This is a genomic window from Corynebacterium lujinxingii (assembly GCF_014490555.1).
Lineage (GTDB): Bacteria > Actinomycetota > Actinomycetes > Mycobacteriales > Mycobacteriaceae > Corynebacterium > Corynebacterium lujinxingii.
Genome location: NZ_CP061032.1, coordinates 450,646 through 1,359,165, shown reverse-complemented (window position 1 = coordinate 1,359,165; position 908,520 = coordinate 450,646). Strand labels below are relative to the sequence as shown.

Here is a 908,520-nt window from a genome sequence, read left to right as displayed (position 1 = left end):
TCGCTACCAAGGACGTCGCCGATGGCGTCGGAGATGTTGCCCTCAACAAGATGCGCCTGGTCGGGCACCGCGTAGCGGTTGCCGGTGCTGAAATCGTCGACGACGGTGACCTCGTGGCCCGCTTCAATGAGCGTTTCCGCGCATACGCTTCCGACGTATCCGGCGCCGCCGGTGACTACGAGCTTCATTGGCAAAGACAACCTTTCCGTGTCTACTTTTCGGGCTCCACACGCAGTGCGTGGGCGACTTCGGCGGGCAAGACGGCCGTTTCCCGGTTCGCAGTACTGATCTCTAACGCGCCGTCCTCGAGCGGGGTAAGGGTTACGGTCTCGCCCACTAGGTGACCGATACCCGCGAATGTCTTGCCGCTGTCGAGCGGCACCTGCAGGATTTCGGAGATCTGCACCACCCGGGCTTGAGCGGGTTCAGTCAGCCGCAAGTCTGTTGCCCGCGTGCCAGACTCCTCGGCTTCTTCTTCGGTGGCGCCCAACGCGTCGAGCGCCGGGATCGGGTTACCGAAGGGGGAGCGGGTGGGGTTATCCAGCACTGCCACCAAGCGCCGCTCCACCTCCTCGCTCATCACGTGCTCCCAGCGGCATGCCTCGTCGTGGACTTGCTCGAGGTCGAGCTTGAGCACGTCGGTAAGCAGCCGCTCGGCGAGACGGTGCTTGCGCATGACGGCAGTGGCGCGCTCGCGTCCGGCCTCGGTCAGCGACAGGGAGCGGTCGTGCTCGACCACAATGAGCCCGTCGCGTTCCATGCGGGCGACAGTCTGCGAGACAGTGGGGCCGGACTGCTCCAGGCGCTCGGCGATGCGAGCGCGCAGCGGGGTAATGCCTTCTTCTTCGAGCTCGTAGACCGTCCGCAGGTACATCTCGGTGGTGTCGACGAGGTCGCGCACAGTCTTTGTTCCTTCCACTCGACACTGCAGCAGCTCGTCTGCTGCTGCTCAAACGCAGGTTTTGGCAATACTTTAGCCCAGCGGCTGCGACCTTGGCCGCACCACTGGGCTGCGATGGGTTTCTATCCGGCGTAATCGCGGAGGCGGTCGGCGCGCTCGCCGACACGCAACTTCGCCATGACCTCCCGCTCGATTTGGCGGACACGCTCGCGCGAGAGACCGAACTGGCGACCGATCTGGTCGAGCGTGCGCGGCACACCGTCGGTCAGGCCGTAGCGCATCCGGATGACGTCCTGTTCGCGCTGCTCGAGGCCGCTGATGATGTCTTCGATGTCGTCGTGGCGCAGCGTGGTGACCACGGCGTCTTCAGCGTCGGTTGCCTCGGCGTCCTCGATGAAATCGCCCAGAGGAGCTTCCTCGTCCGCGCCGACCGGCATATCCAGGCTCACCGGGTCGCGGGACTGGCGCAGCAGCATTTCGATCTTGGATTCTTCGATGCCGGATTCGTCCGAGAGCTCCTCGTTCGTGGGCTCGCGGCCGAGGGACTGATACATCTCGCGGCGGATGCGGGAGAGCTTGTTGACTTGCTCGACCAAATGCACTGGGAGGCGGATGGTGCGGGACTGATCTGCCATGCCGCGGGTGATCGCCTGGCGGATCCACCAGGTGGCGTAAGTGGAGAACTTAAAGCCCTTGGCGTAGTCGAATTTCTCCATCGCGCGGATGAGGCCCAGGTTGCCTTCCTGGATAAGATCCAGAAGCGGCATTCCGCGTCCCGTGTAGCGCTTTGCCAGCGACACCACCAAGCGCAGGTTCGCCTCGAGCAGGTGGGCGCGGGCCTTGCGGCCTTGTTTCGCCAGGATTTTCAGGTCGCGCTTCTTTGCGCGGGTGAGCTTCACATCCGGATCGTCGAGGAGGTGCTGCGCGTACAGTCCAACCTCGATCTGCTGCGCCAGCTCAACTTCCTCCTCGGCATTGAGCAGGGCGGTCTTACCGATGCCGTTGAGGTACACGCGCACGAGGTCGGCGGACGGGTTGTCGTTCGTTTGATTCCGGCGACTGCCGCGGTCGACTTTTTCCTCAGTTTGCTGTGGTTGATCCGGCTGGGTCATGTGGGGGCCTCCTCAGACTGGATAGAACAGCTCTGCAATCTGATTAAGCAACGGCTTATCCGTCCCCGGTGTTCCCGTGGTAGAGATTTATATTCAGCTCTCGCTCAGCAAACGTTGTGGAGCGCCGGTTAACACTCCACAAACACGGTAAACGGTCCCTCGTTGACGCTATGCACGCGCATCTTCGCCCCGAACTGACCCTCTTCGACGTGAATGCCACGCTCGCGCAGCGCAGCCGCAATCTTGTCCATCACCGGCTTCGCGGCATCGCCCGGTGCCGCATCGGCCCACGAGGGGCGGCGGCCTTTGGCAGTGCGGCCCATCAAGGTGAACTGACTGACCAGGAGTACCGGCGCGCCGGTGTCTTCGACCGAGCGCTCGCCGTCGAGGATGCGCAGTTCGGCGATCTTGCGCGCCATCGTCTCCCACGCATCGTCGGCGTCGTCGCGGCCAACTCCGACGAGCGCGAGGATGCCGCCAGTGTCGGCGCATTCGATCGCGCCGACTACCTCTCCGTCCACGGTGACGGAGGCTTCGGAAACTCGGGTCAACACGGCTTTCATCTGTCGGAGGATCCTTTCTCGTTGACGGTGGTGGAAATCTCAGCGGGCAGCACAAGCCCGTGCCGGATCAGGTCGACGACAACACCCGCCGCCGAGGCCTCCACCTGTTGTGTCTCGTCGAGGTCGTACAGGCCGTTCGCCGCCGCGTAGAGCCCGGCCACATCGCGCAGCGGCAACCCGTCCGGGTTCAGCCCCGACAGGATGGCCAGCACCCCGGCGTCGACGTCGTGGGTAAACCGTGGCCCGTCGGTGCGGGTGATGCGGGTGACCTCGGGGGCAAAACCCATGCCGGCATCGGTGTCGGCCAGGCTGACTTCCTCGAGTGCAAGCCCGGGACGCAGCAGGTAGCGCGCGTTGAGGATGTCGTCGGACGTTTTGCCGCGCAGCCAGGCGGTGCGGGCGAAGTACTCCTCGGCCTCAGGCCCAAGCGGGTCGCTAAACGGTTGCGAGAGTGCTTCCGCGGTGACCTCGGTGGGGGCGTCGCCGATGTCGTCGAGAAGTATCCAGCCGAACCCGATCCCGGTGACGTTGTTCTCCGCGAAATGAGCGAGCCACCGTTCGGTGCGCTCGATCCCTTCCGCCGAACGCGGGTCGATGGTTTCGTCGCGCAGCCACGTGGAGACGTACATGCCCGGGTCGACGACGTCGCGCTGTAACACCCAGGCGTTCACACCGGTTTTGGGAAGCCACGACGCGACGCGCGACTGCCACGATTCGCCCTCCACATGCACCCAGGAGGCGAGGATGAACGCACGGCCGCCCTCGGCTAGGTGCTCGGGCGCGTGCTTGACGACGAACTCCGATGCGCCGTCGAGATCCATCCCCGAATCGCGGTAGACGTGGCCGACTTCCGGCAGGCCAACCACAAACGGCGGGTTGGCGACGATGCGGTCGAAGTGTTCGCCGGCGACCGCTTCGAACCAGCTCCCGTGGCGCAATTCCACGTTGTCCACGCCGTTGGCTGCGAGCGTGGCCTGCGCAAGGTCGAGGGCACGGCCGTGGACGTCTGTGGCGACGACACGCTCGGCAACCGGGGCTTGCCCCAAGGCTTGCACACCGGAGCCGGTGCCCAGATCCAACACGGAATCGACAGGGGAGAGCGGGGCAGCGGACAACAGCGACAGCGACGCCGCGCCGACTCCCAAAACGTGGTCGCGGCCGGGCACGATATCGGTCATCGATGCATCAAGATCGGAAAAGACCAGCCGTTCGTGGCCGGTGATGAGGTGCGGCCGGATATCGAGCGCTATGCGTAGTTCTCCGGTGTCGGAGTCGAGGGCGGCGACGGAGTCGTCGATAAGCGAGCGCACCAGGTCATCTCCCAACGCAGCTGCGAGCGGCGACTGGGCGACCGGCTCTCGCAGGATGAAAAAGCGCACCAGCAGCGACAGATCAGACCCATCGCTGCACGCGTGGCGCACCACGCCAGGCTCGCCGCGGTACATCGCCTGCGTGGCCGCCGGGCCGAGATGCTCTGCAATACCCGCGTTGGTAAACCCGGCCTCACGCAACGCCTCGGCGAGTCGCATCGCTGTGTCGGGCAAACCCGCACCAAGCGGGGTCGGATCAGTCATGGTCGCCTCCTGCGGCTCGGCCGTCGGTTGGGGTTTGGTCGATGGTATCGGGCAGGTGTCGCGGCGATTCGGCAGGATTGAGCTCTGCGCGCCGGGCGGCGGCAAGGCGTTGCTCCTCGCGCGCAACAGCGGGTTTGTACACGTTTTTCGAGCGCGGATCCCGCTTTTCGCCCTGGGCGTTGCCCAACACCACGGCGATCCACGGCAGTGGCACAGAGACCACGAACAGCACAGCCGCCACGATCCACCAGTTCTGCCACGCCGCCGCAATAGCAGCGAGGATGAACGGCAAGCGCAGCCCCTGCAGCACCGCGTACTGTTTCTCGCGGGAGCGCCGGTTTTGTTCCGGGGTGGTGGCCGCGTCGGTAATCAGCGCACGCGTTCCGCGGCGCTTGCGGGCCCGGTGTACCTCTTCCACATCAGCGTCTACGGCGTCGACCGTGTTTCCGGGGGCGTCGTCGTTCTCGAGCGCCTCCTCCGCACGCCCGCCCGACTGGGGGGCGTGGGGATCAGGGTTCTTGTTCGCGCTCATGTCCCACGAGGTTAGCCCTCCGGCTTAACCTCTCGCCCGATTTGGGGCATGATGGAGCGCGTGAATACGACGACGAAGACACTCGAGCGCCCAGATCTGCGGGAAGACACCTCGTCGACCACAGACGACGGAACCCCGAAGTTTTTCCACTACGTGAAAAAGGACCAGATCGTCGACTCCGCAATCTCCGGCAAGATGGTCGTCGCCCTGTGCGGCGAGACATTCCCGGTGAAAAAGCAGGCGAAGCCAGGCTCTCCGGTGTGCCCGGACTGCGAGCGGATTTATAAGGGGCTGCGCCGCAAGTGACCACCGCGTCTGCTGGGCCTTCGCTGCGCAAATGGCAGCAGGAGGCCCTCGATTCGTTTCTGCGCACCAAGCCGCGCGACTTTATGGCCGTGGCGACCCCGGGTGCAGGTAAGACCACCTTCGCGCTGACACTTGCATCGCGGCTACTCGACGACAAAACCGTCAACCGGATCATCGTCGTCGTGCCCACCGAACACCTCAAACATCAGTGGTCCGACGCCGCGAAGCGGTTCGGCATGTCGCTGGATCCAAATTTCACGAACTCCTCTGCAGTCAACGCCGCCTATGACGGCATCGTGGTCACCTACGCGCAGGTGGGCATGCACCCGTTCAAGCACCACGCCGTTGCGTCCGCCAGACGCACCCTTGTCATTCTCGACGAGATCCACCACGCCGGCGACTCAAAGAGCTGGGGCGACGGCGTCTACGAGGCGTACAACGATGTCGAGCACCGCCTCGCACTGACCGGCACGCCGTTTCGCTCGGACGACTCGCAGATCCCGTTCGTGCGCTACGTCGAGGACGGCGAAGGCCACCTCGTATCCGAATCCGACTACACCTACGGCTACTCGCACGCGCTTGCCGACGGCGTGGTGCGCCCCGTGGTCTTCCTCGCCTACTCGGGCGAAGCACAGTGGAAAGATTCGGCGGGGGAGGAGTACTCCGCACGTCTCGGCGAACCGCTCAATGCGGAGCAAACCACCCGCGCCTGGAAAACCGCTCTCGACCCGAAGGGCGACTGGATCGCAGCAGTACTCAACGCCGCACATACGCGGCTGATGAAAATCCGCGCAAACATGCCGGATGCCGGCGGGCTCGTCATCGCCACCAACAAAACAACGGCGCGCGCCTACGCAAAGATGCTAGAGAAGATCTCCAACACCCCGGTCACCGTCGTGCTTTCCGACGAGCCCGGCGCATCCGACCGTATCGACGAATTCTCCGCATCCACCGACGAGTGGATGGTCGCCGTGCGCATGGTCTCAGAGGGCGTCGACGTCCCACGACTGTCCGTCGGCGTCTACGCCACATCCGCGTCCACGCCGCTCTTTTTCGCCCAGGCGATCGGCCGCTTCGTGCGCTCGCGCATGCCAGGCGAGTCCGCCTCCGTCTTCCTCCCATCCGTGCCGGTGTTGCTCCGCCTCGCCGAGGAAATGGAGGTCTCGCGCGATCACGTGCTCGGCAAACCCCACCGAGAATCGGGCTGGTCGGACGAACTACTCGAACAAGCCAACCGGACCCAGACAGAGCCGGACGAAATGCCCTCCTACGAATCCATTGGCGCCTCCGCCGAACTAGATTCGCTCATTTTCGACGGATCCACCTACGGCACACCTACCGTCGCCGGATCCGAAGAGGAACAAGACTTCCTCGGACTGCCTGGGCTGCTTGATGCCGACCAAGTACGCACGTTGCTCGCAAAACGCCAAAGCGACCAACTCGACGCCCGCGACGCCGAAGAGAAGGCGCGCCGGGCTGCCGAGCGCAAAGAACGCGAGCGTGCAGAGATCCTCGGCGAGCCGCAGAAGCAGAAACGGCCGGAGCCCGCGGCGAAGCAGAACGCTACTGCTGCCGACGAGCTGCCGCAGCTGCGCAGCGAGCTCAATGCGCGTGTGTCGATCGTGGCCGGCAAGACGGGCCGGCCTCACGGTGCGATCCACACCGAGGTGCGCAAGGCATGCGGAGGGCCGCCGACTGCGCTCTGCAGCGCCGAGCAGTTGCGCGAGCGGATCGCCTACTTGCGCGACTGGTGACGCAAAATCCCGGTAAAGTGGTCGGGCACACAACGAAATCGAACAAGGAGCCTGCGATGTCCAACCGTTACAACCCGAACGAAAACCCCCAAGAACCGAACCGCGACCCGAACCAATACCCGGATAATCCGTATGTCCGCGAAACGGGCAACCCGGGCTACGGTCAAGAACCGCAGGGCTACGACCAGGGCTACACTCCGCAGGCGAATCCAGCGGAGGGGCAGCATGACTATCTGCAGCCGGATTACGCCAGCCGTGAGGCGGGGTACCCCGGCTACGGGATGGGGGCCGGCTACGACAACGGGGAAACCACCTACGGTTACGCGCCGCCGCAGGGCGTGCAGGAAAACAACGGTCTCGCGCTAGCGGCGTTGATCCTCGGCATCTTGTCCATCCCCGCCATCTTCACGGTGTTCGGTGGCATCATTTTGGGAATCATCGCCGTCATTCTCGGCATCGTGGGCGTGCGGAAGGCAAATTCCATCGTCGGGCCCGGGGCGCGCAAGGGCATGGCGGTCACCGGTCTGGTGCTCGGCTTGATCGCCGCGGTCGTCTCTGCGATAATGCTTGTTTTCGGCTTTTTCTTTGCGAAGGACATGGTCGAAGAGTGCAGCCAGTTCCAAAACGACCAAGAGCAGTTTGAGCAGTGTGTCGATGACGCTGTCGACCGTAAGATCGAAGAATCGGTGAAGTAACCAACAGCGAAAAGGCCCCGGACCGGTGCGTGTAACCGGTTCGGGGCCTTCGTCGTTGCTAAGCGTTAGTCTAAGTAGTCGCGCAGCACCTGGGAGCGCGACGGGTGGCGCAGCTTCGACATCGTCTTCGACTCGATCTGGCGGATGCGCTCGCGCGTCACACCGTAGACCTGGCCGATTTCATCGAGGGTGCGCGGCATGCCGTCGGAAAGACCGAAGCGCAGGCGAACAACTCCCGCTTCACGCTCTGAGAGCGTGTGCAGCACGTCCTGGAGCTGGTCCTGCAGCAGGGTGAAGGACACGGCATCGACGGCCACGACCGCTTCGGAGTCCTCGATGAAGTCGCCGAGCTGGCTGTCGCCCTCGTCGCCAATCGTCTGATCCAGCGAAATCGGCTCGCGCGCGTACTGCTGGATCTCGAGAACTTTCTCCTCGGTGATGTCCATTTCCTTGGCCAGCTCGAGCGGCGTCGGCTCGCGGCCAAGGTCCTGCAGCAGCTCGCGCTGGATGCGGCCAAGCTTGTTGATGACTTCCACCATGTGCACCGGGATACGGATGGTTCGGGCCTGGTCCGCCATCGCGCGGGTGATGGCCTGTCGGATCCACCACGTGGCGTAGGTGGAGAACTTGTAGCCCTTGGAGTAGTCGAACTTCTCCACCGCGCGGATCAGGCCGAGGTTGCCCTCCTGAATGAGGTCCAAAAACGCCATGCCGCGACCGGTGTAGCGCTTCGCCAACGACACCACGAGACGCAGGTTCGCCTCGAGCAGGTGGTTCTTCGCCTTCCTGCCGTCGCGAGCCACCGCACGCAGGTCACGTTTGACCGCAGGGGTGAGCTTTGCATCTTTGTCGCCCTCCGCGGCGGCGCGGGCCATCTCGTCGAGACGGTGCTGCGCGTAGAGGCCGGCCTCGATGCGCTTTGCCAGCGAGACCTCCTGCTCAGCGTCGAGCAGCGCAACCTTGCCGATCTGCTTCAGGTACGCGCGCACCGAGTCCGCAGAAGCCGTGAGCTGCGCGTCCTTGCGAGCCTGGCGTAGTGCTGCAGATTCCTCGATGTCCCACACCGACGAGCTGTCGGATTCTTCGTCCTCATCCTCGTCGTCGCCGTCCTCGTCGGACTCGTCGTCCTCGTCCATCTCGTCGATGGCCCCGTCGAGGTCTTCGTCGAAGGCGTCTTCTTCGTCGGCCGTCTCTGGGTCGTAGTCGTCTGTGTCGATGGACTGGTCCACATCCGCGTCGTCGATGCCGGTGTTTTCTTCCAGATCCTCGGCATCGTTGTCGGTGGCAGCAGCGGCGCGCGCAGCCTTGGTCGTGCGCTTGGCGGCGGACTTGCGGACGGTTTTCTTCGCCGTCTTCTTTGCGGTCTTTTTGGCCGTCTTCTTCGCAGTCTTCTTGGCTGTTTTCTTAGCGGTCTTCTTTGCCGTCTTCTTCACCGCTTTTTTAGCGGTCTTCTTTGCCGGCTTGGAGTCGGTACCGGAACCTGTGCTCTCGCCACCGTTCGACGGATCCGCAGGATCGCCATGAACGGTGTTGTTGCTTGAAGCTTCGCTGGCTACCACGTACGCCCTTTCGACTCATCGGACATTCATTGGAACGGACCTCGGATTTTCCGGGGCCTTTCCTCGACCACCGCGCTATTCGCGCCGTGGTTACTACCACTGGAAAACCAGGGTACGTATGCAAATAAAAAATTTCAGAACGCCCATCCTAACAGCTGTCAGCGCGCTCTATTCCCATCTGCCCCTGCGTAGCTGGGGTGCTTACCCCAGCTACGCAGAATGCGCAACACCCTACAGCACAATGTGCACGTAGTTACGGAGCGACATCACGGTGCACCGCCAGCGCCGCGCCGACGATTCCCGCGCTGTTACGCAAGCGCGCCGGCACAACGGGGGCGTTGACAGTCAGCAGCGGGACCCACTTGTCCGCGTCCTGGGAAATACCGCCACCGACAACAAACGTGGTGGGACTAAACAGCCGCTCGTACTCGTGTAACACCGTATCAACGCGCCGCGCCCACGCTTCATACGACAAGCCCTCACGCGTGCGCACGGCAGAGGAGGCGACGTGCTCGGCCTCGGTGTCGTCGATAAGCAAATGCCCTAACTCGGTGTTGGCGAACAGGACGCCATCGGCCAGAAACGCGGAGCCGATGCCGGTGCCGAAGGTGAGAAAGAGTACGGAGCCCTCCCGCGCGGCTCCGTCGCCGAAAGACGCCTCCGCAAGGCCTGCGGCATCCGCGTCGTTGAGCACTGCCACCTGCTGACCGTCGAGAGCGCCAGAAAACAGCTCGGCGACATCAGTGCCCACCCAGGACGGGTCGATGTTGGCAGCGGTGCGTGCCACCTGGTGGGTGATCACGGACGGCAAGGCGATCCCGACCGGGCCACGCCAATCCGCCTTGGACGCGATTTCAGTGGCGGCAGCGGCCACGGCAGGCGGGGTCGAGGGGCTGGGCGTTGCAATCTCGATACGTTGGCCGACGATTCGGCCGGTGTCGACATCCACCACAGCCCCCTTGAGTGCGGAGCCTCCGATGTCTATGCCCAAACAGTGCCGGCCGCCGGTCTGCGGTGCTTGCCCTTCAGTCATGCCCGCAGTGTACAAAGCGGCCGAGATACGTGGGGGGTAACCGAAAAAACCTGCCTTGACCAGTAAAGATGACAGGCGCATGGACGTGCTTTAGTATTCCGCTCAAATGTCGCGCGTAAGGCGCGATCGAACACCACGTTGAGCTGGAGGGACATCAAGCATGGCCACCGATTACGATGCGCCGCGCCGCCGCATGGACGACGACATCGAGACCGATTCGCTCGAGGGCCTGAAGGCCGCGGAGGTTGCGGGCAGCAGCATGGACGACGACGGAGAGATCGTCGAGCCTGTCGAGCCTCCCACACAGGACCTTTCCGGCGAGGAACTCAATGTCGAGGTCAAGCCGCGCCAGGAGGACGAGTTCACCTGCGCTTCCTGCTTCCTTGTGCAGAAGAACAACCGCCTCGCCTACACCGAGGATGACGGCTCCAAGATCTGCCTCGACTGCGAGTAGTCGAGGCCCCGGCCGCCGACGCGGCTCGGGCTAGTCGTTCAAACCCGGAACGAATGCGTCAAGCACGGCTTCCGGGTTTTTTGCTGAGATAAGCCAGTAGGGGGTCGGGTCTTCCGGATCGTCGAGGACGAGCAGGACGTGCTCCGGCACCCACGACCGGGTGACCAGAAACGCCGCCGGATCGAGCTGGCGGCCCAGCGCGTTTTGGCGGGCCGAGGCGGGGACGACCATTGCGCGGTCGACCACCGTATTTGGCAAGTTAGCGTCGCTAGTGAGCAGCCAGCGCGTACCGTCCGGGTCTTGTTCGACGGTCACGGTGTTGCGCGACAGCCAGACCAAAAACCACGCCGCGAGTGCGCCGACGACGATGAGCGCGCCGAAGAACCACCACATGTTGCGGTTGAGTGCCATTTCGCCCGCGAGCAGCACCGTCAGCCCGGCCACTGCCGCCCACCAGTACCACGGCACCCACTGCCGTTCGGTGTAGAGCACGTTTGTCGCAGCAGCGGTGGCGTTGGCGGAAGCATTCACGGCGTTGTTACTCACGCCAAACACTTTAGGCATTTGTCCACGGGCCACCTAGCTGCGGTGCCGTATGGTGGTCGACGTGGTAGACCAAGAAGTGCAAAAGCGTATCGACGACCCCCAGGCCGCTGCGTTATCGACGTTTCCGCCCATTGCGGTGAAGCGGCTGGACCCCGACTTGCCGTTGCCCCATCGAGCGCACCCGGAAGATGCAGGCGCCGACCTTTTCGCCGCGGAAGACGTCACGTTGGCACCCGGGCAGCGTGCGCTCGTCGGCACGGGCATCGCCATCGCGCTGCCGGTCGGGACAGTGGGGCTCATCCACCCGCGCTCCGGATTGGCAGCGAAGCAGGGGCTGAGCATTGTCAATACTCCGGGCACGGTCGACGCCGGCTACCGCGGTGAGCTCAAGGTCTGTTTGATCAATACCGACCGGGAGCGGTCGATCGAAATCACCCGCGGCATGCGGATTGCGCAACTGGTTGTCCAGCGCGTGGAGCTAGTCGGCTTCGAAGAGGTCGACGAACTCGACGAGACGGTCCGCGGTGCTGGCGGATACGGATCCACAGGCACGAACTGACCGGCTCGCCGGGCGGGGGTTAAAGTCTTAAGCGACGAAATTTACTGATGTAGGAGGTATCCGGGATGGCGATCTGGCCTTTCGGGAAGAAAAAGAAGAAGAAGCAGGCCGAGGCGGAGGCTTCGACGCAGGCACCGGTCGAGCCTGCTGTCACTGAGGAACAGCCGGCTCCGGCTGAGTCAGCCGCGGCGGAAGAAGCTCCCGTAAGCGTCGAGGCACCGGAGGAGCAGCACGCCCCGACGATGCAGGCATCCGCGGCTGAAGGCCTGCAGGCGCTGACCGATTACGATCCAGTCGGTGGCTCCACCGGTCCGTTCGACGGTGACAACGTTGAGATCGAAGACTTCGACTTTTCCGACTTCTCCCAGGCGACTCTCAACCTCGGCTCGATGCGCATCCCGCTGCCGAAGGAATCCCAGGTTCAGGTGGAGATGGGCGAGCAGGGCCCGAAGATGGTCCACATCGTCACCCGATTCGGCCGTCTCACGCCGGTCGCATTCGCCGCGCCGCGCACCGGCGGGCTGTGGGAGGAATCCTCCGAGGAGATTATCGAGGGCATGCGCTCCGAGGGGATGCCAGTCGAGCTCCAGCAGGGCCCGTGGGGCCAGGAGATCGTGGGCACCGGCACCAACGGTGTCATCCGCATCATCGGAGTCGAGGGGCCGCGCTGGCTTTACCGCGTCACCCTCGCTGCGCCGACCGGTTCCGAGGACCAGCTCGCAGAGCTCGGCCGCGAGACGGTGGCCCGTTCCTTCGTCTACCGCGGCGAGGACCCGATCCTGGCTGGCAACTCCCTACCGGTCGTGCTTCCGGCGCAGCTTGCGCAGCAGGTGCAGCAGGCCGCCGAGGAGCGCGCTCGCCAGGCGCAAAACGCACAGCAGGCGCCGGCGGAAGGTAACCCCAACGCGCTTAGCGACGCACTGCAGCAGATCATCGCCCAAAACGCTGAGGGCCAGCAGCAGCTCCGTGAGTTCCGCGAGGCTCAGCGTGCGCAGCGCGAGGCCAACCGCGGCAACAACGCGAAGTAGCCCGTGAGCGACGAACTTTCGGTTGGCGCTGTCCTTCAACTCGACGTGCGCGCTATGGCCCACGGCGGCGAGGCTATCGCCGACGCCCCGGACGGCCGCGTCGTTTTCGTCGGTGGGGCGGTCCCCGGTGACACCGTCGAGGCCCGCTTGATCAAGGTGAAGAAGCGGTGGGCGCGCGCGGAACTGCTTCGCGTGCACCACCCCTCGGCAGACCGCGTCGATCCGACCTGCCCGGCGGCCTCAGCCGGTGCGGGGTGCTGCGACTTTTCGCACATTGCCCCGGATGCGCAGTTGCGCCTCAAGCGCGAGGTCCTCGTCGGTCAACTCGGTGCGTTGTCGCGTCGTGGCGGGGTGGTGCCTGACGGGTTCGTCGATACGCGGCTGCAGGTCGTCCAGCTCAATCCGCTGCTTGGATGGCGTACGCGCGTGCGCATGGGCGTCGACGCTGCCGGCAACGCGGGGATGCGCAAAGCCAGGTCGACGCAGGTCGTCGGGGGAGTGCGGTGCACCCAAGTCGTGCCAGAGCTTCTCGACGGCATCGTCGGCGCAGGGGCCGCAACGTTTACACCGGGCAGTGAACTGATTGCTGTGTTGGACGCTGAAGGGAACCGTCATGTGGTGGAGTCGCAGGCCTCGCAACGCGGCCGGCGCGTCGAGCGTGTGGAGCGTGTCGTGGAAGGCACCGGCACCGTCGTTGAGCGTGTCGACGGCCACGAGTTCGGGTTTCCTCCGACAGCCTTCTGGCAGGCGCACACCACTGCGCCGGAGGCGTACAGCGCGTTGATCCGCGAGTGGGCCACCGACGACTACCGCGGTCGCGGAGGGTGGGACCTCTACGGCGGCGTCGGCGCGTTCGTACCCGCTATCGTGCAGGCCACCGGTGGAGCGCGTGTAGACAGCGTCGACTACTCCGCCTCCGCGACCGCCCGGCGCCAGCGAATGGAAGACGAACTCGACCTGCACACGCACAACGCAACCGTGGACGAGGGCATAGGCGGGTTGCCGGCACCGGGGCTCGTCGTGCTGGATCCGCCGCGGGCAGGGGCGGGGGCTGGGGTCGTCGCAAAGATTGCGCAGGCGGCACCGCAGCGTGTCGTGCACATCGGCTGCGATCCGGCCACGTTCGCGCGGGATCTGGCCGCCTTCGGCGAGAACGGATACGTTGTCGAGCACATGGCGCTTATCGACGCCTTTCCGAACACGCACCACTTCGAAGTCCTCGCTTCTCTCGTTCCCCGCGGTTGATGGGGAGCCGGGGAATAGGAACGGCGATTTGTGGCGTGTAAGCTGGCGGAAACCGATGCCGCAGTGCGGCGTTACACCTGAAGGAGAACGACAGGATAGTGGGACTGCTCGAGCATATTGAGACACCGGCCGACCTGCGGGATCTTCCGCAGAGCCAGCTCAACGCGCTCGCGGACGAGATCCGGCAACTTCTGATTCAAAAGGTCTCCGCCACCGGCGGCCATCTGGGGCCGAACCTCGGCGTGGTGGAGCTGACGATCGCGCTGCACTACATCTTCAATTCACCGGATGACCCGATCATCTTCGACACGTCTCACCAGTCATACGTGCACAAGATCCTCACCGGACGCGGCGACCAGTTCGACACCCTGCGCAAAAAGGGCGGGCTTTCCGGCTACACATCGCGGGCCGAATCCGAACACGACTGGACCGAATCCTCGCACGCGAGTGCAGCCTTGTCGTACGCGGACGGGTTGGCCAAAGCGAAGGAACTGACTGGCCGAGCCGACGAGCACGTTGTTGCGGTGGTGGGCGACGGTGCACTGACGGGCGGCATGTGCTGGGAAGCGCTGAACAACATTGCCGCCGGAAACCGCAACGTTGTCATTGTGGTTAACGACAACGGCCGGTCTTATTCGCCGACGATCGGCGGGCTGGCGAACAACCTGACCAAGCTCCGCGACCAGCTCGCCGCGATCCGGATCCAACCGGGCTACGACGAGGTCATGGAGTCGGGCAAGAAGACGTTGAAATCCATGGGTTGGGTCGGTGAGCGCACCTTCGACGCCTTGCACGCGCTCAAGGAGGGCGTGAAGTACCAGGTGGTGCCCACGCAGATGTTCTCCGATCTGGGCATGAAGTACATCGGCCCGGTCGAGGGGCATGATGTGAAGGCGCTGCTCAACGCGCTTAAGTACGCGAAGCGTTACGACGGTCCGCTGATCGTCCATGTGGTGACCGAAAAGGGCCACGGGTTTGCCCCTGCGGTGAACAACATCGCTGACCAGATGCACTCCACGGGTGTCATCGACCCCGTCACAGGGGAGTCGCTGGCGCACTCGGAACCCGGCTGGACCGCAGCCTTTACCGAGGAGTTGCTCCGCGCAGGCCACGACCGCGACGACATTGTCGCGATCACCGCCGCCATGGCCGGGCCGACCGGCTTACAGCCGTTTGCGGAACAGTTCCCAGAGCGCTTCTTTGACGTCGGCATTGCCGAGCAGCACGCTGTGACCTCCGCGGCGGGCATGGCGCTCGGCGGATTGCACCCGGTGGTAGCGGTGTACTCGACGTTTCTCAACCGCGCCTTCGACCAGTTGCTCATGGATGCTGGTCTGTTGCGACAGCCGGTGACAATCGTGCTCGACCGCGCAGGTGTCACGGGGTCGGACGGGGCGAGCCACAACGGCGTGTGGGATATGGCGATTTCTTCCATCGTCCCCGGGGTGCGCATCGCCGCCCCGCGCGATACCGAGCGGCTGCGCGAGGAGTTCCGTGAGGCCATCGCGGTTGACGACGGGCCGACTATCGTGCGGTTCCCTAAGGGCTCCGCAGGCGCCGACCTGCCCGCGGTGCGTACGGTCGGCGGTGTGGATGTTCTTGCGGAACCGTCCGGCGAAGCGGGCGAGTCCGAGGTGGATGTGCTGCTCGTCGCGGTTGGTGCGTTCGCTGCCTCTGCCCTCGAGATTGCAGAGGCGGTGCGTGGCGACGGCATCCGCGTGACTGTCGTCGACCCCCGTTGGGTGGTGCCGGTCAACCCTGCGCTGTGCGACCTTGCCGTCGGCGCCGACATGGTCGTCGTTTACGAGGACGGTGTCATCCGCGGTGGCGTGGGCTCCGCGGCCGCGGAGGCGTTCGCCGCGGCAGAGGTGGACACTCCGGTGCGGCACCTGGCGTTTCCCGATCTATTCCCGTTGCACGGCTCGCGCTCCGAGATCCTGCAGGAATACGGTCTGGATCCGCAGTCCGCAGCGCAGCAGGTCCGCGAATGGGCCGCGCGGCTAGCTGACTAGTCGAGGTTAGCCCCGCGCTTTGCGACGACGCCTCGCCGCCGCCCGCCCGGACGCCTCCGGACGGCGCACCGGCACCCCTTCTAATGCGGCCTGTTCCTGGGCGCGCGCGAGAAGCGATGCGGTGGCGTCAATCTGCCACGGCCGCGCACCTGCGTCGTTGAGCCGATCCGCCGCCGCGTTGGCGCTCCACCGGGCACCGTCGTCCGGAGCAAACCACATCGCTTCGCGCAGTGCCCGGGGTTGCAGGAGCACTTCGGGAAGCATGTCCAAGTCGGCGGCGGCGCCGGCGACCGCTTCGCGGGCAAGTTGCAGCGCGCGGTAGGAGCGCGGGTATTCGCGTTCCCAGGAGGACTTCGACGGCTGGCCGCTTTCCACCTTTTGGGTTGGAGACGGCCAGGTGCTGCTGTCCTCGGCGAGCGATGCTTCGACGTGGCTGAGCCATTCACGAGCGTCTTGCCGGCTCATCGATCGGGAGCGGGCGACGCGGCGCAGTTCCGCGACCGTTCGCGGCTGCTCCTTCGCGATGGCGACCAATGCGTCGTTGGTGAGCACCTTGCCGGGGGCGAGGTCGTCGCTGCGGCCGATGCGGTCGCGCACCTCCCACAGTCCGCGGGCGATCTGCAAACTGGAAGGATTGCGCAGCGCGGATACACCTTTGACGTCCCGCCACGTCTTGCGCGGCGAGTGCGTTGCGGCTCCGGCCTCGGCGACGACGTGGGCGAACTCTTGCTCTGCAAAGGAGAGTTTGCCGTGCTCGTCGAGGAATTCGGCCAGCGCCTCCGCGAGGGCGTGCAGGTGCACCACATCGAGTGCCGCGTACTCCTGCCAGGACGCCGGTAGTGGCGTGGTGGACCAGTCTTCGTGGCCGTGGCCTTTCTCCAGCTCCACACCGACAAAGTGCTGCACCATCGCGCCGAGGTTGGGACGATCGAACCCGGCCAGGCGTGAGGCAAGTTCGGTGTCGAACAGCGTGCCGGGATACAGTCCCAAGTGCGCCAAACTCTTCAGGTCATCGCTCGCAGCGTGGAGGATCCAATCGGTGCCGTTGACCACCGGGGCGAGGGCGTCGGTAAGCGCGCTCCTGTGTCCTTCGGGAGCGAAGAGGAATGTTCCCGCGTCCCGGCGGTAGATCTGAACGAGGAAGGCGCGGTCGTCGTAACGGAAGGCGGACGCGCGCTCCGTGTCAACGGCGAAAGCGCCGCGGCCCGCAGCGAGTGTTTCAGCGGCGCGCGCAAACTCCTCAGGGGTTGTGGCGAGCCGGTACGTTACCGGGAGCGACATGCGTTCAGCGGTTAGCGCACCCCGAGTTGCGCCACACCTTCAGGCGGCAAGCCGGCGACGAGGGCGAGCACCTTCGAAAAGGCTTCGACGTGGCTCTTCAGGTCGATGCCTTCAGCGGTCCAAGACGCTCGCATCTCGAGTTGGTAGGCGCGCGGTGGCCCGCCGATTTCGCCGAAGCGCACCGACGCCGTGGAGGTCACGGTGCCCCCGAGGTTGGTGTAACCGGCACCAGTCTCGGCGAGGGATTCGTTGAGCCATTGCCACGCCACATCCGGAAGCAGTGGATCCGACGCGACGGCGTCGTCCATGTCCGCCTGGATGTAGGCGACGAGACGCATCGTGCCTTCCCACGCCTCTTCGGCGGCGGGGGAGTGCAGCAAAATGAGGCGGCCGAATGCGTCGCCCTCGGAATCGACGGGGACGTTGTCGCTGTCCTCGTTCGAATGTGCGACCTCGAGGCCGACGGCGTGGCTGAACGGGGCCGGGCGCTGCGGCGGGCGAATGGTGCCCAAGGAGATCTCGTCGCGCAGCTCGGCTGCGTGCATCGACTCGACGGCCTTCGAGAAATCCTCAGGCCAGCTTTCGTTTGCGCCGTTGGCATCCCCAACGGCACCCGCGGAGCCGGGCGAGTGGGGGGTGGTGTCCGGATTCATCACACGCATAAACGTATCGATGCGCCGCGGACGGTGGGGGAGGCGCGCCGACACATGGCCGATGTCGCATCGCTAGCGCGTAGACTTGGTACGACTTTAGTTTGATCTGCCGTGCCGGCAGGGAAGGAGCGTCATCATGGCCAAGCTTGATTTCGACAAACTGAACGCGACGCAGCGTTTTCTGCAGTTCGCTGTCTTCCGCGCTATTCCGGGTGCGCTGGGAACTGAGCGGACCCAGATCATCGAAGAGGCGCAGGAGTACTTCCGCGGTCTCGAAGAGCAGGGCGTGGTAACCGTGCGTGGCATTTACGACAACACCGGCATCCGCGCAGACGCAGACTTCATGATCTGGTGGCACGCCGAAGAATTCGAACATCTGCAAAAGGCGCTGGCGGACTTCCGCCGCGAGACCGCGTTCGGCCAGCTGGTTGAGCTGAGCTGGATCGGCAACGGCCTGCACCGGCCGGCGGAGTTCAACAAATCCCACTTGCCGAGCTTCATCATGGGTGAGGAATCGGGCGACTGGATCACCGTCTACCCGTTCGTGCGCTCCTACGACTGGTACGTCATGGACCCGAAGGAGCGCCGCCGCATCCTGTCCGAGCACGGCCAAGCCGCGCGCGATTTCGCGGACGTGCGTGCGAACACCGTTGAGGCGTTCACACTCGGCGATTACGAGTGGATGCTCGCTTTCGAGGCCCCGACGCTCGAGCGCATTGAGTCCCTGATGAAGACGATGCGCTACACCGAGGCGCGCCTGCATGTGCGCGAGGAAATCCCGTTCCAGACCGGCCGTCGTGTCAGCGACATCGCCGAGATCATCAACGTGCTCCCGTAACTACGGGAGCACGTCAGGGGGGGCTTAGGCCTCGTCGAGTGTGAGCGAAATCGAGTTGATGCAGTAGCGCAGGTCGGTGGGGGTGTTAAAGCCCTCGCCGGCGAAGACGTGGCCGAGGTGGGAGCCGCAATTGGCACACAGCACCTCGGTGCGGATCATCCCGAGGGAGGTGTCCTCGCGCTCGATGATCTTGTCGCCGGCCAACGGGGAGAAAAAGGACGGCCAGCCGCAGTGCGCGTCGAATTTCTCGGTGGAGCGGAACAGCTCCTCGCCGCAGGCGCGGCAGCGGTACACACCTTCTGTGGTGGTGTTGGTGTATTCGCCGACGCCAGGGGCCTCGGTGCCGGCTTCGCGCAGCACACGGAACTCTTCAGGAGAGAGTTTTTCGCGCCACTGAGCCTCGGTGAAGTCCTTGTAGTTGGGGCTGGATTCACTCATGATCTCGTCTCCTCCTTGATTGGTGCCGAGTTCGTCTGCACTGACAATACCCACGCAGCGACGGCGACAATAAACACGGCCCAGCCGAGTGTGGGCAAAAAGGTGGTGAGCCAGCGTCCGAGCAGTGGTTCGTCGTCAAGCACGAAGTGCAGCGGCGACAAGCAGAACACAGCGCCGAGCCAGGCGGGCCAGGTGTGCATGGGGCTTGCGCGGTGCAGCACTGTAAACAGGGCGGGAAACAGCATCATCGAGTAGTAGGCCTGGCCCAGCGACGACAGTAGACACACCCCGGCAATGAGCACGCCGCTGCTGACTGTGAGCCACAGCCATTCGTCGCTGATCCGCCAGCGCGCTAGCCCCAACAGTGCGACAGCGACGGCAGCCGCGGCGAGGACAAACAACAGCGCGTGCGCCCACCCGGGCATGCCGAAGTAGACGGCGAAACCAGCCAGCGAGGAGTTGGCGTAATCGCGCGTGATTCCGAGGTACGGCACCACCACGTCGATGTAATCGCGCGCGCCCGGCGTCAGCGGCCACGCGACGAGGTTGAGCAGTACCGGCACCGCAATTCCGGCGGCCACGCTCGCCCACCGCAAACGCATCAACGGCAGGACGAGAAGCGGAGCAAACATTGGCTTGACGACGACCGCCAGCCCCAGCACCACGCCCGCCGCCACGTTCTTCTCCGACATAGAAAGCGCAATGAACGCGACGAGAGCGAGCAGCAACACACCGTTGATGTTGGAAAAGACCAGCGTGTTGGTCACCGCCTCCGTGAGAAAGGCCAGCGCCAGCACCGCGGGAAACACCGGGTGCGACAGGCTGTGGCCTGAAAGCCGCGTCAGCCATGCCAGCGCTGCGATGATGCACAGCGCATTGAACAGCACAAAAAACGGTCGCGCTGCATCGACGCTCGGTAGCAGGCCAAGCGGTGAGAGCAGCAAGGTGGCGCCGGGGTTGTAGAGGTAGTGAGGGTCGACGTGCTCGTAGATCTCGCTGTAAACGGGCACGCGTTCCACGAAGCGGCGGGCCGCGGACCAGACCGTGGTGAAGTCGTCTGTCGCGTGACCGGCGCGGGCAAGCACGAACACCCGGTGAAACACGAGTAGCACCGCCAGCGGCCACGCAACGGCGCGCAGTCCGCGCAGTGCGGCCTCATGGCGGTCGCCGACCGGTGCGGGTGCGGTCCAGACGGAATCCAAGCGAGAAATCACGCGTTTTACCGTACCGGGCCTAGTGCTCGCTGCGATCTCCCGCTCGCCGGTACCGTAAAAACAGTGTGCCGTCGTCCGTGGCGTGGGTGCCTTCGAGCGCGTATCGACGAGCGAACTCGGCCTGTTGTGCAATTGCCGGCAGCCCCCACGTGCTGTCGTCGCTGCTCACTGTCGGGTCGAGGGTGAGGTGGATGACGTCGAGGAGGTCGGCGCCGATCATGGCTGCGTACACGCTCGGGCCGCCTTCGCACGCGATGCGGTGGAAGCCCTCCGAGCGCAAGGCATTGACCGCTTCGCCGAGTGAGCCTGTGCCGGTGCTGACGAACCGGGCTCCGGCCTGCTCGAGGGCGCGGCGGCGGTCGGCGAGGGAGTCGTCGATAAGCGATGGCTCGGGGCAGGCGACGATCACTTCGCGTCCGCCGAACACACCCAGGGACGTCGACAGGTCAAGGGAGCGCGACAAGATGGCAAGTGGCGTGTCTGCGGGACCGTAGTCTTCCGCTGTGACGGTGCTGGCGGAGACCAGCACGACATCCGCCCACGCGCGCAGCGATTGCAGAAGTTCCGAGTCGAGGTCGTTGCCGAGAGCACCGGACGAGCCGCCCCGGCCGAGTGCGCCGAACAGCGTCATCACCATTGCGGCGCGGGTCTCCGGGGTAGATGGGTCGAGAGTGGTGCCGAGGAGATCGTGAGCGTCCATGGAAACGAGAATAACCCCGGCAAGACGACCGGGGTTTGTGTAGAGCGGATGACGAGACTCGAACTCGCGACCCTCACCTTGGCAAGGTGATGCGCTACCAACTGCGCTACATCCGCAGGAATCCGATGACGGATCCTGGTGCGCGATACTGGGATCGAACCAGTGACCCCTACCGTGTCGAGGTAGTGCTCTACCGCTGAGCTAATCGCGCAAGGCTGGTGACAGCTTGGAGGTGGATACGGGAATCGAACCCGTGTACACGGTTTTGCAGACCGTTGCCTAACCACTCGACCAATCCACCGTGGAGTTACCTCCAAAAGTATTCGGCATACTCCGAAGTACTTGGAGCGGATGACGAGACTCGAACTCGCGACCCTCACCTTGGCAAGGTGATGCGCTACCAACTGCGCTACATCCGCATTTTCGATATTCAGTTGAAGAGGGTATGGACCCTCTGTGCGCGATACTGGGATCGAACCAGTGACCCCTACCGTGTCGAGGTAGTGCTCTACCGCTGAGCTAATCGCGCCCACGTTCCTTGTGGAACTGGAGCGGATGACGAGACTCGAACTCGCGACCCTCACCTTGGCAAGGTGATGCGCTACCAACTGCGCTACATCCGCACGCTCTCCTGCGCTATCTGCGCCGAGTGCGAGAACAAACTTTATCCTTAGACCGCGCAGGGTTCCAAATCGGCTGTTCACAGGGTTTGCGGGCCAGCCGGTGGCGGATTGCGCGCGTGTGATTCTTCATGTTCGAAGTGGCCGTTCCAACGGGACCCGCTTTCTCGAGTAGAAATTGCAGCGTGCGATGTGGTTTACCTGGCGATTCGTTCCTGGCGCTGGGCGCGTGTAATCTAGCAATCCGTTCGGTCCTATGGCTCAGTGGAAGAGCGTTCCGTTCACACCGGAAAGGTCGCTGGTTCGATCCCAGCTAGGACCACAAATGAGAACCGCCAGGCAACTGGCGGTTTTTCTTTTCGCGCCATTTCCGGCATCGCGCCTGAGGGAACTAACGTTGCTCCCGATACGACTACTGCATCTAGGTGCCCCAAGGCACAGAATGTTTCACGTAAGGAGGGCGTCATGTTCAACTCGGGTAAGGGGCAGCGAGGGGCTGCGGTGGCCGCTGTGGCAGCCACAGCGGCGATGGTTACCGCTGCTCCCGCGTTCGCGCACGATTCGGTCATTGGGGCGACTCCGGAGGATGGTTCCGTGGTCCAGGAGTTCCCGGACACGATCGAGCTCGAATTTTCCGGTGAGATCCAGGACGGTTTCAACACTGTTGCGATCACGCGCGACCGGGTAGGCGACCCCGACTTGGTGTACAGCGGTGAGCCGCGGATCGACGGGCGCGACGTGATCCTGGAGATCCCCGCCGATGTGGAGGCTGAACCCGGCGACTACAAGGTGGGTTTCCAGATCATCTCCTCCGACGGCCACGCCACGAAGGGGATGACGGCGTTCACTTACGATCCGGATGGATCCGCGCAAAACGCGGCGAGCGACGATTCGCAACCTGCTAACGAGGAAGCAGCTGATGCGGAAGAATCCAAGTTCTGGAGTTATTTCGCGCTGGCTGCCGTCGTCGTTGTTGTGTCGTTGCTGGCGCTGTTGTTCGCCCGCAGCCGTCAAAGGCGAGAAGCGAATTCCGCCGGAACCGGCGAAAACTAGAGGAAAACCATGAAATACAGCGTAATTGTCGCAACGTGTATCTCGTCGCTGCTGCTTGTCGCCTGCGGTTCCGAAGCCGAACAAACCTCGCCGAGCTCATCTACGACCGAGCACACAGCCGAGGTGTCTTCCGATTCCGATCAGGCGGTGGTGCTTGACCGAGGCGCAGTGCGTGCCAAAGCTGGCGAAGGCGAGCCGGACGGGAACGACATGACGTCTATTTTTGGCACGCTGCGCAACACCACGGATCAGGATCTACACGTCGTCGGGTTCACCACGTCGCTCGGTGACGCGAGCTACGAGATCCACGAGGTTGTCGACGGTGTGATGCGCCAAAAGCAGGGTGGTTTCGACATCCCCGCAGGCGGCACCCACGAGCTCGCTCCGGGTGGCGACCACTTCATGATCATGGAGTACGCGGACAAGATCCCCGCAGGCTCGGCAATCGATGTCACACTGCTTCTCGACGATGGCACGACCTCGGTCGTCCCCGACGTCGCAGTGCGCACGATGCTGCCGGGCGATGAGGGCTACGGCGACGACGGCCAGGTGCAGGATCACAGCCAGCACTAGAAGGAGCGATTGCAATGGGTGAGCCGCGTCGCGGCGGGATGTCCCGGAGGGTGTTTTTGGCCGGGGCGGGGGTGGCGTCGTCAAGCGTGGCGCTCGCCGCCTGCAGCCGTGAGGGGGAGGGATTTTCCGAGGTCGCATCGCTGACCACAGCGACGCTGGCGTTCGACGGCGAGCGCCAAGCCGGGATCGCGACTCCGACGCAGGCGAACCTGAACCTCGTCGGGTTCAACCTCAAAGACGGCGTTACCGCAGATGGGATCCGCAACCTGATGCAGCTGTGGACCGAGGATGCCCGTGAACTCGCCGCCGGCCGTAACCCGCTGTCCAGCCTGGAACCAGAGATGGTGGAACGCCCCGCCAACCTCACGATCACATGCGGGTTCGGCGAGCGCGTCTTCGACATCGCAGCATCGGGCGCGAAACCTCAGTGGCTGCACGACATTCCTGACATGCCGCGCGAGCAACTTTCCGACGATTGGGCGCAAACCGACCTCGTGCTGCAGATCTGCTCCGACGACGCCGTCGTGTGCGCATGGGCGATGCGGCATATGACCCGCGCCGGCATGGACTACGTCCGTACGGCGTGGGTACAGCAAGGTTTCATGAACGCCTACGGCTCGATTCCAGAGGGACACACCCCGCGCAACCTGTTCGGCCAAGTCGACGGAACGGTCAACCCGCGCTCGGACGACGAGTTTGCCGATCAGGTCTTCACCGACGACGGTTCATCCTCGCTTGTGGTGCGACGCATCGCGATGGACTTGGACGATTGGGAGCGCCTGGACCGCACCTCCCGGGAGGAGGCAGTCGGGCGCAGGCTGTCCGACGGTGCGCCGCTGACCGGGGACAACGAATTCGACGCGCCGGATTTAGACGCGCGCGACGAGTACGGGTTGCCCGTGATCGACATGAACTCCCACATGGCGCGCGCGATGCCGCCTGCCGACCACCCGGGGCAGAAGTTTTTGCGCCGCCCGTACAACTACAACTTGCCCCCGGAGCCGGGATCGGAGCAGCTCTCGAACGCGGGCTTGGTGTTCCTCGCGTACCAGAAGGATCCGGACGTTCAGTTCACGCCAGTGCTACGCCGCCTGCTCGAGGCGGACCGGCTCAACGAGTGGACAACGCACATCGGCTCGGCGGTGTACTGGATCCCGCCGGGCACGGCCGACCCCGGCAGCGGGGAAGCACGCGACGCCTTTTGGGGCGAGACCGTGCTTTCGCGCGGGCGGGGGTAGAATCCCTGGCGTCCGGCGCGCGCCAGCGCCGTCGGGACAGTGAACAGCACGATGGGATGCGTCCAGGTATGCCGCAGCCCAATGAAGCGCAAAGGAGCGCATGACAGATATGTCAATCGAAGCAGCAGTCGAGTTCGCACCGTTCGAGGTTCCCGCCGGTACCGCCGTGGGCGCCGCCATGCGGGAGCTGAACCTGCCGAACAAGGGCGACAACGCCATTGTCTGTGTCCAAAATGCAAGCGGAGAACTGAAGGATCTTTCGCACGTGCCGGAGGAAGCCGCCACGTTCACTCCTGTCCCGGCAAACACGGAGCTCGGTCGCTCGGTCATCCGCCACTCGTGCGCGCACGTGCTCGCCCAGGCCGTCCAGGCTGAATTTCCGGGCACCAAGCTGGGCATCGGCCCGGCGATCGAGGACGGTTTCTACTACGACTTCGACGTCGCAGAGCCGTTTACTCCCGAGGATCTGAAGACGCTGGAAAAGCGGATGAAGAAAATCATCAAGCAGGGCCAGAAGTTCGTCCGCGGCGTCTACGCTTCGCAGGAAGAAGCTGCCGAGGATCTTAAGGACGAGCCGTACAAGCTCGAGCTGATCAACGACAAGGGCAACGTCGACCCGAACTCGGATGAGGCAACCGAAGTCGGCGCAGGCGAGCTAACCCATTACGACAACGTCAACCCGCGCACGGGTGAGGTGGAGTGGCACGATCTGTGCCGTGGCCCGCACGTGCCGACGACGAAGTACCTCCCGGCGTTCTCTCTGACCCGCTCGTCGGCCGCGTACTGGCGCGGCGACCAGAACAACGCGGGCCTGCAGCGTGTGTACGGCACCGCGTGGGAGTCGAAGGAAAAGCTCGACCAGTACCTCACCATGCTCGAGGAAGCCGAAAAGCGTGACCACCGTCGCCTGGGCAACGAGCTGGATCTGTTCTCCTTCCCGGACGAGGTCGGTTCGGGCCTGCCGGTGTTCCACCCGGACGGCGGCATCGTTCGCATGACCATGGAGCAGCACTCGCGAGAGCGCCACGTCGCGGCCGGCTACTCCTTTGTCAATACTCCGCACTTGACCAAGGGTGACTTGTTTAAGAAGTCGGGCCACTTGGACTGGTACGCCGACGGCATGTTCCCGCCGATGAAGCTCGACGGTGAGGTTGACGACGAGGGCAACGTGACCAAGCAGCCGGTGGATTACTACGCCAAGCCGATGAACTGCCCGATGCACAACCTCATTTTCGATTCTCGCGGGCGTTCCTACCGTGAGCTGCCGCTTCGCCTGTTCGAGTTCGGCACCGTCTACCGCTACGAGAAGTCCGGCGTGGTCCACGGACTGACCCGCGCCCGCGGCTTCACACAGGACGACGCCCACATCTACTGCACCGAAGAGCAGTTGGAAGAAGAGCTGACCAGCGTCCTCGAGTTCATCATCTCGCTGCTGCAGGATTACGGTCTCGACGACTTCTACCTGGAGCTATCCACCAAGGACCCGAACAAGTACATCGGCGACGACGAGATCTGGGAGCGCTCCACCAGCATCCTCGAGTCCGTGGCGAAGAAGTCCGGCCTCGAGCTGGTGCCGGACCCGGCCGGTGCCGCGTTCTACGGACCGAAGATTTCCGTGCAGGCACGCGACGCGATCGGCCGCACCTGGCAGATGTCCACCGTGCAGCTGGACTTCAACCTGCCGGAGCGTTTCGATCTGACCTACACCGCTTCCGACGGCCAGAAGAAGCGCCCGGTGATGATCCACCGCGCACTGTTCGGCTCGATCGAGCGCTTCTTTGGTGTGCTGCTCGAGCATTATGCGGGCGCGTTCCCGGCATGGCTGGCACCGCACCAGGTCGTCGGCATTCCGGTGGCGGACGCGTTCGCCGATCACTTGGACGGTGTCGTCGCAAAGCTGCGCGAGCATGGCGTGCGTGCAGAGGTGGACCACTCCGACGACCGCATGCAGAAGAAGATCCGCACCCACACCACCGGTAAGGTGCCGTTCATGCTGCTCGCTGGCGAGCGCGACGTCGAGGCCGGCGCAGTATCGTTCCGCTTCCTCGACGGCACCCAGATCAACGGTGTCCCGGTCGACGAGGCAGTGAGCATCATCACCGAGTGGGTGAACGCGAAGCGCAACGAGCAGCCGAGCGAGGACAACGTTGCAGCCCAGCGACAGTAGCCGCGGTAACGCCTACACCGACACTGGTGTGGGCGATCCGGACCGGCTTGCCCGGCTGTGGGCGCCGTACCGTTCGAGTTATATCGCGTCGGCGCCGCGGTCGTCGCAAAGCAATGATCCCTTCCTCGAGATCCCCAAGATGAGCGACGAGGACGGCCTCATCATCGCGCGCGGCGAGCGCGTGTACGCGGTGCTGAACTTGTACCCGTACAACGCGGGCCACCTCATGGTGGTGCCGTACCGCAAAGTCGCGGAGCTCGAGGCGCTTGACGACGACGAAACTGCCGAGCTGATGGCGTTTGCGAAGCACGCGGTGAAGACGCTGAAGACCGTTTCCAAGCCGGAGGCGATCAACGTCGGGTTGAACCTGGGCAAGGCGTCCGGCGGCTCGGTGGGCGATCACCTGCATCTGCACGTGGTTCCGCGTTGGGCGGGCGATTCGAACTTCATGACAGTACTGTCGGGTACGAAAGTACTTCCGCAGCTGCTGCGCGAGACAAGGCAGTTGCTGGCGGAAGGCTGGCGTGAAGTGGAGCAACGCGAAAGGGGTCAAGCGGATGCTTAGCGTACACGGGCGCAAACCCGCCGCGGTCGTCGTGGAGCCTGTGGCAAAGGGCCTACTCGGGATCGGTCTGACTCCTAACCTGACCACGCTGATCGGCACGTTCGCCACCATGACCGCGATGGTGGTGCTGATCCCGACTGGCCACCTCGTCGCCGCGGCGGTGCTGAGTACCGTCTTCGCCGCGTTCGACATGGTCGACGGCACCATGGCCAGGTTGCGCGGCGGCGGCACAGCATTCGGCGCGACGCTGGACGCCAGCTGCGACAGGCTTACCGACGGCGCACTGTTCGGAGCCATCGCGATGTGGCTGGTGTACGTGGAAAACGCCCCGGCCGTTCACGTGGCGGCGTGCCTGGCAGTGCTCGTTCTGTCCCAGACAATCAGCTACATCAAGGCGCGGGCTGAAGCCGGCGGGCTGAAGGTCATCGGCGGGCTCATCGAACGCCCGGAACGACTTATTCTGGCGCTCGGCGGCCTCGCACTCGAGGGCTTCGGCGTGCATAACGCCGTGGTGGTCTCCATCTGGATTCTGCTTGTGGGATCACTGTTCACCGTCGTGCAACGCCTCGTGTTCGCCGCGCGCGACGGTGGTGCCGACAGCAAAATCGCGCCGCCAGCGGGAGCGTAAATGCCGGGGGCGGCAGAGCGGCTCGCCGCGGCGGGCTACATCGCGGGTTGGAAGGTCGTCGGCGCGCTGCCTGCCCGTCTGACACGCCGCGCCGCGGACATCGGCGCCGATCTGGTGTCCGACGACGGTGCGGGAATGGACATGCTGCGCCGCAACCTCGCCCGCGTGGTCGGGCAAGAGAATGTGACCCGGCAGCTGGTGCGCGACAGTATGCGCTCCTATGCCCGGTACTGGCTCGAGGCCTTCCAGCTGCCACGGTTGGCGGGGCGTGCGGATTTGGACGAAAAGCTTACGGCCGGGCTCAAGGGGCGCGAGCACCTAGAGGCATCGGTTAATTCAGGTCGGGGCGTGGTGCTCACCCTGCCGCATTCCGGCAACTGGGACATGGCGGGCATGTGGCTGGTGAACCACTACGGGGGGTTTACCACAGTCGCTGAGCGGCTCAAGCCGGAGGCGCTTTACAACGCGTTTGTGGACTACCGGGAATCTCTGGGCTTTGAAGTACTCGCGCTTACAGGGGAGCGCACCGCGCCATACCAGCGGCTGAAGACGGTGCTCGAGGCAGGCGGCATCGTCTGCTTAATGGGGGAGCGCGACCTGGGCAGGCGCGGTGTCCCCGTGCAGTTTTTCGGTGAGGGCACCACCTTCCCGGCGGGTCCGGCGAAACTCGCGCTGGAGACCGGCGCGCAACTGCACACCGTGCACACGTGGTTCACCGGGACCCGCAGCAACCCGGGCTGGGGGATGAGTGTGTCGCCCGCGATGGAGGTGACCACGCTGGAGGCGACCGTGCAGCGCATCGCCGACGGCTTCGCTGACGCCATCCAGGCGCACCCGGCAGACTGGCACATGTTGCAGCCGCTGTGGCCGGCGGACGTTCCTGCGCGGGGGCGTCGCTGGGCGCTGGACAACCGGAAGCGCGGCGCAATGGGGGAGCGGTAGCGGTGCGCGTCGGGTTGGTGTGCTCGTACTCGTTCGACGAGCCCGGTGGCGTGCAGGCGCACGTGCTGGATTTAGCCGCGCAGCTGCGGAAGATGGGGCACCACAGCGAGGTGCTCGGTCCGGCGTCCGAGGCGACACCGCTGCCGGCGTGGGTGACCCGGGGCGGACCGGCGGTGCCGATTCCCTACAACGGGTCGGTGGCCCGCTTATCGTTCGGGCCGCGGGTGTGGCGGACGACGAAACAGTTTCTAGAGCAGGGCGAGTTCGACGTCTTGCACGTCCACGAACCAAATTCGCCGGGCTACGCCATGGGGGCGACTCGGATGGCCACCGGCCCGATTGTGGCGACGTATCACACCTCCGCCGAGTCCTCTTACGCGCTGAAGGTGGCGCTGCCTGCGCTGCGCGCGAACTTGGAGAAGATCCGCGCCGGTATCGCGGTCAGTGAGATGGCGTGGAAGTGGCAGGCGGAACAAGTCGGCACCGACCCGGTCATCATCCCCAACGGGGTAGATACGCACCGCTTCGCCCAGGCCCGAGTCCAGCGAAATACGACGAGCGATGTGGAGATTGTCTTCCTCGGACGCCTCGATGAGCCCCGCAAGGGACTCGATGTCTTCCTCGATGCGATTGGCCGCCTGCCCCAACGTCCGCGGGTGACCGTCATCGGGGCCGGCAAGCAGAAGCACGTCGAGGGCGTGCGATTCGTCGGCAAGGCCACCGAAGCGGAAAAGGCCGCGATCCTAGGCCGCTCAGATATTTTCGTCGCGCCGAATCTGGGCGGTGAATCCTTCGGCATCGTGCTCGTCGAGGCAATGGCCGCAGGGTGTGCGGTCGTCGCCAGCGACATCCCCGCGTTCCGTGCAGTCGGTGCCGAGGCGGCGGCGCTGTTTCCGGCGGGCGACGCCTCCGCATTGGCCTTGCAGTTGCAGTTGCTTATCGACGACCCCACGTCCCGCAACAACCTCATCGACCGTGGCACCGATCGCGCCCGGGACTTCGACTGGGAGGTTGTGGCGAAGCGCATCTGCACGGTCTACGAGGCCGTGTCCTACAACGAAAAGGTGGAGGTGCAGCGGTGACAGCGCTGTCGGTCGTGTTGCTGTCGGTTGCACTGGTGAGCGTTGCCATCTCAGGCGGATGGGCCTGGAACACAGCGCAGCGTCTGCACCGGCTGCATATCCGGCTGGACCGTTCCCGCGACGCGCTGCAGGCCGCGCTCGACCGCCGCTGCGCGGTGATCGCCGCGCTGTATCCGGACGTTGTGGCGCAGGCACGCAGCACGGAGACCATCCGGCTGCGACCTTCGGACTTGCGCACCCGGCTGGATGCGGAGGAGGAGCTGGCAAAAGCGGTGAGGGGATCGTCGCAAAGCGACAGCTCCGTGCCGGCGGAGCTGCAGGACGCGACCACGCGGGTCGAACTCGCGCTGCGTTTTTACAACGATGCCGTGACGGACACACTCGCACTGCAATCGCGTCCTGCGGTGCGCGCGCTGCGTCTCGGCGGTACGGCTGCAGTGCCGCGGTACGCCGACGACCACCGGTAGCGGCGAGGTTGAACTGCGCGCGTATACTTGCCGTCTGTTAACCGTCAACCGAGAATTAAAAGGGGTGCTCGATGTCAGGCCACTCAAAGTGGGCAACGACCAAGCACAAGAAGGCTGCGAACGACGCGAAGCGTTCCAAGCTGTGGGCGAAGATGATTAAGGACATCGAGGTCGCGGCCCGTACCGGTGGTGGCGATCCCGCGGCTAACCCGACCCTCGACGACATGATCCGCAAGGCCAAGAAGGCCTCGGTGCCGGGCGACAACATCGAGCGTGCCCGCAAGCGGGGCTCCGGTGAGGAAGCCGGCGGCGCGAACTGGGAGACCGTGATGTACGAGGGCTACGGCAACAACGGTGTGGCCGTGCTCATCGAGTGCTTGACCGACAACCGCAACCGTGCCGCTACCGAGGTGCGTACCGCGATGACGAAGAATGGCGGCAACCTGGGCGAGTCTGGTTCTGTCGGCTACATGTTCGAGCGCACCGGCGTGGTCACGATCAAAAAGGGTGACCTCGGCGAGGACGACGTGCTTATGGCGGTGCTCGACGCTGGCGCTGAAGAGGTCAACGACCTCGGCGAAGAGTTCGAGATCACCTGCAAGCCGACCGATCTGTCGGCTGTGCGCGAGGCGCTTGTCGGCGAAGGCATAGAGATCGAAGACGCCGGTCAGGAGTTCCGCGCTGACGTGCAGGTCGACCTCGATGTGGAGGGCGCGAAGAAGATGATGCGCCTCATCGACGCGCTCGAAGACTCCGACGACGTGCAAAACGTCTACACCAACATGAATCTCTCGGACGAGGTCGCAGCCCAGCTCGACGACTAGGCGTTTGCTTGACCACGACGCGCTTCCTGCGTGGAAGCGCGTCTTTTTCGTGACCTGTGGTAGAACATATGTGTCAAGAACGAAGGAGTGGTCGTGTGAATCTCGAAGGGCTGCGGGTGATGGGCATCGACCCGGGATTGACTCGGTGCGGCCTGTCCGTTGTGCAAGCCGGTCGGGGCAGGCAGATCATCCCGGTGGCCGTTGGTGTGGTGCGTACCCCGTCGACTGCGGAACTTTCCGAGCGTCTCTTGCGCATCTCTCGCGCGGTGGGCGAGTGGATGGACGACTACAAGCCGGACGTGGTGGCCATGGAGCGCATCTTCGAACGTGGCAATGTCTCCACGGTGATGCACACAGCCCACGCGGTAGGCGTGATGGTGCTCGCGGCGGCGGAGCGCGACATCCCGGTGCACATGTACACCCCGTCCGAGGTAAAGAAAGCGATTTCCGGCAACGGCCGTGCCGATAAGAAGCAAATGACAGCGATGATCACGCGCATCCTCGGGTTGAGTGAGGCGCCGAAGCCGGCCGACGCCGCGGATGCGCTCGCGATTGCGGTGTGCCACTGCTGGCGTGCGCCGCTGATCGCACGGACGAACCAACTGACAGCAAAGGCGGCAGCGCAATGATCGACTCCTTACACGGAGAAGTCCTCTCCATCGGCCTCGACCACGCGGTTATCGAGTGCGCTGGGGTGGGCTACCGGTTTCTCGCCACGCCGCAAACCCTCGCCACGCTCACCCGAGGGGAGAACCGTCGGGTGATGACCGCCATGGTGGTCAAGGACGACGGCGTGACCTTATACGGCTTCGGTGGGGCGGAAGACCGCGAGATGTTCCACAAGTTGCAGACTGTCACTGGTCTCGGGCCGAAGCTGGCGGTCGCGGCCCTTTCGGTCTTCGACGCCGCCGAGTTGTCCACCCACATCGCTGCCGGCGATGCGAAGAAGATCCAGACGATTCCGGGTGTGGGCAAGAAGATGGCTGAACGTATGGTTCTCGAGCTCAAGGACAAGGTCGAGGCGCCGCTGCCGGACGGCGGAACCGGCGGGGCGGAAGCCGCGTCGCGCGCAGGCGGTGCCTCCTCGTACGCCTCCGAACAGGTTGTTGAAGCACTGGTGGGCCTTGGCTTCCCGGAGCGCAACGCCCGTCCGGTGGTCGAGCAGCTCATCGCGGACGAGCCGGAGCGCGACGCATCGGCGCTGCTGCGCCAGGCGCTGACGCAGCTGGGCAAGAAGTAGACTTGGCGCGATGTCTGACGTGGAAAAGACCGAGTTCGAGCTCCCACAAGGGTTCGCCGCGAATGTGCCGTCGCCAGTGGATGCGCACGCGCAGGCCGACGAGCACGACATCGAACGTTCGCTACGGCCGAAATCTATCGACGAGTTCATCGGCCAGCCGAAGGTGCGCGAACAGTTGAGTCTCGTGCTCACGGGCGCGAAAAACCGTGGCGTGACCCCCGACCACATCTTGTTGTCGGGACCGCCGGGCCTGGGCAAAACGACGATGGCGATGATTGTCGCCCAGGAGTTGGGCACCTCACTGCGCATGACGTCGGGGCCGGCGCTCGAGCGCGCGGGCGATCTTGCGGCGATGCTGTCGAACCTCATGGAGGGCGACGTGCTGTTTATCGACGAGATCCACCGCATCGCGCGGCCCGCCGAAGAGATGCTGTACATGGCGATGGAGGATTTCCGCATCGACGTGATCGTGGGCAAAGGCCCGGGGGCAACCTCCATTCCCCTGGAGATCCCGCCGTTTACGCTCGTTGGTGCAACGACCCGCGCAGGAATGCTCACCGGCCCGCTGCGCGACCGTTTCGGGTTTACGGCCCAGATGGAGTTTTACGGCACCGACGATTTGACCCAGGTGGTCAGCCGCGCGGCCAACATCCTCGGGGTGGGCATTGACGACGACGCCTCGGTGGAGATCGCTTCTCGCTCTCGAGGCACTCCCCGTATCGCGAACCGCCTGCTGCGTCGCGTGCGTGACTGGGCGGATGTGCACGGGGACGGCCGAGTGGACCTGAAGGCGGCGCAGGCCGCCCTCGAGGTATTCGACGTGGACGAGTTGGGCTTGGACCGGTTGGACCGTGCGGTGCTGGATTCCCTTATCCGCGGCCACGGGGGCGGTCCTGTGGGCGTGGGCACGCTCGCCATTGCAGTTGGCGAGGAGCCCGGCACGATCGAAGAAGTCTGCGAGCCGTACTTGGTGCGGGCCGGGCTGATGTCCCGAACCGGGCGCGGTCGCGTGGCCACGGCCGCGGCGTGGGAGCACCTCGGGCTTCAGGCGCCGCCGGATGCGCCGGGGCAGCTCCCGCTGTATTAGACACGCGCACAAACCCGGGCGGGGCAGGGAAGTGGCGCTATGTAAAGATAGGGCCTCATGGAACCGATTTTGCTTATTGTCCTTCTGGCCCTGTTTTTGCTGCCGTCGATCCTGATGATGCGCGGCCAAAAGAAGCGTCAGGCCCAGGTGCAAGAGATGCGCCAATCGATTCAACCTGGCGACAAGATTGTCAACGTCGCCGGCTTTCACGCAACGGTGCTTGAGCACGAGGGCGAGACGATGCTCGTCGAGCTTGCGCCGGGGGTGGCCGTGACTATGGACGCGGCAGGTGTCATGCGCAAGATTGAGCCGGAGCAGCCCCAGGGCCCGGCAGAGACTAATGAGGTACCGAACTAAGGTTTTTCGGGACCAATGGCGTAGCATGTTTGCGTTGTGCCTTCACTGGGGCACTCGTTTCGACGTGTCCGCCGCACCGTTTGCACGGGTGGTCTGGTCATTGCGCCCAGTGCGAGGCGGGAAACCCGAGTCCTAAAAATAAAGAGGAGTCTGCTCAGTGTCTACACGCACTCGGCGATCCGGCGAGGCGAAGTCGAAGCGGCAGTGGCCCGCGAAGGCGCTTGCCCTATTCGCTCTCATCGTCATCGGCGTCTACGCCCTCGTATTTTTCACCGGCACCAAGAACGCCGAGCCGAAGCTGGGCATCGACCTACAGGGCGGCACCCGTGTGACGCTCGTGCCTCAGGGTGAGGAGCCGACTTCGGAACAGCTCGAAGACGCGCGCCGGATCCTGGAAAACCGTGTCAACGGTATGGGCGTTACCGGCGCGTCCGTGGTGGTCGACGGCAACACGATTGTCATCGAGGCCGCCGGCGACGACACGTCCGAGATCCGCAACATCGGCCAGACCTCGCAGCTGTTCTTCCGCCCGGTCCTCGAGCCGCAGGGTGCGGACCCGGCGGCGGCCGACAAGGCAATTTTGGACATGACCAACGAGTGGGTGAAGTACGGCATCTTCACAGAGGCTGAAGGCCAGACGCTGCTCACCCAGTTCGCCACCCGAAAGGCGCAGGCCGAAAAGGACGCGGAAAAGCAGGCGGACGCTGCTCAGGAGGGCGACAACCCCGAGGTGGGCAAGGACGTCGCACCGTCCGAGGAGAACGAGGAGCCCGTCGAGCCGAAGGATGTCCCGCAGTTGAGCGCGAAGCCGCTGCCGGAGCCTAACGGCCCCGTTGAAGCGTCCGAGCGCCGCCAGGAGACGACGGATATGCTGCGCCGCACCCGCCAGTCGACCGACCCGACCCAGCAGTACGCCGCGATGACTCTGATGTCCGCGCGTTGCCTGGGCCAGGTCACCGATCCGCTGGCCGGTTCCGACAAGCAGGACCTCCCGCTGGTTGCGTGTGACCCGTCGACGGGGCAGCCGCTGCTTCTCGACGAAGTGCCACTGCTCGAGGGTGTCACCGATCCGGAAGGCCCGCGCCTGACCGGTGAGCAGATCGACACCGGCCGTGCCATCACCGGCGGTTACAACCCGCAGTCCGGCCAGATGGAGATCAGCTTCGCGTTCAGTCAGTCCGGCGACGTCAACGGCTCCGCTACGTGGGCGAAGATCACCAGCGAGATGCTGCAGAAGCAGATCGCGATCACCCTGGACTCCCAGGTGATCTCCGCTCCGGTTATTCAGGGTCCGACCCCGGTGGGTTCGGCCACCTCGATTACGGGCCAGTTCTCCCAGGAGGAAGCCGAGGGACTTGCGAATAACCTTCGCTACGGCGCACTTCCGCTGTCGTTCGCCGGCGAGAACGGCGAGCCGGGCGGCACCGCGTTGACGGTTCCGCCGTCACTCGGCCAGGCCTCGCTGAAGGCCGGCCTCTACGCGGGGCTGGTCGGCTTCGCGCTCGTCGCCCTGTTTGTCTTCGCGTACTACCGCCTGTTCGGCCTGATCTCGCTGGTGACGCTGGTTGCCGCCGGAGCGCTCGTCTACGGCTCCCTGGTGCTGCTCGGCCGCTGGATCGGCTACTCGCTGGACCTGTCTGGCATCGCCGGTCTGGTCATCGGTATCGGTACGACCGCTGACTCGTTCATCGTCATCTACGAGCGCATCAAGGACGAGGTGCGCAAGGGCAAGACTTTCCGCTCCGCCACCGCGTCCGGCTGGGATCGCGCGAAGGAAACGATCATCACCGGCAACATGGTCACGCTCATCGCCGCGGTGATCATCTACTTCCTGGCTGTTGGCGACGTGAAGGGCTTCGCCTTCACCATGGGCCTGACCACCGTGTTCGACTTGCTGGTGACGTTCCTTGTCACCGCGCCGCTGCTCATTCTTGCGTCCCGCAGCGGTTTTTGGTCCAAGCCGTCTGTCAACGGCATGGGCGCCGCGTTCCGCACCGCGAAGCAGCGGCGCGAGGCGGGCTCGAGCGAAGGCGGCGAGGAAGTCGTCGTCAAGCACACTGCGGACGCGAAGCCCGCGACCACCGCGATTGAGGAGGACTAACCATGTCGAGCACCGTAGCTACGACCGACACCGCTGCTCCGAAGCGCGGCAACGCGCGACGCGACCGCGAGTCGCTATACGACGGCACCGGCGGAATCGACTTCGTCGGACGCCGCAAGATTTGGTACTGCATCACCCTTGCCCTGCTTGTGATCTCGTTGTTGGCCATGCTGCTGCGCGGGTTCAACATGGGCATCGACTTCGAAGGTGGCACGAAGCTCACCATGCCGGCCGGCGAACTCGTCGCCGAGGAAGTCGAGGAAACCTTCGTCGACGCCACCGGCGTCACCCCCGAGCTGACCCAGATCGTCGGTTCTGGCGACTCGCGCATGCTCGAGATCAACTCCGGGCACCTGTCCCAGGAGCAAATCGACGCCGCACGCCAGGCGATTTTCGACGAGTACCAGCCGGAGGATTACAACGGCGAGCCGAGCGCTGACGCGATTGGCGACTCGACGGTTTCCGAGTCGTGGGGCTCCACGATCACCAACCGCATGCTGCTGGCAATGGCCGTGTTCCTGCTCGCCGCGTCGCTGTACGTCGCGGTGCGCCTGCAGCGCGCTATGGCGCTGGCGGCGATGGGAGCGCTCCTGGTCGACGGCGTGATCATCATGGGCATCTACGCCCTGTTCGGCCTCGAAGTCACCCCGGCGATGATCATCGGTCTGCTGACCGTGCTGACCTTCTCGCTCTACGACACCGTCATCGTGTTCGACAAGGTCAAGGAGAACACCTCCGGCGTGCTCGATTCGCGCCGATCCACCTACGGCGAGGAAGCCAACCTCGCTATCAATCAGACGGTGATGCGCTCGATTTCCACCTCGGTCATTTCGGCGCTGCCGATTGTCGCGCTCATGGTTGTCGCGGTGTGGATGCTCGGCGTGGGCACGCTGAAGGACCTTGCGCTCATCCAGCTCATCGGCGTGATCCAGGGTGTGATCTCCTCGCTGTTCTTGGCCACCCCGTTGCTGGTGAGCATTGTCAACCGCAGCACGAAGTACCGCGACCACAACGCAGAGGTTGAGGCGTACCGCAGCCGCGGCGAGACCGACGAGGTCGACGAGGTCGACGAAGCCCCCGTCGTCGAGCAGAAGCGCCAGGTTGCCACCCCGCTGCGCGCTGCCGAGGACTCCACTGCGACGTCGAGCAGCACGTGGCGCCCGGACACCCGCTAGAGTCTCGGTACTGCAACGGCATGAAACGAATCAGGGGATTAGTTGCGGCGCTGACAGCCGCGGCGTTGGCGCTCGCTGGCTGCTCGACGGCGGGTGACGACACAGATGACTCCGAGCGCCTGTTCGGCTACCAGGTGCCGAGCGGCCTGCGCACCACGAACGCAGGCACGCTGAAGGGCTCGACTGATCTGGCGCAGACACTCTCCGGCAGGCTCTATCCCGGCGTGTACGTGCCGGGGCCGAGCGGGCAGATGATCCCAAACACAGACTTGGTTAGTACCCAGGTGCTGCCGGGGGACCAGCGCAAGGTGATTTACACCTTGTCAGACGCCGCGGTGTTTTCTGACGGCACCCCGGTCACCTGCGCGGACTATCTGCTCACGTTTACAGCTGGGCAGTATCCGTCAATGTTCGGCGCGAACATGCCGTTGTTCGGCGATACCGAGGCGCTGTCGTGCACGCCCGGGTCGAAGGAATTTACGCTCACGTTTAAAGAAGACCGCGGCGCGCGCTGGCGTGGTTTGTTCGAGCCGGGCACCGTCCTTCCCGCTCACGCGGTGGCGAAAAAGTTGGGCAAAAGCGTCGACGAGCTTGTCGACGATATGTTGTCCGACGATTTCACCCGCCTGAAACCAGTCGGGGAAGTGTGGCGCAACGGCTTCGACTTGGGCGCGTTCGATCCCGAGCTGCAGGTCTCGTTCGGCCCGTTCAAAATCGAAAGCGTCGGCGATCAAGGCCAAGTCAGACTCGTAGCCAATGAGCATTACTACGGCGATGCGCCCCAAACGCCGGAGATGGTGGTGTGGCCGGGGTCGGCAAACGCCGCTGAGCTGGCCGCCTCGGGCGCGCTGCGCATCGGTGACTTGCGCGACCTGCAGCCCGACTGGCACGACCGCGATGCCGAAGGCAACCGCTTGCAGGTGGAACCTGTCGTCGGCGAGCTCACGGAAATGCTCTCGCTGCCGCAGGTCGGCTTCTGGGCGGATGCCGAGCACCGCAAGGCGTTGTCGCGCTGCGTGAATCCCCGTGCTGTGGCGCAGGCCTCCAGCGAGATTGCGGGCATCGATGTGCCGGTCGCGCCGTTGCACACCGTCCAGCACGCGGACCCCCTGGCGCGCCACATGGAGGATGTGGCGGCACCGCATCTCGATGTCAATATCGAGCAGGCGTCGTCGATACGCGGTGCGACACTGCGAGTCGGCTACTCCTATCCGGACGAACGGTGGGCGGCCATGGTGGGATCGATGAAGCGTTCCTGCGAGCCGGCAGGCATCGACATCATCGACGTCACCGGTGACGGCAAGACGCTCGCCGACCTGCCTCGCGCGGAATACGACGAGTGGCGTAACGAAATACGGACCGAAGGCGAAGCCGACGCCATTTTGCGCGTCGTCGACCCGAAGCGTGAGTTCCCTGCGGCCAATAACCGCGCTCAGGAGCTTTCGGCATTGCGGGCTCAGGAGGAGTTCCTCTGGAAAGAGCTACCCTCGATTCCGCTTGCCGCGCAACCGCGCACATTCGCTATCGACGAATCGGTGCGCAACGTGGTGCCGTACACCGGCCTATCCAGCATCGGCTGGAACATGGACCGCTGGTCGCTCGCCACCGGCAACTAGTTCACTTCTTACACAGCAACTTATCGACCAGGAGACGATCTCAGATCATGTCGCCCACACAGCCGACTACGCCGCTTGGCGGCCAGCCATACGCCACTGCGCTCGAGGCGCTCAAAGACAAGATCCGCCGCGTGCCTGACTTCCCCGAGAAGGGTGTCTTGTTCGAGGACTTGACGCCGGTGCTCGCCGACCCCGCCGCCCTAAACATCGTGATTGCGGAGATGGTGGAGGCGAGCCGCGAATTTGGTGCAGATCTTATCGGTGGTCTCGATGCCCGCGGATTCCTGCTCGGCTCCGCCGTCGCCTATGACATGGGCACCGGCATCCTCGCCATCCGCAAGAAGGGCAAGCTGCCCCCGCCGGTGATCACGCAGGAGTACACCACCGAGTACAGCTCGGCGGCACTCGAAATCCCGGCTAACGGCATCGACATCTCGGGCAAAAGCATCGTGCTTGTCGACGACGTCCTGGCCACGGGTGGCACCCTCGTCGCGGCCCGCGATCTCATCGAGCGCGGCGGCGGCCGGGTAGCCGGGTACGTCGTCGTGCTGGAAGTGCCGGGTCTTGGCGGCCGCGAGAAGTTAGACGGCGCTCCGCTGGTGGTCCTCGGGGAGGAAGCGAACTAGCCGGGTAGGATCACTGTCTTAGTACCCTTCGTCAGCCCAGGAGGCCTGCCATGACAGAGAAGCCCGTCAAAAGGTCCGGCCCGACTATGCGCAGTGTTTCCGCACGTCTCGCTCGTTCTCTGACCGGCGGCGGCCGGCCGCGAACAAACCCGGTGCTCGATCCGCTTCTGTCGATCCACCACAAGTACCACCCCAAAGCCGATGTCGCGCAGCTGGGCCTGGCGTACGAGACGGCAGAGCGCCTGCACGAGGGTGTCTTCCGCAAGTCCGGAGACCCCTACATCACCCACCCGCTGGCAGTGGCGACGATTTGCGCCGAGATCGGCATGGACACCACGACGCTGGTTGCGGCACTGCTGCACGACACGGTGGAAGACACCGACTACTCCCTGGACGAACTCACGCGCGACTTCGGCCCGGAGGTGGCCAAACTGGTCAACGGCGTGACCAAGCTAGATAAGGTCGCGCTCGGCGCCGCCGCAGAGGCGGAGACGATCCGCAAGATGATCGTCGCCATGTCCGAAGACCCCCGCGTGTTGGTGATCAAGGTCGCGGACCGGCTGCACAACATGCGCACCATGCGCTTTCTGCCTCCTGAGAAGCAGGCGAAGAAGGCGCAAGAAACCCTCGACGTGATCGCTCCGCTCGCGCACCGCCTTGGCATGGCGACGGTGAAGTGGGAGCTCGAAGACCTTGCCTTTGCCATCTTGCAGCCGAAGAAGTACGAGGAGATCGTGCGCCTCGTCGCGGACCACGCCCCGTCGCGAGACAGGGCGCTGCGCGAGATTACCTCTGACCTCAAGCGTGAGTTGGGCACCAACGGTATCCAGGCCGAGGTGATGGGCCGCCCGAAGCACTACTGGTCGATTTACCAGAAGATGTCCGTGCGCGGCCACGACTTCGCGGAGATCTTTGATCTCGTCGGCATCCGCGTGCTCGTCGACACCGTGTACGACTGCTACGCCGCCATTGGTGTCGTGCACTCGCTGTATTCGCCGATGCCGGGCAGGTTCAAGGACTACATCTCCAACCCGCGCTTTGGGGTGTACCAGTCGCTGCACACCACGGTGATGACGTCCACGGGCCGCCCCTTGGAAGTGCAGGTGCGCACGCACGAGATGCACTACAACGCCGAATACGGCGTCGCGGCGCACTGGCGCTACAAAGAGACGAAAGGCTCGCACAAGGGCGACCAGGCCGAGGTCGACCAGATGGCGTGGATGCGTCAGCTTCTCGACTGGCAAAAGGAAGCCGCGGACCCGAACGAGTTCCTCGATTCACTCCGCTACGACCTGACGAGCCAGCAAATCTTCGCGTTCACCCCGAAGGGGGACGTGGTTGATTTGCCTGCTGGTTCCACACCTGTCGACTTTGCCTACGCGGTGCATACTGAGGTGGGCCACCGCTGCATTGGCGCGAAGGTCAATGGGAAATTGGTCACGTTGGAAACTGAACTCAAATCCGGCGACCGCGTGGAGATCTTTACCTCCAAAGACCAGAACGCGGGTCCCACGCGTGACTGGCAGGACTTCGTCGTCTCGCCACGCGCGAAGGCGAAGATCCGCCAGTGGTTTGCCAAGGAGCGCCGCGAAGAACAGTTGGAGGCGGGCCGCGACGCCCTCGCTGCGGAGGTGCAGCGTGGCGGGCTGCCCATGCACCGGCTGTTTACCAACGAGTCGATGCGTCAGGTGGCTACACGGCTGCACTACCAGGATGTGGATGCGCTGTACACCGCGATCGGTGCCGGCAACGTCTCTGCACAGCACGTCGCACACATGTTGACGGACATGTTCGGCGGTGACGACGATGCCGTCGAGGCGCTCACGGCGCGCACACCAGTTTCGGCACTCGTGCGCCCGCAGGCATCCGGCGACGGACCAGGCATCCTCGTCGAGGGCAGCCCTGACGTGATGGCGAAGCTCGCCAAGTGCTGCCAGCCAGTGCCGGGTGATGCGATCTTCGGCTTCGTCACCCGCGGCGGGGGAGTCTCGGTGCACCGCACGGACTGCACGAACGCGACGAAGCTTAACGACGAGCCCGAGCGCCTCGTCGATGTCGCCTGGTCGTCTCCGGGATCGACGCGCAGCGCGTCGCGGGCCACCATCCAGTTGGAAGCACTGGACCGCAACGGCCTGTTGACGGAAACGACCGGCGTGCTGTCGGAGGCGAAGCTGCCGATCCTGGCGATGTCGTCGCAAGCCGGCGATGACCGCATTGCGACGATCCGGCTGACGCTGGAGGTCTCCGACATCAAGCAACTGGGCGCGATCATGAACCAGATTCGCAACATCGAGGGCGTTTTCGACGTTTATCGCGTCACCGCATAGCCACACGACGCGCACCCGAATCGGCGCACGAGCGGGTGCCCCTGAGGTTTCCGACAGGTGAATTGTTGGTTGCCCCGGGGTTATGCCCGCAGGTCGGTAGTAAACACCCGCTGAGTTCACGCTGCAGAGTGGCTTACGGCGGGTTACAAGGAGGGGACATCATCCCCCGAGTCCCCGAGGAGCCTCTCGTGTTCGATATCCGTCGCGCTGGTGCGCTGATCGCCGCCACTACTACGACCGCGGTTGTTCTCACCGCAGCCCCGATCGTCTCCGCCGCTGAAGCGGACCAGGTGACGATCAACGTCGCCAACATCACCGACTTCCACGGCCGACTCGAGGCCAATGAGCGCAACAAGGAAATGGGTGCCGCCAACGTCGCCGGCATCATCAACCACATCCGCTCCAACAACCCGAACACCATTGTCACCAACTCCGGCGACAACCAGGGCGGCTCCGCGTTCATCTCGGCGATTTCCGACGACAAGTACACGATGGATTTCGTCAACGCCATCGGCACCGACGGTTCCGCTGTGGGCAACCACGAGTTTGATAAGGGCTACAAGGACCTGATCGACCGCATCGTTCCGGGCACCAACGACAAGCAGCTCGGTGCGAACATCTTCAAGGAGGACGGCACCCGCGAGGTGAAGCCGTACACGGTCGTGGAAAAGGACGGCGTGAAGGTCGCGCTGGTCGGCACCACCTCCAACCTCACGGTGTCGAAGTCGAACCCGGCCAACGTCAAGGGCCTGGACATCAAGGACTCCTCTGCACAGGTCAACGAAGAGGCCAAGAAGATCAAGGACTCGGGCGAGGCCGATGTTGTCATCGCGTTGATCCACGACCCAGCCAAGGAGGCTTCCGCCAAGCTCGATGCCGAGTACGTCGACTTCGTTTTCGGCGGCGACTCCCACATCAAGGACCTGAACCTCGACGCGGCAGTTCCGTACTTCCAGTCGTACGAGTACGGCAAGGTAGTCACCGACCTGTCCTTCACTTTCGACAAGGAGACCAAGGAGCTCTCCGGCGTCAATGCCGAGCAGTACGAGTACGCCGACCTCGAAACGCTCGGCATCACGCCGGACGAGAACGTGACCCAGATCGTCGCGGACGCGAAGAAGCAGTCCGACAAGCTCGGCCAGGAGGTCGTCGCTACCGTGGGTGCAGACTTCAAGCGTGGTTCCAACCCGGAGGCGAAGCCGGGCACGAACCGTGGTACCGAGTCCACTGCGAACAACATGATCGCCGAGTCTGCGTTGGCAGCGCTCGAGGCATTCCTCGGTGAGGACATCGACCTCGGCATCATGAACGCTGGCGGTGTGCGCGAAGACTTGGCCAAGGGAGACGTGACCTACAAGCAGGCATTCGACGTTCAGCCGTTCGGCAACAGCATCGACGTCGCTACGCTGTCCGGCGCGGCCATCAAGGAAGCTCTAGAAAACCAGTGGCAGACCGACGAGCAGGCAGAAAAGTCTGGTCGCCCGCGCTTGGACATGGGTCTGTCGGACAACGTCTCCTACACCTACAACCCGTCCGCGCCGCGCGGCGAAAAGATCACGCAGATCACCATTGACGGTGCGCCGGTGGAGATGGATAAGGACTACCGCGTTGCCGGCTCCTCGTTCCTCTTCGACGGCGGCGACGACTTCATCGACCCGGCCAAGGTCAAGGACCGCAACGATGTCGGCTACAACGACCTGCAGGCGTTCGTCGACTACCTGAAGTCCGGCGACGCCGCTGTCCGTGGTGGCCAGAAGGACGTCGGCATTGTGCTGCCGGAGGGCGGCCTGAAGGCGGGAGAGGAAAACACCATCGAACTGTCTTCCCTGAGCTACTCCTCCGAAGGCGAGCCCCAGGCGAAGACCGTCACCGTGGCAATCGGCGACGCGACCGTCACGGCCGACGTGGACAACGCGGTCACCGACGCTGATGCCGGCTACGGCGAGCAGGGTCGCGCGACGGTGAAGCTCGACATTCCGGCAGAGATTTCCGGTGAGCAGACCCTGAAGATTACCACCGACGCGAAGACCAACGTCTCGCTGCCGGTGAACGTCGCAGCGGCTCCGGAGGCACCGGTCGAGACGCCGGAAGCACCGGTTGAGACGCCGGAAGCACCGGTCGAGACGCCGGAGGCGCCGGCTGAGACCCCGGAAGCACCGGTTGCGGGTCAGGACGGCTCCAGTGGCTCGAGCAATGCGCCCATTGGCGCCATCATCGCGGGTGTGGTTGCAGTCCTCAGCGTCCTGTCGCTGTTGCTCGCGTTCCCGATCGACCGCTTCCTCGGCCCGATCGCAAGCTTCGGCAAGAAGTAGCGCGCCGAAAAACCGCGCGTAGCGCCGTCTGGCTCCGAACGGAGCGGGGCGGCGCTTCGTCGTTAAGCAACAATGCAAAACGCCCTCCGCGACGAAGGCGGAGGGCGAAGGGAAGAGGTTCAGGATTAGCGCATGAACTTCATCGCGACAGATGCGACCTGGCTGATAATGCCCAGGATGGCGGTGACTACCGCGAGCCAGTCCTGAATCTCGGAGGGGTCCATGTCGCGAATCGAGGAGCCCTCGTCGGCGGTGGTGGTGTTCGTGGTGCCGCTGTCGACGACAGTCGGAGCGGCCTCGGCAACGTTAGCGCCGGAGATGGCGACGGCGGTCGCGGTGGCTGCGGCGACAAGGTTGGTGCGGGTCTTCATGGGAGTCCTCACTTAAGAAGTAGCGATCAAAGGGGTATGTGCTGGGATGTTATCGCCTGGCGGGATGCCCTGCAATAAGTCGCGCTACTGCACCTTGGCGGTTTTGATGCGGACTTCCTCGGCCGGGGCGCCGTCGGTTTCGCCGCCCTCGACGCCCTTTTCAGCGATCTTGTCCAGGGTCTCCAAGCCCGCGTCGTCGATCTGGCCGAAGTAGGTGTACAGCGGCGGCAGTACTGAATCGCCGTAGTTGAGGAAGAACTGCGAGCCGTTCGTGTCCGCGCCGGCGTTAGCCATGGCGATCGTGCCGCGGTCGTAGCGCTCCGGCTGGTTCTGCAGCATCATCTGCAGCGTCTGCTGCTTGCTCTCCTCGTCGATGTCCTCGGGCAGGTCCATGCCCTCGGTATCGACGTTTTCGAGAGCCTCGTCGGTGGGCAGCTCATTGGCGAACTGGAAGCCTGGGCCGCCGGCACCGGTGCCGTCCGGGTCACCGCACTGCAGCACCTTAAGACCGTCCGAGGTGGTCAGGCGGTGGCACACAGTGTCGTCGAAGTACTTCTCGGAGGCGAGGTACTCGATGGCGTTGACCGTGCACGGTGAGGCGGCGCGGTCGAGTTCCATACCGATCGGACCCTGGTTCGTATCCAGCTCGACGGTGACGGTGCCCTCGGTGGACACATTGTCAGTCGGCGGGGTGCCCGCCCGCAGCTCGGTGCCGTCCTCAGCCTTGTATTCGCACGAAACGGTCTCCGGCAGCGCCTTCTCGCGCTTCGTCGCGATCGGCTCGAAGGTAGATGCGTCGAACTCTTCGGCCTCCTCGTTCGTCTGGTCGGCCTCAGACTCTGCGGACGTGTCTTCGGCGGCGAAGTTGTCGTCTTCGCCCTGGTTTGCGGCGAAATAGATGCCGCCGCCGATCAGCGCAATTGCCGCGGCGGACAGCGCCGCCACGGACCACGGGCGGGACTTCTCCTTGCGGTCGCGGGAGCCGAGCTCGCGCTCCAGGTTGGACAGGGCTTCCTTGCCGCGCTGTTCGTTGCTTGCCACCGGCGTGTACACCTCTTCGAAATTGTGGGGATGCGCGCTGCTTGCGTCGTCGTCAAGCATGCGCGCGGTGAACGGTGCAAAAGCCTAGCAGCACCGCCGACCGCTGCACCTGAATGTCGCGGCCTTGGTTAGACTTGGGCCCCGTGAGTGAGAACAAGACCGAGCAGTTTCAAAAGCTATCCGCGCCAAAGGGCGTGCCCGATTACGTGCCGCCGGAATCGAGTGCGTTTATCCATGTGCGTGACGAGTTCGCCCGACAGGCGCGGCTCGCCGGCTACCAGCACATTGAACTGCCGGTGTTCGAGGACACCACCTTGTTTGCCCGCGGCGTGGGCGAGTCCACGGATGTGGTGAGCAAGGAGATGTACACCTTCGAGGACCGTGGCGGGCGCTCCGTGACGCTGCGTCCGGAAGGCACCGCGGGTGTGATGCGCGCGTTCATCGAGCACAACATGGATCGCGGCTACCTTCCGGTGAAGCTGAACTACTACGGGCCGTTTTTCCGCTACGAACGCCCGCAGGCCGGCCGTTACCGCCAGCTCCAGCAGGTTGGCATCGAGGCGATCGGTATCGACGACCCGCTGCTCGACGCGGAAGTCATCGCACTTGCAGACCGCAGCTACCGTGCGATCGGGCTGAGTGGTTTCCGCCTCGAGATCACCAGCCTGGGCGACAAAAACTGCCGTCCGGCGTACCGCGAGAAGCTCCAGCAATTCCTCTTCGACCTGCCGCTGGACGAGGAAACCCGCCACCGTGCGGAGATCAACCCGCTGCGGGTGCTCGACGACAAGCGCGAGTCGGTCCGTGAGATGACCGCGGATGCACCGCTGATGCTGGATCACCTTTGCGACGACTGCCGCGCCCACTTCGACACCGTCGTCGCAGCACTCGATGCGTTTGGCGTGCCGTACGAGATCAATCCACGCATGGTCCGCGGTCTGGACTATTACACGAAGACCACGTTCGAGTTCGTTCACGACGGTCTCGGCGCCCAGTCGGGTATCGGCGGCGGTGGCCGCTACGACGGTTTGATGGCGCAAATCGGTGGGCCGGATCTGTCGGGCATCGGCTACGGCCTCGGCGTCGACCGTGCCGTCCTCGCGCTGGAGGCCGAAGGTGTGGAACTCGAAGAGGCCGCGCACCGAGTCGACGTATTCGGCATCGCGATTGGCGACGAAGCCCGCGACCGCATGAGCAAGCTTATCGACGAACTACGCGCCGCTGGCATCAGCGCCGACATGGCCTACGGCAAGCGCGGCCTGAAGGGCTCGATGAAGGGCGCCGACCGGGCTGGCGCACGCTTCGCGCTGGTGCTCGGCGAGCGCGAGCTCGAGGCCGGTGAAGTTGCGGTGAAGAACCTCGATGCGCACTCTCAGGAGTCCGTCGAGCTCTCCGCCGAGGCCGTCAAGCGTGCCATCGGGCAATAGATGCTAGGCCCGCCACGGGCCTAGCACTCCGTGATGTTCACGGGAAGGCCGAGCTGTACCGCGAGGCCGCCCATGGACGTCTCCTTGTACTGCGTCATCATGTCGCGGCCGGTGGCAGCCATGGTTTCCACCACGTCGTCGAGGGTGACGATGTTCGTGCCGTCGCCCAGCTTCGCCAGGCGCGCTGCATTGATGGCCTTCACACCACCGATGGCGTTGCGTTCGATGCACGGCACCTGCACGAGGCCGCCGACCGGGTCGCACGTTAAGCCAAGGTTGTGTTCAAGCGCGATTTCCGCAGCATTTTCCACCTGGTCCGGCGTCCCGCCGAGGACCGCGCACATGCCCGCCGCAGCCATCGAGGACGCGGAACCCACCTCGCCCTGACAACCGACTTCCGCGCCAGAAATAGACGCGTTTGTTTTGATGATCGAGCCGATCGCGCCGGCGGTGAGCAGAAACTCGCGGGCCCGCACAACGTCGAAGTCGTCAGTGAAATCGCGGCAGTAGTGCATCACCGAAGGGATGATGCCTGCGGCGCCGTTCGTCGGTGCGGTGACCACCTGACCGTGCGCAGCGTTTTCCTCGTTGACCGCCAACGCGTAGAGGTTCACCCACTCCATGGCGTCCAGTCCGCGTGCCGACGACGCCTCGTACTCCGCGGTGAGCAACCGGTGCAAGCGGTTCGCGCGCCGCCGCACGTTCAACCCGCCTGGCAGTGTGCCCTCCGTCTTCAAACCGTGCGCCACGCACTCCTGCATGACGTCCCACACAGCATCGAGATGGGCATCGAGCTTCGCCTTGCCGTGGATCGACTCCTCGTTCGCGCGCATGATCTCGGCGACAGTCAGGCCGGACTCGCGGCAGCGCTGCATCAGTTCGGCTGCGGTGTCGAACGGGTAGGGCACCGACGGGATCTCGCGCGCGGCAGCCACACCGGTTTCGTCGCGGTGTTCTTCCATCTCCCAGCGGTCCTGGATAAACCCGCCGCCAACTGAGTAGTAATCCTCGCGCTCGGCAAGCACGTTGCCCTCGGCATCCCAGGCATCAAAGATGAGGCAGTTCGGGTGTGCCGCCACGGGAGCCGGATCGAAGCGCAGCTCGTATTCCACCGTCCCGTCAGGTCCGGTGATGGTGCCGGTGCTCGGGATGGGTTCTCCAGGTTTCGGCGCAACGTCGGCGGACGTGGTCGTCGGTGTGTATCCGACCAGGCCGAGCAGCGCCGCACGGTCGGTGCCGTGGCCGACGCCCGTTGCCGCGAGCGAGCCGCGCAATTCAATCCTCACCTTCGCAGGCAACGCGTCTAGCTTGTCGACGAACACAATCGACGCCCGCATTGGGCCCACCGTATGTGATGAGGACGGGCCGATGCCGATGCTGAACAGGTCTACGACGCTGACAAAGTTTGCTGACATGGCGCGAATGTTACAGCACGCGACGACACGGGATCGTCGTCAAGCGACATGCTCTATTGTGCCTGCGTAAGCGCCGGAATATCGCTCGCGGCAAGCACTGATATCGGCTTTTGGGTGGGCTTGCCGTGCTCGGTGAGGATCGCGAGACGCGGCACGGCGCCGCTGTCGAGCGGGGTGCTAAGTGCCTCGACGGCGCCGGCGGCGGTGACGGTGCGGGGCAGGAAAATCGGCTGATCGAGTTTGCCGCAGTGCTGGAGCACGTCGCCGACGGTGGTGGCAGGGATGCGGTCGTCCGCGGTGAGTTCCACTGCGACCCAACGCGCGATGGCGTTGGTGGTGAGCAGGCCGACGCATTCGCCGCCGTCGTAGACCGGAAACTGCGCGAGACCGTCCTCGGCGATCGTTTGAAGCGGCTCGTGAATGTCGGTGTCAGGGGAGAAGGAAACAACGCGCTGGTTGGACACCACTTCTAGAGCAAGAGTGGGGGAGATAATGGTGTCGCGCAGCCGCTCGATCTCATCGACGGTCTCTGGAAGCGGCTCCGCGATCGGACGCAGATCGTCGTACTCGCCGTGGCTAATCGCATTGCGCAAATCTGCGAACTCCTGCAGCGTTTCAGACTGTTCGCGGGTGATAACGCCGTGCTTCGCAGCGATTCGGGCCATCCAGGAAAACGAGTCCGAACGTTTGGCGTCGAGTTCGTCGCGAAGAAATTTCTCGATGGAGTTGAACGCAGCAAGAAACGGCACAGCGCGGTTTTGCTCGACATTACTCATGCCGGCAACTGTAGCGCTGTGCCGTGTATCAGGTGGGGTGGAAGAAGACTCTAGCTCGTGTACACGCCGCGGTTGAGCGTGTCGCAGGACGCCATTTTGCCGGACTCGTATCCGGACTTAAACGCCTCGGCGCGCTGCTCGGAGGAGCCGTGGGTCCACGCATCCGGGTCGACGTCGCCGCCGGAGCGACGCTGGATGTTGTCGTCGCCGATGGACTGTGCGGTTTGCAGAGCCTCCTGGAGCTGCTGGTCGGTAATCGGCTCAAGCACACCGTCCTCGGAGGCGTACTTCGCCCAAATGCCCGCGTAGCAATCTGCCTGCAACTCAATCGCCACAGCAGCCGAATCTGCGCCCGGGTTCTTGTAGTCGCTCAAGCCGAGGGTGCCCTCAAGGTTTTGAATGTGGTGGCCGTACTCGTGCGCGGTTGCGTACTCCTGCGCGAGCGGGCCGTTGGAGCCGCCCAGCTGGCCCAAATCCTCGAAGAAGCTCACATCCAGGTATGCGGTCGTGTCGCGCGGGCAGTAGAACGGGCCGGTGTCAGCGCTGGCGAAACCACAGCCGGAGGTGACGTTGTTTTTGAAGATGGTCATCTCCGCCGGCTGGAAGTCCACATTGGCCTGCTGCGGCAAGATGTCGCCCCAAATCTTCTGCGCTGAGGTAAACGTCGCCGCAGCGCGACAGTCGTCGTACTCGTTCGACGAGCCCTCCTCCTGGCAGTGCTCGAGCGTGTAGTTGCCCTGGGATTGCGACTGCGATTCATCTCCGCCCCCGCCGAGGATGCCGTTGAAGGCGCCGCTGAAGTACAGCAGGCCAAGCACCACCAGGATGACGGCACCGCCGCCGCCTCCGCGCAGCAGGAGCGGAAGTAGCATCATTGCGCCGTTGCCTAAACCTCCGCCGCCTCGGCCGCTGCCGGAGCTTGTGTTGACGTTGGCACCCTGGCCTTGTGCGTAGTCGCCTCTGAAAGTCATGGGCAGAATTGTGCCAAAGATCCGGCGCAAGTGTTGGATCTGGTGCACTTTTCGCATTCGGCGGGTCCAGGGTGGTAGGGGGCGGGCGCACCGTGTCGGCATGGCGGGTAAACTTTGCCAGGTTAGATTCGCCATCACGTGGAAGGACGTGGAAGTAACCGTGCTGCGCACTCACCTTGCGGGGAACTTGAACAAAGAACTCGACGGCCAAACCGTCACGCTAACTGGCTGGGTTGCCCGCCGCCGCGACCACGGCGGTGTCATCTTCATCGACCTGCGCGACCGCTCTGGTCTGGCGCAGGTAGTCTTCCGCGAGTCCGAGGTCGCCGAAGCCGCGCACGACCTGCGCAGCGAGTTCGTTGTCCAGGTCACCGGCGTGGTCGAACCGCGTCCGGAAGGCTCCGCGAACCCGAACCTGGCCTCGGGTGAGGTCGAGGTGAACGTCACCGACCTGAAGGTTTTGAACAAGGCGGCGGCGCTGCCGTTCCAGATTGAGGACGCATCGTCTTCCGAGGTCGGCGAGGAAACCCGCCTGAAGTACCGCTATCTCGACCTGCGCCGCGAGCGTCAGGCTGAGGCGATTCGTCTGCGTTCCAAGGCGAACCAGGCGGCCCGCCGAGTGCTGGATAACCACGATTTCACGGAGATCGAGACTCCGACGCTGACCCGCTCGACGCCGGAAGGCGCACGCGACTTCCTCGTGCCAGCCCGCCTGAAGCCGGGTTCCTGGTACGCACTGCCGCAGTCGCCGCAGCTGTTCAAGCAGCTCCTCATGGTCGCCGGCATGGAGCGCTACTACCAGATCGCGCGCTGCTACCGAGACGAGGATTTCCGCGCCGACCGTCAGCCGGAGTTCACCCAGCTCGACGTCGAGGCTTCGTTTGTCGACCAGGACGACATCATCTCGCTCGCCGAGGAAATCCTGGTCGAGCTGTGGAAGCTCATCGGCTACGACATCCAGACGCCGATTCCGCGCATGACCTATAAGGAGGCGATGGAAAAGTACGGCTCCGACAAGCCGGACCTGCGCTTCGATATCCCGCTGGTGGAGTGCACTGAATTCTTCAAGGACACCACGTTCCGCGTGTTCAATGCCGAGTACGTCGGTGCAGTGGTCATGGAAGGTGGCGCTTCCCAGCCGCGCCGCCAGCTCGACGCCTGGCAGGAGTGGGCGAAGCAGCGTGGCGCGAAGGGCCTCGCATACATCCTCGTGCAGGAGGATGGCGAACTCACCGGCCCGGTGGCGAAGAACATCACCGATGAGGAAAAGGCCGGCATCGCAGAGCACGTCGGCGCAAGGCCGGGCGACTGTATCTTCTTCGCGGCAGGCGAGACCAAGGCGTCGCGCGCGCTGCTCGGCTCGGCCCGAGGCGAGATCGCCCGCAAGCTCGACCTGATCAAGGACGGCGACTGGGCGTTTACGTGGGTCGTCGACGCGCCCCTGTTCGAGCCGGCGGCAGACGCCACGGCGTCGGGCGACGTGGCGCTTGGCCACTCCAAGTGGACCGCCGTGCACCACGCGTTTACCTCCCCGAAGCCGGAGTACCTGGACAACTTCGAAGAGAACCCGGGCGAGGCATTGGCCTATGCATACGACATCGTTTGCAACGGCAACGAGATCGGTGGCGGCTCCATCCGTATCCACGAGCACGACGTGCAAAAGCGCGTGTTCGAGGTCATGGGCATCACCGACGAGGAGGCCGAGGAGAAGTTCGGCTTCCTGCTCGACGCATTCCAGTACGGTGCACCGCCGCACGGCGGTATCGCCTTCGGCTGGGACCGCATCGTCTCGCTGCTTGGCGGTTTCGAGTCCATTCGCGACGTCATCGCGTTCCCGAAGTCCGGCGGCGGCGTTGACCCGCTGACGGACGCTCCGGCGCCGATTCCGGCTGAGCAGCGCAAGGAGACGGGTGTGGATTTCAAGCCGAAGAAGAACGAGGAGAACAAGGCCGCAGACGCGGCCGACGCGAACTAGTCGCCGGTGAACACGTCGTGATGTGAGTGACCGCGCGGCGCGAAGTGAAGGGGATTGCATGCAGCTCGACGTTAAAACCGACGAGGCGATTGTCGATCTGGCGGCGGACATCCTCACCCGCCGCTACGGCGGGGAGCAGGCGCTGTTCGACATCGAGCGGCTCAACGGCTCCGGCCCGTCGAGTGTGCTGCGCGCCCGCGTGCGGCCCAATCCCTTCTTCCAGCACCGTTCGGTAGTGATCAAACAGGCACCGCGTACTGGTTTCGCGCTGGACGATGCGGCGTTTCTCCGTGAGGTCGTGGCCTACCAGTTCGCCACGTCGTTAAGCGAAAAGCACCGGCCGGGACCGTCACTGTTGGGGTACGACACGCAGGAGCGGATCATCATCATGACCGACTCCGGCGACGGCGAAACGCTCGCCGAGGCGTTGGAGGCGGCGGACGCGGACGAGCATGTCGCGCTGCTGCGCGCTCTCGGCACAGCCTTGGGCCGCATGCACGCCGGCACCGCAGACGAAGAGGACGCCTACAACGTCCTGTTGCACCGGATGACGCGTTCACGCGACAACGCCGCCCCGCTGCAACGGCTGCGCGACCGGCTGCTTGCACACCGTATCCGGGTTGGGCTGCGGATCATGCGCGACGCCGGCATCGAAGTCCCCGGCGAAGTCACCCTCACTGCCGGCAACATTGAGCGGCGGCTCCTGCGGGGAGGCATGCGGGCGTTTACCCCGTTCGACTTAGCACCCGATAACGTGATCCGGTCGGGCAACACGTTCCACTTTCTCGACTACGAGTCTGCCGGCTTCCGCGACGTGTCCTTCGACGTGGCGTATGTCGTTGCGCGTTTCCCGGTGTTCCTCGCCGCGCAGTCGTTCAACGAGGAGGCCACCAAAGCGTTTATCGATTCGTGGCGCGCGCAGGTGCGTAACTTGTGGCCGGCGGTAGATAACACCGACACGTTGCAGGCCCGGATCACCAGCGCGCTCGTCGGCTGGGCGATGAGCAGTGTCGCCATGCTTGAGCCGAAGCCGCTCCACGCGATGCTTGCCGACGACCCCGCGCTGGCCGAGGAATTCGCCGCAGCTGGCTTGAGCATTGAGGACGTCCGCGACACCGAACCGCAAGAATATGCCTTCTACACCGCCGGCGAAGCCGTGGAGGGAAACGCCGGTGCGGTACTTCGCCCTCGCACCGAGGGACCGTTCACCGACGACGAGCAACTTGTGCGCCGCGATCTGAGGGAAACGTTTGAGTCGCTCGCGGCGTTTTCCGACAGCGGCGCAGACCCGGCATATCGGGTGGTCTCGCAGTTCGCCACGGACGTGGCACAACGGTTGCGGTAGCGATGGAACAAGACGGTCTCTTTGCCGCCGCCGGGTCGGAGCCCGAGCGCGGGGCTAATACGGGCAACCGGGGCACCGCATTTTTCGAAGCGGGATCCTCGGCGCCGCTTGCCGCCCGGATGCGTCCCCAAACGTTGGACGAGGTCGCGGGGCAGAAACATCTGCTCAGCGAGGGCAAGCCGTTGCGCAGGCTTATCGAGGGCTCCGGTGCCGCCTCCGTCATTTTGTACGGACCTCCAGGGACCGGAAAGACGACTATCGCGTCCCTGATCGCGAAGGCGATGGGCCAGAACTTCGTTGCCTTGTCGGCGCTGTCGTCCGGGGTGAAAGAGGTGCGCGCTGTCATCGATGAGGCACGGCGCGACCTCATCCGCGGCGAGAGAACTGTCCTCTTCATCGACGAGGTTCACCGGTTTTCCAAGACGCAACAGGACGCTCTTCTGGCCGCTGTGGAAAACCGCACCGTGCTGCTCGTCGCGGCGACGACCGAGAACCCGAGTTTCAGTGTCGTAGCTCCGCTTCTTTCTCGTTCGCTGCTGCTGAAGCTCGAGTCGCTGGACGACGATGACTTGGGCGGTGTAATCGACCGTGCTTTGGCGGATGAGCGTGGTTTCGGCGGGAGCATTTCGCTTGACGACGACGCCCGCGCCCAACTCATCCTGCTCGCTGGCGGTGACGCGCGCCGAGCCTTGACGTATCTGGAGGCGGCCGCTGAGGCGATCCCTGATCAGGGCACCATCACGCTGGATACCGTCAGAGAAAACGTGAACCGTGCGATCGTGCGCTACGACCGCGACGGCGATCAGCACTACGACGTGGTCAGCGCCTTCATCAAGTCCATCCGTGGTTCTGATGTGGACGCGGCGCTGCATTACCTGGCGCGGATGATCGAGGCGGGGGAGGACCCGCGTTTTATCGCCCGTAGGTTGGTCATCCATGCCTCGGAAGACATCGGCATGGCGGATCCGACCGCGCTGCAGGTTGCGGCCGCAGCGGCAGACGCGGTGCAATTTATCGGCATGCCGGAGGGCCGGCTGCCGCTCGCGCAGGCGACGATTCACCTTGCGACGGCACCAAAGTCGCCCGGGGTGATCAAGGCCATCGACTCAGCGCTTGCGGATGTGCGTGCCGGCCACGTCCCGCCGGTGCCCGCCCATCTGCGCGACGGCCATTACGAGGGCGCGAAAAAGATGGGCAATGCGGTCGGTTACATTTACCCGCACGACGACCCGCGCGGCGTGGTTGAACAGCGCTATATCCCCGAGGACCTCGAGGATGCGGTGTATTACGAACCGACAGACCACGGCGCGGAAAAGCGTATCAGCGACTTTCTCGGAAGGTTGAGAAGGCTGGTGCGCGGGCGGTAACGCAGCCGGTGTCGGGGCGCGGGGTAAAGTAAGCGCGGAAAATCTCCGGCGCAGTTGAAAGGACACCGAAGCGTGCAGACCCATGAGATCCGAGAGCGGTTCACCAACCACTTCGTCGAAACCGGCCACACCCCGGTGCCGAGCGCCTCGCTGATTCTCGACGACCCGACGCTGTTGTTCGTCAACGCGGGCATGGTGCCGTTCAAGCCGTACTTTTTGGGTGATCAGACCCCGGACTTTAAAAACGGCACCGCGACGTCGATTCAGAAGTGTGTGCGCACCCTCGATATCGAGGAAGTGGGTATCACCACCCGCCACAACACCTTCTTCCAGATGGCTGGCAACTTCTCGTTCGGCCAGTACTTTAAGGAAGGGGCGATCACGCACGCGTGGACGCTGCTGACCGGCGCGGTCGAAGACGGCGGCTACGGTCTCGACCCGGAGCGTCTCTGGGTGACGGTCTACCTTGACGACGACGAGGCCGCGTCGATCTGGCGCGACAAGATCGGTGTGCCAGAAGAGCGTATTCAGCGCATGGGTATGGAGGACAACTTCTGGTCGATGGGTATCCCGGGCCCGTGTGGCCCGTGCTCCGAGATCTACTACGACCGTGGCCCGGAGTACGGCAAAGAGGGCGGTCCGATTGCCGACGACAACCGCTACATGGAGATCTGGAACCTCGTGTTCATGGAGTCCGTGCGCGGGGAAGGCGACAAGAAGGGCAACTTCGAGATCGTCGGCGAGCTGCCCCAGAAGAACATCGATACCGGCCTCGGCATCGAGCGCGTCGCCTGCTTGCTGCAGGGCGTGGACAACGTGTACGAGACCGATCTGCTGCGCCCGGTTATTGACGCGGCTGTCGAGTTGACCGGTGCGAAGTACGACGACGGCAACCAGGACAACGACGTTCGGTTCCGCGTGATTGCGGACCACGCACGTACCGGCATGATGATCATCCTCGACGGTGTCACGCCGTCGAATGAGGGCCGTGGATACATTCTGCGTCGTCTGCTGCGCCGTATCATCCGTTCTGCCCGTCTGTTGGGTGCGACTGCTCCGGTGATGGAGACGTTCATGAACACGATCATGGACACCATGACGCCGTCGTTCCCGGAGATCGCCGACAACCGTGAACGCATCCTGCGCGTCGCCGTTGCCGAGGAGCGCGCATTTTCCAAGACGTTGGAATCTGGCACGACGCGTTTCGACGAAGCCGCCAACGCCATCAAGAGCTCCGGTGCCGCCGTGCTGCCGGGCGAGCAGGCATTCGAGCTGCACGACACTTACGGCTTCCCGATCGATCTGACTGTGGAGATGGCCCGCGAGGCAGGTCTGGACGTGGACATGGATGCCTTCAACGCCGCGATGCAGGAGCAGCGCGATCGTGCCAAGGCGGATAATAAAGCGAAGAAGCACCGCAATCTGGACGAGTCGCTGTACCGAGAGTGGGTCGACAACAACCCCACTGAATTCGTCGGCTACGACCAGTTAAGCCATGACGGCACCGTCATCGGTCTGGTTCGCGATGGCGAAAAGGTCGGCGAGGTCAGCCAGGGCGACGAGGTCGAGGTCATCTTGGATGTCACCCCGATGTACGCCGAGGCGGGCGGCCAGATGGCTGACCGCGGCCGCATCCTCATGGGCGACACTATTTTGAACGTTAACGACGTCCAGCGCGTGGGCAAGAAGCTCTGGCTGCACAAGGCCACGGTGCAAAACGGCGGGTTGGATTTGGGATCCACCGTGACCACCGAGGTCGACGGCGCCTGGCGCCACGGCGCCCGCCAGGCGCACTCGGCAACCCACCTCATCCACGCGGCGATTCGGCAGGTGCTGGGCCCGACCGCAGTCCAGGCGGGTTCCTTGAACAAGCCGGGTTACCTGCGTTTCGACTTCAACTACACCGACGCGCTCTCCGACGCGCAGCTCGAGGAAATCGCCACCATCACCAACCAGGCCGTCGATGCCGACTTCGCGGTCAACACCATCGAGACGTCGCTGGACAAGGCGAAGGCGATGGGCGCGATGGCCCTGTTCGGCGAGAACTACGGCGACACGGTCCGGGTGGTGGAGATCGGCGGCCCGTTCTCTATCGAGCTCTGCGGCGGTACCCACGTCGATCACGCATCCCAGATCGGGCCGGTGGCTGTGCTGGGTGAGTCCTCCGTCGGCTCCGGTGCCCGCCGCATTGAGGCGTACTCCGGCATGGACTCGTTTAAGTTCCTGTCCAAGGAGGCGGCCCTGGCGTCGGGGCTGGCGGCCGAGCTGAAGGCTCCGACCGAGGAGCTGCCGGACCGTATCGCGCAGCTGACCGAACGTCTGCGTGCGGCGGAGAAGGAGATTGAAAACCTGCACCGCCAGCAGCTGCTCGCCTCCACTGCGGATCTGGCCGGCCAGGCGGAGACTGTCGGGGAGCACCGTCTCGTCGCAAAGCAATTGCCCGAGGGCATTAACACCGGCGATCTGCGCACGATTGTCAGCGATCTGCGCGGCAAGATGCAGGCAGAGGATGCGCTGATCGTTTTGACTTCCACGGTCGGAGGCAAGGTCTCGCTCGCTGTCGCGGCGACGAAGCCGGCAGTGGAGTCCGGGATTAAGGCCGGTGACGTGGTCAAGGTTCTCGGCGAGTACGTCGAGGGCAAGGGCGGCGGCAAGCCGGATCTTGCGCAGGGTTCCGGCGCGAACCCGGAGGGCATTCCGGCCGGGTTGCACGCCGTGCGCGACTGGTTGGAGCAGCGCTAGCAACGTCGCAAAACGGGAAATGGGCGCTGACACGCCGAATGCGCGCCCTCCCCGTTACACAGCGAACAGCTAGGTTGAGACAAGGCCAGCTGAAACGGAAAGGAGTGAGGGGATGAAGGTGCAGCCCGATACCCCCGGGGTCGACGATCCCGGCGAGGGCCGCCGCATCGGTATCGATGTCGGCACGGTGCGCATCGGTGTCGCCCGCTCTGACCGGGAAGCCCGCCTGGCAACACCGGTTGAAACGATCAAACGGGTCACCGGCTTTAAGGACCGCGATGGGCAGGACATCGAACGGATGCTCCAGCTCATCGCGGAGAATGAAGCAGTTGAAGTTGTTGTGGGGCTGCCTCGTGATTTGCGGGGCAACGGCTCGAAAAGTGTCAAGCACGCGAAGGAGATAGCCTTCCGCATCCGCCGGCGCAGCGATGTGCCGGTGCGCATGGCGGATGAGCGGCTTACAACGGTGGCCGCGGCGCAGTCGCTGCGTATGTCCGGTGTGAGCGAGAAGGCTGGGCGATCCGTGATTGACCAAGCGGCTGCTGTGGAGATTTTGCAATCCTGGCTTGACGGCCGACTGAACTACCTCAAGGAGAACTAACCGTGTCCACCCGAGAAGCCGCACGCCGGCGTACCCGAGGCACCGCGGTGCTGGTTGCATCCATCCTGCTCATCATCGGCCTCGTCGCCTGGATTGCGGTCGCACGCAACCTTTCCGGATCGAAGGACTTTGCCGGCACGGGCAACGGCGAGGAACAGGTCGTGCAGATCCCGGAGGGGTCGAGTCTGTCAGTGTTGGGCCCGGAGCTTGAGGAGCGTGGCATCGTCGGCAGTGACGGAGCGTTCCAGACAGCGGCCGCAAACAACCCGGATTCGGACAATATCCAGCCCGGGTTTTACCGCCTGGAAGGCGAGATGAGCGCCAACTCTGCCGTGGAAGCGCTGCTCGACCCTGAAAAACGCATCACCCCGTTGCAGGTGTACGGCGGTGCCACGTTGATGGACATCAACGTGCTTGGCGGCCAGACCCGCCACGGTATCTTCTCCATGATCCAGGCGGTGACCTGCGGTGACCAGCCGGGCGGCGACTGCGTTAATGTGGAGAAGCTGCACAACGCCGCGGCGAACGCGGATCCGGCGGAGCTCGGTGTGCCGGAGTGGGCGCGGGAAACGGTTGCGGCCCGCGCTGGCGACGCGAAGCGGCTTGAGGGCTTGATCGCTCCGGGCGAGTACATCATTGACCCGCAGGCCAGCGCGGAAGACATCCTGCAGGACCTGGTGACCCGTTCTGCGAAGCAGTACGACTCGACGGATATCGTCAACCGCGCACAGGCGATCGGGTTGTCGCCCTACGAGTTGCTCACGGCTGCGTCCCTGGTTGAGCGTGAGGCGCCGGCGGGTGAATTCGACAAGGTCGCCCGCGTCATCCTGAACCGTTTGGACGAGCCGATGCGCCTCGAGTTCGACTCGACTGTCAACTACGGCCTGCCGAGCGTTGAGGTTGCCACCACAGATGAGGACCGAAAGCGTGTCACCCCGTGGAACACCTACGCGATGGACGGACTGCCGCAAACCCCGATCTCGTCCCCGTCGATCGAAGCCATCGATGCGATGGAGCACCCGGCCGAGGGCAACTGGTTGTTCTTCGTCACGGTGGATAAGGATGGCACGACCGTGTTCAACGACACCTTCGAGCAGCACCTGAACGACACGCAGCGTGCCGTCGACTCCGGCATCCTGGACTCGCAGCGCTAGCCATGGCGATCACGCACCGCGCTGCGGTTCTCGGCTCGCCGATCGAACATTCCCTGTCCCCGGTGCTGCATACCGCCGGCTTCGAGGCCGCCGGGCTCGAGGGCTGGGAGTACTCGCGGATGCTGTGCACCGCCGACGAGCTTCCTGGGCTCGTGCGCGGCGCAAATCCGTCGTTTCACGGCTTTTCAGTGACCATGCCGTGTAAGTTTGCGGCTCTCGAGTTCGCTGATGAGGTCACCGACCGCGCGCGCGAGATCGGCTCCGCGAATACGTTGACGCGTATCGACGACACCCGCTGGCGCGCCGACAACACCGACTGCGAGGGCGTGGTCGCAGCGCTGAACGAACTGCTGGGACAGGCCACGCCGCGCCGTGCGGTCGTAGTCGGAGCGGGCGGCACCGCACGCGCGGTGATGTGGGCGCTTCGCTCGGTGGGGTGCACCGATGTCACACTGGTCAACCGGTCGGACCGTTCTGCGGAATACGCCGACCTTTCACGCGGAATGAACCTTCGGTTCGTGGGCTTCGATGCTGGTCTTGCGGACCTCACCTCCGCGACGGACGTGGTTGTCTCGACAGTGCCGGCAGGTGTGGCGGACCAGTACGCGGCGGAGTTGGCGCACGCGCCGGTGTTCGACGTGATTTACGAGCCTTGGCCGAGCGCGATTGCGACTCACGCTGCGGCGAACGGATATCCGACCGTGGGTGGGCTGTCGATGCTTGCGGGCCAGGCGTATGCTCAGTTTGAGCAGTTCACCGGCGTTGACGCGCCCCGGGACGCGATGCGCCATGCATTGCTGGAGCACCGCAGGGCGTAACCGACGCAGCTGGGCTACGCTGCGTTGCCATGGGGATCGGGGGATTTCTCGGGGTAAGCGTTGCCGTTAGTTGGTCGCTCACGCTGTGCTGGTTTGACGTGACGCGGCGCAGGCTGCCGAATGCGTTGACGGTGCCGCCGGCGCTGGCGGGGGTCGTCGCAACGCTTGTCGCTCTAGCAGTCGGGCAGCCACAGATCGTCGGCGCGCTGTTGTGGCCGGGAATCTATCTCGCGTCCGGCCGGGGCATCGGCGGGGGAGACATCAAGTTGGCTGTGCCGCTGGGGGTGGTGTGCGCCGCGGTTGGCGGGCTTCCGGCTGTGCTGCTCGCGATAGGGTTATCTGGCCTGGTTACCGGGTGTTTCGCAGCAGTGTCGGGGAGCCGCACGATGCCCCACGGGCCGTCGATGTTGGCGGCGGCGTGGGGCGCAGGGATGTATTTCGGGGTATAAGGACATCTTTGTCCCTGTGCTGTGCGAGAATGTCGCCATGCTTCGTTGGACAACTGCCGGGGAATCGCACGGCCAGGGGCTGATGGCACTCGTGGAGGGCATGCCTTCCGGGGTGCCGGTGCTGAAGGAAGACATTGCTCATCAGTTGGCGCGCCGCCGTCTCGGGTACGGCCGCGGTGCCCGCATGAAGTTCGAGGCCGACGAGCTCACGTTGCTGACGGGTGTTGTACACGGTGTGTCGATCGGCAGTCCGATCGCAATCCAAATCGGCAACACGGAGTGGCCGAAGTGGACCACGATTATGTCCGCCGAACCGGTCGACGAAAAAGACCCTGCTGTGGCCAAAGAGCTGGCCTCGGGCCGTGGTGCCGCGTTGACCCGTCCTCGCCCGGGGCATGCGGATTTTGCCGGCATGTTGAAGTACGGCTTCGACTCGGCGCGGCCTGTGTTGGAGCGCTCGTCGGCACGCGAGACTGCGGCGCGCGTGGCCGCTGGAACGGTGGCACGCAGCTTCCTACGTGAGGTGCTCGGGGTCGAAGTGCTCTCGCACGTGGTCTCCATCGGGGAGTCTGCCCCTTACGAGGGCCCGGCACCGAGTTTCGACGATATTGATGCCATCGACACCTCTCCGGTGCGGGCGTTTGACAAGGACGCCGAAGCCGACATGGTCTCGTGCATCGAAGCCGCGAAGAAAGACGGCGACACCCTCGGCGGCATTGTCGAGGTGATCGTGGACGGGCTGCCGATCGGGCTCGGTGCGCATGTTTCTGGCGAGCGTCGTCTCGATGCGCAGTTGGCGGGTGCGCTGATGAGCATCCAGTCGGTCAAGGGCGTGGAAGTTGGCGACGGTTTCGAGGAAGCACGTCGCCGCGGCTCGCACGCGCACGACGAGATGGAACGCACCGCCGACGGCGTCCGCCGACTCACCAACCGCGCGGGCGGTCTCGAAGGCGGGATGACTAACGGCGAGCAGCTCCGCGTGCGTGCGGCGTTGAAGCCGATCTCGACGGTGCCGCGTGCGCTAAAGACTGTGGATATGTCGTCCGGCGATGCTGCGACCGGTATTCACCAGCGTTCCGACGTTTGCGCGGTGCCCGCCGGCGGTGTTGTCGCAGAGGCAATGGTCGCGCTCGTGCTCGCACAAGCGGTGGCGGAGAAATTTGGGGGAGACACGATCGAGGAAGTCAAGCGCAATGTGGCGGCGTACAAGGATTACGTTGCACAGCGGCTCGACTTCACCCGCGGAGAGGACGCAGATGACTAGCACCACCGAAACCCGAACGTTTGACCTGGTCAACGACGTCACCGCCGAAGGCGCGCTATTCGACGACAACGATGCGCCGAGTGCGACCGAGCTGGTTGAATCCGCGCCGGCGATGGTGCATCACGCTCCGCGCGTCGTCCTTGTCGGTATGCCGGGCTCCGGAAAGTCCACCATCGGTCGACGGGTGGCCAGCGCGTTGAATCTGCCGATTGTCGATTCCGATGTGCTGATCGAGCAGGCGAAAGGCAAGCCCTGCGGCGAGGTTTACGCCGAACTCGGCGAGGAGGCGTTCCGCGAGCTCGAGGTTGAGTATGTTGCGCGAGCACTCGCTACCGGCGGTGTGGTCAGCCTCGGCGGCGGTGCCGTAGTCACGGAGAAGGTCCGCCAGCTGTTGCAGCGCCACACCGTGGTGTGGATCGATGTCAGCGCTGAAGAGGGCATCCGCCGCACCGCCGAGGACGCGTCGCGCCCCGTCCTCGACGCCGACGACCGGGAGCAGCGCTACCGCGACCTGATGGCGCAGCGAGAGTCGTTCTACCGTGAGGTGTCCACGTTCCGCGTGCGTACCGACGAACGCCCGCCCCAGCGCGTGGTCGCCGAAATCCTCGGTTTCATCGACACCAACTAAGGAGCAGGCCATGGCAGTTGTGCCCGTGACAGGTCCCAGCCCGTACGACGTTCATATCGGCAGCGACAACCTCGGTGATGTCGCCGCGCACGTGTCGGCTTCGGGTGCCCGCCGGGCCTTGGTGGTGCACCAGGGGCCGCTGCGCGAACCTGCCGAGGTGCTCGACCGGTTGCTGCGGGAGCGCGGCGTCGAACCGGTGCTCGCGTGTGTGCCGGACGCCGAGGCCGGGAAAGACCTCGACGTGCTCGCAGGGTTGTGGGAACAACTCGGCGCCAACCAGTTCTCCCGCCAGGACACGGTGGTTGGCCTCGGCGGTGGGGCGGTGACCGATCTCGCCGGCTTTGCTGCGGCGACGTGGATGCGCGGCATCAAGGTCGTGCAGGTGCCCACGACGCTTCTGGCGATGGTGGACGCGGCTGTCGGCGGCAAAACCGGCATCAACACGGCTGCCGGCAAAAACCTAGTCGGCGCGTTCCACGAGCCGGATGCGGTGTTTATCGATTTGGCCCGCATCGACACGTTGCCCCAACCGGAAGTGGTGTCGGGCTCTGCCGAGCTGATTAAGACGGGGTTTATCGCGGACCCGCGAATCCTGGACCTCTACGAAGAAGGCCCGGACAACCACTGGGCAGAACTTGTCCAGCGTTCCGTGGCGGTGAAGGCGAATGTCGTCGGCCAGGACCTCAAGGAGTCCGGTCTGCGCGAGATTTTAAACTACGGCCACACCCTCGGTCACGCGATTGAGCGCCGCGAGCATTACACCTGGCGCCACGGCAATGCTGTGGCGGTAGGCATGATGTTCGTCGCGCACCTGGCAAACGGGCGCGGGCTTATCGACGGCACCCTGGTTGCCCTCCACGACACGATCCTCACTGGCGCCGGCTTGCCCACCCGCTACGAGGCAGGCGCCTTCGACGAGCTGCACGCCGCGATGCTGCTGGACAAGAAGAACCGCGACGGGCGCATCCGGTTTGTGGTTCTGGACGGCCTTGGCTCGTGCACACGCTTGGAGGACGCGACCATGGACGAGATGCGCGAGGCGTACGCGAAGATTTCGGAGTAGACGATGAAAGTTCTAGTGCTCAACGGGCCGAATTTAAACAGGCTCGGCAAACGTCAGCCGGAGGTGTACGGCTCGACCACGCTGGCGGTCGTCGAGAAGCAATTGCGTGAGCAAGCGGAACAACGCGGCGTGGAGATCGAGTGCCGGCAGTCCAATTACGAAGGTGAGCTGATCGATTGGGTGCACGAGGCCGCGGATAGCGGCTGGGCAGTGATCATCAACCCGGGGGGATTGACGCACACTTCGGTCGCGCTGCGCGACGCGCTGGTAGAACTGAATGATCACCACGGATTTATTGAGGTGCACATTTCCAACGTGCACGCGCGCGAGCCGTTCCGCCACCACTCGTATCTCTCGCCGATCGCGATTGGTGTGATTGCGGGACTGGGCACCGACGGTTACGGGCTCGCGTTGGATTACTTCGCAAGGAGGAACTGATGGCTCTGGCCGACACTCGCTTTGAGACCCGCCGCCGTAAGCTCTCGTCGAAACTCGCAGCACAGCGTATCGACGACATGCTTGTCACCCACCTGACCCACGTGCGCTACTTGTCCGGGTTCACAGGCTCGAACGGGTCGCTTCTGGTATCGAAGGACCGCACCGCAAAGATCGCCACGGACGGCCGGTACACCACGCAGATCGCGGAGGAAGTTCCGGACATCACCGCGACCATCGGCCGGAAGACCGCAGTCGAGCTGCTTTCCCAGGTTTCGGTGGGGCACCGTGTGGGCTTCGAGGCGGATTTCGTCTCAGTTTCCGAGTTGAAGCGCCTAGAGGCGGAGTGCCCGGAGGGCGTCACACTCGTCCCGGTCTCCGGCGTGATAGAGGAGATCCGCCTGAAGAAGGAGGAACTCGAGCTCACTCGCTTGACCGAAGCCGCGCAGCTGGCAACTCAGGCGCTCGAGGAGCTCGTCGAGGCAGGGGATCTGCGTGCGGGGCGCTCTGAACTCGAGGTAGCCGCTGACCTCGAATACCGCATGCGCCGTCTCGGAGCCGAGCGCCCAAGCTTCGACACCATCGTCGCCTCTGGCCCGAACGCGTCCAAACCGCACCACCAGGCGGGCGAGCGCATCATTGCCGACGGTGACCTTGTCACTATCGATTACGGTATGCACCGTCTCGGCTACAACTCGGACATGACCCGCACGTTCGCCATCGGCGAGGTGGGGAGCCTCGAGCGGGAGATCTACGAGGTCACGCTCGCGTCGCAGCTCGCTGGTGTGAAGGCGTCGACGCCGGGGACGAAGTTGGCGGACGTGGACAAGGCGTGTCGGGACGTGATCGAGGAAGCGGGATACGGCGAGTACTTCGTGCATTCCACCGGCCACGGCGTCGGGTTGGACGTGCACGAAGGCCCGTACGCGGCGAAGACCGGCACCGGCACGCTGGAGGAGGGAATGACGCTCACCATCGAACCGGGCATCTACATCCCTGGCAAAACCGGTGTGCGTATCGAAGACACGTTGGTGATCACGTCGGGCAAACCACGCATCATCACCGAGTACCCGAAGGATTTGACGGTGCTGTAGCATTGCTGTGTTTGCACACCACCCGCGAGTTTGACGAGGAAGGTACCACCCATGGCAACTACCGCCGATTTTAAGAACGGCCTTGTGCTGAAGGTCGATGGCAAACTGCAGCAGATTGTCGAGTTCCAGCACGTCAAGCCCGGCAAGGGTCCGGCGTTCGTGCGCACCAAGCTCAAGGACGTCGTCTCCGGCAAGACGGTGGAGAAGACCTGGAACGCTGGTGTGAAGGTGGAAACCGCGACGGTGGATCGCCGCGACATGACCTACCTGTACAACGACGGCACCAACTACGTCGTCATGGACGACAAGACCTTCGAGCAGTTCGAGCTCCCGGCCGAGAAGTTCGGCGATGCGGCTCGTTTCCTGCAGGAGAACATGCGTGTGCAGGTCTCCTTCCACGAAGGTGACGCGCTGTTCGCTGAGCTGCCGATTTCCGTCGACCTGGCCATCGAGCACACCGAGCCGGGCCTGCAGGGCGACCGTTCCTCGGGCGGCACCAAGCCGGCCACCCTGGAGACGGGTGCTGAGATCCAGGTTCCGCTGTTCCTTGAGACCGGCAACGTGGTCAAGGTGGACACCCGCACCGGCGAGTACCTCTCGCGTGTGAACAACTAATGCCCGACTACAAACGTCACGGCGCCCGCTACCGCGCGCGGCGTCGCGCAGTGGACATCTTGTTCGAGGCGGAGACTCGGGACATTGACCCAGTCGCGATCGTCGAGGACCGCACGGAGCTGTCGCAGAACCCGCAGAACGCAGTGGCGCCAATCGCCGACTACACCCGCACCATCGTGGCGGGCGCGGCAGAGAAGCTCGATGATTTGGACGACGCCATCGAGCGCTCGCTTTCCGACGACTGGGAGCTGTTCCGTTTGCCGGCCGTCGATAGGCAGATCTTGCGCGTGGCCTCGTGGGAAATCTTGTTTAACGACGAGGTCGACGCGCCGATTTCCATCAAGGAGGCCGTCGAGATGGCCGCGGAGTACTCGGGAGCGAAGGCCGCACCGTACATCAACGCCGTGCTGGACCGTATCGCGCAGTCGCTGGATCCGAACTCGCCGTTCGCTCCGTTTGCGGGCGAGGAGGCGGATGACGCGTACCCGGTCGAGGAGGATGAGCAGAATGCTCCCATCCTAGTCGAGACCGAAGACGCGGCTCCGGCGCCGTCCGAGCCGGGGGCGCAGGTCGAATCCGGCGCTGCCGAAGCGGATACCGCCAAGCAAGCCCGAGAGATCGCCGAGTCCACCGAGTCGTTCGATGCGGATGCAGACCGGGCGGGAAACCGCGATTAGTCGTTTAGGCCTGCTATAAGTCGTTACCTAGAGGTCGTAATGTCGCTTTCGGAAGCGCGTCAACGACCATCAGGTAACGACTTTCGCGTATGTGCGAGCACAGCTGAAAGGAAACGTATGTCGAAACTCACCGTTGAAGAGGCCAAGCAGTTCCGCGTCGGGCCGGATTTCCAGCTTGCGGATGTGGATCCGACGGCGACGCCGGACGTCTCCGACGTGGACGATGTGTTCCACGACTACGACGACGACCTGGACGACCTGCAGCGCCGCCTGTTCGCCAACAGCCGGGTGGGCAACGACAACGCAGGCTCCGTACTGCTCGTGTTGCAGGGAATGGACACCTCCGGCAAGGGCGGCATTATCCGGCACGTGATCGGCGAAACGATGGACCTGCAAGGCGTCCACGTCAAGGCTTTCGGCCGGCCGACCGAGGAGGAGGCGTCGCACGACTTCCTCTGGCGCTTCTACGAGCACTTGCCGGAGCCGGGCCAGATCAGCGTGTTCGACCGTTCGCACTACGAAGACGTGCTGGTGCAGCGCGTGAAACAGATGGCGCCGCCGGAGGAGATCGAGCGCCGCTACGGCGCGATCGTGGAGTTTGAAAACGAGATTGCTGCGCGGGGCACGAAGATCATCAAGGTCATGCCGCACATTTCCCGTGATTTCCAGGCGCAGAACTTGAAGGAGCGCATCGAGCGCGCAGACAAGCACTGGAAGTACAACGCGGGCGATATCGAGGACCGGAAGCTGTGGAGTCAGTTCATGGCCGCCTACCAGATTGCGCTGACGCGCACGTCCACGGATGTTGCCCCGTGGTACTGCATTCCTTCCGATAACAAGAAGTACTGCCGCAGCGTGATTAAGGCGCTGCTGTTCGACGCTCTCGACTCGCTTGACTTGGAGTGGCCCGAGCCGGACTTCGATCCGGAAGTCGAGCTCGAGCGGCTGGCGAACTCCTAGTCTTCTTCCGCGCCGGCTTCCTCGGCGGTGCGCTTGATCTCGCCGACGAGGACGCGCATGGCGTCCTGGGTCTCCATCACGCCGGCGACGGAGGCGTTTAAGGCGGTGGCGAGTTGGTCGTCGGCAAGCCCGGCACCGACGGGGATCTCGGCTTCGGTGCGTACGACGATGTTCTCGGTGCGATTGACCACCAGGGCGCGCGCGTCCAAATACGAGCTGTTGACCTGGTTGGCAGCAAGGTAGAGCGTCGCATCCGGGGTGTCGGCCGGGGTGTCAGTGACGGAATCGGCGCGGGCGATGAGCACCGAGTCGAGCAGCACGAACAACAGGTTGTAGCCGTTGTGGTTGGCGTGCGCCGCGCGGCCGGACGGGTCGTCGGCGGCTCCGATGCCTTGGCCCGCCAAGGTGGCGATGACACGGTCGATGGTGACGAGCGTTGCGTTACTCACTGCTGCGGTTCCTCCCAATTCACGACGGTGGGGAATGTGGTCTTCAAAAAGTCAAACGCTTGGAGCGTCGCGTCGATGGACGTGATGACGAACGAACCCAACTGGTTGAACGAGGCGCCGTCACCGATGTGCATCGAACGGATGGCGCTGACCGCGAGTTGGTCCTCGCCGCGTTCGAAGAAACGCAGCGTCGGCGCGAAGTGCGTCTGGTTGTGCTCGTTGCAGGCGTAGAGCACCTGTGATGCAGCGTCGCGCGGGAACTCGCCGCGCCACAGTGCCTCGAAAATGAGGTGGTCGTCGTCAATGGCGATGACGATCGCGGCGTTGATGAACCCGGAGCGCACCGTCTGATCCTCGATGCGATACTCGAGGTTTTCCTCCTCGAAGATCTTGGCGACGGCCTCGGGCGTCACTTTCTCGGTGACGTTGCGCTCGGGGTGCTCGCTTGGCTGGATGGCTTCAGTGTCTTCTGTAGTCACCCTTGCGAGGGTACCTGTTCCTCCATGCCCAACTCGTGTCGCAGCGCGGCCTCGAGGGTGGGGTAGCGGAATCTCCAGCCGTGTTGCTTTGCGACGACCGGCACCGCACGCTGGTCCGCCAGCGCGAGTTCGTGCGCGCCCTCGTTGCCGAGCAGGAGCTTCGGCCCGAACTGAGGGATGGACAGCAGGTTCGGCCGGTGCAAAAGCGAGGCCAAGGTGGCGGACATTTCGGCGTTGGTCACCGGCTCTGGAGCGGTGGCGTTGACGGGGCCGGTGACGGTGTCGTCGACGAGCGTGCGTGTGTAGATGTCGGTCAGGTCGTCGAGGGCGACCCAACTCATCCAGAAGTCACCGTCGCCGAAGCGCGCGGAAAGGCCTGCGTTGACACTGGCTTTGAGCACCGGTAATAGGCCGCCGGCGCCGGAGAGGGCGAGGCCGGTGCGGATGTTGACGGTGCGCATCCCGTCGACACGCGAGGCGTCCTCCCACCGTGCACAGACGTCGGCGAGGAAGCCATTGCCGGGGCCGTCGCTTTCGGTGCGGGCCACGTCGCCGGCGTCGGTGCCGTAGTAGCCGACCGCGGACGCGGACACGAAGGTTTGCACCCCGGTTTCGGCGGCTAGGCGGGCGAGTTTGCGTGTCGGTTCGATCCGCGACGCGGCGATTTTGTGCTTCTTCTTGTCGGTGAACCGGCCCATGATGGACTCGCCCGCCAGGTGGATCACCGCATCCACGCCGCGCAGCAAGTCCGGATCCGGGTTGTCCATGTCCCAGTGGCGTTGGCCGGGGCGTGCGTGCCCTCGCACCAGTTGGATCACGCTATGGCCGGCGGTGGTCAGCTGCGCGCGCAGGTGCGTGCCGACGAGGCCTGACGAGCCCGTCATCGCCACCGTGAGCTGCGGTTGCTGCGGTAGCGAGTTGATGAATGTGAGGTCTTCGAGGAGTTGGCGTTGCCGGTACGCCCACGCGGCGCGAAGGACGGCTTCGGGGATGCGGGAGCGGACGTCGTCGCTAAGCACGGTGCCTCCGGGCGCATCCTCGAAGCGGTGGACGTGACGCCACTGGGTCGTGCTGCGCAGCGGTTCGTTGGAGGCAAAGTCGGTGAACTGTGCACCGGCGACGTAGCCGTTGTCGTCGTGACGAGCGACCCATCGTTGTCCCGCGGGCAAGTCGAACACCGTGGTTCCGCTGCGGATCGACGCAGCCTCTTGGGCCACTCGCATCGGCAGAAATCCTGGGGTGAGTCGCGTGACCGCCCCCGGGCGGGTGTGCCAGCGCCACACAGTTTCGCGGTTGAAGGGGAGGAAATACGTGGCGTGAATGCCCATGGGAGAGAAGTCCTTCGCGGTAGAGGTGCGCCGGTGCTAATGTGAAGCGCAGTCTCCGAGACTACACACGGCCCCGACAAGCGGGACCGCGTCGATTGTTTCCTTTAAATGCCGCACAGAGAGGCGGGGAAGGAGGGTCGATGAGTGGAAACGAACGGACGACGGTTGAGCTGTTGAACGCTCAAGACGTCGGACGCACTGTTGCACGCATCGCGCACCAGATCATCGAAAAGACAGCGCTGGACGAAGGAGATGGACCGCAGGTCATCTTGCTGGGAATCCCGTCCGGCGGAGTGCCGCTCGCGCAGCGCATCGCTGACGCGGTCGAGGAATTTTCCGGCGTGAGCGTGCCCGTGGGCAGTCTCGACGTCACCCTCTACCGCGATGATTTGCGCGACAAGCCGCACCGCGCGCTACGCCCCACCAACATCCCGGTCGACATCGACGGGTTGATCGTGGTGCTTGTCGACGACGTCTTATACTCCGGCCGCACCATCCGCGCCGCGCTCGACTCGCTGCGCGACATCGGTCGCCCGGCGGCGATCCAGCTCGCAGTGCTGGTTGACCGCGGCCACCGCGAACTGCCGATCCGCGCCGACTACGTGGGCAAAAACATCCCCACCTCGAAAGACGAAGACGTCACCGTCGCCATTGCCCAGCTCGACGGTGAGGACCGCGTGACCCTGGAACGGGAGGCGTAAATGAAACACCTCATCGACATCGCGGATCTCAGCCGCGAGGAGATCATCGGGCTGATGGACGAGGCGGACCGGTTCCGTGAAGCGCTGGACGGCCGCGACATCAAGAAGTTGCCCACTCTGCGCGGGCGCACGGTCATGACGCTGTTTTACGAAAACTCCACCCGCACACGCTCGTCGTTCGAGACTGCCGGCAAGTGGATGAGCGCCGACGTGATTAACCTGTCGGCCTCGTCGTCGTCGGTGAAAAAGGGCGAGTCGCTCAAAGACACCGCAGCCACCCTCGAGGCGGTCGGCGCGGATGCGATCATCATGCGCCACCCGGCCTCCGGCGCGGCGCAGCTGCTGCGGAAGTGGCTGCCGGAGACCAGCATCATCAACGCTGGCGACGGCCAGCACCAGCACCCCACCCAGGCGCTGCTGGACGCGGTGACCATGCGCCAGCACATTGGCGACGTTGCCGGTACACGCGTCCTTATTGTCGGCGACATTTTGCACTCGCGCGTTGCGCGCTCCAACGTGGATCTGCTCAACACCCTCGGCGCGGAGGTTGTCCTCGTCGCGCCGCCGACGCTGCTGCCCACTGGTGTGGAGTACTGGCCGGCGCGCGTGGCCTACGACTTCGACGCCGAGATCGAGGCAGCCGACGTGGTCATGATGTTGCGCGTGCAGGCCGAGCGCATGAACGGCGGTTTCTTCCCGTCGCACCGCGAGTACGCGACCCTCTACGGGTTGAGCGTCGATCGCGCCAACCGCATGAAGCCGGATGCGCTGATCATGCACCCGGGCCCGATGCTGCGAGGCATGGAAATCAACTACGACGTGGCCGACCGCGACAACGCGGTTGTGCTCGGCCAGGTCTCCAACGGCGTGTACACCCGCATGGCCGTGCTGTTCACACTGCTCGCCGGCGCCGGCGACGAGGAAGGAGCCGTCAAGTGACCACGCTCGCTTTGAACAACGTCCGCCCGTACGGCGAGGACGTCGCGCATTTGCTTATCGACGACGGCGTGATCGTCGAGGTCGCGAACACCCCGTTCGACAATGCCGACGAGATCGTCGACGGCGAAGGCAACGTGCTCCTGCCGGGACTGGTGGACATGCACGTCCACCTGCGCGAGCCGGGCCGCGAAGACACTGAGACCATCGCCACCGGCTCCGACGCTGCAGCCAAGGGCGGGTTTACCGCCGTGTTTACTATGGCGAACACGAACCCGGTGATCGACCAGCCGTTCCTCGCCGACGCCGTCTGGGAGAAGGGTCAGGCATACGGCAAGTGCGACGTCTACCCGGTCGGCTCCATTACTCAAGGACTTGCCGGCAAGCAGCTCACCGAGATCGGTCTCATGGCGCGCAGCCACGTGCGGATGTTTTCCGACGACGGCAGGTGCGTCAACGACCCGCAGCTGATGCGCCGGGCTATCGAGTACGCCAAGGCACACGACGTGATCCTCGCGCAGCACGCCGAAGACCACCGCATGACCGAGGGGGCGGTCGCCCACGAGGGCGAGCGGGCCGCTCGCCTCGGCCTGCGCGGCTGGCCGCGGGTCGCAGAAGAGTCGATCGTCGCGCGCGATGTCATCATGACCCGCGACTACGGCGGGCGCTACCACCTGTGCCACGCCTCCACAGAGGGCACCGTGGAACTGCTGCGCTTCGCCAAGGCACAGGGTGTCGACGTCACCGCCGAGGTCACCCCGCACCACCTGATGCTGACCGACGAAAAGCTCGCCACCTACGACGGCGTGTTCCGCGTCAACCCGCCGCTGCGCGAGCTGCGCGACGCTGAAGCGCTCAAGCAAGCGTTGTTAGACGGCACCGTCGATGTCGTCGCCACTGACCACGCCCCGCACGGCTCCGAGGACAAGTGTGTCGAGTTCGAGCACGCCAAACCCGGCATGCTGGGGCTGGAGACTTCCCTTGCGATCGTCCACCGCGTGTTCGTTGAGGCTGGCCTGGCCGACTGGCGTTTCGTCGCAAAGGTGATGTCCGAGCGTCCGGCCGAGATCCTGCGTCTGGCAGATCAGGGCCGGCCGATCGCCGAGGGCGAGCCGGCAAACCTCACCCTGGTCAACCCCGACGCGGCCTGGACCGCAAACGGCAAGGACATGGCGTCCAAGGCGTCGAACACCCCATACGAAGGCACCGCATTCAACGCCCGCGTGGTCGGCACCTGGCTGCGCGGCACCCGAACCTACTCCGCAAAGAAGGCCTAACCCCATGACACAGCCATACAACCAACGCACCCGCGCGAAGCTCGTGCTCGACAGCGGCGAAGAATTCCCAGGATTCCTCTTGGGCGCGGATCCCGACGCCGAAATCGCCGGTGCCGTCGCGTTTACCACTGACATGTTCGGCTACGAGCGCGAACTGTGCACGCCTGAGCGCGACGGCCAGATCCTTGTGTTCGCCACCCCGCAGATCGGCAACGTCGGCTGGACCGGTGAGGGTGCAGGCGAGGGCCGCACCGACATCACAGTAGGCGCCGTGGTCATCCGCGACCTGTCCCGTCTCGCATCCAACCAGAAAGCGCAGCGCGGCCTCGATGCGGAACTTTCCGCACAGGGAGTAACCGGCATCTGGGGTGTGGACACGCGCAAATTGGTGCGCACCGTTGCCGCGCAACAGCGCGAGGGGAAGACCGTGCGCGGTGAAGTAGTCGTCGACAAGCAAGACGCTAAGTAGGAACCAGGAGAACACTTATGAAGCGAGAAGACCTCAACCACGTCCTGGTCATCGGCTCCGGGCCGATTGTCATCGGACAGGCCTGCGAGTTCGACTACTCGGGCACTCAGGCGTGCCGCGTGCTCAAAGACGAGGGCCTGCGCGTGACGCTGGTGAACTCGAACCCGGCGACGATTATGACCGACCCCGAGTTCGCCGACCACACCTACGTCGAGCCGATTGAGCCGGCCTACATCGACCGCATCCTGGCGCGCGAGGCAGAACAAGGCCACCCGGTGGACGCGATCCTGCCGACGCTCGGTGGTCAGACCGCACTGAACGCGGCAATTAAGCTGGACCGCCTCGGGATTCTGGACAAGCACGGCGTGGAACTGATCGGCGCCGACATCGACGCCATCGAGCGCGGCGAGGACCGTCAGAAGTTCAAGGACATCGTGGAGAAAGTCGGCGGCGAATCCGCCCGCTCGCGAGTCTGCTACACCATGGACGAGGTGGAAGAAACCGTCGCGGAGCTTGGTTTCCCGTGCGTGGTGCGCCCCTCCTTCACTATGGGCGGTCTCGGCTCCGGTCTGGCCTACAACATGGACGATCTGCACCGCATCGCCGGCGATGGCCTTGCCGCCTCGCCGGAAGCGAACGTGCTGATTGAGGAGTCGATCCTGGGCTGGAAGGAGATCGAGCTCGAGCTTATCCGCGATTCCGCCGACAACTGCATCACCGTCGCCACCATCGAAAACGTTGACGCGATGGGCGTGCACACCGGCGATTCCGTCACCGTGGCGCCGGTGCTCACGATGACCGAAGACGAGGTCAACACGATGATCGAGCAGGGCAAAGCGATCATCCGCGAAGTCGGCGTGAAAACCGGCGGTTGCAACATCCAGTTCGCGATCAACCCCAAAGACGGCCGCATGATCACCATCGAGATGAACCCGCGTGTGTCGCGCTCCTCGGCGCTGGCATCCAAGGCCACCGGGTATCCGATTGCAAAGGTGGCCACGCGTTTGGCCATCGGCTACACCCTCGACGAGATCGCCAACGACATGACCGGCGGGGCCACCACTGCGCTCGAGGAGCCGACCCTCGACTACGTCATCGTCAAGATGCCGCGCTTTACCTTTGAGAAGTTCCCGGGTTCCGACGAGACACTGGGTACCTCTATGAAGGCCGTCGGTGAGGCGATGGGCATCGGCCGCAACTACATCCAGGGCCTGAATAAGGTCATGCGTTCCATGGAGGACAAGCCCAGCGGCTTCTGGACCAAGCCGGACGAGTATTTCGCCGCAGAGCGCGCCACCGACGTCGCAGCAGTGCTGGAGGATCTCAAGGTCCCAACCGACAAGCGCCTCTACGACGTGGAACTGGCGTTGCGCCTCGGCGCGAGTGTCGACGACGTTTACGCCGCATCCGGTATCGACCCGTGGTTCCTCGAGGAAGTCGCCGCGCTCGTGGAGTTCAGGCAGACGCTTGTCGACGCCCCCGTGCTCGACGCTGATCTGCTGCGCGAGGCGAAGGCTCAAGGGCTGTCCGACGCCCAGATCGCGGCCCTTCGCCCCGAACTCGCCGGCGAGGACGGCGTGCGCCAACTGCGCTGGTCGCTCGATATCCACCCGACGTTTAAGACGGTGGACACCTGCTCCGGCCAGTACGACGCCCAGGTGCCGTACCTGTACTCCGCCTACGAGCTTGACCCGGCGGCGGAGTCCGAGGTGGGCAGCTTCGCCCCGAAGGACAACAGCAAGGGCAAGGTCATCATTTTGGGCTCCGGTCCGAACCGCATCGGACAGGGCATCGAGTTCGACTACTCCTGCGTGCACGCCGCCCTGGAGCTCTCCCGCGTCGGCTACGAAACGGTGATGGTCAACTGCAATCCGGAGACAGTCTCCACCGACTACGACACCGCGGACCGTCTTTACTTCGAGCCGTTGACGTTCGAAGACGTCATGGAGATCTACCGTGCCGAAGCCGCAACCGGCGAGGTCGCCGGCGTGATCGTCCAGCTCGGTGGCCAAACCCCGCTGGGGCTTGCGCAGCGTCTAGCTGACGCGGGTGTGCCGGTCGTCGGCACGAGCCCCGAGGCGATCGACCTGGCGGAGGACCGCGGCGAGTTTGGCAAGGTCCTCGAAGCGGCCAACCTGCCGGCGCCGGCGTTCGGTACCGCGACGTCCTTCGAGGAGGCGCGCAAGGTCGCATCCAACGTGGGCTACCCGGTGCTCGTGCGCCCGTCGTACGTGCTCGGCGGCCGTGGCATGGAGATCGTCTACGACGAAGACTCCTTGCGCGACTACATCGAACGGGCCACCGAACTTACCCCGGATCACCCGGTGCTCGTGGACCGATTCTTGGACAACGCCATCGAGATCGACGTTGATGTGCTCTCCGACGGCACCGAGGTCTACCTCGGCGGAGTGATGGAACACATCGAGGAAGCCGGCATCCACTCCGGCGATTCCGCCTGCGCCATGCCGCCGATGACCATCGGTCCGGACGACATTGCCAATGTGCGCCGTTCCGCCGAAGCACTCGCGCACGGCATTGGTGTCGAGGGACTGATGAACGTCCAGTTCGCGTTGAAGGACGACATCCTCTACGTCATCGAAGCCAACCCTCGCGCCTCGCGCACCGTGCCGTTCGTCTCCAAGGCCACCGGTGTGCACCTGGCGAAGGCCGCCGCGCGAGTGATGATGGGTGCGACGATCGCGGAGCTTCGCGAAGAAGGGCTCATCCCGGGCGACTACGACGGCGGCTCCCTGCCGCTGAATCACCCGATTGCGGTGAAGGAGGCCGTGCTGCCGTTTAGCCGCTTCCGTCGTCCGGACGGCTCCATTTTGGACACCATCCTCGGCCCGGAGATGAAGTCGACCGGTGAGGTCATGGGTCTCGCGCCGTCGTTCGGCGTGGCCTACGCCAAGGCGCAGGCCGCAGCCTACGGTGAACTGCCCACCGAGGGCTCCGTGTTCGTCTCCCTGGCTAACCACGACAAGCGCACCCTGATCTTCCCGATCCAGCGTCTGTCCACGATGGGCTTCAAGGTCATTGCGACGAGAGGTACCGCACAGATGCTGCGACGCAACGGCATTGAATGCGAGGTCGCGTTGAAGGGCTCCGAGGTGCGCGCCGGCGCCGACGGTAAATCGATTGTGGACCGCATCCTTGACGGCGAGATCGATTTGATCCTGAACACCCCGGCGGGCTCGACGACCGCGCGCCACGACGGCTACGACATCCGTGCTGCCGCTGTTATCGCGGATGTGGCGATCATGACTGACGTGCAGGGGGTTACCGCAGCGGTGCAGGGCATCGAGGCCGTGCGCAGCAACACCATTGAGGTCACCAGCCTCCAGGAGCTCGAGCACGCCGCCGCGAGTGAGGCGGACGTAGCGGTACAGGGTGAGGCGTAGATGGCGCAGTCGTTCGGAGACCGCCTCGTTGCAGCGGGGCAGAAGCACGGTCGGCTGTGCGTCGGCATCGACCCGCACGCTGCGCTGCTGGAGCAGTGGGGGTTGTCCGACACGGTCGACGGACTGCGCGAGTTCTCCCGCACGTGTGTCGAAGCGTTTGCCGGCGCGACAGCGCTGGTCAAGCCCCAGGTGGCGTTCTATGAGCGTTTCGGATCTGCAGGATTTGCGGTATTGGAGGAAACGCTCGTGGCGTTGCGTGAGGCCGGCACACTGGTCGTCGCTGATGCGAAACGCGGCGACATCGGCTCCACGATGGCCGGATACGCAGCTGCATGGTTGCAGCCCGGCTCACCGCTGGAGGCGGACGCGGTAACACTCACGCCGTATCTCGGGGTCGGTTCGCTCGACCCCGCGATCAAATTGGCCGCAGAGCACGGCAAGGGCGTGTTTGTGATGGCGGCGAACTCCAACCCGGAAGCAGAAGCGTTCCAGACCAGCGACATTGACGGCCGGATGGTCTCGCAGCGGATGGTCGACGAGTGCGCCGAGTACAACCTGGGCGCGGGCATCGGGCACGTCGGGGTCGTCGTCGGCGCGACGGTGGCGAAGCCGCCCGTGCTCGACCGCCTCAACGCGCCGGTGCTCATGCCGGGCATCGGCGCTCAAGGTGCGACGATGCAGGACGCCGAAGCGATTGCGGGAGAGGTTTCCCACCTCGTTTTCCCCAGTGTTTCGCGCTCTGTGCTCGCAGCGGGCCCGGACGTCGCTGAACTGCGTAAACGTGCTTCTGAACTGGCGAAACAGGTGTAAACAGCGGGTCCATTTATCCGCCGGGAAAAACCCTGGTAGTTTAGGTGCGTCGCACGGGCGACGTGGAGAAATGCTGCAGGAATGCGCTCCAGTTGCCCGTTGCAAAACAAACTCAGTGTTAGACTGTGCCGAACGTGGCGAACTTCCACCGATGAAATTCGTGTTTGCTCGCCCGCGCCGGCACGTGTCGGACTGGACAGAATGTTCGAACTACCTACATGGAGGAACCCGTGGCACTTCCACAGTTGACTGATGAACAGCGCAAGGCAGCCCTGGAGAAGGCGGCTGAGGCTCGCAAGCAGCGCGCAGAGCTCAAGGCTTCCCTGAAGCGCGGCGAGACCACGCTGAAGGACGTGCTGGATAAGGCCGATAGCGACGAGATCATCGGCAAGACCAAGGTCTCCGCTCTCCTCGAGGCAATGCCAAAGGTGGGCAAGGTCAAGGCCCGCGAGATCATGGAGGAGCTGGAGATCGCTCAGACCCGCCGCCTGCGTGGCCTGGGTGAGCGTCAGCGTCGCGCGCTGCTCGAGCGCTTCGGCTTCGAAGAGAACTAAGCGTGGCCGAGGTGACGCCCCGCGGGCAGCTGGTCGTTATGGCCGGCCCATCTGCCGTGGGTAAGTCGACGGTAGTCAATCGCCTGCGTGGCGAGGTGCCGAACCTCTACTTCTCTGTGTCGATGACCACCCGTGCACCGCGCCCGGGCGAGATCGACGGCACGGACTATTACTTCGTTTCCGCAGATGACTTCCAGCGGCGCATCGACTCCGGCGAGATGCTGGAGTGGGCCGACATTCACGGTGGCCTGCAGCGCTCCGGGACCCCTGCGGGGCCGGTGCGTGAGGCCCTCGAGGAAAGTCGCCCTGTGCTCGTGGAGGTCGACCTCGCCGGGGCACGTAACATCAAGCGGCTCATGCCTGAGGCGCAATCGGTGTTTCTCGCGCCCCCGTCGTGGGAGATACTCGTCGAGCGGCTGACCGGCCGTGGCACCGAGACCGCGGACGTGATCGAGCGTCGGCTCACCACTGCGCGCGAGGAACTCGATGCGCAGGGGGAGTTCGACACCGTTGTGGTCAACGACGATGTCGACCAGGCCGTGGCGGCGATTGCGCGCATACTTACAGGCACAGCATCCGACAACAATTAGCGAGTGGGTTTTAGTGACTGAGACAACCAACGAACTGTCGCAGGATTCCGCTCCTGCTGAGGACACTCAGCAGGAGCGGGTCTTCGACACTCCGGAAGGCATTACCGCGCCCCCGATCGACGAACTTTTGACCAAGGTGTCGTCGAAGTACGCGCTGGTGATTTTCGCCGCGAAGCGCGCACGCCAGATCAACAGCTTCTACCAGAACTCCGAGGACGGCGTCTTCGAGTTCATCGGCCCGCTGGTTTCTCCGGAACCTGGCGAAAAGCCGCTGTCGATCGCGCTGCGCGAGATTGAGGCAGGTCTTCTCGAGCACGAGGAAGGCCAGTAAATCCTTTGACAGGTGCGCCGCCGCATCCACCACCACGGTTGGAGCGGCGGCGTTTTGTATGCTTGGACCACATGAGCGAAGCCACACACGCCCCGAAGAACGTCGTCGTCGGTGTTGCAGGAGGGATCGCCGCCTACAAGGCGTGCCACCTCGTGCGCAACTTCAAGGAGCGCGGGGATGATGTTCGCGTCATTCCGACGGAGAGCGCGCTGCGTTTTGTTGGTGCGGCGACGTTTGAGGCGCTGAGCGGCAATCCGGTGGATACGGGCGTGTTTTCGCGTGTGGACGAAGTCCAGCACGTGCGCCTCGGCCAAGAAGCCGACCTGATCGTGGTGGCACCCGCCACCGCTGACTTGCTTGCCCGCGTGGCTGTCGGCCGTGCCGACGACCTTCTCGCCGCCACCATCCTCGTCGCCACCTGCCCGGTGGTGCTGGCCCCGGCAATGCACACCGAGATGTGGTTGAATTCGGCGACGCAGCACAACGTCGACGTGTTGCGCTCCCGCGGCGTCACGGTGCTCGAACCGGCGCACGGGCGCCTCACGGGCAAAGACACCGGTCCGGGCCGCTTGCCGGAGCCGGGGGCCATCGCGGAGCTTGCACGCACTGTCCTGGCAACCGGGCCGATTGAGCAGTCGCTCATCGGCAAGCGGGTGCTCATCAGCGCGGGTGGTACGCAGGAAAATATTGATCCGGTGCGCTATATCGGCAACCGGTCGTCGGGCAAGCAAGGGTTTGCGCTCGGCGACATCGCGGCGCAACGTGGCGCTGAGGTGACCATCGTGGCGGGCGCGACCGCGGAGCTGGACGGGCCGTCGGGCGCCGAGGTGGTGCGGGTCGGGTCAACCCGGGAGATGGAACAGGCGATGCAGGAGCGCGCCGCCGACGCGGATGTGATCGTCATGGCGGCGGCCGTAGCGGACTTCCGCCCACAGTCGGAAGCCACGAGCAAGTTGAAGAAGGGGCAAAGCGACGACGCGCTGTCCACGATCCGCTTGACGGAGAACCCGGATATTCTCCGCGGGCTCGTCGATAAGCGCGATGCGGGAGAGACGGATGCGGTGATCATCGGGTTCGCCGCCGAGACCGACAACGAGCTGGAAAACGGCCGCGCCAAGCTCAAGCGCAAGGGAGCGGACATGCTCATGCTCAATTCCGTGGAGGGAGGCGGTGTGTTCGGCCAGGCGCGCAATCGCGGCTGGCTGCTGAGCGCTGATGGCGGGGAGGTAGAAATTCCGGACGGTACGAAGCATGAGGTGGCCGTGCGAATTTGGGACGCGGTAGAAGCACTTTCGGACTAGCCTTGCGAAGTTAGACCGCTTGGTCTAGTGTGTTGTGTCAACCGCCTCAAGGCCCACGTAAAGGAAGATCCCGTTGTCACTCGACACTTACTACCGACTGTTCACCAGTGAGTCCGTCACTGAGGGGCATCCCGACAAGATTTGCGACGCCATCTCGGACGCGATTCTCGACGACATGCTCTCCCAGGATCCCCAGTCCCGCGTTGCAGTGGAAACACTTGTTACCACTGGTCAAGTGCACGTAGCGGGGGAGGTGCGCACGTCGGCGTACTCGAATATCGCCAAGATCGTGCGCGACAAGCTCGTCGAGATCGGGTTCACCTCGTCCGAGGTTGGCTTCGACGGCAACAGCTGCGGCGTCAACATCGCGATCGGCGACCAGTCGCAGGAGATCGCGGACGGCGTGACCACCTCCCAGGAGGTGCGCGAGCAGGCCTCCACGGAGGAGACCGACCAGTCCGGTGCGGGGGATCAGGGGCTGATGTTCGGTTACGCCTCGAACGAGACGCCCGAGTTCATGCCGCTGCCGATTGCGACTGCGCACCGCCTGTCGCGCCGCCTGTCCCAGGTGCGCCACGAGGGCATCGTCGAGGGCTTGCGCCCGGACGGCAAGACCCAGGTCACCTTTGCCTACGACGGGGAAACCCCGGCGTTTATCGACACGATCGTGATCTCCACCCAGCACGACCCGGATTTCACCGGCGCCGCGCTGGAGCAGGCGTTGCGCGAGCACGTCATCGACTGGGTGATCCAGGATGCGGATCTTGAGCGCTACTACCGCGACGACACCAAGGTGCTGGTGAACCCGTCCGGATCGTTCATCTCCGGCGGCCCGATGGCCGATGCCGGCCTGACCGGCCGAAAGATCATCGTGGATACCTACGGCGGCATGGCTCGCCACGGCGGCGGAGCGTTTTCCGGTAAGGATCCATCAAAGGTGGACCGCTCCGGCGCGTATGCGATGCGCTGGGTGGCAAAGAACATCGTGGCTGCTGGCCTCGCAGAGCGTGTCGAGGTGCAGGTCGCGTACGCGATCGGCCGTGCAAACCCGGTGGGCCTGTACGTGGAGACGTTCGGCACCGCCGCCGAGGGGCACACGAACGAGTCGATCCAGCAGGCAGTGGAGAAGGTTTTCGACCTCCGCCCGGACGCGATCATCCGCGATCTCGACCTGAAGCGCCCGATCTACAGCCAGACCGCGACCTACGGGCACTTCGGCCGCACCGATATCGACGTGCCGTGGGAGCACACAGATAAGGTCGACGACCTGCGCGCCGCTGTCGGCGCCTAGCGTTCCGGTTTGTCGTTCTCGCCGGATGCCGCCTCGGGTTCGCCCCAGGCGGCTTTTTGCTGCTCAGACTTCTTGTGGTTGCGCAGTGCCACGATCCCGACCGCGATGCCGGCGACAACCGGCATCCAGATCTTCGAGTACTCCAATGCGACGAGCATCCACTCCGGCAGGTCGGGGAGGTCGAAGCTGGGGAAGTCGATGTCCGGCCAGGGGATCGCTGGCAGGTCCGGCACCGGCAGATCCATATGCGGCAGCGTGATGTCGGGCAGATCCCAGTCGGGCAAGTCCCAATCCGGCAGGTAGTCCAACAGGCGCTCGATGATGCGGGTGATGACCGGGCCGAGGATGAGTACCGCGAGCGCCCAGCCGCCTTTGCCCAGCCCCTCCGCCATTGGAATGAGCGTGCGCTTCACGGAGCTGGACTCCATAGTCCGGCGCCGTTTCGCGCCCCGTGAGCCTTCAGGCGGGTCGAATTCGACGACGGTGTCGCCTTCGCGAAACTCCACGCTGAGCAGTTCGTCGAGACCGCTTGCGCGCAGCTTCAGGTGTGGTTTCGATCGGTCGACGCCGATACCAATTGGGGCTTCGAGTTCGCCGTTGTCCGCACCGTTACCGAAGAGCGGGAGGCGTACGCTCTCGACGTCGTTGTAGCGGTGCTGCACGGTGCCGTCGACACGCACTTCCATGCGCTCGCTCGGGTTGGAGCTCCACAGCTTGAGACGCTCGCGCAATGTGTTTTCGTCGGTGGCGAGAGTGCCGTCCTTCTCCGTCTCCTCGCCGGGCCAGCTCGGGTCCTCGGCGGCGAAGTCGCGGTCGAAGCCCACACGAACTTCTATCAGCCCATATTTCGGGTGGTTCAGGCTCCAAGTTTCCATCGGTTACACCTGCGCTTTGCTTGTCGACGATGCCCTGCCCGCACCGCTCGGCAGCAGCGACCCGACCCAAGCGGCCAGGGCGCAAACGGCGATGACGCCGAGCGTGTAGATGCGGCTGCCTTCGTTGAAGTAGAGCAGCTGCGCGATCCAGAACCCGGCAGCCGCGACGATCGGCAGCGACAAGGTCGGGCGGAAAAACAGCCCGTCGACAAGCCCCGCAATCACGGCGACAGCGAAGATGAAGACCACGACCGGCCACGGGCCGGACACAAGCGGGATGAGCAGTAGCGGGCCGAGCGCGTAGGCGGCCAGCACTGCGTACGGCACTGCTTTGATCCACCCGGCGCGCGGGCGGTTATCAGTTTCCGGCGTCTCACTCACGGTCCGGAGTATAGGGGCTATTCGGCGTTCGTGTACACGTGACCGGCGTCGGGGCGTTTGATCATTTCGTCGAGACCGACCGGGCGCAGCCCCTTACCGCGAAGGCCGTCGATGATGCACTCGGCGGCGTTGACGGTCGGTTCGTGGATGTCGTGCATGAGCACGATAGATCCGGCCTGCGCGTTGCTCACCGCAATCGAGCAGGTGCGCGCCGTGTCGCGGTGGCTCCAGTCCATCGTGTCCACATCCCAGATCGCCAGCGACTGTCCGCGGGCGCCGGCTTCCCGGGAGACCCGGCCGTCGTAGGAGCCGTAGGGCGGGCGCATCCAGCGTGGTTTCACGCCGGCGTGCTTCTCGATAGCGTCGTTGGTGTTGTCGAGTTGCTGCGCGATAGCCCCGTCGCCCGCGTGCGCCAGGTCGGGGTGGTCGAAGGTGTGGTTGCCGATGGTGTGGCCTTCATCGCGGATGCGGCGCAGAATGTGCGGGTACGCGTTGACGTTTTGGCCGACAACGAAGAAGGTGGCGTGCGCCTTCTTGCGCTTGAACACGTCCAGCAGACGCTCCGTGCCTGGTGCTGGGCCGTCATCGTAGGTGATCGCGACGCAGTCGTCGCAACGCTGCTGCGCGGGCGACGGGGACGGCTCGGCGGGTGGGATCACCGTCACCGGCACGGAATCGTCCTGCTTCGGGCGGAGTTGCGGCGGGACGGCGTCGCGCAGCTGCGGCGGGAGCTGGTTGTAGGCCTGGCGCCACCCGTCTTGTACCGCCTGATCCGCGCGTTTCGACGACGCCGCGATGAACGACGAGGTGTCGTCGATAGGCGAGCCCGTGCCCGGCGTGAGGATCGGGTTCATCGATGAGCCCGCGAAGAGCTGCAGCTTGGTCAGGTCTGCGGCCCCGGCGTGCGGCGCGGTCATGGCACCTGCGGCGACGGCGACGGAGACACAAAGGGACGCAACTGCGGGCAGCAGACGTTTCATGGCGGAAAGCAGATTCTTTCTTCGGCGCGAGCGAGGATGAGCTGATCTATTAGTACCGCACGCCTATGACACTTGCCGTCTCTGGGGCGGATGGGCGTGTCGTGGCTTGGTTTAGAATGCTGCATCATGTCGAACACGCGCGCTGCCCACCTGCCTGTGGCCCGCGTGCTGCCCATGTTGGGGCTGGCGCATCTAGACCGGGGATTTGACTACTTGGTCGACGAGGCCGATTCCGACGCGGCCGTGCCGGGGGTGCGGGTGCGCGTCAGGTTCGCCGGACGGCTGGTGGACGCCGTTGTACTCGAGCGGCTCTCGGAATCGGGGCACGAGGGTTCGCTGCGGTTTATCGAGCGGGTGATTTCACCGGAGGTTGTCGCGCCCGAGCGCACTCGGTTGTTGATTGACGCGTTGGCGGACCGCTACGCCGGAGTCCGGTCGGATATCTACCGTTCGGCGGTGCCGGCGCGGCACGCGAAGGCGGAGGAAACGGACACGTCGACGCCGTGGGACGACTTGGGTGATGTGGCGGAGCCGGATCTGTCGGCGTGGACGGCGTACACGCACGGTGAGTCGTTTGTGGATGCCGTTGTGGCAGGCAAACTCGCGCGCGCAGCATGGCAGTTGGTGCCCGGTGAGGACTGGCCGGCGGCACTTGCGACGCTGGCCGTGAAGGTAGCCAAAGACGGTGGCGGGGCGTTGATTGTCGTCCCCGACCAAGACGACGTGGACCGGTGCGAGGCGGCGCTGCGCGAGCTGGTGTCGGCGAAGCAGGTGACCACGCTGACTGCATCCCAGGGCCCGCAGGCGCGTTACTCGCGCTATTTGTCGGTGCTGCACGGGCAGGGGCGGATCGTCGTCGGCACGCGCTCCGCCGCGTTTGCTCCGGTGCACAACTTGCGGCTGATGGCGCTGATGTTCGACGGCGACGACAACTTGGTCGACCCGCGCGCACCCTACGTCCATGCCCGCGAAGTGCTCACAACGCGGTCGGGCCTGGAGGGGGCCTGTCTGCTCATCGGCGGTAACGCGCGCGCCGCGGAGGCGCAGTTGCTTGTGGAATCCGGATGGATGCACGAGTTGGTCGCGCCGCGGCAGACGCTTCGCACCCGCTCGCCCTACATCCATGCGGCGGGCGATTCCGATTTCGAGCTTGAGCGAGACCCGCGCGCGAAGCAAGCCCGCTTGCCGTCGTCGGCGTTCGCGGCGGCGACGAAGGCGCTCGAGCGGGGTGCGCCGGTGCTGTTTCAGGTGCCGCGTACCGGCTACATCCAGTCGCTGGCGTGCGGGCAGTGCCGGACCCCGTCGCGGTGCAGGTGGTGCAACGGTCCGCTGGGGCTGCCCTCCGGCGGGGAAGCGGCCGCACCCACGTGCCGTTGGTGCGGGCGGATGGACCCGGCGCACGTGTGCCCGGTGTGCGGCTCGCGCCGCGTGCGCGCGGTCGTGCTGGGCACCGAGCGCACAGCAGAAGAGCTGGGGCGCGCGTTTGCAAAGTACCGGGTGAAAACGTCCGGCGGTGAGCGGATCCTGCGCGAGATCGACCCGGGTGCTGCGATTGTGGTGGCCACACCTGGTGCGGAGCCGCGGGTAGCTGGCGGCTACGGCGCTGCCGTGCTGCTCGACGCGTGGGCGCTTGTCCAGCGACCGGATCTAAGAGCGGTGGAGGACACGCTCGCCAAATGGATGGGGGCGGCCACACTGGTCCAGCCGCACGCCGACGGCGGCGAGGTGGTGGTCGTCGCCGAGCCGGGGATGCCTGTGGTGCAGCACCTGATCCGCTGGGATGCGCCCGGCTTCGCCGCCACCGAGTTGGCGCTGCGGCGCGAGGCGCGTTTCCCGCCGGCGGTTCACGTCGCGGTGGTCGACGCGCCGCGCGACGCGCTGGAGCCCTTCTTTGAGCGCACCGATCTGCCCGACTACGCCGAAGTCCTCGGCCCGGTCGACTTGCCCCCGGGTGTGCGGCTGCCGGGGGAATGGGACCGGGGCAAATACGGTCCCGCCCAGCGCATGCTCGTGCGCGCTCCGCTGACCGGTCGCGCCACGCTCGGCAAGGCGCTGCGCGCGGGCGCGGTCGCGTGGACCACCGCGAAGCAGGACCTGCCGTTGCGCATCCAGGTCAATCCGGTTGACATCGGCTAAGCGGTTTTGCTGCGTTGAGGTCAGTACACTGAACAGTCATGGCCATACGCGAGATCCGTCTGTTCGGGGACCCGGTGCTCAACACCGCGGCCGATCCCGTCGAGGTGTTCGACGAGCGGTTGCACAGGCTTGTCGGCGACATGCTGGAGACCATGGACGCCGCCGGCGGCGTGGGCCTGGCCGCAAACCAGATCGGCGTGACCCGCCGTGTGTTCGTGTTCGACTGCCAGGGCATGCGCGGCCACATCGTCAACCCGGTGTGGGAGCCGCTCGGCGAAGCGCAGCAAACCGGGACCGAGGGATGTCTTTCGGTGCCCGGCGTGCGCGGGGAGGTCACCCGCCACAATACGGTGATCGCTCGAGGCGTCGACATGCACGGCCGCCCGCTGACGCTGCGCGGCACCGGCCTGCTCGCCCGGTGCATCCAGCACGAAACCGACCACTTGGACGGGGTCGTATTCACCGTCCGAATGGCGCCCGGCCAGCGCAAGGCGGCGCTTTCGGCGATCGATCAGGCGGATTGGAAGAAGGAGAACTAACCGTGAGACTTGTCTTCGCAGGAACCCCGGAACCGGCGGCCGTCGCCCTCGAGCGGCTCATCGCTTCCGGCCACGAGGTTGTCGCGGTGCTCACCCGCCCCGACGCCCGCAAGGGCCGCGGGCGCACACTGCACCCCTCGCCGGTCAAGGCCGTTGCGCTCGAGCACGATATCGAGGTGCTGACGCCCAACAAGCTTGACGACGACACCGCAGCCCGCCTGCGCGAGATCGCCCCGGACGCCATCCCGGTGGTCGCCTACGGCAACCTCATCCCGGAGCACATGCTGGACATTCCCGTCCACGGCTGGGTGAACCTGCACTTCTCGCTGCTGCCGCGCTGGCGTGGCGCCGCGCCTGTGCAGGCCGCGATCCGGGAAGGCGACGCGGAAACCGGCGCCACGACGTTCCGGATCGACAAGGGCTTAGATACCGGCGACATCCTGGCGACACTGACGGATACGGTGCGTGACGACGACACCAGCGGCGTCCTCCTCGAGCGCCTCGCATACTCGGGCGCGGATCTGCTGGCCCAGACCATGGACGGGTTGGAGGCCGGCAGCATCACACCGCAGCCGCAGCCTGCAGACGGCACCTACGCCCCGAAGATCGCCACCGCGGACGCGCGCATCGACTGGGGCACCGACGCAGAGGTGATCGACCGTGCTGTGCGCGCCCACACGCCGACGCCTGGTGCGTGGACGATGCGCGGCGAGGACCGTTTCAAGGTCGGGCCGTTGACTATCACCGACACCTCCGCGCTGGCGCCGGGCGAGGTGTCCTTCGGCAAGAACGAAGTCCGGGTGGGCACCGGTTCGGCCGATGTGGTGCTCGAGCAGGTCCAGGCCCCGGGCAAGAAGATGATGAATGCCGCCGACTGGGCGCGCGGTCTTGCAGATGATGTGCGAGCGGAAGGGATGAGGTTTCAATGAGCGGAGGATTCCGGTCCCGCGCGGCAGGACGTCGCGACAACCAACCGGAGCGCGGCACGAAGCAGGGCAGGAAACAGGGGCAACGCGTTCGTCGAGAAGCAAGGCCCGCGAACGCGTCGGTCCGCATCGGCGACGCCGCGCGTGAGGCGACGTTTGAGGTCTTAGTCCGCGTCCATCGCGACGGGGCGTTCGCCAACCTGACGCTGCCGACGGTGTTGCGCGAGCGCAAGGTCACCGGGCGCGACGCCGCGTTCGCCACCGAGCTGACCTACGGCACGCTGCGCAGCCTGGGCGTGCTCGACGCGGTGATCGGTGAGAATGCGTCGCGCGGCACCGACCGTATGGCGCTCGAGGTGCTCACGGCGCTGCGGATGGGCGCCTACCAACTGCTGTACACGCGTGTGGAGGACCACGCCGCGGTCGATACATCGGTGCGGCTGGTGGAGGCTGCCGGCCAGGAAAAAGCAAAAGGGTTTGTCAACGGGGTGCTGCGCTCGATTGCACGCACGCCGGCGGAGGAGTGGCTAGACACTCTCGAACCGGAAGATCCGCTGGCGGCGCTCGCGTTCCGCCACGCGCACCCGGTGTGGATCGCGGAATCAATGCGCACCGCGCTCGGCTCGCGTGACGACGAACTCGAAGCGGCACTCGAAGCAGACTCGGCTCGCCCGGTGGTGCACCTGGTGGCCCGCCCAGGGGAGATCAGCGCAGAGGAGCTTGCGCTGATCACCGGCGGGGAAGAGGGCCGCTATTCGCCGTACGCGGTCTACCTGCCGGAGGGCGACCCCGGGCAGCTGCAGCCGGTGCGCGACGGTCTGGCGGCTGTGCAGGACGAAGGCTCGCAGGTCATCGCGCGTGCGGTTACCGAGGTGCCGGTGGAAAATGACCAGGGGCGTTGGCTCGACCTGTGTGCGGGCCCCGGCGGCAAGGCGGCGTTGATGGGCGCGCTCGCATCGATCGACGGGGCGGTGGTCGACGCTGTGGAGGTCAGCCCGCACCGCGCCGAACTCATCCGCAAGACGGTGCGGGACCTTCCCGTGCGCGTGCACACTGCGGACGGGCGCCGCCCTGGGCTGGAACCCGGCTACGACCGTGCGCTCGTCGACGCGCCGTGCTCCGGGTTGGGGGCGCTGCGCCGGCGGCCCGAGGCACGCTGGACGAAGCACGAAGACGACATCGCGGAGCTCACCGTGCTGCAGCGCGAACTGCTTACCTCGGCGCTCGACTTGGTCAAACCGGGTGGCGTGGTGGTCTACTCCACCTGCTCGCCCGATGTGCGCGAGACTCGCGGAGTTGTCGACGCGGTGCTTGCCGACGGCGGCGTGGAGGAGCTCGACGCAGGCCAATATGCCGCTGGCATGGACGATGTCGGCGACGAGCCGAGCGTGCAGATGTGGCCGCACCGCCACGGCACCGACGCGATGTTTTTCGCCGTGCTGCGCAAGCTTGGCGGCGAACCAACGACCGAGGTTTAAGGACACCGAATGATTTACATTGCCCCTTCCATCCTGGCCGCGAACTATGCCGCGCTTGGCGACGACGTGCGCAAGGTGCCGAACGCGGACCTCATTCACGTCGACATCATGGACGGCCACTTCGTGCCCAACCTGTCGTTCGGGCCCGACGTGACCAAGGCCGTCGATGGCGTGACCGACCAGTTTTTGGACATGCACCTCATGATCGAGGAGCCGGAGCGCTGGTTCGAGACCTATGTCAAGGCCGGCGGCGACCGTTTGGTGTTCCACGTCGAGGCCACCGACGACCACGTTGCCGCGGCGAAGCAGTGCCGTGAACTCGGCGTGCAGTCCGGCTTCGCCATCAAGCCCGGTACCGCGATCGAGCCGTACCTGGACGATCTCGAGCACTTCGACCAGGTCATGGTCATGAGTGTGGAGCCGGGCTTCGGCGGGCAGAAGTTCATGCCGGAGGTGTTGGGCAAGGTGATGACGCTGCGCGACCGCATCGTCGAGGCCGGCCTGGACACGATCATCGGCATCGACGGCGGCATCGCCAACACGACGATCGCGCAGGCGGCGGAAGCCGGCGTGGACGCGTTCGTGGCAGGTTCCGCAGTCTTCGGCGCGGACGACCCGGCCCAGGCCGTGGAGCGGCTGCGCGAGTTGGCCGCGGAGGCCGCGCAGGCGTGACACCAGACGTGCTCCAGGAGGCGCTCGACGCGGCGGTGTCGGCAGGCGAGTCGGCGCGGGGGACGACCTCACCGAACCCACCTGTGGGCTGCGCGCTTGTCGACGACCACGGCACCGTCCTCGCCACCGGAGCCACCTCACCGGTCGGTGGCCCGCACGCTGAAATCAACGCCCTACGCCACGCGGGCGAGCGGGCACGGGGCGCGACGGCCGTGGTCACGCTGGAGCCGTGCAACCACACCGGGCGTACCGGCCCGTGCTCGCACGCGCTTGTCCGCGCCGGTATCACGCGCGTCATCTACCTGACTGCAGACCCGTTCAAGCCTGCAGCGGGCGGCGCCGATTACCTGCGTGATCACGGTGTCGAAGTGGACTATCGCGCCACGCGGGTCGCTGCGCTGCAGCCGTGGCTGCGCTCGGTCGCGAACGAGCGGCCGTCGGTGACGCTGAAGTTCGCTTCCACGCTCGACGGGTTCACGGCGGCGGTCGACGGCACAAGCCAGTGGGTCACCGGCGCAGACGCCCGGGCGTTCGTGCATGAGGACCGGGCCCGCCGCGACGCCATCGTGGTGGGCACCGGCACCGCGATTGCGGACAACCCGTCGCTCACAGCACGCCGTCCGGACGGAACCTTGTTTGCGTCGCAGCCGCGGCGGGTGGTCGTCGGCAAGCGAGACCTGCCCGAGGGCAACCTGACGCGCCTCGGCTTCGAGCAGTACGCCTCGCCTGAGGAGGCACTGACAGCGCTGTGGCATGCGGGTGCGCGCGACGTGCTCATCGAGGGCGGGGCGACGCTCGCTGTGGGATTTCTCGAACTCGGGGTGATCGATGCGGTGCAGGCGTATGTGGCGCCGGCGCTGCTCGGGCAAGGCCGCGGGGTGCTTGACCGCGCTATTGCATCGACCATTGCCGAGGCGAAACGTTTTCACACCACGTCCGTGCGCCAGCTCGGCGAGGACGTACTCATCGAAATGGAGAAATACTGAAATGTTTACGGGCCTTGTGGAGGAAGTTGGGGTCGTCGAAAAGCTAGAGCCGCTTGACGACGCCGTCCGCATCGCCGTGCGCGCACCAAAAGTCACCGAAGACGCCAACCCGGGCGACTCGATTGCCGTCGACGGTGTGTGCTTGACCGTCGTGAACAACGACGGGGGAGTGTTTACCGCGGATGTGATGCGCGAAACGCTGGACCGCTCGCGGCTTGGAACATACGAAACGGGATCGCCAGTGAACCTGGAGCGTGCGCTCGCGGCCGGCCAGCGCATGGGCGGGCATATCGTCCAAGGGCACGTCGACGGGGTGGCCGAGGTCGTCTCGCGCACCCCGTCGGAGCACTGGGAGGTTGTGCGCTTCACCCTGCCGGGCGATGTGCGCCGCTACGTGGTGGAGAAGGGCTCCATCGCGGTCAACGGCACGTCGTTGACGGTGTCAGCGGTTAACGACGGCTACTTCGAGGTCTCGCTCATCCCGACCACGCTGCGCGAGACCACCGCCGGCCGGCTTGCACCCGGAGACCCGGTCAACCTCGAGGTGGACATCGTGGCCAAGTACGTCGAGAACATGGTGCGGGGCTAGGGTTGACCGCTATGACTGCACGCGCGAACACCACCGGTTCCCTCAATTCTGTCCGGGAGGCGATCGCCGCGATCCGCCAGGGCAAGACCGTGGTTGTCGTCGATAGTGAAGACCGCGAAAACGAGGGCGACCTCATCTTCGCCGCCGAGGACGCCACCCCGGAACTCGTCGCGTTCATGGTGCGCCACACTTCCGGCTACATCTGCGTGTCCATGTCGGACGAGCGCGCCAACGCCCTCGACCTGCCGCCGATGGTGCGCAACAACCAGGACCTGCACGGCACCGCCTACGCGGTCACCGTCGATGCTGCCACAGGCACCACCGGCATCTCCGCGCGTTCGCGCGCCACCACCATCGCGTTGCTTGCCGACGACACCGCCACCGCCGACGCCTTCACCCGGCCCGGCCACGTCGTGCCGCTGCGCGCACGCGAGGGCGGCGTGCTCACCCGCCCCGGCCACACCGAGGCCGCGGTGGATCTGGCCCGCCTCGCCGGCAAGACCGCGGTGGGCGCGCTGTGTGAAATCGTCTCCGACGACGACCCGACCGACATGGCCCGCTTCGACGAGCTGCGCCGCTTCGCCGACACGCACGGCCTGCCGATGATTTCCATCGAGCAGTTGGCCGATTACCGCCGCCACCACGACCCGTTCGTCGAGCGCGCCACAGCCACGCGCCTGCCCACGGAGTTCGGCGAGTTTACTGCGGTCGGCTACCGGGACCGTCAGCACGGGGTGGAGCACGTCGCGCTGGTCGCCGGCGGGCTGGACGAGCTTCGCGACGCCGACGAGGTGCTCGTGCGCGTGCACTCCGAATGTTTAACCGGCGACGTGTTCGCGTCTCGGCGTTGCGACTGCGGCCCGCAGCTGCACGAGTCGATGCGGCTCATCCAAGAGGCGGGCCACGGCGCGATCGTCTACCAGCGCGGCCACGAGGGGCGCGGCATTGGCCTGCTGGCGAAACTCGAGGCCTACCGCCTCCAGGACGAGGGTCTCGACACCGTCGACGCGAACCTCGAACAGGGGCTTCCCGTGGACGCGCGCGACTTCTCCGCCGCGGGCCAAATCCTCGCCGACCTCGGTATTGAATCCGTGCAGTTGTTGACCAACAACATGGGGAAAGCCGACGCGCTGGCCGGTTTCGGGCCCGAAGTCGTGGGCCGCAGTAGGATCGAAATCGTTCCCACACACGACAACATCGCGTACCTGCGCACCAAGCGCGACCGGATGGGCCACGACTTGCCCGGTGTCGGCCGTTGGTTGGAGGCGCACCCGGGGTACGCCAACTAAGGAGGCGCAGCCGTGGCCGCAACCGGAATCCCCGAGGAATATTCCATACAGGCGGAGGGCATGACCATCGCGGTCGTGTACACGCGCTGGAACGAGAAGGTTGTGGAGCTGCTGCGCGCCGGCGCGCGCGACGAAGCCCGCGAGCTGGGTGTGAAGATCGAGGAGTACGCCGTCGCCGGCGCCCTCGAGTTGCCGGTTGTGGTGCAGGCGTGCGCGAAGCGGTACGACGCCGTCGTCGCCCTCGGCTGCGTCATCCGCGGCGAGACCGCGCACTTCCAGTACGTGTGCGACTCCGTCACCGAGGGGCTGACCCGCGTCGGGCTTGACGAGGAGACCCCGGTGGGCAACGGCGTACTCACCGTCGAGGAAGAAGACCAGGCCTACGAGCGGGCCGGCGGCGAGGACGCCAAGGAGGACAAGGGGGCGGAGGCGCTGCGAGCCGCCGCCGGCGCGGCCGCCGAGCTGCGTAAAGTTCGTGCTTTGCCGCTGAAGGGATAAGGTAGCCGGGAAGGCGCGGCGTGGAGTCATCGTAAAGCGAATGCTTGGACAAGGAGAGCGTAAGTGACTGAGCAATCAGCGGGAACGAATCTGGCAGGCGAGCAGCAGGCTGCGTACCTGACCGCGATTGACCCGCACGCCAGCACGACCACGAAGCCGTGGGAGCTCGAGATCTCGTCGAAGTTCCTGCGCAACGTCGCCATCGGCTGGGTCGTGCTCGTCATGGTGGTGCACATCTTCATGGCGTGGGCGGTCAACGCCCAGTTCTCCGGTGTGGCGATCACGGGGTTGGATCAGTTCGCCTTCATCGGGGTGGGCCTGATCATTTCCGTGTTGTCCTGGATCGCGCTGACCCGCCCGCGAGTGCGCGCCAATGAAGACGGCGTGCAGGTGGCCAACATTATCGGCACCCGCTTCTACCCGTGGACCTTAATCTATGGGCTGAGCTTCCCGAAGGGCTCGCGCATGGCGCGGCTCGAACTACCGGAATTCGAATACGTCACCTTGTGGGCCATACAGTCCGGTGACAAGGAACGCGCCATCCGCGCCGTGGAACAGTTCCGGGCGCTCGAAGCGAAGTACATGCCGCAGGATTAACTCTTGGCAGATCCGCAGTCATACCGCCCGGCGCCGGGCACCATCCCGACCGATCCGGGCGTGTACAAGTTCCGGGACCGCGACGGCCGCGTCATTTACGTGGGCAAGGCGAAAAGCCTGCGTGCACGCCTGAACAACTACTTCCAGCCGCCGGAGACGCTGCACCCGCGCACCCGCCAGATGGTCTACACCGGCGCCTCGGTGGAATGGACCGTCGTCGCCTCCGAGGTCGAGGCGCTGCAGCTGGAATACACCTGGATCAAGCGCTTCGATCCGTGGTTCAACGTCATGTACCGCGACGACAAGACGTATCCGATGCTTGCCGTCAGCGTGCGCGAGCGCTACCCGCGCGCGTTTTTCTACCGCGGCCCGAAGCGCAAGGGGGTACGTTACTTCGGCCCGTACTCGCACGCGTGGGCGGTGCGCGAAACGCTCGACCTACTGACTCGCGTGTTCCCGATCCGCACGTGCTCGAACGGCGTGTTCAACCGCCACGAGTCGCTGGGACGGCCGTGCCTGCTCGGTTACATCGACAAGTGCGCCGCCCCGTGCATCGGGCGTGTCGACGAAGCCGAGTACGACCAGATCGTCCAAGGGTTCTTGGGCTTCATGTCCGGCCGTTCCGAGCAACTCGTGCGCGGCATCACCGCGCAGATGGAGGAGGCGGCGGAAAACCTCGAGTTTGAAAAAGCCGCCCGGCTTCGTGACGACCTCGGCGCCGTGGAGAAAGTCATGGAGCGCCAAACCGTGGTGCTCGGCCAGGACACCGACGCCGACATCATCGCCTTCGACACCGACGAGCTCGAAGCCGCGGTGCAGATCTTCAACGTGCGCGACGGCCGGGTTAGGGCGCAGCGCGGCTGGGTCGTCGAAAAGACTGGCGACGAGCCCGGCGCGGCGGAGCGCCTGGAGGAGGGAGAGACCGACCCGACCCTGCCGACGCTAATGCAGAACTTCCTCGTGCAGTACTACTCCGACGCCGTCGAGCGCGTGCGGATGGAGCAGGAGGAAGACCGCAAGATCGAGGCACAGAAGGTGCGCCGCCGTGGTGTGGACCAGGAATCGCGGGCGGCGGCGGAGACGCCGATGCCGGTGCCACGCGAAATCCTCGTCGAAACACCTCCCGCCGAGCTTCCGGAGGTCACGGAATTGCTCGAAGAGTTGCGTGGCGGGCCGGTGGAGATCCGCGTGCCGCAGCGCGGCGACAAGCGGGCGCTGATGGAGACGGTGCACAAAAACGCCGCCGAGGCGCTGCACCAGCACAAGCTCAAACGTGTCGGGGATCTCACCGCGCGGTCGCAGGCGTTGCAGGATATCCAGGATGCCCTGGGATTGGACGAGGCGCCGTTGCGCATCGAGTGCACGGATATCTCGCACATCCAGGGCACCGATGTCGTCGCATCGCTGGTTGTGTTCGAAGACGGGTTGCCGAAGAAGAACGACTACCGCCGGTACCGCATCAAGGAGGCCGCCGGCGATGGGCGTTCCGACGATGTCGGCTCCATTGCGGAGGTGACCCGCCGCCGCTTCAAGCGCTATAACGAGGACAAGTTGGCCAACCCGGACGAGGTGGCCGAGGAGCAGACCTTCGCCGATGAGGCCGACGAGTCCACCGGCGTGAAACGTTTCGCGTACCCGCCGCAACTGTTCATCGTCGACGGCGGCAAACCCCAGGTCAACGCCGCGCAAGAGGTGTTCGACGAACTCGGCATCGTGGATGTCCAGTTGATCGGCCTGGCAAAGCGCTTGGAAGAGGTGTGGGTGCCGGACGACGACGAGCCGATTATTCTCCCGCGCAACTCCGAGGGAATGTACCTGCTGCAGCAGATCCGCGACGAAGCGCACCGTTTCGCTATCACCTATCACCGCCAGCAGCGCTCCAAGCGGATGCGAGCGTCTGCGCTTGACGCGGTGCCGGGGCTGGGTCCTGCCCGCCGCACGGATCTGGTGAAGCACTTCGGGTCGGTAAGGAAGATTAAGGAGGCCTCCGTGGAGCAGATCCAGGAGGTCAAGGGCGTCGGCCCGAAACTTGCGGCGACGATCTACGACCACCTGCACCAATAACTGTGGTGCGCAGTTCTGCGACACCCGGCAGGCGGCTTGGTTAGGATGAGCTGCATGCCCCAAGCCACTGCTCAAGCATTGCCCCAGAATGAACACTCCAGTCCGTTGCGGCCGGTGATCATCACCGGACTTTCTGGCGGAGGCCTGTCCACCGCCGCGAAGGTGTTCGAGGACAAGGGGTTTTTCGTTTCTCAGAACTTGCCGCCGCAGCTGATTCTCGAGTTGGTTGATCTCGCGGCCGCAGACGATTCCCCGGCGGACCGGCTCGCGGTGGTGTCCGACGTGCGCGCTGACGTGTTCAACGGCTCGCTCAAGGACACACTCAAGGTGCTGCGCGAGCGTGGTTACTCGCCGTTCGTGCTGTACCTGGAGGCGCGCGACGAGGTGCTCATCCGCCGGTTCGACTCTGTGCGTCGCACCCACCCGTTGCAGGGAGACGGCACGCTGCAGTTCGGTATCGAGCGCGAGCGTGAGGAGATGGAGGACATCCGCGCCGCAGCAGACGTCATCATCGACACGTCGAATCTGTCGGTGCACGATTTGCGTCGCGCGGTTGAGGCTTCGGTCGGCGAGCTACCGGCCGGGCGGCAGCACGTCACGGTCGAGTCATTCGGGTTCAAACACGGCTCGCCGCGCGACGCCGATGTCGTGCTTGACGTGCGTTTTCTGCCCAACCCGTACTGGGTTGAGGAGTTGCGCGAGTTCCGCGGCGTGGATGCCGCGGTGTCCGACTACGTGCTGGGCCAGAAGGGGGCGAGCGAATACGTCGACCACTTTGTCGACCTGCTCACCAGCACCTTGGAGGGCTACCGCCACGAAGGCAAGGATTTCATCACCGTCGGCGTGGGCTGCACCGGTGGGCACCACCGCTCGGTGGCGGTTGCGGAGGCGATTGGCAAGCGACTGCGACAGCAGGGCAATGTCGATGTGAACGTGATCCACCGCGATCTGGAAAGGCACTAATGAGTTTCGCACGCCCCACATTTACGTGCCTCGGGGGCGGGCACGGGCTGTATCAGACGCTCACCGCCGCGCGTGCCGCCGGCGCCGAGGACATTAGCGCTGTGGTCACCGTCGCCGACGACGGCGGTTCTTCCGGCCGATTGCGGCGCGAAATCGACCTTGTGCCGCCCGGTGATCTACGCATGGCGCTCGCCGCGCTTACCGACGACTCCGTAAACGGCACAGTCTGGCGCGACACCCTCCAGCACCGCTTCGGCGGACACGGCGCGATGGCCGGTCACGCGTTGGGCAACCTCATCATCGCTGGGCTTGCGGAACGGCTGGGTGACACCCAGGCCGCACTCGATCAAGTTGCCGAGTGGACGGGGTCCGCAGGTCGCGTGATCCCGGTGTGCCCGCAGCCGCTCGACATCGAGGCGGATGTTGCTGGCCTCGACGATGATCCTCGCGTGCTGCGCTCCGTCCGCGGCCAAGTGGCGGTCGCCACGACTCCGGGCGAGGTGCGCCGAGTGCGGCTCACCCCGGCTAGACCGGCAGCGAGCCGCGACGCGGTACAGGCCATTCTGGATGCCGACATTGTGACGATCGGCCCCGGATCCTGGTTTTCATCGGTGATCCCTCACTTGCTCGTGCCGGAGATCACCGACGCGCTCAACCAGACCGACGCGAAGGTCGTCGTTATCCTCAACCTTTCCCCTGAGGCGGGGGAGACCCACGGGTTCACTACCGAGCGACACATCCACGTGTTCGCGCAGCACGCGCCGGCGCTTCGTGTGGATACGATCCTTGTCGACAACACCGTCCCTGCCACCCAGGGCGAACGCGAAAACCTCCGACACGCGGCCGAGCAGCTGGGGGCTGAGGTGGAGTTCCGTTCTCTGCGGGAGATGGGCGAGGACGGCGTGGCTTTGAACCGGCACGACCCGCTGAAGCTCGCCGCGGCGTTCAAGGACCTCGCGCAGGGGGAGTAGCTCCGGCACGCTAGACTGCTGCAGGTTCAACGGGCGACGAAAGGACGGATAACGTGGCGCTCACCGGCAAAGTGAAAGACGAACTGCTCGCCGTCGCTGTCGGCACCGCCGACGCGCGGGCGGCCGAAGCCACCGCGTTGATCCGTTTCGCCGGCGAGTTCCAATCCACGGATACCGGGCTGGCCATCGTCGCTGAGTTCGACGAGCAGTCTGTTGCGCAGCGTCTTGCGGATTCAATCGAAGAGCTGTGCACGGTGGATGCGAAGGTGTCCAAGGTGCCGCCAGCACAGGGCGGTAAGGACACCAAGTACGAGGTGCGTATCGACGACGGCGCCACCGATGTCATCCGTCGCCTGAAGCTGGTGACGGCCTCCGGCCACCCGGTCGTCGGTATGCCGCGTCAGGTCATCTCCGGCACGGTTGCCGGGGTCGAGGCCGCGTGGCGCGGCGCGTTTCTCGCCCGCGGCAAGCTCTCGGAACCGGGCCGCACTGCCACGCTTGAGGTCGCTTGCCCCGGCCAGGAGGCCGCACTCGCGCTCGTCGGACTGGCACGACGCCTGTCAGTTACGGCGAAAACCCGCGAATCGCGCGGCGTGGAACGGGTGACCGTGCGCGACGGCGAGACGATCGGCATCCTGCTCAGCCGCATGGGCGCACCGGTCACGCGGTTGGAGTGGGACCGCAAGCGCGAGGCGAAGGCAGCCACGGCGAAGGTGAGCAACAGGCTCGCCACGTTTGACGACGCGAACACCAGGCGCTCCGCGCAAGCGGCTGCGGCGGCTGCTGCCCGAGTGGAGCGGGCGATGGACATCCTCGGCGACGACGTCCCCGAACACCTCGCCGAAGCCGGCTTTTTGCGCGTGGAGCACCGCCACGCCTCGTTGGAGGAGCTCGGCCGGCTCGCTGATCCGCAGATGACCAAGGATGCGGTTGCCGGCCGGATTAGGCGTCTGTTGTCGCTGGCTGATAAGCGGGCGGCCGAGCTCGGGGTCCCGGATACGCACGGTCCGGCACCTGAGGATGTGCCAGAAAACGGCTAGCTGCCGCGATAGTGAGCGACATCACAATTTAGTTCTGAGTACGTTCGTCGGGGGTAGTCCGCGCCTAGATTTACAGCGTTTGTGGGGGTGGGACGCTATCCTGGTGTGGGAAGCCACACGGGGAATCGTCGCGGTGGGGGATTGTCACCCCCGGTTGTAGTGGTCGTCGGAAAGCGAGGAATTGCTCTCTGCGGTGGTTGACCTGCGTGGATACACTGGCCAGCGTACGAGGTTTTCTCACCTACTCACCGAGGAGTGAACACAGTGACTACGCGTATTGGTATCAACGGCTTCGGCCGCATCGGCCGCTCGGCGTTCCGCATCATCGAGGACGAATACAAGGGTGAACTCGAGGTTGTCAAGGTCAACGACTTGACCGATAACGAGACATTGGCTCACCTGATGAAGTACGACACCGCGTACGGTCAGTTCAACCACGATATCGAGCACGACGACGAATCGATCACCGTCGACGGCCGCCGCATCGAGGTCTCCGCTGAGGAGGACCCGGCCAATCTCGCGTGGGGTGAGGCTGGTGTGGACATCGTTCTCGAGTGCACCGGTGTCTTCCGCACCGGCCCGGACGCGAAGGCCCACATCGATGCCGGCGCGAAGAAGGTCATCATCTCCGCTCCCGGCAAGGAGGTCGACGGCACCTACGTTTGGGGCGTCAACCACAACGACTACACCGGTGAGGAGACCGTCATCTCTGCGGCCTCGTGCACCACGAACTCGCTCGCCCCGGTGGCGAAAGTTCTCGACGAGGCGTTCGGCATCGAGCGCGGCCTGATGACCACCATCCACGCCTACACCGGCGACCAGCGCATCCAGGACGCACCGCACAAGGACCTGCGCCGCGCCCGCGCCGCCGCGCAGAACATCGTGCCGACGACCACCGGTGCCGCGAAGGCCGTCGCACTGGTGCTGCCGAACCTGGAAGGCAAGCTCGACGGCTTCGCTATGCGCGTGCCTACCATCACCGGCTCCGCGACTGACCTGACCGTGACCCTGGGCAAGGACGTCACCGTTGAGGAGGTCAACGAGGCCATGAAGAAGGCCGCGCAGGACGGCGACCTCGGCCAGGCCCTGAAGTACACCGAGGATCCGATCGTCTCCTCCGACATCATCGGCAACCCGCACGGCGCCATTTTCGACGCTGGCATGACTCGCGTCATCGACGGCAACCTGGTGAAGATCATCTCTTGGTACGACAACGAGTGGTCGTACACCGCGCAGTACATCCGCCTGGCAAAGACGGTCGCGGACAAGCTCTAAGGTGAACACCACCCCCGGGCCGGTCACGTTTGCAGCGTGGCGGGCCCGTTTTTCATACGATGGAATGCGTTCTACTGAGCAATAAGGAGATTGTTTTGACCAAGAACTTGCAGCAGCTTCTCGACGAGGGCGTCGACGGTCGCCACATCCTCGTCCGCTCCGACTTCAACGTCCCGCTCGACGACGAGGGCAACATCACCGACGCAGGCCGCATCGACGCGTCGCTGCCGACGCTGAAGGCGTTGCTCGACGGCGGTGCCAAGGTCATCGTTATGGCCCACCTCGGTCGCCCGAAGGGCGAGGCGAACCCGAAGTTCTCCCTCGCACCGGTGGCTGAGGCTCTCTCGGAGCGCCTCGGCCAGTTCGTCCCGCTGGCCGGCGACGTCAGCGGTGAGGACGCCCACGAGCGCGCCAACGGCCTGACCGAGGGCGAGATCCTGCTGGTGGAAAACGTCCGCTTCGACCCGCGCGAGACCTCCAAGGACGAGGCCGAGCGTGCCGAGTTCGCAGCCGAGCTCGCCGCCCTAGCAGCCGACAACGGCGCGTTCGTCTCCGACGGCTTCGGTGTGGTGCACCGCGCCCAGGCGTCGGTCTACGACGTGGCGAAGAACCTGCCCGCGTATGCAGGCTTCCTGGTGGACAAGGAGGTGGAGACGCTCTCCGCCGTCAAGGAGAATCCGGAGCACCCGTACGTTGTCGTTCTCGGCGGGTCGAAGGTCTCCGACAAGCTCGGCGTGATCGAGGCGCTGGCGGAGAAGGCCGACAAGATCATCATCGGCGGCGGCATGTGCTATACCTTCCTCGCGGCGCAGGGCCACAATGTGCAGAAGTCGCTGCTGCAAGACGACATGGTAGACACGTGCAAGGAGCTCATCGAGCGCTTCGGAGACAAGCTGCTGCTGCCGGTCGACGTGGCGGCAGGCGCTGAGTTTGACAAGGACACCGAGAAGCAGGTCGTCGGCCTCGACGAGATCCCGGAGGGCTGGATGGGCCTCGACATCGGGCCGGAGACCGCGAAGCTCTACGCCGACGCCATCAAGGATTCCAAGACGGTGTTCTGGAACGGCCCGATGGGCGTCTTCGAGTTCCCGAACTTCGCCGACGGCACCAAGGCCGTCGCCGAGGCCATGATCGCGGCGACGAAGGACAACGGCTCCTTCACCGTCGTCGGCGGCGGCGATTCCGCGGCTTCCGTTCGCACCCTCGGCCTGGACGAGGACGGCTTCTCCCACATTTCCACCGGCGGCGGCGCCTCCCTCGAACTGATCGAGGGCAAGGACCTGCCCGGCGTTTCCGTTCTGCAGTAAGGAGCAACACACCATGGCACGTACACCGCTGATCGCGGGCAACTGGAAGATGAACCACGACCACCTCGAGGCGATCCAGAGTGCCCAGAAGCTGGTCTTCGCGTTCCCGAAGGACGGCTACGACGCCGTCGATATCGCGCTGACTGTCCCATTTACCGACCTGCGCTCCATTCAGACGCTGGTCGAGGGCGACAAGCTCAAGATCACCTACGGAGCGCAGGACGTCTCCGAGCACGACAACGGCGCCTACACCGGCGACATCTCCGCCGCAATGCTGGAAAAGTTGGGCTGCACCTGGGTAGTCGTCGGTCACTCGGAGCGCCGCGAGTACCACGGCGAGACGAACGAGCAGGTCGCCGCGAAGGCCAAGAAGGCGATCGAGCACGGCATCACCCCGATCGTGTGCGTCGGCGAGCCGCTTAAGGTTCGTGAGGCAGGCGAGCACGTGGATTTCGTCGTCAAGCAAACGCGCGAGTCGCTCGCCGGCATCGACGTGTCCAAGGTGGTCATCGCCTACGAGCCGGTCTGGGCGATCGGCACCGGTAAGGTCGCATCCGCGGCGGACGCGCAAGAAGTCTGCCACGGCATCCGCGAGCTCGTGCGTGAGCTTGCCGACGACACCGTCGCCGACGAGATCCGCATCCTCTACGGCGGCTCGGTCAAGGCCGACACGGTGGCGGAGATCGTCAGCCAGCCGGACGTTGACGGCGGCCTGGTCGGCGGCGCGTCGCTTGACGGGCAGGACTTTGCCAAGTTGGCGGCCGCTGCGGCGAACGCGTCGATGTAGGTTCAGCGATTTTCGTGGTGTAGGCTAAACGGAGTTTGCACCAATGTGATTTGGAAAGGTATCGCAGATGGCTCTTGCTCTCGAGATCGTGCTGGTGATTTCGGCGATCCTCATGACCGTGTTCGTCCTGCTCCACAAGGGCAAGGGTGGCGGTCTGTCCAGCCTCTTCGGCGGCGGCGTGCAGGCGAACCTGTCCGGCTCCACCACCGTGGAGCGCAACCTGGACCGCATCACCGTGATCATGGCGATCATCTGGATCGCCTGCATCATCGGCCTGAATTTGATCCAGACATTCGCCGCCTAAGCACGAATTAATTCGACGGTCCTGCCGCATCCTCGGTGATGCGCAGGACCGTTTCTTTACGCCCGAGCGCGCCGGCGACCGGCCACTCGTCCGCGCCGTCGACACCGTCGGAAACGTGGGAGGCGGCCTCCGCCTTCTCGGCGCCGGAGACAAGCAGCCACACGTGGTCGGCGGACTGCACCGCCGGCAGCGTCAGGGTGGCTCGCTCCGCCGGCGACTTCGGCGAGTCGGTCACGGCGACGATCAGGGCATCTCGCTCGCGCACCGCGGCCGAGTGGGGAAACAGTGAGTTGATGTGACCCTCGCCGCCCATACCCAGCAGGTGCAGGTCGAAACCGTCCGGGGCGTGAGCGTCCAGTACCTCGCGGTAGCGCGCGACCGCCGCGTCCATTGAGCCGCCGTCGAGACCGTAGCCGTGGATGTTCTCCTCCGGAATGTCCACGTGGTTCAGGAGCGCTTCGCGGGCCTGGCCCTCGTTGGAGTCGGGGTGGTCGACGGGCACGTTGCGCTCGTCGCCGAAGAACACGTCCACGCCGGTCCAGTCGATCGGCTTGTCGCGCAGGCGTTCGAGGAGCTTGATGCCGGCAGTGCCGCCGGTGAGCACGATTTTTGCGCGCCTGCCGGTGCTGTGCACGTCGGCGATGAGGCAGGAAAGTTCGGTCGCGGTGTCGTCGATAAGCGTTACGAGATCGGCGTAAATCATGCGTGTCGTACCTTCTTCAGTCCTTGCAAGGCAGCGCCGTACGTGTTGTCGGGGCCTAGGTGGCGCAACTCCTCGGCGAGGCACTCGGCGTCGGTGCGCTCGCCCATAGCGACGAGCGAATCCGCTAGCCCAGGCACCGAGATGCGCACGGTGAAGTTGCCCTGGGCGACGACCTCGATGTCGCCGCCGTCGGTGTGGATGACGGTGTGCTTGATGGGGAAACCGGAGACCTCCGCGTCGCAGCGGGTGACCTCGATGTTCAGGCTTGAGGCGAGCCAGCCAGCTGCGAGTTCCACGCTCGGGTTGCCGGCCGCGCCCGCCATCTCGGCTCCAGTGATCGTGTGACCGGGGAAGCGGTCTAGCGCTGAGGCCAAAATGCCGCGCCACGGGGTGATCCGCGACCACAACACGTCCGAGTCACCGGGTTCGTAGCCCTCGGCGAGGTCCGCCAGACTCGCCGCCGGCCCTCCGCCGAGCAGGTTGGTGATGCGGCGCTGCGCGATTGTTCCCAACTGCTTGGAAGCAGGCGCGTCCGGCGCAGTCTCCGGCCAGCAGGCGACCACCGGGGTGTCCGGCAGCAGCAGCGGCGTCACGATGGCGCCGAGGTGTCTGGTTAACTCGCCGTGCAGGCGCATGAGCACAACCTCAGACGCGCCCGCATCCGAGGTGACCATCAGCTTCGCGTCGAGGCGGGTTTCCCCGTCCGGATCTCCGGTGACGAGCACGAGCACCCGCGCAGGGTGCTCGGCGGAGGCGGCGCGGAGGGTGGCCAGGGTGTCGTCGATACGCACGCTGCCCTCTTCGACGGCGACCAGGAGGGTGAGCACGCGGCCAGAGGCGAGCGAATGACTTTCGCGCACGCCCGCCAGCGATTTTTCGATGGCTTTGGTGTCGGTGTTCGGAAGATCGATGATCATGCTCGTCAAACCTCTTTCTGGCTTACGGACGGCGCCACGCCCGGCCCACACGGGCGAGCATTGCATCCGCCGAGGCCGGGCCCCACGTGCCCGCCTCGTAGTCGTCGGGGGCGCCGTGCTCGGCCCAGTACTCCAGCACCGGGTCGAGGATCTCCCAGCTGCGCTCCACCTCGGCGTTGGTGGGAAACAGGCTGGACTCGTCCAATAGTGCGTCTAAGATGAGGCGCTCGTAGGCCTCGGGCGACTGTTCCGTGAAGGCTTCGGAGTAGTGGAAATCCATGTTCACGTCGCGCAGCTCCATGCCCGGGCCCGGCACCTTGGAACCGAAGCGCATGAGCACGCCCTCGTCTGGCTGGATGCGGATGACCACAGCGTTTTGGTTCAGCAGATCTGTTTGCCCGTTCGTGAACGGCTGGTACGGCGGATTCTTGAACACGAGGGCGATTTCTGTCACACGGCGCCCAAGCCGTTTGCCCGTGCGCATGTAAAACGGGACACCGGCCCAGCGCCGCGACGCGATCTCGAGTGTGCACGCCGCGTAGGTCTCGGTGGTGGATTCGGGGTCGAAGCCCTCCTCCTCGCGCAGACCCACAACGTGCTGGGAGCCCTGCCAGCCCGCGGTGTACTGGCCGCGGGCGGTGGTGTCGCTGAATGGGCCGACCGCCGTGGTCGCCCGCAGCACCTTCAACTTTTCGGCGCGCAACTGGGCGGGGGAGAACGAGGTCGGCTCCTCCATGGCCACCAGTGCAAGCAACTGGATCAGGTGGTTCTGGATCACGTCGCGGGCGGCTCCGATGCCGTCGTAGTAGCTCGCGCGCCCGCCTAGCCCGATGTCTTCGGCCATGGTGATCTGGACGTGATCGATGTAGTGCGAGTTCCAGAACGGCTCAAACAGCTGGTTGGCGAAGCGCAGCGCCAAAATATTCTGGACGGTTTCTTTGCCCAGGTAGTGGTCGATGCGAAACACCGACTGCTCGTCGAAAACAGCGCCGACGATCTCGTTAAGTTCCCGGGCCGATTCCACGTCGTGGCCAAACGGCTTCTCGATGATCACACGACGCCATTCATTCTCGCCGGCGTGCGCCATGCCGCTGCGGTCCAACTGGTGGACCACGTCGGCGAAAAATTCGGGTGGCACGGACAGGTAGTACGCCCAGTTGCCGGCGGTGCCGCGCTCCGCGTCGCTGCGCTTCAGCGTTTCGGCAAGTGTGTCGAAGGCAGCGTCGTCGTCAAAGTTGCCCTTGACAAACTGCAGCCCTTCCGCGAGGCGCTGCCAGACGTTGTCATGGAAACTTGTGCGCGCGCCAGCGTCGATCGCCTCGCGCACGTACGCCTGAAAATCAGCCTGGGTCCAGTCGCGGCGCCCGTAACCGACGAGCGTGAACCCGCCGGGTAGCAGGCCGCGGTTGGCGAGGTCGTAGATCGCCGGCAGCAGTTTCTTACGAGCCAGGTCGCCGGTCACGCCGAAGATGACCATGCCGGACGGGCCGGCGATCTGCGGCAGGCGCTTGTCATCGGGGGAGCGCAGCGGATTGTGCCACTGCGAAGCTGCGTTGTTCACCTACGCGAGCCTAGCCGTCATCGAATCGAGCAGCTCCTGCCACGCGTCGACGAACTTGTCCACGCCTTCGCGCTCAAGCGTTGCGACGACATCATCGACGTCGATGCCCACCTCACGCAGTTTCGCGAACACCTCGTGCGAGGCAGCCTCAGTGCCGGTCAGCGTGTCGCCGTCCACGCCACCGTGTTCGAGCACGGCATCAATCGTCTTCTCCGGCATCGTGTTCACGGTGTCCGGACCGGCCAGCTCGGTGACGTACATCGTCGCCGGGTAGTCGGGGTTCTTCACACCCGTCGACGCCCACAGCGGACGCTGCTTGTTCGCGCCTTCGGGAAGCTTATCGACGACCTCAGCACCGAATTCCTTCTGGAACAGCGCGTACGCAAGGCGCGCGTTGGCGACGCCCGCCTTGCCCCGCAGCGCGAGCGCCTCGTCGGTACCGATCGTCTCCAGGCGCTTATCCACCTCGGTATCCATGCGCGAGACGAAGAACGACGCCACGGAGTGAATGGTGGACACGTCGTGGCCGTTCGCCGCGGCCTTGCGGATGCCGTCCTTGTACGCGTCAATGACCTGCTGGTAGCGCTCCACCGAGAAGATCAAGGTGACGTTGACCGAGATGCCCTCAGCAAGCGCGGCGGTGACTGCCGGCAGCGACTCGTCGGTCGCCGGGATCTTGATCATGAGGTTGTCGCGGCCGACGAGCTCCCAGAGCTCTTTGGCCTGTGCGATCGTTTTCGCCTCGTCGGCTGCGTATCGCGGGTCCACCTCAATGGAGACCCGGCCGTCCTTGCCACCGGTGGCCTCGAACGTGTCGCGGAACAGGTCACAGGCGTCCTGGACGTCCTTAACACTCATGGCGTAAACGGCGTCGTCCACGGTGACACCGGCCTCTTTGAGCTCTGTGAGCTGCTCGTCGTAGTGGGTGCCGCTACCCATCGCGGAGGCGAAAATTGCCGGGTTGGTGGTCACACCCACGATGGATTTGGCCTTTTTGACCTCGTCGAGGTTGCCGGTGGCGATGCGCTCGCGCGACAGGTCGTCAAGCCAGGTGGAGGTGCCAAGGTTGTACAGATCGTCGATAGCAGTCATGTCCTATTTCTTCCTCTTCGTGCCTCTTCGTGCAAGGTGGGCCTGCGAACCTAGCGCCCGTCGCCCCGGGTCGGTTCGGCTTCGGTGTCGCCGACGCGCTTGCTCGTCGGCACGCTGCGCTGCTCGCGCACGCACTCAAGCGTCTCGCGGGCAACGCGCACAACATTGTCGGTGGTGAAGCCGAAGCGCTCGAACAGCTCGGCGCCCGGGGCGGAAGCGCCGAAGTGCTCCAGCGACACCGCACGGCCGTACTCGCCGAGGAAACGGAACCACGGCATGGAGGTCGCGGCCTCGACGGACACGCGCGCCTTGACGTCACGGGGCAGCACCGAGTCGATGTAGTCGTCGTCCTGCTCCATGAACCAATCCATCGACGGCACGGACACGACGCGGGTCGCGGTGCCATCGGCCTCGAGCACCTTTGCGGCCTCGACCGCGTACTGCACCTCGGAGCCGGAGGCCATGAGGATCAGGTCGGGGGTTCCAGCGGACTCTTCGACGAGCACGTATGCGCCGCGGGCGACGCCGTCGAACGCCTTCTCCTTCGTGCCCTCGAGCACCGGCAGGTTCTGGCGCGACAGGGCGAGCGCCTTCGGCTGCTCCTTGGCCTCAAGCGCAGCGATCCACGCGGCCGAAGTCTCATTCGCGTCCGCCGGGCGGATCACGGCCACATCCGGGATGGCGCGCAGGGCAGCGAGGGTCTCGACCGGCTGGTGGGTCGGGCCGTCCTCGCCCAGGCCGATGGAATCGTGGGTAAACACGTAGTAGCCGTCGATCCCGGACAATGCGGCAACGCGGATGGCGGGGTAGAGGTACTCCGAGAAGATCAGGAACGTGCCGCCGTAGACGCGGGTGCCGCCGTGCAGGGCGATGCCGTTCATCACAGCGCCCATGGCGTGCTCGCGGATGCCGAAGTGCAGGTTGCGGCCGTACGGATTGGCGGTGAACATGTCGGTGGAGATGGCCTCCGGTCCGAACGATTCTGCACCCTTGATCAACGTGTTATTGGAGCCGGCCAGGTCGGCGGAGCCGCCCCAGAGCTCGGGGAGCGCGGCGGCAGCGGCCTGGATCGCGGCCTCGGAGGCCTTGCGGGTGGCGATGCCCTTCGCATCCGGCTCCCAGGTGGGGAAGTCCTGCTTCCAGTCGGCTGGCAGCTCGCGGGCGGTCAAACGGTCGAGAAGTTCCTTGCGCTCAGGATTCGCCTTCGCCCACGCGTCGAATTTCTCGTTCCACGCCTCGCGCTTTTCAGCTGCGCGGTCGCGCAGCTTGCGGGTGTGGGCGATGACGTCCTGCTCTTCGGGGAAGTCGGCCTCAGGATCAAAGCCGAGCTCGGTTTTGACCGCACGGATCTCGTCGGCGCCCAGTGCGGCGCCGTGGATCGCACCGGTGTTCATCAGGTTCGGGGAAGGGTAGCCGATGACGGTCTTGACCCGGATGATGGTGGGCTTTGCGGCCTCGGCCTTTGCTTCAGCCACCGCCGCCTCGATCGCTGCGACGTCCTCGCCGGATTCGACCGTCAGCGTCTGCCAGCCGTACGCCTCGTAGCGGCCCATCACGTCCTCGGTGAACGCGATCTGGGTGTCGTCCTCGATGGAGATGCGGTTGTCGTCCCAGAACAAGATGAGGTTGCCCAGCTGCTGGGTGCCGGCCAGCGACGACGCCTCCGCGGTCACGCCCTCCTGCAGGCAACCATCGCCGGCGACGACGTAGATGTAGTGGTCGAATGGCGACTCGCCGGCTGGGGTCTCCGGGTCGAACAGGCCACGCTCTCGTCGATACGCCATCGCCATGCCCACGGCGGAGGCGAGGCCCTGGCCGAGCGGGCCAGTGGTGATCTCGATGTGGTCGGTGTGGTTGTACTCCGGGTGGCCCGGCGTCTTCGAACCCCAGGTGCGAAGGTCCTTCAGGTCCTGCAGCTCGAGGCCGAAGCCGCCGAGGTAGAGCTGCACGTACTGCGTCAGCGACGAGTGCCCGTTCGACAGGACAAAACGGTCGCGCCCGACCCAGTCCTTGTCTGCCGGGTCGACGTTCATCACACGCTGGAACAGCGTGTAGGCGAGGGGCGCCAGCGACATTGCGGTGCCCGGGTGGCCCGAACCGCAGTTCTCCACCGCATCAGCCGCGAGCACGCGGGCGGTGTCGACTGCGCGGGTGTCGGTGTCGGTCCAGTCCTCCGGGTAGTTGCGTACGGTCATCGCTTGCAGCTCGGGGGGTAGCGTCACGTCATTCCTCGCTTACGTTTCAGTCCTAAGAGGTCCTCCAAGAGCATAGTGGGTGTGCCGAGTGGCGTGTTCGATTCGTTCCCTCGGCGGGGGAAGGGCTAGCATCGTCCAAAGGTATGAGTGCCCCGCGCCACCTGAGGACCACAAAGGAGAGAGTTGTTGGAGACCATTAAGGCATATTTCGCGTTGACGAAGCCGCGGGTCATTGAACTTCTCCTCGTCGCCGCGATCCCGGCGATGCTCCAGGCGGACCGCGGGGAGGTGCACATCTGGCTCGTGCTGGCCACGCTGCTCGGCGGCTGGATGGGCGCCGGCGCCGCCAACACCTTCAACATGGTCGCGGACTACGACATCGACCAGAAGATGGGGCGCACGCGCGCCCGCCCGTTGGTGCGCCACAAGATCACCAAGCAGAAGGCTGCGGTGTTCGCCTGGTCGCTGCTGGTCATCAGCGTGCTCTGGCTCGGCTTCCTGTGCAACTCCTGGCTGGCCGCGTTGTTCATCATCCTGACCAACGCGTTCTACATCTTCGTCTACACCAAGTGGCTCAAGCGCCGCACCTGGCAAAACGTCATCTGGGGCGGCGCGGCCGGCTGCATGCCGGTGCTCGTCGGCTGGGCTGTCATCCGCGACAACGTCAACGACGGCTCCGCCGACAACTGGTGGCAGGCCGTGGTGATGTTTCTCATCATCTTCTTCTGGACCCCGCCGCACACCTGGGCGCTGGCCATGAAGTACAAGGACGACTACGCCCGCGCCAACGTGCCGATGCTGCCCGTGGTGGCCTCCCCGCAGGAAACGAGCCGACAGATCGTGCTGTACTCCTGGCTCACCGTGGTTGTCTCCCTCGGTCTCGTGCCGGCGGCCTCGTGGATCTACCTCGTGGTGGCGATCGTCTCCGGCGTCGCCTTCCTCGTGGTGGCGACGAAGCTGCACAGCGGCATCATGCGCGGCGAGGACGTCAAGCCGCTGAAGCTGTTCATCCTGTCGAACAACTACCTCGCGGCCTTGTTCCTCGGCCTGTCCTTCGACGCCGTGATCGGATGGCAGACGATCGGGGAGCTGCTCTTCTAGACCTTCAAAACCACCGATCCGGTTGTTTTGCGCGCCTGCAGGTCCTCATGGGCCTGGCGGGCGTTTTCCAGCTTGTAGGGCGGGTGGATGCGCATTTTCACGGTGCCGTCGTCCACCGCACGCGCAACAGCCTGCGCGCGCATGAGGAACTCGTCGTTGTCTGCCACGTAGTGCGTCAGCGACGGTCGGGTGAGAAACAGCGAGCCGTGCTTGTTCAGCTCCTGGATCTTGAAAGGCTCGACGTCGCCGGAAGCGGAGCCGAACGAGCAGACCAGGCCACGGGGCCGGGTGACGTTCAAGGCGAAGTCGAAGGTGTCGTTGCCCACGCCGTCGTAGATCACGTCGACACCCGCGCCGCCGTTTTCGGCAATGATGTCGTCGGCAAGCGAATCGCCGTAGCGGAACACCTTGGTCGCGCCGGCTTCGTAGGCCAGGTGCTCTTTCTCGTCGGAAGAAACGACGGAGTAGACGGTGGCTTCGAGCGCGGCGGCCATCTGCGTGAGGATGAGCCCGACGCCGCCAGCGCCGGCGGTGACGGCCATGGTGTCGCCCGCCGTGGTCTCACGCACTCCGTGAAGTAGGTAATGCGCCGTCATGCCTTGCAACAGCATCGACGCGGCGATCTCGGGTTCGACCCCCTCCGGCACTGCGACGAGACGGTTACGGTCGACGACGACTTTCTCCGCGTACGAGCCGGGAGCGTCGTGCCATGCGACGAGTGTGCCCGGAGCAATCTCACCGCGCGGGTCGTCGACGACACGGCCGCAGCCCTCCGTGCCCGGGATGTAGGGCGGTTCGGAGGGGTAGGTCCCGGAACGGAAGTAGGTGTCGATGTAGTTCACGCCGACGCAGTCGACGTCGACAAGCAATTGCCCTTCGGCAGGGACGGGATCGGCGACCTCGGTGTACTCGAGTACGTCGGGGCCGCCGTGTTTCGTAACAAGAATTGCCTTCATGTCACACGAGCGTAGGCAACCTGCGCTTTCCATGTGCGAAAAGGAAGGCGCTAAATGCGACCACGGTCGACGACATGCCGATATGCACCGGGATTGTCCAGCGCGGAACCCCCATGCGGAACTGGATGACACCAATCGCCCACTGGACGACGATGAGGGCGATAAGCACCCAGGCGGTGCGCTTCGCATCCTCCGGGGCACCGTTGCGGTGCAGCAGCACAGTGACGATGAGCGTGCTGATGAGGTAGAGGTACATACAGATCGCGTGCACGTACGCGAGCACCCTGGTGTCCAGCTGCAGGCGACCTTCCATGCCGATGCCGGAATCGCCGGAGTGAGGGCCGGAGCCGGTCACCATCGTGCCGGTGACGAGCACGAAGCACAGCGCGACGGCGGCGATGACAGTCCACGTCTGCGCGCGTGCCGGGTAGCGGCGCGTCGGTAACTCGTCGTCGCTTTCAGCGATGCGCATGTAGAGGATGGCGGCGACCCACACCAGGATCATCGACGGCAGGAAGTGCACGGCGACGGACCACCAGCGCAGGTCCAGCCGCACCGAGATACCGCCGATGACGGCCTGCACGACGACGCCGATCAGGGAGATCCAGGCCAGCGTCTTGATGTCCTTGCGGCGCCCGGCGCGGATCACGGCGAAGAGCGCGAGCGCGGCGGCCGCGGCGACCACGAAGGCGAGCAGACGGTTGCCGAACTCAATGGCTTGATGGATCCACGGAGCGGCGCCCGCGACCGGTACGAGCGAGCCCTCGTGGCACAGCGGCCACGTGTCGCAGCCCAGGCCCGAGCCGGTGACGCGGACCAGGGAACCGGTGACGGTGATGCCGCCCTGGCAGATGAGCAGCACCATCGCGAGCATGCGCTGAAGACGCAGCGACGGGTCGCGCCACGCCTCCTTGAAACGGCTCTCGGTCGACGGATGTTCGGTCGTGGTGGTCACAGCATCTCCAACTTTCGGATGAATATCGGACTGAGTGTATCGCGCTTAGTCGTCAAAGCGGAATAGCCGCACCGCGCCAACGACAGCCACCGCGGCCCACACCGCGAGGCTGATCCACGCGAGCGCGTTGAACCGCAGCTCCACGGCCTCCGCTAGAGCTCCGGCCAGCGCAACGGTGGGCACGAGGTTCCACCATCCGGCGTTTGCGAGCTCCCCGGAGTAGACCACCCAGCCGACAATGCCCATGAATGCGATCCAGATCAGGTTCGCCAGTGCGAGCACCAGCTCGGAGCTCAAAGTCCCTCCCATGAGCAGCCCCATGGCGGTAAACGTGGCAACGCCGAACAGTAGAGCCACCAGACCGAACACGGCGCCCGCGACCGAGACGCGCCAGCCGAGGACAAGTGCCAAGGCGCCGAGGACGACGATCTGCACCGCGACGGTGGCGAGCACCCCCATGATCTTGCCGACGATGATCGTCCACGGCGGCACCCCGGAGGCGCCGGTGCGCTTCAAGGCACCGTAGCGCCGGTCGAACGCGAGCGCGATGGCTTGTCCGGTAAACCCGGCCGATGTCGCCGCGACTGCGAACACCATCGGCACAAGAGTGTTGAAATCGGTCGAGTCGCCGAAGATCGGCACAAACGCGGCGGCGACCAGCACCGCCGCCGGGATGAGCAGGTTCACCAGCAGCTGCTCGCCGTGGCGCAGCATCAGCTTCGCTTCCACGCGCCCCTGAGCGAGCGCCATCGCACCGAACGACGCCCGCCGCGGTGCCGGTGCGAACGTCCCAGGTGACAATCGGGTATCCATCCGTTAACTCCTCAACTCTCGGCCGGTGATGTCCAAAAACACGTCCTCCAAGTCGCGGTGCGCTACTGACAACTCGCGGATCAGGACGTTTTGCCGTGCAGCCTCGTGCGCTAGCGTCTCAACGACCGCGGGCGAGCCCGTGCCACGAATCCGGTAGCGGTGCGGGTTGACCGCCTCCGCGTTGAGGCCGAGGTGCGCTAGCTCGTCGTTGAGCGGGCGCACGTCGAGCGCACGGTCGGTGTGCACGGAGATAACTGGGAACTCATCGTGGCTGGTCAGCTCAGCCGGGCTGCCTTGGGTGACGACTTTGCCGTGGTCGATGATCACGACGTCGTCGGCAAGCGTTTCGGCCTCGTCCATGAGGTGGGTTGTCAGCAGCACGGTGGTGCCGTCGCGCTTCATCGCCTGGATGATTTCCCAGACAGCGAGGCGCGATTGAGCGTCCATGCCTGCGGTCGGCTCGTCGAGGAAGATGAGCTCGGGGCGTCCAATGATGGCGAGAGCGAGCGACAACCGCTGTTTTTGGCCGCCGGACAAGCGGCGGTACGTGGTTTTGCGCACGCCCTCGAGACCGAGCAACTGGATAAGCCACTCTGGGTCGTGGGGATTGGTGTTGTAGCTCGCGGCCAGGCGCAGCATCTCGGTGACGGACAGCGACGCGTACGAGCCGCCTCCTTGCAACATGATGCCGATGCGGTCGCGAACCCGCTGCGGGTGGGTAACTGGATCGATGCCGAGCACCCTGATGGTTCCGGAGGTGGGGGTGGTGAAACCCTCGCACATCTCGATGGTGGTGGTTTTGCCCGCGCCGTTCGGGCCAAGCAGTGCAAGTAGCTCCCCGCGCCGCGCGCTAAACGTCAGGCCGTCGACTGCCGTGTTGTCGCCGAATTGCTTCACCACGTTGTCGACTTTAAGCGCTAGCTCACTCATGGCCGATCAGTGTAGTACCCGGCCGCGACGCTGCCTGTACACCAGCCAAGCGGCGACGATCAGCACCGCGAAGGTAAGCGCGGCGGAGAGATAGATCGTGGCCACGGCGCCCGGCTGCAGCGCAAGCCCGCGGGGCAGCACGAGGAAACTGAATACCGCGCTGTAGGCGGCGACGCCTACCCGGAAAAACACGCGGTTCGCCCAGGCCGCCAGCGGCAGGATCGCCCAAAGCGGATACCAGGGGTGCACCACAGGAAACAGCACAACGAGCACGAGTGTGGCCACGCCAAGCCCGCCGACGGGGTGGATGGTGCCCTTAAACGTCGCCCACAGCATGCGCACCCCGAATGCGGCGGCGACCGCAAGTCCAGCCGTCCGTGTGACTACGAGCATCGCCTCGGTGTGGTCGCCGAGCCCGAGCAGCATGGCGATGAATCCGCCGATGACCCCGATATCGGTAGTCAGCGAGAGCCACGAGCGTATCGACGCCGCCCCGCCTTGGCCTGTCACCCAACCGAGTCCGATCCCGGCGCTGAGCGAGACGACCGCCGTGGTGGCGACAAGCAGCACGCTTTGCACGAGGACCGCTTGGGTGATCGCGCGCACGGTCGGGCGGCCTGCCGCGTGGAGCGCGCGTGCGAGCGCCATCCCGGTGAAGCCGAGCGCGAAAAAACCGGTGACTTTCACCAGCCCCGCGCACGTGATCAGTGCGCCGGAGGCGGCGATGAGGGCCCAGGCGCTTTTGTTTGGCAAGACGTCGACGCCCCGCAACCCCACCTCGAGGCCCGCGAGGATGAACCCCAACATTATGGCCTCGTTGTGGATGCCGCCGACCAAGTGCAGGATGGTCAGCGGATTTAACAACCCGAGCCACATCGCCGCGGCGCTGTTGACTCCGCAGCGGTGCGCCAGCGAGCGCAGCCCCCACGACGCGGCGAGCAGTCCGGCGAGTGACACCAGCCTGTGGGCGATCACGCCCCAGAAAATGGTGTCGCTGGTCAGCCATGAAATCACAGCAGCGATACCGAGGGCGACCGGCCCGTACGGACTGGGGGAGTGCGCCCATATAAACGGTACTGAGCGGGCGAGCGGGTGGTCGACACCCAGAATCTCCACCGGCCCCGCCGCGTAGGGGTCCAGGCCCATCCGCACAATCGCGCCGTTGGCCAAATACGAATAGATGTCCTGGGTAAACAGCGGTGCGGTGAACATCAGGGGTACAACCCAGGCGGTCAAGGTGCGCTGCACCGCGGGGGTGGCAACGCGCGGCCCGTTGCCGGACGCCCCCACAAACGGCGCCATAAGCAGCCAGGCGCACACCAGCATGCCGACGCCGATAAGCACGACGGCGTTGGAGGCAAGCATCATCCGGCCCATCGCCGAGCCGAGTCCGAAGGAGAACCAGGGGTTGTCCACCACCGGCAGAGCACCGCCGCCGAATCCGCCCAGCGCGATGAGCAGCGTGCCGACGGCACCGAGCCAGCGCAGCAGGAAAAACCGGTTCTGTTCGTGATACGACGCGCCGTCGCCCGCCCCCGCTTGACTGTTGGCAGGCTCGTGGAGTTCGGCGGACCGGGAGCCGGGGCGGCCGATGCGGGGGAATTCGTCGACAAGCGCGCGTCCGCGACGCCGAAGCCGCGGCGGCCGGGACGGGCGGAGGGGACGAGCGTTCACGGCGCAACAGTTTACTGTGTCGCACGGCCCCGCTGACGCAGAAATAATTTCGACACACTAGTGTTGTGTAAAGGCGAGCAGAGAGCCAAGGAAAGGGGTTGCACGGTGGCAGAGCACGACACTGCAGACCGCGCGAACGGGTCGACCCGTTCGCAGGTGATGTCGACCCTGCTCAAGCAGGGTCCCGTCGCCGCGGCCGAGATCGGCACCGAGCTTGGACTTTCGCCCGCCGGCGTACGTCGCCACCTGGACAAACTCGTGGAGGACGGACTGGCTGAAACCTGCGCGCCGCGGACGGTGGCAGGAGACCAGGCCTCCCGCGGGCGCCCAGCGAAGCACTTCCAGCTCACCGACGAAGGCCGGGAGCATTTCGGCACCAGCTACGACACGCTGGCACTCGAAGCCGTGGACGTCATCGCGTCCATCGGGGGAGAGGAAGCGGTGCGCGAGTTCGCGCGCCGGCGTGTGGAGCACATGTTCGCCGGAATTGATCCGGATTCGGAGGACGCGGAAGACGCGGTGCGCTCCGTCGCCGACGCGCTTGAGGCGCACGGTTACGAGCCCAGCATTCGGCGTACGCCAGTAGGTATCCAGCTGTGCCAACACCACTGTCCGGTGTCCGCGGTGGCGGCTGCTCACCCCGAACTTTGCGAGGCTGAGCACGAGGCGATTGCACGCATCGTCGATACGCACGTGCAACCGCTCGCCCTCATCGCGGACGGCCACGGCATCTGCACGACTAACATCCCTGTCGCACAAACGGGAACAGAAACGAAAGGAGCGGCTGACAATGACTGAAGCGAAGCCAAAGCCAGGTCTTGAAAAGCCGATGAACGACGACGAAATTATCGAGTCCATCGGTGCCTACAACTACGGCTGGCACGACTCCGACGTCGCCGGCGCCTCCGCGCGCCGCGGCCTGAACGAGGAGGTGGTGCGCGACATCTCGGGCATCAAGAACGAGCCCGAGTGGATGCTCAACCAGCGCACGAAGGCGCTCGAGATCTTCGAGAAGAAGCCGATGCCGACGTGGGGCGCCGACTTGTCCGACATCGACTTCGACAACATCAAGTATTACGTCCGCTCCACCGAGGAGCAGGCCGCGTCTTGGGACGACCTGCCGGAGGACATCAAGAGCACCTACGACAAGCTGGGCATCCCGGAGGCGGAGAAGCAGCGCCTCGTCGCAGGTGTCGCAGCGCAGTACGAGTCTGAGGTGGTCTACCACCAGATCCGCGAGGACCTGGAGGAAAAGGGCGTCATTTTCGTCGACACCGATACTGCCCTGCGTGAGCACGAGGACCTGTTCAAGGAGTACTTCGGCTCGGTCATTCCGGCCGGCGACAACAAGTTCTCGGCGCTGAACACCGCGGTGTGGTCCGGTGGCTCCTTCATCTACGTCCCGCCGGGGGTCCACGTGGACATCCCGCTGCAGGCCTACTTCCGCATCAACACGGAGAACATGGGTCAGTTCGAGCGCACGCTCATCATCGTCGACGAGGACGCGTACGTGCACTACGTCGAGGGCTGCACCGCCCCGATTTACAAGTCGGACTCGCTGCACTCTGCCGTGGTGGAGATCATCGTGAAGAAGGGCGGCCGCTGCCGCTACACCACGATCCAGAATTGGTCGAACAACGTCTACAACCTGGTGACCAAGCGCGCGAAGGCTGAAGAGGGCGCGACCATGGAGTGGGTCGACGGCAATATCGGCTCCAAGGTGACCATGAAGTACCCGGCCGTGTGGATGACCGGCGAACACGCGCGCGGCGAGGTGCTCTCCGTCGCCTTCGCCGGCGAGGGCCAGTTCCAGGACACCGGCGCGAAGATGACGCACATGGCGCCGCACACTTCTTCGTCGATCGTGTCCAAGTCCGTGGCTCGCGGTGGCGGTCGTGCGGCGTACCGCGGTCTGGTGCATGTCAACGCCAACGCGCACAACTCCGTGTCCAACGTGGAGTGCGACGCGTTGCTGGTGGACAACATCTCCCGTTCGGACACCTACCCGTACAACGACATCCGCAACGACCGCGTCACCCTCGGCCACGAGGCGAAGGTGTCCAAGGTCTCCGAGGACCAGCTGTTCTACCTGATGTCGCGAGGCATCCCGGAGGAGGAGGCGATGGCGATGATCGTGCGCGGCTTCGTCGAGCCGATCGCCAAGGAGCTGCCCATGGAGTACGCCCTGGAGCTCAACCGCCTCATCGAGCTGCAAATGGAAGGATCGGTCGGCTAAATGGTCGAGACTGTTAAAAACGCAACGACCCACAACAACAAGGGCGACCTGTTCTCCTCGTTCAACGTCGAGGACTTCGAGGTCCCCGGCGGCCGTGACGAGGTGTGGCGCTTCGTATCCCTGCGCCGCCTGCGCGGCCTGCACAACGGAAAGTTCGCTCCGCAGGCCCCGGCGCAGATCGCGGTCGATGGCCCGTCCGAGGTGACCGTGGAGCAGGTTTCGCTTGACGACGAGCGCGTGCGCGCCGCCGGCGCCCCCGTCGACCGCATCGCGGCTCAGGCGTGGACGTCGTCGGAAAACGCCACCCTGGTGTCTGTTCCGGCCGACGCGGAGTTAGCAGAGCCGATCACCATTACCGTGACCGGCGCAGGTGCGGATGTGACCACCTTCGGCACCATCGTGGTGGAAACCGGCACCCACTCGTCGGCGACAGTACTGGTGAAGTACGAGGGCTCCGGCACCCACGCGGACAACGTCAACTGGGTTGTGGGCGAGGGGTCCCGCCTGAACGCCGTTGTCGACGCTGATTGGGAGCTCGACGCTGTGCATGTGGGGCAGCAGTCGGTCGTCGTCAAGCGCGATGCGAGCCTGCGCCACCACGTGGCAACCTTCGGCGGCGAAGTTGTGCGCATCACCCCGCGTGTCGTATTTGAAGCACCGGGCGGCGACGCCGAACTGACCGGCGTGTACTTCGCGGATGACGGCCAGTACATCGAGAACCGCCTGCTCGTCGACCACGCGGTGCCGAACTGCCGCTCCAACGTGCTGTACAAGGGCGCGCTGCAGGGCGACAAGTCCTCCGACCTGCCGGAGGCGCGCACCTGCTGGGTGGGCGACGTGCTCATCCGCGCCGAGGCTGAGGGCACCGACACCTACGAGACGAACCGCAACCTCGTGCTCACCGACGGTGCGCGTGCCGACGCCATCCCGAACCTGGAGATCGAAACCGGCGAGATCGCCGGTGCCGGCCACGCCGCAACGGTCGGCCGCTTTGATGACGACCAGCTGTTCTACCTGCGCTCCCGCGGCATCCGCGAGGAGGACGCCACCCGTCTGATCATCCGTGGCTTCTTCAACGAGGTCCTCAACCAGATCCCCGTCGAGTCGGTCCGCGACGAGCTCATCGCCCGTGTCGCAGGCGAGCTCGAGCGCAACGCAAACTAAAAGGAGCAATGTATGTCCACCCTCGAAATTAAGAACCTGCACGCCAACGTCCTTCCGTCCGAGGAGGGCCAGGAGGCGAAGCCCATCCTGAAGGGCGTCAACCTCACCATTAACGGCGGCGAGACGCACGCCATCATGGGCCCGAACGGCTCCGGTAAGTCCACCCTCGCGTACACCCTCGCGGGTCACCCGAGGTACGAGGTGACCGACGGCGAGGTGCTGCTCGACGGCGAGAACGTCCTCGAGATGGATATCGACGAGCGCGCCCGCGCAGGCCTCTTCCTGGCCATGCAGTACCCGGTCGAGGTCCCGGGTGTGTCGTCGTCTAACTTCATGCGCTCCGCTATCACCGCCGTGCGTGGCGAGGCGCCGAAGCTGCGCGAGTGGGTCGGCGAGCTCAACGCCGCCCGTGAGGCGCTGCAGATGGACGAGTCCTTCTCGGAGCGCTCCGTCAACGAGGGCTTCTCCGGTGGCGAGAAGAAGCGCCACGAAGTGATGCAGCTCGCGCTGATGAAGCCGAAATTCGCCGTGATGGACGAGACCGACTCAGGCCTCGACGTTGACGCGCTGCGCATCGTCTCCGAGGGCATCAACCGCTACCAGGAGGAGACCGGCGGCGGCGTGCTCATGATTACGCACTACAAGCGCATTTTGAACTACGTCAAGCCCGACTTCATTCACGTCTTTGCCGACGGCAAGATCGTGCAGACCGGCGACGCCTCGCTCGCCGACCAGCTCGAGGCCGAGGGCTACGAGAAGTTCATCTAATGGCGCTCGACGTACAAGCCATTCGCAAGGAATTCCCGATCCTGTCGCGCACCGTGCGGGACAACAAACCGCTGGTGTACCTGGATTCGGGGGCGACATCGCAGCGCCCACAGCGCGTGTGGGACGCCGAGCGCGACTTCGTGCTCGGCTGCAACGCGCCCGTGCACCGCGGCTCTTACCAGCTGGCCGAGGAGGCCACCGACGCCTACGAGTCCGCGCGCGAGGCCATCGCCGCGTTCGTGGGCGCGCGTGACCACGAGATCGCGTTCACCAAAAACGCCACCGAAGCCCTGAACCTGGTTGCGTACGTCCTTGGTGACTCGCGCGCTGGTTCGTTCGCGGTCGGGGAGGGCGACACGATCGTCATCACCGAGCTCGAGCACCACGCCAACCTCGTGCCCTGGCAGGAGCTTGCGCGCCGCACCGGTGCGACGCTGAAGTGGTACAAGATGACCCCGGACGGGCGCATCGACCTCGACTCGCTCGAGCTCGATGACACCGTCAAAGTGGTGGCCTTCACCCACCAGTCGAACGTGACCGGCGCGCACGCCGACGTCGCCGAGATGGTGCGCCGCGCCAAGGCCGTCGGAGCGCTCACGGTGCTCGACGCCTGCCAGTCGGTGCCGCACATGCCGGTGGACTTCCACGCACTCGACGTCGACTTCGCCGCGTTCTCCGGCCACAAGATGTGTGGTCCCAACGGCGTCGGCGCGGTGTATTCGAAGCACCTGGGCGAGCTGCCGCCGTTCCTCACCGGCGGCTCCATGATCGAGGTTGTGCGCATGGAGGAGGCCACCTTCGCTGCGGCGCCGCAGCGGTTCGAGGCCGGCACCCAGATGACCTCTCAGGTCGTCGGACTCGGCGAGGCGGTGCGCTTCCTCACCGAGGTCGGGATGGAAGACATCCAGGCTCATGAGCACAAACTCACCGAGTATGCGCTGGAGCAGATGCAGGCCATCGACGGGCTGCGTATCGCTGGCCCGCTCACCGCGGATAACCGCGGCGGGGCAATCGCGTTCACGGTGGAGGGCGTGCACCCGCACGACCTGGGCCAGGTGCTCGACTCCGAGGGTGTAGCCATCCGCACCGGCCACCACTGCGCGTGGCCGCTGCACCGGGGGCTGGATATGCAGTCCACGTCCCGGGCGAGCTTCTACCTGTACAACACGCTGGATGAGGTTGATACCTTGGTGTCGTCGATTAGCAAAGCGAAGGAGTTTTTCGTGCGATGAACCTCGAATCCATGTACCAGGAAGTGATCCTGGACCACTACAAGAACCCGCAGCATGCCGGGCTGCGCGAGCCGTTCGAGGCGGAGGTGCACCACGTCAACCCGTCGTGCGGCGACGAGCTGACCTTGCGCGTGCACCTGTCAGACGACGGCTCCACGGTCGAGGACGTCTCCTACGACGCTGAGGGCTGCTCGATCTCGCAGGCCTCCACCTCGGTGATGGCCGAGGAGATCATCGGGCTGCCGGTGGCTGAAGCGATGGAGAAGCTCGGCGCGTTCGAGGAGATGGTCACCTCCCGTGGCACGGTTGAGGGAGATGCATCGAAGATTGGCGACGGCGTGGCGTTCGCCGGTGTGGCGAAGTTCCCGGCGCGCGTGAAGTGCGCGCTGATGGGTTGGAAGGCGTTCCAGGCGGCGACGTCGGACGCCCTGGGAGACAAGGAGTAGCAATGACTGAGGCAGAGAAGCAGGCCGAGCGCCCCCAGCAGACGGAGGAGCAGCTCAAGCTGGTCGGCGAGGTGGAGGAGTTCCTCCACGATGTGATTGACCCAGAGCTGGGCATCAACGTGGTTGACCTCGGCCTGGTCTACGACACCTGGATCGAGGAGCGCGACGGCAAGACGGTCGCGGTGATCAACATGACGCTGACCTCGCCGGCCTGCCCGCTCACCGACGTGATCGAGGACCAGGCGACCCAGGCCGTCGTGGCGAATACCGCGGTTGACGAGCTCGATTTGAACTGGGTCTGGATGCCGCCGTGGGGCCCGCAGTTCATCACCGAAGAGGGCCGCGAGCAGCTCCGCGCCCTCGGGTTCGCGGTCTAAAACACCTCTTGACATCCCCCCAGGTTGTTAACCTGTGGGGGATTTCCGCGTTGTGAGGGAGGATTGTTGTGAACATTGGGTTTGTTGAAATTCTGGTCATGCTCGGTACTGCCAGCCTGTTTGGGCTGATCGTCGCGCTGATCATTTGGATCGTGCGTTCAGTGTCGAAGAAGTAGATCTCGATTTGGGGGTGGTTGCTACAGTGTTCCCCCGTGATTGTCACCAATGATCTCGAGGTCCGCGTCGGCGCGCGCACGCTTCTCGACGCCCCCGGTCAGCACCTGCGCGTCCAACCCGGCGACCGCATCGGCCTGGTGGGCCGAAACGGCGCCGGCAAGACGACAACGATGCGCATCCTGGCGGGGGAGACCGAGCCCTACGGCGGCTCGGTGACCCGTTCCGGTGAGATCGGTTACCTCCCGCAGGACTCCAAGGAGGGCGACATCGAGCAGACCGCCCGCGATCGCGTCCTGTCTGCCCGCGGGCTGGATCAGATCCAGCGCTCAATGGCCAAGCAGCAGAAGCTGATGGAGGAAACGGACGGGGAGAAGCGCGACAAGGCGATCGCAAAATTTTCCCGGCTAGAGGAGCGTTACCAGGCGCTCGGCGGCTACGAGGCCAACTCGGAGGCGGCCCAGATCTGCGACAACTTGGGGCTGCCCGAACGAGTGTTGGACCAGCAGCTAAAGACCCTCTCGGGTGGCCAGCGTCGCCGCGTCGAATTGGCGCAGATTTTGTTCGCCTCGCGTCAGGGCTCGGGCAAGTCGCAGACCACTCTGCTTCTCGACGAGCCCACCAACCACCTCGACGCCGACTCCATCAACTGGCTGCGCGGTTTCTTGTCCAAGCACGAGGGCGGGCTGATCATGATCTCGCACGACGTCGAGCTTCTCGACGACGTTTGCAACAAAGTCTGGTTCCTCGACGCTGTTCGCGCCGAGGCGGACGTGTACAACATGGGCTTTTCCAAGTACAAGGACGCTCGCGCCCTCGACGAGGCTCGCCGGCGCCGCGAGCGCGCGAACGCCGAGAAGAAAGCCTCCGCGCTGCAGAAGCAGGCCGCGAAGCTTGGTGCGAAGGCGACTAAGGCAGCGGCGGCGAAGCAGATGCTGGCGCGTGCGGAGCGCATGATGGGCGAGCTCGACGACGTCCGCGTCGCCGACAAGGTTGCCTCGATTTCTTTTCCGGAGCCGGCGCCGTGCGGCAAAACCCCGCTGTTCGGCAAGGGGCTGACCAAGATGTACGGCTCGCTCGAGGTGTTCGCGGGCGTTGACCTCGCGGTGGACAAGGGTTCCCGCGTCGTCGTCTTGGGCACCAACGGCGCTGGCAAGACGACGCTGCTGAAGCTGCTTGCAGGTGTGGAGCGCACCGACGGCGAGGGCGGCGTGGTCTCGGGTCACGGCCTGAAGATCGGGTACTTCGCCCAGGAGCACGACACGATCGACGGTTCGAAGACGGTGTGGGAGAACACCATCGAGGCCTGCCCGGATGCCGGCCAGCAGGACCTGCGCGGCCTGCTCGGCGCCTTCATGTTTTCGGGCGAAAAGTTGGAGCAGCCCGCCGGCACCCTCTCGGGCGGCGAGAAGACCCGGCTTGCGCTTGCCACCCTGGTGTCGTCGCGCGCGAACGTGTTGCTTCTCGATGAGCCCACCAACAACCTCGACCCCCAGTCCCGCGAACAGGTTCTCGACGCGTTGAAGACCTACACGGGCGCTGTCGTGCTTGTGACTCACGACCCGGGCGCGGTGCGCGCGCTCGAACCGGAGCGGGTCATCATCATGCCCGAAGGTGACGAGGACATGTGGAGCGACGAATACATGGAGATTGTCGAGCTGGCATAGCAGCAGCGTCCGTAGACTTGGCACAATGCGCGACATTTTCTACAACGACTGGACCACCGTTCTTAGTACAGCCGGAAAAGGGCTTCTCATCTACGTGGCGCTCATCGTGATGCTGCAGATCTCCGGTAAGCGTTCGTTGTCCAAATTCAACATCTTCGACTTCGTCATTACCGTGGCCCTCGGGTCCGTCTTCGCCTCCACACTGACCAGCAAAGACGTCAAACTCGCCCAGTCAGTGACGGCTATTATCATTTTGCTCGGTGGGCAGTACATCATTTCCAAGCTTGCGTTCAAATCTGATCGGTTCGAACGTTTAATTAAATCGGAGCCGGCGCTGTTGTACTCCGGGGGCGCCTTTAACCGGAAGACTATGGCGAGCGAGCGCGTGACTGAGCGTGAGGTGTTACAAGCGGTGCGCAAGAGCGGTTCCGCCGGGTTGGACGCTGTCGAGGCTGTGATCCTCGAAACTGATGGAACAATGTCGGTGATCGGCGCATCCGACGCTCGCTCGCATCTTATTTACGATCCTGTTGAGCGGGCATAGCGCTTGTCGATGACGCCTTACAGCCCGCTAAGATCATCAGCATGGCAAAGAACAACGGAATTATTCGCTCCATCAAGGACGCCTGGAACGGTCTGTCCTCCGACCAAAAAACGTTTGCTGGCGTCCTTGCGACTATCGATACCGCAGGCAAGGCGTACGCACTTCGGGACTTGGCTCGCACTAACTCCAAGCGCATCCGTGGCCCGAAGTGGCTTTGGACTCCAATCATCGGCGCAGTAAACACGCTTGGTTGGGTGGGCTACCTGCTCATTGGCAAGAAGCGCTAGTTTCTAAACCCGTGCACCGGGGCAGGGATGAACCCGCCGCGGTGGATGAACTCGTCGTTGCCGACGGTGTTCACCGGAATCACCGGGGCGTAGCCGAGAAGACCGCCGAAGTTCACCTCGTCGCCAGGCGTGGTGCCGGGTACGGGGATCAGGCGCGACGCGGTGGTCTTATGGTTCATCACGCCGATTGCGGCTTCGTCGGCAATCATGCCCGCGATGAGTTCGGCGGAGGTGTCGCCAGGGATGGCGATCATGTCGAAGCCCACGGAGCAGATCGAGGTCATCGCCTCGAGCTTGTCCATCGAGATTGCGCCGGAGTTCACTGCGTCGATCATGCCCTTGTCCTCGGAGACCGGGATGAACGAGCCGGACAGGCCGCCGACGCGTGAGCAGGCCATCATGCCGCCCTTCTTCACCGCGTCGTTGAGCAGGGCAAGTGCAGCGGTCGTGCCGTGGGTGCCCACCTGATCGAGTCCCATTCGTTCGAGAACGTGCGCGACCGAATCGCCCATCTCCGCGGTCGGGGCGAGCGACAGGTCTACGATGCCGAACGGCACACCGATGCGTTCTGCTGCGAGCGTTCCGACGAGCTGCCCCGCGCGGGTGATCTTGAACGCGGCCTTTTTAATCTCTTCGGCAACCTCGTTCAAGGACGCACCCTTGAGAGGGGCAATCGCATTGTCGACGACACCGGGGCCCGACACGCCAACTGAAATGACCGTGTCTGGCTCCTCAATGCCGTGGAACGCTCCCGCCATGAACGGGTTGTCGCCCACTGCGTTGGCGAAAACAACCAGCTTGGCGCAGGCGATGGAGGAGCGATCAGCGGTCAATTCCGCAGCTTCCTTGACGATCTCACCCATCTTTGCCACGGCGTTCATGTTGATGCCGGCGCGCGAGGAGGCGACGTTGACGGAACTGCACACGTTGTCCGTCTCGGACAGCGCCTCGGGGATGGAGTAGATCAACCGCTTGTCGGCAGTGGTGCCGCCTTTTTCAACCAGCGCGGAGTATCCGCCGACGAAGTTCACGCCAAGTTCGGCCGCTGCGCGATCCAGTGCGCGGGCGATGTCGACGGGGTTGCCGTCCACACCAGCCGCGACGAGGGCGACGGGGGAGACCGAGATGCGCTTGTTCACGATCGGGATCCCCAGCTCCCGCTCGATGCCCTCGCACACTGTGACCAAATTCGCCGCGCGCTCAGTCACGCGGTCGTACACAGCCTGCGCGGTGGCCTCCATCGTGGAGCGGGTGCAGCCGATAAGCGAGATGCCCATAGTCACGGTTCGGATGTCCAGGCGGTAATCCTCGATCATCCGGATGACGTCGAGGAAACGCGCGTCAGAAAACTCGAAACTCACAAGCGCCCCTTAAATGTCGTTGATTGCGCTGAACAGCGCCTCGGATTGGATGCGTACGACCATGCCGAGCGGCTTGCCCGCAGCGTCGAACGCGTCCTGAAGTGCACCCATGTCCACGTCGCCCTCGGGAAGTTCGACGCGCATGATCATGGTGAAGAAGTCGTCCATGATGGTCTGCGAGACGTCGAGGATGTTGAGGCCCTGATCGGCCGCTTCCTTTGCGACTGCGGCGATAACGCCTGGGCGGTCCTTACCGGTGGTCGTAATAATTGCGTGCATGCGGAAATTATAGGCGTGAAGTACGCGTACAGTTGGTGTTATGAAAACACAGCATGTACTCGTCCTCGGTGCGGGCGGAAACGTCTCGCGCCACTCCGTTCCCAAGTTGGTCGAGGCGGGCCACCAGGTCACCGCACTCGTGCGAAATCCCGACCACGCCAAGCAGCTTGTCGACGACGGCGCAACCGCCCTCGTCCGCGATCTGACCACGCTCGATCAGGAGGATTGGGCACGCCTGCTCACCCCGTTCGACGTCGTCGTCTGGTCTGCGGGCGCCGGCGGAGGCTCCGCGGAGCGCACCTGGGCGGTCGACCGCGACGCTGCGATGGCAATGATCGACGCGCTTGAAGAGCTCGACGAATTTGCGCCGTTTGCCATCATGGTTTCCTACGCTGGTGCCTCCGAGGCGTCCGTGGAAAACGACGGCGGCGCCTGGTACGCCTACGTCGAGTCCAAAAAGGCCGTCGACCGCCGCCTGCTCGACTCGAGTCTGCCGTACCAGATCCTGGGCCCGACGCGGCTGACCGACGACCCGGCCAAGGGCATTGCGCTTCTCGACGAAGCACGCGACGCCGATTCCGAAACCCCGCGCGAACTCGTCGCCGATGTGATTGTGGAATCGGTGGGCCGCGGCGAACCGTTCGCCCGTAACCCGATCGACTTTGAGGGTGGCAACGACCCGGTCTCCGGGCTCTAAGCGTCGAGCGAGAAGTAATCCTCACGGCACAGCCGGGCGAAGTTTCGCAGTAGCGAATTCGCCCGGCTGACGTCGTGATTGGGCAGATCGGCGACGATGCGCGCGTATTCGTCGGCCGGGAAGTAGCCGTAATCGTGGAAGAAGTCCATGCGGGTACGCATGGCGTCGGCGTCCATTTCGGCGTGGAATTGGGTGGCCCACACGCGGTCGTCGTAACGCACCATCTGCACAGGTGTGGCTGGGCCGGTCGCGAGCACCGTCAGGTTCTTGGGAAGATCCACCGGGTTTTCGGTGTGGCCAGTCAGCGCCGTGAAGGTGCCGCCGCCTCCAAGAACGGGGTCGGAGGCCCCGGCTGCAGTCACGTCCACAGTGGTGGGCCCGGACGGCTCGGGCGAGGTGCGGCCCACGGTGCCGCCGAGGTGGTCCACCAGCCAGGAGATGCCGAAGCAGACGAAAAAGACGGGCTTGCCGGAGGTGACCACGGTGGCCAGGACATCGTCGACATGCTTGTGCCAGGCCGAGCGCTCCTCGTTGGTCACGTTGAGCGAGCAGCCGCCGACGATGATGCCGCTGACCGGCTCGAGCGGTCCGAGTTGGGCATCGGGGGAGTCGATGACGCGGAGCTCCATATCCAGCTCGTCGAGGCCGGTGGCCCGCAGGGTGTCGTGGTACTCGGCGTGCGCGACATCAGGGCCGATCTCGCCGTCGCGCAAGGAAAGAAAAAGGAGCTTTGCCATGCGAGCGAGTCTATACCGCTCTGTCTATTCGGCCCCCATCGGGTCGCGGACCGCTTGTTCTACCACGTCGAGCATCGCCTCGAGCCGCTCAACAGGTTCTCCGGCGGCTAGTTTGGTGATGAACCCTTCCAGCACTGTCTCCAGGTACGTCTGGACGACGGCCACGGGGACGTCGTCGCGCATCTGCTTATTTGACTCCAAGCGATCACGCACCGCATGGTCGAGCACCTCTTGATGCTCACGCCACCGCGCCTCGAACTTCGGGTCTGTTCGCAGCTTGCGCAGGATTTCGGCGCGGGTGGTGAACCAGTCGTTGGCAGCCGTGTCGCGAAGCATCCCACGCATGACTTCGACCAAGCCTTGCTCACTGACCACCTGGGCCTGGCGCTCCGCATCCGCCTTCGCAATCGCGAGGAACAACGATTCTTTATCCCCGAAGTGGTGGAAGATCGCACCGCGGGTCTTACCCGTTGCCTCCTCGAGCCGGGCCACAGTCGCGCCCTCGTAGCCGTAGTCGGCGAAGCAGGTGCGTGCGGCGTCGATGATCTCGCCGCGGCGGCGGGCAAGTTCCGCGTCGCTCACGATGGGCATGACCGTTGGCTCCTCATGCTCGGGGACGGGTTGGCAAATGGGGGAAGGGGCCCCGCGTCGTGCGGAGGCCCCTTCGCGGCGATGGTGTTACAGCGGTTTAGCTCTTGACCATCTGACGCAGCACGTACTGCAGGATGCCGCCGTGGCGGAAGTACTCCGCCTCACCCGGCGTGTCCACGCGGACCACGGCGTCGAACTCGACAGCCTCAGCGCCGTCCTTCTCAGCCTTGACGTGGACCGTCGCCGGGATCTCACCGTTGTTGAACTCGGTGATGCCCGTCAGGGTGAAGGTCTCCGTGCCGTCCAGGCCGAGGGACTCGTGGGACTCGCCCTCCGGGAACTGCAGCGGCAGCACGCCCATGCCGATGAGGTTCGAACGGTGAATGCGCTCGAAGGACTCGGCGATGACTGCCTTGACGCCAAGGAGGTTGGTGCCCTTTGCAGCCCAGTCACGGGAGGAACCAGTGCCGTACTCCTTGCCGGCGATGACGACGAGCGGGATGTCCTTCTCGGCGTAGTTCATCGCGGCGTCGTAGATGTACGCCTGCGGTGCGCCCTCCTGGGTGAAGTCGCGGGTGAAGCCGCCCTGCTCGTCGACAAGCTGGTTGCGCAGGCGAATGTTCGCGAACGTGCCGCGAACCATGACCTCGTGGTTGCCGCGGCGGGAACCGAAGGAGTTGTAGTCCTTGCGCTCCACACCGTTCTCGTCGAGGTAGTTCGCCGCCGGGGTGCCCGGCTTGATGGACGACGCGGGCGAGATGTGGTCGGTGGTCACCGAATCGCCCAGCTTCGCCAGCACGCGTGCGCCCTCGATGTCCTTGACGTCCTCCGGCTGCTCCGGCATGCCGTCGAAGTACGGCGCCTTGCGGATGTAGGTGGAGTCCTCGTTCCAGTCGAAGGTCTTGCCGGTCGGGATGTCGAGGCCCTGCCACTGCTCGTCGCCCTTGAAGACGTCCGCGTAGTCCTTCTCGTACATCTCGCGGGAGATGGTACCGGCGATGGTCTCTTCGATCTCCTCGGTGGACGGCCAGACGTCCTTGAGGAAGACATCGTTGCCGTCAGCGTCCTGACCGAGCGGTTGGGACTCGAAGTCGAAGTCCATCGTGCCGGCAATCGCGTAGGCGATGACCAGCAGCGGGGACGCGAGGTAGTTCATCTTCACATCCGGGGAGATGCGGCCCTCGAAGTTGCGGTTACCGGACAGCACAGCGGTTGCGGTGAGGTCGAACTCGTTGACTGCCTCGGAGACCTCAGCCGGCAGCGGGCCGGAGTTGCCGATGCAGGAAGCGCAGCCGAAGCCCGACAGGTAGAAGCCGACGGCCTCGAGGTCCTTCCACAGGTCTGCACGGTCGTAGTAGCCGTCGACGACCTGGGAGCCCGGAGCCATAATCGTCTTGACCCACGGCTTCGCCTTGAGGCCCTTCTCGGCGGCCTTACGTGCCAGCAGCGCGGCACCGACCATGACGGACGGGTTGGAGGTGTTGGTGCACGAGGTCACTGCGGCAATGGCCACGAAACCGTGATCGAGGGTGTACTCGCCGCCCTGCGGGGACTCGACGATGACCGGCTTGGAAGCACGGCCCTCAGCACCCTCGGCTGCCGATTCGCCATTGGCCGGCCAGGACTCGTTGTAGGAAACAGCGTCGACCTTCTCAGCGCGCACCGGCTCTTCAGTGCCTTCGCCGGCGGTGTTGTAGTCCGGCAGCTGCTTGCGGAAGGTGTCCTTGGACTCGGAAAGCAGAATGCGGTCCTGCGGGCGCTTCGGGCCAGCGATGGACGGCACGACGGTGGACAGGTCCAGCTCGAGGTACTCGGAGTACTCGGCCTCGGTGGCGTCCTGCTCGAGCCACATGCCCTGCGCCTTGGCGTATGCCTCGACGCGGTCGATGTCCTCCTGGGAGCGACCGGTCAGGTGCAGGTAGTTGATGGTCTCCTCGTCGATCGGGAAGATCGCACAGGTGGAGCCGAACTCCGGCGACATGTTGCCGATGGTCGCGCGGTTGGCCAGCGGGATCTCCTTGACACCGTTGCCGTAGAACTCGACGAACTTCTGCACCACGCCGTGCTCGCGGAGCATTTCGGTGATGGTGAGCACGACGTCGGTCGCCGTCACGCCAGCCGGGATTTCGCCGGTGAGCTTGAAGCCCACAACGCGCGGGATAAGCATGGACACCGGCTGGCCGAGCATCGCAGCCTCAGCCTCGATGCCGCCGACGCCCCAGCCCAGGATGCCCAGGCCGTTTTCCATGGTGGTGTGGGAGTCGGTGCCGATGCAGGTGTCAGGGTAGGCCACGCCCTCGTTGTCGAACACGACGCGGGAGAGGTACTCGATGTTGACCTGGTGGACAATGCCGGTTCCCGGCGGCACGACGCGGAAGTTGGAGAAGTTCTCCGCACCCCAGCGCAGGAACTGGTAGCGCTCCTCATTGCGCTGGTACTCGATCTCCACGTTCTTCTCGATGGCGCTGTCGGAACCGAATGCCTCGATAATTACCGAGTGGTCGATGACCATTTCGGCCGGGTTCAGCGGGTTAACCTGGTCCGGGTTTCCGCCGAGCGAAGATACGGCCTCACGCATTGTTGCAAGGTCGACAACACACGGCACACCGGTGAAGTCCTGCATCAGCACACGTGCCGGGGTGAACTGGATTTCCACGCTCGGCTCTGCCGAGGGATCCCAGTTCGCAATGGCCTTGATGTGGTCTTCGGTGACGTTCTTGCCGTCCTCGGTGCGCAGGAGATTCTCGCCCAACACCTTCAGGGAGTAGGGGAGTTTCTCCATGCCTTCAACAGCGTCGAGCGCGTAGTAGTCGTAAGACTTGTCGCCGACCTCGAGCGTCTTCTTGGCACCGAAAGAATTCTTGCTTTCTGCCACGGTGAGCTCCATTCCTCGTTGTAATTCAAAACAGGGATGATGACCCTATGGTCAAGCCCCATACTAAGCGACTCGCCATAGATCCTCTCCGATACTAACAGTACGATCGTTATGTTTTCGCATTTTGCTTAACGACGACACCCTGGACCCCGCAACTACACTCATCAGACGTACCCCGCACGCCGAATAAAAGGAGCCGTCCGTGCAGCCGGAGACCACGCTCGAAGAGCTCATCGCACAGCTCGGTGCCTCTCCCGTGGCATTCGGCACCGACAATCCGGTCAACGACGGCCTGCGCGGCGGGCTCGAGGGTGCACTCGACGCTCCGGACACCGCACTTATCGACCCGGCCGCGGTCATCGTGCTGGAGCAGACGCCGAAGCAGGTCGCTGATCTCCGCGACCTCGCCCAGGACGTAGCCGGCCAAACGGACTTCGACACCGTTCTGGTGCGCACCCCGCATGTAGCAGTTGGGGTGAGCGAGAACCTCACCCGCGCCCAAATAGAACGCGGGCAGCTGGCCATGGTTGCTGAACCAGACTATGTGGCCGGTCTCCATGCGTTTGCAGCTGAAGCAGCCGGATTTCACGTGAATTGGCTGCTTGTTGTGGGGCTGATCGTTCTGGTGCTGTTGTGCGTCGCGCTGTTTACCTTTCGCGCTAGCCGCCGGTAAGACAAGCCCCAACACTTGACTGCATCCACAACCCTCGGGTACGCCCCTGCAACTGCCCACCCCCGATTCGGTGAGTGACGAATGTCACACGCGTAAACGGTGTGCCAATCCGCGCAGGTGAGGCGGGTGTGAATCATGTGAAACGTCTTGACTCAAGCAGCTTTGTGTAACAAAAGGGATACAAGTCAGTTGCCTTGACGTATGGTTCCCGTATCGGCTCGTGGGTCGATAGTTGTCGCACCTTTCACGATGGGACCACATAAGGCGCTCTAGTCAAGCGCCTTGATTCAAGTTCGGGCATGTGGGGAAGCACGCCGAGAACTGAGACTCATCTGACTGCGTTGTCGCTGCTGTCGGTTCGCGTTGCCGCGTCAGTAGTCAACATCTAGGACCGCACGTCGAGCCCCTAGTCAGGGTTCTTTTGCGCGCTTTTGGCACGTCCGCAGGTCTTTCTTGATCGCCTGTGGGCTGTTGCTGTGGTGCGCTGCGTGCGGTGTGAGGAGCACCTTCGTGGCTAACCCACAAAGGGGCACGCGGCTGAACCGTGCGCGAAACGCGTTCGGTACTGCCGCATGTGCCGCAACAATTTCTCTCGTGATGGGCCTCGTCAGCCCGTCCGCGTCTGGTCAGAGCTCAACGTCAGCGGTCAGCGAGCTCGTTTCCGCTGTTTCCAAGGCACAGGCAGACGTCGATGCCCGCAACCTCGACCTTGGCGGACTCCAAGAGGCCGTCAACCAGTCGCTGGTGGACCTCCACGACGCCCAGGCGAAGGCGGAGCAAGCCCGTCTCGGCGAGCAGGAGGCGAAGAAGCGTCTCGACGACGCCCAAGCACGCGTGGAGAAGCTCCGCACTGAACTCGAGGAGTTGAGCCGCTCGCAGTACAGGGGGGCGTCGGCAAGCGATGCTCTCACCGCGATCAGCGGGAAAGATACGCAGCGCGACGTGCTGGACCGCTCGTTGTTCCTGCGTCAACGCTCCGAGGAAAAGCGTGCGAAGCTCGAGGAAGCGGAGCGCGCACGTGCTGAAGCCGCGAACGAGGAGGCGACGCTGCGCGAAACGCGCGAGTTAGCTGACGCATCCGCGAAGGAAGCGGAAGCCGCGGAAGCTGAAGCTCGCAGGCTTCTCGACGACAACCGCGCCGCTATGGAGGCCAGTGCCGCTGAGCGCGACGCTGCGCAGCGTGAGCTCGACGCCGCCCAGTCCGAATTGGACGAGCAGCGCGCGCCGGAGGGCAAAGCCAACGAGGACAACGCCACCGAAGACAGCGCGGTTGCCAGCCCCTACGCGGCGACGCTGACCGTCTCGCGCGGCGACGCCACCTACGAGGTGCCGGAAGAGGTTGTGGATCGGGTGCGCGACCGCATCTCAGGCACCTCGCCGGAGGCAGGCGAGCCGAGCCGCGAGGCGATCGTCGATGCGGTGCGCGTTGTTGCCCAGACATCCTCCGACAGCAACGCCACGGCGGACGCGGGCGAGATCGCGGCGTTGTCGTCGGCCGCGGGGCTGCCGCAGCTTGACGACGACGCCATCGCCAAGGCGGGCGCCATCGCCGCCGGTGTCGCGCTCGTCGGTGGCGTGGCCGCCAACCACGGGTCGTTCGCGGACGCGTTCCGCGACGGCGGATCCAGCGAGCTGGTCACCGCATTCGCTGACGGATTGACGGGCGCGATCGGCGAGGTGGAGCCCACCTCCGACACGGTCGAAGCAGTGCTGCCGGAGCTCCAGACTGCGGCGGAGATCTCGGAGGAGGCGCAGCAGGCCTCGGCGGCGGTATCCGATTCGTCCCAGGTTGAGGCAGTGATTGCCCGTGCACAGTCGATGATCGGCACCCCGTACGTGTGGGGTGGCGGCGACGCCAACGGACCGACCAACGGCCTGGAGGGCTCCGGCCAGTCCGGTTTCGACTGCTCCGGCCTCGTCCTCTACGCGTTTGCGGGCGCCGGTATCGCGCTGCCGCACTACACCGGCTACCAGTACCAGCGTGGCACGCACGTGCCGGCGAGCGAGGCCCAGCGCGGCGACCTATTGTTCTGGGGCCCGGGCGGCAGCCAGCACGTGGCGATCTACCTTGGCGACGGCACCATGATCGAAGCGCCTCAGTCCGGCCAGAACGTGAAGATCTCGCCAGTGCGCTGGTCGGGCATGACCCCGAACGCGGTCCGCCTGCTCTAGCGGATCGGGCCACGGTCTAGGCTCAAGACCATGGCTCTACACGACTACGATGCACTCCTCGTCCTCTCCTTCGGTGGCCCCGAGGGGGAGGACGAGGTTATTCCTTTTCTTGAGAACGTCACGCGCGGCCGCGGCATCCCGCGGGAGCGTCTCGCGCAGGTGGGCGAGCACTACTTCCACTTCGGGGGTGTCAGCCCGATCAACGCGCAAAACCGCGATCTCATCGCAAACATCGAGGCGGAACTCGACCGCCGCGGCATCGATCTTCCCGTCTACTTCGGCAACCGCAACTGGCACCCGTTCGCCGAAGACACCGCGAAGCAGTTGCTTGACGACGACCACCGCCGCGTCCTCGTCTTCGCCACGTCAGCCTGGGGCGGCTACTCCGCGTGCCGCCAGTACGACGAGGACATTCAGCGCATCCGCGAGGTCACCCCGGAGATCGAGTACACGAAGCTCTGGCAGTTCTACGGCCACCCGACGTTTGTGCAACTGATGGCCGACAACTTGCGCGCAGCAGTCGAACGCGCACCTGAGGCGACGAAGATCCTATTCACGGCACACAGCGTGCCCACTGTTGCAGACAACGCCGCAGGTGGTCCGACGGATGCGAATCTGTACTCGCGGCAGGTTACGGAGGCGGCCGCGCTCGTCGCGAATCAAGCCGGCGTTGAGGACTACGAGGTGGTGTGGCAATCGCGCTCCGGCAACCCGGCGACGCCGTGGCTGGAGCCCGATGTTGTTGACAGGACCGAGGAGCTGCACGCTGCCGGGGGCTTCGAGCACCTGATCTGCGTGCCGCTCGGCTTTATCACCGACCACATGGAGGTCGTTTGGGACCTCGACACCGAGCTCAAGCAGACCTGCGACGACCTGGGGGTCACGCTCGACCGTGTGCCCACGGTGGGGCTCGATGCGGAGTTCGCCGGCATGGTGGTCGACATTGCGGCAGCAGTAGGCGGCGACGTCAAGCCTAAAACCTTGTCTAGCGTCACCGTGCAGGGCTGTACCGTCAACGGCGCGCCTTGCAGGGAAGGCTGCTGTGCGCCGGTGAAGCGCCCAGCGCGCCCGGCCGCGAACGCTTAAGCACGCATGTACTCGCGGCGGTAATCAACCACCGCGTCAGACACGCCCGCCATGCGTGCGGAGCGAACGTGGCGCCACAGGGCGAACAGGTGGGGATCGAAGGTGTGGTCGTCGAGACGCTCCGTCACCGTCTCGATGGTCGCCGCCACACGGTCCGCCCTCGCGAACAGTTTGGCGGCGCGTGGTGTGACACCGGCCGGCAAGCCCGGGGTGTCGTAAAAATCCGCCAGGGTACCCACCGCCAGCCTTGGGTTGGGCAGTTCCTTGCGCGTGCCGCCGGCGGCCTCGATGAGCACAGCCGCCTCATTTGTTGCGCGTGAGAGCAGCTGGTCGGCCTCGCCTGGCGTGAGCCATTCCGGCTCAGGCAACGGCTCGTAGTCCTCGAACCACCGCCAGCGCACCCCGTCCGCCGAATAGTCGGGCACCAGAATGTGGTTGGCGCCTCCGCCCCGGACCACGAGCGCGCCCGCCTGAGTCAGCGCTTCCATCGCGGGAGAGTCTGCACGCAGCCGCGGTGCCTGGCCTGGGCCCCACAGCACCAGCCGCACGGCAGGTTCAGGTGATTCGAGGTCGGCGGCGGTGCGGACGTCGTGAAGCAATTGCACCATCGGGGCACCGTCAAAGGTGTGGGTGCCGCCGAGGTCGGTGAGCGCATCGATGGTCTCGTCCGTGGATTCGACGTTGTAGAGCCACGCCGCCAACCAGACGGCGGTGTTTTGCAGTGGCGAATAAACCTGTGCGCGCGTGTGCATCCGGGCAAGTGTAGCCGGGCCGATAGAATGCGGAAACACTATGGGAGATAGCCGGTACAGCGGAGATATTTTTAAGGGCCACGCACGCACGAAACGGCCGACCTACCCGGCGATGCCTGCGGAGCCGGGCGTCATCGTGGAGATCGTGGGCAACGATTTCGTCGGCGCGGTCGTCGGGTTCGAGCGCACCTACGACGGCGACTTTGTGCGCCTCGAGGACCGCTACGGCACGCAGCGGCTGTTCAAGATGCTGCCGGGTGCCTTCATGGTCGAAGGTCAACGGGTGACGCTCACGCGCTACGTTGCGCCGCGAAACGAGGAGCCGAAGCGGTCGAACTCGGGCTCGCGCAAGGTCGCCAACGTCCAGGCGAAGGTCGCGATGCCGTCGCGGATCTGGGTGGAGGGCATCCACGACGCGGCCATCGTGGAGCAGGTGTGGGGTCACGACCTGCGCGTGGAGGGTGTCGTCGTCGAGTATCTCGAAGGCCTGGATAACTTGCAGGCGCGTCTCGACGAGTTCCAGCCCGGGCCGGGCCGCCGCATCGGTGTGCTCGCCGACCACCTGATCAAGGGCACAAAAGAGGCCCGGCTGGTGGAAAACGTCGGACCGCACGTGCTGGTTACCGGCCACCCGTACATCGACATCTGGGCTGCTGTGAAGCCGAAGAGCGTCGGCATCCCCGCCTGGCCTGAGGTGCCGTACGGCGAGGACTGGAAAACCGGTGTGTGCCGACGCCTCGGCTGGTCGGATCCGAAGGAGGGGTGGCGCCGCGTGTCCTCGTCGGTGCACACCTTCAGGGATCTCGATTCGACGCTGATCGGAGCGGTCGAGCGACTCGTGGATTTTGTGACCAACCCTGATCTGTCCAAATCAGATCTCGAACACATGTAAGGTATATCGCGTGGGAGCTTTACTCTGGTTCATCGTCGCCGCAATTTTGGCGCTGGCCGAGCTAGCGGTGGGGGAATTGACACTGCTCATGCTGGCGTGCGGCGCGCTCGTCACCGCAGGGGTCGCGCTAGCCGGCGTACCGCTTGCCGCTGAGATTGCTGTCTTCACCGTGGCATCAGTGCTGTTCTGGGTGTTCCTGCGCCCACCGTTGCGCAAGCGCATGGAAAAACCGCTGGTGCTCGATGAGACGCCGCGTGCGCTCGTCGGCAGCCGTGCTGAAGTGGTGGAGGACATCGTTGACGGTACCGGTCAGGTGCGTTTAGACGGCTCACTGTGGTCGGCGCGCGCACTCGACCCAGCGGCGACGATCCCAGCGGGTTCTCACGTGACCGTTTACGATATCGACGGACCCGTGGCCGTCGTATGGAAGGAGTCCTAGATGGGTGGGTTAGTCACCTTCGTCGTTATACTTGTCTTACTGATCGCGCTGCTCACAGCGTCGATCAAGCTCATCCCGCAGGGGGAGGCCGCCGTGATCGAGCGGCTTGGGCGCTACACGCGCACTGCCTCGGGTGGGATCACCTTCCTCGTGCCGTACATCGACCGTGTGCGTGCCCGCGTGGATACGCGTGAGCGCGTTGTGTCGTTCCCGCCACAGGCCGTGATCACACAGGACAACCTCACCGTGGCAATTGACACGGTGGTCACGTTCCAGATCAACGAGCCCGCCAAAGCGATCTACGGTGTGGACAACTACCTCGTCGGTGTGGAGCAGATTTCGACTGCGACGCTGCGCGACGTCGTCGGTGGCATGACGCTAGAAGAAACGCTGACTTCGCGCGAGACCATCAACCGTCGCCTGCGCGGAGAACTCGACGCGGCCACCGCGAAGTGGGGCCTGCGCATCAGCCGAGTGGAGCTCAAGGCGATTGATCCGCCGCCGTCGATCCAGCAGTCCATGGAGATGCAGATGAAGGCGGACCGCGAGAAGCGCGCTATGATCCTCACCGCGGAAGGTAAGCGCGAATCCGACATCAAGACCGCCGAGGGCGAGAAGCAGGCGCGCATCCTTTCCGCCGAGGGTGAAAAGCACGCCGCGATCCTCGCCGCCGAGGCGGAACGCCAGGCGATGATGCTGCGCGCCGAAGGCGAGCGCGCCGCCAAATACCTCGCTGCGCAGGGTGAGGCCCGTGCGATCCAAAAGGTCAACGCCGCGATTAAATCCTCCGGTGTCACCCCGGAGTTGCTCGCGTACCAGTACTTGGACCAGCTGCCCAAGATCGCCAACAACGAGGCGGCCACCATGTGGATGATCCCGTCGCAGTTCGGCGATTCGTTGCAGCAGTTCGCTCGCGCGTTCGCCGACAAGGACGACGACGGCGTCTTCCGGTACGAGGCGGAAACAGTAAACGAGCGCGACCGCGAGATGGCGGAAGAAGGCGACCCGGAAGCGTGGTTCGACACCTCAACCGACCCGGAACTCGCTCGCGCGCTTGCCGAGGCCCGCGCGGTGGCGAACAAGCATGTCGACGATCCGGATCCGACCCAGCCCGCCGATAACGCGCCGAGCTCCACGTCGCACCGCGAGATCACGTCAGGTTCGGAGACCGGGTTCGATTTCAATCAGCCGGTCTCTCGCCCGGTGGATCCGGTTAATCGGCCTGATCAGCAGCCCGAGTAATCAGGTTCAACGTCAGCTGCCAGCCGGCTTGTTCGGCAGGCCAGCCAGCGGCGTGAAGTCGCTGGCTAATCGCCTGCTTCGAGATGCCTAGCTCGGCTGCAGCCTCGTTCTGATTCAAGCCGCGACGCACGAGTGAGGTCGCCTCGCGCCCTTCAAACGTTCGCTTGTGCAGCACGTGCGCCAGCAGTGCAAACGCCGCGGCAATATCGGAGGCTTCAGTGGTCGCACCTTGCTTATCGACGACCACACGTACCTGGCCCGCCTTCACACCGACCGCCTTCGAGGCAGTGGCGAGTGCGTTCGCTTCCGAGTCGGCAAAGCCCAGACCGATGGCCCAGCTGCCGTCGGAAAGCAACGCCATGATGAGGTTGAGCGACGCCTCCGGGGTGTCGGCGATGGTGCGGATGTCTTCGACACCCAGGATTTCGAACGCGCCAATGCCGGGTAGCGTGCCCAACGCTTCAGCGGAGCGCTCCACCACGGCGGCGCGCCCCTTTTCGCGTCCTCTGTACCTCGCGTGCACGGCAATCATGGCTGCTTATCCTACGCCGGTCTATCCGTGAGCCTTTACTTACGTGCCGGAAGGCGGGCGTCGATAATGAGCCCCGCGATGCCGACCACGGCGAGCACCGCCATGACCGCGATGACGACGGGGTTGGCTTGCCCGGTGAGCGTGTCGCCGAAGATGGTGACTAACACCGTGCCGGGTACTGATCCGATCAGTGTCGCTGCCGCGAACGGCACCACGGGGACCCGGGTGAGCGCTGCGGCGTAGTTGAGCACCGAAAACGGAACGGCCGCGATGAGACGCAGGCTCAATATCGCAAGCCAGCCGCGCTGTTCTAACCGCTGGTTCACCCGCTCGACCGCTGGGTGGGTGAGGCGTGGGGCGATCCAGTCGCGCAGGAGAGTGCGGACAATCAGCAGCGAGATGACGGCGCTGACGGTAGTGGCCGTGATTGCGATGAGAATTCCGCGCACCGTGCCGAACAGGATGCCTGCCGAGACCGTCATCAGGGTCCGGGGGATAGGGAATTGAGTGATCAAAATGTAGAGCAGCCAGAACACAGCAGGGAACCACGGTCCGAGTGTGTCAGCCCATTCGCGCAGGGTGGACAGCGGTGGGACGTCCAAAAGCACCCAGGCGGCGACGAACGCCGAAACTAGTACAGCGAGCGCAATAGCGTTGCGGCGGGGCACTGCGGGGCGGTTCATCCGAGTGCCTCCGATCTGGCGCGTATATGAAAAATGTCTCGCTCATAGTTTCCGGAACTATGTTGCGAGACATCTGTGGTGCCCGGAGGGGGACTTGAACCCCCACGTCCGTTAATAGGACACTAGCACCTCAAGCTAGCGCGTCTGCCATTCCGCCACCCGGGCTTTGGGTGTTTGTTCAGCCTCTCGGCTGGGCACTCGCTTAACTATAGGGGTGGTCTCCGACAGTGCCAAATCGCCAGCTTAACGGGTGATTTGCTGATGGATAATCTCACCGTTGGCATTCTGAAATCGGGTTCGTTTGCCACGCTGGTCTTGTAGCGGGAGATGTACGCAACTATATCTGCGGAGTAGTGGCGACCATCACGGGAAGTCAGGTAGGAATGAGTGCATGACTGCTTCATACGATTCCGATCGCTTCCCCGGCCCCGACCCTTACGCGCCACTCGCGGATGTCCCGTCGTTCGAGTTGACCTCGGAGGACATCGTCGAGGGCGAGCGTCTCGACGACAAACTTGCCGGCGACGACGCCACCAGTCCGCAACTCGCGTGGACCGGCGCGCCTGAGGGCACGAAGACCTACGCGGTGACCTGCTTCGACCCCGATGCCCCGACTGCCTCCGGCTTCTGGCACTGGTCCGCGTTTAACATTCCGGCCGATGTCACCGAGCTCCCAGCAGGTGCGGGCGCGAAGGAGGACTTGGGCGTCGGGGCGGTGGTGCTCGCCGGCGATTCCGGTATTCAGGGTTACTACGGTGCGAACCCTCCGGGCGGACACGGCCCGCACCGCTACCTCTACGTCGTGCACGCAGTGGACACTGAATTGCCCGCCGATGAGATCGCTAACCCCACCCAGCTCGGCTTCAACCTGAACTTCCACGCGCTTGGCCGGGCGATCACCTGGGGCTGGTACGAAAACAAGTAGAGGCCACCGGATGGTTCCCGTGCAGCTTCGTGTCGGCGGCGCATTTTTGGGCATCGCCGCCGTTTTGATTCTCTACGCTTTGGTGGCGTTCTTCCGCGGCGAGGCGACATTTGCGATCTCCCCGCAGGTGCTCACCGTGCTAGTGGCGGTTGCGCTCGTTGGCGCATTCGCCACCACGAGCACAGAGCAGCAGGGCTCGCGTACTCAAGTGGTAGTGCTCTTCGGCGCAGTGCTGCTCATTGGCCTTGGGGTGATTTTGCCGGACAGCGTGCTCTTGACCACGACTCCCGTGTGGCTCGTCGCCTGGGCAATCGCCGCCGGATTCTGCGCCGTGATTCTACGGCGCAGCGTGCAGGCGAAGCGCTAAAGCGCCTTCCACTCGAGTCCGCTGCCCACGGCCTGCTCGATCGAATCCAGGCCGTGGGCCTTGATCTGCTTGGCAATGCCACGGTGGATCTTGTAAATCCAGCCTGGGCCGCCATAGATGAACGGGGTGTAGCCCTGGAGTAGCGACGCGCCCGCAGCGATGCGTTCCCAGGCCTGCTCGGGAGTCGTGATGCCGCCGACGCTGATGAGCACCTGCTTGTCGCCCACGCGCTCGCGCAGCCGCTTGAGCACCTCAAGTGCGCGGGCGTTGAGTGGTGCGCCGGAGATGCCGCCGGCGCCCATCTCCTTCACCTCGGCGGCGTCGGTCTTCAGGCCGTCGCGGGAAATGGTGGTGTTGGTGGCCACGATGCCGTCGAGCCCCAGTTCGACGGAGAGATCTGCCACGGCGTCGATGTCGTGGTCGGAAAGATCCGGTGCGATCTTCACCAGTACTGGGGTAGTGGTCGATTCCTTGACCACTTTCAGGATCGGGCGCAATTCCTCGACCGCCTGCAGGTCGCGAAGGCCCGGGGTGTTCGGCGACGAGACGTTGACCACCAAGTAATCGGCCAACGGGCCGAGTGTGGTCGCGGTAGCGCGGTAGTCCGCAACGGCGTCCTCAGAGGTCTTGTTCTTGCCGATGTTGATGCCCACCACATCGTCCGACTTGCGCGAGCGCAGGTTGTCGGCGACGACGAGAGCGCCGTTGTTGTTAAATCCCATGCGGTTCAAGATCGCCTTGTCCGCGGGGAGACGGTACAGGCGCGGGGCCGGGTTGCCCGGCTGCGGCTTCGGCGTCACAGTGCCCAGCTCGGTGTAGCCGAACCCGACCGCACCCCAGGCGTCGATCGCCTCGGCATTTTTGTCAAAACCGGCTGCCAACCCCAATGGGGCAGGGAAGTCTACGCCGAAGACTGTCTGCCGCAGCACCGGATCGTGCACGCGCACAAACTTTTCCATTGCGCGGTTGGCCGGGCCCACCGCGTCGAGCGTGCGCAGCGCGAACATGATGATCTCGTGGATTCGCTCCGGCGGAAGCAGAAACATCAGTTTCAGCGCGCGGGGGTACAAGGCGTCGTACAGACTCATTGGTGGCTCCTAATTCTGCTGCTCGTCCGGGTGGACGATTTGGATGCCGTCTCCGGTGGCGGAGGCAAGGACGACGGTGCCGTCGTCAAGCGTGATCATGCTCTGCGCGTTGGCGATCGTCGCAAAGCGCTTGCGCTCCAGCGGTATGCCCTGGGAGATGTCCCAGCCGGTCGCGGTGTTTTCGGCAAGCGAGCTCACCCACGCCAAGCGTTGCGACGAATCCCACGCCACGTCCCACGGCCCCTCCGGCACGGGAGCGCTCTGCTGCAGTCGGATGATGTCGTCGGTGGTGTAGACGAGAATCTGGTTACCGGTGGAATCGGCGGCGAGGACGAGGCCGTGCTCGCCAGCGGCAACTTTCCCCACTCCGAGTCCGACGCGCAGCGTGCCGCCCTGGCGGGAGCCGTGCCAGTCAATGTCCTGGATGGTGGTGTCGAAGCTATTGGTGCGCACCACCGCGTCGTCCTGGCCCTCCTCGGGGACTGCCTGGAGCTGGTCGGTCTCGCGCGCGACGTCGATGGTGTCTGCAAGTTCGCCGCCGTCGAAGACCCACACCTTGCGTTCGGAGTCGCTGCCCGCGAGCACCTGGCCGCTGGAGACCACGGTGGCAGAGGTGACCGGCTCCTCGGTAGTAATCGTCTGCTCTGCCTGACCGAAGACGCGGATCTCACCGTCGCACGCCACCGCGAAGGAACCCGCGTTCGCCGAAACATCTCCGCACGAAGCGTCGAGCTGGTGCGTCTCGCCCTTGCCGTCGACGACCTCCTCCAGCGAGCCGAGGATGAGCGAGTCGTCGGTGCGCACACCGACTACACCGTCGGTGGTATCGAGGTCGCGCACGGCCTCGAACGCGACCACCTGGCCGGCCGGATCAGAAGCGGCGGGGGATTGTGCGGGCTCCGCGCTGCCCATATTGGCCGCCGCCTCGCCGCCGGCTTCGTCGATCTTCGCGTTCGGAGAGGCTCCGCACGCGGCGAGTGAAAGCGGAAGCGCCACGGCAAGCGCCGCGGAAGCGGTAAAACGGGGAGTTAAACGACGAGCAATCACGCTCGAAAGCCTAGCAATCCGGCGCGGGCGTTCCGTGATCGTCCGGCCTGCAGAGTAGGGTGTGACGCCATGATGTCGTGGCTACAGGTGATTGTCCTCTCGATTGTGCAGGGCTTAACGGAGTTTCTCCCGGTGTCCTCCTCGGGCCACCTGCGAATCGTGTCCGAACTGTTCTGGGGCGAAGACGCGGGCGCAAGCTTTACCGCAGTAATCCAGCTGGGCACGGAATTGGCGGTGCTCGTTTTCTTCGCCAAAGACATTTGGCGCATCCTCACCGCCTGGTTCGCCGGGCTATTTGACAAGGCGAAGCGCGGTTTCGACTACCGCATGGGCTGGATGGTCATCGTCGGCACGATTCCGGTCGGCATCGCGGGCGTGCTGCTGAAGGACCTCATCCGGGAAAATTTCCGCAACCTGTGGATCACCGCCACTGTGCTCATCCTGTTTTCCTTCGTATTCATCCTCGCCGAGCGCTACGGCAAGAAGCAGCGCGGTTTCGATGAGTTGACCATGAAGGACGCCATCGTCATGGGCTTGTGGCAGTGCCTGGCCCTTATCCCGGGTGTGTCGCGTTCCGGCGGCACGATCTCGGGAGGTCTGCTGCGCAACCTCGACCGCGAGGTGGCCACCCGGTTCAGCTTCCTGCTGGCGATCCCCGCGGTGCTCGCCTCCGGCCTGTTCTCGCTGCCGGACGCGTTTAACCCCCAGGCCGGCCAGGCCGCATCGGGCTTGCAACTGCTTGTGGGCTCCGGCATCGGTTTCGTGGTCGGCTACATCTCCATTGCCTGGCTGCTCAAGTTCGTCTCCAACCACTCCTTCGCCTGGTTCGCGGCGTACCGCATCCCGCTTGGCGTGATCGTGATGATTCTGCTTGCAACCGGTGTCATGCAGCCTGTGTAGGGTGGTCGCCATGCATTCTTGGCCCACACCGTCTGTTCCCGCGGTCGCCGGCAATCCGGTTCCGCTGAAGCTCTACGACACCGCTGACCAGCAGGTCAAAGCAGTCGACACCACTCCGGACAGCAACGGCGAGGTGGGTCTCTACGTCTGTGGTATCACCCCGTACGACTCGACCCACCTCGGTCACGCCGCAACCTATCTCACGTTCGACCTGGTGCAGCGCCAGCTGCTTGCCAACGGCCACAAAGTCCACTACGTGCAGAACATCACCGACGTGGACGACCCGTTGTTCGAGCGCGCCGAACGCGACGGTGTGGATTGGCGAGAGCTCGGCGCCAGCCAGATTGACCTGTTCCGCAGCGACATGGAGATCCTCTCGGTCATCCCGCCACGCGATTACATCGGTGCGATGGAATCGGTCGACGAGGTTGTGGAGATGGTGCAGAAGCTTCTCGAAGAAGGGGCCGCCTACCAACTCGACCACGGCGACATCTACGCCTCGATCCACGCGACCAAACAGTTCGGCTACGAGTCGAACCTCGACCGCGCCACGATGGAGGAGTACTTCGCGGAGCGCGGTGGCGACCCGGACCGTGAGGGCAAGCGAGACACGTTGGACGCGCTGATCTGGCGTGGCCACCGCGAGGGCGAACCCGCGTGGGACGCCCCGTTCGGAGCAGGACGCCCGGGCTGGCACGTGGAATGCTCCGCGATTGCGACGAACCGGCTCGGCGCGCAGTTCGCGATCCAGGGCGGCGGCTCCGACCTGGCGTTTCCACACCACGAGTTCTCTGCCGCGCACGCCGAAGCGGCGCATCACGTCGATCGCATGGCGGGCCATTACGTGCACGCCGGCATGATCGCGCTCGACGGCGTGAAGATGTCCAAATCCCTGGGCAACCTCGTCTTTGTGCACAAGTTGAGCGAGCAGGGCCACGAGCCGTCGGCGATCCGCCTGTCGGTGTTCTCGCAGCACTACCGACAGGACCGCGATTTCTCCGACGCCATCCTCGCTGAGGCGGAAGACCGTCTGGCCCGTTGGCGCGAGGCGCTTTCCAACCAGGTTGATAAGGCCGAGGCGGAGCGGGTCGTCGAGAAGTTGCGCGCTGCGTTGGCGGACGACCTGGACACCCCCGCGGCCCTGCGCGTCATCGATGAGGCCCGCGGCGACCACGACGGCATCATCGCCACGGCACTGGACGGGCTACTGGGCGTGCGGGTTTAGGGCGAATCCAGCACAATGGGGCACATGAGCGCAGCAGCAAACAGCATCCGGGCCCAATTCCAGCCCGAGGTTGACGAGTTCATCGACGATCTGACCACCTTCGCATCCGGCTCCTACCTCTCCGAGGATGACAAGGACCTCTGGGAGGAGCCGTTCGACCCGTCCGTCTTGCCGGAGCTGCGCGGCTTCCTCGAGCAGTTCCTCGACGGGCTCGACGCGCTTGGCGACGACCCGGAGGCCGACGCCCTCGTCGGTGCAGTCGCCCCGTTCTACCAGCGCCTGGAATCCTTTAACGAGAAGCACGCCTATGCGGTGCTCGAGCCGGAGGAGAAGGCGGACATTGAAACGCTGGTGTTCCGCGCATCCGCCGCGACCGGCGCCACCGACGAGGCTCTGCAGGCCCTTCCTGAGTTTGAGTAGTCGGAAGCCCGCGGCCGTCTTTTGGGACATGGACGGCACGCTGATCGACACCGAGCCGTTGTGAGCGCAGGCCACCTACGAACTGGGCGAGCTGCTGGGCCGCAGGCCAACTCCCGAGGTCCGCGAGGGCACGATCGGCGGGAGTTTCCCGAACACCCTGCGCATCGTCGCCGACTGGGCAGGCTACACACTCGCCGACGGCGACGTGGATCGTTACCGCGACTGGATGTTCGCCCGCATGGCGGAACTGTTCGCCGGCGGCATCGAGTGCAACCCCGGCATCCCGAGCGTGCTCGCATCCTTAAAAGCTAACGGCGTGCCGATGTACGTCACCACCAACACCGAACGGGTGCTGGCGGACCCGTGCATCGGCGCGATCGGCCGGGGTTATTTCACCGGGTCGATCACCGGCGACGAGGTTGCGCATCCGAAGCCGGCACCGGACATGTACCTCGAAGCGGCCCGGCGCGCAGACGCAGAGCCGGGGGACTGTCTCGTGGTGGAGGACTCGCTCACCGGGATGTCGGCAGGCGCGGCTGCCGGGTGCGCGGTGCTCGGGCTTGCCGACGACGTCCCCGCAGGGGTCTATCGCTTCGACCCGGCGAACTTTGTCGGCGCTGACGCCGGTGACGTTTACCGTTGGTTTTCTGCTGCTCGATAGGGGTGAGCCGGGGCGGGGAAGGCGTCGTCGTCAAGCAATGCGCTACGTATAGTGAGAGCCATGAGCACTCGAATTGAAGAAGACCTCCTCGGAAAGGCCGAGGTTCCCGCGGACGCGTACTACGGCATCCACACGCAGCGCGCGGTGGACAACTTCCAGATCTCCGCCACCACCATCAATGACTTCCCGGAGTTCATCCGTGGCATGGCGCAGGTGAAGAAGGCGACCGCAATTGCGAACCGCCGTTTGCACGTGCTGCCGCGTGAGAAAGCCGAAGCGATTGTCTGGGCGTGCGACCAGATCCTCGACGAGGGCCGCTGCATGGACCAGTTCCCGATCGACGCGTTCCAAGGCGGCGCGGGTACCTCCGCGAACATGAACACCAACGAGGTCGTGGCGAACCTCGCGCTGGAGCACGTCGGTGAGGAGAAGGGCTCCTACGACGTCATCAACCCGAACGACGACGTGAACAAGTCCCAGTCGACCAACGACGCCTACCCGACGGGCCTGCGCCTGGGTGTCTACTACGCAGTGCAGGGGCTGGTGGAGGAGCTCGACGAGCTGCAGAAGGCGCTGCGTGCCAAGGGTGATGAATTCTCCGACATCATCAAGATGGGCCGCACGCAGCTGCAGGACGCCGTGCCGATGACGCTGGGGCAGGAGTTCACCGCCTTCGGCGCGAACCTGAACGAGGAACAGCGCACCATCAGCGGCGCTGCCGAATCGCTGCTCGAGGTCAACCTGGGTGCTACTGCGATCGGCACCGGCATCAACACCCCGAACGGCTACAAGGACCAGGTGGTCTCGGCGCTGCGCGAGGTCACCGGCCTGGACGTGAAGAGCTCCCCGGACCTCATCGAGGCGACGTCCGACACCGGCGACTACGTGACGATGCACGGCGCACTCAAGCGCGCGGCGATGAAGCTGTCGAAGATCTCCAACGACCTGCGTCTGCTGTCGTCTGGCCCGCGCACCGGTCTGAACGAGATCAACCTGCCGGAGCGCCAAGCCGGCTCCTCGATCATGCCGGCGAAGGTCAACCCGGTCATCCCTGAGGTGGTCAACCAGGTTTGCTTCAAGGTCTTCGGCAACGATGCGGCCGTGTCCATGGCCTCCGAGGCCGGCCAGCTCCAGCTCAACGTCATGGAGCCGGTCATGGCGCAGTCGCTGTTCGAGTCGATTCGCCTGCTGGCCAACGCGGCGAAGACCCTGCGCGAGAAGTGCGTCACCGGCATCACCGCAAACAAGGACGTCTGCGAGGCGTATGTGACCAACTCGATCGGCATCGTGACCTACCTCAACCCAGTCATCGGCCACCACAACGGTGACCTGATCGGCCGCGAGGCTGCCGAGACCGGCAAGAGCGTCTACGACTTGGTGCTGGAAAAGGGCCTGATCGAGGAGGACGAACTCAAGCAGCTGCTGAGCAAGGAAAACCTCATGCACCCGGAGTACCGGGGCAAGCTCTACGTCGACGAAGAAAACGCCGACGACGCCGGGGAGCAGTAGTCGACCCTGACATTGTCCGGCGGAATCTGTCAGACGGGCCCGAAAACCCCAGGAGCCTGACACATTCCGCCATGGTGTGTCAGCGAGGGGAAAATAGTTCCACCGGGGGTGGAGTGGTGGTGGAACTATTTTGGCTCGCTGAAACTGCGAACTGGCCAAATGCAATACGAGCGCGGTGCAAATCGAAGAAAGTTCCCCGCCTGGGAACTTTTTCAACCCCGGCCAGCGCCGGAGCGGGTAATGAACATCACACCCGCATTATTTTCATTTGATGTGACCAATAACAGATAATGGTCGAGAAAATAATGCCGTAACGGACAAGGAGCCCTGCCATGCTGGTCGCCGTCCACACCGTCATCTTGCTCGGGGCGATCGTGCTCGGCGCGCGGATGGGCTCCATCGCCATCGGTTTCGCCGGCGGTCTTGGCGTCCTGCTGCTTGGGGCAACCGGCGTACCGGTTAGCGCCGAGGCGATCCCGTTCGATGTCATCGGCATCATCATGTGCGTCATCGCCGCGATCTCCGCGATGCAACTAGCTGGCGGCATGGAGTATCTCGTCGACCTGGCGGAGCGGTTCCTGCGACGCAACCCGAAGCGCATCACCGTCTACGCGCCGATTGTCACCTGGCTGATGACGGTCCTCGCAGGTACCGGCCACACGGCATTTTCCACCATGCCGGTCATCGTCGAAGTGGCCAAGGAGGGGAAAGTCCGCCCGTCGCGTCCGCTGTCGGCGGCGGTAATCGCGTCGCAAATGGCGATCGTTGCCTCGCCAATCTCGGCTGCGGTGGTGTTCATGGCGTCCGCGCTTGAGCCGCTCGGCGTGGGGTATCTGCAGTTGCTCGCGGTCATGCTGCCGGCGACGTTCCTGGCGATCTTCCCGATGGCGTGGGTGGCCAACAAGGTGGGCCCTGAGCTTGACGACGACCCCGTCTACCACCAGCGAGTGAAGGAGGGGCTCGTCGCCAAGCCTGGTGAGCGCGCGGACTACGTTGCACCGCGCGGCGCGAAGGCGTCGGTGGCAATCTTCCTCGCCGCGATCGTGATTGTCATGGTGTACGCGACGATCATTTCGGACCAGGTCGGCCTGATCCCGAATCCGACGGTGCCGCGCAACGAAGCGATCATGGCGATCATGCTCGCCGCCGCTGCCGCCATTGTGCTCGCCACCCGTACGACGGCGGCGGAGATTTTGAACACCCAGGTGTTCCGCTCCGGTATGTCGGCGTGTGTGTGCGTGCTCGGCGTCGCGTGGTTGGGAACGACCTACATCAACTACTACATCGATGACATCCAGGCTATTGCGGGCGACGTGCTCACCGCCAAGCCCTGGCTGCTCGCAGTCGTGCTGTTCTTCGCTGCCTCGCTGCTGTACTCGCAGGCTGCGACGGCGAAGGCGCTCATCCCGGCGGCACTGGCGATCGGGGTCAGCCCGCTGACGGCGCTCGCGGCGTTCCCGGCAGTGTCTGCCCTGTTTGTGCTGCCGACCTACCCGACGTTGCTGGCGGCGGTGGAGATGGACGACACCGGGTCGACGCGTATCGGCAAGTACGTCTTTAACCACCCGTTCCTGGTTCCGGGCGTGGTGTGCATCTTTGTCAGCGTAATTCTGGGTTATGCCATAGGCGCCGCTGTAGTGTGATGTGCATGACTGCACAACCGTTGACTGACGTCGAAATCGCTCAAGCGCACGAACTGAGGCCGATCACGGAGATCGCGGAGAAGGCCGGCGTGGCCGACGACGCGCTCATCCCGTACGGCAAGTACATGGCCAAGGTGGACATCACCAAGTCGCCGAACGGCAAGCAGGGCAAGCTCGTGCTTGTCACCGGTGTTTCGCCGACACCTGCAGGCGAGGGCAAATCGACCATGCTCATCGGCCTCACTGATGCGCTGGCGAAACTCGGCCACAACGCAATGGTGGCGCTTCGCGAACCGTCGCTCGGACCGGTCATGGGCATCAAGGGCGGTGCTGCAGGCGGCGGCTACTCGCAGGTCGTGCCCATGGAACAGATCAACCTGCACTTCACCGGCGACTTCCACGCCATTACCAGCGCCAACAATACGCTTGCTGCGTTGATCGACAACCACATCCACCAGGGCAACGAGTTGAACATCGACCCGCGTCGCGTGACGTGGCAGCGTTGCGTGGATGTCAACGACCGTGCATTGCGCAACGTGGTCACCGGCCTGGGCGGTCCGACCTCGGGTGTGCCTACGGAAACCGGCTTCACCATCACCGCAGCCTCTGAAATCATGGCGATCCTCGGATTGGCTACCGATCTGGATGATCTCAAGTCGCGCCTTGCCGCCATCACCATCGGCCTGACCTACGACGGCAAGCCGGTGACCGCAGGCGATCTCAACGCCCAGGGCGCGATGACGGCGCTGCTCAAAGACGCGATCAACCCGAACCTGGTGCAGACCTTGGGCGGCACCCCGGCATTCATTCACGGCGGCCCGTTCGCCAACATCGCCCACGGTTGCAACACGCTCATCGCGACCCGTACCGCGCTCGACTACGCCGACATCGTGCTCACCGAGGCCGGTTTTGGTTCCGACCTGGGCGCCGAGAAGTTCTTCGACATTAAGGCACGCTACGGTGACCTCGACGTCGCGGGTGCGGTGATCGTCGCCACGGTGCGCTCGATCAAGCACAATGCCGGCGTGGCCAAGGACGATCTGGCGACGGAGAACGTCGAGGCGCTGGAGCAGGGCATCGTCAACCTGGAGCGCCACGTGGAAAACGTGCGCAAGTTCGGCGTCACCCCGGTTGTGGCGCTGAACCGCTTCGTCACCGACACCGACGCCGAGCTGGAGTTCCTGCGCAACTGGGCTGACGCGAAGGGCATTGCGCTTGCCGACGCCAACGTGTGGGCCGAAGGCGGCGACGGCGCCACCGAGCTCGCGCAGACCCTGCTGGACAACCTCACCGAGGGCTCCTCGAAACCGCTTTACGACCCGGCTGATGGGGTAGAGGCGTCGATTGAGACCATCGCCAAGGAGATCTACCGCGCATCCGAGGTGCAGTACTCCGCAGCCGCGCTCAAGGACCTGAAGACGCTGAAGGAAAACGGCTTCGACACACTGCCGGTGTGCGTGTCCAAGACGCAGTACTCTTTCTCCGACGACCCGACCGAGCTCGGTGCACCGGAGGGCCACACCCTGCACGTGCGCAACCTGATCCCGCGTACCGGTGCCGGCTTCGTGCTCGCGCTGACCGGTGATGTGATGACCATGCCGGGCCTGCCGAAGAAGCCAGCCGCCAACAACATCGACGTCGACGAAAACGGCGTGGTCTCCGGCCTGTTCTAGGCCCCCTCGTCCGCCCGGGATCCCGGCCATCCGGGGTACTCGGGCGGGGTGCCGCCGAAGATCGGGCACATCGATTGGAAGGCGCACCACCCGCAGAGCTTCGACTGCTGCGGGCGGAACGAGCCGGATTTGCCGTCGGCTTCGATCTTCCACCACAGCTCGGCCAAGTCGCGCTCGAAGTATTCGAGCTCCTCCTCCGACGGGGTAAGGATCAGCGAGTCCATCACCTTGAGGTACATCAGCTTTAACTGCGTCGGCACAACCCCGAACAGCCGCCAGTACACCAGCGCGTAAAACCGCATCTGAAACTGCGCGTCCTGCGAGTAGCGCAGCAGCGGCTTCTTGCCGGTTTTGTAGTCGACCACGCGCACCTCACCGGTCGGCGCGACGTCCACCCGGTCGATGAATCCGCGCACCGGCACCCCGTTCGGCAGCGTGAAATCCACCGGCATTTCCTGCGCGTGCGCGTCGAAGCCCAGCGGGTTTTCCATGGTGAAGTACCCGCGCAGCAGCGTGCGGGAATCGACGAGCAGCTGATAGTCATCTTTGACTGGGTCGGCGCAGGCGGGGTCGTCGTCACGCATCTGCTCCCAGTTGGGCTTGAGCCGTTTCACGGCGGCAGGGTAGGTGCGTTCTTCGCGCGGCCAGGTGAACATCTCCTCGAGCACCGCATGGACGAGTGTGCCTTTGACCTGCGCTTCCGTCTTCGGTTCCGGGATGCGGTCGATCGCGCGCAGGCGGTATTGCAGCGGGCAGCGCTTGTAGTCGGAGGCTCGCGACGGCGAGATGGCGATGGGGCGTGGGGCAGTGCTGGGAGTCATGGTGCCCAACATCTTAGAGTGGGGGTATGACACAGCCGTTCATCGATTTCATCGCACAGAGCCCGTCCGCCTTCCACGCCGCCGAATCCGTGGCTACACGTTTACAGGCGGCGGGTTTTTCGCGGAGCAGCTCGCTTGACGACGACGCGCATGCCCCCGGCGGCCACTACATCGTCCGCGACGGCGCAGTGGTCGCCTGGTGGGTGCCGGACAACCCCAACCCACGCTTTCGCGTTGTCGGCTCGCACACGGATTCGCCCGGCCTGATGGCCAAGCCGGACCCGGACATCGTGCGCGAGGGGTTCCGCCAGGCGGCGGTGGAAGTCTACGGCGGGCCGATTCTGGCGAGCTGGTTCGACCGCGATCTCACCTTCGCCGGGCGCGTGGTCACCGCCGACCGCACAGAGCACTTGGTCAACACCGGACCGGTCGCGCGCGTGCCTAACTTGGCGATCCACCTTTACCGCGGCGACGTGCCGGAGATCGACCGACAGGTGCACACCCAGCCGATTCTGGGTGTGGACCGGCCGTTGCTGGAGCTGGCGGCGGAGTCGGCCGGCGTCAACGCCGACGACATCGTCGCCCACGAACTCGTCACCGCAGACACGCAGCGCGGCGAGGTGATTGGCGATCTTCTGGCAGCTGGCCGGTTGGACAACCTGACCAGTGTGTGGGCGTCGCTGGAAGCGATGCTCGCCGCCCAGGACGATGCCGAGGACATCCTCGTGCTCGCCGCGTTCAACCACGAAGAGGTCGGTTCGGCGTCGACCGCAGGTGCGGGCGGGCCGCTGTTGGAGCGCGTGTTGACCAAGGTCGCGGCTGGCTTCGGCGATCCGGCGGAGATCATCGCGAATTCCATCCAGGTCTCCGCGGATGCCGCACACGCGGTGCACCCGAACTACCCGGGCAAGCACGACCCGACCCACCACCCGCTGATCAATCGCGGTCCGGTGTTGAAGATCAACGCGAACCAGCGCTATGCATCCAACGCGGCGACAGAGGCCGAATGGATCCTCGCCTGCCGCTCTGCCGATGTGCCGCATCAGACCTTTGTGGGCAACAACGCGGTGCCGTGTGGCTCGACGATCGGGCCGATTTCGTCGACACGCTTGGGCCTGCCCACGGTCGACGTCGGCGTGCCGCTGTTGTCCATGCACTCCGCGCGTGAACTGTGCGGCGTCGACGATATGGACTACTTCGTGCGCGCGCTTTCCGCTTTTTATGCGGCCGCGCAGTAGGGCATACTTACCGCCATGTATTCGGGACCGTTCCAGCCAGGCGACAAGGTGCAGCTCACTGACGCGAAGCGCCGACACTTCACCATCGAGCTCAAGGAAGGCGGGCAGTTCCACTCGCACAAGGGCATCGTCAACCACGACGACATCATCGGCGCCGACGAGGGAACCGTGGTCAAGTCGACGCTCGGCTCGGACTACCTCTGCTTCCGCCACCTGTTGGTGGATCACGTGTTGTCCATGCCGCGCGGTGCGGCGGTGATCTACCCGAAGGACGCCGCGCAGATCCTCGTCGAGGGCGACATCTTCATGGGGGCGCGCGTGCTCGAGGCCGGCGCCGGCTCCGGCGCGCTGACCATGTCGCTGCTGCGCGCTGTCGGGCCGGAGGGGCATGTCTACTCCTATGAGATCCGCGACGACCACCTCGCATTCGCCAAAGACAACGTCGCCGATTACTTCGGCGGCGAGCCGGAATGGTGGACGCCGCGCCTCGGCGACTTCGGTGAAGTCACCGCGGACGATCTCGACGGCCAGGTCGACCGCGTCATCTTGGACATGGTGGAGCCGTGGCACTTCATCGACACGGTGAAAAACGTGCTCATCCCGGGCGGGGTGTTCATGACGTATGTGGCCACCGTGCCGCAGCTGATGAACATCATGGAGGCCATCCGCGAGGCAAAGTGCTTCACCGAGCCGCGCGCGTGGGAGACCCTGCTGCGCGAGTGGAAGGTCGACGGCCTGGCCACCCGCCCGGAGCACCGCATGAACGCCCACACCGCGTTTTTGGTGTGGACGCGCAGGCTTGCCGACGGCGTCACGCCGCCGCGGCCGCAGCGCAGGGCTCGTCGATAAGCAAACGCGCGTATGTAGGCTCGATCGTATGGCTGGAGAGATTCACGACGACGCCTTCGGACCCGAGCTGCGCTCCCTCAAGCGCGACAACCAGAACCTGGGGGAGCGCAACAAGCGGCTCGCCGAGCTGCTGAAGTCCAGCCGCGACAGACTCAACGACCTCTACGTCAAGGTCGAGGAATTGGGGGAGCCGGCCTCCACCTACGGCATCTACCTAGCGCCCGCGGCGCGCGATGGGGAGGCCGAGGTGCACACGTCAGGCCGGCGCATGCGGTTGAAGGTTTCGCCGCTGGTGGATCCGGCGACGCTCGTGCCCGGCACGCTTGTGCGCCTCGGCGAAGGCACCGTGGTGGTGGAGGCGTGCGGGTTTACGCCCACTGGGCAGATCGCCACCATGGTCGAGCGCATTGGCGACGACCGCGCCGTGGTCGCCGACCAGCAGGGTGCAGAATCGCTAGTGATGCTCGCCGAGCCGCTTCTCGACACCACCCGCGCCGGCGATACGGTCTTGGTCAACGCTTCCGCCGGCTACGCGTTCGAGCGCATCCAGAAAACCGAGGTCAACCAGCTCTCGCTCGACGAAATCCCGGATGTGACCTACGCCGACATCGGCGGGTTGTCCTCCCAGATTGAGACGATCCAGGACTCCGTCGAGCTGCCGTTTTCCCACCCCGAGCTCTACTCTGCTTACGACCTCACCCCGCCGAAGGGCCTGCTGCTGTACGGTCCGCCGGGGTGCGGTAAGACGCTCATTGCCAAGGCGGTGGCAAATTCACTGTCGCAGCGCATTGGCGACGGGGGACAGGCGCATTTCATCAACGTCAAAGGCCCTGAGCTGCTGAACAAGTTCGTCGGTGAGACCGAGCGGCGCATCCGGCTCATCTTCGAGCGAGCCCGTGAACTCGCGGCCGGCGGCAACCCGGTGATCGTCTTTTTCGACGAGATGGAATCGATCTTCCGCACCCGCGGCTCCGGCGTGTCTTCCGACATGGAGACCACCGTGGTCCCGCAGCTGCTCACCGAGATCGATGGCGTGGAGGACATCGCCAACGTCATCGTCATCGGCGCGACCAACCGCGAAGAACTCATCGACCCGGCCATCCTGCGCCCGGGCCGCCTGGACATCAAAATCCGTGTCTCACGCCCGAACAAGGAGGAAGCCAAAGACATCCTCGCGCGCTACATCACCGACGCGATTCCGCTGGCCGACTCGCGCGAGACGCTTATCGACGCCACCGCAGCCGCCATGTTCGCCCCACGCCCCTTCGTGCGCTTAGAGCTTGTCGACGGCACCGCCGAGGTCCTGCACTACTCCGACTTCGTCTCCGGCGCGATGATTGCCAACGTGGTCGATCGCGCGAAGAAGCTCGCCATCAAAGACCACATCGCGGGGGTGTCCACCGCCGGTGTGACGGCCGACCACCTGCGCCAGGCGGTGCGCGACGAGCAGGACGAGAGCGAAGACATGCCGAACACGGCGAACCCGGACGAGTGGGCGCGCATCACGGGCAGGCATGGCCGCCGCGTGGTTGCCGCGGAGGTCATCGGGTAGCGGATCGCTTTCCGTCGTCTAGTTCTGGTCGAAGAGGTGCTGGTCGATGGCGATAGCGACGGCGGCACCCGAGCCGAGCGCTTGCGAGACCTGATCCGGCGAGCTGACTACGTTGCCAACCGCCCACAGGCCCGGCTCTGAAGTTTTGCCTCGCTCAACCTGGACCCACCCATCTGCAACAGTGCAACCAGCTTTCCGGAGGAGCTCGTCGTTTGGTTTGAACTCCGGTCCGGTGAAACACGCTTCGTATTGGAGCGCCCCGGAGTCTGTAGTGATTTCAACGGCGTGGTCGTCACCAGAGACTGGTGAAACCTGCACTACGTCATCGGCGGCGAGGGTCACGCCGCACTCGTCGAGTCGTTCCCGCTGCTCTGGGCTCAACTCCATTCCGTTGGTGTGAAGCGTGACTTTCGAAGCCCATTTAGTCAGCAATGTTGCGATCCGGGTGGTAAACCCTGGGTTCTTTCCTCCGACAACACCGAGGTTCTTTCCGTTGACTTCGTACCCGTGGCAGTACGGGCAGTGGAAGACCCGGGTGCCCCACAGCTCGCTCAACCCGGGAACCTCGGGGAGCACATCCGTAATTCCGGTTGCAACGAGTACCTGAGAGGCCGTCGATACTTCGCCGGTGGTAAGCCTCACTGACCAATCACCCGTGGGCGTTTGCTCGAGTGATTCGACCTGTCCGTCGATGAGCACGCCACCGTAAGACACATACTCGGCGTGGCCGCGGGTGAGTAGTGCGGACGGGTTTGCTGCGTCGAGCCCGATCACACCGTGCATATGCTCGCTGTTGCGGTTCCTGGTCGTGCCCGCGTCCACGACACACACCTTCCGGTTTGCTCGAGCGAGGTTGATTGCGGCCGCAGTTCCTGCGAATCCGCCTCCGACAATAACGACGTCAAAGTGCTGTCCTGAAATGCTTGCTGCGTCGGACGTAAGTTCTTCACGCTCAGCTACGTGTCCTTCAAGACGAACGAGGCGATCGCGCAACGCTCGAGCATTTGCAGGAGAGCTCAGGAGATAGCTGGTCTCATCCATATCCGTTCCCACTTCAGGTAGATGTCTGTGCGTGGCCCAGGGTAGCGGCTCGCGTCACTTGGTCTACGGCTCCTGCGAAGTCTCCGTCACTCAGGTGCGCGAAACTAAGGACGAGACCCTCGCCGCCGTCCGTCCAGAGCGACGACTCGTGACCGCATTCGATGCCCGCCTCGAGCAAACGGGTCTCAAACGTGTCGCGCTCCAGGTGGGACGCAAACTGGACTGTGAAGTCGGCACCGTCGCCCGGTGCGAGGCGTGCGTCGTCGAAGAGCGGTACCAGGCGGTCTTGCAGCACCTGTCGTCGTTGAGCTAGCGCCCGGTGCACGGCGCGGGTGTTGCGGCGGACGACGCCTCCGCGCAGCAGCGAGGCGATCGCGCGTTGGGTCACGGTTGCGACGGGCATGCCGAGGACACCGCGAATCTCTTTGAGCCGGGTCACGGTCGCGGGGGATGCGACGACGTATCCGGCGGCGAGTTCGCGCGAGAGCAGCGTGGAAAACGTGCCGAGGGTGAGCACGTCCGCCGACGGCGCAAGCGTTGACAACGTTGGTTGGGGAGCGATGCGGTAGCGCAGTTCGGTGTTGAAGTCGTCCTCGATAATCGCCGTGCCTGTACGTTTCGCCCAGTTCAAAAGCTCCGCCCGGCGCGGCGCCGGCATCGCGCCGCCGAACGGGTAGAGGTGCGAGGGCGTGACCAACAGTGCGTCCAAATTTGCAGGCAGTTGCTTGACGACGACCCCCTCCGCGTCCATTTCGCACTCCACGACCCGGTGGCCTCCGAGCGGAATGACGCGCCTTAAGCCGGGGTGGCCGGGGTCCTCGACGCCGACTTTGAGGTCTGCCCCGAGCGCATAGAGGATGCACATGAGCCCCTCGCGGGAGCCGCCGGTGACCACGATGTGCTCCGGGGATACCGCCATGCCACGAGCGAGGCGGAGGTGCTCTGCGATGGCGAGGCGCAGTTCCGGCTCGCCAGATTTGTCCACGCCGCCACCGAGTTCCGCTGCGGCCTCCCGCCAGGCCTTACGCCACGCCGCTGGTTTGATTGTGCCGGCGCTGCCGGGGGAGGGCTTCAGCGAGATCCGGGGGCGGGGGATCTTGTGTGAGATGCCGGTTGTGGCGCTGCTTTCGGAGGCAGGCGCCATCGTGAGTTCGGGGTGGACCCGCGTTGGCGCACCCTGGCGGGAGAGGAGGTAGCCCTCGCCTTCGAGTTGGTCGTAGGCGGTGACCACGCTGCCGCGGGAGATACCGAGCTGTGTTGCGAGCGCGCGGGTGGATGGCACTTCGTCGCCTGGCGCGAGCGTTCCCTTGGCGACGGCGCCGCGGATCCCTGCGGCGATTTGTGCGGGTATTGGAGTGGGATGGTCGCGTGAGATGTCGAGAAGCATCAACTGGTCCAAAGAAACTAAATAGAACTGGCACTTGGAATCTACCAGTTGTCGAGGCAGACTAAGCGGTATGTCGAAAGCAGAACAGTTGAACCAGAAATTCCTTGGCGGTGTGATCATGGACGTGGTCACACCGGAGCAGGCGAAGATCGCCGCCGACGCCGGCGCGGTAGCCGTCATGGCGCTCGAGCGCGTTCCCGCCGATATCCGCGCCCAGGGCGGCGTGGCCCGCATGTCAGACCCGGACCTGATCGAGGGCATCATCGAGGCGGTCGACATCCCCGTCATGGCCAAGGCGCGAATCGGCCACTACATGGAGGCGAAGATCCTCGAGCACCTCGGCGTGGACTACATCGACGAGTCCGAGGTGCTGAGCCCGGCCGACTACGTCAACCACATCGACAAAACGGATTTCTCGGTGCCGTTCGTGTGCGGCGCCACCAACCTGGGCGAGGCGCTGCGCCGCATCAACGAGGGTGCGCAGATGATCCGCTCCAAGGGTGAGGCCGGCACCGGAGACGTTTCGGAAGCCACCAAACACATCCGCACCATCAAGGGTGAAATTGCGTCACTGCAGGCGATCTGGAACAGCAACCACGACGAGCTCTTCGTCGCGGCGAAGGAGCTGCAGGCGCCGTACCAGCTGGTGGCCTACGTGGCTGTGCACGGCAAGCTCCCGGTGCCGCTGCTGGTTGCCGGCGGCGTTTCCACCCCGGCCGACGCGGCGCTGATGATGCACCTCGGCGCTGACGGCGTGTTCGTCGGCTCCGGCATCTTCAAGTCCGGCAACCCGGAGGCCCGCGCCAAGGCCGTGGTCAAGGCGACCCAGAACTGGAACGACATCGCCGCCGTGACCGAGGCGTCCCGCGGACTGGGCGAGGCGATGGTGGGCATTAACGTCGCCGACCTTCCGGCACCGCACCGTCTGGCGGAGCGCGGCTGGTAATCCGCTAAGAGGAAGGACCCACCCGCTAGGCTTGGTCCTCATGACGCGCTACATGGGGACCGAGACCGAATACGGCATCACCAGCCCGGATAACCCGCTGATCAGCCCGCTTGTCACCTCCACGCACGCGGTGGTGGCGTACGCGGCGATGCGGACCAAGGCGCGTACCCGGTGGGACTACGCGGAGGAAGCGCCGCTGAAGGACACCCGCGGATTCGACCTGCAGCGCTACCGCAGTGTCCCGGTCGTCGATGCGAACGCGATCGGGGTGGCGAACGTGCTCGTCGCGAATGGCGCGCGCTACTACGTCGACCACGGCCACCCCGAGTACTCCAGCCCGGAATGCTCGAACGCGTTCGACGCGATGGTCTACGACGCCGCCGGCGACCACATCCTCAACGACGCCGCGGCCGATATCCGCCAACTCTGGAACGAACAGGTCTCCGTGCTGGCCAAGCACGATCCGTGCCCGCCGCTGAAGTTCTACAAAAACAACGTCGACGGCAAGGGCCGCTCATACGGTAGCCACGAAAACTACCTGTACTCGCGGAAGACCGACTTCGAACGCCTCACCCAGGCACTCATCCCGTTCTTCGTCACACGCCAGGTCATCGTCGGCGCCGGCCGCGTCGGCATCGGCCAAGCGTCGGAGAAGCCGGGCTTCCAGATCTCGCAGCGCGCCGACTACTTCGAGCAAGAAGTCTCGCTAGAGACCACGCTCAACCGTGGCATCGTCAATACCCGCGACGAGCCGCACGCGCCGGAGGAGGATTTCCGTCGCCTCCACGTCATCGTGGGCGATGCGAACATGAGCCAGTACTCCAACTTCCTCAAACTCGGCATGACGAAGCTGGTGCTCGATGCCATCGAACAGGACGTGGACTTTTCCGACCTGCGCTTGGCGGAACCCGTGCATGAGATCCATGCGGTCAGCCACGACCCCAGCCTCAAACACGAACTCGAGCTGGCAAGCGGCAAGCGCCTAAGCGCCATCGCTATCCTGCGCATCTACCGCGAGCGGTGTGCGGGGGTTGCGGGGCAGGGGGTCGTCGATAAGCAAGTGCTCGAACTGTGGGGCGAGTTTCTCGACGACTTGGAGCGCGACCCGCTGTCCACCGCCGACCGGCTCGACTGGACGGCAAAGTGGTCGCTTGTGCGCCGGTTCGAAGCCCGTGGTGCAGATCGAGCGAAGCTGCAGGCCATCGACCTGCAATACGCGGATATCGACCCGCAGCAGTCGCTGTACCACGCGCTCGTGCGCAAGGGGGCGCTGCGCACGATGGTCGATGGAGACACGATCCAACGCGCCGCCGCGGAGCCGCCTACGGATTCGCGCGCGTACTTCCGCGGCACAGCGGGGCAGAAGTTCGGCGAAAACCTCGTGGCATCGAATTGGCAATCCATGCTGTTTTCCGTCGACGACCAGCTCTACTGTGTGCCGCTGGATCTGCTCCACGAGCACACCGCGGAGCAGACCGCCGATCTGATCGCGCGCTCTCATACGGCCGCCGAGCTCCTGGCTGGCCTTGGCGTGACCCCGGCCAGGTAGGGTAACACCCATGGCTACGCAACAGACCCACGCCGCCTCCGGTGGCGGCGACGACCACAACGAGGACTTCGACGCGGCCCAGGGCGCCGGTCAGGCACAGATCAACACGTCTGGCACGGATGACTTGCTCGACGAGATCGATTCGCTGTTGGACAACAACGCCGAGGAGTTTGTGAAGTCGTTCGTGCAAAAGGGCGGCCAGTAGCAACGATGGTGGCCTGCTACCCGCGGCGCATCATGGGCGTCGAGACGGAATTCGGTGTCGCCGCCTACGACGGCGCACGCCAGGTGCTCACCCCGGAAGAGATCGCACGCTACTTATTTCGCCCCGTGGTCGCGCAGTACCGCAGCTCGAACGTCTATGTGGGAAACGCCGCGCGGCTGTATCTCGACGTCGGCTCCCACCCGGAGTACGCCACGGCGGAGTGCGATTCGCTGAGCCAACTGCTCGCCCACGACAAGGCGGGCGAGTGGATCTTCGCCGATCTAGCCAAGCAGGCGGACGAGACGCTTGCCAACGACGGCCTCGGCGGGTCGACCTACTTGTTTAAAAACAACGTGGATTCGAAGGGAAACTCCTACGGCGCCCACGAGAACTACTTGGTCAGTCGCGAGTTAGCGCTGAAGTCTTTCGGCCAGCAGCTCCTGCCGTTTTTGATCACCCGGCAACTTGTCTGCGGCGCGGGGAAGATCGCGGGCAACAAGTTCGTCATCTCCCAGCGTGCGGATCAGGTGTGGGAGGGCGTGTCGTCGGCGACGACACGCACCCGGCCGATCATCAACACCCGCGACGAACCGCACGGCGATTCCCACCGCTTCCGCCGCATGCACGTCATCATCGGCGACTCGAACATGTCTGAGCCCACTTTCGCCTTGAAGGTCGGCTCGATGTTGTTGGTCATCGAGATGCTCGAGGCCGGCTTCGACCTGCCGGACATGGAGCTTGCGGACCCGATCGCGCACATCCGCGACATCGCAGCCGATCCGACCGGCACGACCGCACTCGAGCTCGCAGCGGGTGGCACCATCACGGCGCTGGAGGTGCAACGCGCCACGCTGGACGCCGCAAAGCGCTGGCTTTCGCAACGCCCCGACGAAGGAACACCCAATGCCGAGATGCAGCGGGTCGTCGACCTGTGGCAGCGCACCCTCGACGCGATTGACACCCAGGACTTCTCCCAGGTGGACACCGAGATAGACTGGGTGATCAAACGCAAACTACTGCAGCAATTCCGCTCGAAACTCGGCTGCGGTTGGGACCACCCGAAACTTGCCCAGATCGACCTGACGTACCACGACATCGATCGCAACCGCGGCCTGTTCTACCTGCTCGAGCGCAAGGGCCTGGCGAAGCGCTGGATCACTGACGACGACATCGCCCACGCAGTCGACCACGCCCCGGAGACCACCCGCGCGGCTATCCGCGGCAAGTTCCTCGCCGCCGTGCGCGAAGCGGGGGCTGCGCATAATGTCGACTGGGTGCATTTGAAGGTCAACCGCCCAGAACCGCGCACCGTCGAGCTGCTCGACCCGTTTGCGAACAACAACGCCGAAGCCGACGAGCTCCTCGCCTATGTGGCGGCGCACGCCGGGGAAGAGGAGTAGCGCCGATGGCTGACGACAAGGACATGGTGATCCGCCAGGTCGGACTCACGTTCGCCTTGCTTGCCTCGCCAGAAAAGCGCGACATCGCCTGGGTGCAAACCCATGTCGACGGCTACGGCGGGCGCAGCCGTGACGCCGCCAGCCACCTCATCCGCCGCGACGTCGAAGAACTGCGTCGTCTGTGGGTGCCGGCCCACTTCGCCGACGGCCAGGTGTGGGTGGATAAAGACCTCTACGAACTGCCGCCGGTGGACCTCACCGCTGAGGAGGCGTCGGTCGTTGGCCTCGCGGTGGATCTGTCGCAGCCCGGCACGCTGGGAAGTTTTGCGCGCTCCGGGTGGACCAAACTCGCCGCCTCGGGCGCAACCCGCGATTTTGACGCGCCGACGCTGGTGTCAGTCTCCAACGACATCTTCCAGCTGCGCCCCGACACCCTGCGCGCAATTGTCGCCTGTGTGCGCAACAAGCAACGCATGTCCTTCGACTTCGTCCGCGCGCCGGGCAAGGAGCCAGAGCGTCGCACCGTCGACCCGTGGGGTGTGGTCTCGCTGAACAACCGCGCATACTTCGTCGGCTTCGACATCGACCGTGAACAGGAGCGCGTCTTCCGCGTGAAAAAGATGTCGCGGGTCAAGCGCGTGAACACCAGCGAGACGTTCCACGAACAGGTGGGAGAGCTCCAGCAGATCGTGGAGGCGATGCTGCAAGGCGATGTGGTCGACGCGGTGGTGACCGTAAGTGGCAATGCCGGCGACGAGTTGGCCACCCGCGGTGCGCGCGAGGGCGACACCATCACGCTGAACGGTGTGGACCGCGACTGGGTCGTACGCGCGATCGCGAGCCTCGCCGGGCACCTGGTCGCGGTGGAGCCTGCCGAGGTCCGCGCAGACGTGGTCAAGCTTCTGCGTGCGTCGAAGGAGGAAAACTAGATGAGTGCCGACCAGCAACGCCAGGAGCGGGTGGTGCGACTGCTCAACCTCGTCGCGTACGCCTCGAAGCACCCGGATCTGACCGTAATGGAAATCGCCCGCGACTTGGGCGCCGACCCGCAGCAAGTGCGCGACGACCTCGACCTGCTCTACATGTCGGGCGTGGGCACCGGCCCCGGCGAGATGATCGAGCTTGAGCACTCCTGGAAGGGCGTGCGCATTATCGACGACCAGGGCCTGACCAAGCCGCTGCGTCTGACCCCCGCCGAGGCGAGCGCGCTGCTCGTGCTGCTCGACTCGCTGGAGACCATGCCCGGTCTCGTCGACGCCCGCGCCGTGCGCTCGGCAGCCGCGAAAATCCGCGCTGTGACAAAGTCGAGCGGGATCGGCGACGCCGACCACCCGGCAGATTCCAGCGTGGCTGGCACTGTCGCGGATGCGCTGAGTCAGAAACGCCAACTCGCGATTACGTACTACTCGGCGACGTCGGATACGACGTCTCGTCGTCAAGTTGAGCCCGCAAGCCTGTTTCACGAGGACGGCAACACCTACCTGCGTGCCGCGGAAGCAGGGGAGATGAAGACGTTCCGCCTCGACCGCATTCGCGAGGCGTCGCTTCTCGACGAGACCTCCACCGCCTCGGACACCGACTTCGACAGCGCCGACCCGTTCGGGATGGCACAGCAAGCGAACGCGCAGCTGCTCATCCACCCGGACGCGACGTGGCTCGCGGACTACTGGGATATCGATATCGAAAGTGACGATATTAACTCCGAAACGGGGTGGGTCCCGGCCACGATGCGCTACGGTTCCGGCGACTGGCTCGTCCGGTTTTGCCTCGGTCAAGCCGACCGTGTGCGCATCGTCGAGCCCCGCGAACTCGCCGACGAGCTCACCGCACGCGTGGATTCAGCGCTCGAGGCGTTAGACTAAGAACCCTTAAAACGTCCGTTGTTGAAAGGAACGTCATGGCAAGCATCGGTTGGGCGGAAATTCTCATCTGCCTGTTCGTCGTGCTCCTTCTGTTCGGCGCCAACAAGTTGCCGGATCTGGCGCGCTCGATGGGCCGCTCCGCCCGCATCTTCAAATCCGAGGTCAAGGAAATGAAGAACGACGGCACACCCGAGCAGCCGGCCCAGCAGCACGAGATTGAATCCGCAGCTGCACAGGAGACTCGCAGCGCCGCGCACGACGCCGACTTCTGGGAGCGCCCGGAGAACCAGTCGCGCTCCTAGGTGCGTCTGATGGCAACCACCACCAAACGGAGGAAGAACAACCCGACCGGCGAGATGTCGCTGGTCGAACACCTCCAAGAACTGCGCCGACGCGTCGTCATCTCGCTGATCGCGATCGTCATCGGCACGATTATCGGCTTCATCTGGTACCAGAACGCGCCGTGGCGGATCATGCCCCTCGGCGAGATCATTCGCGGGCCGTACTGCAACCTGCCGGATCACCTGCGCGCGGACTTCAACGGCGATGGGGAGTGCCGCCTGTTGGCCACGAGCCCGTTCGAGATGTTCATGCTGCGCCTGAAAGTCGGCGCATTGGCGGGACTTGTCCTCGCGTCTCCGGTGTGGCTCGCGCAAATCTGGCGGTTTATCACCCCGGGCCTGCATAAAAACGAGAAGCGCTACACCATGTCCTTTGTGACCATGGCGGTCGTGCTGTTCGTGCTCGGAGCACTGCTGGCGTACTTCGTGCTCGACCAGGGCCTGTACGTGCTTATGTCCATCGGCTCGGAATTCCAGGTCGCCGCGTTGACAGGTGAGCGGTACTACAACTTCCTGCTTTCGCTGATCGTGATCTTTGGTGTCAGTTTCGAAGTGCCGCTGATCATCATCATGCTCAACCTCGTCGGGATCCTGCGCTACGAACATGTCAAGGACAAGCGTCGCTTCATCATCGTGCTGATCTTCATCTTCGCCGCGGTGATGACGCCGGGCCAGGACCCGTTTTCCATGGTCGCGCTCGCGGTCTCCATCAACCTGCTCGTCGAGATGGCGTTCCAGTTCTGTCGGATCCACGACAGAAAGAAGGGCAAGATGCGCCCGGACTGGATGGATCTTGACGACGAACAGGGCTCCGGCCCGATCGAAGCCCCAGCGCCGGTGGGGGCTGCGGGTGGCATTGGGTCGTCGAGAAGCATCAAGGCCGCCCCGATCGAGCGGCCGCAGCCGGTGCGCCGCGCGCCTGAGCCCGAGACGAAGCGGGGCTTCGAGGGCGGAGCCGATTTCGAGGACGTACTGTAGGGGGCATGCTTTCCCCCGAAAACTCCACGCCGTTTTTGCAGGAATTCGCGAATGCGAAGCCGTTCGATCTCGACGACTTCCAGGTGCAGGCCTGCCGGGCCGTGGAGGAGGACCGGGGTGTCCTCGTCTGCGCGCCAACCGGCTCGGGCAAAACCATCGTCGGCGAGTTCGCGGTTGCACTTGCGCTGCAGCGCGGCACGAAGTGCTTCTACACCACGCCGATTAAGGCGTTGAGCAACCAGAAGTACAACGACTTGGTTGCCGAGCACGGCGAAGACGCCGTCGGCCTGCTCACCGGCGACACCAGCATCAACGGTTCGGCGGAGATCGTCGTGATGACGACCGAGGTCTTACGCAACATGCTCTACGCCGAGTCGCCGCAACTGGACCGCCTGACCCATGTGGTGATGGACGAGATCCACTACCTGGCTGACCGCGACCGCGGTGCGGTGTGGGAGGAGATCATCCTCAACCTGGACGATTCGGTGAGCCTCGTCGGGCTGTCCGCCACGGTGTCCAACTCCGAAGAGTTCGGCGAGTGGCTCACGGCGGTACGCGGCGATACCGAAGTCATCGTCTCGGAGCACCGCCCGATCCCGCTGAGCCAATACATGATGGTCGGGCGCAAAATGTTCCCGCTGTTCGAGCCCGGCAAGGACGGGCGTGTCAACCACGCGCTCGAGCGGGCCATCGAGCGCATCGAGGCCGGCAGCTCCGACGAGGGCCGCCGGGACTTCGAGGAGGGCCGTGGATTCCGCTCCCGGGCCCGCAGCGGGCGCACGCGCGGCCAAGATAAGGTCCGCCCAGTCGGCCGGCCGGAGGTGGTCACCGCACTGCAGGGCCAGGACATGCTGCCCGCCATCGTGTTCATCTTCTCCCGCGCCGGCTGCGACGGCGCACTGTTTCAATGCCTTCGCTCGCGCAAGGAATTGACCACACCGGAAGAGCGCGCCGAGATCGAGCAGATTATCGACGACGGCATCGACGGCATCCCCGAAGAGGACCTCGAAGTGCTCAACTTCCGCCAGGTCCGCACCGCCTGGATGCGCGGGTTCGCCGCCCACCACGCCGGCCTTTTGCCCGCGTTCAAGCACATCGTCGAGCAGCTCTTCGTGCACAGTCTGGTCAAGGTCGTCTTCGCCACGGAAACGCTCGCACTCGGCATCAACATGCCTGCCCGCACGGTCGTGCTGGAGAAGATGGTCAAGTTCAACGGCGAGGCACACGTCGACCTCACGCCGGGCCAGTACACCCAGCTCACTGGGCGTGCCGGCCGCCGCGGCATCGACCACATCGGCAACGCCGTGGTGCAGTGGGCACCGGCATTAGACCCACACGCCGTCGCGGGGCTGGCGTCGACGCGCACCTACCCGCTGATTTCACAGTTCCAACCCGGCTACAACATGGCGATCAACATGCTTGCCATGAACGGCTTCGACGACTCAATCCGCCTCATTGAGCAGTCGTTCGCACAGTTCCAAACGGACCGCTCCGTCGTCGGTGAGGTACGCGACATCGAGCGGCTCCAAACCAAGGTGCGCGAATCGCGGGCCAAACTCGATCGTGACATCTCCGCATTCGCGCCACCGTCCGACGACGCCGCCGCGGAGCTGGTCGAGTACTCGCAACTGCGGCGCGACCTTGGCGACGCCGAGAAGCAGGCCCGACGCGACGCTATGGACAACCGCCACAAGGAGACCGTGAAGATTCTCGGCCGGTTGCAGGTGGGCGAAGTCATCGCGCTGCCAGCCAAGCGCAAGCCGGAACTCGCGGTCGTGGTGCAGGCAGCCGGCAAGCCGCACGACCCGCGCCCGTGGGTAACCACCGAGCGCGGCTGGTCCGGGCGCATCGACGCCGCCTCTTTCGGCAACCCGCCGATGGTGGTGGGCCGGATTAAGGTGCCGCGGCATATGCAGAGCCAGCCTCGTCGTCACGCGCGCAAGGTTTCGAGCATGTTGCACCGCGGGCACTTCAACGCGCCGAAGCGGTTGCGCACCGAGGCGCGCACGCGGCCGAGCAAGAAGGTCACTGCGCTGCGCGAGGCGATCCGCAACCACCCCGTGCACGCATGGCCGGCGGGGGAGCGCGAGGTGCTCGCACGCACCGCCGAGGACATTGTGCGCGACGAGCGCAAACTCGCATCCATCGAACGCCGCGTGGATTCGTCGACTGATTCGCTCGGCCGCACCTTCGAGCGCATCATCGGGCTGCTCACCGAGATGGACTACGTCGAGCTTGTCGACGGCGAGCCTGCAGTCACCGACGAGGGCGAGCGCCTGTCGCGTATCCACAACGTCTCCGATCTGCTGGTCGCGCAATGCCTCAAGCGCGGCATCTGGGACGAGCTGGACCCGGCAGAGCTCGCCGGCGTCGCGTCGATGCTGGTCTTCGAGAACCGCCGCGCGACCCACGGCGAGCCGGAGGCGGCCACCGAGGCGATGGCGGATGCGATGAACGAGACGATGCGAATCTACGGCGAGCTGGTCGCCGACGAGCAGCGCCACAACCTGCCGGCCACCCGTCTACCCGACGCGGGGTTCAGCTTGTCGATGCACCAGTGGACCGCAGGCGCCCCGCTCGGATACGCATTGGCCGCCGCTGCGGAATCCGGCGCTGAACTGACCCCCGGCGACTTCGTGCGCTGGTGCCGGCAGGTCGTCGACCTTTTGGAGCAGGTGAAAAAGACCGGCTATTCGGAACAGATCCGCGACAACGCCAACCGCGCTGTCGACGCGATCCGCCGCGGTGTGGTCGCTATCGGTAACTAGCCGGCAGCAGCGACACTGTGGCGACGCGCAGGTTGCGCCCCCGCGGGTCGAGGATGAGCGACTGCACCGCGAAGATTTCGCCGCCTGCGAACACCGGGCCGCCGGAGTCGCCCTTGACCGCCGGCGGGTTGTTGTAGATCAGCCCCGCCGGCCGGACACGTGTAGCAAAGGTACGCGACGCGGAAAACGGCAACCGACCCAAGTACCTGCCGGGGCGGCCCTCCGGGCTCGCGGCGCGGCCGCCGAAACCCACGGTCAGGGTCGGTCTGCCAGTGCGCGGAGCTGGACCCACCGGCAGTGGTTCTGCGTCGACACGTTCCGGCAATCGCACCAGCGCGACGTCGGTGCCGGGCAGGGGCGCGGCGGAGACTGGGGCGAACGTGGTGTCGCCGATACGCACGCGCACCTTGCGCACGTCAGCGCGGCGGAAGAAGTGGGCGCAGGTAAGCACGGTATCGGGCGTGATCAGCGCGCCTGAACAGTAGCCGCGGCCTGGGATGGAGATGCGCGCGATGGATCGTGCGAGGGGATTGGACACGGCTGTGATCGTAGCGATCTACCATGGCCCGCATGACCTTCGATGCAAGTGTGTATGCCGACCGGCGGCGCAAGGCCGCAGACCTCGTTAGGGAGCGGGGACTTGCCGGGCTGGTCATCGGCACCGGCGCCGAGTTCGCCTACCTGACTGGGTCGTGGGCCTCCTCGCACGAGCGGCTTACCGCGCTGGTGATTGCGCCGGACGCAACGCGGGTCGTCGCGCCGCTGACCGATGTTGCATCACTCGGGCTCGAGCGTGCCGACGACATCGATGTCGTCGGCTGGCGCGACGGCGACAACCCGTACCGGCTGGTCGCGGACGTGCTCGGGGACGGGATGGTCGGGCTCGGCTCGTCGCTGACCGCAGACCACGTCTTCCCGCTCCAGGCGCTGTTGCCGCGCACCGAATTGGCCACGGACGCGGTGGCGGAGCTGTTTATGGTGAAAGACGCAGCGGAGCTCGAGCAGATCGCGGCTGCCGGCGCCGCAATCGACCGCGTCCACGAACAGGTCCCGGCACTGCTGCAGCCCGGCCGCACCGAACGTGAAATCGCGGACGACCTGACGCGACTGGTGCTGGAGGAACACGAAAGCGTCGCGTTTGTCATCGTCGGCTCGGGGCCGAACGGGTCGAATCCGCACCATGATTTCTCCGACCGGGTGCTCGAGGTGGGCGATCCGGTGGTCGTGGATATCGGCGGTGTGCTGGCCTCCGGTTACCAGTCGGACTGCACCCGCACCTATGTCGTCGGCGGCAAGGAGTCGGCCCCGGCAGACTTCCGCGAGGCATACGCCGTGCTCGAGGACGCTTTTGCTGCCGCGTGCGAGGCGGCCCGGCCGGGGGTGACCGCGGGCCAACTGGACGCTACAGCACGCAACGCGATCGCGGATGCCGGATATGGCGAGTGGTTCACGCACCGCCTCGGCCACGGCATTGGGCTATCTGGCCACGAGCAGCCGTTCATCATCGCCGGCTCTGACGTCGTGTTGCGCGAGGGGATGGCGTTTTCCATCGAGCCGGGCATCTACAAGCCGGGCGCGTGGGGTATGCGCATCGAAGACATCGTGTGGCTGACCGACACCGGCGTCGAGACCTTTAACCGCACCCGCCGCGACCTGGGGGTAACCGGTGGGTAAACAGGGGACCGTGCTGTTGCTTGGCGCACGCAGCGACATCGGCGGCGAGGTCGCCAAGCGTGTCTGTCGCGGGCGCGAGGTGGTACTTGCGGCGCGGGGTAGTGCGGGGCTGGATGTCGTCGAGAAGCAACTTCGCGATGCGGGCGCGACCCACGTGCGCGCGGTGGACTTCGACGCGACCGACCAGGATTCGCACCGGAGGATCGTGCAGGAGGCGGGCGAGGTGACCACCGCGATCGTCGCCTTCGGGATCCTCGGCGATCAGGAACTCGCGGAGCGTGACGAGCGTGAAGCCGTGCGGATCGCCACCGTCGACTACCTTGCGCAGGCCAGCATGCTCACCGTGCTTGCCGACGAGATGCCGCGCGGCGAAATCTACGCCTTTTCCTCCATCGCCGGGTGGCGGGCCAGGCGCGCGAACTACGTCTACGGCTCGACGAAGGCAGGCCTCGACGCGTTCTGCCAGGGGCTGATGGACCGGTTGCACGGCACGGGGCTCAACCTGATCCTGGCGCGCCCCGGCTTCGTCATCGGCGCGATGACCGAGGGAATGAAGCCCGCGGTGATGTCGGTGACGCCGGACGTGGTCGCCGATACAGTCGTCGACGCAGCTGGGAAGGGCAGAAGCACTACCGTGTGGATCCCGCGGCGCCTGGCAGTGCTCGCGGCGGTGATGCGCTTAGTGCCGCGGCCGATCTGGCGTCACATGCCGAGGTAACCGCCATGGCTCGTCTGTTCTTTCCGCGTGTGCGCTCGCTTGCCGGCATCTGCCTTGATTTGGTGCGCCCGGCGCAGCGCACCGGGCCCGACTTCGGTCAGGCGAGCTGGCTGATGGGGATGACACCGGGGTCGCTGGTCAAAGCGGTGCCGATCCGGCCGGTGGGTGCGAGTGGGGTGCTGAATCCGTCGCAGAGCTGGCGCATTGAATACGCCACTAGCGACAGCCTCAACAGGGTGGTCTCCGCTACCGGGGCCGTGTTCCGGTCCCGCACGCCGTGGAAGGGAAACGGTTCTCGCCCGACGATCGCGTTCGCCCCGTCGACCCAAGGGGTGGCCCGGCGTTGCGACCCGTCGTACTCGTGCACCGTCGGCATCGGCCCCAGAGTCAAGCCTGTGGACATGATCGCCGCCTACGAGCAGCCGGTAATCAACCTATTCCTCGCCGCCGGCGCGGACGTGGTGATCACCGACTATCCGCGCGATCCCGAAGACGACGTTGAACTCTACTGCGACCACGTCTCCGCAGCCCGCGCGCTTGCCGACGCCGTCCGCGCCTCCCGCGACCTCGGCGTCGACACCACCACACTCGGCCTGTGGGGGTTTTCCCAGGGCGGGGGAGCCGCGGCCGCATGGCTGGAGGAACCCGAGTACACCCCGGAACTGCAGCTGCTGGCTGCCGTCGTCGCGGCCCCGCCGACCGATTTGGTGAGCATGCTCCACCACGTCGACGGCGCGCTCGCGTCCGTGGTCATCCTCTACGCCGTCGCCGGCCTCATGGCGCGCGACGAAGACATCGCCGCAGAAATCGCCCCGCATTTGAGCCCGAAAGGGGCCGCAGCCATCGTCAACGGCGCACGCACCTGCGCCATGGGAGCAGTACTGCACCGCCCGTGGGCGCACACCCGCACCTGGACCCGCACAGGCGTGAGCATGGCGAAGCTGCTCGACGACCTGCCCCGCACCAGCGCCCACCTCGACGCCATACGCCTCGGTGCCGTCCAGCCGCCCAACATTCCGATCCGTCTGTGGAGCGCGCTTCACGATGACCTCGTGCCGTACGAGGACGTCGCAAAGCTTGCCGACGACTGGGGCATCGAGCTGACCACCCGCCGCGAGCGCGGCATCCGCGGGCGCACGGGGACGAACCATTTCGGCCCGTACTTCCTGCACGCGGCCGAGGACGTGGGTTGGTTGCTCGACCAGTTGTCCAGGTAGCCTTGGCCCATGCCTGTGTACCTACTGCTGTACTTTCTGGTCGAAGCGATCGCGTTCTTCCTCGTCGCTAAGTGGATTGGCGTCGGCTGGGCGATCCTGGCCATTTTCGGCCTGATGCTCTTCGGCTGCTTCGCCGCCGCCGCTTCGTTGCGGGGCGAACTCGTCCGCGCCGCGAAAGGCCAGGCGAACGTGGGGCAGTTGGCCGGCGATTCGGCGCTGCTGCTTGCCGGCTGGGCTATGAACATCGTCCCCGGTTTTGTCAGCTCGGTGCTCGGCCTGCTCCTCGTGTTCGGGCCGACCCGCGGCATGGCGCGCCGCGCAATGACGAAGCGTGCCCGTCGCAGTATGGAAGACCTCGGCGCCCGAATCTATGCCGCGACGCCGATGTCGCAGTTCACCACCTCGTACGGGTCGTTTACCAACCCACAGCAGCAGGCTCACCCGGAGCAGAATCGTAGCGACGACACCGTGATCGACGCCGATGAGTTAGAGCAGTGGTACCGCATGGATGGCCGTGACCCGGGGGAGAAGTAGATGACAGCGCTGACCGGCTTTCTCCGGTTCGTTCTCGCGGCTACCTCCGGGTGGCTGGTGTATTTCTCCTACGAGCCGCACGGCCACTGGTGGTCCGGCATCGCCGGTATTGCGGTGCTGTATCTTTCGCTTGCGCCGTGGCGGCATTGGCCGGGCGGCGACCGTCCGCCAGCCGCTTTCGGCGGTTTGCTCGGCTTCACTCAGGCCGCGTTTTGCTACCTGTATCTGCTGCCGTGGATCGGCGAATTCGTCGGCGCTATGCCGTACGTTGCGCTGTCCATCTTCCTCGGCCTCTACGGCATCTTCACCGGCGTTTTCGGTGTCCTGGCGGCGCGCTGGCGCTTCGGCTTCGCTGCCTTTCCGCTGATCTACCTCGTCGTCGAGTTCGTGCGCTCGTCGGTCCCCTTCGGCGGGTTTAGCTGGGTGCGCTTGGCCTGGGGGCAGATCAACGGCCCATTGGCCGCTCTCTCGCCATGGGGTGGCCCAGCACTGATTACGTTTGCGGCTGCGCTAGCCAGCGTCGGCCTGGTGATACTCATCGCAGGCCGTGGATCCCAGCGGCTAGCTGGGGGAGCAGCGTTCGCTGTCCCGTTGGTGCTCGGCGCAGTCGCCGGTCTCGGTATCAACACCGCCGGGCCGACCGTAGGGGAGGCCAACGTCGCTGTCGTGCAAGGCAACGTGCCGCGCATGGGCCTCGACTTCAACGCCCAGCGCCGCGCGGTGCTGACCAATCACGTCAACGAGACGCTTTCTCTTAGCGACGACGCCCGCACCGCAGGAGAACCCCTCGACGCCGTCATCTGGCCGGAGAACTCCTCCGACGTCAACCCCTTCGCCGACTCCGAGGCCCGGTCGTTGATCAATATTGCGGTGCGTGGGGTAGACGCTCCGGTGCTCGTCGGCACGCTCACGCGCGACGAGGTGGGCGCGCGCAATACGATGGTCGTCTTCGATCCCGACAACGGGCCAGGGGAGTACCACCACAAGCGCTTCCTGCAGCCGTTTGGCGAATACATGCCGTGGCGCGACTTCTTCCGCAACTTTTCCGAGATGGTGGACCTGGCCGGTAACTTCAAACCCGGTAACGGCAACGGTGTTGTCCACATGGGGGACATCCCGGTCGGCGTTGCTACCTGTTACGAGGTCGCCGAGGATCCGGCGTACCGCATGGCCGTGCGTGGCGGCGCCCAGCTGCTGACCACCCCGACCAACAACGCCACGTTCGGGTTTACCGGCATGACGTATCAGCAGTTGGCCATGAGCCGGCTGCGCGCGATGGAAACCGACCGCGCCGTCGTCGTGGCAGCCACATCCGGTGTGTCGGCGATCGTCCACCCGGACGGGACGGTGTCGCAGGAAACGGAAATTTTTACGGCGGATCATCTCGTCGAAAAGCTGCCGCTTCGAGATTCGCTTACGCCAGCCGTGCGCTTCGGCGGTGCGCTCGAGTGGGCGCTCGTCGCGCTCGGTGCCCTCGTAATGGTTGCGGCAGGTGTCGGCACACGCGCAAGCAAGCGCAGGTATGCTGCTCAAAGGAATAAACAAGCCTAAAAAGCGAGGAGAAGTACCGCCGTGGCGAACGAGACCCTGGTGATCATCCCGACCTACAACGAGGTGGAAAACGTTCCGCTGATCGTTGGCCGTGTGCTTGAGGCACAACACGACGTTGACGTACTTATTGTCGACGACAACTCGCCGGACGGCACCGGCGCGAAGGCCGACGAACTTGCCGCCGCCCACGCAGAGGTCAACGTGTTGCACCGCACCGGCAAGGACGGCCTTCTCGCCGCGTACCGTGCAGGCTTCGAGTGGGCGCTCGAGCGCGACTACCAGATCGTCGTGCAGATGGACGCCGACGGCTCGCACGCGCCGGAGGAGCTACACCGCCTGCTCGACGCCGTAGCAAATGGTGCCGATCTCGCGATTGGTTCACGCTATGTCGACGGTGGGGAAGTGAAAAACTGGCCGCGTAGCCGCTACCTGCTGTCGAAGCTGGGCAACGAGTACATCGCCGTTGCGCTTGGCGATGAGACCAAGGACATGACCGCCGGCTACCGCGCTTTCCGCCGCGAGGTGCTCGAGGAACTTGACCTGGACGCGCTGTCGAACAAGGGCTACATCTTCCAGGTGGAAATCGCGCACAAAGTTGCCGACGCCGGCTTCGACGTCGTCGAGGTGCCGATCACCTTCGAGGACCGCAAGCTTGGTGAATCGAAGCTGGACGCAAGCTTCGCGGCAGCGTCCTTCGCCGAGGTGACAAAGTGGGGTGTCCAGGATAAGGCCTCCTTCGTCGGCAACCTGGCCTCCGAGACCTGGCGACAGTTCGCGTACGCCGTGTCCAACTCCAAGGCTGCCGACCTGCCGTCGCGCGCTGCGAAGGCACCGGGGCAGGTTGCGGACCTGGCAGGGGAGATCGGCTCAATGACCAAGTACGAGCTGGGCAACCTCAACCTGGGCAAGATTGCGGGCCGCGTCGCCGACAAGCTGGAGACTGCAAAAAACCTGACGACGGAAACCGTTCGTCAGGCTCTTCACGTACTCAAGTCCGGCTCGAAGTAGCACTTACTTTTCGTTCTGCGCGGCCTGCTCCTTAGCCAGGCGGGCCGCTGCACGGCGACGCTTGCGCAGTTGCTCCAAACGCTCCTCGAGGAGCACGTCGAGCTCTTCAATGGATCGGCGCTCGAGCAGCATGTCCCAGTGGGTGCGCGGCGGCTTCGCCGGCTTCGACTCCACGCCTTCGCCCTCCATAAGGGTGCCCACCTGGCCGTTTTTGCACATCCACTCTTCGGGGATCTCGGCTTCGTCAGCGAACGGGACCTCGTAGACTTCACCGTTGGGGGTCTGGTATTTCGCCATGCGGCGCGGCGCGAGATCGTGGTCGCGGTCCGTTTCGTAGCTCACGGCGCCCATACGGCTACCGCGTAGCACTCGATCAGCCATGTCGTCTCCATCCTTTAACTCGTGGTGTCCCGGTTACCCGATCCACCCGGGGGTGTGCAGCAATCGCTCAAGTATAACGATCGACATGCCGAGTTTGTTCCCCCGGTGTCTACACCGTGTGACAGCTGTAATAGACTATGTAACGTGACTATCAGACAGCGGAGAACAGGCCAGAAAACGGCAGTCTGCGCCTGGTGTGGCAAGGAAATCGAGCTCAATCAAGGCCGCGGCAGGAAGCGCAAGTACTGCGGTCCGTCGTGCAAGCAACGCGCGTACGAGCAACGGACGTTGCTGGCAGGAACATCCGTGGACCCAGATGCGGTGATCTTGAGCCAGCAGAAGGTCGACGAAATTCGCGACCGGCTGTTTGAACTGCGCTGTGCGGCGGAAGACATCCAGACGGCCGCCACCGAAGGCGCACCGGCGAGCGAATTAGGGGCGCTGTGTGACGAATTAGTAGGCTTAGCGCAGAAACTTGAAAAGCTGAGGTGAGCTACTTGGAGTCCAACTCCCGAAACAGGAAACTGCTCATTGTAGCGGTTTCCGCCTTCGCCATATTGGCGGTACTCGTCGCATTCATCCCGTTGGCGAGGACGCTGTTTTTTAGTCACGGTGTCAAAACTGAGGGGATCGACGAGTCGGCGCTAGCAGAGGCGTCGACTGATCTCGACGGCACCTGGACGGTCACCAACCGGCCGGGGCCGAACCAGACGTCCGCAGGCTACACCTTCGACGAGGTGCTGCCTGGCGAGCGTCGCACGACATCCGGGTCGACGCAGGGCGTACATGGCAGCGTCACAATCGAAGCTGGCACGCTGACGTCGGGTGAAATTACCGTCGACATGACGAACCTGAAATCCGACGCGGACGTGCGCGACGAGAGCGTGCGCCGGAAAATTTTCCACACCGACGAGTATCCGGAATCCACCTTTACTGTGACAGAGCCGGTGGACCTTAGCACGGTCCCGGACGACGGAAGTATGGGCTCGGTGGAACTGACCGGCGAGATGACGATCCACGGCACAACGCAGCCAGTCACGCAGACCTTCAATGTGGCGCGCTCGGGCGAGCAGCTGCTCGTCGCCGCAGACATTCCGATCCACCGTGAGGACTACGGCGTGGAGACTCCGGAGTTGGTTGCCGCGAAGATCTCCGAGGACGGCGAAATCAACGTGCGCCTGGACATGCGGAAGTAGCCCTATATAACGTCACCTTGACGTTATATAACGGGTATTTGTCCGATAATGTACATTATGTCAAGTAATGCTGAGGGGCTCAGGCGCGTAGTCTAAATCCATGTCTCGACTCCTCTCACCCAATCCTCAACGGATCCCCAAACCGGTTTACGACGACTCTTCGCCCGATGCTGTCGCTGCGCGCTTCGCCGGCGGCACGGACGCGGCGCTCGTCGACAAGCTCGCCGCGATCGTCGGCAAGGACAATGTCCAGTCGCGCGTGTCCGATCTCGTACGCTTCGCCTCCGACGCCTCGCCGTACCGCGACATCCCGTCGGTTGTCGTGCAGCCCCGCAACGCCCACGACCTCTCCGCATTAATGCGTTTTGCGCGCGACACCGGCCACACGTTGACGTTCCGCGCCGCGGGCACCTCGCTGAACGGCCAGGCCATGACTAACGACATCCTCGTCGACGTGAAGACGCATTTCACCGGTATGGAGGTGCTCGACGGCGGCAAACGGCTGCGCTCGCTGCCCGGCGTCATTCTCGGCGACGCACAGGCGGTGCTGCGCCGCCACGGCTTCATGCTCGGCCCGGACCCAGGTTCCACCGCATCCGCGTGCGTGGGCGGGGTGGTGGCGGATAACGCCGGCGGAATGCGCTGCAAGATCGAGCGCGATTCCTTCCACACCATCGACGAGGCGGTGTTCGTGCTGACCTCGGGTGAGATCGTCGATACGCGAAAAGGCGACGAGGCGTTCCGGAAACAGTGCCCTGAACTGCACAAACAACTCTCTGAATTCCGCGATCGACTGCGTAGCGACGACGCAACGGTGGATCGTTTGCGCACGAAGTTTTCCATCCGCAACACCAACGGCCTGCGCATTGACGCGTTTTTGGACGAGGACGAGCCGGTACGCATCCTCATGCGCCTGCTCGTCGGCTCCGAAGGCATCTTGGGCGTGTTTACCGAAGTTGAGATGCGCACCATCGAACTGCCCAAGAAAAAGGCTGTGACCTGGGTGGTCTTGCCCGACATCAACGACGCGGCGAACTACGTCGCCAAGCTTGTCGACGCCGGCGCCGAGGCCTGCGAGCTCCTCGTCTCCGATGTCATGCGTGGCTCGGTTGGCCAGTTCGACGCCGCACCGCCCGAGTGGGCCGATATCGACCAGGCGACCGCTGCCCTGCTGCTCGAAGTCGGCGGCACCACCGACGAGGAACTCACGGAAGCGATCAAGGCCGCCGAAGACGTGCTCGACGGCGCCGAGTTGCTCTCCCCGCTCAAGTTCGAATCCGACCCCAAGCTGCAAAACGGCATGTGGCAGCTGCGCAACGGCCTGTTCGGTTTGATCGGCGAGAACCGCCCACAAGGCTCGACGCTGATCACCGAAGACGTCTGCTTCCCGCCCGCGCAGGTTGGCGAAGGAGCGGCGGACCTGATGAAGCTGCTGCACAAGTTCGGCTACCCGGAGTCCGTCATGGGGCACGCCCCGTACGGCAATCTGCACTTCTTCCTCACCCCGGATTTCTCCAAACCTGAGGAGCTCGAACGCTATTCGCAGTTTTTGGAGGAGTTAACCGAGCTTGTCGTGGACCAGTACGACGGCTCCATGAAAGCCGAGCACGGCACCGGTGTGAATATGGCGCCGTTCGTGCGTCGTGAATGGGGTGACGACATTTGGAACCTGTTCTGGGAGGTCAAGGACATGCTCGACCCGCAGGGCATCCTGGCTCCCGGTGTGAAGCTCACGCGTGACGACGACATCCACCTCAAGCGGTTCAAGTCGTTCCCCAAGGTCGAGCACGAGATCAACAATTGCGTCGAGTGCGGCTTCTGCGAGCCGATCTGCCCGTCGCGCCACGTGACTGTCACCCCGCGCCAGCGCATCGTGCTACGCCGTGAGATGGCGCGCCAGCCGGAGGGCTCTAAGGTCCTCAACGAGCTGCGTGAGCAGTACCAGTACGACGCAATCGACATGTGCGCCGCCGACGGCACCTGCTCTATCCCCTGCCCTGTTGGCATCGACACCGGCAAGGTAATGAAGCAGTTGCGCTCTGCCCAGGCAACACCGGCGGAGCAGCGGGTGGCCCAGTCCATCGCGAAAAACTATGGGGCTGTGGAAGCGCTCGGCCGCACCGCAGTCTCCGGCGTGAACGTGCTCGGCCCGCAGCTGGCCAACGCGGTGACCAAGGTGGGCCGCGCCCTCATTTCCTCGGAGCGTCTGCCGTCGGTGCCTGGGCCGATGCCGCACAAGGCCGCTGAGTTGCCGGAAACTTCGCGCGCTGGCGCTGCCGCCGCTTACTTCCCTGCCTGTGTGAACCGCATCTTTGGCCAGCCGGCTGGCGGCGCGGGTGCGATCGATGTGCCGCACGCTGTTGTGGAGTTGGGCCGCCGCAGCGGTGCGCCAGTTTGGATCCCGAAGAATGTCGACGGCGCGTGCTGTGGCATGCCGTTTTCCTCGAAGGGATTCACCGACGCCTACCGCGAGAAGGCCCTCGACCTACTCGAGCGGATGTGGGAATGGTCGAACCACGGCGATCTGCCAGTGATCATCGACGCCGCGTCGTGCACCCACACCGTCGTCGACGCCATGCCGGAGATCCTCACCGGGGATGATCTCGAACGCTTCAACGCCATGCGCGTGCTCGACGTCGTGCAGTGGCTCGACGAAGAAGTCATGGAGCACCTCCCCATCACCGCTGACCAGGGGCGTATTGCCGTCCACCCGCCGTGCTCGGGCGAGCACCTGGGAACCACCGACGCGCTCATCCGCGTGGCCGAGGCCTGCGGCGACGCCGAGGTCCCGGAAGGCGCCGCCTGCTGCGGTACCGCCGGCGACCGCGTCATGCTCCACCCTGAGTTGGTGGAATCGGCCACTCGCGAGGAGCGCGCCGGCCTGGACAAGGGCAACTACGCCCACTTCGTGTCCGCGAACCGCACCTGCGAGATGGGCCTGCAGATGGTCGCGGACAAGCCGTTTGAGTCCATCGCGGTGCTCGTGGAGCGCGCGTCGCGCCCCGAGGTCACGCTCGCTTAACGACGACCCCGGCGGTGCCGCTGCACCATCGTCACCTGCGCGAGGTCGAGCATGCCCAGCCGTGCGAGCGCCTCGCGCAGGGCGAACTGCCACGTCCACATACGGCGGAACACAACGTCGTATCCGTCAGCGGCAGCGTCGCGCAAATGCGCGTCAAACGTCATGCGCTGCAGTTTCAGCGACGCCGCGAGGTGTTCAGGCGCGGTGGTCACCGCCGTCACCCGCAGGCCCGTGTGCTTATCGACGAGCCTGTCAATGTCGTCTACCGTGACCACGTTCAGCCGCGGCCACGAGTAAGGACGCAACGAAGTCAGCGCCGCGCCAGCCGCACGCGAGAACGCCCCGGTTCGGACGATGGTCTGCACCGCCACCCTGCCGCCGGGGGCAAGCATCTCTTCGGCAGCCTGCAGGTATGCGGTTTGCTCAGCAGCCGGCAGCGCCTCAAAAGCATTCATGCTCACCACGGCGTCGTACACCCCACGACGCTGGTGCGCGAGCTCGGGGATCTCCGCGGTCGAAGACAACAGATCGACACGCGCCGAGCCCTCGGCCCCGGCCATGATGAGCTGCTCTTCCACCCCGCGTGCGATGCGCTCGTCGAACGAGACTGTGTCTACCGTGATTCGCTTCGCCACCGCCTGTGTCACCACTGCGCCGCCGCTGCACGGCATCTCAAGCAAGTGCGTCCCCGCATTGGTAGACGCTGCCTCTAGCAGCATGGCAACACTGCGCAGCTGCGCATCCGTCAGATCGTCCCGGTGCGCATCAAGCGGCGCCCCGATGTCGGTGACGTCCATGAAGTGGTGGCTCGGCTCATTGCCGCGGCCCGCCCCGGGCGTGTGGGACTTCACCCGGGTGCGTTCGGTCGTCGGCACGCCTGTGCCAAAGTGCCCCTGGGCGTGGGACGCGACACTGCCGGCGAAATGTTGTGTGAGATCCGGGGGGAGCTCTCCTGCCGCCCCCACAGGTCTGCGCCCGCCAGGAACCGCAGACGGACGCGGTGACACGGGCCGGTAGCCCGCACCGACGAGCGCGACGAGGTCGTCGACAAGCACCTGCGACGAGGTCGTCGACCACTCTCCCGCCATATAGCCTTCCGCAAGGCCAGTCCAACCGCGAGCAGCGACGCGCTGAAACACTTCCGCGCGCTCCACGGTGAGATCGGGGCTCTCCCCTTCGAGCGCAAGCCCCGCCTTGGCGCACGCACGGGCAAACGCCGCCTCAGCAAGTTTCGTGCGGACACTGCCCCCGCGAGGCATCGGCACCGCCGCCACCGCGGGCCACGCCGCAGCATCGATGGAGCTCTTTTGCGTGCGCGTGAAATCGGCCATTTAACGGATGCTAGTGGCCCAGCCACCACTTCCGCGGTACGCCACGGCTTAGCTCACACGTACCGCGTAGTATGTAAGCCGTTCCACTTACGAAAATTACACCGAGGAGAGATACTGATGGCCTCTTCAGCCCTTCGCCCGGATGGAAACCGACACCACGTCGTAATTATCGGCGCTGGTTTCGGCGGCGTGAACGCTGCCCAGGAGCTTGCCGACGCAGACGTCGACATCACCCTGATTAACAGCACTAACCACCACCTCTTCCCGCCCCTGCTCTACCAGGTGGCAACCGGCTTGATGTCTGCCGGCGAGGTCACCGGCGACATCCGCCAGATGTTCGCCAAGCAGCAAAACATCCGCGTTGTACGCGGCACGGTCGAGACAATCGACATCGAGGGCAAGACCGTCACCTCCGTGGAAAGCGGAAAGGAGTCGACCTTCGCCTACGACTCCCTCATCGTCGCCGCAGGTGCCGGCCAGTCTTACTTTGGCAACGACCACTTCGCCGAATTCGCGCCAGGTCTGAAGACCCTTGACCACGCGTACGAGATCCGCGCCCGCCTCATCGCGGCGTTCGAGCGCGCCGAGCTGGCCGAAACTCCCGAAGAGCGGGAAGAGGCGCTGACCTTCGTCATCGTGGGCGCCGGCCCGACCGGCGTGGAGCTCGCTGGCCAGGTGGCTGAGATGGCGCACCGCGCGTTCACCTCCGGCCGCTACTCGTTCAGCACCGAGCAGTCCAAGATCTACCTCCTCGACGGCGCTCCGCAGGTGTTGCCGCCGTTTGGCAAGCGTTTGGGTAAGAAGGCGCAGCGCGAGCTGGAGAAGGCTGGTGTGACCGTTGTACTCAACGCGATGGTGACCAACGTCGATGCGGACTCTGTGACGTACAAGGACATGAAGACCGAGCAGGAGTCCACCATCAAGACCCCGACCAAGATCTGGTCCGCGGGCGTGGCCGCTTCCCCGCTGGGTAAGCAGGTTGCGGAGCAGATCGGTGTCGAGGCCGATCGCGCCGGCAAGGTCGAAGTTAACCCTGACTTGTCCGTCGGCGATCAGCCGAACGTCTTCATCATTGGCGACATGATGAACCGCGACCGTCTCCCGGGTGTTGCGCAGGTGGCTATCCAGTCCGGTGCCTACGTGGGCAAAACGATCAAGGATCAGATTGAGCACGATATCGCCCCGGAGGACCGCGCACCGTTTGAGTACTTCGACAAGGGTTCCATGGCCATTATCAACCGCTTCAATGCCGTGGTGAAGATGGGCAAGGTCGAGATCACCGGCTTTATCGGCTGGCTGATGTGGCTCGGCGTGCACCTGTCCTTCCTCACCGGCAGCCGCAACCGCCTGGTGGCGGCCAACGAATGGACGATTAACGCGTTCTCGCGTGCCCGCCACAACTTGGCAGTCACCGAGGGCCAGTTGCCCACCGCCAACCTGGAAGACGGTGAGAAGTAGGCGTAAATATCCCTGCAAATTCCCCGGCCAGACCTGTGCTCCAGGCGTCTGACCGGGGAATTTTCTCGTTGTAATTCAGTGTGTCGAAGGTCACCCCAAACGTATTACCAATAACCTGCGTCACTCCCCTACACTCCTTGTTAAGCGGCCAGCGCTTTTAAAGAGAATGTGTTTGGGAATGGGTAAGCGCAGCCGCCGGAAGACCTTTTGTTTCAAGAGAAGGACCGTGCAAACTGTGACTGTTTCTACAGAGCCGCAAATTCAGAACCAGGCGTGGGAAGGCTTCACGCCGGGACCGTGGATGGAATCGATCGATGTCCGCGATTTCGTCCAGCGCAACTACACCCCGTACGACGGGGACGCATCGTTCCTCGAGGGCGCAACCGATAAGACCCTGCGCCTGTGGGACTACCTGGACAAGAACTACCTCGCGGTCGAGCGTGAGCGTCGTGTCTACGATGTCGACACCGACACCCCTGCCGACATCGACGCGTTCAAGCCGGGCTACATCTCGGAAGATGACGATGTCATCGTCGGTCTGCAGACCGACACCCCGACCAAGCGCGCCATGATGCCGAACGGTGGCTGGCGCATGGTCGAGCAGGCCATCAAAGAGGCCGGCAAAGAGGTCAACCCGGACGTGAAGAAGATCTTCACCGACTACCGCAAGACCCACAACGATGCCGTCTTCGACATCTACACCCCGCGCATCCGCGCAGCCCGCTCCTCCCACATCGTGACCGGCCTGCCGGACGCATACGGCCGCGGCCGCATCATCGGCGACTACCGCCGTGTCGCGCTCTACGGTGTTGACTTCCTCATCGAGGAAAAGCAGCAGGCGAAGGACGCCGCCCTGGAGAAGGGCTTCTCCGAGCACTGGGCTCGCTACCGCGAAGAGCACTCCGAGCAGATCAAGGCACTCAAGAAGCTCAAGAAGATGGCCGAGGACTACGGCTTCGACATCTCCGGCCCGGCAACCAACGCCAAAGAAGCCGTCCAGTGGACCTACTTCGGCTACCTGGCATCGGTCAAGAGCCAGGACGGCGCCGCAATGTCCATCGGCCGCCTCTCCCCGTTCCTGGACGCGTACTTCGAGCGCGACTTGGCAAACGGCACCCTCACCGAGGTCGAGGCACAGGAGATCATCGACGCACTCGTGATCAAGCTGCGCATCGTCCGCTTCCTGCGCACCGAGGACTACGACCAGATCTTCTCCGGCGACCCGTACTGGGCAACCTGGACCGACGCCGGCTTCTCCGAGGACGGCCGCCACCAGGTCACCAAGACCGCATTCCGTCTCCTGCAGACGCTGCGCAACCTGGGCCCGGCTCCGGAGCCGAACATCACCATCTTCTGGGATCCGGCACTTCCGGAAGGCTACAAGGAGTTCTGTGCCGCTATCTCCATCGAGACCTCCTCACTGCAGTACGAGTCTGACAAGCAGATTCGTGACAAGTGGGGCGACGACGCCGCAATTGCCTGCTGTGTGTCCCCGATGCAGGTCGGCAAGCAGATGCAGTTCTTCGGTGCTCGCGTGAACGCCGCGAAGGCTCTGCTCTACGCCATCAACGGCGGCCGCGACGAGGTCAGCGGCAAGCAGATCACCGACGGCAACCACACACCGATCGAGGGCGACGGCCCGCTGGACTTCGACGAGGTCTGGCAGAAGTACGAGGAGATGCTCGACTGGGTTGTCGGCACGTACGTCGAGGCACTGAACATCATCCACTACTGCCACGACCGCTACGCCTACGAGTCCATCGAGATGGCGCTGCACGACTCCGACATCATCCGCACCATGGGCTGCGGCATCGCCGGCCTGTCCATCGTCGCCGACTCCCTGTCCGCGATTAAGTACGCGAAGGTCACCCCGGTCCGCGATGAGACCGGCCTGATCGTCGACTACATCACGGAAGGCGAGTTCCCGTTCTACGGCAACGACGACGACCGCGCGGACGACATCGCTGCCACCGTTGTTCACACGGTGATGCAGAAGATCAAGGCGATCCCGATGTACCGCGACGCCATCCCGACCCAATCCGTGCTGACGATTACCTCGAACGTCGTCTACGGCAAGGCAACCGGTTCGTTCCCGTCCGGTCACCAGGCCGGCACCCCGTTCGCCCCGGGCGCAAACCCGGAGAACGGCGCGGACAACCACGGCATGGTCGCTTCGATGCTGTCCGTGGGCAAGCTCGACTACAACGACGCGCTGGACGGCATCTCGCTGACCAACACGATCACCCCGTCGGGCCTTGGCCGCAACAAGGAAGAGCAGGTGACCAACCTGGTCGGTGTCCTCGATGCTGGCTTCATCATGGAAAACGCCGACGCGGTCATCAATCCGGCCTAACCAGACTTCCCTATCCACCCATTCACTCTGAAGGAGAGAAACACCATGTCCACCCCTACTTTCGATCAGCGCCTCGAGTCCATGAAGGCTAACCGTTCCGCGAACAACATGGACTCCGGTCTGTACCACGCGAACATCAACGTGCTCGATGAGTCCACCCTGGAGGACGCAATGGAACACCCGGAGAACTACCCGAACCTGACCGTTCGCGTCTCCGGCTACGCTGTGAACTTCGTCAAGCTGACGAAGGAGCAGCAGCGCGACGTTATCTCTCGTACCTTCCACAAGGGCGCATAGTTTATGGCCCAAGACGGAACTAGCGGCGTCGTCACGCTCGCGCCCGAACAGGGTGAGCGCGTGCGCGGCGTCGCTGCCGGTTTAGGCGGACTTTCCACCGACGACCTCGAGATCATCCGCCCCGAGCTATTCGAGGCTCGCCGCACCGGTGAGATCGGCCTCGTCCACTCCTGGGAGCTGGTGACGGCTGTCGATGGTCCGGGCACCCGGATGACCATCTTCTTGTCCGGTTGCCCTCTGCGGTGCAAGTACTGCCACAACCCGGACACGATGGAAATGAAGGAAGGCACGCTCGAGAAGATCGACGACGTCGTTCGACGCGTGCTGCGCTACAAGCCGGTGTTCAACGCCTCCGGCGGAGGGCTCACGCTCTCCGGCGGCGAGCCGTTGTTCCAGATCGCGTTCACGCGTCGCCTGCTCAAGGCGGTGCACGACGCAGGTGTGCACACCACGATCGACACATCCGGTTACCTCGGCGCTCGCCTGACCGACGAGGACCTGGACAACATCGATTTGTTCCTCCTCGATGTGAAGTCGGGAGACTCGGACACCTACGAGCACGTGACCGCACGCCAGCTGCAGCCGACGATCGATTTCGGCGATAGGCTGCACGCCAAGGGCAAGCCGGTGTGGGTCCGCTTCGTGGTGGTCCCAGGGCTGACCGACGGCGAGGAAAACGTCCAGCGCGTCGCCGACATCGTTGCGCGCTGGAAAGGCACCGTGGAGCGTGTGGAGGTTCTGCCGTTCCACAACATGGGTGCAGACAAGTGGGACAAGATCGACATGGACTATGAGTTGGAGGATGTCACGCCCCCATCTCCGGAGTCCGTCGAGCACGTACGCTCGATCTTCCGTGAACGCGGATTGACCGTGTTCTAACCCGGGGCATACCCCCGTTAGACAATGGGGCGCGCACGCGTAATATCACCTTTGATATGGCGTGCGCGCCCCATTGCGCACGTTTAGCCGCACTTGGGCTGTGCTATCCGGCCGGCCCCCACGACGTGAAAGGGGGCTTTCAGCTATGCCGCCGCGTATTCCGATTCCTGGACAGCGACCGAAAAAGGTGCAGCCCCCGTCGGCCAGCCACGTCCCCGTTCCGATTGAGCGCCAGATCGACTTCTGTCGCGTGTTCGTGGACGGCAAGCGCCAGCCTGGCAATGTGCGCATGGCGCACGCACTCGAGGTCGCAGAACGCTACGACAACGCGTTTGTGTGGCTGTCGCTCAAGGAGCCCTCAACGGAGCAGATGGAGCGCATCGCCGAGGTCTTCGACGTTGAGGACCTGGTGGTTGACGACGTCGTGGATGCCCACCAGCGTCCAAAGATCGAGCGTCACGACGAGCAACTGTTTCTCGTGGTGCGCTCAGTGTCCTACCGCGACGACGAGGAAGTCGCTGACGCCCGCGAGATCATTTCCACCGGCGAAGTGCAGATGATTATCGGAGAGCGTTTCGCGATCACCATTCGCCACAACGCCCGGCTCCCCGATCTCACCTCGAAGCTGGAGGACGAGGAAGATCTGGCGGTGCTCGGCCCGTCCGCGGTCGCCTGGGCGGTGTCCGACTACCTCGTGGACAACTACCTCAAGGTGACCGACTTTCTCGAAGACGATGTCGACGAGCTTGAAAACGAGGTGTTCACCCCGAGCCACACGATCAACATCGACAAGATCTACATGTATAAACGAGAGATCTTGGAGATGCGCCACGCCATCGATCCGCTCGCTCCGGCGTTGCGCAACGGGTTGACCCACAACAAGGACTTCATGCGCAAAGCCCTGCGCACCTACTTCCGGGACGTGCAGGACAACTCGACCATAGTCAGCGACAGGCTCTCGAGCTTCGACGAGCGACTCACGTCCCTGCTCGACGCGTCGGTTGCGAAAATCACCATGCAGCAGAACTCCGACATGCGCACGATTTCGGCCGTGGTCGGCATGGCTGCCGTGCCGACGTTGATCGCCGGTATTTACGGCATGAACTTCGAGCACATGCCAGAACTCGGGTGGCGCTTCGGCTATCCGGCGTCGCTTTTAGTCATGCTCGGAGCCATGGGGTTGATGTTTTGGTGGTTCCGCAAGAACCACTGGCTGTAAGGCCTTAGCGGTCGAGGATCATCAGCTTCAGGTTGGTCACGGCAACGAGCTTGCCGTCCGCGCTCATATTCACACGCCACAGGTGCGTTCGCTTGCCCGTGTGCACCGGCTCAGCGACCGCGTCGATGCGCTGGCCCGCCTTCACGCTGCCGAGAAGATCGGTGGAGTTGCTCATGCCGACTGCGGGCTTCGCTGTCGCTGCCACGGCGGCGATCGACGCCAGCGTCTCCCCAATCGTGCAATACACGCCACCATTGACAATGCCAGTAGGCTGCAGCAGCTTGTCGGTCACCTCGAGGTGGCCCTCCAGCCGGTCTTGGGAGCAATACGTCAGCACCAATCCGAGGCGCTGCGCGAGGTCCAAATCGGCGGCGTTGACGGCGGCGAGTTCGTCGTCGCTAAGCGGCGGCTCGATGACCTCGTTGTACAGGCGGAAGGCGTTATCAGACTGCATGTCCCCCGATGATACGGATGCTGTGTCGCGCACCGAAGTAGAATTCGCGGTATGACTGCTGCAGCATCTGAGAATCTTGCCCAAATCGGTGTCGTCGGGATGGCGGTGATGGGCTCCAACCTCGCCCGCAACTTCGCCTCCAAGGGCCATACTGTCGCCATCTACAACCGTTCGCCGGAAAAGACGCGGGCGGTTGTCGACGAATTCGGCGCGGAAGGCAACTTCATCGCCGCGGAAACGATTGAGGAGTTCGTCGCGTCGTTGGAGCGCCCGCGCAAGGCCGTTATCATGGTGCAAGCTGGCGCGGCGACGGATGCCGTAATCAATCAGTTGGCGGATGCGATGGACGATGGCGACATCATCATCGACGGTGGCAATGCTCTGTTCACCGACACCATCCGCCGCGAGCGAGAGATGGCGGCGCGCAACCGCCACTTTGTCGGCGCCGGTATTTCCGGCGGTGAGGAGGGCGCACTGCGCGGCCCGTCCATCATGCCGGGCGGTCCCGCAGAGTCCTGGGAGACGCTCGGTCCCCTGTTGGAGGACATTGCGGCGAAGGTTGACGGCACGCCGTGTGTGACGCACATCGGACCGGACGGTGCGGGCCACTTTGTGAAAATGGTGCACAACGGCATCGAGTACGCCGACATGCAGGTCATCGGCGAGGCCTACCACCTGCTGCGCTACGCGGCAGGTTTGGCACCGGCGGAGATCGCAGACATTTTCACGGAGTGGAACAAGGGCGATCTTGATTCCTACCTCATCGAGATCACCGCTGAGGTGCTGCGCCAGGTCGACGCTAGAACCGGCAAGCCGTTCATCGACATCATTGTCGATGCCGCCGGGCAGAAGGGCACGGGCCGCTGGACCGTGAAGGAAGCGCTGGACTTGGGCGTGCCGACGACTGGGATCGGCGAGGCAGTCTTCGCGCGCGCGTTGTCGTCCACGCTCGCTCAGCGTGAAGCCGCGCAGGAGACGGGCTTGCCGTCCGGTGAGTTGACTGACCTGGATGCGCTCGGGGTGGATAAGCAGGCATTTATCGAGGACATTCGGCGCGCGCTCTACGCCTCCAAGCTTGTCGCGTACGCGCAGGGTTTCGACGAGATCAACGCGGGATCGGTGGAGCACGGCTGGGATATCAAGCCGGGTGATCTCGCACGCATTTGGCGCGGCGGCTGCATCATCCGCGCGAAGTTTTTGGACCGCATCACCGAGGCGTACGAGAACGACCCGAAGCTGCCATCGCTGCTGTTGGACCCGTACTTCACCGGCGAGCTTCAAAAGGGCCTGGTGGATTCGTGGCGCCGAGTCGTGGTCACCGCGACCCAGTTGGGCCTGCCAGTCCCGGTGTTCGCATCGTCGCTGTCCTATTACGACTCGCTGCGCGCCGAACGCCTGCCGGCGGCCCTCATCCAAGGCCAGCGCGACTTCTTCGGCGCCCACACCTACCGCCGCGTGGACATGGAGGGAACGTTCCACACCACCTGGTCCGGCGAGCGCGAGGAGTTGAGCTACTAAGGGGCCTGACGCGTAGACTTGCCCGAATGACTACATTCGCCGACCTCGGCCTGCCCCGCGAGATTGTCTCCACCCTGAGCAAGGAGGGCATCACTCAGCCCTTCCCGATTCAGGAAGCGGCCATCCCGGACGCGCTCGCGGGCCGCGACGTACTCGGTCGCGGTCCGACCGGTTCGGGCAAGACGTTCACGTTCGGCCTGCCTATGCTTGCCCGTCTCGCTGGGTCCCCGTCGAAGCCGGGGTCCCCGCGCGGCCTGGTGCTCGCGCCGACGCGTGAGTTGGCCGCGCAGATCCGCGAGCGTCTCGACGATCCCGCGGGCGCGCTCGGCTTGCGCGTGCTCGACGTTGTAGGAGGCGTGAACATCAACCATCACATCCGTGCGCTGGCGTCTCCGGTCGACCTGCTCGTCGCAACGCCGGGGCGCGCCGAGGACCTGATTAATCAAAAGAAGCTCTCCTTCAACGCTGTGGAAATCACCGCGCTTGACGAGGCAGACCAGATGGCCGACATGGGCTTTTTGCCCCAGGTGCGAAAACTGCTCGACCGCACGCCGAAAGACGGGCAGCGTCTGCTGTTTTCCGCGACCCTGGACGGCGACGTGCAAAAGCTGATCGATCGTTACATGCACGACCCAGTCACCCACTCCACCGCACCGGTGGAGGCCGCGGTGGACACCATGGAGCACTACCGCCTCCTCGTCGGCGGGCGCGAGCAGCGCAACGAGATTGCGATGCAGATCGCCGCGCGTGAAGGCAAGACGATCATGTTCATGCGCACAAAGCATGGTGTGGACCGGCAGGTGAAGAAGCTGCGGCGTGTCGGCATCAATGCTGAAGGGCTGCACGGCGACAAGAGCCAGGGTGCACGTACGCGTGCGCTCGACGGGTTTAGCGGCGGAACAACGCCAGTTCTCGTCGCCACGGATATCGCGGCTCGCGGTATCGATGTCGACGACGTCTCACTGGTCGTGCACATCGATCCCCCGGCCGAGCACAAGGCCTATCTGCACCGCGCGGGCCGTACTGCCCGCGCCGGAACATCTGGCACGGTCGTCACGCTTGTGATGGATGAGCAAGAAAACGAGGTCGCGCAACTGATGCGCAAGGCCGGGGTTGACGCGCCGGAGGTCAAGGTCGCTGCGATGTCGGAGTCCTTGGTTACGATTACCGGTGCACGCGTGGCCGACGGCGCTCCTCTGCCTCCGCCGGGCCAGCCGAAGCAGGCCGGACAGGCGGGTGCGCGCAGCGGTACACGGCGCGGCGGCGCGGGTCGTGGCCGTTCCGGGCGGGGCGGCTCCAACCGGGGGTCGTCGAACCGATCCGGGGGCGGGCGCCGAGGCGCATCGCGGGGTCGCCGTGGAGAAAACCAACGAAGGAGTAATGGGCGCTAGGGCGCATTCAGACACACATGGACATATTCATATCCATCCTCTCCCTGCTAGCTTTCGTGCTGCTCACGGCGTCGACGGGTCTTTTCGTCGCCATCGAGTTCGCGATGACGGGCCTGGAGCGCTCCACGATCGAGGCCCACGTCAATCAGCGCGGTGACGCCACCGCTCGAGCTGTCGCCCGGGATCACGCCAACCTATCCTTTGTGCTCTCGGGTGCGCAGTTAGGTATTACCGTCACTACGCTCGCGGCGGGCTTCCTTGCAGAGCCGGTCCTGGGCAAGTTTTTCACGCCGGTCCTCGAGGCCGTCGGTCTGAGCGCGTCAGCATCAACGACAGTGGCGCTAGTGCTGGCGCTGATCGTCGCGACGTTTTTGTCCATGGTCTTCGGCGAGCTTGTGCCGAAAAACATCGCGATTACGAATCCGCTTGCCACGGCACGCGTGGTCGTGCCGCCGGTGCACTGGTTCAACACCGCGATGAAGTACTTCATCAACTTCCTCAACGCTTCCGCCAACTGGGTGGTGCGCAAGATGGGCATCGAGCCGGCCGACGAGCTCGCTTCCGCGCGTTCCTCGCAGGAGCTCGGCGCTATGGTGCGCTCTTCAGCCGAGGCGGGCGGACTTGATGCGGCGACTGCAGCGGTGATCGACCGGTCGCTGCGCTTCGGCGAGACCACAGCAGAAGAGGTGATGACACCGCGCTCGACGATCGACTCGCTCGACGCGGAAGACACGGTGGCAGACCTCATCGCGCTTGCACGGGAGACCGGTCACTCCCGGTTCCCGGTATGCCGCGGCGACCTGGACGACCCGCTCGGCGTCGTGCACATCAAGGATGCGTTCTCCGTTCCGCCCGAGCGCCGCGCCACTACCCCGCTGTCTACCCTCGCCCGACGGGTACCGATGGTGCCGGGCACCCTCGACGGTGACTCTGTGCTCAACCGCGTGCGCTCTGCTGGCTCGCAGGTTGTGCTGGTTGCCGACGAGTACGGCGGCACGATGGGCTTGGTGACCATTGAGGACTTGGTTGAGGAGATTCTCGGCGAGGTCTACGACGAGTATGACGACCGCGAAAGCGAGAAAGACTTCGTCCGCTTCGGCACCTCCTGGGAAATCTCGGGCCTGGTGCGTCTCGACGAACTGGAGGAACGCACCGCCTACACCGCGCCGGACGGACCGTACGAAACCCTCGGCGGTTTGATCATGGCCACCCTGGGGCGCATCCCGGAGGTTGGCGACGAAGTGGTGCTGCGCGAGCAGCTCGGCAGCATGCAGGAAGAGTTCCGTTCGGCCGGCGCCGGCGACTGGCTCGCCCAAGTCACCGCAATGGACGGGCGACGCGTGGACAAGGCGCTGCTGCGTCCCATCACCCCAGAGGAGGCTGAGCAGTGAGTATTTGGCTCGCCATCGTACTGATCATCGCCTTGTTGGCCGCGAACGCTTTCTTCGTCGGTGCGGAGTTTGCGTTGGTCTCGTCGCGAAAGGACCGCCTCGAGTCGCTACAGGCGCAGGGCCGTTCCAACGCCGACGACGTGCTGTACGCGACCGAGCACCTCTCGATCTACCTCGCGGGCGCGCAGTTTGGCATCACGGTCGCATCGCTGATTCTGGGTAAGGTCGCCGAACCAGCAATCGCGTCCTACATTGAAGCGCCCTTCGAAGCGCTCGGACTGCCAAGCGACCTGCTCCACCCGATTTCGTTCGTGATCGCCCTCGCCTTCATTTCGTTCTTGCACATTCTGTTCGGCGAGATGGTCCCGAAGAACATCGCGATTGCGGGCCCAGAGCAGACCGCCATGTGGCTCACCCCCGCAATGACGGTGTGGATGAAGTCCACACGACCCTTCCTAGAAGCGCTGAACTGGGTCGCGCGAAAGACCCTCGCGGCGTTCGGCATCCAGCAGCGCGACGAGCTCGACTCCACTGTCGACCAGGAGCAGCTGGCCACGATGATCCAGGAGTCGCGTGAGGAGGGCCTGCTCGACGCCGAGGAAACAGTGCGCCTGGCCAAGGCGTTGCGCCAGGATTCGCGCAACCTGAAGGAAGTGCTCATCCCGCTGAGCGAGGTGAAAACGATTCCATACGACCCGCGGGGCACCCGCCTGTCGTTGATCGAAGCAGCCGTACAGGACACCGGCTACTCCCGTTTCCCGGTGCGTATCAGCGCGGGCTCACTCGCCGGATACATCCATGTGAAGGACATTTTGGATCTCATGGCCTCCGACGAGGACGATCCGCGCGTGCCCAACTCACGGATTCGCCCTCTCATCACTGTCGACGGCGGCGAATCCATGGACGATGCCCTCGCGCTGCTCCACCGCCGATCAGCCCACATGGCCGAAGTGCATGAGCATGGTGCACTCGTCGGCGTGGTTGCGCTCGAGGACCTCATTGAGGAGTACGTCGGCACCGTCGCGGACTGGACCCACGAAAACGAGTAAGGAGCGATTGCTTGACGACGATCCTCCAACCCGACGACTACCTCCCCCGCATCGACGCCCACGCGCGCCGGGCCGCACCGTGGGCGGATGCCCGCGCTGATCGACGCGCGCGGGGCGACTACCACCCGGTGTGGGACTTCCTGTTCGAGTACTACCCGCTACGGCCGGCGCACCTGAAGCGCTGGCACCCAGGTGTTGGTGTGGCCTTGGCCGATGCTGCAGATACGCGCCAGGCGACGTGGCGCGACTACACCACCGCATCCGACGGCACTGTGACACTCGACGTGGCGTCGTTTCTCGCACACCGCAGGCGAGATGTGGAGATGGTGGGAAGGCTGCTGCGCGCCGTCGATAAGCGCTCGCCCCACTTTGATTGTTTCGGCATGCATGAGTGGGCGATGGTGTACAAGACGGATCACCCGCGCCACGATCTGCCGTTGCGGCTCGGCGCGGCGGGCACGAACGCCGTGGTGGAGGATCACCCGATCAAGTGCACCCACTATGACGCGTTCCGGTTTTTCACGCCGGCCGCGCGGCCGCTGAATCTGACGGTCCTCTCGCGTGAGACGCAGCCCGACAATGACCAGGCGGGGTGCGTGCACGTGAGCATGGATCTGTATAAGTGGGCGTTGAAACTCGGCCCGCTGGTACCCGGCGAATTGCTGTTGGATTGCTTCGAGCTCGCGGCGCAGGCGAGGCGGCTGGACATGGAGGCGTCCCCCTACGACTGCCGCGGGCTGGGCTTCGGCGTGGTGCCGGTGGAAACCCCGGAGGGCAAGGCCGAGTACGTCGCCCGGCAGCGAGAACTCACCGCAGCGGCCGCGCCGCTGCGCGCCAGGCTTGTCGCGACCGTCGATGCGGCGTTGGAGGGCTAAGCTCGAGGAAGGTTTTCTCACTCGTTCTACGTAAGGGGCGGCGACCAGCATGGCACGGCACGCAAGCAATCAAAATAACCTCCGGCTGGCAGGCTGGCTGATAGCCTTGCTCGTCGCGATCGCGCTCGTGCTGGCGCTCGTGCTGTTTCTCGCGCTTCGCGACGACACCGATACCACCGCCGCGGAACCAGAGTGCGTCGCCGGCGACCTTGCGCTGCCGGTTGCCGCGTCGGACGAGAAGGTGGGGCGTTCGCTTATCGACAACTACGCCGCGGCCACCCCCGTCGTCCGTGATTACTGCGTGAAACCGGAGTACGTCGACGACGTCAAGGATGCAGCCGTTTACATCGCGCCGAACACTTCGGTGGCGCACACGGTGCTGGAAGCGGCCGGCCGCACCCCGGCGGTGTCCGACCCGGATGCGGTCTACGGCGAGACCGTGGGCGTCGCCGGCGCAAACGAGGTCAAACTCGAGGACCTCAAAGCCGATGTGGTGCGCTTTCCCGTCGACGAGGAACCTGAAGCCTCCGCGCTCGTCGCATCGAAGGTCGCGGGCAACGACAACGACGCCGTGAAGGTGCTTACCGAGCAGCGCGTGAACAATGTCGCCGACTTCAACGCCGCGGACGGTTACGTCGCCACTGCAGAACACAGCGTCCCGGAGGGGCTGCAATTCACCCCGGTTGGAGCGGACATCGTCTACACCGCCATCCCGCTGAACCAAAATGATGCAATCTCCGAGGATCAGGCGCGCGCCGGCCAAGACTTTGCCCGCGCTTCAGCGGAATCCTTCGATGGTTCGATTGACGACCAGCCGGTCATCTCCGATCTGGTGTGGGCTGCCGCCCGCCCGACCGGCGGCAATGCGCTCGGAAACGAAGCGCAGGCAGCGAAGAAGGACACTGACGAGCAGCCGAAGCAGGACAACAACATCGCACCGGAAAACACGCTTTTCCTGTTGGATACCTCTGAAGCGATGGCGCCGTTCATTGAGCCGGCAGCCGACGCCATCGGTGAAACCGCGCTAGCGCTCGGCGGCGCAGGCAAGGAAGTCGGGCTGTGGAACTATTCCTCACCGTTGAACCCAGGTGTGGTCAACGGCTATCGCCAAAACCTCACGGTCTCCCCCGACGTTGAATCGGTGAACATCGCTGTGCACCGTTTCCTCGTCGGCGGTGTGCCGCAGACGCGTGAAGCGCTCCAAGCCGCGGCCGCCGATTACGGCAGCCTGGACAATCCGACCCGCATCGTCTTAGTGACCACGGGGACCGCGGATGCGGCCGATGACAAGGCGTTCGCCGACGCGTTCCGTCAGGCTGCCGGCGACAAAGTTGACGTCACCGTCGTCCATATCGGTGAAGGCGCGAACGATGCCGCCGTCGAGCAGGTGGCGAAGAAGCAGTTCTCTGCCCCGTCAGCGGACCAGATCGGGCCCGCAATCAAGCAGGCCGCGGGTCTGTAACCAGCACGGCAGCCGAATCCCAGCGCGCAAAAGGCCCGGGCTGGAGGGAGTAAACCCAGCCCGGGCCTTTGTGTTGTCCGCTTAGGAGGTCTTGCGGCGACGACGATCCGCGAGTTCGTCGAAGCCGATGACGTTCGGCGCTTCGACATCGTCGGCGACGCGCTCGGACGGGAACGCGGAGATCGTGCCGGTGAGTTCCTTCATGATCTGCGGGACAGCGATGCCGAACACACCCTGGCCGCCGCCGAGGAGGTCGATGATCTCTTCGTTCGAGCGGCACTCGTAAACGGTTACTCCGTCGGAGACGAGGGTGATCTCCGCGATGTCGGACACGCCCCGGTCACGCAGCTTGTCTACTGCGAGGCGGATGTTCTGCAGCGAAATACCAGTATCAAGCAGACCCTTGACGATCTTGAGAACGAGGATGTCCTTGAAGGAGTACAGACGCTGGGAGCCGGATCCCTTCGCACCGCGGATCGACGGGCGAACCAGGCCGGTGCGGGCCCAGTAGTCGAGCTGGCGGTAGGTGATGCCTGCGACCTGGCAAGCGATGGGCACGCGGTAACCCACTTCGTCGGACGGTCCGACGTCGAAAAGCGACTCCTGCACGGCAGTGGCGGCGGTGTCCTGCTCGTCTGCCTGGTTGACGTCGTTGATGCTCACGTAATTACTCCCATGAAAGTTAACTTGGGGCCTGCTGACTATTAAATGCCAAGCATAGGTTCCGGGTCAAGAGTTTCAGGCGCAACACGCCGAACTCTAAAGCTCAACTTTACACTGAGACATTACTCCGACGCTTGCGTACCTTCTTCCCCATCAGTATCACCAGCATCATCCGCATCAAGGTTGTCGACGCCCAGATTACGCATGAGCTCCTCAAAATCCGCGTCGGCTTGAGCATCGCCACTCGCCGACTGCGCCTCACCTTCAACATCTGCAACCACAATCTCCGCGCCAAGGAAGCGCTCCGCATCTTCGGCGGACAAATACATCGACGCTTGATTGGCGACATGCTCATCGACCGCCAACTCCTGGTCGAGTTCGTGCGCCAACGTAATCGCATCCGACGCGCGCAGGTCTAACTCTGCACCGTCGGCAAACGACACCGTCGCCATGAACATCCCGTCGACGTACGACGACAGTTCGATGGTCTCGACTGAGAGACCGGTGGTGCGGATGAGCTCCACTACGGCGTCGATGGTGCGCGGACGGTTCGGCGACCAGCCGTCGAGACGCGCCGCGAGCTCGCTTCCCTCCTGCATCGGAACCCACACTGGGATGCAACGTCCATTGGATGAGCGCTGCAGCAGGGCGCACAGGTATTGCTCGGGGCCGACCGGAAAGACCCCGACGAGTTCAACCGCCTCCATGGCGGCTAGTTGCCGGACTGCTTGCGCAGCTCGTTTTTCACCAGCGACGCGTGCAGCGAAACGACCAGCGCGGACATCTGCTGGCCAATCTCTTCGGCTTGCTGTTGGGAATTGACCTTGCCGGACTTGGCCACCGGCTCGGTGACCTGGCCGATCATGGCGGCCTGGCGGGCGGCTGCGGTGCGCAGCGTCTTCAGGTGGCGGGCGTCGAAGCCGAACTCCGCAAGCGACATGGCGGTGGTGACGGTGCGCACATCGTCCACGTTGAACAAACCGGCGGCATCTGGGGTGATCAAGCCGACCTTGATGTACTCCTCCACCGTGGACTGCGGTGCCTGGGCCTGCTCGGCCACATCGACATCCGACAAACGAGTCGGCGCCGGAGCACGGAAGTTCTCCGGGGAGATCATCGGCTCCGCGTCGTTGGCGGTGAGGATCGCGGTGACCTGGCCGGAATCCATCGCGTCCAGCTGCTCGCGGATGACCTTCAGTGGCAGGTAGTTGTCGCGCTGGGTGACCAAGATGTAGCGCAGGCGCTCCACGTCATCTTCGGTAAAACGACGGTAGCCCGACGCCGTGCGCTGCGGGGTAATCAGTCCCTCGGATTCGAGGAAGCGGATCTTGGAGACGGTCACGTCCGGAAATTCGGTGCGCAAACGCTCAAGCACAACACCAATCGACATGGTCTTCGCCGGTTTGGCGGGCTTGGATTGCTTCGCGGCGGTCGGCTGCGGGGCGGTCTTGCGGATTGCGCTCACGTGGTCGTGCTCTTCTTCTTCGTTGGGCGTGGGCTAGGGAAAATAGGCAGTCTAGTCTTAGTCTTCAGCGACAATAAAGACGAGACGGAACTTGCCAATCTGGATCTCGTCGCCGTTGGTTAGCTCCTGAGTGTTGCGCGGCTCGCGGTTGACGTAGGTGCCGTTGAGCGACCCGACATCGACAACCTCGTAGCCTTCGCCGTTACGGCGGAACTCAGCGTGACGACGAGAGACAGTCACGTCGTCGAGGAAGATGTCGGCCTCCGGGTGGCGGCCGGCGGTCGTGGAGTCCTGGTCGAGCAAGAAACGAGCCCCTGCGTTCGGGCCGCGCTTGACGACGAGCAGCGCCGCACCTTCCGGCAGGTTGTCGGTGCCAGCCGTGGAGTCCACGGATGCGGCAGCACCAGATTCCATCTCCTTGAGCAGGTCAGCTCGGAACACGGAAGTGGTTTCGACCTGGTTCTGCGGCGTGTTGTCGCTCATGACTAACTCCTTGACTGTCGAGTCGAGATTGAGAACTTCTGCAATAGTACCGCCCAACTCGCTCGCGGGTGGCGTTTAGCGGGTTAACGGAAGATATTGCCGATGCCGCTAATGACGGAGTTGCCGGAGCCCGCAAGCGGGTTGTCGGAGACCATGTAGGTCCACGTCGCACTCGGGCGCTTCCACCCCGCGTCCGCCAGATGCGCCCCGTTTTCGTCGATGTCCACGGTGTTAAACGTCTCCACCGCCTGGGCCACGGCCCGGTTTGCGAGATCCTTGAACTCGCGCACGGCGATGCGGTGGTATTCGTCAATCGGCGTCTCGCGGGCGATGGCGCGAAGGTGAATAGATTCCCGGACGTCATCCATCAACGCGAGATGCTCGGACCACTCGGCGTCGAGGTGGAACAGCATGATCTCGCGTGCGGCCTGTTCGCGGATCTCCTGAGGCAGGTGCGACAGTTCGTCGGCACGCTGCGGGGCACGCTCGGCCAACTCACGCCAGGCGGTGTCGGTGTCCAAGATCGCGGCGCGGCGCTCGTCGAGGATGTCGCGGTGGTCCGCAAGGAGCTTGTTGTACTTCCAGGTCTGGGAGTGGATCTCCAGCAACTGGCCTTCGGTGACGCGCTGGCAGTGCTCCACGAACTGCTGGGCACGGTTGCCTGTGATGCGCCCGTCCGGCTCCGGCTGCGCGGTAAAGGTCTCGTCGGCGCCGCCGGTAGTGACGATGTCGTCGTCAAGCGAGACGAAAAACAGGCTCAGGCCCGGATCGCCCTGGCGGCCCGCGCGGCCGCGCAGCTGGTTGTCCAGGCGTGCGGTGCGGTGGCGCGCGGTACCGATGACCGCAAGACCGCCGAGTGAGGCCACCTCGTCGTGGTCTCCCTCGTCGGCGCCGCCGAGCTTGATATCGGTGCCGCGGCCAGCCATTTGGGTCGACACCGTCACGCGTCCGACGTCGCCGGCCTCCGCAATGATGCGCGCCTCTTCGGCGTCGTTTTTCGCGTTGAGGACGTTGACGGCGATACCGCGCTGCGCGAGCGCCTCCGCCAGCGCCTCAGACTCGGCTACGTCGTGCGTGCCGACGAGCACCGGCTGGCCGGTGGAGTGAATGTGCGCGATCTCCTCGACGATCGCGGCGTTTTTGTCCTCCATGGTCGCGTAGATGCGGTCGGCCTCGTCGAAACGCTTGAGTTCGTTCGCCCGGTCGATGACTGCGACGTGCAGGCCGTAGAAGCTGCGCAACTGGTCGGTGGCCTCAACGGCGGTGCCCGTCATGCCGCACACCGTGGGATAGCGGCGCATCAGCGCCTGCAGCGTGATCGAATCGAGGATGCGTCCACCCTCGGACACGTCGAGGCCCTCCTTCGACTCGACTGCCGCCTGCAGGCCGTCGGGCCAGCGCTGCAGTTCTGCCACGCGGCCGCGGGAGGCGTCGACAAGCGCGACCTTGCCATCCTCGACGATGTAGTGCACGTCGCGGATCAGAAGCGCCTTGGCATGCAGCGCGAGGTTGACCCGCACCAGCGTGGAGCCGATGTGCTCGTCCGAGTACAGCGACTCAATACCCAACAGACGCTCGACCTTCGCCGCGCCGTCGTCGGTGAGAAACGCGTTACGCCCGTCCGAATCGATCGTGTAGTCCTGCTCCTCCACCAGGTGGGAGACGGCCTCGGTGATCTGGCCGGTGGCCTGCTGCGTCCCCTCGGACCCGGCGAGGACAAGCGGGACCAGGGCTTCGTCGACAAGCACGCTGTCCGCCTCGTCGACCAGTGCCACATCCGCAGGAACCTGCACCGTCTGCTCGCGCGAGGTGATCTGGTTGTCGCGCAGGTGGTCGAAGCCGATCTCGGTCACCGGCGCGTAAATCACGTCGCTGCGGTAGGCCGCGACGCGTTCTTCGCGTGACGACGACTCCGTGACCGCCGCCACCGTCAACTCGAAAAACTCCACAAGCGGGCGCATCCACTCTGCGTCGCGGGCGGCCAGATAGTTGTTCACTGTGATCAGGTGGACGCGCTTGCCCTGCAGCGCAAACCCGGTGGCCGCCATCGCGCCGACCAGCGTCTTGCCTTCACCGGTGGCCATCTGGATCACGTCGCCTTCGAGCAGGCGCAGCACAGCCTGGTTCTGCACGTTAAACGGGGTCATCCCCAGCGTACGCTGGGAGGCCACCGACAGGCCCGCAAGGAAGCGCGGCTTGTCCTTGACGGCGCCGTCGGTCACGGTGGCGCGGACGGTTTCGGCGAGCGAGTTGTCGTCGAGAAGCGAGAGCTCCTCGATCAGCCCGTGCGCGTCGGCGACGACGGCCTTGGACTTTTTGTTGTTGCGCTCGGCCGTGGAGCCCATGGCCTTCCAGAACCAGTCGAATTTGCCCATAACCGTTAAGGATAATGCGGTTTGACGCTCGGGCCGGTCGCAGGGGTGCACCAAAGTGCCAAAGACATGGTGACACGATTACGCTGTACGTCGAATTGAGGAGGGAAGCCAACCAATGCTGTCTATGAACGTGAAAGTCCCCTCGTCCAAGGGGCACATGATGGCCGGCACCATCGACAGGCCGGACGGACCCGCGCAGGCGTACGCGATTTTCGCGCACTGCTTCGCAGGATCCCGCCACACGCCGGGTGCGTCGCGCATTTCGAAGCGACTCACCGAGCACGGCATCGCCACCCTGCGTTTCGACTTCCCCGGCCTGGGCCAGTCCGAGGGCGAGTTCCAAAACACGTCGTTTTCCGAGAATGTCGACGACATCGTCGCCGCAGCCCTGTGGCTCGAAGAAAACTACAAAGCCCCGCAGCTGCTAATGGGCCACTCCCTCGGTGGCGCGGCCGCGCTTAAGGCAGCGACCCGCCCGGAGCTGAAGCAGATGATCAAGGCTGTGGCGACCGTCGGCGCGCCGTTCGACCCAGCACACTCCGTGCTGCACTACGCCCACGCGATCGGCGAGGCCGACGCCAACGGCTCCGTGCCAGTCGTCCTCGGCGGCCGCGAGCTGGTCATCTCCCGCGAGTTCCTCGAGGATCTCGCGGAGACCAACCCGGAGGAATACCTGCCGAAGCTGCGCAAGCCGTTGCTTATTGTGCACTCCCCGATCGACATCACCGTCGGCATCGACAACGCCCAGAACATCTTCTCGCTGGCGCGCTACCCGAAGTCGCTGATGTCCCTCGACAAGGCCGATCACCTGCTGACCCGCCAGGGCACCGCGCAGCGTGCCGCGGACATCATCGGCTCCTGGGCCGTACAGTACACCGAGGACCTGTTCGTGCCGGCGAAGACCACGGACTCCAACGCCGTGTCATACTCCGCCCGCGGCACGAAGTACGGCGACGTGGTGCGCACCTCGGATCACGCGATCACCACCGACCGCTCCAAGAACACCGGCGGCAAGGGCCAGGGCGTGACGTCGACTGGCCTGTACATGTCCGCGCTCGCGGTGTCCTGCTCCCAGGCCGTGCGCGAGGCAGCGAAGGGCATGCCGCTTGACGACGTCCGCGTGGAAGTCAACCACAACGGCGACGGCACCTTCACCCGCCTGATTACCCTCTACGGCGACCTCTCCGACGACCAGGTGGAAACCCTGCGCGCCGCCGGCGCTTCCTCCACCGTCGACGGATACGTGGACAAGGGTGCCATCGAGACCACCGCGGAGACCGCCTCGCTGGAGCGCCGTCGCCGCCAAAACAAGCTTCACCGCGCTGAGCGCCTGGGCAAATAATGGCTGGAGTGCGGTCTGAGGTGCGGGGCCTGTGCCCGTGCGGGCTGGGCATGCCGTATGACGCGTGCTGCAGCCGCTACATCTCAGGCGCTGCCAACGCGCCGACCGCTGAGGCGCTCATGCGTTCGCGCTACACCGCCTTCGTCATCGGTGACGGCTCCTATGTCGCCCGCACCTGGGCGCCGGAGACACTACCGGCCGGCCTGGACGTGGACCCCTCCGGCGAGCCGTTCACCCGCCTCAACGTCATTTCCACCGAGGGCGGCGGGCTTTTCGACGCCACCGGCACCGTCGTCTTCGAAGCCCTCTACCCCGGCGGCTCGCTGCAGGAACGTTCCCGCTTCGAACGACGTGACGGCCAGTGGCTATACGTGGACGGCGTAGTCAGTTGACCTGGCAGTTTTTGGGGGCAGATGACAGTGCTGTAATATTTGGCCAGTTGCTTCGGCGACAATCGGGCTGTGGCGCAGTTTGGTAGCGCACCACACTGGGGGTGTGGGGGTCGCAGGTTCAAATCCTGTCAGTCCGACAACATGAGTAAAACCCCCGGGATGACCTGGGGGTTTTCTTGTTGACCAGCATCTTTCCTAACTAGAAGCACGGCAGGTCATATGCGGTAACGTGCGACCAAGTGCGGGCAGGTGCGGGCACAATGTGGGCACGCCTACACCGGCTCAAAGATCGACTCAAGCCCCGGCCCGGGGCGGAAGTGATCCACCATCGTGTGATCCTGCGCCATGCGGAACAGCTGCCCCTCGTAGCTGGGCCGTCTGCCCACATGCGGGACTTGGTGATGATCCATTTGTGGATTGACCTAGCGATGTGGTCGACTTCGTTGGTTGGCAGTGGCTCTGTGAACATCTCGACGTCGATCGCTTGTGCCACAGTTTGGATTGAGCGCCTCAAACTGTCGGGGTCTCCCCAGTGGTTGCGGATCTCGCGGTAGGCCCACGTGCGTGCCGATTCATATAGGGCCTTCCCCGTTCCCAGCGAAGGGGCGAGGAACAATAGCTGAAAGTAGATCGGCCGCTGCACCAAACACCCAGGTCGCGCACTTCGGTTCGAGCTACTTACAGCTATTGCTCACACCGGGCCTGTTCCCGCCCCACCGGCACCAGCCCTGCACTCGCGCGCTTGCCCAAGTCGACGTAGAACGCCGCGTGCTTGAGCCGGTCCGGGTACGTGTCCTCGTCCAGCTGGCGCTTTACCTTGGCCGGCACGCCGGCCGCAAGCGAGAACGCCGGAATCTCCTGGCCTTCAAGCACCACTGCCCCGCCACCGATGATGCTTCCTTTGCCGACGCGCGAACGCGACAATACGGTCGCGCTCATACCGATGAGGCAACCGGCTTCGATGTGGCATCCGTGCACCATCGCGAGGTGTCCGATCGTCACATCCTCTTCGAGCACCGTCTCACCGTCGCCATCGACGTGAATGACGGTGCCGTCCTGGACGTTGACGCGCTCGCCGATCCGGATGGCACCGACATCGCCGCGGATCACCACACCTGGCCAGATGTTCGCGTCCTCGCCGATTTCCACGTCGCCGATGATGGTCGCCTCGTCCGACACAAACGCGGACGGGTGAATCTTTGGGGTTGTTCCTTCGAAGCTATAGATCATGGGCCCATTGTGCCGAAACGCAGCGGGCCGCAGCGACTACCGCTTGCTGCCCTTGCCTAGCCGGAAGAACTCGAGGATCTTGTCGGTGGCAAAGCCCTGGTCGACCGTCTTGGACGAGTCGTTGCCGCCGCCGGGCCAGACATGCGGCCCGTGTTCGATGCGGTAGTGGGCAAGTTCGGCGTCGCAGCCCGCCCAGTGTTCCAGGCGCACGTTGTCTTCGACGTCGATGTCTTCTTCGCGGGCATCGCAGTGGTTGCGCTCGGCGGCGTCGGTGAGCATCTCATCGACTGAGTTGTAGGCGGTTTTGTGGCGGCGACCGCCGTCGTAGGAGATGATGTCGTCGTCGGTGCCGTGGAAGTCGACGTGCTTCATCGGAATCTGCGAGCAGCCCTCGGATACGCGGTGATAGTAGGCACCGGCGACAGTGGCGATACCGGTGAACTCTTGCGGTCGCTGGCAGCCGAGGTACGCGGCGAATCCGCCGCCGTTGGAAAACCCGGCGGCGAACACGCGGGAGCGGTCGATAGAGAAATCGCGGCCCAACTCATCCAGCACCGCATCGACGAAGTCGAGGTCCTGCTCCCCCGATGTTTTTGCGTACGGCGCCGGAGCCCAGGCTTTCTTTTCGCCGTCGAGGTAGGCCACGATCGCGTCTGCCTCATCCAAGCCGGAATTCCTGCGCACCGATTCCGCGTCCTCGCCGTAGCCGTGGAACACGAGGATGACGGGCAGGCGGTCGCGCTGGTCTGCGCCGGCGGGAAGCGACAGGATGTAGTCGCGTTTCAAGCCTCCTGCGTTGATGTGCCGGGTCTCAGACGAGGGGGCGGACCAAGGGTCGACCTCGCGGATGTCGTCAATAGCTGGCAGCGCTCGCGTGGTCACCAGCGGTTCATTGAGGTCGGAGCCTGCAAGTGAGGAGCAGCCGCCGAGCAGAAGTGCGCAAACTCCCGCCGCCGCGAGGGTCGGTACTTTGCGCATCACGCCTGCTGCTCCGGATTAAACACGACAGGTAGATTAGTGCATCATGTCTACGCGCGGAACTCACCCGGGGCCCAGCAGGAAGTCCCAGCCCACCTTCCGCAGCCGCGCCCACCAGCACACGGCGGCCAGCGCGTTCGTCCGTGACGCCGACCGCTACCACGACGCGCGCCCAACGTACCCCTCTGCGGTGCTTTCGCTTGTCGACGACGCCACCACCGTCTGCGACATCGGCGCCGGCACGGGCAAACTCACGCAGTTGCTTAACGACGACACACGCACCACATACGCCTGCGACCCGTCCGCCGACATGGCGCGGGTGCTGCACACCCAACTGCCGGAAGTGCCGGTGTGGCGCGCCACTGCGGAGGCGACAGGTCTTGGCGACAACAGCGTGGACGCGATCACGTGCGCCCAGACGTGGCACTGGGTGGACGCGCATGAAGCCAGCAGCGAGGCTGACCGCGTCATCCGGCCCGGCGGGACGCTGATGCTGTGCTGGAACACGCTCGCCGTGCGCCACCCCTGGGTGCTACGACTGTCACGCATTATGCACTCCGGAGACGTGCAACGCGAGGGCTTCTACCCCACCGTGGCCGCGCCGTGGCGCCTCGAGCGCGAGGTGCGCACCGAATGGGTCGACATGATCGCCGTGGAGGACTGCTTCGAACTGATGGCCACGCGCTCGTACTGGCTCAAGGCCAACGAAAACACCCGCGCGAAGATGGAGGCGAACCTGTCGTGGTACCTCTACGACCGGCTCGGCTTCGACCGCGGCCAGACCATCCCGCTTCCGTACCGCACCGACGCGTTCGCCTACCGCCGCTAGGATTTAGACGTCGTCGCGCTCGTCGAGACCGAAAAAGGAGAAGATCTCCTTGGTCACGTCGATGCCGCGATGCGGCGCCCACGGACCAGTCGGCCACTCGTGCCCCATGCCCTCGACACGGCGGTGCTCAGTGCGAGCGGTCTCGCCGTTGCGGCGCTCGAACGCCGCCACAACTTCCGGTGCTCCCAAGATGCCGTCCTCGGCGGGGCTACCAAAGCCCGGGCGGACCTCTCCGTCGTAGGGCACCACGTCATCGTGGGTGCCGTGGATGTTGAGGTAGTCCACCGGATTTGCGGCTTCAATGTCAACCTCGGTGCAGCGCACGGCAGCAGAGACGGACGCGACGCCGGCGAACGTATCGTCCAATGTCGACAGGTACACCGAGAGGCCGCCACCGTTGGAGAAGCCTACGGCGTAGATGCGTTCAGCGTCGATGTCGAAGCGGTCACGGGACTGGGCGATGATGTCGTCGATACGCGCCTTGTCCTGCTCGATCGTGGTCGTCGCGTAGGGTGCCGGCGCCCAGGCATTGGCGGAGCCGGTCGGGGCGACTACGACAGCGTTGGCTTTTACGAGGCCCGTCCCTGCTAGGAAGTTGCGGCCGTTGTCGCCGCGGCCGTGCAACGCCACGATGAGCGGCAGCGGAGCCTGCGGGTCGGACGGAGCCGAAAAGAACGTGGAATCCATGCTGACCTACTTCCTGCCACGGCGTTCACGCACGCGCACGGCGATTCGAATCGGGGTGCCGTGGTAGCCGAACTGCTCGCGGAACTTGCGCTCGAGGTAACGGCGGTACGCGCCGTCCAAAAAGCCGGTGGTGAACAGGATGATTGTCGGCGGGCGCGTCGTCGCCATTGTGGCGAACAGCAGCTTCGGCAGGCGGTTATTCTTCATCGGCGGCGGGTTCGCAGCGATCGCCTCGCGCAGCCAGTTGTTGAGCTGGCCCGTCGAGATGCGCCTATCCCAGTTCTCCAGCGCCTGCTTCATCGCGGGCTCGAGACGGTGCAGACCACGGCCGGTGTCGGCGGAGATATTGAGCTTGGTCACCCACTTCAACTGCCCCATGGTCTGGTCGAATTCGCGGTCGAAGTCGTAGCGGCGGTCCTCGTCCATGAGGTCCCACTTGTTAAAGCAGATCACCATCGCCTTGCCGGCTTCGAGCACCATCGAGATCACGCGCTGGTCCTGTTCGGAGATCTCCTGGGAGGCATCGATCAAGACCACGCACACCTCGGCGGCCTCGATGGTGCCGCGGGTGCGAAGCGAGGCGTAGTACTCGTGGCCCTGGGCGTTTTTCACCTTCTTGCGCAGGCCCGCGGTATCGATGAACGTCCACAGGTCCTCGTCCAGCTGCACCAGTTCGTCGACCGGGTCGACAGTGGTCCCGGCGACGTTGTCCACCACGGCGCGGTTGGACTTGGTCAGCTTGTTCAGCAGGCTCGACTTGCCCACATTCGGCCTGCCGACGAGTGCGACACGGCGCGGTCCTTCTGTCACCGACGCCGCAGCGCGCGGAACCTCCGGGAACAGGCGCAGGATCTCGTCGAGCACGTCCGCACCGCCGCGGCCGTGTAGTGCGGAGACCGGCCACGGGTCGCCGAGGCCCAAGGTGTAGAACTCCGCGACCTCGCCCCACTGGTTGTCGGACTCGAACTTGTTGGCCACTAGGATCACCGGCACGTCCGCACGCTGCAGGTTTCGCGCCATGACCATGTCGGTCTCCGTGACGGTGGTCTTCGCGTCGACGACCATGACGATCACGTCAGACGCTTCCATCGCGGCTTCGGACTGGCGAGCGATCGCGCCGTGGATGCCCTTTGCGTCCGGGTCCCAGCCGCCGGTGTCTTGCACCCAGAAGCGGCGGCCGTTCCAGTCAGCCATGTAGCTCACGCGGTCGCGGGTGACACCTGGGTGGTCTTCCACCACGGCTTCACGACGACCCAAAAATCGGTTCACCAGCGTGGATTTACCCACGTTTGGGCGGCCCACGATGGAGACAGTCGGCAACGCCTCCTTGACCACGTCCGGGCGCAGAATGCCGTACTCGGCCTCGATCTCTGCCCACTCTTCGTCGGTGTAGTCGTCTGTCTCGGCGTCGTCGCCGAAGTCGGCCTCGCCGAACTCCGACTCGTCGAAGTCGTCCAGGTCCTCGTAGTACTCCGCGTCGTCGGCACTGACTTCGTAGGGCTCGACGTCGTCGTAGCCGGACGCGTCGATACCCGGCTGGATGAACTGGGTTTCCGGCTCGAGGTTGTCGTCATGCTTGTCGCTCATCGCGCGCTCCTTTCCACCACCGCGGTCAGTGCGGCGAGCACCGCGTCCGGTGCCATCTCGGAGGTGTCGACCACCTCGGCATCGTCCGCTGGACGCAGCGGGCTGGTCTTGCGCGACGAGTCGGCGTCGTCGCGGCGTTTGACGTCGGCAAGCACTGCGTCGAAGTCAGCCTCGCGGCCGGCTGCGACGTCCTGGTTGAAGCGCCGCTTCGCACGCACCTCAGCGCTGGCGGTCATGTACACCTTCGCCGGGGCGTCCGGCAGCACAACGGTGCCGATGTCGCGGCCTTCCACAATGGCGCGACCTGCCTCACGTGCGAGTTTGCGCTGCAGCTCCACCAGGTTCACGCGCACCTCCGGGATCGCCGAGACTGCGGAAACGTGCTTGGTTACCTCAGGCCCGCGAATTTCACCGGAAACATCTTCACCGGCGAACAGCACCGCAGTGGAATCCGGGTCGTCGGATACCTCGAGCGGCAGGTCGGTCGTCGCTTCGATCACGGCGTCCGTATCCGCCGGATCGACGCCCACGCGCAAGACCGCAAGCGTGGCCACGCGGTACATCGCGCCGGTGTCCACATACTTCGCGTCCAATTGCTTGGCCAATGCGCGACACATCGTCGACTTGCCGGTCCCCGACGGGCCGTCGACCGCGAGAATCAGCCCGCCGCCGGGCATGTTCGAAATCTGATTGTCTGCCATTTACATATCCACCACCTTGTACAGCGACGCCAACTCGGAGGAGTTCAGCGCACGCATCATGCCTGGTTTCATCTCGCCCAACTGGACGGTGTGGAACTTGGTTCGCACCAGCCGCTGCACCGGGAACCCGGCGGTCTTGAGCATGCGGCGCACGATGTGTTTGCGGCCTTCGTGCAGCTCCACACGCACGATCGACTGGCCGTTGTGCACGTCCACGATTTGGGCGAAGCCGGCCTTCGCGGGGCCGTCGTCAAGCTCAATGCCCTGCTTGAGTTGCTTGACCAGCTCGTTGTTCGCCTCGCCGAGCACAGTGGCCATGTAGGTCTTCGACACCTCGTATTTCGGGTGCGTCAGGCGATTTGCCAACTCGCCGTCGTTGGTGAGCAGCAGCAGGCCCTCGGTGTTGGCGTCGAGACGCCCGACGTGGAACAGGCGCTGGCCGGAGGCGGTGCGCTCCGACAGGTAGGAGCCGACAGAGGTGCGGTCGTGCTCGTCCTTCATCGTCGAGTGCACGCCGCGTGGCTTATTGAACACGAAGTACTCGTGCTCCTCGTTGACGTTGATGCGGGATCCGTCGACGCGGATGATGTCCACGTTCGGGTTCACACGCATGCCCTGGACGGTGACGATCTTGCCGTTGACCTCGATGCGGCCCTGGTCAATCATGGCCTCTGCGTGACGACGAGACGCCACACCGGCCTGCGCCAGCACCTTCTGCAGGCGGATGCCCTCAGTCTTGCGGGCCTTCTCGCCCGGGTTGTCGTCCCACCAGTTGTCGTCCAACGGGTGGGGTTCGTTCTCTACGGCGTTCTTGCGCCGCTTGTCCAGGCGAACGTGTTGCTTCTTTGCCGGCTTCGCGTACGAGATGTAGAACGTGTCGTCCTTCTCGGGCTTGTCCGGTGTGCCGTCTCGGCGAGCGGGAGGAGTCATAAAATCCTCGAATCCTTTGCAGTCGTATGCGGTTATTGCCTGTCCGCAGGTTACCAGGCATCTTCGATAGCATCGATGTCCGGAAGTAGCGGCGCGAGATCCGGCAGCCGCTCGAGCGAATCGATGCCGAGCAGCTCCAAAAATAACTCGGTGGTCACATACCGGTGCGCGCCGGATTCCTGCTCCGGGTCCACCTCCGCGATCAGGCCGCGCAGTGCAAGTGTGCGCATCACACCGTCGACGTTGACGCCGCGCACACCCGCCACTTGCGCGCGGGTCACCGGCTGCCGGTACGCGACCACAGCCAGCGTCTCCATCGCGGCGCGCGAGAGCTTCTTCTGCGTGCCGTCGAGCAAAAACGCCTCGACCGCATCCGCGTTTTCCGGCCTGGTGTAAAGCCTCCAGCCCTCAGCAGTCTCGCGCAGATCGATACCGCTGCCGCGCCCGTCGAGTTCGCGGGACCACTCGCGCAGATGGTCTGACACCTCGGCGTGCGTAGCTCCGAGCGCTCCGGCGAGATCTTCGACGGCGACAGGCGTATCGACGACCAACAGCACCGATTCGATCCTCGAGCGCAACTGCGCCACCATCGGCATGTCTTCCATAGCGCTGAATTCTAGCTACGGGCGCCTACGTCCAGTTCGACGCCGCCACGACAGCCGGGTCCACGTCGAGCCCGGTCCAGGACACATCGAGTTGCCCCAGCGCTTCCGGCTGCTCCGTCTCCACTGCGCGGGCCTTGTAGAGCTCGAGTAGTGCAAGGAATCGGCCGACGACTTCCATCGACCGGGTGCAGTCGCGGGTCAGCGCGGCAAACGTCAGCCACGTGCCGGAGCCGGCAAGTTTCAGCGTGTCCAGGATGCGCCCGGCCTGTTCCGGCACGGATACCGCCACCGCGTGCAAATGGTCGGTGCGCACCTCTTCCGGAGGTTTCGGTCGGAAAACGGAGGCTGCGAGTTCTGCGAAGCTAGCCGCGTCGTGGCCGAGTTCGACTGGCGGGAGCAGATCCACAAAGCGCGGTTCCATGGATACGGCGCGGGGGTGTCGTCGATTAGCGCTGGCTTGCCACTGAGCGAACTGGTCGGCGACCTGTTGGTAGGCGCGGTACTGCAGCAGCCGGGCGAACAGCAGGTCGCGGGCTTCGAGCAGCTCGAAGTCGTCCTCCATGTCGTGCTCGCCGCGCGGGAGCAGGCGCGCCGTTTTCATGTCGAGCAGGGTGGCGGCGACGACGAGGAACTCGGTGACCTCGTCGAGCGACTCGGTCTCGCCCAATGCGCGGGTGTAGGCGATGAACTCGTCGGTCACCTCGGCAAGCGCCACTTCCGTGACGTCTAACTTCTTCGCCTGAATCAGGCTGAGCAGTAAGTCGAACGGCCCCTCGAAGTTCTGGAGGACGAGCGTAAAGCCGGTGATCTCCGGCTGCGGGTACTGCTCGGGTGCTTGCGCCACTAGCTGGTGCGCTCCAGCACCTCAAGCGCCAGGCTGCGGTATTGATCCGCGCCCTGCGAATTCGGCGCCCAGGTGATGATCGGCTCGCCGGCGACAGACGTCTCAGGGAATCGCACGGTACGCGTGATCACGGTGTCGAAAACGCGGTCGCCGAAGACTTCCACCACCCGGTCCATCACCTCGCGGGCGTGGGTGGTGCGGCGGTCGAACATGGTGACCAGGATGCCCACAATGTCGAGGTCGAAGTTGATGCGGTCGCGGACCTTCTCCACGGTGTCGGTGAGCAGCGCAAGGCCGCGCAGTGAGAAGTATTCGCACTCCATCGGGATGATCACACCGTGCGAGCACGCGAGTGCGTTGACGGTCAGCAGGCCCAGCGACGGGCCACAGTCCAGAATGATGAAGTCGTACTCGCCGCGCACAGGACGCAGGGCGCGCGCCAGGGTATGCTCCCGACCGACCTCGTTGACCAGCTGGATCTCAGCGGCCGATAGGTCGATGTTCGCCGGCACAAGGTCGAGCCCAGACACGTTCGTCTTGTTGATCGCAGCGTGGATGCTGGCCGTGGTGTCGAACAGCAGGTCGTAAACCGTGACCTGGTCCTCCTCGTAGGACACGCCTAGCCCGGCTGACAGCGCGCCCTGCGGGTCGAGGTCTACCAAGAGCACCTTGCGACCCTGCTCAGCGAGGCAGGCCCCGAGGTTGATCGTGGACGTGGTCTTTCCCACGCCGCCCTTCTGGTTCACCATCGAAATGACGGTCGCTGGCCCATGGCGGTCCAGCTCCTTCGGCTTGGCAAACTCGCGCCACGGCCGGCCCGTCAGAAACGTCTTCTGGTCAGCCGCGTCAAACAGCGCGTCGTCCGCCATGGCCGTTCCTTCCTGCGATCACGTCTAAACCCTTGACTGCGTACATCTTACAACGATGTCATTAGACCCGCCCACGGCTTCGCTTCCGCAGGAACACGATCAGCAGCGCGAGCGCGGCGAACAGCGCGGCTCCGCCGATGAGAAGCGGGGCAATTCCGCTTGACGACGACCCCTTGTCAACCTCATAGACTTGACCGTCATAGCCGTCACCTTCCGCGCTGCCTGCGTTTTCCGGGCGCTCCACTTCAGCGTTGGCCGAAGTAATGACGGCGACAAACGTGGCCGCGCCATCTTCGACCACCTCAATAATGAACGGGTTGTCCGGCGTCTCCCCCTCCGGGTAGGTCAAGGTAAGCGTGCGCCCCTTGATGTCCACGTCGCGCTCGACGCCCTCGATGATGCGTCCGTTCACATCCACGTAACGCACGGTTGCGTTCGACGTGTCGTAGTTGGCGTACTGCATTAGATCCGCGACCTTGCGCAGCGGGACCTTGACCACAATCTGGTTGCCCCGGATCTCGCCTTCAAATTCGAGGCGCTTCGCATTGGTGGCGTCAGCCTTCTCCGCCTGCTTACGCTCCGGGCGCTGCGCGGCACCCGCACCTTCGCCGGCCCGACCCGTTGCTTCGGATCCACCATCGGTTGGCTCAGACCCGCCGTTTCGGTCCCCGTCTTCACCCCTGTTCCGCTGCGCTGCTGGTGCATCCGCTGCACCACCACCGTCGGCTGCTTCACCGGCGTCGGTGTTCGCGCCGCCGCCGACAGCGACAAGGGTCACCGTCGTCGAGTATCCGCCGGCACTCGCTGGTACCGACGCGGTGGCGCCGTCCTGGTCAGGTGCTGTCACCGACACCGAGGTGCCGTTCGAGGTGACCGTCCACCCGCCCGAGGAGTAGTTCACGTCCACGGGCACCCCGACGTCCACCGTCGTGGTTTCGCCCGCGGGCACGGTGATTTCCGACGGGATCATGCCCGCAACCTGGGCCGGATCCATGCCGCCGGGAAGCTGCGCGGTGGCAGGTGCCGCGCCGAAGGCGGTGGTCAGCAGCAACGCTGCGGGCACAGCCAAGGCTGCGCGGCGGGCTCGTGCGAATCTGTGTCCACTCATAAGTGTGAAAGCTTACGCACGCGGGTGCGAGCTGCGCCAAACTTCGCGCAGGCTGTCGGCCGTGATGTGCGTGTAAATCTGCGTGGTGGTCACTGAGGCGTGGCCGAGCAGTTCCTGAACCGAGCGCACGTCCGCTCCGCCTTCGAGCAAGTGGGTGGCAAAGGAGTGCCGCAGCGTGTGCGGCGAGACCTCTTTGTGAATGCCCGCGCGCTCCGCGGCTTGTTTGATCACGGTCCACGCGCTTTGCCTCGACAGCCCGCCACCGCGCTTGTTCAAAAACAGCGCGTGCGACTTTCCGGTCGCGAACACCGGCCGCCCGCGCACCAGGTATGCGTCGATCGCGTCCTTTGAGTGGCGCCCCAGCGGCACCAGGCGCTGCTTGTTGCCCTTGCCCGTGACGGCGAGGATGCCATCGGCGTCGATGGCTGCGGTGGCGTCGTCGACACGCAAATCCAGCACCTCGGACACGCGCGCGCCGGTGGCGTAAAGCGTTTCCAGCAGTGCTTTGTCGCGCAGGCCGACTGGGGTTTCGGTCGGGCAGGCGTCGAGAAGCGTAGCGACCTCGTCGATGCTCAACGTGTCAGGAAGCTTCTCGCCCGCGGCAGGCGGTGAAACCTCTGCCGCGGTGTCCGCGGAAAGCACGCCTTCTTCCACTCCGAAACGATGCAGCCCGCGCGTCACCGTCAGCGCGCGGGCTGCGGAGGACGCGGCCAGCGGCTTCGCCCCGTCGACGCCGCGGCGCAAATCCGCCACGTACGCCTCCACGTCCGTGGCGGTGACCTGCGACAAATCCGTTTTTCCAGCGCCATCAAGCCACGCGGTGTAGCGGCGCACGTCCCGCGTGTAGTTGCTCAGCGTGTGCTCGGACACCCCACGCTCCACAGCGAGGTGCTCGAGCCAGCGCGCCGCCAACTGCTCTGCCTGAACCATCACACCTGCTTCATATCCGGCACAATGCCGCGCTCACCACGACGCCGGGCCAGCGATTGCGGGCGCCACTCGAACGGCTCAGCCACGTCGCGCGTGTGCCCGCCGCCGGCTGCCACCCTGCTCGCCGCCAGGATGCCGCTAACCGCGATCGAGTTGACGATCTCACCTCGCAGCACCTTCTCCGCCGCCTCGTCCAACGGCACCCACGAAAAGCCCATGTCGGCTTCCTCGTTTTCGGCGTCGGGGCGCTCCACCTCGCGCAGTTGCTTAGCGACGAACACCCGCACCGCCTCTTCCGCAAACCCCGGAGACGTGACCAAATCAACCAGCACAGCCCACTCGTCGGCCTCCAGCCCGGCTTCTTCCACCAGTTCCCGCTTCGCGCACTCCAGCTCGTCTTCGCCGTACACGTCTAACAGACCGGCGGGCAATTCAAGCAGGCGGCGGCCCACGCTGTGGCGGTATTGCTCGACCAGGGCGACGTTGTTGTCGTCGTCAAGCGCGACGACCGCAACTGCGCCGAAGTGCTCGACAATCTCCCGGTCAGCGGGTGTGCCGCCCGGCATGACAACGCTGTCGCGGCGCACCGCGATGATCGGCGCATCGATGAGGATCTCGGACGATTCAACAGTGAATTCGTGGCTCATAGCATCCGAGCCTATTGCACTACTCCGCCACGGCGAGCACCGTGGAGATCCGGCCAGTCTCGCTATCGACCGCACCGACCGTTGCCACCCCGCGCAACTCCTTCGGGGCAATCTCCTGACTTGCCAGCACAGTGGTGCCAGCCTCGCCCAAGGCCTCGGCAAAATCGCGCAGCAGCTTCGCTCCAAACTCGCCGCCTGCGGCATCGGGCTTGCCGTCGACGACCACCACTGCCTCGGCCGGCACAATCGACCCCTTGTGCTCCACGAACCCGGACTGCTGCAAGGTGTCCATCACCAGGCTGCGGTCTGACGCCTGCGCCGGGGCCTCGTTCGTGGCCGGGTCGATGAGCATGATGGAGGCCAACGACTGCCCCGCGTGCATGCCCGGCGAGCGGTTGTCCACGCTCAACTGCGCGCCCGACGGCAACGTCGAGGCAATCAGCGTGGACAGTTCGTCCGCTGCATTTTGGTCCGTGAACTTCTCCGTCAAGCGCAACTCGCCGGCGTCGGACGCGCCCGCGGCGTTGAGCAGCCAACGCACCGAGGCGACGTCGTCGTCCGAGGCCGTGTTCGTGCGCACGATCGCCACCGGCACATCCGTCAGCGCGCCGGAGACGATGGAGACGGATTCGCGCGACAGGAGGTCTTCGGCGGCGTCGAAACGCTGTTGCGCCTCGCTGCTTTCCTGCGTCTGCTCCGTTGCCTCGTCCGCCGCTGCGGAGTGGTCGACGTCGCTGCGGAACGCACCGTTGAACACGTCCGGCCCACCGGGAATCGCCGGGGCGAGCACCGCCGCGCCGAGCACGACGCCGAGCGCTAGCCCCCAGCCGAGGCCGGCTGCGACCAGGCCGCCAGATCCGATCTGTTTCGCCATTGCTGTCTACTCCCCCTCTCCAGATGGGAACCAGCTCTGCACGGTTTGCGCAACTGTGTCCCACGTGCCCGTCAGGTTGTCCGCGAAGGTGCCGCTACCGCCGAGGCCGGCCACCAGGATCACCAGCGCCGCGGTAACCAGGAGGCCAAGCAGTGCCCAGGCCCAGGCCACGCCGCTGGTCGGCTCGACCGTGTACAGGTTTTCAATCACTGTGGAATCGACAACCTTGCGGCCCGCCTTCAGCCGGGCCAGCAACGCTGCCGGGTCCGCGTGCGCCGTATCGGCGAACATGCGGTCCAACTCTACCTGATTGCCAACAGTGACAATGGTTTCCGCGTCGTGGAACGCCGCCAGCAAGATCGCCAGGTCTGTCGGCGAATCGGTTGCCGCGGGAAACGTCATTGCGCCCACGCCGAGGTCCTGGATGCGCTCCAACCCGGGCGCGTAACCGTCCGGGTCCGCCGGCAGGATCACGCGGGCGTCGCCGCGCAAGTTTTCCGACGACACGTCGGCGGGGTCCGCCACGATGAAGTCCGGCGCGTATCCCATCTGCGCCAGCGTGTTCGCCGCGGAGCCGGCTGCAATGATCACCGGGGTGTACTCCTGCATGAAGTTCTGGATACCCGACATGCGCCGGCGGGTGTCCTCGCCCGGCGAGACGACGACCACCTTGCGGTCTGCGATCACATCACCCAGTTCGGGCGCGCCGACGCCGTCGATCAGCAACGGCGCCTCGGAGTGGATGAACTCGATAGTGTTGCCGAAGTAGGCCTCCATGTTCTCCACTAGGCCGCGCTGCGCCTCGGCAAATGAGGCGTCGACCTGCTCACGCGTAACCGGTTCAGCCTTGGCGCTGTTCTTGCGCCCGAAGGTCAGTTCGCCGCTGGGAGCGAGCGTCACCTTTTTGCCGTCGCGGATTTTGGAGCGCAGTTCCGAGCCGACGGACTCGTAGAGCGGCACGCCGGCGTCGAGCAGCAAGTGGGGGCCGAATGTCGGCAGCGTCCCGGTGCTGTACGGCGAGAGGTTGACTACCGCGGCCGGCCGCCGCGAAATCAGCTGCTCCGCCAAGCGCCGTTGCATGTCCGGCGCGTCGACGAACGCGATGTCGCCCTCGCCAAGACGTGCGAGCCCTTTGCCCTGCGGTGTGCAGTCGCGGAGCGTGCCGCGCAACTCTTTCGCGGCCGCTTCCCCAGTTCCAACAGTCATGCGTGCCATTGTGCAACGTTGACCTGCCTGAACCGGGGAGGCGCGCGGGTTAGGCCCGCATTTCCTCCACCTCGCGCTGCGCCCGGGTGAACAGCTCCGTGGCGTGTGCGCGACCGGTGTCCGAATCGTCGAGACCCGCCATCATGCGCGCCAACTCCTCAATGCGTTCCTCATCGGCAAGGGTGCCCACCCCTGAGGTCACCGCCTCGTCGCCGACATCCTTGGACACGTGCAGGTGCGTGTTCGCGTACGCCGCCACCTGGGGCAAGTGCGTGACGACGATCACCTGGTTGCGCCTCGCCAACCGCGCAAGCCGCCGCCCAATCTCAACTGCGGCGCGACCGCCCACACCAGCGTCCACCTCGTCGAACACCAGCGTTGCCCCGCTTGACGATTCGGACAAGATCACCTCAAGTGCCAGCATGACGCGCGAGAGTTCGCCGCCGGACGCGCTCGTCGCCAAGGGCTTCGGCTCAAGCGCAGCATTCGGCGCGAGCGTGATCTCCACCGTGTCGGCCCCGTCGCGTCCGAACTTGGCTTCAGCGACCTCCACACGTAGCTGCGCCTTGGGCATGGCCAGGCCGTGCAGTTCCTCGGTCACGGCCTCGCCTAAACGCTTGGCGGCCTTGGCGCGCGCCTTCGTCAGCGCGGCCGCCCGTGTTTTCATCTCGCTTTCTAGCTTGGCCACCTGCGTTTTGAGCTTGTCGACGGCCTCTTCCGACGTATCGATCTGTCCCAGCCGCTTTCCCGCCTTTTCGCGCCAGGCGACCACACCGGCGATGTCCGGCGCGTACTTGCGCGTCAGGCTCTTGAGTTCCTGCTGGCGCTGCAGCAGGCGCTCAAGCTCGTCCGGGTCTGAGGGCAAGTCGGCGGTGTACGCGCCCAGTTCCGCGGAGACGTCCGCGAGTACTCGCGCCACCTCGCCCAGACGCACACCGAGTTCCCGGAGAGCCTCGTCGCTCGACGATGCAAGCGCCGCCTGCGCCCTGCCGACGAGATCCGACGCCGGCTCCTCCTCATCTGCACCAAACGCGCCGACGGCCTCAGCGCCGTCGATGGCCACCAACGCGGTCTGGGCCGCCTCACGCAACGCGTCGACGTCCTGCAGGCGGTTGATCGTGGCAACGAGCTCATCGTCCTCGCCTGCCTGCGGCGACACCGCATCGATTTCCTCGATCGCGAAGCGCAGCCGGTCCATCTCCTGGGCCAGTTCAAGCCGCTTTTCCGTGCGCTCCTTGAGGCTTTTCACCGCCTGGCGCCACTCGGTGTAGACCTCCCGGTAAGCCTCAAGCTTCGGAGCGATCGCTGGGTCGAAGCGGTCGAGCGCCGCCAGTTGCTGCTCCGGCGCGAGCAGACGCAGCTGGTCGTTCTGACCGTGGATGGTCAACAGGTGCGCGGCTAAATCCCCCAACGCCGCCGCCGGCACCTTCCGGCCGCCCAGGTGCGCGCTCGATCGCCCCGACGCCTTCACCGAGCGGGAGACGAGGTACTCGCCGTTTTCGTCCGGCTGTGCACCGGCGCCTTCTGCGACGGAACGGACGTCGTCGATAGTCGGCTCCGGCAGCCCCTCGGTGGAAAACGCACCTTCAACGACTGCCTCCTTCGCGCCCGTGCGCACCCGTGAGGCATCCGCACGCCCGCCAGTGAGCAGCCGCAGCCCCGTGACCACCATCGTTTTGCCGGCACCAGTCTCACCGGTGAGCACAGTGAGCCCCGGCGACAATTCCGCCGAGGCGTGGCTGATCACGCCAAGATTCGAAATTGCGATCTCTGCGAGCACATCGCCTCCCTAAACTGCCTGGCCGCGCGGTCCGCGCCACCCCGACACCGGCAGCTGGAACTTGTCCACCAGCCGGTCTGTGAACGGTTTGTCGTCCAAGCGTACCCACCGCACCGGACGCGCCCCGCGCACCACCTCGACGCGCGCCCCAGCCGGGACTGGAATCCGGCGGATGCCGTCCATAACCGCGGTCGCGTCACTCGTCGTCGGCTCGGATTCCACCGCGACCGTCGAATTCGGAGAGACCACCAACGGCTTGGCAAACAAGGCGTGCGCGTTGTTCGGCACCACCAAGATCGCATCCAGCGCTGGCCACATCACTGGCCCGCCCGCCGAAAACGCGTACGCCGTCGAACCTGTTGGCGTAGCCACGAGCACCCCGTCGCAACCGAACGAGGACACCGGGCGGAAATCAACTTCCAGCGTCGCGTCGAGCACACGGGAGCGCTCCATGTTTTCCACGCTGCACTCGTTGAGCGCCCAGCTCCTGCCGACGACCTCCCCCGCCTGGTCGGTCACCGTCACGTCGACCGTCATCCGGTCGACCACCCGGTACGTCTTATCGACGACCTGGCGCACCGACTGCTCCAGACTCTCCGCCTCGCCCTCAGCGAGAAAGCCCACATGGCCCAGGTTGATCCCCAGCACCGGAATATCCTGCGCCCGCGCGTAGCCCGCCGCACGCAAAAAGGTTCCGTCGCCACCGAGCACCAGAACCAGCTCGCAACCGGCCGCTGCGTCAGCGTCGGCCGCCGCACGCTTGAGCCCGCTCAACACCGGGTGCGTCTCAATCGCATCCATCCGCTGCTGCTCGAGCAGGCGGACGGTGATGTCAGCCTCCTCGAGCAAGGTTGCAGCCCGCGCGGCTGATTCGATGTTCGACTCGCGAAACAGGTGCGGAACGAGCAAGATCTCGCGCGCGGTGGTCATTGCGGCCCCTCCTTGACGGCACGATGGACGGTGGCGGTCAGGGTGTCGTCGTCAAGCGAAGTCGCCCCGCCGTCCTTGACCAGCCACAGAAAGTACTCCACGTTACCGCTCGGGCCCGGCAGCGGCGAGGCTGCCACATCGCGCACGCTGAGCCCCAACCCTTGCGCGAACCTTGCCACGTCAAGCGTGACCTCTTCGCGCAACTCCGGCGAACGCACCACGCCACCGGAACCGAGACGGTCCCTGCCGACCTCAAATTGCGGTTTGACCATCGGCAGAAGATCGGCGCCGTCCTCCAGGCAGTCGACAAGCGCCGGAAGGACCAGCTTCAGCGAGATGAAGGACAAGTCGCCCACCATAAGATTTGCGGGCCCACCCATCATGTCTGGGGTGAGGTTGCGAATGTTCGTGCGGTCCAGCACTGTCACGCGGTCGTCGTTTTGCAGACGCCAGATGAGTTGCCCGTAACCGACGTCGACGGCGACAACCTCCGACGCGCCGTGCTTCAGCAAAACATCGGTGAATCCGCCCGTGGAGGCGCCAGCATCCAGCGCACGCTTACCCTCGACGCTCAACTCCTGGAACGCTTCTAACGCCCCAAGCAGTTTGTGCGCGCCACGCGACGCCCAATCTTCGAGATCCTCGATGCTAACGCGGATCGATACCTCCGGCTCCACCACCGTCGCCGGCTTCGACGCGACAAAGCCGCCGACTTCCACGCGACCTTCCTTGATCCAGCTCTGAGCCTGCTCACGTGACCGCGCAATTTTACGGCGGACAAGTTCCGCGTCCAACCGGGTGCGCTTCGGCGCCATCAGCCGTTCCTTTCCTGCAGCGCCTCGCCGAGAACGGCGTGGGCGCGGGTGAGTACATCGACTTCTTCAGACAGCGTCGCGGTCTCCTCCGAAAGAATTCCCTCGAACTTCTCGGTGACCTCGGCTGGTGTGGTGTGCGGAGCACGCGGGTCGCGTGGCAGCGGCGGAGTCATGTCACCACCACTGTGCGGTCGCGCGTTCGGCGGCCTCCGAGTTCGGCCGGACGTACTCCGGCGGGGTGTCCATGTGCCACGCCACCTCGAGCACGGTTCGCAGCGCCTCAGTCGGTGTGGCTGCGTCATTGCCGTTTCCGAGGATGATGTCGTCGCCATCAATGCGGGCGGTGAACCCGCCCTGCGTACCCGGACGCAGCGACTCGGCATCCTGCGTCAGGCCACGAAGATCGTCGGCGATAAACGTCGGCCGGTGCTCCTTCGGGGCCTCGATCAGGGCCAGCGGGCCCGAGACGCCAGTGAGCAGATGCAATGCAGGAATACCGGCGGCCACACCGCCTGCGATGTCAGTGTCCAATCGGTCGCCGACCGCCAGCGGACGCTTCGCCCCGAGGCGATCAGCGGCCTGGAGGAACATGGCCGGCCCCGGCTTTCCCGCCGCCTCAGGCACGACACCGGTTGCAGAGGTCACCGCCGCGACCATCGACCCGTTGCCGACCATAAACCCGCGCTCCATCGGCAACGTGGTGTCCAGATTGGTTGCCAGATAGATCGCGCCCTGTTGAATCGCCAGGGCGGCCTCGGAAAGCTGCGCCCAGCCCGTCTCCGGGTTGTGGCCGTGAAGGACAACCTTCGGGTTGTCGTCGGCACTAGCGACAACGCGGTAGCCGGCGTCGCTCACAAGCTGCTTGAACGACGCAGCTCCAACAACCAGAACCGAGTCGCCGTGCTCGAGGTGGGATTCCGCCATGGTCAGCGCCGCCTGGGCGGAGGTGATTACTTCCTGCTCCGCCGCGTTAAGGCCGATCGCGTTGAGCATCTGCGCAACATCGCCCGCGCTTCTCGACGCATTATTTGTCACGTACATCGCAGCCAGACCCGAACCGTTGATGGCATCGACGGCGTGCTCAATGGCCACGCCGCCATTCCACACCGTTCCGTCAAGATCCAGCAGGAGCGCGTCGTGGTTATCCTGCAGCGCCATGTTCCTACCCCAGTTCCTTCGCACGCTCAGCGGCGTCGGTAAGCCCATCAGTGTCAACCTTGGCGACGTGCTCGAACCACGATCGCGCCTCATCGCGCTTACCCGTTGCTAGCAGCGCGTCAGCGTACGCATACGACAGACGCATTTGTTCAAATCCCTGCGAATCCAGCGACGGGTTAAGCCGCTGCAGCGTCGCCAAGGCGGAGTCGTGCTGCCCCAAGTCATGACGGGCACCGGCCAGCACAATCGCCAACTCGATCTTGCCGGCCTCGTCCAGCTCCTTCGCCTCCGGACTCCGACCGAGTTCGAGCGCCTTCTCGGGCCGCCCCAGACCGCGCTCCGCGTCAGCCATCACAGCAAGCAATCCCGGGCCACCGGAGATGCGTCGTGCGGCACGCAACTCCGACAGCGCTTCCTTCCACTCGCCTGCGCGGTACGCGACTACACCTGCGGTCTCACGGACCACACCCACACGGCCCGCGCGATTCTTCGCCGCCCGAGCGTGATCGAGTGCGAGCTTCGGGTCGTCTTCAAGCAGATCAGTCGCCATCAGCATATGCTTAGCGACGCGATCCGCATTGTCCTTCGACAACACCTTCAAATCCTGCAGCACCGACGGATCCAGATCGGTGATCTCTAGGTCCTGCGGCAGATCCGGCTCGCGCTCCTTCTGCGCCATACGCTCCTCGCGGAAACCCTCACGGTACGGGTTGGAGCGGTCATGACGGACACGGTTACCCTGTCCCGGGCGCCCGCCCTTGCCGCGCCCCTTCCCCTTACTGCCGCGGTACCCGCCCTTGCGGTCTCCACGGTCGGAGCCGTTCGCTTGACGACGACCCCGGGACTGCTCACGACCCTTCGAACCGCGACGCTGCCCGCCTTCATCGTTGGAACGGCGCTCGTCTCGGTTGTTTCCGTTACCGGCTTCTGCCATGGAATCCCTCCAATTCGTATCCCGATCATTATAGGGATGTATTCCTGCTCCCCGCCGTTCCCCCTGAGCCGAGGCGAATTCCTAACCGCAGCGATACATGGATGTTGCCCGCTCGCCGCTTCGATTGCCACACAGCGCTCCGCATTGCGGACAAGTGGGGATCCACCAACGATTCTCCCGCTACCTACCGCGCTGGTGTTGACTTCCATTCCGCATTGCGGACAATTGGGTGCGGACCAACTATTCCGCCATTGCGGACAACTTGGTCAGCACCAACCAATCCGCGGTTGTGGGCTTCCTGGGTGTCCAGCAAGAGATTGTGGGCGGGTTTTACTCACCGGGCACGATCACAAAGGGGGTGGGTACGACGGAAGCGGCGGTGTTGCGGGTGGTGGTTTGTAAAACTCGTTGTGTTTCAAGGGTTCAGGGCGTGTTTGTGTTGGTCGGTTGTGTTAGGTAACGGGTTTTACAAACCAGCCCAGGGGACGGACCGCCGGTGTGATCTCCGCATTGCGGACAAGTGCGTGCGGACCAACTATTCCGCCGTTGCGGACAATTTGGTGAACACCAACGAATAGTGAGCGCTTTCCAAAAAAGTAGCCCATGAGCGCTCCCCACAGGGCCGACCTCGATCTGGTTCACGCGGCACTCCGCCCGTGCGGACAAGTGGGTGAACACCAACGATTCCCTTACGATTTATCGAGATAGCCTTGGCTCCCACACCGCATTGCGGACAAGTGGGTGTGGCGTGCGGGTGCGGGCATAGCAAAAGCACCCGTCGATGAAACCCTTGGTGGGGGTTTCGTCGACGGGCGCGTTGTGTGAAGTTGTTGGGTCGGCGGTAACCTACTCTCCCACTCCCTCCCGGGGGCAGTACCATCGGCGCGGGCGGGCTTAGCTTCCGGGTTCGGAATGGGACCGGGCGTTTCCCCGCCGCTATCAACCACCGACACATCCTTGGGGTTTTTGTGTGTCGGGTCGTCCAGCGTGTGGTGACCAGTATTCAAATTATGTGTTGTCCGTGACATGGTGGTGTGTTGTGTCAGGACTGCATAGTGGACGCGAACAGTTCGTGTTTGTTTTGTTGTGTTGTTTGCACCTTTTGTGTGCGCAAACAGGTGGTTGGTTTGTTCGGTGTATTAGTACCGGTCGCCTCCACACATTGCTGTGCTTCCAGGTCCGGCCTATCAACCCAGTCGTCTCCTGGGAACCTCAAATGAAACCTCATCTTAAAACAGGCTTCCCGCTTAGATGCTTTCAGCGGTTATCCCTCCCGTACGTAGCCAACCAGCAATGCTCCTGGCGGAACAACTGGCACACCAGAGGTACGTCCGTCCCGGTCCTCTCGTACTAGGGACAGCCTTCTTCAAGTTTCAACGCGCGCGGCGGATAGAGACCGAACTGTCTCACGACGTTCTGAACCCAGCTCGCGTGCCGCTTTAATGGGCGAACAGCCCAACCCTTGGGACCTACTCCAGCCCCAGGATGCGACGAGCCGACATCGAGGTGCCAAACCATCCCGTCGATATGGACTCTTGGGGAAGATCAGCCTGTTATCCCCGGGGTACCTTTTATCCGTTGAGCGACACCACATCCACAAGTAGGTGCCGGATCACTAGTCCCGACTTTCGTCCCTGCTCGACTTGTAGGTCTCGCAGTCAAGCTCCCTTGTGCACTTACACTCTAAACACCTGATTGCCAACCAGGCTGAGGGAACCTTTGGGCGCCTCCGTTACATTTTGGGAGGCAACCGCCCCAGTTAAACTACCCACCAGGCACTGTCCCCAACCCAGATCATGGGCCAAGGTTAGATATCCACTACGGTCAGAGTGGTATTTCAACAACGACTCCACCACCACTAGCGTGACGGCTTCAACATCTCCCACCTATCCTACACAAACCGCACCGAATGCCAATACCAAGCTATAGTGAAGGTCCCGGGGTCTTTTCGTCCTGCCGCGCGAAACGAGCATCTTTACTCGTACTGCAATTTCACCGGGTCTGTGGTTGAGACAGCAGGGGAGTCGTTACGCCATTCGTGCAGGTCGGAACTTACCCGACAAGGAATTTCGCTACCTTAGGATGGTTATAGTTACCACCGCCGTTTACTGGGGCTTAAATTCTCCGCTTCGACCAAAAAGGTCTAACAGGTCCTCTTAACCTTCCAGCACCGGGCAGGCGTCAGTCCGTATACATCAACTTAACCGTCTTCGCACGGACCTGTGTTTTTGATAAACAGTCGCTCCCCTCTATTCTCTGCGACCTGAACCAGCAACCACAGTCGTATGACCAGGCACCAGTCCAGGTCCCCCTTCTCCCGAAGTTACGGGGGTAATTTGCCGAGTTCCTTAACCACAGTTCACCCGACCGCCTGAGTATTCTCTACTTGACTACCTGTGTCGGTTTCGGGTACGGGCCGTACACACACATCGCTAGAGGCTTTTCTCGGCAGTACAGGATCACCAACATCACCCAACACTGGGCTACGCATCACGCCTCACACACATGACAGCCGCATTTCACATGCTGTCGTGCCACACGCTTGCACCACAATCCAATAAGTGGCTCGGCTACCTCACTGCGTCACCCCATCACTGATCTACCACGGATCAGGCCCCACGCATCACCACCAACCAACCAACCACAAGGGTCGGCAACAGCAGGTGGATCAGGGTGGTTAGTATCACCGCTTCAATACTGGGCGCGCGTGTACGGGTACGGGAATATCAACCCGTTAACCATCGACTACGCCTGTCGGCCTCGCCTTAGGACCCGACTCACCCTGGGAAGACGAACTTGACCCAGGAACCCTTAGTCATTCGGCGGATACGATTCTCACGTATCATTCGTTACTCATGCCTGCATTCTCACTCGCATGCAGTCCACCGCTCCTTACAGTACGGCTTCACCCCACACACGACGCTCCCCTACCCAAACAAAATGTTTGCCGCGGCTTCGGCGGTGTGCTTGAGCCCCACTGAATTGTCGGCGCAGAACCACTCGACCAGTGAGCTATTACGCACTCTTTCAAGGATGGCTGCTTCTAAGCCAACCTCCTGGCTGTCTTCGCGATCCCACATCCTTTTCCACTTAGCACACCCTTAGGGGCCTTAACCGGCGATCTGGGCTGTTTCCCTCTCGACTATGAAGCTTATCCCCCACAGTCTCACTGCAATGCTTGACTTCACCGGCATTCGGAGTTTGGCTGACGTCACTAAGATGATAGTCCCGCTCGGCCATCCAGTAGCTCTACCTCCGGTAAGCACACATCACGCTGCACCTAAATGCATTTCGGGGAGAACCAGCTATCACGGAGTTTGATTGGCCTTTCACCCCTACCCACAGCTCATCCCCTCAGTTTTCAACCTAAGTGGGTTCGCGCCTCCACAACCTCTTACAGCTGCTTCACACTGGCCATGGGTAGATCACCCCGCTTCGGGTCCAGGACATGCCACTCAAACCACCCTATTCGGATTCGCTTTCGCTACGACTACCCCTAAACACGGGTTAACCTCGCGACATGCCGCTGACTCGCAGGCTCATTCTTCAAAAGGCACGCCATCACACACAAACAGGTGCTCTGACGGATTGTAAGCGCATGGTTTCAGGAACTCTTTCACTCCCCTCCCGGGGTACTTTTCACCATTCCCTCACGGTACTATTCACTATCGGTCACACTGAGTATTCAGGCTTACCGGGTGGTCCCGGCAGATTCACAGCAGATTCCACGAGCCCGCTGCTACTCGGGGCAATGATCAGCACATGCCTGTAAACGCCTTCGCGTACGGGGCTTATCACCCGCTCCGGCGCGCCATCCCAGACGCTTCCGCTAACGCACAAACACACACCTGCGGTCAGGTAGCCCGCAACAACCACACCCCACAACACCGCACACGCAACCCCTACCCAGGTATCACACGCACACGGTTTAGCCATCATCCGCTATCGCTCGCCACTACACACGGAATCACAATTGTTTTCTTCTCCTGCGGGTACTGAGATGTTTCACTTCCCCACGTCAACCCCCACACAGGCTATGCATTCACCTGCAGGTAACACCACACAACTGATGTTGGGTTTCCCCATTCGGACATCCTCGGATCAACGCTTAGTTGGCAACTCCCCGAGGCTTAACGCAGCCTCACACGTCCTTCATCGGCCCAGCATGCCAAGGCATCCACCATACGCCCGTAACACAAAACAACACACACTGCTGCTTTATACACACGAACGACTACAAACTGTAGACACTCAACAAACAACACAAATTACAGAAAAACAAGATGCTCGCGTCCACTATACAGTTCTCACACAACACACACCCCACACCAACAACCACCAACACGCGGCCATAAGTCAGCGGGATGCCACAACAACAGGAACACACAATGTTGCCCCAGACACCCAACAGCATGCCAACACACACAAACGATTTTTTCGTTGCCGCGACACCTCAGTGTCACACCACACGAGCACACACACCCACACCAGGCCACACGCAGACACCCTGACGGCATCCACCAACACGACCCGGGGTGCATGTCCACCCGGAATTTGAAAAACAACAATGCGGCAGTCGCACACTCGGCGACATCAACCACACAACACCCGCAACTGCGGGCACAAAACATAAACTCCTTAGAAAGGAGGTGATCCAGCCGCACCTTCCGGTACGGCTACCTTGTTACGACTTCGTCCCAATCGCCGATCCCACCTTCGACAGCTCCCATTACAGGCCACTGGCTTCGGGTGTTACCAACTTTCATGACGTGACGGGCGGTGTGTACAAGGCCCGGGAACGTATTCACCGCAGCGTTGCTGATCTGCGATTACTAGCGACTCCGACTTCATGGGGTCGAGTTGCAGACCCCAATCCGAACTAAGGCCGGCTTTCAGCGATTAGCACACCCTCACAGGCTCGCAAGACGCGTTGTACCGACCATTGTAGCATGTGTGAAGCCCTGGACATAAGGGGCATGATGATTTGACGTCATCCCCACCTTCCTCCGAGTTAACCCCGGCAGTCTCTCATGAGTCCCCCAACCGAATTGCTGGCAACATAAGACAAGGGTTGCGCTCGTTGCGGGACTTAACCCAACATCTCACGACACGAGCTGACGACAACCATGCACCACCTGTACACCAACCACAAAGGGAAAGACCATCTCTGGCCCGATCTGGTGTATGTCAAGCCCAGGTAAGGTTCTTCGCGTTGCATCGAATTAATCCACATGCTCCGCCGCTTGTGCGGGCCCCCGTCAATTCCTTTGAGTTTTAGCCTTGCGGCCGTACTCCCCAGGCGGGGCGCTTAATGCGTTAGCTACGGCACGAACCCCGTGGAAGGGACTCACACCTAGCGCCCACCGTTTACGGCATGGACTACCAGGGTATCTAATCCTGTTCGCTCCCCATGCTTTCGCTCCTCAGCGTCAGTTACTGCCCAGAGACCTGCCTTCGCCATCGGTGTTCCTCCTGATATCTGCGCATTCCACCGCTACACCAGGAATTCCAGTCTCCCCTACAGCACTCAAGTTATGCCCGTATCGCCTGCAGTCCCGCAGTTAAGCTGCGGGCTTACACAAACGACGCGACAAACCACCTACGAGCTCTTTACGCCCAGTAATTCCGGACAACGCTCGCACCCTACGTATTACCGCGGCTGCTGGCACGTAGTTAGCCGGTGCTTCTTCTCCAGGTACCGTCACTTGCGCTTCGTCCCTAGCGAAAGGAGTTTACAACCCGAAGGCCGTCATCCCCCACGCGGCGTCGCTGCATCAGGCTTGCGCCCATTGTGCAATATTCCCCACTGCTGCCTCCCGTAGGAGTCTGGGCCGTATCTCAGTCCCAATGTGGCCGTACACCCTCTCAGGCCGGCTACCCGTCGACGCCTTGGTAGGCCATTACCCCACCAACAAGCTGATAGGCCGCGAGCTCATCCCACACCGAAAAAACTTTCCACCACAACATCCAAGAAGTGGTCCTATCCGGTATTAGACCCAGTTTCCCAGGCTTATCCCGAAGTGCAGGGCAGATCACCCACGTGTTACTCACCCGTTCGCCACTCGAGTACCCAAGCAAGCTTGGGCCTTTCCGTTCGACTTGCATGTGTTAAGCACGCCGCCAGCGTTCATCCTGAGCCAGGATCAAACTCTCCACAAAAAAGTTTCAACAAAAACAAAAAGTGAAACAGGCCGTGAAAAGCCCAAAACCCAACCAAAAACAAACCAACCAACACCACACGACAAAACGCCACACAGTGCTGGACTGGCAAAAATCCAAACATTACCGGAAGCCAAAAACAACTCCCAACCAGCCCTGCAACCCGACGGGGCAAAACAACAGGACCGGCAAAAAACATCATGCACTCACAAAACGTGAAGCACACCACGCAACAAGCAGTCAGGCAATCATTGGTTCACCCAACCACCACCGGCACACACCAAAAGGCATGCACACCCACGCGGCACACAACACCAAGCACACAACAACAAAAAATCAAATGCATTGGCACACTATCGAGTTCTCAAACAACACCAGCACACCCAACACACTGACCAAACCAGCCAGCCTGCCGAAGCGGCTCCAACCGAAGTTACACAACCAAGCAAACAAAAGTCAAACCCAAGTTCAACCACCGTTCACCCAACGGCAACCTCTTTTAGTTATCTCGTTCCCTCCCGCACCCTCAGGCGCTCGAAGCAACGGATGAAAATATAACCACGAACCAACAACAAAACACAAACACCCAGGCCAGCCATAAAAAACCTGGTTGGTGTCGTCGACAAGCGAGGGCTTACACGCGCTTGGCCCCCGCGAAATTCTTCTTGCCGCGGCGAAGCACGAGCCAGGCGTCGTGGAGGAAGTCCTCGTCGGACGGGGTCCAGGAGTCGTCTTCGATGCGCACGTTGTTCACGTACACGCCACCTTCCTTAATGGAACGGCGGGCTGCGCCCTTGGAGTCGAACAGGCCAGCGCCGACGAGCAGGTCAACGATGTTGGCCGGCTCGGCAGCCGGGAATTCGAACACGGTCGTCTCGGACACAGCCGAGGCCAGCGTGTTCTCGTCAAGGTCGGTGAGTTCAGCGCGCCCGAAGAGTGCCTGGGAGGCGAGTTCGACGCCCTCGCGGGCCTTCACACCGTGGACGAGATCCGTCATTTCCTGGGCAAGGCGGCGCTGCGCCTCGCGCTTGAACGGGCGCTCCGCAACCTCTACCTCGAGGCGCGCAAGTTCCTCCTGATCGAGGAAAGTGAACCAGCGCAGGTAACGGATGACATCGGCGTCCGCTGTGTTCACGAAGTACTGGTACCAGGTATACGGACTGGTCATCTCCGGATCGAGCCACAGCGAGCCGCCGCCGGTGGACTTGCCAAACTTCTTGCCTTCCGAGTCCGTCACCAACGGGACAGTCAGCGCGTGCACCTGCTCGCCGTCCATGCGGCGGTTCAGGTCTACACCCGCGACGAGGTTGCCCCACTGGTCGCCGCCGCCGATCTGCAGTACACAATCGTGGTTGCGGCGCAGCTGCACAAAGTCGTTGGCCTGCAGCAGCATGTAGGAAAACTCGGTGTAGGAAATGCCGTCGTTGTCCAGACGGCGCTTCACCGTCTCGCGGCCGAGCATGGTCGACAGGGAGAAGTGCTTGCCAATGTCGCGCAAAAACGCGATGACACCAAGGTCCTTCGTCCAGTCGTTGTTGTTGACCAACCGGGCAGCGTTGTCGCCGTCGAAGTGCACGAAGCGCTTGAGCTGGCCCGTGATGCGCTCAGCCCAGTCGCGGACAGTGTCCTCGGAGTTCATGGACCGCTCCCCGACCTCGCGCGGGTCACCGATCATGCCGGTGGCGCCGCCCGCGAGCACGATCGGGGTGTGCCCGGCTTCTTGGAAGCGGCGCAACATGAGCAGCGGCACGAGGTGGCCGGCATGCAGGGACGGCCCCGTCGGGTCGAAGCCACAGTACAGCGCGATCGGCTGCTCGGTCTCCTTGCGCAGCGCGTCCAGGTCGGTGGACTGGTTAATCAGCCCGCGCCACTGCAGTTCGTCGATAATGTTCGCTGTCATGGTGTCCTTTCGAAAGGCTAGGCGGCCGGGTACGGCTGGGCTTCGTCGATAAGCAGCACGGGGATGCCCTCGTCGATGCGGTAGGCGATGCCGAGCCTGTCGTTGACCAGCAGTTGCTCGTCGTCGAGGTAGCGCAGCGGACCCTTGTCCTTGGGACATGCGAGCACGCTGAGCAGTTTCGGATCAAGACTCATAGTCGCGATGCTACCTACCTCGTACCGGCGTCTGCGCCCACGCACGCGCCTCAGCGTTCGCGGCGCGCATACGTTCTCGCTGCTCTTCCACGCGCGGCTTCGCGGTACCGCCGCGGGTATCTCGCGACGCCACTGCCCCATCCACGGTGAGCACTTCGCGTACCTCGGGAGCGAGGCGCTTATCGACGCCCGCGAGCTCCTCGTCAGTCAGATCGATCAAATCCACGCCTCGGGCCTCCGCGATACGCACACAAGCGCCGGAGGCTTCGTGGGCCTCACGGAACGGCACACCCTGGCGCACCATCCATTCCGCGAGGTCGGTCGCAAGCGTGAAACCTGCCGGGGCCAGCTCGCGCATGCGATCTTCGTGGAACGTCAAGGTGGAGACAAGGCCGGTAAACGCCGGCAGCAGGATGGAGAGCTGCGTGATCGAGTCGACCAACGGCTCCTTGTCCTCCTGCAGATCGCGGTTGTAAGCCAGCGGCATCGCCTTGAGCGTGGCCAGCAGACCGGTGAGGTTGCCGATCAAGCGTCCAGCCTTGCCGCGGGCGAGCTCCGGCACGTCCGGGTTCTTCTTCTGCGGCATAATCGACGAGCCGGTCGACCAGGCATCATGCAGCGTGACATAGCCGAACTCGGGCGTGGACCAGGCGATGATCTCCTCAGCAAAGCGGGAGACATCGATCGCGATCTGCGCCAGCACATAGGCAGACTCCGCGGCGAAATCGCGCGATGCGGTGCCGTCCAACGAGTTATCGGTGGCTGAATCGAAACCGAGCTCTTCTGCGATGGCCTCCGGGTCGAGGTGCAGCGACGAGCCCGCCAGCGCACCCGAACCGTATGGTGAGACAGCCAAGCGCTTATCGGCGTCCTGGATGCGCTCCAGGTCGCGCAGCAGCGGTTGAGCGTGCGCGAGCAGCGAGTGCGCCAACAGGATCGGCTGGGCCGCCTGGAAGTGGGTCTTGCCCGGCATGATCGCGTCCGGGTGCGCCTCGGCCTGCTCGACGATCGCGTCGATGAGGTCGTTGACGTCTAGGGCCACACCGCGCAGGGCGTCGCGCAGCCACATGCGGAACATGGCGGCGACCTGGTCGTTGCGGGAACGTCCCGCGCGCAGACGGCCACCCACTTCGGGACCGACACGGTCGATCAAGCCGCGCTCCATCGCGCCGTGCACGTCTTCGTCGGTGGGCAGCGGGCCGAAGGAGCCGTCCTCCACATCGCGGCCTAACTGGTCGAGGCCGTCGAGCATCGTGGCGAGGTCGTCGTCGTTAAGCAAGCCCGCCTTGTTCAGCACCTTCGCGTGCGCCTTGGAGGCCAGCACGTCGTAGGGCGCGAGCACCCAGTCGAAATGGGTGGACACGGACAGGGCGAACATTGCCTCCGACGGTCCGCCGGAGAATCGGCCGCCCCACAGGGCGCCCTCGTTGGTCTTGTGCTGCTCCATCTACTTGCCGGCCTCACGGTCGCGCTTGTTCGCGATTTGCGACGACAGGCCGTGCAGGCGCACAAAGCCCTTGGCCAGGGTCTGGTCGAAGGTGTCGCCGGTGTCGTAGGTGGCCAGGTTGAAGTCGTACAGAGAGTGATTGGAGCGACGGCCGTTGACGGTGATCTTGCCGGCGTGCAGCACCATGCGAATATCGCCAGTGACGTGCTCCTGGGTGGACTCGATGAATGCGTCGAGGGAGCGCTTCAGCGGGCCGAACCAGAGGCCGTCGTAGACCTCCTCGGACCAGCGGGCGTCGATGAGACGCTTGTAGCGGGCCAACTCGCGCTCCACCGTGACGTCCTCAAGCGCCTTGTGCGCCTCGATGAGCGCAACCGCGCCCGGCGCCTCGTAGACCTCGCGGGACTTGATGCCCACCAGGCGGTCCTCCACCATGTCCAGGCGGCCGATGCCCTGGGCGCCGGCGCGGCGATTCATCTCCTCGATCGCCTCGAGCACTGTGACCTTGCGGCCGTCGATGGCCACCGGCTTGCCGGACTCGAAGGAGATGATGACCTCGTCAGGGGCGTTGCCCAGCGCCGGGTCCTCGGTGTAGGCATACAGGTCTTTTGTCGGCGGGTTCCACAGGTCCTCGAGGAAGCCGGTCTCGACGGCGCGGCCCCAGACGTTCTGGTCGATGGAGAACGGCGACGCCGCGGACTGCTCGATCGGCAGGTCCTTACCCTCGGCGTACTCGATGGCCTTGTCGCGGGTCCAGGCGTAGTCGCGGGCCGGAGCAATGATCTCCAGGTCCGGGTCCTGGTTGAGGAAGCCGACCTCGAAACGGACCTGGTCGTTGCCCTTGCCGGTGCAGCCGTGGGCGACGTGGGTGCCGCCGAACTTGTGGCCGGCCTCCACCAGGTGCTTGACAATCAGCGGGCGGGAAATAGCGGACACCAGCGGGTACTCACCCTGGTACATGCCGTTCGCCTTGATGGTCGGCAGGCAGTACTCCTCGGCGAACTCGTCCTTCGCGTCAACGACGACGGACTCGACCGCACCGCAGTCGAGCGCACGCTGACGCACCGACTCCATGTCCTCGCCGCCCTGGCCAAGGTCGAGCGAGACGGCGATGACCTCACCGTTGGTCATCTCGGCCAGGTACGGGATGGCCACGGAAGTGTCCAGGCCGCCGGAATATGCAAGCACAACGCGGTTGGTCATGATTGGAAGTCTCCTTCGAAGTTTTAAAGAACAGTGTGAGGTTACCTGCGGGCGAAAACGTCTTAGTCGCTGGCCCGGGATTGTCCGCCGAAGAGTTCGTCGGCAAGCGATGCTCCGGTGAGCGGTTCGCGCGCGAGCACGAAGATGGTGTCGTCGCCGGCGATGCAGCCGACGACCTGCTCGAGGCCCACGCGGTCGATGTAGCTGGCCAAATACTGCGCGGCGCCGGGTGGCGTGCGCAGCACCGCGATCTGACCGGAGGCGTCCACGTTGACCACCAACTCGTCGATCATGCGCCGCAGCTTCTCGCGCGGTCCGGTCTGGGTGGACTCGAGCGAATCCGAGTTGCCGTTGACGGTGTAGTACGCCCGCCCACCGCTCGCTGGGCGGACCTTTTTCGCGCCGAGCTCGTCCAGGTCGCGCGACAACGTGGCCTGCGTGATGTCGATGCCCTCCGCTAACAGCAGCTCCGACAGCTGAATTTGCGACGACACCCTGGTCTGCTCAAGCAGCTCCAAAATGCGCGCCTGACGGGCGGTGCGGGATACAGGTTGGGACATTACTGGTGCTCCAAAAGCCAGGCCAGCAACGCTTTCTGGGCGTGCAGGCGGTTCTCCGCCTCGTCGAACACGCGCGAACGCGGTCCGTCAATGACTTCCGCGGTGACCTCGTTGCCGCGGTAAGCCGGGAGGCAGTGCAGGAAAATGGCGTTGTCGGCGGCGCGCGCCATGACATCCTCGTTCACCTGGTACGGCAAGAACGGTGTGCGGCGGTCTTTGCCGTCGTCTTCCATCCCCATGGAAATCCAGGTGTCTGTGATGACGACGTGCGCGCCCTCGACTGCTGCGATGTCGTCGGTCACCGCAACCGTCGCGCCGGTTTGCGCGGCACGATCCTGGGCACGCTCGACGAACTCGGCGCGCGGCTGGAAGTCAACTGGTGCCACCACGGTGATGTCCACACCGGCGTTAGCGAAGCCGATCAGGTACGAGTTGGCCATGTTGTTGTCGCCGTCTCCGAGGTAGACGGCTTTGAGCCCCTTTAAACCGGCCGGGCCCTCGTCCGGGCAGATCTCTTCGACGATGGTCTGCAGGTCTGCGAGGATCTGGCACGGGTGGAGGTCGTCGGACAGCGCGTTGACTACGGGCACCGTTGCGGTCTCGGTCATGTCGACCAAGTTCTGGTGCTCGTAGGTGCGCCACACAATCGCCTGGACGTAGCGCGACAGCACCGCACCGGTGTCCTGGAAGGACTCGCCTTTCCCCATCTGCGCGTGCCCGGTCTCCGTCACGATCGCCTGGCCACCCAACTGGGCGATGCCTGCGTCGAACGAAAAGCGGGTGCGGGTCGATGTTTTATCGAACAGGAGCGCAACCGAAAGCGGCCCCTCGAGTGGTCGGTGCGACAGCGGAGCGCGTTTGAGCTCCGCCGCCAGCTGTAGGACTTCCGCCTGCTCAGCCGGCGTGAGGTCGTCGTCAGCGAGAAAATGCCGGGCCATTCGCCTTCTCCCTTCGGTATCGCCAGGACACAGCGGACAGCTTAACAGTTATTCGTTCGACTGCAAACTATGCAACGCGGTTGTTAGCCGCGCATTTCTGCGCCGAAGCGCTCCTTCGCAAGTTCCGCGGCCGCCACACGCGCCTCGGAGGCTTCGTCTTCCGTCAACGTGCGGTCCCCCGCACGGAAGGCCAAGCCGAATGCGAGCGACTTCTTGCCTGCGCCGAGCGCGTCGGAGCGGTAGACGTCGAAAAGCTTTACGTCCTCAACCAGCTCACCTGCGCCCTCCACGAGTGTGCGGCGCACTGTCTCCGCAGGCACGGCTTCGTCGACAACGAGCGCGATGTCCTGGTTCAACAGCGGGTACGACGACAGGCTCGGGGCGGGCAGACGCTCCTCGAGCGGCAACGCAGTCAGGTCGATTTCCATCGCGCAGGTGCGCGCCGGCAGTTCCAGTTTCTCCAGAATCTGCGGGTGCAATTCGCCAGCATGGCCGACGACGGTCTCCCCGACCTTGAGCGCGGCGCAGCGACCCGGGTGCCACGGCAGATATTCCACAGCCTCCACGTCAACCTCGACGCCGCACGCGCGGGCGACTACCTGCGCAGCTTCAATGGCATCGGACCACTCGTAGGCGCGGCCCTGACCCCACGGACCCGCAAGTTCGGTGTTGCCCACGGCAACAGACGCGGCGTGCAGGTGCTGCAGGGGCAGCGAATCGATTAGCTCCGCGACTACCTCGTCTGCCGGTCGTTCGCTCACGCTCGGCAACGGAGAGACGTCGGCGCGCTTTTCCGCCGTCTGCGCCACGGAATACAGCGCGACATCGCCGCGGCCGCGTGCCACGTTCCGGCCGATGGCCTCGAGCATGGGCGGAAGCAACGTGGTGCCCAAGATGCCGTAATCCGCATCGAGCGGGTTTTGCACCTTTACCGTGTTGCGCCGTGCGTCGTCCGCGTCGAGGCCCCACACATCGAAGGTGTCGTTGGCAATAAACGGCGTCGGGATGATCTCCGCGTAGCCCGAATACGCCAGCGCGTGGGTCACCGCACGACGACGGCGCTGCAGCGGGCTCAAACCGCGACCGCCACGCGGGGTGGGCAGGATCGACGGGATGTCGTCGAGGCCTTCCAGTCGCACGACCTCCTCGACGAGTTCCACCGGCACCGTGATGTCAGTGCGCCACGTCGGCGGGGTGACCTTCAGATTCTCACCATCGCCCGCAACCTCGCAGCCGACCTCCTTAAGGCGGCGAATCACGGTCTCGCGCGGGTAATCCACACCGATGATTTCGGACGGGCGGGACGCGCGCATCGCAATCGCATCTCGCGTAGCGACGACACCTTCCAGCGTCCGGCCTTCCTCAACCGTGCCGCCCGCAATCTGCACCAGAAGCGCACAGGCGATATCGAGGGCAACCTCCACCAGAGCAGGGTCGACGCCGCGTTCGAATCGTCGAGACGCCTCCGAGCTCAGCTTCAACCGGCGCGCGGTGCGCGCCACAGTCAGCGGGTCCCAGGTGGCGGCCTCGAAGTGGACGTTGACGGTGTCGTCGGCAATCTCGGAGGTAGTGCCGCCCATCACGCCGGCGAGCGACTGGATGCCGTTGTCGTCGCTGATCACCACATCTTCGGCTGTAAGTGTGCGCTCGACGTGGTCAAGGGTTTCGAACTTCTCGCCGTCCGCAGCGTTGTGCACCCGCAGGCCACCAGCGATCTTGTCGGCGTCGAAGGCGTGCATCGGCTGGCCGGTCAGCAGCATGACGTAGTTGGTCACGTCAGTCGCGGCATTGACTGAACGCACACCCGAAAGCATGAGCTCGCGCTGTAGCCAGAACGGCGCCTTGGCCGCCGGGTCGATGCCGCGCACGGTGCGCAGACCGAAACGCTGCGCCTTCGTCGACGGTTCCACCGACACCGGAATCGTCTCGCCGTTTGGCGCAGGGACCGCGGAAACGTCGATACCCGCCAAGGACGGGTCCTTCGCGACATCCTTGTACTCGAGGTCGAATGCCGAGGCGATCTCGCGCGTCAGACCTCGCACAGACAAAGCGTAGCCGCGGTCAGGCGTGACGTTGACATCGAAGACCGTGTCGTTCGAGCCGAGGATTTCGCGAGCGTCGTCGCCCGGAGTGGCCGCGCCCTGTTCGAGAGTGATGATGCCGTCGCTTTTCGCGGTCAGCCCAAGCTCGGCGGCTGACGCCATCATGCCGGCGGAAATGTGGTCGTAGGTCTCGCGCGCGGAGATCTCGAAACCACCCGGCAGCACCGCACCCGGCAGCGACACGACGACGAGGTCGCCCTGCTTGAAGTTACGCGCACCGCAGATGATGCCCTGCGGCTCACCGGTGCCGTTGGCCTGTCCAACATCGACCTGGCAGTAGCGGATCGGCTTTTTAAACCCGGTGAGCTCTTCAATCTCCGCGACGCGGCCGATCACCAGCGGACCAGTGACCTCCGGCAGTGGTGCGTAGCCCTCGGTCTCAAACCCGACGCGGACGAAGCCAGCATCGAGTTCCTCATCGGACGGGTTGAAGTTGTCGTTGCCCGCGTTGGTGAGCAGGCGGGTGATCCAATTTTTGGAAATAAGCATGTTCTGGTTCTCCTTTACGCCTGCACGCCGAACGGGATGGTGAAACGGACGTCGCCTTCAACCATGTCGCGCATGTCGGACAGCCCGTTGCGGAACTGGAGGGTTCGCTCAAGCCCCATGCCGAATGCGAAACCGGAGTACTCGTCCGGATCGATGCCAACTGCGCGCAGCACGTTCGGGTTGACCATGCCGCAGCCGCCCCACTCGATCCATCCGGCGCCGCCCTTCTTGTTCGGGAACCACACGTCCACCTCGGCGGACGGCTCGGTGAACGGGAAGTAGTTGGTGCGCATACGCGTTTTCGTTTCCGGGCCGAAGAGCACCTTGGCCAGGTGGTCGAGGGTGCCGCGCAGGTGTGCCATCGTCAGGCCCTTGTCCACGGCTAGGCCCTCCACCTGGTGGAAGACCGGGGTGTGGGTGGCGTCGAGCTCGTCGGTGCGGAACACACGGCCCGGGCAGGCGATATAGATGGGGACGTCGCGCTCGAGCATCGTGCGAACCTGCACCGGCGAGGTGTGGGTGCGCATGACCTGCTTCGAGCCTTCCTCGCCGATGTAGAAGGTGTCCTGCAGCGTGCGGGCGGGGTGGTCCGGGATGAAGTTCAGGGCGTCGAAATTGAAGTACTCGGCCTCAACCTCAGGGCCTTCGGCTACCTCCCAGCCCATACCGATGAAGATGTCTGCGATGTGCTCCGACAGCGTGGTGATCGGGTGCATCGCGCCCGCCTGGGTGCGGGCTGTCGGCAGCGTGACGTCGACCTTCTCCTCGCGCAGCTGACGCTCGCGGTGCTCGGCTTCGCGCACTTGCCGCAGCTGGGCGTAGGCCTTCTCAGCACGACCGCGAGCCATATTCACAAACCGGCCCGCATCTTTGCGCTGGTCCTTCGGCAGCGAACCGAGCGAGCGGCGCGCTTGCGGAATCGGTGCCTTGTCCCCCAGGTGGGCGCGGTGCGCCTCTTCGAGAGCGGCTAAATCCGGCGCCGCTTCGAACGCCGTAATGGCATCGTCGGCCGCCTGGTTTAAGGCATCCTCGGTCAATTCAATGTCAGCCACGGTGCGCCTTTCTTTGGGTCTGCTTAAAAACGTTCCCAAGCATACCGAGCGCCCCCGACACGCCCCTGCTAGTCCTCCCCTGCAGCCGTAATCCCCAGCGTCTTCGACGACTCCCACAGGCAAATACTTGCCGCCGTAGCGAGGTTCAGCGACTCCGCCCCGCCCTGGATCGGAATGGAGGCGCGGTGGTCGGCGGTCGCGAGCAGTTCGTCGCTAAGCCCGTGCGCCTCGTTGCCGAACAGCCACGCAGTCGGCTGCGTGAGCGTCTCTCCCGGCCGTGCCAGGTTCACCTCGCCGTTCATGGTGGTGGCGAAGGTGGACAGCCCGGCGTGCTCGAGTTGGCTGATCACCCGGCGCACTTCGCGGTCGCGCGCCACCGGAATGTGGAAGAGCGAACCGGCTGTCGAGCGCACCACCTTCGGCGACTCCGGATCCACGGTGTCGCCCGCGAAAATCACCGCGTCCGCGCCCATGGCATCGGCGATACGGATGATGGTGCCGGCGTTGCCGGGGTCGTTCGTCTCCACGCACACGGCCACCAACCGGGGCCGGCCCTTCAGAATCTTCGGCACCGTCCACAGCACCGGGCGGCACACGGCGAAAATCCCGGTGGAGGTCACCGCGTCCGCAAGCGTGTCCGCCGCCTTGTCCGTGATCGCGTGCGTGTACACGTCCATGTATCCGGCGGCGCGCACGATCTCCTCGAAGCGTTCGGCGGCAGCTTCTGTGACAAAGAGATCCGTCGCCGCGCCCGTAGCCACTGCGGCCTCCACAGCGTTTTCGCCTTCCGCCAAGAAAGCCTTTGCTTTACGACGAGCTTGCGCCCTCTTCAACTTCCCCGCGTTAACCACACGCGGAGTGCGCTCTGTGAACGGCTGCTGGAAATCCAATGGCATAGCTACAGACTACGTTGCAGGCACTACGCTGGTTGCCGTGCCTACTCTCAGCGAGGCCACGCGCCCCCACCTCAGCCCCGCCCTGCACCGGCGTCGGCTCAAGATCGGTGTGGCAGTCGCTTGTGTCGTCGCAGTAGCGGCGGTCATCGGACTCTGTTTCTCCGGCGTCTCCGACGAAACCGGGCGACTCACGGTAGCTGTGGCCATGTTCTTGCTCGCGGGAGCGGCGACGGCTTCGCCGTATCTGGCGACTCTGGCTGCAGCAGTGCTCACTCAATTTGCCGCATCGTACTCCGAGTTCTCCAGTCCCTTCATAGTCCTTGCCCTGTTAGCGCTCTCGGCTGTTCTGGCGTATCGGTTGCCGACATGGCAGGCGGGTATTGCTGCTGCCTTGCTTTGGTATCTCGCCCAAACTGAATTGGCAGAGGGGGTTTGGCTCCCGAACAACGCCCTAACAGCCGCGCTACTTGGCGTCCTTCTGCTTGCAGCTGGGGCAGCTGGGTGGGCGCTAAAAAGGTCCTCCTTACAGCGCAAAATGGACGCCCACCGACTGCAACAGCAAATCGAGGACGAGCGCGAGCGGGCGGTACTCGCTCTCCACGGCTCGGTGGCGTCTTCGCTCACTTCCGTGGTACTGCGCAGTGAGGCACTAGCGATGTCTGGAGATCCGCAGATTTCAGAGGCCGCCCAACTTATTGCCTCCGATGCGCGGCGCTCGATGCAGGAAGTCAGGGACCTCATCCGTTTCATGCGCGACGACTCTCCTACCGCGCCACAGGATTCCGCGCCTCACGTACGTCTCCTCGACGCGTTTACCAATCTGGCAGCGGACCTACGGGCCCACGGCTTCCCTGTGGTGGAAACGGGACTCACGGAGAACGTGCTCGGCACTGCCCAACTCGAGCCGGCGGCAAGGGTATGCCGTGAGCTTGCCACCAACATCCTCAAATACGGAGATGCTTCCCGCCCAGTCGTCATCGCGGCACTGCAAGGCGAGGATGAGCTCACCGTCGCCGTGCAAAACACCATCGCGTCTCAGCAACGAGATACCCATATGAGCACCGGTATCGGGCTAGAGGAAGCTCAGCAGCTAGCAGCTGCTCACGGTGCATCACTGACATGGCACGCCGAGTCGGGCTCATGGCGCTACGAACTTGCAGTTCCCCGTTAGCGAAAGAAGGAACTTTCGTACCAAGTTTTTTCGTTTCCTCTGTTTCTACTTGGAACCGTCGGAACAAAAGCGGATAATGGGCGAAAAGTTACGTTGATTTAATAGGAGGATCGTCGTGAAACAGATTGCCCGCACCGCAGCTTGTGCACTTACCCTGGTTGCTGTCGCCACTGGAGCGCCGCTTGCTTCAGCCGCCGACCGCACCGCTGGCGACATCGCGGTTACCCCGTACGCGGCGGGCGTTGTCGGCGACATGTTTGAGTGCGGAGGCTCCCTCGGCCGCCTGTGGTGCAAGTAATTAGCCATCCATGACCAATTCCCCGATCCGGGTGTTCCTCGTGGACGACGATCCTCTCGTCCGCGATGTGCTCACCCGGTATTTTCATAACACCGACGACATCACGGTGGTCGGCACCGCCTCAAACGGCGCGGAAGCCCTGGAACTCATCGAGCCAGACGAGGTGGACATCGTGCTTTCCGACGTCCACATGCCGCAAATGGACGGCGCGACGCTGCTGAAAAATCTCGCTCAGCGCACCAACACCCCGGCATTCCTCGCAATTACGTCGCTGGAGAACGACCGGGCGATGCTCGACGTTCTCGCCCACGGTGGGCGCGGCTACATCCTGAAAAGCCAGCCGCCGGAGGAGATCGTTCTCTCCGTACGGCAGGCCATCACAGGCGGCACCGTGGTTTCCCCCGCTGCCATGAACAACTTGGTGCAGTACATCGACCCTGAGCCGGTGCAGCCCTCGCCCCAGCGAATCAACCTTCCGGACGGCATTTCGGACAACGAGGTGGCAGTGCTGGACTTACTGTGCGAAGGGCTGAGCAACGCAGAGATCGCCAAGCGGCTCAACTACTCCGAGTCCACCGTGAAAAAGCAGGTTTCGCACCTGCTCACGCTCTTCGGGGTCTCATCCAGGCTCGACCTCGTGGTTACCGTGCTCAACGGACGCCGGTAGCCCAACCCGCGGATCAGCAAAGAAAAGCTCCCGCCTACCCTGATTCCTCGGGGTCGGCGGGAGCTTCGTCGTTAAGCGAAAGTGCTTATGCAGCCTTCGGAGCGTTGACGTCCTCCGGCAGCGCGTTCTTCGCAACCTCGCACAGAGCGGAGAAAGCAGCGAAGTCGCTGACAGCCAGCTCAGCCAGGATCTTGCGGTCGACCTCGACCTCAGCCAGCTTCAGGCCGTGGATGAGACGGTTGTAGGTGATGCCGTTCATGCGAGCAGCAGCGTTGATGCGCTGGATCCACAGCTTGCGGAACTCGCCCTTGCGCTTACGACGGTCGCGGTAAGCGTAGGTCTGGGAGTGCAGCCACTGCTCCTTGGCCTTGCGGTACAGGCGGGAGCGCTGGCCGCGGTAGCCCTTCGCGGACTTCAGGATTGCGCGGCGCTTCTTCTTAGCATTGACTGAACGCTTCACACGTGCCATGAGTCAAACTTCCTTTTCTTTATCTCGTAATCGGTTGATTGATCGGGCAGTGCTTAGGACATGCCGAGGAGGCGCTTTGCGCGCTTGACGTCAGACTGAGCAACGTCGGTGGTGCCGGACAGCTTGCGGCGGCGCTTCGACGAGAGCTTCTCGTTCAGGTGGCGCTTACCAGCCTGCTCGCGGCGCAGCTTGCCCTTGCCGTTGACCTTGATGCGCTTTGCGGTGCCCTTGTGGGTCTTCTGCTTCATGGTGAAAGCCCTTCAGAGTGTCGATTGATAGAACTACTTTTTGCCCTTGCGAGCCGGTCCGAAGACCATCGTCATGTTGCGGCCGTCCTGTTTCGGACGAGACTCGACGACGCCCACCTCAGCGATGTCGTCGGCAAGCCGCTCGAGCAGCCGGTACCCCAACTCGGGACGTGACTGCTCACGACCGCGGAACATGATGGTGACCTTGACCTTGTTGCCCTTCTCCAGGAAGCGCTCAACATTGCCCTTCTTGGTCTGGTAGTCGTGCTCATCGATCTTGGGGCGGAACTTCTGTTCCTTGACCACAGTCTGCTGCTGGTTCTTGCGGGCCTCGCGGGCCTTCTGATCTTGCTCGTACTTGAACTTGCCGTAGTCCATAATCTTGGCTACGGGCGGCTTGGCCTTCGGCGCTACCTCGACCAGGTCGAGATCCGCTTCGTACGCCAACTTGCGAGCGTCGTCCGTGCGGACAATGCCCACCTGCTCGCCGGACGGGCCGACGAGGCGAACTTCAGGGACGCGGATTCGTTCGTTGATCCGAGCTTCAGCGCTGATGAGAACTCCTAGTGACTTCGAGAAAACAATGTTGTTGCCGCTCTCGGGACACAATCGGGGTGATCTCACACGAAAAACCCGCTCACCGGAAAACGGTGGCGGGAGATCGTCCAGGCATGCCATAGTCGGCACACCGTTTGACCCGTATCCAACTCGATCACTACGACCAAGCGGCTTGGGGTGGGATTCACTCCTCTTGTGGCCCGCACGCCCGGATGACGGACGCGCTGGGCGGTGTGCAGGGAATGCTACACGCTTGTCATCGGTACACCAAATTGTGCGGCGCTAGGCCTTCGCCAGGACATCCTTGAGGAAGTGTCCCGTGTAGGACCCGTCGACCTTAGACACCGCCTCGGGCGTGCCCTTAGCGACGACCGTGCCGCCGCCCGAGCCACCTTCCGGCCCCATGTCCACAATCCAGTCGGCGGACTTGATTACGTCCAGGTTGTGCTCGATGACCAGGACGGTGTTGCCCTTCTCCACCAAACCGTTGAGCACCAGCATCAGCTTGCGGATGTCCTCGAAGTGCAGGCCTGTGGTCGGCTCGTCGAGGATGTAGATGGTGCGGCCGTTGGACCGCTTTTGCAGTTCAGCTGCGAGCTTCACGCGCTGCGCCTCACCGCCAGACAGCGTGGTCGCACTCTGGCCGAGGCGGACGTAGCCGAGCCCGACGTCGACAAGCGTCTGCAGATAGCGGTGGATCGACGTAATCGGCTCGAAGAACTCCGCAGCCTCCGAGATCGGCATCTCGAGCACCTCGGCGATGTTCTTGCCCTTGTAGCGCACCTCCAGCGTCTCGCGGTTGTAGCGCGCGCCGTGGCACACCTCGCACGGAACGTAGACGTCCGGCAGGAAGTTCATCTCGATCTTGATGGTGCCGTCGCCGTGGCACGCCTCGCAGCGCCCTCCCTTGACGTTGAAGGAGAAGCGGCCGGCCTTGTAGCCGCGGACCTTCGCCTCCTGCGTTTCAGCGAACAGGTTGCGGATCTTGTCAAAGACACCGGTGTAGGTCGCCGGGTTGGACCGCGGGGTGCGGCCGATCGGGCTTTGATCAACCTGCACCAGTTTGTCCAGGTGCTCCAGTCCCTCGACCTTCTTCACCCTCCCCGGCACCTGGCGCGCGCCGTTTAACTGGTTCTGCAGCGTCTTCGCCAGGATCTGATTCACCAGAGTCGACTTGCCGGAGCCGGACACGCCCGTGACCGCGACGAGCACACCTAATGGGATGTCCACACTGACGTTGTCCAGGTTGTTCTCGCGCGCACCGACAACCTTGAGCTGCCGGTCCTTATCCACCGGCCGGCGCTGCTCCGGCACTTCGATGACCTTCCGGCCTGCGAGATAGTCGCCGGTCAGCGACCCCTTCGCCTTCAAGATTCCTTCCGGTTTGCCCTGGTAAACCACCTCGCCGCCGTACTCGCCGGCGCGCGGGCCGATATCGATCAGCCAGTCGGCCTCGCGGATCGTGTCCTCGTCGTGCTCGACCACCACGAGAGTGTTGCCCAGATCGCGCAGCTTCTTCAGGGTGGTGATCAGACGCTGGTTGTCGCGCTGGTGCAGTCCGATGGACGGCTCGTCGAGAACGTAGAGCACACCCGCCAAGCCGGAGCCGATCTGGGTTGCCAGGCGGATGCGCTGCGCCTCGCCGCCGGATAGCGTCCCTGCGGAGCGCGCGAGCGTGAGGTAGTTCAGCCCGACGTCGAGCAGGAAGTGCAGACGAGCCTGAATCTCGCGCAAGACCGCACCCGCGATCATTTCCTCGCGGTAGCCGAGCACGAGGTTGTCCAGGTACTCCGATGCGTCCTCAATAGAGAGCTCCGTCAGCCCTGCGATCGACTTCTCCCCGTGTGTCGTGGACGCGAGGCGCACCGCGAGGATCTCCGGCTTCAACCGCGCACCCTTACAGGTCGGGCACGGCACCTCGCGGGTGTATGCCAGAAGACGTTCCTTCTGGGTGTCCGTTTCTGCCTGCGCCAGCTTGCGCTCGAGGTAGCCGATGATGCCTTCGTAGGCGGCGGTGTAGGAACGCTGTCGCCCGTAGCGGTTCTTGTATTTGACGTGGACCTGGGTGGACGAGCCGTGGATCAGGTGCTTCTGCTGCGTCTTGGTCAGCGAGCTCAACGGAGCGGACGCGTCGAACTTTTCTTCCTTCGCCAGCGACTCGATGAGTTTGGTGAAGTACTTCTTGTTCGGGCTCGAGTTCCACGGCTGGAACGCGTCCACAGTCGGCGCGTCCGGGTCCGGGATCACCAAATCGACGTCGATTTCTTTCCGCACGCCCAACCCGTCGCACGCCGGGCAGGCGCCGAACGGCGAGTTGAACGAGAACGCGCGGGGCTCGTACTCCTCCACATTGAGCTTGTGGCCGTTCGGGCAGGCCATCTTCTCGGAGAAGATCTGCACGCGCTCCGGGTCGTCAGCGTCGAGGTCGACGAAATCGAAGCCGACGAGGCCGTCGGCAAGCTTCAACGCCGTTTCCACCGAGTCGGTGAGACGCTGCTTTTGGCTCGCCTTGACCATAAGACGGTCGACCACCACGTCGATGTTGTGCTTGATCTGCTTTTCCAGCTTCGGCGGGTCCGAGAGCTGGTAGGTCTCTCCGTCAACGTTGACGCGTGCGTAGCCTTGCGACGAAAGATCTGCGAACAGGTCCTGGAACTCGCCTTTGCGCTTGCGCACGATCGGCGCCAGCACCTGGAATTTAGTGCGCTCCTCGTATTCAAGTACGCGGTCGACGATCTGCTGCGGCGTTTGGCGCTCAATCACTGCGTCGCACACCGGGCAGTGCGGAGTGCCGGCCCGCGAGTACAGCAGGCGCAGGTAGTCGTAGATTTCCGTGATGGTGCCAACCGTCGAGCGCGGGTTACGGTTGGTGGACTTCTGGTCGATGGACACGGCTGGGCTCAACCCGTCGATGTAGTCCACGTCCGGCTTGTCCATCTGGCCGAGGAACATGCGCGCGTACGACGACAGGGATTCGACGTAGCGGCGCTGCCCTTCGGCGAAGATAGTGTCGAAGGCCAGCGAGGATTTACCGGATCCCGACAGGCCGGTAAACACCGCCATCTTGTCGCGGGGCAGTTCGATGTCCACGCCCTTGAGGTTGTGTTCGCGGGCGCCACGCACGGTGAGTTTGTCGGCCACGTATTCGCCTTTCGTCGATTCGTACTCCCAAGAAACTACCAACGTCGCGCAACGGCGGAACATTCCTCACTACTGTGGCTGCCATGACTGAACCGATCGCATTGCATCAGGTGTCCGTCTCCGCGATGGACAACAACTGCTACCTTCTCGCCTCCTCGGGGCAGGGCTTGCTTATCGACGCCGCCGCCGAGCCCGAGACACTTCTCAACATGGCGCGCGAGGCCGGTGTGGAGATCACGGTCGTGTTGACCACGCACCGCCATCACGACCACACCGGCGCCCTGACAGATGTGCTCAACGCAACCGGGGCGAAGCATTACGCACCGTTTTTAGAGGTACCCGCACTTCCCGCTGAGGTGGATGTCGAGCTGCGCGACGGCGATATCATCGAGTTCGCCGGCCACGAGCTCCCGGTCGGTATCCTGCGCGGCCACACGCCCGGTGGCGCATTTGTCGTCGCCGACATCGACGGCACCCTGAACCTGTTCGTCGGCGACTCGCTGTTCCCCGGCGGCCTGGGTAAAACGCAGTCCGAAGGCGACTTCGTGCGCTTATTTAATGACGTGAAAGACAAGCTCTTCGAGGTCTACCCCGACGATTCAATTGTGCGCCCCGGACACGGGAAGCCGACGACCCTTGGCACCGAGCGGGCGCACCTCGACGAATGGTGGGAGCGTCGCTGGTAGGGCCAACCTTCCACCGGGATAGGGCAAACTCGCTACACTTGTTGGAAGCACAATCAGCTACAAAACGTAAGGATTTGGGTACAGATATGATCCGAAAAATCGCACGCCCAATGCTGGCTTCGGTCTACGTGATCGACGGCGTTGAGACTCTGTTGAACCCGGCAGCCCACAAGGACTCGGCCGACACGGTGCTGAAGAAGGTCCGCGCGTTCACTCCGCGCGAGTACCGCAGCTTCCTGCCAGAGGACCCGGAGTCCGCCGCCAAGATCGTCGGTGGTGTCAAGGCCGGTGCCGGTTCGCTGTTCGCAATCGGCAAGTTCCCCCGTCTGTCCGCTGCCCTGCTGGCTGCCACTGCAGTTCCGACCGTTGTTGGCCGCCACGCGTTCTGGGAGGCTGACAGCGAGGAGGAGAAGGCACGCCGTCGCACCGGCGCCCTGTCCGATCTCGGCCTCGCCGGTGGCGTTCTGCTCGCCACCGTGGACACGGCCGGTAAGCCGGGTGTGAAGTGGCGCGCTGAAAACGCTGCCTCGGTTGCGCAGAAGAACATCAAGCAGGCGCTGCCCACGAAGTCTGAGACCGAGAAGGCCTTCGACAAGGCGGGCGACTGGTTCTCGGACCGCACCGAGCAGGTCACCGATTACATCGACGACAACAAGGGCGACTGGAAAAAGGCCGCATCCAAGGCTGGCGACGCCGCGAACGACTGGTTCAGCGACGCCAAGAAGCAGGCCTCCAGCTTGCTGTCGGATGCCGGCGACTGGCTCGACGACGCCGCCGATAAGGCTGAAGACACCTACGGCGATCTCAAGCCGTCGAAGATCCAGCAGTTCAAGGCGAAGCGCAAGGTCAACGGCATCGTCGGCGATCTGCAGGATCAGCTCGACGACCTGCAGCCGTCCGCCTTGGACAAGTTCAAGGCGAAGCGCAAGGTGAACAAGGCCGGCACTAAGGCTCAGGACAAGGCGCAGGATGCGGTCGACTCCCTGCAGAAGGCGTGGGACAAGCTCGACAACGATCCGTCCTGGATCACGAAGCTGAAGTGGAAGCGCAAGGCCAAGAAGGCTGAAAAGCGCGCCAAGAAGCTGGTGAAGAAGGCACAGAAGAAGCTCAGCTAACAACAGCTGACCGTTCGGCCCCGAGGCGTTGGGAATATTCCCCGCCCCGGGGCCGTTTGCGTTTGGGATGCAGGATTCTCACAGCGGTGCAAACATCGACCCAGTCATCGACCCAGTCATCGACCCGGTCGCGGCCGAGCAGACGTACGCGGACAAACTTTTCGCGCACCTCGACGAGGAGGTAGCGCGTGCGCGTGCGCGTCTCGACGAAGTGCAGCGCGACGTCGACCCCGACAACCCGGACTCTGACGCGCTGGTCCGCCGAGAGACGGAGTACCACGGGCTGAACGCGAAGTTGGACACCCTCGGGGTGGCCGAAGCGGGGCTCGTGTTTGGGCGCATCGATGTTGCCGACGACGATCCGGAGAATCCGGTACCGGGCCGCGGGGATCTCGAGCGCCGCTACATCGGCCGCCTCGGCATCGACGACCGCGAAGACAACTACCGCACCCTGCTGCTCGATTGGCGCGCTCCCCTCGCCCGCCCCTTTTACTTGGCGACGACCGCCCACCCGGAAGGCGTCGAAACGCGACGCAACATCCGCATGCGAGGCCGTGACGTCACGGCGGTCGATGATGAAGTGCTCTCCGGCGACGGCGCGGAGACCTCCGCGGCCGGAGTCGGCTCAGAGGCGGCGCTGCGCCGTGCGATGAACGAGGCGCGCACCGGCCACATGCGCTCCATTGTGGAAACGATCCAGCGCGAGCAGGACGAAATCATCCGCGACGCCACCCGCGGCGTGATGGTGGTGCAGGGCGGACCCGGCACCGGCAAGACGGCTGTCGCGCTGCACCGCATCGCCTACCTGATGTACACCTGGCGCGAGCTACCTGATGTACACCTGGCGCGAGCAGCTCACTCGCACCGGTGTGCTCATCGTCGGGCCGAACCCGGCCTTTTTGGAGTACATCTCCCGCGTCCTGCCGGAGCTTGGCGAGACCGGCGTGGTGCTATCCACCGCCGAGCAGTTGGTGCCCGGTTTCACCCCGACCGGCGCAGATTCGGTCGCGGCCCGGGAGGTGAAGGGCTCGGAGGAGATGGTGACCATCCTCAAACGCGCCGTGCAGGCCTACGAGACGGTGCCCGACTCCTCTATCACGCTGACTATCGACGGCGTGCCCATCGAGGCCACCCCCGCAATGATCAAGGCCGCCCGCACCCGCGCGCGCCGTTCGCACCGCCCGCACAACCAGGCGCGCCCGCATTTTGCCGAGCACCTCACGCAGTCGCTTGCGGAAGCCCTCGCGCACCGCATCGGCACCGACCCGTTGGGCGGGAAGAATTTGCTATCAGACGCGGACATCGATCAGCTCCACGACGACCTCGCCGACGAGCCGCAGGTGCAAGCGCTTATCGACGACCACTTCCCGGAACTCGACCCCGTCGATGTGCTCGAAGAGCTGCTCACCAGTGAGGAAGCAATCGCGGACGTGGCGCGCGACTACGACGACTACACGCGCGCGGCCCTGTACCGCGCACCCGGTGAGCCGTTCAGTCCTGCCGATACGGCGCTCGTCGACGAGCTCGCGGTGCTGATCGGCACCGTCGACCCAGAAGAGCAGCGCCGCAAGGAGGAAGCGGAGTGGCACGAGCTGGTTGAGGAAGCCGAAGACGCCCTAGACATCCTGTCCTCGTCGGAGTCGACCGACAACGACGACGACCAGTTCGAGGCGGAGATCTTGTCCGCGGCTGACGTGATCGACGCAGAGACGCTCGCGGCGCGCCAGCGCGTGACCGACAACCGCTCCACGGCGCAGCGCGCCCGCGCGGATCAGACGTGGGCGTACGGCCACGTCATTGTCGACGAAGCCCAGGAGCTCTCCCCCATGGAGTGGCGCATGGTGTTTCGGCGCTGCCCCTCGCGGTGGATGACGCTTGTGGGCGATACCGCTCAGACGTCCTCGCCGGCTGGGGTCGACGACTGGACGATGGCGCTTGAGCCGTTCGTCGGCAAGCGTTTTCGGCTCCACGAACTTACGGTGAATTACCGGACTCCGAAGGAGATCGCGGACTACGCCACGGAGATCCTCGCGCAGATCGACCCAGATGCGACCGCGCCGACCGCGATACGTTCGACCGGAGTGCCGGTTGCGGTGCTGCCTTCGGGGGCGGAGGTCGTCGAGAAGTGTGACGGCCTGAGTGCCGTCATCGACGCGGAGAATGTCGCGACGATGAAGGGCCTCGAATTCGACCACGTCACTGTGGTGGATCCGGGCAAAATAGTAGAGGCCTCGCCACAGGGGTGGCAAGACCTCTACGTTGCGGTCACCCGCGCCACGCAGACGCTGACGGTGATCGGCGAATAGTTAGTTCGCTGAATTAGTTCACGGTGTGAACGATCATGACGTCGCAGTCGGACTGACGAGCGACGTCGGCCGGCACGGAGCCCAGCAGGCGGCCGGTCAGGGAGTTGATGCCGCGGTTACCAACGACGAGCAGGTCAGCCTTGTTGTCGTTGACAATCGCCATGAGCGCCTCGACCGGGGTGCCCGGGCGGGTCGCGGTCTGCACATCCGGGGCGCCAGCTGCACGAGCGTACTCAGCGGCGGCCTCGAGGTTCTGCAGCGCCTTGTCGTCGCCGAGGATGGTCACGGAATCCTGACGCAGCGTCTTCGCGGCCTCCTCCTCGTTGCGGTAGTAGGCGGTGCCGATGATGAGGGTCGAGTTGAACGCGGCTGCAATCTTCGCGGCGCGCTCAACAGCCAGCAGCGAGGACTTGGACCCGTCCGAGCCCACGACGATGTTCTTGTAGTAATCGGCCATGTGAAATCACCTTTCAAAAATGCGACGCGGTTAACGTGTCTAGTCTACCCCGCCGGGGGTTAGTCGTGTCCCTCAGACCGGGTGTCGACGAGCATCACATCCACAGGCGCCTTTTTTGCCACGCTGCCCGGGATGTTGCCAAAGATGCGGCCGGCCATGGAGCGCATGCCCTTGTTGCCGACGACAAGCAGGTCAACCTCGTACTCCCGCACCGACTCCACCAGCACGTTCGCCGGCTGGCCGCCGGATGACACCAAGTTGATGTCGGTCGCCTGCTCTTCTTCCGCGATGGCTTTCGCCTCGTCGAGAATATTTTTCGCGTTTGTCTTCGTCACAATGTCCACGCGCGAAAGTTCCGCGTTGGTGGAATTGAGCATCGAGCCCGACGCAGTGTAGTGCGCGCAGATGATGGTGAGCTTTGCGTCGTACACACGCGCAAGGCTCGCCGCCGCACGCACTGCGACCATGGAGGTCGGCGATCCGTCGGTTCCCACCGCGATCGAGTTGTAGGTGTGCATAGGATGTCCCGTCCTTTCGCTAATTGCCTGTGTCTTTAATACCACGCAGCTCGCGCTTGAGATCAGCGATTTCATCACGCAGCCGACCAGCCAGCTCGAATTTCAGTTCGCGGGCGGCGTCGCGCATCTGCACCGTGAGTTCATCGATTAGCTGTTGCACCTCGTCGGAGGCCATATTTGCCACGTCCGGCTTCTCCGCCACTGCGGCATCGGAGCTCAGCGACGCGGGCGCATCCTCGTCGCCCGATTCGTAGACCTGATCCAAAATGTCCGCAATCGCCTTGCGCAGCGGCTGTGGGTCGATGCCGTGCTCGTTGTTGTAGGCGATCTGCTTCTCGCGGCGGCGCTCGGTTTCGTCGATAGCATCCTGCATCGACTCGGTGACCTGGTCGGCATACATTATCACCTCGCCGGAAACGTTTCGCGCGGCACGGCCGATGGTCTGAATCAGCGACTTCGTCGAACGCAGGAACCCCTCCTTGTCCGCGTCCAGGATGGCCACGAGAGAGACCTCCGGCAGGTCGAGGCCCTCACGGAGCAGGTTGATGCCGACGAGCACGTCGTACTCACCCAAACGTAGCTGGCGCAGGAGCTCCACGCGCTGCAGGGTGTCGATGTCTGAGTGCAGGTAGCGCACCTTGATGCCGTTATCCAGCAGGTAGTCGGTGAGGTCTTCGGCCATGCGCTTAGTCAGGGTGGTAACCAACACACGCTCGTTCTTGTCGGTGCGGGTGCGGATCTCGTCGATTAGGTCGTCGATCTGGCCCTTCGTCGGCTTGACCGTCACCTTCGGATCGACCAGGCCGGTCGGGCGGATAACCTGCTCGACGAACTCGCCCTGGGAGGCCTCCAGCTCGTAGTCGCCCGGGGTAGCCGACATGTAGACGGTCTGGCCGACACGGGCCTCGAACTCATCGAACGTCAGCGGGCGGTTATCCACCGCCGACGGCAGGCGGAAGCCGAACTCGACCAGGTTGCGCTTGCGCGACATGTCGCCCTCGAACATGCCCCCGATCTGCGGGACGGTGACGTGCGACTCGTCGATAATGGTGAGGAAATCTTCCGGGAAGTAGTCGATCAACGTCGCCGGCGCAGACCCTGCCGGGCGGCCGTCCATGTGGCGCGAGTAGTTCTCAATGCCGGAACAGAATCCGACCTGCTGGATCATCTCCAGGTCGTACTCGGTTCGCATGCGCAGCCGCTGCGCCTCGAGCAGCTTGCCTTTATTCTCCAAGTCCTCGAGACGGTCCGCGAGCTCTTCCTTGATGGCCTCGATGGCCTTTTCCATGCGCTCGTCGGTCGCCACGTAGTGCGTCGCCGGGAAAATGCGCACCTCGTCCTCCTGACTGATCACATCGCCAGTCAGCGGGTGGATGTAGTAGACAGAGTCGACCTCGTCGCCGAAGAACTCAACGCGCACCGCAACCTCCTCATAGGCCGGGATGATGTCCACAGTGTCGCCCTTGACACGGAAGGTGCCGCGCTTGAAGTCGATGTCGTTGCGTTCGTACTGGACGTCCACCAGCAAGCGCAGGAAGCGGTCGCGCTCGACCTCCTCGCCCACGCGCAGCACGATCGAGCGGTCCAGGTAGGACTGCGGTGTACCCAAGCCGTAGATGCAGGACACCGAGGAGACCACAACGACGTCGCGGCGGCTCAGCAGCGCCGAGGTCGCGGAGTGGCGGAGTCGCTCGACGTCGTCGTTAATCGACGAGTCCTTCTCAATGTAGGTGTCCGTCTGCGCGATGTAGGCCTCCGGTTGGTAGTAGTCGTAGTACGACACGAAGTACTCCACCGCGTTATTCGGCAGCAGTTGGCGCAACTCGTTGGCCAACTGGGCAGCCAGCGTCTTGTTCGGCGCCATCACCAAGGTGGGACGCTGCTGCTGCTCGATCAGCCACGCCGCCGTCGCGGATTTGCCGGTGCCGGTTGCGCCCATGAGCACCACGTCACGCTCGCCGCGCTTGAGACGCGCGTCCAGCTCCGCGATCGCATGCGGCTGGTCACCAGAGGGCTGAAATTCCGAGACGACCTCGAAGGGCTTCTCGCGGCGTTCGATCTCGCCGACGGGGCGGAATTCAGACTGCGCGAGGACGGGGTGTTCTGCAGCAAAAGCCATGCGAGCCAGTCTATCCCTAGTGCGTTTTTCGAGGACATTGCTTCGTGACGACCCTTCGCTTTACCCCCAAAAGAAATACCAATTTTTTGCACGCTACCGAAAATGACAATACGTTTGTACTGAAGTTTTCCTGAGCGCGTTCTCGCGCGCACTGAAGAAGGCGCAGGTGAAGCAATAGTGCAGATGACCCGAAGACAGCTGTTACGGGCCACCGTGCTCGGCGGCGCAACGTTCGCGCTCGCATCGTGTTCGGCGGCCCCCGTCGATCAGATCGACACGCAAGGCCCGCCGAAGCGCGGTGGGTCTCTTCGCGTGGGACTGGTCGGCGGGTCCGCCACGGACACGGTCGACGCGCACATCCCAACCAGTTCCTCTGATGCCACCAGGCTGATCAACATGTATGACTCCCTGGTACGGCGCGACGAGAACTACGAACTTGAATACCGTCTCGCAACCGCTGTCGAGCCGAGCCCCGATGCCACCGAGTGGACCGTGACACTGCGCGACAACGTGCAGTTCTCCGACGGCCGGCCGGTGCGCCCCGAGGACGTCATCTACTCCTACGACCGCATCCGCGACCCGGACGACCCGAAGTCTGGTGCCGCGTCGATCAACCACATCGACTACATGGAGGCCATCGGCCCCCGCGAGTTGCGCATCGTGCTCAGCGAAGCGGATGCCACGCTCGTCGATAGTCTTGCGGAGTACCAGATGGGCATCGTCCCGGAGGATTACGACCCGAAGAACCCCATCGGTTCCGGACCGTTCAAACTCGAGTACTTCTCCCCCGGCCAATCGACCACCTTGGTGCGTAACGAAAACTATTGGGGCGACGCGCCGTACCTGGACAGCGTGGAGATCATCGACTTCCAGGAAGAGGACGCGATGCTCAACGCGCTCCTGTCCTCGCAGGTCGACGCTATCGGCAACCTGAACCACTCGCTCGCGCGCGTGATTGAGGCCGACCCGCGCTTGAGCACGCTCGTTTCCGAAACCGGAATGTGGCTGCCGCTGACTATGCGTGTGGACGTCGCCCCGTTCGACGACGTGCGAGTGCGTCAAGCGATGCGTCTTGTCGCCGACCGCACACAATTAGTCGATCAGGTCTACTCCGGCGAGGGCCAGGTGGGCAACGACATGTTTTCCATCTACGACCCCGCTTACCCGGATTTCCCGCAGCGCGAGCAGAACATCGAGGAGGCCAAGCGACTGCTGGCTGAAGCCGGCTACCCGGACGGGCTGGATGTCACCCTCAACGCCGCCGAAATTCAGACTGGTGCGCTGCGCAGTGCTCAGGTGTTCGCCGAGCAGGCCAGCGCCGCTGGCATCAGGGTGCACATCAACCAGGTGGATTCGTCCACCTTCTTCGCCGAAGGCAACTACCTCGAGTACCCGTTCGCGTTGACGTTCTACTACACCCGAAACTTCTTGCAGCAGGTCAACCAATGCGCCACCGCTGCATCGCCGTTCAACGAGACGCACTGGGTGGACGAGGAGTTCACAGCCAAGGCGAACAAGGCCCGCACGATTGTCGACGACGACAAGCGCGGCGAGATGATCCGCGAACTGCAACAGCAGCTCTACAACGACGGCGGCTACATTATCTGGGGCTTCGCCAACCAGATCGACGCCTACCAGAACTACGTCGTCGGGTTGCAGACGCACCCCGGCGGCATTCCGCTGGGCCAGGCCATGTTCGAGCGAGTTTGGATCGCGGAGGCATAAGCAAAATGGGCAAATTCATTCTTCGCAGACTCGGGGTGAGTATTTTCATCCTGTTCGCAGTTTCTGTCATCATTTTCTGCGCGACGTTGCTTCTGCCTGGTTCGCCCGCGACGGCGATTCTGGGACAGCAGGCGACGCCGGAGCGCATCGCAGCACTTGAAGCCGAGATGAACCTCGACGAGCCGCCAGTGAAGCGTTATCTGCTGTGGCTCGGCGGCGTGTTCACCGGCGACTTCGGCACCTCCACGTCAACCGGCGGGCCGGTATCTGAGCTTCTCGGCGAGCCACTGGTCAACTCGCTCGTGTTGATGCTGCTGGCCGCGGCGATCTCGATTCCGGTCGGCGTGCTGCTGGGTGTCTACGCCGCGTGGTGGCGCGGTTACAAGCGCGACCAGGCGATCACCTGGGTGACCCTGATCCTTGCGGCGCTGCCGGAGTTCGTCATCGGTATTGCGCTCGTCACCCTGTTCGCCACCTCGGTGTTTAAGGTGCTACCTGCGGTGACCATGTCGCCGCCGGATAGCCACGTGTGGCAATTCCCATCGCAGTTGGTGTTGCCGACGCTGACGCTCGCTTTCGTGGTTACCCCGTACATCGCCCGCATGACCCGCGCGACGATGATCGAGGCGCTGGAGTCGGGCTACGTCGAAATGGCGCGGCTCAAGGGTGTCCCGGAGCGACGCGTTGTCTTCCGCCATGCGCTGCCGCACGCCGTCGGCCCGATCGCCCAGGTTGTCGCGATCCAGCTTGCGTGGCTGGCCGGTGGCATCGTTGTCGTCGAGTACCTGTTCCGCTACCCCGGCTTGGGCGTGGCGCTCATCGATGCCGTGAACTACCGCGACGTGCAGGTCGTACAGGCGGTCTCGCTACTGATCGCTGCTGTCTACGTCGTGGTCAACCTGTTGGCGGACCTAGTCAGCATCGCAGCCAACCCGAAACTGAGGAGTAACTGATGTCCGCACCAGTACAACCCCACGACAACGGAAACACTGCTGAGCCGGTCGCGGACGATACCGAGCTGAAGACCTCCGTGTCCAAGCCGGATCCACTGCTCGCGCGCATTTGGGCACAGCCGGAGGGCAAGGTCGGCCTCATCCTCACCACCGCAGTGGTGCTGCTGACTGTCGTCGGCTACTTGTTCGCTGAGCAGATCACCGGCTACAGCACCACCGAGTTCATCGGACTGCCATTTACAGATACAGGCTTGTTCGGCACCGACAACCTCGGCCGTTCGGTCTTCTCACGTTTTGTCGCCGGCGGGCTGATCCTGCTTGTGACCGCGTTTTTGGCCACGTTGCTGGGCATGGTCGTTGGCACGATTATCGGCATGATTGCGGGCTACGCCGGCGGCAAGACCGACGCTGTGCTCATGCGCCTTAACGACGTGCTGCTGGCGTTCCCCCAGCTGATTTTCGCGATGCTCGCAATCGTGATTTTCGGCCCGTCCGCCACGGTCTTGGTGCTGGTGATCGGCCTGACACACGCGCCGCGCATCGCCCGCGTCGCACGCGCCGCCACGCTGGATGTGACCAACGAGGACTACATCCGCGCCGCCCAGATGTACTCGGTGCCGCACTGGAAGATCCTCACCCAAGAGATCGCGCCGAACATCACCGGGCCCCTCGCCGTGGAGGCGGGTCTGCGCCTGACGTACTCCATCGGCTCGATCGCTTCGTTGTCCTTCCTTGGATTGGGCATCCAGCCGCCGGCCGCGGACTGGGGCCTGATGATCAACGAAAACCGCATCGCGCTGTCCCTGCAGCCCTGGGGCGTGCTGCTTCCGGTCGCCGCCGTCGCGGTGCTCACGATCGGCACGAACATGCTTGCCGACGCCACCGCGCGCGCCACCGCAACCACCGCGACCGTAGCCAAGCGCGGCCGCGCGCACACCGCGGAGCCGCAGCTGAAACCGAAGCACGAGCCCATCCGCCACGATGGGTAAAGAGAAAGGCAACGAGATTATGACTACCTCGATATCCGCCGGTCAGCCCGGCAACCTGCCGGTGATGGACGATGCCGTGCTCACCGTGCGGGACCTGCGCCTGGGAACCGAGGAAGGCGCCGAGATCCTGCACGGCGTGGACTACGAGTTGAACCGTGGCGAGATCGTCTGCCTCGTCGGCGAGTCCGGGTCGGGTAAGACCACGGCCGGCCTCGCCGCGATGGGGCACCTCCGTCCGGGCTTGCGCCTGTTCGACGGCACCGTGCACCTGCACTCCGCCGACGGTCGCGACTACGACGTACTCAACTTGGGTGAGGACGAACTGCGCGAACTGCGCGGTAGCCGAATCGCGTACGTGCCGCAGGACCCGGCGTTGAGCCTCAACCCGACGATGCGCATCGGCGAGCAGATCCGCGAGGTGCTCGACGTTCACGCCTACGACGGCGACCGGACCGCCCGCGTGCGCGAGGTCATGCGCGGCGTCGACCTGCCGGACGCAGACGAATATCTGGCGCGGTGGCCGCACCAGCTCTCCGGCGGCCAGCAGCAGCGCGTCGGCATCGCCATGGCCTTCGCTATGCGCCCCGACGTGCTCATCCTCGACGAGCCGACCACCGGCCTCGATGTGTCTACACAGGCGCACGTGCTGGACACCATTCGCGAGATGACGCGAAATAACGACATCGCCTCGCTCTACATCACCCACGACCTGGCTGTGGTGGCGGAGTTGGCCGACCGCGTGGTGGTGATGCTGCGCGGCGACATCGTGGAGGAAGGCGCCGCCGAAGGCGTGCTGTACCACCCGAAGCACCCCTACACGCAGAAACTGCTCGCGGCGATTCCGGACCTGCCGGGCCGCAAGAATCTCACCGGCCACGGGCAAGCCAGCTCGGTGGCGACGGACGAGACCGATACCGCTACCCCGCTGCTTCAGGTCCGCGACCTGGCAATGGCGTACGGCGACAACAAGGTCCTCCACGGCATCGACCTCACGCTCGACGAGGGCGAGTCGATCCTGCTGCTCGGCGAGTCCGGCTCGGGCAAGACAACTCTGGCCCGCTCGATTGCGGGGCTGAACCCGGGCTACACCGGCGAGGTCCGCCTGCGTGGTGATCTGTTGGAGCACTCAAGCCGCAAGCGCACGCTGGATGAGCGCCAATACATTCAGTACATCTTCCAGTCGCCGTTTTCCTCGCTGAATCCGCGCCGCACCATCGGCGAGTCGCTCAGTGTGCCGCTCATCATGTCCGGCCGTCTATCGCGTCGCGAGCACCGCAAGGTCGTTGAGGATGTCCTCGAAGCAGTGCAGTTGGACAGGAGTTTCTACGACCGCCGCCCGGGCGATCTGTCTGGCGGCGAGCGCCAGCGCGCCGCGATCGGCCGTGCGCTGGTTAACGCCCCGGACGTGCTTGTCTGCGACGAAATCACCTCGGCCCTCGACGTGTCCGTCCAGGCGTCCATTTTGAGCCTGCTGGCCGACCTGCGTGCGGAGCGCGGCCTGTCGCTGCTGTTTGTTACCCACAACATCGCGCTCGCCCGCCACACCGCGACCCGTATTGCGGTGCTGAACAAGGGCGTGATTGTCGACGAAGGCCCGGTCGACGAGGTCCTGGAGCACCCGACGCACGACTACACCAAGTCGCTGCTGGCAAACATCCCGGAGCTCTAGCGCCGGTCCCCTCACCTAGACACAATCCCGTTGAACAGAAAGGCGGCCGACGTGCCGATCACCCCGCACCCCGAAACCCGCGACCTCAAGCCGCTGCCGGTCCCTGAACTCACGGGCACGCTCGAGGCGTATTCGCACGCGCTCGAAGCGGTCCTCGACGGCGAGGAGCTGCAGCGCGCCAAGGAAATCACCGCGGATTTCGTCGAGACTGCAGGCCCGCGTCTCGACGAAGCGCTGCGCGACCGAGCCTCTCAGCGCGAAGCCGACGGCACCAACTGGCTTGCCGACGAGTGGTACGCCGGCTACCTGACCAACCGCGATTCGCTTCCGCTGACTACAAATGTGGGCTTCCAGCTTAACCTGCCCACAGCAGCGACTGGGCTGGACCGCGTTGTGGAAGGCATCCAGCGCGTGCTCGCGGTGCACCTGCAGGCGGCGTCCGGGGACCTGCCGGACTACGTTGACGCACGCGGCAACCGCATCACACAGGACCAGTGGTTCGTCTTCGCCGGCGGACTGCGCCACCCGCAGCCCGGGCAAGACGGCGTCCTGCAGGCGCAAGCCGGCGCAGCGAACCGCGAAATCGGCGTCTTCGTCGACGGTCGTCTCTTTGCCCTGCAGGTCACTGACGGCGACGCCGCGCCGATTTCCGCCGCAGCGCTGCGCCACGGGTTGGAGACGGTGCTGGACGAGGGGTCGTCGGCAAGCAAGCTCGACTTCAACGCCCCGTCGTTGCTCGGCTCCGGTGACTTGGGCGAGCTCCTTCCCGCGCTGCTGGAGTACGGCGACAACGCGGCGGTGTACGAACGGCTGCGCGACTTGCTGTTCACTGTCGACCTCGTCGACGTCGACGGTGGCGCGCAGGACACGGACGCCGAGCGCATCCAGCGCTCGACGTTCCTGCCGCGCGGCGCATGGGCCTACAAGCCGTTGAGCTACCAGTTCAGCGTGTCCGACGATTGGACCGCGGTGCATGTCGAGCACACATGCCAGGACGGCGGCACGCTCGTCACCGCAGTCACCCGCATGCAGGAAGCGGAACTTGCGGCTGGCGCCGACATCGACGTCGCTCCTGAGGAGCTTCTATGGGACCTGGACGAGGACTTGTCCGCGCGTATCACTGCCGGATACGAGTCGGTGCAGCGCCGGGCAAAGGAATTCCGTGTTGAGATCCTCACTGTCCCCCACGATCTGCCCTCCGACATGCCGTTCAAGTTCAGCCGCGACGCGTCCGCGCAGTTGACCATGACGATCGCGCAACAGCTCACCTTCGGACACATCCGTGCGGTCTACGAGGCCGTGGACATGCGCGAGTTCCGCGCCGGGCGCACCGAATGCCTTCGCGCCGCCACTCCGGAGGCCGCCGCGTTTGCCCGCAAGCTTGCCGGCGGCACCGCGCAGCAGTCCGATCTTGAGGCAGCGGTGAACGCGCACCGCGCCTGGGTGAAGCGCTGCAAGTCCGGCAGCGGATTCGACCGCCACATCCAGATGATGGCGACGATCGACGATAGCCACCCATTCTTCCACGATCCGGTCGCGACCGCGGTACGGACCGATTTCCTGTCCACCACCTCCATCGGCGGCGCGGACCAGGTTGTGCGCTACTGCTTCGCCCCCGCTGTGCCGGAGGGCTTCGGCATCGCCTACACGCCGCTTGCCGACGACAGTGAGTTCTGCGTGTCGTGGAACGCGACCACCGCGGAGCGCCCGGCGGAGTTCATCACCAACCTCACCAAGGCCGGCGCACTGCTGTGGCAGTTCTGCGCTGGGCTTTCCGAGGACGCTTAGACCGCGTATTTCTTAGCTGCGGCGAGCCACTCGTCTAGCTCGCCGGCGTCCTCCCACATCGCATACAACTCGGATCCGCCGGGGCGCACCACTGACTGGGCGCGCCGGCGGATCCACTGTTTGTCCTCGATGCTAAACGTCACGTTGACGCCTTGATCCGCGTACCGGGCGGGTAAGTAGCCGTTGAGCACGGCCGCCAGGGCGATGATGGATTCGGCCTCGTCGGTGCCCAGCGGGCCAAGGCCGCATTCGTAGCGGAATTGGTCCATGCGGAAAGTGCCGTCCACAATTGCTGCTACGGCGTCCGCTGCTGGGTCATTATCAAACGGCCCAATGTCCCAAGTTCCCATGGCGGGACACATTATCGGCACGAAGTAAATGGAGCGTGCACGAAAAGTTAATTTACGCGGTACAAATTTCGGGGAATCTAACCATTGAGTAAACCAACGAGTTTTTCCACCTGCGTGGCGAGCGCCTCTTCGGGTCCGTTGTTGTCGATGACCACGTCGGCTGCGGCCAACCGCGTGGCGTCGTCGACCTGCTGGGCGATTCGCGCTCGCGCGTCAGGTTCCGCAAGCCCTCGCTTATCGACGAGCCGGCGCACCCGTTCGTCCGCGTCCACGTCCACCACCACAGTGAGGTCCATCTCCTCGTCCAGGCCGAGGTCGACCAACAGCGGCATGTCATAAATGACGGCGCGCTCCCCTGCTGCCTCGGCCGCTGCGAAGCGCCGGTTCGACTCTGCGCGGATCGCTGGGTGGGTGATCGCGTTAAGTTTGGCGGTCTGTTCGGTGAACGCAAAAGCGCGACGGGCAAGTTCGCCGCGGTTGAGCGCGCCGGTGTCGTCGATAAGATCCGCGCCGAACACGTCGGCGACTTCGGCGAGCACCGGGGAGCCCGGCTCCATAATCTCGCGGGCAATCTGGTCGGCGTCGACGACCGGGAACCCTTCGTCGGCAAGCATTCGCGCCACTGTGGATTTACCGCTGCCGATACCGCCTGTGAGCCCAACTTTCTTCATGGCCTGAAGATAGCAAAACGCCCCGCGCACCGAAATGGTGTGCGGGACGTTGAGGCTATTCGCCCCAGGCGCGAACCTGTGAGCGATTAGTTGCCAGCGAGCTTGTCGCGCAGAGCGGCGAGCTGCTCGTCGGAGGCGAGGGAACCGATGTTCTCGTCAGCCTGGTCAGCTGCCGGAGCTGCAGCTGCAGACTCGGAGGAGTAGTTCGCCTGCTCGCCCTCCTGCTCCGCGGCCTCTGCGGCAGCGGCGCGGTGACGCTCGATCTGAGCGGTGTGGGCCTGGTGGCGACGCTCTGCCTCGGCGTAGCGAGCCTCCCATGCCTGACGAGCCTCGTCGTAGCCTTCCATCCACTCGTTGGTCTCCGGGTCGAAGCCCTCCGGGAAGATGTAGTTGCCCTGCTCGTCGTAGGAGTCGGCCATGCCGTAGCGGGACGGATCGAACTCCTCGACGTAGTCCTCATCAGCCTGCTTGAGGGACAGGGAGATGCGGCGACGGTCCAGGTCGATGTCGATGACCTTGACCATGACCTCTTCGCCGACGTTGACAACCTGGTCCGGGACCTCCACGTGGCGCTGTGCCAGCTCGGAGATGTGGACGAGGCCCTCGATGCCCTCCTCGACGCGGACGAAAGCGCCGAACGGGACGAGCTTGGTGACCTTGCCCGGGACGATCTGGCCCACAGCGTGGGTGCGGGCGAAGACGCGCCACGGATCCTCCTGGGTCGCCTTCAGCGACAGGGAGACGCGCTCGCGGTCGAGATCGACGTCGAGCACCTCGACGGTGACCTCGTCGCCCACTGCGACAACCTCGGACGGGTGGTCGATGTGCTTCCAGGACAGCTCGGAGACGTGCACGAGGCCGTCAACGCCGCCGAGGTCGACGAACGCACCGAAGTTGACGATCGAGGACACGACGCCCTTGCGGACCTGGCCCTTCTGCAGCTGGTGCAGGAAGTCGGAGCGGACCGCGGACTGGGTCTCCTCCAGGTAGGCGCGGCGGGACAGGACCACGTTGTTGCGGTGCTTGTCCAGCTCGATGATCTTCGCCTCGAGCTCCTGGCCGATGTACGGATCCAGGTCGCGGACGCGACGCATCTCGACGAGCGATGCCGGCAGGAAGCCGCGCAGGCCGATGTCGAGGATGAGACCACCCTTGACGACCTCGATGACGGTACCGGTAACCGGCTGGTCGTTGGCCTGCAGCTCCTCGATGGTGCCCCAAGCGCGCTCGTACTGAGCACGCTTCTTGGACAGCATCAGGCGGCCTTCCTTGTCCTCCTTGGTCAGGACAAGCGCGTCGATCTCATCGCCGACCTCGACCACGTCTTCCGGGTCGACGTCGTGCTTGATGGAGAGCTCGCGGGTGAGGATGATGCCCTCGGTCTTGTAGCCGATGTCGAGCAGGACCTCGTCGTGGTCGACCTTGACCACGGTGCCGGTGACGATGTCGCCATCGTTGAAGTACTTGATGGTCTCGTCGACTGCGGCGAGGAATTCCTCAGGGCCACCGATGTCGTTGATGGCTACCTGCGGTGCGTTGGTAGTGCGCATAAGTTCTATGTGCTCCGAAAAAATAGGAGATCGTGATTGGACAGAAGCGTCTCTCTCGGCAGCGTAAGCAGGTAATACTCGCGCCCCCGATCTCGCACCGAGCCGGCTACCGCACCCTCCTATTACGATGGGCACCGCGCCCGCGCGTAGACACGCCCGCACGAGCTTAGACACTTTGTGCAGCTAGAGCAAATAAAACACATGCGCTTATCGACGGCGACCCGTGTCGGCCCGACCGCTAACATAACTGACGTCAAATTTTCGTCAATCAGGAAAGCACGGGCAGTTATATGTGGAAACGCAGTATCGCCGTTGCGGCGTCCTTTGTGGGCATCGTCGTCGGCGCCGGTTTCGCCTCAGGTATGGAGGCGCTGCAATATTTTGTCGCTTACGGCACTCAGGGATTTTGGGGCGTGGTGCTCGCCGGCGTGACCATGCTGATCGCAGCTACGGCTTTTGTCACCTTCGGCTCGTACTTCCGCGCTGACGAACACAACCAGGTGTTCTACAAGGTGGCCAGCAAGCCGGCCGCGTTCATCATGGACTGGTCAGCGGTGGCCTGCATGTTCTCGGTCGGCTTCGTCATGTTCGCCGGCGCAGGGTCGAACCTGCGCCAGTCGTTTGACTGGCCGATCTGGATCGGCGCGACCCTCATGCTGGCGCTCATGCTCATCATCGGTCGCTTCGACGTCAACCGCGTTTCGAATGTCATCGCGTGGGCCACACCTGTGCTGGTCATCTTCGTGCTCATCGGTGCGATCTACTCGTTTACACAGCTCAGCGTCGATTGGTCGCAGGTGGACGAGTATGCACGCAGCGAGGTAAACCGCGCCGACGGCACCCCGTACTGGTTCCTTGGTGCGCTGAACCACACCGGTTTGAACGCCCTGTGCGGCGTCTCGATGGCGATTGTGATGGCCGGCGACGAGTTTGACACCAAGAGCAGCCGCATCGGCGGCGTGATCGGTGGCGCGATTTACGTGGCACTGCTCGCCCTTTTGGTCGCCGCCCTGCTCATACAGGTCGAGTCCGTGAACGGTCACGACATGCCGCTGCTGACCGTCCTCGAAAACGTCCACCCGACGCTCGGCTTTGTGATGACCTGGGTCATTTTCCTCATGGTCTTCAACACCTGCTTGGGCATGTTCTACGCCCTAGCGAAGCGACTGACACGGAAGAATCCGGACAAGTTCTACCGCACCTACGCGATTGCCTGCATCGTCGGCTTCGGCCTGTCGTTCGCCGGCTTCCAGCCGCTGGTGTCCCGCCTCTACCCGGTGCTGGGTTACCTGGGCCTGTTCGTCATGGCAGTGATGGCCGTGGTCTATTTCCGTCACCGCTCCGACCTCAAGGAGGAAGGCGAGCGTCGCGCCCAGGCGGTGGAGGCCGCGAAGGACGACGAAGGCTCCGGCGATGTCGAAGATCTTGCCGGCGAATCCAACCTGGACGAAGAGGAGTTCAAGGACGCCGTCGAAGAGGAAGCCGATAGCGAAGCGTAAAGCACGCCCTTGGCAGCGCAACGGGGGTAGCACGCGGGGGCGAAACAGCCGGTTTCACCCCGGTAAACAGCGAGTTACGCCCCCTTCGCACTATCCCGTCCACCTGTTGACATAGCGGAACGCTCATATGTTGACATGATCACACCTGTGTCCACCCTGTGGAATTGTTGAACAAACCCTTATCTGCAATTAAGTTCCTTCTTGGTTCTCGGGGAAACGGCTTGGTGCGGGGTGAAATATAAGCCCCAGCTGGGCAGAGGTACCCCTCCGAGGACCCCGCCCGTCAGGGGCGGAAACAACTGAATAAGTCACGGGGCTTAGTTGGGGGCGAGCCCCTCCGCGGGGGACACGGCACATGGGGGATGCCGAGCATGAGGCGGGTATCGGGTGAAACGCAGCGGTTTCACCCGGTACCCGCCTCATCGCTTATGCGCCCCCGTCTAATGCGCGGCTTCTTCCCAGTTCGCCCCAGTGCCAGCCGAGACTTCGAGGGGAACCAGCAGCTCGATCGCACCATCCATTTCGCGCTCCACAATGGCCTGAACCTCCTCGAGCTCACCCGGTGCGACCTCGACGACAAGTTCGTCGTGCACCTGGAGCAGCACGCGTGAGGTGTGGTCGCGCAGGGCGTCGTCGACACGCAGCATCGCCACCTTGATGATGTCCGCGGCTGTGCCCTGGATCGGTGCGTTCAGTGCCGCACGCTCGGCGTTTTCGCGGGCAACTCGATTGTCGCTGGTCAACTCCGGCAGGTAGCGGCGGCGGCCGAACACCGTGGAGGTGTAGCCGTCGCGTCGAGCCTGCTCAACCACCTCGTCGAGGTAGCGTTTCACACCGCCGAATCGCTCGAAGTAGTTCTCCATAATCCCCTTCGCCTCACCGGCGGAGATAGAGAGCTGGTTGGACAGCCCGTAGGCGCTCAGGCCGTACACCAAACCGTAGGACATCGCCTTCACACGGCGGCGCAGCTCCGGGGTGACTTGGTCGATCGGAACATCGAACACACGCGAGCCAACGAAGTTGTGCAGGTCCTCCCCCGCCCGGTACGCCTCGATCAGCCCTTCGTCCTGGCTCAGGTGCGCCATCACGCGCATCTCAATCTGCGAGTAGTCAGCGGTCAGGAGGCACTCGTAGCCTTCCCCGACGGCAAACGCGGAGCGGATCTTGCGACCCGCTTCGGTGCGCACCGGAATGTTTTGCAGGTTCGGCTCCGCCGAGCTCAGCCGGCCGGTCGACGCCACCGTCTGGTTGAACGTCGTGTGGATTCGTCCATCCGGCTGCACTGTCTTGATCAGACCTTCCACCGTCGACTTCATCTTCTGGTGCTCACGGTGCGACAGCAAGAAATCCAAAAACGGGTGCGGGTTCTTCTCCGCGAGCGCCTCAATTTCGGCGGCGGCCGTGGAATAGCCGGTCTTCGTCTTCTTCGTCTTCGGCAAGTCGAGTTTGTCGAACAGCACGACGGAGAGCTGCTTCGGGCTTGAAAGGTTCAGCGTCGGCTCGTCGACAAGTTGTCGCGCCTGCTCCTCAACCTGCTCGACCTTCTGCGTGAGATCCTTGCGCAGCTCCTCCAGCACGTCGGCGTCCACGGCGATACCGGTGTGCTCCATCTCCGCCAACACGGTCACCAGCGGCAGCTCGAGATCCGCGTACAACTCGAAGGAGTCAATCTCGCGCAATTCCTTGGTCAGCTCCGCGGACAGTTCGAGAATCGCCGCTGCCGCGTCGACGTCGCCGGAATCGTCAAGCAGACTCAACTGATCCGAACTCGTGCTCAGCTGGCGTTGCAGGTGACGCTGGTAGACATCCTCCAGCGCGTACGTGCGCTGGCCGGGGCGCAACAGGTAGGCAGCGATCGCCGTGTCATGCGCAATCCCCCGCAGCGTGATCCCGCGGCCGCGCAGCATGTGGTACGCAGCCTTCGCCTCGTGGAGGTACTTCGGATCGTCCGATTCCAGCCAGCGCTGCAACGCGGCGTCCTCGTCCGCGCTCAAGTCCGCGGCGAGTTTCGCGATGCCGTGGCGCTGCTTATCGACGACCGCCAGCCCCGTCAGATCACCATCACCCGGAGTGTCCGTACCAGAAAGATAAAGCGCAAGGCCTTGACCTTCACGGGATTTGAGCCAGGTATCGAGGGGTTCGTCGTCAAGCGTGACGTCCTCGAGCTCGACCGTTTCAGGCTCGGGCGCGGAGCCGTCGGTGGCGACCGCCGCGAGGACACGTTCGCGGAGGTTGACGCCGAATTCGAGGTCGTCGAAATGCGACGCAACCTGGGTCACGTCAGCCGGCTTGAGCTCGAGCCCGTCCGGGGCGACCGGCAAGTCGACATCGGTGACCATCTGCGTCAGTTCGCGGTTGAGACGAACCTGCTCAATGCGCTCGCGGAAGTTATTCGCGGCCTGCCCCTTGAGTTCGTCCGCATTGTCGATCAGACCGTCGAGCGAGCCGTACTGCGTGATCCACTTTGTGGCGGTCTTCTCCCCCACCTTGGGCACGCTCGGCAGGTTGTCGGACGGGTCGCCGCGCAGCGCCGCGAAATCCGGGTACTGCGCGGGCGTGAGGCCGTACTTGTTCTCCACCTCCTCCGGCGTAAAGCGCGTGAGCGTGGACACGCCGCGCATGGGATACAGGAGGGTCGTGGTGTCGTCGACAAGCTGGATGTAGTCGCGGTCGCCACTGACCAGCACGATCTCGAAGTCGCCCTCGGCGCGCGCCTGCGTGACTAGCGTGGCGACGATATCGTCCGCCTCGAAATTCTCCTTGCTCAGCGTGACGATGCCGAGGTCTCCCAGAACCTCCTCGATAATCGGCACCTGCCCCTTGAACTCCGGTGGCGCGGATTCGCGCTGGGCCTTGTACTCCGGGAAACGCTCGGTGCGAAACGTCTTGCGGCCGACGTCGAACGCCACCGCCGCGTGCGTGGGCTTTTCCTCGGAGAGGATATTCGAGAACATGGACAAGAACCCGTAGACGGCGTTCGTGTGCTGTCCGCCCGAGGTGGAGAAGTTTTCCGCGGGCAGGGCGTAGAACGCGCGGAAGGCCATCGAATGGCCGTCGATTAGCAGCAGTCGCTTCTGATTCTGGGTTGTCTCGCTCACGATGAGCAAGTGTAGCTGGCGCGCCGACACGGCCCCGCGGGGTGATTAGCCTGGGATTTCGCAGACAAGGTGACACTGGGCTAAACTTTCGCGCAATGCCCCAGTAGCCCAATTGGCAGAGGCAACGGATTCAAAACCCGTCCAGTGTGAGTTCGAGTCTCACCTGGGGCACAATGTGTTGTGGGGGTTTCGGAAAACTTTTCGAAAGAGTTCGGAAAACTTTTTCCGGAACCCCCTTTTCGCCTATCTTGGCGTCGGAGAGTCCTTTTATGTGGCCTTTTCTCCCCTCATCAATGCCAAAACGCTCCAAAACTGACACCGATTCGTCAATTCTGGAGCGTTTTTCATTATTCGGACACGACTTCTAGGCCGCGGCCCTCCAGAACTCTTTTCTGGCGGCTTGCGGCCTGCGATTTTACGCAGCAACTGGCGGAGCGTTCGGGAACGTACCGGCAATTGACCTCTCACTCCTCTTGCGGTCGAGGTCGTCGCGACGGCCGCGCGGTGTCGGGTCATTGTCGGTGCTGCCCTCGTCAAACCAAGACGAGTCGGAGGCCAGCAACAGCACGTTTACGGCGACACAGGAAATCGCGGTCGCCAACAGCTGACCAGCCCAGCCTCGCATCAGACGCACGGTCGGGTCCCCGATGCCAATGCCTCGCGAGTTCTTCAACTTGTCGTTGCGCGACTCAATGGTGTTGCGCTGTCCGTACACGGCCTGCCACTCCGGCGTACCGTACGCCGGCCCCTGCTGCAACCAACGGGCACCGTCCTCGACGCTGTTCTTGATGGTCACCGAGGCCTGTCGGCAAATCGCGGGTGGTGCAGCAGAAAAACCGGACACGTCAGAGATAGTCAGCTCAATCCGCTGCTTAGCAGTAGGCTTCTCATCCCCTCGTGGCACTAAGGCACAAGCAAGGGCCGATCCAGGAGCCTTGACCGGGCACCGGAAACGGCGGTCACCGGCACTGTTCTTGGTGCCTTTTGTGGCGAGCGCGAATCGCTTCCTCCCCTCCAGTCGGACCATGTACGTCTCGTAGTCGATCTGCCCCGCCTCGTACTGCGAGTGCGGGTCGATCAGCCCAGGGAAAGACTGAATTCCCGGTGAATAGAGACCTCCGTCAATGACCACCACGCCGGACGGCAAAACGGTTTGCAGTCCACGCTCCTTATCCTTGTAGTCGAATACGAGGTCATAGCCTTGTTCGCGCAGCGGAATGTGCATGCCCTCCGGCTTTTGCGCTGGGTACAAACGGTCGAAGAGCATGAAACCGCGGGGTAATTCCGGCCTCTCAGTGACATTCTGAAGCGCTTCCCACAACCGCTCCGTCGGGTTGACACCCGGACGGTGGAAGCCCATGCCAATAATCAACCCCGGGTTGCCACCCCGCTCCGCAAACCCGTCGCCGGTCATCGCGGCGAGAGTCGCTTCGAAACCCCAGGCAAAGGTGCCGCCTTTGGTTTCCGGATTCTCGCCGTCATGGTCGCCGGTCTCCTTGTGGTGCCAGCCGGCCACAGGAGTCGAGGCCATGAGCGCGCTCTCTGGCACGGAGCCGTTCTTGAGCCTCTTCTTGCTCGGGTTACCTCGCTTCGAGACCTGGAGAGAGGTGCCGTCCACAGCGACCGTGCCGTCCCACTCGGCGAACGCCTCTGGGGCCATCAATTCGACGGAGGCCCAGATGAGGCGGTTCGTGAACTCCGTCCCCCGGGCGCGGCGCTTCTCGCGGAAAGCCGCAGTCTCCTCGTCGTCGTCGACATCAAGTTGTCCACTCGGGACCAGGTCGAGCCATTCGCCCACGGTGTAGCGCTCTTTCAGCCGAATCTCCGGGTACGGCTCCATGGTCTCGCGTGTCACCCAGATCGTGTACCAAACGCGGTCTGCCCACCGCTCGCGAATCTCGCGACGCTGGCGCTTGTCCTTTACGTCGAACTCCTCTTCTTCCAAGCCGAGTAAGGACCAGATTGCAGGCGTAAGACCGAAAGCGATAGTGCGGCCCATGTCCTGGAAGTGCTGCGCTTGTCGTTGGATAGCCAGCAGCATCCAAAGCGCCAAAGCGGCATGAATAGACACTATTCGCCGCCGCCCACCGCGGTTCGTAATGAGCCCGTCCTCGACGCGCCACTGCTCCACGAGGCCTACAACACCGGAGCGGTCCACGATGTCCCAGGCGAGCTTTACCGTCGAGTAGACCTCGCGACGCTGCTCGATATACAGCCAGTCGCGGTCCGTGGACTTCTCCTCGCGCGCTTTGAGCTCCTTCTCGGACGGGGCAATTAGCGCCTCGTCCCAGTCCTTCTTCCGCTTCTTCGACGGCGTCGCCGCCTCGGCCTTCGCCCAGTGCTGGCGCACTTGCTCGTACCAGTCGCTCTCGTGCTGGGACATCGTGGTTCACCTCCTCTCGCGGGTGTTTTTGGCAATAAAGGACTCGCCCCGGGTGCTCACCAGGTGTTTTGTGGACTATCGGTCAGTTGGTTCTGGGGCGCCTACGCCCCGCCTCGAATTACGGTGAGGGAAGCCCGTCCCGAGACCCGCTTCGGACCTCCGTGCAGCAGCGCTCGCGCTTCTCGCGCGGTGGTTTGCTCGTCACTGACGAGGAACCTTCGATAGTGCTGGAGGTCTTTCAGACCAGCGGCCTCAATCACTGCGGACTCTGGAACGCCCCGGCGGACTTGGGTGACGATCCACGTCGTACGAGCGCGCGACATGTCCACGGCCAGCGACGGGCGGTGCGAGCGCTTCGTGAACAGCGCCACGGTGCCAGCGCCTTCGGTCGTCCGCTCCGGGCGGAACAACCAGCTCTCCTCGCTCACCGCACGCTCCACGGCTTCCCGAATCGGCTGCGCCCAGTCGTGGTCTACGGGCACAAAACGCCGTCCCGCACCGCGGTAGCCCGACGGGTACACCACTGTCCCGGTATCGTCCGTCTCGACATCCGCAGCGGTAAGCGTCGCGACCTCTCCGGATCGAAGCCCTGCTCCGAGAGTGAGTGCCAAAAGAAGGTTGGCTTGCTGACGGCGCTGGACAGTGGCCTCACCGTCCGCCCAATGGCGTAGGCGAGTCATCTCGTCCTGTGTGTACGGGGCGCTCTTCTTGTCGGTGCCGTACTGCGGCCTTTCCCTGGGCGTGTCGTAGTGGCGGTGAACTGCCTGGCCAACAACCCGAAGCAGCGAGCGAGTGGTGCCTTGGACGTGGGTGCTGTACCCAGACTGGTCAACGAAGGCATTGACCGTGGCCTCGGTGAAAACGTTTCCGACCGAGACTTCCCGTCCGGTCATCGAAACGAAATCAGCGAGACGGGCGACAGTTCGCAACGCGGCGCGGGTCTTGTCCGCGCTCCAGTCCTCCGTCACGGCAGTCGAAACGGCGTCCGTAACGAAGTCTCGGACCGCGCCCCAGCGATTCGCCGGGATCACCGTCGGGGTGTATCCGGCAATGACTTGATGCGGTGTGGTGGACATATTGAATGTTCCTTGTCCGCCCACGCGAGTGGTGGTGGCGTGGGCTATCTCCGTGGTGGGTTGAGATTGAGATAGCACCAGCCTGCGTCGACACCGATAGGTCGTCAAGGTCCGAAACCGGCTCTTGAGCCGTTTTGACCCGCCCCACCTCGACAGCACCATTAGCGAAGATACCGCACTTGAAGTGTACGTTTGCGTCATTTTATACCCCCGTCGATAACTTCAAAACGAGCCGTTTCTGTACTTTTTCGTTCACCCGTCCGGGGGTGATCATCTAGGTGTTGTGCCGCCTTCGGCCCTCCGAAACCGGCTCTTGAGCCGTCCCCGCCCCAGTGACCCACCGCCCCGGCGCTCGACGCCAGACCAGGCCAGTTGACGTACGGGTCGGTCAGCGCCTCGACGTGGTCTTCCACCGTGTCCGGGCGCTCGGGGTTAAATCTTGCGAGACGCTCGAACTCGTACAGGTGCGTCGTTCCAATAGCGGCAACAGCAACTTCTCGCGGAACCGAGCGGATCACCTGCACCGCCCACGTCGCGCGGAGGCGGCGAAGCGAGACGCGGAATGTCCTGCGCCGGTTCAGCTCCCCCTTCGCCAAGTCGTTGACGTCCCTGTACGGCAGCAACGGCTCCTCCGGGGTCTTCGCCTCGGCCACCGCGGCGAGCCCCGGTCCGAAAACCGAAGCGACGGGCACTTCCGGGGCGTACCCGGCGCCGCGAAGGTGCTCGACATGCACCCACGTCACCCCGTCACGGACGCTCACGTCACCGGCGAGGACGGTCTCCATGCCGTCGCAAATGCCTGCTCCGAGGCCGAGGGCGAGCACGGTGTATGCCTGCCGGCGCTTCACTTCGGTCGATTGCGACTGAACCCAATGACGAAGACAGTCAAAATCCTTCTGTGTGTACGGCCTGGCATGCTCCTTCGGCTCCCGCGGTTGCAGACTCACCGTTTCGCCGGTGAGCGTCATAGTGATTTTGTTGAGATACGTGCGGACCGTGGCCGTGTTTCGGTGCGTTTGTGCGAGCTCGCTCAATGCCGCGTGGCAGATGTCCGTATCGAGCACAGTTTCGCGGGTCACCGGCCGGCCGACGCGGTGGCAGGCCGCGGCGACATGGGTGAGCGCTCTGAGATACTTCGAGACCTCGCTGTGGCGGTCCTGCCGAAGGTGGAAGTGCTCGGCGCCGCCGGCCTCGAAAGCCTCCAGAGCAATTTCTTTCACTACTGGCGCGACCGTTGCCCAAGTGGTCTCGCTGACGAACTTGGGCGTATATCCAGCGACACGGTGCTCGACATATTCGCGTTCTTGCGGGGTTAGCGACATGGGCTGACCCCCGTACGGGCCAGTGCAGTACCCCCGCAACGGCCACCGCTGCGGAGACCGCTTCGGCCACCGGTACGGTGAAGACCATGTCCACCTACCCACCGCCGCGCGAGGCCTACCCAGAGTGGCCCGACGTCAACCCCGAGGGGCTTGAGCCCGTCTACGCCAAGGCACTCGGAATGCGTCAGTTGTTGGTGCGCGAGATTGAGCGGTACATCGAGCGCGGCTGGGCAAGTTCCCAGCAGGACTTTGCCCAACGCGCCGGCATTGGAGAGACAGTCCTTCGTCGCTGGCTTTCCGGCGAGCGGTGGCCCGCCGTGCATACCGTCGCGGCGGCCGAGGCGGTGCTCGAGACGTCGCTCTGGCCGCACCAGGTCTCGCGGAAGCCGCACCTGCGTTCCAAGGGCGGCTACGACTACCCCTAGCAGCGTGTTCGATGTCCCCGTCGCTACGGTGAAGGCATGGTAAGACCGAAGCCCGGTAGCCCCGCCAGCCTCTACCCTGGCTGGCCCGACAGTCTCGATGTGACCGTGACCGAGCATCAGATGATCCAGGCCATGGTGATCAACCTTCGGCGCGAGCGGAACCGCTACCGAAGCGTCAAGGGGGTCGCGGAGAAGTCTGGCGTCGCCGCCTCGACTATCTCGGACATCCTCAACGGCAATTCGTGGCCGACGTTGGAGACCGTGGCCAGGCTCGAAGTCGGACTCGGTGTGCGTCTGTGGCCGGGGGTAAAGACCACCCGCGGAAATACGTAGTTCGTTTTGCATACCTCCACCGTGTCGTGGGAGAGAGCAAACACCAGCAGAAAATAGTGGGGTTAATTCACTGTGCCGTAATGAGACGACACGTCGTCTTGAAACGGTAAGACGGAATAATCCGGTACGCCGTAGATAAGTTTTGTGTAGCCATGAATGCAGTTGTGCTGCTCAGTCCGCCTCCCTCAGTACGGATTGTGGTGCTGGTGACATGTATTGATTCCCGAAACTCAGATTCCTATGGGTCCACCGATGTCCCAGGTAACATGGACAGAACAATCTTGAGTTTGGAGGAAGAAAATGAACCGCGAATTGGTTTTCATCGTCTACGTCAGCGACATCCAGAAATCGGTTGACTTCTACAGGGATTTGCTCGAAGTCGAAACAACTTTTGAAACACCGCGTTACGTCACTTTCGGACTAGCGGAAGGCGTTGCTCTGGCTCTGTGGACTGGAGAGTCATCAGCTCTGGCGGGCGAACCAGTACGTACTTCGGAAGTTTGTCTGAACGTCACAGCAGAGCAGGTGCAGGAGACTTACGACGCCTGGGTTGCGAAGGGTGTTCGAGTCATCGAAGAGCCGCACGAGGACGTATTCGGCACTACATTCGTCGTTGCCGACCCTGACGGCAATCGCGTTCGGGTCGCGCCAATCGACTAGTCATTCATAAGCCAGGTGAGCCTAGAGGTCCACGAAACGACCGTTACTTGTAGTCGTACCCGTACTTCTCGCACACGGCTTCGGCACTTACCACCTCGGTTTCCGATTCGGAGCGTCGTTAGGAGGACTGACGCTCCCGCCTGACTCGCGATCCAAAAACATGTTCCCCTCGGGCCGAATTTTCTTCGGTGTCTGTCGCTGCCCCGGCTACCATAAAGTGCGAATTATTTGACAGCCCCGACAGACGAAACGAGGCAGCGAAACGGTGGCCGGCGCGAAGCAACTACTTGAATTGACCTGGTTCAACAAGGACAAGGCGCTTATTCCCAGCGAAGAGGGACGCTACGCCTACGAATGGGTTGACCCAAAAGACCCGCGGTACTGCGAAACGCGCGCGCTCGCGGTCGATGAAGTGGTTACCGGCGAGCAATCGCCCAAGGAAGAAGGCACCCAATACTCGGAGCGGGCTGACTTGGAGCCGGCCGAGGACAATTTGCTGATCCTCGGCGAGTCCGGCGACGTTCTTGAAGCCCTCACTCGCGTGCCGGAGTTACGCGAGAAGTACCTCGGCAAGGTGAAGTGCGTCTACATTGATCCACCGTTTAACACCGCACAAACCTTTGCCAACTACGAGGACAACCTCGAACACTCCGTATGGCTCACCATGATGCGTGACCGCCTGATTCATCTGCGCAAACTTCTTAGCGATGACGGTTCGATTTGGGTTCACCTGGATGACGTAGAAAACCACCGCATGAGGGTGCTCATGGACGAGGTGTTTGGAAGTGGGAACTTTGTGGCGGAGATTAGCTGGGAAAAAGTCTACTCACCGCGTTCCGACGCGCGAGGGTTGACCGTGCGGTCGAGGTAGACGGTGCTCCAGAGAACGATGGCTGCGGCTCTTTATGGCCGATCGCCCAGTCCCGCAGGACCATCCTCAACCGGATGTAGGAGGCTGCTCAGGCGGTGCGCGCGAGGCGAGGGTCGAGGGCCATTCCGCGGAAAAGTAGCGCTAAGGATCGTTTTAGGAGCATGCGGCAAACGGCTTTCTTCTGAGCTGATTCGCGCATCGCAAGCCCATACCCGGTGCCGCGCGGTTGCGTGCTCAACCAGCTTCTGCCGGCGGCGTGGAAAGGTCGGAACCGAAGAGGGTGCGCAGAGCATCCATGGCCTCGGGGCGGGCCTTGTAGTAGACCCACACCCCTCGCTTGTCACGGTCAACGAGCCCGGCGTCGTGCAGGATTTTCAGGTGGTGGCTGAGTGTCGAAACTGCCAGGTCGAAGCCCTCGGTCAGGTCACACATTGCGCATGCCTCGCCGCCCTCGTGCGAGAGCACCATGGACATCAGCCGCAGCCGGACCGGATCCGCCAGGGCCTTGAACATCCGGGAGACGGCCTCGGCCTGGGCCGCCGTGATTGGCTCACCGGACAACGGCGTACAGTAACCCAGCGCACTTGGCGCAGGGGGGTCCAAGGATGGGATCGACATGCCTCCATTCTAGCATACCTAGCATACTTCGATAGTTTGACAACTATCGAAGTGTGAGTATCATGGAAGCCGGACTTCGAAGTCTGTCGAAGTACTGCACATTGTGAAGGAGACACCCGTGAACACACCCATCCAGCTGGTCCGTTCCAAGTACCGCGCGCTCGGGGGCGGATGCGTAAGCTGCTCCAGAGACCTTGCCCCCGTCGAGGCCCTGCCCGGCGTGCAGAAGGTCGACGCCCTGGCCTCCGGCGTCGTGCTGGTCACGCACGACGGCACCGTGGCCGACAGCGCCATCGTTGAAGCGGCACAGAAGGCCGGCCTGTCCCTGGCGCCGGCCGGCCCGGCACGCCCCGTCCGCGCCTGATCACCTGGTGAGGGCTGACCCTCACGAGTCATGTCCTCACGTTTCACAAAGAGAAGAAATCACCGAATGAATGCCGAATTTGACACCTCAACACAGCTCACCGCTCAGTCCCGGCGCCGGTGGTGGCAGAGCAGCGAGATGGTGGCCCTGGCGGTAGCCGCGGTGCTGCTGGCCGCGGGGCTGGCCGTGGAGTGGACCATCCACTCCGAGCCGGTGGCCCTGACCTTTTTCTGGGCCACGATCGTCATCGGCGGCGCCTACCCGCTGCGCGACGCCATCCGCGCCGTGCGCAACAGGCGGCTGACCATCACCGTGCTGCTGATCATGGCCGCCATCGGTGCGATCGCGCTGGGGGTGATCGAAGAAGCCGCGATGCTCGTGGTCATCTTTAGCCTGGGCGAGGCGATGGAAGCCTACGCCACCGACAAGGCACGCGGCTCCATCAGCGCGCTGTTGGAGCTGGCACCCCCGAACGCGAACCGGCTCACAGCCGGGGGCTTCACCGAAACCGTGGCCGTGGAGGCGCTGCACCCCGGTGATGTCGTCCTCGTCCGCCCCGGTGAGCGTCTGCCCACCGACGGCACCGTCACCGAGGGTACTTCGTGGGTCGATGCCAGCCCGGTCACCGGCGAATCCGTGCCGGTGGAGGCTTCCGCCGGGGCCGAGGTCTTCGGCGGAAGCCTGAACGGCAACGGCGTGCTGCGCGTCCAGGTGACCAAGGAGCACTACGACACCATCCTCGCCCGGGTGATCGAACAGGTAGAGGAGGCCCAGGCTAACCGCAGCCGCACCGAGCGCTTCGCCGACCGGTTCAGCGCCGTCTACACCCCCGCCATGTTCGCCCTTTCGGTCCTGGTGGCCCTGGTTCTGCCGTTGTTCGGCTTCGAATGGCGTGAGGCCATCTATCGAGCCCTTGTAATCCTTGTTGTCTCCTGCTCCTGCGCGCTGGTCATCTCCGTGCCGGTCAGCGTCGTCACCGCCATCGCCCGCGGAGCACGGGACGGCATCATGATCAAGGGCGGCATCTACCTCGAACGCCTGGCCGACATCAAGGCCGTCGCCTTCGACAAGACCGGCACACTCACCCGCGGCCGGCCTGCCCTGGACCAGGTCACCGCGTTCGGCGGCACCACCGAACAGGAAGCCCTCGCACTGGCCGCCGCCGTCGAGGCCGGCAGCGAACACCCCATCGCCGCCGCCATCACCGCCGGGGCCAGGGACCGGGGCCTCGACATCCCCACCGCCAGGGACGCCCGCGCCCTCCCCGGGGCCGGCATGGAGGCCGTCGTCGACGGCCGAGCCATGCACATCGGCCGGCCCTCGGACGCGGACCGCACCGACCCGCAAGTCGGAGCGGCCGTGGCCGGAGCCGAGGCAAACGGCTGCACCGCCGTCGTACTGCGCGAGGACACCCGGCCACTGGCCGTTCTGGCGGTCGCGGACCAGTTGCGCCCCGACGCCCACAGCACTATCGCCGAACTGCACGAACTAGGCATCGAACGGGTGCTGATGCTCACCGGAGACAACGCCACCGTCGCTAAAACCACCGCCCATGCCCTGGGTCTGGACGACTACCGCGCCGAACTGCTGCCCGAGGACAAATCAGCCGCCGTACGTGAATTGCGCGAACAGTACGGGGTTATCGCCATGGTCGGCGACGGAGTCAACGACGCCCCCGCACTGGCCAACGCGGACCTGGCCGTCGCCATGGGCGCCGCCGGAACCGACGTCGCACTCGAAACCTCTGACGTCGCACTCATGGCCGACGAACTGGACCGGCTCCCCGCAGCCATCCGCCTCTCCCGACGGGCCCGGAACAACATCAAGATCAACATCGCGCTCAGCCTTGCCGTCGTGGCCATTCTGATCATCGCGGCCCTCGCCGGCTGGATGACCCTCACCACGGGACTGCTGCTGAATGAAGGCAGCGCCGCGCTGATCATCCTCAACGGCCTGCGTATGATGCTCCCCGGCCGCGGCGAAACCCGGCAAAAACGAACTGCATAGCCCGCGACAACAAGGTCATACAGACACGGTTGCGTGAAGCGAAACTCCTTGGCTCAACCGCCGCACTCGAGCGCTTCGATGCCTATCCCGGCCGCGGTGTGACCCAAGACCGCATCGACCGGCTCGCCACCTGCGAATGGATCGACTACGGCAAAGACCTCATCATCGTGGGAGCTACCGGCACCGGTAAAAGTTTTCTCGCTCAAGCCCTGGCCGTCGCGGCGTGCCGCAAAAAGCTCACCGCCCGTTACTTCCGGCTCAACGACCTGGCCAACGATTTCGACGCCGCGGCTGAGCATCCCCAGGCCCGCAAACAGCTCCTCGCCGACCTGCAAGCCCCGGCACTTGTCGTCATCGATGACTTTCTCGCCACCGATGTATCAGCGCACGCGTTGAACCAGGTATTCAACCTGCTCGTCGGGCGTGAGCATGCCTCTACCGTGATCGCCAGCCAACACGAACCCGATTACTGGTACGACGTGTTCTCCGAGGCAGCACTGGCAGACGCAGTCATGTCCAGACTCGCCAACCACGGCTCGAAACTCACCCTGACAGGAGAAGACATGCGAACCCGCGACGACATCAAACAAGAAAGGATGGCCCCTACGACACCCACACGGCTACGTCAACCCCGAAAGCCGTAACCGGGGGTAAAAACCGGGTACCGGCAACCACCAACACCCCGGTACCCGATACCGCCCTACCGGTACCGAAAAGAAACGCCCGTCACGGCATGAGCGACACCCAGGTCATCTGCTTCGTCTCGCCGGGGGCGAGCAAGTCACCGCACTGCGGGTTACCGGGTACGCGCTCCAGGTAGGCGACGTTGCCCCACGCGGAGCCGTTGGACGCGATCTGGACCTCAAGGTCTGTACTGCATGCCAGGTCAACCCCTTCGTCGGAGTTATTCGCCACGTCTGCCGTAACGGAAACCTGCTTGCGGCCTTCGTAGTCCGGAATTTCGACTTCCGTGACGCTTGACGGATCGGCAACGTCTACGACGTTAAGCGCGAAGTCGCCGACCTCGTAACCGGATTGCGCCGTCTCCTGCGACTGGGACGAGTCTGTTTCCGTACCGGAGCACGACGCGAGGAACATTGCGGAGACCGCGGCGAGGGCGGAAATAGTCTTCTTCATGCCAGCAGACGTTACCCACTCAAAAAGCGGGTCGAAGCTCTGGGTTGAGTGGCAGGGGGTGGCGGATTGAGGGCTGCCCTTAGGCGGTGTTGCTCCGCCAGGGCAAGCGGGTCGCCAGACGATTCGCGTATTCGCTCCGGCGCGGTGTGCCGATCTGGCTTTCGCGACGGTGGGAGGGGCGGGTTTCCGAGGCGGGATGCGTTTCGGTTTCCGCTGCGTGACGGCTACCTTCGAGCGCAGGCTCAGATGAATTTGGAACTAAACAGAGAAAGGCGTGGAACTAAGTCTGGAACTAGGCCGCGTCAGTGGTGGTCAAGGAGTTTTCCGAAACCCCCGTTGTCTCGAGACATCGTTCCTACGGTGTCTCGAGATTTTTTCTTTTGATTCACCCGTGGGGCATGACCAGTGAGCCTACGACCGCTATCGTTCCAGCGCTACGGCAACTTTAAGCAACGGGTAGATTCGATCCGACGTCATAAGATTAGTGATCCTAAGTGCGCTGAAACGGGATCAATCCTTAGTCCAACACTCCCATCCCCTCCTGCCAGAACGGTTGGTTAAACTACGGCGCATGCGCCAGACACACATTGCCGGCATTGTCGCCGGAGCACTTATGTTCACCACTCTCGCCGTTCCCGCGAATGCGCAGGAGAATCCGGCGAACAACAACGCCGGGACCGAGCAGGAAACTGATGCCCAGGTCGACCCGGCTGAGGCTTTGCAGGACACTATCGAAAGCTTTGCCAAGCTTTCCGACGTCTCCAGCTCCGCCAAGGAGGGCGAAGACGGCGAGGAAACAGATGGCGGCCTGATCGACGCGCTCGACCAGGATCCGGAGAACGACCCGCTCTACATCGATCCAGAAAAGAACCCGCTGAAGAAGGTCTCCAGCTCCGAGATGTTCCTCGAGTGGACCGACGGCATGGCAGAAGGTGACGGCAAGGACGTCGTCCAAGCTTGGGCCGCCAACTCCTCCATTCCGGATACCGCGAACCCGATCGAGTTGTGGAAGGCAGAGGCCCAGGGCTCAGCACAAATGTCCTCCGGCCTGTTCACTGGCGACTTCGCGCAGAGCTCTGCCGGCTCGAGCCAGCGCACCTCCGTGTGGCTCACTGTGGTCATCGGCGTGATGGTCGTCGGCCAGCTCATCGAGTTGGTTATGCGTGGCGTGCGCATGGCCCAGCAGCAGTAAGACCTGAAACTATCAGGGGTTTCTCCCACAAATACTCTGCGAGTAATATACGATGAACAGAAACTATTCATCGATTGCGGGAGACCCATGCTTTACCCACCGAACGCACGGCGGTGCACGCTAGCCGCCTTACTCGCCGCGGCGCTGCCGTTGGCGGGATGCGTCACCAACGTCGAGGACGGCACGCCGGACGGCTGGGAACAGATCGTCCCGGACGAAGTGCCGGAAATCGCGGCGATGGTGCCGCCCGAAGTCGCCGCTGACGGTGTCCTCAACGTCGGTGCCAACCCTCCGTTCGCCCCGTTCGAGTTCAAAAACTCCTCCGGCGATGTCATCGGAGTCGAGATGGACTTGGCCCGAGCTGTCGCAGGCGTGATGGGGATGGACTTTGAGGTCTCTGACATGGACTTCTCCATGATCCTGCCTGCTGTGACCACTGGCGGCCTCGATGCCGGTGCGTCCGGTTTCACGGACAACGAAGAACGCCGCGAGAGCTTCGACTTCGTCAACTTCCTCTACGCCGGCATCCAGTGGGCCGCTTCCCCAGAAGATGACGTCGACCCGACGGACGCGTGTGGCCTGACGGTGTCTGTGCAGCGCACTACCGTCTCAGACACCGACGACGTCCGGCCGAAGTCAGACGAGTGCGAGGCCGCCGGCAAAGACCCAATCACGGTCCTCGCCTTCGATACCGCGGACAACGCCGCACTCGCCGCACTCGTCGGACGTGCCGATGCATATAGTGCAGACTCCCCCGTCACCGCTTGGGCGGTGGAGCGATCCGGCGGCGATCTTGAGCTGATCGGCGAGATGTTCGACGCCGCGCCGTACGGCTTCGCCGTGCCGAAGGGTTCCGGTCTCGGGCCGGCGATGGCCGCGGCAATGCAGCACCTCATCGATATCGGCGAATATCAGCGCATCCTCGAGCAGTGGAACATCACCACCGGCCTGCTCGACCAAGCATTACTCAACGAACAACCCGTGGGAGGACAGTGAGCATGAGCACCCCCTATTCCAAATACGCGGCCGCGAACAACGAACGGCCGAGGCCCGAGCGCATCGAGGCCAAGCCGCTTCGCCACCCGGGCCGCTGGGTGCTCGCCGCCCTCCTTGTGCTGCTCGTAGCGTGGTTCATCATCGGCGCAGCACGCAACGAGGCCTACGGGTGGGACACCTATTTCCAATACCTGCTGGATACCCGCATCGCTAAGGCCGCGCTGCACACCATCGCGATCACCGTGTTGGCGATGATCCTCGGCGTGATCGGTGGCATCCTCCTGGCAGTGATGCGCATGAGCCCTAACCCGGTGTTCAAAACCGTTGGCTGGGTGTTCCTCTGGATCTTCCGTGGTACCCCGGTCTACGTCCAGTTGATGTTCTGGGGTCTGATCGGCGCGATCTACGACACGATTAACGTAGGCTTCGCCGAGATCCCGCTCGAGCCGTTCACCTCCTCGGCGTTCGCGCTTGCGGTGGTCGGCTTGGGGCTCAACGAGGCCGCCTACATGGCCGAGATCGTCCGCTCCGGTGTCTCCGCGGTGCCGGAAGGCCAGGTTGAAGCGTCGAAGGCGCTCGGCATGAGCTGGGGCCAGACGATGCGCCGGACGGTGCTGCCGCAGGCGATGCGCATCATCATCCCGCCGACCGGCAACGAGTTCATCTCGCTGCTCAAGACGTCCTCGCTCGTCGTCGCGGTGCCGTACTCGCTCGAGCTCTACGGCCGCTCGATGGATATCGCCGCAGCGCTGTTCCAGCCGGTGCCGCTGCTGCTCGTGGCCGCAACCTGGTACCTCGTGATCACCTCGGTGCTCATGGTCGCCCAGCACTACCTGGAGCGCTACTTCGACCGTGGCGCCTCCCGCCAGCTCACCCAGCGTCAGCTGGCCAGCCTGGCTGATGCCGAGGGCACCATCCCGAACAACGTTGAAATCATCGAAGAGCCGCAGAAGAAGGGACAGCGCTAATGACCGTCAAGCAAACCCCCATGATTCAGGCCGTGGACGTGTGGAAGAACTTCGGCAACCTGGACGTGCTCAAAGGCATCGACCTCGAAGTCGCCCCCGGCGAGGTGACCTGCCTGATCGGCCCGTCCGGCTCCGGAAAGTCCACGCTGCTGCGCTGCGTGAATCACCTGGAGCAGGTCAACGCCGGGCGGCTTTTCGTCGACGGCGAACTGATCGGCTACAAGGAGCGCGACGGCGTGCTCCACGAAATGAGCGAGAAGGACGCCGCGAAGCAGCGCCGCGACATTGGCATGGTGTTCCAGAACTTCAACCTGTTCGGTCACCGCACCGTGCTGGACAACATCATCGAGGCACCGGTCCACGTCAAAGGCCAGCCCGTCGAGCAGGCGAAGGCCCGCGCGATGGAACTGCTCGCCATGGTCGGTTTGGAGTCCAAGGCGGACGTCTACCCCATCCAGCTCTCCGGCGGCCAGCAGCAGCGTGTCGCTATCGCGCGTGCGGTGGCGATGGATCCGAAGCTGATGCTTTTCGACGAACCCACCTCCGCCCTCGACCCCGAACTCGTCGGCGAGGTGCTGCGCGTGATGCGCGATTTGGCGAAGAACGGCATGACCATGCTCGTGGTCACCCACGAGCTCTCCTTCGCCCGTGAGGTGGCCGACAAGGTCGCGTTCATGGACGGCGGGCAGATCATCGAGTACGGCACCCCGGAAGATGTGCTGGACAACCCGCAGCACGAACGCACGAAGTCGTTCGTCTCTACGCTGTTCTAGGCGTTGCGGAACTTCTCCTTGATCGCGTCGCGCACCACCGGGGGCACTAGCCCGGAGATGTCGCCGCCGAATTTGGCCACTTCCTTCGTCAGCGACGAAGAGATGTAGCCGTACTTTTCGTCGGTGAGCAGGAAGTAGGTGTCCACCCCGGTCAAGCGCCGGTTCATCTGTGCCATCGGCAGCTCGTACTCGTAGTCGAGCGAAGAACGCAGCCCCTTCACCAGTGCGGTGACCCGGTGGGCCGAGGTGTAATCCACGAGCAGCCCGCCCCAGCTATCCACGCGCACCCCGTGCAGGTGGGCGGTGGCGTCGCGGATAAGTTCGACGCGCTCGTCGATAGTAAATAGCCCTGAGGTTTTCGTCGGGTTGCCGGTAACCAGGACGATCACCTCGTCGAAGTGGCGCGAGGCGCGCGTGACGATGTCTAGATGCCCGTTGGTGATCGGGTCGAACGAACCGGGGCATACTGCTGTGGTCAAGTTAGTTGTCCTCTACTTCCGGGTCCCAGTACACGGCCATATCCATACGCGCGATGCCGTAGATGCGTCGCTTGAGTTTCTGACCGGTCGGGGTGAATTCTTCAGGCCAAGCGGTCTCGGGGCTGTCGCGGTGGCGCTCGACGACGACCACCGCACCGTCGGTGAGGATCGGTTTGAGCGCCTCAACCATTTCGGCGACAGCCTCGTCGGCAAGGTCGTACGGCGGGTCAGCGAGCACCGTGTCGAAGTACCGCTTCGGCGCGTTGGCGACGTAGGTGGAGGCCTTCATCTGCTCGACGCGCACGTTCGGGTGCTTAACCACGCCCGCGTTGTACTCGATGATCTGGCAAGCCTCCGGGTCGTTTTCCACCAGCACAACCTCCGCCGCGCCGCGCGAGGCAGCTTCCAACCCGAGGGCGCCGGAGCCGGCGAACAGGTCGAGCACATGCTTATCGACGAACCCAAAGCGCACCTGCAGCGACGAGAACAGTCCCTCGCGCGCACGGTCGGATGTGGGGCGGGTACCTTCCGGCGGCACCTTAATCTTGCGGCCGCGGGCCTCGCCCGAGATGATGCGGTTCATGCCGACAACTCTAACGCGCTAGCTCTTGTCCAAATATTCGAAGTCCTCCGCCTCGAAGTCGGCGGTAGCGGCGCGGGCGAATTCCGGGTTGTTTTTTACCAGGTGTGCAGCGTCGTCGTAGGCGCGGCGCACGATGTCGTAGTCCTCCACCATGTTGATCAGTTTCAAGGTCCGCTTGATGCCGGACTGGCCGGTGCCCAGCACGTCGCCTTCACCGCGGTTGAGCAGGTCCAACTCTGCAAGCGCGAATCCGTCGGACGTCGCCGCCACCTGGGACACGCGGGTAAAGCCTGGCGTGCCCTCTTCTGCGAGCGTGTGGAACAAGCACAACGAGGCGTTGCCGCCGCGGCCCACGCGACCTCGCAACTGGTGCAGTTGGGAGACTCCGAAGTGCTCGGACTCGCGCACCATCATCACCGTCGCGTTGGGCACGTCCACGCCGACCTCGATGACTGTGGTGGAGATGAGCACATCGAGGCCGCCTTTGGCGAAGTCGGCCATCACGGCGTCTTTCTCCTCGCCCTTCATCCGGCCGTGCAACACGCCGACTTCGAGATCCTTGTACTCGGTGGCGGACAGTTCCTCGGCCACCTCGAGCACGCCTCCCTCGCCGTCGATGCGCGGGCAGACTACGTACGCCTGGTGACCGGCGGCGACCTCCTCGCGGATCTTCTCCCACGCGCGCTCCACCCAGCGCGGCTTGAATTCCGGCACGACCGCGGACTGGATCGGTTTGCGCCCGCCCGGCAGTTCGCGCAGTGTGGAGACTTCCAAGTCGCCGAAAACGGTGATTGCGATGGTGCGGGGAATCGGTGTCGCCGTCATCACAAGCAGGTGCGGGGTGGTCTCCCCCGCCTTTTCGCGCAGTGTGTCGCGTTGCTCGACGCCGAAGCGGTGCTGCTCGTCGACGACGACCAGCCCCAGGTTGAAAAAGTCCACGCCCTCTTGCAGCAGCGCGTGCGTACCGACGACAATGTCTGCCTCTCCGGAGACAATCTTCAGCAGCGCGTCCTGGCGTTGTGCAACAGGCATCGAACCGGTCAGCGCCACCACGCGGGTGGGCAGGCCAGCGTTCAAAAGCGTCATCGTCAGCGACCGGGCGTGCTGCATGACCAGCACCTCGGTCGGTGCGAGCAGCGCCGCCTGGGCCCCGTTGTCCACGGCCTGCAGCATGGCCAGCAGCGACACGATGGTTTTACCGGAGCCGACCTCGCCTTGCAGCAGGCGACTCATCGGGGTGTTGTTCGCCATGTCCCCTGTGATGTCCGCCACCACCTCTTTCTGGCCGCGCGTGAGCGGAAACGGCAGGCGTTCAAGCAGCGCGGCCTCGTCGCCGTCCTGCTTGTACGGCAATTCGGGTGCGCTGTGGGCTGCGGCGTCCATGCGTCGCACCCCCATCGCAAGTGCCACCGACAGCGCCTCGTCGTACTTCAACCGCTCCACAGCACGCCAAGGGCCCTCCGGCCCGGGCTCGTGGACCTGGCGCACCGCGGCGTTGAGCGGCAGTAATCCAATCGGGGTGAAGCCGAGGGGCTCGTCGATACGCGGAAGCGTTTTGAGCACGGTGTGGATCGCGCCCATGACCGTCCACGAGTTCAGCTTGTCTTTTTTGCGGTACAGCGGCAACCACTCCCGGCCGGCAAGCATCTGTTCGATATCGCCGAAGTGACCGAGTTGCCGCAGCGCGCCCGTCGCTTCAGTGGGCCCGTCAAGCAGCACAAAGTCCGGGTGCTGCAATTGCGGTTCGCCGCGGTAGTAGTCGAGTTTGCCGGTGAACATCACCTGTCGGCCAGGTTGGAGCACGCGTCTGGCGTAGTTGGAACCGAAAAACGAGACCTTGAACAAGGTGGCGCCGTCGTGGACGTCCACCTTGGTGATCGGCCGCTTCGGCTGCTTCTTGCTCGGATAGGTCACGGAATCCAGCACCTGGCCGACTACGGTGACCGTGTCGCCGGCTTGCACCCCGCTCAAATCGGCACCAGTGCCGTAGTGCAGGTAGCGGCGCGGGTAGTAGCGCAGCAGTTCGCCGCATGTGGTGATGCCGAGGTATTTCTCAATCGCCCTCGCTTGTTTTGCGGGAATGACCTCCCCGAGCGGGCGATTGTCCTCAAACCCCAGCATTTACTCCACCCCGATCTCCGCGCACGCTTGCAAACCGTCTGCAGGATAGACCATCACTTCGACACCGAGGCTGTCTTCCAACGGGCGGAGCTGGTCTTCGGTGAGTTCTTCCGGGTCGAACAGCACTGTGACCTGCTCGCCGCCGTGCTCAAGTAGGCGCTTGCAGGCGCGGGTGACCGCGTCCAGCGGGTCGTCGGCAATGAGCAGCGTCTCGCCGCGCGCGGAGACGACCACATCACCCTTCGCCACCGCACCGCTCAAGGTCAGCGCGCCCTTTTCCGCGCGCTGTGCGACCGCCGTGCGCATCTCACCGGCGGCCTCCGACATGGAAAACGCCGCGGTAGCCAGCGGCTGGTTCGGATCGTGCACAGACAGCGCCGCGATACCCGAGACGAGGCGCACCGTGGGCAGCAACGTAATGGTCTGCTCGAGCGCGCGCGTCGCCTTTTCCACCGCAGCCAAGTTCCGGCTGCTGAGCAAGCCGTTGGGCAGCACGATGATCTCCTGGCTGCCGGAGCGGCGAATCGCCGAGAGCATCTCCGAAATCACGTCCTCGCCAGGCGCCACCGCAACCGCGCCGGCCTGGCTGTAGAGCTGCGTGAGCGAGCCGGGCGGCGTCACGGCAATAATCAGCCGCTCCGGGTTGTGCACCGCGGGCGCGCCGGGCAGCACCTCGAGGCGCAAATTGCTCACTTCACCAAGCCTGTAGGCGGTTTCGATCACCGCGCCGGCGTCGAAGGAGTGGATGTGCACGGTGGCCTCGTCGTCGGCAAGCCGCGCGGTCACCAGGCTGTCGCCCATCGGGGTCAGTTCCTGCTTCAGCGCCGCGATATCCCCGCGGAAGGCGAAGAGCACCTCGAGAGGGGGCGCGCTTGACGACGACTCCACGTGACCGGTCTCACCCTCCCCTGCAGTCCCAACATCGTGCATCGGGGCTTCGACCCCGGCCTCCTCCAGCACGGCCTCGAGCAGGATGACCAGGCCGGTGCCGCCGGCGTCGACCACGCCAGCGTCGCGAAGCGCCGGTAACTGCGAGGGCGTGTTCGCCAAAGCCTGGCGCGCGGCGGAGGTCGCCGGGCCTGCCACCTCGATCATGGAAAGCCCGTCGTGCACCCCAGCGTCCTCGATCGCCTGCTGTGCGGCGACGGAGGCGGCGCGCAACACAGTGACCACGGTGCCTTCAACCGGATCCGCAATCGCCTGGTCGACGAACCGCACCGCATTGGCGAGCGCGTCGGCGAACATCTCCCCGTCGGAGGCGTCGTCCTTCACCGACTGCGCCACACCCCGGATGACCTGCGAGAGCACCACGCCAGAGTTGCCGCGCGCGCCGCGCACCGCACCGACGGCCAGGGCCTCGGCGACGTCGACCACGTGTGCGTCGTCGTCAAGCAACTGCGCTTCCTCGCACGCCGAGCGCATGGTGTGCGCCATGTTGGAGCCGGTGTCGGCGTCGGGGACGGGAAAGACGTTTAACTGGTTGATCTCCACCCGCCGGCGGTCGAGCTCAGCGGCGGCGCGGCGGGCCCAGGCGCGCAGCCGCGGGCCGTCGATAAGCGGGGAGGCAGACATGGTGGCAAAGCTTACAGGGACTTTTACAGGCTCCAGTCGACGGGTTTCGCGCCCTGTGCCTCAAGCGCCTCGTTCGCGCGGGAAAACGGGCGCGAGCCGAAGAAGCCGCGCGACGCCGACAGCGGCGAGGGGTGCGGCGACTCGATCCGCGGCGTGCTGCCCAGGAACTTCGCGGCCGTCTGCGCATCGCGGCCCCACAACAACGCCACCAGCGGAGTGTCGCGTGCTACAAGCGCCTCGATGGCAGCCTGGGTGACCGCCTCCCAGCCCTTGCCCCGGTGCGACGCCGGCTTGCCCGGGCGCACGGTGAGCACACGGTTAAGCAGCAAAATGCCTTGCTTCGACCAATTCGATAGGTCGCCGTCGCTGCGCGGCGGAACCCCGAGGTCGTCGTGAAGTTCGCGGTAGATATTCACCAGCGAACGCGGCGCCGCGACACCGGGCTGGGTGGAAAACGCCAGCCCCATCGGGTGCCCCGGTGTGGGGTACGGATCCTGGCCCAGGATGAGCACGCGTACATCCTCGAACGGGTCCGCAAACGCGCGCAGGATGTCGTTGCCGCGCGGCAAGTAGGCATCCTCGCCGCGCAGAAAATCGCCCATCGCGTGGATTTGGTCTTCCACCCCTGCCAGCGGTTCCTGCCAGGATTCGTGCACCGGAAGCATCTAGAAACTCTCCCATCCTGTGGTGGTTGCGGGCGCTTCGCCGTCGATACGCACACCCGATTTGCGTGTGACGGTGCCGATCGAGCGAAACCCGACCGGCGCCGAGCCATCGATGGTGCCGATGAGCGTGTGGTCCTCGCCGCCGGTGAGCACCCACTGCCACGGGTCCACCTCGAGAAGTTTCCCGGCGGCGCGCAGCGTGTCGTCCGGTGTGATCGAGACCGAGGACAGGTCGATGCCCACCCCGGAGGCGTCGGCCACCATGCCGATGTCGCGGATCAGCCCGTCGGAGTTATCCGTCATCGCCGTCGCCCCCGCCGCACGCGCGACCACGCCGCGGCCCGGCACCAACTGCGGAACCTGGTGGGCCTGAACGAGCACCTCAAGCTCTGCGGGGATGTCCACCCCTGCCTGCAATAGCGCCAGCCCGGCCGCCGAGTAGCCGATGTGCCCGTGGGCGACGACACGCTGGCCCGGCCGGGCGCTAGACATCCGCAACTCTTCGCGGTTGCCGCCGAGCGAGCCGATCGCCGTGACGGACACGACGAGCTGCCCACCGCCGGTGACATCGCCGCCGACGAGCTCGCAGCCGTACTCGCCCGCCATATCCCCGATGCCGCGGGCGAGTTCCTCCACCACGGCGGCCGGGGTGTCGCTTGAGGCCGAGACCGACATCAACACGGCGATTGCGCGAGCACCCATGGCCTCGATGTCCGCAAAGTTCTGCACCGCCGCCTTGCGCCCGAGCAGGTACGGCGTGGTGGTCTCACGGGTGAAGTGGCGCCCCTCCACCAGCATGTCCGTGCCCGCCACCACGCGCGAGTTCGGCACCGACGGGATGAGCACAGCGGCGTCGTCGCCGTTGAGGTCGGACGGAGCTGCGGCGCGGATCGCTTTGATCACCGCCTGCTCGCCTACATCTTCAAGCGTCGGCCCGGCGGTGGGAAATCCTGTGGTGATCACGGGTAGCGCTGCCCTTTCGTTAGACTGTTCCGCCATGACAACTACGGCGCACGAACCACAGATTAACCGCACAGCCATCGCGATCAGTCTTGGGCTAGCGCTGTTGTTGGTCATCGGCGCCGTGGTGGGCGCGCGCATCTACTTCAACCAGGTGGCGCTGCAGCCCGTCGCGATGACAGATTTGCCCGCGCCACAGGCCGATTCGCAAGCGTGCGCGTCGCTTATCGGCGACCTCCCGTCGGACCTGCACGGCCACCCCCGCGCCGAACTCGCCGAACCGGCACCAGCGGGCGCTGCGGCGTGGCGCTCCTCCTCCACCGAGCGCATCACCCTGCGCTGCGGGGTGGACATCCCCGCGCAGTACACCGACTACGCCATAACCGAGGACATCGACGGGGCGAGATGGCTGCGTGTCGACGACATCACGCCGCAGTCCACCCTGGCCACCTGGTACACGGTGGACCGCTCGCCTGTTGTCGCAGTCACGGCGGACACCGAACAGCTCGACGGCGGCGCTCCGGTCGACGGGCTGGACCTCGCCGCGCTCGAGCAGCACGACCAGCCACGCAACCCCGCCCCGCTGACAGAACTTGAAGCCGCCGACTCATCGAAGTGCTCCGGGTTGTTGGACGCCGCACCGGAGTCCATCGCCGAGGGCTACACCCGCACTGAGCCGGCAGGCGACAACACAGTGGCCTGGCACGCCAAGGGTCGTGACCCGATCGTGGTGCGCTGCGGCGTGGCGCCCTCGCCGAACTACGGCCCGGGCGAGCAGTTGGCCCAGGTCAACGGCATCCCGTGGTTCGAGGACGTGAAGCTTGCTAACGGCACCACCGCTTCGACCTGGTACGCCCTCGGCCGCGATAGCGGTATCGCCGCCTCCCTGCCACAGGCCGAGAGCAATGAAGCGATCACCAACCTCACCGACCTGATCGCCGAGCACACCGCCGAGGCGAAGTAGCCCGCTAACGCAGCGCGGTCTGGATGAGCGTGTCCAGTAGCTGCGGGTAGTCCACGCCGCTGGCCGCCCACACCTGCGGATACATCGAAATCGACGTGAAGCCCGGCATCGTGTTGACCTCGTTGAACACCGGCCCCTCTTCGGTAACGAAGAAGTCCACGCGGGTCAGCGACTTACAGTTCAGCGCCTTAAAGCACGTCACGGCCGTGTCCTGCAGCCGCTTGGTCAGTTCTTCGTCGTACTGCGCCGGGATCGTCGCCGTCACGCCGTCTTCGAGGTATTTCGTCTCAAAGCCGTAAAAGCCCTCCGCAGATTCCTCGGTGCCGTTGAGTTTCGCCGGCACGGATGCGGCGATGGTGCCGTCGGGGCGCTCGAGGACGCCGATTTCCACCTCGTCGCCAACCAGCTCGGCTTCCACGATGACCTTCTCGTCCGACTCGCGTGCAAGGGCGTAGGCGGCGGCGAAGTCCGCCCAGTCGCTCACCTTGGACACGCCGATGGATGAGCCGCCGTTGGCTGGTTTGACGAAGACGGGTAGGCCGAGGTGGTCACGTTCGTCGTCGTCCAGCGAGCTGCGCCCGTCCAAGATCACCTCGCGGGTAATTGCGATGCCCTCGGCTGCGACGAGTTTTTTCATGTACTCCTTGTCCATTCCGCACGCGGAGGCCAACACGCCCGGGCCGACGTACGGCACGCCGGCGAGCTCGAGGAGTCCCTGGACGGTGCCGTCCTCGCCGTACTTGCCGTGCAAGACTGGGAAAACAGCGTCGACGTGGACGAGTTCCTCACCGGTGGCGACGTCAAAAATCAGCCCCTTGCGTGTGGGGTTGATGGACAGCGCAACCTCGCGGCCCTCCGGTACCTCCGGCAGCGCCACGCCCGCAACCGGGTCGGTGGTGCCTTCGACCCACACGCCGTCTCGGGTGATCCCGATCGGGAACACCTCGTAGTCCGCAGGCATGTGCTCCATCACGGACGCGGCGGAGATGCAGGAAATCGAATGCTCGGTGGACATGCCACCGTAGAGAACAGCTACGCGAATCACGCAGACCAATTTACAGCCCGCGCGCGGCGTGTTTTACTCCGCCTTCTTGCTGCGCCCCATCAGCGCCGCAATGGTGTCGGGCACCCGGAAACCCTCGTGGCACACCGCGTACACCGCCTGGGTGATCGGCATCTCGACCCCGTTCGCCTCTGCGAGCTGGAAGATGCTTCTCGACGACACCACGCCCTCGGCCACCTGCCCCTTGGTCGCCGCCTTCGCCTCTTCCATCGTGGCGCCTTCGCCGAGGGCAGCGCCGAAGGTGCGGTTGCGCGACAACGGCGAGGCGCATGTGGCCACCAAGTCGCCTATGCCCGCGAGGCCGGCGAACGTGCGCGGGTCGGCGCCGAGTGCGTCGCCAAGCCGCGTCGTCTCAGCCAGGCCGCGGGTGATCAGGGAGGCCGTGGTGTTGTCCCCCAGCCCCTGGCCGGCCGCCATGCCGCAGGCGAGCGCGATGACGTTTTTCGTCGCGCCGCCGATCTCGCAGCCGACGACGTCGGTGTTGGTGTACGGGCGCAGGTACGTCGTGGCGCACGCCGCCTGAACGAGCTTCGCCCGGTTTCCGTCCGTGCAGGCGATCACAGTCGCGGCCGGCTGCTCCAGTGCGACCTCGCGCGACAGGTTCGGCCCGCTCAGCACGGCGATGCGATCCGGGTCTGCCCCGGTGACCTCGGCGATGACCTGGCTCATACGCTGGTGCGTGCCAGTTTCCACGCCCTTGGAAATCGACAGCATCGTCGCGTCCGACGGGATCATCGGCGCCCACTTGGACACGTTGTCGCGCATCGTCTGGCTGGGGACGCCGAAAACGACAATGGCGGCGTCGTCAAGCGCGTACTGCGCATCGGACGTCGCCTCGATGGCGGGCGACAACTCGATACCGGGCAAGTACTCCGGATTTACGCGCGTGTTTTCAATCGTTTCCGCAAGCGCGGGCCTGCGGGCCCACAACGTGACCCGGTTGCCCGCGTCTGCGAACACCTTCGCCAGAGTCGTGCCCCATGACCCCGCGCCAAGTACCGCTACGTTCACCATATTTTCCGCATCCTCCCAGCCTGACTATCCGGTTCAACGTACCATTCGTAGCGCTGCCAGCCCATGTGCGTAACAATGGAAGGCATGCCTACGAACGCCTCGAAAGCCACCGCCAAAAGCGGAGAGCTCCACGAACAAGACAAAGACGCCCAAGGCGAGAAGTTTCTCACCGGTCGTCTCCAGGAGATACCGCTCAAACCGCAGGACGAGTTTAAACGGACCACTTTGGCGGCCGGTGCGGTGCTGTGGCGCGGCAACCTACGCGAGCCCGAGACTGTCGAGGTCGCCTGCATCCACCGCCCGCATTACGACGACTGGTCGCTGGCCAAGGGCAAGGTCGACCCCGACGAGTCCCTCGTGCAGACCGCTGTGCGCGAGATCAAGGAGGAAACCGGCTACGACGTGCGCCTGGGCAAGCACTTGGGCAAGACCGTCTACCCGGTGAAGAAGACCACGAAGGTGGTCTACTACTGGACCGGTGAGGTCACCGGCGGCGAGTTCGTGCCCAACGACGAAGTCGACGAGATCCGCTGGCTGCCGATCGACGAAGCGATTGCGCTCATGACCTACGACCTCGACCGCGAGGTGCTCGCCAAGGCGCAGAAGCGCTTCCGCACCCCGGCCGACGCACGCATCCTTTACGTGCGCCATGCCCGCGCGCACGACCGCGCCAAGTGGTCCGGCGACGACAACCTGCGCCCGCTGGACAAGAAGGGCCGCCGCCAGTCCGAGATGCTCGTGCCTTTGCTCAGCGCGTTCAACCCCGAGCGCATCTACTCGGCTGTTCCCGAGCGCTGCCAGACCACGGTCGCGCCGCTGGCGGATGAAAGTGGCCTTGACGTGGTCGTCGACAAGCGCTTCGGCGACGACGCGTGGCTCGAGGACATGGTGGGCGCCCAACGCGCGATAACCGAGGTCATCGCGGAAGGCGGCACCAGCGTGGTCTGCGCCCAGGGCGAGGTCATCCCGGGCATGCTCGCGTGGCTGTCTGCCCAGGGCACCTTGCCCATCGACGGCGACATCAACGCCAAGAAAGGCTCCGTGTGGGTGCTGAGCTTCCACGACGGCCAACTCACCGGCGCCGACTACTTTCCCTCGGCCCTGCCCGTGATCTAGCACCGCGACAACTCGTTTCACGAAAAAGAAAGGACGCGCAGATGGCAACAGCATTTCCCGCCATTTCCCAAGACCGCATTGCCGCCACGCTCAAAGCGATGGATCTGAAGTACTACCAGGAGGACACCGGCGAGACCCGCACGGCATTTCCGGGCCTGGCCGTCTTTTTCGACGTGGCCAACGAAGGCTTCAAGGCCTCCGCGCGCTGGATGGCCACGGTGCGCGGCGCCGACCAGGTGGCGACGTTTCGCACGCGCTGCAACGAAATCAACCGCACGATGCCACTCGTGCGCGTGCACCCGGTGCGCCGCGACGACGACACCGCAGTTGCGCTAATCGAGGCACCGTTCTTCTCCAACGACGGTTTTTCCGACGATCAGATCCGCGAAATGCTGGAGTACTACTTCTCCGCCATCCACCACATCGCGCAACTCCTGCGCGATGCGCTACCGGATGTTGAAGAGACCTTGCCGACGAACTCCACCGGCACCGATTCGAACCAGGAGGCGTAAAACATGACCGCACAGACGAGCAACGTGAGCATCGAGCGCGTCAAGGCGCTGTTCGACAAAGAAGGCTGGAAATACGAATCAGCGGAGCAGGGACCCGCGATCCGCTCCGGATTTTCCGGCATCGGGTTGGAAATCAACGTCATCGAGCCGAACCTCAACGTGGTGACCACCCTCGCGACGGAATCGGTCAAAGCTGAGCGGTTCGACGAGGTGCTCGACTGGGTAGAGCAGTACAACTTTGACAAGGCCTACCCCACGGTCAGCGCCATCAAGGATGAAAAGCGCGACGTTACAGCACTGTCCGCGGCATATTCGTTGCCCGGGTTCTGGGACTACACCGACGACCAGTTCGCCGCGCAAGTGAGAACCGGTATCCAGGGCGTCGTCGTGGCCTCCCGCGACTTTCTGGCGCAGTTTGCGCCAGACGTAGTGCAAAAGATCAACGAGCGGGCCTAAACCCGGTCGTTGATCCTGCCGTCCGGTCGGCCGCCGCTTAGTTTCGGACGGCCGGTTTGAACGGTGGACGGCCGGCTTCGAAGCGCTCGATGGCGGCTTCGTCGCGAAGCGTCAGCCCAATATCATCGAGACCTTCTATGAGGCGCCAGCGGGTGTAATCGTCGATCTCGAACGTGAAGGTGTTGCCGCCTACAGTTACGGTGCGGTCCTCCAGTGAGACGACCGCTTCGTCGCCGGGGTGCTGTTCGAGGTGCTTCCAGATCAGGTCGATGTCGTCCTGGTTCATCGCGCCCGCAAGCAGGCCCGCCTTGCCGGCGTTGCCGCGGAAGATGTCTGCAAAGCGCGGGCTGAACACAGCCCGGAAGCCGTAGTCCATCAGCGCCCACACAGCGTGCTCGCGAGACGATCCGGTGCCGAAGTCCTCGCCGGTGAACAGCACGGAGCCGTTTTTGTATGCGTCCTGGTTGAGCACGAACGTGGGTTCAGACTCGCGCCAGTTTGAAAACAGGCCGTCCTCGAAACCGGTGCGGGTGACGCGCTTGAGGTAGCGGGCCGGGATGATCTGGTCGGTGTCGACGTTGGTGCGCGTCAGCGGGACGCCGACGCCGGTGTGGGTGGTGAATTTTTCCATGGTCGGGCTCCTTTACAGATCTGCCGGGCTGGCGAGGTGGCCAGTCACCGCAGTGGCGGCGGCGACGAGCGGGGAAACCAGGTGGGTGCGCCCGCCCGGGCCTTGACGGCCCTCGAAATTGCGGTTGCTTGTCGACGCACTGCGCTCCCCCGGTTTCAACTGGTCCGGGTTCATGCCCAGGCACATTGAGCAACCTGCGGTGCGCCACTCAGCGCCGAAGTCGGTGAAGATCTTGTCCAGGCCTTCGTCCTCGGCTTGCTGTTTGACCACGGTCGAACTGGGAACCACGAGCATGCGGGTGTTCTGCGCGATTGTGCGGCCCTGGACCACCTCGGCGGCGGCGCGCAAGTCCTCGATGCGGGCGTTCGTGCACGACCCCAAGAACACGGTGTCGATGGCGATGTCGCGAAGCGGGGTGCCCGGGGTGAGGTCCATGTAAGCGATCGCTTTTTCGGCAGCTGCCTTCGCGGTGTCGTCTGTGAAATCCTCCGGGTCAGGAACGTTCTCGCCCAGCGGCAGGCCCTGGCCCGGGTTGGTGCCCCAGGTGACAAACGGGGTCAGCGCCGCGCCGTCGATTTCCACAACGGTGTCGAACCTCGCGCCTTCGTCGGTAGGCAACGTCTTCCAGTACTCCACCGCGGCGTCCCAGTCGGCGCCCTTCGGCGCGTACTCGCGACCCTCCACGTAGTCGAAGGTGGTCTGATCCGGCGCGACCATGCCGGCGCGGGCACCGGCTTCAATGGACATGTTGCACAGCGTCATGCGCGATTCCATCGACATTTTCTCGATGGCCTCGCCGCGGTACTCGATGATGTGGCCCTGACCGCCGCCAGTGCCGATCTTGGCGATGATCGCCAGAATCAAGTCCTTGGCCGTGACACCTTCCTGCAGCTCGCCGGAGACTTCGATCGCCATCGTCTTAAAGGGCTTCAGCGGCAGCGTCTGGGTGGCCATGACGTGCTCCACCTCGGAGGTACCGATACCCATGGCGATCGATCCGAACGCGCCGTGGGTGGAGGTGTGCGAGTCGCCGCACACAATCGTCATGCCCGGCTGCGTGATACCCAACTGCGGCCCTACGGTGTGGACGATCCCCTGCTGGACATCGCCCATCGGGTGCAACTTCACGCCGAACTCTTCACAATTGTCGCGCAGCGTTGCCACCTGGGTGCGCGACGTCGGCTCAGCGATTTCAGTCAGCGCGCCGTTGGTGATGCCGACGGTGGGCACGTTGTGGTCCTCCGTGGCCAGGTGCAGCTCCGGGTGGCGCATCGTGCGCCCCGCCATGCGCAACCCGTCGAAGGCCTGCGGCGAAGTCACCTCGTGCAGCAGCTGGAAATCAATGAAGATGAGGTCGGGGCCGCCGTTTTCCCCTTTCTGCACCACGTGGTCGCGCCACACTTTTTCCGCTAATGTCAGCGGCGAATCAGCCATGAGGTCCTCCTTCACACAGTTCCCAACATCTCACAATATGGGATGTTAGGATTCGATCTGTGAGACAGTATAACGAAGGCTCCGGAATCAAAGTTCTTGACCGCGCAGTCGCTATCGCACGCTCCGTTGCTGCAGGCGACAAGACACTCGCAGAACTTAGTGACGACACCGAGCTCCCCCGCGCCACTGCCCACCGCATCGCGACAGCACTCGAGCTTCACCACGTGCTCGCCCGAAACGACCACGGCGAGTGGAGGCTCGGGCCCGCCCTCTCCGGCTACGCCGCGGGGCCTTCCCCGAAGCTGCTCGCGGCTGCGGCGCCGGTGATGCGCGAGCTCGTCGCGGCAACCGGCGAGTCTGCCCAGCTTTACCAACTCACCGGATCCACCCGCACCTGCATTGCGGCGGAGGAGCCGGAAAGCGGCTTGCACAATGTGGTGCCCGTCGGCTCCCGCCTGACGCTTGCCGCCGGATCCGCGGCCCGCGTCTTCGCTGCCCACGCACCGATCGACGCGCCGTTCGACACCGCCGACCTGGAGCGAGTGCGCGTCGACGGGTTCGCCGAGTCTGTCGCCGAGCGCGAAGTCGGCTTGGCCTCGGTCTCGGCGCCGGTATTCGGACCCGATGGCACGCTTGTCGCGGTGTTATCCATCTCCGGCCCGGCGGAGCGGCTCAGGCCCTCACCCGCAGGCAAGTGGGGCGCCGCGCTCAAGGACGCCACCGCTCGGCTGAGCGCCGAGCTCTAGCCGAGCTCCGGCCTGGCAGTGGGGGCGCCAACGGGCGTCAGCGAACGTCGATGTCGTCCAAGCGCCCCGCGGGCCACACCACGTTCTTCGCCAGCGGAATCTGGTGCGACGCGCTCTCCAGGATGCGCATGAAGTACCCAGCGGTGTTCGGGATCGCGACGAGGTCTCCCGGTGCTACCCCAGCAGGGAAGCGGATCTTGCGCCGCAGGATCAGTTCGTCCTCAATGCAGTAGGCGCCGACCAAGAACGCCTCGATCTCCTCGCTCGGCGGGGTCCGCTTGACCAGGTAGGGGTCGATGAGGAAGTCATCCGAGGTCGTGCGGCACTGGGTGCGGTTCATGGCTAGGCCCACCAGGGGCACGCCGTCGGAACAGGTCTTGGTGAAGGCGACTTTGGCAAGGGTTAGCCCGCAGCCGTCGACAAGCGAGCGCCCCGGCTCAAGATGCAGACGCAACCCGCGCTCGCGCAGCGCCTCTGCGACGCCGCCGGAGAGTACCTCGGTGAGCCACGCGCCGCGCGTCGGCTCCTGCCAGTACGGGTACGTGTTCCGCAATGGGTCGGACCTCCAGGTAAAGGGCTCGGCGTAACCGCTGCCCTGCAGCGCGATCGCGTCCTGGTACGCGTGCCATTGCGCCTCATCCGCCAGGTAGGACATGGGCACACCTCCCCCAATCTCCACGAACGCGGGCGCGTGGCCGGATGCAGCCAGCGCGTCAACAAGCCGCATGCACTCGCGCAGCGCGGACGCGCGGTCCGCCGCCGCGTAGCCGTGCAGGTGCGTGTGGATTCCCACGATCCCGAGGTTTCGGCGCAGCGTGCGAAAGTACTCCGCCCAGGCGTCGAGGCGCTCGCCGAAGCGGGTCGGCGGCATCGTGCGCGAATCCGGGGCGAGCAGGAGCGCGACCTTGGCCACCGCGCCGCGCGCGGTGGCGAGCCGAGCGATGCGCTCCGCCTCCGCGCGGCTGTCCGCGGAGATAACCACCGCGTTGTCGATGGCCAGGGCCAACAGCCGGTCGGACTTGATCGCCGCGGAGCAGATGATCCGCTCCCCGGGCATCCCCCGCTCGAGCACTTGGCGCAGCTCGTTCTCGCTGGCGACGTCGACGCCGTGGCCCATCCCGCGCGCCTCGTCGGCGAATACCAGCGCCTTGTTGGCTTTGCGAGCGAAGAACACCTTCGTCTCCACGCCCGCCGCGGCCCCTGCGCGCACGAGCTCGCCGATGTTGTCACGCATCGGTGCGGGGTTGACGACGTTGACGGGGCTGCCAAACGTTTCGACGAGCCGGGCGCACTCCTGCCCATCCGCCAGCATTTCACGCCACCAGCTCACCTTGCGCGGCCGCAGCGGCGGCAGGCCGTGGACCCGCTCCGGGTCGGCGAGCGCGGCACGTGTTACGCGACGCGCCCACGCGGGGATGACCTCGTGCTCGCCGCGGCGCAGCGTGTCATGCCCGAGGATCCACCCCTCGCTCACTCTGCCTGCGGCGGCGATGTGGCGCTGGCCCGCGAGGGTGCCGTCGCGCTCGACCATGAGCGAGCCGGTCTCTGGGTGCTCCCGGCCGATGCCGCAGCGCACCAGCTCCGCCTCGAGGGTGCCCTCGACGAGGCCGGGCGGGGCATTGACGGCGTCGATGACGGCGGAGGCGCCGACCTCGCGGGCGAGCTGCGCTAGGTCCTCGTCCCCGCGCCCGAGCAGGTCCGTGCGGATGCGCCCGGAGTCGATGAGGGCGAGCACTTCCCTGGCAGTATCGGCGGGAGGGCCGAAGGCGACGCGCTCGAGGGTGCGGGTGAGCCTGCCGAAGCGCCGAGCTGCTCGACGATCTCGCGCCTCGTCCCCTCGCTGTGGGCGCGGAAGGCCGCGCGGTTGGAGTACTGGTCGAGGTTGAGCCCCCCGAGCTCGTCGACGAGGCGCCCCACCAGCGCGCGTCGCGCGGTGAGCCAGTTCCCCGTCTCAGGGTCGGGCTCCTCGACCGGGTGGATGTGCGCGCCGAGGGCGCGCATGTGGGCGAGCGTGGCCTGGTTGGTGCGCGGGTCGACGACGCAGTGGAACTCCCACCCGCCGACGGCCGCCTCGCGGGCCAGAGCCACGCCCAGGTTTCCGGAGCTCGACTCCACAACGACGCTGCCCGGGCCGAGCACGCCGCGCTCGAGGGCGTCGGCGACGAGGGCGCGGGCTGTGCGATCCTTGGCGCTGCCGCCGGGGTTGAAGGACTCGAGTTTGGCCCAGACCCGGGCGTTCCCGCCGCCGAGCTCGGGAAGGGAAACGAGGGGCGTGCCACCAACGGCGGCGAGCAGGCCCGGGGATAATTCGGAGAGCTTGGACGCCAGCTTATGCGTTTCGGGCCGGCGGGGCCGCCGCGGGGCGTTTCGCCTCACGCTCCATTCGAGGGTACGCTCGCCACGTGAGAAAGAGCGGGCAGATTCTTGGACGGGACATTCGTCGCCTGCTGCGCGTTCCCCGGGCCTTCATCATCATCGTCGGCGTGCTCATCACCCCCGCGCTTTACGCGTGGTTCAACATCAACGCCTTCTGGGATCCCTACGCCCACACCCAGAACATCCGCATCGCGGTGGTCAACAACGACCGCGGCGCCTCCGCCGAGCGCGTCGGCGAGGTCGACGTCGGCGAGCAGATCACCGAGCAGCTCAAGGGCAACGACAAGATCGGGTGGGTGTTCCTCCCCGAGGACGAGGCCCGCGACGGGCTCATGCGCGGCGACTACTACGCCATGTTCCTCATCCCGCCCGAGTTCAGCGAGGACCTGCTGAGCCTGGTCAGCGGCACCTACACGCAGCCGGTGCTGGAGTATTACGTCAACGAGAAGAGCAACGGCGTCGCCCCCTCGATCACCGACGCCGGCGCCTCCGCCGTCGACACGGCCGTGTCCGAGGCCTTCAAGAAGAAGGTCGGCGAGGCCGCGGCGACCGAGCTGCGCAACACGGGGTTCGCGTCGCGCGATAACGCCGAGGAGGCCCGAGGCAAGGCCTCCGGGAGCTTCGGCCAGATCGCCGCCGACCTCGACGCCGCCCAGGGGCGGGTGGCCACGATGAAGCAGAGCATCAGCGGGGCGCGCCCGGTCGTCGCCGAGCTGAACACCCTCGTCGGTTCCGTCGACGACACCCTCGGGTCCGTGGACTCCTCCCTCGGCGAGGCCGAGGGGATCATCGCCGAGCTGCAGAAGTCCTCCGCCGGTTTCAGCGCCGACACGTCGACCGCGCTCGTCGAGTCCACCAACGCGCTCAGCCTCGGCGCCGCCTCCGCCAACGCCTCCATCGCGGAGGCGACGGACCAGCTCGGCACCGCCCAGGGGCGGGTGCGCTCCGCCGTCGGCGAGGTCGACGGCGTGGTTAAGCAGGGCGAATCCGCCGCCGCGCAGCTGCGCGCCATCTCGGCCGGGGCGGCCCTATCGCCCGAGGTCCGCGCTCAGCTCGACGCCGCGGTCAGCGCGCTGGAGGAGCGTACCGCCGCCTCCCGCGCCGTCCTCGACGGCCTGAACAACGTGGACCGCAGCGCGGGCGCCGCGCTGGCGTCGATAGGCGAGCTCGGCGACTCCCTCGAGGCCGCGACCGCCGACTCCAACGCCGCAGCGCGCGACGCGAGCACGCAGCTCGGCGAGTCCGTGCCCGCGATCAACGCCTCGCTCGCGCAGGCCTCCGGCAGCGTCGCCTCCGTGCGCGGCGCGCTGAGCAGCCAGCGTGCCCTGCGCGAGGAAACGACCTCCCTGCTCGCCGGGGTGGAGAACCAGCTCACGGCGAGCCTCGGCATCCTCGACGAGGTCTCGGGCAACCTCGGCACGCTTGCCGACGGCGCCCGCTCCGCCCAGTCCGACATCAACGCCCTCCTGGCCACCTCCGACTCGGAGGCCCTCAACACTGTCACGAACCTCAACTCCGCGAAGATCGGCGAGTACATCTCCTCTCCCGTCACCGTCGAGCAGCAGGCCGTCTTCCCCACGGAGAACTACGGCAGCTCCATGGCCTCCTTCTTCACTAACCTGGCCCTGTGGATCGGCGCGTTCGTGCTGACGATCATCTTCCGCGTCGAGGTCGACACCGAGGGCTTCCGCCGCCTCACCGTCGGCCAGGCTTACCTCGGCCGCTTCCTCCTCTTCGCCACGCTCTCGGTGCTCCAGGCCGTCGTGGTGACGCTCGGCAACGTGGCCTTCGGGGTGCAGATGCAGTCCGTCGCGGCCTTCCTCGCCACCGCGATCGCCATCGGGGTCGCCTACACGGGGATCATCTACACCATCGTCTCCGTGCTCGGCCACATCGGCCGCGGCATCGCCGTCTTCCTCGTCGTCATCCAGATCCCGGGCGCGTCGGGCCTCTACCCCATCGAGCTCATGCCCGCCTTCTTCCGCCACGTCTACCCCTTCCTCCCCTTCCGCTACGGCATCGACGCGATGCGCGAGACCGTCGCTGGGTTCTACGGCCACCACTACCTCCGCTTCATGGCGGCGCTTCTCGCCATGTCCGCCGCGGCCTTCGCCCTGGGCTGGCTGTTCCGGCTCACGTCCTCGCACGCCAACCTCCTGTTCAACCGCCAACTCGCGCGCACCAACCTCATCACCAGCGAGAAGGTGGAGGTCATGGGCTCGCCCTACCGCGCGTCCGACATCATGGCCGCTCTGTCGGATCGGGATGAGTTCCGCGGGGGCGTCGAGAAGCGGGCGCGGATGCTGCGGGAGAACTACCGCACCCTTATCTTCGGCGGGATCGGCGCGGGCGTTGTCGGCATCGCCATCATCACCCTGCTCACCACGCTCCTGCCCACCGACAAGACGATCATGCTCGCCATCGTTGTCGGCTGGTCGCTGCTGGTCATCCTCTACCTCGGCGCGGTGGAGTACTTCACCCAGAGCCTCGTCGATGCCGAACAGGTCTTGCGCCTCGGCGACACCGAGCTGCGCGAGGCCGTAATACACCGCCACGACTCCGCTGGCACCAGCGTCCCCATCGGGCCCGGGGACGCCGAAAGCGAGGGCGCCAAGTGAGAACCGTCTTCTCCATCGCCTACAACGACCTGCGCCGGCTCTACACCAACGTCATGGCGGGCATCGTCATGGTCGGCCTGATCGTCATCCCCTGCCTCTTCGCCTGGTTCAACGTGCTGGCCACGTGGGACCCATTCGGCAACACCGAGCGCCTCGAGGTGGCGGTGGCCAGCACCGACCGCGGCCACACGAGCGATCTCACCCCGCTGGCCGTCAACGTCGGCGACATGGTCCTCTCCCAGCTCTACCGCGACGACTCGATGGACTGGGTCATCACCGACGTCGACGACGCCATCGAGGGCGCGAAGTCCGGTGAGTACTACGCCGCCATCGTCCTGCCGCCCACGCTGAGCGACGACATGTTCACCTTCTACGCCGGCAACGCCAAACCCAGCCGGATCGACCTCTACGTCAACGAGAAGAAGAACCCCATCTCCCCGCTGCTCGTTTCCAACGGCACTCAGGGTGTCAGCGCCCAGATCAGCGCGTCGTTCACCAGGGCCCTCTCCGAGGTGTCCTTCGGGCTGATCGAGACGGCCTCGGACTTCTTCAACGAGGCGGAGACCAAGCAGGCGCTCGACTCCATCGAGACGCGCACCGCCAGCGCCCGCGACCAGCTGCTCTCCAGCGCTAGCACCGTCGACGCGCTCGCCTCGCTCACAGAGTCGAGCGTGCCGCTCGTCGACAGCGCCGAGCGGATCTCCGGGGCGCTGGGCGACTCCCTCGGGCAGGTCCGCCCCGTCGACCTCGGGGTCACCGGGGCGGGCCTCAGCGGCGACGGCGCGGCGCTTGCGGCGGCGCTGGGGGCGACGTCGGTAAGCTTCGCCGCCGTAAGCGACCGCGTCGACCAGCTGCTGGCGGACTCCTCCGCCACCTCCCAGGCCACCGCCGCGAGCCTGACGGACATCGCCGCGCGCGTGGATGTCCAGGTGAAGCAGTACACGGCCCTGCGCGACACCATCAACGGGCAGGTCGCCCCGGCGCTTCCCCCCGACGCCCAGCCGGGGGTGCGCGCGGTGGTCGGCGACCTCAACGACGCCATCGCCCGCCAGACGGCCGTGCGCGACCGACTCAACGACGCCGCCGCGCACCTCACCGGCGGGCAGGGCGGCAGGGACGGGAAGAACGCGGACCGGCAGGAGATCGAGGACTCGATCGCCCGGGCCCGCGAGGCGATGGACTCGGCCAAGAATTCCTACGACACCGGGATCCGCCCGCGCCTCGAGGCGCTGTCGGGCTCGCTGGACAACGTCCGGGCGAACGTCGACAAGGCCCGCTCGGACATGGACGGCGTCTCCTCTGCCCTGGCCAACCGGCCCGGCTCGCTGCGCGACACCCTCGCAGCCTCCGGTTCGGAACTGCGCGACACGGCGGAATCCCTGCGCGCCAACGCGGCGAGGATGCAGGAGGCGCAGCAGTCGATCGCGCAAGCGCGCTCGAGCGGGGACCTGACGAAGCTGGCCGACCTCGTCTCCAGCCACCCGGAAGTGCTCGCCGACGCCCTCGTCGACCCAATCAAGGTGGAGCGCAAGGCGGTCTTCCCCCGCGTCAGCTTCGGCGCCGGCATGGCCCCGCTCTACACCGTGCTCGCCCTGTGGGTGGGCGCCCTGTTGACGTCGGTGGCCGTGCGCATGGACGACCGCTCCATCGAACAGAACGTGGTCGATCCCGACCGCCTCACCGCGGGCCAGAAGTACTTCGGCCGCTACCTGACGTTCGTGATCACCGGCCTGGCCCAATCCACACTCCTCATGGGGGGGCTCATCATCTACGTGGGCATCGAGCCCGCGCACCCCTTCCTCCTCTTCATGGCGGGGTGGGTCTCTAGCCTGGTCTTCCACCTGATCTGCTACACGCTGGTGCTCTCCCTGAGCAACGCCGGCAAGGCCGTGGGCGTGCTCATCCTGGTGCTCCAGGTCTCGGCGGCGGGCGGCGCCTACCCGCTACAGCTGCTGCCGGGCTGGACGCAGGCGATCAGCCCCTGGCTGCCCGCGACCCACTCGATCCGCGCTATGCGCGCCGCGGTCTTCGGCACCTACGGCTGGGACTACTGGCAAGCACTCGGCATCCTCGTTCTCTTCGTGCCGCCTTTCCTCTTCCTCGGCCTCTGGCTGCGCCACCGGCTGCGCCACGCGATCGGTCGCATGGACGACGCGGTCGCCCAGACCAAGGTGATGATGACCTAGCGCGCCCAAAGGTCGATGGTGCCGCGCACGGGCGCGGTGACCTGCCCGCCCACCCAGATGTCGCGGCCGTCGTCGATAGGCAGCCTATGCCTCGACGAACCCCTCGCCGATGCGCCACTGACGCTTCGTGCCGAGGCTGACTGCGGCATCCGGGTCCTCCACGTCTGAAACGCGGTAGTACAGCATATCCACGAAGTCGTGGTGAATGCTCGCGATGCCGTAGCCGTGGGCGTCGAAGTCGATGTGGTTGACCCACGGGTTGTAGTCGCGGATCGTCTTTTCCACCAGCAGCGAGGTGGAGTTATCCTCCGGGTGATACGTGCCGAACACGTCGGTGAGAATCTCGTCCACATTCGGCGCAGAGATCGAGGTGGTCACCATCTCGCAGCCAATCTCGCCGAAACCGGACGGGGATGCGATTGAGTTCGCCCATTCCGAGTGGATGTCGCCGGTGAGAAACAGCGCGTTCGATTCCTGCTCGTCGAGCATGGTGAGCAGCCGGTCGCGCTCCGCGGCGTAGCCGTCCCACTGGTCGGAATTCACCGCGATACCGGTCGCACGCTCCTTGATGTAGCCGGACGCGATGTTGGCCTTTTCGTCGTCTTGAATGGTGACAAAACGCATCGGCGAGACCATCACCGAGTTGCCCAGCACATCCCAGCGCGCGTTGGATTCTTGCAGTTGCTTGGCCACCCAGTTGAACTGGTCGGTACCGAGCATCGTGCGGTCGTCGTTAGCAAAGTTTGCCCCGGTTGTTTCCTCGTCACGGAAGGACCGCAAATCCATCATGGTGAGCTGAGCCAGGGTGCCGAAGGTAAACGAGCGGTAGATACCCGGGTCCCCTGGCAGTGCCTCCCTGCGTACCGGCAACCACTCGTAGTAGGCCTGTGTCGCCGCGGCCTGACGCTCCTTCCACTCGCCTTCCACGCGGCCGTCGGTGTGGTTTTCCGCGCCGTCCCGCCAGCTGTTGTTGGCGGACTCGTGGTCGTCCCACACCACGATCCACGGGCACGCGGCGTGCGCGGCCTGGAGGTTCAAATCGGTGCGGTAGCGGCCATGGCGTTGGCGGTAATCCTCCAGCGTGGTGATCTCCCACTCCGGGTGGTGCATGCGCGCCACGCCGCTTTTGCCCGCGTACTCGCCGGTCGGGTACTCGTAGATGTAGTCGCCGAGAAAGACCACGTGATCGATTTCGCCCGTACGTGCGCGCTGGGCCATATCCCCGTAGGCGGCGAAGAAACCGGACTCCCAGTTGGCGCACGACGCGATTGCGAGATTGAGCTGGTCGAGCTCCGCATCCTCGGCCGGGGCCGTCAGGGTGCGGCCAGTCAGCGACTCGGCGCCGGCGTGCTCCCCGGATTTCACAATGAAACGGTAGAAGTACTCAGTTGCCGGCTCCAGCCCATCCGCATCGACGTGGACGGTGTGGTCGTTTTCCACATTGGCGGTCACGGTTCCGGTCTTCGGGTTGTCGAAGGTGTCCGAGGTGTCGATCTGCCACTCCAGCTCGGTGTCGTCGCCAAGCCCGGAGCCTGGCAGCGCCTCGCGCGACGGAGTCACACGCGTCCACAGCACCACACGGTCCGGCAGCGGATCGCCCGAGGCCACACCGTGTAGAAACGGCAGATTCCACTGGTCGGCCGGGACTGGGATATCGGGGGTGGACACGGTCCCGCGGCGGGCGGCAAAGGCCCCGCCGGTGCCGACCGCTACTGCGGCGGCGGACACGGCGATGGTTTGCAGGAATACACGACGATTGACACGGGACTTCGAGCTCATAGCGCTCACTGTCAACCAGCTCCAAGGTTCACGCAATAAGGACAGCGCAAAGTTGCCCAGAGTTCACCATCAATTCACCAAGGTGTCTTCGTACTTGTAACCGGCTGTTAAAACGGCGTGACTTAGGTGGGCAACCATGACTGTCTCGTGCTCCCGCCACTCCCATTCCGTCCGCCGCGGCGCCATTGCGACCGCGGTCGTCATTTCGCTGTTCGGCTCCGCGACCACCGCCGTCGCCGCGGATGCGCCAGAAGGCGCGATCAACACCAAGATCAGCCGCCTGGTGCTCGGCATCGGCTCGGACGCCACCGAGGCGAACCTCGCGTGGCAGTCCAAGACCAACGAAACCCAGTACCTGGAGTACTGGCCGGCCGACGACGCAGGCAACGTGACCACCGTTGAATCCCCGCGCGGGCCCTACAACGCGGCTGTCTTCTACCCGCACGAGGCGACCATGACCGGCCTCGAGCCGGCCACAGAGTACGTCTACCGCGTCGGCAGCGAGCGCCGCGGCTACACCGAGCCGCGCACGTTCACCACCGGCGAAAACTCGGACTCATGGAACTTCCTTGCGCTTGCCGACGCCCAAATCGGCGTCGGCGCGAAAATCAGCGAGCAGTCTGCCGCCTGGAACAAGGCAGTTAACACCGCAACCGGCGAGCACCCGGACTCCGCGTTCATCATGCACTTGGGCGACCAGGTCGAGGGCTGGGGCGCACCGGTCAAGCAGCTCGAGGAGTTCACCGCTCCGGAGAAGCTGCACGAGTACCGCCTCGCCGTGTTGAAGGGCAACCACGAAACGTACGCGCCGGACCGCCACTTCCAGGACACCTACTTCCTGCCCAATGAAGTCGACGACACCGCGAACTACTTCTTTAACTACAACAACGTGCTGTTCATCGGACTGGACGGCAACCGTTCGAGCCAGGCGGACATCGACACCCACGCAGAGTTTGTTAACACCACCATCGCCGAGGAAGGCGCGGAGGCGGACTGGATCATCGTCGGTATCCACCAGGCCCCGTTCTCTCAGGGCACGCACTACACCGACGACGACGTCGTCGCTCTGCGCGAATCGCTCACCCCGAAGCTGTCTGAAGCCGGCGTCGACCTGGTGTTGAGCGGCCACGACCACATCTACACCCGCACCCACCTGATGAACGGCGCAGAGGCCGTCATCCCCGAGGGCGCGTCGAAGTCCGGCGACATTTTGATCCCGGACGACAACGAGGTCCTCTACGTCACCTCCACCACCGCGACCGGCGGCAAGTACTACGACTTCCAGGACGAAAACGGCACGACCTACCCGAACATCCGCGAGGAGCGCGCCCACGATCTGGCGCACGACTCCACAGCGCGCTGGCGTCAGGACTACAACCCGGACTACTCCAACATCGACGTCTCCCCCGATGAGCTGAAGATCACCACCTACAACATCAACACCCCGTACGTGGTGGACCAGGTCACGCTGCGCAAGAAGGACGCTGCTGAGGAAGCAGAAACCACCGCCGCGCCGGCGACCTCGAAGCAGACAACGACCGCGGCGACCTCGGAGCAGGCCAGCACGTCCGCTGCTGCGCCGTCCACCGTGACGACGACCGCAACCCCCGTCCCCGACGTTGTCACCTCCACGGTGACCACGGAAAAGGCTGTCCCCACCACCACGACCTCGGTGGGTAAGGCCACGGTGACGGAGACCTCGACGGTCACCTCACCGTCCACCTTGGTTGTGGAGAAGACCAAGACGGTGCCGACCACCGTCAAGCAGGTTGTCACGCAGACCACGACGGTGACCTCCACGACCGAGATCACCAAGAACGCAACCTCTGAGCCGTCGCCCACCACGGCCGACTCTTCCGCGCCGGATGATTCTGCCCGGTCGGCGGACGGCAGCGCTGCGGGCAGCAGCACCGGCGGCATCATCCTGACCGTGCTCGGCATTCTGTTCGCAGTGGCAGCCGCGATCGCTGCCGTACTGATCACCCTGAACCCGCAGCTCGTGCAGGACATCCGGAACAAGTACAACATCTAGTCGCCGGCTCTCCCGGAACGGCTTCGCCCCGCCACCTTCACATCGAAGTGGCGGGGCGCTGCGCGTTTGTGGTTGAGATATTAGCGGCGATCGATCGCGTCCAACTCGCCGCCCGGCCACACCACGTTCTTTGCCAGCGGAATTTGGTGCGAGGCGCTTTCCAGGATGTGCATGAAGTAGCCGGCCGCGTTCGGAATCGCGACGATGTCGCCGGCCGCAACCCCCTTGGGAAAGCGGATTTTGCGGCGCAAGATTAGCTCGTCTTCGATGCAGTACGCCCCGACGAGGAATGCCTCGACCGCTTCAGAGTTGCCCGTGCGCTTCACCAGGACGGGATCGGTGAGGTAATCGTCCGACGTAGTGCGGCACTGCGTGCGGTTCATCTCCAGCCCGACCAGCGGCAGCCCATCCGAGCGAGTCTTGACGAAGGCGACGCGGGCGAGGATGAGACCGCAGCCGTCGAGAAGCGAGCGCCCCGGCTCCAAATGAAGGCGCAGTCCCCGCGCGCGCAGCCCCTCGGCGACGCCGTCGGCAAGCACCTGCTCCAGCCACGTCCCCCGGGCGGGTTCTTGCCAGTACGGGTAGGTGTTGGTCAGCGGGTCGGACTTCCACGTGAACGGGGCGGCGTAGCCTTCGCGCTGCGCTGCGATCGCGTCCAGGTAGTCGCGCCACTGTTGTTCGTGCTCGAGGTAGCGCATGGGCACGCCGCCGCCGATGTCGATGAACTCGGGGTTGTGTCCGGCCTTCACCAGCGAATCGATAAGCCTCATGCACTCACGCAGCGCTGCGGAGCGGTCAGCGGCGGCGTAGCCGTGCAGGTGCGCATGCACGCCGACGACGCGTACTGCTTCGACTGGGGTTGTAAGGTGGGTGGCCCAGTCGGCGAGGCGTTCACCGAATCGGGTCGGCGGCATCGTCTCCGGATCGGGCGCCAGGCGGGGTGCAACAAGCGCAGTCGTGCCGGCGGCGTCAGCGAGTGCGCGGATGCGGTCGTACTCGGCGCGGTTATCCGTGGAGATGACCACGCCGTTGTCGATTGCCAACTGCAGCAGCCGATCCGGCTTGATTGCGGCTGAACAAATGATGCGCTCCCCCGGCATGCCGTGGTCGAGCACCTGGCGCAGTTCGTTCTCGCTAGCGACGTCGACGCCGTGGCCGGTATCGCGCACCGTGTCGACGAACAACAGTCCCTTGTTCGCCTTACGCGCGAAGAACACCTTGGTTTCAACACCCATGCGCTCGCCGGCAGCGACGAGTTCGTCGATGTTGTTACGCATCGGCTCGGCGTTGAGCACGTTGACTGGGCTGCCGAAGCGTTCGAGGAGGCCGTCGCACGCTTCCGCGTCGGCAAGCAACTCATCGGACCAATCGAAGTGCTTCGGCTCGAGCGGTGGCAGGCCGTGCACGCGCTCCGGATCCGCCATCGCGCGGGCGCTGACCCGGTCCGCCCAGCTATCGACGACGTGGTGCTTGTCGCGGCGCAGCGTGTCGTGGCCGAGAATGAAGCCCTCGTTCATCCGACCGGCCGCAGCGATGTGCTGCTGCCCGACTAGCGTGCCGTCACGCTCGACGTACAACGCGTTGGTATCGGCGTAACGCTGTCCAATTCCCTGCTCGACGAGGTTGCCGACAAGCGTGCCTTCCACGACTCCGGCCGGCGCGTTCACCGCGTCGATCACCACAGTTGCCCCGACATCGTTTGCCACATCACGCAGGTCGTCGTTGCCGCGGTCGAAGGCATCGGTGCGGATGCGGCCCTCGTCGATAAGCGCGAGCATTTCAGATGCGGACTCCACCGGCGGACCGAACGCGACGCGCTCCATCGTGGAAGTAAACGCGTCGAAGTCTGCACGGCCGAGCGTTTCGCGGCCACCGAAGGAGACGCGCTCGATAAGCGCATCGTAGGTTTCGCGGAACACTACACCTGCAGCGATGGCCGTCGTCCAGGGCGTTTCGCCACTGGCGGCAGCGACCGAGGCGCGCAGCTCCGCTACCGGGTCGCCGGTGAAGTCCTCGCCGTCCAACACCGCGCGAATGTCGTCGACAGTGCCCTTGCCGCCGACGACGGCTAGGACCTGCGCGGCGCATTCGACCAAGATGTCCCGCAGCTCCGCGAGCGATTCGCAGTTCAGAATGGCACAGCAGGCGGCCTCGATGGCTGGTTTCGCTTCCCGGGCCTGGTCATCATCGAGGTACGCCTTGACTTCCATGAAACGCCCGGAGCGGGTGACGGGATAAAACACTTTCGCTTTGGCGTAGCGCACGACGTCGATAAACGTCAGCGCCGCCCCGCGCACCAGCGCGACATCCTCGTTGCCCACCGCGTCCAGGTTCGTCGCGGGGTACACCGGGGCGATGACTGGGAGCTCCCCGAGGTCGTCGTGCGCGAGCGAGCCCGGCCAGTCGTAGGCATGCCCGGTGGCAATTATGGCTTCCGCGAACTGCTCTGCGCCGACTCGGACCCCGCCGTCGGCAGGAGAAAGAGCATCGACGCGCTCGACTTTGAAATTCAACGCGCACGTCGGCGGGAGGTGCTTCTCGAGCGCATCCCAGGAAGCTTCGAGGTGCTCGCCCACGCGGCGGCGCGGCGGGAACATGCCATCGAGCTCGTCGTCCGGGTCAAGGGGGCCGAGCTGCGTTTCGACGATCGTCTTCGGCGCGTTCAAAATCCACTGCTCCGGCACTGATTGGCCAAACGCCCCGGGTGCCGAGAGCTCAGTGCGCGGTGCATCGCTAAACACGGTGAGATCGATCTGCGCTCCGCACTGTCGGGCGCGTTCCATGAGTGCCTCCGCTGCCCATAGCCCGCGCGGCCCTGCGCCGATGATGGCAACCTTCATCGTTTACGCCTCCTTGTGAAAGGTCTCGCTGACCCACTCGTCGTTGTACACAGTGTCCAGATACGCCCTGCCGTCGTCGTGGAACACCGCAACGATCTCTGACGCCGCCTGCTCGCGCAGGAGCGTATCCACGGCCCACGCCACCGCCCCGCCGGATGCGCCCGGTACGAACCCGGTGGCTCGTGCAAGACGGCGCGCGGAGCGGACAGCATCCTCCGCTGCGACGCGCACTACCCGGTCCGGCTCAACCTCTTGAGACAGATCGGTGACCACGCCGGCGCCGTAGCCGGGCAGTATCCGCTCGCCACGCTCTCCTGAAAACAGCACCGATCCTTCCGCGTCCACCGCCACGACCTTGGTGCCATAGCCGTTTTCGCGGATGTGCTTCAAACACCCGCCGACTGTGCCGGTGGTGCTCACCGCAACAGCAAGCATCTCGGGTGCGTGGCCTAGCTGCTGGACGATCTCGCGCATGGTGCCCTGGTCGTGCGCGTCGAAAGCTGCGCGGTTGGAGTACTGGTCGAGGTTGACCGCCCCGAGCTCCTCTTTCAACCGCGCGACCAGGTTGCGCCGGGCTGTGAGCCAATCCCCTGTTGCAGGGTCCGGTTCGGTTACCGGGTGCAGCGTGGCGCCGAGTGCTGCGATCATCGACAACGTCGCCTGGTTCGTGCGCGGATCCACCACACAGTGGAACTGCCAGCCACCGGCCACGGCCTCCCGCGCGAGCGCGATACCGAGGTTGCCGCTGCTGGACTCCACCGCGACTGCGCCCGGGTACAGCAGACCTTTTTCGGTCGCGTCGGCAACCATCGCGCGGGCGGTGCGGTCCTTCGCGCTGCCACCTGGGTTAAACGACTCGAGCTTGCCGTGCACTGTCGCCTCGCCCGCAGATGGAAACCCGACGGTGAGGTCCACAAGTGGAGTGCCGCCGATCGTGCTGAGCACACCGGCGCTGGTAGTAGGTGTTACATCCATGCGCCCCACCTTATGCCGTGCGTCGTTCCAGTCGCTCTACCTGCCGTCCAAGTTCGTCTAACAGCGCGTTATTCGGAAGCTTCTCGCGCGCCACCTCGTACACCGAGCGGTACCACCACACTTGCCGCTCCACTGGCGAGTTAAACCTGCCCCACAGCTCGTCGCCGATCACGTCGAGGTCTGCGTGGATGGACAGCAGGTTGTGCAGCTTGTCTGCCACGGAAACGAGCACACTACCCTCGTCTGCACTGCGCAGGTGCGCTAGATACGCCTCGGAGCGCTCCTGCCAATCCGTCAATGTGTCGTCTTTGGTCACCCCGCGTACGAGGTCGACGACATGGTCGCCGAAATCAGTAGCCATCTGTTCAGCGCTGTAAGCCTCCGGGACGTCCTCCAGAATGTCGTGGAACAGCGCGGCGATAAGCACGTCTTCGTCATCAGTCACCTGAGAGACAAGATGCATCACCGCGAACACGTGGGAGACGTACGGGATGTCGGTGCCCTTGCGCACGTGCCCTCGGTGCGCGAGCGCGGCGGTATTGATGGCGCGGAGCAACTGCGGAGAGGCTGCGGGAAGGTAATGGTCCATGGTTGGGTCCTTTCTGCCGGGAACGCTTCTCACCCTAAAAGCCAGCCCGACACGACCACCACAACACCCGAACGCGTGTGCTAATCGACGACAATCTGCCCCCGCACCCGAACCCCCACGGCACCGCCAACCCAGATGTCGTTGCCATCGTCGGCAATCTCCACCCGGCCATTACGGCCGAGCGCGGTGCCCTGCGACACCGTGTAGCGCTCCGGCACGTCGCCACGCGAGCGCAGCCACTGCGCCATCGCGCCGTTCGCGCTACCGGTGACCGGGTCTTCGAACGTCGGTGTAAACGCGCGCAGTTCGTACGCCGGATTCACATCACCGGTCAGCGCCGCGAACGCGACCTTGAGCCCACTTTCCGCCGCGCGCTCGAGTCCGCGCAACGTCTCGACGCTATCCAACAACGCGAGGCGCCAGCCCGGGCCGTTGTCGCCCCAGGCTGCCGCGACAAGCGATTGCTTAGCGACGCCGAACGCCTTGCACACCTCGGCAATCTCGCCGTCGTCAAGCAGTGCGTCGTTCTTTAGCGAAGGGGTGGCGAAGGCGAGCGAGGTGTCGTCGATACGCACCTGCACATTTCCCACCCCGCACTCCTGGACCACCTGGCCGGGCGTGCGAGGGGTGTTACCGAGTTCGAGCCATGCCTTGGCCGTGCCGAGGGTCGGGTGGCCGGCGAAGTCGTACTCCTCGACCGGAGTAAAGATGCGCACGCGGTAGTCGGCGTCGTCACTAGTCGGTTCCAATAAAAACGTCGTCTCGGAGAAGTTCGTCCACGCGGCAATCTGCTGCATCTGTTCGTCCGTTAGATCGTCGGCGCCACAGATGACCGCGAGCGGATTGCCGGTAAATGCGCCGGTAGCAAAGACATCAAGTTCAAAAAAGTCCAGGGAGGTCACCCGCCCCACGCTACCAACGCGAAAACCTCCGACCCGTCGAACCGGATCGGAGGTTTCCATCTGTACCCCGTACGGGATTTGAACCCGTGTTACCGCCGTGAGAGGGCGACGTCCTAGGCCGCTAGACGAACGGGGCGCGCTCGCTGTTTGCGACTTGTTAAAGATAAAGCATGGTGTTGTTTACCAACAAATCGCCACGTCAGGGCCGTAAACTGCTCGATCCTGACGAGCCGCCGACCGGTTGCGGGGTATCTTCCGCCAACGGTGTCTTCGTCACCGGATTTTCGCGCTCGAAGCTCTCCACCTCAAGTGTCGGGCCGATCGTGTCCCAACTTTTGCGCATTGACTTCTCAAATAGGCCCCAACTGTGCGTGCCTTCCACCAGCGAGTACCACTCGACATCCAGGTCTGCGCCGCGTGCCCCACACGCGCATACAAAAATCTCCACTCGGCTTCGCATAAAGCCGAGCGGAGATTTCTAACTTGTACCCCGTACGGGATTTGAACCCGTGTTACCGCCGTGAGAGGGCGACGTCCTAGGCCGCTAGACGAACGGGGCATTAGGAAACAGAACGTAAATTGTTCTGTAGCTGGCCTACCAGGACTCGAACCTAGAATGACGGTACCAGAAACCGTAGTGTTGCCAATTACACCATAGGCCATCGTTTTTCAGCGCTGACCTGCGCTTTTCCTTTCGGTTTCGCGCCTGTCTGGCTGAACAACGTGGATAACTATAACCATGAACCGCTTAAGCCACCAAATCCGCAGGCCACCACATAAAAACGCGGCGGCCATAACGGGCAGAACAACAGCGTTGTAACTACTGGGCCGCCTGGTACGGCGTGACCTCGCGGGCGGCGCGGAGGCGCTTCAGGGTGGACTCGCGGCCAAGCAGCTCCATGGACTCGAACAGCGGCGGCGACACGGCCGCGCCGGTAGTGCCCACGCGAAGGGCGCCGAAGGCGACGCGGGGCTTCAGCCCGAGATCGTCGATAAGCGCCTTGTTCAGCGCTGCCTCGATGTTCGCGGTAGTCCATTCCCCTTCGTCGATGGCCTCCAGAGCGGCGATGCCGGCATCCAGCGGTTCGACAGCGGTGTCCTTGAGGTTCTTCTTCGCGCTCTTTTCGTCCAGCACCAAGTCCTCGTCGGCGGTAACGAGGAACTTCAGCAGGTTGTAGCCTTCCGACAGCACCTTGATTCGGGTTTGCACCAGATCCGCCGCGATGGCGAACTTGTCTTCCGGGTAGTCGGCCGGGAAATCGGTGTACTCGGTGAGGTACTCGCGCAGACGGTTCTTAAAGTCCTCCGGCTCGAGTAGGCGGATGTGGTCGGCGTTGATCGCCTCGAGCTTCTTCTGGTCGAAGCGGGCCGGATTACCCAAAACGTCGGCGACGTCGAAGGCCTTGATGAACTCGTCGACGGAGAAAATGTCCTGGTCCGCGGACAGCGACCAGCCCAGCAGTGCGAGGTAGTTGATCATTCCCTCGGGGATGATGCCGTTGTCGCGGTGGTTGAACAGGTTGGATTCCGGGTCGCGCTTGGACAGCTTCTTGTTGCCCTGCCCCATCACGAACGGCAGGTGCGCGAACTCGGGGGTGAACTCGGCAACTCCGATGCGCTTGAGCGCCTCGTAGAGAGCGAGCTGGCGCGGCGTGGAGGACAGCAGGTCCTCGCCACGCAGCACGTGGGTGATGCCCATCAGCGCGTCGTCGACAGGGTTAACCAGCGTGTATAACGGCGCGCCGTTGGAACGGGCGACGACGTAGTCCGGCTGGGTCTCCGACTTGAAGGTCACCTCGCCGCGCACCAGGTCGTTCCAGGTCCAGTCCTGATCCGGCATGCGCAGGCGCCACACCGGCTTGCGGCCTTCAGCCTCGAACGCGTCGATCTGCTCCTGGGTGAGGTCGCGGTCGAAGTTGTCGTAGCCCAGCTGCGGGTCGCGACCGGCTGCCTTGTGGCGCTCCTGGACCTCCTCATTGGTGGAGTACGCCGGGTACACCTCGCCCGCCTCGATCAACTTGTTCAGCACGTCGGCGTAGATGTCGGAACGCTGCGACTGGCGGTACGGCTCATGCGGGCCACCGACGTTGACACCCTCGTCCCAGCCGAGGCCGAGCCACTCGAGCGAATCGATGATCGCCTGGTAGCTCTCCTCCGAGTCGCGTGCAGCATCAGTGTCTTCGATGCGGAACACCAACGTGCCGCCGGAATGCTTGGCTTGCGCCCAGTTGAACAGGGCCGTGCGGACCATGCCCACGTGCGGGGTGCCGGTCGGCGACGGGCAAAAACGTACGCGCATATTCGAGGTTTCAGTCATGGTCGCAATGGTAGCGCGCGACGCGACACGCTTGACGACGACCAACCGTGCCCCTTTGCACTGGGTCAACCCCGACTGCGGACTGAAGACCCGCGGCTACGCCGAGGTGGGCCCCTCGCTGCGTAACCTGGTCGCCGCCCGCGACGAGGTCGTCGAGGGGCTGTAGGTCGCCGCTGCCTGCGCTCTGCTCTGCGTCCCTCCGCGCTGCGTCCCGTTGAAGTTTCCAGCGAACTAGTCGTAGCGAATTGCCTGAAATGCGTGATTCGCTGGGATTAGTTCGCTGGTTTCTTTCGTTTCAGGGGGGCGGGGCCGCTACCCCCCCCAATACGAAAAAACGCACCCGGCGGGTTACCAGGTGCGTTCTGTGGCACAGGCGTCTACTTCGGGTTACGCATGAGGAAGGCCCACATTTCGTCGGCGGCCGACGGCGAGTACCACCAGAAGTGGTTGGAGCCGTGCACCTTGATCACCTCGACGCCCTTGCGGCAGCCGCGGGCCGACACGCGCGTCGCGTTGTGGCCGGCCGGACGGGTGTCCACACCGCCGGCACAGCCGTTGCGGCGCTCGTAGGAGCGGAACAAGTCGGTTACCGGCAGCACGCGCATACCGCGGCGGACCGTGCCGTAGTACGGGGTAAGCGTGTCGTTCGTGCCGTGCAGCGCCATGAACGCGATCGGCAGGTTCTGGCAGCCACTGTTGACTGGGGCGTAGTAGGCCCCGGAGACACCGGCAACACCCGCGAACAGGTCAGCCATGTGGCAGGCGGACACCGCTGCCATGCCGCCGCCGGTGGACATGCCGGTGGCGTAGATGCGGCGGCGGTCGATGTTGTAGTAGCGCTGCACGTCGTTGATCATCGCGCGAACGAAGGCGATGTCCTGGCCCGGGCGGGTCGCCGCGGTTGCGGAGCCTTCCCACGACGCGCCAATGGCGCGGGGGTAGACGATGATTGCGTCGCGGCCGACAGAGGACTCGCGCAGGCGCGAGTAGTTGCGGAAGTTTTCGGTGGAGTCTTGGTAGGCGGAGTAGCCCACCATCACTGGGGTCGGGCGTGCCGGGTTGTAGCCGCGCGGGACCCAGATGAGGTAGCTGCGGCCGGCGGCGCGGATTTCGCCGTTGGTGCCGTTGGCCACCGGTGCCGGTGCCTGCGGGGCCCAACCGCGCGGTGACGGGGCCGGCTTCGGAGCAGGTGCGGGTGCCGGAGCCGGCACCTTGGGTGCGGGAACCGGGTTCAACGGCAGGGACGATCCCGGCGGCAGGGATTCGTTGGCCATCTGCACGAACTTGTTCCATTCCGCGTTGGCCTGGTTGGCCGCGTCTGCCGCCGCCTTGTTCACACCTTGTACAACGCCGTTGACCTGGTCGTTGAGCTGCGAAGAGAGGTCCTGCGCGCCGGCGTTGACCGGGGTGAGCGCCGCCACTGCCGCCATAAGAGCCGCCGCGCCGCCCGCGAGAGTTTTCCGCATCCAGCTAGAACGCGTTGAACGTCCAGCCACGTTGTTCACATTTTTCACACAGGCAACAATAAACCCACAGGCACAGCTGAGCAACTGGTCCGACGACAACTGTCGGGCGCGTTGCCGTTAGAGTAGTCCCCCATGTCCTCGAACCCGCTCACCGGCACAGGTGTGAACCGCCCCGCGTCCGCGCCAGACTTCTTGCTCTCGCGCGCTGACGGATCCGTGCGCACCCAAGGCGCGGATCGCACGTTTTCCGACGCCTGGCAGGCCATCGACGCCATCGAGCGCGGTGAGGTGGAGATGGTTGTTGGCGCGCTGCCGTTCGACCAGGATTGCCCGGCGGCGCTCACCGTCCCCCAGACGATCATCCGCGAGCCAGGCCCGCTCGAGCCTCACCCCTACTACCGCGTCGGTCCGGGCTCGCAGATCAACGCGATGCTTATCGACGTCGACCCATCCCCCGAGGAACACCTGAGCCGTGTCGAGGCCGCTGTATCCACGATCCGCAGCTCCCTGCTGGACAAGGTCGTGCTCGCCCGCGCTGTCGATATCGCCTTCGATCCACCGGTGGATCCGCGCCTGGTGGCGGCCCGGCTGATCGATTTGTCCTACACCCACGACGGCTTTATCGCCGATCTCACGCCGGCAGGCCGAGTCGGTCACTTCCTCGTCGGCTCCTCCCCCGAGGTCGTGGTGCGCCGCCGCGGCAACACTGTCACCTCGTTTCCGCTGGCAGGATCCGCCGCGCGGGTGCCAAACGACCCGGTGGCGGATCGCGCGGCCGCCGCGTCGCTGGCGGGGTCGAAAAAAGACTTCGACGAGCACCGTTTCGTCGTCGAGCACATTCGCGACGTCCTCGCGCCCCTGTGCACCGAGCTCGAGATTGCGCAGCGCCCCGTGCTGGAAAAGACGAGCGAGATGTGGCACTTGGCCACCCCCATCAAGGGGACGTTGAAAAATCCGTCGCCCACCGCGCTGGATCTAGCGCTGCGCCTCTACCCCACCCCCGCAGTGTGCGGCACGCCGTCGTCGGCTGCTGAGGCGCTGATCACAACTGCGGAGTCGGACCGCGGGTTCTACGCGGGCGCGGTCGGCTACACCGACGCGGCAGGCGACGGAGAGTACATGGTGGCTATCCGCTGCGCCGAGGTAAACGCCGACGGCACCCGCGCCCGCGCGTGGGCTGGCGGCGGCCTGACGGCGGACTCGGACCCGCAGGCCGAGCTCGACGAGACCACGGCCAAGCTGCGCACCATCATGCGCGCGCTCGGCCTGTAGCCGGCTGGCGGTTGAGACGCGCTAGGCGCGCTCGACCGGGTTGCCGAGTTTGCCGATGCCCGGGATTTCCACCTCGATATAGTCGCCCGGCACCATCTCCGCGGTGCCCGCCGGCGAGCCCGTGGCCACAACGTCGCCCGGCAGCAGCGTGAAGGACGCGGAAACCCACTCGACCATCTCGCCGACAGACTTGATCATCTGGTTCGAGTTGGAGTCCTGTTTCGTCTCCGTTGTGCCCTCGTGGGTGTGGTGGGCCTTGATCGGCAGGTTGGCAAAGTCGAACTTGTCCAGATCCGTCTCAATCCACGGACCGATCGGACCGAAGGTGTCCATGCCCTTCGCGCGCGCCCACTGACCGTCGGCAAACTGCAGGTCACGCGAGGAGACGTCGTTAATGATGGTCACGCCACGCACCACAGACTTCCAGTCTTCAGCCTTGACATTTTTGCACGGCACGCCGATGACGAGCGCGAGCTCACCTTCGAACTCCACTCCGGTGGCAAACTCCGGGATCTTGATCGGCGCGCCTGGGCCGACGACGGACGTCGACGGCTTGATAAAGATCGTCGGCGGCAGATCTTCCGCGGACTTCTTGAACACCTCGGCGACATGGTCGGCGTAGTTGCGGCCGACTGCCACGATCTTCGACGGCAGCGTCGGGGCCAGCAGGCGGACCTGGTCGAGGTCGTACTCTTTGCCGGTGTATTCGGGTTCTGTAAACGGGGTGCCGGCGATGGCTTTCGCAGTCTTCCCCTCGTCGTCAATGACGGCGAACGTCATCCCTTCAGGTGTGGCAATTCGTCCAAAACGCATGTGACCGAGCATACAACCAACATTGGCCTGTGGCGCTATTCGGCGGTCAGCGCCAGGTAGAGTTCCGCGCACGCGACCGCGTCTGTCAGCGCGTTGTGGTTGCTGTACGCCGGGAGATTGTAGCGCTGGCGCACGCGTGCGAGCCGGAGGTCCTCCCCGCGCGGATACGTGCGCATGCGCTCCATGTGCCGTCGCTCCATGGCAAACGTGTCGCGTACCTCGGCATCACGCAGCCCCCAGCGCTTGCCCGTGACGTCGCGGTGCAGCTTGCCGACGAACCCGAGCTCCATCTGCGCGAAATGGGCCAGTAGCCGGCGCCCCTCGATCGCACGCAGAAACGCCTCGAGCAGGCTCCGCCCCGTCGAGGGCGATGTCGTCGTCGGTCACGCCGTGGATCGTGGCGCTGTCGCCCACCTGCGCCCCGGAAATCACGTGGTATTCGGCCCGCGCGAGATCGATCACTCGCCCGTCGACCGGCACCCACCCGATGGAGACCAACTCGTGGCGGTCGGGCTTCAACCCGGTGGTCTCGACGTCGACGGCCAGCAGGGCGTCGTCGACAAGCACTCGCGCTATCCTCCACCGCCTCCATGAGGTAGCGCGATTCACGCGCGCCGACGAGCGTGGAGTACCCGAAATTCAGCCCAGTGTCGCGCCGGTCGAGCAAAAGGTTGTCGTCCGAGACGATGTCGACTGCGCCGGAACGGATGACAAACAGCGTGTCTTGGGCTGGCCGACATCCACGACGATGTTGCCACGCCGCACATACGTGATCCCCATCTGCGCCGGTAGCGCGCGGAGTTCTTCCTCGGGCAGGCTTGAAAACGGCTCATACCGCCCGAGAAACCCTGAGATCTCGTCTAATTCCACGCTCATGCCGGAAGCGTAGCGTGGCCGGCCGGCCCGGCGGGACCGTTTTCGTGAACTACTGGTAGCTCACGAACCACGGGCGCGGGTTGACGTCCGCGTAGGTCTGCTCCGGGGTGAACGTCGGCGAGTCCTCGTCGATGAAGTTCTTCCACGCCATGAAGTAGTTCGGATCCAGCCCCTGGCGCAAGACATTCCACGTGTCGAACTTCTGCTCCGGCACACCGTGGCCGTCCGCGTGCAGGATCCACGCCAGCTCGGGTTGGCCGGTGACGATGTTCTCGCGGTCCGGGTACATCGCGACCTGGAACTGGTGCAAGATCATCGCCTTTTGCGGCAGATCGTTATCCCGCACGAGCGCTGCGAGCCAGTCGGCGACCTCGTTGATCTCCGCGGCGGTGGCGCTGCCGATGCGCGACAGCGGCTCCTCACCCGGGTTCAACTTCCACTCTGCGTCGAGCGCAAGCCCCACATTCGGGCGTTTGAGCAGATCCTCATAGATCTTCGCCTGCTCCAAGAAGTTGCCTTGCCCCGGCTGCAGGTCGATCACGGCGTACCCGCCGGCGTCCACAATCGCGTCGACGTAAGGCGCGATGTCCTCGATCGGCGTCTCGTTAGAGAAGTTGCCGTCATCGCCCGGGAATTCGGAGGCTACAGAGGCGATAACCTCGAACGCCGGGATGATCGGCTGGTCGTCGAGTGGCTCGTAGCGCGACGCGTATTCCTTGGCCAGTTCCACGGCGGCGGCCGGGTCCTGCTCGCCCATCAGGCCGAGGTCCGGGCCGTAGGGGTGGCCGTAAAGCGCGATCATGCGGCGGCCCGGGAAGACCAATCCGCCGCCGCCCGGCAGCTCGCCGTTGGAGGCGAGTGCGGCGCGCGCCTGGAAGTTCTCGTTCGAACCCCACTGGCGACCGAGCGCCAGCGCGTCCTGCTCGGTCACATCGCGCATGCTTTGCGACGACGCCCGCGGGTCCGGCGCCGCCAGCACCTGCACGTCCGCACCGGCCGCGCGGGCGGTGGCGACGGATGCGCGCGAGGATACCGCGGTGGCGAACACCGGCGGCATCACCAGGTCACGCGGGTTCTTCGGCTCGAGCGCCGCAATGGCAGCTACGTCGCCGGCCTTGTCCGCGGATTCGACTGGAGCGGTTTTTTCAATTGAAGCGTCGTCGCCCGGGACATTGATCACCTTGGATGCGCCGAGGCGCTCGATCTCGGCGTCGACGGTCTCGTCGGTGCCGTCGAGGCGCACGAGCATCGGCGCGCCCAGCTCCGCTGCAATAGCCGCAGCCTGCAGCTGCTGTTCACGGTCCTTTGCAGAGACGACCACGGTGTCGGAAGACTCGAAGAACCGCTGCGAGACCTCGGCACCGGTGCCGTCTGGGTCCTGGATGACCTCGTCGCCGTTTGTTTTCAGCGCCTCGCGGCCTTGGTCGTCGGTTTCCGACGCGCCGTTGCCGGCCTCGTCGGTGCTGCATCCGGTGAGCACGAGTGCTGAGGCGCACAGTGCGGCGAGCGTGGCACGGGTCATCTTCCGGGGTGAAACCATGCGCTAAACACTACGCGAGCGCGGCGGCGATGCGGTCACCCACCTCGGCGGTTCGCACGGGTGTGTCGCCGCGCTGGCTCACGTCGTGCTCCACTGCTGCTTCGATACGCGAGGCGTTGGTCTCGTCGCCAATAAAGCGCAGCATCATGGCCACCGAAAGGATCATCGCGGTCGGGTCCGCGATCCCTTGGCCTGCGATGTCGGGGGCGGAGCCGTGGACTGGCTCGAACATCGACGGGTGCTCGCCAGCGGCGTTGATGCAGCCCGAGCTGGCCAGGCCGACGCCGCCGGCGACTGCGCCCGCGAGGTCGGTGAGGATGTCGCCGAAGAGGTTGTCCGTGACGATGACGTCATAGCGCGACGGGTCTTGCACCATGTAGATCGTGGCGGCGTCGATGTGGTTGTAGTCCACCTGCACTTCCGGGAACTCGGCGGCGAGCTCGTCGACGACACGCTGCCACAGCCCACCGGCGTTGACCAACACGTTCGTCTTGTGCACGAGCGTGACCTTTTTGTTGCGGGTCATCGCCAGTTCAAAGGCGTAGCGCGCGACACGCTCGGCGCCGAAGTAGGTGTTTTGCGACACCTCCGATGCAACCTCGTGCGGGGTGCCTTGACGCAGCGTTCCGCCGTTGCCCGCATAGAGTCCCTCGGTGCCCTCGCGCACGACGATGAAGTCGATCTCGCCGGGGTTGGCCAACGGGCTCGTCGACGTGGGGTACAGCTTCGAGGGGCGCAGGTTGACGTAGTGGTCCAACTTGAAGCGCAGCGGCAGCAGCAGGCCGCGCTCGAGCACGCCGGCCGGAACACGCTCCGGATCGCCGATGGCGCCGAGCAGGATGGCGTCGTGCTCGCGCAGGCTGGCCAGGTCGTCGTCGGTAAGCAGCTCCCCGTTGCGCAGGTAGCGGCGGGCGCCGAGGTCGTAGTCGGTCGTCTCCACGTCGTCGCGGACGGCGCGCAGCACCTTGAGGCCTTCCTCCATGACCTCCGGGCCGATGCCGTCGCCTGCAATCACCGCAATTTTCATATTTTGGGACACCTTTCTCACTGTGTAGACGCTGGCGCCCAGAGTAGCACTCCCGCTAGACGACGACACCCGGCGCGCCCCCGCCGCGAAGCACCGCGAGCACCGCGTGCGCGATGTCGGTGCCGGCCCGGTCTTGCGCCTCCTGGGTCGCAGCGCCCAAATGCGGCGTGACGACGACCCCGTCCAGCCCCACAAGCGGCGAGCTTTCAGGCGGTTCTTGCTCGAACACGTCGATGCCCGCAGCGCGGATGCGCCCGTCTCGTAGGGCGTTGGCAAGCGCATGCTCGTCGACGACTCCCCCGCGCGCCGCGTTGACCAGAATTTGCCCGGGCTTGGCGTGCGAGAGCAGGCGCGTATCGACGAGCCCGTGCGTTTCCGGCACCTTTGGCACGTGCACCGAGACGAAGTCTGAGACGGCCATGAGCTCCTCGAGCGGCACGATGCGCACCCCGAGGCGCTGCGCGGCTTCACGATCGGGGTACGGATCCGCCGCGACCACCGTGGTACCGAAGGCGGAAATACGCTCGGCGAACAGCTGCCCCACCCGGCCGAAGCCGATCACGCCGACCGTCTTGCCGAACACTTCCACGCCCTGGAACCTGGAGCGGTCCCATCCCCCGCCGCGCACGGAGGCGTCAGCCGCCGGGATGTGCCGCGCGGCGGCAAGCAGCAGCGCGATGGCGTGCTCGCAGGCGGAGTGGATGTTCGCCGTCGGGGTGTTAACTACCGTCACCCCGCGCGTGCGGGCCGCGTCGAGGTCGATGTTGTCCACGCCCACCCCGGCGCGGCCGACGACGCGCAGGTCCGACGCGGCGTCGAACACGTCACGGTCGACGGTGGTGGCCGAGCGCACGATGAGCGCGTCGGCGTGGGTGACCGCTTCCAACAGTTCCGCCCGGCGCGTGCCAGCTACGCGCTGCACGGTGGCGTTACTGCGCAGGATGGTTTCGGCGGCCGGCGCGATGGGGTCTGCGATGACGATGCGGGGGTTCGAATGCATTAGTTAAGTCTAATACCTCGCGGTGTGGTGGCGCCTTGCTACGGCGCCCTGTAGTGCCGTTCCGCCTGGCGGATCCGGAAGCCGAGTTCTTCGCTGCTGCCGAACTGGCTGCCGAGCGCGATGAGCGGGTTGTCCCCCAGCCCCGCCATTGCGAACAGTGTCTCCTGGGCGCGGCGCGGGTCCGCCAGCGGCACCATGGTGACGGTCGCCCCGTAACCGCGGGCGTTAGCGATCGACGGGATGGACGACTCCCAGGTGGCCACCACCTGTGGCGCCATGTTGGCGTCGCGGCGCGACTGGACCGGAAACGGCTCGGCCTTAGCGCCGGGTTTGGTCACCGGGTCGGCCCATGCGGCGCGCAGCCATGTCGGGTCGTTCTGGTCGATGTCAGCCACAGCGCGGGCAGCGTCGTTGACATCGCGTACCAGCTGCTCTTTAAACCGCAGCGACGTCATCTCCCCGAGGGCGCGGATCCCGCCCGGGTCGCGGCGGATGCGCATTGCGCCTGACGACGGCGCCATCGCCACATCGCCCACCGTGAGCACGGTGACGGTGCGCATGTCCGCGATCAGGGAGACGTAGTCGGCGTGGCGTGCGGTGTCGTAGACAAGCATCGGGGCGTGCGCCGCCACGGCAATCGAGGCGGCGCGTAGTTGGGCCTCGAGGGTGTCGTCGCAAAGCACGAGCGTCTCGGAGCGCGGGAAGAACATCGATGCGGTCTCGAAGCCGAGCGGGTCATCTACCACAGTCGGCTCGGCGGGAAACTCCGCCGACACGTGGCGGGCGAGATTGGCGGTTTTCGCTTGCTCGAGGGCGTCGAGTTGGACGTCCGGTGTGCAGCCGGCCAACAGTGCCGCACCACTGACAGCGCACACTGCGGTGCGGAATCGCGAAGTGTTCAAGGTCGCTGCGCTTACCCTTCTGCCGGTTCGTCGGCCTGCGCGGGGCCGGGCTGGTGCCAATCCCGGACCGCGTCGCGGTCCATGGCGTACTCGATCATGCCGATGAAGCGTTCGCGGCGGTCGTCGAGAAAGCCCTGCCAATCGGATCGCATCAGCATATCGGCATCGATTTCGTGGCCTTCGACGACGGCGTCGAACTCGTCGTCGTCAAGCAGCGACTTCGACTGCAGGCGGGGAAGGTAGCGCTTCGGCTCGTTGTCCTCCACAACCAGTTCCGTGCGTCTGCCCATCGGGGTGCGGTTGAGCACCGAATTCGCGACGTCGCCAGTGACACCGTGGGCGGCCAGGTATTTATTCGGGAACACGCGGCAAAAACGCGGCTTCAGATCGAAAACAGTGTCTTCGTTAAACAGCTCGCCGGTGCGCCAATCGCGTGCTCCGCGAGACATCAGCAGCGAGTACAACCCGCGGTAGACGCCCGACTCCGGCCCAGCGGTCAACAGCCGCGATTCGTGGAAGCGCGCGTCCGCCACTGTGCGCGGCACCGTATCGGTCTCGCCGCGCACCCACGGGGTGACCTCGGTGACGTCCACACCGATGCGGATCGTCGGGGCGTGCGAGCCGTAGAGCTCGCCGAAGATGCCCGACCAGAACCAGCGGTTGAGCCGGTCCTGTGCCTGCGGCTCCGCAAGCGCGTCCGGCGTCTCCGCCAGCCGCGCGAGGATGACCGCCAAGGGGATCAGCTGCGCCGGATACGGCACCTGGGCCGCTGCTACGATCCGGCGCTCGCTCAAAAACTGCGCCGCTGTCTCGAAACCGCGCACCATCTCCTCGGCGTGCGCGAGGTATTCCTCGAGCGTGATGTTCAAAATATCGCCGCGGTGCCCCAGTGCCGGGCCGCGCCGGCTCGTCAACAGCAGCGACAACGCGCGCAAGAAGTCCACGCGGGTAAGGCCGTCTAACACCGGGTAATCGTGGAGCTGCTTGGTCACCCCCGCCCAGTGGCGGGCCAGCTCAAATTCCGGGTCCTGGGTGGCGAAAACCGCGGTGAGCAGCTCGAAGACATCCATTTGCACCCCGGCAGAGTTGGCGAAGGCGAAGATCTGCCCCACCCCGGCCTGCGACGTTTCCCGCTCGAGGCGGATGACCGGGATGTCGTACGCCGGAAGACCCTTCATCACCTCATCGATGAACTGCTTCACGGCAGTGCGCACATTTTCGTCGCCGCTATTCGCCGCCATGTCGACGAGTAAGTCGTTGCCTTCCTTCCACAGCAGCGTCGACACCGGAATCACCGCGTGTTCCACCATGTCGTCCACCGTCTGGATCCCGCCCGGGATCTCGGGGCCGAAGTGCGAGCGCACCACTCCGTGCTCGTCGACAGCAAAGACCGCCTCCACCGGCATCGGCGCGTGGGAGACTGCCTTGCGCACGTCCACCATGAACCGACGGGTGATCGCACGGCCGAGATAGTCCACTGTATGCACCTGCCCGTCGCCCTGAAAAGCGTGGAACAGGGAGGTGAGGCGCTGCTGACCGTCGAGAAGCACAAGCCCGGGCTGCGTGTCGCCCGCCTGCACCCCCTCTAGCGGACGCGGACGGAAACGCTGCGCCGTATTGCGCGTGTCCAGCGCAAGAAACGACCCCACCGGGTAGCCGCGCAGCACAGACGTCACCAGCGTGCGCACCCGGTCCACATCCCAGATGTAGGAGCGCTGGAAATCCGGCAGTTGCAACTCGCCGCGCTCGGCGCGGGAAAACAGGTCAGTCAGCGAATAACTCGGCGTGGTAAACCCCATGCGGCCAAGCGTAGGCCACAATCAGCACACCGTCTCGTGGTCGATATGCTCCGGCGGCTCAATTTGCACCGTCGCGTGCCCCGCGCCCAACTCCTTCAATTCCGCCTGCACACGGTCGAGCAACTTGTTCCTGTCGCGCCCCTCGCCAGCCACAATGTGCACCGTCGCAATCACCGACACCCCGTCTAGCGACCACAGGTGCAGATCGTGCAAGTCCGCCACCCCGTCCACTCCGCGCAATTGCGTCTCGACGACCCGCGCATCGAACCCATCCGGCACCCGCTCCAACATCACGCCGGCCGACTCCGTCATCAACGCCCACGCACGCGGAAACACCATCGCGGCGATGAGCAACGAGGCGATCGGGTCGGCGGCTGTAAAACCGGTCGTCGCAACGATTGCTCCCGCGACCAACACCGCCACGGAGCCGAGCATGTCTACCAGCACATGCAGGTATGCCCCGCGCACGTTGATCGAGTCGCCCTGCTGCGCACGCAGCATCCACGCCGAGAGCGCGTTGGCCACCAACCCAATCGCCGCGACAATCATCATCGGGCCGGTCTCAATCGGCTCCGGCGTGCGCAGCCGGCCGATCGCCTCCACCGCGATCCACACCGACACCGCCAGCACCGTCGCCGCGTTCACCAGCGCAGCGAGCACCTCCACCCGGCGGTAACCGTAGGTCGCGCGCGAATTCGCGGCCCGCTTGCCGACGAGCACCGCCGCCAGCGCGACGATCAACCCGGCGGCGTCGGAAAGCATGTGCATTGCATCCGCAAGCAGTGCCACCGAGCCGGAGATGATCCCGCCCGCCAACTCGGCGAAAAACACCGTCGCGGTAATCGTGAGCGCCCCCGCAATCGCCATCAGCGGCGCGTCCTGCGGGGACGAATGGGCGTGCACGTGGCCGTGGTTGTGGTGGTTCATAACGACCAACCATAGAGAACCCGCACTGTTACTGACAACTTATTGAAAATGAATCCAGCTTCAACGAGCGGCGCCCTCACGAGGGGAAACTCCGCAAAATCCCTCAAGTAGGGCTTAAGAATCACGCCGCCTACACCCGCATTTTTGCTACTCTGGGTGACCGTTCACACAAAGTGTTGCCCGTGTGGAACGCGCATGCGTTTCTCGCGGACAGGGCTGAGTTAACACGAAAGGACTTTTAGACAATGACGAACCCGAACGATCCGAAGAACATCGATCCGCGCAATATCGACCCGAAGGACCTCCCGAAGGACGTTAACGCCCGCGACATCGATGCACGCGACATCGACGCGAAGCGTGTCACCGAGCCGGCCAAGGATGTCCGCGCCGAGCGCACCACCACCGAGCGCACCACCGGCACCACCCCGGCCCGCACCACCGGCGGCTCCACCGCAGTCACCGACGAAGACAACGGTGGCGGCGGCTGGTGGAAGTGGCTGCTGGGCATCCTGGCGGCGCTGCTGCTGATCGCTCTGCTGTGGTCGCTGTTCTCTGGTGACGACGAGGGCGACAACGAGACCGTCACCTCCACCACCACCGCGGCAACCGAGGTCGTCAACGAGACCACCACCGTCGAGGGCGGCGCCGCTAACGAGTCCGCCGCAGTCGAGGAGTCCGCTCCGGCCGAGGCCGACGCTGACGCGACCGAGACCAACGTCGTCGACCAGGCAACCGACGCAGTCGTCCCGGAGGACGCACCGAACGCTGAGGACGTCACCGATGCTGTCGTTCCGGAGACCAACTAAGCTCCACTCGCCGTTTACGGCTTCTCCCCCGCAACCGGGTTTTCCCGGGGCGGGGGTTTTCCTTTTGCCCCAAATGCTTACCCCAGGATGCGTACCCTGCCTAGATGCTTACTGCAGGACGCGTATCCCCCGCCGTCGTGGTCACGGCGGCGTCTCGACCAATAGGCATCCTGGGGTAAGCATCCTGGGCGCCGAGCCGGTCTATTTGTGAGGGGCAGGATGTGAGGGGGTCGCCGTCGCCAACAAGCACCCCACCCATCGATGGCGGACCCTTCACATCCTGCCCCTCACATCTGGCCAGTTTCCGGCACCGGGGCGGTTTACAGGAGAGGAGCCAACGCCGGGAACCCCGGACACGACAATGCCCCCGGCGACCGCGCATGCGGCCCGGGGGCGGAGCACCTGCTGGTTTAGCGGGCGGTGTCGGTGAGCGGGTTCTTCACCCAGCTCATCATGTCGCGAAGTTCCGCACCAGTCTTTTCGATCGGGTGGTTGGAGACCTTCTCGCGCAGGTCTTCGAGCTCCTTGTTACCGCCTTCGACGTTTGCGACGAGGCGCTTGGTAAAGGTGCCGTCCTGGATGTCCTTCAGGATGTCGCGCATGCGGCCCTTGACGCTGTCGTCGATAAGGCGCGGGCCCGACAGGTAGCCACCGAACTCAGCGGTGTCCGAGATGGAGTAATTCATGTTGGCGATGCCGCCTTCGTAGATGAGGTCGACGATCAGCTTCATCTCGTGGAGGCACTCGAAGTAGGCCATCTCCGGCTCGTAGCCGGCTTCGACGAGGACGTCGAAACCGCCCATGATGAGATCTTCCAGGCCACCGCAGAGCACTGCCTGCTCGCCGAAGAGGTCGGTGACGGTCTCCGCCTCGAAGGTGGTCGGGATGACACCCGCACGGGCACCGCCGATGGCAGCGGCGTAGGACAGGGCAAGGTCGCGGCCGTTGCCCTTCGGGTCCTGGTCGACAGCGATGAGGCAAGGCACGCCCTTGCCGTCGGCGAAGGTGCGGCGCACCAGGTGGCCCGGGCCCTTCGGAGCGACCATGGCGACGGTGATGTTGTCAGCCGGGGTGATCAGGTCGAAATGGATGTTCAGGCCGTGGCCGAAGAACAGTGCGTCGCCGTCCTTGAGGTTCGGCTCGATGTCTTCGGTGAAGATCTTCGCCTGTGAGGTGTCCGGGGCGAGCAGCATGATCACGTCGGCCCATGCTGCGGCGTCGGCGTTAGTCTTGACCTCGAAGCCAGCCTCGCGGGCCTTCTCGGCGGACTTGGAGCCTTCGCGAAGGCCGACGACAACCTCGACGCCCGACTCGCGCAGGTTCTGCGCGTGGGCGTGACCCTGGGAGCCGTAGCCAATGATTGCGACCTTCTTGCCCTGGATCAGGGACAGGTCTGCGTCTTGGTCGTAAAGCACTTCAATAGCCATGTTTCCTCACTACTTCCTTCATCTTGTGAGACGGACGTTTCACATTATGACACAGCCGCCTCGAGCTTTGTTGTTTAGTCGGGCACTGTCATGGTTTTCGAGCCGCGGGTGAGCGCGACTGTGCCGGAGCGCGCCAGCTCGCGGATCCCGAAGGAGTCCATGACTTCCAAAAACGCCTTGAGCTTCGAGCTCTCCCCCGTCGCTTCGATGACCACGGAGTCCACGGCAACGTCGACGACGCGGGCGCGGAACAGGTTCGCCGCATCCACCACTTGCGGGCGGGTTTGGTTGTCCGCGGTGACTTTGACCAACAGGAGTTGGCGGCCGACGGTGGTGTCGCTATCCAGCTGCTGCACCTTGAGCACCTGGATGAGTTTGTAGAGCTGCTTGACAATCTGCTCGACCGAGCGCTCCGTCGCATCGACGACGACGGTAAGGCGGTTAATGCCTTCCTTCGATGTCTTCGCGGAGACGAGGGAGACCAGGTTGTAAGCGCGGCGGGTAAACAGCGCGGTGACGCGGGTGATGATGCCGTCCACGTCCTCCACCAGCACCGACAGCGTGTGGCGGGTGATTGCTTCTGGTTGCGTCATGGTGTTAGTTCCCTTCCTGCTCCGCCACGGCGGTCTCGATCGTTTCGCTGATTGCCGCGGGCGATTCCGCGGCGGACTCTTCCTCGTCGAAGAACGGACGCATACCGCGCGCGTACTCGATGTCGCTATTCGACGACCCGGCGGCGATCATCGGCCACACCTGGGCGTCCTCGCCGACGATGAACTCAATGACCACAGGCCGGTCGTTGATCTCGCGGGCGCGCTGGATGGCGGGCTCGACTTCTTCTTCTGTGGTCACTCGGATCGCCACCGCGCCGAGCGCCTCGGAGAGCTGGACGAAGTCCGGCACATAAGTCTCCCCTCCGAGCTTCGTGTGGGAATAGTGGCCGTCGTAAAACAGCGTCTGCCACTGGCGCACCATGCCCAGGTTACCGTTGTTGATCAGCGCGACCTTGAACGGGAAGCCCTCGAGTGCCGCGGTGGTGATCTCCTGGTTGGTCATTTGGAAGCAGCCGTCGCCGTCGATGGCCCACACCTCGGCCTCCGGATGCGCGGCCTTGACACCGAGCGCCGCTGGGATGGCGTAGCCCATCGTGCCGGCACCGCCGGAGTTGATCCAGTGGCGCGGGGTTTCAAAGTCGACGAACTGCGCTGACCACATCTGGTGCTGGCCCACGCCCGAGCAGTAGTACGCGTCCGGACCCGCCAGCCGAGACAGTGTCTCGATGACGTACTGCGGCGCTAGCGTGCCGTCGGCGTGCTTGTCGTAACCACGGGGGAAGCGATCTTTCAGCCCCTGCAACCGCTCGATCCAGAGCGCGATGTCCGGGGCCTTAGTCTTGCCGGATTCGCTGAAGCAATCGGTCAGCTCGGACAGGACACGTTTGGCATCGCCGACGATCGGCACGTCCACGGCGCGGATCTTGCCGATCTCCGCCGGGTCAATATCGGCGTGGATAACCTTGGCCAGCGGGGCGAAGGTGTCGGTGTCGCCGGTGACGCGGTCGTCGAAACGCGTGCCAACCGCGATGAGCAGATCGGACTCCTGAAACGCGCCGACAGCCGGCACCGAGCCGTGCATGCCCGGCATGCCCAGGTACAGCGGATGCGACTGCGGGAACGCGCCGAGCGCCATGAGAGTGGTCACCACCGGGATGCCTGTCGCCTCCACGAACTCGGCCAACTGCTTGTGGGCCTCCGCCTTGACGACGCCGCCGCCGATATAGAGCACCGGGCGCTTGGCTTCGGCGATCATCTTCGCGGCCTGCGCAATCTGGCGGTTGTGCGGCTTCGTGTTCGGCTTGTACCCGGCCAGGTCGATGGTCGGCGGCCAGTTGAAGTCGATCACCGCGTTCTGGATGTCCTTCGGGATGTCCACCAGCACCGGCCCCGGACGTCCGGTCGAGGCGATATGAAACGCCGCGGCGAGCGCGTACGGGATCTCGTCCGGGTCGGTGACCATGAAGTTGTGTTTGGTGATCGGCATCGTAATGCCGCGGATGTCGGCCTCCTGGAACGCGTCGGTGCCCAGCAGCGGCGAACCGACCTGACCGGTGATGGCAACCAGCGGCACCGAATCCAGGTGCGCGTCCGCGATTGCGGTCACCAGGTTGGTCGCGCCCGGGCCGGAGGTGGCGATGCACACGCCGACCTTGCCCGAGGCCACCGCGTAGCCTTCCGCCGCGTGTCCTGCACCCTGCTCGTGACGCACCAGCACGTGGCGGAGTTTCTCGGCGTCGAAGAGGGCGTCGTAAAGCGGAAGCACCGCGCCGCCTGGCAGGCCGAAGACAATCTCCGTGCCCAGTTCTTCCAGGCTCCGGACGACCGCTTGTGCGCCCGTCATTCGCTCCGGCCCATTGGCCTCCGTTGCGGGGGTTGGTTGTGAACCTGCCACCGTTGCACGCTCCTTGCTCGAAATCCTAAAAATAAAAGCCCCCGGTGAGCGTGTGCTCTCGAGGGCGCTTGGTGTGTTCTGCGGCGTGTAAAACAACCCGCTACGGCAAGCGCCGAGAGGGAAGAATAATTACAAGTCGCTGAGTGAACATGAGCATCACATTAGTGAGCCACCGCACTCCCCGCGTATTTTTATTCATCGCTCACGCTTGACGACGACCCCTGCCCCCGCACTCCGGTTCCATTCCCCGTGGCAGCGGTGACTAGCATGCCGATGTATGGCTGCCACGCTGGAAACATCCCCGAAAGTCTTCAGACCCACGCGCGAGCACATCCTCGCAATCCTTATCGCGACCGGTATCGCGCTCATGGGAATTCTCTGGGCCCCGAAATACCTGTTCTGGCTGCTCATCTTCCCCGCCGTCTGGTTGGCGTGGGTGCTCGCATCGTCCACCACGGTGAGCGAGAAAGGCATCGCCACGAAATACCTCGTGCGCAAGAACGCGTTTTTGCCGTGGGAGAAGCTCGCCGGCATCGCGTTCAAGGGCTCGCAGGCTCGCTTAACGACGACCGACGGCACCGAATATCCGCTGCCCGGCGTAACGTTCAACTCGTTGCCGGATTTGGCGGAGGCCTCGAACGGCCGCATCACCGATGTGATTACTGCTGCGCAGGAAGCCGCCGACGGCAAGTACGAAATCATCGATAAAGAGGGCTACCGGGTGCTGCTCACACGCAAGGAGTACGACGACTACGTGGCCGAACACCCCGACCTGCCCGGACCGCGCCCTTCCGCGAACGAACCTAAGGAGTAAGCCCAATGATCCCGCTTCGCTCACGCGTCACCACCGTCGGCCGCCAGGCTGCTGGCGCCCGCGCCCTGTGGCGCGCCACCGGCACCGGCGAGCACGAATTCGGCAAACCGATCGTGGCCATCGTGAACTCCTACACCCAGTTCGTGCCGGGGCACGTCCACCTCAAGGAAGTCGGCGACATCGTGGCCGACGCCGTGCGCGCGGCCGGCGGTGTGCCCAAGGAGTTCAACACCATCGCTGTCGACGACGGCATCGCCATGGGGCACTCCGGCATGCTCTACTCCCTACCGTCGCGCGAAATCATCACCGATTCGGTGGAGTACATGGTCAACGCCCACACCGTGGACGCCATGGTGTGCATCTCCAACTGCGACAAGATCACCCCGGGCATGCTCAACGCCGCGATGCGTCTGAACATCCCGGCTGTGTTCGTCTCCGGCGGGCCGATGGAGGCAGGCAAGGCCTTCTCCGTCGGCGGGGTAACCAAGCCGAAGTCGGATCTTGTCGATGCAATCTCGCTGTCCGCCAACGACTCCGTCTCAGACACGGAGCTCGACGATATCGCCAACAGCGCCTGCCCCACCTGCGGGTCCTGCTCAGGCATGTTCACCGCGAACTCCATGAACTGCCTGACGGAAGCACTCGGCTTGTCGTTGCCGGGCAACGGCACCACATTGGCCACCCACACCGCGCGCCGCGATCTGTTTGAACAGGCCGGCCAAACTGTGATGGATCTGTGCGAGCGCTACTACGGCCAGGGCGACGAATCCGTCCTGCCGCGCAACATCGCCACCGTCGACGCGTTCCGCAACGCTATGGCGCTGGATATGGCGATGGGCGGCTCCACAAACACGATCCTGCACATCCTCGCCGCGGCGCAGGAAGGTGGGGTCGATTTCGACCTCAACGACATCGACGACCTGTCCCACCAGATCCCATGTCTGTCCAAGGTCGCGCCAAACGGCGACGCCCACGTCGAAGACGTGCACCGCGCCGGCGGCATCCCCGCCATCTTGGGCGAACTCCACCGCGCTGGTCTGCTCAATGATGGTGTGCACTCGATCGCCTACTCGTCGCTAAGCGAATGGCTCGCCGACTGGGACATCCGCAGCGGCACCGCAACCGACGAGGCGCTCGAGCTCTACCACGCCGCGCCTGGCGGGCAGCGCACGACCGAAGCGTTCTCGCAAAGCGCACGCTGGTCAGACCTGGACACCGACGCGAAAAATGGTGTCATCCACGACGTCGAGCACCCGTTCACCTCCGACGGTGGCCTGGTTGTGCTGCGCGGCAACCTCGCACCGGACGGCGCGATTTTGAAGACCGCCGGCGTGGAGGAAGGCCTGTGGGAGTTCACCGGACCCGCGCGAGTGGTCGACTCGCAGGAGCAGGCGGTGTCCATGATCCTCAACCGCGAGGTGCTCGAGGGCGAGGTTGTGGTCATCCGCTACGAAGGTCCCGCAGGTGGCCCGGGCATGCAGGAGATGCTGCACCCGACGTCCTTCCTCAAGGGCGCCGGCCTGGGCAAGAAGTGCGCGCTGATCACCGACGGCCGCTTCTCCGGCGGCACCTCGGGCCTGTCCATCGGCCACATCTCCCCCGAGGCTGCGGCAGGTGGCCTGATCGGCCTGATCGAAAACGGCGATGCCATCTCGATCTCCGTGTCCAACCGCGAGTTGAAGTTGGATGTGCCGGAGGAGGAGCTGCGGGCTCGTCGTGAAGCTATGGACGCCTCCGACAACCCCTGGACGCCGAACCGGGGCCGTGAGGTGTCGAAGGCGTTGCGCGCGTACGCGAAGATGGCCACCAGTGCCGATAAGGGCGCTGTGCGCCAGGTGGATTAAATTAGGCGAACGGGTTGATGCCGGTGCCGAACCACCAGGCCAACCCGGCTGCCGCAAGACCAACCAGAGCGCAGATCCAGGAGGAGACCAGCGGGCGCTTCGCCCAACCGCGGGAGGCGTCGATGCCGTAGCGGCCCGGGCCGGTGAACTGGACCGCAAGCGACGCGGCGAGCAGCATCACCGGCACCCAAGTCTCCGCGTTCCAGGCGAAAACGTTGAAGGTGTCCGCAGCCTCGATGGCGTGCAGCGCGAGGAAGCCGGTGACCGCGATTGCGACACCCGCCGCGATCGGACCGAGCAGACCCAAGACGAGGAACACGCCGGCGGCCAACTCGAGGGTCGGCACCACAACGGCCAGGCCGTTGCCGTACGGGTAGTCCGCGAACGCGTTCTCGAGCCCGGAGATGCCTTCGTTGCCGCCAAGGCGGAAGAAGGTGCCCACCGAATCGATGATCAGGTAGGCGCCGAGGAATAGGCGAAGCAGGAACAGGCCGAGGTCGGTGGTGCCGCGGCGCGTCTCCTCTTCTTCAACCACGACGGGCGCGGCCGGCTCGACCGGCGCCGGCTCGACGGTCTCTTCAACGTAGGTGGTCGACGCTGCCGGGGCGATGGTCTCCGACTCGCGGGTGAACGCGGATGTCACCGGCGCAGGTTCCGTGCGGGAAGTCTGCGCGGCCTTATCGGCGCTCAGGTGCACCTCTTCGGTTGCCTTGTTCGGCTGCTGAAACACCTCGGTGGCATTGTCGCCGGTGTATTCCGGCACGTCGGCGGTGTGTTCCAGGTTGTTGATGTCATCGGGCGTGAGATCGCGTGGGTTTTTAGCCATGCCCCACAATTTAGGCGAAAACCTATGAATGCTCTGTCAACTCGCCGGGTGCGCTGCACGAATATCCTCCGCTCGAGTTCGCGCTAGGCCGACAATGGTGTTACCGTACTCCCCGCTCTAAACCCTTTACGTTGATTTATATAAGGACTTATCTCGATGGCTAAAACCTTCAAGATCGCCCTCGCGCTCGTGGGCCTGACCGTGGGCGCGGGCTTCGCGTCCGGCCAGGAGGTGATCCAGTACTTCCTGTCGTTCGGTTACTGGGGCATCCTTGGCGCCGCCGTGGCCGGTACCGCGATCGCCGTGTTCAGTGCCTGGGTCTACCAGCTGGGCTCCTACTACCTGGCAGATAACCACAGTGTTGTCTTCCGCAGCGTGTCCAGACCGTGGCTGGCCAAGTACATGGACATCACCACCATGTTCACCCTGTTTTGCATCGGGTTTGTCATGGTCGCCGGCGCCGGCGCCAACATGGAGCAGCAGTTCGGCTTCCCCACCTGGGTCGGCTCGGCCATCATGGTCGTGTTGCTCGTGCTGTCTGGCTTCCTGGACGTGGACAAACTCACCAGTGTGATTTCTTTTATCACGCCGCTGCTGATTATCTGCCTGCTCGGCGCGTTTGTCATCACCCTGATGAACATTCCGGACGATTTCGGCTACATCAACGAGATCGCCCAGACGAACCCGCACGCCTCCGGCACGTTCGACAACTGGCTGATCACCGCGCTGAACTACGCCACGCTGGTGATGATCATGGACACCTCCATGATGCTGGTCTTCGCCGGCTCTCACATGAACCCGGCGCAGACAGGTAAGGGCGGCCTGCTCGGCGGCGTCATGTTCGCCGTCCTGCTGATGATCTTGGTGTTCATCCTCTTCTGCAACATGGAAGACGTCATGGACGCGGACCTTCCACTGCTCATGGTCTTCGACAACATGCACCCGTCTGTCGGCGTGTTCGTCTCCATCGTGATCTACCTGATGATCTACAACACCGCCGTCGGCCTGTTCTACGCGCTCGGTCGCCGTCTGAGCAACGACAAGCCGGGCAAGTTCCGCCCGTACTACTTCGCCGTTGTCGCTGTCGGGTTCGCGCTGTCGTTCATCGGTTTCGCGGATCTGGTCGGCTGGGTCTATCCGGTGCTGGGCTACCTCGGCCTGGTGCTCGGCATCGTCATGGGTGTCGCCTGGTTCCGCGACCGCAAGGACATTCAGGACGAGACCGGCCGCCGCGAACGCCTCGCGGAACTTGCGAGCACCCAACTTGATCCGGAAGCCGACGACCTCACCGGCGAGGAGCGCAACGAGGTCGACGAGCTGACCTCCGGGTCCAACGTTGGCGGCAAGGACCTCTGGCAGTCCGTGCAGGAGGAGGTCGCGGCCGATATGCACGCGGACTCCTCCAGCGACTTCGACATCAAGACCGTCCCGGCGCTCGATCCCGAGTCCGACTCCTACGCCGGCGCCCCCGACACTCCTGGTGAGGACATCCACTGGCAGTCCTACGAGGAGATGTACAAAACTGGCGAGTTCCCGGCCGTGAAGCCCGAGGACAAGTAGCCCGCTTACCGACGACAACACCCCGGCCAAGGCAATCCTGGCCGGGGCCTTTCGTTGCGGGGGTTCCTTACAGTTCCCAGTCCTCCGGTAGCGAGTTCGCCCAGCCAGCAACTCCTGCATGCACCCGACCCGGCGGCTTGCGTAACTCGCTGATCACGTTGGTGTCAAGCAAGTACCTCAAAAGTCGACGCTCCGCGGCGCGAACCCTACTCGCGGTGGATCAAAATCGATGTCATCTTCCGGCATCTGAATCGATGCCACCCACCCTGAGTCTTTACCTGAGAGACGACGGTAGGCATCGATCGAGAGCAAGACATGCGAAGGCTCACCTCGGTCGGTAACCACTACAGGTTGCTCCAGCGCCGCACGCTTCGTTGCTACTCAGCCAACTTCTTCGCGATCAGCTGGTTGACCTGGCCCGGGTCTGCCTTGCCCTGGGTCGCCTTCATCACGGCACCCACGATGGCGCCGGTGACCTTCTTGTTGCCGGCGCGGTACTTCTCGACGATGTCCGGGTTCGCGGCCAGCGCTTCGTCGACAGCCTTTTCGATGGCGCCGTCGTCACGCACCACCTCGAGGCCGCGCTTGGCGACGACCTCGTCCACGTTGCCGTCCCCCTCAATCACGCCGTCGATGGCCTGACGGCCCAGCTTCGTGGTCAGCTTGCCTTCCTTGACCAGCTCAACCACGCGCGCGACGTCGTGTGCTGTCACGCCGAGTGCGTCGAGGTCCTTGCCCGCCTCGTTGGCCTTGCCGGCGATGTAGGACACCCACCAGGCGCGCGCCTCGTCCGGGGTCGCACCCGCCTCGACCGTGTCCACGATGAGGTCGAGCGCACCGGCGTTGACCAGGTCGCGGAACTCCTTTTCCGGCAGCTTCCACTCCTCCTGGATACGCGCGCGGCGCACCCACGGCAGCTCCGGCAGCGTCGCTCGGATTTCCTCAACCCATTCCGGCTTCGCAATCACCGGCGGCAGGTCCGGGTCGTTGAAGTAGCGGTAATCGGAAGCTTCTTCCTTCGGACGGCCCTTCGAGGTGGTGCCGTCCTTTTCCTGGTAGTGGCGGGTCTCCTGAACGATCTCCTCGCCGTTATCCAGCGCGGCCGCCTGGCGCTGCATCTCGAAGCGCACTGCCTGCTCGACCGACTTGAGCGAGTTGATGTTCTTCGTCTCGGTGCGGGTGCCGAACTCCTCCTGGCCCACCGGGCGCAGGGAGACGTTGGCGTCGCAACGCATGCTGCCCTGGTCCATGCGCGCGTCAGAGACGCCGAGCGCCTTGACCAGCTCGCGCAGGGCACCGACGTATGCCTTGGCCACCTCGGGGGCGCGCTCGCCGGCGCCGATGATCGGCTTAGTCACGATCTCGATAAGCGGGATACCCGCGCGGTTGCAGTCCACCAGCGACGCGGTAGCACCCGTGATGCGGCCGGAGGCGGAGCCCAGGTGAGTGAGCTTTCCGGTATCTTCCTCCATGTGGGCGCGCTCGATCTCCACGCGCCACTCGGTGCCGTCCTCGAGCACGACGTCGAGGTAGCCGTCGTAAGCAATCGGCTCGTCGTACTGCGAAATCTGGTAGTTCTTCGGCTGGTCCGGGTAGAAGTAGTTCTTGCGCGCAAAGCGGGAGGACTCGGCGATCTTGCAATTGAGTGCCAGACCGATCTTGATGGCCCACTCCACGCCCTTGGCGTTGACCACCGGCAGCGCGCCCGGCAGCCCAAGGGAGACCGGGTCGACGTTTGTGTTCGGCTCCGCGCCGAAGTGGGCGGAGGAGGTGGAAAACATCTTCGTCTCGGTCGCGAGCTCGACGTGGACCTCCAGGCCCATCACCGGGTCGTACTTTTCCAGTACCTCGTCGTAATCCATCAGATCGTAGGCAGTCATGGTCGCTAAGTGTAGTGCCCGCTACCCCACTCGCGTTTGATGGGACGGCGGTAATCCGGCGACCGAGCGCCGGACCCGTGAAGGCTGCCTACTACCGGCTGTTATCGCGGGTGCGGAACACCGCCGCCGTCATGGCACCAGAGAGGTTATGCCAGACGGAAAACACTGCTGCCGGCAGGGCCGCCAGCGGGCTCATATAGGCAGTCGCGAGCGTGGCAGCCATCCCGGAGTTTTGCATGCCCACCTCGATGGAAAGTGTCCTCGCGCTCGCTTCCGGCAGCCGCGCGAATTTTCCGGTGAGGTACCCCAACACCAGACCAAACAAGTTATGCAGAACCACAGCCAGCAGGACGACGAGACCAGCTTCCAGGAGCTTGTCGCGCGAACCAGAAACAACAATGGCAACGATCATAGAAATAGCAACCACAGAAACCCAGGGCAGGCCAGGCAACACCGCCTGCACCGCACGTGGTGCGAGCAGGCGAACTGCAAATCCGAGTGTGACTGGCAACAACACCATCTTCACGATGGACCACGCCATTGCACCGGCACTGACGGACATATGATGACCGGCCAACCAGAGGGTAAGCAGCGGTGTCAACAGTGGAGCGAGCAGGGTGGATACCGAGGTCATAGTCACCGACAAAGCGACGTCGCCTCGCGCGAGATAACTAACCACGTTGGAGGCAGTACCACCCGGCGTGCAGCCAACCAGAATGACACCGGCGGCAATCTCAGGCGGCAGACCCAGCACCCACGTCACTGCCACAGCCACCAGCGGCATGATGACAAACTGCGCGACTACGCCAACCAACACCGGCAAGGGATGCTTCGCCACATATGCAAAGTCTTTTCCAGTGAGTGTCAGTCCCATGCCGAACATCACAAGACCGAGCAACCACGTGGTCCATCCGGATATCGGCGCGACTGCCCCGGGAGCGAAATAGCCGACCACGCCACCCACAATCACCAGTAGCGGAAAGCCGAGAGTTGCGAAGAATGCCGAGCGGTCCTCGGCTGACTTGGCGTTCACATGCGCGTTGCTCATAACGTGGGATACTACTTCCACGTTATGAGACTGTCGCGCTTAGGCTCTCACGCGGTGGAATCCCACACCTCGCGGTAGCTCTCCGCCAGGGACGCCACCGATTCGTGCGCGTTGAGCCCGCTCGGGTTGCCCACCACCCACACCGGCACCCCGGCAAGGGTCTCGGGCTGGAGGCCGCGGGTTGCCTTTGGTCGTCGGTAAGCATCGCGGTATGCACCGATACCTGCGAACATCACGGCCTTGGGCTGGTGCTTAGCGACGGCGTCCCGCACCACCTGTCCTCCTTGCACCATCTCTTCGCGGGTGAGCTCGGACGCACGCGGTGTCATCCGGTTCACCAGGTTGGTAAATCCGATGCCGAGATCGGCCAGCATGGTGGCGTCGTCGTCACGCAAACCTTTGTCGGCATGGACGCGGTACGGAGTGATGCCGGCTGCCTCAAGCGCCGGCCAGAACCTATTGCCGGGGTACGCAAACGGCGCGTCCACTTCTTCGGTGAGGCGGCCGGGGTTGATGCCGACGATAAGCAGACGGCAAGGGTCGGGAATGCGATCGTGCATAACGACGAGCCTAGCCACCGCTGCGGGCGGAACGCTTCGGTTGTATCGTATGCGCCATTATGAATGATTCGAACGTTTCCCGGGCACCGGTCGTGCTCGGAGTTATTCTTTTTGTCTTTGTAACGATCGTCTTGGTCGTGCCGCGTGCCGTTGGCGATGCCACTGACCCGTCGGGCGCGTCAGAGCAGCCCGTCGAAATCGGCGGCCTCGCCATCTCGGACGGCGACGGCACGCTGAAGTGCGCGAGCTCGTCTAATTTCACGAGCCGCACCCGCGTCTGGGACTGCGCCGACACCCGGATCATGGCCCGCACCGAGGCCACCCCGGACGACCAGGAAAACGCGATCGCCCGCGTCTACCGCGCCGCAAAGCTTGCGCCCTCGGTAGACCCCGACGGTGTCGAGAACCCGCGCGACGGCGTATGGGTGAAACGCAGCGAGGAGACCGGGGAATACGCGCTTGTCGCTGTATCCGTCGCCGACGGCGCATCCACCCGCTTTTTCACAATCGGCGGACCGGATGCCCACGATCTCGCCGCGCGGCTCGTTGATGCAGCCCCGGCTGAAGACTTGAAGGAGGCACAGTAACTATGAAATCCACACCCATACTGCGCCTTATCGCGGCGGCCCTTTTCCTCGCCGCCGCAGGATGGACGGCGTTCTACCTCGCTGACATGCCGTTCAACCCCGCTACCGCAGGTATAAGCGCTCTGATCGGCGCCTGCTGGTTGCTCATCGCCTGGCTGGCATTGCGCAACCACCCCGGCAGGATTGGCAGCGCCACTCCAGCATTCATCTTCGCGGGCTTTTTCGCCGGCGCGGCACTGCTGTCCCCCACGGTTTTCGCAAACAACACCGTCAAAGTGTTGCAAAGCCGGCTCGGCTTCGACGACCTCGTTTTCGGGCTGCTCTCGCCGACCGCGGAGGAGCTACTGAAGTTCACCGCAGTCTTCGTACTGTGCACAATGGTCTTTCGCATCCGCCGCCCGATCGAGGCAGTCACCGTCGCTATCGCCGTCGGGTTCGGTTTCTCCGCTGCGGAAAACACGATCTACATCCTGCAAGGCGCGTTGGAACACCTCAACTCCGACGTCGAAGGTGCGCTCATCGCCATCGGCATGCGCACCGCGGCCGTACCGTGGGCACATGCGGTATTCACCGGGTTAAGTGCGTGGGGCCTCGGCTGCTTCCTGTGCCGGCCGGACAAGTCCCTCCTTTGGCGCGTAGGTCGGCTCGTCGGCTGGTACGTCGTCGGCTACGCCGCCCACGCCGTGTTCAACTCCGCGGCGGAGCTGCCCAACGAGGTCGCTGCCACCGTTGCCTTCTTCGCGGTTATCGCCTTTTCTTGGATTGGCGGGATTTGGCTGTACGCGCGCAGCCGCAAGATCGGGCGCCGAGATTAAGTGAACATCGCCTTCGCCGTGGCGTAGCGGCCTTCCGGGACTGTCTTCAACTGCGCGACGGCGTCCTCGAGCGCCACGAGGTCGATGTTCTCGCCGTGCAGCGCGACACACTTGCCGAAGTTGCCGTCATGCGCGGCGCGGGTGGCGTGCACGCCGTAGCGGGTGGCCAGCACGCGGTCGTACGCCGTCGGTGTGCCGCCACGCTGAGTGTGGCCGAGCACCGTAGTGCGCACGTCGTAGCCGAGGCGTTTTTTCACTTCGTCGCCAATGATCTGCCCCATGCCGTTGAAGGTTTTGTGGCCAAACTCGTCCTCTTCGCCGAGGCCGGCATCCATCGTGCCTTCCTTCGGCACGGCGCCTTCGGCAACGACGATAATGCCGTACTTCTCCCCCATCTGGAAGCGGCGCTCCATGGCCTTGCAGATATCGGCGATGTCGAAGGGCTCTTCTGGGATGACGGTGTAGTGCGCGCCACCGGCCATGCCTGCGTGCAGCGCGATCCAGCCGACGTGGCGGCCCATGACCTCGACGATGAGAATGCGGTTGTGAGACTCGGCGGTGGTGTGCAGCCGGTCGATGGCGTCGGTGGCCACGGACACTGCTGTGTCGAAGCCGAACGTGTAGTCGGTGGCGGCGACGTCGTTGTCGATGGTCTTAGGCACGCCGACGACCGGGATGCCGTTGTCGGAGAGCCACTTCGCGCCCTTTAAGGTTCCTTCACCGCCGATGGCGATGAGCGCGTCGATACCGGCGTCGTCGAGGTTCGCCTTAATCGTGTCGATGCCGGCTTTGAACTTGTCCGGGTGCAGCCGGCCGGTGCCCAGGATGGTGCCGCCGCGCAGTAGCAGCGAGTCCATATAGGCGTCGTCGTAAAGATCCACCCGGTTGTCGTCGATGAGTCCGACCCACCCGTCGAGGTAACCCACGACGGTGGAGTTGTACTCGTTGCTCGCCGTCCGCACGATGCCGCGGATCACGGCGTTAAGGCCGGGGCAATCGCCCCCGGAGGTCAAGGTGGCAAGTCGCATGTCCGCCAGCCTAGCGCGCGGTGCGGTTTCGCGGAGCGATGCTTATCGACGACACCACGCCCACCACCATCGCCACAACCGGAAGCGCCAGCGCTTTGCCGGCAGTGGCATCGATGTCGCCCGAGGCCAACACCACTCCCACAAGCGCGACGCCGAGCACGCTGCCGACCTGGCGGGCAGTGTTGTACAACCCGGAGGCCGCGCCGGTCTCGCGCTCGTCAATGCCGCGCATGGTCACCGCCGCGTTCGGCGCCCACACAAACGCCCCGCCGATGCCGAGCAACGCCGTAACCGCGGTGAACCACCACAGGTTCGCATCCGCCTGGATGAGCACGATGGCGAGCACGAGCGCCGCGGCGGAGACCGCGAACCCGGCCGCGCTGAGCTTGCCCGGGTCGCGGCGGTCCGTCAGGTATCCCGCCACCGGGGTGAGCACGAGCGCGAGGACCGACATCGGCGCGGTGATCAGCCCCGAGGCCGACGGCGAGGCACCGGCGACGGTCTGCAGCCAGTACATCAACGGGATGAACATCGAGGCGACCGTAAAGCCCATCGCCGCTACGCCGATGGTGCCGAGGGCAAACGACCGGTCGCCCATGAGATCAACCGGCAAGAACCCGCCGTCGGTGCCGTTGCGGGCGCTCATCAGCAGCAGGCCCAGCAACAGCGCGCCGAACAGAATCGACGGGAGCTGGCCGAACTGGATGCCGTAGACCAAAAGCCCCAACCCGCCGAACGACAGCAGCACCGGCAGCAGCGTGACCCGCTCCCCCGTTGCCTGCAACCTCGGCAGCGCGACGAGACCGGCGACAAGCGCAGCCGCGCCCACCGCCGCTTGCGCGTAAAACGCCGCACGCCAGCCCTGAGACTGTGCGATCGCGCCGCCGGCCACCGGGCCGATGAGGGATGCCACCGACCCGATGACGCCCCACACCGCGAACGCTCTGCCTTGCTTGTCCTCGGCGAATACGCGCGGGATCAACCCGAACGCCTGCGGCAAAAACACCGCGGCACCGAAACCCTGCAAGCCGCGGGCAACCACCAGCGAGCCGAACGACCACGACGCGCCTGCGAACGCTAGCGCTGCGACATAGATGGCTAAGCCGGTGAGGAACATGCGGCGTTGCCCGAAGGCGTCGCCAAGCTTGCCGGTGGCGGGCATGGGAGCGACGGTGCACAACAGGTACACGCTGGTCAGCCACACTGCGCTGCCGACTTCGTACGGCAGCAACGGGGTGATAACGGGCATGAAGCCCTGGTCGATGAGGACAAGAAAATACCCCGCAGCCAGGGCTGCGAGGGTATTCCAGGGGTTAACGGCCGGCTTCAAAAGCGGCACCCACGCGGTAGAGGCGTGCGTCCTCGAACGCCGGGGCGATCAACTGCAGGCCCACCGGCAGGTTGGTGTCGGAGGCCTCACCTGCCGGAACCGACATGCCGGGCAGACCGGCCAGGTTCAACGGCAGAGTGAACAGGTCGAAGTTGTACATCGCCAGCGGGTCGTCCACCTTGTCGCCCAACTTGAAGGCGGTAGTGGGTGCGGCCGGGGCGGCGATGACGTCGCAGGCCTCGAACGCCTTGGCAAAGTCCTGTGCCACGAGCGTGCGCACGCGCTGCGCCTGCAGGTAGTACGCGTCGTAGTAGCCCACGGACAGCGCGTAAGTGCCCAGGATGATGCGGCGCTTGACCTCGGCGCCGAAGCCTTCGCCGCGGGTGGCGGCCATGACTTCCTCGGCGGAGCGGGTGCCGTCGTCGCCGGCGCGCTGGCCGTAGCGCATGCCGTCGAAGCGTGCGAGGTTCGAGCTCACCTCGGAGGTTTGGATGAGGTAGTACGCACCCATGACGTCCTCGAAGCTCGGGCAGTCGACCTCGACGATCTCCGCGCCCTGGGCCTCGAGCTGCGCGTACGCCTTGTCGATGGCCTCCTTGACACCCTCCTGGGTGCCCGGGCGCTCGAACTGCTTCACACGGCCGATTTTGAGGCCTTTCAGGTCTCCGGATGCGCCTTCGCGTGCGGCGTCGGCAAGCGCCGGCACCTCGCGGTCGACGGAGGTGGCGTCGAACTCGTCGTGGCCACCGATGATCTCGTGCAACAGCGCAGTGTCCAGCACGTTGTTCGCACACGGACCGACCTGGTCAAGTGAGGACGCACACGCGATCACGCCGTAGCGCGACACGCCGCCGTAGGTCGGCTTCACGCCCACGGTGCCGGTGAGCGACGCCGGCTGGCGGATCGAGCCGCCCGTGTCCGTACCGATACCCAGCGGGGCCTCACCGGCGGCGAGCGCCGCTGCGGTGCCGCCGCCGGAACCGCCTGGGACGCGCTCCAGGTCGTGCGGGTTCTTGGTCTGCTTGTACGCGGAGTTCTCCGTCGAAGACCCCATCGCGAACTCGTCCAGGTTCGTCTTGCCCAGAATCGGGATACCGGCGTCGCGCAGTTTTTTAACCACGGTCGCGTCGTACGGGCTCATGTAACCCTCGAGCATCTTCGACGCCGCCGTCGTCGGCGCGTCGGTAGTCACCAGCAGGTCCTTCAGCGCCAGCGGCACACCCGCGAGCGCGGACGCCGGCTTGCCGCCGTTTTTGACCTGCTCGTCGACCTTGTCCGCGGCCGCGAGCGCCTCGTCGGCGCCGACGTGGAGAAAGGCGCCGAGTTCGTCGTCAATCTCCGCGATGCGGTCGAGGAACGCCTGCGTGACCTCGCGGGAGGTGACCTCGCCAGCCTGGATCATGGCCGCCAGTTCGTGGGCAGGCTTAGCGACGAGCCCGTCAGCCGGAATCGTGTACTGCGTCATCGTTTAGTCTCCCTCTCCCAGAATCTGCGGAACCACGAAACGCTCGTCCTCCACGGCCGGCGCCTGGTCGAGCGCCTCAGCCTGGGTGAGCGTCTTCTTCTCCACGTCTTCACGCATACCGGCGTCGATGGAGTGCGGGTGGCTCATCGGGGTCACGCCCTCGGTGTCCACGCCCTGGACCTTCGACACAGCTTCCACGATCGTGTCCAGCTGCTGGGCGATGTCGTCCAGCTCCTCGTCTTTCAGCGCGATTCGCGCGAGGCGTGCGATGCGCGACACTTCGTCGCGTGAAATCTCAGCCACAGTCCCATCCCTTCGTCCATCACGTGGATTGCGATTAACGCGCCTTATCTTACGTCACGGCAATTCGCTTACCCGCGGGCGGTAAGGCGCACCGGCAACGACGCCCAACCACCAACCGGGTGAACCTCACGCTCGCCCTCGCCGGCGCTGGTGACCTCCGCGGCCGCAAGCAGCTCCTCGACGAACGCCTGCAGCTCGACGATCGACAGCGCCTTGCCCGGGCACGCGTGAGGGCCTGCGCCCCACACCAGGTTGTCGCCTGCGTTTGTATCCGGCTCGAAGGCGTCCGGGTTGGAAAACACGTCCGGGTCGCGATTCGCCGCGGTCCAGTGGATGCGGACCCGCTGTCCCTCCGGCAGTTCGTGCCCGCCGAGCGTGACGGGGCACGTGGTCACGCGCCGGTTGCTCACAAACGGCGAATCGGCGCGGAGAATCTCGTCCGCAATCGCAGTGAACTCCTTCTGCGACACGCCGCCAGCGAGACGGTCTTGCAGCTCCGGGTGTCGGATAAGCGCGTCGAGCACCACTCCGATGCAGTAAGCCATTGAGCTCAGATCGCCCGCGGTCCAGTTGCGCAGCACGGACACAATTTCCTCGAACTCTAGACGGCGTCCGAGGCTGTCATCGTGGACGAGCCGCGAGGTGACCGAATCGTCCGGGTTGTCTTGGAGCGGTTCGACAACGGAGCGGATGATGTCGTCGAAGCGCTCCGCGACAGCTGCGGTGCGCTCGAGCTCACCGGACCGGGTGGCCGCGTTGTTGTCCGCCACCCATTCCACGAGGGTGTCGTTGAGCTCAGTCGGCCATCCGAGCCACGCGGTCATCGCCTGAACCGCGTACTGGGCGCCCAAGTCGCCGACGGCGTCGACTTCACCGGTCGACACCGCCTGTTCCGCCAGGTCGCGCGCGATCTTGCGGAACATCGGATCGAGCTGCCCGACCTCCTCCGCAGTGAGGTAACGGTCGATCAACGCACGCATCTCGGTGTGCTTGTCGCCGTCGAGGCCGTTGGGCAACTGCAGAAAACGCGACACACCCGACGAGAACTGCTCGGGGTGTTCCGCCACTTCGCGGGCAAGAGCGTTGCCCGTGACGACGACCTCCTTGCCGTCTCGGGCCAACTTCGCGTCGTCGCGAAGCAACGCGTCCCCTACAGCGCGGGGTTCGGCTCCAGCGAGTGTAGTCTGCGGGATTTCGGTGCGGCTCATGGTGCTCCTCCTCAGTTGGAAACTTGTTGTGTTTTCGACCGTACACCCGCTTCCGATGTACCAAATTGCTATAAATAAGGCCATGTCGTACCTCATCCGCGTATCTCTCCCCGACGTCCCGGGCAGCCTCGGCCAGCTTGCCGAGGCCTTCGGCATCGTGGATGCCGACATCAACTCCGTGGACATCGTCGAGACCTCCCACGACGGCACCGTCACCGACGACATCGTGGTCACGCTGCCGACCGGCATCATGGTGGACACGTTGATCACCGCCGTGGCCTCCGTCGACGGCGCGGAGGTGGATTCCATCCGCCCGTTCACCGGGCGTGTGGACCGTCGCGGGCAGATCCAGATGCTCGCCCAGATCGCGGCGCACTCCGGCAAGCAGGGCGAAACGCTCACTGAACTCGTGCGCGTCATGCCCAGCGCGGTGACCTCGTCGTGGGCGGTGGTGCTGCGCACCCTGGAAACCGGCCTTGAGCGCGTGGCGGCCTCCCCCGCCGCGCCCGAGGACGACGGCTCGAACCCCCAAATGCCGGACATCGACGGCGCACGCATCTTGCAGCCCGACTTCGACGAATGGGTGCCGGAGTCTTGGTACCAGTTGGGCACCGCGCTCACGGTCACTCCGCTGCACGGCACCGACCTTGTGCTGGTCATCGGCCGTGTCGGCGGGCCGGACTTTTTGGCGTCGGAGGTACGCGAGATCGGCGACCTCGGTTGCATCGTCGGCGCGATGCTGCGTTAGCAGCCCAGCAAGTTAGGCAAGCGCGTCTGGGCCGCCCTCGAGCAGCTGCACAAACTGCGCTTCGTTGAGGATCGGCCGACCCAGTTCCTCCGCCTTGGTGGCCTTGGAGCCGGCGTTTTCGCCCACCACCACGTAGTCGGTTTTCTTCGACACCGAGCCCGCCGCCTTGCCGCCGCGCGACAGGATGGCCTCCTTGATCTCGTCGCGGGTGAAGCCCTCGAGCGTGCCCGTGGCGACGATGGTCAGCCCCTCCAGCGTTTGCGGCGCGCGATCCTCCTCGCTCGATTCCATGGTCACACCGGCGGCCGCCCAGCTATCGACGATCGCCCGGTGCCAATCCACCGTGAACCAATCCTTGAAGCTCTCGGCGATGATCTGGCCGACGCCGTCGGTTTCGGCGAGATCGGCCACGGGGGCGTCGATAAGCGCCTGCACCGAGTGGAAGCGCGAGGCGAGCGCTCGCGCGGCGGTCGGGCCGACGTGGCGGATCGACAGGCCCGTGAGCACACGCCACAGGTCGGCGTCCTTCGCGGTCTCCAGGTTGGCGAGCAACTTCTTACCGGCGGCGTTGACCTGGCCGTCCTTGCGGGTGTACACGCTGGATTTCTTCAGGTCGTCTTCGGTGAGGTCAAACAGCGCGGCTTCGTCGACAAGCACACCCGAGGCGATGAGATCCTGCGCGCCCTTCTCACCGAGCGCCTCGATGTCGAACACGCCGCGTGAAGCGATGTACTCGAGCCTGGCCGACAGTTGCGCCGGGCACGAGCGGGTGTTCGGGCAGCGCCAATCCGCGTCGCCCTCCTTCGCGGGGGCGAGTTTGGTGCCGCAGACGGGGCAGTTTTCGGGGTAGACGAACTCGCGCTCGGTGCCGTCGCGAAGATCCGCGACCGGGCCCAACACCTCCGGGATGATCTCTCCGGCCTTGCGCACCACGACGGTGTCGCCGATCATCACACCCTTGCGTTCGACCTCATGCTGGTTGTGCAGCGTGGCCATGGACACCGTGGAGCCGGAGACGAACACCGGCTCGAGCACCGCGAACGGGGTCGCACGTCCCGTGCGTCCGACGGAGACCTCGATGTCGTTGAGTTTCGTCGTCACTTCCTGCGGCGGATACTTGTACGCGATGGCCCAGCGCGGCGCGCGTGAGGTGGCGCCGAGTTGGCGCTGCTCGGAGACGCTATCGACCTTGACCACAAGCCCGTCCATCTCATGGATCGCATCGTTGCGGTGCTCGCCCCAGTAGTTGACGGCCTCGATCACCTCGTCGGCGGTCTCGGCCCGGCGCGTGTACTCGGAGACCGGCAGCCCCCACTCGGCGAGCTTCTCGTAAGCCTCGTGCTGGGTTTTCGGGGTGAAGCCCTCGCGCGCGCCGATGCCATGGCAGATCATGCGCAGTTTGCGCTTTTTCACGTCCTCCGGGTTCTTCTGGCGCAAGCCGCCGGCGGCGGTGTTGCGCGGGTTGGCGAACGGTTTGCCGCCTTCTTGTTGGCGCAGCTCGTTGAGTTCCGGGAAGTCCTCGGGACGGATGAACACCTCGCCGCGGACCTCGAGGAACGCGGGCGCGTCGCCGGTGAGCCGGTGCGGGATGTCCTCGATCACGCGCGCGTTGGCGGTGATGTCCTCGCCAGTGGTGCCGTCGCCACGCGTGGCCGCGCGGGTGAGTTCGCCGTTTTCGTAGACCAGGTCGATGGATAGCCCATCGATCTTCAGTTCTGTCAGGTACGGTCCCGGCGCCTTGACGAGCCACTCGCGCATCTCGTCTTCGTTAAAAACGTTGTCCAGGCTCATCATGCGCTCGGGGTGGCGCACGTCCGCGAACGCGGTGTCGGTGGCGGGCGCGCCAACCTGCTTCGTCGGCGAGTCCGGCACGGCTAACTCCGGGTGGTCCTCCTCCAGTTGTTGGAGGCGGCGGAACAGCTCGTCGAACTCGCCGTCAGTGATGACCGGCTGGCCGTTGTAATACAGGTCGCGGTGCTTGCGTACCTCGGCGGCCAGTTCGTCCCATTCGCGGTGCAGATCAGCGGAAATTTCACTCACGGCAGCCGAGCTTAGCGTTCAGCCGTCGTGTGTCGGCGGGCTAGTTACAATGACCCGCATGGCCACATTCGACGCCTCCCGCATGCTCTCCTTCGACCTGGAGACCACCTCCGCCAACCCGCGCGAGGCCCGTGTGGTCACCTCGGCGCTTGTGCGTATCGACGACGGCGTGGTCGACGCCAACGAGACCCTCGCCGACCCGGGTGTGGAGATCCCGGAGGCCGCCGCGAAGGTCCACGGCATCACCACCGAGAAGGCGCGCGCGGAGGGCCGCGACCACGACGAGGTGGTGCGCAAGACCGTCGAGGCGATCAAGAAGGGCTGGGAGGACGGCCTGACCCTCGTCGTGTTCAACGCCCCCTACGACCTGACCGTGCTGCGCAACTTGACCGGCGATTTCACCGTCACCGGCCCGGTGTTCGACCCGCTGCTCATCGACCGGGCGAAGGACCGCTACCGCAAAGGCCCGCGCAACCTGACCGCGATGTGCGAGCACTACGGGGTGCGCATCGACAACGCGCACGAGGCCACCGCCGACGCGTTCGCGGCCGCGCGTGTGGCGTGGGTGCAGGTGCGCAAGGCGTACCCGGATCTCGCGCAGATGGACGCGGGCGATCTCATGGAGTACCAGGCCGTGGAGTACTTCCACATGCAAAACGACCGGAAGAAGTACTTCGAGGCCAACGGGCGCGACGCGTCGAACGTGCTGCCCGGCTGGCCGATGCTGGGCTAAAGCGCAGCTTGCAGCTTCTCGACGAACGCACGCAGCCCCTCGTCATCCCCACCCGATTCCAACGCGTGGGTCTCCCCAGATGAAGTGCGCACCACCATCGCGCCGCCCTCGCTGAACTCCACGGTGTCGATGCTGCCGACGTCAAGTTCGGTCTCGGATTGCTCGTCCGCCATCCGCAGCGTCTCGCCGTCAAACGACGCCTCGTATTCCTCATTCGTGGAAAAGACGATGAAGAACAACACCCCAAACGCCACGCCGAGGACGAGATCGTCCATCAACAACCCAAAGACGACGAAAAACATCGCTCCGAAGGTCGCCCCCATTGCGTAGTTGGTGGTTTCTTTCACCCACTCCAGCGTATTGGTCATACCTCTACTGTAAGTTCTTGGTGCATCTCGCGCGCGTTGCGAAGATTTTCCGCGTATCCCAGCAGCGCATCGGCGGCCTTGGCGTACACATCGATGGGGGTAGCAGCCGGGTCGATCTGGATCTCATCGAACACCCGATACAGTTCGCGCGGTTGCATCGTCGGGATCGCGATGCGGGTGTCCTGGTCGAGCAGCTTCGCCAACGCGTCGCGGTTGCAGGTGCGGGGATCGCAGGTCAGCCACGGGGTGTCGTCGATAAGCACAGGCGTGTTCAGCAGATGCTCACCGAAGCGGGTAAGCGTTTCCTGCGGCTCCGGGATGGCGGCGATGGTTTCGTAATCGGTCGCGCCCCTGAGGGTGCCGCGGGTGACGTCGCCGAGGCGCGGCTCGTCGAGTTGCAGCACCGCAGTGCCGAAGCGCGTTTCGACGTCGCGCACGTGGTCCGCACTCGCCTGCAGGAGCGCGTCGGTGATATCGCGCAACGCGCCGGGGTCGGTGATCATGCGGTGGCCGTTGGGCATCTCCACCTCGGCGGCAAGCGTGAACGGGCCGGCGAGCTGGACTTTGACGGCGTCCGTCTTGCCGTGCCAGAGGGCTTCGAGGTGGTCGAGGTCGCGGGCCATGCGGTCGGCGTCTGCACGCTTGCGGGCGGCCACGCGCCAGCCGCGCGGGCCAGGAGCGATCGGGATCTCGAGCAGCGCGGCGGTGCGGCCGACGAGATCGAAGCCGGCACCGCGGTCCGGCAGTTGCGGGATGTGCGGCAGTGGCGACTCCGAGAGCACTACGTCCGCGGCGGCTGCGAGATCTGTGCCGGGAAGCGGGCCGAGCCCGAAGGCGGTCGGCCCGATCATGCCGTCGCGCAGATGGTGCCGGAGCCGAGCACGATGTCGCCCTGGCCGTCCGGGTCCGGCAGGTAGAGCACGGCGGCCTGGCCGCGGGCCACGCCCTCGAGGGGCTGGTGGAGGGTAAGTGTCATGCGGTCGTCGTCGATACGCGCGGTGCAGGCTACTACCCCGCCGTGGGCGCGGATCTGCACGTTGGCCTCGAACTCGCCTTGCATCGCCGGGTGGAGGACTTTGAGGCGGTCCGCGGTGATCTCGTTGACCTTCAGCGCCTCGCGCGGGCCAACGGTCACGGTGCCGGTGGCGGTGTCCACGTCCGTGACGTAACGCGGCTTGCCGTCGGCGGCCGGCCTGCGGATGTTCAGACCCTTGCGCTGGCCGATCGTGTACTGGAACGCCCCGTCGTGATCGGTGAGCTCGTTGCCCTCGGTGTCCTTGATCATGCCGGGACGCATGCCGATGGAGCGGCCCAGAAACGCCTGGGTGTTGCCGTCGGGGATGAAACAGATGTCGTAGGAGTCCGGCTTGGACGCGGTGGCGAAGCCGTGGCGGGCGGCCTCCTCGCGGATCTGCGGCTTTTCCGTGTCGCCGACCGGGAAAATGCAGCGATCCAGCTCGTCGCGGGTGAGCACACCGAGGACGTACGACTGGTCCTTCTTTGGGTCGGTGGAGCGGCGGAGGTTGCCGGCGTCGTCGATGATCGCGTAGTGCCCGGTGGCGATCGCGTCGAAGCCGAGCGTGACCGCGCGGTCCAAAAGTGCCGCGAACTTGATTTTTTCGTTGCAACGCAGGCACGGATTCGGGGTCTCGCCGTGTTCGTAGGACCAGACGAAGTTGTCGATGACCTCTTCTTTGAACCGGTCCGAAAAATCCCACACGTAAAACGGGATGCCGAGTTTGTCGCACACGCGGCGCGCATCGGCGGAGTCCTCGAGCGAGCAGCACCCGCGGGCGGACTCGCGCGTCTGCTGCGCGTCCTTGCTCAACGCGAGGTGCACGCCGACGACATCGTGGCCGGCCTCCACCAGGCGCGCAGCAGCGACAGATGAATCAACTCCGCCGCTCATGGCCGCTAATACTCGCATGTCGCGGGAGTGTAGTCCCGCGAGCACGAAAGGCGAAACGTCCGGCTGCGCGCATGGAGACAGTCTCCTGGACATATACCCCTATGGGGTATTAGTCTAGGAGACGGGCGCCGTGCTAGGCCCCCAGCACGGCCGAACCGATCACAACCATGAATTGCAACGAAAGGACAGAACCATGAACGACAGGCACGCCCACTCCGACACCGGACCCGGTGGGCACGCCAGCCATCATGAGCATGACGCTCACGAGGCCCATGCAGGACACGGTGGTCACGACCACGCAGGACACGGTGGTCACGACCACGCAGGACACGGTGGTCACGACCACGCAGGACACGGTGGTCACGACCACGCAGGACACGGTGGTCACGACCACGCAGGACACGGTGGTCACGACCACGCAGGACACGGTGGTCACGACCACGCAGGACACGGTGGTCACGACCACGCAGGACACGGTGGTCACGGTGGTCACGGTGATCACGTTGCCCAGTTCCGCAGACTCTTCTGGATCATGCTGGTTCTCGCGATCCCGGTCGTCGGATTTAACGAAACCTTCGCCCATCTCATCGGCTACCAGCTGCCTGACGCGGAATGGGTCCGGTGGATCTCGCCGCTTTTGGGCACGGTCATTTACTTCTGGGGAGGTCGCCCATTCTTGACCGGGGCGGTCTCAGAGATCCGCTCCCGCAAACCCGGCATGATGCTGCTGATCGCGCTCGCGATCACGGTCGCCTTCGTCTCCTCTTGGGGTGCGAGCCTGAACTTGCTAGACAGCGGGCTGAATTTCTGGTGGGAACTGGCGCTGCTGGTGGTCATCATGCTGCTGGGGCACTGGATCGAGATGCGCTCCCTCGCCCAGACCACCTCGGCCCTGGACTCGCTCGCCGCTCTTCTGCCCGACGAGGCCGAAAAGATCGACGGCGACGAAGTTGTAAAGGTCACCCCGGCGGATCTTGAGGTCGGCGATGTCGTGATCGTGCGGCCCGGCGCGTCCGTACCTGCCGACGGCACAATCGTCGACGGCAGCGCCAGCATGGACGAGTCGATGGTCACCGGTGAGTCGAAAACGGTGCGCCGCGGTGAAGGAGAGCAGGTGGTCGCTGGCACCATCGCGACAGACTCGGGTCTGCGCATCGAGGTCACGGCCACGGGTGGCGACACCGCGCTGGCCGGCATTCAAAAGCTCGTCACCGATGCGCAGGAATCGTCGTCACGCGCGCAACGTCTCGCGGACAAGGCTGCTGCCTGGCTGTTCTGGTTCACCCTCGGCGCTGCCATTCTGACCGCCGTGGTCTGGACCGTCGTCGGCATGCCAAACGACGCCGTGGTGCGCACTATCACGGTGCTCGTCATCGCCTGCCCCCACGCCCTAGGCCTTGCGATCCCGCTGGTCGTCTCGATTGCGACCGAGCGCGCCGCCCGCGGCGGGGTGCTGATCAAGGATCGGCTCGCACTTGAATCCATGCGCACCGTCGACGCAGTACTGTTCGACAAGACCGGCACTCTCACCAAGGGCGAACCCACCGTCACCGCGATCGACACCGCCGGCGGGCGTGATAAAGAAGACGTGCTTGCCCTTGCGGCGGCCGCCGAGGCAGACAGCGAGCACCCGCTCGCACGCGCCATCACCGGGGCTGCTCAGACCCGTGGCGTAGCCGTCCCGCAGGCAATCGACTTTTCTTCGTCCCCAGCAGTGGGCGTGAAGGCAACTGTTGACGGTGAGGTAATCGAGGTCGGTGGCCCCTACCTGCTGGAGAAGCATTCCGCCGAAGAGCTCCCCATCGCAGACGAGTGGCGAAAGGAGGGCGCGATCATTCTCCACGTCCTCGCTGACGGCGAAGTGATCGGAGCACTCCGGCTTGCCGACGAGATCCGTCCCGAGTCCCGCGACGCCGTCGACGCGCTGCACTCTGCGGGCGCCCAAGTCGTCATGATCACCGGCGATGCGCAGGCCGTCGCGGACACCGTGGCCAAGGACCTGGGCATTGACCGGGTCTTCGCAGGCGTGCGTCCCGAGCACAAGGCCGCGAAGGTCAAGGAACTGCAAGCCGAGGGACACAAGGTCGCCATGGTCGGCGACGGCGTCAACGACGCCCCCGCGCTGGCCCAGGCCGATGTCGGCCTCGCGATCGGTGCTGGCACAGACGTGGCCATCGGCTCGGCGGGTGTCGTCCTGGCAAGCTCCGACCCGCGGTCGGTGCTTTCGGTCATCGAGCTCTCCCGTGCGTCCTACCGGAAGATGAAGCAGAACCTGTGGTGGGCGGCCGGCTACAACCTGGTGTCCGTTCCGCTGGCTGCCGGTATCCTCGCCCCAATCGGGTTCGTGATGCCGATGAGCGTCGGCGCCATCCTGATGTCGGCCTCAACCGTCGTCGTCGCCCTCAATGCGCAGCTGCTCCGCCGCCTCGACCTCACCCCGCAGAGCAGCACCGACCGGATCCTTGACCGGTCCAAGTAGACCGGTACCGTCCACACCAAACAAGGAGACCCATCATGAACGACCATGGCTACATCAGCGAGAAAGACCGCTACCTCGCTCGGCTCAAACGTATCGAGGGGCAGACCCGTGGCATCCACCGCATGATCGACGAAAACGCCTACTGCATCGACATCCTCACCCAGATCAGCGCCGTCAACGCAGCGCTGAAGGGCGTAGCGCTGGGCTTGCTGGACGATCACTTGGAGCACTGCGTCGCCAATGCCATCAACGACGGGCAAGAAGCCGAGGACAAGATCAAAGAGGCGTCTGCCGCTATCGCGCGGCTGGTGAAGTCCTAGGCTCTAGTACCCTCACCTGCCATGGTCGCCAAAAGTGAGTTTCACGAGATCGACACCGGTGTCGCCGAGGTGCTCCACGAGCCCGACGGCTCGATGGTGCTGCTCGTCAACGGGGTGCCCAGTTCGCACATCGTGCCGGGTGATCCCGAGCGCCTCGACTTCGAGTACATGCGCTGGATTGCGGATTTTCTGGACACCCACTACCCGGACGAGGCGAAATCGAAGTCGCGGATAACGCACCTTGGCGGCGGGGCGTGCACGTTGGCGCGCTACTTCGCCAGTAAGTGGAAGGGCTCGCGCAGTACGGTCGTGGAGATCGACAGCGATCTCGCCGTGCTCGCGCGCGAACTGTTCGACATCCCCCGGGCGCCGACGGTGAAGATCCGCGTCGGCGACGCGCGCGAGGTCACCGCCTCGTTCAAACCCGCCACACGCGACGTGATTATCCGCGACGTGTTCTCCTCGGCCACCACCCCGCGGAATCTGACGACGGTGGAGTTTTATGCGGCGGCGCGGTCGTCGCTAAGCGAGCGCGGCTTCTACATTGCCAACTGCGGCTCACACGCGAACCTGAAGGAGGCGAAGGAGGAGATCGCGGGCATGCTGGAGGTGTTTCCGCACGTCGCGGCGATCGCGGACCCGCCGATGTTCAAAGGCCGCCGGTACGGAAACATCGTGCTTATCGGCGCGAACCGCCCCATCGAGGCGGGCGACGTACTCACCCGCGAGTTGCTCAAAGGCGGGGTACCCGCGCAGTTCAAGGGCGAGACGTGGGCGCGTCGCTTTGCGACGACCCCACGCCGCGACTAAGCAGCCTTCAGCGCGTTATCCAGCAAGATGAGCAGGTCGCCGACCTGATAGTCGCCGACCATCATGTTGCGTAGATCGTCGATCGGCAGCTCGCCTTGCGCCGCGAGTTGCTTGACCAGGTTCGCGATGTTGTTCGCATCGGTGATGTCGAAGCCGGCGAGGCGGGCGGCGTCGATAAGCTGCTGCGCGCCGAACCCGCCGGCAGCGAGCGCAAGGATGGCCACGACGAGCTTGGTGCTGTCCTGCTCGAGAACCTTCAACTCGCCGGAATCCGGTGCCTGGAACGCCTCGAGTACGCCGCCGCCGGCGCGCAGGTTGCCCGCGGCGAACTGGTTCAACTGGCCGGAGGTGCCGTTGTAGATGTTCATGTCCACCGGCGTGTTGATACCCACGACCCGGCCCGAGTCGCTGCGCTGCCAAAACGACAGCTTGTCCCACCCGCCGACCGGGGCCGGCGGCTGATTCTGGTAGGCGGCGAGCCACAGCGGGTACGAGGTGAACGCGGAGGTGTTGCTCATGCGCTCGTACCAGAAGTAGCGGTACGTGTAGAGCATCGGGCGCTTGCCAGTCTGCGCCTCGACCTCGGATAAGAAGCGCTGCGTCCACGCCGCGAGCTGGACGGGGCCGAGCCCTTCGTCGACCTCGAGGTCGAGCACCGGCGGCAGCTGCGTGGCCGGGCCCTGGTTGACCACGGAGGCGAAGTAGCGCGCCTGTGTCACCGGGTCCTCGGCGGGGCGGGCGTAGTGGTAGGCGCCGACCTTCAGCCCGGCGTCGGTGGCGGCCTTGGCGTCCTCGTCGTAGAAGACGTTCTTCCAGCCCTCACCCTCGGACGCCTTCACAAACGCGAAGTCCTGCCCGCCGATCGTGCCCACGGAGCGCCAGTCGATGGCGGCGCCGCCCGGTCGCTGGTGGCCCGCGACGTCGACACCGGAGACCACGCCGGGGATCGATTGCGCATCGGCTTCACCCAGCGGGGTCACGGTCGTGGCGACGAGCAAAGCGGCCGCCGCGGCGGCTGCGGAACGGATACGGCGAGTCATCTGCATGCGGGCAACACTAGTGCACCCAATTCACACAAGTCACACGCGACACGCTAGAGCGCGCCGGCCGCACGCGCCCGCTCCACCACCTCGGGGATGGCGGCGAGGAACTGCTCCACGTCCGCTTTCGTGTTGGTGCGCCCCACCGTGACACGCAGCGCGCCCATCGCCTCGCGCTCGTCGAACCCCATCGCCTCGAGCACGTGGCTCATGCGCACCACCCCGCTCGCGCACGCCGACCCGGCGGAGACCTCGATGCCGTGCGTGTCCAGCAGCATGATCAGCGCGTCCGCGTTCGCGCCGGGGAACAAAAAGTGTGCGTGCCCCGGCAGCGCGGGCGCTTGCGTGACGACGACCACCCCATCCACCCGCTCCCGCACCCCGTCAATGAGCATGTCGCGAAGTGTTTCAATCTGCGCGGTCTCGGCCACCGCCTCCTCGAGGGCTGCGGCGGTCGCGGCGGCCGAGGCGACATCGACGGTGCCAGAGCGGATCCCGCGCTCTTGCCCGCCGCCCAAGATGACCGGCTGCGGCGCCGGCGACCGCTTCGCCAGCAAGATGCCACTGCCGCGCGGACCGCCGAACTTGTGCGCGCTGGCCGCCAATGTGGTCGCCCCGAGGGCGTGGAAGTCGACCGGGACATGGCCGACGGCCTGCACCGCGTCGACGTGGACTGGTGTACCCGCCGCGCTGGCGCGTTCCACCACCTCGGCCACCGGCTGGATCGCGCCGGTTTCGTTGTTCGCCCACATCACCGCCGCCACCGCCGCCGGGGTGTCCAGCAGCGCCAGATCGCTCACATGCCCGTCGCGGCCCACCGGCAGCCACTCAGTCTGGCCTAGCGACTTGACCACCTCGAGCACGGCCGGGTGCTCGATCGGCGTGGCGACGACCCGGTCCAGCTCCGAGGCCTCAAACAGCCCCCGCACGCCGATGTTGTTCGCCTCGGTGCCGGATCCGGTGAACACCACCTCCACGGGGTCGGCGCCTAAGACGGCGGCGATGCGCTCGCGGGCGTCGGCAAGCACTGCGTTCGCGCGGCGCCCGGCGGCATGTTGGCTGCCGGCGTTGAGCGCGCCGGCGTGTTCCACCCACGCGTCGATCGCGCTTAGGCGCATGGGGGTTGTGGCGGCGTGATCGAAATAGACCATGCCTGCCAGGTTAGGCGTGCACGCGGCTGCCGCACACATGCGCCACCGCGCTATCGCCCACGCGCGCGATGACCACCGCCATCTGCGTCGTCCCGCGCAACTTCAACTTCTTGCGCAACTGATCCGGGTCCACGTCCACGCCGCGCACGAGGATCTCCACCGCGCCAGCGCTGTGCGCTGCGAGCGCCTTCTTCAGGTTGCGCAGCGGCACCGCTTCGATGAACGGGAACCCGGAGTAGCCGGCCGGGATCGCATCGCCGGTGAGGTACGCGATGTGTTCGTCGAGCATCGACAGCCCGTGCCGCGCCGCCCAATTGCGCACCAGGCCTGCGCGCACGATCGCACCATCCGGATCAACGATAAACCCACGCGGCGCGGTGATCTCCACCTCGTCCGGATCGCGGTCGGTTACGCGCTCTTCCCCCTCGCGCAGCACCACCGCTTCTCGACGAACCCCCGCCCCCAACCCCGGCGTATACAGACAAGCCTCTTTCACCCCGCCGCCCACGGACACCACGCTGACTAACCCGTCCCACCCCGAGTAGTCGATGCCCGGCGCGCACTTAATCGCGAGTTCCGCACCCGCGTGCGCCGCGACGAGATCCGGCAGCGGCGGCAGCAACTGCGCCGGGTCCGTGATACGCCGCCCGCCCGCGCGCCGGGCCGGGTCCGCAACGACCACGCCGCCTGTCGACACCGGGGCCAGCGCGTCGGCCTGCGCAAGCCACGCGTCGGCGCCGAGGTTGTGCCGCGCCATGACCAGCCGCGCCATATCCAGATCGGAGCCCAACCACGCGATCCCGCGCTCCCGGAACGCGGGCGCCTCGGAGCCGATGGAGCACGTCACGTCGTGGACGAACTCGGCGCCGGCCCCCGCGATGCGCCCGGCGCGCACCTCGGCGACCCGGGCCGGGGTGGCCTGCTGGGCGGCGTCGGCGTCGGTGAGCCAGCCTGCCGGGAACTTACCGTCCGCCCCGCGCCGGGCGGCGATGCACACGCTCACCGCGCGGGCGTACTCGCCGAAGTGGCGCTCGAGCAGCGCCCGGTCGGCGAACACCGACTGCTTCGTCAGCGCCACCTCCGGCTCCACGGCGGCGATGTCGTCGGCGTGGGCGGCGAGGTAGCGCGCCTCGGCAACGCTAAATCCCATAGCGCTTGCCGATCCTATCCACCGGCACAAACGTGAAGAACTCCCGGTAGCGCGGGTCGTCGACCGGGTCGCCGATCACCGGGGCGAGGCTTGCTCCGGCGGCGGCGAGGACATCCTCGACGGTGTCGAACGCGAGCAGCTCCGTCAGTTGCGCCCAGGTGGACGGGGCGAGGCGGACTAGCCCGTGGCGCCAGCCGTCGAGAAGCAGCTGCGGCGGAAACCAGTTCGCGTCGTCCGCTTCGCCGGTGTGGGCGTCAGGCTCCTGGCCCTCCGGGTTCGCGGCGACGAAGGTGAACGTGTCAAACCAATTACCGCGCTCAGACCGGCCCACCCAGCGCGCCGCGGGCCGAAGCAGGTCGGCGTGCACGTTCAAGTTGGACTCGCGCAGCACGTCGGTGAGCGACAACTCGTGGGATTCGAGTTTGAGGCGGTGGTCGTGGAAGGGGCGGGCGTCGGCGAGCAACACGCCGTCGTCGTCAACCGCGAGCAGCGTGCCCGTCTCCTCGAACAACTCGCGCACCGCGGCGAACATCAGCGCGTGCGCCTTGTACTTGGTCACGCCCGTTTGGCGCGCCACCGAAATGGCGGAGCGGCCGAGCCACAATTCGCCGTCGTCCCACGCACGCGGCGGGAAATCGCGCGAGTCCACCCCGCCGCCCGGAAATACGGTCAGCCCCGGGTAGTTCGGCATGGACAACACGCGCTCTTGCATCCACACCTCGAGCCCGCTGAGCCCGTCGCGCAGCAGGATCACCGTCGCCGAGAGCCGCGCGCCGAAAAAACCGCTCTGCTCGCTCGGGTCGATCGAGTCCGCGGCGTCGTGCGAGACGTGGCGATTGTTCGTGGGCATGGAACTCCCCCGGCCTTTCTAGGCGCGGTGCGCACCCCCGCGGGCCTTGCGGGCCCGGCGAGCGAAAAACCGGCCGTCGTCACGCGTGACCTCGATGGGCTGGTGGTAGGCGCGGGAGACGTTCTCGGAGGTGAGGACGTCGTCGATAAGCCCCTGTGCCACAACCTCACCCTCGTCGAGCAGCATCGCGTGGGTAAAACCGGCGGGGATCTCCTCGAGGTGGTGGGTGATCATCACAATCGCCGGTGCATCCGGGTCCAGCGCCAGATCGCCCAGGTAGGCCAGCAGGTCCTCGCGCCCGCCCAAGTCCATGCCGGCGGCCGGCTCGTCGAGTATGAGCAGCTCCGGGTTCGTCATCACGGCCCGCGCGACCAGCACGCGTTTCTTCTCGCCGTCGGACAGCGTGCCCCAGCGGCGGTCGATCAGGTGCATCGCGCCGACCTGCTCGAGCACCTCGAGCGCCTGGTCGTAGTCCATGGTGTCGTAGTCCTCTCGCCAGCGCCCCAAAATGGCGTAGCCCGCGGAGACAACGAGATCTCCCACCGTCTCATCCTCCGGGACGCGCTGGGCGATTGACGACGACGTCACGCCGATCGCCGCCCGCAAATCGCGCATATCCGTCGCTCCGACACGCTCGCCCAGAATGAACGTCGTGCCCTCCGACGGGAACTCCTGCGCCGAGGCCATGCGGATCAGCGTGGTCTTGCCGGCGCCGTTCGGGCCGACGATGACCCAGCGCTCGTCGAGTTCAACCTGCCAGTCGACAGGCCCGACGAGCGTGCGCCCGCCGCGGACGAACGAAACGTCGCGCATGTCGATGAGCAGGTCCGGATCGGTCACCAATTCCTCTGTCTGATTCACGCCTTCCATCTTGGCCTATTTCAGCCCGCGTGTGTGGTTGCCCCGCGCTACCCTGGCAGGTAAATCGCAGGCCGGCTGGAAGGTTTGATTCATGGTTTCGCGCTTCGGCATCGACGACGTCCGCCCCCAGGTCTCGGGGCGCACCCTGCCGTCGAAGGCGGTGGTCGGCGAGGTGGTCCCGGTCTCGGCGCTGGTATGGCGCGAAGGCCACGACGCCATCGCCGCCACGTTGGTACTCGTCGCACCGTCAGGCGCGCAGTACCAGGTGTCCATGCAGCAGGAGTTCTACCGCCCGGACTACTGCCACGCGGTGTTCGTGCCCGACGAGCAGGGCCTGTGGCGCTACCGCGTCGACGCGTGGAGCGACGTCATGGCCACCTGGCGCAACGCGGTGGAAAAGAAGCTCGCCGCCGGCCAGACCGAACGCGAGTTAGCCAACGACATCGCCCACGGCATCAAGCTGTTCGACGCCGCCATCGCCAACCACCCCGCCGACGCCCTTATCGCCGCCCGCGCCTCGCTTCTCGACGACACCCTCCCCCTCGACAGGCGCATCGCTCCAGGGTGCTCGCAAAAGGTGCGCGACGTGCTTGCCGAGCATCCCCTGCGCGAACTGGTCACCCGCGGGCCGGTCGCCGACATCCTGGTCGAGCGCCGCGCTGCCCTGGTGAACTCCTGGTACGAACTGTTCCCCCGCTCCACCGGCGGCGTGGACAACAACGGCAACCCGGTCCACGGCACATGGGAAACCACCACCGCCCAGCTGGAGCGCGTGGCCGCGATGGGCTTTGACACCGTGTACTTCCCGCCCATCCACCCCATCGGCGAAGTCAACCGCAAGGGCCGCAACAACACGCTCACCCCGGAAGACGGCGACGTCGGCTCGCCGTGGGCGATCGGCTCGAAGCACGGCGGCCACGACGCCTTCGACCCGAACTTAGGCGGCGAGGACGAGTTTTTGGACATGATGGACCACGCCAACGAGTTAGGCTTGGAGATCGCCCTCGACTTCGCCCTGCAGGCCGCGCCCGACCACCCGTGGGCGAAAGAGCACCCGGAATTTTTCACCGTGCTCGCCGACGGCACCATCGCGTACGCCGAAAACCCGCCGAAGAAGTACCAGGACATCTACCCGCTCAACTTCGACAACGCACCCGAAGCGCTTTACGACGAGATCTACCGCGTACTTATGTACTGGGTGAACCTCGGCGTGACCACCTTCCGCGTGGACAACCCGCACACCAAGCCGGTCAATTTCTGGCACTGGCTGATCGCCAAAGTGCACGAGACCGACCCGGACGTGATCTTCCTCGCCGAGGCGTTTACCCGCCCGCCGCGCATGTACGGCCTGTCCAAGGCGGGCTTTTCGCAGTCCTACACCCACTTCACGTGGAAGACCACGAAGGCGGAGCTAACCGATTTCGCCCAGCTGCTCGTCGACGTCGCCGACGTGTCGCGGCCCAACCTGTTCGTCAACACCCCCGACATCCTCCACGCCACGCTTCAGGAGGGCGGTCCGGCCGCGTTCGCGCTGCGCGCCACCCTCGCCGCGACAATGAGTCCGCTGTGGGGCGTCTACTCCGGCTACGAACTCTACGAAAACCGCCCCGTTACCGCCGGCAGCGAGGAGTACCACGACAGCGAGAAATACCAGCTGCGCCACCGCGACTGGGCCGCAGCACTCGAAGAGGGCACATCGCTCGAACCGTACCTGACGCTGCTCAACCAGATCCGTCGCGACAACCCGGCGCTGCAGCAATTGCGCCAGATCCGCTTCCACGACATCGAAAACGACCAGATCATCGCCTACTCCAAGGTCGACGCGATCACCGGTAACACGGTGCTCGTCGTGGTCAACTTGGACCCCACCTCCACCCAGGAGGGCATGTTGCGTATCGACGCCGACGCCGTCGGCCTCACCCCCGGCACCTTCGACGTCCACGACCAGATCACCGGCGAGTCCTACACCTGGACCACCGCCGAAACCGGCAACTTCGTCCGCCTCGCCCCCGAGAAGAACGTCGCGCACGTGTTCCGTTTGCCGGAGGTGGCTGCGGGTCGTCGTCAAGCACTCGCGTACCGTCAGATCTCAGACCACGACTACCGCCCATAAGGAGCGCCATGACAACCGACCTGCATATTCCGGACTCGGACCGCGCGCGCCTGCTCGCCTGCACGCACCACGCCCCACACGACTTCTATGGCTGGCACGCGCAAGGCCAAGGCTCGGTGGTGCGCACGCGGTTTATTGGCGCTGAGCGCGTCGAGCTGCTCATCCACAACGGCGCGCAACCCATGCAGCCGCTTGGCGACGACATCTTCGCCGCCGCCCTCGACGACACCCACGCCCCCGACTACCGCTTCCGGGTCACCTACCCCGGTGCCGAGCCGGTCATCGTGGCCGACGCCTACCACTTCCTACCTACCCTCGGCTCGCTCGACCTGCACCTGATCAACGAAGGCCGCCACGAACGCCTCTGGGAGGTCCTCGGCGCAAACGTGCGCACCTACGACACCACCCTCGGCGTGGTCACCGGCACCTCGTTCGCCGTGTGGGCGCCGAACGCGCAGGGCGTGGCCGTCATCGGCGACTTCTGCAACTGGAACCCCAGCCAGTACCCCATGCGCACCCTCGGCGTGTCGGGTGTGTGGGAGATCTTCATCCCCGGCGTCGGCGACGGCGACGCCTACAAGTTCGCCATCCACACCGCTGACGGCACGCGCATCGACAAGGCCGACCCGCTGGCGAAACGCACGCTGACGCCACCGGAGACCGTCTCGGTCGTCGCAAGCCCAAGCGAATTCGAGTGGAGCGACGGCGACTGGATGGACGCCCGCGCAGGCTTCGACGCCACCAACTCCGCCATGAGCGTCTACGAATGCCACATCGGCTCCTGGAAGCAAGGCTCCAACTACGCCTCGCTTGCCGACGAACTCGTGCCCTACCTCGTCGAACACGGCTTCACCCACGTTGAATTCCTGCCGGTCGCCGAGCACCCCTACGGCGGATCCTGGGGCTACCAGGTCACCGGCTACTACGCGCCGACCGCGCGCTGGGGAACACCGGACGAGTTCCGCCGGCTCGTCGATACGCTGCACGCGAACGGCATCGGTGTGATCGTCGACTGGGTGCCCGCCCACTTCCCCAAAGACGATTTCGCGCTCGCGCGTTTCGACGGCACAGCCCTGTACGAACACCCCGACTGGCGCCGCGGCGAGCAAAAGGACTGGGGCACGTACGTGTTCGATTTTGGTCGTCGAGAAGTGCGCAACTTCCTCGTCGCCAATGCCCTGTACTGGTGCGAAGAGTTCCACCTCGACGGCCTGCGCGTCGACGCCGTGGCCTCCATGCTCTACCTCGACTACTCCCGCGAACCCGGCGAGTGGCTGCCCAACCAATACGGCGGGCGCGAGCACTGGGAAGCCGTGCAGTTCTTGCAGGAAATGAACGCCACCGTGCACCGCGAGCACCCCGGGGTGCTCACCATCGCCGAGGAATCCACCGCCTGGCCAGGCGTGACCGCCCAAACCGACGCCGATGGCCTCGGGTTCTCACTGAAGTGGAACATGGGCTGGATGAACGACACCCTCGAGTACTTCGCGCTCGACCCCATCCACCGCTCCTACCACCACAACGAGATCACCTTCTCTCTGGTCTACGCGTTTTCCGAGCGCTACGTGCTGCCGTTTAGCCACGACGAAGTCGTCCACGGCAAGGGCTCCATGTGGCAACGCATGCCCGGCGACGACTGGAACAAAGCCGCAGGACTCCGCACCCTGTACGGCTACATGTTCTCGCACCCCGGCAAGCAACTGCTGTTCATGGGCTGCGAATGGGGGCAGACCACCGAGTGGGACGAAGCCACATCCGCCAACTGGTCCGACCTCGACGGCGAGTACCACCAAGGGGTGCGCCGCCTCGTGCGCGACTTAAACCGCATCTACCGCGACACCCCGGCGCTGTACTCGCAGGACAACACCCCGATGGGCTTCCAGTGGATCAAAGGCGACGACGCCTCGAACAACCTGCTCGCCTACGTGCGCTGGGGTGTCGACGCCACACCGGTACTCGCCGTGGTCAACCTGTCCGGTGTCTCCCAGCCCGCCTACCGTCTCGGCTTGCCGGAGGCCGGCGAGTGGGAGCTGCTGGTCAATACCGACAACGCCTGCTACGGCGGCGCCGGCAACGACCTTCCGGGCACGCTGCGCACCGAAGCGGTCGAGTGGGACCGCTTCGACCAGTCCGTGGAACTGCACGCACCAGCGATGAGCGTGCAGTACTACATCCTCCGGCGGTAGTCGCCGAACAGTTTGTCCATCACCCCGCGGTTGGTGTTTTTCACCGGGTAGCCGCGGGGTGAGATCCATACCGGGGCGCCCCGGATCATCACGATCCGGCCGCGTCTTTTACGCCACGGGTCATCGTCGTTGATGCGGTTGTGGTAGCGGCACAGCGGCGCCAGGTTGTCCAGATTGGTCTCACCGCCGTGTTTCCACGCGGTGACGTGGTGCAACTCGCACGCATCGGCTCCGTGCCGGCAGCCGGGGAAGGCGCACAGGGGTGAAACCATCTTCGCCAAATCGCGCTGCTTCTTATTCGCCCGCCGCTCGGTGCGGTACAAGTTCACCGCACCGGCCTCCGGGTGAAACGCGGCCACCTCGAGGATGTCGCCGAACTGGGCTGCTAAAAACTCCGCACCGGTCATCGTCGTCCCATCCGACAACGCCAACACGACGTCGTCGCCCTCGCCGGCCATAATCCGCACAAAGTCCGGCAGCCCCACCGCAAGGATCGGCCGCGGCACCGGCACCTGCACCCCGCCACCTTCACCGGTGAGGATGTCGGCGAAGTTACGCATCATCTGCGGGCCCGACGTCTTTGATGTATCCAGCCCGTCACGCAGTCGGTGCTCCAACGCTGCCAACAGGTGCTCGTCGCCGGAGCCGCAAAAGCGCCGCTTGCCGTCTTTGGATTCGGAGAAGTTGATGTAGTCCTCCGGAACCGAAGGCTCCTGCGCCGGCAGGATCTCCTTCGCCCTGCGGGTAAACGAGTTGTACGGCCCGCGCAGTTCCAAAAGGCGGTGGCGCAGGCGCCAGCGCTCGGTGTCGTCGTCAAGCAAGCGCAGCGAACGCTCGATAAACGCCAACTTGTCCAAACTCGCCCCGTGGGAGCGCGCCAATGACACCGCTTTGGCCTGCTGGCGCTTAAACCTGGTCGGGCCGTAGTAGACATCGCGGATCTTCGACCACTCGCGCACGCGCGTGGGGTTGACGCCGAGGTCGACGAGCATGCCGCGGTCGAACGCGGCAAGCATGTCGATCGCGCCGGCAGCCAGCGCGTGAGCGAACGATTCGAACAGGTTCATAGCACCGGAGCCTAAACCACCGGCGCAACCCCACCGTCCGAACCTGTGGAATTTCGGTTTCGCACCCTGTGGATAACTCTAAAACAGCGAGCTAGCGAGCCTCGTGCGCGCGGAAATCACGCGCGGGTCGTCGGGCGCCAACAGAGTGAGCAACTCGAGTAAACGATCCTTCGCGCGCGGCTCCGTTTTCACCAGAGCAAGCAACGCGTCGAACGCGCCTTCCGGGTCCCCGCCGACGAACTGGGCGTCGGCGGCGAGCAGCTTTTGCTCCACCTCGTCCGCCTCGTCGCCCTGCGTGTTCAAGCGCTTGAGCACGGCGACGGTGTTCTTCGCCTGCTTCACATCGGCGTTGGTGGGATCGGAGGCGAGGATGTCGTCGTAAAGCGAGATCGCTTTGTCGAAGTCGCCGGCGTTGAGCGCCTCGGTGGCCTCGTCGAGGCGTGGGTCCTCGGCGGGCTCGGAGGAATCGTCGGCAAGCCCCTGCAATTGGCCGCCCAACTGCGACACAATTTGACCGACCCACTGCTCCAACTGGTCGGCCGGCTGGTTGCCCTCGAAGTTAGCCACGGGGCGGCCGGCCGCGAGCGCGACAACGGTCGGCAGGACGCGCACGCCGAGCATCTGCGCGACCTGCGGGGTGGCGTCCGCGTCGACGTAGGCGACCATGAACGAGCGCTGCCCCGCGGCGAGGCGCTGGAAGGTGGCCTTGAGGGCCTCGGAGTCGTCGGAACGCGAAGTGCCCACCATCAAAATCACGGGGACCTGCTGGGAACGCTCGAACGCCTTCGCCTCGACGTTAGTGGCGTCGACGGTGACAAACGGCTCGAAGTCGCCGGTTTCGGGCTCGCGGGCGAGCGCGCCCAAATCGATCGCGCCGCCGGTGAACTGCGGATTGGTCATCTAGGCCTCCAGGTGCTTTTCCAGGGACTGAACTTTCTGCTCCAGCATGTTCTCGTAGCCGGGTCGGATATCCGCCTTGACCACCAGCGACACGCGCGGCGAGACCTCCTCGACGGCTTGGGTGGCGCGCTTGATCACGTCCATGACCTCGTCCCACTCGCCCTCGATGGTGGTAAACATCGCCGTCGTCTCGTGCGGCAAGCCGGATTCGCGCACCACCTTCACGGCGCGTGCGACGATGTCGGACATCTCCGCGTTGGCATTTTCCGTCATGGTCGGTGCGACCGAGAACGCTGCAATCATGCCCGCCAGTCTACGCGTGCTTAACGACGAGACCAGCAATGCTTATGCCAGTGCCTCCGGTCATCGACACCCCTGCCGGTGTCCTTCGGCCACGCCACAATGTGCGCCACACCCGGCGGGATGTTCTGGTTGCACCCCGGGCAGACGTAGAACTTCGTCGCCGCGGCTGAGCCGATCTGGCGGACCTTGAAGATCTCCCCGTTGGTCCAGGAAGGGCCCTCCATTTCCTGGGTGCCGATAAACGTCGACCCGTCGCGCGGGAGAACGTAGCGTGGCGACTGGTGTTGACGGCGATTCCTGCGCGGCATTAGAACAGGCGCAACTCGGTCGACTCGATGCCGCGCAGCTCGTCGTAGTCGAGGGTTACGCACTCGAAGCCGCGGTCGGTGGCCAACGTGCGGGCCTGCGGCTTGATCTCCTGTGCGGCGAACACTCCGCGCACCGGCCGCAGCAGCTCGTCGCGGTTGAGCAGCTCGACGTAGCGCGTGAGCTGCTCCACGCCGTCGATACCGCCGCGGCGTTTCACCTCCACGGCGACGGTGCCGCCGCGCGGGTCGCGCGCCAAGATGTCCACCGGGCCGATCGCGGTCGGGTATTCGCGGCGCACCAGTTCGACGCCCTCGCCGAGGGTGGAGATGTGCTCGGCGAGCAGTTCCTGCAGGTGGGATTCCACACCGTCTTTAACCAGGCCGGGGTCTTCGCCGAGCTCGCGGGTTTCGTCGAGAAGCACTTCCGCGATCGAGATTCGCAGCTGTTCGCCCTTCGGATTTTCGACGATCCACAACTCCTCGCCGGTGTCCTCCCCGTCGACGTCGACGACGTTTTCCACACGGATCGTGCACGGCGGGGTCATCCAGTTCAACGGCTTGTACGCGCGGTCGTCGGCATGGACGGACACTGAACCGTCCGCCTTGACCAGGATGAGGCGCAGCGCTTCAGGCAAGTGGGCATCCAAACGGCCCACGTAGTCGACAGAGCAACGGGCGATGACAAGACGCATGCGCCCTAGCGTACCGACGACCCCTTGCCCGCTAGCGGTCAGTCTCCCGCTGTGCCCTCTGCGCCAGCGCACGGATATCGGTGCGCTCTGCACGCGCGTCCGGCGCCGATTCAATCCACGACACCAACCCCATCTCCGTACGGCGATCGGCGGCGAACTCCAATCCCCCATCCGGCGCCTTCACCTCGAGCACGTGCGCGATGTCGTCGGGGATGAACTCGCGCTCTTCGCCTGTGACGTCGCGGAACCCGGTGCACTCGAGCACGCGCCGGTCCACCACCATGTCGTGTGTAAACGACAGGGAGCGCAGCTTGTAAAACAGCAAACGCTCCCCGTCGTACCGCAACACCCCGTGGCGCCATCCGTGAATGCCGTCCGCCGGAAGGCACCGGACCATTGCGCGCGCACCGCTGCCGCGCACCCGGCTAAACCGCCACGCCGCAGACGCCCCCAACGCGACCACAACAACCGCAGCCACGACGAGAACGACGACCATCACAACCTCCAAACAGCGTGTAATAAGGGCTATCTTAACGCATAGAAAAGCGCCCCCGCCCGGATTGTCTCCGGTCGGGGGCGCTCGGTCAGGTCGGCGTTTACGCCTTCCTCGGCGCAGCTACTTCTGCTCGTTGCGGCGCACCGCCGCAAGCTCCGCCTCCGAGCGGGCCTGCAAGACCCGGTCCTCGTTGTCGAGATTCGACTTCGCAACCTCGGAGTCGATCTCGTCGGCGAAGATGGCGTAGTCCGCGAGGACCGTCACCTTGTCGCCGACAACGGAGAGGAACCCGCCCTGTACGGCCGCGACGATGCGCTCGCCGTCGACCGGGCGGATGGTGACCACGCCGTTGTCCTTGAGTTGCCCCAAGAGCGGCTCGTGCCCAGGAAGGATGCCGATCTCACCCTCCGTGGTCTGGGCGGTGACGATGCTTGCCTGGCCCTTCCAGAGCATGCGGTCAACCGCGACCAGTTGAGCGGTAAGTTCAGCCATGGTTTCCTCCTACGCCTGCAGCTTCTTGTACGCAGCCTCGACGTCGTCCAGACCGCCGAGACCGTTGAAGGCCTGCTCCGGGTAGTGGTCGAACTCGCCCTCGCAGAGACGGTCGAATGCGTCGATGGTCTCCTCGAGCGGGACGTAGGAACCCTCGTCGCCGGTGAACTTCTTTGCGACGAAGAAGTTCTGGCCCAGGAAGCGCTGAATCTTACGTGCGCGCTGCACGGTGATCTTGTCTTCCTCGGAGAGCTCGTCCATACCCAGAATGGCGATGATGTCCTGCAGCTCCTTGTTCTTCTGCAGGATGCCGATCACCTTCTGCGCAACCGCGTAGTGGCGCTCGCCGACGATGCCCGGCTCCAGGATGCGCGACGTCGAGGTCAGCGGATCCACTGCCGGGTAGATGCCCTTCGACGCGATCGAGCGGGAGAGCTCGGTGGTCGCATCGAGGTGGGCGAAGGTAGTTGCCGGAGCCGGGTCGGTGTAGTCGTCCGCCGGCACGTAGACGGCCTGCAGAGACGTAATCGAACGGCCCTTGGTCGAGGTAATGCGCTCTTGGAGCACACCCATCTCGTCGGCAAGCGTCGGCTGGTAGCCCACGGCGGACGGCATACGGCCGAGCAGCGTGGACACCTCGGAACCTGCCTGGGTGAAACGGAAGATGTTGTCGATGAACAGCAGCACGTCCTGGTTCTGCACATCGCGGAAGTACTCCGCCATGGTCAGGCCGGACAGGGCCACGCGCATACGGACCCCTGGCGGCTCATCCATCTGGCCAAAGACAAGCGCGGTATCCGGAAGCACGCCCATGTCCTCCATCTCGAGGAACAGGTCGGTGCCCTCACGGGTGCGCTCGCCGACGCCGGCGAAGACCGAGGTACCGGAGAACTCGCGTGCGATACGCGTAATCATCTCCTGGATCAGCACGGTCTTGCCCACACCAGCGCCGCCGAACAGGCCGATCTTTCCGCCCTTGACGTACGGGGTGAGCAGGTCGATGACCTTAATACCGGTCTCGAGAATCTCGGTCTTGCCCTCAAGGTCCTTGAAGGCCGGCGGCTCGCGGTGGATGCCCCAGCGCTCGCCGGTCTCGCCGACGGACGGATCGTCCAGGCACTGGCCGAGCGCGTTGAACACGTGGCCCTTGACCTGGTCGCCGACCGGGACGGAGATCGGGTTGCCGGAGTCCGCCACCTTGGCGCCGCGGACCAGACCGTCGGTCGGGGCCATGGCGATGGTGCGCACGAGGTTGTCGCCCAGGAACTGGGCAACCTCGAGCACGATGGTGCGGGACATCTCGCCGAGGTCGATGTCGACCTCGAGAGCGTTGTACAGAGCGGGCAGCTCGCCACGCGGGAACTCCACGTCGACGACTGCGCCAATGACGCGCACGACACGGCCGTTCTCGGAACCGCGCGGGTTCTGAGTGTTCTCGACCCGATCTGCGGTCTGGGTGTCGGACTCAGGAAGCGCCGCACCCGCCAGATCGTCGTTGCGCTCATCAAAAGAGTGAGCAGTAGTCATGATTTAGTCACTTTCTCCACTACCGGACAGCGCGCCAGCGCCGCCGATAATCTCGGTGATTTCCTGGGTGATCTTTGCCTGACGAGCCTGGTTTGCCTCGCGGGACAAATCGTTGGCCAGTTCGGTGGCGTTATCGGTCGCATTCTTCATTGCCGTGCGGCGCGAAGCCGACTCGGCGGCAGCCGCCTCCAGGAAGATCGAGTAGAGCAACCTGGAAACGTACACCGGAAGCAGCTCCTCCATGAGCGTGTCCGGGTCCGGCTCGAAGTTCATGTCCGGCAGCACGTCGCCAGAGGTGGCGAGCATGGAATCCTGCTCGTACTTGAACTCGTCCAGGACCGGCTCGATCGGCAGCAGCTGCTCGACGCGGGCCTCCTGGGACAGCATGGAAATGAACTCGGTGTAGACGACGTGGACGACGTCGAAGCCACGGACGGCCTCGCCCTTTTCGCCGTCTTCACGGCGCTGGAACGTGCCCTCGGAGCCCGCCATGTAGCCGTCGATGATCTGGTGGCGCACGTCGTGCGTGTCCTCCCAGGCCGGCTGTTGCGAGAATCCGGTCCACGATCCGGCGACATCCATGTCGCGGAACCTGTAGTGCGTCACGCCCTTGTTACCGGTGACGAGGCGCACCACCTCGTAGCCTGCGTCGGAAAGCATGCGCTCAAGCTGCGCGGCCTTCTTCAGCACGTTGTGGTTGTAGCCGCCGGCCATACCGCGGTCGGAGGTGACCACGAGGATTGCCGCGACCCGGCCGTTCTCACGCTGGTGGAGCATGGGGTGGGCCAGGGAGCTCGCGGCCGCGAGGCGTTCCATGACGTCTTTGAGCTCGTCGGCGTACGGCTTCGCCGCTTCGACGCGCTGCTGGGCCTTGGTGATCTGCGCGGTGGCGATCAGTTCCTGGGCCTTGGTGATTTTCTTCGTGGAGTTGACGGACCTGATGCGGTCACGCAATTCGCGAAGCGTTGCCATGGTGTTTCCTCCCTTCCTTAACTAGTAGTCCTTGAACCTGCGCGGTCTTAGGAGCGGCTGACGTTGAGCTGGTTGCGGCTGACTTCGCCGGCATCGAGCGGCTCGTGCTCCGGCTCGCGGACGATGCGCTCGCCGGAGGACGCCTCGAAGTTGCGCGCCAGCTCGCCGTTGATGCGGCGGATGGTCTCCTGCGACTCGTCGTCAAGCGGCTTGCCACCGGAGATCTGGTCGTAGACCTGCGGTGCGTTGGCGCGGATGGCCTCGTGCAGCTCGCTTTCGTAGCGACGAACATCCTCGACGGGAACGACGTCGAAGAGGCCCTCGTTCGCGGACCAGATCGAGATGATCTGGAACTCGACCGGCTGCGGCGCGTGCTCGGCCTGCTTCAGCAGCTCGACCAGGCGCTGACCGCGCTCGAGCTGCTTCTTGGAAGCTGCGTCGAGGTCGGAAGCAAAGGCCGCGAACGCCTCGAGGTCGCGGTACGCGGCCAAGTCGAGACGGAGGTTACCGGCAACCTTCTTCATGCCCTTGGTCTGTGCGGCACCACCGACACGGGACACGGAGATACCCACGTCGATAGCCGGGCGCACGCCCTGGTTGAACAGGTCGGACTGGAGGAAGACCTGGCCGTCGGTAATCGAGATGACGTTCGTCGGAATGAAGGCACCGACGTCGTTCGCCTTGGTCTCGATGATCGGCAACGCGGTCAGGGAGCCGGCACCGAGCTCGTCGTTGAGCTTCGCGGCGCGCTCCAACAGGCGGGAGTGCAGGTAGAACACGTCGCCCGGGTACGCCTCGCGCCCCGGCGGGCGGCGCAGCAGCAGCGAGATCGCGCGGTACGCCTCAGCCTGCTTGGTCAGGTCGTCGTAAATGACCAGGACGTGCTTGCCCTGGTACATCCAGTGCTGGCCCAGTGCTGCACCGGAGAACGGTGCGAGCCACTTGAAGCCTGCGGAGTCGGACGCCGGAGCAGCCACGATGGTGGTGTACTCCAAGGCACCGGCCTCCTCCAGCGTCTGGCGAACGCCAGCGATGGTGGAGCCCTTCTGGCCGACGGCGACGTAGATGCAGCGCACCTGCCTCGACGGATCGCCGGTCTCCCAGAACTCCTTCTGGTTCAAAATGGTGTCGATGCAGACCGCGGTCTTACCGGTCTTGCGGTCGCCGATGACGAGCTGGCGCTGGCCGCGGCCGATCGGGGTCATGGCGTCAATCGCCTTCATACCCGTCTGCAGCGGCTCCTCGACCGGCTGGCGGTCGAGCACGCCTGCGGCCTGGAGCTCCAGGGCACGCTCTTCGTCGGACTCAATCTGGCCCAGTCCGTCGATCGGCTGGCCAAGGGGGTTGATCACGCGGCCGAGGAAGTTCTCGCCGACCGGGATGGAGAGGACCTCGCCGGTCCGCTTGACTTCGTCGCCCTCGGAAAGGGTCTCGAAGTTACCCAGCACCACGACACCGATGGAATCGGTCTCAAGGTTCTGGGCGACGCCGATGACGCCGTTGGGGAACTCGAGCAGCTCGTTCGTCATGCAGCCCGGCAGCCCAGAGACCTGGGCAATGCCGTCCGCGGCCGAAGTCACCACGCCGACCTCCTCACGGGAGGCCTCCGCAGAGTAGCTCGAGGTGTAGTTCGCTATCGCGCTACGGATCTCATCGGAGGAGATCGTCAGCTCCGCCATGTTCTTCCTGCTCTCGGTAGTTTTATCCAGCATATTTCTGTGTTAATTAGCCGCCTGGGCCGCCACTTCGGTGCGCAGACGCGCGAGCTTGCCGCGCGTCGAGCCGTCGATGACTTCATCGCCCACACGAACCACCATTCCGCCGAGGAGGCTGGGGTCAACCTCAGAGTGGATGGCGATCTCGCGGCCGTAAATCTGCTCCAGTTTGCGGGCCAGTGCGCCGCGCTGGTCGTCGTTAAGCGACTCAGCGGTGGCCACACGTGCGACCGTCTTGCCGCGCAGCTCCGCGACGCCCTCGGACAGTGCCGCAAGGTCGTCGACGGGGTTGTGCTGCGGGCGGCCGATGACCTGCAGGGCCAGAGCCTCGGTGAACATCGTCACCTTGCCGTAAATCACGCTAGCCAGCAGTCCGCGCTTCTGTGCTGCGGTTGCGGTGCGGTCGGACAGGAGCTGGGTGAGCTCCTGCTCCTTGTCCAGGAGGATCGACAGTTGGTACAGCTCGTCTTCGACCTGCTCCAATTGGCCCTGCGCCTCGGCGCCCTTCTCCAACGCATGGCGGCCCAGGTTGACCAGACCGGCGCGGAATTCGCGCGGGCTGGACCACTCCTGCCTCGCTGCGGCGGAAAGGATGTCCAAGGTGGGCTCCGCTACCTTGCCACCGAAGACGTCCTTGATAATGCCGACTCGCTGGTCGGCTTCAAGCGACGCGTCGGCGACAGCCACGCGCAGTGCACGCTCGGCGTCGAGCTGGTCCACGGTGAGGAACAACTCTGTGCCGATCTGCGCGGCGGTGGCGACTGCGTTGTCGGCGCTGCCGATCAGCGAATCGAGCTGACCGGTGACGTGCGACTGTGCTTCGCGACTAGCTGCCTTCATCTCGCCTACTTTCTCGTCGAGACGGAATCGAGCTCGGAGATGAACTCGTCGATCGTGTTCGAGCGGCGGGTCGAATCCGACAGCTCAGTGCCAAGCAGACGCTCTGCCAGCGAAATGGAGTTCTGGCCCATCTCGTTGCGCAGTTCGGCGACAACCTGGTCGCGAGCTGCCTGCAGTTGTTTCTCGCCTGCCTCGAGGATGCGGCGGGCCTCCTCCTCGGCGCGGGCACGGGACTCAGCCTCGATTTCCTTGCCGCGGGCACGCGCAGCCTCGCGGATCTCGGCGGCCTCGTGGCGCGCCTCCGCAAGCTCGGCGTTGTTCTTCTCCAGGGCAGCCTTGGCTTCCTTCTGGGCGACCTCAGCACGCTCGATGCCGCCCTTGATTCGGTCTTCGCGCTCCGCCAGCACATCCTGGAACTTCGGAATAACGAACTTCCAGAAAAGCAGGCCGACGATGATGAATACGACAAGAGACCAAACCACGTCGTACGCGGCCGGGACGAGAATGGAAGGTTCATTCTCGAGCGGCAGCTTCTCGGAGCCTTCTGCGGCTACGAGGAATGCAGTGACGTTAGTCATTGGTTGCTCCTGATCTAAAAAATGGACGGGTTACTCGTTCTCGTTTTTAGAACAGGAAGCCGGCAACGAGGCCGATCAGGGCCAGCGCCTCAACGAAGGCGATACCCAGGAACATGGTGGTGCGGAGCTGGCCTGCCATCTCCGGCTGACGAGCCATGCCCTCGACGGTCTTGCCGACGAGGATGCCGATGCCGAGGCCCGGGCCGATGGTTGCGAGGCCGTAGCCGATGGTGCCGAGACCCTCGTAGCGGTTCACGGTCTCCGCTGCCTGAGCAAGAATGATGTCGTTCATGTGAAAGTCGTTCCCTTTCTAGGCGTTCCCCCGCGCGCCGCGGGAGAACTTGTGACAAATGTTGGGGTTATTTAGTTGGCCGTGTGGTCGCGCTTTGTTAGTGCGCATCCGCGTGCAGCGACAGCTCGATGTACACCGCGGTCAGCAGGGCGAAGATGTACGCCTGCAGGAAGATGATGATCAACTCGTACGCGGTGAACAGCAGCGCTGCGATAAGGGTCAGGCCACTCACTGCCGTCCATGCGTTGAGCTGCCAGAAGAAGAAGTTCGTGGCGGAGTACAGCAGGACGAGAATGATGTGGCCGGCCAGGAAGTTCGCCATAAGACGAAGTGCCAGGGTGACCGGACGCAGAATGAACGTCGAGAAGAACTCGATCGGCACCACCAGAAGGTGGAGCGCCGGCGGCAGGCCGGGGATGACGGTCGAGTGCTTGAAGTACGCGGCGCCGTAACGCTTGACGCCTGCGTAGATCATCGCGATGTAGGCCGCAACAGCCAGCACGACCGGCATGCCGATACGTGCGTTAGGCGAGATGTTGAGGCCCGGGATGATCGTCGCCGCATTCATGAACAAGATGGAGAAGAAGATGGTGCAAAGCAGCGGCAGGAACCGCTTGCCGTCCTTCTTGCCCAGGGTGTCCTCCGCAATGTTGACGCGGACGAAGTCGACGCCGATCTCGGCGAAATTCTGCAGGCCCTTCGGAACCAGCTTGGGGTTCCTAAAGGCGATAACAAAGAGGAGCACCAGAATCGCCGCGATGAACAGGCGGACGATCATGATGCGGTCCAGTGCGAACCACCCATTGGCGAAGTCTTCGCCAATGATCTGGCCGTACGTTTGCCCCGGGAAAAATTCTGGACCAAGCGAAGGTGCGTGGAATTCACCCTTCATGGCCAAAGTCGTAACGCTCAGCGTTCTCTCCCGTTCTCGGGCCGCTCCCCGGGTGTCCGGAGGGCGGTGCGATGGACGTCTTCAACAAGGCTGCCTCCGCGGCGGACTCCGTCGCACATCTGCTTCCGCGGGGGCAGGGGATGTCGTTCCCCGGCCGGTTTGCCCTGCGTATGAGGGGTGAGATCGACCTGGAACAAACCCAGCGGATATCCTAACAGGCCACCTTGGGAATGTGGGTTTCACCTGTGTGCTTGTCCCCCCGCTTTAAGGCCCCACCACCCCGTCAGGCACTAATCACCCAGCTCTAGCGCGTTTCTAGGGGTTTGTTAGGTCTATCACAGCATCCCCACACCCGGGTTAGCTCAGGTACGTGGTTCGGGTGGTGATGACACCCCATGTCTCGGCGGCGAGGGCGACGACGAGTGCCGCGATCGTCGTCACGCCAAACGCAAAGTGGTCGTAGAAGTCGAAGCCGCGGATGAACATGAGAAAGACGGCGAGCAAGCCCATCTTGATCAGCCAGCCGCCGAGGACGACTGCCATGGTGGTGTTTGGGCTCGAATTCGACGTAGCGAGCACTGTCGCGGCGGTGGCGAGGACGAAAGTCCCTCCGACTGCAACCCCCATCAGCGCCGCCCAGATGCCCGGCAGGTCGCGGGCGGCACCCCACGCCATCAACGAGACGACGGTGAGCACCACGAGCGCAATCGCCGCCACTTTCAGTGCGCGGATGAGGGGCTGGCGGTGGTCGCTTACCTGCGAGGTGTCGTTGACTTCGAGCGGTTCCATGCTGGGTCATCCTACCGGCCGGGAGCTTTTGCTTGACGACGACGCACCCGTCGGCCCGATCTTGCCCTTGGCTAGAGGAACGAGCGTGAGCAGGAACGCAGTCACCAACGCAACAAGGGTGAAGCCCACCGCGAAACGGAACGGGATAACTGAGAAGCTCACCGCGCCGAAGGCGACCGCCGAGACCCACATGTAGAGCACGAGCACGGTGCGCCGGTGGGTGTGTCCGAGTCGGAGGAGGCGGTGGTGGATGTGGCCGGCGTCGGCCTGGAACGGGCTTTGCCCGCGGGCGGTGCGGCGCACCACGGCCCACACTAGGTCAAGCACCGGCAGCGCGATCGCGGCGAGCACGACGATGATCGGGCTGACCAGCGCGACGAGGTCTGCCGCGCCGTAGAGCGACATGTTGATCTTGCCGGACGCGGAAATGGAGGCGGCCGACAGCAGCAGGCCGATGAGCATGGCGCCGGAGTCGCCCATGAAGATGCGCGCTGGTTCGAAGTTGTGCGGCAAAAATCCCGCGCAGATGCCGACGAGCAGCGCGCAGATGATCGCCGGCGGATAGGCCGACACTGCCCCGCCCTGGTCGTGGAGGACGGACAGCGAGTAGATCAGAATCGCCGTGCCTGCGATCATGCCGAGGCCGGCGGCAAGCCCGTCGATGCCGTCGACAAAGTTCACGGCGTTGATCAGCAGCACGGTGAAGATCGCGCTCAAGACCATGCCCTGGATTTGATCCAGGATGAGCGTGGTGCCCTCGCCGAAGGGGACGTAGAACACCGTGAACGCGATGCCGAGCACGGACATCACTGCCGCGGCGGCGAATTGGCCGAATAGTTTGGTCAGGGCCCCGAGCTCGTAGAGGTCGTCGACAATGCCTACCGCCAAAATGGCCAAGCCGCCGAAAAACACCGCGGTCATCTCGGGCGTCAGCGGCGCGAAACCGCGGGTGAGCGCCGGAAGTTGCTGCGCGAGCAGGTAGGCGCCCGCGAAGCCGGTGAACATCGCCAGCCCGCCGACCGAGGGGGTGGGCTGGGTGTGCACGTCGCGCTGTCGGATCTCCGCCACCCGCCCGGTGCGTACGAGCGCGGAGCGCACCACGCCGGTGGCGAGGTACGTGATTGCCGCAGCGACGAGCAGGACCAGGCCTAACTCGCGAAGCGGCACGCCGGCTCCGGACATCGTGTACTCCCCCGCTACTTCCTGCGCAGCGCCTCTGGGTCAAGGCTTAAGACTTCACCAATGCGCTCGAGCGGGATCGCACCCTCGCGAAGCACTACCGGGTTCGGCTTGGAGATGTCGATGATTGTGGACGGCTCCCCGACCGTCGCTGGACCGCCGTCGAGGTAGATGCCAACTGCGTCGCCGAACTGCGCCTTCGCGTCAGCGGCAGACTGCGCCGGAGGGTTGCCGGAGATGTTCGCAGACGACACCGCCATCGGTCCGGTCTCCTGCAGCAGTTCGAGCGCGAGGGGCTGGTTCGGCATCCGCAGCAGCACGGTGCCGCGGGTATCCCCCAGGTTCCACGGCAGGCTCGGCGCCTCGGGTACGACGATGGAAAGCCCACCAGGCCAGAACGCCTCGACGAGCGTTTTCGCAGTGTCGGAGAACTCGCGCACCAGACCCTGGACTGTCACCCAGCTGCCCACCAGCACCGGCACCGGCATGTCCGGCCCACGGCGCTTGGTCTCCAGGAGTGTGGCAACTGCGTCGTTGTTGAAGGCGTCGCAGCCAATGCCGTAGACCGTGTCAGTCGGCAGCACCACGCAGCGGCCGGCGCGCACGGCGTCCGCAGCAGCGCGCACGCCGTCGCCGCGCACCTGCGGGTCGAGGCAGTCATAGATGGCGGACATAGCGCTCCTTCATCATCGCGAAAGTTACCGGGCCAGCTTACTAGCTGTGACAAACCGGGCCCGGCCGGTGAGGTCGTTGACCACGGCAGGCACACCGAACACCCCGGAGGCGCGGACCACGTCTTGCACCGTGTCAGAGGTGGTGTCGTCGTGCTCGATCCCCAGCGCGCCGCCGTCGCGAAGCAGCCGCGCGGCCACCGGCACGAGCCCGCGGATCGCGTCCATGCCGTCCGCGCCGGAGAACACCGCCTCGTGCGGGTCGGCGTACACCTCCGCATCCAAGTCCCCGGTCTCGGGCACGTACGGCGGGTTGGTGACCACGAGGTCCACGCCCCCGTCGAGCTCAGCGAGCAGTTCCGGGTCGGTCATGTCACCCGCGACAATGCGTATCGGCGACGCGTACCGGGCCACATTTTCCTCCAGGTAGCGCCGCGCGTCGGCCGACCGCTCCACCGCAAAAACGGTCGCACCGGGTTTCGCTCGCGCAATTGCAATCGCCAGCGCCCCGGTGCCGGAGCCGAGGTCGACGACGGTCGGCGTGGGTTCGTCGTCAAGCGAGCGCACCGCCCACTCGGCGAGCAGCTCAGTCTCCGGCCGCGGGATGAACACGCCTGGGCCAACGGCGAGGTCGATGTCGCCGAACGGGGCGGTGCCGATGATGTGCTGCAACGGCTCGCGGGCCGCGCGGCGGGCGATCAGGGCGGCGTAGTCGTCGTCGAAATGCGCGGGCGGGTCTGTGAAGATGAGCTGCATCGGCCCGACATCGATGAGGTGTGCGGCGAGCAGGCGCGCGTCGACCTCGGGCGACGCAACGCCCGCGCCGGCAAGGGTCTGCGCGGCGCGGGCAATGGTGTCGCGGAGGTTATTCGGCTTCAAGGCGCTCCTGGCGCTCATGCGTCTGCAGCGCGCCGATGAGGTCGTCCATGTTGCCGTCGAGCACCGAATCAAGGTTGTTCGCCTTGAAGTTGATGCGGTGGTCCGAAATACGGTTTTCCGGCCAGTTGTAGGTGCGGATGCGCTCGGAGCGGTCCATCGTGCGCACCTGGGAGGCGCGGCCCTCGGCCTCCTCGGCCTCCTGCTTCTCGCGCTCGAGTTGATCGAGACGAGCTTGCAGCACCTGCATGGCACGGGCGCGGTTCTGGATCTGCGAACGCTCGTTCTGGCAGGTCACGACGATGCCGGTGGGCAGGTGCGTAATGCGCACGGCCGAGTCGGTCGTGTTCACGCCCTGGCCGCCCTTGCCCGAGGAGCGGTACACGTCGACGCGGATGTCCTTGTCGTCGATGTTCACGCTTTCAATCTCGTCCGCCTCCGGGAAGACGTACACGCCGGCAGCGGAGGTCTGGATGCGGCCCTGCGATTCGGTGACCGGCACGCGCTGCACGCGGTGCACCCCACCTTCGAACTTCAGCTTCGACCAGGCGCCGTCGCGCGACGGGTTCTTGGACTTGACCGCCACGGTCATGTCCTTGACACCGCCGAGGTCGGACTCCGCGACATCGAGCACCTCCCACGTCAGGGCGTGCTTCTCGCAGTACTTCTGGTACATGCGCGCCAGGTCGCCGGCGAACAGCGCGGCTTCCTCGCCGCCGGCGCCGGCCTTGAGCTCCATGATGATGTCGTCGCCGTCGTGCTCGTCGCGCGGGGCGAGCAGATCCGCCAGCTCCTCCTCCAGGCGCACGATTTCGCCCTCGAGACGCTTTGCTTCCTCGGCAAACTCTTTATCCTCGTTCGCCATCTCCGCGGCCGCCTCGTGGTCCTCCTGCGCCTGCGTCAGGTCGTTGTAGACGTTGATGATCGGCTGCAGCTCGGCGTAGCGCTTAGACAGTTTGCGGAACTGGTCCTGGTCGCCCGCGACTTCCGGGTCGCCCATCTGAGCCTGGATGCCCTGGTATTCGGCAACGTAGTCGTCGACAAGCGAGACCTGCGATTTTTCTGCCATTAGGAGTAGTCCTCCTCGTCGTTTTCCGTCTGCGCCATCGGTGCAGAGTTGGCCACGCCGATGAGGAATTCGCCGTTCGTCTTCGTCTTTTTCAGCTGCTTGATCAGCATGTCGATGGACTGCTGCGGATCAAGTGCGGAGAGGATGCGGCGCAGCTTGTGCATCACGCGCGCCTCCTCCGGGCTCATGAGCAGCTCGTCCTTGCGGGTGCCTGACGGGTTGACGTCCACAGCCGGGAACACGCGACGTTCCGCAATCTTGCGGTCGAGTTTCAGCTCGGCGTTGCCGGTGCCCTTGAACTCCTCGAAGATCACCGTGTCGCCGGCGGAGCCCGTCTCCACCATCGCGGTGGCGATGATCGTCAGCGAACCGCCCTCCTCGATGTTGCGGGCGGCACCCAGGAAACGCTTCGGCGGGTAGAGCGCGTTGGAGTCCACACCGCCGGACAAGATGCGGCCCGACGCCGGCGAGGAGTTGTTGTACGCGCGGCCCAAACGGGTAATCGAGTCGAGCAAAACGACGACGTCCTGGCCCATCTCTACCAGGCGCTTCGCGCGCTCGATGGCGAGCTCGGCGACCGCGGTGTGCTCTGACGGCGGGCGGTCGAACGTGGAGGCGATGACCTCGCCGTTGACGCTGCGCTGCATGTCGGTGACTTCCTCGGGGCGCTCGTCGACAAGCACGACCATGAGGTAGCACTCCGGGTTGTTGGTCGCGATCGCGTTGGCGATGTTTTGCAGAATCGTCGTCTTACCGGCCTTCGGCGGGGAGACGATCAGCGCACGCTGGCCCTTACCAATCGGCATGACCAAGTCGATCACGCGCGTGGTCAGGATCTTCGGCTCCGTCTCCAGACGCAGGCGACGGTTCGGGTACAGCGGGGTGAGCTTGTGGAACTCCTTGCGCCCGCGCGCGTCCTCGACGCTCTGGCCGTTAATCGTGTCCACACGCACGACCTGGTTGTAACTACGGCGGTTGCGGCCGTTGCCCTGCTGGTGCGACTGGCCGTTCGCGCGGACCTGGCCGGTCACCGCGTCGCCGGAGCGCACACCCGACTGGCGGACAAGCTTCTGCGGCACGTACACGTCCGAAGTGGACTGACGGTAGCCGGTCGTGCGGATGAAGGCGGAGCCGTTGTCCTGCACGTCCGCGATACCGGCGACCTCCTGCAGGTCCTCCGGATCGAAGTGCTGATCGTTATTGTTGCCGCCATTGTTCCCGTGGTTATCACGGTTGCGGTTCCGGTTGCGACGACCCCGGCGACCGCGGCGGCCACCGCCGTGGTGGTCGTCGTTGTTGCCGTGGTTGTCGCGGTGGTTGTTGTCGCGGTTGCGGCCGCCGCGGTCGTTATTGCCGTCCTGGTTGTCCCGGTCGCGGTTGTCGCGGTTGTCGCCGCCGCGGTCGTTGCTGTCCCGGTTGTCCTGGCGGTCCCGGTTGTCCTGGCCGTCGCCCTGCCCGTTGTCCTCGTGCTGGTTGCGCGCGCGGTTGCGGCGGGCACGGCGAGCGGCGGAGCGGGAAGCGCCGCGGGAATCGTCATCGCCGTGGTTTTCAGCGTGGTTGTCGCCATTGTTGTCGCCCTGCTCGGCCTTGTCGGGCGCCGCCGCCTGCTCCGGCTTGTCGGCCTTGTCTGCCTGGTCGGCCTTGGCGCTGCGCTTTTCGGGGCGGGACGAGGTGTCGTCGTCAAGCGCCTGCTTCTGCGCCTTCTTCGGGACCTGGCCGGTCGTGATCGCCTGGATCAGTTCGCCTTTGCGCAGCCCGGAGGTGCCTTTGAGACCCTGTTGTGCGGCGAGCTTGCGCAGCTCCGGGAGCTTCATGGCGGCGAGGTCTGCGCCTGCCGCGGTGCCGGTATCGGTCACGTGTGTCCTTTCGTCGCTCGACCAGCCATGCTTCACGCGTCAAGCGCGCGGCGATACAGGCTGGAAGCGGTGCGTTTTTTCGGGATTGGGCCCTGGCATAAAAACTCAAAGGCCCCTGCCGGATCTCGCGGGCGCAGGGTGAAACTGCTGTGCGGCCCGCCAGCGCACCCCCACCTGGGTCGTCCCGGCCGGGTGCGGTTCGCACGATCCTTCGCAAAGTGTAGCGCATCTGAGCGCATGTATTAATCCAGGGCGTGTCGGCTGGCTTCGCTAACATTGCCAGCATGCTTTCAACGATGCAGGAAGTGCCGTTTTCCGTCGCCCGCATCCTCGAGTATGGGAGGACAGTCCACGGCGCAATGAAGTGCACCACGTGGCGCACCGACGGCGCGGAGGAGACCACCTTCGCCGAAATCGGCGCGCGCGCCGCCGCGTTTGCGCATGCGCTTCACGACGACCTCGGCATCGACGGCGACCAGCGCGTGTCCACCATGCTGTACAACTGCGCCGAGCACCTCGAGGTGATGTTCGCGGTGGCCGCCAAGGGCGCGGTGTTCAACCCGTTGAACATCCAGCTCATGATTGACCAGATCGCGTACGTGGCCAACCACTCCGAAACAGAGCTGGTTGTGGCCGATCCCCGCCTCGCCGAGAAGCTGGCCAAGGTCGTGGAACAGACGCCGAAGGTGCGCGCCGTGGCGTTTACGGGCGCCGAACCGTTCGACGACGCCGCCGCGCTGTTGCCCGACCACATCGAGGTGTACAGCTACGAGACGCTTCTCGACGGCCGCTCCACCGTCTACGACTGGCCCGAACTGCCCGAAAACACGGCGGCCGCGCTGGTGTACTCCACCGCCACCACCGGCGCCCCGAAGGGCGTGGCCTACTCCCACCGCTCGCTGTGGTTGGAGGCGACGGGTTTGCGCGCCACCGACTCGCTGGCTGTTACCCACGGCGAGACGTTTTTGTGCTGCATCCCGATCTACCACGTGCTGAGTTGGGGCGTGCCCTTCGCCGCTTTCCTCGCCGGCACCCCACTCGTACTGCCGGATTCGGACGTTTCCGCGCCCACACTCGCAAAACTCATCGCGGGCACCCACCCGCGCGTCGCCCACGGCGTGCCCACCCTGTGGATCCAGCTGATGGTGCACTACCTGCACAACGCCCCGGAGCGCATGAGCCTGCAGGAGATTTTTGTCGGCGGCTCCCCTGCCCCGCCGGCGTTGATCAAGGTGTGGGAGGAGCGCTACGGCGTTGACATTGTGCACTGCTGGGGCATGACGGAAACCTCCACGGTGGGCACCGTTGCCCGCCCGCCCTCGGGTGTGTCCGGCGAGGCGCGTTGGGCGTACCGCATCTCACAGGGCCGCTTCACCCCGGCACTGGAGTACCGCGTAGTCAACGACGGCCAAGTCATGGCCTCCAACGACCGCACCCAGGGCGAGATCCAGGTGCGCGGCAACATGGTCGCCGCTGGCTACTACCACTCGCCCACCCAGGAACCGGGCGAAATCGCGGCCACGTTCCGCGGCGAGGATGTAGACGACGTTCGCAAGCACTTCACCGCCGACGGCTGGCTTCGCACAGGCGACGTGGGCACCGTGACCAACGCCGGGTTCATGACTCTGTACGATCGCGCCCGCGACGTCATCCGCTCCGGCGGCGAGTGGATCTACTCCGCCCAGGTGGAAAATTTGATCATGGAGTCCGAGGACGTCATCGAGTGCGCCGTGATCGGCATCCCCGACCAGAAGTGGGGCGAGCGCCCGCTCGCTGTGACGAAATTGCTCGCCGGCATCGAGCCGTCCAAGGAGACCGCGGCCCGGCTTCGCGCGTCGCTGGCGGAGAATTTGCCGAAGTGGATGGCACCGGAATATTGGACGTTTGTGGACACCATCGACAAGACGTCTGTCGGGAAATTCGATAAGAAAGACCTGCGTAAACACTTGGAGCGCAACGAATTTAACATCATCGCCCTGCCGGGACCCGGCAGCCGCCAGAATTCCGGCTCGACAAAACGCTAAGCGCGGTACGCTTGGGAGGCATGACGACCAAGCCACGCATTTTCTCTAGCCCATCCCGTTACGTTCAGGGCAAAAACGCCATCCACGAGCTCGGCACCTACCTCAAGCAGCTCGGCACCAACCCGCTACTGCTTGCCGACGACACCGTGTGGGGCCTCATCGAAGATCAGTTGACCGACGGCTTCAAGCAGGAGGACCTGCCCGTTAACCGTGTGCAGTTCGAGGGCTTTGCCACCGCAAAGCGTGTCGACGACACCATGCAGCTCATCAAGGACAACAACTACGACGTCGTGGTCGGCATCGGTGGCGGCTCCGCAATTGACTCCGCGAAGGCCGCCGGTTTCCAAGCCGGTATCAACTGGGCATCGGTGCCCACCGCCGCATCCTCCGACGCCCCGACCTCCACCCTGTCGGTGATCTACACCGAGGACGGCGCCTTCGACGAGTATCGCTTCTTCCCGCGCAACCCGGACCTGGTGCTCATTGACACCCAGCTTGTCGCCGGCGCACCGGAGAAGTTCCTCGTCGCCGGCATCGGCGATGCCCTGGCCACCTGGGTCGAGGCGCGCGCCACCGCCAAGGGCAACGGCACCACCATGAACGGCGGCAAGCCGACCCGCGCGGGCGCAGCCCTTGCGGAACTGTGCGCGAACATCCTGCGCAAGGATGCCTTCGCCGCTCTCGACGCGGTGCGCGCCGGCATTGTCACCCCCGCCCTCGACGCTGTTGTGGAGGCCAACACACTGCTGTCCGGCCTGGGCTTCGAGTCCGGCGGCCTGGCGGCAGCGCACGCCATCCACGACGGCCTGTCCGCAGCCGAGCAGACCCACGGCCTATCGCACGGCGAGAAGGTTAACATCGGCACCATCGCGCAGCTGATCATGGAGGGCGCCGACACTGAGGAGCTCGAGGACTTCATCGAGTTCTCCACCAAGGTCGGCCTGCCCACCACCCTGACCGAGGTCGGCATCGACCCGGAGGACCGCGAGACGCTCGAGGCTGTAGCCAAGGCGGCCACCGCCGAGGATGAGACGATCCACAACATGCCGTTCCCGGTCGAGCCGGAACAGGTCGTCGAGGCGCTGATCGTGCTCGAGAACACTGGCCGCCGCGTCCGCGAAGAGCGCGGACTGCCGGAGCCGAAGAAGTACGTGAACAAGCACTAAGACACTGAAGTGCCGGAAGGCCGCGCTGGGGTATCCCGCGCGGCCTTTTGTGTGTGACGGAGTATTAGTCGCGCACCAGCTCTGCGGTCGCAGGCCCTGCCACGTCGAGTTCGATGACGCGGAGGCCGGCCTCACGGGCTTCGTCGAGAAGCGATGCGTCAACGTCGGAGGTGGTGAGCACGAGCGCGGTCGGGCCGGCGCCGGAGAGGTATGCGGCGTGGCCGCGGTTGCGCAGACGGTTGACCCACTCCGCGGTCACCGGCAGCACATCGGCGCGGTACGGCTGGTGCAGGCGGTCGCGGGTGCCTTCGAACAGCAGGTCCGGGTGGTGCTGCAGCGCGGCGGTCATCACGGCCGTGCGCGACACGTTGAAACGCGCGTCGGTGTGGGTGACGTGGCTCGGCAGCACTTTGCGCACCGCGTTGGTGGACGCGTGGAAGTCCGGCACGAGCGCGACGGCCTTGATGGTTTCGTCGACAGGAATCCGCACGGCGCGGTACGACGGCTTGGAGCGGCCGTCGACGGGGATGTCGGTCCAGGACACCACTGCGCCGCCGAGTGCGGAGGCGCCGGCGTTGTCCGGGTGGCCTTCGAACTCGGAGGACAGCTGCACGATGGTGTCCTCGTCGAGCGGCGAGCCGGCGAGCGTATTCGCGGCGACGACTCCGGCCACGGCGGCGGACGCGGAGGACCCCAGCCCGCGCGACTGCGGGATCTGGTTGTGGCACACCACGCGCAATCCTGGCGCGGACACATCAGCCGCGGTCAAACCCGACTGGATCGCCTTGACCACCAGGTTGGAGGAATCGCGCGGCAGATCGTCGGCACCCTCGCCGAAGATCTCCACCTCGAGGCCGGATACGGTGACTTCCACCTCGACGGTGTCGTAGATACTCAGCGCGATGCCGAGGGTGTCGAATCCGGGGCCCAAGTTCGCCGAGGAGCCCGGCACAGTCACGCGCGCCTTCAGGCCTGCCTGTAGATCGGTTGCCATGTCAAGCGCTCCTTTACGCGTCGAGGCGGATTACGGAGTTGACGGCGAGAACGTCGTCGTGGCCGGAGAGCTGCGTGACAATGTTGTCCAGGTCCTCCTCGCGGGCACCGTGCGTGACCACGATCAGGTGCGCCTCATCGCCGGACTCCTCCTGACGCACGGCCGACAGGGAGATTCCTGCCTTGGCAAAGCGCGCGGTGAGGTCGGCGAGCACACCGACGCGGTCGTTGACCGTCATGTTGATGTGGTAGCGGGAGGTCACCTCCGCAAACGGGACCACCGGGTAGTCCGCGTACGGGTTCTCCGCCGGGGCGCGGCCGCCGTGGACCTTGTTGCGTGCGGCGCCGACCAGGTCGCCGAGCACTGCGGATGCTGTGGGGGCGCCGCCGGCGCCGTTGCCGTAAAACATGAGTCGACCTGCTGCTTCTGCCTCGACGAAAATTGCGTTGTAGCTCTTGTCCACGCTCGCCAGCGGGTGCTCGTTGGGCACCAGGGTCGGGTGGACGCGGGCGTTGATGCCGGTGGTGTTACCGGCATCGTCGACAAGCCGCTCGCAGATAGCCAGCAGCTTGATGGTCTGGTTGGACTTCTTCGCCGCCTCGATGTCGTCGGCGGTGACCTTGGTGATGCCCTCGCAGTACACGTCGTCGAAGGTCACGCGGGTGTGGAAGCCCATCGACGCCAAGATGGCGGCCTTGGACGCGGCGTCGTGGCCTTCGACGTCGGCGGTCGGGTCAGCCTCGGCGTAGCCCAGGCGCGTCGCCTCGGCGAGCGCCTCCTCGTAGCTCGCGCCGGTGGCGGCCATCGCGTCCAGGATGAAGTTCGTGGTGCCGTTGACAATGCCGGAGATGCGCTGTACCTGGTCGCCTGCGAGCGAGCGACGCAGCATGCCGACGACCGGGATCGCGGCTGCCACGGCGGCCTCGTAGTAGAGGTCGACGCCGGCGGCGTTGGCGGCGTCGGCGAGTTCCGAGCCGTGCGCGGCAACGAGCGCTTTGTTGGCGGTGACCACCGACTTGCCCGCGCTGAGCGCCTCGAGGACCAACTTGCGCGGGTAGTCGATGCCGCCGATGAGCTCGACGACGATGTCCACGTCGTCGCGGGTGACCAGTTCACTGGCATCGTCGGTCAGGTACAGGCCCTGGATCTCGGGCGCATCCTTGTGCTTGGCCAGGTCTGACACCGCCACGCCACGGACCTCGACAGGCCCGCCGATGCGGTGCTCGAGGTTGGAGGAGAACTCGCTGAGCAAACGCAGCACTTCCGTGCCCACGGTGCCCTTGCCCAGCACCGCAATGCCGACCGGCGTGCCGATGCCCTTACCGGGGTAATTTCCGTTGATGCCCTCTGCACTGGCGACAGTCATGGTCCTAGTGCTCCTTCTACGTTTGTCGAGATGGTCGTATGAACCGCTTGGTCTACTATCGCCGAAGCGGGAAGACGGGGTCAATTAATATTCGCGGGCGAGCAGATCTTCCACTGTCTCGCGCCGCACCATCGGCGTGATGTGTCCACCGCGCACTGAGACCACCGCGGGGCGGCCGAACGCGTTGTAGTTCGACGCCATGGAGTAGCAATACGCTCCCGTCGCCGCGAGCGCGATCAAATCGCCCGGTGAGACGTCCTCCGGCCACTTGGCGTCTTCGACGAGGATGTCACCGGATTCGCAGTGCGAGCCGACCAACCGGGTGTCGGTGGTCTCGCCGTCGACGAATCGGTTGACCACGCGGGCGTCGTAAAGCGCGCCGTACAGCGACGGGCGGATGTTGTCGCTCATGCCGCCGTCGACCGCGATGTAGCGGCGCGAGGTGGTGTACGAGGTGTCGACCTCCTTGATCACACCGGCGGTGTAGACCGTCACCGCGGACGGGCCGGCGATGGCGCGGCCCGGCTCCACGACGACGGTCGGCGCAGCGATACCGAGCTCGTCGGCGACATCCTGCACGGCGGCCAACAGGTCGCGCGCGACGGCGGCGACGTCGAGAGGCTCCTCCCCCGGCATGTAGGCGATGCCGTAGCCGCCGCCGAGATCCAAATAGCCGAGCGCCACACCGCAGGTCTTCCAGACCTCGGCGTACAAGCCGAGCACGCGCTCCGCGGCGAGTTTGAAGCCTTCCGCATCGAATACCTGGGAACCGACGTGGCAGTGCAGGCCGGTCAGTTCGAGCGACGGCGAGTCGATCGCCGCGACGGCAGCTGTCAGCGCATCGCCGGTGGCCAGCGAAATGCCGAACTTCTGGTCTTCGTGGCTGGTAGCGATAAATTCGTGCGTGTGCGCGTCCACGCCGGGCTTGACGCGGATGAACACGTCCTGCTTCACGCCCGCCTCGTGCGCGACGGTCTCGAGTTGCGCAAGTTCCTGGTGCGAGTCGATGACAACGTGGCCGACCTTCGAGTCGACGCACAGGCGCAAAAACGCGTCGGACTTGTTGTTGCCGTGGACGGTGATGCGCTCCGGCGGGAAGTTCGCGGCCAGGGCGATGCGCAGCTCGTTTTCGCTGGCCACGTCGAGCGCGAGTCCTTCTTCGTCGACCCAGCGCGCGATGTGGCGGGTCAAAAACGCCTTGGACGCGTAGTGCACGTTCGCCGGCGCGCCGAAGGCTTTGGCCATGTCGCGGCAGCGGGAGCGGAAATCGTCCTCGTCGACCACAACCACCGGGGTGCCGTACTCTGCAACGATCTCCGGCAGCGGCACACCTGCAATCGTGACCACGCCATCTTCTTCACGCTTGGCGTTGCGCGGCCAGACGTGCGCAGGTAGGTCGTTGAAGTCGCCTTCGTCGGTGCTGTACGGGGTGGAGATGAAAACGGTCATTTACATCCGCTCCGGTGCGCTCACGCCGATCAGGTGCAGGGCGTTGGCGATGACCTGGCGCGTCGCCATGGCCAGCGCGAGACGCGCAGTGTGCACTGGCTCAGCCTCGTCGCCGGCCTTCGGCAGGATCTGGCACGAGTCGTAGAACTTGTGGAAGGCGGAGGCCAGCTCCTCGGTATAGCGGGCAATGCGGTGCGGCTCGCGCAGCTCCGCGGCGGCGCGCACCACAGCCGGGAATTCGCCGATGGTGCGGATCAAATCGCCTTCTTTGTCGTGGGACAGCAGCGACAGATCCGGGTCCTCGTAGGAGACCCCGGCCTCGTTTGCCTTGCGCTCGATCGAGCACAGGCGGGCATGGCCGTACTGCACGTAGTAGACGGGGTTGTCGGAGGACTGCTTCGTCCACAGGTCCAGGTCGATATCCAGCGAGGAGTCCACCGAGGAGCGTACGAGCGAGTAGCGGGCGCCGTCGACACCAATCGCGTCGACAAGGTCTTCCAGCGTGATCACGGTGCCGGCGCGCTTGGACATCTTTACGGCCTTGCCGTCGCGCACCAGGTTGACCATTTGGCCGATGAGCACCTCGACTGCGTCGCCGTTGTAGCCCAGCGCCTGCGCAGCAGCCTTCAAGCGTGCAATGTAGCCGTGGTGGTCGGCGCCGAGCATGTAGATCGCCAGCGTGTGGCCGCGGTCGAACTTGTCGGCCACGTACGCGATATCGCCGGCGATGTAGGCGGCGTCACCGTCCGACTTGATCACTACGCGGTCCTTGTCGTCGCCGAAGTCCGACGAGCGCAGCCACCAGGCGTTATCCGCCTCGTACAGGTTGCCGTTGTCCTTCAGCGTGGCAATCGCCTTGTCCACCGCGCCCGATTCAAACAGCGAATTCTCGTGGAAGTACACGTCGAAATCCACGCCGAATTCGTGCAGCGACGCCTTAATCTGCTCGAACATCATCTCCACCCCCGCCGCGCGGAAGGTCTCCTGCACCTCGGCGTCCGAACCCTCGAGAGCATTCGGGTGCTTATCGACGACCGCCTGCGCGATCTCGCGGATGTAGTCGCCTCCGTAGCCGTCCTCGGGTGTCGGGTCGCCCTTGGCCGCAGCCACCAGGGAACGGGAGAAGCGGTCGATCTGCCCGCCGTGGTCGTTAAAGTAGTACTCGCGGGTCACCTCGGCGCCAGCGGCTTCAAGTACGCGGCCGAGCGAGTCGCCCACCGCGGCCCACCGGGTGCCGCCCAAGTGGATCGGGCCGGTTGGGTTGGCTGAGACGAACTCGAGGTTGACCTTTTCTCCCTTGTAGAGCTCGGAGTGACCGAAAGCCTCAGCTTCACTTAGTACCTTCGCAACCAGCTGGCCCTGCGCACCGGCAGCCAGGCGCAGATTGATAAAGCCGGGGCCTGCGACCTCGGCTGCATCGATGGCGGGGTCGGACGAGAGGTCGTCGGCAAGCCAGCCTGCAAGATCGCGCGGATTGGTGCCGGCTTTCTTCGCCACTTGCAGGGCGATGTTTGTGGCGTAGTCGCCGTGCTCCGGGTTGCGCGGCCGTTCCACAGTCACGGTGTCGGGCACGACGGAGGCATCGAGATCATGGGCTGCGAGCACGCGCGATGCGGCTTCTTTCACGGTGGTTGCGAGTTCAGCTGGCGTCATGGGGCACAAGTCTAAATCACCCGCCGACACGGCAAGCAGCTCGTCCCAATCTTCCGGTATACCGCTGCTACCACTATAAGTGGATTAGGTCACACCAAACTGCTCCCCCTCCATTCGTCACTTTCAGGGTGTAGATGGCATATTTAGTCCAGTCATTGTCCCTCCCTGACTCGAAAGAGCACTCCTATGGACCAATTCCAAGTCGTCACCGACGCTGTCGGTGGCAGCACGGGGCTGTCGGCGCTGGTTTCAACACTGCCGCTGTTAACCTTCTTCATCATGCTGCTGGGCTTCAAGGCCCGCGCCCACACTTCCGGCGCAGTTGCGTTGGTTGTGGCAATTTTGATCGCGATCCTCGGCTTCAACATGCCAACCGCAATGGCGATTTCTTCGGCATTCCGCGGCGGCCTGTTCGGCCTGTTCCCCATTGTCTTCGTCATCCTGACAGCGATCTGGTTCTACCAGATCACGGTCGCCTCCGGTCGCTTCGAGGACCTGCGCCTGGTCTTCGACAAAATGGGCAACGGCGACGTGCGCATCCAGGCGATGCTCATCGCGTTCTGCTTCGGCGGCCTCCTTGAGGCCCTCGCCGGCTTCGGTGCACCGGTTGCAATTACCGCGACGATGATCCTCGCCCTGGGTATTCCGCCGTTGAAGGCCGCGACAGTTGTCCTTATCGCGAACACCGCCCCAGTGGCGTTCGGTGCTGTAGCCATTCCGATTACCACTGCCGGCGACGTGGGCGGCCGAACCTTGGAGCAGACCGAGAACATCGCTGCGATTGTGGGCCACCAGACCCCGTTGCTGGCATTCTTCGTGCCGTTCATCATCGCCTTGCTTATCGACGGCTGGCGCGGCGTTCGCGAAACAGCACCCGCCGCCGGCGTCATCGGCCTGTCCTTCGCTATAGCGCAATGGTGGACCTCCAACCACTTCGCATATCAGCTCACCGACGTCATTGCCTGCATCGTCGCGCTCGGCGCCGCGTTCGTCCTCCTGCACTTCTGGCAGCCGCGTGGCGTCCACGAGATGCGTGAGCGCCTGGGCCTCGAGCCGTACGCGGGCGAAGCCGCCGATGCGGAATCGGGCCGGCTTACCGGAAGCCGCATCTGGATGGCGCTGATGCCCTACGCAGTCGTTGTCCTTGTCTTTGGTATCGCAAACCTGGGCACCACGATTCCGGAGTGGCTCAAGTCCTTCAAGCTGACTTTCCCGTGGCCGGGTCTGGACGGCAAGCTTTACGACGCCGCCGGCGAGGCAGTCAACAGCGACTACACCTTCGCCTGGATCAACAACCCAGGCACCCTGCTGGTCATCTCCGCGCTCATCGTCTCCATCGCGTACATGGTGTTCAACGAGAACGGCCGCTACAGCCTCACCTGGGGCCAGGTGGGCAAGGAGTTCACCGACACCGTGTGGAAGATGCGTTGGTCCGCCCTGACCATCGTGCTCGTGCTCGCACTGGCCTACGTGATGAACTACTCCGGCCAGACCGTGACCATCGGCGAGTTCTTCGCCAACCTCGGCCCGGCGTTCGCATTCTTCGCGCCGATGCTCGGCTGGGTCGGTGTAGCAGTCACCGGATCCGACACGTCCGCTAACGCGCTGTTCGCCAATCTTCAGGTCACCGCCGCGCACAACCTGGGCCTCAACCCGGATCTCATGCTCGCGGCGAACACCACTGGTGGTGTCGTCGGCAAGATGATCTCGCCACAGTCGCTCGCCATCGCCGCAACCGCGGTCAATATGGAGGGCAAGGAGTCCGAACTCTTCAAGAAGGTTGTGGGCTGGTCCTTCGGCTTCCTCCTCGCCGTGTGCGTGATAGTCTTCTTGCAGTCGAACGTCTTGAGCGCTTTGGCTCCGGTGGTTCCGTAACTGCACTGTTTTTTTACGGAGCTCCCGAAGCCCAGGCGGGCTCGGGAGTTTCGTCATTTTTCCAGAGATTTTCCACGATAGGAGCCCCGATAAATGCGAGTAGCTCTGTTCTCTACTTGTATCGGTGACGCCCTCTTCCCCGACGCACACAAGGCTTCGGCCATTGTGCTTTCCCGCCTGGGCTACGAGGTTGTCTTCCCCGAACAGCAGACCTGCTGCGGCCAGATGCACGTCAACACTGGCTACAAGGAGCAGGCCGTTCCCATCATTGAGACCTACGTCGACGCATTCGCTGATCCGTCGATCGACTACGTCGTGGCTCCCTCCGGCTCCTGCGCAGGTGCCGTGCGCGAGCAGCACGTCGAGCTGGCGGAGCGTTTCGGCTCCAAGGCTCTTGTCGACGGCGCAAAGATCGCGTCCAAGAAGACCTACGACCTCTCCGAGTTCATTGTCGATGTCGCAGGCACCTACGACGTCGGTGCGTTCTTCCCGCACCGCGTGACCTACCACTCCTCCTGCCACTCGCTGCGCTTCCTCAAGGTCGGCGACCGTCCGACCGAGCTGCTGCGCCACGTCGAGGGCCTGGAACTGGTGGATCTGCCGAACTCCGAGGAGTGCTGTGGCTTCGGCGGCACGTTCTCCGTGAAGATGCCGGAGGTCTCCTCCGCCATGGTTTCCGACAAGGTTCGCCACATCAAGGAGACCCAGGCCGAGTACGTCACCGCCGGTGACTCCTCCTGCCTGATGAACATCGGCGGTGCGCTCTCCCGCCAGCGCCAGGGCATCCGTGCCGTGCACATGGCTGAGATCCTTGCCTCCACCAAGGAGAACCCGCTGACTCCGACGTCCGCTGCGTACACGAAGGAGAAGATGCTGTGAAGGTTGCACTCGGTCAACCCACGATGCCGCCGTTTGCCAACGGCCCGTCCCACCTGCGCGGCAAAGAGAAGTTCCAGAAGGCTGCGCACCACGAGCTAAACGACGTCACCAAGCGCCGCAACTACCAGTACGCAACCACGACCATTCGTGTGAAGCGTCAGGCAGTCGTCGACGAGCTGGACGACTGGCAGCAGCTGCGCGAAGCGGGCTCCACGATCAAGCGCGACGTTGCGGCACGTATGCCGGAGCTGCTCGAGCAGTTCGAGGAGAACGTGACCAAGCGCGGCGGCCACGTCCACTGGGCACGCGACTCCAAGGAAGCCAACGAGATCATCCAGGATCTGGTGAAGGCAACTGGCGAGGACAAGGTCGTCAAGATCAAGTCCATGGCCACCCAAGAGATCGCGCTGAACGAGGAGCTGGAAAAGGCCGGCGTCTTCGCGCAGGAGACTGACTTAGCTGAGCTCATCGTGCAGCTCGGCGAGGACTTCCCCTCCCACATTCTCGTCCCGGCGATCCACCGCAACCGCGCGGAGATCCGCGATATCTTCACCGCGAAGATGCCGAACACCGACGAGACACTGACGCAGGAGCCTGCAGAGCTTGCCGAGGCCGCGCGCCAGTACCTGCGCCAGCAGTTCATGGAAGCCAAGGTCGCTATCTCCGGCGCCAACTTCGGTTGCGCCGACACCGGCACCGTCTCCATCGTCGAGTCCGAGGGCAACGGCCGTATGTGCCTGACCCTGCCGGAGACGCTCATCACCGTGATGGGCATTGAGAAGCTGCTGCCGAACTTCGAGGACCTCGGTGTCTTCCTGCAGCTGCTGCCGCGCTCCTCCACCGGTGAGCGCATGAACCCGTACACGTCCCTGTGGTCCGGTGTGACCGAGGGCGACGGCCCGCAGAACTTCCACATTGTTCTTCTGGACAACGGCCGTACCGCGGCAATGTCCAACGAGATCGGCCGCGAGGCGCTCAAGTGCATCCGCTGCTCCGCCTGCCTGAACGTGTGCCCGGTCTACGAGCGTGCCGGTGGTCACTCCTACGGTTCGACCTACCCGGGCCCGATCGGTGCCATCCTGTCGCCGCAGCTCACCGGCATCGACTCCAGCGATGACCCGAACGGCTCCCTGCCGTTCGCGTCTTCCCTGTGCGGTCGTTGCAACGAGGTCTGCCCGGTGAAGATCCCGATCACCGACATCTTGCTGGAGCTGCGCTACCAGAAGGCGAAGAATGAGCCGAGCTACATCGAGCGCGCCTCATTCGGTGCCCTGTCCAAGGTTTGGGGCAACAGTGGAGCGTGGAACCGCGTCGTCCGCCTGGCGACGCTGGGCCGCATTCTCGGCGGCTTTAACGGCACGATCGAGACCATGCCGCCGCCAATTTCCGGTTGGACGGAGTTCCGCGATGTCGCGGTCCCGCCGAAGAAGACCTTCCGCGAGTGGTGGGAGACCGACGAGGCGAAGAACCTGCTTGCCGACGCACGCAAGCAAGGTGTTCCGGAGGGCCAGAACGTCACCGGCGAGCGTTTCGAGGAGGAGAAGTAAATGACTACCCGCATTGGTAACGCTGCCGGCTCCCCCGCCCGCGACGCACGCAACGAGGACGCGAAGCGCGAGATTCTCAAGCGCATCCGCGATGCCCACAAGCTCTCGGACGTTCCCGAGCACGTCGAGGTGGTCCGCGAGTACCGCACCACTTCCGACATCAAGGGCGACGAGCTGCGCGAGATCCTCATCGACCGCCTCGTGGACTACAAGGCTGACGTCGTCGAGACGACCGAGCAGACTCTTCACGACGATCTGCTGAAGGTCCTGGCCGACCGCAAGTGCAACGACGTCGTCTACGCACCGGGCCTGGACGCGAAGCTCTTCGACGGCTTCTCCGGCACCGCACGCCCGGACGACAACGCGACCGATCCGCGCGAGCTCAGCGACGTCGACGCCGTGGTGACCGATTCCCACGTCACCTCCGCGCAGACCGGCTCCATCGTCTTGGAGTCCGGCGACGTGTGCGGCCGCCGCGCCCTGTCGCTGGTTCCGGACCGCCACATCTGCATCGTGCGTGCCGACACCGTCGTCTACGGCGTGCCGGAGATGATCGCCCGCATCGACCCGGAGCGCCCGGCCACGATGATTTCTGGCCCGTCCGCTACCTCCGACATCGAGCTCGTGCGCGTCGAGGGCGTGCACGGCCCACGTGACCTCATCGTCATGGTCGTGAAGTAGCCCGCCCCCGCTGGTGCTGCCCAGCGCCGGTAACGGCATAACGAAACGGCCGGTCCCTTTCGGGGCCGGCCGTTTCGCTGTCATTGTTTCCCGTGTCACGCCGTTCCCGCGGCGCGCACAAATCATTATGGGGCGCAGCTGTTGAAAAACCATGGCGTGAAGCTGAGAGATCCCCTAGCGTTGCGTGCCGATTCGCTACCGGCACATAACCACCATGCAATTTCATCGCACCGCGTCGTGGGTGCTAGTCTGATTAGCATTGTCTCCGTAGCTCAGTGGATTAGAGCATTGGTTTCCGGTACCAAAGGTCGCAGGTTCGAATCCTGTCGGGGACACGCTTTGTTTTGGGGGTTTCACGAAACTAATCCAATCTTTTCACGAAACCTCCTGCCGGCCGAAGGAAAACGGCCGCGAACACATAAATGACCCGCTCCGTTCGTTCGGAGGGGTCATTTTTCTTTGTCTGAACGCCGTTCCTGCTCGGGTTATAGCGCGGATTGTTTATGAGCGCGGACCGAGCCACGGAAGAGTTTCCGTACTCATCTGGTGGCGCGGTTTTTGCAGCGCTTCATAGCGGTCTTGTTGCTGTGATCACGCAGGACTGGCTGCGGGTAGTTGTTGGGGTCTGAACCGAGAGGGGTGCGCCCGGTCGGGGCCGTTTGGAACGCTGCCGCTACGTCAGAGCCCGAAGGCTCCGCCGCTGACGAGGATCACGATGCCGAGGCCGATGAGAACGATGGGAAAGAGGATGTCCTCAAAGCGTTCGAGCACTTCCGCGATCGGGGGGCGGGTTGCGACGAACTTTGCCAGGGCCACCAGGACCGCAACGAGCACGAGGAAGATAACGCAGTAGGCGACTACTGTGAGAGGTTCCACGCTGAGGAATACAGGGGTGTAGACGCCGATATTGTCGCCACCGTTGGCAAAGGTGACGCCTGCGACTGTCCCCACGCCGACTTTCTTGCCGGCAACCTTGGCCTCGTCATCGTCGTCATCGTCTCCGCGCCAGGCCTCCCATGCGGCCCAGAGGCCGATACCCAGAGGGATGAGACCAAAGTATGGAATAGCTGCCGGGGGCAGAAATGCTCCGGCGCCGACGGTCACAAGGATCGCGGCGACGAGGATGCCGGCAAATCCGAGGTACTGGCCGGCCAGAATACGGGCGGTGGTGCCGCTCTGGCCTGCCCCTCGCGCGAAGAAGAGGGCGAGCACGATGATGTCGTCGATGTTGGTAGCTGCGAACAGGCCTATCGCCTGCAAGACCGTGGTGAGCATTACGCACCCTCCCCAGCTGCGTAGCACCCGGGAAGCGTGCAGGCGGGATCCATGCACGGGGCGTCTTCGTCTACTGCCAGGGTGGCATCGACCAGTGCCGCCAGTGCCTGTGCCAGGTGCGGATCGGCGATCTCGTATCGTGTCCGACGCCCCTCGGGCTCGGAGACGACGATCCCACAATCGCGCAAGCATGCCAGGTGGTTGGACACGTTCGGGCGTGTCAGGTCCAAAGCTCGAGCCAGTTCCGCCGGGTAAGCGGGATGGTCGAGCAGGGTCAAGATGATCCGCGATCGAGTGGGGTCGGCCAGTGCACGACCCAGGCGGTTCATCACGTCGAGACGTGAAGCAATAGTAAGCATGCGCTGAACTATACAGCGAGCACTGAACTAGTCAAGTTCCGGGTAGCGGTGCAGCTGTGTGTGCTGCTCAAGAGACAGTGGAAGGAGCAGAGATGGCAGAGATTCCGGCAAAGTTGCGAAAACAGCGTCGCCAGCTCGAGATTCAAGTTGCGCACGAGCCTGGCGTAGTTCGGGAGATCGGTTTTCAGGCCCCAAGCAATGATCCGAACGGGACAAAACTCGATGGCCTCATCATCTTGAACCGCGAAGGCTCGAACAAACTTATCTACCTCATCCGCAGCCTCGACTCGATTCCCGTTTACAGCGGGGCACCTCGGGGTTCGACGACGGTTCGCGCCGCCAAGGAGAGCCTTGCCGGATGAATTGCCGAGAGGGACAACGAGGGAGACAACACTGGCGACGGTGCATACTTGGTTGAACCACGCTCGTTTCTGATGATCGGCCCATGTGCGATTTGTGCCGCGCCCAAGGCAACCGAATTGGCTCGAAGTTCCGTAGCTTTGAAAGTTTCCGCTCGAACCGCAAGTCACCGGAGGTGCTCACCTTTGACGAGCTTGTCGAGCGTTCACGGTGGAGCGTGGAGCTTGCCGAGAGGCAGGAAGAGGCGGAAGCGGAATTTCCTGACTTCCCGTTCTAAAAAGCGCTCCTGCTCACGTCATATAATTGACTTCTGTCGTGTAACCGGAGTCGGAACCCGGTGTAACCGGGGTGTAGCCACGAACCCGCTACAACTGGTCGGGGGTTTACTGAAAGCTCCGTTGTTTCGCGACATCGTTCCTACGGTGTCTCGAGATTTTTGTTTTCGGGGTCGTTCCGGGAGTGCAATTCACAGCCCTCTCTTTGTCGCACCCGTTGTCACGCGGGCGGTATTAAACTTTTTGTAGTAAGGAGGCTTTGGAATGGGCTCTCGGTTCGAAATGGGGTTTGGCGGGGCACTTGCCACAAGAGAAGAGAATGGAGCGCCATGGGTTCCGCCATGGTGGCAGAGATTCATAGTCGTCCCCTTGGCCGTCCTGGCCATGTATATCGTGTTTCCTGTTGACAGGGACAATTTCAACCTAAGCAACTTACTCAAACCGGCCGCGTGGACACTGGGGGTCTACTACATCGCCATTTTGCCAATCTTTGACTTCCGCAGGTATCGCTGGGATAAGAAACACGGCGAGTAGCGAGGAAGGTGACATCTTGAACGTCTCTACATCCCCCGCCTACCACCTCCTTGGCCGCGCGTATCGACGACCCACCGCACCGCCCAACAATGGCAAACCCACTCCGCCCCGCCCGGCGTGGTGGCGCCCGCTGATAGAACTCATCATCGCTCTGGTGCTTCTGGTCACGCTGACGAGCGCGGCGATCGGCTTGTACTACCTGTACGAGAAGATCGCCCATCCTACGATCAGTGCATTCGAGGAATACTCGTTTTTGGAGCATCCGTACCTCGCAGCCGCCACATTCATTGGGTGGGTGGCGGCGATCCCCGCTGGATTCATCGCTGCCCGAGTGACAGGCCGCGACCCGCGGGCGCTGTGGTCCACGGAACTGCGCTTTAGGTGGCGCAACTTCGGGCTCGCTCTCTTCCCTGCCCTGCTGTTCCTTGGCGCCGAAGGGATCTACGCAGTCGTTATCTCGGACCGGTCCCAGGCGACTTTCACTCCGATGAATCTCGCGGCACTGGCCGTCATCGTCGCGATGACGCCGCTCCAATCGCTGTCCGAAGAACTCTTCTTCCGCGGCTCGCTCGTGCAGATCACCGGCCAGTGGTTCTCCCCCGCCGTGATTGCGTATCTGCTGCCGCTGCTGTTTTTCCTGTCAGGCCACCACTACGGATGGCAAGGCATGGTCAGCGTCACCGTGTTCGCGCTGTGCGCCATCTTCCTCACTCACACAACCGGCGGGATTGAAGCGGCGGCTGCGGTGCACGCCGTCGGCAACACGTTCGCCTACGCGCCGGACGCATTCGGTGTGGACGGGGTGGACTTGGCGGTGTCGTCGTCAAGCGATCTTGCGATCTCGTTAGTGGCCACGGTGGCGGCGACCGCCGGAGCATACGCGCTCATTAGACGCGCTCAGTAACACGAAACTCCAAAACGGCCACGAAGATTACCTGCTGGGGTAGCATCGGGGGCAGAAGACGGAATAAACAGGCGATTTAGCCCACATTTCCTTCCGATTTTTATGCGGTTGGCCCCTCCATTGCATATGATCATACGTATGACAAGCACGCAGTACTCCCAGACCCCCGCAGTGTGGCCTGCTGTCCTGGTCACCGTTATCGCGCTCGTCGCCACGTACTTTGCCGTCGAGGCGGAACTGAGCATCCTGTCCTACGCCCTGATCGCCCTGTTCTTCGGCTGGGCCGTGTGGCTGCTGTCTCGTCGCATTGATCTTGCGCTTGACGACGACTCCTTGACCGCAACCCTCGGTCGCCGCACGCGTACGATCCCCTACTCCCAGATCAAGTCTGTCGAGGAGGGCAAGCGCCCAAAGTTCCACAACTACTCCAAGATCACCTGGCACAACCGCAAGCCGATGCGTTTCGACGACGCCGACACCTTCACCCTTGGCGGCAACACCGTCCGCATCTGCGTCGACGGTGACGAGGACTGCATCGTCGCGGTGCGCGACCGCGACCGTGCGATCACCGAGATCAACGAGCGTATCCGTCCGCTCGGCGGATCCTCCCAGGCAGTCACTGCCTAAGAAAGCGTTCAAAAATGCCCCAGCAGCTTCTCAGCTGCTGGGGTAATTTCGTCTATAGGTATTTTTCGAACTAAATGAAGGAGCCCGTTATGTTGAAGTCCACCACAAAGCGCCTCGTCCACCGGGGTGCTGCTGTGTTGGGTGCACTCGCGCTCGCGCTCACCCCGACCACCGCACCGACCGCGTCTGCTCAGCCAAAGTCCCCAGCCATCACCTGGGAAGCGTGCCCGTTCTATGTGGACGCGAACGGCGCGAAGTGCGGCCGCATCAATGTGCCGATGAACTACAAGGATCCGAAGGCGGGCTCGGTATCCCTCGGCTTTATCAAGATCCCGGCGCAGGTGCCCAGTGCCCGACGCGGCGCACTGTTCGGCAACCCGGGCGGCCCCGGCGGCGAGGCCTACAGCTACTTCGGCACGGAGGGCGGCTTCGAGTGGCCGAAAGAAATCCGCAACGAATGGGACCTGGTGGCTGTCCAGCCGCGCGGCCTGCTCGGCTCCACCCCGCTTAACTGCGCGGAGCCCAATATCAACGACCCTGCGCAGATAGCCAAGTTGCAGTTCGATTCCTACGCAAACAGCGGCGCACTCACCCGCGATCTCTGCGAGCGCCCGCGCCCGGGGTATTCCAAGTCGATCACCACCTATAACAACGCCCGCGACTGGGACATGGTGCGCTGGGCGCTCGGCTACGACCGGATTTCCATTATGGGCCTGTCCTACGGCACCTACCTGGGATCCGCCTACGCGTCGATGTTCCCGAAGCGCACCGACAAGGTCGTGCTCGATTCCGCCATGAACCCGAACGACCAGTGGGCGAAGCTGATGTCGGATCAAAAGGGCGGCTACGAGCGCGCACTGCACGAGTACTTCGCCTGGGTCGCGGCGAACGACGCGAAGTACCGGATGGGCAATACCCCGCTGAAGGCTTACCAGTACTGGTCTAGCGTGGTGGCGAAGCAGGCAGGCACGAACCCGACGGTGACTCCCCCGCCGGCGCGCGTGGGCGATCTTCCCCCGGCGCTGGCATTCGCGGGCCAAGCGGGTGCGGACGCGATGAGCGCCACCGGGAAGGCCCGCGCCGAGGGCGAGGGCATCGTCTCCCGCATGCTTAACCCGGGCGCGAACCAGGTCATGTCGCCGCTGCTGCAGACCACCCGCGGCGCGATCACGCACCCGACACAGTGGGATACCCTGGCGCGGATGACCAACGGCACGCTGCCTGATGCTTATGAGAAGCCGTCTCCGCAGGTACAAAAGTTTATGCAGGAAGAAGCCAAGGCCCGCAACGAACTGCTTGCGGTGCAGACTTGCAACGAAAACGTCGCCGCACCGGATTACCTGCAAGTTCCGAGCGCGCTTTGGGCAATGGAAACCGGCGAGATCATCACTGCCCCGGCACAGATCTTCGGCTCCGGTATGGCATGCAACGGCGCAGCTCCGGTCATCGGCAAGATGCCGCTCAACGGCTCGAAGTTGGCCACCCGCCCGCTGCAGTTCAACGCCACGCGTGACCCGCAGACGATGTACTCAGGCCGCTTCGGCATTGCTAAGCCGATGAACTCGCACCTGGTCACCGTCCACGGGCCGGGACACGGCCACGTCGGCCGCGGCAACAAGGCCGTCGACCAGCAGGTGATCAACTACCTGCGCACCGGCGATCTCGGCCCCGTCAACCAGCCGGGCCACTTCGGCTAAACCCGTCCGAGACGCCAACGCGCCCGCCGAGATTTAGAACTCGGCGGGCATAATTACCCAGGCGATGATGTAGGCAAGCACGCCCGGCATCACGCCTGCCAGCACGAGCGCGATAAAAATGATGCGGATGAGTGTGGAATCCACGCCGAAGTACCTGGCGATGCCACCGCACACGCCGGCGATGTACTTATCGCTCATCGAGCGCTCGAGGCGCTTCGGGGAGTTGTTGTAATTCTGCGGGGTGTACATGTTCGACATGCCACCCATCCAACTCCCCTGCACGGAATCCTGCAATGGAAACCGCTTCGACTTCGGCAGTTAAGGCTGCGTCTTGTCGCCTGTCGCGCCTGCGATGTCGTCGAGGAGGCCTTGCAGCGCGGCTGTACGCTCGTCCGTGAGGTGGTCGAAGATGAGGCGGCGCACCGTCTCCACGTGGTCGGGCGCGGCAGCAGCGAGTCGCGACAGCCCGTCGTCGGTGATTGTGACCAGGATGCCACGGGCGTCGCCTGGGCTGACTTGCTTTGCGACGAGCCCGCGTTTTTCCATCCGCGTCACCTGGTGCGACGTGCGGGAACGGTCCCAACCCAACTCGCCGCACAGATCACGAAGCCGCAAGGTTCGGTTGTGGGCTTCCGAGAGCACCACCAGCACCGAGAAGTCGGGCGAGGACAGCGCTGCGGTGTCCTGCAAGCGGTCGTCGATAGTTGTGGTGACGTTTCGGAACACCTCGAGGATGGTCCTCCAGAGGTGCTGCTCGTCGTCACTCAGCCATCGCGGTTGTGCAGTCATAATCTCTCATACTATCCGAGCCGGTCGGACGTGGTTTTTAGGTCGTCGATAGACAACGTTTCTGCGGCCGCGACACGGTCGAAGCGCTGCGGGAAACACGTTAGGACGAGCACCTGCGAATGCTTGCCCACCTGGCTAAACAATGAGTTCATGCGGGCAAGCCGCTCTGGGTCGGTCGCGCCGAGCGCATCGTCGACGACGACCGGGACCGGCGAACCCGCGCCGTCGCCGGACACAAGGTCCGCGATCGCGAAACGGGTAAGGATGGCGAGCTGCTCTTTCGTGCCGCCTGACAGTTCTTTCAGGGGCACTGTCACGCCGTCGACGGTGCGCTCGGTGATCGTGAGGTCGTCGCCGTAGTTGAAATCGACGCTCGGGCCGAACAGCACGCGGGCGCGCTCGCGTACTGCCGCATTGAACGGGGCGGCGTAGCGGGCACGGGCGGCGTCGCGGTGGCGCAACATCGTCTCGCGCAGGAGGCGCGCGGCCTCGGCGCGGCGGGTGGCGCGGGTGAGTTCTGTCTCCGCTGCGTCGAGTTTCGCCGCGGCGCGGTCGGCACGCTCGGCGGCGCCGGTCGCCAAATCGATGTACCCGGCAAGTTCGCGGATTCGATTTTCGGCGTCTACCTTGCGCTTCTCCAGGTTTTGCAGGCGTGTAGCGGCACCTTCCAGCAGTGACGCGGCAACGTCCGGATCCGCCTGGGCAAGCGCAGCGTCCAGTTCGGCGGCGGCGTCGGCTGCTTGGCGCTCGGTGTCGCGGGCTTGTGACGCGGTGTGCTCGAGTGTGTCGGCCGCGGCGGTCGCTTCGGCGCGGTCCAGTTCGGCGGCAGCACCTGCGGCTTCGGCCTCTTTCGCCTCGAGTTTGGTTTCGAGCACCGTCAGCGCGTGCGCCGCGGTTTTATTCGCGTACGGTTTCAGGTCTGCTTCGGCGGCATCGACGTCGCGCTCGGCGTCGCCCAGAGCCTTCTGCGCCTTTTTGAGCTCGTCGTCCGCGGCTGACTCGTCCAGATCCGCCTCCGGATTGAACTCGGGCGCGAGAGAGGCAAGCACCTCGGTGGACTCGTCGACCTGTGCGGAAAGTTTCGTGCGCTCGGCACGCAGTTCGTCGGCAGATGCGCCGGCAAGGGTGTCGTCGAGACGCTGGCGGGCAGCCTTGAGCTCCGCGGCGTGTTGCTTGGATACGTCGCGTGCTGCGCGGGCCTCGTCCACGGTGGCGCACCCGGTCGCGGCGAGCGCGTCGGCAACATCCTGCTGCGCCTTTTCCACGGCTTGCTGGGGGTCTTGGGTGCCCTGCGCGGCGCGGAACACCACGCCGAAGCCGCCGAGTTTCAGAGTACTGCCCTCGTGGACGGCAACGGTTTCGGTCCCGTCGACGCTGACCTCGTCACCATCGACGGTGATGGTTGCGTCGTCGGCGGTGATCTCCAGTTTTGCGGAAGCGGCGTCACGCAGACGGCGCTGCAGGGTCAGTTCGCTTTCGGCCTGCTCCAGCACGCGAACCTGGGTGTCGGTGACGTCGCGCTCGGGGGCGCTGTCAAGCAACTTTTTGTATTTCTGCTCCGCCGTTTGAATGCGCTCCAACTGCTCGCCGATCGTTGTGAGACGGCGCTTCGCACGGGCGAGGTCTCGGATGGCTTCGGCCTGTTTAACAGCGGTCCGGGCCTCGGCGAGCCTCTCTTTCGACTTGTCCACCACAGACACCAGACCCGCGATCTTCTCGTGTTCGTCGTCCCGCGCCTGCTGGGCCGGTTCGAGCTGCTCGCGCAACTGTTGTTCCTCCGCGCGGATGTGCGCGACGCGTTTGGTGAGCGCCGCGCGATCCGCCAGGTCCTGCTCTGCTCGCTCGCGGGCCACTTTCGCATGCGCGAGGCGCTCGGCGGCTGCCGCGGCCTTCTCGCGGACCTGGTTCGCTTCGGCGAACGTTTTCTCGCGGTCCCGGTGTTCCTCCTCCGCCTCCGGTAGTTCGCGGCCGATGGTCTCAATCTCGGCTTCGCGTCGCTCCACCTCGTCGACGTACTGGGCGAGGCGGGCAACGTCCGCTTCGTGCGACGCCGCTGCCTCGCGGGCCTCGTCGACGGCGGTGAACAGCGCGGCATAGGTCGACTTCTTCTTCGGCGGGGTCGCGTTAGTCCAATACTTCTCGTACTCCGCATCGATGGCGCGGGCGAGATCGGAATCCTCCTCGCCGGTATCGCCCTCCCCCGCCTCGGCGTCCAGGGCACGAGAGATCGACGGGATACCGGCTGCGGCCACCCCAGGATCCAACTCGCCTTGACGCAAAAACAGCGTTTGGGCGAGGGCGGTGTCCATGTGCTCGTCCAGGATGCGGATGAGTTCGTCGTCCGCCTCGCGGCCGGTGTAGTTCGCACGCACTGGGGCGTGCACGGTCAACTCTGCACGCTTTCCTTTCAGCCACCGTTTGCGCATGGTAAAGGTGGTCTCGCCCACGGTGGCGTGAAGTTCCACTTCGGGGGATGCGTCGCGCCCTGCCGGGGCGAGTGCCTTGACCTTCTTGCCGGCGCCGGTGTGGCGCTCGTTGAGCACGGCGTCCAGCGCGTCGAGGATGGTGGATTTGCCGGCCTCGTTGCGCCCGTGGACGACGATCACTCCGGTCTCCGGCAGGTCGCGCATCTCGAGGTGCTCGATGGCGCGGACATTGTCAATGGTCAGCGAGTGGATGCGCATGCTTAGTGGACCTCCTTGGACAGGCGGAACAGCAGGTTGACGGCATCGCCCGCGGTGGTGTCGGTGCCCGCCTGGTCCACTAGCTCACGCATGGCGTCCTTGGCGTAGCCGGTAAGCGGCAGGTTCTCCAGTTCCTCGGCGTCGGGTTCGAGATGCAGACTCATTAACCGGTCGCGTTCGTACAGCGCGGCGAAGACGGGCTCGAGGTCGTCCAGTTCCCGCTGCAGGGTGCGTGTCGCCTCCAGGCCAAGCGTGCCGGACAAGGCGTACTTGATCACCGTGCGGTCTTTATCCGGATACGCCTTGAGGTCCTCGATCACGGCGTCGACATCGTCGGCGTCCGCGACCTCCCAGAACATCGCCTCGAACGTCCAGGCACCGACGGGTACTTTGTCCACCTCGACCGACGAATTCAGTCGGTCCTTGTGCACCGTGACCACGAGCGCGTTGCCGGAGTCCGTCTCCCCGCCGGCGATTCCCGGGGTGCGGTCAAAGTAGTCGGTGGTCTCCGGCGAGCCAGAAAACCACACGCGCCCGGACGGCGACAGCGACTGGGTGGAGTGGGTATCACCAAGGGCGACGTAATCGATCACCCCGCGGGAGATAGCATCGTCCAAACCGGCGACGTCGATCAACGCGGCGGTGTCTTCCGTGCCGTACCCCACGGTCTGCCCGTGCCCGACGAGGATGCGCACGTTCTCCGTCGGTTCTAGGTCCCGGGTTGCTTTGGCGCACAGGTCCTCGGAAGCGCGTTTCGCCAGCAGCGGTGCGCCGACGACCTCTACACCATCACGGACCACAACTGGCTGGGAATCACCCAGCACTGTCACCCCGGCGATGTCCGCCGTGGAATTGAAAATGGAGTCCGCCACCAGCGGGTCGTGGTTGCCTGGCAGCAGATACACCGGAACCGGCAGCGCGCGCAGCACCTCGAGTGCGCGTCCGCGGGTTTCGCGCTCGAGGGAGTTGTGTTCGAACACGTCGCCTGCCACGACGATGAACTCGGCGCCGCGCTCGTCAGCAAGCGCACCGAGGCGTTTTACGGCTTGCAGCCGGGCGTCGTCGAAACGCGCCTGCGCCTCGGGCGACAAGAACTTGCGTGTCATGCCGATCTGCAGGTCGGAGGTGTGAATGAACGTTGTGCGCGTCATAGCAACAACTCCTACCATCCCGCCACGACGCGGGACACGCCGAATGCGAACATGCGTTCTATGGGCGGGTGAGTTCGTCGTAAAGATCCTCGATATCCGCCACCGCGCGCAACTGGTCGATGTTGGTAAACGACACCGTCTGCATCGCACGGTGGAGCAGATCAATGTTGGAATCCTCGATCATCGGCGCCACCTTCGGCCGCGGCAGCTCGGGCATCTCGTGACCCTGCCAAAAATAGGGCGAGCCCGGCGCCGAATTCTCCTTGGCCAGCGAGTGGGCCTCGCGGCGCTTGCGGTCCTCGAGGGCGCTGTAGGTGATGCCGCGCATGGTGAGGATGACGCTGGGGTCGGCGTCGATAAGCAATGCGGCGCGCTGGGCGACGGCGACAGAGTGTTTGCACACGACGGCCGGGTCCGGGCAGTCGCAGGTGAAGCGGACTTCGTCCGGGGTGGCGCACAACAGGATGTCCAGCACCGCGGAGCTCATTTGCCCGGCGCGTAGTTTTGCGATGGATCCGGCTTCGCGCACGAGCGCGTCCATGGCGTAGTTGATGTCGTCCGTGTCGCGGTACGGCAGGGTGATGTTGACGTTGAACGGCTCGTTCTGGCTGCCGATGACCTCGCCGGAGGCACCCCTGGGGCGCGGGCGGACATCGAGCACGTTGCCGCCGTTAGCGTAGGCGCGGCCGCGTTTTGCCCGGCCCACGTCGGTTTGGCGCAGCGCGGCGTTGAATAGGCGCATCGCGGGCGCGGACAGGGCGTTCGCGCTGTTCGGCGCCGGTTCCGCCTGGCCGGTTTCCTCCGCGGACGACACCCGGGTGCGGGCGCCGAAGTTGGCGTAGATGACGTTGTCTTCTTGCGGTCGCTTCCCCATCACTGCCCCTTGTAGCTGATCAGTTGTGCAAGGTCGTCGGTGTCGAGTTCGGTGATCCAGCCTTCGCCCTGGCCAACGACGGCGCCGGCGAGCTGGGTTTTGCCGTCGAGGATGTCCTGGATGGATTCCTCCATGGTGCCGCGGGTAATGATCTTGTACACCGTGACATTTTTGTCCTGTCCGATGCGGAAGGCGCGGTCGGTCGCCTGGTTTTCCACTGCGGGGTTCCACCAGCGGTCGAGGTGGATGACCATGGAGGCGGCGGTGAGGTTGAGTCCCGTGCCGCCGGCTTTCAGGCTTAAAATCATCGCACGCGGGCCGTCGAGCGCCTGGAAGCGCTCCACCATCTTGTCGCGGGCGGTTTTGCCCACCCCGCCGTGCAGGAACGGCACTTGCTCGCCGAGCCTGCTGGACAGATACGGCTGCAAGATGTCGCCGAACGCCTTGTACTGGGTGAAGATGAGCACGCGCTGGTCGGTCTCGATCGCCGTGTCCAGCAGCTCCATGAGTTTTGCCACCTTGCCGGAGCGGTGCTCGCCCTTGATCGCCACCGGGGAGCCGTCGCCCAGGTAGTGCGCGGGATGGTTGCAGATCTGCTTGATGCGCGTGATCGTCGACAGCACGAGCCCCTTGCGCGCGATACCTTTGCGGTTTTGCAGCTGCTCTTGCATCGTGTCCACCAGCGCCTTATACAGGGCCGCTTGCTCGGCCGTCATGTCCACGGCAATGACGTGCTCGGCCTTTTCAGGCAGGTCGCTGATGATCGCCGTATCCGTTTTCAGCCTGCGCAGGATGAACGGCGCGGTGAGTCGCTGCAGCTGCTCACTCATCTCCTCGGCCAGCGCGTCGCCGGCTCGCGACTCGATGACCTTGGCAAAGTGATTGCGGAAAAACTGCTGCGAGCCGAGCATCCCAGGGTTGACAAAATCGAGGATGCTGCGCAGTTCGGACAGTTTGTTCTCAATCGGGGTGCCGGTCAGCGCAATGCGGTGGCGCGCACGCAAGGCGCGGACGCTTTTCGACGACTGCGTGCCCGCATTCTTAATCGCCTGCGCCTCATCCAACACCACGTGGTCCCACTGCACCTTGGATAGATCCTTCACGTCCCGGGCCATGGTGCCGTAGGAGGTGATGACCACGTCGGCGCCGTCGGCGGCCTCGAACAGTTCGTCGCCTTTTAACCGCCCGGTGCCGTGGTGGACGCGCACGTTGAAGTGCGGCACGAAGCGGGCGGCCTCGCGCGCCCAGTTGCCCACCACGGACGTCGGCGCCACGACGAGCGTCGGCCCGGTCTTCACGCCGTTGGCCTCCTCCACTGCGAGCAAGGTGAGCAGTTGGAGGGTTTTGCCGAGGCCCATGTCGTCGGCAAGCACTGCCCCGAGGCTGTTGCGGGACATGAAGTAGAGCCAGTCCACGCCGCGGCGCTGGTATTCGCGCAGTTCGGCGTTGACGGTGTCGGGGATTGCCACACGCTCGGGTGCGGGGCGGTCCGTGCCGCCGACGAGCGAGGTAAACCACGGCGAGCCGGTGAACTCGATCGGGGCTTCCGCGCCTGCCTCGAGCGACAGTTGGCGCAGCTCGGCTGCGGTGACCACGCCCTCGCCGTCGGATTGCTTCGCGTGCTCGTATTCCTCGCGCGCTTTACGGGCTTTCTCGGCGAGTTCTTCCGCGTCCTCCGAACCGGCGGCCTCCGCAAGCCGTGCGCGGATCTCCGCGGCCTCGGCTTCGGCCTCGAGGTTCTTCAGCGTGCTGGCGTTGAGTTGCTCGAGGTACTTCTCCGATTTGGCAATCTGCTGCGTATCCGCCAGCACCCACTCGCCACGCAACTTGATCAGGCCCGATTTGGAGCGGGCGAGTTGCGCCATTTCCTCGTCGGTCAGTTCCACCCCGCCGACGGACATGCGCCAGTCGTACTTGACCAGGGTGTCAAAGCCCATGCGGGTCACGGTGGAGGAATCGTGGGGGTCCTCGTGCCGCGACAGTTTGAGCTTCGAGGTCGTCTCCGCAGTCGTCCACGCGCGCGGCAACATGACCGCGAACCCTTTGGCACGCAGCGCGGATGCACCCTTGGTGACAAACTGGACGATCTCGTCCGCGTTGAGCATCAGGTCCCAGTCGCCGTCGGAAAGGCCGTGCGCGCCGTGCTCGGAGGGATCCACCAGCGGGGTCGCCTCGATCGCCCCGCGCAACTGCGCACGCAAAGTCTCCGCCGTCGCGCCGTCGAAATCCGTCAGCCGCACCGGCCGCGGCGAGTCGGCCGCCGAGCGCACCTGCACACGCACCGGCCACTGCGGCTGGGCGGAACCTTCGTCCCCCTCCTCGGCATCGTCCGGCGACTCCGCGATGAACACCAACTGCAGGTTCACCGCCGTGATCGTGCCGTTCCAATCCCCCACCTGGCGCGCCAGGCTCGCCCCGCCGCGGCGCAGCGGTGAGCCGTAGAGCAGCGAGGTGACAAAGTCGTGCCGCGGGTACGGCCGCCCAGATGAATTCTCCGCCGAATCATGCAGCAACGTCGACGCGATCCAGTGGGTGAACGTGGTGGCGCAATCCTCGCTTAAATTCGGGTTGTTCGCGGTGAGCACACCGGGAGCCGCCGCGACCATCTCGGCGAGCCAGCCGCGCTCGTCCAACCCGGTACCCAACTGCCACTGCGCAAACCACTGGCCGTCGCGGTACGGCACGTGGATGGACACGCGCCCGGCGCGGATGTACTGGCGCAGGCCCGCGTACATGCGAAGCAGCCAGTACAGGTCTGGTGCGATCGAGCCACGCTGCGCAGGCGTTGCTGCCGGCGACGGCCCGTCGAGGTGGACGATGCTGTCTAAAAAACGCACGGCGTCGTCCGGCACGAACGCGGCGACCGGCGCGCGCAAGGTGACGTGCTTGCCCCGCGGGGTTTGCAGCAGGAGGTGTTCGCGGTGGCGGAAACGTGAATCGTCGAGAAGCGAATGCACGATCGGCGGGAATGTGCCGTCGGGCACTTGGCTGATGGTGACAATCCGGTGGCCTTCCACCTGCTCAGCCCAAATCACGAGGCCGGCGTCGGACAGCCAGAGCCCGTGGAGAAGGAATTTAGGCATAACCACCCTTATACCACCCATGCTAGACACAGCCCGGACACGATTTTTCGGATGCCCGGCAGCGCAAGCCACTCTTACGTTATGGTGTGGCGAACCTTACAAACAGATTGGAGGAACTATGTCAGAAGGTTTCTGGCTTGTCCTGGCGATAATCCTGTATTTCGGAGTCATGGTCGCCATCGGATTTTATTCGTGGCTGCAAACCCAAAAGTACGACGACTACGTACTCGGCGACCGCGGACTCAACCCGGTAGTCGCCGCCCTGTCTGCCGGCGCGTCCGACATGTCGGGCTGGCTGCTCATGGGCCTGCCCGGCGCGCTGTTCGTCTCCGGCTTAAGTGAGCTCTGGATTGTCTTCGGCCTGTTCATTGGCACGTGGGCGAACTGGAAGTTCGTCGCGCCCAGGCTGCGCGCCTACACCGAGGTGTCCAACAACTCGATCACGCTGCCGAGCTTCTTTGAAAACCGCACGCATGACCAGTCTCGCATCCTTCGCGTGACGTCCGCCGTGATCATCATTTTCTTCTTCACCTTCTACGTTTCCTCCGGCATGGTCTCCGGCGGCCGCTACTTCGAGTCCACCTTCGATGGTGACTACCTCACCGGCGTGCTCATCATCGGCTCCGTGACAGTGCTCTACACATTCATCGGCGGCTTCCTCGCTGTGAGCTACACCGACGTTGTCCAGGGCACGCTCATGTTCCTCGCACTTCTGATCGTCCCGATGCTGGCGCTGTTCGCGCTGAACGATCCGTCCGACATCCTCACCTGGCCCACTGAGCAGCCCTACGGCCCGTGGGAGAACGGCAACCCGGACTACTTCAACCTGGTCGCGGGCGTGTCCGCGGCGACGATTATCGGCAACCTCGCATGGGGCTTGGGTTACTTCGGCCAGCCGCACATTGTCACCCGCTTCATGGCGCTGCGCTCCCCGGCACAGGCGAAGACCGCCCGCCGCACCGGTACCATCTGGGTGTTCATCTGCTACGTCGGCGCCGTGCTCACCGCCATGGTCAGCACCGCCTACTTCGGCCAGAAATCGGCGTCCGTGACCGACCAGGAAGGCTTCGAAACCGTCTTCCTGGACCTCGCGCGCATCATGTTCCACCCGCTGATCGCCGGCATTGTGCTCACCGCGGTGCTCGCCGCGATCATGTCCACGATGTCCTCGCAGCTGCTGGTCACCTCCTCCGCGCTTATCGAGGACCTCTACCGCATCGTGAACAAGAACCCGAGCCAGACTTCCCTGCTCGTCCTGTCGCGCACCATGGTTGTGGTCATCGCCCTGATCGGCATGCTGATGGCGCTTAACCCGTCGGATACGATTCTCGGCCTGGTCGGCTTCGCGTGGGCCGGCTTCGGCTCCGCGTTCGGCCCGGTGGTCATCGCCTCGCTGTACTGGCGCAGGCTCACCTCGCAGGGCGCACTCGCCGGCATGATCGTCGGCGCAATCACCTCGTTCGTGTGGGGTTCGTTCTTCGGCGACATCATCTACGAGATGGTGCCGGGCGTCATCCTGGCAACGCTGGCGATGGTCCTCGTCTCCCTGGCGACCCGCCCGAAGGAAGGCGTCGAGGAAGAATTCGACGAGGCGATTGCCGCCACCGACTACGCCCTCGACCACCCTGAGGTCTCCTTCCCGGATGCGCTCGAAGCAGTCAAAGGGAACCGGACAGGCTCCGCTGCCGTCTAAGAAGGTATGCGCACATACCTCATTCTGCTGACCACGCTGACAATCGCGATCGTGCCGTTTCCCACGGCACGGTCGCGTTTTGTCGTTCCGACCATCCCCCAGCGCGCCACCGTGCTGGGCTACGACCGCACACTCTTCGGCCCTGGCTGGGCCACCGACGGCACCGGCTGCGACACCCGCGAACGCATCATCGCGCGCGATCTTGACGACGACCCCTGCTCCCGCCCCGAACATCCACCCACGCCACGCACCTCGCACGCGCTCGACCCCTACACCGGCGGCGCGCTTGCCCGGAACGACATCGAAGTCGACCACATCATCCCGGTCTCCGCCGCGTGGGATTTGGGCGCCCACAGATGGGACGCCGCCCAGCGCGCGAAGTTCTACAACGATCCGTTAAATCTCGTCGCGGTCTCCAGTGCGGCCAACCAGGAAAAGTCGGACAAGTTGCCGTCGGAATGGATGCCCGCGCGACGGCGCGCCCGATGCGCGTACGGGGAGCGGATGGTGGTCGTCGCTAAGCAATACGCCCTGCCGCTGCCCGAGCCGGACTTGCGCGCGATCAAACGGGCCTGTTCCGGCCTTTTGGGACTGTCTGCATATAGGCACCTGTGATGTAAAGTAGCGCCACATGACTACTTTCCTTGTTTTCCTCCACGTCACGGCCGCGATCTTGCTGCTCGGCCCGGTCGTCGTGGCGTCTTCTATGTTCCCGCGCCAGGCCGCTGAAGCCCGTCGTGGCGGCGAGGAAGCCATCGGCCGCGCAACGATCCTGCACCGCATCACCAAGACCTACGGCATGCTCTCCGCGCTCGTCCCGCTGCTCGGCGGCGTCGTCATGGCTGCCGACTGGGGCGCCTACAAGACCAACTTCTGGCTGCACACCGCCATCATCTTGTCCGTCATCGCGTGGGCGATCCTGCTCGCGATGGTCATCCCGCAGCAGCGCCGCATGCTGGGCACCATCGGTGCGCTGTCGCCAGCTGAGGCCGACCCGTCGGATGTGACCCCGGACTTTGAAAAGTCCAAGGCGAAGGCGAACGCCGGCGCCGGCATTTTCAACCTGCTCTGGGTCATCGTGCTCGTGCTGATGTTCCTGCCGAACCCGCAGGACATGTTCTAACCTCAAGAACACCAAAGACGCCCCGATCCGCGAACTGCGGGCCGGGGCGTTTTTCGTGTGTTACAGGAACTGCAGTGCGACCGGGTTACTTGGCAAAGCTCTGGTACAGGTTCCACAGCGCTGGGGGTTCAGCCTAGCCCGAGCCGTATACCCAAGCTCGAATATGTTCGAATCTTTCGAGTGGGGATGGTCACATGTAGCGCAACGCGGACGGTCCGCGGAACCCCAGGCTCCCAAACAGGCCGAACACCGCATCGAAGATCTTCCGCACCACCTCCGCAACGGGGCTGGTCAATCCGGGCAGGAACGCATTCTGGGCCCAAAGTCCGACCAACCGGACCTCCGGCACCGCTGGACCGTCATGAGGAACCACCCCGACGACAAAATTGACGTTGCGCACGCCCGGTAGCGGGTTCGACGTCCACGTACTGGAAATCACCCCCACGAACCCGCGACCCGGCACCCACAGCGGACCGCCGGAGTCGCCCGGGCGCGTCAGCGGGGCATTGACAAAGAAGGTGTTGTCCGCCGACCCGCCGAACTTCCCGCACGTCCGCCCACCGCGCGCGTGGGAGGTGCGCCCGAAGTAGCACACGGTCTCCCCCATCCGAATATCGTTCGGGTGCACCCACGCGTCGCCGGAAATTCGGTTGCCGCCGACACGTACACCCGGCGCCCACTGGATCGCCGCCCAGTCGTTACCTAAGCGGTTGTCGTAGGCCTTGGAGCGGTGCAGCGTGCCGACGACCCCACTTCGCACCCCATTCGCCCCCACCAGCTCCACGCGGGCACCGTCAGCGCCACAGTGCGCCGCGACAAAGCTGCGGTGGCGTGCCGGGTCGTTGTATCCAAGGGTGCAAATACCGGTCCCGTGCACCAGCACCGCGCCACCCTGCTCAGCAGTTCGGGTTTGCGCCGACACCGGCGCAGCGGTGATACCCGCCCCGGCAACCACAGCGATCAAAAACGCGGCGAAGAGAGACGAAAAGCGCTGGTAGTGCATAGCGTGAGAGCTTTCTTCAAACATGACGGCAAAGGCCGCCCCGGCGGAGCAATGTGAGTGCACACATTACCCGTTGCCAGGGCGGCCTTTGTCGCTTACGCGCCTGCAAATTTAGTCGCGGTATCCCCCGCGTCCGCGTCCGCCGCGGTCGTCGCGGTCACGGCCACGTCCACCGCGGTAGCCACCACGTCCGCGTCCGCCGTGGTCGTCGCGGTCACGGCCGCCGCGGTAGCCGCCTCGGCCGCCGCGTCCACCGCGATCGCGCGGCGGGGCACCGTGGTCGCGCTGAATGTTGATCAGCTGACCGGAGATGCGGGTGTCCTCCAGTCGGTCGAGCACCGCCTGGTCGAGGTTCTTCGGCAGCTCCACCAAGGTGAAGTCGCCACCGATGGTGATACGGCCGAAGTCCTTCGAGCTCAGACCACCCTCGTTCGCCAGCGCGCCGACGATCGCACCCGGGCGCACGTGCTGACGCTTGCCCACATCAAGACGGTAGGTGTCGAAGTTCTCGTTGTCGTTGTGGCGACGTCCACGACCGCGGTCGTCGCGGTCGAAGCGATCACGGCGGTCACGGCCACGGCGGTCGTCGCGGTCGAAACGGTCGCGACGGTCACGCTTGTCGCGCGGCGGCTCCTTCATCAGGAACTCGTCGCCGGCCAACGCCTGGGTGGCAAGCGCAGCAGCGATGTCGTCCATCGGCACGTTGTTCGTCGCCGAGTACTCGCGCACCATCGTCTTGAAGATCTGCAGGTCGCTGGCCTCGAGCGACTCGGTAATGGAGTCCATGAAGTTCGCCTTGCGCGACTCGTTGACCTCGTCGACAGTCGGCAGGTCCATCTCTTCGATCGTCGCGTTGGTCACGCGCTCGATGGAGCGCAGCATGCGGCGCTCGCGCGGGGTGACGAAGAGGATCGCCTCGCCGGAGCGGCCCGCGCGGCCGGTGCGGCCGATGCGGTGCACGTAGGACTCGGTGTCGTTCGGGATGTCGTAGTTGAGCACGTGCGAGATGCGCTCGACGTCCAGGCCGCGGGCGGCGACGTCGGTGGCCACGAGGATGTCCAGGCGGCCGTCGCGAAGCTGGTCGACGGTGCGCTCACGCTGTTGCTGGGCGATGTCGCCGTTGATGGCAGCGGCGGAGAAACCCCGGGCGCGCAGCTTCTCGGCGATTTCTTCCGTCTCGTTCTTCGTGCGGACGAACACGATCATCGCCTCGAACTCGGTCACCTCGAGGATACGGGTGATCGCGTCCAACTTGTTGCGGTGCGCCGTGAACAGGTAGCGCTGGCGAATGTTCGTGTTGGTGCGGGTCTCCGATTTAACGGTGACCTCTTCCGGGTTGTTCAGGTAGTCGCGCGAGATGCGGCGGATCGCGTTCGGCATCGTCGCGGAAAACAGTGCAACCTGCTTGTTCTCGGGCGTATCCTCGAGGATGCGCTCGACGTCTTCTTGGAAGCCCATGTTGAGCATCTCGTCCGCCTCGTCGAGCACGAGGAAGCGCAGGTTGGAGATGTCCAGCGAGCCCTTCTCCAGGTGGTCGATCACACGCCCCGGCGTGCCGACGATCACCTGTGCGCCACGACGCAACCCCGAGAGCTGGATGCCGTAGGCCTGGCCGCCGTAGATCGGCAGCACGTTCACACCGCCGAGGTGGTCGGCGAACGACTGGAAGGAGTCGGACACCTGCAGCGCGAGTTCGCGCGTCGGCGCGAGCACGAGCGCCTGGGGGTGGCGCTGCTTCGGGTCGATCTGGGACAGCACCGGCAGCGCGAACGCCGCTGTCTTGCCGGTACCCGTCTGCGCGAGGCCGACAACGTCGCGGCCTTCCATTAACAGCGGGATGGTCTGCGCCTGAATCGGCGAGGGCTGCTCAAAGCCGACGCGCTTGACGGCCTCGATCACCTTGTCCGGCAGGCCGAGGGTCTCGAAGCCGTTCTCTGGCTCCCCCTTAGCCTCCGGCTCCGCAGCCTCAGCAGCCTCAGCAGCTTCGGCCGGCTCGGTCACCTTTACCACGTCGTCTTCAACGTCAATGGCCGCGGCATCGTCCGCGGCGCCGGTGGTATCAGCAATCTCCGCATCCCTGGTGTCCTCTACTACGGCCTCAACGATTTCGGCCGCGACATCCTGCGGATTTTCCTGATTTTCCGACACATTCGTATCCGGCTTCTTCTCGCCGCCGGTGGCGTTTTCGGAAATGCTCATCGCCTGCCAACCCTACGGCATTAGCCCCATAATCTGCTATTTCAACGAAAACGCCAAAGACGCTCTCATCGCTGTCTTAGGATCCACACATGACTTCCCCTCTCGCGCTGACGTTGCTCGGGTTGGCCATCATCGTGGTCACGGTCGGGCTGCTGCTCAAAGGGAAGACCCATCCGATCGTCGCCATGACGCTCATCCCTATCATCGGCGCAGTGCTCACCGGCGCCGGGGTAGCGGAGATTTCGGATTTCTACCTCGACGGCCTCGACCGGGTGATGAAGGTCGTGGTGATGTTCATCTTCGCCATCATCTACTTCGGCATTCTCTCGGATGTCGGCCTATTCGAGCCGGTAATCAAGGGCCTGATCAAAACGACCCGGGGCAAGCCGCTGCTGGTCACACTCGGCACGGCGGCGATCGCAATCGTGGCGCACCTAGACGGCTCCGGCTCCACCACATTCCTGCTCACCATCCCCGCGCTGCTGCCGCTGTATGAGGCGATGCGGATGTCGCGCTACGTGCTGCTGACCCTGGTCGCACTGTCGGCATCGGTGATGAACATGCTGCCTTGGGGTGGCCCGGTCGGCCGTGCGAGTTCGGTCGTCGGTCCGTCGCCGAACGAGATCTGGGCGCACCTGCTTCCCGTCCAGGGCGTGGCGATTGTGCTGGTGTTTGCCGTTGCAGCGATCTTCGGCGTGATCGAACAGCGCCGCGCCGCACAGCACGCCGATGCACAGCTTGTCGACGTCAACGCCGTCGCCGAGGACTTCTCCCGCCACCAGCGCGAGGAGCGCGCAAAGTTGGAGTTCACCCAGCGCTCCGGTTCCTGGGTCACCTGGGTGAACACCCTGATCACGCTGGCGCTGATCGGCGTGCTGGTCGCAGGCCTCGCCTCGCCCGCGCCAGCGTTCCTCGTCGGCACGGCGCTGCTGCTCGTCGTCAACTTTGCCACCCTCGACGACCAGAGCGATGCGTTACGACGACACGCCCCCACCGCCTTGTCCATGGCCGGCGTCATCCTCGCCGCAGCGATGTTCCTCGGCGTTCTGGACGGCACGGGCATGCTCGAGCAGATCGCCCTGTCGCTCATCGCGGTGCTACCGGATTCGGTCGGCCCCTACATCCACGTCATCGTCGGCCTGCTCGGCGTGCCGCTGGATCTGGCGACCTCCACCGACGCGTACTACTTCTCTGTCCTGCCCATCGTCCAGCAGACCGCCGAGGCCTTCGGCGTCTCCGGCATGGGTGCTGCCTCCGCGATGATCGTCGGCAATGTGATCGGCACCTTCGTCAGCCCCTTCTCCCCCGCACTCTGGCTCGCACTGGGTCTCGCGCGTGCGGAGATGGGCAAGTACCTGCGCATCGCGTTCCCTATCTGCTGGGCGTTTTCCGTTGCGTTGGTGCTCGGTTCCTGGGCGGTGGGTGTCTTTGCTTAATAGAGTCGGCCCCATGAAAACCACCCGCGCAACGCTCGCCGCCACCGTCACCGCCGCACTCGCGCTCGCCGCCTGCTCTACGGAAGAGGAGTTCCTCGAAGAACCGGAGCAGGTGCTTGTCGACGACACCTCCGCACCCGTCGAACGCGACCCCGAGGACTTCACGATGAACGGCGAGCCCTCGGTCTACGCCGTGTCCTTCAACCGCGGCACAAAGTGCGCCTACTTTGACAAGGGCCCGGGCCGCGACGGCTACTTTGCCTGCGACCTCGACCTATCTGGCGAGATCCCGCCGCTGGATCACGACGCAGGAATCGACACCCCGACCGATTCCGTGCTCTGGGACGACGAGATCGGCTTCGCCACCACCCACGACACCGGCGGCGGCGAGATCGACCCGATCGGCGAAACGCTCGCGCCCGGCGAGCAGGTGACAATTTCCTCCTACACCTTCACCCACGACAAGGACGGCACCGTGCGCGGCGAGCGCGACGGCCACTGGTTCGAGGTCTCCCCGGACGGCCAATACGCCTCGGACCACTTTTCGCCGTAATACACTTGTGCGCATGCATATTTCCCGCGCACACCGCATTTTTACTCTGGCAGCCGCGAGCCTCATTGCTGCTGCAACCCTCACCGGTTGCGGCAACAGCTCCAATGACGCACTCGAGGAACCGACCTTCGATTCCTCGGCAGAGCCTTCCACGTCCGAGGAGGCACCCTCAGAAGAAGAGAAGACCTCAAAAGAAGAGAAGACCTCGGAGTCCAAGAAGGCGGCACAGGACGAGTACACAGATGTGGACCCGTCGAAGTTCGAGTACGGCATCGTCGGGCTGGACTCCGGTGTGCTTGGCTGCACGGTCCGTGCAGTCGAGGGTGAGACCCCGGTGTTCTGCCAGGTGAACTTCGCCGCCCCGCTGCCGCCGGTGGAGCACAACGGAGGCGCCCCGCAGATCGATGAGCCGAACGTCGCCTGGTACAAACCAGACCGTGGCGGCTTCATTACCGCATTCTCGCCCGGTTCCCAGGGCTACATGAACCCGCCGACGCCGCTGAACAGGGGCGAGCGAGTCACCATCGACGACGCAACGATTACCCACCTGCTCGACGGCGGCATCCGCGTCGAGTATGCGGACGACGCGTTCGAGGTCCACGACGGCGTCTACCACCGCCCGGGCAAGACGCAGAGCATCACGGAGGAAAACAGCGTGGCCAAGGGCGAGCAGTGCGGCACGTGGAACATGGCTGGAAAGGAGTTCGGCGTTTACGCGCTCGAGGACGGCACCACGTGCGACGTCGCGATGAACACGCTGGCTGGTTACTCCAACGCGGCGAAGAACGGCGAGCTGCAGGGGTCGGTCACCGCGTGGACTAACGAGAAAAGCGGATGGGGCTGCATCGGCCGCTACATCATCGACGGGATGGAAGACACCCCGTCGAACCGCAGGACTGCCTGCACGGACACTGACATGAGCGGCGATCCAGCAGTCGAAGGCTCCGGCGGCGTTGTCCTCCTCGATCCGTCCGAAGCAGGCCTGCTGCAAAACTAATTTCGCAATTTCTGCACACCCACCAAAACTTCGTGTTAGAGTCTTTCTCGTGATGAACCGCAACGCACTTTCCGCCACGGCCACCCCGGCCGTCGCTTTCGCGTTGCCGAATACTCAGCCGGCCCGCCTGCATCATCATCTGTAGCGCGGTGTCGGCCGACTTTTCGCCCCTGCGCTAACTGCCTCGCAGCACTAGCGCGGGGGCTTTTTCGTTAGCCAGGTATCTGTCGGACTTACGCCGCGCACCCGGAGACCCTCCCCCGCGGCGAGCCCTCTTTCGATGTGTGAACCGCCGGACGGTCAAACCGGGAAGACGCAGCCCAGCACGGGCACCTGTCATCACAATTTCCCTTTCGCTGCGACTCGATTCGCGCAAACCCACACGAAAGAGCACAGTTAATGTCCACCATGACTGCACCATCTGAGAAGCCAACTGGCACCACCCAACCGAAACGCCGCGGCCTGACGCACCGCCACATCCACTTCATCGCGCTGGGTTCCGCCATCGGCACCGGCCTGTTCTACGGCTCGGCCGGCGCCATTCAGGCGGCTGGCCCGTCGGTACTGCTGGTGTACCTGCTCGGCGGCGCCGTGGTCTACTTCATGCTCCGCGCGCTTGGCGAGATGTCCGTGCGCAACCCCATGCGCGGGTCCTTCGCGGTGTACTGCCGCAAGTACCTCGGCGGCTGGGGCGGCTACATCACAGGCTGGATGTTCGCCTTCGAAATGATGATCGTCTGTCTGGCCGACCTGACAGCCATAGGCATCTATATGAAGTTCTGGTTCCCCGACACAGCCGCCTGGGTCTGGATCGCCGTAACACTGTTGATCATCGGCGCGGCAAACCTGGCCACCGTGCGCTGGTTCGGCGAGCTGGAATTCGTCTTCACCATCATCAAGGTCACCGCCGTGGTCGCAATGATCTTGGGCGGCGCGGCCATCCTGGTGTTCAACCTGGGCCAGCAGCCGGAGATGACCGGCATTAGCAACCTGTGGAACGACGGCGGCTTCTTCCCCAACGGCGTTGAGGGCATGATTGCCTCGTTCATCCTGGTGCTGTTCGCGTTCGGAGGCACGGAGATCATCGGCGTCGCCGGCGCCGAGGCCGAGGATCCGGAGCGCTCCATCCCGCAGGCGGTTAACACCGTCCCGGCGCGCATCTTGCTGTTCTACGTGCTGGCGATCTCGATCATTCTGATCCTCAACCCGTGGCGCACGATCACGGGTGAAGAGTCCCCGTTCGTCCAGATCTTCAACACCCTCGGCGTGAACTGGGCCGCCGGCCTGCTGAACTTCGTGGTCATCACCGCGGCGCTGTCCGCGATTAACGCCGACCTGTTCGGCACCGGCCGTGTTCTCACCGGCCTGGCCAAGGAGGGCCTCGCGCCGAAGAAGATGGCCAAGACGTACCGCGACGTGCCAGTGATGACCATCGTCTCCCTGCTCGCTGTCCTGGTCATCGGTGTATTCATCAACGCGAAGTACCCGGACGTGTTCGAGACCATCGCAGCCCTGGCAACCTTTGCCACCGTCTTCGTCTGGCTGATGATCCTGCTCGCCCAGGTGGCCATGCGCAAGCAAATGACCCCCGAGGAGCAAAACGCGCTGAAGTTCGCGGTGCCGTTCTGGCCGTACGGTCAGTGGTTCGCCATCGCGTTCATCCTGTGCACCTTCGGCATCATGGCCTGGTTGCCGGACTTCCGCCTCGCGCTCGGTATCGGTGTGGCGTTCACCGTGATCATGACGTTGCTCTACTTCACCACCCGCCGCGACAAGGCAATCGAGGTCGCCGAGTCCGCCTAAGAGCGTTTGCTTGACGACGACCCCCTGCCCCCGCCCGGCCACCGGACGGGGGCAAAATCTTTTGAGATCACACAGCGCGATCCGCGCAAACGTGCAACAATAGGTGATATGAATTCACAGCATGTGACCCCAGGATCGAAAGTTGTTCTCATCGGCGCCGGCGCAGTCGGCATCGCGTACGCATACGCCATCTTGAACCAGGGCCTGACCGAGCACCTGGCCATCATCGACCTCAACGAGGACCTCGCATGGGCGCAGGTTGAAGACCTCAACCACTCCATCCCGTTCTCCGGCCAGCACGCCAAGGTAACGCTCGGCACCTACGAGGACTGCAAGGACGCAGCGCTCGTCGTCAACTGCGCAGGTGTCGCCCAGCGCGACGGCGAAACCCGCCTGGACCTCGTCGCACGCAACGTCAAGATCTTCGAGTCCATCAACAAGGACGTCATGGCCTCCGGCTTCAACGGCATCTACCTCGTTGCCACGAACCCGGTCGACGTGCTCACCTACGTCACCTGGAAGCAGACCGGCCTGCCGTCGAACCAGGTGCTCGGCTCCGGCACGGTGCTCGACTCCGCACGCTGGCGCCACAACCTGGCGCAGCACTTCGACATCGCCCCGTCGGATATCGAGTCCTACATCATCGGCGAGCACGGCGACACCGAACTTCCGGTGATCTCCACTGCCAACGTCAGCGGAGTCCCACTGCCGCACCTGCTCGGTGAAGAAGAAAAGTCCAACCCGGAGATCCACAAGCAGATCGACGAGATGTTCGTGCGCACCCGCGACGCCGCCTACGACATCATCAAGCGCAAGGGCAACACCTCCTTCGGCATCGGTTCCGCGCTCGCACGCATCACCCGCGCGCTGTTCCGCAACGAAAACGTCGCCCTACCGGTCTCCGCGCTTCTCGAGGGCCAGTACGGCCTCGACGACCTCTACATCGGCACCCCGGCCGTGCTGAACCGCAACGGCGTGCGCAACGTCGTTGAACTGCAGCTCGACGAAGACGAGAACTCCAAGTTCCAGCATTCCGCCAAGGTCCTGCGCGAGGTTATCGACTCGACTGAGATCTAAGCACTCGCTTAACGACGAAGGGCCGCGGTTTACCGCGGCCCTTCACCTATGCACCAAAGATCAGCTAGAAGTTTTAACGAAAATATTTTCGATCCATACGTTCCATTGTCTTCTACCTCGTCTAACTTCTTTATCGTCCACAAAAAATGAGGATGTTTCTTTAAACCACTTCTACCCCATAGACTGATGCCTAATGAACACTCCGTTTTCTTCTGTAGAGATTTGCGCCGGCGCAGGTGGCCAGGCGCTCGGGCTTGAAGAAGCAGGTTTCAACCTTCGTGCTGCGGTGGAACTTGATCCGCATGCAGCGGCAACGCTCCGAGCAAACCGGCCATCCTGGAACGTGATCGAGGGTGACGTACTCAATTTCGATATCACCCCTTATTCCAAGGATTTAGACCTACTTGCCGGAGGAGTCCCATGTCCTCCGTTTTCCATCGCCGGTAAACAGCTTGGACGAGATGATGAGCGCGACCTGTTCCCTCGTGCGCTAGAACTGACACGGACCGCGAACCCCAAAGCCGTGATGCTGGAGAATGTCCGGGGTTTGTCTCAACCAAGATTCGCCGCCTACCGCCGTGAGCTAATTAACGAATTTGAGGCGTTGGGATACCAGGTCTTCTGGGAGCTAATTACTTCCGCTGATTACGGTTTGCCGCAATTGCGCCCCCGTTTCATTTTGGTGGCCTTAAAAGAAGAATACGCAGACTTTTTCGATTGGCCAGAACCTGCCGACCACGTATCTACGGTTGGCGAGGCCCTCTACGATTTGATGGCCGCCAATGGTTGGCCCGGGGCTGAGAAGTGGGCTGCAAATGCACAAGGCATTGGACCGACCCTAGTTGGGGGTAGCAAGAAACATGGTGGCCCGGATGTAGGGCCAAGTCGCGCGCGGGAAGCATGGGCAAAACTTGGCGTTAAGGGATCCTCCATTGCCGAAGACGCACCGGGCCCTGAGTTCCCGACCGACCCTGCGATTGAGATGCCCCGATTAACAGTCAAGATGGGAGGGGTCTTGCAGGGATTCCCGGCAGATTGGAAGTGGCAAGGTGGAAAGACCGCAGCCTGGAAACAAGTGGGTAATGCTTTTCCTCCACCAGTCGCAGCTGCCGTCGGACGTTCCATTCTAGCCGCATTAAACAAGCTGCCGTTGGCGCCCTCCAATTTCGCCGCCCAACCACAGCGACCAGATTCAACCTTGTTAGAGGTCCGCCCATGACTGAGAATGCCCACTCGGATAAGTCAATTATTACGGCTAACAGGGAGCTGTTTCACCAGAAACTTGTTCTTCAAGGCATTGTGTCTATTTCGCCTGCAGGAGTTGCCTCCAATGCAGACAGCAATAGCAATGCAAGTAAGAAAATCGCTTTGCATATGGCGCGATCGTTGGGCGCCGAAACCAAGGCGAAGATGAAGGGACAGTCATCGGGCTCGCTCTTCGAGGAAGCAGTCGCATCTTTTATTAGAGGAACGTTCCCTCTTCTTCAATCGGTTCGTCCGGGTGATTGGAAAGCTGAAGCTGTCGGCAGCTCGCGGCGCGGTGGACATGTAGAAAACTACGAACCTTATTGTCATCTCGCTGACCTAGCCCAAGCAGTTGGTGAAACGCCGGAGTTAGCCGCTGCACTTGGCAACTCGTACACCATCAGCCCGGATATTCTGGTTACCCGAACCGCGATTGACGATGACGCTTTGAACCGCGAGCACGCGATGGTCGATTCCCTCTCAGGCCTCGCCTCCCCATTCAGGGCGGCAAACTCTGACAAGCCGGTCGAAATCCTTCATGCAGTAATCAGCTGCAAATTAACCATGCGTAGCGACCGGGCACAAAATACGCGCGCGGAAGCACTCAACTTGATTCGAAACCGTAAGGGACGGTCACCGCACATCATCGCGGTCACTGCTGAGCCAATGCTTTCGAGAATTTCCTCACTGGCATTGGGAACCGGCGATATCGATATGGTCTACCATGCAGCACTCCCAGAACTCAGGGCTGCAGTAGCAGCCGAAGGTTCAGAGGAAGCCAATGAACTCCTGAAAATGCTGACCAGCGGCAACCGCCTTCGCGACATCTCGGATTTACCGCTGGATCTTATCGGCTGACGGAGAGCCTAATATCGCTAGCCTTTAGACACCCCATCTGTGTTCATGCTGAGCAATGATAGATTCCGTATGGAGTCGATTCGACGCTCCCTACCGCGGCGTCGAATCAATAAACTCCTACTTAGTTGCGCGCAATGCGAGACCATCCAGAATGTGCATCTTTTTAGACAGCCGGTAGCTGATACCGCTGCTGGCGCTTACGAAAGGCTTCTTCGCCACCATCCAGGATTTCCACAACGTGATCGCGAGTACTCAATCGATCCAGCTCAAACCCTGTACTGCCGACGTTCTCGATTGACTCGAGGGGTCCGGAAGCGTAATCAAACACCCTATCATCTTCATTTGGCCGGTCGACCCCGTGTCGATTAGCTACGATGACCAATTCCGCATCCGCCCCGACGACCAAATTCGCATTGTGGGTCACCATTAAGATTTGACGCCGTTGCTTCTGCCGACGCAAGAATTGGACTACCGATTCATAGATCGATTTGCTGTCGAGATCGTCTTCCGGTTGATCGATCAAAAGGGGCCAGTCTTCACCCACGTCACTCAAAATGAGGGTGAGTGCGAACAATGCTTGCTTGCCTGGAGTCATCGTCGAGGAACCGAAGCCTCCGATAGTGTCTCCATCCATTTCAGCAGCAAATCGGATTTCCGGCCTAGCAGAAAGAATCATACGGGCCAGCGACTCAGGTTCGTATTCCTTTTTGACCTTGAGGCTTCCCGTCGAAACTTCATGCAGGAAGGTAGCAACATTGGCCTGCGCTGACCGAATATCCAGGCATCGATCTTCCGTGATGAAATCGGACTTGCTCCGCGCGTTAAATCCTGCCGAACACTTATTAACTTGATCGGGTGAGAAGGATATCTCCACCTTAAAAATCAGCCCATCTGCGAACGGTATTACTCCGGAATTAAACTCCTTCTCAAGAAGCGATTCCTTGGCACTGCGCTCGTCGATTTTCGCATCGATTTCACGCTCAAGCGAACGCATCTCTTCTGTTAAATCTGCGACTCTTCGAGCCTTATTTTCCAGATTATCAAGGTCTAGTTCAATCTTTGAGATTCGCTTCTGAAGATCCACCAACGCTGCATTCTTTTCAAACCTCTCGAAAAGATCCTTATTATCACGCTGGACCCGAGCTACTTCTTCGTTGCTGCTTGCGAGCGTGGATTCCGTGCTTTCCGCCAAAGCATCCATCTTCATCCGGAATTCGCTATTGAGTTCACGCTGTTTTTCCGCTCGCCAATCTTCGATCTCTTCGAGCTGGTCGGCCGAAAGCTCCGCGCGCATGGTTCCGATTCCAAGGCTTACTCCTACTAAGTCATCAGTTTGGGAACCCGTTCCCGTATTAGCAGTACTTGTGAGACACTCCCGAATCGACGCTGCACGCGACTTGAGATTTTCTATCGATATGCGTTTCCGGCCAAGCGTCTCTTTCACCGCCGCTACATGCTCTAGCTCTTTATCATTCAAGTTTGCGGAAACAGACATTGCAGCCATATCTGACTTGAGCTTCTCATGTTGCGCCCGCAGGGCATCACGATCTGCGAAATCTCCTAGCTCCTTTTGGCTAGTGCCGAGTTCTTGCGATTTCTGAAACCACAGTTGAACCAGTTCTTCAATCAGCCGCGATATGGAGTCTCGTTCCTCCACCCTGGAATCGAATGTTTTCATTAATTCTTCGTTCGCAGACCGCACGGCAGGACGGATTCGTTTGGTCACCTCATCAGCGTTGTCGCTTAAACTATTTAAGAAGTTTTGCGGAACGTACACGATGTTTCCCTGGCCGCTGTTGTCATCCCGCCAGTTGACCTTGCACAGCTGACTGTTATTGGTTTCCCACACGAAGCCTGCTGCCGGCCCGGGTTTATCCATTCCTGCCAGCTTCTGCTGTGCCTCCGTCTCGTCCGGGCGCACACTGTGTGCAATATGCGCAAGTAAGGATGACTTCCCCGAAGAACGACTACCGATAATTGCGTTCAGGTTGGGGTTAAGGTTGATTTTATCGGGAAACAGTTCTGGACTCGAGAACTCGATGGACTCAATGATCAGGTAGTCGTTTTTAGCATCCGGGATAGTGGGCTGAATCCGGACTCTGTCAGCAGGCTCGGCAAGTGTCTGCCGAAACCCCTCCCAAGTCGGTTCTGCTTTGACCCACGTAGTCTCCCATCTGCGATCATCATCCTCACCGTTTTTGCCCAGCATCTTTTCTAGTCCTTCGAAAGAATGCGCATCCGAGCCGTAAAATGTTGGGTGAGGTTTTATGTTCCTTCCAGTGCCTTCACCTCGTGAAGTATCCAGCCAATGCGGTGCATTGGTGGAATTACTAAAAATAACGTGACCATGCAGGTCGTAATTATCAATCAGTTGCCCCTTCCGATCGTTGAAGTCACCGGGAGACAGGCCATCCTTGTTGCCTGAAAAGGCGATCATCACTTTCGAGTCATATTCGCCAGTCTTCACGTCATCGAGAGTTTCTTGAATCGCGTGCAGACATTGCTCGAAGTTGACGGTTACGCCCTTCAACACTTTTTCCGAGGAGTTCTTATGCTCTGATAAGAGCTTGCTTCGCGTCCCTTCTCCACTTTGAGAGGAAGTCGGGATGTGAGAAAGCAGCAAATCGACAGTTTCTTGTGTTATGTCCGGAGGGAAAATTAAATGGGCATTGATGTTCGAATCGGAGTGGTGTACAGCAACATCAAGCCGCAGTTCAAGATTAGGGAAGAAGACTTTGTTTGAATCGGGATAAAGTTTTTCAAAATGCCTCTTGAACTCGAAAAACGAGTCCAAGCTGAAGTAATCAGTAATACCAAACACTTCCACATCGGATTCTTGCAGGATCTTGCAGAACCGATCCCAGTCCGTGTGGCCGTTTACCTTATCGAATTGGTTATTCATTCGAGTATTCGGAACATGTACATGCAAATCCCATTTCCGCCAAACTGCCCCTACACTTGACGCACGAGCCACTCTCACAATGCCTTTCTCCTCCGTTTAAAGATTTGGATTTAGTTTAGAACGCATCATCAAAATTCGACGAGAGTTGTGGCCTGTCACCTAAGACAACTTCGCAAAACTTCATTTCGCAGCCAACGCCGATCTCACCGCGCAAGCCTTCCGCTAATTAAGAAACCAAACTATTTGAATCGAGCAACTTGTCAGTTCCGTTATAAGTGAGTCGAACCGTTTCAACTCGGCACAGATATCTATCACTGGAATGCGTACTCAACCGCCGCATACTTCCCCACCTCCGCTGCGAAGTCGGCGTCGTGGCAGGTGAAGATCACGGCCTGGCCGCGGGCGAGGCCGTCGGCGATCAGTGCGTGGGCGCGGTTGCGAGTTGGAGTGTCGAGGCCGACGTCGGGTTCGTCGAGAAGCACAAGCGGGCGGCCTTGCGCGAAAACCTGCGTGAGTTGGGCGAGGCGGAAGTGTGCGGCCGGCAGGTCGAGTGGGTGCGTGTCCGGGTCAAGGTCGAGGGCGCGCACGGCGTCGTCGTCGCCGATAAAGGCCGCCACTGTGGATTCCGCGAGTTGGTCGGCGGCGCGCTGAAGCGCGAGCGAAACCGCTACCCTGCGGGTCTGCTCGAGTCCTGGGTTGCCGTCCAGGCCCGCCATGGCGCGCAGCAGCGTCGTCTTGCCGGCACCGTTGTCGCCGCGCAGCCACACGGCCCCGCCGAGGCGCACGGAGAGGTGGATCGGACCGGCGGTGAAGGTGGGCTGGGTGTCGTTCCGGAACTGCCACCACTTTCGTTTCGAGCCGCCGCGGGTGGCAGAGATTTCCCCGAGGTCGATCGGCGCGCCTACGGGGGTGACGCGCTGCGGCAGTTCCAGCGGGTGCGGGGTTGGGGCGCCGGGGGTGAGATGGCCGCCGGCAAGCGTGAGTACCTCGGAATCGATGTCGCGTGTGCGGGTGCCCAAGATGACCACCTTGGACGGGAGCGTGTCCAAAAGGTGCGCGATGCGGGTGCAGGAGGTGGGGTCGAGGCCGGCGAAGGGGTCGTCGAGAAGCAATACGTCCGGCTGTAACACGGCAACTGCGGCGATGGCCAGGCGCCTCGTCTGGCCGCCGGAGAGTTGTGCGGGGTTGCGCTCAGCGAGGTCGGCAAGGCCGGCGGCGGTGAGGATGGTGTTGCAGCGCTCGAGCATCTCGAGGGTGGGGGTGCTGCGCTGTTCGAGGCCGAGGGCAATTTCCTCGATGACGGTATCGCGAAGATAAGACACGTGCGCGGTGGCGTCCTGCTGAACCACGGCGGCGCCGGGCCACTCGCGGTGGATCTGGGTGGCAAGCGTGGTCAGGCCCGCGCCGGAATCGCCGACAACCTGGACTGTGCGGTGCGATCGCAGAGACTGCTCGAGCAGCGTCACATCCATACAACCACCGCTATGCAGGCCAGCGGGATGAGGATGCGGGTGGCGCGCTGTACGGCGCTGTCGTGAACTGGTCGCAGCACGGTGCGCGGACCGGTGAGGTCGTAGCCAGCGGTCTCCAGCGCCTGGCCGCGCGATCCTGCCTGGGTGAGCAGTTCGGTGAGCACCGGCATGATCACGTGCGGCACCACGGTGTTCCATGTGACCGGCCGGCCTTTGAGACGGTTGGCGTCGCGGACGATGCGTGCGCGCATAGCACCCTGGGGCCCGAGTTGCAGCGTCGTGCCGGCGATGTAGCCGAGGCGGTTGCCGCCGGGTGCGGCCTGCAGCGCTTTCGCCAGATCTGGGGTGCGGGAAAACGCCACTGCGGCGAGCAGACTCGCGATCAGTGCGGTGAAACGCGCGGCTAACTCCCCTGCTGTTGCCAGGCCGTCGCTGGTGATCAGCGGTGCAATTCGGTGCTCCCCGTACGGCGCGTGGATGAGCAGCATCGACACCGCCACCGGGGCCGCGAGCAGTGCCGTCGCCGCGGCGAGCGCCGGCGTTTTTGTGCGCCACGAGCCCAATGCGACGGCGAGGATGATGACGGTGAGCGACACCGCGGGCCGGTTCAGCCCCAGCACCAAAATCCAGCACGACGCCCCGATGGCCAGGGCGGTCAGCGGGTTCACGCGGGTGCGGGGAGCGGTCACGGACGTCTATTCGGCGGTTGTCGTCGTGGGTGCAAACGCGGCGACAGTGCGCTTCGGCAGAGCTTTCACCGTGGCATACGCGATGAGCATGACGATGACCTTGTCCACCGGGTCGGAAATGAACGCCTGGGTGGTCACCGAGGCGATAAGCGAGCCGCCCATCTCGCGGAACAGGCTCACCAGCGCACCAGTGCCCACACCGGCCGTGCCACCGTAGACGTAGGCCGCGACAGGCGCTGCGACCATGCCGCCAATAATGCCGAGCAGGATGCCGAAGCCCACCACCGTTGCGATGTTGCGCAACGCGTGGAAGCGGTGGATGAACACGCCGGCGAGCCAGCCGACGAGCGCGGCACCGGCAGCAAACGGCAGCGCAGCCGGGTTGACCAGCCCCCACACCACGTTGTTCAGCGCACCGGTGGCCATACCGGCCACCGGGCCGGCAAGGGCCGCGACGAGCACGGTGCCCACCGAGTCCAGGTAGAGGGGCAGACCTATAGACCCGACGATCTCGCCGATAACGGAGTTGATGATGATCGCAATCGGGATCAGCCCCAACGTGCGCGCCGGCAGCACCGGGATCACCGCCGCGAGCAGCAGCAAGGTGCCGATGCCGTAGCCTGCAAGCAGCGCGATGCCCGGCCCGGAGCTGGTGACCTGATCCCAGTCCGCTGGGTGGACGAGGACGAAGTAGAGCCAGGTTGCAGCGATGATGAGTGCGCCGAGCGCGACAAGGACGCGGCGCAGCGGGGTCCACTCGGCCGTGCTTGCGGCCGGGGTTGAAACGTGTGACATGTGTTCTCCATGTGGTGGAAGGGGACGAAGGTCCCGCGTCGCCTATGTCACCTCGGCGGACGCGTTCAAAACCGGCAGTGTAGCAGTTAGTCGTCCGCGCGCAGGTGCCGCAACTCCTCTAAGGCGACGTCGCCAGCTGCGATGCGTGCGTGGATGCTGCAAGCCCACGCAAACGCGTCCCATGCCGCGTCGATGTCGGCGTTCGTGACCAGGCGGCAGTTGGGCTCGCGCTCCCAGATGCCGCGCAGGTCCGCAACCGACGTGCCGCGGGTGAGGTCGGAGTTGGCCTCGACGTCGATCGTCGTTACGCGATGCTCGTGCTCGACCGCCCCCAACGCGATGAGCACGGTAAGTAGGTCGTGGATCTGCGCCTGGTAGCCCTCGCCGACGTCGTCGTGGAACTCGAAGTAAAACCGCGTGATCGCCTCCAGCTGCTCGGCGATTGGAGCACTGCCTAGCTTTGCGACGACCCCCTCGAGCCGCTCCGGAGTCAGCAGCATTTGCTCCGTCACTCCGAGCGAGCACAACGTGATGGGTGTGGGCATCATGGCGAACACGTCGGCCGCGGCGTGCGGGTCGACCCAGAAGTTCCACTCGGCGCTGGGGGTGGTGTTGCCCGGGTAATTCACCGCCCCGCCCATCACGGTGATGTGCTTCAGGCGGGCGAAATGCTCCGGGTGAGCGTGCGCGAACACCGCAAGGTTGGTCGCAGGTCCGGTGACGATGAGGTGCAGATCATCCGTTCCACGCTCGATCGCGTCGATCCACAGTGCTTCCCAGTCATGCTCGATGTGGCGCTCGGGCGCGGTGGCGTAGCCCAGGCCGGTCTCGCCGTGCGTTTCCGGCGTGGTGGTGAGATCCACCTCGAGTGGGGCCGGAGTTCCGGCGGCGAGCGGGATGATGGGCAGGCCGCACAGGGAAAGAATCCAGGCGGCGTTTTTGGCGCACTGGTCGGCGTCGACGTTGCCGGCGGTCGTCGTCACGCACTCAAGCTCGTGGGCGCCCGCATGGGCCGCGGCGGTGAGCCAGATGAGCGCAAACGTGTCGTCCACGCCCGGGTCGCAGTCCAGGATCACTCTCATCGCGACTCCTTCGCCATCGTTTCCTTGCCGACGACCAACCACACCACCGCAGCGACCGCACACAGCGCACCGCACACCCCGAAGGCTGCGGTAAAGCCTGCCGCCTGGGCGATCGCGCCAACGACAATCGGGGCGACGATCTGGCCGGCGTCTTGGGTCATCTGGAAGGTGGACAACACCTTACCGCCGGAGCGGTCGTTGCCGATGATGTCCGCCAGCGACGCCTGGATCGCAGGACTCATTGCACCGGAGCCCACCCCCGCGAGCGCGGACCAGATAAGCAGCGGCCAGAAACTCGTCGCCGTACCCAGCACCGCGGTGAACACGCCGGCCATAGTCATGCCGGCGAGGATCATCGGGCGCCGGCCGAGCCGGTCGGCCAGCCGTCCGGAGAACTGCAGCATGACCGCCATGCCGAACGCGAACGCGGTCAACGCAAGTCCCGCCGCTGCCCCGCCGCGCTCGAACACGGAGGCCGCGAACAGCGGCAGCACCGCCACGCGTGCGCCCATATTGACAAAACCGTTGGTAAACGCCGCGACGAGTAGGCCCTTGTAGGTAGGCACCTGCCAGGCGCTGCGCAGCCGCATCGCCGGCTTCGCCTTCGGCAGTGGTTTCGAACCCGGTCGGTGCTGGGTCATAAACGCAACTAGGCACGCGGCCACACCGACTGCGGCGCCATAGATGGCGAACGGGATGCGGAATCCCAAAAACGACAGGGCCGCGCCCACGATCGGCCCGAAAACGTTGCCGACGAGAAACGCCGTGGCATAGAGCGCATTGGCGCGCCCGCGTATCGAGGGATGCGTCACCCGCACAATCAGCGCCTGCGCCGACAACGTGAACATCGTCGAGCCGAAGCCCGCGATGAACCGCAGCGCCATGATCTGCCAGTAAGCCTGCGCGAACGCGACGAAGAACGTCGATGTAGCCACGATCGCGAGCCCGGTTAGGTAAATCGGGCGCGAGCCTAGCTTGTCGACGAGCACCCCCGCCCCCGGCGCCCCAAGCAACCTCGCCAGGGCGAACACGGATACGACAGCACCCGCCGCCGCCATGGACACGCCGAAGCTGCCCGCAAACTGCGGGAGCACCGGGGCGATCAGCCCGTAGCCGAGCGCGACGATGAAGGCGGCGCCCGTAAGCACCCAAATGGTGCGCGGGATCGACGGGTTCACCACCTTATTTGTACTCATACCCAGCAGCGTACAGCCCGTGGCAAATTGTTCTAGTCGCTCACATGTTCGAATGCGCGGTTTGCGTGTCTGGCGCGGGCTTTACTCTCAGCGCCATGAAGTTGAACACGAAGAACCCCCTGTCCCTGTTCCGCACGACCCCGACGTTTGCAGAGTCCTACTCCCCCGCCGCGCTGGCGAGCGACATCCGCCGCCGCTTCCCCGATACCCTCGACGCCGTCGACGCTGTAATTCACCACCCGCGCTCCCTGTCGCGACCCGTCGCAACCTGGCGGCCACCGGTCGTTTCGCTGCCCCGGATAGATAACGGGCCGTCGTTGTCGTTGGCGGTGACGCGCCGCCGCGTCGGCCCGCGAGCCAAGGCGCGCATCCAGGGCTACGGCGGGCGGCAAGTGCCGGCCTACTTAATCGAGCTGCGCCTCACCGACACCGCCGGCATCCCCGCCGACACCGCACTGACCGAAGCATGGGTGCGCGCACTTATCCCGGACGACGCCGCCGAGGCCGTGCACGAGATCCCGGGCCCCAAGGCAGCAAGTTACGTCTGGCTCACCGACGGCGCATTCCAGCCGATCGCGTCGCCTCCGTCGATGTTCGAGGGGCTCAGCGCGGCCTAGTCGTCGTCTTCCTCGTCGTCGTCTTCCTCGTCGTCTTCTTCATCGTCGAAATCGTCCTCGTCGAAGCCGCCTTCGTCATCGTCCTCGTCGTCCTCATCGTCTTGGCCGAAGATGTCGTAGACGTCCGGCTCGTCGAAGTCGTCCTCGACAGGAAGCAGTTGCGCCTCCCATTCCTCCGCTTGGTCGGCGGCGAGTGAAAGGACGTCGAAAAGGCGGTCGAAGTCGGTGAAGGTGCCAAGCTCGAGCTTCTCGGCGTCGGCGACGGCCTCGTCGTGGATGACGTCGAACAGGCGGGCGCGGTCTTCGTCGGTCAGTTCCGCATCGCCGTCGGACTCCCAGAGTTCGACTTCGGCGTCGTCGATGACGTCCTCGTAGTCCTCCGGCAGCGCGACGAACACCACGGCGGCGCTCGGCACACCCTCGACGGCCTCGACGACGACCTGGAGCTCCGCGTTGGTGCCCACCTCAGCGCGCACCTGCTGCGGGTTCAAGTGGTCCTGGAAAAACTCGAGGTCCACAATGCGCTCGTCGGTGCCCTCGAGCAGGTCGCGCAGCACCGTGACCACCTGGTCGGTGGCAATGTGCTCCGCCACCGCAGCCACGGCCGCCTCAACCGAGAACACCACCGCGACCAGCACGGCCTCGAACTCGTCGTCGTCCTCGTCCACGTCCGCTGCGGCGATGTAGACGTTCGCCGCCGGCAGCAGCGGATCGATCTCCACGAACTGCAGCTCCAGCGACGCCGACATGGGCACAAACATGGTGTCCCCGCCGACGCGCGACTCAATGCCCTCGCGGTCCAGTGCGGCCGCGATGTCCTCGAAAAAGCTCATGACAGTGGGTTCCTTCCCGCCTTCGACCTTGGGACCTGCCTTAGCCTAGCCACGTTTCCTCCCATGTGCGTGGGAAATTGGCTTCGGCCAGGCGCACCCTCGTCCAAGTTAATCCCAGAAGTCGACGCGGTTGACGCCCCACTCGCGCATGTCGAAGGACTCCCACGCGGTGCGGTGTTCCGCCTTCGGGTCGTGCTCGACGTGCATGCCGGTGTCGAACACCGCCGTGGCGCGCCCCGGCCTGTCGTCGCGGCGGAACCCGTAGACGGGCCAGTCCTCGCCCGGCGCGCCGGTGTGGAAGAACGTCCCCCAGTGGTGCTGCATCAGTTCGCTGACCTTTTCAAAGGTCTCCTTGGAGCCGAAGCGGTCGAACTTGGCGGCCTTAGTGGCGTACGGGTCGCCGTAGACCGCGACCAGGTCGGCGGCGTGCATGGCGCCAAGGCCCAGCATGCGCATCGCGGCGGAGGCGTAGGCGAAGCGGTACATATACGTCGGAGCGACCATGCGGTGCGCGGTGGCCACAATGACGGTCGGTGCCCAGAACACGGCATCGCCCATGAGTGCGGCGAAGTCGCCGCGTTGGCCGACGTCGCCGTAGGCCTCGATCACATCGCCCGCGTTGTCCGGGTCGAACACGTCGAGCGCCCGGCGCGCGGCGCGCAGGCGCTGGCCGGCGGTTTGGTAGAGCGCTTTGGCGAAGCTCGCTTCGTCGGAGTTGGTGCCCACGATCATCGGTACCGGGGCCTGCTTGCCCTGGTTGAAGGTGTCGATAGGGTGCTCGGCCAAGGTGGCGGAGTCGATCGTGGGCATGAAACTGGTGTTGAACTGCAGCAGTTCCTTGCTGTTGATCATCATGGACTGGCCGGCGCGCACGAGGTCTTCGGCGGGCATGGCGCGCAGGTCGTCCAACGTCGCCGTGGATGGCAGCCCGACACGGCTGGTCAGGGCGCGCACCCACATCGTCGCCTGGATGCGCGAGTGCACGCTCGCCGGCGGCGGGGATTGCGCGATCGCCCGGTGGAACAGCCCGCGGGCGCCTGGGGCGCACATCAAGTGCATCACGGCGGCACCGCCGGCGGATTCGCCCATGATGGTCACTTGCTCGGGGTCGCCGCCGAACGCGGCGATGTTGTCCTTAATCCAGGCAAGGGCGAGGATTTGGTCGTGGATGGCGGGGTTGGCCACGCAGTCGTCGCCAAGCGAGCGCACATCTAAATACCCCAGCACGCCGAGGCGGAAGTTCACGGAAACGTAGACAATGTCGGTGGCCTTGGTCAGGTGGTGGCCCTGCAGCACTTTGTCGTGGCTGGCGCCGGTGACAAAGGTGCCGCCGTGCAGGCACACAACCACGGGCAGCACGTCGTCGGTGTCCGGGCGCACGATGTCCAGGTTGAGGCAGTCCTCGGAGCCGAGCACGGTGCCACGCAGGCCGAAGGTGCCCTGCATGGCGGGCGCGCCGAAGCGGGTGGCGTCTAACTCGCCTTTCCAGGGGTCGACCGGTTGCGGGGCGCGGAATCGGCCGGTGATCGCGGTGGAGGCGCCGAACGGCACGCCGCGCCACGTGCGTACACCGGTGCGCGGGTCCACCTCGCCGCGCACGGCGCCGGCCGCGGTATGTGCGACAGGCTGGCTCACGGCGTTCATGCGGCCCAGCCTAGACCGTTTACCAAATGGGTTGGCTGGGTTGAATCGTTCTATGCTGAACCGACGATAAAAGCCATGTGCACGGCAGGAGGATCTACGTGTTCGGTAAGAAAACGCCCGCGAAGAAGGACGATGCGGAGCTCCGCCGCGAGATTCAAGCTGCGCTCAAAGAAGACGCGGCGCAGTTGGAACAGGACGCCGGCAAGCTCGGCAAGATCTTCATCAGTGCGGTGGATACCGCGGTCCACCTGCAGACTTCGGTGATCCGGAGCTATGTCGACTGGCTGCGGCGCGACAACCCTGACAAGTCGCCGGCTGAGATTCAGAAGATCATGAACAAGCACTTGAAGAACACGGTCACCGGCACCGGTGGAGGCGCAGGTGCCGCCGCGGCTGTGCCTGGTGTCGGTCTGTTCACCGGTGCGGCCGCTGTTGCTGGCGAGTCCGCGCTGTTTTTGGACTTGGCGGCGTTTTACGCCATGGCATCCGCGTACTTGCGTGGCGACGACATCTCCGACCCGGAACACCGCCGCGCCATCGTGCTCACCACGCTGATGGGCACGAAGGGGCTGGCGATCGTCGATACGCTGCTCGGCGAAGACGCCGGCAAGCTGCCGGGCAAGTCGACCCTCGCGCGCTTTTCCGGCCCAACCCTGGGTGAGGCGAACAACGTGCTGGAGCGCATGGCGATGCGCTCGCTGCGCCGCTCGATGCGCCGCGCGTGGCTGGGCAAGATGCTGCCGCTGGGCCTCGGCGCGATCGCCGGCACCACGGTAAACCGCAAACTCGCGGGCAACATCATCGACAACATCCAGGAGTCGCTCGGACCGGTGCCGGCGCAGTTTGCCACCCCGATCACTATCGACGACACCGCCGACGAGACCGGACGGTTTACAGGCAAGTTCAACCCGAAGGACTTCGCCGAATGGGTCCTGAGCAACTTCCGGAACAGCGACAAGAAGGGCAATGAGGACAACTAGCCCACTTCTCACCCGCTCACTCAAGGCGAATGCGGCCCCGGCCGTGGCGGCGTTTGCCACCGCGATCCTCGCCGCGTTGACCCGCGTCGCCGAGCCCGCGCTGACCGGCCGGGCCATCGACATCGCCACCGGCAACGCCGACGGATCCGTTGCCCGCGTGGCCTGGCTCATGGTCGCTGTGGCCGCGGCCACCTACGCGTTCAGTTTCATCCGCCGCACCACCGCGGGCCGGCTCGCAACCACCTCACAGCACTGGCTGCGCACTGAAATTCTGCGCACCCTGCACCGCTTGGACGGGCCGGGACAGGATTCGATAGTCACCGACCAGATCGTCTCGCGCTCCATTTCGGATTTGAACCAGTTCCACATGGTGCTGGCCAGCCTGCCGATGCTTCTCACCCGCATCGTCCAACTCGCCGTGACACTCGTGGTCATGCTGCGCATGGACATCCCGCTGACCCTGATGTCGCTGGCGCTGCTGCCGCTCATCCTGTGGGAGGCGAACCGCTCACGCAAAACGCTCTACGCCGCCACCTGGGTCAACCAGCACGCCACCGCCGAGCTTGCCGAGCACGTGGAACAAACCGTCTCGGGTGTGCGCGTGGTCAAAGCCTTCGGCCAGGAACAGCGCGAAATCGACCGGTTGGATTCGCTGGGCCGGAACCTCTACGCGGTGAAAATGCGCGCGACGAAACTCACCGCGCGCTTCCAGCCGGTGCTCTCCCAGCTGCCCAAAGTCGCGCTCGTGGTCACCATCATCGCCGGCGGCCTGCTCGCCATGAACGGGCAGATTTCCATTGGCCAGTTCGTCGCGTTCACCGCCTATCTGACCTCCATGACGTCCACGCTGTCGATGCTGACCAACCAGTACGTGCGCATGCAGATGGGCATGAGCTCGTTCGACCGCCTCGACGACGTGCTCCGCCTCGCCCCCGAACCCGCGCCCGAACACCCCGCCGGGCACGAAGGCTTGCGTTTTCACGACACCCACTTCACCACCGGCGGCCACCCCGTCCTCAACGGTTTCACCCTGCGCGTCAACCCCGGGGAGACGGTCGCGCTCGTCGGACCGCCCGGCGCAGGCAAAACCATGGCGGTGCAGCTCGCCGGCGGGTTCTACCAGCCGGATTCCGGCACCGTTTCCGGCGACAGCGTCGTGTGCGTCTTCGACGACGCCTTCTTGTTCTCCTCATCCATCCGCGACAACATCGCCATGGGCCTTGCGGACACTATGGCGCCGGATGCGCTCGATCAGGCCGTGCGCGAGGCCGCGCGCCTTGTGCTTGCCGACGAATTCATCGACAAACTCCCCGACGGCTACGACACCCAAGTCGGCGAGCGCGGCCTGACGCTTTCCGGCGGCCAGCGCCAACGCATCGCGCTGGCACGCGCACTGATGGCGCGTCCGAAGGTGCTCGTGCTTGACGACGCCACCAGCGCTATCGACGCCGTCAACGAAGCCGAAATCCTCCACAACCTGCGAGAGACGCTTAAGGATATCGCCGTGCTCACCGTCGCGCACCGCCAATCCACGGTGGACCACGCCGATCGGGTTGCGGTGGTGCGCGGTGGTGTCGTCGTCAAGCAAGGCCCCCGCGACGAGGTTATGGAAACGGCCGAGTACCGCGCCTCGATGGACCCGGACGCCGATGCCGCTCCGGAGGAAACCGGCGACCTCTGGCCCGAGGTGGACGCCGAACCGGACGCGCGTGCCACCGCCGCCACCCCGGAGTTGCTCGCGCGCGTGGAACGGCTGCCGAGGGCCCGCGAAATGCCGGATCTTGCCGACGCCACCCTCGAGCGGATCCGCACCCGATCCAGCGACTTCAGCATCCGGGAGATGTTCAAGGCGGTGCGCTGGCTCATCGCGGGCACCGTCGCACTGCTGGTTGTCGGCGTGGTGGCGGACCTGGCGTTTCCCACGCTCGTGCGCGGCGCGGTGGACCGCGGCATCACGCCTGGCGACCGCGACGCACTGATCACCACTGGCCTTATTGCGCTCGCCGTCGTCGCGGTGGCGTGCGCGTCGAGCGCGCTAATGACCGTGCTGTCGTCGCGCTCCGGCGAACGCCTGCTCTACGGGCTGCGCCTGCGCTCCTACGCCCACCTGCAGCAACTCGGTTTGAGCTACTTCGAATCGCGGCTGTCCGGCAAGATCATGACACGCATGACCACGGACATCGACACCCTGTCGAGTTTTCTGCAGACCGGGCTCGCCCAGGCCATCGTCGCCTTCGGCTCGCTTGTCGGCGTGACCGTGATGCTGGTGGCCACCGACGGCGAGCTCACCCTCATCGCGCTTGTCGCCGTGCCCGTCATCATCGCCGCCACGTGGACGTTCCGGCACTTTTCCAAGCGCTACTACCAGGCCGCCCGAGAGCAGATCTCCGCGGTCAACGGCGCATTCGCCGAACTCATCGGTGGCATCCGCATCACCCAAACCCACCGCGCGCAGCCGCACTTCGAGGCCATCTTCGACACGATGAGCAACGATTACCGTCGTCTACGCATGCGCTCCGTGCGCCTGGTCGCGCTGTATTTCCCCGGCATGCAGTTCGTCTCGCAGGTCATGACCGCGGTCATCGTCGGCGTCGGCGCGGGCCGCATCGCCGACGGCACCTTATCCGTCGGCGTACTCGTCGCCTTCACCATGTATCTCGGCCAACTCTACGGCCCGATCCAGCAGCTCGGCCAGATCTTCGACTCCTGGCAGCAAGCCACCGTCAGTTTCGACCGCATCCGCGCCCTGCTCGCCGAGCGCACCACCGTCCCCGACACCGGCACCCGCCCCGGCGCTTCTGTTGCCGCCTCCGGGCAGTTGCTTCTCGACGACACCACGTTCGCCTACTCCCCCAACACCCCGGCAGTGCTCGACCACATGGACCTCGCCATCGAGCCGGGCACCACCGTCGCGCTGGTGGGTCCGACCGGCGCCGGCAAATCCACCGTGGTGAAACTGCTCGCCCGCTTCTACGACCCGACATCCGGCACCGTGCGCGCCTCCGGCACCGACATCGCAAAGTTCCCACTCGCCGATTGGCGTCGCGCGCTCGCCCAGGTGCCGCAGGAGTCATACCTGTTCCCCGGCACCGTCGCCGACAACATCGCCTACGGCCTGCCCGGCGCCACCGAGGCTCAGATCGAAGCTGCAGTTGCGCGCATTGGCGCGCTCGGTGTCGTCGGCACGATCCCCGGCGGCTTCAACGCACGCGTCGGCGAACGCGGCCGCGGCCTGTCGTCCGGCCAGCGCCAGATCATCGCCCTCGCACGTGCGGAAATGCTCGAGCCCGCGGTGCTGCTTCTCGACGAAGCCACCGCCACCCTCGACCCCGCCACCGAACGCCTCATCCTCGACGCCTCCGACCGCGCCACGGCGGGACGGACCTCGGTCGTCGTCGCGCACCGCCTCGCCACAGCCGCTCGCGCAGACCGCATACTTGTCGTCGATGAAGGACGTATCATCGAAGACGGCTGCCACGAGGACCTCCTTTCCGCCGGCGGTAGGTATGCCCATATGTGGGCTGTCAACCGCTAACGGGGGTGAAAGGAAGGTCCCGAGTGGACAGGAACAACAGAAGTTCGCGCCCTACCAGCGCGGACGATTACAGTCAAAGAAACGTTCCGCGAAATCAAAACAGAAGGAAGGCGAGAACCTGCCGTGAGCAGTGAAAACACGTTCGGCCAGAATGATTGGCTGGTTGACGAGATGTTCCAGCAGTACAAGGACGACCCGAACTCGGTCGACGCCGAATGGCGCGACCTATTCGAGAACAAGGGTGCGCCGAATACTGCTAAGGGCACCCCCACCGTCACCCCTTCCAAGGACAGTGCGAGCCAGCCGAAGACCGACCCGAAGGTCGCCCGCACCACCGGCGCCCCGTCGCAGGACGGCCGCGAGACCAAGGTCGACGAAGCCGCGTCCAAGGTTTCCGACGCCCCAAAGCGCACCGCCCCGAAGCCGAAGGCCTCCCCGCTGGACAAGCTGGGCAAGGTCGACGTCGAGCCGGGCGAGTACCAGCTCAAGGGCGCGTTTAAGGCCATCGCGAAGAACATGAACGAGTCGCTGTCGGTGCCGACCGCGACCACCGTGCGCGACATGCCGGTCAAGCTCATGTTTGAAAACCGTGCGCTGATCAACGACCACCTCAAGCGCACCCGCGGCGGCAAGGTCTCCTTTACCCACATCCTCGGCTACGCGATTGTCCAGGCAGCCAAGCTGCACCCGGACATGAACAAAAACTACAAGGAGGACGGCAACAAGTCCTTCGCAGTGCAGCCGGAGCACATCAACCTCGGCCTGGCGATTGACCTGCCGGGCAAGGACGGCTCCCGCTCGCTCGTCGTCGCCGCCATTAAGGAGTGCGAGACGAAGTCCTTCAGCGAGTTCGTCGAGGCGTACGAGGACATCGTCAAGCGCGCCCGCGACGGCAAGCTCACCATGGACGACTTCTCGGGTGTGACCATCCAGCTCACCAACCCGGGCGGCATCGGCACCCGCCACTCCATTCCGCGCCTGACCAAGGGCCAGGGCACCATCGTCGGCGTGGGTGCGATGGATTACCCGGCCGAGTTCGCCGGCGCCTCCGAGGACCGCCTTGCCGAGCTCGGTGTGGGCAAGCTGGTCACCCTGACCTCCACCTACGACCACCGTGTCATCCAGGGCGCGGAGTCCGGCGAGTTCCTGCGCGACATCTCGCAGCTCATTATCGACGACAAGTTCTGGGACAACATCTTCCAGGCCCTGGAAATCCCCTACTCCCCGCTGCGCTGGGCCCAGGACGTGCCGAACACCGGCATCAACAAGGACACCCGCGTCATGCAGCTCATCGAGGCCTACCGCTCCCGCGGCCACCTCATCGCGGACACCAACCCGCTGCACTGGCACCAGCCGGGCCTGCCGAAGCCGGACTCGCGCGACCTGCTCATGGAAACCCACGGCCTGACCCTGTGGGATCTGGACCGCTCCTTCCACGTCGGCGGTTTCGGCGGCAAGGAGAAGATGACGCTGCGCGAGGTGCTGTCCCGCCTGCGCGCCGCCTACACTTTGAAGGTCGGCTCCGAGTACTCCCACATCATGGACCGCGACGAGCGCGAATGGCTGCGCGACCGTGTCGAGGCCGGCATGCCCAAGCCGACCAGCGCGGAGCAGAAGTACATCCTGCAGAAGTTGAACGCCGCTGAGGCCTTCGAGAACTTCCTGCAGACGAAGTACTTGGGCCAGAAGCGCTTCTCGCTCGAGGGCGCCGAGACACTCATCCCGCTGATGGACGCCATCATCGACACCGCCGCGGGCCAGGGCCTGGAAGAGGTCGTCATCGGCATGCCGCACCGCGGCCGCCTGAACGTCCTGTTCAATATCGTCGGCAAGCCGATCGAGACCATCTTCACCGAGTTCGAGGGCAACATGCGCGCAGCCCAGCAGGGCGGCTCCGGCGACGTGAAGTACCACCTCGGCTTCGAGGGCGAGCACATCCAGATGTTCGGCGACGGCGAGATCAAGGTTTCGCTTGCCGCCAACCCGTCCCACCTCGAGGCGGTCGACCCGGTGCTCGTCGGCATGGCGCGCGCCAAGGAAGACCAAGTCAAGCTCACCAAGGGCCGCGAAGACCACCCGGTCGTTCCGCTCATGCTGCACGGCGACGCATCGTTCGCTGGCCTGGGCGTGGTCCAGGAGACGCTGAACCTGTCGCGCCTGCCGGGCTACACCGTCGGCGGCACCATCCACATCGTGGTCAACAACCAGATCGGTTTCACCACCACCCCGGATTCGGGCCGCTCCTCCTACTACGCCACCGACCTGGCCAAGGGCTTCGACTGCCCGGTCTTCCACGTCAACGGCGACGACCCGGAGGCAGCCGCATGGGTCGCCCAGCTCGCCACCGAGTACCGCCGCGAGTTTGGCAAGGACGTCTTCATTGACCTGATCTGCTACCGCCTGCGCGGCCACAACGAGGCCGACGACCCGACGGTGACGCAACCGGTGATGTACGACCGCATCAACTCCCACTCGTCGGTACGCACGCGCTACACGCAGGATCTCATCGGCCGCGGCGACATCACCGAGGAAGACGCAGAGAAGGCCGCACAGGACTTCCACGACCAGCTCGACTCCGTCTTCTCCGAGGTCAAGGCCGAAAAGGGCCAGCCGAGCGACCAGACCGGCATCACCGACTCCCAGGATCTCACCCGCGGGCTGGACACGAACATCTCCGAGGAGCAGTTCAAGCGCCTCGCCGATGCATTCGCCACCCTGCCGGAGGACTTCGTCGCCAATAAGCGCCTGAAGACCGTGCTGAAGAAGCGCGGCGGCTCGTTCACCGACGGCGACATCGACTGGGGCTGGGGCGAACTCCTCGCCTTCGGCTCGCTCGCCGAGCAGGGCAAGTTCGTCCGCCTCGCCGGCGAGGACTCCCAGCGCGGCACCTTCACCCAGCGCCACGCGGTGCTGTACAACCCGGACAACGCCGAGGCCTACAACCCGCTCGACCACAACGCGCAGGAGGCCGGCAACGGCGGCCACTTCCAGGTCTTCAACTCCGCGCTGACCGAGTTCGCGGGCATGGGCTTCGAATACGGCTACACCCTGGGCAACAAGGACGCCGTCGTGGCGTGGGAGGCGCAGTTCGGCGACTTCGCTAACGGCGCCCAGACGATTATCGACGAGTACGTCTCCTCCTCCGAGACTAAGTGGGGCGAGATGTCGTCGCTGATCTCCCTGCTGCCGCACGGGTACGAGGGCCAGGGCCCGGACCACTCGTCGGCACGCATCGAGCGCTACCTGCAGCTGGTGGCCGAAGGCTCGATGACCATCGCCCAGCCTTCCACCCCGGCCAACCACTTCCACCTGCTGCGCCGCCAGGCCATGGGCGAGATGAAGCGCCCGCTGGTCGTCTTCACCCCGAAGTCGATGCTGCGCAACAAGGCGGCCGTGTCCCAGCCGGCGGACTTCATCGAGGTCGACCGCTTCCAGTCCGTCATCGACGACCCGAACTTCGTCGAGCGCGGCAACAAGGTCGTCGGCGACACCGATAAGGTGAAGACGATCCTGCTGTGCTCCGGCAAGATCTACTGGGAGCTGGACAAGAAGCGCCAGAAGGACGGCCGCGACGACGTCGCCATCGTCCGCGTGGAAATGCTCCACCCGATCCCGTTCAACCGCATCGCCGACGCGTTCAAGAACTACCCGAACGCCAAGGAGATCCGCTGGGTCCAGGACGAGCCGGCCAACCAGGGCGCGTGGCCGTTCTACAACGAGCACCTGCGCACCCTCATCCCGGACATGCCGGAGATGGTCCGCGTGTCCCGTCGCGCCCAGTCCACCACCGCAACCGGCGTGGCTAAGGTCCACCAGCAGGAGGAGAAGCAGCTTCTCGACGAAGCCTTCGCCGACTAGCCCCGCGACCTATCAAAAAGCACCGGGCCGGCCCCGCTTGGGACCGGCCCGGTGCTTTTTGTTGCCTGCCGTTAGGAGGCGGAGTCCGGGTCGACGGCGTCGTCCGGATCGCTCGGGGCGTCGAAGTGGACGTCGATGTGGGCGAACTCCATGATCCAGTCTGCAATCGCGTCCTTGACCGGGGTGCCGTCGTCGACTGCTTCCGCCATGTCCTCGAGCCTGTCGGTGGAAAGCACGCGGGTGATGAAGTTCAACCGGTTCATCTCGCCGCGGTCGAACGTGCCTTTGTAAAACACCGGGATGACGTTTTGCGGCAACTCCCCCGCCTTGCCGCAGCCTTGCGCGGGCGACGGGTCGACGCTGCGCATGTCGCCCGGCAGCGTGGCCACGGCGGCGTCGTAGACGCTGTCGGTGTAACCGCCGTCGGCAATATCGCCGCCCGCCAGCTCCTTAGCCGCCGCCGGGTCTGTCTGCTCGAGCATGCGGCCCGTGCAGGTGACTACGAAGTCAGCGCGCAGTTCGCGCAGCACCGGCACCGGAGCCGCCGCGGCAAGCCCCTCCACCGCCGTGACGCTGTTCGGCCGGCCCTGGCTGTTGAGCACCTGGGAGTAGATCTCGCCGAGCACGATCTGCTCCGTCGAGCCGCCGTCCACCACAATAGAGATGGCCTCCTTCTCCGGCCGCTGCTGCGTGTAGATGTTGTCCTCGCTCGCGCAGCCGGACACCGCAAGCGCGGCCGCGGAAAGCGCGGCGGCCGTCCGATACACCCGCATGGCCTACTCGCCGATGACGTGCTCGCTCGCCGGGGTGGTCCCGCCGGCCTCGGCGATCAGGTCGCGAGCCTCGGGTGCTGCGTCGGGCTCGCACAAGATGTCGTAACGCCCCGCCACGATCGCGGTTGCCGACGAAAAGTCGCGCTTGCCGCCGGTAAACGCGTAGGCCACCGCCGCAAACACCGCGCCGAAGATCGCACCGATCAACAGAGCCCAGATGAAGGTGGCGAAGCCGGAGCCCTCCACCGTGAGCAGAGAGAGCAGCAGGCCGAAAAACAGGCCCATCCACAGACCCGACAATGCGCCGGTGCCGAGCACCTTCGGCCACGACAGCCGGCCGGTGATCTTTTCCACCTGCATCAGGTCCACGCCGACGATGGAGAGCTTTTCCACCGGGAATTCCTTATCGGAGAGGCCATCCACGGCCTGCTGCGCCTCCGCGTAGGTCTTAAACGAGCCGACCGGCCAGCCGGTTGGCACCTGTCCCTTATTCATGGGTTGAGTCATACGGCCAAGTCTATCGGGATTCCGGATAACCACCGAACGCGCTTATAATCCGGTGGCAATGGCTACTGAAGAAAAGTTTGTGGAAAGCGACGTCCGCGAAGCACTTTCGCGGGTGGAGGACCCGGAGATCGGCAAGCCGATTACTGAGCTGGACATGGTGGAATCCATTGCCATCGACGGCGCCGATGTGGCCGTCGGCATCTACCTCACCATCGCCGGCTGCCCGATGCGCGACACCATCGAGTCCAACACCCGCGCGGTGCTCGAGGAACTAGACGGCGTGGGCAACGTCTCCGTCACCTTGCACACTATGAGCGACGAGCAGCGCCGCGCCCTCGCCCAGAAGTTGCGCGGCGAGCAGTCCGGCCCGGTCATCCCGTTCGCCGACCCGGATACCCGCACCCGCATCATCGCGGTCGCCTCCGGCAAGGGCGGCGTGGGCAAATCCTCCATGACGGTCAACCTCGCCACCGCGATGGCCGCACAGGGGCTGACCGTCGGCATCGTCGACGCCGACATTTACGGCCACTCCGTGCCCGGGCTGATGGGCTCCGACGACAAGGGGCCCACGCTTGTCGACGAAATGATCATGCCCCCAATCGCCCACGGCGTACGCCACATCTCCGTCGGCCAGTTCGTCGAGGGTAACGCCCCGGTGGTCTGGCGCGGCCCGATGCTCACCCGCGCAATCCAGCAGTTCTTGGCCGACGTCTACTGGGGCGATCTGGACGTGCTGTTCATGGACCTGCCGCCGGGCACCGGCGACGTTGCCATCACCGTCGCACAACTGGTGCCCAATGCGGAGCTGCTCATCGTGACCACCCCGCAGGCCGCGGCCGCGGAGGTCGCCGAGCGCGCCGGCACCATCGCGCAGCAGACCGATCAGAAGATCGCCGGCGTGGTGGAGAACATGTCCGGCATGACCATGCCCGACGGCACGGTGCTCAACGTCTTCGGCGAAGGCGGCGGCGAACAGGTCGCCGAGCGCCTGACGCAACTGACCGACTCGGATGTGGAACTGCTCGGCTCCGTCCCGCTCGATCCGAATCTGCGCGAGTCCGGCGACAGCGGCACCCCTGTGGTCATCTCCGATCCGGAGTCGCCGGCTGCGAAGGCGGTGCTAGCGATCGTCGATAAGCTGAAAGTGCGCCCCGAATCCCTCAAGGGCAAGAGCTTAAACCCGCAGGTTAAGTAACGTCCTCCCAGGAGAACCCCTTGCGCTCGGGTGGCTTGCGCGGGCCCGAGCGCACCTGCTCGTCTTGCTGCTGGGCGGCGGGGGTGTCGTCTTCGAACAGCACCTTCGCCATCGCGCGCTTCGGGCCCATCGCCGCGTAGCGCGACACGGTGTCGATCGGCTTTTTAAACTCGTCGAACTCCTCGAGCTCGCCGTTGAGCTCCGCCTTGGCGTTGTTAATCGCCTTCTTCGCGGCATAGATGGCGGCGCGCACATCTTCCACAACCGACGGCAGACGCTCCGGCCCGATCACGATTAACCCGATGATCAGGATGAAGAAGATCTCGCCCCAGCCGATGGATGAAAACACCTACATCACCTTACCCGCGCTGGGTCAGCGAGCGAAGCGCGGACTCCACGCGGCTGCGGACGCCTAACCGCTCCTCCTCGGCATCCTGGATGTCCTCCGCGCGCATCCGCGCCAGCCGCTCCACCAGCGACGCCGGCGCGTGCACACCTGAAGTGTCGCACACGCGCAAGCGTTCCGACGTCCCCCGCTGCGCCCGCACCTCCTCGCAGCACTCCGGGCATTGGCCCAAATGGCGCTCCGCGCGCGCGGCCGCAGCAGGCGTCAGCTCGCCGTCCACGTAGGCGGCCACGGCCTCCGGGTTGAGGTGGTCCGTGGAGTTAAACCTTGTCACAGCGTCAACTCCTTTTCTCTTACCGGGCGCGGATGAGTTCCTTCGCGGCGGCGTCGTGAAGCGCCTGCGCCTCGAGGGATTCGCGCATCTGTGCGCGACCGCGGTGGATACGCGAGCGTACCGTACCCATCTTCACGCCGAGCGTTTCCGCGATCTCCTCGTAGGTCATGCCGACGACATCGCACAGGACCACCGCGACGCGGAACTCCGGCTTCAACTCGTCCAACGCGTGCTGCAGCGCCGGATCCAGGTTCGCCACCGAGTACGCGTCCTCCGGGGTCATGTCCGTGCCCGGCACGCGCTCGTAGTCCTCCGGCAGCGCCTCCATGCGGATCTTCGCGCGGCGGCGCACCATGTCCAGAAACAGGTTCGTGGTGATGCGGTGCAGCCAGCCCTCGAACGTGCCCGGCTGGTAGCCCTTCAGGTTGCGGAACACGCGCATGAACGTCTCCTGCGTGAGATCCTCCGCGTCGTGCTGGTTGCCCGCGAGGCGAAACGCCAGACGGTAAACGCTGTCGGCATGTTCCTCCACCAGCTCCGCCCAAGTGGGCATCGCTGCCTGGCCTGCGTCGAACGCCGCGGTGCCGGTGAGGGAAACATCAATACTCATGGCGGTCAGTTTTGCAGACCAGCCTGCCTAAGACCAGCCGATGAGCTAACAGTCTCCTGTGAGCGCAACGCCGCTATGATGACCCGTGTGAGTGAGACCGCATTTACCCAGATGAACTCCTACCTCGACGCCCGCGCCGCGGACGGCGGCCACCTGCCGGAAGCGGTGCTCGAGGCGCTGCGCACAGCGCGCGAGGACGCCGCCGAGAACGGCACGCCCGCCCCGAGCCGCGTCGTCGGCGACCTGTTGACTGTGCTCGCCGCGGGTGCGACGTCGGCAAGCCAGGGCGCAGTTGCCGTCACCCCGGCCGCCGGCGTGGTCGGCCTGCACCTGCTCGCGGGGCTTCCGGAGAAGGCGACGCTGACCTGCATCGAGCCGGAGGCCGCGCTGCAGGCCGGCGCGAAAGAGGCCGTGCGCAGCGCCGGCTTCACCCCGTCGCGCGTGCGCTTCCTCACCGCGCGCCCGCTCGAAGTCATGGGCCGCCTCGCCACCGAGGCCTACCAGCTCGTCTACGCGGACGTCTCCCCCGTCGAACTGCGGCAGCTCATCGAGGCCGCCTGGCCGCTGCTCGCCCCCGGCGGCACACTGGTCCTCGCAGGTTCGCTTCTCGACGGCACGGTCGCCGACACCACACGCCGCGACCGCGAAACGGAAGCCGCACGGGAAGCTGACGTGTTCGTCGATACGCTCACGCTCGAGCGCGGCGCCGCCGTGGCCCGCCTGCCGCTCGACGGCGGGCTGACCCTGGTGACGAAGATCGGTTAAACCACTTCACTCTTGCCGACGACCACAACTCCCGCATCCGAGACCGTGAACCGCTCCGCGTCGCGCGCGGCGTCGACGCCGACGGTTGCCCCGTCCGAAACGTAGACGTTTTTGTCCAGGATGCAGTGGCGCACCACCGCGCCCTTGCCCACGCGCACGCCCGGCATGAGCACCGAGCCCTCCACGGTCGCACCTTCGGAAACACGCACGTCCGTCGACAGCACCGAGTTGCGCACCGTCGCACCCGAGATGATCGAGCCGGACGCCACGATGGACTCCTGCGCGATCCCGCCGAGCACGAACTTCGCCGGCGGCAGGTTGTCCTCGTCTGTGGCGTGGATCGGCCACGCCTTGTTGTACAGGTTGAACACCGGGTGCGAGGAGATGAGATCCATGTGCGCCTCGTAGAACGAATCCACCGTGCCCACATCGCGCCAGTAGCCGCGGTCGCGGTCGGTCGCGCCGGGCACGTCGTTGCGCGAGAAGTCGTACACGTTCGCCTCGCCCTGGGCCACGAAGTACGGGATGATGTCGCCGCCCATGTCGTGGGCTGAGTCCTCGTTCTGTTCGTCTTCAAGCAGCGCCTGGATGAGCGCTTCGGTGGAAAAGCAGTAGTTGCCCATCGACGCGAACGTTGTCTCCGGGTCGTCCGGGGTGCCCGGCGGGTTGTCAGGCTTTTCCAAAAACTCGGTGATCGTGCCGTCGTCGTCGGACTGGATGCAGCCGAACGCGCTCGCCTCCGCGCGCGGCACCCGGATGCCTGCAACGGTGGCGGCCTTGCCGGAGGCGATGTGGTCCTCCACCATCTGCGACGGGTCCATCCGGTAGACGTGATCCGCGCCGAAGACGAGGACGTAGTCGGGCATGTCGTCGTAAATAAGGTTTAGCGACTGCACAATCGCGTCCGCCGAGCCCGAGTACCAGCGCTTGCCGCGGCGCTGCTGAGCCGGCACCGACGCAATGTACTGCGACGTGGGCCCAGACACGTTCCACGCCGTGGCCACATGCCGGTCCAGCGAGTGGGACTTGTACTGCGTCAGCACCGCAATGCGCATGTAGCCGGCGTTGACCAGGTTGGACAGGACGAAATCGATCAGGCGGTAGTTGCCGCCGAACGGCACGGCAGGCTTAGCCCGGTCGGCGGTCAGGGGGTAGAGGCGCTTGCCTTCCCCGCCGGCCAGGACGATGGCGAGAACACGAGGCTGGCTTTTCATAACCGCAAGGCTAATGGGATTTTCAGGCCCGTGCAGGGATTCGGCAACGTCAGTAGGCTCGGCGGGCATGAAAGTAGGAATGCTCACGCGCGAGTACCCGCCGGAAGTCTACGGAGGCGCTGGTGTCCACGTCACGGAACTGACGCGCTTCATGCGCGAGTTTGCCGACGTCGACGTGCACTGCATGGGCGCCCCGCGCGACGCCGCCGGCGTCTACGTCCACGGCGTCGACCCGGCGCTGGACGACGGCAACGGCGCGATCAAGACCCTATCCACCGGTCTGCGCATGGCGGACGCGACCGCGGGGCTGGACGTGGTGCACTCCCACACCTGGTACGCCGGCCTCGGCGGCCACCTTTCGGGCCTCCTGCACGAGATCCCCCATGTGGTCACCGCCCACTCGCTCGAGCCGGACCGGCCGTGGAAGCGCGAGCAACTCGGCGGCGGCTACAACGTCTCTTCCTGGTCGGAGAAAAACGCGATGGAAAACGCCGACGCCGTCATCGCGGTCTCGTCCGGCATGAAAGAGTCGATCCTCAACGCGTACCCGCGTATCGACGACTCCCGCGTCCACGTCGTCCTCAGCGGCATCGACCCGGCCAACTGGTACCCCACAACCGGCACCATCGCCGACGAGCTCGGGGTGGACACCACCAAACCCGTCGTCGCCTTCGTCGGCCGCATCACCCGCCAAAAAGGCGTCGCCCACCTGCTCAAGGCAGCACAGCTTTTCGACGACGACATCCAGCTCATCTTGTGCGCCGGCGCGCCCGACACTGAGGAGATTGCTGCGGAGACCCGTGGGCTCGTCGATAAGCTCAAAGCCCAGCGCGACGGGGTGTTCTGGGTCCAGGACATGATGCCGGCGGAGAAAGTGCGTGAGGTCTACTCGCTTGCCGACGTATTCTGCTGCCCGTCCGTCTACGAGCCCCTCGGCATCGTGAACCTGGAGGCGATGGCGTGTGGCACCGCGGTGGTAGCCTCGCGCGTCGGCGGCATCCCCGAGGTCGTCGTCGACGGCGAAACGGGCGTGCTCGTCGACTACGACGCGGGCGACGCCGAAGGCTTCGAGCGCCGCCTCGCCGAAGCCGTCAACGCCGTCGCCGGCGACACCGACCGAGCCGCCACGATGGGCCGCGCCGGGCTCGAGCGCGCGAAGAACGAATTTTCCTGGCGCACAATCGCACAGCAAACAGTGGATATTTACAAGGGGTTGATCTGATGACGGTGTACCGTCCCGAACTGCACGTGACCGCCGAGCGCGGCATCCTCGAAGGCCCGGCGGGCGTGTTCCGCACCGGCGGTCGCGACGAGCGCGTGTGGCACATGTTCTACCAGTTCCGCCCCACCCCCGACGCGCCGAGCCGCTGGGGCCACCAACTCAGCGAATCGGACCCGTTTAGCTGGCTCGAGTGCAACGACGTCATCGCCCCAGTCGGCGACGAAACCAACGTGCGCGCCGGCTCCGTCATCCCCGTCGGCGACGGCATCGACCTGTTCTTCTCCTCCGAAACCCCCGCCGGCAACACCATCCAGATCGCGCACGTCCCGCTTACCGACGACCTCTGCGCCGACGAGGACGACCTCGACGTCTCCCCCGTCGCCGAACGCATCGGTGCGGTTGTCGACGACTCCGCCGGCGACACCAACTTCCGTTCCCCGTGCGTCATGCCCGGCTGGGACAGCGAATCCGACCGCGACCAAGGCCACGCCGGCTGGCTCATGCTCGCCGTCACCGGGCCTGTCACCGACCCGAAGCCGGTTGTGCTCACCTCAGACGACGGCCGCTCGTGGACACTGATCGGCCCGCTCGAGTTCGACGGCGACACCGGCATCGACCTGGATGCCTCGCTCGTCGCCCCGCGCATCCTGCGGCTTCGCGACGAAGTCAGCGGCGACATCCGCGACGTCCTCTTCGTCACCTTAGAGCGCGACGGCAAAGACACCGCCGTCTACGCCGTCGGCGAGCTCAAGGGCAACGTCTTCCGCGTCGAGACTCCGTTTACTCTGCTGGACTACGGCCACGACTTCACCCGCCCGCGCAACACCACCTACACGCTTGCCGAGACCGCAAAACTCTACGAGCGCGCCTACCTCTACGGGTTCATGACCAACACCGACCGCGCCGGCGACCCCACCCGCGAGCCGAACTGGGACGCCGAAGGCTGGGCCAACGCGCTGACCCTGCCGCGCCGTGTCACCCTGCAGGGCGGCCGCCTCTACCAGGTCCCCGCCCCGGGCCTGCCGGATGCCGTCAGCGCCACCGACCGCGCCCGCATGTGGGCCGGCGTGTGCGAGATCCCCACAGGCTCCGAGGTCACCATCGAGGTCCTCGACGCCGCCGGCGAGCCCGCGGCCGTGATCACCCACGACGGCGAAACCGTCACCCTCGACCGTTTCGACGGCACGCCCGCCACCGCGCCGCTTCACGACGACGACGAGGACAACGTCACCGTCATCGTCGACGGCACCACCCTCGAGGTCTACGCCGGCGGCGGCAGCGTCGTCATGTCCTCGCGCATCTGGCCCGAAGGCGGCTGCTTGGGCATCCGCTCCCGTGCGCGCGGTGAGGCCTCCATCAGCGGCGAGTGGCGCCGCGGCTTCGCCGCCCGCTGGTAACCGGTTGTTGCCTACGCCTTGCGCAGCCGGATCAGCTGCGCGCGGGCGGTGACCTCCATCTGCTCCGGCAGATCCTCGAGGCGCTGCTTCAACACGTCGGCGTCCAAGTGGCGCGCCGACGGGCTCATGCCCACCTGGGCGGCGATCGCGCCGCGGCCGAGCTGCATCGGGAAGGAAATCAGCTCCGGGTCGCACACCGGGGTCAGCCACTGCGACGCCTGATCCACCAGACGCTCGACCTTGCCGTCCTCCACACCGAGGATGCCCAGCGGGTCGCGCAGCTCGTCGAGGTGGCCTTGGTCGGCGACGAGGATGACGGCCTCGCCGTCGTCGACAAGCACACGAGCAAACTCGGACGGGTTCCGCGGCGCGAACACCACCGTGACCACATCGACGGAACCGGTGCGCACGGGCAACTGCTCCCACGCGTCCGCCACAACGGCCCCCAGGCGCGGGTGCGCCTTGGCCAAGTGCTTCGCCGCCGGCACCGAAATGTCCAACCCCACCCCGCGCGAGCCCTCAATCAGGTCGAGCGTATGCGCCAGGTAGTAGCCAGTGCCCGCACCCGCCTCCAGGATCACCGGGTCGCGGTCGCCGGACGTGCGTTCGACCACATCCGCCACGCGATCGGACACCGCCTCCACAAACGGGGCGAAATGCCCGTTAGAAAGGAACGTCTCGCGCGAGTTGATCATCTCCAGCGAGTCGCCCTCGTGGTTCAACCCCTTGCCCGAGGCCAGCGTGACGTAGCCCTGCTTGGCCACATCATAAGAATGCCCCGTTTCGGAGACGAGACGCGCAAAGTCGTCTTCGCCCCGAAGCGGGGTCAGGTCTACCGGATCCGCGAGTACGTCCACGATGTCGTTGAGCATGTGGCGATACTACCGCGTCGGGCCGGATTTACTCTCCTGCAGCCTCAGTGAGCAGGCGACCGAGTTCGCCGGCCTCTTCCTTCGTCAGCTCGACGACGAGGCGGCCGCCGCCGTCGGACGGGATGCGCATGACGATCTTGCGCGATTCCTCCACTGCCTCCATCGGGCCACTTCCGGTACGCGGCTTCATTGCTGCCATGCGTCAACACTCCTTATTGGTTTGTGCTCGAAACGTTTTCTTCGGGCGATTCTACCCGTGTTTCCGGCTTCAGTGCGCCGCCGGCCAGCTGCTCGATGAGCACATCGACCTGATCCATGCGGTAGCCGCGCTGCACGACCTCGAGCTGGATGTCGCCGAAGTTGCCTTCTTCCACCGCGCGACGGTTCGCCTCTTTGACCTCCGCGGTCGGCGGCATGGGCGGCAGCGCCTCGCCACGGCCGAAGACGGTGGCGAACAGTTTCACACCGATGATGCTCAGCAGGATGAGCACGAGGATGAGGATGATCCAGGAAAGCATGGCGCTTAGTTTAGCTGTCCGTCCAGGCGGGGCGCTCGGCGACCTCGTCGGCCACCGCGCCCGCGCGCGCGAGGATCGTGCGTGTGACCACGTCCGCCATGCCGGCCAGTTCGGCGAGCGGGCGGTTGCGGTGGGTGCGCGGGCTCAACTCCGCCTGCACGACGGCGTGCGGGCCGAATTGCGTAGCGACGTCAATGAGCAGCCCCGCCTCCACCCCGTAGCCGGCGACAAACGGCAGCGTGAGCGCAGTCGAGCGCCGGATCGCGTACTCGCCGGCGAGCGGCTGGTCCACCCTGATGCTCGGAAACAGCGCGCGCAGCAGCGGCTTCGCGGTCAGTTCGGTGACTCGCCCGCCAGCGCCTTCGCGGGTGTAGGAGGCTTTGACGAGGTGGACGGTGTCGTCGTCAAGCGGGGCTGCGAGCGCGTCGACCCACCAGGGCTCGAGCGAGGTGACGTCGGCGTCGATAAACACCACCACGTCGCCGCGCGCGGCTTTGACCCCGCGCCACAGCGCCTCGCCCTTGCCGGGCCACGGCTCGCGCGGGTCCACGTCGCGCCAGTTGACCACCCGCGCCCCGGCCGCGTCAGCGCGCGCGGCGGTGGCGTCGGTGGAGTCGGAATCGATCACGATCACCTCGTCCGCGCGCGACGCAACACACTTAGCGACGACCCCAGCCACCGTCGCCTCCTCATTCAACGCCGGGATGACCACGCTGACCCTCACGCGAGCCCCCGCACGGTATGCAGCGGCGCCGCGGTGCCCTGGATGGCGGCGGTCATGCGGATCACGTCGACGGTCTCCGCAACCTCGTGGACGCGAAACGCCGCCACCCCGCGCGCGGCAGCCCACGCGGTGGCGGCGAGCGTGCCGGCGACGCGCTCGCCCACCCCGCGGTTGACGGTCTCGCCGACGAAGTCCTTGTTCGACAGGGCCATGAGCACGGGCCAGCCGGTGGCGACGATCTCGTCGATACGCCTCAAGATCTCCAGCCCGTGGTAGGTGTTTTTTCCAAAGTCGTGAGTCGGGTCGATGAACACGCGCTGCGCCGGCGCGCCGAGCGCAACGGCGCGCTCAGCCAACGCGGTGGTCTCCGCGATGACGTCGGCGACCACATCGTCGTAGTGCACGCGGTGCGGGCGCGTGCGCGGGGTGATGCCGCCGGTGTGCGAGCAGACGTAGCCCACGCGGTGCGCGCCTGCGACCTCGACGAGTTCGGGGTCGAACCCGGCCCAGGTGTCGTTGATCAGGTCGGCGCCGGCGGTGATTGCGTCCTCGGCAACGGCGGCGCGCCACGTGTCCACGCTCACCGTCACGTCCGGATGCCGCTCGCGCACCGCGGCGATAACCGGCACAACGCGGTCGATCTCCTCGGCGACGGACACGTCGTCGCCCGGGCCGGCCTTCACGCCGCCAATGTCGATGATGGTTGCCCCGGCGGCGATGGCGTCGTCGGCACGCGCGACGGCTTTCTCAATCGCGAACGTCGCGCCCTTGTCGTAAAACGAGTCGGGCGTGCGGTTCACGATCGCCATGACCTCACTCATCGTGGAGACGCTGATCCGTCATCACCTCATGCTTCTCGACGATATGCGCCACCGCCTCCTCCACCGAGTCGGTGACCAAAAACAGGCGCTCGTCGCCAGGCGAAATGAGCCCGCGGCCAAGCAGCTGCTGCTCGATCCAATCCACCAGGCCGGACCAGAACTCGGTGCCGATGAGCACGATCGGGAAGTTGGTCACCTTGCCGGTTTGCACCATGCACAGCACCTCGAAGACCTCGTCCATGGTGCCGAAGCCGCCCGGCAGCGTCACAAACGCCTGCGAGTACTTCAAAAACATGGTCTTGCGGGCGAAGAAGTAGCGGAAGTTCAGGCCCAGGTCGACCCAGTCGTTCAAGCCCTGCTCGAACGGCAACTCGATGCCCAGCCCCACCGACAGGCCGCCGGCGTTGTGCGCGCCCCGGTTCGGCCCCTCCATTAGCCCGGGCCCGCCGCCGGTGATCACCGCGTAGCCGGCCTCGGCGAGCGCTTGACCGAGCTCGTAGGCCTGCTGGTACTCCGGCGTGCCCTCCCCCAGGCGCGCGGAGCCGAAGACGGTGACGGCCTTGGGCATCTCGGACAGCGCATCGAAGCCGGCGACGAACTCCGACTGGATACGCATCACGCGCCACGGGTCCTCGTGCTTCCACTGCCCGTCGGAGTGCCCCAGCGACTCCAAAAGCCGCTGGTCGTGGGTGGACGACTGGTAATCCTGGCCGCGCAGCGCGAGCGGGCCGCGCAACTTCCTGTCGCGGTCGGGGCGGGGGAAATTCAGCGGTGCCATTGTTTACTCGCTTTCTGCGCTTAAGTACTCGAGCAGCTGCGCGGAGACCTGGCGGATCTCGTCGACCGGGCACTGCTCCTCGGGTTTGTGGGCGTACCCGGGGTCGCCGGGGCCGAAGTTGACCGCCGGCACCCCGAGGCTGGAAAAGCGCGCCACGTCGGTCCACCCGAACTTGGCGCGGAAGTTCCCGCCGACAGCCTTGACCAGACCGGCCGCGACCGGGTTGCCGAGGCCGGGCAACGCACCGGCGGCGACATCGTCGTAAATGAGCTCCAGGCCATCCTCCAGCGCGAGCACCTCCTCCAGGTGCGCCTTCGCCTCCTCCACTGAACGGTCCGGCGCGAAGCGGAAGTTCACGATCAGCCGCGCGTGGTCCGGCAGCGTGTTCGTGGCCACGAAGCCTTCGAGGCCGACGACGTTTAAGCCTTCGCGGTACTCGCAGTCGTCGATAAGCACACTGCGCGGCTCGTACGCGGCGATGCGCGAAAGCACACCGGCCAGGTCGTGCGCGGCGTTGTGCCCGAGCCACGCGCGCGCGGAGTGGGCGCGGGTGCCGTGCGCGTCGACGAACACGCGGATCGTGCCCTGGCAACCGGCCTCGATCATCGCGCCGGACGGCTCGCCGAGCAGCGCGATGTCGCCTTCCAGCAGCTCCGAGTGGTCGCGCTCGAGGTGGTAGAGACCGTTGTACTTCGTCGCCACTTCCTCGCCCTCGTAGGCGATGACGGTCAGGTCGTGCGCGGCCTTGCCCGGCTGCGCGAGGCGTGCGAACGCGCCCAGGTAGCAGGCCATGCCGGATTTCATGTCCACGGAGCCGCAGCCGTGCAAAATCGTCTCACCCGTCGGCGAACTTGTGAGCCGGTGCGGGGTGTTGTCGGCAAGCGGCACCGTATCGATGTGCCCGGCCAGCACCACCCGCGAATCCAGACCGAAGTTCGTGCGCGCCACCACGGTGTTGCCGAAGCGCTTCACCTCGGCGTGCTCGAGGTCACGCAGCGCTTGCTCGATGGCGTCGGCGATCGCCTCCTCGTGGTGCGACGGCGACTCGATGTCCACGAGCGCCGCGGTGAGATCGACAGGGTCCGCAAATAGATCTAAGGAAGTCACACGGCGATCCTACGTTTACAATTGCGCGCATGTCTTGGTCAGCGCGCGGCGTCGGGATCGCCAACATCGCCATGGACGGCACCGTGCTGGACACCTGGTTCCCCGCCCCTGAGCTTTTGCTTAACGACGACACCACCTCCTCCACCACCACCCGCGTCTCCGCCCACGAACTCTCACCGCAGTTCCTGCGGCTCATCGGCGCCGACCGCGACCGCCTGGTGGAACTCGTGCCGGTGCGCACGGTCATCGCGGACCTGTCGGCCCCGCCGGTGGACGCCCACGACGTGTTTTTACGCTTGCATCTGCTGTCGCACCGGCTGGTGAAGCCGCAGACGATCAACATGAATGGCGCGATGGACCTGCTCGTACCGGTGGTGTGGACCAACAAGGGCCCGTGTCTGGCCGACAACTTCGAAACCGTGCGCACCAACCTGCGTGCCCGCGGTCTCATCCACGTCTACAGCATCGACCGGCTGCCGCGCATGGTCGATTACGTCGTGCCCACCGGGGTGACCATCGCAGAGGCCGAACGCGTCCGCCTCGGCGCCTACCTCGCCGAAGGCACCTCCGTGGTGCGCGAAGGCTACGTCTCCCACAACGCCGGCACGCTCGGCCCCGCGCGCGTGGAGGGCACGATCTCCGCGGCGGTCGTCGGCGCCGGCTGCACCCTGCACCCGTCGGCGGGCGTGATCGGCCTTAACCTCGGAGAGCGCTGCGAAATCGGCGCCGGCATCACGTTGGAACCCGACACATTGCTTCTCGACGACTCCACGCGCCTTGCCGCCCACCACCTTTCCGGCCAATCGAACCTACGCATCACCCGCGAGCCGGACGCGCCGCTGCCCGTCCTGCGGCGCATATAAAGGCCAATACAATGCAGCTGGCCGCATGGCGGCGTTTAAGGTGTTCGACATGTCGACACCAGTTTCCCCCGTCGCCGACTCAACCGCGCTCGCCCGCGGGCTGAAGACGCGCCACTTGACCATGATGGGGCTCGGCTCCGCCATTGGTGCCGGGCTGTTCCTCGGCACCGGCGTGGGCATTGCCGCCGCCGGGCCCGCCGTCATCCTCGCCTACGTCGTCGCCGGCTTCATCACCGTGTGCTTCATGCAGATGCTCGCGGAGATGGTCGCCGCGCGGCCCTCCTCCGGCACGTTTTCCACCTACGCCGAGCAGGCCTTCGGCCGCTGGGCCGGTTTCGCCATCGGCTGGCTGTACTGGTTCATGATGATCATGATCATGGCCGTGGAGATCACCGGCGCCTCCGCGATCGTCGCCGACTGGTTCGGGATCTCACCCTGGATCCCGGCACTCGCCGCCATCGCCGTGTTCACCGTGATCAACTTCGCCGCCGTGAAAAACTTCGGCGAGTTCGAGTTCTGGTTCGCGCTGATCAAGGTTGCCGTCATCGTCGCCTTTTTGGCCATCGGCGTGCTGCTGTGGCTCGGCGTGCTGCCGGCCAGCGGGTTCGTCGGCCTGTCCAACGTCAAAGACGTCGGCTTCATGCCCAACGGCTGGGCGGGCGTCGCAACGGCACTGCTCGCCGTCGCGTTCGCGTTCGGCGGCATCGAACTGGTCACCGTCGCCGCCGCCGAATCCGAAAACCCCGAAGCCGGCGTCCACTCCGCCATCCGCTCCATCATCTGGCGCATCTCCGTGTTCTACATCGGCTCCGTGCTACTCATCGTGCTGCTGCTGCCGTTCAACCAGATCGGCGGCGCCGACTCCGCGGCCGACTCCCCGTTCACCGCGGTGCTCGAGATGGCCAACATCCCGGGCGCGGTCGGCATCATGGAGGCCGTCATCGTCATCGCGCTGCTGTCCGCGTGCAACACGCAGATCTACGGCTCGTCGCGCTTCCTGCAAAACCTCGCGGTGCGTGGCGACGCCCCCATCTCCTTCGCCCAAACCGACACCCGCGGCGTGCCCGTGCGCGCCGTCGTCGTGTCCGTCATCTTCGGCTTCGTCGCCGTCGCCCTGCAGTACTGGAACCCGCCCGGGCTGCTCGCCTTCCTGCTCAACGCGGTCGGCGGCTGCCTGATCGTGCTGTGGATCGTCGTCGCGCTGTCGTTCGTGCGTCTGCACCCGAAACTAGTGGCCACCGGCGAAATCACCGACGTGCGCATGTGGGCCCCGAACGTCCTGCCCTGGGTCATGATCGCGCTCGCCGGCGGCGTGATCGCGCTCATGCTTGCCGACCCCGACGGGCGGTTCCAGATGTTCGCCGTCGCCGTCGTCGTCGGCATCGTCACCCTCGCGGGCGTCGTGTGGACGCGCGTGACCGGAAAGAAAGAAGTGCAGTAAATGGTGTCGTCGACAAGCAATAGCGAACTAGGCTCCGGCCTGAAATCGCGCCACCTCACCCTCATGGGGCTGGGCACCGCGGTGGGCGCGGGGCTGTTCCTCGGCGTCGGCGTCGGCATCCGCGCCGCCGGGCCTGCGATCCTCATCGCCTATGCCATCGCCGGAGCGATCGTCATCGCCGTGATGCGCATGCTCGGCGAAATGGCCGCCGCGCACCCCTCCTCCGGCTCGTTCGCCACATACGGGCGCATGGCGTTCGGCCACTGGGCCGGCTTCCTGCTCGGCTGGATTTACTACTTCCTACTCATCATGGCATGCGGCGCCGAACTCACCGGCGCATCCGCGATGATGGCGTCCTGGTTCGACGTGCCGCAATGGGTGCCCGGCCTCATCGTCGTCGCCATCCTCACCGCCGTGAACCTCGCGCAGGTCAAAGGCTTCGGCGAATTCGAGTACTGGTTCGCCATGATCAAAATCGCCGTCATCGTCGGCTTCCTCATCATCGGCGTGCTGCTCTGGCTCGGCGTACTGCCCGCAAGCGGCTTCATCGGCTTCGACAACATCCGCGAATCCGGCTTCGCCCCCAACGGCGTCGCCGGCATCGCCGCGGGACTCCTCGCCGTCGCGTTCGCCTTCGGCGGCATCGAAGTAGTCACCATCGCCGCCGCCGAATCCGAAGACCCCGCCGACAACATCAAACGCGCCGTCAACTCCATCATCTGGCGCATCGCCATTTTCTACATCGGCTCCGTCGCCGTGATCACGCTGCTTTTGCCCTACGCCTCCATCGACGGCGCCGACTCCGCCGCCGACTCCCCGTTCACCGCGGTGCTCGAAATGGCGAACATCCCGGGCGCCGCCGCGTTCATGGAAGTCGTCATCGTGCTCGCGCTGCTGTCCGCGTTCAACGCGCAGCTCTACGGCACCTCCCGCCTCGGCTACCAGCAGGCGCTCGAAGGCGACGCCCCCGCGTGGATGGCGAAGACCAACGCCAACAACGTGCCGACGAACTCCGTGCTCGTCTCCGTGCTGTTCGCCTTCCTCGCCGTGGGCCTGCAGTGGTGGAACCCGCCGGGGATGATCGACTTCATCATGTCCGCCACCGGCGGCTGCCTGATCGTCACGTGGATCATGATCACGCTGAGCTTCATCAAACTCCACCCACGCATCGCCGCCTCCGCGGTGCGCGTGCGCGGCGCATCGTGGGTGCCGTGGGTGACGCTCGCTGCGCTGCTCGGCCTGACCACGCTGATGCTTTTCGACGACGCCGCACGCTCCCAGGTCATCTCCGTGACCGTCCTCTCGCTCGCGCTGGTGGCACTGTCGTTGCTCACAAAAAACCGCACTAACGTAAGGTAATTGATATGACTTCTCCGACTTCTGCATACGCACGCGGCATCGCGACCATCACCCACGACGGCACCGTCCTCGACGTTTGGTACCCCGCTCCTAAGGTTGACGAGGCCACCGGCGAAACCGGCACCCGCCGCCTCGAGGAGCCCGACGCCCGCTTCGCCGACCTTGTGGGCCCGGACGAGGCACGCGGCGTCGCGCGCGTCGCAGTAGAGACGACGATCGCCGACCTGTCCGAGCCGGCCGTCGACGCCTACGACGTCTACCTCCGCCTGCACCTGCTGTCGCACCGCCTGATTCGCCCGCACGGCGCGAACATGGACGGCGTGTTCGGCCTGCTGTCGAACGTCGTGTGGACTAACTACGGCCCCTGCGCGGTGGCCGACTTCCAGATGACCCGCGCGCGCCTTTCCGCCAACGGCCCGGTCGTCGTGTACTTGGTGGACAAGTTCCCGCGCATGGTCGATTACGTCGTGCCGTCGGGCGTGCGCATCGGCGACGCCGACCGCATCCGTCTCGGCGCCCACCTCGCGGAGGGCACCACGGTGATGCACGAGGGCTTCGTGAACTTCAACGCTGGCACCCTCGGCGCCTCCATGGTCGAGGGCCGTATCTCCGCTGGCGTGGTCGTCGGCGACGGCACCGACATTGGCGGCGGCGCCTCCATCATGGGCACCCTGTCCGGCGGCGGCAAGGAAGTCATCTCGCTCGGCGAGCGCTGCCTCCTCGGCGCGAACGCTGGCGTGGGCATTTCGCTTGGCGACGACTGCATCGTCGAAGCCGGCCTCTACGTCACCGCCGGCACCAAGGTCGTGTTGTCCGAGCCGGTGGCGGAGGCCCTGGGCAAGGAAGCCGGCAGCACCGTCAAGGCGCTCGAGCTCTCCGGTGCCAACGGTCTGCAGTTCCGCCGCAACTCGGTCTCCGGCTCCGTCGAGGCGGTGCCCGCCAAGGGCATCGAGCTCAACGAAGCCCTCCATGCCAACTAGCTCTTCGTGGTGGCCGCCGGGCGACGACACTCTCGTCGACGGCGGCCTCACTCTTCTGCCTTGGTCCCAAGTCGGAACCATCGCAGGGGCACGCGAGGACCTATTCGCCGCCTCTACGGATCCACGCATGGTCGCATGGACCACTGTCCCCTCCCCTGTTACCTCTGAGATGCTCAACGAATTCTTCGACAGCGTTCCGAAGGGGGTGTTGCGGTGGGCGATCGTTGTTGAGGATCGATATGCAGGAAACATCGAACTACGTCTTAAGCCAGACGACGCCGCTCACTTCGGCTACAACACTGCCCCGTGGGCGCGCGGCCGCGGTGTGATGACCCGAGCGGTGAAACTCGTCACCGATTACGCCTTTAGCCTAGGAGCGAAGACCCTCAGGATCAGTGTGCTGCCAGGCAACATAGCCTCCCGCCACGTCGCGGAAATGAACGAATACGTGTTTGTCGGCAAGCACAATGGGCACGTGCATTATCACAGGCATGCCGAATAGCCCGCTCGGTGGCGGGGTATTCGGCTAGTTGAAGAGTTGTTCCATGGCGCCGGGGGTCTCGTTTTCTACCGGTGTGCCCCCGGGGGATACCCAAATCGGGGTGCCGTCTCTGATGTGGATGCGCCCGTATCTTCGCACCTCGGGGTCGTCGTCGTTTCTGCCGTTATGAAACCTGCATAACGGCACCAGATTCGCCAGGTTGGTCTCCCCGCCGAAGCGCCACGCGTCGATATGATGCATCTCGCACGAATCAGCCCCGTGCCGGCAGCCCGGCACCGGACACGACGGGGTCATCATCGACGCCAACACCCGCTGCTTATCGTTGGCAAACCGCGCCGTACGGTACAAATTCACCGCACCTTCCACCGGGTGGAACGCGGCGACTTCCAATGCGTCGCCGAACTCGTGGACCAAAAACTCCGCCCCGGTCATCGTGGTGCCATCCGTCAGCGTGAGCACCACTTCGTCGCCAGCGCCGGACTGAATGCGTGTCCACTCCGGAAACGGCACCATAATGATCGGCCTTGGCACCGCACGCGCCACACCACCACCCTCAACGTCGCCGTCGCCGCGCAGCAGACGCACCAGCGCATCAGCCATCTGCTCCGCGGCCGGCAGATCCGGGTTAATCGCAGAGCGCAGCGAGAATTCTAAATCGGCGATGTCACGCTGGTTGTACGTCAGCGCCACTGTGCGCATCCCGCCGCGGGTTTTGGTGAACCGGCACGCCTTTTTCGGTGCGGGTTTCTCAGCACCGATCAGGCTGTCGGCAAGCCGTGACAACGCATCATAACGGCCGGAAAACTCGAGTAGCTCCAGTCGCAGCCGCCACCGCTCAGCGGGATCGGACACCGCGGCGAGTTTGCGCTCGATCAACCCCAACTGGTCCAACGGGGTCGAAGCTCCCACACGCCGGGCAGTGGCTTGTTTGCGCGTGAACTTCGTCGCCCCGAAGTAGACATCATGCACGCGAGACCAGTCCCGGACACGCGACGGGGCCACGCCAGCATTCAGCGCGGTGTCGCGGTCGAAGTCGGCCAGATCCGCCAAACGGGGGCCGAGAAGGTCTGCAAAAGCCATGACCCAAACGCTACGAAGCGCAGCAACGCAGCACAAGGGCGAGCAAAAACTGTGGATAATTTCGGCACCGAAAACGCCGGGTTATCCACAATCCGCAGGTTAAATCCCCTTGGGTTTGCCGAAAGTCCAGAGCTTATTGATGATGAAGTTCACCGGCATCGCAATGAACGTCGAGATGGCTTGGGCCCAGTAGGACTTGGTGCGCAGGCCGGTGGAGTCATCGAAAAGCGAGTCCGGAAGGCCCAGCGGTGTGGTCGGGTTCATGAGCAGCGTCATGCAGGTCAACGACACCCCGAACGCGAGCAGGCCGGTGGCGAGGAACGGGAAGAAGCCGCGGATCCAGGAGCGCGCGTGCACGCCGCGGAAGGTCCAAGAGCGGTTGAGTTGGTAGTTCCACGTGTTGGCCAAAAGGAACGCCAGCGTGGACATGAGGTGGTACCAACGAATGTTCCAGCGGGTGGAGCCGAGTTGCATGAACACGTCGTTGGCGTGCAGGTCGAGGCCGTTTTCCAGGGCTTTGTTCGCAAGGTAGAAGACGATGAAGTTGACCAGCACGCCGGAGCCGCCGACGATGCCGAATTTCACGAATTGGCGCAACCCCGTGGCGAGGCGCACGGCGGTGCTGCCACCTTGCGGCGGCGCGGCGACGGGCGGCTCTTGAAGCACCGGTGACCTCCTCGGCAAAAGACTGCAAACTTCTAAGAGTCTAGTCCTTTGAGCCGGAAAACTAGGAAACGAGGCGCCGCGCGGCTTCGGCGATGCGCTCGTCAGGCGCGGTCAGCGAGATGCGCACGTGGTTCGAGCCGGCCGGACCGTAGAAGTGGCCGGGGGCGGCCAGGATGCCGCGCTCGGCAAGCCAGGACAGCAGGGAACGCGAGTCCATGCCGTCGCGGCGGGCCCAGAGGTAGAGGCCGGCGTCGGAGTCGTCGATAGTAAAGCCTGCGTCCTGCAGCGCCTTCATCAACGTCACGCGGCGGGCGGCGTAGGTGGAGCGCTGCATTTCCTCGTGGAGGTCGTCGCCAAGCGCTGCGACCATGGCGGCCTGGATGGGGCCGGGCACGATGAGGCCGGCGTGTTTGCGCACGAGCAGCAGTTCCTGCACCAGCGATTCGTCGCCGGAGATGGTGCCGGCGCGGTACGACGCCAGGTTGGATGTCTTGGACAGCGAATGCAGCGCGAGCAGGCCGGTGTTGTCGCCGTCGGTGACGCTCGGATGCAGAATGGATACCGGCGAAACGGACCATCCGAGGTAGAGATAGCACTCGTCGGAGGCGATGATCGCGCCGGTGTCGCGGCCGAACGCCACCCAGGCGCGCATCTGCTCCACGGACGCTACTCCCCCGGTCGGGTTCGACGGAGAGTTGACGAATACGAGGGCGGCGTCGCGCGGGGCGTCGGCGGGGTCGTCGCAACGCACGACCTCGCAGTCGGCCATCAACGCGCCGACTTCGTAGGTGGGGTAGGCGACTTCCGGGATGACCACCTTCTGGCCGCGCACCCCGAGCAGTGTCGGCAGCCACGCCACCGCTTCCTTCAGACCGATGACCGGCAGCACGGACCGTTCGGACAGCCCTTCGATGCCGAACCGGCGCGCCAGCGACGACACGATGGTCGCGCGCAGCTCCGGCATTCCGGCGGTTTGCGGGTAGCCGGGTGCGGCGGCGGCTTCGGACAGCGCGAGTTGGATAGACGGCGCGACTGGGTCGACGGGGCCGCCGACGGAGAGGTCGATGAGCCCATCCGGGTGCGATGCCGCCTTCGCCTTAACGTCGGCGATGGTGTCCCATGGGAAATCCGGCAGTTGTGATCCGAGCGGGGTTCGTGCCAAGGCCTAGTCCTGGTTCTGCGGCGGCAACGCTGCGACGAACGGGTGGTCGTAGTCCTGCGGGCCGGTCTTGGCGGCGCCGCCCGGGGAGCCGAGTTCGTCGAAGAAGCCGACGTTGACGTCGTAGTATTCGGCCCACTCGTCGGGGAGGTCGTCCTCGTAGAAGATGGCCTCGACCGGGCATGCCGGTTCGCAGGCGCCACAGTCGACGCATTCGTCGGGGTGGATGTAGAGCGTGCGTTTGCCCTCGTAGATGCAGTCAACGGGGCATTCTTCGACGCAGCTGCGGTCCATGACGTCGACGCACGGTTGAGCAATCACGTAAGTCATGGCACACAGTATGTCACTTTGCGCGCAACAGGGGCCAAACGCCTCCCGCAACGCCGGCGGTAAGCAGTGCCAGTGACCAGCTAGTCGGGGGCAAAATCACGAGTGAAACTAAAAACGCTGCCGCCCACACCCCCAGCGGGAGCAGCGCGCTTGACGACGACCACAGCCGCGCCGTTTTCGTCAACACCGCATTAAACGCCGCGGCGATGATCACCCAGATCCAGTTGAGATAGGCGACCTCCAGCACCAGCGAGCCGACTGCGCCGACGCTGAGCCAGATCAAGCCGGCGATGGCTTCCCCGCGGGAGAAGTTGTCGCGTACGACGGGGTGGCTCATCGGGGGATTCCGGAGAGGACGTTGGTGGTGTCGTCGTCAAGCGGGGTGCCTGCGCCCAACTGGAAGTGCTCGACGCGCTGGATGGGCTGGATGATGAGGTTGGACAGCGCGTAGTAGACCACGGGGCCTTGGGCGAGTGCGGCGTGGGGGTTGACGTCGGTGGTGCGGCCGTCGGCGATCCACAGTTGGGTCGCGTGCGCGCGCATGGCTTCAATTTTTGCGCTGTAGGCGTGCTCGTCGAGGGCGACGGCGATGTCGGAGGTGTCTACCCCGTCGAGTTCGCCGGGCTCGGGCAGGCGCCAGCCGTCGGGGGCGCCGGCGGGCATGAGTGCTGCTGTCTCCGCTGCGAGGCGCACCGTCCACAGGATGCGCGGAACGGGCACACGCTCCGCAGCCAGGTGGGCGATTTCGTGGGCGCGGATGTGGTCCGGGTGGCCGTAGCCGCCGTCGGGGCCGTAGGTGAGCACGAGATGCGGCCGCTCGGCCTCGAAGATGGCGGCCAGCTCAACGACGGCGGCGTCGCCGGAGTTCACAAACGCGCGCGGGTTGCGGCTCGCCGGCGAGCCCGCCATGCCGGAGTCGCGGAAGCGGCCCGCCCCGCCGAGAAACGCACCGCGCGCGCCGATGGCGCGCAAAGACGCGCGCAGCTCGCCGATGCGGAACCCTCCTAATTGGTCGGCTTCGCCGACGACGAGGTGCTGGTACGGCTCCCCGATCACCTCACCTTCCTCGCCGAGGGTGCAGGTGACCACGAGCACGTCGGCGCCGCGGCGGGTGAGATCGGCGATGACGCCCGCGGTGGTGATGGCCTCGTCGTCGGGGTGGGCGTGCACGGCCACCACTCGGTAGCCGGCAAGGTCGCGCGTGGTCATGGATTCTCCTTCGTCGTTGTGGGCTTCACTGTATCGGCCGGGCGCCAGCGTGCCGCATCCTTCACCCCGCCGGGCCAGTGTCCGGTGTTGGCGGTAAGACGGGTCTCGCGCATGATCGGCACCCACACGGCGGCGCGAGTTTCGGCGTCGGCGACCAGGCCGCGCGCCTCGCGCAGCCCGACACCGCCGGCGAGGATCCGCTCCGCGAGCGCCTGGTTGCCCACGGTGCACAGGCCGGACAGGTTGCCGGCGCGCAGCGTTGTCGGCGGGCACGCGACGCGTCCGGCAAGCGCGGTCAGCGCGGCAGCATCGTTTTGCCACACCACCGCGAGGTCCACCTCGTTTTTCGGCAGGCTGCGCCCGGCAAGCGTGGTCACATCTGTGGAAACAAGTTTCGCTTCCACACCAGCGCCGTTAAGCGTATCGACGAGCGTTCGCGCCGCCGCGGCCGCCGCCGGATCCATCGCGTCCGCCCCGACCCGCAGCGGCGTGGTGCGCGCATTCAAGCCCGGCACGGCCTTCTCCCCCGGTGCATAGTCGTTCGGTGCGACGGCCAGGTTGGTGCTGCGGCGGGCGGCGATGTGGGCAAGCAGGGGGACGTCGATAAGCGAGCGCACCTCCTCGCGCAGCGTTTGATCCAACCCGCTAGTGGCGGACACCACCACGCCGAGCATGCGTGACGACGACTCCTCGCCCACCTCGACCCCTGGCACCAGGCCGAACACCTCAGTGGTGGTCTCCTGCGGGGTCACGTCGGCGAACGCGAGTTGGCCGGAGCGCAGCTGGTCGGCCGTTTGGGTGGTGTCGCGCGCGGCGGTAAGCGTGAGGATGTCGACGCCGGCCGGGTGCTTGCCCCAGTACCGGTCGTTGCGGTTCAGCACAATCGAGCCGCGGGCGCGTCCCACGTCGTCCATAAGGAACCGGCCAGCCGACGCCGGCACCGTGTGGCGAAGTGCGTAGGCGAAATCACTCGCGTCCGGGGCGAACAGGTGCGACGGCAGCAGGTGCGCGAACAGTTCGTGGCGCTGGGCGACGGGGCGCTCGAAGTCGACGTCGACCACTCTGCCGCCGTGTCCGGACACGCGGATCGACGCGATCGCGCGGTAGCCCGCCGGGTTCAGTGTGCCCGGGGTGGAGACCATGCCGCGCCACAGGTAGACGAAGTCCGCGCCGGAAATCGGGGTGCCGTCGGACCACTGAGCTTCCGGGGCGATGACGTAGCGCACCGTCTGGGCCGCGGGCGAGGTGGGCAAGGTGGAGACGGCGACCAGGAGGTCGTCGTCACGCTTACCTGCGGTGTACGCGCTGGGCAGGGTGAGATCCGCAATCGCTTGCACCGTCGCGGAGTCGTCGGCCGCCAAATGCGGGTTGAAACCGCCGCGCACCGGGTCGACGCCCACCTGGACCTGGGTGCGGTCGGTGCGGGGTTCGGCGGGGGCGGGGGTGGTCGTCGATACGCGAGGCTCGTCAGGCTCCACCAGCGGCGGCGGGCCGGGATTCGCCGCGCAGGAGGCGAGCAGGCCACATGCGAAAAGCGCCGCCGCAGCGCTTCGGGCTGGGCGACGCGATCGACTGGGGTGCATAAAAGAACAGGCTAGCTGTTCTTCTGCTTTGCGCGGGAGCGGGCACGGCCACGCTCGGTGGCGTTCAGGATGATCTTGCGCACGCGCATCGCTTCAGGGGCGACCTCGACGCACTCGTCGTCGTCACAGAACTCGATCGCCTCGTCGAGGGACAGTGTGCGCGCCTTCTGCAGCGTGACCGTGGCGTCCGCCGAGGCGGCGCGCATGTTGGTCAGCTTCTTTTCCTTGGTGATGTTGACGTCCATGTCCTCGTCACGCGAGTTCGCGCCGACGACCATGCCCTCATAGGCGTCCGCGCCCGGCTCGACGAAGAAGTCGCCGCGGTCCGCGAGCTGCTGCAACGCGTACGCGGTGACCTGGCCGGAACGGTCGGCAACCAACGAGCCGGTCGGGCGGCCCTTGATCTCGCCGGCCCACGGGCGGTGTTCGATGGAGTACGAGTTCGCGATACCAGCGCCGCGGGTTTCGGTGAGGAAGGTGGTGCGGAAGCCGATCAGGCCACGCGACGGCACGTCGAACTCCATGCGCACCCAGTCGCCCGAGCCTGTGTTGGCCATCGAGGTCATCTGGCCCTTGCGGTTGGCCATGAGCTGGGTGACGGCACCCTGGTGCTCGGACGGAACGTCGATGATCATGTGGTCGTACGGCTCGTAGGTCTTGCCGTCGACTTCCTTGGTCACCACCTGCGGCTTGCCCACGGTGAGCTCAAAACCTTCACGACGCATCGTCTCAATGAGCACGGTCAGCGCCATCTCGCCGCGGCCCTGGACCTCCCAGGCGTCCGGGCGCTCGGTCGGCAGCACCTTGATCGAGACGTTACCGATCAGCTCCTGGTCCAGGCGCGCCTTGACCATGCGGGCGGTGAGCTTGTCGCCGCCGTTGCGGCCCGCCATCGGCGAGGTGTTCACGCCGATGGTCATGGAGATCGCCGGGTCGTCGATAGCAATACGCGGCAGCGGCTCGACGTGCTCCGGGTCGCACAGGGTGTCGCCGATCATGATGTTTTCCACACCCGAGATGGCGGCGATGTCGCCGGCGACGACGTCGCCCTCGGCCGGGACGCGGTCCAGGCCCTCGGTGACGAGCAACTCCGCGATCTTGACGTTTTTCACCTGCTGGTTGCCCTCGTCGTCGTAGTGCACCCACGCGACCGTCTGGCCCTTCTTCACTGAGCCCTTGTACACGCGGATCAGCGCGATACGACCGAGGAAGGACGAGGAGTCCAGGTTGGTCACCTGCGCCTGGAACGGCGCGTCGATCTCCGCGGACGGCTCCGGCAGCACGTCGTAGATGACATCGAATAGCGGCTGCAGGTCCTCGTTGTCCGGCAGGTTGCCGTCGCCCGGGTTCTCCAGGGACGCACGTCCTGCGCGGCCGGAGGTGTAGAGCACCGGCAGCTCGAGCAGGTTCTCCGCGGCCTCGGCGGCCTCCGGGTCTTCCAGGCCGGCGCCGAGCTCGAGGAGGAGGTCTTGTGCTTCCACCACGACGTCGTCGATACGCGCGTCCGGACGGTCGGTCTTGTTCACGCAGATGATGACCGGCTTCTTCGCCTCGAGCGCCTTACCCAGCACGAAGCGGGTCTGCGGCAACGGGCCCTCGGACGCGTCGACGAGCAGCACAACGCCGTCGACCATTGACAGGCCGCGCTCGACCTCGCCGCCGAAGTCGGCGTGGCCCGGGGTGTCGATGACGTTGATGATCAGGTCCGTGCCGTCTTTGCCCTTGCCAGCGCGGCGGATGGCGGTGTTCTTGGCCAAAATGGTGATGCCGCGCTCGGACTCGAGCTCGCCGGAGTCCATCACGCGGTCGCCGTGCTCGCCGTGGTCGCCGAACACGCCGGACTGCTCCAGCATGCCGTTAACCAGGGTGGTTTTGCCGTGGTCGACGTGGGCGACGATGGCTACATTGCGAAATTCAGGGTGCGACACTCAACAGATCCTTTTGGATTGGCGGAAATAACGCCTAAACGATACTCCCCTGTCGCCAACGCTCGCACACGCTAGGGCCGTTTCCACTTGACGCTGTTACTTATGTGACTAATGTTGCTGTAGTTGTTTCCTTGACCTCGGACAAAAGGACGGTTGTGCGCACTCCCCGATCCCTTGCACGCTCCGCAGTCGCGGCGGTTTGTGCTGCCGGCATGCTGGCAGCCGGTGTCGTCGATACGCAAACTGCCCACGCCGCGTCGTCGAACCCGCTCGACGAGCTCGGACGCCCAACCTCAGAGACCATCGCGCGCGTTAACGCGTTCGCCGACCAGCCGTACGTGCCGGTGCAGGTGGGCAACGCGCTGCGCACCGCAGTGGCCTTCTTCGCCGGCTCCGGCGAGATGGGCGGGCCTCCCCTGCCCAAGGACGCCCCGGCGTTCACGCAGTTCGCTTGGCCGACGGTGTCGGGAAACTGCATCGGCAAGGGGATGCACTCCACCGCCTCCGCCATTGCGGTGCCCGGACCTGCGAAATCCCCCGCCCCGGGCGCGAAGGCCGGGCAGACCACGTTCGTGTTCACCGCCCTCGGCACCCCAGCGGCCGCGCAGAAGCAGGGGCTCATGAAGGTGTACTGGGTCAACCTGAACACGCTTCGCACGGGTGTAACGCCGCTTGGCAACAACGGGATTAACCCGACAGGACCGTCCACCTTGTCCGCAACAGCGGACACGGGTTCGGGTCGCGTCCTCGCAGTTGTCGACGGTAGCGTGCGCACCACCGATCGGACCTGCGCCTTTGCCCCTACTGCCGCATCAATCAACGTGAGGTAACCGATGAGCGTCGACCTGCACCCCGTCAAGCAAGAGACCTTCGACACGGCTGCCAACATCAACACCGACCCGAAGGGTTTCCTGCGCGAGGTGGACACGTTCCGCGTCACCGACTTCGGCCTCTACATGGCCCGCGGCGCGAACCACCCGGAGTTCGGGTACCTGGAGAGCTGGCTGTTGCCCGAGCTGGGTCTGCGCGCGAACATCTTCCACTACCGCGAAGGCGCCGAGCGCGCGCAGGACTTCTACTTCGACATCGCGGATATCGACGTCGACGGCGACGTGTGGAGCACCCGCGACCTCTACGTCGACCTGGTGTCGTTGACTGGCAACCCAATCGACGTGCTCGACATCGACGAGCTCGCCGCCGCCACCTCCGCCGGCCTCATCACCGCCGAGGACGCCGAGAAGGCCATGGACGTCACCCTGAACGCGGTCGAGGGCATTACCCGCCACGGCGACGACGCGATGGAGTGGCTGCGCGCCCTCGGCATCGAACTAACCTGGGCCGACAAGGTCGAGCTCACTCCGGTCGGCGCATAACTTCCACGTCTACCGGCATTTTCGCCAGCGCCGCCTCCTGCCGCGCCCACATCTGCCACCACAGGACGTAGCCCGGGTCCCGCGCAAGCGCCCGGGCTTTTCTCGTGTTCTCGTCCGCGGTCACCCGGATCGTGTCCACGTCCCCGCGCATCCGGGCAGCGCGTATCGACGACTCCGTGACCGCCCCAACCCCTTCCACCACGAGATCCTCCCCCGGTTCGAGCGGCACCCACTCGGCGCGGCGGTGCCGGTACCAGTCCCACCGCCAGTATCCGGGGCGCACCGGGTGCAGCACGTCGCGCGCCACCATCGCGGCACCTTCTTGCAGGCCGTACCAGCCCGGATAGAAATCGTCGAGGTGCACCACGCGAATGCCCAGCGCGTCGCCGATCTGGCCGGCGAGGGTGGTCTTGCCGGACCCGGAGGCGCCGTCGATCAGCAGCGTGTAAGTCATCGCACCGACCACACCGGGCGTAGATCCCCGGTAATCCACGCGACGCCGAGGGCGACAAGCGCGGTACCGAGACAGACCGCCATGACGATCCAGTCGCGAGTGTGCAGTTTGGATTCGCGCGCCCAGGACCGTGTCGTCGGCCCACCGAAGGCGCGGGCTTCCATGGCGGTGGCGAGTTTTCCTGCGCGGCGCAATGACATCACGAGCAGCCCGAACGACAAGGAGAACCAATACTTGATCTTGCCCTGGTCGGCGATGCCTCTGGCGCGGCGGGAGCGGCGCATGGCGTCGAGGTCGTCGCGAAGCAGGGTGAGCATGCGAAGCGCTGCAACCGCGCCGATGACAAAGCGTTCCGGTAAGTGCAGCACCTGCGACAGGCCGTCGCCAAGGTCGGTGGGATCCACGTCGACGGACAGGAGGACAACAGGTAGCGCGATCGCGAGTACGCGCAGGATGACGGCCCACGCGAGCGACACCGACAACTCGGTGACGTGGACGAGCCCCCACTCGAAGTAAGTCTCGCCGCCCGCTTGTCCGTAGAGCGCCATCGGAATGCCTGCCAGTGGCGCGACGATGAGGATCGGCAGTGCCCTTTTGAAAAAGCGGCCGTAACTCAAACCGCACAGCGGCACCATGACCACAGTGAAGGCGAGCACGAAAGTGGCGGAGACCCAGTCGATGGTGAACATCAGCGGCGTGGTCAGCAGCGCCAAGCCGAGGATGCGCGTGACGGGGTTGATATTGGCCAACAGGTTCATGGGCTAGCTCTCCCCCGCCGTGATGTGCTCGGTGTGGTCGCCGAGTGAGGCGATGAACGCCTCGTCGTGGGTGATCGAGATGACCGTGACGCCGTTGTCCGTCAGTTCCCGGATCAGGCCGACAAGTTCCACGAAGGTGCGGTCGTCCTGGCCGAACGTCGGCTCGTCCAGGATGAGCAATTGCGGGGCGTTGACCAAAGCGGTAGCCACCGACAGGCGGCGCTTCTCCCCGCCGGAGAGGGTGAACGGGTTCGCGGTGACCAGGTGGTCGAGGCGGAGGCGGTGCAGGAGGTCGTCGATACGCTCCTGCGGCGCACCGGACAGTGCCATCTCCTCGCGCACGGTGGCGGTGACGAACTGGTGCTCCGGCTCCTGAAACACGTAGCCGATGCGGCTGGCCAGGTGCTTCGACGACCAGTCAATCGACGGCTTGGTCAACCCCTGGCGGATCGTTTCGGAGTACTCCACCACGCCGCGCTCCGGCGGTGTCAGACCCGCGAGTACCTGCACAAGCGTGGTTTTGCCGGAGCCGTTCTCGCCGGTGATCACGGTCGAGTAGCCCTCCGGTGCGCGAACCGTGCGCGGCGGGCCAAAACGCGTGAGCAGATTATTCGTGGCCACGGCGTCCTGCACATCAGATGGGACGTCCTTTGCCGGGGGCAGCGGCGGTGCGTCCGGAAGCTCCTCGGCAGTGATGCGGCGCAGTCCGTCGCGGTCCAGGCGATAGTAGGTGTCCACTACGTGCGCCCAGTGCTTCGGGCGGTGCTCGACCACGATCAGGGTCGCGCCGGTGCGTTTGCACACGCGGTCGACGGCATTGATCACCTCGTCTCGGCCGTGTGGGTCGAGGTTCGCGGTCGGCTCATCGAGCACGAGGATGTCGGAGCCCATCGCCAGCACCCCAGCAAGGGCGAGGCGCTGCTTCTGCCCGCCGGATAGGTGCGCGGTGCGGTGGTCGAGTGGCACGTCGAGGCCGACATCGTCCAGCGCTACCTCGACACGGCGCCAAATCTCGTCGCGGGGCACGCCGAGGTTCTCCGCGCCGAAAGCGACATCGTCGCCCACGCGGGACAAAATGGTCTGTGCCTCGGGATCCTGCAGCACCATCCCGACGGTCCCGTCGACGTCCAGGGTGCCGGCGCGGCTGCCGTCCTCGGAGTCGTCGATAAGCCGTGCGATCACCGCGAGCAGCGTCGATTTCCCGGAGCCGGAATCTCCGGTGATCAGGATGCGCTCGCCGCGCTCGACGTCGAGGTCGACGCCGGAAAATGCGGGCTCTGGACGCGTCGCGTGCTGGTAGGTCAGCCCCCGGGCGCGGATGACCGGCGCCATTTACGCAGCCTGGTCGAAGCGCTCGCGGCCGGCGCCGAAGCGGTCCAGCGCGCCGGTCTTCGCCAGCGCCTTGACCAGGTAGTACGAGAACACGCCGGCAAGGATCGCGCCGGAAATGATCAGGCAGGCCAGGTAGATGAGGTTGAACTGCAGGCTCATCGCCAGGTTCGGCGTGAGAAACAGCTCCAAGATGAACGCGCCGACACCGGCACCAATGCCGGAAAGTACGGCGACCGGCAGATCGAAGCGGCGGTAAGCGAAGATCAAAAACAGCAGCTCCGCGCCGAAGCCCTGCGCCAGGCCCGAGTACAAGGTCTCAATGCCCCACTGGCTCCCCAGCACGGCCGACACAGAAGCAGCAACTACCTCGACGAACACCGCGGCGCCCGGCTTGCGGATGATCAGGCCACCGAGCACACCGCCGGTAAACCAGATACCGGTGACCAGCCCACCCAGGCCCGGGGTCAGGGCGTCGAGCGCCTTAAACCCCGCGTAGCCGATGCTGTTCCACACCCAAAACAGCAGGCCGCAGGCCACACCCAACACAGCGGCGGTGACAATGTCGATCACACGCCACGAATAGTTCTTCGTCATAATCTTCCTTCCTCGCGCCGGCATTACCCGGATCAGGTTCTACGGTTCGCCGTCAACCGGCATCTCAGCTGCAACGCAGCTCCCGTGCAGTGTTCAGTTCTCCGGCGATGCTACAACATGGCCCAGACATGCTTATCGACGACGTCCGCAGGCCGGCTGCGTGGCGTCGTCGATAAGCAAATGGCTCCTAGCCGCGGCCCAACTCGATGTTGAGGCCCGGCACGGAATCGATCAGGTTGCGGGTGTACTCCTCCTGCGGGGTGTCGAAGATCGCGTCCGCGGGGCCCTGCTCCACCACCTTGCCCTGGCGCATGACCACGATGTCGTCGGCGGTCTCGCGCACCACCGCGAGGTCGTGGGTGATGAACAGATAGGACAGGTCCATCTCCGCCTGGAGCTCCTTGAGCAGGGTGAGGATCTGGTCCTGGACCAGCACGTCGAGGGCCGAGACCGCCTCGTCGAGCACAATGACCTCCGGGTCGAGCGCCATTGCACGCGCAATCGCGATGCGCTGGCGCTGACCGCCGGAGAGCTCGTTGGGGTATCGGCGCATCGCGGAGCGCGGCATCTGCACCTTGTCCAGCAGCTCCGCCACGCGGGCCTCGCGCTGCTTGCGGTTGCCCACCTTGTGCAGGCGCAACGGCTCCTCGATGCAGCGGTAGATGGAAAACATCGGGTCGAGCGAGCCGTACGGGTTCTGGAACACCACCTGCATCTTGCGGCGGATGTTGAAGAGCTCCTTGCGGCTCAACTTCGAGATGTCCTGGCCCTCGAAGTACACGGTGCCGCTGGTCGGCTCGAGCAGACTCAGCGCCATATTGGCCACGGTGGACTTACCGGAGCCGGACTCGCCGACGAGCGCGAGTGTGGTGCCGCGGCGCAGGTCGAAGGACACCTCGTCTACGGCGCGCAACACCTTCTTGTCCGCCTTCTGGCCGCGGACATCGAACTCCTTGACCAGATTGTTCACGCGGATGACCACGTCCTCCGGTGTGGTCTCCACCGCCTTCGCGCTTTCGCCGGTGGAGGCGGCCTGGGTGCGGGCGGCGGCGAGCGACGGTGCGGCGTCGACAAGCCTGCGGGTGTACGGGTGCTTCGGGTTGCGCAGTATGTCCAGGCTCGGGCCACGCTCGACCACGCGGCCGCGGTGCATGACCAGCAGGTGGTCGGCGCGCTCGGCGGCCAGGCCGAGGTCGTGCGTGATGAACAGCAGCGCAGTCTGCGACTCCTGCGTGAGCGTCTCAAGGTGGTCCAGGATGCGCTTTTGCACGGTCACGTCGAGGGCCGAGGTCGGCTCGTCAGCAATGAGCAGCTCCGGGTTGGCGGCCAGGCCCATCGCGATGAGCGCGCGCTGGCGCATACCGCCGGAGAACTCGTGCGGGAACTGCGTCGCACGGCGCTCCGCATCCGGCAGGCCGGCGTGCTCGAGGAGCTCGATGACGCGCTGGTGGCGCTCGGAGCCCTCCACGATGTTGTTCGCCTTGAGCGACTCCTCTACCTGTGTACCGATGCGCCACACCGGATTCAGGTTGGACATCGGATCCTGCGGCACCAAGCCGATCCTGTTGCCGCGGACCTTCTGCCAGCCCTTCTCGTCCAGGCCGGTGAGTTCTTCGCCACGCAGCTTGATCGAACCCTGCGTGACCTTGCCGGTGCCGGGGAGAAGACCCAGCACGGCCATAGCCGAGGTGGACTTGCCGGAGCCGGACTCGCCCACGATGGCCACCTTCTGGCCCGGGTAGATGGTCAGGTCGAAGTCGCGCACCGCCTCGACCACACCGGTGGAGGACTCGAACGTGATGCGCAGGTCCTCGACCTCGAGGAGCGGCTCTGGGACGTTGCCGTTGGCGTTGTTGTCGTTACCAATTGCGGTGGTCATCGCTTCCTCGCCTTCGGATCAAGGGCGTCGCGCACGACGTCGCCCATCATGATGAAGCTCAGCACCGTCAGTGCGAGCGCAATTGCCGGGTAGAACAGCACCATCGGCTCCGTGCGTAGCGACGCCTGCGCAGCCGAAATGTCGCCGCCCCAGGACACCACCGTCGACGGCAGACCGATACCCAGGAACGACAGGGTCGCCTCCGCGACGATGAACTGGCCGAGCGCGACCGTGGCGTACACGATCACGGGTGCTGCGGCGTTGGGCAGGATGTGGGAGGTGATGATCTTCCAGTCGCTCGCGCCCACAGCACGTGCGGCGGTGACGAACTCGTCGTTCTTAATGCCCATCACGGCACCGCGGGTGATGCGCGCGATCTGGGTCCAGCCGAACATCGACAGCGCGAAGACCACCATCCAGATGGAGCGGCGGTCCTGGAACATGGACATCACGACGATCGCGGCGAGCACGAGCGGCACTGCGAAGAAGATGTCGGTCAGACGCGACAGCAGGGTGTCCCAAATACCGCCGAAGTAGCCGGCGATCGCGCCGACCAGACCACCGAGGACGGTGACAATCAGCGTGGTCAACACACCGACGGTGACGGACGCGCGGGCGCCGTAGATCATGCGCGAGTAAATGTCGCAGCCTTGACGGTCGAAGCCGAAGATGTGGCCGTCCTCCGGCCCATTGAGCGAGCGTGAGAGCATGCACTCGCGCGGGTCCGTGCTGGTGAACAGCCCCGGGAACAGCGCGATGGCAATCGCGAGCACGATGAGGACCGCGGAGATCCAGAACAGCGGGCGGCGGCGCAGGTAGTGCCAGGCTTCCGACCACTGGCTCGTCGGAGTACCCGCCTCCGGCACGGCATCGACGGCGCCGAGGCCCGTTTCGTCGGTGTCTGCGACAAAGTATTCCTGTCCGCGCAGCACCCTGGCGTTGGTGAGCGTGCGGTCTGACGTGAGACCGGGTTGTGGAATGGAATTAGTCATAGCGGATCCTTGGGTCGAGTACTGCGTAGAGCAGGTCAACGAGCAGGTTGGCGATGATGTAAATGATCACGAGCACCGTCGTGATCGACACCACGGTGGCGGGCTCACCCTTGATGATCGACTGGTAGATCTGGCCACCGATGCCGTTGATGCCGAAGATGCCCTCGGTGACAATCGCGCCACCCATCAGTGCGCCCAGGTCGGCGCCGAGGAAGGTGACCACGGGGATCATCGAGTTGCGCAGCACGTGGCGCTGCATCACGGTGCCCTCGCTCAAGCCCTTCGCGCGGGCGGTGCGCACGTAGTCGGCTCGCAGGTTCTCACTCACGGACTGGCGCGTCAGCCTGATCACATAGGCACACGACAGCGCTCCCAGCACGATTGCCGGCATGAGCAGCGCCGTAAAGGACTCGTTGCGTCCCACGGTGGCGGGCAGCACTCCCCATTTCACGCCGAGGAGGTACTGCAGGACGAAGCCGATGACAAACGACGGGATCGCGATAACGATGAGCGAAGCGACGAGAATCGTGGAGTCGAAGATTCCGCCGCGGCGCACACCGGCGATGACGCCGAAGATGATGCCGAAGACGGCTTCGAACGCGAGCGCCATCAAACCGAGCTTGATGGTCACGGGGAACGCATTCGCCATGACCGACGACACCGGCTGGCCGGAGAAGGTCTTGCCGAAATCGCCCATGAAGATGCCCTTGATGTAGAGCAGGTACTGGACGAGAAACGGCTTATCCAGGTTGTATTCCGCTTCGATGCGGGCACGCGCAGCCTCGGACAGGCCGCGGTCGCCACCGAGCGCCTGCACAGGGTCGCCCGGCATGAGGAAGACGAGGGCGTAGAGCAACAAGGTGGCCCCGAAGAACACGGGGATCATTTGGAGCAGCCGCCGCCCTATATAACGCAGCATGGTTCCGGGCTCTCCTTTTCAACATGTTTGGGTACGAAAACCATAACGGGTGTGATGCAAGTAATGACCCGCCGCAAAACGCGAACGGGTCACCCTGCGTGGTTGTTTAAATTACCACTTAGTTTTTGGTGATCTGGTGCAGCTCCGGCAGCGAACGCCAGGAGAATTCGACATTCTCCACGTTCTCCGAGTAACCACCGGTCACGTTCGAGTACCACAGCGGGATCGCCGGCAGATCCTCAAACAGAACCGTCTGGACCTCGTTGTACTTCTCCGCTGCCGCCTCCGGGGACTCGGCAGACGCCGCTTCCGACAGCAGGGTGTCCACAGCCGGGTTGGAGTAGCGGGCGTAGTTGGACGATCCGTTGGTGCTGTACAGCGGGATCAGGAAGTTACCCAGCGACGGGTAGTCCGCGCTCCAGCCGGTACGGAACGCGCCCTTGACCGCGTCGTTGTCCATGTCGTCGAGAAGCGACTTGAAGTCCGGGTACGCATTGCCCACGGCCTCAACGCCGATGGCGTTACGGATGGAGTTCGCGACCGCGTCGACCCAGGCCTGGTGGCCGCCGTCGGCGTTGTAGGAGATCTCGAGCTCACCGTCGAACTTGTTGATCTTGTCGGCGGCCTCCCAGAGACGCTTCGCTTCTTCCGGGTCGTACTTGAGCACGTCGACGCCCTCGAGGTTGTCCGAGTGACCCGGGATGACCGGAGCGGCGAAGTCGGTCGCCGGGGTGCGGGTGCCTTCAAAAATGGTCTGGGTGATCTCGTCGCGGTCGATCGCCCTCGAGATCGCCTGGCGACGCAGCTTGCCTTCCTCGCCGCCGAAGTGCTCCTCGTTCTCGTTGAGGGTCACCGACTGGAACGCGGCAGCCGGCTGGTTAACGGCACGCTCGCCGAGCTCCTCTTCAAAGTTGGACATTGCGGAGTCCGGTACGGCGTCGAGCACGTCGAGGTTGCCGGAGAGTAGGTCCGCGTACGCGGCGTCCTGCTGGGCGTAGAAGACGAAGTTCACGCCGTCGTTCTGCGCCTTGCGGTCGCCCTGGTACTCCTCGTTCGGCACCACAATGGCGTCCTGGTTGTGGTTCCACTCCAACAGCTTGTACGGGCCGTTGGCAATCGGGTTCTCGCCGTAGGCTTCCATATCGTCGAAGGCGGACGGATGCAGCGGCGCGTAGGCGACGTAGCCGAGGCGCTGCGGGAAGTCCGCTTCCGGCTGCTCGAGCTCGATGGTGAAGGTCTTGTCGTCGACAACCTCAAGGCCCTCGAGCGGCTTGCCATCCTCGTAGCCCTTGATCGGCTCGAAGAAGGACGAGTTCATCTGCGAGTTCTCAACAGCGTAGTTCCACGCGTCGACGAAGTCGTTCGCCGTCACCGGAGTGCCGTCGGCCCACTTAGTGTCCTTCAGCGTGACGCGGTAGGACTTCTCACCTTCCGGCTCGATGGACTCGGCGAGCTCGTTGTGGCTCTCGCCGTCCTTGTCGTAGTAGGTCAGGCCGGCGTAGAGCACGTCGGTGATGCGGCCGCCGCCGGTCTCGTTGGTGTCGCCCGGCAGCAGCGGACGCTGCGGCTCGGAACCGTTGACCAGGATGTATTTGTCGCCGCCGTTGCCGCCGTCGGCTGCGTTGTCGGCTGAGTCGCTGCCGCACGCGGCGAGGCCAAGCGTCAGTGCGCTGGCGCCGAGAACGGCTACTGCTTTCTTGATGTGCACCTTGACTCCTTCTTTTTCGGGCTCCGCCGAGTGTGTGTCCTGGGACACTCAGCGGTCTATAAGGAGTTCACCACAACAATTGCACGTTCCCATAATTCGGTAACGCGAAAGAAAAGTCGGGAACGCGCGCAAAAAATAGACCGCGCCGCCACAACCCAGGGCAGATGTGGACAGTGCGGTCTGCTTTGGCGCCGTGAATCTAATTCATAGGGCCGCGGCCTAATTCTTCGTGATCTGGTAGTACAACGGGACCTGGTTCCAACCGAAGACAACGTTGTCCACGTCCTCAGAAGATCCACCGGTCAGGTTCGAGTACCACAGCGGGATTGCGGGCAGATCCTGCAGCAAGATTTCCTGGGCCGCGTTGAGGTCATCGACCGCCGCCTCTTGGTTCTCAGCGCCGTTGGCCTTCTTCAACAGGTCATCAAACTCCGGGTTGGAGTAGTCGCCGTCGTTGGATCCTGCGCCGGTGCCGTAGAGGGGACCAAGGAAGTTGCTCAGCAGCGGGTAGTCCGCCTGCCAGCCGGTACGGAACGCCCCGTCGATGGTGCGCTCGGTCACGTCGTCACGCAGCGACTTGAAGTCCGGGTACGCGTTGCCGGTCGCCTCGATGCCGAGCGTGTTGCGGATGGAGTTGGTCACCGCATCCACCCATGCCTGGTGTCCGCCGTCGGCGTTGTAAGCGATGGTGAACTCACCCTCGAACGGCGCAATCGCCTCCGCTTCAGCCCACAGTCGCTTGGCTTCCTCCGGATCGTACTCCAGCACTTCAGCACCCTCGAGGCTGTCGGAGTGGCCCGGCAGGACCGGCGAGGTGAAGTCGGTCGCTGGGGTGCGGGTGCCGTCGAAGATGGTCTCCGTGATCCCCTCGCGGTCGATCGCACGCGAGATTGCTTGACGACGAAGCGCGCCCTCCTCACCAGAGAAGTGGTCGGCATTTTCGCCGATCGTGATCGACTGGAAGATCGCGGCCGGCTGGTTCACCGCGCGCTCCCCCAGCTCATCTTCAAAGGTGGAGAACGCAGAATCCGGAATCGCGTCAAGCACGTCGAGGTTGCCGGACAACAGATCCGCGTACGCTGCATCCTGCTGTGCGTAGAAGACGTAGTCAAGGCCGTCGTTTTGCGCCTTGCGCGGTCCGTCGTACTCCCCGTTCGGAACAACCAGTGCATTCTGGTTGTGGTTCCACTCCTCCAGCTTGTACGGGCCGTTGGAGATCGGGTTCTCGCCGTATGCGTCGAAATCGTCGTACGCCGACGGGTGCAGCGGGTAGTAGGAGGCATACCCGAGCCTGCTCGGGAAGTCAGCCTCCGGCTGCGAAAGCTCGATGGTGAAGGTCTTGTCGTCGACAACCTCGAGCCCCTCGAGCGTCTTGCCTTCCTCGTACCCACTAATCGGCTCGAAGTGGTAGGCGCCGAGCAGGGAATTTTCGACAACGTAATTCCACGCGTCGACGAAGTCACTCGCCTTCACGTCGGTACCGTCGGACCACTTCGCGTCCCTCAGGGTGACTCGGTATCCGGCGTCACCTTCCGGCTCGATGGACTCGGCCAGGTCGTTGTGCACTTCGCCGTCGGCGTCATAGTAGACAAGTCCGGCGTAGATCTGATCCACGATGCGTCCACCACCGGTTTCGTTGGTGTTGCCGGGAATCAGCGGGTTCTGCGGCTCGGAGCCGTTGACCAGCACGTAGTTGTCGCCACCGGTCGCGCCACCATTGTCCGCGCTTTCGGACGAATCGCTGCAGGCGACCAGCCCAAGCGTCAACGCACCCGCGCCGAGAATCGCCGCAGTCTTTTTCAGTTGCATGTGGCCTCCTTCGACCAAATCAGGAAACTCGGCAATGTTCCGCAGTTCACATTTTGAGGTACGTGTATTCCAGCACACCGTTCAGGTCTTTGGTGGCGTTTTCACAAATAACTTTCACGCTATAGGTGTGGTCGTGGACAATCGTCGGTTTGTTTTACACTGTGCGCTTGTGGCGTTCGCGCCTGCTCGACCTGTCCCCTTCCTCCGAAAGGACCCTCATGGCCGGTGGCCTGCTAGCTCTTCTCGACGACGTCGCGCTCATCGCCCGCCAAGCGGCTGCGAGTGTCGACGACGTCGCCACACTCACCGCGAAGACGTCGTCGAAGGCCGCGGGCGTGGTTATCGACGACACGGCGGTAACCCCGCAGTACGTCTCTGGCGTCACCCCGGCCCGCGAGCTGCCGATGATCTGGAAGATCACCAAGGGCTCGCTGCGCAACAAGTTGCTCATCATTCTGCCGATCGCGCTGCTGCTCAACGCGTTCGCGCCGTGGGCGCTCGTCCCGATCCTCATGCTCGGCGGCGCGTATCTGAGCTTCGAGGGCGCGGAGAAGATCATCCACAAGCTCACCACCGACTCCAAAGAACAGGAAGAGCAAGCGGTCAATAAGTCCGAGCAGGACGAGGACTCCCTTGTCAGCAGCGCGATCCGCACCGACCTCATCCTGTCCGCGGAGATCATGATCATCGCACTCGACGAGGTCAAAGACCAGTCCATCTGGATGGAAGCCGCCGTACTGATTGCGGTGGGCATCTTCATCACCCTGGCCGTCTACGGCGCGGTGGCGCTGTTGGTGAAGATCGACGACATCGGCCGCGGCATGATCGAGCGCGGCAACGCTCCGAAGACCGGCCGAGCGCTGGTCAAGGGCATGCCGTACGTGCTCAACATCATCGGTGTCGTCGGCACCGTCGCCATGCTTTGGGTCGGCGGCCACCTCATCGTCCGCGGCCTCGACGAGGTGTTCGGCTTCACCTGGCCGCACGACCTGATCACCCGCGGCCAGGAGCTCGTCGGCGGCGAGGGCTTTGCCGCCTGGCTCGTCGACACCGGCGTCTCCCTTGTCGCTGGCCTTATCGTGGGCTTTACCATCGCTGCCATCGTCGGCGCGTTTGGCAAACTTCGCGGCAACAGCAGCGCTGAGGACAGTGAAGAGGACACTGAAAAGGCGGCCGCCTAGCGCGCCTACAATGCGCCCATGGCCCAAAAGCTCTACCCGCTGCCCCCGTCGACGTGGGGCGTAGCTGTCGAAATCCCGCTCGAGCACGTCTCCCAGGCGGCTCTGTTCACTGATTTCGCAGGCACCCGGGGCTCCACTTACGTTCCGGTTGTGCTCGAGGCGAATCCGCTCAACGCCTCCTGGCGGGTGCGCGTGCACAACCCCGTCTCCGCCGCCGGCCACCTGCCTGGCCCGGTCCTCGGCGAGATTTCACCGCAGTGGCGCGCGCTTTTCGACGAAACCGAGCGCATCCACTCCTCCTTTTTCAAACCCGTGACGTTGGCGGCGGTGAAACTCGACCGCGAGGCCGGCCGCTTCGAGGTCAATGTCCTCCTCCCCGAGCCCCAACTCGCTGTCCCCCGCAACAACGCCCCAGAGGACGCGGCGGTGCTGCCCGCCGGCGACATGCTCGTCATCAACACCGCCGAAGGCGAGTTCGACGGCGCGGAGCTAGACAAACGCTCGCCCGGCCAGTGGTTCGTGGGGCTGCAACTTGTCGACGACACCGTGGTCGCCACCCTCGACGGCCACGTCTTAGGCACCGTGGCAGAAGACGAAGTAGCCGAATGGGTGCGAGCCTTCGACCGGGGCACCCTGTGGGCGCGGGCACTCATTTTGAACGGCATGGCGGCGCTGGACGCAGGCGCGCCCGAAGAGGGCGTGGACACCGTGCCGCCGCTGAGCTCGGAACCGATCCGCCCGATCACGCCCTGGCAGATTATCGACTTCCCGGACGGCAGCTGGGCGGTCACCGTCGAGCGCGACGCCGCGACAGATCCCCAGGACACGGTCCGCCCGAAGCACACCGCGCGCTACGTCTCGCTTGAGGGCAAAGGCCGCCCCGACGAGCTCGAGGCCCCGACGGAGATGTTCGCGCGTCTCGACGAGCCGGAAACGCCGGCCGAAGAGGATGAGCCTACTCCCGCGCCGACAGCCGTTGCACAGGACCAGCCGCAGGAGCGCTACCTCACTGAGGTGGAGAAGGTGCAGCTCAGAAGGCGTAAGCGAGGTCGGCGACGCGGTGGGCGGCATCGTCGATAAGCAAACGCCCCTATGGTGGGAAGCGTAAGCGCCATTCCAACCGAAGGAGCGATTATGGCTGATCATGGACCGAACCCGTACGTCGTCGACATTGAGAAGGCGACGCTGGACAACGAGGCGTTCCGCGACACTCTGTGGACCGGCAAGAACCTGCAGCTGACCGTGATGACCATCCCAGCCGGCGGGGAGATCGGCGCCGAGATTCACGACGACCACGATCAGTTCCTCCGCCTCGAGGAAGGCGAGCTGGTGGCCAAGATCGGCGCGTCCGAGGACGACCTGGACATCGACCAGGCTGTCGGCGCCGACTGGGCAGCGTTCGTCCCGGCCGGCAAGTGGCACAATTTTGTCAACGAGTCGGACAAGCCGGCGAAGCTCTACTCCATCTACGCGCCCGCGGAGCACAAGCCGGGCACCCGCCACGAGACGAAGGCTGACGCGGACAACGACCCGCACGAGACCGACGCGGTCTAGCTCTTTCCAGTCAACGCACAGGAAAAACGTCACGGCTCCGGAACCGCACCGGGGCCGTTTTCGTTTGCTACATTCAATGGGTCTCATTCGCAATCCCCCACTTGTCTGAGAAGGCCTCTCCCCATGCGTTTTTCCCCGCGCCACCTGTCGCTTATTTGCGCCGCCACCGCCAGCAGCCTCGTCATGTCCGGCACCGTCTGTGTCACCGCGTCCGCGGAGTCGAGCTTGAGCTCGCTGTCGTCGTCACGCTCCGCCCCGAAGACGTTCACGCCGGTCAAGCCGCCGGAAAAGCGCGCATCCGAGCCGGTGACCATGCCCGACGGCACCACGGTGCAAATCATGGACGACCTGCTCGGCCGCTACTCGGCGCACACCGGGTTCCGCGAGGGCGACTTGGGCATCATGGCCCCGCTGACCAACAGCGACGAGTTCGCGCTGGTGTTCGGCGATTCGTTCCGCACCTCCATCACCAAGGGCAAGCACCAGTGGCTCAGCCCGGTCGGTGTGGTGGCGAAGCGAAACGAGGACGGCTTCATTGAAATTGTGCGTCCACTCAACGCCGGCGAGCGGGTGGAAAACCTGGTCTCTTACTACCGCGCCGACAATCTGACCTTGATCCCGTCGGACGTGATCAACATCGACGGCACGCTGTACATGCAGGGCATGTGGAACCAGGGCATCGGCAACGTGCTGCGCACCCAGATCTGGAAGTCCACCAACAACGGCAAAACCTGGCAGTCGGTCGCCGTAACGGGGGCCGACTACATCGACGGCATGGGCGACCTGCTCACCTGGGAGAAGGGCCAGGACGGCTATATCTACGTCATGTCCACGAAGTTTAAGCGGGAAGACTCGGTGTTCCTGTCCCGCTTCAAGCCGGAAGATATCGGCGATCGATACAAGTGGGAGCTCTATAACGCGTCCACCGGTGAGTGGGGCAACGTGGCTTCGCCGATTCTGGATAGCGGCGTGCAGGCCGGCGAGATGAACCTGCGCTACATCGACGGCCACTGGGTGCTCGTAATGTTCAACCGGAAGACGCTGGCTATCGAGGTCCGCATTTCCGACACACTGGTGCAGAATTGGAACGACGTGCCTGTGGCCACCGTCGCCAAGAACGGGCCGTGGTCTCGTGAGCAGACTCCGGAGAACTGGTCGCAGCCCTACGGCGGCTACATCGTGCCGGGCTCGCACATCGACGACATGGACATCGTCGTTTCGCAGTGGAACACGAAGACCCAGGAACGCTATATGTCCACCCAGTTCAACGTAAAGGGCCTGGACAAGTTCTTCGGCATTGACATCGACACCGCCTATCAGGAGCCGGAGGCGATCATGGTCGAAGAGTTCGACGCCGACGACGACACCCCGGACATGCAGGCGGAGGACTCCTTGTTGTCCAGCAGCTCGGAGGTGTTCCTCTCCTCTGAGGACCACAGCGCGCTGCGCACCGCCGGCATCGTCCTCGGTGTGCTGGCGGCCCTCGGCGCAGCCGGTGCGCTGGCGTTCCCGTTGATCAGGGATTACATCCCGGAGCCGGTGGTGAACATGCTGCCGCCGCAGGCGCGCCAGATGCTGCAGATTTAGTTCCCCACCCAAGCCCAGTATCATCTGCCCGGTGAACCAGATATCGAAAACTTCCCCGTGGCCGGCCTTGTGGTCGATGATGCTCGGGTTTTTCATGATTCTGGTGGATTCCACCATCGTCTCGGTGGCAATCCCGGCGATCTCGCAAGGCCTCGACGCCTCCTACAACGAAGTGCTGTGGGTCAACAGCGCGTATCTGCTCGCCTATGCGGTGCCGCTTCTGATCACCGGCCGCCTCGGCGACCGCTTCGGCCCGCGCACGATCTACCTCATCGGGCTATTCATCTTCACCGTGTCCTCGCTCGCCTGCGGGCTGGCGGACACGTCCGCAGCCCTCATCGCGGCGCGTGCGTTCCAGGGTTTGGGCGGTGCGATGGTCACGCCGCAGACGATGTCGGTGATGATCCGCACGTTCTCGCCGAAGGAGCGCGGCGGCGCGATGGGCGTGTGGGGCGCAACAGCCGGCCTGGCCACCGTCACCGGCCCGCTTTTGGGCGGGGTGCTTGTCGACGCCGCCGGCTGGCCCTGGATCTTCTACGTCAACGTGCCCATCGGCATCCTGGGCCTCATCTTGGCGTGGATCTTCGTGCCCAAACTCGAACAAACCAACCGCCACTTCGACTGGCTCGGCGTGGTGCTCAGCGCCATCGGCATGTTCTGCCTGGTCTTCGGCGTGCAGGAGGCGCAGCACTTCGGCTGGGATTGGCGCGTGTGGGCCCTACTCGCCTTCGGCGCCGTCGCGATGGTCGCCTTCTTCCGTTGGCAGGCGCGCCAGTCCACCAATGCGCTGGTGCCGCTCGCGCTGTTCGACGACCGCAACTTCTCGCTTGCAGCACTGACCATCTCCACCGTGGGGTTTGCGGTGTCCACCTACGTTATCCCGTGGATGATCTACGTGCAGACGGTGCAAGAGCTCTCCCCGACTCACGCGGCGCTGCTCATCTTGCCGTCTGGTTTGGTCTCGGGGTTCTTGTCGCCCTACATCGGAAGGCTGACCAACACCCACGACCCGAAACCGTTCGCCATCGCGGGCATGACCTTAGGGGCGCTCAGCGTCGGTGCGACCGCGATGATTACCGATCCGGGTGTGAGCACGAATTGGATGTATCTAATCTCGGTGGTCTACGGCGTGGCCAACTCCATGATCTGGGGGCCGCTTTCCATGATCGCCACCCGTAACCTGGATCCGCGCTTGGCCGGTGCGGGCTCGAGTGTGTATAACACCACCCGTCAGATCGGCGCGGTGATCGGCTCCGCAGCGATCGCGGCGATGATGTCGGCACAGCTGGATGCGCGCCTCGGCAGCGATGACGCCGGCCCAGCGCCAACACAGACCACCGGTGTCCTGCCGGAGTTTCTGCACGAGCCGTTCGCGCTTGCTATGGGCACCTCGATTTGGTTGCCCGGCGCGGTCATGGCTGCGGGTGCGATCGCGGCATGCTTCTTCGCAAAGACGAAGTCTTGGAGCGCGTAAGCCCTGGTACCTACCGTTGCAGGCGGATGCGGTCCCAGTGGTCGAATTCGTCGAGCGTGTAAATTACCCGATCCGAGTGGAGCCGGTCGTCCCACAGGAAGGTGAATTCGAAGTGCTCCGGCTTCACGCACCACACGTTCAGGCGCTCACCGCCAAAGTGGCGCGAGGCGGTGCCCCGCACGCGGACCGCCCTGCGCAATGGCTGCCACCAAAAACACATCGCGGCAGCCCCCACCTGTTCCAGTTGCGACACCTTTGCGGTCTTCGCGGAGGTGCCGAAGTGGAAACCTTTTTCGTCAAGCGAAATGATGTCGACCATTCGCGCGTCGGGCATGCCGTGTTCGTCGACAGTGGCCACTGTCACCGCGGAAGGGTCACCGACACCGTGCGCCACCGCCTCCTCGAACCATTGGGTGAACAGTTCGTTCGGGTCGCGAGGAAGCGAGCTCAAGTCGAATTCCGAGACCGAGGCATGCGTCTTCGGAAGCTCGCCGATATAGTCCTGCGACAGATACACCATATTGCGATCGTAACAACCAGCGTCGCAAAATTTGTCCCGTTGGTGCCACGTTGCCCAATCAACCGATAGAAATTGTCCATGCCTAACCCGCGCCGCAAGCCGCGCACCCCGAAGCGGCGCATTGCTGGCTCCTACCCGATCGCATCCGGACACGCGACCATCGTCGCCGACCCCGAGCGCGACGGCGCGTACATCTTGGAAGTCAACAACGTCCCGTCGTCTTATGTGGTGCCCGGCGCGCCGGAGGTGCTCGAGTACGACTACATGCGCTGGATCGCTTCCTTCATCGAGGGCGTCGCGTTGCCGGTGCCGTTCACCGCGGTGCATTTAGGCGCTGCCGGCTGCGCATTGCCGAGTTATGTTCAGCACCGGTGGGATAGCGAAAACATCGCAGTTGAGCTGGACGGCGCGCTGGCGAAACTGGTCCGCGACGTGTTCGACCCACCGGTTGCCATCAAGGTTGCTGAGGCCCGCGCGTTCACCCATGCGATCGCACCTGGTTCGGTGGACGTGATCGTACGCGACGTGTTTGCCGGTCCGGATACTCCGCGCCCGCTGACCACGGTGGAGTATTACCGTGCTGTTTACCGGTCGCTGCGCCCGGGCGGGGTGTTCGTGGCTAATATCGGCGATGCGCAAGGTCTCGCCCGCACCCGCGCGGAACTTGCTGGGCTGAGGCAATTGTTTGCCCACACCCGCGTGGCCGCTTCCGCGCCGGTGCTCACCGGTGGCGCCTACGGCAACGTTGTTGTCGCGGCGTCCGACACTCCACTGCGTTTCGATGGCGAGGTGCCGAGCAAGCCGGGGCAGTTGCTTATCGACGACTCCCCCGCCCGCCACGACTAGAGCTTCAATTCGGTCCCCAGCGACGGCTGGTAGAACGCGGCGTGATCGGCGGTGAGATCCTTGAAGTGCGGCGAGGTGACCTCCGCAAGGGCCGCAATGTAGTCTGGGACCACGGCTTTCGGGATGCGCAGCCCCATGGTCAGGTGCGGGATCCAGCGCGGGCCGCGTCCCTCAGGATTGGCCGCGCTGACCTGCTGGGCGGCGCGCTCGAGGTCGTCGGGGGCTTCGAGCAGCCATGCCACGGTCTGTTTTGACTTGGTGCCGAAGATGACGACGCCGGTTCGTCGTAAAGCGGAGGGCAACACGGGAGGCAATAGCGCCGCGGCCTCCCCGATTGCGCGGCGGTGCATGGTGGGAGCGAACGTCACCGAGATGTGCGGGCGCTGGCGCTGCTCAGGCAGACCGCGCTCGGCTAGGGCGGCGTAGATCTCGCGCACTGCCTGTTCTTCCTGCTCAGGAAGGCGCAACAGAATGTTCTCGGGTGACACGCCAGCGAGCGTACTATCGGGGCCACTATTCACAAACGAAAGGACAACCGACATGCAAAACGATCCCGCAAAGCCCGGCTACACCACCGCAGGCAGCGACAATAAGCCGGTCGACCACGACGAGGACCAGTTCGCGCAGGACACCGGCTCCGCGCTTGGCTACGGCGAGACCGCCGAAGAAAACGTGGACGACACCACCAACGAGGAGGACTAGACCTCCCAGCGGACCTCATTCGGGTCCTTGTCGTCGCGCCAGCCTCGCCACGAGGCCTGGCGCACTTTGTTATCCCGCGTCTTGCCCGCCAACTGCACCTCAGCGACGTACTTTGGGGTGACCCACCACGCATCTTTCGCGTCGGATTGGGGCACATCCACGGCGGGTGTTTTGCGCTCGATGCGGCGCAGTTTTTTGCCGATCTGATCCAGCTGCGCGTTCGAAAACCCCGTGCCCACGCGCCCCGCGTACCGCAACGTTCCGACTTCATCCGGCACCGCGACCAGCAGCGACGCAATCCCCCGCTTGCCGGTGCGCACGCCGACCACCACAACCTCCTGGTGCAGCGCACGCTTGACCTTCAGCCACTTCTCGCTGCGCCCCGGCTCGTACACCGAACGCACGTGCTTAGCGACGACACCCTCAAGCCCCAACTCACCCGCCGCTTTCCATGCGTTGTCAAAGGAGCCGCGGTACGCCGGCGGAATGACAACGTGATCTGTGGGGTCAAGCTGCTCGAGCAGTTCGCGCCGGGTCTCCCACGGTTCGCCGGTCAAGTCGCGGCCGCGCAGTCGCAGCAGGTCGAAGACCATGTAGCGCAGTTCGGCGGTGTCGTCGCTACCGTGGCGGTCCACCTTGTGCAGCAGCGAGAAATCCGGCGTGCTGTCGGGGCCAACGGCGATGAGTTCGCCGTCGGCGACGGTGTCGTCGTCAAGCATCTGCTCGAATTCGTCGGTGTGCGGGAAGAGGTCCGTGTAGTCCTTGCCGCCGCGGCTGCGCAGGCGGATGCCGCCAGACGATTCGGCGAGGATGCGGTAGCCGTCCCACTTCATCTCGAAGGCGAAAGTGGCGCCGTCCTGCTCGTCCAAGGTGATGTCGCCGCGAGTGGCGTTGGTGGGCAGCATCGGCGCGAGTTCAGGTTTGCTTTTAGCTTCGGTTTTCGGCTGGTCGTGCTTCAGCCGCAGCAACCAGCTGTTGTCGTTTGTGCGGATGAGGACGAAGCGGCGCGGCACGCCGCCGAGGCCGCCGTCGCTACGCCCCTGCAGCACGGCGATGATTTCGTTGTCGCGCCACTTTTCAATCTCACAGGTGCCGATGTCCCAAATCTTTACCGTGCCCGCGCCGTACTGACCCTTCGGGATGGTGCCTTCGAACTCGGCGTATTCGATCGGGTGATCCTCGGTCTGCACCGCCAACCGGTTGAGGTCCGTGGACAGCGGCGGGCCTTTCGGCACCGCCCAGGAGACGAGCACGCCGTCGTGCTCGAGGCGAAAATCCCAGTGCAGATGCGAGGCGTCATGCTCGCCGATGACGAAGATCGGCTCGCCGTTCCTGGGCGAGGGCGCCGCATCCGGCACGGGCTCGCCGGTCTTGGTCTTGTCGCGCATGGATCGGTAGGTCGCGAGCCGGTCCTCGCCCGGCGCGCCGAGGGCTGCGATCGGGTCGATGCCGTCTTCGACGCGCCGTATGACCTCGTCGAACTCCAGCTGCGCGAGGTCGTTCGAGGCGATTTCCTCCCACGTCCGCGGCGCGGCGACGGTCGGGCGGGCACGGCCGCGCAGCGAGTACGGACACACGGTGGTCTTCTTCCCGTTGTTTTGGCTCCAGTCGATGAACACTTTGCCGTCGCGCTGGGCTTTGGCCATGGTCGCGGTAATACGCTTCGGGTGCTCGCGCTGTAGGTGCTGCGCGAGCGTTTTCGCCACCTGCGACACTGCGTCTGCGTCGCTTGTGCCATCCAGACCGGCGTAGAGGTGGATGCCCTTCGACCCGGAGGTTACCGGCACGCAGGTCAGTCCCATGTCTTCGAGGATCTCGCGGCACATGAGCGCAACCTCGGCGGTGTCATGTAATTCCACGCCCGGACCCGGGTCCAGATCGAGCACCAACCGGTCGGGGTTTTGCGGTTTCCCGTCTGCGCCGAAGCGCCACTGTGGGGCGTGCAGTTCGAGGGCTGCGACTTGGGCGAGCCATGCCAGGGTGGCGGGGTCGTCGAGAAGCGGATACGCGTTGACGCTGGTGGTGTGCTGGATTTCGCCGGTGGGGATCCATTCTGGCGCGGAGTCTTCGAGGTCTTTGCGGAAGAAGCTGTCCGCGCCGACGCCTTCGGGCCAGCGTTTACGCGTGATCGGGCGAAGGCGCGCTTGCGGGATGAGCACGTCGGCCACGGCGAGGTAGTAGCGCATCACGTCCGCTTTGGTCGTGCCGGTTTCCGGGTAGAGCACCTTGTCCAGGTTGCTTACGGTCAGTTCGCGGCCGCCGACGCGGACCTTTTGGTCGCTTGCCATGGCCCCACAATAGAGGCGCGCTCGCGATGCGGGGCGCGTGTCGCGGGTGCTGCGTAGAGTGTGGCGCATGCGCGCTATTTGGTCCGGTTCTGTCACCTTCGGTCTCGTCAACGTCCCTGTCAAAGCGTTCGGGGCGACTGAGGACCACGATTTGTCGTTCCACCAGGTCCACGACAAGGACGGCGGGCGGATCCGTTACGAGCGCCGTTGCGAGGTGTGCGGCGAGAAGGTGGAGTACAAGCACATCGACAAGGCCTTCGAAGAAGACGGCGACACGGTGGTGCTCACGGACGAGGACTTCGATTCCCTGCCCGAGGCCGACAACGACGAGATCGAGGTCGTCCAGTTCGTGCCGGCCGACCAGATCGATCCGCTGATGCTGGAAAAGTCCTACTACCTCGCGCCTGAGGGCAAGACGCCGAAGTCGTACCTGCTGCTGCGGCAAACGCTCGAGGATTCGGATCTGATCGCGGTGGTGCGTTTCGCGCTGCGCCAGAAGACGCGCCTGGGCGTGCTGCGGGTGGTGAACAAGGTGATCGTGTTGCAGGGCCTGATGTGGGCCGACGAGGTGCGCCAGCTCGATTTCAACGGCGAGTTCAAGGGCACGAAGTCCCGCGCGAAGATCGGCGACAAGGAGCTGAAGCTGTCCAAGCAGCTGGTCGAGTCTTACGCGTCCGACTTCACGCCCGAGGAGTTCGAGGACGACTACCAGAAAGAACTGCGCAAGTTGATCGATGCCAAGTTCGAGGAGGGCGACACCTTGGACACCGACGCGACGTTCGGCGAAGCCGAGTCCGAGGACGACGACAGCGACGACAACGTGGTCGACCTCATGGAGGCGCTGAAGGCGTCACTGGACAAGCGTTCCTCGAAGGAGAGCGCATGAACCCGTTTGAACGCGCAATTGCCGCAGCACCCGACTATGTTCCGTCGTATCTTTCCGCCGTCTCGCCCGGAGCATTTTCGCTTGACGACGACTCCACGTGGCGCATCCAAGCCCGCAACTACCGCGGCGACGACGTGGTCTACGAACACGGCGCGCTGTAAGCGTGGCCTAGTTCCCGGTGAGCTTCTTCAGGCGGTCGATCTGCTCCGACGCTTGCGCCTTGGTCAGGTTCGCTGGGATTTGTTCGCCTGCTTGCTTGGCCAGGGAGTCGATGTATGACTTCTGCGCCTCGGTGGCCGGGTCATCGCCAGATACCCAATCGGAGGGATCTTTCTCCAACTCGTCGTCCTGTGCCTGGCTGGTAGCGCCGAGCACCTCTTCTCCGCTGTTCGCAGCCGGATCAGCGTGCGTTGCGTCTGGAGAAGGCTGGCCGGAAGCTTGCTGCTGCCCGTCGGTTGCGGGCTGGTCTTCGGTGGGCGGGACCTGCTCGTATGCCGGATCGTACTCAGGGTTATTTGGGGTGGTCATGATCGTCTCCTTTGCTCGATTGAATTGCTGTCATGTTACCCCCTGCCGCGACGGAAGCTTGACCGTAAGTAAGGCTTGCCTTAGTTTCTAGGTTCAGGCTTGCAAAGGTTAGCCTAACCATGTCGACGAAAGGACCCGTGTTGAAACTTCTTCACCGCGCCGGGGCAGTCATCGCCTCCGCAGCACTCGCCCTTGGCCTTACTGCCTGCTCAGGCGATGAACAGGCCCCCGATACTGCGGCGACGACTGCTGCGACGGCAACGCAGTCGTCGGCACGCGAATCGTCTGGCGCTGTCAGCGTCACGGACGCCGCAGGCCGCACGCTCGAATTCGACGAGCACCCCGACCGCATCGTGCTCGCAGAGGGCCGCGCGGTGTACGCCACCGCTGCCCTGCAGGACAATCCTTTCGACAACGTCGTCGCCTACGGCGAGGACCTGACCATGGCCGCGCCTGCCTTCAAGGAGAAGCTGCTCGAGCAGTACCCGGAGGCTAAGGACATGCCGACCATCGGCGCGATCCAGAAGGGTGACGTCACCGTGGAAAACCTGCTCGCGCAGGACCCGGACGTGGTGATCATGACCCTGGATCAGAAGCAGGCCGCCGAGGAAAGCGGTTTCCTTGCCGACATGGATGCAGCAGGGCTGAACTACGCGTTCATCGACTTCCGCCAGGAGCCGCTGGAAAACACCAGCGTATCCATGAGCCTCCTCGGCGGACTGCTGGACAAGGAGGAGCGCGCGGCGAAGTTCAACGACTTCTACACCGGCAAGGTCCAAACGGTCACCGACCGCGTCGCCGGCATCGAAGACCGACCGGACACACTCGTGTGGATGGCGGCCGGCTTCAACGACTGCTGCTCCATCGCGGGTGACGTCCACATTGGCAAGCTGGTCAGCGCGGCCGGCGGCAACAACATCGGCCCGGAGGTGCTCGGCACCGACTCCACCCAGATCACCGCGGAGAAACTCGTGGAGATCAACCCGGACAAGCTCATCGTCACCGGCGGCGAGTGGGCCCAGGACCCGACCAAGGGCGAGACCTACCGCCACGTCGAACTCGGTTACCAGGCCGACGAGGAGACGGCGAAGGAGTCCTGCGACGGTCCGCTGCTGACCCCGGGAACGGATCTGCTCGACGCGCCGAAGGACGGCAACTACTACGCCCTTTACCACCAGTTCTACGACAACCCGTTCAACGTGTTCGCGCTGGAGGCCATCGCAAAGTGGCTGCACCCGGAGGAGTTCGAGGACATCGATCCGGCCAAGGAGTTCGAGCAGTTCCACGCCGAGTGGCTCCCCTACGACTACAGTGGCACGTTCTTCATCGACCCGGAGACCGCGAATTCCTAAATGACACCAACTGTTGATTCACCAGCTTCCGTAGACCAGCAGGCGCAACTGGCAGCTATTGCGACGTACAAGCAACGGTCTCGTCGCAAAGTACTTGCGATTGCTGCCCTGTTCCTCGCGGCGGTCGTGAGTTTTATCATCGCGATCGTCGTGGGCCCGCTCGACATCTCACTTACTGACGTGTGGAACGCGGTGTTCAATCCGGAAGCGGTGGACGACCAAACGCGGACGGTCATCCGCACCCTGCGCCTGCCGGCAGCCGTGATGGCGGTGCTCGTGGGCATCGCGCTCTCGCTCGCCGGCGCGCAAATGCAGACGATTTTGGACAATCCGCTCGCCGAGCCGTTCACGCTCGGCATTTCCGCGGCGGCCGCGTTCGGCGCGGCGCTGTCCATCGTCCTCGGCATCATTGTGCTGCCGAATCCCCAGCTGAACCTCGCGTTCACCGCCGCGCTTTCAGCCCTGATCGCCGTGGCCATCGTCGCGGCCGCAGCAGTGTGGAAGGGCGCGAACGCCGAATCCATGATTCTGCTCGGCATCGCCCTGTCATTCCTGTTCCAGGCGCTGTTGTCGCTGCTGCAGTACGGCGCGAACACCGAGGCGCTGCAGCAGATCGTGTTCTGGACCATGGGCTCGCTGCAGCGCGCGAACTGGACCACCAACCTCATTCTGGGCGTGGTCATCCTCGTCGCGATCCCGTTCTGCGTCGCCAACGCGTGGCGCCTTACGGCACTTCGGCTTGGCGACGACCGCGCCGCCGCCCTCGGCATCAACGTCGCCCGCCTGCGCGTGACCACCCTGTTGGTCGCCTCGATCCTGGCGGCGGCTGCCGTGGCGTTCACCGGCATCATCGGGTTTATCGGCCTGGTCGGCCCGCACGTCGCCCGCATGCTCGTCGGCGAGGACCAGAAGTTCTTCCTCCCCGCCTCCGCCGCAGCCGGCGCGATGTTGCTCAGCGTCGCCTACGCGGTGTCGCTGTCCATCATCCCGGGCGTGGCCATCCCGATCGGCATCATCACCGCCCTTGTCGGTGTCCCGTTCTTCATCTTCCTCATCTTCACCCGCACGCGGCGGAAAGGATAAGGCATATGGCGCTTCAGGTAGACGATCTGACAGTCAAGTACGGCCGCAACACCATCATCGACCAGATGAGTTTCGGCCCTTTGGAAGAAGGCAAGGTTGTCGGGCTGCTCGGCCCGAACGCCGCCGGTAAATCCACGCTGGTGAAAACCCTGGCGGGCATCAAAAAACCCGCCTCCGGCACCTGCACCATCACCATGGACGGTACCGCGATCACCGACGCGCAACGCCCCGAAGTCGTCGGCTACGTCCCGCAGGACCTGCTCACCGGCGCGTCGCTGACCGCGTTCGAATCCATCGTTATCGCGGCACGCCGCACCGGCGGCACCAACCGCAACCCCGTCGAGGCCACTGCCCGCGTGATGAGCCGCCTCGGCATCACCGCACTTGCCGACCGCATGATCTCCGACATGTCCGGCGGCCAACGCCAACTCGTCGGCATCGCGCAAATGCTCGTGCGGGAACCGAGCGTATTGCTTCTCGACGAACCCACCTCCGCCCTCGACTTACGCCACCAAGTCGAAGTACTCCGACTGGTCCGCGAAGAGATCGAAGACAGCGACAAGCTGGGCATCATCGCCATCCACGACCTCAACCTCGCCGCCCGCTACTGCGACGAAGTGCTCGTGATGAAGCACGGCAAGAAGGTCGTCCACGACACCCCGCACAACGTGTTCACCACGGAGATGCTCGAGCGCGTCTACGGCATCCGCGCAAAGGTCATCGAGGACGACGGCGTGCCGGTCATCTGTCCGGTGTAGGTTCTAGTCCCACTGTGGGTTGTCGACATCCACGCCTGCGTTTTCAGCGTGTGCGGTGACCAGATCCAGTAGGTAATCTTGGGCGCCGTCGTATGCCGCGTGGAACCGGTCATCGCCGACGTACATGCGGGCCAGGATCAGCTGGCGGGCCGGGGTGACGTCGTACCACTGTGCGATGCTCGCACGGTGACGCTCCACCAGCGCCTCTGCTTCCTCCGAGCCCGGTTGAACCCCAGCGTCGCGGGCCTGGAGCAGGTCAGCGGCAAGCGCGTCCTGCTCGTCCTGGAGACGCTGAAAGTCACCCTCCCCCATCTTTGCCAGGTTCTCCTGTGACTGCGCCCACTCCGGCGTGTCACCCCAGCGCTGCTCCGCCTCCGCTTGGTAGGCCGGCATGTTTTCGCCGAGATACTTCTTCATTGCGTCCATGTCTATGGCTCCTTTGGTCGTACTGTTAATCAACTTGTTGACAGTGGCGAGTTGTTTGTCGAGGGCGTCTCGTCGTGAAGCAAGTGCACGCTTGTGGTGCTGCAGAGCGTCGGCGAGGGTGCGCGGGGAGGCGTCGAGAAGCATCGCGATCTCCGCAAGCGGCACTCCCACCCCGCGGTAGAGTGCGACTGCCGCGCCACGCTCGAGGTCCGCGTCGGTGTAGATGCGGTGATCTGCCCAAGAGCGCTCCGGTTCGATGAGGCCGAGGGTCTCCCAGTGGCGCAGCGCTTTCGTCGTTACGCCAACCGCTTCTGCTGCTTGCCCGATTGTGTACTCGTTACCATCTGCCATGATTGCAATTGAACAGGTTGCCGCAGGGGCAAGCACAAATTTGGAGGCGAACATGGACGACGTGCGTGTAGGCGATTCGGAGCGCTCAGCAGCCCTGGACAGGTTGGGCACGTTGTTCGCCGACGGCTACCTCGACGTGAACGAGTTCGAAGAACGCACAGGGCAGGCGGCAGTTGCGCGCACACGCGGCGAGATAGCCATGCTTTTCGACGACCTCCCGGCCGAACCCGCAACACCAGCACAACCGTCCGCTTCGGAGATGGAGCTGGAGAGCAAACTCTCCGCGAAGAAGAAGATGGATGCGGCCATGATGGCAACGGGGGTCCTCGGTTTCATCACGTTTTTCGTGCTCCAGATGGGGTTCGACCTCGATTACGCCTGGGTGGTGTGGCCCGTGATGAGCGCACTGATGATCGCCTGGTACGCGATATTCGACATCTCCGACGAGGAGGACGAGGTCCTCGAGGAGCTTCTGGAAAAGGACAAGAAGGAGCGTGCTGAACGGCTCAAGCTGGCCTACGAGCGCCGCAAGCAGCTTGACAAGTAGCCGGGTATTTCCTGTGTACTGCAGTTAAAGTTGACGCATGATGTTGCGTCGCGCCTTTGCGCTTGTTGCTGCCGGTTCCGTTGTGTTCGTCTCCGCCTGTGCGGGTGGGGATTCGCGGGAGACCGTGGTTGTCACCTCTGTGGAGTGGGTGGATCCGGACCCCGATGCGGGACAGGACCTGCCGGAGCCTGATGTGGAGGGCTCGGGCGGCGAAGGGTCGTCGTCAAGCGATTGGCAAAGCGAGTACGCCTGGGTGCTCAACCACCCCGGCGACTACCCCGTGAATTCGGCGGCGCAGTACACACCCGATGGCACATACGAGTACGCGCTGGTGGAAGCCAACGGCGGCGGCTCGCCAGAGCTTTTGCTTGCGGTCGGTGGAACCGACGTGGCTCCGGTAAACGTGTTCACGATTGGCGACGACGGTAAGGCCCACGCCTCCGAAGACGTGTTGTTGATGGGCGCGCCGGGTAACGGCGCGGGACGGCTGGCGGTGTGGGCGTCCGCGGATGGGGCGGGTGTGTACCAGATCGCGGGTTCGGCAGGATCGCGGGAGTCGTCATCGGAGCTGTTCAGGCTGGACGGAGCCTCGCTGCGCGGAGGAGCACAGGAGACGTTCCCGAGTGACAGTAACTTGGCGGACCACCTGCTCATCGACTGGCACCCGGTCAGCGATCCGCACCCTCTGCGCGCGGGCACCCCGACTGTGTTCGCGCCGTCGGGTGGTGCGTCTGCGCCGGAGAGTTCCAGCCAAATCGAGTTCGTGGGCAATGTTGTGCGCAAAACTGGCGAGGAACTCATGGCCCCGCGCGGGCTTGGCATGCCGAACGGACAGTCCCCAGAAAGTGAGTACTTCCTGCTCTGGCTGGATGAACCGATGACGGTGACGGGGACCGTAGGCGGCAGCACGGACACAAAAGAAATCGAGTTTGTCACCCTTGGCAGCCGGGAGTACTGGCCGCATGGCCCCAAGGAGTACAACACGCAGTGGGAGGATTTCGTGGGCAAGCGGATGAAGTTTACGAAGGACCAGGACGACATCGCTTTCCCGTCTGATACTTCCATGCCGCTCGGCTCGACCTGGATGGGCGACGAGGCTACGTATGAGGTGCTCAACTAGTCAATTTCGAACCTTTGTTCGAATGCGGTCTTTCAGTGTCGGGCGCGCTGTTACATTGAGTTCATCACTTCAGCGACCGACGGAGGGAGGGACCATGACCAGTGAAATCACCCAATGCGTCAACGAGATTTCCGTGGCGCTGCGCAAGTTGAGCTCGCTTTTCGACGACCCCTCCACCCTCTCGTTCGACGACATCCGGCGCGACATGGAACGCCTTGAAGAACAGTTCAAGAAGAAGGCGACCATCGACGCGTCGTTCGCGTTCATTGCAGATCGTGACGACGCCGGCCGCATCGTCGGCGCCAACTACCCCAACGCCTACCTCCAGCAGTACCTCGACCTATCCAAGGGTGAGGCCTACAACCGGCTCGAGCGCGGGCGCTTGTTATTCGGCCCGCCACCGGAGCCGGCCGCTCCCCTGCCGGAGGACGAGGAAGACGACGATCTCTTTGGCGCAGCTTCCTCGGATGCTGCTACTTCCGATACTTCCGAGAACGAGGAACAGCAGACTGACGCCCGCAAGAAGTCCTCACAGGTCAGCGCAGAGAAGCAGGACATCATCCGCCGCGAGTTGGACAAGCTACTCAAGGCCGCGTCCGGCGAACGTTTCCGCATCTACGCCGAAGCCATGGCCGAGGCACTTCTTCGCAGCCCGGAGGACCTGCGCCTCTTTGTTCGCCGGGCCGTCGATGCTGCGAACCGGGAACATGCCCCGCACTCGAACCCCAATGCGGGGTTTGAGAACCGGAACCTGTCATTTGGTCGTCGAAAAGCGGATGGCACCGTGGATATCCACATCACCGCCACGGCCGGGGCCGCGGCACTGATCAAGGCGCACGCTGACAAGGGGCTAGCGCCGAACTCGAACCTGCCGGCGGAGTTCCAGGACGAGAAAGACTCCCGATCCCCTGGTCAACGACGCTTTGACCAGTTCTTCGCCATCTTCCAGCAGTACGAAGAGAAGTGCCAGAAACACAATGGTGGCGCGGCGTCGGTTGTCATCTCGTTGACTCTCGACGACCTCGCCGACGGCGACGCTTCCATGCTCTTCGACACCAACGTCGGCATCGAAGTGGACTGCTTCGACCTCGTCCGCCTCGGCATGGACGGCACCACCGACTTCCTCCTGCAGGTCGACGGCGTCACTTCGGTGCCGCTCTGGATGGGCCGAACCACCCGCCTGGCATCGGTCGAGCAGCGCATCGCGATGTTCGCGATCCAGGGCGTGTGCTCTTGGCTCGGCTGCACCACCTCCATGTCGGAGTGCGAAGCCCACCACATCCTCGCGTGGATCAAGGGTGGTAACACGGACATCGAAAACCTCACCGGCCTCTGTCGCGAGCACCACAGATGCAACAATGACCACAGAGATGGCTCTTTTAACAAGGGTTACATGGATTTCGACCCGAATACGGGCAGAGCCGGGTACCGAAAACGCCCCTTCGACCCGTTGAAATTCAACCAGTCAGTGCCTGCCAGACACTCGGCGGTTAGCAGAATCTACGCCGCCCGCGGCCGATGCGACTGCGCACGGACCGGCACACCCGACCCTGCCCTCTACCCGCCCGGGCACCCGCCACCCGCTGACCCACCCATGCCGAAGGGCGCCTAACGTTTCAGGCATGCGTATCTACACCGTGGGACATTCCAACCTCGAGTTCGACGAGTTTGTCGCCCTGCTCGAGGCCGCAGGCGTGCGTGCCATCGTCGACGTGCGCAAACTCCCCGGCTCCAAGAAGTACCCGTGGTTCAACGACGACCACCTCACCGAGCACCTTCCCAAACACGGGATTTCATACTCCCGCAACGAAGGCCTCACCGGTCGTCGCAACGTTTCGAAGACCGTCCCCTTCGAAGTCAACGCCAACTGGCACAACCGCAGCTTCCATAACTACGCCGACCACGCGCTTGGCGACGAGTTTGCAGACGCCCTCGAAACCCTTCGCTCCAACGCCGAAGATGCGCCCACCGCCATCATGTGTTCGGAAGCCGTCTGGTGGCGCTGCCATCGCCGCATCATCGCCGACCACCTCCTCGCGCACGGCGACGACGTCCAGCACATCATGGGCATGACCCAGCACGGCCCAACGATCAACGCGGCGAAGCTCAACGAGGGCGCCGTGGTTGGCAATGACGGGAAGGTGCGGTACCCGGCGGGCGAGTAAACCGGCGCAAGAAGTTCACCGCAGCGCAACCCGGCCGCAATCTAGGTTTTCTAAGGTTGCTCTCACACAGCTCTCCGTCCAGAAAGGCCTTCCCGTGTCCCGATTTCGTATCCGTATCATCTCTGCCACTACAGCCACCGCCCTCGCCGCCGCGCTCGCCCCGGCATCGCTAGCTGCAGAAACTTCCGAGTTCACAATCTCGAACATCACTGACTTCCACGGCTACTGGGAGGAAACGAAACGCGAGCCGGGTGCAGCGCGCCTGAAGTGCGCGATCGACAAGGCCGCGGAGGGCCGCACCCACATTCTGACGTCCTCGGGTGACAACATCGGCGCGTCCCCGTTCGCGTCGATGCTTCTCGACGACGCCCCTACCCTCGAGATCCTGAACCTCATGAACTTGCAGGTGTCCGCCCTGGGCAATCACGAGCTCGACCAAGGTGCTCTGGATTACGAAAACCGCGTCACCGATATTGCTGACTTCGACTACCTCGCCGCAAACGCGGAGACACTAAGGAACACCAAGGACTATGTAATCAAAGAGCTCGACGGCGCGAAGGTGGCGTTCGTCGGCACGATTACCGACGACATGCCGAATCTGGTCAACCCCAAATCGATCGCCGGCATCACCTGGCACAACCCGGTGGATACCACCAACAAGCTTGCAGAGCGCCTGAAGGGTTCCGGCGAGGCCGACGTAGTGGTCGCACTGGTTCACGAAGGCGGTATCAAGGCGGGGCAATTCTCGGACGCGGTCGATGTTGCGTTTCTCGGCCACTCCCACCAGGAAATCAAACCGGCTGGTGAAAAACCGCTGCTCGTCCAAGCTGGTTCCTACGGCAAAGACCTCGCTAATGTGCAGTTGAGCTTCGACAAGGCGTCGAAGCAGGTCACGGTGAAAAACACCGAGTACCTGGATGCGGATGCGATCCGTGCCTGCGACACCCCACAACCGGAAATCGATGCCGTCATCAAGGATGCGCTAGAGAAGGCAGGCACCGCCGGCGACGAGGTCATCGGGCATGCCGATGTCCACTTCTACAGGTCAGGCGACAAGGAATCGCAGTTGAATAACTTCATTGCGGAAGCGACGCGCCAAGGCGTCTCGGCGAATTCCGCGGTGACCCCGGACCTTGCGGTGATGAATGCGGGCGGCGTGCGCGCCGAGATCGAGCCCGGCGAGGTGACGTACGCAGAAGCGTTTTCCGTCCAGCCGTTCGGTAACGAGAACACGTACGTCGAGCTGAAGGGCTCCGATGTTGTCGATGCGCTCGAGCAGCAGTGGCGCGACGATCCGGATCGCCCAATGTTCCCGCTGGGCGTCTCCGACAACGTTTCTTACGCCTACGACCCCACCGCCCCGGTCGGTTCGAAAATCACATCAGTGCTTATCGACGGCACCCCCATCGACCCGGATAAAACCTACACCGTCGCCGGATCCACGTTCTTGCTGGGTGGCGGGGATAGCTTCGAGGCGTTCACCCGCGGCACCGAGCCGGCGAACCTGGGGTACCTGGATTTGAACGCTCTTGTCGAGGCCTTGGGGAGAAAGGGCGCGGCGCCGCGCGGTGGACAGTCCAATGTAGGCGTCCACCTGGCCGCTCCATTGAAGGCCGGTGAAACCGCGACAGTAGACCTGAGCTCGCTGCTCTACGACCAGGGCGAAACTGCGACCAAGGTCACGCTGTCGCTTGGCGACGCCACCGCCTCCGCCACGATCTCCCCCGATACCAACACCGCCGGCGGCACCGCGAACGAGTACGGAACCGCGACCGTGAAGCTTGACGTCCCGGCGGGTGCGGCGGGTACCCAGGAAATGCGCATCACTACCGATGCGGGCACCGATGTCACAGTCCCGGTCGAGGTTGCTCCCGCTGACAGCGCGACCCCCGCCGAGCCGGAAGCTCCGGCAACGCCTACCGGCTCGTCGACCTCGGCGGCGTGGCTCATCCCGGTCGTGTTCGCGGGCCTCTTCGGCTTGGCGAATCTACTCGCCCTTGTGATGCCTCAGGCTACCGACCGCGTGTTCGGGCCGATCGCGAAGCTGTAGCAGCCCAGAACCCGCCGGCGACTAGGGCGAGCACTCCGAGCCCAAGCGCAACGTTGCGCCACGACGGCCCCGCCTCCTCTTCCGCTTCCATTTCTGCCGGATCAGCGCCTCCTACAACGTTGCTGATCCAGTCGGCCTGCTCCGCCACAGGGGCGACGGCCACCGCGGCGTTGGATGACATCTCCTCCTCGGTGGGGTTGTCGGGGTCCTCGAACAACCCGGCGGACATCACGCCCGCCACCTTGCCGCCGGAGAAGATGGCGCCGCCGGAATCACCCGGTTGGATGCGCGCGCCGTTGTCGAGTGCAACATCGAGTGCCACAGGGGCATCGAACAGCGCGAGCGGCGACTCACCCCGGACCGTCGCGGTGGCGGACGGCAACTTGGTGGAGCCTCCCGAGCCGTCGGAGGACCACCCGTAGATGTTCACGGAACCGGACGGCACCTCGTCGGCAATGGTGGCGTAGGTGGAAAGGCCCATGTCTTCGGTGGTGTGGAGCAACGCGATGTCGCCACGGGGCGCGACCTCGTGGCGGTCGACCTGGTATACGCGTTGATTATCGCCTTGCCCGACCCGGACCGAGCCGCCTGGCGTAGCGGCGGCCTCGACGCAGTGGCGCGCGGTGATGACCCAGTGCGGGTCGATAGCGGTGCCGGTGCAGACGCCGTCGTCGGGGTCGGAGTCGTCGACACGCACGGAGACGACTGGTTCCGCCTCAGCGGCGTCGCCGGCGAAGGTGGTGCTTTCCATCGCCCACGCGGGCTGGGCCAGGCACGCACCGACCACGATCACGCTAGCTGCGAGTTTCTTCATTCTGTTTCTCCTTTACAACCGCAGTAATGCGGTGAATAACGGTTTCTACTGGGCCGCGCGGAAAGCACGCGAGCCAGGCGTAACTGATTAGGGCGGCGCCGGTCAGGCTCGCCCAGATCCCCAACCATTGCGCGGTGAGGATGTGCAGGCAGTACACGGTCAGCGGCATCCTCCCCAGCGGCGCGAGCCACCGGAGGCGGCACTGAGCCAGGCAGCACAGCGAGCAGATGCTCACCGCGCAGCCTGCGCTGCCGATGACGTCGATGAGTCCGCCGGTGTGGCCGGTGGCGTCGAGAAGCGGAGGCAGCTGCGTGGTCCAGCGCAGCGCCAGGTCGGCTCCAAATAACACCGACCCGAACAGCACCGCCCCGACCGCACACCCGGTAACGAGCGGCATCCACCGCTGAAAGAGCAGGCCAGCGACCATGAGCGCGGCCCACATCAGTGGCGGGTACGGCTGCGCCGACGGGGCGAGCCAGGCTGAGCCGAACGCCAGGGCGGCAAACAGCCACAGCAAACACGGCGTGTTCCACCGTGGCGCCCAGGCGAGCAACGCCATGCAGACCCCGATGGTGCCGAGCACCACCTCGATCGTTCCCGCGAACGGCACGAGCACGATGTGCAGCGCGATAAGGCATACGCCGCGCACAATGAACGCAGCCGGGCGGGCGCGCATGTATCCCATCGACACCCCAGCGATGAACGCGAACAGCGCCGCGGGGAAGCCAAAGACCACCTGTGCGGCGATCCCCTCTTGGACGGTGAGGTGCGCACCCATCATGGCGATAAGCGCCACCGCGCGGGCGGCGTCGATTCCAACGTTTCGGGTCTGCATGGCTGGTGAAGGTACGCAGCCGGATGTTGCGGTGGCGTTAACGCGGGCGCAACAGGGCCGCCGTTACGATCGGCGCCATGACCATCCGCGTACTCGTCGTCGACGACGAAACTTATCTCGCCGACGCCATCGCCACCGCCCTCAACAGCGCGAACATGCAGGCAACCGCGTGCTACGACGGCCTGCAGGCGCGCTCGCTTATCGACGACACTCGTCCCGACGTCATCGTCTTAGACCGCGACCTGCCGGGGCTGCATGGCGACGAGGTGTGCCGGTGGGTCGTCGATACGCACCCTGCTTTGCGCGTGATCATGTTGACCGCCTCGGGGACGCTCGACGACCGGCTGGAAGGCTTCGACCTCGGCGCCGACGATTATCTGCCGAAACCGTTCGAGGTCCCGGAACTGATCGCGAGGGTGAATGCGGTGGCGAAGCGCAACGCCCCGGCGCGCGGCGAGGTGTACCGCTGCGGGGATGTGCGCCTGGACACGTTCCGGCACGAGGTCACGCGCGGCGGGGTCCCAGTCTCACTCAGCCCGAAGGAGTTCGCGGTGCTTCAGGTGCTCATGGAGGCCGCCGGCGGGGTGATCTCGGCCGAGGACCTGCTTGCAAAGGCGTGGGACGAGAACGCGGACCCGTTCACCAACTCCCCGCGGGTGACGGTGTCGCACCTGCGCAAGAAGCTGGGTGAGCCCCGCATCGTGCACACCGTCGCCGGGGCAGGTTACTACGTGGCGGAGAAACTGCGGTGAGGTTGAGTCTGCGCGCCCGCATCACGGTGATGTTCGTGGCCACGGTGCTCGGCGTGGGCGCGGCGCTGATCGGACTGGTCTACGCGTATTTGAAGCTCACCCCAGTCCCGGTGACGGCATCGTTTCCGGGCGCGGAGGTGGTAATCGATGGCGCCGTGCCGATCACCGACGAGATCCTGCGCCGCGTGCTTGCCACGTCGCTGACAGTGCTGGCCATCTTGACCGTGTTTGCCGGGACGATCGGCTGGTTCGTTGCCGGGCTCGTGATCAAACCGCTGCGCACTATTGCCGACGACGCCGCCACCGTCACCCGCGGCGACCTCGGCGCCCGCATCGCGCACCCCGGCTCCGACGACGAGGTGGGCGAGCTGGCGGACGCGCTCAACACCATGCTGGATGAGTTGGCGGGGGCGATAGGGCGCCAGCAACGGTTCGCGTCGAATGCATCGCATGAACTTAAGACCCCGATTGCAACGATTCAAACGATGGCCGACGTCGCCCTTTCGAGCACCAGCGACGACGCGCTTCGCCCCACCTTGCAGCGGGTGCGCGAGGTCAACGCCCGCAGCGCCGAAACCGTCGCCGCGCTGCTGCAGCTGGCCAACGTTGATGTTCACGACCGCCGACTGATCGACATGGCCGAGCTGTGCCGAAACGTGGCCGCAGAGCACCACATCCCGGCCGACGTCGAGCCGGCGACGGCAAACGCCTCCCCCACCCTCGCCCGTCAGGCGGTGGACAACCTCGCGCGCAACGCGCTCGCGCACGGTGAAAACCCAACGCTCACACTCCGGAAACGGCACAAGTTAGTCGAGGTCACCGTTGAATCCGGCGGCGCGCGCTTCACCGACGAGGAAGTGCGGACGTGGACGGAGCCCTTCACCCGCGGCGAGCGCACCGCCGGCAAAGGCCAGGGTCTGGGGCTCGCCCTCGTCGACGCGATAGCAAGCGCCCACGGCGGTTCGGTGGAGCTTGCGCCGCGGGCGGAGGGTGGGCTCGTCGTAAAGCTACTGCTTCCGGCTTAGACGGGCCTGCTCGAAGCGCTGCTTCGCTGCCTCGACATCCTCAGCGTTGTGGGAGGTCGGCACGTCGCCGCGGTCCGGGAAGACGGCCTTGCCCTGCGGGAGGTTGATGGCGGGCTGGTTCGGCTCCTCGCCGCCGTCGTCGACAAGGTGCGGCAGGGCGTAGTCGGCGGCGTGGTCGAGGAACACGCGCGGCGGGGCGAAGAAATTGCAGCCGGTCAGCGCCTCGGAGAAGTCCAGGATGCGGTCGTAGTTGCCTTCGGGTTCGCCGATGAACATGCGGCGCAGCATCACTTCGGTCACGCGCGGGTCGCGGGCGTAGCTCATGAAGAAGGTGCCCTGCTTGCCCAACGCATCGCCGAAGGAGAGATTGTTGCGCACAATCTCGAGGCCGTTGCCGTCTTCGTCCTCGACCTGATTGACGGCGACGTGGCTGTTCGGGGCCTTCTCGTCGAGCTCCATGTCGGAGTGCTTCGTGCGGCCGATGACCTGCTCCTGCTCCTCGACCGAGATGTCGTTCCAGGATTTCAGGTTGTGGACGTACTTCTGCTCGACGATGTAGCTGCCACCCTCCCAGATGCCGTCGCGGATGATGGCCACCTCGACGCCTTCACGGCCGCGGGGACTTTCGGTGCCGTCGACGAAGCCGAGCGGGTCGCGGAAGTCCTGGTACTGGAAGGCGTGGACCTCGTCGTAGTAGTCAATGTCGTCTTCCACGATGGCGTTGATGCGGCGCGCCAGCTCGAAGGCGACGTCGAATTCGTCGGCACGGATGTGGAAGAAGAGATCGCCCGGGGTGGACGGCGCGTGGTGTTTCCCGCCCTGCAGCTCGATGAATTCGTGGAGGTGTTCGGGCTTTTCCAGGTCGAAGAGCCGATCCCACATCTTGGCACCGACGCCGGCCACCGCGGTCAGGTGCGCGTCGGGGTAACGGAATCCGACGGCGTTGGTGAGGCTGGACAGGCTGGTCAGCGCCTCAAGCGCCGCCTTTTCGCCGCCCTCTTTGAAGCCGAGGGTGATAAAGAATGCGTCCCTGGACTGCGGGAGGATGACGGTTTGGGTCACTTCTGCCTGATTTCTGCTAGTCATGGCCAATAGTATTCCTTATCGCTCGGAATCTTGTGGACCCAGCTCCCGGATGTAGAGCAACATGCGCGAGCCGGCCTCGATGTTGGTGAAGCCGTGGCGCTCGTAAAACCGGCGGGCATCGGCATCGACCTCGTCGACGTTGATCTGCATCTCGCCCGCGCCGCGGGCGAGCACCTCTGTCAGCGCAGCCCGGATCAGAGCTGTGCCGATGCCCGCGTTGCGGTACCCCGGCGCGACGTAGAGTTCCTCGAGCATCGCCACCGGCCCGTCGTAGTAGGGGCTGGGCCGCAGCGTGAGATACGCAAACCCGACCTCGCCGGCCAGCAGCACGATGACGTCGTCACGCGCGAGCAACCGCGCGAACCGCTGCTCGAGATTGTCGGGCACTGGGGTGTCGAATTCGGTGTTGAAGTCGCAAAGTAGCTTGGCGACGACCCCCGCATCCCCCACTTTCGCCATCTCGATCACAGCACCACCCCGAGCGCGAAGGCGACCATGGCGATCACGCTCGGCAGCGTGAAACCGAGCCACGCCGCCAACATCCCCGCATACCCGGCGCGTTTGAGCCCGATCGCCATCCCGACCTGGCTCGACGCGGGGCCGGGTATGAACTGGCACAGGGCTATGAGGTCGGCGTATTCGTCATCGCGAAGCCACTTACGCTTATCGACGAACTCATCCCGGAAGTACCCCAAATGCGCCGTCGGCCCGCCGAACGACGTCAACCCGAGACGGGTGAATATGCGTAGCACTTCAAACACAAGCGCGATGCTAGCGGAGGCGGCTACGCTGCGGGCTGCGCAAACGCGTTTCTCCGGAAGAGCGCAATGACAACGGCAGTGGCGGCGGCCATGGCAACGAAACCTGCGGCGGTGGCGGGGGCAGACGTGGGCAATCCAAGATCCTGGACCGTGCCAAACGTGTTCCAGGCCAGGTGCACGGCCACCGCCACCCAAATCCCGTTGAACGCCCACACCAGCAGGGCAAACAGCAGCGCGTCGGCGAAGTAGTGCGCGATACCGACCGGTGAGCCGTACGCCTGCGGGTGCACGAGGACGAACGGGACCGCGGCGAGCAGCGCGCCGATCACCGGGTTCCGGGTCCACGAGGTAAACGCCTGGAGGAGCACGCCGCGAAACGCCACCTCTTCGGCGAGCGCGGCGAGCAGGAGCGCGACGAGCTCAATCGGGAAATCGGCTCCCATGTTGCCAACCACCTGCCCCCACGACGCGCCGTAGCCGTACACGCCCACCAGCGACATCATCGCGAAGATGACAACTACAGCCACCGCGAAGGCCGCGAACGGCACCCACGGTTTCGTGGCGGGCTGCCCGGTAAACACCGACGACACCGGCCGGCGCCCGATCAGCCATACAGCGACAAGTACCGCGAGAATCTCCACGATCACCGACCCGTAACCGAAGTACTTGTCGGCCGCGCCACTGGAGGTGTCTACACCTGCAGCTCCCAACGACAGGTCGAGCACTCCCGTAAACAGGACAGCGAGGACCGCCACAGCGAGGATTTCACCGAGCGGCCTCCACCACGCATAGTTCGGCTGATTACGTGCGACGAAAAAGAAGTTCCCGGTGAGGGACACTGCGGCATGCTCCTTGTCTTTGAGTTTCGGCTGTTAGGACCGCACCATAGTATGCCTGTTGGTTGATATGTGCAGGCCATCAGCCACGCTACGTTGCTGCCGATGCCGCGCTAGACTCTCCGCCGGATATTTCACGAGCGCATTCGGGAGGTTCACGGTTGCACCATTTCAGCCCGCTGTTTGAGATGGGCCCGGCCCGGCGTGACCACATCCCGGCGTTCCGAGTCGCCCTCGGCGTCGCGATCCCGATGTTTACCCTGCTGGCCCTGGGGCGGCTCGACCTCGCGATCTACGCCAACTTCGGCGCGTTCACCGGGGTCTACGGCCGCCACATGACCCGCCAAGTGCGGCTGAAGCACCACGTGCTTGCCGGGTGCGCGCTGACGCTCTCGGTCACGCTCGGCGCAACGATTGCCTGGCTCGATTTGAGCCCGTGGTTGCTCATGGTCGCGACCTGTCTCGTGTCCTCGACGTGGGCGACTGTGGCCCTGGCCAACGACATGAAGCCCACCGGTTCCGTATTTGTGGTTTTTTCTGTCGCGGCGGTCGGCTCCCTGAACAACCCCGTCCATCCGGCAATTGCCTTCGCTATCGCCGGCAGCGCCGCCCTGCTTTGCCTGGTGCTGGGCCTATTTTCCCACCTCATCGGCGAGGGTCCGGGCGGCGACGCGCAAACTCCTGAGCACCCCACCCGTGCACCGGACGCCGGACGCGTTGCTTGGCGACGACTCCGCGTCGAAGCCCGCCGCTTCTTCTTCGCCCCACTACTCGCCGGCATTCTCGGCCTAATCTCGGTGACACTGGTGGACCCGCTCTCCCACTCGTACTGGGCGATGGTCGCCGCCGTCGCCCCCTTAGTGAACTCGCGTTTCAAGGTGCAGTACTACCGCGCCATCGAGCGTGTGCTGGGCACCCTGACCGGCATCGCTGTGGCGGGCTTTTTACTGTCGCACCCGATGGAGGGCTGGCAGATCGTCGTGTGGATTGTGATCCTGCAGTACCTGACCGAGATGTACGTGACCCGCAATTACACCATCGCCGCCAGCTTCATCACCCCGACCGCACTCCTGATGGTGCAAACCGTCGACGCCGCCCCAGTCGGTCCAATGCTGCTGGCCCGCACTGCGGAGACCGTCATCGGCGCGATCGCGGCGCTCGTCGTCATCGCCGTGGGCTACGTGCGCAAGTACCCGACAGTGGTGTTGCCGGGCCGGTGACGCAGTTGCTTGACGACGAGCTCCGCCCCTACCTTCCGTCGCCAGTGGTGATGTTCCAGACCAGACCGAACTTGTCCTCCACGACACCGAAGTGCGCGCCCCACGGCGCCTTGACGAACGGCAGCTGCTCGCCCTCTTCTGCCGACTCCACCTCGGCGGTGAAGCCAAACACGCCACGATCGAGGGAGGTCGTCGCCACCGCCAAACGTGAACGGGCCGGTCAGGGTGCCGTGCGCGACCACGTCGCGAGGCGGGTCGAACGGGAATTGCGCGCCGCGGCCAAGCTGCTCACCGCAGGTGATGATGTCCAGCTCGCCGCCGAACACATCGTGGTAGAACTCAAGCGCCTCGCGGGCGTTGCCGGGGAAAGAAACGTACAGCGATGTTTTCATGCGTGCCAGTGGAGGCGGAGGCGTCGGGCGCTCGATTGACCGTTGCACACCAGTCACCCGCTGAATACACTGTATTCAGTTTGATGAAAGGGGGTACCCATGGCAACGATGACAATCCGGATGGATGACAATGACGCCGAGCTAGTGCGCAAGTACGCGCGCTTCGAGGGCGTAACTCTTTCCGACTTCGCCCGCAATGCGATCATGGAGAAGATTGAGGACGCGCACGATTTACAGGAGCTTCGCGACGCAATCGCTCACGACACCGGCAAGCGCTACAGTCTCGACGAAATCTTGGCCGACCTCGACCAGTAGCAACTTCCAATGAACGCAGCGGCAGGAGAGTACAAGGTCGAATTCACGGCCCGCGCCCGCAAGCAGTTGAAGAAGATGGACCGATTCGACGCGCGGATCATCGCCTCCTGGATCAAAGACAACTTGGAAGGTTGCACCAACCCACGAGCATTTGGGAAAGGGCTCACCGCGAATCGGCCCGGCGAGTGGCGTTACCGCGTCGGTGCGTACCGAATCCTCGCTCTCATCAACGACGGCACAATCACAATCGAGGTGCTTTCCATCGGCCATCGCCGCGAGATATATCGCGATTTTTAGCTCGGACGTAGGGTGGGCGACATGAACGACCTGACCATCGCGCCCGGCCCGGGGATCCCCGGCGGCGTGGTTATCGCGGCCGCCGACCTGAGGGAGCGGTTCGCAAGATCATCGGGGCCCGGTGGCCAGGGCGTCAACACCACCGATAGCAAGGTGCAGCTTTCCATCGATATCGCCGCGTGCGCATCGCTTTCCGACGCCCAACGCCGCCGCATCTTACGCAACCTCGAGCATCGCCTAGACGGCACCGTCCTCACCGTGGCTGCGTCGACCCAACGGTCGCAGATCCACAACCGCGCCGAAGCCCGCGAGCGCATGGCCGCCCTGCTGCGCGAGGCGCTTGCCCCGCCGCCTCCGCCGCGTCGCAAGACGAAGCCGACTCGGAGTTCGATGCGGCGCCGTCTCGAAGCGAAGAAGCGGCGCTCGGAGCTGAAGTCGACGCGCAAACGCCCCCAGATTCCCTAGCTCAGCCCCTACACGTTAAATTTGAACTCGACCGGTTTTAAGTATTCGGCCACCTTTTAGGCCACAGTAGCGACTGCAATTCCGTATTACGATATCTTGCATGAAGACGATAAACGGCAAGCCGATTAGCGAAGAGCAGATTGACGCATGGGTAGCCGAAGCCGAAGAAGGCTACGACGTGGAGAAGCTACGGAAACGCGGGCGAAAACCACGGGATGAGGAAGCCGCGCAAGTTGTTTCCATCCGCCTCTCCCCTAGCGAAGCCTTTCATCTCGACCAGTATGCCGCCTCACACGGGTTGTCGCGATCGCAGGCAATCCGCAAGGCTCTAAAAAATGCCATTTGAGATCGAGGTCCGCCGTAGCGCTGAAAAGCACGGTATCGAACCGGAATCCTCGCTCACTGCAGCCACTTCCGGATGTGTATACAAAGCGCCACTCGACGAGGATAACCCGCAGCGTGAACTTCGGCTCGGATTTGATTCCTCTATGCGGTTGCTGGAGATTGTCGTTCTCCTCTGGGATGACGGTACTGAAGCCATCATCCACTCAATGAAGGCGCGTAAGCAGTATCGTAGTTTGCTTGATTAGCCACGGAGATGAACCCCCATGCATTTCGTTGCTAATATCACCAATAGCTTGCCCACCGACTCCTCGGACCATGCATTCGATTCGGGGCAAACAGATCAATCAACTCTGCTGATGGACTACTCGGAGGTCCCGCCCAAATCGAACCAAGTAAATGGCGGGCGTCGAGTCAAAACCCACGGAAGTAGCGGGTGCCATTTCCAAAGTGGAATTTCCCAATCATCCGATCCGCAGGCATCCCGAAAACCTTCAGCTACTACGTCCCAATCATCGTCCCCAATTTCGAAATGTTCATCATCAAAAATGCCATCTCGGGACGGGATTTTAGCGAAAAGTTCAGGCATATCCTCCAGAAGACCCTGCGCGCCATCGAGAGCCGCTCCGATCAAAATCTCATCGATCAGGGGTCCTGGATGGTCAAACGGAAGCGTTCCGGACTGAATATCCTCAGAAATGACGTAACACCGTTGCCGGACTCCTTCTGCCCAAGCTCGATTCTCCCCCACGTGCATCATGACACGAAGATCGAAGTGGTCGAACGGCGAAACATCGTGGAGCGGCTCACTTGGATCCCGCAACCACTCCGCGATATCTGTGTCGGCCCAAAGATCCAGCTGTAGACTAATTGCGTACGCCTGTCTCGGCGTGAGCATGGACGAATCTTTCCATGAGCCAGCGAAAGCCTCATATGATTTGGAGAGCGTTCGCTCGAATTCCGAAGTAGCTTCGAGGACACCCTCGCATGCGACTCGAGTTTTCGCGCTTACCGAGTCTGGGTCTAACTCCCAGCGTCGCCAAGTCGCGAGAGAAACCCCAGCTTTTCGAGCCGCTTCCTCTTGCGTTAACTCAAGTTCTACACGTCGTTTGGTGCGGTCATCCACAAGGCTAGATTACTGAGCGCTCAGCGAGTAGTCAATCAGGTATACCATGTGGGGTTGAAGTCACTACACGTTGAACTTGAATTCAACCGAGTTTCAGTCGAAAGCTACCTGCCTTTTCGCACCATCCCCGGTATCGTCCAGTCAGCCGACATGAAAGCCGCACTCGATTGCGATCTCGGTCTGTGCCTTCTCACCAACACACTATCTATTCGTCGCTTGACGCTGCTTGAGACTCAGGTTCCGAAAACGCAGCTGATCATGGCTTGGATTGATATACCGTCCCTCCAGGTGATCGCATCAGACCAGTACTACAGCTCCGTCGATGCTGAAACTGTCCGATACGAAAGCGGAACACGGGGAGTCGACGTCGAGTTGAAGGTCGACGGTGACGGAGTGGTCGTACACTACCCTGATCTCGCACGGCGGGTCTGATCCGGAAACAACTCTAACTAAGCTGGGCGGTATGAACGACCTGACCATCGCGCCTGGCCCAGGGATCCCCGGCGGTCTGGTCATCGTCGCCGCCGACCTGACGGAGCGGTTCGCGAAGTCGTCGGGTCCAGGCGGCCAAGGCGTCAATACTACGGACAGCAAAGTGCAGCTTTCCGTCGATATCGCTACGCGCTCATCGCTTTCCGACGCCCCGCGTCGCCGCGTCCTCCACAACCACGAGCACCGCCTAGACGGCACCGTCCTTACCGTTACCGCATCGACCCAGTGATTGCAGGTACGCAACCGCGCCGAGGCACGCGAACGCATGGCCGCCCTCTTGCGCGAGGCGCTCGCTCCGCCTCCTCCCCCGCGACGCAGGACCAAGCCGACGCGGAGCTCGGTGCGACGCCGTCTCGAAGCGAAAAAGCGGCGCTCGGAACTCAAGTCCACGCGACGGCGGCCCCAAATTCCCTAGTTCGAACCATCCGCGTGCATATCCTCACGCTGACGACCTGGTTCGGGTAACCGCTACGCCGAGACAGCGTGAACCGGCTGAATCCGCTCGATCTCGGCGAGGATTTTGCCTTCCGCCACATCCAGGTCGTACTGGGTTTGCAACCCGAGCCAGAACTGGGGGCTCATTCCGAAGAACTTAGCCAAGCGAAGGGCCGTGTCAGCGGTTACAGCGCGCTTACCGTGAACGATTTCGTTGATCCGGCGTGGCGGTACGCCGATGGAGACGGCGAGCTTGTGCTGGGTGATCCCCATTTCCTTGAGAAAGTCCTCCATGAGGATCTCACCGGGGTGAACCGGAGGGAGCTTGTCAGTGGTAGTCAACGATCTCAACCTCCTCTGGCCCCGCGGCGGACCACCGAAAACAGATCCGCCACTGGTCGTTGATTCGAATGCTGAACTGACCCCGCCGATCACCATTCAACGCCTCGAGCCGGTTTCCCGGGGGAATCCGTAACTCATCAAGAGTCTGCGCGTACCCAAGCTGGCGAAGCTTGCGCAGCGCTACTGAGTGAATGCGGGAATCGATCGAGCGAACCCGCTCTCGATTCCACAGACGCTCAGTATCCCTGTCAGCGAACGACTGGATCATGCTTCACCCTATCCCCCATAACGCAAAGCGTCAATAACGCTACACGTTAAATTTGAACTCGACGGTACGTCGTCGCAAAGTTACCCCCTCTCGTTAACACCATCAAAAGGAGTGTTATCCAATGAAAGCGTTCGGCTTCTTAAGCTTCGGGCATTACGCCTTCGGCAGCTAGTGCGGGCCATCTGCGGAAAAGATCGCCAAGACTCGTCTGGAGATCACCCAGGCTGCGGACGAAATCGGCGTGAACAACGCGTGCTTCCGAGTCCACCACTTCGCGCTGCAGGCCTCCGCCCCGATGCCGCTGCTGTGTGCTGTCGCGGCCACCACCAAAAATATCGAGGTGGGCACCGGCGGCATCGACATGCGCTAGCGCATATCGGGGTTGTAGCGTTTGAGTCATTGACTCCCGTCGTCTACAAGTACCTACACACTTGATCGGTGCTGCACGTTTCAGGGTCCGGGTGCGCGGCGTCCTGTCTGAGGTCTGCGATAGTGTCGCGCAGCACGGAGAGCTGCGCGATCTGCTGCTCGATCTCAGCGAGGCGCACGTCAAGCAGGTCGCGCACGTGCTCGCAGGGCGCATGGCCGCCGTCGCGGATGTCGAGGATCTGGTGGATCTGGGCGAGGGTGAGGCCCGCGGCCTGGCCGCGGTGGACGAAGTCGATCCGAGCGACCGTCTCGGGCGCGTAGTCGCGGTATCCGGACGGCGTGCGCTCGGGCGGGGGCAGAAGGCCCTGTTCCTCGTAGAAGCGAAGGGTCTTCGCGGTAGTGCCCGCCCTCTCGGCGAGTTCTCCGATCCGCATTGCTGTCTCCCTCCGTGGCCGCGCTTGACCTTCCCCTGCACTGGAAGGTCCAGTATGGCTGAGACAGAGCAGAAAGCCAAGAGTTGACAGGAGCAGCGATGCCTACGAAGTACGATCTCGCCATCATCGGATCGGGAGGCGGCGCGTTCGCCGCTGCGATCCGCGCCAGCACGCTCGGGAAGTCGGTGGTGATGATCGAGCGCGGGACGCTCGGCGGCACCTGCGTGAACACGGGCTGCGTCCCGTCGAAGGCGCTCATCGCCGCGGCCGGCGCGCGGCACGTCGCCGTCGACGCCGCAACCCGGTTCCCCGGGATCGCGACGACCGCGGATCCCGTCGACATGCCCGCGCTGATCGCTGGGAAGCAAGCGTTAGTGGAGTCGCTGCGCGGCGAGAAGTACGCCGACGTCGCCGACTCCTACGGCTGGCAGGTCCTCCGCGGCGACGCCTCGTTCGTGGGCACCCCTGATGCGCCGGTTCTCGATGTTGCCGGAGCCGACGGAAGCGTCGAGACCATCGAGGCCCACCACTACCTAGTCGCGACTGGTTCTCGCCCGTGGGCACCGCCGATTGACGGCCTGAAGGAGACCGGATACCTGACCTCGACCACGGCGATGGAGCTGACGGAGGTCCCCGAGTCGCTGCTGGTGCTCGGCGGCGGCTACGTCGCCCTGGAGCAGGCGCAGCTGTTCGCCCGACTCGGCTCGCAGGTCACGCTGCTCGTGCGGTCCCGGCTCGCCTCGAAGGAGGAGCCGGAGGTGTCGAAGGCGCTCCAGGAGGTGTTCGCCGACGAGGGTATCCGCGTCGTCAGCCGCGCAGTGCCCACCCGGGTCTCCCGCGGCACGGGAGGCGAGGCCGTCGTGACCGCCGCCTTGTCCGGCGGCTCGCAGGAGTTCCGCGCCGACCAGGTCCTGGTCGCCCTCGGACGCCGTCCCGTCACCGATGGCCTGAACCTCGATGCGGTCGGGGTGAATACCGGAGACTCCGGCGAGGTGGTCGTCTCCGACCGGCTGCAGTCCTCGAACCCGCGGGTCTGGGCCGCGGGCGACGTGACCGGGCACCCCGAGTTCGTCTACGTCGCCGCCCACCACGGCACCCTCGTCGCCGAGAACGCGTTCGCCGACGCCGACCGGTCCGTCGACTACGCCCGCCTGCCGCGGGTGACGTTCACCGAGCCCGCGATCGGCGCGGTCGGGATGACCGAGAAGGACGTCCTCGCCGCGGGGATCCGCTGCGACTGCCGCGTCCTGCCCCTGCACCACGTGCCCCGCGCCTTGGTGAACCGCGACACCCGCGGGTTCATCAAGATCGTCGTGAACGCCGAGACGAAAGAGATCCTCGGCCTGACCGCCGTCGCCAAGGACGCCGGGGAGCTCGCCGCCGCAGGCGTCCACGTGCTCGGCAGGACCGTCGCCGAGGTCGCCAACGCCTGGGCCCCCTACCTGACCATGGCCGAGGGCATCCGGATCGCCGCGAAGGCCTTCACCACCGACCCGTCGCTGCTGTCGTGCTGCGCATGAACGGCAACGCAGGCAATCGGGGAGATCTCATCCTGAAGCAGACGATGAGCGCCGATCAGGACCGCGACGAACGGCGCGCCGGTCCCGTCGTCGCTGCAGGGACCGGGCTGCTCTTGCTGGCATGCTGTGCGCTTCCGTCGCTGCTCTGCTGCGGCCTGCCGTTCATCGCGGCGGGCGGAGCACTCGCAGGCGTCGGTGGGCTCCTCGGTAATCCCTGGATCATCGGTGCCGGGACCGTCGTCGTGATGGCCGTCATGGCGGGGATGCTCGTCAGGCTACGGCGGCGGCACCGACGCCGCAGATCCGGCTGCTGCGAAAATCTTTCGACCGCTGATCGGAACCGGTAGTTCGAGCGGATCAAGCGATCACTGTCACCTGCGAAGGGCGCTGAAATCGGAGCCCGACGGGAGAAGGAGGAGCAAAAAGCGTTCGGATCAACCGGTGACGAGGATAATACTGAGGCTGGATCCCGGCCGTCGCGACGCGGTCTCCGCTTCCGCCGAGACGAGAAAGGGTTGTGGGCACCTAGGCTCGGCGGCATGAACGACCTGACCATAGCCCGGGGATCCCCGACGGTGCGGTCATCGCCGCCGCCGATCTCGCGGAGCGTTTCGCGGAATCGTCGACTCCAGGCAGCCAGGGCGTCAACACGACGGGCGGCAAAACTCGGCTTTCCATCAATGTCGCCGAATGCGCATCGCTTACCGACGCCCAGCGTCACTGTGTCTCGCACAACCTCGAGCACCGCCTAGACGGCTCCGTCTTTACCGTGACTGCGTCGACTCAGCGGTCTGTGTTTCGCTCCTGGTCCTCTCGCTTGCACCTGCGACACAGCCTCGTGCCCCCGGGCCGTAGCGTTCGGGGGAGCACAATAGCCCCAGTCCTCATCACGTCCCGGGATCAAAGAGTTCCTCGCAGAGGTTAAGCACTACACGTTAAATTTGAACTCGACGGAGTGTCGTCGATAAATAACTATTCGATGCGCAAAGTACAACGAAATACCGCTAGAAACAGACAACATATGGGGGTGCACAGAAACACATATAGGTTCTGCGGAAAACCTATAGGGTGCGTCGCTAAGAACCGCTGTGCGCGAAAAACATAAAGGGTTTACGGACCCGGTCCCAGACCCCTCAATACTCTGAGCCGGAAGAATGGAAAGTGGAAGGTTGATGTATCCCCACTATTTATTTTTTCCGTTTTTCGGAGTACATCGGGAGCTACAACTGCGGACCAGCTCTGTGTGAACTAGATGAGAAGGCGCAGCAGCGAATCATCGACGCTGGACAGTTGGTGCTGCGGGCACGCGAGCGGCACCCCCAGCGGTCACTCGCGGAGCACTACAACCCGTTATCGATGGACCCAATTCTGCTCAAGGCCCACAACAACTTGGACCGGGAAGTCGATAAGGCTTTCGATGTGGCACGCAAAATCACCAACGAGCGCCAGCGCCAGGAGCTACTGTTCGCCAGCTACGGGGAGTTGGCGAGGGGCTATGTCTCCTCGCTTTCATCAAAATCGAAACCACCAGCAGGGTCGTTCCCCGTGCGGGTGATTTTGATCGGTCCCGCTGCTGGGTGTAGAACCCTGTCGCTGGCAACGCCGGGAACTATGACTGTGCCCGACGAGAACACGTCACTGCCATAACGCGGCTCACGGTAGACGAACATGGGTCGTTCACTACTACTGGTGGATTTCGGTTTTGGTGGTGGGGGGATTACCGCCGCCGGCCTCGATTTTTCCGTTGAGGAGGGCGTTGACTACTTCCCGATTGTGAAATGGGCCGATGGCGCGGTGAAGAGGAACCAGTCACCTGGAAGAGATCGATCCAGTCGCTGGTGTGCAATCTGGGAGGTAGGGTTGCGGGGTCGATTCCTCGCGAGCGCAACCATGATTGTGTCTCTGAACGTGATGAAAACAACCCTGCCCTTCGGAGAATTTCCCCTATCCCGCGTCCCCGGGCGGTGAAAACGGTGTGCACCATCGCCTGAAAGGCTTTGCGTTGCTCTATCGGGATCTTCGGGTCACCCACCCGGCGGATCACTAAGATCCCCCCGTCAACGTTTGGCTGTGGCCGGAAAGCAGACCTTGGTACTCGGGAACCAAGGTGAAACGTGAACCATGGGGACCACTGAGCTGTCATCATCGTGCTTGCACCTACCCCGGCCCGGCGGCGAGCGACTTCCCACTGCATGAGGAGTACAGCGGCAGTCCATGCCGGCGCATGCAACAACTTTCGAAGAATGGCAGTGGTGAGGTGAAAGGGAATGTTTCCCACAATGACGCAGGGAGTGGCGGGTAACGGGAAGTTGAGGAAATCATCATGGACCACTTCGACCGACGCCGAGGCGGTCTTTTTTGTGAGTTTGGCAGCTAGTTTTGCGTCTACCTCAACTGCCGTTATTGCCCTCCCCAAGTGGGATATCGGGTGAGTGAGGGCACCGCTTCCTGGCCCGATCTCAATGATGGGGCCGGAGGTTTGTTTTACAAGATCGACGATGGAGTTGATGATCTTGTGGTCTGTGAGAAAATTTTGGCCATGTTCGTGACGGCCGTATCCGTATGTAGACATCAGGTGTGCTCCGTGGAGTTGAAACGGAGCCGGGCATGGCAAATGGCCGCCCGGCTAAAGGACCGGAGCGGTTTCTAACCTGCGGGAGGGAGAAAACCGCCTTAGCGGCTGGTGAGCGGCCGCATGAAAACGGAACCTGAAATCAACATGGGCCTATCGTATCCAATTAATTTCGCAGGGTCCAATACGGTGAGAAAGAAGACAACCGCACCGCAACAGTGCAAGACCTCTCTGGATTGGAATTTAATTGAACATGGGTTTGGGGTACGACGCGCCCTACTCGGAGTGGCACGGACACTACGGCTGCGCGCCCACACACAACAGTAAAGAGCTCGGCAATGCACAGACACGTAACGAGAGCGCCACAAATGTATGTACGTTTAAGTTACAGCATCGACACTGACGCTCCACATGGAGGGACGGCCGCAGCCCTGCAGCAAGCACACGGCAGGGTGTCTGCTTCGGGCGACGTGAAATTACGCAGAAAAATACGAAACACATCACCGCAGGTCACGGTAGGTATTTGCGGGTCATTTCGTAATCTCGTAAACGAAAAGAACAAAACTACGAAACACAAAAACATACGTTGAGCAGCGTAAATGGTTTTCGTTTCGTAATTTTTCCACTTTTTGAAGAAAATCTAAATAAGAAGAGACACCTTGATTGCGATTGTGTCCCGTGTCACATAGCTGCAACCCCTGCAGCGTGCCCTCAACGAGGACGCTCTGTGTCGTAGACATGTGCCTGCAATGCGTGTCTGTGTCTCTCTCTTAAAAGGTTTGGGTCGAAATACCGCAAAATTACGAAACACCGCCGAAATGTGACGTGTCTATGCAGGTCACAGCGTTATCGCGTGTTTCGTAGTTTTGTTCTTTTCGTTTGCGGAAATCACGAAACCGCAGGTAGAGCGTTTCGTAATTTTTTCGTATTTTGATCGGCAAATTACGAAACGAGGTCAAAACTACGAAACGAACACACAACACCTGTGTTGCGTGTCACACAACGGCGCGCCACGGACGTGTTGCAGCGTGGCAGTATCCCGGCCGTGTCACATAGCTGCAACCCCTGCAGCGTGCCCTCAACGAGGACGCTCTGTGTCGTAGACATGTGCCTGCAATGCGTGTCTGTGTCTCTCTCTTAAAAGGTTTGGGTCGAAATACCGCAAAATTACGAAACATCCCCGAAATGTGACGTGTCTATGCAGGTCACAGCGTTATCGCGTGTTTCGTAGTTTTGTTCTTTTCGTTTGCGGAAATCACGAAACCGCAGGTAGAGCGTTTCGTAATTTTTTCGTATTTTGATCGGCAAATTACGAAACGAGGTCAAAACTACGAAACGAGCGCGCTACAGACGTGTCTCAGGTCATAAAAAGGCGCGCCCCTTGCGTGTCACCGTGACGCAGCATCCCGGCCGTGTCACATAGCTACAACCCCTGCAGCGTGCCCTCAATGAGGACGGTCTATGTCGTAGACATGTGCCCGTAATGTGTGTCTGTGTCTCTCCCTTAAAAGGTTTGGGTCGAAATGCCGCAAAATTACGAAACATCCCCGAAATGTGACGTGTCTGTGCAGGTCACAGCGTTATCGCGTGTTTCGTAATTTGGTTTTCCGATTTTCGTAGTTCTACGAAACCGCAGGTAGAGCGTTTCGTAATTTTTTCGTATTTTGATCGGCAAATTACGAAACGAGGTCAAAACTACGAAACGAGCACACTATAGACGTGTCACAGGTCACAAAAAGGCGCGCCCCTTGCGTGTCACCATGCCGCCACACAACAGCTGCCCCACCACAACACCCCAGCCGTGCCACGTGGCGTGTAGAAACGTGCTCGGTTCGATTCGTAAAGATTAGGTCGCAGGCTATTGTGCGCGACGCATAAGTTCCGTACGATGGCCCCCAGACCGTATGTGGCGTTTTAATTCGTTTTTGGTTTAGCCAGCCGCATACGGGGGATAACCCCGAGGATAATTCATAAAGAGACAGCCTCTCGACCGTGATAGGCGCGGTTCCTCCGACGAGATAGACCGGTCGGCAACGGCATTGCCAACCACAAAAGCGGTCAGGTAGGGAGTAAGCGCTCCCGTAAAGCGATGGGACGGCAGACCACCGTTCTAGCGAGTTGAGCACGGCACTCCAAGCCGCCTGAATAGCAAGCCGGTAAAGCACCCCGCTCCGGGACAGATCAATCTGCCCAGGAGCGTTTTTCTATGTCCGAAAAGGACACGACTACCGCCGTCGCGCCACGCTTTTACACGCTGCAGGAACTCGCCGATCTCGGCGTCGGCTCCGAGTCCACGTTGCGAAAAGCTATTAAAGAGGGCCGTCTTTCATTCCACCGTTTCGGCACCGCCTATCGGATTCGCCAAGACGATCTCGACGCCTACCTCGCGGCCGCACGCCGCCCTGCCCCGCAGCTATTCGACGGCTTCGTCGATGCCGTCGTGAATGCAGCGCCCCAACTGACAGATGAGCAGCGCCAGCAGCTCGTCACGGTGCTGGGCGGTGTGAAGCACTAATGCGGACAAACCCGCCTACGACGAGATCCCGCCGCTTAGCTCAGCTAGTCAGGCTGGGTCTTGAACTGAGTGCGAGGGCTGATGGGTGATGGCCGTGCTACTACACACGCGCGCTCCACCGTCGTGCCCCGAGTCCAAATAAACAGTTCATTCAACCAAGGAGAACAAACCATGTCTTTCAGAGACGATTACGCAGCAGCGCTGCGCGATGAGCAGCAAGCAAAAGATACCGTGAACGAGGCGCGCCGTGCACACAAAGCGACAAAGGAGCGCCTTGCGCAGTTGCGCAAGTATGCCGAAGAGTTCGAGGTGAATCTCGACGGTGACAAGTCCGCCAGCACCGAAGGGGACGGTGACAAGTCCGCCAGCACCGAAGGGGACAGCGATACACCTGAGAACGGTGACGGCGACACGCCTGAGAGCACCGAGGGCAGTAAGCCGAAGCGGCATCTAGAAGTTGTACCCGACTAACCCTTTAGCCGTACACGCAATCACCTCATGTGTGTACGGCCACGCGGCGTGACGACGTACAGCCGTCACGTTTGATGTCGCCACACACCCCGCTCGCAAGGGCGGGGTTTTCGCGTGTGTGCGGGTGGCTGCGGCACCGCTACACGTGACACTGTCACGATGCTTGCGCCGGTATCGGCGACGGGGCATATACACGTCTGCCCCGTCGCCTGGATCATCCGCCACATGGCTGGCGGTATGTCGCGCTGCTGTTATGCGCGGTTCTGGCCGGCATAGTCTTGTGTGGACTTGAAATATGCCGAAGACGGGGCCGTGGGTGCAGCAAAGACAGCAGCGTGGACAGAGCAGATTTCAGCAGCTGTGCTGCTGAAGATGCAACCGCGACGGCAGATGGTATGCGGCGCATGCCGCATCATGCCGCGTCGGTAGAAACGTTGATGTTCATCACGGCACGCTTGCCGGGGCCCGGCCCCCGGAAAGTAGACACCATGGGGTGGTGAAATTATGGGGCTTACTCTAGCGCGTTATTACGCGGCGAGCGCTTCGTACTCTGTGGGGGTGAGATACTTGCACCAGGAGTGTCTTCGGCTGGTGTTGTAGCGCGCGCACCACGCGAAGACATCTCGCCGGCAGACGAGCTGGTTGGCAAAGACTTTCTTGTCTTTGAGGACTTCTCGTTTCAGGGTGGCGTTAAACGACTCCGCCAGTGAGTTATCGGCACTGGTGCCCACTGCGCCCATCGACTGGGTGACGTTGAGCCTGCGGCAGGTGGCCTGAAACTGCGATGAGGCGTACACACTTCCGTGGTCTGAATGAAAGATCGCCCCGGTAAGACTCCCGCGGGTGTGGTGCGCATGCTCGAGCGCTTCCTCGACAAGTTCGGTGCGCATGTGGTCGGCGATAGCAAAGCCGACAAGCATCCGGGAATAGCAGTCAATCACCGAAGCTAAATACATATTCGACCCGTCCGCGATCGGCAGATAGGTGATATCGCCAACCAGCACCCTATTTGCAGCTGGGGCTGTAAAGTCCCGCTTGACCAGGTCAGCAAACACCACGCGATGTGGGCCACGCCGGGTGGTGGTGATCTTGCGTTTTTTGGTGTAGCCACGCAGACGAAGCTTCTTCATGATCCGGGCGATGCGCTTATGGTTGACCGGCCCGTTGTCGTTGTAGGCGTCGTTATGCGTCAGCTCTGCCGCGATGCGTTTAGCGCCGTAGAGCTGGTCTTTGTCATCGAAGACCGCCTTGACCTTCGCCCCTAAGATGGCGTCGTCAATCAGTCGGCGGTGCCGCTGGGCGCTGCTGGTCTTCCATTTGTAGTAAGAGCTGCGATTGAGCCCAAGGACGGTGCACATCCGCTTGACCGAGTACTCGGTGCGGTGGTCATCGACAAACCGAAAGCGGATCACCAGTTTGTCTCTTCCATGAAATATTTGGCCGCCTTGCGCAGAATATCGCGTTCTTCTTTTAACCTGGCGTTTTCCCGCTGCAGCTGGCGTACCTTTTCGGCATCCGTGAGTTGTTTGGCACGATCAGCACGTGAAACCGGTGGACTCTGGGTCTTGGTGCCGGTGCCGTACTTGTCGACCCACGTGCGAAGCGTGGTGCGGTAGATCCCTAAGTCCTCAGCTGCGGCCTTGAGCGAGAGATTTGGATCGTTCTCGTACATCGCGACCGCGTCGCGCTTGAACTGATCCGAATAAACCTTCCTAGGCATGGAGGTAGATTACCTTTCCCCGACCCAACATGGCCGGAATCAGAGGTGTCTACCAAACAGGGGTCAGGTCCCCGTGATGGAGCGTTTCGTGATGACCCAAACACGACACACAGATGCTGGCATATCCGACTGTATATCGACAAGATATATCGGATTGCCGGCAGTGTCGTGACGTAAAGCATGGGTCATCACACAAGGTGCAGCGCCAGCTGCACTATTGGGCACCTTGACCGGAGCGCAGCGGAGGGAAAGGTAGACCCAGCCAGACCGAGCGAGCGAGGTCTGAGTCTGGGGCTATGAGGGGCGGCGCGCCAGCGCCGGGCACCGGGTTATGCGAGCGCCAGCGAGTAGTAATACCCGGTGCAGTGCCTCGGCTATGCCGAGCGCCGGAGCGCAGCGGAGGCGTCGCACCCCCTTATGCCCTTTTCCCCCTTCTACCCCTATAACGACAAACATATAGGGGTTTTGACACAGAAGGGGGCTGCGACCTGCGTGTTTCGGGTCTTTATGCGGTCTTCGACCCTTACCCGAAACGGCCCGTTGATGCGCGAAGCGCACATGGTGCCTACACAAAATCTGCAGGTCGCCACGCTGTGCGCACCACATACGGCGTCAGTCGTTGTATGTCGGTCTTAAAGTAAGGGCCGATGACGGGTGGAAACGCCGCTTGCGGCGTCTTCCCGCGTCATCGCGCACGCCGTGTGCAACGTGAGCTTGCGAACGTGCCACGGCGTCGAACCGAACGGCAAGACCGACATCGTTAACGTGGTGCGCACAGCCACACCCTGCACTCTGGCACCGCCGCTAGGCGGTCATTGCAGGGTGGTGAACATCCCGCAGCGAGCCATCCGCCGCAAGGCGGTGTTGATGCTGCTGCGGGGGTCAACGACACGGGCTGAGTAACACACTCCATATCGGCCCGTGCTACAAGCACACTATCGGTGCAGACGTATCACGTTCGCGGCGGCCATATGCGCGCAAGCGCATGTAACAGACACCGCCAGCGACGTGTGTTTCGCGAGCGCCCGCTCGCAGCAGATCCAGCGGCAGCTGTTGATGCAAATGTGTAGCGCCGCGACTCGATTGGTTCATCTTTGTGGCAGCGGCTGTACGGCCCTGTGGCGGCCGTAGACGCCTCGGATGGACGGAGTGCGCGTGCAGAAGAACAGTTTCGAGACGTCGCTGTTCGTCGTGTATCTGCCGAAGTCGATGTGCAAGGAGATCCCCGACTACTACACCAGTGAGGTGGACGGGCGCGAAGTGAAACGTCCGCGCTATGCAGCCCGCGACTACGAAGAAGCAATGATGTACCCCGAAGAGTCAATGCGTTGGCTCGCCGAGAACTTCATTCCCGGCGGTATCGACGCAGTCGCTGGCGGTGATATGAACTTCGACGAATCAACGCCACACATCCAGTTCCAGGCGGATACGTTCTCACCGAAGCCCGAAGATCCCGACAAGCTCCGTTGCCGCCCCGGCATCGCGTACAACACTGACACCTCAGTGCGGTACACATCCGGCCCGAAGAAGGGCAAGCAGATCTCGGGTAACCAGAAGTTCATCGACGCGCAACGGGGCCTGCGCGAACACATGCACTCGCTGGGCTATCCGGTGGAACTGGAAGTCTCCGAGCGGCATGACGAGTCGTTGAACCTCGGACGCTACGCAGAACAACAAGACCGGGAGCGCGACCTCGCCAAGCGCGAGGATGATGTGGAAGTCAAGAAGCGATCCGTGCAGCGCGATATGGACGCAATTGATCGTGACCGCGAGCAAACAGCAAAAGAACTTGAACAGGCAAAAGCTGCCAACGAAAAAGCGCAAGGTGTGTTGCAGCACGCCGAAGAACAGGCTCGCGCTGTTGCCGAGCGTGTGCTCAACGAGGCACGTGAGAAGGCAGAGCAAGAAGCCGAGCAGATCCGCAGTGACGCGCGCGAGAAGGCCAAGCAAGAAGCCGAGCAGACCATGGGCCTTGCCGAAGCGCAAGCAGACGAGCTGCTCGAACGAGCCGAAGAGACTGCACAGGCCAAGGCGGGCGAGATTACAGCCGCAGCCCGCAGCGAAGCGGAGTCGATCACACGCCAAGCCGACGAGGCCCGTAAGCAGGCTGAGCGCGACGCTGAGACGATCCGCAGCGAAGCACGAGATGAGGCCACAAGCATCCGCGACGAGGCCACGCGCGACGCTGCAGTAACGCGCACGGATGCCCGCGATGAGGCTGATCAGATCCGCCGCAACGCGCACACGGACGCCGAAGATGAAGCAGCCATCATCATCGAAGAAGCGGTGAAGTCAGGACAGCAGTTGGAGCATCTGGACAAGAAGTTCCTGGTGCAAGAACTGCATCGCAGCCCGGAGCTGCTTGAGCGCTACACGCTGTTCAAGCAGTCGCAGACCTCAGGCAAGAAGGGCGGGGCGCAGCAACGTGCGCGCGAGCGTATCGAGAAGCGCCGCCAGCAGCAACAGCAGCGTGATCGTGACGGCGGTATGGAGCTTTAGCAGCTCACCATGCGCTCTGCACGCCCGTCTGCGGGCCGTACAGGGCGCCGTCGGCGTCGTCGGTCATCTGCGGTATGAAACCGCTGAGATTCGGCGAAAATCGAAGAAATCTCGGCTAAGCGGGGCCAAGTGTCACTACGTTGCGCAGCGAATTGGCCGGTTAAGTGGCGGAGATATTGCGCAGCGCGTCGGTGTGTACGACGGCGCATGTGCTGCACAGCAAACATGCCAGCACACAGACCTGCAGAATGTCGTTGTCATCCTGTTGCGCAGTAAAGGTGTCAATAGGATGACAAACCACTTCACTGCCCAATTCACATGTCATTAAAGTGACAGGGCATTTGATTGCGCAGTAAACGTGTCGATGAAATGGGTGCCCAATACACAGTGCAACCTACGTGTTAATGAAATGTCACAGACACTACATAGTGCAGTGAGTTGCGCAGCAGAAACGCCAGTAAAAGCACCGCACCACTGCACCGTAAAACTGCACAAGTGATTCGCAGCAAATTGGCGTGTGAAATGGTTGAAAAAATAACCCCGCAGCGTATGCGGGGTTCATCCACGATTACAATTGCAACCGGGCTCACACTGCTATCGGAGGGTTAACTCCCCCTGCAACGCGTTCACAACGTCACGGGGAAGTACAGCTAGCGTGGGAGACGGGAATGTCACCACCACCACTATTCGGAGGTAAAACCATGACCCGCATCGCCATCATCGTCGGCAGCACCCGCCCCAACCGCCTGGCACCCCAGGTCGCCGAATGGGTGCACGAGCACGCGCAGCAGCACGGCGGCGCCGAGTTCGAGCTCGTGGACATCGCCCGACCAGAACCTGCCCCTGCTGGATGAGCCCATGCCCCCGGCCATGGGCCAGTACTCGAAGGATCACACCAAGGCCTGGGCCGAGAAGATCGCCTCCTACGACGGCTTCGTCTTCGTCACCCCGGAGTACAACCACTCCGTGCCCGCCGCACTGAAGAACGCCGTGGACCTCCTGTACGCGGAGTGGAACAACAAGGCCATCGGCTTCGTCAGCTACGGCAGCGCCGGCGGCACCCGCTCCGTGGAGGCGTGGCGGCTGATCGCCGCGGAACTGCAGATGGCCGACGTCCGCGCCCAGGTGTTCCTGCCCTTCAGCTCCGACTTCGAGGACATGTCGAAGTTCACCCCGACCGAAGGCGCCACCGGCGCTCTCACCGATGTGTTCAACCAGGTCACCGCCTGGTCGGAGGCGCTCAAGACGCTGCGCGGCTGACCGGTAGTTGGTCTGAACCAGGCCGAACGCGGCGAGAAACCTGTGGTTTCCCGCCGCGTTGTCGTTCGTTGCTCGCCTCAATGCCGAGCCGTTCGAGTTCTTCCGGATTGCCCCGCATCTCCCGGACCACCTCGGGCGTGCGGCTCTCAGTCGAGGATCTCCTCCACTGCCCGTAAACCGCTTGTCCGTCAGGTCGGGGTCGTCCTCGAAGGGGACCGGGGTTCCACCCGGTGGATTCTGCCCGGCCACTCCCCGACCGCGGGTCCCGCTCCACGGATGGACGCATCCAGGGTGGCGGTCAGGTAGCTGAAGTTCGCCGATTCCCCCTCGCACAGATCAGTTCTGGTGCCGTGGGAAAAGGGGTCTCTCCCCTGGCCCGGGACGGTGCCGGTTCGGCTGTCATACGCATCTTCGCCTGAATTGGACCCACCACGGCAATCCGCTGCACGACAGGCCCGGTGAGCCCTTGTTCCCCGTACCTCGCTCAGCTCGTCAGAGTCCCCTCCACTAGGCTCGGGGCACATGACAACTCGACCGAATTCCCTCCGGCACTGGGAGTACTTCGTCGCCGTGGCCGAGGAGGGCAGCGTCACCGGTGCCGCGGAGCGGCTGAGGCTGACCCAGTCCCCCGTGTCCCAGGGGCTGAAACGTCTGGAGTCGAATCTCGGCCTCGACCTGATCCGCCGCTCCGCCACCGGTGCCACCCTCACCGAGGCCGGCCGGTCCCTGCTCCCGCAGGCCCGGATTCTGGTCCGGGACGCCACGGAACTGCAGAGCATGGCCCACGCCATCACCGACGCCGGGGCCGAGGTACGCGTGGGGCTGGCCCCCTCGGTGCCGCCGGGCATCGCCTTCGACCTCACCTCCGCGTTGCGGGACGTCGGCCGGGTCAGTGTGCACACGGCCGAGGTGTCGCAGCTGGTCACCCGGGTGGGCGAGGGCCGTCTGGACTGTGCCGTCATCGAGGACCCGGCGCCGACGGGTGAGTTGTCTCGCGGGCAGCTGCACGAGGTTCCCCGGCTGCTCGCCGGGCCCGCCGAAAAGCCCGCGACCTGGGCGGCGTTGCGGGGACACACCCTGCTGGACAACACCGCCGCCGTCAGCCCGGCGGCCGCCGGACGCCTGGCCGACGCCTTCTTCACCATCGGCTTGCACCCGGAGACCGAGCTGTGGCCGGACCGGACGGCCCTGGCCGCGCGGCTCGGTGCCGGAGGCGCGATGGTGCTGCTCACCCCCGATCAACTCGGGGGCCTGCCCGCGTTCCCGATGCCGACGGCCTTCCACCTGCGGCTGCGGTGTGTGGTGCCGCCGCAACGGGGCGGGGCCGTCGGAAAGCGGGATCTGCGCGACGTCGTGGACCGTGCCCTGCGGCGCTCCCTCGGGCGTCTGGGAGAGACCGGATGACCAGGAGCCTGCGGGCCCGGATCGGCACCGAATTGGTCGCCGCGGGCTGTGACGGTTGGTGCTGGGCGCACCCGGTCGGCGAAGAGGCGGCCGGCGTCGGGGTCGGCGCCGACAGTCAGACCAGCATCTCGTCGATGTACAAGGTCCACCTCCTGGCCGCCTTCTGCCTAGCCGTGGACCGCGGGCTGCTGAATCCGCTCGACGCGGTGACGCTCAGCACGGATGACGGCCCGGTCGGGACCCCGGGAGTGGGGCTGTTCGCCGATCCCGTGACGATGAGCCTGCGGGATCTGGTGCGTCAGATGGTGGTGCTCTCCGACAGCATCGCCGCCCGGGTGCTGCAGCGGCGTCTCCCACCGGGCCTGGTCGGGGAGGTCGTCTCCCTGGCGAATCTCGAGGACACCACGATCGTCGCCCCGGGCACCACCGAGTCCGAACTCCCGGCCCTTCCAGAGGACGGCTCCGCGGCCAGCGAGGCGATCCGGCTGCTGGTCTCCTACCCCCGGGTCCACCAGGATCCGGCCACCTACCGCTCGGTGAGCACCCCACGCCAGCTGTGCCGCCTGCTGGACTGGATCTGGACGGGCCCGGATCTCACCGGGGTCTCCCGTGCCTTCGCCCGGACCGTGCTCGGGCAGCAGGTGTGGGGCCACCGGATCCCCTCCGGCTTCCCCGCCGGGGGCGTGCGCTTCCACGGCAAGACCGGGACGATCGGCCCCGTGCGCGGCGAGGTTTCCGTGGTGGCCGTCGACGAGGAGGCACCCATCGTCGTCGCCGTGATCACCCGTTCAGCCCGCAGCGGCCCGAACCTCGCGGCCGCGGACGCCGCGATCGGCCGCATCGCCCGGTTACTCGTCGATGAACTGCGCATGTCGCGCTGAGATTTCCCACCGGAGAACACCCCGCCGAGCAGGCGATATTCGTCTCCCGACTGGCCGGAAGTCGTGCGGGAACGTGGTAGCGGTGAGCCCGTGGGCCTAATCTCATCCGGCATGACCACCCGCACCACTGTCCGTGTCTCCGCCCTGCTCGCCGCTACGGCGCTCGCGCTCTCCTCCTGCACCGTGCCCTGGTTCCGGGACGCGGTGGACGAGTTCGTCGCCGCCTTCAACGCCGGTGACGACGCCGGTGCCGCCACACTCAGCGACGATCCCGCCCGGGCCGCAGCCGACCTGGAGCAGCTGCGCGCGGGCATCGGCGGGACCAGCGTGGAACTGGACGCCGGCGGCGAGGAGGACGGCGCCACCGAGATCACCGCCACCTGGACCGTCCCGAATGGCGATGAGTCCACTACCACCGGGACGATCACCCTCTCCGAACAGGACAGCGACCTCATCACCTGGGACAAGCGGATCTTCTCCACGGAGCTGAACGGGGACAGTCGCTTCCTCTACTCCGACGACAAGACCTTCACTCTGCCGGTGACCGACCGCAACGGCACCGACATCCTGTCCTGGACACCTGTCACCGTCGTCTCCGCGGGCCCGGAGCTGATCCCGCGGGCCGGGGAGATCGCCGCCGCCGTCCGCCCGGTCGTGCCGACCTCCACCGCCGAATCCGTCACCGCCCAGATCGAGTCCGGGGACGGCTCCCCGGTGGGGCTGTTCACCCTCCGAGAGGGGGACTTCGCCGTGATAGGGGACGCCCTGCGGGCGATCAAGGGACTGGACCTGCGGGAGGAGGGCCGCATGCTCGGCCCCACCCGGGACACCGCCTCCCCGGTGGACGGCGGCCTGCGCGACTACTGGTCGGAGAAGATCACGGCCGACGCCGGCTGGACCCTCCAGGCCACCTCCCCCACCGGCACGACCATCCTGGGGCAGGTGGAACCGGCGGAGAGCGAACCCGTGCGCACCACGATGGACCTCGGGGTGCAGACGGCCGCGAAGCGGGCCCTGGAGCCGATCGAGCAGCCCGCGGCGATCGTCGCCCTCAGCGCCTCCACCGGCGGGGTTATCGCCGTCGCGCAGAACGACGCCGCCGACGCCCTCGGCCCCGTCTCGCTGAGCGGGCTGTACCCGCCCGGCTCCACCTTCAAGACGGTGACCACCGCCGCCGCCCTCGAACGCGGCACCGTGGTACCCGACTCCACCGTCGCCTGCCCCGCCACCGCGGAGATCGATGGCCGCGTCATCCCCAACGACGGCAACTTCGCCCTCGGGGACGTCTCCATGACGCAGGCCTTCGCCCAGTCCTGCAACACCACCCAGGGTTTCATCTCCCAGGATCTGGAGCCGGACGACATGAGGAACACGGCGGCGCGTCTCGGACTGGGCGTGGACTTCACCGCGCCCGGCATGAACTCGGTGACCGGCTCCGTCCCCGTCACCGAGCCCGGCGCGGCCCGGGTGGAGGCCGCCATCGGCCAGGGCGAGGTCCTCTCCTCCCCCTTCGGGCTGGCCGTCATGGAGGCCTCCCTGGGCAACAACGGCCGGATGGTGCTGCCGACCCTGATCCAGGGTGAGGAGACCACCGCCGATCAGGACCCCGAGCCGCTCGACCCGGCGACAGTGCGGGCCCTGCGCGCGATGATGGCGGAGACGGTGGACTCCGGGACCGCCGCCAGCCTGAGCGACATCCACGGTCTCGGCGGCAAGACCGGGACCGCGGAGGTCGGGGGCAACCGGCCCGCCCACGGCTGGTTCGCCGGCATCAAGGGTGACCTTGCGTTCTGCACCTTCGTCGCCGGGGCGGAGTCCTCGGGACCGGCGGTGGCGGCCACGGGCCGTTTCCTGCGCGATGACGCGATGTCGGAGTGGCGCTGAGCGGACCCCATCACCCGGGCCAACGCTCACGTCGATCCCCCAAAAGTAGTATTAGTGCAGGTCAGCCCCATTCAGGGGGCGGAAGAGGACGTTCCGGACAAAAGTCCGCAATACCTCGGGTGATCACGTCAACTTCTGCGTTAAAAAATGAGGAGTCGTTCACTGTCGGTCAACATATTCGAGAAGGTAACCCGGTGTTTTCACGGGAAGCCGACTGACATGTGGTGAAGATCCAAGGAAAGTGACCATTGACCAGGCAAATTAGTAGTTGTTGATGTCACAATTTGCCTGCTCGAAGGGATCACCTTCAGGGTGAAGACTACCAGCTTCCATGTCGGTACCCCGCTCCTGCTCAACTGTGCTCGAACGCCGGACTCATGTTATTGGCCGCCACCGCCGACGCCGTCAAAGTCGCCGATGCCATCGACGTGGAACTGGCCGAGTGACAGAACCCGAACCTGCTGCACACCATGACCGCACTAGCCCTGGCACTGGCCCTCAGCGGGGACGACGCAGGCGATGTTGATCTCCTGGGCCCGTTGGTGGCCACCGGCCTGGTCGACCAGGTGCCGTCGCACTCCACGGTGCACCGCCGCCGCAAGGAACTCGCCGACCACGACGACGAAGCTGCCGGTGCCGGCACAACCGCGGTGCTGGCCGGCATGAAAACAGCCCGTACCGCGGACTGGACCGCCTGCGGTGCCCGCAACCCCGCCGCCGCGGCCAGCACCGATGCTCCGTTGGTTCTGGACCTGGACGCCACGGAAATCCTCGCCCACTCAGACAAGGAAAAAGCGGCCCCGACCTGGAAGAAGCACTACGGGTTCCACCCGCTGTGCGCGATCATCGACCACGGCGACGGGCTGACCGGTGAACCCGCAGCCGTCCTGCTGCGTCCGGACAACGTCGGCTCGAATACCGCCGACGACCACAAGGACGTCCTCGACCAGGCCTTGGCCGCGATCCCCAACCGCGTCGATGGTCAGGAGTGGGGGAAGCGTTTGCTGATACGCACGGATTCCGCCGGCGGATCCCAGGCCTTTCTGAGACACCTCAACCAACAAGGCCTGGCGTATTCGGTGGGGTTGCCGGTGACCTGGCAGATCGGCGACATCGCCTCCACGCTCGGCGAGGGCATCAAACAAGGCATCATCCGCGCGGGCGGTACGGTCAGCGACACCACGGACGCTTATGTCGCAGACATCACTTCCCGGATGCGATCCTGGGCCGGGGAACCACTGGGCATTAACCTCGACAAATACCCCACAGATATGCGGATTATCATCCGAAGCCCTGACGATGGCCTGGAAGGTACGAGGAGACCTGAATGGGGCGATTTTCCACTCGGATCACGGCAGTGTTTATACCTCTGAGCAGTACCGGAGGTTGTGTGAGCAGTTCGGCGTCACCCAGTCGATGGGAGCGATCGGGACGAGTGCGGATAACTCGTTGGCGGAGTCGTTCAACGCGTCACTGAAGCGGGAAGTCCTTCAGGATGAGCCTGTTTTTCCAAGTCAGCTGGTGTGCCGCCGGGATGTGTTTCGGTGGTGCACCCGGTACAACACGAAACGTTTGCACTCATGGTCCGGCTACCGCTCGCCGAATGCCTTTGAAGCCGCCTGATTAGCTGCACTGACTATCATGATCACCGCCTCCGCGGAACCGCACGGCGGGGCCGTCGACCCACTGCGGGCTGTCCCATTCGTCGAACGCGAGCAGAGCCCCGACACCGCACCGCTGCGTGCGCGCCCAATTGCGACCATTGATTCCGCTGCCCCACACCGAAGCAGTTTCACGGTCGCAAGCGTCGTGCTCGTCGCCGCCCTTGCTGTCGCAGTGGGCGCTTTTCGACGGATACTCCTCCAGGGCCGACCCCGGCATCGCTCCATTCACCACGGCTAAAACTCGCCGCGAAGGTAGTGCACCGAGACCAGATTGACTGGCGTCGCAGCGCTATCAGTAGGTCGCGGTCAGCGCTGCCTCGCGTGTGAGGGCCGGGCCTTCGGGCAGGAGACTGAGGATGCTCCACGGAACGGTGTCCACGTGCAGTGCGCCGACGACGTCGAGGTTGTCCCTGGTATCCACCAGATGGCGCTGACCTGAAGCGGACACGACGTGGTAGCCGGCACCGGTGTCGACGCCGACAGCACCGGAGGCTAACCCGACGAAATGGGTCGCGGGGCTGTCACCGGACAGCTCGACCGATCCTGCGGTCAAGACATCCGAATCTGGGGCAACGAGTGCAACAGAGCCTGACTCCGTCACGCACACGGCCGATCCTTGTGGATCAACCCACTCCGGCGCTTTCTCCGGAACGGCGATATCTAGCGGGACTTGGGCATCCGGATACGCGGCAATCTGGGAGGGGGAAGAGGTTGAGGTGGGTGCGGCGGCGTCGATAAGCAACTGCTTCTGTAATTCCGAAACGGGCTGAATGCCGCCATGCTGTGTGACAGCCCATGCTTCGTCGGTGCCGTCGGCGAGCAACAGGCGCGGCAATGGGTGTGGCAGGCGGACCGGCGGAAGTTCGCGGATCGCGGACAGCACCGGCGCACTGATGTCTGCGCGGACGACCCGCGCGTCGATGCCCAGGGCGCGTCGGATCAGCCTGCCCTGTGCATCGCTGTCTGGCGGGAGTTTTGCGCGCCCCTCATTGGTGAGCATCCACTCGTTGCCGCCCTGAGTAACCGCGACAGCCTGCCCGTCGGCAAGCTGCTGCACCGGTTCCCCGGCGACAACCGTGACACGCTCCTCCCCCTCGCACGCCGACCACGCAGCATCCACCGCATCACCCGGCGCGAACATCGCCGGCGCCGTGGCGATACCCAACGGCACACCGCGCGGCATCTCGGTGAGTCGCTCCTCCCCCACGCGCTGCGGCTCCTCCGCACTGCCTGCGATCAGTCGCGCCGACGTCAGGTTCGTCACCGGGTGCACTACCTCCCCGACCCGCACGTACATCGCCCCGTCATTGGCCCGCAGAATCGCCGCCGCGCCCGGATCCGGATTCGGCCGCAACCACGCGAACAGCCCCGATCCCGCCGCGATGAGCGCCACCGCGACCATCCCGAAGATCGCCGAACGACGCCGTGCCGCCAATGGATCATGAATCATCCGGATATCCCCGTAAATGAGCCCGTGCTCCACGCGCCGGCGCATGAAACGGTGCCCCGAAACCTGCGAACGCGTCGTCGGCAACAGCCTGCGCGCCTGCTTTGTCTCCCCCGAAACGGCATGAGTGTGCTGAGCCATGTGGACGCCCCCGTCGATTAGCAATGGCTTCTTTAAACGACGCTAAGCGCATGCGGGGCGGGCTTCAACCCGAAAATGCGCACTGAAGTGCGCAACGCTATTCGACGCCCGCGGCCGCCAGCTCCTCACTCGTCGGAGTCAGCTCAGGCAGCTCGGTGGAGCCGCCGTTGGCGACGGCGTCGCGCTGGAGTTCCTTGATCTCAGCTGGGGTGAGCTGCGCGTTGACGGCGAAGATGGTCACGCGACCGCGCTGGTAGACGGGCGTGACGCCGGGGGTGGTCCACAGGGCCTTGTCCACCTGCCAGTTTTTGGGCCCGGGCCAGAAGGTGTTGCCGGAGGAGACGATGAAGCGGACGCCCAGGTCGGCGGCGGCGTCGTCGGCGGGCGATTTCTCGTTCGGTCGGCCGCGTTCACCGGCGCCGAGTTGGCCGGCGCGGTCGGCGAGCAGGTTCGAGTCGACGCCCAGGCCGCCGTTGGGCCACAGGTAGTGGCGGGCGACTGTGGGCACGCCGTCGATGGCGTAGGCCCAGGAATACCCGTCGGTGGATTCGCCCATGACTAAGCCCTCGTGAGCCTCCGGGCGGGAGGCGAGCCAGGCGTAGGCCGTGAGCTGGTCGTCGTCGACCATGCGGTCGTTGAGGCGGGAGGCGTCGAAGGACATCTTCGCGCCGTCGACGGCGACGGTGGACGCCCAGGCGCCGGTGCCCCACCCGACGAGAACCGCGAGGATAGCGGAGGCAATCGACGTGCCCCACACCCACGGGCGGGTGCCGTAGCGGGCAGCGACGGGAGCGAGCGTGAACACGCGGATGATCATCGCGGCGCCGACAGCGGCACCGGCGATGACGGTCAGCGCCACGACCGTGATGATGCGGTGCGCGGAGTTGTAGTGCGGGGACCCGAGCAGGGTCAAAAGCGGTTCCCACAGTCCGTCGAACGGGTGCAGCGCATGCGCCGCGCTGGCCGTCATGAGCCCGTAGAAGACGGGCGCCCACACCTGCCCGCGCCAGACCACCATGGCGATCGCGCCGAAGCCGGCGAGCCACAGCAGGATGGTCGGGTCGAAGTCGGGGAAGAACTCGCCCACGTGGCGGGTGCTCATCTTGAACGCCTTCTCCCAGGCCTCCCCTGAAGTGACATTCTCGCTGGCGTCCCAGGTGTTCACCTCTTCGGCCTGAGTCTGGCCGGCGATGAGCTGCGGGAGGAACGCCACCGTCGCGCCGAGCGCCGGAATGGCCAGCCACAGGACATCGCTAACACGCGAGCGGTCCGGGCGCCACACCAGGTAGGTCAGCCAGTACAGCAGCACGGCGAGCACCACGACGAGCACCGCGGACGGGTGGACCTGCATCATGCCTAAGAACGCGAACAGCGTCGGCAGGGCCAGCGCGCGGTAGCGCGGCACCTGGTGGAACAACGCGATGACGATGCCGGACAGTCCGATCGCCACGATGTAGGGGCGCATGCCCACGAAATCCGGGATCCACACCAGCACCGGCGAGGCGTACACCGCGATGGCGGCCAGTCCCGCGGCGATCTGCGCGACCATGCCGCGGCCGCGCGCCATCGCCCACGCCAGACCAGCGGCGCCGGCGGTCAGGGCGAGACTCGGCAGCACGATCGACGCGAGGTTCACGGCTTCCACGGGGGCGAGGTCGCCCGCGCTGGCAAACAGCGCCGTCGCCGCGTGGAAAGCGGAAGGATAGAAAAGATCGATGTGCGTTTCGGGGTTCTGCAGCTCGCCCATCCGCGTGGGCGAGGCAATGCCTTCCTCCATGATGAAGCGCACCGCATTGACGTGCCACTGGATGTCCCAACCCTGGACAATATTGTCCAGCTGGCCGGGCACCTTCGACTGGAGTTCGAGCTGCTTGGCGATCAGCATCCACGCGCCAGCCACGACGCCGGCGCCGGGCAGCACCCACGACGGGTCGGCGATACTGCCGCGCCGCCAGTCGCCCGGCCACAGGGCACGCACCCAATTCTTCGCCGCGCGTTTTCTCGCCCGCCGCGCGAACGCGTAGCGCCACCCGGCCGCCAGACACAGCATGAGCACTAAGAAAACGATGAACGACGGCCACCCGAAGCGGATTCCCATCGCGCCGTACATCCAGCTGCCCAACCCGACGATGCCGAAGGTCGCGGGCAGCGACGACGCGGCCGCAGCGGGCAGTTTCGCGCCCGCGACCCACGCGAAGATCAGCCCCGGCAATGTGAATACAGCGATGGCCAACCACACGGCACCGACTGCATCCATGCGCTACCTCCCGGGGGCGACTCGTTCGGACAATTCCTGCCCAAGCAGTCTATTCCGTCGCCCGGGAAGACTCGGAGTGCACCTCCGAAGCGTCGCGCCGGTCGCGCGTCACTGCAGCGCGAGCTGCGAGTTCGTTATCTGCCGGGTAGTCGACGCCGAGGAGGGTCAACCCATTTGCGGGTGCCAAACTCACCGCGGCAGAGCGTTCCTTCTCCCCCAGCAAAGCCGCGGCCCACTCACCGTCGCGCTTGCCGGAGCCGACGTCGAGACACGTGGCCACCAGCGCGCGGACCATGTGCCAGCAGAACGCGTCGGCGACGATGACCGCCTCGTAGAGCTCGGGTTCCTCACCGGTGGACACGTCGCGCCACTCGAACGAGCGGACCTCCCGGATCGTGGTGGCGTGCGGCCGCGCTTTGCAGAACGCCGCGAAGTCGTGCAGCCCGACCACGGCATTCGCGAATTCTTGCGCCGCGTCCAGGTCCACCTTCTTCGGCCACACCGCGGTGTCCCTCACGCGCAGGGGCAGCGCGCCGCCGTCCGCGGTGGTCACCCGGTAGCGGTAGGTGCGCGTCAACGCCGAGAAACGCGCGTCGAAGCCGTCGGGCGCGGCGGACACTGCCGAAACGCGCACGTCGGGATCAAGCAATTTCGCTAATCGACGCACCAACCTCCCCGGATCCCCCTCAATCGACCTCTGGTCCAGTGACGACACCGGAATATCCGCATGCGCCACCTGCCCGGCGGCGTGGACTCCCGCGTCCGTCCGGCCGGCCACCGTCAGCTCCACCGGGTAGCGCAGGATCAGGCTCAGCGCGTCCTCCAGCACGCCCTGCACCGTGCGGAGCTCTTCCCCACCGGCAGGTTTCTGGCGCGCCCAACCGTGGAAGTCCGTGCCGTCGTAAGCGACATCGAACCGCAGGCGCACCATCTCTTCCGGATCGTCCGCACGGTCACCTACAACGTCGAAATCACTTTTTCCTGCGCCCATGCCCCCAACCATAAATGGCGCCACTAGATGCGTTTGAAATCGCTTCACAAAACCCCAGGTCAGTTTCCCTGCGGGGTTTCGTAGTTAGAACGGTACTTCTTCGCCCTCAGCGCCAGCCAGGGCGGCGGTCGCCGCCTCGCCTCCGCGACGGGCAGCGCGAGCAGCGGACTCCTTCTTGGAATCGATCAGCTGCACCGTGTCGATGCGCGCCACCAGCGGGTACTGCTTCACACCGTCCTTGTCGGTGTAGACGTCGGTCTTGAGCGAGTAGCTCACCGCAACGCGATCGCCGGAGCCGATGCAGCCGAACACACCGGGGTTCGCGGCGTCCTGGACGTAGCCGGTCAGCTCCACGATCTCGCTTTCCACCTTGCCGGTGGACTTGTTCTTGAAGGTGTTGCGCGCATAGACGCTGAGCTTCACCGTCGCGCCGCCGTTTGCGTGCTCGAACAGCTTGGGTGCGCGAGCTGCGTTGCCGACGATGGTGCCGTTGTTGAAGGGGTTGGACATGTTGGTTCTCCTTACGTGAGTGGGTGTGATTTGCCGTGCAATTTGGGTACTTAAGCAGCTGCTTTGCTGCTGCGGGGCGGTTGCGCTGTCGTTACAACACTGCCCAGGGCAGCGGTGTGCCTGCCGCCTCTAGGTCGCGCAGTTCTTGTGCTGCGCCCGGATCGGCGTCCTCGCCGTCGATGCCGTCGGCGAGCTGGTAGAGCAGTTCCAGGTCGGTGTGGGTGATGTCGCGCATCACGTGCCTCCTTGTTCGGATTGATGGTCAATCCGTCTGTTGGAGACAGCTCTGCTGTCTAAAGGTCACTCCCCTGCCTCGTTGCGGTGTCTGTCGTCGCAAGCCAAGGCCCCGCGAGAAAAAGAAACCCCGTTGCATTGCTACAACGGGGTGTGTGGTGCTACTCGGCAAACAAGATCGTGCGGGTCTTCTCAGCGCCCTCGCGGACAAGCTCGACCATCCGCTCGCCTTGGCCGATGTCGGTCAGCTTCGCGACCAGCGACGGGAAATTTTCGTCTGGCCCGATCTCGGTGGCCCGCTGCGCAGCCACGCCAGCTAACCCCGGCTGGCCCGTGGCGTGCGCGAGCACGGCGACAGTGGCGGTGAGCTGCGCCCGCATCCCCGGCCAGCTGGTCGGGACAGCACGCATAACCTTCTCTATGAACGCAAGGCCAGCCTGCGGCTCATCGAGCAGCGCCGCCAGCAGCGTGTCCCGCAAGCGCGGCGTGGTGAAGCATTTCAACGCAGACCGAACAGCGCGAGTGCTCGGCTGGGTCATCCCTGCCGCCGCCTGCTCGTACTCACGCTGCAGCATGTCGGAGAACATGGGCGGGATATACGCCAGCGCGTCTTCGATGATGTCGGCGTGTTCGGCAGCGTCGATGCCGTGTTCGGTGCTGTTCAGGCGTGCCTCGATGTCGTCTTTGCTCGGCTCCGGCAGCTCGCCAGTGTGCTCTAGCATCTGCTGCAGCGCCGCCGATGCGGCGACCTCGCCGACAACGCCGTGGCGCGGCTCGTCGATGAGCGGATGCTGATACACAGACCACCACGCAGCCCCAGTGACGATCTCAGGCACCTGCACCACCCCGAGCAGCGGCGGTAGGTGCACTGCCCCGCTGGTGAGGTACGTGGCCGTCTCATCGAAGATCGGTTGCGCAATGTCATCGCTGATCATGTACGCGATAACAGCGTCGAGTTCGAGGTGGTGGACCCACGCTGCGAACCGCTCGCGGCTCTCGGTGAGCTTCTCCACGGCCTCGTCCAGGTCGAACCGTGCGACCGGGCCGAGGCGGACGGTGTCGACGCCCTCGTCGTCGACGAAGAACGCGAGGATCAGCGAGTTATTCGGGTAAAACCCGAGGATGCCGGGGAGGTTCGCGAGGATCTCACCGTGGGATGCAAGCGTGTGGGAATGAGTGGACATGGCAGTGCTCCTTTGCACGAATACGGGGTGTACGTGGTCAATCCCGTATTCGGTCCGGCTCTGCCGGTCGCGCCCTGCCACGGCACCACCGCACCTGAAGCGTGCTGAGCGTCGCTAGCGCAGCCTGATGCTCGGCTTGCCGGGTGCGGGCGCTAGCGACGCAGCCTGTGATTAAGCGTCGGCGTCAATGCGCTTGAGAGCGCGATAGATCGTCGGCCGCGAGACGTTGAAGGTGCGCGCTACTGCGCTGACGGACTTGCCACCGTCGATAAGCTCCTTGGCCATCTGCGCCTGCTCAGTCAGCTACGCTGACCCAAGCAGCATAGCTAACCCCCGACGTGTCTACTTTCCGGGGGTCAGGCCCGTGCTCGACAACCCCAGCGGACTCAACGCCCACGCCAGCGTCGCGGACCATGCGGCCGGGTACCGGAAGGTGGCCAAGGCCGCGGGCATCGCGATTTAATCCCGCGCAGAGCCGGAGACTGTGACCTGGCGATCATTGATGCGCAAGGTGCTGTCAGCGGCAGCAATAACTGCGGCATCGTGCGTGGCGGCCAGAACGAGTGCGCCCCCGTCCGCAGCTCGCCGCAGGAGCGCGATAACTTGGTCGCGGTTAGTGGGGTCGAGGGAGGCGGTCGGCTCGTCAGCGAACACATAAGCCGCGCCGCGGAGCAGGGCTCGGGCGATCGCCAGCCGCTGCTGCTCGCCTCCGCTGAGAATAGCTGCCGGCCCGTCGAAGGGGACATCAAGACCGACTTCGCCGAGGGAGTGCAGCAATTCTTCTTTGGAGTATTGCTTCCTGGATAGCCCGAGGGTGAGGTTATCTTCGCAGCTTAGTTCGGGAATGATTCCGTGGTCTTGGTGGATTATCGCTGCGCGTTCTCGCCAGAACCTCCGCCTCCGCTTCATCCTCCACGCGGAGGCATTCTCACCGTCTATCCGGAGGAGGCCGTCCGCCGGCGGCAGGAGCCCGGCCAAGGTGTTGAGCAGCAAAGTCTTTCCGGAACCGCTGGCTCCACAGATGGCGACAAAGCCTGGCCCGGGTAGGGAAAACGTTGCATTTTCCACGAGGGACTTCTTCACCATCCGCGTGCTGCGCCCCACAGAAAAAGTCGACTCCGCGGCGAGACAGAGATGAGAGGTGGAAATCTCCGGCGGCAGAGTGGGGGACTGATTGGGGCTAGCCAATGACATTGTGACTCCTAGGGGAGGCGGACATGTGCTGAGAAATACTGAGACGGACAAAACCGAGGTAGACGATTAAGACAAGGCAGCTTAGCGCGGTGAAGGTGTAGAGGAACGGGTTGGGAAGCAGTAGCGGAGCCAGGACGGACAATATGACGACAACTGTCAGGCTGACCAGTTGGCTTTTGAATAGTCGCCACATCGTTTTGTCCGGTGATTGCCCAGCGCTGTGGAGGAGTACCAGGAGGCGACGGTGAACTCGGAGCTGGATGCGCGCCTGGACTATCAAGGCCGCAAGCGTGGCGAGCAAAGCTCCGAGGGCGCTCAGGATACTCAGCCAGAACAGCGCCGTGCTGGCTACTAGTTCGGCCAGACCGCGATCGGCCGCGCGTACCGGGTACACGTAGCCTTCGAGGCCGGCAGCGGTAAGTTCTGGACCCAGTTCCGAGAAATCCGCGAAGAGCAAATTTTCACTCGAAGCTGTGGAGCTTAGGAAGTCTGCGTCGAAGCCGGATAGATCGTCCGTTTCAAGCACGTAAAAACAATCGCCGGGAACCAGTTCCCCCGACATTGTTCCACTAATGAATCCGACCGCATGATCGGCACTGACCGGACCAATTTGCGCAGATTTAAGGAGCAGGTCGCCGGATTCCTGAGCCCACAGATCCACGGAAGCTGCGAAATGCTCTTGGGCTGCGGAATAGTCGACCGAGTGGTTGTCGTCTCCGGGACGGAACTGATAATCCTGCAGATCGTGCCATTGGCGGTTAGCAAGTGCCACGGGGCAGGAGTCCGGCACACCGGTACCTTCTTTCGGCAAAGTATGGCTGAGGACAGCCCCGTGCTCCCGCTCCCAGCTGAGCGCGAAGTCGCGGAAGTTCTGCTGCAGACTGGGCGGCAAGAGCTCGCCTCCTTCCACGCGGCCAGCAGGGCCGTCGAAGTTGGCTGAAAAATGCAAGGCTCCAAACTCCGCGAGAGATTTCCAGGTCTGCTGGGCCTCGGATTCCTGCTGGTAGGAGCGGAGCGCAGCCGCTGAGCTAAGACCCGCTGCTACAAAGGTCACGCAGGTAAAGACCGAAATTACTTTCAGCGCTTTTCCCGCCGCCTTCTCTGCGGGGGCACGCTGCCCCAGCAGCGCTACTGCGCGGCGCAACAATGGGGCGGTGACGGCTACGGCCAAACCGGTGGTAGCCAGGGCCAAGCCTATCCCGGCGGCGTAGAACCTGAGGAACAGGAGGGCAAAAGAATAGCTCCCTTGGCGGGCGAGGAATGTACTCGCAAGGCCAATGAGAACTAGGTGCGGGAGGATGACAAAGGTCCATTGCCGCCAATTGCCTTTTTGACTGCGGTGCCCTCCATTTATTGTGCGCAGCGCTGCCAATCTAAGACCGGAAACCCGAAGAACAAATACCAGGGCAAAAAGGGAAACGACAAATAGAAACAGGATCGCCACCAACGCGGGCAGGCGGAATACGACCGATTGGATGAGGTGAAGGAACTGCGTCTTTTCGCTTAGCCTGAGCCCGTCATTCCTGGCCGATTCGTAGAAGTGGTTCGCATTGCCACCCGTTGCTTTGGGAACCAAGACGTAGTCACCGTGGTAATCCAGCGACCCAAGCTCACTGGCCGCTTGGCTCAAGGCATCCGGCCGGTTGAGCCGGGGAATGCGTTCCGGTGCTGGATAATTTTCCTCCAGCGGGATGAAAACCTCGTGGGAAGTCCCGCTTGCGTCATCGGTGCCAGTCAGCCGGTAGATGGAGTAGCCGTTCTGCTCGGCCAATGAAACCAGTGAGTTACGGATTACCGTCGGTGCGTAGTCTGACTCAAGTTCCTCCGCGAGTGAAGTCTTAGGCTCGACGTAGTCAAGACTAAAGGTTGATTCGACCCCTAAGGACAAGGGCTTGGTGGAGTCAACCAGGGCTGTCAGCAGCCACCCAGTAGTCGCGATGACTGCAGCAAGAAGTAGGCTCAAAAGCCCAAGTACTAGGGGTCGAATACGCATGAGTTCTAGCAGAAGTTGTAGTAGTAGCTGTCCTTAGTGCCCGGCAAATTCGTTGCCCAAAGCTCGGCGATCGACTTCTGGCCGCCGCGGGTGTCGATGCTTTGTTGCCTTCTGTCGTTGACGATCACAGTCGAAGTATGGCACCGATTCACGGTGAAATAAGAACGCGCCTTAGCGTCCCAGAATCCGTACTCCCAGGTACCGCCACCTGCAGGGTAGCGAACTTTCCGGCCGACAGATGCCCAGTAGGTTGTGATGGCTGGTGCTGCCTCGCCGAGTAGCTCGGCCATCACACCGGAAGCAAAGCCTCCCTTGGCGCCGTGGTCTTGGAATTCTTCTGCGGAAGCAACGGCTGAGTTAGATACGGAAACGCTCAGAGCAGAGGCAATCAGCAGCGCTGCAAACTGCCGAGTGCGCTTTTTTGGGGGTCATAACAGTCTCCTTTGAGAGAGGAAATGAGGCGGGATTGCCTCAAAAGGGAGACTATCCTAAGTGAATACAAATGGGAATAGAACCAGTTTTCTAATTATATTGGTACTTTTCACAGGCCTTAGGCTCGGGAGGGCGTTGGTTGTCCTTGGTCCGCTATGTCTTGGATTCACCCCGTACGGAGTGGGGTTGCCCGCAACACGCCCTTTCGTCCTTGCTCTCTTCTGACGTCATCCTCGCCAACGTCAGCTGCGCGAAACTCCTGCCTAGTTTCGCACGCCGCAAGCGCACGGTGTCGTGCGCTTGCTTAGGCCGCCCCTAAGGCGCAGCACATGCGCGCGATTGTTGACGTGTCACACACTGCAACCTAGTTCCACACGATCTGCACCGATTCAGGGTTGAAGGTCTTGGTGCCGCGCACGCCACGGCGCAGGCGCACCTGGCACAGGGTGTTGATGACTCGACGCTGCACGGCAAGCTCTGCGTTGTCGAAGGCGTCCACGGGCGAGGCGTAGCCGGTTGTGTCGAGCAGCGCCGATGCGCCAGCAAGGCGGGCACGGCGCGTTTCGAGTTTCTCGATCTGCGGCTCATAACGGTTTCGCGCGCGCTTGAGGTCACGGGCCTCGATAAGCTCCTCGTCGTAGTCAGCCTGGACGCGGGCGAGCTTTGCGCGAAGCTCAGCGAGTTCGTCGTCGATGGCGTTGACCTCGTCGTCGTCCGCAGTCGGCAGCAGGTCCGCCAGGTCGTCACGACCAAGACGGGCACGGATCACGGCGAGGACAAAATCATCGACGCTATGTGTGCGCACTAAGCCACAGGCCGCGCAGCGGTAGCGGTCGGCATGCGTGCGCACGGGGTTGCCGCACTCGTCGCAGACATACAGACCCGAGCCGAGATGGCGGCGAGTGTTCCGGCGCTCCTTGTTTGTCAGCCGGTCGGGATCATCGAGCACGTTCTGCACACGCCACCACAGATCGGGTGTGACGATCGGCTCCCACTGCCCTTTTACCGGCTCGCCGGTATCGGGGTCGCGGACAATGTGCGTTACACGGCGGTATTTGTTCTTCACGCCTTTGCGTTTGGCCTTCTTGTAGGTGGAATAGCCGGCATACACGGGGTTGCGCAGAATCGAGTGCAACGACGTATAGGCCCACGGCTGCGCGTCGGGAACTGGCTTTTCTTCCTGGCCTTCAGCGCGGCGTCGAGCGTTGCGCTCTGTGACCACGGTGTGCATATGGCGCGGAGTGGTCGGGATATCCGGCAAGCCCGGTTGATCGACCCCAGATAGGGCGCGTGCAATGTCGCGCATGGAGTTGCCCCGCTCGACAGCCCGGAACATCCCGAGCACGGCGGCGGCTTCGGGTGGGATGATCTCGCCGGTCGAGGTGTAGCCGATTGGGCGCACACCGCCGGAGTACCAGCGTCCCTGCTCGGCGCGCTGCTGTTGCGCACGGGATTGGCGCATGCTTTTACGTTCGATCTCGCCGCGCGCCACGGCTGCTTTGATGCGCGCGTACATTCTGCCGCCGTCGGTGGCAAGGTCAGCATCACCGTTCGCGGTGACGAGTTTCAGCCCCTGCTCTTCTGCTCTGTCGATCCACTCTTCGAGCTGCCAGGGCTGTCGCGTGAGGCGGTCGAGGTCCCAGCAAATGATCGCGTCGATCTCGCCGCGCTCAAAGGACGCCACCATCGCGTCGTAGTCGGGACGGTCCACGTCCTTCTTTGATGCAGAGATCGATTGATCGACGTAGGTATGCACGACGTCCCAGCCGCGTTGCTCGGCAAGGGCTTCGCAGTCCTGGCGCTGCCGGTCGATGGCGAGGCCGTCCATGGCAGCGTCTAGCGAGATACGGAGGTAAATAGCAGCACGTGTAGTCATACGCTATTCATAGCGCATTTAGGTTACATTGAAACGAAACTCCACGACATCGCCGTCGACCATGACGTAGTCCTTGCCTTCCTGGCGGACCTTGCCGGCCGCGCGAGCCTCGGCCATGGAGCCGGCGGCGTCAAGATCCTCGAAGCCGACGATTTCGGCCTTGATGAATCCCTTTTCAAAGTCGGTGTGGATCACGCCGGCGGCCTTTGGGGCGGTGTCGCCCTTGCGGATCGTCCAGGCGCGGGCCTCCTTCGGGCCTGCAGTGAGGTAGGTCTGCAGGCCGAGGGTGTCGAAGCCGGCCTTGGCCAGAGTCTGCAGACCTGGCTCGTCTTGGCCGACGGCGGCGAGGAGTTCGGAGGCGTCTTCGTCGTCAAGCTCGAGCAGCTCGGTTTCGGTCTGGGCATCGAGGAAGACGGCCTCCGCGGGGGCGACGAGGTCGCGGAGCTCCTGTTTGCGGGCTTCGTCGGTAAGCACGTCCTCGTCGGAGTTGAACACGTAGAGGAACGGCTTTGCGGTCATGAGGTGCAGGTGGTGCAGCAGCGCGAGGTCGATGTCGCCGGTCTTGGACGCGGCGAACAGGGTGCGGCCGTCCTCGAGAATGGCCTGCGCCTTCTTCGCTTCCTCCGCCTGCGCGGCGACGTCCTTGTCCTTACGGCCGTCCTTTTCCAGGCGCGGCAGGGCCTTTTCGATGGTCTGCAGGTCGGCGAGGATCAGCTCCGTGTTGATGACCTCGATGTCCGAAGACGGGTCGACCTGGCCGTCGACGTGGATGACGTTGTCGTCGCTAAACGCGCGCACAACCTGGCAGATCGCGTCGGCTTCACGGATGTTGGCCAAAAACGCGTTGCCCATACCCTCGCCTTCGGATGCGCCCTTGACGATGCCCGCGATATCCACGAAGGACACCGTCGCCGGCAGCACACGCTCCGAGTCGAAGATTTCCGCCAGGCGATCCAGGCGCGGATCCGGCAGTTCGACGAGTCCCACGTTCGGCTCGATGGTGGCGAACGGGTAGTTCGCGGCAAGCACCTCGTTGCGCGTCAGCGCGTTGAACAAGGTGGACTTTCCGACGTTGGGCAGACCGACAATTCCAAGTGTAAGGCTCACGGCGCACCATCCTATCCCACTAGACCTATCCCACGAGGTTGGGCTGATTGGCAGGGGTTCGTCGCAAAGCGATGTGCGGTGGTGCACAATGGTGCGCGTGACCGCACCGATTCAGCCCGCAGATACTCGCGACGACCGCGTGGACCGCAACGTCGTGTTCAACGCCTGGATCGCCTCCGGCGCGAAGTTCACGCTGCGCATCCTGGTGATCGCACTGTTTTTGTATGCCCTGGGCAAACTGATCGGTGCCTTTTGGGCCGGTGTGCTGCCGGCGGTGCTCGCGCTGATCGTGTGCACGGTGCTCGCCCCGGTGGCCGCATGGCTGCGCGACCACAAGATCGCGTCTGGGCTGGCAGCACTGCTCACCATGTTGTTGTTTTTCGGTGTGCTCGCGGTGTTGGGCATGCTGATCGCGCCGGATATCGTCGGCCAGTCGCGCCTGCTGTACATCCAGGCGCTCGAGGGCATTCAGCGCCTGCAGCTGTGGGCGCAGGGCCCGCCGCTGAACGTGGATCCGGAGAGCCTGAACGAGGGTGTCGACGAAATCACGCGTTGGATTCAGAACCAGGCGGGCGCGATCGCGGGCGGCGTGTTCTCCGGCATCAATACAGCCGCGGGCTTGTCCGTCACGCTCATGGTGCTGTTCGTGCTCACCTTCTTCTTCCTCAAGGACGGCCACCGGTTCCTGCCGTGGCTGCGCGGCGCCACCGGGGGCCGCACCGGCCTGTACGCCACCGAGCTGCTTACCCGCGCGTGGAACACGTTGTCCGGCTTCATCCGTGCGCAGGCGGTGTGCTCGCTTGTCGACGCCATCGTGATCGGCACCGGCATCGCCATCGTCGGCGTCCCAATGGCGTTCACGCTGGCCATCATTACGTTTGTCGCGGGGTTTATCCCGATCGTCGGCGCTGTGGTCGCCGGCGCCTTGGCCACCCTGATCGCACTGGTGACTCTCGGTTTCACGAAGGCCCTGATCGTGCTTGCCATCGTGTTGGCCACCCAACAGCTCGAAGGCAACGTGCTTTCCCCGCTGCTGCAGTCGCGGGCGATGAACCTCCACCCGGTGGTCGTGCTGATCTCAGTCACGGTCGGCGGCGGCCTGTTCGGCCTGATGGGCGGCTTCCTCGCCGTGCCAGCCGCGGCCATGATCGCGGTGGCGTACCGCTATATGGTGGACGTCCTGCGCATCAATGCCGGCGAGGTCGGCGCGGACGACCTCGACTTCGCCACAGAGGAGGGCCGCCTGATCGCGGAAATCGACGAGAAGGAGTCGGTGTACAAGCGTCAGGAGTGGCGCGGCGAGCGCGAGTGGGTCAACGCCCCGCAGACGCTTAACGACGACCCCGCCGACGAGCCGTCCTCCCCCGGCTTCAGCACGAGTCTGCAGAAACTCCGCAACGTGGGCAGCCGCACCATCCTCAAACGCAGGAATGTCGAACATAAGAGCGAACCCGACGCATAGCGTGTCGTGATCGCGTGGTTAACTCGGGCGCATGCCAACAACCACGGTCTTTCTCATCCTCGCCACGGGGCTGCTCGCCGGCTTCATCGCCGGGGTGTTCGCGGGCGTGGCCTGGTTCCGCCGCTCCGCACCGCAGCCCGCTCCCCCGCAGGACCTGCGCCCCGTGGCCCGCGCGCTAAAAGACATGCGCGAACAGCTCGACCACATGGATAAGCAGCAGGCGGTGTCGTCGTCGGCAATCGCAGGCCAGGTTCAAGCCATTGGCCGCACCTCGGCCCGGCTTGGCGACCGCACCGATCAACTCATCACCGCCCTGCGCTCCCCACAAACCCGCGGCCGCTGGGGCGAAATGCAGCTAGAGCGCGTCGTCGAGCTCGGCGGCATGCTCGAGCACGTCGACTTCGACACCCAGGCGCACATGCTTGTCGACGACTCCCGCGTCCGCCCCGACATGATCATCCGGCTCACCCAGGGTCGCAACATCGTCGTTGACGCAAAGGTGCCCTTCGGCGCCTACCTCGACGCGCTCAACACCGACGACCCCGAGGAGCACGACGCCTTCCTGCGCCGCCACGCGCACCTGTTGCGTGGGCACGTGGACACCCTGTCGGGCAAGGCATATATCAACGCGTTCCAACCCACCCCCGAGTTTGTCGTGCTGTTCGTCCCGGCCGACCCCTTCCTGGATGCGGCACTGAGCCTCGAACCGGATTTGTTGGACTACGCGTTTTCGCGCGACGTGGTCATCGCCACCCCCACCACCTTGTTCGCGCTGCTGCGCACCGTGGCGCTCGGGTGGCGGCAAGAATCCATCAACGCCTCCGCGAAAGAGGTGCAGCGCCTAGGCGCTGAGCTGCACCAGCGTCTGTCCACGATGGCGCAGCACTACAACAAGGTGGGCACCTCGCTGGAAAAAGCAGTCGAAGCATATAACTCCACGCTGGCCTCGATGGACTCTCGTGTCATGGTGACCGCCCGAAAGTTAGAGGAGGCCCACATCCCGTCGCGCCGGCAGGAGGCACCTGTCTTGAAACCGGCGTCGGCGCGTGCCCGCCACATTGTGGAAGAGGACGACAGGTAAGCTTCCTCTTCGTGTCACATGTTTCGAGCCGGAGCCGTACCTCCCCGTCCGTCACCTTCGTGGGTCTGCCCACGGGGTCCGGCATCGGCATCGTTTTCGCCGCATTGTTCACCGGCGCGCTGCTGTCGCTGTCCACTGGCGCGATCTCGTGGCCGCTGCTGGCCCTTTACGCGCTGGCCGTGATCGCGGTGACCACGCTGATCAACCCGAAGGGGCTCAGCCTGACGGTAACCTCTGCTCCCCTGCTGTTCGTGGCCACGCTTGTGGTCGTGGGCTGGATCATGTCCCGCGACAGCCTGGCCGCAGGCGGTGCCAGCGCGAAAACGGCACTGCTCGCCATCGCGTATCCGGTCGCGGAGTATTTCCCCGTCCTGTTTTTCACCACGCTCGGGTCGCTGGTGATCGCAGGGGTGCGGCTGCGACTGATCAAGCGGCAAAACGCCGGGATCCGCAGGCGCGAGACGGAAGAGCGCTCCACGATCAACCGCAACAACCGTCGTACCACTTCCCAGGGCCGTCGGGCCCGCGAGCAGGCGCAGTCCGTGCCGGTTCAGGAATTGTTAGACCGCGCCAGGACAGAGAAAACCCGCCGAAAGAAGGGAAATTCCGGCGGGTCGTCCCGGGTGGTCAACCGACTGGGCGAAGACCTGTATAAAGGCTAGGCCTCCAGCGGGGCTTCGCGGCGTGGCAGGCGTAGCTCGCGTGGCAGCGCGAACGTGATGGTCTCCACCGTGGTGGTGACCTCCTCAACCTCGCCGAAGCCGACCTCCTTAAGGTGGTCGAGCACCTCGCGCACGAGGATGTCCGGCACCGACGCGCCGGATGTCACGCCGACGGTGTTCACGCCGTCAAACCAGTCGTCGTCAATCTGCGAGGCGTAGTCGACCAGGTACGCCTTCTGGGCGCCGGCTTCGAGCGCGACCTCGACGAGACGCTTCGAGTTTGACGAGTTCTGGGAGCCGACCACGATCATCAGGTCCGCATCCGGGGCGATCTTCTTCACCGCGGCCTGACGGTTCTGGGTGGCGTAGCAGATGTCGTCGCTCGGCGGGTTCTCCAGGCTCGGGTACCGCTCGTGGAGCTTGTTGACGATCTCCATAGTCTCGTCCACCGACAGCGTCGTCTGCGACAGCCACACCAGCTTCTGATCGTCCGGGAAGTCCGGCAGGCGGTCCACGCCCTCGACGCCGTCGACCAGGTGCGTGATCTCCGGCGCCTCGCCGGCGGTGCCCTCGACCTCTTCGTGGCCCTCATGGCCGACGAGGAGGATGTGGTAGCCGTCGCGGGCGAAGCGCTTGGCCTCGTTGTGCACCTTGGTCACCAGCGGGCAGGACGCGTCGAGGGTCTTCAATTGGCGCTGCTCGGCGGATTCGCGCACCGCCGGGGACACGCCGTGGGCGGAGAAGACCAGGTGGGCACCTTCGGGCACCACGTCAGTTTCGTCGACAAAGATCACGCCGCGGTCCTGCAGCGTCTCCACCACGTATTTGTTGTGCACGATCTCTTTGCGCACGTAGACGGGGGCACCGTACTTCTCCAGCGCCTTCTCTACGGTCTCCACCGCGCGGTCCACGCCAGCGCAGTAGCCGCGCGGCGACGCGAGGAGCACTTTTTTACCCTGATCAGTCATGGAACCAACCCTAACTAATCTGCGTCAAAAACAGTAGGCGGGCTGCATCGGCCCGCCGGGTACTGTTTACCTGGCAAAGATACCGGGGAGAAAGGAGCACAGCGTGGCAGAATCACAAGGCGCGCCGCCGAAGAGCACGCCGGATACGCCGTGGTCGGTGGCGAAGCTCAACAACTCCGTGAAGAGTTGGATCGACCGGTTGGGATGGCTGTGGATCGAAGGCCAGCTCACACAGATCAACACAAAGCCGTCGTGGCGGTTGTCGTACCTGACACTGCGCGACACCCAGGAGCAAGTCTCGGTACAGTTGACGGCCGAGACAGGGCTGCTCACGGGCATGCAGGTGCCGCTCAAGGACGGCGACCGCGTCGTGGCCTACGGCAAGCCGACGTTTTATCCCGGCCGCGGCTCGTTTTCCATGAAGGTCGCGGAGATCCGCCACGTCGGCGCGGGCGAGCTGCTCGCCCGGATCGAGGCGCTACGCAAGCAACTCGCCTCCGAGGGCCTGTTCGACCCGGCCCGCAAGCGGCCGCTTCCCTACCTGCCGAAAAAAGTCGGGCTGATCACCGGCCGCGGCTCGGCGGCCGAGCGCGATGTGGTCACCGTCGCCCAGGGGCGCTGGCCGCAGGTGAACTTCGAGATCATCAACACCCCGGTCCAGGGCCCGACGACGGTGCCCGCGGTGATCGAGGCGCTGCACACCCTCGACCGCGACCCGGACGTCGAGGTGATCATCATCGCCCGCGGCGGCGGTTCCGTCGAGGACTTGCTGCCGTTTTCGGAGGAAGCGCTGCAGCGCGCCGTCGCCACCGCCGGCACCCCGGTCATCTCCGCGATCGGCCACGAGCCGGACAATCCCGTGCTGGACAACGTCGCCGACGTGCGCGCCGCCACCCCGACCGACGCCGCCAAGCGCGCTGTGCCGGACGTGGCGCAGGAGCGCGCGCTTCTCGACGACGCACGCGCCCGCATCACCGCCGCCCTGCGTGGCTGGGTACAGCGGGAACGTAACGGGTTGGCGTCGGTACGCACCCGCCCCGCACTAGCAGACCCGATGATGGCGATCACTCGCCGCCACGAGGAGATCGAGCGCGCCGGCACCCTGATGCGCCGCGACATCTCGCACCTGCTGTCGCGCGAGTCGCAGCAGATCGCCGCACTGCGCTCCCAGGTTGCCGCCCTCGGCCCCTCCGCCACGCTTGCCCGCGGCTATGCCGTGGTCCAGGTCGTCCCGCGCGACCACTCGGAGCCAGAAGTGGTCACCTCGATCGACCAGGCGGCCCCCGGCGCGCAGCTTCGCATCCGCGTCGGCGACGGCTCGATTACCGCCGCTTCCATGTCCACCACTCCCGCCGACTAGAACCCACTTACACCACGAAAAGGAATACAAAATGGCAGACAACACTTTCGGATCCGGCCAGGCCAACGACAACGCCTTCCCCGACCCGGACACGCTTTCCTACGAGCAGGCGCGCGATGAGCTCGTCGAAACAGTGAAGATCCTCGAGCTAGGCCAAATGAGCCTCGACGAGTCCCTGAAGTACTGGGAGCGCGGCGAGGCGCTGGCGAAGCGGTGCGAGGTGCTCCTCGACGGCGCCTCGAAACGCGTCGAAGAAGCTATCAGCACCCGCCAGGTCGACGGGCAGGCTAGTTCGGATCGACCGGAGTAGCCTCAAGCGCCGCGGCGATCAGCTCCTTGAACTCGTCTTCGCTGCCGGCGCCGGTGACCAGGAAGCGGACATCGCCGGCGTCAACGACCCACAAGTCGCGCACGTCGCGGTCGTCGGAGGTGTAGACGTCGACGTCGGCGTCGTCGATACGTTCGGTGCGCTCGTGGATGCGGGTGTCGCCGCCGGCGGAATCCAGCGCGGTGTCCTTGTCAGCGCCGGTCTGGGTGAGCTGGAGGTAGCCGCGGTCGGGCGTGACCCAGCCGATGACGGGTGCCGGGCCGCCTGCGATCACTGTGCGGCGCGCGGAGTTGGTGATCCACCCCTCCGGCATCTGCGGGTAGCGCACGGGGAAGTCGACTGCGCGCGCCTCAAGGTCCACAAACGACTCTGCATCCACTTCCTGCACCGGCCCCTGCTCGGGAGCACCGGGGTTGAAACTGCACAGGCCCGTCGCACCCACGGCGACAAGCATGAGCACGACGATGAGCACGGCGTTGATCGCCATGTCTCGGCCGTCTTGAAAGATGCGGGGTTTCTTGTCGTTTGCCACGCGCATTAGTATGGCACGCCCGACCTGTACCCCAGAACGGGCGGGTCGTTCCCCCGTAAAGGTGGGCGAAGCAAACACTTCCGGGGGCCGGGGTGCCAGAATAGAGGGGTCGAATTTTGCCCTGACAAAGGAAGGCCCCGCGATGACTGAACAGTCCGATCTTTTCCCCGACCGTAACCTCGCCATGGAACTGGTGCGCGTGACCGAGGCAGCTGCCCTCGCGTCCGGCCGTTGGGTGGGCCGCGGCCAGAAGAACGAGGGCGACGGCGCCGCAGTCAACGCGATGCGCAAGATGATCAATTCCGTGGAAATGGACGGCGTGATCGTCATCGGCGAGGGTGAGAAGGACGAGGCCCCGATGCTGTTCAACGGCGAGCAGGTCGGCACCGGCCGCGGCGCCGCGGTCGATATCGCTGTTGACCCGGTGGACGGCACCCGCCTGATGGCAGAGGGCCGCCCGAACGCCATCTCGGTCATCGCCGCCGCGGACCGCGGGTCCATGTTCAACCCGCAGGACGCGTTTTACATGAACAAGATCGCGGTCGGCCCGGACGCGGTCGGCGCGATCGACATCACCAAGTCGGTGGCGGAAAACATCGAGTCCGTCGCGAAGGCGAAGGGCGTGCGCCCCGCCGACATCACGGTGGTTGTGCTCGACCGTCCGCGCCACAAGCAGCTTGTCGACGATATCCGCGCCGCCGGCGCGAAAGTCCGCTTCATCATGGACGGCGACGTCGCCGGCGCGATCGCGGCGGCGCAGGACAACAACGGCATTGACATCGCGATGGGCATCGGCGGCACCCCGGAGGGTGTTGTCACCGCCTGCGCCCTGAAGTGCCTGGGCGGCGAGATCCAGGGCATGCTCGCCCCGCAGGACGACGAGGAGCGCGAGAAGGTGCTCGCCGCCGGCCACGACCTGGACCGCGTGCTGCACATCAACGACCTGGTCACCTCCGACAACTGCTACTTCGCCGCCACCGGCGTCACCAACGGCGACATGCTCGCCGGCGTGACCTACCGCAAGACCGGCGCAACCACCCGCTCGATGGTGATGCGCTCGAAGTCGGGCACGGTGCGCTACATCGAGTCCCAGCACCAGCTGGCCAAGCTGCAGGACTACTCGGTGGTGGACTACACCGAGCCGGAGAACTAAACCCCGCTCAGCAGGACAGCCTGCACGAGCAGGTTGTTACAGAAGTGAAGGATGAACCCCGCCCACAGCGATGTGTGCCACCGCGTCGCCAGGGCGAGGGCGATCCCCATAAATCCGGTGTAGATCATCGCCGCCGGCGCGATGTGGGCTACGCCGAAGATCGCTGAGCTTATGACCACGCTGACCACAGCCGGGACGACGGTATCGAGGTAGCCCATCAGCAGGCGCCGGAAGACGATCTCCTCGAGAAACGGTCCGACCAGCAGGTACGTGGCCAGGGTGAGCATGATGCCGAGGCTTGTGCCGTCGCTTAGCGACGACTCCCCCGACGGTTCGAGCCCGACGAGCGGGCCTATCCACGAAGACGTCGCCCCGGCAAATAGCACTGCAGCCGGAAATTCCCAGAGCAGGTGCCACCCCTTTGCACCAAGCCTGTTGAACCCCAGCGAGATGCCACGGCGCTTGAGGTAGCGAAGCAGAAAGATCGTCGGCACGCCGAGTGCAACGAGGGTCATAAATGGAAACGCGGTAAGCAGCGTGGACTTGTCGGCGTCTAAACGCATCATGAGGAACGCCTGCCCGATCAGTAGGGCATCCGCCACCACCACGCACGCAAGCCCAACCAGGGCGTCCCTCAAAGCGGGGGCTCTACCACGTTGAAGTTCGGGCATTTCGTCTCCTCCGTGTGTCCGGTTGATGCATAATCGTGCAGTAGAAAGGCACGCGCGCACTCTACCGTGCGCGACGTGCACACGACGGAAAGTAAAGGACAATCATGGCTGATCAGGAATACCGCATCGAACATGACACGATGGGCGAGGTCAAGGTACCCGTCGACGCCCTCTGGCGCGCTCAGACGCAGCGTGCTGTGGAGAACTTCCCCATTTCCGGTCGCGGCCTGGAAGCACAGCAGATCCGCGCACTCGGCCTGCTCAAGGCGGCGTGCGCGCAGGTGAACAAGGACCTGGGCAACCTGGACGCCGAGAAGGCCGACGCGATCATCGCCGCGGCGAAGGAGATTGCGGACGGCAAGCACGACGACCAATTCCCGATCGACGTGTTCCAGACCGGCTCCGGCACCTCGTCGAATATGAACACCAACGAGGTCATCGCGTCCATCGCGAAGCAAAACGGCGTTGAGGTTCACCCGAACGACCACGTGAACATGGGCCAGTCCTCCAACGACACCTTCCCCACCGCTACCCACGTCGCCGCCACCGAGGCCGCGGCGAGTGACCTCATCCCGGCGCTGAAGGTGTTGCAGGAGTCGCTGGAGAAGAAGGCCAAGCAGTGGCACGAGGTGGTCAAGTCCGGCCGCACCCACTTGATGGACGCTACCCCGGTCACCCTTGGACAGGAGTTTTCCGGCTACGCCCGCCAGATTGAGCTGGGTGTCCAACGCGTCGAGGCCACCCTGGAGCGCCTGGGCGAGCTCGCGATCGGCGGCACCGCTGTGGGCACCGGCATCAACACCCCGGCGGAGTTCGGCGGCAAGGTGACCGAGGAGCTGAAGAAGCTCACCGGTGTGGAGCAGCTCTCCGAGGCGAAGAACCACTTCGAGGCGCAGGCCAACCGCGATGGCCTGGTGGAGTTCTCCGGAGCGATGCGCACCGTCGCGGTCTCGCTGTACAAGATCGCCAACGACATCCGTCTGATGGGCTCCGGCCCGCTCGCCGGCTTCGGCGAGATCCACCTGCCGGACCTGCAGCCGGGTTCCTCCATCATGCCGGGCAAGGTCAACCCGGTCCTGTGCGAGACCGCCACCCAGGTCTCCGCTCAGGTCATCGGCAACGATGCCGCGGTCGCGTTCGGTGGTACCCAGGGCCAGTTCGAGCTCAACGTGTTCATCCCGATGATGGCACGCAACGTGCTCGAGTCGTCGCGCCTGCTGGCCAACACCGCCCGCCAGTTCGCGACCCGCCTTGTCGACGGCATCGAGCCGAACGAGGAGCGCATGCGCACCCTCGCCGAGTCGTCGCCGTCGATCGTGACCCCGCTGAACTCGGCGATCGGTTACGAAAACGCGGCGAAGATCGCCAAGCACGCCATCGCGGAGGGCGTGACCATCCGTCAGGCGACGATCGACCTCGGCTTCGTCGACGGTGAGAAGCTCACCGAAGAAGAGCTGGATAAGCGCCTCGACGTGCTGTCCATGGCCAACACGGACCGCAACTAGGTTCAGTCGCACCCGCAGCTAGAATCTGCCCCCAGCACAACAAACCTGATCGCTGGGGGCTTTTTCCATGCCTGATTCTTTCTCCGAGCTGCGTTCCGCAGGCGGGCCGAACAAGCCGTGGGTCGTCGGCGGAGTGCTCGCGCTGATCGTTGCGATGATCGGCGTCGCGCTCGCCGCGGTGTACTGGTACGCAAACCCGAGGCCCGAGCCCACCAACGAGGTGCCCGAGACAGTCACGGTGACCGCGCAGCCGCAGCCGCGTATCGACGACACCACCTCCCCGACCGGCACGTTCACCGGCACCCTCAACAGCCTGGAGGCGGACGCGAAGGTCAAGGCGTGGCCGGCGGTGGCGACCTTCGGCGGCGGCACAGCAATGGTGACCTACCCGCTGACCGGCTGCACCGCGCTAATCGGCGAAGGCGGCGAATCGACCCCGCTGACCAAGCCGTGCAACCAGGGTCAGGGCAGCTGGGACGTGGAGGACAAAGGTGAGGGCATCATCGCGCTGACCTACTCCGAGAACGGAAACGCGCTAGTCAAAGGCGAGCTTTCAGCCGGCTTGCCATAACGTGCACCGGGTGTAATATTGCACCCCGTGCAAAATCGGGGAATACGGGAGCAGAAGCGTCGCGAGACGCTGCAGCGGATCCGCGATGCGGCGGCCGGGCTCGTCGATAAGCACGGCTACGACAACGTCACCGTGGACGACATCTGCCACGCCGCCGGCATCTCCCGCCGCACCTTTTTCAACTACGTGGACTCCAAGGACGAGGCCATTTTGGGCTCGTTCCCGTTCACGTTCACCCCAGAAGCACTCGATCACATCCGGGACACTCCGAGCGAGAACGTCCTGGAGCTTGTGATCCGCTCGATTGTCGTCGAGCCGGGCAGATTCGACGGCCCTGCCGCGAAGTGCCGCCACGAGCTGCTGGAACACAACCCGGGGCTCATGCACGCCGAAGCCACCCGCAGGCGCGGTTTCCTCACAGAACTAGGACGGGCGATCTACGACCACTTCGAACGCTTCCCGGGGGATCGTCGTCACGCGGGCTCGCTCGAGGACGAAGCCCACTTTATCGTGGTGCTGTTCCAGGGTGCCGTAAGCCGCTACCTGTGGCACCCTCCGGACAGCGCTGACCCTATTGCTCAACTCCTTGAAAACGCTCAAACACTTTCGAATTACACAAAGGACATGACATGGTAGAAACCCACGCGGAATCACATCCGCTCCAGGCCAAGGGACCGAACGTCGGCCTGATTTTCTCCGCCCTGCTGCTCACCATGCTGATGAGCTCGCTGGGCCAGATGATTTTCGCCACCGCCCTGCCGACCATCGTCGGCGAGCTCGGCGGCGTGAACCACATGAGCTGGGTCATCTCGGCATTCCTGGTCACCATGACCATCGCGATGCCGGTCAACGGCAAACTCGGCGACATCCTCGGCCGCAAGTGGCTCTACATCGGCGGCATCGCACTGTTCATCATCGGCTCCACCATCGGCGGCTTCGCCCACACCATGGAGCTGCTCATCATCGGCCGCGCCGTGCAGGGCCTGGGCGCCGGCGGCATGATGGTGAACTCGCAGTCGATTATCGCGGAGGTCGTTCCCGCCCGCGAGCGCGGCAAGTACATGGGTGTCATGGGTGCCGTCTTCGGCGTGTCCTCGGTGCTCGGTCCTGTGCTCGGCGGCTGGTTCACTGACGGTCCGGGCTGGCGCTGGGCACTGTGGATGAACATCCCGCTGGGACTGCTCGCCATGGCGGTGTCGTCGACAGTGCTCAAGCTGCGCCGTGGTTCGGCGAAGGGCATGCACTTCGACTACCTCGGCACCACGCTCATGGTCGTCGCCACCGCATCGCTCATCCTCACCACCACCTGGGGCGGCACGCAGTACGACTGGACCTCGCCTACCATCATCGCGACCTCGCTTATCGCACTGGTGGGCGCGATCCTGTTCGTCATCGTGGAACTGCGCGCAACGAACCCGCTGATCCCGATGGATCTGTTCACCAACCGCAACATGGTGCTGACCACGCTCGCCGGCACCGTGCTGGGTTTGGCGATGACCAGTGGTTTGGCCTACCTGCCGACGTATCTGCAGATGGTTCACGAGCTCACCCCGACCGAAGCCGGCCTCATGATGCTGCCGATGGTCATCGGCATGCTCGCTACCGGCATGGCAGTCGGCTTCGTCATCTCCAAGACCGGCCGCTACAAGATCTACCCGCTGGTCGGCATGCTCATCACCACCGTCGGCCTGTTCCTATTCTCCCGGCTGACCGTGGAGACCTCCCTGACCGTACTGGGCGTGTACATGTTCATCTTCGGCTTCGGACTCGGCCTTGTCATGCAGGTGCTGGTGCTCATCGTGCAAAACTCGTTCCCGCTCGCCCACGTGGGCACCGCGACCTCAACGAACAACTTCTTCCGCCAGATCGGCTCCGCCATCGGCGCGTCGCTGTCCGGCTCGCTGTTCATCCACAACATGCGCGACCACCTCGACGAGCGCCTGCCTGAGGCCCTGGCCAAGCTCGGCCCCGAAGGTGCGGAGTTGGCACAAAAGTTCGGCGACGGCGGGGCGAACAGCCTCACCCCAGGCCTGGTGGCTACGCTTCCCCAGCCAGTGAAAGACGCCGTGCTGACGAGCTACAACGACGGCCTGACCCCGGTGTTCTTGCTCATGGTCCCCCTCGCATTCATCGCGTTCCTGCTGCTCCTTCCGGTCAAGGAGGAGACACTGAAGGAAGACCTGAGCTAGTTCGCTTAGCGACGAAAAACGGGCCCGCCCCCAAATGGGGACGGGCCCGAAGCCTTATCTCAGAAGGAAGGCTTACTTCTCGTTGATGATCGCGGTGAACGCGTCCTCAGTGCCGCCGCGGGTCCACTCGATGGTGCCGCGCTCGAACTCCTGGGTCCAGCCGGACTGGTCGGGGTTCTCGGTCTCCGGTGCGACCGGGAAGCCGACCTTCTTGTCCAGCTTCACGTCGGTGAGCCACTCGTTAGCGATCTGACCCCAGGTCGGAGCGCCACCGGTGTTCTCGTTCCAGGTGATGTAGTGATCGTTGTCGTAGGTCACGATCCAGCCCTCATCAACCTGCTCGACAGCGGTCGGCTCGCCCCAGGACGGCTCAGCGTACTGGTCCATAGCGGAAACGACACCGGCCGGAACCATTGCGGTGCCACCGTCAGCGGTGGTGATCTCCTCGGTCGCCTCGGCGTCCTCAGCCTCGGTGCCCTCAGCGTCGGACTCGGCGCCAGCGCTTTCGGTCTCGGTCTCGACGTTGGTCTCGGTGGCCGTCTCCTCGACAACCTCGGTCTCGGTGGCGTCGTCGCCCTCGTCGGAGCAAGCAACCAGGCTGGTAGCGGCAAGGGTCACAGCTGCAGCGGAAGCGACGATCTTACGGGAAAACATATTTATTGCACCTTTCATTCGAAATTGGTCCACCCACCATTATGAACACGACGTTAACGGCGAGCCTTCTTCCCACCCGATCGGGGGTGTGACTTCCCGCGGGAGGAACGCGGGGTGCGACCCTTAGTGATTCCAACAAAATCCTGGATAGCGTCGCAATCGTCCGCCTTGCGCCACACCAGCGCGATTGACGTCGACGCGGCACCGTCACCCTCGGACAGTTCCAGGGGGACAACCTGCTTTTTCGACAACGCCTTCAGCAGCGGCAGCGGACCATAGGCGATGCCGACGTTGGCGGCTACGACGGATAGGGCGGTGCGCAGGTCGTCGATTAGCGAGTGCTCGTCGTAGGTGAAGTTGACGATCTCGTCGGCAAGATCGGTGCGATTTACCTCCCCTACCTCGGCGTAGACAGAATCCTTCGGCACGGCAACGCCCGCGGCTTCCTCGTAGCAGCGCACCACGTGGAATTCGTCGGTGACGCGCTCGTCCGGCAGCCTGATCAGCGCCGCGTCCGCCTCGGAACCGATCAGCGGGAACGGGTCATCGCTCGGGATGGTCCGCGGCTCGCTTCCGGTCAGTTGCCCGTAGCGGCGGAACCACTTGCCCGGCTCCGTGCCGGTGACGAACGCGATGGTCAGCATGGCGCTCAATGCTACCGTTTTGCCCATGACTGATCAGCACCCATCTGGCACCGCGATGAAGCCGGTGACCGCCGCGAAGAAACTCGGCATCTACCTGCCCGCCACCCCGCAAGAATTCCAGGACGGCGCCGTCACCCACGCCGAACTGCGCGAACTCCAGGACAACCCGCCGGCGTGGCTGCAGGAGCTGCGCCTCAACGGCCCGCACCCACGCCCGGAGGTCGCCCGCAAGCTGGGCATCTCCGTCACCGCGCTGAAAAATGCCGGCGTGGAGCAGGCGATGACGACCGAGCAGATCCGCAAACTTCTCGACGACCAACCTGACTGGATCAAAAAAGCCCGCGCCACTCTCGCAGAGCAGCGCGGGCATGTTGTCGACGGCGACGATTCGGCCGCCGACGAGGATTAGAGCATCTTCCAGTCCTCGAGACCCGGGTAGAGCGGGTACTTCTCGGCGAGCGCTTCGACGCGGCCGCGCAGCGAGTCCACGTCGGCAGCCTCTCCCTGAATTAGCGTCTCGGCGATGATGTCCGCAATCTCGCGGAAATCTTCCTCGCCGAAACCGCGGGTGGCCAGAGCGGAGGTGCCGATGCGCAGACCGGAAGTCACCTTTGGCGGGCGCGGATCGAACGGCACCGCGTTGCGGTTCACCGTGATACCAACCGAGTGCAGCAGGTCTTCGGCCTGCTGGCCGTCCATCGGCGAATTGCGCAGGTCCACCAGCACCAGGTGCACATCGGTGCCGCCGGAGACGACGTCCACGCCGGCCGCCTTCGCGTCGTCACGCGTGAGGCGCTCCGCCAGCGCCTTCGCGCCGTCGATGGTGCGCTGCTGACGGTCCTTGAACTCGTCCATGCCCGCGATCTTGAACGCTGTCGCCTTCGCGGCCACGACGTGCATGAGCGGACCGCCCTGCTGGCCCGGGAAAACTGCCGAGTTGAGCTTCTTGTTCAGCTCCTCGTCGTTGGTCAGGATAAAGCCGGAGCGCGGGCCGCCGAGGGTCTTGTGCACCGTGGAGGACACCACATGCGCGTGCGGCACCGGGTTCGGGTGCAACCCTGCCGCAACCAGGCCGGCGAAGTGCGCCATATCCACCCAGAGGTAAGCGCCGACCTCGTCGGCGATCTTGCGGAACTCCGCGAAATCCTCGTGGCGCGGGTAGGCGGACCAGCCGCCGATAATCACCTTCGGCTTCACCTCGTGAGCTTGCTTGCGCAGCTTCTCCATGTCGATGAGGTGGGTGTCCTCCTCCACCTCGTATGCCGCGACGTTGTACAGGCGGCCGGAGAAGTTGATCTTCATGCCGTGGGTCAAGTGTCCGCCGTGCGCCAAGTTCAGGCCCAAGATGGTATCTCCCGGCTCCGCCAGCGCCATCAGCACCGCCGCGTTCGCCTGCGCGCCGGAGTGCGGCTGGACGTTGGCGAACTTCGCGCCGAAAACCTTCTTGGCGCGCTCCTGCGCGAGCGTCTCGACGACATCGACGTGCTCGCAACCGCCGTAGTAGCGACGTCCCGGGTAGCCCTCGGCGTACTTGTTCGTCAGCACCGAGCCCTGCGCCTCGAGCACGGAGCGCGGCACAAAGTTCTCGGACGCAATCATCTCGAGGGTGTTGCGCTGGCGCGCGAGCTCGTCGACGATCGCCGCGTGCACCTCGGGGTCAAAAGTAGCCAGATCCTGGTAGCGAAAGTCCTCAGTCACTTCCACAGGGTCCTTTCTTGTGTGGTCGGTGTTACCTTCATCGCAGTATAGGTAAATGTGCACTGCACCACGCCGAATTCCATGCATGGGTTGGCAGGTGGAACAATAGGGCCATGTCACGTGCCGATTCTTCGCCGTACCTCGACTTTCACCGCGAGGACTGGCGCAAACGCCGCGCCAAGATGCCGCAAGTGCTCACCGAGGACGAGGTGGCCCAACTCTCCGGCATCGGCGAAAGCCTCGACCTGCAGGAGGTCGAGGACATCTACCTGCCGCTGTCGCGTCTAATCCACCTCCAGGTGCGCGCACGGCAAAAGCTGACCAGCGCCACCGAGACGTTCATCGGCGGCGACCCGGGACACGTGCCGTTCATCATCGGCCTGGCTGGGTCAGTGGCCGTGGGCAAGTCCACCACCGCGCGCGTGCTGCAGGTGCTGCTGCAACGCTGGGACTCGCACCCGCGGGTGGACCTCATCACCACCGACGGTTTCCTCTACCCCCGAGCGGAACTGGAAAAGCGCGGCCTGATGGAACGCAAAGGATTCCCGGAATCCTACGACCGCCGCAACCTGATGCGTTTTGTCACCGAGGTCAAATCCGGCCTTCCCCTGGTCAAGGCGCCGATTTACTCCCACGAGGCGTACGACATCCTGCCGGACGAGTTCATCGAGGTCCGCCAGCCCGACATCCTCATCCTGGAGGGGCTCAACGTGCTGCAGACCGGCCCGACGCTGATGGTGTCGGACCTGTTCGACTTTTCCATCTACGTTGACGCGAAAACTTCCGACATCGAGCACTGGTACATCGAGCGCTTCCTCAAATTGCGCGATACCGCCTTCCAAAAGCCGGGCGCGCACTTCGCATCGTTTGCCGCCCTAGACGACGCGCAGGCCACCTACGCGGCGCGCGAAATCTGGCAGACGATCAACCTGCCCAACCTCGTGGAAAACATCCTGCCCACCCGGGTGCGAGCCTCGTTGGTGCTACGCAAAGACTACGACCACACGGTGCAGCGCGTGCGCATGCGCAAGATGTAGCTATTTGCCAAAGCGACGGGAGCGCTGCGAATAGTCGCGCAGCGCGCGCAGGAAGTCGATCTTCCGAAATGCCGGCCAGTACGTGTCGGTGAACCAAATCTCCGAGTACGCTGCCTGCCACAGCAGAAAGCCCGACAGGCGCTGCTCGCCCGAGGTGCGGATCACCAGGTCCGGATCCGGCTGTCCGGAGGTGTAGAGATGCTCCGAGATCGATTCGACGGTCACCTTGTCCGCCATGTCGGAGGCGGTGATGCCGGCCTTGGCGGTGTCGTCGAGAAGCGTACGCACCGCGTCGACGATCTCCTGGCGCCCACCATAGCCAACCGCAATGTTCACGGTGAGGCCGGGTTTTTCGGTGGTCGTCGCCGCGCTTTCGCGCATCCGCGACGCGACTTCGTCGGGCAGCAGATCCAGCTGGCCGACAAGCCGCACGCGGCACGAATAGTCCTCGGTAGCCAGGTCCTCGATCACGCCCGAGATGATGTCGAAGAGCAGCTCCACCTCCTCGGTGGTGCGCTGCAGGTTCTCGGTGGACAGCAGGTAGATCGTGAGCACGTCGATGTCCATTTCGGCGGACCAGCGCACCAAATCGCCGATCTTCGCCCCACCAACACGGTGGCCGTGGGAGATGTCCGTAAATCCTGATTCGCGCGCCCACCTGCGGTTACCGTCGGCCATGACCGCGATGTGCTTCGGCCGCTTCTTGCCGCGCAGCTCATGTTTCAGGCGCGCCTCGTAGAGCGGGTAGAGCGGGTAGCGCAGCTTGGAGAGGACAGACACAGCGATGATCCTAGCGGTGTTGCGGGGCCGAGTTAGATGGAGCGCTTCTTGCGCTGGTCAGCAACCCCGGCCTTTTCCATGGCCTCGTCGATCGCCTTCTCGTCGAACGGGTCGATGCCGTGCGCTTCGGCGAATGCTTGACGACGACGAAAGCGCGAGAACCGGCGGTGAAACGCATACCCAATCCCCAGCACCACCACTGCGAGCACGACCAGCAGCAACAGCCCCACCGGCGATGCCTTGCCGAAGTCCGGACCCACCGGGGTCTCGCCCGGGTTTTGCGCGAGCACGAGATCCACGGCAGCGGCTGCGTTGATGAGATGGGGCATCGTCTATTCCTCCTCGGCACCGGCGTCAATGCCGGCGAACAGGTCGTCTTCGGGCAGCGTCGTTTCAACCCGGCTGCGGGCCAGCTCAAACTCTTCGGTCGGCCACGCCTGCTGCTGGTCGGCAACCGGGCTGGCCAAAAACGCGCCGGCCGGGTCGATCTGGGTGGCGTGCGCGGTCAGCGCTTCGGCGCGCTGCGCGAAGTAGTCCGCGCATTCGACCTGGGTGGTCACACGGTCGAACACGTCGCCCTCGTTTTCCTCCCAGCGTTTGATCATCAGCTCGTAGGGGCTCTTCTGCCCGCGCTCGAGCAGCATCTCCTGCAATAGCTTCATGCGCTGCAGGATGAACCCGTGGGAGTAGTAGAGCTTCAGCGGCGTCCACGGCTCGCCGGCCTCCGGCGCGAACTCCGGGTCACCGGACTTTTCCCAGGCGATCATGGATACCGCGTGCACCATGAGATGGTCCGGGTGCGGGTAGCCGCCGTTTTCGTCGTAGGTGATGATCACGTGCGGTTTGAACTCGCGCACCTGCTCGACGATTTTCACCGCGACCGCTTCCGGGTCCTGGACCGCGAACGAGCCTTCCGGCAGCGGCGGCAGCGGGTCGCCCTCCGGCAGGCCGGAATCCTCGTAGCCGAGCCAGACGTGCTCCACTCCCAGCGCGGCGGCCGCGCGCGCCATCTCGCCGCGACGCACCTCGACCATGTTCTCCAGTACACCGGGGCGATCCATCGCGGGGTTGAGCACGTCGCCGCGGCGCCCGTCGGTGCAGGTGACCACCTTGACGCGGTTGCCTTCGGCGGCGTACTTCGCCATCGTGGCCGCACCTTTGGACGACTCGTCGTCGGGGTGTGCGTGGATGGCCATGAGGCGCAGACCGGTCACTCGAACTCTCCAACTTTTGTAGGGGGTGATGCAGAAACTCCGGTCCATCTTAGTACCATCCCACTAGAGTCCCTATCCCCCAGTTGTCCGAACGAGGTCGCAGCAGTGTCCACTCCAGTCAGCCGGTCGTCGCAACGCTATAGCTCGAATAAGGGCGGCGTGTCCGGGAAAGTGGTCGCTGTCATCGCAGTGCTGTTGGTCGCAGCGTTCCTCTTCGTCGGCGTCCGCGCGCTGTCAGACCGGTTCAACCGCCCGGTGACCGCCGATTTCATCTCGCAGGAGCATATCGACGACTCCACCGGACGCCTCTGGATCGACGTCACCCGCAAGGACCCGTCCGTGCCGTCCTACTGCATCGTCACCGCGGTGGACTATTCGCACGCGGAGGTCGGTCGCCGCGAGGTGATCTTCCCCGCCGGCGGCGAAAAGCACGAACGCGTGGCTGTGGAGATGCCGCTGCGCGCCCCGCTTGTCTCCGGCCGCGTCTACGGATGCTCGGACAAACTGCCGTTCTACATGGACGCGGACAGCGACTTTTACCAAGCCCGCTAGCGCAGGCGGAATCCGCCTGTGTGCTACCCTCGTGCGGTATATCTGCACACTTTCGCCCGCAGCTCGCGGGCTCGTTTTACGTATGAGGGAAGGGTGTTACCCCTATGGCTGATTCCCAGCAGCAGTACATTACCCCGGAAATGAAGGCCAAGCTGGAAACCGAGCTCCAGCAGCTGATCGACAACCGCCCGGTGATCGCAGCAGAGATCAACGAGCGCCGCGAAGAGGGCGACCTGAAAGAAAACGCTGGCTACGACGCAGCCCGCGAGCAGCAGGATCAGGAAGAAGCCCGCATCAAGCAGATTTCCGAGATCCTCTCCAACTCCACCACCGAGCGCTCCGGTGTGGTCGAGGGCGTCGCCCACGTCGGCTCCGTCGTCCACGTCTACTACAACGGCGACAAGGATGACCGCGAGACGTTCCTCATCGGCACCCGCGCCGCCTCCACCGACAACGCCGACCTGGAGACCTACTCTGAGCAGTCCCCGCTCGGCGCCGCCGTCGTTGGTGCAGCTGAGGGCGAGACCCGCTCCTACACTGCGCCGAACGGCCGCGAGATTAAGGTCACGGTCGTCTCGGCCGAGCCGTATGATTCAGATAAAGCTTCAACGCCCCGCGCGAAGTAGTTTTCCCCGTTCTTTTCGATAGCGAAGGATCATCCTGTGATTGCAACCTCTTCCCGCAAAGCCATGGCTGGCGTAGCCGCCCTCGCCGCCCTCGCCCTCGCCGGCTGCCACCCGCCGCACCAGAACCCGTCCGATAAGAAGGTCGACACCGCGCAGAGCCAGGACGCGGGTTCGCTCAAGGGTGCCGGCGCGTCCGCCACCGACGCCACCAACGTGGTCGAGGCCGACCAGCAGGCCACCACCACTGTTGCCGCTGAGGAAGTGCCGTCGCTGAACAACTGCGCCGCGCAGGGCCTGGTTCGCCCGACGCGCCTGACCGTGGACTGCGAGAACCAGGATGACTTCCTCGAGGACATCGTGTGGGACACCTGGGACGCCAACCTCGCCGAGGGCACCGCAACCCGCGTCGTCCTCAGCCCGGACAACCGCGAAGAGGGCGTCAAGGTCGTCCTTGGCAACCCGCAGGTTGTGGACAAGGAGCTGGTGTTCACCTCTGTTTCCGTCGACGGCACGAACGTCACCCCGGAGAACAACTACTAATCCGTTCTCGGGTATCTCACGCCAACGGCCCTGCTCCAGCGCGGAGCAGGGCCGTTTCGTAGTGCGCCTAACGATTGGGGCTAGCGGTCGTTGAAGTAGGACAGCAGACGCAGAATTTCGGTGTAGAGCCACACCAGGGTCACAGCCAGACCAAGCGCGATGCCCCAGGCTGTTTGGGACGGCGCATTGGTGCGCACCATTTTGTCCGCCAGGTCGAAATCCTGCAGGAAGGACAGGGCGGCGAGCACGACGCAGACGATGCCGAAGATGATGGACATCGTGCCGCCGCCGCGCAGCGGGTTCTCGCCGGTGAAAAGGTAAAGCAGCAAGTTGCCGATGGCCATAACAGCCACGCCGAAGATCGCTCCGGTCAGCATTCGGTTGAACCGCGGGGTGACGCGGATCGCCCCGGTGCGGTACACCACGAGCATGCCGATGAACACGCCGATGGTGCCCAGGATCGCCTGGAAGATGAGCGAGCTGGCGTTCGCACTGCCGACGTACCAGCCGGAGACAACGAAGGAGAATCCGCCGAGGAACAATCCTTCAAGCGCGGCGTAGGCAAGCGTCAGTGGCGCGGAACCGAACTTGCGCGAGAACACGTGAACCAGGGTGACCACGAATGCGCCGATCGCGCCGACGAGCGTCAACGCGCTGCCGAGGCCAGCGTTGCCGCCGATGAAAATAGCGAAGTTGACCGCGGCGAACGCGATGATCACGGCCAGCGTGATGCCGGTCTTGGTCACCACATCATCCACCGTCAGCGGGCGGTCTTGGGAAACCTCCGGCGCGTAACCCTCGGTCTGGGACGGATAGCCGTAGCCGGCCTGCTGCTCGTCGCCAGCCAAGTTCTTCAGTACAGGGTTGGTACTTCTCACGTCGTCCAACGTTCCTTTCGAGTCGTGTTGGGACCACTATTCACAGCTTGTAACGCATCGTCGGCCCAAATGGTTCCCGAGCGTAAGATTTTCCCACATGGGTGTGTTCGATCGTTTCCGACGCGGACCGCGCACAGGCGGTGCCACGGTGCTGACCGCACTGGCCACAGCCACCGGCGATGCGCAGGCCCACACGTTTTCGTATCCGGACGTGGACGTCCTGGCGTATTTCGTCGATACGCCTCTGCCCCACGTGTTGTACTGCACGTACGGGCTGTCGCAGGTGGAGTCGTCGCAACGCATCGCGGGCACGCAGACTGAGTTGACGCTGCGCGTACCCGACAACAGCGACGCGCTTCCGCCGAAATGGCCGGCGGACCAGCTGGCGCGGATGGCGCGCAACGTGCGACGTTCTGGCGTGGATATTGAGCCGGGCCACCATGTGTCGTTTGATTCGGGCGCGTTGTCCGGTTTTGTGTTCACCGGCGATCCGGTGCTCGGCCAGGTCGACGGCCCCACCGGTCGGATCCAGTTCACCTACGGGGTGGGGCTCAACGGCGACGACCTAGAGCGGATGCTGCGTTGGGATCCGCTGAAGTTTGCCACGCTCCTCGGCGACTTGTATCCGCTGGGGCTGACGGATCCCGCCCGCGCGCCGCTGTCGGCGGACGACAAGGTGCGCTTGCTTCTCGACGACACCGCCAACGCCGAAGGCTCCTCCATCGGTGCCGCCACTGCAAAATACTTGGAGGTCGACGCCGCCGGACGGGTAGATATGGACGAGCGCGCCGCTTCCGCGTTGCTGCGGGCGGCGCGCTACCGGCTGCTTTTCGGCCGGACGTTTGCCCTGGTGCGCGACGACACGTTTTTGCTGTTCGACCCAAACGCAGAGGCAGTGGAGTTAGCGGAAGACCACATCGTGGTGCCCGCCGGCGCGGATGTAGCCAATGAACTACTCGCCGTCTTCGACGCGGCGCCGGGCAGTTACAGCCTGACCACCGCACCGCTGACGTTGAAGGTCATCGACCCGGCGACGTAGCTGTTTTTTACTTGAAGACGACGCCCCACTCGTCGCGCTTGTCCAAAAACGCCTGGGCCTCGCGCTTGGCTGCCTCGAGGTCGTGGCTTGCACCCCAGCCGCACTGCTTCTCGTTCGCCGCCGGCACCTCGTCGGCGCCAACGATGTCGGTGAGCGTCTTTTCCACCAATTCAGCAACCTCGGCCTCGGACGGGTCGCCGGAGAGCATGAGGTAGAAGCCGGTCTGGCAACCCATCGGGCCGAAATCGATCACGTTGTCGGCGTGGTTACGCGAGTGTTCGGCGAACATGTGCTCCAGCGAGTGCACCGCCGGCATTTCCAGGTGCTCCACGTTCGGCTGCTTGAAGCGGATGTCCCACTTCACCAGCGTGTCGCCCTTCGGCAGTTCCTTGCGGTCCGCGAGCCGGATAAACGGTGCCGCTACCTTGGTGTGGTCGAGGTTGAAGGATTCAACATTCATACGATCGGTCATGGCTCCGACTGTACTGAAGGGAGCAACCTATGCCCACCACACTCGTCTGGTTCCGCGACGATCTGCGCGTCACCGACAACCCCGCGCTTTCATGGGCCGCTTCCCGCGGCGAGGTCGTGGGCTTGCTTATCGACGACACCACCGCCGCCCGTCCCAACGGCCGCGCCGCAAGGTGGTGGCGGGATCGCAGTGTGTCGTCGTTAAGCGAAAAGCTCCCAATGGTGCGCGAAACGGGCGATCCGCGCGAGATCGTGCCGCGGCTGGCGCACGAACTTTGCGCGGAGGCGGCGTGGAATCGTCGCTACGACGCCGTCGAGATCGACGCCGAGATCAAGCGTCTGGTGAATGCACGCACCTTCCCCGGGTTCCTGCTCGCGGAGCCGTGGGAGATCAACTCCGGCGCCGGCACCCCGTACCGGGTGTTCACGCCGTTTTACAAGGCAATGCAACAGCACCTCGCCACGCACCCGCCGCAGCCGGTGGCGGCACCGGTGCTGGCTGGCGGGGCTCGCCTCACGCCACCGGAAGCACCCTTCTGGGCCAGTGAACTCGCCGAGCACAACACCCCCGGCGAGGAAGCAGCATTGGATCGCTTCCACGGGTTTCTCACCGGACTCGCCGACGGCGTCGGCTACGACAACAACGACCTCTCCCCCGGCGCGACCTCGGGGCTCAGCGCGCACCTGCGCTTCGGTGAACTCTCGCCCGGCTACGTGTGGGCGGAAACTGCTGCCTTTGCCGACGAGCACCCGACCGCGGCCGCCGACGCCTGGGCGTTCTTGCGCCAGGTGGTGTGGCGCGAGTTCGCCTGGCACCGCTACTACCACCTGCCGGATTTGGCGGTGCATAACGTGCGCGGGCAGTTCGACAAGTTTGAGTGGGCGTGGAGTGAAAATGCCGCACCGTGGGAGCACGCTTCAGCGTTCGCGGATCCCGCAATGGAACCCGATGCTGAGGCGGCACAGCATCTGGGGCAGTTGGCCCGGTGGCAGCGCGGCGAAACCGGCGTGCCTCTCGTCGATGCCGGCATGCACGAATTGTGGCGCACCGGCCGCATGCACAACCGCGTACGCATGGTGACCGGCTCGTGGCTGACGAAGAATCTGGGGATTCACTGGCGCCACGGGGAGGAGTGGTTCTGGGACACGCTTGTCGACGCCGACGTCGCTTCCAACCCGTTCAACTGGCAGTGGGTCGCAGGCTCCGGCGACGACGCCGCGCCGTATTTCCGCATCTTCAACCCGATGACCCAGCAGGAAAAGTTCGATCCGTCCGGCGTCTATATTTCGCACTGGGCTCCGGAGGCGCTGCTCCCTGGCTACCCGGAGCCGATGGTGGATGTGAAGGAATCACGCAAGGTCGCACTCGCGGCGTACGAGGATATAAAGACAACGCAGTAAGTGGCGCGCGGGTACGTTCGGATTCCGTGATTGAATTCCGCGAGGTGTCTAAGACGTACCCAGGTTCGCCGGCCCCTGCAGTGGAGCGTTTTTCCGCATTCGTTGAGCAAGGCTCGACCACGGTGTTTGTCGGACCGTCCGGGTGCGGAAAAACGACGTTGCTGCGGATGGTGAACCGGATGGTGGATCCGACCTCGGGCGAGGTGGTCGTGCGCGGCCGCAACCTCGCCGACGAGGACCCTGTCCGGTTGCGTCGTTCCATCGGGTACGTCATGCAGCACTCCGGTCTCATGCCCCACCGCACTGTGTTGGACAATGTCGCCGACATCGCACGATTGGCAGGTGCTTCGAAATCGGAGGCAAATTCCCGGGCAGCTGAGATGCTTGAACTGGTCAACCTCGAAAGTGCGCTGCAGAAACGCTACCCCGCGGAGCTCTCTGGCGGTCAAGCGCAGCGTGTTGGTGTCGCCCGCGGTCTGGTCAATCGCCCGGACATTCTCATGATGGACGAGCCGTTCGGTGCCGTAGACCCCGTAGTGCGCCGCAAGTTGCAGCGCGAAATCATGGATCTTCGTGGCGCGCTCTCGACCACCGTGCTGATGGTCACCCACGACATCGACGAGGCGTTCGTCATGGGCGACGACGTGGTGGTCTTAGGCCCTCGCGGGCGCATCGAGCAATCCGGCACACCTGAACAGATCCTCGCGCACCCGGCCAACGACACGGTGGCTGAATTCACTGGTCTGCGGCAACGTGCGCTGTCAGTGGTAGAGCGCGGTGGGAAGCGTTTGCTTGTCGACGATACCGGCACCGTCAAAGGCGTCCTCGCATGAACTGGCAGTGGGTTATCGACAACGCCGGGCGAATCATCGACCTCGCGGTGGATCACCTCGCGATCACAGCGCCGGCTGTTGTTTTTGCGACACTTATCGCGGTGCCGTTAGGGTGGCTCGCCCACCGCTCTGGCCCGGCCCGGGAAGTCCTTGTGGCGGCAACGAGCTTGATCTACGTCGTGCCGTCGCTTGCGATGTTTATCCTCATGCCCTTGGTACTGGGAACCTCGATTCTGTCACCGGTGAACGTCGTTGCGGCGATGACGCTGTACGGCACGGCCTTGCTGGTTCGTTCGTCGGCGGACGCATTCGACGCAGTTCCCAGAGACGTCGTTCAATCCGCGGACGCCGCAGGGTATCCACCACTGAAACGGGTGTTTGCCGTTGAGTTGCCGCTCGCGGCACCGGCGTTGTTCAGCGGTCTGCGCGTGGTGTCCGCCTCCACGGTGAGCTTGGTGTCGGTTGGGGCGCTCATCGGCGTGCAGTCTTTGGGGACACTGTTTACGGAGGGGTTCCAGCGCTCCTTCCCCACCGAGATCCTCACGGGCCTCATCGCCACAGTTGTGTTGGCGGTTGCGCTTGATCTGGTAATTGTGGTGGTTAAACACACCACCCTTCCGTGGGCGAGGTTGAAGGGGTAGGGCATGAATTTCATTATGGAGGCGCTTGCCTACCTCACTGATCCAGGAAGCTGGTCCGGACCCTCCGGCCTTGGCGCCCGTGTCGCGCAGCACCTTGGGTATTCAGCTCTTGCGGTAGCGGCCACCGCCCTTATCGCCGTCCCACTCGGATTGTGGGTTGGCCACACCAAGCGCGGGTCCTCGCTCGTGGTTTCCGTGGCCGGCGCGCTACGTGCGCTACCAGCACTTGGCATGATCACGTACCTCTCCGTGACGCTGCCGAAGGGTGTCACCGTGCCCATCATCCCCGCAACCATCGCGTTGATGTTGCTCGGTACCGCCCCGCTTCTTGCCGGTATCGTCGCAGCATTCGATGCTGTGCCTCGTGATGTTGTTCTTTCCGCAAGAGCGGCCGGCTACAGCGAGCGCCAGATTCTTACCAGGGTGGAACTGCCGCTGGGTGCGCCGGTGATTATTGGTGGGTTGCGCTCCTGCGTCGCCCAGGTGTTAGCCACCACTACGGTGGTGGCCTATATCGGTCTTGGCGGGTTGGGGCGTCTGCTTATCGACGGCCTCGCCGTGCAGGACTATTCCCGCATGGTGGCAGGAGCGCTCGCGGTCACCGCGCTGGCACTTATCGTTGATCTCACCTTCGCAACAATCCAGCGCCTCGCCCAGCCGAAACTTCGTTCGCACAGGTAACATAAGCAAGCATGCACATTTCACGCGCAGCAACAGCCCTCCTCGCATCCGCAACCTTGCTGGTTGCCGGATGCAGCTCAGCAGATCCGTTGGATTCTGACGCAGCGGGTGGTGGCTCATCCGGCGAAACCGTCTCTCTCGGCACCGCGAATTTCCCTGAATCGGAGATCATCGGCCAAATCTGGGCGGAGGCGCTGCGCCAAGCGGGATATAACGTTGAAATAAAGTCCGGCATCGGCTCACGCGAGGTGTACCTCAAGGCGCTGGAAGAAGGCACCATCGACATCGTTCCGGAATACGCTGGCAACCTCACCCAGTACTACGGCGAATTGGAGCAGGGTGCTGGCGCGGACGATGTGCGCGCCACCCTCACCGAAGTGCTTCCCGATGACCTTGAGGCCGGCGAGTTCAGCCCGGCGGAGTCCAAAGACGCCTACCGCGTCACGCGAGCGACCGCAGACCAATTCGACCTGAAGACGATCGCCGATTTGGACAAGCTCGACGCAATCACCGTCGCCGCTCCTCCCGAATTCGCCGAGCGCCCTTACGGCCCGAAGGGTCTCACCGACGTCTACGGCATCGACGCGGGCAAGATCACTGTCAGCCCCATCTCTGACGGTGGCGGCCCGCTCACCGTCGCCGCATTGGTCGAAGGCGCTGCGAACACTGCAAACATCTTCACAACCTCCCCCGCTTTGCTTAGCGACGGCTCCGAGGCGGATCTTGTAACCCTAGAAGACCCGCAGCTGCTCATCCCGCCGCAAAACGTGGTGCCGGTGGTGCGCGCTGGGGCGCTTCCGGACGGCGCCCTCGATGCTGTCAACTCGATCAACGCGACGCTTACCACCCAAGACCTCGTTGCAATGAACCTGCGTAACGTGGGTGAGGAGCATGCAGAACCGGCTGTAATTGCTCAAGATTGGATGGAAAACAAATGAAATTGCTCGAAAAGTTGCTGATCCCATTGTTCGCCGGCGCCGGCGCTTTGCACTTTGTAAAGCCCGAGCCGTTCGACGGCATCGTGCCGGATTCGCTGCCCGGTTCCCCGCGCGCGTACACCTACGCCTCGGGTTTGGCCGAGCTCGCTGCTGCCACCCTGCTGGCCAACAAGAACACCCGATCCGTCGGTGGCAAATTCGCCGCAGCGCTACTGACCGCGGTGTGGCCCGCCAACTTCAACATGGCGTGGCAGTGGCGCGACGAGCCGTGGCAGAAGCAAATCGTCTCCATTGGCCGCTTGCCGCTCCAGATTCCGCTGATCAAGGCTGCCCTGTCGCTGGGAGATCGCTGAGGGCACGATTGCTAAGCGACGAACCCCCGGCGCTAAAGTAACTAACCTGTGCCCAAACCTGTTCATGGATCGACCCGCTACGTGCCCGCCCTCGACGGGCTTCGCACGATCGCGGTCTTCCTCGTTATCGCCTACCACCTCGATGTCCCCGTCTTTCAGGGCGGCTTGCTTGGCGTCGGGGTATTTTTCACCCTTTCCGGCTATCTGATCACGCTGGGGCTGATGGGCTCCAAGCTTCGCGACGACACCATGCGTTTGTCGTCCTTCTGGTTCCGTCGTTTCCGTCGTCTCGCGCCGGCAATGCTCACAACCGTCGCTGCGGTGGTGGTGCTTAGCGCCGCACTCGAACCTGACGCGTTGAAAACTCACGGCTGGGAAGCGCTGAGCTCAGTGTTCTTCGTGAACAACTGGCACAACATCGCCACCGGCGCCTCGTATTTCGACCGTTTCCAAGGCCCAGGGCCGTTAGACCACATGTGGTCGCTGTCTATCGAGGAACAGTTCTACCTCGTGTGGCCACTCCTCTTGTGGGTGTTGCTGAAAGTGCTGCGTAAACCGCGTCTCGTCGCTGCGGCGACGGCGCTTCTGGCTACTGCTTCATACCTGCTCATGGCCGTACTAGCCACCCCGGGCGTGGATCCCACCCGCATCTACGAAGGGACAGACACCCGCGCCGGGGGGCTCCTTCTTGGCGCCGCCCTAGCCATCGTGGTGGCCACCCGGAGCCACGAAGGCAAACGCGTTAGCTTCGGTCCTGTCGCATCGGTGCTCATCGGCACAGTCGGTATTGGCGGCATTGTCCTGCTGAGTGTCATGATCGAGCAAAACGACATCGTGCTCTACCGCGGGGGCATGCTGGGTGGCAGCGGAACACCGCAACGTGGTGGTGTTTGACTGGGCGCAAGAAGCCCGAGCACACCAGGACTGGTTCCTCGCCGGCGACGAGGTGCACTACAACGCAAACGGAAACGACGAGCGGGCGAAGCGTTTTGCCGACGCGCTCGCCACCGCATTCCCGCAAGGCATCGACATGGCCGACGTGCCGATGAATGCTGAAGTGTCCTCCGACGGAACACGGCGCGAAGGCTAGAACTTGTGCCCCCAGTCGGGCTCGAACCGACACTGAACGGATTTTAAGTCCGCTGCCTCTGCCAATTGGGCTATGGGGGCGCCGGAGGAATATGGTACTTCCCCGGTGCCTCCCGGCGGGAATCGCCTGGAAAAACTCGCCGAGCGGAAGCGGCTTTGCCGCCGTACACTCCCTGTGCGGAATGTAAGTTTCGCCTGAGTACTTCCCTCAGTCGCAGTCAATTCCTAAGGCAATGGCATATGAACATCCAACTTCCTCCCCCGCTCAATCACTTGGTCAAGGACCTCAACCTCGAACAGCTCATCGCAGCTGTCGCTGGCGCATTCCTCGTTGGCGGGCTGGTCGGCGGCGTCATTGTTGCAGCAACCGGTGGCAGCTCAGAGCATGCCGGTTCCAGCAACCGCGGCGATTCCCCGGCCACCTCCACACCTGCTCCCGAGGTGACTGGCCCGGTCCTCGAGGGCCGCGCTAAACTCTCCGCCCTCTACCAGGCACCGGGCCCTGACTCGGGCAAGGACGCCTTCGACGGCAACGGGCAAACCCACCCGTTTAAGGGCCAGGTCATTCCGGGGTTCTCCGGCATGATCGAAATCGGTGACGGCACCTTCTACGCACTGCCCGACAACGGCTTCGGCTCGAAGAAGAACTCCTCCGACTTCCTCCTGCGCGTCTACACAGTGAAACCGAATTGGGAGACGGCCGAGACGGCTCCAGACCCGAAGAACACTGGCGGCGTTGAGGTCCTCGACTACATCTCGCTGAAGGACCCCAACGGCAAGATCCCGTGGGGCATCGTCAACAACGACACTGAAGATCGTCTGCTCACCGGTGCAGACTTCGACCCGGAGTCGTTCGTCCAGGCCGCCGACGGTTCCTTCTGGATCGGCGAAGAGTTCGGCCCCTACATCCTGCACGTCGATGAAAACGGCACCCTACTCGAAGCGCCCTACGCGTACCCGGGGGTGAAGAGCCCATCGAACCCGACGCTTGACGACGAACAGCCGAACCTGCGCAACTCCAAAGGTTTTGAAGCCATGGCATGGGACGGCCGCTACCTGTACCCGATCTTCGAGGGCTACCTCGACAACGCGAAGGACAAGCGTGAGCGCGTCATTTCCCAGTTCGACACCGAAACCGGCGAATACACCGGCAAGACGTGGACCTACCTTGCCGAGGGCGACGACGCACTCATCGGCGATGCCTTCCTGACCAAGGACGGCCGCCTGCTCGTGCTCGAACGCGACGACTTCCGCGGCTCGGATGCGGAATTGAAGAAGGTCTTTGAGGTCGCGGACTTCAAGAATATTGAAGCTGGCACGACGGTGAACAAGAAACTCATGGCGGACCTGCTCGACATCGCCAACCCGGACAAGATCGGCATGGTTTCCGACGCCCGCGCCTACGGTGTCGGCGATCCGTTCGCGTTCGCGCTACTGAGCGTCGAGACCATCGTCCAGTTGGAGGACGGCCGCTACCTGACTGCATTAGACAATAACTTCCCCGGCGACGACGGCCGCTACCGCGGCAAACCAGACGACACAGAGATGATCATCTTCTCCGTGAAGTAGCAGCTCACTGCCCGCGGGACTCGCCCGGTAATCTGGCAACCGTATCGCCAGATCACCCGGACGGAGATCCCACTTGACCAGGCAATGGTTGTTCCTACTTCCCTGCGCACTCGGTGCGCTGGAGCTTTTTCTCGCGCGCCGGGCTGGCGACGGCTCGCCCGGGTTCTACTGGGCAACCGCGTTTACGGCCGTGGTCTACATCTCCGCCTGGTGGATGATGGGCAACCGCCGCGCGTTCGCCGGGCCAAACAAGGCACGCGACGTGCTCCGCGGCGTGCTTATCGGCGCCGCACTGGTGGTGGTGTTCATGGTCGGCGCGCTCGTGGTCAGCCGAATCCCGCTGCTCTCCGGCCCCGTGGCGGAGATCCTAGACACGCCCAATAAGGGTGGGTATCTGCTGACGCTGCTGGTGCTCGTCGTCAATGGCGTCGGCGAGGAACTTGTCTTCCGCGACGCTGTGCCGCGCCAACTGCGCGCCGGCGGGCAAAGCGTCGTCCAGGCTGGCGTGTGGTCGACCCTGATCTACTGCGTGGTCACCATCGTCATGGGTGTGCCGCTGCTCGTGTTTGCCGCGGGCGTGCTCGGCGCGGTGACCTATTTTGAGGCAGTGCGCACCGGCCGGCTGTACTCCCCCATCGCGGTCCACCTGACGTGGAGCATCGGAATGCTGTTCATCCTGCCGGCGATGTTGTAGCACCTACTCGCTAACGGAGAAGACCTTTTTCTTCGGTTCGTCGGCCACCGTGGATCCCGCAACGGAGATTTTCGGGGCGTCCAGCATGTCCGCCAGAAGGTCCGCGACCCACTGCAGCAGTTCCATGTCGCGCAAGTTTGGGCTGTTGATCGCCTTCGACTCGCGCGGCATCGGCACCTGCAGCGCCTTCGCCGCGGCGCGGAAGTTCGCGCCCGGGTAGAGCCGCTTCAGACGCACCTGCTTTGAATCCGGCAGCTCCACCGGGTGCAGCTTGATGCGGGTGCCTTGGGTGAGTATGTCGGAAACCCCCACCGCGCGGGCTTGGTTTCGCAAACGCGCCACGGCCATGAGGTGCTGGACCTCGGTCGGCAGGGCGCCGAAACGGTCGACCATGTCGTCGGCTGCGGCGGCCAGGGCGTCGTCGTCACGCGCTTCTGCGAGCTTGCGGTAGACCTCCAGACGCAGGCGCTCGGAGTTGATGTACGTCTCTGGGATGTGCGCGTCGACGGGCAGGTCGACGCGGATTTCCTTCGGGCCCTTGTCGGTGGCGTCGACAGGCTCGCCGCTCATCAGGCCCTTAAAAGTCTCCACGGCCTCGCTTACGAGGCGCACGTACATGTCGAAACCCACACCGGCGATGTGGCCGGACTGCTCCGCGCCCAGCACGTTGCCGGCGCCGCGCATCTCCAAGTCCTTCTGCGCCACCGCCATGCCGGCGCCCAGATCGTTGTTCTGGGCGATGGTGGCCAGGCGGTCGTAGGAGGTCTCGGTGAGCGTTTTGTCCTTCGGGTACAGGAAGTAGGCGTAGGCGCGCTCGCGGGAACGTCCCACGCGGCCGCGCAGCTGGTGCAGCTGCGACAGGCCCATGTTTTGCGCGTTTTCCACGATAAGCGTGTTGGCGTTGGCGATGTCCAAACCGGTTTCCACGATCGTCGTGCACACCATGACGTCGTACTCGCGGTTCCAGAAGCCCTGCACCGTCTGCTCGAGGACCTGCTCGCTCATCTGGCCGTGCGCGACGACGACGCGCGCTTCCGGCACCAGCTCGCGCAGTTGGCGGGCAGTTTTTTCAATGTCGGAGACCTTGTTGTGGATGTAGAACACCTGGCCGTCGCGAAGCAGCTCGCGGCGGATCGCGGCGGCGACCTGCTTGTCCTCCTGCGGTCCGACGTACGTCAGCACCGGGTGGCGGTCTTCGGGCGCGGTGGTGATCGAGGTCATCTCGCGGATGCCGGTCAGTGACATCTCGAGCGTGCGCGGAATCGGGGTTGCGGTCATGGTGAGCACGTCCACATGCGACTTCAGCGCCTTGATGTGCTCCTTGTGCTCGACACCGAAGCGCTGCTCCTCGTCGACAATGATCAGGCCTAAGTTCTTCCACTGCACGCCCGTCTGCAGCAGGCGGTGGGTGCCGATGACGATGTCGATGGAGCCGTCCGCCAGCCCCGCCATGATCTTCTTGGAATCGGCCGCGGAGGTAAAGCGAGACAGCTCACGGATTTCCACCCCGAAGCCGTCCATACGCTGGTCGAACGTGGAGAAGTGCTGCTGGGCGAGCAGGGTCGTCGGCACGAGCACCGCAACCTGCTTGCCGTCCTGGACAGCCTTGAACGCCGCGCGCACGGCGACCTCAGTCTTACCAAAGCCCACGTCGCCGACGATCACGCGATCCATCGGCGTGGGCTTTTCCATGTCTTCCTTGACGGCCTCGATGGCGGTGAGCTGGTCTTCCGTCTCCACAAACGGAAAGGCGTCTTCCATCTCGTGCTGCCACGGGGTATCCGGCGCGAACGCGTGGCCCGGCGCGGCCTGGCGCTTGGCGTAGAGCTCAACGAGTTCGCCAGCGATCTCGCGCACCGCGGCGCGCGCCTTACGCTTCGTCGACTTCCAGTCGGAGCCGCCCATTTTGCTTAACGACGGCTTCTCGCCCCCGGTGTACTTGCTCAGCAGGTCAAGCGACTCCATCGGCACCCACAGCTGGTCGCCGGGCTGGCCGCGCTTGGCCGGCTGGTACTCGAGCACGATGTACTCGCGACGCGAATCCTCGTCGCCGGCCTTGACGGTGCGCTCCGCCATCTTCACAAACTTGCCGATGCCGTGCGTGTCGTGCACCACGAAGTCCCCCGGCTGCAGCGCTAACGGATCGACCCGGTTGCGGCGGCGGGGTGCGCGGCGTTTCGCACCGGCGATGTCACCGACGCGGTTGCCGGTCAGATCCGTCTCCGTGACCACGACCAGGTTCGGGCCGCTAAAAACCAGCCCCGCGTGCGACAGCGCCTGGTAGAGCGTCACCGCGCCGTCGACAGGCTCAAGACCCGGAGTGGCCACACGTGCGGAAATCCCGTGCTCACGCAGGCGCTCCGCCATGCGGTCGATCGTGCCCTTCGCCGGCGCCACAAACGCGGCCTTGCCATGGTTTTGCGTGACGTGCAGTTTGAGTGTGGCGTAGAGTTGCTCGATGGCCTTCGGGTCCCCCTTCGGCGCGGGCGCGGGCTCAAACTCCAGCGGCAGTGTCTCCGCGTCATCGGCGGTGAACATGCCGGGCGGCGCGAACGTCCACCACGCGCTGCCCGCCTTCGACGCGGAGATCTCCAACGACTCGTAGGTGCGGTACGACGAGGCGGACACGTCCAGGCCCTCCACCACGACGGGGCCTTCAGCACCCATCGCAGCGGCCTCCCAGCCGGCCTCGAGGAACTCCCGGTCGGTCGCCTCCAGATCCTCGATGCGGGCACGGACCTTTTCCGGGTTGGTTACCAGCACCACCGAACCTGCCGGCATGAGCTCCGGCAGCACCGAATACTGCTTGTCCGTCAGCGCCGGGATGAGCGCTTCCATGCCGTCGGCCGGTTGCTTCTCCGAGATGCGCGCAAGCAGCGACGACAGCGTCGGGTTCGACGGGAATTTGCGGGCCAGGTCGTCGGCTTTGGCGGCAACGGAGTCGTCGATAAGCAACTGCCTCGCAGGGAAAAGATCGACCTGTTTCACGTCGTCGATGGTGCGCTGGTCGGCGACGGCGAACGAGCGGATATCGGTGACCTCATCGCCCCAGAACTCGATGCGCACCGGATTATCCGCGGTGGTCGGAAAGACGTCGATGATGCCGCCGCGCGTGGCGAACTCACCGCGGCCTGCCACCATGTCCACGTGGTTGTAGGCGAAGTGGACCAGCTGCTCGGTCAGGTCCTCAAAATCGTGCTCCTGGCCCACCGCAACCCGGATCGGCTCGTTCGCCGGCAGCACCGGCTGACACACGGCACGCGCCGCGGCGACGATCACGCGCGGCATCTCCCACAGCACCTTCGCACGCCTGCCGACGATGTCCGCAGCCGGCGACAACCGCTCATGCGGCAGGGTTTCGTAGGCGGGGAACTGCGCGACGTGGTCGTCGCCAAGCATCGCCTTGAGTTCGGCTGACAGATCCTCCGCCTCGTGCCCGGTCGCAGTGACCAACAGCACCGGCGCCTCCCGCGCAATCGCCCCGACGGCCCAGGAACGCGCCTGGTCAATGCCGGTGATGTGCAGCGAATCCTCGCCCACGTGCGTGACCAGACCCTTGAGTTTCGGATCCGTCAGCGCCTGCGTGAGCAGACCGCCGAGGACAGGAGGGGTGGTTTCAGTCATGTTTTACGCTTCCTTCTCTGCTTCACCGGCGTAGATGCGCGGCTGCGCCTCCATCCCGCGCAACCCGTTCCAACACAGGTTGGAGATGTGCGCGGCGACAGTGTGCTTGTCCGGGACGCGCTCGTCGAGCCACCACAACGCGGAATTCGACACCGTGCCGACGAGTGCCTGACCGTACAACCCGGCCATGGCCTCGTCTAGTCCACGGTGTTTAAACGCCTCCGCCAACAAATGGCTGACCTCGGCGGTGACACGGTTGAGGATCGTCGAGTACGTCCTGCCCTGCCCCGGCAGTTGCCCGTGCGCCAGGATGATGAACCCGTCGGTTTCCTCCTCTACGTACGTCAGCAGCGCCAGCACACCGCGTTCAATGCGCTCCCGCCACCGACCCTGCTGGATCGACTCAGTGATCGTCTGTTCCAGCCGGGTCATCTCTTCGCGCACCACCGCCTGGTAGAGGCCCTCTTTGCTGCCGAAGTGCTCATAGACGACCGGCTTGGACACCCCGGCGCGCGCCGCGATCTCCTCCATCGCAATCCCGTCGAAGCCGCGCTCCGCGAATGCTTGACGCCCCACGCCGATCAATTGGTCCCTGCGCTGGGGTGCTGTCATTCGCGTTCGAGCCATGTGACCTACTCTAGAGCGCGCGCCGACACACCCCGTCTTTGGACACCGGCGCGGGTGGTCTACAATCAGCGGTGCTATTCCCCATGGTGTAATCGGCAACACTACGGTTTTTGGTACCGTCATTCTAGGTTCGAGTCCTGGTGGGGAAGCTTTTTTAGGACACCCTGCTGCCTTGCTTTTTGCTGGTGGCGGGGTGTTTTCGTGTTTTTGGCGGGTTGTCGTTTTGCAGTGGTTTAGAGCGGTTTGTAGCCGTTTTTGTAGCCAAAATGTAGTCACGGAAATGTGGGCAACCTTCACCAACGGCACTAAACTTGCGTTATTACTAATACTGCGTTACTATAGTGGTGTAAGCAAGAGAGCAGCACCGCAAGGAGATCACAATGAACCTCGCCACCTACCGAGAAGAGCGAAACATCGCCCACCGCATCGAAGCCATCATCACCGCCCAGGCAGGCAACTTCACCTACACCATCGAAGACAACACGGGCACCAATCCGTATGAAGGCGCGGCTCTTGAAAAGAATTGGCGCAGCACCTTCCAGCAGGCTATCGGCGCAGCCGAGACCCACCGCATGCTCATCGACAACAGCATCGCCGATGGCATCGCCTACGGCGCATGGGACGAGATCCTGTCCGGCATTTACCAAAAGCCCACCACCCGCGCCGAACTTCGCACTGGAGAATGGATCGAAGAGCAGGAACAGGCCTTCCTCAAGGTGCTCAATGACGGCACCCTGCGTGGACTCATCGACAGCAAGGTCAAGGAGGCAGTCGCCAAATACGAGAAGCTGCGCGCTGCTGAGGAGCGCGCTATCGCCGAAGACCAGCACTAGCCACAACCCGGGGGCAGGCGCAGACCCGACCCCTTAAGGAGACGCTATGAGAGACGCACAAATACCAGACCTTGAGGTCGAGCACGTCGAGCCAGCCATCCGCGCCGCCCTCGACGGGGCTACCTCCACCACCGTCGAATGCGAGCTGCCACCGCTGAAACTCACGCTCGAATGGTGTACACACGGAGATGGCACGCCAATGTGGGATGCGCCTGTTTCAGGGCACCCGGGCAAGGTGGTCGCTATCCGCCCAGACGGAGAGACCCTTACCGTCCCACTAGACGACGGCCACGGGTGGGACGAGCTGGCAGAGCGTCTGGTGGACTTCTCTAGTGTCTGGGAGTACGAGGTTAAGCACGCACTCCAAGATGTGCGTTCTCAGACTATGCAGCTGCAGGAGGCAGAGAGGAGAGCGCGCATCCAGCGCGGCAATCTCGACGATGCTATCCGTGCCGCACACAAGCAGGGCGTGACAATGTACAAACTCGCCAAGGCGACTGGCTTTTCCCAGCCGACTATCAAGCGAATCGTGAAATAGGCATGAAAAAGACCCCCACCCTGGCCGTAGCCAAGATGGGGGTCGGGTTAACGTCCTGCGCGCCACTTGTGGAACGACGGGAAGGGCGGGTCAGTGAATTCGGGGATGGTTTCGAGGTGGGCGATGTACTCGGTACGCAGCCCGTTTTCGGCTTCGAGCGCGGCAAGGCGCTGATCACGCTCGGCGAGTTGCTCCTTGAAAAACGCCTTCATCTCGGTCGTGAGGGTTTGCCAGTTCGCGGGTTCTGCCGCCTCCGCCTGCGCTTTATTCGTGGCTTTAATGCCGGCGTAGGTGAGCGCTGCGCCAACAACGCCGACGATGAGGGTGACGAGAGCGCTAAGCATCTCGGAGTTCATGGGCGACCTCCTCACTAGTGGGCTTTGGCTCGCGCACCCCACGCCACACAGCCCACAGTGCAAGCCCCGCGATCGATAGATGATGCGTCGCGAACACAAGGTTTAGCAGATGGTTCGCGAGCAGCGCGTCCAAGAAGTACGAGCAGAACCAGATTCCGTTCAACCCGGCGAGCAGACCGATTCCCCACGGGGAGAACCGTGACTGCCAAAACGCGGCGACGAACGCGAACAGCGACGCAGCAAGCCACACCCACCCCCACGTACTCATCGGCGCGATATTCTCCACCGGGTGCAGCGGGCGCGTGATCGGCTCCATCACACCGGGAATGTAGGCGAGACCACGGACGAAGCCGGTGACACTCAGAAAGACCAGGGCGGGTCCAACAGTCAAACACCAGCCACGCAGCCGGTACGCGGGTGGCCGCATCCTCTCAGGCAGGTGATCAATCGGCATATGGCACCTCGTCTACGGTGGGGCCGGTGTAGACGGGCAGGGTTGCGGGGCGGGCCGCGTCAGCGTCGGCTTTCTCGACGCGGGCAGTCTCCGCAAGGAGGCGCTGCTCCTGGCCTTTGGTGACGGCGGGGACGGTAAAGCGCGCCAGCCCGTAGGCCACGAGCGACGCGGCCACGCCGAGCACGTCACCGGCGGCACCGGCCGTGGCGGGGATCGCGTCGATGTTGTCCACTATCAAGGTGGCGACCCACACGACCAGGGCGACAAGCGCGGACAGTGATTCTTTACGCAGCGCGAGCGGAGATTGCGTGCGGCGGACGTTTTCGACGGCGCGCTGCATGGTGTTCTGGCTCATTATTTTCCTCCCAGGTTGTCGATCTTGCGGGTGAGGTCGGCCACGTCGTGGCGCAGTGCTGCTACCGCGTCGACGAGGGTGAGGTTTTGGCCGGCCTTGTTTTTGCCGAGTTGCGGCCACCCGCCACCACTGGGCCCACGCAGTTGCGTCCACACGTCCTGCAACGCATCGATCTGCGGGCCGAAGAACCCCTTGATGAAGTCGGTGAAGTATTTGGCGGTGAGCATGACGCTTGATCCTCCTGCGGGGGTTTTCTTGGCGTGGCGACCTGTGGTGGTGCCGTTCTTTTTCGCCTTGAGTTCGTCGTAGAAACGCTGCGCTTCACCGATCAGTGCGGCGTTGTATTTCCCGCCGGGTGCGAGGTGGTAGGGGCAGGTGGTGGAGGTGAACTCGCGGTGGTAGCGCACGTTGTCACCGGACACGGGGCGACCTAAGCCGTAGTACAGGCAGACGGCTGCGATGAGACGGCCTGCTTCACGGATTGCGGTGTCGGTGATGGGCCACCCGGCGTTCGGGCCTGCACTGTTGGATACTTCGATCCCGATGGAGCGCTGGTTGGTGTACTGGTTGGCCGCGTGCCAGGCGGTGTCGCGATCCCACACGAGTTGACCGATTACGCCGTCGGATTGGACTTGGTAGTGGGCTGATGCTGCTCGCGTTTGCCACACCTGCCAGATTTGGTCGATGGATAGGACACCCGCGTTGTGGTGGACCACGACGCATTCCACCTTGTTCCCGCCGCGTCCTTTGGTGTAGTGCTTGTTCATTAGTTTCACGCGGTCTGGTTCGAGCGTGAGCCAGTTTTTCATCGTGCGCCCTCCTTTTGGGTATGAGAAAAGCCCTGCATGGTGGTGCGGGGCTTCGGGGTGGGTTTTGTGGTTAGGCGGGTAGTGGTCGCCATTCCTTCGCCTCGGTGCTGGGGCGCGTGTTTTCAGTGGCGCGGTGCAGGCGTTGGGAAACGTAGGCAACGCCGTTGTCGAGTGCGAGTTCCCCGGCGGAGTACCACTCCCCCGCTTTCCACGGCTGGGCCATGGGTGCCGGGGTGGTTTCCTCGGGTTCGGTGATGAGCCCGGGTGCGTCGGTGTCCACCTCAGGGTCGTTGCCGTCCGCGATCAGTTCCGGGCGCAGGTAGTGGGCGGTAACATCCTCCCACCCGTCGAACGGTGTGCCGGGTTCCTTGTCGGTCAGGCGGCGGGCGCGGTATGCCCGCTCGCTATGTTTGACGAGTGACATGGGCGGGTACGCGGACGCTTTGGACGTGGGCTGCACCCAGGCCGGCAGTTTCGCGAACAGATCCTCCAACGTTTCCGCCACCTCAACGTCGGTGGCGTAGTCGGGGGCTAGTTCGGGGTGCTGCTCCTGGAGTTGCGCGACGAGTTCCGCTTCCGCTTGCTCGATCTGGGGTGCTGCTTCACGTCGGGGGAACTCGGTGGTGGTGATCCAAGTGCGCAGCGTGCGCAGGTCACCGTCCGGCAAGGTTTGCGCTGCCTGTTGGACTTCTTCAAGCGTTGCCATGATGTCCTTTCAAAATGAGTGAACCCCGCGACGTGGCGGGGGTTAGTTTTCTGGTGGGAAGTTCACGATCTGCACCGACACGGAGCCGTTGTTCTGCGCATTCGTGGTGACGTTGCGGGCCTGCACGATGAGATTCATCGCATTGTCTGCCGGGGTGGAGATTTGGCCTGCCCACACGCGGATCGTCTCGTGGTCGACGAACGTCCAGGGCACTAGCTCTTTTTTGAACTGCGTATCGCCTTCAAGTTCGACTCGGAGCCCAGCGCTCGACATGCCGGTTGCGACGATGGTGACCATCGACATGCCAGCCGGTAGCGGGATACGAGTACCACCACCGACCACCCGGGTCATGTAAGCGACCTCCGCATACGGCTTGCCCTTGCGCTCCAAAACGTAGGTTTTCGGCAGCAGGAAGTCGATGTTCACATCAGGGGTGGTCATGCGGCCACCCCCTGCGCTAGGTGCCGATGATCGGCATGGGAATTACTCGGGCAACCGCCGTGCCACCAGCCGTGCCTATCGTCGTGCTGAGCGTTCCAACATGAATCCAGGTTTCTTGGCCAGGGCGTGCCACGACGGTGAAAGTTCGGCGTTCCCCAGAAGGAACCGCCGCTCCGCCACTGTCTGACGTAGCCATTGTGCGCCCGCTGGAACCGGCACCATTGTTCGTGTACAGCCAAACGTTCTGGTCTACCCAGTTTTGCAGCACGATCTGATAGGCAAAGCCCTCCGCGATCTGCGTCCACGCGGTGTTCTTGTCGGTCCTGTAAAGGACCGACGACACATCGCGTTTTTCCCATTCGATAGCGAACGGCATGAACAGATCCACATCGATGTTCGGGGTGGTCACCTACACCACCGCCCCGGCGCGGTCGGCTACTCGAAGTTGAGCGGGTAGACCTCCAAGGTGCCCTTGGTGCCCGACGAGAGTTGATGCCCGTTGAGGTACACGTAATCGTTCTCGACGGCTCCGACTGTGACCATGCCTTGGCGTCCACCCCCCCCCGTTTTTTCAGGGAGGTTCAGCACAGTCCGGTAGTTTCGCGTTCCGTTGGTTTGCACCACAATTGCTACTTTCTCCTCGCCCTCCCAGGACGCGGCGATACGGCACGGCCCGGGCGGTAGTTTCAGGCCTAAGTTCTGCAATTGCTTCGGGTGCGCAGTGGCCAGTTTCGGGTTGTTTGTCCCGTCACCCACTACCGTCACCCCATACGGCATGACAATATCCACTGGTGTGGTCATATTCGTACCTCCTAAAAAGGGTTGGTTGTCCACCTCACGGCGGCCAAAATATTAAACGGCAAGGCCCTTCCTGCGATACTGCGCAGTCAAAGCGCTCAACTGGCTGCTGTACCCGGGCTGCAATCCGGTGGGCGATAGAACGAACTGCAATCTCGCAGCGTTTGACTCACCAGACCGCAATCGCCGTACCAGGTCCGCGTTGTCAGATCGGATCATCAATTCACTGCCCCGAATCTCCACAAAACAAAAAGCACGATCCGTCACAGCCAAAGCGCCAGTAGAACCGTTGGATTTTCCAGCGCTACAGAATGCAGTGCCCGCGTACTTGGCCGTTTTCGCAAGGCTGATTGAAAACGCATCAGAGACCAGAGCGGAATTCGGATTGTTAAGGTTCGTGACCCCGGTGAATTCGACGTGCTCGGAATAGCCTTCCAGACTAATTCTTCCGTTATAGATGCGGGCTTCAAACGTCACCGACTGGGCGGACTCCGCCTGAATTCGGTTGTACTCAATCGAATACTCCGCAGCGAGGAGCGTCTTATCCCGGGATTTGTTAATCTCCCTTTCTAGTTCAACGACCTCGCGAAGTGACGCTTCGGCGTTGATTGCTTCTTCCGCCGTGCGTGTTGCCCGTTCTGCCGTGTCAGCGGCGTGCATACCCGTCTGCGCGGCGAAACCAGCAGCAGCACCCACAGCCCGGATTGCTTGATTCTGCAGACGATCCGCCGCTTGCAGGTTCTTCGTGATCTGGGTGAGCCCGTCCTGCGCGTCCTTCAGCACGTCCTGCGCGGCTTTCAGATCGGCGTTGATCTGGTCCTGGACTTTACCCGCTTCAATCAGATCGTCGGTGGCCTTCCGCAACTCGCCCTGCGCGTCTGCTAGGTCGGTCATCGCAGCGGAGTGCTCCGCCTGGACCTCCTCCAACAACGTGATCGCCTCGGTGTTCAACCTGCCGACTTCCAGCGCACTATCAGCGGCCCGTGCGGCGTCCTCCGCCGTCAACTGGGCATACATCGCCCCCATCGACGCCGACCCCGCAGCAGCACCAGCAGCACGCACACCACTGGCCACCGCACGAATCGCGGTATCGTGCGCATCAATCACCTCACCGTGCTTCTTAAGCACCTCCTGGTGAAGATCCAGCACCTCGTTCTGCTTGAGGTCGATCGCGGACAGGGCCTCGTCGGCCTCGCGCTGCAACTCCGTGAGTTTTTCGCCGGCCTTCTGCACAGCAGAATCCGCGCTATCCTTCGCAACCTTGGCATCATCAAGCGCCTGAACCGCCCGATCCGCCTCGTCCTTGGCTAACTGCGCCTGCTCCTGCGCGTCCGAATGGGCCTGACGCGCATCCTTAGCGTGGCTAAGCGCACTAGCCACATGCTGCTTACCCGCCTCGATCTCCTGGTGCGCCTGCTCCACCAGCGGCAAAATCTCAGCGCGGATCTCGTCAGCACGCGCCACATGCTCACGCGCCGACTCCTCATACTGGGCCGACAACGCCGTATGCGCCGACGCCGAGCCGAGCAGCCCCCGGAACTGGGCCTGCGCCACAAGCATCTGCCGGTGAAGTTCCTCCACCTGGCCGTGCAACGTCTCGACGCTTTCGAAGATGGCGCCGTTTTTATCCAGAATCCCGTCCGACTCATCAACCAGGCGCGTCACCTCATCAAGAGCGACCAGCGCATTCTCATACGACCCCCGAGCCAACTCGTACGACTCGTACGCTTCCTGCGCGTAGCCCCGGCCACGCTCCTCCGCAGCCACCAACCCCGCCAAAGCAGACTGAATCACCCCCTCCGCATCCTCAACGGTCTGCTTGATCTCATCGGCGGTGGCCTGCGCCGACACAGCCGTGGACTTGGCGCTCGAAGCGTCAGACCGGGCCTGCGCAATCCCCCTCCGATCCCCCTTCACCTGACGCCGCAACTCCTCATTCGAACGACGCAACTCCGCCAGGTCAGAGATCAGCATGCCGCCGACATGCACCCGCCACGCGACAACCCCCTCCGAATCAGACGAGATCATCGTGATGTCCGTGACCGGCAGCAGAAGGCGCACCAGTCCGCCCCACATCTCCACGGTGACGATGTCGCCGACGTGGAAGTCCACGCCCGGGACGAAACCGCCCAGACCAACAACGGTGATGTCGCGCTCGAAGAACACGTCACCGTCGGACTGCTTCTGCGCCGCATCAACAACCGCCTCCAGATCGGAGGTGTGCGCCTGCAGGTCCACGGTCACGTCGGCGCGGGCGAAGCCGACGTCGAACGGCCCGAAGTCGCCCTCAGGTCGGTAGACGTAGCCGTCCTTGATCCGCCCGTCCTGCTCCTCGCGCTGCTGCACGTCCTCCGGCAAAACGACGTTGAACTCGCCGAACGTCAGCGTGGACGTTTTGCGCCCCGCGGTGATGTCACCGCCGTCGGCGACGAGCACCACATCAGCCAGCACAGCCATCTACTTCACCTCCTGCATTTGCTCCACCCGCACCACGATCTTCGGCGCGCTCAACTTCAACCCGCCCACCGCGGGGTCACCTGGCAGCCACAGCCGCGCCGAGATACGCACGCCGGCACGGGCGGCTGCTGGTGCGACGGTGTCGAGGAGTTTGTCGTCAGTCATGCGCACCAGCACCTCCGGCGAGCGCAGCCCGGACCCTGCCGGGTCGACCACGATCGGCGGATCGGCCACAACCCCGGGTAGGCCGGACGCCTTCCACCCAGTCTCGAGCGAGCGGGCGATCGCATACCGAATGGTTTCTTCTGCACCTTTGCCGTCGCCGAGGGTGACACCGTCGGCTGTGGTGATCATCTTCACGTCCTGCAGATCACGCGGGCGCGAGAACATCACGCCAACGTGCTCCGGTCCCTCCCAGTCGCGGGTGAACCGGGTGAACTTGCCGGAAACGGTGGTGGGTGCGGTCCAGGCGATGTGCCGGTTAAGTTCCATGAGCATGTCGGTGCCGTGGATCTCCATCTGCCCCGGCGGCACGTTGCCGTCGCCGGAGACCACCACGTGGGTGATGCGGTAGGCGCGCAGAATGCCCGGACGCGCCACCACCACAAACCGGGTGGCCTTCAACGCGAGACGAAGACGCCCCTCACTATCCGCCTGGGCGGCGGAGACACCGTCGGCGAACAGTTCGTCGACGAGCGGGTCAATCTCGCCAGTGGGTGTGCGCACCACCACCGTCGCCCTAAACGACACCGGCACGTTCGTCGTTTCCGGCGCATCCATCGATAACAACGACGGCAGCACCATGATGTGCTCGGCGTTCTCATCGAACAGCCCAACCCACTGCCCCTCATCACGGATAACGGCGTTGCGGTGTTTCTTGTGGTCGGCCCACGTCACCTCCACGGGTCGAGCACCCCCTCACGCCATTGCGCGGTGGCCCCGGCCGGCAGGATGAACCGGCCAGTCTTGCCCGGCATCACCTGCTCCGGCAACGCGGAACGCAGACGCTTCCAGAGCGCCTTATCGACGACACCCTTATCGTCGCGCACAACCAGCGAGTGCTGACGCGACAAGAACAGGGTGCGCGGGGCGGTGACGGCCGGCAGTACGAAGCGAGCGCCGGAGGGCAGTACAACTGCCCCGCCGTCACCGTTCCACTTGATTTTCAGCCATGCGGGAACATCACCGCGATTCGTCACAGTGACGTTTCCGGTGCCCGAGCGCTCCGGCAGCCACCACAGCCCCTCATCCGCCACCAACGGAACAGTTAGATTCAGCACCATCTCGTCCCATGACGGATCTTCAACAGGGTCCGCGATCGGACCGGACAGTCGCACCCGCGCCTGCGCCTCACCCAACGGCGACGCAACCACAAGCGTGTTCTCCCGACCAATGATCGGCGAGAACGCCGCGCGCAGGTCCGCGGCCACCTGCCCCGCATCACGATCATCCGATGCGCGGCAGTGGAACGTCACCGCACCCTGAATCGGCTCGACCCGTTGCGACAGCACCACCTGCCCCACACCAGTCAACGGCGACGCTGTCACATCAGCAGTCGAGCCGACCAGGCCGTCGACACCGCCGGACTTAATGCCGGCAGCCCAGTCGCCGGTGAAGTCCCACCGGGTGTTCTTGAAGTCGCGCATGGCGACCGCGTACCGCCCCACAGGCGACACCTCCCTATTCCATGGTTTAGGTGCGGGCCAGGTAGCCCACACCACTGACCTGTGAGCGCGTCTGTTCCGGCAGCGCCCGCAGAATCTCCTGCAACAAGGCGGGGATCTGCTTCTCGACGTTCAACTGCTCGGACTGGATACGCTGCGATTCGCCACGCGAGCGCATCTGCTCCGCGTGCTGCTTCTCGGAGCGCTGCTTTTCCTCCGCAGCAGCGTCGCGGTACGCCTGCTCCAACTTCTCCGTCGGAGCCGCCACCGACTCGCGCATCATCTTCGCGTACTCAAGATCGCTTTCCGCCCGATCCCGGGCGTAGATGTAATCGATCTCCTTATCCAGCGACTGCATGTTGAGGTCGTGCTCCTGGCGGTCGAAGTCGAGGTTGAATGCGTCGACCTCGTCCGCCTGACGGCGCTGCAGTGCGGCCAGGCGCTGCTCGATGTCGTAGGACACCGTCCCGACCGTCGCGTCCACAATCTCCGTGCCCAATTCGGCACCCAACTGCGCCCCCTCAGCGCCGCCGAGGACACCGCCGGCGCCCGCAGCAACACCGCCGAGGACCGAACCACCGACCACGGCCACCTTGGATTTGGTTCCCATGCCCTTCCAGGCCTGGTCCATCTCCTTCTTGTTGGCCTTGATCTGCTTCGCGCCCTTGGCGGTGTCGCCCGCGCCCTTAACGGCCATGATCAGGCCGGGGATAGCGCCGAGCGGGCCCGCTGCTGCGAACCCTGCAGCGGCCATGCCGAGACCGCCAGCGATCTGGCCCGCACCGGAGGCGACCTTGCCGGCACCCTCGAATCCGGCGGCGGCGCCCGTCGCCTGATTCTTCGTCATGCCGTTCAGCTGCGCAGTCGCCTGCGTCAGGTGCTCGGTCTGCAACTGGAGCATCTGCGCCGCGCGGGTTTGCTGCAGCGTCGCCTCCGCCACGCGCAGGGTGGCGACCTCGCGCGCACGGGACGCCTCCAGGTCGTCGAGTGCGGCTTGTTTGCGCGCCACCTCGACACCCCACAGGGCCGCCTTGACCTCCTTCGAGTTCTCGATCTCGGCCTCGGTCAGGCCTTCGATGGAGAAGATGCCAGTCTCGTAGAAGCGGTCCATCGCACCAGACATCGCCTCAATGGACGTCAGTCCAGCGAACTTCGCGCTCTTGCGAGCCTGCTCCAACTCGTACTCAGCCTGCGCCACACCAATCGCGCCACGCAAGCGGACACGATCGACGTCCTGCGTCTTAACCTGGAAATCGGCCATCGCCTTCAACCGGTCAAGCCCCAGGGTCTTCTGCTGCATGTGCAACTTCGAGATGGACTGACGCATGTCGTCCACATAGGCGCCGAGCCTGCCGAACTGGTCGAACAGGCCGGCCACGATCTGGAACGACTTGCCCATCTCCTCACCGATACCCAGCGCAAGGTCGGACGCTGCCTGGTAGCGCGCCGCGACTGCGGTGCGTTCCGCTGCTTCCAGGTCGGCTAGGGCTTCGGAGTGTGCTTCGCGGGTGTCGCGGAGTTTGTCTTCTGCCTTGTTGAGCCGGTCCTGTGCCTTGCGGACTTCCTTGGCGTTTTTGTCCTCGGACTTCGCCAGGGCGTCGTCGGCGTCCTCGCGGGCGCGCTGCAGACGCTTCTCGGCGTCGGCGATCTTGTCCGGTTTGCCGTCCTTGCGGGCCTTGGCGAGGGCTTGCTCGGCGTCTTCGAGTTTGCGCTTCTGCGCAGTCGAGAGTGCCCCGCCCTTCTTCTCCGCCTCTGCCAGTTCTTTACGTGCCTCGGCGACTTCGTCTTCGGCCTTCGTGATGTTTTCGGCCTGGGTGACGATGTTCGCGCGGGTGTCGTAGAGACCTTGCTCGGCGTCTTGGACGATTTCGGCGGAGCCGAGGAAGTCGCCGCCGAGGCCACGCCCGGCGTTGAGCACCTGGCCCTGGGCACCGTCGACGGCTGCAGAGAACTGCTGTGCCGCGTTGGTGATCTGGCGGCCTGCCTCCGGCAGCGCCTGCGCGATCTGCGACTGGAACCGCCACTGATCATTCGTCAGAACGACCTCGTCCTTGCCGGACTGGTTCCGCCCCATCACGCCAGACGGCCATCGACCACCAACGTCGAACTTCGGGATGTTCGACATGGCCCCGGTGAGCGCACCAGCAAACTGGGCACCCATCTTCTCGTAGTCCTGCTCCCAGTACTTCCCGCTGCGCGAGTAGTTCCGGGCCTGATCGAAAAGCGACTGCGCCTTGCCCCACGACACACTCTTGCCGGATTTAAGCGTCACGCCACTGACCGAAGTGGACGCCACCTCCGGCATCGACGTGTCGTAGTCAGACTCGATCTCTTCAAAACCAATCGACAGTCCACCGTCAAGCGGCAAGTAAGCGTGGTCGGTGAAACTGGAGTGGTCAGCACCAGCGGCAGCACCACCGATCTGCCCGTTACCACGACCGCCGCCCATCTCTAGGTTGATGCGGTCACCATTGTCGAAGAACAGCGTGCCAGCGGTGTGCCCGCCGTAGGGGCCGCCGTTGAACCAGCCGAACGCCATGCGTGGACCAGTCCCCAGACCGGGCTTCGCCCCCATCGACCCAAGCACCTGTCCCTGGTTACCGGTGGCGTACTTCCGGCCGGCCAATGGCCAGCCGGCGATGAATGCAGAGATGCCAGACATCGACCCGGAGCAGTCGCCCCAGTTGCCGAGCAGGCCACCACCCCAGACGTAGCGCGCACCTTCCAGCGAGCGCGGCGCCTGCTTGCCGTCGACATTCTCGCCCTTCACGAACCGCAAGACATCGCTGGCGGTCACACCACCATCCGCGCGGAACGACTGCGACGTCGGTGCCACCGACGTTCCGTCGCGGCGCACCACATTCCCGCCCCGGTCCACAAGGCCAAGGCCGAAAATGTCGGCGGTCTCCGCAAGGATCTGCGTCGACCGCTTCCGCTTCGACATCGCGTGCGGGATGAACGACTCGCCCTGCGTCTCATCTTCCGCCCAGGTGAGCCATCGCCCGCCGGGCTGGATCTGGGCCTGCTGCTTCGAGAGCAGGCCGTCGGCGGCATAGCGCACAGCACCGTCCGCGAACGCCGACGATCCGCCGTTGTCATGGCGGCGAGTGAAGATGTTGACGACACGGTCCTTGATGGACGCAAGGAAACCTTTCGTCTCCTCGACTCCACGACGCGCGGGCTCGTTATTCACATCCGCGGTCGCGGTGCTCTTTTTCTTCCCGAGCGCGTCCAACTGGTCGTTGGACACCTTCACGCCAGTATCCAGTAGCGCTTTGTTCAGATCCGCTTGCGGTGTAGGCGACTGCGCTCCCAGGAACGCTAGGTCACCCATCGCAATCGAGTTGTTCGTCTGCAGACCGTCGATGATCAACTGCGCCTGAGGAGTCGGCTCCTCCAGGTCGAGGGCATCAAGAATCGCTTGTGCCTGCGACGCGTTGACTTCAATCTGTGTTGTGTCCAGGAATATCGTCGGCGAGATCTCGGAATCACCGAGTTCTGCCGTCATCTGGGTCACACGCTGGATGGCCTCGATGGCCTCATCGTCAGCGGCACTAATCTTGACGTTTTTCTCGCCATCGGGGCCAATGGTCTCCTCCCACTTGACCCCGATTTCGTCCATGACAGCCTTGGCATCCTCGCCCACAGCGGAGATCTCGATCGTGGACGTGCCCTCGCTTTTCATGTTTTGAAGAGCAGCCCAGACCTCGCCGACTTCCTGGGCGACCCCGTCCGCGCCCTCGAGCGCGATCGCGGTCTCCAAGACCTCCGGCACACCACCGTAAGCGGCAATGAGTTCCCGGACGCGTTCCTCGGTCAGACCGAACTCCTGCGCGGTGGCAGCGATGGCCGGCGCCATCTCATCCATCGCGGCCTGGACGTCGCCACCGTTGACAGCGACGTTCTGGAGGTCACCCACCATGCCGGTCAGCCGTTCGTGGAGGTCACGTGCAGACTCGTTAGCTGGATCGAGTTTGCCGTCCATGCCGAACAGCGCGTCGCCTAGCTGCTCGACCGGCCGGTTCGCCTGCTCCGCGGCTTGGACGATCTCGTCGACAGCCGCGGCGGCATCCATCATGGCCTGCTCCGCGTCCTTCGGGGCCAGGCCCATCGACTGCAGCAGGGTATGCAGCGCTGAGAGTTTGTCCTCGCCAGAGGCTGCAGAATCGGACAGGGTTTCGATCGCCTGCGAGGCTTCGACCATGGCGGGGTCGAGGCGACGCGCAGCGGCCACGGACTCATCGAGCACAGCACGTGCGGATTCGAGTTTGTCCGCGGCCATGTTGCCCTCGTCGCCCATCGAGCGAAGCGACGACAGCAGCTGCTGATACTCCGGCCCGCCCTTGGCGACGACGGAGTTGACGTCTTCGAGGGTCAGCCCCATCTTCGACGCCGACTCCTCCAGCGCCTCGTAGGACTCGCGCGCCTCCTTGTTCGCACGCGTCTGCTCAACGTTGGCCTTGCCTGTCTCGGTGTACAGGCCCGGAATCTTCGACAGGAATTCGTCGACGGCGACCGTCGACTGGTTAATGCTGTCGTCGATCCCCAGCGGGCGCGACCCCTCCGCGATCAGGCCCGCCAGTTCTGCCTTCGCGATACGCGCAGCCGCAGCAAGCCCCTGCTCATCCAACGCACCAGTGGTACCAGCAAGCGCCGCCTGCAGGTCCTTCTGCGCCTCAGCACCATCGCGGACGGACTGCGCCAACTGCTCCTGCGCACCCTTAGCCCCCTGCACAGCCGACTGCTGCTTCACAATCGCAGCACCAGCCACAGCCAGGCCGACAGCCCACGGCCCGCCGAACGCGTTCACAACCCCCTGCCCGGCGTCCTTAAGCCCAGTCAGCGCCGCGGCCCCGGTGCCCTTGACCGTGCCTGCGAACTTCGTGACCGTGGCGGACATGCTGTGGCCGGCCTGCGCCATAATCCGGTCAGTGGCGGTCCAACCATCACCGGCCTCAAGCGCAGCCAGACGGGCGGTCTGCGCCAGGTCGCGGTGCCCAGCGGACACTTCGCGCAACGGGGCCGACGCCTGCACGTAAGCCTGCGCCATCTTCTGCGCAGTACCCTCCCCGGTGTCCGCCAGCGCCATCATCCGCGAATCAAGCCGCGAGACCTCGACACCGTTGTCAGCCATGGCCTGGCGCATCTTGTCGGCGTAGGGCACGACCATGTTGAACTGATCACGAACCCCGCCGACGCGGTCGTTGAGCCCCTGCAGCGAGCCGGACATCTTCTCGGTGATGCCAGGCATGAACTTAAACCCGGCCCACGCGCCAACCGCGGCCGTGACCAGAGCCGGGTGCTCAGACAGGAACCCGGTCACCGCGTTAAGCGGGCCCGCGAGCGCGGACGCGGCCGACGCTGCAGCAGACAACGCACCTGCGAAAGCACCCCATGCTGCCTGTCCGAGTTGCAGTCCCGCCTGGCCGAGAGAGGTGGCGATGTTGCCGATGACCGGCAGCAGTTGCTGCCCAGCCGAGGCCAATTCGGAGAACACTGCCTTCGCGGTACCGAGCGTGTTTTGGGCGTTTGCGGACTTGAAGAAGTCAGCGGCGGCCGCGCGTGCGTTCTCCAGACCGGGAACGACGGTGCCGTCGAGGAACTGCTGCATGTTCGACGCCATGGGCTTCAGCCGTTCGTTGAACGCGTCTAGGCCTGCGGTGGCCTCCTGCATGCCGTAGCGCAGAATGCCGGTGAAGGCCCCCTCGACAGTGGCGCCGGCACGCCCTGCAGCAGCAATGGTGTTCTTGTAGGCACCCTGAATGGTGTTGCCGGCTTCAAGTGCGGCACCGCCGACGTTTTCGCGCAGCGCGCGCTCGAAGGTGGCGAAGTCGACCTCGCCCGCTGCGACCATGTCGGAGATCTCAGCGGAAGTCTTGCCGGTCTGCTCCGCGAGCATCTGCAGTACGGGGATGCCGCGCGACTGCAGCTGCATCAGGTCGTCGCCCTGTAGTTTACCGCGGGCCGCGACGGACCCGAAGATCGCGCCCATCTCGTCCATGGACGCACCGGCGATACCAGCCGTGTCGGCTGTGGTCTTGAGGACCTGCTCGAGTTCCTTACCCGGCTTGATACCGGAGGCCACGGCCATCGCAGCCGTGGTGGCGGCGGACTCCAGGCCGTAGGAGGTGCCCTTCACCGACGCGAGCGCGTTGTCCATGATCATGGACACGTCACGGCTGGAGTTGCCCAGCCCGGTGAGTTTCGCCTGTGCGTTCTCGATAGCAGTCAGGCGACCCATGCCCTTGGTCAGGCCGACACCGATCGCGCCGCCGGCTGCGACACCGACGGACGCGGCGCCGACCTTGAGGGTTTTGCCGATCCCGGACGCGAGTTTGCCACCCATCGAGTGGCCCTTCTTCTCCACATGCCCGTCGGCGGCGTCGAGCGCCTTCGCGATCTCCGGGGAGATGCGCGAGACCTCAGGCACAATGGAGATCCAGCCGGTGCCGAGTTCAGCCATGGTAAATACCGCCCTTCCAGCGCTAGTGGTGTGCCCGCTCTAACTGGGCTCGAATCTCTGCCGCGGACTTACGTCGGCGCGCAGGTTTCACCGGTTCAGCCGGTTTTGCCTCCCCCTGTGTTTGGCGCAGGTTGTCCAGCGCGCGCTGCTGCATGCGCTGCAGAATCGGCTCCGCCCCCGCGGTCGGGAACACGTGCCGCTCGACCAGGTCGTACAACTCCCCCACCACCGCCACATGCGGCGTTGCGAGTCCTTCCACCCAGGCGATGAGTTTCGCTTGTTCTGGTTCCTCCTTGCGCCAGAAATGCGACGTCATCGGCAGATGTTCAACGAAGGCACGCAGATCGGACCAGGTCATGGTGCGGCCCAGTTCACTAAGTGAGCGGCCGCGCTCCATGAGGTCGGCGCGTAGCGCGTCGGTTACTCCTCGGTCGCGGAAGAATCGTCGGTGGAGGCTTCGGATTCCCCCAGAGTCACCTCGGACTTCTCAGTCCAGATCTTGTCGATCTCGTTCAGCTGGCGCACGGTGAGAGCATCGATGGCGTCCGCTTTCTGCTTGCCCGGGTTGAAGTGCTTCAGCTGGAACCGCAGCAGAGCCGTCACCGTCTTTGCTGGATTGTTTACGTCATCGATCTCGTCGTCGTGCTCGTACTTTTTGAGATCGGCATTCATTTTCGCGATATCCGCCGGTGAGTAGCAGTCGAACGGAGGCACCGAAATAGTTACCGTTTTCGCCTTACCAGCGGGGATCTCAAACTCGATGGGTTCGAAATCTGCGGAGATTACAAAAGCCATGTGGACCAGACCTTTCGGGTTGGGGTTGTTGGACCGGGCAACGTTTAGGCCCACCCGGTGAAAGTCAGGGCAGGCCCGGTCCAAAGGGAGTGATTTTCCCTGCGTTCACCGGGTGAGAATGGGGAGCAGTGGTATTTGTTGACCCCTGCTGCTCCGCCCAGGGGTTGCTGGCGCTACTGGGTGGCGCCGGCCTCCGCGTTCGCGGTCTCGCGAGTCTCCTCGGCCGGACGGCCGTCGTCGCGGTACTCCACGACGTACACCTCGCGGTCCTCACCGTCCGCGTCCTCGAGCACGTACGGGAACGCCTTGATCGTGACGTTGTACTTCGTCGACGCGGTGTGCACATCCGCGGTCTTCTCCGCCGTGGTGATACGACCGCGCGGGATGACATAAGTCTTGTACTTGTCGCCGTCCATAGCGCGGATAACGTGCGACTTGATCGGCAGACGCTGCTTGGTGTGGTAAATCGTCTTCTGGGTGCCCTCTGCACCTGGGGTGATCACCACATTGTCCTCGCCGTATATCGTGTCGATGACACCCTCGTTGTCGTCCTCGAGGAATGTCAGGGTGACTTCCTCGGTGTAGTCGTCCTGGGTGTCGACCCAGTCACCGCCACCGAACATTTTCTCAGTGTTGGATGTGCGGGTCGGCTGGACGTTGAAGCCGTCCGGGCCAATCGCGCCGTGATCGATGAAGGCATCGTCGGGCATCTCGGTCGCGGAAGTCGGCAGCGGAGTACCGACCGGTGCGTTGAAGTACACGCCACCATCAATCGGTGGGGTACCGACGAACGCGTTGTTGATGTTCACAGCCATTGCTGCTCAGTCCTTTCAGGATCGTTGGACCGGGCCTGAAAAGGAAAACCACCTGCACCCAGCGCGTCAGCGCCGCAACTGCAGGCCACCCGTGAACTGGAAGCGATGATGCTTCAAATCCGGGTTGTCGTAGCGGGTCAGATTGTTGTCGGAATATGCACGGTGCAGCGGGGCGGGCCCGCGAAGACCCGCCCATGCATCCCACGCTCCGTCGGCGAGTTCTTCAGCCCCTAGTTCGGAGGTGTCGTAGCACTCGATGAGAAAGCGCGGGTCTTTCGTCGCCCAGTCGTCGGACCCGCCACCGATGCGCGAGAGGACAACGAAACGATCCGGCCTGTTTCTACTGTCCGGCAGTTGCGTCGACACACGGACGCCAAGGGCGTCCCGGAGCGCGGCAACTGCGATCTTTTGCGCGGAGATACCTGCCATCAGCCAAGCACCCGCACCATCACGTTCTCCCGCGCGTCACGGTGCTTCGCCGACCACGTGTCCGCGTAGACGATCGCGCGCTGGCGCGACTTGCCCATACGCTGCGACGCGACGAACCCGTCACCGCATTCGGCGGCGATGCGCTCGGCGTGGTCGGCGACCAAGGACGCGACCGGCGCAGAGGCCAGGACTTCACGTAGTCCCGCACGGTTAGGCTTGTACCTCGCTGGCATTCTCTGGCTCCTTCCACTCGAACGACAACCACCCACCCGGGCCATACGCGCGCTTTACCACGCGCCGATCGCCGTCTTCGAAGATGATTAGGGAGCCGCCGTCGAACGACATCGACCCAACGCGGACGAAATCGTCCGAGTTCGGGGTCTTCACTAGCGCCCAGCGTTGCTTCACTGCGTACCTCCCAGGTTGACCACTTCTAGGCCGGGTGCCCAGCCAAACAGGTTGTGCTCGTAGTTCTCCGGCTCGCCGATAACTTCGAGGACGTCGTCGCGCTCCGGGAGTTCGACCGCGTCCTGCGGACGAAACGTGCCAACCGGTGCAAACAGTTCGACCTCGACGGTGCGCCGGGCATGTCCGGCAAGTTTCGGCTCCGCCGCGCGCGGCACCGCCCACCCCGCAACACGGACAATGTCGCGTTCCTCGGTGACCGTGTCGTTGCCCAACTCGTCGGTCTCGATCGGGTTACCGAGGTCGTCGTACCTCGTCTCACCCGCAGGCTCGACGTAGGTGTGGGTGCGCCGCACCCGGACGACCTCGAACGGCAAACGAGTAAACACCACAGGTCCTCACCCGATCCCGATCGTGTAAATCCCGCGGCCACCGCTTCGGGCCTGCCTAAGCGACTGCTTGTCCGCAGCCGTCAACCACGGTGCTCCACCAGACGCACCGGTGGAGAACCGCTTCGTCTCCGAGAACGGCCCTGCCGCGTGCTGGACGCTCTCCGCGTAGAACGCTTCTGCGTCAGGCTGCTCCAGGACGCGGGCGACCATGCGCGACGCCACGACCGTTACCCGGCGCGGCACCGGCTGCGGAATCTTGCCGAGGTAGCCCTCGATAAGCACTTCCGCCTCCTCAAGCAGACCGTCGACGGCGTCGAGTTCGCCGTCGTCGAGGTCTCGTCCGAGGCGCTTGGCTACATCAGTCGGTGTCGCTATCGGCGGTGATGGACTTTGCACGGGTACCTCCCTTAGATGCAGTCGGCGCGTGCAGGTCGCCACGCACCTCCACACCAGAAGGCACCGTGTCACCCGCACGCAGTTTCACAAGTTCACCGTTCTTCTTGCGGGCGTAGACCACGCCGAAGAAATCATTCTTGATCTTCGCCATGCGTTACCCCCTTAGAGAACGGTTGCGGCCATCGCGAGGTTCGCGTCTGCGAGCGCCGGCATACCGATGGCGGCAGCCTTGACCCACACGCCGCGCGGATCCTCGTCCTGGTACGCACCGGCAACAATGCCCGGGCGGTCCTCGGTCTGGATGCCGTACTTCGGGTCCAGGGACTCCAGGGTGGTGCCCCAGAAGGTCTTGCCCAGACCGGCGGCGGCGTCCGGCAGGAACAGCAGGGTGTCCTCCGGGATGACGCGCTCGGCCACGCCGTTGACGCGGACGCGGCGGTCATACTTCACCAGCTGCGGCAGACCCTCGGACTCGAGCAGCGCGTTGATCTCGTCGAACGACGCGCGGCGACGGATGGAGTCCTTCGGCAGGAAGCCGTTGTACTTCGCCAGCGCTCCGATCGCCTTGGTGGAGGCGACGATGTACGCCGGGGCCTCGCCGTTGGCATCGGAGTATGCCTCAGCCCAGTCCAGAATGTCCTGCACCGGATCGGCGCTCGCCTCGCCCCACTTCGTGCCCGCGGTGACAGTCAGATCCTCGTCACGACCAAAATCGGAATCGACAATGAAACCGTTCTCGTTGATCGCGGCCTTGCCGGACACCAGCACACGACCACGCTCGAGCTCCATGCGGTCAGCAACAGCCTGGCCACGCAGCACCGCCGCCTTACCGATGGCGGTGCGGATAGCGGACTCGCCACCCTCGCCGAGGAACATCAACTGGTTGTACTCAGACACTCGACGCTTCTGACCGAGCGGCGGCAACTCGAACACGATCCGACGGCTGCCCTCACCACGGCCACCGATCGGGGTCTCTGCGTCGTAGGCGCGGTACTCAGCGGCCTCCACGAAACCGTTCTCACCGGCCTCAAGGGTGACGGTCTGGGAGAGCGTGTGCTCGTTGGGCAGGAACTGCGCCAGGTTGAACTCGTCACGCTTTTCGCGATCGCGGGCGGCTTCGCGCGCGACAACCGTCAGCTCCTGCGGGTCTGCAACATCAGTCCAAAGAGCCATGGTCTAGGCCTCCTTCACGAAGATGAAGTGCGGGTTGGCCGGCATCGCAGTGACGTCCGGCGCACCCTCGGGCAGGAACTTGACGCGGATGCGGCCGTGGTCAAGCAGCGGCGCGATCACGTCAGCGGTGGTGTCGACCGGCTGGTCGACAAGCAGGAAGCCGGCGAGCTCGTCGCTGGCGGTCGCGGGGGCGAACTTGCCGCCCTCTGCCGCGGTCAGCGGGGTGCCGGCGGGCACGAAACCGCGTTCGGTGAAAGCGTCGAGCTTGGTGCCGTCGATGGTGACGGTGCGTGCATTGTCCGTGGCGTGGGCGGAGCCGAGCCACTTCTGGACAGACACGTCGCCGCGCACCTGGTAACGGGGTGCGAACTGCATTCTTTATCCTCCTATGCAGTCAAATTTCAGGAATCTTTCCCCAGCAGTTCCTTGGCCCAGGCTTCAGCGTTTTGCTTCGCGCTGCCCTGGCTTCCGCGGCCCTGATACGGGTTTTCGGGGTAGTGCTGCTCGTGCTTCTCACCGAGGCGTTGCGCGAGTGCGCGCATGTCGTCCTCGTTACCTCGCAGCAGATCAACATCGTCTTTAGACAGTCCGTATTCGGCGCCGAGTTCGAACTTCAACCGTTCGGTTTTCACGCGCTCGTTTTCAGCGCGGGCGTCCTTGAGGTTCTGTTCGACTTCGGCCAGGCGCGCGCGGATATCGTCGTTGCCGCTATCGTTGCCGTCGTTTTTGGCCTTGGCACGGTCTTCCCATTTGCGGGAGTGCGCCTTCCACTTCTCGGCGTCCTGCTGGGCCTGTTCGAAGCGTGCCTTCCAGTCGACCTGCTCGGAGTCGTCCGACTCCTGGCCGTCGCCCTGGGGCTTATCGCCGTTGCCATCGGCGCCCTTTTCGGGCTCACCGTCAGCGCCGACAGAACCGCCAGCCTCAGATCCTTCGATAGCGCGCAGCCAAATCGGGTAGGTCTTGAACATCGTTGATCGTCTCCCTGTTTCAGGTGTGGGTCGCCCCATGCGGGGCATGATGAAACCCCCACACCTTCCGTGTAGGGGTTAGTGCCAGCCCAGGACTTGCACCTGGGTGTCTGCTCCGTCTGGCTAGTGTTTGATCCCGTCGATCTCGCGCATACCCGCCAGAATCGCCCGGAAATCAGTCGTCGACGACACCTTCTCCGACGCCTTGTAGTAAGTCTCCGTCCACTCGTTGACATAGTCCGGCACCTTGTACTCAGACGCCAGCACCGGAATACACCGGCAGTGCTTGTGGTACTGGTAACCGCTCGGCCCGCCCTTCGAGAACGCCGAGTTCGCCGACGTGTACGGCTCCCACTCCGTAGCACCACGAGTGGCGAGCATGCGGCAAAACGCACAAGCGTCAGCCCGCGCCACCCGATACCACCCCACCCCGGCACGGGCGAATGCCTCATTCGCATAGTCACGCCCCCCACCCAGCACCATCTGCTGAATCGCACCCGAAATCAGACCGACCGGTGAGGACACCCCCTTGCCGAATACTGCGTAGCGCAGCATCTGCTCAAGTTGGGCCTCGTTGATCCGACCCGCAGTCGTCGCGGCAGCCCGGCTGTAGGCCACGCCCTGGGTGGTGTTGTAGAACACCATCGCCGCGTCCGCCTGGGCGTTGCGGTACAGCTCGACGATCTCCGGCACACCGGCCTGCAGACCACGAAACAGCGTGTCCTTGTCCTCGGCCTCCAGCATCCGCCACAGTGCGACGAAGTCAGCCTGGGCCATGCGGTTAATCTGGTCGATAATCTGCCAGTAGTCAGCGAGTTCAGCTGCGCCTAGTGGCACACCAACCACCTCCCTACTCAGTGCGCTGCCGCGCCAACTCCTCCGCAAGCGGATCAGCCGGCAACTCCTTCTTCGACGCCAGCATCAAAAGCTCACGGAACGACTCCTGCGACCACTCCTGCTGAATCCGACGAATATCAGCATCCGAATAACCCATCCGCTCCAACGCCACAACGGAATTACGCGCCAGTGCGCCGACCTCGATCTGCTTCGTGACCGCATCCGTCGCAGCAGCAACCGTCGGCGTCGCCGGGTCACGCCACCGCGACGACACCGCAGCCATAAACTCCGGCGTCGGCACCGCAGCCTCCTCGGACCGCTGAGCCAAAATCGACTGCACAATAAACGCCACATCCGCGTCCATTGGGCCGGAATAGGACGTGCATCGTCGCTCCGACATCTTCACGTTACGAGCCTCGAGCGCGCGCTGCCCCTCCGCCGACGGCGGATTATCCGTATGAAACCCAAACCACGACGGCGGAATACCGGAATACGACGACAGCAGCTGCGTGATCATCTGCAACTCGTCGATGTACGGCGTCGGCGGCGCCGACTGATACTGCCCAGTCGACGGATTCTTCCCATCCTCCTCCTGAGTCGGAAGAATCACCGCCCGAGTCATCGCAACATCGAAGCCCTTCTTAATCCGCTCAAACTCCGACATCTCAGCGTCAGACTCCGGGTCGAAACCCAAATCCTCCGGCAGGATATTCGCGAACCACTTCTGCGGCGTCGTGTAAATCTCGCGGTTGTACTCCATCTCCAAAATCGTGCGCTGCGCATGATCAATCGCGTACCGCACCGGCTTCGTCAACTCAGACTGGCCGCGAGTGCGCCCGGCGCGCGACTTGTTCGGAAACGCCACCAGCCCACACCGGCCACGGTTATGCACATGACGCGTCACCCTGGACTCGCCATGCTCACGCACCACCGTCACCGTCATATCCGGCAGATACAACGTCAACAGGTCCTCCCCCTCCGGGCCCTGCTTCATCACCAGACCCGCCGACACACGGTTCGCGCGATCATCCCACAGATATGTCGCGTCAGAGGATGACACTGCGTTGATGATCACATCCGGCTCCCCCGCACCACCGGCAGTGACCTCTAGGAAACCGACGCCGGTGACGAGCGAATCGAGTTTGACCTTGTTGAACTCCGTAGACAGCCGGTTCTCTCGCGCGACAGCCTGCAGCCCGTCCGCCTGATCCTCGTCGGCAGTCCAGCCGAGCCAGTCAATGCGCTCCTCCAGGGCGTCGACAATGACCCCACCCCAGCCAATCGACGCGTCAACGTTGACCAGATTCGACGGGACCGCGATCTCCATGTTCTTCAGCTCGACATCGCCGTCGTAGTAACGCCACTTCGTGACGTTCTTCTTCCGGTACGACGCCAGATCATGCTGCAGCCGACCAATCAGGCGTGCCTCGTCCTCGGTGAGACCGCTCGACATCACCACAGGGACCGTCATAACAGCACCGCCTTTCTCCGCTTACCGCTACGTTTCTTCTTCGCCTTCTGCTTCGCCAGCACCCACACCATCCGCGCGCCGATCATGCACACACCGGCGTCGATCTTCTTCAATGACTTGCGCGACTCCTTGCGCGGCACAATGCCGAACCGCCCCTCATGCCGGCGCATGTTCAGCACGTGCTGCGTCAACCGCGAATCACCGTCATGGGTAAACAAGTGCTGGCGGATTTCCTGTTCGACAAGTTCCGACGCTTGGGTGAAGTCGTAGTCGTGCGAGCGCATATCCCACGCGATCGGCGCAGCCTTACGCCCACCTGTCGACGCCCACAGCCGGTACTCGCTCTTGTAGCGCTCCGGCCAGATGTTGTGCACGTAGGCTTCCCACTCGCGCACGTCCGCGAAAAACGCGACCACGCTCCAGCGCTTATGCGCCCGGTCGACAGCCGCGTCGACAACCTCGTAGTCGATCATCGGGCGATCATCCGGGGTGTCCTGCGTCGGCGCCCACACCCCCACAGTGAAGATGTGGCCGTCGTCCATCCGCGCGCCGATCAGCGCGGTGTGGTCGTTCGACATCGAGCCGTCGAAAAACAGCACCACGTCCTCACCGTCGGCCGGCACCACACCAGGCCGGGCCATCTGCGCCCAATCCTGCGGGTCCACCCACGAATCCGACGACGCGGTCGGCCAGTTCAAATACTTCCGCTTCGAATCATCCACCTTCGACGACGTCTTCCAGATACGCGAGATCATCGCCTCGATGTCAGCCCACGGCGCGTCCGCATAGACGAACTCGAGCCCGGCGCGCAACGACTCCTCGTCCGCCAGGTCCGTATCCGGCGGCGCGATCCGCGCGTCGTACAAAATGCGGGTCTTCGCCTTCGCCATGCCCGACTCCTGGGCAACCCAGTCGTCGAAAACAGACTCTCCCACCGAGCCGATACCGGGCTTCCACGCGTTCAACGTGCCGATGAACCGGCTACCGGACTTCGTCAAGTTATCCACCAGCGTGTTATGCAACTCCACGCCGCTGTTTGACGGTGTCCAGTGCTCCAACTCGTCGCCGATAACACAAGTAACCTCAGCGCCCTCGGCGGTCGCCGCCGAGGACGTGATGACCTCAAGCTTGCCTTCCGGCGCAACGAAAATCTGGGTCTTGCCGACGTCGAGGTCGTAGTCGCGGTGCAACTCCGGCGCCCGCTGAGGCGCCACCATCGCGCGCACGTGCCGCATAGTGTTCTCCGTCTGGTCAAGCGACACCGCGGCGATCTGCACCCACGGCATATTCACCGGCTTGCCGACACACCCGCCGGGCACGTCCGGGTCGAACCGGTCGAACCGCACCGGGGCGAGCAATTCGATCAACGCCATCACAGCGGCGAATGGCGACTTGCCGGACCCCTTCGCCAGACGACGGTCACCACGGTCGAACAACCAACGGCCGTTCTCATCAACGGCGTAGAACCACAACACGAACCGGGCCTGCTCGCGAGAGAACTCCCAATGTTTCCCAGCCCGCATGCCGTTCGTGTGCCGCAGGTACGTACCCGCCCACACCAAAGCCTCATAGCCAAGCGTTAACTCCGGTAACCCCTCCGGCAGCGTGACAAGTCGATCCTGTGGGGCAGGCACACTACTCATGCCCACCTCCTACTCCGACAACTTCTCCCGATACCGGTCCATAATCGAGACGACCTTCCCGCCGTCCTCCTGGGCCTGCGGCGCCTGCAACTCCACCCGCAGTCGGCGACGCTCCCCCTCCGTAGTCATCAGCGACGCCGCTGCGCGGTTGAACTCGCCGAGCATCGCGGCCTTCACCGGCTCACCCGAGTTCAATTCCTGCGACATGATCTCCGCCAGAAGGCGCGCAGTCTGCCAATCTGACGCCTCGTAGAACTGCGACTGGCCCGACTCCTTCAGTGAGCGGAACCAGTCCTTCATCAGCGGGTGCCAGTGCGGCGACACGCGCGGCAGTTTCGGGCGCTTCCCGCCAGCAGCCGTGACAGTGGTCAACCCGTCCGGGTTCTTGTTGCGGCGGCGGCGCTGGTCTTCACGCTTCGGTGGTGGTCCTGGCACAGGTCACCTCCTTTTCTGGCAGCGGGACAAACGGAACAAAGTAAATCCTGAAACCCGTACAGCCCGTTTTTCCCTATGCCCTCGGGGCGGCCGTGGCCCCCGGGGTGGGAGGGGGCACCCCCTGGGGTGTCCCAATGGTGGGGGTTAGCCAATTAGTCCGGGGTGGGGCTTCTGGGGCAGTCGGCGCCGGGCGTAGTAGCGCTGGTGTCCTCGTCGTGCTTCTGCCCGGGTTTTCTTCTCGTGGCAGGTGACGCACAGTGTTTGCTTGTTGGCGTCAGTGTTGTAGTGGGGTCCGCGCGTGTTGTCGATGTGGTCGACTTCGAACGGGCCATCAGAGTCGCCGCATGCGGTGCAGCGGTGCCCGTCACGGTCGAGAATGCGGCGGATGTCGGCGGCGCTGTTGTGCCCGCGGTTAGTCCAGGCCAATGGTCTCACCTCCGGGCATGAGAAAACCCTCCGTCCCAGGAGGTCCCCGGGTGGAGGGTGAAATAGTGTCGTCGCGTCGAGTATAACACCCTGCGTGACACGACGCTACGGCTTTAAAGTTTCACGCAGGGATCTAAACCGTTTGATGATCATGCCGGACATCAGGAACAGGTGAGCCGAGAGGGCGGCGACGACGGCCACGGTAACCCTGGCTGCCCAGGCAATATAGTCAGGCGCAGAGAACAGCGAAGCGCTGACGAGTACTGCTGTCGTGATGAGGCCAACTACGACCGTGTAGTTGACGTTGGCGAAGAGCTCGTCAACTAACTCAAGAGTTACCTCGTCACCTTCCCTGAAAGGATCGTTTCTGATAGCCAAACTTTTGTCGAACACGTTGAACGACAAGTTGAATATCAGACCGGTGTATACAGCCACCGCTGCAAGAAGGGCGGCCGTATCGACGACGGGATTGCCCCATATGCCAGCACAGATGCCAAACAGCATCGGGATTACATACATGACAGCAATTGCCCCGTAATCTCTCTGCTTTTTCGACTTACCGACCCGTAGAGTATCCCACTGGTCACGAACGACCCCGGTTGGGGAGGCAACAGGGGAAAGAATACTACTCATCTAGCCTCCATTCCGTGACACCTGCCAACTCATCCGCGCTTTCAAATTCACTCAGTCCAACGAGTTTATCCGACGTCATATTGATGTAGGTACTTAAGACGCCAACAACTTCTTCAACCGTGTTGAGAAACTCCTCATCTGTGGGCTCACTGTCCTGATTCTGTCGCTCGATCGCGAAAGAAACAGATGCCGCTTCCTCGTTCTGGATTGAGATAGTCCGAGTCTTGCCTGCTTGATCCTCAACGGTGGCAACAACTTCGGTACTTTCTCCCGGGTCCGGAAGGTAACCGAATTGCTGTGACAATTGCTCGACAGTCTTGCCCCTAAACCATCCGAAAGTGCCCAGTCCACCACGTTGAATGAACTTGGTATACCTCTTCATGGAGGGGCGGGCGACCTTTTCAAATGGTTGGATCGTATCCTCCCCAGCAGCGCGGTCCGCCACATCAGATCGTTCAGGATTGATGATCGTCCTGAACTCGATAGCTTTAGTCAGCATGTCGCTGAGATCTTGCCCCACGGCTTTGAGATCCTGGATTGGCTCAAATTTGATGACCGTCTCTTGCAAGTTTAAACGAGCTGCAGCCTTAAGGGTATCAGACAAAACACCGTAGGCGCTGTAGTTTGCGACGCGCTCTACGAGGAGAAGACCCTTTCGACTTCCCGGAACATTGACGAACATGGCCCGGAGGTTGAACCATTCTGGGTCAGAGTGTTTGCGAGGCGCAGATGCACCGATGGAAGACAGGTCGAGGCTGCTAGTAAAGCCGGTCACTCCGACCCTCATCTTGAAAAGGACTTGGTCTTCGTAAGCAAGAACATCCACCCCTTCAAGAAGACGGCTGTCTGCGGCGCCAAATTCCCGTGGGTTTTCCTCTCCAACAAGGGAAAGAAAGCAGTTCGTCATGAACTCGGTGGCCGTGAGATCTGGGTTCTCACTCAGGTTCACCATTTTCCGGCTGTCTTCGGGTTTATACTTCTTCGCCACGGAGAAAAGGTAAGGAGTTAGCGAGTACTCGGCCATGTCGTATTCCTTCGTTATCGGGTGGATGACAATGCGACGCTGAACACCTCCGACAGGAGGTACCCATTGCGCCCATCACGGTGCGCAACTGTCAGCTTTCCACGTTCTGCCCACTTCCGCAGGAGATCCGGTGTCACGCTCACCCCCTGTTGGGCCAGTAACGCACAGATAACGGTGGAGTTGTGTCGGGCTTCCGCCCGTGGGAGTGGCGCACCTACGCGCTTCTCAATATGGCGGGCGATATACGCGGTCTGCTCGATGATGAGTTCCAAGAGGTCGTCGGCGGCTGGGAACTGGTTCGCGATCGCACCTGAGTGCAAGGCGACGAAGTTAGCGAGGCGGTGGCCGTCTTTGTTCTGAATGGTCTTGTTGTGGATGTAGCGTTGGGCGTCTACGACCATGTTGAACAATCCGCTGGGTGCTTCGTGGTTGGAATTATCGTCGTCGCCTTCGTCAACGAGAAGTAACTCGATGTTAAGCGCCCAGTCGCCGTCAGGGATGCATGATTGGGGGCCGAAGGTGGGTTTCATCTTGCGGGCCGTCGTTGATCGCGGTGGCGTCATTTTCAGTTCGTTGAGGGCCCGGTATTGGTCGCGCAGTCGGATGGCTGCGCGCTTCAGTTCAAACGGGTCGGTCATGCTGCGGTCCTCTCTGCTTGGTCGAGTTCGGCGGCGACGGCTTCGATGAGTGCGGATTGGGTGGTGTCCTTGCGCGCCAAGGCTGCGTGCACGTCTTGGTCGATCGAATTGGCGGTGTCAATGTGGATGATGCTGACCGGTTCGGTTTGCCCTTGCCGGTTCAGGCGCGCGTTCGCCTGCTCGTAAAGTTCCAGGGACCAGGGGGTGGTGAACCACACCATGATGTGCCCACCGGCCTGCAGATTCAGGCCGTGGCCGGCGGACGCGGGGTGGATCAACCCAACAGGGACTTTACCGTCGTTCCAATCCTCGAAGTCCTGCTTGGTGTCCAGCACGCGCGCCCCGGGGATGCGCGCGAGGATGCGGTCGCGTTCGTGCTTGAACCAGTAGCAGACCAGCAGTGTGTTGCCGTCGGCCTGGTCAGCGAGTTCAGCAAGGGCGTTGAGTTTCTGGTCGTGGACTTCGATGACGTCGCCGTCCTGGGAGTAGATAGCCCCTCCTGCCAGTTGGAGGAGTTTGTTGGACAGGGTGGCTGCGTTTTCGGCGTCGATGGTGTCGTCGCCGAGGTCCAGGACGAGATCTTTCTTCAGCGTGTCGATCATCTTCTTCTCCTTCGGGGCGAGGGTGACCTCGATGTGCTGGCGGGTGGCCTCCGGCAGGGTGAGGTAGTCGGTGGTGCGCATGCTGACGGTGATGTCGGCGATGTTGTCGTAGATCGCCTGGTCCGCGCCGGGCCGGATCTTCCACGAGTAGACGACTTGCCCGTTGCGCTTATCGGGCAGGAAATACTGGTCACGGTAGTGGGTGATGAACTTTCCGAGGCGTTGGCCGTTGTCGATGAGACGGAACGGCGCCCAAATGTCCAGCAGACTGTTGGGCGCTGGGGTGCCGGTGAGTCCGACGATGCGGGTGATTTTCGGCCGTACTTTTTTCAGTGCTTTGAAGCGCTTGGCTTGAGGGTTCTTGAACGATGAGAGTTCGTCGATGATGACCATGTCGTAGGGCCACCGTCCGCCGTGGTGTTTGACGAGCCAGGGGATGTTCTCCCGGCCGATGGTGTAAATGTCGGCCTGGCGGTCGGCGGCGGCGGCGCGCTGCCCCGCGGTGCCGATGATGGGGCTGACAGTGAGGTCGGCAAGGTGGTCCCACTTCTCGATCTCGGCGGGCCATGTGTCGCGGGCGACGCGGACCGGGGCGACGACAAGCACCTTGTCGACGTCGAAGTAGTCGTGCTTGAGTGCTTCGATGGCGGTGAGGGTGGAGATTGTCTTGCCCATGCCCATTCCTAGAAAGATGGCGCACTCGGGATGGTCGATGATGAATTGGGTGGTGTGGCGTTGGTAGTCATGCGGCTTGTATTGCATCGAGTATTCCGGTGATGGTGTCGGTGTCGGGGCTATCTAGGACATAGACGGGGATGTCGAGGTCGCGCAGTTTTTTGTGCTGAACTTTTTGGAGTGGTCGTGGTTGCTGACCTGGCGCTTTTACTTCGACGAACCCCATCTTTCCGCCGGGGAGAATGATGATTCGGTCCGGCATGCCAGCAGTTCCGGGGCTGGTGAACTTTGGGCAGTACCCGCCTCGCTCCTTTGTGAGGGTCATAAGTTTTCGTTCGATTGCTTTTTCGAGCATTTTCGTGAGTCCTTTCTTCGTTTCTGGAACAAAGTTGGGGTGGTTTGTAATTAGGTAATGGATTTAGGGGGTATGTTTGCGTCGCCGTACATTAGGCCCCCTAAACTCATATATTCTCTTTTTGTAAAAACTTTGTTCCGTTTGTTCCAGTGTCAGTGATTCCCCCGCTAGCGCGCACTTTTCGGGGTGGAACAAAGTGTGGAACAAAGTTTTAGTTTGTTCCGTTTGTTCCGGGGTGGAACAAAGTGCCAGACGCTTTGTCCACCACTTTGTTCCACCGGTTAGGCAACTCGAACACGTGAGCGCTCGAATAGTCTTTGCCTGCCGTAGATCGGGAGGCGCTTTAATTTGCCCGTGTCTTCCCAACCGTCGACTTGTTGCATGATCGCGGTGATCTCGTGCGAGTCGATCTTGCGCATCGCGTCCGGGTCGCGGCCGAAGCACTCCGACCAGATCTCGATCTTCGAGACGCTTGTTCGCTTCCCGGCTTTATCCCACATGTCCGGCGCTTTATCGGCGTCGGAGATTGACTCATCGGCGAGCCAGATCCTCCGAGCCGTGAGGGATAGTCGATCCCAGTTCGGCGGCAGGATTTTGTCGAGGTATTCCTGGACGATGCCGATGCGGTCGTCCGCCTCAACGCTCTCGGCCTGGGCGTGCTCGGCGGCTTCGAGCACCTCGCCGGTGAGGTAGAGGTCTTCGCCGGCGAGGTCGCGTGCGCGTGCTTCGGCCCAGAGTTGGTCGATGGTGTGCTGGTCAAGGTCGTGGGGTTTGCCGAGCCACCCCTCCCCTGTTACGTGTACGGGCCACCAGCGGCGGTTGCCGGTGGTGTCGCGCAAGAACCCTTCGTCGGCGTTGGTGGAGCCGACGATGATGCACTGGCGCGGGTAGGTCTGCACCGTGCGCCCGTAGGCCGGCCGGAATTTGTCCTCCGTGCGTGAGATGAAGCCTTTGACTGGTTCGGCTTCCGCTTTGCGCATTCCGGCGAGCTCGGAGAGTTCGACGACGAGGTTGCCGAGGAGTTTTTCGGCGCCGGTTTTGTCCTTCATATCGGTGATGGTGAGGCTGTCGGAGAACCATTGGCCAGCCATGCGGGCGAAGATGGTGGATTTTCCGACGCCTTGGGGGCCGACCAACGTTAAGACGTGGTCGAATTTGCAGCCGGGTTGGAAGGTGCGGCGGTGTGCGGCGACGAAGGTTTTGCGGGTGACCGCGCGGACGTAGTCGGTGTCGTCGGCGCCGAGCGTGTCAACGAGCAGCGTGTCGAGGCGTTCGACGCCGTCCCAGGGCAGGAGGTTGTTGAAGTAGTCGCGCACGGGGTGGAAGGCGCGCGCGCTGGCGGTGGAGAGGAGTGCGTCGTTCATTTTGGTGGGTGCGTAGAGCCCGCCGTAGGTGCGGGCGATTTCGGTTTTGAGCCTGGCTTCGTCGTTGTCGGTCCAGCCGGGTTTGACCTGGTCCCAGGGCAGGAGGCTGGGGTCTTGGACTTCGAGTTGTGAGGCGTGGCTGTTCCAGGCGATGTGGTTGAACCGGGGGTCGTGCTGCAGGATGAGTTCGAAGTTTCCGATGGTGTCTTTGAACGTGCCGTCCTGCTTCGTTTCGAGTTTGAGTAGCCAGTCCTTGCTGGAGGCCGGCTTCTCCCCTGCTCCGGCGGTGTCGACGGGCAACTTGTTGGTTTCTTCTAACGGTTCGTCCGCTGGTCCCGGCGCTGCCACAGATTCGTCGTTGTCGGTGGTGATCGGCTGGAAGACTTCGTCGATCATCGCGGCACTCGCTTTCGCGTTCTCGGCGCGGGCGCCCGGGTCGTCGTTGACGAGGTCCATCATCGCCACATACGAAGGCTTCTTGTTCGCCGGTGTGCTGGCGGTGGTGTCCGCGTCGAGGTCGCCGAAGCGGTGGATGCGCACGAGGTCGAACGCACTGTGGGAGTGGCCGTCGGCTGCGGGGTCGGTGGCGTGCTGGGAGTAGGCGAAGTGGCCGCCGTTGTAGACGATGAGTCCGTTGGACGAGGTGCCGCCGGTGTAGGTGTAGCGGTCCTTGGTGGTGCCAGGTTTGTACACCTCGGGCAGGAACGTTTCGATCGCGCGGGTGATTGGGTAGGCGCGGTTGAAGGCGCCGAGCATGCCGGGCTTGTCCCGCGGGTCGTCCAGCCTGCCGTTGGCTTCGAAAGCCTTGGCCTGTTCTGGGGTGATGCCGGGCCAGGTGGTGACGTCTTGCCAAGTGTCGTAACGCTCAAGGAAGTCGTCCGGGTTGAGGATGTCTTTCTTGCTGGATACTTCGACGTGGTAGTCGCCGTCGGTGAGGGTGGCCGGAGCGTACATCAGCCGTTCACTTTCGAACGTCGACGGGTCGAACCAGCTCAAGCCGGGGTTGATGTCCTGGGCAATACGGCGAGAAACTGCGCCATATTCGTCTGGCGAAATATCGCGTGTCAGCCACACCCAGACACGCCATCGTGGATTCTCGGGCGAGTGACTCAATGTGGTGTGCGCGAGCCATGCGTACGGCAGCGTCTCCGCGAGCACTGCTGCGAGGTCGACCTCGGCGGGGAGATTATCCAAGTCGAGGGTGACCAGCGAACGAGAAAGAACGTGGCCTTTGCGACGCCGGCCGTTTTTAAGGTGGCCACCGACGAATCCACCGACATCCTTGTGCTTGTCTCTTTCTCCCTTCGGGAGGGAGAAGTATTCGCTCTTGGTGAGCTCCACTACGACTGGCTCGTATGCCATTGCCGTCATGTCCTGGAGCGTGGTGAGCTTGTTGGTCCACTTAAGAGCGGTCTTGCTGGAAGCCGTGCTGATTTTCAGTTCTCGGTTTTGCACTGGTGGTTGCTCCCCTCGCGGATCGTTGATTGCATGATTTTTCGGTAGTAGCCATCGGCCAGCTGTTGCATTTGGCTGCGTTGGTCTTTGTGGTGGTACAGGTAGGCGTGCGCGCGCTGACAGGCGAGGCATTTTCGATGTCCTTGCTTCGCGCGACTGGGGACTAGATTCGGCTGCTGTAGCGCGTGTCCTCTGGGGCAATGTGTTCGGTTGCGGCAGTGGTTATTTCCGTGTTTCGTCCGATCGAGTGCGTTGGCGCTTCTGGTGTCGTATCGCAGGTTTTCAAGCCGGTTGTCGCCTGGTTTTCCGTTGTTGTGGCACACTTCAAGCCCTTCGGGGCGTGGCCCAATGAATGCCTCGGTGACGAGCGCGTGGATGAGTTTGACCTGAACTTTGTGGTCTTTCCACAGACTGACGTTTTTGTAGCCCTTACCAGTGTTGTTCGGCTTGAGCATCCGTTCGCGGATGGTTTTCGTTCTTCCATCGCGATAGAAGATGGTGCGGCCGAGGCTTCTCACCCTTCCCTGGTCAGAGACCTCGTAGCACCCTTCGTAGCCGGGGATGGGTTTCCAGTTCTCGAGTTGCATGGTGCGTCTCCTTCCAGGTGCTGGGCCGGGGATGTATGAAGTTGTGGGGTGGGAAGATTGAGATGGCCCCGCGCACAGTGGTTGTGGCGGGGCCAGATGGGTGGTGATGTGGGCTAGAAGTCCTCGAGCGCCGTGCGCGCGCGTGCGCTCATCACGACGCGGATGTAGACGTCCATTTACAGCCAGTCGTCGTCGGCGGACGATGCCGTGTCGGCACCGGCGACTGCGGAGAACATGTCCTCCGCCTCCAGCGTTTCGCCACCGAGGCGGTCGCCGTCGCGGACGAACTGCGTGCCGCGCAGGGACGCTGCGATGCCCTTGTTGCCGGAGTTCTCGTAGGCGTAGAACTCCACGAACATGTTGACGTAGCAGCCGGCGTAGATCTCGGACTCGTCCATGACGGGCTGGACGTTGGCGTCGACGACGGCCGGGCGGGGCTTGTCGCCTGGTGCCTTCGCGGAGATGAACCAGTGGCCGGCGAACTCCTCGCCGCGTTCGCTGCCGTCGTCCTTGGGGGTGTCGCCGTCACGCAGCGGGGGGTACTTGGAGCGCGAGGGGTCGACGGCTCCCTTGAAGATGCGGCGTTCGATGCCGTCTTTCACGGCTGCGTCGATGGCGGCCTGGATGCGTTCGACGGTGGCGGTGTCGGTCTTGGGGATGAGCAGGGTTGCTCCGTACTTGGGTTTGGCGGTCTCGTTTGCTGCGCGGGCGGTGAACAGGTTCGGGTAGGACAGTCGGCCTTGGGCCTTGACTGCGCGGTTAGAGATGGTTGCCATGATGGGTGCCTCCTAAAGGGCTAGAGATTTCGGTCTTCGATGTGCTGGTTGATCTGGTGGAGTTCGTCCGCGATCGCAGCGAGTAACTCTTCTATGAGCGAGCCTCGTCTCGGGGCGGACTGTTGCAGGATTTCCTGACCAGGTGGCAGGTCCTCCTCGAAGATGGACATGGTTCAGGCTCCTTTCTCGATAGGTTGGAAGACGTTCTCCGGTGTGGCGAGTTCGAGCGCCGGCCGCTTATCCGACTCCGGCACCAGGGCGGGCTTGCCCTCCGGCTTATGGACGTAGTCGCCGAGCAGGTCCTCGAAGCGCTTCTTGCCGAGGTGTTTCGTCATGGCGGTGATGCCGAGGACTTCGCGCGGTTTGTACGGGTCCTCCCCCGCTGCTTCGACTGTGCGGGCGACGTCGGCCTCGTCGGTGTACTTGCGCACCGACCTGCCCTCCACCAACTTCAAACCCGGGTAGTTGTGGCCCTCGGTGGCTTGCGCCAGGGCGTACGACTCCACCTTCGTCAGCCACTTTTTCAGTTCGCCAGCATGCGTGACGATCGTGGCGATCTGGTCGTCGGTGAGAGTGTCCGGGTCTGGTGCTGCCGGCACGTGCTCCGCTGAGGTGGGCACATGGGCGAACATCTCCGCGGCGAGTGCGGGGCATTGTGCGGCATGCCGGCAAAACCGGCACCACTCGCCCGCTTTGAGGTCGCCTTCGCCTGCGATTGCTTTCTCCGCCGCGGGACGCACAACATCTTCTGCCCAGGTGGTGAGTTCGTCGGCGGTGATCTCATCGACGCTGACGTTGCCGATGCGTGGCTGGAAGATCACCATGCGCACCTTCTCGATGTCGTAGATCATGCCGTAGGTGGCCAGCGCGCCGAGTGCGTACAGGCGCATCTGTGGATTACCTACGGCGGAGACTTCGACGCCTTTGCCGTACTTCAGGTCGACGATGGTGAGTGTGTCGCCGCCGAGGATGAGGGCGTCACCGGTGCCGAACCCGTCCGGCACAATGTGGCTGAAGTCCAGGCGCTCCTCGATGGAGAGGAACGCTGCCGGGTCGGTGTCGCGGGCGCGGGTGAGTTCGGCCATGACGTGGTCGGCGTACTGGTCGGTGTAGTCGTCCATCTCCTCGACATGCCACTCCGATTCGGGCCGGGTGGTGGGCATGTCGAGGAGCTGGCGGAGTTTATGCTCCGCGAGTTCATGGGCGGCCGTGCCCTCCTCCGCTGCCTCCGAGGTGGTGTCCGGGTGCTTTGCTTCCAGGTAAGGGGCTGGCGTGCAGTTGAGCCACCGGTGCGCGCTGGACGCGGAGAGCAGTGCGTGGTCACGGTCGGCGTGCGCGACAGGTTCGGTTTTCGCGGCAGTCGCTTCGACGACTTTGCCCAGGCCGTCGGTTTCGCGCGTCGGGCAGGTGCCAAGCGATTCGATCTCCTCGTACTTGAGGCGTTGCTTGCTGCCGGGTGATGTTGTGCGCGGGTCCTCGAGCGTGATGGTTTTCTTGTTGAACCGCCACAAGCCGATCTTCCAGACGTCGCCGGAGTGCGTGCGCGCGAAGATAAGCTTGTTATCGTTCGCTGCTTTTTCCAGATCGTCTTTGTCGTCGGGTGTCCACCCGCCGTCAGGGGCGGTGATGTGGGGCTGGTAGCCGTGGGTGTCGTAGACGAGGTCTCTGCGGCTATCGGTGTCGTAGCAGGTGAGGTAGCGCCTTAGTTCGGTCACTGCGTTTCCTTCTTCCTGTTCTTGGCTGCCTCGATGAGGGCGGGGAGTTTGTCGGCGGGGACGTCGGAGAGTTTCGCGACGCCGAATTTCGGTAGCAGGGTGGTTTTGATCCAGTCGCGGCCACCGGCGGCGCTGATGCTCTGCAGGAGGTTTTTCGCTTCGGTGAGCAGGTCGGCGGTGTTGTCGACGGCCGGCGGCTCCTGGGCGTCCGGCTTGGGGGTGGGTGCTGGGTCTTGCTTCGGTGTTTCGGGCTCGTCCGGTGTCTTCTCCGCGGGCGGCCAGTTCTCCTGGTCCGGCTCTTCCTTGATTCGGTCGAAGGCGGATTGGCTGGCGTTGGTGAGGATTGCGAGCAGGTCGAGGGCGAGGCCCTTAGTCATCCATGCCATTAGAGGGTTCCTTTCCGTAGTGTGAGTGCGCCGTGGGTGGTCAGGTGGTGTTTCCCGTCGTCGGTGGCGCAAATAAAACCGCTCTCCTCCAGGTGTTGGAGTTGAGCGGTGGGGAGTTTTTTGCCGGTCGCGAACCGGCGCAGGGTTTTGATTGCGAAGTCTTCGTCCAAAGGTGGTGTCTCCTTTTAGGGTTCGTCCCAGTCGATGTCGTAGGGGTCGTCGATGGTGTAGTCCGCGTCGTTGCCGTTGTCTTCGGTGGGATCGGCGCGACGTTCGACCCAGCGGAGTCGCTCGCGGTCGGGGTCAGGTGACGTCACTGCCCCACCTCCTTGCTCTCGCCTTGGATGGCGGTTTTCTTCCAGTAGTGGAGTAGCCAGTTCATGGTGAGTTCGCCGTTTCCGGCCATGGTGTACAGCCGGTCGGGGACGCTGGCCCCGTGGGTTTTGAACGTGTCGAGGTCGGCTTGTTGGACTCGTCCCCTCGCCCAGGCGGCGTTCATGGTCTTGATGAAGTCAGCGCTCATTTGTGCTTCCCCTCCGCTGTGTCGGCGGCGACAAGCAGGGCGTGGGCGAATTCGCGTGTTTCCTCCACGGGGCGTGCGTGTATCGTGGCGCGGTTTTCGTCGCGGTCGACTAGGCAGATTCCGACGAACCTGTTGGGTAGGCCTTTGGTCAGTACGAGGATGTCCGGGTCTTCTTCGTCTTCTCGCCAGGTGCCGTCCTCGTCGAACTCGATTTCAGACAGGTCTGGTGCGAGCAGGCCCGTGTTGTCTAGCCGGTTTCGTAGTATGGTTGAGTGCGGTTCTTTGCCGTTTAGAAACTGCCGGATAACTTCGGCGGCGCGCTCTCTGTTGCTCATTGGTTGTCCTTTCTGTGTGTGACTTCGCAGGTGAGGTGGTTTCCGCCTTGTGGTGTGCAGTGCAGGTACTCCCCCGTCTCCAACTCGTAAACAGCACGGTCGGTGGTGAACTCCTGGGCGAGGGCGAATACGCCCAGCACGCCCCCCAAGACCACGATGAGGAGGGCGATGCAGTCCACCAGGCCATGTGGCCTGGTGTAGCGCAGTAGGAGGATGGCCACGGCGATAGCCAGCGCATTTAAAAGTAAGGCGATGTCGCTCATTCGGTGTCCTCTATTTGTCCGGGTTGGTGATTTCGAGGTCGATGGAGTGGCAGTAGTATCCGCTGCCCTCGTTGCCTGTGATGTTTACGTCTGCGATGTGGTTGTTCGCGGCGAGGATGTGGATTGACCACGATTCGTCGCCGTATTCGCCGGTGGTGGTGACGTGGGTGATCGCGTTGTCGGTGAGGTTCTTTTCTTCCAGTTCCGCTTCGAACCACGCGCAACAGTCGGACGCGTCGTGGAACTTGAGCACTGTCCCGTCATGCAGCGTCATGGTGTTGTTTTCGGTGTCGATTTTGACGATCTTCTTGCCGACGAGTTCCTGTTCCAGGTCACCGTCGGTCATGTCGCAGTAGTCGATTCCGCTCATTCGGTGTCTCCGTCCAGTAGGTCGGTGAGGATGATTCGGGCGTGTAGCCCCTTGCTCGGGCTACTCTGCTTAAGCACGCCTAGTGCTCGCTCCACCCCGTCACGTAGTCGCTCGTTTTCTGCGGCGAGTTCGTCGTTCTGCCGCCGTAGCCGCTGGATGCGCTCTTTACTGTCGTAGAGGTCATCTTCGAGGTCTTGCACTATCCGGGTGGCGTAGTAGTCGTAAACCGGCTCGGTCATGTGTCGATTTCCTCCACCGCGTCTTCCGCGTCCGACACATCCCAATCGACGAGTTCAAACGGCTCTTGGTGACACGGTGATGTCCAACTGTGCTCGTTCAACGCTTCCTCAACGGCTTGCTCCGGGGTGTCTGCTTCCACGGTGACCGCCATTGAAGCGCCGGTTTCTAGGAGGACTTTGTACTTGCTCATTCGGTGTCTCCTTCGAGTAGGTGATTGCAGAAGTCGTGGAAGTGCTTGCGCTCGGCGTAGAGGGTGACGTAGGCGGCTTTCAGTTCGGGGCCGATACGATCTAGTTCCCCTACTACCCGGTCACGGTTTTCCGTAAGAACCCTGCGCAGACGGAGTAGTTCGCGGGCCATGTCCGGGGCGAGGGCGATAAAGTTCAGGTCGCGCTCGACCACCTCGGCGTACTCCCCTTCGGCTTCCATCTCCACGACAACACTGTCGTCCAGCCCCACCACCTGAAATTTGGTGACCTCCGGGTGGTGCTTGCAGGGTCTAGCGTCCACCCTCCACGGGAACGGCACGTCAACCTGCATAAACGCGTCCCGTAGCCGGTCGTAATCAAAACTCATAGTGTGACTCTCCTTTGCTCTTGCTCTGTCGGGTAGTTGGCTAGTGATTCCCCCACCTTGCAGCGCCCCTCTCGCAGGTGGTTGTAGCAACTCTTGCAAATGCCACGCGCTTCGTGGCGCTTCCGGTTTTGGCACCTGATGCACACGATCAGGCGCTTTCCTCGGTGTCCCATAGTCGGTCGAAATCTTCCTGTGTCATGGCGAACGTGTCGCGGTTGTGGACGATGCTGTGTCGTGCTTCCCGCCCGGTTTCTTGCTGGTAGACGGTGCGTAGGTTCTTGTCCGCAATCCGGCACGCGTCGGCATCGAGTTCGATCTGCCGCATTCGGTGGTGGTACAGGTCGTCGAGTTCGTCCGGGGTGAGCGTGGCGAGTTGCATCATGCGGGCGAGGTAGATGCCGGTGCCGCCGAACGGGTCAGTGATGCGGACTTGCGGGTCTGCCAGCGTGCGCCCTTGCTCGGCGAGGGTGTCGATCACTGCGTGTATCTGGAAGTCCACAATCTCCACCGGTGTGACCACTACCCCGTCGCGCTGCCCGCGCTGCTTCTCCGTGAGCTGCTGGTAGTAGCGAGCGATCCTGGTCTGTTCTTCCCGTTTTTCCCGGTCACTCATTCGGCGTCTCCTTCTTGATGGGTGTGAGTTTGTAGCGGCTTGTCCCCGGATTCCATCCGTAGGTGCCGCAGTCTGGGCAGCGGACGTTTTGCCAGTGGTGGCCGAGCCTGCGTGCCGCTTCCTCCGCTGCGTCCCCGTATCCGTCTGGGAGCGGGAAGTCGTGTAGGGGGTTGGGGCACTTGTCGCGGGTGGTGCCCACGCCGGTTTCCCCTCCACACAGCCGAATGAATGTGCTCATGCCCGTTCCTCCTGTTCTGCGAGTGCGAGTAGTGCGCCCGCGAGGGGGCGCAGTTCGTCTGGGCGGACGTTGATGGAATTGATCCCTCGGTCCTCCACCCAAAACGTGGTTCCGGTGTGGTGGTGCTCCCACCCGATCTTGATGGTCGATAGGCCAGGCACCCGGTCACCGCTGTGGGCTATGCGCGGTAGCGTGACCTCCACGGTGCGTGCTTGCTGGTCGGCGTAGTCTTGCGCTTCACGCCAAGTGTGGAAGAATGCTGCACCGCCACACCCCTCACGCTCGACGCACCAGGGTGCCACCCGGTGCCCAAGCCAGCGCGATTTGATTACCCGCCACCGTCCCGGCTCACTACCGGGCATAGGTTCTGGTCTACGCCCGATCATTCGGTGCTCTCCTTTTCCACAATGTCGAGCAGTCGCTCCCAGGCGGGGTTGTCGATACGGGACAGGGCGGACTGCTCCGCGCCCTCGTTGCGTCGCAGTTCGACTTCCAGGCGCACATCACGGGCGATCACCGAACGCGTGTTGTCCGACAACTGCTCCCAGTGCGCGATCACCCACTCGCACGTCATCTCCACGATGTACGTCGCACGGCCACGGGCGTACCGCACCGCACCAATCACCAAAAACTCGTCAGCGGGGGTCAGAGGGATCGGATTCTCCCAACTCACTCCACCACCTCCACATCCGACACAAGACGGCGCACAATACGCATTGGCGCGTCCTCCTGCTTCATGTCCAGGAACTTGCGGGCCTCGACCACATTCGGGAACTCGCCACCCCGCTCACGCCAATAGCCCACAAACTCCTGCACTGCGTACTCGTACCGCAGGTTGGCGATGGTTTCGAGGGCTTCCGCTACGTCTTTCCAGTCCATGTGCGCCATCAAGACCGCCGCGTCCGTACCCTCCGCATGGGCTAGCAGCCCGCGTGCTTCCTCCGGGGTCATTCGCCCCACCCCCAACGCAGCACGGCAACGGTCGGGTCGCCTGCCATGTCCTTCGACTCGAAAGTGAACCTGTCGCGGTGCCACTTCCCGTCGCGCTTCAACAGTGCAACGGAATCCCAGCCGGGGGCAGCAACGATTGTGCCTTCGGGCGCGTCCTCGTAGTCCTCCACCGTGGACAGCACCTCCGGGTGCTCCGGCTGGTCAGCCACAACTTTTTCATTAGATGAACCAGTTGCCTCGCAAGGTTGACCGTCCTTGTCCCACACACGCGGCAAGTCGAAGCGCGGAATCAACTCGTCCGGGTCAGGCGCCCATGCATGTGGCGTAGGAGCGTCGGGGTTATAGCATGGGACACGTCCCGCTCGGTTCACCCCACCTTCGATAATCATGAAATCACGCGGCTCGCCGCCTCGCCTGTACTCGGCCCACATGCCGGTCATGCCGGCTTGCTCTTCGGGGCTGTACTCGTCCATCGTCTTGGTGGACGGCTCCACTAGGTGTTCCGGCTCGGTGATTTCGCGGAGTTCGTACCGCTTCCCATTCGGGATTAGGTCGCCCATGTACGGGAAGAACATCCTCCCGTGGGGAGCGCCAAGGTCGATGGAATAGATTTCTCCAAGTCCAGTGGCGTCGATCATCACTACCGGCGAACCGTCTTTATAGTTCGCGCCCGCCAGGTGGTGCTTCTCGTGTTCCCATTCTGCGTCCGCCATAGTCGGCGGGGTTGTAGTGGCAAGAACAATCTCGGCTGCGGCGTTCGCCTCCGGGCCGTAATTCACCTCCGGCACAGACTTGATCCGTTCCGCCCACTCGCGGGCTAGGCGTTCCTGGTTGTTACGCATAGGGTTCTCCTTCTGGTACTGCGATGATCGTGGCGTGCGTCAAAATCGCGGCGGTGATGCCGTAATCCCCCACCTTCTGCGCGAAGTGGTCGAACAAGCGGCCTACATCGTCGCGGGCGTCCCCGTACACCGCGTCATGCTCCTCCACCGCTTTACGCTCGCGCGCAGCGTGCAGATCAGACGGCTTAGGCATCGACGTCTCCTTCCATTTCTCGTGCCCACCCTGGTAGCGGGCGATTACGAACAGCGGGGTGACGACGCATCGTCGCGAGTGCCTGCAGTTTTTCCACCTGCAGTTCCAACTGCTGACGCATGACAACCTCGCGGCGCCACGCGATGAACTGCGCAAGCCAGGCGGCGAACAGCACCACCTGGGAGGCGTAAATAATCGTCATGCGGCACACGCTCCGATCTGCAGCGCTGCGAACATGGCCAGCCCGTAGATCGGGCCCGCGAACCGCTCCAAGTCTCGAGACTTCGTATCGGGCTCGAGGACGTCGACGGCCCGGGCGACCGCTTCCAAATCAGACATGAGACACACCCGCTTTCGCGACCTGTTCGGCCATGCAGTTCGTCTCCGCCACGACGTCATCGATTGACCAGCGGCGCCCGTGCGGGTTGCTGATCGCCGAATAGTCACCGAGCTGGATCGTGTCGAAGCCGACGATGTGCCCGCCCTCGGTCTTCTCCGGCCCGAAGGTGACACCACCGTGAACGTCGAGCAGCGTTTCGTTGCCGAAGTCAGGATGGTTCTCCAGCGGGTGGCCGTCGGGGATGAGCACGTAGCCGTTCCTGCAGTCGTAGGCCGGGGCGTAGTGGATAGCGCACTCGATGCCCCGGTGTTGCCAGCGGGCGACCTGTGGGGCGGCGAGTTTCTGCTTGAAGATGTCGGTCATGCTGCTACCCGCCCTTCGAGGAATGGCTTGAGTGCTTGGATTGGGATGCGCCACCGGCCCTGGTCACCGTCGCGGTATGCGGGGATGTCCTGGCCGACGCGCTTGCGGATGTTCGTTTCGTGCTGGCCGACGAGCGTGGCGAACTCGGGGACAGTGAGCACGAGTTTCCGGGTGCCGGTGGCTGCTTCGACGAGGTCGAGCAGTTCCTTGTTGGTGATGTGTTTCATCGGCCCCACCTCATCCAGAAGCGGCGGGGCTCGCGGTGCCGGCCTATTCGGCGGCAGAACATGGTGCGTAGACTCATGGGTGGTTTCCTTTCTTGAGACCAAAAACAGGCCCCCGCGTGTGGTTGCAGCACAGCGGGGGCCGATCATTGAGTGTGGTTGGATTAGGTTCATGGCAAACCCAGCAGAATTACTTCACGACGTGTTTTCGGAATGGGGCTCCGAAGCTAGAAACGGCATTTCAACCTGCTCTTCGAGGGCCGATGATGGCGTTCTTACGCTGCATCGCCGTTGCGTTGGATACCTAAATCAGATCGAGGACGTCCTCGAGGCGATGGGCCGTGCGGGAAAGCGGGTCTCCACCTACCAGAAACAATTCCCCGTCTGGGTTAAAACCGTGTTCAACTACAACGGTAATTGGGCGTCCTCCGACTCCCCCATTTCAGACTTCGCCCTCGATATCCTCGACAACCTCATTGAGGCGATGGAACCTTTTGTTCCCGTCCTCGACGTGGATCGGTTTGAGGATCTGAAGCACTACCTCAAGGTGGTCCAAGAAGAACTCCAAGAAGACGAATCGCTTGCGCCTGGAGTTAAGCGCGGCGCTCAGGTGTTAGTAGAAAACGTTCTCACGCTCATCGACTCTTACAAAGTGGTGGGCGATTTCGAACTAGAGCAGGCGCTGAAATCCCTTCTCGGTAGTCTCGCCCTCGTCACGGTGCAAAGCACAAAGAAACAGAGGTGGCGAGACATCATTTCTGATTTCTTCATCCCATACTCGGTGAATCAAGCTCCTGGGTTGGAGATACCTCCACTACCTAAGCTGCTTGAACTCGTTCAGGGAGGGTAGCCAGTTCCATTGTTTCCTCTAGGGCTTGGTCGATGGCCAAGCCGGAGGGCGTGCCGTCGAGGATGGCCTGCTTCATCTTGCGGAGTGTCTGGCTGATTACCAGGCATTCCATCCGGGTGGCGTCTGCTGGGACGAACTGGGGGTTAGACATAGGCCAGTGCCTCCAGGATGTGCGGTGGCAGGATCGGCCAGATCACGTCCAGGACCTGGTGGATCGCGACCTGTGTGGTGATTGGGTCCATAGGGGGGTTTCCCTTCCTTGATGTTGTGGTGGTTTGAGGAGGGGCGGGTGGTGCAGGCGAGTAGTGCCGCGGCGGAACGACAAGGTTTCCGCGGATGCTGCCTTTAATACGCGGTTGCAAGGGAAAGAGAAAACCCCTGCGCACACCACCCACCCCTGGTGCCGATCCGTGGACTTGAACCACGGGAGTTCCCTTATCGGCCTGTGTTTTTCGTGCCCGCTTCTGTGGTGTTTCCTCGCTTGCTACCCGCTACGGTGGTCGGCGGTTCCTTGCCTGTCGGCGCCCGGCGGTCGTCGCAATCTAAGCCACATGCTCTCGCCGGTAAGTAGTCCCACTGGGACACGCCCCATCTATGCGTCCTGATGGGTAAGGCTCTCTATACAGTTCTCAATCAACGTGACCCCCGCGGGGTCGTAGTGCGCTCCCCGGCCTCGAACACGGGGTGGCTTCCGGCAGCGCCATAGCGTCACAGTGACGCATGCGGGGAGGGGTGTTAGTCCGGCAGTTTCACCCGCCAGTACGGATCAATCCGGTTCAGAACGTCGTTGAAGATCGACTGTGCGTTGGCACCGGCCAGTTGCTCGACCTCCTCGGCGAGCAATCTCATTGCTTCGCGGTACTCCCAGACACGGCCACCGTTCGTGGCCTCCAGGGCGTCGACGTCGTCGACGAACTGCGGGGCCCGCGCTTCACCGGTCTTGCACTTGTTCAGGTAGTCGAGGCGGTCAATCGCTTGAGTGAGAGACATGTATTGCTCCTGGCGTTTCGGGGGTTAGGCCGCTGTGGTTTCCGCGGGTTCTGTGGTGAGGATTTGGTCGAAGCTCCAGCCCGTCAGCCGCTGGATCTTCGCGACGGTCTCGAGGTCTGGTGACGTCTTGCCTGCGCGCCAGTTGCGGACGGTTGTGCCGGTGCGGTCGAGGAACATCTGGCCGAGCTGCTCGTCGGAGCGGGAGCCGGTGATTTCCTTGGCTTTGTCGAGGGCTTTGGGGTTGATCTGCATGTGGTCACCTCCTTGCGACTTCGTGCTTACGTTTGCCGATTTAAGCACACGTTAGCGTAATTACGCAAGCAGGATTTGCGATTTACGGCTTTTGCCAGGTCAAGACGTGCGAAAAGTTGCACACTTTGCGATTTTTCGCTAACGTTCGCAGCATGAAACACAGCGAATGGTTGACCACCACGACCGGCGACAGCGTCCGCAACGTCGCGATCACCATCGGAGTCGCCCCACGCACGCTCGCCACTCAGCTAGAGAAGGAACACCTCTCCCCCGAGAACGTCATCAAGATCGCCGAAGCCTATGAGGCGCACCCGGTCGGGGCACTGGTCGCCACGGAGTATCTGGACACTAAGTGGGCGGAGGGGATCGACCCGGAGATGGCCGTCCGCGAGCTCACCGACGAACAGCTTGCGAACGAGATCCTCCGACGCCTCCGCGACGTTCGCGGCGACCATGACGCCTTCCACACCCCAGTTGCTGACCTTGATGCGCGTCGTTCGAACACGCCCAACAGCGATGTCGACCCCCTCCCCTACGCTGCGAACCAAAGACCGCTGGAACCCGAGGAAGGTGATGACGATTACGGACCTGGAGCTTAAATTGCTCGAGCACGCCGAGCGCCTGGGCGTACGCGTCGAAGACGACCACGCCGGAGTGCTCCGGCCCGGCGACCACGGCGGCTGGTTCCCAAGCGCGCGCCTCATCGTCGTGCGCCCCACCCTGGGCCCGCGCAACCGCGTTCACACGCTCGCCCACGAGCTCGGGCATGCCGCGCACGGCGACCCCGCGGGCCACCACCCCCGTTACGAGCACCGCGCCGACCTGTACGCAGCGGATTTACTCATCGACCCGCAGGAGTACGCGGAACTTGAAATGATGTACGACGGACAGGCCGGTGCAATCGCCGCCGACCTTGGTGTCACTGTTTCCCTTCTCGCCACCTGGCGAGCCGACCTCGAAAAGAGAATCGCATGAGCACGACCTATCCCGCTGATAATGGCGCGCCATTGCCACCCCCGCAGCAAAGCCAAGCCAAAGTGGCAAAGAAGCCAGTTTGGAAACGATGGTGGTTCTGGCTAATCGCGATCATCATCATCGCCTTTGTCACCTTCCTCGGCTCCGCCCTCTACGAAGCGAGCAAGATTAATCAGCTCGATGCGAAGGTAGAAGAGCAGTGTCGCGAGAAGGTGATCGAGCAGGCGAAGTACCCCGGAGGGGTCCAGTTCGTCGATGAACCTGTGGTGAAGGAGGAGGGCATCACCGTCAATGATCGCGGCAATGATGTGCTCTCCATGGGTGGCAAGGTTGATTTCCCCAACGCCTTTGGCACTCCAACTCGTGGCACATACGTGTGTCTTTCTGAGGTGGACGGGTATGAGATTCTGCAAACGAAGGCGATCGTTTCTGGTTTTAAGAAGTAGCGCTTATGGGTGCGCCCCACGGGAGCGGGGGATGCTCAGACCGTGGGGCGACTTTATTGGGGGTCCAACCCACCGGGGGATGGTGTTCATTGTTGAACCGTTTAGGAGATTATCAGCATGGCAAGCATCACGCCATACATGACGAAAAAAGGTAAGCGCTACCGGGTGCAGTACCGCGACCCGTCCGGCAAGGTTCGCTCGAAGCGAGGGTTTGTCCGTAAGAGTGATGCCCAAGCGTGGGAGGCGAAAAACGTTGTAGACGTTAAATCGGGCGATTGGATTAACCCGGCACTCGGGCGCACAACTATCGAGCAGTTGCACCCGGCTTGGGTGGCGCGGCAGACGCAGTTGAAGCCGTCCACGGAGACGATGAACTCTGACATTTACCGGCTGCATGTCGAACCGGTGTGGGCATCGCGGGCCGTTGGCGGGGTGAAACCGTCCGAGGTGCAAACCTGGGTGAACTCGTTGGACTATTCCGCGAGTTATGTGCGCAACTGCCACATGGTGCTTGCGCAGCATTTCGATGTGGCGGTGCAGGACGGGATGTTGAAGAAGAACCCGGCGCGTGGGGTGAGACTGCCTAGCAAACCTGTACAGCCAGTGAAGGTGTATCTCACCTACGAGCAGTTGTGCGCGTTTGCGGACACCTCGAAGTACCCGGATTTGATCATGCTGCTTGGCACCGTGGGTTTGCGGTGGGGTGAGGCTGCTGCGCTTAGGCCGTGCGACCTGGACCCGAAGCGGGGCAGGATCAGCATTACCCGGTCGGCGTCGAAAGCGGGTAACCGCGTGGAGGTTGTCACGCCGAAGACGGGGCCGAGGTCTGTGGCGGTGCCGGAGCATGTGATGCGCATGTTGGTGCGCCGTAGCGCGAATCGTCCGGTGGGTGGGTTGTTGTGGCCGAACCGTGATGGTGAGCCGATGATTAGTCCGGGCCATAATTCTTGGTTTGATGGTGCAGTGAAGCGGTGCCAGAAGGCGGACCCGTCGTTTCCGCGTGTGACGCCGTATGGGCTTCGGCATGTGGCGGCGGGGTTGATGATTCAGGCGGGGGCTAATCCGTTGTTGGTGGCGCGCCAGTTGGGTCATGCTGATCCGTCGATCACGATGCGGGTGTATGCGTCGTTGTGGGAGGACGGTCTGGATGTGTTGGCGCAGTCGATTGGTGCGGATGTAGCCAAATTGCAGCCACGGGCGCTCGAATCGTAGGGTTTGCGCTGGTTAAATAGCGGTTTTACGCTAGGTTCGAATCCTGGTGGGGAAGCTTTTTCATTTGGAGGGGTAATGAAACGACTAGCAGCAGTAGCAATGTGCGTTTTGCTCACGGGGTGCGCGGAGCAATCGCTTATCGACGACCCCACGTCCCCGCCCACCTCTGCCCCCGCCACGGATGCTGACTCGGGTTCGCAGGCGTTCGTGTTCGACAGCGGCGTCCTAGAAATCGGCGACTTCGACCTCTACACGCTTGGCGACGACCTCTTCGACCCCTGCACCGAAATCACTGCCGAAGAATTTGCCGCCGCCGGCTTCGACAACGTGGAGCCGATGCCGGAGGAGTACGCGGGGCTGGCGCGCGGGTTGAGCAGCTGCTCTTTCACTAAGCATCCACAGGTCCCGTCTGAGGTTTTCGGAAACACCAATGCTTCCAAGAAGGACGTAGAAGCAGAGGTTGATCTCTTGACCGAGTACGGGTCTCAGGCGCTCCCATCACTGTTTGTGTACGGCCCCCGTGGAGGAATCGGAACGGGATGTTACGCGCAGGTTGATACTGGACGTGGTGGTTTAGTTTCCGAAGTAGGGGGTGCGGATGGTTTTCATCGACAGGAAACAACGTGCCAGATTGCGATTGAGAATCTAGAAAACCTCCACGCCGCCCACTCCCGCTGATCCACATGTCCAATAAAGTAGACATCCTCTTTCTTTCCGGATGAGAACCAACTACGTTCCCTAACTGAACAAGTTGAAAGATTTTCGGGGGGATTCTAAATGCGCGTAAAGCTCGAAACCACAAGTGTCGAAAGCGCGGTTGATTATCTGCGCACCATCGCCAGTTCACTTTTTGAGGTCAAGGGGTCAGGTCAGCGAATTGCACTAACCTCCTTCTCCCAAGCCGGGGGTCTCGATGAGGCAGGTCGGACGCTCAGCCCGATCTCGGATGAGCGTGCGCCGGAGGCGACGCAGGCGTTAGCAACGTACCTGCTGGGTACGGCGAACATTCTCGAGACGGCGCTGAACAACACGATGCGCACGGACGATTCGTTCTCCGGAGCGCTGGCGAATATGGGGTCGCTGTTCAACAACTACTTAAACAGCGCGCAGCCGCAGATCACCAATTTCATGATGCAATCGCGTGCCGTCGAGCCGAAGACGAACGAGTTCGCTAACCCGGCAGCGGTGGCGACGAGTGAAATTTCGTTGAACTCGGCACACACCAAGGTCACGTCGACGAATTCGGCTCTCGCGATCGCTGCGTCGGACTTTTGGAATTCGAATGCGAAGCTGATCAACAACGCTGTAGAGGAACTTAACGAGGTCCACCACGCGCTGAGCTCGTCGGCGGAAACGCAGTGGATCGCAGACGCGATGCGCACGATCACGCAGGTGCAAAATGCGGGTCTCGAGTACGCGGCGAATTCGCAGTCGCTCGCGCAGCACACCGCGATGCTTGCCGACGCCGCCGACTCCGAAAAGATCATCGCTAAGGCCGCGTGGTTTTCGTATCTGGCTGCGAAGAAGCCGGAGGAGAAAGAGGCCATCGAGTGGGCCTACCTCTCCGACTATCCGGGACGCATGACCAGCAACCTGGTGCCGGCGATCCCGACGTTTAACCGTTTGCTGCCGGATCTGAAGTCGATGCCAGGCGATCCGTATAGCACCCGCGACATCCCCTCCCCTGCTGCGCCGTCATTTGAGCCCACGTCGCTTCCCCAGCCGATCCGTGAAGCGTTAACCAACCGGGGCTTGGACGACCTCGCCCACGCGAGCACCCCGTCTGAGGTGATTCAGCAGATGGGCAGACCCAACCCCGAGATGATGGAGCGCCTCGCGGCGGGCGCCACCCCGACGCAGGCGGCGTCGGCGGTGATGGCCCCGCCGAGTCCGGCATCGACGATGGGACCGCTCACCGGCGGTGCGCCCGCAAGCGGCATGCACGGTGCCGGTGGGCCAGGAGTAAATAGCGGCTTCTCCCCTGTCTCCGGCGGTGGATTCGGCCCGGGTGCCGGCTCCGGCGCTGCGGGCGGCGCATCAGGCGCGAACGGTCTCGGCGGTCTCGGCGCGGTGGGGGCACCGGGTGCGGGCGCTAGCGGCCGCCACGCCGCCGGCAGTGCGAGCGGCGCAGGAAGGAGCATCGGCTCTGCAAACGGGATCGGAAATTCCGCCAACGGCGCGGCCCGCGGCGGGCAGATGGGCGCAGGCCTCGGCGCTGGTGCCAACGGTGCCTCGCGTGGCACCGCGAACATGGGATTCGGCGCAGGTGCAGGGGCCGGCTCCGCAGCAGGTGCCGGTGCTGGCGCGGGCCGCCCAGGCTTCACCAACACCGGCTTTGGCCCTGGCGGTGCCGGCACCGCAGGGTCGATGCCGGGCACACCAGGTGCGACGGGCGGTACCGGCATCGCGGCCGGGTCGAGCAACGTCTACGCCGCGAACAACTCTGCTGCCGGTCAGCGCGGCGGCGCTGTTGCCGGCCACCCGATGATGGGCGGGCGCGGCCAGAACAAGCGCGGCGGCGACAAGGCGGCCAAGGTGAAGACGGTCACCAGCGCAGTCGAGCGCGAAGGCAATCTCAAAGCGCTGCTTGGCGACGCCCCGCTGCTGCTTCCCGACATCATCGGCCACAACGTGCGCCGTTAAACCCGCCCGAAAAACGGCAATACACCCCAGCATCAACCGGTGCTGGGGCGTGTCGTCGATAGGCGAGCTAGTGCTCGTGGCCGTTCGGCAGCGCGAGATCCGGCTCCTGGCCTGGCTCGACCACGACGAACTGGCCCATCATGCCGTGGTCCTCGTGGTTGAGCATGTGGCAGTGGTACATGTACGCCAGCGTCGGGTCCGGGTAGTAGCCGATTTCGACGAGCAGCGTCACCGTCGACTTCGGCGGCACGTCGATGGTGTCGTGCCAGCCGGAAGTGAACTCAACCTCGCCGTTTTCGACTTCCTTGACCGCAAAGCGCGCGTTGTGGATGTGGAAGTTGTGCAGCATGTCGTCGTTTTCGTTGGTGACGTGCCAGATCTCGGGCCCGTCGTGGTCGACGACGAAATCCACGCGCGCCATGTCCATCGTCTTGCCGTTGATCTCCATGCCGTTGAGCGTGAACTCGCGCTCCACGCTTGCCGACGACGGCACGTCCAAGGCCACCAATTCCTCCGACAGCGCCGGCGATGCGGGGGCGTCGTCGGCGGGGGCGGCGATCTCGAGCAGGTCGAACTCGTCGCGTGCGCCGAACATGTCGGCCGTTTCCTTGTCTGGCAGGCCGTCGAGGTTCGGCAGCCCGTCGCTGCGCAGGGTGAGGTCCTTGCCGGGCTCGAGATCGACAACGATCTCCACGCGCTCGCCCGGGCTGAGCAGCACGCCGTCGACTTCCACCGGGGACTCGAGGAATCCCTGGTCGGTGGCGACGATCTTGAACGGCACGCCGAGCGACAGGTGGTGGAAGCGCAGCACGTTGCCGTTGAGCACACGCAGGCGCAAACGGCGGGTGGTCGCCTCGAAGCGCGGCTTGGTGATGCCGTTGATGATCATGGTGTCGCCCACCCAGCCGTTTTCCTCGTCCAGCTGGCCGTCTTCGGTGAAGTTGGCGTTGGTGAGGATCACCGGGATGTCGTCCACGCCGTAGTCGTTGGGCAGGCCGGAAATGGCGGTGGTGTCGTCGTCGATGATCAGCCCGCCCGCCAGGCCGCGGTAGGCGTGGTAGGCCGACTTTTCGTGCGGGTGCGGGTGGTACCAGCAGGTCGCGGCCGGCTGGTCGACGGTCCACGAGGGCGACCAGGACTCGCCGGTGTCGAACATCAGCGCCGGGCCGCCGTCGGCGGTGGCCGGCAGGTGCACGCCGTGCCAGTGCACGACGGTCGGCTCCGGCACCTCGTTGTTGACGGTCATCTCGATCTTTTCGCCGCGGCGCATGTACAGCGTCGGGCCCAAGAACGGGCCGTTGAAGCCCCATGTTTTAGTCATGGTGCCGGGGACGATCTCGGCTTCGCCTTCCTGGGCGGTCAGTTCGAAGCGGCGCACGTCGCCGTCGAGGGTGCCCTCGTACAGCGGCGGGATCGGCAGCGGGCGCGGCTCGGCGTCGGCGCCGCGCGGGGTGGGCTGGTCCGATTCGGAACAGCTCGTCAGCGCGGTACCTGCGGCCGCGGCGGCCGCGATAAAGACTGCGCCTTTGAAAAATGTGCGTCGGGAAACTGCCATAACTCCTCCAAGTTCGCCGATTAACGCCAATGATCCTACTATCCGCTGTTATGCGTAACGAGGAAGCGAACGCCCGCCGGTTCATCTGGTCGAACGGTCTGCAAAACATCGGCGATCAAGTCGTCGCCCCGAAAACGGTGCTGCCGTGGCTGTTTAACGCCGCGGGCGTGCCGGCGGCGTTCACGTCGTTTCTCGTGCCTATCCGCGAGTCCGGCTCGATGCTGCCGCAGGCGTTTTTGAGCCCGTGGGTGACGTCGCAAAGCTCGCGCAAGCGCGTGTGGCTCATCGGTTCGTGGGGCCAGGCGCTCGCGTCGGCGGGAATCGCGGCGAGCGCATTGCTTCTCGACGGCCCCGCCCTCGGCATCGTCGTCCTTCTCCTGCTGGCAATCCACGCGGTGTTCCGCTCGCTGTGTTCGATCGCGGGCAAGGACGTCCAAGGCCGCACGATCTCGAAGGGCCACCGCGGCGACATCACCGGCCGCGCCACCGCACTCGCCGGAGGGTTCACCCTCGCGATCGGCTTGGCGCTGACGTTTATCCCCAACGAGCTGCCGCAGTGGGCGCTCGCCGCACTGCTAGCTGGCGGCGCCGCCACGTGGGCGCTCGCCTCGCTCGTGTTCACGCGTATCGACGAACCCACCCCCGACACCGACGCCACCGACGGCCAGGGCCTCGCCGAGATGTGGGCGCTGGTCAAATCGGATAGGGACCTGCAGCGCTTCCTCGTCGTGCGCTCGCTGATGCTGGTCACGGCGCTGTCCACCCCGTTTATCGTGGTGCTCGGCAGCCGCGAAGGCGCGGATCTGACCGGCCTGGGCGCCTTCGTCATCGCCTCCGGCGGCGCGTCACTGCTCGGCGGCCGGATTTCGGGCCGGTTGTCGGATAGGTCGTCGAAAAGCACGATGGCGTGGGCCGCGGGTATCGCCTCCACGGTGCTGGTCCTCCTCGTTGTAAGCGCCAGGCTTGCCGACGACACCGTCAACGCCTGGGTCATGCCACTCGGATTCTTCCTGGTCAACCTCGCCCACACCGCCGTGCGCGTGAGCCGTAAGACGTACCTGGTGGACATGGCCGACGGTGACAAGCGCACCATGATCACCGGCGCCGCGAACACGGTGATGGGTGTGGTGCTGCTGGTGGTCGGCGCGGTGTCGTCGGCAATCGCGCTGGCGGGACCGCAGGCGGCGTTGATCTTCCTCGCCGTGGTCGGCTTCTGCGGCGTGTTCGGCGCGTCCAACCTCAAGGAAGTCTCGGGCAAGGACGCCTAAGCGTTATGCTTGGGGCCGACAAAACGCCCCCACCACAAGGAGTACTCGAGTGCCTAACCACTCCGAACGCGCCGTTGTCGTGCTCGCGGCCGGCGCGGGAACCCGCATGAAGTCCGACCGCCAAAAGACGCTGCACGAGATCGGCGGTCGCAGCCTGCTGTCCCACTCGTTGCACGCCGCCGCAGGTGTAGCGCCGACGCACCTCGTCGCGGTGGTCGGCCACCAGCGCGACCAGGTCTCGCCTGCCGTCGAGCAGATCGCCGAGCAGATGCATGTGGAGATCCGCCAGGCCATCCAGGAGGAGCAAAACGGCACCGGCCACGCCGTCCAGGTCGGCCTGTCCGCGATCCCGGACTTCGACGGCACCGTCGTGGTCACCAACGGCGATGTGCCGCTGTTGACGCCGGAGACGTTGCAGGCGCTCGTCGATAAGCATGAGTCCGAGCATGCGGCGGTGACGGTGCTCTCGCTCGAGTTCGACAACCCCACCGGCTACGGCCGCATCATCCGCGGCGAGGCCGGCGACGTCCTCGAAATCGTCGAGGAAAAGGACGCCACCGACGAACAGCGCCGCGTCCGCGAGGTCAACTCCGGCGTATTCGCGTTCGACGGCGCCGTGCTTCGCGACGCCCTCGCGCGCGTCACCCCCGACAACGCCCAGGGCGAGTTCTACATCACAGACGTGCTCGGCATCGCGCGTGGCGACGGCCGCAAGGTCGCGGCATTCGTCGCCCCCGACGCGCGCGAACTCGCGGGCGTCAACGACCGCGTGCAGCTGGCCGAAGCCGGCAAGGAACTCAACCGCCGCCTCGTCGAGCGCGCCATGCGGGCCGGCGCAACCGTGATCGACCCGGCGACGACCTGGATCGGCGTCGAGGTGGAAATCGGCCGCGACGTGGTCATCCACCCCAACACCCAACTGTGGGGCTCCACCGTCATCGGCGACGGCGCCGAAATCGGCCCCGAGACCACCCTGACCGACATGGAAGTCGGCGCCCGCGCCAAAGTTGTGCGCACCCAGGGTGAACTCGGCGTGATCGGCGAGGAAGCCACCGTCGGCCCGTTCACCTACATCCGCCCCGGCACCGAACTCGGCGCCCGCGGCAAGCTCGGCGGCTTCGTCGAGGCGAAAAACGCCAAGATCGGCGAAGGCTCCAAGGTGCCGCACCTGACCTACATCGGCGACGCCACCGTGGGCAAGCACTCCAACATCGGCGCCAGCTCGGTATTCGCCAACTACGACGGCGTGCAAAAGCACCACACCACCATCGGCGACTACTGCCGCACCGGCTCCGACACTATGTTTGTCGCGCCGGTGAACATCGGTGATGGCGCGTATACCGGCGCGGGTACAGTGGTCACTGAAGATGTGCCGGCAGGCGCGCTCGCCATCAAGGAGGGCCGCCAGCGCAACATCGAAGGCTGGGTCGAAGACCGCCGCCCAGGCACCGAGGCCGCCGAAGCCGCCAAAAACGCGAAGCAAGAGGGTTAGAACATGACTGGTTACTCCACCGAAAACCACAAGGACCTGAAGGTCTTTACCGGACGCGCGCACCCGGCACTCGCCGAGGCGGTGTCCAAGGAACTCGGCATCGACCTGGTGCCCACCACCGCACGCGACTTCGCCAACGGTGAAATCTTCATCCGCTTCGAAGAATCCGTGCGTGGCGCCGACTGCTTCGTCATGCAGTCCCACGCGCAGCCGCTGAACAAGTGGCTCGTCGAGCAGCTCATCATGATCGACGCGCTCAAGCGCGGCTCCGCCAAGCGCATCACCGCGATCCTGCCGTTCTACCCGTACGCGCGCCAGGACAAGAAGCACCGCGGCCGCGAGCCGATTTCCGCCCGCCTGATCGCGGACCTGCTCACCGCCGCCGGCGCGGACCGCATCGTCTCCGTCGACCTGCACACGGACCAGATCCAGGGCTTCTTCGACGGCCCGGTCGACCACATGCACGCCCAGCCAATCCTGGTGGACTACATCAAGTCCAAGTACCCGCTGGACAACCTCGTTGTGGTCTCCCCGGACGCCGGTCGTGTGAAGACCGCCGAGAAGTGGGCCAACATGCTCGGCGACGCCCCCATGGCGTTCGTGCACAAGACCCGCGACGTCGACGCCGCGAACAAAGTCGTGTCCAACCGCGTCGTCGGCGACGTCGACGGTAAGGACTGCATCCTCATGGACGACATGATCGACACCGGCGGCACCATCGCCGGCGCCGTCGGCGTGCTGAAGGAAGCCGGCGCGAAGTCGGTCGTCATCGCCTGCACCCACGGCGTGTTCTCCGACCCGGCCCGCGAGCGTCTCAGCGACTGCGGTGCAGAGGAGGTCATCACCACCGACACCCTGCCGCAGAACACCGAGGGCTGGAACAACCTCACGGTGCTCTCCATCGCCCCGCTGCTGGCGAAAACGATCCACGAGATCTTCGAAAACGGCTCGGTGACCACCCTGTTCGAGGGCCAAGCCTAAAGCTTCGCTTGACGACGACAGCCGGGGCAGCACTTCCGCTGCCCCGGCTTCACGCATACGGAAAGGACGGCCCGCGCATGACCCAACGCTTCGCCGACGGAGTGGAGATCACCCCCGACCTCGCGCACGCGAAAGCAATGTTCGACGCCGACGCCACGCTCGACTATCTCGGTGCCACGATCACCCGGTTGGAGCCGGGTGTGTGCGAGGGTGAGTTTGTCGTCGATAAGCGACATGCGAACGGGTTCGGAGTGTGCCAGGGCGGCGTACTGTTCACGTTCGCCGACGCCCTGTTCGGCGGCGCCTGCAACTCGCGCCGCGACGCCCCCACCGTCAGCGCCCAGTCCGACATGGTCTATCTCGCACCCGCGAAGATGGGCCGAGCCATCCGCGGTGTCGCCCGCGAGCGCCACCAGTGGGGACGCAACGGGCTTTCCAACGTCACCCTCTACGACGGCGACACCGTCATCGCCGAATTCCGCGGGCTGTCCCGCACCACCAACCGTCCCCCGACAGGAAACTAAACCATGACGCTCCAAGAACAGGGCCTCAACCGCGGCGTGAAAAGCCGGCAGCTGATGATGATCGCCTTCGGCTCGTCGATCGGCACCGGCCTCTTCCTCGGCTCGGCAGGCTCCATCCAGTACGCCGGGCCCGCCGTGCTGATCTCGTTCGCGCTCGTCGGCGTGATCGTCTACTTCCTCATGCGCATGCTCGGCGAGATGGCCGTCGAGCACCCGGTCTCCGGCTCGTTCGCCGCCTACTCGCGCGAGTACATCGGCCGCGGAGCCGGCTTTATCACCGGCTGGAACTGGTGGTTTACCACGGTGGTCGTCGGCATGCTTGAGCTCACCGCGATGGGCACGTTTCTGGACTACTGGTTTCCCGGCCTGCCGCACTGGGTCACCGCGTTGGTCACGCTGCTGGCAGTCGTCGGGCTCAACGTGCTCAACGTGCGCGTGTTCGCCGCCACCGAGTACTGGCTGTCGCTGATCAAAGTGTCGGCGCTGGTGCTCATGATCGTGCTCGGCCTAGGCCTCGTCGTCGGCGTCGGCTCGGAACCCGCGATTGGGCTGCAGCACATCACCGACCACGGCGGGTTCATGCCCAACGGCCTGTCCGGCGTGCTGTTCGCGCTGGTGGCGGTGACCTTCACGTTCGGTGGCATCATGTCCATCGGCACTGCCGCCGGCGAGGCCGACGACCCCGACAAGGCGATCCCCCGCGCGGTGAACTCGGTGGTGTGGCGCATTCTGGTGTTCTACCTCGGCGGCATCGGCACGATTTTGCTGCTCGCGCCGTGGAACGAGCAGGACACCAACGAAAGCCCGTTCATCCGCGTGCTCACCGGCGTCGGCTTCTCCGGCGCCGCCACCGCGCTGAACGTGGTCATCGTCGTAGCGGTGTTCTCGGTGCTCAACACGATGACGTACTCGGGCGCGCGCATGCTCCGCGACCTGGCACGCAACGGCCAAGCACCGCGCACCTTCGCCGAGACCAACCACAAAGGCCTGCCCACCAAGGCATTGCTTTTCGACGCCACCCTCATGGGCGTCGTCGTCATCCTCAACTACTTCTTCGAAGGCAAAATCTTCGCAGTGCTGCTCGCCATTATCGTGGGTACCGAACTGATCACCTGGGCCGGCATCTGCGTGTCCCACCTGAACTTCCGGAAACGCGTGCACAACACGAAGTTCCCCGCCCCGCTCTACCCGGCCGCAAACTGGATCTGCATCGGGTTTTTCGCCCTCGTGCTGGTGATGATGGGCATGCTCGACGAATACCGCATGGGCCTTGCCACCCTCGCCGGCTGGATTGTCGCCCTCGGCCTGATCTGGCTGACCACCCAACGAAGGAGCAACGCATGATCCGCCCCGACCTCGACTCCCTGCCCGCCTACGTGCCGGGCGTGCGCGACGAGCGCGCCATCAAACTGTCCTCCAACGAATGCGCCGAAGAACCACTGCCTGCCGTAGTCGACGCGATGGCGCGCTCCCTGGGCACCGTGAACCGCTACCCCGACATGGGCGCGCTGGAGATCCGCGAAGCCCTCGCCGCGCACCTCGGCGTGGCGGTGGAGCAGGTTGCGGTGGGCACCGGCTCGTCCGCACTGTGCCAGCAGCTCGTCGAAATCGCCGCGCAGCCCGGCGACGAAGTGATCTTCCCCTGGCGCAGCTTCGAGGCCTACCCCATCTTCGCCCAGGTCGTCGGCGCCACCGGCGTGCCCGTCGCGTTGGATCGCAATCACCGCGTGGATTTGCCCGCCATGGCGGCCGCCGTCACCACGCGCACGAAGCTCATCTTCGTGTGCAACCCGAACAACCCGACCGGCACCACCATCACTAACGACGAGTTCGCCTCGTTCATGGACGCCGTCCCCGCCGATGTCATCGTCGCGCTCGACGAAGCCTACTTCGAGTACAACCGCGCCGCCGACACCCCCGTGGCCACCGACGTGATCACCCGCTACCCCAACGTCGTAGGGCTGCGCACGTTTTCCAAGGCGTACGGCCTGGCCGGGGCGCGCATCGGCTACGCGTTCGGCCCCGAGCGCATCATCGCCGCGTTGAACAAGGTCGCCATCCCGTTCTCCGTCAGCTCCATGGCCCAAGTCGCAGCCCTCGCCTCCCTCGAAGCCACCGCCGAGCTTGAGGCGCGTATCGACGACACCACCTCCCAGCGGGAACGTGTCGTCGCCAAGCTAGGGCTCGGTGAGTCGCAAGCCAACTTCGTGTGGATCCCCGACGCGCCCGCCGAACTTCCCAAACGTCTGGCCGAGGAGGGCGTGCTCGTGCGCGCGTTTCCCGAGGGCGTGCGCGTGACCGTGACCAACGCCGCCGAAACCGACGCGTTTTTGGAAGCGTGGGACCGTGCGCAGTGAAAGACGCCGCGTCATCGCGGCAACCACCATCGGCACGGCCATCGAGTGGTACGACTACTTCCTCTACGCCGCCGTCGCCGGGCTGGTGTTTAACCAGACCATGTTCGGCCCGCTCGGCCCGGCTGCGGCAACAATCGTGTCATTCCTCACCGTCGGACTGTCGTTTCTGTTCCGGCCGCTCGGCGCGGTGCTCGCCGGGCACTTCGCCGACCGCCTCGGCCGACGCGGCGTACTCATGGTCACCCTGTTCACCATGGGCACCGCCACCACCCTCATCGGGCTGTTGCCCACCTACGACACCGCCGGCTGGCTCGCCCCCGCCGCGCTGATCATCCTGCGGATCCTGCAAGGCACCTCCGCCGGTGGCGAATGGGGCTCCGCGGTGCTACTCGCCGTCGAACACGCACCCGTAGACAAGCGCGGCCTCTACGGCACCGGCCCGCAAGTCGGCGTCCCCGCGGGGCTTTTGCTCTCCTCCGGGGTGCTCGCGCTGATGACCGTCATCGCGCCCGGCGACGCGTTCGTGCAATGGGGCTGGCGCGTGCCGTTTTTGCTGTCGATCGCGCTGACGTTCCTGGGCTGGTGGATCCGCACCGGCGTCGACGAATCCCCCGTCGTCGAAGAGATGCGCGAGGTGGGCACCCGCAACCCCGTCGGCACGCTGTTCAAAAACCACACGGGGGTCGTGCTCGCCGCGGCCGTCATTTTCGCGGCGAACGGCACCGTCGGCTACATGACCACCGGCGGCTACATCCAAAACTACGTCACCGACCCCGCGGGGCTCGCGCTGTCGCGCGGCGACATCCTCTGGGCCGTCACCGCCTCCGCCGCCGTATGGCTGTGCACCACCGCGTTCGCCGGCTGGGTCTCCGACCACATCGGCCGCAAACGCACCCTCGCCATCGGGTTCGTGGTGCAGGCGGTGGGTGTTGCGGTGCTGTTCCCGCTCGTCGATACGGGCTCGATCGCAAACATCACCGCGGCACTGATCTTCCTCACCGTAGGCCTTGGCCTAACCTACGGCGAGATCGGCGCGTTCTACGCGGAGCTTTTCCCCGCCTCCGTGCGCGCGTCCGGCGCGTCGATCGCGTACGCCTTCGGTGCAATCCTCGGCGGCGCGTTCGCCCCAACCATCGCCGCGGCGCTGCGCGAAGCCACCGGCGGCACCGCGGCGATCACGGCCTACTTGATGGCGGCGACGGTGGCGGGGTTCGTCGTCACGCTGCTCATGCGCGACCGCACCGGGATCCCGCTCGGACACGACCATGAAGCCGCGCAGGCAGCGGGGCATTTTGTCTGGCAGGAACGCCCTGCTACCCTATAGCGGTCTCGGCGAGGGCCATTTCAGGGCCGTTATCGACGCGATTTGAAGATCCTTTGCGATCACTCGACGAGCACATATCCGTTCAGTGGTCGCAGGCAAGGCCTGTGGCCCTTCCACCAAGAAGGAGTACAACATGGCTATTACCCCGACTGTCATTGCCGCGGAGCGCCGCGAGGAGTTCGGTAAAGGCTCCGCACGCCGCCTGCGTCGCGAAGGCAAGATCCCGGGTGTCCTCTACGAAAAGGGCATCGACAACGTTCACTTCGCAGTTGACCTCATCGAGATGACCGCAATTGTGCGTAACGACGGCACCAACGCCATCGTTGAGCTTGAAATCGACGGCGAAAAGCTGCTCGCCATGGTCAAGCACGTCGACCAGAACGTGCTCACCCTCGACATCGACCACATCGACCTGTTCGGCATTAAGCGCGGCGAGAAGGTCACCGTCGAGGTCCCGGTCGTCACCGAGGGCGAGGCTGCTCCGGACGCGGTCGTGTTCCAGGAAGGCGACGTCGTCGAGATCGAGATCGACGCACTGTCCATCCCGGACGAGATCACCGTCTCCATCGAGGGCAAGGAAATCGGCGACCAGATCACCGCTGCCGACCTCGAGCTGCCGGCCGGTGCAGAGCTGATCACCGAGCCGGAGACCCTCATCGTCAACGTCACCTACGAGCAGGTTGACGAGGAGCTCGAGGCCGAGGCCGAGTCCGTCGAGGAAGGCGGCGCAGAGGCTGGCGCAGAGTCCGAGGAAGAGACGTCCGAGGAAGACTCCGAGTAGTCCGCCTTTTGGCACGCCGATTGCCCCGTCCCGCATCGTGCGGGGCGGGCTTTTCGCCTAGTTGAAGAGTTGTTCCATGGCGCCGGGGGTCTCGTTTTCTACCGGTGTGCCCCCAGGCGATACCCAAATCGGGGTGCCATCTCTGATCTGGACGCGCCCGTATCTTCGCGCCGCCGGGTCGTCATCATTCCTGCCGTTATGAAACCTGCACAACGGCACCAAATTCGCCAGGTTGGTCTCCCCGCCGAAGCGCCACGCGTCGATATGATGCATCTCGCACGAATCAGCTCCGTGCCGACAGCCCGGCACCGGACACGACGGGGTCATCATCGACGCCAACACCCGCTGCTTATCGTTGGCAAACCGCGCCGTGCGGTACAAATTCACCGCACCTTCCACCGGATGGAACGCTGCCACCTCCAACACCTCGCCAAACTCGTGGGCCAAAAACTCCGCCCCGGTCATCGTGGTGCCATCCGTCAGCGTGAGCACCACTTCGTCGCCAGCACCGGACTGAATGCGCGTCCACTCCGGAAACGGCACCATAATGATCGGCCGTGGTACCGCACGCGCCACACCACCACCCTCAACACCGCCGTCGCCGCGCAGCAGACGCACCAGCGCATCAGCCATCTGCTCCGCGGCCGGCAGGTCCGGGTTAATCACAGAGCGCAACGCGAACTCCAAATCGGCGATGTCGCGCTGGTTGTACGTCAACGCCACCGTGCGCATCCCGCCACGGGTCTTGGTGAACCGGCACGCTTTTTTCGGCGCGGGTTTCTCAGCACCGATCAGGCTGTCGGCGAACCGGGCGAGCGCGTCGTAGCGGCCGGAAAACCCGAGAAGCTCCAGTCGCAGCCGCCACCGCTCAGCGGGATCAGACACCACCGACAGTTTCCGTTCGATCAACCCCAACTGGTCCAACGGCATCGACCCCGCAGCCTTGCGCGCTGAAGCTTGTTTGCGCGTGAACTTCGTCGCCCCGAAGTAGACGTCGTGCACGCGAGACCACTCCCGGACACGCGACGGGGCCACGCCGGCATTGAGCGCGGTGTCGCGGTCGAAGTCGGCCAAATCCAAAAGACGCGGGCCGAGAAGGTCTGCAAAAGCCATGACCCAAACGCTAAAGCCGCCCCCAACGACCCAACAAGGCCCAACAAAAAATCTGTGGATAACCCACCGGCACACGCCGGAAAGTTATCCACAGCGCGACCTACAGCCTTGGCAGCACCGGGAACTGCGGGATAACCTTACGGATTTCGTCCTGGTTTTTACTACCCTTTGCGGGGTGACCATTCTTATCGTCGGATTGGGCAACCCCGGCCCGCAGTACGAGAACACGCGCCACAACGCCGGCGTGTTCGTGATCAATGAGCTCCTCAACCGCGCCATCCCGATGCCCGCAACCTTGTCGGCGCACAAGCGCACGAACACGGAGGTGGCGGAGTTGGCTGCCGGGCGCTTAGCCGGCGACCGCGTGATTGTGGCCCGCACGCGCAGTTTCATGAACGTCTCCGGCGGGCCGGTCAAGGCGCTCGCCGATTACTTCGGAATGAAGCCGGAGGACGTTTACGTGGTCCACGACGAGTTGGACTTACCCCTCGGCGAGGTGAAGATCCGGCTCGGCGGCGGCGACCACGGCCACAACGGCTTGAAATCGGTGACCAAGTCGCTGAACAAGCCGTACAACAAGGTCGCCGTGGGCATCGGCCGCCCGCCGGGACGCATGGCGCCTGCGGACTTCGTGCTCAAACCATTCAGCGCGAAAGAGCAGGTCGACGTGGCAATCGCGGCTGCGGACGCGGCCGACGAGATCCTGCGCGCGATAGGCTAGCCGCATGCGACTCGCCACGATCAGGACCGGAGACACCACCACCGCCGCCAGGCTTATCGACGACACCCGCGCCGTCTCACTCAACGCCCCCGACGTGGGCGCGCTCCTGCGCGACGGCGGCTTCGAGGAAGGCGAGGAGTTCACCTTCTCTCCCACTGATTTGGCGCCGGTGATCCCGCGGCCGGGCAAGATCATCTGCGTCGGGCTGAACTACGCGAAGCACATCGAGGAGATGGGCCACAAACAACCCGACGTGCCGACCCTGTTTATCAAGTTCCCCGAGGCGCTCATCGGCCCGTACGACGACGCGGAGGTGCCGGCGTTCAACGCGGAGACGTTGGATTTTGAAGGGGAGCTGGCGGTGGTCGTCGGCAAGCGAGCGCGCCACGTGAAAAACGGCGCGGACTACATCGCGGGCTACAGCGTGATCAACGACTACACGCAGCGCGAATACCAAAAGCGCACGCAGCAGTGGCACCAGGGCAAGTCGCTGGAGAAAACCGCCGGGTTCGGCCCGTGGCTGGACACCGAGTGGCAGCCCGGGCCCGCGATTACGACGACGCTCAACGGCGAGGTGATGCAGCACTCGCTAACCGACGACCTCGTGTTCACCCCGGCGAAGCTCATCGAGTTCATTTCGCACCTCTACCCGCTCGAGCCGGGCGACGTGATCGCCACCGGCACCCCGGACGGGGTCGGCCACGCGCGCAACCCGAAGCGCTACCTCGCAGACGGCGACACGGTGCGCGTCGAGATTGAGGGCCTCGGCGCGATCGAGAACACCACGCGGGTGATGTAGCGTGTTCGGATTCTTCAGGCGCCCCAAAGCCGACTGGCTGGTTGTGGGGCTGGGCAACCCGGGTACGGAGTACGCGCGCACGAAGCACAACGTGGGCTTTCTCGCGCTCGACGAGCTGCCGAAACTCGACGGCGTGGCGCGCTGCAAGCCGCAGACGTACATGAACCTCTCGGGCGAAGCGGTCGCTCCCCTGGCCCGCAAGTTCAACATCCCTCCGGAGCGGATCATCGTGCTTCACGACGAGCTCGACCTGCCCGCCGGCAAAACCCGCGTGAAATTGGGCGGGAACGAAAACGGCCACAACGGGCTGAAGTCGATCACCGAGCACCTAGGCACGCGCGACTACATCCGCGTGCGCATCGGCATCGGCCGACCGCCACAGGGAACGGCGGTGCCCGATTGGGTGCTCAGCGACATCTCCGGCGAGGAGGACCTGGCGGCGGCTGCGGAGGCCGCGCGCCTGGTCGTCGATAAGGGCTTAGCGCAAGCGCAGAACGTTATCCACGCGCGCTAACTGCGGCCTCCAAGTCTGCGAGGGTGCACTCCAGCAGGTCAGCGTTCGCAGCCTTTTCCTGCTCAAATTCGGTGCCGAAGATGTTGACGCCCACCTGGTTGCGGATGTCGAACATGGAGAAATTGGACACGATCTGGCGCCAGTGTTCGATCGCGCGGATGGCGCCGGTAGCACTGTAGCCGACGAATGCGACCGGCTTGTCCGCCCACTCGGAACCGAGCGAGTCGAAGGCGTTTTTCATCGTGCCCGGCACGGAGCGGTTGTACTCGGGCGTGACAAAGACGAACCCGTCGCAGGCGTCCACGGCCTTCGACCAGGCGGTGACAGCCTCGTCGTCATACTGCTTGCTCGCGGCGCCTGGGACAACCGCGGCGGTGAGTGCCGGGACGTTGAAGTCGGCGAGGTCGAGCAGCTTGTACTCAACGCCGTCGTGCGCCTGGCCGGTTTCGCGCACCCAGTGGGCGACGCCTTCGCCGAAGCGGCCTTCGCGGATAGATCCTAAAATCACACCAATTGTTGTCATGTGCGCGACTGTACTCTTCGGGTGGGTCGTCGATAAGCTAACCGCCCATGAGCACTGTTTCCGAGGCCTCCCGCCGCCGCACGTTCGCTGTCATCGCCCACCCGGACGCCGGTAAGTCGACGCTGACGGAGGCGCTGGCGCTGCACGCGCACGTCATCGCGGAGGCTGGCGCGGTGCATGGCAAGGGCAACCGAAAGTCCACTGTGTCGGACTGGATGGAGATGGAAAAGGAGCGCGGCATCTCGGTGGCGTCGTCGGCGCTGCAGTTCGAATACGCTCCGGAGGGCCACGAGGGCGAGCCGTACGTGGTCAACCTGGTGGACACCCCGGGCCACGCGGACTTTTCCGAAGACACCTACCGTGTGCTCTCCGCCGTCGACGCCGCCGTGATGCTTATCGACGCCGCGAAGGGCCTCGAGCCGCAGACGCTGAAACTGTTCCGCGTGTGCAAGGCGCGCGGCCTGCCGATTGTCACGTTGATCAACAAGTGGGACCGTGTGGGGCGCGAGCCGCTGGAGCTTGTCGACGAAATCGTCACCGAAATCGACCTCCAACCCACCCCGCTGTACTGGCCGGTGGGCGAAGCCGGCGACTTCCGCGGTCTCGCGCACGTCTCCCGCGACGGCGAGGTCGACGGGTACACGCACTTCACCCGCACCGCCGGCGGCTCCACCATCGCCCCGGAGGAGCACTACTCCGTCGATGAGGCCGCCGCGAAGGAAGGCGACGTGTGGGACACCGCACTCGAGGAAGCCGAGCTGCTGCTCGAGGACGGCGCCGTGCACGACCAGCAACTGTTCGAGCAGTGTGTGACCTCCCCGATCATTTTCGCCTCCGCGATGCTCAACTTCGGCGTGCACCAGATCCTAGACACGCTGTGCGCCATCGCGCCGGCGCCGGAGGGGCGCGCCTCGGACCCGAAGGCGGTAGAGGCCTCTACCTCCGCGATGGACACCGAACGCGAGGTCGGCGACGACTTCTCCGGCGTGGTGTTCAAGGTGCAGGCCGGCATGGACAAAAACCACCGCGATACGTTGGCGTTCATGCGCGTGGTCTCCGGCGAGTTTGACCGCGGCATGCAGGTCACGCACGCGCAATCGGGCCGCAGCTTTTCCACGAAGTACGCCCTGACCGTCTTCGGCCGCAACCGCGACACCGTAGAAACGGCGTTCCCAGGCGACATCATCGGCCTGGTCAACGCCGGTGCACTGGCGCCGGGCGACACCATCTATGCCGGGCGCCAGGTGCAGTTCCCGCCGATGCCGCAGTTCGCCCCGGAGCACTTCCGCACGCTGCGCGCGAAGTCCCTAGGCAAGTACAAGCAGTTCCGCAAGGCGCTCGACCAGTTGGACGCCGAGGGCGTGGTGCAGATTCTGCGTAACGACGCCCGCGGCGACGCCGCCCCCGTCATGGCCGCCGTCGGCCCGATGCAGTTCGAGGTCATGCAGGCGCGCATGGAAAACGAATACAACGTGGAAACCGTCACCGAGCCGGTCCCCTACTCTGTGGCCCGGCGCACCGACGCCGAATCCGCGCCGGAGCTAGGCCGCCAGCGCGGAGTCGAGATTTTCACCCGCACCGACGGCGAGATCATCGCCCTGTTCGGCGATAAGTGGAAACTGGCGTTCGTGGAAAAGGAGCACCCCGAGCTCACCATCGAGCCGCTCATCGCGGACTAGCGCTACCTGTCGCGGGTGAGGAACTCGTGCATCGCGGGCCAGTCGCGCTCCACCTGCGACTGGCCGGCCGCGTAGTTCGCCCGCAGCTTCTCCGCGTCGAGCTCGGTGGACTCCACCCCCATCGCGTCGGGGAAGAAGATGTAGGCGTTGCCGGCGGCAGCTTCGTCGATAAGCGACTGCTTCGCAGCGTTGTAAATGGCCGGCCGAGCAACCATGGCGTCTGCGACTTTCGGCGTGTTGCGCATGATGCGGCGCACGGCTCGCTCGCGCTTTTGCGGCCCCTTGACGTAGTCGCGCGGGCGGGTAAGCACGGCGACAAAACGGGTGTAGCCGGCGGCGCGGGCGGCGTCGATAAGCAAACCGCCCGAGGTACCCAGCGCGCCGTCGACGTAGGGCACGCCGTCGATCTCGCGCATCTTCATTAGGATCGGCAGCGTCGACGACGTCCGCGCGGCGAGGGCGACGTCCTCCAAAGTGCGCAGGTCGTCCCGGTTAAACGCCACCGTCTCCCCCGTGTCGGCGCGCACCGCCTCGACGTGGACCTCCTCGGTGGTCCGGGCAAACGAGTCAAAGTCGAACGGCAGGACGTCCTCGGATTGCTCGTACGCCCATTCGCCGTTGATCAGGCCCTTGCCTCGCACCACAGAGCGCCAGCCGCCGAACTTGGGGTTGCCCACAAACTCCGTGAACGCGTTTTCAGAGCGCCACGTGTCGCGGGAGGCGAAGTTCAGCGCGTGGACCGAGCCAGCGGAAATGCCGCCGACCCAGCCGAACTGGACCTCTTCCGCGATGAGCTTTTCCACCACGGGGGCGGTGTAGGAGTTGCGGGTGCCTCCGCCCTCAAAGATGAGGGCGGTGTCGCGGGCGTCAATCATGCCCACGAGCCTACGCACACGTTCATGGCGGCGAACGGCGTTTGGACGGTGTTCAGTGCTACGGCGTCAGCGCACCACCGGTAACCGCAAGCGTCTCACCGGAGATGTATGACGCGTCCTCGGAGGCGAGGAACACGTACGCGCCGGCAAGCTCAGCCGACTGTCCAGGTCGCCCGATGTCGGAGCCCTGGGCGAAGTTGTCGACGACCTCCTCCGGCTGTCCCTCGGCTGGCTGGATCACGGTCCAGATCGGCCCTGGTGCGACGGCGTTGACACGGATGCCTTTCGACGGGAGGAGCTCGCCGGACAACCCCTTGGCGAGGTTGTTAAACGCCGCTTTAGTGATGGCGTAGTCAAGCAGTTCCTTCGACGGGTCGTAGGCCTGGATGGAGGTGGTGAAGATGATGGACGAGCCCGGTTCCATGTGCTTGACCGCTTCCTTGGTCACACGGAATGCGGAGTAAATGTTGGTGCGCATGGTGGCGTCGAAGTCGTCGTCGGAGATGTTGAGGATGCCGTCGTTCCACACCTGGCGCGAAGCGTTGTTGACCAGAATGTCGATGCCGCCGAGTCCCTCGACGGTCTGCTGCACCGCGGCGATGCAGTTGTCGAGTTCCTTTAAGTCGCCGGGGATCGCGACGGCCTTGCGGCCTGCATCTTCAATGAGCTTCATAATGCGATCCGCATCCTCCTGCTCCTCCGGCAGGTAGGCGATGGCCACGTCGGCGCCTTCACGAGCGAACGCGATGGCGGTGGCTGCGCCGATTCCGGAGTCGCCGCCGGTGATCAACGCGCGGCGGCCTTCGAGTTTGCCGGAGCCTTGGTAGCTCTCCTCGCCGAGGTCGGGCGCGGTGGTCATGTTGACATCGAGGCCCGGGTTCTTCTGCCGGGGTTCTTTGGGGAAGTCGGACGGGTATTTCTTTCGCGGATCGATAAGTGTCATGGCCACCACCCTACTCACGGTCTGCGGCACGACTGTCCAAGATTTCGTCGGCGGCGCGGTCTGTCCAGCGCCGCATCTGCAGCCGCCACGCAGCACCCGCGTTGGACCGCGGCGGGGCTTGGATGTTGCGTCGCGAATCCAGGCCGTCTTGGAGTTCTTTGGCCCGGAGCACCTCGGCGTCGATTTTCACGCCTTCGAGCAGCACGATGTTCATCAGCCAGATCAGGGCCAGCACCGCCAGTACGGTGCCGAACGCGCCGTAGGTGCTGCGGATGCCGACGAGTTTGAGGTACCAGGAAAACCCGACCCACAGCAGGCCAATGACCAGCAGCGCAGATGCGGAGCCGAGGGTGAGCACGCGGAAGCGTCCCGGTTTCACGTTCGGTGCAAAGTAATACAGCAGCGACACCAGCGCGATGGATGTCACCGCGATGACGGGCCCGCGCAGGTAGTCCCACACCGGCAGGAACATCGACGTCATGTAGTCGAGCTCCTCCTCAAGTTGCAGCGGCCGGGCGATCGGTCCGAACACGGCGTTGACGATGGAGTCCGTTAGCAGCGCGCCCAAGATGATCACCACCGCACCGATGACCATGACCACGGTGATCAGCCACATCGTCAGCCACGTCACCGCGATCGGGCGGCCCTCCACCCGCCCGTAGATCAGATTCGCGTTCCGGGAAAACGAGCGGACATACCCCGACGCTGATAGCAGCGAGATGATCACGGAGACCACCAGAGCAATCGTGCTTTGCGACGGCGTTCCCACAATCGTCGACAACAACCGCATCGCATCGGCCTGCAACTCCGCCGGGACGTACAGGGCGACGAGGTCGGCCATGAGCGAGTCCGCCATGTCGTCGCCACGCGGCATGAGCAGGCTGAAAATCGAGTAGGCGGCGAGCAGCATCGGCGCCATCGACAGCAGCGTGTAGTAGGTCAGTGTGGCGGCGCGGTCCACCATCGCGTCGTTGGAAAAGTCGGTGACTACGCGCCGAAACACCGACTTCCACCCGGGCCGGGTGAGCCGGTTGCCGCGCTTGAGCGGGGTCTCGTAGTCATGGGGTGGCACCACAAGTTCGCCGGTGCCGTACTCCATCACCAGGTCGGCGCGGTACGAATCTGCCATACGGCCACCATATACTGGGCCGACATGGGCATCCTTGAGCGCGCGCGGCAACTGTTCGGCTTCAATCAGCCCCGGTTGACGGAGGTGCCGGACCAGGTGGTTGAGGTGGTCGTCGACACGCTTGACGTGCACACCGCGAACCTTTCGCCGGACACGGACGAGAAACTGGTTATCGTCACCACCAACGCTTTCGCACTCACGGAGCTTTCGCGTATCGACGACCCCGTCACCCTCACCCACGCCACCCGGCGCCCCGTCACCTTCGTTCCGGTCAAGCGCACCGCCGTGCCGGTGCTCGATCCGAACCACGGGTGGCTCATCCCCGTCACACCTGACACCGCTGAGGAATTGGCGGCTCTGCCGGAAGGGCCGGGCGAGCACGAATTTTCGTCACTCCACCTCGGTCTGATCTTGGTGTAGTGGAAGCGTAGCATTGCGGGCATGGATCTGAGCTCGCAGTTGACCTACAACATGCACCACGGCGCGGAGGATCTGCGGATCCTCCTCACCACCGACATCACAAACAACTTCCTGCCCGGCTCGTGGCAGGACTCGCTGCGCGACCTGAGCTACTCGGTGATCGGGCTGTGGGACTCGATCGTGCGCGGCATTTCGCTACTGACCTAGCCAGAGTCGACGCCGCCGTTCGAGGATTCGCCGGAGGTCGCGAACCCGGCGCGGATCAAACTGAGTGGCGTCCAGGATTCGCTCCACCGCGCCATCGGTCGTAGACAGGGCCAGCTCCATCACGCGCTCTGCAGCCCTTGATGGCAGCCCCATTTCCTCGCAGAACGCTTTAAACATCTTCGCGCTGATGTTGTCTTTTCTTCCTTGCACGGACAGCGCCATGGTGGTGTCACCGTATGGAATGGTCGAGGGAATGTCGTAAATCGGCGCAGGCTCCACTACCCCGTTGCGCCAGATGAGCGAGAAATTTTTCGCGTGCAGATCACCATTTCCCGTGAGCCACGCCAACGCTACTTGAAAGGCGAGAGAACGTGCGGTGAGCACTGGGGCCGTACTCACCTTCATCATCGAGGCGGCGACATCTTCCATCGCGGGGTCGCACTTCGACCCCGGATACAGCCCCATGACCTGGGCGGCATCCTCAACATGAAAGCGTTGCTTCCCCTGCCGATCAAAGCGCGTGACGAGTAGTCCGGAACGGCCGTGCACATCGTGAAGTAACCGAGTTTCCGTGAGGGGGAATCCTGCGCTCCGGGCGATTTGGAAGCAAGCGGCCTCATTTTCGACAAGCCACGGATATTCGGGCGGAGAAACCTTGAGAATGAACTCACTTCCGGCTCCCGCAACGGGTGCGGCGATAGTGCGAGCCGATGCCTTATCCTGCACCCCTGGGACTGCCACAGGGTCGACAATTCCCGCGTCGGTGAGCGCGCTTGTGAAATCGAGCTCGCTATCAAGGTTGATCATCGCGGGCGAACGGTCGGGCTCTTTGCCATGGGGCACGACTTGGACATCGCCGATTGTGTCGGAGCCGACTGCCAGAAGCAGCGAGAGGTCGTCATCGAGCGATGCTTTCACGCGACGTTTCAGAGCGGACAGCCTCCTCCCCTCCGGCAGCAGATTGGTGAAAAACGGAGGCAGCGCGCCCGCAGCGCCAACGTACGGACCACCGTGTAGTGGCAGCGTTGTTGCAACCGGACTGGTTGCCGTTTCGAGGTAAGAAAACTCGACGGTGCCTTGCTCAGTCTTATGTATGTAACCTACGAGCTCGCCCTTGAGGTAGACATCCGCTGCAATCATGTCAGGTCACTCCGGCGAAGGATCGGTTCAAGTTCGAATCCGAGAGTGGACAATACGTCCATTACTTTGCCGATCTCAGCCGACGGTTTCCCTTTTTCCAGCTCACGGAGGAACCGGTCTGAAACTCCGGATAGGTCTGCGAGGTCCTGTTGGGTGAGCCTCTTCGCTTTGCGGTTCGCCCTGATGACCTCGCCGAGTGCCGCCACGTCCATACCGAGCACCTCCTCCCCAACGGAACGATCGTTCCGTTTTGTTTGCTAATGCGTTTCACTCTAGCCCATTTCGGACCAAAACAGAACGATCGCTCCGATTTCGCAGTCGACCCCCGACCCTTCCACCGAAACACGCCAAAACAGAACGATCGTTCCGCTGCCGATCCAAACTATAAAGAGTATAAAGAATATAAACACTCCAGGAGGATCACGTGCGCAATCCGTTCATCCCCACATTCGGCGTCTCACCACTCATCCTCGGCGGCGACGGCGATTTTATCCACGCTTTTGGCGCCGGCCTAGAGTCGGGGGCCGGCGACCCGCGACGCGCGTTGCTCATCTCGGGTCCCCGTGGGATCGGCAAGACGGTGACGCTCAACGAACTCGAGGACGCTGCAGCACGGCTCGGCTGGGTCGTGCTGCGCGCTCAGCCGTACGACCTTGTCACCCCACTGGTAAACACCGCCATTCCGGAAGCGCTGCACACCGTGCGCCAGCAGGATCCGGACAAGCGCAGGATCACCAGCCTGAGCATCTCAGGCGTCGGCGGGTTCCGGACGGAGTCTGCGGGTGGCGATTCAACGCCGTCGCTCATTTCGTCGCTCAACAAGCTTTGCGACGAACTCCCCGACGGCTCAGGCACACTCATCACCCTGGACGAGGTGCAAAGCGTCAATCCGAAGCAGCTCTGGGAGTTGACCGCCGCGGTGCAGGATCTGCGCCGCGATGGACGAGATATCGCCTTTGCCGCTGCCGGGTTACCTGACGGTGTGGCCGCCCTCCTCCAGCACCCGGGGACCACGTTCCTGCGCCGAGCGCAGCATGTCACGCTCGCACCGATGTCGCCGCAGGACACCGCTTCAGTGCTCGAGAACACTGCGCGGGAAGGGTCGGTCGACTTTTCAGGCCCGGTGCTCGATCGCGCAGCTGCAACCACCCGCGGCTACCCGTTCCTGGTCCAGCTTCTCGGCTACCACCTGTTTGAACAGGCCTCCGGCGATGGCGGAACGGTCACCGCGGAGCACCTCGAAGCGGTGACGCCAGACGTGCTGGACACGCTCGGATCGTTGGTGCACGAGCCCGCGCTGGTCCATGTCCCCCAAAGCGAGCAGGACTACCTCGCCGCGATGGCGGAAGTGCAGACCGACCAAGATGCGATCCCCAGCGCGGCGGTGGCGAAGCGCTTGGGAAAGACGGCCCAGCAGGTCTCCATGGCTAGGCAGCGCCTCATCGACCGGGAGTTGATCTATTCGCCCCGCCGCGGCTACCTCAACTTCGTTATCCCCCACCTGGGCTACCACCTGAACAAACGGCAAACACGCGACACCGGCTGGGACTGATTTTGCACACACTGCGCAAGTTTGCATACAGTGTGCAACATGTCTCGATTCCTCTACCAGCTAGGCAGCTGGTCTTACCGAAAAATCTGGCCATTCTTAGCCGTGTGGCTCATCCTCCTGGGCGCCCTGGGCTTCGGCGCCGTGAACTTCGCAAAATCTCCAAGCCCGACATTTTCCATGCCAGACATGGATTCCACCGTCACGCAGGAGGAGATGAACGAACGCTTTGGCGTCGACGACGACGCGATGAGCATGCCGTCCGGCACCGTCGTCATCCAAGCTCCTGAGGGCAAAACTCTGCAGGACCCCGACGTGATGGCCCAGGTCGACGAGATGCTCGACGAGCTCAAGGCGACCGGCGACTTCCGCGAACCCGAAGCGATCGTCAACCCTGTCCTCGCTGCCGGCGGCATGGCGAAGCAGATGGGCGAAGCGAAAGCCGCCCAGGGCATGCCGCAGGAGCAGATTGACGCGGACTTGGCCGCGCTCTCCCCGCTGAGCTCCGACAAGACGACCGGCACCGTGAGCGTGACGTTCACCGATGAGACGGTCATGGATATTCCTGCTGAAACGCTCGACGAGGTAGAAAACATCCTTGAGCGTTACGACGACACCGACCTCACGGTGAAGTACAGCGGCAACGCGTTTAGCGGCGCCGGTGAAATGGACGGCACAGCAGAGCTGATCGGCATGGCTGTCGCGGCGATCGTGCTGCTGGTGACCTTCGGTTCCCTTGTCGCAGCCGGTCTGCCCCTGATTGCTGCGGTCGTCGGCGTCGGCGTGGGCATCCTCGGTGTCCAACTGGGCACCCTGCTGACCGACTCGATCTCGGATATGACCCCGATGTTGGCGTCCATGATCGGACTCGCGGTCGGCATCGACTACTCGCTGTTTATCGTCGCCCGCTTCCGCAATGAGCTCATCTCCTCCTCGGGGCTGAACGATTTGTCGCCGAAGGAGCTCGCTCAGGCACTGAAGAAGATGGACAAGGACCAGCGCGCCCACGCAATGGGCATGGCGCTCGGCACCGCGGGTGGATCGGTTGTTTTCGCCGGCACCACGGTGCTCATCGCGTTGGCCGCGCTGTCGATCATCCGTATCCCGTTCCTGACCACGATGGCGCTAGCTGCCGCAGCAACCGTCGCTATCGCAGTGCTTGTCGCTTTGACGTTCCTGCCGTCGCTGCTCGGCCTGCTGGGCACGCGCGCGTTCGCGATCCGCATCCCCGGCCCGAAGGTGCCGGATCCGGAAGACGAGAAGCCGACGATGGGCCTGTTGTGGGCCCGCCAGATTCGCAAGCGCCCGTGGCTGAACCTCCTCGCCGGCGTGGTCTTGCTCGGCATCCTCGCCATCCCCGCCGCGAACCTGCGCCTGGCCATGCCAACCGACGGCACCGCGAAACTCGGCTCCCCGCAGCGTGAGGCGTACGAGATGGTCAACGACGCGTTCGGCCCCGGCCGCAATGCCCCGATGATCGCGTACGTGGACACCGCAGATGTTGCGGAACAGGACCGCATGGGCGCGTACCAGACGCTGCTGCAGGACTTCGCGGGCACCGACGGGGTGGTCAACGCGCAGATCGTGCAGACCACCGACAACTTCGACGCTGCCCAGATCCTGATCACCCCGAACTCGGGCGCGACCGATCAGGAAACGACCGACACGATGGAGCGTCTGCGCGAGTTCAAGCAGCCGTTCGAGGACGAAACCGGCGCCACGTTCGGCATCACCGGCATCACGCCGATTTTCGACGATATCTCGCAGATGCTCTCCGACGTCCTCGTGCCCTACATCGCCATCGTCCTGGGCCTGGCGTTTATCGTGCTGATGCTCGTGTTCCGCTCCCTGTGGGTCCCGCTCATCGCGGCGCTCGGGTTCGGGCTCTCCATGGCCGCGACCTTCGGCGTGACCGTCGCGATCTTCCAGGAGGGCATGTTCGGACTCATCGACGACCCCCAGCCACTGCTGTCGTTCCTGCCGATCATGCTCATCGGCTTGACCTTCGGGTTGGCCATGGACTACCAGGTGTTCCTGGTCACCCGAATGCGCGAAGGCTACGTCTCCCGCGGCAAGACCGCCGGCAACGCCGTGGCCAACGGGTTCAAACACGGCGCGCGCGTGGTCACGGCGGCCGCGCTGATCATGATCTCGGTGTTCGCAGCCTTCATGCTTATCGACGAGCCCTTCATCAAGGCCATGGGCTTCGCGCTGGCCGCGGGTGTGCTCATTGACGCGTTCGTGGTGCGCATAACGCTGATCCCGGCCACGATGTACTTGCTCGGCGACCGCGCGTGGAAGATTCCGCGCTGGCTGGACAAGGCCCTGCCGAACCTGGACATCGAGGGCGAAAAGCTGCACCAGGAGCCGTCGCACGAGGCGGCCCCCGCTACGGTGTAGCCATGAGCCTGCGCGAGGAAAAGAAGGCGGCGACTCGCCGCGCCATCTCGGAGGCAGCCGCCGCACTCCTGCTGGAGGAAGGCGAGGACGCTGCCACCGTCGCGCGGGTGTCGGAGCGCGCTGGCGTGTCCGCGCGGACGTTCCACAACTACTTCGCGGATATCGACGAGGCACTTGTGGAGTTTCTACGCAAGGTCTTTGCCACCATCGCCGACCAGATCGATGCAATGCCTACGGAAATCTCGTCGGCGGAGGTGATGGAGGCCATCATCATCGACGCACTCAACGAGGACGGCTTTGACCTATATTCCGCGTCCACGCTGGTTCTTTTAGGAGACCGAGCTAGACAAGAGGCGAAAACGCCGCCCACCGAGGAGGCGATGAACGAGCTGGCCGCGCCGCTCGTCGCCAGTTTGCGGCGGCGCACCCCGGGCGCGACGCGTTTCGACGCCGAAGTGCTACTTAGCGCCTACGGCATGGCCGGGGCGACCGCCGTCAAGGCGTACCTGGCCCTGCCGCAGCCGCGCGACCCCGAGGACGGCCGGGCGCTGGTGCGACGTGCGTTCGAGGTCTTGCGGGATATGCGCTAGCCGCGCTTGATGTTGTCGATGTTCTTGCCGCGCGCGAGTTCGTCGACAAGCAAGTCCATCTGGCGGATTTTGCGCATGAGGTCGTCGTCGACCTCCTCCACGCGCACGCCGCACACCTTGCCGGTAATGAAATCCGAGTTCGGGTTGAGCGCGAGGCCGTCGAAGAAGTCACGCAGCGATTCGCTTGAATCGGCGGCGGCGTGCAGCTCGTCCGGGGTGTAGCCGGTAAACCAGCCCAGCACGTCGTCGAGATCCTCCCTGGTGCGGCCTTTGCGCTCCACCTTGGCCACGTAGTTCGAGTAGATGTCGCCAAACGGGTAGGCGAAGACCCGCTCAAGTTTCGCTTGCTCGTCCATGGCCGCCGAGTGTAAGTCCGGTTCCATCCGGCGTGCACATTATGTTGTGCACGGTTGCTCTGGTGCTGGTGAAAGTGACTGGCTAGGGTCGCAGGTACGCGGAAGCGAGGGGGCTTCCGTCCGATACCTTGGGGGATTTTTCATGACTTTCACTGCCTACGAGCTCTTTTATTTGGACAGCTACGACGACGAAGTACACGAGCTGGTCTGCGACTACTGCTACGACGAGGATGACCTCACCTTCGAGGACATCGCGTGGCATATTGACGACGACTACATCATCGATCACGGCATCCGCGTCGCCGTGATCGTGCATGACACGGACAACGACGAAGTCGACATCGCGCTGATGCAACCGGGCGCAGTCGGCGCGCCGGCCTGGTACACGCTGGAGGATGCGGCGAACGCGGCCGCGGAACTCCAGCGCGTCCTTGTTGCACACGAAGACGGCACCATCAGCGTGACGCAAACCCAGGATCCCGCGTACGCGCTGCGCACGGGTACACCGTTTACGGCCGAAGACCTCACCACAGCCACGGCGATGATGGTGGGGAACTCGCAGGACAACGCCTGGTACGTCACCTTCTGCATTGAGTTTCGACCCAACATGAAATCCGACTTCGCGTTCCCAGTCGCGGTGTTCGCCTTCGATCCGCGCGAGGGGCGCATCAAAGCCCACGTGCTGTTAGAGGACAACCCGTTCGCGCCGCCGACGTTTAACCGGGCGCAGAAGAAGATGGTGCTGCGCAAACTCACCGAAATCGTGGACAGGGTAACCAACGCCCCACCGATTGGATCGCCGGGCAAGCCGGTGAGCCCGTTTACCAACCTGGGCCCGCAGTTCCGCTCCGAGATGCTGCCGTCGGTGGAGGCAGTGAGCACCGACCACGCGATCGCGCAATCAATGGACTACCTCGAACGGTTCATCAAGGAGCAGGCCGGCTAGATCAACCCCTGGTTGAGCGCCCAGCCGTAGGCCGCGGCACCGATGCCACCGAGCGCCAGCAGCACGCCGAGGACCACCGCGAGCGGGGTCGCGGAGCTGCCCTGCGCCTCAACCGGCGCGGCCGCGCCGGCGGTGGTGGTCTTGCCGGTGCGCTGCTTCGGCTTGAGCTTCTTGCGGGCGAGATCCTTGACGTACTCGTCGGCATCGGAGGCGAGCACCTCGTGGAGGACCTTTTCCATTTCCTCGTCGGTGTAGTTCAGCGCCGAAACCCTGTAGGTCTCGGTGAACACTTCCTCGCCGCGGCTGTTGGTCACCACCACGCTCACCGGCACGACGGGGGTGTCGATGAACGCGGCGCGGTCGAGCTGGATGTTGACCTTGCGGGTATTACCCGCCTGGCCGGCAGGTGCCAACTGGTAGGTGTCCTGGAACACTCCGGTGCCGTAGTTCACGCTCACCTTGTAGGTCTCCGGCACGGAGCCGAGGTTGGAGATCTTGGCGCGCAGAATGTTGTCGTCGCCGAGGCGCGTGACCACGCCGTTGTCGCCGTTGAGCGTCTTCTCCACCTCGAAGCCGGCCTTGCGGTCGTTGTCCTTCGCGGCGTTTTCCACGAGGGTGTCCACATCGATTTCGCCGATGACATCGGGAGCTTTGTCGGGAGCGGTGTTGTCGTCACGCTTCTGTTCCTCGCCGACGCCGACACTGACACTGCCCTTGCCCACGTTCGCGCCGGCGAAGTTGAGGTTCGCCCAGTCGGCCGGGATGTGCTTGCCGTCCTTGTTGGACTCGCGCTCGGCGTAGTTGGGCAGGGTGAACTGGTGGGCGTAGCTCATCACGGAGTTGTACCAGTCCAGATCGTCCTCGCGCGGCGCGGTGTTGCCGGCGACGTGTGGGCCGTAGTGCATGAGGTTCAGGGTGTGGCCGAACTCGTGCAAGATGGTGTTGCGCAGCTGCTCTTGGGTGGTCATTCCGGCGTGGTTGGCCACGAAGAAGATCGAGTCGTTGACCAGCGCGATGCCGGTTGATGGATCGTCCGCCGTGATGCGGTCTCCGATCACACCGACGCGGAAGGCGGATTTGCGCTCGCCCAGCAGTTGGTCGCGCTTCGGCTCGAGCAGTTCCTGGGCGCGCAGCGAATACTGCAGATCGTCCAAGCCGTCGAGCTCCGGCAAGTACTCAGCGCGGTAGTCCTCGGTTTTGCCGCCCTTACGGTCTTGTGCCGCAAGGGAGCTCATCGACGAACTCACATACGACCGTCCCGCATCGATGTGCAGGTTGACGCCCTTTGTTTCAAAACGGTCCTCGAGGTCCTTCAAAATCTCAGGCGACGGCGTGTAATCCTTCACGTTCGCGCGGGCGCATTCGGCAAATTTGGTGAAGTCCTCCACAGTGGCGTCGAAACGTTTCGTGCGCTCGCAGCCGAGCGTCTCCCACTCGGATTTCATCCAGTTCAGCTGGAGGAAGAGGTCCGGTTTGCCCTCGTCGGCACCCCACTTGTGGATGGGCAGCGTGGTGCCGTCGGCAAGCGTCATGCCGTTGGCCTCCCACGAGTCGCGCAGGCCGTCACCGTCGGAGTCGAGGGCGGAGGGCTGGGTGTCCACGTCGATCGTGCTCTTGGCGACGAACCCCTCCCCCGGCTGCAACGTCCTGTACCACTGCCCCGCCTGGTAGCGCGGGTTGCCGCCGGCGTTGGCGAGCGCGTCGGCGGCGCTGGCGCCGGTGCCGGTTTGGGCAGCGCGGCCGAACGACACAGTGGTTACGTAGCCGCGCTGAGCCGGCTGCACGCGCCACGTGGTGTAGCCCACCCTGTCCGCGGAAAGCTCGCCGCCCGGCAGCGCGCTGACCGCGTCTACGTGCACGTTCGCGCTGGTGCTGCCGCCGTTTTGCACGTCGACACGCATCTCGACGCGATTGTCCTTCACCCGGAACTCGCGGATGACGGTCACATCCCCCACAGTTCGGGTGTAGGCGACGATGTCCTCGCCGTTCGCGGATTGGGTGACCGGTGCCGCGTTCCAATCGGTAGTCATCTTCGCGCCGTCGATGCTCACGCCGGCCGACAACGAGAACTTGTGCACCTCGACGGCGGACTCGGGGTTGTTGTAGGTGAATTCACCCTTGCCGTCCGGCCGGATGGTGGCGTTGATGGACGGGTCCCACTCGCTTGCGCGCTCGCCCGTCACGCCGACCTGGCGGCTTTGTACCTCAACTGCAGCGCGCGCCGGAGCGGCTGCCGGCACGAGCGCGGCGCAGAGTGCGACCGCCACTACTTTGTTCGAAAAACGCATGTTAACCCCTCAACGCTTCCATGATCTTGTCCTGATTCAGCCACGCGCCGTAGCCCGCGCCGGCCAGCAGCGCGAGCACGCCGAGCAGCACAGCAATCCAGCTGCTGCTCACCGACGAACCACCGATCGACGAGCCTCCGCCCGCTTCGGCCTGGGCAACCACCGGTACGTTCACCGTCTCGGTCGAGCCGTCCGGGTACGTCACCTTCACAGGCACATTCGCCTTCGCACCGACGGGCACATCGCTTGTCGACGACACACTCAACCGGCCCGTGACCTCATCGATCGTGACCTTCCAGCCGGCTTCGTCGAACCCGTCGGTGCTGAACCTGGTGCCGTCCGGCACCTTCGCCGACGGCTGCTGCGTGGCCACACCACCGACGGGCACGTTCGCACCCGTGAAGTCCAACTCGTAGCGCTGCGCGTCCGACTGGGTCAGCACCTCGGCGACGACCTCGCCGGCGCTGCCGTCCGGGTACACCGCGCGCACGGTGACCTTGTACGTCTCGTCGAGCTGCGCGTCCTTCGGAACGGTGATTTTCAGCGCGCCGGAGTTCTTGTCCACACCGACATCGAGCCCGCCGTCGTCGACCACCGTGAACGACGCGCCGGCAGGCTGGTCGCGCTTGATCTCTGCGAGCACAGTCTCGCCCGGGCGCGCCACCGTTGCGGTGTATTCGGGGGCGGCTGTGGCGGCGTGTGCGGTGGTCGTCGCTAAGCGAGCGCCCGCGTTGCGCTCCAGCGAGGAGCCGTCCGGGAAGTACGCGACGACCGGCACCGTCACCTCGGATCCGCCGGACTCAGGTGCGGTAACACGGACGTGGCCAGTGACCTCGTCGACGTTTGCCGACCAGCCGGAAAGATCCGCACCGCCCTTGATCTTGAAGGTGGTGCCCTCCGGCAGCGCGGCTTCGCTCGTGCGAAGCAGTGTCACGGTGCGGCCCGGCAGCACCTGCAGGCCCTCTTCGTAGCCGTAATCGAGCAGGTCCGCGTAGAGCGGGTCGCCGACAACGAACGTCACCGTCACCGTGTCCGTCGACCCGTCCGGGTAATTGATCACCAGCGAAACGTCGTAATTGCCACGCTTGGCGTTCTTCGGCGGGCTGAACGTCACACGGCCGTTGGCGTCGACGCTCGCCCACTCGTGCTGCACGTCAAATGTCGTGCCGGGCGGCAGGACGCGATCGTCGTAGACGAATCCTGCTTCGGTGACCTGTGCTCGCAGCGACGGCGCGGTGCGCACGGTACCAGCCGGTGCGGCGACGGTCGGGCCGGTTACGTCGTAACGCTGCGCCATCGGCGGCTGCGGTGTCACCTGGACGGTGACCTTCTCGCGGGTGCCCGACGGCGTTTCGATCTCCACCTCGTACTCGCCCGGTGTGGCCCCGGCGGGCGGCGTGGCCACGATCGTGCCGTCGTCCTCGACCTGAATCCAATCCTCGACCGGGATGGACTCTTGTTTGCCGCCGCCCTTGCTCACCTGCGTGACGCCGACGGTCTTGAATCCCGTCGACGGGGGCTTCGCGTTGGTGCCCTGCTGTTTCGGATCGGTCAACCCGACTTCGCCTTGCTTGACCACGACCGGCTCCCACCGGTAGCTCGGCTTCGGTGTGGTCGTAGTGGGCATCAGCATCGAAGTCGTCGCCGGCGTCGGCGTCGTGGTCGGCGTCGTGGTCGGCGTCGGAGTCGGCTTCGACGTAGTCGGCTTCGGGGTCGGGGTTGGCTTCTTGGTAAGGGGGATTGCGCCCAAAGAAACCGATTCACCAGGGTTGACCTTCACGCTCTGCTCGACCGGCTCGTACCCAGGCGCCTCGATACGCACCGTGTATTCGCCGGGACGCAGGCCATCGACGTTGAGCGAACCGTCCGCACCGACCTGAACAGTGCGCGGCGTCCCATCCGGGCCAGTCAGCGTCACGGTGGCGCCTGCAACAGGGTTGCCGTCATCGTCGATAACGTCGCCGGAAATACTTCCCGGCTTCGCCACCAGCCCCGGCACATTGAGCTGCTTGTTCTCACCAGGACCGATGTTGATGGTCTGCTCGACCGGCTCGTACCCAGGCGCCTCGATACGCACCGTGTACTCGCCCGGACGCAGGCCATCGACGTTGAGCGAACCGTCCGCACCCACCTGAACAGTGCGCGGCGTCCCATCCGGGCCAGTCAGCGTCACGGTGGCGCCGGAAACCGCGTGGCCGGACTCGTCGACAACCTTGCCCGAAATACTTCCCGGCTTCGCCACCAGCCCCGGCACATTTAGGTGCTTGCTCTCACCAGGACCGATGTTGATGGTCTGCTCGACCGGCTCGTACCCAGGCGCCTCGATACGCACCGTGTATTCGCCGGGACGCAAGCCATCGACGTTGAGCGAACCGTCTGAACCAGCCTGAACCGTGCGCGGCGTCCCATCCGGGCCAGTCAACGTCACGGTGGCGCCGGAAACCGCGTGGCCGGACTCGTCGACAACCTTGCCCGAAATACTTCCCGGCATCGCCACCAACCCCGGCACATTTAGGTGCTTGCTCTCACCGGGGCCGATCTTCACGCTCTGCTCGACCGGCTCGTAGCCGTCAGCCTCGATGAGCACCGTGTACTTGCCCGGGCGCAGACCATCGACTTCGATAGAACCGTCTGAACCAGCCTGAACCGTGCGCGAGGTTCCGTCCGGACCAGTCAGCGTCACGGAGGCGCCGGGGAGACGGGTGTTGAACTCGTCGACAAGCACGCCCGTAAGCGAGCCGTCGTCGGCGGTGACAGTGAATGCTACCGTGGCAGTCTGGTTGGGCTCGACGGTCAGTGGCACGGGCCTGTCGCTGGAGACGGTGTGGTTCCTCGGAGCCTTGGCAGTCACGTTGTAGTTGCCCGGGTACAGGCCGGTGAGGATGTACTTGCCGTTCGTCTTCGTCAGCATCTCGGTCACTTCGTTGGGGCCACCCACAACGACGACGGACTCCGGGTCCGCATCGCCCGAGGTCGTGATCTCAACTGCGCCGCGGTGCAGCGGCACGGTGAGATCCACCGACGGGGTGCCGGACGTGCCGGTGACGGTGAACGACTTCGAGTTCGCGCCGTAACGGTCGGTCTTTTGCACCTGCGCGGTGTACGTGCCGCCGGGCAACCTGCCGGCGTCGAACTTTCCGTCCGCGTCCGTGCGGAAAGTTTTCACCTCAATGCCATTTTGCTTGACGACAACATTTGCCTCCGCCACGGCGTCACCGAGCGAGTCGACGACCGTGCCACTGACTTGGTTGTGTGAGCCGACCTTCACCGTGGTGGCGCCGCCGGTTGCGGGTTTGACCTCGAAGGCCTGTGAGTTGCCGCTGTAGGTATCGGACTCGACAACCTTTGCGGTGTGCTTACCCGGTGTGACACCGGTAAACGTCACTTCGCCGTTCGTGTCCGTTTCCCGCCTGCTGCCGGCGACGGTGACCCACGCGCCGCTGACCGGGGCGTTATTTTCGTCGATGACCTTGACGCTCGCGTCAACCTTGTCGGCGGTGATGGTGAAGTTCGCGTGCGAGGTCGCGTTCGGAGCGACGCTCACCCGCCGCGGGCCGGTCACTGAGTAACCGGCGGGCAGCGTGTCGCCGACCACCTCGACGGTGTAGTTGCCGGTTTCAATATTGTCGAGAGCGTACGTGCCGTTTTGCACGCTGATCGTGAAGCTGACACCCGTTCCTGCGGCGCGAACGCGCACCGTCGCTCCATTGGGCACGCCGGCAACCGTTCCGGTAATCGAGCCGTACTGCTGCTTGTCTTGCACCCTGATCGGGGATCCGATGGGGTTGTCGCGCTGGTCGCGGACGGTGAAGTTCGAACGCGTGGTCTCCTGCGTCCGGTCGGTCGCGCCAACGACCAGGTTGTGCGTGCCGGTGGGCACCTTGGTCACGGTGAAGTTGCCGTTGGCGTCGGTCAGCGCGCTACGGCCGCCGACGCTCACGCGCGCACCGGCGACCGGCTGACCGGAGGCGTCGAGGACCCGGCCGGTGACCGTGATCGGGTAGACATCGAAGTCCGGCTCCGGCGCGTCCTGGGACACGTCCCACATCCTCGTTTCAGGTGTGGCGAACCCTGCCGGCGGAACCACTTTGAGGGCGTAGGTGCCCGACGCGCCGTTGATGGTCAGGTCGTAGGTGCCGTCTTCGTTCACTGGCGTTTCGGTTGACGTGCCGCCCTGCTGGACCAGCAGCTTCGGCTGCCCGACCGGCTCAGAATCGGGGTTGTGCACCCGGATCGTTCCGCCGAACCCGGAGTTGACACGCGGCATGGTGAAACGGATGTCGCCGCCGGCGAGCGGCTTCGGGTACTTCGTCCCCATACCCGGGGCGTACAGGGCGAGCCGGTCGCCTGGTTCGACGGCAACATTCGGCAGTTCGTACGCGATGCGGATGGCCCAGTGGCCGCTCGGCGTCGGAACCTGGCTCCTGCGGCCAGTCACTTCGTACGATCCCGCCTCGACCGCTCGGCGGTTGACCAACTTGTAGTGCTTCACCGTGTAGGTCGCGGTTTCTGGAATGACATTGAACACCGGGTCGTCCTTCGGCGCTTCCTTGGGGCGCTCCAAGGAGCTTTGACCCGTTTTCTGCGGCACGAAGTCGATCGCGACGGTGTTCACCTGCATCGCTCCGTTAAAGAATACCGACGCCTCCCAGTCCGGGTTCACCCCGAACGTCTGGCGCACCGCTCCGTGGCTCAGACCGACCTGCGGAATCGGGGCGACCTGCGCGTGCGCGACCGGCACGCCCGTACCCAGCGGCACCTGTACAGCGGGTCCAGCAAGGGCGAGCGCGAGCGCAGTCGCGGTAATGCGCGTATGGCGCGGTCGCACAGAGTTTCCTCGACGCGGCATGGGGGCTCCCTTGGTGTTCAGCGTGAAATCTCCGGAAAGATTACCACTTAGTTGTCTGCTCAACCGCATCTAGATTCATCGACGGAACGTGGTCTCACCCGGGTAAAACCTTCGGGGTGGCGCGCTGCACATACCCGGCGCCGACGGCGTAGGGCATGTACCGTGTCCGAGAACGTGCCAAGTGAAATGAAAGGCGTTTGTCGGTGAAAATTGCGGTATTGGGCGGCGACGGATTTTGTGGCTGGCCGGCATCCCTGCACTTGTCTGACCTCGGGCATGAGGTTGCGATCGTCGATAATTGCTCGCGCAGGCGTATCGACGACGAACTCGGCGCCGAATCACTCACCCCCATCGCCAGTGTCGACGAGCGCCTGGACGCCTGGCGTGAAGTCTCCGACAACCAGATCGCGTTCCACAACATCAACGTCGCCGAGGACTACGACGACCTCGTAGCGTTCCTCCGCGACTTCCAGCCGGACGCCGTGATCCATTTCGCCGAGCAGCGTGCCGCCCCATACTCGATGAAGAGCCCGCGCAACAAGCGCTACACCGTGGACAACAACGTCAACGCCACCCACAACCTGCTGGCCGCCATTGTGGAGACCGGACAAGACATCCACGTCGTGCACCTGGGCACCATGGGTGTCTACGGCTACGGCACCGCCGGCATGAAAATCCCGGAAGGCTACCTGGATGTGAAGGTGGACGCGGACGGCACCGAGGTCGAGCAGCAGATCCTCTACCCGTCGAACCCGGGCTCGATCTACCACATGACCAAGGTGCTCGACCAGCACCTGTTCGCCTACTACGCCAAGAACGACGAGCTGCGCATCACGGATCTGCACCAGGGCATCATCTGGGGCACGCACACCCCGCAGACGCTTCGCGACGAGCGCCTGATCAACCGCTTCGACTACGACGGCGACTACGGCACCGTGCTCAACCGCTTTCTCATGCAGGCCGCCATCGGCTACCCGCTGACCGTGCACGGCACCGGCGGGCAGACCCGCGCGTTCATCCACATCCGCGACATGGTCAAGTGCGTCCAACTGGCGATTGAGAACCCGCCGGCGCGCGGCGAGCGGGTAAAGATCTTCAACCAGATGACCGAAACCCACCGCGTGCGCGACCTCGCCGAACTCATTGGCCGCATCGCCGGCGCGGAGGTGCAGATGGTGCCCAACCCGCGCAAGGAATCCGCGGAAAACGAACTTCACGTGGTCAACGACGCTTTCCTCGATCTCGGCCTGGAGCCGACGAAGCTGGAAGAGGGGCTGCTCATGGAGGTCGAAGACGTGGCGAAGAAGTACGCCGACCGCGCTGACCGGACGAAGATCCCGGCGCGCTCATTGTGGACCGCCGAGCAGTCCGAGGGCGTGCCCCAAGGCGAGAAGTAGATGCGCATCGCGCTGTTAACTGAGGTTTTCCTGCCGAAGATTGACGGGGTGGTCACCCGCACCACCCGCCATCTCGACCAACTGGCCGAGATGGGCCACGAGGTCATCATCTTCGCCCCCGGCAACCCGCCCGCTGAATACGCCGGGTTCGAGGTCGTGCCGATCCGCTCGCGCGACCTCAAGGTCTACCCCGAGGTCAAGCACGGCATGATGGGCCCGCGCACGCTGCGCAAACTCCGCGAGTTCAACCCGGATGTCGTCCACGCGATCAACCCGATCTGGACCGCCGGCTGGTCCACGCTGCTCGTCTCGCGCCGCTACCCCGTCGTCGCCTCATTCCACACCGACGTGCCGGAATACTGTCTCAAACTCGGCATCCCGTGGGTCAACCCGATCGCGAAGTGGGGGTTGCGCACCTTCCACGGCCGCGCGAAGGTCAACCTGGTCACCTCGGGGCCGATGATGGACAAGGCTGCCGACTACGGCATCGATAACGTGCGCCTGTGGCCGAAGGCGGTGGACACGGTCCGCTTCACCCCGACTGCACGCACCGCCGAGATGCGCGCCCGCCTCGGCGGCGACGGACCGCTCGTGTTGTTCGTCGGTCGCATCTCCGCGGAAAAATCGGTCGAGCGCTGCATCCCCATCATGGAGGAAGTGCGCAAGCGAGTCCCCGGCGCTCGCATCGCGTTCGTGGGCGAGGGCCCGCTTTACGACGACCTCCGCTCCCACGCCCCAGACTGGGCCACCTTCACCGGCTACCTCTCCGGCGACGACCTCGCCGCCGCATACGCCTCCGGCGACGTGTTGTTGTTTCCCTCCACCACCGAAACCTTAGGGTTCGCCGCGCTGGAAGCATTCGCATCCGGCGTGCCGGTGGTGGCGGCGAACGCCGGCGGGCTGCCGTTTGTGGTCGACGACGGCGACACCGGCGTCCTCGTCGACCCCAACGCCCCCGATGCCGCCTGGGCCGACCCGATCGCGCAACTGCTCACCGATCCGAACACCCGCACGCGCATGTCCGCCGCCGGGCGCGCCGAGGCGCAGCGCTGGACGTGGCGCGCCTCGACCGAAACCGTGCTGGGCTACTACGGCGAGGTCATTCGAAGCGCAAGACGATGACCTCGGCGATCTCCCCGCTCGCGTACTCGCGGGGCTCGACACTCCCGTGCACCGTCGCCACCGGGTCGATCTCCTGGTACGGCTCCACCCCCGGCCCGCAAGCGTCGACCCGGCGCGGGTCGAACCACTCGATCTCCGCACGGCCGCCTGCTATTACCCCGATGCCGGAGGCCGTCTCCCAGGCCTGGAGATTGTCGTCGATGCCGGGCACGTCGCTCGGGTCGAAGCCGAGGCGCTGCGCTTCGGTTTTGTCCGTGTACGGGCAAAATACGTAGGCCCGCTCCACCCCCGACCCCGCCACATCCGCGACGATAAAGTCCCCGGAGAGCGCGGCGTCTTGCAGCCCCATCTCCGTGCCGTGCGCACCGCAACCAGCCAGCGCGAACACGCTGGCAACGACGGCGAGCTTACGGCGCATGACCCTAGTTACTGGATCTCAGAGGGATCCTTGCGCTCCGGGTACACCTTCGGGCGCACGCCCGCGATGTCCTCAACCACGCGAACCACCTGGTGGGAGTAGCCGTACTCGTTGTCGTACCAGACGTAGAGCACGAGGTGGTTGCCGGAGGCGATGGTGGCCAGGCCGTCGACAACCGACGCGTGGGTGGTGCCCAAAAGGTCGGTCGAGACCACCTCGGGCGAGTTGATGTAGTCGATCTGCTGGCGCAGGTTGGAGTGGGTGGAAACGCGGCGCAGGAAGGTGTTCACCTCGTCCTTGTCCACTTCCTTTTCCAGGTCCAGGTTGAGCACCGCCATGGACACGTCCGGCGTGGGCACGCGGATTGCGTTGCCGGTGAGCTTGCCTTCAAACTCCGGCAGCGCCTTGGAGACGGCCTTGGCGGCGCCGGTCTCGGTGAGCACCATGTTCAGGCCGGCGGCGCGGCCGCGGCGGTTGCCCTTGTGGAAGTTGTCGGCCAGGTTCTGGTCGTTGGTGTAGGCGTGGACGGTCTCGACGTGGCCGTGCTTGACGCCGTAGCGGTCGTTGATCACCTTCAGCACCGGGGTGATGCCGTTGGTGGTGCATGACGCGGCGGACAGGACGCGGTCGTCGCCGATCATGTCCTCGTTGATGCCGTAGACGATGTTCGGGATGTCGCCCTTGCCCGGCGCGGTGAGCAGCACCCGGTCCACGCCCTTGGACTCGAGGTGCTTGGACAGGCCGTCGCGGTCGCGCCACGCGCCGGTGTTGTCCACCACGATCGCGTTGTCGATGCCGTAGGCGGTGTAGTCGATCTCGGCCGGGTCGTTGGCGTAGATCATCTGGATCGGGGTGCCGTTGGCCCAGATGATCTCCTTCTCCTCGTCCACGGTGATGGTGCCGTTGAAGGCGCCGTGGACGGAGTCTCGGCGAAGCAGCGAGGCGCGCTTGATGATGTCGATGTCGCCCTTCTTGCGCACCACCACCGCACGCAGGCGCACGCCGCCGTACATCGCTTCACGTGCGACGAGGATGCGGGCGAGCAGGCGGCCGATGCGGCCGAAGCCGTAGAGCACGACGTCGCGGCCCTGCAGCTCGGAGGAGGCGCCGATGACGTCGGCCAGCTCGCGGTCCAAAAACGCGCGCAGGTCCTGCTCGTCGGAGTGCTTGAACTCCTTGGCCAGACGGCCGAGGTCGATGGAGGCGGTGCCGAGGTCCATCTCCACCAGCTCGCGCAGGATCGGCAGGGTCTCGTCGAGCGGGAGCTCCTTTTCATCGATGCGGCGCGCGTAGCGGTGCGCCTTGATGATGTCGATGTCGGTGACGCCCACCAGCAGGCGGCCGTAGACCGAGGTCACCGCAGTGTGCTCGCGGTGCAGGCGGCTGATCAGCGGCAGCATCTCCTGGGCGAGGGTGAGCTTGTGGTTCCAGTCGTCGCGGGGGTTGGTGGTTTCGGTCAACGTTGCTCCTTCAGCGTGTGGGAATCGGGGGCAATTTCAGCCCCACACCGCCACATACTTTAGCGCCTGCGCGAACCCGCCGGGCAAGGATCCCCTAGCGTGTGTTCACTTTAATTTCATCTCGGAGGTTTAGCCTCGGCAGTGGCCTTGTCCCCCCTGTAAGGAGCCCGCTTCCCATGTCCATATTTTCCCGTCGAGCTGTATGTGTAATCGCAGCTGCGTCTGTAGCTGTCAGCAACGTTGCGGCTGCCAGCGCCGACACCGCGACGTACTATTCCACAAAGCAGCCCTACTTCCCTGCCGGAACCATCGACAGTTACAGCAAAGCCCCCGAAGGTTTTCAGCAGATCTACACGAGCTCGGTGAACCGCCACGGATCGCGAGGGTTGTCTTCATTCAAGTACGACGACCTCGCCGGCCAGATGCTCACCGCCGCGAAAGAACGCGGTCAGCTCACGGAACTCGGCGAACGCCTCATCCCGCAGGTCGAGGCGATGAGCAAAGCTAACCGCGAACTGACCGGTCCGGGTGAAGGCGGCTACGGCAACCTCACTGCCTTCGGTCGCGCCGAGTTGAACGGCATCGGCGAGCGCAACGCGCGGCGCAACGCGGAACTGTTCGACGCTATCGACCGCGAAAAGCACTCCATTAGTTTTCTGTCCTCCGGTGAGGACCGCGCGATTGAATCCGGCTGGTACTTCGGCAGCGGCTTGCTTGAAACCAATCCGGAACTTACCGACAACCTCACGTACGGTACGGCCGACGGCCATGTAGAGCTCGAGCCCCGCCGAGACCTCCTCTACGCGCACAAGGACAAAACCGCGCCGAGCTACGAGGCATATAAAGCGTGGGCCGACAGCGACGTACTCGAAGAAAAGGTGGAGCAAGCCTACGCAAAACCCGCATCCCGCGAGGCGGCCACGAGCCTACTGGGAAAGATTTTCGCGCCGGAGTTCATCGACGCGATCGATAACGGCACCCTGACGTTCGTCGGCGTTGAGAAGAAAGACAAGACCGTTGAGGGCATCGTGGATGCCGCCCTGCAGTTCTACAACCTTTACATCATTGCCCCAGCCATGGAGGAAGAGCCGGCGAAGCCCGCCGAAGGTTGGATCTTCGACGAATACATGGATGAGTCCGACGGCCCGACATTCGCATACCTTCTCGATGTCGAGGACTACTACGAGAAGGGCCCAGCCATTGAGGGCCAGACCGTCTCTTACGACAACTTCGCGCCACTGCTCGACCACATGCTCGACGGTGTGCGCGAGCGCGCTGAGGGCGGTGACACCGCGGCCGAGTTCCGTTTCGGCCACGCGGAGACCATCGTTCCGCTAGCGGCGTTATTGAAACTGCCGGGCTCGGAGAAGGGCGTGCCGGCGAACCAGGTCATGGACTACTCCAACTCCTCGTGGCGTGGCGACAAGGTCGCACCGATGGGAGCGAACATTCAATGGGACGCGTTCCAAAACGACAACGACGACACCATCGTCCGGATGCTGTACAACGAGGCCGAAGTTCCGTTCCACTCCGGCTGCGTGCCGATCGAAGAAGGTTCGATGTTCTACACGCTCGATGAGCTTGAAGACTGTCTCCCGCTGGGCGCAACCTCAGACCACGCAAAGGCCCGCCTCACCGAGACCGCGACGCCCGTTCCGGCGCCAGAAACGTCGTCCAGCAAGATGGGCGCACCCGAAGTCATCGCGATTGCCGTCGCGGCCTTCTTCTCGGTCTGGGCTCTGCTCGGCCTTGGTGGGCAGGTCATTACGCAGCTGATGCCCCGCTAGCCCAATAACTAATTGCGCAGGACGTCCCGGTACTTGCCGGGTTCTGGCTGCGGGGCGAAGTTCGGGGACTGGTCCTTGTCCACCAGCACCGCGCGCACCCCTTCGGCGAAGTCGGGTTCGCGCACCATTACGGCGGCCAAGCGGCGCTCGTTGTCGATGGCTGCGGCGAGGTCGTGCGAGGCGTTCGCGTGGAACAGCTCAGTGGCTGCGACCAGCGACGACGGCGACGCCTGTTTGGTTAGCTCCGCCACCTTGTCGCCGAATTCGCCGGTCAAACGCGACGAAATTTCGGGCCAGGTGCCTTGGAAGGCGGCCTCGATGTCGTCGTAAAGCGACGCAAGCGCGGATTCGCCCGGTTCAAGCGCGATCTCGTCGAGGTACGCCGGCCCCTTCTCGACGACACCGTCAAGCACCCCCTCGAGCGAGGCCACCTTGTGGGTGGCAAGGCCGGTGGCAAGCATGTCGTCGGGGGTAAGCCGGTAGCCGGTCAGCGCGAGGAACTTCCCCAGCGCCAGCGACGGGCGCTTCGGCAGGTTTTGAAACAGCCACGACATGCCGACGTCGGTGATAAACCCGATGTTCATCTCCGGCATGGAGGCAAACGCGCCCTCGGTGGCCACCATGTGCGAACCGTGGGCTGCAACCCCCATGCCGCCGCCCATGATCACGCCGCTACACAGCGCGATATACGGCTTGGGGTAGTTCGCGATGTCCACGTTCATCGCGTACTCCTCGCTGAAGAACCGGTCGACGTCGTCCAAACGCCCCTCGAGCACCCCCTCCCGTGCCGCGCGCACGTCGCCGCCGGAGCAGAAGTGCTTCGCCGACGATTGGATGACGACTTGGGAAATGGTGTCGTCGCCACGCCAGCGCTTCAGCGTCTCGTCGATGGCACGCGCCATCTCCGGGTTGAGCGAGTTGAGCGCCTTCGGCCGATCGAGCGTGATCACACCGGTGGTGCCGCGGACATCGGTTTTCACGAACTCAGTCATGCACCCCAGTGTTGCACATCACACCGGTAGTGTGGGGCCAATGCACCGTTTGATCGCACTCGACATGGACGGCACGCTCCTCGACCCGCAGGGGCGCGTGCCCGAGAGCTTTTGGCCACTTTACGACGACGCCACCGCCCAAGGCGTCACCCTCACCCCCGCCTCCGGGCGGCAGTTGGCGACCCTGCGGCAGATGTTTCCCGCGTGCGAGACGTTCATCGCGGAAAACGGCTCGGTGGTGTGGCACGCGGGCGGGGTGGTCTCCACAACACCGCTTGACGACGACGCCGCGCGCCGCCTCATCGACGCCCTCGACGACGCGCCGTTTCCGGCCCACGTGGTGGTCTGCTCCCCCACCGTGGCCGCCACGCTCGCGCTGCCGGAGGCGGTGGACCGGGAAGTGGACAAGTACTACGCGTCGCGCACCACGGTGACGCGGCTTGCCGACGCCACCGGCCCAGTCATCAAGATCGCCATCTACGTGGACACCGACGCCGAGCGCGACGGCTACGCGTGGGTGCGCGATCACGCCCCGGAGCTTCGGGTGGTGGTCAGCGGCAAGCACTGGATTGACGTCATGGCACCCGAAGCCGACAAGGGCCACGCGCTCGAGCAACTCGCAGGTGCGCTCGGGGTGGACATGTCGGACACGGCCGCGTTCGGCGACTACCTCAACGACCTCGGCATGGTGCGCGCCGCCGGCTACGGCGTGGCGATGGGCAACGCGCACGAGGACGTCAAGAAGGCCGCGGATGAGGTGGTGGGCACGAATGCCGACAACGCGGTCGTCGAAAAGCTAAGGCAGTGGTTGCAATGATCGACTTCACGCAAACCGCCGACGTCGTCGCGCCGCAACTGCTCGGGTGTTTGATCACCCACAACGGGGTCACGGTGCGACTGACCGAGGTCGAGGCGTACCTCGGCGCGGACGACCCTGCCGCGCACACCTACAACGGCAAAACCGCCCGCAACGCGGCCATGTTCGGCCCGCCCGGGCGGCTTTACGTCTACTTCTCCTACGGCATTCACCACAACGGCAACATCGTCTGCGCGCCGGAAGGTGTCGGCCAGGGCTGTCTCATGCGCGGCGGCGAGGTCGTCGCGGGCGAGGCGCTGGCACGCGAGCGCCGGCAACGGCCCGACCGCGCGCTCATCCCGTTTGAGAACCTGGCCCGCGGGCCCGGCAACTTAGGCCAGGCGCTCGGGCTGGGGTTGGGCGACAACGGCACGCCGGTGGAGATCACCCCGCGCACCCACGAGCCGGAGTGGGTCGCAGGCCCGCGCATCGGGATTTCCAAAAACGCCGACGCGCCGTGGCGGTTTTGGATCCCGCGCGATAAGACGGTCTCCACCCCGCGCGGGTACCCTCGCTAGTCCTTCTTTTTCTTCTTCTTTTTCTTCTGCTTTCCGCGCTCCAACTTCGCGGCCACGTCCGGGACGTAGCGGAACTCGTCGCGAGGCGGGCGCTCGTAGTCGGTAATCTCCGGCCGATCCGGGATCTCCGGCAAGTCCGGGGTGATGTGCTCGTACGGAATCGTGGACAAAAGGTGCGAGATGACATTGATGCGCGAGCGCTTCTTGTCCTCGCTTTCCACCGTGTACCACGGCGCCGACGGAATGTCGGTGTGGACGAACATCTCGTCCTTGGCGCGGGAGTACTCCTCCCACTTGGTGATGGACTCTAAATCCATCGGCGAGAGCTTCCACTGGCGCAGCGGGTCGTTGCGGCGCGACTGGAACCGCTTGTACTGCTCCTCGTCTGAGACGGAGAACCAGTACTTGCGCAGCATGATGCCGTCTTCGACGAGCAGGCGCTCGAAGATCGGCGCCTGGTGCAAGAAGCGGCGGTACTCCTGGGAGGTGGCAAACCCCATCACGCGCTCCACACCGGCGCGGTTGTACCAGGAGCGGTCAAAAATGACGATCTCGCCTGCGGTGGGCAGCTTTTCCACGTAGCGCTGGAAGTACCACTGGCCGGCCTCGCGGTCCGTCGGCTTCGGCAGCGCCTCTACACGGCACTGGCGCGGGTTCAAGTACTGGGTGATGCGCTTGATCGCGGAGCCCTTGCCGGCGGCGTCGCGGCCCTCCATGACGATGACCACGCGCTCGCCATTTTCGACGACCCACTGCTGCATCGCGACCAACTCGGCCTGCAGACGCAGCAACTCCTTTTCGTAGGCCTCGCGGGACAACTTCGGCGGCTTCTTGGCTTGGCTCATGGTTGTAACCGTACCTACCCCCGGGGTACGCGCCACAATCCAGCGTGCTCACATTGTTGAACAATATATGGGTTATACTTCTTGAGCAATTACTCCAATTGGGTACTACCTGCCGATATCGTGCACAGTACCTCCGACTGAACACGGATGTCATGCTTGCTCATAACGTTTCCGCCGAAATCCGCAGAGCGATTTCGCGCGGCGAGTTTGCCCCCGGGCAAAAGCTCAACGAGGTCGCCCTCGCCGAGCGCTTCGGGGTTTCTCGCAACACGTTGCGCGAAGCCTTCGCGATGTTGACCTCAGAGGGGCTGTGCGAGCGCATCCCCAACCGCGGCGTGTTCCTGGCCACCCCCTCGGCGGAGTTCATCACCGACACCTTCCGCGCCCGCGCCGCGATCGAGCCCGCCGCGCTGTTGTGGGGCACCGACCTGGACGTCGACCGCCTCGAGGAGCTCAACGCCGAAGGCCGCGTCGCCATCGAAGAAGAGGACGACGACCTGTTCATCGCCGTCAACCAGGCATTCCACCACGTGGTGCTGTCGTCGATGGGTTCGAAAACACTCGGCGACACGATGGACCAGCTCGACGCGTTCCTCCGCCTGGCCACCCTGCCGATCCTGGAGCGCGACCCGTCGTTCAACCGCCGCTTCATCGAGGTCAACGAGCGCATTGTGGAGCTGTTGCGCAACGACGACCGCCAGGGCGCCTCGGACTTCCTCCAGCAACAGCTCCTCGAACTCAGCACCGAGATCATCGATATGCTCGAACGGATCAACAACGGAGAGGTGGGTTAAACCTCACACCCCCTTATGCCCGGGGTCACATTGCTCGGGCGGTATAACTAGGGTCATGCATATCGACCTCAACGCCGACCTCGGAGAAACGACCGCGGGCAACCCGGTCGCCGACGACCAGGCGATGCTGAGCATGGTCTCCAGCGCGAACGTGGCCACCGGATTCCACGCTGGCGACCCGCACTCCATCGCAGCCACGCTTGACGACGCCGCCGCCCACGGAGTCACCCTGGGCGCACACGTCGCCTACAACGACCCGGTCGGCTTCGGCCGCCGCTTCATGGACTACACCCCCGGCGAACTCGCCGACGAAACCCTCTACCAAATCGGCGCCCTCGACGCCCTTGCGCAGGCCCGCGGGCTTAAGGTGCGCTACGTCAAACCCCACGGGGCGCTCTACAACACGATCGTGCACCACGAAGCCCATGCACGCGCTGTCATCGACGGCATCAAGGCGTTCGACCGGAATCTCGCCGTCATGCTGCTGCCCGGCGGCGTGGCCGTAGACATCGCCGAACAGGCCGGCCTTCGGGTGATCCGCGAGGCGTTTGCCGACCGCGGCTACAACCCCGACGGCACCCTCGTGTCGCGACGCGAGCCGAACGCGGTCATGCACGACCCAGACGCCGTCGCCGAGCGTGTGCTCCAGGTCGCCTCCACCGGTGCGGTCACCGCCGTCGACGGCACCGAGGTCAACGTGCAGGCCGAATCCGTGTGCGTGCACGGCGACTCGCCGGGATCGGTGGAGTTGACGCGGCGTGTCGTCGAAAAGCTTCGCGCCGACAACATCACGATTGCGAGCGTGCTATGAGCTCAAACGTCAAACGCGTCGGCACCCGCGGGCTCATCGTCGACCTGCCGGACCTGACCACAGTGATGAACTACTACGCCGCGCTGTCCGCGAGTCCGCTCGACCACCAGACCGACGTCGTCGCCGCGGCGCGCACCGTGCTGCTCACCTTCGACTCGCCCACCGCGACGACCCGGGCGATCGAGACGCTTTCCACCTACAGCCCGGCCGCCGCCGAGCGCACCGCACCGCGCGACATTGAAATCGACGTGCGCTACGACGGCGAAGACATCGCCACGCTGGCGACATCACTCGGCATGGGCGAAAACGAACTCATCGACTGGCACACCTCCACCACCTGGGTCGCAGCCTTCGGCGGGTTTGCCCCCGGGTTCACGTACTGCGTGCCCGAAGACGCCTCTCGCGCGCTCGAAATCCCGCGCCGCGACACCCCGCGCATCGCCGTGCCCGCCGGCGCCGTCGCGCTCGCCGGCGACTTCTCCGCCGTCTACCCGCGCACCTCCCCCGGCGGCTGGCAGCTCATCGGCACCACCAACACCCCGATGTGGGACTCCACCGCCACCCCACCCGCGCTCGTCGCCCCGGGTGACCGGGTGCATTACCGCGCCGTGGCCACGCTTGACGACGACCGCGCCACCGCCCGCCACCACCTCGACACCCCACCCCGGCGCCCCGTGTTCACCCTGGACGACGCCGGCCTGCAAACCCTCTACCAGGACCTCGGCCGCCAGGGCAACGGCAACTTGGGGGTCACCACGTCGGGCTCGGCGGACCGCGCCTCCGCCCGCACCGCCAACGCCGCCGTGGGCAACAAACGCAACGCCACCCTGCTGGAAAACATCGGTGGACTTTCGATGACCGCCCTGACCGAAACCGTCATCTGCGTTACCGGCGCCGACGCCGACGTCACCGTGGGAGGCCGCCCCGTGCCACTTGCGACGCCGACGATTGTGCCGGCGGGAGCAGAGGTCGTCGTCAAGCAAGCGCGCCTCGGATTCCGCACCTACATCGCCGTGCGCGGCGGGCTCATCGCCGATACCGAACTCGACTCCGCCGCCACCGACATGCTCTCCGGGCTTGGCCCCGAGCCGCTTTCCAGCGGCGACCAGATCGCAATGTCGCTGGCCAAACCGCAATCCGCCAACTCGCTGTTGACCAACCCGCTGCGCGTCGAGCGCGACGGCGCAGACGTCGTCGGCACGGTGCGCTGCGTACTCGGCCCGCGCGACGACTGGTTCGGTGACGACGCCGTCGAGCAATTTTTCAACACCACCTTCACCGTCACCGGCGACTCCAACCGCGTCGGACTGCGCCTCGAATCCGACGCGCCGCTGCGCCGCGAACGCGACGGCGAACTGCCCAGTGAAGGCATGGTCGCAGGCTCCGTACAAATCCCACCGTCCGGACAACCCGTGCTCTTCCTGCGCGACCACGCCGTCACCGGCGGCTACCCCGTCATCGCCACCGTGATCAACGAAGACGTCGACATCGCCGCCCAACTTCCCCCAGGCGCCAAACTGCGCTTCGAACGATTCCCCCTCTAACGCTTAGGACCGATCATGACTTTGAACGCTGTACTCATCGCCAACCGCGGCGAAATCGCCGTCCGCATCGCACGCACCGCCCGCGACATGGGCATCCGCTCCATCGCCGTGTACTCCGAACCCGACACCGGCGCACTGCACACCCAAGTCGCCGACGAGGCATACCTTTTGCCCGGCAAGACATCTGCTGAAACGTACATGAACATCCCGGCGCTTATCGAGATCGCACACCGCGCCGGTGCCGACTGCCTCCACCCCGGCTACGGGTTCCTCTCCGAAAATGCCGACTTCGCCCGCACCGTCGAACAGGCCGGCTTGACGTGGATCGGCCCGTCGCCCGACGCGATCGAGCTGCTCGGCGACAAACTCTCGGCCCGCGCGCTCGCCGTCGAGGCCGACGCTCCGCTGGCGCCGGGTACCGGCGAGCCGCTCGAGACGTGGGAGGAAGCGCGCGACTTCGCCGACGAACACGGCATGCCGATCGCCATCAAGGCAGCATTCGGCGGCGGTGGCCGCGGCCTGAAGGTCGTGTTCGACGAAGCCGACATCGAGGAAGGCTTCGCCTCCGCCGGCCGCGAAGCACGCGAGGCGTTCGGGCGCGGCGAGTGCTACGTGGAGAAATTCCTCGTCCACCCCCGCCACGTCGAAGCGCAGGTGCTTGCCGACGCCCACGGCAACGTCGCCGTCCTCGGCACCCGCGACTGCTCCACCCAGCGCCGCTTCCAAAAACTCATCGAGGAAGCCCCCGCACCGTTCCTCACCGACGAGCAGCGCACCGCCATCGAGGAGGGTGCGCGCGGGATTATCCGCAAGGCCGGATACCAGTCCGCGGGCACGGTGGAATACATCGTCTCCGAAGACGGCACTGTGTCATTTTTGGAGGTCAACACCCGTGTTCAGGTCGAACACCCCGTCACGGAGGCTGTCACCGGCGTGGACATCATCGCCGAGCAGTTCCGCATCGCCGACGGGCTGCCGTTGTCCTTTGTCGGCGGAGACACGACCGACCCGGCAATTAGCGGCCACGCATTCGAGTTCCGCATCAACGCCGAGGACGTCACCAACGGCTTCGCCCCTTCGCCGGGTACCGTGACGCGTTTCGACGTCCCCACCGGACCCGGCGTGCGCATCGACACCGGCGTGCGCACCGGCGGTGAAATCCCGCCGTACTACGACTCCCTGATGGGCAAACTCGTCGTGTGGGGCCCGGACCGCGACACCGCGCTCGCTCGCGCGAAGCAGTCGCTGTCCGAGTTCACCATTGAAGGTGTGCGCACCGTCATCCCCTTCCACCGCGACATGGTCGAAGCCCCTGAGATCACCGGCGATTCCCTCGACGTCTACACCGACTGGGTGGACCACAACTACTCCCCGTCCGCCAACCACAACGGGGTCGACATCGAGCACATCTACGACGAGCGCCGCGACGTCGTCGTCGAAATCGACGGCAGACTCCACACCATCGGCTTCCCGGTCGCACTTCTCGGTGCGGGCGGCGCCTCTGCGGACACCGGCTCAGACGCGGCCCCCGCCGGAGACGCGGCAAACGCCGTAACGACGAAGTACGAGGCAACCATCGTTGAATGGCTCGTCGACGACGGCGATGTCGTCGCAACAGGCGACCCCATTGCCACCATTGAGGCGATGAAAATGGAATCGCAGATCAAGGCCCCCCGTGACGGCCAAATCTCCCTCGCGGCCAAGCAGGGCGAACGTGTGAAAGCCAACGCGACGATCGCCACTATTTCCTAGCCGAACAATCGGTCCATCACCCCGTGGTCGGTGTTTTTCATCGGGTAGCCGCGGGGTGAGATCCATACTGGGGCGCCCCGGATCATCGCGATCCGGCCGCGCTTCTTCCGCCACGGGTCATCGTCGTTGACCCGGTTGTGGTAGCGGCACAGCGGCGCCAGGTTGTCCAGATTGGTCTCACCGCCGTGTTTCCACGCGGTGACGTGATGCAACTCGCAGGCATCGGCTCCGTGCCGGCAGCCGGGGAACGCGCACACCGGCGAGACCATCTTCGCCAAATCGCGCTGCTTCTTATTCGCCCGCCGCTCGGTCCGGTACAGATTCACCGCACCGGCCTCCGGGTGAAACGCAGCCACCTCGAGGATGTCGCCGAACTGGGCGGTAAGAAACTCCGCACCGGTCATCGTCGTCCCATCCGACAACGCCAACACGACGTCGTCGCCCTCGCCGGCCATAATCCGCCCGAAATCCGGCAGCCCCACCGCGAGGATCGGACGCGGCACCGCACGCGCCACCCCGCCACCGCCGAAAAAGATCGACGCCAAATTCTTAGCGATCTGCTCCGCGGCCGGCTTCGCGGGATCGATGCCCTGGCGTCCGGCGAACTCGATATCGGTGATCTCGCGTTCGTCGAGGGTTAAATGCAGCGTCTTCTTCCCGTTGCGGGCAGGGCCGAACTTCGCAGCATCCGATGCTGGCGCGTCATTGGCCGGTACTACCTCGCGGGCGGCGCGCTCGATCGCCCGGTAGCCACCGTCGACCTGAAGCAGCGACAGCCGCAGCCCCCACCGCGCGGCCACATCCGACACCTTCGCGATGCGGCGTTCAATCAGCAGCAGTTCATCCAACGAAAACCCGCTCGCCCGCGCAAGCGCCTCACGCTGCTTGCGGGTGAACTTCGTGGGCCCGAAATACACCGCCTGCAGCCGCGATAACGCCCGCGCCCGGTCCGGGGCGAAGCCTGCGGCCAGCGCAACGTCGAGGTCGAAGCCGGCCAGCGTCTCCAACGCTGACGCCGACATCGCCTCCACGAGTGCTGCAAACGAATTCATGCCCCAAACACTAAACAGCCCACCCCAAAGCACAAGACCCCGCCGAAAAACTGTGGATAACTCGTCGAAAAGCACGTGCTAGTTATCCACAGAAAGCACGGTGATGTTGCCAGGACCGGGTTTTGTTGCTCCAGTGCTCCCGTCCGGCACGTGTGCGCCCCGGTCGGCGATCACCGACTCCAACACCGCACCGGCAGGCACACGAACGTCGCCGATGAGGATGCTGCGGCGCACTGTCGCGCCCGCCTCGACGACGACACCAGGACCGATGACGCTGTGCTCGACGTTGCCGGACACGTTTGCGCCGGGGCACAGCAGGCTGTCGTGGACCTCCGCCTGCGCATGTACGCGTGCAGGTGGCGTGGTGTGCACCTTGGTCACCAGGGGCCAGTCGGGGCGGAAGATGTCGAGGCCGTGGCCGTCGATAAGTTCCATATGCGCCTGGAAATACGCGTCGATCGTGCCTAAATCTCGCCAATACCCCTCCATGCGGAACTCGTGCACGGTGCAGTTTTCGACCATGTACGGCACGATCGTGTCGCCGTAGTCGGCCAACTCCTCGCCATCCGAATCGGAGCTGACCAGCGCGTCGCAAGCTTTGCGCAACGCCGTGACAGAGTAGACGAACACCTCCGTGGCCACCACAGACCCCGACGGCGACTCCGGCTTGTAGTCGTACGTGACCACTTCCCCGTCTCGGGAGGAGACGACACCGTAGCGCGACGGGTCCTCGGCAACCTCGGTGGTCACGACCGTCAGGTCACTGCCGAGACGGTCGTGCTGCTCCAACACGTCCCGGAAATCCAGCTGGTAGAGGTGATCCGCGCTGCACACCACAAGGGTGTCCGCGCCGAAGCGCTCGACCTCCTCGAGGTGCTGGTAGAGGGCGTGGCCGTTGCCTTCGGTAAAGCCGTCGCCCTCGCCGCCCTCGCGTGGTGGCAGCACGCGCAGCCCGTCGCGCGTGCCGTCCAGGTCCCACGGTCTGCCGCCCGCGAGGTGGCGATTGAGGTGGTTCGGCAGGTACTGCTCGGCGATCCACACATTGCGCAGACCGGAATTGGCCAGGTTGGACAAGGTGACGTCGATAAGCGAAAAGCTGCCGGCAAGCGGCACCGCGGGCTTCGGGCGGTGATCGGTCAGCGGACTGAGCCGGGAGCCGCGGCCGCCGGCGAGAACAAGAGCAACCGTCGTGCGTGTCATGGCACCTGATATACCAGGTCGCGCGCGTCCGTGATGAGCATCTTGCCCGGAGCGTGGCAGATCGCAAGATCAGGCTTGGACGACATCACGATCGACTGCGGCGTCACCCCGCACGCCCAAAACACCGGCACGGTGCCGGGCGGGATGTCGATAGCTTCGCCAAAATCGGGCGCACCCAAATCGGAAATGCCAATCGTGGCCGGGTCCCCCACATGCACCGGCGCGCCGTGCACCGCCGGGTAGCGCGACGTGATGCGTACAGCGTCAGACACCAACGACGCCGGGATCGGGCGCATAGAGACCACCATCTTGCCGCTGAACACGCCCGCTGGTTCGCACTCGATGTCGGTGCGGTACATCGCAACGTTTTTGCCCTGCTCGATGTGCGGTAGCGGCACGCCGTTGTCCAAAAGCGCCTGCTCGAAGGTAAACGAACAGCCGATCAAAAACGCGACGGTGTTCTCGGTCCAGTAGGAGGAGGCGGTGAGGGGTTCGTCGATAAGCGAACCGCGCTCGTAGACGCGGTAGGCGGGGATGTCGGTGCGGATGTCGCCGCCGGCGAGCAAGTCCGAGGAGACCTGGCCGGGCTCGAGCACGCCGAGGACCGGGCACGGCTTCGGGTTGCGTTGCGCGAATAAGAGGAAGTCGAACGCGTAACGACGATCCAGCGCAATCAGGTTCGCTTGGGCGAATCCTGCGGAAAAGCCCGCCGTTGTCGCCACATCAGTGGTGCGGAACAACGCGCGGGCCTTCGCCGGGGTCATGGATGCGGGCTGCACTTACGACCACACCGCCGGCAGGTTGGAGATCGAACCCCAGCCCATCCACACGCAGCCGATGAGCGTAATGGCGCCGAGGGCGAGCATCCACACCGGTGGCTTGTAACCGCGCAGCAGGTCGCGGCGGAAGAAGCCGGCGAAGAGCACCACTGCGAAGCCGATCGGCAGGATCAGGCCGTTGAACGCGCCGGCGAAAATCAGCAGTCGCTGCGGGGCGGAACCGAGCAGCAGGTAGATCACCGCGGAGATGACGATGAAGCCGACGGTGAGCCAGCCGCGCTTCTTCGGGTCGAACCCCTGCTTAGTCAAGAACGAAATCGAGGTGAACGATGCGCCGATGACTGACGACAGGCCCGCGGCCCACAGCACGAGGCCGAAGGCGCGGCGTCCGAAGTCGCCAGCGGCCTGGTAGAAGACGTCGGCGGCGGTATTGTCCTCGGACAGTGCGACGCCCGTTGCGACGACACCGAGCACCGCCAGGAACAGCAGCACACGCATGATGCCGGTGACGATGATGCCGGTTACCGCCGAGCGCGAGACGTAGTCCATGTTCTCGGGGCCGGTGTGGCCGGCGTCGATAAGCCTGTGCACGCCGGCGAAAACGATGTAGCCGCCGATGGAGCCGCCGATCAGGGTGGTGATCACCTTGAAATCCACCGCATCTGGCGCGACGGACTGGCGCATCGCTTCCGCCACCGGCGGGTTCGAGGAAATGGCGACGTAAAGCATGAGCAAGATCATCATCGCGCCGAGGATGCCGACGATGACATCGAGCGCGGCGCCCGCTCGCTTCCAGAGGAACACGACGATCGCGATGATCGCGGAGATAGCGCCGCCGATCTTCGGGTCGACGCTGCCGCCGGTGAGTGCCTGTACGCCGAGGCCGGTGCCGGCGATGTTGCCGATGTTGAACACCAAGCCGCCGATGCCGACGAGGATCGCCAGGAACCAGCCGAGGCCGGGCAGCAGCGCATTCGCCATTTCGCTGGCGCGCAAGCCGGATGCGCCGAGGATGCGCCAGACGTTGAGCTGGATAACGACGTCGACGATGATGGACAGCAGAATCGCAAATGCGAACGCCGCGCCCATCTTCGCGGTGAAGACGGAGGTTTGGGTGAGGAAGCCGGGTCCGATGGCTGAGGTGGCCATGAGGAAGATGGCGCCGATCATCGGCCCGATGCCCCGGGCCGCTGCCGGTGGCTTTGCGGGGACATCGGCCGCGGTGGAGCCGCCGGTTTGGGGGTCTGGAGCGGTCACGGGGCACCCCTTTCAAAAGTTCGGAAATGTGACGTACGAGATATTAGGGCATAAAAGCGCCCTGGGATACATACGTCACACCCGGGTTACCCCTTAGGAGACCTTGAACTCCGCCATTTCGTCCCACTCGGTTTTGCCCTCGATGAGGGTGTTGATGATGGTCGGGGTCTCCTTCAGGATCGTCGGGAAGAACTCCTGCGCCGCCTTGAAGTGCTCGGAGTTGACGTGTGCTTCGGCGGCGTCGTCCTGGAAGGCCTCGATGAGCAGGTACTCGTCGGGGTTGTCTTCGTTGCGGTACCAGTCGAAGAAGATGTTGCCCTCTTCGGCGCGGGAGGCGTCGGTGAAGTCTTTCACCAGTTCGCGGAAGTTTTCCACGTGTTCGGGCAGGGGCTTGAATCGCACGTTGATCAAAATCATGCGCCCCACCCTACGCGGAGTTAGCCTTCGAGCTCTTCGCCCAGTTCAAGCCATTCCATCTCGAGTTCTTCGCGGACGTCTTTCACCGCGTTGAGTTCTTTGGTTTTCGCGCTGATGGCCTCAAAGTCGCCGGCTTCCGACAGTGCGGTGATCTCCTGCTCGAGGGCGTCGGCACGCTCGTTTTCCTTCGCGATCTTGCGCTCCAGCGACTTCATCTGCTTTTGGATCTCGCGCTCTTCCTGCGAACTGAGGCCCGTTTGCTTCTCGACGACCTCCTGCCCCCGCTCCCCCAAATCCAACGGTCCGGTCGCGGTGTCTTCGGCTGCCCTGCGGTCGAGGTACTGCTGGATGCCACCGGGCAGGTTGGTGAGGTTGCCGTCGCCGAACAGCGCGTAGGTGTTATCGGCGATGCGCTCGATGAGGTAACGGTCGTGGGAGATGACCACGAGTGTGCCCGGCCAGGAGTCGAGGAGGTTCTCTAGTTCTTGGAGGGTGTCGATGTCGAGGTCGTTGGTGGGCTCGTCGAGAAGCAACACGTTCGGCTCGCTCATGAGCACGCGCGTAAGTTGCAGGCGGCGCCGCTCGCCGCCGGAGAGGTCGCGCACGGGTGTGCGCTGGCGTTTCGGGGAAAACCCGAGGCGTTCGGCGAGTTGGGAGGCGGACAGTTCGCCCTTGCCGAAGGAGATGTAGGTGGCGACGTCTTCGACGGCGTCGATCACGCGGCGCTCCGGGTCGAGGTCATCGAGCTCCTGCCGGAGCCAGCCGATACGCGTGGTTTGTCCTTCGATACGTTTGCCGGCTGCGAGCGGGTATTCACCGGCGAGGGTGCGCAAAAGCGTCGTTTTGCCTGAACCGTTGACGCCAACCAGGCCGATGCGCTCGCCCGGCGCGAGGCGCCACGTGAGGTGGTCGACGAGGGTGCGCCCGTCGGGGGAATCGATGCGCGCGTCTTCGAGCTCGATGACCACCCGACCCTGGCGCTGCTTGGAAAAGGCCATGAGTTCGACGGTGTCGCGCGGCGGCGGCACGTCCTTGATCAAGGCTTCGGCGGCTTCGATACGGTAGCGCGGCTTCGAGGTGCGCGCCGGTGCGCCGCGGCGCAGCCACGCCAGCTCCTTACGGGCGAGGTTTTGGCGGCGTTGCTCGATGGCGTCGGCTTGGCGGGCGCGCTCGGCGCGTGCGAAGGTCCAGTCGTTGTAGCCGCCCTCGTAGACGTCGACGGTGCCGTCGTGGACCTCCCACGTGAGTGTGGCCACCGTGTCGAGGAACCAGCGGTCGTGCGTGACGACGACCACCGCTAACTTGCGCGAGAGCAAGTGGTCGGCGAGCCACTGCACGCCTTCGACGTCGAGGTGGTTGGTCGGCTCGTCGAGCACCACCAGGTCCAAATCCTGCACGAGGGCTGCGGCGAGGTTGACGCGGCGGCGCTCGCCGCCGGAGAGGTTGCCCACCTTCGTGTCCAGCCCGAGATCGGCCACCCCGGTGCCCTGGAGCACCTCGCGCACCTTGGCGTTCGAGGCCCATTCAAAGGTCTGCAGGCCGAGTGGTTCCACGACGGCCTGGCCGACTGTGAGCTCTTCGTCGAGGTCGAACCGTTGGGTCACCACCGCCATACGCAGGCCCGAGTTATGGGATACGCGCCCCGCATCTGGCGGCTCGATGCCGGTGAGCACTTCAAGCAGGGTGGTTTTTCCGCCGCCGTTGACGCCGACGATACCGATGCGGTCGCCGGTCTGCACGCCGAGTGAGACGCCGTCGAGCAGCGTTTTCAGCCCCCAGGTTTTGGAGACGTTTTCCAGGTTGATCAGGTTAGCCATATCGGGTGCATAGTCTACGCACCTACCTCGTCACACCAGCATGCTGTGCAGGCCGCGTGCCCGCTGCAGGTGCGCGACGATATGCGCGCACGCCAGCGCGTCCGAATCTGCCCGGTGGTGTTCAAGCGCGAACCCCGGCGCGCAAAACTCTGCGACGGTGGGCAGGGTGTGGTCGGCAAGGTGCGGCAGCAGCCGGCGCGTGGTGCGGCAGGTGCAGTAGAACCGCTCGGGGTACGTGCCGGTGTAGTAGTAGCGGTCGAGCCCGCGCCACACGGACGCGTCGAAGGTGGCGTTGTGCGCGTAGACGGGCCGGTCGCCGACGAAGTCCACGATGTCGTCGGCGATGTCGAACCAGCTTGGCGCATCCTCGATGTCGCCGCGGTCGATGCCGTGGATGTGGCTGAACTCGAAGACGATGTACTCCTCCGGCGGGCGCAGGTACGTGCACAGGGTGTCCACGACCTCCCCGCCGGCCACCTTCACCAACGCGACCTGACAGGCGGATGCGCCGGAGATGCGGTTGGCGGTTTCGAAATCGACGGCGACGAATTCGTCGCACAGCAGCTCGTCCCTGCTCGGGATCCAGCGAGCGGGTTTGGCGGGCTTCGGGGCGCGGGCGCGGCCGGTCAATTCGGGGCGTGGGGTGCGCGGTGTGAGCTTCTCGGCAGCGACGAGGTCGCGCCAGCGGGCTGTGTGCGGTGCGGGGTCTCCCCCTGCCCGGCGTGCGAGGGATTCCTCTGCCTTAGCGAGCCGCTTTTCCAGGTTCACCCGCATGTCCGGGTGTGGTGCGGGCATGCCAAGTGCGAACCAATCGCGGATGACGGCGGCTGCCTTGTTGTGTTGGCCGAGGGCATGGTGCAGGCCGGCGACCTCGGCGACGTAGAGCTCAAGTGCGCTGGACGGGTCCGCAAGCGCGGCGTCGCGCATAGCAACAAGGCACTCTTCGGCAAGGGCGAGCGCGGCGCGCAGTTCGCGCCCGCGGCGCAACTGGGCGATGCGCGGCAGGTGCTCCCAGATCGGGCGACCCTTCACGTATGGAGGCGCCCAAGGCACAAGGCCAGCGAGCGAGGTTTCGACGGCGGAGGTCGCACCGTTGAGGTAGTTGCGGGTGGCGTCGAGAAGCGGCATGCGAATGAACCTACGCAGCGCGACGACGCCCACCACAGAAGTTAGAACACGTTTTCGACCACAGCGCCCTGATCAGGGCCTTCAGCGACGAACACCTCGTACCCGTCGAAGTGCTCGGCAAGGTGGTCGGCGACCCACTGGGCGTGCTCGAGGCTGTCGCATAAGACCGCCACCGTGGGGCCAGAGCCGGAGACCATCGCGCGAAGCCCGGCGTCGGCGGCGACGTCGAGCAGGCGGGCCAGTTGCGGGCGCATCGCAAGTGCCGGGCCCTCGAGGTCGTTGTGCATCGCCGCCGCCACCCGCGTCGCGTCGCCTGTGGTCAACGCCTGCGACAGCGCTTGGGTGTTCAGGTGCGGCACGAGGGTCGCGTTGTTGTGGCGCATGTCGTCGAGAAGCGAAAAGGCTTTGCCCGTGGGGATACCGACCTTCGGATTGACGAATACCCAGTGCAAACGCCCGCGCGAGAGCATAGCGACGAGTTCGTCGCCGCGGCCGGTGCCAAGTGCCGTGCCGCCCATGAGCGAAAACGGCACGTCGGCGCCGAGGGAGGCGGCGAGGGCGAGCAGGGTGTCGTCGTCAAGCGGGGTGCCATAGTCCGCCACCAGCGCGTTTGCAGCGACGAGCGCGGCCGCCGCGTCCGCCGAACCGCCCGCCATGCCGCCGGCGACGAAGACGTGCTTGTCCACCTCGATTCGCACCTCAGGCAGCGCTACCCCGGCGCGCGTGGCAACGGCGTCGACGGCGCGCCAGGCGAGGTTGCCGGGGCCGTCGATGTCCTCGTCGGGCGTGTCGACGAAGAACGTGGTCGACATCGAGCGCACAATCGGGCCGTCGGTCATCGTGTCGGAGGCGATGAGGGTGACGCGCTCGCGGCGGTCGACGGCGTGGAAGACGCTAACTAGCTCGTGGTAGCCGTCGGCGCGGGCCTCGCCGACGCCGAGGTGCAGGTTGACTTTGCCCGGCGCGGAGGCGACATACTTATGCACCACGGCCGAGCCTCACAAAGTCGTCGACGGTGAGCTTTTCGCCGCGCAAGCCCGGGTCGATGCCCGCGGCGCGCAGGGCGGCCTCGGCATCGGCGGCGGAGCCGAACTGGCCGGCAAGCGTGGAGCGCAGGGTTTTGCGGCGCTGGGCAAAGGCGGCGTCGACAAGCGGGAAGACCTTCCCCCGCAGTTCGCGGGGGTTGGTGTCGTCGACGTCGATGCGCACCAGACCCGACTCGATGTTCGGCGCCGGCCAGAAGACGTGTTTGCCGATCGTGCCCGCACGCGAAACCTCGCCGTAGAACGCCGCTTTCACGCTGGGCACGCCGTAGATCTTCGAGCCCGGCTCCGCGGCCAGGCGGTCGGCGACCTCTTTTTGCACCATGACCAGCACGCGCTTGATCGTGGGGAACTCCGCAAGCAGGTGCAACAGCACCGGCACGGAAACGTTGTACGGCAGGTTGGCCACCAGCGCGGTCGGCTCGGCGTCGAGGTCCGTGCGGCTGACCTTCAACGCATCGGTGTTGACCACGGTGAGTCGCTCGGCAAACTCGGGTGCGCGAGCCGCGACTGTGGCGGGCAGGCGCCCGGCCAGGCGCGGGTCGATCTCCAACGCGATGACGCGCGAAACCGTATCCACGAGTCCGAGCGTGAGCGAGCCCAAACCAGGCCCGACCTCCACGACGACATCGTCGGGCGAGAGCTCTGCCGCACCGACGATCATGCGCACGGTGTTCGGGTCGTGTAAAAAGTTCTGACCGAGCTTCTTCGTCGGCGTGACGTCGAGTTCGGCGGCCAGTTCACGGATCTCGGCTGGGCCGAGCAGGTGCGATGCCGCCATTTAGCGCAGGCCCAGACGGGCGGTGCAGGCCGGCCATGCGCCCCAGCCCTGCGCGGCTTGGGTCTTTTCCGCGATGGCGATCTGCTGTTCGCGGGTGGCCAGGTCCGCCGTCGGCGCGTAGGCGGTGCCGCCGTACGCGGCCCAGGTGCCCTGGTTGAACTGCAGGCCGCCGTGGTAGCCGTTGCCGGTGTTGATGGACCAGTCGCCTCCGGACTCGCAGGCCGCGATCGCGTCCCACACCGAGCCGTCGGCCACAGCCGGTGCGGCGGCGCCTGTGTTGCCGGCACGTTCGTCAGCCTTCTTGGTGCCGCGCGCGATGACGGCCGGCTTCGCCTTCTTCGTTTCCTTCTCTTCGGCCACGCCTTCGGACTCGACGACGCCGTTGACGCTCACGGTGCGGTGGATGACCTGCTTTTCGCCCTGCACGCCTTCCTTACGGATCTCCTCGACCCCCTCGTCGAGGTTCTCGTCGTCGACGTACTCGGCCGGCTCCTCCACCACAACGGTCTCGGGGCGGTCGGTGGTGGTCACGCGGTCGAGGACGATCTCCATGCCGGGCACGATGTCGTCGGTAAGCGCGTGGCTCACACGGTCATCGGAGTCGAAGGTCACGCCTCGCGCGGAGAGCAGGTCGCCGACGGTCTTCGCGGCGGCGGAGACGTAGGTCAGCTCGCCGCCGTCGCGCAGCGCGACGATCTTGGGAGTGGTCACGTCGACGTTGAGCCCCTCGGTCACAGTGTGGTCGCGGTCGAGGTCGACGCCGGCTGCGGTGGCGACACCGGCCTCGTCGAGCAGCTCGCCGACAGTCGAAGCGGTGGAGGTGATCTGCTGCGCGACACCGTCGACGACGACAGCTACCGGCTTCGCGGTGCGCACCGTCACGGTCTCGCCGCGGCCAATCTTCTCCCCCGGCGCCGGGTAGACAAGGTCACCGTCCGCGACCTGCACACCGGCGGACTCGAGCGCGCCAGCTACGTCGGAGGCGAAGGTGCGCACGTTGGTTTCCTCACCGTTGACGTCGACGGTGACCTGCTTCTGCGACGCCACCGCGGTCCCCGCGCCGCCGACCAGCACAGCGCCGGCGACGGTACCTACCGCGACGCGTTTCGCGGCGGAGTTTTTCGGGTTAATCCGCTTGATCTGACGGGACATGCGCGCTTCCTCCGAAGGGTGAACGTTAGATAACTTCGGTAACAATACGGTAACGCCCGCCCGGATTCAAGGACCCGCGCCGAGCAATGTCCGAGGTCACACCCCGTACACGCGAGCAAACGTCTCACTTATCTCACGTGCCACATCGGCCACTTCCATGCCGCGCGCGTCGGCAAGCACCTTGGCCGTATGACCGATCAACGACGGCTCGTTTTTCGCCCCGCGGAACGGCTCCGGCGTCATATACGGCGCGTCCGTTTCCACCAGCAACTGACCCGCCGGCGCAAGCGCGGCCGCCTGTCGCAACTCCTCGTTGCGCTTGAACGTGACGTTGCCGGCAAAACTGAGCACGTAGCCGCGCTCGATCGCTTCGCGCGCGACATCCAGCGGCGAGGAAAAGCAGTGCAAGATGACGTGCTTGGGACGCGGGGCGTCGTCCAGGATGCGCAGCATGTCGGCGTCTCCCTCGCGGTTGTGGATCATCAGCGCCTTGCCCGACTGCACCGCGAGGTCGATGTGGAAACGGAACGCCTCCTCCTGCACCTCGAGCGGCGCGGTCCCCTCGGCATCGTGCTTCAGCCAGTACGTGTCGATGCCGGTCTCCCCCACCGCCACGCAGCGCTCGTCGGCGGCCATGGCGGCAAGGCGGGCGCGGGCGTCGTCGCCAAGCTCCTGCGCCCTCGTCGGGTGGATCGCGCACGCGGCGAAGACACGGTCGTTGAAGTGCGCGGCCTGAAGCGCGAGTTCCGCCTCCTCGAGGCCGTCGCCGACAGTGCAGATGCGCTCCACCCCGGCGTCGAGGGCACGCGCGACAAACGCGTCGACGTCGCCTTTGGTGCGCGCCCCGCACGAGGCGAGGTGGGTGTGCGCGTCGATGAGGTGCTCGATGCGTTCAGCGGGCACGGGTGTGGGACGTGGCTTCTTTTTGCTCATACGATGCACCCTATGGCATTTCAAGACATCGACTCAGCCACCCAACGCCAAATCGACGCCGACCTCGCCGAAGCAGCCGGACGCGGCGTCAACGGCTCGCCTGCTGACATCGTCGGCTCGTTCGAGGCGGAACTGACCGACTACCTCGCACTTCCCCGCGACGTGCAGCGCGCCTTCCCCCGCGGCGACACCGCGCGCCTTTACGGCACCGCGCTCGGCCAAGCCCTGGTGCGGGAGGGCTTCGCGTGGCAATTGCTTGTCGACGACTACGGCACCGACCTTGTCGTCGTCAAAGATCCCGGCGGCGCGGACGAAAAGTACACCGCGCCACTGGTCGTCGTGGACCAGCGCTTCGAAGACGAGGAACCCGGCAAACTCACCGAGTTCCTCGCGCAGTTCCTCTAGCGCCTACTTCTGCACTGGGGCCCACTCCGGGCCGGTCTCGCCCAGCTCCGGATCCAGCTTCGCAATCAGCGGCTGCGGCTTATCCAGCGCGGTGCCCGGGGTGACCTCCACGCGGCCCCACATTGCCTGCTGCTGGGTGTAGTCGCCGGTGATCGTGAGGTACGTCTGCCCCTTCTCCGGCAGGCCGACGCCGACGAGGTTGTAGTCGGCGTCATCGACAATCTCCTCGATGCGCGGCTCCGCAGCCCATACGCCGTCGCGGCCGAGGGTCTCGTGGACCTTCTGCGCGGTGTGCGGGAGGAACGGGGTGAGCATGGCGTTGCAGTCGGAGACCACCTGCAGCGCAGTCCACAGCACTGTGGCGAGACGCTCGCGCTGCGATTCGTCCTTGGCCAGCTTCCACGGCTCTTGCTCCGCGATGTAGGCGTTCGCCTCGCCGACGACGTGCATGATCTTCGTGATCGCGTTCTTAAACCGCGCCTTGCGCAGCTCCTCGCCCGCGGTGGTGAAGGTCTCTTCCGCCAGATTCAGAATGCGCTCGTCGGACGCCTCGAGCGGGCCCGGCGCCGGCACCTGGCCGAAGTTCTTGTGCGCCATGGACACCGTGCGGTTGACCAGGTTGCCCCACCCGTTAGCCAGCTCGTTGTTCACGCGACGAACGAACTCGTCCCAGGTGAAGTCAGTGTCGTTGTTCTCCGGGCCAGCCACCGCAATGAAGTAACGCAGCGGGTCCGCACCAAACTCCTTCAAAAAATCCTTGACGTAGATGACCACGCCCTTCGACGACGAGAACTTCGAGCCCGACATGGTGAGGAACTCCGAGGACACAACCTCCGTCGGCAGGTTCAGCTCACCGTATTCATGCAGTTCGCCGCCCTTAGCACCCTTGCCCGCGTAGCCGAGGAGTTCCGCCGGCCAGATCTGGGAGTGGAACGTGATGTTGTCCTTGCCCATGAAGTAGTAGCCCTCGGTGTCCGGGTTCTGCCAGAACTCCTTCCACGCGTCCGGGTTGCCGGTGTTGTGGGCCCACTCGATCGACGCAGACAGGTACCCGACCACCGCGTCGAACCAGACGTAGAGCTTCTTCGACGGGTTGTCCTGCCAGTCAGCAACCGGAATCGGGATGCCCCAGTCGATGTCGCGGGTCATCGCGCGCGGGCGCATGTCCTCGAGCAGATTCAGGGAGAACTTGAGCACGTTCGGGCGCCAATCCTCGCGGGTGGACAGCCACTTCTCCAGCGCGTCGTGCAGCGCCGGCAGGTCGAGCATGTAGTGTTCGGTCTCCACAAACTCCGGCGTCTCGCCGTTGATCTTGGACACCGGGTTGATCAGATCCGCCGGGTCCAACTGGTTGCCGCAGGTGTCGCACTGGTCGCCGCGGGCGTCGGTGGCGCCGCAGATCGGGCAGGTGCCCTCAATGTAGCGGTCCGGCAGGGTGCGGCCCGTCGACGGGGAGATCGCGCCCTTGGTGGTCTCCTTGACCATGTAGCCGTTGTCGTTGAGGCCCCGGAAGAGCTCCTGGACCACCGCGTAGTGGTTGCGCGTGGTAGTGCGGGTGAACAGATCGTAGGACAGGCCGAGCCCGGCGAGGTCCTCCACAATCTGCTTGTTGTAGCGGTCCGCCAACTCCTTGACGGTCACGCCTTCCTTGTCCGCCTGCACGAGCAGCGGCGTGCCGTGCTCGTCGGTGCCGGAGACCATCAGCACGTTCTTGCCGGACATTCGCTGGTAGCGGGCAAACACGTCGGACGGCACGCCGAATCCTGCGACGTGACCGATGTGGCGCGGGCCGTTAGCGTAAGGCCAGGCCACGCAAACAAGAACGTTTTGAGTGGTGTCTGCAGCAGTCATGGCACCAAGCATAAGTTATGGCCCCGCCAAGCATTGCACTGCTTGGCGGGGCCAGTCGTCGATAAGCACTCGCGCACTCATCGAAGTTCAGGGTGTCTACTTAGAACGCGACTTGAAGATGCCCTTGACCTGCGCCTTGCGCTCTTCCAGCTGCTGCTGGTCGCGGTACATGCGGCGCTCGATGGCCAGCTGACGGTTGAAGCGCTCCTGCTCCTTCTTATCCAGGTAGATGGAGTCGTTCGACATGTCCTTGACAATCGCGAACATCAGCGCGATGAGGATGAACAGGAACGGCGTCGCCGCCACGATGGTGACGGACTGCAGCGAATTCAGCGCGTCCGAGCCACCCGAGACCAGTAGCGTCAGGCCCACAAACGCGGTAGCCAAGCCCCACATCGCGGCGAGCCACGGCTTTGCCTCGGTCTTGCCGGACTGGGTCATCGACGCCATCACAGTCGACGCGGAGTCCGCCGAGGTGATGAAGAAGGTGCCCAGCAGCAGCAGAGCAAACACACCCACGACGTAGCCGCCCGGCATGGAGTGCAGCAGGTTGAACAGTTGCTCCTCGTTGGAGCCGCCGCCGACGATGGACTCGCCGTTTTGCTCCATCTTGATGGCGGTGCCGCCGAAGATGGCGAACCAGACGGTGGACAGGCCGGCCGGAACCAGCATCACGCCGAGGCAGAATTCACGCACGGTGCGACCGCGCGAGATACGTGCCAGGAACGTGCCGACGAACGGCGACCAGGAGATCCACCATGCCCAGTAGAAGATGGTCCAGCCGGAGAGGAACTCGCCGGCCTCACCGTCCTGGCTCTCGGCGGTGCGCGCGGCCATTTCGAAGAAGTTCTGCAGGTAGTTGCCCACTGCGGTCGGCAGCATGTTCAGCTGCGCAACCGTCGGGCCGAAGACGAACACGAAGATCGCCAGCACAGCGGCGATGACCATGTTTGCGTTGGACAGCCACTGAATGCCCTTGGACACACCCGACATCGCAGACAGCAGGAATGCGAGGGTGAGCACGGAAACGATGCCGATGGTCAGCTTCGTTGACGGGTTATCCACAAAGCCGGAGGCCTCGAGACCCGAGGAAATCTGCAGCGCGCCCAGCCCCAGGGAGCAGGCGGTGCCGAAGATGGTGGCGAACACGGCAAAGGCGTCGATGATCTTGCCCGGCCACCCCTTGGCGGCCTTCTCGCCCATCAGCGGGATAAACGCGCTGGACAGCAGCTGCTTGCGGCCGAGGCGGAACGTCGAGTAAGCGATCGCCAGACCGATAATGGCGTAAACCGCCCACGGGTGCAGCGTCCAGTGGAACATCGTCTGCGCCATCGCAGCGCCAACCTCGTGTTCGCCGTGGCCCGGCACGCCGTCGTTGTACATCGCCAGCGGCTCGGAAGCGCCGTAGAACATCAAACCGATGCCCATGCCGGCGGCGAACATCATGGCGATCCACGACGTGGTCTTAAACTCCGGGCGCTCGTCTGCAGTGCCGAGACGGATGGTGCCGAAGCCGGACAGGGAGATCGCCAGAACGAACACCACAAACACGGTGCCGCCGAGGACGAAGGCCCAGCCCAAGTTGTCGATGACCCAACCGAACGCCGTGTCGGCGAAGTTGGAGAAGTTATCCGGGGCGGCCAGGCCCCAGGTCACGATGGCCGCGACGATGATCGCCAGCGGCGCCACGATGCCCCAGTTCACCGGCGCGTCTTCGGAGTCGGCCTCGCGCTCGATGGAATCTTCTGGGTCGGTGTATTCGGGTTGCGTGCCGTCGTGGTCGGCGCGCAGCAGCGCAGCCAATTGGCCGGCTGCAGACGCTTCTTCTGTCTTAATCGGATCCGTGCTCCGCGGCTCCGCATCGGGATCGTGTGGATCCCTTTGGGGGTCACGCTGAGACATACAATCTCTCCTCGCATTTTCTCAGGTTATTAATAGGGCGCAAGCAGGCTAACCTACATCACACCATTGCGCTAACCCGAGCGAGGTCAGTTGCGCGCGTCAAGCGCGGCGTCGTAGAGGTCCCCCACCTTCACGCCATGGGCCTTAGCCACCTGCTTTGCGGCGTCTTTCATGCGCTCGCCCGTATCGACGAGCGCGAGCACCCGCTCCACTAAATCTTCCGGCTCCGGCTGCTCCGGCTCCCCGCCTTCGATGACCAGGGTGATCTCCCCGCGCACGCCGTCAGCCGCCCACTCGGCGAGTTCTGCAAGCGAGCCGCGCTTGACCTCTTCATAGGTTTTGGTCAGCTCCCGGCACACGGCGGCGCGGCGGTCGGGGCCGAGCACGTCGGCGGCGTCGGCAAGCAATTGCGCGATGCGGTGCGGGGATTCAAAGCAGCACACGGCGCGGCGCTCGTCGACAAGCGATTGCAGCCACGCGCGGCGCGCGCCGGACTTGCGGGGCACGAAGCCGTCGAAGATGAAGTGGCCGACGTTCAGCCCCGATAGGGCGAGTGCGGTGGTCACCGCGGACGGGCCGGGGATGCAGGTCACGGGGATCCCGGCGTCGTGGGCGGCGGCGACAATCGAGTGGCCGGGGTCGGAGACGATCGGCATGCCGGCGTCAGTGACCACGAGCACGGTGCCGGTGCGGGCGGCGTCTAAAAGCTCGCGCGAGCGGTGCTCCTCGTTGTGGTCGAAGTTGGACACCACCTTCCCGGTGATCTCCACGCCGAGGGCTGCGGCGAGCGCGCGCGTGCGACGGGTGTCCTCGGCGGCGACGAAGTCGGCCCGCTCAAGCGCTTCAACGAGCCGCGGCGACGCGTCGGCGATGTTTCCCAACGGTGTCGCCGCGAGCACAACTCCGGTTGCGGGGATCTGCGTTTCAGAAACGTGCTCGTCGGACATAAGACTGAAGCATACGCGTCAGGCGCTAGAATCACGCTCCGTGACCACTATCGCGAGCACTTCCAGCGCCCAACCGGCGCCAGACGAACACGGCACGACACGCAGCCTCCGCCCGGGCCGCCCAGCGCCTCAAGCACCCGTGACGGTGCCGTGGAGCCAACGCGACACCATCGCGGCCAGTGTCATCGGCGTTCTCGCGCTGCTCACCCGTTTTCTCGGGCTGACGCAGCCGACGAGCTCCGACACCCCGGTCTTCGACGAGAAGCACTACGTCCCGCAGGGCTGGGACATGGTGGAGAGCTCCTTTAACCCGGTGCTCGGCGGCATCGAGTCCAACCCCGGCTACGGCCTGGTTGTGCACCCGCCGCTGGGTAAGCAGCTGCTCGCCATGGGCGAGACGATCTTCGGCTACACGCCGCTGGGTTGGCGCATCATGACAGCGCTGTTCGGCACTGCGGTCATCGTGTTCGTGTTCCTCATCGCCCGCCGCGTGAGCCAGTCGACCTCCATCGGCGTCATCGCGGGCATCATCGCGCTTTTCGACGGTGTCCTGCTCGTGGCCGCCAAGTTCGGCATGCTGGACATCTTCCAGGTGCTGTTCATCGTCATCGCCGCCTGGACACTCGCCGGCGACATGCGCCAGGTACACCACCGCTGGCACGACGCCTGGCTGGCCGGCAAACTCGACGGCACCGGCCCGTACGGCCCGAAGATGGGCTTCCGCTGGTGGCGCTTCGCCACCGGCGTGGCACTCGGCCTCGCACTGTCCGTGAAGTGGTCGGGCCTGTACTACATCATGTTCTTCGGACTGCTGTCCTCGTTCTGGGATCTCTTCCTGCGCCGCCGCTACGGCGTGGAAAAGCCGGTCGCGGGCACCTTGCTGCGCGATGTACCGGCCGCGTTAGCCTCCATCGTGCTCATCCCGGCGCTGCTCTACATCTGGTCCTGGCGCGCCTGGTTCGCCTCGGAGACCTCCGTGTACCGCCATTCGCTTGCCGACGGCACCATCGCCGGCTCCGACTGGCCCTGGCTGGAACACCTGCCGGATTCTGTCGCCGGCTGGCTGTACTACCACTTCTCTGTGCTGGACTTCCACGCGTCGCTGACGTCGTCGTCAGGCCACTCGCACCCGTGGGACTCCAAGCCGTGGGCCTGGCTCGTCTCCGCCCGCCCGATCCTATACTACTCGGCTACTGACCTGGAGTGCCAGGTGGCACCGGGCGACGGTACCTGCCGCGAGATGATCTACATGTTCGGCACCCCGGCTATTTGGTGGCTCACCGTGCCGGTGCTGCTGTGGGCGGGCTGGGTCTGGCTGACCCGCAAGGACTTCCGCGTCATCGTTCCGGTGATTGCCTTCGCCGCCGGGTTCCTGCCGTGGCTGGCCGCGTTCGACCGCCAGATGTACTTCTTCTACGCCACCGCTCTCGTGCCGTTTACGGCCGTGCTGCTCGCACTTGCCGTGGGCAATGTGGCAAAGAAGGGCGGGGCTGTGACGTGGAGTTGGGTAAACAAGCTCGCCGGCTTTGAGATGCGCTGGGGCCAACTCGCTGCCGTGGTCTACATTGCGCTGGTGGTAGCCAGCTTTTTCTACTGGTCGCCCATCTTCTACGGCCTGCGCATCCCGGATTCTTACTACGAATCCCTGATGTGGCTGCCGAGCTGGAAGTAGTCACTGCGGGTTCGCGCCGAGCACCCGCCACGCGCGACGCGCTTCCCCACCCCGGTCCGCGATCCACGTCCACACCAGCGCGATAACGCTGGCAAATGGGATGAACACCGCCACCGGCTCGAACTGGCCGGTCGCGAGCACCGCGTCGCGCACGGCGAACCCGACCGTGAACGTGAACATCGTGCCAACGATGAGCAGCACGCCAGGGATCTGACGAGGCTTCCACGCCGTAAATGCCAGCGCGAGCGCCACGCCGAGGCGCACCGATGCGCTGGAGGCCACCACCGGCTCTTCCCCGCCGGCGACGATGAGGCTAACCGCCCACAGCACCCACAGCACCACCATCACAAGCAGGAGTATGCGCCCGACGGCAAGCCCCAGGGCGCGTCGGTGCGACAGCCGGCGCCACTCGTCGTCGACGCTGGCCAAGATCACGGCGGACAGGTCCTGCGGCGGGTCCAGAGCGGGACGTTCGGTTCCACCGAATTCCTGCGACAGCGCCAACGCCTGATCCAAAAATGCGCGGCACTCGGCGCAGTTGGACACGTGGGCGTCGACGATGGCGTCGTCTAAGCCGGCAGGTTCGCCGTCGATACGCGCCGACAGCGCCGCCTGTACTTCTTCGTGGCTAACCACGCGTGAGCACCCCGTCCAGGCTGGCGCGGCCGGTACCGAAGACGATGATGATAAACAGCGCCGCCGCGAGGACAAGCACGTACTCCACGCCGCCCTGATCCACAAAGAACCCGTTGTCCAAGTGCACGAAGTAGAACGCTGCCAGCATGAGCAGCGCAAGCACAGACGCGGCGATGGTGGTCAACAGCCCCACCGCCAAAAACGCCCCGCCGATCAGTTCCGCGGTGCCGGTCAGGTACGCCGACAGCTGCGGCTGCGGCACCCCTAATGTGGCGAAGTCGCGTCCGGTCTGCGCCATGCCGGTGTCGAACCAGTGCTGGTAGCCGTGGGCCACGAACACGGCCCCGAGGACGAGGCGCAACACGAGCAGCGCAAAGTCGCGTACGGCGGGCCTATTCATGCCAATGAGCGTACCCGTGGAACCGAACGGGGTAGAAACGAGTCCAATACCTATGAGCGAAAACACGATGCCCAACACCGAGACCCCAAGCACCACCGACCACATCCCAGATACCGCCGGCTGGCCCGTCACAGGCGACGACGGCCGCGCCCGCCCGCCGTGGGCCGCCACCGACCCCCTCCTGCGCGACTACTACGACACCGAGTGGGGCAACCCCGTACGCGACGAGCGCGGCATGTTCGAGCGGGTCTGCCTCGAAGGCTTCCAGGTGGGCCTGTCCTGGCGGCTGATCCTGCAAAAGCGCGAGGCTTTCCGCGACGCGTTCGCCGGCTTCGACCCCGAGGCGGTCGCCGAGATGAACATCGAGCACTTGCTTGACGACGAAACCCTGATCCGCAACCGCCGCAAACTCCAAGCCGCGGTGACCAACGCGCAGGCCACACTCGCGTTGCGGGACGAAGGCACGCATTTAGGCGAATTCATCTGGTCGTATCAGCCGGACACCACCCCTGCCCCGCACACTATGGCAGAGGTGCCGACGCGCTCCGCGGAGTCGGAGCAGTTGGCCAAGGATTTGAAGAAGCGCGGGTTCACCTTCGTCGGGCCGGTGACGATGTACGCGCTGATGGAATCCACCGGCATCGTGGACACAAACCTTGTGGGCACATGGAAGCGCGGCAGCTCCGGGGTGTGGGCCTAGTCGTCGTCCATATCGGCGAAGGCGTCCTCGACGGAGTCGTGCTCCTCGCGGGAAGCCTCCCAGACTTCCTTCGCGGCGGACAGGTTCACAATTGCTATGATCGCGCCGACGACGATGTCGAACCACGCGGTGGACCACACGAAGGTGAGCAGACCCGCGACGATGATGAGGACGTTCGCCAGTGCGTCGTTACGCGCCGCGAGCCATGCGCCGGTGGCGAGCGACGAGCCGCCGTCGCGCAGGCGCAGCAAAATCACTGCACAGATGAGGTTGACCACCAGCGCGCCGACGGCGACACCGGTCAGCCCCTCCGGTGACGGCGGCTCCGGGTTCATGATCTTCACGACCACGGTGACAATCGCCGCGATCGCCGGGATGAGGATCAGGCCCGCGAGCACGCTTCCGGCGGCGCGGCGGCGCGCCAATGGACAGCGCGGCGATGAACTCGACGAAGAAGTACGCGAGGTTGAGCAGCGCGACGATGAGCACCGCGCGACGGATCTGTTGAGCGGACGCTTTGATTACACCCTTCTCATAGCGAAACCCCCGCGCGATCTCGTCATCGTGCGGGGTACTGAGTGGAGCTAAGGGGAATCGAACCCCTGACCTTCGCATTGCGAACGCGACGCTCTACCAACTGAGCTATAGCCCCTCGGGCGGTTTCCAACGTTACTCCTGCGAGTCCCGCTGGCTAAATCGCCTGTTCAGATGGTGTTAGCTGGCGCGCTGGTTGAAGCGGTCGCGGTAGTCGTAGCGCGGTGCGTCCGGCTCTGGCTCGGGCTCGGTGTAGCGGGTAACCGGCAGGGTTTCGAAGTCGGGGCTTTCGTCGTCAAGCTCGAGCACCACGGAGTTGGAGTGGCGGCGCGCATCGCGTGCGTGGTCGCTCTCTCCGGTCGCCACGCCCATGCGGGCGCGGCGCAGCTGGCGCAGACGGCGCTGGTGCAGCGCGCGCTCCTTGAGCACGGTGCTGCGCAGCGCGATCATGTACCAAGCGGTCAGTCCGAGCGCGACGATGTTAAGCGCCCACGTCCAGCCGCCAGCGACGAACGCGACGACGAAGGTGACTGCGCAGGCGGCAATGAGGCCGAGCAGGGTGCGCTGGCGGCGCTGGAAGCGGGTCGCGGATGCGGCCTTTTCTCGCTGCGGGTCGTACCCGCCGCGGCCACGGCGGGCCGCCGCGAAGGCGAGGTCGTCCTCGTCCGCCTCGACAACCTCTGCGGCTGCTGTCTGTTCCTCGGCGCCGTCTTCAGGCTCGGCTTCTGCTTCAGCGTCGTCGGCGACGGTCTCCTCTACCTCAGCATCGGCCTCTGCGCCGGTTTCTGCGTCGTAACCGAAATCGGCCGGGGAGGTGTAGGACTCGTCCATGTCGTAGTGGGCGTCCTCGTCGTCGTTCGACGATTCGTCGGCTGCGGACACCGAGATTGCAGTGGAGCCGCCGGCCTCCGCGGCGATCACCTTGGTGGAACCGGCCTGCGCGTCCTCGCCGGCGGCCTCGTCGGTTTCTTCGGTGTTGTCGTCAGCCTCGTGCTCGATTACTTCACCGTCAACGGTGGTGTCGTCCTCGGCGGTATCGTCGACGTCGTCGCGGCGGGCGGGTTTGAAGATGCGCAGGTCAGGTGCGTCGTCGATAAGCACCTGCTCATCGTCCGCGACGGCCTCGACCACCTCGTAATCGTCGTCCTCGTTGTGACGGTGGACGTCTGCCTTGGTCAACTTCGGACGGCGGCGCATGGCCATCGGCGCGTTGCCGCCCTGGTGCAGCACACGAGTTTCTTCGTAACCCTCGCCAGAGCGGCGGATGGGCTTGTTGTTGCCCACAGCCAGCGGTGCGAGCACGATGACCCACACGATGAGGATCGACACGATAATCAAGCTCGGGCTGCCCATCAAAGACCTTTCCGCAAACGACTTACACCCTAAGTTTCTTCACGCAACGGTATCGGCATGCGCACCGGACTCCGGGGTGGCGCGCCGTGGCCGGGGCAAATCAATTCACGCGGCCAGTAGTCCGCAGGCGGTGCACGGCGGTGGCCGGGTAGTCGTCGACGTTCAACGCGACGAGGTGGTGGTCGCGCCATGCCCCGTTGATGTGCAGGTTGCGGCGCAAGAACCCTTCACGAGTAAACCCGTTGGCCTCGAGCACCTTGCCGGACGCCGGGTTGTTCGGCAGGAACGTCGCGGTCACCCGGTGCAGGCCGACGCGCCCGAACGCGTGGTCCACGCCGAGCGCGCACGCCGCCGTCGCCACCCCGCGGCCCATGAACGGCGAGTGGACCCAGTAGCCGATCCAGCACTCCGAGACGATGCCGTGCTGGATGTTGCCCAAGGTCACCTGCCCGGCGAACGCGCCGTCGACTTCGATGACCAGCGGCACGACTGTGCCTTGTCCTGCCAGCCGCTTCAGGTTGAGCCACGTGTTGCGCCACGCGGCGTGGCTGTGGGCGTCCTCCCATGTGCCGTCCACTGTCGGCTCGACGGGCGCGAGCCATTGCTTATCGACGATCCGCGTCTCCGACCAGTCAGCCCCGTCCGACCCCTTCAGCGGGCGCAGGTGCAGCCGGCTGCCGTCGACAAGTGTGACGTACGGGGTTTCTTCAGGCCAGCCCGGCGTCGGCGGGCGGAACATGGACAACACGGCTAGCTGCGCTGGCGCATGAACTCGACCGCCACCTCGTCGCCCGGGCGCACCTGTACCGCCCCCTCGGGCAGGTGGATCATGGCGTTCGCCTCGGCGAATCCCGCGAGCAGGTGCGTCGGGCCTGCCTCGAGCACACTCAACGGCTCGACGAGGTACTCCCCCGATTCGCTGTCGCGCATGAGGCGGGCGCGGATGTAGCCGCGGCGGCCCTCGATCGATTCAATCTGGCGCAGCGACCGGGCGCGCACCGTCTGGCGTTTCGTCGTCGGCGCGCCGAAGGAGCGGCGGATCAACGGCCGCACAATCATCTCCGCAATGACCAGTGCGCTCACGGGGTTGGACGGGAGGAGGAAGACCGGGATGCGTTCGTCGCCAAGCACGCCAAAACCCTGCACCGAGCCTGGGTGCATGGCCACGCGCGTGGTGTCGATCTCGCCGGACTCACGCAAGATGTCCTGGATCGCTGCCGCACCCGAGCCGCCGACGGCACCGGTGATGATGATGCACTCGGATTTGTCCACGTAACCGGCGATGGTTTCGCGCATGCGACGCGGCTCGGCGTTGATGATGCCGGCACGCTGCACCTCCGCCCCCGCCTCCTCGGCTGCGGCGGCGACCGCGTAGGAGGCGATGTCGAAGACCTGACCCAATCCCGGGTCGCGTTCGAGGTCGACGAGTTCAAGGCCGTAGCTCATCACGGTCACGCGCGGGCGCGGGTAGACGAGCACCTTGTCGCGCCCGGCAGCCGCGGCCAGACCAATTTGCGCAGGCCCGAAAACGGTGCCCTGGCGCACAGCTACGTCGCCGGGCTGAATGTCGTCGCCGGGTTTGCGCACGAAATCGCCGGTGCGCACGGGACGCTGCGGGGTGACGCGCTTCCTGCCACGGTCGGTCCACTCGAGGGGCAAGACAGCGTCGGCAAGCGTTGGCAGCGGCGCACCCGTGGCCACGCGCACCGCCTGGCGCGGCTGGAGACGCAGAGGTTTCTGCGAGCCAGCGGGCACCTCGCCGACGACCGGCAGGGCGCGGTCCGGCGCAGGTTGCGGCGCGCGCGTTTCTTCCGCGTCGTCCTCGTCGGGTTCCGGCGCGCGCCTGCGCAGGCCAGCGGTGCCACCGACGTCTACGGCGCGCACCGCGAACCCGTCCACGGCGGCCTGAGCGAAGCCGGGCACCTGCTTGGTGGCCACGATCTCCTCGGCACAGCGCAGGCCCAACGCGTCGGTGAGCGCAACGCGGATCGGCTCCGGTGCGACTGCCGTGTCGATCACCGTCTGAAGCTGCTCCTCAACGCTGCGCATGGGTGTGGACCGCCTTTAATTCTCGTTGATCAGTTCGGGGTGTTCTGCTTCAAAGTCGGCGATGATCTTCTTCAACGCCGGGTACAACGCCGGACCGTACTTCTCATCGTGCAGACCGAAATCCACATTCGCCGGAATATAACCGCCCGGGTTACCCAAATCGTGGCGCTTGCCCTCATGCACCACCACATGCACCGGATGGCCCTCAGAAATCATCAACTCAATCGCATCCGTGAGCTGCAACTCCCCACCCTTGCCCGGCTCAATACGACGCAGCGCGTCAAAAATACCGCGGTCCAGCAAATACCGCCCCGTTGCCACCAGCGTCGACGGCGCATCCTCCACAGCAGGCTTTTCCACCATGCCGCGCACCTGCAACACATCAAAACCGTCAAACGAGGCGTCCGCATCCACCACGTCGAACACGCCGTAGTTCGACACCTCATCGCGCGAGACGTTAAACGCGCACAGCACCGACCCACCGAGACGCTCACGCACCTGCACCATCTTGTCCATCACACCCGCCGGCAACACAAGATCGTCCGGCAGCATGACCGCCACGGCATCTTCGTCGCTGCCAAGCGCCTGCTCCGCGCACCCCACCGCGTGGCCCAAACCAAGCGGCTCGTCCTGGGTCACCGCCACAGCCTCAATGAGCTCGCCTGCGCGGGCAACCTTATCGGCCTGCTCCTTTTTGCCGCGGCGGTTCATGATCTTTTGCAGCTCCTCGAACTCACCGAAGTGCCGCATGATCTCTTCCTTATTCGGCGCGACCACCACCGCAAGACGCTGCGCACCGCAAGCGGCAGCCTCCTCCGCGATCAACTCGATGCCCGGGGTATCCACCACCGGCAACAACTCCTTGGGCACCGTCTTCGTCGCAGGCAAAAAGCGCGTCCCCATACCCGCCGCCGGCACAACAACCGTCTTCACAGACGCGCTTGCCGACGTGCCCTGGGCCGCCGCAGTGTGGTCAGTAGAATTCCGCATAAGTCATGAGCATAACCCCCATCCCCGCCCGATCCCGCTAGCGACCCAAGGAGTTGCGTGCCCCAGCCCACGAAGTCCGAAATGCGCACCGCGCACCTCGCTTATCGACGATCCCTTGCCTCCCAAAGCAGGCGTAAACGCGCCCTTGACGACGCCCTCGTGCGAGCGACTTTCGACTGCATCCGGGCTCTCGGCGTGGGAGGAACCAACCTCGCCGCGTACAACCCGTTGCCATCCGAGCCCGGCCCGGCAAATTTCGCCGTCCAGCTCACCGCAGTCGCCCGCACGGTCTTCCTGCCGATCTCGCTTCAAGGAGGCATCCTCGCTTGGGCTGCCGCCGGTGCTGGCACGAGCGAAGCGGGCGCGTTGGGCGTGTCCGAGCCGTCCGGGGCGCGCTACACCTCCAACGTGCTGCGCTCCTGCGGGCTTGTCGTCGCGCCGGCGCTCGCGGTGGATCGATCCGGCATGCGACTCGGCAAGGGCAAGGGCTACTACGACCGTGCACTGGAACAACTCGATGTGCCGGTCGCGGCGGTGGTCTACGACGAAGAGGTGGTGGACGCAGTTCCCCACGACGCACACGATCGGGCTGTCGACCTCGTCATCACCCCAAGCGGTTTTTTCCGCGTGTAGGGAACCGCGCGAGCGTTGTCAGCGTCCAATACATATGGACTTTGCTGAACGTTTCGCGCACTGGCGCACCCCCGGTTACCGCCGCTCCGTGGCGATCCGGCGCGCGGTGGGTATTGCGCTAGTTGCCGTCGCCGCTGCACAACTGGTCATCGGGGCCGCGCGTGAAGATCCGGCCGTGCTCGTCTTCTCCCGTGAGGTCGCCCCTGGCGTGGCGCTCACCACCGACGACGTGGAGTTGCGCCGCCTGCCCGACACCGCCGTGCCGGAGGGTGCGTTGCGCGACGCGGCGCTTGTCGACGGCCAAGTGCTCGCCGCAGCGGCCGCCCCGGGAGAAGTGGTGACCACCACACGCCTAGTCGGGCCCGACTTAACGGCTGCGCTGGTGGCGGACGAACCCGAGGGCGAGCCCTTTTCCATGGTGCCGGTACCGGTTGCGGAGGTAGACGTGATCCCTCTGCTCACCCACGGCGCGCGAGTGGATGTCGTCGGCCAGGGCCCGCGCACAGTAGCAACCGGTGGCCGTGTGGTCACCGCAGGCGAAGAAGGGACTGTGCTGGTGCTGCTGCGGCAGTCGGATGCGGAGGAGGTGGCGGCGTCGTCGTTAAGCGAACCGCTCACGCTCGTATTGAGCGCACGTCCACGTGCGTTTACGATGCCGTAGCATGCTTCAAGGTTTTAAAGACTTTATCTTGCGCGGCAACGTCATCGAGCTTGCCGTCGGTGTGGTAATCGGTGCGGCATTCACCGCCGTGGTCACCGCGTTCTCTGACAACATCATCAACCCGCTCCTCGCAGCCATCGGCGGCGTGGACTACTCCGGCCTGGGCTTCTTCGTCCGCGAAGGCAACGATGCCACCTTCGTCGACTTCGGTGCGCTGATCACCGCCATCATCAACTTCCTGCTCATCGCCGCAGTGATCTACTTCCTGCTGGTTGCCCCGATGAACAAGCTGGACGAGGCGCAGAAGCGCCGCAAGGGTATCGACCCGGAGGAGCCGACTCCGACCGAAACCGAGCTCCTTACCGAGATCCGCGACCTGCTCGCAAACCAGAACCCAATTAACGCGAACAAGCCGTTGAACTAATCCCCGTGGTGCGGCGGCCGCTCCGCCTCGTAAAATTCGCGGCCGGTTAAGCCCGGCTCATCGTCGTCGAGTTGCACTTCGCGCTCACCGTCGAAGGCCGGGCTTTTGTGTTGCTGCGACGCCGTGTCCGGCGTGCGGTCGTAATCCACGTCCGCACGCCGAACCGCTCTCCGCCTCTTGCGCACCATTAGACCGAGTGCTTGTTCAGCTCGTCGATGAGGTGGCTGACCAGTGGCGCAATCGTCGATACACCATCGCGGATCGCCTGGCGACTCGGCGCAAGGTTGACCACCACAGTCGAGCCGGACACGCCGCAGATGCCGCGAGACGTGCACGCGTCGACTGCGCCGCACGCCTGGCCGGAGGCGCGGATTGCCTGGCTGACACCGGGCACCACCTTGTCGATGACCGCGCGGGTGGCCTCCGGCGTCTTATCGCGCGGGCCCACGCCCGTGCCGCCGAGGGTGAGTACCAGGTCCACCCCGCCGACCACACCGGTCTCAATCGCCTTGCGGATCTCCGACTTCTTCGACTTCACGCGCACCACGCCGTCGATCTGGTAGCCGAACTCGCGCAACAACTCCACGACCATCTCGTCGGTGTTGTCGCCCGGGGCGTCGTAGCGACGGTCCCCCACCAGCACCACAATCGCGCACGGCGCGGTCGGCGAATCGCATTCCAGTTCAGAGGCGCGCAGGGTGGCCTCGTCGGGTTCGTTCATGTCCAGCGCAGGCAGGTCGGTTTGCAGGTCAACCTGGTCGAACAATTCAGGCATTCTTAAACGGGCTCCCGTCCGTCAGCACAACAGTTGGCAAAGGTTAGCAAGAGTAGATCGCTAAAGAACTTACTCGGAACTCAAGGTCACCTCTACCGGAATGGGCTCGCTTTCACCCTCGCGCTCCACCTGGAGGGTCACCGTCTGCCCGAAGTCTTGCGAACGCGTTGCGGCGATCAGCGCGTCGGCCGAGTCGATGACGCGGTCGTCGAGACGCGTAATCACGTCGCCACGCTTCAGCCCCGCCTGCTCGCCGGGGCTGCCCGGCTCCACCGCCGCGACAACCGCGCCGCCCGTCATCGCTTGAGCGATGCTCACCTGCACACCCAGCATCGGCTGGGTGGCCTCGCCGTTGGCGATCAACTGTTCCGCGACGCGCTTGGCAAAGTTGGACGGGATGGCGAAGCCGAGCCCGATCGAGCCGCCAGAGCCCTCGGAGCCAAACCCGCCCGTCGACAGCGAGGCGATGACCGAATTCATACCGATCAAGTGGCCTTCCATATCCACAAGAGGGCCGCCGGAGTTGCCGGGGTTAATCGCCGCGTCGGTCTGGATGCCGTCCATCAGCGAGCTCTCGCCCCCGCCCTGGCTGGCACGCACCGGGCGGTTGAGCGCGGAGACGATACCGGTGGTCACCGTCGCAGACAGCCCAAGCGGCGAGCCAACAGCGACGACCTGCTGGCCGACGTTCAAATCGTGCGAGTCGCCGAACTGGATGACTGGCAGGTTGTCCACGCCCTCGATCTTGATTACGCCGATGTCGGTGTTGACGTCGGAAGCCACAAACTGGGCCGGGTGGCGCGACCCGTCGTTGAGCGTGACCTGGATCTCGGTGCCTGGCTCGGCGCCTGCCGCCACAACGTGGTGGTTGGTCAGTACGTAGCCGTCCGAAGAGATGATGGAACCGGAGCCTTCCGCCCCGCCGCCGCGGGTGGCCACCCCGATGGATACCACCGACGGCAGCACCGCCGCCGCGACCTTTTCCACGGAGCCCTCTGGGGCGTCCTCACTCTTTGCCACCGACGGGTTTTCCAGCGCGTTCTCGGGTGCCTGGCTCGGCTCGCCAAGTGGCGACTCGGTGCGTGCTTCACCGTCACCCGCGGACCCTGCGCCGCCCGCCAGATAACCTGCACCGCCACCCGCCGCGAGTGCGGTGACCAGCGCTACCGCGAAGGCGGTACCTGCGCCGCTGCGCCGCTTCTGCTTCGGCTGTGCCTGGGGCGGGACTGGGTACACCCCACCCGATGGGGCGTATTCGGGCTGGTGATACGACTGGTCCTCGTGGCGGGGAAACCTGGCGGTTTCGCCAAAATCGCTCTCATTACTCATGAGGTGCGAGTATGCCCTACCCCGCTGTGGTCATACTTGTCGCCCCACCGCATGAATCGTAACGGTACCTGAGTAGTTGCTGTGCGTGCTAGCCGTAGCTCTTCTTCGGGATCACGCGGGAGGACATCTCCTGCTGCTCCGCGTCATCAACCGGGGCGTCCTCGCTCGGCGGGCGCCCCGGGAACACCACCCGGAAGCGCGCGCCGCCGTCGTCTGATTCCTCCGCGACGATAGTCGCGCCGTGGCGGTCCATCACCTGCTTCACAATCGCAAGGCCCAACCCGGAGCCCGGCATCGCGCGGGACTCCGGAGCACGGTAGAACCGCTCGAACACCTTGGCCCGTTCCTCGGGCGGGATGCCGGGGCCGGAGTCGTCGACAATCAGCACCGCGTTGCGCTTCGCGGCCTTCAACGACACACGCACCGTGCCGCCTTGCGGCGACCACTTGGCGGCGTTGTCGATCAGGTTGATTGGGGCACGCCCCATCGCGAAACGGTCGCCGCGGATCATCCACGGATCAGCGTGGAACAAAAATGTCACGTCGGGGCGGCGGCGACGCACGCGGTCGAGGGCTTCCTCGAGCACTTCGTCGAGGCGGAAATCTTCCGGCTCGGTCTCGTGCGACTCGTCGCGCGCCAGGTTGACCAGATCGCCGATGAGGATGGACATCTCCTCCATCTGGGCGAGAACGTCACGCTCGAGATCCGCACGGTCTTCCTTTGAAATCTGATCCTCGCGGCCGGAGTTGTAGAGCATCATCAACAACTCGATGTTCGTGCGCATCGACGTCAACGGGGTTTTCAGCTCGTGTCCCGCATCCGCGACCAACTGGGCCTGGCGCTGTTTCGAATCCTCCAAGGAGTTGATCAGCGTGTTGATCGACGCGGTCACCGCGGCGAACTCATCGTCGCCCTCGACCGGAAGCTCACGCGGGCCGGTCGACTCGTTGGCCGTATCCAGCTCGCGGTGCAGGCGACGCACCGGGGTCAGCCCGACGGCAGAGATAAGAGCACCGGAAATCCAGGCCAGCAGGCTGCCTACACCGATGACGACGAGCAGCGCCGCCGCGCGGCTGCCGGAGACGCGCCCGTATGGGTCCTCCGACTGCGCGGCGGCGACAACCAAGCCGTTCGGGGTACGCCGCACGACGATCCGCTCCCCGCTGACCGACCGGGCGGACACGGCATCGCCCGCGGGCGTGCGTGTATATGGCCCCGCCACCGGGACAGGATCGCCGATAAACGTGTTGTCGTCCGCGGAGGACACAGCAATGCTGGTCATCGGATTCGCGCGGCGGAACGCCTCGAGCTCGGCGCGCACCGTATCGGCGTCCGCACCTTCGAGCTGCCGGGCAATACCGAGCGTTTTACTGCGCAGCTCGGTGTCGAGCATCCCCTCATGGGTGGTGTCCGACAGCCAAAACCCGACCGTCGTGGTCAGCGCAATCACCGCGGCGACAATGAACCCGGCGAGCACCGCCAGCTTCGCGCGGAGCGAACGCCCGGCCCCCGGGCGCCGCTCTCCTTCCGCCCGTGAGGTCGCGCGCACGATCACGGAGCAGTCTCCCGCAGGACGTAGCCGACACCGCGCACGGTGTGGATGAGTCGAGATTCACCGCCCGCCTCTGTCTTGCGACGCAAGTATCCGATGTAGACCTCCAGCGCGTTGCCGGACGTCGGGAAATCGTACCCCCAGACCTCCTCGAGGATCGTCTGGCGGGCCAGCACGTGGCGCGGGTTCTGCATGAGCAGGTGCAGCAGCGCGAACTCGGTGCGGGTCAGGGAAATCGGGCGGCCGGCGCGTGCAACGTCGCGGGTCGAGGTGTCCATGGTCAGGTCCTCGAACTTCAGCTTCGTCTTGTCGTCCTGCTCGGTGTTGCGCGACTCGGTGCGCGCGCGGCGCAGCAGCGAGCCAACACGGGCTAGCAGCTCCTCGAGCGCGAACGGCTTGGGCAGGTAGTCGTCGGCACCCGCGTCCAAGCCAGCGACGCGGTCGGCGACGCCGTCGCGGGCAGTCAGCATCAGAATGGGACCGTCGTAGCCCGACGAGCGCAGCGTGCGGCACACACCCAGCCCGTCAAGCTTTGGCATCATCAGGTCCAGAATGGTCAGGTCGGGCTGCTCGAGACGGATTTGATCCAACGCGTCCTCGCCATCTTCGGCGAGCACGACGTCATATCCGTTGAAGCGAAGGGACCGGCGCAGGGATTCGCGCACGGCCTGTTCGTCGTCGGCAACGAGAATTTTCATGCGGATATTATGACTTATTTTTCTTTAAGTGTGAAACGGGCACGAAAAAGCCGGGTTACCATGGGGCAACCCGGCTACCATCGCGGCTAAGAAAACCGCGAGAGCTTAGAACTGCTCGACGTCGATCAGGCCAGCCTGAGCAGCCTTGACCAGGCGGCGCGGGATCTGCACCTCGCGGCCGTCGATCTTGACGTTCACCAGATCGGGGTTGTTCGCCTTCCACTGGGAACGGCGCATGCGCGTGTTCGCGCGGGACTTCTTGAACTTAGGGGTTGCCATGCTTGTGCTCCTTTAAGACCCTTTAGTTGGCGGACTTCTTCTTGCGGCGTGCCATGGCACCGAAGCGCTGGTTGAACTTCTCAACACGGCCAGCGGTGTCCATGAGGCGCTGAGCGCCGGTCCAGAACGGGTGGGACTCGGCCGTCACGTCCACCACGATCAGCGGGTACTCGTTGCCGTCTTCCCACTTTTCGGTACGTGCGGAGGTCTGGGTGGAGCGCGTCAGGAACTTGTGGCCCGTGTTCGCGTCCTGGAAAATCACCGGGTGGTAATCCGGGTGAATGTCTTTCCTCATATGTATTCGTCTCCCTCAGGATTGAACTTCGGGTCGGTTCCGCTGCGCGCGGATCGTGCCCGAGTTGGGTGCGAAATGGTCTTTTCATCCGGCGGTCGCCGGACAACTCGGAGTATCTTACAGCTCGCCGGCGTGCATTCCTAATTGCGGAGCAGTTGCTTGCCGACGACCTCCGCCCTGCTCACCGCCTATTCTCTCCGGCTTGGACACCTATGAACCTTCGGACCCTCACGTTGCCGCTCGCCGCTACCGCCGGCCTGGCGGCCCTCGTAGCCCTCGACGCGGGCACCGCTGCGGGACTTTGCGGGCGGTTGCTGCCGGTGCTCGCCTTCGCCGCGGGCATGTCCGTCACCGTCAATCTCGCGGCCCGGGCACGGCTATTCGAGTGGGCAGTTGCCGCCCTGGATCGCTCCGTGGGGCGCCGTGAAATTGTTCTCGCGGGATTTTTGTCGCTGTGTGTCGTTGCCACAATGTTTCTGTCACTGGACACGACGGCGGTCATGCTCACCCCGCTGGCGGCAGTGTTGTGCCGGCGATTCGGCTTCAACCCGGTAGCGCTGCCCCTCGCGGTCATTTGGATCGCCAACCTCGCGTCGCTGCCGCTGCCGGTGTCCAACCTGACAAACCTGCTCGCGCTCGGCGCGGACGCCTTCACCTCCGCCCGCGACTACCGCGCCACGGCTGCTGCCCCAGCCGCCGCAGGCATTGCCGTCGCACTCGCTGCGTCATACCTCGTCCGGCTGCGCCACCGCAGCACGCCCACTGCGACGCTGACGGCAACGGAAGAAGTGCCGACGCGGCCAACCGCCGCGCTCGCCGTGGTCGCTGCAACCCTGCTCTTCCTGCTCACACCGGTGCCCTATTGGGCGACGAGCACAATCGCCGCAGTCGCAATATGGCTTACGACCGAAAAAAGTGCCCGCCCCGGTCCGGCCTCGCTCATCCCGTGGAACGCGTTGCTGCTCACCACCGCTGTCTCGGCGGCGGCGACGCTCGTGCTCACGCTGGGCGGAGAAGTCGTCGTTAAGCAAGCGCTCGGCGACGCCACCGGCCCCGCGACCGCGGCCTCGGGAGCGCTGGCGGCGAACCTGCTGAACAACATCCCGGCGTACTTCGCACTCGAACCCGCCACGGAAGGTGCGGTGGAAACCTTGGCACTGCTCATTGGGGTCAATTTCGGACCGGTAGTCACCCCATGGGCCTCGTTGGCGACGCTGCTGTGGGCCGACCAACTCAAACGCGCGGGAATCAACGCGCCGTGGAAGCAGTTCGTGGGATACGGCCTCCTGGTCGCGCCGGCGGCGATCGTGGCTGCGTTAGCAACACTCGGGTAGCAGCCGTTTTCAACGCGCTCGGCGATTAGGTTTCTCAGCCCACGACCTGTATGGTTGTCTCTCGCTGTTGTCGAAGTACACGTATACGCCTACGTCAACCGATTGCACTTGCGCCGCAAGCGGACCCTCACTCCGTTTTTACCTGGCGCTTTCCTCACATCGTGATCGTGTCGTGGGCGGCAAGAAGAGTAAGGAAGAAACCCATGTCGGCACATTGCCAGGTCACGGGACGTCAGCCGTCGTTCGGCAAGACCGTCTCGCACTCGCACCGCCGCCACTCGCGCCGTTGGAACCCCAACGTGCAGAAGCGGAAGTTTTACCTGCCCTCCGAGGGCCGTACCATCACCCTGAACGTTTCCACGAAGGGTCTGAAGATCATCGACCGCGACGGCATCGAGTCTGTTGTCGCCAAGATCCGCGCACGAGGTGAGAAGATCTAATGGCACGTAACGATATCCGCCCGATCATCAAGCTGAAGTCCACTGCGGGCACCGGCTTCACCTACGTGACCCGCAAGAACAAGCGCAACAACCCGGATCGCATCACGCTGAAGAAGTACGATCCGGTTGTGCGCAAGCACGTCGAATTCCGCGAGGAGCGATAATCCATGGCGAAGAAGTCCAAGATCGCTAAGAACGAGCAGCGTAAAGAGATCGTCGCCCGCTACGCGGAGCGTCGTAACGAGCTCAAGGCCATCATCAAGAACCCGGAGACCTCCGACGAGGATCGTCTGGACGCCCAGTTCGAGCTCAACCGTCAGCCGCGCGACGCCTCCCCGGTTCGCGTGCGCAACCGTGACTCGCGTGACGGCCGCCCGCGTGGCTACCTCCGCAAGTTCGGTGTTTCCCGTGTCCGTATGCGCGAGATGGCTCACCGCGGTGAGCTGCCTGGCGTCCGTAAGTCTTCGTGGTAAGGAGGACTCACATTTATGAAGCGCAACAATTCGCGTAAGCCGCGCATTGAGCAGTCCCGTCGCCCGAAGAAGAACCCGCTGAAGGCCAAGGGCATCGAGGCTGTCGATTACAAGGATGTTGAGACCCTGCGTCTTTTCATCTCGGATCGCCACAAGATCCGTTCCCGCCGCGTCACGGGTCTGACCCCGCAGCAGCAGCGCCAGGTCGCTACCGCTGTGAAGAACGCGCGCGAGATGGCTCTTCTGCCGTTCACGACCCGCTAATTAGCCGGTTGACGATGACAGCGTAAGAGTCTTCGACTCGAAGCACCCGCACTCCCCTCCCCGAGGGTTGAGAGCGGGTGCTTTTCTTCTAAGGTATTGCTCGACAGAAAGGATGGTGCGTATGGCGAACACGGTTGGACGCCCCCGGAAGCAGAGCCCCCGCCGCAAGGGTGCCACGGCGCGCGAGGAGATTCTCGACGCCGCTTCCGAGTTGTTCACGCGCAACGGCTTTGCGACGACATCCACGCACGACATCGCCAACGCCGTGGGCATCCGCCAAGCGTCGCTGTACTACCACTTCCCGTCGAAGCGCGACATCTTTCTCACCCTGCTCATGGGCACGCTCCAGCCGTCGCTGGATTTAGCCTCCGACCTGGCGAAGACTGACGAGACCGCCGCGGTAAAGCTGTGGGCGCTGGTGGCGGCGGAGTCGCGCATTTTGCTGTCGACGAACTGGAACATCGGCAGGCTCTACCAATTGCCCGTGCTGGTCTCCGAGGAGTTTCAGGAGTACCACGAGGCGCGCCGGAAGCTAGAGGAGATCTTCCGCGGGCTCGCCGCACAGATCGTCGGCGATGACGACCCACGCATCGACCTGCCGTTCCACATGACGCTCGCGGCGATCGAGATGCGTGACAACACCGGCACCGCGCCGTACCCGCTTGTCGACGACGCCCTGCCCGCCCCCTCCGTCACCCTCGCCGACGCGGTGCTCGACGTGTTGCACACCGACCTGCCGGAGCGCCGCACCGAGCGCATGCTCAGCCTGGTCGCCCAGGTCTCACGCGAAGAGAATTAACCACACGCCGCCCGCGGCAATAACCCCGCCTGCTCCTGCAGCGCCAGGGCGGCGGCGTTGAGCATCCCCTGCCCCGCCCCGTAGGAGCCGTCCGCCGGCAGCGCGGTGATTGCCACCGCCGCAACTGTGCCGTCGCCGCGCGGCATGAGCCCGAACTGGCGAGTGGTGTACATCCCAGCCTCGTCCGGTCCCCAGCCGCCCTTGTAGGCCGCATCGCCGGTCGTCCCGAGCCCGTAGGCCTGCGAGGCGTCGACCTGCCGCATGAGCGCCAGCACGTCCGCGGCCCCCGGCACGCACCCGAGTTGCCCCGCCATGACCGCTTCCTGCCCGGTGGTGAGCATCGTCTGCCCGAAGGTGCTAAACCCCGGACGTGTGAGCACCGTGTTCACCTGCGCGCCGGCCCCCATCTCGGCCAGGACCTGATTAACGGCATCGGGCCCGACGGCGTCGTAGAGCCTCGCTGCGGCATCGTTGTCGGACACGGTCAACGCCGCCTGCGCGTCCGCGTACAGCCCCGGGTTGGCGCGCAGCGCGGCGATCGCGATGGGCACCTTGATCGTCGACCATGCTGGACTCGGCGCGTCAAAACCCGCCATGGTGACACCGTCCGCCCCCGCCACCGCGATGCCGATGGTGCCGCCGTAGAGGGCGGTGATGTCGGCCACGATGTCGTCGAGAAGCGATTGCAACGGCGCTTCAGGCGGGGCAACGCTTGACGACGACACCCTCGCCGGAGCCGACACGGATACCGTGGACACGGTCGGCTCCGGCAGTTCGCTCGCAGTCGGCAACGCAGGCTGATCGGGGCCCGCACATGCGCAAAGCGCCGCCGCGCACACGAGTGCAACGGCGGCGCCAGTGATGCGACTTACCAAATCTTCACCCGGGCGTTGTTGCCGCCGGTGCAGTAAACGGTCTTGTCGCCGCGGCAGGTCATGCGGTACTCCACCCCGGTGACCGGGCTCCACGCGGTGATGGTTACATTCGGGTCGCCGCCCCGGTTGTAGGCGCTGACAAACGCGTCGTACACGTTGGACGCGAAGCTCGAGCTGGTCACGTCGGTGTCCGGCGACCAGTTGCCGTAGCTGCGCTTCTCCGGAGCCTTCTTCGTGGTCGACTTCTTTGACGAGGACGGCGTTGGTTCGTCGCTCTTTTCATCGCCGGTGGCGGAGTCGTCGTCACCCGCGCCGCGCGTGCTCGTCTCCACGATGGTGTTGGTCACCGGACCGCTGCTGCCGTTGAAGGCGCCGGAGACGTTCATGAACGCGTAGATGGCGACCGGGATCGCGAGCAGCAGCACGGCGAGCGCGACGATCCAGCCGACGTTGCTGCGCTTCTCCGGCTGCTGGAACCCGCCCGGATAACCGCCTGGGTACTGGTTCGGTTGCGCGTACTGCGGCTGCGCGTACTGCGGGTTGTAGTTTTGCTGCGGGAACTGCTGCGTAGGCTGCGGCTCCGACGGAGTGTTCCACTGGTTGTCGCCGGAGCCCCAGTTGTAGGAACCGTTCTGGTTCGACATGGCTACGCCTTTCTCATCGGTACTGGGGAGCAGATATTAGCAGCGTGCGGTGCGGAAATCGCCGCGCATTGCGGCAACTCCGTCCGCCAGCTCGTTGAGCATGGCAAAGCTGCCCTCGTGCCCCTTCGGGCTATGCGCGGTGATCGCCACGGCGACATCGCCGTTCGGCCCCGGGATCAGGCCGAACTGGCGTGCCAGGTGGCCGCCCTGGTAGTAGTTCCAGCCGCCCTTGAACCGCGCGCCAGGGATGCGGCCCAGGCCCCAGTGCTGGTAGTCCACAATGCGGCCCATCATGTCCAGCACCGGCTCGTGGCCCGGCACGCAGCGCAGGCCCGAGGCGAACGCGGCCTGGTCGCTCGTGGTCCACATCGTGCCCATCTGGTAGCCCGCCGGTGTGGTGGTGCGCGAGCCGGCTTGGTGGATGATGCCGTCGAGTTCCGCACCCGATACCTGCGCGAACATGCGGTGCGCCGCCGGGTTGTCGGAGCGCGTCACGGCGATCTCCGCGTCGCGGTAGTTCGCCTGGCTCTTGCGCAGCGCGGCGATGGACACCGGCACCTTCATCGTGGAAAACGCCGGTTCCGGACGGTTGTCACCCGCGGTAACGCCGCCGACGGACACGGTCGCGCGTCCCCCATGGCGCCCGACAACCTCGCGCACCAACCGGTTGAGCTCCGCTTGCGTATCGACGACACGCTTCGGCGCCGGCTTCTGCGCAGCTTTCTGCGGCGCCGTCAGCGGCAGCGGCAGGTGGATTGCGCGCTGCAGCTGCGGCGGCAACTGCTTGTAGGTCTGCACGATCGCCGGTCCCACCACCGGGATCTGGTCGATGGCGGTGTAGGTCGGCAGAGCAGGGATGGTGGGCAGAGACAGGCCGGCGGCCAGTGCGAGCGCCGCAAGTTTGGAGGACACGGGGTCAGACTTTCTAGTGAGCGAAGTGGCGGGTGCCGGTGAGGTACATGGTCACGCCGGCTTCCTTGGCCGCGGCGATGACTTCCTCGTCGCGGATGGAACCGCCGGGCTGGACGACGGCCTTCACGCCGGCGTCGGCAAGCAATTGGAACCCGTCGGCGAACGGGAAGAACGCGTCGGATGCGGCCACTGCACCGTTGGTGCGGTTGCGGCCCTCATCGAGCGTGTTCGCGCGGTCGACGGCGAGCTTCGCCGAGTCGACGCGGTTGACCTGGCCCATGCCGATGCCCACGGTGGCGCCGTCGTCGGCAATGAGAATCGCGTTGGACTTCACGCAGCGCACCGAGCGCCACGCGAACTCGAGATCCGCCAGGGTCAGCTCGTCGGCCGCCTCACCGGCAACCAGCTTCCAGTTCGCCGCGGCGTCGCCGTCGGCCTGGAACTGGTCGCGCTCCTGGATGAGCCAGCCGCCGGTGATCTGCTTGCGTTCCTCGTCGAGCTGCTTGGGGGCTACTTCAAGGATGCGCAGGTTCTGCTTCGTCTGCAGCAGCTCGAGCGCCTCCGGTGCGTAGGACGGGGCGATGACGACCTCGGTGAAGATCGGGTGGATCTGCTCCGCAAGTTCGAGGGTGACCTCGCGGTTCGCGGCAATCACGCCACCGTAGGCGGAGACCGGGTCGCAGGCGTGGGCCTTTTTGTGCGCGTCGGCGATGGACTCGTCGGACACAGCCAGGCCGCACGGGTTGGCGTGTTTGATAATCGCCACGCAGGCGCGCTCGTGGTCCCAAGCGGCGCGCCACGCGGCGTCGGCGTCCTGGTAGTTGTTGTAGCTCATCGCCTTACCGCCGTGCTGGGTCGCGGCGGCGATGCCCCAGCCGTCGCTTTCCAGGCGGGCGGCCTGGTGCGGGTTCTCGCCGTAACGCAACTCGGTCGTCGATGCGCCGGTATCGAGCTGGGAGGCCAGCCAGGAGGACACGGCGGCGTCGTAACGCGCGGTGTGGGTGAACGCCTCAAGCGCGAGCTCGCGACGCTGCTCCTCCGAGAAGCCGCCGGTCTTGACTGCTTCGGCGACGTCCGCGTAGCGCTCCGGAGAGGTCACCACAGCGACAGACGGGTGGTTCTTCGCGGCGGCACGCACCATGGACGGCCCGCCGATGTCGATCTGCTCGACGCACTCGTCAAACGATGCACCTGAGGCCACCGTCTCCTCGAACGGGTACAGGTTGACCACCACGAGCTGGAACGGCTCGATGCCGAGCTCGTCTAGCTGCGCTTTGTGGTCGTCCTTGCGCAGGTCCGCCAGGATGCCGGAGTGCACGCGCGGGTGCAGCGTCTTCACGCGGCCGTCGAGCACCTCGGGGAACCCGGTGACGTCTGCGACCTCGGTCACCGCCACGCCCGCGTCCGCGATGCGCTTTGCGGTGGAGCCGGTGGAGACGATCTCGACGCCAGCCTCGCCCAGTGCACGGGCGAGGTCCTCCAAGCCGGTCTTGTCGTAGACGCTGATCAGAGCGCGCTTGATCTCATTTTTCATGGGAACAGGACCTTTCCGTTTTCAACTGTGGCGTTGTGCAGCAATTCGACGATCTGCTCGCGCTCAACCTTTTTGATGCGCTCGTGCAGCTCTGCCTTGGTGTCGCCTGCCTCGACTGCGACGGGGCGCTGCGCGATGATCTTGCCGGTGTCCATGCCGGCGTCGACGTAATGGACGGTGCAGCCGGTGACCTTCACGCCGTAGTCGAGGGCGTCTCGAACAGCGTGGGCGCCCGGGAACGCGGGCAGCAGCGAGGGGTGCGCGTTGATGGTGCGGCCCTCGAACTGCTCGAGGAAGCCGGGGCCCAAAATGCGCATAAAGCCCGCGGAGACCACGATGTCCGGGTTGACTGCCGCCACTGCGGCCGCGAGCTTGTCGTTCCAGGCGTTGCGGTTGGTTTCCATCGGCACCACCGCGGTACGGATCCCGGCGTTTTTCGCCCGCTGGATCCCTGGACAAATTTGATCCGCCACCACGATGTCTACGCGGTAGCGGTCCTTCTGATTGTCGAGGATCGACCTCAACAAGGTGCCCGTTCCGGACACGAGTACGGCAACTGATTTCGCAGAATCACTCACGACGATCAGTTTAACGACCGCTATTGTCCGCTGCGCGTTGCCTCAGGGCTGCCACCCCCAGCACCGCCGCGCCCGTGACGGCGACCCAGACAAACAGCAGCAACGCGAGCATCCAGGGCTGGGCGCCGATCACGCCGTACGCCCCCGCGCGACCGGCGCTGAACACACCGACGCCAGCGCCGACGAGTGCCGACCACGTCGCGGTGGCGGCGATGCCCACCAGCGACAGGCGCTGCGAGATAAAGCAATGCGCGAGCACGCCGGCGGGGATGAGCAGCAGCACCGGCGCCCAGACGGGCACCTCGGCGGGCAGGGCGCCGAACAGCGGCAGTGGCGGGTACGGCACAGAGATAGCGTCAAAGAGGTTGATCTCGCCCGGGCCGTAGGTGAACGAGCCGCCGAGCAGCACCGCGAGCGTGCCCACGACAGCGTTGGGTAGGTACGCCAGGCACAGCACGATCAATCCGAGGGCACCGCCCCACCCCACGGACGGGTACTGGTCGAGCAACTCCCCCACTCGCGCGTAGCCTGCGGCGAGGAAGATGAGGTACACCACGCCGGCGGCCAGGAAGAGACGCGTTGCGATGCGGCCGGCGACCGCCCCGGCGTCGACGCTTTCTTTGGGGATGCCGGCGCGCTTTGCCAGCGCCTGCCAGACCACCTTCCGCACGCCGAGGCAGTAGCCGACCAGGTGCAGCAGCAACGGGCAGATAAAGGCTGCCGCAACGGGGGGTGCCTGCACGGCGTAGACCGACGAGGCGTCGGCGACCATGAAGTAAGCGATCGCACTGAGCACCAGGGCGAACGCGGCGACAAGCCCAAACAGCACCGTCAGGTCCAGGATGCTCACCCGGCCCGCGGTGGCGGCGCGGATCCGACGCGCGACGAGAGCGACCACGCCCATCGCAGGCAACAGTGGCACGGCGGCGAGCTCGATGTCGTCGATACGCACCGGCACCCCGTGGAAGACGAACCACACCTGCCCCACCGCGCCCGGCAGGTAGGTCAGGCTCCAGCCCGCGATAAGGATGACCGCGAAACAGGTCGCGAGGATGCCGAGCGCGATCACGGCGTTGGGCACGGCGACGTACGGCAGGTAGTGCTTGATGCGCTCCTGCGTGGTCTCCGGGACTTTCGCCGGGGCGTCTTGCCGCTTGATGCCGGTGATCTTGCGGGTGGATACGCCGTTGTTACGTTTGCGGCGCCCGCTTGTCGACGACGCCGGCCTAGGGCTGGGTGTGGTGCTCATCGCATTCAACTCTGCCACCCGGGCCGCCGGATCCGCCACATCCGTCCGGCGAGTCACACTGATTACACTGTGCCTCACGGTAACGTTGTGGTCAGTGCCCGCGATTAAGACAATATTCAGATTCGTCTTGCTCTGACGAGACCGATTCGTTACAGTTACCTCTCGTAGATAACAGGAAGATTACGATTCCCCGGCCAGCAAGCCCGCTAGCAGGGAGAATGCGGAATCAACGGAAGATCTCAAAGAGGGCACATGTTCATTTCGAAGCAGCAGGGCGGCAAGCACCGCAAGCAGACCCCCAACACGGGCCGTGTCGCAGTCGTTGCCGCCGCCACCGGCGCAGTCTCCACCGCCGGTTTCTCCGGCCTCGCCGCCGGCGCCCTGACTTCCGACAAGCAGCAGGACGACGACTACGCCATCGAGCTCGCCGCCGACACCGACGAGCTCACTGCAGACACCGCCGCTGAGGCCACCCCGCAGATCCTCGCGATCTCCGAGTACAAGCCGGTGGAAAACCTCACCGAGCAGCTGGACAAGGCCGTGCAGCACTCCGACGAGGTCGCACGCCAGGACGAGGCTGCCCGCGCACCGCTGACCGTCCTCCCGGCCGAGGGCGCGCACACCTCCGGCTTCGGCATGCGCTGGGGCACCCTGCACTCCGGCATCGACATCGCGAACGCCCCCGGCACCCCGATCCTTGCAGTTGAGGACGGCACCGTAATCGACTCCGGACCAGCCCAGGGCTACGGCCAGTGGATCCGTATCCGCCACGAGGACGGCTCCATTTCCGTCTACGGCCACATGCAGTCCCTTTACGTCGCCGTCGGCGAGCAGGTCCACGCGGGCCAGGAGATCGCCGGCATGGGCAGCCTTGGTTTTTCCACCGGCTCCCACCTCCACTTCGAGATCTGGCCGGATGGCGCCAACGCCATCGACCCGGCCCCGTGGCTGGCCGCCCGCGGCATCTCCCTCTAAGCCGCGTTCTGTTACTGCCCCGCTTCGGCGGGGCTTTTTGCGTTACGACGACACCGCCCCCACCTCGCCGGGGGTAGCGCTTTCACCCCCGCAAAGTAGTCACACGGGTAACATTTTCCACACCAGTCGCAGCGCGCTATGCTGCATCGACGGCGTCGATGTTCGAATTTTAGAACAAATGTGCAGGTCACGGCATTGCCGTCGATGTAGACAGACGTTAAGTTCTATTGCCGTGCGCGTGGCCCCAGCTGCGCCGAACCGGACCCGCGTAGAGAAGGTATTGCATCACCATGACCCGTCGAATTCTTCCCGGCGCAACCGCTGCCGCTGCAGCAGCGCTCGCGCTGACGCTCACGGCGACGTCCGCCAACGCGTTGACGCTCACCGTCGGCGGCGCCCCTGTTTCGAACCAGGGTGAAGCTCTCGGTGCGCTCGCTAAGGCTGCGGACGCCATCCGTGACAACGGCGCGACAATCACCGCCGGCGGCTACAAGGTCGTCTACGACCCGCGCGCGCTGGAAACCCCGCTCGCGACCGCGTTCGCGCCCGCACAGGGCACGGACTGGGTCGCACCGCAGCGCGGGCGCACCTCCGACGGCCGCACCGTGGTCATGCCGACAACGGGCCGCTACACCTCGGGCTACGGCCCGCGCTGGGGAACGGTCCACCGCGGCATCGACATCGCCAACGATCTGGGCACCCCGATCTACGCGGCGATGGACGGCACCGTCACCGCTGCGGGCCCTGCTCAGGGCTTCGGCAACTGGGTCGTGATCAAGCACGACGGCGGCGAGGAGACCATCTACGGCCACATGCGCTACTACGACGTCCAGGTGGGCCAGCGTGTAAAGGCGGGCCAGAAGATCGCCTCCATCGGCAGTGAGGGCCAATCCACCGGTCCGCACCTCCACTTCGAGGTGAAACCGGACGGTGTGAACCACACCGACCCAGAGGCGTGGCTCGCCCAGCAGGGCATCCGAATCTAGAGCTTTTCCATCGGCACCCCGCCGATGGTCATGAGCCGGACGGTGCCGGACGATCCGAAGTCGATCGTCACCGTCTCCCGCACGCCAGAGCCTTCCACGGTGAGCACCGTGCCAAGCCCGTACTTGGCGTGGTTCACGCGGTCTCCGGCAGACAAGTTCAAATTCTTGTGCACCGTCTGCTTCGGCGCACGGCGCGGCCCGCGCGACTGCGTGCGGGGACGCGACGGCGCGCCCCACGCGTCGGCGTTGAAGGAGCGCTCCGGTTCCAACCGGCGCCAGTCGATGAGGTCCTCCGGGACCTCGGCGAGGAAGCGGCTGGCGGGGTTGGTCACCGGGGAACCCCACGACGAGCGCAGCGTCGCTCGGGTCAGGTAGAGCCGCTCGCGTGCGCGGGTGATGCCCACGTACGCCAGGCGGCGCTCCTCGGCGAGTTCCGCCGGGTCCCCCAGCGCGCGCAGGTGCGGGAACTGCCCGTCCTCCCAGCCGGTCACGAACACGACTGGAAACTCCAGGCCCTTTGCGGTGTGCAGGGTCATCAACGTGACAACACCTTGCTCGTTGTCCGGCAACTGGTCGGCGTCGGCAACCAGCGAGACCTTCTCCAAAAACGCCTGTAACGACCCCGGCGCGGGTTCGCCTTCCTGCATGACCGCGTCGATCTCCTCATCGGTCATGTAGGCCACCTGGTTCGCCGCCTCGGAGGAGAACTCGCGGGCGACGGAGACCAACTCGTTGAGGTTGTCCAGGCGAGCGCCGTCCTGCGGGTCGTTGGAAGCCTCCAGCTCGGCCTTGTAGCCGGTGGCGTCCAGCACCCGGGCGACCAGCTGGCCCAGATCGGGCATGCCGGTGACCTCGTTGACCATGCCCGGCATTTCGTCGGCAAGCCCGCGCATCATGTCGACAAACCGGGTGATCGCGTTTTTGGCCGCCGGTTTGACCATGTCGACGTTGCCCGCGGCGGCGTCGGCAAGCGAGCGGCCGAAACTCTGGTTGTTCTGCTCGGCGTGCAGGGCGACCATGGCCTGCGCCTTGTCGCCAATGGCGCGCTTGGGCACGTTGACGATGCGGCGCAGGCTCACCGTGTCGTCTGGGTTTTCTAGCACCTTCAAGTACGCGATGATGTCGCGGATCTCGCGGCGCTCGTAGAAGCGCGTGCCGCCGACAACCTTGTACGGGATGCCGGAGCGGATGAAGATATCTTCCAGTGCGCGCGAGGCGTTGTTGGTGCGGTACATCACCGCGATATCGGAGTACGGCACTCCCCGGTCGGACAACGCGTCGACCTCGGAGGCGATGAAGCGGGCCTCGTCGTGCTCGTTATCCGCGACGTAGCCGATGATCTTTTCGCCGGCGCCCTGGTCCGTCCACAACTTCTTCGGCCGGCGGCCCTCGTTCTGCGCGATAACGGCGTTGGCTGCGCCCAAGATATTCTGGGTGGAGCGGTAGTTTTGCTCCAGCATGATCGTGGTGGCATCCGGGTAGTCGCGTTCGAACTCCTCGATGTTGCGGATCGTCGCGCCGCGAAACGCGTAAATGGACTGGTCCGAGTCGCCCACCACGGCCAGTTCCGGCGCGTCCGCGCCGTCGCCCACCAGCGTGTGGATGAGTTCGTACTGGGCGTGGTTGGTGTCCTGGTACTCGTCCACAAGCACGTGTCTGAAGCGGCGCCGGTAGTACTCGGTGACCTGCGGGTGCGTTTTGAAGATGCGCACGACCTCGCCGATCAGGTCGTCGAAATCCAGCGCGTTGGACTGGCGCAGCCGCCGCTGGTACTCGGCGAACACGTTGGCCACGGTGGTCTCGAACGGGTTGTGAGTGCGCTGCGCGTCCGCCTGCGCCTGCTCCGGGTCGACCAGCTCGTTTTTCAGGTTCGAAATTGCGTTGGCCAACACGCGCGGCGAGAACTTCTTCAAATCGAGGTTCATGTCCTTGCCGATCATGCCGAGCAGCCGGCGCGAATCGTCCGAGTCATAAATCGTGAAGTTGGTGTTCAGCCCCGGCACCAGCTGGGCCTGCTGACGCAGGATGCGCACGCACACGGAGTGGAAGGTGGCCACCCACATGCGCTCCGCCTCAGGCCCGACTAACTGGCCGACGCGCTCCTTCATCTCCGCGGCGGCCTTGTTGGTGAAGGTAATCGCCAAGATCTGCCAGGGTGCCACTCCCCTGTTTTGCAGCAGGTGCGCAATACGGCGGGTGAGCACCGCGGTCTTGCCGGAACCGGCGCCGGCGACAATGAGCAGCGGGCTGCCTTCGTGCACCACAGCTGCCTGTTGCTGCGGGTTCAGGCCAAGGGTCAGATCAGTCATGGCCGTTACTGTACTAACGCCGCCGACACGGCCCTGACCGTGTGTTCGAACTGGCATAATCTCAAAGCATGAGTGAGCTTGAAATCCGCGTCCCATCCGGCACCGACGACCCATTGTCCGATGCGGAGATCCAGGAGTACCGCAAGGAAATCGACCGCATGGACCGTGTGATTCTGGACGCGGTGAAGCGCCGCAGCGAGATCTCAAAGGCGATCGGCAAAACCCGCATGGGCTCCGGTGGCACCCGGCTCGTGCACACCCGCGAGGTGGCGATTATCAACCAGTTCCGCGACGAGCTCGGCGAAGACGGCCCGGCACTCGCACAGATCCTGTTGCGTCTCGGCCGCGGGAAGCTCGGCTAGGAATTCTGGCTCGCCCGCCGTCGCGAGCGCGTTTTCACTACGTTTGATCGAGGACAATCCGACCGCCCCCGGGAGGCAATAATGCACGACATCACGTCCGCTCAGAGCTGGTCGAAGCTCAAAAAACTTCACGCGGAAAAGACCCGCACCACCCTGCGCGACCTCTTTACTGCCGATGAGCGCCGCGCCGAGCGCTACACCTTCGACGCCGCCGGCCTGCACGTGGATTTGTCGAAGAACCTGGTGGACCAGGATGTCGTCGACACGCTGCTTGCGCTTGCCGACGACGCCAGCCTCCGCGACGCCATCAATGCGATGTTTTCTGGCGAGCGCATCAACGCCACCGAAGACCGCGCCGTGCTGCACACCGCGCTGCGCGCACCCGCGGACAAGGCGTTGAGCGTCGACGGCCAGGATGTCGCCGCCGACGTCCACGAGGTGCTCGGGCGCATGGAACGCTTCGCCGAGGCGGTGCACTCGGGTAAGTGGCGCGGCCACACTGGCAAGGCGATTACCAAGGTGGTCAACATCGGCATCGGCGGCTCGGACCTGGGCCCCGCGATGGCGGCGCAGGCGCTGCGCACGTACGCGGACGCCGGGGTGGAAGCGGAATTCGTCTCCAACGTCGACCCGGCCGACATCACCCGCGTGCTCGCGGACGCCGACCCGGAGCAGACCCTGTTTATTGTCGCGTCGAAGACGTTTACCACCCAGGAAACGCTGGCCAACGCGCACGCGGCGAAGCGCTGGGTGCTCGAGGCGCTTGACGACGACACCGCCATCGCCAAACACTTCGTCGCCGTATCCACAAACGCAGAGAAGGTCGCCGAGTTCGGCATCGATACGGACAACATGTTCGGCTTCTGGGACTGGGTCGGCGGGCGCTACTCGGTGTCGTCGGCAATCGGCTTGTCGCTGATGACAGTGATCGGGCCGGGAAACTTCCGCGACTTCCTGGCCGGGTTCCACGCGATGGACGAGCACTTCCGCACCGCCGACTTTGCCGAGAACGTGCCGGTGCTGATGGGGCTGCTGAACATCTGGTACCGCAACTTCCACGGCGCGCAGACCCACGCCGTGCTGCCGTACGCGCAGGATCTCGCACGCTTCCCAGCGTATCTGCAGCAACTCACCATGGAGTCGAACGGCAAACGCACGCGTCTCGACGGCACCCCTGTCGGCTTTGACACCGGCGAGATCTTCTTCGGCGAGCCCGGCACCAACGGCCAGCACGCCTTCTTCCAGCTGATCCACCAGGGCACCACGCTGGTGCCGGCGGACTTCATCGGTTTTGCGAAACCGCGCGCAGACCTGCCGACGGCCACCGGCGAGGGCTCGATGCACGACCTGCTCATGGGCAACTTCTTCGCCCAGACGAAGGTGCTCGCCTTCGGCAAAACACAGCAGGAAATCGAGGCCGAGGGTGTCTCCCACGACCTCGCCCCGCACAAGGTGATGCCCGGCAACCGCCCCACCACGACAATCCTCGCCGAGGAGCTGTCCCCGCATTCGCTGGGCGCGCTGATCGCGCTCTACGAGCACATCGTCTTCGTCGAAGCCGCGATCTGGGGCATCAACGCCTTCGACCAATGGGGCGTGGAACTGGGCAAGGCCCAGGCCAACGACCTCGCCGCCGCAGTCGCGGGTGAAGAAGCACCCGCCTCCGGCGACGCATCCACCGACAACCTCATCTCCTGGTACAGAAAGCACCGCTAATGGGCGACGCCATCTCCTCCGAGTCATACACTCCGCGCCAGCGCACCACCTACCGCCGTCGCCTCGACCACGAACTCGAGCGCTTCGACCGCCACCTGCAAGACGCGCAGTTTGTCAACCACGGCACCATTGGGTTGGAACTCGAGCTCAATCTTGTCAACGACACCATGCAGCCCCACCCCAACAATCAGGCGGTACTCGAGCTGCTTGATAGCGAGTACCAGTCCGAGATCGGCGCCTACAACGTCGAAATGAACCACCCGCCACTGGACATTCAGGGCCAGGGGTTGGCAGAGCTGGCCGAGGGCGTCGAGAAACGCCTCGCCCGCGTGCGTCAGGCCGCCGAGGACGCGGGCTCGCACCTCGCGATGATCGGCACGCTACCGACGATGACGTCGCAGTTTCTCGACAGCGACGAGTGGATGACCCAGGAGAACCGCTACGCCGGGCTGAACAACTCGATTTTGGAGTCACGCGGCGAACTGGTGAAAATCGACCTGCGCCGCGACGAGAAGTACACCCACTACTTCGAAACCGTCGCGCCCGAGTCCACCTGCACCTCGATGCAGCTGCACCTGCAGGTCGCGCCCGACCGCTTCGCCGATGCCTGGAACGCTTCCCAGGCCATCGCCGGCATCCAAGTCGCGCTGTCGGCCAATTCACCGTTGTTCCTGGGCCACAAGCTGTGGCACGAGTCGCGCATCCCGGTGTTCAAGCAGTCGATCGACACCCGCACCAAAGAACTGATCAACCAGGGCGTGCGCCCGCGCGTCTGGTTCGGCGAACGCTGGATCACCAGCGTGTTCGACCTGTTCGAAGAGAACGTCCGCTATTTCTCACCTCTGCTTCCGGAGGGTCGCGCCGACGCCGGCGCGCCGTTCATGAACGGCGACAACCCGGGGCTGCACTACCTCAACCTGCACAATGGCACGATCTGGCGCTGGAACCGCCCGATCTATGATCCGGCAGGCGAGCTCAGCCACATCCGCGTGGAAAACCGTCTCCTGCCCGCCGGGCCGACGGTGAAAGACATCGTCGCCGACGCCGCGCTCTACTACGGCCTGGTCAAGGTGCTCAGCGACCAAACTCGCCCTGTTTGGTCGCGCCTGTCGTTCGAGGCCGCCAACCGCAACTTCCTCGCCGGCGCGAAGGACGGTATCGACGCCGAAGTGGAGTGGCCGACGTTGAAGACGATCGGGGTGCGGGAGCTCGTCGATAAGTATTTGCTCGACCTCGCCCACGACGGTTTGCGCTCGCTCGACGTCGATGAATCCTGCGCCGAGGAGTACCTCGGGATCATCGAGGGACGCGTGCGCACCGGCCAAAACGGCGCCACATGGCAACTGGCCGCGCTGAACCGCGTCGCACCGGACACGAAAGCGCTGACCAAGGAACGTGCCGACGGCCTCGCCCGCGTTTTACGCCAGTACATGAAAAATTCCCAGGCAGGCGCGCCGGTGCATACTTGGACGCTCGAGGTTGAGTAGGGCAAGATAGGCCCAATGCAGAGCATCATCGACTGGATTGTGGGCCTCATGGAGACCCTCGGCGCCCCCGGCGTCGGCATCGCGATCCTCTTGGAGAACCTCTTCCCGCCGATCCCCTCCGAGGTCGTCCTGCCGCTGGCCGGATTCACCGTCGCGCAGGGCTCGCTGAACATGGTAAACGTGTTCATCTGGTCCGTGCTGGGCTCCGTTATCGGCGCGTATGTGCTGTACGGCGTCGGTGCGTGGCTCGGACTCGAACGGCTGCGCAAGATCGCCGACTGGATGTGGCTCGTTCGCGCCTCCGACGTGGACTCCGCGATGAACTTCTTCCACAAGTACGGCAAACCCAGCGTGTTCATCGGCCGCCTCATCCCCGGCGTACGCTCGCTGATCTCCATCCCCGCCGGCTTAGACAAGATGAACCTTGTCACCTTCGGCCTGTGGACCACCCTCGGCTCCGGCATCTGGAACGCCATCCTGATCTACCTCGGATTCGTCCTCGGCGCGAACTGGGAAAAAGCCACCGGCTACGCCGACGCCTACTCCAAGGTGATCTACGTGGTGCTGCTGCTGATCATCCTCGGGTTCCTGGTGTTCTTCATCCGCCGTGCGGTGCGGGAGCGCCAGGCTCAGGCTGGCACCGCGGACACCACCAAATAACCCGCTCCAAATCGCCCTCGCCGCCGAGGAAGCCCTTGGTGATCAAGGTGCCACACCGCCTGCAGGGCTTGTTGTTGCGACCGAACACGTAACTCGTCTCCCCCGCCCGCTTGATCCCCGTGGTCACGCGGACGGGGGCGTCTTTATTCGCCCACATCAGGCGCCTTGCCAGCCGCACATGCTTTTCGACGTCCACGTCGCGCACCAACTCTCTTGGGTGGGTCCCAGCCAGAAAATTGATCTCCGCGCGGTACTCGTTGCCGATGCCCGCGAGTTTCCGTTGGTCCAGCAATGCGCGGCCGATCTCGCAGTCCGGTTCCGCTTTGATGCGCCTGACCGCCTCATCAAGGTCGAAGTCTGGGGCAAGCAGGTCCGGGCCGAGATACCCCATCTCCTGCGCGTACTCCCGAGCCGGGAAGACTCGGACGAGGCCGAGCCAGAAGCCGACGAGTTCGATGTCGGGGCTGGGGTCGTCGTCAAGCGAAAGCACCACGCGAGCCGCATGACCAGGCTTTTTCCAGCGTGTGCCGGCGCGGTGCATCGACCAAGTGCCCTCCATTTTCAGGTGTGTGTGCAGGATCTGCGCCTGGTGGCCGTCTTTGACGAACTCCATGAATAGGTGCTTGCCGTACGGCCAGACGCGCTCGCAGATCATGCCCGTGAAGTCGACGGTGGCGTAGCGCGGCACGCGGATGCTCGTGGCTGTGACCTCACGGTTTTGCATCCACTGCAGCCGCTTCGAGAGCTGATAAACCGAATCCCCTTCAGGCATGGGCGAAAGCGTACACGCTAGGCCCTCCCCCTCCGCGCAGTTTCCAGCGAAGTAGTCGTAGCGAATCCCAGGAATTGGGCAATTCGCTACGACCATTTCGCTGGGTTTAGATCGAGCAAGCCGGAGGGGAGGGAAAGACCCCTCCTTGCTACCGCGTCGGCTCCGCCTTCGTGGTGGCTAACACGGCGGTCAGCCCCTTACCGCTGTCTTAGTCGTCGAAGCTCAGCCCGTCCGCCGGGCCGCGGGCGTCGTCGAGTTCCCCTAACGCTTCCGCCACGCTGCGACCGCGCCGCTTCGGCGGTGCCGATGCGCGCCCGCCGATCTTCACGCCCTTGTGGGTGACGGTCGCGCCGAACTCCTTGAGCGAGAACGCCGGCCCGCCGTTGAGCTTCTCCACGCCCAACGGTTGCATCCGGCCCGTCCGCACCGTTTGGGTCAGCGCATCGATGACCAGCGGCATGGGATCGCCCACCCCGTCCGGGAAGGTGTCGAAGAAGGTGGTCATGGTCTTGCCGCCGCGGGTGACGTGGGCGGCCAAAAGCCCATCCACCAACACCACCATCGCACCCGCCGAGCGGGTCGGGCCCTGCGCCGACCACGGCAGCGCCGCCCCGTACGGGTTCGCCGGATCGGTGGCGGCGAGCACGTGCACGTGCGGCTCGCGGGCGCCTGAGGGCCAGCCGACCACGTCGTCGGTGTCCTGGTGGCCACGCAGCCGGTCGATGGTCGCCGGAGTGGAAAACTGCGACGCACCGAGCCCCTCCACCAGGTAGCCGCGCATCGCCTTGCCGGACGCCTCGAACCCGGACAGCGTCTTGTAGGCCAGCGCGAACCCACCCAAGATGTCCTCGGCCACCACTGAGCCGCGGGTGACCACCCCGTAGCGGTCCAGCAGGCTCTCCCCCAAAGCCACCGAGCGACGGGTGGCGTCGTCGTCAGGCGTGGGCGTAAGCGACCAGCGGCCCACCATGTCGGGCGGCACCGCCGAGGCGAACGAGGTCCGCCCCGAGCGCACCCTGCTTCGCGACGGCCTCCGCCGCGCCCGATGCGCCACCTTCCCGCCCGCCAGCCGCGCCCGGATCGGGGCGAAGGAATCGGGGGCGAGGAAGCCCGCCTCGACGAGATCCCACATGGCCTCGCGCAGGTCCTCGGTTGTGGTGGTCGGCTCGAGCAGGTCGGTAAACAGGAACCCACCCCCGCCGCGCACCTTCTCCATCACCTGGGACTGGGTGAGCGACAGCATGGGCACGTCGACCTGCGGGGCGAGCTGGGCGGCGTAGTCGGCGGGCAGCAGCATGATCCACGGGTCGCGCGCCCCCGCCTTGCCGGCGCCCACGATGGCGATCTCGCCGGAGGTGGTCAGCTCGTCGAGCATCACCGGCGAGTAGTCGCCCACCCGGGCCGGCAGGATGTGCGACTCCCACGCGCTGGCGGGCAACCGCACCCCGGCGAGCTGCTCGAGCACCGAGTAGACCCCGTCGGCGCCCCGCAGCGCGGGCGTGACCCCCACCGGGGCGACGTTCGACCACGCCGGCAAGAACCTGCCGTAGGCGGACTGCGACACCGGCCTCGTTTGCGCGCGCGCCGCCGCCAGCGAGCGGGTGCGGATGATGCGCAGCACCTCGGCGGCGACGTACTCTTCCTCGTCGATGCCCTGCCGGTAGCGGCCCGGGATCACCTTGTCCTTGTCCACCAGCGGCTGCAGCGCGGCATGCGCCGCCCCCACCGCGAGCCCGAAGGCGTCCGCCAGATCACGCAACACAAACGGCCCGCGGGTGCGCACCCAACGGCCGACCAGCTGGGCCAGCGCGTCCGGGATGGTCTGCACCTGGGCGGCGACGCCTGGCGGGACGGGCACCCCGAGGCCGTCGCGAAGAAGCGGTGCGTCGAGCACCTGGGCGACGTGCTCGCGACCGCCGATGCGCACCCGCATCATGCGCGCCCCCAACGCCTGCTCCAATGACTCCAGGGGGACTGAGGTGTAGGTGGGGAGGTCGTCGATAGGCACGGGCCCCACGATGCGCAGGGTGTCGGCGAACTGCTCGCTCGTCTCGGCGCGGCCCACCCGGCGCAGCGACGCGTCGACCTCGGCGATGATGTCGGGATCCAACAGCTCGCGCAGCTCGACGGTGCCGAGCAACTTGGCCAACAGCGACGGGTCGAGCGAGAGCGCCGCGGCCCTCTTCTCCGCGAGCGGGGTGTCGCCCTCGTACATGAACGCGCCGGTGTAGTTGAACAGCAGCGACGACGCGAACGGGCTCGGCTGGTCCGTGGTCACCTCAGCGATGCGCACCCGGCGCGTGTTGATGTCGCGCATCACCTCCTGCAGCGCCGGCAGGTCGTAGACGTCCTGGAGGCATTCGCGCACCGTCTCCAAGATGATGGGAAACGACGGATAGTTGCGGGCCACATCCAGCAATTGCTCGGCGCGCTGCCGCTGCTGCCACAGGGGCGCGCGCTTGCCGGGATTGCGACGCGGCAGCAACAGGGCGCGGGCGGCGCACTCGCGGAACCTGGAGGCGAACAGCGCGGAGTTGCCCACCTGCTCGGTGACGATGCCGGCGATCTCGTCGGCGTCGAATTGGAAGATCGCCCCGTCCGGTTCCTTATCACCTTGCGGCAGGCGCAGCACGATGCCGTCGTCGCCCGCCACCGCCTGCGCGTCCATTCCGGTCTCCTGCGCGACCCGCCAACCGGTGGCCAGCGCCCACGCCGCGTTCACGCCTTTGCCGAAGGGGGTGTGCAGCACCACGCGCCAGTCCCCCAGCTCGTCGGTGAAGCGCTCGAGCACCAGCGTCCTCTCGTCGGGGAGGATGCCGGTGGCCTCCTCCTGCTCCTCGAGGTATTGCAGCAGGTTGCTGCGGGCGCGCTCGTCCAGGCTCTTGTCCAAGGAGCTTTTCGCTTCTCGACGAAACGCCCCCACCGCCTTGCCCAACTCATACGGCCGGCCGAGCCCGTCGCCGGTCCAGAACGGCAGCCGGCCGGTGTGGCCCGGCGCGGGCGAGACTTGGACCTGGTCGCGGGTGATGTTTTCGATGCGCCACGACGACGCGCCGAGGGTGAACACGTCGCCGACGCGGGACTCGTAGACCATCTCCTCGTCCAACTCGCCGACGCGGCGGGGTGCCTTGTCCTCGGCGCCTGCGAGCAAGAACACGCCGAACATGCCGCGGTCCGGGATGGTGCCGGCGTTGGTCACCGCGACCCGTTGCGCGCCGGGGCGGGCTTTCAACACCGAGCCCTCCAAGATGGCGCGGGGGCGCAGCTCGGCGAAGTCGGTCGACGGGTAGATGCCGATGACCAGGTCGATCACCGAGTCGAACACCTCGCGCGCCAAGTCCCGGTACGGCCAGGCGCGGCGCACCGTGTCGTACCACTCATCGACGTCCAAGTCTTCCACCGCCACCGCGGCGACCGTCTGCTGGGCGAGCACGTCCAGGGGGCTGCGCGGGGTGTGGAGCTCCTCGATGAGGCCTTCACGCATCCGCGGCACCGTCACCGCCGTCTGCACGAGGTCGGCGCGGTGCTTCGGGTAGAACGTGCCCTCCGAGATAGCGCCCACGGTGTGCCCGGCACGGCCCACGCGCTGCAGGCCGGAGGCGACCGACGGCGGCGACTCCACCTGTATCACCAGGTCCACCGCCCCCATGTCGATGCCCAACTCCAGCGAGGAGGTGGACACCACCGCGCGCAGCGAGCCCTCCTTGAGCATCGTTTCGGTCTGGGCGCGCTCATCTTTGCTCACACTGCCGTGGTGGGCGCGCGCGATCACGTTCGCGGCGTGCCCGGCGGTGTCGACGGACTTCATCAACTGCGCGGGCGGCCGCCTCGTCTGCGGCGAGAGCGCCTCCGGGTCGTGCTCCTTGGCCCACAGCTCGTTGATCTGGCTGGTGAGCCGCTCCGCGGTGCGCCGCGAGTTCACGAACACGATGGTGGAGCGGTGCGCCATCACCTCGTCGTACACCGCGCGCTCGATGTGCGGCCAGATGGAAGCGGTGGCGCCGGGCGGGGCGGGCGGGGGGTCGTCGTCAAGCGTGAGCGCGTCGTCGAAGACCGCGTCGCCGATGGTGGAGGCGTCCTCGGGCACGGGCAGGTCCGACATGTCGTCGACGGGCACGCGCACGTCGAGCTCCCAGCGTTTCTCCGCCGGCGGGTTGATGATCGTCGTCTTCGGCCCGAGGAAGTTTGCCACCGCCTCGATCGGGCGCACCGTGGCAGAGAGCCCAATGCGCTGGAAATCGCCGGCCAGCCGGCGCAGCCGCTCGAGCGAGAGCGCAAGATGCACGCCGCGCTTCGTGCCGGCCAGGGCGTGGATCTCGTCGACAATGACCGTGTCCACCGTTTTCAGAATTCCCGCCGCCTTGGAGGTGAGCATGAGATACAGCGACTCCGGCGTGGTGATCAGGATGTCCGGCGGCTTGCGCGTCTGCCGGGTGCGCTCCGCCTGCGGTGTGTCGCCCGAGCGCACCCCCACCGAAATGTCCGGCATGTCGCGGCCCAGCCGCTGCGCCACCCGCGCAATGCCGGCGAGCGGCGCGCGCAGGTTGTTCTCCACGTCCACGCCAAGCGCCTTCAGCGGCGAGATGTAGAGCACCTTCACCCCGCCGTGCGTGGAGGTGTTCCCGCCGTCGATCGGCAGGGCCTGCTGCCCGGCGCGCTCCACCAGCGAGTTCAGCGACCACAAAAACGCGGCCAACGTCTTGCCGGAGCCGGTGGGGGCGACAACCAGGGCGTTCTCGTCGTCGGAAATCGCGCGCCACGCCTGCTCCTGCACCGCGGTGGGCGCCGCGAACACGTCCTCGAACCACTGGGCCACCTGCGGGTGGAAGCGGTTCAGGATCGGCGCAGTCATCACGCCAACCTTAGCGGTAGGCTCGTGGCCATGACTGCCCAGTACTCGGATTCCCGGCTGACCAACCTCATCGCCGAGGGCACCGGCGAAATCCTCAAAGGCATCCGCGGCGTCGGGCTGCTGCGCGGCCGCGAACTCGGCGAAACCGGTGACGACCTCGCCCAAGCCTGGATCGAACGCGTCCTCGCCCAGCACCGCCCCGACGACGGAGTGCTCTCCGAGGAAGCCTCCGACGACCCGGCCCGCCTGAGCAAGGACCGAGTGTGGATCGTCGACCCGCTCGACGGCACAAAAGAATTCGCGACCGGCCGGCAAGACTGGGCGGTGCACGTCGCGCTCGTCGAAAAGGGCGTGCCCACCCACGCTGCCGTCGGCCTGCCAGATCTCGGCGTGGTGTTCAAATCCTCCGACGTGCGCCACGTATCCGGGCCGTTCGCCGGCAAGGTGGCGATGTCGCGCAACCGCCCGCCCGCCGTCGCAGGCTTCATCGCCGACGCCATCGGGTTCGAGACCGCCCAGATCGGCTCCGCCGGCGCGAAAGCCATGCACGTGCTGCTCGGCGACTACGACGCCTACATCCACGCCGGCGGCCAGTACGAGTGGGACCAGGCCGCCCCCGTCGGCGTCGCGCTCGCCGCCGGGCTGCACGCCTCGCGCCTCGACGGCAGCCCGCTTCACTACAACAACGAAGACACCTATATTCCAGACATGCTCATTTGCCGCCCCGAACTTGCCGACGACATCCTCGCCGCCGCCGCCCGCTACCACGACGAGCACGGCACCTTCGAGGGGGTGGCCAAGTAAATGGTCAACACGCCTTACGAGGACCTGCTGCGCGACGTGCTGGACAACGGCACCGCCAAAGGTGATCGCACCGGCACCGGCACCCGCAGCGTGTTCGGCCGCCAGATCCGCTACGACCTGTCCGAGTCCTTTCCGCTGTTGACCACCAAGAAGGTGTTCTTCAAGGGCATCGTCGGCGAGCTGCTGTGGTTTTTGCGCGGTGAATCCAACGTGCGCTGGCTGCAGGACAACGGCATCCGCATCTGGAACGAGTGGGCCGACGACAACGGCGAACTCGGCCCGGTCTACGGCGTGCAGTGGCGCTCCTGGCCCACCCCGGACGGGGCGCACATCGACCAGATCGCCGAGGCGCTGGAGACGCTGAAGCACAACCCGGACTCGCGCCGCAACCTTGTCTCCGCCTGGAACGTTGCCGAGCTGGACAAAATGGCGCTCATGCCGTGCCACCTGATGTTCCAGCTCTACGTCGCCGACGGTCGCCTGTCCATGCAGGTCTACCAGCGCAGCGCCGACATGTTCCTGGGCGTGCCGTTCAACATCGCCTCCTACGCGCTGCTGACACACATGTTTGCCCAGCAGGCGGGGCTTGAGGTTGGCGAGCTGATCTGGACCGGCGGCGACTGCCACATCTACAACAACCACGTCGACCAGGTGCGCGAGCAGCTCTCCCGCGACGCCCGCGCGTACCCGCAGCTCAAACTGAACAAGGCAGCTTCCCTGTTCGACTACACCTTCGACGACATCGAAGTCGAAGGCTACGACCCCCACCCCACCATCAAGGCGGAGGTGAGCGTCTAATGCAGCGTCCCACCCTGGGCGCGATCTGGGCGCAAAGCACCGACGGCATCATCGGCGACGGCGTCGGCATGCCCTGGCACCTGCCCGAAGACCTACAGCACTTCAAGCAGATCACCAGCGGCCACCCCGTCATCATGGGCCGCCGCACCTGGGAATCCCTGCCGATCAAGCCGCTGCCGGGGCGCAAAAACATCGTGATCTCCTCGCGCGAGGCGGGCTCTTGGTCGCAAGGCGCGTCCGTCGTCGCCGACATCCCCGACCTCTCCGCGGACGCGTGGATCATCGGCGGCGCCCAGGTTTACGCCGCCACCCTCGACGAGGTCGACGTCATCGAGCGCACGCTTATCGACGTCCACCCCGACGTGCCCGTCTCCAACGCCGTCTACGCACCGCGTATCGACGACGACTTCACCCTCGTGGAAGAAACCGGGTGGCTGGAGTCGTCGACAAGCCTGCGCTACAAGTTTCAACGATTCGAAAGGGCCTGACGTGTCTGTGAAAACCCCCGAAACCAACGCCGCTGTGACTATTTTCGCCGCCGACTGGTGCCCGTTCTGCCGCAAACTGCGCGAGCGCCTCGACCGCACCGAAACCCCCTACGACCTCGTCGACGTCGAAGCTGGCGGCATGGACGAGGTCAACGAGTGGATCATGTCCGTCAACGACGGCAACCGCATCGTGCCCACCGTGCTCTACTCCGACGGCACCCACGCCACCAACCCGGAGGCCTCCGCCGTACGCGCCAAGCTGCGCGAACTCACCGGCGAGGAGTAGTTAGCCGCCGAAGTCTTTCAGTGCGGCCTCGGCCGCCCACCACCCGGACATACCGTGCACCCCGGCGCCAGGGGCCGTCGACGCCGAAGCCATGTACAGCCCCTTGCGCAGCCGGTGCGGCTGGCGCATGAGCAGCTGCGACCCGTCCATGGCGCCGCCGGCGATGTCTCCGCCGACGAGGTTGGGGTTCCACGCTTCCAGCTCGTGCGGGGGTGTTTCGATCTTGGCGCGAACCACCGCGCTAAAACCCGGCGCGAACCGCTCGATCTGCTTCGCAATCCTCTCCGCCACCTCGCCGGGGTAGCGCTCCCTGTGGCCGTGCGGGACGTGGGCGTAGGTCCACAGCACCAGCCCGCGCGAGGGGTCGGCGACGTACTGCTGGGCTGCCATCACGAACGGCCGCTCGGGCATATGCCCCCTAGCTACGGCGTTCTCGGCCCGCACGATCTCGCCCGCTGTGCCGCCGACGTGCACCGTCGCCGCGCGGCCCACCCGAGGATCGGACCACGGCACCGGCGCATCGAGCAGGAAGTCCACCTTGTGCACGCCCGGGCCATAGCGCCACCGGCGCATCGATCGGGCGCGGCGGGTAGGAAGGGAAACCCCGTCGAGAGCAAGCACCTGTGCCGGAGTGAGGTTCAGAATCACCGCGTCCGCCTCCGGGAGCGCGCGGACCTCATCGCCGCAGCGCACCACCCCGCCGTGATCCTCGACGATCCGTCGCAGCGCCGCCGTGACCGCACCCGAGCCTCCCTCGGCCACCGGCCACCCTCGCGTCATGCCGAGCGCCCCAAACAGCAGGCCGAGCGCCCCGGTGAACGGTCGTGACGGCGCGGTGATCGAGTGCGTCGCACTGCCGGCGAACAGGGCGCGCGCCTCCTCGGTGCGAAACGCAGCCCGCCCCAGCGCGGTGGCCGGCCACAGCCCGCGCGCGCCGAACCGTGCCAACGCCACCGGGTGCCTGGGCACACGGGGCAGCGGCGCCAGCACGTCTCCGAGCAGGCCGTCTACATGCTCCACAACCGGACGGTGCAGCCGCTCCCATGCCCCGCCATCGGCGCCGAGCCCCGCCGCCGTGTCCTCCAGCGTGCCCGCCAGCATCGCCGCGCTGCCGTCGAGCGGGTGAGCCATCTCGTACGGCGCGCGCAGCCAGCGCACCCCGTAGTCTTCCAACCGCAGCGCCTGAAAGGCCGGGCTGGCTGCCCCGAAGGGGTGGCAGGCGGCGCCGAGGTCGGACAGGGTGTCGTCGTCAAGCGTCTGCGTCGCAGCCGCACCCCCGGCCTCGCCGGCGCGCTCGCGCACCTCAACTCGCCACCCGTGAGCCGCGAGACGAGCGGCAGCGGTGAGCCCATTGGGCCCGGCGCCGACGACAACTGCCTGAGGTTTCACGCCGTCAATGCTAGGATGCCGCAGAATTAAAACAACTGGGATGCCGGTCCGCCCAGCAAGTCGCGACTCATACGTCAAGCATGTCACGACTCATGACAATGGCGCCCCAGAGAGGAATCGAACCTCCGACACCGGCTTTAGGAGAGCCGTGCTCTATCCACTGAGCTACTAGGGCAATGGCGTAAAGAGTACCGCAGCGATTGCGCACTCCGAAAACAGGCTCGCACACCCTTCCGCAGAAACCTACGGTCCGGTAGGGTTTGAGCGAAAAGCCCCCCTACCCTGCGAGGCGTCCATGACTGCCCTGAATACCGGCCAAGTCCAGCGCACCTACGTGGTCGCGGACCGCGGCGACCGGCCAGTCGTACGCGGCTGGTTCCACCTAGTGGCCGCCGCCCTTTCTGCCATCTCCTCGGCCGTGCTGATCACGTTCGGGTGGATGACCCTGCCGTGGCCGCAAGCGCTCGGCGTAACCATCTACGGCGCCGGCGTGGTGCTGCTGTTCGGCGTCTCCGCGATGTACCACCGGTGGCCGTGGCGCTCGCCCGCGGCGGTGCAGTGGTGGCGCCGGGCCGACCACGCCACCATTTCGGTGTTCATCGCCGCCACCTACACCCCGCTGTGCCTGATCGCCTTCGAGCCACGCACCGCCGCGATCATGCTCGCAGTGTCGTGGGCGGGCGGCATCGGCGGGGCCATCCTCAACCTGGTGTGGATCAACCACCCGCGGTGGCTCGACGTCGTGGTCTACGTGGGACTCGGCTGGATAATCGTCCCGCTTTTGCCAACGCTGTGGACCTCCACCGGCCCCGCGGTGGTGTGGCTGCTGTTTGCCGGCGGGGTGGTCTACACGCTCGGCGCGCTGATGTACGGCTTCAAGTGGCCAGGGCGTTCCGCGCGCTACTACGGCTACCACGAGCACTTCCACACCGCGACCGTTGTGGCCGCCGTGTGCCACCTCGTTGCCATTTGGATGGTGGTTGTGGGCCACTGAGGCTAGAGTGACGCATGTGAATACCTTTAATCGCCGCACATTCCTCAAATCCGCCGGCGCCGTCGCTGCCGGCACCGCCGCCGCTGGCGCCGCCACCGCCGCCCTCTCCCCCGCCGCCGCGGCGCAGCAGCGCCGGGTACTTGGCACGGTGGTGGACTATTCGGCGGGGGTGCCGTCGGCAAGCGCCGTGAAGGCCGCGGGCCACATCGGCGCGGTACGCTACGTCTCCCAACGCCGCCCCGGCGCGGACTGGATGCGCGGCAAGCCGGTGACCATCGGCGAAACCCGCGACTACAAAGCCAACGGCCTCGCCGTCGCCTCCGTCTACCAGTTCGGCCGCGCCGAGACCGCCGACTGGAAGCGCGGCGCCCTGGGCGCGGCCGAGCACGCACCGCAGGCCATCGCACTGCACAAGGCCGCGGGCGGGCCGACGGGGCGCCCGATCTACGTCGCCATCGACGACAACCCGACCCTTGCCCAGTTCAACTCCCTGATCAACCCCTACCTCAAAGCCATGGGCGTGGCGCTCAACGCCGCCGGCTACCAACTGGGCGTGTACGCGAACTACTACACCATCGCATGGTGCCTGGAGGACCGCATCGGCTCGTTCTTCTGGCAGCACGACTGGGGCTCGCGCGGCAAGGTGCACCCGCGCGCGAACATCCACCAGGTCGCCGGTCGCCAGGCCTACATCGGCGGCGTGCAGGTGGACATCAACAATGTCTACGCCTCCGACTGGGGACAGTGGACCCCGGGCCAAGCTTCGACGCTGACCAACTTCACGCCGGACGACTGGTCCGCCATGCTCCAGGGCAGCAGCCAGCTTTCATCCTCCCTGTTCAGACGCTAGCTGATATTTTCTAGGAACTTACTTAAACTGTTCAAAGTAACCTCTCATCACTTTGACAGGAGTCCCGTGAAAACCACCCGCATCGTGGCGGCCGCGCTCGCAGCCAGCCTCGCCACCACCGTCATCGTCCCCGCCGCCTCCGCCGCCGATTGGATGTCGCAGGCCTTCAACCCCGGCTACTTAGACGCGGAGGTGGCTCCGGGCGCCACGGCCCGCATCCCGCTCGCCGGCAACGTCCCGGCGGGCACCACCTTCGACATCAACGCCATCAACGGCTGGGACTTCGACGTCGACGCGGACGGCACCGTCGCCGCCACCCCGCGCGGCCAGTTCCCGGGCGCGTACGCCCAGAACTACGTCACCATCACGTACCCGGACCGCACCGTGGATTACGCGCTGTTTACGGTGCGCGTCGCAAAGCCTTCTGTGCCGCTCGCTGAATCCCTCGACCTGAGCTGGGGCGATGCGACAGTCGCCCCGGGCGGCACCGTCACCCTGCGCCCGAGCGTCGCGCTTCCCGACGGCACCGAGCTCGCCGCCCCGTCAGGTTCGGGCGGCTGGCGCGTCGAGGCCGACCAGGATTCCGGCGAGGTCACCGTCGCCGCCCCGGCGGGTGCCCGCGCAGGTGCCGGCCTGCGCATCACCTTGGGGGTCGTGTTCCCGGACGGTTCCACGAAGCAGTACTCCTCGCGCATCACCGTGGGCAAGGCAGATCGCGTATCGACGAGCTCCGCCCCCTCCCCCGCCCCGACCATCACCACCACAGCGTCGGCACCGACCCCCGAGGTGACCACCACCGCTGCACCTGCCCCGGCCCCGGAGATGACCACCACTGCACCTGCCCCGGCCGTCGGCGAGTTCTCCTACGCCGACACCGCAGTGCCGGCCGGCGAGCGCGTCACCGTGTTCCTCGCCGGCGCCCTGCCTGCGGGCTCCCGCGTGATCGGCCCGAACCAGCGCTACAACGGCTGGAAGCTGGAAACCGACGAGGAAAGCGGCGCAATCACCTTCGTGGCCCCGCGCAATGCGCAGCCGGGCTACGCCTTGGTCGTCGAGGTCACCGTGGTGCTTCCGGACGGCTCCCGCCAGGACCTCACCGCCAAGGCATACGTCCCCACCTCCGCCGAGGGCGCCGCCCCGAGCACGACCACGACGTCGGCTTCTGCCCCGGCCCCGTCGACAAGCCCGGCTACCACCACCCGCACCACCCCGGCGCGGCCGGCCGCCGAGACCGCGGAGGTGGACATCGACAACGCCACTATCTCCGCCGGCGAGTCCATTGTGGTCACCCCGAAGGGCCTTCCCGCCGGTGCCCGCGTCTTCGTCACCGAGGAAACCCGCGGTGGCTGGACCATCGCCCGCGAAGGCGAGACCGGGATCCGGATCACGGCCGCAAAGGGCATGCGCCCGGGCAGCGTGCTGCGCATCAACGCGGCGATCCAGTTCGCGGACCGCTCCTCGGTCAACCGCACCTTCGACACCACGGTGGTCCGCGACACCGCGACGAGCGGCCTGACCACCGTCGCAACGACTCCGGCAAAGCCGTCCCCCGCCCCGGCGCCGGCACCGGCCAAGCCAACATCCCCGGCGGGTGTGATCACGGGCCTTGCCATTTCGCTCGGCCTGCTCGGCGCGCTGGGGTTCGTCGGCAGGTTCTTCCCCTTCTTCTAGGCGCATAGCAAAAGGGCCTGATCCCCATTTGAACTGCTCCCCATTAGTTGGACTGAGAAATCAGTTACCGACTAGTGGGGAGTAGTTTTCTGTGAGGGCACGAAGTTCGCTGAGTGAGCATCAGCGCGAGCAGTTGGTTGAACTGTTTGAGCAAGGTATGGGCTATCAAGCCGCTGCGAATGCTCTTGGTGTCTCCAAATATGCCGCCCGTAAGTTCTATCGTCGATTTAAGCTGCATGGCAGGCTATGTCTTGTGGAGAAACCGACTAAGCAGCAGTATTCGTTCGATATCAAAAAGGAAGTTGTCCAACGCCACCTTGCTGGTGAGACAGCGATGGATCTTGCGCGCGAATTTGGACTGTCATCAGAGCAGCTGGTCAGCGGGTGGTCATTGAAATGGCGCAAAGGTGGCGATGAGGCACTAAAACCGAAGCCGACAGGCAGGCCCAAAGGCTCGGTCGCGCCGAAGCCGCTCTCGGAGGAAGCGAAGCTGCGTCGCCAGATCGCACGGTTGGAAGCGGAAAACGCATATCTAAAAAAATTGCGGGACTTGAGGAATCAGGGACGCGCCTGAAAGTCCAGGCGATTGTCATCCTCAAGTCACAGCATCGTCTGCAGTATCTTTTGGATGCGGCAGGCATACCGAGATCGACGTTCTTCTACCACCAGAAACGACTCAGCGAGCTGGATAAGCACGCTGCGCTCAAAGCCGCGATCTTGGAAAGTTTCGAGCGTAACAAGCATCGCTACGGCTACCGACGAGTGCTGCTTGACCTACGCAACCAGGGCTGGGTGGTCAACCACAAACTCGTCTACAAACTCATGTGCGAGATGGGACTTCGAGCCAAGATCCGCCAGCGCAGGCCATATGTTTCCTACACCGGGACGATCAGCCACATTGCCGACAACACACTTGACCGCAAGTTCACCCCAGATAAGCCGAATACTGTCTTTGTCAGCGACGTCACCGAGTTCAGGGTCGCAGGCCGCAAGGTCTACCTGTCACCGGTGATGGATCTGTTCGACCGTTCAATCGTTGCCCACACCGTGGCCACATCGCCGTCGACAGCGCTGACCGCCGATTCTTTAACTAAAGCGATTAAAGCGTGTGCGCCTGAACCTGGGTGGATGATGCACACCGATCAAGGTTTCCAGTACCAGCATTCGTCCTGGCGCAACCTGATTCATAACAACGGTGGTGTTCAATCGATGTCTCGTAAAGCCAACTGTTACGACAACGCGGTCATGGAGAATTTCTTCGGGCACTTGAAAACCGAGATGTACCACGGAGAAGTCTTCGACACCGTCGCAGAGTTCAACCAGGCGATCGACGAGTACATCCAGTGGTACAACACCGAACGCATCCAACAACGACTCAAGGGCCTGACCCCGATGCAATATCGAAATCAGACCCTTGAAGCCCTAACCGCCTAGAATTAAACCAGTCCAACTTTCGGGGGCCAGTTCAATTCGGGAAGATCAGGCCCTTTTGTTGTGCCGCTTTAGTGGTCGACCGGAGCCTCCACACCAACGCCGGTCAGGGAGCGGACCTCCATCTCGGCTTGCAGCTCGTCGAAGTTATCCGGCTTGCCAAGATAGGTGCCGATGATGCCGGCCAGGAACCCGATCGGGATAGAGACCAGGCCCGGGCTAGACAGCGGGAAGACCGCCCAGTCGGCGTTGGGGAACATCGACGTCGGAGTGCCGGAGACCGCCGGGGACAGCACGATGAGCACCAGCGCGGAGATCAAACCGCCGTAGATCGAGGCGACGGCGCCGGTGGTGTTGAAGCGCTTCCAGTACAGCGAGTACAGGATGGTCGGCAGGTTCGCGGACGCGGCGATAGCGAAAGCGAGCGACACCAGGAAGGCGACGTTTTGCTGCATCGCTAAGATGCCGAGCACGATCGCGACGATACCCAGGATGACCACAGTGATGCGCGAGACGCGGACTTGCTCTTCCTCGGCGGCTTGGCCGTCACGAAGCACTGCGTCGTAGACGTCGTGGGCGATCGACGCGGAGGCGGTAATCGCAAGCCCCGCGACGACGGCGAGCACCGTGGCGAAGGCGACCGCCGAGATCAGCGCCATAAACACCGAGCCACCCAACTCGAACGCGAGCAGTGGCGCCGCGGAGTTCGCCCCGCCCGGCGCGGACAGGATGCGGTCCGGGCCAACGAACGCGGCCGCCGCGTAGCCCAGCACCAGCGTCAGCAGGTAGAAGGAGCCGATCAGAACGATCGCCCAGGTGACGGACTTACGCGCCTCCTTGGCGGTGGGCACGGTGTAGAAGCGCATAAGCACGTGCGGCAGGCCCGCGGTCCCCAGCACCAGCGACAGGCCGAGCGAGACGAAGTCCAGCTTGGAGGTCGTCGACCCGCCGTACTTCAGGCCGGGTTTGAGAATGTCCTCGGCCTTGTAGCCCTGCTCCGCCATGTACGCGGAGGTGGTATGGGTGTCCATCGCCTGGTTGAACAGCGCAGACAGGCCACCTTTCGCCATGATGAACGCGAGCACGGTCATGATGACCACACCGGCAATGAGCAACACGGCCTTGATCATCTGCACGTAGGTGGTGCCCTTCATGCCGCCGACGAGGACGTAGATGATCATGATCACGCCGACGATAGCCACGCAAATTGCCTGCGCGGTAAAGGAGTGCAGGTCGAGCAGCACGGACACGAGCGAGCCGGCACCGGCCATTTGGGCGATCAGGTAGAACAGCGAGACGAACAGGGTGCCAAACGCCGCGGCGACGCGCACCGGCTTCTGGCGTAGACGGAACGACAGGACGTCGGCCATGGTGAAGCGGCCGACGTTACGCAGCGGTTCCGCGACGAGCAGCAACGCCACAAGCCAGGCGACGAAGAAACCGATGGAGTACAAGAAGCCGTCGTAGCCGTTGAGTGCGATCGAGCCGACGATGCCGAGGAAGGATGCGGCGGAGAGGTAGTCGCCAGCGATGGCGAGGCCGTTTTGGGTGCCGCTAAACGACGCGCCACCGGTGTAGAAGTCGGCGGATTCACTGGTCGTCTTGCCGGCACGCGTCACGATGTACAGGGTGACCACGATGAACGCGCCGAAGATCGCGATGTTGAGCATCGGGTTGCCGGTTGCGGCGCCTTCGGTTTGCGCGGCGAGGAGTTGGGTGTGCATGGCTTAGCTTTCCATTTCTTCGCGGATGTGGGCGGCGCGCGGCTCGATGTTCTTGTTCGCCCAGGTCACGTAGATCCAGGTGATGAGGAACGTGGTGAAAAATTGCGCGAGTCCGAGCCAGAGGCCGAGGTTGAGGCCGAGAAAGTCGCGCGCCATGGTGTCGGGCGCGAAGGTGGCGAACACGACGTAGAAGACGTACCAGAGGAACGCCGCGATCATGACGGGGAATGTGAATCCACGGAAGGTGCTACGGAGGTCTTGGAATTCGGGGCTTTGCTGCATTGCCACGAATTCGTCGGGTGTGGGTTCGCGACGTTGCGGTACTGCTGTGGAACCTGGCATTGCCCCGATCCTTTCTGTGTTGTGGGAGACTCGACAACGTGCAATGTAACCTATCACACATTGGACAGGCGTTTGTATCGCAATTCGCATTTTGCTTTGCGACGACAAAAGCCCGCCCGGCCACAACGGCCGGGCGGGCTCAAAACAAAGCGGGTGGTCTACCCCGGGAAGGTCAGCGGATCGCCGGAGAGGCGCTCGCCGTGCACGCCGTCGAGAAGCGCGATGTCCTCGTCGGTGAGCTTGATGTTGACGGCGCCGATGTTTTCGGCGAGGCGCTGCGGGTTTTGCGTCTTCGGGATGACGGAGCACCCGAGGTGCATGAGGTACGCGAGCGAGACCTGCGCCGGCGTGGCCTCGTGGGCGTCGGCGACGGCGCGGATCGCCGGGTCGTCGAAGTTTTTCCCGCGCGCGATCGGCATCCACGCTTCGGTGACGATGTCGTGCTGCTCGTGGTAGGCCCGCAGCTCCGGCTGGGTGAACCCGGCATGCAGCTCGACCTGGTTGAGCACCGGGGCGATGCCGGTGGCGTCGATGATGTCGTCAAGGACCTCCGGGTAGAAGTTGGCCACGCCGACCGACTGGAGCCGGCCCATGCCCTGCAGCTGCGCGATCTCCTCGAACGCCTTGATGTAGGTACCGTGTTGCGGCCAGGGCCAGTGCACCAGGTAGCAGTCGACGAACTCCAGGTCGAGCGCGGTGAGCGACTCGTGGTACGCCTCGGCGACGCGCTCTTGGTCGTCGTTCCACAGCTTGGTGGTGACGAACAGTTCCTCGCGGGTGACGTCGCCGGCGGCGATGGCGTTGTTGATCGCCATGCCCACCTCGACTTCGTTGTCGTATAGCGACGCGGTGTCGATGTGGCGGTAGCCCAGCTCGATTGCGGTGCGCACGACGCGCTCGACGTCGCCGCCCTGGAGCTTGTAGGTGCCGAGCCCCAGCAGGGGCAGATCGTAGCCGTCGTTGAGCGTGGTGACCGGGATGCGCATGACCGAAACCTTCTAGCGCGCGTCGAGCAGGTCGATGATGAAAATCAGCGTGCGCCCGGACAGCGGGTGCCCGCCGCCCGCCGGGCCGTAGGCCTTCTCCGGCGGGATGGTCAGCTGGCGGCGGCCGCCGACTTTCATGCCCGGGATTCCTTCCTGCCAGCCCGCGATGAGGCCGGCGAGCGGGAACTCGGCTGCCTCGCCGCGGTCCCAGGAGGAGTCGAACTCCTCGCCCGTTTCGTAATCCACACCCAAGTAGTGGACTTTGACGAAGCCGCCAGCCACTGCTTCTTCGCCCTCGCCAACGGTGATGTCTTCGATCACGAGGTCGGTCGGTGCCGGGCCCTCAGGTGCTTCGATGAACGGCTTTTCCATTTCCATGAGTGCGATCTCCTTGAAGATTTTTGCGGTAAACATTAAAAAACCGCCGAGAACTTCCCCCGAGAATTATAGGGGAACGGTGTCTCGACGGTTGAACCGTTGCGCTAGCGCTGGTCGCGCGGGACGAAATCGCGCTGCTGGTAGCCGGTGTAGATCTGGCGCGGGCGGTTGATCTTCGTGTTCATCTCGAGCTGCTCGCGGTACTGGGCGATCCAGCCCGGGAGGCGGCCGATGGCGAACAGGACGGTGAAGAAGTCCGTCGGGAAGCCCATGGCGCGGTAGATCAGGCCGGTGTAGAAGTCGACGTTCGGGTAGAGCTTGCGCTCGATGAAGTAGTCGTCGTTAAGCGCGATCTGCTCGAGCTCCATGGCCAGGTCGAGCAGCTCGTCGCCGCCGAGGTGTTCGAGGACCTCGTGGGCGGTGTCCTTCACGATGGCCGCGCGCGGGTCGTAGTTCTTGTACACGCGGTGGCCGAAGCCCATGAGGCGCACGCCCTTTTCCTTGTTCTTCACGCGCGTCATGAAGTCGGTGGCGTCGCCGTCGTGGTTGTTCTTGATGTCCTCAAGCATCTCCAGGACGGCCTGGTTGGCGCCACCGTGCAGCGGGCCGGCCAGGGCGTTGATGCCGCCGGCGATGGAGACGAACATGTTGGCCTGGGCCGACGCGATCATGCGCACGGTGGAGGTGGAGCAGTTCTGCTCGTGGTCGGCATGCAGGATGAGCAGCTTGTCCAGGGCCTTGGTCAGCACCGGGTCGACGTGGTAGTCCTCGGTCGGGTAGCCGAACATCATGCGCATGAAGTTCTCGCGCGGGTTGAGCGAGTTGTCCGGGTACATGTACGGCTTGCCGCGGGATGCGCGGTAGGCGTAGGCGGCGAGCATCGGCACCTTAGCCATGAGGCGCACGGTGGCCTTGTCCAGCTGTTCCTCGTCGAGCGGGTCGAGCTGGTTTTGGTAGTAGGCGGACAGAATGTTCACCGAGGAGGCCAGCACGGCCATCGGGTGGGCGTTGCGCGGGAAGATGTTGAACGCGGCCTTGAAGTCCTCGTCCAGCAGCGTGTGGTGGCGCAGTTCGGAGTTGAAGTGCTCAAGCTCATCGGTGGTCGGCAGCTCGCCATTGATCAGCAGGTAGGACACCTCGTTGAAGGTGGCGTTTTCGGCGAGGTCCGCGATGTCGTAGCCGCGGTAGCGCAGGATGCCTTCGTCGCCGTCGATGTAGGTGATCTTGGATTCGGTGGAGCCGGTGGAGACGTAGCCGGGGTCGAAGGTGACCAGGCCGGTTTCGCCGAGGAACTTGCCCAGCACGACACCGTCGTTGCCTTCGGTGGCGTGCATGATGTCCATTTCGTACTCGCCACCCGGGTAGTGGAGTACGGCCTTGTCCTTGTTGTCAGAAGCCACTGTTTTCCCTTTCCAACGTTGTATGTGCGCCCCCGTTGCGGCGGCGCGATTTCTGTAACGCACTCTAGCAAAGATTGTGACGCGCATGACAACGTTGCGATTTAAAAGGAATGACCACAAAGCAATAGCATGGCCGACGTGAACGTTACGCTGCCTTCTGACCTCCTCCCCCGCGACGGCCGTTTCGGGTGCGGGCCGTCGAAAATTCGTCAGGCGCAGCTGGACGCGGTGGCCACGTCCGCGGCGATGGGGACCTCGCACCGCCAGGCGCCGGTGAAACACCTGGTCGCTCGCATCCAGGAGGGCTTGCAAGAGCTTTTCTCGCTTGACGACGACCACCTGGTCGCCCTCGGCACCGGCGGCGCAACAGCGTTTTGGGATGCGGCGGCGTTCGGTCTCGTCGAGAAGCGAGCTGCGCACCTGGCCTTCGGCGAGTTTTCGGGCAAGTTCGCCAAAGCCACGCACACCCCGTGGCTCACCGCGCCGCACGTGGCCGAGTCGCACGACCCGAACGTGCTCGCAGGCGTGGACGCGGACGTGGTGGCGTGGGCGCACAACGAGACCTCCACCGGAGTTATGGCGCCGGTGGTACGGCCCGACACCGATGCGCTCACGCTTGTCGACGCCACCTCCGCAGCCGGTGGCCTCCCCGTCGACATCACCAACGCGGACGCGTACTACTTCTCCCCGCAGAAGTGCTTCGCCTCCGACGGCGGGCTGTGGGTGGCGGTGCTCAGCCCGGCGGCCCTCGAGCGCATCGAACGGCTGCACGCGCAGCGCTACATCCCGGCGAGCCTGAGCCTGCGCACCGCAGCGGAAAATTCGCGCAAGCACCAGACGTACAACACCCCGGCGGTGGCCACGCTGGTGATGCTCGCCGAGCAGATCGACTGGATGCTCGAGCAAGGCGGCCTGGACGCGATGGTGGCGCGCACCCGCGAGTCGTCGCAGATCCTCTACTCCTGGGCCGAGGCCCACCCGCATGCGTCGCCGTACGTGCAGGACATCAAGGCCCGCTCGCAGGTAGTGGGCACGATCGATTTTGATGACGGGGTGGATGCTGGAGTTGTCGCAAAGGTGCTGCGCGCAAACGGGATTGTGGACACGGAGCCCTACCGCAAGCTCGGCCGCAACCAGTTGCGCGTGGGCATGTTCCCGGCGGTGGATCCGGAAGACGTGCGCACTCTCACACATGCCGTGGACTACCTGCTGCGTAGCGGGGTAGGTGTTCGATAGGGTGAGATCCATGCGCGAGCTGTATTTCCTGGAAGACGAGTCGACGGAGACGTTTTACGTTCTCCGCGACGACGAGGGCGTGCGCTACCAGCTCGCCCGGGCCGAGTTAGCACCTTCGCTTGACGACGACTCCCCCGCCGCCGAGCCGGCCCCCAAATACGACACCGAGCTCGAACCCGCCAAGCAGGCGCCCGAGCCGGAGGTTGCCCCGGAACCGGTCGAGGCCCCGCGCTCGCTGCCCGAGCCCGACCCGCTCTACGCCACCCCGCTGTCGATGCGCCCGAACGAGATCCAGGCCCGCATCCGCGCCGGCGCCACCACCGCCGAGTTGGCCGAGGAGATGGGCGTGGCCGAAAGCCGTCTCGACTCCTACGCCCACCCGGTGCTGCTCGAGCGCGCCCAGGTTGCCGAGGCCGCCAAGCAGTCGCACCCGTTGCGCGAGGACGGCACGTCGAAGCAGACGCTGCTGGAAATCCTGGCGACGTCCTTCGCCGCGCGCGGGCACTCCATTTCGGACGCAACCTGGGATGCGACCCGCGAGCAGGGCGACACCTGGGTCGTGCACGTGACCTGGCAGGCCGGCCTTACGGAGAACGAGGCGCTGTGGTCGTTCAAGCGCTCGATGGGCTCGCCCGCGCAGACCGAGGCCCGCAACGGCATGGCCGCAGACCTCACCGACCCGGATTTTGCTCAGCCGGTGCGTTCCCTGTCCGCGGTGCGTTCGCTGGATAACGACGACGCCCCCACCACACCGGTGGACATCGTGCCGAACCCGCAGGAGAGCGACGAGGTACTCGAGGGCGATTTCCTGCGTCACCCGGACGAGGAGGAGCAGCCGCAGAAGCGCCGCCGCAAGTCGGTGACCCCGCACTGGGAGGACGTGCTCCTCGGCGTGCGCACGAACACGAAACGGCCGAAGCGGTAAGCCATGGAATTCAATGTCGTGGTCACGCTGTGGTTCGTCAACACCGCCGAACCCGCTGAAGTGTTACAGCGCGAGCCGAAGGCCGACCGCGGCTTCGGACGCAAACTGCTCTCCCAGGTCAACCCGGCGTGGCCGATCACGCCGATCGGTTCGTTCCCACTGAACCGCTCGTCGGTGCCGGGCCGCGACGAGTTCTACATCGCGGGTTTTCCGGGCATCTCCGTGGTGCGCATGCTTGACAGCGTCACCGAGCTGTCCTCCCCCACCTCGTGGCACACCGCGCTGCCGGCGGCGGACGTGTTCGTCATCGCGCAGGGCACCGACAGCGATTTCGGCGGCTTCGCGCATTTTCACGGCGACAAGGTGGTGCGCAGCTTCTGCGCCACCCGCACCCAGGTCATCGAGGACATCGGCCTGCCGGAGCCGTTCGAGGCGCCCTACTGGGCCGGCGAGAAGGCGGAGCAGGCCGGCGGCATCGCGCTGCCGTTCGAGCCGAAGGACCTCGCGCTCGCCGCAGAGCAGGCGTGGGTGGGCACCGAGATCGGCGCGGACGGGCCCGACATCAACGTCGTCGGCTACGCGGTGGACGGCCGCCCGGAGCCGAAGATCGAGGAGAAAACGCCCGCCGTGAAGTCGGTGGGCGATGTGGCGGCGAAGTTCGCCGAGCGCGACAAGGCGTACGACGACTACGAGGTGGCCTCGGAGAAGGAGGAAGGCGACGAGTTCGCTGAGCTTGCCGACGCCTCCGTCGCCGCCGCCAAACGCGTCGGCCGCGGCCTGCGCCGCCGGGCCGCGGAGTGGACGGCCGCGTTCAAGGAACGCATCCGGCACTTCGACCGCTAGCGCATCCGCTCGTAAAACGCGATGGCCGCCGAGGTGGCCACGTTGAGCGAGTCGGTGCCCGGTGCCATCGGGATCTTCGCGCGCACGTCGGTGGCGCGCATCGCGTGCGGGGTCAGCCCCGGGCCTTCCCCGCCGACCAAAAACGCGACCTTTTCGTGGCCGCCGATGGCATCTTTCAGGTCGACGGCGTCGTCGGCAGGCGTGAGTGAGACGAGCCACCAGCCAGCGTCGCGCAGCTCGTCGAGGGAGCGCTGCCACGTCGTCGGCGTGCCGTCGAGGTGCGCGAACGGGGTGCGCAGCACATGCCCCATGGACACGCGCACACTGCGGCGGTAGAGCGGGTCGGCGGTGGCGGCGCCGAAGAGCACGCCGTCGACGCCCATGCCGGCAGCGTTGCGGAAGATCGACCCGATGTTCTCGTGATCGCCCACGCCCTCCAGGATCACCAGCGTGCGGGCGCTTTCGATGACGCCGGCCACCGAAAGCGGCGCCGGCTTGTCGGCGGAGACCAACAGGCCGCGGTGCATGTCGTAGCCGGCAACCTCCCCCATGATCTGGCGGGTGATCTCATAGACCGGGATGCCGCGCTGCGCCAGCTCGGCGCCGTAGTCGGCCATGAACGACTCGAGCCGGCCGCCGAAACCAAACACCGCGCGCACCGGGAAGCGCGACTCCACCAACCGTCCGGCCACGAGCGGGCCTTCGGCGAAGACGAGGCCTTTCTCCTTGTCGGAGTGCTTCAGGTCGCGGATGTCGTCGAGACGCTCATCGCTCGGGTCGTCGATACGCACCTGCATTTAGCCCAGCGCCGCCAAGATCGGGCCCTGCGCGAAGTAGACGACAAACAGGGCGGAGATGAGCCACATGAGCCAGTGGATGTCCTTCGCCTTGCCGGCGAACAGCGACAGCAAGGCAAACGAGATGAAGCCGACGCCGATGCCGTTGGCAATCGAGTACGTCAGCGGCATGGTCACGATGGTCAGGAACGCCGGAAGGGCGACCGAGAAGTCGTTCCATGCGATCTGGCCGACCTGCATCATCATCAGCGCACCCACGACGACGAGCACCGGGGCGGCAGCCTCGATGGGCACAACCTCGTAGAGCGGGGTGAAGAACATCGCGGCGAGGAACAGCACGCCAGTGACCACGTTGGCTAGGCCCGTGCGCGCGCCGTCGGCGATGCCTGCCGACGAATCCACGAACACCGTGTTCGACGACGCCGAGGCCGCGCCGCCGACGACGGCGCCGAAGCCTTCGACGACCAGGGCGCGCTTCATGTCCGGCAGCACGCCGTCGTCGCCGGACAGTCCGGCCTGGCGGCCGAGCGCGGTCATGGTGCCCATGGCGTCGAAGAAGTTCGCCAGCACCAGGGTGAACACGAGCAGCGACGCGGAGATCACGCCCAGGTTCACAAACGCGCCGAACAGGTCGACGTCGCCCACGATGGACAGATCCGGGACGCCGCCGAAGGAGTCCGGCAGCGCCGGCACAGCCATGCCCCAGCCCTCCGGGTTGTCGGCGGACGAGCCGGCGCCGGTAATCGCCTCGACGATCATGGCGATGACCGTGGTGGCGATGATGCCGATGAACAGCCCGCCGCGCACGTTGCGCACTACCATGAAGCCGCAGATGAACAGGCCGACGATGAAAACGAAGGTCGGCCAGGACGCGATCGATCCGCCGGTACCCAGCTGGACCGGCACGGTGGTCATGGCGGCGTCGGGAATGCGGCGGACAAAGCCGGCGTCGACAAGCCCGATGGTGGCGATGAACATGCCGATGCCCACACTCATGGCCACCTTCATCGAATCCGGGATGGCGTTGAACACGGCGGTGCGGAACCCGGAGATGGCAAGCAGCACGATGATGATGCCGTCGATGACCACCAGCCCCATCGCCTCCGGCCAGGTCAGGCCCTGCTGGCCCACCATGGTCACGGCGACGAGCGTGTTGATGCCCAAACCGGTCGCGATACCGAACGGGTACTTGGCAATCACGCCGAACAGGATGCTCATCACGCCGGCGGCCAACGCGGTGGCGGCGGCCACCTGCGGAATGCCCAGCACGACGCCTTCGCGGTCGGGACTGGTGCCGATGATCAGCGGGTTAAGCAGCACGATGTAGGCCATCGCGAAGAAGGTCACCACCCCGGCGCGCACCTCGGTGCCCACCGTGGATCCGCGCTCGGTGATGTGGAAGAAGGCGTCCAGCCCGCCGCGCGGCTGCGGCTGGTCCTTATGCAGTTGTGCTCCCGTGGTCGTACTCACGGGGGCTTAGTTTTTCAAAGTCTGCTGGGAAAATGCAACTATTTGCCTGGCCCAGCAACCTCGGTATCGGAGTGGGCGCCGCAGCCATACGACGAGGCGACGACGTGCCCGTCGGCGGAGTATTCGTTGGCGCACACGCCGAAGTTCTCCCCCACCGGCTCGGCCATCGGGATGTAAAACGCGCAGGTGCGGCACGACAGCGCCGCCTTTTCCGCGAACTCGCTGTTTGGCCCGTAGTCGCCGGTCCGCCAGCGGTGCTTGGCGTCCTCGAGGCCCCGTTTGGTCAAGTAGTGCTTCGTGTCGCGGCCGGTGAAGGTGACGGCGTCGCGGGCGAAGGAGTCGTCGGTGACGCGGTCGTCGTCAGGGGCTAGCTCCAACAGGTCGCCGGGGCCGAGGTCGCCGGGGCGCAGCCGCTCGGAGTACGGCACCCAGTCCGGCGCCTCGAGTGCGCCTTGGGAGGGCACGAGGGCGACCTCGTTGACGGTGATGAAGGTGGAGCCGTCGGCGCAGGCGACCACGGCGTTCCATTCCCACCCGGCGTATCCGGGCACGTCGGCCTCGAAGCGGTGGGTGGCGACGTTGCGGGTCAGCCCGGTGACTCCGATGTGTTCGCCGATTTCGCCGTCTGCAATCTCGAGCAGCGCCTCGCGGGCGGTTGCTACTGCGTCGCGGCCGAGCAGCGGGTTGCGGGAGCGGTTTTTGGATCGTGACACGCTTACCCATTATGCGCGACGTGGGGCAGGATGGTGGTCATGGGTCATCGAGAAGCACTGTCCACACTCACCATCGCCGCCGCGCTGCTTTCCTCCTGCAGCGCCGATGCGGGGCCTGAGCACCTCACCGCCGAGGTTGTCGAGCGCTTACCGTTCGACGACACCAGCTTCACCCAGGGCCTCGAGGTGTCCGAGGACGGCAACATCTACGTGGCCACCGGCATGGAGGGCGAGTCGCGCCTGTACACCCGCACCGTCGACGGCACCGAGCTCACCTCGGTCGACCTGGAGCCTGAGTTTTTCGGCGAGGGCATCACACGTGTCGACGACACACTGTGGCAGTTGACGTGGCTCGACGGGACGGCGATTCGTCGTCAAGCAAACTCGCTCGAGGAGATCGGCCGCGCCACCTACGACGGCGAAGGCTGGGGGCTGTGCGCGCGCGAGGATGAGGTGATCTTCTCCGACGGCACCTCCGAGCTGCGTCGCATGGACCCGGACACGCTGGAAGAGCGCGAGCGCTTCACCGTGACCATGGACGGCGAGCCGGTCGAGGGGCTCAACGAGTTGGAGTGCGTGGGCGACGATGTCTACGCCAACATCTTCACCTCCACCGACATCGTGCGCATCGACGCAGAATCCGGGGAGGTGCAAGCGCTTATCGACGCCTCCGGCCTGCCCAACAACGCCACCGCAGATCCCAACCACGTACTCAACGGCATCGCGCACATCCCCGACACCGACGAGTTCTACCTGACGGGCAAGCGGTGGCCGGACATGTACCGGGTGCGCTTCAGTTAGGATCTGTCGCTATGGCTCAATCCCGGCAGTGGAAAACGTTGGTCGTCGCGCTTGTGGGCGTGGTAGTGCTCGTCGGCGCCGTGTACGCGTTTTTGGAGTGGCAGAACAACCGCCCCGCAACGCCTGTCGACGAGTTGACCGTGTCCGTTACCGCCAACGGCGAGACCCAAGACATCGGCGTCTACACCGTCTGCGAGTTGGACGAGGAGTGCCCCGGCGGCGACGCGCCCACGATGCAGCTTGGCGAAGACGACGTCACCGTCGCGCTTCCCGACGAGATCGCACGAAACAGCTGGCGGCTCTTGCTTGTCTACGACGACCCGGACGCGAACGAGGAGCGTGTGTTCACCTCGGGCGAGTCGGCGTCGGAAAGCGCGCCCGCCGTCACCGCATCGGGTGCGAAACTGGTGGTCGCCGAGGTGACCACCCTGGACATTAAAGAAGGCGATGACGGGGAGGAAACCCCTGTCATCGCCACGTGGTCCGTCGGCTTTAACTAGGCCGTAATTATTAGGCGTCGAGTTCGCGTGCGACGGCGCGCAGGATCTCGGCGACCTGGCGGCCTTCCTTGCGGTCCGGGTAGCGGCCGTTGGTCAGCGCGGGCTGAACCTGGCTTTCGATGAGCGTCATCACGTCGGCGAGCATGCTGCCCAACTCTTCCGGCTTGCGGCGGTGGATCGAGCGGCGCTTCGGCTCGTCGAGTACCTTGACGCGCAACGCCTGGGGGCCGCGGCGGCCGGCGGCGAAGTCGAACTCGATGCGCTGGCCGGCGACCAGCTCCTCTACCCCGTCGGGCAGCACGGACTTACCGACGAAGACGTCTTCGTCTCCCGGGTTGGATGCGAAGCCGAAACCCTTGTCGGCGTCGTACCACTTCACCTTTCCAATAGGCATGGCGGTCTCCCTTCCGTATTTACCTCACCGGTAAGTAGAACAAAGTAGAAAGATTACTATTTCCGGCCCTCGTTCCCGACATCCGCAGACGATGTGACCCAGAACACCAAAGTTTCGCGTTCTCGGCGTGCGCTGGGGAAACGTGTTCCCAATTGTCACGACCGCCACCGTTTCGACACACGAGCGTGACACAATCGTTACACAAGGTTAGGCTGTCCCGAGAAATTGGCGGTCAACCAACGAGAGGAAACGAATCAATGGGACGCCACACCAAGAAGACCACCTCCATGGGCAAGAAGGCTCTGGCAGGTTCCGCAGCGGCTGCTGCACTCGCCGGCATCGTTGCCCCGCAGGCAACCGCCGCACCGGATTCCGACTGGGACAAGCTCGCGCAGTGCGAGTCCGGCGGTAACTGGGCCATCAACACCGGCAACGGCTACTACGGCGGCCTGCAGTTCTCCTACGGCACCTGGCTCGCATACGGTGGCGGCGAGTTCGCCCCGACCGCGAACCTGGCCACCCGCGAGCAGCAGATCATCGTCGCCGAGCGCACCCTCGCCAGCCAGGGCTGGGGCGCATGGCCCGCCTGCTCCGCACGCTACGGCCTGAACTCCGCGCCCACCAACCGCGACGCCCAGGCTGCCCAGGCTGCAAAGCCGGCACCGAAGCCGGCCCCGGCCCCGAAGGCCGCCGCTCCGAAGCAGCAGGCCCCGGCAAAGACCGCCGTTGAAACCGACGCGCTGTACCGTCAGCTGCGCGACGCGATCCAGTCCTTCGGCTTCCAGGTCCCGGCTTCCGTGCAGTCGAACTACGTTGCAAACCGCAACGACTACAACGCGTTCTACACCGCGAACAAGCAGCTGATCGATGCAGCGCTTGCCGGCGACTTCGCCTCCGTGGCACGCCAGCTCGGCGCGAACTTCAACACCCAGGTCAACAACACCATCGCCTCGGTGCAGCAGACCTACCTGGCGCGCTAAACCGTCCCAGGTATACGAAAGGCCCACGCAGTGAACTGCTCCCCACTAGTTGGACTGAGAAATCAGTTACCGACTAGTGGGGAGTAGTTTTCTGTGAGGGCACGAAGTTCGCTGAGTGAGCATCAGCGCGAGCAGTTGGTTGAACTGTTTGAGCAAGGTATGGGCTATCAAGCCGCTGCGAATGCTCTTGGTGTCTCCAAATATGCCGCCCGTAAGTTCTATCGTCGGTTTAAGCTGCATGGCAGGCTATGTCTTGTGGAGAAACCGACTAAGCAGCAGTATTCGTTCGATATCAAAAAGGAAGTTGTCCAACGCCACCTTGCTGGTGAGACAGCGATGGATCTTGCGCGCGAATTTGGACTGTCATCAGAGCAGCTGGTCAGCGGGTGGTCATTGAAATGGCGCAAAGGTGGCGATGAGGCACTAAAACCGAAGCCGAAGGGCAGGCCCAAAGGCTCGGTCACGCCGAAGCCGCTCTCGGAGGAAGCGAAGCTGCGTCGCCAGATCGCACGGTTGGAAGCGGAAAACGCATATCTAAAAAAATTGCGGGACTTGAGGAATCAGGGACGCGCCTGAAAGTCCAGGCGATTGTCATCCTCAAGTCACAGCATCGTCTGCAATATCTTTTGGATGCGGCAGGCATACCGAGATCGACGTTCTTCTACCACCAGAAACGACTCAGCGAGCCGGATAAGCACGCTGCGCTCAAAGCCGCGATCCGGGAAAGCTTCGAGCGTAACAAGCATCGCTACGGCTACCGACGAGTGCTGCTTGACCTACGCAACCAGGGCTGGGTGGTCAACCACAAACTCGTCTACAAACTCATGTGCGAGATGGGACTTCGAGCCAAGATCCGCCAGCCCAGGTCATATGTTTCCTACACCGGGACGATCAGCCACATTGCCGACAACACACTTGACCGCAAGTTCACCCCAGATAAGCCGAATACTGTCTTTGTCAGCGACGTCACCGAGTTCAGGGTCGCAGGCCGCAAGGTCTACCTGTCACCGGTGATGGATCTGTTCGACCGTTCAATCGTTGCCCACACCGTGGCCACATCGCCGTCGACAGCGTTTACCGCCGATTCTTTAGCCAAGATGATTAAAACGTGTGCGCCTGAACCTGGGTGGATGATGCACACCGATCAAGGTTTCCAGTACCAGCATTCGTCCTGGCGCAACCTGATTCATGACAACGGTGGTGTGCAGTCGATGTCGCGTAAAGGCAACTGTTACGACAACGCGGTCATGGAGAATTTCTTCGGGCATTTGAAAACCGAGATGTACCACGGAGAAGTCTTCGCCACCGTCGCAGAGTTCAACCAGGCGATCGACGAGTACATCCAGTGGTACAACACCGAACGCATCCAACAACGACTCAAGGGCCTGACCCCGATGCAATATCGGAATCAGACCCTTGAAGACCTAACCGCCTAGAGTTAAACCGGTCCAACTTTCGGGGGCCAGTTCACAGTTGCGTGGGCCTTCTCTAGCTTTGCGGCTTAGCGTGCGCCGTTTTTCACCACGGTGATCTGCCAGCCTGCGTCCTGGTTCTGGACGAAGTCCTCCACCGCGTGACCGTTGTCCGCGGCCCACTGCGGAATGGACTCGGTGGCCTGGGTGCAGTCAAAGTCGATGATCAACCGGCTGCCGTCGTCGAGTTCCGCGATCGCTTCCTTCGCTTCAATCAGCGGGAAGGGGCAAACATCGCCGAGGGTGTCCAGGATGTAGCGATCGTCGCCAAGCGGACGCGCCTTGGTTTTCTGCTTCTGCGGCAGGGTGATCACACCGCTTGCGACCTGGAAGCCGCCCGGGGTCTGCGCCGGGGTGTCGAGCACAGCGTCCTCGGCGGATCGGATGGACTCCTCAGTGTTGTAGGTGTCGGTCTTGGTTTGCTTCTGCTTGGACGGGGTGAGCCAGAGCTTCGCGCCGACGTAGACGCCCAGCGCGATGAACAGGGTGGCCACCCAGCCCTGGAAGCTAAACAGCGAGGTCTGGACCATGCCGTTGCCCACGGTGCAGCCGCCGGCGAGCGAGGCACCAACACCCATGCCGGTGCCGCCGATGATGGCGCGGATGGAGGTCTTGCCGTCCGGTACGCGCACGCGGAACTCGCCGGACGCCTTCGCCGCGATGAACGAGCCGACGAACAGGCCGAGCACCAGTACGGTGCCCCAGTTCATGTAGTCGCCCTCACCGGTGACGATCCACCCGGTCAGATCGGACGTCGGGGTGGTGATGCTCAGGCCCGAGTTGCGACCCGAAGCAGCCGAGAGCGGCCACGCGATGACACCGATGATGCCGACGAGCAGGCCAGCCAGGTACGGGTGCAGCGGACGCTTGCGCGCGGGCAGGTTCAGCGTCGCCTTCGGGTTGGCGGCGTCGCGGGCGAGGTAGCGCTGCGCAAGCCACGCGGTGAGCAGCGCGAACGGGACGACGAACCACCACACGGACACGCCGAGCGCTTGCGGGATGGTGGTCAGGCCGGTCTCCCACTGCTTCATCCACGAGTTAAAGCCGGACAGCGCGCCGTACTTCATCGCGGCTGCCGACAGGCCGTAAAACAACAGCGCGAACCAAGACCCGACCAGCCCCTCCGCGGAACGGTACCACGTGCCGGACGCGCAGCCGCCGGCCAGGATGATGGCCAGGCCGAAGATGAACCCGCCGACCACAACGGCGACCGGCTGGAACGCGCGGTAGTCCGGCGAGATGACACCGAACGAGGTCAGCGCCGCAAGCCCGATGGCGTGCACGGCGATGACAATCAAGAATGCGACGAGTCCGCGACCGGTGCGCTGCAAGAAGACGTCGCGCATCATGCCGGTGACGCAGAAGCGCCCGCGTTGCATCACAGCGCCGAGGACGGCACCGACGGCGAGAGCCGAAAGCAACATGAATCCTCCAATTCAAAGGTTGTTCTTAGGTCGGAGGAAACATTAGACCACCCCGTACAGTCTTGTCTAGCCCGAATAGACCACTCGGTTCATAACAGGCAAAGAAAACCGGCACAGCAACATCGCCGTGCCGGTTTCCGCCGCGTAAGGCTTAGCGGTTGATGCGGGTCGTCGGGTGGACGTAGCCGGTCTGCTCCGCCGGGACCGGCAGGATCAGCTCGTCGCCGAACGGGCTCGAGGCGCCGGTGAGCTTCGAGGAAATCTCGGTGACCGGGTGGCCGTTACCAGGGGTGTTCGTGGGCCACGCCGGGTTCGCGCGACCGATATTCTCTACATCTTTAGCCATGCCTGTCATTCTTTCACGCCCGGAGGAAAAACGCACGTAAACTCACCCCCGCAATGTCTACGTTCCCCGAATTCTTGCGCTCGCTTAACGACGACCCCCTGCGCGCCCTCATCAACTCCCGACCGGACGCCTTCTTCCCCACCCCGCCTTCCGTGGGCTCGTTGGCCACCCGCCTCGGGCTTCCTGGCTCGGTAGCCCGGGCGCTGCGCCAGCTCACCGCGGCGGATCTGGCGGTGCTTGAAAAGCTTACCGACGCCGGCGCCGAGCTCGATCCCGTCGACGCTCGCGAGTTCGGCGACACGGGCCACCTGCGCGAGTTGGCGCTCGTGTTCGGGCCCGACGACTCCATTCGGATCTCCCCCGGCACGCTCAGCGCCCTTCCCCCGGGCTGGCGCGTGACCGACACGCTCCTGCCCGGCGCGGCCGAGGCGCTCGAGACGCTTCCCGCCCGCGAACGCAAGGTACTGGACACCCTCGCTGCCTCTGGCGGGGTGGGCACGACGGCTGCCGCGGCGCCGGATGCGGACCCGGATGCGCCGGTGGCGAAGTTGCTCGCTCACGGCCTGCTGGTGCGGGTCAACGCGAACACGGTGCGCCTGCCCCGGCCGGTGCGCGACGCAATGCGCGGCACCACTCCGCGCGTGTTCCCGCTGGAGCCGCCTACCGCCGACACCGTCGATCAGGCAGCCGTGGACGAGACCGCCACCGCGCAGGGCCTCGACGCCGTGCGCCAGATGCGCCAGCTCATCATGTCTTTGATGGACACCCCGGTCGCATTGAACAAGGACGGCACCGTCGGCGTGCGCGCGGAGACAAATCTGGAAAAGCAGTTGGGGTTCAGCCCGCGCCTGCTCGTCGCAACGGGCGAGGCGGCGGGCCTGATCGGGCGCGGCAACGTCGACGACGAGGACGTCCTCGCCGCCACCCGCGACGCGCTGACCTGGCTTGATGCCACGCTATCGGACCAGTGGGCGATCCTTCTCGCCGGCTGGGTCGCCTCCCCGTGGCGTGTAGACACGAGCGCCAAGTTGCTTGACGACGACACCCACGCCCCCGCCCTGCGCACCGCCCGCACCACCATCCTGCGCCATGCAGGCGACATGGATCGCATCCTCTTTTACGCACCGTTGGAGTCGGTCGGCTTTTCCGACCAACTGATCGGCACCGTCATCGCCGAAGCCGAGTTCGTCGGCGCCCTCGCCAACGGCGCGCAGTCGACGCCGCTTTCGGTACTCCTCGACGGTGGCGACACCGCGGCTGCAACGACCGAGCTCGTGCCGGCGTCGGTAAGCACGCTGATCGCCCAGGCGGATATGACGGTGCTCGCTCCCGGCCCTTTGGAACCCGCGATGGCGGGGTTCATCGAGCGCATCGCCGACCTGGAATCGCCAGGTCTGGCCAGCGTGTGGCGTATTTCGGAGGCATCGGTGCGTCGCGGCCTGGACAGCGGTCTGACCGCGCCGGAAGTCCACGACTGGCTTTCCGACCACGTCATGGGCGAGGTCCCCCAGGCCATGACGTTTCTTATCGACGACACCGCCCGCCACCACGGCGCCATCCGCGCCGGCGAGGCTTTCAGTTACATCCGCTCGGAGGACCCGGCCCTGATTGCCACCGCCGCCGAGCGCCTGAAGCTGCGCGTCCTCGCCCCCACCGTGGCTGTATCCGACCTGCCTTTGGCCAAGCTCATGGCCGCACTCCGGAATGCTGGGATGCAACCGACCGCCGAGGACAGCCAAGGGATCGCCTTGAACATGGCACCCGAGCCATCCCTTGTCGCCCCGACCCCGTCGACGCTGCCGCGCCAATCCAAGGTGTCGGCGGAGCAGGTGGAGCAGATCGTCGCAAAGCTGCGCTCCGACGACAGCACCGACACCGGCAGCGGCGACGCTTTTGAGACGCTGCGCGCGGCGGCGCGGGCGCGCAGGCATGTGGTGGTGGGCTTCGTCGATAAGCAAGGGCGCGGACAGACGCTCACCGTGCTGCCGCTGAGTGTGACCGCGGGCCAGGTGGACGCGCTCGACGAGGCGAAGGACCGGGTCGTGCGCATCGCGCTGCCCCGGGTGACAAAGGTGGTGCTGGCCTAGCGGCTCACGCGCTCCAGGATTTCCAGGATGTGCTCGTAGTCCTCGCCGGTGGCGGCCGTCAGTCCTAGCTCGCAGGTGCGGTTGGAGGACGCGTGGCGCGCCGACCCCAACTGCGCTGCCTGCTCGGCCTCACGCTTGGTGGCGGCGTGGGTGAGCTCCGGGTGCAGCATGCCGCGGTCGCCGGCGTAACCGCAGCAATTCCACTCGGAAGGAACGTGCACCTCCTGAGCAGCAGCGGCAGCAACGCGCTCTAGCGTATCGACGATCCCCAGGTGCGTCGCCGAACACGTCGGGTGCAGCGTCACAGAGTCCACCTTCTTTTTCACCTCGAGGCGGTCCAGCACCTCGTCTTCGACGAACTCGATCGCATCAATGACCGTGATGCCAATGTTTTCCGCCATGTCCTGGAAGCCGTGGGTGCAGCTCGACGCGTCCACCACGACCGGCAGCCGCCCGCCGTCGGTTGCGGCGATGAGTTGATCGTTCACGCGACGCTGCATGATGTCGTGGCCGTTGCTCATCCCCTTCGACGCCCACGGAGTGCCACAGCACATCCCGTCGATGCCTTCGGGAACCACCAGTGCGAGCCCGGCGCGTTCGACCAGTTTCGCAAATGCCTCGGAGGCACCGACGCCGTCGCCCTGCGGGCCAAACATGGAGTTCACGCAGGCGGGGACGAACACGCCGGACGGCTCTGCCGTCGAGGCTCCGATCCGGGTACCGAACGCCTTGGAGCGTTTCGCGCCACCCTTCGACAGCTCAGGGCGGTACTGCGGCACGGTGTCGTCGCCCACCAGGGTCCGGGCGACGTCAGTGACCTTCTGCACCAGCTTCGTCGGCAAGTAGTAAGCACCGGTCAGCGCGGTGGAGGCCAAGGTGTTGCCCGGGCCCCACGCCTTTGCAGCGGCCGCCCAGCCGGCAGACTCCACCGCGCCGGCCTGGCTGCGGCGCAGCGATTTGATGAACTTGCCGGTGTCAATACCGACCGGACATGCGGTGACACACATGGAATCCACTGCACAGGTGTCGATGCCGTCGTACTGGTAGGCCTCGTCGATGTGCTTGACCAGCTCGGTGTCGCCTTCCTGAATCGCCTTCGCGCGGGCACGGCGAACCACGATGCGCTGACGCGGAGTCATGGTCAGGTCACGCGAGGGGCACACCGGCTCGCAGTAACCGCACTCAACGCACGAGTCGATTTCGTCTTCCACCTGCGGATTGAGCTTGAAGTTTTTCATGTGTTCGCGCTCGTCGTCTGTGATGATCACGCCTGGGTTCATCACACCCCGCGGATCGGCGGCGCGCTTGAGCTGCACCATCACGTCGTAGAGTTCGTCGCCGTACTGGCGTCGCACATACGGCGCCATGACGCGACCGGTGCCGTGCTCTGCCTTCAGATTTCCGCCTGCGCCGAGCACGAGGTCAACCATGTCTTCGTTGAACCCGTCGTAGCGGTTGAGATTCTCGTCGCCTTCAAACCGGTCGGTAATGAGGAAGTGGATGTTGCCGTCTTTGGCGTGACCGAAGATGACGGCGTCGTCGTAACGGTAGGCATCAAAGAGTTGCTGCAACCCGCCGCACGTGTCGGCGAGGTCTTCGACCGGCACCGCGATGTCTTCGAGCAACGCGGTGGTTCCGGACGGGCGTGCCTCCGCCACCTGCGCGTAGAGCCCTTTACGGAACGCCCACGCCTTGGCAGCCTCGCCAGCATCGGTGGTGAACTTCGCCGGGGTCTGAAGATCGAACTCACGCAACAGTTGGGAGCCGGTGTGCTCGTATTCACGCAGCTGGTCGGCCTCGTTGGCGTGGTATTCGATGAGAAGGGCTGCCTGGCTGCCGAGTTCGAAGCCGGTGATCTGTTCCGGCACCGAGTCAAAGGTGCGGCCGACGTTAATGGAGCGTGAGTCCATCAATTCCAGTGTCGCCGCTTGCGAGTCGAACAGGGCCGGCAACGAGCGCGTCGCGGCATCGAGTGTCGGGTAGACGGCGATGGTGGTGGTTTTCAGCTTCGGCACTTCGATCGTGCGCAGTACAGCCTCTGCAATGAACGCGAGCGTGCCCTCGGATGCAACCAAAAGGTGCATGAATATGTCCAGCGGAGAGGCGTAGTCCAAAAACGCGTTCAGGCTGTAGCCCATCGTGTTTTTCAGCGCGAAGTGCCGCTCGATGGTGTCCACGGATTCCCGGTTGTCACGCACGCGGCGTTTCAGGCGCTCCAGCGTCTCAACAAGTTCCGGCTCCTGTCGCGCAAACTGTGCTTCCGCGTCTTCGTGGGCGGTGTTGATCACCGTGCCGGACGGCAGCACGAAGGTGACCGACTCGATGGTGTTGTAGGTGTTGTACTGCGTGCCGCACGCCATGCCGGAGGAGTTGTTGGCGATCACTCCGCCCATGGTCGCAGCGCCCTCGGACGCCGGGTCCGGACCAATCTTGCGGCCGTAGACAGCCAGGTGCGCATTGACCTGACGCACCGTCGATCCGGGTTGGACCCGCACGCGTTTGCCGCCGTCGAGCACCTCAACACCACGGAAGTGCTTGCGCACATCCACCATCATTCCCTTGCCGCCACCCTGGCCGGACAGGGACGTGCCACCACCGCGCAGCACTACCGGCGCCCCAGAAGACGCTGATGCCCGGAATGCTGCCGCAACATCATTCGCGTTGCGCGCCTCCACCACAACATCGGGGGTGTAGAGGAAGTGGGATGCGTCGTGGGCGTACTTGATGCGATCGATCGGGCGGGTGGATAGTGCCTCGTCGGAGCCAAGTTCGCGAGACAGATGGGCCGCTGGGGAGGAAATGGTTGCAGTCATAGGTCCATGCTAGCCCTCCTGGACATAGGCCAAAAGCGAATAGGCAGGCTTGACACAACATTGGGTTTATACAACACTTTATTGCGTGTCACCGAAGAAACTACCGAAGGACCCGATCTACAACCGGGTCCGCGTCCTGCGCGCCGAGCACGACATGTCACGCGCCCGTCTCGCGGAACTAATCAATGTCAACCCGCAAACCGTCGGCGCACTCGAGCGCGGCGACCACTCCCCCAGCCTCGACCTAGCTTTTCGCATCTGCGAAGTCTTCGAGCTGCCCGTCGAGGCCGTGTTTTCACGCACCGAGTTCGCCCCCATGTCGAAGGAGCTCTACACCAAATGAACCACATCGACACCGTCCGCAAGCAAGACCCGCTCAATGCCAAACGCTTCCGCAATCCACGCGACACCCGCCGGTTGGTCGTCGTGTTCTTCGCCGGTATTGCCGCGGCAATCGCGGGCACTGTCGTCGGCCTCGCGTCGGACACCCCTTGGCCATCCCTGACCCCACTGACCGCGGGCATGCTCATCAGCATGTACTGCTGGTCAATGCTGCGCGGCGCGCACGACAACGTCGACACCGCCCCAGACGACCAGGTCGACGAGTACGAGCACCACGTCCTAGACGTGTGGCGCAGGCGCGCGCTCAAGGCCTACTCCGCGCTCACCGGCATCGGTGGTTTCGTCTTCATGATGCTTGGCGCACTACGAGACTCCCCAAGCTCCACCGCGCTTATGGCATCCGGCTACTTCATGATGTTCACTTTTCTCGTCGTCTACCCGCTGCCAATGGTCGGCTATGCCATTACCTTTAACCGTAAGGAGGACAACAAGTGACAACAATCGAGATACGTGATCTACACAAGCGCTTCGGCGACGTTCAAGCGCTCGACGGTATGACCCTCAACATCCGCGACGGCGAGATGTACGGCTTCGTCGGCTCGAACGGTGCCGGCAAATCGACCACCATGCGCATCGCGTTGGGCGTGCTCAGCGCCGATTCAGGTGAGGTGCTGCTCAACGGCCGCCCGCTTGACGACGACACCCGCCGCCTCATCGGCTACATGCCAGAAGAGCGCGGGCTCTACGGCAAGGAAAAGATCCTGGATCAGCTGATCTTTTTGGCCAAACTCCACGGCGTCGACGGCGCGGCCGCGAAGAAACGCGGCACCGATCTGCTCGAGGAGTTGGGTCTCGGCGAGCGCCTGGGCGACAAACTCGATGACCTCTCCCTGGGCAACCAGCAGCGCGTCCAGTTGGCCGCGAGCCTCATTCACGACCCGGAGGTGCTCATCCTCGACGAGCCGTTTTCCGGCCTCGACCCGGTTGCCGTGGACGTGATGAGCACGATGCTCACCGATCGCACCCGCGCCGGCGTTCCCGTGATCTTCTCGTCGCACCAGCTCGATTTGGTGCAGCGACTGTGCGACCGCATCGGCATCGTCACCCGAGGCCGCATGGTCGCCGAAGGCACCGTCGACGAGCTGCGCGCGGGCGGGCCGGTGCAGTTCCGCGTCGGCACGCAAGCGCGCGGGTGGATCCCCACTTGCGCCACGCTTATCGACGACACCCCCACCCACGTGACCGTAGAAACCGATTCCACCGGCAACGACCAGGCGATCCTCAAAGCCGCGATGGCCGCCGGCCCGGTCCACGAGTTCACCCGCGTCGTGCCGGATCTCGCCGAGCTGTTCAAGGAGGTTGTGAAGTAATGAAGCCCTACTCCCCCATGCACACCATCACCACCACCGCGAAACGCGAGGTGGAAATCCTCCTGCTGAAAAAGGGCGTCATTTTCACGCTAGTGATTTTGCTGCTCGGCATCGTCGGCATGATCGGCTTCGCCACCTGGATGAAAAACAAAGAGGACTCCGAGGAGTCGGGCCCCGCGATCGCCGCCGTGGGCATCGAGCAGCAGCTTCTCGACGACGCCGGCTACGACACCCGCACCGCCGCCGACCGCGACGAAGCCCTGCAGTTGGTGCGCGACGGCGAGGTGGAAGCCGCCGTCGTCGCGGGCGATAAGACGTGGGAGGTGATCGAGGACGGTGTACCGACGACAAGCCTGTTAACCAGCGTCAACACGCTTTCCGAGCAGCACGCGCGCGCCGAAACCTTAGACAACCTGGGGATCACCGCCGGCGAATACGAGGCCGCCACCCCACAGATCGAGGTTGTTCCGGTGAACCTGGACAACGCCGACAGCGGCGATCCCGACGACTCCGAGGAGCACTTCGCCCGCTTGGGCACCACGCTTATCGCGCTCATCATCGTGATCTTCACCGTGACCACGTTCGCCTCCCAGGTGGGCAGCCGCGTCACGGAGGAGAAGTCATCCCGCGTGGTCGAACTCGTGCTGGCTTCGGTGCGCCCGCTCGACTTCCTCGCGGGCAAGCTGCTGGGCACGATCGTCTACGGCTTCCTCGCCACCGCGCTGCTGCTCGCCGTCGGTCTGATCGGCGTCAACGTCTCCGGGCTTGTCGACGACCTCGAGCTCGACTGGGCCATCCTGCCCGTCCTCCTCCTGTCGTGGCTGCTCGCCATGCTGTTTTTCGGCGGTCTCTACGCCGCAGCGGGCGCGATGGTCCAGCGCACCGAGGATCTGCAGTCCACGCAGATGCCGATTTTGATCTTGCTCATGGCGAGCATCTACGTCCCCATGTTCTCCTGGTCACAAACTGACTCCACGTTCATGCAGGTCATGAGCTGGATCCCGCCGTTTTCGATCTTCACCGCGCCGCTGTCCTACGCCGCCGGCGACTTCACCGCCCTCCAGCTCGCAGGCTCGTTCTTACTCGCCGCGGTCACGACGACGCTGGTCGTGTGGGGCGCCGCCCGCATTTACAAGCGCACGATCCTGAACAACGGCAGCGTGACCAAGTGGTCGCAATTGCTGCGCAGGGGTTAGCTATTCAGGTGGTGTTGTAGATCCATGCGTTGGTGCAAGATTCGGACCACATCGATGACACCGTCGTCTTCCCGGTAGAAGATGATGTGGCTCCCGACTGCTTTCTTTCGGTAGCCAGAGCGAACTTCGCTTGCGGAGCTTCCGAGCCGCGGGTTTCCTCCAAGCATGTCGAGCATATACAGAACTTGGCCAACATAGCGCTCAGCCTGGGACATTCCCCAACGAACGGCCGTGTAGTTCCAAATCTCTACAAGGTCAGATTCTGCTTGGCGCCTAAGCCGATACTTCATGGTTGTTCTTCATACGCGCGATGAACGCATCGGGGTCGAAGTCGTGGACAACTTCGCTCAACTCGCCTTTTTCTAGAGCATCGTTGAGAGCCTTGAATTTCTGCTCCCGCTCCTCTACAAGCCGCAGGCCTTCGCGCAGCACTTCGCTAGCGGAGGCATAGCGGCCGTCTTCAAGTAATTCGGCAATGAACTTGTCGTATCGTTCCCCGAGGACAACGGATGTATTTTTCGCAGCCATGCCCGTAGACTACCAACGCCTACGAACAGGAGGAGTAGATCGCATGGCTCTCGGCGACGGCCCACTTATCGTCCAATCGGACAAGACTGTGCTGCTCGAGGTCGCGCACCCGGACGCGCCCAAGGCCCGTGCCGCGCTCGCCCCGTTCGCGGAGCTCGAGCGCGCACCCGAGCACATCCACACCTACCGCATCACTCCGCTTGCGCTGTGGAACGCTCGCGCCGCCGGCTTCGACGCGGAGCAGGCCGTGGACGTGCTCGAGCGTTACTCCCGCTTCCCCGTCCCGCAACCGCTGCTCGTGGACGTCGCGGAGACCATGGCACGATACGGCCGCCTCAAACTGGTCAAACACCCCGCGCATGGTCTCATCCTCGAAGCGGACGACCCGGCGATCCTCACCGAGGTCACCCGCTCCAAGAAGATCATCCCGCTCATTGCATCGCGTATCGACGACACCACCGTCCCCGTCCACCCTTCCGCCCGCGGCCAGATCAAACAGGAGCTGACGAAACTCGGCTGGCCGGTTGAAGACCGCGCCGGCTACGTCGACGGCGAATCCCACCCCATCGACTTAAACCACGACGGCTGGGCGCTTCGCGACTACCAGCAATACGCCGCCGACTCCTTCTGGGAGGGCGGCTCCGGTGTTGTCGTCCTGCCCTGCGGCGCCGGCAAAACCATCGTGGGCGCGGCGTCCATGGCGCAGGCGCAGACCACCACGCTCATCCTGGTGACCAACACCGTCGCCGGCCGCCAGTGGCGCGACGAGCTGCTGCGCCGCACCACGCTCGCGCCTGAGGAGATTGGCGAATACTCCGGCGAGAAGAAGGAGATCCGCCCGGTTACTATCGCCACTTACCAGGTGGTCACCCGCAAGACGAAGGGTGAATACCGCGCGCTCGAACTTTTCGACTCCCGCGACTGGGGCCTGATCATCTACGACGAGGTCCACCTCCTGCCCGCGCCCGTGTTCCGCATGGCCGCCGACCTCCAGTCGCGCCGCCGTCTCGGCCTGACCGCCACCCTCGTGCGCGAGGACGGCCGCGAGGACGACGTCTTCTCCCTCATCGGACCCAAGCGTTACGACGCCCCCTGGAAAGAACTCGAGATGGCCGGCTACATCGCCACCGCCGAGTGCGTCGAGGTGCGCACCACGCTTACCGACGACGAACGTCTCACCTACGCCACCGCCGAAACCCGCGAGCGCTACAGGCTGGCGGCGTGCTCGGATGCGAAGCTGGCGGTCGTCGATAAGCTGCTTGCGAAACATGAGGGCCAGCAGACGCTGATCATCGGCGCGTATGTGGACCAGCTCGAGGAGATCGCCGCGCGAATCGACGCCCCTCTCGTCGACGGCAAAACCACCACCAAGAAGCGCGAAGCAGCCTTCCAGGCCTTCCGCGACGGCGAGATCTCCACTCTTGTCGTGTCCAAGGTGGCGAACTTCTCCATCGACCTGCCCGAGGCCGCCGTGGCCATCCAGGTCTCCGGCACCTTCGGCTCCCGCCAGGAGGAAGCGCAGCGACTAGGACGCTTGCTGCGTCCCAAGGCCGACGGCGCCGAGGCTGTGTTCTACACCGTCGTCGCCCGCGACACCCTCGATTCCGAGTACGCCATGCACCGCCAGCGCTTCCTCGCCGAGCAGGGCTACGCGTATCGACTCGTCGATGCCGCCGACCTCTAAACTTAACCCCCATGAAGGTATTCAAGTTCGATGTCGACGAGAACTACGCCAAGCAGCACAACGAAATGGTGCGCGACACCCGCAGCCTCGTCGCTTCCGGAGTTGCCCTCTTCGTCATCTCGCTCGCCGGCGCCGTCGCCGTCTGGTTCTTCGCGCCCGCCGACTCGCCGTGGCGCACCCTTGGCACCGTCGGACTGGCGCTCTTCGGCGTCATGATGCTCATCGTGGGCCTGCTCATCCCCCGCAGCGTGGGCAAGACGCAATCGCTTTACGACGCCCACCCCCTCGCCCCCGCCATCATCACCGAACGAGTCGGCACCACCATCACCCTGACTGCCCTGGTGAACAAGAACGTCGAGCCTTCCCTGCCGCCCCGCTGGGCCATCACCTCGCGGGTGTTCCACCCTCTCCCGAACACTCCGGACAAGGTGGGCACTAAGGTGCCTGTTGCTGCCGTCGGCGCACAGCGCACCCGCGACAACCAGGGCCAGTGGGAGACGATTACCCCGATGCCGATCGCCTGGGGCACCCCCGACGTCGATGTTGTCGACCAAGCCCGCAACTTCATCCCATCCGACCAATGGTCCCGCCTCGAGAGGGCCCGCAAGAAGAAGGCTCTGCTGGAGGAGTCCAAGAACACCGTCGTGGAGTTGTAGGTCTGGCTTTTCGGGGACCGCTGTGATCAATCGGCCCCGGCGGCGCTTCGGTTTTGGGGGTGTTCTTACCTGGCGGTGGGTTGCTGTTGTAAAAGTCGTTAAGTTTTGGGTTTTCGCCCGGTAAAGCCCCTGGTCGTGGTGGATGGTTTAACGAGTTTTACAAACACAGTCCAAAACCCGTGCGCCGGTGTAGGCTCCGCATTGCGGACACTTGGGTGGGCCCCACTATTGCCCTGAGAGTCTCGGCTTCGATGGTTGGGTTTTGTAAAAGTCGTTAGGTTTCCGGTTTTCGGCCGGTCAATCCCCTGGTCGCCAAAAGTCGTATAACGAGTTCTACAAAACAGTCCAAGCAGCGATCCGCCGGTGTGGTCTCCGCATTGCGGACTAGTGGGGTCACACCAACTATCTCGCTACCGTCAACATGTAGGTCGTCCGCATTGCGGACAATTAGGTGGACACCGACTATCTCGCCGTCACAGTTGTTTCGACTCTGCATTGCGGACACGTGGGTGGGTACCCACGATTGCACTGACAGTCTCGGCTTCGATGGTTGGGGTTGTAAAAGTCGTTAGGTTTCTGGTTTTTGGACCTGTAAATCCCCTGGTCGTGGAAATCGGGTAACGAGTTTTACAAACACAGTCCAAGACCGGTGCGGCGGTATGGGCTCTGCATTGCGGACACTTGGGTACACACCAACGATGTTGCCGCCACTGTGGTGTCGGTCGTCCGCCGTTGCGGACTAGTGGGTGAGCACCCACGATCTCGCCACGCCGGTGCTATCGGTTGTCCGCATTGCGGACTAGTGGGTGGCCACCCACGATTGCACTCACACGCCTACCAACGTGGAGGGAGATTCAGACGGAGACCGGGTTCTCGCGGGCCACAGTCGCGCGTCACGTTGCAGCCCTCAAGGAAGCAGATGAGTGGCCTGTGCCTTAGGGGTCTCACACCGTAAGCAATATACGGTTCCCCTGCCTCCTGGGCAGTGTGATGTTGTTTTCTTTTTCGATGAGAGCGCAACGGATTATAGATGCGTTGTTGGGAACTTCTTTTAACCGATTGCGGGAGATAGTTGACAGGCGCCTAATTACGTAATACGTTAATTGCATGCCTGTTAATATCACCGAGAAGCAGCTGAACGCCTGGGTTGCCGAGGCGGAGGATGGTTATGACGTCGATGCGCTGAAGAAGCGCGGGCGAGGCCGCCCGGGTCGTGGTCCGGAAGCTTCCCAGGTGGTTACGGTTCGTCTCACCCCGGAGGAGCTGGAGTCGCTCGACAGGATCGCCGCCGAAAAGCATCTGTCGCGTTCAGAGATGATGCGTCAGGCGATCACCGCTATCACTGCGGCATGAGGGTGGCGGCATCTGCCACCAAGCACGGCATCAGTGAGGAAGACGGTATCCATGCCGCTTCATTTCCGACATGGGTCGCACCCCTTGATGATGATCCCGTGCAATGGCGTGAACTGCGCCTCGGGTTCGACACCCACGCCCGCCTTTTGGAAACTGTCGTGGTTGTCGCCTCCGACGGGGACGAATTACTGATTCACGCCATGAAAGCGCGGTCGAAGTATATAGAGCTCCTTTAGTAACCGCTCGATGTGCCGGTGGTTACTTAAGGAGCTCTAAGGAAAGCTGCCTCCGGTTTGTGGGGGTGGGGATTTATCGGGCTGAGGCCCGTTGGGTGATCCGGTTGGCGGTGTCTGCGGGGTTGTCCAGGGAGACGATGAGTCGGGTGAAGTGTTCGTCGGTGAGTTCGATGACGACGGTGTTTTCGTAGCCGCTGACGTTCCAGAACTGGTTTTCTCCGTCGGCGTGGAAGGTGCCACTGATCTTTTGTCCGACGCGCAGTCCCGGGCCACGCCACCCCTTGGGCTCGTTCTTCATGCCGGGGTCGCGGGTTGCCCCACGCACGTGATCCCAGGGGACCGTGATGCTGCCGGCGAAGGACCAGAGTTTGTCGAGTCCGCGCGGTTCGATGATGAGGTGGGAATCGGTCAGGGTCGCGGTGTTGTTCACAGCTTTTTCATCCCCCATTCCCATCCCCCACGATCAGCATCAGGAGAGGGGGGAGCGTAGCAATGGGAAATCTTTGAAGCGTGAAAGTAGTCCGTGAACGGCTTTTGCTCAAGATGCACACATTCCTCAGAGTCCCATTCGAACGATGCCGATTCATGCCAGACCTCAAATTGTAGCCGCAAACAATGCAGATCCTTAAGGCCAAAAAAGCTGCATAGCTCTGAAATCGTAAACTCCGCAACGACTTCATCTTTGTACAGCTTAATCCGAACAACATGATGGTCAACGTCTACCGGTTCGCCACCCTCTAGGTTCCAGAGTGGGGTTTTTAACAATTTCATTAGAGCCTCCTTAATTAGACTCCCCTGAAAAGTCTCCCTGGCATCGTTCCAAGTTAAAGGAATGGGGATGGTGGTGCCACGTTATATCCAGCGCAACTGAAGTGTCCCAGGTTTTGTTCCGTTTGAGTAGATGGGAAAATCTGGGATATGCCAAGAAAATTTGACCGGATGCCAAGGACCGCGTGGTCCGTCTCGTGGAAGATCGCATCTTGGCGGAAAATATGTCGATGCAAGCCGCGTGCCAGGCAGTAGCCCTAAAGCTGGGGGTTTTATGGCACACGGCTCGCCAATGGACCTAGCAGGCCCGCCGTTCGGGAACCCAGAACCTGTGCCTGAAGACTTGGCCGCCGAAAACGCGAGGCTACGCCGTGAAATTCAAGAGCTACGCGACACTAATGAGCTGTTGAAGGCCGCCTCGGCTTTTTCGCGTCGGAACTCGACCCGAAACGCCGGAAATGATCCGGTTCATCGATGAATACCGGAATCGCTTCTCTGTCGAGTTCATTTGTAAGGCGTTGAAGAATAACCGGGCAGGTGGGTTTATCACCTCGCGTGGTTATCGCCAGTCCAAGGCCCGTGGATTAGGTGCTCGTCGCCTTCGCGATGCTGTTCTCGTTGAACGCATTAGTGCTGGTCATCGGGATAATTACGGTGTCTACGGTGTGCGGAAAATGTGGCATGCTCTTCACCGCGACGGAACTGATATCGGGCGTGAACAAACCGCCCGGCTGATGCGCCTGGCCGGTGTTTCTGGCAAAGGCAAAGGCGGATCACCTATCACAACCCGAATAGCTAACGTGCCTGATCTTCGCCCGGACTTAGTCGAGCGTGAATTCAAAGCTCAGAGCCCGAATAGGCTGTGGGTGGCCGACATTACGTATGTGCGCACGAAGAAAGGCTTTGTGTACGCCGCGTTTGTCACCGACGTTTACTCCCGACGGATCGTCGGGTGGGCGTTATCAGATTCCATGCGCACCGAAGCACTGCTGTTGCAAGCTCTCAACCAGGCGATCGGGTGTGCTGAGGAAACAACAGGTCTCATTCACCATTCGGATCACGGATCGCAGTACGTCAGCGTAGTGTACAACGAGCGACTTACCCAACACGGCATTACAGCTTCCACCGGAACTGTCGGTGACTCCTACGACAATGCTCTTACTGAAAACGTGAACGGCTCCTACAAGAACGAGCTGATCCATACCAGCAGGTGGAATGACGTTGTCGAGGTAGAAATCGCAACGTTCGAGTGGGTGTCATGGTGGAACGAGACAAGACTCCACCAGAGCTTGGGATACCGAACCCCGATCGAGGTGGAAACCGAATTTTGGAAGCAGAACCCGCCCCAAGCAAGAATAGAAACCAAGGCAAATGCCCAGGAACAAAACTCGGGGCACTTCAGCACAGCCGGCACCACCCACTACTGAAAGGAAGGTGTGGGGTGCAAAGGAAACCACCCGGTCACAACACGCGTGGTGTTGTGACCGGGTGGTTCATATGTGTGAAGTTGTTGGGTCGGCGGTAACCTACTCTCCCACTCCCTCCCGGGGGCAGTACCATCGGCGCGGGCGGGCTTAGCTTCCGGGTTCGGAATGGGACCGGGCGTTTCCCCGCCGCTATCAACCACCGACACATCCTTGGGGTGTGTGCCGGGTCGTCCAGCGTGTGGTGACCAGTATTCAAATTATGTGTTGTCCGTGACATGGTGGTGTGTTGTGTCAGGACTGCATAGTGGACGCGAACAGTTCGTTTTTGTTTTGTTGTGTTGTTTGCACCTTTTGTGTGCGCAAACAGGTGGTTGGTTTGTTCGGTGTATTAGTACCGGTCGCCTCCACACATTGCTGTGCTTCCAGGTCCGGCCTATCAACCCAGTCGTCTCCTGGGAACCTCAAATGAAACCTCATCTTAAAACAGGCTTCCCGCTTAGATGCTTTCAGCGGTTATCCCTCCCGTACGTAGCCAACCAGCAATGCTCCTGGCGGAACAACTGGCACACCAGAGGTACGTCCGTCCCGGTCCTCTCGTACTAGGGACAGCCTTCTTCAAGTTTCAACGCGCGCGGCGGATAGAGACCGAACTGTCTCACGACGTTCTGAACCCAGCTCGCGTGCCGCTTTAATGGGCGAACAGCCCAACCCTTGGGACCTACTCCAGCCCCAGGATGCGACGAGCCGACATCGAGGTGCCAAACCATCCCGTCGATATGGACTCTTGGGGAAGATCAGCCTGTTATCCCCGGGGTACCTTTTATCCGTTGAGCGACACCACATCCACAAGTAGGTGCCGGATCACTAGTCCCGACTTTCGTCCCTGCTCGACTTGTAGGTCTCGCAGTCAAGCTCCCTTGTGCACTTACACTCTAAACACCTGATTGCCAACCAGGCTGAGGGAACCTTTGGGCGCCTCCGTTACATTTTGGGAGGCAACCGCCCCAGTTAAACTACCCACCAGGCACTGTCCCCAACCCAGATCATGGGCCAAGGTTAGATATCCACTACGGTCAGAGTGGTATTTCAACAACGACTCCACCACCACTAGCGTGACGGCTTCAACATCTCCCACCTATCCTACACAAACCGCACCGAATGCCAATACCAAGCTATAGTGAAGGTCCCGGGGTCTTTTCGTCCTGCCGCGCGAAACGAGCATCTTTACTCGTACTGCAATTTCACCGGGTCTGTGGTTGAGACAGCAGGGGAGTCGTTACGCCATTCGTGCAGGTCGGAACTTACCCGACAAGGAATTTCGCTACCTTAGGATGGTTATAGTTACCACCGCCGTTTACTGGGGCTTAAATTCTCCGCTTCGACCAAAAAGGTCTAACAGGTCCTCTTAACCTTCCAGCACCGGGCAGGCGTCAGTCCGTATACATCAACTTAACCGTCTTCGCACGGACCTGTGTTTTTGATAAACAGTCGCTCCCCTCTATTCTCTGCGACCTGAACCAGCAACCACAGTCGTATGACCAGGCACCAGTCCAGGTCCCCCTTCTCCCGAAGTTACGGGGGTAATTTGCCGAGTTCCTTAACCACAGTTCACCCGACCGCCTGAGTATTCTCTACTTGACTACCTGTGTCGGTTTCGGGTACGGGCCGTACACACACATCGCTAGAGGCTTTTCTCGGCAGTACAGGATCACCAACATCACCCAACACTGGGCTACGCATCACGCCTCACACACATGACAGCCGCATTTGACATGCTGTCGTGCCACACGCTTGCACCACAATCCAATAAGTGGCTCGGCTACCTCACTGCGTCACCCCATCACTGATCTACCACGGATCAGGCCCCACGCATCACCACCAACCAACCAACCACAAGGGTCGGCAACAGCAGGTGGATCAGGGTGGTTAGTATCACCGCTTCAATACTGGGCGCGCGTGTACGGGTACGGGAATATCAACCCGTTAACCATCGACTACGCCTGTCGGCCTCGCCTTAGGACCCGACTCACCCTGGGAAGACGAACTTGACCCAGGAACCCTTAGTCATTCGGCGGATACGATTCTCACGTATCATTCGTTACTCATGCCTGCATTCTCACTCGCATGCAGTCCACCGCTCCTTACAGTACGGCTTCACCCCACACACGACGCTCCCCTACCCATAGCAAACACTATGCCGCGGCTTCGGCGGTGTGCTTGAGCCCCACTGAATTGTCGGCGCAGAACCACTCGACCAGTGAGCTATTACGCACTCTTTCAAGGATGGCTGCTTCTAAGCCAACCTCCTGGCTGTCTTCGCGATCCCACATCCTTTTCCACTTAGCACACCCTTAGGGGCCTTAACCGGCGATCTGGGCTGTTTCCCTCTCGACTATGAAGCTTATCCCCCACAGTCTCACTGCAATGCTTGACTTCACCGGCATTCGGAGTTTGGCTGACGTCACTAAGATGATAGTCCCGCTCGGCCATCCAGTAGCTCTACCTCCGGTAAGCACACATCACGCTGCACCTAAATGCATTTCGGGGAGAACCAGCTATCACGGAGTTTGATTGGCCTTTCACCCCTACCCACAGCTCATCCCCTCAGTTTTCAACCTAAGTGGGTTCGCGCCTCCACAACCTCTTACAGCTGCTTCACACTGGCCATGGGTAGATCACCCCGCTTCGGGTCCAGGACATGCCACTCAAACCACCCTATTCGGATTCGCTTTCGCTACGACTACCCCACACACGGGTTAACCTCGCGACATGCCGCTGACTCGCAGGCTCATTCTTCAAAAGGCACGCCATCACACACAAAAAGGTGCTCTGACGGATTGTAAGCGCATGGTTTCAGGAACTCTTTCACTCCCCTCCCGGGGTACTTTTCACCATTCCCTCACGGTACTATTCACTATCGGTCACACTGAGTATTCAGGCTTACCGGGTGGTCCCGGCAGATTCACAGCAGATTCCACGAGCCCGCTGCTACTCGGGGCAATGATCAGCACGCATTTGCAACGCCTTCACGTACGGGGCTAATCACCCGCTCCGGCGCGCCATCCCAGACGCTTCCGCTAACGCACAAACACACACCTGCGGTCAGGTAGCCCGCAACAACCACACCCCACAACACCGCACACGCAACCCCTACCCAGGTATCACACGCACACGGTTTAGCCATCATCCGCTATCGCTCGCCACTACACACGGAATCACAATTGTTTTCTTCTCCTGCGGGTACTGAGATGTTTCACTTCCCCACGTCAACCCCCACACAGGCTATGCATTCACCTGCAGGTAACACCACACAACTGATGTTGGGTTTCCCCATTCGGACATCCTCGGATCAACGCTTAGTTGGCAACTCCCCGAGGCTTAACGCAGCCTCACACGTCCTTCATCGGCCCAGCATGCCAAGGCATCCACCATACGCCCGTAACACAAAACAACACACACTGCTGCTTTATACACACGAACGACTACAAACTGTAGACACTCAACAAACAACACAAATTACAGAAAAACAAGATGCTCGCGTCCACTATACAGTTCTCACACAACACACACCCCACACCAACAACCACCACAACAAGCAGTCATCAGTAGGCGGGATGCCACAACAACAGGAACACACAATGTTGCCCCAGACACCCAACAGCATGCCAACACACACAAACTGATTTTTTCGTTGCCGCGACACCTCAGTGTCACACCACACGAGCACGCACACCCACACCAGGCCACACGCAGACACCCTGATGGCATCCACCAACACGACCCGGGGTGCATGTCCACCCGGAATTTCAACCAAACAATGCGGCAGTCGCACACTCGGCGACTCAACCACACAACACCCGCAACTGCGGGCACAAAACATAAGCTCCTTAGAAAGGAGGTGATCCAGCCGCACCTTCCGGTACGGCTACCTTGTTACGACTTCGTCCCAATCGCCGATCCCACCTTCGACAGCTCCCATTACAGGCCACTGGCTTCGGGTGTTACCAACTTTCATGACGTGACGGGCGGTGTGTACAAGGCCCGGGAACGTATTCACCGCAGCGTTGCTGATCTGCGATTACTAGCGACTCCGACTTCATGGGGTCGAGTTGCAGACCCCAATCCGAACTAAGGCCGGCTTTCAGCGATTAGCACACCCTCACAGGCTCGCAAGACGCGTTGTACCGACCATTGTAGCATGTGTGAAGCCCTGGACATAAGGGGCATGATGATTTGACGTCGTCCCCACCTTCCTCCGAGTTAACCCCGGCAGTCTCTCATGAGTCCCCAACCGAATTGCTGGCAACATAAGACAAGGGTTGCGCTCGTTGCGGGACTTAACCCAACATCTCACGACACGAGCTGACGACAACCATGCACCACCTGTACACCAACCACAAAGGGAAAGACCATCTCTGGCCCGATCTGGTGTATGTCAAGCCCAGGTAAGGTTCTTCGCGTTGCATCGAATTAATCCACATGCTCCGCCGCTTGTGCGGGCCCCCGTCAATTCCTTTGAGTTTTAGCCTTGCGGCCGTACTCCCCAGGCGGGGCGCTTAATGCGTTAGCTACGGCACGAACCCCGTGGAAGGGACTCACACCTAGCGCCCACCGTTTACGGCATGGACTACCAGGGTATCTAATCCTGTTCGCTCCCCATGCTTTCGCTCCTCAGCGTCAGTTACTGCCCAGAGACCTGCCTTCGCCATCGGTGTTCCTCCTGATATCTGCGCATTCCACCGCTACACCAGGAATTCCAGTCTCCCCTACAGCACTCAAGTTATGCCCGTATCGCCTGCAGTCCCGCAGTTAAGCTGCGGGCTTACACAAACGACGCGACAAACCACCTACGAGCTCTTTACGCCCAGTAATTCCGGACAACGCTCGCACCCTACGTATTACCGCGGCTGCTGGCACGTAGTTAGCCGGTGCTTCTTCTCCAGGTACCGTCACTTGCGCTTCGTCCCTAGCGAAAGGAGTTTACAACCCGAAGGCCGTCATCCCCCACGCGGCGTCGCTGCATCAGGCTTGCGCCCATTGTGCAATATTCCCCACTGCTGCCTCCCGTAGGAGTCTGGGCCGTATCTCAGTCCCAATGTGGCCGTACACCCTCTCAGGCCGGCTACCCGTCGACGCCTTGGTAGGCCATTACCCCACCAACAAGCTGATAGGCCGCGAGCTCATCCCACACCGAAAAAACTTTCCACCACAACATCCAAGAAGTGGTCCTATCCGGTATTAGACCCAGTTTCCCAGGCTTATCCCGAAGTGCAGGGCAGATCACCCACGTGTTACTCACCCGTTCGCCACTCGAGTACCCAAGCAAGCTTGGGCCTTTCCGTTCGACTTGCATGTGTTAAGCACGCCGCCAGCGTTCATCCTGAGCCAGGATCAAACTCTCCACAAAAAGTTTCAACAAAACAACGTGAAACAGGCCGTGAAAAGCCCAAAACCCAACCAAAAACAAACCAACCAACACCACAACAACGCGATGCTGGACTGGCAAAAATCCAAACATTACCGGAAGCCAAAAACAACTCCCAACCGGCCCCAACAGCCCGACGGGGCAAAACAACAGGACCGGCAAAAACATCATGCACTCACAAAACGTGAAGCACACCACGCAAAAAGCAGTCAGGCAATCATTGGTTCACCCAACCACCACCGGCACACACCAAAAGGCATGCACACCCACGCGGCATACAACACCAAGCACACAACAACAAAAAATCAAATGCATTGGCACACTATCGAGTTCTCAAACAACACCAGCACACCCAACACACCGACCAAACCAGCCAGCCTGCCGAAGCGGCTCACACGAAGTTACACAACCAAGCAAACAAAAGTCAAACCCAAGTTCAACCACCGTTCACCCAACGGCAACCTCGTTTAGTTATCTTGTTCCCTCTCGCACCCTCAGGCGCTCGAAGCAACGGATGAAAATATAACCACGAACCAGCAACAAAACACAAACACCCAGGCCAATACACAAAAATGGCCCGGGTGAAATCGTCGACAAGCGCTACTGCATCTGATCCGAAAGGTCGTTGAGAATCTCGGTGTAGGTCACGATGGACCAGCCGGCCCCCTCCGGTGCGACGTACACGTGGTTGGCGTCCGAGTCCTGCGGATGAACCGTAAGCAGCCAATCGGGGGTGCCGTCGGCCGGGGTAAAGCCGATGACGTCGGCAAGCTGCGCCAACTCATCGCTAGAAATCTCGACTGTCTGCGCAGGGTTGTAAGTCTCGCGGGCGCGCATGACAGCCTGCGTGAACTCGCCGACGATCTGCTCCGCCTCGTCCTGTTTGCCAAAGATGTCGCCCATCTCGAGGGCCTGGCGGATGAGTTCGCGGTCGAAGGGTTCATCGTCACGTGGGGCGAAGTTCAAAACAACGTTGCCGGAAGCGATGTCCTCGTCGGCGAAGATCACGTCCGGGCCAGCGTTCGGTGCCACCGTCTCTACACCCCAGGATTCAAGCAGCTCGGCGGCGCGACCATCCGGCGCTGCGACACGCTCGGGATTGAGCGGAACCTCTTTCTCGCCCTCATTGTCGGTAACCGTGACAGTATCCACGGCCTCGAGCGTCGAGGTCGCGGACGAATCTGCATTGGACTGCGCTTCCGAGCAGCCACCGAGCACGAGCGCCGTGGCAACGAGCGGGATAAACGTGGTGCGAGTAAAGCGAATCATGCGCCCCACCCTACAGACGACGACTACTCGCCGGCCGTCTTCACAAACTCGATCATTTTGCCTTGGGCTGCGAGGGCGACGGTGTCGTCGTCAAGCAACCGCACCTGGGGGTTCGCACGCAGGATCGCCTTGAGCTCGTCGGCCTTGTTCGCGGTGGTCGGATCGCACAGGCGCATCGTTTCGGCGAGGTTGCCCACCTTGATCGTGCCGCGCTTGTCCACAGAGTAGGACGCTCCGCCGGAGTTGCACCCGTCGGAGTAGGACAGGCGGCCGTCATTGAAGTTCAGGGTGATGGAGTTGTCTTCCTTCGCGGCGAGCGGCTGGGTCAGTGCGGCCTTGGCCTGGTCTGCAGGCAGGGATTCGCCGGTGGCCGGCTTGAGCAGGAAGCCGCTGCCGTTGCTGAGCACCGTGCCGTTGTAGGTATCCCACCCCATCTGGACCCACTTGTTGACGTCCACGTTCGGGCCGACCGACGACGTCTGCGCGTGCGCAGCACCGGCGCCAAAGAATCCGCCCGCCAGTGCGGCGAGCGCGGTTGCAGCGGACAACGTCTTTGCAATCTTGGAAGCCATGTCCGCCAACGTACCTACGCTCCGATCAGGTTCAACCGTTTCAACGATCCTTTTACAGACCTCCAATCTCGCGTTAAGGCAAGTCCTCGGCAAGCGGTGCCGAGCTGGTGTCGCCACGCAGCCGTTTCAGCACGTTTTCCGCGGAAATGAGGCACATCGGCACGCCGACGCCCGGTGTGGTGGTCGCGCCGGCGTAGTACAGGTTGTCCAGCTTGCGGCTCTTGTTCGACCCGCGCAGGAACGCCGACTGCTTGAGCGTGTGCGCCGGCCCGATCGATCCGCCGGACCAGGCGTGATAGCGCTCGGCGAAGTCCGCGGGTCCGAGCGTTTGCTTGACGACGACCCGCTCGCCCAGGCCCTCTACCCCACACCACTGCTCGATCTGCGCGATGGCGTCACTTGCAATCCGCTCGACCTGCTCGGAAGCGCGCTCGCGGTACATGTTGCCATGGCCGATCGCCGCTTCGGCGGCCACCGGAACGAGCACGAAGAGGTTTTCGTGCCCCGCAGGGGCCACATCTGGGTCGGTTGCGCTTGGTTTGGACACGTAGGTCGAGCGCGACGCACCCAGTGGCCGCTGCGGGGCCGGGCCGTCGAATACCGCGGCGAAGTCGTCGTCCCACTGCGTAGAAAACAGCAGGTTGTGGTGGGCAAGTTCGGGAATCTCCCCCTCCACGCCGAGCATGACCAGCACCGTGCCCAGGCCCGGGTCGCGCGGGGCGAAGTAGCGCTCCGGGTAAGTGCGCTTGTGCTTCGGAAGCAGGCGGGTTTCGGTGTGGTGCAGGTCGGCGCAGGAGATGATGAGGTCGGCGGTGAGATGGTGGCCGTCGGCAAGCGTGACGCCCGTGGCGGTGCGGCCGGAGTGATCGATCGCGGCGACTTCCGCGTTGAACCGGAAACGCACACCCTGCTCCACCGCGAGGTTGTAGATGGCGTCCATCACGGCCGCGAATCCGCCCTGCGGGTAGCGCACGCCCTGGGTGAGGTCGGTGTGGCTCATCAGGTGGTACAGCGACGGGGTCCGAGCGGGGTGCGAGGACAGGAACACCGCCGGGTACGTGAGCATCTGGCGCAGGCGGGTGTCGGAAAAGCGGCGGGCCACAAACCGGTCCAGTGGCTCGGCAAGGTAGCGCGCAAGTTTCCCGTATTGGCCCTTCACCTGAGCAAACGGCGCCAGGGAGCGGAACGTGGTGTAGAGGAAGTGCTCCAGCGCCAGGTTGTAGGCTTCCTCAGCGCTGTCCAAGTACTCGCGCAGGGTGTCACCGGCGCCGGGCTCGATGGTCTCGAACAGTTTCGCGGCGTTGTCCCGGCCGGAGGTGACGTCGAGCGGGGCCTCCCCCTCCGCGAACAGCCGGTATGCGGGGTCCAGCGGGCGCAGGTCCAGCACGTCCTCGGTGCGTTTGCCAAACAGCGCGAAGAAGTGGTCGAACGCGTCCGGCATGAGGTACCAGGACGGCCCGGTGTCGAAGCGGAAGCCGCCGACGGTCTCATTGCCGGCGCGGCCGCCGTGTGTGGAAAGTTTCTCCACCACAGTGACGTCCATGCCCTCTTTGGCTAGCAGCGCGGCGGTGGCCATGCCCGCCACGCCGGCCCCGATGACGATTGCCGAATCCTGCCGGGTCATGCGTTTTTTACCTTCCGTATCGCCTGCGCAGTCAGCCACAGTTTCCGGTGGTTGGGCACGCTGATCCGGCGGGTGGACAATTCCTCGACCGAGGCTTGGGCGATGCGCTCGTTTAGCTCCCGGAACAGCGCCTCGGCCGCCGCCACTCCCCTGCGCGCGGAGGCGGGCAGCAGCGGGATCGCGGTGCAGGCCAGGTCCAGCTCGCGAGTGATTTGTCTGGTCAGGGTGCGCTTGAGGTCGTCGTCAAGCGGTGCGCCGAAGTAGGAACGCCCGAGCGCCTGGCGGTCTTCGGTGAGGTCGCGCAGGAAGTTGACCTTTTGAAACGCGGAGCCGAGCGCGCGGGCGCCGTCCTCCATCGCGCGGCGGTCGTGTTCGCTGGGAGTGCGGCCGCGCAGGAAGATGTCCAGGCACATCAGACCGATGACCTCGGCGGATCCGTAGATGTAGTCGCGCAAATCCCGCTCGGTGTAGTGCAACTGGGCGGTGTCCCGGCGCATCGAGGCGAAAAACGCGCGAACGTGGTCGTTGTTAATCCCGCAGCGGCGGTGCGTGTTCGCCCACGCGTGCAGCACCGGGTCGGTGTGGAAGCGGTGGTGCGGGGCGTGCAGCACAAGCTCCTCGTAAGCGTCGAGCGCGGTTTCGGGGCACTCGTTGGCCTGGGCAGCGGCGCCGTCGACAATCTCGTCCGCGATGCGCACCACCGCGTACAGGTTCCGGATGTCCCGTCTGGTCGCGCGGTCCAGCGCCCGCGTGGCCATCGAAAAACTCGTGGAGTAGCACCGGATCACCTGCGCCGCGGCCGCATCCGCCGTGCGGTCGTAGCGCGAGAGTGTCGAATCGTTCACCGCTGTAGCCTATCGCTTGCCGACGACCACCCGCCGCAGCCCATCCTGCTCCAGCTCACGTGCGATCCACGGGCTAAACGCGAACGGGGTCAGTTCCACGGCCCGCACCACGTCGGCTGGGTCGGCCCAGGTAAACGAGTCAACCTCTTCCTCGCAGGGGTTGAGCTCGCAGCCGGGACGCAGTCGCGCGGTGAACACCGGACAGATTTCGTGCTCCACCACGCCGCTCGAATCCGTGGCCCGGTAGCGAAAGTCCGGCACGACCATCGTGATCTCCTCCAGCGCGTCGGGGGCGCAGCCGAGCTCTTCGACGCTGCGGCGGATGACGGCGCCGGCAAGGTCCTCCCCCGGCGCCGGGTGGCCGCAGAAGCTGTTCGTCCACACGCCCGGCCAGGTGTGTTTGCTCAGCGCGCGGCGGGTCATCAGCAGTTGGCCGTCGCTATTGAACAGGAAGCAGGAAAACGCCAGGTGCAGCGGGGTGTCCGCAGTGTGCACGGTGGCTTTCGGTGCGGATCCGGTCGGGGCGCCGGTGTCGTCGAGAAGCACCACCAGCTCGTCGCGGCTACTCATGGTCATCCACCCTTTCTTTCCGCAAGATGGTAGCGCGCGGCGCCGTGGTGGGTTACACTGCCATGATTGTTGATACGTCACCTACCTAGTTCGGAGTGGTCACCATGAAGGCTTTCGGTTTCTTGAGCTTCGGGCACTACGCCTTCGGCGGCCAGCGCGGCCCGTCGGCGGAAAAGATCGCCAAAATCCACCTCGAACTCGCCCAGGCCGCCGACGAGATCGGCGTGAACAACGCGTCGTTCCGCGTCCACCACTTCGTGCCGCAGGCCTCCGCCCCGATGCCGCTGCTCGGCGCGGTCGCGGCGACGACGAAACATATCGAGGTGGGTACCGGCGTGATCGACATGCGCTACGAAAACCCGCTCTACCTCGCGGAAGAGGCCGCCTCGCTCTACCAGCTCTCCGGCGGGCGCGTCGCCCTGGGTGTCTCGCGCGGCGCCCCCGAAGTTGCCGAGCGCGGCTGGGAAGCCTTCGGCTACACAGGCAAGGCCGACAACGGCGCCGACGTGGCGCGCGCCCACCTCGAAGCGTTCATGGACGCCGTGGACGGCAAGGGCTTCGCCACCGCAGCAACCCTGGATAAGCAGTACCCCAACATATTCCAGCCTGGCTCCGCCCTGCCGGTCTTCCCCATGGCTCCCGAGCTGCGCAAGCACATCTTCTACGGCTCCGGTACCCACGCGTCCGCCGAGCAGACCGCCCGCGACGGACTGAACCTGATGTCGTCCACCCTGGTTTCCGAGACCACCGCGCACACGCTCGGCGAAATCCAGGTGGACCAGATCAACCGCTACCGCGCCGCCTGGAAGGAAGCCGGCCACGACTGGACCCCGCGCGTGTCCGTGTCACGCTCCATCTTCCCCATCGTCGACGGCGCCGACATGGCCCGCTTCGGCATGCAGGGCTCCGCGTCCGACCAGGTAGGCATGCTGCCCGACGTCGGCGCGTCCACCTTCGGCCGCACTTACGCCGCCGAGCCGGACAAGCTCATCGAGCAGCTCAAGGCCGACCCCGCAGTCATGGCCGCCGACACGCTGCTCATCACCGTCCCCACCGGCATGGGCGTGGACGTGAACGTGAAGATCCTGGAGAACTTCGCCACCCACGTCGCCCCCGCCCTGGGCTGGCAGCCGAATGCGGAGGGCCCGGTCACCGGCTACGAGATCGTCTAGCTAGCCCCTTCGGCGAACTAGACGATCGCGTACAGGGCAGGTTACGACTTCAACTGAGTCGGTTGACCATGTAACGACACTCAGTTACATTAAAGCCACGACGAGCCGGTTACCGGAGCGTTGTCGCCTAGAGCCGCGCAGGCTCCAGAGCTTTTTCTAAGGTAACCATTTTCGCTGATGAACCGCTGCGTTACCGAGCGATTTAACTAGCCTTCTTGTGGCTTTTCGTGCCGATTGAGACGCGCCCGTTTCTTCCCGGTGCCGCCGAAGAATGTAGACACACATGTCGGCCGATTGGACTCCTCGACTTCGACGGGAATCGACAAATTCGATACCACCGTCAATCGCGAGAAGTCTTTGCCCTCGGTAACCGGGAGTCGCAATACGCGTAAAGCCCTGGATCGCTTCGTTGAAGTCTTCCTGATGCGGCACCCATGTCGGCAATCACCTCGAACGTTTCCCATCGAAACTGAAGCACCAAACTTGCCGTGCAGATCCCTCCAGTCATCCAAACCGTTCATCAAAGCATGTCCATGGAATTCCGGCGACGCTTCCCACCTATTTCGGATCCGAAGATTCTCCGCTAACTCCTCCAACCGACTTTCGAGGACGTCACTCTGCTTTTCGTCGAGAAGCACCCCAGCCACGTAGTAATGGTCGTGCTGGTAAGATTCGTCAATGAACAGGCGAAACACAGGTGCGCCCCTCCCATCGTTGGATAGTCAACACCCTAACCTAGGACTCTCTGACTGAGCACGTCACCGGCTACGAGATCGTCTAGCTAGACCCCGAAGCGAACTAGACGATCGCGTATCGACGACCACAAACCCCCAGGTGATATTGAAACCCAAGTGCAGTACGGCGCTGATCGTCTAGCAGCACCCGCGGGGAGCTAGAGGGTTAAGTAGCAAAATGTGTGTCTGAGTTTCGGCGTTCTTGCTGATCAGTCTAGGTAAATCGGACGGATATAAGCAGCAAGACCTTATATCCGCCCGATTTGTGTTCAATCCACCGGAATGGCACTCGCATGTGCTAATCGGGGGTTGGTGTGCTTTCCGGGTGAGTAAAAACAGACCACGATGCCCAGTAGAGGGTGTCAGGAAGTTTGTGCGTGAGGCTCTGATCTAGAAGGAGTTTCACCGATAATGACTACGGTGTCACCGAAGAAAAACCATGACCCGGCGAGGGTCAACGAGATCAGCGAGAAGCTGATGGAAAATCCTGAGCTCGCCAGCCTGATCAGCGAGCTGTCGACCACTGCTGATGATGCCAGCGAGCTGGTCAAAGGCTTGTTGCAGGCATCGATCAACGCTGGTCTTAAAGCGGAGATGGATGCGCATTTGGGCTATAGCCGAGGGTGTCCGATCTACCGGGCGTTGGCCGACTAGTCCTTGTTGTCGCGCTCGCGATCTTCTTGGAGCGCCTGCTCCATAAAACCGAGCGTGATTTCTTCGAACGCATCTTTGATAGCGAGACGTTCGTAGTTGGCAGCGGCAACTTAGCCTAATCAGATGTTTCCCCTCAGGGGCCTCTAGGCGGCACTCCTGATGCCACCCCCGCATCCCTCCACCCGCTCACTGGCACCCGCTAGCTGTACGGACCGGAGACGTTGATCGATGGGACCGGCATCAGCCGACCATGTGCAGGGCGATTGATTCCTTGACCTGTTCAATGAACGCCCGAGTCGCCGACCAGTACGTGGCCGGCACTGAGCTGCGTCAGCCATCGCGGTGCGACGACCACTCCGCTGCCGTCCAGTTCAGTGGTGGTCGAGGCGGCGTCGACGCTGACCTCGCCCCGCTGCGGCCATGTGATCCCAGCGCCGCGCTGACCTTGTGGCATAGAGAAGGACCACCCTCGACAGAAGCGGCGCCGAGGGTGGCGGGCGCGACCTTACGCTGTGAACCGGTGCACAACCAGAGCCATCGAGTGACCCCCAAGGTCAGGTGGCGCCCCCTCGATGGCGGCGCGGCACCCGGAGCCTAGGAGCCAAGCTGGCCAGCGTCCGGCGAACCGCGAACGAATTCGCCCCGCGACAAGGCCGCGCCGGATGGCCGCCCTCGGACCGCGACGCTGCGGCTGGCGAGGGAGCGGACCAGGGTCAGACCGAGGAGAGCGCCCTTGCCTTGATCTGGTCGAACTCCTGCTGGGTAATCGCTCCCGAGTCGAGAAGGGCCTTCGCCGAGGCGATCTCATCGGTCGGGCTCGATCCGGCGGAGCCGCCGGCGACGGACTTGATGTACTCATCCTGCCGCTGCTGGAGCTCCTGGCGCGCCTCGACCGCGCGGTCGGTCATCCCCCGACCTCGAACAAGCAGGTACGCGAGCATTCCGATGAACGGCAGCGCGACGATGAACACCACCCACAGCGCCTTCGCGAAGCCGCCGAGGTCCTTGCTGCGGAAGAGATCTCCGAAGATCCACCACAGGGACATGAACCATGCGAAGAAGATGAAGAACTCGAACATGGCGAGTAGGAATGAGCCGTTGTCGTCGAACATCTGCTGACTGCCTCCTGACTGGATGGACGCTGGCCGAGCGGTCCACGCGGACCCCAGCGCACGACGGTTAGGAACAAGGACGTGCCCGGGCCGTCGCCGAACCACGTTAGCAGATCTTCCTCACCAAGCGTGGTAGCCGGGTTGCGACGCGCTGACCGGGTTGGGCTGGTGAAGACGGACCTGGGACTCCACGATTCGTAGCGACCAAGCAACGGATCGAGAGGAGTCCCAGGTGAGTGTTGAGGCTACCGTCCTGCCCGCTGCGATGCTCGGCATCTCGGGGTTGGTGGTGCTTGCCGCCGGTGAGTACGGCGGTGAGCTGGAGCTGTTGGTGGAGACCTCCGAGTCGGTGACCGGGTGCCCGCGGTGCGGGGTGGTCGCGGTGGCCCGCGGCCGGCGTGAGCATCTGGTGCGTGACATCCCCTCGGCGGGGCGGCCGGTGCTGCTGGTGTGGCGCAAGCGGCTGTGGCGGTGCGCCGAACCGGCGTGCCCGCAACGTACCCGGTCAGTACACCTAATAAAGCGACGTCAGTACGTTCGCTAATGCTCGAGCTGATCTTTCATCGCTCGTACCTCTCGGCTGCCAGTGTGGTCACTTATTCGCAACCGCCCACCGTGCGTTCTCTACACCCCTCACCGTTGCACTCACGTGAGACATTTAAACGCGCTGTGGCCTTATCCGTCCCCGCGGATTGCTCCTCGCCTGTCATTCCTGAAGGGTGTCAGGAAGTTTGTGTGTGAGGCTCTGATCTAGAAGGAGTTTCACCGATAATGACTACGGTGTCACCGAAGAAAAACCATGACCCGGCGAGGGTCAACGAGATCAGCGAGAAGCTGATGGAAAATCCTGAGCTCGCCAGCCTGATCAGCGAGCTGTCGACCACTGCTGATGATGCCAGCGAGCTGGTCAAAGGCTTGTTGCAGGCATCGATCAACGCTGGTCTTAAGACAGAGATGGATGCGCATTTGGGCTATAGCCATTCCGACCGCAAGGCCAAAGCCCAGGTGGAAACCGCGCAGGAGAGCAATCACCGCAACGGGTCGTACACCAAGACCGTCAATTCTGGCTACGGCGCGGTGGAAGTGACCGTGCCCAGGGATCGTGCCGGCACGTTTACTCCCCGGATGGTGCCCAAGGGCGCACGCCGGCTCACAGAACTCGACGACATGATCGTCTCGCTCTACGCCGACGGGATGACAGTGCGCGATATCCAGCATCACCTCGCGACCACCCTTGGGGTGGATATGAGCCCGGATACGATCAGCACCATTACCGATGCGGTGTGAGACGAGGTCATGATCTGACAAAACTGCCAGCTCGACGAGTTTTACCCGGTGATCTTCCTCGACGCGCTACGCGTGAAAATCCGTGACGGCCACCGCGTGGTCAACAAAGCCTGCTATATGGCGGTTGGTGTCGACATGGACGGCACCAAGCACATCCTGGGATTGTGGATCGCCGACAATGAAGGCGCTGCATTCTGGGCATCGGTGTGCGCGGATCTGGCCAACCGCGGTGTCCAGGACGTGTTCATTGTGTGCTGCGACGGGCTCAAAGGCTTGCCGGAAGCCGTGGAGGCAACCTGGCCGAATTCCATGGTACAGACCTGCATTGTGCACCTGATTCGGGCTGCGAACCGGTGGGTGTCGTATCAGGGGTTGCGTCCCTTAGTGTGGTGTAACGCTTGCTGATGGTGGGCCCTTGAAAATAGTGGGGCGGCCACCGCCAGTAACCTTTCGACTCAACTACCACATCTCACCGAAAGGCACATGACGATGACCGCTGCACCGCATTCTATCGACCCTGCAACCTACTTGGATGATCTGCTCGCCCAAGCGTCGCCGGATTTGATGCGCCAGATGCTGCAAGGGTTTATCAGCCAGATCCTCTCCGCCCAGGCAGACACCGTCTGCGGCGCCGAATACGGCGTTGCTTCCACCGAGCGGGTCAACCACCGCAACGGGTACCGCCACCGCGACCTCGACACCCGTGTCGGCACGATCGACGTGGCAGTGCCGAAACTGCGCCACGCACGCGTTCTTCCCCGACTGGCTACTAGAGCGCCGCTCACGAGCAGAACGCGCGCTGTCGACCGTGATCGCGACGTGCTACCTCAAAGGGGTCTCCACCCGCCGAATGAACGATCTGGTGGCAACCCTTGGGATTTCTAACCTGTCGAAATCGCAAGTCTCGCGGATGTCGGAAGAACTTGACGAGATGGTCGCAGACTTCAAAAACCGCCCACTCGACCCCGGCGGGTACGCCTACCTGTCGTGTGACGCACTCACGATCAAAGTGCGTGAAGGCGGACATGTGGTCAAATGCTGCGTGCTGCTAGCTACCGGGATCAACGCCGACGGCTACCGGGAAATGCTCGGCATGCACGTTGCCACTGCGGAATCCAACGCGTCGTGGAAGGGCTTCTTCCAAGACCTCAAGGCCCGCGGGCTTTGCGGGGTCTTCCTTATCACCAATGATGCTCATGAGGGCATCCAGCACGCCATTTCTGAAGTGCTGCCTGATGCGTCGTGGCAGCGCTGTCGCACCCACTTCGCCAAAAACCTCTACGAAAAGGTGCGGGTCCGGAGAACGTCAACGGAAAATGCTCGAGTGGTACCTCCACACCAAAAAGCAACTGCCTGACGACCCACTAGACATCGCCAGGCAGTGCGATTTTGGCCAAGATCAACTCGTCAAAGTCAACGATCTTGCCGAAGAAGACCACAACAAAGCCGACCAGGAAACAGGACGACCAGCCTTCTACGACAACGCTATCCCAACCGAATACGAACACTCGATAGGAATCAGAAAAGGCCCCATGAAATAACAAACGGTGTGCCCGCCCCACGACACGCCGAGCGGACACACATTTTGCTACTTAACCCGAGCTAGACGATCCGGGCAGAAGACAGAGAAAAACCCCGCTGACCAACTCGGTCAGCGGGGTTTTCCAGCAGTGGAGCCGCCGGGAATTGAACCCGGGTCCTCCATCACCGCACCAGGGCTTCTCCGTGCGCAGTTCGCACAGAATCTCTCCTCGACCCTCCGGATCAGGCGAACATGTCCGGATGACGGGCCCAGTCAGTGAAAAGTGTCCCTTCCGAGGCCCCACTGACAGAGCCGGAAGGCTAGTCCCCTAAGTCGACGCCAGGTACCGGGTCGGGGACATCCCCGGCCTGACGGACACGCAGGTCGCTGAACCTTTCTTAATTAGGCAGCGAGGGCGTAGTCACGCTGAGAGTTCTTCTCTGCGTTTATTCATTGCAGCGACGCTTTCGGTGGTCTCCTGCCTGCACCGGCACGCTTCCCCTGGCTGAGTGATGAAGTCGAAACCAAATCGACCCCGTCAACTACGAAGAAACGTAGGAGACAGAACATTACCCCGCCGGGGCGATAAACACAAGGGCCTACCCGGTGAAGGCCGGGCGCACGCGCATGAACTCGATCACGGCGTCCGGTCCGGCATCGACGGCGAGCCGGGCAGCCTTGGATACCTCGGTGGCGGCCATCTTGGGCAGGTCGTTGCTGCCTGCGAGCATGTCGGTGTCGGTGCGGCCCGGGTGCAGGGAGGTCACGCGCACCTTGCCGGCCTCCTCCTGGGCGAGCGACTCGGTAAAGCCGCGCAGTGCGAACTTGGAGGCGCAGTAGGCAGAATTGTTGGCATAGCCGTTGAAGCCGGCGCCGGAGTTGATGGCGATGATGAGGCCGTTGGATCGTCGTAAAGCGGGAAGCAGCGCGCGGGTCAGCGTGACGGGCGCGTGGAGGTTGACCTCCATCATGTGGCGCCACTTGTCGTCGCCGACCTCCTCGAGCGGGCCGCCGTCCATCACGCCGGCGGCAAGCACGAGGACGTCGAGCTCCTCGATCTTGGATGCTGCCTCCACGATGGCGTCGGTGTCGGTCAGGTCCACCTCGAACGGCTCAGCGCTGGGGAGTGCCGAGACGATGTCGGAGGCATCCTTCGATGCGCCCGCGAGAATGTGGTGGTCCTTGCCGAGTTCTTCCGCGATCGCGCGGCCGATGCCGCGGGATGCGCCAGTGATGAGTGCCTTTTTCATAGGCCCCCACCGTAGCGAAAACGCTAGGCCTTGATGCCCTTGAGTTTGCGGCCGAGATCGCGGGTGATTTCGCGGTCCTCGGTGCGGCGTTTGATGTCGCGTCGCTTGTCGTAGGCCTGCTTACCCTGGCCAAGGCCCAGCTCGACCTTGGCGCGGCCGTCTTTGAGGTAGAGCGACAGCGGGATCAGGGTGCGGTTGCCGTCGCGGACCTTGCCCTCGAGCGAGTCGATCTCGCGGCGGTGCAGCAGCAGTTTGCGGGTGCGGCGCGGTGGGTGGTTGGTCCAGTGTCCCTTGGAGTACTCGGGGATGTGCATGTTGCGCAGCCACACCTCGCCGTTGTCCACGGTGGCGAAGGCCTCGACAAGCGAAACCTTGCCTTCGCGCAGGGCTTTGATCTCGGTGCCCTGCAGCACGAGGCCGCATTCCCAGGTGTCCAAGATGTTGAAGTCGTGGCGAGCCTTCCGGTTGGTCGCCAGGACACCGGTGTTGGAAAGCTTCTGCTTCTTTTTCTTCTTGGACATAAGAGCGCCAAGTGTACTACTTGCGCACGTAAGAGCGAAGTGCCACCTGCGCGGCCAGCCCGCCGAGCACCATTGCGACCAGCCCGGTCAGCGGCATCACGGCCCACACGGCGGAATCCGGCACGCGGGCAATCAGCTGGGAGGCGTAGAGATCGCCCAAGAGCGGGTCGACGAGGAATTGTTTGCCTGCCCAGACGCCGATCGTCGCTAAGCAAGCGCCGAGCAGCACGGAGATGACGGCCTCGAGAACGAACGGGGCCTGGGTGTACCAGCGCGAGGCGCCAACCATGCGCATGATGCCGATCTGCTCGCGGCGGTTGAAGGCGGCGAGTTGCACCATGTTGGCGATGAGGAACACCGCGGCCAGCGCCTGCGCGGCGGCGACCAGGAAGGCGGCGTTGCGGAAGGTGTTTAAGGTGCCGGCGGCGGAACGCACGGTGTCGGCTTGGTCGGAAATGACGGTGACCTGCGGCATGTCGCGGATTGCGTCCAGCGGCTCGACGTTCGTCGGGTCTGCAAGCCGCACGTGCAGCGCGGCCGGCAGGGCGTCGGCGGTGGTCTCGCGCACCAGTTCCGGCTCAGCGTCCTGGAACAGTTCCACGAAGCGCTCGTAGGACTGCTCGCGGGAGCGGAACGTGACCTGTTTGACCTGGTCGTCGGCCTGCAGCGTGTCGCGGACCTCCTTGCATGCCTCGGAGGAGCAGTCGGTGTCGTTCGCGGATATGTCCTCGTCCAACTCCACCATCACTTCCACGCGGTCGAGGTAGAGCTCCTTGGTGTCGGCGGTCGCGCGCGAGATGAGCACGCCCGTGCCGACGAGCGCGAGCGACAGCGCGGTGGTAATCACCAGCGCAATGGTCATGGTCAGGTTGCGGCCGAGGCCCTTAAACCCTTCGCGGAAGATGAAATTCCAGTTCATGGTTACTTCCTCACATCCCCGTAGACGCCGTTGGTTTCGTCGCGCACGACCTCGCCGAGTTGCAGTTCGACGACGCGTTTACGCATGTCGTCCACGGCGCGCGCGTTGTGCGTGGACATGACCACGGTGGTGCCCATGCGGTTGATGCGCGCGAGCAGCGCCATGATTTCGTCGGCGGTGCCGGGGTCGAGGTTGCCCGTGGGCTCGTCGCAAAGCATGAGCTTTGGCTTATCGACGAACGCACGCGCAATCGCTACCCTTTGCTGCTCGCCGCCCGAGAGCTCCCGGGGCATGCGGTTTGCCTTGGCGCCCAATCCGACGAGCTCGAGGGCCTCGGGGACGAGTTTGGCGATGCGGTTTTTCGGTTTGCCGATGACTTCGAGTGCGAATGCGACGTTGTCGTAGACGTTCAAGTTGGGCAGGAGGCGGAAGTCCTGGAAGACGTAGCCGATGGACTGGCGCAGTTTGTTGATCTGCTTGCCAGACAGGGCGTTGACGTGGAAGTCGTCGAAAAAGATGTCGCCGGAGGAGACGTTTTCCTCGCGGATCATTAACTGCAGAAACGTCGACTTACCCGAGCCGGACGCGCCGATGAGAAAGACGAATTCGCCGTCCGGGATCTCGAGGGTGACGTCGTTGAGCGCGGGGCGCGTCGACGTCGGGTACGACTTGGTCACATGGTCGAATCGGATCACGCGACACACTGTACCTGTTACTGATGTGAATCTTGTTGCTGCTGTGCCATGCGCCAGCGGATGCCGGCCTCCAAGAACCCGTCGATGTCGCCGTCGAGCACCTTCTGCGGATCCCCCACCTCGTACTCGGTGCGCAAGTCCTTGACCATCTGGTACGGGTGCAGGACGTACGAGCGCATCTGGTTGCCCCAGCTGGCGTTGCCGCCGGCACCGAGGGCATCCATCTCCGCCTTTTCCTCCTGGCGCTTCTTCTCCAACAACTTTGACTGCAGGACGTTGAGCGCCGAGGCTTTGTTCTGGATCTGGGACTTCTCGTTCTGGCAGGTCACCACAATGCCGGTCGGGATGTGCGTGATGCGCACGGCCGAGTCAGTGGTGTTCACCGATTGCCCGCCGGGGCCGGAGGAACGGTAGACGTCGACGCGGATGTCGGAATCCGGGATGTCGATGTGGTCGGTCTGCTCCACCACCGGCAGCACCTCCACCTCCGCAAACGAGGTCTGGCGGCGGGCCTGGTTATCAAACGGCGAGATGCGCACCAGCCGGTGCGCGCCCTGCTCCACCGAGAGCTGGCCGTAGAGGTATTCGCCGTGGACGACGAAGGTGGCGGACTTAATGCCGGCCTCCTCCGCATAGGAGATGTCGTAGACGTCCACCTTGTGGCCGGCCTTTTCCGCCCAGCGCACGTACATGCGCATGAGCATCTCCGCCCAGTCCGCCGCGTCCACGCCACCCGCGCCGGAGCGGATGTGGACCACCGCCTCGCGCTCGTCGTAGTCGCCGGAGAGCATGGTCTGCACCTCGAGCGAATCGATCTGTGCGGCGACGTCGTCAAGCTCCTCGTCCGCCATGGACGCGTCGCCTTCTTCCTCGGCGAGTTCGTACATGACCGGGAGGTCGTCGATACGCGAGCGCAGCGACGAGACCTTACGAAGGCGCGCCTGCACGTTGGAGAGATCCGTGGTCACCTGCTGCGCGTGCGCCGGGTCGTCCCACAGCGACGGGTCGCCGGCCTGGGCCTCGAGCTCGCGGGCGCGCTCGCGCAGAACGTCGAGGTCCATCACCTTCTCAATGGTGGAAAGTGTGGCCTCGAGGTCCTTGATCCGCGTCTGAGTCTCCGGCTGCATAAGGGGGAAGTCTAGCGAACCGCCTGCCGGATCGACCAAGACGGGATACAGTGGCCTACGACCCAACACGGGCGCCCGAGGCATCGGGCTGAGATCGCGCTTTTGTCCGCGCGAGCACCGTTCGAACCTGTCTGGTTAGCACCAGCGAAGGAAGGAGAAGGTCGTGGCTCACGACATCTACGCCCAAGAAATCCACCCCAAGCACTCCTACGCGCCGATTGTGAAGGACGGCCTGGAGGTTCCGGAGACGGCGATCCAGTTGGACGATTCCCCCACCGGCCCGAACGAGCCGTTCAAGATCTATCGCACCCGCGGACCGTGGGCGGAGCCGGAAGATGGCCTGCCCAGCCTGCGCAGCGAGTGGATCGAAGCGCGCGGCGACGTGGAGGCCTACGAGGGCCGCGAACGCAATTTGCTTGACGACGGCCGCGCGGCCGTCAAACGCGGCGCCGCCTCCGACGAGTGGCGTGGCGCCTCGCGCGCACCGCTGCGCGCCAAAGACGGCAAGCGCGTCACCCAGATGGCCTACGCCCGCCGCGGGGAGATCACCCGCGAGATGGAGTTCGTCGCGCTTCGCGAGCACTGCTCGCCCGAGAAGGTGCGCGAGGAGGTCGCCGCCGGTCGCGCGATCATCCCGAACAACATCAACCACCCCGAAAGCGAGCCGATGATCATCGGCAACGCGTTTTTGACCAAGATCAACGCGAATATCGGCAACTCGGCGGTGACGTCGTCGATACGCGAAGAGGTGGAAAAGCTGCGCTGGGCCACCCGCTGGGGCGCGGACACCGTGATGGACCTGTCCACCGGCGACGACATCCACGCCACCCGCGAGTGGATCCTGCGCAACTCCCCCGTCCCGATCGGCACCGTGCCGATCTACCAGGCGCTGGAGAAGGTAAACGGCATCGCTGAGGACCTGACCTGGGAAATCTTCCGCGACACCGTCATCGAGCAGTGCGAGCAGGGCGTCGACTACATGACCGTCCACGCCGGCGTGCGCCTGCCGTATGTGCCGCTGACCTCCAAGCGCGTCACCGGCATCGTCTCCCGCGGCGGCTCGATCATGGCCGGCTGGTGCCTCGCGCACCACAAGGAGTCCTTCCTGTACGAGAACTTCGACGAGCTGTGCGAGATCTTTGCCAAGTACGACGTCGCATTCTCGCTTGGCGACGGCCTCCGCCCCGGCTCCGTCGCCGACGCCAACGACGCCGCCCAATTCGCCGAACTGAAAACCATCGGCGAGCTGTGCAAGCGCGCCTGGGACTACGACGTCCAGGTCATGATCGAAGGCCCCGGCCACGTGCCGCTGAACATGATCCAGGTGAACAACGAAAAGGAAGAACAGTGGTGTGGCGGCGCGCCGTTTTACACCCTCGGCCCCCTGGTCACCGACATCGCGCCGGGCTACGACCACATCACGTCCGCCATCGGCGCCGCCAACATCGCAGCGGGCGGCACGGCAATGCTGTGCTACGTCACCCCGAAGGAGCACCTGGGCCTGCCGAACCGCGACGACGTGAAAACCGGTGTGATCACCTACAAACTCGCAGCCCACTCGGCCGACGTTGCCAAGGGCCACCCGGGCGCGCGCGACTGGGACGACGCCATGAGTAAGGCGCGTTTCGAGTTCCGCTGGCACGACCAGTTCGCCCTGTCGCTGGACCCGGAGACGGCGCAGTCCTACCACGACGAGACGCTGCCTGCCGAGCCCGCAAAGACCGCGCACTTCTGCTCCATGTGCGGCCCGAAGTTCTGCTCCATGCGCATCTCGCAGGACATCCGCGACGAGTTCGGCGACCAGATCGCGGACCTGGGCATGCCGACGTTCGACTTCGACGTTGCCTCCTCCGACGCCTCCGATATTTCCGAAGCCCGCGAAGGTGAGCGCGAGATGGCCCAGGAGTTCCGCGAAATGGGCTCGAATGTTTACCTCAAGGAGACGCCCGAGGATTCCCCGTCTGCGCAATAATGGCGGGCGTGACTGACGCATTTATCTCCGACCACCGCACCTGCTCCGACGCCGACCTGGCCGCCGCTTTGGTCGAGCATGCCGGGGCGCTCGCCCTGCGCATGCGCGCCGAGGGGCTGGGCACGGAGTTCAAGACCTCCGTGTCCGACGTGGTCACGGAGGCCGACCGCGCCGCCGAGCGGTTCGTCGCCGAAGCACTCGAGGCGCTTCGTCCCGACGACGGCGTCATCGGCGAGGAGGGCGCCTCCCGCACCTCTCGCACCGGCCGGACCTGGGTGATCGACCCGGTCGACGGCACCTACAACTTCTCCCAGGGTTCCGATTACTTCTGCTCGGCGCTCGCGCTTATCGACGACTCCTCGCCCCGCACCCCCACAATCGGCGCCGTCAACCGCCCCGCCCTGGACACCACCTGGCTGGCGGTTGACGGGGTCGCAACCCGCAACGGTTCCGCCCTGGAGCCGCTGGCCTCGTCCTCGCTTGCCGACAGCGCCGTGGTGACCTACCTCCACCCCACCTTCCTCGCCGACGCCGCGGTCCGCGAGCCGTGGCTGCGCGTCGCTTCCGCCGCCGCGACCATCCGCATGCAGGGCGCTGGCTCCGTCGACCTGTCCAACCTGGCCTCCGGCCAGATGGGCGCCTGGATGCAGCACACCGTGCCGGATTGGGATTGGCTGCCGGGCAAGGCGCTCGTCGAGGCTGTCGGCGGACGCTGCGTGAAGGTGGACGCCGGTGGCGTGACCTGGTGCGTGGCGGGCAACCCGCAGATCGTCGAGGAGATCACCGCGCTCCTCGGCGCGTAGGTCGGCTGAGCGCCCCGACCGCCCTACGGCAGGCGGAACCCGCCGTGCACGAGCGGGAGCACCGTGTCCATGCGCAGCGACGCAGTCGGCGCGTGGATCGGCCCCTGCAGCGGGCTGTGGCAGGCGATATCGAACGGCGGGTGCCAGGTGCCGCCGTTGACCATGGCGATCACGCGGTCGCCGACCATGAGCGGGGCGCCGGAGTCGCCTTGCATGGCGCAGACGTGGTTGATGTTGTGCTCTCCCCAGTCCTCGATCGTGGGCGCGCAGGTGTTTCCGGTGGCCACGCCCTTCTTGCACACCATGGCGCCGCGTCGCAAAGGTGCTCCACCGACGTGGTTGGCGGTGGTGCCGTCGTAGGAGCGGGTGACCTCGGTGTTGCGGGCGAGGGTGATGACGGCGAAGTCGCGGGCCTTGTCCACCTGGGTGATTTTGCCGGTCACGCCGAGTTGCGGGGCGTCAGCGGACTTGACGTCGTCGCCGACGTTGCCACAGTGGCCTGCGGTGATGGCGACCTTTTGGCCGCGGTTGTTGTAGCCGGCGACGGTGGTGGTGCACATGAATTCGCTGCCGACGGTGTTGCCCACGTACAGCGGGGTGCCGGGGCCGTAGAGGGCGTTGCCGCGCTTGCGGGCTTGTTCGGCTTCGAGGGGGATGCGTGGGGCGTCGTGAAGCGAGCCCGGCACGCGGTGCAGCACGCGGTCGGCGGTGGGCTTGCCGGCCAGGGCCTTGCTCACGATGTCGGTGCGCCAGACGTAGTTGGGGTCGGTGGAGTCCACGGGCGCGGCGACGTCGGCGGAGGCGGGAGCGAGACCAACACTCATGCCGCCGACAGACAGCACGAGAGCGGATACGGCAGCGGCGACGACGGTGCGGGCCTGGGCGAAACGGCGCATCAACAATCCCCAATCACAAAGTTCACACAAACAACAACTGCCTCAATGGCAACAATAGGCCCATCTAACCACACGAGACGGCTTGACGACAGGGCTTAAAGTAGAGACATGTCTGACTTACCGATACTCACAGGTCACCTCGCCGGTTTCGAGGACACGATCGCGGCAACGCGCGAGAAGCGCGAGGAGCTCTACAAGTGGTTCCACCAGCACCCGGAGCTGTCCATGGAGGAGTACGCGACCTCGCAACGCATCGAGGAGGTCTTAAACGAGATCGGTTTCACCGTCACCGCCGTGGGCAAGACGGGCAAGGTTGGCGTGCTGGAAAACGGCGAGGGCCCGGTCGTCGCCTTCCGCGCGGACTTCGACGCCCTGCCAATCGCCGAGGACACCGGCCTGGAGTACTCGGCAGATCCGGCGCTGAACAAGATGCACGCCTGCGGCCACGACATGCACACCACCGCGCTGCTCGGCGCGGCAGAAGCACTGGCGAAGCACAAGGACCTGTGGTCGGGCACGTTCATCGCCCTGTTCCAGCCGGGTGAGGAAACGGGTGCGGGCGCGCAGGATATGGCGGATTCGGGGCTGGCGGACAAGATCGTAAAGCCGGATGTGGTGTTGGGCCAGCACATCGGACCGTGGATCGACAATTACGGCGTGGGCGCACTTGCCGGCCCGGTGTTTGCCACGTGCGTGCAGACGAAGATCACGCTCTACGGCCGCGGCTCGCACGGCTCGATGCCGCACTTGAGCGTGGACCCGGTGGTGCTGGCGGCGAAGATCATCATGAGCCTGCAGACGATCGTCTCGCGCGGCATCAACCCGCAGGACATGGGCGTGGTCACCGTCGGCGCGGTCCACGGCGGCGATTCGCCGAACACGGTGCCGGATTCGGTGGAGATAAAGGTCTCCACCCGCGCCTACACCCAGGAACTATCCGACAAGCTGAATAAGGACATCCGGCGCATCGTGCGCGGCGAGTGCGAGATTGCTGGCTGCGACCGCGAGCCGACCTTCGAGATCGTCGGCGGCGCCCCCGTATTCAGCAACCACCAAGCTCCGACCAACACCGTCATGGCCGCATTCAACGAACAGTTCGGCGATCAGGTCGGCGACTTCGGCCGCCTGTGTGGCTCGGAGGACTTCCCCACCATCGCGGAGGCCTGGGGCGCGCCGTACTTCTACTGGGCGGTCGGCAGCAAGCAAAACATCGCGGGCGAGCCGTACAACCACTCCCCCAAATTCGCACCGGATCTGGACCCGGTACTCGACCTGACCACCCGCACCATCCTGGTCGGCGTTTCCCCGTGGCTGATGTCGCGGTAGGGGTGTAGCTTGAGCCGCATGGATCAACATATGGCTCCACCTGCAAGAACTCGGCAGCGCCTCATCGTGCCCGATTTGGCGCGCGGCACAGCGCTTCTCGGCATCGCGCTGGCGAACGTGACGTCCGCCTGGATTGTGAACGACTTCTCCCAGGACAAGTCGTCTCCCGGCTGGACGCTTGGCGGGGTGCAAGATGGCTCGCTTATCGACGACATCAGCGCCGTCTTCGCAGCCATGTTCATCCACGTGCGCGGCCTGCCGATGTTTTCCACCCTGCTGGGTTTCGGCTTCGGCCTGGTCGCGGCCAGCATGGCGCGCAAGGGCTATTCGGCGAAGGAAGCGCGGCGGGTGCTGGTTCGTCGATACGCAATGCTCGCGGTGTTCGGCCTGGTGCACATGATGCTCATTTTCTACGGCGACATCATGCTCACCTACGGGCTGATCGGCATGCTGCTCGCGGTGGGGTTCACGTGGTCGGGTAGGACGCTGCGGATCATTTCGTACCTCGTGCTGGGGCTGCTTTCGGCGATGGGGGTCGCGGGCGCGTATATGACGCTGTATTTCGAGGGCGACTCGGGGGCGATGGATAGGCCGGGGGATTTTTCGTCGTTAAGCGCGTACTTCGCGGGGAATTTCGACGGCGGGTTGATCATGCTGGCCAGCCAGCCGTTCGCGGTGATTCAGCTCGGCGCGCTGTCCACGATCGGGTATCTGTGGGCGCGTGAGCGGGTGCTTATCGACGTCCAACGCCACCGCCGCACCCTCATCACCTGGACCGTCATCGCGGCGGTGATCGTGGTCGGCGTGGGTCTGCCGTGGGGCCTGTCCGCGATCGGCGTGCTGCCCACCGAGTGGGAGTTGCCGCTGATGATGCTCAACCAGGCCGTGGGGCTCTTCACCGGCCCGGGCATTTTGGCGGCGCTGGCGTTGGCCACGGATTCGCTCAACAACGAGGTGCCGGGCTGGGCGCGCGCGTTTGTGGCGCTGGGCAAGCGCTCCATGTCTGGGTACCTGGCGCAGTCGGTGCTGTTCATTGCGCTGGTGATGCCGTTTACGCTGGGGCTGGGCGCTGAGGCCTCGGTCAGCGGTCAGCTGGCGGCGGGGCTATTGGTCTGGCTGATCACCTTGGGTCTTGCGGTGGCGCTTGACCGCGCTGGCCACCAGGGCCCGTTCGAGTGGGCGCACCGCCGCCTGTCCTACGGCAAAACGGGAAGGATTGAGCCGAAGCATGATGTTCAGATCACTCGATGAGATGACGCCGCAGCAGGTCCACCAGTTGTACAAACTGCGGGTGGACGTGTTCGTCGCGGAGCAAAACTGCCCGTTCAACGAGATCGACGACCAGGACGCCGATCCCGAAACTAAGCACATCCTGGCATTGCTTGACGACGACACCCTCGCCGGCTGTGCCCGCGTCTTCCCCACCGAAACGGGGTCGCGCTTCGGCCGGTTTGTGGTCCACCCCGGCCACCGGGGCTCGGGGCTTGGACCGCAGATCGTGCGCGCCGGCATCGAGTACACGGAGCAGTTCGCAGGCGATCTCATCGTGGAGGCCCAGTCGGGGCTCGTCGGCTACTACGAGCAGTTCGGCCTCGTTGCCGAGGGCGAGGAGTTTTTGGACACCGGCGTCCCGCACCGCAGGATGAGGTTGCGGCGCTAAGCCGCCCTAACGCCCAGGTTTGATCAGTGCGCCGGCGGCGGACGAAGTCACGGCCGATCCGACGAGTACGCCGACGGTGTAGAGAATGCCGGTGACTCCGAGCATCTGGAGCAGCCAACCGAAAAACAGTGCGCCCACAACGGCGCCAGCGATTGCGACGACCCAACGTCCCATGGAGAGTTCCTTTCCTTGACGGGGAATTCTGTCGTGGGCAACCAGCGTACCGATTTGTTACTCTTTGCCCCGCTATGAATACGAACGCACCCGCCACTGCCAGCGTCGCAGCAGACGAACAAAAACTGCTTGAGCGCTTCATGCGGCTGTCCATCGGCGTGGCGGTGCTGACGATTCTGCTCAAGGCCTCCGCGGCGTGGGTCACCGGTTCGGTTGGCTTCCTCTCCGACGCGTTGGAGTCCATGATCAACCTGGTCGCAGCGGCCGTCGGCCTGTGGGCGCTGAAGCTTTCGGCAAAACCTGCCGACGACAACCACAACTTCGGCCACTCCCGCGCGGAGTACTTCGCCGCCCAGGTGGAAGGCTCGCTGATTCTGCTGGCGTCGGTGGCAATCATCTACACCGCCATCCGCAGGCTGATCAACCCCGTCGACGTGGAGCAGGTCGGCATCGGCCTGGCGTTTTCTATCGTGGCGACGATCCTCAACGGCGCCGTCGGCGTCGTGCTCATCCGCGCGGGCAAGAAGTACCGCTCCACCACTCTGGACGCCGACGGGCGCCATTTGCTTACCGACGTCTGGACCACCGTCGGCGTCATCGTCGGCATGGCACTCGTGTGGATCACCGGCTGGCAGCCGCTCGACCCGATCGTCGCACTCGTCGTCGGCATCAACATCCTGATCACCGGCTACAAGCTGCTGAAAAGTGCGATGCTTAGCCTGCTCGCCAATGCCCTGCCTGACGAGGAGCGCGAAGTGCTCCACGGCTACCTGGACAACTACGCGGCCGAGACCGGCGTGGAGTTCACCTCCGTGCGCACCGTCGAGGCCGGCCGCGAGCGCATGGTCAACCTGGTCATGCAGGTCCCCGGCGACTGGACGGTGGCGCGCTCGCACGACCGTGCCGACGAGGTGGAGGCCGGCATCGCCGCAGCCCTCGGCGGCGCGGAAACGTTCGTGCACATCGAGCCGCTCGGCCACCCCACACGCACTGGCCCCATGACGGGGTAGGACCCCTCCCCTTGCAGATCTGCTAGTGCCCGCCCCGACGCAACTAGCAGATCACACGTTCAACTTCACGTTTGCCCAGGTGATATCGCAAACGAGTGTCAGTAATTGCCGGATCTGCTAGCGCCTCCGCAGCGCAACTAGCAGATCCGTGAATCCCCACCGCCGAAACCGCATAGGCTGGACGCATGGCTGACTCAATCAAGGATCCAGAGCTCTACGAAGCGCTTCTCGACGACGGCGCCTCGAAGTCCAAAGCCGCCGCCATCGCCAACGCGGCGGCACGCGACGGGCGCTCCACGGTGGGCAAGCGCGGCGGTAAGTCAGACGCATACGAGGACTGGACGAAAGAGGAGCTCTACGAGCGCGCCCAGGAGCTCGAGATCGAGGGCCGCTCCGCAATGAGCAAGGGCGAACTGATCGAGGCACTGCGTGACTAGCCCGCGTATGAAGAAACCTGAACTCGATCTGCGCTGCTATTTTGTCACCGGCCAGGGCCCGGACGTCGTCGAGCGAGCCCGCGCAGCCGCGGCGGGTGGCGCCGGCGTCATCCAGGTCCGCTCGAAGCCGATTAGCGCCCGCGACCTGTACGCCCTCTCCCGCGACGTCGTCGATGCAGTCCACGAGGCAAACCCGAACACGCAGGTGCTTATCGACGACCGCGTGGACGTCGCCCTCGCCCTACGCGACCACGGCGTCGCTGGTGTGCACGTCGGCCAGGACGACCTGGACGTGCGTGTGGTGCGCGACCTGCTCGGGCCGGACGCGATCATCGGCCTGACCACCGGCACGATGGACTTGGTGCAGGCTGCGAACGAGCACGCAGGCGTGATCGATTACATCGGCTGCGGTCCATTTCGCGACACCCCAACGAAGGACTCCGGCCGCACGCCGTTAGGCCTCGACGGCTACCCCGCCCTGGTCGAAGCGTCGGAGGTGCCGCTGGTGGCCATCGGCGACGTCACCGCCGACGACGCGTACGACCTCGCGCGCCAGGGCGTGGACGGGCTGGCGATCGTGCGCGGCATCATGCACGCGGACGACCCGAAGCGCTACTGCGAGCGCGTGATCGAAGAATTCGAAAGGGGCCGACAAGCCCGCGCATAAGGGCTACCCTATTGGTGTGATTATCTCGGTCGTCGGTGCAGGCATTATCGGCCTCACCACTGCGCTCACCCTGGCGGACCGGGGGCATGCGGTCACGGTCCACGACCCTGACCCGGTCTCCGGCGCCACTTATTTCGCGGGCGGCATGCTCGCCCCGACTGCGGAGGTGGTGTATAAGCAGGATCCGCTGTTTCCGCTGATGAAGGCGTCGGCAAGCTACTACCCGGACCTGATCGCGCTGACCAGCAAGTACTCCGACAAGCCCACCGGCTACCGCACCGACGGCACGCTGGTGGTCGCGCGCGACGTCGCCGACAAGACGCACCTGGCGGAACTGCGCGAGTATCAGGAGCAGCACGGCATGGAGGTGGAAACGCTTACCACCCGCCAGGCCCGCAAATACGAGTCCGCGCTGTCGCCTGCCATCGCCGGTGCGGTGCGCATCGCGGGCGACCATCAGGTGCAGCCGCGGCTGTTCACGCAAGCGCTTATCGATGCCTGCCACAACGCCGGGGTCACCTTCACGCACGAAAAAATTGACGACATCGACCGGCTGGAAGCGGACCAGGTGGTCGTCGCTAATGGCCTGGGCGCGCGCGACCTCGTGTCGTATCTGGACCTGCGCCCGGTGTACGGCGACGTGCTGCAACTGCGCGTTCCTGAGCACCAGTACCCGCTGCTGGATCACGTGGTGCGCGGGTTTGTGGAGGACCGCCCCGTCTACCTCATCCCGCGCGAGGACCGCACGCTGACGATCGGGGCGACCACCCGCGAGGACGGGCGCGCCGAGGCGCAGGCCCAGGGCGTGTTCCAATTACTGCGCGACGCCATCGAGATCGCCCCGGCAATCGAGGAGTGCGACTTCCTCGAGGCGGCCGCGGGCGCGCGACCGGGCACGCCGGACGACCTGCCGTATCTGGGCCGCATCGACGAGCGCACGGTGGTCTCCACCGGCTACTTCCGCCACGGGATCCTGCTTGCGGGGTTGGGGGCGCGGTGCGGTGCTGAGGTCGTCGAGAAGCAAGCGCCCTCAATAGACTTATCTGCATGCGATCCGAGGAGGCATGAATGAAACTGACGCTCAACGGGGAGAAGACCACCACGCAGGCCACAACCGTCACGGAGTTGGTCGCGGAGGTCGGCGCGCCCGAGGCAGGCACCGCGGTGGCTGTCGACGGGGAGGTCGTGCCGCGCTCACAGTGGGGGCGGGCGCTTGACGACGACACACAGGTGGACATCCTCACCGCTGTCCAAGGAGGCTAGCCGTGTTAGAGATTGCCGGGCAGCAGTTTGATTCGCACCTGATCATGGGCACGGGCGGGGCGAGTTCCTTCGACATGCTGGAGCGTGCGCTCGCGGCCTCTGGCACGGAGTTGACCACGGTGGCGATGCGCAGGCACGCCGCCACCACAGGCGCGGGTGAGAGCGTGTTCGACCTGCTGAAACGCCTGAATATCCGCCCGCTGCCGAACACCGCGGGCTGCCGCACGGCGCGCGACGCGGTGATCACAGCGAAACTGGCGCGCGAGGCGCTCGGCACCGATTGGGTGAAACTCGAGGTCATTGCCGACGACCGCACCCTGCTGCCCGACGTGGTGGAAACGGTGGACGCGTGCGAGATGCTTATCGACGAAGGCTTCACGGTGCTCGCCTACACCTCCGACGACCCGGTGGCGGCGAAGCGACTCGAGGACTTAGGTGCGGCTGCGGTGATGCCGTTGGGCTCGCCGATTGGCACGGGGCTTGGAATCCTCAACCCGCACAACATCGAGCTGATCTGCTCGCGCGCGGAGGTGCCGGTGCTTATCGACGCCGGCGTGGGCACCGCATCCGATGCCGCCCTCGCCATGGAGCTCGGTTGTTCGGGCGTGCTGCTCGCAAGCGCGGTGAATCGCTGCCAGGACCCGGAGGCGATGGCCCACGCGATGCGCCACGCGGTGGAGGCCGGCCGGCTCGCACGTAGCGCGGGGCGGATTCCGAAGCGGGAGCACGCGGTAGCGTCTTCCACCTTCGACGGCCTGGCCAGCTGGGCCGACGAGGTGCTCTAGGTGCTCCCGCTCGATGAACTGAAGCGCACCGCGCGCCAAATGAACCTGCCGGGCTTCGACCCGGAGCAGCAAGAGGCCCTGCACAACGCGCGGGTGCTGGTCATCGGCGCCGGCGGCCTGGGCTGCCCCGTCATGCAGACGTTGGCCGCAACGGGTGTTGGCCACATCACGGTCTGGGACGACGACCACGTGGACATCACCAACATCCACCGCCAGATCCTCTTCGGCGCGGGGGACGTGGGCCGCCGCAAGGTCGACGTGGCCGCCGAGCGCCTGCGCGCGCTGCAACCTGGCATCGAGGTGAACGCCGTGTTCGACCGCCTCACCCCCGACAACTTCATCGGAGCGCTCGACGGCATCGACTTGCTTATCGACGGCTCCGATACCTTCGCCACCAAATTCCTCGCCGCCGATGCCGCCGAAATCACCGGCACTCCCCTGCTGTGGGGCTCGGTGCTGCGCTACCGCGGCGACATCGCCCTGTGGTGGTCCGGCCCCGGCGCGCCCGAGAATAGTGTGGGCATGCGGGACCTCTACCCCACCCAGCCGGACGCGGGTTCCGTGCCGGATTGCGCCACCGCCGGCGTGCTCGGGGTGACCACCTCCGTGGTCGGCTCGCTCATGTCCACCGAGGCCGTGAAGTTTCTCACCGGTATCGGCAGAGCGGAAATCGGCCGCCTGCACATGTATGACGCGCTGAGCACCACCATCCGCCGCTTCACCGTCACCCGCGACCCGGCGCGACCACTGGCCCACACCCTTGGCACCTACACCGACGCCTGCGCCGTGAGTACTGACGGCCAGTCGCTTTACGACGACATCCGCACCGGCGCAGCCCACGCCTTAGACATCCGCGAGCCGCACGAGCGCGCCATCGCTGACCTGCCGTTTGCATCCGCACACCTGCCGCTGAGCGAGGTGGAGCGCAACCCCGAAGCGGTGGCGAACGCCCTGGCCGAGTACGCCGAAGGCGACGAGATCGTGGTCTACTGCGCGGGCGGGGTGCGCTCCGACAAGTTCGTGGATACGTATGCGAAACAGGCCCAACAGCGTGGCGTCACCCTGAAATCTTTGCCGGGAGGCGTGCAGCGCTGGGGATAACCTGGTTTACTGCTGTCATGAACCGTACAGCCACAATGGCGCTTGCCTCCAGCGCTCTCTTCGCCGTCACCGTTGCCCCCTCCGCCGCTGCCGACCCCAATTTAGCCACATACTCCAACGCTGCCGGCAACGTCCGCTGCGAGATGTACCAGTCCTCATCCGGCATCGACACCATCTGTGTGTCCGACACGGCACGTAAAACCCAGCCGGAGTGCAACCCGCCGTCGCACCTCATCCCCGCGGTGACTATCGGCCGCGACTTCATGGGTACCAACTGCTGGAATCAGGGCTTTGTGGGCCAGCCGAAGCGGCTGGGCCCGCTGCAGGTGCAGCGGTTCGGCTCCACATTCACTGTCCCCGGGTTCAGTGGCAACCTGTACGTGTTCGACATCGCCCGCCTGGCATTGGTCCGCGCGGGCTCCGCTAACGCTGTGATTTGGAAGTTGAGGTAACCATAATGCTGAAGAAGATCGCTGCTACCGCCGCAGCCGCATTGGCCATCGTCGCCGGCACCTCTACCGCCGCCGCAAACCCGGCCGGCCCCGCCTTCAACCCCCGCAACGTGGAGTGGCCGGGCGGCTACCGCCAGCTTCCCGCACAGAAGCCCTACGCCACGTTTGCTAACCAGCAGGACACGGTGCGCTGCGGTGTGTACAACGTGAACGGCCAGGACTTCATCCACTGCATCAGTCTTGTAGACCGCATGCCGGGCCACCAGTGCAACGAACGCTACGGCCAGGCCAACGCGATGAACCTGGGCAAGTGGGATGCGTGGGACTGCGCCGACAAGAACGCCTTCGCCGGTGCACCGACAATGGGCAACCTGCAGCTGCGCCGCTACGGCTCAACGTTCGCCGCCACCGACCACAAAGGCAATGTCTTCATCGGCGACCGTGCGCTGAACCGCATCATCCGTGTGGGCGAGATCAACGACATCTACGCAGACCGCGGCACGATCCTAGCGTTCAATTCGCGCCTGCGCGGCTCATCGATCCCGGCCGGCTCCTCGCTGTAGTCGCTTACCCGTTCGAATCGGCGCCTCCTGGGATCGGCGGCAAATTTATAATGTCGCCTTGTCCCCTGCACAACCGAATAAGGAGGCGCCGTTGGGCGAGTTGCTCAAAGTCGCAGTGGGGTGCATCGAAACCCCGTCCCTACTCCCCGGAGAACTGAAAATCCTCACGCAGATCGCATTGCTTGCCGACGACACCACCGGCCCGACCCTCACCGCCCACGGCACCGTGAGACACGCAACGGCCGGCCGGGTGGACAACCTCGGCGGCGACAGGATGCACGCCTGGCTCAAGCGCGATCTGATCGAGTCCCGCCTATTCGTCTTCACCGGCACCGGCTGGCTCAAAGAGGTCGACGGCCCCGAGCATGACGGCGCCTACCAACTCAACCTGGCGCGGCTGAAGCGGCTCCTGGATCTCACTGAGGCGCACCTCGCCACCGGCGAAGAGGACCCGAAGGCAGTCGAGGAAGCCGACCGCGAGTACCCCGGCGACTTCGGCGCGGACCCGCCGGAGGACCTAGCCGAGCAGATCGACCGCATCCTGGTCAGCAACCCGGCCACCTAGTTCGCTGCGGTCCCCTCCTGGCGGCGGATGCGGCCCCGGCGCGCAAACCACGCTGCCACAAAGGAGAGCACGAGGGCGACGAGCACACCTAGGTTCGCGTCTGCCCAGTGCTCGCCCACCAGCGGCAGGAGGTAGCCCTGCCAGTTGTTCCAGGCCGCTTCTTCCGCAAACAGGTTCACCACCAGTCCCCAGCCAATGATCGAGGAAACAATCAAGATCGCGATCGAGATCCAGTCCACCGCACCGTAGCGCCCGTTCGGGTCGTAGAGCGCGGGCTCGTCGTAGTTTTTGGTGCGGGTGTAGATATCTGCGATGAGGATGCCCGCCCAACTTGCCAGCGGCACGCCGAGGGTGATCAAAAACGACTGGAATGGCCCGAGGAAGCTCTGGGCGAAGAAGACCACCCAGATGGTGCCCAGGGTGAGGATCACGCCGTCGATAGCGGCTGCTGCCGGGCGGGGGATGTTAATTCCCAAAGTCAGTAGCGTCAGGCCGGACGAGTAGATGCCCAGCACCGCGCCGGAGACCAGCGCGAGCACCGCGGTGATCAGAAACGGCACGAGCACCCAGGTAGGCAGCACGACTGCGAGCGCACCGATCGGGTCGTCCGCGATCGCCTCCGCGAGCGACGCGTCAGACGCCGCGAGCAACAGACCAAAGACCACCAAAATCGCTGGGGCGACCGCGCCGCCGAAGGTGTTCCAGAAAATGATTGATCCATCCGGGGTGTCGCGGCGCTGGTACCGCGACCAGTCGGCGGCGATGTTGATCCAGCCGAGGCCGAAGCCGGTCATCACCATCACCAGCGCGCCCACCACGTTGCCTACAGAACCCGAGGGAATCGCCTGCACCGCGGTCCAATCGATGCGCGGGATAGTCAGCCCCATGTACAGGATGGTCACCGCACCGGTAATCCAGGTCAGTACCGATTGCAGTTTCATAATCGTGTGGTAGCCCAGCACTGACGCCCCCACGACCAAGCCGGCGACAATGAGCGTCGCCAAAACCTTGGTGCCTGTGCCCGGGTTACCGCCAAGTTCCCGAATCACTGTGGTGGTTGCTAGCACCGCCATAATCGCCAGGAACGTCTCCCACCCGATGGATGTCAGCCAGGAGACGACGCCGGGAACTTTTTGCCCCTTCACTCCGAACGCGGCACGTGAGAGCACCATGGTCGGCGCGGACCCGCGCTTGCCCGCCACCGCAATGAGCCCACAGAGGAAGAACGAGAACGTCACGCCGAGCACGGTGACTACTGCCCCTTGCCAAAATGACAGCCCAAACCAAAGCACGAACGAGCCGTAGGAAATGCCGAACACTGAGATGTTCGCGGCGAACCACGGCCAAAACAGGTCCGAGGGTTTCGCGGTGCGCTCAGATTCGGGAACGATGTCGATGCCCAGGGTTTCTACAACTGGCGCACTCTTCGCCGGTGGTGTGCTATTTGCCATATACAAACTATACGGCGCATAACGAGGCCATAATGGGACGCATGAAGTTTCTTGCACTGTCCACCAGCGCCCACCGTTACGAGAACTCCGGTATTCGCACCGGCATGTGGCTCGGCGAATTCACTCACTTCTACGACGTGCTCACCGAAGCCGGCCACGAGGTCGACCTCGCCAGCGTCGCCGGCGGCGCCGTGCCCATCGACCCGGTGAGCCTGAAAACCCCGGTCATCCAGATGGGCGGGACGAACAAGCGCTACGAGGACCCCGAGTTCATGTCACTTCTCGACAACACCCCAGCCATCGCCGACGTCAACCTCGAGGATTACGACGGCATCTACCTCATCGGTGGCCACGGCACCATGTTCGACTTCTCCAACGACGAGGTGAAAAAGGCCGTCGCCTACTTCGCCGACAACGACAAGATCGTCTCCGCGGTCTGCCACGGCCCGTGCGGTCTCCTCGACGTCACCCTGGCCAACGGCAGCAAGCTTCTCGACGACCGCACCGTCACCGGCTACTCCTGGACCGAAGAAAAACTAGCCAACCGCACCGACGAGGTCCCGTTCAGCCTGGAGGACAAACTGCGCGAGCAGGCCGGCGAGTACACCACCGCCAAGATCCCGATGACCAAGCACGTGGTTATCGACGGCAACCTCATCACCGGCCAGAACCCCACCTCCGCCGCCGGAGTCGGCGAGGCGGTGCTGAAGGTGGTTGGGTAAACCACTCTGGTTCAACGCAGATATAAAACCTCTCGCCTGCAGGGCGGAGTGCGGGTGATCGTGGGGCATCGCCTGGCCGTGGGTGTCGGCATCTGCGTGGTGTTCGTGGCTGGCATGATCCGGGTGGTGGGGGTGGTTTGTTTCCGGAGCGGGGTTATCACCATCGTGATCACCGGAATGGTGGGGGTAAAACTGATCAGGATAAGACGGTGTAGCCGGCCTCTTCGATGGCCCAGCGAACCATCTCCGGAGGTACGACACCGGTGACCGTGACGGTGGAAACACCACCAGCAGCGAGATCAATCTGGACATCGTCGACCTGGGGGAGGGCCTGAAGGGCCTGGGTCACGCGTTTCACGCAGTGCCCGCAGGTCAGGCCGGTGACCTGGTAGCTAGAGGAGGATCCTCCTGCTGACGAGTCGCTGGCGGCAGGGATGGAGGCGGTGTCGGCATGTGAGTCGGGTCCGCAACAGCTGCAGCCGTGAGAGGCCATCGGCAAGAGGCGGGGCGGGGGGTTGATCATGGGAAAGCTCCTACGGGTCGGTGGGATGCGGTAACGCTCGCTAGCATATACCCCCCAGGGGTAATTTTTCAAGGGGTGGAGGGCACGGCCCTCACGCGGGGCAGGGTGCGGTCACCAAGCAGCCTCCTCACTGTCGGGAGGGGACAGCGGGAGGCTGAGGGCAAACACCGCTCCGCGACCGGGTCCGGGGGAGGTGGCGGTGAGAGTGCCGCCGTGGGCCTCGATCAATGCCTTGGAGATGGTCAGACCGATACCGGCCCCGCCGTTGTCCCGGCTGCGGGCGGCATCCCCCCGGTAGAAGCGTTCGAAGATGTGTCCGAGCTGGTCAGGCGGGATGCCCTCGCCGTCATCGGCGACGTGGATGAGCGCGGTGGACGCCCCCTGTCGGTGGACGCTGATCCGGACCTGCCCGCCGGCCGGGGTATGCCGTAGCGCGTTCGACAGGAGATTGCTCATCACCTGGCCGAAGCGTTGCCGGTCCACGAGCACCCGGGCGGTGTCCGTAATGGTCTCGACCTGTAAATCGACGCCTTTGTCAGCATAAGCTTCCTCCGCGGCAGCAGCGGCGGTATGGAGCAGATCCCCGAGCCCTTCCTCCGCCAGGTCCAAATCGATCCGGTGTTCCTGGGCCCGGGAGACATCGTCGATGTCTTCCATCAACCGGGTCAGGCGGGTGAGTTGGTCAGCCATGATCGTGTGGGTGGCATTATTCCAGTCCACGGCCCCGTCCTGGAGACCATCGAGGTAGACCGTGAGCACCGATAAGGGGGTGCCCATTTCGTGGGCCAGATCAGAGAGCATCTGGCGGCGGACCTGTTCGGTGTGTTCCAGCCGGTCGGCCATGGTGTTGAAGGCATGCGCCAGGGTGGTGACCTCGGGGCCTGCCTCTCCGGCGGGCACGCGGATACGATAGTTGCCGGCCGTCAGGCTGGTAGCGGCGCGGGTGAGATCCTGCAGGGGGGTGCGCAGGCGACGCGATAACCACAGGCTGGCCAGCAGGGCGCTGATCAAGGCGGTGGGCAGGGCGACGGCCAGGGTGATCAGGTTGGCGTCCCGGTAGGCCTGCTCGGCATGCAACAGCTCCAGCGAGGGGTACTCCCGGCCGGTCATCAACATATGATCCTGGAACAGGGTCGGGCCCACCATCGTGGCCACGGTCGCGGCCACCAGCAGGCTAATCACCACGACCAGCGCCTGGGCGGCCAGGAAGCGGAAGGTCAGGCCGGGTCCGTGATTCATGGCTGCCCCACCCGGTAGCCCACGCCACGCACGGTGTCGATAAACCCCCGGCCCCGGGTGTCGGTGCCGAGCTTGCGACGCAAGTTGCCGATGTGGACATCGACGATGCGTTCATCACCGACCCAGGTGGTGTCCCAGACCTCGGTGACCAGGTCGTGGCGGGTCAGCACCTGGCCGGGGCGCAGGGCCAGGGCAACCAGCAGCTCGAACTCCGTGCGGGTGAGCTCCACGGTCGTCTCCCCCACCCGCACCTGATGGGCGACGGGGTCAAGGATGAGGTCACCAACGATCAAGGGGGTGGTCACCTGCGGTGAGGTGGTGCTGGTGCGCGGGCGGCGCAGCACCGCATGCACCCGGGTCACCAGTTCCCGGATGCTAAAAGGTTTGGTGATGTAGTCATCCGCCCCCAGGGTCAAACCGCTGATCTTGTCGTCCTCGCTGCCACGCGCGGTGAGCATGAGGATGTAGCAGTCCGAGAAGGTGCGGATCCGTCGGCACACCTCCAGGCCGTCGAGTTCGGGCAGCCCCAGATCCAGCACCACAACATCGGGGGAATAGCGACGGGCCTCGTCCACGGCCTGGGTGCCGGTGTGCGCCTGGCGGGTATCGAAGCCGGCCCGGACGAGGTAGGAGGCCACCATCTGAGCCAGGGGTTGTTCATCATCGACGACCAGCACCCGCCCCGGGGGCGTGGCGGTGGTCGGTGTGCGGTCAGCCATAAACCCCAGTATTGCTCCGGCCAGAGGGGGAATACCACCCTCGCTCAGTGCCCGGCGGTGAAATCTTCATCAAATCTTCAAACATCACCCTTCGGCCGCCGTCACCCCTGTGCCCCACCCCGGGCCGGCGGCATCGCCTCCCCTGGTCGGTTCAGCGGGCGCCACCAGGGATTTCACTGCCTGCACCGCATACCCGGGGCGGGTAGAAAGACATCGCCCACGGCTGTGGGGTGGTGTCCCGGTGGTGACCCAGCCCACCGAATTCACCCCCTTTTCGCCCTGTTATAAGGCTGTGAACAAGGTTTTTGATTTCTAGCCCGTCAGGCACCCGTGCAACATAAAGGCATGGCATCGACCTTGAGGCGATGTCTTCTCACGGTCTTACCACGATCCAAGGAGATTGACATGAAACGAGCAGCGATCGCAGCCGCCGCCCTTGCCCTCGCCCTCACAGGGTGTTCGGCCGCCGACCCGGAACCCACCGCCGACGGGACGGAACCCACCGCCGACGGGACGGTGTCCCAGGACACATTCCTGACTACCCATGGCCTGGCCGACATGGACGCGGTGGAGATCATTGATCACCTCGACCGGCAGAAGGTCTCTGAGCGTCCCACGGATCTGATCGCCTCAGTGCGTAACGATGAACTGCTGCTCTCGAGCGATGACCAGGAAGTCGCGCTCGATCTTCCCGACGATCAGACGTATGTCTCGATCGCACCCTATCTCACCTCCACCCACGACTGCTTCTACCACAGCCTCACGACCTGCCAGGGGGAACTCGACAATGAGGATATCCAGGTCACGATCACCGATGGGGCGACCGGTGAGGTGCTGGTGGACGAGGCGACAACCACCTTCGACAACGGGTTTATTGGCTTCTGGCTTCCCGATGATGTCACCGGCCTGATTGAGGTCAGCTACCAGGGGCGTACCGGCACCACGGAGTTTTCCACCACCGACGACGGTGCCACCTGTGTCACAGACCTGCGCCTGACGTGATGGCTCAGCAGGGTCCTCACCTGCGACTGTCTCCCGTGTCACTGAAATCTTGCACCAAGGAAGGTTAAATCATGACGAACGCGTTTTCTCGACGACAGTTACTGCTCGGCGGGCTCGTCCTCGCCGGCACCGGGGCCGTGGCCGCCTGCACCAGCGACCCTGGACCCGCTGCCTCGGCACCAGGTCCCTCCCTTCGCCCCACCCCCACCCCCACTGCGCTCGGTGAGCCGACGGTGCGCCGGACACTGACCACCCGGCCCCTCTCCCTGGATATCGGCGGCATCGAAGCCAAGACGTGGGGATACGTCTCTGACACCGGGGATGCGGCCATTGAGGCCACCGTCGGCGACGTCCTCCAGGTCGATATCACCAATGAACTGCCTGAGAGCACCTCCATCCACTGGCATGGCATCGCACTCCACAACGCAGCCGACGGTGTGCCTGGCATGACCCAGGACCCCATTGAACCTGGCGAGTCTTTCTCCTATGTTTTTGAAGTCCCCCACGGTGGCACCTACTACTACCATTCCCACACCGGCCTGCAGCTTGATCGCGGCCTCTACGCCCCACTGATCATCCGTGACCCGCAAGACGCTGAGGACCAGGACGTCGAGTGGACCATCGTGCTCGACGACTGGGTCGATGGCATTCAGGGCACTCCCGACGATGAGCTCGACAAGCTCACCGGAATGGGTTCGGGCGACCATAACGGGAGGATGGGAATGGGAGGTCACGGCCAGATGATGCACGGCACCCCGGACCGGGTACTGGGCGGCGATGCTGGCGATGTGATGTATCCGCACTACCTCATCAACGGACGTATCCCCCGTGCTCACCGGACCTTCGAGGCTCGCCCGGGCGACAAGGCCCGCCTGCGGTTTATCAACGCCGGCGGTGACACCATCTTCAAGGTGGCCCTCGGTGGTCACCGCATGACCGTCACCCACACTGACGGCTTCCCTGTCCAGCCCAGGGAGACCGAATCGATCTACCTGTCGATGGGCGAGCGTGTCGACGTCGAGGTCATCCTCGGCGACGGCATCTTCCCGCTCACGGCTTTGGCGGTGGGTAAGGACGACCGCGCCTTCGCCGTCATCCGCACCGCCGGCGGCCAGGCCCCCCACCCCGATGTCGACTTCCCCGAGTTGTCGTCCACCGGACTGCTTCTGTCCTCCCTGAAGCCTGCAGACCGTGCACTCCTGCCCGAGGGCACACCAGACCGAGAAGTTAGCATCGACCTGGGCGGGCAGATGATGCCGTATGAATGGAGCATTCTCACCGACGGCCAATCGTCCTCCGCGACTGTGCAGGAGGGCCAGCGCCTGCGGATGGTCATGCGCAACAGGACCATGATGCCCCATCCCATGCACATCCACGGCCACACGTGGGCGCTGCCCGGCAGCGACGGGCTACGCAAGGACACCGTCCTTCTCCGCCACGGTGAAACCATTATCGCCGACCTGATCGCTGACAACCCCGGTGAGTGGGCATTTCACTGCCATAACGCCTATCACATGGAAACCGGGATGCTCAGCTCGCTTCGCTACGAGTAACCCCCACAGCAGGGTTGAGTGCCGAGGTGGGCAGAGTCGCTGCAGACCACCCACCGGACAGCACGATGACCTTCTCGGTGTTGTGGTCTTCCGGGACAACCAGAACACCGTCTTCTTCCCCACATCCCGGAATATGAAGATCTAATCCATGCCGAGCACACCCCCGCAGAGCGGTTGCGTCCCTTATGAATCTGTAGACGCCCGACTGTCCCACAGGAATCACTCATTTTCGGGCAACAAACGTTGGTGTTTCACCGCATGAGCGGGAAGTTTGCAGCGCAGTCCCCCCAACCCAAACACAACCCCGTATGCTCCCCCCCGTTGTACGCGTGAACTCGTTTCTCTTTACTTTCTCGCACGCCACCAAATAAGGTAAGCCTTGGCTAGTCAAGGGTAGCCTTACCTTTTATTGGGCGGCACCTTTCGACGGCCGAGTTACACACGAGAAAGTTCTGAATATGTTCATCGCCGCTTTCCTGGTCGGCCTCCGCGAGGGCCTGGAAGCATCCCTTATCGTCGGCATGTTGTTCGCCGCCATCAAGCGCCGCAGCAGCACCGCCACCGGCGACGGCACGGATCATCTGAACACCGCGGCCCGCACCGTGTGGGTGGGCGTGGTCTTGGCAGCAGTGATCTGCACGGCGCTCGGCGCACTGTTTACCTTTGGCCGCTACGGATTGTCGTTTCGTGCCCAGGAAGCGATCGGCGGCATCATGTCGCTGATCGCGGTGGTCATGATCACTGGCATGGTCCTCTCGTTGAGCAACAAGGGCGGCAAACTGCGCACCATGCTCGAGGACAAAACGGGCGTCGCGCTGACCAAAGGCAAGCAGGCCATGTTCTGGCTCGCGTTCGTCGCCGTTGCCCGCGAGGGCATCGAACTGACCCTCCTGCTGTGGGGCTGGATGACCACACCGAGTGCGATCTTTGGCGCGTTCGCCGGCATCGGCGTTGCCATCGTGATGGGTTGGCTGATCTACCGAGGCGCTCTTCGCCTGAACCTGGGCACCTTCTTCACCTGGTCGAGTGCTCTGCTCATCATTGTGGCGGCGGGCATCCTCGCCTACGCCATCCACGACCTGCAGGAGGCGCAGTTTCTCCCCGGGCCGTTCTCCGGCGCACCGATTGCTCCGACGCACCCGCGTACCGGCGAGGTCCTCACCGGGTTTGCTACGTACCCGTTCTGGATGGCGTCGTTCCCGTTCGGCTGGGCGTTCAACCTCGACGAGTTCATCGACCCCGCCGGAATCACCGCCACACTGCTCCAAGCATTCACCGGATTTATGCCGCAAATGTCCTGGCTCCAAGTCATTGGCTGGGCTGGCTACCTCGCCGTCATTGTCCCCATTTTTGTGGGGCATGCGCGGGGGCGAGGTGGTGTCGTCGATAAGCAAAGCAACGAAACTTCCTCCGCAAACAACGAAAACACACGAAAGGTCTCATAATGAAGCGCTCTCCCGCCATCGTTGCCGCACTCGCTCTTACCCTCCCGCTGACTGCGTGCGTGGAAAACAGCACCGGCGACGCCATCGACGTCCAAGCGAAGGAAGACTCCTGCGCCGTCGCTACCAACTCGGTGGAATCCGGCACCAACACCTTCTCCATCACCAACTCCGGCGAGCGCGTCACCGAGTTCTACCTGCTGGCCGAAGACGGCCTACGCGTCATCGCCGAGCGCGAGAACATCACGCCGAGCAGCACCGCAGACCTCACCGTCCAGCTCTCACCCGGCTCTTACTTCACCGCCTGCAAGCCAGGCCTGCGCGGACCAAATATCGGCCAAGCAGAGTTCACCGTCACCGGCGAGCCGATCACCTACGACGAATCCGACGAGAAGCGCTTCAACGAAGCACGCGACAACTACGTCAACTTTGTCAAGAACGAGGTAGCAGAACTGCTGCCAAAGGTCGAGGAATTCGCCGCAGCATACGCCGCGGGTGACGACGACAAGGCCAAGGACCTCTACGCCACCACCCGCGTCCACTACGAACGCATCGAACCAATCGCTGAGGCCCTCGGCGTCCTCGACGCACGCATTGACTACCGCGAAGTGGACTACATCGCCGAAGCGGACCAGCTCAAGGAAGACGACCCGACCTTTACCGAATGGCTCGGCTTCCACCGCATGGAAAAGGACCTGTGGCCGCCAGCTGCCGATGCCAAGAACGCCGACGGTGCACCCGCCCGCGAAGGCTGGGAGCCGTCCTCGCCGCAGAAGCGCCGCGAGATCGCCGACGCACTCGTCGCTGACGTAGAGACGCTGAACGACACCGTGCAGGCCGACGACTTCGCCGCAGAAAATGACATCACCGTCGACACCGTGTCCAACGGCGCAATGGGCCTGCTCGAAGAGGTAGCCACCACCAAGGTCACCGGCGAGGAAAACTGGTGGTCGCACAAGGACCTCTACGACTTCCAAGCCAACATCCAGGGCTCTCGCATCGCGTTTGACATGGTCAAGGGCATCGCCTCCGAGCGCGGTGAAGAAGGCGCGAAGCTGGTCAGTGAGATCGAGCAGCGTTTCGACGACATCCAGTCCCTCCTCGACGAATACGGCAGCCTTGACACCGGCTACGTGGACTACGACGAAGTCGACGCCGGCCAGCAGGCGAAACTCACCCGCGCCATCGATGCGCTACGCGAGCCGCTGTCCAACCTGACCGGCACCGTGCTGGGGCTCAACGTTGATACTGCTGCAGATTCGGGGGCGGAATCCTAAAATGAGCGGGTTCAACCGACGCACCTTCTTGGCGCTTGGCGGTGTCAGCGCCGCCGGCGCCGCCGCTGCCGCCTGCTCACGGGATGAATCCCGTGGGGCATCTGGCGACATCGACGGTGCTGCGAACGACGAGCTGATCATCGACTTTGCCGGCGAGCACCAAGCCGGGATCATCAGCCCGATGCAAAACAGCCTCCACTTTGCGGCGTTCGACATGGACGAGAAAGCCTCCCGCGATGACTTAATCGACCTGCTGCAGCGCTGGACCGACGCTGCCCGACGGCTCACGCTCGGCGGCGAAGTCAGCGCCAAGGGTGCGTTCGGTGGCGGCGCGGACTTCCCGCCCGACGATTCCGGCGAAGCCTTCGACCTGGGCCCGTCTGCTCTGACCATCACCATCGGGTTCGGCCGCAGCCTGTTTCGCGACCAATTCGGCCTGGCAAACAAACTGCCAACCGAGTTCACCGCGATGCCGCCGATGACCAACGACTTTCTCAACCGTGAGCAGTCCGAAGGCGACATCTGCATCCAGGCATGCGCCAACGACCCGCAGGTGGCCACCCACGCCATCCGCAACCTCACCCGTCTGGCCGTGCCGGATGCGGTGCTGCGCTGGAGCCAGATCGGCTTCGGCAAAGCCGCCGTGACCACGCGTGAAGAGAGCACCCCGCGCAACCTCTTCGGCCAAAAAGACGGCACCGCGAACCTGCGTGCTGAGGACACCGAAGCGTTGGACGAACACGTGTGGATCCCGTCCGACTCCTCGCAGCCCTGGGCCGCCGGCGGAACGTATCTGACCGCCCGGCGCATCGCCATGAACATCGAGGTGTGGGACACCCTCCAACTCAAGGAGCAGGAGCGCGTCACGGGCCGCGACAAGTTCGAGGGCGCCCCGCTGACCGGAACCAACGAGTTCGACGAGCCGGACTTTTCCGCCACCAACGAACGCGGCCGTCCCGTCATCGACCACGGCTCCCACGTATTCAACGTGCACCCTGATCAAAACGGTGGCATCCGCATGCTGCGTCGAGCATTCAACTTCGTCGATGGCTCCAACGAACAAGGCCGCCTCGACGCTGGCCTCTTCTTCATGGCGTTCACCCGCACCGTGGATAGGTTTGCCACCGTGCACCGATCCATGTCGCGAGACGAAATGCTTCTCGAATATCTCAAGACCACCAAAACCGGCACCTATCTCATCCCACCCGGTGTGGGTGAGACCGGTTTCGTCGGTGAAGGAATGTTCGCTTAGCACTCCGACTTTCCCGTGTTAGGGCAACTTACGGGCGAGAACGAGCAAACGTCCCGGCTTGAGGAAATTCTTCTGGCCGGGACGTTTAATCATGGTTGGAAGCGGTCTGTGTCCTGCCCTAGCGTTAAGGGTCAAAACGAAGAAAGCCGCCTCCAGTGTTTCCACTGGCGGCGGCCTTGTAATCACGTTGGTAGCGGGGGCTGGATTCGAACCAACGACCTCTGGGTTATGAGCCCAGCGAGCTACCGAGCTGCTCCACCCCGCGTTGGGCGTTTATGTGATTATCGCCTGTCGCCGTAACCGGCAACGTGGAATTACTATACATACACCAACTAATAGCGCCAAACCTCCTGTTCAAAGGCGGTTTGGCGCTATTGTTTTTGCACTCAGCGGAGTGCCGCTTCGGCGGGATTTACTGCGCCCGCTGGTACTCCTCCACCGCACGGTCCAGGCGGTCGAGTGCACGGCCGTAGTCCTCGAAGGAGCCGTCGCGGGCGCCCTCGAGTCCGCGCAGGGCGTCGTTGATGTTGTTCAACGCCTCGTCACGATTTATCTGCGGGCGATCCTCCTCGCCTTCCGGCTTGGCGTCGGCGTTGTCCTCGGCGGGTGCGGCGTCGTCGTCACGCTTCGGCGCATCCTCGTCCACCACGTCGATCTCCTGGGCTGCGTCAGAGTGGATGCCCACCTGATCCAGCGCCTGGGAAATCGTCGGGGCGTAGCCCACCTGGCCGCGGTAGAACACCAACACTCGGAGCAGCTTCGGGAAGGCCGAGGCCTGGTCCTTGCGCTGCGAGTAGATCGGCTCGACGTAGAGGATCTCGCCGCCGCCCACTGGCAGGGTGAGCAGGTTGCCGTTCTTCAGGTCGTTCGTGCCCTCCCACAGGGTGCGGTCACGCGCCACCTGGTCGGACGACATCAGGGCGTCCTGGGCCTGCTTCGGGCCCTGGGTCTGCGTATTCGTCGGCAGCACGCGCACGGTGATGTTGCCGTAGGTCTCCGGGTCAGACGACACCGCCATGTGCGCGGACAGGAACTCACGGTTCAGGCCACGGAACGGGGTGATCAGCTGGAACGACGGCTTGTTCGTCTCTGGGTCGGCGGCAACGACGTAGTACGGCGGCTGGTTCAGCGCGTCGCGGCCCTCCGGGGCGGTCGGGTCGTTCGGCACGGACCAGAAGGCGTCGTTGTTGAAGAACACGCCCGGGTCATCCACGTGGTAGCGGGCCAGAAGGTCACGCTGGACCTTGAACAGGTCCTCCGGGTAGCGCAGGTGATCGCGCAGCGACTCGGAGATCTCCGACTCCGGCTTCACGGTGCCCGGGAAGGACTTCATCCAGGCGTTGAGCACCGGGTCTGACTCGTCGAAGGCGTAAAGGTCCACGGTGCCGTCGTAGGCGTCCACGGTGGCCTTGACGGAGTTTCTGATGTAGCCGACGTTGTCGGTGATCAGACGCTGGGTGGTGCCGTCCGGGTTCAGCGCATCCTGCGTGGTGTCCTGCAGCGAGGTGCGCGTGGAGTACGGCAGCTGGGAAAGTGTGGTGTAGCCGTCGACGATCCACTTCACGCGGCCGTCGATAACCGCCGGGTACGTCTTGGAATCGGTGGTCAGCCACGGCGCGACCTTTTCCACGCGCTCGCGCGGGTCGCGGTCGTAGAGCACCTTGGAGTTGCCGCCGACGCGGTCGGACAGCAGGAAGCTCAGCTCCTGGTACTTCACGGCATACGCCAGGCGGTTGACGGGGTTGCCGATGTCAACGCCACCCTTGCCCTCGTAGGTGTAGCTGGAGTTGTCGGTGTCGTACTCAACCGGTCCCTGGCCGTTATCGCCCACGATGGCGTAGTCCAGCCCATCCTCGGCAGACGCGATGACCGGGCCGAAGTAGATGCGCGGCTCGTCGACCTTGATGCCCAGCTCCTCTGCCTCGCCGGAATCCTTGGCCGCTGCGTTGGACTGCAGGTCGGAGACGGTGAAGATCGGCAGGCCGCCGCGGGTGGAGCCGGCGTCCTGAGCTGCCTCATCCACGGTGTTGGCCTGCGCTGCGACAAAGCCGTTGCCGTGGGTGTACACGGTGTGGCGGTTGATCCAGTCGCGCTGGTTTTCACTCAGCGCGTTCGGGTCCATCTCGCGGGCGGCGACGACGTAGTCGCGCATCTCGCCGTCAACCTGGTAGCGGTCCATGGCGAGCTGGTCCGGGAAGCCGTAGAAGTTACGCAGCTGCTGGTTCTGGGTAAACGTCGGCGAGATGATGTCCGGGTCCAAAAGGCGCAGGTTGGAAATCGTCGCCTCATCTTTGGCCACATCGGTGTTCGAGGTGTTGCCGCCCCAGTTGTCCATGTACTCCACCTGGGTATCGGTCAGCCCGTAGGCCTCGCGGGTGGCCTCGATGTTGCGGCCGATGTACTCGTATTCCTTGGCCTGGCGGTTCGGCTTGACGGAGAACTGCTCCAAAAGCGCCGGCCAGACGTTGCCCACCACGATGGAAGACAGCAGCATCAGCACGGTGGCCAGCACCGGGATGCGGAAGTCCTTGTACACAATCGAGGCGAAGAAGGCCGCGGCGACGACTACCGCGATGATCGTCAGGATGATCTTCGCCGGCAGCATCGCGTTCACGGAGGTGTAGGACGCACCGGTGAAGATGTCGTTTTCCTCGGACAGCAGGTAGTACCGGTCCAGCCAGTAGGTAATCGCCTTGGTCAGCATCCACAGGCCCGCGGTGACGGCGAGCTGGATGCGCGCCGGCTTGGAAATCGCGCCCTTGACACCAGTGACGTTGTTGCCGATACGGATCCCGCCGAGCAGGTAGTGCCCCACCGCGCCCACAAGGAAGGCGACGACGAGCAGCATGGACAGCGTGCCCACGATCGTGGAGATCGCCGGCAGGCTAAACGCGTAGAAGCCCAGGTCGCGGCCGAACTGCGCGTCGGTGGTGCCGAAGTCCCCGCCGTTGAACCACAGCATGAACACGCGCCACATGCGCTGGCCTGCCAGGCCGGACAGAATGCCGACGATCACCGGCACCCAGGTCAACAGGCCCTTCACGCCGTCTTGGACGGCGGCGCGGTACTGATCGTTCTGACCGAAGATGTCCTTGGTGGTGTCGGGTCTGCCCCGCCACGCAAAGCGTGCCGCGGCAAACGTGACCGCCGCGCCGATGAACGCGAAGATCACAAACAAAACCACGCGGAAGAGGATGACGCGGTTGAACACACCGCGGAAGTCGAGTTCTCCGAACCAGAGGAAATCGGTGTACAAACCGATGATCACCGGCAGGAGGAAGAAGATAACGGCGAGGATGCCGAGCGTGACCCAAAGGCCCGTATTCGGTTTCTTCGCCCGGGGTTGTGGCCGGGTGAGGCGGGTAGCCAAGCCTGCTCCTTAGAATTAGTGTTGTCCAACGTCTAGTTGCATTAAAGCTTAAAAAACCCAACGGCCGACAATCCAGAAAGGTTCCCGTGCGCGAGCAACAAGCTTTGAATAAGGCCATGATGGAGGCCGTCGACTTCGTCCACGCCGAAGGCTGGGACGCCGCCCCCACCCTGTTCGGCCTCGTGCCCACGCAGTTGCTTGTCGACGAACTCGATACCCTCGACGACTCCGCACCCCTCACCCTGGTTGTACAGGACCTGCCTGAAACAATCCTGCCGGGGTCCGAGGAGCTCGGCGAGTACGTCACCCGCCTTGCCTGGCCGCGCGAGGTCGAAGGCGTCATCCTCGCCCAGGAGATCCTCTTCCGCGACGCTTCCGCCCCTGCCGACGCCGAACCACGCCCGGCGCGCCTGTTTTCGGGCGTGTTGCGTGACGACGACATCGAGCAGACCCTGCTCCAGATGAAACTCACCGACGAGGAGTTGGAGGAGCGCGGCCTGTTCGCCCAGGACGACATTGAGCTACGCGGCGGGCCGGATGTGGCCCCCGGCGTGATCGCGGCGCTGCGCTACGGATTAGAGCAGGACCCCGACGAGCTTGTTTAAGCTGGCCATTCAATACCGGTAAAAGGAGCATCCCCCGTGTCCACACCCGAAGCCCTGCTCAAATTTAAGCGTCGCACGCTCGGCCTCGTTGCTGCCGTTGCGGCCAGCTCGCTCACGCTTGCCGCCTGCGGCAACAACGCGGACGACCCTGCGGAATCCACCCCGGCGGCAGAAACGACGGTGGCGGAAGAAAACACAGCCGAGGAAACCACCTCCGCCGAGTCCTCGAGCACGACGGCCACCACGGCTACGACGTCTACGTCGTCGACTTCGTCGGGCACGGGGTCGTCGTCAAGCACGAGCTCCGCGGCGATGAGCGCCGACGAGGAGACGCTCGCCGAGGTGCGCGAGACCTTCGCGGGCCTTGCGCCGGAGGAACTGTTTGACCAGTTTGACGGGTGCTCGGCGGCCGGCATTTCCGGCTCGTTCGACTGCCAAGGCGACGAGATCGGCCAGTTCCAATTCTTCGACTCGGACGCGAAGGCGGCCTCGTCGACGCAACTGCTCACCGAACTGCGCTCCTCGCGCGTGGTGGAAGACAGCGGCGACCGCGTGGTCGGCTGGTCCACGCTCGGTACCTCCGCGATCATCACCGTGGTGGACAACCGCGCAGGCCAGGTCATGCAGCAGCTGATCTCCTCCGACCAAGAGGACCCGCGCCAGCGGATTTACGACCTCGGGCTGGCCAAGGAGCCCTAACTACTCGCAGCCGCGCACCGGCTGACCTGCGGCGAAGGCCTCCATCGCGTCGATGGCCTGGTCCAAGTTGGCCACCGAGGCGACGGTCATCTCGCCCGCGTCGGTGCGCTTCACCGTCGGGCAGTTGCCCTCAGGGGCTAAAAACAGCTCGGCGCCGTCGTCGCGCGCGCCACGGATTTTGTGCTCAATGCCGCCGATGGGGCCGACCTCGCCGTCGTCGTTAATCGTGCCGGTGCCCGCGACGTACTTGCCGCCGTTCAACTCGCCTGCGGTCAACTTGTCAATCACCGCCAGCGAGAACATCATGCCGGCGCTCGGGCCGCCGATGTCGTTGAGGTTGTAGTGCACCTGCACTCCCCCGGCGGGCTCGGAATCCATAAGGATGCCCAGCATCGGCTGCTTCTCGTCCTGCGGGTTAGCCTTCAACGTGACCTCTTTGGTCTCCTCCTCGCCGTCGCGCAGAATGGTCAGGCGCACGGTATCGCCGGGAGTGCGCGAGAAGATCTCGTCTTGGACCTCGCTGGGCTTAGCGATGTCGGTGTCTTCCACTTTGAGAATCTTGTCGCCCTTGTCCAGCACGCCTTCGGCCGCCGCGCCTTCCATCACGTCGTGCACGTTGACCACCGTGGGCTTGCCCAGGTGGTGCATCGCCGCCACCGTCGCTGCCGACTCCGAGGCCACGAACTGGGCCTGGTTGACCTCGCGGGTCTCTTCCTCGCTTCGCTCCGGGGGCATGATCTGCTCGATGGGGACCAGGGTGTCGTCGGTTACCGCCCAGCGCGCCAGCACCTGCCCGAGTGTCATGTTCGTGCGCACCGACACCGTGGTCATGTTCAACTGCCCACCGGTATCCAGTGTCTCCGCGCCCTCGACGTCGACGACCGGGGTGCCGTCGATCTCGCTGAGCGTGTCAAAGGTCGGGCCCGGGCCCTCCGCCGCGTACGGCACCGTGAGCTTGATGTCCGTGCCGGGGATGTGGTCCATAGTCATCGCGCCGGCGAGTAGCACCACCGGAACCGCGCCCCACACCACCGTGTTGCGCCGCCGGTTCGCAGGTGCTTGCGCCTGTGTCTGCGCTGTCGTCATGGTGGGACATGTTAGCGCAGCGACCAGCAGCTCCAACCCGCTCGCCTGACCGGCTGTATTGTGGCGGGGTATGAGTAACGGATTCGGATTTTCCTTTCCCAACGACGACAACGAGGGCAGGGACAACGAAGGCAACAACAACGACAACGGGCGCGGCGACGCCAACAACCCGTTTGCTGCCTTCGGCTTCGGCGGAAGCTTCGGTTCCGGCCAAGGCTTCGGCGCATCCGGCGGCCAGGGCCAGGGCGGTCTTGGCGACATTTTGAACCAGTTCGGCCAAATGCTCTCCGGCATGGGCTCGTCGATGAACAACCGCGACGAGTCGGACGCCGTGAATTTCGACCTCGCCGCCCGCATGGCACGCCAGCGCATCGCCGGAGTGACCTCCGTCAGCGCCGCCGACACCACCGCTGTCGAGGAGTCCGTGCGCCTAGCCGAGCTCTGGCTCGACGGCGCCACCGACCTACCCGCCAGCCAAGCCCAGGCCAAGGCCTGGAACGCGAAGGACTGGCTGGATGAAACGATGCCGATGTGGAAGCGCCTGGTCAACCCGGTCGCCGCTCACATGACGCGTGCGCAGATGGACACCATGCCGGAAGAGGCCCGCGAGATGATGGGCCCAATGGCCGGCATGGTCAACCAGATGAACTCCATGCAGTTCGGCATGAAGCTGGGCCACGCGCTCGGCGACCTCGCCCAGCAGGCGCTCACCGGCACCGACTTCGGCCTGCCTGTGGCACCCTCCGGCGTGGCCGCGGTGCTGCCACGCAACGTCGCGGAGATCTCCAAGGGCCTGGAACTGCCCGGCCAGGAGGTCATGGTCTACATCGCCGCACGCGAAGCCGCGCGCCAGCGTCTGTTCCGCCACGTGCCGTGGCTTGTCGAGCGCCTCGTCTCCTCCGTCGAGGAATACGCCGCCGGCCTGGAGATCGACACCTCCCATATCGAGGAAGCCGTGCGCGGGCTGAACCTGGAAGGCGGCGACCCCGCCCAGATCCAGGAGGCCATGCAGAACCTGCAAAACGAGGACCTCTCCCCGCGCGTCGGCTCCCGCAACGCCGCGGCCACCGCGCGCCTGGAAACCCTGATCGCGCTTGTCGAGGGCTGGGTCGACATCGTCGTCGGCGAGGCGCTTGGCGATCGCATCCCCTCCACCCCGCAACTCGCCGAGGCATGGGCGCGCCGCCGCGCCACCGGCGGTTCCGCCGAGCAGGCCTTTGCCAACATCGTCGGCATCGAACTGTCCGCCCCGCGCACCCGCGAGGCCGCCGAACTGTGGCGCCGCACCACGGAGGCGGTGGGCGTAGAGCGTCGCGACGCCGTCTGGTCCCACCCCGACCTATTGCCGTCGACCGAGCAGCTGGACAACCCGGCGTCGTTTATCGACACGCTTCTCGACGACACCACCGACACCGACCTCGACGACGAGTTCGCCAAACTCGAAGAAGAGATGCGCAACAACCCAGAGCTGAAGCGCGAGGACGGCGACGGCAAGGACGACGGCAGCCAGGACGGCACGGAGCTGTAGGCTCCGCCCGGCGGCGCGTCTAGCCGTGGCGCTGGTACGCCTCCAAGTACCCGCGCGCCCGCTCCGCTTTGGGCACCCGATCCGCCCAGGCGTAGAACTCCTTCGAGTGGTTCGGGATGAACGTGTGCGTCAGTTCGTGCACGAGTACCGCGTCCAGGACGTAGGCGGGCACGTCGCGGAGCCTATCGCTGATTCGGATATCCCCCGTCGCCACGGTGCACGACCCCCAGCGTGTGTTTTGGTTGGACACCCACCGCACCGAGCCGATTCTCGCCCGGCCGTCCAACACCTTGTTGTTGAGGTGGCGAGCACGGGCGGTGAGGGTGTCGTCGTCAAGCGAACGCGTTGTGGTTTTCGCCTCCAACTTGGCCAGCATCTCGGTGACCACCTCGCGCTCCTGACGCGCGGAAAAATGCGCGGGGATGCGGATTTCCGCCACCCCGCCAACCACTCTGGCCTGCACCGTTTTACTGCGGCGGGCCGATCGGATCACGCGGTATTCCATGCCAGACACAGCCCGTCATTGTAGGATGCGCGCGGGGGGTAATTCACATGGCAATCGGCGACACCACGCGCATCAAACTCGCGCCCAGCGCACGCGTTTTCGTCCGCGCGCCTGGCACCATCCAATTCGGCGCCGACGCCACCCGCACCGGGCTGATCACCGTGCCCGATGCCGAGGCCGTCGCCGCAGCACTCGGCGCGCTGTCGAAGTCCAGGTTGTTGAAGAATGCCGTCGCGTCACTCCCGCTTGACGACGACACCGCGCACAGCCTCATCCACGACCTCCTCTCCTACCGCGTGCTGGTCCCCGTGACCTCCCCGGGTGTGCTGGTGCTCGGGCGCGGGGCACTGGCGTCGCAGATCGGTGCGCTGCTGTCCGCGCGTGGCGCATCGGTGCGGGCCCAGTTGAAAGACGAGTCGGCCACGAAGTTCCTCCTCGACCACGACCCTGCAGTGCCGGTGGTGGCCGTCGACTGCGCCGGGGACGCCGAGCAGATCGCCGCCGTGACCCGCGGGCGCGCCGGTGCGGTCGTGCCGGTGCAGCACTTCGATTCCCGCGTGGTGGTCGGGCCGGTGTGCGCGGGCGGCGGTCCGTGCCCGGTGTGTGCGTGGCTGTACGTGCTGGAGCACGACCCGAACTTCGACCACGTGCTGGAGTCGCTGCCGCCGGCGGAGTCGGTGGAGCCGGTCGTCGTCGCTGCCGCCGCGGCTGCTGCGGCGACGGTGGTGGGCCGGCTCGCCGGGCTACCGGACCCGCCCGGGGTGTCGGCGCCTGCGCCCGTTGCCGGCGACGTGGTGGTGGTCGACCCCTACTCCCCCGCTCCGGTTTCGCTTACGCGGGTGATGCCGCACCCGGACTGCCCGATGTGCTTCTAGATGTTCTAGTGGCGGTGCTCGTTGAGCGTGGACAGCACGCCCGCGCCGTAGTTTTCCACCTTCATCGGGCCCACGCCAGAGATGTTGAGCATCTCGCGCTCGTCGGTCGGCATCGCCTCCGCGATCGCGATGAGGGTCGCGTCCGAGAACACCATGTACGCCGGGTGGCCTGCCGCGCGCGAGACGTCCAGGCGCCAGCGCTTCAGGGCGGCGAGCACGTTTTCGTCGTAGCTCGGCTCGCAGTCCTCGTGCCGGCCCAGTGCCTTATCCGCAGGGGTAACAAGCGGGTTGCCGCACACGTGGCAGCGACGGTTGCGCTTGAGCCGCTCCGGGGACTTCTCCACCTCGAGCTCAGGCGCGATGCCGTCCAAGAAACGCGAGCGGGAGCGGTTTTTGCGCCCGCCCTCCTGCCGCGACAGCGACCACGACAGGTGCAGGTGCTCACGCGCGCGGGTCACACCGACGTAGAACAGGCGACGCTCCTCCTCAATCTGGTCGTCGCCAGCCTTGATTGCGTGCGAGATCGGCAGCGTGTTTTCCACCAGGCCGACCAGAAACACCGCGTCCCACTCCAGGCCCTTCGCGGCGTGCAGGCTGGCAAGGGTCACGCCGTCGACGGCCGGGGGCTGCTTCGCCTCCGCGCGCTGGCGCAGCGAGCGCAACACCTGCGGCAGATCCTCGGCCTCGCGGGTGCGCACGATCTCCTCGATGAGATCAACCAGGGCGGTCAGCGACTGCCAGCGCTCGCGGGCCTGCGCGCCCTCCGGCTCGTTCTGCGTGAGTCCGATCGGGGCGAAGGCCGCGCGGGCGACGGCCACCGGGTCGTTCGGCAGATCCGAGCGGTTCGCCGCGCGCACCAGGTTCGAAATCGCCTCGCGGATCTCCGCGCGCTGGAAGAAGCCCTCGCCGCCGCGGACCTGGTAGGCGATGCCGGCGTCGGCGAGCGCGGCTTCGAACGCTGCGGACTGGGCGTTGATGCGGTACAAGATGGCGATCTCGCGGGCAGGGACGCCGTCGTCGAGAAGCTTGCGGATCGCCTGCGCCACCGCGCGAGCCTCTGCTGGCTCATCGTCGTAGCCGTTGAACTGCGGCTGCGGGCCATGTCCGCGCATGCCCTCCAGTTCCAGGCGGGTGCCGGCCACGCGCCCCTTCGCTTTGCCGATGACCGTGTTGGCCAGTTCGGTGACCTCGATAGTCGAGCGGTAGTCGCGCTGCAGTTTCACCACCGTGGCGTGCTCGTAGGTGCGCGAGAAGTTCAGCAAATAGTCCGGGGTCGCGCCGGTAAACGAGTAAATGGTCTGGTTCGCGTCACCCACCACTGTGAGATCGTCGCGCTCGCCCAGCCAGCCCTCCAGCACGCGCTGCTGCAAGGGGGTTACGTCCTGGTACTCGTCGACCACGAACGTCTGGTACTGCGCGCGGAACTCCTCCGCCACCGCCGGGGCGTTCTCAAGCGCGCCCGCGACGTGCAACAGCAGGTCGTCGAAGTCGAGCAGCATCCCCTCCGGGCTCGTCTTCGCCTCCTCGTAGTTGCGGTAGACCTGCGCCACCCGTGCCGGGTCCGCCGGCGGGGTGCGTGGGGTCTCCGCGATGCGCGCGGCGTAGTCGTCCGGGCCGATCACGCTGGCCTTCGCCCACTCGATCTCGCCGAGCAGGTCACGCACCATATCTTTGCCGGTATCCAGCCCGGCCGCGCGCGCCGCCCTGCCAACCAGCGGGAACTTGTTGTCCAACAGCCGCCACGGCAGATCGCCCGCGATCTGGGGCCAGAAGTACTGCAGCTGGCGCATCGCCGCGGCGTGGAATGTGCGCGCCTGCACCCCGCCGATGCCCATCGTGCGCAGGCGGTCGCGCATCTCGCCGGCGGCGCGTTGGGTGAACGTCACCGCGAGCACCTTGTTCGGGGCGATCGTGCCGCGGTCGATCAGGTTCGCGATCCGGTAGGTAATCGTCCTCGTCTTACCCGTGCCCGCGCCGGCGAGGATGCACACGGGGCCGCGGGGTGCTTCGGCGGCGACACGTTGGTCGTCGTCAAGCACGCTCAAATCAATCGTCATCGCGTGTCGCCTTTTCCAACTTGCTCCAGATGTCGTCGGTCTTCATGCGCACGTACAGCAGGCGATCGCCCGGCTCGACGGTCTCCGCCTCAGGCGAATCGATGCGGTAGAGCTCACCGGAGCGCACCACGCCCAGCACGATGTCGGCCAGGTGGCGTGGGTTTGCACCCACCTCGTCGTCGGCGATCTGGCGCTCGGCAACCGCGAAGCCCTCGTCCGGGCTGAGCAGGTCCTCCATCATCTCCACCACCGGCGGGGTCACCGTCGCAATGCCCAGCAAGCGGCCCGCGGTTTCCGACGACACAATCACCGAATCAGCACCCGACTGCATAAGCAGGTGCTGGTTCTCACTCTCTCGCACGCTGACCACGATCATCGTTGACGGCGCCAACTCGCGCACCGACAGCGTGATCAGCACGGCAGTATCATCAGACGACGGCGCGACAATCACCGAGCGCGCCTTGGTCACCGCAGCGATGCGCAGCACATCCGACTTCGTGCCGTTGCCGTGGACGGTGACCAGGCCGCGCTTCTCCGCAATGGCCAGCACGCCCGGGTCCGGGTCGATAACGACGATCGACGACGGCGAGGCGCCGCCTGCCACGAGCGCGTCGACAGCCGAGCGGCCCTTTGTGCCGTAGCCGATGACAATGGTGTGGTTGCGCACGGTATTCCTCCACTGTTGGATTTGGAGCGTCTTACGGGAATCCTCCGTCAGCACCGACAGGGTCGTGCCGACGAGGAGCATCAGGAACGCCACTCGCGCCGGCGTCATGATGAAAATATTGAACACGCGCGCCGACTGCGTCACCGGCGTGATATCGCCGTAACCGGTGGTGGACAAGGTCACGGCCGAGTAATACAGCGCATCGATGAACGTCAGCGGCTCGGAGTAGCCGTCGCGGTCCAAATACGTCAGCACCGCGATGACGATGATCAGCGCGAGTGCGTAGCCGAAGCGCCTGGCCATCAGCGACCACGGGGTGGCGCGCGTGGTGGTCGGGATGCTGATCACGTCGAGCAGGTTGTGCACCGGGATGCCCGAGCGGTCCGCAGCGTCCACACCCAGCGTGAAAAGCCTGCGCAGTTTCATTCCGACCCGTCCTTACACTTCACCGGCATGCGCCGCGTTATACAGCAGTTGTTCCATCTCTGCCGCACCGGGCAGCTCAGCCGGAGCATACGTCTCGCCGGTGCGCACGTAGAAAAATACCGCGTGCACCGCCCGCCCATCACCTGAGATGCGCCGCCACGCCTCGCGGTAGACCGCGAGCTGCAGCTGCGCGGACTGCATGGCGTCGCGCTTCGGCTTCTCACCGGTCTTCCAGTCCACCACGGTCCAGCCGTCTGCGTCCTCGAACACCGCGTCCATACGCCCGCGCACCACGGCGTCGCCGATGGCCAACTCGAAGGGGTGCTCGACAAACGTCGGGGTGCGCGATGCCCACTCGCTGTCTTCGAAGTTGCGCTTGAGCCGCTCGAGCGTTGCCCGGTCCACATCCGCCTCGTCGCCGCCGGGTAGTTCGTCCTCGGTCAGCAGCGGACGGGCGCCGTAGAACTCCTCCAGCCACTCGTGGAAGGCGGTACCGCGCTTGGCGTAGGTGTTCGGCTTAAACGGCACCGGCCGGCGGGCCCGGCGCGCGAACTGCTCCGGGTCGGCTTTGAGCGCCACCACGTCCGAGGCGGTCAGTTCGCCCGGGATGATCACCGGCACGTCGCCGGTTTTCGCCTGCTCGTGTTCCTCGATGAGCGCCGAGACGTCGCGCTCCCACAGGGCGAACAGTTCACCGTCGGTGAATTCGGGGAGGTTGTCTTGGGCGTGGCGGACGGCGTCGGCGGCGGTGTCGTCGGCAAGCGTGGGCGCGTAGTGCGGCCAGCGCCCGGCGCGCTCGTGGGTTGCTTGGGGCTCGTCGTCTGCCTCTTCCAGCCCGTCGTCCCAGCACACGATGCAGTCCTCGTCGGCGGCGTCGCGCATGGTGGTGAAGTGGACGTACGGCTCCGCCTCGGTGCTCGCGCCCGGGCGACGGCGAGACCCGGTGACGATCAGGTTTTTCGCCGCACGCGTCACCGCCACGTAGAACACGCGCGCCGCTTCCTCCTCCAGCTCCGCGGTGACCGTCTTTTTCCACTCGTTGGCGGCGGCCTCGAAGTTGGTGCGCGTTTCCACCTCAGCGAATACCGGGTAGATGTCCGGGTCGCCGAACGTTTCCGTGGGCAGATGCTGGACCCAGGTGAGGAAGGTCTCCGTTTTCGGCTTGTACGTGCGCGCATCGGCGTGCAGCACCGCCACGGTGTCCCACTCCAGGCCCTTGGACTTGTGGGCGGTCATGATCTGCACACGGTCGTTCTTCAGCGTCACCGCGCCCGGGGCGAGACTGTCCTCGTGCTTGCGGGCCAAGTCGAAGTAGTCGAGCAGCCCGTCCAGGCTCGAGCCCGGGTAGGCGGAGACGGCCTCGAGCAGGCGGTCCAAGTGCACCGCGCCGGCAACGGTGTCGCGCGAGAGCACCTCGGTGCGGATGCCGAAGACGTGGATGATGTCCGCGAACAGGTCGCTTAAGCGCTTGCCCAGGCTGTGTGTGCGCAGCCAGCGCAATTTCGCGGCTGCATCGCGCATGCGGGCCAGACCCTCTTCGCTGTAGCGCTCCGGCTCGCCGAGATCGGCCAGCGCGTCGGTGATCCCCTCCGGGCGGTCGGTGCGCGCGACGATGTCCTCGGCCTGCCCTACCAGTTCTTCCAGCTGCCCCACCAGGTGCGCGTACGGGTCGTCGATCTGGTCGAGCGTGTCGTCGTACTCGTCAATGCCGCGCAGGTTGTTCGCGCGCGAGGCCAGCGCCTTCAGGTCCGCCAGGCCGAGGCCTATTGCTGGGCCGGCGAGGATGCGCAGCGCCGCGGCGGTGTCGTCGGGACGCACCAGCATCGTGGCCACGGCGACGGTGTCCGCGATCTCCGGCAGTTCCAGCAAGCCGCCCACGCCGACGATCTCGTAGGGCACGCCACGCTCTTCCAGTGCTGCCGCCATCAACGGCGACTGTTTGTTTGCACGCACCAGCGCCGCCGCGGAAAGCGGCTCACCCGTCTCACCCGCACGCGCATACGCGGCGGCGAGTTCGTCGGCGACAAACGCGATTTCCTCGTCCTGGGTGGGGAAGAAACCGAGTTTCACATCGCCCTCATCCGCACCCGGGCGTGCCACCAACGGGGCCACGGCGCGGGTCTCGCCGGTGCCAAGAATCGCATCAGAGACACCGTTGGCCAGGTCCAGCACCTCCGGCGGGTTGCGCCACGAGGTGGTCAGCTGCAGTTTCGGGGCTGGGGCGCCGTCGTCGAGCGGGAAGTCGTCGACAAACGCCGCGAGGTTGGCCGCCGTCGCCCCACGCCAGCCGTAGATCGCCTGCATCGGGTCACCCACCGCGGTCACGGTCAGGCCGGGGTCCTGCCCCTCCCCGAACAGGCTGCGCAGCAGCACGCGCTGGGCGTGCGAGGTGTCCTGGTACTCGTCCAGCATGACAACCCGGTAGCGGGAGCGCTGCGACTGCCCCACCACCGCATGGTCGCGCGCCAACCCGGCCGCGATGGACATCTGCTGGTTAAACGTGGTCACGCCCCGCTTGCGCAGCTCCTCGGTCACCGCTTCCGCCAGCGGCAGGTAGTGCGTGCGCTCGGTCTGCACCGCGCGCCACTTCGCCATGTGCTTCGAAAATTCAGTGCGCGAACGCTTGGCCATCGGCAGCGATTCCGTCTCCGCGAGGTAGTCGCGCGCATGTTCGCTCACCCACTCCGGGGTGGTCAGGTCGTTGCCCATCGCGGTCATCAGCTCGAGGACGTTTTCCACCACCGAGGCCAGCGAACGGTTCGTCCCGTCCGGCAGCAGAGTGTCCGCGTAGTTGGTGACCACCTCGAGCGTGATCGCGTACAACTCCGCGTTGGTGATCAGGCGCGAATCCGGCTCCACCGGCACCAGCAGGCCGTACTCGCGGTTGAGCATGCCGGCGTACGTGTCGTAGGTACTCACCTGCGGCGCGATGACCTCGAGGCGCTTGGCCAACTCGCCCGACGGGTCGAGTCGTGCCACTAGGTCGCGGTTGTGTGCCAGTGTCGCAAGGCGGTCGCGGATGCGCTTGTTCATCTCCTGCGCCGCCTTGCGGGTAAACGTCAGCCCGAGGATCTCCTCCGGGCGCGCGTAGCCATTAGCGACGAGCCACACCACACGCGCAGCCATGGTCTCCGTCTTGCCCGCGCCCGCACCCGCGACCACGAGCAGCGGTCCCGGCTCCGCGCCGATCACGTCCGCCTGTTGTTCGGTCGGCGGGAACTTCTGGCCCAGGTAGCTCGACAGGACCTTCGGCGGCATCGGTTTCTGGTTAGGCATTGTGAATCATCTCCCCCTTGGGCTGTACCGGGCATAGCGCGCGCACGCTGCAGCGGTCGCAGTGCGGTCCTGTCGTGGCCAGAAGCGTCGGGCCGGTCATCTCGTCCGGCAAGCCGTCGATCGCCTCGGCGAACTCCTGTAACTCCTCCGGTGTTTTCGCGGCTTGCTCGCGGGTGCTAATCGACGACGTCTCCTTCGCCGGGTACACCAACATTGCACCGCCGACATCCAGGTAGGAGTCGCCGTGGGCGGTGGTCACGCGGCCGTCAGCGGCGAGCGCGCCCTTGGACAGCGCCAACTGGTAGGCAAGCAACTGCGCGTTGTTGTCGGCGTCCTTTTGCGCAATCGCGTTCTTGCCCGTCTTTAAGTCCACCACGTACAACGCGCCGGAACTGTCGCGCTCGAGGCGGTCCACGCGTCCACGGATGCGGGCGTTGTCGCTGACCTGCACGTCCACGCTGGTTTCCACCGCCACCTGCTCGAACGCGCCGCGGCTGGTTTCCAGCCAGGTGCGGGTGCGATCCAGCATTGCCTCGAACTCTTCGATGTCGCGCTCGCGCTTCCAGGCCGGCACGTCGGTGGCCTCCTTGCGGGCGGCGACGACGGCGTTATAAGCGTCGTCCGGGTCCACGCCACGGCCGAGCGCTTCGAGGTAGGCGTGCCCCATCGCGCCGTAGACCATCGGCAACGACTCGTTCAGCCCCGCCATGCGCTCGAGCACGTTGCGCATCGGGCACTCCAGCAGGCTCTCGATGCGCGACGGCGACAGCGCCGGGTGCTGCCCCAGCGGCTCGTCCGTGGACGGCTGGGTGGTCGTCCACCACTGCTGCGGGTCCGCGCCGAGCACGCCGGCGTTTGCAAGGCGGGCAAGTTGTCGGGCAGCCTGGGCGCGTTTCGCTTCGCCGGCGTCGGGGTCGGTGAGCACACGGCGGAACTCGGCGATGAGATCGTCGTGGGCAAGCACGCGCACAAGCGTCTCCGTGTCGTCGCCAAGATCCGCCTGCGGCGCGGAGTTCAGCCGCAGTTTCGCCGGGGTGATGCCGAATTCGGCGCAGAACTCGTCGATAAACCGCGAGGGCACATCCACGTTGTCGCCGGCATCACTATCCACCGCGGTGACCAGCAGGTAGTCGGTGGCGCGAGTGGCGGCCACGTTGAACAGGCGGCGCTCCTCCACCAGACGCTCCGCTGCGTGCGGCACCGGCACGTCCGGGTCCACCCCGCGGTCCACCAGATCCACCAGGTCCTCCTGGCGGAACAGTGAGCCGGTCTCACCCAAGTTCGGCCAAGTCTCGTCCTGCACGCCGGCAACGATCACGCGACGGAACTCGCGCCCCGCCGCGCCGTGGGCGGTGAGCAGCGATACGGCGTCCGGGGTGGCGGTGCGGCGGTCGCGCACGCCGGTGGGCAGTTGTTGCTCCATGATGAAGTCCACAAAGGACTCCACGCCTGCCGACGGGCGGCGCTCGGTGTAGTCGCCGGCAGCGTCGAACAGCGCCATCACGGAGTCCAAATCGCGGTCGGCCTGCGAACCGGTCGCGCCACCGCGCAGCGCCGAGGCCAGCAGGCGGTTGGACAAGCCGGTGGCGTACCACAGCGCCCAGAGGATCTCCTCCACGCTGCCGCCGTCACGGTAGGCCTCACGGCCTGCGTCGAGGACCCCGCGCACGTGGTTCAAAATGTCCAGTTCGCGGTCGGTGAGCATGGTGTCAAAGTCCGGTAGGCCCGCGGGGTCGGTGAGCAGACGGCGCAGGGTCTCCTCCGCGCGCTGCTCGGGCGCCCACCGGCGCAGGCCGCGGATCAGGCGGCGCAGCGTCACCGGATCCGCGCCGCCGACCGGGCCGAGCAACAAGTCGCGCCACTCGGACGGGGACAGTTCCTCATAGAGGGCCCGAATCCCCAGTAGCAGCGAGGCGACCAGGCGCTGCTCGGAGAGCACCAAGTCCGTCGGGTTGAGCGAGACCGGCACTCCCGCGCGCAGCAGCGCTCGGCGCGCCGGTTCGATGCCCGGGGTGGAACGCACGATCACTGCCATATCGGAGTAGGCGACGTCGTGTTCGAAATGGGCTCGTCGCAACGCATCTGCGACCGCGGCGAGCTGCGTGCCCTCGTCCGGCGCGAGTGCGACGCTGCGGCGTGGGTCGCGCTTAGTCCCGCCGAGGTCAATCACCTGGTGGTCGAGCCCACCCATCGTGCGCAGGAATTCCGGGGACGCGCCGCGGAAGTGGAACACGGACTGCTCCTCGTCCCCGCCGACTACGCCGAGGTCCGCCTGCTGCAACAGGCGTTTCACCAGCGCGGCGGAGGCGGGGGCGAGGTGTTGGGCGTCGTCCACGATCACGGTGTGCCACGCGCGCGGCAGCGGCAGCCGCGCGGCTTGGTCGATCAGCTCCGACGCCGAGAGGCGGCGTGCGCCGGTCAGCGCCATGACCTGCCGGTACTCGCGGAAGAAGTCGCCGGACGCGCTCCAGATGTCGATACCGTGCTGCTCCCCCAACGCACGCAGATCGTCCGGCCCGAGACCGCGCTCAACGGCGCGCAGAAGAAAGTCGCGCAACTGGCGGGCGAAGCCGACAAACGGCAGCGCAGCACGCAGCTCCTCAGGCCACGTGCCACGGTTGTCCTCCGCCTGGCCCTGCAGCAGCTGGCGGATCACCGCGTCCTGCTCCGCGCCGGAGATCAGGCGAATCTCCTCGTCTGAGTCCGCGCGCAACATGGCAAACGCGAGCGAGTGCACGGAGCGCACCATCGGCTCGTCGGTAACAAACCCGGACTGCGCCAGCGTGTCCGACAACTGCGTGCGCAGGCGCGCCGCCGCTTCCTTCGAGTCGGTGAGCAGCAAAATCCCGCCTGGATCGCCGTTGCCTGCGTGACGACGAACCGCCGCCGCAGCCGTATCCACCAGAAAACTACTCACACCCGATCCGGCGTCGCCGGTGACCTTCCACAGTCCCTGTTGGGGAATGTCGTTATCCCAGGTCCGCGGCGCGGTGTTGCGCTCGCGTGGGACGAGGTACGCCTTGGGCTCGAGGGCTGCCGGCGGCACTGGTGAAGGACGCGAAGATGACATAGCGAAGATTGTGCCACCTCAGTACGACGCGACAACCTCAGCAATGTCATCTATCGAACATACGTCCGAACCAAGGCCCCGTGTCGTGCGCCGCCGGTACTCCACCGCCTGCTGCGCGAGGTACTGCAGCCTGGGCACGTGCGACCAGCGCGCGAGGATGTCCGTGTCCACCGCGCCGGCCAGCAGGCCGTCCACCATCACCAGCGCCGCGGTGAAGCCGCGCGGGCGCAGGTCCGCCGACGGCGCGAAGTCCGTGAGCACGGGTGCCGCGTGCCCGTCGAAGAGCAGGTGCGCCAAGAAATCCAGGTGCGCGACCACACCTCCGCTCACGACACTGCCGCGCCACACCGCACGGTCGTCCGCGATCCACGTCAACGACGATTCACCTGCGGGAACGTCGATACCGTCCACGGCGTCGTCGTAACGCAATGCGGCGGCGACGGCCTCGTCGACACGCTCGCGCGGCTCGCCAGGGGCGAACTCGGTGGCGCGGTACCCGCCGACGATCAGGCGGCCGTCAGTCGCGCGCACCGAGCGCGAAATGCGCAGGCCCTCCGGCGGCTCGGCCTTCTCGCGCGCTTTGCCGGACCAGGCGGACGTCTCCGTCGCACGCGCGAGCACGACGCGGCCGAAGCGCAGGCCATCGTCCCAGAATTGGCCGGCGGGAGCGGGGGTTTCGTCGTCAAGCTGAAATGCAGACAACACGTGCGCTGGAACGGTCATCTACAGCACCGCCGGACGCGGATACGGCCACGGATTCGGGCGGCACGTGTCCTGGTTATCCGGGTACGGCCCCTCCGGGCTCATCTCGTGCAACTGAGCGTTGTTCAGGCTCAGCGTCTGCTGCATCATGATCGGCGCAAGCACGTTCGGCTCCGGGCACGGCACGTGCTCCGCGAAACCGAGCGCGTGGCCGACCTCGTGGTTGATCAGGTACTGGCGGTACGAGCCAATATCGCCCTGGAACGGCACGGCGCCGCGCACCCAGCGGGACTCGTTGATAACCACAGTGTCCTCGCCCGTGATGGTTGTGCGGCAGCTCGTCTCTGTGCCCAGCGCCGCACCACAGAGCTCGGCGGTGGTATCCAGCGAGGTCAGACGGATTTTCAAATCCGGTTCCTGATCCGCGGAGACGTGCTCGAAGCGGAAACGCGGGTCGTTGATCCAGCCGCGCGGGTCCGTCAGCGTGGCGTCGATCATCTTGGCAAAGGACTGATCCCCGCCGTAGCCGGAGGCGTCGATGCCCTTTTCCACCTCGACGATGTAACGCACCACCTTCTCGGTGCCCTGGCCCGCGTTCGCGCCCGGGATGCCCACCTCGTAGAACTCGCCCGTCGCGGTGGTGGTGTATGGCCCGCCCGGCGGCAGGTCGTGCGGGTCGAAAATGCCCTCGGCGATCTTCGCCGGCTCCAGCGACGGCTCCTGGGCCTCGGCCCCGGCTGCATCGGCGGGCTCAGCCTCGGCGACAGTATCGATGACCTTCTCGCCAGGGTTTTGGAACATGTTCAACAGGACAAACACAGTGATCACCGCGAGCACCGGGATCGCGTAGGCGCGCCAGCCGTAGTCCTGGGCGAACGCGACCAGCCGTCCGTCCGCCTGGGACGAACCGGCCGAACCGGCCGCGTGACTGCCGCGCTCCCGGTGAGACGCGCGGTGGCGCGGTTCATCGCGGGAGTCTAAATCCCAGCTGTCGAACCACTCGCCGAAGTCGTCCTCGGCGCCTTCGTGCCGCGGAGCGTCCTGCCGTTGTGCCATGAATGAGTAATTTAGCGCATGAAGCCGACGGAACGGGCCGCGGCGCTGCCCTGCTCGACGTAGAGCACACGCTCGGTGCGGATGAGGTAGACGTGGCCCTTGTCGTCTTCCAGCTTGAAGGTAGCGGCGCCAGAGTCGATCGCCTGCTCGACGGTGGCGATGACGTTTTCCTGCCCCTCCGGGAGCTTGATCGAAAGCTCGCGCTGGGTGTCTGCAAGACCAATCTTGATATCCATCTTCTCGCTCACTGTCCTTTTCTGGTTGCACTCGTGCCGGCAGGGGTGCCCTGCTCAGCGAACGGCCCTATTGTAACGGCCGACCGCTAAGATGAACGCGTGCCCTACGCAGCTGAGCAATCGACGTTTGCCGGGCTGGGCGTCGCCGCCGAGATTGTCGACGCTCTCGCCGCGGACGGAATCACCAACCCGTTTTCCATCCAGGAGCTGACCCTGCCGCTCGCACTCGCCGGCCGCGACATCATCGGCCAGGCCCGCACCGGCATGGGGAAAACGCTGGGCTTTGGCGTGCCGCTTATCGACCGCGTCTTTGACGACGCCGACATCGCCGAACTCGACGGCACCCCGCGCGCCCTGATCATCGTCCCCACCCGCGAGCTCGCGGTCCAGGTGGGCGACGACCTTGAGCGCACGGCCGCCCACACGCCGGTGCGCGTATCGACGATCTACGGTGGCCGCCCCTACGACGAACAGATCAAGGCGCTGGAAGACGGTGCAGATGTGGTCGTCGGCACGCCAGGGCGCCTGATCGACCTGCATGACCGCGGCGACCTCGTACTCGAACAGGTTGCCGTCCTCGTCCTCGACGAGGCCGACGAGATGCTCGACATGGGCTTTTTGCCCGACATCGAAAAACTCTGGGCCGCCGTCGGCGAGACCCAGACCATGCTGTTTTCCGCCACCATGCCCGGCGCAATCCTCGCGCTAGCCCGGCAGAAGATGAACAAGCCGGTGCACATCCGCGCCGAATCCGGCGACGACTCCGCCACCCACACCACCACCCGCCAAGTGGTGTTCAAGTCGCACCGCATGGACAAACTCGAGGTCATCGCGCGCATCCTCCAATCCCCCGGCCGCGGACGCACCATCATCTTCGCGCGCACCAAGCGCACCGCCGCCGAACTTGCCGACGACCTCGCCTCCCGCGGTTTCACCGTCGCCGCCGTCCACGGCGATTTGGGCCAAGGCGCACGCGAGCAAGCACTCGACGCTTTTCGACGAGGTGCTGTCGAAATCCTCGTCGCCACCGACGTCGCCGCCCGCGGCATCGACGTCGACGACGTCACCCACGTGATCAACTACCAGGCTCCCGACGACCCCATGACGTACGTGCACCGCATCGGCCGCACCGGGCGCGCGGGACGCACCGGCACCGCCGTGACCCTGGTCGGCTACGACGAAACCCGCAAATGGGACGCCATCAACACCGACCTCAAGCTGGGCAAACACGACATACCCGAGTGGTTTTCCACCTCCGACGAGCTGCGCGAGGAGTTCGAATTCCCGGAGTCGGCTTCCGGCCGTGTCGGGCCCGCGCGTAAAGTGCACGGGACACGACCCGCGCGTCGTCAATCACGCTCGGAGGGCCCGGGCAAACGAACACGTTCAGGAAGGAAACGGCGTTGAGTAAGCCACTGCGTCGCACCCGCCGCGACCTCATTGCCACCGGTGTCATCGCCGGTGTCTCCGCCCTGCTCGTCGGCACGGCAGTGCTCACCGCGCCGGTGCGCCACGCCGAACTGACCCCAGCCGCTGAGGAGCAGCAGGACTACGGGCAACTTGCGGTAGTGCCGTCGTCGCTGAGCGAGGGCTTCCGCCTCACCGACACCTCCGGGCGCGCGCGGCCCCTGATCGCCAACGGGCTGATCATCACGTACGACGACCACACCATCACCGCCACCAACCCCGACGGCGACACCGTGTGGACCTACTCGCGGCCCAACGACCTGTGCCTGATCGACCAGGCGTGGGACAAGGTTGTGGCCACCTACCGCGACAACGCGGGCTGCGGCGACGTGGTGTCCATCGACGCGAAGACCGGCCAATACGCCGGCACCCGCTCCGCCCCCGCGCCCGACGAGGTCACCAGCCTGGCGTCCAACGACCGCACCGGCTACGCCTCCGACGACCGCGTGGAAATCTGGCGCTCCGACATGGTCCGCACCGCCGAATACGGCTACGTGGAAGCCAAGCAAGAACCAGACATGCAGCCCAACGAGGACTGCATCATCACCTCCGCACTCACCCGCAGCGAGCTGCTCGCCGTGACCGAGACCTGTGGCGACGGCTCCTACCTGCGCCTGCAAAAGGCCACGCCGGAAGACTCCCGCAAGCCCGAAATCGAGGCAAACGTGGAGATCGACCCGCAGGCCTACCTTGTCGCCGTCTCCCAGGACGCCGCCGCGGTCTACGACCCCTCCAAAAACGAAGTGCTCACCTACAACAACCAGGGCGATGCCATTAGCTCCTCGTCCATCCCCGCCATGGGCGAGCCGCAGCGTATCGACGGCACCATCGCTGTCCTCCCCATCGCCGACCTGCCCCACCACATGACCTACTGGCAAGACGACTCGCTGCTGCTCATGGAGCCGGCGAACCTCGCCGTCACCGGCGTGTTCCAGGGCGCGCTCGGCACCGGCTTCGCCGCCGGCGACCGCCTGCTCTACGCCTCCACCGACGGCGTGGCCGTGGTCAACTGGGACAAAAACGCGGTCGACGAGATCATCCCCGTCGACCGCGGCGACTACACCGGCCCGATCCACGTCTCCTCCGCCGGGGCGAAGATCGTGGAAAAGCGTGGCGACGACATCGTCGTCCTCGACACCGGCCTGTAGCCGTTCTGCGCTGTTGCGCTGACGCTTTGCGTCGGCGCTTTCTCTGTTACCTGCGCGCTTTGCGCTCTTCGTACTGCGCCTCGTTGTACGCCGCCGAGCGCGGGTGGAACACGCCCACCAGCGCCAGCACCACCGAGATCAGCGTCGCGATACCCAACACCACCGCCCCACCACGGAACATGTAGATCGCCACACCGGCCAAAATCGCCTCGATCAGCACAATCGCACCCGTCGCGCGCGGGCGCCCCTTCAGGGTCTGCACCGCCACGTAGGCGAGGTATCCGAAGATGATCAGCAAGAACACCGCGGTGCCGATGTTGACGTAGCCCGCCGCCGCCGACTCCGACTCGAGCTTGTGGTCCGTGGCCGTGAACTGGTCAATAAACAGCTGCACGACGTAAACGAAGATCGCCAGGCACTGCACCAGCACCACCACGGCGCCAAAGCGCATGATCGGCGGCACTTCCGCATCCGCCACCGGGCCGTTCTGCTGGTTTTCGATGTCTTCTCGCTTGTTACTCACGTGCCGCAGTCTATCCCTCCTGGACGCGTGGCCCGACCGTCGCGTTCGGCGGCGCGCTAACAACCCTCCTCACACCACAGATGTAGAGAACGCAAGGGCGAAAATGACCAAATTTCGGCGCTTTCCCCGTTGCATTCTCTACATCTGTGCCAGCACGACCTGCACGGCGCCCGAGCACGCAGCCCGGGCACCCACCTCGCCTGTCCTGCACCGCCCCGCAGCCAGATGACACATCCTGCATGGCACATTTCGCCCCGAAACCGCCAAATGCGCCATCCACTTAGCGCCATCCAGCACCCACCAGCCCCCCAACCCAGCCAACCAGCCCCCGCCAGCCATCCGGCACCCCGCGCCCACCCAAAAACCGCTGTTCCCTCAGCACCCCTTAAGGAACAGCAAAAAGGCGATTTGACCCACCCAAACCCAGAGACAACCTCCCGAACATACAGGTCAAAGCAACCAAACAACCCAGCGATCAACCCACACACCCCCACGATGTGACCCCACCAGCACAGATACATTCTGTGATTTCCAGCACAATTTGGCCCACACCCCTAGCGGGAGGTAGGTGAACATGCCATGATTCTCGGGTAGCAAAAACAACGGGCTGGTTACACAGCCCTTAACCCTCAGCCACCACAGGGTTAACGCCCGGTAAACCGGAAGACGGGTTCTCGGATCCACCGAGAAACACCGCCCGGGGCCAGGAATCAAACTTTGTTTGCAACACACCCTCGATAAGTGGGTGTCAATGTGGTGTGCAGAAAACCGACCACGCAGTACCAACACGACTTTCTAAGGAGCATCATCATGGATTGGCGCCACGAAGCAATTTGCCGCGACGAGGACCCCGAACTGTTCTTCCCGGTGGGCAACTCCGGCCCGGCCCTGTCGCAGATCGCGCAGGCCAAGCTGGTCTGCCACCGCTGCCCTGTCACTTCCCAGTGCCTGAAGTGGGCACTCGAGACCGGCCAGGACGCCGGCGTCTGGGGCGGCCTGTCTGAGGAGGAGCGCCGCGCGCTGAAGCGTCGCAACAAGGCGCGCGCCCGCAACCGCGCTCGTCTGTCCGCCTAATTTTTACCTGCGTTATCGCAGGCGATACAGTGGGACATCTGTTACCGGTACAGCTAATTTAAGGAGACCCCATGAGCAAGCGTGGTCGTAAGCGCAAGGATCGCCGCAAGAACAAGGCCAACCACGGCAAGCGTCCGGGCGCATAAGCCCGAAACGTCAAAGGCCCGGTGCCCTCCATCTGGAGGACACCGGGTCTTTTGCTTTACGACGACCCCGTCACCGGCCTACATCGAGCTGACCGCGAAGCCGATCCCGATGATGGCTGCCAGTGCGACGATCGGGGCGATGATTGCCATGACGTTCACGTCTGCCGCGGCGGCCTGCTTGGCCTGCTTGGCCGGCGCCTGCTGCTGGACCTGCTGGACCGGCTGCGCCTCATCAGCCTTCGCGTCAACCTTCTCGCCAGCCTTCTCCTTAGCAGCATCCTGGGCTGCGTCCTTGACAACGTCCTTGGCGGCTTCCTTCACAACCTGGGCCTCGGCTTCCTTAGCGTTGCCCTCGACCTCCGGCTTGTTTTCAGCCTCGGCCACGGCGGCCTCCTGCTCGGCGTCCGGTTTGACTGCCTCGACCAATTCCACCTGCTTCATCTGGCGGAAGCGCTCCGGCACCTGGCCGCGCATGTTGCCAAAGTCGGCGATCTGCAGGGCTTCGTAGCCGATGCGGTGGTTACCGATCTTCAACATGTCCCAGTCGGCCGGCACGTGGATCGGGCCCTGCGGACCGTCGAGCACGTACGGGTGTTCCGAGTAGTTGAAGTGGCTGAACTGGTACTGGTAGTTCATCACCGACTGGTAGGCGGCGTCCATCGCCTGGCTGTTGCTCACGCCGCCGAGGACTTCCTTGGCACCGTAGTGGCGCAGGCCGAGGGTGTGGCCGAACTCGTGGAGGATGGTGTTGCGCAGCTTCTCATCTGTGTTCATCAGGCGGTGGTTGGCGATGAAGAACGAGTTGTCGCCCACCAGCGAGATGCCCGAGGCGTAGTTGCCGGCCTCGATCTGGTCGCCGATGACGCCGATGCGGAAGATGTTCTGGCGCTCGCCGAGGAACTCGTCGAGGTTATCCAGCATCTTGTAGGCCGGGACGTCGTTTTCGAAGTAGTACTTCGCGTAGTCGACCGTCTCGCCGCCGTGGGTCTCGTAGTTCGGGATGTTGGTGTACACGTCGCCGGCATCGATGTGGAGGTTCACGCCGTGGGCGTCGAAGAGGTCAACCATCTCATCGAGGGACTCGGCCGACGGGGCGTACTCGCGCTGGCTCGCGCTGTCGCACTCCTTCCGCGGGGCCTCGTCGCAGCCGAGGCTCTTGTACTCGGAGGCCATCCAGTTCAACTGGAGGAACAGGTCCGGGCGGTCAACGTCGACACCGTAAGCCGGCAGCGGCAGTTCGGTGCCGTCCATGAGGATGACGCCGTTGGCTTCCCATGCGTCCGGGATGCCGTCGCCGTCCTGGTCGGCCTTGAGGTCGACCTGCTCGCCGTTGCCGCGGTGCTCCGCGTTCGGGTTCGCCTTCTCAACAGCTACTGCGGAGGCGTTGTCCGAACCCTCAAGGGTGTCTTGAGCGTTGGCCGGGGCGACGCCCGCGATTGCGATGGATGCTGCGAGTGCTGCCGCGATGCTGTTGCGGATTGCGTTTCGCATTGTTCTGCTCCTTGTTAGTAACTGTCTCGGCCAGGACCTCTCTTCCTGACACCCTTGAGTTTATGCACGGAGTATGCGCAGGTAAAGCGCATCAAATGGACAGCTAGAAACACCCGGATTGTTCAACGTTTTGTTCGGATTGTTCAACGTTTACACGCTGGTTAAGGTGCAGATTGTTCATCAATCCGACCCCAAAACGCCGCCCCGAAACAAGGTTGTTCAACAGTCCGGTGGCGCGTCACCATTTATCGTTGAACAATCTTTATGAATGCATACTATGCATTCTTAGGCTAAATATATGAAACGTCATTACAACTACGCTTACCTGCAGAAACGCAACTAAAGAGACCTGAAGAAGCTAAAAATGTGAACGCCCGCCCACAAGCGGGCAGATTGTTCAACGTTCATACCTGACTGACTACCCCCGAAAAATACCCCCGTTGTGGCAACGTGGCCGCAACGGGGGTTCGTCGTCAAGCAAAAAGCGCTTATGCCCACCTGACTTCGGTGTAGGAGATGGTGGTGATGATGCGCTGGCGCAGCGGCTCGGGGGCCTTGGCCGACTGGCAGCAATCGCGCACGATCGCGCGGACGTCGCGCTCAGACTCGGCGATGCGGAGGCACTCGGGGCACTCGGCGATCTCGGAGGTGATTTCCGCGCGTCGTTGAGGCGTGGTTTCTTCGTCGAAAAGTTCGCACAGCAGGCGGTGGGTGGACTCGCACCCGTGTCCGGTAGCCATTACTTCTCCTTCGCCGCAGTGTCGTTGTCCTGCATGTCTGCGTGGTCGAGGCCGATGCCCCGTTCCCTTGCCACGTCCTTCAACATGCCGCGCAACTGTTTTCTTCCACGGTGCAGTCGGCTCATCACCGTGCCCATCGGAATGTCCAGCACTTCGGCGATTTCCTTGTAGGCCAGCCCCTCCACGTCGGCGTAGTAGACCACCATGCGGTAGTCCTCGTTCAGTGCGTTGAGCGCCTCGGAGATCTTCGAGTTCGGCATTGCCTTGAGCGCCTCCACCTCCGCGGACTCGAGCCCGGTCGAGTCGTGCGAGCTCGAGGTGTAGAGCTGGTTGTCCGTCACGTCGTCCGCCGAGGTCACCAGCGGGCGGCGCTGCTTTTTGCGGTAGGTGTTGATGTAGGTGTTGGTCATAATCCGGTACAACCACGCCTTTAAATTGGTGCCCGGCGTGAAACTGTCAAAGTTTTTGTACGCCTTGAGGTAGGTCTCCTGCACCAGGTCCTCGGCATCCTGCGGGTTGCGCGTCATGCGCAGCGCGCCGCCGTAGAGCTGGTCAAGCAGCGGCATCGCTTCGTCGGCAAAGCGCTGCTGCGCTTCCTTATCTAGCTCGGTTTCGGGCATGCCCGTTATTGTAGGCCAGCGCTACCCTAGCCCCATGGCTGCTAAGACTCGGGCGATCGCCGCCCTTTCTAACACCCCGCACGAGGTCCTCGAATACGTTTCTGGCCAGGACAATTTCGGCGCCCACGCCGCTGAGGAGCTTGGCATCGACCCACGCGTGGTCATGAAGACCCTGGTGATCCACCACGACCGCGACCTCGCCGTGTGCTGCGTTCCGGTCGCAGGCCACCTGTCGCTCAAAGCGGCGGCGAAAGCGCTGGGCTGGAAGCGCGCCGAAATGACCGAACCGTCCGAAGCCCAACGTGCCACCGGCTACGTCGTGGGCGGTATCTCGCCGCTCGGAACCACCAGGCGCATGCCCACGCTTATCGACGACTCCGTCGCCGCCGAGCCCACCATCCACGTCTCCGGCGGCCAGCGGGGTGTGTCTATAGCTATTGCACCCAAGGACCTGGCGGAGCTCATGGGCGCGAAGTTCGCACCTATAGCTACGGACTGATTAGCTCCGCGTAGTCGTTGCGCACGTTGCCCACCTCGCGCGCGGCCTCGTTCCACTGGAAGGTGTCCGCCACCCGCGACGGGTGCAGTAGCTCCATAGCCTCCTCGGGCGTGCCCGAAGCCCACTGTTCGATCTCGTCGCGGGCCAAAAACAGCGGCAACCGGTGGTGCAGCCACGCCATGTTGTCGGTGGCCTCGGTGGTCACCATGGTGGTGGACAGACGGTCCAGGCCGGTGTCCCACAGCGCCGCGGCGTAGAGCAGCCCCTCCTCGGGTCGCACGTAATACGGCTGCTTGCCGGATTCGGTCTGCTTCCACTCGTAGTAGCCGTCGAGCACCATCAGCCCGCGGCGCGATTTAAATGCGCTGCGAAACGACGGCTTTTCCGCCACTGTCTCGCCCCGGGCGTTAAACAGCGGCGGGCCGGTGTCGTCTTTCTTCCAGGATGGGAGAAGGCCCCAGCGGGCGGCGTCGATAAGCGCCTCATGCTCGGCGATCCGGATCAGCGGCACTTGGTTCGTCGGCGCGATGTTGTAGCGCGCAGGCGGGGTGCCGTCGGGGGCTTGGACGCTGTCGACGCCGGGCAGGGTTGCTACCTCGGCGACGAGATCGTCACCGGTTGTAAAAAGGACGAATCTTCCGCACATGCGCTCCATTATCATGTGATCCATGACAGAAATGTGGTCCGCGCCGTTCCACCCGTCCCCGATCACGCACTCGCAAACCGTGCCGGGATCGAAATCCATGACCAACCGCGCGTACATTCTCTCCGCGCTGGCGAGCGGCCCGTCGACGATTACGGGTGCGCTGCGCTCGCGCGACACGGATTTGATGGAAGCCGCGCTCGCCGACATGGGCACAACTTTTTCGCGTGACGACGACATCATCCACGTCACCCCGGGCGCCCTACACGGCACCACCGTGGACTGCGGGCTAGCCGGCACGGTGATGCGCTTCGTGCCGCCGGTGGCCGCGTTCGCTGACGGCCCAGTGCTGTTCGACGGCGACGCGCACGCCCGCAACCGCCCTATTGCCACCATCCTCGATGCGCTGCGCGACCTCGGTGTCTCCGTCGCGGGTGAGGGCATGCCGTTTACGGTCCACGGCACCGGCGGCGCCCAGGGCGGCCCGGTGGCGATCGACGCCTCCGGCTCCTCCCAGTTCGTCTCCGGCCTGCTGCTATCAGCGGCGCGGTTCGAGCGCGGCGTGTCCATCCGCCACACCGGCGGCCCCCTGCCGTCGATGCCGCACATCGAGATGACGCTCGCGATGCTTGCCGACGCCGGCGTGACCGTCCAGGCCACCCGCAACACCTGGGACGTGGCCGCGCAGGAGATCCGCGGCACCCACTGGATCATCGAGCCGGATCTGTCCAACGCCGCCCCGTTTTTGTCCGCGGCGGCCGTCACCGGCGGCGAGGTGCGCGTGCCCAACTGGCCGCGGCGCACCACCCAGCCGGGCGCGACCATGCAATCGATCCTGGAGCGCATGGGCTGCCAGGTGGACCTCATCGCCGACGGCGCCGGCTACGCGCTGAGTGTGCGCGGGCCGAAGCCGGGTGAGCTGAAGGGCATCCGCATCGACATGAGCGATATCGGCGAGCTCACCCCCACTGTCGCGGCACTTGCGGCGTGCGCGAACTCGCCGAGTGAACTCACCGGCATCGCGCACCTGCGCGGCCACGAGACCGACCGCCTGGCGGCGCTGACCGCCGAACTCAACGGCCTCGGCGGCGACTGCGAAGAATTGGGCGACGGCCTGCGCATCACCCCGGCACCGCTGCGCGGCGGCACATGGCACACCTACGACGACCACCGCATGGCCACCGCCGGCGCGATTATCGGCCTGGTGGTGGAGGACGTGCAGGTGGAAAACATCGCCACCACCGCGAAGACACTGCCCGGTTTCGACGAGATGTGGCAGGAGATGGTCGCACACTAATGGGCCGCCGCTTTTCCGACTACGACGAGTCCGACGTCCGCATCCGCCCCGGCAAGGGGTCGCGGCCACGTTCGAAGAACCGTCCCACGTACGACAACGCCGAGTTCGGCATGGTCGTGGCCAAAGACCGCGGCCGGTGGGGCGTGGTGCTTGATACCGGCACCAGGCTGCAGTGCACCCGCGCGCGGGATCTCAAGCGCACCTCCATCGAGGTCGGCGACCGCGTCGGCGTTGTCGGCGACACGTCTGGTGCGAAGGACACGCTCGCTCGCATTGTGAAGCGCGAGGAGCGCTCCTCCGTGCTGCGCCGCACCGCCGACGACACCGACCCGTACGAGCGCATCATCGTCGCCAACGCGGAGCTGCTGCTCATCGTGGTGGCGGCTGCCGATCCCCCGCCGCGCACCGGGTTCGTCGAGCGCGCGCTGATCGCCGCGTTCGTCGGCGGGGTTACCCCGGTGGTGTGCGTGACCAAGTCGGATCTGGCGGACCCGTCGGACTTTGAGCGAGAGCTGGCCGATATGGGTGTGGAGGTGCTGCGCACCGGCGTCGAGGACGGCGTTGACGCGCTGCGAGGAGAGATCCAGGGTCGCGTCTCCGCGCTCATCGGTCACTCCGGGGTGGGTAAGTCCACGCTGGTCAACCGCATCGTGCCGGACGCGGACCGCGAAACCGGCGAGGTCTCCGGCGTGGGCAAGGGCCGCCACACCTCCACTCAGTCTGTGGCGCTGGAACTGCCCGGCGGCGGCGGCTGGGTCATCGACACCCCGGGCATCCGCTCCTTCGGGCTGGCCCACGTCGCGCCGGAGGAGATTGTGCAGGTCTTCCCCGACCTCGCCGAGGCCGCCGAGGCCTGCCCCCGCGGCTGCACCCACCTGGGCCCGCCGAAGGACCCGGAGTGCGCGTGGGACGGGTTGGACACCGACTCCCCCGTCGGCCGGCGCGCGATGGCGGTGCGGCACCTGCTGGAGGCGCTGCACAGCAATAATGAGTGGGAGTTAAAGCAGCTCGAGGAGGAACGCTAACTCGCTCGGGTCGTAAAACGCCATGTAGTTGTCCTGGGCGTCGCCGACGGTGAGTTCCGCGTCCTCGTCGCCAAGGTCAGCCGCGTCGACCGCCTCGATCGCCTTCGCGGTGGCTTCCTCCGACTCCTGGATGTCGACGTGGATCGCGGCGACGTCCTCGAGCAGCACCGGGCCCTCGAGGCGCACCACGGACTCGCCCATGTCGGGCGCCTCGGTCGCGTCCACGTCGGCGGAAACGACCACGCGGCGGTGCGGGAAGCGTTCCTCGTCGCCAATCGCGAGCAAGCGTAACGACGCCAACGCAGCGTCGTCGAACGCCACCGCCTCAATTTCCTCCTCGTCGCCCGAGACGAAGAAGTCGTGCAACGCCTTGGTGGCGGAAAAGCCCCAGCCACTGCGCGCGTGCAGCAGCTCGTTATCCTGCAGCGCCTGCAGCATGCCGAAGGTGGCGGGGATGTAGACGCGCACTAGAACTCGCCCTCGATGTCGAACAGGGACTGGATCTCCACCGCGGTGCGGTCGATGGCGGTGTGCAGGATGCCGATCATGCCGTACTCCACGGCGGCGCGGACGTTCATGATGTCGTCGTCGATCATCACGCACTCGTTCAAGTCGATGCCAATGGCGTCGGCTGCTGCCTGGAACGCGGCACGCTCCGGCTTCTCCGCCCCGATCTCGCCAGAGAGCACGACCGCATCGACGGTGCCTTTGAACTCCCACTCGCGGATTGCGTCGGCAACCTCGCCGTCGCCTTCCTCGTTGGACAGGATGCCCACGGCGACGTCTTTCTTCTTGGCTTCGCTAATAAGGGCCTTCCAGCGACCCTCGTCCTCTGCGCCCGTATCGAGCACACCCGCGTAGTCGATGATCAAACCCTGCACAATGGCCTTCTTTCCTCGAGTTGGGTTGAAAATGTCCACTTTAGTGCGCACGCCCTTCCGCAGGGCGCGCAAATCGTGGACAATGATACCTACCCCGCACCGCGCCCGCCCCCTCCCGTGACGGAGGAATGCCGCATGTACTACAACGTTCCCGGCCACCAGCACATGCAGCTGCTAGCGCCAGGGCACCATCGCTTGACGACGACACCGCCCCGCCCAACCACCGACGCCGCACCACACACGCGCCAACGCGTCGACCCGCTCGTGCGCCAGGCCATCGGCGCGGCGTTCGGCGGCTACGACCCGGCGACCATGACCGCGGCCCGGTTCAGCCAATCGGTGCGCACCCACATCCGGGCCTACCGGCGCACCCAACTGCAGCAGCTGCAGCTGCGCGCACAGAAAACCCGCAAGCCACCGGTGGTGCCGCAGCAGCTGGTGCGGGTGGTGACCTGCCACAGCGGCGACGGCGGCGAGTTCTACGGCACCCTCGATAAAGACGGACGCCGCCTCGCATTCGCGGCGCGACTTCGAGGCGGCAAGTTGGAGTCGTTCAAAATACTGGAGACGGCCTCCTAGACGACGGTGGAGCCGCCCTCGTTCGCGGAATTGTCCGCGGCGCCTTCCGTCTCCTGGTTTTCAAACTGCTTGCGCATGGCGAACAGCTGGCGCACCGTTTCTTCCTGGATGCCCTCGTTCATGGCGTTGAACATGTCGCCGCCTTCCTTCTGGTACTCCACCAGCGGGTCGCGCTGCGCCATCGCGCGCAGACCGATGCCCTCCTTGAGGTAGTCCATCTCGTAGAGGTGCTCGCGCCACTTCGTGTCGATAATCGGCAGGATCACCATGCGCTCCAAGTTACGCATCTGCTCCTCGCCACCAATCGCGGCGACGTTCTCCTCGAGTTTGTCGTACTGGGCGTTGGCGTCGTCGAGAAGCGCCGTGCGCAACTGATCGGCGGTGAGCTCGCCTGCGCGGCCGTACTCGTCGCCGTCGATCAACTCCTGCGGGGTCACGGTCGGGCCGTACAGGGAATCGAGCGCGTTCCACAGCTCGTCGAGGTTCCAGTCCTCCACGTAACCTTCCGCGGTCGCGCCGTCGACGTACGCGCCGACGGTGGAGTCGATCATGCGACGCACCTGGTCCTGGATGTCCTGCGAGCCTAGGATCTGCTGGCGCTCGTTGTAGACCACCTTGCGCTGCTCGTTGAGCACCTCGTCGTACTTGAGCACGTTCTTGCGCATCTCGAAGTTCTGGTTCTCCACCTGCGACTGTGCGCCCTTAATGGCGTTGGAGACCATCTTCGCCTCGATCGGCACATCGTCCGGCACGTTGAGGCGGTTCATCATGTTCTCCATGGTCTGGCCCACGAAGCGCACCATCAGCTCATCGCGCATGGACAGGTAGAAGCGGGACTCGCCCGGGTCGCCCTGACGGCCGGAGCGGCCGCGGAGCTGGTTGTCGATGCGGCGCGACTCGTGGCGCTCAGTACCGATGACGTAGAGGCCACCGGCCTCGCGGACTTCGTCGCCAAGCTGCTTCGAGCGCTCCTTCGCCGCCGGAAGCTGGTCGTTCCACGCCTCCTGGTAGCGCTCCTCGTCCTCGAACGGGTCAAGGCCCTGCTCCTGCAACTTTGCGTCCAGGAGCACTTCCGGGTTGCCGCCGAGCACGATATCGGTACCGCGACCAGCCATGTTGGTGGACACCGTCACCTTGCCCGGCAGGCCGGCCTCGGCAATGATGCGGCCCTCTTCCTCGTGGTGCTTCGCGTTGAGCACGTTGTGGGCCACACCCTTGCGGGTCAGCAGCTGCGAGAGGTACTCGGAGCGCTCCACCGAAGTGGTGCCGACCAGCACCGGCTGGCCCTTTTCCACGTGCTCCGCGATGTCGTCAGCAACTGCGGCGAACTTCGCCTCCTGCGTCTTGTAGATCAAATCGTCGCGGTCCGCGCGCTGGTTCGGCTTGTTCGGCGGGATCTGGACGACGTCCATCTTGTAAATCTGGTGCAGCTCGGCCGCCTCAGTCTCGGCGGTACCGGTCATGCCGGCGAGCTTGTCGTACAGACGGAAGTAGTTCTGGAGGGTAACGGTCGCCAGCGTCTGGTTCTCGTTTTTGATCTCCACCTGCTCCTTGGCCTCGATGGCCTGGTGCATGCCCTCGTTGTAGCGGCGGCCCGCCAGCACACGACCGGTGAAGCCGTCGACGATCATGACCTCACCCTGGCGGATGATGTAGTCCTTGTCGCGCTCGAAGAGCTCCTTGGCCTTGATGGCGTTGTTGAGGTAGCTCACCAGCTGCGAGTGCTCCGGGGCGTACAGGTTGTCGATGCCCAACTGGTCCTCGACGTACTCCACGCCCTCCTCGGTGATGCCGACGGTGCGCTTGCGGTGATCCACCTCGTAGTGGATGCCCTCGCGCATACGCGGCGCCAACTGCGCGAACACGGAGTAGAACTGGCTCGATCCGTCGACCGGGCCGGAGATGATCAGCGGGGTGCGGGCTTCGTCGATAAGAATCGAGTCCACCTCATCCACAATCGCGTAGTTGTGGCCGCGCTGCACAATGTCGTTGACCGAACGCGTCATGTTGTCGCGCAGGTAGTCGAAGCCCAGCTCGTTGTTCGTGCCGTAGGTGATGTCGGCGTCGTAGGCCTTCTTGCGCTCCGCCGGACGCATGTCCGACAGGATCACACCCACCTCCAGGCCGAGGAAGTGGTGCACGCGACCCATCATCTCGGCATCGCGCTTGGCCAGGTAGTCGTTCACCGTGACAATGTGCACGCCCTTGCCGGACAGCGCGTTGAGGTACGCTGGCAGCACCGACGTCAGCGTCTTGCCTTCACCGGTTTTCATCTCGGCGACGTTGCCAAAGTGCAGCGCAGCACCACCCATGATCTGGACCTTGTAGTGCTTCTGCCCCAGCACGCGCCACGCGGCCTCGCGGGCGGTGGCGAACGCGTCGAGCAGGATGTCGTCCAGGCTCGCGCCGTCTTCGATGCGCTCCTTGAACTCGTCGGTCTTCGCCTTGAGTTCCTCGTCGGTCAGCGCAGCGTATTCGTCGTCCAGGGCCATGACCTGGTCAGCGATCTTCGCCAGGCGCTTGACGGTACGCCCCTCGCCGGCGCGGAGCAGCTTCGACAGTCCAAACACGTGTGAAAATCCTTTACTACTGGAGTAGGCAGGGCCAAGGTGTAACAGCCCACCATTGTACGCACGCTCACCTCGTGCGCGACAACACGCCTTTGCTTATCGACGACAAAAACCCGCCCGGCCCTTCCAGGCCGCGCGGGTTTTTCTTTTGGTGTTGTGGCTACTTCTCGGCTTCTGCCTGCGCTGCCGCGTCCACGTCCGCCTCGTCGGCCAATTCAATCAGGCCGTAGTCGAACGCGTGGCGACGGTAAACCACAGCCGGACGGTTCGTCTCCTCGTTGACAAACAGGTAGAAGTCGTGGCCCACCAACTCCATCTCGCTGAGCGCATCATCCACGCTGCGCGGAGCATTGGAGTGGACCTTGCTGCGCACAATCTGACCCGGGGTGAGGTCCTCGACCTGGTCTTCGTACGGGTCGACGTCGTACTTGCCTGGCGCACCTTCAGCACGCTCGGCCGCGACCTTCTGCTCCGCCTCAAACTCGGCGGCCAACTCGCCGGTGCCCTTCGGTGCGCGGTGGCCCGACATCGGGGTGGTGCGACGGGCCTTGACCTTGCGCAGCGAACGCTCCAGCTTCGCCACCGCGGCATCCAGCGCCGTGTAGAAGGTCTCCTCCTTCGCCTCCGCGCGGGCCAGGTGACCCGAACCGGTGGCGGTGATCTGGATGCGCTCCGCCTCCGACTCGCGGCGCGGGTTCGGCTCGTGCTTCAACTCGACATGGAAGGAATTCAGCGTCGGATCGAGCTTTGCAATCTTGGCGAGCTTTCCGCTCACACGTTCCTGGAAGTGGTCCGGAACCTCCACGTTGCGACCGGTGATGGTCAGCTTCACGTCGGGGCCCAGCCCCTCTGCCTGTGCGTTCTGGTCTGCAGCAGTCATGTCTGCTTCCTCCCTAGGTAGTAGGAACCGTGTCCATGACCACTATACAACTGGTTATGACCAATCCGGAGGGATTTGGGGAAATTGCTTGGCGTCTGGCTCGGGTCAGCACCCTCGGGTAAGCATTTAGGTGCGGGTGGTGCGCTGGACCCGGGCGCCGAGGTCTTCGGCAATCGCCTCGCAAGTGCCCTCGCCCTGGGTGCCGCAGCGGCCGACCCAGTTTTTGCCCACGATGACTTCATCGGCGTAGGGGAACTGCTCGTCGAGAAGATGGCGCGCCAGGTCCTCCGGGGTGCCGTCGATTTTGAACTTGACCTGGCCGTTCCCGTCCTGGACGCAGACGCCCTCCTGGCTCAGTTCCTGCCAGTTGCTGCATTTCGAGTCCGTCTTTGCCAATGCGTCGCGGATCTCGGAGACATGCTCGATTTGAGCGTCGCCGAGAGCAGCACTGTCCGCGGTCGAGCAACCGACCAGCGCGATAACCGGGGCACACACGAGGGGCAGTAGACGCATTTTCATTCCTGTGACCCTACTGGACACCTGCGAAAACACCTAGATGCCGGCGCGGCGGGTCTAGATGTGAGGGGCAAGGTGTGAACCCACCCGAGATGTGAGGGGCAGGATGTGAGGGGGTCGAGTAACTGCGCACGCGCCGGATCAGCCAGCGGCGAACCCTTCACAACTAGCCCCTCACATTTGGCCTGAGACCACACTCACGCCGCGCACAGCGTGACGCATGCGGCGACGTCCACGCCGTGGGCCAAAAGGATCGCCACGCTGGCGTGCAGGGTTGCGCCGGTGGTGACCACGTCGTCGACAACCACGACCCGGCCGCCCGGCGCAGCGGTTAACCGGACGGCGCCGGAAAGGTTGGACCGGCGGGCGGCCTCGTCAAGCCCGGACTGGTCCGCGGCGCGCGGGTCGAGCGAGAGCACCGGGGCCACCGCGCAACCACTGGCCCGGCAGATCTGTTCCACCGGGTCGCCGCCGCGAGCGCGTGCCGACGACTGCCTGGTCGGCGCCGGCACCAACACCGCGGATACGGGAATATCGCCCCGGGCTTCCAGATATTCCACCCCGGCGCGCAGCACCGCCCCGGCGTATTTGCGCACGGCGAGGTGGTTGCGCTCCTTCATCGACAGCACCACCCCGCGGTGGGCGCCGGCGTACGGCCCGAGGGCGAAGACCGGCACGAGTGGGGCGGTGTTGGGAAAGACGCGCTCGGGTGGGCGGGCGAGTTCGAGGCGGCAGTCGTCGCAAAGCAATGCACCGGGTGTGGCGCACCCGGCGCACTTTTGCGGCAACAGCAACTCCCCCAGCACGACAACCCGCTACCGTGCGATGATCGGCAGCGCGCGCATGCCCTCTAGGCCGGGGACTTCGCGCCAGATCGGGTTGTCGGCGCCGGAACTAGGCACCTGCAACACGGCGTTGGCATCGGTGACGTAGAGCGTGCTCGGTGAGGCGGCGACGGAGACCACCGGTGCGGAGATGTTGCCGGACGACAGCGCGGTCATCGACGAGCCGTCCTGCTCGACGCGCATGACCGGGGAGGTCGACGACGTGCCGACGATGAGGGATCCGTCCGGACGCCACTCTGCGGAGACGACGCTGCCGCCGAGTTCCTGGGCGTACTCCAACACGTTGACGATGGAACGCTCACCAGAGGCGCCGCGCTGGACGATGCCGGTGTAGAGCTTGCCGTCGATGACCATCACCACGCGCGAGCCGGTGCGCGACAGGCGCAGCACGGAGATGTTGCCGTCGACGCCCTCGGGCAGATTCGCCTCCACCTCGCCGGTGGACAGTTCGCCGGTGGCGGCGGATTGCACGGTGCGCAGGATCCGCTTGCCGTCGGCGACGGTCCACACCGCGTCGGCCCCCGGCTCGAAGCTCGGCCGGGTGAAGGTCCCGGCGCGCATGACCTCGTGTTCGCGTCCGCCGATCTTGCCCACGCGCAGTATGTCGTCGCGGTTGTCGTCTGGTTTGCCGAACACGGCGGCCCATTCCCCGTCGCTGGCGATGTCGGCGCTGGCCACGTCGCCGGCGGAGCCGAGCTGGCCTTCCACGGCTTTGGTGGTGCGGCCGTCGACGCGCAGCACGTTGCCGCCGATCAGCGCGTAGAGGGTGCTCTCGCCTGCCGTTTCCACCAGCGGGCTCGCGTCCACAAAGTCGTCGGTACCCAGCTCGTCGGCGCCTTCGATGAGCGGGTTTCCGTCGGCGACGAGCCGGTACGGCCCGGTGATGCCGGCGGTGGCGAGCGTCCACACCACCTGGGCGGCGAACTGGGCACGGTCCTCGGCGCTCACGGAGCCGAAGCCGGTGAAGGTGAACGCGCCGTCTTTCACACCGGTGAAGGTCACGGCCGACGGTAGGGCGTCGGGAAGCGCGGGGCGCAGCCGTTCGGCGGGGCCCTCCATGAGCAGGCCGATCAGGTCGCCCGCGAGCGTTTCACGCTGCGTGCGCACCCACCGACGGTCGGTGACCAGTTCGCGGTCCTCGGCGTCGAAGAAGTAGAGGTTGTACGGCTGGTACTGGTTGCGCAGCTCAGTGCGCTCGATGACTACGCCCGCCGGCAGCGAGGAGATGCGCCACTGTCCGTCGACCTGGTCCAACTCGATCGTCGCCTCGTAGCGGCCGCGTTCCGGGGAGAATGATCCGCCGGAGCGCACCGTGCCCACGACGTTGCCGTGCACCGAGAAGCGCCGCTTGCCCACCGCGGCCCCCGGCAGCGTGGTCACGCCGAAGCTGTCCACGACCAGTTTCGGGCCGCTGGGGTTCCACGCTTCGGCGGTGTTTTCGGTGAGGTAGGCCCGCGCCGCTTCGTAGTCTCCGTCCGGGATGGCGGAGGCGGCGTAGAACGCGCGCAGCAACAGGTCCGGTTCCTCGTCGGCGGACGGCCCGGCGTTGGGGGTGGCGGTGTCGGCGGGGGTGAACGATCGCAGCACGTGCGGCGAAGAGTTCGAGGGCAAGGACGCGCACCCGCCGAGCAGGGCGACGGCGGACAACGCGGCGATCGCGGTGGTCTTCGGCCTCATCGGTTCTCCTCCTCGGGGGCGTGCGTATCGACGACATCCGCTTCGGCGGAGACGGTGTCGTCGTCGAGCATGAGCTCGGCGCCGGGCGCCTCCAACTCGAGCGGGGCGTCCGTGAAGCCGGCCTCCAGATCGCGCGGGAGCACCAGGCGGAACTGGGAGCCGACGCCGAAGGTGCCGGCCGCGTCGAGCACGCCGCCGTGCAGCTGGGCGTCCTCGCGGGCGATCGCCAGGCCCAACCCGGTGCCACCGGAGTGGCGCTTCCGGGATTTGTCGGCGCGCCAGAAGCGGTTGAACACCAGCTCGTCCTGGCCGGGTTTGAGGCCTACGCCGCCGTCGGTGACGGTGATGGCAACCGCCTCGTCGTTGGACGCCATGGCCACGGTGACCGGGTTGCCCTCGGAGTGGTCGATGGCGTTCGCCATGAGGTTGCGCACAATGCGCTCGATGCGGCGCGGGTCACCCTCGATGGTTTGAGCCTCCTCGGGGATGTCGAAGATGACCTCCACGCCGAGTTCGTCGGCCAGGTGGTGGGTTTGCTGCCACGCGGACTCGATCGGGCCACGCGCGTCCATGTTTGTGGCGGAAAGTTCGGCCACGCCGGCGTCGTGACGTGAAATCTCGAGCAGGTCGTTGAGCAGCGCCTCGAAGCGGTCCAACTCGCGGGTCATCAGCTGACTGGCGCGCTTGGTTGCGGGCTCAAGCTCGTCTTCGTTCGAGGCAATCATGTCGGCCGCCATGCGCACCGTGGTCAGCGGGGTGCGCAGCTCGTGGGAGACGTCCGAGGTGAACTGGCGCTGCAGAGAGCTGTACTCCTCGAGGTTGTTGATCTGCTTCGACAGCGCGTCCGCCATGTCGTTAAACGACATGGCCAGCACCGCCATCTCGTCCTCCCCGTCGACCGGCATGCGCTCACGCAGGTGGCCGGAGGCGAACCGCTGCGCGGTGCGCGAGGCCGAACGCACCGGCGCGACGATCTGCTGGGAGGCCAGCCACGCGATGCCCATCAGCAGCACGACGACGATCACGGCCGCCGAGGCCAAGATGCCGCGCATCAGCGCCACGGTGGAGGTCTCGCTCTCCATGTTCATTACCAAGTAGAGCTGCAGGTTCGGGATGTCCGAGTTCGTCGGCGTGCCCACGATCAGCGCCTCATACGACGAGCCGTCGGGCCGCTCAACGGTGGCGAACTGGTAGGCCACGTTGCCGTCTTTGACGAACTGCCCGAGCCGTTCCGGGATCTGGTACGACTCCGGCGAGGACGTTACCGCCCCGCCCGAGCCCTCGGCGACGAGCACCGGCTCGAAGAAGCTCGACGTGTCGGAGTTTTCCTGCGCGCGCTGCGTCAGCCCAGCACGCGCGGAGTTCAGCCGGGCCTGCAACGACGCGGAGCTGCCGGAGTTATCCAGCTGGTACTCCACGGTGGAGCGGGCCCGGTCGATCTCCACACTGGCGGTTTCGATCTTCGCCTCGGTGATGCGGTCGGTGACCACAGACGCCAGGGCGAAGCCGAGCACCGACATCACGATCGCGGAGACGATGAGCACCGTGCCCACGAACCTGACCTGCAGCGAGGTCGACCATGCGTGCGCGACGCGTTCGCGTGCGCGTTTCACCGCGTCTATCGGCTACACCTCCGGCTTGCCGGTCTTGTAGCCCACCCCGCGCACGGTGAGGATGATCTCGGGGTTTTCCGGGTCGTGCTCGATCTTGGAGCGCAGACGCTGCACGTGCACATTCACAAGGCGCGTATCGGAAGCGTTGCGGTAGCCCCACACCGATTCCAGCAGTTCCTCGCGGGTGTGGACCTGGTTGGGCTTCTGCGCCATCTCCAGCAGCAGGTCGAACTCCAGCGGGGTGAGCTGGATCTCCTCCCCGCCACGGGTGACGGTGTGCTGCGGCACGTCGATGGTCAGGTCGCCGATCTCGTAGACCTCCGCCGGCTCGTCATCCGTGCGGCGCAGCCGGGCGCGGATGCGGGCGATCAGTTCCTTCGGCTTGAACGGTTTGGTGATGTAGTCGTCCGCGCCGGATTCCAGCCCGAGCACCACATCCACGGTGTCGGTCTTCGCGGTGAGCATCACGATCGGCACCGCGGACTGCTTGCGGATCTCACGGCAGATGTCGATGCCGTTGACCCCCGGCAGCATGAGATCGAGCAGGATCAAATCCGGATCGGAGCTCTGAAACGCACCGACGGCTTCCGCGCCGTCGGTGACGGAACTCGTCTGAAAGCCCTCGGCTTCCAAAACGATGGTGAGCATCTCGTTGATCGCTGGGTCATCGTCAACGACCAAGATCTTGGCAGCCACGTGTCCTCCTTAAACCGGGGCCCTACGCCATCAGGTCCTGTACTGCCTGAATGATAACCGCCGGATCCGAGCTGCGGACCCACGGCCCGCCCCACGAGTTCTCCGCGAGCCTGGCGTAGGCCGCCGATGTCGCCGCCTGCAGCCCGCCGTCGCGCTCGTAGCGGTCGCGGGTGCGGGCAGCGTCCTGCGCCTCGCGCTTCTCGGCACGTTCCCGAGCGAGCTCGGGGCTCGTATCGACGAGCACCTGCAGGTCCGGCTTCGGCAACCCGAGCCGCTCAAACTCGAGCTCCGCCACCCAGGTCAGCGCTGCATCGTCGCCGGTGCGCGCCGCGGTGTAAGCCGCGTTGGACGCGACGTAGCGGTCCAGGATCAGGATGCGCTTGGGGTCGTTGGCGTAGTCGTCGAGAAGCGCCTTCGCCCCGTGCCGGTCGAGCGCGAACATGGTGGCCATGGCGAAAGCGGAATCGGTCATGTCCCCCATCCGGCCGTGCAGCGCGTCTTGGGCGAGCTGGGCGTGGATGGAGTCGTCGTAACGCGGGAATGCGATTGTGTCGGCGCCCAGCTCGTCCTTCAATGCGGTGACGAGGGTATTTTTGCCGGCGCCGTCGATGCCTTCAAACGCGATGATCATGGCTACGCGAGCGCTTCGAGGAACTGCTCGAGGTCCGCCTCAGTGTCGGCATCTTCCAACACCGTTGCCGCGGCTTCGACCAACTTCTCGTCGATCTCATCCGGGCGCAGCCGGATGAACGGGTAGGTCTCCGCAGTGTCGCCGGCGGAAAACGGCGCGCCCGACCAGATCGCGGCGATGGTGGCCGCAGCCTGGCCGTTGAGCAGCTCGTCTTCGCTCGGGTTGTCCTGGTTCGCCGCGAGCAGCACCGCGTCGCGCACGGCGTCGACGATCTCCTCGGTGTCCAGGTCAGCGATCTCGTCGAGGAAATCGACGTTGGTGTCAATCGTGAAAATCTGCTCGTCCCAGGTCGCCACAGCGACGCTCCTTCCAAGTATCCGGTTCGGTTTCCTAACGCCTTTATATACGCCAGATCTCATTTTCGGGGTTATGTTCAGCCCAACGACGTGCTATAAACATTGCTACACCACGTACTGTTACCGATTTGTGACCATCCGGGTTGCGCCCACCGAGAGGAAGGAGCCGGTCATGAAGACGACTCAACGCCGCGTTGCCGTACTGCTCGGCGCGGGCGTGATCCTTGCCGCGATCGCGGGGTGGACCGTGTGGGCGGCGTCGTCGAGCTCGACGAATCACGCCGGTTACACAGCTGATGCCGCGGACCAGTCCGCCACATCAAGCAGCGTATCGACGACACACCGCACCACCTCGGAAACCTCCTCCTCTGCGGACTCGTCCCCGGCACAGTCGAGCCACAGCGGCGCCTCCGCCACCGACGACCCGGCAGCGGATCCAAAGTACAACGCGGACCAGCACAGCGCCGCATTTCAGATGGCATCCGGCTACACCGCGCAAGACGACCCGTACCTGCCGCCACACGCCGTGGTCGGCCAGGCCACGCCCGCGGAGCCGACGAAGGTTTACCGTCCGACGAACATCGTGCCGGCCCCGGCGAAGCCGGCTGCGACTACCGAGGCGAACAACCAGGTGCAGTCCACGCCGGAGGGGTCGAGCACTGCCCCGAAGGATTCCAAACAGCACGGCACCAGCGCGCCGAGGTCCACGTCGAACGAGCCGGTGAGCCCCGAGCCCGCCCCGTCGCCGGGCTCCGGGCCGTCGCCCGAGCAGCCGCAGCGCCCGCAGGGCGGCCGTCCCGCCCCGACGGAGCCCGAGGATCCGGTGCCCGCGGCCGAACAGGTCAGCGACGAGCCCGTCTCCCGAAAGGCCCCGGACAATCTGTCGCCGGGCCAGTCGGCCGCGGCCGAACCAGCGCCAAGCGCGCCGGCCGCCGACCAGGCGCCAAAGGAAGGCGCGTCCGCTCCGGGGCGTGTCGCCGGCAAGGAAGATGTGGCTGGCTACCCCAGCCCGCAGCAGGGGTTCAATCCCCGCGAGGTGATCGACCGGGTGACGCAGGGCATCAGACCGTAGCGACGAACACCTGCGCACCCTGCCCCGCATCGGCGGCGCGCAGGGTCACCGCGGCGTCGGATGCCGGGATCCAAATGGCTTCGCCGGCGGAGAATTCGGCGGTGCGCGTGGTGTCGTCGGCAAGCACTGCTCCCACGGTGCACACGACGATGGCGGGGCCATCCTCGTCCACAACGCACTCCCCTTCCGCGAGGTAGTGCACGCTCACGCGGAAGCTTTCCACCGGAAGATCGAACCGCGTCCCCCCGTCGAGCGACGTGGTGCGCGCCCGCGGGGATTCCAGCGACGAGAAGTCGAGCACGCGCACCAGCTCCGGCACATCGACGTGCTTGGTGGTCAGCCCGCCGCGCAGCACGTTGTCGGAGTTGGCCATGACCTCCACGCCCAGACCTGACAGGTAGGCGTGCAGCTGGCCGGCGCCCAAGAACGCGCCCTCACCCGGCGCAAGCGTGACGATGTTGAGCAGCAGCGCCGTCAACGCCCCAGCGTCGCCGGGATAGCGCCCGGACAGTTCCAGGAACACCTCGGCGGCCTCGCGCACCCACGCTGGCTGGTCGCCAGCGGAGGCGATCTCACCCGCCGAGGTCTCAACCGCCGCAAGCAGGTCCGTCAGCGCGGCTTTTGGCAGCGAGACGAGCGTGGTGAACAGCACCCGCAGGTCCCCCGCCCCGCCGGCCGCCGGCAGCAGCGCGGCGTACCGGTCGAGTTCCGGGGAGGAAAACGCCTCAAACAGCTGCGCCAACTGCTCGACCGGGCGGAAGCCCGCCATGGCGCGAAACGTCGTCAACGCGACGATGAGCTCCGGTTTCGGGTTCGGGTCCTTGTAGTTGCGCTTCGGGCTGTGCAGGTCGATGCCCTCGTCGTTTTCGCGGGCGAAGCCCTCTTCCGCCTGCTCGGCGGACGGGTGGGCCTGGATGCTCAGCGGCGCGTCGGCGGCCAGTAGTTTCACCAGAAACGGCAGGCCTTCGCCGTGCTCGTCGACAACGCGCCGGCCCAGAGCGGACGCAGGGTCGCCGGCGATGATCTCGTCGAGCCCCTCACCGTCGATGGTCGCAGGTGCCGCCGGGTGGGCGCCGAACCAGAGTTCAGCTTCCGGCTGCTCGCTCGGCGCGGGCTTTCCACGCAACTGCGCCAACAGCGTGCGCGACCCCCACGGGTAAGGGCGCAGTACCCCGTCCAACCGCTCCATGTGGTCTCCTTCAATCCGGCGTGATGCTGCCGTTGCCGACAGCGCGAGCGCAAACGTTCAACCTACCACCCCGGGCAGACGCGCCCCGGGTGGTTAGGAACGGATCAAGCCGAGAATTTCCTCGGTCAGCGCGTCCACCTCGGCCTTAGTGGGGGCTTCGGCGTTGAGGCGCAGCAGCGGCTCGGTGTTGGAGGCGCGCACGTTGAACCACGCCTTGGAGTCCTTCAACTGCACGGTCACGCCGTCGAGGGTGTCCACGGATTCGGCGCGGTCTTCGAAGGCGTCGACCACGCGCTTCGTCGCCGCCTGCTGGTCGTCTACCTCGGAGTTGATCTCGCCGGAGGCGACGTAGCGGTCGAACTCGGCCATCAGCTCGGATAGTGGCTTGTCCTGCTCAGCGAGTGCGGCCAGCACGTGCAGCGCTGCGATGAGACCGGAGTCGGCGTTGTAGAACTCGGAGAAGTAGTAGTGCGCGGAGTGCTCGCCGCCGAACAGGGCCCCCTGCTCGGCCATCTCGGCCTTGATGTAGGAGTGGCCGACGCGGGTGCGCACGGCCTTGCCGCCGCACTCGTCGATAATCTCCGGCACAGCCTTGGACGTGATCAGGTTGTGGATGATCGTCGCCCCCGGGTGCTCCGCGAGCGTGCGCGTAGCGATCAGCGCGGTGATCGCGGACGGCGAGACGGCCTCGCCGCGCTCGTCGACAACAAAGCAGCGGTCCGCGTCACCGTCGAACGCCAACCCGATGTCCGCGCCCTGCTCGACGGTGAACTTCTGCAGATCCACCAGGTTCTTCGGGTCCAGCGGGTTCGCCTCGTGGTTCGGGAACGTGCCGTCCAACTCGAAGTACAGCGGGCGGATGTCCATGTCCGCAAGCGCGGCCGGCACCGTCAGCCCGGCCATGCCGTTGGCCGCATCCACCGCGACAACCAACTTGCGGCGCGCCGGCACCGGGACCAGGTCGCGCACGTACGTCGCGTACGCCTCGAGCGCGTCTTGCTTCTCGACGACACCACGGTCGCCGTCAAACGCCGGCACGCCCTCGATGATCATGCGGCCGATCTCCGACAGGCCGGTGTCGGTGGACACCGGTGTGGCGCCCGCGCGGCAGAGCTTGATGCCGTTGTACTGGGCCGGGTTGTGAGAGGCGGTAAACATCGCGCCCGCGCAGTTCTCGGAGCCAGCGACGAAGTAGAGCTCGTCGGTGGAAGTCAGCCCCAGATCGATCACGTTCAACCCCTGCGATGCGGCCCCCTCGGCGAACGCCGCGGCCAGCGCAGGCGATGACGGGCGCATGTCGTGGCCGACCGCAATCCGGGTCTCGCCCTCCCCGCGCAGGATGTGCGCGAAGGCCGCTCCGGCGGTGCGGACAAAGTCCTCGTCGATGTGCTCGCCGACAACGCCGCGGATGTCGTAGGCCTTAATAACGCTGCTCAGGGAATCACGTGTGTGCTCGATAGCCATGCGGGCTATCTTACTGTGTGCCCTCGTCCGGGTCCGGCACGATGCGCAGGTGCGAACGGCGCGCTGCCTTGGCCGCCGCGATCTGCTCCTCCACCCGCTTCGTGCGGTGCACCGGGTGGTTCGAGGTCTCCGGGTCGTTGAAGTCGCGCGACGCCTCGTACTCGATCGGATCCTGAGTGGTGTCCACCAGCCCCGTGGTCAACCGACCGGCCTCGCGCACCGCCTCGGCAAGGGCAGTGATGTCGGAGTTGTCCGGATCGGTGTCGTCGTCAAGCTCGACGTGCTCCACGCGCACCATCTCCCAGCCGACGGGCGCGGTGATCTGCGCGGAGTGGCGCTCGCACAAGTCCCAGGCGTGCGGGTCGGGCGCGGGTGCAAGCGGGCCGATGACCGCCGTCGAATCCGCGTAGGCGTAGATCAAGGTGGCTACGGCAGGCCTGCCGCACCCGGGGCGGCAGCAACGGCGGAAGACATTCACGGCGGATAGTCTAAACCCCTTCTTGAGGTTTTTGTACCGCGGCGCGGCGCGCCCCCTCCGACTCCGGCGCGGCCGGCCTTAGGATTGCGCGCATGCAGACCCGATCCGGTGGCGGGCAGGGCCCGTCGAACGTCCGCGCCGCACGCGACCGCCACGGCCGCGGCGCGCGTGGCCCGCTGCTACCCGTCGGGGTTCCGCGCTACCGCACCCGCACCGCCGCGTTCGACCAGTTGGTCATGGACGCCTACGCACCGTTGCACAACGCCTACTTCGACCAACTCGCCGGGGTGGACCTCGCCGTGGACACCATCCCGCGCATGCGGCTGCACGCGGACATGACCGTGCTTCCCGACGAAATCATCGCCGATGGCCCCGTCCCCTTGGGCCGTGTGCTGCAGGCTGGCGTGGACATGCACGGCAACCCGACGCGCGCCCGGTTCGTTGTGTTCCGCATGCCCATCGAACACAGAGCGGTGAGCACCCAGGAGCGCTCCGAGCTACTCACGTGGGTACTCACCGCGTTGGTGGCGAATTACCTCAACCTGGATCCACGCACCGTGAATCCGGATTTTCCCTGGTAGGGGCTAGCCGATCTGCTTCTTCAGTCGGCGGCGCTCACGGTCGGAGAGCCCGCCCCAAATACCGAAGCGCTCGTCATGCTCGAGCGCGTACTCCAAGCACTCGTCGCGCACCGCGCACGCCTTGCAGATTCGCTTGGCCTCACGAGTCGAGCCACCCTTTTCCGGGAAGAAAGCCTCAGGGTCCGTCTGCGCGCACAGCGCTTGGTCCTGCCACTCCTGCTCGACAGCGCCAAACAACTCGTCGAGGGTCATCCCTCCCGCGGCAGCTCCGCGGAGGATGGCGTCCGCTTGATTTTCCACGCCATTACCTTCCCTGTTGCTTACGTTGATTTTTCTGGTGGTCGTTCAAAGAGTGATGCACCCCGGTTGCCCCGGATGCGTGAATAACACTGATGCGATTACACACCGAGGCCCTAAATAGCCGCAACCAAAAAGTTGGTCAGTTGCACGTTTTTCAGACGTTTCCCAAGTGGCGCGTCACATCTGTCACACCAGTCACACGCCCCGGCGATCGGGGGTGACATTCGGGGGTACTACATGTAGTAGCACGGCCTGAAAGCGCGACTATTTGCCGGTTCCGGCGTGTCGGTTACGCGTCCGGGGAGAAACGCACTCCCGAATCCGGGATTGCGACGCCCGGCCACACACGCATCCCGGCTTGCAGCTCGCAGCGCGCACCGATCTGGGCACCCTCGCCGATCACGCAGTCGGTCACGCGCGCGTTCGCGCCGATGCGCGCGCCCGCGGCGATGATCGAGTTGCGCACCATCGCGCCCGGCTCGATGGTCACGCCGTCGAAAATCACGGAGTCGTCGACACGCGCGCCGGCCCCGATCTCGCAGCCGCGGCCCACCGTCGTGCCGCCCATCAAGATCACGCCGTGGGCGACGCCAGCGGAGTCGTCGACAAGCGCCTCGCCCGTGCGGCCTTCCAGCAGCGGCGAGTACGCGATACCGCGCACCACGTCGGAGGACCCCTGGACGAAATCGTCCGGGCGGCCCATGTCGCGCCAGTACGACGAATCCACGTGGCCGACGACCTTCGCGCCCGAATCCAACAGGCCCGGGAACGTGTCGCGTTCCACCGAGACCACACGCCCCGCTGGAATCCGCTCGATCACCGAACGCTTGAACACGTAGCAGCCGGCGTTGATCTGGTCGGTGGGCGGATCCTCGGTCTTTTCCAAAAAGGCGAGCACGTTGCCGTCGTCATCGGTGGGCACCGAGCCGAAGGCGCGCGGATCCGGCACCCGAACCAGGTGCAGGGTGACATCGGCATCCTTGCTCACGTGCGTGTGCGCGATCGCAGACAGGTCCGCGCCCGAGAGCACGTCGCCGTTGAACACCATCACGTTGTCGTGGCGCAGCTTGTCGTAGACGTTGCGGATGCCGCCGCCGGTACCCAGGGCCTCCTCCTCCACGACGTACTCGATCTCGAGGCCGAACTCGGCACCGTCGCCGAAGTACTCCTCGAACACCTCCGCCTTATAGGAAGTGCCCAGCACCACATGCCGCATGCCGGCCTCGCGGATGCGCGCGAGCAGGTGCGCGAGGAACGGGAAACCGGCAGTGGGCAGCATCGGCTTCGGGGTGGAAACCGTCAACGGCCGCAGGCGCGTGCCGCGTCCACCGACCAAAATCACCGCGTCCATATCGGCGATGGCGTTGTCCATTGCTTTGTCCTTCATCAATTCGTCGGTTCCGGGCTTTTACTTCGCGCCCCGCCGGGTGCGGGGGCTCGGTCGGCCCAGTTGGAGCATCCCCCGAATCTTAAGGCCGACCCACAGCGCCCACCGGATTGGAGCCTGCCAAGTATGGGGATGTCGGTCGCGCTGGAAGCGGTAGGCCGACGCGTGATGCGCCGGCACAGTAACCGGGCGGTGCTTGTCCGCCACATGCCCCTGGTCGTGCAAAATCACGGAGCTCGGGCAGTACAGGTTGTCCCACCCGGCGCGCGACAGCCGGTCGCCGAAGTCGATGTCCTCTAAGTACATGAAGTAGCGCTCGTCGAAGCCGCCGATGGCGTCGAACGCGTCCCAACGCACGAGCAGGCACGCCCCAGAGAGCCAGCCGGCGGTGCGCTGGACTTCCATGTTCGCGCCGGCGCGGTAGGCGCGCGAGAACGGGTTGTCCGGCCAGTAGTCGTACAAAAGCGCGTGCCCAATACCGGTGGTTAGTCCCGGCACCTCGCGCGCGCTCGGGTAGGCCGAACCGTCCGCTTCCTCAATGCGCGGCCCGGCCGCACCCGCGTTCGGAGCGTCGTTGGCGCAGCGGATCAGCTCGTCCAGGCTGCCCGGGGTGAACTCCACGTCCGGGTTCACGATGAGGAAGTAATCGTCCCTGATCGCGCCCGCTTGACGACGACCCGCAAGCGCCCCCGCCGCCTTATTGATCGCCGCGCCATAGCCGATGTTGCCGCCCGTGGGCAGGAATTCCACGTGCTCGTGCTCGCGGGCCGCCTGCTGCGGCACCCCGTCTTTCGAGCCGTTGTCGGCGCAGACGAGCACCACGTCGCGCTCGGTCGCGTCCGCGATCGAGTCGATCAGGTGCGCCAGGTGCTCCCCAGGCGAATACGTCACGGTAATCACCGCAAGCGGAGCCTGTTGCGTGGCGGAGTTATGCGCTGTGTGTTTCACAATGCCGGTCAGCATACCCACCGCAGACCGCATTTCCGGTGCACGGCACATGATCCGGCGGGGGCATGTCGTATAATTTCCCGCGTGACTGAGCCCAGGCGGCAAGCCCGCGACATCAAACCCGCGCCCTCCCGGGTGCGGGATGTCTCGCAATCCGGCCACCCCGCCCTGCGCACCGGCCTGGCGATCGTGTCCGCCGCCGCAGTGGCGCTTTCCGGCATCGGTTATTTCGCGGTCGGGCGGCTCGGTGGGCAGTTGAGTGCCTCGGAGCTCAACGTGTCGTCGCAAAGCAAAAAGAATGGCAACGATTCCTTCGACGGTGCGATGGACATCCTGCTGGTGGGCTCTGACTCGCGCACCGACGCCCAGGGCAATCCCTTAAGCGAGCAGGAGCTCGCGCGCCTGAACGCCGGTGTGGCCGATGGTGAGGTCAACACCGACACCATCATGGTCATCCGCATCCCAGAAGACGGCTCGAAGGCCACCGCGGTATCCATCCCGCGCGATACCTACGTGCACACCGACGACTTCGGCAACCTGAAGATCAACGGTGTCTACGCCGCGCGCGCGGGCGATAAGCGCGAGGAGCTTCACAACGAAGGCATGGAGGACGGCCCGGCGTTGGAGCAGCAGGTCGCGCGCGCCGGCCAAGAGGGCCTCATCGATGCGGTGGCGGATCTGACCGGCGTGGAGGTCGACCACTTCGCGCAAGTGGGTCTGCTCGGATTCGTGCTGCTTACCGATGCCGTCGGCGGTGTGGACGTCTGCCTCAACGCCCCTGTCGACGAGCCGCTCTCGGGCGCGAAATTCCCCGCCGGCGAGCAGACACTTACTGGCGCGCAAGCGCTGTCGTTTGTGCGCCAGCGCCACGACCTGCCGCGCGGCGACTTAGACCGCATCGTGCGCCAGCAGGCATACATGGCCTCGCTGGTGCAATCGATGCTCTCGACCGGCACCTTGACCAACCCGGCGAAACTGCGCGAGCTCTCCAACGCGGCGGAGCGTTCCGTCACCCTGGACAAGGGCTGGGACATCGTCGGCCTCGCCCAGCAGTTGTCCGATCTGGCCGGCGGCAACGTCACCTTCACCACCATCCCGGTGACCTCCGTTAACGGCGTGGGCGACTACGGCGAATCCATCATCACCGTCGATATCCCCCAGGTCCACCAGTTCATGGAGGACGCCGTGAAACCGGAGGACGAGGAGGAAACTGAAACCTCCAGCACGGAGACCTCCTCCGCGTCCGACTCTTCCGCGTTCACCGGCACCGAGGTCACCGTGCTCAACGCCGGCAGCATCCCGGGTCAGGCCACGCGCGTGGGCGACGCCTTAGGCTCCGAAGGCGTCACCGTCTCCAGCATCTCCAACGCCATGGAGGGCGTCTACTCCGCCACCCAGGTCGTCGTCGCCGACGCTTCCGACGAGGCCGCGCAGGAGCTGGCGCGTTTGCTTGGCGACGTCCCCGTCACCGTCAATGCCAGCCTCGAGCCCGGCACTGTCATCGCGGTGATTGCCGACGACTACGACGGCCCCGGCGCGATGACCGAAGAGGAAGCTGAGCAGGCCGAGACCGTGGGCACCCCGGGCGAGGACTTCGGCGCCGCCGAGCCGGCACCGGAACTGTCCGCCGGCGACGACAGCCCCCGCTGCGTGAATTAATCCGCTAGCAGCTCTTCCACGGAGACCGCTCCCCCGGCGGCGTCGAACTCGGCGCGGGCGTCGGCAAGCAACTGCGGGTCGTTGAGCACGTCCGCGATGACTTGGCCGAGCCCCACCGCCGAGTCCACCACGCCATCGAGCGCCGCCGGGGTGATCGCGGCGTCGGCGAACGCGACCGTGTGCAGCGCGGTGCCCTCCGGCGCGATCTTTACCAACGGGTGGATACCCGGCACGAGCTGGGAGACGTTGCCGAAGTCGGTCGACGCCGCCTGCGAGTCCGGCAGGATCCCGCCCGGCAGCACGCGGCGGCCGCGGGCTTGCTGGGTGGCACCCCAGCGCGCGGCGAGGGCCTCGTTGTTGCGCACCGGCAGCGACATCGGGTGGTTGTCCCACTCCACCTCCACACCGGTGCCGGTCATCAGAGCCGCGCCGGTGAGGATGTCGTCGATACGCTTGCTCAGATCCATCAAGGTGTCGGTGTAGAGCGAACGGACGTAGATGTTCAGTGTCGCCTCCTCCGGGATGATCGAGGCGCGCGCCCCGCCGTCGGCAATGATCGCGTGAAGGCGGTCCGATGGCGGCATCTGCTGGCGCAGCAGGCCGAACGCCTGGTACGCGAGCGTCGCGGCGTCGAGCGCGTTGCGGCCCATGTACGGCTGCATCGACGCGTGCGCGGCGACCCCGGAAAATGTGGCGGTCAGGGAGCGGCGTCCCGTCCATGCGTGGGAGACCAGGTCGTAGCAGAAGGGGTGGATCATCACCGCGCAATCCACGCCGTCGAGCATGCCGCCGCGGATCATGTACTCCTTGCCGGTGTACCCCTCCTCCGCCGGCGTGCCGAGGAAAACGATGCGGCCCGAACCGGAGCCGACCGCGCCGAGAAAGCCGCCCACACCGGACGCCGCGATCACGTTGTGGCCGCAGGCGTGCCCGATGCCGGGCAGCGCGTCGTACTCCGACAGCACCGCGACGGTGGGGTGCACGGCCGGGTCGAAGTCGTCGCTTTGCCACTGCGCCCGCAGCGCCGTGTCCACCCCGTGTGCGCCGCGGACGACGTCGAAGCCGTGGGTTTCCAACACCTCGGCGATGACCTGCTGGGCGTGGAACTCCTTGAAGGCCTCCTCTGGGTTGGCGTGCAGGTCGCGCATGATGTGTTCCAGGTCCGCCCGCGCGATACCGACCCGCTGTTCCACGCCGTCCCAGACGGCCTCGCGCTGGGGGTACCCCGGCTCGACTGGGAATTCGGGGGATGCGGCGCCGATTTGCTCGTCGACAAGCGCGTCCATGCGGTTGAGAAACGCCGGGTTCGGCGGGGTTGGCTCGGTCGGGCGGGCGGGATGCACGTGGCTCACTCTCCATATCCGTTTCTATCGGGCGAATGGAATTCTCCTCAAACCGTAGTGCACATCAAGTGTGACTGGTACAACATATGTGCATGAGCACATCGAGGATCACACACAACGGCGATGGCCGGACCTCCGAACGCGACACCGGCGCGCCCACCACAACCAGCACAAAAGACCCCGACAACAGCGCAGACCGCAGCCCGCCAGAGAAGAAAACTGCCCTGGACCGCGTCCTCGGCGGCGTCGAAGCCGTAGGCAACAAACTCCCCGAGCCGTTCACGCTCTTTCTCATCCTGTTCCTGTTCACCGCTGCCGTCTCCACGGTGATGGCCTACTTCGGCGCCGAGGTCGAGGTCCCCGGCGAGGACGAAAAGGTGGTCATCAAGGGCTTCTTCACCGGCGAGGGTCTCGCCTGGTTCACCACCACCACCATGGGCGAGAACTACCTCGGCTTCCCGCCCTTGGCCACCGTGCTGCCGATCATGCTCGCCGTGGGCGTCTCCGAACGCTCCGGCATGCTCTCCGCCCTGATCCGCAAACTGTTCGGCTCGGCGAACCGCTCGATCCTGCCGTACGCCGTCGGCATCATCGGCGTGACCGCCTCGATCATGGCCGACGCCGCGTTCGTGGTCGTCCCGCCACTGGCCGCGATGGTGTTCAAGGCCGCGGGCCGCCACCCGGTCGCAGGCCTGCTCGGCGGCTTCGCGGCGGTGGGCGCCGGCTACTCCACCGCGCTCGTGCCCACCTCGCTCGACGCCTTGTTCGCCGGCATCACCAACGCCGTGATGGACACGCTGCCGAACCTGGATGCCACCCACGTCAACCCGATCTCGAACTACTACTTCAACATCGCCGCCTCCATCGTGCTCGGCCTGATCTGTGGATTGGTAATCGACAAGGTGCTCGAGCCACGTATGCACAAGCTCGACGTTCCGGAAGACATGGTCGAAGGAGACGATGGCATGAACCGCGACGCCGACGGCAACGAGATCTCCGTGGAACTGACCGACAAGGAAAGCCGCGGCCTGAAGTGGGCGGGTATCGCCACCGTGATCGTCACCGCGATCATCCTCGTCGCCGTTCTCATCCCGTCGTCTCCGTGGCGCAACGAGGAAGGCGCGTTTCTGCCGAAGTCTCCGCTGCTGCAGTCGATCGTCTTCATCGTCTTCACCTACTTTTTGGTCCTCGGCATCGCCTACGGCAAGGCCGCCGGCACCGTGAACAACATCAAGGACGTCGTGGACATGATGACCAAGGCGATGGGCGACATGCTCGGTTTCCTTGTCCTGGCGTTCATCCTCGGCCAGTTCATCTCGCTGTTTAGCTGGTCCGGCATCGGCACCTTCTCCGCCGTCAAGGGCGCCGCCCTGCTGGAGTCCGCCGGCATTACCGGCTTCGGAGCGATCCTGACATTTATCATCCTCGCGTCATGCCTAAACCTGCTGGTCATCTCCGGTTCCGCGATGTGGACGCTCATGGCGTCGGTGTTCGTGCCCATGTTCGCGCTGATCGGTTTCGAGCCGTCGTTCACCCAGGCCGCGTTCCGCGTCGGCGACTCCGCCACCCAGATCATCACCCCACTAAACCCGTACATCATCGTGATCCTCACCCTGCTGCGCCGCTACGAGCCGAAGGCCGGCCTGGGCACCTTGATGTCGCGCCTGATCGTCTTCGTCATCCCGTTCTGGATGTCGTGGGCCATCTTGCTGTTCATCTGGTACCAGTTCGACCTGCCGCTCGGCCCCGGCTCGGCAATCTTCCTGTAGTGCCTACACTGGGCGGGCATGAACATGCTCGGTCCCCTACTTTCCGCCGATCCCGCAACCCCGCGCTTCACCATTTACGACGACGCGCGGGGTATCCGCATGGATTTCTCCGCCCAAACGCTGGACAACTGGGCCAGCAAAGTGGCCAACATGCTCGACGAGGAATTCGACCTCTCCCCCGAGGCCAGCATCGTCATCGACCTGCCGGTCTCCTGGCAGGCCGCCGTCATTGCGGTGGGCACGTTCAACTCGTCGCGCGCTCCGCTTATCGACGCCCCCGTCACCGCCCCCGACATCGTCTTCACCACCCCGGAGCACGCCGACAACTGGACGTCCGCCGCAGAGTGTGTGCTCGTCTCCGACGACCCGTTCGGCCGCGGCATCGTCGAAGCCGGCGGCACTCTTCCCCCGGGGACGGTCGATTTCGGCCCGACGGTGCGTTTTTACGGCGACGCGTACTTCGGCATCAGCCCGGAGTTGTCCACGTTTGCCGAAGACGGCATCGACGCCGAACGCTACCTCGTCCAGGGCTGGCACGGCACCGACGGGTTCCGCACCGCCGTGCTCGCCCCGCTTGCCGCCGGCGGTTCGGTCGTCGCCGTCACCGGGCTCGCCTCCGCCGACCGGCTGCAGGAGATCACAGACGCCGAGAAGGTCACCCGCGTGATCGAGCAGTAATCGTTGCCCCTGCGCAAGTGGGCTAAACTGTGGCGGTCAAACCCCCGTGAAATGAAGGGAATCCCGATGTCGCGCACCCTGACCCGCCGCGCAACCGCACTGGCGCTCGCCCCCACCCTGGTGATTGCAGCCGCCGCCCCGGCCCACGCCGAGACCGCTGCCGCCGACACCACCCAGAACGCCACCGGCCCGGGCAGCACCGAGTTCTCCCAGGACCAGGTGGACAACGCGCTGCGCTTCCTCGCCGTCATCCTCGGCGCGGGCGCGATCGTGGCAACCCTCGGCGCCGCCGGTCTCTACTTCGCCGGCCCGCACCTCGGCATCGACTTGGGCATCGAACTGCCGGGCCTGCCCCGTTAGTTCCGCCGCCACGAGCGGGCCCCTCATCTCCAGAAGACGATAGTTCGATGACAATAGTTCCTGGTCAGCGCGTTTCTGCTCCCCACGGGCCGAAAATCCCCAAAACGCCTTGACCTGCATTTATTGTCATCGAGGTATCGTCATCTACGTTTTTTGGGGTCCGCGAACGACCCGGCACCGGCGGAGCAGCGGCAGCGGAACGACCCCGCTAGCGGTTGAAAAGACGGCGCATGAGTCGTCGATAAGCAACGCGCGCGATTGAGTGCGGCACCGCAAACACTTCGCGGGCGTAGTTCTTGGTGCGCGAGGTCGACGGCGTCGCCGCGGCGATCGTGCGCACCGGAATGCCGAGGTGCCAGGCCCACACGCGGGTGCGCGGGACGTGAAACCCGCTGGTCACCACGGTCAGATACGCGGCGTCCGGGAACAGCGCGCGGGAGCGCTCCAAGTTCTCGTTGGTGGAGCGGGCGTGCGGCTCCACCACCACGGAAGCGGCCGGCACGCCGCGGGCGACGAGCCAGTCGGCCATGATGCGAGCCTCGCCGGCGCCGGAGACCACCAGTGGCGCTGGCTCGAAACGCCACACCTCGAGTGCTTTGTGCAGGCGGTGCTCGAGCATGCGGGAGGGGCGCCCGTCGATAATCCGGGCGCCGAGCACGACGATTGGGTTACTCACCTATCAGGCGCTGGCGCAGCGCCTCGTCCTTGCGCTCCACCTCGGCGGCCATGCGCGCCTGGTAGTCCACCATGCGACGCTGCACGGCCGGGTCCGAAGCCCCGAGAATGCGCGCGGCGAGCAGGCCGGCGTTCTTCGCGCCGCCGATGGAGACGGTGGCCACCGGCACGCCACCCGGCATCTGCACGATGGACAGCAGCGAATCCAACCCGTCCAGCGTGTCCAGCGCGCGCGGAATGCCGATGACCGGCAGTGGCGTGGCGGCGGCGACCATGCCCGGCAGGTGGGCCGCGCCGCCCGCGCAGGCGATGATCACCTGCAGGTCACGCTTGTGAGCCTCCTTGGCGTAGGCGAGCATCTTGTCCGGGGTGCGGTGCGCGGAGACCACACCGACCTCGAACGGGATGCCGAACTCTGCGAGCACCTCGGCGGCGGGGGCGACGGTGTCCCAGTCCGAGTCGGAGCCCATGATGATGCCAACTTGAGGCTGTGCCATCTTCCTAGTCCTTCCAGGTTGCGTGGATGATGTAGTGCGCGGCGTCCTCGGCGATCGCGAGCGCCTCGTCGGTGGTTGCCGCGCAGACGTTGACGTGGCCCATCTTGCGGCCCGGGCGGTGGTCCTTGCCGTAGAGGTGCACCTTGGCCTGCGGGTACTTGCGCATGACCTCGACGACGCGCTCGGCCATCGGGGTGTCGGGGTCCGTGTCGCCACCGAGCGTGTTGACCATCACCGTTGCGGGCGCGAGCGTATCGACGGCACCGAGCGGCCAATCCAGCACCGCACGCAGGTGCTGCTCGAACTGGGAGGTCACGCAGCCATCTTGGGTCCAGTGGCCGGTGTTGTGGGGGCGCATCGCCAACTCATTGACGGACACCTCGGGGCCGTTGTCGCCCTCGTACTCGAACAGCTCGACGGCCAGCACGCCGGTCACACCGAGGCCCTCGGCGACGCGCACGGCCAGATCCTCGCACCGCGCAGCCAGTTCCGCGGACATGCCCGGCGCGGGCGCGATGGCCACGCGGCAGATGCCATCCGCCTGGCGCGATTCCACCACCGGCCAGGCGCGCACGTCGCCGGAGCGGTTGCGCGCGACCATGGCGGACAGTTCGCGGGTGAACGCAACCTTCTTCTCCGCCATTAGCGGCAGGTCGCGTCCGAGCAGGTCCTCGGCCAACTCGGCGCACTCGCTTTTCGACGACGGGAACCACACCCCGTGCCCGTCATAGCCGCCCCGGGTGGCCTTGAGACAGACCTCGCCGCCGGTTTCGTCCCAGAACGCCTCGGCGTCGGCGGCCGATTCGATGCCGGTAAACGCCGGCACCGGCAGGCCGGCCTCCGCGAGGCGGCGGCGCTGCTCCAGCTTGTCCTGGGCAAAGATGAGGGCGTCGGGGCGGGGTTCGACGGTCACGCCGTCGTCGATAAGCAATTGCGCGTACTCGTTGGGTACGTGCTCGTGGTCGAAGGTGACTGCGTCGGCGCCATCGACAATCGCGCGCAGGTCCTCGAGGTTGGTGTAATCGCCGAGGCGCACGTCGCCGAAGACCTGCGCGGCCGACTTGTCCTCGTCCGATGCGAGCACGCGCGTTTCCACGCCGAGCTCGATCGCTTCCGTTTGCATCATCCGTGCCAGCTGGCCGTCGCCGAGCACGGCGACAACGGGCATCCCATAGGCGTTACTCACGCCGAACACTGTAGTCGCAGGGACGGCTACCATTGAAGACATGTCTGAAACGATCGCCCGCCACACCATTTTCCAGAACTCTTTGATGACCGCGCTGCTCGACGGCATCTACGACGGCGAGCTGACCATCGGCGACATCCTGGGCAAGGGAAACTTCGGTCTGGGCACCTTCGACGCGCTCGACGGGGAGATGCTCATCCTCGATGGCGTGTGCCACCAACTGACCTCCGACGGCAAGGCGCGCGTGGCCGATCTTGACCAGCGCACCCCGTTTACCGTGGTGACCAACTTCGTGCCCCGCCAAACTCTCCGGGCCCCCGCCGGCATGGTGCGCTCCGAGCTGGCGAAGTTTATCGACGACGCCGAGCCGAGTCCCAACTTCTTCACCGCGGTGAAAATCACCGGTCGGTTCAAAGAGGTGCGCGTGCGCACCGTGACCAAGCAGGAAAAGCCGTACCCGCCGATGTCGGAGGCGGTGTCCGACGACGCCGAGCACGTCTTCACCGACGTCGACGGCGTCATCGGCGGTTTCCGCACACCCATGTACGCCAAGGGCATCGGCGTACCGGGCTGCCACGTGCACTTCATCGACGACGATCACACGCGCGGCGGGCACGTGCTCGACTACACCGTCGACGAGGCCGTCGTTGAACTGTGCCCCGGCACCGACATGGAACTGCACCTGCCGATCACGGCCGAATTTTTGGGCGGCCACCTCTCGCCGGAGGACTTGGACGAGCAACTGCACACCACCGAGGTGAAGAATTAGCGATCAAGGACTAGCGCAGCTGCGCCCGCAGCGTTTTCTCCACTGCGCGGGTTTTGCCCACGTCGTCGAAGCGCACCGGCTGAGCGTAGCCGTAGAGCGCGACCCATAAGCCCCCGCGCTCGCGGCGCACGGAGTGGATCTGGCGCAGGGGGATCGAATCCACCGCCCCGCGCCGCCCGCGCGCCAACACCCGTTTGTCCGTGACCACGAAGCGCCTTCTTCTCGACGACACCAGCGGCGCAACAAACCGCCACAGCGCCAGAATCGCCCAGATGAGCACCACGATGTTGCGCATCGCCGGGGCGAAGTGTGGGGTGACATCCATCCAGCCGATGGCCATCCAGGCCAGGCCCGTAACCGCAACCAACTCCAGCAGCGGGAAGGTCAGTGAGGAAAGCGGCGCGCACACGTCGGCGAGGACCGTCTCGTCCTCGCCGACTTTGAACACCGCTTTGTTCGCCACGACCGGCCAGGTTACTTGACGCTTACTGGTTCGGGCGGAGGTGGTGGACGTCGCCGACGGCGTAGGCGGTGTCGTCGATAAGCACCTCGCCCTCGTCGTTGATGCCGGTGACCAGGCCGCGCACCGTCTCCTCGCCCTCGCGCAGTTCCAGGCGGACCTCTTGGCCGATGGTCGTGCACACCTTGCGGTAGTCGACGAGCAGCTGCGGGTCGCGCTCCTGCCACTGCCGGAACCGCACGCCCATGGCGGTGAGGATGTCGGCGGTGAAATCGTCAAAGTCGACGTCGATGCCCTCGAGGTTTAACGCCGTGGCGGTCTCCACCGGGAGATCCTCGGTGCGCATGGCGACGTTGATGCCGATGCCCACGATCACCCGCGGCATATCCAGTGCGGAGAGGATGCCGGCGATCTTTTTGCCGTCGATCTGCACGTCGTTCGGCCACTTCAGCTGCGCCTGCGGCACCACATCGGTCACAGCCACGCTCGGCGCGATGGACAGCAGCCCCAACGGCGGCGGAGTATCGCCCAAATCCACCACCATGCTCATGGCCAACTGGGAGCCCTTCGGGGTGACCCACTGCCGGCCCAGGCGACCTTTGCCAGCGGTCTGCTCGTCGGCAATGAGCACCGTGCCCGGCGCGGCGTTGTCGTTGAGCAGGTCCGCATTGGTGGAACCGGTGGATTCCACCCACCGCACGTCGGGCCAGTACTCCGCTACCGCGTCTTGGATTTGCTGCACGTTTCGCACACTCATGTGGACGAGCGTAGTAGTTTTCCCACCCATGCCGCACCGCTGACCGCTACGCTCAAAGGCGGAATTACTCCCCTGCCTTTGTGAGGTTAAAACCATGAGCGACAACACCCCGTCCACCAACGCCGCATCCCCTGCGGGCGACAAGGCGCCGGGCAAACCGGGCGCCGCAACCCCGAGCGTTGCACAGCCCGACGGCAAGACCACCCCGCCGCAGGACACCGACGCGCAGCAGCCGCCGGCAAACGTCTCCGCCACCGGTTGCCCGTTCCACTTCGGTGCCGGTTCGGATTCCCCGGATCCGCGCACGCAGCAAGGCGAGTACCTCACCACCGCCCAGGGTGCGCGTCTGTCGGAGACCTCGAAGTCGCTGCGCGCTGGCGAACGTGGCCCGCTGCTGATGCAGGACCACCACTTCCGCGAGAAGATCACACACTTCGACCACGAGCGCATCCCGGAGCGCGCCGTCCACGCGCGTGGTGTGGGTGCGCACGGTGTGTTCGTCGCAAACGGCAACGCATCGAAGATCTCCAAGGCCAAGGTGTTCAAAAAGGACGCCGAAACCCCAGTCTTCGTCCGTTTTTCCACCGTGCTGGGCTCCCGCGGCTCGGCCGACTCTGTGCGCGACACCCGCGGCTGGGCCACGAAGTTCTACACTGAAGAGGGCAACTGGGACCTCGTGGGCAACAACATCCCGGTGTTTTTCATCCAGGATGCAATCAAGTTCCCGGACATCATCCACGCCGGCAAGCCGCACCCGGACCGCGAGATTCCGCAGGCACAGTCCGCGCACGACACGTTCTGGGACTTCGTCGGCCTGCACACCGAGGCCACCCACCACACCCTGTGGAACATGTCGGACCGCGGCATTCCGCGCTCGCTGCGCATGATGGAAGGCTTCGGCATCCACACATTCCGCTTCATTAACGACGACGGCGAGACCACCCTGGTCAAGTTCCACTGGAAGCCGAAGTTCGGCGTGCACTCCCAGGTGTGGGAAGAAGCGCAGATCACCGGCGGCATGGATCCGGATTTCCACCGCCGCGATCTTTACGACGCCATCGAGGCCGGCGCCTACCCCCAGTGGGACCTCGGCGTACAGGTGTTCCCGGACACCGAGGACCAGATGTTCGAGGGCATCGACCTGCTCGACCCGACGAAGCTGGTGCCCGAGGAGCTCGCGCCGGTGGAAATCATCGGCACGATGACGCTGAACAAGAACCCGCGCAACTACTTCGAAGAAGTTGAGCAGGTCGCGTTCTGCCCGTCGCACCTGCCTCCGGGCATCGATGTCACCGCCGACCCGCTGCTGCAGGGCCGCCTGTTTTCCTACCTGGACACCCAGATCTCGCGCCTGGGCGGCCCGAACTTTTCCCAGCTGCCGATCAACCGTCCGCACACCGCGGTCAACGACAACCTGCGCGACGGCATGCACCAGGTCGGCTCCCACACCGGCGTGGCACCCTACAAGCCGAACTCGCTCGACGAGAACAACCCGGCCGAGGCCACTGTGGACGAGGGCGCGTTTATCGACGTGCCTGTCGCCGTGGAAGGCAAGATCACCCGCGAGCAGCCCGCGTCCTTCGACGACCACTTCTCGCAGCCCCGCCAGTTCTACATCTCGTTGACCGACGTCGAGCAGGACCACCTCACCCAGGCGCTGTCGTTCGAGCTGGGCAAGTGCTACGAGGAGGCCGTCAAGGTGCGCTACCTCGATGTGCTCGCGCACGTGGACCAGGCTCTCGCGGAGGCTGTGGCCGACAACCTCGGCCTGCCGCACCCGGAGAAGCATGATGTCGCCGACGTGAAGCCGTCCGAGGCGCTGTCCCAGATGGGCGGCACCTGGCCTATCGACGGCCGCCAGGTCGGCGTGCTCATCTCCACCGACCTGGGTGATTCCGCCGACGCAGTGGGCAAGCTTGTCGACGACCTCTTCGCCGCCGGCACCACCCCACTGCTCGTCGCCGAAAAGGGCGGGGCCGTAAAGATCGGCGGCAAGGACGTGTCCATCTCGCGCACGTACCTGACCGCCAGCTCCATCGAGTTCGACGCGGCCGTAGTCGTCAACCCGCCGGCCAACACCGACGTGAACACGATGCTCGGCGAGTTCGAGCGTCACAAGAAGGCGATCATCGCTGTGGGTGACACTGGCGCTGAGGCGCTCGAGGGCGCACGCGTGCCGGCGGACCAGCCGGGCATCGTCGCCGTCGACACTGCCGACGCCGCTGCCGATCCGGTCAAGGAGCTGCTGGCGTCCCACCGCGTCTGGGAGCGTTAATTTCTTCCGCTCACGACATCGCGATGCCCCGCACCGGATCTTTCGGTGTGGGGCATCTTCTGAAAATCGGGTAGTAGACGTTCTGAATTTACGGTAGTAGGACGTCTGAAAATCGGGTAGTAGGCGTTCTGAATTTACGGTAGTAGGGACTGTTTATGCTGTACACTGCCCTATATGACTTACCTTCGGCGTACGCTTGACGACGAGCTTGATCTGCTCATGCTCCACCTCCCCGCCATCGCCATCGACGGCCCCAAAGGCGTAGGCAAGACCGACACTGCAAGACGACGTGCCAACGCCGCCTGGTATCTGGATGACCCGGAGATGCGAAGCGTCGCCGAAGCTGACTTTTCTCTCTCTTCAGCGCCGCAGGGCACGCTGCTTATCGACGAATGGCAGCACCTTCCCCAGATATGGGATTCTGTCCGCCGGCAAGTGGATCGCGGCGCTACCCCAGGGCGGTTCCTCCTGACTGGATCAGCTACTCCCGTTAATGCGGAAGGGTCGCACTCGGGCGCCGGCCGGATCTACTCGTTGAGGATGCGACCGATGGCCATTCACGAGCGTGGGGTGACGGAACCTACGTGCAGCTTCACCAGTATTTTGAATGGGTTTACAGATTTCTCCGGAATGACCGGCCTGGAGGTCGGTGACTACGCCAAGCTCATTGTCGGCAGCGGTTTTCCTGCTATTGCTGCCGCCGACCCCACAATCCAGATGATGATGCTGGACTCCTACTTGGAACGCATCATTGACCGCGACATTCCCGATGCCGGGTACGAAGTCCGCCGCCCCGAGTCACTTCGGAGCTGGTTGCGCGCATACGCTGCGGCGACGTCGACCACCACGGCCTACTCCAGGCTGCTCGACGCCACGACAGGTGGCCAGACGGAACAACCAAACCAAAAGACCACGCTCGCCTACCGGGAGCATCTTGCGAAAATCTGGCTGCTCGACCCTGTCCCGGGGTGGGTTCCGGAAAACAACGAATTGAAACGGCTCCAGCAAGGCCCGAAGCACCATCTCGCCGACCCCGCTCTGGCAGCACGTCTTCTCGGCATCACCCCGTCCGCCCTGTTAAGCAACCGCGCGGCCCACATGTTTGGTCCGCTCTTCGAATCCCTTTGCGCGCTCACGCTCCGGGTGCTGGCACAGGCAGACAGGGCGAAGGTGTACCACCTCAGATCCAATGCAGGAGAGCGGGAAGTCGACTTCATCATCGAGGGCCCCGAAAGAGAAGTGGTCGGAGTCGAGGTCAAGCTAAAACCAAACATTGAAGACTCCGACGTACGACACCTCTTGTGGTTGCGCGACCGCATCCCCGACCGCGTGTCCAACCTCATGGTCCTCACCACAGGAAAGCAAGCGTATGTGCGTCGTGACGGTGTCATCGTCATGCCTCTCGCCCTGCTCGGCAGGTAGCGTCGCGGGCTATGCGCGCCGGGCGGCCGAAACGCGGGGCGGGGTGTCGTCGATACGCTAAGTGGCACGATTAACCACGGAACATAGACTGGGACGTTATGAGTTCATCCAAACCCGACATGACCACCACGGCGGGCCGCATCCAGGATCTGCGAAACCGCCTGGATGAGGCGCAGGCGCCGCTCGGTCAGGACGCGATCGACGCCGTGCACGACGCCGGCGGCACCACTGCGCGCGAGCGTGTGCTTTCACTTCTCGACGACGCCACGTTCGTCGAAACAGACGCCCTGGCCAAGCACCGCGTCGAGGCGTACAAGATGGACAAGTCGAAGCCGTCCACCGACGGTGTGGTCACCGGCTACGGCCTGATCGACGGCCGTCGGGTGTGCGTGTTCTCCCAGGACCCGACAATTTTCGACGGCCAGATCGGCGAGGTCTACTGCGAGAAGATCCTGAAGATCTACGACCTTGCCACCAAGACCGGTGTGCCGCTGATCGGCATCTACGACTCGACCGGCCCGCGCTGGAAGGAAGGCATCGTCACCGCGCACATGCAGGCGCAGATCCTGCGCGCCGCCACCCGTGCTTCCGGCGTGATCCCGCAGATCGCGGTCGTGGCCGGCGACGTCGCCTCGCTCGCTGCCACCACGGTCCCGCTGGCAGACATCACCGTCATGGCCGAGGGCGCGTCCCTGCACGTGACCACCGCGGACATCGTGGGCAAGGTCTCCGGCGCCGAAACGACCACCGACGAGCTTGGTGGCACCGCCGTCCACGCTGCGGAGACGGGCCTGGCGCAACTGACCGCTGCCTCCGCGACCGAGGCTGTGGACCTGGCACGTGCGGTCGTCGGTTACTTGCCGCTGAACAACAAGGCCGCCTCCCCGCTCGGCGCGGAATCCGCCGGCACCGACACTGACCTGGACACGTTCATGCCAGACGACGACAACCAGCCCTACGACGTCCTCGACATCCTCGCCGCCGTGACCGACGGCGACTTCTTCGAGCTCTCCGCGGGCTTTGCCGGCTCCGTGATCACCGGATTTGCGCATGTGGGCGGCCGCGCGGTGGGTGTCATCGCCACGCAACCGAGCGTTCTGGCTGGTTGCCTGACCCGCGACTCCACGCGCAAGGCCGCACGGTTTATCCGCACCTGCGACGCGTTCAACCTGCCGATCGTGCAGGTCGTGGACTCCCCGGGCTTCGTCCCGTCCGTGGACGAGGAGCGCTCCGGCTCGGCTGCCGGCGCCGCCGCGCTCGCCTACGCGTTCGCCGAGGCGCAGGTGGGCACAATCACCGTGGTCACCCGCAAGGCACTCGGCCCGGCGTACGCGCTGCTCGGCTCGAAGGGTCTCGGCGCCGACCTGGTGTTCGCGTGGCCCACGGCGCAGATCGCGCTTGCCGACGCCCCCACCGCCGCCGATGCCATCGGCACCGACGAAGCGGCCTGGGCCGAGGAGAACCTCAACCCGTACGTGGCCACGGAGCGCGGCCTTGTCGACGCCGTCATCGAACCGTCCACCACCCGCACCCGCGTCCTCGAAGGCCTGCGCCTCCTCGAACGCAAGGTCGCCTACCCGGCGCAGAAGAAGCACGGCAACATCCCGCTGTAAGGAGGCCCGCGTGGACATTCAAATAGTCAAAGGAAACCCCACCGAAGCGGAACTTCAAGCGCTGACCGAAGTGCTGCTGCAGCTGCAGCGCGAGCGCAAGCAGGCCGGTGTGCAGCCCGACGCGAACATGTGGGGTGCGCCCCACCCGGCGACGGCGTTCAACCCGCACGCGTTCGACTCGGCGGCGTACTTCTAATGCGGCTGGTTCTGGCCTCACAGTCGCCGTCGCGGCGCATGCTGCTCGAGCAGGGCGGGGTGCGACCAGTGCTGCGGCCAGCGCACCTCGACGAGGACGCGGTCGTCGCCACGCTCGGCGACGTCTCCCCCGCCGAGACCGTCGCCGCGTTGGCGCGCGCGAAAGCCTCGACGGTGGTCGGCGAATTCCCCGACGACGTCGTGGTCGGCTGCGACTCGATGCTGCTGCTTGACGACGAACTGCTGGGCAAACCCCATACCGTCGACGAGACCGTCCGCCGCTGGAAAACCCAGCGCGGCAAACAAGCACAGCTGCTTACCGGCCACGCCGTGGCGTACCGCGGCGAGTGGGTCGTGGACACCGTCACCACCACCATCCGCTTCGGCGACGTGTCCGACGCCGACATCGAGGCCTACGCCCGCTCCGGCCAACCGCTGGAATGTGCCGGCGCATTCACCCTCGAGGCGCTCGGCTCCTGGTTCATCGACTCCATCGACGGCGACCCCACCAGCGTCATCGGCTTGTCCATGCCGCTGCTGCGCCGCATTTTGTACCGCTTCGGGCTGGATGCCTCCGATTTCTGGCAACCCCAGCCGTAGATGTGAGGGGCAGGATGTGAGGGGTTCGCCATCGCCGAAACTCGCCCCGCTACGTTTACTCGACCCCCTCACATCCTGCCCCTCACATCTGACAACGGCTAGCCTGGCGGGCATGGAAATCAACGACATGCTCGCCCCGAAACCCGTCGAACTGCCCGAAGACCCGGCCGCGGGCCAAGACTTGCTTGCCGACGACACCGCCCTTGCCCACCCCGACTCCCCCGCTGTGTGGGCCGCCCGCGCCGAACGCGAACTCGATACCGGCGACAAACTCGTCGCCTACGCGTACGCCCGCACCGGCTACCACCGCTCGCTGGACCGCCTGCGCGCGAACGGCTGGAAAGGCTGGGGTCCGGTTCCTTCCAGCCACGAGTCGAACCGTGGCGTGCTCAAGGCGATCGCGATGCTGGCGCTGACCTCGAAGGCAATCGGCGACCAGGACGAGTACGACCGCTGCCGCCAGATGCTTTCCGATGCAGATCCGGCCAGCGTGGAGGAGCTGCTGGGCTAGGCGGAAACCGCGAATCGTCTAGCTCCCCGGGTGGGCTTACTAGACGATCATGCATCGGCAATTGCATTTGCCCAGTTGAAGTTGAAATCCGATTTCAGTAAGACGCGGATCGTCTAGCTGCTCCGCACAGGAGCTAGACGGTTCGCATCCCCGGTCAGCGAAAACCGGGTCACAACAGGCGACAGCCCCGGCGGGTTGGGCCGGGGCTGGGGTCGTCGTTAAGCAAAACGCGCTTAGGCGTGCTTTGTCTCCACACGCTGGATGGCCTCGTCGGCCACCATCTCCTGGATGCCCATGTCGAGCTCGGAGGTGAATCCGACGCAGGAGCAGTTGATCTCGCCGAGGACGTAGGTGTCTTCGCCGATTTCGTCGTCGTCGGCAAGCATGAAGTCCGCGGTCCAGATCAGCGGGATGTTGTCGCCGCCGAGGTTTTCGGCGATGACGGGGCGGGCGTCGGCGAACATGTCGACGAGCTCCTGCCACTCCTCCGGCTTCTGGTAGGTGTACTTCGCACCCGAGAACAGGGTCGCGGAGAACGCGTCGCCGCCCTCGGCCGGCTTCTTGTGCACGACGAACACCGGGTGCGGGCCGACGAGCAGGATGCGGATTTCACCCTCGACGATGCGCGGCATGAAGCGCATGTCTACCAGCATGCCGTTGTCGCCCTCGATGTACTGGTCGCAGAAGTCCATGAACTCGCCGAGTTCGCGCTCCTCGGTGTGGTTGTCCACGGCCTCGGTGCATTTGAGTTTGGTGTCCAGCGGCAGGGCGGTGCCGGGTTCGACGGAGTCGGCCAGGGATTCGTCGGCAAGCCGTACGCGCCAGATGCCGGAGCCGGTGGAGCCGCGGTTTTGCTTGAGCACGCGCTCGCCGTAGGACAGCGACGTCGGGAAGGTGTTGTGGAAGTCCTCCACGTCGTAGTACGCGGCGGTGTCCTCCGGCACGAGGTCGGTTTTGTTCAGCTTCACCAGGGCGTCCTTGGCGCCGTAGGAGATCATCTCCGCCGGGGTGGACATGCCGACCAGGCCGGCCTCGGACAGGCGGGTGAGCAGGTCGAAGTAGCCCTTCTCGCCGCCCGGGATGTTGCCCGGGTTCACGCGCGAGATGTAACCGTCGAAGTTTTCGGAGACGTACGTGAACAGGTCGTCGGCCCACTCGGGACGGAAGTAGACGACCTCGGAGTGCCAGCCCTTGTCCTTGATCGCGTTGACAATCGGCATGGTGTCCTTGCGGTGGCCGTCGAAGGACTTGTCGGAGCCGCCCTCGACCTCGAAGACAACGATCGCCTTGTGCACGGTGAACCCTTTCATCGGTGTGTGTTTCGCGCTTTAATCTAATGGCTGGAAGTGATGGCCACAGCGCGGGGGAATTGATAGTGCGCAAGTTCACAATCAACCGCAACTAGGACTATTTTGACAGGTTCACCGGGCGAACTCTGGTACTACCTGTATCGTGGTCGACAGTCATCTACCCGCCTCCGCTGAGACGAAAGGCAACCGACGTGGGCATCGAACTCGACGACAACCCCCAGTTCAAGGAGTACGCGCACCCGGACAAGTTTGTCACCGCCGCGTGGCTTTCCGCACGCCTCGGAATGGACGGGTTGAAGGTGGTCGAAAGCGACGAGGACGCGTTCCTCTACGACATCGGCCACATCCCCGGCGCCGTGCGTATCGACTGGAAGCGCGATCTTAACGACGACCTCACGCGCGACTTCATCGACGGCGAAGCGTTTGCCGAGCTCATGCGCTCCCGCGGCATCACCCGCGACGACACTGTGGTCATCTACGGCGACCACGCCAACTGGTGGGCCGCTTACACCGCGTGGGTGTTCGAGCTGTTCGGCCACCCGGACGTGCGCCTGCTCGACGGCGGCCGCGACGCGTGGATGGGCGAAGAGCGCGACACCTCGTTCGTTGTACCCACCTACCCGGAGTCGGACTACCCGGTGGTCGAGCGCGACGATTCGAAGATCCGCACGTTCGCATCCGAGCTTCTCGACGACGCCCCCGCCCAGCTCATCGACGCCCGCCCCGCCGCCTTCTACAACGGCGAGACCACCGACCCGGACCAGCCGCCGCTGCCCACCCTGCGCCACGGCCACATCCCGGGTGCGGCAAGTGTGCCGTGGGGCCGCTCCGTGCATCCGAACGCGCGCTTCCGCCCGCTGGAGGACATCCGCGAGATTTACAAGGACTTCGACCCGAAAAAGCGCACGGTAGTCTACTGCCAGCTGGGTGAGAGTTCCTCGCACACCTGGTACGTGCTGCGCAACATCCTGGGTTTCGAGGATGTCGCGCTGTACGACGGCTCCTGGGCCGAGTGGGGCAACATGGTCCGCGTGCCCATCGCAAAGGGAGAGTAACCGCCCGGGCGCTGTAACATGGAGCGACGTTTGTCCGATTTTTTGACGGTTCATATTTCCGATTGAAGGACGGGATTGCTTCGTGGCTAACACCGCACCGACCACCGATCTGCCCCACAGCCTGAGCAAGGTGCTCGTCGCCAACCGCGGCGAGATCGCCGTGCGCGTTATTCGCGCGTGCCGGGACGAAGGCATCGCCTCCGTTGCGGTGTACGCCGAGCCCGACGTTGACGCGCCGTTCGCGTCGCTTGCCGACGAAGCATTCGCCCTCGGCGGCACCACCGCCGCCGAGTCCTACCTGGACATGGACAAAATCCTCGACGCCGCCGAGAAGTCCGGCGCCGACGCCATCCACCCCGGCTACGGGTTCCTGTCGGAAAACGCTGAGTTCGCCCAAAAGGTCATCGACGCCGGCCTGACCTGGATCGGCCCGTCACCCGAGGCGATCGCCGCACTCGGCGACAAGGTCACCGCCCGCCACATCGCGGAGGCCGCCGACGCCCCGATGGCACCCGGCACCAAAAACCCGGTGGCGGACGCCGACGAGGTTGTCGCATTCGCCGACGAGCACGGCCTGCCCGTGGCGATTAAGGCGGCCTACGGCGGCGGCGGACGCGGCATGAAGGTCGCCTACACCCGCGAGGAGATCCCGGAACTGTTCGAGTCCGCCACCCGCGAGGCCACCGCCGCGTTCGGCCGCGGCGAGTGCTTTGTCGAGCGCTACCTGGATAAAGCCCGCCACGTGGAGGCCCAGGTGCTGGCGGATCAGCACGGCAACGTGGTGGTCGTCGGCACGCGAGACTGCTCCCTGCAGCGCCGCTTCCAAAAGCTCATCGAGGAAGCGCCCGCACCCTTCCTCACCGACGAGCAGCGCGAGCGCATCCACGCCTCCGCCAAGGCGATTTGCCGCGAGGCGGGCTACTTCGGCGCCGGCACCGTGGAGTACCTGGTCGGCTCCGACGGTCTGATCTCGTTTCTGGAGGTCAACACGCGACTGCAGGTCGAGCACCCCGTCACCGAAGCAACCACCGGCATTGACCTGGTGCGCGAGCAGTTCCGCATCGCACGCGGCGAGCAGTTGCTTATCGACGAAGACCCCACCCCGCACGGCCACGCCATCGAGTTCCGCATCAACGGCGAAGACGCCGCCGCCAACTTCATGCCGGCACCGGGCACCGTGGTCGCCTACGCCGAGCCGGCCGGCCCGGGCGTGCGTGTCGATTCCGGCGTGCGCGCCGGCTCCGTCATCGGCGGCCAGTTCGACTCGATGCTGGCGAAACTGATCGTCACAGGCGCCACCCGTCAGCAGGCCATCGAGCGGGCCCGCCGCGCGCTTGGCGAGTACGTCGTCGCCGGTTTCCCCACCGTCATCCCGTTCCACCAGGCCATCCTGGACAACCCGGCGTTCGTGGGCACCGAGGACGGCTTCGACGTCTACACCCGCTGGATCGAGGAAGAGTGGGACGGTGCGCTTCCTTCCGCCGCATCTTCTGAAGCCGCCACCGAATCCGACGCCGACCAGCCGGGGCGCCGCACCTTCGCCGTGGAGGTCGACGGCCGCCGCATCGAGGTCGCGCTTCCCGAGGAGTTGGTCGCCGCCGGCCCCGCCAAGCGCAAGCCGAAGAAGCGCCGCGCGAACAAGGCGGCCGTCTCCGGCGACGCCGTGGCCGCCCCCATGCAGGGCTCGGTGATCAAGGTCAACGTTGCTGAGGGCGACGAGGTCGCCGAGGGCGATGTGTTGGTCGTCCTCGAGGCCATGAAGATGGAAAACCCGGTCAAGGCCCACAAGGCCGGCACGGTTACCGGTCTGTCCGTCGAGGCGGGCGCCCAGGTGAACAAGGCCGCCGTCCTCATGGAGCTGAAGTAGGCCCCCGTCGCCCGCCCCGCCCGCTCCGCCACGAAAAAGTTCCCCGCCGGGGAACTTTCTTCCATCTCTGGGGCACCCTAGGCCACTTTCCCCCAGGTCGCGGCCTGATGGCTCTCAAATAGTTCCCGCATTCGCCCACCTTGCGGGAACTATTTTCCTCGCCGCTGACAACATCCGCCGGAAAAAGTCAGAGCCAGCCCACCGACCGGGCGTACTGCGCGGCAAACGGCACCAGCCCGGCGATCACAGCCACCACAACCAGCACCACGGCCATGACGCCGGGCGTGCTTAACGACGACCCCTCCGCCTCCGTCGCCCCCTCCTCGACCCGCGCCGGCCCCTCCCCCGGCTGCACGGCCTCGTGGGTAACGGCACCGCCGATGGGCTTGATGGCGCTGATGAAGTTCAACTCGTCCTGCTCGGTCACCCCGGGCCCGTTGATCGGCTTCGACGCCCGGTTGAGCGTGGCGGTGTCGCCGGAGTCGTTGTAGATGGTGCTCGCGCCGGAGTAGACCGCCACGAAGCCTTTGTCGGGCGCCCACACGGGCCCGCCGGAGTCGCCGCGCACGCCGACGGGGGCCTGCCAGTAGATGTTGTTTTTCAGCCGGCCGGCAAACGGCGCACACAGGGGTTTTCCGCCGGTGAGAACGCAGAGGTCGTCCTCCGGGGTCAGCGAGGCGATGTCGGCAACGGCCTCACCGGTGACGGTGTTCGCGCCCAGTTGGACACCGTCGTCCCAGCGGATGGCGCCCCAGTCGTTGCCGGTGGCCGAAGCCCCGAATTCCGAGGACGGGTAGAAGGTGCCGGAAACGCTGGAGCCGTCGACGGTGATGGTGGCGCGGGTACCGTCGCCGCCGCAGTGGCCGGCGGTGTAACTGATCCGCTGCACCGGATCGTTGAAGCCGATGGTGCAGTACCCGCGGTCGGCGAAGTAGACCTTCGCGCCCTGCTCAACGCGCACCGGGCCTGCCGGGGTGGCAATGGCGGTGGGTGTCAGGATGAGGGCGGTTGCGGTGGTCGTCGATACGCAAATGCGGCGGAGCATAAAAGCAGATTAACCTTATGTGCATGGATTACACACCTGAATTTGTTCTGCGCGAGGCGACAGAGTCCGACCGCACGTACCTGCGCCGCCTGAACTTCCTTGCTGACGTCTTCGGCGACGAGCACGGCGAGATTGGCGACGACCAACTGGCCGGCGCCGAAACGTACGTCGGCCAGTGGGATCCGAAGAAGGATTCGGGCATCGTCGCGTTCGACCAGTACGACGTGCCGGCCGGCGGTGTATGGCTGCGCTACTGGGGTGCTGACGACGACGGGCACGCGAAGCTTGGCGACGACATCCCCGAGATCGCAATCGCCGTGGAAAACCGCTACGCGGGCAACAAACTGGCGGTGAAACTGCTCACGGCTGCAGTCGAGCTAGCCAAGCAGCAGGGTGCGCCGAAGGTGGCGCTGTGGGTGGACCCGAACAACGACCGTGCTCGCCACCGCTACGAGTCGTTCGGATTCAAAAACGTCGACGGCCACGACAATGTCATGGCCGTCGACGTCGATGACTTCACCGCCTAAGCGGCACGCCTGCTAGCTGATCACCACCACGAGGTCGCCGCCTTCCACCTTGGTCGGCTTGGTCATGGCGACGCGCTCGATCACGCCGGCCTTCGGCGCGGAGATCGCGGCCTCCATCTTCATGGCCTCGATGGACGCCACCGGGTCGCCTTCGGCAACCTCGTCGCCCTCCTTGACCGTGACGGTCACGGCACCGGCGAACGGCGCTGCGACGTGGCCCGGGTTGGACGGATCGGCCTTTTCCACCTCGGCGACGGTGGATTCGACGTTCTCGTCGCGGACGGTGACCGGGCGGACCTGGCCGTTGACGGTCAGGATGACCTGGCGCATGCCCTTTTCGTCCGGCTCGCCGACGGCGTCGAGGCTGACCACCAGCGGCGGGCGGTTCTCGTCGATCTCGCCGTACCAGACCATGGTCTCCACGCCCTCTTCCAGGCCGTAGAAGAACGCCTTGTCGCCCAGCTGGTCGGTGACGCCGTAGGTGCGCAGGTGCTCCTGGTACTCGGCGTACTGCTTCGGGAACAGCAGCTGATCCAGCGCGGCGCGGCGGGTGCAGTGGTCGGTCGACTCGAGATCCGGCTTGAGCTCGTCGGGCACCTGCACGGTGTGGTCGACCTCGGAACGGTTCTCCAGCGCCTTGTCGCGCAGCAGCGGCCAGCCGCCCGGAGGCGTACCCAGCTCACCTTGCAAGAAGCCGATGACGGATTCCGGGATGTCGTACTTGCGCGGGTTCTCGGCGAACTCCTGCGGGCTGACACCCTGGCCGACAAGCTGGAGGGCCAGGTCGCCGACGACCTTGGAGGACGGGGTGACCTTCGTCGGGCGGCCGAGGATCTCGTTCACGCCGGCGTAGTAGTCCTCGATGAGCTCGAAGCGGTCTTCCAGGCCCAGTGCCTTCGCTTGCGTACGCAGGTTGGAGAGCTGCCCGCCCGGGATTTCGTGCTTGTACACGCGGCCGGTCGGGCCCGGGATGCCGGACTCGAACGGGGCGTAGACCTGGCGCACGGCCTCCCAGTACGGCTCCATGTCGAACACGGCCTGCAGGTCGATGCCGGTGTCGCGCTCGGTGTTGGCGAACGCGGCCACGAGCGCGGACATGGACGGCTGCGAGGTGGTGCCGGCCAGCGGCGCAGATGCCACGTCGACCACGTCGGCACCTGCGTTCGCGGCGGCGAGGTAGGTTGCCAGCTGGCCGCCGGCGGTGTCGTGGGTGTGGACGTGGACCGGCAGGTCGAAGCGCTCGCGTAGCGACGACACCAGCTTCGCCGCTGCCGCCGGACGCATCAGGCCCGCCATGTCCTTGATCGCCAGCACGTGGGCGCCGGCGTTGACAATCTCCTCGGCGAGGTTGAGGTAGTAGTCCAGCGTGTACAGGTCCTCGTTCGGGTCCAGGAGGTTGCCGGAGTAGGCCATCGCCACCTCGGCGACGGTGGTGTTGGTCTCCAGCACGGCGTCGATGGCCGGGCGCATTTGGGAGACGTCGTTGAGCGCGTCGAAGATACGGAAGATGTCGATGCCGGAGGTTGCTGCTTCCTGGACGAAGGCGCGGGTCACCGAGTCCGGGTACGGGGTGTAGCCGACGGTGTTGCGGCCGCGCAGCAGCATCTGGATGTTCACGTTCGGCATCGCCTCGCGCAGTTCGTCGAGACGCATCCACGGCGACTCGTGCAGGAAGCGCATGCCCACGTCGAAGGTTGCGCCGCCCCAGGCCTCCACGGAGGTCAGCTCCGGGGTGAGGTGGCCGACGTGCTTCGCAGCGGCGACGAGCGTGTTGGTGCGCACGCGAGTGGCCAAAAGCGACTGGTGGGCGTCGCGGAACGTGGTCTCGGTGACGCCGAGCGCGGTCTGGTTGCGCAGCTTCTCGGCCCACTTCTTCGGGCCGAGCTCGAGCAGGTCGTCGCGGGAGCCGCGCGGCAGATCGCCGTAGTTGAACTCGGGCAGCTTCTTCGACGGCTGGATGTTCGTCGGACGCGCGCCGTTCGGCTGGTTGACCGTCACGGAGGCGAGGTAGTCGAGGATCTTGCCGGCGTCGTCGGGAGCAGCGGGCGCCTCGAGAAGGTGCGGGTGATCCGCGATGAAACCGGTGTTGATGCGGTCGTTGCGGAACTCCGGCTCGGAAAGCAGGGCGCGCAGGTAGCCGATGTTGGTGGACAGGCCGGTAATGGAAAACTCGTTCAGCGCGCGCAGGGCACGGTCGACCGCGACCTGGAAGTTGCGGCCGCGGCAGGTCATCTTCACCAGCAGCGAGTCGAAGTTAGGCGTAATCGTGGTGCCGACGGCCACGGAGCCGTCGAGACGCACGCCCGCGCCGCCCGGCGAGCGGTAGCTGGTGACCACGCCGGAGTCCGGGCGGAAGCCGTTGGCCGGGTCCTCGGTGGTGATGCGGCACTGCAGGGCCGCGCCGTTGACCTCGATGAGGTCCTGGGTGAGGTGGATGTCCTCCAGCTTCGCGCCGGCGGCGATGTACATCTGGTTTTTCACGATGTCGATGCCGGTGACCTCCTCGGTCACCGTGTGCTCCACCTGCACGCGCGGGTTCATCTCGATGAAGACATGGTTACCGGCTTCGTCGACAAGGAACTCGACAGTGCCCGCGCCCTCGTAGTTGATCTCCTTACAGAAGGCCACGGCGTCGGCGCAGATGCGCTGGCGCTGCTCTTCCGTGATGTGCTGGGCCGGGGCGATCTCCACGACCTTCTGGTGGCGACGCTGCACGGAGCAGTCGCGCTCGAACAGGTGCACCACGTTGCCGTAGGAGTCGGCCATGACCTGCACCTCGATGTGCTGCGGGCGGATCACAGCGCGCTCGACGTAGACGTTCGGGTCGCCGAAGGCTGCCTCAGCCTCGCGGGAGGCCTCGGCGGCGAGACGCTCGACGTCCTCCGGCTTCTCAATGAAGCGCATGCCCCGGCCGCCACCACCAGCGACAGCCTTGACGAACACCGGGAACTCGAATTCCTTGGCAAATTCCGCCAGTTCCTTCGGGTCGGACGACGGCTCGGAGTCCTTCAGCACCGGCAGGCCGGCACGCTCGGCTGCCTGGACGGCTGCGGACTTGTCGCCGGTCAGGTCCAGGGTCTCGGCGGAGGGGCCGATGAACTTGATGTCGTTATCGCGGCAGGCGCGCGCGAGATCGGCACGCTCGGAGAGGAACCCGTAGCCCGGGTAGATCGCATCGGCGCCGGTTTCCTTGGCGGCGCGAATGATCTCATCGATGTCCAGGTAGGACTTCACCGGCTGGCCTTCGACACCGATCTGCACAGCCTCGTCCGCGAACGGACGGTGGAACGAGTTACGGTCCTCGCGCGGGAAGACCGCGACGGTCTTGGCACCAGTTTCGAAGGCGGCGCGGAAAGCACGCACGGCGATCTCGCCTCGGTTGGCTACCAGGATTTTCTTGAACGACGGCAGGTCGTTCAGCGGGAGGTTATCCGGGTTCATGTGATTCCTTTCCTCAAGGAAAGATGGCGGTCATACAGCAACGGGTAGCTTAGTACAGGTCACACTTTTATAGGCCTATTTTCATACGTCGCTTCGGCCTGCCTCCCCCTTGGGCGGGGGTAGAAAAACGCGGGCACCGCTTAGCGACGACCCGCGTTTCGGGGGTAGCGGCGTTTCCGGCTAGTCCAGCGCGCTAGTCCAGATCCGAGCTGCTGATCAGGCGGCGCGCCGCCTCTGTAATCGAGCCGGACAGCGACGGGTAGACCGCCATCGAGTTGGCCAGCTGGCTGACGGTGAGGTTGTTCGTCACAGCAATGGTCAGCGACAAGATCAGCTCAGAGGCAGTCGGCGCGACGATCACGCCACCCATGACCTGGCCGGAGCCCTTACGGGCGAAGATCTTGACAAAGCCGTACTGCAGCGAACGCATTTTCGCGCGCGGGTTCGTGGCCAAGGGCAGCTTGTAGATGTCCGCGTCGACCTCGCCGCCGCGGATCTGCTGCTCGGTCACGCCGACAGCCGCGATCTCCGGGCGGGTGAATACGGCGTTGCCCACGGTTTTCAGGCGGATCGGGGTGACGCCGTCGCCAAGCGCGTGGTCCACGGCCGTGCGTCCCTGCTGCGCCGCCACCGATGCCAGCGGCACCAAGTCGGTGCAGTCGCCGGCGGCGTAGACGCCCGCGACGTTGGTGCGCGAAACGCGGTCGACGTGGATGTGTCCGGACGGAGTGGTCTCAATGCCGGCCGCGTCCAGGTTCAGGTCCGCGGTGTTCGGGACGGAACCGATGGACATCATCACGTGCGAGCCTTCGATCTCGCGGCCGTCGGTGGTGTAGACGATGACGCCGTCACCAGTGTTTTCCACACGCTCCACGCGCGCATCCTTTTCCAGCTGCACGCCGCGGTCCGCCAGCACGTCCTCGAGCACGTCGGCGGCGTCGGCGTCGTCGTGCGGCAGGATACGGTCGCGCGAGGCAACCATGGTCACCTTCACCCCGAGCTCCGCGAACGCCGAGACGAACTCCGCACCCGTGACACCTGAGCCGACAACGATGAGGTGGCTCGGCAGCTCCGTAAGGTCGTACATCTGGCGCCAGTTGAGGATGCGCTCGCCGTCCGGCTCCGCCCCCTTGAGCACACGCGGGCTCGCACCGGTGCACACAAGCACCATGTCGCAGGTGATCTGCTCCGTCTCACCGTCCACGGTGACCACTTCGATGTCGTGGGTGGTGTGCCCCACCTGCTTGTCAGCGAACCGCGCCCGACCGTTGATCAGGCGCACCCCGTTGCGCTCGAGCTGGTCGCGGATGTCGTCGGACTGCTTGCCCGCCAACTGCTTAACGCGCTCGTTGAGCGCCATGAGTGACAATTTCGCGTCGCCAAGCGCGTGGTTGAGCCCCATGTCGTCTGCACGGCGCAGGTCCGTCTTGATGTTCGCGCCCGCGATGAAGCTCTTCGACGGCACCACGTCCTTTCGAATCGCCGAACCGCCCGCACCGTGATCCTCCACCAGTGTGATGTTCGCCCCGTGCTTCGACGCGAGCAGCGCGGCCTCGTATCCGCCGGGGCCTCCACCCATGATGACGATCTTCTTGGACAAAACGGCTCTCCTCAGTGGTTGCTGTGTGACGGACCAAACTGCATCACAGTCTAACCAAATCAGCTCACTCCGCAGCCACCCGGAAGTAATGCTCCACAATCGAGCCGAACAACTTCACGCCGACGCCGATCGCGCGCTCGTCGACGTTGAGGTTGCCCTGGTGCAGGTCCTGCGGGTCACCCTGGCCGCTCCACGCGCCGAGGCGCATCATCGCGCCGGGAACATGCTCGAGGTACCACGAAAAGTCTTCGCCGCCAGACGACTGCGGCGCCGAAACCACACTGTGCGGGTCGATGGCGCGGGCGGCGCGGATGGCCAAGGCGGTGGCGGCGTCGTCGTTAAGCACAGGCGGAACACCGCGGATGTAGTCCAGGTGGTACGTGCACCCGGTGGGCGCCACGACGAGGTCGATGAGGTCGGTGAGCAGGTCCTCGATCTCGCGCCACGTGGTGATGTCCGCGGTGCGCAGCGTGCCCTCCAATAGCCCCACCTTCGGGATCGCGTTCGCGGCGTCGCCAGACTGCACGTGGCCGAAAACGAGCACAGTGCCGGTGCGCGGATCCACCCGGCGCGACAGGAGCGCCGGCAGTTGCGTGATCAGTGCGCCCATGGCGTAGACCACGTCGGCCGTCAACTGCGGGCGAGAGGTGTGCCCGCCGGGGCCTTGGATCTCGATGCGGATTACATCCGACGCCGAGGTGATCGCGCCGGCGCGCACGCCGACCTCGCCGACGCGGATGTGCGGCTCGGCGTGCACCGCGTAAATCGCCGCAACGTCCTCGAGCCCACCCCACTTGACCACGTCGAGCGCGCCGCCGCCCATGACCTCCTCGGCGGGCTGGAAGATGATGCGCACGGGGTAGTCGAGGTCGATCGTCGATAAGGCACACGCAAGCCCCAGTGCCACCGTGGTGTGGACGTCGTGCCCGCACGAGTGCGACACCCCCGGGTTGGCCGACGCGAACGGCAACCCGGTCTGCTCCGGCACACGCAGCGCGTCGATGTCCGCGCGAAACGCCAGGCGCTTGCCTTCGGCCGGGCCCAGGTCCACATACAGGCCGGTGCCGGGGAACCGCACCGGGTGCAGGCCGTGGTCTTCAAGGATGCCCACCAAGTACTCGGTGGTCTCGACCTCTTCGTTGGACAGTTCCGGGTGGGAGTGGAGGTGGCGGCGCCACTGGACGACGCTGTCCTGGTTTTGCTCAAACCAAGCCTCGACGGCCGCACCGATTCCGGCGTTATCCACGCATCCTCCCAAGTCCTCGCAGAGTCGTATTGGCAAGAGTGTACGCCGGTGGACAGTACTGTCTACTCAGCAGGTTCGAACCGCGGGTTCCCGCCCGGAGCGCCGTGCTGCAGATACGCCTGTTCGAAGCGCGCGGTGTCTTCCGGCTCGCTCGGCCAGGAAAACGCGATCGGCTCCAACGAGGCGACCGCTCCGCGCAGCCGGTAGCGCGGCACGACCGCCTCGCCCGCCCCGGGCAGCAGCGTCGCAGGCGGGACCTGCAACGCCCTGGCCAGGCGATAGAGGGTGCTTAGCGTCGGGTCGGCGGCGCGGGCGTTGTAGTCGTTGCGCTCGATGTTGGAGATCAGCGAGCGCGACACCCCGGCTAGCTCCGCCAACCTGAGCTGGCTTAAGCCCCGCATCAGCCGGATGGCGCGGACGCGCTCGCCAAGCCCGAGGGCGTAACTCGCCCAATGCGTTTCCGGTAACAGATCCCCCATGACAGCTCCCCCAGCTATGTGCGTCTGTGCGCGATTCAATCTAGCGCAGGGGCTGGGCGCGCGCCACGGATAAGCCTTTTAGAAGTCGATGTTGCGGGGGCCGTACAGGCGGTCGCCGGCGTCGCCCAAGCCCGGGACGATGTAGGCGTCTTCGTTCAGCGATGGGTCGATCGTGGCGGTGACCAGGCGCACCGGACCACCGTGGGTCTCGAGCGCGTCGACGCCCGGCTGGGCACTGACCATGCACACGCAGGTGATGTCGTCCGCGCCGCGTCCCACCAGCAGGTCGATGGCGTGGATGAGCGAACCGCCGGTGGCGAGCATCGGGTCGACGAGGAAGACGGGCTGCCCGGACAGGTCGTCAGGAAGCGCCTCGAGGTACGGCACCGGTTCGTGCGTTTCCTCGTCGCGGGCAAGCCCGATGAAGCCAACCTGAGCGTCCGGGATCATGGATAGCGCCGGGTCAATCATGCCCAGGCCCGCGCGGATGATTGGCACGATAATCGGCGGGGTGGCCAAACGGTTGCCGCGTGCGGTGGCCACGGGCGTTTCGGTGTCGAACTCTTCCACTTCCAGATCGCGGGCCGCCTCGTAGATCAGCATGGCGCCCAGATCCGCGAGCGCGGCCCGGAACGCCGAGTTGTTGCTGCGCGCGTCGCGCATGATGGTCAGCCGCGAAGCAGCCAGCGGGTGGTTTACAACCGTGATGTCCATGCCGACCATGCTAATTCACCGAACATTTCGCGGTGCGAGGGAACCGGGGTGAAGTTTTGCGCGTCTAAAAGCCATGACTGTTCTCGACATTGATTCCGCATCCGTAAATTCCATGACCGATTCATTGCGCGCCGACGCCGCAGGGCTGCATTTGCTTGACGACGTCCCCGTGCCCGACATCTGGCCACTCACCGACTTCCGCACCGCGGTCGCCTCGGCCGTGGCGAAGGCGAACACCGACGCCGACGCCCTGCGTGCCGAGGCCAGGCGCATCGCCGCTGCGATGGACTTAACCGTGGACGCCGCCTCTGCCGTCGACGCGTGCACCTGCCGTGAACTGGGGGCAACACTATGAAACTGAGCACGTTGGCCTCCAACATCGCCGGCGCGCCGGGACTTTCCGGAAACCGCCACCTTGACTACTCGCTGGACGTGCACATGACGGCCGCGAAAATCTTCGCGATGGCGGACATCGTCTTCCCCACCCTGCCGGGCTACCGGATGCCGGACTTCAAAGACTTCGGCCCCCTGGCCAAGGTGGCAAACGCCTCCGGCGAAACTCGGCTGCGCGCCGCGTCAGACCTGGCGGGCTACCGCGCAGACATCTCCGACGCCGTGCTGCGCGGATCCGTGTGTGCCGGAGCAAGCGCCACGGAGCTGATCGCCATCGCCACCGGTCTCATACGCAACGCCGCTGCCGCGCCGTTGATCGCGGCTTCGCCGGCCGGGCTGCTCGGCGCGGGAGCCTACGTCGCCGGATTGGCGTCGATGGCGCTCAACGACGCGCTCGGTGTCCTCCAGCAATTGGAGGAGGACCTGGGCACGCTCGCTGCGAGGTTGAACGAGGCCACCGCCGCAGCCACCGCCCGGGTGATGCCGGGGCCGGGTGCCCTCGGCGACGCGGCGAAGCAGGAACTGCAGCGCTTCGCCGCCACACTGCCCGCCCCGGCACAAAAGGTGGTGGCGGCAGCGCTGCCGCCAGCGCCGACTCCCGCCGCGACGGTGCCCGCGCCTGCGCCGCCGGAGGTGGCACCGGTCGCCGCTCCCCCGCCCGAGCCGACGCCGATGCCGAGGCCTGCACCGGCGTCTGAGGGGTCGTCGATAGGCGCGGCAGCGGTGGAAGCGGCGAAGAGCCAGCTCGGTACCCCGTACGTGTGGGGCGGCGCGGCCCCGGGTGGCTTCGATTGTTCCGGGCTGACGTCCTGGGCCTACCAGCAGGCGGGCTTGGACATCCCGCGCGTTGCCGCCGACCAGACGGTGGGCCGGCAGGTCTCTTACGAGGAGTTGCAGCCGGGCGATCTGGTCTTGTGGTCCGGCCATGCGGCGATGTACGCCGGCGACGGCATGATGATCGAAGCGGGCGACCCGGTGCAGATGAACCCGGTCCGCACTGAGAACATCGGCATGACCTTCCACGGGTTCTGGAGGCCGACCGGCTAATATTTGCCAACATGACTACGCGCGCAATCCTCCCCGTCAAGATTTCGCTCACCGACGGCGACTTTTACACCCTCTGGGCTCCCACCTGGAAGGAGAAGGGCGCCGAATGGCAGGCGTTCCTCGGCGACGACCAGCATGTGCTGGTGTTCAACTCGCCGGAGGAGCTGCTCGCCTACATCAACACGACCCGCTCGCACGACTTGGTCGACCACCCGAAGTGGGAGGAGTTCAACTCCCAGGGCGACGACCGTGTGCTGCCGAGCGACAAGCAGTACTACGACATCATCGGCGCCCCGGAGTTCCTCGCGGGCCGTCCGAGCCACGACAACGTCTCGCACCTGTCGCGGGTGTTCCAGATTTCGCGCTCGCTTGCCGACGTCGCCAATGCCGAGCAGGCCCAGATCTTCTTCGCCTCCCACTCCATCTTGGGCAACGTCTCGCGCGGATCCGACCACTACGCGGGCGAGAACGGCATGTCGGAGTGGTCCGGCGTGGGCCGCGTTGTGCTGAGCAACTGGGAGCAGGTGGTGCGCTCGCTCGACGAGGCGGTGCGTGTCGTCGATAGCCAAGAGCTCAACGCCGAAGAAGTCGCGGCAGCGGCCACCTCGATCGAGGCTGCCAAGGAGTCGCGCGCGGCTGCCGACGAGCAGCGCCGCGCTGAGGAGGAAGCCCGCGCCGCCGAGGAAGATCCGTACGACTCCTCCGTGTGGGGCCGCGCCGGCATCGACCCGGTGAAGGTGTCCATCCAGGGGCAGAGCGTGTACACGCTGCGCACCTACTTGAACGGCGCGCCGGTGTTTTTGGGCAAGTACGGCGAGATTTTCACCTTCCCGTCCACGAAGCACCTCGGTCGCTGGATCCTGGAAAACGACGACCACGATCTCGCGGGCGTGTCCACGTGGGAGGACGTGCTCAACGCCGCGAACGCCGGTGAGCTGACGGTGGAGGTCCACCCGGATAACTCGTACTCGTTCAACGGCATTGCAGCGGACATCGCCAAGGGCACCGACGCGGTGGACACCAAGCAGATGGGCAAAGCCTACGAGCTGCTTGCCGACGCCGCCGACTGGGCCAAGGACGATTCGCTGAACTCTCTGCTTCTTGCCAACCCGCGCATGCAGGACTACCTGGCGTACATGCTCGGCTCCACCCGCGCGGCTGGCTACGTGCCGTCAGCGCCGTTTAACGACAAGGCGGAGGCGTGGACGGAAATGGAACAGCAGCTGATCAAGCGCTTCTCCAAGTTCTAAAACCGCGACGCCGCAAGGGGCATGTCAGGGGATACACAGCCCCGACATGCCGGCCAAACATGCCACCTTTAAAATGACCGGCTATGGCAGTGGACCAAGTCGATCCCCTCATCAGCTCCATCTATCACTGGATGGATATCTCGGGCGTGTTGCTCATGGGGGTGATCGGCGGCACCATGGCGCGCCAGCTCGGCTACGACATCGTGGGGTTCTTCTTCATTGCGATGCTTTCCGCCCTCGGCGGCGGCATGCTCCGCGACGTGCTGATCAACCAGGGCACCGTCGCCGCGATGAGCCAGCCGGAGTACCTCATCCTGGCCTTTACCGGCGCGCTGATCGCCCGGTTCACCTACTTCAAGGGCCGCGCGTGGGAGTTTTTGCAGTCCCACGGCGACGCGCTGGTATCGGCGCTGTGGGCGTCCACCGGCGCGTCGAAGGCAATCCAGTACGGCCTTCCGATCTTGCCGACGATCATGATGGGCGTGTTCACCGCCACCGGCGGCGGCATGATTCGTGACGTGGTCACCGGCCGCGAGCCCAGTGTCTTCGGCGGCAACCAACCCACCGTCATTCCGGCGGTGGCGTGCGCGGTGATCACGCTGATCGGCAACGCCACCGGGTATCTGGCGCTGGCGATGATCCTCGGCCCGGTGGTCAGTTTCGTCATGTTCCTCTTCGGCTACTGGGGCAACTGGCGCATCTCTACGGACTCCGACTTTGCGCCGGTCAACACCACCGTGAACGCCACGGCGACCCAGGTGGCCAGCCTGGCCAAGAAGGCGGAGCACAAGTCGCGCGCCGTCGCCCGCGGCCTGGAGCCGACGCGGGTGCGCTCGTGGCGCCACCGCCAAATGGAAAAGGCGCTGCAGCGCCGTATCGAGGCGGAGATCCGCAAGGGCAAGCGCCCCGCCGAGGCTATGAGCGACGCCGACGATTTCCTTACCGAGTTCACCACCCAGTTCCCCGCCATCAACGCCGAGATGGTCGCGGAAGCCGCCGGCATCGACACCCCAGCAGAGGACGAGGGGTTGTTCGAAGGCATCGGCATGGACATCACCGGCGACTCCTACGAGGACCAGGCTGAGCCGGATCCGGAGGAGACCGAAGCGATGCACGCGGACATGCTGGATATCATTCTTTCCGACGAAAAACTCACCGACGAGCTCATCGAGCGCCTCGTCACCCGCTACAACGAGAAGGATGCGCAGAACTAATGAAACGCGCATGGATCGCCGTGCCAGCCGCCTGCGTGAGCTTGAGCATGTGCGTGCCGACGAACGCCCAAGAGGCCGACACCCCAACCGACACTCCGACCGAAGCCGCCACCCCCACCACCGGCTACTTCGACGACGCCGGTAACTGGGTCCCGCCGGCGCGCGACGCCGCACCGGATACCGATAATTGCCCGCAGGCGACTTGGCCGCCGGAGCCGGTGTCCACCTCGGAACGCGCAGCAAGCACTCCGGATGCGCTGCCGGTGACCTACGACGGTCCGTGCGGGGTCAGCGCAGCCGAAGGCTATGAAGTCCCGGACGATGTGCTCGCCTCCGCATGGCTGGTCGCCGACCTTGATTCCGGCGACGTAGTGGCCATGAAGGACCCGCACGGGCGTTACCGCCCCGCCTCGATTATCAAGGTGCTGCTGGCGCTGACCGTAATCGACGAGCTGCCGTTGGATCAGAAGGTGGCCGTCTCCGCCGAGTCCGCCGGCCAGGAAGGTTCCGCTGCCGGCATTGGTGAAGGCGGCGACTACACCGTCGAGGATCTGCTCTACGGCCTGCTGTTGTCGTCGGGTAACGACTGCGCCCACGCACTCGCCCAGGCGCTCGGCGGCGACGAGATGACGCTGTTGAAAATCAACGAGATGGCCAAGACCCTCGGCATGACCGACACACGCGCCACCTCTTACTCCGGCTTGGACAGCGCCGGCATGTCCACCTCCGCCTGGGACATGGGTTTGGCGTACCGGGCAGCGTTTGACAACCCGACGTTTGCGGACATGGTGGACACCGAGTCCTACGAGTTTCCCGGCTTCGGCGACCTGCCGTCGTTCGAGCTGTGGAATGACAACAAGCTCTACTTAAACGACCCCGACGGCATCGGCGGCAAGACCGGCTACACCGACGACGCGAACCACACCTTCGTCGGCGCGGTGAACCACGAAGGCCGCCGTTTGGTCGCGGTGGTGCTGGACACCACCATCAACAACGATCACCGCGCATGGGAGCAGGCGCAGATGCTGCTGCATGAGGCGTACGGGGTGAGCGGTTCCGTCGCAAAGCTTGCGCCCGCGAACACGGACGAGCCAGAAACGACAACGGCCGCCCCCTCCCCCGCAGCCGGCGACGATGCCGGACAGGAGGCTGGGACGGCCTGGAACCGCTGGTGGTCCTACGCGATTGTGGCGGGCGTGCTCGCCCTTGCCGTGCTGGTGACGGTGCTTAGTCTCGCGTCAACAAAGAAGCGACGCCAGCGCCGATAGCGCCAAGCGCTGCGCCGACGCCGAGCGTCTTCGCCGCGGTGTTGTCGGCAGTGCCACGTGTCGCTCCCGCGCGGACATTAATCACGGCAGGCTCTGGCACCTCTGCCGGGGTGATTGCCAGTGACTCGTCAGTGGTCGCAGTCCACGCCGCAACGTAGAGCACCACACGCCAGATGAGGTAGAGCACGACCATCAGGGTGATGATCGGTCCGAAGATCGCACCCGCCGGATTGCCCGTGGCCGACGAAATGACCAGACCCGCAAACTGCTGGAGGATGGCGAAGATGACCGCGCCGAGCAGCGCGCCCTTCATGCCCGACTTTACCGGCACCTTCGTGCGCGGCATGTACATGTTCACCCACAGCATGACCAGGAAGCTGGCCAGCACGCTAACCAAAAAGCCCACTGCCCAGACCACGAGGCGCGCGCCCGGGAAGTCGCCGATGCCGAGTTTGTCCATCGCGGTGCTGGTCCAGCCGGACACGCCAATTGCGGTCACGCCGGCGGCGACGATGAACAACACAATCAGCACGATCAGGCCCAAAAGGTCGGCGATCTTCTTGGTGACAAAATTGCCGCCGTCGTTAGCGTCCACCTTCCACATCGCGGATACGCCGACGCGCAGGTGGTTCATCCAGTTCAGGCCGGACCACAGCGTAGTCAGCAAACCGACACCGGCGACGGCGCCGCGCTGGTCGATCGCCTTGTTGACCAGCTCGTTGAGCATCTCGCCGAGGTCTCCGTCGACGGACGCGGTGATCTGATCCTCAATCTCCTGAATAAGGTCGGGACGCGCGTTCAGGAAGAAACCGAGTGCCGCGAAAAGCAGCATCAGCAGCGGGAAGATTGCCAGCACCGAGAAATAGGTGATACCAGCAGCCATCTGATTGCCGCCCTCAGTGCCGAAACGGTCGTTCATCCGCAGTAGGTGGCCTGCGGCGTGCGATTTCTCTTCGACCTTCGCCTCGAGGCCGTCCTTCTGCTGCTTCGAGGCGCGCTCGATGCCTTGTTCGTCGGTGTACGCCTTGCGCGGCGCTGTCGAGGTTGCCATCGACATCCCTTCAAATATGTGTCATTTACCAAACACATCGTAGAGGAGCCTGCGAGATGGCGTAGCAGGAGCGTTGCCGGGGGCGGGGGTTGTGGCAGCGCCCATTTCAAGTCAGTTCAGTCGCTGCTGTATAGTTCAGCGCATGCTGACTATTGCTTCACGCCTCGACGTCATGAACCGGCTCGGCCGGGCCATGGCGGATCCGACGCGTTCCAGAATCCTGATGACCCTACTAGACGGCCCGAGCTACCCGGCCGTGCTTTCGCGCGACCTGGACCTGACCCGCTCGAACGTCTCGAACCACCTGACCTGCCTGCGCGACTGCGGCATCGTCGTCGCCGAGCCGGAGGGCCGCAAGACCCGCTACGAAATCGCCGATCCGCATCTCGCGGCAGCGCTCAACGCGCTGGTAAACGCGACGTTGGCTGTCGACGAAAACGCCCCCTGCATCGACCCTGAGTGCTCGGTGCCCGGCTGCGACGGAAAAGGAGCGAACGCATGAGTTCAGCGTGTGGATGCGAACACGAACCCGCCACGGAGATCGAAGAGCTCGATCGGCCATGGTGGAAGGACCCCGAGCTGCTGCTACCGATCTTCTCCGGCGTAGCCCTCTTCATAGGCCTGGCGCTGGGCTGGTCCGGGCTAGAGACACCCGCGACAGTACTGTTCTGGGTCGGCCTGCTGCTAGGGGCGTATACGTTCGCGCCCGGCGCGATCCGGAACCTTGTCACAAAGCGCAAGCTCGGCATTGGCTTGCTGATGACAATCAGCGCGGTCGGTGCAGTGATCCTCGGTTACGTCGGAGAGGCCGCGGCGCTAGCGTTCCTGTACTCGATCGCCGAGGCACTGGAAGACAAGGCGATGGACCGGGCCCAGGGCGGACTGCGGGCACTGTTGAAGTTGGTACCGCAGACCGCGACGGTGCTGCGCGACGGTACGTCGGTCGAGGTCGCAGCGAAGGATCTCGTGGTTGGCGAGCTGATGCTCGTGCGCCCCGGGGAGCGGATCGCCACGGACGGCATCATTCGGTCCGGACGCTCCAGCCTTGACACCTCAGCGATCACCGGAGAATCCATTCCGGAGGAGGTTGCGCTCGGCGACGAGGTGCCCGCGGGAGCAATCAACTCCGCCGGTGTGCTGGAGGTCGAGACGACCGCAGCTGGAACGGACAACTCGCTGACCACACTCGTGGACCTGGTCGAGCAGGCGCAGGCGGAAAAGGGCGACCGCGCCCGGATCGCCGACCGGATTGCCCAACCCCTAGTGCCCGGGGTGATGATCCTGGCGGTGCTGGTCGGCGTGATTGGCTCGCTGCTGGGCGACCCCGAGACGTGGATCACCCGTGCGCTGGTCGTTTTGGTAGCAGCGTCGCCGTGCGCGCTGGCTATTTCCGTGCCGCTGACGGTCGTGGCCGCGATCGGCGCGGCCAGCCAGTTCGGCGTGGTCATCAAGTCCGGCGCGGCGTTCGAGCGGCTCGGCGGCATCCGTCACCTGGCGGTGGATAAGACCGGAACCCTCACCCGCAACCAGCCCGAGGTTACTGGCGTGGTCCCGGCGGACGGATTCGATCGGGCTCAAGTGCTTGCTTTCGCGGCGGCAGTCGAACAGCAATCGACGCACCCCCTCGCCGCGGCGATCGCGGCAGCGGGGCCCGAAGCGCCCGCCGCCCTGGACATCAGCGAGGAAGCCGGGCATGGCATCGGCGGCACCGTCGAAGGCCGACGGGTGCTGGTTGGCAGCCCCCGGTGGATCGACGCCGGGCCACTGAAGGCAGACGTTGAGCGCATGGAGTCCGAGGGCCAGACCTGCGTCCTGGTCACCGTCGATGACACCCTCGCCGGAGCGATCGGGGTCCGCGACGAGCTGCGTCCCGAGGTTCCCGAAGCCGTGCAGACCTTGCGCGCCAACGACGTGGAAGTGAGCATGCTCACCGGCGACAACACCCGCACCGCCCGGGCGCTTGCTGAAATCGCCGGAATCGACGACGTGCGCGCCGAGCTGCGCCCGGAGGACAAGGCAAGCATCGTCGCCGAACTCTCCTCCACGAGGCCGACGGCGATGATTGGCGACGGCATCAACGACGCGCCGGCACTGGCGGGCGCGACAGTGGGCATAGCGATGGGAGCGACTGGCTCTGACGCCGCGATCGAGTCCGCTGACGTCGCCTTCACCGGCCACGACCTCCGGCTGATCCCGCAGGCGCTGCAACACGCCCGCCGAGGCAGCAGGATCATCAACCAGAACATCGTGCTGTCCCTGGCCATCATCATCGTGTTGATGCCGCTTGCGATCAGCGGCGTGCTGGGCCTGGCCGCGGTCGTGTTGGTTCACGAGGTCGCTGAAGTCATCGTGATCTTGAACGGCCTGCGGGCCGCACGAGCGAAGCGCTGAGGCTACGCCGGAAGCGGACCCCGGCCCCCGCGAGCCCCTAGCGCTTCGGCGCCAAGAAGCCCACCTTCTCATACACCTCACCCAGCAGCGGGGCTGCCACCTCGCGGGCGCGCTCAGCACCGCGCGCGAGGATGGTTTCAAGTTCGGCGCG

876 protein-coding genes, 18 tRNA genes, 6 rRNA genes, 1 other RNA gene, 17 pseudogenes and 2 riboswitches (2 of these 920 cut by a window edge) are annotated in these 908,520 nt (G+C 64.4%); of the genes and pseudogenes, 434 read left to right on the top strand and 484 right to left on the bottom strand.

The genetic code is table 11. From position 1 onward, the window contains the following. The 6 genes from galE to IAU68_RS06715 all read right to left on the bottom strand — a co-directional run. Positions 1-188: the beginning of a UDP-glucose 4-epimerase GalE gene (gene galE, locus IAU68_RS06740; RefSeq protein WP_171194112.1), read on the bottom strand. 793 nt of this gene lie to the left of the window's left edge; 188 of the gene's 981 nt are visible here — the first part of the coding sequence; its start codon is at positions 186-188; its stop codon lies beyond the left edge, outside the window. A 23-nt stretch (positions 189-211) separates the two neighbouring features. Beyond that, the gene (locus IAU68_RS06735) at positions 212-901 is read right to left on the bottom strand and encodes a metal-dependent transcriptional regulator (RefSeq protein ID WP_171194111.1); all 690 of its coding nucleotides are present in this window, start codon (positions 899-901) and stop codon (positions 212-214) included. 122 nt (positions 902-1,023) lie between these two features. Further along, complete coding sequence (locus IAU68_RS06730; protein WP_171194110.1) at positions 1,024-2,013, bottom strand: sigma-70 family RNA polymerase sigma factor; 990 nt, start codon at positions 2,011-2,013, stop codon at positions 1,024-1,026. Positions 2,014-2,141: 128 nt separating this feature from the next. After that, complete coding sequence (gene dtd, locus IAU68_RS06725; RefSeq protein WP_171194109.1) at positions 2,142-2,576, bottom strand: D-aminoacyl-tRNA deacylase; 435 nt, start codon at positions 2,574-2,576, stop codon at positions 2,142-2,144. After that, a complete protein-coding gene (locus IAU68_RS06720) occupies positions 2,573-4,150 on the bottom strand; it encodes a DUF7782 domain-containing protein (RefSeq protein WP_171194108.1) in 1,578 nt (525 codons plus the stop codon). The genes dtd and IAU68_RS06720 overlap by 4 nt, the downstream gene beginning before the upstream one ends. Then, positions 4,143-4,682 (bottom strand): DUF3099 domain-containing protein, encoded by a 540-nt coding sequence (locus tag IAU68_RS06715; protein WP_171194107.1) that lies wholly within the window; start codon positions 4,680-4,682, stop codon positions 4,143-4,145. The genes IAU68_RS06720 and IAU68_RS06715 overlap by 8 nt, the downstream gene beginning before the upstream one ends. 51 nt (positions 4,683-4,733) lie before the next feature. Between IAU68_RS06715 and IAU68_RS06710 the strand changes: the two genes are divergently transcribed. The 3 genes from IAU68_RS06710 to IAU68_RS06700 are packed head-to-tail and all read left to right on the top strand — an operon-like array spanning position 4,734 to position 7,437. After that, on the top strand, positions 4,734-4,988 hold the full coding sequence (locus IAU68_RS06710) for a DUF3039 domain-containing protein (protein ID WP_092102718.1): 255 nt from the start codon (positions 4,734-4,736) through the stop codon (positions 4,986-4,988). Beyond that, positions 4,985-6,742, top strand: coding sequence for a DEAD/DEAH box helicase (locus IAU68_RS06705; RefSeq protein ID WP_171194106.1), 1,758 nt, complete (start codon positions 4,985-4,987; stop codon positions 6,740-6,742). Before IAU68_RS06710 ends, IAU68_RS06705 begins: the two co-directional genes overlap by 4 nt. Before the next feature lie 56 nt (positions 6,743-6,798). Further along, a complete protein-coding gene (locus tag IAU68_RS06700) occupies positions 6,799-7,437 on the top strand; it encodes a DUF4190 domain-containing protein (RefSeq protein WP_171194105.1) in 639 nt (212 codons plus the stop codon). 65 nt (positions 7,438-7,502) lie between these two features. Here IAU68_RS06700 and IAU68_RS06695 read toward each other — a convergent pair whose 3' ends face one another. Continuing rightward, entirely contained in the window at positions 7,503-8,996 is a 1,494-nt protein-coding gene (locus IAU68_RS06695; protein ID WP_171194104.1) for an RNA polymerase sigma factor, read from the bottom strand. A gap of 253 nt (positions 8,997-9,249) precedes the next feature. After that, the gene (gene ppgK, locus IAU68_RS06690; protein WP_171194103.1) at positions 9,250-10,029 is read right to left on the bottom strand and encodes a polyphosphate--glucose phosphotransferase; all 780 of its coding nucleotides are present in this window, start codon (positions 10,027-10,029) and stop codon (positions 9,250-9,252) included. 160 nt (positions 10,030-10,189) lie between these two features. On the opposite strand from ppgK, the gene IAU68_RS06685 reads away from it, so the two are divergent. Continuing rightward, positions 10,190-10,483, top strand: a complete 294-nt coding sequence (locus IAU68_RS06685) for a DUF4193 domain-containing protein (RefSeq protein WP_171194102.1) — start codon at positions 10,190-10,192, stop codon at positions 10,481-10,483. A 30-nt stretch (positions 10,484-10,513) separates the two neighbouring features. On the opposite strand, the gene IAU68_RS06680 is transcribed toward IAU68_RS06685, so the two are convergent. After that, positions 10,514-11,047 (bottom strand): DUF3093 domain-containing protein, encoded by a 534-nt coding sequence (locus IAU68_RS06680; RefSeq protein ID WP_171194101.1) that lies wholly within the window; start codon positions 11,045-11,047, stop codon positions 10,514-10,516. A gap of 70 nt (positions 11,048-11,117) precedes the next feature. On the opposite strand from IAU68_RS06680, the gene dut reads away from it, so the two are divergent. From dut to dxs, 4 genes are all read left to right on the top strand, one after another. Continuing rightward, positions 11,118-11,588 carry a dUTP diphosphatase gene (gene dut, locus IAU68_RS06675; RefSeq protein WP_231699135.1) on the top strand — a complete coding sequence of 157 codons (471 nt, stop codon included), beginning with the start codon at positions 11,118-11,120 and terminating at the stop codon, positions 11,586-11,588. Between the two features lie 65 nt (positions 11,589-11,653). Further along, positions 11,654-12,616 carry a DUF3710 domain-containing protein gene (locus IAU68_RS06670; protein WP_171194099.1) on the top strand — a complete coding sequence of 321 codons (963 nt, stop codon included), beginning with the start codon at positions 11,654-11,656 and terminating at the stop codon, positions 12,614-12,616. 3 nt (positions 12,617-12,619) lie between these two features. Continuing rightward, on the top strand, positions 12,620-13,861 hold the full coding sequence (locus IAU68_RS06665; protein WP_231698985.1) for a class I SAM-dependent RNA methyltransferase: 1,242 nt from the start codon (positions 12,620-12,622) through the stop codon (positions 13,859-13,861). 98 nt (positions 13,862-13,959) lie between these two features. After that, on the top strand, positions 13,960-15,873 hold the full coding sequence (dxs, locus tag IAU68_RS06660; RefSeq protein ID WP_171194098.1) for a 1-deoxy-D-xylulose-5-phosphate synthase: 1,914 nt from the start codon (positions 13,960-13,962) through the stop codon (positions 15,871-15,873). Between the two features lie 6 nt (positions 15,874-15,879). On the opposite strand, the gene IAU68_RS06655 is transcribed toward dxs, so the two are convergent. Both IAU68_RS06655 and IAU68_RS06650 read right to left on the bottom strand, forming a co-directional pair. Then, positions 15,880-17,154 carry an HRDC domain-containing protein gene (locus tag IAU68_RS06655; RefSeq protein WP_171194097.1) on the bottom strand — a complete coding sequence of 425 codons (1,275 nt, stop codon included), beginning with the start codon at positions 17,152-17,154 and terminating at the stop codon, positions 15,880-15,882. 11 nt (positions 17,155-17,165) lie between these two features. Then, positions 17,166-17,807, bottom strand: coding sequence for a DUF3000 domain-containing protein (locus tag IAU68_RS06650; protein WP_231699134.1), 642 nt, complete (start codon positions 17,805-17,807; stop codon positions 17,166-17,168). A gap of 133 nt (positions 17,808-17,940) precedes the next feature. Here IAU68_RS06650 and hemQ point away from each other — a divergent pair, with 133 nt between their 5' ends. Then, positions 17,941-18,645, top strand: coding sequence for a hydrogen peroxide-dependent heme synthase (hemQ, locus tag IAU68_RS06645; protein WP_171194157.1), 705 nt, complete (start codon positions 17,941-17,943; stop codon positions 18,643-18,645). A 24-nt stretch (positions 18,646-18,669) separates the two neighbouring features. Here the strand turns inward: hemQ and msrB are convergent, their stop codons facing one another. The 9 genes from msrB to IAU68_RS06600 form a co-directional block, all read right to left on the bottom strand. Then, positions 18,670-19,083 carry a peptide-methionine (R)-S-oxide reductase MsrB gene (msrB, locus tag IAU68_RS06640; RefSeq protein WP_171194095.1) on the bottom strand — a complete coding sequence of 138 codons (414 nt, stop codon included), beginning with the start codon at positions 19,081-19,083 and terminating at the stop codon, positions 18,670-18,672. Further along, a complete protein-coding gene (locus IAU68_RS06635; protein ID WP_171194094.1) occupies positions 19,080-20,297 on the bottom strand; it encodes a glycosyltransferase family 87 protein in 1,218 nt (405 codons plus the stop codon). The genes msrB and IAU68_RS06635 overlap by 4 nt, the downstream gene beginning before the upstream one ends. 19 nt (positions 20,298-20,316) lie before the next feature. After that, positions 20,317-20,997, bottom strand: a complete 681-nt coding sequence (locus IAU68_RS06630) for a dihydrofolate reductase family protein (protein WP_171194093.1) — start codon at positions 20,995-20,997, stop codon at positions 20,317-20,319. Between the two features lie 43 nt (positions 20,998-21,040). Further along, positions 21,041-21,113: transfer RNA gene (locus IAU68_RS06625), tRNA-Gly, on the bottom strand. 20 nt (positions 21,114-21,133) lie between these two features. Next, a tRNA-Val gene (locus tag IAU68_RS06620) sits at positions 21,134-21,208 on the bottom strand. Between the two features lie 16 nt (positions 21,209-21,224). Continuing rightward, positions 21,225-21,298, bottom strand: a tRNA-Cys gene (locus IAU68_RS06615). Between the two features lie 42 nt (positions 21,299-21,340). Then, positions 21,341-21,416, bottom strand: a tRNA-Gly gene (locus tag IAU68_RS06610). 38 nt (positions 21,417-21,454) lie between these two features. Then, a tRNA-Val gene (locus tag IAU68_RS06605) sits at positions 21,455-21,526 on the bottom strand. Between the two features lie 18 nt (positions 21,527-21,544). Next, positions 21,545-21,620: transfer RNA gene (locus IAU68_RS06600), tRNA-Gly, on the bottom strand. A gap of 247 nt (positions 21,621-21,867) precedes the next feature. On the opposite strand from IAU68_RS06600, the gene IAU68_RS06595 reads away from it, so the two are divergent. From IAU68_RS06595 to IAU68_RS06495, 21 genes are all read left to right on the top strand, one after another. Further along, positions 21,868-21,939 (top strand) — tRNA-Val (locus tag IAU68_RS06595). 143 nt (positions 21,940-22,082) lie between these two features. Next, positions 22,083-22,670: a copper resistance CopC family protein gene (locus tag IAU68_RS06590; RefSeq protein WP_171194092.1), complete on the top strand. Its 588-nt coding sequence runs from the start codon at positions 22,083-22,085 to the stop codon at positions 22,668-22,670. A 9-nt stretch (positions 22,671-22,679) separates the two neighbouring features. Beyond that, the gene (locus tag IAU68_RS06585) at positions 22,680-23,243 is read left to right on the top strand and encodes a copper chaperone PCu(A)C (RefSeq protein WP_171194091.1); all 564 of its coding nucleotides are present in this window, start codon (positions 22,680-22,682) and stop codon (positions 23,241-23,243) included. Between the two features lie 14 nt (positions 23,244-23,257). Beyond that, complete coding sequence (locus IAU68_RS06580) at positions 23,258-24,481, top strand: Dyp-type peroxidase (RefSeq protein WP_171194090.1); 1,224 nt, start codon at positions 23,258-23,260, stop codon at positions 24,479-24,481. A 100-nt stretch (positions 24,482-24,581) separates the two neighbouring features. After that, entirely contained in the window at positions 24,582-26,648 is a 2,067-nt protein-coding gene (gene thrS, locus IAU68_RS06575) for a threonine--tRNA ligase (protein WP_171194089.1), read from the top strand. Continuing rightward, positions 26,629-27,213 carry an HIT family protein gene (locus IAU68_RS06570; protein WP_171194088.1) on the top strand — a complete coding sequence of 195 codons (585 nt, stop codon included), beginning with the start codon at positions 26,629-26,631 and terminating at the stop codon, positions 27,211-27,213. Before thrS ends, IAU68_RS06570 begins: the two co-directional genes overlap by 20 nt. After that, positions 27,206-27,841, top strand: a complete 636-nt coding sequence (pgsA, locus tag IAU68_RS06565; RefSeq protein ID WP_171194087.1) for a phosphatidylinositol phosphate synthase — start codon at positions 27,206-27,208, stop codon at positions 27,839-27,841. The genes IAU68_RS06570 and pgsA overlap by 8 nt, the downstream gene beginning before the upstream one ends. Then, positions 27,842-28,783 (top strand): phosphatidylinositol mannoside acyltransferase, encoded by a 942-nt coding sequence (locus tag IAU68_RS06560; RefSeq protein ID WP_171194086.1) that lies wholly within the window; start codon positions 27,842-27,844, stop codon positions 28,781-28,783. It abuts the gene before it with no gap. A gap of 2 nt (positions 28,784-28,785) precedes the next feature. Next, a complete protein-coding gene (locus tag IAU68_RS06555; RefSeq protein ID WP_171194085.1) occupies positions 28,786-29,865 on the top strand; it encodes a glycosyltransferase family 4 protein in 1,080 nt (359 codons plus the stop codon). Positions 29,866-29,870: 5 nt separating this feature from the next. Further along, on the top strand, positions 29,871-30,332 hold the full coding sequence (locus IAU68_RS06550) for a LemA family protein (protein WP_171194156.1): 462 nt from the start codon (positions 29,871-29,873) through the stop codon (positions 30,330-30,332). A 71-nt stretch (positions 30,333-30,403) separates the two neighbouring features. Then, on the top strand, positions 30,404-31,156 hold the full coding sequence (locus IAU68_RS06545) for a YebC/PmpR family DNA-binding transcriptional regulator (protein ID WP_171194084.1): 753 nt from the start codon (positions 30,404-30,406) through the stop codon (positions 31,154-31,156). 95 nt (positions 31,157-31,251) lie between these two features. Next, entirely contained in the window at positions 31,252-31,785 is a 534-nt protein-coding gene (ruvC, locus tag IAU68_RS06540; protein ID WP_171194083.1) for a crossover junction endodeoxyribonuclease RuvC, read from the top strand. Next, on the top strand, positions 31,782-32,396 hold the full coding sequence (gene ruvA / locus IAU68_RS06535; RefSeq protein ID WP_171194082.1) for a Holliday junction branch migration protein RuvA: 615 nt from the start codon (positions 31,782-31,784) through the stop codon (positions 32,394-32,396). Before ruvC ends, ruvA begins: the two co-directional genes overlap by 4 nt. Before the next feature lie 10 nt (positions 32,397-32,406). Beyond that, on the top strand, positions 32,407-33,483 hold the full coding sequence (gene ruvB, locus IAU68_RS06530) for a Holliday junction branch migration DNA helicase RuvB (RefSeq protein ID WP_171194081.1): 1,077 nt from the start codon (positions 32,407-32,409) through the stop codon (positions 33,481-33,483). Positions 33,484-33,552: 69 nt separating this feature from the next. Continuing rightward, positions 33,553-33,840, top strand: coding sequence for a preprotein translocase subunit YajC (locus IAU68_RS06525; protein ID WP_231698983.1), 288 nt, complete (start codon positions 33,553-33,555; stop codon positions 33,838-33,840). 157 nt (positions 33,841-33,997) lie between these two features. Then, positions 33,998-35,941 (top strand): protein translocase subunit SecD, encoded by a 1,944-nt coding sequence (gene secD, locus IAU68_RS06520; protein WP_171194079.1) that lies wholly within the window; start codon positions 33,998-34,000, stop codon positions 35,939-35,941. Between the two features lie 2 nt (positions 35,942-35,943). After that, a complete protein-coding gene (gene secF / locus IAU68_RS06515; RefSeq protein WP_171194078.1) occupies positions 35,944-37,116 on the top strand; it encodes a protein translocase subunit SecF in 1,173 nt (390 codons plus the stop codon). 20 nt (positions 37,117-37,136) lie between these two features. After that, positions 37,137-38,732, top strand: a complete 1,596-nt coding sequence (locus IAU68_RS06510) for an ABC transporter substrate-binding protein (protein WP_171194077.1) — start codon at positions 37,137-37,139, stop codon at positions 38,730-38,732. A 47-nt stretch (positions 38,733-38,779) separates the two neighbouring features. Next, positions 38,780-39,358 (top strand): adenine phosphoribosyltransferase, encoded by a 579-nt coding sequence (locus tag IAU68_RS06505; protein ID WP_171194076.1) that lies wholly within the window; start codon positions 38,780-38,782, stop codon positions 39,356-39,358. A 50-nt stretch (positions 39,359-39,408) separates the two neighbouring features. Further along, a complete protein-coding gene (locus IAU68_RS06500) occupies positions 39,409-41,685 on the top strand; it encodes a RelA/SpoT family protein (RefSeq protein ID WP_231698982.1) in 2,277 nt (758 codons plus the stop codon). Between the two features lie 188 nt (positions 41,686-41,873). After that, on the top strand, positions 41,874-43,997 hold the full coding sequence (locus IAU68_RS06495) for a bifunctional metallophosphatase/5'-nucleotidase (RefSeq protein WP_171194075.1): 2,124 nt from the start codon (positions 41,874-41,876) through the stop codon (positions 43,995-43,997). A 125-nt stretch (positions 43,998-44,122) separates the two neighbouring features. Here the strand turns inward: IAU68_RS06495 and IAU68_RS06490 are convergent, their stop codons facing one another. Next, a complete protein-coding gene (locus IAU68_RS06490) occupies positions 44,123-44,368 on the bottom strand; it encodes a hypothetical protein (RefSeq protein WP_171194074.1) in 246 nt (81 codons plus the stop codon). Between the two features lie 84 nt (positions 44,369-44,452). Continuing rightward, positions 44,453-45,409, bottom strand: coding sequence for a peptidylprolyl isomerase (locus IAU68_RS06485; RefSeq protein WP_171194073.1), 957 nt, complete (start codon positions 45,407-45,409; stop codon positions 44,453-44,455). Between the two features lie 143 nt (positions 45,410-45,552). On the opposite strand from IAU68_RS06485, the gene hisS reads away from it, so the two are divergent. Next, on the top strand, positions 45,553-46,836 hold the full coding sequence (hisS, locus tag IAU68_RS06480) for a histidine--tRNA ligase (RefSeq protein ID WP_231698981.1): 1,284 nt from the start codon (positions 45,553-45,555) through the stop codon (positions 46,834-46,836). Positions 46,837-46,856: 20 nt separating this feature from the next. Here the strand turns inward: hisS and IAU68_RS06475 are convergent, their stop codons facing one another. From IAU68_RS06475 to ypfJ, 3 genes are read right to left on the bottom strand one after another with little or no spacing between them, the layout of a single operon-like run. Next, a complete protein-coding gene (locus tag IAU68_RS06475) occupies positions 46,857-48,251 on the bottom strand; it encodes an L-serine ammonia-lyase (RefSeq protein ID WP_171194071.1) in 1,395 nt (464 codons plus the stop codon). A gap of 53 nt (positions 48,252-48,304) precedes the next feature. Beyond that, positions 48,305-49,027 carry a CBS domain-containing protein gene (locus tag IAU68_RS06470; RefSeq protein WP_171194070.1) on the bottom strand — a complete coding sequence of 241 codons (723 nt, stop codon included), beginning with the start codon at positions 49,025-49,027 and terminating at the stop codon, positions 48,305-48,307. Positions 49,028-49,077: 50 nt separating this feature from the next. Then, a complete protein-coding gene (gene ypfJ / locus IAU68_RS06465; RefSeq protein WP_171194069.1) occupies positions 49,078-49,998 on the bottom strand; it encodes a KPN_02809 family neutral zinc metallopeptidase in 921 nt (306 codons plus the stop codon). A 160-nt stretch (positions 49,999-50,158) separates the two neighbouring features. On the opposite strand from ypfJ, the gene aspS reads away from it, so the two are divergent. The 16 genes and pseudogenes from aspS (at position 50,159) to IAU68_RS06385 (ending at position 67,185) form a co-directional block, all read left to right on the top strand. After that, a complete protein-coding gene (gene aspS / locus IAU68_RS06460) occupies positions 50,159-51,973 on the top strand; it encodes an aspartate--tRNA ligase (RefSeq protein ID WP_171194154.1) in 1,815 nt (604 codons plus the stop codon). 58 nt (positions 51,974-52,031) lie between these two features. Further along, positions 52,032-53,318: a phosphotransferase gene (locus IAU68_RS06455; RefSeq protein ID WP_171194068.1), complete on the top strand. Its 1,287-nt coding sequence runs from the start codon at positions 52,032-52,034 to the stop codon at positions 53,316-53,318. 2 nt (positions 53,319-53,320) lie between these two features. Next, a complete protein-coding gene (locus IAU68_RS06450; RefSeq protein ID WP_171194067.1) occupies positions 53,321-54,685 on the top strand; it encodes a replication-associated recombination protein A in 1,365 nt (454 codons plus the stop codon). A gap of 72 nt (positions 54,686-54,757) precedes the next feature. Then, the gene (gene alaS / locus IAU68_RS06445) at positions 54,758-57,427 is read left to right on the top strand and encodes an alanine--tRNA ligase (protein WP_171194066.1); all 2,670 of its coding nucleotides are present in this window, start codon (positions 54,758-54,760) and stop codon (positions 57,425-57,427) included. Positions 57,428-57,539: 112 nt separating this feature from the next. After that, positions 57,540-58,028, top strand: a complete 489-nt coding sequence (gene ruvX, locus IAU68_RS06440; RefSeq protein WP_171194065.1) for a Holliday junction resolvase RuvX — start codon at positions 57,540-57,542, stop codon at positions 58,026-58,028. Between the two features lie 2 nt (positions 58,029-58,030). Continuing rightward, positions 58,031-59,182: an endolytic transglycosylase MltG gene (locus IAU68_RS06435; RefSeq protein WP_171194064.1), complete on the top strand. Its 1,152-nt coding sequence runs from the start codon at positions 58,031-58,033 to the stop codon at positions 59,180-59,182. A gap of 2 nt (positions 59,183-59,184) precedes the next feature. Further along, positions 59,185-60,000 carry a shikimate dehydrogenase gene (locus tag IAU68_RS06430; RefSeq protein WP_171194063.1) on the top strand — a complete coding sequence of 272 codons (816 nt, stop codon included), beginning with the start codon at positions 59,185-59,187 and terminating at the stop codon, positions 59,998-60,000. Positions 60,001-60,029: 29 nt separating this feature from the next. Further along, the gene (locus tag IAU68_RS06425; protein WP_171194062.1) at positions 60,030-60,449 is read left to right on the top strand and encodes a prepilin peptidase; all 420 of its coding nucleotides are present in this window, start codon (positions 60,030-60,032) and stop codon (positions 60,447-60,449) included. 37 nt (positions 60,450-60,486) lie between these two features. Further along, on the top strand, positions 60,487-61,713 hold the full coding sequence (gene aroC / locus IAU68_RS06420) for a chorismate synthase (protein WP_171194061.1): 1,227 nt from the start codon (positions 60,487-60,489) through the stop codon (positions 61,711-61,713). A 112-nt stretch (positions 61,714-61,825) separates the two neighbouring features. After that, a complete protein-coding gene (locus IAU68_RS06415) occupies positions 61,826-62,341 on the top strand; it encodes a shikimate kinase (RefSeq protein WP_171194153.1) in 516 nt (171 codons plus the stop codon). A 10-nt stretch (positions 62,342-62,351) separates the two neighbouring features. Further along, positions 62,352-63,404, top strand: a complete 1,053-nt coding sequence (gene aroB / locus IAU68_RS06410) for a 3-dehydroquinate synthase (RefSeq protein WP_171194060.1) — start codon at positions 62,352-62,354, stop codon at positions 63,402-63,404. Between the two features lie 3 nt (positions 63,405-63,407). Then, on the top strand, positions 63,408-63,842 hold the full coding sequence (aroQ, locus tag IAU68_RS06405; RefSeq protein WP_171194059.1) for a type II 3-dehydroquinate dehydratase: 435 nt from the start codon (positions 63,408-63,410) through the stop codon (positions 63,840-63,842). After that, positions 63,842-64,933 carry a M24 family metallopeptidase gene (locus tag IAU68_RS06400; RefSeq protein ID WP_171194058.1) on the top strand — a complete coding sequence of 364 codons (1,092 nt, stop codon included), beginning with the start codon at positions 63,842-63,844 and terminating at the stop codon, positions 64,931-64,933. The genes aroQ and IAU68_RS06400 overlap by 1 nt, the downstream gene beginning before the upstream one ends. A gap of 51 nt (positions 64,934-64,984) precedes the next feature. After that, on the top strand, positions 64,985-65,548 hold the full coding sequence (gene efp, locus IAU68_RS06395; protein WP_171194057.1) for an elongation factor P: 564 nt from the start codon (positions 64,985-64,987) through the stop codon (positions 65,546-65,548). Continuing rightward, positions 65,548-66,051: pseudogene (gene nusB / locus IAU68_RS06390) on the top strand (transcription antitermination factor NusB); the annotation flags it as partial. The gene efp and the pseudogene nusB, both read left to right, overlap by 1 nt. Before the next feature lie 291 nt (positions 66,052-66,342). Beyond that, positions 66,343-67,185 carry a PPK2 family polyphosphate kinase gene (locus IAU68_RS06385; RefSeq protein ID WP_171194055.1) on the top strand — a complete coding sequence of 281 codons (843 nt, stop codon included), beginning with the start codon at positions 66,343-66,345 and terminating at the stop codon, positions 67,183-67,185. Here IAU68_RS06385 and IAU68_RS06380 read toward each other — a convergent pair. The 3 genes from IAU68_RS06380 to IAU68_RS06370 are packed head-to-tail and all read right to left on the bottom strand — an operon-like array spanning position 67,182 to position 68,997. Beyond that, entirely contained in the window at positions 67,182-67,634 is a 453-nt protein-coding gene (locus IAU68_RS06380; RefSeq protein ID WP_171194054.1) for a YbjN domain-containing protein, read from the bottom strand. The two genes, IAU68_RS06385 and IAU68_RS06380, sit on opposite strands and share 4 nt — an antisense overlap. Next, complete coding sequence (locus IAU68_RS06375; RefSeq protein ID WP_231698980.1) at positions 67,631-68,113, bottom strand: YbjN domain-containing protein; 483 nt, start codon at positions 68,111-68,113, stop codon at positions 67,631-67,633. Before IAU68_RS06375 ends, IAU68_RS06380 begins: the two co-directional genes overlap by 4 nt. Next, positions 68,110-68,997 (bottom strand): TIGR01777 family oxidoreductase, encoded by an 888-nt coding sequence (locus tag IAU68_RS06370; protein ID WP_407928706.1) that lies wholly within the window; start codon positions 68,995-68,997, stop codon positions 68,110-68,112. Before IAU68_RS06370 ends, IAU68_RS06375 begins: the two co-directional genes overlap by 4 nt. A 584-nt stretch (positions 68,998-69,581) precedes the next feature. Between IAU68_RS06370 and pyrR the strand changes: the two genes are divergently transcribed. From pyrR to metK, 11 genes are all read left to right on the top strand, one after another. After that, a complete protein-coding gene (pyrR, locus tag IAU68_RS06365; RefSeq protein ID WP_171194052.1) occupies positions 69,582-70,142 on the top strand; it encodes a bifunctional pyr operon transcriptional regulator/uracil phosphoribosyltransferase PyrR in 561 nt (186 codons plus the stop codon). Then, positions 70,143-71,081: an aspartate carbamoyltransferase catalytic subunit gene (locus tag IAU68_RS06360; protein WP_171194051.1), complete on the top strand. Its 939-nt coding sequence runs from the start codon at positions 70,143-70,145 to the stop codon at positions 71,079-71,081. Next, the gene (locus IAU68_RS06355; protein WP_171194050.1) at positions 71,078-72,355 is read left to right on the top strand and encodes a dihydroorotase; all 1,278 of its coding nucleotides are present in this window, start codon (positions 71,078-71,080) and stop codon (positions 72,353-72,355) included. The genes IAU68_RS06360 and IAU68_RS06355 overlap by 4 nt, the downstream gene beginning before the upstream one ends. A 4-nt stretch (positions 72,356-72,359) precedes the next feature. After that, a complete protein-coding gene (locus IAU68_RS06350) occupies positions 72,360-72,824 on the top strand; it encodes a carbamoyl-phosphate synthase domain-containing protein (RefSeq protein WP_171194049.1) in 465 nt (154 codons plus the stop codon). Positions 72,825-72,841: 17 nt separating this feature from the next. After that, positions 72,842-76,225, top strand: coding sequence for a carbamoyl-phosphate synthase large subunit (gene carB / locus IAU68_RS06345; RefSeq protein WP_171194048.1), 3,384 nt, complete (start codon positions 72,842-72,844; stop codon positions 76,223-76,225). Continuing rightward, a complete protein-coding gene (gene pyrF / locus IAU68_RS06340; RefSeq protein ID WP_171194047.1) occupies positions 76,226-77,035 on the top strand; it encodes an orotidine-5'-phosphate decarboxylase in 810 nt (269 codons plus the stop codon). 230 nt (positions 77,036-77,265) lie between these two features. Beyond that, entirely contained in the window at positions 77,266-77,589 is a 324-nt protein-coding gene (gene mihF, locus IAU68_RS06335) for an integration host factor, actinobacterial type (RefSeq protein ID WP_171194046.1), read from the top strand. 2 nt (positions 77,590-77,591) lie between these two features. Then, on the top strand, positions 77,592-78,179 hold the full coding sequence (gene gmk / locus IAU68_RS06330; protein WP_171194045.1) for a guanylate kinase: 588 nt from the start codon (positions 77,592-77,594) through the stop codon (positions 78,177-78,179). Positions 78,180-78,192: 13 nt separating this feature from the next. Then, entirely contained in the window at positions 78,193-78,510 is a 318-nt protein-coding gene (gene rpoZ, locus IAU68_RS06325) for a DNA-directed RNA polymerase subunit omega (RefSeq protein WP_407928705.1), read from the top strand. A 71-nt stretch (positions 78,511-78,581) separates the two neighbouring features. Then, positions 78,582-79,811 (top strand): bifunctional phosphopantothenoylcysteine decarboxylase/phosphopantothenate--cysteine ligase CoaBC, encoded by a 1,230-nt coding sequence (gene coaBC, locus IAU68_RS06320; RefSeq protein WP_407928704.1) that lies wholly within the window; start codon positions 78,582-78,584, stop codon positions 79,809-79,811. Between the two features lie 73 nt (positions 79,812-79,884). Next, positions 79,885-81,102, top strand: a complete 1,218-nt coding sequence (gene metK, locus IAU68_RS06315) for a methionine adenosyltransferase (RefSeq protein WP_171194043.1) — start codon at positions 79,885-79,887, stop codon at positions 81,100-81,102. Here metK and IAU68_RS06310 read toward each other — a convergent pair. From IAU68_RS06310 to IAU68_RS06300, 3 genes are read right to left on the bottom strand one after another with little or no spacing between them, the layout of a single operon-like run. Continuing rightward, positions 81,099-81,977 (bottom strand): hypothetical protein, encoded by an 879-nt coding sequence (locus tag IAU68_RS06310; RefSeq protein WP_171194042.1) that lies wholly within the window; start codon positions 81,975-81,977, stop codon positions 81,099-81,101. The genes metK and IAU68_RS06310 overlap by 4 nt on opposite strands. A gap of 3 nt (positions 81,978-81,980) precedes the next feature. Further along, positions 81,981-82,358 (bottom strand): hypothetical protein, encoded by a 378-nt coding sequence (locus IAU68_RS06305; protein WP_171194041.1) that lies wholly within the window; start codon positions 82,356-82,358, stop codon positions 81,981-81,983. Positions 82,359-82,375: 17 nt separating this feature from the next. Beyond that, entirely contained in the window at positions 82,376-83,338 is a 963-nt protein-coding gene (locus IAU68_RS06300) for a polysaccharide deacetylase family protein (protein WP_171194040.1), read from the bottom strand. A gap of 126 nt (positions 83,339-83,464) precedes the next feature. Between IAU68_RS06300 and IAU68_RS06295 the strand changes: the two genes are divergently transcribed. The 18 genes from IAU68_RS06295 (at position 83,465) to secG (ending at position 101,759) form a co-directional block, all read left to right on the top strand. Then, positions 83,465-85,474: a primosomal protein N' gene (locus IAU68_RS06295; RefSeq protein WP_171194039.1), complete on the top strand. Its 2,010-nt coding sequence runs from the start codon at positions 83,465-83,467 to the stop codon at positions 85,472-85,474. Between the two features lie 38 nt (positions 85,475-85,512). Then, positions 85,513-86,013, top strand: a complete 501-nt coding sequence (gene def, locus IAU68_RS06290; protein ID WP_171194038.1) for a peptide deformylase — start codon at positions 85,513-85,515, stop codon at positions 86,011-86,013. 2 nt (positions 86,014-86,015) lie between these two features. Beyond that, entirely contained in the window at positions 86,016-86,942 is a 927-nt protein-coding gene (gene fmt, locus IAU68_RS06285; RefSeq protein WP_171194037.1) for a methionyl-tRNA formyltransferase, read from the top strand. Further along, a complete protein-coding gene (locus tag IAU68_RS06280) occupies positions 86,939-88,417 on the top strand; it encodes an RsmB/NOP family class I SAM-dependent RNA methyltransferase (RefSeq protein ID WP_171194036.1) in 1,479 nt (492 codons plus the stop codon). Before fmt ends, IAU68_RS06280 begins: the two co-directional genes overlap by 4 nt. A gap of 9 nt (positions 88,418-88,426) precedes the next feature. Continuing rightward, positions 88,427-89,089 (top strand): ribulose-phosphate 3-epimerase, encoded by a 663-nt coding sequence (gene rpe, locus IAU68_RS06275; protein ID WP_171194035.1) that lies wholly within the window; start codon positions 88,427-88,429, stop codon positions 89,087-89,089. Further along, on the top strand, positions 89,086-90,075 hold the full coding sequence (gene ribD, locus IAU68_RS06270; protein WP_171194034.1) for a bifunctional diaminohydroxyphosphoribosylaminopyrimidine deaminase/5-amino-6-(5-phosphoribosylamino)uracil reductase RibD: 990 nt from the start codon (positions 89,086-89,088) through the stop codon (positions 90,073-90,075). Before rpe ends, ribD begins: the two co-directional genes overlap by 4 nt. A 1-nt stretch (position 90,076) precedes the next feature. Then, complete coding sequence (locus tag IAU68_RS06265) at positions 90,077-90,664, top strand: riboflavin synthase (protein WP_171194033.1); 588 nt, start codon at positions 90,077-90,079, stop codon at positions 90,662-90,664. Between the two features lie 11 nt (positions 90,665-90,675). Beyond that, positions 90,676-91,953: a bifunctional 3,4-dihydroxy-2-butanone-4-phosphate synthase/GTP cyclohydrolase II gene (locus tag IAU68_RS06260; protein WP_171194032.1), complete on the top strand. Its 1,278-nt coding sequence runs from the start codon at positions 90,676-90,678 to the stop codon at positions 91,951-91,953. Positions 91,954-91,965: 12 nt separating this feature from the next. Continuing rightward, complete coding sequence (gene ribH / locus IAU68_RS06255; protein ID WP_171194031.1) at positions 91,966-92,451, top strand: 6,7-dimethyl-8-ribityllumazine synthase; 486 nt, start codon at positions 91,966-91,968, stop codon at positions 92,449-92,451. Between the two features lie 63 nt (positions 92,452-92,514). Then, positions 92,515-93,048, top strand: coding sequence for a PH domain-containing protein (locus tag IAU68_RS06250; RefSeq protein ID WP_171194030.1), 534 nt, complete (start codon positions 92,515-92,517; stop codon positions 93,046-93,048). 3 nt (positions 93,049-93,051) lie between these two features. After that, entirely contained in the window at positions 93,052-95,112 is a 2,061-nt protein-coding gene (gene uvrC, locus IAU68_RS06245; RefSeq protein ID WP_171194029.1) for an excinuclease ABC subunit UvrC, read from the top strand. Between the two features lie 54 nt (positions 95,113-95,166). After that, positions 95,167-96,075 carry an RNase adapter RapZ gene (gene rapZ / locus IAU68_RS06240; protein WP_171194028.1) on the top strand — a complete coding sequence of 303 codons (909 nt, stop codon included), beginning with the start codon at positions 95,167-95,169 and terminating at the stop codon, positions 96,073-96,075. Then, the gene (locus IAU68_RS06235; protein WP_171194027.1) at positions 96,075-97,046 is read left to right on the top strand and encodes a gluconeogenesis factor YvcK family protein; all 972 of its coding nucleotides are present in this window, start codon (positions 96,075-96,077) and stop codon (positions 97,044-97,046) included. The genes rapZ and IAU68_RS06235 overlap by 1 nt, the downstream gene beginning before the upstream one ends. A gap of 53 nt (positions 97,047-97,099) precedes the next feature. Continuing rightward, complete coding sequence (whiA, locus tag IAU68_RS06230) at positions 97,100-98,086, top strand: DNA-binding protein WhiA (protein WP_171194026.1); 987 nt, start codon at positions 97,100-97,102, stop codon at positions 98,084-98,086. Positions 98,087-98,350: 264 nt separating this feature from the next. Next, complete coding sequence (gap, locus tag IAU68_RS06225; protein ID WP_171194025.1) at positions 98,351-99,361, top strand: type I glyceraldehyde-3-phosphate dehydrogenase; 1,011 nt, start codon at positions 98,351-98,353, stop codon at positions 99,359-99,361. Positions 99,362-99,456: 95 nt separating this feature from the next. Then, the gene (locus tag IAU68_RS06220) at positions 99,457-100,668 is read left to right on the top strand and encodes a phosphoglycerate kinase (protein WP_407928703.1); all 1,212 of its coding nucleotides are present in this window, start codon (positions 99,457-99,459) and stop codon (positions 100,666-100,668) included. Positions 100,669-100,681: 13 nt separating this feature from the next. Then, the gene (gene tpiA / locus IAU68_RS06215; RefSeq protein ID WP_171194023.1) at positions 100,682-101,455 is read left to right on the top strand and encodes a triose-phosphate isomerase; all 774 of its coding nucleotides are present in this window, start codon (positions 100,682-100,684) and stop codon (positions 101,453-101,455) included. A 67-nt stretch (positions 101,456-101,522) separates the two neighbouring features. Then, on the top strand, positions 101,523-101,759 hold the full coding sequence (secG, locus tag IAU68_RS06210; protein ID WP_171194022.1) for a preprotein translocase subunit SecG: 237 nt from the start codon (positions 101,523-101,525) through the stop codon (positions 101,757-101,759). Positions 101,760-101,766: 7 nt separating this feature from the next. On the opposite strand, the gene pgl is transcribed toward secG, so the two are convergent. The 5 genes from pgl to tkt are packed head-to-tail and all read right to left on the bottom strand — an operon-like array spanning position 101,767 to position 108,227. Continuing rightward, positions 101,767-102,462 carry a 6-phosphogluconolactonase gene (gene pgl / locus IAU68_RS06205; protein WP_171194021.1) on the bottom strand — a complete coding sequence of 232 codons (696 nt, stop codon included), beginning with the start codon at positions 102,460-102,462 and terminating at the stop codon, positions 101,767-101,769. Next, positions 102,459-103,379 (bottom strand): glucose-6-phosphate dehydrogenase assembly protein OpcA, encoded by a 921-nt coding sequence (locus IAU68_RS06200; protein ID WP_171194020.1) that lies wholly within the window; start codon positions 103,377-103,379, stop codon positions 102,459-102,461. Before IAU68_RS06200 ends, pgl begins: the two co-directional genes overlap by 4 nt. Before the next feature lie 22 nt (positions 103,380-103,401). Continuing rightward, a complete protein-coding gene (zwf, locus tag IAU68_RS06195; RefSeq protein ID WP_171194019.1) occupies positions 103,402-104,940 on the bottom strand; it encodes a glucose-6-phosphate dehydrogenase in 1,539 nt (512 codons plus the stop codon). Then, a complete protein-coding gene (gene tal, locus IAU68_RS06190) occupies positions 104,941-106,032 on the bottom strand; it encodes a transaldolase (RefSeq protein ID WP_171194018.1) in 1,092 nt (363 codons plus the stop codon). It lies immediately after the preceding gene. A 50-nt stretch (positions 106,033-106,082) separates the two neighbouring features. Beyond that, positions 106,083-108,227 (bottom strand): transketolase, encoded by a 2,145-nt coding sequence (gene tkt, locus IAU68_RS06185; protein WP_171194150.1) that lies wholly within the window; start codon positions 108,225-108,227, stop codon positions 106,083-106,085. 186 nt (positions 108,228-108,413) lie between these two features. On the opposite strand from tkt, the gene IAU68_RS06180 reads away from it, so the two are divergent. Beyond that, the gene (locus IAU68_RS06180; protein WP_171194017.1) at positions 108,414-109,328 is read left to right on the top strand and encodes a heme o synthase; all 915 of its coding nucleotides are present in this window, start codon (positions 108,414-108,416) and stop codon (positions 109,326-109,328) included. On the opposite strand, the gene IAU68_RS06175 is transcribed toward IAU68_RS06180, so the two are convergent. From IAU68_RS06175 to mptB, 5 genes are read right to left on the bottom strand one after another with little or no spacing between them, the layout of a single operon-like run. Further along, positions 109,325-110,284 (bottom strand): quinone oxidoreductase family protein, encoded by a 960-nt coding sequence (locus IAU68_RS06175; RefSeq protein WP_171194016.1) that lies wholly within the window; start codon positions 110,282-110,284, stop codon positions 109,325-109,327. The genes IAU68_RS06180 and IAU68_RS06175 overlap by 4 nt on opposite strands. Position 110,285: 1 nt before the next feature. Continuing rightward, positions 110,286-111,239: a COX15/CtaA family protein gene (locus IAU68_RS06170; RefSeq protein ID WP_231698979.1), complete on the bottom strand. Its 954-nt coding sequence runs from the start codon at positions 111,237-111,239 to the stop codon at positions 110,286-110,288. Positions 111,240-111,284: 45 nt separating this feature from the next. Then, entirely contained in the window at positions 111,285-112,052 is a 768-nt protein-coding gene (locus tag IAU68_RS06165; protein ID WP_171194015.1) for an ABC-2 transporter permease, read from the bottom strand. A gap of 3 nt (positions 112,053-112,055) precedes the next feature. Further along, the gene (locus tag IAU68_RS06160; protein ID WP_171194014.1) at positions 112,056-112,982 is read right to left on the bottom strand and encodes an ABC transporter ATP-binding protein; all 927 of its coding nucleotides are present in this window, start codon (positions 112,980-112,982) and stop codon (positions 112,056-112,058) included. A 6-nt stretch (positions 112,983-112,988) separates the two neighbouring features. After that, complete coding sequence (gene mptB, locus IAU68_RS06155) at positions 112,989-114,656, bottom strand: polyprenol phosphomannose-dependent alpha 1,6 mannosyltransferase MptB (RefSeq protein WP_407928702.1); 1,668 nt, start codon at positions 114,654-114,656, stop codon at positions 112,989-112,991. 105 nt (positions 114,657-114,761) lie between these two features. On the opposite strand from mptB, the gene IAU68_RS06150 reads away from it, so the two are divergent. From IAU68_RS06150 to IAU68_RS06105, 10 genes are all read left to right on the top strand, one after another. Continuing rightward, complete coding sequence (locus IAU68_RS06150; protein ID WP_231698978.1) at positions 114,762-115,454, top strand: helix-turn-helix transcriptional regulator; 693 nt, start codon at positions 114,762-114,764, stop codon at positions 115,452-115,454. Further along, on the top strand, positions 115,447-116,892 hold the full coding sequence (gene sufB, locus IAU68_RS06145) for a Fe-S cluster assembly protein SufB (protein ID WP_171194013.1): 1,446 nt from the start codon (positions 115,447-115,449) through the stop codon (positions 116,890-116,892). Before IAU68_RS06150 ends, sufB begins: the two co-directional genes overlap by 8 nt. Next, a complete protein-coding gene (gene sufD / locus IAU68_RS06140; RefSeq protein WP_171194012.1) occupies positions 116,893-118,056 on the top strand; it encodes a Fe-S cluster assembly protein SufD in 1,164 nt (387 codons plus the stop codon). A gap of 12 nt (positions 118,057-118,068) precedes the next feature. Continuing rightward, entirely contained in the window at positions 118,069-118,824 is a 756-nt protein-coding gene (sufC, locus tag IAU68_RS06135; protein ID WP_171194011.1) for a Fe-S cluster assembly ATPase SufC, read from the top strand. After that, entirely contained in the window at positions 118,824-120,056 is a 1,233-nt protein-coding gene (locus IAU68_RS06130; RefSeq protein WP_171194010.1) for a cysteine desulfurase, read from the top strand. Before sufC ends, IAU68_RS06130 begins: the two co-directional genes overlap by 1 nt. After that, positions 120,053-120,502, top strand: a complete 450-nt coding sequence (gene sufU, locus IAU68_RS06125; protein WP_171194009.1) for a Fe-S cluster assembly sulfur transfer protein SufU — start codon at positions 120,053-120,055, stop codon at positions 120,500-120,502. The genes IAU68_RS06130 and sufU overlap by 4 nt, the downstream gene beginning before the upstream one ends. A 2-nt stretch (positions 120,503-120,504) precedes the next feature. After that, on the top strand, positions 120,505-120,879 hold the full coding sequence (locus IAU68_RS06120) for a metal-sulfur cluster assembly factor (protein WP_171194008.1): 375 nt from the start codon (positions 120,505-120,507) through the stop codon (positions 120,877-120,879). Positions 120,880-121,091: 212 nt separating this feature from the next. Next, positions 121,092-122,720, top strand: coding sequence for an ABC-F family ATP-binding cassette domain-containing protein (locus IAU68_RS06115; protein WP_171194007.1), 1,629 nt, complete (start codon positions 121,092-121,094; stop codon positions 122,718-122,720). Positions 122,721-122,745: 25 nt separating this feature from the next. Beyond that, positions 122,746-123,264, top strand: a complete 519-nt coding sequence (locus IAU68_RS06110) for a DUF421 domain-containing protein (protein ID WP_171194006.1) — start codon at positions 122,746-122,748, stop codon at positions 123,262-123,264. 41 nt (positions 123,265-123,305) lie between these two features. Next, entirely contained in the window at positions 123,306-123,551 is a 246-nt protein-coding gene (locus tag IAU68_RS06105) for a PLDc N-terminal domain-containing protein (protein WP_171194005.1), read from the top strand. Here the strand turns inward: IAU68_RS06105 and IAU68_RS06100 are convergent. After that, positions 123,548-124,912 carry a PFL family protein gene (locus IAU68_RS06100; protein WP_171194004.1) on the bottom strand — a complete coding sequence of 455 codons (1,365 nt, stop codon included), beginning with the start codon at positions 124,910-124,912 and terminating at the stop codon, positions 123,548-123,550. The genes IAU68_RS06105 and IAU68_RS06100 overlap by 4 nt on opposite strands. Before the next feature lie 9 nt (positions 124,913-124,921). Continuing rightward, positions 124,922-125,191, bottom strand: a complete 270-nt coding sequence (locus IAU68_RS06095) for an ACT domain-containing protein (protein WP_171194003.1) — start codon at positions 125,189-125,191, stop codon at positions 124,922-124,924. A gap of 40 nt (positions 125,192-125,231) precedes the next feature. On the opposite strand from IAU68_RS06095, the gene IAU68_RS06090 reads away from it, so the two are divergent. Continuing rightward, the gene (locus IAU68_RS06090; RefSeq protein ID WP_171194002.1) at positions 125,232-125,888 is read left to right on the top strand and encodes an NAD(P)H-binding protein; all 657 of its coding nucleotides are present in this window, start codon (positions 125,232-125,234) and stop codon (positions 125,886-125,888) included. Here the strand turns inward: IAU68_RS06090 and IAU68_RS06085 are convergent. The 3 genes from IAU68_RS06085 to acnA all read right to left on the bottom strand — a co-directional run bounded on the left by IAU68_RS06085 (position 125,885) and on the right by acnA (position 130,091). Continuing rightward, positions 125,885-126,625: a glutamine amidotransferase-related protein gene (locus tag IAU68_RS06085; RefSeq protein WP_171194001.1), complete on the bottom strand. Its 741-nt coding sequence runs from the start codon at positions 126,623-126,625 to the stop codon at positions 125,885-125,887. The genes IAU68_RS06090 and IAU68_RS06085 overlap by 4 nt on opposite strands. Before the next feature lie 24 nt (positions 126,626-126,649). Beyond that, the gene (locus tag IAU68_RS06080) at positions 126,650-127,216 is read right to left on the bottom strand and encodes a TetR/AcrR family transcriptional regulator (protein ID WP_171194000.1); all 567 of its coding nucleotides are present in this window, start codon (positions 127,214-127,216) and stop codon (positions 126,650-126,652) included. 97 nt (positions 127,217-127,313) lie between these two features. Further along, positions 127,314-130,091, bottom strand: coding sequence for an aconitate hydratase AcnA (acnA, locus tag IAU68_RS06075; protein ID WP_223111945.1), 2,778 nt, complete (start codon positions 130,089-130,091; stop codon positions 127,314-127,316). Between the two features lie 202 nt (positions 130,092-130,293). Here acnA and IAU68_RS06070 point away from each other — a divergent pair, with 202 nt between their 5' ends. From IAU68_RS06070 to IAU68_RS06060, 3 genes are all read left to right on the top strand, one after another. After that, positions 130,294-130,764: an Rv1476 family membrane protein gene (locus tag IAU68_RS06070; RefSeq protein ID WP_171193998.1), complete on the top strand. Its 471-nt coding sequence runs from the start codon at positions 130,294-130,296 to the stop codon at positions 130,762-130,764. Between the two features lie 510 nt (positions 130,765-131,274). After that, a complete protein-coding gene (locus IAU68_RS06065) occupies positions 131,275-132,936 on the top strand; it encodes a DIP1281 family NlpC/P60 protein (protein WP_407928701.1) in 1,662 nt (553 codons plus the stop codon). 30 nt (positions 132,937-132,966) lie between these two features. Further along, positions 132,967-134,022 (top strand): ferrochelatase, encoded by a 1,056-nt coding sequence (locus IAU68_RS06060; protein ID WP_171193997.1) that lies wholly within the window; start codon positions 132,967-132,969, stop codon positions 134,020-134,022. Here the strand turns inward: IAU68_RS06060 and IAU68_RS06055 are convergent. Further along, positions 134,019-134,774 carry a hypothetical protein gene (locus IAU68_RS06055; protein WP_171193996.1) on the bottom strand — a complete coding sequence of 252 codons (756 nt, stop codon included), beginning with the start codon at positions 134,772-134,774 and terminating at the stop codon, positions 134,019-134,021. The genes IAU68_RS06060 and IAU68_RS06055 overlap by 4 nt on opposite strands. 40 nt (positions 134,775-134,814) lie before the next feature. Between IAU68_RS06055 and IAU68_RS06050 the strand changes: the two genes are divergently transcribed. Genes IAU68_RS06050 through IAU68_RS06040 form a run of 3 tightly spaced genes read left to right on the top strand, consistent with a single transcriptional unit; the run spans position 134,815 to position 137,347 of the window. Continuing rightward, positions 134,815-135,666, top strand: coding sequence for a DUF3097 domain-containing protein (locus tag IAU68_RS06050; protein ID WP_171193995.1), 852 nt, complete (start codon positions 134,815-134,817; stop codon positions 135,664-135,666). Positions 135,667-135,676: 10 nt separating this feature from the next. After that, positions 135,677-136,105, top strand: a complete 429-nt coding sequence (locus tag IAU68_RS06045; RefSeq protein WP_171193994.1) for an NfeD family protein — start codon at positions 135,677-135,679, stop codon at positions 136,103-136,105. Continuing rightward, on the top strand, positions 136,106-137,347 hold the full coding sequence (locus IAU68_RS06040) for an SPFH domain-containing protein (protein WP_171193993.1): 1,242 nt from the start codon (positions 136,106-136,108) through the stop codon (positions 137,345-137,347). It abuts the gene before it with no gap. Here the strand turns inward: IAU68_RS06040 and IAU68_RS06035 are convergent. The 3 genes from IAU68_RS06035 to IAU68_RS06025 form a co-directional block, all read right to left on the bottom strand. Continuing rightward, positions 137,319-137,879, bottom strand: a complete 561-nt coding sequence (locus IAU68_RS06035; protein WP_171193992.1) for a MarR family transcriptional regulator — start codon at positions 137,877-137,879, stop codon at positions 137,319-137,321. The two genes, IAU68_RS06040 and IAU68_RS06035, sit on opposite strands and share 29 nt — an antisense overlap. 35 nt (positions 137,880-137,914) lie before the next feature. Next, complete coding sequence (locus IAU68_RS06030; protein ID WP_171193991.1) at positions 137,915-138,562, bottom strand: TVP38/TMEM64 family protein; 648 nt, start codon at positions 138,560-138,562, stop codon at positions 137,915-137,917. 76 nt (positions 138,563-138,638) lie between these two features. Continuing rightward, positions 138,639-138,727 (bottom strand) — tRNA-Leu (locus tag IAU68_RS06025). Positions 138,728-138,953: 226 nt separating this feature from the next. Between IAU68_RS06025 and IAU68_RS06020 the strand changes: the two genes are divergently transcribed. Both IAU68_RS06020 and IAU68_RS06015 read left to right on the top strand, forming a co-directional pair. Then, a complete protein-coding gene (locus tag IAU68_RS06020; RefSeq protein ID WP_171193990.1) occupies positions 138,954-139,487 on the top strand; it encodes a YbhB/YbcL family Raf kinase inhibitor-like protein in 534 nt (177 codons plus the stop codon). 10 nt (positions 139,488-139,497) lie between these two features. Then, positions 139,498-139,854, top strand: coding sequence for a hypothetical protein (locus tag IAU68_RS06015; RefSeq protein ID WP_171193989.1), 357 nt, complete (start codon positions 139,498-139,500; stop codon positions 139,852-139,854). Here IAU68_RS06015 and IAU68_RS06010 read toward each other — a convergent pair. Together IAU68_RS06010 and IAU68_RS06005 are read right to left on the bottom strand one after the other, a co-directional pair. Next, the gene (locus IAU68_RS06010; RefSeq protein WP_171193988.1) at positions 139,851-140,942 is read right to left on the bottom strand and encodes a quinone-dependent dihydroorotate dehydrogenase; all 1,092 of its coding nucleotides are present in this window, start codon (positions 140,940-140,942) and stop codon (positions 139,851-139,853) included. The two genes, IAU68_RS06015 and IAU68_RS06010, sit on opposite strands and share 4 nt — an antisense overlap. Positions 140,943-140,951: 9 nt before the next feature. Continuing rightward, positions 140,952-141,986 (bottom strand): YncE family protein, encoded by a 1,035-nt coding sequence (locus IAU68_RS06005; protein ID WP_407928726.1) that lies wholly within the window; start codon positions 141,984-141,986, stop codon positions 140,952-140,954. A 75-nt stretch (positions 141,987-142,061) separates the two neighbouring features. Between IAU68_RS06005 and IAU68_RS06000 the strand changes: the two genes are divergently transcribed. From IAU68_RS06000 to IAU68_RS05970, 7 genes are all read left to right on the top strand, one after another. Then, the gene (locus IAU68_RS06000) at positions 142,062-142,889 is read left to right on the top strand and encodes an undecaprenyl-diphosphate phosphatase (RefSeq protein ID WP_171194145.1); all 828 of its coding nucleotides are present in this window, start codon (positions 142,062-142,064) and stop codon (positions 142,887-142,889) included. A gap of 10 nt (positions 142,890-142,899) precedes the next feature. Then, the gene (gene mshC / locus IAU68_RS05995; RefSeq protein ID WP_171193986.1) at positions 142,900-144,114 is read left to right on the top strand and encodes a cysteine--1-D-myo-inosityl 2-amino-2-deoxy-alpha-D-glucopyranoside ligase; all 1,215 of its coding nucleotides are present in this window, start codon (positions 142,900-142,902) and stop codon (positions 144,112-144,114) included. A 24-nt stretch (positions 144,115-144,138) separates the two neighbouring features. Further along, positions 144,139-144,534, top strand: a complete 396-nt coding sequence (locus IAU68_RS05990) for a hypothetical protein (RefSeq protein WP_171193985.1) — start codon at positions 144,139-144,141, stop codon at positions 144,532-144,534. A 205-nt stretch (positions 144,535-144,739) separates the two neighbouring features. Beyond that, positions 144,740-145,195, top strand: coding sequence for an HAD family hydrolase (locus tag IAU68_RS05985; protein WP_328700694.1), 456 nt, complete (start codon positions 144,740-144,742; stop codon positions 145,193-145,195). Positions 145,196-145,255: 60 nt separating this feature from the next. Further along, a complete protein-coding gene (gene aspA, locus IAU68_RS05980) occupies positions 145,256-146,704 on the top strand; it encodes an aspartate ammonia-lyase (RefSeq protein WP_171193984.1) in 1,449 nt (482 codons plus the stop codon). A 332-nt stretch (positions 146,705-147,036) separates the two neighbouring features. After that, the gene (locus tag IAU68_RS05975) at positions 147,037-148,347 is read left to right on the top strand and encodes an anaerobic C4-dicarboxylate transporter (protein WP_269434723.1); all 1,311 of its coding nucleotides are present in this window, start codon (positions 147,037-147,039) and stop codon (positions 148,345-148,347) included. Positions 148,348-148,352: 5 nt separating this feature from the next. Beyond that, positions 148,353-150,020, top strand: a complete 1,668-nt coding sequence (locus IAU68_RS05970) for a formate--tetrahydrofolate ligase (protein WP_171193983.1) — start codon at positions 148,353-148,355, stop codon at positions 150,018-150,020. Here IAU68_RS05970 and IAU68_RS05965 read toward each other — a convergent pair. Then, a complete protein-coding gene (locus IAU68_RS05965) occupies positions 150,017-150,841 on the bottom strand; it encodes a RecB family exonuclease (RefSeq protein WP_171193982.1) in 825 nt (274 codons plus the stop codon). The two genes, IAU68_RS05970 and IAU68_RS05965, sit on opposite strands and share 4 nt — an antisense overlap. A gap of 26 nt (positions 150,842-150,867) precedes the next feature. Between IAU68_RS05965 and IAU68_RS05960 the strand changes: the two genes are divergently transcribed. From IAU68_RS05960 to arc, 3 genes are read left to right on the top strand one after another with little or no spacing between them, the layout of a single operon-like run. Next, positions 150,868-152,079: a M18 family aminopeptidase gene (locus tag IAU68_RS05960; RefSeq protein WP_171193981.1), complete on the top strand. Its 1,212-nt coding sequence runs from the start codon at positions 150,868-150,870 to the stop codon at positions 152,077-152,079. 15 nt (positions 152,080-152,094) lie between these two features. Then, complete coding sequence (locus tag IAU68_RS05955; RefSeq protein WP_171193980.1) at positions 152,095-152,928, top strand: tRNA (adenine-N1)-methyltransferase; 834 nt, start codon at positions 152,095-152,097, stop codon at positions 152,926-152,928. Between the two features lie 28 nt (positions 152,929-152,956). Then, positions 152,957-154,480 carry a proteasome ATPase gene (arc, locus tag IAU68_RS05950; RefSeq protein ID WP_171193979.1) on the top strand — a complete coding sequence of 508 codons (1,524 nt, stop codon included), beginning with the start codon at positions 152,957-152,959 and terminating at the stop codon, positions 154,478-154,480. Positions 154,481-154,498: 18 nt separating this feature from the next. Here the strand turns inward: arc and IAU68_RS05945 are convergent, their stop codons facing one another. Both IAU68_RS05945 and pdxR read right to left on the bottom strand, forming a co-directional pair. Beyond that, positions 154,499-155,521, bottom strand: coding sequence for an NAD(P)/FAD-dependent oxidoreductase (locus tag IAU68_RS05945; RefSeq protein WP_171193978.1), 1,023 nt, complete (start codon positions 155,519-155,521; stop codon positions 154,499-154,501). A gap of 13 nt (positions 155,522-155,534) precedes the next feature. After that, positions 155,535-156,908, bottom strand: coding sequence for a MocR-like pyridoxine biosynthesis transcription factor PdxR (gene pdxR, locus IAU68_RS05940; protein ID WP_171193977.1), 1,374 nt, complete (start codon positions 156,906-156,908; stop codon positions 155,535-155,537). Between the two features lie 70 nt (positions 156,909-156,978). Between pdxR and pdxS the strand changes: the two genes are divergently transcribed. From pdxS to IAU68_RS05895, 9 genes are read left to right on the top strand one after another with little or no spacing between them, the layout of a single operon-like run. After that, positions 156,979-157,854, top strand: a complete 876-nt coding sequence (gene pdxS / locus IAU68_RS05935; protein ID WP_171193976.1) for a pyridoxal 5'-phosphate synthase lyase subunit PdxS — start codon at positions 156,979-156,981, stop codon at positions 157,852-157,854. Between the two features lie 40 nt (positions 157,855-157,894). Beyond that, a complete protein-coding gene (gene dop, locus IAU68_RS05930; protein ID WP_171193975.1) occupies positions 157,895-159,403 on the top strand; it encodes a depupylase/deamidase Dop in 1,509 nt (502 codons plus the stop codon). Between the two features lie 10 nt (positions 159,404-159,413). Then, positions 159,414-159,608 (top strand): ubiquitin-like protein Pup, encoded by a 195-nt coding sequence (locus IAU68_RS05925; RefSeq protein ID WP_171193974.1) that lies wholly within the window; start codon positions 159,414-159,416, stop codon positions 159,606-159,608. Between the two features lie 32 nt (positions 159,609-159,640). Next, complete coding sequence (gene pafA / locus IAU68_RS05920) at positions 159,641-161,008, top strand: Pup--protein ligase (RefSeq protein WP_407928700.1); 1,368 nt, start codon at positions 159,641-159,643, stop codon at positions 161,006-161,008. Positions 161,009-161,013: 5 nt separating this feature from the next. Further along, positions 161,014-161,937, top strand: coding sequence for a helix-turn-helix transcriptional regulator (locus IAU68_RS05915; RefSeq protein WP_171193972.1), 924 nt, complete (start codon positions 161,014-161,016; stop codon positions 161,935-161,937). Next, positions 161,938-162,870: a helix-turn-helix transcriptional regulator gene (locus tag IAU68_RS05910; protein ID WP_171193971.1), complete on the top strand. Its 933-nt coding sequence runs from the start codon at positions 161,938-161,940 to the stop codon at positions 162,868-162,870. A 35-nt stretch (positions 162,871-162,905) separates the two neighbouring features. Then, positions 162,906-163,172, top strand: a complete 267-nt coding sequence (gene tatA, locus IAU68_RS05905) for a Sec-independent protein translocase subunit TatA (protein WP_171193970.1) — start codon at positions 162,906-162,908, stop codon at positions 163,170-163,172. 54 nt (positions 163,173-163,226) lie between these two features. Next, positions 163,227-164,189 carry a twin-arginine translocase subunit TatC gene (gene tatC / locus IAU68_RS05900; RefSeq protein WP_171194143.1) on the top strand — a complete coding sequence of 321 codons (963 nt, stop codon included), beginning with the start codon at positions 163,227-163,229 and terminating at the stop codon, positions 164,187-164,189. Positions 164,190-164,194: 5 nt separating this feature from the next. Continuing rightward, complete coding sequence (locus IAU68_RS05895) at positions 164,195-166,957, top strand: DEAD/DEAH box helicase (protein WP_171193969.1); 2,763 nt, start codon at positions 164,195-164,197, stop codon at positions 166,955-166,957. On the opposite strand, the gene IAU68_RS05890 is transcribed toward IAU68_RS05895, so the two are convergent. Continuing rightward, positions 166,944-167,495: a trypsin-like serine peptidase gene (locus IAU68_RS05890; protein WP_171193968.1), complete on the bottom strand. Its 552-nt coding sequence runs from the start codon at positions 167,493-167,495 to the stop codon at positions 166,944-166,946. The genes IAU68_RS05895 and IAU68_RS05890 overlap by 14 nt on opposite strands. A gap of 32 nt (positions 167,496-167,527) precedes the next feature. Here IAU68_RS05890 and IAU68_RS05885 point away from each other — a divergent pair, with 32 nt between their 5' ends. Genes IAU68_RS05885 through IAU68_RS05860 form a run of 6 tightly spaced genes read left to right on the top strand, consistent with a single transcriptional unit; the run spans position 167,528 to position 173,659 of the window. Further along, positions 167,528-168,631, top strand: a complete 1,104-nt coding sequence (locus tag IAU68_RS05885) for a M24 family metallopeptidase (protein ID WP_171193967.1) — start codon at positions 167,528-167,530, stop codon at positions 168,629-168,631. A 10-nt stretch (positions 168,632-168,641) separates the two neighbouring features. Beyond that, the gene (locus tag IAU68_RS05880; protein WP_231698976.1) at positions 168,642-169,349 is read left to right on the top strand and encodes an SDR family oxidoreductase; all 708 of its coding nucleotides are present in this window, start codon (positions 168,642-168,644) and stop codon (positions 169,347-169,349) included. 5 nt (positions 169,350-169,354) lie between these two features. Then, complete coding sequence (locus tag IAU68_RS05875) at positions 169,355-170,566, top strand: lipase family protein (protein ID WP_171193965.1); 1,212 nt, start codon at positions 169,355-169,357, stop codon at positions 170,564-170,566. Between the two features lie 9 nt (positions 170,567-170,575). Next, positions 170,576-171,100, top strand: coding sequence for an FxsA family protein (locus IAU68_RS05870; protein ID WP_171193964.1), 525 nt, complete (start codon positions 170,576-170,578; stop codon positions 171,098-171,100). Then, positions 171,101-172,651, top strand: coding sequence for an apolipoprotein N-acyltransferase (gene lnt / locus IAU68_RS05865; protein WP_171193963.1), 1,551 nt, complete (start codon positions 171,101-171,103; stop codon positions 172,649-172,651). Positions 172,652-172,672: 21 nt separating this feature from the next. Then, positions 172,673-173,659 carry a polyprenol monophosphomannose synthase gene (locus IAU68_RS05860; RefSeq protein ID WP_171193962.1) on the top strand — a complete coding sequence of 329 codons (987 nt, stop codon included), beginning with the start codon at positions 172,673-172,675 and terminating at the stop codon, positions 173,657-173,659. A 3-nt stretch (positions 173,660-173,662) separates the two neighbouring features. Here IAU68_RS05860 and IAU68_RS05855 read toward each other — a convergent pair whose 3' ends face one another. Next, the gene (locus tag IAU68_RS05855; protein ID WP_171193961.1) at positions 173,663-174,040 is read right to left on the bottom strand and encodes an RNA polymerase-binding protein RbpA; all 378 of its coding nucleotides are present in this window, start codon (positions 174,038-174,040) and stop codon (positions 173,663-173,665) included. Positions 174,041-174,184: 144 nt separating this feature from the next. On the opposite strand from IAU68_RS05855, the gene IAU68_RS05850 reads away from it, so the two are divergent. The 3 genes from IAU68_RS05850 to IAU68_RS05840 all read left to right on the top strand — a co-directional run bounded on the left by IAU68_RS05850 (position 174,185) and on the right by IAU68_RS05840 (position 178,258). Continuing rightward, the gene (locus tag IAU68_RS05850; protein WP_171193960.1) at positions 174,185-174,532 is read left to right on the top strand and encodes a hypothetical protein; all 348 of its coding nucleotides are present in this window, start codon (positions 174,185-174,187) and stop codon (positions 174,530-174,532) included. A gap of 65 nt (positions 174,533-174,597) precedes the next feature. After that, positions 174,598-175,236 (top strand): YceI family protein, encoded by a 639-nt coding sequence (locus IAU68_RS05845; RefSeq protein ID WP_231698975.1) that lies wholly within the window; start codon positions 174,598-174,600, stop codon positions 175,234-175,236. A gap of 100 nt (positions 175,237-175,336) precedes the next feature. Beyond that, positions 175,337-178,258, top strand: coding sequence for an FAD-binding and (Fe-S)-binding domain-containing protein (locus IAU68_RS05840; protein ID WP_171193959.1), 2,922 nt, complete (start codon positions 175,337-175,339; stop codon positions 178,256-178,258). Here the strand turns inward: IAU68_RS05840 and IAU68_RS05835 are convergent. After that, positions 178,255-179,589 (bottom strand): class I SAM-dependent methyltransferase, encoded by a 1,335-nt coding sequence (locus IAU68_RS05835; RefSeq protein ID WP_171193958.1) that lies wholly within the window; start codon positions 179,587-179,589, stop codon positions 178,255-178,257. The two genes, IAU68_RS05840 and IAU68_RS05835, sit on opposite strands and share 4 nt — an antisense overlap. Before the next feature lie 117 nt (positions 179,590-179,706). On the opposite strand from IAU68_RS05835, the gene IAU68_RS05830 reads away from it, so the two are divergent. The 5 genes from IAU68_RS05830 to IAU68_RS05810 all read left to right on the top strand — a co-directional run bounded on the left by IAU68_RS05830 (position 179,707) and on the right by IAU68_RS05810 (position 185,795). Continuing rightward, positions 179,707-181,047: an NAD(P)/FAD-dependent oxidoreductase gene (locus tag IAU68_RS05830; protein ID WP_171193957.1), complete on the top strand. Its 1,341-nt coding sequence runs from the start codon at positions 179,707-179,709 to the stop codon at positions 181,045-181,047. A gap of 301 nt (positions 181,048-181,348) precedes the next feature. Then, positions 181,349-183,400: a pyruvate formate lyase family protein gene (locus tag IAU68_RS05825; protein ID WP_407928725.1), complete on the top strand. Its 2,052-nt coding sequence runs from the start codon at positions 181,349-181,351 to the stop codon at positions 183,398-183,400. A 45-nt stretch (positions 183,401-183,445) separates the two neighbouring features. Beyond that, positions 183,446-183,697: an autonomous glycyl radical cofactor GrcA2 gene (gene grcA2, locus IAU68_RS11580; protein ID WP_171193955.1), complete on the top strand. Its 252-nt coding sequence runs from the start codon at positions 183,446-183,448 to the stop codon at positions 183,695-183,697. A 3-nt stretch (positions 183,698-183,700) separates the two neighbouring features. Next, positions 183,701-184,576 carry a pyruvate formate-lyase-activating protein gene (gene pflA, locus IAU68_RS05815; protein WP_171193954.1) on the top strand — a complete coding sequence of 292 codons (876 nt, stop codon included), beginning with the start codon at positions 183,701-183,703 and terminating at the stop codon, positions 184,574-184,576. Positions 184,577-184,721: 145 nt separating this feature from the next. Beyond that, complete coding sequence (locus IAU68_RS05810) at positions 184,722-185,795, top strand: magnesium and cobalt transport protein CorA (protein WP_171193953.1); 1,074 nt, start codon at positions 184,722-184,724, stop codon at positions 185,793-185,795. A 4-nt stretch (positions 185,796-185,799) separates the two neighbouring features. Here the strand turns inward: IAU68_RS05810 and IAU68_RS05805 are convergent, their stop codons facing one another. Next, positions 185,800-186,249, bottom strand: coding sequence for a PaaI family thioesterase (locus tag IAU68_RS05805; protein WP_171193952.1), 450 nt, complete (start codon positions 186,247-186,249; stop codon positions 185,800-185,802). A 51-nt stretch (positions 186,250-186,300) separates the two neighbouring features. On the opposite strand from IAU68_RS05805, the gene gndA reads away from it, so the two are divergent. The 6 genes from gndA to IAU68_RS05775 are packed head-to-tail and all read left to right on the top strand — an operon-like array spanning position 186,301 to position 193,935. Continuing rightward, positions 186,301-187,767 (top strand): NADP-dependent phosphogluconate dehydrogenase, encoded by a 1,467-nt coding sequence (gene gndA / locus IAU68_RS05800; protein WP_171193951.1) that lies wholly within the window; start codon positions 186,301-186,303, stop codon positions 187,765-187,767. Positions 187,768-187,793: 26 nt separating this feature from the next. After that, positions 187,794-189,158 (top strand): DEAD/DEAH box helicase, encoded by a 1,365-nt coding sequence (locus tag IAU68_RS05795; protein ID WP_171193950.1) that lies wholly within the window; start codon positions 187,794-187,796, stop codon positions 189,156-189,158. A 17-nt stretch (positions 189,159-189,175) separates the two neighbouring features. After that, positions 189,176-190,549 (top strand): hemolysin family protein, encoded by a 1,374-nt coding sequence (locus IAU68_RS05790; protein WP_171193949.1) that lies wholly within the window; start codon positions 189,176-189,178, stop codon positions 190,547-190,549. Continuing rightward, positions 190,546-191,598 (top strand): hemolysin family protein, encoded by a 1,053-nt coding sequence (locus IAU68_RS05785; protein WP_171193948.1) that lies wholly within the window; start codon positions 190,546-190,548, stop codon positions 191,596-191,598. Before IAU68_RS05790 ends, IAU68_RS05785 begins: the two co-directional genes overlap by 4 nt. A gap of 11 nt (positions 191,599-191,609) precedes the next feature. Next, entirely contained in the window at positions 191,610-192,473 is an 864-nt protein-coding gene (locus IAU68_RS05780) for a 3-methyladenine DNA glycosylase (RefSeq protein ID WP_171193947.1), read from the top strand. Positions 192,474-192,522: 49 nt separating this feature from the next. After that, complete coding sequence (locus tag IAU68_RS05775; RefSeq protein ID WP_171193946.1) at positions 192,523-193,935, top strand: vWA domain-containing protein; 1,413 nt, start codon at positions 192,523-192,525, stop codon at positions 193,933-193,935. An 81-nt stretch (positions 193,936-194,016) separates the two neighbouring features. On the opposite strand, the gene IAU68_RS05770 is transcribed toward IAU68_RS05775, so the two are convergent. The 5 genes from IAU68_RS05770 to secA2 all read right to left on the bottom strand — a co-directional run bounded on the left by IAU68_RS05770 (position 194,017) and on the right by secA2 (position 198,921). Beyond that, positions 194,017-194,592: a MerR family transcriptional regulator gene (locus IAU68_RS05770; RefSeq protein ID WP_171194141.1), complete on the bottom strand. Its 576-nt coding sequence runs from the start codon at positions 194,590-194,592 to the stop codon at positions 194,017-194,019. Between the two features lie 128 nt (positions 194,593-194,720). Next, a complete protein-coding gene (locus IAU68_RS05765) occupies positions 194,721-195,305 on the bottom strand; it encodes a bifunctional nuclease domain-containing protein (RefSeq protein WP_171193945.1) in 585 nt (194 codons plus the stop codon). Positions 195,306-195,310: 5 nt separating this feature from the next. Further along, positions 195,311-196,063, bottom strand: coding sequence for a transcriptional regulator FtsR (gene ftsR / locus IAU68_RS05760; RefSeq protein WP_231699113.1), 753 nt, complete (start codon positions 196,061-196,063; stop codon positions 195,311-195,313). A gap of 57 nt (positions 196,064-196,120) precedes the next feature. Continuing rightward, on the bottom strand, positions 196,121-196,546 hold the full coding sequence (gene odhI, locus IAU68_RS05755) for an oxoglutarate dehydrogenase inhibitor Odhl (protein WP_171193944.1): 426 nt from the start codon (positions 196,544-196,546) through the stop codon (positions 196,121-196,123). Positions 196,547-196,629: 83 nt separating this feature from the next. Then, positions 196,630-198,921, bottom strand: a complete 2,292-nt coding sequence (gene secA2 / locus IAU68_RS05750) for an accessory Sec system translocase SecA2 (protein ID WP_171193943.1) — start codon at positions 198,919-198,921, stop codon at positions 196,630-196,632. Positions 198,922-199,036: 115 nt separating this feature from the next. On the opposite strand from secA2, the gene IAU68_RS05745 reads away from it, so the two are divergent. The 3 genes from IAU68_RS05745 to IAU68_RS05735 all read left to right on the top strand — a co-directional run bounded on the left by IAU68_RS05745 (position 199,037) and on the right by IAU68_RS05735 (position 200,792). Next, the gene (locus IAU68_RS05745) at positions 199,037-200,263 is read left to right on the top strand and encodes a bifunctional alpha/beta hydrolase/OsmC family protein (RefSeq protein WP_171193942.1); all 1,227 of its coding nucleotides are present in this window, start codon (positions 199,037-199,039) and stop codon (positions 200,261-200,263) included. Further along, positions 200,263-200,655 (top strand): YchJ family protein, encoded by a 393-nt coding sequence (locus tag IAU68_RS05740; RefSeq protein ID WP_171193941.1) that lies wholly within the window; start codon positions 200,263-200,265, stop codon positions 200,653-200,655. The genes IAU68_RS05745 and IAU68_RS05740 overlap by 1 nt, the downstream gene beginning before the upstream one ends. A gap of 63 nt (positions 200,656-200,718) precedes the next feature. Next, positions 200,719-200,792 (top strand) — tRNA-Pro (locus IAU68_RS05735). A 135-nt stretch (positions 200,793-200,927) separates the two neighbouring features. Here IAU68_RS05735 and IAU68_RS11495 read toward each other — a convergent pair. From IAU68_RS11495 to IAU68_RS05720, 3 genes are all read right to left on the bottom strand, one after another. Continuing rightward, positions 200,928-201,065: a hypothetical protein gene (locus IAU68_RS11495; protein WP_231699157.1), complete on the bottom strand. Its 138-nt coding sequence runs from the start codon at positions 201,063-201,065 to the stop codon at positions 200,928-200,930. Positions 201,066-201,339: 274 nt separating this feature from the next. Further along, positions 201,340-201,885, bottom strand: coding sequence for a gamma carbonic anhydrase family protein (locus tag IAU68_RS05725; protein ID WP_171193939.1), 546 nt, complete (start codon positions 201,883-201,885; stop codon positions 201,340-201,342). Between the two features lie 36 nt (positions 201,886-201,921). Further along, positions 201,922-202,863, bottom strand: a complete 942-nt coding sequence (locus tag IAU68_RS05720; protein WP_171193938.1) for a PHB depolymerase family esterase — start codon at positions 202,861-202,863, stop codon at positions 201,922-201,924. Between the two features lie 46 nt (positions 202,864-202,909). Here IAU68_RS05720 and IAU68_RS05715 point away from each other — a divergent pair, with 46 nt between their 5' ends. Further along, positions 202,910-203,692, top strand: a complete 783-nt coding sequence (locus IAU68_RS05715) for a class I SAM-dependent methyltransferase (protein WP_171193937.1) — start codon at positions 202,910-202,912, stop codon at positions 203,690-203,692. Between the two features lie 3 nt (positions 203,693-203,695). Here IAU68_RS05715 and IAU68_RS05710 read toward each other — a convergent pair whose 3' ends face one another. From IAU68_RS05710 to IAU68_RS05610, 21 genes are all read right to left on the bottom strand, one after another. Next, the gene (locus tag IAU68_RS05710) at positions 203,696-204,379 is read right to left on the bottom strand and encodes an alpha/beta hydrolase family esterase (RefSeq protein WP_171193936.1); all 684 of its coding nucleotides are present in this window, start codon (positions 204,377-204,379) and stop codon (positions 203,696-203,698) included. A gap of 6 nt (positions 204,380-204,385) precedes the next feature. Further along, the gene (der, locus tag IAU68_RS05705; protein ID WP_171193935.1) at positions 204,386-205,966 is read right to left on the bottom strand and encodes a ribosome biogenesis GTPase Der; all 1,581 of its coding nucleotides are present in this window, start codon (positions 205,964-205,966) and stop codon (positions 204,386-204,388) included. Beyond that, on the bottom strand, positions 205,963-206,667 hold the full coding sequence (cmk, locus tag IAU68_RS05700) for a (d)CMP kinase (protein ID WP_171193934.1): 705 nt from the start codon (positions 206,665-206,667) through the stop codon (positions 205,963-205,965). The genes der and cmk overlap by 4 nt, the downstream gene beginning before the upstream one ends. Then, positions 206,668-207,597: a pseudouridine synthase gene (locus IAU68_RS05695; RefSeq protein ID WP_171193933.1), complete on the bottom strand. Its 930-nt coding sequence runs from the start codon at positions 207,595-207,597 to the stop codon at positions 206,668-206,670. Between the two features lie 50 nt (positions 207,598-207,647). Continuing rightward, positions 207,648-208,202 carry an SMC-Scp complex subunit ScpB gene (scpB, locus tag IAU68_RS05690; RefSeq protein ID WP_231699112.1) on the bottom strand — a complete coding sequence of 185 codons (555 nt, stop codon included), beginning with the start codon at positions 208,200-208,202 and terminating at the stop codon, positions 207,648-207,650. A gap of 25 nt (positions 208,203-208,227) precedes the next feature. Beyond that, positions 208,228-209,046 (bottom strand): segregation and condensation protein A, encoded by an 819-nt coding sequence (locus IAU68_RS05685; RefSeq protein ID WP_171193932.1) that lies wholly within the window; start codon positions 209,044-209,046, stop codon positions 208,228-208,230. Then, positions 209,046-209,915 carry a ParA family protein gene (locus IAU68_RS05680; RefSeq protein ID WP_171193931.1) on the bottom strand — a complete coding sequence of 290 codons (870 nt, stop codon included), beginning with the start codon at positions 209,913-209,915 and terminating at the stop codon, positions 209,046-209,048. The genes IAU68_RS05685 and IAU68_RS05680 overlap by 1 nt, the downstream gene beginning before the upstream one ends. A 61-nt stretch (positions 209,916-209,976) precedes the next feature. Further along, positions 209,977-211,023: a hypothetical protein gene (locus IAU68_RS05675; protein WP_231699111.1), complete on the bottom strand. Its 1,047-nt coding sequence runs from the start codon at positions 211,021-211,023 to the stop codon at positions 209,977-209,979. Between the two features lie 12 nt (positions 211,024-211,035). Then, on the bottom strand, positions 211,036-211,953 hold the full coding sequence (xerD, locus tag IAU68_RS05670; RefSeq protein WP_171193930.1) for a site-specific tyrosine recombinase XerD: 918 nt from the start codon (positions 211,951-211,953) through the stop codon (positions 211,036-211,038). Then, the gene (locus IAU68_RS05665; RefSeq protein ID WP_171193929.1) at positions 211,953-212,600 is read right to left on the bottom strand and encodes an NUDIX domain-containing protein; all 648 of its coding nucleotides are present in this window, start codon (positions 212,598-212,600) and stop codon (positions 211,953-211,955) included. The genes xerD and IAU68_RS05665 overlap by 1 nt, the downstream gene beginning before the upstream one ends. 19 nt (positions 212,601-212,619) lie before the next feature. Further along, a complete protein-coding gene (locus tag IAU68_RS05660; RefSeq protein ID WP_171193928.1) occupies positions 212,620-213,474 on the bottom strand; it encodes a copper transporter in 855 nt (284 codons plus the stop codon). 6 nt (positions 213,475-213,480) lie between these two features. Further along, positions 213,481-214,680, bottom strand: coding sequence for a putative cytokinetic ring protein SteA (gene steA / locus IAU68_RS05655; protein ID WP_328700692.1), 1,200 nt, complete (start codon positions 214,678-214,680; stop codon positions 213,481-213,483). Positions 214,681-214,729: 49 nt separating this feature from the next. After that, positions 214,730-216,460, bottom strand: coding sequence for a DNA repair protein RecN (gene recN, locus IAU68_RS05650; RefSeq protein ID WP_171193926.1), 1,731 nt, complete (start codon positions 216,458-216,460; stop codon positions 214,730-214,732). A gap of 9 nt (positions 216,461-216,469) precedes the next feature. Continuing rightward, the gene (locus IAU68_RS05645; RefSeq protein WP_171193925.1) at positions 216,470-217,390 is read right to left on the bottom strand and encodes an NAD kinase; all 921 of its coding nucleotides are present in this window, start codon (positions 217,388-217,390) and stop codon (positions 216,470-216,472) included. Continuing rightward, positions 217,387-218,205, bottom strand: coding sequence for a TlyA family RNA methyltransferase (locus IAU68_RS05640; RefSeq protein WP_171193924.1), 819 nt, complete (start codon positions 218,203-218,205; stop codon positions 217,387-217,389). The genes IAU68_RS05645 and IAU68_RS05640 overlap by 4 nt, the downstream gene beginning before the upstream one ends. Beyond that, on the bottom strand, positions 218,205-218,378 hold the full coding sequence (locus tag IAU68_RS05635; RefSeq protein ID WP_171193923.1) for a hypothetical protein: 174 nt from the start codon (positions 218,376-218,378) through the stop codon (positions 218,205-218,207). Before IAU68_RS05635 ends, IAU68_RS05640 begins: the two co-directional genes overlap by 1 nt. Before the next feature lies 1 nt (position 218,379). Next, positions 218,380-219,363 carry an HAD-IIA family hydrolase gene (locus IAU68_RS05630; RefSeq protein ID WP_171193922.1) on the bottom strand — a complete coding sequence of 328 codons (984 nt, stop codon included), beginning with the start codon at positions 219,361-219,363 and terminating at the stop codon, positions 218,380-218,382. A gap of 4 nt (positions 219,364-219,367) precedes the next feature. Beyond that, positions 219,368-220,297, bottom strand: a complete 930-nt coding sequence (locus IAU68_RS05625) for a PgaA family protein (RefSeq protein ID WP_171193921.1) — start codon at positions 220,295-220,297, stop codon at positions 219,368-219,370. Positions 220,298-221,130: 833 nt separating this feature from the next. Then, positions 221,131-221,248 (bottom strand): 5S ribosomal RNA (gene rrf / locus IAU68_RS05620). A gap of 169 nt (positions 221,249-221,417) precedes the next feature. Then, positions 221,418-224,501 (bottom strand): 23S ribosomal RNA (locus IAU68_RS05615). 438 nt (positions 224,502-224,939) lie between these two features. Continuing rightward, positions 224,940-226,456, bottom strand: a 16S ribosomal RNA gene (locus tag IAU68_RS05610). Together the 16S, 23S and 5S rRNA genes form the textbook arrangement of a ribosomal RNA operon. 22 nt (positions 226,457-226,478) lie before the next feature. On the opposite strand from IAU68_RS05610, the gene IAU68_RS05605 reads away from it, so the two are divergent. Continuing rightward, positions 226,479-227,006 (top strand): hypothetical protein, encoded by a 528-nt coding sequence (locus tag IAU68_RS05605; protein WP_186337534.1) that lies wholly within the window; start codon positions 226,479-226,481, stop codon positions 227,004-227,006. An 84-nt stretch (positions 227,007-227,090) separates the two neighbouring features. Here the strand turns inward: IAU68_RS05605 and tyrS are convergent, their stop codons facing one another. From tyrS to IAU68_RS05560, 9 genes are all read right to left on the bottom strand, one after another. Further along, a complete protein-coding gene (gene tyrS, locus IAU68_RS05600) occupies positions 227,091-228,356 on the bottom strand; it encodes a tyrosine--tRNA ligase (protein WP_171193348.1) in 1,266 nt (421 codons plus the stop codon). 17 nt (positions 228,357-228,373) lie between these two features. Then, on the bottom strand, positions 228,374-228,550 hold the full coding sequence (locus IAU68_RS05595) for a Trm112 family protein (RefSeq protein ID WP_171193349.1): 177 nt from the start codon (positions 228,548-228,550) through the stop codon (positions 228,374-228,376). Between the two features lie 10 nt (positions 228,551-228,560). Then, positions 228,561-229,997 carry an argininosuccinate lyase gene (gene argH / locus IAU68_RS05590; protein ID WP_171193350.1) on the bottom strand — a complete coding sequence of 479 codons (1,437 nt, stop codon included), beginning with the start codon at positions 229,995-229,997 and terminating at the stop codon, positions 228,561-228,563. Continuing rightward, the gene (locus tag IAU68_RS05585) at positions 229,998-231,200 is read right to left on the bottom strand and encodes an argininosuccinate synthase (RefSeq protein WP_171193351.1); all 1,203 of its coding nucleotides are present in this window, start codon (positions 231,198-231,200) and stop codon (positions 229,998-230,000) included. A 62-nt stretch (positions 231,201-231,262) separates the two neighbouring features. Then, on the bottom strand, positions 231,263-231,760 hold the full coding sequence (locus IAU68_RS05580; RefSeq protein WP_171193352.1) for an arginine repressor: 498 nt from the start codon (positions 231,758-231,760) through the stop codon (positions 231,263-231,265). After that, positions 231,760-232,698 (bottom strand): ornithine carbamoyltransferase, encoded by a 939-nt coding sequence (gene argF, locus IAU68_RS05575; protein ID WP_171193353.1) that lies wholly within the window; start codon positions 232,696-232,698, stop codon positions 231,760-231,762. Before argF ends, IAU68_RS05580 begins: the two co-directional genes overlap by 1 nt. Before the next feature lie 83 nt (positions 232,699-232,781). Next, on the bottom strand, positions 232,782-235,289 hold the full coding sequence (gene pheT, locus IAU68_RS05570) for a phenylalanine--tRNA ligase subunit beta (protein WP_171193354.1): 2,508 nt from the start codon (positions 235,287-235,289) through the stop codon (positions 232,782-232,784). Positions 235,290-235,303: 14 nt separating this feature from the next. After that, positions 235,304-236,341, bottom strand: a complete 1,038-nt coding sequence (gene pheS, locus IAU68_RS05565; RefSeq protein WP_171193355.1) for a phenylalanine--tRNA ligase subunit alpha — start codon at positions 236,339-236,341, stop codon at positions 235,304-235,306. A 68-nt stretch (positions 236,342-236,409) separates the two neighbouring features. Continuing rightward, positions 236,410-237,237 carry a TrmH family RNA methyltransferase gene (locus tag IAU68_RS05560; RefSeq protein WP_171193356.1) on the bottom strand — a complete coding sequence of 276 codons (828 nt, stop codon included), beginning with the start codon at positions 237,235-237,237 and terminating at the stop codon, positions 236,410-236,412. 37 nt (positions 237,238-237,274) lie between these two features. Here IAU68_RS05560 and IAU68_RS05555 point away from each other — a divergent pair, with 37 nt between their 5' ends. The 3 genes from IAU68_RS05555 to IAU68_RS05545 all read left to right on the top strand — a co-directional run bounded on the left by IAU68_RS05555 (position 237,275) and on the right by IAU68_RS05545 (position 239,373). After that, positions 237,275-238,408: a sensor histidine kinase gene (locus IAU68_RS05555; protein WP_171193357.1), complete on the top strand. Its 1,134-nt coding sequence runs from the start codon at positions 237,275-237,277 to the stop codon at positions 238,406-238,408. Positions 238,409-238,523: 115 nt separating this feature from the next. Continuing rightward, entirely contained in the window at positions 238,524-238,706 is a 183-nt protein-coding gene (locus tag IAU68_RS05550; protein WP_171193358.1) for a hypothetical protein, read from the top strand. 10 nt (positions 238,707-238,716) lie between these two features. Next, on the top strand, positions 238,717-239,373 hold the full coding sequence (locus IAU68_RS05545) for a response regulator (RefSeq protein WP_171193359.1): 657 nt from the start codon (positions 238,717-238,719) through the stop codon (positions 239,371-239,373). Positions 239,374-239,458: 85 nt separating this feature from the next. Here the strand turns inward: IAU68_RS05545 and rplT are convergent, their stop codons facing one another. The 4 genes from rplT to uvrA all read right to left on the bottom strand — a co-directional run bounded on the left by rplT (position 239,459) and on the right by uvrA (position 243,789). After that, positions 239,459-239,842 (bottom strand): 50S ribosomal protein L20, encoded by a 384-nt coding sequence (rplT, locus tag IAU68_RS05540; protein ID WP_171193360.1) that lies wholly within the window; start codon positions 239,840-239,842, stop codon positions 239,459-239,461. Between the two features lie 53 nt (positions 239,843-239,895). Beyond that, on the bottom strand, positions 239,896-240,090 hold the full coding sequence (gene rpmI, locus IAU68_RS05535) for a 50S ribosomal protein L35 (protein WP_171193361.1): 195 nt from the start codon (positions 240,088-240,090) through the stop codon (positions 239,896-239,898). Between the two features lie 33 nt (positions 240,091-240,123). Continuing rightward, entirely contained in the window at positions 240,124-240,699 is a 576-nt protein-coding gene (gene infC / locus IAU68_RS05530) for a translation initiation factor IF-3 (RefSeq protein ID WP_202880173.1), read from the bottom strand. 231 nt (positions 240,700-240,930) lie between these two features. After that, positions 240,931-243,789 carry an excinuclease ABC subunit UvrA gene (gene uvrA, locus IAU68_RS05525; RefSeq protein ID WP_171193639.1) on the bottom strand — a complete coding sequence of 953 codons (2,859 nt, stop codon included), beginning with the start codon at positions 243,787-243,789 and terminating at the stop codon, positions 240,931-240,933. An 83-nt stretch (positions 243,790-243,872) separates the two neighbouring features. Between uvrA and IAU68_RS05520 the strand changes: the two genes are divergently transcribed. The 3 genes and pseudogenes from IAU68_RS05520 to IAU68_RS05510 all read left to right on the top strand — a co-directional run bounded on the left by IAU68_RS05520 (position 243,873) and on the right by IAU68_RS05510 (position 247,896). Continuing rightward, entirely contained in the window at positions 243,873-244,475 is a 603-nt protein-coding gene (locus IAU68_RS05520) for an MBL fold metallo-hydrolase (protein ID WP_171193362.1), read from the top strand. 86 nt (positions 244,476-244,561) lie between these two features. Then, positions 244,562-245,590, top strand: coding sequence for a DoxX family membrane protein (locus IAU68_RS05515; RefSeq protein WP_171193363.1), 1,029 nt, complete (start codon positions 244,562-244,564; stop codon positions 245,588-245,590). Positions 245,591-245,657: 67 nt separating this feature from the next. After that, positions 245,658-247,896: pseudogene (locus IAU68_RS05510) on the top strand (HelD family protein). Positions 247,897-247,909: 13 nt separating this feature from the next. Here IAU68_RS05510 and IAU68_RS05505 read toward each other — a convergent pair. From IAU68_RS05505 to uvrB, 3 genes are read right to left on the bottom strand one after another with little or no spacing between them, the layout of a single operon-like run. After that, on the bottom strand, positions 247,910-248,353 hold the full coding sequence (locus IAU68_RS05505; RefSeq protein WP_171193365.1) for a universal stress protein: 444 nt from the start codon (positions 248,351-248,353) through the stop codon (positions 247,910-247,912). Between the two features lie 59 nt (positions 248,354-248,412). Beyond that, positions 248,413-248,871: a universal stress protein gene (locus IAU68_RS05500; protein ID WP_171193366.1), complete on the bottom strand. Its 459-nt coding sequence runs from the start codon at positions 248,869-248,871 to the stop codon at positions 248,413-248,415. A 19-nt stretch (positions 248,872-248,890) separates the two neighbouring features. Next, on the bottom strand, positions 248,891-250,990 hold the full coding sequence (gene uvrB, locus IAU68_RS05495) for an excinuclease ABC subunit UvrB (RefSeq protein WP_171193367.1): 2,100 nt from the start codon (positions 250,988-250,990) through the stop codon (positions 248,891-248,893). 183 nt (positions 250,991-251,173) lie between these two features. Here uvrB and IAU68_RS05490 point away from each other — a divergent pair, with 183 nt between their 5' ends. Genes IAU68_RS05490 through IAU68_RS05470 form a run of 5 tightly spaced genes read left to right on the top strand, consistent with a single transcriptional unit; the run spans position 251,174 to position 258,114 of the window. Next, the gene (locus IAU68_RS05490) at positions 251,174-252,715 is read left to right on the top strand and encodes an ABC transporter substrate-binding protein (protein WP_202880175.1); all 1,542 of its coding nucleotides are present in this window, start codon (positions 251,174-251,176) and stop codon (positions 252,713-252,715) included. Positions 252,716-252,720: 5 nt separating this feature from the next. Next, positions 252,721-253,668 (top strand): ABC transporter permease, encoded by a 948-nt coding sequence (locus tag IAU68_RS05485; RefSeq protein ID WP_171193368.1) that lies wholly within the window; start codon positions 252,721-252,723, stop codon positions 253,666-253,668. Then, positions 253,668-254,657, top strand: coding sequence for an ABC transporter permease (locus IAU68_RS05480; RefSeq protein WP_171193369.1), 990 nt, complete (start codon positions 253,668-253,670; stop codon positions 254,655-254,657). The genes IAU68_RS05485 and IAU68_RS05480 overlap by 1 nt, the downstream gene beginning before the upstream one ends. A 19-nt stretch (positions 254,658-254,676) precedes the next feature. Continuing rightward, positions 254,677-256,326, top strand: coding sequence for an ABC transporter ATP-binding protein (locus IAU68_RS05475; protein WP_231699109.1), 1,650 nt, complete (start codon positions 254,677-254,679; stop codon positions 256,324-256,326). 30 nt (positions 256,327-256,356) lie between these two features. Further along, positions 256,357-258,114 (top strand): choline/carnitine O-acyltransferase, encoded by a 1,758-nt coding sequence (locus IAU68_RS05470; protein WP_171193370.1) that lies wholly within the window; start codon positions 256,357-256,359, stop codon positions 258,112-258,114. Here IAU68_RS05470 and IAU68_RS05465 read toward each other — a convergent pair. The 3 genes from IAU68_RS05465 to rpsA form a co-directional block, all read right to left on the bottom strand. Next, positions 258,111-258,464 (bottom strand): DUF4259 domain-containing protein, encoded by a 354-nt coding sequence (locus tag IAU68_RS05465; protein ID WP_171193371.1) that lies wholly within the window; start codon positions 258,462-258,464, stop codon positions 258,111-258,113. The genes IAU68_RS05470 and IAU68_RS05465 overlap by 4 nt on opposite strands. Before the next feature lie 77 nt (positions 258,465-258,541). After that, positions 258,542-259,135, bottom strand: coding sequence for a dephospho-CoA kinase (coaE, locus tag IAU68_RS05460; RefSeq protein WP_171193372.1), 594 nt, complete (start codon positions 259,133-259,135; stop codon positions 258,542-258,544). Between the two features lie 86 nt (positions 259,136-259,221). Continuing rightward, positions 259,222-260,685 (bottom strand): 30S ribosomal protein S1, encoded by a 1,464-nt coding sequence (gene rpsA / locus IAU68_RS05455; RefSeq protein WP_171193373.1) that lies wholly within the window; start codon positions 260,683-260,685, stop codon positions 259,222-259,224. 290 nt (positions 260,686-260,975) lie between these two features. On the opposite strand from rpsA, the gene IAU68_RS05450 reads away from it, so the two are divergent. Beyond that, positions 260,976-262,184 (top strand): YkvI family membrane protein, encoded by a 1,209-nt coding sequence (locus tag IAU68_RS05450; RefSeq protein WP_171193374.1) that lies wholly within the window; start codon positions 260,976-260,978, stop codon positions 262,182-262,184. Between the two features lie 440 nt (positions 262,185-262,624). Here IAU68_RS05450 and polA read toward each other — a convergent pair whose 3' ends face one another. Continuing rightward, complete coding sequence (gene polA / locus IAU68_RS05445; RefSeq protein ID WP_231699129.1) at positions 262,625-265,228, bottom strand: DNA polymerase I; 2,604 nt, start codon at positions 265,226-265,228, stop codon at positions 262,625-262,627. 151 nt (positions 265,229-265,379) lie between these two features. On the opposite strand from polA, the gene IAU68_RS05440 reads away from it, so the two are divergent. Further along, a tRNA-Leu gene (locus tag IAU68_RS05440) sits at positions 265,380-265,453 on the top strand. A 244-nt stretch (positions 265,454-265,697) separates the two neighbouring features. Here IAU68_RS05440 and IAU68_RS05435 read toward each other — a convergent pair. The 3 genes from IAU68_RS05435 to IAU68_RS05425 form a co-directional block, all read right to left on the bottom strand. Next, positions 265,698-267,665, bottom strand: coding sequence for a hypothetical protein (locus tag IAU68_RS05435; protein ID WP_171193376.1), 1,968 nt, complete (start codon positions 267,663-267,665; stop codon positions 265,698-265,700). A gap of 101 nt (positions 267,666-267,766) precedes the next feature. Continuing rightward, positions 267,767-268,741, bottom strand: coding sequence for a site-specific integrase (locus IAU68_RS05430; RefSeq protein WP_171193377.1), 975 nt, complete (start codon positions 268,739-268,741; stop codon positions 267,767-267,769). A gap of 197 nt (positions 268,742-268,938) precedes the next feature. After that, on the bottom strand, positions 268,939-269,961 hold the full coding sequence (locus IAU68_RS05425; RefSeq protein WP_171193378.1) for a hypothetical protein: 1,023 nt from the start codon (positions 269,959-269,961) through the stop codon (positions 268,939-268,941). A 188-nt stretch (positions 269,962-270,149) separates the two neighbouring features. Between IAU68_RS05425 and IAU68_RS05420 the strand changes: the two genes are divergently transcribed. The 4 genes and pseudogenes from IAU68_RS05420 to IAU68_RS05405 form a co-directional block, all read left to right on the top strand. Beyond that, on the top strand, positions 270,150-270,488 hold the full coding sequence (locus tag IAU68_RS05420; RefSeq protein WP_171193379.1) for a helix-turn-helix domain-containing protein: 339 nt from the start codon (positions 270,150-270,152) through the stop codon (positions 270,486-270,488). Positions 270,489-270,524: 36 nt separating this feature from the next. Beyond that, on the top strand, positions 270,525-270,821 hold the full coding sequence (locus tag IAU68_RS05415) for a helix-turn-helix domain-containing protein (RefSeq protein ID WP_171193380.1): 297 nt from the start codon (positions 270,525-270,527) through the stop codon (positions 270,819-270,821). 300 nt (positions 270,822-271,121) lie between these two features. After that, positions 271,122-271,481, top strand: coding sequence for a VOC family protein (locus IAU68_RS05410; protein WP_087116736.1), 360 nt, complete (start codon positions 271,122-271,124; stop codon positions 271,479-271,481). A 265-nt stretch (positions 271,482-271,746) separates the two neighbouring features. After that, positions 271,747-272,334, top strand: a pseudogene (locus tag IAU68_RS05405) (DNA methyltransferase); the annotation flags it as partial. 252 nt (positions 272,335-272,586) lie between these two features. Here the strand turns inward: IAU68_RS05405 and IAU68_RS05400 are convergent. Continuing rightward, positions 272,587-272,913 carry an ArsR/SmtB family transcription factor gene (locus IAU68_RS05400; protein WP_231699108.1) on the bottom strand — a complete coding sequence of 109 codons (327 nt, stop codon included), beginning with the start codon at positions 272,911-272,913 and terminating at the stop codon, positions 272,587-272,589. Between the two features lie 175 nt (positions 272,914-273,088). On the opposite strand from IAU68_RS05400, the gene IAU68_RS05395 reads away from it, so the two are divergent. The 3 genes from IAU68_RS05395 (at position 273,089) to IAU68_RS05385 (ending at position 275,985) form a co-directional block, all read left to right on the top strand. After that, complete coding sequence (locus IAU68_RS05395; RefSeq protein WP_038589537.1) at positions 273,089-273,334, top strand: hypothetical protein; 246 nt, start codon at positions 273,089-273,091, stop codon at positions 273,332-273,334. A 66-nt stretch (positions 273,335-273,400) separates the two neighbouring features. Beyond that, positions 273,401-275,341, top strand: a complete 1,941-nt coding sequence (locus tag IAU68_RS05390; protein ID WP_171193382.1) for a heavy metal translocating P-type ATPase — start codon at positions 273,401-273,403, stop codon at positions 275,339-275,341. A gap of 29 nt (positions 275,342-275,370) precedes the next feature. Beyond that, complete coding sequence (locus tag IAU68_RS05385; protein ID WP_171193383.1) at positions 275,371-275,985, top strand: ATP-binding protein; 615 nt, start codon at positions 275,371-275,373, stop codon at positions 275,983-275,985. An 82-nt stretch (positions 275,986-276,067) separates the two neighbouring features. On the opposite strand, the gene IAU68_RS05380 is transcribed toward IAU68_RS05385, so the two are convergent. Continuing rightward, positions 276,068-276,478, bottom strand: a complete 411-nt coding sequence (locus IAU68_RS05380) for a hypothetical protein (protein ID WP_171193384.1) — start codon at positions 276,476-276,478, stop codon at positions 276,068-276,070. Between the two features lie 571 nt (positions 276,479-277,049). Between IAU68_RS05380 and IAU68_RS05375 the strand changes: the two genes are divergently transcribed. The 4 genes from IAU68_RS05375 (at position 277,050) to IAU68_RS05360 (ending at position 280,407) form a co-directional block, all read left to right on the top strand. Next, positions 277,050-277,670 (top strand): hypothetical protein, encoded by a 621-nt coding sequence (locus IAU68_RS05375; RefSeq protein ID WP_171193385.1) that lies wholly within the window; start codon positions 277,050-277,052, stop codon positions 277,668-277,670. An 87-nt stretch (positions 277,671-277,757) separates the two neighbouring features. Beyond that, positions 277,758-278,666: an ABC transporter substrate-binding protein gene (locus IAU68_RS05370; RefSeq protein WP_171193386.1), complete on the top strand. Its 909-nt coding sequence runs from the start codon at positions 277,758-277,760 to the stop codon at positions 278,664-278,666. 2 nt (positions 278,667-278,668) lie between these two features. Continuing rightward, positions 278,669-279,634, top strand: coding sequence for an amino acid ABC transporter permease (locus IAU68_RS05365; RefSeq protein WP_171193387.1), 966 nt, complete (start codon positions 278,669-278,671; stop codon positions 279,632-279,634). Next, on the top strand, positions 279,634-280,407 hold the full coding sequence (locus tag IAU68_RS05360) for an amino acid ABC transporter ATP-binding protein (protein WP_269434720.1): 774 nt from the start codon (positions 279,634-279,636) through the stop codon (positions 280,405-280,407). Before IAU68_RS05365 ends, IAU68_RS05360 begins: the two co-directional genes overlap by 1 nt. On the opposite strand, the gene coaD is transcribed toward IAU68_RS05360, so the two are convergent. From coaD to IAU68_RS05330, 6 genes are read right to left on the bottom strand one after another with little or no spacing between them, the layout of a single operon-like run. Continuing rightward, positions 280,404-280,886 (bottom strand): pantetheine-phosphate adenylyltransferase, encoded by a 483-nt coding sequence (gene coaD / locus IAU68_RS05355; RefSeq protein WP_171193388.1) that lies wholly within the window; start codon positions 280,884-280,886, stop codon positions 280,404-280,406. The genes IAU68_RS05360 and coaD overlap by 4 nt on opposite strands. Before the next feature lies 1 nt (position 280,887). Beyond that, complete coding sequence (rsmD, locus tag IAU68_RS05350) at positions 280,888-281,469, bottom strand: 16S rRNA (guanine(966)-N(2))-methyltransferase RsmD (RefSeq protein ID WP_171193389.1); 582 nt, start codon at positions 281,467-281,469, stop codon at positions 280,888-280,890. An 18-nt stretch (positions 281,470-281,487) separates the two neighbouring features. Next, entirely contained in the window at positions 281,488-283,590 is a 2,103-nt protein-coding gene (locus IAU68_RS05345) for an ATP-dependent DNA helicase RecG (RefSeq protein WP_171193390.1), read from the bottom strand. Further along, a complete protein-coding gene (locus IAU68_RS05340; protein ID WP_171193391.1) occupies positions 283,591-285,162 on the bottom strand; it encodes a DAK2 domain-containing protein in 1,572 nt (523 codons plus the stop codon). Between the two features lie 23 nt (positions 285,163-285,185). Continuing rightward, positions 285,186-285,827 (bottom strand): uracil-DNA glycosylase, encoded by a 642-nt coding sequence (locus IAU68_RS05335; RefSeq protein WP_171193392.1) that lies wholly within the window; start codon positions 285,825-285,827, stop codon positions 285,186-285,188. Beyond that, positions 285,828-286,790 (bottom strand): thiamine-phosphate kinase, encoded by a 963-nt coding sequence (locus IAU68_RS05330; RefSeq protein WP_231699107.1) that lies wholly within the window; start codon positions 286,788-286,790, stop codon positions 285,828-285,830. A 34-nt stretch (positions 286,791-286,824) separates the two neighbouring features. Here IAU68_RS05330 and IAU68_RS05325 point away from each other — a divergent pair, with 34 nt between their 5' ends. Then, positions 286,825-287,751: a DUF3515 domain-containing protein gene (locus IAU68_RS05325; RefSeq protein ID WP_171193394.1), complete on the top strand. Its 927-nt coding sequence runs from the start codon at positions 286,825-286,827 to the stop codon at positions 287,749-287,751. 4 nt (positions 287,752-287,755) lie between these two features. Here the strand turns inward: IAU68_RS05325 and IAU68_RS05320 are convergent, their stop codons facing one another. Continuing rightward, positions 287,756-288,805: a D-alanine--D-alanine ligase family protein gene (locus IAU68_RS05320; RefSeq protein ID WP_186337533.1), complete on the bottom strand. Its 1,050-nt coding sequence runs from the start codon at positions 288,803-288,805 to the stop codon at positions 287,756-287,758. Positions 288,806-288,829: 24 nt separating this feature from the next. Continuing rightward, entirely contained in the window at positions 288,830-289,828 is a 999-nt protein-coding gene (locus IAU68_RS05315; protein WP_186337532.1) for an NAD(P)H-dependent glycerol-3-phosphate dehydrogenase, read from the bottom strand. 84 nt (positions 289,829-289,912) lie between these two features. Here IAU68_RS05315 and IAU68_RS05310 point away from each other — a divergent pair, with 84 nt between their 5' ends. The 3 genes from IAU68_RS05310 to IAU68_RS05300 are packed head-to-tail and all read left to right on the top strand — an operon-like array spanning position 289,913 to position 291,912. Then, positions 289,913-290,944, top strand: coding sequence for an NUDIX hydrolase (locus tag IAU68_RS05310; protein WP_171193395.1), 1,032 nt, complete (start codon positions 289,913-289,915; stop codon positions 290,942-290,944). Positions 290,945-290,985: 41 nt separating this feature from the next. Next, entirely contained in the window at positions 290,986-291,456 is a 471-nt protein-coding gene (locus IAU68_RS05305) for a YbjN domain-containing protein (RefSeq protein WP_171193396.1), read from the top strand. A gap of 3 nt (positions 291,457-291,459) precedes the next feature. Further along, positions 291,460-291,912, top strand: coding sequence for a hypothetical protein (locus tag IAU68_RS05300; RefSeq protein ID WP_171193397.1), 453 nt, complete (start codon positions 291,460-291,462; stop codon positions 291,910-291,912). A 37-nt stretch (positions 291,913-291,949) separates the two neighbouring features. On the opposite strand, the gene leuD is transcribed toward IAU68_RS05300, so the two are convergent. Then, positions 291,950-292,543, bottom strand: coding sequence for a 3-isopropylmalate dehydratase small subunit (leuD, locus tag IAU68_RS05295; RefSeq protein WP_171193398.1), 594 nt, complete (start codon positions 292,541-292,543; stop codon positions 291,950-291,952). A gap of 12 nt (positions 292,544-292,555) precedes the next feature. Continuing rightward, the gene (gene leuC / locus IAU68_RS05290) at positions 292,556-293,977 is read right to left on the bottom strand and encodes a 3-isopropylmalate dehydratase large subunit (RefSeq protein WP_171193399.1); all 1,422 of its coding nucleotides are present in this window, start codon (positions 293,975-293,977) and stop codon (positions 292,556-292,558) included. Positions 293,978-294,036: 59 nt separating this feature from the next. Here leuC and IAU68_RS05285 point away from each other — a divergent pair, with 59 nt between their 5' ends. Then, complete coding sequence (locus tag IAU68_RS05285) at positions 294,037-294,723, top strand: IclR family transcriptional regulator (protein ID WP_171193400.1); 687 nt, start codon at positions 294,037-294,039, stop codon at positions 294,721-294,723. Between the two features lie 37 nt (positions 294,724-294,760). Here the strand turns inward: IAU68_RS05285 and IAU68_RS05280 are convergent. Beyond that, a pseudogene (locus IAU68_RS05280) lies at positions 294,761-296,542 on the bottom strand (alanine racemase); the annotation flags it as partial. Between the two features lie 41 nt (positions 296,543-296,583). After that, positions 296,584-297,099 (bottom strand): annotated as a pseudogene (locus IAU68_RS11485) (pyridoxal-phosphate dependent enzyme); the annotation flags it as partial. A gap of 26 nt (positions 297,100-297,125) precedes the next feature. Between IAU68_RS11485 and IAU68_RS05270 the strand changes: the two are divergent. Continuing rightward, positions 297,126-299,717, top strand: a complete 2,592-nt coding sequence (locus IAU68_RS05270) for a YhgE/Pip domain-containing protein (RefSeq protein ID WP_171193401.1) — start codon at positions 297,126-297,128, stop codon at positions 299,715-299,717. Continuing rightward, positions 299,714-301,903, top strand: coding sequence for a YhgE/Pip domain-containing protein (locus tag IAU68_RS05265; protein WP_171193402.1), 2,190 nt, complete (start codon positions 299,714-299,716; stop codon positions 301,901-301,903). The genes IAU68_RS05270 and IAU68_RS05265 overlap by 4 nt, the downstream gene beginning before the upstream one ends. 84 nt (positions 301,904-301,987) lie before the next feature. Here IAU68_RS05265 and IAU68_RS05260 read toward each other — a convergent pair whose 3' ends face one another. Next, positions 301,988-303,682 carry an alkaline phosphatase D family protein gene (locus IAU68_RS05260; protein WP_171193403.1) on the bottom strand — a complete coding sequence of 565 codons (1,695 nt, stop codon included), beginning with the start codon at positions 303,680-303,682 and terminating at the stop codon, positions 301,988-301,990. A 136-nt stretch (positions 303,683-303,818) separates the two neighbouring features. Between IAU68_RS05260 and IAU68_RS05255 the strand changes: the two genes are divergently transcribed. After that, positions 303,819-305,714, top strand: a complete 1,896-nt coding sequence (locus IAU68_RS05255; RefSeq protein ID WP_171193404.1) for a purple acid phosphatase family protein — start codon at positions 303,819-303,821, stop codon at positions 305,712-305,714. 80 nt (positions 305,715-305,794) lie between these two features. Here IAU68_RS05255 and IAU68_RS05250 read toward each other — a convergent pair whose 3' ends face one another. The 8 genes from IAU68_RS05250 to gltX all read right to left on the bottom strand — a co-directional run bounded on the left by IAU68_RS05250 (position 305,795) and on the right by gltX (position 313,337). Next, positions 305,795-308,554: an FAD/NAD(P)-binding protein gene (locus IAU68_RS05250; protein WP_171193405.1), complete on the bottom strand. Its 2,760-nt coding sequence runs from the start codon at positions 308,552-308,554 to the stop codon at positions 305,795-305,797. A gap of 3 nt (positions 308,555-308,557) precedes the next feature. Beyond that, the gene (locus IAU68_RS05245; protein ID WP_171193406.1) at positions 308,558-309,529 is read right to left on the bottom strand and encodes a pyridoxal-phosphate dependent enzyme; all 972 of its coding nucleotides are present in this window, start codon (positions 309,527-309,529) and stop codon (positions 308,558-308,560) included. Positions 309,530-309,539: 10 nt separating this feature from the next. After that, a complete protein-coding gene (locus IAU68_RS05240) occupies positions 309,540-310,118 on the bottom strand; it encodes an HD domain-containing protein (protein WP_171193407.1) in 579 nt (192 codons plus the stop codon). 80 nt (positions 310,119-310,198) lie between these two features. Beyond that, on the bottom strand, positions 310,199-311,020 hold the full coding sequence (locus IAU68_RS05235; protein ID WP_231699105.1) for a PhzF family phenazine biosynthesis protein: 822 nt from the start codon (positions 311,018-311,020) through the stop codon (positions 310,199-310,201). 63 nt (positions 311,021-311,083) lie between these two features. Further along, positions 311,084-311,156, bottom strand: a tRNA-Glu gene (locus tag IAU68_RS05230). Positions 311,157-311,506: 350 nt separating this feature from the next. Then, positions 311,507-311,579 (bottom strand) — tRNA-Glu (locus IAU68_RS05225). Positions 311,580-311,610: 31 nt separating this feature from the next. Next, a tRNA-Gln gene (locus IAU68_RS05220) sits at positions 311,611-311,682 on the bottom strand. A 158-nt stretch (positions 311,683-311,840) separates the two neighbouring features. Then, on the bottom strand, positions 311,841-313,337 hold the full coding sequence (gene gltX, locus IAU68_RS05215; RefSeq protein ID WP_202880178.1) for a glutamate--tRNA ligase: 1,497 nt from the start codon (positions 313,335-313,337) through the stop codon (positions 311,841-311,843). Between gltX and IAU68_RS11480 the strand changes: the two are divergent. Then, positions 313,330-313,503 (top strand): annotated as a pseudogene (locus IAU68_RS11480) (hypothetical protein); the annotation flags it as partial. The gene gltX and the pseudogene IAU68_RS11480 sit on opposite strands and share 8 nt — an antisense overlap. Positions 313,504-313,714: 211 nt before the next feature. Here the strand turns inward: IAU68_RS11480 and IAU68_RS05205 are convergent. Further along, entirely contained in the window at positions 313,715-314,833 is a 1,119-nt protein-coding gene (locus IAU68_RS05205; protein WP_186337531.1) for an alpha/beta hydrolase family esterase, read from the bottom strand. Between the two features lie 102 nt (positions 314,834-314,935). Here IAU68_RS05205 and IAU68_RS05200 point away from each other — a divergent pair, with 102 nt between their 5' ends. Continuing rightward, positions 314,936-316,075: an isochorismate synthase gene (locus IAU68_RS05200; protein ID WP_171193410.1), complete on the top strand. Its 1,140-nt coding sequence runs from the start codon at positions 314,936-314,938 to the stop codon at positions 316,073-316,075. A 21-nt stretch (positions 316,076-316,096) separates the two neighbouring features. On the opposite strand, the gene IAU68_RS05195 is transcribed toward IAU68_RS05200, so the two are convergent. The 9 genes and pseudogenes from IAU68_RS05195 to IAU68_RS05155 all read right to left on the bottom strand — a co-directional run bounded on the left by IAU68_RS05195 (position 316,097) and on the right by IAU68_RS05155 (position 324,959). Beyond that, positions 316,097-316,888, bottom strand: coding sequence for a fumarylacetoacetate hydrolase family protein (locus IAU68_RS05195; protein ID WP_171193411.1), 792 nt, complete (start codon positions 316,886-316,888; stop codon positions 316,097-316,099). Positions 316,889-316,923: 35 nt separating this feature from the next. Further along, positions 316,924-317,464: pseudogene (locus IAU68_RS05190) on the bottom strand (3'-5' exonuclease). 63 nt (positions 317,465-317,527) lie between these two features. Beyond that, complete coding sequence (locus tag IAU68_RS05185; RefSeq protein ID WP_171193412.1) at positions 317,528-317,764, bottom strand: hypothetical protein; 237 nt, start codon at positions 317,762-317,764, stop codon at positions 317,528-317,530. Positions 317,765-317,813: 49 nt separating this feature from the next. After that, complete coding sequence (locus IAU68_RS05180; RefSeq protein WP_171193413.1) at positions 317,814-319,304, bottom strand: cell wall-binding repeat-containing protein; 1,491 nt, start codon at positions 319,302-319,304, stop codon at positions 317,814-317,816. Between the two features lie 10 nt (positions 319,305-319,314). After that, a complete protein-coding gene (locus IAU68_RS05175) occupies positions 319,315-320,331 on the bottom strand; it encodes a 3-isopropylmalate dehydrogenase (RefSeq protein WP_171193414.1) in 1,017 nt (338 codons plus the stop codon). Positions 320,332-320,386: 55 nt separating this feature from the next. Beyond that, positions 320,387-321,331 (bottom strand): hydroxyacid dehydrogenase, encoded by a 945-nt coding sequence (locus IAU68_RS05170; RefSeq protein ID WP_171193415.1) that lies wholly within the window; start codon positions 321,329-321,331, stop codon positions 320,387-320,389. Positions 321,332-321,369: 38 nt separating this feature from the next. Next, a complete protein-coding gene (locus IAU68_RS05165) occupies positions 321,370-322,233 on the bottom strand; it encodes a hypothetical protein (RefSeq protein ID WP_171193416.1) in 864 nt (287 codons plus the stop codon). Positions 322,234-322,244: 11 nt separating this feature from the next. Then, a complete protein-coding gene (locus IAU68_RS05160) occupies positions 322,245-324,032 on the bottom strand; it encodes a DUF262 domain-containing protein (protein ID WP_171193417.1) in 1,788 nt (595 codons plus the stop codon). Between the two features lie 21 nt (positions 324,033-324,053). Beyond that, the gene (locus tag IAU68_RS05155; RefSeq protein WP_171193418.1) at positions 324,054-324,959 is read right to left on the bottom strand and encodes a cation diffusion facilitator family transporter; all 906 of its coding nucleotides are present in this window, start codon (positions 324,957-324,959) and stop codon (positions 324,054-324,056) included. Positions 324,960-325,204: 245 nt separating this feature from the next. Between IAU68_RS05155 and IAU68_RS05150 the strand changes: the two genes are divergently transcribed. Beyond that, positions 325,205-325,765, top strand: a complete 561-nt coding sequence (locus IAU68_RS05150) for a hypothetical protein (protein ID WP_171193419.1) — start codon at positions 325,205-325,207, stop codon at positions 325,763-325,765. Positions 325,766-326,175: 410 nt separating this feature from the next. On the opposite strand, the gene ilvC is transcribed toward IAU68_RS05150, so the two are convergent. From ilvC to IAU68_RS05135, 3 genes are all read right to left on the bottom strand, one after another. After that, the gene (gene ilvC, locus IAU68_RS05145) at positions 326,176-327,192 is read right to left on the bottom strand and encodes a ketol-acid reductoisomerase (RefSeq protein ID WP_171193420.1); all 1,017 of its coding nucleotides are present in this window, start codon (positions 327,190-327,192) and stop codon (positions 326,176-326,178) included. 74 nt (positions 327,193-327,266) lie between these two features. Continuing rightward, on the bottom strand, positions 327,267-327,785 hold the full coding sequence (gene ilvN, locus IAU68_RS05140) for an acetolactate synthase small subunit (protein ID WP_171193421.1): 519 nt from the start codon (positions 327,783-327,785) through the stop codon (positions 327,267-327,269). Positions 327,786-327,789: 4 nt separating this feature from the next. Then, positions 327,790-329,589 (bottom strand): acetolactate synthase large subunit, encoded by a 1,800-nt coding sequence (locus tag IAU68_RS05135; RefSeq protein WP_231699103.1) that lies wholly within the window; start codon positions 329,587-329,589, stop codon positions 327,790-327,792. Between the two features lie 328 nt (positions 329,590-329,917). Here IAU68_RS05135 and IAU68_RS05130 point away from each other — a divergent pair, with 328 nt between their 5' ends. Both IAU68_RS05130 and ilvD read left to right on the top strand, forming a co-directional pair. Beyond that, a complete protein-coding gene (locus tag IAU68_RS05130; RefSeq protein WP_171193422.1) occupies positions 329,918-330,454 on the top strand; it encodes a PH domain-containing protein in 537 nt (178 codons plus the stop codon). 5 nt (positions 330,455-330,459) lie between these two features. After that, on the top strand, positions 330,460-332,298 hold the full coding sequence (ilvD, locus tag IAU68_RS05125; RefSeq protein ID WP_171193423.1) for a dihydroxy-acid dehydratase: 1,839 nt from the start codon (positions 330,460-330,462) through the stop codon (positions 332,296-332,298). 1 nt (position 332,299) lies between these two features. Here ilvD and IAU68_RS05120 read toward each other — a convergent pair whose 3' ends face one another. Then, on the bottom strand, positions 332,300-333,124 hold the full coding sequence (locus tag IAU68_RS05120; protein ID WP_171193424.1) for a DoxX family protein: 825 nt from the start codon (positions 333,122-333,124) through the stop codon (positions 332,300-332,302). Positions 333,125-333,280: 156 nt separating this feature from the next. Between IAU68_RS05120 and IAU68_RS05115 the strand changes: the two genes are divergently transcribed. Further along, positions 333,281-334,684, top strand: coding sequence for a YkvI family membrane protein (locus tag IAU68_RS05115; protein WP_171193425.1), 1,404 nt, complete (start codon positions 333,281-333,283; stop codon positions 334,682-334,684). Positions 334,685-334,861: 177 nt separating this feature from the next. Here IAU68_RS05115 and IAU68_RS05110 read toward each other — a convergent pair whose 3' ends face one another. The 4 genes from IAU68_RS05110 to IAU68_RS05095 all read right to left on the bottom strand — a co-directional run bounded on the left by IAU68_RS05110 (position 334,862) and on the right by IAU68_RS05095 (position 338,172). Beyond that, positions 334,862-335,044, bottom strand: coding sequence for a type II toxin-antitoxin system prevent-host-death family antitoxin (locus IAU68_RS05110; protein ID WP_171193646.1), 183 nt, complete (start codon positions 335,042-335,044; stop codon positions 334,862-334,864). Between the two features lie 17 nt (positions 335,045-335,061). Further along, entirely contained in the window at positions 335,062-336,564 is a 1,503-nt protein-coding gene (gene gatB, locus IAU68_RS05105) for an Asp-tRNA(Asn)/Glu-tRNA(Gln) amidotransferase subunit GatB (protein WP_171193426.1), read from the bottom strand. Positions 336,565-336,655: 91 nt separating this feature from the next. Next, positions 336,656-337,612, bottom strand: a complete 957-nt coding sequence (locus IAU68_RS05100; RefSeq protein ID WP_171193427.1) for a bile acid:sodium symporter family protein — start codon at positions 337,610-337,612, stop codon at positions 336,656-336,658. A 47-nt stretch (positions 337,613-337,659) separates the two neighbouring features. Beyond that, positions 337,660-338,172, bottom strand: a complete 513-nt coding sequence (locus tag IAU68_RS05095; RefSeq protein ID WP_171193428.1) for a mismatch-specific DNA-glycosylase — start codon at positions 338,170-338,172, stop codon at positions 337,660-337,662. Between the two features lie 59 nt (positions 338,173-338,231). Here IAU68_RS05095 and IAU68_RS05090 point away from each other — a divergent pair, with 59 nt between their 5' ends. Beyond that, entirely contained in the window at positions 338,232-338,759 is a 528-nt protein-coding gene (locus IAU68_RS05090; protein ID WP_171193429.1) for a hypothetical protein, read from the top strand. Positions 338,760-338,761: 2 nt separating this feature from the next. Next, positions 338,762-339,574: a PrsW family glutamic-type intramembrane protease gene (locus IAU68_RS05085; protein WP_171193430.1), complete on the top strand. Its 813-nt coding sequence runs from the start codon at positions 338,762-338,764 to the stop codon at positions 339,572-339,574. On the opposite strand, the gene IAU68_RS05080 is transcribed toward IAU68_RS05085, so the two are convergent. From IAU68_RS05080 to IAU68_RS05060, 5 genes are all read right to left on the bottom strand, one after another. Then, positions 339,571-340,602 carry an ATP-dependent 6-phosphofructokinase gene (locus IAU68_RS05080; protein ID WP_171193431.1) on the bottom strand — a complete coding sequence of 344 codons (1,032 nt, stop codon included), beginning with the start codon at positions 340,600-340,602 and terminating at the stop codon, positions 339,571-339,573. The genes IAU68_RS05085 and IAU68_RS05080 overlap by 4 nt on opposite strands. A 10-nt stretch (positions 340,603-340,612) precedes the next feature. Beyond that, a complete protein-coding gene (locus tag IAU68_RS05075) occupies positions 340,613-341,932 on the bottom strand; it encodes an MFS transporter (RefSeq protein WP_171193432.1) in 1,320 nt (439 codons plus the stop codon). Continuing rightward, on the bottom strand, positions 341,916-343,397 hold the full coding sequence (gene gatA, locus IAU68_RS05070) for an Asp-tRNA(Asn)/Glu-tRNA(Gln) amidotransferase subunit GatA (RefSeq protein WP_171193433.1): 1,482 nt from the start codon (positions 343,395-343,397) through the stop codon (positions 341,916-341,918). The genes IAU68_RS05075 and gatA overlap by 17 nt, the downstream gene beginning before the upstream one ends. A gap of 3 nt (positions 343,398-343,400) precedes the next feature. Then, a complete protein-coding gene (gene gatC / locus IAU68_RS05065) occupies positions 343,401-343,700 on the bottom strand; it encodes an Asp-tRNA(Asn)/Glu-tRNA(Gln) amidotransferase subunit GatC (RefSeq protein ID WP_171193434.1) in 300 nt (99 codons plus the stop codon). Positions 343,701-343,768: 68 nt separating this feature from the next. Further along, positions 343,769-344,908 carry a cytochrome P450 gene (locus IAU68_RS05060; protein WP_171193435.1) on the bottom strand — a complete coding sequence of 380 codons (1,140 nt, stop codon included), beginning with the start codon at positions 344,906-344,908 and terminating at the stop codon, positions 343,769-343,771. A gap of 82 nt (positions 344,909-344,990) precedes the next feature. Between IAU68_RS05060 and IAU68_RS05055 the strand changes: the two genes are divergently transcribed. After that, on the top strand, positions 344,991-345,656 hold the full coding sequence (locus tag IAU68_RS05055) for an ACT domain-containing protein (protein ID WP_171193436.1): 666 nt from the start codon (positions 344,991-344,993) through the stop codon (positions 345,654-345,656). 12 nt (positions 345,657-345,668) lie between these two features. On the opposite strand, the gene ligA is transcribed toward IAU68_RS05055, so the two are convergent. After that, a complete protein-coding gene (ligA, locus tag IAU68_RS05050) occupies positions 345,669-347,696 on the bottom strand; it encodes an NAD-dependent DNA ligase LigA (protein WP_171193437.1) in 2,028 nt (675 codons plus the stop codon). Between the two features lie 58 nt (positions 347,697-347,754). Here ligA and IAU68_RS05045 point away from each other — a divergent pair, with 58 nt between their 5' ends. After that, entirely contained in the window at positions 347,755-348,429 is a 675-nt protein-coding gene (locus IAU68_RS05045; RefSeq protein WP_171193438.1) for a 3'-5' exonuclease, read from the top strand. On the opposite strand, the gene IAU68_RS05040 is transcribed toward IAU68_RS05045, so the two are convergent. From IAU68_RS05040 to IAU68_RS11420, 4 genes are all read right to left on the bottom strand, one after another. Next, on the bottom strand, positions 348,426-348,797 hold the full coding sequence (locus IAU68_RS05040) for a hypothetical protein (RefSeq protein ID WP_171193347.1): 372 nt from the start codon (positions 348,795-348,797) through the stop codon (positions 348,426-348,428). The two genes, IAU68_RS05045 and IAU68_RS05040, sit on opposite strands and share 4 nt — an antisense overlap. Continuing rightward, positions 348,794-349,648: a uroporphyrinogen decarboxylase/cobalamine-independent methonine synthase family protein gene (locus IAU68_RS05035; RefSeq protein ID WP_171193439.1), complete on the bottom strand. Its 855-nt coding sequence runs from the start codon at positions 349,646-349,648 to the stop codon at positions 348,794-348,796. The genes IAU68_RS05040 and IAU68_RS05035 overlap by 4 nt, the downstream gene beginning before the upstream one ends. Next, positions 349,645-350,724, bottom strand: coding sequence for a tRNA 2-thiouridine(34) synthase MnmA (mnmA, locus tag IAU68_RS05030; protein ID WP_171193440.1), 1,080 nt, complete (start codon positions 350,722-350,724; stop codon positions 349,645-349,647). Before mnmA ends, IAU68_RS05035 begins: the two co-directional genes overlap by 4 nt. Positions 350,725-350,839: 115 nt before the next feature. Next, a complete protein-coding gene (locus tag IAU68_RS11420) occupies positions 350,840-351,199 on the bottom strand; it encodes a hypothetical protein (RefSeq protein WP_223111949.1) in 360 nt (119 codons plus the stop codon). 39 nt (positions 351,200-351,238) lie between these two features. On the opposite strand from IAU68_RS11420, the gene IAU68_RS05025 reads away from it, so the two are divergent. From IAU68_RS05025 to IAU68_RS05015, 3 genes are read left to right on the top strand one after another with little or no spacing between them, the layout of a single operon-like run. After that, on the top strand, positions 351,239-353,185 hold the full coding sequence (locus tag IAU68_RS05025) for a heavy metal translocating P-type ATPase (protein WP_202880181.1): 1,947 nt from the start codon (positions 351,239-351,241) through the stop codon (positions 353,183-353,185). 35 nt (positions 353,186-353,220) lie between these two features. Continuing rightward, positions 353,221-353,505, top strand: coding sequence for a metal-sensitive transcriptional regulator (locus IAU68_RS05020; RefSeq protein ID WP_171193442.1), 285 nt, complete (start codon positions 353,221-353,223; stop codon positions 353,503-353,505). A 21-nt stretch (positions 353,506-353,526) separates the two neighbouring features. Beyond that, a complete protein-coding gene (locus tag IAU68_RS05015) occupies positions 353,527-354,315 on the top strand; it encodes a spermidine synthase (protein WP_171193443.1) in 789 nt (262 codons plus the stop codon). Here the strand turns inward: IAU68_RS05015 and IAU68_RS05010 are convergent. From IAU68_RS05010 to IAU68_RS04990, 5 genes are read right to left on the bottom strand one after another with little or no spacing between them, the layout of a single operon-like run. After that, positions 354,312-355,361, bottom strand: a complete 1,050-nt coding sequence (locus tag IAU68_RS05010; protein WP_171193444.1) for a glycoside hydrolase family 25 protein — start codon at positions 355,359-355,361, stop codon at positions 354,312-354,314. The genes IAU68_RS05015 and IAU68_RS05010 overlap by 4 nt on opposite strands. Before the next feature lie 47 nt (positions 355,362-355,408). Continuing rightward, the gene (locus tag IAU68_RS05005) at positions 355,409-356,506 is read right to left on the bottom strand and encodes a cysteine desulfurase family protein (RefSeq protein WP_171193445.1); all 1,098 of its coding nucleotides are present in this window, start codon (positions 356,504-356,506) and stop codon (positions 355,409-355,411) included. 10 nt (positions 356,507-356,516) lie between these two features. Continuing rightward, positions 356,517-357,656 carry a THUMP-like domain-containing protein gene (locus IAU68_RS05000; protein WP_171193446.1) on the bottom strand — a complete coding sequence of 380 codons (1,140 nt, stop codon included), beginning with the start codon at positions 357,654-357,656 and terminating at the stop codon, positions 356,517-356,519. Further along, complete coding sequence (locus IAU68_RS04995) at positions 357,646-358,506, bottom strand: NUDIX hydrolase (protein WP_171193447.1); 861 nt, start codon at positions 358,504-358,506, stop codon at positions 357,646-357,648. Before IAU68_RS04995 ends, IAU68_RS05000 begins: the two co-directional genes overlap by 11 nt. Before the next feature lie 18 nt (positions 358,507-358,524). Further along, a complete protein-coding gene (locus IAU68_RS04990) occupies positions 358,525-359,319 on the bottom strand; it encodes an ABC transporter ATP-binding protein (protein ID WP_407928724.1) in 795 nt (264 codons plus the stop codon). Between the two features lie 139 nt (positions 359,320-359,458). Here IAU68_RS04990 and IAU68_RS04985 point away from each other — a divergent pair, with 139 nt between their 5' ends. Both IAU68_RS04985 and glgB read left to right on the top strand, forming a co-directional pair. Next, positions 359,459-361,480 (top strand): maltotransferase domain-containing protein, encoded by a 2,022-nt coding sequence (locus IAU68_RS04985; RefSeq protein ID WP_171193449.1) that lies wholly within the window; start codon positions 359,459-359,461, stop codon positions 361,478-361,480. Positions 361,481-361,488: 8 nt separating this feature from the next. After that, positions 361,489-363,666 carry a 1,4-alpha-glucan branching protein GlgB gene (gene glgB / locus IAU68_RS04980; RefSeq protein ID WP_171193450.1) on the top strand — a complete coding sequence of 726 codons (2,178 nt, stop codon included), beginning with the start codon at positions 361,489-361,491 and terminating at the stop codon, positions 363,664-363,666. On the opposite strand, the gene IAU68_RS04975 is transcribed toward glgB, so the two are convergent. The 20 genes from IAU68_RS04975 to rho all read right to left on the bottom strand — a co-directional run bounded on the left by IAU68_RS04975 (position 363,648) and on the right by rho (position 381,180). After that, positions 363,648-364,733, bottom strand: a complete 1,086-nt coding sequence (locus IAU68_RS04975; protein WP_171193451.1) for an HNH endonuclease signature motif containing protein — start codon at positions 364,731-364,733, stop codon at positions 363,648-363,650. The two genes, glgB and IAU68_RS04975, sit on opposite strands and share 19 nt — an antisense overlap. Before the next feature lie 78 nt (positions 364,734-364,811). Further along, a complete protein-coding gene (locus tag IAU68_RS04970) occupies positions 364,812-365,633 on the bottom strand; it encodes a tetratricopeptide repeat protein (RefSeq protein WP_171193452.1) in 822 nt (273 codons plus the stop codon). After that, positions 365,634-365,936, bottom strand: a complete 303-nt coding sequence (locus IAU68_RS04965; RefSeq protein WP_171193453.1) for an MTH1187 family thiamine-binding protein — start codon at positions 365,934-365,936, stop codon at positions 365,634-365,636. 20 nt (positions 365,937-365,956) lie between these two features. Then, entirely contained in the window at positions 365,957-366,244 is a 288-nt protein-coding gene (locus IAU68_RS04960) for a hypothetical protein (RefSeq protein ID WP_171193454.1), read from the bottom strand. Then, positions 366,244-366,936: an endonuclease NucS gene (gene nucS, locus IAU68_RS04955; protein ID WP_171193455.1), complete on the bottom strand. Its 693-nt coding sequence runs from the start codon at positions 366,934-366,936 to the stop codon at positions 366,244-366,246. Before nucS ends, IAU68_RS04960 begins: the two co-directional genes overlap by 1 nt. 31 nt (positions 366,937-366,967) lie before the next feature. After that, positions 366,968-367,432, bottom strand: a complete 465-nt coding sequence (locus tag IAU68_RS04950; protein WP_171193456.1) for a DUF2550 domain-containing protein — start codon at positions 367,430-367,432, stop codon at positions 366,968-366,970. Positions 367,433-367,552: 120 nt separating this feature from the next. Further along, positions 367,553-367,924: a F0F1 ATP synthase subunit epsilon gene (locus IAU68_RS04945; protein ID WP_171193457.1), complete on the bottom strand. Its 372-nt coding sequence runs from the start codon at positions 367,922-367,924 to the stop codon at positions 367,553-367,555. Between the two features lie 9 nt (positions 367,925-367,933). Further along, on the bottom strand, positions 367,934-369,451 hold the full coding sequence (gene atpD, locus IAU68_RS04940) for a F0F1 ATP synthase subunit beta (RefSeq protein WP_231699101.1): 1,518 nt from the start codon (positions 369,449-369,451) through the stop codon (positions 367,934-367,936). 3 nt (positions 369,452-369,454) lie between these two features. After that, entirely contained in the window at positions 369,455-370,423 is a 969-nt protein-coding gene (locus tag IAU68_RS04935; RefSeq protein WP_171193458.1) for a F0F1 ATP synthase subunit gamma, read from the bottom strand. Between the two features lie 47 nt (positions 370,424-370,470). After that, entirely contained in the window at positions 370,471-372,135 is a 1,665-nt protein-coding gene (atpA, locus tag IAU68_RS04930; RefSeq protein WP_171193459.1) for a F0F1 ATP synthase subunit alpha, read from the bottom strand. 9 nt (positions 372,136-372,144) lie between these two features. Next, entirely contained in the window at positions 372,145-372,978 is an 834-nt protein-coding gene (locus IAU68_RS04925; protein ID WP_171193460.1) for a F0F1 ATP synthase subunit delta, read from the bottom strand. Positions 372,979-372,983: 5 nt separating this feature from the next. Then, the gene (locus tag IAU68_RS04920; protein WP_171193461.1) at positions 372,984-373,556 is read right to left on the bottom strand and encodes a F0F1 ATP synthase subunit B; all 573 of its coding nucleotides are present in this window, start codon (positions 373,554-373,556) and stop codon (positions 372,984-372,986) included. 46 nt (positions 373,557-373,602) lie between these two features. Next, on the bottom strand, positions 373,603-373,848 hold the full coding sequence (locus IAU68_RS04915) for an ATP synthase F0 subunit C (protein ID WP_042406503.1): 246 nt from the start codon (positions 373,846-373,848) through the stop codon (positions 373,603-373,605). Positions 373,849-373,945: 97 nt separating this feature from the next. Then, complete coding sequence (gene atpB, locus IAU68_RS04910; RefSeq protein ID WP_171193462.1) at positions 373,946-374,740, bottom strand: F0F1 ATP synthase subunit A; 795 nt, start codon at positions 374,738-374,740, stop codon at positions 373,946-373,948. A 357-nt stretch (positions 374,741-375,097) separates the two neighbouring features. After that, complete coding sequence (locus tag IAU68_RS04905; protein WP_171193463.1) at positions 375,098-375,529, bottom strand: hypothetical protein; 432 nt, start codon at positions 375,527-375,529, stop codon at positions 375,098-375,100. Between the two features lie 6 nt (positions 375,530-375,535). Then, complete coding sequence (locus IAU68_RS04900) at positions 375,536-376,711, bottom strand: glycosyltransferase family 4 protein (protein ID WP_171193464.1); 1,176 nt, start codon at positions 376,709-376,711, stop codon at positions 375,536-375,538. A 14-nt stretch (positions 376,712-376,725) separates the two neighbouring features. Beyond that, positions 376,726-377,382 (bottom strand): L-threonylcarbamoyladenylate synthase, encoded by a 657-nt coding sequence (locus IAU68_RS04895; protein ID WP_171193465.1) that lies wholly within the window; start codon positions 377,380-377,382, stop codon positions 376,726-376,728. A 24-nt stretch (positions 377,383-377,406) separates the two neighbouring features. Further along, positions 377,407-378,276 (bottom strand): peptide chain release factor N(5)-glutamine methyltransferase, encoded by an 870-nt coding sequence (prmC, locus tag IAU68_RS04890; RefSeq protein WP_171193466.1) that lies wholly within the window; start codon positions 378,274-378,276, stop codon positions 377,407-377,409. Beyond that, positions 378,245-379,324 carry a peptide chain release factor 1 gene (gene prfA, locus IAU68_RS04885; RefSeq protein WP_171193467.1) on the bottom strand — a complete coding sequence of 360 codons (1,080 nt, stop codon included), beginning with the start codon at positions 379,322-379,324 and terminating at the stop codon, positions 378,245-378,247. The genes prmC and prfA overlap by 32 nt, the downstream gene beginning before the upstream one ends. Further along, entirely contained in the window at positions 379,324-381,180 is a 1,857-nt protein-coding gene (gene rho, locus IAU68_RS04880; RefSeq protein WP_186337529.1) for a transcription termination factor Rho, read from the bottom strand. Before rho ends, prfA begins: the two co-directional genes overlap by 1 nt. A 284-nt stretch (positions 381,181-381,464) precedes the next feature. On the opposite strand from rho, the gene IAU68_RS04875 reads away from it, so the two are divergent. Together IAU68_RS04875 and IAU68_RS04870 are read left to right on the top strand one after the other, a co-directional pair. After that, entirely contained in the window at positions 381,465-383,204 is a 1,740-nt protein-coding gene (locus IAU68_RS04875) for a long-chain fatty-acid--CoA ligase (protein WP_171193468.1), read from the top strand. Positions 383,205-383,224: 20 nt separating this feature from the next. Continuing rightward, positions 383,225-384,370: a glycerol dehydrogenase gene (locus tag IAU68_RS04870; RefSeq protein ID WP_171193469.1), complete on the top strand. Its 1,146-nt coding sequence runs from the start codon at positions 383,225-383,227 to the stop codon at positions 384,368-384,370. A gap of 64 nt (positions 384,371-384,434) precedes the next feature. On the opposite strand, the gene thrB is transcribed toward IAU68_RS04870, so the two are convergent. The 4 genes from thrB to argS all read right to left on the bottom strand — a co-directional run bounded on the left by thrB (position 384,435) and on the right by argS (position 389,832). Then, positions 384,435-385,364, bottom strand: coding sequence for a homoserine kinase (gene thrB, locus IAU68_RS04865; protein ID WP_171193470.1), 930 nt, complete (start codon positions 385,362-385,364; stop codon positions 384,435-384,437). A 13-nt stretch (positions 385,365-385,377) separates the two neighbouring features. Continuing rightward, the gene (locus IAU68_RS04860) at positions 385,378-386,730 is read right to left on the bottom strand and encodes a homoserine dehydrogenase (protein ID WP_171193471.1); all 1,353 of its coding nucleotides are present in this window, start codon (positions 386,728-386,730) and stop codon (positions 385,378-385,380) included. Between the two features lie 84 nt (positions 386,731-386,814). Continuing rightward, the gene (gene lysA / locus IAU68_RS04855; protein WP_171193472.1) at positions 386,815-388,179 is read right to left on the bottom strand and encodes a diaminopimelate decarboxylase; all 1,365 of its coding nucleotides are present in this window, start codon (positions 388,177-388,179) and stop codon (positions 386,815-386,817) included. Further along, a complete protein-coding gene (argS, locus tag IAU68_RS04850; RefSeq protein WP_171193473.1) occupies positions 388,180-389,832 on the bottom strand; it encodes an arginine--tRNA ligase in 1,653 nt (550 codons plus the stop codon). Between the two features lie 186 nt (positions 389,833-390,018). Between argS and IAU68_RS04845 the strand changes: the two genes are divergently transcribed. The 5 genes from IAU68_RS04845 (at position 390,019) to IAU68_RS04825 (ending at position 395,149) form a co-directional block, all read left to right on the top strand. After that, positions 390,019-391,707, top strand: coding sequence for an L-lactate permease (locus IAU68_RS04845; protein WP_171193474.1), 1,689 nt, complete (start codon positions 390,019-390,021; stop codon positions 391,705-391,707). A gap of 93 nt (positions 391,708-391,800) precedes the next feature. Further along, positions 391,801-392,586, top strand: a complete 786-nt coding sequence (locus tag IAU68_RS04840) for a (Fe-S)-binding protein (RefSeq protein WP_171193475.1) — start codon at positions 391,801-391,803, stop codon at positions 392,584-392,586. Next, positions 392,583-394,133 carry a LutB/LldF family L-lactate oxidation iron-sulfur protein gene (locus IAU68_RS04835; RefSeq protein ID WP_171193476.1) on the top strand — a complete coding sequence of 517 codons (1,551 nt, stop codon included), beginning with the start codon at positions 392,583-392,585 and terminating at the stop codon, positions 394,131-394,133. The genes IAU68_RS04840 and IAU68_RS04835 overlap by 4 nt, the downstream gene beginning before the upstream one ends. After that, positions 394,134-394,814 carry a LutC/YkgG family protein gene (locus IAU68_RS04830; protein WP_171193477.1) on the top strand — a complete coding sequence of 227 codons (681 nt, stop codon included), beginning with the start codon at positions 394,134-394,136 and terminating at the stop codon, positions 394,812-394,814. It begins immediately after the preceding gene. 261 nt (positions 394,815-395,075) lie between these two features. Continuing rightward, positions 395,076-395,149, top strand: a tRNA-Arg gene (locus IAU68_RS04825). 343 nt (positions 395,150-395,492) lie between these two features. On the opposite strand, the gene IAU68_RS04820 is transcribed toward IAU68_RS04825, so the two are convergent. Together IAU68_RS04820 and cmtR (IAU68_RS04815) are read right to left on the bottom strand one after the other, a co-directional pair. Then, positions 395,493-396,089 (bottom strand): cadmium resistance transporter, encoded by a 597-nt coding sequence (locus IAU68_RS04820; RefSeq protein WP_171193478.1) that lies wholly within the window; start codon positions 396,087-396,089, stop codon positions 395,493-395,495. Then, positions 396,089-396,448, bottom strand: a complete 360-nt coding sequence (gene cmtR / locus IAU68_RS04815; protein WP_171193479.1) for a Cd(II)/Pb(II)-sensing metalloregulatory transcriptional regulator CmtR — start codon at positions 396,446-396,448, stop codon at positions 396,089-396,091. Before cmtR (IAU68_RS04815) ends, IAU68_RS04820 begins: the two co-directional genes overlap by 1 nt. A gap of 92 nt (positions 396,449-396,540) precedes the next feature. On the opposite strand from cmtR (IAU68_RS04815), the gene IAU68_RS04810 reads away from it, so the two are divergent. The 5 genes from IAU68_RS04810 (at position 396,541) to IAU68_RS04790 (ending at position 400,845) form a co-directional block, all read left to right on the top strand. Then, positions 396,541-396,810 (top strand): hypothetical protein, encoded by a 270-nt coding sequence (locus IAU68_RS04810; RefSeq protein WP_171193480.1) that lies wholly within the window; start codon positions 396,541-396,543, stop codon positions 396,808-396,810. Between the two features lie 83 nt (positions 396,811-396,893). Beyond that, positions 396,894-397,085, top strand: coding sequence for a hypothetical protein (locus tag IAU68_RS04805; protein ID WP_016664492.1), 192 nt, complete (start codon positions 396,894-396,896; stop codon positions 397,083-397,085). Positions 397,086-397,633: 548 nt separating this feature from the next. After that, on the top strand, positions 397,634-398,521 hold the full coding sequence (locus IAU68_RS04800; RefSeq protein WP_171193481.1) for a CPBP family intramembrane glutamic endopeptidase: 888 nt from the start codon (positions 397,634-397,636) through the stop codon (positions 398,519-398,521). Positions 398,522-398,659: 138 nt separating this feature from the next. Beyond that, positions 398,660-399,148: a hypothetical protein gene (locus IAU68_RS04795; RefSeq protein ID WP_171193482.1), complete on the top strand. Its 489-nt coding sequence runs from the start codon at positions 398,660-398,662 to the stop codon at positions 399,146-399,148. 89 nt (positions 399,149-399,237) lie between these two features. Then, positions 399,238-400,845, top strand: a complete 1,608-nt coding sequence (locus IAU68_RS04790; protein WP_171193483.1) for an alpha/beta fold hydrolase — start codon at positions 399,238-399,240, stop codon at positions 400,843-400,845. A gap of 33 nt (positions 400,846-400,878) precedes the next feature. Here IAU68_RS04790 and IAU68_RS04785 read toward each other — a convergent pair whose 3' ends face one another. From IAU68_RS04785 to IAU68_RS04760, 6 genes are read right to left on the bottom strand one after another with little or no spacing between them, the layout of a single operon-like run. Then, entirely contained in the window at positions 400,879-401,103 is a 225-nt protein-coding gene (locus IAU68_RS04785) for a PspC domain-containing protein (RefSeq protein WP_171193484.1), read from the bottom strand. 60 nt (positions 401,104-401,163) lie between these two features. After that, positions 401,164-401,634 carry a MarR family winged helix-turn-helix transcriptional regulator gene (locus IAU68_RS04780; RefSeq protein WP_171193485.1) on the bottom strand — a complete coding sequence of 157 codons (471 nt, stop codon included), beginning with the start codon at positions 401,632-401,634 and terminating at the stop codon, positions 401,164-401,166. A gap of 11 nt (positions 401,635-401,645) precedes the next feature. Next, positions 401,646-404,318 (bottom strand): AAA family ATPase, encoded by a 2,673-nt coding sequence (locus IAU68_RS04775; protein ID WP_171193486.1) that lies wholly within the window; start codon positions 404,316-404,318, stop codon positions 401,646-401,648. Between the two features lie 2 nt (positions 404,319-404,320). Beyond that, a complete protein-coding gene (locus tag IAU68_RS04770) occupies positions 404,321-405,469 on the bottom strand; it encodes a metallophosphoesterase family protein (protein ID WP_171193487.1) in 1,149 nt (382 codons plus the stop codon). A 58-nt stretch (positions 405,470-405,527) separates the two neighbouring features. Continuing rightward, positions 405,528-406,343: an SWIM zinc finger family protein gene (locus IAU68_RS04765; protein WP_171193488.1), complete on the bottom strand. Its 816-nt coding sequence runs from the start codon at positions 406,341-406,343 to the stop codon at positions 405,528-405,530. Continuing rightward, positions 406,343-409,426, bottom strand: coding sequence for a DEAD/DEAH box helicase (locus tag IAU68_RS04760; protein WP_171193489.1), 3,084 nt, complete (start codon positions 409,424-409,426; stop codon positions 406,343-406,345). Before IAU68_RS04760 ends, IAU68_RS04765 begins: the two co-directional genes overlap by 1 nt. A 118-nt stretch (positions 409,427-409,544) precedes the next feature. On the opposite strand from IAU68_RS04760, the gene putP reads away from it, so the two are divergent. The 3 genes from putP to IAU68_RS04745 are packed head-to-tail and all read left to right on the top strand — an operon-like array spanning position 409,545 to position 412,242. Further along, positions 409,545-411,119 carry a sodium/proline symporter PutP gene (gene putP, locus IAU68_RS04755; protein WP_171193490.1) on the top strand — a complete coding sequence of 525 codons (1,575 nt, stop codon included), beginning with the start codon at positions 409,545-409,547 and terminating at the stop codon, positions 411,117-411,119. Positions 411,120-411,125: 6 nt separating this feature from the next. After that, a complete protein-coding gene (locus tag IAU68_RS04750; protein WP_171193491.1) occupies positions 411,126-411,734 on the top strand; it encodes an HNH endonuclease family protein in 609 nt (202 codons plus the stop codon). 16 nt (positions 411,735-411,750) lie between these two features. Further along, positions 411,751-412,242 (top strand): DUF2269 domain-containing protein, encoded by a 492-nt coding sequence (locus tag IAU68_RS04745; RefSeq protein WP_171193492.1) that lies wholly within the window; start codon positions 411,751-411,753, stop codon positions 412,240-412,242. 190 nt (positions 412,243-412,432) lie between these two features. On the opposite strand, the gene IAU68_RS04740 is transcribed toward IAU68_RS04745, so the two are convergent. Beyond that, entirely contained in the window at positions 412,433-413,245 is an 813-nt protein-coding gene (locus tag IAU68_RS04740) for a chymotrypsin family serine protease (protein ID WP_171193493.1), read from the bottom strand. 111 nt (positions 413,246-413,356) lie between these two features. After that, on the bottom strand, positions 413,357-415,444 hold the full coding sequence (locus IAU68_RS04735; protein ID WP_171193494.1) for a DEAD/DEAH box helicase: 2,088 nt from the start codon (positions 415,442-415,444) through the stop codon (positions 413,357-413,359). Between the two features lie 89 nt (positions 415,445-415,533). On the opposite strand from IAU68_RS04735, the gene IAU68_RS04730 reads away from it, so the two are divergent. The 7 genes from IAU68_RS04730 to IAU68_RS04700 all read left to right on the top strand — a co-directional run bounded on the left by IAU68_RS04730 (position 415,534) and on the right by IAU68_RS04700 (position 423,413). Then, a complete protein-coding gene (locus tag IAU68_RS04730) occupies positions 415,534-416,880 on the top strand; it encodes a CitMHS family transporter (RefSeq protein ID WP_171193495.1) in 1,347 nt (448 codons plus the stop codon). A 13-nt stretch (positions 416,881-416,893) separates the two neighbouring features. Then, a complete protein-coding gene (locus tag IAU68_RS04725) occupies positions 416,894-417,433 on the top strand; it encodes a hypothetical protein (protein ID WP_171193496.1) in 540 nt (179 codons plus the stop codon). 13 nt (positions 417,434-417,446) lie between these two features. Continuing rightward, positions 417,447-418,430, top strand: a complete 984-nt coding sequence (locus IAU68_RS04720; protein WP_171193497.1) for a hypothetical protein — start codon at positions 417,447-417,449, stop codon at positions 418,428-418,430. A gap of 408 nt (positions 418,431-418,838) precedes the next feature. Beyond that, the gene (locus IAU68_RS04715; protein WP_202880182.1) at positions 418,839-420,233 is read left to right on the top strand and encodes an amino acid permease; all 1,395 of its coding nucleotides are present in this window, start codon (positions 418,839-418,841) and stop codon (positions 420,231-420,233) included. 108 nt (positions 420,234-420,341) lie between these two features. Then, entirely contained in the window at positions 420,342-421,310 is a 969-nt protein-coding gene (locus tag IAU68_RS04710; protein ID WP_171193499.1) for an L-lactate dehydrogenase, read from the top strand. A 193-nt stretch (positions 421,311-421,503) separates the two neighbouring features. Further along, complete coding sequence (locus IAU68_RS04705) at positions 421,504-422,529, top strand: DNA cytosine methyltransferase (protein WP_171193500.1); 1,026 nt, start codon at positions 421,504-421,506, stop codon at positions 422,527-422,529. Then, a complete protein-coding gene (locus IAU68_RS04700; protein WP_171193501.1) occupies positions 422,526-423,413 on the top strand; it encodes an NgoMIV family type II restriction endonuclease in 888 nt (295 codons plus the stop codon). Before IAU68_RS04705 ends, IAU68_RS04700 begins: the two co-directional genes overlap by 4 nt. 163 nt (positions 423,414-423,576) lie before the next feature. On the opposite strand, the gene IAU68_RS04695 is transcribed toward IAU68_RS04700, so the two are convergent. The 6 genes from IAU68_RS04695 to IAU68_RS04670 form a co-directional block, all read right to left on the bottom strand. Beyond that, complete coding sequence (locus IAU68_RS04695; RefSeq protein ID WP_407928722.1) at positions 423,577-426,387, bottom strand: TrlF family AAA-like ATPase; 2,811 nt, start codon at positions 426,385-426,387, stop codon at positions 423,577-423,579. A gap of 239 nt (positions 426,388-426,626) precedes the next feature. Further along, the gene (locus IAU68_RS04690) at positions 426,627-427,787 is read right to left on the bottom strand and encodes an ATP-binding cassette domain-containing protein (protein ID WP_171193503.1); all 1,161 of its coding nucleotides are present in this window, start codon (positions 427,785-427,787) and stop codon (positions 426,627-426,629) included. Further along, complete coding sequence (locus IAU68_RS04685) at positions 427,778-428,476, bottom strand: energy-coupling factor transporter transmembrane component T (protein WP_231699099.1); 699 nt, start codon at positions 428,474-428,476, stop codon at positions 427,778-427,780. The genes IAU68_RS04690 and IAU68_RS04685 overlap by 10 nt, the downstream gene beginning before the upstream one ends. Positions 428,477-428,482: 6 nt before the next feature. After that, the gene (locus IAU68_RS04680) at positions 428,483-429,271 is read right to left on the bottom strand and encodes an ECF transporter S component (RefSeq protein WP_171193504.1); all 789 of its coding nucleotides are present in this window, start codon (positions 429,269-429,271) and stop codon (positions 428,483-428,485) included. An 86-nt stretch (positions 429,272-429,357) separates the two neighbouring features. After that, positions 429,358-430,353: a nucleoside hydrolase gene (locus IAU68_RS04675; RefSeq protein WP_171193505.1), complete on the bottom strand. Its 996-nt coding sequence runs from the start codon at positions 430,351-430,353 to the stop codon at positions 429,358-429,360. Next, positions 430,350-431,549 (bottom strand): MFS transporter, encoded by a 1,200-nt coding sequence (locus IAU68_RS04670; RefSeq protein WP_171193506.1) that lies wholly within the window; start codon positions 431,547-431,549, stop codon positions 430,350-430,352. The genes IAU68_RS04675 and IAU68_RS04670 overlap by 4 nt, the downstream gene beginning before the upstream one ends. Positions 431,550-431,644: 95 nt before the next feature. Here IAU68_RS04670 and IAU68_RS04665 point away from each other — a divergent pair, with 95 nt between their 5' ends. Beyond that, positions 431,645-432,166, top strand: a complete 522-nt coding sequence (locus IAU68_RS04665) for a hypothetical protein (protein WP_171193507.1) — start codon at positions 431,645-431,647, stop codon at positions 432,164-432,166. Here IAU68_RS04665 and IAU68_RS04660 read toward each other — a convergent pair. Together IAU68_RS04660 and IAU68_RS04655 are read right to left on the bottom strand one after the other, a co-directional pair. Next, on the bottom strand, positions 432,163-432,999 hold the full coding sequence (locus IAU68_RS04660; RefSeq protein WP_171193508.1) for a hypothetical protein: 837 nt from the start codon (positions 432,997-432,999) through the stop codon (positions 432,163-432,165). The genes IAU68_RS04665 and IAU68_RS04660 overlap by 4 nt on opposite strands. 108 nt (positions 433,000-433,107) lie before the next feature. Then, positions 433,108-434,643, bottom strand: a complete 1,536-nt coding sequence (locus IAU68_RS04655) for a carboxylesterase/lipase family protein (RefSeq protein ID WP_171193509.1) — start codon at positions 434,641-434,643, stop codon at positions 433,108-433,110. A 98-nt stretch (positions 434,644-434,741) separates the two neighbouring features. On the opposite strand from IAU68_RS04655, the gene IAU68_RS04650 reads away from it, so the two are divergent. From IAU68_RS04650 to IAU68_RS04640, 3 genes are all read left to right on the top strand, one after another. Next, positions 434,742-435,623, top strand: a complete 882-nt coding sequence (locus IAU68_RS04650; protein ID WP_171193510.1) for a hypothetical protein — start codon at positions 434,742-434,744, stop codon at positions 435,621-435,623. Then, the gene (locus IAU68_RS04645; RefSeq protein ID WP_171193511.1) at positions 435,610-439,158 is read left to right on the top strand and encodes an ABC transporter ATP-binding protein; all 3,549 of its coding nucleotides are present in this window, start codon (positions 435,610-435,612) and stop codon (positions 439,156-439,158) included. The genes IAU68_RS04650 and IAU68_RS04645 overlap by 14 nt, the downstream gene beginning before the upstream one ends. A gap of 123 nt (positions 439,159-439,281) precedes the next feature. Further along, positions 439,282-443,016: a multifunctional oxoglutarate decarboxylase/oxoglutarate dehydrogenase thiamine pyrophosphate-binding subunit/dihydrolipoyllysine-residue succinyltransferase subunit gene (locus IAU68_RS04640; RefSeq protein WP_171193512.1), complete on the top strand. Its 3,735-nt coding sequence runs from the start codon at positions 439,282-439,284 to the stop codon at positions 443,014-443,016. 71 nt (positions 443,017-443,087) lie between these two features. Here IAU68_RS04640 and IAU68_RS04635 read toward each other — a convergent pair whose 3' ends face one another. Both IAU68_RS04635 and IAU68_RS04630 read right to left on the bottom strand, forming a co-directional pair. Then, the gene (locus IAU68_RS04635; protein WP_171193513.1) at positions 443,088-443,789 is read right to left on the bottom strand and encodes a type 2 periplasmic-binding domain-containing protein; all 702 of its coding nucleotides are present in this window, start codon (positions 443,787-443,789) and stop codon (positions 443,088-443,090) included. Between the two features lie 3 nt (positions 443,790-443,792). Continuing rightward, positions 443,793-444,296 (bottom strand): general stress protein, encoded by a 504-nt coding sequence (locus IAU68_RS04630; protein WP_171193514.1) that lies wholly within the window; start codon positions 444,294-444,296, stop codon positions 443,793-443,795. 58 nt (positions 444,297-444,354) lie between these two features. Here IAU68_RS04630 and IAU68_RS04625 point away from each other — a divergent pair, with 58 nt between their 5' ends. After that, positions 444,355-445,491: an Mrp/NBP35 family ATP-binding protein gene (locus IAU68_RS04625; RefSeq protein ID WP_171193515.1), complete on the top strand. Its 1,137-nt coding sequence runs from the start codon at positions 444,355-444,357 to the stop codon at positions 445,489-445,491. Here IAU68_RS04625 and tatB read toward each other — a convergent pair. The 3 genes from tatB to sigE are packed head-to-tail and all read right to left on the bottom strand — an operon-like array spanning position 445,484 to position 446,781. Further along, positions 445,484-445,840, bottom strand: coding sequence for a Sec-independent protein translocase protein TatB (gene tatB, locus IAU68_RS04620; protein WP_171193516.1), 357 nt, complete (start codon positions 445,838-445,840; stop codon positions 445,484-445,486). The genes IAU68_RS04625 and tatB overlap by 8 nt on opposite strands. Positions 445,841-445,850: 10 nt before the next feature. Then, positions 445,851-446,171 (bottom strand): anti-sigma factor family protein, encoded by a 321-nt coding sequence (locus IAU68_RS04615; protein ID WP_171193517.1) that lies wholly within the window; start codon positions 446,169-446,171, stop codon positions 445,851-445,853. A 19-nt stretch (positions 446,172-446,190) separates the two neighbouring features. Continuing rightward, a complete protein-coding gene (gene sigE / locus IAU68_RS04610; protein ID WP_171193518.1) occupies positions 446,191-446,781 on the bottom strand; it encodes an RNA polymerase sigma factor SigE in 591 nt (196 codons plus the stop codon). Positions 446,782-446,892: 111 nt separating this feature from the next. On the opposite strand from sigE, the gene IAU68_RS04605 reads away from it, so the two are divergent. Continuing rightward, positions 446,893-447,546: an O-methyltransferase gene (locus IAU68_RS04605; protein ID WP_171193650.1), complete on the top strand. Its 654-nt coding sequence runs from the start codon at positions 446,893-446,895 to the stop codon at positions 447,544-447,546. Here IAU68_RS04605 and glgC read toward each other — a convergent pair. Continuing rightward, positions 447,543-448,760: a glucose-1-phosphate adenylyltransferase gene (gene glgC, locus IAU68_RS04600; protein WP_171193519.1), complete on the bottom strand. Its 1,218-nt coding sequence runs from the start codon at positions 448,758-448,760 to the stop codon at positions 447,543-447,545. The two genes, IAU68_RS04605 and glgC, sit on opposite strands and share 4 nt — an antisense overlap. 67 nt (positions 448,761-448,827) lie before the next feature. On the opposite strand from glgC, the gene glgA reads away from it, so the two are divergent. Both glgA and IAU68_RS04590 read left to right on the top strand, forming a co-directional pair. After that, positions 448,828-449,982 (top strand): glycogen synthase, encoded by a 1,155-nt coding sequence (gene glgA, locus IAU68_RS04595; protein WP_202880183.1) that lies wholly within the window; start codon positions 448,828-448,830, stop codon positions 449,980-449,982. Beyond that, positions 449,982-451,379, top strand: coding sequence for a GH32 C-terminal domain-containing protein (locus IAU68_RS04590; RefSeq protein ID WP_171193520.1), 1,398 nt, complete (start codon positions 449,982-449,984; stop codon positions 451,377-451,379). Before glgA ends, IAU68_RS04590 begins: the two co-directional genes overlap by 1 nt. A gap of 11 nt (positions 451,380-451,390) precedes the next feature. Here the strand turns inward: IAU68_RS04590 and IAU68_RS04585 are convergent, their stop codons facing one another. The 7 genes from IAU68_RS04585 to dapE are packed head-to-tail and all read right to left on the bottom strand — an operon-like array spanning position 451,391 to position 456,199. Further along, positions 451,391-452,251, bottom strand: coding sequence for a methyltransferase domain-containing protein (locus tag IAU68_RS04585; protein WP_171193521.1), 861 nt, complete (start codon positions 452,249-452,251; stop codon positions 451,391-451,393). A 28-nt stretch (positions 452,252-452,279) separates the two neighbouring features. Then, positions 452,280-452,450 (bottom strand): DUF3117 domain-containing protein, encoded by a 171-nt coding sequence (locus tag IAU68_RS04580; protein ID WP_171193522.1) that lies wholly within the window; start codon positions 452,448-452,450, stop codon positions 452,280-452,282. A 13-nt stretch (positions 452,451-452,463) separates the two neighbouring features. Next, positions 452,464-452,769 carry a cell division protein DivIVA gene (locus tag IAU68_RS04575; protein WP_171193523.1) on the bottom strand — a complete coding sequence of 102 codons (306 nt, stop codon included), beginning with the start codon at positions 452,767-452,769 and terminating at the stop codon, positions 452,464-452,466. A gap of 10 nt (positions 452,770-452,779) precedes the next feature. Next, complete coding sequence (locus IAU68_RS04570) at positions 452,780-453,493, bottom strand: glucosyl-3-phosphoglycerate synthase (protein ID WP_171193524.1); 714 nt, start codon at positions 453,491-453,493, stop codon at positions 452,780-452,782. Then, positions 453,490-454,314 carry a dihydropteroate synthase gene (gene folP / locus IAU68_RS04565; protein ID WP_231699097.1) on the bottom strand — a complete coding sequence of 275 codons (825 nt, stop codon included), beginning with the start codon at positions 454,312-454,314 and terminating at the stop codon, positions 453,490-453,492. Before folP ends, IAU68_RS04570 begins: the two co-directional genes overlap by 4 nt. Next, positions 454,307-455,092: an LOG family protein gene (locus IAU68_RS04560; protein ID WP_171193525.1), complete on the bottom strand. Its 786-nt coding sequence runs from the start codon at positions 455,090-455,092 to the stop codon at positions 454,307-454,309. The genes folP and IAU68_RS04560 overlap by 8 nt, the downstream gene beginning before the upstream one ends. 3 nt (positions 455,093-455,095) lie before the next feature. Beyond that, a complete protein-coding gene (gene dapE, locus IAU68_RS04555; protein WP_171193526.1) occupies positions 455,096-456,199 on the bottom strand; it encodes a succinyl-diaminopimelate desuccinylase in 1,104 nt (367 codons plus the stop codon). Positions 456,200-456,228: 29 nt separating this feature from the next. Between dapE and IAU68_RS04550 the strand changes: the two genes are divergently transcribed. The 5 genes from IAU68_RS04550 to IAU68_RS04530 are packed head-to-tail and all read left to right on the top strand — an operon-like array spanning position 456,229 to position 461,344. Beyond that, the gene (locus IAU68_RS04550) at positions 456,229-457,062 is read left to right on the top strand and encodes a succinyltransferase (RefSeq protein ID WP_171193527.1); all 834 of its coding nucleotides are present in this window, start codon (positions 456,229-456,231) and stop codon (positions 457,060-457,062) included. 49 nt (positions 457,063-457,111) lie between these two features. After that, on the top strand, positions 457,112-458,503 hold the full coding sequence (locus IAU68_RS04545; RefSeq protein ID WP_171193528.1) for an amino acid permease: 1,392 nt from the start codon (positions 457,112-457,114) through the stop codon (positions 458,501-458,503). Next, positions 458,504-459,862, top strand: coding sequence for an amino acid permease (locus IAU68_RS04540; RefSeq protein WP_171193529.1), 1,359 nt, complete (start codon positions 458,504-458,506; stop codon positions 459,860-459,862). It begins immediately after the preceding gene. Positions 459,863-459,867: 5 nt separating this feature from the next. Beyond that, on the top strand, positions 459,868-460,842 hold the full coding sequence (gene dapD / locus IAU68_RS04535) for a 2,3,4,5-tetrahydropyridine-2,6-dicarboxylate N-succinyltransferase (protein ID WP_171193530.1): 975 nt from the start codon (positions 459,868-459,870) through the stop codon (positions 460,840-460,842). Then, positions 460,832-461,344 carry a GNAT family N-acetyltransferase gene (locus tag IAU68_RS04530; protein WP_268908702.1) on the top strand — a complete coding sequence of 171 codons (513 nt, stop codon included), beginning with the start codon at positions 460,832-460,834 and terminating at the stop codon, positions 461,342-461,344. The genes dapD and IAU68_RS04530 overlap by 11 nt, the downstream gene beginning before the upstream one ends. A gap of 24 nt (positions 461,345-461,368) precedes the next feature. Here the strand turns inward: IAU68_RS04530 and IAU68_RS04525 are convergent, their stop codons facing one another. From IAU68_RS04525 to typA, 8 genes are all read right to left on the bottom strand, one after another. Next, entirely contained in the window at positions 461,369-462,424 is a 1,056-nt protein-coding gene (locus IAU68_RS04525; protein ID WP_171193532.1) for an HNH endonuclease signature motif containing protein, read from the bottom strand. Positions 462,425-462,523: 99 nt separating this feature from the next. Then, the gene (locus IAU68_RS04520) at positions 462,524-463,090 is read right to left on the bottom strand and encodes a GtrA family protein (RefSeq protein WP_231699096.1); all 567 of its coding nucleotides are present in this window, start codon (positions 463,088-463,090) and stop codon (positions 462,524-462,526) included. 61 nt (positions 463,091-463,151) lie between these two features. Further along, entirely contained in the window at positions 463,152-464,252 is a 1,101-nt protein-coding gene (gene dapC, locus IAU68_RS04515) for a succinyldiaminopimelate transaminase (RefSeq protein ID WP_171193533.1), read from the bottom strand. A 3-nt stretch (positions 464,253-464,255) separates the two neighbouring features. Continuing rightward, positions 464,256-464,579: a ferredoxin gene (fdxA, locus tag IAU68_RS04510; protein WP_171193534.1), complete on the bottom strand. Its 324-nt coding sequence runs from the start codon at positions 464,577-464,579 to the stop codon at positions 464,256-464,258. Positions 464,580-464,592: 13 nt separating this feature from the next. After that, positions 464,593-464,916: a hypothetical protein gene (locus tag IAU68_RS04505; RefSeq protein ID WP_171193535.1), complete on the bottom strand. Its 324-nt coding sequence runs from the start codon at positions 464,914-464,916 to the stop codon at positions 464,593-464,595. Beyond that, positions 464,913-465,788, bottom strand: coding sequence for an N-acetyl-1-D-myo-inositol-2-amino-2-deoxy-alpha-D-glucopyranoside deacetylase (mshB, locus tag IAU68_RS04500; RefSeq protein WP_171193536.1), 876 nt, complete (start codon positions 465,786-465,788; stop codon positions 464,913-464,915). The genes IAU68_RS04505 and mshB overlap by 4 nt, the downstream gene beginning before the upstream one ends. Continuing rightward, a complete protein-coding gene (locus IAU68_RS04495) occupies positions 465,785-467,371 on the bottom strand; it encodes an ABC transporter family substrate-binding protein (RefSeq protein WP_171193537.1) in 1,587 nt (528 codons plus the stop codon). Before IAU68_RS04495 ends, mshB begins: the two co-directional genes overlap by 4 nt. Positions 467,372-467,382: 11 nt before the next feature. After that, complete coding sequence (typA, locus tag IAU68_RS04490; RefSeq protein ID WP_171193538.1) at positions 467,383-469,299, bottom strand: translational GTPase TypA; 1,917 nt, start codon at positions 469,297-469,299, stop codon at positions 467,383-467,385. A 155-nt stretch (positions 469,300-469,454) separates the two neighbouring features. On the opposite strand from typA, the gene IAU68_RS04485 reads away from it, so the two are divergent. Both IAU68_RS04485 and IAU68_RS04480 read left to right on the top strand, forming a co-directional pair. Further along, positions 469,455-470,129 (top strand): Rv1157c family protein, encoded by a 675-nt coding sequence (locus tag IAU68_RS04485; protein ID WP_171193539.1) that lies wholly within the window; start codon positions 469,455-469,457, stop codon positions 470,127-470,129. A gap of 3 nt (positions 470,130-470,132) precedes the next feature. Beyond that, positions 470,133-470,672 carry a DUF402 domain-containing protein gene (locus IAU68_RS04480; protein WP_171193540.1) on the top strand — a complete coding sequence of 180 codons (540 nt, stop codon included), beginning with the start codon at positions 470,133-470,135 and terminating at the stop codon, positions 470,670-470,672. Here IAU68_RS04480 and IAU68_RS04475 read toward each other — a convergent pair. From IAU68_RS04475 to IAU68_RS04435, 9 genes are all read right to left on the bottom strand, one after another. Next, a complete protein-coding gene (locus IAU68_RS04475) occupies positions 470,653-471,126 on the bottom strand; it encodes a nucleoside/nucleotide kinase family protein (protein WP_171193541.1) in 474 nt (157 codons plus the stop codon). The genes IAU68_RS04480 and IAU68_RS04475 overlap by 20 nt on opposite strands. Next, the gene (locus IAU68_RS04470) at positions 471,123-471,884 is read right to left on the bottom strand and encodes an energy-coupling factor transporter transmembrane component T family protein (protein WP_171193542.1); all 762 of its coding nucleotides are present in this window, start codon (positions 471,882-471,884) and stop codon (positions 471,123-471,125) included. The genes IAU68_RS04475 and IAU68_RS04470 overlap by 4 nt, the downstream gene beginning before the upstream one ends. 3 nt (positions 471,885-471,887) lie before the next feature. Continuing rightward, on the bottom strand, positions 471,888-473,216 hold the full coding sequence (locus tag IAU68_RS04465; protein ID WP_171193543.1) for an ABC transporter ATP-binding protein: 1,329 nt from the start codon (positions 473,214-473,216) through the stop codon (positions 471,888-471,890). Beyond that, positions 473,217-473,810 (bottom strand): ECF transporter S component, encoded by a 594-nt coding sequence (locus IAU68_RS04460; protein WP_231699095.1) that lies wholly within the window; start codon positions 473,808-473,810, stop codon positions 473,217-473,219. It lies immediately after the preceding gene. Then, positions 473,801-473,906: riboswitch (TPP riboswitch) on the bottom strand. It overlaps the preceding gene by 10 nt. Positions 473,907-473,997: 91 nt before the next feature. After that, complete coding sequence (locus tag IAU68_RS04455) at positions 473,998-475,689, bottom strand: ABC transporter ATP-binding protein (protein ID WP_171193545.1); 1,692 nt, start codon at positions 475,687-475,689, stop codon at positions 473,998-474,000. Then, positions 475,686-476,681, bottom strand: a complete 996-nt coding sequence (locus IAU68_RS04450) for an ABC transporter permease (protein WP_171193546.1) — start codon at positions 476,679-476,681, stop codon at positions 475,686-475,688. Before IAU68_RS04450 ends, IAU68_RS04455 begins: the two co-directional genes overlap by 4 nt. After that, complete coding sequence (locus IAU68_RS04445; RefSeq protein ID WP_171193547.1) at positions 476,674-477,600, bottom strand: ABC transporter permease; 927 nt, start codon at positions 477,598-477,600, stop codon at positions 476,674-476,676. The genes IAU68_RS04450 and IAU68_RS04445 overlap by 8 nt, the downstream gene beginning before the upstream one ends. Before the next feature lie 118 nt (positions 477,601-477,718). After that, a complete protein-coding gene (locus tag IAU68_RS04440) occupies positions 477,719-479,308 on the bottom strand; it encodes a peptide ABC transporter substrate-binding protein (RefSeq protein WP_171193548.1) in 1,590 nt (529 codons plus the stop codon). Between the two features lie 219 nt (positions 479,309-479,527). Next, positions 479,528-481,117 carry a peptide ABC transporter substrate-binding protein gene (locus IAU68_RS04435; RefSeq protein WP_171193549.1) on the bottom strand — a complete coding sequence of 530 codons (1,590 nt, stop codon included), beginning with the start codon at positions 481,115-481,117 and terminating at the stop codon, positions 479,528-479,530. Between the two features lie 218 nt (positions 481,118-481,335). Here IAU68_RS04435 and IAU68_RS04430 point away from each other — a divergent pair, with 218 nt between their 5' ends. The 5 genes from IAU68_RS04430 (at position 481,336) to IAU68_RS04410 (ending at position 486,913) form a co-directional block, all read left to right on the top strand. Further along, positions 481,336-482,298 (top strand): DUF808 domain-containing protein, encoded by a 963-nt coding sequence (locus IAU68_RS04430; protein ID WP_171193654.1) that lies wholly within the window; start codon positions 481,336-481,338, stop codon positions 482,296-482,298. A gap of 18 nt (positions 482,299-482,316) precedes the next feature. Beyond that, complete coding sequence (locus IAU68_RS04425; RefSeq protein WP_171193550.1) at positions 482,317-483,378, top strand: hypothetical protein; 1,062 nt, start codon at positions 482,317-482,319, stop codon at positions 483,376-483,378. A 54-nt stretch (positions 483,379-483,432) separates the two neighbouring features. Then, the gene (locus tag IAU68_RS04420; RefSeq protein WP_171193551.1) at positions 483,433-483,852 is read left to right on the top strand and encodes a cupin domain-containing protein; all 420 of its coding nucleotides are present in this window, start codon (positions 483,433-483,435) and stop codon (positions 483,850-483,852) included. Between the two features lie 123 nt (positions 483,853-483,975). After that, positions 483,976-485,439 carry a DUF4185 domain-containing protein gene (locus IAU68_RS04415; RefSeq protein ID WP_231699094.1) on the top strand — a complete coding sequence of 488 codons (1,464 nt, stop codon included), beginning with the start codon at positions 483,976-483,978 and terminating at the stop codon, positions 485,437-485,439. Between the two features lie 31 nt (positions 485,440-485,470). Then, positions 485,471-486,913 carry a DHA2 family efflux MFS transporter permease subunit gene (locus tag IAU68_RS04410; protein ID WP_231699093.1) on the top strand — a complete coding sequence of 481 codons (1,443 nt, stop codon included), beginning with the start codon at positions 485,471-485,473 and terminating at the stop codon, positions 486,911-486,913. 10 nt (positions 486,914-486,923) lie between these two features. Here IAU68_RS04410 and IAU68_RS04405 read toward each other — a convergent pair whose 3' ends face one another. Beyond that, entirely contained in the window at positions 486,924-487,433 is a 510-nt protein-coding gene (locus IAU68_RS04405) for a pyridoxamine 5'-phosphate oxidase family protein (RefSeq protein WP_171193552.1), read from the bottom strand. Positions 487,434-487,511: 78 nt separating this feature from the next. Between IAU68_RS04405 and IAU68_RS04400 the strand changes: the two genes are divergently transcribed. After that, the gene (locus tag IAU68_RS04400) at positions 487,512-488,279 is read left to right on the top strand and encodes a spermidine synthase (protein ID WP_171193553.1); all 768 of its coding nucleotides are present in this window, start codon (positions 487,512-487,514) and stop codon (positions 488,277-488,279) included. On the opposite strand, the gene IAU68_RS04395 is transcribed toward IAU68_RS04400, so the two are convergent. Next, complete coding sequence (locus IAU68_RS04395) at positions 488,276-488,821, bottom strand: 2'-5' RNA ligase (RefSeq protein ID WP_171193554.1); 546 nt, start codon at positions 488,819-488,821, stop codon at positions 488,276-488,278. The two genes, IAU68_RS04400 and IAU68_RS04395, sit on opposite strands and share 4 nt — an antisense overlap. On the opposite strand from IAU68_RS04395, the gene IAU68_RS04390 reads away from it, so the two are divergent. Next, on the top strand, positions 488,820-488,981 hold the full coding sequence (locus IAU68_RS04390) for a hypothetical protein (protein ID WP_171193555.1): 162 nt from the start codon (positions 488,820-488,822) through the stop codon (positions 488,979-488,981). The genes IAU68_RS04395 and IAU68_RS04390 overlap by 2 nt on opposite strands. Here the strand turns inward: IAU68_RS04390 and IAU68_RS04385 are convergent. Beyond that, positions 488,978-491,269, bottom strand: a complete 2,292-nt coding sequence (locus IAU68_RS04385) for an ATP-dependent DNA ligase (protein WP_171193556.1) — start codon at positions 491,267-491,269, stop codon at positions 488,978-488,980. The genes IAU68_RS04390 and IAU68_RS04385 overlap by 4 nt on opposite strands. A gap of 67 nt (positions 491,270-491,336) precedes the next feature. Here IAU68_RS04385 and ku point away from each other — a divergent pair, with 67 nt between their 5' ends. Continuing rightward, positions 491,337-492,155, top strand: a complete 819-nt coding sequence (gene ku / locus IAU68_RS04380) for a non-homologous end joining protein Ku (protein WP_171193557.1) — start codon at positions 491,337-491,339, stop codon at positions 492,153-492,155. Continuing rightward, complete coding sequence (locus IAU68_RS04375) at positions 492,152-492,316, top strand: hypothetical protein (protein ID WP_171193558.1); 165 nt, start codon at positions 492,152-492,154, stop codon at positions 492,314-492,316. Before ku ends, IAU68_RS04375 begins: the two co-directional genes overlap by 4 nt. Before the next feature lie 7 nt (positions 492,317-492,323). Here IAU68_RS04375 and IAU68_RS11600 read toward each other — a convergent pair whose 3' ends face one another. Continuing rightward, on the bottom strand, positions 492,324-492,683 hold the full coding sequence (locus tag IAU68_RS11600) for a DUF3072 domain-containing protein (protein WP_171193559.1): 360 nt from the start codon (positions 492,681-492,683) through the stop codon (positions 492,324-492,326). 119 nt (positions 492,684-492,802) lie between these two features. On the opposite strand from IAU68_RS11600, the gene IAU68_RS04365 reads away from it, so the two are divergent. The 3 genes from IAU68_RS04365 to IAU68_RS04355 are packed head-to-tail and all read left to right on the top strand — an operon-like array spanning position 492,803 to position 495,876. After that, entirely contained in the window at positions 492,803-494,035 is a 1,233-nt protein-coding gene (locus IAU68_RS04365) for an ABC transporter substrate-binding protein (protein WP_171193560.1), read from the top strand. Next, complete coding sequence (locus tag IAU68_RS04360) at positions 494,036-495,118, top strand: FecCD family ABC transporter permease (protein WP_171193561.1); 1,083 nt, start codon at positions 494,036-494,038, stop codon at positions 495,116-495,118. It begins immediately after the preceding gene. A 5-nt stretch (positions 495,119-495,123) separates the two neighbouring features. Next, entirely contained in the window at positions 495,124-495,876 is a 753-nt protein-coding gene (locus tag IAU68_RS04355) for an ABC transporter ATP-binding protein (protein WP_171193562.1), read from the top strand. Positions 495,877-495,879: 3 nt separating this feature from the next. Here the strand turns inward: IAU68_RS04355 and IAU68_RS04350 are convergent, their stop codons facing one another. Continuing rightward, positions 495,880-496,653: a MerR family transcriptional regulator gene (locus tag IAU68_RS04350; protein WP_171193563.1), complete on the bottom strand. Its 774-nt coding sequence runs from the start codon at positions 496,651-496,653 to the stop codon at positions 495,880-495,882. Between IAU68_RS04350 and IAU68_RS04345 the strand changes: the two genes are divergently transcribed. The 5 genes from IAU68_RS04345 (at position 496,652) to IAU68_RS04325 (ending at position 502,535) form a co-directional block, all read left to right on the top strand. Continuing rightward, a complete protein-coding gene (locus IAU68_RS04345) occupies positions 496,652-497,200 on the top strand; it encodes a DUF1707 SHOCT-like domain-containing protein (RefSeq protein WP_231699092.1) in 549 nt (182 codons plus the stop codon). The genes IAU68_RS04350 and IAU68_RS04345 overlap by 2 nt on opposite strands. A 37-nt stretch (positions 497,201-497,237) precedes the next feature. Beyond that, positions 497,238-498,320: a hypothetical protein gene (locus IAU68_RS04340; RefSeq protein WP_171193564.1), complete on the top strand. Its 1,083-nt coding sequence runs from the start codon at positions 497,238-497,240 to the stop codon at positions 498,318-498,320. A gap of 94 nt (positions 498,321-498,414) precedes the next feature. Further along, entirely contained in the window at positions 498,415-499,932 is a 1,518-nt protein-coding gene (locus IAU68_RS04335; RefSeq protein WP_171193565.1) for an HNH endonuclease signature motif containing protein, read from the top strand. Between the two features lie 10 nt (positions 499,933-499,942). Further along, positions 499,943-500,485: a DUF488 domain-containing protein gene (locus tag IAU68_RS04330; RefSeq protein WP_171193566.1), complete on the top strand. Its 543-nt coding sequence runs from the start codon at positions 499,943-499,945 to the stop codon at positions 500,483-500,485. 94 nt (positions 500,486-500,579) lie between these two features. Beyond that, positions 500,580-502,535: a 5'-nucleotidase C-terminal domain-containing protein gene (locus tag IAU68_RS04325; RefSeq protein WP_231699091.1), complete on the top strand. Its 1,956-nt coding sequence runs from the start codon at positions 500,580-500,582 to the stop codon at positions 502,533-502,535. Here IAU68_RS04325 and IAU68_RS04320 read toward each other — a convergent pair. Continuing rightward, the gene (locus tag IAU68_RS04320; protein ID WP_171193568.1) at positions 502,498-503,349 is read right to left on the bottom strand and encodes a trypsin-like serine protease; all 852 of its coding nucleotides are present in this window, start codon (positions 503,347-503,349) and stop codon (positions 502,498-502,500) included. The genes IAU68_RS04325 and IAU68_RS04320 overlap by 38 nt on opposite strands. Then, complete coding sequence (locus IAU68_RS04315; RefSeq protein WP_171193569.1) at positions 503,330-504,184, bottom strand: DUF418 domain-containing protein; 855 nt, start codon at positions 504,182-504,184, stop codon at positions 503,330-503,332. Before IAU68_RS04315 ends, IAU68_RS04320 begins: the two co-directional genes overlap by 20 nt. 77 nt (positions 504,185-504,261) lie before the next feature. On the opposite strand from IAU68_RS04315, the gene IAU68_RS04310 reads away from it, so the two are divergent. Continuing rightward, positions 504,262-504,936, top strand: coding sequence for a response regulator transcription factor (locus IAU68_RS04310; RefSeq protein WP_171193570.1), 675 nt, complete (start codon positions 504,262-504,264; stop codon positions 504,934-504,936). After that, positions 504,933-505,961: a sensor histidine kinase gene (locus IAU68_RS04305; protein ID WP_171193571.1), complete on the top strand. Its 1,029-nt coding sequence runs from the start codon at positions 504,933-504,935 to the stop codon at positions 505,959-505,961. Before IAU68_RS04310 ends, IAU68_RS04305 begins: the two co-directional genes overlap by 4 nt. Here IAU68_RS04305 and IAU68_RS04300 read toward each other — a convergent pair. From IAU68_RS04300 to IAU68_RS04285, 4 genes are read right to left on the bottom strand one after another with little or no spacing between them, the layout of a single operon-like run. Next, positions 505,944-507,047, bottom strand: a complete 1,104-nt coding sequence (locus IAU68_RS04300) for a Dyp-type peroxidase (RefSeq protein ID WP_171193572.1) — start codon at positions 507,045-507,047, stop codon at positions 505,944-505,946. The genes IAU68_RS04305 and IAU68_RS04300 overlap by 18 nt on opposite strands. A 15-nt stretch (positions 507,048-507,062) precedes the next feature. Continuing rightward, positions 507,063-507,506, bottom strand: a complete 444-nt coding sequence (locus IAU68_RS04295) for a GNAT family N-acetyltransferase (RefSeq protein ID WP_171193573.1) — start codon at positions 507,504-507,506, stop codon at positions 507,063-507,065. 5 nt (positions 507,507-507,511) lie between these two features. Further along, the gene (locus IAU68_RS04290) at positions 507,512-507,808 is read right to left on the bottom strand and encodes a chromate transporter (protein WP_456264007.1); all 297 of its coding nucleotides are present in this window, start codon (positions 507,806-507,808) and stop codon (positions 507,512-507,514) included. Positions 507,809-507,831: 23 nt separating this feature from the next. Further along, on the bottom strand, positions 507,832-508,647 hold the full coding sequence (locus tag IAU68_RS04285) for a CPBP family intramembrane glutamic endopeptidase (RefSeq protein WP_171193574.1): 816 nt from the start codon (positions 508,645-508,647) through the stop codon (positions 507,832-507,834). Between the two features lie 158 nt (positions 508,648-508,805). On the opposite strand from IAU68_RS04285, the gene IAU68_RS04280 reads away from it, so the two are divergent. Beyond that, entirely contained in the window at positions 508,806-509,864 is a 1,059-nt protein-coding gene (locus IAU68_RS04280; RefSeq protein WP_171193575.1) for an FUSC family protein, read from the top strand. Positions 509,865-509,892: 28 nt separating this feature from the next. On the opposite strand, the gene IAU68_RS11470 is transcribed toward IAU68_RS04280, so the two are convergent. Continuing rightward, positions 509,893-510,063: a VOC family protein gene (locus tag IAU68_RS11470; protein ID WP_231699090.1), complete on the bottom strand. Its 171-nt coding sequence runs from the start codon at positions 510,061-510,063 to the stop codon at positions 509,893-509,895. Positions 510,064-510,355: 292 nt separating this feature from the next. On the opposite strand from IAU68_RS11470, the gene relB reads away from it, so the two are divergent. The 8 genes and pseudogenes from relB to arfB (IAU68_RS11465) all read left to right on the top strand — a co-directional run bounded on the left by relB (position 510,356) and on the right by arfB (IAU68_RS11465) (position 513,708). Then, positions 510,356-510,571, top strand: a complete 216-nt coding sequence (gene relB, locus IAU68_RS04270) for a type II toxin-antitoxin system RelB family antitoxin (protein ID WP_171193576.1) — start codon at positions 510,356-510,358, stop codon at positions 510,569-510,571. Positions 510,572-510,580: 9 nt separating this feature from the next. After that, a complete protein-coding gene (locus IAU68_RS04265; RefSeq protein ID WP_171193577.1) occupies positions 510,581-510,868 on the top strand; it encodes a type II toxin-antitoxin system RelE family toxin in 288 nt (95 codons plus the stop codon). A gap of 21 nt (positions 510,869-510,889) precedes the next feature. Further along, positions 510,890-511,333 carry an alternative ribosome rescue aminoacyl-tRNA hydrolase ArfB gene (arfB, locus tag IAU68_RS04260; protein WP_171193578.1) on the top strand — a complete coding sequence of 148 codons (444 nt, stop codon included), beginning with the start codon at positions 510,890-510,892 and terminating at the stop codon, positions 511,331-511,333. A 100-nt stretch (positions 511,334-511,433) separates the two neighbouring features. Further along, positions 511,434-511,679, top strand: coding sequence for a ribbon-helix-helix protein, CopG family (locus IAU68_RS04255; protein WP_171193579.1), 246 nt, complete (start codon positions 511,434-511,436; stop codon positions 511,677-511,679). Next, complete coding sequence (locus tag IAU68_RS04250; protein ID WP_202880185.1) at positions 511,669-511,923, top strand: toxin; 255 nt, start codon at positions 511,669-511,671, stop codon at positions 511,921-511,923. Before IAU68_RS04255 ends, IAU68_RS04250 begins: the two co-directional genes overlap by 11 nt. A 188-nt stretch (positions 511,924-512,111) precedes the next feature. Continuing rightward, a complete protein-coding gene (locus IAU68_RS04245) occupies positions 512,112-512,540 on the top strand; it encodes a hypothetical protein (protein WP_171193580.1) in 429 nt (142 codons plus the stop codon). A 411-nt stretch (positions 512,541-512,951) separates the two neighbouring features. Beyond that, on the top strand, positions 512,952-513,233 hold the full coding sequence (locus IAU68_RS04240) for a putative glycolipid-binding domain-containing protein (protein WP_231699089.1): 282 nt from the start codon (positions 512,952-512,954) through the stop codon (positions 513,231-513,233). Positions 513,234-513,264: 31 nt separating this feature from the next. Then, positions 513,265-513,708, top strand: a pseudogene (arfB, locus tag IAU68_RS11465) (alternative ribosome rescue aminoacyl-tRNA hydrolase ArfB). Between the two features lie 53 nt (positions 513,709-513,761). On the opposite strand, the gene IAU68_RS04230 reads toward arfB (IAU68_RS11465), so the two are convergent. Beyond that, positions 513,762-514,022, bottom strand: coding sequence for a HigA family addiction module antitoxin (locus IAU68_RS04230; protein ID WP_231699125.1), 261 nt, complete (start codon positions 514,020-514,022; stop codon positions 513,762-513,764). Positions 514,023-514,056: 34 nt separating this feature from the next. Next, positions 514,057-514,338: a type II toxin-antitoxin system RelE/ParE family toxin gene (locus IAU68_RS04225; RefSeq protein WP_171193583.1), complete on the bottom strand. Its 282-nt coding sequence runs from the start codon at positions 514,336-514,338 to the stop codon at positions 514,057-514,059. Positions 514,339-514,459: 121 nt separating this feature from the next. On the opposite strand from IAU68_RS04225, the pseudogene IAU68_RS04220 reads away from it, so the two are divergent. Further along, positions 514,460-514,705 (top strand): annotated as a pseudogene (locus IAU68_RS04220) (LLM class flavin-dependent oxidoreductase); the annotation flags it as partial. 46 nt (positions 514,706-514,751) lie between these two features. Here IAU68_RS04220 and IAU68_RS04215 read toward each other — a convergent pair. Beyond that, the gene (locus tag IAU68_RS04215; protein WP_070491030.1) at positions 514,752-515,141 is read right to left on the bottom strand and encodes a heavy metal-responsive transcriptional regulator; all 390 of its coding nucleotides are present in this window, start codon (positions 515,139-515,141) and stop codon (positions 514,752-514,754) included. Positions 515,142-515,239: 98 nt separating this feature from the next. On the opposite strand from IAU68_RS04215, the gene merA reads away from it, so the two are divergent. The 3 genes from merA (at position 515,240) to IAU68_RS11575 (ending at position 518,308) form a co-directional block, all read left to right on the top strand. Then, on the top strand, positions 515,240-516,661 hold the full coding sequence (gene merA, locus IAU68_RS04210; protein WP_171193584.1) for a mercury(II) reductase: 1,422 nt from the start codon (positions 515,240-515,242) through the stop codon (positions 516,659-516,661). Further along, the gene (locus IAU68_RS04205; protein WP_171193585.1) at positions 516,658-517,008 is read left to right on the top strand and encodes a hypothetical protein; all 351 of its coding nucleotides are present in this window, start codon (positions 516,658-516,660) and stop codon (positions 517,006-517,008) included. The genes merA and IAU68_RS04205 overlap by 4 nt, the downstream gene beginning before the upstream one ends. Before the next feature lie 829 nt (positions 517,009-517,837). Continuing rightward, positions 517,838-518,308 (top strand): type IIL restriction-modification enzyme MmeI, encoded by a 471-nt coding sequence (locus tag IAU68_RS11575; RefSeq protein ID WP_456264008.1) that lies wholly within the window; start codon positions 517,838-517,840, stop codon positions 518,306-518,308. A 70-nt stretch (positions 518,309-518,378) separates the two neighbouring features. Here the strand turns inward: IAU68_RS11575 and erm are convergent, their stop codons facing one another. After that, a complete protein-coding gene (gene erm / locus IAU68_RS04200) occupies positions 518,379-519,233 on the bottom strand; it encodes a 23S ribosomal RNA methyltransferase Erm (RefSeq protein WP_016456425.1) in 855 nt (284 codons plus the stop codon). A gap of 2,206 nt (positions 519,234-521,439) precedes the next feature. On the opposite strand from erm, the gene IAU68_RS04195 reads away from it, so the two are divergent. Together IAU68_RS04195 and IAU68_RS04190 are read left to right on the top strand one after the other, a co-directional pair. After that, entirely contained in the window at positions 521,440-521,748 is a 309-nt protein-coding gene (locus IAU68_RS04195) for a helix-turn-helix domain-containing protein (protein ID WP_024058948.1), read from the top strand. A gap of 171 nt (positions 521,749-521,919) precedes the next feature. After that, entirely contained in the window at positions 521,920-522,219 is a 300-nt protein-coding gene (locus tag IAU68_RS04190; RefSeq protein WP_024058949.1) for a hypothetical protein, read from the top strand. A gap of 527 nt (positions 522,220-522,746) precedes the next feature. Here the strand turns inward: IAU68_RS04190 and IAU68_RS04185 are convergent. Next, a protein-coding gene (locus IAU68_RS04185; RefSeq protein ID WP_171193586.1) for an IS3 family transposase occupies positions 522,747-523,939 on the bottom strand; the annotation gives its coding sequence in 2 pieces (ribosomal slippage) (positions 522,747-523,651 and positions 523,651-523,939; 1,194 coding nt in all). Between the two features lie 1,155 nt (positions 523,940-525,094). Here IAU68_RS04185 and IAU68_RS04180 point away from each other — a divergent pair. The 7 genes and pseudogenes from IAU68_RS04180 to IAU68_RS04150 form a co-directional block, all read left to right on the top strand. Further along, a complete protein-coding gene (locus IAU68_RS04180) occupies positions 525,095-526,438 on the top strand; it encodes a coiled-coil domain-containing protein (RefSeq protein ID WP_231699088.1) in 1,344 nt (447 codons plus the stop codon). A gap of 701 nt (positions 526,439-527,139) precedes the next feature. Continuing rightward, positions 527,140-527,698, top strand: a pseudogene (locus tag IAU68_RS04175) (NADPH-dependent FMN reductase). 522 nt (positions 527,699-528,220) lie between these two features. After that, the gene (locus tag IAU68_RS04170) at positions 528,221-529,102 is read left to right on the top strand and encodes a LysR family transcriptional regulator (protein ID WP_070421285.1); all 882 of its coding nucleotides are present in this window, start codon (positions 528,221-528,223) and stop codon (positions 529,100-529,102) included. Continuing rightward, positions 529,099-529,983 (top strand): serine hydrolase, encoded by an 885-nt coding sequence (locus IAU68_RS04165; RefSeq protein WP_070421284.1) that lies wholly within the window; start codon positions 529,099-529,101, stop codon positions 529,981-529,983. Before IAU68_RS04170 ends, IAU68_RS04165 begins: the two co-directional genes overlap by 4 nt. A gap of 111 nt (positions 529,984-530,094) precedes the next feature. After that, positions 530,095-531,867, top strand: a complete 1,773-nt coding sequence (locus IAU68_RS04160; protein ID WP_171193587.1) for a penicillin-binding transpeptidase domain-containing protein — start codon at positions 530,095-530,097, stop codon at positions 531,865-531,867. A 470-nt stretch (positions 531,868-532,337) separates the two neighbouring features. Next, complete coding sequence (locus IAU68_RS04155; RefSeq protein ID WP_070421282.1) at positions 532,338-533,240, top strand: transposase; 903 nt, start codon at positions 532,338-532,340, stop codon at positions 533,238-533,240. Then, a pseudogene (locus IAU68_RS04150) lies at positions 533,146-533,490 on the top strand (integrase core domain-containing protein); the annotation flags it as partial. The gene IAU68_RS04155 and the pseudogene IAU68_RS04150, both read left to right, overlap by 95 nt. A gap of 333 nt (positions 533,491-533,823) precedes the next feature. Here the strand turns inward: IAU68_RS04150 and eccB are convergent. The 12 genes from eccB to ychF all read right to left on the bottom strand — a co-directional run bounded on the left by eccB (position 533,824) and on the right by ychF (position 546,897). Then, the gene (gene eccB / locus IAU68_RS04145) at positions 533,824-535,119 is read right to left on the bottom strand and encodes a type VII secretion protein EccB (RefSeq protein ID WP_070421280.1); all 1,296 of its coding nucleotides are present in this window, start codon (positions 535,117-535,119) and stop codon (positions 533,824-533,826) included. Between the two features lie 97 nt (positions 535,120-535,216). Beyond that, positions 535,217-537,376 carry a DUF6541 family protein gene (locus IAU68_RS04140; RefSeq protein ID WP_070570997.1) on the bottom strand — a complete coding sequence of 720 codons (2,160 nt, stop codon included), beginning with the start codon at positions 537,374-537,376 and terminating at the stop codon, positions 535,217-535,219. 49 nt (positions 537,377-537,425) lie between these two features. After that, complete coding sequence (gene truA, locus IAU68_RS04135) at positions 537,426-538,307, bottom strand: tRNA pseudouridine(38-40) synthase TruA (RefSeq protein WP_083279290.1); 882 nt, start codon at positions 538,305-538,307, stop codon at positions 537,426-537,428. Positions 538,308-538,451: 144 nt separating this feature from the next. Next, complete coding sequence (locus IAU68_RS04130; protein ID WP_016456430.1) at positions 538,452-538,877, bottom strand: single-stranded DNA-binding protein; 426 nt, start codon at positions 538,875-538,877, stop codon at positions 538,452-538,454. 91 nt (positions 538,878-538,968) lie between these two features. Continuing rightward, positions 538,969-539,112 carry a hypothetical protein gene (locus IAU68_RS04125; protein WP_016456431.1) on the bottom strand — a complete coding sequence of 48 codons (144 nt, stop codon included), beginning with the start codon at positions 539,110-539,112 and terminating at the stop codon, positions 538,969-538,971. Positions 539,113-539,272: 160 nt separating this feature from the next. Further along, positions 539,273-540,295 (bottom strand): DUF4192 domain-containing protein, encoded by a 1,023-nt coding sequence (locus tag IAU68_RS04120; protein ID WP_171193588.1) that lies wholly within the window; start codon positions 540,293-540,295, stop codon positions 539,273-539,275. 171 nt (positions 540,296-540,466) lie between these two features. Next, complete coding sequence (locus tag IAU68_RS04115; RefSeq protein ID WP_171193589.1) at positions 540,467-540,580, bottom strand: helix-turn-helix domain-containing protein; 114 nt, start codon at positions 540,578-540,580, stop codon at positions 540,467-540,469. A gap of 174 nt (positions 540,581-540,754) precedes the next feature. After that, positions 540,755-541,483, bottom strand: a complete 729-nt coding sequence (locus IAU68_RS04110) for an ATP-binding cassette domain-containing protein (protein WP_171193590.1) — start codon at positions 541,481-541,483, stop codon at positions 540,755-540,757. Continuing rightward, positions 541,476-543,482, bottom strand: coding sequence for a hypothetical protein (locus tag IAU68_RS04105; RefSeq protein ID WP_016456435.1), 2,007 nt, complete (start codon positions 543,480-543,482; stop codon positions 541,476-541,478). The genes IAU68_RS04110 and IAU68_RS04105 overlap by 8 nt, the downstream gene beginning before the upstream one ends. Positions 543,483-543,487: 5 nt before the next feature. Next, complete coding sequence (locus IAU68_RS04100; protein ID WP_171193591.1) at positions 543,488-543,772, bottom strand: lactococcin 972 family bacteriocin; 285 nt, start codon at positions 543,770-543,772, stop codon at positions 543,488-543,490. A 506-nt stretch (positions 543,773-544,278) separates the two neighbouring features. Beyond that, on the bottom strand, positions 544,279-545,790 hold the full coding sequence (locus IAU68_RS04095; RefSeq protein ID WP_070725723.1) for a recombinase family protein: 1,512 nt from the start codon (positions 545,788-545,790) through the stop codon (positions 544,279-544,281). An 18-nt stretch (positions 545,791-545,808) separates the two neighbouring features. Beyond that, entirely contained in the window at positions 545,809-546,897 is a 1,089-nt protein-coding gene (gene ychF / locus IAU68_RS04090) for a redox-regulated ATPase YchF (RefSeq protein ID WP_171193592.1), read from the bottom strand. A gap of 88 nt (positions 546,898-546,985) precedes the next feature. Between ychF and IAU68_RS04085 the strand changes: the two genes are divergently transcribed. From IAU68_RS04085 to IAU68_RS04075, 3 genes are read left to right on the top strand one after another with little or no spacing between them, the layout of a single operon-like run. After that, complete coding sequence (locus IAU68_RS04085) at positions 546,986-548,359, top strand: AI-2E family transporter (RefSeq protein ID WP_171193593.1); 1,374 nt, start codon at positions 546,986-546,988, stop codon at positions 548,357-548,359. Between the two features lie 31 nt (positions 548,360-548,390). Next, positions 548,391-549,440, top strand: coding sequence for a DNA recombination protein RmuC (locus IAU68_RS04080; RefSeq protein ID WP_171193594.1), 1,050 nt, complete (start codon positions 548,391-548,393; stop codon positions 549,438-549,440). A gap of 11 nt (positions 549,441-549,451) precedes the next feature. Beyond that, positions 549,452-550,102 carry a DUF6542 domain-containing protein gene (locus tag IAU68_RS04075; RefSeq protein WP_171193595.1) on the top strand — a complete coding sequence of 217 codons (651 nt, stop codon included), beginning with the start codon at positions 549,452-549,454 and terminating at the stop codon, positions 550,100-550,102. Here IAU68_RS04075 and IAU68_RS04070 read toward each other — a convergent pair. Then, complete coding sequence (locus IAU68_RS04070; RefSeq protein ID WP_171193596.1) at positions 550,099-551,070, bottom strand: 4-hydroxy-3-methylbut-2-enyl diphosphate reductase; 972 nt, start codon at positions 551,068-551,070, stop codon at positions 550,099-550,101. The genes IAU68_RS04075 and IAU68_RS04070 overlap by 4 nt on opposite strands. Positions 551,071-551,173: 103 nt before the next feature. Between IAU68_RS04070 and xseA the strand changes: the two genes are divergently transcribed. Next, complete coding sequence (gene xseA / locus IAU68_RS04065) at positions 551,174-552,430, top strand: exodeoxyribonuclease VII large subunit (protein WP_171193597.1); 1,257 nt, start codon at positions 551,174-551,176, stop codon at positions 552,428-552,430. A gap of 31 nt (positions 552,431-552,461) precedes the next feature. Further along, on the top strand, positions 552,462-552,740 hold the full coding sequence (locus IAU68_RS04060; protein WP_171193598.1) for an exodeoxyribonuclease VII small subunit: 279 nt from the start codon (positions 552,462-552,464) through the stop codon (positions 552,738-552,740). Here the strand turns inward: IAU68_RS04060 and IAU68_RS04055 are convergent. After that, positions 552,718-553,290 carry a DUF4245 domain-containing protein gene (locus tag IAU68_RS04055; RefSeq protein WP_171193599.1) on the bottom strand — a complete coding sequence of 191 codons (573 nt, stop codon included), beginning with the start codon at positions 553,288-553,290 and terminating at the stop codon, positions 552,718-552,720. The two genes, IAU68_RS04060 and IAU68_RS04055, sit on opposite strands and share 23 nt — an antisense overlap. A 142-nt stretch (positions 553,291-553,432) precedes the next feature. Between IAU68_RS04055 and glpX the strand changes: the two genes are divergently transcribed. After that, on the top strand, positions 553,433-554,443 hold the full coding sequence (glpX, locus tag IAU68_RS04050) for a class II fructose-bisphosphatase (protein ID WP_171193600.1): 1,011 nt from the start codon (positions 553,433-553,435) through the stop codon (positions 554,441-554,443). On the opposite strand, the gene IAU68_RS04045 is transcribed toward glpX, so the two are convergent. Continuing rightward, positions 554,440-555,081: a CPBP family intramembrane glutamic endopeptidase gene (locus IAU68_RS04045; protein WP_171193601.1), complete on the bottom strand. Its 642-nt coding sequence runs from the start codon at positions 555,079-555,081 to the stop codon at positions 554,440-554,442. The genes glpX and IAU68_RS04045 overlap by 4 nt on opposite strands. 137 nt (positions 555,082-555,218) lie before the next feature. Here IAU68_RS04045 and IAU68_RS04040 point away from each other — a divergent pair, with 137 nt between their 5' ends. The 4 genes from IAU68_RS04040 to IAU68_RS04025 all read left to right on the top strand — a co-directional run bounded on the left by IAU68_RS04040 (position 555,219) and on the right by IAU68_RS04025 (position 559,379). Further along, the gene (locus IAU68_RS04040) at positions 555,219-556,619 is read left to right on the top strand and encodes a class II fumarate hydratase (RefSeq protein ID WP_171193602.1); all 1,401 of its coding nucleotides are present in this window, start codon (positions 555,219-555,221) and stop codon (positions 556,617-556,619) included. 67 nt (positions 556,620-556,686) lie between these two features. Continuing rightward, the gene (locus tag IAU68_RS04035) at positions 556,687-557,190 is read left to right on the top strand and encodes a hypothetical protein (RefSeq protein WP_171193603.1); all 504 of its coding nucleotides are present in this window, start codon (positions 556,687-556,689) and stop codon (positions 557,188-557,190) included. 27 nt (positions 557,191-557,217) lie between these two features. After that, positions 557,218-557,826: a TetR/AcrR family transcriptional regulator gene (locus IAU68_RS04030; RefSeq protein ID WP_171193604.1), complete on the top strand. Its 609-nt coding sequence runs from the start codon at positions 557,218-557,220 to the stop codon at positions 557,824-557,826. Continuing rightward, the gene (locus IAU68_RS04025) at positions 557,820-559,379 is read left to right on the top strand and encodes an MDR family MFS transporter (protein ID WP_171193605.1); all 1,560 of its coding nucleotides are present in this window, start codon (positions 557,820-557,822) and stop codon (positions 559,377-559,379) included. Before IAU68_RS04030 ends, IAU68_RS04025 begins: the two co-directional genes overlap by 7 nt. Positions 559,380-559,451: 72 nt before the next feature. Here IAU68_RS04025 and IAU68_RS04020 read toward each other — a convergent pair whose 3' ends face one another. Continuing rightward, on the bottom strand, positions 559,452-560,033 hold the full coding sequence (locus IAU68_RS04020) for an LGFP repeat-containing protein (RefSeq protein ID WP_171193606.1): 582 nt from the start codon (positions 560,031-560,033) through the stop codon (positions 559,452-559,454). A gap of 53 nt (positions 560,034-560,086) precedes the next feature. Then, a complete protein-coding gene (locus IAU68_RS04015; RefSeq protein WP_171193607.1) occupies positions 560,087-560,677 on the bottom strand; it encodes a LysR family transcriptional regulator substrate-binding protein in 591 nt (196 codons plus the stop codon). 25 nt (positions 560,678-560,702) lie between these two features. On the opposite strand from IAU68_RS04015, the gene IAU68_RS04010 reads away from it, so the two are divergent. Further along, positions 560,703-561,086, top strand: coding sequence for a DUF5997 family protein (locus IAU68_RS04010; RefSeq protein WP_171193608.1), 384 nt, complete (start codon positions 560,703-560,705; stop codon positions 561,084-561,086). On the opposite strand, the gene glyA is transcribed toward IAU68_RS04010, so the two are convergent. Beyond that, the gene (gene glyA, locus IAU68_RS04005; protein ID WP_171193609.1) at positions 561,083-562,375 is read right to left on the bottom strand and encodes a serine hydroxymethyltransferase; all 1,293 of its coding nucleotides are present in this window, start codon (positions 562,373-562,375) and stop codon (positions 561,083-561,085) included. The genes IAU68_RS04010 and glyA overlap by 4 nt on opposite strands. A gap of 113 nt (positions 562,376-562,488) precedes the next feature. On the opposite strand from glyA, the gene coaA reads away from it, so the two are divergent. Then, positions 562,489-563,412, top strand: a complete 924-nt coding sequence (gene coaA / locus IAU68_RS04000; RefSeq protein WP_171193610.1) for a type I pantothenate kinase — start codon at positions 562,489-562,491, stop codon at positions 563,410-563,412. On the opposite strand, the gene IAU68_RS03995 is transcribed toward coaA, so the two are convergent. The 3 genes from IAU68_RS03995 to mca are packed head-to-tail and all read right to left on the bottom strand — an operon-like array spanning position 563,413 to position 565,406. Next, positions 563,413-564,192, bottom strand: a complete 780-nt coding sequence (locus IAU68_RS03995; protein ID WP_171193611.1) for an isoprenyl transferase — start codon at positions 564,190-564,192, stop codon at positions 563,413-563,415. Between the two features lie 32 nt (positions 564,193-564,224). Further along, positions 564,225-564,521: a hypothetical protein gene (locus tag IAU68_RS03990; protein ID WP_171193612.1), complete on the bottom strand. Its 297-nt coding sequence runs from the start codon at positions 564,519-564,521 to the stop codon at positions 564,225-564,227. Positions 564,522-564,524: 3 nt separating this feature from the next. Then, on the bottom strand, positions 564,525-565,406 hold the full coding sequence (gene mca / locus IAU68_RS03985; protein WP_231699087.1) for a mycothiol conjugate amidase Mca: 882 nt from the start codon (positions 565,404-565,406) through the stop codon (positions 564,525-564,527). 105 nt (positions 565,407-565,511) lie between these two features. Between mca and IAU68_RS03980 the strand changes: the two genes are divergently transcribed. The 3 genes from IAU68_RS03980 to IAU68_RS03970 all read left to right on the top strand — a co-directional run bounded on the left by IAU68_RS03980 (position 565,512) and on the right by IAU68_RS03970 (position 567,124). After that, the gene (locus tag IAU68_RS03980; RefSeq protein WP_231699086.1) at positions 565,512-565,958 is read left to right on the top strand and encodes a DUF4307 domain-containing protein; all 447 of its coding nucleotides are present in this window, start codon (positions 565,512-565,514) and stop codon (positions 565,956-565,958) included. Positions 565,959-566,062: 104 nt separating this feature from the next. Beyond that, a complete protein-coding gene (gene greA, locus IAU68_RS03975; protein WP_171193613.1) occupies positions 566,063-566,584 on the top strand; it encodes a transcription elongation factor GreA in 522 nt (173 codons plus the stop codon). A 36-nt stretch (positions 566,585-566,620) separates the two neighbouring features. After that, positions 566,621-567,124, top strand: coding sequence for a hypothetical protein (locus IAU68_RS03970; protein ID WP_171193614.1), 504 nt, complete (start codon positions 566,621-566,623; stop codon positions 567,122-567,124). A gap of 80 nt (positions 567,125-567,204) precedes the next feature. Here IAU68_RS03970 and IAU68_RS03965 read toward each other — a convergent pair whose 3' ends face one another. Next, entirely contained in the window at positions 567,205-568,002 is a 798-nt protein-coding gene (locus tag IAU68_RS03965; RefSeq protein WP_171193615.1) for a Bax inhibitor-1/YccA family protein, read from the bottom strand. Between the two features lie 97 nt (positions 568,003-568,099). Between IAU68_RS03965 and IAU68_RS03960 the strand changes: the two genes are divergently transcribed. After that, on the top strand, positions 568,100-569,041 hold the full coding sequence (locus IAU68_RS03960) for a suppressor of fused domain protein (RefSeq protein ID WP_171193616.1): 942 nt from the start codon (positions 568,100-568,102) through the stop codon (positions 569,039-569,041). A gap of 7 nt (positions 569,042-569,048) precedes the next feature. Here IAU68_RS03960 and IAU68_RS03955 read toward each other — a convergent pair whose 3' ends face one another. Next, a complete protein-coding gene (locus tag IAU68_RS03955) occupies positions 569,049-569,513 on the bottom strand; it encodes an S-ribosylhomocysteine lyase (protein ID WP_171193617.1) in 465 nt (154 codons plus the stop codon). A gap of 29 nt (positions 569,514-569,542) precedes the next feature. Between IAU68_RS03955 and IAU68_RS03950 the strand changes: the two genes are divergently transcribed. Genes IAU68_RS03950 through IAU68_RS03915 form a run of 8 tightly spaced genes read left to right on the top strand, consistent with a single transcriptional unit; the run spans position 569,543 to position 575,449 of the window. Next, positions 569,543-570,913 (top strand): cryptochrome/photolyase family protein, encoded by a 1,371-nt coding sequence (locus tag IAU68_RS03950; protein WP_171193618.1) that lies wholly within the window; start codon positions 569,543-569,545, stop codon positions 570,911-570,913. Between the two features lie 26 nt (positions 570,914-570,939). Next, on the top strand, positions 570,940-571,746 hold the full coding sequence (locus IAU68_RS03945; protein WP_171193619.1) for an ATP-binding cassette domain-containing protein: 807 nt from the start codon (positions 570,940-570,942) through the stop codon (positions 571,744-571,746). Continuing rightward, on the top strand, positions 571,743-572,387 hold the full coding sequence (locus IAU68_RS03940; protein WP_171193620.1) for an ABC transporter permease: 645 nt from the start codon (positions 571,743-571,745) through the stop codon (positions 572,385-572,387). Before IAU68_RS03945 ends, IAU68_RS03940 begins: the two co-directional genes overlap by 4 nt. Positions 572,388-572,390: 3 nt before the next feature. Next, the gene (locus IAU68_RS03935; protein ID WP_171193621.1) at positions 572,391-573,068 is read left to right on the top strand and encodes an ABC transporter permease; all 678 of its coding nucleotides are present in this window, start codon (positions 572,391-572,393) and stop codon (positions 573,066-573,068) included. An 11-nt stretch (positions 573,069-573,079) separates the two neighbouring features. Next, on the top strand, positions 573,080-574,006 hold the full coding sequence (locus tag IAU68_RS03930) for an ABC transporter substrate-binding protein (protein WP_171193622.1): 927 nt from the start codon (positions 573,080-573,082) through the stop codon (positions 574,004-574,006). Beyond that, positions 574,003-574,359 (top strand): DoxX family protein, encoded by a 357-nt coding sequence (locus tag IAU68_RS03925; RefSeq protein ID WP_171193623.1) that lies wholly within the window; start codon positions 574,003-574,005, stop codon positions 574,357-574,359. Before IAU68_RS03930 ends, IAU68_RS03925 begins: the two co-directional genes overlap by 4 nt. A 48-nt stretch (positions 574,360-574,407) precedes the next feature. After that, positions 574,408-575,253, top strand: a complete 846-nt coding sequence (locus IAU68_RS03920) for an acyltransferase family protein (RefSeq protein ID WP_171193624.1) — start codon at positions 574,408-574,410, stop codon at positions 575,251-575,253. Then, positions 575,240-575,449: an SGNH/GDSL hydrolase family protein gene (locus IAU68_RS03915; protein ID WP_171193625.1), complete on the top strand. Its 210-nt coding sequence runs from the start codon at positions 575,240-575,242 to the stop codon at positions 575,447-575,449. The genes IAU68_RS03920 and IAU68_RS03915 overlap by 14 nt, the downstream gene beginning before the upstream one ends. A gap of 6 nt (positions 575,450-575,455) precedes the next feature. Here the strand turns inward: IAU68_RS03915 and IAU68_RS03910 are convergent. Further along, a tRNA-Leu gene (locus tag IAU68_RS03910) sits at positions 575,456-575,529 on the bottom strand. A 159-nt stretch (positions 575,530-575,688) separates the two neighbouring features. On the opposite strand from IAU68_RS03910, the gene IAU68_RS03905 reads away from it, so the two are divergent. After that, positions 575,689-577,017: an esterase-like activity of phytase family protein gene (locus tag IAU68_RS03905; protein ID WP_171193626.1), complete on the top strand. Its 1,329-nt coding sequence runs from the start codon at positions 575,689-575,691 to the stop codon at positions 577,015-577,017. Positions 577,018-577,090: 73 nt separating this feature from the next. Continuing rightward, positions 577,091-577,711, top strand: coding sequence for a CPBP family glutamic-type intramembrane protease (locus IAU68_RS03900; RefSeq protein WP_171193627.1), 621 nt, complete (start codon positions 577,091-577,093; stop codon positions 577,709-577,711). A 3-nt stretch (positions 577,712-577,714) separates the two neighbouring features. Here the strand turns inward: IAU68_RS03900 and mfd are convergent, their stop codons facing one another. Continuing rightward, positions 577,715-581,335 carry a transcription-repair coupling factor gene (mfd, locus tag IAU68_RS03895; RefSeq protein WP_171193628.1) on the bottom strand — a complete coding sequence of 1,207 codons (3,621 nt, stop codon included), beginning with the start codon at positions 581,333-581,335 and terminating at the stop codon, positions 577,715-577,717. Between the two features lie 3 nt (positions 581,336-581,338). Beyond that, a complete protein-coding gene (locus IAU68_RS03890) occupies positions 581,339-581,962 on the bottom strand; it encodes a TetR/AcrR family transcriptional regulator (protein ID WP_171193629.1) in 624 nt (207 codons plus the stop codon). A gap of 380 nt (positions 581,963-582,342) precedes the next feature. On the opposite strand from IAU68_RS03890, the gene IAU68_RS03885 reads away from it, so the two are divergent. Together IAU68_RS03885 and IAU68_RS03880 are read left to right on the top strand one after the other, a co-directional pair. After that, complete coding sequence (locus tag IAU68_RS03885) at positions 582,343-582,795, top strand: hypothetical protein (RefSeq protein WP_171193630.1); 453 nt, start codon at positions 582,343-582,345, stop codon at positions 582,793-582,795. 46 nt (positions 582,796-582,841) lie between these two features. After that, positions 582,842-583,333, top strand: coding sequence for a hypothetical protein (locus IAU68_RS03880; protein WP_171193631.1), 492 nt, complete (start codon positions 582,842-582,844; stop codon positions 583,331-583,333). A 47-nt stretch (positions 583,334-583,380) separates the two neighbouring features. Here IAU68_RS03880 and IAU68_RS03875 read toward each other — a convergent pair whose 3' ends face one another. From IAU68_RS03875 to IAU68_RS03590, 59 genes are all read right to left on the bottom strand, one after another. Further along, complete coding sequence (locus IAU68_RS03875) at positions 583,381-583,689, bottom strand: hypothetical protein (RefSeq protein ID WP_171193632.1); 309 nt, start codon at positions 583,687-583,689, stop codon at positions 583,381-583,383. Next, the gene (locus IAU68_RS03870; RefSeq protein ID WP_171193633.1) at positions 583,670-584,080 is read right to left on the bottom strand and encodes a hypothetical protein; all 411 of its coding nucleotides are present in this window, start codon (positions 584,078-584,080) and stop codon (positions 583,670-583,672) included. The genes IAU68_RS03875 and IAU68_RS03870 overlap by 20 nt, the downstream gene beginning before the upstream one ends. 52 nt (positions 584,081-584,132) lie before the next feature. Next, on the bottom strand, positions 584,133-584,498 hold the full coding sequence (locus IAU68_RS03865) for a hypothetical protein (RefSeq protein WP_171193634.1): 366 nt from the start codon (positions 584,496-584,498) through the stop codon (positions 584,133-584,135). Beyond that, positions 584,498-585,307, bottom strand: a complete 810-nt coding sequence (locus IAU68_RS03860) for a peptidoglycan recognition protein family protein (RefSeq protein ID WP_171193635.1) — start codon at positions 585,305-585,307, stop codon at positions 584,498-584,500. The genes IAU68_RS03865 and IAU68_RS03860 overlap by 1 nt, the downstream gene beginning before the upstream one ends. 70 nt (positions 585,308-585,377) lie before the next feature. Next, positions 585,378-586,013: a hypothetical protein gene (locus IAU68_RS03855; protein WP_171193636.1), complete on the bottom strand. Its 636-nt coding sequence runs from the start codon at positions 586,011-586,013 to the stop codon at positions 585,378-585,380. 42 nt (positions 586,014-586,055) lie between these two features. Beyond that, positions 586,056-586,454 (bottom strand): hypothetical protein, encoded by a 399-nt coding sequence (locus IAU68_RS03850; protein WP_171193637.1) that lies wholly within the window; start codon positions 586,452-586,454, stop codon positions 586,056-586,058. A 16-nt stretch (positions 586,455-586,470) separates the two neighbouring features. Beyond that, positions 586,471-586,863, bottom strand: a complete 393-nt coding sequence (locus IAU68_RS03845) for a hypothetical protein (RefSeq protein WP_187767822.1) — start codon at positions 586,861-586,863, stop codon at positions 586,471-586,473. A gap of 26 nt (positions 586,864-586,889) precedes the next feature. Next, positions 586,890-587,255 (bottom strand): hypothetical protein, encoded by a 366-nt coding sequence (locus tag IAU68_RS03840; protein WP_171194391.1) that lies wholly within the window; start codon positions 587,253-587,255, stop codon positions 586,890-586,892. A 51-nt stretch (positions 587,256-587,306) separates the two neighbouring features. Continuing rightward, the gene (locus tag IAU68_RS03835; RefSeq protein ID WP_171194392.1) at positions 587,307-589,709 is read right to left on the bottom strand and encodes a coiled-coil domain-containing protein; all 2,403 of its coding nucleotides are present in this window, start codon (positions 589,707-589,709) and stop codon (positions 587,307-587,309) included. Further along, entirely contained in the window at positions 589,710-590,612 is a 903-nt protein-coding gene (locus IAU68_RS03830; protein WP_171194393.1) for a hypothetical protein, read from the bottom strand. It abuts the gene before it with no gap. After that, positions 590,603-591,376: a hypothetical protein gene (locus tag IAU68_RS03825; RefSeq protein WP_171194394.1), complete on the bottom strand. Its 774-nt coding sequence runs from the start codon at positions 591,374-591,376 to the stop codon at positions 590,603-590,605. The genes IAU68_RS03830 and IAU68_RS03825 overlap by 10 nt, the downstream gene beginning before the upstream one ends. A 25-nt stretch (positions 591,377-591,401) precedes the next feature. After that, positions 591,402-597,836: a tape measure protein gene (locus tag IAU68_RS03820; RefSeq protein WP_171194395.1), complete on the bottom strand. Its 6,435-nt coding sequence runs from the start codon at positions 597,834-597,836 to the stop codon at positions 591,402-591,404. Positions 597,837-597,858: 22 nt separating this feature from the next. Then, positions 597,859-598,194, bottom strand: coding sequence for a hypothetical protein (locus IAU68_RS03815; RefSeq protein ID WP_171194396.1), 336 nt, complete (start codon positions 598,192-598,194; stop codon positions 597,859-597,861). Between the two features lie 62 nt (positions 598,195-598,256). Next, entirely contained in the window at positions 598,257-598,631 is a 375-nt protein-coding gene (locus IAU68_RS03810; protein ID WP_171194397.1) for a hypothetical protein, read from the bottom strand. Between the two features lie 173 nt (positions 598,632-598,804). Beyond that, positions 598,805-599,446 carry a hypothetical protein gene (locus tag IAU68_RS03805; protein WP_171194398.1) on the bottom strand — a complete coding sequence of 214 codons (642 nt, stop codon included), beginning with the start codon at positions 599,444-599,446 and terminating at the stop codon, positions 598,805-598,807. 66 nt (positions 599,447-599,512) lie between these two features. Further along, entirely contained in the window at positions 599,513-599,875 is a 363-nt protein-coding gene (locus IAU68_RS03800) for a hypothetical protein (RefSeq protein WP_171194399.1), read from the bottom strand. Continuing rightward, entirely contained in the window at positions 599,875-600,108 is a 234-nt protein-coding gene (locus IAU68_RS03795) for a hypothetical protein (RefSeq protein ID WP_171194400.1), read from the bottom strand. The genes IAU68_RS03800 and IAU68_RS03795 overlap by 1 nt, the downstream gene beginning before the upstream one ends. Further along, complete coding sequence (locus IAU68_RS03790; protein ID WP_171194401.1) at positions 600,086-600,283, bottom strand: hypothetical protein; 198 nt, start codon at positions 600,281-600,283, stop codon at positions 600,086-600,088. Before IAU68_RS03790 ends, IAU68_RS03795 begins: the two co-directional genes overlap by 23 nt. After that, positions 600,280-600,669 (bottom strand): hypothetical protein, encoded by a 390-nt coding sequence (locus tag IAU68_RS03785; RefSeq protein WP_231699085.1) that lies wholly within the window; start codon positions 600,667-600,669, stop codon positions 600,280-600,282. Before IAU68_RS03785 ends, IAU68_RS03790 begins: the two co-directional genes overlap by 4 nt. A gap of 9 nt (positions 600,670-600,678) precedes the next feature. After that, complete coding sequence (locus IAU68_RS03780; RefSeq protein WP_171194402.1) at positions 600,679-601,068, bottom strand: hypothetical protein; 390 nt, start codon at positions 601,066-601,068, stop codon at positions 600,679-600,681. Then, entirely contained in the window at positions 601,031-601,219 is a 189-nt protein-coding gene (locus IAU68_RS03775) for a hypothetical protein (RefSeq protein WP_171194403.1), read from the bottom strand. The genes IAU68_RS03780 and IAU68_RS03775 overlap by 38 nt, the downstream gene beginning before the upstream one ends. A gap of 11 nt (positions 601,220-601,230) precedes the next feature. Further along, positions 601,231-602,241: a major capsid protein gene (locus IAU68_RS03770; RefSeq protein WP_171194404.1), complete on the bottom strand. Its 1,011-nt coding sequence runs from the start codon at positions 602,239-602,241 to the stop codon at positions 601,231-601,233. Between the two features lie 3 nt (positions 602,242-602,244). After that, positions 602,245-602,616 (bottom strand): hypothetical protein, encoded by a 372-nt coding sequence (locus IAU68_RS03765; protein ID WP_171194405.1) that lies wholly within the window; start codon positions 602,614-602,616, stop codon positions 602,245-602,247. Positions 602,617-602,642: 26 nt separating this feature from the next. After that, complete coding sequence (locus tag IAU68_RS03760; RefSeq protein ID WP_171194406.1) at positions 602,643-603,209, bottom strand: hypothetical protein; 567 nt, start codon at positions 603,207-603,209, stop codon at positions 602,643-602,645. A 123-nt stretch (positions 603,210-603,332) separates the two neighbouring features. Beyond that, on the bottom strand, positions 603,333-604,046 hold the full coding sequence (locus IAU68_RS03755) for a VG15 protein (protein ID WP_171194407.1): 714 nt from the start codon (positions 604,044-604,046) through the stop codon (positions 603,333-603,335). A gap of 13 nt (positions 604,047-604,059) precedes the next feature. Beyond that, a complete protein-coding gene (locus IAU68_RS03750) occupies positions 604,060-605,517 on the bottom strand; it encodes a phage portal protein (protein WP_171194408.1) in 1,458 nt (485 codons plus the stop codon). Then, on the bottom strand, positions 605,514-607,160 hold the full coding sequence (locus IAU68_RS03745) for a terminase large subunit (protein ID WP_171194409.1): 1,647 nt from the start codon (positions 607,158-607,160) through the stop codon (positions 605,514-605,516). The genes IAU68_RS03750 and IAU68_RS03745 overlap by 4 nt, the downstream gene beginning before the upstream one ends. A 9-nt stretch (positions 607,161-607,169) precedes the next feature. Next, complete coding sequence (locus IAU68_RS03740; RefSeq protein WP_202880297.1) at positions 607,170-607,595, bottom strand: phage terminase small subunit; 426 nt, start codon at positions 607,593-607,595, stop codon at positions 607,170-607,172. Positions 607,596-607,739: 144 nt separating this feature from the next. Continuing rightward, positions 607,740-608,021, bottom strand: coding sequence for an HNH endonuclease (locus IAU68_RS03735; protein ID WP_202880298.1), 282 nt, complete (start codon positions 608,019-608,021; stop codon positions 607,740-607,742). Positions 608,022-608,126: 105 nt separating this feature from the next. After that, positions 608,127-608,654: a hypothetical protein gene (locus tag IAU68_RS03730; protein WP_171194411.1), complete on the bottom strand. Its 528-nt coding sequence runs from the start codon at positions 608,652-608,654 to the stop codon at positions 608,127-608,129. Then, on the bottom strand, positions 608,647-609,678 hold the full coding sequence (locus IAU68_RS03725) for a hypothetical protein (protein ID WP_171194412.1): 1,032 nt from the start codon (positions 609,676-609,678) through the stop codon (positions 608,647-608,649). Before IAU68_RS03725 ends, IAU68_RS03730 begins: the two co-directional genes overlap by 8 nt. Positions 609,679-609,692: 14 nt before the next feature. Beyond that, positions 609,693-610,316 carry a hypothetical protein gene (locus IAU68_RS03720; RefSeq protein ID WP_171194413.1) on the bottom strand — a complete coding sequence of 208 codons (624 nt, stop codon included), beginning with the start codon at positions 610,314-610,316 and terminating at the stop codon, positions 609,693-609,695. Continuing rightward, positions 610,313-611,680 carry a DEAD/DEAH box helicase gene (locus tag IAU68_RS03715; RefSeq protein WP_171194414.1) on the bottom strand — a complete coding sequence of 456 codons (1,368 nt, stop codon included), beginning with the start codon at positions 611,678-611,680 and terminating at the stop codon, positions 610,313-610,315. Before IAU68_RS03715 ends, IAU68_RS03720 begins: the two co-directional genes overlap by 4 nt. Beyond that, positions 611,661-611,948 carry a VRR-NUC domain-containing protein gene (locus IAU68_RS03710; protein WP_171194415.1) on the bottom strand — a complete coding sequence of 96 codons (288 nt, stop codon included), beginning with the start codon at positions 611,946-611,948 and terminating at the stop codon, positions 611,661-611,663. Before IAU68_RS03710 ends, IAU68_RS03715 begins: the two co-directional genes overlap by 20 nt. Before the next feature lie 281 nt (positions 611,949-612,229). Next, positions 612,230-614,683, bottom strand: a complete 2,454-nt coding sequence (locus IAU68_RS03705) for a virulence-associated E family protein (RefSeq protein WP_171194416.1) — start codon at positions 614,681-614,683, stop codon at positions 612,230-612,232. Positions 614,684-614,748: 65 nt separating this feature from the next. Beyond that, positions 614,749-615,354: an NUMOD4 motif-containing HNH endonuclease gene (locus IAU68_RS03700; RefSeq protein WP_171194417.1), complete on the bottom strand. Its 606-nt coding sequence runs from the start codon at positions 615,352-615,354 to the stop codon at positions 614,749-614,751. 176 nt (positions 615,355-615,530) lie between these two features. Further along, positions 615,531-616,130: a DUF2815 family protein gene (locus IAU68_RS03695; protein ID WP_171194418.1), complete on the bottom strand. Its 600-nt coding sequence runs from the start codon at positions 616,128-616,130 to the stop codon at positions 615,531-615,533. 20 nt (positions 616,131-616,150) lie between these two features. After that, on the bottom strand, positions 616,151-616,300 hold the full coding sequence (locus IAU68_RS03690) for a hypothetical protein (RefSeq protein ID WP_171194419.1): 150 nt from the start codon (positions 616,298-616,300) through the stop codon (positions 616,151-616,153). A 3-nt stretch (positions 616,301-616,303) separates the two neighbouring features. Then, positions 616,304-617,845, bottom strand: coding sequence for a DUF2800 domain-containing protein (locus tag IAU68_RS03685; RefSeq protein ID WP_231699084.1), 1,542 nt, complete (start codon positions 617,843-617,845; stop codon positions 616,304-616,306). Beyond that, positions 617,842-618,231: a hypothetical protein gene (locus IAU68_RS03680; RefSeq protein ID WP_171194420.1), complete on the bottom strand. Its 390-nt coding sequence runs from the start codon at positions 618,229-618,231 to the stop codon at positions 617,842-617,844. Before IAU68_RS03680 ends, IAU68_RS03685 begins: the two co-directional genes overlap by 4 nt. Continuing rightward, the gene (locus tag IAU68_RS03675) at positions 618,231-618,401 is read right to left on the bottom strand and encodes a hypothetical protein (RefSeq protein WP_171194421.1); all 171 of its coding nucleotides are present in this window, start codon (positions 618,399-618,401) and stop codon (positions 618,231-618,233) included. Before IAU68_RS03675 ends, IAU68_RS03680 begins: the two co-directional genes overlap by 1 nt. Positions 618,402-618,416: 15 nt before the next feature. Continuing rightward, complete coding sequence (locus IAU68_RS11540) at positions 618,417-618,548, bottom strand: hypothetical protein (protein WP_268908719.1); 132 nt, start codon at positions 618,546-618,548, stop codon at positions 618,417-618,419. Continuing rightward, positions 618,545-618,754, bottom strand: a complete 210-nt coding sequence (locus IAU68_RS03670; RefSeq protein WP_171194422.1) for a hypothetical protein — start codon at positions 618,752-618,754, stop codon at positions 618,545-618,547. The genes IAU68_RS11540 and IAU68_RS03670 overlap by 4 nt, the downstream gene beginning before the upstream one ends. Continuing rightward, on the bottom strand, positions 618,751-619,089 hold the full coding sequence (locus IAU68_RS03665; RefSeq protein ID WP_171194423.1) for a hypothetical protein: 339 nt from the start codon (positions 619,087-619,089) through the stop codon (positions 618,751-618,753). The genes IAU68_RS03670 and IAU68_RS03665 overlap by 4 nt, the downstream gene beginning before the upstream one ends. Next, positions 619,086-619,352 (bottom strand): hypothetical protein, encoded by a 267-nt coding sequence (locus IAU68_RS03660; protein WP_171194424.1) that lies wholly within the window; start codon positions 619,350-619,352, stop codon positions 619,086-619,088. Before IAU68_RS03660 ends, IAU68_RS03665 begins: the two co-directional genes overlap by 4 nt. A gap of 10 nt (positions 619,353-619,362) precedes the next feature. After that, positions 619,363-619,722 (bottom strand): DUF7448 domain-containing protein, encoded by a 360-nt coding sequence (locus IAU68_RS03655; RefSeq protein WP_171194425.1) that lies wholly within the window; start codon positions 619,720-619,722, stop codon positions 619,363-619,365. Next, complete coding sequence (locus IAU68_RS03650; RefSeq protein ID WP_171194426.1) at positions 619,719-619,961, bottom strand: hypothetical protein; 243 nt, start codon at positions 619,959-619,961, stop codon at positions 619,719-619,721. Before IAU68_RS03650 ends, IAU68_RS03655 begins: the two co-directional genes overlap by 4 nt. After that, positions 619,958-620,152, bottom strand: a complete 195-nt coding sequence (locus tag IAU68_RS03645) for a hypothetical protein (protein ID WP_171194427.1) — start codon at positions 620,150-620,152, stop codon at positions 619,958-619,960. Before IAU68_RS03645 ends, IAU68_RS03650 begins: the two co-directional genes overlap by 4 nt. Then, the gene (locus tag IAU68_RS03640) at positions 620,149-620,538 is read right to left on the bottom strand and encodes a hypothetical protein (protein WP_171194428.1); all 390 of its coding nucleotides are present in this window, start codon (positions 620,536-620,538) and stop codon (positions 620,149-620,151) included. The genes IAU68_RS03645 and IAU68_RS03640 overlap by 4 nt, the downstream gene beginning before the upstream one ends. 148 nt (positions 620,539-620,686) lie before the next feature. Beyond that, positions 620,687-621,151, bottom strand: coding sequence for a hypothetical protein (locus IAU68_RS03635; RefSeq protein ID WP_171194429.1), 465 nt, complete (start codon positions 621,149-621,151; stop codon positions 620,687-620,689). A gap of 234 nt (positions 621,152-621,385) precedes the next feature. Then, the gene (locus IAU68_RS03630; protein WP_171194430.1) at positions 621,386-621,691 is read right to left on the bottom strand and encodes a hypothetical protein; all 306 of its coding nucleotides are present in this window, start codon (positions 621,689-621,691) and stop codon (positions 621,386-621,388) included. Between the two features lie 80 nt (positions 621,692-621,771). After that, complete coding sequence (locus tag IAU68_RS03625) at positions 621,772-622,062, bottom strand: hypothetical protein (RefSeq protein WP_171194431.1); 291 nt, start codon at positions 622,060-622,062, stop codon at positions 621,772-621,774. Then, positions 622,059-622,268, bottom strand: a complete 210-nt coding sequence (locus tag IAU68_RS03620) for a hypothetical protein (protein WP_171194432.1) — start codon at positions 622,266-622,268, stop codon at positions 622,059-622,061. Before IAU68_RS03620 ends, IAU68_RS03625 begins: the two co-directional genes overlap by 4 nt. Positions 622,269-622,336: 68 nt before the next feature. Continuing rightward, positions 622,337-623,182: a hypothetical protein gene (locus IAU68_RS03615; protein ID WP_171194433.1), complete on the bottom strand. Its 846-nt coding sequence runs from the start codon at positions 623,180-623,182 to the stop codon at positions 622,337-622,339. Then, positions 623,175-623,375 (bottom strand): hypothetical protein, encoded by a 201-nt coding sequence (locus tag IAU68_RS03610; protein ID WP_171194434.1) that lies wholly within the window; start codon positions 623,373-623,375, stop codon positions 623,175-623,177. The genes IAU68_RS03615 and IAU68_RS03610 overlap by 8 nt, the downstream gene beginning before the upstream one ends. Beyond that, positions 623,368-623,577 (bottom strand): hypothetical protein, encoded by a 210-nt coding sequence (locus tag IAU68_RS03605; RefSeq protein WP_171194435.1) that lies wholly within the window; start codon positions 623,575-623,577, stop codon positions 623,368-623,370. Before IAU68_RS03605 ends, IAU68_RS03610 begins: the two co-directional genes overlap by 8 nt. Beyond that, positions 623,574-623,714, bottom strand: a complete 141-nt coding sequence (locus tag IAU68_RS03600) for a hypothetical protein (RefSeq protein WP_171194436.1) — start codon at positions 623,712-623,714, stop codon at positions 623,574-623,576. Before IAU68_RS03600 ends, IAU68_RS03605 begins: the two co-directional genes overlap by 4 nt. Continuing rightward, positions 623,707-624,078, bottom strand: a complete 372-nt coding sequence (locus IAU68_RS03595; RefSeq protein WP_171194437.1) for a hypothetical protein — start codon at positions 624,076-624,078, stop codon at positions 623,707-623,709. The genes IAU68_RS03600 and IAU68_RS03595 overlap by 8 nt, the downstream gene beginning before the upstream one ends. Continuing rightward, positions 624,075-624,305 carry a MerR family transcriptional regulator gene (locus IAU68_RS03590; protein WP_171194438.1) on the bottom strand — a complete coding sequence of 77 codons (231 nt, stop codon included), beginning with the start codon at positions 624,303-624,305 and terminating at the stop codon, positions 624,075-624,077. Before IAU68_RS03590 ends, IAU68_RS03595 begins: the two co-directional genes overlap by 4 nt. A 169-nt stretch (positions 624,306-624,474) precedes the next feature. Between IAU68_RS03590 and IAU68_RS03585 the strand changes: the two genes are divergently transcribed. Continuing rightward, positions 624,475-625,152: a hypothetical protein gene (locus tag IAU68_RS03585; protein ID WP_171194439.1), complete on the top strand. Its 678-nt coding sequence runs from the start codon at positions 624,475-624,477 to the stop codon at positions 625,150-625,152. 735 nt (positions 625,153-625,887) lie between these two features. On the opposite strand, the gene IAU68_RS03580 is transcribed toward IAU68_RS03585, so the two are convergent. Then, on the bottom strand, positions 625,888-626,142 hold the full coding sequence (locus tag IAU68_RS03580; RefSeq protein WP_171194440.1) for a hypothetical protein: 255 nt from the start codon (positions 626,140-626,142) through the stop codon (positions 625,888-625,890). A 24-nt stretch (positions 626,143-626,166) separates the two neighbouring features. After that, positions 626,167-626,394, bottom strand: a complete 228-nt coding sequence (locus tag IAU68_RS03575) for a hypothetical protein (protein ID WP_171194441.1) — start codon at positions 626,392-626,394, stop codon at positions 626,167-626,169. Positions 626,395-626,546: 152 nt separating this feature from the next. Between IAU68_RS03575 and IAU68_RS03570 the strand changes: the two genes are divergently transcribed. From IAU68_RS03570 to IAU68_RS03545, 6 genes are all read left to right on the top strand, one after another. Continuing rightward, the gene (locus IAU68_RS03570; protein WP_171194442.1) at positions 626,547-626,993 is read left to right on the top strand and encodes a hypothetical protein; all 447 of its coding nucleotides are present in this window, start codon (positions 626,547-626,549) and stop codon (positions 626,991-626,993) included. Further along, positions 626,968-627,369 carry an ImmA/IrrE family metallo-endopeptidase gene (locus tag IAU68_RS03565; protein ID WP_171194443.1) on the top strand — a complete coding sequence of 134 codons (402 nt, stop codon included), beginning with the start codon at positions 626,968-626,970 and terminating at the stop codon, positions 627,367-627,369. The genes IAU68_RS03570 and IAU68_RS03565 overlap by 26 nt, the downstream gene beginning before the upstream one ends. Further along, positions 627,366-627,815, top strand: a complete 450-nt coding sequence (locus tag IAU68_RS03560) for a hypothetical protein (protein ID WP_171194444.1) — start codon at positions 627,366-627,368, stop codon at positions 627,813-627,815. The genes IAU68_RS03565 and IAU68_RS03560 overlap by 4 nt, the downstream gene beginning before the upstream one ends. 117 nt (positions 627,816-627,932) lie before the next feature. Next, a complete protein-coding gene (locus tag IAU68_RS03555) occupies positions 627,933-629,027 on the top strand; it encodes a site-specific integrase (protein WP_171194445.1) in 1,095 nt (364 codons plus the stop codon). A 75-nt stretch (positions 629,028-629,102) separates the two neighbouring features. Beyond that, entirely contained in the window at positions 629,103-629,705 is a 603-nt protein-coding gene (locus IAU68_RS03550; protein WP_171194446.1) for a DUF3558 family protein, read from the top strand. 99 nt (positions 629,706-629,804) lie between these two features. Further along, entirely contained in the window at positions 629,805-631,670 is a 1,866-nt protein-coding gene (locus IAU68_RS03545; RefSeq protein WP_171194447.1) for a hypothetical protein, read from the top strand. A 67-nt stretch (positions 631,671-631,737) separates the two neighbouring features. Here IAU68_RS03545 and IAU68_RS03540 read toward each other — a convergent pair whose 3' ends face one another. Continuing rightward, positions 631,738-633,225: a multicopper oxidase family protein gene (locus tag IAU68_RS03540; protein WP_171194448.1), complete on the bottom strand. Its 1,488-nt coding sequence runs from the start codon at positions 633,223-633,225 to the stop codon at positions 631,738-631,740. 50 nt (positions 633,226-633,275) lie between these two features. Here IAU68_RS03540 and IAU68_RS03535 point away from each other — a divergent pair, with 50 nt between their 5' ends. From IAU68_RS03535 to IAU68_RS03500, 8 genes are all read left to right on the top strand, one after another. Then, positions 633,276-634,493 (top strand): MFS transporter, encoded by a 1,218-nt coding sequence (locus IAU68_RS03535; protein WP_171194449.1) that lies wholly within the window; start codon positions 633,276-633,278, stop codon positions 634,491-634,493. A gap of 49 nt (positions 634,494-634,542) precedes the next feature. Next, complete coding sequence (gene glmU, locus IAU68_RS03530) at positions 634,543-635,985, top strand: bifunctional UDP-N-acetylglucosamine diphosphorylase/glucosamine-1-phosphate N-acetyltransferase GlmU (RefSeq protein ID WP_171194450.1); 1,443 nt, start codon at positions 634,543-634,545, stop codon at positions 635,983-635,985. 3 nt (positions 635,986-635,988) lie between these two features. Next, the gene (locus IAU68_RS03525) at positions 635,989-636,966 is read left to right on the top strand and encodes a ribose-phosphate diphosphokinase (protein WP_171194451.1); all 978 of its coding nucleotides are present in this window, start codon (positions 635,989-635,991) and stop codon (positions 636,964-636,966) included. A 77-nt stretch (positions 636,967-637,043) separates the two neighbouring features. Then, complete coding sequence (locus IAU68_RS03520) at positions 637,044-637,490, top strand: hotdog fold thioesterase (protein ID WP_171194452.1); 447 nt, start codon at positions 637,044-637,046, stop codon at positions 637,488-637,490. A gap of 3 nt (positions 637,491-637,493) precedes the next feature. Continuing rightward, positions 637,494-638,834: an amino acid permease gene (locus tag IAU68_RS03515; RefSeq protein ID WP_171194453.1), complete on the top strand. Its 1,341-nt coding sequence runs from the start codon at positions 637,494-637,496 to the stop codon at positions 638,832-638,834. Then, positions 638,831-639,847: a histidinol-phosphate transaminase gene (gene hisC / locus IAU68_RS03510; RefSeq protein ID WP_171194454.1), complete on the top strand. Its 1,017-nt coding sequence runs from the start codon at positions 638,831-638,833 to the stop codon at positions 639,845-639,847. The genes IAU68_RS03515 and hisC overlap by 4 nt, the downstream gene beginning before the upstream one ends. Beyond that, positions 639,837-641,171 carry an MFS transporter gene (locus IAU68_RS03505; protein WP_171194455.1) on the top strand — a complete coding sequence of 445 codons (1,335 nt, stop codon included), beginning with the start codon at positions 639,837-639,839 and terminating at the stop codon, positions 641,169-641,171. The genes hisC and IAU68_RS03505 overlap by 11 nt, the downstream gene beginning before the upstream one ends. A gap of 133 nt (positions 641,172-641,304) precedes the next feature. Further along, positions 641,305-641,952: a 50S ribosomal protein L25/general stress protein Ctc gene (locus tag IAU68_RS03500; RefSeq protein WP_171194456.1), complete on the top strand. Its 648-nt coding sequence runs from the start codon at positions 641,305-641,307 to the stop codon at positions 641,950-641,952. 57 nt (positions 641,953-642,009) lie between these two features. Here the strand turns inward: IAU68_RS03500 and IAU68_RS03495 are convergent, their stop codons facing one another. Further along, positions 642,010-643,065: an HNH endonuclease signature motif containing protein gene (locus IAU68_RS03495; protein ID WP_171194457.1), complete on the bottom strand. Its 1,056-nt coding sequence runs from the start codon at positions 643,063-643,065 to the stop codon at positions 642,010-642,012. A 175-nt stretch (positions 643,066-643,240) separates the two neighbouring features. Between IAU68_RS03495 and pth (IAU68_RS03490) the strand changes: the two genes are divergently transcribed. The 3 genes from pth (IAU68_RS03490) to pth (IAU68_RS03480) are packed head-to-tail and all read left to right on the top strand — an operon-like array spanning position 643,241 to position 645,099. Next, complete coding sequence (pth, locus tag IAU68_RS03490; RefSeq protein ID WP_231699083.1) at positions 643,241-643,786, top strand: aminoacyl-tRNA hydrolase; 546 nt, start codon at positions 643,241-643,243, stop codon at positions 643,784-643,786. Between the two features lie 4 nt (positions 643,787-643,790). Beyond that, positions 643,791-644,585, top strand: coding sequence for a fumarylacetoacetate hydrolase family protein (locus tag IAU68_RS03485; protein ID WP_171194459.1), 795 nt, complete (start codon positions 643,791-643,793; stop codon positions 644,583-644,585). A gap of 1 nt (position 644,586) precedes the next feature. After that, entirely contained in the window at positions 644,587-645,099 is a 513-nt protein-coding gene (gene pth, locus IAU68_RS03480; protein ID WP_171194460.1) for an aminoacyl-tRNA hydrolase, read from the top strand. Here pth (IAU68_RS03480) and IAU68_RS03475 read toward each other — a convergent pair. Then, positions 645,083-645,622: an NADPH-dependent FMN reductase gene (locus tag IAU68_RS03475; RefSeq protein WP_171194461.1), complete on the bottom strand. Its 540-nt coding sequence runs from the start codon at positions 645,620-645,622 to the stop codon at positions 645,083-645,085. The two genes, pth (IAU68_RS03480) and IAU68_RS03475, sit on opposite strands and share 17 nt — an antisense overlap. Positions 645,623-645,669: 47 nt before the next feature. Between IAU68_RS03475 and IAU68_RS03470 the strand changes: the two genes are divergently transcribed. Further along, entirely contained in the window at positions 645,670-647,301 is a 1,632-nt protein-coding gene (locus IAU68_RS03470) for a peptide chain release factor 3 (RefSeq protein WP_171194462.1), read from the top strand. A gap of 2 nt (positions 647,302-647,303) precedes the next feature. Here IAU68_RS03470 and IAU68_RS03465 read toward each other — a convergent pair whose 3' ends face one another. The 3 genes from IAU68_RS03465 to IAU68_RS03455 are packed head-to-tail and all read right to left on the bottom strand — an operon-like array spanning position 647,304 to position 650,248. Next, positions 647,304-648,176, bottom strand: a complete 873-nt coding sequence (locus IAU68_RS03465; protein ID WP_171194463.1) for a patatin-like phospholipase family protein — start codon at positions 648,174-648,176, stop codon at positions 647,304-647,306. Positions 648,177-648,234: 58 nt separating this feature from the next. Then, positions 648,235-649,119 (bottom strand): SDR family oxidoreductase, encoded by an 885-nt coding sequence (locus IAU68_RS03460; protein ID WP_171194464.1) that lies wholly within the window; start codon positions 649,117-649,119, stop codon positions 648,235-648,237. Positions 649,120-649,129: 10 nt separating this feature from the next. After that, complete coding sequence (locus tag IAU68_RS03455) at positions 649,130-650,248, bottom strand: YihY/virulence factor BrkB family protein (protein WP_171194465.1); 1,119 nt, start codon at positions 650,246-650,248, stop codon at positions 649,130-649,132. Positions 650,249-650,272: 24 nt separating this feature from the next. Between IAU68_RS03455 and IAU68_RS03450 the strand changes: the two genes are divergently transcribed. Then, positions 650,273-650,668 (top strand): hypothetical protein, encoded by a 396-nt coding sequence (locus tag IAU68_RS03450; protein WP_171194466.1) that lies wholly within the window; start codon positions 650,273-650,275, stop codon positions 650,666-650,668. A gap of 21 nt (positions 650,669-650,689) precedes the next feature. Further along, positions 650,690-650,875: a hypothetical protein gene (locus IAU68_RS03445; RefSeq protein WP_171194467.1), complete on the top strand. Its 186-nt coding sequence runs from the start codon at positions 650,690-650,692 to the stop codon at positions 650,873-650,875. Here IAU68_RS03445 and IAU68_RS03440 read toward each other — a convergent pair. Further along, positions 650,864-652,015, bottom strand: a complete 1,152-nt coding sequence (locus IAU68_RS03440; protein WP_171194468.1) for a type II toxin-antitoxin system HipA family toxin — start codon at positions 652,013-652,015, stop codon at positions 650,864-650,866. The two genes, IAU68_RS03445 and IAU68_RS03440, sit on opposite strands and share 12 nt — an antisense overlap. Continuing rightward, complete coding sequence (locus tag IAU68_RS03435) at positions 652,012-652,227, bottom strand: helix-turn-helix transcriptional regulator (RefSeq protein WP_171194469.1); 216 nt, start codon at positions 652,225-652,227, stop codon at positions 652,012-652,014. Before IAU68_RS03435 ends, IAU68_RS03440 begins: the two co-directional genes overlap by 4 nt. A 212-nt stretch (positions 652,228-652,439) precedes the next feature. On the opposite strand from IAU68_RS03435, the gene IAU68_RS03430 reads away from it, so the two are divergent. Genes IAU68_RS03430 through IAU68_RS03420 form a run of 3 tightly spaced genes read left to right on the top strand, consistent with a single transcriptional unit; the run spans position 652,440 to position 656,554 of the window. Next, positions 652,440-653,567: an AAA family ATPase gene (locus IAU68_RS03430; RefSeq protein ID WP_171194470.1), complete on the top strand. Its 1,128-nt coding sequence runs from the start codon at positions 652,440-652,442 to the stop codon at positions 653,565-653,567. 39 nt (positions 653,568-653,606) lie between these two features. Continuing rightward, positions 653,607-655,964: an MMPL family transporter gene (locus IAU68_RS03425; RefSeq protein ID WP_171194471.1), complete on the top strand. Its 2,358-nt coding sequence runs from the start codon at positions 653,607-653,609 to the stop codon at positions 655,962-655,964. 2 nt (positions 655,965-655,966) lie between these two features. Continuing rightward, the gene (locus tag IAU68_RS03420) at positions 655,967-656,554 is read left to right on the top strand and encodes a TetR/AcrR family transcriptional regulator (RefSeq protein WP_171194472.1); all 588 of its coding nucleotides are present in this window, start codon (positions 655,967-655,969) and stop codon (positions 656,552-656,554) included. Here the strand turns inward: IAU68_RS03420 and IAU68_RS03415 are convergent. After that, positions 656,551-656,910, bottom strand: a complete 360-nt coding sequence (locus IAU68_RS03415) for a DUF2200 family protein (protein WP_171194473.1) — start codon at positions 656,908-656,910, stop codon at positions 656,551-656,553. The two genes, IAU68_RS03420 and IAU68_RS03415, sit on opposite strands and share 4 nt — an antisense overlap. 142 nt (positions 656,911-657,052) lie before the next feature. Between IAU68_RS03415 and IAU68_RS03410 the strand changes: the two genes are divergently transcribed. Then, the gene (locus tag IAU68_RS03410) at positions 657,053-657,856 is read left to right on the top strand and encodes a hypothetical protein (RefSeq protein WP_171194474.1); all 804 of its coding nucleotides are present in this window, start codon (positions 657,053-657,055) and stop codon (positions 657,854-657,856) included. Here the strand turns inward: IAU68_RS03410 and IAU68_RS03405 are convergent. Both IAU68_RS03405 and IAU68_RS03400 read right to left on the bottom strand, forming a co-directional pair. Further along, positions 657,853-660,144 carry a hypothetical protein gene (locus IAU68_RS03405; protein ID WP_171194475.1) on the bottom strand — a complete coding sequence of 764 codons (2,292 nt, stop codon included), beginning with the start codon at positions 660,142-660,144 and terminating at the stop codon, positions 657,853-657,855. The two genes, IAU68_RS03410 and IAU68_RS03405, sit on opposite strands and share 4 nt — an antisense overlap. Before the next feature lies 1 nt (position 660,145). Beyond that, positions 660,146-664,993, bottom strand: a complete 4,848-nt coding sequence (locus tag IAU68_RS03400) for a carboxypeptidase regulatory-like domain-containing protein (RefSeq protein WP_187767834.1) — start codon at positions 664,991-664,993, stop codon at positions 660,146-660,148. Positions 664,994-665,196: 203 nt separating this feature from the next. Between IAU68_RS03400 and IAU68_RS03395 the strand changes: the two genes are divergently transcribed. Both IAU68_RS03395 and IAU68_RS03390 read left to right on the top strand, forming a co-directional pair. Continuing rightward, positions 665,197-666,390 (top strand): NAD-dependent epimerase/dehydratase family protein, encoded by a 1,194-nt coding sequence (locus tag IAU68_RS03395; RefSeq protein WP_171194477.1) that lies wholly within the window; start codon positions 665,197-665,199, stop codon positions 666,388-666,390. Continuing rightward, entirely contained in the window at positions 666,391-667,512 is a 1,122-nt protein-coding gene (locus IAU68_RS03390) for a glycosyltransferase family 4 protein (RefSeq protein ID WP_171194478.1), read from the top strand. Here the strand turns inward: IAU68_RS03390 and IAU68_RS03385 are convergent. Both IAU68_RS03385 and IAU68_RS03380 read right to left on the bottom strand, forming a co-directional pair. Further along, a complete protein-coding gene (locus IAU68_RS03385) occupies positions 667,490-667,930 on the bottom strand; it encodes a hypothetical protein (protein ID WP_171194479.1) in 441 nt (146 codons plus the stop codon). The two genes, IAU68_RS03390 and IAU68_RS03385, sit on opposite strands and share 23 nt — an antisense overlap. A gap of 8 nt (positions 667,931-667,938) precedes the next feature. Then, a complete protein-coding gene (locus tag IAU68_RS03380; protein ID WP_231699121.1) occupies positions 667,939-669,330 on the bottom strand; it encodes a glyceraldehyde-3-phosphate dehydrogenase in 1,392 nt (463 codons plus the stop codon). A 446-nt stretch (positions 669,331-669,776) separates the two neighbouring features. Between IAU68_RS03380 and IAU68_RS03375 the strand changes: the two genes are divergently transcribed. After that, positions 669,777-671,177, top strand: coding sequence for a histidine-type phosphatase (locus IAU68_RS03375; RefSeq protein WP_171194481.1), 1,401 nt, complete (start codon positions 669,777-669,779; stop codon positions 671,175-671,177). Positions 671,178-671,185: 8 nt separating this feature from the next. Here the strand turns inward: IAU68_RS03375 and IAU68_RS03370 are convergent, their stop codons facing one another. Further along, positions 671,186-672,169 carry a 3-hydroxyisobutyryl-CoA hydrolase gene (locus IAU68_RS03370; RefSeq protein WP_171194482.1) on the bottom strand — a complete coding sequence of 328 codons (984 nt, stop codon included), beginning with the start codon at positions 672,167-672,169 and terminating at the stop codon, positions 671,186-671,188. Positions 672,170-672,209: 40 nt separating this feature from the next. On the opposite strand from IAU68_RS03370, the gene IAU68_RS03365 reads away from it, so the two are divergent. Together IAU68_RS03365 and IAU68_RS03360 are read left to right on the top strand one after the other, a co-directional pair. Continuing rightward, a complete protein-coding gene (locus tag IAU68_RS03365; protein ID WP_171194483.1) occupies positions 672,210-672,986 on the top strand; it encodes an HAD family hydrolase in 777 nt (258 codons plus the stop codon). Continuing rightward, positions 672,983-673,543, top strand: coding sequence for a DNA-3-methyladenine glycosylase (locus tag IAU68_RS03360; RefSeq protein WP_171194484.1), 561 nt, complete (start codon positions 672,983-672,985; stop codon positions 673,541-673,543). Before IAU68_RS03365 ends, IAU68_RS03360 begins: the two co-directional genes overlap by 4 nt. Here IAU68_RS03360 and ppk2 read toward each other — a convergent pair. Beyond that, positions 673,540-674,388, bottom strand: coding sequence for a polyphosphate kinase 2 (gene ppk2 / locus IAU68_RS03355; RefSeq protein WP_171194485.1), 849 nt, complete (start codon positions 674,386-674,388; stop codon positions 673,540-673,542). The two genes, IAU68_RS03360 and ppk2, sit on opposite strands and share 4 nt — an antisense overlap. 152 nt (positions 674,389-674,540) lie before the next feature. Between ppk2 and IAU68_RS03350 the strand changes: the two genes are divergently transcribed. The 4 genes from IAU68_RS03350 to IAU68_RS03335 are packed head-to-tail and all read left to right on the top strand — an operon-like array spanning position 674,541 to position 679,289. Then, a complete protein-coding gene (locus IAU68_RS03350; RefSeq protein WP_171194486.1) occupies positions 674,541-675,182 on the top strand; it encodes a GntR family transcriptional regulator in 642 nt (213 codons plus the stop codon). Between the two features lie 55 nt (positions 675,183-675,237). After that, positions 675,238-675,993, top strand: a complete 756-nt coding sequence (locus IAU68_RS03345; RefSeq protein WP_171194487.1) for a LamB/YcsF family protein — start codon at positions 675,238-675,240, stop codon at positions 675,991-675,993. Continuing rightward, positions 675,990-677,537 (top strand): 5-oxoprolinase subunit B/C family protein, encoded by a 1,548-nt coding sequence (locus IAU68_RS03340; RefSeq protein WP_171194488.1) that lies wholly within the window; start codon positions 675,990-675,992, stop codon positions 677,535-677,537. Before IAU68_RS03345 ends, IAU68_RS03340 begins: the two co-directional genes overlap by 4 nt. A 15-nt stretch (positions 677,538-677,552) precedes the next feature. Further along, the gene (locus IAU68_RS03335) at positions 677,553-679,289 is read left to right on the top strand and encodes an acetyl/propionyl/methylcrotonyl-CoA carboxylase subunit alpha (RefSeq protein ID WP_171194489.1); all 1,737 of its coding nucleotides are present in this window, start codon (positions 677,553-677,555) and stop codon (positions 679,287-679,289) included. On the opposite strand, the gene IAU68_RS03330 is transcribed toward IAU68_RS03335, so the two are convergent. From IAU68_RS03330 to IAU68_RS03280, 11 genes are all read right to left on the bottom strand, one after another. Beyond that, positions 679,286-680,341, bottom strand: coding sequence for an HNH endonuclease signature motif containing protein (locus tag IAU68_RS03330; protein WP_171194490.1), 1,056 nt, complete (start codon positions 680,339-680,341; stop codon positions 679,286-679,288). The two genes, IAU68_RS03335 and IAU68_RS03330, sit on opposite strands and share 4 nt — an antisense overlap. A 78-nt stretch (positions 680,342-680,419) precedes the next feature. Beyond that, entirely contained in the window at positions 680,420-681,541 is a 1,122-nt protein-coding gene (locus IAU68_RS03325; protein ID WP_171194491.1) for a glucose-1-phosphate adenylyltransferase family protein, read from the bottom strand. Further along, a complete protein-coding gene (locus IAU68_RS03320; RefSeq protein WP_171194492.1) occupies positions 681,538-682,305 on the bottom strand; it encodes a putative hydro-lyase in 768 nt (255 codons plus the stop codon). The genes IAU68_RS03325 and IAU68_RS03320 overlap by 4 nt, the downstream gene beginning before the upstream one ends. Positions 682,306-682,320: 15 nt before the next feature. Beyond that, positions 682,321-683,577 (bottom strand): NRAMP family divalent metal transporter, encoded by a 1,257-nt coding sequence (locus tag IAU68_RS03315; protein WP_407928721.1) that lies wholly within the window; start codon positions 683,575-683,577, stop codon positions 682,321-682,323. 93 nt (positions 683,578-683,670) lie between these two features. Further along, entirely contained in the window at positions 683,671-683,994 is a 324-nt protein-coding gene (locus tag IAU68_RS03310; RefSeq protein ID WP_171194493.1) for a putative quinol monooxygenase, read from the bottom strand. Positions 683,995-684,014: 20 nt separating this feature from the next. Next, a complete protein-coding gene (locus IAU68_RS03305) occupies positions 684,015-685,811 on the bottom strand; it encodes an ABC-F family ATP-binding cassette domain-containing protein (protein WP_171194494.1) in 1,797 nt (598 codons plus the stop codon). 30 nt (positions 685,812-685,841) lie between these two features. Continuing rightward, a complete protein-coding gene (locus IAU68_RS03300) occupies positions 685,842-686,939 on the bottom strand; it encodes an exonuclease domain-containing protein (protein ID WP_202880300.1) in 1,098 nt (365 codons plus the stop codon). A gap of 41 nt (positions 686,940-686,980) precedes the next feature. Beyond that, positions 686,981-687,925, bottom strand: a complete 945-nt coding sequence (locus IAU68_RS03295) for a 4-(cytidine 5'-diphospho)-2-C-methyl-D-erythritol kinase (RefSeq protein WP_231699082.1) — start codon at positions 687,923-687,925, stop codon at positions 686,981-686,983. Continuing rightward, positions 687,918-688,763, bottom strand: a complete 846-nt coding sequence (rsmA, locus tag IAU68_RS03290) for a 16S rRNA (adenine(1518)-N(6)/adenine(1519)-N(6))-dimethyltransferase RsmA (RefSeq protein ID WP_171194496.1) — start codon at positions 688,761-688,763, stop codon at positions 687,918-687,920. The genes IAU68_RS03295 and rsmA overlap by 8 nt, the downstream gene beginning before the upstream one ends. Continuing rightward, entirely contained in the window at positions 688,764-689,915 is a 1,152-nt protein-coding gene (locus tag IAU68_RS03285; protein WP_171194497.1) for a resuscitation-promoting factor, read from the bottom strand. A 96-nt stretch (positions 689,916-690,011) separates the two neighbouring features. Then, the gene (locus IAU68_RS03280; protein ID WP_171194498.1) at positions 690,012-690,848 is read right to left on the bottom strand and encodes a TatD family hydrolase; all 837 of its coding nucleotides are present in this window, start codon (positions 690,846-690,848) and stop codon (positions 690,012-690,014) included. A 12-nt stretch (positions 690,849-690,860) separates the two neighbouring features. Between IAU68_RS03280 and IAU68_RS03275 the strand changes: the two genes are divergently transcribed. Next, a complete protein-coding gene (locus tag IAU68_RS03275; RefSeq protein ID WP_171194499.1) occupies positions 690,861-691,253 on the top strand; it encodes a DUF3806 domain-containing protein in 393 nt (130 codons plus the stop codon). A 3-nt stretch (positions 691,254-691,256) separates the two neighbouring features. Here IAU68_RS03275 and metG read toward each other — a convergent pair whose 3' ends face one another. The 3 genes from metG to rsmI all read right to left on the bottom strand — a co-directional run bounded on the left by metG (position 691,257) and on the right by rsmI (position 695,953). Next, on the bottom strand, positions 691,257-693,116 hold the full coding sequence (gene metG, locus IAU68_RS03270) for a methionine--tRNA ligase (RefSeq protein WP_171194500.1): 1,860 nt from the start codon (positions 693,114-693,116) through the stop codon (positions 691,257-691,259). An 84-nt stretch (positions 693,117-693,200) separates the two neighbouring features. Then, positions 693,201-695,006, bottom strand: a complete 1,806-nt coding sequence (locus IAU68_RS03265; RefSeq protein ID WP_171194501.1) for a BCCT family transporter — start codon at positions 695,004-695,006, stop codon at positions 693,201-693,203. A gap of 86 nt (positions 695,007-695,092) precedes the next feature. Beyond that, the gene (gene rsmI / locus IAU68_RS03260; RefSeq protein ID WP_171194502.1) at positions 695,093-695,953 is read right to left on the bottom strand and encodes a 16S rRNA (cytidine(1402)-2'-O)-methyltransferase; all 861 of its coding nucleotides are present in this window, start codon (positions 695,951-695,953) and stop codon (positions 695,093-695,095) included. A 40-nt stretch (positions 695,954-695,993) separates the two neighbouring features. Here rsmI and IAU68_RS03255 point away from each other — a divergent pair, with 40 nt between their 5' ends. After that, positions 695,994-697,625, top strand: coding sequence for a dolichyl-phosphate-mannose--protein mannosyltransferase (locus IAU68_RS03255; RefSeq protein WP_407928720.1), 1,632 nt, complete (start codon positions 695,994-695,996; stop codon positions 697,623-697,625). Here IAU68_RS03255 and IAU68_RS03250 read toward each other — a convergent pair whose 3' ends face one another. Together IAU68_RS03250 and IAU68_RS03245 are read right to left on the bottom strand one after the other, a co-directional pair. Continuing rightward, positions 697,626-698,261, bottom strand: coding sequence for a zf-HC2 domain-containing protein (locus tag IAU68_RS03250; protein ID WP_171194504.1), 636 nt, complete (start codon positions 698,259-698,261; stop codon positions 697,626-697,628). After that, positions 698,254-698,661, bottom strand: a complete 408-nt coding sequence (locus IAU68_RS03245) for a DoxX family protein (protein WP_171194505.1) — start codon at positions 698,659-698,661, stop codon at positions 698,254-698,256. Before IAU68_RS03245 ends, IAU68_RS03250 begins: the two co-directional genes overlap by 8 nt. A 67-nt stretch (positions 698,662-698,728) precedes the next feature. On the opposite strand from IAU68_RS03245, the gene IAU68_RS03240 reads away from it, so the two are divergent. Next, entirely contained in the window at positions 698,729-699,361 is a 633-nt protein-coding gene (locus tag IAU68_RS03240; protein WP_171194550.1) for a DNA-3-methyladenine glycosylase I, read from the top strand. Here the strand turns inward: IAU68_RS03240 and IAU68_RS03235 are convergent. From IAU68_RS03235 to IAU68_RS03210, 6 genes are all read right to left on the bottom strand, one after another. Further along, entirely contained in the window at positions 699,358-699,786 is a 429-nt protein-coding gene (locus IAU68_RS03235; protein ID WP_231699080.1) for a cation transporter, read from the bottom strand. The two genes, IAU68_RS03240 and IAU68_RS03235, sit on opposite strands and share 4 nt — an antisense overlap. Positions 699,787-699,940: 154 nt before the next feature. Next, positions 699,941-700,013: transfer RNA gene (locus IAU68_RS03230), tRNA-Ala, on the bottom strand. A gap of 62 nt (positions 700,014-700,075) precedes the next feature. After that, entirely contained in the window at positions 700,076-701,248 is a 1,173-nt protein-coding gene (sepX, locus tag IAU68_RS03225; RefSeq protein ID WP_171194506.1) for a divisome protein SepX/GlpR, read from the bottom strand. A 100-nt stretch (positions 701,249-701,348) separates the two neighbouring features. Beyond that, positions 701,349-701,987 carry a GNAT family N-acetyltransferase gene (locus IAU68_RS03220; RefSeq protein WP_171194507.1) on the bottom strand — a complete coding sequence of 213 codons (639 nt, stop codon included), beginning with the start codon at positions 701,985-701,987 and terminating at the stop codon, positions 701,349-701,351. A gap of 11 nt (positions 701,988-701,998) precedes the next feature. Next, entirely contained in the window at positions 701,999-703,297 is a 1,299-nt protein-coding gene (glp, locus tag IAU68_RS03215; protein WP_171194508.1) for a molybdotransferase-like divisome protein Glp, read from the bottom strand. A gap of 15 nt (positions 703,298-703,312) precedes the next feature. Beyond that, positions 703,313-704,287 carry a UTP--glucose-1-phosphate uridylyltransferase gene (locus tag IAU68_RS03210; RefSeq protein WP_171194509.1) on the bottom strand — a complete coding sequence of 325 codons (975 nt, stop codon included), beginning with the start codon at positions 704,285-704,287 and terminating at the stop codon, positions 703,313-703,315. A 57-nt stretch (positions 704,288-704,344) separates the two neighbouring features. On the opposite strand from IAU68_RS03210, the gene IAU68_RS03205 reads away from it, so the two are divergent. Genes IAU68_RS03205 through mscL form a run of 3 tightly spaced genes read left to right on the top strand, consistent with a single transcriptional unit; the run spans position 704,345 to position 706,005 of the window. Then, the gene (locus tag IAU68_RS03205; protein WP_171194510.1) at positions 704,345-704,920 is read left to right on the top strand and encodes a 5-formyltetrahydrofolate cyclo-ligase; all 576 of its coding nucleotides are present in this window, start codon (positions 704,345-704,347) and stop codon (positions 704,918-704,920) included. A gap of 34 nt (positions 704,921-704,954) precedes the next feature. Further along, positions 704,955-705,581, top strand: a complete 627-nt coding sequence (locus IAU68_RS03200; RefSeq protein WP_171194511.1) for an SAF domain-containing protein — start codon at positions 704,955-704,957, stop codon at positions 705,579-705,581. A gap of 1 nt (position 705,582) precedes the next feature. After that, positions 705,583-706,005 carry a large conductance mechanosensitive channel protein MscL gene (gene mscL, locus IAU68_RS03195; protein ID WP_171194512.1) on the top strand — a complete coding sequence of 141 codons (423 nt, stop codon included), beginning with the start codon at positions 705,583-705,585 and terminating at the stop codon, positions 706,003-706,005. Here mscL and IAU68_RS03190 read toward each other — a convergent pair. The 7 genes from IAU68_RS03190 to IAU68_RS03160 form a co-directional block, all read right to left on the bottom strand. Then, the gene (locus IAU68_RS03190; protein ID WP_171194513.1) at positions 706,002-706,193 is read right to left on the bottom strand and encodes a hypothetical protein; all 192 of its coding nucleotides are present in this window, start codon (positions 706,191-706,193) and stop codon (positions 706,002-706,004) included. The genes mscL and IAU68_RS03190 overlap by 4 nt on opposite strands. After that, complete coding sequence (locus IAU68_RS03185) at positions 706,193-706,780, bottom strand: MogA/MoaB family molybdenum cofactor biosynthesis protein (protein WP_171194514.1); 588 nt, start codon at positions 706,778-706,780, stop codon at positions 706,193-706,195. Before IAU68_RS03185 ends, IAU68_RS03190 begins: the two co-directional genes overlap by 1 nt. A 69-nt stretch (positions 706,781-706,849) precedes the next feature. Continuing rightward, complete coding sequence (locus tag IAU68_RS03180; RefSeq protein ID WP_171194515.1) at positions 706,850-708,109, bottom strand: S1C family serine protease; 1,260 nt, start codon at positions 708,107-708,109, stop codon at positions 706,850-706,852. Between the two features lie 88 nt (positions 708,110-708,197). Then, positions 708,198-709,658 carry a sensor histidine kinase gene (locus IAU68_RS03175; protein ID WP_187767832.1) on the bottom strand — a complete coding sequence of 487 codons (1,461 nt, stop codon included), beginning with the start codon at positions 709,656-709,658 and terminating at the stop codon, positions 708,198-708,200. Between the two features lie 2 nt (positions 709,659-709,660). Then, positions 709,661-710,359, bottom strand: coding sequence for a response regulator transcription factor (locus IAU68_RS03170; RefSeq protein ID WP_171194517.1), 699 nt, complete (start codon positions 710,357-710,359; stop codon positions 709,661-709,663). Positions 710,360-710,464: 105 nt separating this feature from the next. Next, on the bottom strand, positions 710,465-710,638 hold the full coding sequence (gene rpmF, locus IAU68_RS03165; protein ID WP_171194518.1) for a 50S ribosomal protein L32: 174 nt from the start codon (positions 710,636-710,638) through the stop codon (positions 710,465-710,467). Positions 710,639-710,660: 22 nt separating this feature from the next. Further along, on the bottom strand, positions 710,661-710,933 hold the full coding sequence (locus tag IAU68_RS03160) for a type B 50S ribosomal protein L31 (protein WP_171194519.1): 273 nt from the start codon (positions 710,931-710,933) through the stop codon (positions 710,661-710,663). 212 nt (positions 710,934-711,145) lie between these two features. Here IAU68_RS03160 and IAU68_RS03155 point away from each other — a divergent pair, with 212 nt between their 5' ends. The 6 genes from IAU68_RS03155 to IAU68_RS03130 all read left to right on the top strand — a co-directional run bounded on the left by IAU68_RS03155 (position 711,146) and on the right by IAU68_RS03130 (position 714,243). Continuing rightward, positions 711,146-712,267 carry an SLC13 family permease gene (locus IAU68_RS03155; protein WP_171194520.1) on the top strand — a complete coding sequence of 374 codons (1,122 nt, stop codon included), beginning with the start codon at positions 711,146-711,148 and terminating at the stop codon, positions 712,265-712,267. 203 nt (positions 712,268-712,470) lie between these two features. Beyond that, positions 712,471-712,707 (top strand): 50S ribosomal protein L28, encoded by a 237-nt coding sequence (gene rpmB / locus IAU68_RS03150; protein ID WP_171194521.1) that lies wholly within the window; start codon positions 712,471-712,473, stop codon positions 712,705-712,707. After that, a complete protein-coding gene (gene rpmG / locus IAU68_RS03145) occupies positions 712,707-712,871 on the top strand; it encodes a 50S ribosomal protein L33 (RefSeq protein ID WP_006841072.1) in 165 nt (54 codons plus the stop codon). Before rpmB ends, rpmG begins: the two co-directional genes overlap by 1 nt. Before the next feature lie 3 nt (positions 712,872-712,874). After that, entirely contained in the window at positions 712,875-713,180 is a 306-nt protein-coding gene (gene rpsN, locus IAU68_RS03140; RefSeq protein ID WP_034999472.1) for a 30S ribosomal protein S14, read from the top strand. A 15-nt stretch (positions 713,181-713,195) separates the two neighbouring features. Then, complete coding sequence (gene rpsR / locus IAU68_RS03135) at positions 713,196-713,444, top strand: 30S ribosomal protein S18 (protein ID WP_171194522.1); 249 nt, start codon at positions 713,196-713,198, stop codon at positions 713,442-713,444. Positions 713,445-713,565: 121 nt separating this feature from the next. Beyond that, complete coding sequence (locus IAU68_RS03130; protein WP_171194523.1) at positions 713,566-714,243, top strand: TetR/AcrR family transcriptional regulator; 678 nt, start codon at positions 713,566-713,568, stop codon at positions 714,241-714,243. On the opposite strand, the gene IAU68_RS03125 is transcribed toward IAU68_RS03130, so the two are convergent. From IAU68_RS03125 to IAU68_RS03100, 6 genes are read right to left on the bottom strand one after another with little or no spacing between them, the layout of a single operon-like run. Then, complete coding sequence (locus IAU68_RS03125) at positions 714,240-715,118, bottom strand: class A beta-lactamase-related serine hydrolase (protein WP_231699079.1); 879 nt, start codon at positions 715,116-715,118, stop codon at positions 714,240-714,242. The genes IAU68_RS03130 and IAU68_RS03125 overlap by 4 nt on opposite strands. Then, positions 715,112-715,762, bottom strand: coding sequence for a hypothetical protein (locus tag IAU68_RS03120; RefSeq protein ID WP_171194524.1), 651 nt, complete (start codon positions 715,760-715,762; stop codon positions 715,112-715,114). Before IAU68_RS03120 ends, IAU68_RS03125 begins: the two co-directional genes overlap by 7 nt. Before the next feature lie 36 nt (positions 715,763-715,798). Further along, on the bottom strand, positions 715,799-716,674 hold the full coding sequence (locus IAU68_RS03115; protein ID WP_171194525.1) for a serine hydrolase: 876 nt from the start codon (positions 716,672-716,674) through the stop codon (positions 715,799-715,801). Positions 716,675-716,687: 13 nt separating this feature from the next. Continuing rightward, positions 716,688-718,208 carry a bifunctional phosphoribosylaminoimidazolecarboxamide formyltransferase/IMP cyclohydrolase gene (gene purH / locus IAU68_RS03110; RefSeq protein ID WP_171194526.1) on the bottom strand — a complete coding sequence of 507 codons (1,521 nt, stop codon included), beginning with the start codon at positions 718,206-718,208 and terminating at the stop codon, positions 716,688-716,690. Next, the gene (purN, locus tag IAU68_RS03105) at positions 718,205-718,810 is read right to left on the bottom strand and encodes a phosphoribosylglycinamide formyltransferase (protein WP_171194553.1); all 606 of its coding nucleotides are present in this window, start codon (positions 718,808-718,810) and stop codon (positions 718,205-718,207) included. The genes purH and purN overlap by 4 nt, the downstream gene beginning before the upstream one ends. Next, complete coding sequence (locus tag IAU68_RS03100; protein ID WP_171194527.1) at positions 718,797-720,035, bottom strand: cell division protein PerM; 1,239 nt, start codon at positions 720,033-720,035, stop codon at positions 718,797-718,799. The genes purN and IAU68_RS03100 overlap by 14 nt, the downstream gene beginning before the upstream one ends. A gap of 252 nt (positions 720,036-720,287) precedes the next feature. On the opposite strand from IAU68_RS03100, the gene IAU68_RS03095 reads away from it, so the two are divergent. Continuing rightward, positions 720,288-721,010 carry a M23 family metallopeptidase gene (locus tag IAU68_RS03095; RefSeq protein ID WP_171194528.1) on the top strand — a complete coding sequence of 241 codons (723 nt, stop codon included), beginning with the start codon at positions 720,288-720,290 and terminating at the stop codon, positions 721,008-721,010. A 290-nt stretch (positions 721,011-721,300) separates the two neighbouring features. Next, positions 721,301-721,996, top strand: coding sequence for a M23 family metallopeptidase (locus tag IAU68_RS03090; RefSeq protein WP_171194529.1), 696 nt, complete (start codon positions 721,301-721,303; stop codon positions 721,994-721,996). Here IAU68_RS03090 and pcrA read toward each other — a convergent pair. Continuing rightward, entirely contained in the window at positions 721,993-724,305 is a 2,313-nt protein-coding gene (gene pcrA / locus IAU68_RS03085) for a DNA helicase PcrA (RefSeq protein WP_186337544.1), read from the bottom strand. The two genes, IAU68_RS03090 and pcrA, sit on opposite strands and share 4 nt — an antisense overlap. 68 nt (positions 724,306-724,373) lie before the next feature. Between pcrA and IAU68_RS03080 the strand changes: the two genes are divergently transcribed. The 4 genes from IAU68_RS03080 to IAU68_RS03065 all read left to right on the top strand — a co-directional run bounded on the left by IAU68_RS03080 (position 724,374) and on the right by IAU68_RS03065 (position 728,530). Next, positions 724,374-724,667 carry a chorismate mutase gene (locus IAU68_RS03080; RefSeq protein WP_171194531.1) on the top strand — a complete coding sequence of 98 codons (294 nt, stop codon included), beginning with the start codon at positions 724,374-724,376 and terminating at the stop codon, positions 724,665-724,667. Between the two features lie 81 nt (positions 724,668-724,748). Next, positions 724,749-726,383: a glucose-6-phosphate isomerase gene (gene pgi, locus IAU68_RS03075; protein ID WP_202880302.1), complete on the top strand. Its 1,635-nt coding sequence runs from the start codon at positions 724,749-724,751 to the stop codon at positions 726,381-726,383. Next, positions 726,383-727,870, top strand: a complete 1,488-nt coding sequence (locus tag IAU68_RS03070) for a glutamate-cysteine ligase family protein (protein ID WP_171194532.1) — start codon at positions 726,383-726,385, stop codon at positions 727,868-727,870. The genes pgi and IAU68_RS03070 overlap by 1 nt, the downstream gene beginning before the upstream one ends. Before the next feature lie 15 nt (positions 727,871-727,885). Then, the gene (locus IAU68_RS03065; RefSeq protein ID WP_171194533.1) at positions 727,886-728,530 is read left to right on the top strand and encodes a DedA family protein; all 645 of its coding nucleotides are present in this window, start codon (positions 727,886-727,888) and stop codon (positions 728,528-728,530) included. On the opposite strand, the gene IAU68_RS03060 is transcribed toward IAU68_RS03065, so the two are convergent. Together IAU68_RS03060 and IAU68_RS03055 are read right to left on the bottom strand one after the other, a co-directional pair. Continuing rightward, positions 728,469-729,302 (bottom strand): Fpg/Nei family DNA glycosylase, encoded by an 834-nt coding sequence (locus IAU68_RS03060; protein WP_171194534.1) that lies wholly within the window; start codon positions 729,300-729,302, stop codon positions 728,469-728,471. The two genes, IAU68_RS03065 and IAU68_RS03060, sit on opposite strands and share 62 nt — an antisense overlap. A 208-nt stretch (positions 729,303-729,510) precedes the next feature. Further along, positions 729,511-734,154: an ATP-dependent helicase gene (locus IAU68_RS03055; RefSeq protein WP_171194535.1), complete on the bottom strand. Its 4,644-nt coding sequence runs from the start codon at positions 734,152-734,154 to the stop codon at positions 729,511-729,513. A gap of 30 nt (positions 734,155-734,184) precedes the next feature. On the opposite strand from IAU68_RS03055, the gene IAU68_RS03050 reads away from it, so the two are divergent. Genes IAU68_RS03050 through IAU68_RS03035 form a run of 4 tightly spaced genes read left to right on the top strand, consistent with a single transcriptional unit; the run spans position 734,185 to position 736,530 of the window. After that, positions 734,185-734,958: a 3'(2'),5'-bisphosphate nucleotidase CysQ gene (locus IAU68_RS03050; RefSeq protein WP_171194536.1), complete on the top strand. Its 774-nt coding sequence runs from the start codon at positions 734,185-734,187 to the stop codon at positions 734,956-734,958. Further along, positions 734,959-735,756: a thymidylate synthase gene (locus IAU68_RS03045; protein WP_171194537.1), complete on the top strand. Its 798-nt coding sequence runs from the start codon at positions 734,959-734,961 to the stop codon at positions 735,754-735,756. Further along, positions 735,756-736,244: a dihydrofolate reductase gene (locus IAU68_RS03040; protein ID WP_171194538.1), complete on the top strand. Its 489-nt coding sequence runs from the start codon at positions 735,756-735,758 to the stop codon at positions 736,242-736,244. The genes IAU68_RS03045 and IAU68_RS03040 overlap by 1 nt, the downstream gene beginning before the upstream one ends. A 1-nt stretch (position 736,245) precedes the next feature. Then, positions 736,246-736,530 carry a glutaredoxin domain-containing protein gene (locus IAU68_RS03035; RefSeq protein ID WP_171194539.1) on the top strand — a complete coding sequence of 95 codons (285 nt, stop codon included), beginning with the start codon at positions 736,246-736,248 and terminating at the stop codon, positions 736,528-736,530. Here the strand turns inward: IAU68_RS03035 and IAU68_RS03030 are convergent, their stop codons facing one another. Then, complete coding sequence (locus IAU68_RS03030) at positions 736,531-737,919, bottom strand: phytoene desaturase family protein (protein ID WP_231699077.1); 1,389 nt, start codon at positions 737,917-737,919, stop codon at positions 736,531-736,533. A gap of 99 nt (positions 737,920-738,018) precedes the next feature. Then, positions 738,019-738,094, bottom strand: a tRNA-Arg gene (locus IAU68_RS03025). A 120-nt stretch (positions 738,095-738,214) separates the two neighbouring features. On the opposite strand from IAU68_RS03025, the gene trhA reads away from it, so the two are divergent. The 4 genes and pseudogenes from trhA (at position 738,215) to IAU68_RS03005 (ending at position 742,868) form a co-directional block, all read left to right on the top strand. Then, positions 738,215-738,913 carry a PAQR family membrane homeostasis protein TrhA gene (gene trhA / locus IAU68_RS03020; protein WP_171194540.1) on the top strand — a complete coding sequence of 233 codons (699 nt, stop codon included), beginning with the start codon at positions 738,215-738,217 and terminating at the stop codon, positions 738,911-738,913. Between the two features lie 16 nt (positions 738,914-738,929). After that, the gene (locus tag IAU68_RS03015) at positions 738,930-739,763 is read left to right on the top strand and encodes a DUF1906 domain-containing protein (RefSeq protein ID WP_407928719.1); all 834 of its coding nucleotides are present in this window, start codon (positions 738,930-738,932) and stop codon (positions 739,761-739,763) included. A gap of 66 nt (positions 739,764-739,829) precedes the next feature. After that, a complete protein-coding gene (locus IAU68_RS03010; protein WP_171194543.1) occupies positions 739,830-741,434 on the top strand; it encodes a Rib/alpha-like domain-containing protein in 1,605 nt (534 codons plus the stop codon). A 137-nt stretch (positions 741,435-741,571) separates the two neighbouring features. Beyond that, positions 741,572-742,868: pseudogene (locus tag IAU68_RS03005) on the top strand (IS3 family transposase). Positions 742,869-742,936: 68 nt separating this feature from the next. Here IAU68_RS03005 and IAU68_RS03000 read toward each other — a convergent pair. From IAU68_RS03000 to IAU68_RS02980, 5 genes are all read right to left on the bottom strand, one after another. Further along, complete coding sequence (locus IAU68_RS03000) at positions 742,937-744,589, bottom strand: solute symporter family protein (RefSeq protein ID WP_171194704.1); 1,653 nt, start codon at positions 744,587-744,589, stop codon at positions 742,937-742,939. A 3-nt stretch (positions 744,590-744,592) separates the two neighbouring features. Continuing rightward, positions 744,593-744,931 (bottom strand): DUF485 domain-containing protein, encoded by a 339-nt coding sequence (locus IAU68_RS02995; protein WP_171194703.1) that lies wholly within the window; start codon positions 744,929-744,931, stop codon positions 744,593-744,595. Positions 744,932-745,089: 158 nt separating this feature from the next. After that, positions 745,090-745,917, bottom strand: a complete 828-nt coding sequence (locus IAU68_RS02990) for an aldo/keto reductase (RefSeq protein ID WP_171194702.1) — start codon at positions 745,915-745,917, stop codon at positions 745,090-745,092. Between the two features lie 12 nt (positions 745,918-745,929). Further along, the gene (locus IAU68_RS02985) at positions 745,930-746,289 is read right to left on the bottom strand and encodes an FKBP-type peptidyl-prolyl cis-trans isomerase (RefSeq protein WP_171194705.1); all 360 of its coding nucleotides are present in this window, start codon (positions 746,287-746,289) and stop codon (positions 745,930-745,932) included. A 110-nt stretch (positions 746,290-746,399) separates the two neighbouring features. Further along, entirely contained in the window at positions 746,400-747,695 is a 1,296-nt protein-coding gene (locus tag IAU68_RS02980) for a citrate synthase (RefSeq protein ID WP_171194701.1), read from the bottom strand. A gap of 129 nt (positions 747,696-747,824) precedes the next feature. Here IAU68_RS02980 and serC point away from each other — a divergent pair, with 129 nt between their 5' ends. From serC to IAU68_RS02965, 3 genes are read left to right on the top strand one after another with little or no spacing between them, the layout of a single operon-like run. Beyond that, positions 747,825-748,931 carry a phosphoserine transaminase gene (gene serC / locus IAU68_RS02975; protein ID WP_171194700.1) on the top strand — a complete coding sequence of 369 codons (1,107 nt, stop codon included), beginning with the start codon at positions 747,825-747,827 and terminating at the stop codon, positions 748,929-748,931. A 10-nt stretch (positions 748,932-748,941) separates the two neighbouring features. Then, positions 748,942-749,856: a septation protein SepH gene (gene sepH, locus IAU68_RS02970; protein WP_171194699.1), complete on the top strand. Its 915-nt coding sequence runs from the start codon at positions 748,942-748,944 to the stop codon at positions 749,854-749,856. Between the two features lie 3 nt (positions 749,857-749,859). Continuing rightward, positions 749,860-750,699 (top strand): DUF6928 family protein, encoded by an 840-nt coding sequence (locus tag IAU68_RS02965; RefSeq protein WP_171194698.1) that lies wholly within the window; start codon positions 749,860-749,862, stop codon positions 750,697-750,699. Here IAU68_RS02965 and IAU68_RS02960 read toward each other — a convergent pair. From IAU68_RS02960 to IAU68_RS02950, 3 genes are read right to left on the bottom strand one after another with little or no spacing between them, the layout of a single operon-like run. After that, the gene (locus IAU68_RS02960; RefSeq protein WP_171194697.1) at positions 750,696-751,496 is read right to left on the bottom strand and encodes a TrmH family RNA methyltransferase; all 801 of its coding nucleotides are present in this window, start codon (positions 751,494-751,496) and stop codon (positions 750,696-750,698) included. The genes IAU68_RS02965 and IAU68_RS02960 overlap by 4 nt on opposite strands. After that, positions 751,497-752,966: an NCS2 family permease gene (locus IAU68_RS02955; RefSeq protein ID WP_171194696.1), complete on the bottom strand. Its 1,470-nt coding sequence runs from the start codon at positions 752,964-752,966 to the stop codon at positions 751,497-751,499. 38 nt (positions 752,967-753,004) lie between these two features. After that, on the bottom strand, positions 753,005-753,679 hold the full coding sequence (locus tag IAU68_RS02950; protein WP_171194695.1) for a DUF3027 domain-containing protein: 675 nt from the start codon (positions 753,677-753,679) through the stop codon (positions 753,005-753,007). A 39-nt stretch (positions 753,680-753,718) separates the two neighbouring features. Here IAU68_RS02950 and IAU68_RS02945 point away from each other — a divergent pair, with 39 nt between their 5' ends. Both IAU68_RS02945 and IAU68_RS02940 read left to right on the top strand, forming a co-directional pair. After that, complete coding sequence (locus tag IAU68_RS02945; RefSeq protein ID WP_171194694.1) at positions 753,719-754,480, top strand: glutaminyl-peptide cyclotransferase; 762 nt, start codon at positions 753,719-753,721, stop codon at positions 754,478-754,480. 11 nt (positions 754,481-754,491) lie between these two features. Further along, positions 754,492-754,980 (top strand): DUF2771 family protein, encoded by a 489-nt coding sequence (locus IAU68_RS02940; protein WP_171194693.1) that lies wholly within the window; start codon positions 754,492-754,494, stop codon positions 754,978-754,980. Positions 754,981-754,990: 10 nt separating this feature from the next. On the opposite strand, the gene IAU68_RS02935 is transcribed toward IAU68_RS02940, so the two are convergent. Then, positions 754,991-755,374 (bottom strand): cold-shock protein, encoded by a 384-nt coding sequence (locus IAU68_RS02935; protein ID WP_171194692.1) that lies wholly within the window; start codon positions 755,372-755,374, stop codon positions 754,991-754,993. Positions 755,375-755,631: 257 nt separating this feature from the next. Here IAU68_RS02935 and IAU68_RS02930 point away from each other — a divergent pair, with 257 nt between their 5' ends. Together IAU68_RS02930 and IAU68_RS02925 are read left to right on the top strand one after the other, a co-directional pair. After that, positions 755,632-756,354, top strand: a complete 723-nt coding sequence (locus tag IAU68_RS02930; RefSeq protein WP_171194691.1) for a resuscitation-promoting factor Rpf1 domain-containing protein — start codon at positions 755,632-755,634, stop codon at positions 756,352-756,354. A gap of 93 nt (positions 756,355-756,447) precedes the next feature. After that, a protein-coding gene (locus tag IAU68_RS02925; RefSeq protein ID WP_231699061.1) for an IS3 family transposase occupies positions 756,448-757,790 on the top strand; the annotation gives its coding sequence in 2 pieces (ribosomal slippage) (positions 756,448-756,889 and positions 756,889-757,790; 1,344 coding nt in all). A 65-nt stretch (positions 757,791-757,855) separates the two neighbouring features. Here IAU68_RS02925 and IAU68_RS02920 read toward each other — a convergent pair. Then, positions 757,856-759,250 (bottom strand): YeeE/YedE thiosulfate transporter family protein, encoded by a 1,395-nt coding sequence (locus tag IAU68_RS02920; RefSeq protein WP_171194689.1) that lies wholly within the window; start codon positions 759,248-759,250, stop codon positions 757,856-757,858. Between the two features lie 151 nt (positions 759,251-759,401). Further along, positions 759,402-759,596 carry a hypothetical protein gene (locus IAU68_RS02915; RefSeq protein WP_171194688.1) on the bottom strand — a complete coding sequence of 65 codons (195 nt, stop codon included), beginning with the start codon at positions 759,594-759,596 and terminating at the stop codon, positions 759,402-759,404. Between the two features lie 53 nt (positions 759,597-759,649). Between IAU68_RS02915 and IAU68_RS02910 the strand changes: the two genes are divergently transcribed. Continuing rightward, positions 759,650-761,683 (top strand): helicase-associated domain-containing protein, encoded by a 2,034-nt coding sequence (locus IAU68_RS02910; RefSeq protein ID WP_171194687.1) that lies wholly within the window; start codon positions 759,650-759,652, stop codon positions 761,681-761,683. On the opposite strand, the gene IAU68_RS02905 is transcribed toward IAU68_RS02910, so the two are convergent. Then, positions 761,680-764,496 (bottom strand): FAD-binding and (Fe-S)-binding domain-containing protein, encoded by a 2,817-nt coding sequence (locus tag IAU68_RS02905; protein WP_171194686.1) that lies wholly within the window; start codon positions 764,494-764,496, stop codon positions 761,680-761,682. The genes IAU68_RS02910 and IAU68_RS02905 overlap by 4 nt on opposite strands. 85 nt (positions 764,497-764,581) lie before the next feature. On the opposite strand from IAU68_RS02905, the gene IAU68_RS02900 reads away from it, so the two are divergent. Genes IAU68_RS02900 through IAU68_RS02885 form a run of 4 tightly spaced genes read left to right on the top strand, consistent with a single transcriptional unit; the run spans position 764,582 to position 767,404 of the window. Then, complete coding sequence (locus IAU68_RS02900) at positions 764,582-764,839, top strand: helix-turn-helix transcriptional regulator (protein WP_171194685.1); 258 nt, start codon at positions 764,582-764,584, stop codon at positions 764,837-764,839. Beyond that, positions 764,836-765,333, top strand: coding sequence for a hypothetical protein (locus IAU68_RS02895; RefSeq protein WP_171194684.1), 498 nt, complete (start codon positions 764,836-764,838; stop codon positions 765,331-765,333). The genes IAU68_RS02900 and IAU68_RS02895 overlap by 4 nt, the downstream gene beginning before the upstream one ends. After that, positions 765,330-766,208, top strand: coding sequence for an ABC transporter ATP-binding protein (locus tag IAU68_RS02890; RefSeq protein WP_171194683.1), 879 nt, complete (start codon positions 765,330-765,332; stop codon positions 766,206-766,208). Before IAU68_RS02895 ends, IAU68_RS02890 begins: the two co-directional genes overlap by 4 nt. Further along, positions 766,208-767,404: an ABC transporter permease gene (locus tag IAU68_RS02885; protein WP_171194682.1), complete on the top strand. Its 1,197-nt coding sequence runs from the start codon at positions 766,208-766,210 to the stop codon at positions 767,402-767,404. The genes IAU68_RS02890 and IAU68_RS02885 overlap by 1 nt, the downstream gene beginning before the upstream one ends. On the opposite strand, the gene IAU68_RS02880 is transcribed toward IAU68_RS02885, so the two are convergent. After that, positions 767,401-767,694: a type II toxin-antitoxin system RelE/ParE family toxin gene (locus tag IAU68_RS02880; RefSeq protein WP_171194681.1), complete on the bottom strand. Its 294-nt coding sequence runs from the start codon at positions 767,692-767,694 to the stop codon at positions 767,401-767,403. The genes IAU68_RS02885 and IAU68_RS02880 overlap by 4 nt on opposite strands. Beyond that, complete coding sequence (locus tag IAU68_RS02875; RefSeq protein WP_171194680.1) at positions 767,678-767,932, bottom strand: type II toxin-antitoxin system ParD family antitoxin; 255 nt, start codon at positions 767,930-767,932, stop codon at positions 767,678-767,680. Before IAU68_RS02875 ends, IAU68_RS02880 begins: the two co-directional genes overlap by 17 nt. A 43-nt stretch (positions 767,933-767,975) precedes the next feature. Here IAU68_RS02875 and IAU68_RS02870 point away from each other — a divergent pair, with 43 nt between their 5' ends. From IAU68_RS02870 to IAU68_RS02855, 4 genes are all read left to right on the top strand, one after another. Then, complete coding sequence (locus IAU68_RS02870) at positions 767,976-769,616, top strand: DNA repair helicase XPB (protein WP_171194679.1); 1,641 nt, start codon at positions 767,976-767,978, stop codon at positions 769,614-769,616. An 11-nt stretch (positions 769,617-769,627) separates the two neighbouring features. After that, positions 769,628-770,272, top strand: coding sequence for a DUF3239 domain-containing protein (locus IAU68_RS02865; protein ID WP_171194678.1), 645 nt, complete (start codon positions 769,628-769,630; stop codon positions 770,270-770,272). Between the two features lie 1,107 nt (positions 770,273-771,379). After that, complete coding sequence (locus IAU68_RS02860; protein WP_171194677.1) at positions 771,380-771,625, top strand: ribbon-helix-helix domain-containing protein; 246 nt, start codon at positions 771,380-771,382, stop codon at positions 771,623-771,625. Then, positions 771,622-771,861, top strand: a complete 240-nt coding sequence (locus tag IAU68_RS02855; protein WP_171194676.1) for a toxin — start codon at positions 771,622-771,624, stop codon at positions 771,859-771,861. Before IAU68_RS02860 ends, IAU68_RS02855 begins: the two co-directional genes overlap by 4 nt. Before the next feature lie 73 nt (positions 771,862-771,934). Here IAU68_RS02855 and IAU68_RS02850 read toward each other — a convergent pair whose 3' ends face one another. Continuing rightward, positions 771,935-772,291, bottom strand: coding sequence for a hypothetical protein (locus IAU68_RS02850; protein WP_223111948.1), 357 nt, complete (start codon positions 772,289-772,291; stop codon positions 771,935-771,937). Continuing rightward, the gene (locus IAU68_RS02845) at positions 772,288-772,632 is read right to left on the bottom strand and encodes a hypothetical protein (protein ID WP_171194674.1); all 345 of its coding nucleotides are present in this window, start codon (positions 772,630-772,632) and stop codon (positions 772,288-772,290) included. Before IAU68_RS02845 ends, IAU68_RS02850 begins: the two co-directional genes overlap by 4 nt. Positions 772,633-772,733: 101 nt before the next feature. On the opposite strand from IAU68_RS02845, the pseudogene IAU68_RS11460 reads away from it, so the two are divergent. Together IAU68_RS11460 and IAU68_RS02840 are read left to right on the top strand one after the other, a co-directional pair. Beyond that, positions 772,734-772,931, top strand: a pseudogene (locus tag IAU68_RS11460) (hypothetical protein). 156 nt (positions 772,932-773,087) lie between these two features. Next, positions 773,088-774,056 carry an IS3 family transposase gene (locus IAU68_RS02840; RefSeq protein WP_171194673.1) on the top strand — a complete coding sequence of 323 codons (969 nt, stop codon included), beginning with the start codon at positions 773,088-773,090 and terminating at the stop codon, positions 774,054-774,056. Positions 774,057-774,142: 86 nt separating this feature from the next. Here the strand turns inward: IAU68_RS02840 and rrf (IAU68_RS02835) are convergent. The 3 genes from rrf (IAU68_RS02835) to IAU68_RS02825 all read right to left on the bottom strand — a co-directional run bounded on the left by rrf (IAU68_RS02835) (position 774,143) and on the right by IAU68_RS02825 (position 779,463). Then, a 5S ribosomal RNA gene (gene rrf / locus IAU68_RS02835) occupies positions 774,143-774,260 on the bottom strand. A 165-nt stretch (positions 774,261-774,425) separates the two neighbouring features. Beyond that, positions 774,426-777,508: ribosomal RNA gene (locus IAU68_RS02830) — 23S ribosomal RNA — on the bottom strand. 439 nt (positions 777,509-777,947) lie between these two features. Then, a 16S ribosomal RNA gene (locus IAU68_RS02825) occupies positions 777,948-779,463 on the bottom strand. 18 nt (positions 779,464-779,481) lie between these two features. Here IAU68_RS02825 and IAU68_RS02820 point away from each other — a divergent pair. After that, the gene (locus IAU68_RS02820; RefSeq protein WP_187767831.1) at positions 779,482-779,952 is read left to right on the top strand and encodes a hypothetical protein; all 471 of its coding nucleotides are present in this window, start codon (positions 779,482-779,484) and stop codon (positions 779,950-779,952) included. A 129-nt stretch (positions 779,953-780,081) separates the two neighbouring features. Here the strand turns inward: IAU68_RS02820 and IAU68_RS02815 are convergent, their stop codons facing one another. From IAU68_RS02815 to idi, 5 genes are all read right to left on the bottom strand, one after another. Then, positions 780,082-780,750 carry a substrate-binding domain-containing protein gene (locus tag IAU68_RS02815; protein WP_171194162.1) on the bottom strand — a complete coding sequence of 223 codons (669 nt, stop codon included), beginning with the start codon at positions 780,748-780,750 and terminating at the stop codon, positions 780,082-780,084. 23 nt (positions 780,751-780,773) lie between these two features. Further along, positions 780,774-781,322 carry an META domain-containing protein gene (locus tag IAU68_RS02810; protein ID WP_171194163.1) on the bottom strand — a complete coding sequence of 183 codons (549 nt, stop codon included), beginning with the start codon at positions 781,320-781,322 and terminating at the stop codon, positions 780,774-780,776. Between the two features lie 73 nt (positions 781,323-781,395). Then, on the bottom strand, positions 781,396-782,946 hold the full coding sequence (crtI, locus tag IAU68_RS02805; protein WP_171194164.1) for a phytoene desaturase family protein: 1,551 nt from the start codon (positions 782,944-782,946) through the stop codon (positions 781,396-781,398). Then, positions 782,943-783,791 (bottom strand): phytoene/squalene synthase family protein, encoded by an 849-nt coding sequence (locus IAU68_RS02800; RefSeq protein WP_171194165.1) that lies wholly within the window; start codon positions 783,789-783,791, stop codon positions 782,943-782,945. The genes crtI and IAU68_RS02800 overlap by 4 nt, the downstream gene beginning before the upstream one ends. A 9-nt stretch (positions 783,792-783,800) precedes the next feature. Then, positions 783,801-784,361, bottom strand: a complete 561-nt coding sequence (gene idi, locus IAU68_RS02795) for an isopentenyl-diphosphate Delta-isomerase (protein ID WP_171194166.1) — start codon at positions 784,359-784,361, stop codon at positions 783,801-783,803. A 104-nt stretch (positions 784,362-784,465) separates the two neighbouring features. Here idi and IAU68_RS02790 point away from each other — a divergent pair, with 104 nt between their 5' ends. Continuing rightward, on the top strand, positions 784,466-785,533 hold the full coding sequence (locus tag IAU68_RS02790; protein WP_171194167.1) for an LLM class flavin-dependent oxidoreductase: 1,068 nt from the start codon (positions 784,466-784,468) through the stop codon (positions 785,531-785,533). Between the two features lie 156 nt (positions 785,534-785,689). Here IAU68_RS02790 and IAU68_RS02785 read toward each other — a convergent pair whose 3' ends face one another. After that, on the bottom strand, positions 785,690-785,965 hold the full coding sequence (locus IAU68_RS02785; RefSeq protein ID WP_231699076.1) for a DUF3800 domain-containing protein: 276 nt from the start codon (positions 785,963-785,965) through the stop codon (positions 785,690-785,692). A gap of 713 nt (positions 785,966-786,678) precedes the next feature. On the opposite strand from IAU68_RS02785, the pseudogene IAU68_RS02780 reads away from it, so the two are divergent. Further along, positions 786,679-786,891, top strand: a pseudogene (locus tag IAU68_RS02780) (IS256 family transposase); the annotation flags it as partial. Positions 786,892-787,634: 743 nt separating this feature from the next. Here IAU68_RS02780 and IAU68_RS02775 read toward each other — a convergent pair. Then, positions 787,635-788,033 (bottom strand): SHOCT domain-containing protein, encoded by a 399-nt coding sequence (locus tag IAU68_RS02775; protein ID WP_042410142.1) that lies wholly within the window; start codon positions 788,031-788,033, stop codon positions 787,635-787,637. 232 nt (positions 788,034-788,265) lie between these two features. On the opposite strand from IAU68_RS02775, the gene IAU68_RS02770 reads away from it, so the two are divergent. The 4 genes and pseudogenes from IAU68_RS02770 to IAU68_RS02755 all read left to right on the top strand — a co-directional run. Then, the gene (locus tag IAU68_RS02770; protein ID WP_007000757.1) at positions 788,266-788,577 is read left to right on the top strand and encodes a transposase family protein; all 312 of its coding nucleotides are present in this window, start codon (positions 788,266-788,268) and stop codon (positions 788,575-788,577) included. A gap of 227 nt (positions 788,578-788,804) precedes the next feature. Next, a pseudogene (locus tag IAU68_RS02765) lies at positions 788,805-789,686 on the top strand (IS256 family transposase); the annotation flags it as partial. A gap of 123 nt (positions 789,687-789,809) precedes the next feature. After that, positions 789,810-790,599: pseudogene (locus IAU68_RS02760) on the top strand (IS256 family transposase); the annotation flags it as partial. A gap of 16 nt (positions 790,600-790,615) precedes the next feature. Then, positions 790,616-790,861: pseudogene (locus tag IAU68_RS02755) on the top strand (IS1249 family transposase); the annotation flags it as partial. 127 nt (positions 790,862-790,988) lie between these two features. Here IAU68_RS02755 and ssrA read toward each other — a convergent pair. The 6 genes from ssrA to prfB all read right to left on the bottom strand — a co-directional run bounded on the left by ssrA (position 790,989) and on the right by prfB (position 795,354). Beyond that, positions 790,989-791,379: a transfer-messenger RNA gene (gene ssrA / locus IAU68_RS02750) on the bottom strand. A gap of 62 nt (positions 791,380-791,441) precedes the next feature. Next, positions 791,442-792,092: an SDR family oxidoreductase gene (locus tag IAU68_RS02745; protein WP_171194168.1), complete on the bottom strand. Its 651-nt coding sequence runs from the start codon at positions 792,090-792,092 to the stop codon at positions 791,442-791,444. Positions 792,093-792,115: 23 nt separating this feature from the next. Beyond that, a complete protein-coding gene (smpB, locus tag IAU68_RS02740; protein WP_171194169.1) occupies positions 792,116-792,613 on the bottom strand; it encodes an SsrA-binding protein SmpB in 498 nt (165 codons plus the stop codon). A gap of 16 nt (positions 792,614-792,629) precedes the next feature. Next, the gene (gene ftsX, locus IAU68_RS02735) at positions 792,630-793,532 is read right to left on the bottom strand and encodes a permease-like cell division protein FtsX (protein ID WP_171194170.1); all 903 of its coding nucleotides are present in this window, start codon (positions 793,530-793,532) and stop codon (positions 792,630-792,632) included. Between the two features lie 2 nt (positions 793,533-793,534). Continuing rightward, on the bottom strand, positions 793,535-794,227 hold the full coding sequence (gene ftsE, locus IAU68_RS02730; RefSeq protein WP_171194171.1) for a cell division ATP-binding protein FtsE: 693 nt from the start codon (positions 794,225-794,227) through the stop codon (positions 793,535-793,537). A 17-nt stretch (positions 794,228-794,244) separates the two neighbouring features. Beyond that, the gene (gene prfB, locus IAU68_RS02725; protein WP_171194172.1) at positions 794,245-795,354 is read right to left on the bottom strand and encodes a peptide chain release factor 2; all 1,110 of its coding nucleotides are present in this window, start codon (positions 795,352-795,354) and stop codon (positions 794,245-794,247) included. Between the two features lie 57 nt (positions 795,355-795,411). After that, positions 795,412-795,524: riboswitch (TPP riboswitch) on the top strand. Here prfB and thiC point away from each other — a divergent pair. Together thiC and IAU68_RS02715 are read left to right on the top strand one after the other, a co-directional pair. Further along, positions 795,518-797,326, top strand: a complete 1,809-nt coding sequence (thiC, locus tag IAU68_RS02720; RefSeq protein WP_171194173.1) for a phosphomethylpyrimidine synthase ThiC — start codon at positions 795,518-795,520, stop codon at positions 797,324-797,326. (Overlaps the previous riboswitch by 7 nt.) Further along, entirely contained in the window at positions 797,326-798,129 is an 804-nt protein-coding gene (locus tag IAU68_RS02715) for an inositol monophosphatase family protein (protein ID WP_171194174.1), read from the top strand. Before thiC ends, IAU68_RS02715 begins: the two co-directional genes overlap by 1 nt. A 23-nt stretch (positions 798,130-798,152) precedes the next feature. On the opposite strand, the gene IAU68_RS02710 is transcribed toward IAU68_RS02715, so the two are convergent. Next, complete coding sequence (locus IAU68_RS02710) at positions 798,153-799,025, bottom strand: chymotrypsin family serine protease (RefSeq protein WP_171194175.1); 873 nt, start codon at positions 799,023-799,025, stop codon at positions 798,153-798,155. A gap of 108 nt (positions 799,026-799,133) precedes the next feature. Here IAU68_RS02710 and IAU68_RS02705 point away from each other — a divergent pair, with 108 nt between their 5' ends. Genes IAU68_RS02705 through IAU68_RS02695 form a run of 3 tightly spaced genes read left to right on the top strand, consistent with a single transcriptional unit; the run spans position 799,134 to position 802,011 of the window. Then, entirely contained in the window at positions 799,134-800,351 is a 1,218-nt protein-coding gene (locus tag IAU68_RS02705) for an amidohydrolase (RefSeq protein WP_171194176.1), read from the top strand. 30 nt (positions 800,352-800,381) lie between these two features. After that, entirely contained in the window at positions 800,382-801,602 is a 1,221-nt protein-coding gene (locus tag IAU68_RS02700; RefSeq protein WP_231699075.1) for a DUF418 domain-containing protein, read from the top strand. Continuing rightward, a complete protein-coding gene (locus tag IAU68_RS02695; RefSeq protein WP_171194178.1) occupies positions 801,580-802,011 on the top strand; it encodes a GNAT family N-acetyltransferase in 432 nt (143 codons plus the stop codon). Before IAU68_RS02700 ends, IAU68_RS02695 begins: the two co-directional genes overlap by 23 nt. Positions 802,012-802,017: 6 nt before the next feature. Here IAU68_RS02695 and IAU68_RS02690 read toward each other — a convergent pair whose 3' ends face one another. Further along, complete coding sequence (locus IAU68_RS02690; RefSeq protein ID WP_085957783.1) at positions 802,018-802,185, bottom strand: glycerol dehydrogenase; 168 nt, start codon at positions 802,183-802,185, stop codon at positions 802,018-802,020. 74 nt (positions 802,186-802,259) lie between these two features. On the opposite strand from IAU68_RS02690, the gene IAU68_RS02685 reads away from it, so the two are divergent. From IAU68_RS02685 to IAU68_RS02640, 10 genes are all read left to right on the top strand, one after another. After that, on the top strand, positions 802,260-803,195 hold the full coding sequence (locus tag IAU68_RS02685) for a cation diffusion facilitator family transporter (RefSeq protein WP_171194179.1): 936 nt from the start codon (positions 802,260-802,262) through the stop codon (positions 803,193-803,195). Positions 803,196-803,380: 185 nt separating this feature from the next. Continuing rightward, positions 803,381-803,632 carry a Rho termination factor N-terminal domain-containing protein gene (locus IAU68_RS02680; RefSeq protein WP_171194180.1) on the top strand — a complete coding sequence of 84 codons (252 nt, stop codon included), beginning with the start codon at positions 803,381-803,383 and terminating at the stop codon, positions 803,630-803,632. A gap of 7 nt (positions 803,633-803,639) precedes the next feature. Beyond that, positions 803,640-804,299, top strand: coding sequence for a thiamine phosphate synthase (locus IAU68_RS02675; RefSeq protein WP_171194365.1), 660 nt, complete (start codon positions 803,640-803,642; stop codon positions 804,297-804,299). 16 nt (positions 804,300-804,315) lie between these two features. Beyond that, complete coding sequence (gene thiO, locus IAU68_RS02670; protein WP_407928718.1) at positions 804,316-805,371, top strand: glycine oxidase ThiO; 1,056 nt, start codon at positions 804,316-804,318, stop codon at positions 805,369-805,371. Then, positions 805,368-805,562 carry a sulfur carrier protein ThiS gene (gene thiS / locus IAU68_RS02665; protein WP_171194181.1) on the top strand — a complete coding sequence of 65 codons (195 nt, stop codon included), beginning with the start codon at positions 805,368-805,370 and terminating at the stop codon, positions 805,560-805,562. Before thiO ends, thiS begins: the two co-directional genes overlap by 4 nt. Positions 805,563-805,564: 2 nt before the next feature. After that, positions 805,565-806,347 (top strand): thiazole synthase, encoded by a 783-nt coding sequence (locus tag IAU68_RS02660; RefSeq protein WP_171194182.1) that lies wholly within the window; start codon positions 805,565-805,567, stop codon positions 806,345-806,347. After that, the gene (locus tag IAU68_RS02655) at positions 806,348-807,448 is read left to right on the top strand and encodes a ThiF family adenylyltransferase (RefSeq protein ID WP_269434860.1); all 1,101 of its coding nucleotides are present in this window, start codon (positions 806,348-806,350) and stop codon (positions 807,446-807,448) included. It begins immediately after the preceding gene. A 17-nt stretch (positions 807,449-807,465) separates the two neighbouring features. Next, on the top strand, positions 807,466-807,900 hold the full coding sequence (locus IAU68_RS02650) for a hypothetical protein (RefSeq protein WP_171194183.1): 435 nt from the start codon (positions 807,466-807,468) through the stop codon (positions 807,898-807,900). A gap of 5 nt (positions 807,901-807,905) precedes the next feature. Next, positions 807,906-808,463, top strand: a complete 558-nt coding sequence (locus IAU68_RS02645; protein ID WP_171194184.1) for a hypothetical protein — start codon at positions 807,906-807,908, stop codon at positions 808,461-808,463. Positions 808,464-808,521: 58 nt separating this feature from the next. Next, positions 808,522-809,028 carry a hypothetical protein gene (locus IAU68_RS02640; protein WP_171194185.1) on the top strand — a complete coding sequence of 169 codons (507 nt, stop codon included), beginning with the start codon at positions 808,522-808,524 and terminating at the stop codon, positions 809,026-809,028. On the opposite strand, the gene IAU68_RS02635 is transcribed toward IAU68_RS02640, so the two are convergent. Beyond that, on the bottom strand, positions 809,025-810,479 hold the full coding sequence (locus IAU68_RS02635; RefSeq protein WP_171194186.1) for a purine-cytosine permease family protein: 1,455 nt from the start codon (positions 810,477-810,479) through the stop codon (positions 809,025-809,027). The two genes, IAU68_RS02640 and IAU68_RS02635, sit on opposite strands and share 4 nt — an antisense overlap. A gap of 41 nt (positions 810,480-810,520) precedes the next feature. On the opposite strand from IAU68_RS02635, the gene IAU68_RS02630 reads away from it, so the two are divergent. Further along, positions 810,521-811,201: a type 1 glutamine amidotransferase domain-containing protein gene (locus tag IAU68_RS02630; protein ID WP_171194187.1), complete on the top strand. Its 681-nt coding sequence runs from the start codon at positions 810,521-810,523 to the stop codon at positions 811,199-811,201. A 196-nt stretch (positions 811,202-811,397) separates the two neighbouring features. Here the strand turns inward: IAU68_RS02630 and IAU68_RS02625 are convergent, their stop codons facing one another. From IAU68_RS02625 to IAU68_RS02615, 3 genes are all read right to left on the bottom strand, one after another. Next, positions 811,398-811,724, bottom strand: a complete 327-nt coding sequence (locus IAU68_RS02625; protein WP_171194188.1) for a heavy-metal-associated domain-containing protein — start codon at positions 811,722-811,724, stop codon at positions 811,398-811,400. Positions 811,725-811,835: 111 nt separating this feature from the next. Then, the gene (locus IAU68_RS02620) at positions 811,836-812,963 is read right to left on the bottom strand and encodes a sensor histidine kinase (protein WP_171194189.1); all 1,128 of its coding nucleotides are present in this window, start codon (positions 812,961-812,963) and stop codon (positions 811,836-811,838) included. Continuing rightward, positions 812,960-813,682 carry a response regulator transcription factor gene (locus IAU68_RS02615; protein WP_171194190.1) on the bottom strand — a complete coding sequence of 241 codons (723 nt, stop codon included), beginning with the start codon at positions 813,680-813,682 and terminating at the stop codon, positions 812,960-812,962. Before IAU68_RS02615 ends, IAU68_RS02620 begins: the two co-directional genes overlap by 4 nt. Before the next feature lie 405 nt (positions 813,683-814,087). Here IAU68_RS02615 and IAU68_RS02610 point away from each other — a divergent pair, with 405 nt between their 5' ends. The 5 genes from IAU68_RS02610 (at position 814,088) to efeB (ending at position 820,208) form a co-directional block, all read left to right on the top strand. Further along, the gene (locus IAU68_RS02610) at positions 814,088-814,684 is read left to right on the top strand and encodes a CueP family metal-binding protein (protein ID WP_171194191.1); all 597 of its coding nucleotides are present in this window, start codon (positions 814,088-814,090) and stop codon (positions 814,682-814,684) included. Positions 814,685-814,755: 71 nt separating this feature from the next. After that, entirely contained in the window at positions 814,756-816,237 is a 1,482-nt protein-coding gene (locus IAU68_RS02605; protein WP_171194192.1) for a multicopper oxidase family protein, read from the top strand. Between the two features lie 458 nt (positions 816,238-816,695). Continuing rightward, a complete protein-coding gene (locus tag IAU68_RS02600; RefSeq protein WP_171194193.1) occupies positions 816,696-817,682 on the top strand; it encodes an FTR1 family iron permease in 987 nt (328 codons plus the stop codon). Next, positions 817,682-818,956 (top strand): iron uptake system protein EfeO, encoded by a 1,275-nt coding sequence (gene efeO, locus IAU68_RS02595; RefSeq protein ID WP_171194194.1) that lies wholly within the window; start codon positions 817,682-817,684, stop codon positions 818,954-818,956. Before IAU68_RS02600 ends, efeO begins: the two co-directional genes overlap by 1 nt. A gap of 1 nt (position 818,957) precedes the next feature. Then, positions 818,958-820,208, top strand: a complete 1,251-nt coding sequence (gene efeB / locus IAU68_RS02590) for an iron uptake transporter deferrochelatase/peroxidase subunit (RefSeq protein WP_171194195.1) — start codon at positions 818,958-818,960, stop codon at positions 820,206-820,208. 188 nt (positions 820,209-820,396) lie between these two features. Here efeB and IAU68_RS02585 read toward each other — a convergent pair. Both IAU68_RS02585 and IAU68_RS02580 read right to left on the bottom strand, forming a co-directional pair. Continuing rightward, positions 820,397-820,473: transfer RNA gene (locus IAU68_RS02585), tRNA-Met, on the bottom strand. 147 nt (positions 820,474-820,620) lie between these two features. Continuing rightward, the gene (locus tag IAU68_RS02580; protein ID WP_171194196.1) at positions 820,621-823,578 is read right to left on the bottom strand and encodes a UPF0182 family protein; all 2,958 of its coding nucleotides are present in this window, start codon (positions 823,576-823,578) and stop codon (positions 820,621-820,623) included. Between the two features lie 116 nt (positions 823,579-823,694). Between IAU68_RS02580 and IAU68_RS02575 the strand changes: the two genes are divergently transcribed. Both IAU68_RS02575 and IAU68_RS02570 read left to right on the top strand, forming a co-directional pair. Continuing rightward, positions 823,695-824,183, top strand: coding sequence for a PPA1309 family protein (locus IAU68_RS02575; protein ID WP_235968791.1), 489 nt, complete (start codon positions 823,695-823,697; stop codon positions 824,181-824,183). Between the two features lie 36 nt (positions 824,184-824,219). Next, positions 824,220-824,882, top strand: coding sequence for a hypothetical protein (locus IAU68_RS02570; protein WP_171194197.1), 663 nt, complete (start codon positions 824,220-824,222; stop codon positions 824,880-824,882). On the opposite strand, the gene IAU68_RS02565 is transcribed toward IAU68_RS02570, so the two are convergent. Then, positions 824,883-825,968: a YlbL family protein gene (locus IAU68_RS02565; protein WP_171194198.1), complete on the bottom strand. Its 1,086-nt coding sequence runs from the start codon at positions 825,966-825,968 to the stop codon at positions 824,883-824,885. It lies immediately after the preceding gene. Between the two features lie 70 nt (positions 825,969-826,038). On the opposite strand from IAU68_RS02565, the gene IAU68_RS02560 reads away from it, so the two are divergent. Then, positions 826,039-827,496: a zinc-dependent metalloprotease gene (locus IAU68_RS02560; protein ID WP_171194199.1), complete on the top strand. Its 1,458-nt coding sequence runs from the start codon at positions 826,039-826,041 to the stop codon at positions 827,494-827,496. A gap of 19 nt (positions 827,497-827,515) precedes the next feature. Here the strand turns inward: IAU68_RS02560 and IAU68_RS02555 are convergent, their stop codons facing one another. Beyond that, positions 827,516-828,001 (bottom strand): M48 metallopeptidase family protein, encoded by a 486-nt coding sequence (locus tag IAU68_RS02555; protein ID WP_171194369.1) that lies wholly within the window; start codon positions 827,999-828,001, stop codon positions 827,516-827,518. Between the two features lie 47 nt (positions 828,002-828,048). On the opposite strand from IAU68_RS02555, the gene IAU68_RS02550 reads away from it, so the two are divergent. Beyond that, a complete protein-coding gene (locus tag IAU68_RS02550) occupies positions 828,049-828,876 on the top strand; it encodes a hypothetical protein (RefSeq protein ID WP_171194200.1) in 828 nt (275 codons plus the stop codon). Between the two features lie 5 nt (positions 828,877-828,881). Here the strand turns inward: IAU68_RS02550 and IAU68_RS02545 are convergent, their stop codons facing one another. The 7 genes from IAU68_RS02545 to IAU68_RS02515 are packed head-to-tail and all read right to left on the bottom strand — an operon-like array spanning position 828,882 to position 840,366. Further along, positions 828,882-830,933 (bottom strand): ATP-dependent DNA helicase UvrD2, encoded by a 2,052-nt coding sequence (locus IAU68_RS02545; RefSeq protein ID WP_171194201.1) that lies wholly within the window; start codon positions 830,931-830,933, stop codon positions 828,882-828,884. Next, a complete protein-coding gene (locus tag IAU68_RS02540; protein WP_171194202.1) occupies positions 830,923-832,026 on the bottom strand; it encodes a potassium channel family protein in 1,104 nt (367 codons plus the stop codon). The genes IAU68_RS02545 and IAU68_RS02540 overlap by 11 nt, the downstream gene beginning before the upstream one ends. 12 nt (positions 832,027-832,038) lie before the next feature. Then, on the bottom strand, positions 832,039-835,302 hold the full coding sequence (locus IAU68_RS02535) for an ATP-dependent helicase (RefSeq protein WP_171194203.1): 3,264 nt from the start codon (positions 835,300-835,302) through the stop codon (positions 832,039-832,041). Then, positions 835,295-838,372: an ATP-dependent DNA helicase gene (locus tag IAU68_RS02530; protein WP_171194204.1), complete on the bottom strand. Its 3,078-nt coding sequence runs from the start codon at positions 838,370-838,372 to the stop codon at positions 835,295-835,297. The genes IAU68_RS02535 and IAU68_RS02530 overlap by 8 nt, the downstream gene beginning before the upstream one ends. Positions 838,373-838,390: 18 nt before the next feature. After that, the gene (locus IAU68_RS02525) at positions 838,391-839,095 is read right to left on the bottom strand and encodes a hypothetical protein (RefSeq protein ID WP_171194205.1); all 705 of its coding nucleotides are present in this window, start codon (positions 839,093-839,095) and stop codon (positions 838,391-838,393) included. Then, positions 839,096-840,130 carry a DUF3152 domain-containing protein gene (locus tag IAU68_RS02520; RefSeq protein WP_171194206.1) on the bottom strand — a complete coding sequence of 345 codons (1,035 nt, stop codon included), beginning with the start codon at positions 840,128-840,130 and terminating at the stop codon, positions 839,096-839,098. Between the two features lie 11 nt (positions 840,131-840,141). Further along, positions 840,142-840,366 (bottom strand): DUF3107 domain-containing protein, encoded by a 225-nt coding sequence (locus IAU68_RS02515; RefSeq protein ID WP_171194207.1) that lies wholly within the window; start codon positions 840,364-840,366, stop codon positions 840,142-840,144. Positions 840,367-840,465: 99 nt separating this feature from the next. Here IAU68_RS02515 and IAU68_RS02510 point away from each other — a divergent pair, with 99 nt between their 5' ends. After that, positions 840,466-841,773, top strand: coding sequence for a DEAD/DEAH box helicase (locus tag IAU68_RS02510; protein WP_171194208.1), 1,308 nt, complete (start codon positions 840,466-840,468; stop codon positions 841,771-841,773). Beyond that, positions 841,770-842,981, top strand: coding sequence for an Rv3212 family protein (locus IAU68_RS02505; protein ID WP_171194209.1), 1,212 nt, complete (start codon positions 841,770-841,772; stop codon positions 842,979-842,981). Before IAU68_RS02510 ends, IAU68_RS02505 begins: the two co-directional genes overlap by 4 nt. A gap of 46 nt (positions 842,982-843,027) precedes the next feature. On the opposite strand, the gene IAU68_RS02500 is transcribed toward IAU68_RS02505, so the two are convergent. Beyond that, positions 843,028-843,504, bottom strand: a complete 477-nt coding sequence (locus IAU68_RS02500; protein WP_202880270.1) for a hypothetical protein — start codon at positions 843,502-843,504, stop codon at positions 843,028-843,030. Between the two features lie 810 nt (positions 843,505-844,314). On the opposite strand from IAU68_RS02500, the gene IAU68_RS02495 reads away from it, so the two are divergent. Next, positions 844,315-844,578, top strand: a complete 264-nt coding sequence (locus tag IAU68_RS02495) for a WhiB family transcriptional regulator (RefSeq protein WP_034997533.1) — start codon at positions 844,315-844,317, stop codon at positions 844,576-844,578. 71 nt (positions 844,579-844,649) lie between these two features. After that, positions 844,650-844,724: a 50S ribosomal protein bL37 gene (locus IAU68_RS11595; RefSeq protein WP_407928723.1), complete on the top strand. Its 75-nt coding sequence runs from the start codon at positions 844,650-844,652 to the stop codon at positions 844,722-844,724. Between the two features lie 78 nt (positions 844,725-844,802). Here the strand turns inward: IAU68_RS11595 and IAU68_RS02490 are convergent, their stop codons facing one another. The 3 genes from IAU68_RS02490 to IAU68_RS02480 form a co-directional block, all read right to left on the bottom strand. Next, positions 844,803-846,215, bottom strand: a complete 1,413-nt coding sequence (locus tag IAU68_RS02490) for a hypothetical protein (protein ID WP_171194210.1) — start codon at positions 846,213-846,215, stop codon at positions 844,803-844,805. A gap of 488 nt (positions 846,216-846,703) precedes the next feature. Beyond that, positions 846,704-846,955, bottom strand: coding sequence for a mycothiol system anti-sigma-R factor (locus IAU68_RS02485; protein WP_171194211.1), 252 nt, complete (start codon positions 846,953-846,955; stop codon positions 846,704-846,706). After that, positions 846,955-847,575 carry a sigma-70 family RNA polymerase sigma factor gene (locus IAU68_RS02480; protein WP_171194212.1) on the bottom strand — a complete coding sequence of 207 codons (621 nt, stop codon included), beginning with the start codon at positions 847,573-847,575 and terminating at the stop codon, positions 846,955-846,957. Before IAU68_RS02480 ends, IAU68_RS02485 begins: the two co-directional genes overlap by 1 nt. Positions 847,576-847,609: 34 nt before the next feature. On the opposite strand from IAU68_RS02480, the gene IAU68_RS02475 reads away from it, so the two are divergent. Next, a complete protein-coding gene (locus IAU68_RS02475) occupies positions 847,610-848,074 on the top strand; it encodes an aminoacyl-tRNA deacylase (protein WP_171194213.1) in 465 nt (154 codons plus the stop codon). On the opposite strand, the gene IAU68_RS02470 is transcribed toward IAU68_RS02475, so the two are convergent. After that, positions 848,064-848,720, bottom strand: a complete 657-nt coding sequence (locus IAU68_RS02470) for an SOS response-associated peptidase (protein WP_171194371.1) — start codon at positions 848,718-848,720, stop codon at positions 848,064-848,066. The genes IAU68_RS02475 and IAU68_RS02470 overlap by 11 nt on opposite strands. 22 nt (positions 848,721-848,742) lie before the next feature. On the opposite strand from IAU68_RS02470, the gene aroA reads away from it, so the two are divergent. Then, the gene (aroA, locus tag IAU68_RS02465; protein WP_171194214.1) at positions 848,743-850,014 is read left to right on the top strand and encodes a 3-phosphoshikimate 1-carboxyvinyltransferase; all 1,272 of its coding nucleotides are present in this window, start codon (positions 848,743-848,745) and stop codon (positions 850,012-850,014) included. After that, on the top strand, positions 850,014-851,039 hold the full coding sequence (gene rsgA / locus IAU68_RS02460) for a ribosome small subunit-dependent GTPase A (protein ID WP_171194215.1): 1,026 nt from the start codon (positions 850,014-850,016) through the stop codon (positions 851,037-851,039). The genes aroA and rsgA overlap by 1 nt, the downstream gene beginning before the upstream one ends. On the opposite strand, the gene IAU68_RS02455 is transcribed toward rsgA, so the two are convergent. After that, positions 851,013-851,507 carry a DUF6912 family protein gene (locus tag IAU68_RS02455; protein WP_171194216.1) on the bottom strand — a complete coding sequence of 165 codons (495 nt, stop codon included), beginning with the start codon at positions 851,505-851,507 and terminating at the stop codon, positions 851,013-851,015. The two genes, rsgA and IAU68_RS02455, sit on opposite strands and share 27 nt — an antisense overlap. Next, positions 851,507-851,920 carry an HAD family hydrolase gene (locus tag IAU68_RS02450; RefSeq protein WP_171194217.1) on the bottom strand — a complete coding sequence of 138 codons (414 nt, stop codon included), beginning with the start codon at positions 851,918-851,920 and terminating at the stop codon, positions 851,507-851,509. The genes IAU68_RS02455 and IAU68_RS02450 overlap by 1 nt, the downstream gene beginning before the upstream one ends. Positions 851,921-852,055: 135 nt before the next feature. On the opposite strand from IAU68_RS02450, the gene IAU68_RS02445 reads away from it, so the two are divergent. Continuing rightward, positions 852,056-852,499 carry a hypothetical protein gene (locus tag IAU68_RS02445; RefSeq protein ID WP_171194218.1) on the top strand — a complete coding sequence of 148 codons (444 nt, stop codon included), beginning with the start codon at positions 852,056-852,058 and terminating at the stop codon, positions 852,497-852,499. Here IAU68_RS02445 and secA read toward each other — a convergent pair. The 9 genes from secA to IAU68_RS02400 all read right to left on the bottom strand — a co-directional run bounded on the left by secA (position 852,496) and on the right by IAU68_RS02400 (position 862,283). Beyond that, the gene (gene secA / locus IAU68_RS02440; protein ID WP_171194219.1) at positions 852,496-855,069 is read right to left on the bottom strand and encodes a preprotein translocase subunit SecA; all 2,574 of its coding nucleotides are present in this window, start codon (positions 855,067-855,069) and stop codon (positions 852,496-852,498) included. The genes IAU68_RS02445 and secA overlap by 4 nt on opposite strands. A 160-nt stretch (positions 855,070-855,229) precedes the next feature. After that, positions 855,230-855,949: a ribosome hibernation-promoting factor, HPF/YfiA family gene (hpf, locus tag IAU68_RS02435; protein ID WP_171194220.1), complete on the bottom strand. Its 720-nt coding sequence runs from the start codon at positions 855,947-855,949 to the stop codon at positions 855,230-855,232. Positions 855,950-856,075: 126 nt separating this feature from the next. Then, positions 856,076-856,468, bottom strand: coding sequence for a hypothetical protein (locus IAU68_RS02430; RefSeq protein WP_171194221.1), 393 nt, complete (start codon positions 856,466-856,468; stop codon positions 856,076-856,078). A 194-nt stretch (positions 856,469-856,662) separates the two neighbouring features. Beyond that, positions 856,663-857,253 carry a ComF family protein gene (locus IAU68_RS02425; protein ID WP_231699074.1) on the bottom strand — a complete coding sequence of 197 codons (591 nt, stop codon included), beginning with the start codon at positions 857,251-857,253 and terminating at the stop codon, positions 856,663-856,665. Positions 857,254-857,280: 27 nt separating this feature from the next. Further along, positions 857,281-858,987, bottom strand: a complete 1,707-nt coding sequence (gene lpqB, locus IAU68_RS02420) for an MtrAB system accessory lipoprotein LpqB (RefSeq protein ID WP_171194222.1) — start codon at positions 858,985-858,987, stop codon at positions 857,281-857,283. Beyond that, a complete protein-coding gene (gene mtrB / locus IAU68_RS02415) occupies positions 858,984-860,600 on the bottom strand; it encodes an MtrAB system histidine kinase MtrB (protein WP_269434859.1) in 1,617 nt (538 codons plus the stop codon). The genes lpqB and mtrB overlap by 4 nt, the downstream gene beginning before the upstream one ends. 12 nt (positions 860,601-860,612) lie before the next feature. Next, positions 860,613-861,296: an MtrAB system response regulator MtrA gene (gene mtrA, locus IAU68_RS02410; RefSeq protein ID WP_171194223.1), complete on the bottom strand. Its 684-nt coding sequence runs from the start codon at positions 861,294-861,296 to the stop codon at positions 860,613-860,615. A gap of 22 nt (positions 861,297-861,318) precedes the next feature. Next, positions 861,319-861,927: a dTMP kinase gene (locus IAU68_RS02405; RefSeq protein ID WP_171194224.1), complete on the bottom strand. Its 609-nt coding sequence runs from the start codon at positions 861,925-861,927 to the stop codon at positions 861,319-861,321. Positions 861,928-861,929: 2 nt separating this feature from the next. After that, positions 861,930-862,283 (bottom strand): DUF4259 domain-containing protein, encoded by a 354-nt coding sequence (locus tag IAU68_RS02400; RefSeq protein ID WP_171194225.1) that lies wholly within the window; start codon positions 862,281-862,283, stop codon positions 861,930-861,932. A gap of 172 nt (positions 862,284-862,455) precedes the next feature. On the opposite strand from IAU68_RS02400, the gene IAU68_RS02395 reads away from it, so the two are divergent. Continuing rightward, positions 862,456-863,355: a hypothetical protein gene (locus tag IAU68_RS02395; RefSeq protein ID WP_171194226.1), complete on the top strand. Its 900-nt coding sequence runs from the start codon at positions 862,456-862,458 to the stop codon at positions 863,353-863,355. On the opposite strand, the gene manA is transcribed toward IAU68_RS02395, so the two are convergent. The 3 genes from manA to IAU68_RS02380 form a co-directional block, all read right to left on the bottom strand. Continuing rightward, complete coding sequence (gene manA, locus IAU68_RS02390; protein WP_171194227.1) at positions 863,345-864,544, bottom strand: mannose-6-phosphate isomerase, class I; 1,200 nt, start codon at positions 864,542-864,544, stop codon at positions 863,345-863,347. The two genes, IAU68_RS02395 and manA, sit on opposite strands and share 11 nt — an antisense overlap. A 93-nt stretch (positions 864,545-864,637) precedes the next feature. Further along, entirely contained in the window at positions 864,638-866,008 is a 1,371-nt protein-coding gene (locus IAU68_RS02385) for a phosphomannomutase/phosphoglucomutase (RefSeq protein WP_171194228.1), read from the bottom strand. Positions 866,009-866,018: 10 nt separating this feature from the next. Then, positions 866,019-866,486, bottom strand: a complete 468-nt coding sequence (locus tag IAU68_RS02380; protein ID WP_171194229.1) for a DUF3499 domain-containing protein — start codon at positions 866,484-866,486, stop codon at positions 866,019-866,021. Positions 866,487-866,578: 92 nt separating this feature from the next. Here IAU68_RS02380 and IAU68_RS02375 point away from each other — a divergent pair, with 92 nt between their 5' ends. Further along, complete coding sequence (locus tag IAU68_RS02375; RefSeq protein WP_171194230.1) at positions 866,579-867,067, top strand: metallopeptidase family protein; 489 nt, start codon at positions 866,579-866,581, stop codon at positions 867,065-867,067. 3 nt (positions 867,068-867,070) lie between these two features. Here IAU68_RS02375 and IAU68_RS02370 read toward each other — a convergent pair whose 3' ends face one another. From IAU68_RS02370 to IAU68_RS02360, 3 genes are all read right to left on the bottom strand, one after another. Next, positions 867,071-867,319, bottom strand: a complete 249-nt coding sequence (locus IAU68_RS02370) for a WhiB family transcriptional regulator (protein WP_171194374.1) — start codon at positions 867,317-867,319, stop codon at positions 867,071-867,073. A 337-nt stretch (positions 867,320-867,656) separates the two neighbouring features. Further along, complete coding sequence (manB, locus tag IAU68_RS02365) at positions 867,657-868,754, bottom strand: mannose-1-phosphate guanylyltransferase (RefSeq protein ID WP_231699073.1); 1,098 nt, start codon at positions 868,752-868,754, stop codon at positions 867,657-867,659. A 21-nt stretch (positions 868,755-868,775) separates the two neighbouring features. Then, positions 868,776-869,717: a glycosyltransferase family 2 protein gene (locus tag IAU68_RS02360; protein ID WP_171194376.1), complete on the bottom strand. Its 942-nt coding sequence runs from the start codon at positions 869,715-869,717 to the stop codon at positions 868,776-868,778. A 69-nt stretch (positions 869,718-869,786) separates the two neighbouring features. Between IAU68_RS02360 and IAU68_RS02355 the strand changes: the two genes are divergently transcribed. Beyond that, on the top strand, positions 869,787-871,361 hold the full coding sequence (locus tag IAU68_RS02355; protein ID WP_231699071.1) for an LCP family protein: 1,575 nt from the start codon (positions 869,787-869,789) through the stop codon (positions 871,359-871,361). Here IAU68_RS02355 and IAU68_RS02350 read toward each other — a convergent pair. Next, a complete protein-coding gene (locus IAU68_RS02350) occupies positions 871,358-872,647 on the bottom strand; it encodes a M20 family metallopeptidase (protein WP_171194377.1) in 1,290 nt (429 codons plus the stop codon). The genes IAU68_RS02355 and IAU68_RS02350 overlap by 4 nt on opposite strands. 149 nt (positions 872,648-872,796) lie before the next feature. Here IAU68_RS02350 and IAU68_RS02345 point away from each other — a divergent pair, with 149 nt between their 5' ends. From IAU68_RS02345 to IAU68_RS02335, 3 genes are all read left to right on the top strand, one after another. Beyond that, entirely contained in the window at positions 872,797-874,473 is a 1,677-nt protein-coding gene (locus IAU68_RS02345; protein WP_171194232.1) for an AbgT family transporter, read from the top strand. An 18-nt stretch (positions 874,474-874,491) separates the two neighbouring features. Next, positions 874,492-875,151 carry a TIGR03089 family protein gene (locus IAU68_RS02340; protein ID WP_171194233.1) on the top strand — a complete coding sequence of 220 codons (660 nt, stop codon included), beginning with the start codon at positions 874,492-874,494 and terminating at the stop codon, positions 875,149-875,151. Between the two features lie 66 nt (positions 875,152-875,217). Then, positions 875,218-875,511 (top strand): hypothetical protein, encoded by a 294-nt coding sequence (locus IAU68_RS02335; RefSeq protein WP_171194234.1) that lies wholly within the window; start codon positions 875,218-875,220, stop codon positions 875,509-875,511. A gap of 208 nt (positions 875,512-875,719) precedes the next feature. On the opposite strand, the gene IAU68_RS02330 is transcribed toward IAU68_RS02335, so the two are convergent. Genes IAU68_RS02330 through IAU68_RS02320 form a run of 3 tightly spaced genes read right to left on the bottom strand, consistent with a single transcriptional unit; the run spans position 875,720 to position 877,851 of the window. Beyond that, positions 875,720-876,187 (bottom strand): YdcF family protein, encoded by a 468-nt coding sequence (locus IAU68_RS02330; RefSeq protein ID WP_171194235.1) that lies wholly within the window; start codon positions 876,185-876,187, stop codon positions 875,720-875,722. Further along, positions 876,180-876,683 (bottom strand): 5-(carboxyamino)imidazole ribonucleotide mutase, encoded by a 504-nt coding sequence (purE, locus tag IAU68_RS02325; protein WP_171194236.1) that lies wholly within the window; start codon positions 876,681-876,683, stop codon positions 876,180-876,182. Before purE ends, IAU68_RS02330 begins: the two co-directional genes overlap by 8 nt. A gap of 4 nt (positions 876,684-876,687) precedes the next feature. Continuing rightward, positions 876,688-877,851 (bottom strand): 5-(carboxyamino)imidazole ribonucleotide synthase, encoded by a 1,164-nt coding sequence (locus tag IAU68_RS02320; RefSeq protein WP_171194378.1) that lies wholly within the window; start codon positions 877,849-877,851, stop codon positions 876,688-876,690. Positions 877,852-877,909: 58 nt separating this feature from the next. On the opposite strand from IAU68_RS02320, the gene budA reads away from it, so the two are divergent. Beyond that, positions 877,910-878,638: an acetolactate decarboxylase gene (gene budA / locus IAU68_RS02315; RefSeq protein ID WP_171194237.1), complete on the top strand. Its 729-nt coding sequence runs from the start codon at positions 877,910-877,912 to the stop codon at positions 878,636-878,638. A gap of 10 nt (positions 878,639-878,648) precedes the next feature. On the opposite strand, the gene IAU68_RS02310 is transcribed toward budA, so the two are convergent. Continuing rightward, positions 878,649-879,101: a hypothetical protein gene (locus IAU68_RS02310; protein ID WP_231699069.1), complete on the bottom strand. Its 453-nt coding sequence runs from the start codon at positions 879,099-879,101 to the stop codon at positions 878,649-878,651. A gap of 22 nt (positions 879,102-879,123) precedes the next feature. Further along, on the bottom strand, positions 879,124-879,855 hold the full coding sequence (locus tag IAU68_RS02305; RefSeq protein ID WP_171194238.1) for a biotin--[acetyl-CoA-carboxylase] ligase: 732 nt from the start codon (positions 879,853-879,855) through the stop codon (positions 879,124-879,126). Positions 879,856-879,949: 94 nt separating this feature from the next. Here IAU68_RS02305 and IAU68_RS02300 point away from each other — a divergent pair, with 94 nt between their 5' ends. The 6 genes from IAU68_RS02300 (at position 879,950) to IAU68_RS02275 (ending at position 886,471) form a co-directional block, all read left to right on the top strand. Next, positions 879,950-882,130 (top strand): catalase, encoded by a 2,181-nt coding sequence (locus IAU68_RS02300; protein ID WP_171194239.1) that lies wholly within the window; start codon positions 879,950-879,952, stop codon positions 882,128-882,130. A 174-nt stretch (positions 882,131-882,304) separates the two neighbouring features. Continuing rightward, positions 882,305-883,552, top strand: a complete 1,248-nt coding sequence (locus IAU68_RS02295) for an ATP-binding protein (protein WP_171194240.1) — start codon at positions 882,305-882,307, stop codon at positions 883,550-883,552. Positions 883,553-883,650: 98 nt separating this feature from the next. Beyond that, on the top strand, positions 883,651-885,165 hold the full coding sequence (locus tag IAU68_RS02290; protein ID WP_171194241.1) for an acyl-CoA carboxylase subunit beta: 1,515 nt from the start codon (positions 883,651-883,653) through the stop codon (positions 885,163-885,165). A 10-nt stretch (positions 885,166-885,175) separates the two neighbouring features. Further along, positions 885,176-885,361: an acyl-CoA carboxylase subunit epsilon gene (locus IAU68_RS02285; protein WP_171194242.1), complete on the top strand. Its 186-nt coding sequence runs from the start codon at positions 885,176-885,178 to the stop codon at positions 885,359-885,361. Further along, entirely contained in the window at positions 885,361-885,960 is a 600-nt protein-coding gene (locus IAU68_RS02280; RefSeq protein ID WP_171194243.1) for a Maf family protein, read from the top strand. The genes IAU68_RS02285 and IAU68_RS02280 overlap by 1 nt, the downstream gene beginning before the upstream one ends. A gap of 112 nt (positions 885,961-886,072) precedes the next feature. Then, on the top strand, positions 886,073-886,471 hold the full coding sequence (locus IAU68_RS02275) for a DUF3151 domain-containing protein (RefSeq protein ID WP_171194244.1): 399 nt from the start codon (positions 886,073-886,075) through the stop codon (positions 886,469-886,471). Positions 886,472-886,704: 233 nt separating this feature from the next. Here the strand turns inward: IAU68_RS02275 and IAU68_RS02270 are convergent, their stop codons facing one another. Then, a complete protein-coding gene (locus IAU68_RS02270) occupies positions 886,705-887,766 on the bottom strand; it encodes a Cj0069 family protein (protein WP_171194380.1) in 1,062 nt (353 codons plus the stop codon). 206 nt (positions 887,767-887,972) lie between these two features. On the opposite strand from IAU68_RS02270, the gene IAU68_RS02265 reads away from it, so the two are divergent. Together IAU68_RS02265 and IAU68_RS02260 are read left to right on the top strand one after the other, a co-directional pair. Further along, on the top strand, positions 887,973-888,836 hold the full coding sequence (locus tag IAU68_RS02265) for a sulfurtransferase (protein WP_171194245.1): 864 nt from the start codon (positions 887,973-887,975) through the stop codon (positions 888,834-888,836). An 82-nt stretch (positions 888,837-888,918) separates the two neighbouring features. Beyond that, positions 888,919-890,703, top strand: a complete 1,785-nt coding sequence (locus IAU68_RS02260) for an acetyl/propionyl/methylcrotonyl-CoA carboxylase subunit alpha (RefSeq protein WP_231699068.1) — start codon at positions 888,919-888,921, stop codon at positions 890,701-890,703. Positions 890,704-890,890: 187 nt separating this feature from the next. Here the strand turns inward: IAU68_RS02260 and IAU68_RS02255 are convergent, their stop codons facing one another. Next, entirely contained in the window at positions 890,891-891,748 is an 858-nt protein-coding gene (locus tag IAU68_RS02255) for a chymotrypsin family serine protease (RefSeq protein WP_171194246.1), read from the bottom strand. A gap of 23 nt (positions 891,749-891,771) precedes the next feature. Between IAU68_RS02255 and IAU68_RS02250 the strand changes: the two genes are divergently transcribed. Next, on the top strand, positions 891,772-892,275 hold the full coding sequence (locus IAU68_RS02250) for a GNAT family N-acetyltransferase (protein WP_171194247.1): 504 nt from the start codon (positions 891,772-891,774) through the stop codon (positions 892,273-892,275). A gap of 12 nt (positions 892,276-892,287) precedes the next feature. Here IAU68_RS02250 and IAU68_RS02245 read toward each other — a convergent pair whose 3' ends face one another. From IAU68_RS02245 to upp, 5 genes are all read right to left on the bottom strand, one after another. Beyond that, a complete protein-coding gene (locus IAU68_RS02245) occupies positions 892,288-895,716 on the bottom strand; it encodes a pyruvate carboxylase (protein WP_171194248.1) in 3,429 nt (1,142 codons plus the stop codon). Positions 895,717-895,909: 193 nt separating this feature from the next. Next, positions 895,910-897,316 carry an NAD(P)H-quinone dehydrogenase gene (locus IAU68_RS02240; RefSeq protein WP_171194249.1) on the bottom strand — a complete coding sequence of 469 codons (1,407 nt, stop codon included), beginning with the start codon at positions 897,314-897,316 and terminating at the stop codon, positions 895,910-895,912. A gap of 64 nt (positions 897,317-897,380) precedes the next feature. Next, the gene (locus tag IAU68_RS02235; RefSeq protein ID WP_171194250.1) at positions 897,381-898,562 is read right to left on the bottom strand and encodes an amidohydrolase; all 1,182 of its coding nucleotides are present in this window, start codon (positions 898,560-898,562) and stop codon (positions 897,381-897,383) included. Between the two features lie 62 nt (positions 898,563-898,624). Further along, on the bottom strand, positions 898,625-899,041 hold the full coding sequence (locus tag IAU68_RS02230; RefSeq protein WP_171194251.1) for a helix-turn-helix domain-containing protein: 417 nt from the start codon (positions 899,039-899,041) through the stop codon (positions 898,625-898,627). 78 nt (positions 899,042-899,119) lie between these two features. After that, positions 899,120-899,755 carry a uracil phosphoribosyltransferase gene (gene upp / locus IAU68_RS02225; protein ID WP_171194252.1) on the bottom strand — a complete coding sequence of 212 codons (636 nt, stop codon included), beginning with the start codon at positions 899,753-899,755 and terminating at the stop codon, positions 899,120-899,122. Positions 899,756-899,828: 73 nt separating this feature from the next. Between upp and IAU68_RS02220 the strand changes: the two genes are divergently transcribed. From IAU68_RS02220 to IAU68_RS02200, 5 genes are all read left to right on the top strand, one after another. After that, complete coding sequence (locus IAU68_RS02220) at positions 899,829-900,110, top strand: hypothetical protein (RefSeq protein WP_171194253.1); 282 nt, start codon at positions 899,829-899,831, stop codon at positions 900,108-900,110. After that, positions 900,107-901,195: a C40 family peptidase gene (locus tag IAU68_RS11415; protein WP_231699067.1), complete on the top strand. Its 1,089-nt coding sequence runs from the start codon at positions 900,107-900,109 to the stop codon at positions 901,193-901,195. The genes IAU68_RS02220 and IAU68_RS11415 overlap by 4 nt, the downstream gene beginning before the upstream one ends. Before the next feature lie 11 nt (positions 901,196-901,206). Next, positions 901,207-902,445: a hypothetical protein gene (locus IAU68_RS02210; protein ID WP_171194254.1), complete on the top strand. Its 1,239-nt coding sequence runs from the start codon at positions 901,207-901,209 to the stop codon at positions 902,443-902,445. Between the two features lie 83 nt (positions 902,446-902,528). Then, complete coding sequence (locus IAU68_RS02205) at positions 902,529-903,659, top strand: trimeric intracellular cation channel family protein (RefSeq protein ID WP_171194255.1); 1,131 nt, start codon at positions 902,529-902,531, stop codon at positions 903,657-903,659. Continuing rightward, complete coding sequence (locus tag IAU68_RS02200; protein ID WP_231699066.1) at positions 903,659-904,927, top strand: D-alanyl-D-alanine carboxypeptidase family protein; 1,269 nt, start codon at positions 903,659-903,661, stop codon at positions 904,925-904,927. Before IAU68_RS02205 ends, IAU68_RS02200 begins: the two co-directional genes overlap by 1 nt. Here the strand turns inward: IAU68_RS02200 and IAU68_RS02195 are convergent. Beyond that, the gene (locus IAU68_RS02195) at positions 904,887-905,978 is read right to left on the bottom strand and encodes a YhjD/YihY/BrkB family envelope integrity protein (protein WP_171194256.1); all 1,092 of its coding nucleotides are present in this window, start codon (positions 905,976-905,978) and stop codon (positions 904,887-904,889) included. The genes IAU68_RS02200 and IAU68_RS02195 overlap by 41 nt on opposite strands. Positions 905,979-906,120: 142 nt before the next feature. Here IAU68_RS02195 and cmtR (IAU68_RS02190) point away from each other — a divergent pair, with 142 nt between their 5' ends. Continuing rightward, positions 906,121-906,480 carry a Cd(II)/Pb(II)-sensing metalloregulatory transcriptional regulator CmtR gene (gene cmtR, locus IAU68_RS02190; protein WP_171194257.1) on the top strand — a complete coding sequence of 120 codons (360 nt, stop codon included), beginning with the start codon at positions 906,121-906,123 and terminating at the stop codon, positions 906,478-906,480. Then, positions 906,477-908,369, top strand: a complete 1,893-nt coding sequence (locus tag IAU68_RS02185; protein WP_171194258.1) for a heavy metal translocating P-type ATPase — start codon at positions 906,477-906,479, stop codon at positions 908,367-908,369. Before cmtR (IAU68_RS02190) ends, IAU68_RS02185 begins: the two co-directional genes overlap by 4 nt. Positions 908,370-908,406: 37 nt before the next feature. Here the strand turns inward: IAU68_RS02185 and trpS are convergent, their stop codons facing one another. Beyond that, a protein-coding gene (trpS, locus tag IAU68_RS02180; RefSeq protein WP_171194259.1) for a tryptophan--tRNA ligase crosses the window boundary here: on the bottom strand, positions 908,407-908,520 show its end. Its footprint extends 897 nt past the window's final position; 114 of the gene's 1,011 nt are visible here — the last part of the coding sequence; its start codon lies off the right edge, out of view; it ends in the stop codon at positions 908,407-908,409.

Coding starts and splice junctions, on each gene's coding strand:
- IAU68_RS06630 (WP_171194093.1), bottom strand. CDS start 20,997: ATGGACGCTCACGATCTCCTCGGCACCACTCTCGACCCATCTACCCCG.
- def (WP_171194038.1), top strand. CDS start 85,513: ATGGCCATACGCGAGATCCGTCTGTTCGGGGACCCGGTGCTCAACACC.
- IAU68_RS05485 (WP_171193368.1), top strand. CDS start 252,721: ATGGGCAAATTCATTCTTCGCAGACTCGGGGTGAGTATTTTCATCCTG.
- IAU68_RS02395 (WP_171194226.1), top strand. CDS start 862,456: ATGAAGACGACTCAACGCCGCGTTGCCGTACTGCTCGGCGCGGGCGTG.
- IAU68_RS04580 (WP_171193522.1), bottom strand. CDS start 452,450: ATGGCAGCAATGAAGCCGCGTACCGGAAGTGGCCCGATGGAGGCAGTG.
- IAU68_RS03575 (WP_171194441.1), bottom strand. CDS start 626,394: ATGCAGATCAACCCCAAAGCCCTCGACAAAGCCAAGGAAATCACCGGC.
- IAU68_RS03445 (WP_171194467.1), top strand. CDS start 650,690: ATGGATCTGAGCTCGCAGTTGACCTACAACATGCACCACGGCGCGGAG.
- IAU68_RS04740 (WP_171193493.1), bottom strand. CDS start 413,245: ATGCACTACCAGCGCTTTTCGTCTCTCTTCGCCGCGTTTTTGATCGCT.
- IAU68_RS04675 (WP_171193505.1), bottom strand. CDS start 430,353: ATGAGAGTGATCCTGGACTGCGACCCGGGCGTGGACGACACGTTTGCG.
- tatA (WP_171193970.1), top strand. CDS start 162,906: ATGGCAAGCATCGGTTGGGCGGAAATTCTCATCTGCCTGTTCGTCGTG.
- leuD (WP_171193398.1), bottom strand. CDS start 292,543: ATGGAAAAATTCACCACCCACACCGGCGTCGGCGTCCCGCTGACGCGC.
- atpA (WP_171193459.1), bottom strand. CDS start 372,135: ATGCTGGATAAAACTACCGAGAGCAGGAAGAACATGGCGGAGCTGACG.
- IAU68_RS04125 (WP_016456431.1), bottom strand. CDS start 539,112: ATGCGCGACATCACCCACACCGACCTGGAACTGCTCTACCAGCTCGCC.
- IAU68_RS05420 (WP_171193379.1), top strand. CDS start 270,150: ATGTCCACCTACCCACCGCCGCGCGAGGCCTACCCAGAGTGGCCCGAC.
- eccB (WP_070421280.1), bottom strand. CDS start 535,119: ATGGCTCAGCACACTCATGCCGTTTCGGGGGAGACAAAGCAGGCGCGC.
- IAU68_RS02940 (WP_171194693.1), top strand. CDS start 754,492: ATGGCTCAATCCCGGCAGTGGAAAACGTTGGTCGTCGCGCTTGTGGGC.
- IAU68_RS05300 (WP_171193397.1), top strand. CDS start 291,460: ATGACCGCACAGACGAGCAACGTGAGCATCGAGCGCGTCAAGGCGCTG.
- hisC (WP_171194454.1), top strand. CDS start 638,831: ATGATCCGCCCCGACCTCGACTCCCTGCCCGCCTACGTGCCGGGCGTG.
- IAU68_RS05040 (WP_171193347.1), bottom strand. CDS start 348,797: ATGACCAATACGCTGGAGTGGGTGAAAGAAACCACCAACTACGCAATG.
- IAU68_RS02860 (WP_171194677.1), top strand. CDS start 771,380: ATGCCTGTTAATATCACCGAGAAGCAGCTGAACGCCTGGGTTGCCGAG.
- ppgK (WP_171194103.1), bottom strand. CDS start 10,029: ATGACTGAAGGGCAAGCACCGCAGACCGGCGGCCGGCACTGTTTGGGC.
- IAU68_RS06415 (WP_171194153.1), top strand. CDS start 61,826: ATGGTGCATCACGCTCCGCGCGTCGTCCTTGTCGGTATGCCGGGCTCC.
- IAU68_RS06360 (WP_171194051.1), top strand. CDS start 70,143: ATGAAACACCTCATCGACATCGCGGATCTCAGCCGCGAGGAGATCATC.
- sufC (WP_171194011.1), top strand. CDS start 118,069: ATGTCCACCCTCGAAATTAAGAACCTGCACGCCAACGTCCTTCCGTCC.
- IAU68_RS02220 (WP_171194253.1), top strand. CDS start 899,829: ATGACTGTTCTCGACATTGATTCCGCATCCGTAAATTCCATGACCGAT.
- IAU68_RS02700 (WP_231699075.1), top strand. CDS start 800,382: ATGGCTCCACCTGCAAGAACTCGGCAGCGCCTCATCGTGCCCGATTTG.
- IAU68_RS04785 (WP_171193484.1), bottom strand. CDS start 401,103: ATGTCGAACATGTACACCCCGCAGAATTACAACAACTCCCCGAAGCGC.
- dapD (WP_171193530.1), top strand. CDS start 459,868: ATGACTTCTCCGACTTCTGCATACGCACGCGGCATCGCGACCATCACC.
- IAU68_RS06545 (WP_171194084.1), top strand. CDS start 30,404: ATGTCAGGCCACTCAAAGTGGGCAACGACCAAGCACAAGAAGGCTGCG.
- IAU68_RS06165 (WP_171194015.1), bottom strand. CDS start 112,052: ATGGATACCCGATTGTCACCTGGGACGTTCGCACCGGCACCGCGGCGG.
- IAU68_RS03710 (WP_171194415.1), bottom strand. CDS start 611,948: ATGCTCGAAAAAGCAATCGAACGAAAACTTATGACCCTCACAAAGGAG.
- IAU68_RS04385 (WP_171193556.1), bottom strand. CDS start 491,269: ATGGCAAGCGACCAAAAGGTCCGCGTCGGCGGCCGCGAACTGACCGTA.
- budA (WP_171194237.1), top strand. CDS start 877,910: ATGTCTGAAACGATCGCCCGCCACACCATTTTCCAGAACTCTTTGATG.
- IAU68_RS04470 (WP_171193542.1), bottom strand. CDS start 471,884: ATGAACCTGTTGGCCAATATCAACCCCGTCACGCGCATCCTCGGCTTG.
- purH (WP_171194526.1), bottom strand. CDS start 718,208: ATGAAAAATGAGATCAAGCGCGCTCTGATCAGCGTCTACGACAAGACC.
- leuC (WP_171193399.1), bottom strand. CDS start 293,977: ATGGCTGATTCGCCGCTGACATTAGCGGAAAAAGTGTGGCGCGACCAC.
- IAU68_RS04315 (WP_171193569.1), bottom strand. CDS start 504,184: ATGCAGACCCGAAACGTTGGAATCGACGCCGCCCGCGCGGTGGCGCTT.
- IAU68_RS04310 (WP_171193570.1), top strand. CDS start 504,262: ATGACCATCCGCGTACTCGTCGTCGACGACGAAACTTATCTCGCCGAC.
- secG (WP_171194022.1), top strand. CDS start 101,523: ATGGCTCTTGCTCTCGAGATCGTGCTGGTGATTTCGGCGATCCTCATG.
- IAU68_RS02690 (WP_085957783.1), bottom strand. CDS start 802,185: ATGGGACGTTGGGTCGTCGCAATCGCTGGCGCCGTTGTGGGCGCACTG.
- fdxA (WP_171193534.1), bottom strand. CDS start 464,579: ATGACTTACGTGATTGCTCAACCGTGCGTCGACGTCATGGACCGCAGC.
- pheT (WP_171193354.1), bottom strand. CDS start 235,289: ATGCTTATTTCCAAAAATTGGATCACCCGCCTGCTCACCAACGCGGGC.
- IAU68_RS04735 (WP_171193494.1), bottom strand. CDS start 415,444: ATGAGCATTTCCGAAAACGCCACCGGCGGCGAGAAGAAGCCGGATACG.
- IAU68_RS05130 (WP_171193422.1), top strand. CDS start 329,918: ATGGCTGCCACGCTGGAAACATCCCCGAAAGTCTTCAGACCCACGCGC.
- IAU68_RS06110 (WP_171194006.1), top strand. CDS start 122,746: ATGCGCGACATTTTCTACAACGACTGGACCACCGTTCTTAGTACAGCC.
- metG (WP_171194500.1), bottom strand. CDS start 693,116: ATGCTTGGTGCCATGACTGCTGCAGACACCACTCAAAACGTTCTTGTT.
- IAU68_RS05545 (WP_171193359.1), top strand. CDS start 238,717: ATGACCAATTCCCCGATCCGGGTGTTCCTCGTGGACGACGATCCTCTC.
- cmk (WP_171193934.1), bottom strand. CDS start 206,667: ATGGCAGACAATCAGATTTCGAACATGCCCGGCGGCGGGCTGATTCTC.
- efeB (WP_171194195.1), top strand. CDS start 818,958: ATGAGCGGGTTCAACCGACGCACCTTCTTGGCGCTTGGCGGTGTCAGC.
- IAU68_RS04950 (WP_171193456.1), bottom strand. CDS start 367,432: ATGGTCGTCGTTCTCGTCGTGGCTGCGGTTGTTGTGGTCGCGTTGGGG.
- uvrB (WP_171193367.1), bottom strand. CDS start 250,990: ATGGCTTTTGCTGCAGAACACCCCGTCCTCGCGCAGTCTGAATTCCGC.
- IAU68_RS03605 (WP_171194435.1), bottom strand. CDS start 623,577: ATGACGATTATTTACGCCTCCCAGGTGGTGCTGTTCGCCGCCTGGCTT.
- IAU68_RS05365 (WP_171193387.1), top strand. CDS start 278,669: ATGAGCACCCCCTATTCCAAATACGCGGCCGCGAACAACGAACGGCCG.
- IAU68_RS03850 (WP_171193637.1), bottom strand. CDS start 586,454: ATGACCACCCCTGATGTGAACATCGACTTCCTGCTGCCGAAAACCTAC.
- IAU68_RS04630 (WP_171193514.1), bottom strand. CDS start 444,296: ATGACTCAACCCATGAATAAGGGACAGGTGCCAACCGGCTGGCCGGTC.
- IAU68_RS02405 (WP_171194224.1), bottom strand. CDS start 861,927: ATGATCATCGCGTTTGAAGGCATCGACGGCGCCGGCAAAAATACCCTC.
- IAU68_RS03360 (WP_171194484.1), top strand. CDS start 672,983: ATGATCGACTTCACGCAAACCGCCGACGTCGTCGCGCCGCAACTGCTC.
- IAU68_RS03065 (WP_171194533.1), top strand. CDS start 727,886: ATGCAGAGCATCATCGACTGGATTGTGGGCCTCATGGAGACCCTCGGC.
- IAU68_RS02895 (WP_171194684.1), top strand. CDS start 764,836: ATGAACCACATCGACACCGTCCGCAAGCAAGACCCGCTCAATGCCAAA.
- IAU68_RS04435 (WP_171193549.1), bottom strand. CDS start 481,117: ATGCAACTGAAAAAGACTGCGGCGATTCTCGGCGCGGGTGCGTTGACG.
- IAU68_RS03320 (WP_171194492.1), bottom strand. CDS start 682,305: ATGACCCCGGCGAAGGCCCGCGCGTTGTTCCGCACCACTGATGTGGCG.
- IAU68_RS05580 (WP_171193352.1), bottom strand. CDS start 231,760: ATGTCCCAACCTGTATCCCGCACCGCCCGTCAGGCGCGCATTTTGGAG.
- IAU68_RS04840 (WP_171193475.1), top strand. CDS start 391,801: ATGCGAGTAGCTCTGTTCTCTACTTGTATCGGTGACGCCCTCTTCCCC.
- IAU68_RS03855 (WP_171193636.1), bottom strand. CDS start 586,013: ATGGCAACGCTTGAAGAAGTCCAACAGGCAGCGCAAACCTTGCCGGAC.
- IAU68_RS06730 (WP_171194110.1), bottom strand. CDS start 2,013: ATGACCCAGCCGGATCAACCACAGCAAACTGAGGAAAAAGTCGACCGC.
- IAU68_RS06060 (WP_171193997.1), top strand. CDS start 132,967: ATGGCTCTACACGACTACGATGCACTCCTCGTCCTCTCCTTCGGTGGC.
- IAU68_RS02945 (WP_171194694.1), top strand. CDS start 753,719: ATGGGTCATCGAGAAGCACTGTCCACACTCACCATCGCCGCCGCGCTG.
- IAU68_RS06080 (WP_171194000.1), bottom strand. CDS start 127,216: ATGCCCATCGTGAGCGACGCGGAACTTGCCCGCCGCCGCGGCGAGATC.
- IAU68_RS04300 (WP_171193572.1), bottom strand. CDS start 507,047: ATGACTAGCAGAAATCAGGCAGAAGTGACCCAAACCGTCATCCTCCCG.
- IAU68_RS04745 (WP_171193492.1), top strand. CDS start 411,751: ATGACTACTTTCCTTGTTTTCCTCCACGTCACGGCCGCGATCTTGCTG.
- rsgA (WP_171194215.1), top strand. CDS start 850,014: ATGGGCCGCCGCTTTTCCGACTACGACGAGTCCGACGTCCGCATCCGC.
- rpmI (WP_171193361.1), bottom strand. CDS start 240,090: ATGAAGCAGAAGACCCACAAGGGCACCGCAAAGCGCATCAAGGTCAAC.
- der (WP_171193935.1), bottom strand. CDS start 205,966: ATGAGCGACAAGCATGACGACAACCTCGAGCCGGAAACCCAGTTCATC.
- cmtR (WP_171194257.1), top strand. CDS start 906,121: ATGCTGACTATTGCTTCACGCCTCGACGTCATGAACCGGCTCGGCCGG.
- IAU68_RS06260 (WP_171194032.1), top strand. CDS start 90,676: ATGACTGCACGCGCGAACACCACCGGTTCCCTCAATTCTGTCCGGGAG.
- IAU68_RS05080 (WP_171193431.1), bottom strand. CDS start 340,602: ATGCGACTTGCCACCTTGACCTCCGGGGGCGATTGCCCCGGCCTTAAC.
- IAU68_RS04525 (WP_171193532.1), bottom strand. CDS start 462,424: ATGGCTTTTGCAGACCTTCTCGGCCCCCGTTTGGCGGATCTGGCCGAC.
- IAU68_RS04130 (WP_016456430.1), bottom strand. CDS start 538,877: ATGTCCAACCCCTTCAACAACGGCACCATCGTCGGCAACGCAGCTCGC.
- IAU68_RS02915 (WP_171194688.1), bottom strand. CDS start 759,596: ATGGCTAAAGATGTAGAGAATATCGGTCGCGCGAACCCGGCGTGGCCC.
- IAU68_RS03405 (WP_171194475.1), bottom strand. CDS start 660,144: ATGCGTTTTTCGAACAAAGTAGTGGCGGTCGCACTCTGCGCCGCGCTC.
- IAU68_RS06710 (WP_092102718.1), top strand. CDS start 4,734: ATGGAGCGCGTGAATACGACGACGAAGACACTCGAGCGCCCAGATCTG.
- IAU68_RS04415 (WP_231699094.1), top strand. CDS start 483,976: ATGCGTTTTTCCCCGCGCCACCTGTCGCTTATTTGCGCCGCCACCGCC.
- IAU68_RS03190 (WP_171194513.1), bottom strand. CDS start 706,193: ATGGTGCGCAAGAGGCGGAGAGCGGTTCGGCGTGCGGACGTGGATTAC.
- IAU68_RS05915 (WP_171193972.1), top strand. CDS start 161,014: ATGGCTGACGACAAGGACATGGTGATCCGCCAGGTCGGACTCACGTTC.
- IAU68_RS03060 (WP_171194534.1), bottom strand. CDS start 729,302: ATGCCTGAAGGGGATTCGGTTTATCAGCTCTCGAAGCGGCTGCAGTGG.
- IAU68_RS03170 (WP_171194517.1), bottom strand. CDS start 710,359: ATGAAAATTCTCGTTGCCGACGACGAACAGGCCGTGCGCGAATCCCTG.
- IAU68_RS04340 (WP_171193564.1), top strand. CDS start 497,238: ATGATGTTGCGTCGCGCCTTTGCGCTTGTTGCTGCCGGTTCCGTTGTG.
- IAU68_RS03770 (WP_171194404.1), bottom strand. CDS start 602,241: ATGGCTCTTTGGACTGATGTTGCAGACCCGCAGGAGCTGACGGTTGTC.
- IAU68_RS05925 (WP_171193974.1), top strand. CDS start 159,414: ATGGCTACGCAACAGACCCACGCCGCCTCCGGTGGCGGCGACGACCAC.
- IAU68_RS03420 (WP_171194472.1), top strand. CDS start 655,967: ATGAGCCTGCGCGAGGAAAAGAAGGCGGCGACTCGCCGCGCCATCTCG.
- IAU68_RS11600 (WP_171193559.1), bottom strand. CDS start 492,683: ATGACCACCCCAAATAACCCTGAGTACGATCCGGCATACGAGCAGGTC.
- IAU68_RS02495 (WP_034997533.1), top strand. CDS start 844,315: ATGGATTGGCGCCACGAAGCAATTTGCCGCGACGAGGACCCCGAACTG.
- IAU68_RS03460 (WP_171194464.1), bottom strand. CDS start 649,119: ATGACACTTATCGATCCGCGAAAGAAATACCCGTCCGACTTCCCCAAA.
- IAU68_RS04690 (WP_171193503.1), bottom strand. CDS start 427,787: ATGGATGTGACGCTGCTCGAGCAGTCTCTGCGATCGCACCGCACAGTC.
- IAU68_RS03090 (WP_171194529.1), top strand. CDS start 721,301: ATGACCCGTCGAATTCTTCCCGGCGCAACCGCTGCCGCTGCAGCAGCG.
- pgl (WP_171194021.1), bottom strand. CDS start 102,462: ATGATTTACGCCGATCTCGTAACGCTTATCGACGACACCGCGACCGAA.
- IAU68_RS05305 (WP_171193396.1), top strand. CDS start 290,986: ATGGCAACAGCATTTCCCGCCATTTCCCAAGACCGCATTGCCGCCACG.
- trhA (WP_171194540.1), top strand. CDS start 738,215: ATGACTGCCCTGAATACCGGCCAAGTCCAGCGCACCTACGTGGTCGCG.
- pdxS (WP_171193976.1), top strand. CDS start 156,979: ATGTCGAAAGCAGAACAGTTGAACCAGAAATTCCTTGGCGGTGTGATC.
- IAU68_RS05665 (WP_171193929.1), bottom strand. CDS start 212,600: ATGAGCCACGAATTCACTGTTGAATCGTCCGAGATCCTCATCGATGCG.
- IAU68_RS04760 (WP_171193489.1), bottom strand. CDS start 409,426: ATGCCTAAATTCCTTCTCCACGGGCTCTGGCTGTCCGACGCCGGCCTC.
- tal (WP_171194018.1), bottom strand. CDS start 106,032: ATGACTGCTATCGACGATCTGTACAACCTTGGCACCTCCACCTGGCTT.
- IAU68_RS05260 (WP_171193403.1), bottom strand. CDS start 303,682: ATGAGCTCGAAGTCCCGTGTCAATCGTCGTGTATTCCTGCAAACCATC.
- IAU68_RS04775 (WP_171193486.1), bottom strand. CDS start 404,318: ATGCGCATCCACTCGCTGACCATTGACAATGTCCGCGCCATCGAGCAC.
- glp (WP_171194508.1), bottom strand. CDS start 703,297: ATGCGCAGCGTTGAGGAGCAGCTTCAGACGGTGATCGACACGGCAGTC.
- IAU68_RS04455 (WP_171193545.1), bottom strand. CDS start 475,689: ATGACCACCGCAATTGGTAACGACAACAACGCCAACGGCAACGTCCCA.
- IAU68_RS03960 (WP_171193616.1), top strand. CDS start 568,100: ATGGGTGTGTTCGATCGTTTCCGACGCGGACCGCGCACAGGCGGTGCC.
- IAU68_RS06030 (WP_171193991.1), bottom strand. CDS start 138,562: ATGAACCGCCCCGCAGTGCCCCGCCGCAACGCTATTGCGCTCGCTGTA.
- IAU68_RS03705 (WP_171194416.1), bottom strand. CDS start 614,683: ATGACGGCAATGGCATACGAGCCAGTCGTAGTGGAGCTCACCAAGAGC.
- IAU68_RS02545 (WP_171194201.1), bottom strand. CDS start 830,933: ATGACGATTGATTTGAGCGTGCTTGACGACGACCAACGTGTCGCCGCC.
- IAU68_RS06580 (WP_171194090.1), top strand. CDS start 23,258: ATGGGTGAGCCGCGTCGCGGCGGGATGTCCCGGAGGGTGTTTTTGGCC.
- serC (WP_171194700.1), top strand. CDS start 747,825: ATGGCCGACGTGAACGTTACGCTGCCTTCTGACCTCCTCCCCCGCGAC.
- IAU68_RS04155 (WP_070421282.1), top strand. CDS start 532,338: ATGACCGCACTAGCCCTGGCACTGGCCCTCAGCGGGGACGACGCAGGC.
- IAU68_RS04405 (WP_171193552.1), bottom strand. CDS start 487,433: ATGGTGTATCTGTCGCAGGACTATATCGGCGAGCTTCCGAAGACGCAT.
- IAU68_RS05175 (WP_171193414.1), bottom strand. CDS start 320,331: ATGAAAATTGCGGTGATTGCAGGCGACGGCATCGGCCCGGAGGTCATG.
- grcA2 (WP_171193955.1), top strand. CDS start 183,446: ATGTCCACCCCTACTTTCGATCAGCGCCTCGAGTCCATGAAGGCTAAC.
- IAU68_RS04355 (WP_171193562.1), top strand. CDS start 495,124: ATGGCGCTTCAGGTAGACGATCTGACAGTCAAGTACGGCCGCAACACC.
- IAU68_RS03860 (WP_171193635.1), bottom strand. CDS start 585,307: ATGAAAAACTGGCTCACGCTCGAACCAGACCGCGTGAAACTAATGAAC.
- IAU68_RS05200 (WP_171193410.1), top strand. CDS start 314,936: ATGTCCTCGAACCCGCTCACCGGCACAGGTGTGAACCGCCCCGCGTCC.
- IAU68_RS02880 (WP_171194681.1), bottom strand. CDS start 767,694: ATGAAGTATCGGCTTAGGCGCCAAGCAGAATCTGACCTTGTAGAGATT.
- gatB (WP_171193426.1), bottom strand. CDS start 336,564: ATGACTGCCTACGATCTGATGGATTACGACGAGGTACTGGAAAAGTAC.
- IAU68_RS04195 (WP_024058948.1), top strand. CDS start 521,440: ATGTCCGAAAAGGACACGACTACCGCCGTCGCGCCACGCTTTTACACG.
- IAU68_RS04345 (WP_231699092.1), top strand. CDS start 496,652: ATGATTGCAATTGAACAGGTTGCCGCAGGGGCAAGCACAAATTTGGAG.
- IAU68_RS05895 (WP_171193969.1), top strand. CDS start 164,195: ATGCTTTCCCCCGAAAACTCCACGCCGTTTTTGCAGGAATTCGCGAAT.
- IAU68_RS02680 (WP_171194180.1), top strand. CDS start 803,381: ATGGCTGACTCAATCAAGGATCCAGAGCTCTACGAAGCGCTTCTCGAC.
- pdxR (WP_171193977.1), bottom strand. CDS start 156,908: ATGCTTCTCGACATCTCACGCGACCATCCCACTCCAATACCCGCACAA.
- IAU68_RS02475 (WP_171194213.1), top strand. CDS start 847,610: ATGGCTGCTAAGACTCGGGCGATCGCCGCCCTTTCTAACACCCCGCAC.
- arc (WP_171193979.1), top strand. CDS start 152,957: ATGGCTGGAGAGATTCACGACGACGCCTTCGGACCCGAGCTGCGCTCC.
- IAU68_RS02815 (WP_171194162.1), bottom strand. CDS start 780,750: ATGATTCGCTTTACTCGCACCACGTTTATCCCGCTCGTTGCCACGGCG.
- IAU68_RS05095 (WP_171193428.1), bottom strand. CDS start 338,172: ATGCACGATCGCATTCCCGACCCTTGCCGTCTGCTTATCGTCGGCATC.
- IAU68_RS02205 (WP_171194255.1), top strand. CDS start 902,529: ATGGCAGTGGACCAAGTCGATCCCCTCATCAGCTCCATCTATCACTGG.
- IAU68_RS05960 (WP_171193981.1), top strand. CDS start 150,868: ATGACACAGCCGTTCATCGATTTCATCGCACAGAGCCCGTCCGCCTTC.
- IAU68_RS03795 (WP_171194400.1), bottom strand. CDS start 600,108: ATGCCAGCGAGGTACAAGCCTAACCGTGCGGGACTACGTGAAGTCCTG.
- IAU68_RS05970 (WP_171193983.1), top strand. CDS start 148,353: ATGACTGCACAACCGTTGACTGACGTCGAAATCGCTCAAGCGCACGAA.
- IAU68_RS04425 (WP_171193550.1), top strand. CDS start 482,317: ATGGCCCAAAAGCTCTACCCGCTGCCCCCGTCGACGTGGGGCGTAGCT.
- IAU68_RS05835 (WP_171193958.1), bottom strand. CDS start 179,589: ATGGCCGATTTCACGCGCACGCAAAAGAGCTCCATCGATGCTGCGGCG.
- IAU68_RS05325 (WP_171193394.1), top strand. CDS start 286,825: ATGACAACTACGGCGCACGAACCACAGATTAACCGCACAGCCATCGCG.
- IAU68_RS05010 (WP_171193444.1), bottom strand. CDS start 355,361: ATGCAGATGACTCGCCGTATCCGTTCCGCAGCCGCCGCGGCGGCCGCT.
- ppk2 (WP_171194485.1), bottom strand. CDS start 674,388: ATGAGCCAAGCCAAGAAGCCGCCGAAGTTGTCCCGCGAGGCCTACGAA.
- IAU68_RS04040 (WP_171193602.1), top strand. CDS start 555,219: ATGGCTGATCAGGAATACCGCATCGAACATGACACGATGGGCGAGGTC.
- IAU68_RS06370 (WP_407928706.1), bottom strand. CDS start 68,997: ATGACGGGCTCGTCAGGCCTCGTCGGCACGCACCTGCGCGCGCAGCTG.
- IAU68_RS02350 (WP_171194377.1), bottom strand. CDS start 872,647: ATGGACGCGCTTGTCGACGAGCAAATCGGCGCCGCATCCCCCGAATTC.
- IAU68_RS05990 (WP_171193985.1), top strand. CDS start 144,139: ATGAGCGCAGCAGCAAACAGCATCCGGGCCCAATTCCAGCCCGAGGTT.
- IAU68_RS02520 (WP_171194206.1), bottom strand. CDS start 840,130: ATGGCACAACGGCAGGACGCTCCGCGGCACGAAGGCGCCGAGGACGAC.
- rpsR (WP_171194522.1), top strand. CDS start 713,196: ATGAAGCGCAACAATTCGCGTAAGCCGCGCATTGAGCAGTCCCGTCGC.
- IAU68_RS04945 (WP_171193457.1), bottom strand. CDS start 367,924: ATGGCTGAACTTACCGCTCAACTGGTCGCGGTTGACCGCATGCTCTGG.
- IAU68_RS05810 (WP_171193953.1), top strand. CDS start 184,722: ATGCCGCCGCGTATTCCGATTCCTGGACAGCGACCGAAAAAGGTGCAG.
- IAU68_RS05475 (WP_231699109.1), top strand. CDS start 254,677: ATGACTACCTCGATATCCGCCGGTCAGCCCGGCAACCTGCCGGTGATG.
- rsmA (WP_171194496.1), bottom strand. CDS start 688,763: ATGGCGGCATCGCACCTGCTCGGCCCAGCCGAGATCCGTGAACTGGCC.
- gatA (WP_171193433.1), bottom strand. CDS start 343,397: ATGACGCAGTACACGATTCCGGCTGACGGGCTCGTCGCTAAGCCTGCC.
- IAU68_RS03045 (WP_171194537.1), top strand. CDS start 734,959: ATGGTCAACACGCCTTACGAGGACCTGCTGCGCGACGTGCTGGACAAC.
- IAU68_RS03560 (WP_171194444.1), top strand. CDS start 627,366: ATGAGCACGACCTATCCCGCTGATAATGGCGCGCCATTGCCACCCCCG.
- IAU68_RS03930 (WP_171193622.1), top strand. CDS start 573,080: ATGCACATTTCACGCGCAGCAACAGCCCTCCTCGCATCCGCAACCTTG.
- IAU68_RS05085 (WP_171193430.1), top strand. CDS start 338,762: ATGAAATCCACACCCATACTGCGCCTTATCGCGGCGGCCCTTTTCCTC.
- IAU68_RS02715 (WP_171194174.1), top strand. CDS start 797,326: ATGGCGGGCGTGACTGACGCATTTATCTCCGACCACCGCACCTGCTCC.
- IAU68_RS02340 (WP_171194233.1), top strand. CDS start 874,492: ATGAACATGCTCGGTCCCCTACTTTCCGCCGATCCCGCAACCCCGCGC.
- IAU68_RS05045 (WP_171193438.1), top strand. CDS start 347,755: ATGGCCACATTCGACGCCTCCCGCATGCTCTCCTTCGACCTGGAGACC.
- sufB (WP_171194013.1), top strand. CDS start 115,447: ATGACTGAAGCGAAGCCAAAGCCAGGTCTTGAAAAGCCGATGAACGAC.
- IAU68_RS04975 (WP_171193451.1), bottom strand. CDS start 364,733: ATGAACCTGTTCGAATCGTTCGCTCACGCGCTGGCTGCCGGCGCGATC.
- IAU68_RS03800 (WP_171194399.1), bottom strand. CDS start 599,875: ATGGCAGGTATCTCCGCGCAAAAGATCGCAGTTGCCGCGCTCCGGGAC.
- IAU68_RS03000 (WP_171194704.1), bottom strand. CDS start 744,589: ATGCACACCCAACTCCTCGCCGCGCAAACCGAAGGCGCCGCAACCGGC.
- IAU68_RS05680 (WP_171193931.1), bottom strand. CDS start 209,915: ATGGCGGACGACGCGCTGTTTGACGCGGCTGACCAGAAGACGTTTCTG.
- IAU68_RS03425 (WP_171194471.1), top strand. CDS start 653,607: ATGTCTCGATTCCTCTACCAGCTAGGCAGCTGGTCTTACCGAAAAATC.
- IAU68_RS06035 (WP_171193992.1), bottom strand. CDS start 137,879: ATGATTGCCGTGCACGCGAGGTACAGAGGACGCGAAAAGGGGCGCGCC.
- IAU68_RS06490 (WP_171194074.1), bottom strand. CDS start 44,368: ATGAAGACCCGCACCAACCTTGTCGCCGCAGCCACCGCGACCGCCGTC.
- IAU68_RS04670 (WP_171193506.1), bottom strand. CDS start 431,549: ATGAGTACAAATAAGGTGGTGAACCCGTCGATCCCGCGCACCATTTGG.
- IAU68_RS06050 (WP_171193995.1), top strand. CDS start 134,815: ATGGGAGATAGCCGGTACAGCGGAGATATTTTTAAGGGCCACGCACGC.
- IAU68_RS04240 (WP_231699089.1), top strand. CDS start 512,952: ATGAAAGCCGCACTCGATTGCGATCTCGGTCTGTGCCTTCTCACCAAC.
- IAU68_RS03185 (WP_171194514.1), bottom strand. CDS start 706,780: ATGCCTGAATTGTTCGACCAGGTTGACCTGCAAACCGACCTGCCTGCG.
- pyrF (WP_171194047.1), top strand. CDS start 76,226: ATGGCGCAGTCGTTCGGAGACCGCCTCGTTGCAGCGGGGCAGAAGCAC.
- IAU68_RS03840 (WP_171194391.1), bottom strand. CDS start 587,255: ATGACCACACCAGTGGATATTGTCATGCCGTATGGGGTGACGGTAGTG.
- IAU68_RS03465 (WP_171194463.1), bottom strand. CDS start 648,176: ATGATTGACGCCCGCGACACCGCCCTCATCTTTGAGGGCGGAGGCACC.
- IAU68_RS04995 (WP_171193447.1), bottom strand. CDS start 358,506: ATGCCCACGAACAATCGCCACGTCTCGCACGACGCCGCGGACTCGATC.
- IAU68_RS02645 (WP_171194184.1), top strand. CDS start 807,906: ATGCTGAAGAAGATCGCTGCTACCGCCGCAGCCGCATTGGCCATCGTC.
- IAU68_RS03390 (WP_171194478.1), top strand. CDS start 666,391: ATGCGCATCGCGCTGTTAACTGAGGTTTTCCTGCCGAAGATTGACGGG.
- tpiA (WP_171194023.1), top strand. CDS start 100,682: ATGGCACGTACACCGCTGATCGCGGGCAACTGGAAGATGAACCACGAC.
- IAU68_RS02630 (WP_171194187.1), top strand. CDS start 810,521: ATGAAGTTTCTTGCACTGTCCACCAGCGCCCACCGTTACGAGAACTCC.
- IAU68_RS04255 (WP_171193579.1), top strand. CDS start 511,434: ATGAAGACGATAAACGGCAAGCCGATTAGCGAAGAGCAGATTGACGCA.
- IAU68_RS03805 (WP_171194398.1), bottom strand. CDS start 599,446: ATGGCTGTGAACATCAACAACGCGTTCGTCGGTACCCCACCGATTGAT.
- IAU68_RS02290 (WP_171194241.1), top strand. CDS start 883,651: ATGAGTTCATCCAAACCCGACATGACCACCACGGCGGGCCGCATCCAG.
- IAU68_RS05775 (WP_171193946.1), top strand. CDS start 192,523: ATGGCACGGCACGCAAGCAATCAAAATAACCTCCGGCTGGCAGGCTGG.
- coaBC (WP_407928704.1), top strand. CDS start 78,582: ATGAGCGAAGCCACACACGCCCCGAAGAACGTCGTCGTCGGTGTTGCA.
- IAU68_RS05500 (WP_171193366.1), bottom strand. CDS start 248,871: ATGCACACCTACAACTCGATCGCGGTGGGAACCGACGGATCGCCGACC.
- IAU68_RS02360 (WP_171194376.1), bottom strand. CDS start 869,717: ATGCTGACCGGCATTGTGAAACACACAGCGCATAACTCCGCCACGCAA.
- IAU68_RS06400 (WP_171194058.1), top strand. CDS start 63,842: ATGGCTCTGGCCGACACTCGCTTTGAGACCCGCCGCCGTAAGCTCTCG.
- IAU68_RS03470 (WP_171194462.1), top strand. CDS start 645,670: ATGAGCACTGTTTCCGAGGCCTCCCGCCGCCGCACGTTCGCTGTCATC.
- sepH (WP_171194699.1), top strand. CDS start 748,942: ATGCGCGAGCTGTATTTCCTGGAAGACGAGTCGACGGAGACGTTTTAC.
- IAU68_RS02710 (WP_171194175.1), bottom strand. CDS start 799,025: ATGCGCCGTTTCGCCCAGGCCCGCACCGTCGTCGCCGCTGCCGTATCC.
- IAU68_RS02855 (WP_171194676.1), top strand. CDS start 771,622: ATGAGGGTGGCGGCATCTGCCACCAAGCACGGCATCAGTGAGGAAGAC.
- IAU68_RS02430 (WP_171194221.1), bottom strand. CDS start 856,468: ATGAAAATGCGTCTACTGCCCCTCGTGTGTGCCCCGGTTATCGCGCTG.
- IAU68_RS03590 (WP_171194438.1), bottom strand. CDS start 624,305: ATGAAACACATCACCAACAAGGAACTGCTCGACCTCGTCGAAGCAGCC.
- IAU68_RS03535 (WP_171194449.1), top strand. CDS start 633,276: ATGCGTAACGAGGAAGCGAACGCCCGCCGGTTCATCTGGTCGAACGGT.
- crtI (WP_171194164.1), bottom strand. CDS start 782,946: ATGACCCGGCAGGATTCGGCAATCGTCATCGGGGCCGGCGTGGCGGGC.
- IAU68_RS04985 (WP_171193449.1), top strand. CDS start 359,459: ATGGTTTCGCGCTTCGGCATCGACGACGTCCGCCCCCAGGTCTCGGGG.
- IAU68_RS02525 (WP_171194205.1), bottom strand. CDS start 839,095: ATGACCGTTCCAGCGCACGTGTTGTCTGCATTTCAGCTTGACGACGAA.
- IAU68_RS02305 (WP_171194238.1), bottom strand. CDS start 879,855: ATGAGTGTGCGAAACGTGCAGCAAATCCAAGACGCGGTAGCGGAGTAC.
- IAU68_RS05055 (WP_171193436.1), top strand. CDS start 344,991: ATGTCGTACCTCATCCGCGTATCTCTCCCCGACGTCCCGGGCAGCCTC.
- IAU68_RS03415 (WP_171194473.1), bottom strand. CDS start 656,910: ATGGACGAGCAAGCGAAACTTGAGCGGGTCTTCGCCTACCCGTTTGGC.
- IAU68_RS05640 (WP_171193924.1), bottom strand. CDS start 218,205: ATGGCGCCGAAGCGCACCCGGTTGGACGCGGAACTTGTCCGCCGTAAA.
- IAU68_RS02555 (WP_171194369.1), bottom strand. CDS start 828,001: ATGGAATACCGCGTGATCCGATCGGCCCGCCGCAGTAAAACGGTGCAG.
- IAU68_RS04085 (WP_171193593.1), top strand. CDS start 546,986: ATGGTGCGCGTGACCGCACCGATTCAGCCCGCAGATACTCGCGACGAC.
- truA (WP_083279290.1), bottom strand. CDS start 538,307: ATGGTGCGCCTGCGGTTCGATGTCGCTTACGACGGCACGGACTTCCAC.
- IAU68_RS04400 (WP_171193553.1), top strand. CDS start 487,512: ATGCCTAACCCGCGCCGCAAGCCGCGCACCCCGAAGCGGCGCATTGCT.
- IAU68_RS03040 (WP_171194538.1), top strand. CDS start 735,756: ATGCAGCGTCCCACCCTGGGCGCGATCTGGGCGCAAAGCACCGACGGC.
- IAU68_RS05715 (WP_171193937.1), top strand. CDS start 202,910: ATGTCTACGCGCGGAACTCACCCGGGGCCCAGCAGGAAGTCCCAGCCC.
- aroB (WP_171194060.1), top strand. CDS start 62,352: ATGGCAGTTGTGCCCGTGACAGGTCCCAGCCCGTACGACGTTCATATC.
- IAU68_RS03655 (WP_171194425.1), bottom strand. CDS start 619,722: ATGAGCGGAATCGACTACTGCGACATGACCGACGGTGACCTGGAACAG.
- IAU68_RS04545 (WP_171193528.1), top strand. CDS start 457,112: ATGTCGACACCAGTTTCCCCCGTCGCCGACTCAACCGCGCTCGCCCGC.
- IAU68_RS05060 (WP_171193435.1), bottom strand. CDS start 344,908: ATGAGCCGCACCGAAATCCCGCAGACTACACTCGCTGGAGCCGAACCC.
- IAU68_RS06590 (WP_171194092.1), top strand. CDS start 22,083: ATGTTCAACTCGGGTAAGGGGCAGCGAGGGGCTGCGGTGGCCGCTGTG.
- IAU68_RS03265 (WP_171194501.1), bottom strand. CDS start 695,006: ATGTCTCAGCGTGACCCCCAAAGGGATCCACACGATCCCGATGCGGAG.
- ypfJ (WP_171194069.1), bottom strand. CDS start 49,998: ATGACTTTCAGAGGCGACTACGCACAAGGCCAGGGTGCCAACGTCAAC.
- IAU68_RS04960 (WP_171193454.1), bottom strand. CDS start 366,244: ATGCCGCGCAGGAATCGCCGTCAACACCAGTCGCCACGCTACGTTCTC.
- IAU68_RS05765 (WP_171193945.1), bottom strand. CDS start 195,305: ATGGAGGCGGTTGAACTCGTCGGGGTCTTTCCGGTCGGCCCCGAGCAA.
- IAU68_RS03570 (WP_171194442.1), top strand. CDS start 626,547: ATGAAACACAGCGAATGGTTGACCACCACGACCGGCGACAGCGTCCGC.
- ilvD (WP_171193423.1), top strand. CDS start 330,460: ATGATCCCGCTTCGCTCACGCGTCACCACCGTCGGCCGCCAGGCTGCT.
- IAU68_RS03565 (WP_171194443.1), top strand. CDS start 626,968: ATGACGATTACGGACCTGGAGCTTAAATTGCTCGAGCACGCCGAGCGC.
- IAU68_RS02485 (WP_171194211.1), bottom strand. CDS start 846,955: ATGGCTACCGGACACGGGTGCGAGTCCACCCACCGCCTGCTGTGCGAA.
- IAU68_RS02840 (WP_171194673.1), top strand. CDS start 773,088: ATGATCCGGTTCATCGATGAATACCGGAATCGCTTCTCTGTCGAGTTC.
- IAU68_RS04770 (WP_171193487.1), bottom strand. CDS start 405,469: ATGACGCGCACAACGTTCATTCACACCTCCGACCTGCAGATCGGCATG.
- manA (WP_171194227.1), bottom strand. CDS start 864,544: ATGGAGCGGTTGGACGGGGTACTGCGCCCTTACCCGTGGGGGTCGCGC.
- IAU68_RS03520 (WP_171194452.1), top strand. CDS start 637,044: ATGACCCAACGCTTCGCCGACGGAGTGGAGATCACCCCCGACCTCGCG.
- IAU68_RS05120 (WP_171193424.1), bottom strand. CDS start 333,124: ATGGCTAAAAACCCACGCGATCTCACGCCCGATGACATCAACAACCTG.
- carB (WP_171194048.1), top strand. CDS start 72,842: ATGAAGCGAGAAGACCTCAACCACGTCCTGGTCATCGGCTCCGGGCCG.
- IAU68_RS05255 (WP_171193404.1), top strand. CDS start 303,819: ATGACTGTCTCGTGCTCCCGCCACTCCCATTCCGTCCGCCGCGGCGCC.
- IAU68_RS02345 (WP_171194232.1), top strand. CDS start 872,797: ATGAGCACATCGAGGATCACACACAACGGCGATGGCCGGACCTCCGAA.
- IAU68_RS04965 (WP_171193453.1), bottom strand. CDS start 365,936: ATGATTGCAGCGTTCTCGGTCGCACCGACCATGACGGAAAATGCCAAC.
- IAU68_RS03545 (WP_171194447.1), top strand. CDS start 629,805: ATGCGCGTAAAGCTCGAAACCACAAGTGTCGAAAGCGCGGTTGATTAT.
- IAU68_RS02620 (WP_171194189.1), bottom strand. CDS start 812,963: ATGAATCACGGACCCGGCCTGACCTTCCGCTTCCTGGCCGCCCAGGCG.
- IAU68_RS04845 (WP_171193474.1), top strand. CDS start 390,019: ATGGACCAATTCCAAGTCGTCACCGACGCTGTCGGTGGCAGCACGGGG.
- IAU68_RS03055 (WP_171194535.1), bottom strand. CDS start 734,154: ATGACTGCGCCGATCCTGAACCGCTTCCACCCGCAGGTGGCCCAGTGG.
- IAU68_RS03700 (WP_171194417.1), bottom strand. CDS start 615,354: ATGCAACTCGAGAACTGGAAACCCATCCCCGGCTACGAAGGGTGCTAC.
- coaE (WP_171193372.1), bottom strand. CDS start 259,135: ATGAAGAAAGTTGGGCTCACAGGCGGTATCGGCAGCGGTAAATCCACA.
- manB (WP_231699073.1), bottom strand. CDS start 868,754: ATGAAGGACAAAGCAATGGACAACGCCATCGCCGATATGGACGCGGTG.
- IAU68_RS02230 (WP_171194251.1), bottom strand. CDS start 899,041: ATGGGGGATCTGTTACCGGAAACGCATTGGGCGAGTTACGCCCTCGGG.
- pafA (WP_407928700.1), top strand. CDS start 159,641: ATGGGCGTCGAGACGGAATTCGGTGTCGCCGCCTACGACGGCGCACGC.
- IAU68_RS03440 (WP_171194468.1), bottom strand. CDS start 652,015: ATGATTGCAGCGGATGTCTACCTCAAGGGCGAGCTCGTAGGTTACATA.
- IAU68_RS04450 (WP_171193546.1), bottom strand. CDS start 476,681: ATGACTAATTCCATTCCACAACCCGGTCTCACGTCAGACCGCACGCTC.
- IAU68_RS05160 (WP_171193417.1), bottom strand. CDS start 324,032: ATGGGGTTTACCACGCCGAGTTATTCGCTGACTGACCTGTTTTCCCGC.
- mnmA (WP_171193440.1), bottom strand. CDS start 350,724: ATGCGAGTATTAGCGGCCATGAGCGGCGGAGTTGATTCATCTGTCGCT.
- IAU68_RS03660 (WP_171194424.1), bottom strand. CDS start 619,352: ATGAGCGACATCGCCTTACTTTTAAATGCGCTGGCTATCGCCGTGGCC.
- IAU68_RS02605 (WP_171194192.1), top strand. CDS start 814,756: ATGACGAACGCGTTTTCTCGACGACAGTTACTGCTCGGCGGGCTCGTC.
- IAU68_RS06685 (WP_171194102.1), top strand. CDS start 10,190: ATGGCCACCGATTACGATGCGCCGCGCCGCCGCATGGACGACGACATC.
- IAU68_RS04750 (WP_171193491.1), top strand. CDS start 411,126: ATGCGCACATACCTCATTCTGCTGACCACGCTGACAATCGCGATCGTG.
- IAU68_RS05315 (WP_186337532.1), bottom strand. CDS start 289,828: ATGGTGAACGTAGCGGTACTTGGCGCGGGGTCATGGGGCACGACTCTG.
- IAU68_RS05695 (WP_171193933.1), bottom strand. CDS start 207,597: ATGACTCCTCCCGCTCGCCGAGACGGCACACCGGACAAGCCCGAGAAG.
- IAU68_RS05380 (WP_171193384.1), bottom strand. CDS start 276,478: ATGAAGAAGACTATTTCCGCCCTCGCCGCGGTCTCCGCAATGTTCCTC.
- IAU68_RS05005 (WP_171193445.1), bottom strand. CDS start 356,506: ATGGTCTATTTCGATCACGCCGCCACAACCCCCATGCGCCTAAGCGCG.
- IAU68_RS03245 (WP_171194505.1), bottom strand. CDS start 698,661: ATGAATAGGCCCGCCGTACGCGACTTTGCGCTGCTCGTGTTGCGCCTC.
- IAU68_RS06090 (WP_171194002.1), top strand. CDS start 125,232: ATGAAAACACAGCATGTACTCGTCCTCGGTGCGGGCGGAAACGTCTCG.
- IAU68_RS03730 (WP_171194411.1), bottom strand. CDS start 608,654: ATGAGTAGTATTCTTTCCCCTGTTGCCTCCCCAACCGGGGTCGTTCGT.
- rsmD (WP_171193389.1), bottom strand. CDS start 281,469: ATGAACCGCATCATCTCGGGCGAGGCCCGCGGCCGCAAGATTAAGGTG.
- IAU68_RS03305 (WP_171194494.1), bottom strand. CDS start 685,811: ATGGCTAACCTGATCAACCTGGAAAACGTCTCCAAAACCTGGGGGCTG.
- IAU68_RS03620 (WP_171194432.1), bottom strand. CDS start 622,268: ATGGACTGGAAAGACGTAGCGGAAGCCCTCGAAACCATCGCCAACCTG.
- IAU68_RS05195 (WP_171193411.1), bottom strand. CDS start 316,888: ATGCGTTTTGGACGAATTGCCACACCTGAAGGGATGACGTTCGCCGTC.
- IAU68_RS04215 (WP_070491030.1), bottom strand. CDS start 515,141: ATGCGGATCGGAGAACTCGCCGAGAGGGCGGGCACTACCGCGAAGACC.
- IAU68_RS05135 (WP_231699103.1), bottom strand. CDS start 329,589: ATGACGGGCGCACAAGCGGTCGTCCGGAGCCTGGAAGAACTGGGCACG.
- IAU68_RS06585 (WP_171194091.1), top strand. CDS start 22,680: ATGAAATACAGCGTAATTGTCGCAACGTGTATCTCGTCGCTGCTGCTT.
- IAU68_RS04375 (WP_171193558.1), top strand. CDS start 492,152: ATGAACCCGTTTGAACGCGCAATTGCCGCAGCACCCGACTATGTTCCG.
- IAU68_RS03650 (WP_171194426.1), bottom strand. CDS start 619,961: ATGACCGAGCCGGTTTACGACTACTACGCCACCCGGATAGTGCAAGAC.
- IAU68_RS05310 (WP_171193395.1), top strand. CDS start 289,913: ATGCCTACGAACGCCTCGAAAGCCACCGCCAAAAGCGGAGAGCTCCAC.
- IAU68_RS03580 (WP_171194440.1), bottom strand. CDS start 626,142: ATGTCTCTCACTCAAGCGATTGACCGCCTCGACTACCTGAACAAGTGC.
- IAU68_RS06310 (WP_171194042.1), bottom strand. CDS start 81,977: ATGGAAACTTGGAGCCTGAACCACCCGAAATATGGGCTGATAGAAGTT.
- IAU68_RS03550 (WP_171194446.1), top strand. CDS start 629,103: ATGAAACGACTAGCAGCAGTAGCAATGTGCGTTTTGCTCACGGGGTGC.
- IAU68_RS05090 (WP_171193429.1), top strand. CDS start 338,232: ATGAATGATTCGAACGTTTCCCGGGCACCGGTCGTGCTCGGAGTTATT.
- IAU68_RS04170 (WP_070421285.1), top strand. CDS start 528,221: ATGACAACTCGACCGAATTCCCTCCGGCACTGGGAGTACTTCGTCGCC.
- secA2 (WP_171193943.1), bottom strand. CDS start 198,921: ATGGGCAAATTCGACTGGTTCTGGAAGGCCATGGGCTCCACGGCCGAG.
- IAU68_RS05390 (WP_171193382.1), top strand. CDS start 273,401: ATGAATGCCGAATTTGACACCTCAACACAGCTCACCGCTCAGTCCCGG.
- pgi (WP_202880302.1), top strand. CDS start 724,749: ATGCACGACATCACGTCCGCTCAGAGCTGGTCGAAGCTCAAAAAACTT.
- IAU68_RS03160 (WP_171194519.1), bottom strand. CDS start 710,933: ATGAGGAAAGACATTCACCCGGATTACCACCCGGTGATTTTCCAGGAC.
- IAU68_RS04010 (WP_171193608.1), top strand. CDS start 560,703: ATGACTGATCAGCACCCATCTGGCACCGCGATGAAGCCGGTGACCGCC.
- IAU68_RS06120 (WP_171194008.1), top strand. CDS start 120,505: ATGACTGAGGCAGAGAAGCAGGCCGAGCGCCCCCAGCAGACGGAGGAG.
- purE (WP_171194236.1), bottom strand. CDS start 876,683: ATGGCACAGCCTCAAGTTGGCATCATCATGGGCTCCGACTCGGACTGG.
- msrB (WP_171194095.1), bottom strand. CDS start 19,083: ATGAGTGAATCCAGCCCCAACTACAAGGACTTCACCGAGGCTCAGTGG.
- IAU68_RS03070 (WP_171194532.1), top strand. CDS start 726,383: ATGGGCGACGCCATCTCCTCCGAGTCATACACTCCGCGCCAGCGCACC.
- IAU68_RS04585 (WP_171193521.1), bottom strand. CDS start 452,251: ATGCTCAACGACATCGTGGACGTACTCGCGGATCCGGTAGACCTGACC.
- IAU68_RS06350 (WP_171194049.1), top strand. CDS start 72,360: ATGACACAGCCATACAACCAACGCACCCGCGCGAAGCTCGTGCTCGAC.
- IAU68_RS06000 (WP_171194145.1), top strand. CDS start 142,062: ATGTCGTGGCTACAGGTGATTGTCCTCTCGATTGTGCAGGGCTTAACG.
- IAU68_RS02910 (WP_171194687.1), top strand. CDS start 759,650: ATGTCTACGTTCCCCGAATTCTTGCGCTCGCTTAACGACGACCCCCTG.
- IAU68_RS03820 (WP_171194395.1), bottom strand. CDS start 597,836: ATGGCTGAACTCGGCACCGGCTGGATCTCCATTGTGCCTGAGGTCTCG.
- IAU68_RS06085 (WP_171194001.1), bottom strand. CDS start 126,625: ATGGCAAAGCTCCTTTTTCTTTCCTTGCGCGACGGCGAGATCGGCCCT.
- IAU68_RS06200 (WP_171194020.1), bottom strand. CDS start 103,379: ATGATCATCGATCTTCCGAACACCGACACCAAAGCCATCGAAAAATCG.
- IAU68_RS05955 (WP_171193980.1), top strand. CDS start 152,095: ATGTATTCGGGACCGTTCCAGCCAGGCGACAAGGTGCAGCTCACTGAC.
- IAU68_RS06455 (WP_171194068.1), top strand. CDS start 52,032: ATGCAGCTCGACGTTAAAACCGACGAGGCGATTGTCGATCTGGCGGCG.
- IAU68_RS02875 (WP_171194680.1), bottom strand. CDS start 767,932: ATGGCTGCGAAAAATACATCCGTTGTCCTCGGGGAACGATACGACAAG.
- IAU68_RS04035 (WP_171193603.1), top strand. CDS start 556,687: ATGCCTGATTCTTTCTCCGAGCTGCGTTCCGCAGGCGGGCCGAACAAG.
- glpX (WP_171193600.1), top strand. CDS start 553,433: ATGACTGAACAGTCCGATCTTTTCCCCGACCGTAACCTCGCCATGGAA.
- IAU68_RS04120 (WP_171193588.1), bottom strand. CDS start 540,295: ATGTCCACTCATTCCCACACGCTTGCATCCCACGGTGAGATCCTCGCG.
- IAU68_RS02990 (WP_171194702.1), bottom strand. CDS start 745,917: ATGCGCATCCCGGTCACCACGCTCAACGACGGCTACGATCTGCCCCTG.
- IAU68_RS03275 (WP_171194499.1), top strand. CDS start 690,861: ATGGCATTTCAAGACATCGACTCAGCCACCCAACGCCAAATCGACGCC.
- IAU68_RS05645 (WP_171193925.1), bottom strand. CDS start 217,390: ATGACCACCGCGCGCGAGATCTTGCTCGTTCCGCACCTGTTTCGCGAG.
- IAU68_RS05825 (WP_407928725.1), top strand. CDS start 181,349: ATGGAATCGATCGATGTCCGCGATTTCGTCCAGCGCAACTACACCCCG.
- IAU68_RS02625 (WP_171194188.1), bottom strand. CDS start 811,724: ATGATCAACCCCCCGCCCCGCCTCTTGCCGATGGCCTCTCACGGCTGC.
- IAU68_RS05910 (WP_171193971.1), top strand. CDS start 161,938: ATGAGTGCCGACCAGCAACGCCAGGAGCGGGTGGTGCGACTGCTCAAC.
- IAU68_RS03905 (WP_171193626.1), top strand. CDS start 575,689: ATGAACATCCAACTTCCTCCCCCGCTCAATCACTTGGTCAAGGACCTC.
- IAU68_RS04830 (WP_171193477.1), top strand. CDS start 394,134: ATGACTACCCGCATTGGTAACGCTGCCGGCTCCCCCGCCCGCGACGCA.
- IAU68_RS02275 (WP_171194244.1), top strand. CDS start 886,073: ATGGAAATCAACGACATGCTCGCCCCGAAACCCGTCGAACTGCCCGAA.
- IAU68_RS04225 (WP_171193583.1), bottom strand. CDS start 514,338: ATGATCCAGTCGTTCGCTGACAGGGATACTGAGCGTCTGTGGAATCGA.
- IAU68_RS05240 (WP_171193407.1), bottom strand. CDS start 310,118: ATGGACCATTACCTTCCCGCAGCCTCTCCGCAGTTGCTCCGCGCCATC.
- pgsA (WP_171194087.1), top strand. CDS start 27,206: ATGCTTAGCGTACACGGGCGCAAACCCGCCGCGGTCGTCGTGGAGCCT.
- IAU68_RS06670 (WP_171194099.1), top strand. CDS start 11,654: ATGGCGATCTGGCCTTTCGGGAAGAAAAAGAAGAAGAAGCAGGCCGAG.
- IAU68_RS03940 (WP_171193620.1), top strand. CDS start 571,743: ATGAACTGGCAGTGGGTTATCGACAACGCCGGGCGAATCATCGACCTC.
- IAU68_RS02300 (WP_171194239.1), top strand. CDS start 879,950: ATGAGCGACAACACCCCGTCCACCAACGCCGCATCCCCTGCGGGCGAC.
- IAU68_RS02280 (WP_171194243.1), top strand. CDS start 885,361: ATGCGGCTGGTTCTGGCCTCACAGTCGCCGTCGCGGCGCATGCTGCTC.
- IAU68_RS06130 (WP_171194010.1), top strand. CDS start 118,824: ATGGCGCTCGACGTACAAGCCATTCGCAAGGAATTCCCGATCCTGTCG.
- IAU68_RS03495 (WP_171194457.1), bottom strand. CDS start 643,065: ATGGCTTTTGCAGACCTTCTCGGCCCGCGTCTTTTGGATTTGGCCGAC.
- IAU68_RS03715 (WP_171194414.1), bottom strand. CDS start 611,680: ATGCAATACAAGCCGCATGACTACCAACGCCACACCACCCAATTCATC.
- ilvN (WP_171193421.1), bottom strand. CDS start 327,785: ATGACGCAACCAGAAGCAATCACCCGCCACACGCTGTCGGTGCTGGTG.
- IAU68_RS03810 (WP_171194397.1), bottom strand. CDS start 598,631: ATGGCTTTTGTAATCTCCGCAGATTTCGAACCCATCGAGTTTGAGATC.
- scpB (WP_231699112.1), bottom strand. CDS start 208,202: ATGGAAGACATGCCGATGGTGGCGCAGTTGCGCTCGAGGATCGAATCG.
- coaA (WP_171193610.1), top strand. CDS start 562,489: ATGTCACGTGCCGATTCTTCGCCGTACCTCGACTTTCACCGCGAGGAC.
- IAU68_RS05025 (WP_202880181.1), top strand. CDS start 351,239: ATGCTGGTTCTCGCGATCCCGGTCGTCGGATTTAACGAAACCTTCGCC.
- prfA (WP_171193467.1), bottom strand. CDS start 379,324: ATGGCAGAAAAATCGCAGGTCTCGCTTGTCGACGACTACGTTGCCGAA.
- IAU68_RS06500 (WP_231698982.1), top strand. CDS start 39,409: ATGACAGAGAAGCCCGTCAAAAGGTCCGGCCCGACTATGCGCAGTGTT.
- rpmG (WP_006841072.1), top strand. CDS start 712,707: ATGGCACGTAACGATATCCGCCCGATCATCAAGCTGAAGTCCACTGCG.
- merA (WP_171193584.1), top strand. CDS start 515,240: ATGCCTACGAAGTACGATCTCGCCATCATCGGATCGGGAGGCGGCGCG.
- IAU68_RS05015 (WP_171193443.1), top strand. CDS start 353,527: ATGGTCGCCAAAAGTGAGTTTCACGAGATCGACACCGGTGTCGCCGAG.
- IAU68_RS05480 (WP_171193369.1), top strand. CDS start 253,668: ATGTCCGCACCAGTACAACCCCACGACAACGGAAACACTGCTGAGCCG.
- IAU68_RS04165 (WP_070421284.1), top strand. CDS start 529,099: ATGACCAGGAGCCTGCGGGCCCGGATCGGCACCGAATTGGTCGCCGCG.
- IAU68_RS02650 (WP_171194183.1), top strand. CDS start 807,466: ATGAACCGTACAGCCACAATGGCGCTTGCCTCCAGCGCTCTCTTCGCC.
- tatC (WP_171194143.1), top strand. CDS start 163,227: ATGTCGCTGGTCGAACACCTCCAAGAACTGCGCCGACGCGTCGTCATC.
- IAU68_RS04870 (WP_171193469.1), top strand. CDS start 383,225: ATGACGACCAAGCCACGCATTTTCTCTAGCCCATCCCGTTACGTTCAG.
- IAU68_RS05790 (WP_171193949.1), top strand. CDS start 189,176: ATGGACATATTCATATCCATCCTCTCCCTGCTAGCTTTCGTGCTGCTC.
- IAU68_RS02600 (WP_171194193.1), top strand. CDS start 816,696: ATGTTCATCGCCGCTTTCCTGGTCGGCCTCCGCGAGGGCCTGGAAGCA.
- IAU68_RS05855 (WP_171193961.1), bottom strand. CDS start 174,040: ATGGCTGATCGAGTGCTACGCGGTAGCCGTATGGGCGCCGTGAGCTAC.
- pcrA (WP_186337544.1), bottom strand. CDS start 724,305: ATGACTGATCTGACCCTTGGCCTGAACCCGCAGCAACAGGCAGCTGTG.
- IAU68_RS02745 (WP_171194168.1), bottom strand. CDS start 792,092: ATGAAAAAGGCACTCATCACTGGCGCATCCCGCGGCATCGGCCGCGCG.
- IAU68_RS03435 (WP_171194469.1), bottom strand. CDS start 652,227: ATGGACGTGGCGGCACTCGGCGAGGTCATCAGGGCGAACCGCAAAGCG.
- IAU68_RS05875 (WP_171193965.1), top strand. CDS start 169,355: ATGGCTCGTCTGTTCTTTCCGCGTGTGCGCTCGCTTGCCGGCATCTGC.
- IAU68_RS03595 (WP_171194437.1), bottom strand. CDS start 624,078: ATGACCGACATCTTCAAGCAGAAACTCGCCGCCCCACAGGTCGCCCGC.
- lpqB (WP_171194222.1), bottom strand. CDS start 858,987: ATGAGGCCGAAGACCACCGCGATCGCCGCGTTGTCCGCCGTCGCCCTG.
- IAU68_RS04460 (WP_231699095.1), bottom strand. CDS start 473,810: ATGACGAAGAACTATTCGTGGCGTGTGATCGACATTGTCACCGCCGCT.
- IAU68_RS03450 (WP_171194466.1), top strand. CDS start 650,273: ATGGGCATCCTTGAGCGCGCGCGGCAACTGTTCGGCTTCAATCAGCCC.
- IAU68_RS04560 (WP_171193525.1), bottom strand. CDS start 455,092: ATGGCACCGCTGAATTTCCCCCGCCCCGACCGCGACAGGAAGTTGCGC.
- IAU68_RS11495 (WP_231699157.1), bottom strand. CDS start 201,065: ATGGATCATCACCAAGTCCCGCATGTGGGCAGACGGCCCAGCTACGAG.
- IAU68_RS05870 (WP_171193964.1), top strand. CDS start 170,576: ATGCCTGTGTACCTACTGCTGTACTTTCTGGTCGAAGCGATCGCGTTC.
- IAU68_RS04705 (WP_171193500.1), top strand. CDS start 421,504: ATGAACACTCCGTTTTCTTCTGTAGAGATTTGCGCCGGCGCAGGTGGC.
- IAU68_RS03690 (WP_171194419.1), bottom strand. CDS start 616,300: ATGTCCATCTTCGAGGAGGACCTGCCACCTGGTCAGGAAATCCTGCAA.
- ku (WP_171193557.1), top strand. CDS start 491,337: ATGCGCGCTATTTGGTCCGGTTCTGTCACCTTCGGTCTCGTCAACGTC.
- IAU68_RS06015 (WP_171193989.1), top strand. CDS start 139,498: ATGGTTCCCGTGCAGCTTCGTGTCGGCGGCGCATTTTTGGGCATCGCC.
- IAU68_RS03220 (WP_171194507.1), bottom strand. CDS start 701,987: ATGTTCCGCCCGCCGACGCCGGGCTGGCCTGAAGAAACCCCGTACGTC.
- IAU68_RS04465 (WP_171193543.1), bottom strand. CDS start 473,216: ATGGCGCCGGTCATCCGCGCCCGGGGGCTGACCTACCAGCACGCGACG.
- IAU68_RS02885 (WP_171194682.1), top strand. CDS start 766,208: ATGAAGCCCTACTCCCCCATGCACACCATCACCACCACCGCGAAACGC.
- IAU68_RS04660 (WP_171193508.1), bottom strand. CDS start 432,999: ATGAGCTTTTTCGAGGACATCGCGGCCGCACTGGACCGCGAGGGCATT.
- hpf (WP_171194220.1), bottom strand. CDS start 855,949: ATGACTGCTGCAGACCAGAACGCACAGGCAGAGGGGCTGGGCCCCGAC.
- smpB (WP_171194169.1), bottom strand. CDS start 792,613: ATGTCCAAGAAGAAAAAGAAGCAGAAGCTTTCCAACACCGGTGTCCTG.
- efeO (WP_171194194.1), top strand. CDS start 817,682: ATGAAGCGCTCTCCCGCCATCGTTGCCGCACTCGCTCTTACCCTCCCG.
- IAU68_RS03280 (WP_171194498.1), bottom strand. CDS start 690,848: ATGAGCAAAAAGAAGCCACGTCCCACACCCGTGCCCGCTGAACGCATC.
- IAU68_RS04420 (WP_171193551.1), top strand. CDS start 483,433: ATGGCTGATCATGGACCGAACCCGTACGTCGTCGACATTGAGAAGGCG.
- IAU68_RS05490 (WP_202880175.1), top strand. CDS start 251,174: ATGACCCGAAGACAGCTGTTACGGGCCACCGTGCTCGGCGGCGCAACG.
- IAU68_RS03955 (WP_171193617.1), bottom strand. CDS start 569,513: ATGACCGATCGTATGAATGTTGAATCCTTCAACCTCGACCACACCAAG.
- thiS (WP_171194181.1), top strand. CDS start 805,368: ATGAAACTGACGCTCAACGGGGAGAAGACCACCACGCAGGCCACAACC.
- IAU68_RS04605 (WP_171193650.1), top strand. CDS start 446,893: ATGAACTCCTACCTCGACGCCCGCGCCGCGGACGGCGGCCACCTGCCG.
- IAU68_RS02320 (WP_171194378.1), bottom strand. CDS start 877,851: ATGCCCGTTGTCGCCGTGCTCGGCGACGGCCAGCTGGCACGGATGATG.
- IAU68_RS04795 (WP_171193482.1), top strand. CDS start 398,660: ATGACAAGCACGCAGTACTCCCAGACCCCCGCAGTGTGGCCTGCTGTC.
- IAU68_RS03750 (WP_171194408.1), bottom strand. CDS start 605,517: ATGACGGTCCCTGTGGTGATGTCGAGCGGTCTCACCGAGGACGAGGCA.
- IAU68_RS03670 (WP_171194422.1), bottom strand. CDS start 618,754: ATGAGCGCTGACTTCATCAAGACCATGAACGCCGCCTGGGCGAGGGGA.
- IAU68_RS04730 (WP_171193495.1), top strand. CDS start 415,534: ATGACTTCCCCTCTCGCGCTGACGTTGCTCGGGTTGGCCATCATCGTG.
- IAU68_RS05370 (WP_171193386.1), top strand. CDS start 277,758: ATGCTTTACCCACCGAACGCACGGCGGTGCACGCTAGCCGCCTTACTC.
- IAU68_RS02615 (WP_171194190.1), bottom strand. CDS start 813,682: ATGGCTGACCGCACACCGACCACCGCCACGCCCCCGGGGCGGGTGCTG.
- IAU68_RS04095 (WP_070725723.1), bottom strand. CDS start 545,790: ATGACTACACGTGCTGCTATTTACCTCCGTATCTCGCTAGACGCTGCC.
- IAU68_RS04625 (WP_171193515.1), top strand. CDS start 444,355: ATGGCTACTGAAGAAAAGTTTGTGGAAAGCGACGTCCGCGAAGCACTT.
- IAU68_RS03310 (WP_171194493.1), bottom strand. CDS start 683,994: ATGATTTTGATCAACGTGCGATTCAAGCCCCTGCCCGAACACGTGGAA.
- IAU68_RS03935 (WP_171193621.1), top strand. CDS start 572,391: ATGAATTTCATTATGGAGGCGCTTGCCTACCTCACTGATCCAGGAAGC.
- idi (WP_171194166.1), bottom strand. CDS start 784,361: ATGAGTAGCCGCGACGAGCTGGTGGTGCTTCTCGACGACACCGGCGCC.
- IAU68_RS06680 (WP_171194101.1), bottom strand. CDS start 11,047: ATGCCTAAAGTGTTTGGCGTGAGTAACAACGCCGTGAATGCTTCCGCC.
- IAU68_RS05410 (WP_087116736.1), top strand. CDS start 271,122: ATGAACCGCGAATTGGTTTTCATCGTCTACGTCAGCGACATCCAGAAA.
- IAU68_RS02685 (WP_171194179.1), top strand. CDS start 802,260: ATGAATACGAACGCACCCGCCACTGCCAGCGTCGCAGCAGACGAACAA.
- IAU68_RS02865 (WP_171194678.1), top strand. CDS start 769,628: ATGAAGGTATTCAAGTTCGATGTCGACGAGAACTACGCCAAGCAGCAC.
- IAU68_RS04905 (WP_171193463.1), bottom strand. CDS start 375,529: ATGGAACCGCTCGAAGTCAACGACACCTCGCAGGTAAGCGACCACCGC.
- IAU68_RS03990 (WP_171193612.1), bottom strand. CDS start 564,521: ATGCCCCATCTCATCAACGCAGCCGCTGCCGTGGATCTCGTGCTCGCG.
- IAU68_RS06470 (WP_171194070.1), bottom strand. CDS start 49,027: ATGAGTAATGTCGAGCAAAACCGCGCTGTGCCGTTTCTTGCTGCGTTC.
- IAU68_RS02480 (WP_171194212.1), bottom strand. CDS start 847,575: ATGCCCGAAACCGAGCTAGATAAGGAAGCGCAGCAGCGCTTTGCCGAC.
- IAU68_RS06715 (WP_171194107.1), bottom strand. CDS start 4,682: ATGAGCGCGAACAAGAACCCTGATCCCCACGCCCCCCAGTCGGGCGGG.
- IAU68_RS04900 (WP_171193464.1), bottom strand. CDS start 376,711: ATGTCCGGAGCCGGCGTGCCGCTTCGCGAGTTAGGCCTGGTCCTGCTC.
- IAU68_RS03635 (WP_171194429.1), bottom strand. CDS start 621,151: ATGAGTGACCGGGAAAAACGGGAAGAACAGACCAGGATCGCTCGCTAC.
- gltX (WP_202880178.1), bottom strand. CDS start 313,337: ATGACTGAAACCTCGAATATGCGCGTACGTTTTTGCCCGTCGCCGACC.
- sepX (WP_171194506.1), bottom strand. CDS start 701,248: ATGGGCAGCCCGAGCTTGATTATCGTGTCGATCCTCATCGTGTGGGTC.
- IAU68_RS03500 (WP_171194456.1), top strand. CDS start 641,305: ATGGCTATTACCCCGACTGTCATTGCCGCGGAGCGCCGCGAGGAGTTC.
- IAU68_RS02565 (WP_171194198.1), bottom strand. CDS start 825,968: ATGACGACAGCGCAGACACAGGCGCAAGCACCTGCGAACCGGCGGCGC.
- thrS (WP_171194089.1), top strand. CDS start 24,582: ATGACAGATATGTCAATCGAAGCAGCAGTCGAGTTCGCACCGTTCGAG.
- glgA (WP_202880183.1), top strand. CDS start 448,828: ATGAAAGTAGGAATGCTCACGCGCGAGTACCCGCCGGAAGTCTACGGA.
- IAU68_RS04680 (WP_171193504.1), bottom strand. CDS start 429,271: ATGTCACACGTTTCAACCCCGGCCGCAAGCACGGCCGAGTGGACCCCG.
- rsmI (WP_171194502.1), bottom strand. CDS start 695,953: ATGTCCGACGAGCACGTTTCTGAAACGCAGATCCCCGCAACCGGAGTT.
- IAU68_RS04265 (WP_171193577.1), top strand. CDS start 510,581: ATGAACGCAGCGGCAGGAGAGTACAAGGTCGAATTCACGGCCCGCGCC.
- putP (WP_171193490.1), top strand. CDS start 409,545: ATGTCAGAAGGTTTCTGGCTTGTCCTGGCGATAATCCTGTATTTCGGA.
- IAU68_RS03200 (WP_171194511.1), top strand. CDS start 704,955: ATGGACTTTGCTGAACGTTTCGCGCACTGGCGCACCCCCGGTTACCGC.
- IAU68_RS04860 (WP_171193471.1), bottom strand. CDS start 386,730: ATGACTGTCGCCAGTGCAGAGGGCATCAACGGAAATTACCCCGGTAAG.
- IAU68_RS06105 (WP_171194005.1), top strand. CDS start 123,306: ATGGCAAAGAACAACGGAATTATTCGCTCCATCAAGGACGCCTGGAAC.
- IAU68_RS06010 (WP_171193988.1), bottom strand. CDS start 140,942: ATGAGTCTGTACGACGCCTTGTACCCCCGCGCGCTGAAACTGATGTTT.
- IAU68_RS05625 (WP_171193921.1), bottom strand. CDS start 220,297: ATGGCAGAAGCCGGTAACGGAAACAACCGAGACGAGCGCCGTTCCAAC.
- atpB (WP_171193462.1), bottom strand. CDS start 374,740: ATGAAGGGTGAATTCCACGCACCTTCGCTTGGTCCAGAATTTTTCCCG.
- IAU68_RS03765 (WP_171194405.1), bottom strand. CDS start 602,616: ATGCAGTTCGCACCCCGTTACCAGGTGCGCGGCGACGTGTCTGTCCAG.
- IAU68_RS05725 (WP_171193939.1), bottom strand. CDS start 201,885: ATGATCTATAGCTTCGAAGGAACAACCCCAAAGATTCACCCGTCCGCG.
- erm (WP_016456425.1), bottom strand. CDS start 519,233: ATGTCTACATACGGATACGGCCGTCACGAACATGGCCAAAATTTTCTC.
- IAU68_RS04710 (WP_171193499.1), top strand. CDS start 420,342: ATGAATTCACAGCATGTGACCCCAGGATCGAAAGTTGTTCTCATCGGC.
- folP (WP_231699097.1), bottom strand. CDS start 454,314: ATGAGTGAGGTCATGGCGATCGTGAACCGCACGCCCGACTCGTTTTAC.
- IAU68_RS03950 (WP_171193618.1), top strand. CDS start 569,543: ATGCCCACCACACTCGTCTGGTTCCGCGACGATCTGCGCGTCACCGAC.
- IAU68_RS04080 (WP_171193594.1), top strand. CDS start 548,391: ATGCCAACAACCACGGTCTTTCTCATCCTCGCCACGGGGCTGCTCGCC.
- IAU68_RS03410 (WP_171194474.1), top strand. CDS start 657,053: ATGACTTTCACTGCCTACGAGCTCTTTTATTTGGACAGCTACGACGAC.
- IAU68_RS03130 (WP_171194523.1), top strand. CDS start 713,566: ATGGCGAACACGGTTGGACGCCCCCGGAAGCAGAGCCCCCGCCGCAAG.
- IAU68_RS02695 (WP_171194178.1), top strand. CDS start 801,580: ATGATGTTCAGATCACTCGATGAGATGACGCCGCAGCAGGTCCACCAG.
- IAU68_RS04780 (WP_171193485.1), bottom strand. CDS start 401,634: ATGACTGCACAACCGCGATGGCTGAGTGACGACGAGCAGCACCTCTGG.
- ftsX (WP_171194170.1), bottom strand. CDS start 793,532: ATGAACTGGAATTTCATCTTCCGCGAAGGGTTTAAGGGCCTCGGCCGC.
- IAU68_RS03725 (WP_171194412.1), bottom strand. CDS start 609,678: ATGGCCGAGTACTCGCTAACTCCTTACCTTTTCTCCGTGGCGAAGAAG.
- IAU68_RS02635 (WP_171194186.1), bottom strand. CDS start 810,479: ATGGCAAATAGCACACCACCGGCGAAGAGTGCGCCAGTTGTAGAAACC.
- IAU68_RS03120 (WP_171194524.1), bottom strand. CDS start 715,762: ATGTCGAACCAGAACGGTTCCTACAACTGGGGCTCCGGCGACAACCAG.
- polA (WP_231699129.1), bottom strand. CDS start 265,228: ATGGCCTTCCGCGCGTTCTACGCCCTGCCCGCGGAAAACTTCTCCACC.
- IAU68_RS03340 (WP_171194488.1), top strand. CDS start 675,990: ATGAGCTCAAACGTCAAACGCGTCGGCACCCGCGGGCTCATCGTCGAC.
- IAU68_RS04665 (WP_171193507.1), top strand. CDS start 431,645: ATGAAGTTGAACACGAAGAACCCCCTGTCCCTGTTCCGCACGACCCCG.
- IAU68_RS05515 (WP_171193363.1), top strand. CDS start 244,562: ATGATCCGAAAAATCGCACGCCCAATGCTGGCTTCGGTCTACGTGATC.
- IAU68_RS06055 (WP_171193996.1), bottom strand. CDS start 134,774: ATGCACACGCGCGCACAGGTTTATTCGCCACTGCAAAACACCGCCGTC.
- IAU68_RS02575 (WP_235968791.1), top strand. CDS start 823,695: ATGATGGAGGCCGTCGACTTCGTCCACGCCGAAGGCTGGGACGCCGCC.
- IAU68_RS04820 (WP_171193478.1), bottom strand. CDS start 396,089: ATGCTCACCACGGTCTTGCAGGCGATAGGCCTGTTCGCAGCTACCAAC.
- IAU68_RS05710 (WP_171193936.1), bottom strand. CDS start 204,379: ATGGATTCCACGTTCTTTTCGGCTCCGTCCGACCCGCAGGCTCCGCTG.
- IAU68_RS03325 (WP_171194491.1), bottom strand. CDS start 681,541: ATGACACGCACGACGGTTGCTCTTGTTCTCGCCGGCGGCCGCGGCTCC.
- IAU68_RS04790 (WP_171193483.1), top strand. CDS start 399,238: ATGTTGAAGTCCACCACAAAGCGCCTCGTCCACCGGGGTGCTGCTGTG.
- IAU68_RS03330 (WP_171194490.1), bottom strand. CDS start 680,341: ATGAATTCGTTTGCAGCACTCGTGGAGGCGATGTCGGCGTCAGCGTTG.
- IAU68_RS03400 (WP_187767834.1), bottom strand. CDS start 664,993: ATGCCGCGTCGAGGAAACTCTGTGCGACCGCGCCATACGCGCATTACC.
- IAU68_RS02245 (WP_171194248.1), bottom strand. CDS start 895,716: ATGAACCCGGATAACCTCCCGCTGAACGACCTGCCGTCGTTCAAGAAA.
- IAU68_RS04765 (WP_171193488.1), bottom strand. CDS start 406,343: ATGGGGAAGCGACCGCAAGAAGACAACGTCATCTACGCCAACTTCGGC.
- IAU68_RS02930 (WP_171194691.1), top strand. CDS start 755,632: ATGGGACGCCACACCAAGAAGACCACCTCCATGGGCAAGAAGGCTCTG.
- IAU68_RS04895 (WP_171193465.1), bottom strand. CDS start 377,382: ATGTCCGCCATCTATGACTGCCTCGACCCGCAGGTGCGCGGCGACGGC.
- aroC (WP_171194061.1), top strand. CDS start 60,487: ATGCTTCGTTGGACAACTGCCGGGGAATCGCACGGCCAGGGGCTGATG.
- IAU68_RS02610 (WP_171194191.1), top strand. CDS start 814,088: ATGAAACGAGCAGCGATCGCAGCCGCCGCCCTTGCCCTCGCCCTCACA.
- IAU68_RS02255 (WP_171194246.1), bottom strand. CDS start 891,748: ATGCTCCGCCGCATTTGCGTATCGACGACCACCGCAACCGCCCTCATC.
- IAU68_RS05840 (WP_171193959.1), top strand. CDS start 175,337: ATGTCTCGACTCCTCTCACCCAATCCTCAACGGATCCCCAAACCGGTT.
- IAU68_RS04295 (WP_171193573.1), bottom strand. CDS start 507,506: ATGGCGAAAGTGGGGGATGCGGGGGTCGTCGCCAAGCTACTTTGCGAC.
- IAU68_RS05975 (WP_269434723.1), top strand. CDS start 147,037: ATGCTGGTCGCCGTCCACACCGTCATCTTGCTCGGGGCGATCGTGCTC.
- IAU68_RS04480 (WP_171193540.1), top strand. CDS start 470,133: ATGAGCGTCGACCTGCACCCCGTCAAGCAAGAGACCTTCGACACGGCT.
- IAU68_RS03080 (WP_171194531.1), top strand. CDS start 724,374: ATGAGTGAGCTTGAAATCCGCGTCCCATCCGGCACCGACGACCCATTG.
- IAU68_RS05630 (WP_171193922.1), bottom strand. CDS start 219,363: ATGGCGCTGCAGGATAACCACGACGCGCTCCTGCTGGATCTTGACGGA.
- IAU68_RS04350 (WP_171193563.1), bottom strand. CDS start 496,653: ATGGCAGATGGTAACGAGTACACAATCGGGCAAGCAGCAGAAGCGGTT.
- IAU68_RS06720 (WP_171194108.1), bottom strand. CDS start 4,150: ATGACTGATCCGACCCCGCTTGGTGCGGGTTTGCCCGACACAGCGATG.
- IAU68_RS03880 (WP_171193631.1), top strand. CDS start 582,842: ATGAGAGACGCACAAATACCAGACCTTGAGGTCGAGCACGTCGAGCCA.
- IAU68_RS05155 (WP_171193418.1), bottom strand. CDS start 324,959: ATGAACCACCACAACCACGGCCACGTGCACGCCCATTCGTCCCCGCAG.
- IAU68_RS05505 (WP_171193365.1), bottom strand. CDS start 248,353: ATGGCCGATTACTACAAGAACATCGTCGTGGGCTCGGACGGGTCCAAG.
- IAU68_RS02535 (WP_171194203.1), bottom strand. CDS start 835,302: ATGCCTAACCAGAAACCGATGCCGCCGAAGGTCCTGTCGAGCTACCTG.
- lysA (WP_171193472.1), bottom strand. CDS start 388,179: ATGACCGTTTTCATCTCCACCCCGTACAGCACCGACGAAGGCGACTTC.
- ruvB (WP_171194081.1), top strand. CDS start 32,407: ATGTCTGACGTGGAAAAGACCGAGTTCGAGCTCCCACAAGGGTTCGCC.
- IAU68_RS03515 (WP_171194453.1), top strand. CDS start 637,494: ATGACGCTCCAAGAACAGGGCCTCAACCGCGGCGTGAAAAGCCGGCAG.
- IAU68_RS02385 (WP_171194228.1), bottom strand. CDS start 866,008: ATGGCTATCGAGCACACACGTGATTCCCTGAGCAGCGTTATTAAGGCC.
- IAU68_RS05335 (WP_171193392.1), bottom strand. CDS start 285,827: ATGCTTCCGGTGCACGAATCCTGGCAGGAACCGCTGGCAGGGGTGGAA.
- IAU68_RS06430 (WP_171194063.1), top strand. CDS start 59,185: ATGGCGATCACGCACCGCGCTGCGGTTCTCGGCTCGCCGATCGAACAT.
- IAU68_RS03720 (WP_171194413.1), bottom strand. CDS start 610,316: ATGACCGACCCGTTTGAACTGAAGCGCGCAGCCATCCGACTGCGCGAC.
- thrB (WP_171193470.1), bottom strand. CDS start 385,364: ATGGCAACCGATCTACAGGCAGGCCTGAAGGCGCGCGTGACTGTGCCG.
- IAU68_RS06265 (WP_171194033.1), top strand. CDS start 90,077: ATGTTTACGGGCCTTGTGGAGGAAGTTGGGGTCGTCGAAAAGCTAGAG.
- IAU68_RS05585 (WP_171193351.1), bottom strand. CDS start 231,200: ATGACCAACCGCGTTGTGCTTGCATATTCCGGCGGCCTGGACACTTCC.
- prfB (WP_171194172.1), bottom strand. CDS start 795,354: ATGCAGCCGGAGACTCAGACGCGGATCAAGGACCTCGAGGCCACACTT.
- IAU68_RS03875 (WP_171193632.1), bottom strand. CDS start 583,689: ATGAACTCCGAGATGCTTAGCGCTCTCGTCACCCTCATCGTCGGCGTT.
- IAU68_RS04575 (WP_171193523.1), bottom strand. CDS start 452,769: ATGCTTTCCTGGATCATCCTCATCCTCGTGCTCATCCTGCTGAGCATC.
- IAU68_RS02985 (WP_171194705.1), bottom strand. CDS start 746,289: ATGGAAAAGCCGTTCATCGAAGCACCTGAGGGCCCGGCACCGACCGAC.
- IAU68_RS05150 (WP_171193419.1), top strand. CDS start 325,205: ATGACGAACCCGAACGATCCGAAGAACATCGATCCGCGCAATATCGAC.
- IAU68_RS03475 (WP_171194461.1), bottom strand. CDS start 645,622: ATGACAACAATTGGTGTGATTTTAGGATCTATCCGCGAAGGCCGCTTC.
- IAU68_RS06560 (WP_171194086.1), top strand. CDS start 27,842: ATGCCGGGGGCGGCAGAGCGGCTCGCCGCGGCGGGCTACATCGCGGGT.
- IAU68_RS03540 (WP_171194448.1), bottom strand. CDS start 633,225: ATGGCAGTTTCCCGACGCACATTTTTCAAAGGCGCAGTCTTTATCGCG.
- arfB (WP_171193578.1), top strand. CDS start 510,890: ATGAACGACCTGACCATCGCGCCCGGCCCGGGGATCCCCGGCGGCGTG.
- IAU68_RS04250 (WP_202880185.1), top strand. CDS start 511,669: ATGCCATTTGAGATCGAGGTCCGCCGTAGCGCTGAAAAGCACGGTATC.
- IAU68_RS03100 (WP_171194527.1), bottom strand. CDS start 720,035: ATGAGCACCACACCCAGCCCTAGGCCGGCGTCGTCGACAAGCGGGCGC.
- IAU68_RS06385 (WP_171194055.1), top strand. CDS start 66,343: ATGTCGAAACTCACCGTTGAAGAGGCCAAGCAGTTCCGCGTCGGGCCG.
- mshC (WP_171193986.1), top strand. CDS start 142,900: ATGCATTCTTGGCCCACACCGTCTGTTCCCGCGGTCGCCGGCAATCCG.
- IAU68_RS05465 (WP_171193371.1), bottom strand. CDS start 258,464: ATGGGAACTTGGGACATTGGGCCGTTTGATAATGACCCAGCAGCGGAC.
- prmC (WP_171193466.1), bottom strand. CDS start 378,276: ATGAGCGCCAGGAGCGCCTTGAAGCCGAATAACCTCCGCGACACCATT.
- tkt (WP_171194150.1), bottom strand. CDS start 108,227: ATGACCGTACGCAACTACCCGGAGGACTGGACCGACACCGACACCCGC.
- IAU68_RS05115 (WP_171193425.1), top strand. CDS start 333,281: ATGGCTAAAACCTTCAAGATCGCCCTCGCGCTCGTGGGCCTGACCGTG.
- xerD (WP_171193930.1), bottom strand. CDS start 211,953: ATGGTTCAGGCAGAGCAGTTGGCGGCGCGCTGGCTCGAGCACCTCGCT.
- IAU68_RS02935 (WP_171194692.1), bottom strand. CDS start 755,374: ATGCCTATTGGAAAGGTGAAGTGGTACGACGCCGACAAGGGTTTCGGC.
- sufD (WP_171194012.1), top strand. CDS start 116,893: ATGGTCGAGACTGTTAAAAACGCAACGACCCACAACAACAAGGGCGAC.
- pyrR (WP_171194052.1), top strand. CDS start 69,582: ATGAGTGGAAACGAACGGACGACGGTTGAGCTGTTGAACGCTCAAGAC.
- IAU68_RS04105 (WP_016456435.1), bottom strand. CDS start 543,482: ATGCGTATTCGACCCCTAGTACTTGGGCTTTTGAGCCTACTTCTTGCT.
- IAU68_RS04635 (WP_171193513.1), bottom strand. CDS start 443,789: ATGCGGGTGTATCGGACGGCCGCCGCGCTTTCCGCGGCCGCGCTTGCG.
- IAU68_RS05000 (WP_171193446.1), bottom strand. CDS start 357,656: ATGGGATTTAGCGTTGCCGAGGCGCGCTACCTCGCCGCCCACGCCGAC.
- IAU68_RS05340 (WP_171193391.1), bottom strand. CDS start 285,162: ATGTCTGCCTCCCCGCTTATCGACGGCCCGCGGCTGCGCGCCTGGGCC.
- IAU68_RS04550 (WP_171193527.1), top strand. CDS start 456,229: ATGTCTTGGTCAGCGCGCGGCGTCGGGATCGCCAACATCGCCATGGAC.
- IAU68_RS03365 (WP_171194483.1), top strand. CDS start 672,210: ATGCACCGTTTGATCGCACTCGACATGGACGGCACGCTCCTCGACCCG.
- IAU68_RS04590 (WP_171193520.1), top strand. CDS start 449,982: ATGACGGTGTACCGTCCCGAACTGCACGTGACCGCCGAGCGCGGCATC.
- IAU68_RS02810 (WP_171194163.1), bottom strand. CDS start 781,322: ATGGCTTCCAAGATTGCAAAGACGTTGTCCGCTGCAACCGCGCTCGCC.
- IAU68_RS04335 (WP_171193565.1), top strand. CDS start 498,415: ATGACCAGTGAAATCACCCAATGCGTCAACGAGATTTCCGTGGCGCTG.
- IAU68_RS04020 (WP_171193606.1), bottom strand. CDS start 560,033: ATGTTTTCCCGTAAGATCGTCGCTTCCGCTGCAGCTGTGACCCTTGCC.
- IAU68_RS04530 (WP_268908702.1), top strand. CDS start 460,832: ATGCCAACTAGCTCTTCGTGGTGGCCGCCGGGCGACGACACTCTCGTC.
- IAU68_RS11415 (WP_231699067.1), top strand. CDS start 900,107: ATGAAACTGAGCACGTTGGCCTCCAACATCGCCGGCGCGCCGGGACTT.
- IAU68_RS02845 (WP_171194674.1), bottom strand. CDS start 772,632: ATGAAATTGTTAAAAACCCCACTCTGGAACCTAGAGGGTGGCGAACCG.
- IAU68_RS04915 (WP_042406503.1), bottom strand. CDS start 373,848: ATGAACGACATCATTCTTGCTCAGGCAGCGGAGACCGTGAACCGCTAC.
- IAU68_RS06655 (WP_171194097.1), bottom strand. CDS start 17,154: ATGTCGCTCCCGGTAACGTACCGGCTCGCCACAACCCCTGAGGAGTTT.
- IAU68_RS03745 (WP_171194409.1), bottom strand. CDS start 607,160: ATGAGTAGTGTGCCTGCCCCACAGGATCGACTTGTCACGCTGCCGGAG.
- IAU68_RS05720 (WP_171193938.1), bottom strand. CDS start 202,863: ATGCGCAAAGTACCGACCCTCGCGGCGGCGGGAGTTTGCGCACTTCTG.
- rpmF (WP_171194518.1), bottom strand. CDS start 710,638: ATGGCAACCCCTAAGTTCAAGAAGTCCCGCGCGAACACGCGCATGCGC.
- IAU68_RS02515 (WP_171194207.1), bottom strand. CDS start 840,366: ATGGATATCAAGATTGGTCTTGCAGACACCCAGCGCGAGCTTTCGATC.
- IAU68_RS05520 (WP_171193362.1), top strand. CDS start 243,873: ATGACTGAACCGATCGCATTGCATCAGGTGTCCGTCTCCGCGATGGAC.
- IAU68_RS03370 (WP_171194482.1), bottom strand. CDS start 672,169: ATGACTGAGTTCGTGAAAACCGATGTCCGCGGCACCACCGGTGTGATC.
- IAU68_RS03555 (WP_171194445.1), top strand. CDS start 627,933: ATGGCAAGCATCACGCCATACATGACGAAAAAAGGTAAGCGCTACCGG.
- IAU68_RS04390 (WP_171193555.1), top strand. CDS start 488,820: ATGCAAAACGATCCCGCAAAGCCCGGCTACACCACCGCAGGCAGCGAC.
- IAU68_RS05250 (WP_171193405.1), bottom strand. CDS start 308,554: ATGAAGGTTGCCATCATCGGCGCAGGGCCGCGCGGGCTATGGGCAGCG.
- IAU68_RS03925 (WP_171193623.1), top strand. CDS start 574,003: ATGAAATTGCTCGAAAAGTTGCTGATCCCATTGTTCGCCGGCGCCGGC.
- sufU (WP_171194009.1), top strand. CDS start 120,053: ATGAACCTCGAATCCATGTACCAGGAAGTGATCCTGGACCACTACAAG.
- IAU68_RS03485 (WP_171194459.1), top strand. CDS start 643,791: ATGCGACTCGCCACGATCAGGACCGGAGACACCACCACCGCCGCCAGG.
- IAU68_RS06300 (WP_171194040.1), bottom strand. CDS start 83,338: ATGAAACGTCTGCTGCCCGCAGTTGCGTCCCTTTGTGTCTCCGTCGCC.
- IAU68_RS02490 (WP_171194210.1), bottom strand. CDS start 846,215: ATGCGAAACGCAATCCGCAACAGCATCGCGGCAGCACTCGCAGCATCC.
- IAU68_RS03380 (WP_231699121.1), bottom strand. CDS start 669,330: ATGCTGCCGCTGATCAGCCGCCTGCACCGCGAGCACACTGCGGTGACC.
- IAU68_RS05560 (WP_171193356.1), bottom strand. CDS start 237,237: ATGCCATTGGATTTCCAGCAGCCGTTCACAGAGCGCACTCCGCGTGTG.
- IAU68_RS04505 (WP_171193535.1), bottom strand. CDS start 464,916: ATGAGCCACCCCGTCGTACGCGACAACTTCTCCCGCGGGGAAGCCATC.
- IAU68_RS05415 (WP_171193380.1), top strand. CDS start 270,525: ATGGTAAGACCGAAGCCCGGTAGCCCCGCCAGCCTCTACCCTGGCTGG.
- IAU68_RS03345 (WP_171194487.1), top strand. CDS start 675,238: ATGCATATCGACCTCAACGCCGACCTCGGAGAAACGACCGCGGGCAAC.
- IAU68_RS05435 (WP_171193376.1), bottom strand. CDS start 267,665: ATGTCCCAGCACGAGAGCGACTGGTACGAGCAAGTGCGCCAGCACTGG.
- glgC (WP_171193519.1), bottom strand. CDS start 448,760: ATGAAAAGCCAGCCTCGTGTTCTCGCCATCGTCCTGGCCGGCGGGGAA.
- IAU68_RS06505 (WP_171194076.1), top strand. CDS start 38,780: ATGTCGCCCACACAGCCGACTACGCCGCTTGGCGGCCAGCCATACGCC.
- mshB (WP_171193536.1), bottom strand. CDS start 465,788: ATGACCACGCGCGACCTTGCCGGCTACCGAGTGGTGGCCGTGCACGCC.
- IAU68_RS05375 (WP_171193385.1), top strand. CDS start 277,050: ATGCGCCAGACACACATTGCCGGCATTGTCGCCGGAGCACTTATGTTC.
- pflA (WP_171193954.1), top strand. CDS start 183,701: ATGGCCCAAGACGGAACTAGCGGCGTCGTCACGCTCGCGCCCGAACAG.
- IAU68_RS02185 (WP_171194258.1), top strand. CDS start 906,477: ATGAGTTCAGCGTGTGGATGCGAACACGAACCCGCCACGGAGATCGAA.
- IAU68_RS02870 (WP_171194679.1), top strand. CDS start 767,976: ATGGCTCTCGGCGACGGCCCACTTATCGTCCAATCGGACAAGACTGTG.
- IAU68_RS02445 (WP_171194218.1), top strand. CDS start 852,056: ATGTACTACAACGTTCCCGGCCACCAGCACATGCAGCTGCTAGCGCCA.
- IAU68_RS05245 (WP_171193406.1), bottom strand. CDS start 309,529: ATGGATGTAACACCTACTACCAGCGCCGGTGTGCTCAGCACGATCGGC.
- IAU68_RS04805 (WP_016664492.1), top strand. CDS start 396,894: ATGTGCGATTTGTGCCGCGCCCAAGGCAACCGAATTGGCTCGAAGTTC.
- IAU68_RS02370 (WP_171194374.1), bottom strand. CDS start 867,319: ATGACCCTCGACGAGTTGTTTGGCGCTGTCGAGCAGGAGTGGCAGGAC.
- IAU68_RS03865 (WP_171193634.1), bottom strand. CDS start 584,498: ATGAGCCAGAACACCATGCAGCGCGCCGTCGAAAACGTCCGCCGCACG.
- IAU68_RS02250 (WP_171194247.1), top strand. CDS start 891,772: ATGGATTACACACCTGAATTTGTTCTGCGCGAGGCGACAGAGTCCGAC.
- IAU68_RS03180 (WP_171194515.1), bottom strand. CDS start 708,109: ATGAGTAATGAGAGCGATTTTGGCGAAACCGCCAGGTTTCCCCGCCAC.
- IAU68_RS05740 (WP_171193941.1), top strand. CDS start 200,263: ATGGCTGGAGTGCGGTCTGAGGTGCGGGGCCTGTGCCCGTGCGGGCTG.
- IAU68_RS02335 (WP_171194234.1), top strand. CDS start 875,218: ATGTCGCGCACCCTGACCCGCCGCGCAACCGCACTGGCGCTCGCCCCC.
- IAU68_RS05745 (WP_171193942.1), top strand. CDS start 199,037: ATGCTGTCTATGAACGTGAAAGTCCCCTCGTCCAAGGGGCACATGATG.
- IAU68_RS04430 (WP_171193654.1), top strand. CDS start 481,336: ATGGCCGGTGGCCTGCTAGCTCTTCTCGACGACGTCGCGCTCATCGCC.
- IAU68_RS06175 (WP_171194016.1), bottom strand. CDS start 110,284: ATGAAGGCAATTCTTGTTACGAAACACGGCGGCCCCGACGTACTCGAG.
- IAU68_RS05360 (WP_269434720.1), top strand. CDS start 279,634: ATGACCGTCAAGCAAACCCCCATGATTCAGGCCGTGGACGTGTGGAAG.
- IAU68_RS04655 (WP_171193509.1), bottom strand. CDS start 434,643: ATGAACGCCGTGAGCCAGCCTGTCGCACATACCGCGGCCGGCGCCGTG.
- IAU68_RS03350 (WP_171194486.1), top strand. CDS start 674,541: ATGCTTGCTCATAACGTTTCCGCCGAAATCCGCAGAGCGATTTCGCGC.
- IAU68_RS04070 (WP_171193596.1), bottom strand. CDS start 551,070: ATGACTGATCAGGGTAAAAAAGTGCTCCTCGCGTCGCCGCGCGGCTAC.
- IAU68_RS04725 (WP_171193496.1), top strand. CDS start 416,894: ATGAAAACCACCCGCGCAACGCTCGCCGCCACCGTCACCGCCGCACTC.
- IAU68_RS03665 (WP_171194423.1), bottom strand. CDS start 619,089: ATGAGCAACAGAGAGCGCGCCGCCGAAGTTATCCGGCAGTTTCTAAAC.
- mfd (WP_171193628.1), bottom strand. CDS start 581,335: ATGACTGAAACCACCCCTCCTGTCCTCGGCGGTCTGCTCACGCAGGCG.
- IAU68_RS04970 (WP_171193452.1), bottom strand. CDS start 365,633: ATGACCAATCCGCAGTTCACCGGCGGCGCGATCGATTTGGGCGCGCTC.
- mscL (WP_171194512.1), top strand. CDS start 705,583: ATGCTTCAAGGTTTTAAAGACTTTATCTTGCGCGGCAACGTCATCGAG.
- ilvC (WP_171193420.1), bottom strand. CDS start 327,192: ATGGCTATTGAAGTGCTTTACGACCAAGACGCAGACCTGTCCCTGATC.
- IAU68_RS02530 (WP_171194204.1), bottom strand. CDS start 838,372: ATGTCATCTTCGCGTCCTTCACCAGTGCCGCCGGCAGCCCTCGAGCCC.
- IAU68_RS06020 (WP_171193990.1), top strand. CDS start 138,954: ATGACTGCTTCATACGATTCCGATCGCTTCCCCGGCCCCGACCCTTAC.
- IAU68_RS03050 (WP_171194536.1), top strand. CDS start 734,185: ATGACTGCCCAGTACTCGGATTCCCGGCTGACCAACCTCATCGCCGAG.
- IAU68_RS06510 (WP_171194077.1), top strand. CDS start 37,137: ATGAAACGAATCAGGGGATTAGTTGCGGCGCTGACAGCCGCGGCGTTG.
- IAU68_RS02675 (WP_171194365.1), top strand. CDS start 803,640: ATGAAGAAACCTGAACTCGATCTGCGCTGCTATTTTGTCACCGGCCAG.
- IAU68_RS04715 (WP_202880182.1), top strand. CDS start 418,839: ATGACTGCACCATCTGAGAAGCCAACTGGCACCACCCAACCGAAACGC.
- rplT (WP_171193360.1), bottom strand. CDS start 239,842: ATGGCACGTGTGAAGCGTTCAGTCAATGCTAAGAAGAAGCGCCGCGCA.
- IAU68_RS03815 (WP_171194396.1), bottom strand. CDS start 598,194: ATGACCTGGTCCGATCTGCGTGCCTTCGTTGAACATCTGCCGATGACG.
- IAU68_RS03335 (WP_171194489.1), top strand. CDS start 677,553: ATGACTTTGAACGCTGTACTCATCGCCAACCGCGGCGAAATCGCCGTC.
- steA (WP_328700692.1), bottom strand. CDS start 214,680: ATGACTGTTGGAACTGGGGAAGCGGCCGCGAAAGAGTTGCGCGGCACG.
- IAU68_RS05595 (WP_171193349.1), bottom strand. CDS start 228,550: ATGAGTCTTGATCCGAAACTGCTCAGCGTGCTCGCATGTCCCAAGGAC.
- IAU68_RS03210 (WP_171194509.1), bottom strand. CDS start 704,287: ATGCGGAATTCTACTGACCACACTGCGGCGGCCCAGGGCACGTCGGCA.
- IAU68_RS04495 (WP_171193537.1), bottom strand. CDS start 467,371: ATGCACCCCAGTCGATCGCGTCGCCCAGCCCGAAGCGCTGCGGCGGCG.
- IAU68_RS02550 (WP_171194200.1), top strand. CDS start 828,049: ATGGCAATCGGCGACACCACGCGCATCAAACTCGCGCCCAGCGCACGC.
- lnt (WP_171193963.1), top strand. CDS start 171,101: ATGACAGCGCTGACCGGCTTTCTCCGGTTCGTTCTCGCGGCTACCTCC.
- IAU68_RS02295 (WP_171194240.1), top strand. CDS start 882,305: ATGACTTACCTTCGGCGTACGCTTGACGACGAGCTTGATCTGCTCATG.
- IAU68_RS03285 (WP_171194497.1), bottom strand. CDS start 689,915: ATGTCCCGTCAGATCAAGCGGATTAACCCGAAAAACTCCGCCGCGAAA.
- IAU68_RS04230 (WP_231699125.1), bottom strand. CDS start 514,022: ATGGAGGACTTTCTCAAGGAAATGGGGATCACCCAGCACAAGCTCGCC.
- IAU68_RS04190 (WP_024058949.1), top strand. CDS start 521,920: ATGTCTTTCAGAGACGATTACGCAGCAGCGCTGCGCGATGAGCAGCAA.
- IAU68_RS02775 (WP_042410142.1), bottom strand. CDS start 788,033: ATGTTCGACGACAACGGCTCATTCCTACTCGCCATGTTCGAGTTCTTC.
- aroQ (WP_171194059.1), top strand. CDS start 63,408: ATGAAAGTTCTAGTGCTCAACGGGCCGAATTTAAACAGGCTCGGCAAA.
- IAU68_RS04395 (WP_171193554.1), bottom strand. CDS start 488,821: ATGTCGGTTGTCCTTTCGTTTGTGAATAGTGGCCCCGATAGTACGCTC.
- IAU68_RS05675 (WP_231699111.1), bottom strand. CDS start 211,023: ATGAGTGGACACAGATTCGCACGAGCCCGCCGCGCAGCCTTGGCTGTG.
- IAU68_RS06425 (WP_171194062.1), top strand. CDS start 60,030: ATGGGGATCGGGGGATTTCTCGGGGTAAGCGTTGCCGTTAGTTGGTCG.
- IAU68_RS06475 (WP_171194071.1), bottom strand. CDS start 48,251: ATGTCAGCAAACTTTGTCAGCGTCGTAGACCTGTTCAGCATCGGCATC.
- ruvA (WP_171194082.1), top strand. CDS start 31,782: ATGATCGACTCCTTACACGGAGAAGTCCTCTCCATCGGCCTCGACCAC.
- IAU68_RS03835 (WP_171194392.1), bottom strand. CDS start 589,709: ATGGCTGTGCTGGCTGATGTGGTGCTCGTCGCCGACGGCGGTGACATC.
- IAU68_RS04990 (WP_407928724.1), bottom strand. CDS start 359,319: ATGCGCGACGTTTCGTTCGTCCGCGGCGGGCGCACGCTCGTCGGGCCT.
- IAU68_RS05965 (WP_171193982.1), bottom strand. CDS start 150,841: ATGACTCCCAGCACTGCCCCACGCCCCATCGCCATCTCGCCGTCGCGA.
- IAU68_RS04015 (WP_171193607.1), bottom strand. CDS start 560,677: ATGCTGACCATCGCGTTCGTCACCGGCACGGAGCCGGGCAAGTGGTTC.
- argS (WP_171193473.1), bottom strand. CDS start 389,832: ATGACGCCAGCTGAACTCGCAACCACCGTGAAAGAAGCCGCATCGCGC.
- IAU68_RS04875 (WP_171193468.1), top strand. CDS start 381,465: ATGCTTTCAACGATGCAGGAAGTGCCGTTTTCCGTCGCCCGCATCCTC.
- IAU68_RS02705 (WP_171194176.1), top strand. CDS start 799,134: ATGTCTGACTTACCGATACTCACAGGTCACCTCGCCGGTTTCGAGGAC.
- IAU68_RS04720 (WP_171193497.1), top strand. CDS start 417,447: ATGCATATTTCCCGCGCACACCGCATTTTTACTCTGGCAGCCGCGAGC.
- IAU68_RS04320 (WP_171193568.1), bottom strand. CDS start 503,349: ATGAAGAAACTCGCAGCTAGCGTGATCGTGGTCGGTGCGTGCCTGGCC.
- IAU68_RS05660 (WP_171193928.1), bottom strand. CDS start 213,474: ATGGCGAAACAGATCGGATCTGGCGGCCTGGTCGCAGCCGGCCTCGGC.
- IAU68_RS06095 (WP_171194003.1), bottom strand. CDS start 125,191: ATGCACGCAATTATTACGACCACCGGTAAGGACCGCCCAGGCGTTATC.
- IAU68_RS02200 (WP_231699066.1), top strand. CDS start 903,659: ATGAAACGCGCATGGATCGCCGTGCCAGCCGCCTGCGTGAGCTTGAGC.
- IAU68_RS04925 (WP_171193460.1), bottom strand. CDS start 372,978: ATGAAGGCAGCTAGTCGCGAAGCACAGTCGCACGTCACCGGTCAGCTC.
- efp (WP_171194057.1), top strand. CDS start 64,985: ATGGCAACTACCGCCGATTTTAAGAACGGCCTTGTGCTGAAGGTCGAT.
- IAU68_RS04060 (WP_171193598.1), top strand. CDS start 552,462: ATGGCAGACAACACTTTCGGATCCGGCCAGGCCAACGACAACGCCTTC.
- glgB (WP_171193450.1), top strand. CDS start 361,489: ATGACAACCGACCTGCATATTCCGGACTCGGACCGCGCGCGCCTGCTC.
- rpmB (WP_171194521.1), top strand. CDS start 712,471: ATGTCGGCACATTGCCAGGTCACGGGACGTCAGCCGTCGTTCGGCAAG.
- cmtR (WP_171193479.1), bottom strand. CDS start 396,448: ATGCTTACTATTGCTTCACGTCTCGACGTGATGAACCGCCTGGGTCGT.
- IAU68_RS05170 (WP_171193415.1), bottom strand. CDS start 321,331: ATGCATTCGAACCCCCGCATCGTCATCGCAGACCCCATCGCGCCGGCC.
- IAU68_RS03600 (WP_171194436.1), bottom strand. CDS start 623,714: ATGTCTGATTTGGAAGCGGTCGCCCGGGCCGTCGACGTCCTCGAGCCC.
- IAU68_RS05805 (WP_171193952.1), bottom strand. CDS start 186,249: ATGCAGTCTGATAACGCCTTCCGCCTGTACAACGAGGTCATCGAGCCG.
- IAU68_RS03695 (WP_171194418.1), bottom strand. CDS start 616,130: ATGGCAACCATCTCTAACCGCGCAGTCAAGGCCCAAGGCCGACTGTCC.
- IAU68_RS04475 (WP_171193541.1), bottom strand. CDS start 471,126: ATGACTTACACGCTGCTGATCGACGGCGCCTCCGGGTCCGGCAAGACC.
- IAU68_RS05430 (WP_171193377.1), bottom strand. CDS start 268,741: ATGTCCACCACACCGCATCAAGTCATTGCCGGATACACCCCGACGGTG.
- IAU68_RS04025 (WP_171193605.1), top strand. CDS start 557,820: ATGGTAGAAACCCACGCGGAATCACATCCGCTCCAGGCCAAGGGACCG.
- upp (WP_171194252.1), bottom strand. CDS start 899,755: ATGGACATCACGGTTGTAAACCACCCGCTGGCTGCTTCGCGGCTGACC.
- IAU68_RS02960 (WP_171194697.1), bottom strand. CDS start 751,496: ATGCAGGTGCGTATCGACGACCCGAGCGATGAGCGTCTCGACGACATC.
- IAU68_RS04330 (WP_171193566.1), top strand. CDS start 499,943: ATGCGTATCTACACCGTGGGACATTCCAACCTCGAGTTCGACGAGTTT.
- IAU68_RS04700 (WP_171193501.1), top strand. CDS start 422,526: ATGACTGAGAATGCCCACTCGGATAAGTCAATTATTACGGCTAACAGG.
- atpD (WP_231699101.1), bottom strand. CDS start 369,451: ATGACTACTGCTCACTCTTTTGATGAGCGCAACGACGATCTGGCGGGT.
- IAU68_RS03885 (WP_171193630.1), top strand. CDS start 582,343: ATGAACCTCGCCACCTACCGAGAAGAGCGAAACATCGCCCACCGCATC.
- IAU68_RS04935 (WP_171193458.1), bottom strand. CDS start 370,423: ATGGCAACGCTTCGCGAATTGCGTGACCGCATCAGGTCCGTCAACTCC.
- gndA (WP_171193951.1), top strand. CDS start 186,301: ATGACTGCTGCAGCATCTGAGAATCTTGCCCAAATCGGTGTCGTCGGG.
- IAU68_RS02540 (WP_171194202.1), bottom strand. CDS start 832,026: ATGAAACTGCGCAGGCTTTTCACGCTGGGTGTGGACGCTGCGGACCGC.
- secF (WP_171194078.1), top strand. CDS start 35,944: ATGTCGAGCACCGTAGCTACGACCGACACCGCTGCTCCGAAGCGCGGC.
- tyrS (WP_171193348.1), bottom strand. CDS start 228,356: ATGACAGCGAACATTATCGACGAACTGCAGTGGCGCGGGCTGATTAAC.
- rpsA (WP_171193373.1), bottom strand. CDS start 260,685: ATGCGCACTACCAACGCACCGCAGGTAGCCATCAACGACATCGGTGGC.
- IAU68_RS05100 (WP_171193427.1), bottom strand. CDS start 337,612: ATGAGCAACGCGCATGTGAACGCCAAGTCAGCCGAGGACCGCTCGGCA.
- IAU68_RS06700 (WP_171194105.1), top strand. CDS start 6,799: ATGTCCAACCGTTACAACCCGAACGAAAACCCCCAAGAACCGAACCGC.
- IAU68_RS03610 (WP_171194434.1), bottom strand. CDS start 623,375: ATGCCTAAGCCGTCTGATCTGCACGCTGCGCGCGAGCGTAAAGCGGTG.
- IAU68_RS06280 (WP_171194036.1), top strand. CDS start 86,939: ATGAGCGGAGGATTCCGGTCCCGCGCGGCAGGACGTCGCGACAACCAA.
- IAU68_RS03155 (WP_171194520.1), top strand. CDS start 711,146: ATGAACCTTCGGACCCTCACGTTGCCGCTCGCCGCTACCGCCGGCCTG.
- IAU68_RS04140 (WP_070570997.1), bottom strand. CDS start 537,376: ATGGATGCAGTCGGTGCCGTGTGGTTGGCCATCGCTGTATTCACATTG.
- IAU68_RS06650 (WP_231699134.1), bottom strand. CDS start 17,807: ATGAATCCGGACACCACCCCCCACTCGCCCGGCTCCGCGGGTGCCGTT.
- argF (WP_171193353.1), bottom strand. CDS start 232,698: ATGGCCCGGCATTTTCTCGCTGACGACGACCTCACGCCGGCTGAGCAG.
- IAU68_RS04360 (WP_171193561.1), top strand. CDS start 494,036: ATGACACCAACTGTTGATTCACCAGCTTCCGTAGACCAGCAGGCGCAA.
- greA (WP_171193613.1), top strand. CDS start 566,063: ATGGCTGATTCCCAGCAGCAGTACATTACCCCGGAAATGAAGGCCAAG.
- IAU68_RS05795 (WP_171193950.1), top strand. CDS start 187,794: ATGACTACATTCGCCGACCTCGGCCTGCCCCGCGAGATTGTCTCCACC.
- IAU68_RS03760 (WP_171194406.1), bottom strand. CDS start 603,209: ATGTTCAAGACCTACCCGATTTGGCTGCGCGCTATCGAAGGATCTGAG.
- IAU68_RS03680 (WP_171194420.1), bottom strand. CDS start 618,231: ATGGCATGGATGACTAAGGGCCTCGCCCTCGACCTGCTCGCAATCCTC.
- IAU68_RS05035 (WP_171193439.1), bottom strand. CDS start 349,648: ATGATCGGGCCGACCGCCTTCGGGCTCGGCCCGCTTCCCGGCACAGAT.
- IAU68_RS06235 (WP_171194027.1), top strand. CDS start 96,075: ATGAGTTTCGCACGCCCCACATTTACGTGCCTCGGGGGCGGGCACGGG.
- IAU68_RS02375 (WP_171194230.1), top strand. CDS start 866,579: ATGCAGACCCGATCCGGTGGCGGGCAGGGCCCGTCGAACGTCCGCGCC.
- IAU68_RS04100 (WP_171193591.1), bottom strand. CDS start 543,772: ATGGCCGAGCTACTCGGCGAGGCAGCACCAGCCATCACAACCTACTGG.
- IAU68_RS02195 (WP_171194256.1), bottom strand. CDS start 905,978: ATGGCAACCTCGACAGCGCCGCGCAAGGCGTACACCGACGAACAAGGC.
- IAU68_RS06450 (WP_171194067.1), top strand. CDS start 53,321: ATGGAACAAGACGGTCTCTTTGCCGCCGCCGGGTCGGAGCCCGAGCGC.
- IAU68_RS04115 (WP_171193589.1), bottom strand. CDS start 540,580: ATGGCCAAGGAGCTTATCGACGGTGGCAAGTCCGTCAGCGCAGTAGCG.
- IAU68_RS02920 (WP_171194689.1), bottom strand. CDS start 759,250: ATGTTGCTTTCGGCTCTCGCCGTCGGTGCCGTCCTCGGCGCTGTGATG.
- IAU68_RS06295 (WP_171194039.1), top strand. CDS start 83,465: ATGTCGAACACGCGCGCTGCCCACCTGCCTGTGGCCCGCGTGCTGCCC.
- IAU68_RS02560 (WP_171194199.1), top strand. CDS start 826,039: ATGAGTAACGGATTCGGATTTTCCTTTCCCAACGACGACAACGAGGGC.
- IAU68_RS05180 (WP_171193413.1), bottom strand. CDS start 319,304: ATGGTTTCACCCCGGAAGATGACCCGTGCCACGCTCGCCGCACTGTGC.
- aspA (WP_171193984.1), top strand. CDS start 145,256: ATGAGCACTCGAATTGAAGAAGACCTCCTCGGAAAGGCCGAGGTTCCC.
- IAU68_RS03385 (WP_171194479.1), bottom strand. CDS start 667,930: ATGCGCCGTAAGCTCGCCGTCGTTGCCAGCGTGTTCGCGCTGGCTGGT.
- sigE (WP_171193518.1), bottom strand. CDS start 446,781: ATGAGTATTGATGTTTCCCTCACCGGCACCGCGGCGTTCGACGCAGGC.
- IAU68_RS03775 (WP_171194403.1), bottom strand. CDS start 601,219: ATGGCGAAGATCAAGAATGATTTCTTCGGCGTGGTCTACGCCCGCAAG.
- rapZ (WP_171194028.1), top strand. CDS start 95,167: ATGCCCCAAGCCACTGCTCAAGCATTGCCCCAGAATGAACACTCCAGT.
- nucS (WP_171193455.1), bottom strand. CDS start 366,936: ATGCGTCTTGTCATCGCCCGTTGCTCTGTCGACTACGTGGGCCGTTTG.
- IAU68_RS04445 (WP_171193547.1), bottom strand. CDS start 477,600: ATGCTGCGTTATATAGGGCGGCGGCTGCTCCAAATGATCCCCGTGTTC.
- IAU68_RS02965 (WP_171194698.1), top strand. CDS start 749,860: ATGGAATTCAATGTCGTGGTCACGCTGTGGTTCGTCAACACCGCCGAA.
- IAU68_RS03455 (WP_171194465.1), bottom strand. CDS start 650,248: ATGGCAGATTCGTACCGCGCCGACCTGGTGATGGAGTACGGCACCGGC.
- IAU68_RS04205 (WP_171193585.1), top strand. CDS start 516,658: ATGAACGGCAACGCAGGCAATCGGGGAGATCTCATCCTGAAGCAGACG.
- ruvX (WP_171194065.1), top strand. CDS start 57,540: ATGAAGGTGCAGCCCGATACCCCCGGGGTCGACGATCCCGGCGAGGGC.
- IAU68_RS02790 (WP_171194167.1), top strand. CDS start 784,466: ATGAAGGCTTTCGGTTTCTTGAGCTTCGGGCACTACGCCTTCGGCGGC.
- IAU68_RS03095 (WP_171194528.1), top strand. CDS start 720,288: ATGTTCATTTCGAAGCAGCAGGGCGGCAAGCACCGCAAGCAGACCCCC.
- IAU68_RS03525 (WP_171194451.1), top strand. CDS start 635,989: ATGACTGGTTACTCCACCGAAAACCACAAGGACCTGAAGGTCTTTACC.
- IAU68_RS05020 (WP_171193442.1), top strand. CDS start 353,221: ATGAACGACCATGGCTACATCAGCGAGAAAGACCGCTACCTCGCTCGG.
- aroA (WP_171194214.1), top strand. CDS start 848,743: ATGACAGAAATGTGGTCCGCGCCGTTCCACCCGTCCCCGATCACGCAC.
- IAU68_RS05450 (WP_171193374.1), top strand. CDS start 260,976: ATGTGGAAACGCAGTATCGCCGTTGCGGCGTCCTTTGTGGGCATCGTC.
- IAU68_RS04920 (WP_171193461.1), bottom strand. CDS start 373,556: ATGACTAACGTCACTGCATTCCTCGTAGCCGCAGAAGGCTCCGAGAAG.
- IAU68_RS03615 (WP_171194433.1), bottom strand. CDS start 623,182: ATGCGTAACAACCAGGAACGCCTAGCCCGCGAGTGGGCGGAACGGATC.
- IAU68_RS06160 (WP_171194014.1), bottom strand. CDS start 112,982: ATGAGTGAGCTAGCGCTTAAAGTCGACAACGTGGTGAAGCAATTCGGC.
- odhI (WP_171193944.1), bottom strand. CDS start 196,546: ATGAGCGACAACACGCCGCAGAACCAGGTCGAAACCACTTCCGTGTTC.
- IAU68_RS05885 (WP_171193967.1), top strand. CDS start 167,528: ATGACCTTCGATGCAAGTGTGTATGCCGACCGGCGGCGCAAGGCCGCA.
- IAU68_RS03240 (WP_171194550.1), top strand. CDS start 698,729: ATGCCCAACACCGAGACCCCAAGCACCACCGACCACATCCCAGATACC.
- IAU68_RS03890 (WP_171193629.1), bottom strand. CDS start 581,962: ATGGCTCGAACGCGAATGACAGCACCCCAGCGCAGGGACCAATTGATC.
- IAU68_RS04540 (WP_171193529.1), top strand. CDS start 458,504: ATGGTGTCGTCGACAAGCAATAGCGAACTAGGCTCCGGCCTGAAATCG.
- rpsN (WP_034999472.1), top strand. CDS start 712,875: ATGGCGAAGAAGTCCAAGATCGCTAAGAACGAGCAGCGTAAAGAGATC.
- IAU68_RS04365 (WP_171193560.1), top strand. CDS start 492,803: ATGTCGACGAAAGGACCCGTGTTGAAACTTCTTCACCGCGCCGGGGCA.
- IAU68_RS04645 (WP_171193511.1), top strand. CDS start 435,610: ATGAGGACAACTAGCCCACTTCTCACCCGCTCACTCAAGGCGAATGCG.
- IAU68_RS05185 (WP_171193412.1), bottom strand. CDS start 317,764: ATGAGCGTGGAATTAGACGAGATCTCAGGGTTTCTCGGGCGGTATGAG.
- IAU68_RS02210 (WP_171194254.1), top strand. CDS start 901,207: ATGACTACGCGCGCAATCCTCCCCGTCAAGATTTCGCTCACCGACGGC.
- IAU68_RS03640 (WP_171194428.1), bottom strand. CDS start 620,538: ATGAGTTTTGATTACGACCGGCTACGGGACGCGTTTATGCAGGTTGAC.
- IAU68_RS06040 (WP_171193993.1), top strand. CDS start 136,106: ATGGGTGGGTTAGTCACCTTCGTCGTTATACTTGTCTTACTGATCGCG.
- dtd (WP_171194109.1), bottom strand. CDS start 2,576: ATGAAAGCCGTGTTGACCCGAGTTTCCGAAGCCTCCGTCACCGTGGAC.
- IAU68_RS04160 (WP_171193587.1), top strand. CDS start 530,095: ATGACCACCCGCACCACTGTCCGTGTCTCCGCCCTGCTCGCCGCTACG.
- argH (WP_171193350.1), bottom strand. CDS start 229,997: ATGGAGCAGCACAAGACCAACGAGGGCGCCCTGTGGGGCGGCCGATTC.
- dop (WP_171193975.1), top strand. CDS start 157,895: ATGACGCGCTACATGGGGACCGAGACCGAATACGGCATCACCAGCCCG.
- IAU68_RS05635 (WP_171193923.1), bottom strand. CDS start 218,378: ATGACTCCGCCGCTGCCACGCGACCCGCGTGCTCCGCACACCACACCA.
- IAU68_RS03300 (WP_202880300.1), bottom strand. CDS start 686,939: ATGCCGCTTCTCGACGCCACCCGCAACTACCTCAACGGTGCGACCTCC.
- IAU68_RS05945 (WP_171193978.1), bottom strand. CDS start 155,521: ATGGATGAGACCAGCTATCTCCTGAGCTCTCCTGCAAATGCTCGAGCG.
- IAU68_RS02905 (WP_171194686.1), bottom strand. CDS start 764,496: ATGACTGCAACCATTTCCTCCCCAGCGGCCCATCTGTCTCGCGAACTT.
- IAU68_RS02995 (WP_171194703.1), bottom strand. CDS start 744,931: ATGCCAGGTTCCACAGCAGTACCGCAACGTCGCGAACCCACACCCGAC.
- IAU68_RS03585 (WP_171194439.1), top strand. CDS start 624,475: ATGGCAAACCCAGCAGAATTACTTCACGACGTGTTTTCGGAATGGGGC.
- IAU68_RS03645 (WP_171194427.1), bottom strand. CDS start 620,152: ATGAGCAAGTACAAAGTCCTCCTAGAAACCGGCGCTTCAATGGCGGTC.
- IAU68_RS05345 (WP_171193390.1), bottom strand. CDS start 283,590: ATGCTGGGGTTTGAGGACAATCGCCCGCTCGGGGAGGTCATTCCCGCA.
- IAU68_RS04810 (WP_171193480.1), top strand. CDS start 396,541: ATGGCAGAGATTCCGGCAAAGTTGCGAAAACAGCGTCGCCAGCTCGAG.
- IAU68_RS05830 (WP_171193957.1), top strand. CDS start 179,707: ATGGCCTCTTCAGCCCTTCGCCCGGATGGAAACCGACACCACGTCGTA.
- IAU68_RS02470 (WP_171194371.1), bottom strand. CDS start 848,720: ATGTGCGGAAGATTCGTCCTTTTTACAACCGGTGACGATCTCGTCGCC.
- relB (WP_171193576.1), top strand. CDS start 510,356: ATGGCAACGATGACAATCCGGATGGATGACAATGACGCCGAGCTAGTG.
- rpe (WP_171194035.1), top strand. CDS start 88,427: ATGATTTACATTGCCCCTTCCATCCTGGCCGCGAACTATGCCGCGCTT.